The following is a 922746-nucleotide window of genomic DNA, read 5'->3' as shown; positions in this document are numbered from 1 at the left end:
GTGATCAGTTACGCGTTCAACCTCAACCTCAGCGCCTGGGTCGGTGGCATCGCCATGCGTTATCGGCTGTATTCGCGGCTGGGGGTCAGCACCGGGAACATCGCCAAGATTCTCGGCCTGAGCCTGGCCACCAACTGGTTCGGCTACATGACCCTGGCCGGCGTGGTGTTCAGCAGCGGCCTGGTGACCATGCCGCCGGGCTGGAAACTCAGCAGCGATGCGCTGCAAGGCGTCGGCGCGTTGTTGTTGCTGGTGAGTGCCGGTTACCTGGTGGCCTGCCGGTTTTCCAAGCGCCGGGCGTGGACCGTTCGCGGCATGGAAATCAACCTGCCATCGCTGCGCATGGCGGTGCTGCAACTGGCGTTGGGCGCGCTGAACTGGTCGTTGATGGCGGCGGTGATCTTCACGTTGCTGCCCAGCAAACTGGATTATCCGGTGGTGCTCGGGGTGTTGCTGATCAGCAGCATTGCCGGGGTCATCACCCACATTCCGGCCGGGCTTGGGGTGCTGGAGGCGGTGTTCGTTGCGCTGCTGCAACATGAAGTGTCGCGGGGCAGCCTGTTGGCGGGGCTGATCGCTTACCGGGCGATCTACTTCATCCTGCCGTTGCTGATTACCGTGGTGATGTACCTGGTGATCGAGGCGAAGGCCAAGGCGTTGCGGGTCAAGCCTGGGCTCAAGTGATGGGTTGCCTGGCCTGGCCCTATCGCGAGCAAGCTCGCTCCCACAGGGATGACTGGGACATAAGTTCGGGTTCACACAGATCCATTGTGGGAGCGAGCCTGCTCGCGATGAGGCCCGCCTGAACATCACGTATCTACCGCTCCTGGATAATGCTCAACCGCTCTCCCACCACCATTTCCGTGATCCAGTCCACCAGGATCGAGGTGTAGGCCTGCTGTGACACGGGGTCGCTCAAGGCATGGTCGGCGCCGTCGATGATCCGGTGGGTCAACGAGTGGGTCTGCTGACACGCCGCCCGGTAGCTCATGATGGTGGCATGGGGCACGTAGGCATCGGTCTCGGACTCCACCAGCAACACATCGCCGGTGAACTGCGAACACGCATGCAAGGCGCGATTGGTTCCGGCATGCACCAGCGTGCTGCGGTAATCCAGCAGGTCGGTCTTGTCCAGGTCGCGCTTGGGCGTGTGCCATTGCTCGTCGCGGTACAGCGCCGGCACCCGCAGGGCCAGCCAGCGTACCGGACGCAACGAAGTCAGGATCGAAGCCAGGTAGCCGCCATAACTGGTGCCCACCACGGCAATCGCCGAGGTATCCAAGGCCGGGTGCGCGAGCAGTCGGTCGTATGCCGCCAACAGATCGCGCAGGTTGTCCTCTCGGGTGACCCGTGCCAAGGGGATCCCCGCCCCGCCGGTGTGCCCACGCAAGTCGAAGGTCAGGCACACGCAACCCAGGCCGGCAATGCCTTTGGCCCGTTCCAGGTCCCGCTCCTGGCTACCGCCCCAGCCGTGCACGAACAATACGCCGGGGACCTTCGACTTGGGACTCAGGAATGTCCCGTTCATGCGTTCATCGTCAATCTCGATCTGAATGGTTTCACTTCTAGCCGTCATAGGATTGAACCGTTACGTATTTGAGAAGGAAGTCGCCGTTGTGCGCCGCGCCGCGATAGACCTCCCTCGCGCCGGGCGGCAGCGGTTGCTCGGTGTAGGTCTCCACCGAGGACACCCGCACCGCGCTGGTTTGCGGCGCTTCGACGAACACCTGCAACGCCGCCAGTTCGGCGCTGCTGGCGCCGCCCATGCGCCATGACTGTTCCAGTACACCGCCACGCGGCTGGCCGGCGGCATCCAGGCCCTGGGCAATGTCGTAATTGCGCCGCGACGCAAAAAAGCTCGGGTAGGCCTGGTTGGCGGCGTCATCGAACACTTGCGCCAGCCGCACCGCTTCGCGCACATCGTCGGGCAGTTCGAGCCTGAGCAACTCGATGTAGCCGCCCTGCACCACCAGCAGGTCCGATCCGCCGTACACCTCGACCCCTTCGCTGTCGTGGGTCAGGTGTTGCACGCCGCAATAACTCAGGACCTTGCCGTTGATGAAGCTCTGGCCGACGCTCTGGGTCTTGACCTCGTTGAGATGCTGCTCCAGCACCACCCCATCGCGAAACAGCGCCTGGGCGTCAGGCTCGGCGACAATTTCATCGAACTGCGCCAGGCTCTTGATCAGCCGTTGCCCACGTCCGGCACAGGCATGGATCGGCTTGAGGCGAATCGGTCCGATGTACAGCAAGTGCTCGGCGGCGGGTCGCGCATCCTTGAGCGAAAAGACCGTCACGCCATCGAGCACCGCGCCTCGCGTGAGCTTGGCAAACAGCAGCGACCAGCCTTTGGGCGCCACGGCGTCCTTATTCAACAGACCATGGGTAATCGCCTTGGTGCAGATAAAATCATGCTCGACATACCCGCCCCACACATCCTCCGGCCCCTTGACCCCCAGGCGCATCAAGGTTTCGGTGCCGATCAGGGTTTGCGTGGGCAACAGATAGAGATCATGACCGGCCTGAGAGTCATGACTGTCGCCGTACTCCCATCCCAGGATCTGTGCCAGCCACTGGGCCAGTGCGCGATTGGTCTCGACTTCATGACGCGGCGCTTGTGGATTGACCGAATAGGCCACTACCCGCTTGTTGCGATTGACTGGTGTCATGCGTTGCCCTTTTTCCTGCGCTCAATGGCGTTAGATAAGGGAAGGTGCAGAGATCAGGCCAACGGTGGCATCGGCCATGACGGTCAGCCAAGCGGGCGTATTGGGCGCAGTTGATAGCACCGGGCCTGTTTCATTCTGCACGACCCATGGCAGGCATCCCGCAAATTGCACGATGGCCAGCAGCAGACGCAACCCCCTGTGGCGAGGGGATTTATGTGGGAGCAAGGCTTGCCCGCGAACAGGCGCCTCGATTTCTGAAAGACCGCAGCGCCTGCATCGCGGGCAAGCCTTGCTCCCACATAGCGGGGCGGTGCGACGTTTCGATAAATCCCCTCGCCACAAGGGTCAGCGTCAGCCCTTGGGAGTACTCGGTGGATTTACCCCAAACCGCGCCCGGTAATCACTCGGCGCCAACCCGGTTATTTTCTTGAACGTCGCGCGAAAGGCGCTCGGGTCCTGGTAACCGACGGTCCAGGCAATGTGGTCGATGGTGCCATTGGTGAACTCCAGCATCTCCCGGGCCTTGCCGACGCGCAGGTGCTGACAGTATTCAGTGGGTTTGAGCCCGGTGGCGGCGCGAAACCGGCGCAGGAAGGTGCGTTCTTCCAGCCCGGCGCGTTCGGCCATTGCACCGAGGGAAACCTCCACCGCGCCGCTGCTTTGCAACCAATGCTGGACCTTGAGAATCGCCGGGTCGCCGTGGCCGAGGATGGGCGCAAAATTACTGCCACACTGGCTCGCGCTGTCGCTGTGCTCAATCACCAGAAATTGCGCCGTGCGCGTGGCGATGCTGGGCCCGAGCAGGCGGTCCACCAGGCGTAGCCCCAGTTCCGACCAAGCCATCAGCCCGGCGGTGGTGATCAGGTCGCCGTCGTCGACGATGGGTTTGTCGGCGTTGAGCTTGATCTTCGGGTAACGCGCCGCAAAGGACTTGGCCGAAGTCCAGTGGGTGGTCGCGCTGCGCCCGTCGAGCAGGCCGCTTTCGGCCAGCAGGATCGAGCCCACGCAAACCCCGCCCAGCACCGTGCCGTCGGCATGCCGCGCCCGCAGCCAATCCATCAGAGCCTGAGAGACCAAGCCGTCACTGAAACCGGCAAGGGACGGTGGAATCAACAACGCCACCAGCTTGCCCACCGGGCCGGTTTCGCTGTCGAACACCCGCAGCGGAGCCCCGCCCTCCTCCGTCTGCCAGTGACTCACCCGCAGCTTTGGCAACTGCACGCTGGCATGCTCGGCCGCGATCCGCTGCGCCACGGCGAACAGATCGGTCAAGCCATGCACCGCCGCCAGTTGCGCACCGGGATAGATGAGCACCCCGAGCTCGGCGACTGCCCTTTGCTGCGTCATTGTCAGTTTTCCCCCGCTTATTGTCGTTGCGGCCAATCCTCGAAGCGGCGGCAAAAGCTAATACTGGCTTCACACCCAATCTGATCGAGGAAGCCCTCATGTCCAAACAAGCGCTCATCGTAGTCGATATCCAGAACGACTACTTCCCCCAGGGCAAATGGCCGTTGGTCGGCGCCCAAGCCGCCGCCGATAACGCCGCACGCTTGATCGAAGCCTTTCGCCAGGCCGGCGACAGCGTGGTGCATATCCGCCACGAATTCACTTCCGACGACGCGCCCTTCTTCACCCCAGGCTCCGAAGGCGCCCAGTTGCACCCCAAGGTGCTCAACCGCGCCGATGAACCGGTGGTGCTCAAGCACTTCGTCAATTCGTTTCGCGAAACCGAACTGCAAGCCATCCTCGACCAGCACGGCATCGAACAACTGGTGGTGGTCGGCAGCATGAGCCACATGTGCGTCGACGGGGTGGTGCGGGCGGCGGCGGACCTGGGCTACGGCGTCACGGTGATCCATGATGCCTGCGCGACCCTCGACCTGGAATTCAACGGCGTCGTCGTGCCGGCTGCCCAGGTGCATGCCGCGTTCATGGCGGCACTGGGGTTTGCCTATGCGAGTGTGGTGAGTACCGAGCAATTCCTGGCGGCCAATCGCTAAATACACGGCGCATCTAAAAAAACGCAAAAAAAACCGCGCTTCGTCGGCGAAGTGCGGTTTTGCCTCAAGCATCAACGGTGTGTCTGGAGCGATCACACATCCAGCACTTGCAGCAACCTCGGCATCGTCGCCACGAATCCCATCTGCTGCGCTTCGCGCGCCATCCCTTTCAACTTCTCGCCGCTGGCTTGATCGGCGCTGCGCAGCCACTGCCCGGCCACGTCGATCAACCGCACATGATGGGTGATCCAGGCGCATGACGCTGACTCGGGCAATGCCGCCATCTGTTGCCCATGCCAGATCGCCTGTTCGGTATTGCCCGCCAACAGGCAGGTTTCAGCGGCGGCCACGCGAAAGCGCAAAGCGTTGTGGGCCAGGCAGGCCAGGGTGAGCTGGGCTTCGCCCTTCGCCAAGGCCTGCTGGCTGAGCGGCCCATCGTCGCTGATCATCGCCAGGCTGCCGTAGACCCACGGCCCGATGTAGCGCTGCAGCTCGAAGCGCTCCACCAGGCTCGCCGCCTCCATGATCAAGGTCTGCGCCAGCCCGCGCTCGCCCTGGCGCAACGCCACCCGCGCCAACCCTTCCAGCAGGATCGCTTCGAAACGGCTGGCGCCGAGGTTGCGCGCCAGCGCCAGGGCGCAGGTCAGCTCTTGCTCCGCCAAGGCATCCTGGCCGCCCGCCACCAGCACCCAGGCCGCCGTGAGCCGCGAGAAAACCTGTGCCCGATGATTGCCCAGCCGAGTGCTGCATTCGATGGCCTCCATGGCGTCACGCAAGGCCTGCTCCCACTGGCCCAGGTACAGCTGCGCCGATCCACGGGCGCTGCGATTGCCCGCCTCCACGTGCGCCAACCCATTGCGTTCGCACAGGCGTACGCATTGATCAAACACCTCGTAGGCGGTCTGCATGCGCCCTTGTGCGTAATAGGAGTCACCAATGCCACTCAAGGCCTTGGCCTCGGTCTCCAGATCCCGGCCGATGCGCGCACAGGACAAGGCCTCTTCATGGAGCCTGCGACACTCGGCGTAATCGCCCCGTGGAAAATAGATATTCCCGTGCAAGTGATTCAACCGGGCCAGCGCCGTATGCGCCTGCATGGCCCGGGCGATGGGCTGCATGTCCTTGATCAGGCGCTCCTCCTCGTCCAGGCAGTCGAGGGTATTGAGGACCGCTGCCAGCCCCAGCGCAGCCTCGATCTGATCCTGTGGCTGCTCGGCCAAGGCCAAGGCCCGCTGGAAATGCGCCCGAGCCTCCACGGTCTGGCCCAGGCCCGAGCACGCCTGGCCGCACAGCAACGCGAAGGAAAAATCGCCCTGCGTACGCTCGGCAAACGCCGCGCACTGCCGCGCCAGCGCAAGGACACTGTCGTACTGGCAGGCCAGGCGTTTTTCGCCCATGGCTACCAACAACGCGTCGAACGCCGCCGGATCGTTGGCCCGCAGTAAATGCTGGGCATGGAGCACCCGGTCGCGCTCGCGGTAGAGGCTCGCCACTTCACCGTGCAACTGCTCGCGAAGCAACGTGGGCATCGCGTCGTAGAGGCAGTGCATGACCAGGTCGTGGACAAACAGATAGCTGCCTGGCTCGACTTCCCGCAGCAGCCCCTGGCGCATGTCCGCCGTCGGCAGATAACCGGGCTGTCCTAGCGCTTGGCGCCACAGCGTCAGCTCGAAACGATTACCCAGCACCGCGGCGTAATGCAGGGCGCGACGTTGCTCGGGAGCCAGCTTGTCGAAGCGGGTCTGGACCAGATGCCGCAGACTGTCGGGGAAAATACCTTGCTGGCTCGACAGCAGTTGCGTCAGGTACAGCGGATTGCCCTGGGCGCGGGCAACACATTCAGCCCGGTAGCGCGGATCGACATCGATGAATTGCTCCGCCAGGACCGAGGCCTCCCGCGCCCGGATCGGCGCGATATCGAGCAGACTCATGGGGCTGGAGGAATACGAACGGATTTCGCCGCCCAGCGGGTCATCTTCGGGACGGGACGTCAGCAGCCAGACAACCGGCGCTTCGTCAGTGGCATCGAGCAGCTTGCCCAGCAGCGCAAACAGCGTGGTGTCGCCCCAGTGCAGGTCTTCGAAGCAGATCACCAAGGGCTGTTGCACCGCAACGCGCAGCAACACGTCGAGCAAAGCCTGGAACAGCCCCTGGGTACGGGCCTGGTTGCTCATCGCGCCATACAGGATGGGCGGCTCGGCAGACGACACGCCCGTCAGCACTTGCAGGAACATGCGATGTTCGGCGGCCACTTTCAGGCGGGACAAGGCCGCGTCCAACAGCGACGCGCTGATGGACGGCGCCCCACCGAGGTTGAGCAGGCTGGCCACCAATTGCCCCAGGGGCCACAGACTGTTGTCCATGCCGAAATCCAGCACATCGCCGCGATGGCAGGCAAAGCCACGCTGCCGAGCCATTTCGAGAAACTCGCTGACCAACCGGGTCTTGCCAATGCCCGCCATGCCGCGCACATACACGACGTGCCCATCCTGGCATTCCTGGGTAGCCTCGATCACTGCCTTGAACTGCAGCAGCTCGATGGCTCGCCCCACCAACGGACGCGGCGCGTTTTCGTCGAGGCTGCGCGGGCGCAGGCATTTGCGATAGGCCTGAAACTCATCGTCGGAGGCGGAAAACTCAAACCGGGCAGCGAGTTGTTCCAGCAGATTCTGCGCAACATACACCGGCGCATTCCCATGACGATCCAGCAACGGCTTTTGCGCGAACAAAGCAGGCTCAACATGGGGGGCTGTCGCTTCGGCACTCAGGCGCACAAGCCGTAGCACCAAGGCATGCCCTGGCGTGACGAATTGCTCGCGGCTCAGCGCCAACGCGCAGAGCAGGCCCCGTTCGCTATCGCTGCGATACGCCTGCGGAGAGCCGAATTGGGCGATCACCACATCCTGCGTCATCCCCAGTGGCACGCCACCGAACTGACGCACCAGGCGCTCGACTTCATCCATGAACGTCGCCGCTGGCACCCCATCGATCCGAAAGGACAGTTCAATTACGTAGCGAATGACGCTGTCATCGACCTGTTTCTGCGCCTGTTGCGCAAAGGCCATCTGGTGCAGTTCGGTCATCGTCTGTTGGATGTGCACCAAAGCCGCCGAGGCGGGATCGCCCAGCAGCGCACTCACATCGACCCCGAAGGCCGTCGCCAGGTGCCGAGCGGTGCGATAAAGCACCGGCTTGCCGGTTTCGGCGCGCTTGATGGAGGCGATCGAGACGCACAAATGCCGGTTCAGGCAGGCCTCGGCCAGGGTTTCCTGACTCAGGCCATGCTGTTTGCGCAGTCCTTTCAACGACACCGCGTCCAACAGCACACGACCGTCGGATATCGAGGCATCACGCTTGGGCAGGGCAGCAAAGGTATTGTGTCGGGAGTCCATGTCGATAACCCTTCTACCCTGGGACAACGGCAGCCGATCGAGTGTACTCCAGCGCCTCTCTGCAGGTTAATGAAAAGATGGCATTTGGCCTGATACCAAACTGATACCGGACTGACACTGCTCTGGACTGTCCGGTTATCACGGCCCTCCCGATACTCACTCCCATCAATTGGCACCCAGTTGATACAACCTGAGCGATGGGAGAAAGGCGATGAACGATGGACTGAAGGGCACCACTGGCGAAGACTTGCGCGATATCGGCGGTTCGCAACTGCTGGGGCGTGGACTGAACCGGCTCGATTGGGCCGGCGATAGCAAGGAGTGTCAGAAGGTCGGCGATACCGAGTCGGGCAAACGTGCCGTGCCGTACCGGAAAACAGCCTACAACGTAGGGAAAAACGTCACCATGTCCACCGTCGTGGCCACCGAGAATTTCTCAACCGAGACGTTTTCCTCCCGCGACGAGTTCGAAAAACATACCCAGACGAGTGTCGAAGCCTCCGGTAAATACGGCGCCTTTTCCGCCGGTTTCAAAGTCACCTTCGGCAGTGACATCAAGACGCTCGAAGAGCGCGAAGCCGCGCTCTACAGTCACACCGTGCGGTTATGGAAACTGACCTTCGAAGTCAATCCGGCCAATGCGACTGAAGCGTTCAAGAAGCGTGTCGATGACCTGCCCAAGGCGTTCGATCCGGGCAATCCGACGGCGTTTTTCAACTTCCTCGTCGATTTTGGCGCCGATATCGTCAGCGAAGTGACCGTCGGCGGCTCGCTGAACTATGCGATGACCGCACTCAAGAGTTTCCTCAGCCAGACCAATACCCTCGATGCGATGGTCAAGGCCGAATACGGCGCCTTTGTCAGCGGTAGCGCGACCACCTCGATCTCGGAAACGGTCAAGAAAAACATCGCCCACCGCAACGCCAACCTGACCACCCAGGGCGGTACGCACGCCATCGCGTTCAACGCAGTGGACCCCAGCAACTGCAACGCGGAGTTCGGCAAATGGCGTGAATCGCTGCCGGACGACCCTACGGTCGTGGAGTTGAAAATCTCGCCGGTCTATCGTTTCGTCAAGGAAGGCGAGACCCGTACGGCACTGGAGCAGGCCTACCAGTGGTACACCAGCTACAAAGCGGAAATCGAAGCCAATTGGCAGGAGTCGGTGGTGGTCCTCGGTCGCTCCGGGCGGCAAACCACGCCCAAGGCCGCGGCAACCGGCCCGGCCTTGCGAATGGTGTTCGTCGACAACAAAAGCAAGGAAACCAGCGAGAGCTTCCACTACCCACCCGCCGCGAATGCATCGACCACGGAATTTGAACAGTTCTGGGATGGACTGGCCCTGCTGCTGAGACAAAAAAGCGGGCAGAAACTGCTGATGGCCACTGAACGCTGGCCGCGCGACTCACGCTACTACCCGGGGTACGCGATGCGCGAGGCCCTGCTGGCCAACGGCGCCAGCGAAGTGTCGCTCGCACGCTGGGAGACGCTGACCAAGCACATGCAACCCAACCCGTTGTCCGGCCTGACCTATGTGCTGGCGGGGAATGACTTCGAGGTGCCCGGTGTCGATGGACTCATTGCCGGTTTCGGCCAGGCAGGCAAAGACCTCAACCCAACGGTGAAGATCAAGGCTCGGCTTTCCCACGACTCGTTCGGCAAGGTCAAGCTGGTCAAGACGGCAAGTACCGAGCAGGACCCTCGCACCGCGCTGTACATCGTGCGCAACAATACTGGGGACAAACCGGCGCTGGCAGTGGATCCGCAAAACCGGACCCGTATCGCCATGCAGACGCCGGACAGGTGCAACCCAGGGCAATTCTGGTACATGCCCGAGCTGGAAAAACCCTACCCGGAAATCAACCACCCGGTACTGCTGATCAACTACGAGACGGGAACCTGCCTGCAGGGCATGCATGACCAGGGCGACTGCCGGCTCAAGCCCATCGAACCGGGCCGCCAACAGGACGACGTCATTTGGGACCGGCGCGGCGATGAGGTGTTTCACCTGTTGATGGTCTACTACTGGATGGACGCCTTGTGCCTGACCCAGGTTGAAAAGCGCGCCGCAGTCCGGGCTTGGCGCCAACCTCACGGCATGGATTGGTTGCGCGAGCAGCATCGTCCATATAGTTGATAGCCGATAGTTACCCCCCCTGTAGGAGCGAGCTTGCTCGCGATGGCGGCGGCACATCCAACATTGGTGCAAGCTGACCCACCGCTATCGCGAGCAAGCCCGCTCCCACAGGTTTCATGACTTGATTGACTGCCATTCCCTCTAGCCCTCTTGCGTGCGTGGTCCCCATACGATGCAAGTCTTCAACAGTGTTCCCTTTATCGGCGACGGCGCGGAAACAGCGCTCGATCCCCGCCGGTTTCCCTATCTGTTCAACGACCATGGGTTGGCGCAGCCGAGTGTCCAGGTGCGCGGCAACCTGATCCAGCTCAGCCCCGAGAATCCATCCCTGTCCGTGGGCACTCGCTACTCCGGCATCAGTTGGAGGGATCGTGAGGTTCCAACGAACACCGGCTCCTACTGGATCAAGACGTTCGACTTCCACGCCAGCGAAGTGCACTACGCCCCCATCTGGGCAACCAGGGAAACGGCGCAAGCCTTCGGCATGACCCTGCTCGGCAACGGCGAATGCCTGCGTTTCGAGTACGACCAACTGATCCTGGGCCAATACACCTACGGCAAATGGGCCGGCCACCAATCGCCCTACCTGGGCCCGGCGCGCCAGCGCGAGCTGCTGACCTACAACCCGACCGACCTCGAATACCACAACTTCCCCCACGCGTTCTTTTCCCGCTACGGACGCTTGCCGCTGGTGATCAGCGTCGCCCGCTGGCGTCCTGCGGCCAGGGAAATTTATCTGGCTGACCTGTGGCTGCGGCCCGGTGATGCACTGGTCCTGCCGCCCAAGCATTACCCCGACATAGCCCCCAGTGGCGCCCGCGGCATCGAAAACTGGCCGGCCGTCGTGGACATGCACGGCAACCGAAACTCGGCGCTGGCCTGCTGGTTCGGGGAAGGCGAGGACTGTTTGCTGACGGAGACGATCCTGGCCAATTCGACCTTGATGAACTCCCCCCAGGGCAAACCGCACTATCACGAAGAGAAGACGCCGACACGGCATGAGTTACCGGCAAATTACCGACCGTGAGGGTGATAGCACTACAGGTCAGACAGAAAAAACCTGGGTTGGCGGGGGCCAGGAAGAACCCAACCTCGGGCGGGCTGTTTTTACTAGGCGTACTTGGGCAATAACGATAAGAATGGCCGGGCATTTTTCCCAAGAGCCAGCCGTATGAAACGCAAACGCCCGCCGCGCCTGGTCGAATCCCCGTTCCCGACCGCTACATCAGCGCCACGGCACCCGCCCACGTGGGATTGCTCAAGCGACGTATCCAGGCCGGGATTCCTGGGCACCATGATTTACGCTGCGGGGATGTTACTGGCCCTGCCCGTCTACGGGCTGGCAGTGTTTACCATGATGCTGTTCAAGGTCGAAGGTCTGTCGTCCATTCACATGAGAATGATCGAAGATCCACTGATTCTAGCGCTCATGTTCATCAGCGCATTCGCGGCCGTCTGCGTGATCAACTGGCTCGCCTCCGGGCCCCAGGTGCTTGGCTTCTGCTTCGACGAACGCCAGCAACGCCTCACCTTCACCCAGCGCCGCCCTGCCCGGCAAACCACCGAAGAATGCGTGCCGTACAGCGATATCCATTCCATCAGGCCCTACATAACGACCGCTTCCGCCAACTTTTGTCACTTTGTGGTGTGCTTCGCCGGGGACAATGGCAAGCCGATCGAACTTCGGTTTTCGGATGTAACGGTGCGGGACATGGCGTTCCATGCCGAGTGGTTGAGGCAGTCGATTGGCGAGAGGATGCAGGAAGTATTGGATCTGGATTTGTGAGCATGACCGGGATTGCCCGGTGTCCTCAAGTCATGAACCTGGCCTGCGCCAATAAATAAAAAAGCCCCAAGGGCAGAGTGCGCTTGGGGCCTGTTTTCAAACTATTGGCGGAGTAGTCTCAACCAGTAATCAGAACGGAATATCGTCATCAAAGCTGTCGAAATCCGGAGCCGGTTGCGGCGCGGCCTGTTGTGGGGCCGGGCGTTCGCGTTGTGGCTGTGGCGCCGACTGCGGACGAGGCGCCTGCTGACGCGGGGCCGGAGCCGACTGCTGGTAGTTGTTGCCACCTTGTTGCTGGTCGCCTTGTGGACGGCCGCCCAGCAGTTGCATGGTGCCTTGCATGTCGACCACGATTTCAGTGGTGTAGCGCTTGATGCCGTCTTTTTCCCACTCGCGGGTCTGCAGCTTGCCTTCGATGTACACCTGCGAACCCTTGCGCAGGTATTCGCCGGCGATCTCAGCCACTTTGCCGAACATCGACACGCGGTGCCATTCGGTCTTCTCGACCTTCTGGCCGGTCTGCTTGTCGGTCCACTGTTCGCTGGTCGCCAGACTCAGGTTGGTCACGGCGTTGCCGTTCGGCAGGTAGCGAACTTCGGGATCCTGGCCGCAAGTACCGACCAATATGACTTTGTTAACCCCACGGGCCATAACGTTCTCCTAGGCTTCGCACGTGGTCGGGGCCGGGTTGTTCACCAGGCGCTCGAGCGTCGCGCGATCCAATAATTCGGTGTCGAGTTTGATATACACGGCCGCCTCGTCGGCGACCACCACTGCATCGGTTACTCCAACGACGGCCTTCAGACGCTCGGTCAGGCCAGCCTCACGAATCGCCTCGGGCGATAAGGGCAAGCGCAGGCTCGTCACATAGGGAGGTTCGCGCATGGTAACAGCAAAGGCGAACCAAAGTGCAGCCAGCGCGGCACAACCCAGGAACACAACCGACAAACCGCCATGCTGGAACAGCCAGCCGCCGAGGATCCCGCCCAACGCCGAACCCAGGAACTGACTGGTGGAATAGACCCCCATCGCCGTGCCCTTGCCGCCCGCCGGTGAAACCTTGCTGATCAACGACGGCAGCGATGCTTCCAGCAGATTGAACGCGGTAAAGAACACCACCGTGCCGATCACCAGCGCCCGCAAGCTATCGCCGAACTGCCAGAAGAATAGCTCAGTGAGCATCAACGTCATGACGGCGCCGAGCAAAACTCGTTTCATTTTGCGTCGCTTCTCGCCATAGATGATGAACGGAATCATGGCGAAGAACGAAATCAGCAGCGCCGTCAGGTAGACCCACCAGTGCTGCTCCTTGGGCAGGCCGGCCTTCTGGACCAGGGCCAGCGGCAGGGCCACGAAGCTGGACATCAGCATGGCGTGGAGCACGAAAATGCCCAGGTCCAGGCGCAACAGGTCCGGGTGCTTGAGCGTCGGGATCAATGCCTGGCGCGCCACCCCGGACTCCCGGTGCTGCAACGGCCCGGTGGCGTGCGGCACCATGAACGCCACGATCAGGATGCCCACCAGCGCCATGGCGCCGGTCGCCAGGAACAGGCCCGACAAGCCAAAGGCACGGGTCAGCAAGGGGCCTACCACCATGGCCACGGCGAACGACAGACCAATGGTCATGCCGATCATGGCCATGGCCTTGGTCCGATGTTGTTCGCGGGTCAAGTCTGACAGCAGCGCCATGACAGCCGCGGAAATAGCCCCGGCGCCCTGTAGGATGCGTCCGGCGATCACGCCCCAGATCGAGTCGGCATTGGCCGCCAGCACACTGCCAAGGGCGAAGACGATCAGCCCCAGGTAGATGACCGGACGCCGGCCGATGCGGTCGGAAATGACCCCGAACGGGATCTGGAAGATCGCCTGGGTCAGGCCATAAGCGCCAATCGCCAACCCGATGAGGGCCGGGGTCGCGCCAGCCAGGTCCATGCCATAGGTCGCCAGCACCGGCAACACCATGAACATGCCCAGCATACGGAAGGCGAACACCAGGGCCAGACCGCTTGCTGCGCGTGTCTCGCCACTACTCATGCGTTCGCTGTGGGGATCTTGCATGGAAAAACCTCATGTGAACCGGCGGCGATTCTACCAGTCCCATCGATTGAGAGGGTATATGGCGACTGTTTGCCGCGCAGTCTTCATGTATGGCTGCAATCGCACCTTCGATAGTGTGCATCCATCCAGTATTTGCCCGTATACTCCTACGTTTTCGACGCCCGCCGAGCGAGGCCACTTTGGACAAGATCCTGATTCGTGGGGCCCGTACCCACAACCTGAAGAACATCGACCTGACCCTGCCACGGGACAAGCTGATCGTCATCACCGGCCTGTCCGGATCCGGCAAATCATCCCTGGCCTTCGACACGTTGTACGCTGAAGGCCAGCGACGCTATGTCGAATCGCTGTCGGCCTACGCCCGGCAGTTCCTGTCGATGATGGAAAAACCCGACGTCGACACCATCGAAGGCCTGTCGCCGGCCATTTCCATCGAACAGAAGTCGACCTCCCATAACCCCCGGTCGACGGTCGGCACCATCACCGAGATCTACGACTACCTGCGTTTGCTGTATGCGCGGGTCGGCATTCCCCGCTGCCCCGATCACGATATTCCCCTGGAAGCCCAGACCGTCAGCCAGATGGTCGACCTGGTGCTGGCCCAGCCGGAAGGCAGCAAGCTGATGCTGCTGGCGCCAGTGATTCGCGAGCGCAAGGGCGAACACCTGATGGTTTTCGAAGAACTGCGCGCCCAGGGCTTCGTGCGGGCCCGGGTCAACGGCAAACTGTGCGAACTGGACGAATTGCCGAAGCTGGATAAGCAGAAGAAGCATTCGATCGATGTAGTGGTCGACCGCTTCAAGGTCCGGGCCGACCTGCAACAGCGGCTGGCCGAGTCCTTCGAGACGGCGCTGAAACTGGCCGACGGCATCGCCCTGGTCGCGCCGATGGACGACGAGCCTGGCGAGGAAATCATTTTCTCCGCGCGCTTCGCCTGCCCGATCTGCGGCCACGCCATCAGCGAGCTGGAACCCAAGCTGTTCTCCTTCAACAACCCGGCTGGCGCCTGCCCGACCTGCGACGGCCTGGGGGTCAAGCAGTTCTTCGACACCAAGCGGCTGGTCAATGGCGAGCTGACCCTGGCCGAAGGCGCGATTCGCGGCTGGGACAGGCGCAACGTCTATTACTTCCAGATGCTCGGTTCGCTGGCAGCTCATTACAAGTTCAGCCTGGACATGCCGTTCAACGAGTTGCCCGCTGACCAGCAGAAATTCATCCTGCAGGGCAGCGGCTCGCAGAATGTCGACTTCAAATACCTCAACGACCGCGGCGATATCGTCAAGCGCTCACACCCGTTCGAGGGCATCGTGCCGAACCTGGAGCGACGCTACCGCGAGACCGAATCGGCCAGCGTGCGCGAAGAACTGGCCAAGTTCCTCAGCACCCAGCCCTGCCCGGATTGCCGTGGCACCCGTCTACGTCGCGAAGCGCGGCATGTATGGGTCGGCGAGAAAACGCTGCCGGCGGTGACCAACCTGCCGATTGGCGACGCCACCGATTATTTCGGCGGTTTGAAGCTCACCGGCCGTCGGGGCGAAATCGCTGACAAGATCCTCAAGGAAATCCGCGAGCGCCTGCAGTTCCTGGTGAACGTCGGCCTGGATTACCTGACCCTCGATCGCAGCGCCGACACCCTGTCCGGCGGCGAAGCCCAGCGTATCCGCCTCGCCAGCCAGATCGGCGCCGGCCTGGTGGGGGTGATGTACATCCTCGACGAGCCATCCATCGGCCTGCACCAACGGGATAACGACCGGTTGCTCGGGACCCTGAAGCACCTGCGGGACATCGGCAACACGGTGATCGTGGTCGAGCACGACGAGGACGCCATCCGCCTGGCCGACTACGTGGTCGACATCGGCCCGGGCGCGGGCGTGCATGGCGGGCATATCGTCGCCCAGGGCACCGCTGCCGAAGTCATGGCGCACCCTGACTCGTTGACGGGCAAATACCTGTCGGGTCGGGTCAAGATCAAGGTCCCGGCCAAACGTACGCCGCGCAACAAGAAGTTGTCGCTGACCCTCAAGGGTGCTCGCGGCAACAATTTGCGCAACGTCGACCTGGAAATCCCGATCGGCCTGCTGACCTGCGTTACCGGCGTGTCCGGCTCCGGCAAGTCGACGCTGATCAACAACACCCTGTTCCCCCTCAGCGCCACGGCCCTGAACGGCGCCACCACCCTGGAAGCGGCCGCCCACGACAGCATCAAGGGCCTGGAGCGCTTGGACAAGGTGGTCGACATCGACCAGAGCCCGATTGGCCGCACCCCGCGTTCGAACCCGGCGACCTATACCGGGCTGTTCACACCGATCCGCGAACTGTTCGCCGGCGTGCCGGAGTCCCGTTCGCGTGGCTACGGCCCAGGGCGTTTCTCGTTCAACGTCAAGGGCGGGCGCTGCGAAGCCTGCCAGGGCGATGGCCTGATCAAGGTGGAAATGCACTTCCTGCCAGACATCTACGTGCCGTGCGATGTGTGCAAGAGCAAGCGCTACAATCGCGAGACCCTGGAGATCAAATACAAGGGCAAGAACATCCACGAAACCCTAGAGATGACCATCGAGGAGGCCCGGGTGTTCTTCGACGCGGTGCCGGCCCTGGCGCGCAAGCTCCAGACGCTGATGGATGTCGGCCTGTCGTATATCAAGCTGGGGCAGTCGGCAACCACGCTGTCCGGCGGTGAAGCCCAGCGGGTCAAGTTGTCCCGCGAGCTGTCCAAGCGCGACACCGGCAAGACCCTGTATATCCTCGACGAGCCGACCACAGGCCTGCACTTCGCCGATATCCAGCAATTGCTCGACGTGCTGCACCGCCTTCGTGACCACGGCAACACCGTGGTGGTGATCGAACACAACCTGGACGTGATCAAGACCGCTGACTGGCTGGTGGACCTGGGGCCGGAAGGCGGCTCCAAGGGTGGCCAGATCATCGCCGTAGGGACGCCGGAACAAGTGGCCGAGATGAAGCAGTCCTACACCGGCTACTACCTCAAGCCGCTGCTGGAACGTGATCGGGACTGATTTCACCCGAGCACGAAAAAGCCCCTGTCATCTCACCGATGACAGGGGCTTGATCGTTCCCACGCTCTGCGTGGGAATGCAGCTTGGGACGCTCTGCGTTCCCTTTCCCAGCAATCAGAACTGCGATTGCAGGTAGTTTTCCAACCCGATCAGCTTGATCAGACCCAACTGCTTCTCCAGCCAGTAGGTGTGGTCTTCTTCGGTGTCGGCGAGCTGGATCCGCAGGATCTCGCGGGTCACGTAGTCGTTGTGCTGTTCGCAGAGCTCGATGCCTTTGCACAGCGCAGCGCGGACTTTGTATTCCAGGCGCAGGTCGGCGGCGAGCATATCGGGCACCGTGGTACCGACGTCGAGGTCATCGGCGCGCATGCGTGGCGTGCCTTCGAGCATCAGGATCCGACGCATCAGCGCATCGGCGTGCTGGGTCTCTTCTTCCATCTCGTGGTTGATACGCTCGTAGAGCTCGGTAAAACCCCAATCCTCGTACATCCGCGAATGGATGAAATATTGATCACGGGCTGCCAGTTCGCCTGTCAGCAACGTGTTGAGGTAATCGATTACGTCTGGGTGACCTTGCATCGCCCTACATCTCCACAAGCTTTTAAAGGCTGTAGTTTGAACCAAGCTGACCGCAAGGTCACTGGCTCAACGCAACAAAAGCGAAGAAAATCCGAGAAAACCAGGTTAAATAACGCAAAAACCGCCCTAATGAGGGCGGTTCTGCTTCTCGTTTAGACTTAGTTAAGCGCTACACCCAAGGCTTTTGCGATGCCCTCTCCATAGGCAACATCGGCCTTGAAGAAATGCTGCAACTGACGGTCAACCACATCTGCCGACACGCCTCCCATTGCGCCGGCGATGTTGCTGATCAACAGCGCCTTCTGCTCGTCGCTCATCAAGCGGAACAGCGCTCCGGCATGGCTGTAGTAGTCGGTGTCTTCGCGATGGTCGTAACGGTCCGCCGCGCCACTGAGGGCCAGTGCTGGTTCTGCGTAACGCGGTGCCTGCTTCGGTGCCTCCACGTAGCTGTTAGGCTCGTAGTTTGGTGCCGCCCCGCCATTGCTGCCAAACGCCATGGCGCCGTCGCGCTGGTAGGTATTGACCGGACTGCGCGGCGCATTCACCGGCAATTGCTGGTGATTGGTGCCCACACGGTAGCGGTGCGCATCCGCGTAGGCGAATACACGTCCCTGCAGCATGCGGTCCGGCGAGAGGCCAACCCCTGGCACCATGTTGCTAGGGCCAAATGCCGCTTGCTCGACTTCGGCAAAGTAATTCAGCGGGTTACGGTTGAGCTCGAGCACACCGACTTCGATCAGCGGAAACTCTTTCTGCGACCAGGTCTTGGTGACGTCAAACGGATTCTCGTAATGGGCTGCGGCCTGGGCTTCGGTCATGACCTGGATGCAAACGCTCCATTTCGGGAAGTCACCGCGCTCGATGGCACCGAACAAGTCACGCTGGGCGTAATCCGGGTCGGTACCCGCCAGGCGTGCTGCCTCTGCCGGCGCCAGGTTCTTGATCCCTTGCTGGGTCTTGTAGTGCCACTTCACCCAGTGGCGCTCACCCTGCGCGTTGATCAGGCTGTAGGTGTGACTGCCGAAGCCGTGCATGTGACGGTAGCCATCCGGAATACCGCGATCGGAGAACAGAATGGTGACCTGGTGCAACGCCTCAGGCGAATGCGACCAGAAATCCCACATCGCCTGGGCGCTTTTCAGGTTGCTTTGCGGCAGACGTTTCTGGGTGTGGATGAAGTCTGGAAACTTCAACGGATCACGAATGAAGAATACCGGCGTGTTGTTGCCAACGATGTCCCAGTTGCCTTCCTCGGTGTAGAACTTCAGGGCGAAGCCGCGCGGGTCGCGTTCAGTATCGGCCGAACCACGTTCACCACCCACGGTAGAGAACCGCAGGAAGGTTGGCGTCTGCTTGCCGATCGACTCGAACAACTTGGCGCTGGTGTACTGAGTGATGTCCTGGGTGACGGTGAATGTACCGTAGGCGCCCGAGCCTTTGGCATGCACGCGACGTTCAGGGATGTTTTCGCGGTTGAAGTGAGCAAGCTTCTCGATCAAGTGAAAGTCGTCGAGCAGCAGCGGGCCGCGCGGGCCGGCGGAACGAGAGTTCTGGTTATCGGCGACAGGAGCGCCGCTGGCGGTCGTAAGCGTTTTGATCTGGCTCATGCTCAATCTTCCTAGGTCGGTCTTCGAACTGCCGGCTAATCGGCTGGAAAGGAGTATTGATCATATTAATGACAGTATCCAAATTCATTAAATCATGGACATCGATAGTCATTATCTAACGCTGAATACTTGCCAATAGCCAAGCCAGTCGAAACGGCTTGCCTGCTTTCCTTCAGGCAACAAAAAACCGGGCACAAGGCCCGGTTTTTTGTATGTTGCCGACTTACTCAGCGGATACAGCTTCACCGCTGGTAGCACGATCAACCAACTCGACGTACGCCATAGGCGCGTTGTCGCCAGCGCGGAAACCGCACTTGAGGATGCGCAGGTAGCCACCCTCACGGGTAGCGTAACGCTTGCCCAGGTCGTTGAAGAGCTTACCAACGATAGCTTTCGAACGAGTACGGTCGAAAGCCAGACGGCGGTTAGCCAGGCTATCTGTCTTGGCCAGAGTGATCAGCGGCTCAGCAACGCGACGCAGTTCTTTGGCTTTCGGCAGTGTAGTTTTGATCAGCTCGTGCTCGAACAGCGACACCGCCATGTTTTGGAACATGGCCTTGCGGTGCGAGCTGGTGCGGCTCAGGTGACGACCACTTTTACGATGACGCATGGTTCATTCCTTACCAAACACAACGTTCGGTGATTACGACGATCAGGCAGTCGCCTTGTCGTCCTTCTTAAGACTTGCAGGCGGCCAGTTGTCGAGGCGCATGCCGAGGGACAGACCGCGGGAGGCCAGAACGTCCTTGATTTCAGTCAAGGATTTCTTGCCAAGGTTCGGAGTCTTCAACAGCTCTACTTCGGTACGCTGAATCAGGTCGCCGATGTAGTAGATGTTTTCCGCCTTAAGGCAGTTAGCCGAACGTACAGTCAGTTCCAGATCGTCAACCGGGCGAAGCAGGATCGGATCGATCTCGTCTTCCTGCTCGACAACCACTGGCTCACTGTCACCTTTGAGGTCGACGAACGCAGCCAACTGCTGTTGCAGGATGGTTGCAGCACGGCGGATAGCCTCTTCAGGATCCAGGGTACCGTTGGTTTCCAGATCAATAACCAGCTTGTCCAGGTTGGTACGCTGTTCGACACGGGCGTTTTCCACCACGTATGCGATACGGCGAACTGGGCTGAACGAAGAGTCAAGCTGCAAGCGACCGATGCTGCGGCTTTCGTCTTCATCGCTCTGACGCGAGTCTGCCGGTTCATAACCACGACCACGAGCTACGGTGAGCTTCATGTTCAGGGCGCCGTTAGACGCCAGGTTAGCGATTACGTGATCGGGGTTAACGATCTCGACATCATGATCCAGCTGAATATCGGCAGCGGTAACCACCCCCGAACCCTTCTTCGACAAGGTCAGCGTAACTTCGTCACGACCGTGCAGCTTGATAGCCAGACCTTTAAGGTTCAACAGGATTTCAATTACGTCTTCCTGTACACCTTCGATGGCGCTGTACTCGTGGAGCACACCGTCAATCTCGGCCTCGACTACTGCACAGCCGGGCATTGAGGACAACAGGATGCGGCGCAGCGCGTTGCCCAGGGTGTGGCCGAAACCACGCTCGAGAGGCTCGAGTGTGATCTTGGCGCGGGTTGGACTGACAACCTGCACATCAATATGGCGGGGTGTCAGGAACTCATTTACCGAAATCTGCATGGATGCACCTATTTTCTAGCCCTTACTTGGAGTAGAGCTCGACAATCAGGCTTTCGTTGATGTCGGCGGACAGATCACTGCGAGCAGGAACGTTCTTGAAAACGCCCGACTTCTTCTCAGTGTCTACTTCTACCCATTCTACGCGGCCACGTTGGGCACACAGATCGAGAGCTTGGACAATGCGAAGTTGGTTCTTTGCTTTCTCGCGAACAGCAACCACGTCACCAGCACGAACCTGGTAGGACGGAACGTTTACGGTCTGACCGTTAACGCTGATCGACTTGTGCGATACCAGCTGACGAGATTCGGCACGAGTAGAACCGAAACCCATACGGTATACAACGTTGTCCAGGCGGCATTCGAGCAGTTGCAACAGGTTTTCGCCGGTTGCGCCTTTCTTGCCAGCAGCTTCTTTGTAGTAGCCGCTGAATTGACGCTCGAGAACGCCGTAGATACGACGGACCTTCTGCTTTTCACGCAGTTGGGTGCCGTAGTCGGACTGGCGACCGCGGCGTTGGCCGTGGATACCAGGTGCTGCTTCAATGTTGCACTTCGATTCGATCGCGCGCACGCCGCTCTTCAGAAAAAGATCGGTGCCTTCGCGACGAGCGAGTTTGCATTTTGGACCAATGTAACGAGCCATTCTTTACAATCTCCTGGATTACACGCGGCGCTTCTTCGGCGGACGGCACCCGTTGTGCGGGATTGGCGTCACGTCGGTGATGCTGGCGATCTTGTAGCCACAGCCGTTCAAAGCGCGGACTGCGGATTCACGACCTGGACCTGGACCCTTGACGTTGACGTCGAGGTTTTTCAGGCCGTATTCCAGCGCAGCTTGACCAGCACGCTCAGCAGCTACTTGAGCAGCGAACGGGGTGGACTTGCGGGAACCGCGGAAACCCGAACCACCGGAGGTAGCCCAGGAAAGAGCGTTACCTTGACGGTCGGTAATGGTCACGATGGTGTTGTTAAAAGAAGCATGGATGTGGGCGATGCCATCAACCACTGTCTTTTTAACTTTTTTACGAGGACGAGCAGCAGGTTTTGCCATGATTAAATTCCTGTCGATTCGCTGGGGCGATTACTTGCGGATCGGCTTACGCGGACCTTTACGGGTACGCGCGTTGGTCTTGGTACGCTGACCGCGTACTGGCAGACCACGACGATGACGCAGACCGCGATAGCAACCGAGGTCCATCAAGCGCTTGATTTTCATGTTGATTTCGCGACGCAGGTCACCTTCAGTGGTGAACTTCGCCACTTCGCCACGCAGCTGTTCAATCTGCTCGTCGCTCAGATCTTTGATCTTTGCCGCTGGGTTGACCCCAGTCACTGCACAAATTTTCTGTGCAGTAGTGCGACCAACACCATAGATGTAGGTCAGCGAGATAACAGTATGCTTGTTATCTGGAATGTTGACGCCTGCAATACGGGCCATTCAGTGGGACTCCAATTGACAGCTACCTACGCCCCGGAAGCCAAGAAATAGGGCGCGAGATAATATCGCTGTAATAACAAATAATCAACCCGGCAGCGCACTAGCTGCCGGGCTTAAAGCACAATCACACTCAGCCTTGGCGCTGTTTGTGACGCGGTTCCGCGCTGCAAATTACCCGAACAACACCTTCGCGGCGAATAATCTTGCAGTTACGGCACAGCTTTTTCACCGATGCACGAACTTTCATCACCAACTCCTCGAACCTTATGGACGCTACTCAGCGCAACATGCCGCTGCCGTAGCCCTTCAGGTTGGCTTTCTTCATCAGGGATTCGTACTGGTGCGAAACGAGGTGCGATTGTACTTGGGACATGAAGTCCATCACAACCACGACCACGATCAGCAACGAGGTCCCGCCAAGGTAGAACGGTACGTTTGCCGCAACCACCAGGAACTGGGGCAACAGACAGACGGCCGTCATGTAAAGAGCACCGAACATGGTCAAGCGAGTCAGAACGCCATCAATGTAGCGCGCAGACTGCTCACCTGGACGGATGCCCGGAATAAAGGCACCGGACTTCTTCAGGTTTTCCGCTACGTCTTTCGGATTGAACATCAACGCCGTATAGAAGAAGCAGAAGAAAATAATCCCTGCACTAAACAGCAGAATATTCAACGGCTGACCAGGAGCGATCGACTGCGAGATGTCCTGCAACCAGCCCATACCTTCAGACTGGCCGAACCAGGCACCCAACGAAGCCGGGAACAGCAGGATGCTGCTCGCGAAAATAGCCGGAATTACGCCGGCCATGTTCACCTTCAACGGCAAGTGGCTAGTCTGCGCAGCAAATACCTTGCGGCCCTGCTGACGCTTGGCGTAGTGAACAGCAATACGACGCTGGCCACGCTCAATGAACACCACGAAACCGATAATCGCTACTGCCAGCAGACCGATGGCAACCAGGGCGAAAATGTTGATATCACCCTGACGCGCAGACTCGAAAGACTGCCCGATCGCTCTCGGAAGACCGGCGACGATACCTGCGAAGATCAACATCGAGATACCGTTGCCAACACCACGCTCAGTAATCTGCTCACCCAGCCACATCATGAACATCGCGCCCGCCACAAAAGTGGTTACCGCAACGAAATGAAAGCTGAAGTCAGCAGTGAACGAAACGCCCTGCCCCGCCAAGCCGATGGACATGCCAATGGCTTGAACGAGAGCGAGGACGACAGTGCCGTAGCGGGTGTACTGGCTGATCTTGCGACGGCCAGCTTCACCTTCCTTCTTCAACTGCTCCAGCTGCGGGCTGACGGCGCTCATCAATTGCATGATGATCGATGCCGAAATGTACGGCATGATCCCCAGTGCAAAGATGCTCATCCGCTCCAGCGCGCCGCCGGAAAACATGTTGAACAAGCTAAGAATGGTCCCCTCATTCTGTCGAAACAGGTCCGCGAGTCGGTCCGGGTTGATACCTGGAACCGGGATGTGTGCGCCTATTCGGTAGACGATAATCGCCAGGAACAGAAAACGCAGACGAGCCCAGAGTTCAGACATACCGCCTTTGCCGAGCGCAGAGAGAGCACCTTGCTTAGCCATTTATTCCTCGAACTTGCCGCCAGCTGCTTCGATAGCCGCACGCGCACCTTTGGTGGCGCCGATTCCCTTTCCGATGGTGACAGCACGAGCAACTTCGCCCGACAGCATGATTTTCACACGCTGAACGTTCTGGTTGATCACGTTGGCATCCTTCAGGGACTGCACGGTGACGATGTCGCCGTCCACTTTGGCCAGCTCGGACAGACGCACTTCTGCGCGGTCCATGGCTTTCAGGGAAACGAAACCGAACTTCGGCAGGCGACGATGCAGCGGCTGTTGACCGCCTTCAAAGCCTGGAGCAATGGTGCCACCGGAGCGGGAGGTCTGACCTTTGTGGCCACGGCCACCGGTCTTGCCCAAACCACTACCGATACCACGGCCCGGACGATGCTTTTCGCGACGGGAACCCGGCGCTGGACTCAGATCATTGAGTTTCATCGATTAACCCTCGACACGCAGCATGTAGTAAGCCTTGTTGATCATCCCGCGATTCTCGGGAGTATCCAGGACTTCTACAGTGTGACCGATGCGACGCAGACCCAGACCCTTAACGCACAGTTTGTGGTTAGGGATGCGGCCGGTCATGCTTTTGATCAGCGTAACTTTTACGGTAGCCATGATCAGAAGATCTCCTTGACGCTTTTGCCACGCTTGGCGGCAATGGATTCAGGAGACTGCATTGCTTTCAAACCCTTGAAAGTGGCGTGAACCACGTTTACCGGGTTAGTCGAGCCGTAGCACTTGGCCAGAACGTTCTGAACGCCAGCAACTTCGAGGACAGCACGCATAGCGCCGCCAGCGATGATACCGGTACCTTCAGAAGCAGGCTGCATGTACACCTTCGAAGCGCCATGGGCGGACTTCATTGCGTACTGCAGAGTGGTGCCGTTCAGATCAACCTGGATCATGTTGCGGCGAGCAGCTTCCATTGCCTTCTGGATCGCAGCAGGCACTTCACGCGACTTGCCACGGCCGAAGCCAACACGGCCTTTACCATCACCCACTACGGTCAACGCAGTGAAAGTGAAGATACGGCCGCCTTTAACGGTTTTGGCTACGCGGTTAACTTGAACCAGCTTCTCGATGTAGCCTTCGTCGCGCTTTTGGTCGTTATTTGACATAACTTAGAACTCCAGCCCAGCTTCACGAGCAGCATCAGCCAGCGCCTTGACGCGACCGTGGTACTTGAAGCCAGAGCGGTCGAAAGCCACCTGCGAGACGCCAGCGGCTTTAGCACGCGTAGCGACCAGCTGGCCAACCTTAGTGGCCGCGTCGATGTTGCCAGTGGCACCATCACGCAGTTCTTTATCCAAAGTCGAGGCACTTGCCAGGACTTTGTTGCCGTCGGCCGAAATGACCTGGGCGTAGATGTGCTGCGACGAGCGGAACACGCAGAGACGCACGACTTCGAGTTCGTGCATTTTCAGGCGTGCTTTGCGAGCGCGACGCAGTCGAGTAACTTTTTTGTCGGTCATTTGCTATGCCCTACTTCTTCTTGGCTTCTTTACGACGGACGACTTCGTCCGCGTAGCGCACACCTTTGCCTTTGTACGGCTCTGGTGGACGGAAGTCGCGGATCTCGGCGGCCACTTGACCTACCAGCTGCTTGTCGATGCCCTTGATCAGGATATCGGTCTGGCTAGGAGTCTCAGCGGTGATGCCTTCCGGCAGTTCATAATCCACTGGGTGCGAGAAGCCAAGAGCCAGGTTCAGCACTGTGCCTTTTGCTTGCGCTTTGTAACCAACACCGACCAGCTGGAGCTTGCGCTCGAAGCCTTGGCTTACGCCTTGGACCATGTTGTTTACCAACGCACGAGTGGTACCAGCCATTGCGCGAGTCTGTTGATCGCCATTGCGAGCAGCGAAACGCAGCTCACCAGCTTCTTCAACGATCTCAACGGACGAATGGATGTTCAGTTGCAGAGTGCCCTTGGCACCCTTCACCGAAAGCTGTTGGCCTGCGAATTTGACTTCGACACCGGCTGGCAGCTTAACGGGGTTCTTAGCGACGCGTGACATGCTTATCCCCCCTTAGAACACAGTGCAAAGAACTTCGCCGCCGACACCGGCAGCGCGCGCAGCACGATCCGTCATCACACCCTTGTTGGTGGAGACGATAGACACACCGAGACCGCCACGAACTTTTGGCAGATCATCGACGGACTTGTACTGACGCAGGCCTGGACGGCTAACGCGCTTCACTTCCTCGATGACCGGACGGCCTTCGAAGTACTTCAGCTCGATGGACAGCAGTGGCTTGATTTCGCTGCTGATCTGATAACCCGCAATGTAACCTTCGTCCTTCAGGACTTTGGCAACAGCTACCTTCAAAGTAGAAGATGGCATGCTTACGACGGACTTTTCAGCCATCTGGGCATTACGGATACGAGTTAGCATGTCCGCTAACGGGTCCTGCATACTCATGGGCTAGACGCTCCTAATACACAAAAAATTAGCCTTTCGGCTAGTACGTGTCGCCGAGCGCATCCGTGCAATAAAAACACGGGCTCAGGCGAGCCGGGTATTCTAGACACACCCCACAAATGAATCAAGCCCCAATAGGGGCTTGATTCATGTTCAAGGTCACCGACGGTCAGGATCTTGCGATCCCGAACGCCGCGACTTTGACAGTGCTTACCAGCTGGCTTTAACCAGACCTGGAACGTCACCACGCATTGCAGCTTGACGCAGCATGTTACGGCCAAGGCCGAACTTGCGGTACACGCCGTGCGGACGACCAGTCAGGCGGCAGCGGTTACGCATGCGCGAGGCGCTTGCGTCACGTGGCTGCTTCTGCAGGGCTACGGTAGCTTCCCAACGCGCTTCTGGACTTGCGTTCAGATCAACGATGATAGCTTTCAGCGCTGCACGCTTGGTGGCGTACTTGGCAACGGTGAGCTGACGCTTCAGCTCACGGTTTTTCATGCTCTTCTTGGCCATTTTCCTACTCCAATCAGTTGCGGAACGGGAATTTGAAAGCGCGCAGCAGTGCGCGACCTTCGTCATCCGTCCGAGCAGTGGTGGTCAGGGTAATGTCCAGACCGCGGAGAGCGTCGATCTTGTCGTAATCGATTTCCGGGAAAATGATCTGCTCTTTAACGCCCATGCTGTAGTTGCCACGACCATCGAAGGACTTGGCATTCAGGCCGCGGAAGTCGCGAACCCGAGGCAGGGAGATCGACAGCAGACGATCCAGGAACTCGTACATACGCTCACGGCGCAGGGTCACCTTGACGCCGATCGGCCAACCTTCACGGACTTTAAAGCCAGCGATGGATTTCCGAGCGTAAGTCACAACGACTTTCTGACCGGTGATCTTTTCCAGGTCGGCAACAGCGTGCTCGATGACTTTTTTGTCGCCGATCGCTTCGCCCAGACCCATGTTCAGGGTGATTTTGGTAACGCGCGGAACTTCCATCACGTTCGAAAGCTTAAGTTCTTCCTTAAGTTTCGGTGCGATTTCCTTCCGGTAAATCTCTTTTAGTCGTGCCATGGTCTTCTACCTAGCAGTGTTCAAGCATCAACCGCTTTTTGGGTCGACTTGAAGACACGAATTTTCTTACCGTCTTCTACTTTGAAACCAACGCGGTCAGCCTTGTTGGTTTCGCCGTTGAAGATGGCGACGTTGGAAGCGTGCAGTGGCGCTTCTTTCTCGACGATACCGCCCTGTACGCCCGACATCGGGTTAGGCTTGGTATGACGCTTGACCAGGTTCAGACCACCAACAACCAGACGGTTGTCAGCAAGAACCTTCAGCACCTTACCGCGCTTACCTTTGTCTTTGCCGGCGATCACGATGATCTCGTCGTCACGACGAATCTTTTGCATGTCGGATCTCCTTACAGCACTTCTGGGGCGAGCGAGACGATCTTCATGAACTTCTCAGTACGAAGTTCACGGGTCACTGGCCCAAAGATACGGGTGCCGATCGGCTCTTGCTTGTTGTTCAACAGAACAGCAGCGTTGCCATCAAAGCGGATGATGGAGCCGTCAGCACGACGAACGCCATGGCGAGTGCGGACTACGACAGCAGTCATCACTTGGCCTTTTTTCACCTTACCGCGAGGAATTGCTTCCTTGACGGTAACTTTGATGATGTCACCGATACCAGCGTAACGACGATGGGAGCCACCCAGCACCTTGATGCACATAACACGGCGAGCGCCGCTGTTATCGGCCACATCGAGCATGGATTGAGTCTGAATCATATAATTTCTCCGACCCCTAGCCCTTAGACTTCCACAGCGCGTTCGAGAACATCAACCAGCGCCCAAGACTTGGTCTTGGCCATCGGACGAGTTTCACGAATAGTGACTTTGTCGCCGATGTGGCACTGATTGGTTTCGTCGTGCGCGTGCAGCTTAGTCGAACGCTTAACGTATTTACCGTAGATCGGGTGCTTAACGCGACGCTCGATCAAAACGGTGATGGTTTTGTCCATCTTGTCGCTGACAACACGGCCAGTCAGCGTACGGACAGTTTTTTCGGCTTCAGCCATGATTACTTACCTGCCTGCTGGTTGAGCACAGTTTTCACGCGAGCGATGTCACGCTTAACTTGCGAGAGCAGATGAGACTGCCCCAACTGGCCAGTTGCTTTCTGCATACGCAGATTGAACTGGTCGCGCAGCAGGCCGAGCAGTTGCTCGTTCAGCTGCTGTGCTGATTTTTCACGAAGTTCATTCGCTTTCATCACATCACCGTCCGTTTAACAAAGGAGGTGGCGAGCGGCAGCTTTGCAGCAGCCAGGGCGAAAGCCTCACGCGCCAGCTCTTCAGAAACACCCTCGATTTCATACAGGACTTTGCCTGGCTGAATCTGGGCAACCCAGTACTCCACGTTACCCTTACCTTTACCCATCCGAACTTCGAGTGGCTTCTTGGTGACAGGTTTGTCCGGGAATACACGGATCCAGATCTTGCCGCCACGTTTTACGTGACGGGTCAGAGCACGACGCGCTGACTCGATCTGACGAGCGGTGAGACGACCACGAGCAACAGACTTCAGCGCGAACTCGCCGAAGCTGACTTTGCTACCGCGCAATGCCAGGCCACGGTTGTGACCGGTCATCTGCTTGCGGAACTTCGTACGCTTTGGTTGCAACATTTGGCGTACCCCTTACTTAGCAGCTTTTTTACGAGGCGCTGGTGCTTGTGGCTTCAGTTCTTCTTGGCGACCACCAATTACTTCGCCTTTGAAGATCCAAACCTTTACACCGATCACACCGTAGGTGGTGTGAGCTTCGTAGTTGGCATAGTCGATGTCGGCACGCAGGGTGTGCAGTGGCACACGACCTTCGCGATACCATTCAGTACGTGCGATTTCAGCACCGCCGAGACGACCGCTCACTTGGATTTTGATGCCTTTGGCACCAATGCGCATTGCGTTCTGTACAGCGCGCTTCATAGCGCGACGGAACATTACGCGACGCTCCAGCTGCTGAGCTACGCTCTGCGCAACCAGCATACCGTCGAGCTCCGGCTTGCGGATCTCTTCGATATTGATGTGCACAGGCACACCCATTTGCTTGGTCAGGTCCTGACGCAGTTTCTCAACATCTTCACCTTTCTTCCCGATAACGATACCTGGACGAGCGGTGTGGATGGTGATACGTGCAGTCTGCGCCGGACGATGGATATCGATACGGCTTACGGACGCGCTTTTTAGTTTGTCTTGGAGATACTCACGCACCTTCAGATCAGCGAACAAGTAGTCCGCATAAGTCCGACCGTCTGCGTACCAGACGGAGGTGTGCTCCTTGACGATTCCCAGGCGAATGCCAATGGGATGTACTTTCTGACCCATCTCTTCGACTCCGTTACTTGTCAGCAACCTTGACAGTGATATGGCAAGACCGCTTGACGATGCGATCAGCACGGCCTTTGGCACGTGGCATGATGCGCTTCAGCGAACGCCCTTCGTTGACGAAAACGGTGCTGACCTTCAGGTCATCAACGTCTGCGCCTTCGTTATGCTCGGCGTTGGCTACGGCCGACTCCAGCACTTTCTTCATGATCTCGGCGGCTTTCTTACTGCTGAAAGCCAACAGGTTGAGCGCTTCGCCCACCTTCTTCCCGCGGATCTGGTCGGCGACCAAGCGGGCTTTCTGGGCGGAGATTCGAGCGCCCGACAACTTAGCGGCTACTTCCATTTCCTTACCCCTTAACGCTTGGCTTTCTTGTCAGCCACGTGCCCACGGTATGTGCGGGTACCGGCGAACTCGCCCAGTTTGTGGCCGACCATGTCTTCGTTCACGAGAACTGGGACGTGTTGGCGACCGTTGTGTACTGCGATGGTCAAACCGACCATTTGTGGCAGGATCATCGAACGACGCGACCAGGTCTTAACTGGTTTGCGATCGTTCTTTTCCGCCGCCACTTCGATCTTCTTCAGTAGGTGAAGATCAATAAAAGGACCTTTTTTCAGAGAACGTGGCACTGTCGTATCCCTCTATTTACTTGCGACGACGGACGATCATTTTGTCGGTACGCTTATTACCACGAGTCTTCGCGCCCTTAGTCGGGAAGCCCCATGGCGATACCGGATGACGACCACCAGAGGTACGACCTTCACCACCACCATGTGGGTGGTCAACCGGGTTCATGGCAACACCACGAACGGTTGGGCGAACGCCACGCCAGCGCTTGGCACCAGCTTTACCCAACGAACGCAGGCTGTGCTCGGAGTTCGAGACTTCGCCCAGGGTCGCACGGCATTCAGCCAGTACTTTACGCATCTCACCAGAACGCAGACGCAGGGTCACGTAGACACCTTCACGAGCGATCAGCTGAGCCGAAGCACCAGCGGAACGAGCGATCTGTGCGCCTTTACCTGGCTTCAATTCGATGCCGTGTACGGTGCTACCAACTGGAATGTTACGCAGTTGCAGAGCGTTGCCCGGCTTGATCGGTGCCAGGGCACCTGCGATCAGCTGGTCGCCAGCACTCACGCCTTTAGGGGCGATGATGTAGCGACGCTCGCCATCTGCGTACAGCAGCAGAGCGATGTGAGCAGTACGGTTTGGATCGTATTCGATACGCTCGACGGTGGCAGCGATGCCATCCTTGTCGTTGCGACGGAAGTCGACCAGACGATAATGCTGCTTATGACCACCACCGATGTGACGAGTGGTAATACGGCCATTGTTGTTACGACCACCAGACTTCGATTTTTTCTCGAGCAGCGGTGCGTGAGGAGCGCCTTTATGCAGCTCCTGGTTGACCACCTTGACCACAAAACGGCGGCCAGGGGAAGTCGGTTTGCATTTAACGATTGCCATGATGCACCCCTTCCTTACTCAGCACTGCTGCTGAAATCGAGATCTTGGCCTGGCTGAAGGGAGATAACTGCCTTCTTCCAGTCATTACGCTTGCCCAGACCGCGAGCAGTGCGCTTGCTTTTACCCAGAACGTTCAGGGTAGTCACGCGCTCTACTTTCACGCTGAACAGGCTTTCGACGGCCTTCTTGATTTCCAGCTTGGTTGCGTCGGTAGCAACCTTGAAAACGAACTGGCCTTTCTTGTCTGCCAGAACCGTAGCCTTCTCGGAAACGTGCGGGCCAAGCAGAACTTTAAATACGCGTTCCTGGTTCATCCCAGCAGCTCCTCGAATTTCTTCACGGCCGACACGGTGATCAACACCTTGTCGTATGCGATCAGACTGACCGGATCGGAACCTTGCACGTCACGAACGTCGACGTGTGGCAGGTTGCGAGCAGCCAGGTACAGGTTCTGATCAACAGCGTCAGACACGATCAGGACGTCAGTCAGGCCCATGCCGTTCAGCTTGTTCAGCAGATCTTTGGTTTTCGGTGCTTCAACAGCGAAGTCCTGAACCACGACCAGACGATCAGTACGCACCAGCTCAGCAAGGATGGAACGCATTGCTGCGCGATACATCTTCTTGTTCAGCTTCTGGGAGTGATCCTGAGGACGAGCTGCGAAAGTGGTACCGCCGCCACGCCAGATTGGGCTACGGATAGTACCGGCACGAGCACGGCCAGTACCTTTCTGACGCCATGGGCGCTTGCCGCCACCGGAAACGTCGGAACGGGTCTTTTGCTGCTTGCTACCTTGACGGCCGCCGGCCATGTAGGCCACGACTGCTTGGTGAACCAGCGTCTCGTTGAATTCGCCGCCAAATGTCAGTTCGGAAACTTCGATCGCTTGAGCGTCATTTACATTTAATTGCATGTCAGCTTCCCCTTAACCGCGAGCCTTGGCTGCTGGACGTACAACCAAGTTGCCGCCAGTAGCGCCAGGAACAGCGCCCTTGACCAACAACAGATTGCGTTCAGCGTCCACGCGCACTACTTCGAGGGACTGCACGGTCACGCGCTCAGCGCCCATATGACCGGACATTTTTTTGCCCTTGAATACACGACCAGGAGTCTGGCACTGGCCGATAGAGCCTGGAACGCGGTGGGATACGGAGTTACCGTGGGTGTTATCTTGCCCGCGGAAGTTCCAACGCTTGATCGTACCCTGGAAGCCTTTACCCTTGGACTGACCGGTTACATCAACCAGTTGGCCAGCGGCGAAGATTTCAGCGTTGATCAGATCGCCGGCCTGGTACTCGCCTTCTTCAAGGCGGAATTCCATTACGGTACGACCAGCGGCAACGTTCGCCTTGGCGAAGTGGCCAGCCTGAGCTGCTGTTACACGCGAAGCGCGACGCTCGCCGACAGTGACTTGCACTGCACGATAGCCATCGGTCTCTTCAGTTTTGAACTGGGTGACGCGATTCGGCTCGATCTCAATGACCGTGACCGGAATGGAGACACCTTCTTCGGTGAAAATACGGGTCATACCGCATTTACGACCGACTACACCAATAGTCATGTTGTAAACCTCATGAGTGTACGGGGCTTTCACCCGCTATGGCCGCCCATTTCAGAGCGTTACACGACTAAGACCGAGTCTTAGCCGAGGCTGATCTGCACTTCCACACCGGCCGCAAGATCAAGCTTCATAAGTGCATCAACGGTTTTATCCGTTGGCTGGACGATGTCCAGAACGCGCTTATGAGTACGGATCTCGTACTGGTCACGCGCGTCTTTGTTGACGTGCGGGGAGACCAGAACGGTGAACCGCTCTTTACGGGTAGGCAGTGGAATTGGACCACGCACTTGAGCACCAGTACGTTTCGCGGTTTCCACGATTTCCTGGGTGGATTGGTCGATCAGGCGATGGTCAAAAGCCTTCAACCTGATACGGATTTGCTGATTTTGCATTGGATTTCAGACTCCGGCTGCTATTCCCACCGGGCGCAATACGCCCGTTAAAAGGAGGCGCAATTCTATAGACGCCCCTGATAGGTGTCAACCCAATAAAAAAGCCCCCGCTGGGCGGGGGCTTTTTCAACTCATCAAAGCTTACTCAAGAAAGAGCTTACTCGATGATTTTGGCTACGACGCCAGCGCCGACGGTACGACCGCCTTCACGGATAGCGAAACGCAGACCGTCTTCCATTGCGATGGTCTTGATCAGGGTGACAACCATTTTGATGTTGTCGCCTGGCATTACCATTTCAACGCCTTCTGGCAGCTCGCAGTTACCAGTCACGTCAGTTGTACGGAAGTAGAACTGTGGACGGTAGCCTTTGAAGAACGGAGTGTGACGACCGCCTTCTTCTTTGCTCAGAACATACACTTCAGCTTCGAACTTGGTGTGCGGCTTGACCGAACCCGGCTTAACCAGAACCTGGCCACGCTCAACGTCGTCACGCTTGGTACCACGCAGCAGAACGCCGCAGTTCTCGCCAGCACGACCTTCGTCGAGCAGTTTACGGAACATTTCAACACCGGTGCAGGTGGTGACGGTGGTGTCACGCAGACCTACGATTTCCAGTGGATCCTGAACCTTGACGATACCGCGCTCGATACGACCGGTCACAACAGTACCGCGACCCGAGATCGAGAACACGTCTTCGATTGGCATCAGGAACGGCTTGTCGATAACACGAACTGGCTCTGGGATGTAGCTGTCCAGAGTTTCTACCAGACGCTTGACAGCGGTGGTACCCATTTCGTTGTCGTCCTGGCCGTTCAGAGCCATCAGAGCCGAACCGATGATGATTGGAGTGTCATCACCTGGGAAGTCGTAAGTGCTCAGCAGATCGCGCACTTCCATCTCAACCAGTTCCAGCAGCTCAGCGTCGTCAACCATGTCAGCCTTGTTCAGGAAGACAACGATGTACGGAACGCCTACCTGACGGGACAGCAGGATGTGCTCACGGGTTTGTGGCATCGGACCATCAGCGGCCGAGCAAACCAGGATCGCGCCGTCCATCTGGGCAGCACCAGTGATCATGTTCTTCACGTAGTCAGCGTGACCTGGGCAGTCAACGTGAGCGTAGTGACGAATCGAAGAGTTGTACTCAACGTGCGCGGTGTTGATGGTGATACCACGAGCCTTTTCTTCCGGAGCGCTGTCGATTTTGTCGAAAGCAACAACGGCCGAACCGAAAACTTCGGAGCAGACGCGAGTCAGAGCCGCAGTCAGAGTGGTTTTACCGTGGTCAACGTGACCAATGGTGCCAACGTTGACGTGCGGTAGGGAACGATCAAATTTTTCTTTAGCCACGACAATTAACTCCTTGCCTAAAGGGCTGAATCAGCCTTGCTTTTTGGTAACAGTCTCGACGATATGCGACGGAGCTGTATTGTATTTTTTGAATTCCATAGAGTAGCTTGCGCGACCCTGAGACATGGAACGAACGTCGGTTGCATAACCGAACATTTCACCCAACGGAACCTCGGCACGAATGACCTTGCCGGAAACCGTATCTTCCATACCCAGAATCATGCCACGACGACGGTTAAGGTCGCCCATGACATCACCCATGTAGTCTTCAGGCGTAACGACTTCTACCGCCATGATCGGCTCGAGCAACTCACCACCGCCCTTCTGGGCCAGTTGCTTGGTTGCCATGGAAGCAGCCACCTTGAACGCCATCTCGTTGGAGTCGACGTCGTGGTAAGAACCATCAAACACAGTTGCCTTCAGGCCGATCAGCGGATAGCCGGCAACAACGCCGTTCTTCATCTGCTCTTCGATACCCTTCTGGATCGCCGGGATGTATTCCTTAGGAACCACACCACCTACGACTTCGTTCACGAATTGCAGACCTTCCTGACCTTCGTCAGCCGGTGCAAAACGGATCCAGCAGTGACCGAACTGACCACGACCGCCGGACTGGCGAACGAACTTGCCTTCGATTTCACAGTTCTTCGTGATGCGCTCACGATAGGAAACCTGAGGCTTACCGATGTTGGCTTCGACGTTGAACTCACGGCGCATCCGGTCAACCAGGATGTCCAGGTGCAGCTCGCCCATGCCGGAGATGATCGTCTGACCAGTCTCTTCATCAGTCTTGACGCGGAAAGACGGGTCTTCCTGAGCAAGCTTGCCCAGAGCGATACCCATTTTTTCCTGGTCATCCTTGGTCTTAGGCTCAACGGCAACCGAAATAACCGGCTCCGGGAAGTCCATGCGAACCAGGATGATTGGCTTGTCGCCATTGCACAAGGTTTCACCCGTGGTGACGTCCTTCATGCCGATCAAGGCCGCGATGTCGCCAGCGCGCACTTCCTTGATCTCTTCGCGGGCGTTAGCATGCATTTGCACCATACGACCTACGCGCTCTTTCTTGCCTTTTACAGAGTTGATCACGCCGTCGCCGGAGTTCAACACGCCCGAGTAAACACGGACAAAGGTCAAGGTACCCACGAATGGGTCGGTAGCGATCTTGAACGCCAGAGCCGAGAACGGCTCGCTGTCGTCGGCATGACGCTCCAGCTCGATAGTCTCGTCATCCGGGTCAGTACCCTTGATGGCAGGAATGTCGGTTGGCGCAGGCAGGAAGTCGATAACGGCGTCGAGAACCAGGGGAACGCCCTTGTTCTTGAAGGAAGAACCGCAAACAGCCAGGACGATTTCACCAGCGATAGTACGCTGGCGCAGAGCGGCCTTGATTTCCTCGTTGGTGAGCTCTTCGCCCTCGAGGTACTTGTTCATCAGTTCTTCGTTGGCTTCGGCCGCAGCCTCAACCATGTTGCCACGCCACTTCTCGGCTTCTTCCAGCAATTCAGCAGGAATGTCCTTGCGAACAGGAACCATGCCTTTGTCAGCATCGTTCCAGTAGACAGCTTGCATGTTGATCAGATCGATCTGACCCTGGAAGTTGTCTTCGGAACCGATAGCCAGCTGAATAGGCACCGGAGTGTGGCCCAGACGCTGCTTGATCTGACCGATCACGCGCAGGAAGTTGGCACCAGCACGGTCCATCTTGTTCACATAAACAAGACGTGGAACGCCGTATTTGTTGGCTTGACGCCATACGGTTTCCGACTGAGGCTCAACGCCCGAGGTGCCGCAGAATACAACCACAGCGCCGTCGAGTACGCGCAGGGAACGCTCTACTTCAATGGTGAAGTCAACGTGGCCCGGGGTATCGATGACGTTGAAGCGGTGCTCGTCCTTGTACTGCTTCTCGGAACCCTTCCAGAAAGCGGTAATGGCAGCAGAAGTAATGGTAATACCACGCTCCTGCTCCTGCACCATCCAGTCGGTGGTCGCGGCGCCATCATGCACCTCGCCCATCTTGTGGCTTTTGCCGGTGTAAAAAAGGACGCGCTCGGTGGTGGTGGTTTTACCAGCATCCACGTGAGCGACGATACCGATGTTACGGTAGCGGTTAATCGGTGTAGTACGAGCCATAAAGCCCTCGCAAATTGAGTGACGCTAAAATTAGAAGCGGTAGTGCGAGAAAGCCTTGTTGGCTTCAGCCATACGGTGCACGTCTTCACGCTTCTTAACTGCAGCACCTTTACCTTCAGCAGCGTCCAACAGTTCGCCAGCCAAACGCAGGGCCATGGACTTCTCGCCGCGCTTGCGGGCGAAGTCTACCAACCAGCGCATTGCCAGGGCGTTACGACGGGACGGACGAACTTCGACCGGAACCTGGTAAGTAGCACCGCCTACACGGCGCGACTTCACTTCGACCAGCGGAGCGATGGCGTCGAGAGCTTTCTCGAAGATTTCCAGGGGATCGCTGTTCTTGCGTTCCTTAACTTTGTCCAGTGCGCCATAAACGATACGCTCGGCAACGGCTTTCTTGCCGCTTTCCATTACGTGGTTCATGAACTTGGCGAGAATCTGGCTTCCGTATTTCGGATCGTCCAGAATCTCACGCTTGGCTGCTACGCGACGTCTTGGCATTGATAAGCCCTCAAACGGTCTTCAGGTTAGCCCGGGACAGCGGATGCGTGCCCGACCTTACTCTTATCGACTCAATAAAATTAAAAACTGCAAAACGGCCGATTATTTCGGACGCTTGGTACCGTACTTCGAACGACCTTGGTTACGACCTTTAACGCCGGAAGTATCCAAAGAGCCGCGAACGGTGTGGTAACGAACACCTGGCAAGTCTTTTACACGACCGCCGCGGATCAGTACCACGCTGTGTTCTTGCAGGTTGTGGCCTTCACCGCCGATGTACGAGGAAACCTCGAAACCGTTGGTCAGACGCACACGGCATACTTTACGCAGTGCCGAGTTAGGTTTTTTCGGCGTGGTGGTATACACACGGGTGCATACGCCACGACGTTGCGGGCAGTTCTGCAGCGCAGGCACGTCGGATTTCTCGACGATACGCTTACGCGGCTGACGTACCAGCTGGTTGATAGTTGCCATCTACTAGCTCCACTGTTGTCTTGCGACGCTATTGTCTTACAAGAAAAGCAAAATGGCAGGAACGAATTCCCGCCAAATTTAGGGGATCAAGAGTCTAAAGAGGATCTTGTCCCCAGTCAAGGCAAGGCCCCGACCTCCCCGCCCGCCGGATCTCGACAATTTGTCTCGATCCGCCGAACGGGGTGACCAGGGCCAGGCACTCAATTACCGCAGAACTCAGTTACCACTCGAGTTCAGTGCTTCGGTCAGTGCAGCTTCCACTTCACTGGCGCTTACGCGCAACGGCTTGTCAGCATCACGGCGACGCTTGCGTTCGCTGTGATAGGCCAAACCGGTACCGGCCGGGATCAGACGACCCACGACCACGTTTTCTTTCAGGCCGCGCAGGTAATCGCGCTTGCCGGTTACCGCCGCTTCGGTCAGCACACGGGTGGTTTCCTGGAAGGAAGCCGCCGAGATGAACGATTCGGTGGACAACGACGCCTTGGTGATACCCAGCAGCACGCGAGTGAACTTGGAGACAAACTTGTCTTCGGTCGCCAGGCGCTCGTTTTCCACCAGTACGTGAGTCAGTTCCATCTGGTCGCCCTTGATGAAACTCGAGTCGCCGGATTCAGCGATCTCGACCTTACGCAGCATCTGACGCAGGATGGTCTCGATGTGCTTGTCGTTGATCTTCACGCCTTGCAGACGGTAAACGTCCTGGATCTCGTTCACGATGTACTTGGCCAGCGCACTCACACCCAGCAGACGCAGGATGTCGTGTGGATCGCTCGGACCGTCCGAGATAACTTCGCCGCGGTTTACCTGTTCGCCTTCGAAAACGTTCAGGTGACGCCACTTCGGAATCAGCTCTTCGTACGGATCGCTACCGTCGTTCGGTGTAATGACCAGGCGACGCTTGCCCTTGGTCTCTTTACCGAATGCGATGGTGCCGCTGACTTCAGCCAGAATCGAAGCTTCTTTCGGACGACGGGCTTCGAACAAGTCGGCAACACGCGGCAGACCACCGGTGATGTCGCGAGTTTTCGAAGTTTCCTGCGGGATACGAGCGATAACATCACCGATCGCGATCCGCGCACCGTCCGCAACACCGACCAGGGCGTTGGCTGGCAGGAAGTACTGAGCGATTACGTCAGTGCCTGGCAGCAACAGATCCTTGCCATTGTCGTCGACCATCTTCACAGCAGGACGGATGTCCTTGCCGGCAGCTGGACGATCTTTCGCATCGAGTACTTCAATGTTGGTCATACCGGTCAATTCGTCGGTCTGACGCTTGATCGTGATGCCTTCTTCCATGCCCACGTAGGTCACGGTACCTTTCATTTCGGTAACGATCGGGTGAGTGTGCGGGTCCCACTTGGCCACGATGGCGCCAGCGTCGACCTTGTCACCTTCCTTGACCGAAATCACAGCACCGTACGGCAGCTTGTAGCGCTCGCGCTCGCGACCGAAGTCGTCAGCGATGGCCAGCTCACCGGAACGCGATACAGCCACCAGGTGACCATCCACTCGCTCAACGTGCTTCAGGTTGTGCAGACGGACGGTACCGCCATTCTTCACCTGAACGCTGTCGGCCGCGGAGGTCCGGCTTGCCGCACCACCGATGTGGAACGTACGCATCGTCAGCTGGGTACCCGGCTCACCGATGGACTGGGCAGCGATAACGCCGACCGCTTCACCGATGTTCACCTGGTGACCACGTGCCAGGTCGCGACCGTAGCACTTGGCGCAGATGCCGTAGCGAGTTTCGCAACTGATCGGCGAACGTACGATCACTTCGTCGATGCTGTTGAGCTCGATGAACTCGACCCACTTCTCGTCAACCAGGGTGCCCGCAGGAACGATCACGTCCTCGGTACCTGGCTTGAATACGTCACGGGCGATGACACGACCCAATACGCGTTCACCCAACGGCTCTACAACGTCACCGCCTTCAATGTGCGGAGTCATTACCAGGCCGTGTTCGGTGCCGCAATCGATCTCGGTCACGACCAGATCCTGGGCAACGTCTACCAGACGACGCGTCAGGTAACCGGAGTTCGCCGTTTTCAACGCGGTATCCGCAAGACCCTTACGAGCACCGTGAGTGGAGATGAAGTACTGGAGTACGCTCAGGCCTTCACGGAAGTTCGCGGTAATCGGGGTCTCGATGATGGAGCCGTCCGGCTTGGCCATCAGGCCACGCATACCGGCGAGCTGACGGATCTGCGCAGCAGAACCCCGTGCGCCCGAGTCGGCCATCATGTACATCGAGTTGAAGGATTCCTGGTCGACTTCGTTGCCATGACGGTCGATGACTTTCTCTTTCGAGAGGTTGGCCATCATCGCCTTGGAGACTTCGTCGTTCGCCTTGGACCAGAGGTCGATCACCTTGTTGTACTTCTCGCCCTGGGTTACCAGGCCGGAGGCGTACTGACTTTCGATCTCTTTCACTTCTTCGGTAGCAGCACCGATGATGCGGGCTTTTTCATCCGGGATAACGAAGTCGTTAACACCGATGGAAACGCCGGAAATGGTCGAATAGGCAAAACCGGTGTACATCAACTGGTCAGCGAAGATCACGGTCTCTTTCAGACCAACCACGCGGTAGCACTGGTTGATCAGCTTGGAGATCGCCTTCTTCTTCATCGGCTGGTTGACGACGTCGTAAGACAGACCAGGTGGAACAACCTGGAACAACAACGCACGGCCGACAGTGGTGTCGACGATTCGAGTGTTCTTGACGCTGCCACCGTCACGATCGTTCACGGTTTCATTGATCCGCACCTTGACCTTGGCGTGCAGTGCGGCTTCGCCGGCACGGAACACACGGTCAACTTCCTGCAGATCCGCGAACACACGACCTTCGCCCTTGGCGTTGATCGCTTCACGCGTCATGTAGTACAGACCCAATACAACGTCCTGCGACGGAACGATGATTGGCTCACCGTTGGCTGGCGACAGGATGTTGTTGGTCGACATCATCAACGCACGCGCTTCCAACTGGGCTTCCAGTGTCAGCGGTACGTGCACTGCCATCTGGTCGCCGTCGAAGTCGGCGTTGTACGCAGCACAGACCAGCGGGTGCAGCTGGATAGCCTTACCTTCGATCAGTACCGGTTCAAACGCCTGGATGCCCAGACGGTGAAGGGTCGGCGCACGGTTGAGGAGAACCGGGTGTTCGCGAATCACTTCAGCGAGAACGTCCCAGACCTCTGGCAGCTCGCGCTCGACCATTTTCTTGGCCGCTTTGATGGTGGTCGCAAGACCACGCATTTCCAGCTTGCCAAAAATGAACGGCTTGAACAGCTCCAGGGCCATTTTCTTTGGCAGACCGCACTGGTGCAGACGCAGGGTCGGGCCTACGGTAATTACCGAACGACCGGAGTAGTCAACACGCTTACCGAGCAAGTTCTGACGGAAACGACCCTGCTTACCCTTGATCATGTCAGCCAGGGATTTCAGAGGACGCTTGTTGGAACCGGTGATAGCGCGGCCACGACGACCGTTGTCGAGCAGTGCGTCGACCGCTTCCTGCAACATACGCTTCTCGTTGCGCACGATGATGTCCGGAGCGGACAGATCGAGCAGACGCTTCAAGCGGTTGTTACGGTTGATCACTCGACGATACAGATCGTTGAGATCGGAAGTCGCGAAACGACCGCCATCGAGCGGAACCAGTGGACGCAGGTCTGGCGGCAGAACCGGCAGAACGGTCAGCACCATCCACTCTGGCAGGTTGCCGGAACCCTGGAAGGCTTCCATCAACTTCAGACGCTTGGACAGCTTCTTGATCTTGGTTTCGGAGTTGGTTTGCGGAATCTCTTCGCGCAGACGGCCAATCTCGTGTTCCAGGTCGATAGCGTGCAGCAGCTCGCGGACAGCTTCGGCACCCATGCGGGCATCGAAATCGTCGCCGAACTCTTCCAGCGCTTCGAAGTACTGCTCGTCGTTGAGCAGTTGACCCTTTTCAAGGGTGGTCATGCCTGGATCGATAACGACGTAGCTCTCGAAGTAGAGAACGCGTTCGATATCACGCAGGGTCATGTCCATCAGCAGGCCGATACGGGACGGCAGCGACTTCAGGAACCAGATGTGGGCAACTGGCGAGGCCAGTTCGATGTGCGCCATGCGCTCACGACGAACTTTTGCCAGCGCGACTTCAACGCCGCACTTCTCGCAGATCACACCACGGTGCTTCAAGCGCTTGTACTTACCGCACAGGCACTCGTAATCCTTGACCGGGCCAAAGATCTTGGCGCAGAACAGGCCGTCACGCTCAGGTTTGAACGTACGGTAGTTGATGGTTTCCGGCTTTTTAACTTCACCGAACGACCACGAACGGATCATCTCAGGCGATGCCAATCCAATACGGATGGCGTCGAACTCTTCGACTTGACCCTGGTTTTTCAGCAAATTCAGTAGGTCTTTCAAGGCCTTTCCTCCTGGCGGAGCAGAGAGCGGGCAAAACAGCCCCGCTCTCGATTCGCGTCACGTGTTATTCGGTTTCCAGATCGATATCGATGCCGAGGGAACGAATTTCCTTGATCAACACGTTGAAAGACTCGGGCATGCCCGGCTCCATACGGTGATCGCCGTCCACGATGTTTTTGTACATCTTGGTCCGGCCGTTCACATCGTCCGACTTCACTGTGAGCATTTCTTGCAGAGTGTATGCAGCACCGTACGCTTCCAGTGCCCAGACCTCCATCTCCCCGAAACGCTGACCACCGAACTGCGCCTTACCACCCAGCGGCTGCTGGGTAACCAGGCTGTAAGAACCGGTAGAACGAGCGTGCATCTTGTCGTCTACCAAGTGGTTCAGCTTCAGCATGTACATGTAGCCAACGGTAACCGGGCGCTCGAACTTGTTGCCGGTACGGCCGTCGAACAGCTGCATCTGGCCGCTTTCTGGCAGATCTGCCAGTTTCAGCATGGCCTTGATTTCGCTTTCCTTGGCACCGTCGAACACCGGAGTAGCCATTGGAACGCCGCCGCGCAGGTTCTTCGCCAGATCCAGGATTTCCTGATCGGAGAAGGTGTCCAGCTCTTCGTTGCGACCGCCGATCTCGTTGTAGATCTCGTGCAGGAACTTACGCAGGTCAGCGACCTTGCGCTGCTCTTCGATCATACGGTTGATCTTCTCGCCCAAGCCCTTGGCCGCGAGGCCCAGGTGGGTTTCAAGGATCTGACCGACGTTCATACGCGAAGGTACGCCCAACGGGTTGAGGACCACATCGACCGGGGTGCCATTGGCATCGTGCGGCATGTCTTCAACCGGCATGATCACGGAGACCACACCTTTGTTACCGTGACGACCGGCCATCTTGTCGCCCGGTTGGATGCGACGACGGATTGCCAGGTAAACCTTGACGATTTTCAGCACGCCTGGAGCCAGGTCATCGCCCTGCTGCAGTTTGCGCTTCTTGTCTTCGAACTTGTCGTCCAGCAGACGGCGGCGATCAACGATATAGGCCTGGGCCTTCTCGAGCTGCTCGTTCAGAGCATCTTCAGCCATGCGCAGTTTGAACCACTGGCCATGCTCAAGACCGTCGAGAACTTCGTCGGTGATTTCCTGACCTTTCTTCAGGCCGGCGCCGCCTTCGGCTTTGTGGCCGACCAGAGCGGAGCGCAGACGCTCGAAAGTTGCGCCTTCGACGATACGGAACTCTTCGTTCAGGTCCTTGCGGATCTCGTCGAGTTGAGTCTTCTCGATCGACAGTGCACGAGCATCACGCTCAACGCCGTCGCGAGTGAAGACTTGTACGTCGATGACGGTACCCTTGGTGCCGGTAGGCACGCGCAGGGAGGTGTCTTTAACGTCGCTGGCTTTTTCACCGAAGATGGCACGCAGCAGTTTTTCTTCCGGAGTCAGCTGGGTCTCGCCTTTCGGAGTGACCTTGCCCACCAGGATGTCGCCTGCGCCTACTTCAGCACCTACGTAAACGATACCGGCTTCGTCCAGCTTGTTCAGTGCAGCTTCACCCACGTTCGGGATGTCCGCAGTGATTTCCTCTGGGCCAAGCTTGGTGTCACGGGCCACACAGGTCAGTTCCTGGATGTGGATCGTGGTGAAGCGGTCTTCCTGAACCACACGCTCGGACAGGCAGATGGAGTCTTCGAAGTTGAAGCCGTTCCATGCCATGAACGCGATGCGCATGTTCTGACCCAACGCCAGTTCACCCATATCGGTGGACGGACCGTCGGCCATGATGTCGCTGCGCTGAACCCGATCACCCTTGCTCACCAGCGGACGCTGGTTGATGCAGGTGTTCTGGTTGGAGCGGGTGTATTTGGTCAGGTTGTAGATGTCGACACCGGCTTCGCCAGTTTCAACTTCGTCATCGGCAACACGAACCACGATACGGCTGGCATCGACGGAGTCGATCACGCCACCACGACGAGCCACGACGCAAACGCCGGAGTCACGGGCAACGTTGCGCTCCATGCCGGTACCTACCAGCGGCTTGTCGGCACGCAGGGTGGGTACAGCTTGGCGCTGCATGTTCGAACCCATCAACGCACGGTTGGCGTCGTCGTGCTCGAGGAACGGGATCAGCGACGCTGCAACCGAAACTACCTGCTTCGGCGATACGTCCATCAAGGTGACGTCTTCCGGCGCCTTGACGGTGAACTCGTTCAAGTGACGAACAGCTACCAGCTCGTCGACCAGGACCTTCTTGTCGTTCATCGTGGCCGAAGCCTGGGCGATCACATGATCAGCTTCTTCGATGGCGGACAGGAACACGATCTCGTCGGTGACCAGGGCGTCTTTCACCACACGGTACGGGCTCTCGAGGAAGCCGTACTGGTTGGTGCGCGCATAGGCAGCCAGGGAGTTGATCAGACCGATGTTCGGACCTTCCGGCGTTTCGATCGGGCATACACGACCGTAGTGAGTCGGGTGTACGTCACGAACTTCGAAGCCCGCACGCTCACGGGTCAGACCGCCCGGGCCGAGTGCGGAGACACGACGCTTGTGGGTGATCTCGGACAGCGGGTTGTTCTGGTCCATGAACTGGGACAGCTGGCTCGAACCGAAGAACTCCTTCACCGCCGCAGCCACAGGCTTGGCGTTGATCAGGTCTTGCGGCATCAGGCCTTCGCTTTCAGCCATCGACAGACGTTCCTTGACCGCACGCTCTACGCGCACCAGGCCAACACGGAACTGGTTCTCGGCCATTTCGCCTACACAGCGAACACGACGGTTACCCAGGTGGTCGATGTCATCGACGATGCCCTTGCCGTTACGGATGTCGACCAAGGTCTTGAGGACGGCAACGATATCGTCCTTGTTCAATACACCCGAACCTTCGATTTCGGTACGACCGATACGACGGTTGAACTTCATCCGGCCGACCGCAGACAGGTCATAGCGCTCAGGGCTGAAGAACAGGTTGTTGAACAGCGTTTCGGCGGCATCCTTGGTTGGCGGCTCGCCAGGACGCATCATGCGATAGATCTCGACCAGGGCTTCCAGTTGGTTGCCGGTGGAGTCGATCTTCAGCGTGTCGGAGATGAACGGACCGCAGTCGATGTCGTTGGTGTACAGCGTCTCGATGCGAACGACCTGGGCCTTGGCGATTTTTGCCAGGATCTCGGTGTTCAGCTCGGTGTTGCACTCTGCCAGGATTTCGCCGGTGGCCGGATGCACGATGACCTTGGCCGTGGTGCGACCCAGGACGTAGTCCAGAGGCACCTGCAGCTCTTTGATCCCGGCTTTTTCCAGCTGGTTGATGTGGCGAGCGGTGATACGGCGACCCTGCTCGACAATAACCTTGCCTTTGTCATCCTGGATATCGAGGACAGCGATTTCACCGCGCAGGCGCTGAGGCACCAGTTCCAGGCTGAGGTTTTCACCCTGCACATGGAAAACGTTGGTGGTGTAGAACGCGTCCAGCACTTCTTCGGTGGTATAGCCGAGCGCGCGCAGCAGTACCGATGCAGGCAGCTTGCGACGACGGTCGATACGCACGAATACGCAGTCTTTCGGGTCGAACTCGAAGTCCAACCACGAACCGCGGTAAGGAATGATGCGCGCGGAGTAAAGCAGTTTGCCGGAGCTGTGCGTCTTGCCACGGTCGTGGTCGAAGAACACGCCCGGAGAACGGTGCAGCTGGGAAACGATTACACGCTCGGTACCGTTGATTACGAAGGTACCGTTCTCAGTCATCAGGGGGATTTCACCCATGTAGACTTCTTGCTCTTTGATGTCCTTGATCGCTTTGTTCGACGATTCTTTGTCGAAAATGATCAGGCGCACTTTTACCCGCAAAGGTACGGCGTAAGTAACACCGCGCAATACGCATTCTTTGACATCAAATGCCGGTTCGCCCAGGCGATAACCGACGTACTCCAGCGCAGCATTGCCGGAGTAGCTGATGATCGGGAAAACGGATTTGAAGGCCGCATGCAGGCCCACGTCGCGGAACTGATCTTTAGTCGCTCCCGCTTGCAAGAATTCACGATACGAATCCAGCTGGATGGCCAGGAGGTACGGCACATCCATGACGTCCGGCAACTTGCTAAAGTCCTTGCGGATACGTTTTTTCTCAGTATATGAGTAAGCCATCAGCGTTCCCCAGCTTGGTCACCTGCTTGTTTGGCCCCTCCCGACGGGAGCAGCCAGAAAATCGTGCAAACCCCATGGTTTGCGCCACCACATCGGGTGGTTACAGCTCGTGATCAGCACCGACCCAGTCGGCTGCCAATAACGGAAAAAGGCCGGTGGCAAGAGCCACCAGCCATCAGCCTGTCGCTTAACGCTTGGGCTGGAGACGCAAAGTCGATGCTTACTTCAGCTCGACTTTAGCGCCTGCTTCTTCCAGAACTGCTTTGGCTTTGTCAGCTGCGTCTTTGGCAACAGCTTCCAGAACCATGGCAGGAGCGCCGTCAACTACAGCCTTGGCTTCTTTCAGGCCCAGACCGGTCAGTTCACGTACCGCCTTGATCACGTTAACTTTCTTCTCGCCAGCTTCGGTCAGCATGACGTTGAATTCGGTTTGCTCTTCAGCAACGGCAGCAGCAACAGCTGGACCAGCGGAAGCAGCAGCAGCGGTAACACCGAATTTTTCTTCGAAAGCTTTGATCAGCTCAACAACTTCCATTACGGACATGTTGCCAACGGCTTCGAGGATATCGTTTTGAGAGATAGACATGACTCTAAATTCCTGGATTGGGGGACGGCCTACGCGACCATCGAAATAAACAAAAAACGCGAAAAGGAGTGTCGAGCCTTAGGCTGCGGCAGCTTCTTTCTGGTCGCGCAGTGCCGCCAGAGTACGAGCCAATTTGCTGGTTGCGCCTTGAATCACGCTCATCAGCTGGGAAATTGCTTCGTCACGGGTCGGCAGAGTTGCCAGTACGTCGATCTGGTTAGCTGCGAGGAACTTGCCCTCGAACGCAGCTGCCTTAATCTCGAACTTGTCCTGACCTTTGGCGAATTCCTTGAACAAACGGGCAGCAGCGCCAGGATGTTGGGTGGAGAACGCGATCAAGGTCGGGCCGGTGAACACGTCGTTGAGGACACTGTATTCAGTGTCAGCAACAGCGCGCTTGAGCAGAGTGTTACGTACAACACGTACGTAAACGCCAGCTTCACGAGCCTCTTTACGGAGTCCGGTCATAGCGCCTACTGTTACGCCACGGGCATCAGCCACGACAGCGGACAGAGCAGCTTTGGCAGCCTCGTTGACTTCAGCGACGATGGCCTTCTTGTCTTCGAGTTTAATTGCCACGGGTTTAACTCCTGCTTGTTACCGTTTCATCCGGTCGAAACCGAATGTCGTTTTGGTGTCTGATTCGGTAAGGAACCGGGAGCACCATCTGCGTAGGCTTGTGGTTTAAGACTTGCGTCGCCTACGGTCTTGGACAGCCCCCGCCAGGCAGGGACCCCAATTTTTCGATTGGCGCAATTACTTGCGCCAACCTGAGTCTTACGCGTCGAGCGAGCTCTGATCGATGACCAGACCTGGGCCCATAGTGGTGCTCAGGGTAACGCGCTTGACGTAGATACCTTTCGAAGAAGCTGGCTTGATACGCTTCAGATCAGCGATCAGGGCTTCAACGTTTTCCTTCAGCTTGACGGCGTCGAAGCCGATCTTGCCAACGGAAGTATGGATGATGCCGTTTTTGTCGGTGCGATAACGAACCTGACCAGCCTTGGCGTTTTTAACCGCGGTGGCTACGTCTGGCGTTACGGTGCCGACTTTAGGGTTAGGCATCAGACCACGTGGACCGAGGATCTGACCCAACTGACCTACAACGCGCATGGCATCCGGGGATGCGATCACTACGTCATAGTTCAGGTCGCCGCCCTTCATTTCAGCAGCCAGATCGTCCATGCCTACGCGATCAGCACCAGCAGCCAGAGCAGCTTCTGCTGCTGGGCCCTGGGTGAAGACAGCTACACGAACGGTCTTGCCAGTGCCGTGTGGCAGCACGGTAGCGCTACGAACGACCTGGTCGGATTTACGTGGGTCAACGCCCAGGTTTACAGCAACGTCGAACGACTCGCTGAACTTGACAGTCGACAGCTCAGCCAGCAGAGCGGCGGCATCTACAAAGTTGTAGGCCTTGCCTGCTTCGATTTTGCCGGCGATAGCCTTTTGACGCTTGGTCAGCTTAGCCATTACACACCCTCCACGTTAAGGCCCATGCTACGAGCAGAACCGGCGATAGTACGCACGGCTGCATCCATATCAGCTGCAGTCAGATCCGCGTTTTTGGTTTTCGCGATTTCTTCCAGCTGAGCACGGGTAACGGTGCCAACCTTAACGGTGTTTGGACGAGCGGAACCGCTGGTCAAACCTGCAGCCTTCTTCAGCAGAACCGAAGCTGGGGTGCTTTTTGTTTCGAAAGTGAAGCTACGGTCGCTGTAGACAGTGATGATCACTGGAGTCGGCAGACCTGGCTCAAGACCCTGAGTACGGGCGTTGAAAGCCTTGCAGAATTCCATGATGTTCACGCCGTGCTGACCCAGGGCAGGACCAACAGGTGGGCTTGGGTTAGCCTGAGCGGCCTTCACTTGCAGCTTGATGTAAGCGGTAATTTTCTTGGCCATGAGGCACTCCAATTACGGGTTCGAACGCCTCGAAAGGCTCCCCGGTTACTTGCGCGTTTATCCCAGTGACGACAAAACCCCACAGCCTTGGGCTGCGGGGTTGGGATGCCTGCTCAATCAGACCTTTTCGACCTGACTGAACTCTAGCTCTACCGGAGTAGAGCGACCGAAAATGAGCACTGCGACTTGGATCCGGCTCTTTTCGTAGTTAACTTCTTCAACCGTGCCGTTAAAATCAGCGAATGGACCGTCAGTGACGCGTACAACCTCACCTGGTTCAAACAGTGTCTTCGGCTTCGGCTTGTCGCTACCATCAGCGACGCGACGCAGAATCGCTTCTGCCTCTTTATCTGTGATCGGCGCAGGCTTGTCGGCGGTACCGCCAATGAAGCCCATCACCCGAGGGGTATCCTTGACCAAGTGCCAAGTCCCTTCGTTCATGTCCATCTGTACCAGCACGTAGCCCGGAAAGAACTTACGTTCACTTTTGCGCTTCTGGCCATTACGCATCTCAACCACTTCTTCAGTGGGGACCAGAATCTCGCCAAAGCCATCTTCCATGCCAGCCAGCTTTACGCGCTCTACCAGCGAGCGCATAACATGCTTCTCGTAACCCGAGTAAGCATGCACAACGTACCAACGCTTAGCCACGGGACACCCTTAGCCAACAATCAAGGAAACAAGCCAGCCGAGCAGGGAATCGAGCCCCCACAACAGCAACGCCATTACCAGAACAACAGCCACAACAATCAACGTGGTCTGCGTGGTTTCTTGGCGAGTCGGCCATACGACTTTACGAATCTCGGTGCGAGCTTCCTTAGCGAGTACAAAGAAAGACTTGCCCTTGGCTGTCTGCAGGCCTACAAAGGCAGCAACAGCAGCAATGGCAAGCAATGCAAGTACGCGGTACAGGATCGGCGAAGCAGAATAATACTGATTGCCAACAACGCCAATAACCACCAAAGCGACTACCACTAGCCACTTGAGCAGATCGAAGCGAGAGCCTTGAGCTTCAGCTTTAGGAGTCATCTATGAAGATCCTGTGAAAAGAAAGCCAGACACACTGAGTGAATCTGGCAGGTCAGGAGGGAATCGAACCCCCAACCTACGGTTTTGGAGACCGTCGCTCTGCCAATTGAGCTACTGACCTAAAACAAAATCAGGCCGACCATTATGCCGGCCCGAAAAAGACATTACAACTGTTTACTCGATGACTTTAGCTACGACGCCAGCGCCGACGGTACGACCGCCTTCACGGATAGCGAAACGCAGACCGTCTTCCATCGCGATGGTCTTGATCAAGGTAACAGTCATCTGAATGTTGTCACCTGGCATTACCATTTCAACGCCTTCTGGCAGCTCGCAGTTACCAGTCACGTCAGTTGTACGGAAGTAGAACTGTGGACGGTAGCCCTTGAAGAACGGAGTATGACGGCCGCCCTCTTCCTTGCTCAGAACGTAAACTTCTGCGGTGAACTTGGTGTGCGGCTTGACGGTACCTGGCTTGACCAGAACCTGGCCACGCTCAACATCGTCACGCTTGGTGCCGCGCAGCAGCACGCCGCAGTTCTCACCAGCACGACCTTCGTCGAGCAGCTTGCGGAACATTTCAACGCCGGTGCAGGTAGTTTTCTGAGTATCGCGCAGACCGACAATCTCAACTTCTTCCTGGATACGGACGATGCCACGCTCAACACGACCAGTCACAACAGTACCGCGACCGGAGATCGAGAACACGTCTTCGATCGGCATCAGGAACGGCTTATCGATAGCACGCTCTGGCTCTGGGATGTAGCTATCCAGAGTTTCCACCAGCTTCTTGACAGCAGTGGTGCCCATTTCGTTGTCGTCTTGGCCGTTCAGAGCCATCAGAGCCGAACCGATGATGATTGGAGTATCATCACCTGGGAAATCGTAAGTGCTCAGCAGATCGCGCACTTCCATCTCAACCAGTTCCAGCAGCTCAGCGTCGTCAACCATGTCAGCCTTGTTCAGGAAGACAACGATGTACGGAACGCCTACCTGACGGGACAGCAGGATGTGCTCACGGGTTTGCGGCATCGGACCATCAGCGGCCGAGCAAACCAGGATCGCGCCGTCCATCTGAGCAGCACCAGTGATCATGTTTTTTACGTAGTCGGCGTGACCTGGGCAGTCAACGTGTGCGTAGTGACGCACGGCCGAATCGTACTCAACGTGAGCGGTGTTGATGGTGATACCGCGAGCTTTCTCTTCCGGGGCGCTGTCGATCTTGTCGAAGTCAACCTTGGCCGAACCGAAAACTTCGGAGCAGACACGGGTCAGAGCAGCGGTCAGCGTGGTTTTACCGTGGTCAACGTGACCAATGGTACCAACGTTGACGTGCGGCTTATTACGTTCGAACTTTTCCTTAGCCATCGAAATCACCCCTAGGAGAAGAATTTAGCGAGTCACACAAGCCATTAAAACAAAGGCAGATATTTTCATATCTGCCTTGTTATATGGAGCTCTTGAGCGGATTTGAACCGCTGACCTCACCCTTACCAAGGGTGTGCTCTACCAACTGAGCTACAAGAGCGAAACACTTTGCACAACCTGCAAACTTGGAGCGGGTAGCGGGAATCGAACCCGCATCATCAGCTTGGAAGGCTGAGGTTCTACCACTAAACTATACCCGCGGAGCTTGCAGCTCACGCTAAAAATGGTGGAGGGGGAAGGATTCGAACCTTCGAAGTCGTAGACGTCAGATTTACAGTCTGATCCCTTTGGCCGCTCGGGAACCCCTCCTAAGCGAGCCGGCATTCTATATCATGCCAGCCTTCTGTCAAGCATTTTCTCATTAAAAACCTGAGGTTAGCTGCGTTGACGTCGCTTCGTATCGCTAACCTTTAAAGGTCTTCGCTGCGAAGCGGGCGCCATTCTATGCAAACTACCCAGCGGGTGCAACCCCTTCGCATGGCATTATTTTATGTTTTAACTCATTGAATTCTTTAGAAAGGTTTTGAAGCAACGTTTCATTCACCTTTCCCGCGCTTTCCTGGGAAACCTGAACCCAGAATCCCCCACCCTCAGGGAGATTTGGCGAGTTCGGCGCAGCAGAACGACCTACAACGCCCGAGGCAGCCAATCGCTGCTCCAGCTGCCTGGCCAGCTCCGGACGAACAAAACCACCCAAGTAAACACAGGTCTTTGGCGCTTCACCGGGTTTACCCAGGTCGCGCCTGATAAGTGCATCCGCCGTTTCGCTCAACAGGTGAATATCCTGCTGCGAACCGCGGTACAAACTGAGCGGAGTCACATCCTTGGCGCGAAGTGGGGCCTCCTGCTGATGCCAGATGTAGTAGAAGACATTCAAAACCAGCAACAACAGAAACAACCACCGCATAGAAACCTCAAGACAAAGGACAGGCCATCGCCAAACCGACAAATACCAGGTCGGGCACCACCCTGGCATCAGGAACAACCCCGGAAACCAGATTGGCGTCCCCACCCGTGAGAAACACCACGAAATCCTTTCCCCAATATTGCTGCGCCAATTCAAGCTGAGTCAGGACAAACCCTCTGAGCATCAGCATGCAACCGCGCTCGACCGCTTCGACAGTTGTCCGACCTGGAGCGAGACTCTCATGGGCTCGCTCAGCCGCCATATCGTCATATCGAATTCTTCGCGTGTGAGTACGCAATTGGTTACGCATCAAAGGCATGCCCGGACAAATGAATCCGCCGAGATGCTCACCGTCCGCCGCCACAAAATCAGCCGTAATGGCAGTACCAAAATCAAGGACCAGGCACGCGCCTGAAGCAAGATGGAACCCACCAAGCAGGGCCAGCCATCGATCAAGCCCCAACCGCTCGTAATCCTGATAGCCGTTTTTCACCCCCGCCATTTCTCGGGCAGGCATAGCACGGGTCACCGACACCCCATACGCATCAACCAGAGAGGCGACCAATGAATCTGTCTCCTCCGGAGTCCTCACACTAACAAGACGACATTTCTTGAGTTGGAACTTCTCGGCATTACTGAGGCTCACCAGCAAATCGCTGTCAGAGCTGACCACACCGCCGTCAACCGTCGTCACCCCGTCGGCACGAAGAACACGCCATTTGATAAAGCTATTGCCGCAGTCAAGCTCAAGAATCATCACGCAACCTCAGGCTGAGCTCACCACCGCTAAAGTTTTTTTCCACACCCTCTACCTTCAAACGCAGCGCACCCTGGTGATCAATGCCCAGCACAATACCGTCAATTTTATTAACACCAGCAATCAGGGAGACAGCCCTGCCCTGCCAAAGATGGTGTTGCTCCCACTCCGACTGTATTGCGGCAAACCCCGATGCACGATGAAGCTCCAGATAGTGCTGAAGCTTCGCCCCCAATCGTGCCACCAGCTCATTTCGATCAAAATTCCTTCCTGCCTCAAGGCACATGGATGTCCATTGCTGGTCGACCTCATCAGTCGATTGCATATTCACATTAATCCCCACGCCCAGGACAACATGGCAAACGTCCGCAGGATCTCCCACCAACTCAAGCAAAATGCCGGCGATCTTTTTCTCTCCCACCAAGACATCATTAGGCCATTTCAGACCCGCCTCGGCGATCCCCATATCACGCAGGGCATGCATGACAGCAAGCCCGACGACCAGGCTCAGCCCTTCGATCTGTCGCATGCCGCCGTCAATGCGTAGCACCAGGCTGTGGTAGAGATTTTCGGCAAACGGACTGACCCACTTACGGCCACGACGACCACGACCAGCGACCTGTCGCTCGGCCAAAACCATGAATGGCGCCGCCACCCCACGCTCGATCAAACGCAGCGCCTCGGCGTTGGTGGAGTCAATAGTGTCAAAGATATGGACAGGCCACTCATGAAGGCCTTTTGCGCAAATCTCTGCCGCATCCAAAAGCACCAGAGGTTTAGCCAACTGATACCCCCTACCTCGAACCTTATGAACAGACAGCCCTATTTCTGCTTCCAAGTGCTGTAATTGCTTCCATACAGCACTACGACTGATACCCAGCGCAGCACCCAGCGCCTGCCCTGAATGAAAGCGACCATCCTTCAGAAGTTTTAGCAACGTGAGCATGCGGACTGCGCCCTGATAATGAGGCCCGCATGATAGCCATGCGCAAGACAGTTGCATAGAAACACAAAATGACTTTCCCGCGGGCAAAACAAAACCCCTACCTGCGTCAGCAGATAGGGGTTTCGGAATTTAATCTTGACGATGACCTACTCTCACATGGGGAAACCCCACACTACCATCGGCGATGCATCGTTTCACTGCTGAGTTCGGGATGGGATCAGGTGGTTCCAATGCTCTATGGTCGTCAAGAAATTCGGGTACTGAGTCGCGGCCAGTTGGCCTCGCTTCAGCAAATTGGGTATGTGATAGCTTCGGTGTTTTGTGAGATTCGAACTTTCGGTTCGTTTCGTCTTCACACACCGCAATCTGGTCTCGTTCGCTTTTCAGCTCGGAGGATACAAATTGCTTGGGTGTTATATGGTCAAGCCTCACGGGCAATTAGTACAGGTTAGCTCAACGCCTCACAGCGCTTACACACCCTGCCTATCAACGTCGTAGTCTTCGACGGCCCTTCAGGGGACTCAAGGTCCCAGTGAGATCTCATCTTGAGGCAAGTTTCCCGCTTAGATGCTTTCAGCGGTTATCTTTCCCGAACATAGCTACCCGGCAATGCCACTGGCGTGACAACCGGAACACCAGAGGTTCGTCCACTCCGGTCCTCTCGTACTAGGAGCAGCCCCTCTCAAATCTCAAACGTCCACGGCAGATAGGGACCGAACTGTCTCACGACGTTCTAAACCCAGCTCGCGTACCACTTTAAATGGCGAACAGCCATACCCTTGGGACCGGCTTCAGCCCCAGGATGTGATGAGCCGACATCGAGGTGCCAAACACCGCCGTCGATATGAACTCTTGGGCGGTATCAGCCTGTTATCCCCGGAGTACCTTTTATCCGTTGAGCGATGGCCCTTCCATACAGAACCACCGGATCACTAAGACCTACTTTCGTACCTGCTCGACGTGTCTGTCTCGCAGTCAAGCGCGCTTTTGCCTTTATACTCTACGACCGATTTCCGACCGGTCTGAGCGCACCTTCGTACTCCTCCGTTACTCTTTAGGAGGAGACCGCCCCAGTCAAACTACCCACCATACACTGTCCTCGATCCGGATAACGGACCTGAGTTAGAACCTCAAAGTTGCCAGGGTGGTATTTCAAGGATGGCTCCACGCGAACTGGCGTCCACGCTTCAAAGCCTCCCACCTATCCTACACAAGCAAATTCAAAGTCCAGTGCAAAGCTATAGTAAAGGTTCACGGGGTCTTTCCGTCTAGCCGCGGATACACTGCATCTTCACAGCGATTTCAATTTCACTGAGTCTCGGGTGGAGACAGCGCCGCCATCGTTACGCCATTCGTGCAGGTCGGAACTTACCCGACAAGGAATTTCGCTACCTTAGGACCGTTATAGTTACGGCCGCCGTTTACCGGGGCTTCGATCAAGAGCTTCGCGTTAGCTAACCCCATCAATTAACCTTCCGGCACCGGGCAGGCGTCACACCCTATACGTCCACTTTCGTGTTTGCAGAGTGCTGTGTTTTTAATAAACAGTCGCAGCGGCCTGGTATCTTCGACCGGCGTGGGCTTACGCAGCAAGTGCTTCACCCTCACCGGCGCACCTTCTCCCGAAGTTACGGTGCCATTTTGCCTAGTTCCTTCACCCGAGTTCTCTCAAGCGCCTTGGTATTCTCTACCCAACCACCTGTGTCGGTTTGGGGTACGGTTCCTGGTTACCTGAAGCTTAGAAGCTTTTCTTGGAAGCATGGCATCAACCACTTCGTCACCCAAAGGGTAACTCGTCATCAGCTCTCGGCCTTAGAATCCCGGATTTACCTAAGATTCCAGCCTACCACCTTAAACTTGGACAACCAACGCCAAGCTGGCCTAGCCTTCTCCGTCCCTCCATCGCAATAACCAGAAGTACAGGAATATTAACCTGTTTTCCATCGACTACGCTTTTCAGCCTCGCCTTAGGGACCGACTAACCCTGCGTCGATTAACGTTGCGCAGGAAACCTTGGTCTTTCGGCGTGGGTGTTTTTCACACCCATTGTCGTTACTCATGTCAGCATTCGCACTTCTGATACCTCCAGCAAGCTTCTCAACTCACCTTCACAGGCTTACAGAACGCTCCTCTACCGCATCACTTACGTGATACCCGTAGCTTCGGTGTATGGTTTGAGCCCCGTTACATCTTCCGCGCAGGCCGACTCGACTAGTGAGCTATTACGCTTTCTTTAAAGGGTGGCTGCTTCTAAGCCAACCTCCTAGCTGTCTAAGCCTTCCCACATCGTTTCCCACTTAACCATAACTTTGGGACCTTAGCTGACGGTCTGGGTTGTTTCCCTTTTCACGACGGACGTTAGCACCCGCCGTGTGTCTCCCATGCTCGGCACTTGTAGGTATTCGGAGTTTGCATCGGTTTGGTAAGTCGGGATGACCCCCTAGCCGAAACAGTGCTCTACCCCCTACAGTGATACATGAGGCGCTACCTAAATAGCTTTCGAGGAGAACCAGCTATCTCCGAGCTTGATTAGCCTTTCACTCCGATCCACAGGTCATCCGCTAACTTTTCAACGGTAGTCGGTTCGGTCCTCCAGTTAGTGTTACCCAACCTTCAACCTGCCCATGGATAGATCGCCCGGTTTCGGGTCTATTCCCAGCGACTAGACGCCCTATTAAGACTCGCTTTCGCTACGCCTCCCCTATTCGGTTAAGCTCGCCACTGAAAATAAGTCGCTGACCCATTATACAAAAGGTACGCAGTCACCCAACAAAGTGGGCTCCCACTGCTTGTACGCATACGGTTTCAGGATCTATTTCACTCCCCTCTCCGGGGTTCTTTTCGCCTTTCCCTCACGGTACTAGTTCACTATCGGTCAGTCAGTAGTATTTAGCCTTGGAGGATGGTCCCCCCATATTCAGACAAAGTTTCTCGTGCTCCGTCCTACTCGATTTCACTTCTAAGATCCTTTCGCGTACAGGGCTATCACCCACTATGGCCGCACTTTCCAGAGCGTTCCGCTAAAATCAAAGAAGCTTAAGGGCTAGTCCCCGTTCGCTCGCCACTACTAAGGGAATCTCGGTTGATTTCTTTTCCTCAGGGTACTTAGATGTTTCAGTTCCCCTGGTTCGCCTCTTGCACCTATGTATTCAGTACAAGATAACCATCTTATGATGGCTGGGTTCCCCCATTCAGACATCTCCGGATCAAAGTCTGTTTGCCGACTCCCCGAAGCTTTTCGCAGGCTACCACGTCTTTCATCGCCTCTGACTGCCAAGGCATCCACCGTATGCGCTTCTTCACTTGACCATATAACCCCAAGCAATCTGGTTATACTGTGAAGACGACATTCGCCGAAAATTCGATCTGGCTCTAAGAGCCACTCACAAATTTTACCTTAGCCTGATCCGTTACCAGTGAAAGTAACGTTCAGTCTATCTTTCTATCACATACCCAAATTTTTAAAGAACGATCTAATCAAAAGACTAGAAATCAACATTCACCATCACTTTGATGGAATGCTCATTTCTAAGCTTTCAGAAGCAGTTTATGGTGGAGCCAAGCGGGATCGAACCGCTGACCTCCTGCGTGCAAGGCAGGCGCTCTCCCAGCTGAGCTATGGCCCCATTACAAAATTGGTGGGTCTGGGCAGATTCGAACTGCCGACCTCACCCTTATCAGGGGTGCGCTCTAACCAACTGAGCTACAGACCCAATTTCGAGCTTGTAACTGTTAGCTATGAGCTATCAGCTTGGAGCTTAAAGCTGCTTCTATCGTCTTCTTCAATGAATCAAGCAATTCGTGTGGGAGCTCATGAAGCAGCTGCGGTCGTCGATTAAGGAGGTGATCCAGCCGCAGGTTCCCCTACGGCTACCTTGTTACGACTTCACCCCAGTCATGAATCACACCGTGGTAACCGTCCTCCCGAAGGTTAGACTAGCTACTTCTGGTGCAACCCACTCCCATGGTGTGACGGGCGGTGTGTACAAGGCCCGGGAACGTATTCACCGCGACATTCTGATTCGCGATTACTAGCGATTCCGACTTCACGCAGTCGAGTTGCAGACTGCGATCCGGACTACGATCGGTTTTGTGGGATTAGCTCCACCTCGCGGCTTGGCAACCCTCTGTACCGACCATTGTAGCACGTGTGTAGCCCAGGCCGTAAGGGCCATGATGACTTGACGTCATCCCCACCTTCCTCCGGTTTGTCACCGGCAGTCTCCTTAGAGTGCCCACCATTACGTGCTGGTAACTAAGGACAAGGGTTGCGCTCGTTACGGGACTTAACCCAACATCTCACGACACGAGCTGACGACAGCCATGCAGCACCTGTCTCAATGTTCCCGAAGGCACCAATCCATCTCTGGAAAGTTCATTGGATGTCAAGGCCTGGTAAGGTTCTTCGCGTTGCTTCGAATTAAACCACATGCTCCACCGCTTGTGCGGGCCCCCGTCAATTCATTTGAGTTTTAACCTTGCGGCCGTACTCCCCAGGCGGTCAACTTAATGCGTTAGCTGCGCCACTAAGAGCTCAAGGCTCCCAACGGCTAGTTGACATCGTTTACGGCGTGGACTACCAGGGTATCTAATCCTGTTTGCTCCCCACGCTTTCGCACCTCAGTGTCAGTATCAGTCCAGGTGGTCGCCTTCGCCACTGGTGTTCCTTCCTATATCTACGCATTTCACCGCTACACAGGAAATTCCACCACCCTCTACCATACTCTAGCTCGACAGTTTTGAATGCAGTTCCCAGGTTGAGCCCGGGGATTTCACATCCAACTTAACGAACCACCTACGCGCGCTTTACGCCCAGTAATTCCGATTAACGCTTGCACCCTCTGTATTACCGCGGCTGCTGGCACAGAGTTAGCCGGTGCTTATTCTGTCGGTAACGTCAAAACACTAACGTATTAGGTTAATGCCCTTCCTCCCAACTTAAAGTGCTTTACAATCCGAAGACCTTCTTCACACACGCGGCATGGCTGGATCAGGCTTTCGCCCATTGTCCAATATTCCCCACTGCTGCCTCCCGTAGGAGTCTGGACCGTGTCTCAGTTCCAGTGTGACTGATCATCCTCTCAGACCAGTTACGGATCGTCGCCTTGGTGAGCCATTACCCCACCAACTAGCTAATCCGACCTAGGCTCATCTGATAGCGCAAGGCCCGAAGGTCCCCTGCTTTCTCCCGTAGGACGTATGCGGTATTAGCGTCCGTTTCCGAGCGTTATCCCCCACTACCAGGCAGATTCCTAGGCATTACTCACCCGTCCGCCGCTCTCAAGAGGTGCAAGCACCTCTCTACCGCTCGACTTGCATGTGTTAGGCCTGCCGCCAGCGTTCAATCTGAGCCATGATCAAACTCTTCAGTTCAAACATCTTTGGGTTTTGAGAAAACCCTAAACTTGGCTCAGCAATCGTTGGTTACATCTTTGATTTCTCGCGGAGTAACTTGTGATGCTGATAATCTGTTGACTAGCAGTCTGACTCCACAAGCACCCACACGAATTGCTTGATTCAGTTGTTAAAGAGCGGTTGGCTGAGTCTTTCGTCTCAACCGAGGCGCGCATTCTACAGCGCCCCGTGTATCTGTCAAGCGGTTATTTTCAGAAGTTTTCAAAGTTTCCTTTGCAACTTCAACCACTTGCGCTTCCGATCTCTCGTTAGCGGGAGGCGAATTCTACAGCGTTACTCGCTGCTGTCAACACCTCTTTTTCACCGCTTTCGACCGAGAAGATCGAACCGCTGATAGAGCCAAACAACACCGCTCTACCTGCTCCTTCCGTGCTTCGATGAACTGAAGCCCAACACCTTCGAAACTTACTTAACTCATTGAATATCAAGGAGTTTTCCGTTTCGACTGCGCCGGAAGTGGGGCGAATTATAGACTTCCAGAATCTGCCGTCAACACCTATTTTCAGCTTTATTCGGATTTCAGCGTAATACGCGCGAAAGCCTTCTTGCCGGCCTGGCATACATGAGTAGAGCCCAGCTCATATATATAGGTGCGATCCACAACCTCACCATCGATACGCACACCACCCGAACCCAGGAGGTCTCGCGCCACCGCAGCATTCTTGACCAGGCCTGCTTTATTAAGGACTGCCGCAATCGGCATATCCTCGGCAGCAGTCAGCTCGATCTCCGGCAGATCGTCCGGCAGTTCGCCATCCTTCATACGATTGCCTGCCGCACGATGAGCACTGGCCGCAGCCTCCTCACCATGGAAACGAGCAACAATTTCTTCGGCCAGCTTGATCTTGATGTCGCGCGGATTGGCCCCTGCCTCGACATCGGCACGGAACGCATTGATTTCATCCATGGACCGGAAGCTCAACAGCTCGAAGTAGCGCCACATCAGCACATCAGGAATGGAGACCAGCTTGCTGTACATGACGCCTGGCGCTTCCTGGATACCAACGTAGTTGCCCAGCGATTTGGACATCTTCTTCACGCCATCCAGACCTTCGAGCAATGGCATGGTCAGAATGCACTGCGCCTCCTGGCCATAACCACGCTGCAACTCACGCCCCATCAACAGGTTGAACTTCTGGTCAGTACCGCCGAGTTCAACGTCCGCGCGCAACGCGACCGAGTCATAGCCCTGTACAAGCGGGTAGAGGAACTCATGAATGGCAATTGGCTGATTGGACTTATAGCGCTTGTCGAAATCATCGCGCTCGAGCATACGAGCCACGGTGTATTGAGACGTCAGGCGAATGAAATCCGCCGGCCCCATCTGGTCCATCCAAGTGGAGTTGAAAGCCACTTCGGTCTTGGCCGGATCAAGAATCTTGAAAACCTGAGTCTTGTAGGTCTCGGCGTTATCGAGAACCTGCTCACGAGTCAGCGGTGGGCGCGTAGCACTCTTGCCGCTTGGATCACCAATCATCCCGGTGAAGTCACCTATAAGGAAGATGACCTGGTGCCCCAGATCCTGGAACTGGCGCAGCTTATTAATAAGCACGGTATGACCCAGGTGCAGATCGGGCGCCGTCGGATCGAAACCAGCCTTGATACGCAGCGGTTGCCCGCGCTTGAGCTTTTCGATCAGCTCGGACTCGACCAACAGTTCTTCCGCACCACGTTTGATCAGCGCTAGCTGCTCTTCGACCGACTTCATAACAGACCCGTAAGGCTCAGATTTAAAGGGCCCCAACCATACAAGATCGCGCACCAAATACAAGGTTTGCCCGGCGCACGGACACCAATCCACAGAACAGAGCGTCCGCGGGCTTGCTTCGCAGGGGTTTTGGTTATATTTTATACAGTTATTTCATCTTCATCATGTCATTCATCTTTTCCAATTCATCTTTTCAAAAGTCAAAATTACCTATGACCACAGAACCGTCTAAAGCGCCACCGCTTTACCCAAAGACCCACCTGCTTGCCGCAAGTGGCATCGCAGCCCTCCTTAGCCTGGCGCTCCTGGTGTTTCCCTCCAGCGATGTTGAAGCCAAAAAGACGACTCTGAGTCTTGAACTGGAAAGTCCTGCTGAACAACTGACACAAGAACAAGACGCCGCCGAAGCCGTTCAAGCCACAAACGAACCGGCCGCCTCTCCTTTTGCGCAGATTGAAAACAGCCCGCAAGACACCACAGAGACCGCAGCTCAGGCAGAAGCGCCTGTTGCAGAAGAAAAGAAAGGACCAGACCATCGCGAAGTGATTGTGGCCAAGGGCGACACACTTTCCACTCTCTTCGAAAAGGTTGGCCTGCCCTCGACTTCGGTCCATGAAATCCTGGCCAGCGACAAGCAAGCCAAGCAGTTCACTCAACTGCAGCGCGGCCAGAAACTCGAATTCGAACTCAATCCAGACGGACAGCTGACCAACCTGCACACCAAGCTGAGCGACCTGGAAAGCATCACCCTGACCAAAAACGACAAGGGTTATGTATTTAACCGCGTCACCGCCAAGCCTACCGTTCGCTCGGCTTACGTTCATGGCGTCATCAACAGCTCATTGTCCCAGTCGGCTGCTCGTGCCGGCCTTTCCCATAGCCTGACCATGGACATGGCCAGTGTATTTGGCTACGACATCGACTTCGCTCAGGACATTCGCCAGGGCGACGAATTCGACATCATCTATGAGCAGAAAGTGGTCAATGGTAAGAGCGTCGGCAACGGTCCGATTCTTTCCGCGCGCTTCACCAACCGCGGCAAGACGTACACCGCAGTGCGCTACACCAACAAGCAAGGCAACAGCAGCTACTACACCGCCGATGGCAACAGCATGCGCAAGGCCTTCATCCGTACACCGGTTGATTTCGCCCGTATCAGCTCGAAGTTCTCCGCCGGTCGCAAGCATCCAATCCTGAACAAGATCCGCGCCCATAAAGGTGTCGACTACGCCGCCCCCCGTGGTACGCCAATCAAGGCCGCCGGCGACGGCAAGGTATTGCTGGCCGGACGTCGTGGCGGTTATGGCAACACCGTGATCATCCAGCACGGCAATACCTATCGCACGCTGTACGGCCACATGCAGGGCTTCGCCAAAGGCGTGAAGACGGGTGGTACCGTCAAGCAAGGCCAGGTTATTGGATACATCGGCACTACCGGCCTGTCCACTGGCCCGCACTTGCATTATGAATTCCAGGTCAATGGCGTCCACGTCGACCCGCTAGGCCAGAAACTGCCGATGGCCGATCCGATCGCCAAGGCCGAGCGCGCGCGCTTCCTGGCTCAAAGCCAACCCTTGATGGCTCGCATGGATCAAGAGAAAGCCACCATGCTGGCCTCGAGCAAGCGCTAAGCATGGCGCTCTATATCGGTGTGATGTCCGGGACCAGCCTGGATGGCTTGGATATCGCACTGATCGAACTGACCCCGGCGATCAAACTGATCGCCACGCACTACATTCCTATGCCCGCCGCCCTGCGCACCGAATTGCTCGGATTGTGCAGCAGTGGGCCCGATGAGATCGCCCGCTCCGCCATTGCCCAGCAAAGCTGGGTGAAGCTGGCTGCACAGGGTATCCATACCCTGCTCAACGAACAGAAACTCAAGCCTGAAGACATCACGGCGGTCGGCAGCCACGGCCAGACCATCCGCCATGAACCAGCCCGCGGGTTTACCGTACAGATTGGCAACCCGGCCTTGTTGAGCGAGTTGACCGGTATCGCCGTCGTCAGCGATTTCCGCAGCCGCGACGTCGCCGCCGGTGGACAAGGTGCCCCGCTGGTTCCGGCGTTTCACGAAGCATTGTTCGAAGAGCGAGTCGGCAATCGTGCCGTGCTGAATGTCGGCGGTTTCAGCAATCTCAGCCTGATAGAGCCCGCAAAACCAGTAGCCGGTTTCGACTGTGGCCCGGGCAACGTATTGCTCGATGCCTGGATACACCAACAACGAGGCGACCATTTCGATCGCGACGGTCAATGGGCTGCCAGCGGGAAAGTCGAACCTGTCTTGCTCAAGGCACTGCTCAGCGATCCCTTCTTTGTCACCAAGGGTCCAAAAAGTACCGGGCGCGAAGTATTCAACCTGCCTTGGCTGACACAGCATTTGTCGCAGTTGCCAGCCTTCGCCTCGGAAGACGTGCAGGCAACGTTGCTCGAACTGACAGCCCTGACCATCGTCGAATCCCTCCAACATGCCCAGTCCAATACTCAAGAGTTGCTGGTCTGTGGCGGCGGCGCGCACAACCAGGCGCTCATGCAGCGCCTGGCTGACTTGCTGCCGAATGCCAAAGTCAGCAGTACGGCGGTGTACGGCGTAGACCCGGATTGGGTTGAAGCCATGGCTTTCGCCTGGCTTGCCCATTGTTGTCTTGAAGGTATTCCAGGCAACCGCCCAAGTGTCACCGGCGCACGCGGGCTGCGCATACTCGGCGCCATCTACCCGGCCTGAATCCAATAATTACGGACAAAAAAAGCCGCAGGGCCCTAAGGCACTGCGGCTTTTTTATTGAAGCACTCAGATCGAGAACGAAGAACCGCACCCACAGGTCGTGGTCGCGTTTGGGTTCTTGATCACGAACCGCGAGCCTTCCAGGCCTTCCTGGTAATCCACCTCGGCACCTGCCAGGTACTGGAAGCTCATCGGATCGACCACCAGGCTGACCCCTTCGCGCTCGACGATGGTGTCATCGTCAGCCACTTCTTCATCAAAAGTGAAACCGTACTGGAAACCGGAACAACCGCCGCCCGTTACAAACACGCGCAGCTTCAAACGATCATTGCCCTCTTCATCGACCAGGCTCTTCACCTTGTGCGCGGCACCGTGGGTGAATTGCAAAGCCGTGGGGGTGAAGGTTTCGACGCTCATGCTGAATATCTCCCGGCGCTTACGCCGCCATAATGCGTGATGGCGGGCATTATCCGCTTCTCCTAGAAAATCGGTCAACTATTTAGAAGAGCAGCGGCGACTACAAGCCTCAAGCTTGTAGCTGCCAACTTGAAACGAGTGACTGCCGTTACGGTAACATCCCTGCATGGGACAGCCCCAGGCGCTCATCCAGCCCGAACAGGATGTTCAGGTTCTGCACTGCCTGGCCGGACGCGCCCTTGACCAGGTTATCGATGACCGACAACACCACCACCAGATCACCGTCCTGTGGACGATGCACGGCGATCCGGCAAACGTTCGCACCGCGCACGCTGCGGGTTTCCGGATGGCTGCCGGCCGGCATTACGTCGACGAACGGTTCGTTGGCGTAGCGCTTTTCAAACAACGCCTGCAGGTCCACCGAACGATCGACGACGGTTGCATACAGAGTGGAGTGGATGCCACGAATCATCGGCGTCAGGTGCGGCACGAAGGTCAGGCCGACCTCCTTGCCCGCGGCCCGGCGCAATCCCTGGCGAATTTCCGGCAGATGACGATGCCCCTTGACCGCGTACGCCTTCATGCTTTCCGACGTCTCGGAGTAAAGCGAACCGACACTGGCGCCACGCCCGGCACCACTGACACCGGACTTGCAGTCGGCAATCAGACGCGAAGCGTCGGCAAGACCGGCCTCGAGCAGCGGCAGGAACCCCAGCTGAGTTGCCGTCGGATAGCAACCCGGTACCGCGATCAGTCGCGCCTGCTTGATTTTCTCGCGATTGACTTCCGGCAAGCCGTAGACCGCCTCGTCGAGCAGATCCGGCGCGCCGTGGGGCTGACCGTACCACTTGGCCCATTCATCGGCGTCCTGCAGACGGAAGTCCGCCGACAGGTCGATGACCTTGGTCCCGGCGGCCAGCAGTTCACCCGCCAGGGCGTGGGCAACACCGTGGGGCGTGGCGAAGAACACCACATCGCAGGCGCCGAGGGTCTTGATGTCCGGAACGCTGAACGCCAGGCCGTCGTAATGGCCGCGCAGGTTCGGGTACATGTCGGCGACGGCCAGGCCGGCCTCGGATCGGGAAGTGATGACCACCACCTCAGCTTGCGGATGCTGTGCCAATAGACGCAGCAGTTCGACACCGGTGTACCCCGTGCCGCCGACGATACCGACCTTGACCATAAACCTGCCCTCAACGAACCCACTGGAAAGCCGTCGATGATAGGGGCCGCAGGGCCCGGCGACAACCGCCAAGGTGACGTGCGGACGCTCTAACCTCTACTATCGGGCTACCGTGAATCCTGGGAATAACTAAAAATGCTCTATCTGTGGCTCAAAGCACTTCACATCGTCAGCATGGTCTGCTGGTTCGCCGGCCTGTTCTACCTGCCTCGCCTGTTTGTCTATCACGCCCAAAGCGAGGACAGCGTCAGCAAAGAACGTTTCAGCGTCATGGAGCGCAAGTTGTACCGCGGCATCATGGGCCCGGCGATGATTGCCACCCTGGTGTTCGGCATCTGGCTGCTCAGCCTCAACGCCGGCGCCTATTTCACTCAAGGTGGCTGGATGCACGCCAAGCTGACCCTGGTCGTGCTGCTGATCGGCTACCACCATATGTGCGGCGCCCAAGTGAAGCGCTTCGCCCGTGGCGAAAACACCCGCAGCCATGTCTTTTATCGCTGGTTCAATGAAGTGCCGGTTCTGATATTGCTGGCTATCGTAATTCTGGTCGTCGTCCGACCGTTCTAATTTCCAATGCAGCATCCATTATCCGGGGTACTTGCGATGTCGTTGCCCGCTCTGCTTGAACAACGCTTGCGCCTGCCCGTCGTGGCAGCGCCAATGTTCCTGATTTCCAGTCCGCAACTGGTGCTGGCCTGCTGCCGCAACGGCATCGTTGGCAGTTTTCCGGCGTTGAACCAGCGCGAGAGCAGTGGCTTCAAGGCCTGGCTCGAGGAAATCGAAGCAGGCCTGGCGACCCTGGAGAATCCGGCACCCTACGCTGTGAACCTGATCGTCCATCACAGCAACCCGCGGCTTCAGGCCGACTTGGCCATCTGCATCGAACACAAGGTGCCGATCGTCATCACCAGCCTGGGCGCGGTGAAGGAGTTGGTGGATGCCGTCCATGCTTATGGCGGACTGGTGTTCCATGACGTGACGACCCGGCGTCATGCCGAGAAAGCCGCCGAAGCCGGTGTCGATGGCTTGATCGCCGTTGCCGCCGGAGCAGGCGGGCACGCCGGAACGTGGAGCCCGTTTTCACTAGTCGCCGAGATCCGGCAGTTTTTCGACAAAACCGTGCTGCTTGCAGGATGCCTGAACCACGGTCATCAGATTCTGGCCGCACAATTGCTCGGCGCCGATCTGGCCTACTTCGGTACGCGCTTTATCGCTACGAGCGAAAGCCACGCCCCTGACGCTTATAAAGAGATGTTGCTCACATCCAGAGCCGCAGACATCGTGCATACTCCCGCTGTATCCGGAGTGCCGGCCAGCTTCATGCGTCAGAGCCTGGAGAATGCCGGTTTCGATCTGACCGCCCTGCAGAACAAGGGCGAGGTGGATTTTGGCTCGAAACTCAAACCGCTGAACGATGAAGCCAAGGCCTGGAAAACCGTATGGTCCGCTGGCCAGGGCGTGGGTGAAATCGATGATTTGCCCAGCGTCGATCAGTTGGTGGCACGCCTGGATGAAGAATACCGTCAGGCACATGCCCGGGCGGCGCAGCTTGGCGGGCAATGGCCCCGTTGAAGCGACCCTAAAAAAACAGTTACTTAACTTTCAGAGACAAGGATGCCGGGCATGAGCGAAACCCGTTTCAACATCGTATTCGACGGAGGCCTGATGCCGGGCGTCGATACCACCACCGCCAAACTCAACCTCGCCGAACTGTTCAAAAGCGACATCAGCGCCATTGAACGACTGTTCACCGGTCGCAAGGTTGCCCTTAAGAGCAACCTGTCCCAGAGCGAAGCCCAGCAGTACCTGGAAGCGCTCAACAAGAGCGGCATCGACGCCCGGATCGAAGCAGAACCCGCCGCCCTCCAACTGAGCCTTGGCGAAGTACAGGAGTCGCCGCAACAGCCGGGTGGACGCCATCCAGAGCCGATCGTCGACCCCGTCTCGCCGTACGCGCCTCCCCGCGCCGAAGTGGGTGAAGCGCTCGCCGAGTACAGCACGCTAAAACCCTTCAGCTTCGACGGACGTATCGGGCGTTTGCGCTACCTGGCCTGGACCATGGTGTTGACCCTGGCCATGCTGCCCTTGGTCGGCCTGGGCTTCTGGTTGGCCACGGCCTGGCTGCTGGCTTCCGACTCGATAGCTGCGCTGGTCGTCGGCGGCCTGCTCGGCGCAGCCGTTGTACTTGCCTTTGCCTTCGTGAGCATCCAGTTCAACGTCCAGCGCCTGCATGACCTCGGCTGGTCGGGGTGGTTGTGGCTGGTCAACCTCGTTCCATTCGTGGGCAGCATTTTCCCGTTCATCCTGATCATCGCCCCAGGCAATACCGGTGCAAACCAGTATGGTCCGCCGCCACCGCGCAATACCACCGCGGTCAAATTGCTGGCGTCGCTTTGGCTTGTGATGATCGTCCTGATTTTCCTGGCTACCTTTGCCGGCATCTTCGGAGCCCTCCAAGAGGACTACGACAGCAGCAGCCTGAGCAGCTATGAAAGCAGCGAGTCCAGCAACGAAACCACCGAAGAACCAGCTGTCGAGGCAGCCGAGCCCGCCTCGCCTTCTGTAGACTATGAAGAAGAAGAGGAACAATAAGCGCGCTTCATGCCGGTGACAGCCCAGTCAACTGGCGGCGGGCTGTTGCGATGGAGAACTGCATGACCCGTTACGCACTGATCACTGGCGCTTCCAGCGGCATTGGCCTGGCCATGGCCGAAGCGCTGGCCCGGCGCGGCCGCAACCTGATACTGGTGGCTCGACAGCGTGATCGGCTGGAAAGTATTGCAATCGAACTGACTCAGCGGTTTGGCGTAGAGGTGTTGTTCCGGGCCTGCGACCTGGGAGAACCGCTGAGGCTTTCAGGCTTTCTCCTGGAACTGGAGGAAGGTGAGCGGCAGATCGACCTGTTGGTCAATTGCGCAGGCATCGGCACCAGCGGGCCGTTCCTGGGCCAGGACTGGATGACCGAGCAGGACCTGATCGAAGTCAACATCCTCGCCCTGACACGGCTTTGTCATGCCATCGGCAACAGCATGGCACTGCTTGGCGGCGGCCAGATCCTCAACGTCGCCTCGATTGCCGCGTTCCAGCCCGGCCCCTGGATGAGTACCTATTACGCCAGCAAGGCCTATGTGCTGCACTTCTCCGAAGCCCTGCGGGTTGAGCTGAAGAAATGCGCGATCAAGGTCTCGGTGCTTTGCCCTGGCCCAACCCGGACCGGCTTCTTTTCCAGAGCGCAGATGGACGAACAGAAGCTCATCGACAGCAAGTTGCTGATGAGCCCGGAAGAGGTGGCCCTGTACGCCGTGCGCGCGCTGGACCGCAACCGCGCCATCATCATTCCCGGACGCCGCAACCGCTGGCTGGCCGCGCTGCCGCGACTGGGGTCGCGATGGCTGGTCCGAACCATCGCCGGCATGATCAACAAGGCCTATTGCCCGCGCTGATCCCTTCAAGTTGAACAACCAGGCACCTCAACCGGAGCCTTCAAGACACCCGACCTCGACGAACCCAACGGAGAAAACAGCTGTGGATACTCTGTTCACCAAGATCATCAACCGGGAAATCCCGGCGAAGATCATTTACGAGGATGACCAGGTATTGGCCTTCCACGACATCGCCCCACAGGCGCCTGTACATTTTTTGGTCATACCGAAAAAACCGATCCGCACCCTCAATGACCTGGCCGAAGAAGACAAAGGCCTGGCTGGACACATTTTGTTCACTGCTCAGCGCCTGGCGCTTGAATTGGGCTGTGAAGAAGGTTTTCGCGTGGTGATGAATTGCAATGAACTGGGTGGGCAAACGGTCTATCACATTCATATGCATGTGCTGGGGCAGCGCCAGATGAACTGGCCGCCGGGCTGATACCCCTGACCCAACGCAAATCTTCGGCGGTCGATTGGGTTAAACTGGCCGCTGTGATTTTTCCCGGAGGTAAGCATGACTACCCAACGTCACTACTCGCCGATTGACCGTCTGTTGCTGCAAGCTGATACCGCGATGCGCACGCTGCTGCCCTTCAGTGGCCAGCCGTACCGCCCATCACCGGCTATCGTGCAACCAGACGCGCAACTGAGTGACGAGCAAACCCGCCACGTCGCCGGACTGATGCGTATCAACCACACCGGCGAAGTCTGTGCCCAGGCGCTGTATCAGGGCCAGGCGCTGACAGCGAAGCTACCGCAAGTGCGTGAAGCAATGGAGCATGCCGCCGAGGAAGAAATCGACCATCTGGTCTGGTGTGAACAACGGATTCGCCAGCTGGGCAGCCATACCAGCGTCCTGAACCCGCTGTTCTATGGGATGTCATTCGGAATAGGCGCCGTTGCCGGGCTGATCAGCGACAAAGTCAGCCTCGGTTTCGTTGCGGCGACCGAACATCAAGTGTGCAAGCATTTGAATGAACATCTCGACCAGCTGCCAGCCGAAGATGAAAAATCCCGGGCAATCCTTGAGCAGATGCGCGTGGATGAGGAACACCATGCCGAGAGTGCCCTTGAGGCCGGTGGCTTCCGTTTTCCGGCCCCGGTCAAGTTCGGCATGAGCCTGCTGGCCAAGGTCATGACCAAGAGCACTTATCGGATTTGACGGCAATTGGGGACTTACTAGCTCATTCCCACGGAAATTAAAAAGGCGACTCCCCCAAGGGAAGTCGCCTTTTTTCTGTCCGAAAACTTCAATACGGCCAGCCAGCTATCGACTCAACCCAACTCGATGATTTCATAATCGTGGGTGATTTCGACCCCGGCGGCGCCAAGCATGATCGAAGCCGAGCAGTATTTCTCGGCGGACAGCTCAATGGCGCGCTTGACCTGAGCTTCCTTCAGGGCTCGCCCCTTCACCACGAAGTGCATGTGGATCTTGGTAAACACTTTGGGATCTTCAGTGGCGCGTTCTGCCTCCAGGAAAGCTTCGCAGCTTTCGACGGCCTGGCGGGACTTTTTAAGAATGCTGACCACGTCAAAGTTGCTGCAACCGCCCACGCCCAGCAGGAGCATTTCCATCGGCCGAACACCGAGGTTCCGCCCACCGGCCTCTGGCGGGCCGTCCATGACGACCACATGACCACTGCCTGACTCACCGAGGAACATGGCTTCGCCAGCCCATTGGATGCGTGCCTTCATCGCCAAGACTCCACTGTTAAAAAAGGGTCGCCAGCTTAGCACAGCGCTCCGGCATGACTGCTCTGCGTCTTAGGAGACCTGACCTGCCAGCATGTAGGTAAATTCTCAAATCAATTGAGGACGCCTCTGTTAAGCTGGCCATACGCCAACTCGCTGGCGCATGGCCAGCTTTTAGCGATAGCCATTCGCGTCTATAAAAAAATCAAACCATCACACTGCGCAGTCTTTCGGGATACAACCATGGTTGCCATTACTCCCACGTTCAAGATCAAGAATCTCGACAAACTCTTGATGCATTGCCAGCGCCGCCGCTATCCAGCCAAACACAACATCATTTGTGCGGGAGATCGTTCCGAGACGCTGTTTTTCATCATCAAGGGCTCGGTCACTATCCTGATAGAGGATGACGACGGCCGGGAAATGATCATCGCCTACCTCAATTCCGGAGATTTTTTTGGTGAGCTGGGGTTGTTCGAGCAGGCGGGCAAGGAGCAGGAGCGCAGTGCCTGGGTACGGACCAAGATTGAATGTGAAGTTGCGGAAATCAGCTACGCCAAATTCCGAGAACTGTCCTTGCAAGACCCGGACATTCTTTACGTCCTGAGCGGACAAATCGCACAACGCCTGCGCAATACCACCCGCAAGGTCGGCGATCTCGCATTTTTCGACGTCACCGGACGTGTCGCACGTTGCCTGCTGGAACTGTGCAAGCAGCCCGATGCCATGACCCACCCGGACGGCATGCAGATCAAGGTGACCCGCCAAGAGATTGGGCGGATTGTCGGTTGTTCGCGTGAAATGGTCGGTCGCGTTCTCAAGGATCTGGAAGAGCGCAACCTGGTCAACGTCAAAGGCAAGACCATGGTGGTGTTCGGAACGCGTTAAGGGCCCAGCAGATTGGTCAGCAGCTTCCGGTACAAAACGTCGAGCCGCTCCAGCGCGTGAGGCGCCGGGAATTTTTCATGCAGGGCAATATGGCTCTCGGCCCGCACTCGCTGCTCCAGGCCACAGGCCTCATTGAAGCGATTGACTGCCGCGACCATGGACTCGCGCTCGTTCTCCAGCAAAAGCGCGCCATGAACCAGCCCCACCGGACGTTGACCACCCTTGCTCTGGCGCCAGCGCTGAGCGGTGCCCACCATTTTCCGGCCGTCGAGATTGACGTTGAAGCGCCCGTCACAAAAAGCCCCTTCCACCTCTCCCAGCGAAGCCACCCCGCCCAACTCGTCCAACAGCTGACAAATGGGATCGCACAACCGGCGATACCCGGTTTCGATACGTCCGTGGTCACCTTCGCTGCGTGGTGGTGCGTAGACCAGGGCGATATTGACGGTAGCGGCCGACTGCGGCACCGGTTCGCCACCCGTTTCACGCAACAAGACAGGCCAGCCATGAGCAGCCGATACTTCACAGGCGTGTTCAAACCCCTGCAGGCGACTCAAGCGACGCGGCATCACCAGCGCACGATCGTTGGGCTGCCAGAACAGCAGGCCGAACTCGGCGTCGCCCGCGCAGATGCTGGCCAACAGATCCTGTTCGGCTTGCAGGCCAGCTTCGACGGTGAGGGAAATCACAGGCGACATGGATCAGTCCAGCGTCGAGCCGCTCACCGGCAGGCCTCGTTCAGGAAAGAACAGTCGCTGCAATTCCGTACCCGGGTTCTCGGCGCGCATGAACGCTTCGCCCACCAGGAATGAGTACACATCGCTGACTTCCATCAGCTCGACATCGGCCCGGTTGAGGATGCCGCTTTCGGTGATGACCAGGCGATCGCGCGGAATGCGCGGCAACAGGTCCAGGGTGGTTTCCAGGCTCACTTCGAAAGTGTGCAGGTTGCGATTGTTCACGCCGACCAGTTTGGTATCGAGGGTTTTCAGGGCTCGCTCCAACTCGTCACCGTCGTGGACTTCCACCAGGACATCCAGCCCGACGCTTTTGGCAACGGCCGCCAGTTCGGCCATTTTCACGTCGTCCAAGGCGGAAACGATCAACAGTACGCAGTCGGCGCCCAGCGCACGCGCTTCGATGATCTGGTACGGGTCGATCATGAAATCCTTGCGGATCACCGGCAACTTGCATGCCGCCCGCGCCTGCTTCAGGTAGTCGTCGGCCCCTTGAAAAAAGTCGACGTCGGTCAGCACCGAGAGGCAGGTCGCACCACCCTTCTCGTAGCTTCGCGCGATCTCGGCCGGGACGAAGTGCTCACGAATCACGCCCTTGCTGGGGGACGCCTTCTTTATTTCGGCAATCACCGCCGGCTGTTTTTTCTTGGCCTGATCGATCAGAGCCTGGGCAAAGCCGCGCGGCGCATCCGCTGAACGCGCCAGGTTTTCCAGCTCGGCCAGACTGACCCGAGCGCTGCGCTCAGCCACTTCCTGGGCCTTGCGAGCCAGAATTTTTTCCAGAACCGTTGGCACGCTCATCCTTCGTTCTCCACTTTGAATACGGCGGTAAATGCACCCAACTCTTCGAGCTTTTCCCTGGCCAGGCCAGTGTGCAGCGCATCATGGGCCAGTTCCACGCCTTGCTTTAGGCTGCTGGCGTGGTCGGCGGCGTACAACGCGGCACCGGCATTGAGCACGATCATCTCAGCAGCTTTCTGGCCATTCTCGGTCTTGCGACGCCCCAGGGCATCACGAATCAGCTCCAGCGATTGGGCCGGGCTGTCGACTGCCAGCCCGTGCAGGCTCTGGCTTTTCATGCCGAGGTCTTCAGGTTCGACCCAATACTCGCTGATCTGATCATTTTTTAGTTCGGCCACGAATGTAGGCGCCGCCAGGCTGAACTCATCCAGCCCATCCTTCGAATGGACCACCAGTACGTGCTTGCTGCCCAGGCGTTGCAAGACTTCAGCCAATGGCCGGCACAACGCCTGGCTGAACACACCGACTACCTGATGCTTCACGCCGGCCGGATTCGTAAGCGGGCCGAGCATGTTGAACAGCGTACGCAGCCCCAGCTCGCGGCGCGGCGCGGCAGCGTGTTTCATGGCGCTATGGTGGGTCTGGGCAAACATGAAACCGATGCCGACGTTATCGATGCAGCGTGCCACCTGGATCGGCGTCAGGTTCAGGTAAATGCCGGCCGCCTCCAGCAGATCGGCACTGCCGCTCTTGCCGGAAACTGCCCGATTGCCGTGTTTGGCAACGGTGCAACCGGCCGCCGCGACGACAAACGACGAGGCCGTGGAAACGTTAAAGATATTGGCGCCGTCACCGCCGGTACCGACCACATCCACCACACCGTCCAGCGTCTTGAGTTCGACCTTGTCCGCCAGCTCACGCATCGCCGAAACCGCACCCACGATTTCATCGATGCTCTCACTCTTCATGCGCATGGCCATCATGAACGCGCCGATCTGCGCATCCGAGCATTGGCCGGTCATGATTTCGCGCATCACGTCGCGCATCTCGTCGGTGCTCAGGTCGAGATGGCCGACGATACGGCTCAGGGCTGTCTTGATATCCATGAAAAGTCCTTAGCGCGTGCCGCCGGTTTGTTTGAGAAAGTTGGCGAACAGTTCGTGGCCCTGTTCGGTGAGAATAGACTCGGGATGAAATTGCACACCCTCGATATTCAGCGTCTTGTGGCGCAGCCCCATGATTTCATCGACCGAGCCATCCTCAAGCTGGGTCCAGGCCGTCAACTCCAGGCAGTCGGGCAGAGTTTCGCGCTTGACCACCAGGGAATGGTAGCGGGTTACGGTGAGCGGATGATTCAGCCCCTCGAACACGCCCTTGTCCTCGTGGAATACCGGGCTAGTCTTACCGTGCATGACCTGTCGGGCGCGCACCACGTCACCGCCGAACGCTTGGCCAATCGACTGATGCCCCAGGCAGACACCGAGGATCGGCAGCTTGCCGGCGAAATATTTGATGGCTTCGATGGAGATGCCTGCTTCGGTCGGCGTGCAAGGGCCGGGCGAAACCACGATGCGCTCAGGCTTGAGGGCTTCGATTTCGGCGATGGTCAATTCGTCGTTGCGCACGACCTTGACTTCGGAGCCCAGCTCGCCGAGGTACTGCACAACGTTGTAGGTAAAAGAGTCGTAGTTATCGATCATCAGCAACATGGCGTAAGCAACCTATTGAATTCACTGACTTTAAATACAGCCTTCAGAGAGTGACCCGCACGCTGCTGCGCTTGGCGAGGCAAGTGATGCCCCTGCGAAGCGGCTCTACAAGCGGGTAAAGAAGGCAAATCGGTACAGGTCCGGCAAGGCCGGCGGAGAATGTTCAGGCGCGCCAACGCCAGCGGGCGTGAGCCTTGATCATTTGATCCAGAAGTTTGCTGACAATCGACACAGGGAAAGTCTCGTTCATACGTCCCGGCACAGTAGCTTAGCTGGGCGGAGCACGCAATATGACCGATCCCGAAGGGCTTTGAAACAATCGCGACGTTCCGGATAGATGGCAAAACGCCGGAAGTTTTTGGTACTGTCGTTTCGTTTTCTAACAACAATAAGATAAAAACGGACTTTCCCATGACAAAGAAGACGTTGTTCGTACCGATTGCTGGTTGCCTGCTTGCGCTCGCCTGCGCCCAAGCGAACGCCGGCCCCAACCCTTATTCCAAGTTCATCGTGTTCGGTGACAGCCTCAACGACGCTGGCCAGTTCGCCGACCCGAATGGTCCGCCCGGCTCGACCGAGCGCTATACCAACCGAACCGGTCCGATCTACACCGACGGCAGCGGCGAAGCCTACTCCGCCAACTCAACCCAACTGCTCGGTGGGCGCCTGGGTTATTCCGCTGACGAGACCGCCGCTTCCACTTCGGCGGTCCGCGCCAGCGAGGGGCTGGCAGACGGCAACAACTGGGCGGTGGGCGGTTATCGTACCGACCAGATCCTCGAATCGATTACCGGCGTGTCCGACACCGGCGAGCGCAGCCGTCCCGGCTATCTGCAGTCCAATGGCCTGCGCGCCGATCCAAATGCGCTGTATTACCTTTCCGGTGGTGGTAACGACTTCCTACAAGGTCGGGTGCTGACCCCCGAGCAAGCGAACGCCGCCGCAGACCGCCTGGCCGACAGCGTCCAGATGCTGCAAACGGCCGGTGCCCGCTATGTGATGGTCTGGTTGTTGCCCGACCTGGGCCTGACCCCGGCCCTCAACGGCGGTCCTTTGCAAGACGCCTTTTCGCAACTGGGCAACCAGTTCAACCAACAGCTGATCACTCGACTGCAAGGCATCGACGCTGAAATCATTCCATTGAACATTCCGCTTTTGCTGAAGGAAAGCTTCGCCGACCCGGCAAGATTCGGCCTCGCCACCGGGGAGAACCTCACCGCGACCTGCTTCAGCGGCAACGGCTGCACGGAAAACGCCACCTACGGCATCAACAGCGCCACGCCTGATCCCACCAAGCTGATCTACAACGACGCGGTCCATCCGACCGAAACCGGACAAAAACTGATCGCCGACTACGCCTATTCCCTGCTCGCGGCACCATGGGAGCTGACGTTGCTACCGGAAATGGCCCACTCGACCCTACGCGCCCACCAGGACGAGTTGCGCAGCCAGTGGCAATCGGACTGGGAGAACTGGCAGGCCGTCGGCCAATGGCGAGCCATCGTCGCAGGCGGCGGCCAGCATCTGGACCTGGACAGCCAGGACAGCGGCGCCAGCGCCGACGGCAGCGGCTACAGCCTGAACATTGGCGGCAGCTATCGCCTCAACGACGCGTGGCGCGTGGGTGTCGCCGCCGGTTTCTACCGCCAGGACATGGAAGCAGGCCATAACGATTCGGACTACAAGCTCAACAGCTACCTGGCGACCGCTTTCGCCCAGTTCCAGCAAAATCGCTGGTGGGCCGATGCGGCACTGACCGGCGGCAAGCTCGACTACGACAACCTGGAGCGCAAGTTCGACCTGGGCGTCAACGAAGCGCAGGAGAAAGGCAGCACGGACGGTCATCTATGGGCATTCAGCACGCGGGTGGGCTACGACATCGCCCAGCCGGGCAGCGAGTGGCACCTCTCGCCGTTTATCAGCGCTGACTATGCGAAGGTGGAAGTCGATGGTTATTCGGAAAAGAGCAGCCGTTCCACAGCACTGACCTTCGATGACCAGACCCGTGATTCGAAACGCCTGGGCATTGGCTTGCAAGGCAAATACAACATCACCCGCCAGACCCAGGTGTTTGGCGAATATGCCCACGAACGCGAGTACGAAGACGACACGCAAAAGGTCAACATCGCCCTCAACAGCCTGCCGGCCAACGACTTCACACTGGAAGGCTACACGCCACAGAGCCACCTCAATCGCCTGAGCCTTGGGGTCAGCCACAAGTTGACCAACGACTTGGCGCTACGGGGTGGTTATACACTGCGCAAGGATGATGACATGACCCAGCAAGGGGTAAGCCTGGGCGTTAGCCTGGATTTCTGATCGAGAAAAAACTGTGGGAGCGAGCTTGCTCGCGATTACGGACTGTCAGTCAACCTATTGGTTGAATATGACGGCCTCATCGCGAGCAAGCTCGCTCCCACCCTGATCGAGTTACTTCAGTTGCTGGAGGTCTGCTCGGCCAGCGCCACCGCGCGGAACATGGCCCGGCGCTTGTTCAGGGTCTCTTCCCATTCCAGTGCCGGCACCGAGTCGGCGACGATACCGCCGCCGGCCTGCACGTGCAGTTCACCGTTCTTGATGACGGCGGTGCGAATGGCAATGGCGGTGTCCATGTTGCCGTTCCAGGCGAAGTAACCCACGGCCCCGCCGTACACGCCCCGCTTGACCGGCTCCAGTTCGTCGATGATTTCCATCGCGCGGATTTTCGGCGCGCCAGACAAGGTGCCCGCCGGCAGGATCGCCCGCAAGGCGTCCATCGCCGTCAGCCCGGCCTTCAATTGGCCGGTGACGTTGGAGACGATGTGCATCACGTTGGAATAGCGCTCGATGACCATCTTCTCGGTGAGCTTCACCGAGCCGATCTCCGAGACCCGCCCAGTGTCGTTGCGCCCCAGGTCAATCAGCATCAGGTGCTCGGCGATTTCCTTGTCGTCCGACAGCAGGTCCTCTTCCAAGGCCCGGTCAGCTTCTTCCGTGGCGCCACGGGGGCGAGTGCCGGCGATCGGCCGCACGGTGATCAGGTTGTCTTCGACCCGCACCAGCACTTCCGGCGAGCTGCCCACGACATGGAAGTCGCCGAAGTTGAAGAAGTACATGTACGGCGTCGGGTTGAAACAGCGCAGCGCCCGATAGAGATCGATGGGCGCTGCCTTGAAGTCGATGGACATCCGTTGCGACGGAACGACTTGCATGCAGTCACCGGCGAGGATGTATTCCTTGATGGTATCGACGGCCCTTTCGTAATCGTCCTGGGTAAAACTGGAGCGGAATACCGGGTCGGCCGCCGACTGCTTGCTGAAGTCCAGGCCGGGACGCGGAGCGATCGGCTGACGTAACTTTTCCAGCAATGCTTGCAGGCTTTGTTGACCTTGCTCGTAGGCATCTTCCTGGGATGGATCGGCCAGGACGATGGCGTGCATCTTGCCGGCGAGGTTGTCAAAGACAACGACCGCGTCGGACACCATCAGCAAAATATCCGGCACACCCAGCGGATCAGGGTTCGGGCAGGTGCCCAGGCGTTTTTCCACGTAGCGCACGCAGTCGTAGCCGAAATAACCCACCAGGCCACCGTTGAAGCGCGGCAGGCCAGGAATGGTCGGCACGTTATAGCGGGCCTTGAAGGTTTCGACGAACGCCAGCGGGTCTTCGACTTCGAGGCTTTCGATTTCGACACCGTCATGGGTCACGCTGATGCGATGGTCATGGACCCGCAGCACCGTGCGGCACGGCAGGCCGATGATGGAATAACGGCCCCATTTCTCGCCCCCCTGCACCGATTCGAGCAAGTAGGAGTTGGGCTGGTCGGCCAACTTGAGGTAGATCGACAGCGGCGTGTCGAAGTCAGCCAGGGTTTCACAGGCAAGGGGGATGCGGTTGTAGCCGGCAGCGGCTAGACGCAGGAATTCTTCGCGGATCATGGGGTGCCTCGTGGCAAGAGGAGCTGACAGTCAGGTATGCAAACGCGCCGGATAACCGGCCAGGATCACGTCAGGTGCGCCAACGCCAGCGGGCCAGGGCCTTCATGACTTTCATCCAGAGTTTGCGAGTGACCACCACGATGGCGTTTCCAGAAGAGGATTGAACAGCGTCGGGCAACGTTATCTCAGCGGCCGGGTCCAGGCAACCGGGAATTAACAGGCGCAAATCGTCGATCACCAGCGTCGGAAACTCTTCGGCGATTGGCCGGCCGTGGTTGTAGCCGTAACTCAGCGCCACGCATTTGACCCCTGCCGCTTTCGCCGCCAGCACATCGCTGCGCGAGTCGCCGACGAACAGGGATTGGGAGGCCGGGATGTTAGCCATTTTCATCACGAAAAACAGCGCGGCCGGGTCAGGCTTTTTCTGCGGCAAGGTATCGCCACCGATGATCCAGCGGAAATAGCGACCGATCTTCATCTGGTCCAGCAACGGCGCAACGAAGCGCTCCGGCTTGTTGGTAATCAGCGCCATTTCCACGCCCTGCTTCTGCAGCCACTTGAGGGTGGAGCGCACGCCGGGGTAGACCACCGTCAGTTGGTGATTGTCTTCGTAGGCTTCATTGAACAACTCCAGCGCCCGCTCGACCTCGGCATCATCGACACCTCGGGCATCGATGTCATTGGCCAGGGCCCGGCGCACCAGCATCGGCGCGCCATTGCCGACCCAGTGGCGTACCGAATCGAGGCCGGCGGGCGGGCGTCCAAGCTTGAGCAGCATCGTGTCCACCGCCGCCGCGAGGTCCGGGACCGAATCGACCAATGTGCCATCGAGGTCGAACATCACCAGACGCGGCAAGCTGCCGGGGAACAGCTGCTCGAAGCCGCTCATGGGCGCGCCAGGGCCAGTTCGGCGCGCATTTGTGCAATCACCTCTTCGTAGTTCGGTGCATTGAAGATCGCCGAACCCGCGACGAACGTGTCGGCGCCGGCGGCGGCGATTTCACGAATATTCTTCACGTTCACGCCACCGTCGATTTCCAGGCGGATATCACGGCCCGAGGCATCGATCAACGCACGGGCTTCGCGCAGCTTGTCGAGCGTACCCGGGATGAACTTCTGCCCACCGAAGCCAGGGTTGACGCTCATCAACAGGATCATGTCGACCTTGTCCATCACGTACTTGAGCACGTCCAGCGGCGTGGCCGGGTTGAACACCAGGCCGGCCTTGCAACCGCCTTCGCGGATCAACTGCAGGGAGCGGTCGATGTGCTGCGTGGCTTCAGGGTGGAAAGTGATGTAGGTAGCACCGGCTTCGATGAAGTCACCGACAATACGGTCCACCGGGCTGACCATCAGGTGCGCGTCGATCGGCGCGGTGATGCCGTACTTGCGCAGCGCCGCGCAGACCATCGGGCCGATGGTCAGGTTGGGCACGTAGTGGTTGTCCATGACATCGAAGTGCACGATGTCGGCGCCGGCGGCCAGAACGTTGTCCACTTCTTCGCCCAGGCGGGCGAAGTCGGCGGAGAGAATCGACGGAGCAATAGCGAAGGGCTGCATGACGCACCTGTTTTGAGCGAAATCACGATGGCGCGCATTGTATACCTCAAGATTTGGCGCGCCCACCGTGGCAATCGATCAATACGCCGCGCGGTAGATCTTCTCGATATCGGCGGCGCTCAGTTTGCGCGGATTATTGCGCATCAGCCGTTCTATTCCCGCCGCTTCCACCGCCATGGATGGAATCACCTCCTCGGTCACGCCCAGGCTGCTGAGGCCGTTGGGTATTTCCACGGCGGCGCACAACGCAACCATGGCCTCCACGGCTTCGTCGGCCGCTTCAAGATCACTCAGGTGCGCGGTCTTGAGGCCCATGGCTTCGGCGATGTCACGCATGCGCTCGACACAGGCCATCTTGTTCCAGGCCATGACGTACGGCAGCAACAAAGCGTTGGCGACGCCATGGGACACGTGAAAGCGCCCGCCCAACGGATAGGCCAGCGCATGCACCGCCCCGACCCCGGCATTGCCGAACGCCATGCCGGCCATCAGGCTGGCCGTGGCCATGTCTTCGCGGGCTTGCAGGTGAGCCGGGTTGGCATAGGCCTTGGGCAGCGCGCGGGTGATCAGCTTGATTGCGCCGATGGCCAGGGCATCGGTGATTGGCGAAGCATTGAGCGACAGGTAGGCCTCGATGGCGTGTACCAGCGCATCAACGCCACTGGCAGCCGTGACGCTGCGCGGGCATGTGAGGGTCATCTGCGGACTGACCAACGCCACGTCCGGCAACAGATAATCGCTGACGATGCCTTTTTTCAGCTGCGCAGCCTTGTCGGAGAGGATCGCCACGTTGGTGACTTCCGAACCGGTACCGGCCGTAGTGGGGATGGCAATCATGGGCGGGCCTTTGCGCGGCACCTGATCGACACCGAACATATCCTGCAGCTCGCCGTGGTAACCGGCATAGACCCCCACGCACTTGGCGATGTCGATGGCACTGCCACCCCCGAGACCGATCAGGCCGTCATGACCACCGTCGCGATAGGCTTGCATGCAGTCTTCGACAATGGCGATTTCCGGGTCCGGCATGACCCGGTCGAAAATCTCGTAGTCCCGTCCGCCCAGATGTTGCAGGGCCAGTTCCACGGTGCCGGATTTAACCAACGCCGCATCGGTCACGATCAGCGGGTTGTCGACGTCCAGGCGCGTCAACTCCGCGGCCAGTTGCTCGATGGCAGCGGCACCGGTGATCAGTTTATGGGCGATCTTGAATGAGGAAAGACTCATGTGCGCGGCCTCTTATTCGAGTATGGGCTGGCACAAGGATAGCTCGGTATTGAGGGTTGTCTGCCATTCAGCGTATGAATGCGATAAGGAACCTGTGGATGAGGCCCCTGTGGGAGCGAGCTTGCTCGCGATAGCGGATCAACATTCAACTTCTGTTTTGAATGTATCACCGCTATCGCGAGCAAGCTCGCTCCCACACTGTTTTTGCTTGGGCGTCAGGCTTGGGTAGTACGCAGCTTCTCGCTACGCCCACGCAACCACTCCAGGGTCAGCAACAGGATCACCGAGAAGGCAATCAGCAGCGTTGCCGCAGCGGCGATGGTAGGGCTGAGGTTTTCGCGGATGCCGCTGAACATCTGCCGTGGCAGGGTTGCCTGCTCGGGGCCGGCCAGGAACAGGGTCACCACTACTTCATCGAACGACGTCGCGAAGGCGAACAGTGCGCCGGAGATCACGCCCGGGGCGATCAACGGCAGGGTCACCCGACGAAACGCCGTCAGTGGCGAAGCCCCAAGGCTGGCGGCGGCCCGAACCAGGTTGTGGTTGAACCCCTGCAGGGTCGCCGACACCGTGATGATCACGAACGGTACACCCAGCACGGCGTGGACCACGATCAGCGAGAAGAAGCTGTTGCCCAGCCCCAGCGGTGCGAAAAACAGGTAACTGGCTACGCCAATGATCACCACCGGCACCACCATTGGCGAAATCACCAGGGCCATCACCAACGCCTTGCCTGGGAAGTCACCACGGGTCAGGCCGATGGCCGCGAGCGTGCCGAAGACCATCGCCAGCAACGTCGCCGCCGGGGCCACGATGATGCTGTTTTTCAGCGCCCGCATCCATTCGGCCGAGGCGAAGAAATCGTGGTACCACTGCAGCGAAAAGCCCTGCAGCGGGTACACCAGGAAACTGCCGGAGTTGAACGACAGTGGAATGATCACCAGCACCGGCAGGATCAGGAACAACAGAATCAGCCCGCAGAGTGTGCGCAAGCAGTAGAACCACACCCGCTCGACGGGGGACATGTAAGGACTCACCATTTTCGATCTCCCCTTAGCTCAGGCGCAGGCGGCTGGCGCCCACCAGCCAGCTGTAAATCAGATAAAGCACGATGGTCGCCAGCAACAGCAGCCCGCCGAGCGCCGTGGCCATGCCCCAGTTGATGCTGGTGTTGGTGTAGAACGCGACGAAGTAGCTGACCATCTGATCGTTCGGGCTGCCCAGCAGCGCCGGCGTGATGTAGTAGCCGATGGCAAGGATGAACACCAACAGGCAACCGGCACCGACCCCGGCATAGGTCTGCGGGAAGTACACCCGCCAGAAACTGGCGAACGGGTGGCAGCCCAGGGAAATCGCCGCACGCATATAGGTTGGCGAGATGCCCTTCATCACGCTGTAGATCGGCAGGATCATGAACGGCAGCAGGATGTGGACCATGGAGATGTACACACCGGTGCGGTTGAACACCAGTTCCAGGGGCTTATCGATGACGCCCATGGCCATCAGCGCACTGTTGATCAGGCCACCGGACTGCAGCAACACGATCCATGCGGCGACACGTACCAGGATCGAGGTCCAGAACGGCAGCAGCACCAGGATCATCAGCAGGTTGCTCTGGCGCGAAGGCAGGTTCGCCAGCAGGTAGGCCAACGGATAGGCCAGCACCAGGCAGATAGCGGTGATCACCAGGCCCATCCAGAAGGTCCGGGTAAAGATGTCGAGGTAGATCGCCTGGTCCGGGGTGGCCGTGGCCAGTTCGCCGAGGTCATCGATGCGGTGATCGACGGCCGCCAGCAGGTAATACGGGGTGACGTTGCTGGTGTTGCGGCGGATCACCTGCCAGTACGCCGGGTCGCCCCAACGCTCATCGAGGTTTTCCAAGGCTTCTTTATAGGAAGCCGGCTCGGTGGCAAACGGCAACGCCCGAGCAGTCTTGGTCAGCAGGCTGCGATAGCCGGCCAATTCCATGTTCAGGCGCTTGGACAAGTCGCCCAGGGTCTGATTCTTGCGGGCTTCGGCCAGGTCTTCACTGGCAGCCTTGTACACCGGCTCGCCCGGCAAACCACGTCCGTCCCAGGCAGCGACGGCGGTGACCGTACGCGGCATGGCGCCCACCACTTCCGGGTTGCTGACGCTTTTGAACAGCAGCGCCACGATCGGCACCAGGAACACCAGCAACAGAAACAGCACCAGCGGCGCAATCAAGGCCTGGGCCTTCCAGCGGTTGATCCGCTCGGCGTGCTTGAGCCGTTGCTTGAGGGTGGGGCTGGTGCCCGCGTTCAGTGGAACGGCGATGGCCATGGCGAACTCCGCAAATCTTTTTGATCGTTACAGGGGCGGCGGGCCGCCTCTGTTCTTTTGAAACACCCGGGTCGATGGAAGAACCTGTGGGAGCGAGCTTGCTCGCGATGGCTGCGGCACATTCAAGTATTGATGTGCCTGACAGACCGCTATCGCGAGCAAGCTCGCTCCCACATGGATCTCATCCGGTTTCAGACCGTCGGGTTACTTCGCAGCCCAGGAGTTGAAGCGCTGCTCCAGTTGCTCACCGTTGTCAGCCCAGAAGCTGACGTCGATCTGCACCTGGTTGGCGATGTTTTCCGGGGTGGTTGGCATGTCTTTCAGGACATCCTTGGCCAGCAACGGTACAGCCTGGGTATTGGCCGGACCGTAGGCGATGTTTTCCGAGTAGGTCTTCTGCTGCTGCGGCGCCACCGAGAAGGCGATGAATTTCTTCGCCGCTTCGGCGCGGGTCTTGTCCAGGCCGCGTGGGATGGCCCAAGCGTCGAAGTCATAGATGCCGCCGTTCCACACCACTTTCAGGTTGCTTTCTTTCTGTACCGCGGCGATCCGGCCGTTGTAGGCCGAGCTCATGACCACGTCACCGGAAGCCAGGTACTGCGGTGGCTGGGCGCCAGCTTCCCACCACTGGATGTTCGGCTTGAGCTCATCGAGCTTCTTGAACGCACGGTCCTGGCCGTCTTTGCCAGCCAGCACTTTGTAGACGTCTTTCGGCGCTACGCCATCGGCCATCAGGGCGAATTCCAGGGTGTACTTGGCGCCTTTGCGCAGGCCGCGCTTGCCTGGGAATTGCTTGGTGTCCCAGAAGTCAGCCCAACTGGTCGGCGCGGTCTTGAGTTTGTCGGCGTTGTAGGCCAGCACGGTCGACCACACGAAGAAGCCCACGCCGCAAGGCTGGATAGCACCCTTGACGTAGTCTTCGGCCTTGCCGAACAGGGCCGGATCGAGTTGTTCGAACATGTCTTCGTCACAACCACGGGACAATTCCGGGGACTCGACTTCTACCAAATCCCAGGAAACGCTCTTGGTATCGACCATGGCCTTGACCTTGGCCATTTCACCGTTGTACTCGCCAGCCACGATCTTGCCATTGCCGGCCGCTTCCCACGGTGCGTAGAAGGCTTTGACCTGAGCCGCCTTGTTCGCCCCGCCGAAAGACACCACGGTCAGGTCCGGGCCCGCCGCCATCGCGCTTGCCGCACCCATCATGCCCAGTGTCAGGGCTGTGAACTTCAGGGATCTCAACATTTATTGTTCTCTCCACGTGCAGGGTTGGTGTTGGTACAGCAGGGGGCGATCAATTCGCCTCTAGAAGGGGATCGAGCGCACGCACATGCTCGACTTGCCAGCCAAGCGGAACCACGTCCCCGACGGCGAGCCCGGGATCGAGCTCGGCAATCGGTTGTTTCACAAAGAAGTCGTTCTTGCCGCAGACTTCCAGGCGAACCCGGACGTGGTCGCCCAGATAGATGAATTCCGCCACCCTCCCTGAGAAGCGGTTGACACATTGTTCGCTTGCGCCGTTGAGGCTCACCCGTTCCGGGCGGATCGACAGAGTCACCGGCTCGCCTGGCTTGCCGACATTCACCGCCAGTGCCTCGACCTTCTCACCACGCCCCAGCTCCACCAGGCAGCGCTCGCCGGTTTGGCTGTGCAGGCGGCCGTTAAGGCGGTTGTTCTCACCGATGAAGTTGGCGACAAAGGTGTTTTTCGGCTCTTCATAAAGGGTGCGCGGCGGGGCGATCTGCTGGATCTCGCCCTGGTGGAACACCGCCACACGGTCGGACATGGTCAGGGCTTCGCCCTGGTCGTGGGTCACATAGACCACGGTCACGCCCAGGCGCTGGTGCAGGTGTTTGATTTCCATCTGCATGTGCTCGCGCAATTGCTTGTCCAGCGCACCCAGGGGTTCGTCCATCAGCACCAGCTGCGGCTCGAATACCAGCGCCCGGGCCAGGGCCACCCGTTGTTGCTGGCCGCCGGACAATTGCGCCGGGTAGCGTTGGGCGAAGCTGTCCAGCTGGACCATGCTCAAGACGCGCTTGACCCGATCACTCACGTCGCTCTTGTTCAGGCCCCGCACCGTCAGCGGGAACGCCAGGTTCTCGGCGACGGTCATGTGAGGAAACAAGGCGTAGTTCTGGAACACCATGCCGATGTCGCGCTTGTGCGGTGGCACATTGTTGATCGAGCGCCCGGCCAGCAGGATCTCGCCGGCGGTTGGGGTTTCAAACCCGGCCAGCATCATCAGGCTGGTGGTCTTGCCGGAGCCGGAAGGCCCGAGCAGGGTCAGGAATTCGCCTTTGCGAATATCCAGGTTGAGGTCTTTGACGATCAGGTTCTCGCCGTCGTAGCTCTTTTGCACACCACGAAAGCTGACCAGCACATCACTGGCCCCCGCGCTTGAATCGACCTGGCTCATACCCGCACCTTTTGTATTGATGACTGCTTGTGAGTCAAGCCTAGTGGAGCCTGGGGCCCGCGCAAATCGGGACGCAGGAGAGAATCACCTCAGCGGGATGGAAGAGTCGGGGTAGGGATTGCCCTACAGGGATGGCGGGATTGGATAAGGACGGTGGGCAGTTGGCAGCGGCACGCCGCAAGTAGGGGCAAAAGCGCTATTGGGGCGTGTCGCAAATGGATATGCCGACAAATTTCCCCTGTGGGAGCAAGCTCGCTCCCACAGGGGGAAATTGCGAGTCTTAGAGCAGCTTGTGCTCCATCGCATATTTCACCAGCTCTGCCAATGAGGTGATGTTGAGCTTCTGCATCAGCCGTGCCTTGTGGGTGCTGATGGTCTTGCTGCTCAGGGCCAGTTGCTGGGCTATGTCGTTGACGTTGGCGCCCTGGGCCAGGCGTTCGAAGACTGAGAATTCACGCTCGGACAGCAGCGAGTGCAGCGGTCGCGTGTCGGTCAGGCCGACCTCAAAGACCATGCGGTCGGCCAGGTCCGGGTCGATATAGCGTCCGCCGGCCGCGACCTTGCGAATCGCCATGAGCAGCAGGGCCGGGTCGCTGTCCTTGGTCGCGTAGCCGGCGGCGCCGACCTTCAGGGCGCGGGCGGCCATTTGCGCTTCGTCATGCATCGACAGCACCAGGATGGCCGGCGGATTGTTCAGCGCCCGGATCCGTGGGATCGCCTCCAGGCCGTTGACGCCTGGCATGGAAATGTCCAGCAGCACCACTTCGCAGGGCACGTGGCGCAAGGTCTCGAGCAACTGTTCGCCATTGCTCGCCTCCCCCACCACCACCAGATCCTTGGCCAGGCCGATCAACTGCTTGATGCCTTCACGGACGATGGTGTGGTCTTCGGCTACCAGTACACGGATCACGTTGTTCTCCAGATTCAGGATCTCATCGCGAGCAAGCTCGCTCCCGCAGGGTGTATGTGTACATATCAATCAATGTGGGAGCGAGCTTGCTCGCGATTGGGCCCACCCAGGCAACCCACCCATCAGGCCCCATGCAACGGCACCCGCACCGACAGGGTCGTCCCCTCCCCCGGCTCACTCTCCAGGGACAATTGCCCGCCCATGATCAACACCCGTTCACGCATGCCGACCAGGCCAAAGGAGGTTGGCCGACCCGTATCGGCAATAAATCCTACACCGTCGTCGCTGACGGTCAGGCACAATTCGTCGCCCTCCTGAACCAGCGTCAGCTCTACAGTATGCGCTTGGGCATGGCGCATCACGTTGGTCAGCGCTTCCTGGAGAATCCGGAACAGGCCAATGGCCTTGGCGTCACTCAGGGCCGGCAGATTGTCCGGCACCTGCACCAGGCATGGAATCTGCGTTCGCGCCTCGAAACGCCGAGCCTGCCATTCGATGGCCGAGGCAATGCCAGCATCCAGAATCGGCGGGCGCAACGCCGTCGCCACGTCCCGCACCAGTTGGAACAACTGGGCAATCAGGCGCTTCATGCTGTTAAGTCGCTCATGCAGGCCTGGGTCGAGTTGTGCGTAGGCCAATTCACACATGGATGTTTCTAGCTTCAACACCGTCAACATTTGGCCCAGCTCGTCGTGGACTTCCCGGGCAATACGCGCCTTTTCCTCTTCCCGCACGCTTTCCAAGTGCGCCGACAATTCGCGCAACTGTTCCCGGGAGCTGGCCAGCTCCAGCTCGATGCGCTTGCTTTCAGTGATGTCCCAGACAATTCCGTCCCAGACATAAGCGCCATCTTCGAGACGGCGGGTGATCGCCTTGATCTCGGCCCAGCGCTCCTGGCCTTCGCGGGTCAGGATGCGGCCCTGCCATGACCAGTCACTGTCGGTGTCCAGCGCCTGGTCCTGAGTGCGGTGGTAATCGGCCTTGTCCTGCGGGTGCACCAGGCTGCGCAGCCCGGTATCGCTGCGGGCCAGGGTTGCAGGGGAATAACCCACCAGGCTTTCGCTGCCTTCGCTTATGTAGGCAAAGTCGATCTGGCCGGTCACCGGCGCCCGCTCCAGGCGAAAGACCAGGCCCGGCACGTTGGCGGCGATGCCTTGCAAGCGCGCTTCACTTTCGCGTAACGCCGCCAGGGCACGTCGGCGCTCGGTCACATCGTTGAGGTAGACCACCAGGTATTCGGCGTCGCGAAAACGCAGGAAGCTCAGGGAAACGTCAGCCGGCAAGATGCTGCCATCGGCTCGCACGCATTCGGTTTCGAAACTCTGCGGCCCCTCTTCACTGGCCCGGGCGCGCTTCCACAGATTCAGCCAGCGATCCATGTGCAAGCCCGGCTCGAAGTCGATCAAAGGGCGGTCGATGATGGCGCCCGAGGCGTAGCCAAGCATGGTTTCAGCCGCTCGGTTGGCATAACGCACGTGGCTGTCCCAATTGACCCAGAGGATGCCGACCGTACTTTGATCGATGGAAAACTGCGTCAGGCGCAAGGCTTCCTCGCTGGCAGTACGCTGGGCGATGTCCTCCCTCGCGGCACGCAAACGGCGCTCCAGTGCGCGTTGCTGGCGGCGCTGCCAGAAGACGATGGCGACGCTGCTGAGCAGCAGGGCCAGAATCAATAGGGTCAAGTTCTGCCAGAAGCCCGGGGTCTCGGTCAGGCGTGGATATTTTGGCTTGAGCCAACGGCTGTGCAGTTGCTCCAGCTCCTTGGCCGGGATCGCCTGCAATCCGCTGTCGATGATCTCGGCCAGTTCCGGCCAGTCCCGGCGCGTGGCAACCCGCAGCAACTGCGGCAGGCCGATGTCGCCCACCACCGCCAGCTCGGCGAATTCGGGCTCGACCATCAGCCGCCCGAGCTGTGCCTCGTCGACCACCGCGTATCGAGCCTGCTGGGTCAGCAATAATTGCAGGGCCTCGCGCTCCATCGGTACACCTTGCAGATTCAGCGCCGGGTAGTTGCTGCGCAGGTAATCGGCCGTCGCGCTGGGCATGCGCACCGCGACCCGGGCCTGGGTGTCGATTTTTTCCAACTCCACCCCTTCGGCGCCCTTCTGCGCGCCGACGATCAATTGCGGCACGCGCATGTAGGGGTCGGAAAACTGCCAGAGCTTGAGTCCGCCCGGGGATTGGGTCAGGCCCGGAGCAACGTCCACCTCGCCGGCACGCACCGCTGCTTCCAGTTGTGCCAGGTCCTGGAAGTTGCGCCAGGTGAGTTCGACGTTCAACGCCTTGCCCAACCATTGCATCAACTCGACGTTAGTGCCAGACAAACGCTGCAGGCGCCGGTCGTATTGGGCATAGGGCGCCTGCAATACCAGGCCGACCCGCCATTGCGGATGTTGCACCAACCACTGGCGCTGCCCTGCATTCAATTGCACCCCGTGCGCCGACGGCGCGGGCGCGGCCCACGCCATCAAGGGAAGCCATAAACAGCCGATAACCCACAGGCAGCAAAAACGCATCATCGAAGTCTCATGCACTGACAAATACTGACCAACCCATTAGGCTGCCGGAAATACTTCTGGTCATGGAATATCCGATGCCCTCTGTTTATCGCCTGGCGTTGCCAGCATTGTGCCTGTCGCTGATCCTGCCAAGTGCATTTTCTGTACAGGCCAGCGAAACGGCGCCCGCCGCGCAGCAACCTGCCGAGGAAAAACCCGTCGAGCGCCAACCCTTGCTCGAACGTAGCCTGGAAGAAGCGACCGCACTTGAGCGAAAAGTCCCGGCCCAGGAACAACAACAGTTACAGACCGGCAGCGATGCCTTCCTGGCACTGTGGAAACCGGCCAATACCAGCGACCCCAGGGGCGCAGTCATCATAATCCCCGGTGCTGGCGAAACAGCTGACTGGCCTCAAGCTATCGGCCCGTTACGTAAAAAATTGCCCGATGTTGAGTGGAGCAGCCTGAGTATCACCCTGCCGGACTTGCAAAGCGACGTCATTGCACCACGCGTGGTGGAAGCACCGCCCGAGACCAAGCCGGCCGATACCGCTGCCGCAGCACCGGACGCCACCACGGCGGCGCCGATCGAACAGGTCGCAGGCGGCGAAGCCGATGCGGCAGATCCTGTCGTCGCCCAAACCGATGAAGAACATGCCAAGGCCGACGCCGAGCGCATCTTCGCCCGTATCGATGCAGCACTGGCCTACGCCGAACAGCAAAGCGCACGCCGCATCGTGCTGCTGGGCCATGGCACTGGCGCCTATTGGGCGGCGCGTTACTTGAGTGAAAAGCAGCCCTCGCAGGTCGAACGCTTCGTGATGGTGGCCGCCCAGACCCCGACCACCGCCAAGCCGGCCCTGGCCGAATTGACCTCGACCTTGAAACTGGCGACCGCCGACATTTTCTACATGGACAAGCCGCTGGATCGCAACGCGGCGCTGGAGCGCTTGCAGGCGAGCAAACGCTTGAAGGGCTCGACCTTCAGCCAGGTGTCCCTCAAGGCCCTGCCGAACCCGGCGGCGGAGCAGGAGCAGCTGTTTCGTCGGGTTCGGGGTTGGTTGAATCCGCAGAAAGCGGGGGAGTAAGGCTGACTCATACCCAAGTGAAGCACTGTTGTGGCTAGGGATTTATCCCCCCGCCACAATTGCTCCCCGTGTGGCTAGCGAAAATCCCGTCGTTCCCGAATCAGTCGATAGGCGTTATGCAGTTCCCGGGTTTTGTCGGTGGCTTCACGCACCTGCAAGGGCGTTGCCCCGCTGCCGGCAATCTTGTCCGGATGATGACGACTGAGCAGGCGTCGGTAAGCGCGCTTGATCTGTGACGGTTCGCTGGTGGCCGAAACCCCCAGCAAGCGCAAGGCTTCCTGATAGGTCACCCCGCTGTTGGGCCGCGACAGTTTCTGCGGCTCGTAATCAGCCGCCAGCGCCTGAACCTGTTGCGGCGTCCAGCCCAACCAGCGCCCCCACTGGGCCACCAGTTCTCGCTCGCTGACTCCGGCACGGCCATCGGCCCAGACCATCCGCCAACACGCGCGCAATACCCCTTCAGCCGCATGCGGCTGGACAGCCAGGCGGCGCATGTAACCGCGCAAACGATCATTCCCGGATTTACCCCGGTTGAATGCTGCGATCGCCCGGCGTTGCGCCGACTCGCTCAAGTCCAGTGCACGCATTTCCTGGCGAGCCTGCTGGATGTGGCCATCGACCACGCGGCCATCGCTTTTCGCCAGCCGCCCCAGCAATACAAACAACAACTCATCGTTGCGCAACGCCGGGCGTCCACCCAGGCGCTCACGTACCTGCGCCCAGCCCTGCAGATTCAGGCGTCGATCCAGCGCCTGTCCCAACAATGCCCCAAGCATGGCCCCCGGAATGCTGGCTATGGCAAAGCCCGCCCCGGCTCCAATCAGAGTCCCTGGCCACCACATATCAACCGCTCGCTTCTATCAAGGTTTCGACCTGCGCCAAACGTTCATGGGTGCCGACATCGACCCAATGCCCTTTGAGGTGCTCGCCACTGACGCGCCCCTCGGCCATGGCCGCGCGCAACAGCGGTGCGAGCTTGAACGCACCGTCCGAGCAACCGTCGAACAACCGCGGGTGCAGGACGGCGATGCCGCTATAGGTCAGGTTGTCGGCAGGCGCTTGCCTATCGTGAACCTTTCCGTCGACCAGGACGAAATCGCCGTCCGGGTGATGCTCGGGATTATCGGCGAGCACCAGGTGCGCCAACCCTTCGAGCGGCCGGCGCAAAGCGCTGAAGTCGTAGTCGGTCCAGACATCGCCGTTCACCACCACAAACGCTTCGTCGCCCAGCAGCGGCAAGGCCCGGAAGATTCCACCGCCGGTTTCCAGCGGCTCGCCCTCAGGGGAAAACCGAATACTCACGCCAAACCGTGAACCATCCCCCAGGTGATCTTCGATCTGCTGACCGAGCCAGGCGTGATTGATCACGATCTCGGTGAACCCGGCCCTGGCCAGCGCCCGCAGGTGGTATTCGATCAAGGGAACACCACCGACGCGAATCAACGGCTTTGGCGTGGTAAGGGTCAAGGGCCGCATGCGCTCGCCCTTGCCCGCCGCCAGAATCATCGCCTTCATGCCGTTGCTCCGGCCGATTGCCGCAGGCTGCCCAGCAGTTCATCGAGCGGTGCCAGTTCCGGACGACGGGCAATGACCGCTTCTATATAAGCAAAGAAGCGCGGCACATCACCGAGGTAGCGTGGCTTGCCATCACGATGACAAATGCGCGCGAATATCCCGATGACCTTGAGATGGCGCTGCACGCCCATCAAGTCGCTGGCCCGCAGGAAGTCCTCGAAGTCCGGCTGGACGGGAATGCCGAGGGCGCCGGCCTGCTGCCAGTAACTCTCCAGCCAGCCGCGCACACGTGCCTCGGGCCAACTGAGGAAGGCGTCCTTGAACAGGCAGGTCACGTCGTAGGTGACGGGGCCATAGACCGCATCCTGAAAATCCAGCACGCCGGGGTTCGGCACGCTGAGCATCAGGTTGCGCGGCATGTAGTCGCGGTGCACCAGCACTTTGGGCTGGGCCAGGGCGCTGTCGATCAGCAGCTCGCTGGCCTGCTGCCAGAGTTGCTGCTGAGCCGAATCCAATTCGATACCCAGCTCGCGCTTGACGTACCACTCGGGGAACAATTCCAGCTCCCGACGCAGCAACGCGACATCGTAGCTCGGCAACGGCGCAACCATCGGCAATTGCTGGAAAGCCAGCAAGGCTTGCAGGGCATCGCGGAACAAATCGTCGGCATTTTCGCCGTTGATCACGTCCAGATAGGTCTGGTTGCCCAAGTCATTGAGCAAAAGAAAGCCGCGTTCGAGGTCTTCGGCATAAATTTTTGGCACGTTAATGCCGGATTTCGCCAGCAGAAAAGCAATATCCACGAAGGGTTTGCAGTTTTCCTGGGGCGGTGGCGCATCCATTACGATCAAACTGCGACCCTCGCCTTCCCAGCGGAAATAACGCCGGAAACTCGCGTCGCTGCTGGCGGCGGTCAACGTGGCCGGGGGTACGGCGCCCCAGTCCTGTTGAGTGAAAAGGATCGGCAGTTGTTCATCGAGCCAAACTTTCAGGTGTTGCAAGCGTACATCTTGGTCGGGCATTGCAAGGGTCTCCGACGGCGCTAGCCGTCAAGCGGGTCATGCTTTATTATCCAGCATCTTTTTCAGACCATCGAGAGGCGTGCGGCCCACACCGCGGGCAGATGGCACGCAGGAAGCCCGGACTAATAAGATGGCATTGAAATCCCCCGCGTTTCGTAAAAAATTTCCGTTGCTGGTTACCGGCAGTCTGCTGGCCCTGCAACCCCTGGCCTCTTCATTCGTCGTCGCGGCGCAGCAGTATGACTGCTCCGTCTCCGCTTCGGGTGCCTGGGACTGTGCGCCCAAGACACCGGCCGCCGCGTTGCCGCCGCGTCCCGTGCATGACGGCAGTGCGGTTTCCGACAGTGGCGCGGCTCCGGCCGACAGCAGCTCGGGCGAGGAAGCCGGCGAAAAGCCGATGCTCGTTACCGAAGCCAAGGGCCGTGGCCTGAAGTCGCGCAGTGCAGACTACAGTCACCTGGATTGGGTTCCACGAGAGAACCTCACCCCTGCGCAATTGGCTGAAACCGGGCCTTACTGCTCGGGTGCCTATATCGAGCCGACCCGTCCTGGCATGAACGACAAGACGGCCAAGAGCGACGCCCCCACCTTCCTCGGCGCCAAGGCTTCACGCTATCAGCAGGAAGAACAGGTGGCGACCCTGGCCGGTGACGTGGTCATGCGCCAGGGCAGCATGCAGGTCGAGGCCGACGAGGCCAGCCTGTACCAGGCCGAAAATCGTGGCGAGCTGAGCGGCAACGTGCGGGTTCGCGACAACGGAGCACTGATCGTCGGCGACCACGCCGATGTACAGCTGGACACCGGCGAAGCCAAGGTCGACAACGCCGAATACGTGATGCACAAGTCGCGCATCCGCGGTAACGCGCTGTACGCCAAGCGCGCCGAGAACGCGATCATCCGTCTCAAGGACGGTACGTACACCACGTGCGAACCGAACAGCAACGCCTGGACGCTCAAGGGCAACAACATCACCCTGAACCCGGCCACCGGCTTCGGTACCGCGACCAACGTGACGCTGCGGGTCAAGGACATTCCAGTCCTGTACACGCCTTATATTTATTTCCCGATCGACGACCGTCGCCAGTCCGGCTTCCTGCCGCCGACCATCGGCAGCGGCAGCGACACCGGTTTCCTGCTGGTCACCCCGTACTACTTCAACCTGGCGCCAAACTACGATGCCACGTTGTACCCGCGCTACATGAGCAAGCGTGGCATGCTGATGGAAGGCGAGTTCCGCTACCTGACCAAGTCCAGCGAAGGTCAGTTCGGCGCGGCGTACCTCAACGACGAAGAAGACGAACGCGCCAAGCAGTCCGATTACAGCAAGACCCGCTACATGTACAACTGGCAGCACAAAGGCGGTCTCGACTCGCGCGTGCTGACGGAAGTCGACTACACCAAGATCAGCGATCCTTACTACTTCCAGGATTTGCAGACCGACCAGATCGGTGTCGAATCCAGGGATTATGTGAACCAGCAAGGGGCCATCAGCTATCGGGGGGACAACTACGTTGCCCGCTTGAATGCCCAGGCTTACCAGATGGCGACGATTTCCAAGATCACGCCCTATGATCGTTTGCCGCAGATCACTTTCAACGGTGCGTTGCCACAGCATCCATATGGCCTGGATTTCGCTTACCAAACAGAACTGGTCCGATTTGATCGCAACTTGAGAAATGGCCTGTACAGCAACGACGAAGGCGTTACATCGCCGTGGCTGGACAACAACATCCGCGGCCTTGCGCGAGCGAACGGCAACCGCCTGAATTTGGCTCCGGTCATGAGCTTGCCGATGGAGGCGAGCTACGGCTACATCAAGCCATCCTTGAAATACCAGTACACCCAATATGACCTGGATCTGGATGGCAGAGGCAAATCGCAAATTGCGGCACAGAGCGCCGAGGCCGATCGCCTGCAGGGCACTTATAGCAGCAACCAGAGTCGCGGCATTCCGATCGCCAGCATCGACAGCGGCTTGTATTTTGATCGGAATACCCAATGGTTCGGCACCAACTATCGCCAGACCCTGGAACCACGCCTGTTCTACCTCTACGTACCGGAAAAAGATCAGAGCGATATCCCGGTTTTCGATACCAGCGAATCGACCTTCAGCTACTCCTCGCTGTTTCGGGACAACCGCTTTACCGGCTCTGACCGCGTCGGCGACGAGAACAAGCTGTCCCTGGGCGTAACCAGCCGCTGGATCGAAGAAAACGGTTTCGAGCGCCAGCGCATCAGCGTCGGCCAGGCCCTGTACTTCAAGGATCGCGAAGTCCAGCTGCCAAGCATCGACTTCAAGACACGTGAAGACGCCAAGTCGAACGTTTCCCCGTACGCACTGGAATACGAGTACCGCTGGAACCGCGATTGGCGCACCACCGCCAACTACAACTGGGATCCGGATACCCATAGCCCCCGTTCGGGCAGCGCGATGTTTCACTACCAGCCCGAAGACAACCCGAACAAGGTCATCAACGCTGGCTATCGCTATCGCAACGACCTGGTCCGCTACGATGAAACCACTGGCCAATGGCAAGTGGGCGGTGGCGACTACGGCACGCCAGGCACACCTGGCTACGTGAAGGATTACTACAAGATCAAGCAGCACGACTTCTCGGTCATCTGGCCGATCGTGCCGCAGTGGAACGTAATCAGCCGCTGGCAGTATGACTACAACCGCAACCGCACCCTGGAAGCCTTCGGTGGTTTCGAATATGACAACTGCTGCTGGAAACTGCGCCTGATCAACCGTTACTGGGTCGACTATGAAGAGTTCAGTCAGGCCGCCCCGGAAAACGAAAAAGGCGACCACGGCGTCTTCCTCCAAATTGTTCTGAAGGGACTCGGCGGCCTCACCGGCGCCAAGGTAGAGAGCTTCCTCGACAAAGGCATCCAAGGTTATCGTGAACGTGAAGACCAAGCTTTCTGATTGTCTGCGCCCGCTGATGCTGGGCGCGCTGTTCCTGGGTACCGCGGCCAACGCCGCGGTACAGTCCATCGATAAAGTGGTGGCCATCGTCGACAACGACGTGGTCATGCAGAGCCAGTTGGACCAGCGCGTCCATGAAGTGCAGCAAACCATCGCCAAGCGCGGCGGTGGCCAGCCGCCACCAGGCGTACTGGACCAGCAAGTGCTCGAACGCCTGATCGTCGAAAACCTGCAGTTGCAGATCGGCGAACGTTCCGGCATTCGCATCACCGATGAAGAACTGAACCAGGCCGTCGGCACCATTGCCCAGCGCAATAACATGAGTATCGACCAATTCCGCGCCGCCCTGGCCCGCGACGGCCTCTCCTACGAGGACGCCCGCGATCAGATCCGCCGTGAAATGGTCATCAGCCGTGTGCGCCAGCGCCGTGTGGCCGAACGCATCCAGGTGTCGGAACAGGAAGTGAAGAACTTCCTCGCCTCGGACCTGGGCAAGATGCAGCTTTCCGAAGAACTGCACCTGGCGAACATCCTGATTCCGACCCCGGAAAGCGCCAACTCCGAAGCGATCCAGAGCGCTTATCGCCAGGCGATGGATGTCTACCAGCAGCTCAAGCAAGGCGCTGATTTCGGTCAGATGGCCATTGCCAAGTCGGGCAGCGACAACGCCCTGGAAGGCGGTGACATGGGCTGGCGCAAGCCCGCTCAACTGCCGCCTCCGTTCGACCGCGAACTGAGCGCCATGGCCGTGGGCGATATCACCCAGCCAGCTCGTACGCCAGGCGGCTTCATCATCCTGAAAGTGCTGGAGAAGCGCGGTGGTGGAACCCAGGTCCGTGACGAAGTGCATGTTCGCCACATCCTGATCAAGCCAAGCGAGATTCGCAGCGAAGCCGAGACCAAGCGCCTGGCGGAGAAACTCTACGACCGCATCGAAGCGGGCGAAGACTTCGCTGAACTGGCGAAGAGCTTCTCGGAAGACCCGGGCTCGGCTCTCAACGGTGGCGACCTGAACTGGGTTGACCCGAATGCACTGGTTCCCGAGTTCCGCCAGGTCATGGCCGACACGCCGCAAGGCCAACTGTCCAAACCGTTCAAGAGCCCTTATGGCTGGCACGTGCTGGAAGTCCTTGGCCGTCGCGCCACTGACAGCACCACCCAGGCTCGCGAACAGCAAGCAATGACTGTCTTGCGCAACCGCAAATACGACGAAGAGCTGCAAACCTGGCTGCGTCAGATTCGCGACGAAGCCTACGTTGAAATCAAACTTCCTGGTGCAGACCAGGCAGCGCAGTGAAACCCAAGCGTTTCGCGCTGACCCCCGGCGAACCAGCCGGCATCGGTCCCGACCTGTGCCTGCTGCTCGCCTCGCAAGCCCAGCCACATCCCCTGATTGCCATCACCAGTCGCGACCTGCTCCTTGAGCGGGCCGCGCAACTGGGGCTGGTCGTCAACCTGTTGCCCGTGACACCGCAGGCCTGGCCGGACGTCCCGGCGCCCGCCAACAGCCTGTATGTCTGGGATACGCCCCTGGGCGCTCCGGTCGTCACCGGGCAGTTGGACAAGGCCAACGCCGCGTTCGTCCTCGAGACCCTGACCCGCGCCGGCCAAGGCTGCCTGGACGGGGCGTTCGCCGGTATGATCACCGCCCCCGTGCACAAAGGCGTGATCAACGAATCCGGGATTGCCTTTTCCGGGCACACCGAATTCCTGGCTGAACTGACCCACACCGCGCAAGTGGTGATGATGCTCGCCACCCGCGGCTTGCGAGTGGCCCTGGTGACCACTCACCTGCCCTTGCGGGACATCGCCGACGCTATCACCGCGCAACGCCTGGAGCGGGTCACGCGCATCCTGCACGCCGACCTGCAGGAAAAATTCGGCATCGCCCAGCCACGCATCCTCGTCTGTGGGCTCAATCCCCATGCCGGTGAAGGCGGACACCTGGGCCGTGAAGAAATCGACATCATCGAACCCACCTTGGAGCGCTTGCGCAGCGAGGGCATGGACCTGCGTGGCCCGTTGCCTGCCGACACTCTGTTTACCCCAAAATATCTGGAGCACTGCGACGCGGTGCTGGCGATGTACCACGACCAAGGCCTGCCCGTACTGAAGTACAAAGGCTTTGGCGCGGCGGTCAACGTGACATTGGGCCTGCCGATCATCCGCACCTCCGTGGACCATGGCACCGCCCTGGACCTGGCCGGCAGCGGCAAGATCGATACCGGCAGCCTGCAAGTCGCGCTGGAAACCGCCTACCAGATGGCCGAGACCCATTTATGACCGAGCAATACCAACACCGCGCGCGCAAGCGTTTCGGCCAGAACTTCCTGCATGACGCCGGCGTGATCGATCGCATCCTGCGCTCGATCCGGGCCAAGCCCGACGACCGCCTGCTGGAAATCGGCCCGGGACAGGGCGCCCTGACCGAGGGTCTGCTCGATAGCGGCGCGCAACTCGATGTGGTGGAACTGGACAAGGACCTGGTCCCGATCCTCAACCAGCAGTTCGCCGGCAGGAGCAATTTCAGCCTGCACCAGGGCGACGCGCTGAAGTTCGACTTCAATAGCCTGAACGCCGCACCGAACAGCCTGCGGGTGGTGGGAAACCTGCCGTACAACATCTCCACGCCGCTGATCTTCCACCTGTTGAGCAACGCCGGCCTGATCCGCGACATGCACTTCATGCTGCAAAAAGAAGTGGTCGAGCGCCTCGCCGCCGGCCCTGGCGGTGGTGACTGGGGTCGCCTGTCGATCATGGTCCAGTACCATTGCCGGGTCGAACACCTGTTCAACGTAGGCCCGGGTGCATTCAACCCTCCGCCGAAAGTCGACTCGGCCATTGTCCGCCTGGTGCCCCACGCCGTCCTGCCGCACCCGGCCAAGGATCATCGCCTGCTGGAGCGGGTGGTGCGCGAAGCGTTCAACCAGCGCCGCAAAACCTTGCGCAACACCTTGAAACTGCTGCTCAGCAGCGCCGAAATCGAAGCCGCTGGCGTCGATGGCAGCCTGCGCCCCGAGCAGTTGGACCTGGCAGCGTTCGTGCGCCTGGCCGACAAACTCAGTGAACAAGCCGCCCCGCAAGTCGACGCCAACTGAACCGGTGACGATCGCTATCGGGCAGTACGCCAGTCTGGTCTACTACCCGATACTTGGCCTAGACTGAACTCTTGAGTCGCGCCCGCGTCCCGCTTCGCTTTTAAGGCCTTTTTGCATGTCCGATCCTCGTTACCAGGTCGACGTCAGCGTCACCACCCGTTTTCTGGCAGAACAGTCGCAACCCGAGCATGACCGCTTCGCCTTCGCCTACAGCATTACCGTGCGCAACAACGGCTCCTTGCCGGCCAGGCTGCTGTCACGGCATTGGATCATCACCGACGGCGATGGCCATGTCGAAGAAGTGCGTGGCGAAGGTGTGGTCGGCCAGCAGCCGTTGATCGACGCTGGCAAAAGCCACAGCTACAGCAGCGGCACGGTGATGACGACCAAGGTCGGCACCATGCAGGGCACCTACCAGATGCTGGCCGAGGACGGCAAACGCTTCGACGCCGTCATCAAACCCTTCCGTCTGGCCGTGCCCGGAGCCCTGCACTGATGGCCACGTATGCGGTCGGCGACCTGCAAGGCTGCCTCGATCCGCTCAAGTGCCTGCTGGAGCGCGTTGCTTTCGATCCTCAAAAAGACACGCTGTGGCTGGTGGGCGACCTGGTCAACCGTGGCCCGCAGTCCCTCGAGACGTTGCGCTTTCTCTACAGTATTCGTCAGTCGCTGGTGTGCGTGCTCGGCAACCACGACCTGCATCTGCTGGCTGCCTGGCAGAACATCGAGCGCCTGAAAAAGTCCGACACCTTGAGCGAAATTCTCGACGCCCCCGATTGCGTTGAACTGCTGGAGTGGTTGCGCCAGCAGAAGCTCATGCACTACGACGAGGCGCGCAACCTCGCACTGGTTCATGCCGGCATTCCGCCCCAGTGGTCCCTGCGCAAGGCGCTCAAGTGTGCTGGCGAAGTCGAACAGGCATTGCGCGACGACAATCTGTTCGCCCCCTACCTGGATGGCATGTACGGCAACGAGCCGGTCAAGTGGGACAACGACCTCACTGGCAGCGCTCGTCTGCGCGTCATCACCAATTATTTCACGCGCATGCGCTTCTGCACCCGCGACGGCAAGCTCGATCTCAAGGGCAAGGAAGGCATCGAGACGGCGCCGCCCGGCTATGCCCCCTGGTTCAAGCACAGTGAGCGCAAGACCCGTAACCTGAAGATTATTTTCGGACACTGGGCGGCACTGGGCGGCCAATCCGACGAGCCCGGCGTCTTCGCCCTCGATACCGGTTGCGTGTGGGGCAGCGCCATGACCCTGATGAACGTCGACACTGGCGAGCAACTGCATTGCGATTGCGATGAACAGGGCCACGCCAAAACCCATCACCCGACCACTGCACCATTGCCGGCCGGCACTGCCGTTTGACCGGCGTTGCGCTTCAGCTACAGGAGCCCCTCATGAGCGAATTCAAACGCATCCCCCCGGAACAGGCCCAGGCCCTGCGCGAGCAAGGCGCGGTCGTCGTCGACGTCCGCGACCCAGCCACTTTTGCGGCTTCGCATATCAGTGGCTCCCGGCATCTGGATAACCATTCCATCGCCGACTTCATCCGTGCCGCCGACCTCGATGCACCTACGGTCGTGGTCTGCTATCACGGCAACTCCAGCCAGAGCGCAGCCGCCTATCTGGTCAGCCAGGGCTTCAGCGACGTCTACAGCCTGGACGGCGGTTTCGAGTTGTGGCGTGCGACTTATCCTTCAGAAACAGCGCAAGACAATCACGAATAATTTTTTATGCCGTCCAAGCCCGCGTGAACCGTGGGCTTGAGCGATGGCAGACGAACGGTCTGCCATAACTAATTACGTATTCCACCTTTACCTCCGCGATTCCGAACTATCCTTAGCCTCAGGCCATCCAAAACAGGGGAGAGCCGGTACACCGGCGCGCGGGTCATCGGGAGTCAGCTTTCAAGAACCTGTATTCTTGAAAGCATTCTGGGGGGTAAAACGGCAACTGGGTTCCCAGCGGCTGTCCAGCATCGACTGATTGATCCGACACCGGCTCCACGTATCGAGCGAGGTGACGTCATGAGCATTTTTAGCCACTTCCAGCAACGTTTCGAGTCCACGCGGCAGGAGGAATACTCGCTGCAGGAATACCTCGAACTCTGCAAGCAGGACCGCAGTGCCTATGCATCGGCTGCGGAGCGTCTGTTGCTGGCAATCGGAGAACCGGAGCTGCTGGATACCTCGACCAATTCGAGGCTCTCGCGAATCTTTTCCAACAAGGTGATTCGCCGCTATCCGGCCTTTGCGGACTTCCACGGGATGGAAGAATGCATCGAACAAATCGTGTCCTATTTCCGCCATGCCGCCCAAGGCCTGGAAGAGAAGAAACAAATCCTTTATCTGCTCGGCCCCGTGGGTGGTGGTAAATCGTCCCTGGCCGAGAAGCTCAAGCAACTGATCGAAAAAGTGCCCTTCTACGCCATCAAGGGCTCGCCGGTGTTCGAATCGCCTCTGGGTCTGTTCAACGCCACTGAAGATGGCGCGATCCTCGAGGAAGACTTCGGCATTCCACGCCGCTATCTCAATACCATCATGTCGCCATGGGCAACCAAGCGCCTGGCCGAGTTCGGCGGTGACATCAGCCAGTTCAAGGTGGTCAAGCTCTACCCATCGATCCTCAACCAGATCGCGGTGGCCAAGACCGAACCGGGTGACGAAAACAACCAGGATATTTCCGCCCTGGTGGGCAAGGTCGATATCCGCAAACTGGAAGAATTCCCACAGAACGACGCCGACGCCTACAGCTATTCGGGCGCGCTGTGCCGGGCCAACCAGGGCCTGATGGAATTCGTCGAAATGTTCAAGGCGCCCATCAAGGTGCTGCACCCACTGCTGACCGCCACCCAGGAAGGCAACTACAACAGCACCGAGGGCCTGGGGGCCATTCCGTTCACCGGCATCCTGCTGGCCCACTCCAACGAATCGGAATGGCATACCTTCCGCAACAACAAGAACAACGAGGCCTTCATCGACCGGATCTACATCGTCAAGGTGCCGTACTGCCTGCGAGTGAGCGACGAGGTGAAGATCTACGACAAGCTGCTGTTCAACAGCTCGCTGTCCAAGGCTCATTGCGCACCCGACACCCTGAAGATGCTTGCCCAGTTCACGGTGCTGTCGCGCCTCAAGGAACCGGAAAACTCCAACATCTATTCGAAGATGCGCGTGTACGACGGTGAAAACCTCAAGGACACCGATCCGAAGGCCAAGTCGATCCAGGAATACCGCGACAACGCGGGGGTCGATGAAGGGATGAACGGACTGTCCACACGTTTCGCGTTCAAGATCCTGTCCAAGGTCTTCAACTTCGACCCTCACGAGATCGCAGCCAACCCGGTTCACCTGCTGTATGTGCTGGAACAGCAGATCGAGCAAGAGCAATTCCAGGCCGAAACCCGCGAGCGTTACCTGCGTTTCCTCAAGGAATACCTGGCCCCACGCTACATCGAGTTCATTGGCAAGGAAATCCAGACGGCGTATCTGGAGTCCTACAGCGAGTACGGCCAGAACATCTTCGACCGCTACGTGCTGTACGCAGACTTCTGGATCCAGGACCAGGAATACCGCGACCCGGAAACCGGCGAAATACTCAATCGCGTGGCCCTCAACGAGGAACTGGAAAAAATCGAGAAACCGGCGGGCATCAGCAATCCGAAGGACTTCCGCAACGAGATCGTCAACTTCGTACTGCGCGCCCGGGCCAACAACAACGGCAAGAACCCAACCTGGCTCAGCTATGAAAAGCTGCGGGTGGTCATCGAGAAGAAAATGTTCTCCAACACCGAAGACCTGCTGCCAGTCATCAGCTTCAACGCCAAGGCCAGCAAGGAGGACCAGCAAAAACACAACGATTTCGTCACACGCATGGTCGAACGTGGCTACACCGACAAACAGGTACGACTGCTCTCCGAGTGGTATCTGCGGGTCCGGAAATCGCAGTAAGCAGCGGCAAGCTTCTAGCTACAGCCTGTAAGGGAACGGCGTTGAGCCCATGGCTCGACGCCACGCCCCTTGCAGCTTGAGGCTTACGACTTGAAGCTCCCCCGGAGGGGCCTATGAGCTATGTGATCGACCGACGCCTTAATGGCAAGAACAAGAGCACGGTGAACCGTCAGCGGTTTCTGCGGCGTTACCGTGACCACATCAAGAAGGCCGTCGAAGAGGCGGTCAGCCGGCGTTCCATTACCGACATGGAACACGGCGAACAGATCAGCATCCCCGGTCGCGACATCGACGAGCCGGTGCTTCACCATGGTCGCGGTGGCAAACAGACCGTCGTGCACCCCGGCAACAAGGAATTCACCAGCGGCGAGCATATCCCCCGTCCCCAGGGCGGAGGCGGCGGCAAGGGGCCCGGCAAGGCCGGCAACTCCGGCGAAGGCATGGATGAGTTCGTGTTCCAGATCACCCAGGAGGAATTCCTGGAGTTCATGTTCGAGGACCTGGAACTGCCGAACCTGGTCAAGCGCAACCTGACCGGCACCGACACTTTCAAGACCGTGCGTGCCGGGATCAGCAATGAAGGCAATCCGTCGCGCATCAACATTATCCGCACCCTTCGCTCAGCCCACGCCCGGCGCATCGCACTGTCGGGCAGCAGCCGGGCCAAACTGCGCGAGGCCAAGGAAGAACTGGCCCGCCTGAAACGCGAAGAACCCGATAATTTTGGCGACATTCAGGACCTTGAAGCGGAAATCGAGAAACTCAGCGCCCGCATCCATCGCGTACCGTTCCTCGACACGTTCGACCTCAAGTACAACCTGCTGGTAAAACAACCAAACCCCAGCTCCAAGGCGGTGATGTTCTGCCTGATGGACGTCTCCGGTTCCATGACCCAAGCCACCAAGGACATCGCCAAGCGTTTCTTTATCCTGTTGTACCTGTTCCTGAAACGGAACTACGACAAGATCGATGTAGTGTTCATCCGCCATCACACCAGTGCCCGGGAAGTGGACGAAGAGGAATTTTTCTATTCCAGGGAAACCGGCGGCACCATCGTTTCCAGCGCCCTGAAGCTGATGCAGGAGATCATGGCCGAGCGCTACCCCGCCAACGAATGGAACATCTATGCAGCCCAGGCGTCGGACGGTGACAACTGGAACGACGATTCACCAATCTGCCGCGACATCCTGATCAACCAGATCATGCCGTTCGTCCAGTACTACACCTACGTGGAAATTACTCCACGCGAACATCAGGCCTTGTGGTACGAATACGAACGGATTGCCGAAGCTTTTTCCGACACATTTGCCCAACAGCAATTGGTCTCGGCCGGGGATATATACCCGGTCTTCCGTGAACTCTTCCAGCGCAGGTTAGTGACATGACCGCCAAAAAAGAGCAGAAGCGCCAGCCCATTTCCACCGGCTCCGAATGGACATTCGAGCTGATCAAGGCCTACGACCGCGAAATCAGCCGTATCGCGGACCGTTATGCCCTCGACACCTACCCGAACCAGATCGAGGTGATCACCGCCGAGCAGATGATGGACGCCTATGCGTCGGTCGGCATGCCGCTGGGCTATCACCACTGGTCCTACGGCAAGCACTTCCTCAGTACCGAGAAATCCTACAGCCGGGGCCAGATGGGGCTGGCCTATGAGATCGTCATCAACTCCGATCCGTGCATCGCCTACCTGATGGAAGAAAACACCATCTGCATGCAGGCCCTGGTGGTGGCGCATGCCTGCTATGGGCACAACAGCTTCTTCAAGGGCAACTACCTGTTCCGCACCTGGACCGATGCCAGCTCGATCATCGATTACCTGGTGTTCGCCAAGCAGTACATCATGCAATGCGAGGAACGCCATGGTATCGACGCGGTGGAGGACCTGCTGGACTCCTGCCACGCCCTGATGAACTACGGCGTGGACCGCTACAAGCGGCCATATCCGATTTCCGCCGAAGAAGAACGCCGGCGCCAGAAGGATCGCGAAGAGCACCTGCAAAAACAGATCAACGATCTGTGGCGCACCATTCCCAAAGGTGCAGACAAGTACAACGAAAAAGACAATGCCCGATTCCCTGCCGAACCCCAGGAGAACATTCTCTATTTCATTGAAAAACATGCGCCGCTGCTTGAGCCGTGGCAGCGGGAAATCGTGCGCATCGTGCGCAAGATCGCCCAGTACTTCTATCCACAGCGCCAAACCCAGGTCATGAACGAGGGCTGGGCCACGTTCTGGCACTACACGCTGATGAACGACCTGTACGACGAGGGACTGGTCACCGACGGCTTCATGATCGAGTTCCTGACTTCCCACACCAGCGTGGTGTTCCAGCCCGGCTTCGACAGCCCGTACTACAGCGGTATCAATCCTTACGCACTGGGCTTCGCCATGTACCGCGACATTCGGCGCATGTGCGAAAACCCCACCGAGGAAGATCGTCGCTGGTTCCCGGACATCGCTGGCTCGGACTGGTTGTCCACCATTAAATTCGCCATGAGCAGCTTCAAGGACGAAAGCTTCATCCTGCAGTACCTCTCGCCCAAGGTGATTCGCGACCTGAAACTGTTCAGCATCCTCGATGACGATCAGAAAGATGACCTGCTGGTACCTGCCATTCACGATGAGGGCGGCTACCGCATCATTCGCGAAACCCTGGCGGCGCAGTACAACCTGGGCAATCGCGAGCCCAATGTGCAGATCTACAGCATTGACCGCCGCGGAGATCGCTCGCTGACCCTGCGGCACCAGGCGCACAACCGCAAACCGCTGGGCGACTCCACCGACGAAGTGCTCAAGCATCTGCATCGCCTCTGGGGTTTCGACATCCACTTGGAAACCCTGCAAGGCGACCAAGTGATGAAAACCCATCACGTGCCACCCAGAGGCGAACAAGCTGAAGGAGACTACGGTCGCCTGGATCTGGCCGTCATTCATCTTTGATCCCGTTTTCGCCTCCGGACGTCCGACGCAAAGGTTATCCTGTCGGACCAACGGAGGTTTTTTATGCAGATCTATAAAGTCGGCGGCGCCGTTCGCGACCGCCTGCTGGGCATTCCCGTCACCGACATCGATCGGGTCGTGGTGGGTGCCACCGCCGAGGAAATGCTCGCCAGGGGGTTTCGCCCAGTGGGGGCCGATTTTCCGGTATTCCTCGACCCGAAGAGCGGCGAGGAGTACGCCCTCGCCCGCACCGAACGCAAGAGCGGCCGAGGTTATGGCGGCTTCGTGTTCCATGCCAGCCCTGAAGTGACCCTGGAGGAGGACCTGGTTCGCCGGGACCTGACGATCAACGCCATGGCCGAAGATGACCACGGCAACCTGACCGATCCGTACCATGGTCAACGCGATCTGGAAGCCCGCGTGCTACGCCACGTTTCCCCCGCTTTCGCCGAAGATCCCCTTCGAGTCCTGCGGGTTGCCCGCTTCGCCGCGCGTTATGCTCCGCTGGGTTTCAAGGTGGCGGACGAAACCCTTGAACTGATGCGCCAACTCAGCGATTCCGGCGAACTGGAAGCACTGACGGCCGAGCGCAGCTGGAAAGAAATTTCCCGCGCCCTCATGGAAAAACAGCCACAGGTATTTATCCAGGTCTTGCGCGACTGCACGGCCCTCAAGGTCCTGATGCCAGAGGTCGATGCGCTGTTTGGCGTGCCCCAGCCTGAAGCCCATCACCCGGAAATCGACACCGGCGTCCATACCCTGAGCGTGCTGGAACAAGCCGCCCTGCACCAACAACCGCTGACGGTCCGCTGGGCCTGCCTGCTGCATGACCTGGGCAAAGGCCTGACACCCCGACACGAATGGCCACGACACATCGCCCATGAGCACACGGGGCTGAAGCTGATCAAAGCGGTCAACAAACGCTTCAAGGCTCCCCGCGACTGTCAGGAATTGGCGTTACTGGTTGGCCAATACCACACCCATGGTCATCGCGCGCTGGAGCTCAAGGCGTCAACTTTGCTTGAGCTGCTGCAGAGTTTCGATGTGTACCGTCGACCTCAGCGCTTCGAGGAGTTCATCGCAGCCTGCGAGATGGATGCACGGGGGCGCAAAGGGCTTGAAGACAGAAGTTATCCACAGGCTGATTATTTGCGGGGCGCAGCGGCAGCAGCCCGCGCGGTGGCGGTGCAGCCTTTGCTGGAGAAGGGCTTCAAGGGACCGGAGCTGGGTGAGGCGATCAAGCGCGAGCGCCTCAAGGCGTTGAAAGGCTACAAGGAAGCGGCGAGCTGACGGGCGTTCGTGTCAGTTTGCATTTTGGCTGGATGTTCCGCCGTCATCGCGAGCAAGCTCGCTCCCACAGGGATCTCGGTATACCTGTGTGGGAGCAAGCTTGCTCGCGATAGCGGCAGGCGCCTCAGCGCAGATTCGATGGCGTAAGCTGCTGGCCTCGCCATTCGAAAGCCACTGGCGCCAGCACTTGGTCGATCTGCGATTCCTCCCACAAAGTAGCGAAGCTTTTGCCCACGCCTGGGTGAATCCGATCCGGCGCGATCAACGACAAAGGCCATAGGACGAAGGCGTTCTTGAGGATTTCCGCGCGCGGCAGGATCAGCCCATCGAAGTTGCCGACCTGTTCGCCATACAACAACACGTCGATATCCAGCGGCAGCCCCTTGCGGTCCGGCGCATAGCGACCGTTGTCCGCCTCGATGAACTTGAGACGACGATCCAGCTCCATCAGGGGCAGATCCGTGAAGGCCGAGACGACGAAATTGAAGAATGGCCCGCTCTTGATACCCACCGGCTGGCTCTCGAACACGGCCGAACAGCGGATGTCCACCAGGAAACCGGCCAAGGCTTCAAGACCGGCGCACAGATGGGTTTGGCGCTCGATATTGCTGCCGAGCCCGAGAAAAACCTGAGTCAGCGACATCCGCGCTCGATCTCCACACCAACGCCGCTGGCCGCTGGTACGGCGCCAGGCTTGGTTAATTTCAGACGCAGCCAGGTGATCTTGAACTCGTCCATGAGCTCCTGGGCCAATCGCTCGGCAAAGGTCTCGACCAATTGGAACTGCGCCTGTTCGGCAAATGCCTGGATGCGCGACGATACGCTGGCGTAGTCGAGCGCCAGGGTCAGGTCGTCACCCGCAGCGGCCGGGCGGTTGTCCCAGGCGAAGCTCAGGTCAAGCCGCAGGCACTGTCGAATGCCTCGCTCCCAGTCGTAGGCCCCGATTACCGTGTCGACTTCCAGGCCCTCGATAAACACTCTGTCCAAGCACTCTTCTCCGCAGCACGACAAGGGCGCAATGCGCCGTTAGAATCAGGGCGTCCTCGCCCGGAATAGTTAGCATGTTTTGGTTACTGGCGATTCTCGCCTACCTGCTCGGCTCGCTGTCCTTCGCCATTTTGCTCAGCCGCCTGACCGGTCGCCCGGATCCGCGAATGAGTGGCTCAGGCAATGCCGGCGCCACCAACATGCTGCGCCTGGCCGGACGCAAACTCGCCATCCTGACCCTGCTGGGCGACCTCTGCAAAGGCCTTGTCCCGGTATTGATCGCCAGCCTCGCAGGGCTCTCGTTGCAGCAACAGGCCTGGATCGGCGTCTGCGCCGTCATCGGCCATCTATTCCCGCTGTACTTTCGCTTTCGTGGCGGCAAGGGTGTCGCCACCGCCGCCGGCATGCTGCTGGGCCTGTACCCGCCCGCCGCCCTGCTGGCTGTCTGTGCCTGGCTGCTGACGTTCTACCTGACCCGCACCAGCTCCCTGGCCGCGCTGATCGCCACACCGCTGACCCTGCCGTTGCTGGCCTGGCAGGAACCGGCGGCCTTGCTGCCAATGACCGCACTGGTAGCGCTGATCGTCTGGCGTCACCGGGGCAATCTACGCGACCTGTTCGCCGGGCGCGAACGGCATTTTTAAATGATGTTTCACAGCGGCGCCAACTGCTCCATCGGCCAGCGCGCCTGTACGCTGATCGCCAGGCTTTCGTGCTGGCCGGCCTGCAAGCGCTGACAACCGGCAAAGGCAATCATCGCGCCGTTATCTGTACAGAACTCCGGCCGGGCGTAGTAAACGTCGCCCTTCATGTCGCCGAGCATTTTCTCCAGCGATGTCCGCAAGGCCTTGTTCGCGCTCACGCCGCCTGCGATCACCAGGCGCTTGAGCCCGGCCTGCTTGAGGGCACGCTTGCACTTGATGGTCAAAGTCTCCACCACGGCCTGCTGGAACGCCAGTGAGATGTCGCAACGGGCTTGCTCACTGTCGTCCCCGACGCTGACGCACTGCTGCCAGGTGTTCAGGGCAAAGGTCTTCAACCCGCTGAAACTGAAATCGAGGCCGGGACGGTCGCACATTGGCCGCGGGAACACGAAGCGCCCATCGACCCCTTGCGTCGCAAGCCGAGAGATTTCCGGCCCACCGGGATAATTGAGGCCCATCATTTTTGCAGTTTTGTCGAACGCTTCGCCGGCAGCATCATCGAGCGTCTCGCCGAGCAACTCGTATTGGCCGATGCCATCGACCCGAATGAGCTGCGTATGGCCGCCCGATACCAACAAAGCGACGAACGGAAATTGCGGCGGTTGCGACTCCAGCATCGGCGCCAGCAGGTGGCCTTCCATGTGATGCACGCCCAGGGCCGGAATCCCCCAGGCAAAGGCCAGCGCCTGGGCACAGGAGGCGCCCACCAGCAACGCGCCCACCAGGCCCGGGCCGGCGGTGTAGGCGATGCCGTCGATCTCGGTCGGCACGCAGCCGGCTTCGGCCAGGACCTGGCGGATCAAGGGCAGCATGCGCTTGACGTGATCGCGGGAGGCAAGCTCGGGCACCACCCCGCCATAGGCGCGGTGCAGGTCGATCTGGCTGAACAGCGCATCGGCCAGCAGGCCGCGTTCACTGTCGTAAAGTGCGACACCAGTTTCGTCGCAGGAGGTTTCTAATCCCAGTACTAGCATGGGTTTGCGCCTTGTAGAGGCTGAATTCGAAGGCGCGCATAATAGTCGCCGCGTTGTGCCCCGACCAGCGGTTTTCGATCAGAGGCTTTGCATTCCGAGCGTTGAGGGGTTAACATCCGCAACCCTTAAAAACCGACGTCTTCAAGTGCTCTTTTGCCGCGAGGATGTTGACCCCGGTAATGAATGAAGGTAGCTCTGGATGCCAGCCGTCAAAGTAAAAGAGAACGAACCCTTCGACGTAGCTCTGCGTCGTTTCAAGCGCTCCTGCGAAAAAGCCGGTGTTCTGGCTGAAGTTCGTAGCCGCGAATTCTACGAGAAGCCGACTTCTGAGCGTAAGCGCAAGGCAGCAGCCGCTGTTAAGCGTCACGCCAAGAAAGTTCAGCGCGAGCAGCGCCGCGCCGTACGTCTGTACTAATACACAGACGTCCGTAGCAAGCTTCTGCCAAGCCCGGCCTTCAAGCCGGGCTTATGGCATTTGCGGAATAACGCTTGATGCTTCACTGTCAAAGCCGCAGACGCGACCAAGACAACCTGCTTCACCGCGTCAGACCTGGCTCTTTTGCCAGCGGTGCACGTCTTTCCTGACGAGCCTTCCAAGGCTACCGACGAGCACACCCTGATTCCTCTAACGACGATCAGCCCAAGGCACCTGCCTGCGTGTCCGCTTCATGAGCTATCCGAGGCCTGAACGGCCGTTACCGGATTCAGCGCAACACATTCAAACAGTCGAATACTGATAGTTATTAACGTCAGTGGATTATCGGCAGATACACTTCCCGACAGCGATGATGCAGACGACCCGGTCGAGCCACCGATTTAGCGTGCCTCAAACCCAGACCCGGTTACGCCTGCCGATTTCGGGTCCATATTTCGCGCAGTGATGATGAGAACGCCATGGCCGGGCTGATTCCCCAGAGCTTTATTGACGACCTCCTGAACCGCACCGACATCGTCGACGTGGTCAGCTCTCGCCTGCAAATGAAGAAAGCGGGCAAGAACTACACAGCTTGCTGCCCGTTCCATAAAGAAAAAACGCCTTCTTTCAGCGTCAGCCCCGACAAGCAGTTCTACTATTGCTTCGGCTGCGGCGCTGGCGGCAATGCCCTCGGTTTCATCATGGACCACGACAACCTGGACTTCCCCCAGGCCGTCGAAGAACTGGCCAAAGCCGCCGGCATGGAAATACCCCGCGAGGAAAGCGGTCGACAGCACAAGCCACGTCAACCGACCGATTCTCCGCTTTACCCCCTATTGACGGCGGCGGCGGATTTTTATCGCCAGGCCCTCAAAAGCCATCCGGCACGCAAGGCTGCGGTGGATTATCTCAAGGGCCGCGGCCTGACCGGCGAAATCGCCCGGGACTTCGGCCTCGGCTTCGCCCCGCCCGGCTGGGACAACCTGTACAAGCACCTAAGCAGCGATACGCTGCAACAGCGCGCCATGATCGACGCCGGCCTGCTGATTGAAAATGCCGAAACCGGCAAGCGCTACGACCGCTTCCGCGACAGGGTCATGTTTCCGATCCGCGACACACGCGGGCGGATCATCGCCTTTGGTGGCCGGGTGCTGGGGGACGACAAGCCGAAATACCTGAACTCCCCGGAAACCCCGGTGTTCCATAAGGGCCAGGAACTCTATGGCCTGTACGAAGCACGCAAGAACAACCGCAATCTTGATGAAATCATTGTCGTCGAAGGCTACATGGACGTTATTGCCCTGGCCCAGCAAGGCCTGCGCAACGCCGTGGCGACCCTGGGCACGGCCACCAGCGAAGAGCACATGAAGCGCCTGTTTCGCGTGGTGCCCAACGTGCTGTTCTGCTTCGACGGCGACCAGGCCGGCCGTAACGCCGCCTGGCGCGCACTGGAGACCACCTTGCCGTGCCTGCAGGACGGACGCCGGGCACGCTTCCTGTTCCTGCCCGAGGGCGAGGACCCGGACACCCTGGTGCGCTCCGAAGGTACCGACGCGTTCCGTGCGCGGATCAACCAGCACGCACAACCGTTGGCCGACTATTTTTTCCAGCAATTGACCGAAGAAGCCGATCCACGCTCCCTCGAAGGCAAGGCCCACATGGCCACCCTCGCGGCACCGCTGATCGACAAGGTGCCCGGTGCCAACCTGCGCACACTCATGCGCCAGCGCCTGACCGAGATCACCGGCCTGAACAGCGAAGCGGTCAATCAATTGGTGCACAGCGCCCCCCAGGAGGCGCCACCGGCTTATGACCCGGGCGTCGATTACGACGCGATGCCGGATTTCGCCGACTATCATCAACCCCAACAGGATTACGCCCCCCAGCAGGAATGGACACCGAAAAAACCCGGCAGTGGCGGCAAGAAATGGGACAAGAAACCCTGGGACAAGAACGGCAAGCGCGGCGATCGCGACCAGCCACGTGCCCCGCGCGTGCCGGCCGCCGTCGAACCACCAACACTGGCCGCCTTGCGCACCTTGCTGCATCACCCGCAACTGGCAGAAAAAGTAGAGGACGCCGGGCACTTCGCCGCCGAGGACCACAGCAATACGCAATTGCTGGTTGCACTCCTTGAAGCCGTGCAGAAGAACCCCAAGCTAAACTCTTTCCAATTGATTGCACGGTGGCACGGCACCGAGCAGGGGCGTCTGTTGAAGGCCCTGGCCGAGAAGGAATGGCTGATTGAAGGAGACAACCTTGAACAACAGTTTTTCGACACCATTACTAGCTTATCCGCCCGCCAACGCGAGCGAAACCTGGAACAACTTCTGCGAAAAGCTCGTCAGAGCGAGTTGACCAGCGAAGAGAAAAACCAATTGCGCGACTTACTCAGCCGCAATGTTTGCGCATCAAACCCGACCTCAACTGGCGCGTGAGGTCACAGCTCAGGTATAATCCTCGGCTTGTTTTTTGCCCGCCAAGACCTTCAGTGGATAGGGTGTTATGTCCGGAAAAGCGCAACAGCAGTCTCGTATCAAAGAGTTGATCCTATTGGGTCGTGAGCAGGGCTACCTGACTTACGCGGAGGTCAACGACCACCTGCCGGAGGATATTTCAGATCCGGAACAGGTGGAAGACATCATCCGCATGATCAACGACATGGGGATCAACGTATTCGAGGTTGCTCCAGATAAGGATGCCCTTATGCTGGCCGACGCCGATACCGACGAGGCGGCCGCTGAAGAAGCGGCCGCAGCGTTGGCAGCGGTCGAGACCGACATTGGTCGCACCACCGACCCCGTGCGCATGTACATGCGTGAAATGGGTACGGTAGAGCTCCTCACGCGTGAAGGCGAAATCGAAATCGCCAAGCGTATTGAAGAAGGCATCCGTGAAGTGATGGGCGCAATCGCGCACTTCCCTGGCACGGTTGACCATATTCTCTCCGAGTACACCCGCGTCACCACCGAAGGTGGCCGCCTGTCCGACGTCTTGAGCGGCTATATCGATCCGGACGACGGCATTGCGCCGCCTGCCGCCGAAGTGCCGCCACCGATCGACGCGAAAGCCGTCAAGGCCGACGACGACACCGATGACGACGAGGCCGAAGCGAGCGACGACGAGGAAGAAGCCGAAAGCGGTCCGGATCCGGTCATCGCAGCACAGCGTTTCGGCGCTGTGGCCGACCAGATGGAAATCACCCGCAAGGCGCTGAAAAAGCACGGCCGCAACAACAAGCAGGCGATTGCCGAGCTGTTGGCACTGGCCGAGCTGTTCATGCCGATCAAGCTGGTACCGAAGCAATTCGAAGGCCTGGTCGAGCGTGTTCGCAGTGCCCTGGATCGCTTGCGCCAGCAAGAGCGCGCGATCATGCAGCTTTGCGTGCGTGACGCCCGCATGCCGCGTGCCGATTTCCTGCGCCAGTTCCCTGGCAACGAAGTCGACGAAAGCTGGACCGATGCACTGGCCAAGGGCAAGAGCAAATACGCCGAAGCCATTGCCCGCCTGCAACCGGACATCGTTCGTTGCCAGCAGAAGCTCAGTGCGCTGGAGGCCGAGACTGGCCTGAGCATCGCCGAGATCAAGGACATCAACCGTCGCATGTCGATCGGCGAGGCCAAGGCCCGTCGCGCGAAAAAAGAGATGGTCGAAGCGAACTTGCGTCTGGTGATCTCCATCGCCAAGAAGTACACCAACCGCGGCCTGCAATTCCTCGACCTGATCCAGGAAGGCAACATTGGCCTGATGAAGGCGGTGGACAAGTTCGAATACCGTCGCGGCTACAAGTTCTCGACCTATGCCACCTGGTGGATCCGTCAGGCGATCACTCGCTCGATCGCCGACCAGGCCCGCACCATCCGCATCCCGGTGCACATGATCGAGACGATCAACAAGCTCAACCGTATTTCCCGGCAGATGCTGCAGGAAATGGGTCGCGAACCGACGCCGGAAGAGCTGGGCGAACGCATGGAAATGCCTGAGGACAAGATTCGCAAGGTATTGAAGATCGCTAAAGAGCCGATCTCCATGGAAACCCCGATCGGTGATGACGAAGACTCCCATCTGGGTGACTTCATCGAAGACTCCACCATGCAGTCTCCGATCGATGTTGCCACTGTCGAGAGTCTCAAGGAAGCGACTCGCGAAGTACTCTCCGGCCTCACTGCCCGTGAAGCCAAGGTACTGCGCATGCGCTTCGGCATCGACATGAATACCGACCACACCCTTGAGGAAGTCGGTAAGCAGTTCGATGTAACCCGTGAGCGGATTCGTCAGATCGAAGCCAAGGCGTTGCGCAAACTGCGCCACCCGACGCGAAGCGAGCATCTGCGCTCCTTCCTCGACGAGTGACCTTCAAAACCCCCGGCCCTGCCGGGGGTTTTGTTATGCACAGATAAAATCCCCTTCGTTACGCTCCTCAGCACCCTGTTGCCCGTCTACACTCGAATCATCCTCCCCAAGCCATGTCGAGACAGTGATGCCCAGACTGACGGCCGCGCTTTTGCTGTCATTGATGACCTGGACCGCAACAGCTGGCGCGTTGACGCTCACCGACGAGGAGCTCCGCTGGCTCAAGGACCACCCAGACCTGCGCCTGGGTGTCGATGCCTCATGGCCGCCGTTTGAGTTTCGTGACGACCAGGGCCGCTATCAGGGCCTGGCTGCCGACTACGTCGAGATCATTCGTGAACGGCTGGCCATCAAGCTCACCCCCATCGAGCCAGCCAGCTGGACCGCCGTGCTGGAGCAGGTCGTACAGGGAAAGATAGACCTTTTGCCGGGCATCATGTCTACGCCGGAACGCCAGAATTACCTGGCGTTTACCCGGCCTTACCTGGATTTCCCCATTGTCATCCTGGCCCATCGCGGTGGCGCCCAGCCGCACAACCTCAAGGAGCTGTACGGGCTGAAAATCGCCGTGGTGGAGAACTATGCCCCCCATGAATTGCTGCGCAACCACCATCCCGACCTGAACCTCGTGGCGCTGCCCAACGTCAGTTCAGCCCTGCAAGCCCTGGCAACCGACGAGGTGGACGCGGTAGTGGGAGATCTGGCCTCCAGTGTCTGGAGCCTGCGTCAACTCAAGCTCGAAGGCCTTTATGTCAGCGGGGAAACACCGTATCGCTATCAGTTGGCAATGGCCGTCCCTCGAGACAACAAGATATTGGTGGGCATCCTGGACAAGGTCATGGCGGACATGAGCCCGGCCGAAGTTGCCGAGATCCAGCAGAAATGGGTTGGCAATGTACATGACTACCGCCAGCTCTGGTCAGACTTGCTGCTTTACGGCCTGCCTGCGTTGCTGCTCCTGGTCGGCATACTGGCGGTGGTGATTCGCATCAACCGCCGACTGAGCTCGGAAATCGCCCGGCGGGTCGAGCTGGAACAAGAACTGCGCAGCAGCGAATACCATTACCGTGGGCTGGTAGAGAGCTTGTCAGCCATCGCCTGGGAGGCAAGGGTCAGCGACTTCACTTACAGCTACGTGTCGCCCCACGCCGAAGACTTGCTGGGCTATCCCCTTTCCCATTGGCTGATACCGGGCTTCTGGCGCAACATCATTCATCCCGCCGACCTTATCCGTGCCCAGACCTACTGCGATCATGAAGTGCTGGCGGGTCGCGACCACTGCATCGATTATCGCGTGATCACCGCCGACGGCCGCTGCCTGTGGGTGCGCGATATTGTCAGCCTGATCGAACACGGGCACGAACCGGTTATGCGTGGGCTGATGATCGACATCAGCGAAGCCAAGCGCACCGAGGAAGCACTGCGCCTTTCGGAGCAGAAATTTGCCTCGGTGTTCCGCCAGTGCCCGGACATCCTGGTGATTGCACGGCTGTTGGACGGTTGTCTGCTGGAGGTCAACAAGGCCTTCGAAGAACAGGTCGGCCTGAGTGCCGCCGAGGTGGTGGGACGCAACGCAACCGAACTGAATATCTGGGGCATCCAAGGCGTGGGGCCGGCCCTGTTGCAGCGCTTGCAGGCCGGCAGCATTCGCAACCTGGAAATGCCCTTTCGCCGTAGCAACGGCCAGGTGTTCACCGGACTGATCTCTGCCGAGCCCTTCGATCTCGACACGACGCCAGCCCTGGTCGTGGTGGTGCGGGACATCAGCCAGCTCAAGGAAACCCAGCAGCAATTGCAGACATCCGAAGAGAAGTTTGCCAAGGCGTTCCACGCCTCGCCCGATGGCCTGTTGTTGTCCCGGCAAAGCGACGGCCTGCTGATCGAAGTCAACGAAGGCTTCAGCCGCATTACCGGTTTCAACAGTGCCCTGTCGGTGGACCGCTCTACCCTGGACCTGGGCATCTGGGTCAACCTCAACGAGCGAAAGCAGATGCTGGACCTGCTGAAGCGGGACGGCTTCGTCAGGGACTTCAGTTGCCATATCCGTCGCAACGACGGGCAGATCCGGCTCTGCGAAGTCTCCAGTCGCCCGCTACCCATCGGCAACGAAGACTGCATGCTGACCATCGCCCGGGACATCACCGAACGCCATCTCATGCAGGAGAAACTGCAACAGGCCGCCACCGTATTCGAAAGCACGGCCGAAGGCGTGCTGATCACCGATACGCAACAGCACATCAGCGCGGTGAACCGAGCCTTCACCGAAATCACCGGCTACAGCGAAACCGAAGCCTTGGGCCATACACCTCGGTTGTTGGCTTCCGGCCTGCACGACAGCGCGTTTTACGCCGCGATGTGGCACCAGTTGACGGCCGAAGGGCACTGGCAAGGAGAGATCTCCAACCGGCGCAAGAACGGCGAGCTGTACCCCAGTTGGCTGACCATCAGCGCGGTGCGCAATCGGGACCGACAGATCACCCATTTCGTCGCGGTCTTCGCCGATATCTCCAGCCTCAAACACGCCCAGGCCCGGCTCGACTACCAGGCCCACCACGACCCGCTGACGGGCCTGCCAAATCGCACGCTGTTCGAAAGCCGCTTGCTGGCGGCTCTCAATGGCCAGCAGGAAAACGGTGGCCAGGGCGCCGTGCTGTTCCTGGACCTGGACCGCTTCAAGCACATCAATGACAGTCTCGGGCACCCAGTCGGCGACCTGTTGCTCAAGGGCATTGCCGTACGCTTGCGCGAGCAGTTGCGCGACATCGACACCGTGGCGCGCCTGGGCGGCGACGAGTTCATTATCCTGCTGCCGGGCCTGCAACAGCCCAGCGACGCCGAGCACATCGCCCAAAAACTGTTGAACTGCTTTGGCGCGCCGTTCCAGGCCGGCGAGCACGAGTTCTTCATCAGTGCCAGCATCGGCACCAGTCTCTACCCGCAGGACGGCTGTGACGTCGCCACGCTGGTGAAGAATGCCGACGCGGCGATGTACCGCTCCAAGGCCAAGGGACGCAACCGGGTGGAAAGCTACACCCGTGACCTCACCGCCCAGGCCAGCGAGCGAGTGGCCTTGGAGCATGAACTACGGCGGGCGATCGAACGCAACGAGTTGTCATTGTCCTTCCAACCCAAAATCAGCCTCATCGACAACCAACTGGTGGGTGCCGAAGCATTGATCCGCTGGACGCACCCCACGTTCGGCGACGTGCCGCCGGAACACTTCATCCCTCTGGCGGAAGAAAACGGCATGATCCTGCAAATCGGCGACTGGGTGCTGGAGCGCGCCTGCCGGCAGTTGTGCGAATGGAATGACGCCTACGACAGCCTCGGCCCCCTTTCGGTCAATCTGGCCGGGGCCCAACTGCGCCAACCCAATCTACTGGGGCGCATCGAACAACTGCTGCGCGAGAACCAGCTCGAACCCGGCTTATTGCAACTGGAAATTACCGAAAACTTCATCATGAGCCAGGCCGAAGAGGCCCTGACGGTGCTGCACCAACTGAAAAAACTCGGCGTGCAATTGGCCATCGACGACTTCGGCACGGGCTATTCCTCTCTGAGTTACCTCAAGCGCCTGCCACTGGACATCCTCAAGATCGACCAATCCTTCGTCCGCGGCCTGCCCGACGACCCCCACGACGCGGCCATCGTGCGGGCAATCATCGCCCTGGGCCGCAGCATGCAATTCACCGTCATCGCCGAGGGCGTCGAAACCCTGGCCCAGCAGCAATTCCTGACCGAAGAAGGTTGCGAACAGATCCAGGGCTACATCGTCAGCCTGCCTCTGTGCGCCGATGAGTTTGCCGCAACGTTTCTTCGCATGACCGTTTCGGATTTTTCGGATAGCACAGCCGAGAAACCGTCGTTATAATCCGCGGCCTACTGAGGGCCTATAGCTCAGTTGGTTAGAGCAGAGGACTCATAATCCTTTGGTCCACGGTTCGAGTCCGTGTGGGCCCACCAATTCGAAAGCCGCGCATTGCGCGGCTTTGTCGTTTTTGAGACTGTGGACTTTGCGCACCAGGCGAAGGTTTTCATAAACGGCTCTGCAAACAGGTAGTCCCCGACGAGCCTCCCACTGTCGCCTTCAGGCGTTGCAACCCGCAGCACAAACACTGCGCATCCCAAGTCCCTTGAAGGCAGCGACCCGATTGAACATCGACACACGCATCAAATTCCGTCATCTGGTGTGTTTTCTCGAAGTGGCGCGCCAGGGAAGCCTGGCCCGTGCGGCAGACAAACTGGCAATCAGCCAACCGGCACTTTCCAAGACATTGAAGGAGTTGGAAACGTTGCTGGCCGCCGTGCTGTTCGAACGAAGCAAGAAGGGGGCGACGCTGACGGAAGCCGGCGCAGCTTTTCTGCGATATGCGGGGCCGAGCGTGCAAGCGCTGCGCGAGGGGGTCAACAGCCTGCGCGCTGGTGTCCACGAGCCCGTTGCCATCAGCGTTGGCGTGCTGTCCACGGTTGAAAGCCTGTTGGTCCCTGAGGTTGTCTGTCGACTGCATGCTCGACATCCGGCCCTGGTTATCAGCGTGGTGACCGGCCCCAGTGCGCATTTGCTATCGCAACTGCGCGTCGGTGAACTGGACCTGGTGGTTGGCAGAATGACCGATAGCCCATTGATTCATGGGCTGGCGTTCGAACACCTCTACAGCGAGTCCATGACCCTGGTGGTGTGTAACAACCATCCTGTGCTCGCGAATCCACAGGGGCACAGGAATCTCGAAGACTATCCCTGGGTGCTTCCATTGGCGGGGACGACCATCCGTAAATTCGCCGACGCCCTGTTTGTTCAGCACGGCATTACCCCATCACGCCAACGCCTTGAAACCCTATCGGTCGCGTTGAGTCGACGCTACGTACAATGCAGCCAGGCCATCTGGGTTGCGCCTTTCGACGCGGTCCGGCAGGACTTGAAACAAGGCGCTTTGGTGGAGCTGGAATTAGGGGCACGGGAACCAGGCGGTTCCGTGGGGCTGTGCACCAATCCCGCGTTGCCGGTGACACCCCAGGCACAGTGGTGCATGGAGGTTCTTCGCGAAGTCGGGCAGGAATACCTCGAAGGAAAATATCCATAACCATTTGGATATGGATCAAGTCGGTTTTTTCAATTTTTGGTTGGGCCGCGCAAGAGGAAACTGGGCTACCAGTCGCTGCCAACGCAGCGCTTGCCTTTGCCAAACCATAACAATAGGAAAAATCGACATGTCTGATGCGCATGACAGCCGCTTCGTCATTCGTGACCGTAATTGGCACCCCAAAGCCCTGACACCTGACTACAAGACTTCGATCCTGCGATCACCGCGCCAGGCCCTGGTGAGTATTCCCCAGTCGCTGTCGGAAACCAGCGGGCCGGATTTTTCCCATCTGAAAATGGGCCAGCACGATAACGATCTGCTGCTCAATTTCAATCACGGCGGCTTGCCCATCGGCGAACGCATCATCGTCGCGGGCCGGGTCTGTGACCAATTCGGCAAACCGGTTCCCCATACCTTGGTGGAAATGTGGCAAGCCAATGCGGGTGGGCGTTACCGGCATAAGAAAGACAGTTATCTGGCGCCGCTTGATCCCAATTTCGGTGGGGTCGGCCGCGCGCTGACTGACCGTGACGGCAACTACAGTTTCCGCACGGTCAAACCGGGTCCCTACCCATGGCGCAACGGCCCCAATGACTGGCGGCCGGCACACATCCATGTCTCCATCAGTGGTCCGTCCATTTCCACGCGCTTGATAACTCAACTGTATTTCGAAGGCGATCCGCTCATTCCCATGTGTCCGATCGTCAAGACGATCGCGAATCAGGAGGCGGTGCAGAGCTTGATCGCCAAGCTTGATATGAGCATGGCCAATCCTATGGATTGCCTGGCTTACCGCTTTGATATTGTTCTGCGCGGACAGCGCAAGACACACTTCGAAAACCGCTGAGGAGGCATGCGCATGTCCATTCAACTTCTACCTGAAACCCCTTCGCAAACTGCCGGCCCTTATGTGCATATCGGCTTGGCGCTGGAGGCGGCTGGTAATCCGCCGCGAGAACAGGAAATCTGGAATGAAATGGCCAAGCCTGGCGCGCCAGGTGAGCACATCGTACTGATGGGCCACGTTCATGACGGCAACGGCCATTTGATTCGTGACGCGTTTCTGGAGTTCTGGCAGGCGAATCCGCAAGGCGTCTACGACAGCGCATACGATCTGGAAAAGCCCTTCAACTGTTTTGGCCGTACTGCCACCGCCGAAGACGGAACGTGGATCATCAAGACCGTAAAACCCGGCACAGTGAAGAACGCCGCAGGTTTTCCCATGGCCCCGCATATCAACGTTTCCCTGTTTGCTCGCGGGATCAACATTCACTTGCAGACCCGCCTGTATTTCGACGATGAATCCGAGGCGAACGCCGTGGACCCCATCCTGGGTCTGATCGAGCAGTCGCCGCGTCGCGAATCCCTGATTGCCAAGCGCTCCACGCTGGATGGCAAGTTGGTTTACCGGTTCGACATTCATGTGCAGGGTGAATCAGAAACGGTGTTCTTCGATTTTTAATCGCCACTCGTACAGTGCCGAGGCGTGAGCACTCGAGTTGTCTAGATGCCGCCCGCCCCTAAAACCAGACCCATCAAGGTCTGGTTTTTTGTCGAATTCAGCTTTGAAGACTGACGTTTTTTTGATCGCCATAGCAACTCTGGCAACCAACCGCTCCCCGCCCTTGCCCCTGTACTCACCTGTAGTAATACTCTGTGAGGTTCACCCTCCCCACGCCTAAGCCCTTGCAGCTTCCTCACTGAGACGCCCATCATCGCCAGCCCCAGCCTCTCTCGACTGTTTCTTGAACTGTTCTGGCAACTCGGCATCCTGCTGGCGCCAGCCTTTTTCGTCACCTTGCTGCCGCCCCCATTGGCTTTGCTGGCGGTGGTATGCCTCGGGCTGCTGATGGGGCTTGCCGCCCGCCTGAGCTTTTTGGCGATGGGCCGAGGCATCGCCCGGCTGACGGTCGGCGCTGTGTTTGGCCTGGGTTTCAGCCTGGGCCGGGCGTTGCCTGAGTGGTGGGGCATCTTGGTAGCGATCGTCGGCATCATGGTCGGGCTCGCCTGCGTCAGCAGCTGGGAGAGGCGCCTTGGGTTGACACCCATTTCCAGCAAAGGGCCGAGTGCCTGGGGCGGAAACGAACCGCTGCTGACCCCTGAAGGCGAGCCGATCCGAGCGTTCAACCACGGCGAAATCGCCATGGGCGGCCCGACTTATTGCGACTATCTGTTCCCCGACGGCGTGCTCCTGCAAGGCCTGGGCTCTTCGGCCGTATTCTCCTGCGACGGGCGCTATTTCGCGGCACCGGTACCGTCCCGGCAGGCATGGGGATTGGTGGTGCTCGACCGTCAGCAACGCCAGTTGTACCGCTGCGCCGACAGCGAACTCTGGGAGTTGGACGCTTTTGACCTCGACCTGTTAAGCGGACGCCATAGCCCACTGGTGGATAACAGCGTTCGCGAAACCCGGCTCGATGAGCTGTTGCAAACGGCCAGCGTCACCCCCCTGGTGCCTGTCGGCGATCTGTGGCTGGAGTCCGATTGTCACCCTGAGCAAACCTTCGAACGACGCTCCGTTGATGGCCGGCAATGCCTACAGGGCAATATTTTTTTGCCCTCGACCTTTCGTGACCTGGCCCAGCCACTGGATCCCCTGCTTTCGCCACGCTATACCGTCAGCGTCAACGGACAAACCTCCAACCTGCTGATGGCGGCAGACGCACCGTTGGTGTGGAGCACCGATCAACGCGCCCTGGTGTGCCTGGCCCAGGCGCGTAATCCTCAAGCAGATGGCGACCAGTATTGGTTGTGGCAGCTCGACAAAGGCTGGCGCGCCTTGCCGTTGCCGTGGGTGAAAAGTGCGACTGAACCGTCCTTCTACTGGCATGAGTTGCTGAGCCTCGACGCGCACCATGTGCATATCGGCGCGTACCTCGACTATCCGCGACCGGGTTCCGGCCGGTATGGCTACCGTCTGGACAGCATTCATAGCGACACCGAAACCCAGGCCGGTCACGACGCCCAGGGTCGGGTAAACGTCGCTGAATTCACACTGACCCGCACGGCCATTGTGATGCCGTTGGACAGCCGAGGCCTGCGCGGTGACTCGTACATCGAGACGCAACCGATGCTGGGTGGCGCATGCGCTCAGCTCATCTGGCTTTGCGACAATCGCGAGGGGCTTGGCGGTTATCGCAGCCAGATTGGTGATTGGCACTTGCCAGGCAGTTGGCTGCTGGATCATCGCATCTCTGACTGCGGGCGTTACCTGGCACTGCTGCCCTTTGCAGACTCAACGACAGTGGCCACCCATGCGGTCATTGCAGATGTGAGGGATCGACGCCTGCTGGAAGGGCCCGCCATGTGGGTGGAACGAATACTCGATTTTCGTGACGGTCGGTTGAGTCTGGCAGTGGTGGCCGGTCGTCTTGATCACGACCTGGACAGCAGCGCGCTGCAACGCTTCAACATCCCTGCGCCGCCGATCGGCAGCGACCCTTCGTTCTTTCATCCCAACGAGCAATCCCGGCTGTTCTACAACACTGTGGACCTGCAGGTGACCGACTCACAACTGCACCGCGTTGCTCCCTGGCGCCTGGTGGATTGTCCACAAGTGGCCAACGCCGACGGTGACTTCATCCAGCCCGCCCCCGACCATCAGGACGCCGCCTGGCTGTTCGGCAGCGAAACGGAATATGCCGACAGTTGGGTGCGTGCGCAGACGCCCCGGCTCGGAGGCCATTTGCTGACAGCCTCAGGCTGCGCGTTGGTCGACCTGGCACCGTCGATGATCTGGTCGACGGATAGCCGTTACCTGGCCCTGACCTGTATGGCAACCGATGTGACAGAACAGTGTGGAAGTTATCGAGGCTGGCAATTACTGCTCCTGGATGTCCAGGAACACACGTTGCGGGTGCATCCGCAGTGGCTGGGCAACCGGCCGCTGTTTGAAAGCTTCGACGCCGAGCAGCTGCATGTACGGTGTTTCGAGCGCGATTGGGAAGCGCAAGACGATGACGACCCAGGCTCAGTGCAGTCGTTCTTACTGCATCTCTTGTTGCAGTTGCCCACCGCACAGCTGGTTTGCCAGGACGGTTTCTGGTTCAGGACTTCACAGGTACACCTGGCCTCCGCCTGGCGCGCACTGGCTTTGCCTGCCATTGGCTATTTCGCACGTGAGAGCCTGTAACATGCTCGCCATCGAATGCCTGCGCCGGAGCCCACTTTGACTGACACCCGCCCTCCCGTCCTCGACGAAATCGACCGGCAGCTGATCGCGGCGCTGCAAATCAACGCCCGGGAAAGCGTCGCCATGCTCGCCCGGCAACTGGGTATCGCCCGCACGACCGTGACCTCGCGGCTGGCACGCCTGGAAAAGACCAAGGTGATTACCGGGTATGGCGTGCGCCTGGGGCAACGAGTGATTGACGGCGGCTTGCAGGCTTACGTCGGCATCAAGGTCCAGCCGCGTTCCGGCAAGGACGTGTTGCGGCGCTTGAGCGCCATGGCCCAGGTACAGCAGCTGTGCGCGGTCAGCGGTGAGTTCGACTATGTCGCCTGGTTGCGCACGGACTCGCCGGAACAGCTGGACCAGTTGCTGGACCAGATCGGCAGCGTGGAAGGCGTGGAGAAGACCACCACCTCGATCATCCTCAGCAGCAAGATCGATCGAGGCCAGCCAGTCTAAGCCCTGCGTCACTTAACCTGTGGGACCGGTTTCGTCATTATGATTTACGAATAGGTCAAAATGACTGACTCATGCTCAAAACGACGACATATTGTGTCTTATTAACGTGTTCCACCCTCCCTAGAATGGCTGGCATCTTTCCTATACTCAGACGCGAACACCGCGTCGAGTCGCCCATCAAGGTCAGCCATGAACAAGAACAATCGCCACCCAGCAGACGGTAAGAAGCCCATCACCATTTTCGGGCCGGACTTTCCTTTCGCCTTTGACGACTGGATCGAGCATCCGGCTGGCCTGGGCAGCATTCCCGCCCACAACCACGGTACCGAAGTGGCGATCGTCGGGGCCGGGATCGCCGGTCTGGTGGCGGCGTACGAGCTGATGAAGCTGGGTCTCAAGCCCGTGGTCTACGAGGCGTCGAAGATGGGTGGGCGCCTGCGCTCACAAGCATTCAATGGCGCCGAGGGGGTGATCGCCGAGCTGGGCGGCATGCGTTTTCCGGTGTCCTCCACCGCGTTCTACCATTACGTCGACAAGCTGGGTCTGGAGACCAAACCGTTCCCCAACCCGCTGACCCCGGCGTCCGGCAGCACTGTCATCGACCTGGAAGGCCAGACCTACTACGCGCAGAAACTGGCGGACCTTCCCGCACTGTTCCAGGAAGTTGCCGACGCCTGGGCCGATGCGCTGGAGGATGGCTCGCGCTTCGGCGACATCCAGCAGGCGATCCGCGACCGCGACGTGCCACGCCTCAAGGAGCTGTGGAACACCTTGGTGCCACTGTGGGACGACCGCACCTTCTACGACTTCGTCGCCACCTCCAAGGCCTTTGCCAAGCTCTCTTTCCAGCACCGCGAAGTGTTCGGCCAGGTCGGTTTCGGCACCGGCGGCTGGGATTCGGACTTCCCCAATTCGATGCTGGAAATCTTCCGTGTCGTGATGACCAACTGCGACGACCACCAGCATTTGGTGGTCGGCGGCGTCGAGCAGGTGCCCCACGGCATCTGGAACCACGTGCCGGAACGCTGCGTGCACTGGCCGCAAGGGACCAGCCTGAATTCGTTGCACCTGGGCGCCCCACGCAGCGGCGTGAAGCGCATCGCCCGTGCGGCTGATGGCCGATTCAGCGTGACCGACGTCTGGGACAACACCCGCGAGTACGCCGCGGTGCTGGTCACCTGCCAGAGCTGGCTGCTGACCACCCAGATCGAATGTGAAGAAGCGCTGTTCTCGCAAAAAATGTGGATGGCCCTGGACCGCACCCGCTACATGCAATCGTCGAAGACCTTCGTGATGGTCGACCGGCCATTCTGGAAGGACAAGGACCCGGAGACCGGCCGCGACCTGATGAGCATGACCCTGACCGACCGTCTTACCCGTGGCACCTATCTGTTCGACAACGGGGACGACAAGCCAGGGGTGATTTGCCTCTCGTATTCCTGGATGAGCGACGCGCTGAAAATGCTGCCGCACCCGGTGGAAAAACGCGTGAAGCTGGCCCTCGATGCCCTGAAGAAAATCTATCCCAAGGTGGACATCGCCGCCCGGATCATCGGCGATCCGATCACCGTGTCCTGGGAAGCCGACCCGCATTTCCTCGGCGCATTCAAGGGCGCCCTGCCCGGCCACTATCGTTACAACCAGCGCATGTATGCGCATTTCATGCAGGACGACATGCCGGCCGAACAACGCGGGATCTTTATCGCTGGTGATGACGTCTCATGGACACCGGCCTGGGTCGAAGGCGCGGTACAGACCTCACTCAATGCCGTGTGGGGGATCATGAAACACTTCGGCGGTGAAACTCACGCCGAGAACCCGGGTCCAGGTGATGTGTTCCACGAGATCGGTCCGATCGCCCTGCCCGAATAAAAGGAGTTTTCGATGCGTGTAGCCCTCTACCAATGCCCACCGCTGCCACTGGATCCGGCCGGCAACCTGCAACGCCTGCACCAGGTGGCGCTGGAAGCCAGGGGCGCCGATGTGCTGGTGCTGCCGGAGATGTTCATGACCGGCTACAACATCGGCGTCGACGCGGTGAATGTATTGGCCGAGGTCTACAACGGCGAATGGGCGCAACAGATCGCCCGCATTGCCAAGGCCGCCGGCCTGGCGATTGTCTACGGCTACCCTGAACGCGGCGAAGACGGGCAGATCTACAACGCCGTGCAGCTGATCGACGCCCAGGGCGAGCGCCTGGCCAACTACCGCAAGAGCCACCTGTTCGGTGACCTCGATCACGCCATGTTCAGCGCCGGCGACGCCGCATTGCCCATCGTGGAGCTCAACGGCTGGAAGCTCGGCCTCCTGATCTGCTACGACCTGGAATTTCCGGAAAATGCCCGCCGCTTGGCCCTGGCCGGTACCGAGCTGATCCTGGTGCCGACCGCCAACATGCAACCCTACGAGTTCATCGCCGACGTCACCGTGCGAGCCCGGGCCATCGAGAACCAGTGTTTCGTGGCGTACGCCAACTACTGCGGCCACGAAGGTGAATTGCAGTACTGCGGCCAAAGCAGTATCGCCGCACCGAATGGCAGCCGCCCGGCCCTTGCGGGGCTGGATGAGGCCTTGATCGTCGGAGAACTGGATAGACAACTGATGGAAGACTCCCGCGCGGCCTACAACTACCTGCACGATCGCCGCCCAGAGCTTTACGACGATCTGCACAAACACTGATTGAGGATTGAGAACGCGGCCTAATCCGCTAGCATGAGCGCATCTTTGTTCTGGAAGCGCTCATGCCGGCCCCCGACTCCCTCCGCCCCCACACTGAAACCCTGGCCAACGGCTTGCAGGTGACATTGCGTCACGTCCCAGGCCTCAAGCGCAGCGCTGCAGTACTGCGAGTCGCGGCTGGCAGCCATGACGCGCCCCTGGCCTGGCCGGGATTGGCGCACTTGCTCGAACATCTGTTCTTTCTCGGCACCGAGCGTTTTCCCGCTGGGGAGAACCTGATGGCCTACGTGCAGCGGCACGGCGGCCAGGTCAACGCGCGTACCAGCGAACGCACCACGGATTTTTTCTTCGAATTGCCACCCGCAACCTTCGCCGACGGACTGGAACGACTGGGGGACATGCTCGCTCACCCACGCCTGGATGAGGCCGATCAGTTGCGCGAACGGGAAGTGCTGCACGCCGAGTTCATCGCCTGGTCCCAGGATGCTGCAGCCCAGCGACAGCTTGCCTTGCATGACGGCCTGTCGGCGCCCCATCCGCTGCGGGGTTTTCACGCCGGCAATCGCGATAGCCTGGCGGTGACGCGAGCCGAATTCCAAAGCGCATTGCACGACTTCTATCGCCGCTTTTACCAGAGCGGCCAGATGATCCTGAGCCTGGCCGGCCCGCAAAGCATCGACGCCTTGAAAACGCTGGCTGATCAGTTCGACAACCACATACCTGCCGGCGAAGCGCTTGCCAGGCCGGCACCGCCAAAACTGATGGCATCGTCCCAGACGAGTTATCAACAGGCCCGCGAGGGTTGCCTTGATCTGCTGTTCGCCTTCGAAGACTTGCCTGCCGCCTCGCCTCAAGCCCTGGATTTTCTGTGTACGTGGCTGAACTCCAGCAAACCGGGCGGCTTGCTCGCCACGTTGCGTCAGCGCGGCCTGGCTGACAGCCTCAAGGCCACCGCGCTGTATGAGTTTGCCGGGCAGGCGCTGCTGCACATCGGATTCAAGCACGCCAACGCCCAGACAGCGGCGCAGATCCAGCCGTTGCTGCACGACTGGCTGGGGTTCTTTGCCGCCCAGGACGACTGGGCGCCGTTGCGCCAGGAGTTCACCGCACTGTTGCTGCGCCGGAAGGAGACAGGATCGGCCTTGCAGTTGGCCCGCTGGGATTGTGAAGGACGTGACAGGCCGCTGTTGGCAAACGATCTCCTGAGGCTCAGGGAAATCCTCACGCAACTGCACCCTGCCGATAACGTAGCGGGGCAATGGCAACTGCCCGCGCCCAATCCGTTCCTGCAAACATCAAGCGAAGCGCCCCGCGCCGGGCTGATACGCGGCCAGACCAGCGCCCATCGCGGCTTGCGAACCTTCGCCCAGGATCGCTCCCGGGGTCGCCGGGAACGCTCGCCCATGCAGTTCAGCCAGGCGCTGCCAGACAACGGTCGTGAAGGCGCGGTGTACCTGCGTTGGCAACTGACAACCCAGGCACCGCTCGACTTTCAATCCAGGCTCGACCGACACCTGCAGGATGTGCGAGAGGATGCTCGCCAGGCCGGCGTGGACGTCAGCTTCGAGCCCTCCGGTCATCAATGGCTACTGAAACTGGTTGGCTTACAGGCGCCGATACCGTTGGTGCTCGAACACGTTCTGACGAAGCTTGCGCAACCGCTGCCAATGGCCCTGGCCAGCCACGAAACCCCGCCGATGCCGATTCGGCATCTGTTGAAGGAGCTGCCAGATCACTGCCGTCACAACCGGCAAGCCTCGGCGTTACCAGTGCCCGACAGCGACCAAAGTGTGTGGATCACGGCACGATGGGACGGGTTGTCCATCGGCCTGTCGGCGGCCACCCAAGGGACGTTGGGCCCAGCGTTGGCCCGGGTGCCGGGCACCGCCAGCGATGAAGCCGACCTGGCGCCGGCGCCTCGCGGGCAACGCCTCTGGCATGAGCTCCAGACTCACGGCGAAGAACCTGCCGTGCTGTTGTTTTGCCCGACAGCCACCCCGACGCTGGCCGACGAAGCCACCTGGCGGCTGCTAGCACAGCTGTGTCAGACGCCGTTCTACCAGCGCCTGCGCGTGGAGTTGCAGTTGGGTTATGCGGTGTTCAGTGGGTTGAAGCAGATCGACGGGCAAACCGGGGTGTTGTTCGGCGTCCAATCACCCAGCCTGTCTGCGACGCAACTGAGCGTCCACATCGAACAGTTCCTGCTCGGGTTACCAGCATTGCTCCAGCAGCTCGATGATGTCTCCCTGACCGGCCAGCAGCAGGCGCTTGCCGCCCAACTCCAGAGCACCGCCCTGCCCTGCGCCCAGGCCGCCGAACTGCTCTGGCAGGGCAAGCTGGCCGGCCGCCCGTCGGATTATCTTGAGCAACTGTCCGCTGCCATCGTGTGCCTGGATCGCACCCAGCTACAAATGGCCGCCCAACGCCTGATCGAGGCTGAAGGGGGATGGTATTGCCTGAGCAACGGAGCCTGCCCGGGAGAGCGCTGGCAAGCGGCGCAATGATCATTGCAGGGGCCGTAATGAGCTTTCTTCGAGAATCGCGGCGAACGAAGATGTCAGATTTAGTAACATAGGCGCCTAAGCATCTGAACATCTCCGAACGGAGGTGGACTATATGTATAGGTCTCAACCGTTCTATCTAACGAAAGCATCCCAACCAAAGGAGTATTCCCATGTCTTGGTCCAAACCCGCATATATCGACCTGCGTATCGGTTTCGAAGTCACCATGTACTTCGCCAGCCGTTGAATGCTGCAGGCGGTTAAGCACGCAGCACTACGCCTCGGCCAGCCGAGGCGTTTTTATTTCGGTTTGCAGATGGAGCAGCCATGTTCGTCCAGATTCTAGGTTCTGCCGCCGGTGGCGGTTTCCCCCAGTGGAACTGCAACTGCGCCAATTGCGCAGGTTTTCGCGACGGCAGCCTGCGGGCCCAGGCACGCACCCAATCGTCCATCGCCCTGTCCGATGACGGTGTGAACTGGGTGCTGTGCAACGCCTCCCCGGACATTCGCGCCCAGCTCCAGGCGTTCGCCCCGATGCAACCGGGCCGGGCCCTGCGCGACACGGGCATTGGCGCGATCATCCTGATGGACAGCCAGATCGACCACACCACCGGCCTGCTCAGCCTGCGTGAAGGTTGCCCACATCAAGTCTGGTGCACCGACATGGTCCATGAAGACCTGAGCACGGGCTTTCCGCTGTTCAACATGCTGACCCACTGGAACGGCGGGTTGAGCTGGAATCGCATCGAACTCGACCAGAGCTTCACCATCGCCGCCTGCCCGAACCTGCGCTTCACCCCGCTGCCCCTGCGCAGCGCCGCACCGCCCTATTCACCGCATCGCTTCGACCCGCATCCGGGCGACAACATTGGGTTGATCGTCGAAGACCTGCGCACAGGTGGCAAGCTGTTCTATGCCCCGGGCCTGGGCAAGGTCGACGAGTCGTTGTTGGAGATCATGGCCGGCAGCGATTGCCTGCTGGTGGACGGTACGATGTGGGACGACGATGAAATGCAGCGCCGTGGCGTCGGCACCCGCACTGGCAGGGAAATGGGCCACCTGGCCCAGAATGGCCCCGGCGGTATGCTGGAAGTACTGGAACAAGTACCTGGGCCGCGCAAGGTCCTTATCCATATCAACAACACCAACCCGATCCTGGACGAAGACTCGCCCGAGCGGGCTGAACTTGTACGTCGAAAGATTGAAGTGTCTTACGACGGAATGAGTATTGAGTTGTAAGAAGGGCGGAACGATTGTGGGAGCGAGCTTGCTCCGGGCGGCGATCCGACGATGGGGCCAGCCCTGACGCCACAGAACCCACGGGCATTTCCCGGAGAACCAAAATGACTGACATCCCCCTGTCCCCCGCCGAGTTCGAAGCAGCCCTGCGTGCCAAGGGCGCGTATTACCACATCCATCACCCGTATCACGTGGCGATGTATGAAGGCCGCGCGACTCGCGAGCAGATCCAGGGCTGGGTCGCGAACCGTTTTTACTACCAGGTGAATATCCCGCTCAAGGATGCCGCGATCCTGGCCAACTGCCCGGACCGGGAAATCCGCCGCGAGTGGATCCAGCGCCTGCTCGACCACGACGGCGCTCCCGGCGAAGACGGCGGCATCGAAGCCTGGTTGCGGCTGGGCCAGGCGGTGGGCCTGGACCCCGATCAACTGCGCTCCCAGGAGCTGGTGCTGCCCGGGGTGCGTTTTGCGGTGGATGCCTACGTCAACTTCGCCCGCCGGGCCTGCTGGCAAGAAGCCGCCAGCAGCTCGTTGACCGAACTGTTCGCCCCGCAGATCCACCAGTCGCGCCTGGACAGTTGGCCCCAGCATTACCCATGGATAGACCCGACCGGCTATGAATACTTCCGCACCCGCCTGGGCCAGGCCCGGCGTGATGTGGAACATGGCCTGGCGATCACCTTGCAGCACTACACCACTCGCGCAGGTCAGGAGCGCATGTTGGAGATTCTCCAGTTCAAACTGGACATCCTCTGGAGCATGCTCGACGCCATGAGCATGGCCTACGAATTGAACCGCCCGCCCTACCACAGCGTTACCGGGCAACGGGTGTGGCACAAAGGGATCACCTTATGAGTTTCGATCGCAGCAAAACCCCGCGCTGGCGCCCCGGCTATCGCTTCCAGTACGAACCGGCCCAGAAAGGCCACGTGCTGCTCTATCCTGAAGGCATGATCAAGCTGAACGACAGCGCTTCGCTGATCGGTGGCCTGATCGACGGTGAACGGGATGTCGCGGCCATCATCGGCGCGTTGGCGAAGCAGTTTCCCGACGTGCCGGAACTCGGTGACGACATCGAGCAATTCATGGAGGTCGCCCTTGCACAGCATTGGATCGAACTTGCCTGACACCACCGGTCTGCCGCCCAAGCCTGAAGTCGGCCTGCCGCTGTGGTTGCTGGCGGAGCTGACCTATCGCTGCCCACTGCAATGCCCCTATTGCTCCAACCCGCTGGACTTCGCCGAGCAAGGCCAGGAGCTGAGCACCGAGCAGTGGTTCAAGGTCTTTCGCGAAGCCCGCGAGATGGGCGCCGCGCAGCTGGGTTTTTCCGGCGGCGAGCCGTTGGTGCGCCAAGACCTGGCCGAGTTGATCGGCGAGGCACGCCGGCTGGGTTTCTATACCAACCTGATCACCTCCGGCATCGGCTTGACCGAGCAGAAAATCAGCGACTTCAAGAAGGCCGGCCTGGACCATATCCAGATCAGTTTCCAAGCCAGCGACGAGCAGGTGAACAACCTCCTGGCAGGCTCGAAGAAAGCCTTCGCGCAAAAACTGGAAATGGCCCGGGCGGTAAAGGCCCACGGTTATCCGATGGTGCTGAACTTCGTGACCCATCGGCACAACATCGACAAGATCGATCGCATCATCGAGCTGTGCATCGCCCTGGAAGCCGACTTCGTCGAGCTCGCCACATGCCAGTTCTACGGCTGGGCGCAGCTCAACCGCGTTGGCCTGCTGCCCACCCGGGAACAACTGGTACGCGCCGAGCGTGTCACCAACGAATACCGCGCCAAGCTGGAAGCGCAAGGCAACCCGTGCAAGCTGATCTTCGTCACGCCGGACTACTACGAAGAACGCCCCAAGGGCTGCATGAATGGCTGGGGCAGCATTTTCCTCACCGTCACGCCGGACGGCACGGCATTGCCCTGTCACGGTGCCCGCCAGCTGCCGGTGCAATTTCCCAACGTGCGCGACCACAGCATGCAGCACATCTGGTACGACTCGTTCGGCTTCAACCGCTTCCGCGGTTATGACTGGATGCGCGAACCGTGCCGCTCCTGCGATGAAAAAGAAAAGGACTTCGGCGGCTGCCGCTGCCAGGCGTTCATGCTCACAGGCGACGCCAGCAACGCCGACCCGGTGTGCAGCAAGTCCGAACATCACGGTGTGATTCTCAAGGCGCGGGAAGACGCCGAGCACGCTACGCAAACCATTGAACAATTGGCCTTTCGCAATGAACGAAACTCGCGCCTCATCGCCAAAGGCTGAGCCTTTCAGCGCCGCCCAGGCCGTCGCCGCCGGCACCGACTTCGCCGAACTGCAGCTCGGGCCGTTGGGCCTGTTCTGGAATGAATACCGCCCCGCAGACGGCGCCTGCCGGATCTGGCATTGGCAAGACGCCATGCCCCGCTGCCTGACACCGGACGGGTTCAGCGCGCGCAGCCGGGTCTATGAATACGGCGGTGGATCATTCTGCCTGAGCCACGACGGTGTGCTGTTCGTCAATGAGGCCGACCAGCAGCTGTACCACCAATCCCTGAACGACGAACACCCCGTGGCGCTGACCTCGGGTGACTGCCGTTATGGAGATCTAGGCTTCGCCGACGGCCAGGTATTGGTGGTGGAAGAACAGGCCAACCAGCATCGGCTGGTGTCGATCGGCTTGGCGGATCATCAGCGGCATCTGCTGGCCGAAGGTGCAGATTTCTATGCTTCGCCGACCCTGAGCCCGGACGGTCAACGGCTCGCTTGGATCGAGTGGAGCCGTCCGCATCAACCCTGGACCGCAACGCGCTTGATGCTGGCTGAGCGCAACGCTACGGGGTGGGGTGCGCCGCGCTGTGTCGCGGGCAACGGTGAAGAGGAGTCCATCCAGCAACCACGCTTCGATGCGGCCAGTCGTCTTTATTGCCTGACTGATCGCGGCGGTTATTGGCAGCCTTGGGGGGAATCGGCCCCGGGCCTGGAACCGCTGCCTGCCGCCCAAGCCGATCACGCCCCAGCGCCGTGGCAACTGGCTGGCTGCACCTGGCTGCCGCTGGGCGAACACACGTACCTGGCCAGTTGGACCGAAGCAGGTTTCGGGCGCCTGGGTCTATGCCACGGTGACGATGTCGATGAAGACTTCACCGGCCCCTACACCCGCTTTCGCAGCCTGGCGCTGGATGAACGGTTCATCTACGCCGTTGCAGCCTCGCCGACCCGGCCATCGGCGGTCATTGCCATTGAGCGGCATAGCCACGAAGTGGCCGTGCTGGCCGGCGGCGTCACGCCCTTGCCTATCGAGCAGATCAGCCGTCCTCGAACCCTGCGCTATCCATCCGCGTCAGGCGAGGCCCACGGGTTCTTCTACCCGGCCATGAACGCACCCGCAAAGCCACCATTGGTGGTGTTCATTCACGGCGGCCCCACCTCGGCCTGTTATCCCCTGTTCGACCCGCGTATCCAGTATTGGACCCAGCGTGGCTTTGCCGTCGCCGATCTCAACTACCGCGGCAGCAGCGGCTATGGCCGGGCCTATCGGCAGGCGTTGCATTTGAATTGGGGCGTGGTGGATGTCGAGGACGCCTGCGCGGTGGTCGCGTATCTGGACGAACAAGGCCTGGTCGATGGCCGACGTGCGTTCATTCGAGGCGGCAGTGCCGGTGGCTACACGACGCTCTGCGCCCTGGCATTCCATGATGTATTCCGCGCCGGCGCCAGCCTCTATGGCGTGAGCGATCCTGTCGCCCTGGCCCGTGCTACGCACAAGTTCGAAGGTGATTACCTGGACTGGCTGATTGGCGATCCGCAACAAGACGTCGAGCGTTACCGCGCCCGTACCCCGCTGCTGCACGCCGGGAACATTCGCGTGCCGGTGATCTTTTTCCAGGGTGAACTGGACGCCGTGGTCGTGCCGCAGCAAACCCGCGACATGGTCAACGCCTTACAGGCCAACGGCGTGGCGGTCGAGGCGCACTACTATCCCGATGAACGCCACGGTTTTCGCAAGGCCGCGAACCAGGCCCATGCGCTGGAGCATGAGTGGTTGTTCTATCGCAAGGTGATGGATAGCGACCTGTAGGACGCAAAAAACTGTGGGAGCGAGCTTGCTCTCGATAGCGGTGTGTCAGTCGATGAAAATGTTGACTGGGCCATGGCTATCGCTAGCAAGCTCGCTCCCACAGGAGTTCCTAACCGATGAATTCAGCGCTTGGCGATGATGTACACCGCATGCACGATGCCAGGGATATAACCCAACAACGTCAGCAGGATATTCAGCCAGAAAGCCCCGCCGAAGCCGACCTGCAGGAACACCCCCAGTGGCGGCAGCAGGATGGCGATAATGATGCGAATGAAATCCATGGATGACTCCCTGATCGACGATGGCCAAATTGCCATATAGCTCATTGACCTCAGGCCGCTCGCCAGGGTTCAGTGAAACGCAACCAGAAGCAGCCCCGATGGTGGGGCCTGCCAGGAACAAAAAACGCAGGCAAAAGAAAACCCCGCCGAAGCGGGGCTTTGCAGACTGTTTCCCTGACATCCATTTCACTCTGCCGTCCTGGCAGAATCCTACGTGTCCATGTTGTTACTTTGCGCGTCCTGCGCTACATCCATGGAAGCTAGATTATCCCTGGATCCAATCCGCCGATAGAGGGAAAACGCCAGCACGATGTGTAAGATAATGCTTACACATCGTCATGATTTCAGAACTGGCCGGCTTCCAGCAGGAACAGCGACTCGCTGCCCGCCTTGACCGAAGCGCTCAAGGAATGAATACGCGGCAGCAGGCGGGCGAAATAGAACCGCGCCGTACCCAGTTTGCTCGCGTAGAAATCATCCTGGCTTTCTTTGCCCAAGGCCGCCCTGGCCATCAGAGCCCACATGTACGCATACGCGGTGTAGCCAAACGCCTGGAGGTACTCCACCGACGCCGCGCCGATTTCGTTCGGGTTGCTTTTCGCCCGGTCCAACAGCCAGTCGGTCAACTCGTCCAGCGTGTCGACAGCGCTGTTCAACGGCTTGATGAACTCCGCCAGATCGCTGTTCGCGGTGGCAGTGAAGTGACGGATTTCATCGGCAAACAACTTGTAGAACGCACCGCCGCTGCCGACGATCTTGCGCCCCACCAAGTCCAGCGCCTGGATACCGTTGGTACCTTCGTAGATCTGGGTGATACGCACATCGCGCACCAGTTGCTCCTGGCCCCATTCACGAATGTACCCGTGGCCGCCGAACACCTGTTGACCATGGACTGTGGTTTCCAGGCCCAGGTCGGTCAGGAAGGCCTTCGCCACCGGTGTCAGCAACGCCACCAGGTCTTCGGCGCGCTTGCGCGTGACTGGGTCTTCGCTGAACTTGGCGGTGTCCAATTGCATCGCCACGTAGGTGGAAAATGCCCGGCCACCCTCGTTCGAGGCCTTCATGGTCAGCAGCATCCGGCGCACGTCGGGGTGGACGATGATCGGGTCAGCGACCTTGTCCTTGTTCTGCGCACCGGTTGGCGAACGGCTTTGCAGCCGGTCACGGGCATATTCGATGGCATTCTGGTAGGAACGCTCACCGGAGGCCAGGCCTTGGATACCGACGCCCAGACGTTCGTAGTTCATCATGGTGAACATGGCCGCCAGGCCCTTGTTCGGCTCGCCTACCAGATAACCTACGGCTTCGTCGAAGTTCATCACGCAGGTGGCGGATGCCTGGATGCCCATCTTGTGTTCGATAGAGCCGCAGTTGGCCGCGTTGCGCGCGCCCAGGCTGCCGTCGGCATTGACCATGAACTTGGGCACCAGGAACAACGAGATGCCCTTGGGGCCTGCCGGCGCGTCCGGCAGTTTCGCCAGCACCAGGTGAATGATGTTCTCGGTGAGATCGTGTTCACCGCCAGTGATGAAAATTTTCGTACCGCTGACCTTATAGGAACCGTCGGCCTGGGGTTCGGCCTTGGTGCGGATGATCCCCAGGTCCGTACCGGCATGAGGCTCGGTCAGGCACATGGAACCGGCCCAGACGCCGGCGTACATGTTCGGCAGGTACGCCGCTTTCAGTTCTTCGCTGGCATGGGCATTGATCGACAGGCAGGCGCCAGCGGTCAGCATCGGGTACAAGCCGAAGGACAAGCTGGCGGAGTTGACCATTTCCTCGACCTGGGCCGAAACGGCCTTGGGCATGCCCATGCCGCCGTACACCGGGTCACCGCCGACACCGACCCAACCGCCTTCAGCGTAAGTCTTGTAGGCCTGTGGGAAACCTGCCGGCGTGGTGACGGCGCCGGCGGCCCAGTGGCAACCTTCTTCGTCAGCGGCGCGGCTGAGGGGCGCGATGCTTTTGCTAGTGACTTTGCCGGCTTCTTCAAGGATCGCTTCGACCGTTTCGGCATCCACGGTGTCGGCCAGCGCCGGCAATTGGGCCCAGAGTTTCGCGACCTCGAACACTTCATTGAGGACGAAGCGCATATCGCGCAGGGGCGCTTTGTAGTCAGCCATGGCAAACCTCGCAGGATCTAAACAGTTGGTTCGTAAAAGACGGTTTTCGCAATGACCTGAGTGTACCTCAACAACTTTTGCGACACATAGGGTCAACCCATGACCGTTTTGTTATTTTTAGTCACCAGAAAAGATCGCAGGCTTCGCCAGCTCCTACAGGGAATACGCATTTCCATGTAGGAGCTGGCGAAGCCTGCGATCTGTTGGCATTTCCTCTAAATCAAAGCGCAAACAACTCCGCCGGCAGCTTCATCAGGCAATCACTCCCGGCCTCGACGGCAGCCCGATGGGCGGTCGTGCGCGGCAGCAGGCGCTTGAAGTAAAACTCACACGTCGCCAATTTACCCCGGCAGAAATCCCCATCACCCTGGCCGCTGTCGACTTGCGCCTGGGCAACCAAGGCCATCCGCAACCACAGGTAGGCCAGGATGATGTAGCCGCTGTACATCAGGTAATCCACGGAGGCGGCCCCCACTTCATCGGGATTCTTCATGGCAGCCATGCCGACCCGGGTGGTCAGTTCGCCCCATTGCTGGTTGAGCCCATTGAGTTGCTCGACGTAATCCTTGAGCTGCGGATGCCCGGCATTCGCGGCGCAGAATTTATGGACGATCCGGGTAAAACCACGCAATAGCTTGCCCTGACTGCCCAGAACCTTGCGCCCCAGCAGATCCAGGGCTTGGATGCCATTGGTGCCCTCGTAGATCGGCGCAATGCGGCAATCTCGCACCAACTGCTCCATGCCCCACTCACGAATGAAGCCGTGACCGCCAAACACTTGCATGCCGTGGTTGGTCACCTCCAGCCCGGTGTCGGTCATGAAGGCCTTGCAGATCGGGGTGAGGAACGCCAGCAGGTCCTCGGCCTCCTGGCGGGCGGTTTCGTCCGCACTCAGGTGCGCGGTATCGAGCAATTGCGCGGTGAAATACGTCAGCGCCCGGTTGCCTTCGTTGAAGGCTTTCATGGTCAGTAACATCCTGCGCACATCGGGATGGACGATGATCGGGTCGGCGACCTTTTCCGGCGCCTTGGGGCCGGTCAGCGAGCGCATCTGCAAACGGTCGTTGGCGTACTTGATGGCGCCCTGGAAGCTCGCCTCGCCCAGGCACAGGCCCTGCATGCCGGTGCCGAGACGGGCGTGGTTCATCATGGTGAACATGCAATTGAGGCCCTTGTTCGGCTCGCCGATCAGGACCCCCTTGGCCCCATCGAAGTTCAGCACGCAAGTGGCCGAGGCCTTGATACCCATCTTGTGCTCGATCGAGCCACAGGACACGCCATTGCGCGGCCCTGCCTCACCCGTGGCGTCGGGCAGGAACTTGGGCACGATAAACAGCGAGATGCCCTTGGTCCCGGCGGGAGCGTCCGGCAACTTGGCCAGCACCAGGTGGATGATGTTATCGCTCATATCGTGTTCGCCGGCGGAAATGAAAATCTTGCTGCCGGAGATCGCATAGCTGCCGTCGGCCTGGGGCACGGCGCGGGTCTTGATGATGCCCAGGTCGGTGCCGCAGTGGGCTTCGGTCAGGCACATGGTACCGGTCCACTGGCCGGCGGTGAGTTTGCTCAGGTAGGTCTGTTTCTGTTCCGACGTGCCGTGGGCATGGATCGCCGACATGGCGCCGTGAGTCAGGCCTGGGTACATTCCCCAGGAGGTGTTGCTGGAGCCGATCATCTCGCTGATGACCAGGCCCAGGGAGCTGGGCAAGCCCTGGCCACCATACGCCGGGTCCGCCGCCAGCCCATGCCAGCCGCCCTCCACGTACTGTGCGAAAGCCTGCTTGAAGCCTGTCGGCGTGGTGACTACGCCGTTGTCGAAATGGCAACCCTCTTCGTCACCGGAGCGATTGAGCGGCGCCAGAACGTTCTCGCAGAACCTGGCGCCTTCCTCGAGGATCGCGCTGACCATGTCCGGGCTGGCATCGCTGGCGCCCAGCTCGGCATAGCGACCATGGAAATCGAAGACGTGATCGATCAGAAAGCGCATGTCGCGCAGGGGGGCTTTGTACTCGGGCATGGTGGTTTTCTCCGGTAGCAGATCGTTGCAACCTACTGCCGGCCACCGAGGCCCACAATCACAGTCCAGACGCTGAATGCGCCGTCATCACTCAACCCGCGGCAGTCTCCATGCGCACCGCACCGCGGCGGTTCTGCCCGAAGGCAATCACACAGTTACGCCCCGCGCCCTTGGCGTTATAGAGCGCCTGGTCGGCGGACTTGAGCACTTCTTCAGGCGTGCGCTGCTCAAGGCGTTCCGCGACGCCGATGCTGACCGTCACCGAGACGCTGGACGCACCGGCGCCAGAACGGCGCTGACGGCCTTGTTGATCGTCCTGGGGGCGACTGTCGGGGTTGCGCAGCTGGATGGCGTACGTCTCGATGGACTGGCGGATGACCTCCAGATGGGGCATGCACTCGTCGATGGTCTTGCCGGCGAACACCAGGGCAAACTCCTCACCGCCGTAGCGATACGCCCTACCGCCACCGCCGATCTTCGACAATTTGCTGGCCACCAGGCGCAGCACCTGATCGCCCACGTCGTGGCCGTGAGTGTCGTTGAATTTCTTGAAATGGTCCACATCGCTCATCGCCAGCACATAGTTGCGCCCCAGGCGCTGCATGCGTTCGTTCAGTGCGCGACGGCCCGGCAGGCCCGTGAGTTCGTCACGGAAGGCCATTTGATAGGCCTCATGGGCGACCGCCGCGGCGATCATCAACATCACCTGGCTGCACATGATGTTCAGGGTGAACGGCAGGATGAAGGTTTTCGGCAACATCCAGAACAACCCCAGCACCCCCACCAATTGCGCAGCATGCAGTGGCCGGGGGTTACGCCAGTATTGCCAGGCCAGCAGCAGGAACGCGGCGGCGAACATCGGGTAAGACAATTGGATCAAGCTCATCCAGGCGCCGTGCAAGGCCGGCCAGCGGATCTCCGAGAGCCACAACAGCAAGGCCTGGGGGAAACTCTGCTCCAGGGCCAGCGCCACGCTGCCAAAGACCAGCAACACCGCGAACCGGGCCACCATGTCCTGGAACAAGTGGGTACGCTCCTGCCACGCGGCGAACAGCCCGAACAACAGCGGCAGCAACAGGCAAACGAGATGGAACACCACCGCCGCGTCTTCACGCACCTTGCCGTTATCGCGGTAGAAGTCAGTCTGGGTGTCCAAGAGGAAGTAGGCGATGTACACCGTGACCATCAGAAACAGCTCACGTTGACGTCGGTAGACCGCGCAATACGCCCCGCCCAACAATAACACCAGGGTCGGGAGAACGTTGAACAGCGAGGTGAAGAAAACATTGAGATCCTTGACGTAGGCAGCCGCAAGCCCCGCCAGCAACAGCAGCAATGACGGTAGGAAATGGCTCAAACGTACAGCGGAAGAACGCGGCAAGGGTAAAGCTCCAACCCGGCTGATCAAAGATGGCATTGTGCCTGCAACTGGAGCAGTAAGGCACGCGAGATGTGACAGATGTCACACTGCCATCGCTGTAACGGCAGAGGGGGCGGTTTTCTTAGGGTCGAGTTGGATGAATATTGTTTCAGAATCACAATTGATCCCTGTGTGAGCGAGCTTGCTCGCGATAGCGGTGTGTCAGCCATGACGGTGCGGACTGAACAAACGCCATCGCGAGCAAGCTCGCTCCCACAAGGGCCTGCGGTGGATACAGATTTGCGGCGGACATGAAAAAGCCGCTGCTCCCGAAGGAGCAGCGGCTTTTGGAAGAACCGCGTGAGGCTTAGTAGCCCAGCGCGAAGTCCTCTTCCTTCATGTCCATCAGGTTGTTGGCGCCCGACAGCATGGTTGCCACGTGGGTACGAGTACGCGGCAGGATGCGCTGGAAGTAGAAGCGCGCGGTCTGCAGCTTGGCGGTGTAGAAAGCTTCTTCAGTGGTGCCGGCTGCGAGTTTTTCCGCCGCCAGGCGCGCCATGTCGGCCCAGAAATAGGCCAGGCAGGCATAACCGGAGTACATCAGGTAGTCCACCGACGCCGCACCGACTTCTTCGCGATCCTTCATCGCCGCCATACCGACCTTCATGGTCAGCTCGCCCCATTCCTTGTTCAGCGCAGCCAGGGGTTCTACGAACTCCTTGACCGCTTCATTGCCTTCGTTGCCCTGGCAGAACTTGTGGACAATCTTGGTGAAGCCCTTGAGTGCCTCGCCCTGGGTCATCAGCACTTTACGGCCCAGCAGGTCGAGGGCCTGGATGCCGGTGGTGCCTTCGTACAGCATCGAGATACGGCTGTCGCGAACGTTCTGCTCCATGCCCCACTCGGCGATGAAGCCGTGGCCGCCATAGATCTGCACGCCGTGGTTGGCCGATTCGAAGCCAACTTCGGTCATGAACGCCTTGGCGATCGGCGTCATGAACGCCAGCAGTGCATCGGCCTTTTTCTTCTCTTCTTCATCCACGCCGTACTTGACGATGTCGACCTGCTTGGCGGTGAAGTAGACCATTGCCCGGTTACCTTCGGCGAAGGCCTTCATGGTCAGCAGCATGCGGCGCACGTCAGGGTGGACGATGATCGGGTCAGCGGCCTTGTCTGGCGCTTTCGGGCCAGTCAGGGAACGCATTTGCAAGCGATCGCGGGCATATTTCAGGCCGCCCTGGAAGCCGATCTCGGCGTGGGCCAGGCCTTGCAGCGCGGTGCCCAGGCGTGCGGTGTTCATGAAGGTGAACATGCAGTTCAGGCCTTTGTTCGCCGGGCCGATCAGGTAACCGGTGGCCGCGTCGAAGTTCATCACGCAGGTGGCGTTGCCGTGGATGCCCATCTTGTGTTCCAGGGAACCGCAGCTCACCGCGTTACGCTGGCCGATGGAGCCGTCGGCGTTAGGCAGGAACTTGGGAACGATGAACAGCGAAATGCCCTTGGTGCCAGCCGGTGCGTCCGGCAGGCGCGCCAGCACGATGTGGACGATGTTATCGGCCATGTCGTGTTCACCGGCCGAAATGAAGATCTTCGTACCGGAAACCTTGTAGGAACCGTCGGCCTGAGGCTCGGCCTTGGTGCGCAGCATGCCCAGGTCCGTGCCGCAGTGCGGTTCGGTCAGGCACATGGTGCCGGTCCATTCGCCGGAAACCAGCTTGGTCAGGTAAGCCTCTTGCTGTTCGGGCGTACCGTGCTCGGAAATCGTGTTCATCGCGCCATGGGACAGGCCCGGGTACATGCCCCACGACCAGTTGGCTTCACCGACCATCTCGCTGACCGCCAGGCCCAGGGATTCCGGCAGGCCTTGACCACCGTGCTCAACGTCGTGGGCCAGGCTTGGCCAGCCGCCTTCGACGAATTGCTTGTAGGCTTCCTTGAAACCAGTCGGGGTCTTCACGCCGGACTCGCTCCAGGTGCAGCCTTCGATGTCGCCCACGCGGTTCAGCGGAGCCAGCACCTGCTCACAAAACTTGGCGCCTTCTTCGAGAATGGCGTCAACCATGTCCGGAGTTGCGTCCTGGCAAGCCGGAAGGCTCTGATAATGCGCTTCGTAACCGAGCAGTTCGTCACGAACGAAGCGAATATCACGCAAGGGGGCCTTGTAGTCAGGCATAGCGATAAACCTCTGCTGATGTAACCGGGAATGAACGACCGCGTGGATTTGTTGTAGCGGTCAAACAGTTGTTTGAAACATACGTTTACGCCCAAATCTTGTCAAGCGCCGATCTTTTGCCGTTCGTCATCAGCCTGAGAAAAATCTCGGACACGGAAAATCCATCGCGCTGAAGAATCCGCGATGCGCATAGGAAAAGATTAGTTGAGCAATAAGACGTTAGAGACAAGAACGCCGCGAATAATCGCGGCGTTTTCGTAAATCTTGAAGAGAAGGATCAGGCAAAGGTATCGATCAACGTACCGAGCATTTCGTCGGATGCCTTGGCCACGTTCACGCCCAGTTGCACCTGGAACTTTCCTTGGGACATTTCGACCATGTTAGTGGCCTGATCCGACTGTTGGCTGCGATCCACCGAACGCAGGCGATCAACTTGGACGTCGGATGACTGGCTGGTGACCGAACGCTCGATCGTGGTGTTGGCAATCTGGCCGGCCGCCTGATCGACACGGTTCTGCCCTGTCTGAATCGTGCTCAGACCGGCATAGAACGCGGTACTTCCTGAGATTTCCATGGCAGAGCTCGTCTTCTTGAAGGGTCGACAATGGTCATTGAAACAGAACCCCAAGGAAAAGACCCGACAAAAACACTAATGGCACAGTGCCTTGTCATAGTGAAAACCTTCCCTTGGATGATTAATCCAGCAGATCCAGGTGCAGATGCGCCGCCACGATATCGGCAGTGATGCCTTTGACCCTCGGTACTCGCCCCAGGCACGGCGCCGGGAGGCGTTCGGCCAGGGTGGCGAGATTTTCTTCCAGGCGCGAGGTCTTGGGATCGATGATATTCGCCACCCAACCGGCCAGTTGCAGGCCGTCCCGGGCGATGGCCTCGGCGGTCAGCAACGCATGGCTGATGCACCCCAGGCGCACGCCCACCACCAGGATCACCGGCAGGCCCAGAGCCATTGCCAGGTCCGAAAGATTATCCTGATCGGCCAACGGCACACGCCAGCCGCCCGCGCCCTCTATCAAGGTGAAATCGGCCTCCAGGGCCAGCACCTCACGCATCGGCCCCAGCAAGGATTGCACCGTCAGCGCCACGCCGGCTTCCCGGGCGGCCAGGTGCGGCGCGATGGCCGGCTCGAATGCCAGCGGATTGACCTGGGCATACTCAAGCGGCACCGAACACTCGGCCAGCAGCGCCAGGGCATCGGCATTGCGCAGGCCCTTGGGCGTCACGTCGCAGCCAGAGGCCACGGGCTTGCCGGCGGCGGTGCTCATGCCAGCCTGTCGCGCAGCATGCAACAGGCCTGCCGCGACGGTGGTCTTGCCTACATCGGTGTCAGTGCCGGTAATGAAATAAGCCTGGCTCATAGCGGTTTCTCCAAAACGGCGTAGACCACCTGGTAAGTCGCCGGCAGTCCCTGCGCCTGACGAAACTGCTCATAGGCTTCAACCAGCGCCAGGATCCGCGCCCTGCCGGTCAAGCCGCCGGGGCGACCGGGGTTCAGATTGTGGGCGCCCAAGGCTTTCAATTCGTGAGTCAGGCTGCGCACGTCAGGGTAATGCAACACATGGGGACGGTTTTCAACACTGACGACATTCAGCCCGCTGGCCGTGCAGAGGTGTTGATACGTCTCGAACCCACGGAAACGGTTGACGTGCACCAAGCCATCCACCTGACGCCAACTGTCGCGCAATTCGTACAAAGTGCCCACACAGAGACTCGTGAAGGCAAACACTCCACCCGGTTTCAACACACGATGGGCCTCGCTCAGCACCGCGGCAAAATCCGCACACCATTGCACCGCCAGGCTGGAGAACACCAAGTCGCAGCTCGCCGCTTGCAAAGGCAACCGCTCAGCGTCGCCAGCGACAAAATGCGCAGCGCCACCTTGGGGACGAGCATGGTTGAGCATGCCTTCGGCGATGTCCAACGCCAGGCCGGTCGCCTCGCCGAAGCGCGCGCCCAGGGCCCGGGTGAAATAACCGGTGCCGCAACCCAGGTCCAGCCAACGTTGCGGGATAAACGAAGACGGCAAGTGCCCGAGCAACTGTTGGCCGACGTCGCGCTGCAGTTCGGCCACGCTGTCATAGCTGGTTGCCGCCCGGGAAAACGAAGCCGCCACCTGGCGCTTGTCGGGCAAGGCACCGGGCAATTTGGGAAGAGACAAATCAGTCATCGCCGGACTCATGCAAAAAAGCCTGGATCGCCCCCGCGACGCCGTGTGGGTCCTCCAGAAGGAATCCGTGGCCGGCCTGTTCGATCAGGCCGATTTCAACATCCGGCAGCAAGACCAGCAACTCAGTCGCAGCTTCGGCCGGCACCAGGGCATCGAGCCCGGCGAACAGATGCAATTGCGGGCCACGAAAGCTCTGCAATGCGGCGCGAGTGTCCAGTTGCGCCAACAGTTCGAGCCCGGCCATCAACACTTCGGGCGAAGTGCTTGGCGCCCCGGCCAATAACAACCGCGACAACCCGCGTGGATCGCTGCAGCCCTGGGCGCACAGCAAACTGAAGCGCTTGAGGGTCTGGCGTGGATCGGCCGCACAGCCGGCGAGAAAACCATCGAAGGTTTCGCCGTCCATCGCGCTCGGCCATTGCTCATGGGCGACAAAGGACGGATTGCTCGCCAGGGTCAGCAGGCCGCAGCAGCGCTCACCCCGACGCGCCGCCAGCGCCGAGGCCAGCATACCACCCAGGGACCAGCCGCCCAGCCAGGCGTCCTGAGGTACGGTGGCGTCCAATTCTTCGAGCCATTCATTGGGATCATTCGACGCCAATGCCGGCAACGGCTCGATTTCCACCCGCAGATGTTCGTCGAGTCCTTGCAACGCCGCCGCCAGCGGCTCCAGCGGTGAAACGCCCAAGCCCCAGCCGGGCAGCAATATCAGTCGATCACGCATGGCTTGGCTCCGGTCCCAACAGGGCAAAACACTCGGCCAGTGCATTCAACAATAGCTGCACCTGGGCCTCGCTGTGGGCGGCGGTCAGGGTCACGCGCAAACGGGCGCTGCCAGCCGGTACAGTGGGCGGGCGGATCGCCGTGACCATCAGCCCGCGCTCACGCAGCATCTGCGACAAGCGCATGGCCCGTCCCGCATCGCCAATCAGGATCGGCTGGATCGGCGTGAAACTGTCCATCAATTGCAGGCCGATCTGCTCGGCGCCCTGGCGGAACTGACGAATCAGCACCTGCAAGTGCTCGCGCCGCCAATGCTCGCTGCGCAGCAGCTCAAGGCTCTTGAGCGTGGCGCAGGCCAGGGCCGGCGGTTGGCTGGTGGTGTAGATGTAGGGGCGAGCGAACTGGATCAGGCTTTCGATCAGTTCTTCACTGCCGGCGACAAAAGCCCCGGCGGTGCCAAAGGCCTTGCCCAGGGTGCCCACCAGCACCGGCACGTCATCCTGGCTCAAGCCAAAATGCTCGACGATCCCGCCGCCATGGGCCCCCAGTGGACCGAAGCCGTGGGCATCGTCGACCATCAGCCAGGCGCCCTTGGCCTTGGCTTCACGAGCCAGGGCCGGCAGGTCGGCAATGTCGCCGTCCATGCTGAACACGCCGTCGGTGACCACCAGGGTATTGCCGGTGGCTTTCTCCAGACGGCTGGCCAGGCTTTGGGCATCGTTGTGCAGGTACCGGTTGAAACGCGCACCGGACAACAGCCCGGCGTCGAGCAGCGAAGCATGATTGAGGCGGTCTTCCAGCACCGTGTCGCCCTGCCCCACCAGCGCGGTGACCGCGCCGAGGTTGGCCATGTAGCCGGTGGTGAACAGCAACGCCCGCGGGCGGCCGGTCAGGTCGGCCAAGGCTTCTTCCAGGGCGTGATGCGGACTGCTGTGGCCGATCACCAAATGAGAGGCGCCACCACCGACACCCCAACGGAGCGCCCCGGCGCGCCAGGCTTCGATCACTTGCGGGTGATTGGCCAGGCCCAGGTAATCGTTGTTGCAGAACGCCAGCAACGGCTGGCCGTCCACCACCACTTCCGGGCCCTGCGGGCTTTCGAGCAGCGGGCGCTGGCGATAGAGGTTGTCGGCACGACGGGCAGCCAGGCGTGCGGCGAGATCGAAGGGCATGCAGGCCTCAACTGTTTAAAGACTGGCCAAAGCCCCTTGTGGGAGCGAGCTTGCTCGCGATGAGGCCATTACATTCAACATTTCTGTCGGCTGTTATACCGTCATCGCGAGCAAGCTCGCTCCCACAGGGTCTTGCATTCCAATCCGGGAATCGGTGAGTGGTCAAACAGCGGCGTTGTAGAACTGCTCGCTGCTCTTCTGCTCCACCAGCGCCTGTTCAATCGCCGCCTGGTGCACTTCGTCGGCATGTTCTTCGCGGGCTTCGGGCTGGATGCCCAGGCGTGAGAACAACTGCATGTCCTTGTCGGCTTGCGGGTTGGCGGTGGTCAACAGCTTGTCGCCGTAGAAAATCGAGTTGGCACCGGCCAGGAACGCCAGGGACTGCATCTGCTCGTTCATCGCTTCACGGCCGGCGGACAGGCGCACATGGGACTGGGGCATCATGATCCGCGCCACGGCGAGCATGCGGATGAAATCGAACGGATCGACGTCCTCGGCATTCTCCAGCGGCGTGCCGGCAACTTTGACCAACATGTTGATCGGCACCGATTCCGGGTGCTCCGGCAGGTTCGCCAGTTGGATCAGCAGATTGGCGCGGTCGTCCAGGGATTCGCCCATGCCGAGGATGCCGCCGGAGCAGATCTTCATCCCTGAATCACGCACATAGGCCAGGGTTTGCAGGCGCTCGCTGTAGGTGCGGGTGGTGATGATGCTGCCGTAGAACTCCGGCGAGGTATCGAGGTTGTGGTTGTAGTAGTCCAGGCCGGCCTGGGCCAGCGCTTCGGTCTGTTCCTGGTCGAGGCGACCCAGGGTCATGCAGGTTTCCAGGCCCATGGCCTTCACGCCTTTGACCATTTCCAGCACATACGGCATGTCCTTGGCCGACGGATGCTTCCAGGCCGCGCCCATGCAGAAACGGGTCGAACCGATGGCCTTGGCCCGTGCAGCCTCTTCGAGGACCTTCTGCACTTCGAGCAATTTCTCTTTATCCAGACCGGTGTTGTAGTGACCGGACTGCGGACAATATTTGCAATCTTCCGGGCACGCGCCGGTCTTGATCGACAGCAGAGTGGAAACCTGGACGCGGTTGGCGTCGAAGTGCGCGCGGTGCACGGTCTGCGCCTGGAACAGCAGGTCATTGAATGGCTGGACGAAGAGTGCTTTGACTTCGGCCAAAGACCAGTCATGACGCAGGTTGGCAGTGGTGCTGGCGCTCATGGGCATTTCCTTGATTATGCTTGGCTGGCGCCTGGGGCATGGAATACCCACAGGCGCGACACGGATGTTCGGCATATTTAAGGAAGAGTCATGCGCTGTCAACCACGATACAAAGGACCGGTTTACATCTGGTTAAAAAACAAACAATCCTGCCTACTGTGCGGCGAAAGCACCGATACGCCGCAACCTATCTGCACGCCCTGTGAAAGCGAGTTGCCCTGGCTCGGCGATCAATGCAGCGTCTGCGCCTTGCCGCTGCCCATGGCTGGACTGCGTTGCGGACAATGCGCCTCGCAACCGCCGGCCTTCGAACGGGTCCTGGCGCCCTGGGCCTACGACTTCCCGGTGGACAGCCTGATCACCCGTTTCAAGCACCAGGCGAAATGGCCCCTGGGCCGGCTGATGGGCGAATTGTTGGCGCAGTCGCTGCAACACCATTTCGACGAAGGGCTGGAGCGGCCCGACGCACTGGTACCGGTGCCACTGGCGACCCGCCGTTTGCGCCAGCGCGGTTTCAACCAGGCAGTGCTGCTGGCCCGCTGGCTCAGTGGGCCATTGGCGATCCCTTGTGAAGAACACCTGCTGCGACGCACCCAGGACACCCCCGCCCAACAAGCACTCGATGCCAGGGCCCGGCGGCGAAACCTGCGTCAGGCCTTTGCCCTGGCGCCGCAGGCTGCGTTGCTCAACCGTCACCTGGCGTTGGTCGACGACGTGCTCACCACGGGCGCCACCGCCCAGGCATTGGCCGCCCTGCTGCTCGATGCCGGCGCTGCGCGGGTCGATGTGTATTGCCTGGCGCGCACCCCGAAACCCGATGACTCGGCTTGACGCGCCGCGTCCAAGGCGCCAACGTCCGTCCATTAGCCATTGCCCGCAGTTTTCCGTCATGTCATTGCCCACGCTTCTGACCCAGCACATCGTTCGGCGCCCACAACGCATTGCGCTGCTGCAACACATCGCCGAACAAGGCTCGATTACCCGCGCCGCCAAGAGCGCGGGCCTGAGCTACAAGGCGGCGTGGGATGCCATCGATGAGCTGAACAACCTGGCGGACCAACCGTTGGTGGAGCGCAGTGTTGGCGGCAAGGGCGGTGGCGGTGCCAAGTTGTCGGAGGAAGGCCAACGCGTGCTGCGCCTGTATCAGCGCCTGCAAGCGTTGCAGACGCAACTGCTGGAAGCGAGCGAGGATGCCGGCGACCTGGGCCTGCTCAGTCGCCTGATGTTGCGCACCAGCGCCCGTAATCAACTGCATGGCAAGGTCCTGGGCATCGAGGCCCAGGGCCACAACGACCGGGTACGCCTGGAGCTGGCCCGGGGCCTGCTCATCGAAGCCCAGATCACCCACGACAGCACGCTGCGCCTGGAGCTGGATGTCGGCACCGACGTGGTGGCGCTGATCAAGGCTGGCTGGCTGCAATTGCACCCTGTCGAGCAAGCGGAAAAACCGGGGATCAATACGCTGCGCGGCATGATCGAACAGGTCGACGCCGCCGAAGACGGCCCCAGCGAAGTGCGTATCGGCCTGCCCAATGGCCAGACGCTGTGCGCCCTGGCCGACCCGCTTGAGCTACAAAAGCAGCATCTGGAAGGCGGCTCACCGGTGCAAGTGACGTTTTCAGCGACAAATGTGCTGCTCGGCACACCGTTGTAGCGCGCTGCAACAATAGTTTCATCGGCCCGCTTTAAGGTGACTGCCAAAACCAGCAGGGAGCCTGAGATGAGCCTATTAGAAGAAAACCAATCCACCGACCTGGAAAAGATCGTCGGCCTGAGCCGGCGCAGCTTCATCAGCGCCGGCGCCCTGTGCGGCGCGGCGATGTTCCTGGGCGGCAACCTGCTGAGCCGCAGCGTCCTGGCCGCCGCCGTGAGCGAAGGCAACAGCCGGCTGCTGGGCTTCAACAGCATCGCCGCCGCCACGGCCGACACCATCACGTTGCCGCCAGGCTACAAATCCTCGGTGCTGATCAGTTGGGGCCAGCCGCTGCAGAAAAATGCACCGGCCTTCGACCCCAGTGGCAATGGCACCGCCCGCGCACAGGAAGTGCAGTTCGGCGACAACAACGACGGCATGAGCCTGTTCCCGTTCCCCGGCGACAATAACCGGGCGCTGATGGCGATCAACAACGAATACACCAACTACCGCTACCTCTTCCCCCACGGTGGCCAGCCGCAGTCGGCCGAAGACGTGCGCAAGGCCCAGGCCAGCGAAGGGGTGTCGGTGATCGAGGTCCAGCGTCGTCGCGGCCAGTGGCAGTTCGTCCAGGAATCGCGCTACAACCGCAGGATCCACGGCAACACGCCGATCCGCCTGCGCGGCCCGGCCGCCGGCCACGACCTGCTGAAAACCAGTGCCGACAAGAGCGGCAAGAAAGTCCTGGGGACTTTCCAGAACTGCGCCAACGGCATGACGCCATGGGGCACTTACCTGACCTGCGAAGAAAACTTCACCGACTGCTTCGGCAGCAGCAAGTCCGACTTGCAGTTCGATGAAGCGCAAAAACGCTATGGCGCCACCGTCACCAGCCGCGAGATCAACTGGCATCTGTACGATCCGCGCTTCGACCTGGCGAAGAACCCCAACGAACTCAATCGCCACGGCTGGGTAGTGGAAATCGACCCGTTCGATCCGCAATCTACACCAGTGAAACGCACCGCCCTGGGCCGCTTCAAACACGAAAACGCCGCCCTGGCGCAGACCAATGACGGTCGCGCCGTGGTGTACATGGGCGATGATGAGCGCGGTGAGTTCATCTACAAGTTCGTCAGCCGCGAGCGCATCAATCCGCGCAATGCCCAGGCCAACCGCAACCTGCTGGACCATGGCACCTTGTACGTGGCGCGCTTCGATGCCGGTGACGGCAACCCGGACCACCCCAAAGGCAAGGGCCAGTGGATCGAGTTGACCCACGGCAAGAACGGCCTCGACGCCAGCAGCGGCTTCGCCGACCAGGCCGAAGTGCTGATCCATGCACGCCTGGCCGCCAGTGCCGTGGGCGCCACCCGCATGGACCGCCCGGAGTGGATCGTGGTCAGCCCGAAAGACGGTCAGGTCTATTGCACCCTGACCAACAACTCCAAGCGTGGCGAAGACGGCCAACCGGTAGACGGGCCAAACCCTCGGGCCAAGAACGTCTACGGGCAGATCCTGCGCTGGCGCACTGACCGCGACGACCACGCGTCCAAGACTTTCGACTGGGACCTGTTCGTGGTAGCCGGCAACCCGACGGTACACGCCGGCACGCCGAAAGCCGGATCGTCCAACATCAACCCGCAGAACATGTTCAACAGCCCCGATGGCCTGGGCTTCGACAAGGCCGGCCGGTTGTGGATCCTCACCGACGGCGACTCCAGTAACGCCGGGGACTTCGCCGGCATGGGCAACAACCAGATGCTCTGCGCCGACCCCAACAGTGGCGAAATCCGCCGCTTCATGGTCGGGCCGGTGGGCTGCGAAGTGACCGGGATCAGTTTCGCGCCGGACCAGAAGGCCTTGTTCGTCGGGATCCAGCATCCTGGGGAAAACGGCGGTTCGACCTTCCCTGAACACTTGCCCAACGGCAAGCCGCGGTCTTCGGTGATGGTGATTACCCGTGAGGATGGCGGGGTCATCGGCGCCTGACACTGATCGTTCCCACGCTTTGCGTGGGAATGCAGCCAGGGACGCTCCGCGTCCCCAAAGCGTAACGCGGAGCGTCACATGAGGCGTTCCCACGCTGAGCGTGGGAACGATCACCGACAGCCACCACCTATCTGCCTCTGTCTGCGCTACCATGCTGGGCCGGACGCGGCAGCCCTGCCGCTGCGCAGGAGTCAGCATGTCCCATCCGTTTGAAACCCTCACGCCCGACCTGGTACTCGATGCCGTTGAAAGCATCGGCTTTCTCAGCGACGCCCGCGTGTTGGCCCTCAACAGTTATGAGAACCGCGTCTACCAGGTCGGCATCGAAGATGCCGAGCCGCTGATCGCCAAGTTCTATCGCCCTCAGCGCTGGACCAACGAAGCGATCCTGGAAGAGCACAGCTTTACCTTCGAGCTGGCCGAATACGAAGTACCCGTGGTCGCGCCGCTGATCCACAACGGCACCAGCCTGCACGAACACGCCGGGTTTCGTTTCACCCTGTTTCCCCGTCGCGGCGGCCGTGCACCGGAGCCGGGCAACCTCGATCAGCTCTATCGCCTGGGACAATTGCTCGGGCGCCTGCACGCGGTCGGGGCGACCCGTCCGTTCGAACATCGTGAAGCCCTGGGCGTGAAGAACTTCGGCCACGATTCGCTGGCCACCGTGCTGGCAAGCGGCTTCGTCCCGCGTAGCTTGCTGCCGGCCTACGAGTCGGTCGCCCGGGACCTGCTCAAGCGCGTCGAAGAGGTCTACGCCGCCACGCCCCACCAGAACATCCGCATGCACGGCGATTGCCATCCGGGCAACATGATGTGCCGTGACGAGGTGTTCCACATCGTTGACCTGGACGACTGTCGCATGGGCCCGGCGGTGCAGGACTTGTGGATGATGCTCGCCGGCGATCGCCAGGAATGCCTGGGGCAATTGTCGGAATTGATGGACGGCTACCGTGAGTTCCACGACTTCGACCCGCGGGAATTGGCGCTGATCGAGCCACTGCGGGCGCTGCGCCTGATGCACTACAGCGCCTGGCTGGCGCGACGCTGGGACGACCCGGCGTTCCCGCGCAGCTTCCCGTGGTTCGGCAGCGAACGTTATTGGGGCGACCAGGTGTTGGCGTTGCGCGAGCAACTGGCGGCGCTCAATGAAGAGCCGTTGAAACTATTCTGACCCTACTGCTGGTCCCCCCGTGGGAACGAGCTTGCTCGCGATGGCGATCGAACATTCGACACCTTTGTCGACTGACACACCGCTATCGCGAGCAAGCCCGCTCCCACAGGGGATCTGCGGTGATTGTGCACAATACTCACAGCGCAACCAGACAAATCTCCTTACAATCACTCCTTTGTTAGCTGCCTAAGCAAGGATTCTGCATGCAAGCCGCCAACCCGCGTCGCGGGTACATCCTGGGCCTGAGTGCCTACATCATCTGGGGTCTGTTCCCGATCTATTTCAAAGCCATCGCCAGCGTGCCGTCGGTGGAGATCATCATCCACCGGGTACTGTGGTCGGCCCTGTTCGGCGCTGTGTTGCTGATGGTCTGGAAACACCCGGGCTGGTGGCGCGAACTACGGGACAACCCACAGCGCCTGGCGATCCTCGCCCTGAGTGGGACACTGATCGCAGCCAACTGGCTGACCTACGTCTGGGCAGTGAACAACGAGCGTATGCTCGAAGCCAGCCTGGGTTACTACATCAACCCGCTGGTGAACGTATTGCTGGGCATGTTGCTGCTGGGCGAGCGCCTGCGCCGCATGCAATGGCTGGCGGTGGGGTTGGCGGCGGTCGGCGTGGCGCAGCAGGTCTGGCAAGTGGGCAGCCTGCCGTGGGTGTCGCTGGTGCTGGCGCTGACCTTCGGTTTCTATGGGTTGATCCGCAAGCAGGCGCCGGTCAAGGCATTGCCGGGGCTGGTGGTGGAAACCTGGATGCTGGTGCCGATCGCCATCGCCTGGTTGCTGTTCAATCCCACGGCCACCAGCGCCCAGGCCGCTTTCTGGACCACCTCCGAAGCCTGGTGGCTGGTGGCGGCCGGCCCCGTGACGCTGGTGCCGTTGGTGTGTTTCAACGCCGCAACACGGCATTTGCCCTACACCACCATCGGTTTTCTCCAGTACATCGCGCCGACGCTGGTGCTGCTGCTCGCCGTCACGCTGTTCGGTGAGCACCTGTCGTCCAGCACACTGGTAGCATTCCTGTTTATCTGGGCCGGGCTGGCGGTGTACAGCGTCGATGCCGTGATCAGCATGCGCCGACGCAGCTGATCAAAAAACACACAAACCTCTACAGGCCACGTCTGGCGTGGCCTGCGCTTATCCTTCCCAAGGTTATCCACAGCGTGATCCCCGCCCTTTGTGCACAAGCCCTTGAAAAGTGATGATTTTTTGACCATTCCCCGCTGAGCCCCGGTGGGTCTGGGCTGGAGCCGGGTCTCTACAGGTTATCCACAGGCAGGCGCAGTTTTTCCTTGGATAACCTTCGTCACGCTTCGTCGCTGAGCTTGAGCTCCACCATCAACTCATCGGCCAGCGTCTCCAGGCGCTCCTGCAACGTATCCAGCGACAGGGTCAAGGGCACCCCCAGGATCGCTTCGGCGTGGAACAGCAGCTCGCTGCTCATCGGTGCCGGCCGAACGTAGGTCACCAGACGCTCGACATTGACGCCCTGCTCGCTCAACAGCCGGGTGATGTCCCGCACGATGCCGGGACGATCGTTGCCCACCAGCTCCATGGTGATGGGTTTCCAGGTGCAGGACTCCTCAAGGGCGCTTTCAGCGATCAACACGCGGATGTCGTGAGTCGATAGCCCCTGCAAGGCTTCGATCAGTTCTTCATGGGCCTCGGCGGGGGCGCCGATTCGCAGGATCCCGGCAAACTGCCCGGCCAGGCGCGACATGCGGCTTTCCAGCCAGTTACCGCCGTGTTCGGCGATGCAATCGGCAATGCGCTCGACCTGCCCGGGCTTGTCCGGGGCGAAAACAGTGATGACGAGGTGGTCCATGGCGCAGTCCTCTTGTTGTGGAAGGGACAGTATAGGCAGGTGATCGCAAGCAGACCGCGGGCCTCGGGATTTATACCTCCCACAGAATGAGATCAGAAACATCGTGTACAAACATCAAGATTTATCTGGAACAATCCATCTGTTTTTTGAGAACATCCCGTGCCTCGTCGTGACTGTACTGCTTTAGTCGGTCGCGGAACGACGCAATTAGTCTAATTTTCACAACCGCAATTGATCATGTAGTATTCCGCAGCGAGCACTACATAACGTTGTACCGATGTCTGCTTAAGGCGCAGTCGCATCCCTGAAAAGCCCCGTCAGCAAGGCTTACCACCCAGCCGCCAGCGATGGCATGTACTGGTTCCGGGGTTTGTGCTTTAAATGTCCCGAGGCTTCATTGTCAAAATCGAAGAGCTGAAAAGCGAAATAGCTGAGCAGAGTGAGGCAAGCAATGACTGAACACGTTCAAGTCGGTGGCCTGCAGGTCGCCAAAGTCCTGTTCGACTTCGTGAATAACGAAGCCATTCCCGGAACCGGCCTCACCGCCGACGCGTTCTGGGCCGGTGCCGACAAGGTCATCCACGACCTGGCCCCGAAGAACAAAGCCCTACTCGCCAAACGCGATGATTTCCAGGCGCGGATCGATGCCTGGCACCAGGCCCGTGCCGGCCAGGCCCACGACGCCGTGGCTTACAAAGCCTTCCTGCAAGACATTGGATACCTGCTGCCAGAAGCGGCGGATTTCCAGGCTACGACCCAAAACGTCGATGACGAAATCGCCCGCATGGCCGGCCCGCAGCTGGTGGTGCCGGTGATGAACGCCCGCTTCGCCCTCAACGCATCAAACGCCCGCTGGGGTTCGCTGTATGACGCGCTGTACGGCACCGACGCCATCAGCGAAGCCGATGGCGCGGAAAAAGGCAAAGGCTACAACAAGGTCCGCGGCGACAAGGTCATCGCCTTCGCCCGTGCCTTCCTCGACGAAGCCGCGCCCCTGGCGGCCGGCTCCCATGTCGATTCCACCGCTTACAAAATCGTCGACGGCAAACTGGTGGTCACCCTCAAGGGCGGCAGCAACAGCGGCCTGCGTGACGATGCCCAGTTGATCGGCTTCCAGGGTGATGCCTCGGCACCGACCACCGTGCTGTTGAAACACAACGGCCTGCACTTCGAAATCCAGATCGATGCCAGCACCCCGGTCGGACAGACTGACGCCGCTGGCGTTAAAGACATCCTGATGGAAGCCGCGCTGACCACCATCATGGACTGCGAAGACTCGGTCGCCGCCGTCGATGCCGATGACAAAGTGGTGATCTACCGCAACTGGCTCGGCCTGATGAAAGGCGACCTGGCTGAAGAAGTCGCCAAAGGTGGCCAGACGTTCACCCGCACCATGAACCCCGACCGTGTCTACACCGCCGTCGACGGTTCGAGCGTGACCCTGCACGGCCGCTCGCTGTTGTTCGTGCGTAACGTCGGCCACCTGATGACCATCGATGCGATCCTGGACAAGCATGGCAACGAAGTGCCGGAAGGCATTCTCGACGGCCTGATCACCAGCCTGGCAGCGATCCACAGCCTCAACGGCAACACCAGCCGTCGCAACAGCCGCACCGGCTCGGTGTACATCGTCAAGCCGAAGATGCACGGCCCGGAAGAAGCCGCGTTCACCAACGAGCTGTTCGGTCGCGTCGAGGACGTGCTGAACCTGCCGCGCAACACCCTCAAGGTCGGGATCATGGACGAGGAGCGCCGTACCACGGTCAACCTCAAGGCCTGCATCAAGGCCGCCAGCGAGCGCGTGGTGTTCATCAACACCGGCTTCCTCGACCGTACGGGCGATGAAATCCACACCTCCATGGAAGCCGGCCCGATGGTGCGCAAGGCCGACATGAAAGCCGAGAAGTGGATCGGCGCCTATGAAAACTGGAACGTCGACATCGGCTTGAGCACTGGCCTGCAAGGTCGCGCACAAATCGGCAAGGGCATGTGGGCGATGCCGGACCTGATGGCGGCGATGCTCGAACAGAAAATCGCCCATCCAATGGCCGGCGCCAACACCGCCTGGGTTCCCTCGCCGACCGCCGCTGCCCTGCACGCGCTGCATTACCACAAGGTCGACGTGTTCGCCCGCCAGGCCGAACTGGCCAAGCGCACGCGTGCATCGGTGGACGACATCCTGACCATCCCGCTGGCCGTCAATCCGAACTGGACACCGGAGCAGATCAAGAACGAACTGGACAACAATGCCCAGGGCATCCTTGGCTACGTGGTGCGCTGGATCGACCAGGGCGTGGGTTGTTCCAAGGTGCCGGACATCAACGACATCGGCCTGATGGAAGACCGTGCGACGCTGCGTATCTCCAGCCAGCACATCGCCAACTGGCTGCGCCACGGCATCGTCACCCAAGACCAGGTGATGGAAAGCCTCAAGCGCATGGCGCCGGTGGTCGACCGCCAGAACGCCAGCGACCCGCTGTACCGTCCGCTGGCACCAGACTTCGACCGCAACATCGCCTTCCAGGCGGCGGTCGAGCTGGTGATCGAAGGCACGAAGCAGCCCAACGGCTACACCGAGCCGGTGCTACACCGTCGTCGTCGCGAGTTCAAGGCAGCCAATGGGTTGTGATTGAGCGGTAGACGCTGTCTAGTCCTGAAATAGGTTTACACCTGTTTCAGTCTCAAAACGCCCGATGCACCGCATCGGGCGTTTTGTATTTCAGGGACAGATGAGGTCGCTTACGGTTATAGGTTTCTATCGATTCCTCAACCATGCGCTTGGCTTGGGCAAGGTCTTTGGGACGGTGTAAAAGAAATTCTGTTTTCAGAATCCCATTCACTCGTTCCGCTAGAGCATTTTGGTAGCAGTCGTAGCCATCAGTCATCGAACACCTGACGCCATGTTTGGCGTGCAGCTTTTGGTAGAGATCAGAGCAGTATTGCGAGCCCCGATCTGAGTGATGTACCAACGGTTGATTGGTTCTTCGGTGGCGAAGAGCTTTCGTCATCGCCCGGATGACTGACTCGGTATGCAGGCTTTCATGCACGTGATGGCCGACTATTTTGCGCGAGAACGCATCAGTGACCAGACTTACGTAAGCGACGCTTTGCTCGGTCGGTAAGTAGGTTATATCCGCCACCCAGACCTGTTCCGGGCCGGTCGCAGTGACCTGGTCAGGGCCGGGCTTGAGCCGATTCGGATGTCGACGGAAGCGATGATGGCTGTCGGTCGTCTTGTGATAAGCGCGTTTGCGTGGGACCAGTTGTCGATGATCCCGCAAAATATCGAACAACCGATCTCGGCCTACCGTTTGCGTCAGTTCAGGTTCGGATTGCATAAGGCCATGCAGCTTGCGGGTGCCCAACCGGGGCATTTCAAGGCGTGTCTCCAGCACAAACCCCAGCACCTTTTGCGCGTGGCTGGCTTGCGCGTCGTAAGCTCGATTGCGCTTGTAATACGCCTGCCGTGAGATGCCCAGAAACTGGCAAGCCCTGGTGACACTCAGGCCTTCGATTTGCCCTTGGGTGAGGACTTGCCGGATCGCTTTTTTACGACAGAAACACCGTAATCGTTCTTTAGTACGTCAACGACAGCTTCAAAAAATTGGGCTTTCTGGTTGGCAAGGGCCAGCTTTTCCTCCAGCTCCTTGATTCGCTGCTCTGGTGTCAGCGGCAAATTTGGCTCGGCCATCGGTCGGTTCCTCTGGGCACGAATGGAGGCGCCTTGGCTCCAGTCCTGCCGTCCATGCTTGCGTAACCACACCAACACAGTCGACCGGCCCTGGATCCCATAACGCCGTTGAGCCTCTTTATAACTCAGTTCGCCCTTTTCAACCTGATCGACGACCGCCAATTTAAAGCTCAGCGTGTAATCACGCTGACTGCGCTTTTTTCCTGAATCCATTGGTTCCTCCTGAGGATAGGTCAGAAGGTGTAAACCTTATTCAGGACGAGACACGCGGCACAAAAAAGCCCTGATCGAAAGATCAGGGCTTTTTCATTGCAAAATCACCAGGCCCTGGCTGATGCTTGAGTCATTGCGGCAAGGGGATTTATCTGTGGGAGCAAGGCTTGCCCGCGATGAAGACAGCGCGGTCCTTAGTGAACCGAGGCGCCTGCATCGCGGGCAAGCCTTGCTCCCACAGACGATTTTAAAGATCCATCCCCAACTCATGCTTGACCAACCCCAGCAGCTTGTCGGTATCAATCGGCTTGAGCAGAAAGTCCACCACGCTCAGGTGCATGGCTTCGATGGCGTCTTTCACGTCGGCATCGCCCGACACGATGATGATCGGCAGCGCCGCCCGCGGCGACTCGCGCACCAGGCGAATCAGTTCCAGGCCATCGACATTGCCCATCCGCAGGTCGGTAATCAACAGGCCGATCGATGGCTTGGTTTCCAGCATCTTGAGTGCCGTTTCACCACTGGCGGCGGTCATGCAGTGAATCCCGTCCAACGCCAGGATCTCCGACAGCAGCTCACGAGCGTCCTTGTCGTCATCGACGATCAAGACGCGCTGCGGCGGCAGGTCAGGTTCCAGCATGACGGCACTCAGCGCCTCGCGCTCGGCGTCACTCAAAATATCGTGGTCGGACATGGTGCTCTCTACGTTCTTTAAATCGATCCCCTGGCACAGTGGTCAGACATCGTTCTGCGGCGCTTCAATGTGCACTTCGTCGGATTTTTTTCCAAGAACATTTAATGAAGATTTTTCTGACGCTTGGCGTAGGATTTTTCCGTAAGCCTAGCCCTAGGCTGCGACCTAGACTTACGTCCAATGGGCACCCCGCGCTGAGGGGCCGACCATGGGAGAACAGATCGACCACAACAATTCAAAAAAGACTGCGTAATGGTTATGAAAAAAGCGGACGCCTTCACCCAGGCAGGGAAAACCGCGGTGTTGCAAAACATCCAGGGGACACTGCAGTTTCTCCAGCGTTTCCCACCGTTCAACCAGATGGAAAACGCCCACCTGGCCTATCTGGTGGAGCAATGCCTGCTGCGTTTTTATGCGCCGGGCGAAACCATCATCAAACCAGCCGACGGCCCGGTGGAGCACTTCTACATCGTCAAGCAAGGCCGGGTGGTGGGTGAACGTCCGCATACGGCCAAGGGTGGCACCGAGACCACCTTCGAAATAACCACCGGCGAATGTTTCCCCCTCGCCGCGCTGCTGGGCGAACGGGCCACGCGCACCGAGCACCGGGCCGGCGAAGACACGTTCTGCCTGCAGTTGAACAAACTGGCCTTCATCAAGCTCTTCGCCCTGTCCGGCCCGTTTCGCGACTTCGCCCTGCGTGGGGTCAGCAGCCTGCTCGACCAGGTCAACCAACAGGTCCAGCAAAAGTCCGCACAAACCCTGGGCACCCAGTACTCCCTCAACACGCGGCTGGGCGAATTGGCGATGCGCCATCCGGTCAGTTGCAGCCCGGACACGCCGCTGCGCGAAGCCGTGAAGCTGATGCACGACCAGCAGGTCGGCAGCATCGTGGTGGTGAACGAACAGAAAGCCCCGGTGGGGATTTTCACCTTGCGCGACCTGCGGCAGGTGGTGGCCGATGGGTCCGGGGATTTTTCCCAGGCCATCGTAGGACACATGACTCAGGCACCGTTTTTCCTCTCGCCGGACCACAGCGCCTTCGACGCCGCCATCGCCATGACCGAACGGCACATCGCCCACGTCTGCCTGGTCAAGGACCAACGCCTGTGTGGCGTGGTGTCGGAGCGCGATCTGTTTTCCTTGCAGCGCGTCGACCTGGTGCACCTGGCCCGGACCATCCGCAACGCGCCCAGGGTGGAAAACCTCGTGGCCCTGCGCGGCGAAATCGGCCAACTGGTGGAGCGCATGCTGGCCCACGGCGCGTCGTCAACCCAGATCACCCACATCATCACCCTGCTCAACGACCACACCGTGTGCCGGGTCATCGAGCTGACCCTGATCGACAAGGGTGACCCAGGCGTGCCGTTCAGTTGGCTGTGCTTCGGCAGTGAAGGCCGGCGCGAACAAACCCTGCACACAGACCAGGACAACGGCATTTTGTTCGAGGCCCGGGACGCCGCCCATGCCGCGCAGATCCGCGGTCTGCTGCTGCCCATCGCCCAGCAGATCAACCAGAGCCTGGCCTTGTGCGGCTTCACCTTGTGCAAGGGCAACATCATGGCCGGCAACCCCGAGCTGTGCCTGTCCCGTGCTGAGTGGGCCCGGCGCTTTTCGGCATTCATTCGCGAAGCAACCCCGGAAAACCTGCTGGGCTCGAGCATCTATTTCGACCTGCGGGTGGTCTGGGGCGATGAGCAAGGCTGCGAGCAACTGCGCCGGCAGATCCTCGATCAAGTGGCCGATAACCGTTTGTTCCAGCGCATGATGGCCGAAAACGCTCTGCGCCACCGCCCGCCCGTGGGCCGCTTCAGGGATTTCGTACTGAGTCGCAAGAACGGCGAAAAAGCCACCCTCGACCTGAAAGTGCAAGGCCTGACGCCCTTCGTCGACGGCGCCCGTCTGCTGGCGCTGGCCAATGGCATCGAAGCCAACAATACCCTGGAGCGCTTGCGGCAATTGGTCGACAAGCAAGTGATCGAACCGCTCGATGGCGCAGCCTACGAAGAGGCCTATCACTTCATCCAGCAGACCCGCATGCAGCAACATCAATTGCAAACCCGCGAGAACCTGCCCTATTCCAACCGCGTCGACCCCGACAGCCTCAACCATCTGGACCGACGCATCCTGCGCGAATCCCTGCGCCAGGCCCAACGCCTGCAAAGCAGCCTGAGCTTGAGGTATCAGTTGTGAGCATTTTTTCCTGGTTGCGCCCAGCCCAGCCAATGTTGTCCGAAGAAATGCAAAGGCGCCTGGAATGCCTGCCGACGGCTTCAGCCTTGAGTGAATGCGACCTGCGGGAACAACGCTGGGTCGTGCTGGACCTGGAAACCACCGGGTTGAACCTGAACAAGGACCAGGTGCTGTCCATCGGCGCGGTGGTCATCGAAGACGGCGCCATCGACTTCAGCCAGCAGTTCGAACGCACCCTGCAATGCGATAAGCAGAAACTCGGGCCGAGTGTGCTGATCCATGGCCTGGCGCCCAGCGCCATTGCCGCCGGCAGCGACCCGGCCGAAGCGCTGCTGGCGTTCATGGAGTTCGTTGGCGACAGTCCGCTGCTGGCCTTTCATGCGCCGTTCGATTCCCACATGCTCGGGCGCGCCTTGAAAGACTACCTGGGCTATCGCCTGCAGCATTCGTTCCTCGACGTGGCGGATCTGGCACCGATGCTTTGCCCCCAAGCCAACCTGCGCAAGTCAGGCCTGGATGAGTGGATCGACTGGTTCAAGCTGCAAGTCTTCGACCGCCACAACGCCAGTGCCGACGCCCTGGCCACGGCGGAACTGGCGCTGATCCTGTTCAGCCGCGCCCGCCAGCAACAGATCCTGAGCCCGCTTGACCTGCAACAACGCCTGAGCCACTGGAAACGACGGCAGCAGGCGCCTTCGCTCTAAACCCTCTGCTCCGAGGGTGGTTCACCTGTGGGAGCAAGGCTTGCCCGCGAGGGCATCGCCTGGGATTGACAGGCTGACCGAGTCGCCTGCATCGCGGGCAAGCCTTGCTCCCACAGATTCATTCAGACCCACAGATCGAGTCCCGATCAGCGCCAATTGCTTTCCCGCCTCCGCCTCTGCCACAATCGCGAACAATTCTCGTTACTTAAAACGTCGGTGATGTTCCGTGTCGTCAGTCCCCAGTCCTCATAGTGATTTGGTTGGTGCGTTGTACCGCGACCATCGCGCTTGGCTATTGGCCTGGCTGCGACGCAACGTGGCGTGTTCGCAACGGGCCGAAGACCTGAGCCAGGACACTTTTGTGCGCTTGCTGGGTCGCGAGGAACTGAAGGCGCCCCGCGAGCCCCGGGCGTTTCTGGTAGCCATCGCCAAGGGCCTGTTGTTCGACTATTTCCGTCGAGCGGCATTGGAGCAGGCCTACCTCACCGAACTGATGCTGATCCCCGAGGCCGAACAGCCCTCGGTGGAAGAACAGCAAATCATCCTCGAAGACCTCAAGGCCATCGACCGCCTACTTGGCAAACTGTCGAGCAAGGCCCGCGCAGCCTTCCTCTATAACCGCCTCGACGGCCTCGGCCACGCCGAAATCGCCGAGCGCCTGGGGGTTTCGGTGCCGCGCGTACGGCAGTACCTGGCCCAAGGCATCCGACAGTGCTACATCGCACTCTATGGTGAGCCGACATGAGCCAGGCCCATGCCAAACCGGTCTCGGCCAACGTGCTGGATGCCGCCATTGCCTGGCAGTTGTCCCTGGACTCGAGCAGCGCACAGCAGCGTGAAGCCTTCGCCCAATGGCATGCCGCCGACGAAGAACACGCCCGGGCCTGGCGACAGCTGGGCATGCTTGACCAGCGCTTCAGTGTGGCCACCGGACCGGCGCGCGCCGCGTTGCTGCAATCGCGGGTGAGCATTCGCCGACGGATACGCAAGGTTGGCAGCGGCCTGGCCAGCGTTATCGCGGTCATCGGCCTGGCGTTGTTTGCCGGCGATCGTTACCTGCCGCTGGATTACTGGCTGGCCGATCAGCGCACCGCGACAGGCGAACAGCGCACTCTGCGCCTGGCCGATGGCACGCTGATCAACCTCAACACCCACAGTGCCCTGGACGTGCGTTTCGATGACAAGCAGCGCCGCATCGTCCTGCAGGAAGGCGAGATCCTGGTGGAAACCGGCCACGACGACCCGCGGCCGTTCATCGTCGAAACCCGCGAAGGCTGCCTGCGCGCCTTGGGCACACGGTTCCTGGTCAAGCGTGAAGACGAAGGTACGCGCCTGAGCGTGTTGAAATCCGCTGTGGCCGCGTATCCGCAGGCCACGGACAAGGAACAGATCCTGCGCGAAGGCCAACAAGTGCTGATGCGCCGCGACGGCCTTGGGCCGACCCTTGCCTTGAACCCCGGCGCCGATGCCTGGACCCGCGGCATGCTGGTGGTGGACAACGCGCGCCTAGAAGATCTGGTCCACGAACTGGGGCGTTACCGGCATGGCTACTTGGGTGTCGCGCCACAAGTGGCGGACCTGCGCATCACCGGCAGCTTCCCGCTGCACGACACCGACCTGGCCTTGACCGCCCTGCTGCCGACCTTGCCGGTGCAGGTCGAGCATCACACGCGGTGGTGGGTGGTGGTGGGGCCGAGGGCTGAAGCCAAGCCCTGAAGGACTTTGTGTCAGTGATGGCCTCATCGCGAGCAAGCTCGCCCCCACATTGATCGGGTTGCCCACGAGTCATCCTGTGGGAGCGAGCCAGCTCGCGATGAGGCCATTCGCCCCACCACAAAGCCACCACCAGCAAAGCGAATCTAAATTATTTTCATCCAACCCTATCACTTTTCAATTTTCATCCGGCACCCAGGCAATTGAGAAATATTTCCATTCAGGAGCCGCCGTATGTCCCGCCCGCTAGACACCCTGTTGCGCCCCAGCCTGTTGGCCATCGCCATTGCCTTCGCCACTCCCTTCGCCAGCGGCCCGCTATTGGCTGCCGAACAGACCTCGAGCGTGCGCACCTACAACCTGCCCGCCGCGCCACTGGCCAGCACCTTGAACCAGATCGCCGGCCAGGCCGGTCTCGCCCTGAGCCTGAATCCGTCCCTGGCCTCGGGCAAGACCTCGGCCCCGGTCCAGGGCCAGTTCGATGCCACGGGCGCATTGCGCGAAGCCTTGCGCGGTACCGGCCTGCAACTGGAACAAAGCAGCGCCGGCACCTACAGCCTGATGGCTGTGCCTGAAGGCGTCATGGCCTTGCCGGAAACCAGTGTGATCGGGGCCGGCCTCAGTGAAACCGCGTGGGGCCCGACCGAGGGCTACGTCGCCACCCGCACCGCCGCCGGGACCAAGACCGATACGCCGATTGTCGAACTGCCGCGTTCAGTCTCCGTGGTCACGCGCCAACAGATGGAAGACCGTTCGGTCCTCAACCTCAATGACGCCCTGCGCTACACCGCCGGTGTGCAGAGCAGCGGCTACGGCTCGGACTCGCGCAACGACTGGCTGTTGGTCCGCGGTTTCATACCGACCCAGTTCCTCGATGGCCTGCCGCTGCCCAAGGGCAACTACATCACGCCGAAAATCGAGCCCTGGAATCTGGAGCGCATTGCCGTGCTGCGTGGCCCGGCCTCTTCGGTCTACGGCCAGACACCCCCTGGCGGCATGCTGGACATGGTCAGCCGTCGTCCACAAGCCGAAAGCAGCAATGAAGTCGAGCTGCAGGCCGGCAGCTACGAACACAAGCAGATCAACTTCGACAGCACCGGCAAGGTCGATGACGAAGGCCAGTTCCTCTATCGAGTCAGCGGTACCGTGCGCGACAGCAACTCCCAGGTCGATCACATCCCGGACAAGCGCTACAACCTCGCGCCGAGCCTGACCTGGAACATCAACGACGACACCCGCCTGACCTTCCTGTCCCAATACACCCGCGACGACACCGGCATCACCGGGCAATTCTTGCCACTGCAAGGCACCAAGCTCTCTTCGCCAGCGGGCAAGATTTCCCACCACAAGAACCTCGGCGACCCGGACTGGGAATTCTACGACCGTACCTACTACGCCCTCGGTTATGCCTTTGAACATCGCCTGAACGACACCTGGCAGTTCCGCCAGAACCTGCGCTACACCAAGAGCGACCTGGAGACCCAAGGCATTTCCGCTGGCGGGCAATTCTGGCCGGCGGGGCCTGAGGAAGCAGTGAGCGCCGATGGCACCGTCAAACGCAGTGCCAGTGTCGTCGACGAAGACATCAGCCAATTCGCCGTGGACAACAACTTCCAGGCCGACTTCCAGACCGGCGCCCTCAGCCACACCCTGCTGCTGGGCCTGGACCACCAGCGCTCCAACAGCAATTCGCGCTGGTTGTGGGGCTCGACCGGCGTGCCAACCAGCAACATCAACAACCCGATCTACGGACAGGATTTCTCCAATGTCCAGTACTTCACCATGTACGACTACAACCAGAAAACCAACCAGACCGGCCTATACGTCCAGGACCAGATCGCCCTGGACAACTGGCGCCTGACCCTCGGTGGTCGTGAGGACTGGATTCACACCGGTACCGAATTCCACAACCAGAACAACGTCACCAACACCCAGCGCGACAAGAAATTCAGCGGCAACGCGGCGTTGAGCTATGTCTTCGATAACGGTGTGACGCCCTACATTTCCTTCGCCCAGTCGTTCCAGGCAGCGGCAGGTTCAACCGTCAACAGCACCGAAGCGTTCAAACCCACCGAAGGCGAACAATACGAAGCGGGTATCAAGTACCAGCCACCCGGCACCAAGACCCTGCTGACCGCTGCGGTGTTCGACCTGACCCAGAAAAACAACTCCGTCACCGAAAACAACGTCACCCGCCAGGTGGGCGAAGTCCAGGTGCGTGGCCTGGAACTGGAAGCCTCGGGCGACGTGACCGACAACCTGAAACTGATCGGTTCCTACACCTACAACGACAGTGAAATCACCAAGGGCACGGCGGCGGAAAAAGGTAAGCGCATGGCCCAGGTGCCGCGCAACCAGGCCACCGCCTGGGCGGACTACACCTGGCATAACGGCCCGCTGGATGGCTTCGGCGTCGGCGCCGGTGTGCGTTATGTCGGCGACACCTACGGCAACACCACCAACACCGACTGGGGACATGTCGGGTCCTACACCGTGTACGACGCCTCGGCCCATTACGACCTGGGCCGTCTGAACAAGACCCTCAAGGGGGTCACGGTGGCGGTGGACGCAAAGAACCTCTTCAACAAGGACTACCTGTCCACCTGCGACGGCTTCTACTGCTACTACGGCGACCAGCGCAACGTCGTCGCCAGCGTGAATTACAAATGGTAAACGGTTAGCATTTGCATACCCACTTTAGCGGGCACTATGTGGGAGCAAGGCTTGCCCGCGATGGAGGCGACTCGGTTTCGGAAGGACCGTATCGCCTGTTTCGCGGGCAAGCCTTGCTCCCACAGATATCCCTCGCCACAAGGTGCCCTTTTACATCCGGATCGCTCATGAAAAGCAAAACCATCCGCCGCTGGTCCTTCGTCCACACCTGGACCAGCCTGATCTGCACGGTGTTCCTGCTGATGCTGGCGATCACCGGGCTGCCGTTGATCTTCCACCATGAAATCGAACACCTGCTGGGTGACGCTCCGCAACTTCGGGAAATGCCGGCCGACACACCGCCGCTGGACCTGCAACAACTGGTGGAAAAAGCCAAGGCCCATCGCCCAGGTGAAGTGGTCCAGTATTTTGGCTGGGACGATGACGACCCCAACGGCGTCATCACCATCATGGCACCGACACCGGGCACCGAACCCAACTCGTCCCACACCTTCATGCTCGACGGGCGTACCGGCGAGGCCCTGGAAATGCCCTCGGCCAATGGCGGCTTCATGATGGTCATGCTGCGCCTGCACGTGGACCTGTTCGCCGGGCTGCCGGGCAAGTTGCTGCTGGCGTTCATGGGCCTGCTGTTCGTGATCGCCATCGTCTCCGGGGTGGTCCTGTACCTGCCGTTCATGCGCCGCTTGAAGTTCGCCACGGTGCGTCAGGACAAGTCCACGCGCCTGCGCTGGCTCGACCTGCACAACCTGATCGGCGTGGTCACACTGGTCTGGGCGCTGACCGTGGGCGTCACCGGCGTGATCGCCGCATGCGCCGACCTGATCATCGCCGCGTGGCGCAACGACAGCCTCAGCGCCATGGTCGAACCCTACCGCAACGCCCCACCACTGACCCAACTGGCACCGGCCACCCGACTGCTGGACATCGCCAAGGACGTCGCGCCGGGCATGGAGCCGAGTTTCATTGCCTTCCCCGGCACGCTGTTCTCCAGCGAGCACCACTACAGCGTCTTCATGAAGGGCGACACCCACCTGACCTCGCACCTGCTCACGCCCGTGCTGATCGATGCCACCACTTTGGACGTCACCGCCGTCGCCGAACGGCCGTGGTACATGGACGTCATGAGCCTGTCCCTGCCGCTGCACTTCGGTGACTACGGTGGCCGGCCGATGCAGATCTTCTGGGCGACCCTCGATGTACTGACCATCATCGTCCTCGGCAGCGGCGTTTACCTGTGGCTGGTGCGGCGTAAAACGGCCAAGCGGGCAACCGTCGGCACGGAGGTCGCCTCGTGAGGCCTCGGCAGTCGAGTTTCTGGAAAGTGTTTGGTATTCCCCTGATGATCGGTGCGCTCAGCGCGGCGGGGTTGTTCAGCGCATTGCTGGGTGACGGCCTGTGGGACGCCGTCAGTTGGCTGGGGTTGGGCATACCCTCCGTGTTGGCGGTGTGGGGATTGGTCCCACGCCGCTGAGTCATCCGGGCGCTCACTCGCCAGAGTGAGCACCCTCTCTCCTCCTCATACGACAACCGCAGTACGCCAGGTTGTTTCAAACCGCACAGTCTTTGACATATTTATTGACAAATTAATTCTTGACCATCTATAAGTGCGCCTGTTGTACGACAACCTACAACACAACATGCGACGCCAAATCCAAAAATAATTGATGGTGAAGTAATGAAAATCAAAGGCATCCGCTGGTGGATGGTTGGCCTGGTCACGGCCGGCCTGATGGTCAACTACCTGGCTCGCAATACCCTCTCGGTGGCCGCTCCCACCCTGATGAGCGAAATGAACATCTCCACCGAGCAGTATTCCCACATCGTCGTGGCCTGGCAGATCTGCTACGCGTTGATGCAACCGGTGGCCGGCTACATCATCGACGCCATCGGCACCAAGATGGGTTTCGCCATTTTCGCGTTCGCCTGGTCCATCGCCTGTGCCGCAGCGGCCATGGCATCGGGCTGGCAGGGCCTGGCGTTTTTCCGGGGTTTGCTGGGCCTGACCGAAGCCGCCGGGCTGCCGGCTGCGGTAAAGACCTCTACCGAATGGTTCCCGGCCAAGGAACGCTCGGTGGCCATCGGCTGGTTCAACATCGGTTCCTCAATCGGCGCCGTGCTGGCTCCGCCGCTCGTGGTCTGGGCGATCCTGAACAGTGGCTGGGAGCTGGCGTTCCTGATCGTTGGCGGTCTGGGCGTGGCCTGGACGTTCCTCTGGATGATCTTTTACAAACATCCGCGCGACCAGAAGCTCCTGGGCGACACCGAGCGTGATTACATCCTCAGCGGCCAGGAAGCTCACTTCCAAGACCCTACACCGAAGAAAGGCAGCTGGAAACGCATCATCGCCAGCCGCAACTTCTACGCCATCGCCAGTGCCCGGATCCTCTCCGAGCCGGCCTGGCAAACGTTCAACGCCTGGATCCCGCTGTACCTGATGACCGAGCGGCACATGAACATCAAGGAGATCGCAATGTTCGCCTGGCTGCCGTTCCTGGCCGCCGACCTGGGTTGCGTGCTGGGCGGTTACCTGAGCCCGTTCTTCCATAAATACTGCAAGGTGTCGCTGTTTACTTCGCGCAAAATGGTCCTGCTGTTCGGTGCGTCCTGCATGATCGGCCCAGCCTGCATCGGCCTGGTCGCCAGTCCTTACACCGCCATCGCCCTGCTGTGCGTCGGCGGCTTTGCCCACCAGACCCTGTCCGGCGCGCTGTACGCCATCACGTCCGATTCGTTCGGCAAGAATGAAGTCGCCACCGCCACCGGCATGGGCGGGATGTTCGGTTACCTGGGCGCCGCCGCCTTCACGCTGCTGTTCGGCGTCATGGTGACCAAGATCGGCTACAGCCCACTGTTCGTGCTGCTGGCAATCTTCGATGTCATCGCCGCATTCATCGTCTGGACTGTCGCCCGGGAACTCAAGCACCAACCGGCAACGCCGTCGTCCGAGCCGCAAGCACTGCAACCGGCCGTCTGAGGCACCTTGCGGCCGGGTCCCTTCGGCTCGGTCGCACGAACGCGCTATGCTGCGCAGCAAGCCCCACTGATCGAGACGTTGCCATGTCCACCCCCAGCATGACGCTGTTCCACAATCCCGCTTCGCCCTTCGTTCGCAAGGTCCTGGTGCTGCTGCACGAAACCGGCCAGCAGGACCGCGTGGCGTTGCAGCTCAGCCAGCTCTCGCCGGTCAAGCCGGACCGGGCGCTGATCGATGACAACCCGTTGAGCAAGATCCCGGCCCTGCGCCTGGCCAACGGAACGGTGATCCACGACAGCCGCGTCATCCTCGATTACCTCGATCACCAGCACGTCGGCAACCCGCTGATCCCCCGGGACGGCGCGGCCCGCTGGCGGCGCCTGACCCTGGCCTCCCTGGCCGATGGGATCATGGATGCGGCGGTGATGATTCGCTACGAAACCGCGCTACGCCCTGTGGAAAAACACTGGGACGAATGGCTCGATGCGCAACGGGACAAGATTCGCCGGGCCCTGGGCATGCTCGAAGCCGAAGCGATTGCCGAACTGGCCTGCCACTTCGACGTGGCCTCCATCAGCGTGGCCTGCGCCTTGGGCTACCTGGACCTGCGCCATCCCGATCTGGAATGGCGCAAGGCCAATCCGCAACTGGCGGCGTGGTTTGCCGAGGTCAGTCTGCGGCCTTCGATGATTGAGACGGTGCCCAGGGTTTAGCTTTGCGTTGGCTGTGCCGGCCTCATCGCGGGCAAGCCTTGCTCCCACATAGACCTCGCTCAACCTGTGGGAGCAAGGCTTGCCCGCGATGGCAGCGCACCGGATCCAAAGGAAACAACCCAGCAATCTGCATCACCAGCACCTCCCGCACCTGCTGGTCCTCACGCAACCCCAGCGACCGGCTCATTTCACCTCTCCCAAATCGAAGTTCATCGCCGCCGCCGGCTTCGCCCCGACCCCGTACCAGTCCAGCTTGCGGGTCAGCACCATGAACACGCCCAGCAGGCCGAACAGCAACAGCGAGCCCATCAACAACGCGTAGTCCTCGGCGCTCAACAGGCCGTAGAGCAAACCGTACAAGCCCGCCAGCCCTGCCGAGAATCCCAGGCCGTGGCTCACGCTGCGCAGCACATGGCAGACATAGAACCCGATCAGCAATACACAGGCGCTGGCCGACACCAGGTACGCCAGGGTGAAGCCGATGTGCTCCGACAGCGACAACAGCAGCAGGTAAAAGAATGCCAGCGCCACGCCCACCAAGGCGTATTGGACCGGGTGCACCGCCAGGCTCTTGAGTACCTCGAAGAGGAAGAAGCCGGCGAAGGTCAGGGCGACAAACAGCAGCGCATATTTGATCGCCCGGTCGCTCTTGAGGTACTGGTCCACCGGGTCGATGAAGCTCACCCCGAAGGCCCGACTGCGGAACGCTTCACAACTATCGCTCGGTTCGCAGGCTTGCAGGGTTTCCAGAAGGTTGGTGGAGAAAAACGACGTCTGCCAGTCGGCACTGAAACCCTGCTCATTGATCTCACGATTGGTGGGCAGGTAGTTGCCGATGAAGCTCGGATGCGGCCAGTCGGCCGACAGGTGCACCTTGGTGGATTTACCCACTGGCAGAATCTGGAACTCGCCAGTGCCTTGCAGACGCAGGTCAAAACCGAAGGTCAGCTCAGGGCCGCCCTGGGCGGTGATCATCGGCAGCGGCACATGCACACCCTGCCCCAGCCAGCCGAGTCGCGAGCCGGGCAGGAAGTCGACGGTCTGTTGGTTCAGCGTCAAGGTCAGCGCATTCTCGATGCCGCGAATATCGCTGATGCCGACACTCATGTACGGCTCGTCGAAGCGGTAATCGGCGAAATCCTTGGCGGCTACACCGTAGCGCTCAGGCACCTTGAAGCGACCATCGATCCGGTTATCGGCATGGAACAAGCGCGCTTCGTAGATGCCCCGGGCCCGGGTTTCGGTGCGGACCTGGCCGTCGAGCTCAAACTGCTCCGGTAGAAAATACAACTCGCCCGCTCGCTCGACGGTTTCCAGGAAACGCACGCCGGTCTTCTCGTTGGTATTCCAGACCTTCACGCTCTTGCGAAACGGCACCACGATCATCGGCCCGATCAATTGCTGGCTGTAGCTGGAGCTGCGGGCGATGTCCTGCAGCACACCGTCACGCAGTTCCTGGCGCTCATCGATGAGCCCGTTGATCATCAACAACGGGATCATCAACAAGAGAATCAATAGGGCGATCATGCCCAGTTTTATGGCGAGACTGCGGTTCATGTGGGGCTCTCCCTGTTCGAATGAGGGAGAGTCTGGGATGGCTGTGTGTTGGGCTTATGGAGCGATTGTGGAGATTGTGTGGAGACTGCCATAGTCGTGTCGAGCACGAACGTCGGCGTCCGCCATGTCCACGGTCTGGAAAGCCTCGCGCAGAGAGTCCTCCATCATCTGCCAGGCCTCCTCGGCCGATTCGTCCGGCCCCAGGTGGGTGAACATATGGTCGCAGCCTTCAAACATTCGCTGGCGCACCGGCACGCCGGCCTGGCGCAACTTCTCGGCGTAGGCCTCGCCTTCGGCACGCAGGATATCGTATTGCGCCGTGATCACCGTGGCAGCCGGCATCCCCGCCAGCGCCTCGACCGGCGCCAACAGGGGTGAGGCCAACGGATCGCGAGCTTGTGCCGGATCGCTCAGGTAGCAGCTGTTGAAGAAGCGCATCAGACCGGCATTGAGCAGCGGCCGGGCACTGGTGGACGTCTTCAAGGCAGGGTCCTGGTGCAGATCCAACGCCGCATAGTCGATCAACTGATGCACCACCTTCAACGCTTGATGCCCTCGCGCCAGCCCCGCCACGGCGGCGGCCAGATTGCCGCCGGCGCTATGGCCGCCAACTGCGAAACGCTGAGGATCGATGCCCAGCGTTTCGGCTTCGCTGGCCAGCCATTCGAGCACCGCGAAGCACTGCCGCGGGCCTGCGGGGAAGGCGTGCTCTGGCGCCAGCACATAGTCCAGATTGACCACCAGGCAGTTCAGGTTATGGGCCAGTCGACGGCAATAGCTGTCGTCGTGTTCGGGCGTCCCGGCGACAAAGCCACCGCCATGGAAATTCAGGTACACCGGCAGCTTCGCCGAGGACTGCGAATGGGGCCAGTAAAACAGCGCCCGCGCAGGCCCCCAAGGGGTCGGGATGGTTTGCTCGACAACTGTGCGCAGCGCAAACAACGCTGCGTCGTAGGTAAACTTCGCCTTCATTCTCTTGGCGAAGGCGCGCAACAACTTGGCCTGCAGTTTTTGCCAGAGGCTCACCATGCTCATGCTCCCGGTTGTGTATCCACGAATAGGACCAGCCGACCGAAAGTCATCTCGCCGTAAGGCATGGCTTGCTGACAGGTTTATTGAATCGTTCGCCGGTGCTGAGAGGAAATTAAACCTAAAAAATGATTATGTAAATTAATCAATAACAAGATTAATCAAATTCCCTCACGGCAACCTCAGCACCACCTCAACCCCACCCTCGACATTGCCGATACTGAATTGTCCCCCATGCAACTGCACCACTTCCTCCACGAAGTTGAGCCCCAGGCCGGTGCTCTTGCGGCCGCTGTCTGGACGCGGCAGGGAGTAGAAGCGCTCGCTCAGGCGTGGCAGCGCGTAGTCGGGAATCGGCGCGGCCTGGTTGAACAGGCGGATCTCGACGCGATCCCCGCTGCGCTCGGCACTGATACGTAGCCGGCCGTTGACGGGGGTGAAGTCCAGGGCGTTTTCCAGCAGATTGCCCAAGGCCTGGCGCAACAGGAACGGCTCACCGGTCAGCGTCAGGTCGGCAGCGATGTGCTGTTCAACTGTCAACAGGCGACTTTCAATCCAGCCGCCACGCGCTTCCAGCAGCTCGTCCATCAACGTCGCCAGCGGCACCGCGACTTCTTCTTCCAACCCCTGGCGCTGCTCGATCTGGGCCAGGTTGAGCAACCGTTCGATCAACTGCTGCATGCGCACACTTTCGTTGTCGATGTTATTGACGAAGCGCTGGTGCTGGGCGGTGGGCATGTCGCTTTGCAGCAGTTCGGCGGCACCGCGAATCGCCGCCAGCGGGCTCTTGAGTTCGTGGGTCAGCGTATGCACGTAACGCTCGACGTAAGCCTTGCCTTCCAGTTGCGTGCGCATGTGTTCCACAGCGCCCGCCAGTTGCTCGAACTCGCCACCGCGATAATGCGGTACCTCCACCCGCCGCCCCTGGCTGACCGCCTGGGCATAGGCCGTCAAACGTCGCAGTGCCGCGCTGAGCCACCAGGACAGCAAGCCGCCCAGCAACAGGCCCAGGGCCACCAACCCGGCGCCATAGGCCAGCAGTCGCCGCTCGGTGCGATCGACATAAGGCTGCAATGAACTGTTGGGCTTGGCGACGGTGACGACCCCGATGATGCGGCCGTTGTCGCGGATCGGCGCGCCGACGTGCATCACCGAAGACGTCGGGTCATCCGGAACGCTGCGGCTCGAGCGAGCGCCGTAGTGGCCGCGCAGGGTCAGGTAGACATCGTTCCAGCGCGAATAATCCTGGCCCACCGCCACGCCACTGGAGTCGAGCACCACGATGCCCTTGGCATCGGTGACATAGATGCGATGGCTGACCTGGTTTTTCGGCAAGCCCCAGATCGTCGCCGCCGGCTGGCGCTCGCCGTAGGCCTTGAGCAACTGCGGCCAGCGATTCTGGTTGAGGGTGCCGGCCTTGAAATCGTCCCGCAGGATCTCGGCCATCAGGTTGGCCGTGTCCACCAGGGTTTCTTCGGTGGACTGGCGCACGCCGGGACGGATTTCCTCCATGACCGTGTTGAGCACGAAATAACCGGTCAAGGCGATAAACAGCACATACACCAGGAAAATCCGGATCCCCAGCGACATCAGCTGTGCCCCGGACTGTAGCTGTAGCCCAGGCCCCGATGCGTCTGGATCGGCTCGGCCTCGGCCCGGACCAGGCGCAGCTTGGCGCGCACGCTCTTGATGTGGCTGTCGATGCTGCGCTCGTAGCCGGCATCGCTGGCCACGCCCAGGGCATCGAGCAATTGTTCGCGGCTGAAAACCCGCTCAGGTTGCTCCAGCAGACAATTGAGCAGGCGGAACTCGTGACGGGTGAGATTCAGCGGTTTGCCGCGATAGTTGATCTGCACACGGTCGGCATCGACCTGAAACAGCGCCGTGCTCGACTCCGCCGCCGGACGCGGCGCCACGCGCTTGAGGATCGCCCGGACCCTGGCCGCCACCTCGCGGGGGCTGAAGGGTTTGACCACGTAATCGTCGGCACCGATCTCCAGGCCCACCACCCGGTCGATCTCGCCATCCCGGGCTGTAAGAAAGATGACCGGAACGTCGCTGAAACGTCTGAGATTTTTACAAGTCTCGAATCCGCTGATATCCGGCAGCCCCACATCGAGAATGATCAGGTCCGCCGGAGCGCTTTTCTGGTGCTCAAGGGCCGCGGCACCAAGGCTCAGCCACGTGGTGTCGAACCCCTCCCCTTGCAGGGCAAACACCAGCGTATCGGCGATGGCGGCTTCGTCTTCGACAATCAGGATATGAGGCATGGCTTGCGAGCCCGGCAGTAAAGTTGCCGGAACGGTGCCGCAAGCCTTGGGGTACGTCAATCAGGGAAATCAGCAGTCAGGCTTATCCGCCGTAAACCGCCGCGCCGGGTTCACCGCCGCCCCGAACTCACGCAACGCCTTGGCGCCAATCAGCAACGGGTAATTGAAACTGCTGCGGTCCGTCAGGTTGACCTCGACCGTGCGCTTGACGTTACCCAGGCACAACTCCAGATCGACCACCGGGCGCTTGGTGGGCGCGATCTTTTCATCGTCTTCTTCATCTTCCTCGGAACGGGTCTTGATCTTGCTGATGCGCGCGATCTTGTGCTCGTAGACCTTGTTGCTCGCACCCTTGGTCGCCAGGCGGAACCGCACCCAGTCATCGCCGTCGCGGGTGAAGGTCTCGATGTCCTTGGCCGACAGCGAGGCGGTCAGGGCGCCGGTGTCCATCTTGGCCTTGAGCACTTCGCCGCCAATTTCCGGCAGCGCGATGTATTCGTAGCGCCCGTACAGGGTTGGCTCGGCGGCCAGCACTGGAAGGGCCACCAGGGAAAGCAGGGCGAGAAAGGACTTCATGCAATAAGGCTTCCTGTGTGGGTGGTTTTTTTAGACCGTGACCGACGGATTCGTTCGGTTGGTCATGCACCTGTGGCCCAGCCTACCCCGGCCAAGGTGAAACTTTCGTCCACACCGATTTGGCCTGCCGCCCGAAGCTTGCTTATCATGGCCCGCCCACCTGTTTGCAAGAGTCATCTATGCGCCGCCTGCTCACCGGCTGTTTCGTCACGCTGCTGTTATTGCTCAACACCCTGGTGCTGTTCGGGCCGTTGATGGTGTTCGCCGTGCTCAAACTGGTCCTGCCCGGGCGCTTTCGCGACTATGCCTCGTGGTCGGTGATGTGGATCGCCGAGACCTGGGCCGAGATCGACAAGCTGATCTTCGCCCTGTGCATCCCCACCCGCTGGGACATCCGCGGCGGCGCGGACCTGCGAGGCGATACGTCTTACCTGGTGATCAGCAATCACCAATCCTGGGTAGACATCCCCGCCCTCGTCCAGACCCTCAACCGGCGTACGCCGTTCTTCAAGTTCTTCCTCAAGAAAGAGCTGATCTGGGTGCCGTTCCTGGGATTGGCCTGGTGGGCGCTGGACTACCCCTTCATGAAGCGCTACACCAAGGCTTTCCTGGCAAAGAACCCGGAACTGGCCGGCAAGGACCTGGAAATCACCAGGGCCGCCTGCGAACTGTTCAAGCGCCAGCCGGTCACCGTGGTCAACTACCTCGAAGGCACCCGCTTCACCGCCGCCAAAAGCCAACAACAGCAATCGCCTTTCACCCACCTGCTCAAGCCCAAGGCCGGGGGCGTGGCGTTCGTGCTGGCAGCCATGGGTGAGCAACTGGACGCGGTGCTGGACGTGACCGTGGTCTATCCGCAAGAGCGCATTCCCGGGTTCTGGGACTTGATCAGCGGCGCGGTGCCCAGGGTCATCATCGACATCCAGACCCGCGAACTGGACCCGACGCTATGGCAAGGCGACTACGAAAACGACCCGGTGTTTCGCCAGCACGTGCAGGACTGGGTCAACCAGCTATGGACTGAAAAGGACCGGCGCATCGCGGCCCTGCGCAGCGAGGGAAGTACTGCCTGACCGTTCTGACAGGCAACGCCGCGGATGAATACCTTAAAGCGGGAGGTCTGCTTTTTTGGACCTGCCCTCTTTTAATTCCAAATCGACATAAAAAACTGTCAACCCTGACAGTAGCCCTGGCCAGGCACAGCCGCAAACATGTCGCCGACACAGAATATGGAGGCAGGCCAATGGGAATCTTCATGACAGGCGGCTCTGGAATACTCTTGCTGATAATCGGTCATGTCCACGCCGAAGAAGTCACTCACCCGAGTGCGGCACCCAGCCATGGAAATAATGAAACGGTAGAGATTCAGGATGATCGCGAATGGCAGCAACCGCGCCTCATACAGGCCGCCAACCCAGCGGTGGAGCAATTCAACGAGGCCGAGTTCGCGATCCATGAATCCGACGAAGAGGAACAAGCATTAAGCAGGGTGACCCTCACCTGCAATGTGGGTGGCATCCATCTCACGCTGCATTACCTTCAGGCCCAAGCGCCAACACCCGACTGCTTCAGCTTGAGCTTTTAAGGGCTTCGTGGCGGATTTTCGATGTCGCCACCTTTATCTATCAGACACCTGCACCCGCTCCCCAAATACCACCCAGGTTCTGCAGCAGCGAACCGGCAACACCCTGTTGGCCGAGATACTGCAGAATGATCGGAGCAAACTGGCCGATCATGCCGCTGTCCATGCCCAGCGCACTGAAGGCATTGTTCAGGTCGCCGGTGTCCTTGACGTTACCCAGCAGGCCATCGAGCAAGGCATTTTTGTCCGACCCGCCGCCGAGCAAACCGCCCAGGCCATTGAGCCCACCGATGGCGCTGTTCCCAGCAATCTGATCCAGGCCCGGCACACTGTTGCTCAACTCGGAAAACTGCGGCTCGCTGAGTCGGTTCTTCGCCAGCCCCAGCATCGCACCGGCACCGCCGACGGCCTGTTCCGGCGTGATCTTGAGTTCCGATCCCAGGGTATTGAGCAGCCCGGCGGCTTTCGGCGCGGCGGCCACGACGCCCTCCCCCTGCTCGCCTTGGTTGCCCTGCATCGCCGACACCACATTGGCTGCGTCACTGAGGCTGAACTGCGCGAAGGCCGGGCTGGCAACCAGCGCCAACAGGCAAGACAGAGCAAAACCGCGTGAGACCTTCATCAGGAACTTCCTCTCGACCATTAAAAAGCCGCCCATCAGGGCGGCGTAAAACATGTTTTGGACCGGCGCGGTCGGAGATTGTTCCTATACCTATTGCATTAATGGCCGATAGCTATTACAGAGAAGTCTTACAAGGCCGTCAGAAGCGACTGATTTTGAAGAAGATCCCGTTTTTATATAGCTAAAAGTTACCAAATATTCGCATACAGTTCTAAATTGACATAAATAACTGCCAACATTGACAGTAGCCCGCCCGACCAAAGCCGTGAATCGTTGAACTGAGCCCTGGAGCCCGGCACATGAAAAAAATACTGGCAGGAGGCGCGGTGTTGCTTTGGCTGATCATCGGCCACGCCCATGCCGGTGAAATAACCTGCCCTGCCGTCACTGACATCCGTAGAAACATTGAAACGGTGGAAGATGTTTTCTTCGTCGATATACAGGACGGCCACGAATGGGAGAGCGAAAGCCTGGTGGACGTGGTCGACCCGGCATCGTTGCAATTCAAAGGCGCCAAGTACGTTATCCATGAAGCCGACGAGGACACACAGGCAGCCACAAGGGCGACCATCACGTGCCGGTACGGGGACATGAATCTGAATCTGGAGTATCAGCAGATCCTGGAACCGGCCTTTTCAGGATGGGTGAATAATCGCTGCGAAAGCCCGGATACCAGAATGTGCAGGCTAATGGACGGTGACTACTTCAACCTGATTTATTGATCGCGAATGGCAACCGCGTCACTGTTCCTGCACAGCGGCTCATTGCGCCCTGCCATCACCTGCACCGTTACCGTACAGTGCGACCTCCTCCAGCAGAGCTTGCCTATGAACGTAAAAATCGGCGGCGCGACCCTCGCCGTCATCCTGACGGGCATGCTCATTGCACTCGGCGTCACCGAGTGCCAGCGTGGCCCATTGAATCCGGAACTGGCCGACGGCACCAGCGAAGAACAAAAGACCTGGCTGACCATCGAGCACCGTATCAAGCGCTCCGACCCGACTCTCACCGATGTGACCCGCGACCAGCAAACGCTGACCGTGCTTTACCGTCCAGGTGCTTGCGCGGATGACTGCGAGCCCTGGGTCCCGCACATGCTGCGCGTTGTCGGCCATGGCCTGGCAGCGCTCAATGGCTCACCAGGGGGCAAGCAATACACGCAAGTGACGGTCAAGGCGCGACTGCTTGCCGACGATGACGTGGAACTGGTCTACGACATGCGGGGGTTCGACGCCATCAAGACCCAACAAGGCGGCTATGAAACCTTTGCCGGCATGCCTCGCAGCCTGAGTTTCAGCGCCGACGTCCTGGCCCAGGCGCAAGCCTATTGCCAAGGCCCTAGCGCCAAAGGTTTTTACCCTGAATTCTGCGAACGGGTCGGGACCGCATCTGCCCTGTAGGAGCTGGCGAAGCCTGCGATCTCTTGATCTTTCGCTTGAGACTCAAGTGTCTGGGAAAAGATCGCAACCTCGTTTCACTCGACAGCTCCTACGGACGATTCCGTTGCGCGGTGGCTGCGATGTGCTGGACGTGATCGGTCGACGGTACAGGCACAAGCCGGGCATGACCGCTGCGGCAGTCATCCAACTATCAACGCACAATCCGTTATTTCTTCTCGGTATTGCCTACTGTCAACTCTGACAGTAGGCAACTGTGGGTGCCGACTCTAAGCTCCAGCCGAGACAGCGAAAAACAAGGCTCTGGGCAAACCACAGTCCCTGTGCCTTTCTTCATTCGGGCAAGCAGGACAATAAAAAATGAACGACCGAATCAAAGGAACCGTTAAATGGTTTAACGATGCAAAGGGCTATGGCTTCATTACCTGCGGCAAAGGAGGCGAGGAATTGTTCGTTCATTATTCGGCAATAGCTGGCGAAGGTTATAAAACGTTGAAACAGCGGCAGACCGTTTCGTTTGAAGTCGAAAAGGGAGGCAAAGGCATGCAGGCCGCGAAAGTGACGCCGGAATAACGATCGGTCAGGGCTATCACTATCAGTGCCAGGATGAGGTTTTCAAACCAATAAAAAAGGGCGACATCACTGTCGCCCTTTTTTCCGTCTTGCCCTTTACCGCTTACGCCGCACTGAACAACTTGTGCGGGTCAATCACAAACTTCTTCGGCACGCCCGCATCGAACTCGCCGTAGCCTTTCGGCGCGTCGTCCAGGCTGATGACCTGCACGCCGACGATTTCAGCAATGTTGATACGGTCCCACATGATCGCCTGCATCAGTTGGCGGTTGTACTTCATCACCGGGGTCTGGCCGGTGTGGAAGCTGTGGGATTTAGCCCAGCCCAAGCCGAAGCGAATGCTCAGGCTGCCCATTTTCGCCGCCGCATCGACAGCGCCCGGGTCTTCGGTGACGTAGAGGCCAGGGATGCCGATCTTGCCGGCTACACGGACCACGCCCATCAGCGAGTTGAGTACGGTGGCCGGGGCTTCGTGCTTGACGCCGTCATGGCCATGGCCGCGGGCTTCAAAGCCTACCGCATCGACGGCGCAATCGACTTCAGGCTCGCCCAGCAACGCGGCGATCTGTTCGTGCAACGGGGTGTCCTGGGACAGGTCGGCGATTTCGAAACCCTGGGCCTTGGCGTGCGCCAGGCGGACCGGGTTGACGTCGCCAATGATCACCACTGCTGCCCCCAGCAGGCGAGCGGAAGCAGCGGCCGCCAGGCCAACCGGGCCAGCACCGGCGATGTAGACGGTGCTGCCAGGGCCAACGCCGGCGGTGACAGCGCCGTGGTAGCCGGTCGGCAGGATGTCGGACAGGCAGGTCAGGTCGCGGATTTTCTCCATGGCCTTGTCGCGGTCCGGCAGTTTCAGCAGGTTGAAGTCGGCGTACGGCACCAGCACGTATTCGGCCTGGCCGCCGGTCCAGTCGCCCATGTCCACGTAACCATAGGCACCGCCGGCACGGGCCGGGTTGACGGTCAGGCAGACGCCAGTGTGTTGCTCTTTGCAGGAACGGCAGCGCCCGCAAGCCACGTTGAACGGCACCGACACCAGATCACCGATTTTCAGGTTCTCGACGTCGCTGCCCTTTTCGATCACTTCACCGGTGATTTCGTGACCCAGGACCAGACCGGTCTGGGCAGTGGTACGGCCGCGCACCATGTGCTGGTCGGAGCCGCAGATGTTGGTGGAGACCACGCGCAGGATGACACCGTGCTCAATCTTCCTGCCGCGCGGGTCCTGCATTTTTGGATAGTCGATTTTCTGTACTTCGACCTTGCCGTTGCCGAGATACACGACACCACGATTACCAGACATGCTTTCACCTCGCTGTTGTTTTTGTGGAACTGCGTTGCCCAGGCAGGCAGCGCGTTGATTGCTCGGGTTAGTGCTTGTGTCTTTGTTTCTTTGTTGTCTGTAAGGGCCTCATCGCGAGCAAGCTCGCTCCCACAGTTGATCGCGTACTCCCTGTGGGAGCGAGCTTGCTCGCGATGTCGGTCTAAAGAACGACAGTGCGATTGGCGTTCAAGAACACCCTTCGTTCGATGTGATACCCCACGGCCCGGGCCAGGGTGAGCCCTTCGATGTCCCGGCCCTTGGCGATCAGGTCTTCGGGATAGTGGCTGTGGTCCACCACTTCCACGCCCTGGGCGATGATCGGACCTTCATCCAGGTCGTTGTTGATGTAGTGCGCCGTGGCGCCCACCAGCTTCACGCCTTTGTTGTAGGCCTGGTGATACGGCTTGGCGCCCTTGAAACCCGGCAGCAGCGAGTGGTGGATGTTGATCGCCTTGCCGTCGAGCTTGCGACACAGCTCCGGCGACAGCACTTGCATGTAGCGCGCAAGGATTACCAGCTCGGCGCCGGTGTCTTCGATCACCTGCCACACCTGCCGCTCCTGGGAAGGCTTGTCGTTCGGGTCCAGGGGGAAATGGTAGTAGGGAATCTGGTGCCAGTCGGCCAGCGGCTTGAGGTCGGGGTGGTTGGACACCACGGCCACCACGTCCATGGACAACTGGCCGATGCGCTGGCGGTAGAGCAAGTCGTTGAGGCAGTGATCGGCCTTGGAGACCATGATCACCACTTTGGGCCGGTAGTTGGGCGGCGTCAGTTCGAAAACCATGCCGAAGGCTTCGGCACGCTCGGCCAGGCCGGAACGGAAATTCTGTTCGTCAAAACCTTCCGGTTGGCGAAACTCCACGCGAATGAAGAAGCGTCCCGAGAGCCGGTCGTCGAAGGAGTGGTGCTCGGTGACGTAGCAGCCCTGCTCGAACAGAAAGCGGGTCACCGCGTCCACCGTGCCGAGCACGCTGGGGCAGTCGGCAGTCAAGATCCATGTGTCTGGGGCGCGGCTCATTGCGGTGACTCCTGTTTGTTATGGATAACCCCCCGCCGGACACAGAACCTGTGGCGGAGGATTTATCTGTGGGAGCAAAGCTTGCTCGCGATAAAAACAACGCGGTCTATCTGGAACTCAAGCGCCCGCATCGCGAGCAAGCTTTGCTCCCACAGTTTTGCTTCCACAAGGACTGCAGTGTTTCAGCCCTGCACGCTCAAGCCATACTCAGCCGCGGCATCCTGCAACCACAGCCACCAGTAATCCGAGAAGCTGCGGCGGATCACCAGTTCCCAGGTGTCTTCGCCCGTGTGGCGGATCACCAGTTGCGACTTGGCGAACACCGTGCCCACGGCCTTGCCCACCGGGAAGTTGCTTGGGTGAACGTCATAGCTGGTGGACTTCATCAGCACGTCGCGCACGTTCGGGCCGGACAGTTCGAGGATCTGCTGGCCGCCGCTGACGTTGACGATCTGGATGTGCAGCTCGCCCAGGGCTTCGCGCAGTTTCTGCTCGGCGGTGAACTCTTCGCCAGTGGGCACCACCAACAGCCATTCATCCGGGCCAAGCCATTGCAGGCTGGTTTCACCCTTGACGATGACGGTCAGCGCACCTGGCAATTCCAGGCCCAGGGCCTTGTGCACACCGGCGGCGAACGCCGGGTCGTGACCGTCGCCACGAAGGGTCAGGTGGCCCAGGAGTTTTTTCTCGCGCACGGTCACACCGGCGTTCTTGCGGCCCTTGCCCACCAGGCTGGCGAGGTCGGCATGGTGCAGCGACGACTCGGCCTTGGCCCCGGTGGTTGGGCGTTGTTGGTACACGTTGACTGCGGTCATGTGGAGCACCTGTCTGAATGCTTGCTCGACCTGCCGGTGCTTGACGCTGTGGGAGCAAGGCTTGCCCGCGATGAACGATAACTCGGTCTGATGGCTACCGTGTCGCCTGCATCGCGAGCAAGCTTTGCTCCCACACGCCCCTCACCACAGGGCTCAAGTGTTAAATGTTCTGCCGATCCCCCTTCGGATCGAAGAACACCGAAGAAACGATCTCTGCCTCGATCACGCTGCCGTCGGCCAATGGCGCGAACACCCGCTCGCCCATCCGCTTGAGGCCGCCCCTGACCACACCCATGGCAAATGAATAACCCAGGGAGTTGTGGGCATAGCTGGAGGTCACGTGGCCAACCATGGTCATCGGAATCGCCTGCTTGGTGTTGAACACCAGTTGTGCGCCTTCCGGCAGCCAGACATTCGGGTCGATCGGCTTGAGACCCACCAGTTGCTTGCGGTCTTCACGCACGCAATCTTCGCGATTCATGCCGCGCCAGCCGATCCACGAGAACGGCTTGGTCCGCCCTACACACCAGCCCATGTTCAGGTCGTCCGGGGTCATCGAGCTGTCAGTGTCCTGACCGACGATGATGAAGCCCTTCTCGGCCCGCAATACGTGCATGGTCTCGGTGCCATACGGGGTCAGGTTGTACTTCTTGCCGGCCTCGACGATCTGCTCGAGCACGCCCATGGCGTAGTCGGCCTGCACGTTGATTTCGTACGACAGCTCACCGGTAAACGAGATCCGGAACACCCGCGCCGGCACGCCGCCCACCAGGCCTTCCTTCCAGGTCATGAACGGGAAAGCGTCCTTGTCCAGGTCGATGTCGGTGACGTCGCTCAGCAGCTTGCGGCTGTTGGGGCCCGACAGGGTCATGGTCGCCCAGTGGTCGGTGACCGAGGTGAAGTACACCTTCAGGTCCGGCCATTCGGTCTGGTGATAGATCTCCAGCCATTGCAGCACGCGCGCCGCGCCACCCGTGGTGGTGGTCATCAGGAAGTGGTTGTCCGCCAGACAGGCTGTCACGCCGTCGTCGAAGACCATGCCGTCTTCCTTGCACATCAGACCGTAGCGGGCCTTGCCCACGTCGAGCTTGGTCCAGGCGTTGGTGTAGACGCGGTTGAGGAACTCGCGGGCGTCCGGGCCCTGGATGTCGATCTTGCCCAGGGTGGAGGCATCCAGCAGGCCAACGCTGTCGCGCACGGCCTTGCATTCGCGCTTGACCGCGGCATGCAGATCTTCACCGTTCTTCGGGAAGTACCAAGGGCGCTTCCACTGGCCGACGTCTTCGAACTCGGCGCCGTTTTTCACATGCCAGGCATGCAGCGCAGTGAAGCGCACCGGCTCGAAGATGTGCCCACAGTGCCGACCAGCCACCGCGCCGAAGGTTACCGGCGTGTAGTTCGGACGGAACATGGTGGTGCCCATCTGCGGGATGCTCACGTTCAGCGAGCGGGCCGCGATGGCCAGGCCGTTGACGTTGCCCAGCTTGCCCTGGTCGGTACCGAAGCCCAGTGCGGTGTAGCGCTTGACGTGCTCCACCGACTCGAAGCCTTCGCGGGTGGCGAGCTCGATGGCGGCGGCGGTGACGTCGTTCTGCAGGTCGACGAATTGCTTCGGCGCCCGTGCAGTGGATTTTTCGTGGGGCACCTGGAACAGCGCCAGGGTTGGCTCTTCGTGACGACTCAGGGCTTTGGGCAACACGCCCTCCACTGCCTTGAAGCCGGCTTCGTTGGCCGCGCGCACGCCGCCCTCGAAGCCATCGGCCAAGCTATCGCCAAGGCTGTAGACACCGTTCACACCACCGACGCACACGCGCTTTTGCGGTGCTTCGCCCGGTACGAAACCGAGGATATCTTCACGCCAGATCGGCTTGCCACCCAGGTGCGAAGCCAGGTGAACCACCGGGCTGTAGCCGCCGGAACTGGCCACCAGGTCACAGTCCAGCCATTCGCCGGGGCTGGTGACTTTGTGGGCACGGACGTCGATCGCGGCAACACGTGCCCCGGTGACGCGCTTGCTGCCGCGGGCCTCGATCACGGCGCTGCCGGTGAGGATGCGAATGCCCTTGGCGCGGGCTTCTTCCACCAGCGCACCACGCGGGTTGCTGCGCGCATCGGCAACGGCCACCACTTGCAGGCCGGCGTCGAACCAGTCCAGGGCCACGCGATAGGCATGGTCGTTGTTGGTGCTCAGCACCAGTTTCTTGCCCGGTGCCACGCCGTAGCGACGCACGTAGGTGGACACCGCACCGGCCAGCATGTTGCCCGGCACGTCGTTGTTGCCGTAGACCAGCGGACGCTCGCAGGCGCCGGTCGCCAGGACCACGCGCTTGGCGCGGACGCGGTTGATGCGCTGGCGGACCTGGCCGATGGGCGCTCGATCACCGAGGTGGTCGGTAAGGCGCTCATGGATGGTCAAGAAGTTATGGTCGTGGTAACCGTTCACCGTGGCGCGAGGCAGCAACACCACTTCTGGCATCGAGCGCAGTTCAGCCACCGCCGCAGCGACCCATTCGATCGCAGGCTTGCCGTCCAGGCTCTCGCGGGAGTCGAGCAGGCTGCCGCCGAACTCTTCCTGCTCATCGGCCAGGATGACGCGCGCACCGCTGCGGGCCGCGGCCAGTGCGGCGGCCAGGCCGGCAGGGCCAGCGCCGACGATCAGCACGTCGCAGTGGCGGTTCATGTAGTCGTAGGTGTCCGGATCGTTCTCGGTCGGCGAGCGACCCAGGCCGGCAGCCTTGCGGATGTACTTCTCGTAGGTCATCCAGAACGATTGCGGGTACATGAAGGTTTTGTAGTAGAAGCCCGGCGGCATCAGTTTGCCGCCGACCTTGCCGAGAATGCCCATCATGTCGTTGTTCACGTTCGGCCAGCCGTTGGTGCTGGTGGCGACCAGACCCTGGTACAGCGCCTGTTGCGTGGCGCGCACGTTAGGGATTTGTGTGGCTTCGGTGGCACCGATCTGCAGCACGGCGTTCGGCTCTTCGGCACCGGCGGCGAAGATGCCGCGAGGACGCGAATACTTGAAGCTGCGGCCAATGATGTCGACACCGTTGGCCAGCAGCGCAGCGGCCAGGGAATCGCCCTCGAAGCCTTTGTAGGTCTGGCCGTTGAAGGTGAAGCTCAGCGCTTTGTTGCGGTCGATCCGTCCACCGTTGGACAGGCGATTGATCTGGCTCATACCTTCTCTCCCAGAGCCTGTGCGGCCGCTTTCGGACTGTCAGCCTTGTCGGTGAATTGCGGCTTTTGGCCGATCTTGTAGGTTTCGAGAATCTCGTAGGTCACGGTGTCGCGGGTCACGTTGAAGTACTGGCGGCAACCGGCGACGTGATCCCACAGCTCATGGTGCAACCCGCGCGGGTTGTCACGGAAGAACATGTAGTCGCCCCACTGTTCGTCGGTGCAGGCGTTCGGATCCAGTGGACGCGGGATATGCGCCTGGCCGGATGCATGGAATTCCTCTTCGGAGCGCAGTTCGCCGCAGTGAGGACAGAAGATGTGCAACATAGGGATTTCTCCTGTTAGTGGGCGACGGCAGCAGCGCCGTGTTCGTCGATCAGTGCGCCGTTGTGGAAACGGTCGATGGAAAACGGCGCGGCCAGCGGATGCATTTCACCCTTGGCCAGGCTTGCAGCGAAGACGTTGCCCGAGCCCGGTGTTGCCTTGAAGCCGCCGGTGCCCCAACCGCAGTTGAAGAACATGTTCGGCACCGGGGTCTTGGAGATGATCGGGCAGGCGTCAGGCGTGGTGTCGACGATGCCGCCCCACTGACGGTTCATGCGCACCCGCGAGAGCACCGGGAACATTTCGACGATGGCCTGGATGGTGTGTTCGATCACCGGGTACGAACCACGCTGGCCGTAGCCGTTGTAGCCGTCGATACCGGCGCCGATCACCAGGTCGCCCTTGTCGGACTGGCTGATGTAGCCGTGCACGGCGTTGGACATGATCACGCTGTCGATAATCGGCTTGATCGGCTCCGACACCAGCGCTTGCAGCGGGTGGGATTCGATCGGCAGGCGGAAGCCCGCGAGCTTGGCCATGTGTCCGGAGTTACCAGCGGTCACCACGCCGACACGCTTGGCGCCGATGAAGCCCTTGTTGGTTTCCACGCCGATGCACACGCCGTTTTCCTTACGGAAACCGATCACTTCGGTCTGCTGGATCAGGTCCACGCCCAACGCGTCCGCCGCCCGGGCAAAGCCCCAGGCCACGGCATCGTGACGGGCCACGCCGCCGCGACGCTGGACGGTGGCGCCCATCACCGGGTAACGGGTGTTCTTCGAGCAATCCAGGTATGGGATCTCGTCGGCCACTTGCTTGGCGTTGAGCAGCTCGCCGTCCACGCCGTTGAGGCGGTTGGCGCTGACGCGACGCTCGGAATCACGGATGTCCTGCAGGGTGTGGCACAGGTTGTAGACGCCACGCTGGGAGAACATCACGTTGTAGTTCAGGTCCTGGGACAGGCCTTCCCAGAGTTTCATCGCGTGTTCGTACAGGTGGGCCGATTCGTCCCACAGATAGTTGGAGCGCACGATGGTGGTGTTGCGCGCGGTGTTACCGCCGCCCAACCAGCCCTTCTCGACCACGGCCACGTTGGTGATGCCGTGTTCCTTGGCCAAGTAGTAGGCGGTCGCCAGGCCATGCCCGCCACCGCCGACGATGACCACGTCATAGACCTTTTTCGGGGTCGGCGTGCGCCACATCCGCTGCCAGTTTTCGTGATGGCTGAGAGAGTGTTTGAAGAGGCCGAAGCCCGAATAGCGTTGCATAGTCATTACTCCAAAACCGACTCAGCGATAAACCGGGAAGTCCGCGCACAGGGCCGCCACTTGCTGCGCGACATTGGCCTCGACATCGGCATCGCCGAGGTTGTCGAGAATGTCGCAGATCCAGCCGGCCAGCGTGACGCACTGGGTCACCTTGAAGCCACGCGTGGTCACCGCCGGGGTGCCAATGCGCAGGCCCGAGGTCACGAACGGTGATTGCGGGTCGTTCGGCACGGCGTTCTTGTTGACGGTGATGTGGGCACGGCCCAGGGCAGCATCGGCGTCCTTGCCGGTCAGGCCCTGACGGATCAGGCTGACCAGGAACAGGTGGTTATCGGTACCACCGGACACTACATCGTAGCCGCGCTTGATGAACACGCCAGCCATGGCCTGGGCGTTATCGATCACTTGCTGCTGGTAAGCCTTGAAGCCAGGCTCCGCCGCTTCCTTGAAGCACACCGCCTTGCCGGCGATCACGTGCATCAGCGGGCCACCCTGGGCGCCGGGGAATACCGCGGCGTTGAGCTTCTTCTCGATCTCTTCGTTGGCCTTGGCCAGGATCAGGCCGCCACGTGGACCGCGCAGGGTCTTGTGGGTGGTGGTGGTGACCACGTCGGCGTAAGGCAGTGGATTAGGGTACAGACCGGCGGCGACCAGACCGGCAACGTGGGCCATGTCGACGAACAACAGGGCACCGACCTTGTCGGCGATCTGGCGGAAACGTGGGAAATCCAGGGTCTTGGAGTAAGCGGAGAAACCGGCAACGATCATCTTCGGCTTGTGCTCGACCGCCAGGCGCTCGACTTCGTCGTAGTCGATCAGGCCGGTGGTGGTGTCGATGCCGTATTGCACCGCGTTATAGAGCTTGCCCGAGGACGACACCTTGGCACCGTGGGTCAGGTGACCGCCGTGGGCCAGGCTCATGCCCAGGATGGTGTCGCCAGCCTGCAGCAGGGCCAGGTATACGGCGCTGTTGGCCGAAGAGCCGGAGTGCGGCTGGACGTTGGCGTAATCGGCACCGAACAGTTGCTTGGCGCGCTCGATGGCCAGGGCTTCGACTTTGTCGACGTGCTCGCAGCCACCGTAGTAGCGCTTGCCCGGATAGCCTTCGGCGTACTTGTTGGTCAGGCCGCTGCCCTGGGCCTCCATCACGCGCTTGCTGGTGTAGTTTTCTGACGCGATCAGTTCGATGTGATCTTCCTGGCGTTGCTCTTCGGCGTTCATCGCCGCCAGCAGTGCATCATCGTAGCCTTGGATTTGGTCTTGCTTGCTGAACATCGCGTCTCTCCCAGCGGCGGCGGTGCGCCTTTCGTCTCGGTGAGGCACGGACCGTTCGGTCGTGCCCTTTGGATGCGATGGTATGGCTGGCGCAGGCATGTCAAATGCCTATGGACGCCACGCAAAGGTGCGTTTACGACATGGGATCAAAGAGTCGGAGAGCAAGGCCTGCGCGATAGCACTGTGGGAGCAAAGCTTGCTCGCGATCCAGGCGCCTCGGTCCATGGGAGCGCGCGGCGCTTTCATCGCGGGCAAGCCTTGCTCCCACTGGCTTTGCTCCCGCGCCTTAGTTCCCAAGATGCTGCTCCCATAGGGTTACTCGACGATATGGCGAACCGCGAGCAGTAACAGGAAATGCGCGGGATAAAGGCCATACGCCCAGCGCCGCATCGCCGGTGGATGAAAACGACCAGCCTGTCGCAAAAGCATCAGCCCAAGCCATGGCGCGATCAGGCAAGCCACCAGCCCCCACAACGCCACCCCATCCCCCAGCCATGCCGCGCCATACAACACCCGCCATTGATTGGCCGCCACGCAGACCAACCCCGGCAACAAGGCGAAATACCAGGGCCGGCGAAACACCAGCAGCATCGCCAGCGGCAGCAACACACCGAAGAACCCGAACATCAGTTGCGATGAAAACAGTGCCGCCAACAACAACGCCACCGCGGCCAGGCCGCGCGCCTCCAGCGTCGGCACCCGCCAACTGCGCGCCACCAGCAAGCCCAGGACCAGGGTTGGCATCACATTCAGGGTGACGGGATCAGGGATGAACAAGCGGTAGGGGATTTCGCTGACGGCACTGAATAACAACAGCCAGCCCAGGTAACGCCATGAGGCGGTACTGGTGTCGTTGCGCGCCAGGTTCGCCGCCATCGCCAGGCAGAACCACGGAAATGCCAACCGGCCCGGCACATAGAGCCAATCGACGGAGAAACCGACATATCGCAGATGATCGAGCACCATCGCCAACAGAGCCAGCCACTTGAGCAGGTCCAGCGCTCCGTCGCGCCGGCTCATGTATAAAGCCGCGCGACGAGATTGATACTTTCCGACAGAAACATCCGGTGTGTTCCCCCGCTAATCTTGGGTAAAGTGCGCACCAACATAGATCACGGCGTTGCGCACTCAAGCGCACCGAACCATGATCGACACGGCGCTGTGGACCCAAACACGCCGCACCATGGAACGCCCCACCCGGGCATTCCGCCAGGGATCTCTTTATCCAGGACTCTCTATTCAAGGAGCAAGGCCATGACCGACAAGAGTCAACAGTTTGCCAGCGACAACTATTCCGGCATTTGCCCCGAAGCCTGGGCGGCCATGGAAGAAGCCAACCAGGGTCACCAACGCGCCTACGGCGACGACGAGTGGACCCACCGCGCGGCGGACGATTTCCGGGCCTTGTTCGAAACCGACTGCGAAGTGTTCTTCGCGTTCAACGGCACGGCGGCCAACTCCTTGGCGTTGTCCTCACTGTGCCAGAGTTACCACAGCGTGATCTGCTCGGAAACCGCCCACGTCGAAACCGACGAATGCGGCGCGCCGGAGTTCTTCTCCAACGGCTCCAAGCTGCTGGTGGCGCGCACCGAAAACGGCAAGCTGACCCCCGAGTCGATCCGTGAGATCGCCCTCAAGCGCCAGGACATCCACTACCCCAAGCCCCGGGTCGTGACCCTGACCCAGGCCACGGAAGTCGGCAGTGTCTACACCCCGGAAGAAATCCGCGCCATCAGCGTCACCTGCAAGGAACTGGGGCTGAACCTGCACATGGACGGCGCGCGTTTTTCCAACGCCTGCGCCTTCCTCGGCTGCTCCCCGGCCGACCTGACCTGGAAGGCCGGCGTGGACGTGCTGTGCTTCGGCGGCACGAAAAACGGCATGGCGGTAGGTGAGGCGATCCTGTTCTTCAACCATGACCTGGCCGAAGACTTCGACTATCGCTGCAAACAGGCCGGGCAACTGGCCTCGAAGATGCGCTTCCTCTCCGCGCCCTGGGTCGGCCTGCTGCAAAACCAGGCCTGGCTCAAGCACGCCCGCCACGCCAACCACTGCGCCCAATTGCTGGCAGAGCTGGTCAGCGACATTCCCGGCGTGGAACTGATGTTCCCGGTTCAGGCCAACGGCGTGTTCCTGCAACTCTCGGAACCGGCCATCGCCGCGCTGACCGCCAAGGGCTGGCGTTTCTACACGTTCATTGGCAAAGGCGGCGCACGCTTCATGTGCTCGTGGGATACCGAAGAAGCACGGGTGCGGGAATTGGCGGCGGATATTCGGGAAGTGATGGCAGGCTAGGAAAGCCGCCCCGGCCTGTCATGCCCGCCGTGGTGAAAGAGGCTTACTGTGGGAGCAAAGCTTGCTCGCGATGCAGACGGCTCGGCCCATGGGAGACCGCGTCGCTTTCATCGCGGGCAAGCCTTGCTCCCACAGGGCTTTGCTCCCACAGCAAGCTTTGCTCCCACAGACCTTAATCCCACAGGAGGTGCTCACCGCTACTTGGATGGGCAGATCAGAACTCGATCCGCACATCCCCCTTCGGCACGCTGCAGCACGACAGGATGTAGCCCTCGGCCTCGTCGTCCTCGGTGATCCCGCCGTTGTGGTCCATTTCCACTTCCCCGCCCAGTTTCAGCACCTTGCAGGTGCCGCAGATGCCCATGCCGCAGGCCTTGGGGATCATCATGCCGAGCTTGGCGGCGGCGGCGTGTACGGTTTCTCCCGGTCCCACGCGGATGCTCTTGCCCGAGGAGGTGAACTCCACCAGGTGCAAGTCCGCCGCGTCGACTTCAGGGGCGTCGGCAGCCTGTTCGGCCTGCTCCACTGCGTCGGCGCGGGCTTCCGGTGGCGTGGCGCCGAAGGATTCCTCGTGATAACGCTTCATGTCGTAGCCGGCCGCTTCCAGCAGGCGCTTGACTGCGGTCATGTACGGGGTCGGGCCACAACAGAACACCTCGCGATCGAGGAAGTCGGGCACCATCAATTCCAGCATCTTGTGGTTCAGATAACCGCGATAGCCGGCCCAGGGCTCGCCCAGGCCATGTTTTTCGCAGATCAGGTGCAAGCTGAAGTTGTCGATCCGCGACGCCATGTGTTCCAGCTCGCGGTGGTAGATGATGTCCTTGGGCGAGCGGGCACTGTGGATAAAGGTCATGTCGACATTGGCGTTGGTGTCGTAGAACCAGCGCGCCATGGACATGCATGGCGTGATCCCCACGCCACCGCTCAGGTACAGGACTTTCGGGCTCGGGAAATCGATGGCGTTGAACAACCCCACCGGCCCGTGCACCGCCAGCTCCTGGCCTTCATGCAGAGTGTCGTGCAACCAGTTGGAAACCTTGCCCCCCGGTACGCGCTTGATGGTCACCGAGAAACTGTAGGGCACCGACGGCGAGCTGGAGATGGTGTAGGAGCGCATGACCGGCTGGCCTTCGATTTCCAGCTCCAGGGTGACGAATTGCCCAGGCTTGAAAAAGAACAGGATCGGCTGGTCAGCCATGAAGCAGAAGGTGCGCACATCCCAGGTTTCCTGGATGACTTTGACGCAACGTACGATATGTCGGCCATTGGCCCAGGTCTGGGTCGTGACCGGGTTCAGGAAGTTATTGGACATGCTGATCTCCACGGCCGACTGTCGGCCTTCATGATGGCGATTGTGCGCAGGCGCCTGGGTGACCATTTACCTATCTGCGACATTCACATACTTATCGCGACCAGCCCCCAACTACCGGGGCTTGCGCGTCGGGAACAGATTGGGCCATGTCGCCCATGGATAAGGTTCGGCCCCTGCGCGGCCCCACACTCGCCCCAACAGATAAACAAAGTTTTCTGCCTTGCGTAGCACAACCGATTAGTCATTTTTCGCCGGCCACATAGAGGGCCATGAGGATAAAACGATGGACGTCACCACTACCCTTAGCCTGGGCGATCCGCTGGAACCCGCACGCAAGGCCACCGCGCAAATGCTGCAAGAGCGTGAGCGCACCTTTTCGCTGCCGCAGCCGTTCTACTCCGATGAGCGCCTGTTTGATATCGATATGCAGGAAATCTTCCAGAAAGAATGGTTGATCGCCGGCATGACCTGCGAAATCCCGGCCAAGGGCAACTACCTGACCCTGCAAGTCGGCAAGAACCCGATCATCGTGATTCGTGGTGCCGAGGGCGTGGTGCATGCGTTCCATAACGTCTGCCGCCACCGCGGTTCGCGGCTGTGCACCAGCGACAAGGGCAAGGTCGCCAAACTGGTCTGCCACTACCACCAGTGGACCTACGAGCTGGACGGACGCCTGCTGTTCGCTGGCACCGAGATGGGCGCCGACTTCGACATGAAGCAGTACGGCCTCAAGCCTGTGAACGTGAAGACCGCTGGTGGCTACATCTTCATCAGCCTGGCCGAGAACCCGCCGGCCATCGATGACTTCCTGTCGACGCTGAACCATTACATGGAACCGTACGACATGGAGAACACCAAGGTGGCGGTGCAAACCACCTTGATGGAAAAAGCCAACTGGAAACTGGTGCTGGAAAACAACCGTGAGTGCTACCACTGCGGCGGCGCGCACCCGGAACTGCTCAAGACCCTGCTGGAATGGGACGACGTCACCGACCCACGCGCCGACCAGGCGTTCAAGGACCACGTGGCCGCCTCCGCCGCCGCCTGGGACGCCGAGAAGATCCCTTACGCCCACGCCAGTTTCGGCCTGCGCAACCGCATCGTGCGCATGCCGCTGCTCAAGGGCACCGTGTCGATGACCATGGACGGCAAGCAAGGCTGCGCCAAGCTGATGGGCCGCATCAAGAACCCGGACCTGGGCTCGATGCGCATCCTGCACTTGCCGCACTCGTGGAACCACTGCATGGGCGACCACATCATCGTGTTCACCGTGTGGCCGATCAGCGCCCAGGAAACCATGGTCACCACCAAGTGGCTGGTGCACAAGGACGCGGTCGAAGGCGTGGACTACGACGTCGCGCGCATGCGCCAGGTCTGGGACGCCACCAACGACCAGGACCGTCGCCTGGCAGAAGAAAACCAGCGCGGCATCAACTCCACCGCCTACCAGCCAGGCCCGTACTCCAAGACCTATGAGTTCGGCGTGGTGAACTTCGTCGACTGGTACAGCGAGCGCATGCTCAACAACCTGGGGGCCGAACCGGCGCCGTACCTCAAGGGCGTTCCGGTCCAGGGCTAAAATCCAAAGCTTCGGTTGATGATCGTCCCCACGCTCTGCGTGGGGATGCAGCCCGGGACGCTCTGCGTCCCAAAAGCGAACGCGGAGCGTCCGTAGAGGCATTCCCACGCAGAGCGTGGGAACGATCTTCAGTGGGAAGACCACCGCACACTGCCATCCTCCCCATAAAACGTCTCGACAATCTCCTCCCCCTTCAGCCGCACCTTCACATACCCGTTCAACACCCGCTGCGGATACGCCTCGTCTCCCGCCAGCTGCGTTTCCGACCACAGCACCCGGGCATGCCCATTCAACTCGCTGGTAGTACCGTAGGGAATCGCTCCGTGCCCGGCGCAGCGCGCATGCAGCCCGCCTTGCGGCGCGTAGCAGATACCGTTGTGCAGATGCCCCCAATACCAATAATCCGGCTCGCGCCCCAAGGCATCGCACACCGGTTGGTAAAGCGCCGTCTTGTTGTGCCCGGAAATATCAAAACCCTGGTGATGACTGAGCACCATGAGTTTCTTGCGCTTGGGCAGGGTCTTCATCCACTCGATCTGCTGGGTGTTGAGGGTGCCGTCCATGTACAGGTTCATGGCGTCCGAGGCGTAAGCACTGTCGAGGCCGACCACCAGCCAGTCGTCGTTATACAAGGCAAAGTAACTGGTGCCTTGCTGCACAGGGAAACGCTTGGACAGTTCCTTGAAATAGCCGTGGGCACCGCTGTACATCTCATGGTTGGAATTGAGAGTAAACGCGCCATGCTTGCCCTGGGGCCAGCCGACCATGTCGACGTCTTCCTGGGAATGGGTGCCGGCGTAATACACGTCGCCCAGATGGATGGTGAAATCGGCCAGGGCCAGTTGCATCTGGTTGGCCACCGCCACCGCCGGGGCATGACTGTCGAACGGCCCGGTGCCCCAGTCGCCAGCGATGGCCAGCACCACGTCGCTGTCCATTTTCACCAGCGCCGGGTTGGTGGCGAACGGCGCGTGGTGGCGCAGGTTCTCGATCCACTTGAGCAGCGCCTCGCTCCACAACAGGTCCAGCAGCTCCCATTTGCGGCAGCCGAGCAAGGTGCCGTCCTTGAGTACCCGGGTCGGCAACTCGTCCTCGCTTTGCGGCAGGGGCGTGGCGTTGCCGATCTTGAGGATCGACAAGCCGTGGGACAACTCCCACGGCACGGCCGGTTCGTCGTCCGGCAGGTCGCCATGCTCGATGACATGCTGGGCCTGGTCGTGGCCTCGCTGCAGCAGCTTGACGATGGCCTGGAACTCCTCGGGCTCCAGGTCGTTGACGAGTTTTTTCCAGGACATTTCCAACCGCGTGACCAACCCGTGCAGGCGGACCTTGACCTTGTCGAACTCATGTTCCCAATGGTGCAGTAATGACATGTGAACGCTCCTTCGCAATGCCCTGGGCTACAGGGTCTTCATGAATTCGATCAGGGCCCGTTTGTCGACGTCCGACAGCTGCGTGCCATACAGGTGGCCGCCGTTGTGGTTGCCTTCCAGACGGGTGTCGTATTTGAAATCCGCCGACGCCTTCATCTGCGCGCCACTGGTGATGAAGCCGACTTTCTGCGGGTCGTAGATGTCGGAGCCGGTGTAGAACACCTGCGGACGCTGCTCCGGCGCTTGCAGCAAATCCCACAGGGTCGGCACCGAACCGTTGTGCAGGTACGGCGCGCGCAGCCAGATGCCGTCGGTGGGCGTGTTGCTGTAGCTCTGGGTCTTGCGGTAGGCGTTGAAGTCGAATGGCGGTTTCTTGAAGCCGTGGAACGCCGTCACCAGGCCGGTGGTGAAGGAATTCAGGCGATGGGGATCGGTGCCCAACTGGTCGATGTTGGTGGTGACCTGGCCGGTGTCGCTGCGGCCAAAATCGTGGCAGCCGGCGCAGTTTTTCTCCCAGATCGGTTTGCCCTGGGCGACTTTCGCCTGGTCCAGGGCGAACGGCCAGGCCGGTGCCTTGTGGCCCAACAGCCAGTTGGTCACGCGATTGAAACTCGGCGGCAACACCGATTGCGGCGTCGCCCCCACGGCCATCGCCGCTGCGTAGTTGCGTTCGTGGATCTTGTTGTTATTGCCATCCCAATGCAGGTACATGGACTCGCGCGGTTTCTGGTTCCAGACCTGCGGCAGATCCACGGTGCCGATGGTGGAGTCATCCGGGAAGCCGAACACCACCATTTTGGTCGGATTGAAGGTGTCGGTCCGCCCTGGCCCCTGGGCCGGACGCAGCTTCTGCCAGGCGTAGGCCTGCTTCTGCTTGAGCAGCGCACTCTTGGCCATCGGGATGATCAGGTAACGGTTGTACAGCTTCTCGAAAAAACCCAGTTGGAACTTGCTGTTGATCGCCGCCATGACAGCATCCGGGGTGAATTTCGGGTCGCTGGCGCAATCGTAGGCAAACCACTGGAAGGCTTGCAGTTGCAGGGTATTGGCCGGTGCGGTGGCGACCGGAACCGCTACGTCACTGGCGTTGGCCCGGTAGGAACCGGTGTGGCACAGGGCGCAGTTCGGTTCCACCGTGGGGTAGCCGAGCTGCCGCTTGGCCATGCCAATGGGCAGATCGTTGCCGTTTTCGTAGAGAAAACCGAACACCTCGTAGCCGCCCGGCTTGGGCAGTTTTTCCGGGCACATCTGTGGCAGCACGGCGAACAGGTAGTACGGAATCCGCGCCTCGATGCCGAGGCCAATGGCGGCGTATTTGTAATGGTCTTCATCGGAGGCGAAGTCCGGTTGCGGCACTTCCCGGATCATCTGGTACCAGGTCTGGTAGCCGATGAAGCCCAGCACCAGCAGCACCACCAGCGTGCCGACCTTGAAAGCGTGGCTCTGCCAGCGCAGCGCCCAGCCGGCACGCCATTCCCGCCAGCCGGCGCAGAGCAAGGCCAGCGGGCGATTGGCCGCTGGGCAGCCGAGGTACAGCAGCACGCCCAGGATCAGGAACATGCTCAGGTCGCCCATCAACATCGGCACGAACACCTGGCCCTGGTTGTTGGTGTTGATCAGGTAGATCCAGAACACCACAGCCACCAGCCGCGACAGCACGCACAACCACGAATGCACGACGAAACGCGGCGCGTTGAACCCCGAGGGCATGTAGAACAGGCTGATCCCCACCAGCAACATGCCGGCGTTTTCCAGCCAGGGATCGGATAACACGGGCGGCAGGCCGAGCATGGACGTCAGCAACGCCGGCGCAAACAGCGCCGGAATCGCGAAGAACATGTTCATGACGATCCCGACCCAGATGATGCGTTGGAACCAGCGGATGTAAGTGTTCATGGCATCCTTTTCCTTATTCCTGACTCACGAGATGCGGCGCTCTGGTGATCGCCATCGCGAGCAAGCTCGCTCCCACACTGGATCAGCGGTACATAGCCCCCTTGTGGGAGCGAGCTTGCTCGCGATGCAGTCGACTCGGTCTTGAGTCAACCGAGCGCCGTCTTCTCCAGGTGCTCGAGGATGATCGGATACACATCCACCACCGCATCCTTGCCGAACATGCAGTCGATGTGGCCGTAACCCGGTATCTCGTGACGGCTGAACAACTGCGGGCCGTGCATCTCGCACAGTCGCTCGTAAGTCTTGAGGGTGCTTTGCGGCAAGTAGCACTGGTTGTCGGCACCGCTGATGAAGCAGATCGGCAATTTCAACCGATCGAAATGCGGCATGTAGACGTCGTTGCCCTTGAAGTCCACCAGGTGCCCCTTGCGCACGATCAGCGCCAAGTGCTCGAAGGTCTGGATGTTCGACTCGCCGAACAATTCATGCAGGTTGTCGTGCAGGGTTTCGTTGAGGGTGTCGTGGCGGTACAGCGAGGCATACATGAACGTGATGCGATGGCAGACCGGGTTGGTGCAGTAGCCCTGGGCCTCGATCCGGGCATAGCCGTTGAGGGCCTTGTCGTAGAGTTTGTTGAACCAGCTTTCCTTGGTGTCGGCGTAGGCCGTGAGGGACTTGATGCCGATGGCATCGAGCATCCCCGGCAAATGCAAACCGGCCTTCAGCCCAGTAGCAGTGGCGACCACCGTGTCGGCGGCGATCTGTGAGCAGACCACCGAACGCACGCCCTGCAAACCCGCCAGCATCGACATGAAGAACGTCGTCGCACCGTAGCAATGCACTACGCACTGCACGTCACTGGCCAGGGTCGCCTGCTGGATCTGCTCGATGGCGGCCTTGAAATCGTACTGGGCCACCTGGTCGCCGTTCCATTCATTTTTGCTGGCCGGCAGCAGGATGCTCACCCGCAAATCCAACAGCCAGACGTCGTATTCGTGCTTGCAGAGGTATTCCAGCAAGTTGGTGTGGATGGTGTCGGTGGAGAAAATATTAGAGCCCACGCCCAGGCCATGGACCAACATCACCGGACCTTTGGTGCCGGCCTGGTAACGGGTCAGGCGCAGCTCGACGTTGTCTTCGGTCTGGAAGAAATGCACCACCGGTGGCGGCGCATCCAACGGCCGTTTCAACCGGGGCGGCGCGTCCGGGTTGAAGTAGACGTCGCCGGCGAAGACACCGCCATAGCTCTCCCACAAGATGCCGGCAAAGAACTTGCCGAACCGCGCCAGCGCCTCCACGCGTTCACGTTCATTGCGGGCATTGAGCACTTTCATGGTGGTCATTTGCTTGGCGAAGTCGGCCGGCAGAATGTGCATCACCCCCGAACCGATCACCGCGCCGGTCTTGTCCGGCCCACGATAGAGGGTGACGTACAAGGTACTGGTGTCGTGCCAGATGTTCAGCACACCGTTATCCTCGGGCACCGTCTTGAAGGCGCTGAAGTAATAGTCGCTGCCGTCTTCGGCGGTTAGCTTCATGTCGTAGTTCATGTGCCGCACGCCAACCTGTTCCTGGTACTGCTCGAACAGGTTGAATACCCCATTGCTGGCGACCAGCGGCTGCGACGAGAGCGACGGTGCGTCGAGGGTGCCCACCAGGGTCGCGGCGTGTTCCGGTTCCTTGATCATCCGGTTGAGGTCGGCGGCGGTGATGGTCAGCGTGAATTCGATGGGCGAGTTGTCGGTCTTGCCGCGCTTGGCCGCCGCTTCGTACAGGCTGAGATCGGTGCCCTGGGGCTGAGTGAAGGCGGTGGAAAAATAGCCCTTCATGGTTTCGGTGAACTGCACGCCAAGTGTCGGCGCCGCCACCGCTTTACGCGGGGCCGAAGGCAGCGTGTAGTCGATGATCCAACCCCGATCAGCCGCCAGCAGGCCCACGTTGCGCTCGCTCACCGCCGAGATGGTCAGCAGCGGGTTGACCGCCAACGACGTCGGGATCACCGAACCGTCGGTCACGTACAGGCCCGGGTAGACATCGGTGCCACTGGCGCCACTAAACACCTGGCCCTTGTGGTTGACCACGCCTTGAGTCGCATCCTCGCCCATCACGCAACCGCCCAGGGGATGGACCGAGACGATGCTGTGCTTGAGCAGCTTGGTCCAGATCGGGTTCTCGACCCAGATCCCACCCAGGGCCTTGGTGCTCTGGTGCAGCCGCTCGTTGCCAAGGGTGACGTTTTCCTGTTCGCCGACGCCGGGCCAGTCGATGCGCAACTGGTCCTTGTTGTCGAGCAGCATGCGGCCCTTGCCGTTGTCATGGCTCATGATCAGATAGGTCTGCATGTTATGCAGCGCGCCGTAGTAGGGGCCGCGCAAAAAGCTCTCGGCTTCGCGCCCCTTGTACTTGAGGCTGGCGCCGAAGCCGGTGTCGGTGGGCACGCCGATCATTTCGGCAAACGCCGCCATGCTCGGCACCATGGCCCGGCCGAGGGCGCCGGGAATAGAACCTTCCTCGATGACCATGCGGCTGCGCCAGTCACCCTCGGTGCGCATGTCGATGACCGAGGTGATGCATGGCCCCACCGGTTCCAGTTCCTTGGCCGAATGGGCACCGAAGCCGATGCCATTGATGACCTGGTCGCAGTTGTGGCCGAAGCCGAGGATGTCGCCGTTGCCGCTCATGTTCTCGCCCAATTGGCTGGACATCGACAGGCCCTTGTCCCGCGAGCGCAACATGATTTCGGTGGAGCCCAGGGTGCCGGCAGACACCACCACGATGTCGGCGCGCACGAACAGGGTCGGCGCCGAGAACATCTCGCGACCGCTGTCCAGGTATTGGAAGTGCACGATCCAACCATCGCCGTCGCGCTCCAGGTGCCGCACCTCGGCCTGGCAGAAAATCTCCGCGCCGTGGTTCCAGGCATCCGGCAGGTAGTTCATCAGCGTGGTGTTCTTGGCCTTGTTGTTACAGCCCGAAACGCAATCGCCACAACCATTGCACGGCAGCTGTTCGACACCGACGTGGTTGAGGTTGTTGGGCAGCTTGTCGAAAGTCACGTTGATCGGCGGCTTGTAGAAATGCGCGCCTTGCTTGAGGTAATCGGCCGATTTTTTGTGCGCGTCAAGCTTGGGCAGGTTCGGCTCCGAGGCCGGATACGAATTGGGCTTGAGCATCTCCCGGGCCCGGGCGTAGCCGTCCTTGAGCAGCGTGTCCTGGTGCTCACGGACCGCCTGGGGCCAGCGCGGGTCCTCGAACACGCCAGGCTCCGGCTCCAGCGAAACGTTGGCATTGATCAGCGACGTGCCGCCCAGGCCACAACCGACCACCACGTTCTGCTGGGCGTTGACATGCAGGTCGAACAGCCCGGTGCGCGAACCGATGTGGCCATCCGGGTCATGGACTTGCAGTTCCTCGGTGGCCGCGAGCAGGGTATTGGGGTATTCGCCGGGCTGGATTTCCCGGCCACGCTCCAGCAGGCACACCTTGCGCCCGGCCCGGGACAGGCGTGAGGCAGCAATGCCGCCCCCGTAGCCGGAACCGATGACGATCACGTCGTAGTGCTCCTGGATATCACTGATGGGGGTCGAGATCCGTGTCATGTTCAAGTCCTCTCAGGCAGAAGGGGCAACTCTGCGGTTGCCTGCAAATCGACAGGCGCACGAACGCCTGGCCACCGTCCCTTGCAGGGTCCGGCGACAGTCAGCGGTGCTACAGGGGAAAAACCCGGGCGCTATAGACGCGCACGCTGATTGACGGCGCGGCGATGAATGCGTTTGTGCAACGAGGTGGGAGGTGTCGGGACGCAGGTCACCGATGATTGCGGGTGTGAGCGGGGGTCCTTGCTATCCATCATGTGTTCTCCCTGAACCTGATGTGGATAAAGTGGCGATGTCCTTGTGCGATGGAGTGAAGACAGCCCACAGACCCTCGTCAAGGGTGTGACTTAGAACTGTATGAAATTTGATCTATCGCGATTTGCGCTATGCCCGCCGTGGCTTGCAGCATTTGGCGAACAAGTTATCCACATGACCACCCACAGCAAATGGGGACAAGTGTGCGTATGTCCGGCATTTTTCCACCGGCAAAGTGAATAAAAACCGTGACTTATGAACAATGACGGTTTTACCGGCCTATCGGTTGTTTTTTGATCAAAGAGCTGCAAGCCATGCCTGGCAAGGCGTGTGGCGGTAAGTGAACACCTTATCCACAGAAGCGCCAACAGCGTTTGGGGGTAATTCTGACGATTCTGTGGAAAACCCTTCGGACGACTTGTAAATCGAGGTTTTCCGGAGGTTTTCCTGATAAAAATGGCTGATTGATCATTTTGTGATCAACTTAATGAAGACCCCGGTTCGTATGGCTTGCAGCGTAGAGCGAACATCTTATCCACAGAAGCGCCAACAGAGATTGGGGGCAAGTTTCGGCTGGAGCGAATAACTACTCACAGGCAAAAGCCAATAAAAACCGTGGGTTAGGCTGACTATTTTTTGAGCGCAGGCCTGGAGGGCCTGTTTTGCATAGGGTGCAGCGAGGGGCGAACAGGTTATCCACAGAAGCGCGCACAGGGATTGTGGGTAACCCACCATGCCTATTTTTTGTGGGAGCTAGCCCTGTGGGAGCAAAGCTTGCTCGCGATGAAAACGCCTTGATCTCTTAAGTGCCGAGGCGCCTGGATCGCGAGCAAGCTTTGCTCCCACAAGGGGTCAGGGGGTACTTGAGGTCAGCGAACCACCCCTTCCTCCACCAACAGCTTGAGAATCGCCTCCGCCCCCGCCTCCGCGCTCACGCCCTTGAGCACTTGCCCGCCTCCGCCGCTGGCCTTGGCCGTGGCGGCTTTCATGCGGTCGGCGCCGCTCTTGGCCTTGATCACTTTCAAGCGTTTGGGGCGTGGCTTGGCCGGTTGCAGGGTTGCCACCGCCAGCAAGGTGTCGTCGATTACCTCGACTTCCTCGCCATGCAACGCCCCGCGCCGGGCCGGGCCGTAGGCGCTTTGCCGAGGTTTTGGCGCAGCGTTATCCACAGTGGCCAGGAACGGCAGGCGCACTTTGAGACGGCGTCGTTGGCCTCGAGGCAAGGCTTGCAGTACCAGGGCCACGCCGCCGTCGATGGACTCGACCTGGGCCAGCCCCACCACCAACGGCCAACCAAGATTCTCGGCCAGCAGGAACGGCAACATGCCCGAACCTTCACCGGTTTCGGCCTGGCTGCCGGTGAGCACCACTTGGGCTCCAGCGTCACGCAGGTAATCGGTCAGGGCCGGCAGAGCGTCCGCGCCGACAGGGTTTTCCAGCACGTGCAATTCATCCAGGCCCATGCCCAGGTAGGCGCGCAGGGCCGGTTCGGCCACATCGCCGGCGTGCAGCACTTGCAGGTCGCTGCCGGCCAGTTGCAGGCCCAGCTCCACGGCCCGGGCGTCCTGTTCGGCGCGCCGGGGTCGCCCGGAAGTGGGGTGGGCGCCGATGGACACGAGGCTGATCACTTGGGTACTCATCAACTTATCCTTCTTAAGCCGCATCGCGCTTGGCTTCGTTGCGGTAAGCCTCTACCGCCGCGATCAAGGCCTGGAGAATCGCCGCGCTGTCACCGATCACCGACAGGTCCGCCCGTTTGATCATGTCGCAACCCGGATCGAGGTTGATTGCCACCACCTTGTCGCAGGCGCCAATGCCCTGCAGGTGCTGGATCGCCCCGGAAATCCCCACGGCCACGTAGACCCGCGCCGTAACCCAGGTGCCGGACGCACCGACCTGGCGATCGCGAGCCATAAAGCCGTCGTCCACCGCCACCCGCGAAGCGCCTTCAGTGGCGCCCAGGGCCGCAGCGGTCTGGTGGAACAGCGCCCAGTCCTTGACCCCATTGCCGCCGGAGAAAATGAATTCGGCTTCGGCCATCGGGATCGCACCCGGGTCCACCGCCACCGCGCCGAGGTCTTCGATACGCGACAAGCTGCGAACCACGCTTGTGGATAACTCCACCGGTAAGGCTTCGTGGCGGGTTTCGCTGACCGGTTCGGCGCATTCGGCCGCCGCCAGGATCAAGCGCGCCAATGGTCGGGCCAGGTCTTGCAAGCCGGCACCGGCGCGGCCGATGCACTCTTCACCCTTGACCTGCCAGACCCGCGTGGCCGGGCGTTCGCCCAGGGTCGCAGCCAAACGCCGGCCCAGTTCGCCGCCACCAGTACGGCTGTCAGGCAATAGCCAATGGTGCGGGCTGAATTGGTTATCCACAGCCCGCAGGCCTTGCACCCGTTGTTCCGGTGCATAACCGCTGAATTCTTCGCCATCGAGCACCAGCAAGCGGTCGACACCGGCCGTGGCGAAGGCGTTTTCCTTGTGTTCGCCGAAGACCACCGCCAGCACCGCGCCTTCGCTGCCGGCAAGCTGATGGGCCAGGCCCAGCAGATCGCGGTCGTGGCTGCTCAAGCGGCCACCGACCATGTCCGGCACCACACTGATGTAGAACGCAGGTTGCGGCACCTGATGCAGCGGCAGTTGCACTTCAGCGGCGGCGGTACGCTTGGTCGCGCCACCCTGCTGGGCGCCGCTGCGGTCGATGCGCTTGATGCCATTGGGGCCGATGAAACCGACGCCATGGACATTCTTGCGGATGATGCCGTTGGGCCCCATCCAGCTGTGCTGCACCGGTTGCATGGCCGCGTGCAGCGGGTGCAGGCGGTTGCGGGCGATCCACTCGGCGCGGGGGTCGCGGCGGATGATGTCACTCATTAATGCACCTCCGCGGGTTCACGTTTGGCCGGGGTTACCGGTTTGCTCGGGGCCGCGTCTTCCAGCAGCGCGTCGGCCACCAGTTCGGCGATGTCCTTGATCATTGGCCGCGGTTCGACCACGCCTTCCAGCATCGCGGTGCACTGTGGACAACCCACGGCCACCAGTTCGGCGCCGGTTTCGCGGATGTCGTCCATGCGCATGTCAGGGATCCGCTGCTTGCCCGGAATGTCGGTGATCGGCGCACCGCCGCCACCGCCGCAGCAACGCGAACGGAAACCGGAACGTTGCATCTCCTTGACCTCGATACCCAGCGCACGCAACACCTGGCGCGGCGCCTCGTATTCGCCGTTGTAGCGGCCCAGGTAGCACGGGTCGTGATAGGTCACGCTGTCGCCCTTGTGCTGGCCGAGGTTGAGGGCACCGGCATCGATGATTTCCGCCATGTAGGTGCTGTGGTGCTGCACCAGGTAGTTGCCATCGAAGGCGCCGTATTCGTTTTTCAGCACGTGGAAACTGTGGGGGTCGCAGGTGACGATGCGGTTGAAGCTGTATTTGGCCAGGGTCTGGATATTGCGCTTGGCCAACAGCTGGAACGTCGCCTCATCACCCAGGCGCCGGGCCACGTCGCCGCTGTCGCGCTCTTCGAGGCCGAGCACGGCGAAGTCGATTTTCGCCGCCTTGAGCACTTTGACGAAGGCGCGCAAGGTGCGCTGGTTGCGCATGTCGAAAGCACCGTCGCCGACCCAGAACAGCACGTCGGTGGATTTCTTCTCGCTGAGCAGATTGAGGTTCAAGTCCGCCGCCCAGTTCATCCGCCCGCCCGGGGCGAAGCCGCCAGGGTTGTCGGTGGCGATGAGGTTTTCCAGCACCTCGGCGCCCTTGTTCGGCGTCGCGCCTTTTTCCAGGGTCAGGTGGCGGCGCATGTCGACGATGGCGTCGACGTGCTCGATCATCATCGGGCATTCCTCGACGCACGCCCGGCAGGTGGTGCAGGACCACAGGGTCTCGGCGTCCACCAGGCCGTTGACGATCGGCTGATGTGGGTTGCCGCTGTGCTCGCCCACCGGTTTACCTGGATAGGGGCTGCCGGCGAATTTCGCATCGGTGCCGCCGGCCAGGCCGACGACCATGTCCTGGATGAGCTTTTTCGGGTTCAGCGGCTGGCCGGCAGCGAACGCCGGGCAGGCAGCTTCACACTTGCCGCACTGCACGCAGGCATCGAAGCCCAGCAGTTGGTTCCAGGTGAAATCCTTGGGTTTCTCAACGCCCAGCGGTGCGCTAGGGTCGTTCAAGTCCAACGGCTTCAGACCGGTGGAACGACCGCCACCAAAGCGCTCGGCTCGGCGGTGCCAGGCCAGGTGCAAGGCACCGGCGAAGGCATGTTTCATTGGCCCGCCCCAGGTCATGCCGAAGAACAATTCCGACACGCCCCACAGCACGCCGACACCCAGGACCGCCGCCACCAGCCAACCGCCGAAGTTTTCCGGGAGGATGCCCGCCACCGGCAGGGTCACCAGGAAGAACGACGCCGAGAAGGCCAGCAGGCTTTTCGGCAGGCGCATCCAGGGGCCCTTGGACAAACGGGCCGGCGGATTGCGCCGACGCAGGTAGACGAAGATCGCACCGACGAACATCACGGCCGACATCAACAGCAACGCATAGCCGAGGAAGCGATTATGCAGGCCAAAACCGTGGACCAGGATCGCCAGCACCACCGACGCCACCGCACCACCAGCCGTGGCCACGTGGGTATTGGCAATGTATTTGTCCCGCGCCACCACATGGTGCAAATCCACCATATAGCGCTTGGGCATGGCGAAGAGACCACCGATCAGGTCGACCTTGGCCGGTCGTCCACGGCGCCACATGTTCACCCGCCGCAAGGCGCCAAGGACCGCGAGGCCCAGGGCAGCAAACAGCAGGATGGGAAGAAGGGTGTTCAACATGGTGAAGCTCCCAAAGACCTCAGGTCTTGCAGGCACAGAAACCTGGATGTCTTGCTCGATCCCTGTGGGAGCGAGCTTGCCCGCGAAGACGGACTCAGATCCAACATAAATGTCGACTGATCCACCGCTATCGCGAGCAAGCTCGCTCCCACAGGGTTATCCACAAGCCGTTAGAAATCCTTGCACAACCGCAGGGCGTCGTAGATGGCCGCGTGGGTATTACGCTGGGCCACGCAGTCGCCGATGCGGAACAGCAGGTAGCCTTCGCCACTCTGCTCCAGGCACGGCTGGGGCTTGATCGCGAACAGGGCTTCAACGTCGATCTGGCCCTTGTTGCGCGAACCTTCCTTGAGCGCGTAGTAGATTTCCTCGTCCGGCCGCACGCCGTTTTCCACCACCACCTGGTCCACCACGCGCTCTTCCTTGGCACCGGTGTATTCGTTCTCCAGCACCGCCACCAGCTTGTCGCCTTCGCGGTAGACCTTCTCCAGCATCATGTCCCCGGTCATGATCACTTCCTTGGGGTACATGCTGCGGTAGTAGGTGGGGAACGACGTCCCGCCAATCGCCACGCCCGGCTTGATGTCGTCGGTGACGATCTCGACCTGGCTGCCCTTGTCGGCGAGGAAGTCGGCCACCGACATGCCGGTGAACTCGCAAATGGTGTCGTAGACCAGTACGTTCTTGCCCGGTGCAACCTTGCCGTCGAGCACGTCCCAGCTGCTGACCACCAGCCCTTCGGCGGCGCCCCAGTGCTCGTTCTGCTCCAGGTACGGATGCCCGCCGACGGCCAGCACCACCACGTCCGGACGCAAGTCCATGATGGTTGCCGCATCAGCCGCCACGCCCAGACGCAGGTCGACTTTCAACCGCGCCAGCTCCAGTTGGAACCAGCGGGTAATACCGGCGATCTGGTCCCGTTGCGGGGCTTTCGAGGCGGTGGTGATCTGCCCGCCGATGAATTCTTTTTTCTCGAACAGGGTCACGTCGTGCCCACGTTCGGCGGCCACACGCGCCGCTTCCATCCCAGCCGGGCCGGCACCCACGACGACCACCTTGCGTTTCGGCCCGGTGGACTTCTCGATGATGTGCGGCACTCCCATGTATTCACGGGACGTCGCGGCGTTCTGGATGCACAGCACGTCCAGGCCCTGGTACTGGCGGTCGATGCAGTAGTTGGCGCCGACGCACTGCTTGATCTGGTCGATCTGGCCCATCTTGATCTTGGCGATCAGGTGCGGGTCGGCGATGTGGGCGCGGGTCATGCCGACCATGTCGACGTAACCGCCCTCCAGGATCCGCGTGGCCTGGTTCGGGTCCTTGATGTTCTGCGCGTGCAAAACCGGAACCTTGACCACTTCCTTGATACCGGCGGCCAGGTGCAGGAACGGCTCCGGTGGATAACTCATATTCGGGATGACGTTAGCCAGGGTGTTGTGAGTGTCGCAACCCGAGCCCACCACGCCGATGAAATCCAGCATGCCGGTGTCATCGTAATACTTGGCGATCTGCTTCATGTCCTCGTGGGACAAGCCGTCCGGGTGGAACTCGTCGCCGCACAGGCGCATGCCCACGCAGAAGTCGTCACCGACCTCGGCGCGCACGGCTTTCAACACTTCCAGGCCGAACTTCATGCGGCCTTCGAAGGTGCCGCCCCATTCGTCGGTACGCTTGTTGACCCGCGGGCTCCAGAACTGGTCGATCATGTGCTGGTGTACGGCGGACAGCTCGACGCCGTCCAGGCCACCGGCCTTGGCGCGCCGTGCGGCCTGGGCGTAGTTGCCGATCACCCGCCAGATCTCTTCCGGCTCGATGGTCTTGCAGGTGGCGCGGTGCACCGGCTCACGCACACCGGACGGCGACATCAGGGTCGGCCAGTTGAAACCGTCCCAACGCGAGCGACGGCCCATGTGGGTAATCTGGATCATGATCTTGGCGCCATGCTTGTGCATGGCGTCGGCCAGGTTCTGGAAGTGCGGAATGATGCGGTCGGTGGACAGGTTCACCGAACTCCACCATTCCTGCGGGCTGTCGATGGCGACCACGGACGAGCCACCGCAGATCGCCAGGCCGATGCCGCCCTTGGCCTTCTCTTCGTAATACTTCACGTACCGGTCGGTGGTCATGCCGCCGTCGGTGGCGTAGACCTCGGCGTGCGCGGTGCTGAGCACGCGGTTGCGGATGGTCAGCTTGCCGATCTGGATCGGCTGGAACATTGCTTCAAAAGCCATGGTGCGATCCTCGACTTACAACGGCTTGACGATGAACAGGCCGTCGTCGTGGCCTTCTTCGGAACCGCCGTAGACCTGCTCGGCCACGGTGCGGATCTTGCTGCCGCGAGCGGCGAGGATCTGGTCCATGGCACCGGCGAACCAGCCAGTGAACATGTAGTCGACCTTGCGCCCGACCTTGCCGTACACATAGACGAATGCCGAGTGTTCGAGCTTGACGCTGGCGGTGCCTTTGTCCAGGTCGATGTCCTGGATCTTGAACAGGCCCCAGCCACGCTGCGACAGGCGCTTCATGTAGTGCTCGAACACCGCGACGCCTTCCAGGCCATGGCATTCGGCTTCTTTTTCACACCAGTGCCAGGCGGATTTGTAGCCGGCCTTGTAGAGAATCTCGGCGTAGGCGTCGGCGCCCAATACTTCTTCGATGCCCATGTGGTTGTTGACGAAAAAGTGCCGTGGCACGTACAGCATCGGCAGGGCGTCGGAGGTCCAGACACCGGTTTCGCTGTCGACTTCGATAGGCAGTTGCGGGGCGATCTTGGCCATGAAAACTTGACTCCGGAAATTCGTGGTATTGCCTGCGGCGCAGAGGGCCGCAGGTAGAGGATTGGCGGTACGGCGGCGTTTTATTCGCCCCAGACGTCTTTCAAGACGCTGACCCAGTTTTCGCCCATGATCTTGCGCACTACCCGCTCAGGATGGCCGCGCTTGAGCAGCGTCTCGGTGAGGTTCGGGAACTCGCCCACGGTGCGGATGCCCAGAGGGTTGATGATCTTGCCGAAGCTGGTCAGACGACGGGCGTAGCCCTTGTCGTGGGTCAGCATTTCGAAGAAGTCCTGGCCGTGGCCCTGGGTGAAATCGGTGCCGATGCCGATGGCGTCTTCACCAACGATGTTCATGGTGTATTCGATAGCTTCGGCGTAGTCGTCGATGGTCGAATCGATGCCCTTGGCCAGGAACGGCGCGAACATGGTCACGCCGACGAAACCGCCGTGATCGGCAATGAACTTCAGCTCTTCATCGGACTTGTTGCGCGGGTGTTCTTTCAGGCCGGACGGCAGGCAGTGGGAGTAGCACACTGGCTTCTTCGATTCGAGGATGACCTCTTCGGAGGTCTTGGAACCGACGTGGGACAGGTCGCACATGATGCCGACCCGGTTCATCTCGGCGACGATTTCGCGACCGAAGCCCGACAGGCCGCCGTCGCGTTCATAGCAACCGGTGCCGACCAGGTTCTGGGTGTTGTAGCACATCTGCACCACACCCACGCCCAGTTGCTTGAAGATCTCGACGTAGCCGAGTTGGTCTTCGAAGGCATGGGCGTTCTGGAAACCGAAGATGATGCCGGTCTTGCCCTGTTCCTTGGCGCGACGGATGTCGGCGGTGGTTTTCACCGGGATCACCAGGTCGCTGTTCTCGCGGATCAGTTTCTGGCTCGCGGCGATGTTGTTGATGGTGGCCTGGAAACCTTCCCACACCGACACGGTGCAGTTGGCTGCGGTCAGGCCGCCCTTGCGCATGTCTTCGAACAGGTCGCGGTTCCACTTGGCAATGATCAGCCCGTCGATAACGATGCTGTCGGCGTGCAATTCGGCTGGGCTCATCAGGCAGTCCCCTTTTGTCAGCGATTCATGCGCCGAATCGTGTGCCGGCGCTTTGGGGCCAGCATATGCCTGAGGGCCGTGGCGACCCGGTGCAAAAACGACAGGGGAATTGCCGAAAGCGTCAATCCACGACAATGGACTACAACAGGCCCACCCTACCCGTCTGTTCTTTAGCCGACGCTTGCGCCAGAATCCGCCGCATCACTGGTTTTCACTGGACTCGAGCGGCAACGCGATGAAATCACTCTTCCTGGCTTTGGCACTGATCAGCACCGTCGCACATGCGACCGAAGACACCGAACCCAACCCCTGCGACGAAGTTGAAAACGACGTCCAGACCCTGGCCTGCTCGGTCTACGGCAAAACCGCCGCCGAACAATTGCTGGGCGAAAACCTGCAAAGCCTCTTTGAGCGCCTGCAAACCCGCTACGCCAGCGACAAGGCCCAGCTCAACGACATCACCACCAAGGTCAAGACCGCCCAGCAACTGTGGCAAAAACAGCGCGACGCCGACTGCGCCATCGCCGCCTTCCCGGCCAAACCCGGCAGCGAAGCCTACAAAATCGCCGAAAACGACTGCATGGCCCAGGTGAGCGATGATCGGTCGGAGTTTTTGGAGTCGATTGGGCAAGACTGAGGGCAATATTCAGACACCTTTCATGCGTTGGCCCTGGAGGGGATATAAGTCAGGATTCGCAAAACTTATAAAAGACTTATATCCTTTCATGAACACCATCCACTGGACCAGAAAAGCCGTTAAGCAGCTTCTGAAATTGCATTCTGCCCATCAGGCCCAGGTTCGGGACGCCGTTACGGCGCTCGCCCAGATGCCCGACGCGGCGAACGTCAAAGCGCTTGTCGGCCATGACTACGCCTATCGCCTTCGGGTAGGCCGCTATCGAGTCATGTTCGATTGGGACGGGGCGATCAAGATCGTCAGCATTCAAGAGGTCAGGAAACGCGATGAACGTACCTACTGATATTCAGATCATCAATGACGCAGACGGGCATCCGGCATTTGTGGTCATTCCATATGCCCAATACGTCGCGCAGAAACTGGAACCCGATCTGATTCCCCATGAAGTCGTCAGCCGCATCGTCGATGGCGCCACGCCCATTCGTGCCTGGCGCGAACACCTGAACCTGACTCAAGATGAAGTCGCCAGGCGCCTGGGTATTTCTCAACCGGCGTTTGCCCAGCAAGAGTCGGTCGCCAAGCCTCGCCGAGCCACCCGCAAAAAAATTGCTGCGGCCTTTGGTATCCATGCTGACCAGTTGGAGCTGTAAGCTGCACGCCACCCTCCAGCAAAAGGATTCACATGAAAACGTGCGGCATCGAAATCAAAGGCAGCGAAGCGATCATCGCCGTTGCCTCGCTGGATCAACAGGCGTTGAGCCACGTCCCGCTGAACACCAAGAAAATCGCCCTGGACGACGATGACGAAGCCGCCAACGTCAAGGCGTTTGCTGCTCAGGTCCGAGCGTTCGTGACGGATAACGGTATCGAACGCATCGCCATCAAAAAGCGCAGCAAGAAAGGCGAGTTCGCCGGTGGGCCGACGACGTTCAAGATCGAAGGGGTCTTCCAGTTGCTGGACGGTTGCGAGGTGACGCTGCTGTCGCCGCAGACCATCAATGCACAAAGCAAGAAACATGACTTCGCCCTGCCGGCGACGCTGAACAAGTATCAGCATGAGGCGTACAAGGCGGCGTGTTCGGCGCTGATGAAGAAATAGACCTTTTCCAGCCGAACACCGTACCTATAGTCATGGAATTTTTTGTGGGAGCAAGGCTTGCCCGCGATGGAGGCGATGCGGTCCTTCAGAAACCGAGTCGACTGTTTCGCGAGCAAGCTTTGCTCCCACAAAACCCCCTCTCCACACAGGTCACTATGCTCGACCGCCAATCGGGTCAGGACCGATTCTGTTGCTTGCGATACCCCTTCAACCAATCGGCAAACGCCTTGTCCTCCAGCGCATAACCACCCCGGTTGGACTTCCACACCAATTCCTTTTCACGCAGCGCATCAATACAGGATTGGATGGTCTGGGTACCGGGCACGACTTCGCTTCCCATGGTCCTCAGCGCCTTGCCCACCGCCTCCAGCGTTGAATCGGTGAAGGGCGCGAAGGGTTCGTTGTTCTGCGAGCGCTCGGCCATGACCTGCAGCACCGCGCGTTGTGGCACCGTCAGGGCGTTCCAGGCGCTCTCGAACTCGGTCCAGACGCCGGCGCGCAGCATTTCGGCGCTGCTGCGCAGCAATTCACCCAACTGGCTCGCCTCACCCAGCTCCAGGGCAATTTCGCCGATGACGCTGCGCAACATCTCGGGACGGCGCCCAACCAACTCAAAAGCCTGGTCGAGGTCATCGGCGTTGAACTGGTTGGTTTGAGCCAGGTGTGCGTTCAAATGGGCGGTGTAGGCCTGGGTGAAAGCTTTGCCCAACAACGGAAACGGCGTGATGCTGGACCCGTAGAACGGTTGGTTGCGGCTCAATACCAAGTGGGCGAGCTTGTCGCGATTGGAGCCGGTGAACACCAGCCGCAGGCCGCTGGCATCCCCCTCACGTCCCTGGTTGAGCTGGTCACGGGCAGCCTTGAGGCCGAACATCGCGTTGACCCCGGCCTCGGTGGTCAATGCATGCTGGGCTTCGTCGATCACCAGCACCACGGTTTTACCCGCGGCACGGTGCAACAGTTCCAGCGCCTGGGTCAGCGTCGCCCCTTCGGGCAGTTGCGGCTGGCTGAAATCCCAGGACAACGTGCGCAAGAAGCTGAGTTTGTCGATACCCATGGATTTGGCGAGCTTGCGGATGCCCTTTTCATAAGGCACCAGTGCGCCGGCGATGGCCGAGGCGATCAGGTCGGCAGGGTCCTTCTCCTTGTTTGCCCAAAGGTCGACGTAGACCGTAAGCCAACCTCGCGTCTCGCATTCGGGAATCAAGTCTTCGCGCAGGAACGTACTTTTTCCGGTACGCCTTGGCGCGGCCAGGAACAGGCCTGAGGTGTAATCCTGGATCCCGGCGCCGGCCAGCCCATCGACAATATTGCGGGCCAGATCGGGGCGCCTGAAGACAAAACCGGGATGCTTGGACATGGTTTTATACTCAATTATGGCGACAGGTATAATTTATAGTCGCGAGTATAATTGAGTATAAAAGCCTGTCAAACCAGTTCCCGCCCATCCCCCTGCCGTCGTCGATCCTCCCGCGGGCAGCGCTCGAACCGTGCCCGATAGCTGCGGGTGAAGTACGACGGTGACTCAAAGCCGCAGGCGATGCTCACTTCCAACACACTCATGTCGGTCTGGCGCAGCAGTTGCCGGGCCTTCTCCAGGCGCAGGCGCAGGTAGAAGTTGCTCGGGGTGTCGTTCAGGTGCAGGCGGAACAGGCGTTCGAGCTGGCGACGGGTGACGTTGATCGATTCGGCCAGCGCCAAGGTGCTCAGGGGCGGTTCGCTGTGGGTTTCCATCTCGCCTATGACGTGCACCAGCTTCTTGTTGCGAATGCCATAGCGGTTGGCGATTTCCATGCGCTGGTGGTCTTTGCGCGGGCGGATGCGGCCGAGCACGAACTGCTCGCTGACCTGGATCGCCAATTCCGAACCGTGGGCCTGGCCGATCAGGTCCAGCATCAGGTCGATGGAAGCAGTGCCGCCCGCGCAAGTGATGCGGCGACGGTCGATTTCGAACAGTTCCTGGGTCACGCTGAGTTGTGGATAGGACTCCTTGAACGCCTCGATCGCTTCCCAATGCAAGGTCACGCGGTGCCCTTCCAACAGCCCCGCCTCGGCCAGCACCACACTGCCGGTGTCGATGCCGCCCAAGGTCACGCCTTCGTTGTCCAGCCGATGCAGCCAGCGCTCCAGCGCCGGGGTGGCGAATTTCAGCGGCTCGAACCCGGCCACCACCCAGAGGGTCGCGCCTTTCTTCAAGGACTCCAGTGCGGCATCGGCGTTGACCGACATGCCATTGCTCGCCAGCACCGGCCCGCCATCGACACTCAGCACATGCCAGCGGTATAGCTCGCCACGAAACCGATTGGCGACCCGCAAAGGCTCGATGGCCGAAATGAAACCGATGGCCGAAAAACCCGGCAGCAACAAAAAGTAGAAATCCTGGGACATGGAGCGCACTCGGTTGGCGGGTAGCGTGCGGACCTTGATACGCCAGTTGCAACGGCCGTTCAAGAGTCGCTGCAGTGCAAGAGCACGTCGCCGCTGTGCGTTTTGCCAGGCGCCGGGCTGCGTAACTTGGCATCACCGGTGCGCAGATGCCGGAACCCATAACAATAAGCTGCCGAGGAACCCGACATGAAACGACTGATCAGCTCCTGTGTACTTGCACTTTGCGGTACCACTTTGCTCAATGGCGCCGCCATGGCTGCCGAGCCCGCCGCGTGCCAGAACGTGCGCCTGGGCGTGGTCAACTGGACCGACGTCATCGCCACCAGCGCCCTGACCCAAGTGATGCTCGACGGCCTCGGCTACAAGACCAAGCAAACCAGCGCCTCCCAGCAAATCATCTTCGCCGGCATCCGCGACCAGCGCCTGGACCTGTTCCTGGGCTACTGGAACCCGTTGATGACCCAGACCATCACCCCGTTCGTCGAGGCCAAGCAGGTCAAGGTGCTGGAGCAGCCAAGCCTCAAGGACGCCCGCGCGACCCTGGCCGTGCCAACCTACCTGGCCGACAAGGGCCTGAAAACCTTCGCCGACATCGCCAAATTCGAAAAAGAGTTGGGCGGCAAGATCTACGGCATCGAGCCCGGCTCCGGCGCCAATACCCAGATCAAGGCAATGATCGCCAAGAACCAGTTCGGCCTGGGTAAGTTCCAGCTGGTGGAGTCCAGCGAAGCCGGCATGCTCGCCGCCGTGGACCGCGCCGTGCGCCGCAAGGAAGCCGTGGTGTTCTTCGGCTGGGCACCGCACCCGATGAACGTCAACGTGCAAATGACCTACCTCACCGGCAGCGACGACGCCCTCGGTCCGAACGAAGGCATGGCCACCGTGTGGACCGTCACCGCGCCGGACTACGCCCAACAATGCCCGAACGTCGGTCGCTTGCTGAGCAACCTGACGTTCAGCGCCGAAGATGAGAGCCGGATGATGCAGCCGTTGCTCGATCACAAGGACCCGCTCGAATCGGCCCGGCAATGGCTCAAGGATCATCCGCAAGACAAGCAGCGTTGGCTCGAAGGCGTCACCACCTTCGACGGCAAGCCCGCCGCCGACAACCTGAAACTGACCAGTAACTGAGCAACCGCTATCCATCTGCGCAGCACCAAAGGGCTGTGCAGTGACTCACCACGCCTGAAGGAATCCGCACCATGAACCACGACGTCATCATCACCTGCGCACTCACCGGTGCTGGCGACACGACCGCCAAGAGCCCTCACGTACCGGTCACCCCGAAACAGATCGCCGCCGCTGCCGTCGAGGCGGCGAAGGCCGGGGCCACGGTGGTCCATTGCCACGTCCGCGATCCGCAGACCGGCAAGTTCAGCCGCGACGTGGCGCTGTACCGCGAGGTGATGGAGCGCATCCGTGAAGCGGACGTGGACATCATCGTCAACCTCACCGCCGGCATGGGCGGCGACCTGGAGATCGGTGCGGGCGAACGGCCGATGGAGTTCGGTCCCAACACCGACCTGGTCGGTCCGCTGACCCGCCTGGCCCACGTCGAAGAGCTGTTGCCGGAAATCTGCACGCTGGATTGCGGCACCCTGAACTTCGGCGACGGCGACACCATTTACGTCTCCACCCCGGCGCAACTGCGGGCCGGCGCCAAGCGCATCACTGAGCTGGGGGTCAAGGCCGAGCTGGAGATCTTCGACACCGGTCATCTGTGGTTCGCCAAGCAACTGATCAAGGAAGGCCTGCTGGAAAACCCGCTGTTCCAACTCTGCCTGGGCATCCCGTGGGGCGCACCGGCCGACACCACCACCATGAAAGCCATGGTCGACAACCTGCCGGCGGACGCGGTGTGGGCCGGCTTCGGCATCGGCCGCATGCAAATGCCGATGGCCGCCCAGGCGGTGCTGTTGGGCGGCAACGTGCGGGTTGGGCTGGAAGACAACCTCTGGCTGGACAAAGGCGTACTCGCTACCAACGGCCAACTGGTGGAGCGCGCTGGCGAGATCCTCAGCCGCCTCGGCGCCCGCGTGCTGACCCCGGCTGAAGGTCGCAAGAAAATGGGGCTGACCCAGCGCGGCTGAGCCGACACCAACTTCCCCTATTGGGGGCACAACCTGGGGGAGCAAGGCTTGCCCGCGATAACGGTATGTCAGTCGACATCCCCGTTGAACCTACTGCCGCCATCGCGGGCAAGCCCTGCTCCCACAGGAGATCACCGAACTATTTTTCAGGAAATCACCATGAGCTTTATCACCGACATCAAGACCTTCGCCGCCCTGGGCAGCGGTGTGATCGGCAGCGGCTGGGTCAGCCGGGCCCTGGCCCATGGCCTGGACGTTGTCGCCTGGGATCCGGCACCAGGTGCCGAAGCGGCGTTGCGCAAGCGCGTCGCCAACGCCTGGGGCGCCCTGGAAAAACAAGGCCTGGCACCCGGCGCTTCGCAAGATCGGCTGCGCTTTGTCGCAACCATCGAAGAATGCGTGCGCGACGCCGACTTCATTCAGGAAAGCGCCCCCGAGCGCCTGGAGTTGAAACTCGAATTGCACGGCCAGATCAGTGCCGCCGCCAAGCCGAACGCGTTGATCGGTTCCAGTACCTCGGGGCTGCTGCCGAGCGAATTCTACGAAGGCGCCACCCATCCGGAGCGCTGCGTGGTCGGGCACCCGTTCAACCCGGTCTACCTGTTGCCGCTGGTGGAAGTGGTCGGCGGCAAAAACACCGCGCCCGAAGCCGTGCAGGCGGCGATGCAGGTATACGAATCCCTCGGCATGCGGCCACTGCATGTGCGCAAGGAAGTGCCCGGTTTCATTGCCGACCGCCTGCTCGAAGCGCTGTGGCGCGAAGCCCTGCACCTGGTCAACGACGGGGTAGCGACCACCGGAGAAATCGACGATGCGATCCGTTTCGGTGCCGGCTTGCGCTGGTCGTTCATGGGCACGTTCCTGACCTACACCCTGGCCGGCGGCGATGCCGGCATGCGGCACTTCATGGCCCAGTTCGGCCCGGCGCTGCAACTGCCGTGGACTTACCTGCCAGCGCCTGAGTTGACCGAGAAGCTGATCGACGACGTGGTGGACGGTACGAGCGCGCAATTGGGCAGCCACAGCATCTCGGCCCTGGAGCGCTATCGTGATGATTGCCTGCTGGCGGTGCTGGAGGCGGTGAAGACCACCAAAGAAAAGCATGGGATGACCTTCAGCGAATAACCGGCTGCAGGTCCGGCCCCATCGCGAGCAAGCTCGCTCCCACATTGGCTCTGTGCCGTTCACAAAACCTGTGGGAGCGAGCTTGCTCGCGATAGCGCCGGCTCAATCACCACAACCATCGGAACCCACCCCATGCCCACCCTCACCACCTACCAAACCCGCATCCTCCCCGAATGGGTCGATTACAACGGCCACCTGCGCGATGCCTTCTACCTGCTGATCTTCAGCTACGCCACCGACGCGCTGATGGACCGGCTCGGCCTGGACAGCCAGAACCGCGAAGCCAGCGGCCACTCGTTGTTCACCCTCGAACTGCACCTGAACTACCTGCACGAAGTGAAGCTCGACGCTCATGTCGAGGTGCATACGCACATCATCGGCCACGACGCCAAACGCCTGCACCTCTACCACAGCCTGCATCTGGTCGGCGGTGATAAAGAGCTGGCCGGCAATGAACAGATGCTGCTGCACGTCGACCTGGCCGGCCCGCGCTCGGCGCCTTTCACCGAACAGGCCCTGGGCCGGCTCAGCGCCCTGCTCGACGAACAATCCGACCTGCCGCCGCCGCTGTACATCGGCCGGATCATCGCCCTGCCTCTCCCCCGATAGGCCGCGAACAGGAGATCGCCATGAACACCGCCGCCGCCTTTGCCGACTTCCGCCGTTACCCCCTGATCTCCCCATTGACCGCCGCCACACCGTTGACCGACCGGGTGCAAGTGACGTGGGCCGATGGCCGGGCCAGCCCCTTTCATCACCAGTGGCTGCGGGACAACTGCCCTTGCCCTCAATGCGTCTACAGCGTCACCCGCGAGCAGGTGCTGGAAATCGTCGACGTCCCTGAAGACATCACCCCCCGCGCAACCTACCTCGATGACGAAGGCTGCCTGTGCGTGGACTGGCAGGACGGCCACCAGAGCCGTTTCGATCCGGGCTGGTTGCGCGCCCACGCCTACGATGATCAGTCCCGAGCCGAGCGCCTGGCGAACAAGCCCCGACGCCAACTGTGGCGGCACGACCTGCAATTGCCAGTGTTCGACTACCCGGCGCTGATGGACGACACCGATGCGTTGTTGCAATGGTTGCTGGCGGTGCGCGACATCGGCCTGACCCAGGTGCGCGGCGTACCCACCGAACCCGGCTCGCTGAAACGGATTGCCCAGCGCATTTCCTTTATTCGCGAGAGCAACTTCGGTGTGCTGTTCAATGTGCAGTCCAAGGCCGATGCCGACAGCAACGCCTACACCGCTTTCAACCTGCCGCTGCACAGTGATTTGCCGACCCGGGAATTGCAGCCGGGGCTGCAATTCCTGCATTGCCTGGTGAATGACGCCGACGGCGGCGAGAGCATTTTTGTCGACGGGTTTTCCATTGCTGAAGCGCTGCGCCAGGAAGACCCCGAGGCCTTCGACGCGCTGTGCCGGATCCCGGTGGAGTTTCGCAACAAGGACCGTCGCAGCGACTACCGCTGCCTGGCGCCCATCATCGCCCTGGACGCCCTCGGCCAGGTTTCGGAAATCCGCATGGCGAACTTCCTGCGTGGGCCGTTCGACACCACGGTCGAGCAGATGCCCAAGCTTTACCGCGCCTACCGCCGCCTCATTGCCCTGACCCGCGAGCCACAATTTCGCCTGATACAGCGTCTCGAGCCCGGCCAGCTCTGGTGCTTCGACAACCGCCGCACGCTCCACGCCCGCAATGCCTTCGACCCGGCTTCCGGGGCCCGGCATTTCCAGGGGTGCTATGTGGATCGGGATGAGTTGTTGTCGCGGATTCTGGTGTTGCAGCGCTAGACCGCGTCATCGTTCATCGCGAGCAAGCTCGCTCCCACAGGGGTTCTGCGTCGTTCACAAAATCTAATGTGAGCGAGCTTGCTCGCGATGACAATCCACCAGACACCCAAGCTTTCCCTGATTCACAGGCAAAAAAATCCCCGATCAAGCCGTGACAGGATCGGGGCAGGTTGCGTTACTGGAGGAGCTGTCGCGCGAGGGTGACCAAACCATCGTGATTCAGCTTGAGGTCAGTGTGCCCAGTCCAGCCCCGTGCAAGTTAGCCGAAAACGACGCCTCCATAGTCATTCATGACATTGCGACCATTTGCCCTTGCCGCCGCTTCGGGTCGCTACCAGAATCGAGACACGACCCCAATCCCTGAACAAGGAAAAGCGTCATGATGTACGCCGATTTGATCGACCAGGAAGACCTGCTGGGCCATCTCAAGGCCCTGGGCCTGCAAATACCCAGTGGCTCCACCGCCGAGCAGGCATGCGAGTGCGCCGTGCGGGGGCTGGACACTGTCCGTGCCAATGAATTGCGGCGGATGGTCAAGGAGATGTACACCAGCAGCGCCACTATCCTGCCGGCGGTGCGCCAGGCGATCGATAAGCAGCTGTTGCCGGCTCTGACGGACTACCAGCAAAACCATAGCGCCTGACAAAACCTGTGGATTTTGTTGACCGGGTACATATCCATTGCTGCGGTAACGGCCACTTAGGGTTCCGCCCTGACGGCGGGTCACTTTCGAAAAGCCGGAATGCCGGCCCAGGCGAAAGTAACCAAAGCGCTTATGCCCCACCACTCGGTGCCTCGCCTAGGCTCGGCATGCCCGAACGCAGGCATTGCTCCGTGGGCCGCCGCAAGGCGGCCTAGTAGCCGACCTGGCTCTCCCCGTCGTACACCCATCAGATCTGTGGGAGCAAAGCTTGCTCGCGAGACGGCCTTACAGCCGGCCTGGCTCCCCGGTCGTACACCCATCAGATCTGTGGGAGCAAAGCTTGCTCGCGAGACGGCCTTACAGCCGGCCTATCTCTCCAGCCATACCCCCCAGCTTGCTCGCGATAAAGGCGCTGCGGTCTTAGAGCCTCACGCTGGCAAACGTCGATTCATTACGCGCCTGGCTCAGCGCCGACAGCGGGCCGGACAATGGCGACAGTACCAGCGCCTGCGGCAGCGGCATCATCGCCACCTGTTGCGTGGTGTTGGAACCGACACGCTCGTCCCGTGGCGGAATGCCGAAGTATTCGCGGTAGCACTTGGAGAAGTGCGGAGTGGAGACGAAGCCGCACACCGAGGCCACTTCGATGATCGACATCGGCGTCTGCTTGAGCAGTTGCCGTGCACGGATCAGCCGCAGCTTGAGGTAATAGCGCGATGGCGAGCAGTGCAGGTATTTCTGGAATAACCGCTCCAGCTGACGCCGGGACACGGCGACGTACACCGCCAGCTCGTCCAGGTCGATCGGCTCTTCGAGGTTGGCCTCCATCAGCGCGACGATTTCCTGCAACTTCGGCTGGTTGGTGCCGAGCATGTGCTTGAGCGGCACACGCTGGTGATCCTGTTCGTTGCGGATACGCTCGTAGACAAACATTTCCGAGATCGCTGCCGACAGTTCACGACCGTGATCGCGGCTGATCAGGTGCAGCATCATGTCCAGCGGCGCGGTGCCACCGGAGCTGGTGAAGCGGTTGCGATCAAGGGTGAACAAACGGGTGCTCATCGACACCCGTGGGAAAGCTTCCTGCATTGCCGCCAGGCATTCCCAGTGCACGCTGCAATCGAAGCCGTCCAGCAGGCCGGCGCAGGCCAGGGCCCAACTGCCGGTACAAACCGCGCCGAGGCGACGGGATTGGCGGGCCTGGCCCTGCAGCCACGACACGTGTTCACGGGTCACGGTGCGCTGGATGCCGATGCCGCCACAGACGATGACAGTATCCAGGGCTGGCGCCTTGTGCATCGAGGCGTCGGGGGTGATCTGCAAGCCGTCGCTGGCCCAGACCTGGCCGCCATCGACCGTAAGGGTGGTCCAGCGATACAGCTCGCGACCGGACAGTTGGTTGGCCATGCGTAGCGGTTCTACCGCGGACGCCAGGGAAATCAGCGTGAAATTGTCCAGCAGCAAAAAGCCGATGGATTGAGGCGCACGGTTCTGGGGTTGGGCCCCGGAGTTGGACGTCGTCATCGCGGTATCTCCTCACACAAAGCGGGTGATGGCCTCAGGCGGAGGCTCTTTTTATTGGTTATTGCCCTCGTTCTCACAAAGGAGCTGGGCTTTACAGCAATAGAGCAATTGCCATGCCTAAAATTGAATACGCGTTCAATAAATCCTGAAAACGACATCACGACCTGTCTATATAAGGCGTACATCGAGTACGGGTTATGAGCGCCATCAATGGCGGCAGGCACCTGCCACAGCGGACCGTGAGCAGTTCGGTAGCACTTGTGGGTACTGGGCTGCGCCGCTTGCGCAACGAGTATCACCACAGGTGCGGATGACGGACGGTCGAGCGCGATTCAGTGGCTGGCTCGACAACAGGGGGCTTGTCTGTTTGCGACGCGCTAAAAGGTGGCGCGTTTGCAGATTGGTGTTCATTTTGTGAGCGGTTTTCGCTCTTGTGGATAAAGGGAATCATCTGTGGGAGCAAAGCTTGCTCGCGATGGCGGTATGCCAGTCGACATCCATGTTGAATCTACTGCCGCCATCGCGGGCAAGCCTTGCTCCCACAGAGAATCCCCTTGCTACAGAGGATGCGAGAACGCGATTCAGCACTCCACCGCACTGACCGCCAAACCACCGCGCGAGGTCTCTTTGTATTTGTCATGCATGTCGGCACCGGTATCACGCATGGTGCGGATCACCCGGTCCAGGGAGATGAAATGCTGGCCATCCCCGCGCAGGGCCATTTGGGCGGCGTTGATGGCCTTGACCGCGGCGATCGCATTGCGCTCGATGCACGGCACCTGCACCAGGCCGCCCACTGGGTCGCACGTCAGGCCGAGGTTGTGTTCCAGGCCGATTTCCGCCGCGTTGCACAGTTGCTCCGGCGTGGCCCCGAGAATTTCCGCCAGGCCCGCCGCCGCCATGGCGCAGGCCGATCCCACTTCGCCCTGGCAACCGACTTCGGCGCCAGAAATCGATGCGTTCTTCTTGCACAGGATCCCGACCGCCGCCGCACCGAGGAAATAATCCACGACGTTGGCGTCGGTGACCGCTTCGCTGAACTTCATGAAGTAATGCAGCACCGCCGGAATGATCCCCGCCGCGCCATTGGTCGGCGCCGTGACCATGCGCCCACCGGCGGCGTTCTCTTCGTTGACCGCCAAGGCGAACAGGTTGACCCACTCCATGGCGCTGAGGGTCGAGCCGATGACATTGGGTTTGTTCAGCTCTTGCAGGCTGCGATGCAACTTGGCCGCCCGTCGACGAACATTCAAACCGCCCGGCAGGATGCCTTCATGCTTGAGACCCTGCTCGACGCAATCCTGCATGGCCCGCCAGAGCTTCATCAGGCCGCTACGGATCTCGTCTTCCGAACGCCAGACCTTTTCGTTGGCCATCATCAAGTCGGCCACCCGCAGGTTGTGGCTGCGGCACAACTGGAGCAACTCTTCGGCGCTGGAAAAATCGTAAGGCAGTTCGGTGCGATCCAGGTCCACTACACCGCTGGCGGCCTGGGCCTGATCAACGACAAAACCACCGCCGACCGAGTAATAGGTGTCACGGTGCAGCTCGCCGTTGGCGGCCTCGGCCACCAGCGTCATGGCGTTGGGATGGAATGGCAGGTTTTCGTCGATCAGGCGCATGTCCCGGGACCAGATGAACGGCACCGACAGGCGACCGTCCAGCAGCAGGGTCTGGGTGTCGCGCAGTCGCTCGATGCGCACACCAATCTGCGACGGATCGATCGCGTCCGGCCACTCGCCCATCAAGCCCATGATCACCGCGTTATCGCTGCCATGGCCGATGCCTGTGGCTGAAAGCGAACCGTAGAGCTGAACTTCCACCCGCGCTACTTGTTCCAAAAGTCCTCGCTCACGCAAACCTTGCACGAACAAGGCGGCGGCCCGCATCGGGCCCACGGTGTGTGAGCTGGACGGGCCGATACCGATTTTGAACAGGTCGAACACGCTGATTGCCATTGCCGAAAACCTCCAGAACAGGCACATCCGGGCGCAGGAGCGTCCGGTGACGGAGCTGCTACGCTCAACGCCGGGATGGCCGCATCATCCGGTTTTTGCCTTGGGGTCCGACGTCTGACACCGACGCAATCATGCCCAGCAACGCCGCCCCGTCCTGGCCCCGGTTTTGCGCCGTTTTTCTGCGTATCAGGGCCCCGCCAGGGGCGGAAAAAATCTGTAAACGACGTCACCGACACTGGATGCGACCCTCCCTGTACTGGATACGACCCACCCTGTAGGCGTCAGATTTGCACTGGTACATGATCGGTTACGGCTCGTTTGCAAGGCCGCGTGTCAGAGAGTGCCCACGCGCCACCAACCGCAACATCCAATAAGCGCGGTTGTCCTGACCGGACACCGCCGATAAAACACCAGGAGTCCACCCATGAAAGGTTCCACATCGTTGTTGTTGGCCGCCATGCTGAGTCTTCCGATGCTGGCCAACGCTGCTGAACCCCAACAGTGCAGCACCGTCAACTTCTCCGACGTCGGCTGGACCGACATCACCGTGACCACCGCCACCACCAGCGTGGTGCTCGACGCCCTCGGCTACAAGACCAAGACCACCATGATTTCCGTGCCGGTGACCTATAAGTCCCTGGCCGACGGCAAGAACATGGACGTGTTCCTCGGCAACTGGATGCCGACCATGGAAAACGACATCAAGGCCTACCGCGAAGCCGGCACCGTGGAAACCGTGCGCACCAACCTCAAGGGCGCCAAGTACACCCTCGCCGTGCCTCAGGCTTTGTATGACAAAGGCCTGCACGACTTCGCCGACATCCCCAAATTCAAGAAAGAGCTGGACGGCAAGATCTACGGGATCGAACCCGGCAACGACGGCAACCGCCTGATCCAGAGCATGATCGAAAAGAACGCCTTCGGCCTGAAGGACGCGGGCTTCAAAGTCGTCGAGTCGAGTGAAGCCGGCATGCTTTCGCAGGTCGACCGCGCCGCCAAGCGTGGCACCGACGTGGTGTTCCTCGGCTGGGCGCCACACCCGATGAACACCCGCTTCAAGATCCAGTACCTGACCGGCGGCGACGACTTCTTCGGCCCCGACTTCGGTGCCGCAACCGTGGCGACCAACACCCGCAAGGGCTACAGCCAGGAATGCAGCAACGTTGGCCAGCTGTTGAAAAACCTGGAGTTCACCGTCGACATGGAAAGCACGCTGATGGGCAACGTGCTCGACGACAAGATGAAGCCGGAGGCTGCCGCCAAGGCCTGGCTGAAGAAAAACCCACAGGTACTCGATACCTGGTTGGCTGGCGTGACCACCATTGACGGTAAACCTGGCCTGGACGCCGTGAAAGCCAAGCTTGCGCAGTAACTGCTTATGTTATGCCGGGCGGGTTCGCTCGCCCGGGCTGTTTATTCCCTTGCATGCGGACGTTCACTACCATGCTCATTGATCAGAAAATACCCTTAGGCCAGTACATTGCCGGCTTCGTCGAATGGTTGACGCAACACGGCGCCAGCACCTTCGACGCAATCGCACTGTTCCTGGAAACGATGATTCACGGCGTGACGTTTGCGCTGACCTGGTTCAATCCCCTGGCCCTGATCGGCCTCATTGCGCTATTGGCGCACTTCATCCAGCGCAAATGGGGCCTGACCGTATTCGTCATCGCGTCCTTCCTGCTGATCCTCAACCTGGGTTACTGGCAAGAGACCATGGAAACCCTCGCCCAGGTGCTGTTCGCGACCCTGGTTTGCGTACTGATCGGCGTGCCGCTGGGCATTGTTGCCGCGCACAAGCCGATGTTCTACACCCTGATGCGTCCGGTGCTCGATCTGATGCAGACCGTACCGACCTTCGTTTACCTCATTCCTACCCTGACCCTCTTCGGGCTGGGTGTGGTCCCAGGCCTGATCTCCACGGTGGTGTTCGCGATTGCCGCGCCTATCCGCCTGACCTACCTGGGCATCCGCGACGTACCGGACGAACTGATGGACGCCGGCAAGGCCTTCGGCTGCTCCCGACGCCAGCTCCTGTCGCGCATTGAACTGCCCCATGCGATGCCAAGCATCGCGGCCGGTATCACCCAGTGCATCATGCTGTCGTTGTCGATGGTGGTGATCGCCGCACTGGTGGGCGCCGATGGCCTGGGCAAACCCGTGGTCAACGCACTGAACACCGCCGATATCGCCCTGGGCTTCGAAGCCGGCCTGGCGATCGTGCTGCTGGCGATCATGCTCGACCGAATCTGCAAACAACCCGACGCCAAAGTAGGGGGTGACGCATGAGCATAATCCGTTTTGAAGACGTTGACGTGATCTTCTCCAGGGATCCACGCGAAGCCCTCAAGCTGCTCGACCAGGGCATGACCCGCAACGAAATCCTGAAGAAAACCGGGCAAATCGTCGGCGTGGAAAAAGCCAGCCTGGACATCGAGAAAGGCGAAATCTGTGTCTTGATGGGCCTGTCCGGCTCCGGCAAATCCAGCCTGCTGCGCTGCATCAACGGCTTGAACACCGTCAGCCGCGGCAAGCTGTTCGTCGAACACGAAGGCCGGCAGATCGACATCGCCTCCTGCACCCCCGCTGAACTGAAGATGATGCGCACCAAGCGCATCGCCATGGTGTTCCAGAAGTTCGCCCTGATGCCTTGGCTGACGGTGCGCGAGAACATCAGCTTCGGTCTGGAAATGCAGGGCCGTCCTGAGAAAGAACGCCGCAAGCTGGTGGATGAGAAGCTCGAGCTGGTGGGCCTGACCCAATGGCGCAACAAGAAGCCCGACGAATTGTCCGGCGGCATGCAGCAACGGGTCGGCCTGGCCCGCGCCCTGGCGATGGACGCCGACATCCTGCTGATGGACGAACCCTTCTCGGCCCTCGACCCGCTGATCCGCCAGGGTCTGCAGGACGAACTGCTGGAGCTGCAACGCAAGCTGAGCAAGACCATCGTATTCGTCAGCCACGACCTCGACGAAGCCCTGAAGCTGGGCAGCCGTATCGCGATCATGAAAGACGGCCGGATCATCCAGTACAGCAAGCCGGAAGAAATCGTGCTGAACCCGGCGGACGACTACGTGCGCACTTTCGTCGCCCACACCAACCCGCTCAACGTCCTGTGCGGTCGCAGCCTGATGCGCACCCTGGACAACTGCAAGCGCATCAACGGTTCGGTGTGCCTGGACCCGGGCGGCGACTCCTGGCTCGACCTCGCCGAAGGCAACACCATCAAGGGCGCCCGGCAGAACGGCGCGGCACTGGACCTGCAAAACTGGGTACCGGGCCAAGCCGTCGAAGAGCTGGGTCGGCGTCCGACCCTGGTGGACTCCAACATCGGCATGCGCGACGCGTTGCAGATTCGCTACCAGACCGGCAACAAACTGGTGCTCCACGATAACCAGCAAGTCGTCGGGATCCTGGGCGACAGCGAGCTGTACCACGCGCTGCTGGGCAAGAACCTGGGCTGAGCCAACGCCAGCAAAAACGCCGCGAGATGAACGCGGCGTTTTTGTTTGGGTGGTTCTGAACTGCTGACTAGCTTGACCTGGAATGCAAATCTCCTCGCCACAACAGCATTCCAGCGATCAAGCGCATTTGGCCTACATGCCAACCGACGAGTGTTATAAAGACATCCCCAAAAGTCCTCGCCCCGGCAAATAGCGACGACTTGTCATAGAACTTATTTTTTGTTGATTGAACGTTCAATCAAAACAAAATAGACTGGCTTTCGTTCCGGCAGACGACATTCGTGCGCCGGATGGCCTAAGGAGATGTGCTAGATGCCCAAGGTCGGTATGCAACCCATCCGCCGCCAACAACTGATCGAAGCCACGTTGCAAGCGGTCGATCAAGTCGGCATGGGGGACGCCAGCATTGCGCTGATCGCCCGTTTGGCCGGTGTCTCCAACGGCATCATCAGTCACTACTTTCAGGACAAGAATGGCCTGATCGCGGCCACGGCCCAGTACCTGATGACTGTCCTGAGCGAGAACGTCACCGCACGCCGCCAGGCGCTGGAGGACACAAGCCCCCGGGCTCACCTCAAGGTGATCATCGAAGGCAACTTCGACGCCAGCCAGGTCAATGGTCCGGCAATGAAAACCTGGCTGGCCTTCTGGGCCACCAGCATGCACCACCCGTCTTTGCACAGGTTGCAGCGGATCAACGATCACCGTCTGTATTCCAACCTGTGTAGCCAGTTCCGCCGCGTGTTGCCCGTCGATCAGGCGCGCAGCGCAGCAAGGGGCCTGGCCGCGCTGATTGACGGTTTGTGGCTGCGCGGAGCGCTGTCGGGAGACGCGTTCGATACCGCCCAGGCGCACCAGATCGCTTACGAATACATGGATTTCCAACTGGCCAAAGCAGGGGCACCAGAGCACACAGAACCGCTCGACTCCTGAACCGCCGCCGAACCGCGTAGTCAGCTATAAACGACACGCCCGGTGGTCAGCCAACCACTTATGCACTTGCGAGGACTTTATGGCCCGTTTCGAACTGCAAAAACTCTACATCGATGGCGCGTACAGCGATGCCAGCGGCGACGCCACTTTCGAAGCCATCAACCCTGCCAACGGTGAAGTCCTTGCCCAAGTGCAGCGTGCGACGTTCGAGGACGTCGAGCGCGCCGTGGTCAGCGCCGAAAAGGGCCAGAAAGTCTGGGCCGCCATGACCGCCATGCAGCGTTCGCGCATCCTGCGTCGCGCCGTCGACATCCTGCGCGAGCGCAACGATGAGTTGGCCGCCCTGGAAACCCTGGACACCGGCAAGGCCTACTCCGAAACCCGCTACGTCGACATCGTCACTGGCGCCGACGTGCTGGAATACTACGCCGGCCTGGTGCCTGCCATCGAAGGCGAGCAGGTTCCGCTGCGCACCACTTCATTCGTCTATACCCGTCGCGAGCCCCTGGGCGTAGTGGCCGGTATCGGCGCGTGGAACTACCCGATCCAGATCGCCCTGTGGAAATCCGCCCCGGCCCTGGCAGCCGGTAACGCGATGATCTTCAAACCGAGCGAAGTCACCTCGCTGACCACCCTGAAACTGGCCGAGATCTACACCGAAGCCGGCGTTCCAGCGGGTGTGTTCAACGTCCTGACCGGCAGCGGCCGTGAAGTCGGCACCTGGCTGACCGAGCACCCGCGCATCGAAAAAATCTCCTTCACCGGCGGCACCGACACCGGCAAGAAAGTCATGGCCAGCGCCTCGAGCTCTTCGCTCAAGGACGTGACCATGGAACTGGGCGGCAAGTCGCCGCTGATCATCTTCGACGACGCCGACCTGGATCGCGCCGCCGACACCGCGATGATGGCCAACTTCTACAGCTCCGGTCAGGTCTGCACCAACGGCACCCGCGTGTTCGTGCCGAGCCACCTCAAGGCCGCCTTCGAAGCCAAGATCGCCGAGCGCGTGGCACGCATCCGCATCGGTAATCCTGAGGACGAAAATACCAACTTCGGCCCACTGGTGAGCTTCGCCCACATGGAAAGCGTGCTGGGCTACATCGAGAAAGGCAAAGCCGAAGGCGCTCGCCTGCTGTGCGGCGGCAGTCGCCTGACCGACGGCGAATTGGCCAAGGGCGCGTTCGTCGCCCCGACCGTGTTCACCGATTGCACCGACGAGATGACCATTGTGCGTGAAGAAATCTTCGGCCCGGTGATGAGCATCCTCACCTATGACACCGAAGAAGAAGTGATCCGCCGCGCCAACGACACCGACTTCGGCCTGGCCGCTGGCGTCGTCACTCGCGACCTGAACCGCGCCCACCGTGTGATCCACCAGCTCGAAGCCGGTATCTGCTGGATCAACGCCTGGGGTGAGTCGGCGGCTGAAATGCCGGTCGGTGGCTACAAGCAATCGGGCGTGGGCCGGGAGAACGGCATCAGCTCGCTGAACAACTTCACACGCATCAAATCGGTACAGGTCGAGTTGGGCGATTACACGTCGGTGTTCTGATCTGGCATTGCTTCGCCGGCCAGGCCGCCATCGCGAGCAAGCTCGCTCCCACATTGGGATGAAATCTCCTGTGGGAGCGAGCTTGCTCGCGATCGAGTGCAAAGCACTCGCCAACCCTGAACCCAATTCCAGAAGAGGGTGCATTTCATGTCCCAAACATTCGATTACATCATCATCGGTGCCGGTTCGGCCGGTAACACCCTGGCTACCCGCCTGACCGAAGACGAAGGCGTCACCGTCCTGCTGCTCGAAGCCGGCGGTCCGGACTATCGCTTGGACTTCCGCACGCAAATGCCCGCCGCCCTGGCGTTCCCGCTGCAAGGCCGGCGCTACAACTGGGCCTACGAGACCGACCCGGAGCCACACATGGATGGCCGCCGCATGGAATGCGGTCGCGGCAAGGGCCTGGGCGGTTCTTCGCTGATCAACGGCATGTGCTACATCCGCGGCAACGCCCTGGACTATGACAACTGGGCCAAGCTGCCGGGCCTGGAAGACTGGACCTACCTCGATTGCCTGCCGTATTTCCGTAAAGCCGAAACCCGCGACATCGGCCCGAACGACTACCACGGAGGCGACGGCCCGGTCAGCGTGACCACGCCCAAGGCCGGCAACAACCCGCTGTTCCACGCCATGGTCGAAGCCGGCGTACAGGCCGGTTACCCGCGTACCGAAGACCTCAATGGCTACCAGCAGGAAGGTTTCGGCCCGATGGACCGTACCGTCACGCCCAATGGCCGCCGGGCCAGTACCGCACGCGGTTACCTGGACATCGCCAAGAAGCGCTCGACCCTGACCATCGTCACTCACGCCCTGACCGACAAGATCATCTTCGAAGGCAAACGCGCGGTCGGCGTGCGTTACCTGGTGGGCGCCGCCGAAGAGCGCGTCGAAGCCCGGGCGCGCAAGGAAGTGCTGCTGTGCTCCGGCGCCATCGCCTCGCCGCAGATCCTCCAGCGTTCCGGTGTCGGCCCAGCCAAGCTGCTGGAAAGCCTCGACATCCCGGTGGTTCACGATCTGCCAGGCGTCGGTGAAAACCTGCAGGACCACTTGGAGCTGTACCTGCAATACGCCTGCACCCAACCGGTTTCCCTGTATCCGTCGCTGCTCTGGTACAACCAGCCGGCCATCGGTGCCGAGTGGCTGTTCAACGGCACCGGGATTGGCGCCAGCAACCAGTTCGAAGCCGGTGGTTTCATCCGCACCCGTCCAGAATTCGATTGGCCGAACATCCAGTACCACTTCCTGCCAGTGGCGATTAACTACAACGGCAGCAACGGGGTGAAGGAACACGGTTTCCAGGCGCACATGGGCTCCATGCGCTCGCCAAGCCGCGGCCGGATCCAGGCCAAGTCCAAGGACCCACGCCAGCACCCGAGCATCCTGTTCAACTACATGGCGACCGAGCAGGACTGGCAGGAATTTCGCGATGGCATCCGCCTGACCCGCGAGATCATGCAGCAGCCGGCGCTCGATCCGTTCCGTGGCCGCGAGATCAGCCCGGGCATCGAGGTGCAGACGGACGAGCAGTTGGACCAGTTCATTCGCGAGCATGCCGAAACCGCGTTCCACCCGTCCTGCTCGTGCAAGATGGGCACCGACGACATGGCGGTGGTGGACGGCGAAGGCCGCGTGCATGGCATGCAAGGGTTGCGCGTGGTGGATGCCTCGATCATGCCGATCATCACCACCGGCAACCTGAACGCGCCGACGATCATGATCGCCGAGAAAATCGCCGACAAGATCCGCGGCCGCAAGCCTCTGCCACGCAGCACCGCACCGTACTTCGTGGCCGGCGATGCGCCGGTGCGTGGCAGGCCAATGCGTGAAGTGGGGCCTACCGCCCAGTAAGGCGCTGCACCGCAATCGCGAGCAGGCTCGTTCCCACAGGGGATTGGTGGTGAACACAGATTTTGTGACCACCCAAGATCCACTGTGGGAGCGAGCCTGCTCGCGATTGCGTCCACCCTGACACCCCAAATGCCTATCTGCCTTGATCCCTCCCCCGCCCAGGCCTAATCTAGAGCCGCCGCGTCAACGCGCCGCACCTCGCTGCACCGCCACTCCAGACAAGGAGGTTCCATGTTCGACTTCCACCCCCAGCTCAAGCAGCGTTTTGCTGCCTTGCGCACGGGCGCTGAATTCTTTTCCCTGCGTTACGTGCGCGAGTCCGGCCAGCACCTGTCGGTGCGCAAGAATGTCGCCGAACCGCCCAGCCTGGGCCGTGATGAAGGGGCGATGCTCACCGTGCGGGTCAACGGGGTCGAGGCGTATGCCGCTACCAACGACCTGTCCCAGGCCGGCCTGCAAGCGGCACTGGAATGCGCCGAGAAACATGCTCGCGGGCTCAAGCCCCATGCCCTGCTGGACCTGCGTGAGCAAGCGGTGTCCAGCGACCGCGCCGATTACTTCTCGCCGAATTTCGACCAGGCCTTCCCGCCACTGAGCGATTGTTACCAATTGCTCGGCGACGAGTCAGCCGCAGTGCCTCAGGACGAGCGCCTGGTGAACTGGCAAGCCAGCATCGGCCTGACTCAGGTCGAGCAGATCTACCTCAACAGTGCCGGCGCTGAACTGCGCCAGGCCCAACGCTTCATCTACCCGGCCCTGGAAGTCACCGCCTTCGACGGCAACGACAGCCAGACCCGCACCCTGGGCCGGGAAAACTTCGGCCAGCAAGGCGGCTTCGATGTGATCAGCCGCAGCGGCCTGATCGGCGCCGGGCTGAAAATCGCCGACCAGGCCCTGCAATTGCTGCTGGCACCGAACACCCCGCAAGGCCCCCGCGACCTGCTGCTGATGCCCGACCAGATGATGTTGCAGATCCACGAATCCATCGGTCACCCGCTGGAACTGGACCGCATCCTCGGGGACGAACGCAATTACGCCGGCACCAGCTTCGTCAAGGCCAGCGATTTCGGCCACCTGCAATACGGCTCCAGCCTGTTGAACGTGACCTTCGACCCGAACATTCCCGAGGAGCTGGCGAGCTACAGCCATGACGATGACGGCAGCGCCGCCAGCAAGCAGTTCCTGATTCGTGAAGGCCTGTTGCTGCGTCCACTGGGCGGCGCGCTGTCACAGTTCCGGGCTGGCCTGGACGGTGTCGCCAACAGCCGGGCCTGCGGCTGGAATCGTCCGCCCATCGACCGCATGGCGAACCTGAACATCGAACCCGGCGACCAGACGCTGGAACAACTGATCCAGGGCACCGAGCGCGGCGTGCTGATGCGCACCAACCGCTCCTGGTCCATCGACGACGCCCGCAACAAATTCCAGTTCGGCTGCGAGTGGGGCCAGTTGATCGAGAACGGCGAGCTCAAGGGCGTGGTGAAGAACCCCAATTACCGCGGCATTTCCGCACAATTCTGGAAGAGCCTGCGCGCCGTGGGCGATGCCAGTACCTCCCGGGTCCTGGGCACGCCGAACTGTGGCAAGGGCGAACCGAACCAGGTCATCCGTGTCGGCCATGCGTCGCCGGCCTGTGTGTTCAGCAACGTTGATGTGTTTGGAGGGGATGCCTGATATGAGCACCGTCAATAATCAGGCCGAGGCATTCAAGGTATTGGTCGACTGGCTGCGCGATGCCCTGCATGAGCAGGAACAGTTCACCTTGGGTTACGCCGCCGAGTCCTCGGCCTTCGTGCGTTTCAACCACGCCAAGGTGCGTCAGGCCGGGCAGGTGCAGCAGGCCAATGTCAGTTTCAAATTGATCGACGACGGGCGTCACGCCGACTTGCAGATCACCTTGTCCGGCGACACCGAGACCGATCTGCAACGCCTGTCCGATGGCCTGCAACAACTGCGCGAAACCTTGCCGCTGCTGCCCCGCGATCCATACCTGTTGCTCAACCACAACCACTGGCAGAGCCATAACGTGCAGGACCATCCGCTGCCGGACACCGAGCAGGTCGTGGCGCAAATCACCCGCGCCGCCGAAGGCCTGGACCTGGTGGGGTTCTATGCAGCCGGGCCCATCAGCCGCGGTTTCGCCAGTTCGTCGGGAGCGTTCGGCTGGCATCAGGCCAACAGCTTCAACTTCGATTTCAGCCTGTTCCATGAAAACGGCCAGGCGGTAAAAGGCAGCTATGCCGGGCATGCGTGGAGCAGCGAAGGGTTTGCCCGGCGCTTCGAGCAGGCCCGCGAGCAGCTGGCATTTCTCGGCCTGCCGCTGCGCACGTTGCCGCCCGGCGAATACCGCGCCTACCTGGCACCGGCCGCCCTGGAAGAGATCATGGGCATGCTCAGTTGGGGCGGGTTCTCGGCCCGGGCGATTGCCAGCAAGCAGAGCCCGTTACAGAAGTTCTACGCCAACGAAGCAAGCTTGAGCCCCAACGTGTGGCTGAGCGAGCAGGTCAGCGGTTCCTTGAGCCCGGCGTTTTCCGACGAAGGTTATCCCCGCGATGACCTGGGGCTGATCGCCAAGGGCACGGCCAATGCGCAGTTGGTCAACTCCCGCAGCGCCGCCGAATACGGCCTCACCGCCAACGGCGCCAGCAGCTACGAATACCCCACGGCGCTGGACATGCAGGGCGGGCAACTGGAGCACAAATACATCCTCGAACAACTTGGCACCGGGCTATACATCAGCAACCTCTGGTACCTGAACTACTCGGACCAACCGGCCGCCCGCCTGACCGGCATGACCCGCTTCGCCACGTTCTGGGTCGAGAACGGCCAGATCGTAGCGCCGGTCAGTACCATGCGCTTCGACGACAGCGTCTACAGCCTGCTCGGCTCGCAACTCGAAGGCTTGACCCGAGAGCGGGAACTGCTGCTCTCGGCCAGCACCTACAGCCAGCGGGCCACGGCCTCGATGTTGCTGCCGGGGGCGCTGGTCAAGCGGTTGACCTTGACGCTGTAAAAAAGCATCGCAGGCAAGCCTTGCTCCCACAGGATGTACGCCGTACATGTGGGAGCAAGGCTTGCCCGCGATGAAGCCAACAGACACCCGAACACAAACAAGAGGTCCCATGCCCAACCGTGCACCGCTCGACGCCGTCACCGCCCGCTGGCTTCCGTGGGTGGTGGCGATTGCCTTCTTCATGCAGTCCCTGGACGGGACCATCCTCAACACGGCCCTGCCCGCCATGGCCGGTGATCTGGCGGAAAACCCGCTGCGCATGCAGGGCGTGATCATTGCCTACATGCTCACCGTGGCGTTGCTGATCCCGGCCTCGGGCTGGATCGCCGACCGCTTCGGCACCAAGAAGATTTTCTTCGGGGCAATCCTGCTGTTCAGCTTCGGCTCGTTGCTGTGCGCCTTGTCCAGTTCGTTGAGCATGCTGATCGGCGCCCGGGTCATCCAGGGCCTCGGTGGAGCGCTGATGCTGCCGGTGGGCAGGCTGGTGGTGCTGCGGGCGTATCCGCGCTCGGAACTGGTGCGGATCATGGGCTTCATCACCATCCCAGGCCTGCTCGGCCCACTGATCGGGCCGACCATGGGCGGCTGGATGGTCGAGTACCTGACCTGGCACTGGATCTTCATCATCAACCTGCCGGTGGGCGTGCTCGGCTGTTATGCCGTGTGGAAGTTCATCCCCGACCTGCGGGGCAGCGAGCGCACGCGGTTCGATGGGTTGGGGTTCCTGCTGTTCGGCGCGGCGATGGTGCTGATCACCATCGCCATGGAAGGTCTGGGTGAACTGCACCTGCCGCACCTGCGCGTGATGTTGCTGCTGTTCGGCGGCATGGCCTGCCTGGCGGCCTATTGGCTGCGGGCCGGGCACGTCGAGAACGCGCTGTTCCCGCCGTCACTGTTCAAGACCCGGACCTTCGCCGTGGGCATTCTTGGCAACCTGTTCGCGCGCCTGGGCAGCGGTGCGCTGCCATTCCTGGTGCCGTTGCTGCTGCAAGTCGCCCTGGGCTATTCACCGTCCCAGGCCGGGATGAGCATGCTGCCCCTGGCGGCGGCGGCCATGGTCGCCAAGTCCGTGGCCCGGCCGCTGATCGAACGCCTGGGCTATCGCATCGTCCTGACCGGCAACACCCTGGCCCTGGGCCTGATGCTGGCGAGCATGGGCCTGGTCAGTGAACAGACGCCGTACTGGCTGCTGCTGGCGCAACTGGCGGTGCTGGGGGCGATCAACTCGCTGCAATTCACCGCGATGAACACCGTGACCCTGATCGACCTGGACGACGCCAGCGCCAGCAGCGGCAACAGCCTGCTGTCGGTGGTGGCGCAACTGTCCCTGAGCCTCGGCGTGGCCTGCGCCGGCGCCCTGCTCGGCGGCTTTACCGCCCAGGTGGGTAACGATGGGGTGGAGACCGTACTGGGGGCGTTCCAACTGACGTTCGTCACGGTGGGGATCATGGCGATGCTGGCGGCGACGATTTTTTCCCAGTTGTCACGCGAAGACGGGCGACGGGTGAAACGCCCGGATGAGCATATCGAACACTAAGTCGCTTCGTGGCTTGGAGATTTTGTGGGAGCAAGGCTTGCCCGCGATACAGGCGACTCGGTTTTCCTGGGGGAAATGCGTCGCCTGCATCGCGAGCAAGCTTTGCTCCCACAGTTTCACAGTTTCACCGTTTCACCGTTTCACAGTTCCACAGTTCCACAGTTCCAGAGCTCCCACAGTTTCTGGAATTGCCAGCCCCCCAGGGCAGGCCCTGCCCTCACAGCTCGTCCAGAACTTTCGAAGAAAGTGGCACGAGGCTGCTACACTGCGCGACATTTTGTTTTGCAGGCCAGTCCCGTGACCACCATTGCCACCGCTTTTAATACTTTGCCGCTGTCCGCCGCCATGCTGGCTAACCTCGAATCACTCGGTTATGCCCAGATGACGCCGATCCAGGCGCAAAGCTTGCCGGTGATCCTCAAGGGCATGGACCTGATCGCCCAGGCCAAGACCGGCAGTGGCAAGACCGCCGCCTTTGGCATCGGCCTGCTGAACCCGATCAACCCGCGTTTCTTCGGCTGCCAGGCCCTGGTGATGTGCCCGACCCGCGAGCTGGCCGACCAGGTCGCCAAGGAAATCCGTCGCCTGGCCCGCGCCGAAGACAACATCAAGGTCCTGACCCTGTGCGGCGGTGTGTCCTTCGGCCCGCAGATTGCCTCCCTGGAACACGGCGCCCACATCATCGTCGGCACGCCAGGACGCATCCAGCAGCACCTGCGCAAGGGTTCGCTGGTCCTGGACGGCCTCAACACGCTGATCCTCGACGAAGCCGACCGCATGCTCGACATGGGTTTCTACGACGCCATCGAAGACATCATCCAGCAGACCCCGGAACGCCGCCAGACGCTGCTGTTCTCCGCCACCTACCCGGTGGGCATCAAGCAACTGTCGTCCAAGTTCATGCGTAACCCGCAGCAAGTGAAGGCCGAGGCGTTCCACTCCGACGCGCAGATCGAGCAGCGCTTCTACGAGATCTCTCCCGAGGAACGCATGGACGCAGTGGTCAAGGTCCTGGCGCATTTCCGCCCGGCCTCTTGCGTGGCGTTCTGCTTCACCAAGCAGCAGGTCCAGGAAACCGTCGACCACCTGACGTCCAAGGGCATCTCGGCCGTCGGCCTGCACGGTGACCTGGAACAGCGCGACCGCGACCAGGTGCTGGCGATGTTCGCCAACCGCAGCACCTCGGTGCTGGTGGCCACCGACGTGGCGGCCCGCGGCCTGGACATCGATGCCCTGGACATGGTGATCAACGTCGAACTGGCCCGGGACTCGGAAATCCACATCCACCGCGTCGGCCGCACTGGCCGCGCCGGGGAGAAAGGCATCGCCATCAGCCTGGTGGCGCCATCCGAAGCCCACCGCGCCCAGGCCATCGAGCAACTGCAGAAGTCGCCGCTGAGCTGGGACCAACTGGACAACCTCAAGTCTCAAGGTGGTGGCCCGCTGTTGCCGGCCATGAGCACCCTGTGCATCGGTGCCGGGCGCAAGGACAAAGTCCGCCCCGGCGACATCCTCGGCGCCCTGACTGGCGAGGCCGGCATCCCCGGCACCCAGGTCGGCAAAATCGCGATCTTCGATTTCCAGGCCTACGTGGCAGTGGAACGCGGCATCGCCAAACAGGCCCTGCAACGCCTGAACGATGGCAAGATCAAGGGCCGCTCGTTGCGGGTGCGGATCCTGTAACCGATCGCCTGAAGAACAGAGATCAAACTGTGGGAGCGAGCTGTGTGGGAGCAAGGCTTGCCCGCGATGAAAACGCCGCGGCCTCTTGAGGACCGCAGCGCCTGGATCGCGAGCAAGCTTTGCTCCCACAAAGCTCGCTCCCACATTCAGTTATGTGGGAAAGCTGAGAGGACACCGTTTTGCGCTCTACCGAAGTCGTGATCATTGGCGCTGGCGCCGCGGGGTTGATGTGCGCGCTGACCGCGGCCGCGCGCGGACGGCAGGTGATGTTGCTGGACCACGCCAACAAGGCCGGCAAGAAAATCCTCATGTCGGGCGGTGGGCGCTGCAATTTCACCAACATGTACACCGAGCCAGGCAATTTCCTCTCGCAGAACCCGCACTTCTGCAAGTCGGCCCTGGCCCGCTACACCCAGTGGGATTTCATTGCCCTGGTGGCCAAGCACGGCGTGCCCTATCACGAGAAAAAGCTCGGCCAGTTGTTCTGCGATAACAAGTCCAGCGACATCCTCGGCCTGCTGTTGGATGAGTGCGACCAGGCCGGCGTCAGCCTGCACCTGGATACCTCGATCACGCAGATCGAAAGAACCGACAGCGGCTACCTGCTGCAAACCACCCTCGGCGCCCTCGCCTGCCAGTCCCTGGTGATCGCCACGGGCGGGCTGTCGATCCCGACCCTGGGGGCGACCGGTTTCGGCTATCAGGTGGCAAAACAGTTTGGCCATGAACTGCTGCCAACCCGCGCCGGCCTGGTGCCGTTCACCATCACCGATCAGCTCAAGACCCTCTGCACCGAACTCTCGGGCACGTCGGTGGATTGCCTGGTGAGCTGCAACGACCAGAGCTTTCGCGAGAACATCCTGTTCACCCACCGCGGCCTGAGCGGTCCGGCGATCCTGCAGATTTCCTCGTTCTGGGAATCGGGGGACACGGTGCAGATCAACCTGTTGCCCGACCACGACGTGCCGCAATGGCTGCAACAGCAGCAGGCCGAACGCCCCAACAGCGAACTCAAGACGTTGCTGGGCGAGTTGTTCACCAGGAAAATGGCCAACCTGTTGGCGGACACCTGGTTCGTGTCCAAACCCATGAAGCAATACACCCATGCGGAGCTGGCAGACATCGCCGAAAAACTGGCGAGCTGGAACGTCGTCCCCGCCGGCACCGAAGGCTACCGCACCGCTGAAGTCACCCTGGGCGGCGTCGACACTCGGGAAGTCTCGTCCAAGACCATGGAATCGCTGAAAAGCCCCGGGCTGTATTTCATCGGCGAAGTGCTGGACGTCACCGGGCACCTGGGCGGGTTCAACTTCCAGTGGGCGTGGGCGTCGGGGTATGCGGCGGCGCAATACGTCTGACCCGACACGACTCGAATGCGGGCAATAACCCTGTGGGAGCGAGCAAGCTCGCTCCCACAGGGGTTCGGGGTATACCCCGGAACACTTTTTGCTGTCAGATGTGATCGCCGCCATTGCGTCGGCGTCATTACTGCCTCAATTTAGCGTCATTGCCCGTCAGGCCCGTGCACTTCATGTCAGCGAATTCGTTTAGCCAGTCTTTGCGTCGCCTTTGGGCGTTGGATAAGTTCAGTTATAGCGTGCGGGTCTTCATCGCCCTGACCGGCAGCATGGGGCTGTGCTGGTACCTGGACGAAATGGTGCTGCTGATTCCCTTGTTCCTGGGCATCATCGCCAGCGCCCTGGCCGAGACGGACGACAGTTGGCAGGGCCGCCTCAACGCGCTGGCCGTGACCCTGGTGTGCTTCACCGTCGCGGCGTTGTCGGTGGAGTTGCTGTTCCCCTACCCCATCCTGTTCATCATCGCCCTGGCACTGGCGGCCTTTGGCCTGACCATGCTTGGCGCCCTGGGTGAGCGCTATGGCGCCATCGCCTCGGGCACGCTGATTCTTTCGGTCTACACCATGATCGGCGTGGACCAGCGCGGCGGCGCAGTCAACGATTTCTGGCATGAACCCCTGCTGCTGGTCGCCGGTGCCGCGTGGTACGGCTTGCTGTCGGTGTTGTGGCAGGCGTTGTTTTCCAACCAACCGGTGCAACAAAGCCTGGCGCGGCTGTTTCGCGAACTGGGGCGCTACCTGAAACTCAAATCGTCGCTCCTGGAGCCGATCCGCCAACTGGACGTCGAAGCCCGCCGCCTGGAACTGGCCCAGCAAAACGGCCGGGTGGTCGCTGCGCTCAACAGTGCCAAGGAAATCATCCTGCACCGCGTGGGCAATGGCCGCCCCGGCTCGAAAGTCAGCCGGTACCTGAAACTGTACTTCCTGGCCCAGGACATCCACGAACGCGCCAGCTCTTCTCACTATCCCTACAATGCCCTGGCCGAGGCCTTCTTCCACAGCGACGTGCTGTTCCGCTGCCAGCGCCTGCTGCGTCAACAAGGCAAGGCCTGCCAGGCACTGGCCGAGTCGATCCAACTGCGCCAGCCGTTCGTCTACGACGCCACCTTTGCCGAGGCCCTCAACGACCTGCACGCGTCCCTGGAACACCTGCGTATCCAGAGCAACCCGGCCTGGCGCGGTCTGCTGCGTTCGTTGCGGGCACTGTCGGTGAACCTTGCCACCATGGACCGCCTGCTCAGCGATGCCAGCAACCCCGACGCCCTGGCCGACGCCACCGACAGCAGCCTGCTCGACCGCTCGCCGCGCAACCTCAAGGATGTCTGGCTGCGCTTGCGCACGCAGCTGACGCCCACTTCGTTGCTGTTCCGGCATGCCCTGCGCTTGCCCCTGGCACTGAGCGTGGGCTACGCCATGGTGCATCTGATCCACCCGTCCCAGGGTTATTGGATCATCCTCACCACGCTGTTCGTCTGCCAACCCAACTACGGCGCCACCCGGCGCAAGCTCGGCCAGCGGATCATCGGCACCGCCATCGGCCTGACAGTGGCCTGGGCGCTGTTCGATCTGTTTCCCAACCCGCTGGTGCAATCGAGCTTCGCCATTGCCGCCGGGGTGGTGTTCTTTACCAACCGCACGACCCGCTACACCCTGGCGACGGCGGCGATCACCATCATGGTGCTGTTCTGCTTCAACCAGGTGGGCGACGGCTACGGGCTGCTGTTGCCGCGGCTGTTCGATACCTTGCTCGGCAGCCTGATTGCCGGGCTTGCGGTCTTCCTGTTCCTGCCCGACTGGCAGGGCCGACGGCTGAACAAGGTGCTGGCCAACACGCTGACCTGCAACAGCATCTACCTGCGGCAGATCATGCAGCAGTACGCCGCCGGCAAAAGCGACGACCTGGCCTATCGCCTGGCCCGACGCAACGCCCACAACGCCGATGCCGCGTTGTCCACCACGCTGGCCAACATGCTGATGGAGCCGGGGCATTTCCGTAAGGAAGCCGATGTTGGGTTCCGCTTCCTGGTGTTGTCCCACACCCTGCTCAGCTACCTGTCGGGCCTGGGCGCCCACCGGGGCACCGAACTGCCGGCGCAGGTACGCGAGCAACTGATCGATGGCGCGGGGGTGAAGCTGGCGACGAGCATCGACGAAATCGCCCAGGGCCTGGCGAGTAAAACGCCGATTGTGGTCCAAAGCGACGAGGAGGAGGCCCTGGCCAATGAGCTTGAGCAGATGCCCGATGAGATCGACGAAGGCCAGCGGTTGGTGCAGACACAGTTGGGGTTGATCTGCCGTCAGCTCGGTCCGTTGCGAACCTTGGCGGCGCATTTGGTCAAGGACACCAGCGAGGCTTGAGGGCTGTGGTGTTTACACTGTCGCCATCGCGAGCAAGCTCGCGATGAGGCCAGCCCGGGCACCCTACATCCCGTGAGCTTTCAATAACCGCGCGTAACTCCCATCCGCCTTCATCGCCGCGATCTCCCGGTCAAACCCCGCCACGATCTGCTCATGCTCCGGGTTCTTCAAGCTGACCAGGATGTGCAGGCTGTTTTCACTCAATGCCTTGGGCAAAAATTCCACGGCGTTACGCACCTTGGCGGATTCGCGGGCCAGGTAATAGCGGGCGACGTACTCGTCTTCCAGGGTCAACTTCACGCGATCGGCAGCCAGCATGCGCACCGCCATCGCGAAGTTATGCACCGGGACTTTTTGCATTTGCGGGTCTTCGTCGAAGTCCTTGGAATAGGCGTAGCCGCGAACCACGGCGATGGGATAGGCACGCAGCTGTTGCAGGCTGTCAAACTGGATCGCTTCGTCCTTGCGCTTGATGAAGCGCACACGGTTGAGCAGATACTCGGCCGAGAACTGGCCGATGTGAGTGCGCTCCTCGCTGTACCAGGCGTTGACCAGCACGTCATAGCGGCCCTCGCCGATGCCCAGCATCGCCCGGGCCCAGGGCACCTGTTCGAAGTCCGAGGCATAGCCGGCCCGTGCCAGGGCCGTGCTGACGATATCGGTCGCCAGGCCACCATTGATCAACGTGGAGTCGGTAAAGGGTGGCCAGCCATCGGCGACCAGACGCAGCTTTTGCGCGCAGGCCTCATAGCTCAGTAACAACAACCCGATCAATGCAAGAGCTCGATGCAATCGCGGCATACCAAACGTCCTTGACGGGTTCAAAGCCCGGTTTGTTTTTAGCCGAAACTCAACAGGCATCCTCAGACACCCGGTCCTAACATTAGCTCATTGGAACCGCTGCGCAGCGCTGTCACGAAGATTACACAAAGACGACAACGCCGCGACAGAGGAATGATGGCATTTTGGTATTTATCACAGATTTTCCGGTCGACCGAGAAAGAGACTTCCGGGCCAAGCACGCTTAATATCGGCATCAGGTTCTTCAGGAAATTCAAAAAAATGGATATCGAGTGGGTCTGTAAACATCACAGTGACCTGAGCAAGGAACAGCTGTATGCCATCCTCAAATTGCGTGCCGAAGTGTTCGTTGTCGAGCAGAACTGCGCCTACCCGGATGTTGACGGCCTGGACCTTGAAGGCGACACGTGCCATTTGATGGCCTGGCAGGACAACCACCTGGTGGCCTACCTGCGCCTGCTCGACCCGCACTCGCAAAACAGTGACGTGGTGATCGGGCGCGTGATCATCGCGCCGCAAGCGCGCGGCCAGGGGCTGGGCCACACGTTGATGGAACAGGCGCTCAAGCAGGCCGAGAAATATTGGCCCGGTACGTCTATCTCATTGTCGGCCCAGGCGCATTTGCAGGGGTATTACGGGCGGTACGGGTTTGAAGTGGTGGGTGTGGAGTATATGGAGGATGGGATTCCGCACATCGGCATGCATCGGCCCTGAGGGCGCCATCGCGAGCTTGCTCGCGACAGCGTCAGCCCAGGCAAAGCCAATATTCAGGGATACTCAAGCACCGCCTTGATCCGCGGCAAATTCCCCTCGATCCACCCCCGATCGATCGCCCCCCAATCGCGAATCCGATACCGCCCGGCATGGTTGCGAGCGCCGTCCTCTTGCTCGAACTCACAAACGATATCCAGGTCAGGCAGCGCGGCGATGGTGTCCTGGGCAGTGCGCCGTGGCATGCCGGTGGCCTCGGTGAGGGCCGGGACGTTGCTGGCGACACCGCTGTCGATCAGGTAAGCCACGTACAAGCGACGGTAGAAGCTGGTCTTGGTCTTGCTGACATCCATTCGGTCATTCCTTGTGGGGTTGCAGGTCCCGCCAGGTCAGGTACACCCGCAGGTCGAATTCCAACTGGTGATACCCCGGCAGCATGTGCTCGCAGAGTTGGTAGAACGCCTTGTTGTGGTCCGACTCCTTGAAGTGCGCCAACTCGTGCACCACGATCATCTTCAGGAACTCGGGCGCCGCGTCCTTGAACAACGCAGCGATGCGGATTTCCTTCTTGGCCTTGAGCTTGCCGCCCTGCACCCGCGACACCGCGGTATGCAGGCCGAGGGCGCGGTGGGTCAGGTCCAGGCGACTGTCGAACAGCACCTTGTCGATGGCTGGCGCGTTACGCAAGTACTGCTGCTTGAGGTCCAGCGCATAACCGTACAGGGCCTTGTCGCTCTGGATCGGATGTCGGCCCGGATAGCGCTGTTGCAGGTAATCGCCCAGTCGGTCCTGGGCGATCAATTGCTGCACTTGGGCTTGCAGGGCGGCGGGGTAGGCCTGGAGGTATTTGAGCGCGGTCATCAAGGGGCAACACAGTCACAAGAGGCCGCCAGTGTAGCGAATTCAAGCCTGCACCGCGCTCCAGTCGAACGGCGTGGCGAAGGCATCGGTGTCTTCGGCCATCAAGGGCCGCGCCACGAGGAACCCCTGCACGTACTCACAGCCATGGGCCTGCAGCCACTCATATTGCTCGCGGGTTTCCACCCCTTCGGCGATCACCCGCAAGCCCAATTGTCCACACAGGTCGATCACCGAGGCGGCCAACGCGGCATCCCGGGGCGATCCCGGTACGCGGGCGATCAAGTGCCGGTCGAGCTTGAGGGTATCGAGCTCAAGGTCACGCAGATGCGTCAGCGAACAGGGCCCCGAACCAAAGTCATCCAATGCAACCCGCACTCCGAGGTGACGCAGCAGTCGCAGTTGCTTGTGGGTTTCATCGGGATTGCGCATCAGCGCATCCTCGGTCACCTCCACCTCCAGTTGCCGGGGCTTCAAGGCATGGCGTTCCAAGACCTGGCGCAACTCGGTCACCAGGTTGGGCATGCCGAACTGGGTGCTACTCAGGCTCACCCCCAACACCAGGTCGTCAGCGAACAAGCGTTCCCAGACTTTGCGCTGGGCGGCGCTGCGATGATAAATCCAGCTGCCCAGCCGACTGATCAACCGCGCCTCTTCCAGCAAGGGCAGGAACAGGCCCGGCGGAACATCACCGACGCTGGGGTGCTGCCAGCGCAACAGCGCCTCGAACCCGCGGATCCGCCCATCGATGATGCTTACCTGCGGCTGGTAGACCATATTGAAATCGCGGTTCTCGATGGCCGAGCGCACGCTCTCTTCCAGCATCAGCCGTGAACGGGCTCGACCGTTCATTTCATGATCGTAAAAACGGTATTGCTGGCGGCCGGCACGCTTGGCTTCGTACATGGCGATGTCGGACGCCCGCAGCAACCCATCGAGATTGGCGCCGCAATCCGGGTACGTCGCGATGCCGATGCTGGCCCCCAGTGCGACATCCATGCCTTCGATCTGCTGGCAGATTGCGACTCGCTCGATGAGTTTCTCGGCGATCTTGGCCGCTTGCTCGGGGAACTCCAGGTCCAGCAGCGCGGTGAACTCGTCCCCGCCCAGCCGCGCCAGGATATCGAACGGACGCAGGCACGCCTTCAACTGTTCCGACACCCAGCGCAATACCCGGTCCCCGGCATCGTGCCCCAGCGAGTCATTGACCCGCTTGAAGCCATCGAGGTCCAGGTACAGCAACACCCAGTTGCTTTCCAGGCGCTCGCTGCGCATCAACAGGTTTTCGGCGGTCTGGTAGAACCCCCGGCGGTTGAGCAAACCGGTCAGCGGGTCCGTGACAGCCTGGTATTCGAGTTGCTGATGCAAGTGGCGAACCACGGACATGTCCTGGAGTGTCACCACCATCGCCTTCTGCTCCGACGGCAACGGCGCACAGGACAAGGCCACCGACACCTGCTGGCCGGGCGCCGTGCGCAGGACCGCGTCATGCAATCGCCAGGTTTCACCCCGACGATAGGCGTTGTGGATATCGGAATCGAGCCACTCGGGGATATGCGGTTTCTGCAGGAAATCCAGGAACGGCATGCCCTGCAATTGCTCGGCGGTGGCATTGAGCAAGCGGCAGGTAGAGGGGTTGGCGAAGCGGATACAGCCATTCTCGTCCACCACCAGGATGCCTTCGGCGGCGTTGTCCAGCACCGAGGCATTGAAGGCCCTGGCCGCTTCGAGATCCTGGCTCAGGCGCTGCAAGGCCCGGCGATTGCGCTGGTGCTCGAGCAGCGCCTGGACCTTGGGCTTGAGGATTTGCGGATCGAAGGGTTTGAACAGGTAATCCACGGCGCCACTGGCGTAGCCCTTGATGACCGCGTCCTGGGATTGCTCGTTGGCCGTCAGGAAAATGATCGGCGTGAGCCGCGTGCGCTGGCTACCGCGCATCAGGCGCGCCACTTCGAAACCGTCCATGTCCGGCATCTGCACATCCAGCAGAACCAGGTCGATGTCGTGTTCAAGCAGCAGGTTAAGCGCCTCGACCCCCGAGGACGCGGTCATGACTTGCCAATCCTGACGCTGCAACAAGGCTCGCATGCTGAGCAGGTTTTCAGGGTAATCATCAACAATCAAAAGGACAGAGCTGTCTTCGCCGAGCGGTGGTTGCGCGCATTCCATGCTGCTTCTCTTATCGGGCGCCACGTCCGTTTTTACGTAGCAAAGCGGACAAATACTGTCCCCTCACTCTAGACCGGGATTGTGAAAAGCAGTAGGTGTCAACGCGCCATCATCCAGGCAAAGCCCGAAATAGCCGACTAACGGTCACCCTCCTCGGGCACAAAAGCTGCACAGACAACTTCGACGGACAATTGACGTCAGCCATCCGCCGAAGGGTTGCCAGCCAGTTTCTTCCGTCGCTCACCCGTACGCCCCGAAAAGACCGGCCTAGAGCCTTGCTTTGTGGTGTGCAGCTTTTTCATCGAGTGACATAGGATCCCCGCCATGATCGATCTCTCAACCTGGAACCTGAGCATCCCCGAAGGCAGCCCTCCGGCCACCATCGAAACCTCTCAACTCGTGCAAGGGTTCCAGGACCAGTATTTCCACTCCGATTCCGGCACGGTTTTTTTCTGGGCACCGGTGACCGGCGCCACGACCACTAATGCTATTTATCCGCGCAGTGAACTTCGTGAAACCTATAGCAACGGCACCTTGCGCAATTGGCTGTACCCAGCGGCGGACAACAAGCTGGCTGCCACCCTGGCCGTCAGCCAGGTGCCCAGCACCGGCAAGGTCGTGATTGGTCAGATCCATGCCAAGGACAGCACCAGCCCCATGGTGAAGCTGGAATACCAATATAAAACCTACAGCTCCACCGGCAACATTGTCGCCAAGGTACGCATGCGCCCGGACGATGAAACAGGCCAGGTCATCACCATCGCCACGGGCATCAAACTGAATCAATCCTTCTCTTACCTGATCCATCTCAGCCCCGCAGGCGTCCTGACCATCAATGGCGCGGGTTACCAGTGGAGCTCCCCCATCAGCTCCACTTGGAGCGACAAGCCGCTGTACTTCAAGGCGGGCGTGTACGTGCAGGACAACACCGGTTATCCCACCGAAGGCGGAACCGTGACGTTCAGCCTGCTGGATATCGATCACATCTAGGCGCTTTGCGTGACGCCAGGGCAGCAACGGAATGCTGCCCGCCCAACGCGACACTATCGATGCGCCATAGTTCAGATCTAGCTCAAAACTGCCGACTAACGGTCACCCATCCAGGCATAGATGCTGCAATTGACATATTCGACGGACAATTGACGTCAAACATCCGCCGGATGGTTACTCAAAAAGACCCCTTCCTGCGTGATCAACACATTCCAAATGCTCGGAGTAGAGCCTCCCGCTTTGGTACTCAGCACTTTTACGCCCGTTACGCAGGATCCGACCATGATCGATCTCAACACTTGGAACTTGAGCATTCCCGAAGGCAGCCCCGCCACCACCATCGAAACGCCTCGGCTGGCCCAAGGGTTCAAGGATGAATATTTCCACTCCGACACCGGCACGCTGTTCTTCTGGGCGCCGGTGACCGGCACCAAGACCGCAAACGCGATCTACCCACGCAGCGAACTGCGCGAAACCTACAGCGACGGCACCCTGCGCAACTGGTTGTACCCGGCGGCGGACAACACCCTGCGTGCCGCCGTCAGCGTCAACCAGGTGCCCAGCTCCGGCAAGATCGTGATCGGTCAGATCCACACCAAAGACAGCACCAGCCCCATGGTGAAACTGGAGTACCAGTACAAAACCTACAGCTCCACCGGCAACATCGTCGCCAAGGTGCGCATCCGCCCCGACGACGAAACCGGTCAAGTCATCACCATCGCCACCGGCGTTAAGCTCAACCAGAGCTTTACCTACATGATCCACCTCAGCCCGAAGGGCGCACTGGGCATCAGTGCGGCAGGCTACAACTGGAGAACCACTGTCGACCCTACCTGGAAGGTCAAACCGCTGTATTTCAAAGCGGGCGTCTACGTTCAGGACAACACCGGCTACACCACCGAAGGCGGCAAAGTGACGTTCAGCCTGCTGGAAATCAAACACGCCACCCTTTGAGCGCTCCCCCGCCCGCATTAGCAGCATGGAACGCTGCTATCGACCCACCTTCGAAGCACCCATTCAGGGTGTTTTTTTGTCCGCGCGTGGCGAAAGAGTCAAATAGCCATCGCACAAGGTTCCGAAAAAAATCGGAATAGTCGACCAACGGTCGTTTGTCTCGGGCACAAAAGCGACAAACGCAACTCTGACGGACTGTTGACGCCAACCCTCCGCCAGACGAACGTGCCAAACATTCGCCTGCACCCCCTTCTGGCCTCAGCAAAAGCGCGTCTTAGAGCCTCCGGCTGTGGCGTAAATCATTTCTTCTTCTCAGAAAGGATCCGAACATGGTCGATCTTGCAACCTGGAACCTGAGCATCCCCGAAGGCAGTCCGCCGAAAACCATCGAAACCCCTCGGCTGGTGGATGGGTTCCAGGACAAATATTTCAACTCCGAAGGCAGCACGGTGTATTTCTGGTCACCGGTGACCGGCACCAAGACTGAAAACGCGATCTACCCGCGCAGCGAATTGCGTGAGACCTACAAAGACGGCACCTTGCGCAACTGGCTGTACCCCGATGCCGACAACCAATTGCGTGCAAAGCTGGTCGTCAGCCAGGTACCCAGTAGCGGCAAGATCGTGATCGGTCAGATTCATGCCAAGGACAGCAGCAAACCCTTGGTGAAGTTGGAATACCAATACAAGGATGCCACCAGCACCGGGGACATCGTCGCCAAGGTGCGCATGCGTCCCGATGACGACGAAGGCCGGGTCATCACCGTCGCCTCCGGCGTGAAACTCAATCAGTCCTTCAGTTACCGGATCCACCTTGATCGTACCGGCGACCTGGGCATTACTGCGGCGGGTCGCAGTTGGTACACCACCATCAGCTCCACCTGGCGGGTCAAGCCGTTGTACTTCAAGGCTGGGGTGTACGTGCAGGACAACACTGGCTACACCAGTGAAGGCGGGAAAGTGACGTTCAGCGTGCTGGATATCGATCACAACACCTGAAATTTCACTTCCGATAATCTCGTAGGAAACCCCCTCTTGTGGCGAGGGGGATTTATCCCCGTTGGGCGTGAAGCAGCCCCCTCTTTCCGTCAGTCCCACCGCATGTGCCGACTTTACGGCGGCTACGCCCCCGAGCGGGAGCAAGCTCCCTCGCCACAGGGGGTTGTGGGCGTCCTACAGGTCGATTTTGGCTTCGAAAATCTCCTCTATAGTTCGGCTTGTCTGCTGGCTTTGGTCAGTGGGCAAGGGTTTCGCAGCCCGACAGAGAACAATGACTTTGCACCGCAAAATGAAAACTCAGGCAAAATTGCCGACATTCATTTTATGGCGGTTGCGCGTGGGAGGCCTTTGGGTCTGCCGGGTTTGGTCATTCTCGGTCTGCGAACCCGCGCGTAGCTGCCACCCACTTTGTTTCGCAGCAAAAAAGGTGGCAATTCTTTTTCTATAGGGAATTTCATCTATGACCACGCATCAATCGATTAACCGCTTCACGCCCTTGACCCCGATCGCCACCACACAACCTGTGCTGTTCATTGACAAGACTGCCCCGCTAACAGAGCTTCACGCCTGCGCCAGCGAACGCCTGCATGCGACCCTCGATTACCTGACGCTCATGGCCTGCGCCACCCTGCGCGATTCGGCCGCCAGCGACTTCAATACCCTCACCAATGTTGCTCGGATCCTGGTTCAGGATGTCACCGACGTGTTCGGCGTCATTGAACAGCGTGGGCTCGAAGACCAATAAAGCCCTCCCGGCGGGAGATGATCCCCTGTGGGAGCGAGCTTGCTCGCGATAGCGCTGGGTCAGTGATAGGGATGTTGGCTGACACAGCGCTATCAGGATCTGTGTGTATATCCGTTTTCTTTGCAACGGCCGCTTATGGTTTCGCCCTTACGGCGAGTCACTTTCGAAAAGCCCGGAAGCCGGCCCAGTCGAAAGTAACCAAAGCGCTTCTGCCCCACCACTTGGTGCCTCGCCCAGGCTCGTCATGCCTGAACGAAGGCATTGCTCCGTGGGCCCGCCGCGAAGGGCCATCCATGGCCCAGAGTGTGTAAAAACCCCGAAGCCAACCCTTGCTATGATTCCCCAGGACTTCATCGCAAGGGCTGCCCATGAAACGCTTCATCCAAGGTGAACACCGAGATCAAACTACCTTGCTCCCCGAGAGCTTGGACGACTACGTCAGCGACACCAATCCGGTGCGCGTTGTCGATGTCTTCGTGGATGAGCTCGACCTGATCAGCTTGGGTTTTGACAGCGCTGTCCCCGCTAAAACGGGCCGACCGGCTTACCACCCTGCAGTCATGCTGAAGATCTACATCTACGGCTATCTCAACCGTATCCAGTCAAGCCGGCGCCTTGAGCGCGAGGCGCAGCGCAACGTCGAGCTGATGTGGCTGACCGGTCGCCTGATGCCGGATTTCAAGACCATCGCCAATTTCCGCAAAGACAACGGAAAGGCCATTCGAGGAGTCTGTCGGCAGTTCGTCGTGTTGTGTCAACAATTGGGGCTGTTCTCGGAGCATTTCGTTGCCATCGATGGCAGTAAATTCAAGGCGGTGAACCACCGCGACCGCAATTTCACCAGCGCCAAGCTGAAGCGCCGGATGGAAGAGATCGAATCAAGCATTGCCCGTTATCTGAAGGCGCTGGATGAGGCTGATCGGGAAGAGCCCAAGTCTTCAGGGCCCAAAGGCGGCCTGGAAGAGAAAATCGCCAAATTGAAGGAGCAGATGAAGGCGCTTCAGGCGATTGAAATACAGCTTGAAGCATCGCCGGACAAACAGATCTCGCTAACCGACCCGGACGCGCGCTCGATGATGATGACGAGCGGTCATGGCATCGTGGGCTACAACGTGCAGACAGCAGTCGATACCAAACACCATTTGATCGTTGCGCACGAGGTGACCAATGTCGGTCACGACCGTGATCAGCTTAGCTCGATGGCCCAGCAGGCCCGTGAGGCGATGCAAATCGAATCGTTGTCGGTGGTGGCGGACCGAGGGTATTACAAAAGCGTAGAAATCCTGGCCTGTCACGAGGCAGGGATCACAGCTTATGTGCCGAAAACGCTGAGCTCGCGGGCCAAATTTGATGGCCGTTTCGGCAATGACGAGTTTGTTTACGACGCAGACAAAGATGTCTACGTCTGCCCCGCTAAACAAGTGCTGATCTGGCGCAACTCTTACGTCGACAAGGGCAAGAAGCTGGACGTTTACTGGCACTCCAACTGCCGAGCCTGTTCGATAAAGGCGCAATGCACACCGGCCAGAGAGCGAAAAATTCGGCGCTGGGAACATGAGGCGTTACTGGAGGAAATGCAGGCCCGGCTGAACAATGAGCCGCAGATGATGAACATCCGCAAGCGAACGGTCGAGCACCCCTTCGGGACGCTGAAGCAATGGATGGGAGCGACGCATTTTCTGACACGGCGGCTGGCTGGGGTCAGCACTGAAATGAGCTTGAATGTGCTCGCTTACAATTGGAAAAGAGTGATGAAAATCCTTGGTGCGCAGGGTCTGATGAAGGCGCTGGCGGCCTGAAAGCCTGCCGTTTTGCCCCGTTAATCAAGCTATGAAGCCTTGCTAGCGTTCGTAGGGGCCGCTTGGAGCTACAGGAACCCTTCAGGTTTTAATCAGTTGGCCAACACCTGTCGGCACTACGTGCCGACGATGTTTTTATCGGTTTTTACACACTCTGGGCCCAGCGCGGCTAACCCGGCATCCATGCCGGGTTGCCCACTCCACAATGCCTGCGTTCGGCCAGCGTGGTTAACGGGGCGCCGAGTTCAAGATCCTTTCCGAGGCGGCCTAGTAGCCGACCTGGCTCTCCCAGTCGTACACCCATCAGATCTGTTTGAGCAGGACCTGTGGGAGCAAAGCTTGCTCGCGAGGCGGCCTGACAGCCGACCTGGTTCTCCCGGTCGTACATCCATCAGATCTGTTTGAGCAGGACCTGTGGGAGCAAAGCTTGCTCGCGATAGCGATCGATCAGCTTGCATCAGCGCTGGATGTGCCATCGTCTTCGCGAGCAAGCTTTGCTCCCACAGATCTGACAGGTGTACAACCGCAAGAGCCAGGTCGGCTGTCAGGCCGCCTCGCGATGGACGTTGATCTCAGGCGCCCCGTCAACCATGTGTCCGGTCCGTACAGCGCTCTTCCAAAAGTGAACCACTGTAAGGGCGGAACCATAAGCCGCCGTCACCCAAAAAACGGATATACACCCAAATCCCAAACATAAAAAAACCCGCATCACTGCGGGTTTTCTCACAACGCTAAAGCCTCAGTTGACCTTGGCGTTCAACTCACCTTTCAGATATCGCTGATACATAGCCTCCAGAGAGATCGGCTTGATCTTGGAAGCATTACCCGCAGTACCAAACGCCTCATAACGCGCAATACACACATCACGCATCGCAGTCACGGTCGCACCGAAGAACTTACGCGGATCAAACTCGCTCGGATTGGTCGCCATCAAACGACGCATCGCACCAGTAGAAGCCAGGCGCAGATCGGTATCGATGTTGACCTTGCGCACGCCGTACTTGATACCTTCGACGATTTCTTCAACCGGCACGCCGTAGGTCTCTTTGATGTCGCCACCGTACTGGTTGATGATCGCCAGCCACTCTTGTGGAACCGAGGAAGAACCGTGCATCACCAAGTGGGTGTTGGGGATGCGCTTGTGGATTTCCTTGATGCGGTCGATCGCCAGCACGTCGCCGGTTGGCGGCTTGGTGAACTTGTAGGCGCCGTGGCTGGTGCCGATGGCGATGGCCAGGGCGTCGACCTGGGTCTTCTTGACGAAGTCCGCGGCTTCTTCCGGATCGGTCAGCATCTGGCTGTGGTCCAGCACGCCTTCGGCGCCGATACCGTCTTCTTCACCAGCCATGCCGGTTTCCAACGAACCCAGGCAACCCAGTTCGCCTTCCACCGACACGCCGCAGGCGTGGGCCATGGCGACGGTCTGTTGGGTGACGCGTACGTTGTATTCGTAGTCGGTCGGGGTCTTGCCGTCTTCGCCGAGGGAACCGTCCATCATCACCGAGCTGAAACCCAGCTGGATGGAGCGCTGGCAGACGTCCGGGCTGGTGCCGTGGTCCTGGTGCATGCACACCGGGATGTGCGGGAACTCTTCGATCGCAGCCAGGATCAGGTGACGCAGGAACGGCGCGCCGGCGTATTTGCGGGCACCGGCCGAAGCCTGGACGATCACCGGAGAGTCAGTCTTGTCAGCGGCTTCCATGATGGCGCGCATCTGCTCAAGGTTGTTGACGTTAAAGGCTGGAACGCCGTAGCCGAACTCGGCTGCGTGGTCCAGCATCTGACGCATGCTGATAAGTGCCATTGTGTCTCTCTCCCGGTCGAGGGTCGTTAATCGTGCCAGCCTGCCGGAGCGGCGGCGGCTATTCAAGTCATTGCGGATCGGGGGTCGGCCCGAGCTGCGTGTTCGGTATCGCTAAACCCAGATACTGACGCAATCCCTGTGGGAGCGAGCTTGCTCGCGATGAGGGCGGCACATGCAACATCACTGTCGCCTGATACACCGCTATCGCGAGCAAGCTCGCTCCCACATTGGTTCTGTTCCAGCCTCTGGATCCGTGTGGATCAATCTTGTCACTCGGCCTTGCAGCCACGCCCAATCAAATCATTGGTGGCGACCCAATACACCAGGCCTTCCTCACCCTTGACGTGAAACGCCAGCATGTCATCGCTGTACAGTGAACCTTCAGCACCCGGCTCAAGCTTGAGGCGATAAACCTTATCGGCGCCGCCCAGGCGAACATCGACTTCCTTGTGGGCGGTGTCGGTGTAGCGCCAGAGCACTTTGGCCTCGCTGTCACAGGTCCAGGTCGTCCAACCTTCAACAGGTTCGGACGTGTGCAAAAAGTCCAACTGCGCACAACCGCCCAGCAATGCCAACGCCACGACGGCGATCAAGCCTTTCATCCGTGTTCCTCGACTGACGGCACACGCCGCCAGCCATGAGTTAAGAGTCAGACCCGTCAAGGACAACCATGTTCCTTGGTCGGGGTTTGCGTCTCGTATTTGTCCAGGCCGTCCGGTCCGGAACGCTTGTTCAGCACCGGGTTGGTCTCGGCCTGCCAGTCGGCCTGATAACAGCCGTCTTCAGGCGCCGACGTGCCGGGTTGCGGGGCCGGAGCCTGCGGGCCGCTTGAGCAGGCCACCAGCATCGTCGCCGCCAACAGCAACGGGATCGTCTTGACCATCAGAACACTCCTTTGCCTGGTCAATGCAGCTTCAGGCCTTGGCCCGGCTTTCCAGGACTTCCACGGCAGGCAACACCTTGCCTTCGACGAACTCGAGGAATGCGCCGCCACCGGTAGAAATGTAGGATATCTGCTCGGCCACGCCATATTTGTCGATCGCGGCCAGGGTGTCGCCACCACCGGCGATGGAGAACGCAGCGCTGTCGGCGATGGCCTGGGCCAGCACCTTGGTGCCGTTGCCGAACTGGTCGAACTCGAACACGCCGACCGGGCCATTCCACAGTATGGTCTTGGAAGATTTCAGCAGTTCGGCGAAGTTGGCTGCGGTTTGCGGGCCGATGTCGAGGATCATGTCGTCCTCGGCTACGTCATCGATCAGCTTGACGGTGGCGGTGGCGCTTTCAGCGAATTCCTTGGCCACGACCACGTCCACCGGCAACGGTACGCTGACCTTGGCGGCGATTTCCCGGGCGGTGTCCAGCAGATCCGGTTCGTACAGGGATTTGCCGACCGGGTGACCCGCAGCGGCGAGGAACGTGTTGGCGATGCCGCCACCGACGATCAACTGGTTGCAGACCTGGCTCAGACTGTTGAGCACGTCCAGCTTGGTAGAGACCTTGGAGCCGGCGACGATGGCAGCCATCGGCTGGGCCGGGGAGCCCAGGGCCTTGCCCAGTGCGTCCAGCTCGGCAGCCAGCAACGGGCCTGCGGCAGCGACTTTGGCGAACTTCGCCACGCCATGGGTCGAACCCTCGGCGCGGTGGGCGGTGCCGAAAGCGTCCATCACGAACACGTCGCACAGGGCGGCGTATTGCTGGGCCAGTTCGTCAGCGTTCTTTTTCTCGCCCTTGTTGAAGCGCACGTTTTCGAACAGCACGACATCGCCGGCCTTCACGTCCACGCCGCCCAGGTAGTCAGCGACCAATGGCACTTCGCGGCCCAGGGCACGGCTCAGGTAATCGGCCACAGGCTTGAGGCTGTTTTCCGCCGAGAACTCGCCTTCGGTCGGACGGCCCAGGTGGGAGCAGACCATCACGGCCGCACCTTTTTCCAGGGCCAGCTTGATGGTCGGCAGCGAAGCCAGGATACGCGCGTCGCTGGTGACAACACCGTCCTTGACGGGGACGTTGAGGTCTTCGCGGATCAGTACGCGCTTACCTTGCAGATCGAGGTCGGACATCTTCAACACGGTCATGGGTCGCAATTCCTGGGTAACTGTTTAGAGAGCAGGTTTTTTAGAAGCGGTTTGCAGGTAATGCTCGGCAACGTCCAGCATTCGGTTGGCAAACCCCCATTCGTTGTCGAACCAGGCCAGGATGTTCACAAGCCGCGGCCCGGAAACACGGGTCTGGCTGGCATCGACGATGGCCGAATGCGGGTCATGGTTAAAATCACAACTGGCATGAGGCAACTCGGTGTAGGCCAGAAGGCCTTTGAGCGGACCGCTGGTGGCGGCTTCGCGCAGGATCCGGTTGACCTCGGTGGCGTCGGTATCGCTCACGGTCTGCATCGTAATGTCGAGGCAGGACACGTTGACCGTCGGCACCCGCACGGCTTTGGCCTGAATTCGCCCCGCAAGTTCCGGCAACAGCCGTTCGATGCCGCGCGCCAGACCAGTGGACACCGGAATCACCGATTGGAACGCCGAACGGGTGCGGCGCAAGTCCTCATGATGGTAGGCGTCGATCACCGGCTGGTCGTTCATCGCCGAGTGAATGGTGGTGATCGACACATATTCCAGGCCAATGGCTTGGTCCAGCAGGCGCAACAGCGGCACGCCGCAGTTGGTGGTGCAGGACGCGTTGGACACCAGCAGCTCTTCGCCGGTCAGGCAATCCTGGTTCACGCCATAGACGATAGTGGCGTCCACGTCCACTTCACTGGCCATTGGCTGGGAGAACAGCACCCGTGGCGCGCCGGCAGCGAGAAAACGCTGGCCGTCTTCGCGGGTGTGGTAGGCGCCGGAGCATTCGAGCACCAGATCGACGTCCAGGGACGCCCAGTCGATGCCTTCGGGGGTGGCACTGCGCAGGACCTTCACGCAGTCGCCATTGATATGCAGACAATCGCCCTCGACCCGCACTTCGCCGGGGAACCGGCCGTGGGTGGAGTCAAAGCGTGTCAGGTATTCGATGCTGGCCATGTCGGCCAGATCATTGATCGCCACAATTTCGAAACCAGCCTTGGCCCCTCGCTCGAACAACGCACGCAAGACGCAACGACCTATCCGGCCGTAGCCGTTGAGTGCAACTTTGTAGGGACGCGGTTGGGGCATGGGGGGTTCTCTGACCAGAGTGAATCCATGAAGTACAGCGCTGAATGTTCCGCAGTCATCGCGGGCAAGCCTTGCTCCCACAGACTGGCACTTTCCCAGTGGGGGTATGCACATCCTGTGGGAGCAAGGCTTGCCCGCGATAGCGTCAGAACAGGCAATACATGCCTGGACTTAGTCTTCCAGCAGCTCTTCAGCCTGACCCAGGATGTTTTCCAGGGTGAAGCCGAATTCCTCGAACAGCGCCGGCGCAGGTGCCGATTCGCCGTAGGTGGTCATGCCGATCACGCGGCCTTCCAGGCCCACATACTTGTACCAGTAATCAGCGTGAGCAGCCTCGATGGCGATCCGCGCACTGACCTGCAGCGGCAACACCGCTTGCTTATAGCCAGCATCCTGGGCGTCGAACACGCTGGTGCAAGGCATGGACACTACGCGTACGTTGCGGCCCTGCTCGGTCAGCTTGTCGTAGGCCTGGACGGCCAGGCCGACTTCGGAACCGGTGGCGATCAGGATCAGTTCAGGCTCGCCGATGCAGTCCTTGAGCACGTAGCCGCCGCGAGTGATGTCACCGATCTGGTCGGCATCGCGGTTCTGGTGCTGCAGGTTCTGGCGGGAGAAGATCAGCGCCGACGGGCCGTCGTTACGCTCGATGGCGTACTTCCACGCCACTGCCGATTCCACGGCATCGCATGGGCGCCAGGTGTCCAGGTTCGGCGTGCAACGCAGGCTCGCCAGTTGCTCGATCGGCTGGTGAGTCGGGCCGTCTTCGCCCAGGCCGATGGAGTCGTGGGTGAACACATACAGGATGCGTTTTTTCATCAGCGCCGACATGCGCACGGCATTGCGGGCGTATTCCATGAACATCAGGAAGGTCGCGCCGTAAGGCACCAGGCCGCCGTGCAGCGCCACGCCGTTCATGATCGCGCTCATGCCGAACTCGCGAACGCCGTAGTACATGTAGTTGCCGCTGGCATCTTCAGCGCTGACGCCTTTGCAGCCTTTCCACAGGGTCAGGTTGGAACCGGCCAGGTCGGCCGAACCGCCCAGCAGCTCCGGCAGCAATGGGCCGAAGGCGTTCAGGGTGTTCTGGCTGGCCTTGCGGCTGGCGATGGTTTCGCCCTTGGCGGCGACTTCAGCGATGTACGCCGAGGCTTTTTCGGCGAAGTCGGCCGGCAGCTCGCCGCTGAGGCGACGCACCAGCTCGTTTGCCAGTTCAGGGAATTCGGCGGAATACGCGGCGAAACGCTGGTCCCATTCGGCTTCGAGCGCGCGGCCTTTTTCCTTGGCATCCCACTCGGCATAAATGTCGGCCGGGATTTCGAACGGGCCATGGTTCCACTTCAACGCGGCGCGGGTCAGGGCGATTTCCTCGGCACCCAGCGGCGCGCCGTGGCAGTCTTCCTTGCCTTGCTTGTTCGGCGAGCCAAAACCGATGGTGGTCTTGCAGCAGATCAGGGTCGGCTGGGCGCTTTTGCGGGCGGTCTCGATGGCGGTCTTGATCTCTTCCGGATCGTGGCCGTCGACATTGCGGATCACCAGCCAGTTGTAGGCTTCGAAGCGCTTGGGGGTGTCGTCGGTGAACCAGCCTTCGACTTCGCCATCGATGGAGATGCCGTTGTCGTCATAGAAAGCGATCAGCTTGTCCAGGCCCAGGGTGCCGGCCAGGGAGGCGACTTCATGGGAAATGCCTTCCATCATGCAGCCATCACCCAGGAATACGTAGGTGTGGTGGTCGACGACGTTATGACCTGGGCGGTTGAATTGCGCTGCCAGGACTTTTTCCGCCAGGGCAAAACCCACGGCGTTGGCCAGGCCTTGGCCCAATGGACCGGTGGTGGTTTCCACGCCTGGGGTGTAGCCGTATTCCGGGTGGCCCGGGGTGCGGCTGTGCAGTTGGCGGAAGTTTTTCAGGTCATCGATCGACAGGTCGTAGCCGGTCAGGTGCAGCAGCGAGTAGATCAACATCGAGCCGTGACCGTTGGACAGTACGAAACGGTCACGGTCGGCGAAAGCGGGGTTGCTCGGGCTGTGCTTGAGGTAGTCGCGCCAAAGCACCTCGGCGATATCCGCCATACCCATGGGGGCACCGGGATGGCCGCTGTTGGCTTTCTGCACGGCATCCATGCTGAGGGCACGAATGGCATTGGCACGCTCACGACGGCTGGGCATCGCTGTTCTCCTGCGGGTATTGAATCGAGAATGAATAAAAATGGAACTGAAAAAAGGCGAGCATTTTCCCTCACCCACCCACCCCGGGGCAATGACAGATAGTCATCCTTGGGCGTTTTTCCGGTGGATAAAGTCGCATTCGCCAGGTGAAACCTTTCCGCTGATGGCTTGTAGAGTCAAGCACAGGTTGGGAAGTGCCATTTATCCAGCAATATCAAAACTTTTTGATATTGAACTTGCGATGATCGAAACCCCTCACTAGACTGCCGCACTATGAACTTACCTGCGCCTTCCATTCGCCATGACGACTGCGATGAGCTGGCGGCCCTTTGCAAGGCCGGCGGCGATCCGTTGCGGCTCAATGTATTGCGCGCCCTGGCCAACGACTCGTTCGGCGTGCTGGAGCTGGCGCAGATCTTCGGCATCGGCCAGTCCGGCATGAGCCACCACCTCAAGGTCCTGGCCCAGGCTGACCTGGTGGCGACCCGCCGCGAAGGCAACGCCATTTTCTATCGCCGCGCCCTGCCCCACACCGACCTGTTGGGCGGCAAGCTGCACACGGCGCTGCTGGACGAAGTGGACGCGCTGAACCTTCCGACGGACGTACAGGCTCGCATCGCCCAGGTACACGGGCAACGGGCCGCCGCCAGCCAGGATTTTTTCGCACGGGTCGCCGAGAAATTTCGCGCCCAGCAAGACCTGATCGCCGGGCTGCCGCAATACCGCGAAAGCGTCGTGGCGCTGCTCGACAAACTAAGCTTCGAAGCCACGGCCACGGCGATTGAAGTCGGCCCCGGTGATGGTGCTTTCCTGCCGGAGCTGGCGCGGCGTTTCAGCCAGGTGACGGCGCTGGACAACAGCCCGGCCATGCTCGAACTGGCGCGCCAGGTGTGTGAACGCGAGGCCCTGGCTAACGTCAGCCTGCAACTGGCCGATGCTCTGGATGGCATGAGCCTGCAGGCCGACTGCGTTGTCTTGAACATGGTGCTGCATCATTTCGCCGCGCCGGCCGATGCACTCAGACACATGGCCGGCATGCTGCAACCGGGCGGCAGCCTGCTGGTGACGGAGTTATGCAGCCACAACCAGAGCTGGGCCAGGGAGGCCTGCGGCGATCTCTGGCTCGGATTTGAACAGGACGACCTGGCCCGCTGGGCCACCGCTGCGGGTCTCGTGCCCGGGGAAAGCCTCTATGTAGGCTTACGTAATGGTTTCCAGATCCAGGTTCGCCACTTTCAGCGGCCGACTGGCGACACTCACCAACGGTAACTTGTAGGAAAACATCGAGATGAGCGAATACTCCCTTTTCACCTCCGAGTCCGTGTCTGAAGGGCATCCGGACAAAATCGCCGACCAGATTTCTGATGCGGTGCTGGACGCCATCATTGCTGAAGACAAGTTCGCCCGCGTGGCGTGCGAGACTCTGGTGAAAACGGGCGTGGCGATCATCGCCGGCGAAGTCACCACGTCGGCCTGGGTCGACCTGGAGCAGATCGTCCGCGACGTGATCCTGGGCATTGGCTACAACAGCTCCGACGTCGGCTTCGACGGCGCGACCTGTGGCGTGATGAACATCATTGGCAAGCAGTCCCCCGACATCAACCAAGGCGTTGATCGGGCCAAGCCTGAAGACCAGGGTGCCGGCGACCAGGGCCTGATGTTCGGCTACGCCAGCAACGAGACCGACGTGCTGATGCCGGCCCCGATCACCTTCTCGCACCAGTTGGTTCAACGCCAGGCCGAGGCCCGTAAATCCGGACTGCTGCCTTGGCTGCGCCCGGACGCCAAGTCCCAGGTGACCTGCCGTTACGAAGGCGGCAAGGTGGTGGGTATCGATGCCGTTGTCCTGTCGACCCAGCACAACCCAGAAGTGTCCTACAAAGACCTGCGCGAAGGCGTGATGGAACTGATCGTCAAGCACGTGCTGCCTGCCGAGCTGCTGTCCAAGGACACCCAGTTTCACATCAACCCGACTGGCCAATTCATCATCGGCGGCCCGGTGGGCGACTGCGGCCTGACCGGTCGCAAGATCATCGTCGACAGCTACGGCGGCATGGCTCGTCACGGCGGCGGCGCGTTCTCCGGCAAGGACCCATCGAAGGTTGACCGTTCGGCGGCCTACGCCGGCCGTTATGTCGCCAAGAACATCGTCGCCGCCGGCCTGGCCGAGCGCTGCGAGATCCAGGTTTCCTACGCCATTGGCGTGGCCCAGCCTACGTCGATCTCGCTGAATACCTTCGGCACCGGCAAGATCGGCGATGACAAGATCATCAACCTGGTCCGTGAAGTGTTCGACCTGCGTCCGTACGCCATCACTACCATGCTCGACCTGCTGCACCCGATGTACCAGGACACTGCAGCCTATGGCCACTTCGGTCGTACGCCGCAGACCAAGACCGTGGGTGACGATACCTTCACCACGTTCACCTGGGAAAAAACCGACCGCGCCGACTCCCTGCGCGCCGCTGCCGGCCTGTAATACCCGCGTGTAAAGAAAAGCCCCTGGCGACCGGGTCGCCAGGGGCTTTTTCATGCCAGGCTCTTGAGGCGAGAGAATTTATCTGTGGGAGCAAGGCTTGCCCGCGATGAGGACAACGCGGTCCCTGCGGTAACGAGGTGCCTGTATCGCGGGCAAGCCTTGCTCCCACAAAATCCCCTCGTCATGGCGCTCAAGTCCGCCGCGCCACCAGCAAAAACGAAGCCGCACTGGCCAGCAGTCCCGCACACATTCGATTGAACAGGCGCTTGCCACTAGGCCGGGCGAACAGCCGTCGCGCGTAAATGCCCATGTAGCAATACAGGCCGATGGCGATGCACTCCAGTGCCAGGAACAAACCTCCCAGCACGGCAAATTGTTGGGTGACGGTGCCTGTACGGTCGACAAATTGCGGCAGGAACGCGGTAAACAACAGGATCGCCTTCGGATTGCCGATCGCCACCAGGAACTCCTGGCGCGCCAGGCCAGCCCGGCTCATCGACGCGACCGCGGCTTCACTGCCGGCCTCAGGCTGGGCCCGCCACAATTGCACGGCCAAATAGAACAGGTAAGCGGCACCGACGAGCTTGATCCCCAGGAACAGCAACTCCGAGGTGTGCAGTACGGCGGTAAGCCCCACCGCTGCCAGGGCGATCATGATCGCAAACGCCAGCAATCGACCAATGCCGCCACTGCACGCCCGGACGAAGCCATAACGCGAGGCGTTACTGATGGACAGCAGGTTGTTCGGCCCCGGCGCCATGTTCAGCGCAAAGCAGGCCGGGATGAAAACAGCGAGCGTCGACAGTTCCATCGGGAGCATTCCAGGCAGCGGTGAATCGAAAGCCCATTCTGCGCCGGCCGTTGATGAGGGCAAGACACAGTTGCACGGCTAAATCGCCTCGCACTGTACCGCCGCGATTTTGCCACCAGGCCCCGCAAAATCCGGTAACGCTCCGGGCCTCGCAACTTCCGGGACGGTGGCTAGCCTTCAGTACTCAACCAAGCAAGGATGCTTCGATGCCACCGTTTTTGTATGCACTCGCCTGTCTTGTCTTCATTGCCATTCCTGCGCTCGCCGCGCCCTGTCCCGACTGGCCCACTGAACGCGCCCGGGCCGAGATCGCCGCGCTGCAACAGCAAATCGACACCTGGGACGACGGCTATCACCGCCTCGGTCAATCGCCGGTGGCCGACGAACTGTATGACCAGTCCCGCGCACAGTTGGGCCAATGGCGCCGCTGCTTCAACCTCGCGGCACCCGACGATCCGCTGCGCTCAACGGGCGGAAAGGTTCCGCACCCCGTGGTCCATACCGGCCTGGAAAAGCTGAAGGACGCCGACGCCGTGGGGGCCTGGCTGCGCGGTCGGGAGGACGTCTGGGCCCAGCCGAAAGTCGACGGTGTGGCGGTAACCCTGGTCTATCGCAAGGGTCGCCTGCATCAGGCAATCAGCCGTGGCGATGGCGTCCAAGGACATGACTGGACCACGAATGCGCGCAAGATCGGCGCCATCCCCCAGCGACTGCACCAGTCCGTAGACCTGGTCGTCCAGGGCGAGTTGTACTGGCGCCTGGAGGCCCATGTCCAAGCCAGCAGCGGCAGCGTGAACGCCCGCGGGACCATGGCAGGCTTGATGGCACGCAGCAATTTGACGGTACACGATGGGGTGTATATCGACCTGTTTGTCTGGGACTGGCCGGAAGGGCCGGACACCCTGCCCGAGCGAATGGCCGCGCTGAACGCCTTGGGCTTCGCTGACACCCTCGACTACAACCAACCTGTGCGGACATTGGCCGATGCCGAGCAGTGGCGCGATCACTGGTACCGCACGCCGCTGCCATTCGCCAGCGACGGAATCGTCCTGCACCAGAGCCGCCGCCCACCCGCCGACCGCTGGCAGGCCAGGGCGCCGTTCTGGAGCGTGGCCTGGAAATACCCGTATGCCCAGGCGCTGGCCGAAGTGCGCAAGGTGCACTTCAAGGTCGGTCGCACCGGACGCATCACCCCCGTACTGGAGCTTGAACGCATCCGACTCGACGACCGGTGGATTCGCCGGGTAAGTGTCAGTTCCCTCAAGCGTTGGGAAGAGATGGACATTCGCCCCGGCGACCGTGTCGCTATCAGCCTGGCCGGGCTGACCATCCCACGGCTCGACAGCGTCGTGCTGCGCAGCGTCGAGCGGCAGAACCTCAACGTCCCTGCGGAAACCGATCATCACTTCTTGAGTTGCTGGCAACCGACACCCGGCTGTGAAAGCCAGTTCCTCGCGCGACTGGGCTGGCTCAGCGGCAAACAAGGGCTTGCCCTGCCCCACGTCGGCCCCGGCACCTGGGAAAAGCTGCTGGCCGCCGGACGACTCGACGGATTGCTGGATTGGATGACCCTCGATGCCGCCGAGCTTGCTAACATTGCCGGCTTCGGCGAACACAGCAGCACCCGCCTGCTCGCCAGCCTGCACAGCGCCCGACAACGCCCGTTCGAGCAATGGCTCAAGGCCCTGGGCCTGCCGCCCGCTGGTGAGGCCCGGCTGGAGGGGCCGTGGCAGGCGCTGGCCGAGCGCAGCACCGAACAATGGCAAGCCGAGGCCGGCATCGGACCGGGACGCGCCGCGCAACTGAGCGCATTTTTTCGCGACCCGCAGGTGCTGGCCTTGAGTGACGTATTACGCACTGCCGGGGTCGACGGTTTTTAATCCGGGCCCTGTGCGGTTGAACCCAAGGGGCAAGCATGCGTTCCAACAGCGCATCTGTACCGACCGCTCGCGATTTTTTACGGAGTTGCTATGAATTTCCTGTCCCCCGTTGCCCTGCTGGTCTTATGCAGTGCCATGGCCGCCCCCTTGATGGCGGACGAGCAAGCCCCGGAGCTCACCGGTTGCGCGGCCAAGCGCCAGGGCATCATCAACCAGATCGAACTGGCCAAGTCCCGTGGCAACCAGGACCAGCAGGCAGGCCTGGAAACCGCGTTGGACGAAGTCACCAGCCATTGCACCGATGCGTCCTTGCGCAAGGAGCGTGAAAACAAGGTGCTCGATGCCAAGCACGAGGTCAGCCGGCGTCAGGCCGACCTGGAAAAGGCCATGAAAAAAGGCGACGCCGAGCGGATCAACAAACGCAAGGACAAGCTGGCAACCTCCCGCAAGGAACTGCAGGAAGCGGTGGACGAGCTGGACAAGTGAACATTGAAAAGATCGCAGGCTCCTGCAGGATGAATGCGATCCCCTGTAGGAGCCTGCGATCTTTCAAGATATGTCAATGATCCCGAAACTCCTTATGACAGGCACTGCACGCATCCTCGACCTTTTGCACCGCCGGCCCCAAGTAACTGGCCTTGTAGGGTTGGACGTTGCTGGCGGTCACCAACTCACCGGTGGCGGCTTCAAGGTTGCGGGCCATTTCCTGGAAACGCGCCTGCTTTTGCCAGACCTCATCCCGGGCGCTGGTGTGGTCTTGCTCGCGCACTTGCGGGAAGTGCTTCCACGGCTCATGGGAGAGTTGATCCAGTTGCGCCGCGCCTTCGGCAAATCGTGGGCCATCGAACGGGACTCGTCCACGCAACATGCCGCCCAACTCTTCGTTGGTCTTGAGCATCTGCTTGAAGATCGCCTTGCGCTGGCCAAGGGGAGAATTGGGATCGACGCCGCCACAGGCGGATAACATCAGGCAGGCCAGTACGGCCATGGAAAATCGTTTTACAAACATCTTGGCCTCGGGGCAGGAAACGGCAGTTAGTATCCTCGGGTCATCGGTAAAGACCAATGGCCCTATCAACAATACGGGTTGTTCGAGCGCCTGACAGCGTTCGAATGACTGCAAAGGAAATCTTCATGAACAGCCGCATCAAGACCTGGCACAAAGGCCTGGCATTGACCCTACCGCTGATCGCACTGTTGGCCGGTTGTAATCGCGGCGAAAAGGTCGAAGAACCTCAGACCCACGCCCTCGCCACCTATGTCAGCGCACCGTGGGAGGCGTTGCCGTCGGTGTCCGATGCAGACCTGCTGGCCGGTTTCGGCTCCTGGCGCAGTGCCTGCACCCGACTCAAGGCCGATGCGACCTGGGGCCCGACCTGCGCGGCAGCGGCCAATGTGCCGCAAACCCCACAGGATGTACGCAATTTCCTGAAACAGAACCTGGACGTCTATGGCCTGCGCTCGGGAGACAACAGCCCCAACGGCCTGATTACCGGCTACTACGAGCCGGTCTACCCCGGCAGCCTCACCCAGACCGCTACGGCGAATATCCCGGTCTACGGTGTGCCAGAGGACATGATCATTGTGTCGCTGGACAGCATTTACCCTGAACTCAAGGGCAAACGCCTGCGTGGCCGCCTCGAAGGCCGCGTGCTCAAGCCATACGACGACGCGGCCACCATCGAAACCAACGGAGTAAAGGCGCCGGTCATCGCCTGGCTGACCGACCCCATGAACCTGCAATTCCTGCAAATCCAGGGTTCGGGACGCATTCGACTCGCCGATGGCCGCCAACTGCGCATCGGTTATGCCGACCAGAACGGCCATCCTTACCGCCCCATCGGGCGCTGGCTGGTTGAACAGGGCGAGCTGAAGAAAGAAGACGTGACCATGGGCGCCATCAGTGCCTGGGCCAAGGCCAACCCGAACCGTATTCCCGAATTGCTGGGCAGCAACCCCAGCTACGTGTTCTTCAACCGTAACCCCGACAGCAACGAAGGCCCGCGAGGCTCGCTGAATGTACCGCTGACAGCCGGCTACAGTGTGGCGGTGGACCGCAAGGTGATTCCGCTGGGCAGCCTGCTGTGGCTATCCACCACGCGCCCCGACGGCAGCACCTTGAACCGGCCCGTCGCCGCCCAGGACACTGGCGGTGCAATTGCCGGCGAAGTGCGGGCGGACCTGTTCTGGGGCACGGGCGAGGCGGCCGGACAACTGGCCGGGGACATGAAGCAACAGGGCCAGATCTGGATGCTCTGGCCCAAGGGCATGGCGTTGCCGCAAGTGCCGCAGGTGGCGAATGCGGTGACCGCCAATCCCTAGGGCCCCGATCGCGAGCAAGCTCGCTCCCACATTGGATCGGTTGTGTACACAAAATATGTATTCACCGAGATCAACTGTCGGAGCGAGCTTGCTCGCGAAGAGGCCAGCCAAAACGCCAAAAATCCGAAATCAGGCTCAGACCGAAACGAAGAAGAAACTCAAGACCAACCCCACCCCCACGAACCACATCAGCGAACGTAGAATCGCCCAGTCAGCCAGATAGCAAATGATGTAGAGCAGGCGACTGGTGATGAACAGCACTGCCAGCACATTGATGGTCACCAGCTCGGCATTGCCGGCCAGGTGCGCGACAATCACGGCGGCGGCAAAAAAAGGGCTGATTTCAAAGCTGTTCAGTTGCGCGGCGTATGCCCGCCGAGGCGCACCTTCGAGTGAGTCCAGAAAGTCCCGAGGGTCGTGGTTATCTGCCAGCCTGTATCGTCCACCGATCTTGGCAATGGCGACACACAGGTAAGGCAGGAGAAAGGCAATCAAAATACACCACAGGGCAACCGTCATTGACGCAGTTCCTTCTTTGAGTTTTATAGAATATCGCAAGTCCAGCGCCGGTCAGGACTTCATCACCAGCATGCCAACCAACACCAGCCCGCAGGCTAAGAGCCGCGGCAAGCCGAAAGGTTCTTTCAAGTAACGCATGCCGAACAGCACCACCAGGATCACGCTGATCTCCCGCAGCGCCGCCGCTTCGGCGATCGAGCCCAGTTGCATGGCCCACAGCACCAGAGCGTAGCTGAACAATACGCAGAATCCGACTGCCAACCCCAACCGCCACTGCTCACGCCAGAACCGCATGAAGGCCGGCCGCTTGCTCACCAGCGCCAGCAACGGGAACGGCCAGGCACTGAACAGCGTGACCCAGACCAGGTAATCCAGCGGATGGGACCAGCGCCGCAAAGCGTGACCGTCGATAAAGGTGTAGCAACCGATGCACAGGCCGATCAGCGCCACCACCGGCAGCATCGACCAGGGCAGCCGCTCGCCACCACCGCCCTGCCACAACAGGCAAAGCATGCCGAACGGGATCAGCAAAATGCCGATAACCTGCTGGGTCGCCAGGGTTTCACCAGCGAACATAAATGTCAGGGCCAGCACCACCAGCGGCGACAGGCCGCGCATCAGCGGATAGACCAGCCCCAGGTCACCGACCCGATAAGCCTGGATCAGCAAATAGCGGTAGAGCAGCTCGAACGCCGCCGACGCCAGGATCCACGGCCAGATCTCCAACGGCGGCAAGGCCACGAAACCCAGTGCCAACGCGACGAACAGCAAGGCGACGCTGTCCATGCACGCCACCACCAGCAAACGCTCGCCACTGAACTTGATCAGCGTATTCCACGCCGCATGCAACAGCGCCGCGACCAACACCAAGGCCGTTGCAAGCACGGCACGCTCCTTGTCTTGTCCCCCGCCCGTAGGAGCTGCCGAAGGCAGCGATCTTTTGATCTTTCACTTCAGACTCAATTGTCAGTGGAAAGATCGCAGCCTCGTTGCACTCGACAGCTCCTACGATCATCGGGCTCATGAATTGATTCGCTATCGTTTATACTGCAAGCCGACCACGCCGCACTCAGTTGCGCATACACCTATTCCAATAATCTCGCTGTTGCCCCGCTCATTCGAATGGGGGCGCCGGCATGCGTATGCCTGATCAGAGCGTCAAGACTACAGACAGAGACCTTGCGCATGCCACTCGCCTTGCTTGCTTTGGCCGTCGCCGCTTTCGGCATCGGCACGACTGAATTCGTCATCATGGGCCTGTTGCCCGATGTCGCCCGGGACTTGGCCGTGAGCATTCCCCAGGCCGGGCTACTGATTACGGGCTACGCCCTGGGCGTGGTGTTCGGCGCGCCGATCCTGGCGATTGGCACCGCCAACATGCCACGCAAGGCCACGCTGCTGGGCATGACCCTGATGTTCATCCTCGGCAACGTGCTCTGCGCCCTGGCGCCGAACTACGCCACGCTGATGGCCGCCCGGGTCATTACTGCGCTGTGCCACGGAGCGTTCTTTGGCATCGGTTCGGTAGTGGCGGCCGGGCTGGTGGCGCCGAACAAACGGGCCCAGGCGATTGCCATGATGTTCACCGGCCTGACCCTGGCTAACGTGCTGGGCGTGCCGTTGGGCACGGCTTTGGGGCAATACGCCGGTTGGCGTTCGACGTTCTGGGCGGTATCGGTGATCGGCGTGATCGCCGCCATCGCCCAATGGGTCTGGCTGCCCAGGGAAATCCCCATGGACAAAGCCAACCTGGCCAGCGAGTTCAAGGTGCTGGGCAAGGTCAACGTGTTGCTCGCCCTGGGCATGAGCGTGCTGGCCTCCACCAGTTTGTTCAGCGTGTTCACCTACATCGCGCCGATCCTGCAGGACATCACCGGTGTCAGCCCACACGGCATCACCATCATGTTGCTGTTGTTCGGTGTCGGCCTGACAGCGGGTAGCTTCCTCGGCGGGCGTCTAGCGGACCGGCGCCTGCTGCCTTCACTGGTGGCCATGGCCCTGGCCGTGGTGCTGGTGTTGGCCGCGTTCAGCCAGACCAGCCAATCGGTGATTCCGGCGGCGATCACCCTGGTGCTGTGGGGGATCTTCGCCTTCGCCCTGTGCCCGATCCTGCAACTGCTGATCATCGACCAGGCCTTTGAGGCGCCGAACCTCGGCTCGACCCTGAACCAGAGTGCCTTCAACCTCGGCAACGCGGCGGGAGCATGGATTGGTGGGTTGGTCGTCGCCAGTGGTGCCGACCTGGCGGACTTGCCGTGGACCGGGGCCCTGATGGGCGGGCTAACCGTACTGGCCGCGCTATATTTTATTTATCGCCAGCGTCATCTCGGCGCTGCGGCAGGCCTTGCCGACTGAGGGGCGTATTGGTCTCGCTGCGCACCTGTGCGTGGCTGATCAGCGCAAAGATGAAACTGCCGCCGATGATATTCCCCGCCAACGTCGGCCCGGCAAACACCATCCAGAAATCCGCCCATGACAACTGGCCGGCGAACACCAGGTACGACACTTCGGCCGAGCCGACGACGATGTGAGTGAAATCCCCGAGCGCCATGAGGTAGGTGATCAGGATGATGATCCACATCTTGGCGCTTTCCATGGACGGGATCATCCAGACCATGGTGGCGATCATCCAGCCGGAGATGATGCCCTTGGCGAACATCTGGCCAGTGTCGTTCTCCATGACCTTGCGCCCGATCTCCAGGAAAGCCTGGTCGGTGCGCTGATCGAAGATCGGCAAGTGCAGCATCACATACGCCACCAGCAAGGTGCCGCACAGGTTGCCCACCAGCACCACGCCCCAGAGCCGCAACAGCCGGCCGAAGTTGCCCAGCGTGGGTTTGCTCATGATCGGCAGCACGGCGGTCAGGGTATTTTCGGTGAACAGTTGCTGGCGGGCCAGGATCACCGCGAGAAAGCCGGCGCAGTAACCGAAACTGGCGATCACCTTGAAGCCTTCGTGGTCCGGCAGCCGGGAGTTGAGCAATCCCATTGCCATCAGCGACAGGCCCATGGTCAACCCCGCCGCCAGGGCCGACCACCAGAGCGCGGCGATACTGCGCTCCAGCTCCTGGTTGCCCTGGGTGCGGATGATTTCGTGCAGCACCGCAGCCCGCGGCGGCTGGTTGCGGTCGACTTCATGCTGCTCCTGAGCCGAAAGGTCAGGGGTCTTGCCTTCTTCATGGGTGTCCATACAGCTCCTGAACCGGTGGCGTGATGTACCTACGACACGTGGCGATCAGCGCTGTTCAGTTACCTCAGCCTGAAACCGCTATCGCGAGCAAGCTCGCTCCCACAGGGAGACGGCGGTGAGCACAAATCCCGTGAACACACCGAAATCAATGTGGGAGCGAGCTTGCTCGCGATAGCAGCGCCGTCGATTTCACTCGACGACAGCATCCTTGAACTGATCCTTGACGTACTTGATCTCGGTCCGCCCGTGAGGCGCGGGCAGGCCGTCTTCGCCGAGATTGACGAAGACCATCTTCTCCACGGTCAGGATGCTCTTGCGGGTGATTTTGTTGCGCACCTCGCAGGTCAGGGTGATGGAAGTACGGCCAAACTCGGCGGCGGTGATGCCCAGCTCGATGATGTCGCCCTGGCGCGAAGCGCTGACGAAATTGATTTCCGAGATGTACTTGGTGACCACGCGCTGGTTACCGAGCTGGACGATGGCGTAGATCGCCGCCTCCTCGTCGATCCAGCGCAACAGGCTGCCGCCGAACAGCGTTCCGTTGGGGTTGAGGTCTTCGGGCTTGACCCATTTGCGGGTGTGGAAATTCATGATCACTCCTGAGTGTCTGGCCGTTGGATTGCTGCATCATGGCAGACCGCACGGTCAGGCTCTACGTCGCGGGCCCTATGACAGTCATCGGCATTTTTGATTTGCCGACAGAAACCCTTTTGGAAGATCCGATTAGCCCGTTATAATCGCCACCGCTTTACCTCGGTCCACCCTTTGGACCGTTCCCGCCACCTGTCCGAGGGGCGCTGCAGCAGGCTCGACCTGTCAGGCTCGGATGGGGCGTTGTTTGTACGGGGGCTCCCCGCACGGACACTAAACGCACAACGGCGCCCATTCGCATACATTACGAATGGAGGCTCTTCATGAGCGCTGTTATCACGCCTGCCGATTTTACCGACTACAAAGTCGCCGACATGTCCCTGGCTGCCTGGGGCCGTCGCGAAATCATCATCGCCGAATCCGAAATGCCAGCCCTGATGGGCCTGCGCCGCAAGTACTCTGGCGAACAGCCATTGAAGGGCGCGAAGATCCTCGGCTGCATCCACATGACCATCCAGACCGCCGTGCTGATCGAAACCCTGGTTGCCCTGGGTGCCGAAGTGCGCTGGTCGTCCTGCAACATCTTCTCGACCCAGGACCAGGCCGCTGCCGCCATCGCCGCCGCCGGTATCCCGGTATTCGCCTGGAAAGGCGAGACCGAGCAAGAGTACGAGTGGTGCCTGGAGCAGACCATCCTCAAGGATGGCCAGCCGTGGGACACCAACATGATCCTCGACGACGGCGGCGACCTGACCGAACTGCTGCACAAGAAGTACGCAGCCGTGCTGGAAAACGTCCACGGCGTGACCGAAGAAACCACCACTGGCGTGCACCGCCTGCTGGACATGCTGGCCAAGGGCGAACTGAAGATCCCGGCCATCAACGTCAACGACTCGGTAACCAAGAGCAAGAACGACAACAAGTACGGCTGCCGTCACAGCCTCAACGACGCCATCAAGCGCGGCACCGACCACCTGTTGTCGGGCAAGCAGGCGCTGGTGATCGGCTACGGTGACGTGGGCAAGGGTTCGGCCCAGTCCCTGCGTCAGGAAGGCATGATCGTCAAGGTGTCCGAAGTCGATCCGATCTGCGCCATGCAGGCCTGCATGGACGGTTTCGAGCTGGTTTCGCCGTTCATCGACGGGATCAACGACGGCACCGAAGCCAGCGTCGACAAGGCCCTGCTGGGCAAGATCGATCTGATCGTGACCACCACCGGCAACGTCAACGTCTGCGATGCCAACATGCTCAAGGCCCTGAAGAAGCGCGCCGTGGTCTGCAACATCGGTCACTTCGACAATGAAATCGACACCGCTTTCATGCGCAAGAACTGGGCATGGGAAGAAGTGAAGCCGCAGGTCCACAAGGTGCACCGCACTGGCACCGGCAGCTTCGACCCACAGAACGACGACTACCTGATCCTGCTGGCTGAAGGCCGCCTGGTTAACCTGGGCAACGCCACCGGCCACCCAAGCCGCATCATGGACGGCTCGTTCGCCAACCAGGTCCTGGCCCAGATCTTCCTGTTCGGCCAGAAATACGCCGACCTGTCGCCGGCCCAGAAAGCCGAGCGCCTGACCGTGGAAGTACTGCCCAAGAAACTCGACGAAGAAGTGGCCCTGGAAATGGTCCGCGGTTTCGGCGGCGTGGTCACCAAACTGACCAAGCAACAGGCTGACTACATCGGCGTCACCGTCGAAGGCCCGTTCAAGCCGCACGCTTACCGCTACTAATAGGCGCCCTTCCCTTTGGGGGCAGGCCTGTGGGAGCAAAGCTTGCTCGCGATGCAGACACCTCGATCCAGCTATCGGACCGAGGCGATGCCAATCGCGAGCAGGCTCGCTCCCACATAAACCCGCTCCCACAAGGGATGTGCGAGCCTCTCCGGCTTACGAGCTTCCAAGGATATGACCATGTCCCAAGACCGTCGCTACAGCTTCGAGTTCTTCCCGACGAAGACCGATGCTGGGCATGAAAAACTGATCGCCACTGCCCGTCAGCTGGCCAGCTACAACCCCGACTTCTTCTCCTGCACCTATGGCGCCGGCGGTTCGACCCGTGACCGCACCATGAACACCGTGTTGCAGCTCGAAAGCGAAGTCAAAGTCCCAGCCGCCCCTCACCTGTCTTGCGTGGGTGACAGCAAGGACGACCTGCGCAGCCTGCTGACCCAGTACAAGGCCGCTGGCATCAAGCGCATCGTTGCCCTGCGCGGCGACCTGCCGTCAGGCATGGGCATGGCCAGCGGCGAGCTGCGCCATGCCAACGAACTGGTGAGCTTCATTCGTGAAGAAACCGGCGATCACTTCCACATCGAAGTGGCTGCGTATCCGGAAATGCACCCCCAGGCGCGCAATTTCGAAGACGATCTGCGCAACTTCGTGCGCAAGGCCAATGCTGGCGCCAACAGCGCGATCACCCAGTACTTCTTCAACGCCGACAGTTACTTCTACTTCGTCGAACGCATACGCAAGTTGGGCGTCGACATTCCTGTGGTGCCGGGAATCATGCCGATCACCAACTACAGCAAGCTGGCGCGCTTCTCCGACGCGTGCGGTGCAGAAATTCCACGCTGGATCCGCAAGCAGCTGGAAGCCTACGGCGACGACGCCTCCAGCATCCAAAGCTTTGGCGAGGAAGTCATCACGCAAATGTGTGAGCGTTTGCTGCAAGGCGGTGCACCGGGGCTGCATTTCTATACCCTTAACCAGGCCGAACCCAGCCTCGCGGTATGGAACAACCTCAAGCTGCCACGCTGAATGATGCATGTGGTGGCACAAAAAAAGGCCTTGGCAAACACCAAGGCCTTTTTCATTCAGTGATCGCAACGGCCCGCCCCCTGCAATGCGCCGCATCGGTGAGCGCGCCGAGCCATCCATGAACACTGGAGGCGGGCCACCAGGGCGCAGGCCAGAGCGCTCTAGCTATTTGATGAGCTCTCGTCGTAACCTCAGGCCATGCCCGTCATTGTCCAGCTGCTGACCACCCTTCTTCTCTTGTGCCTGAGCATGACTGCCCGGGCCGAGAAGTTGCGCATTGTCACCGAACCCTGGGCGCCGTATGTCTACGAAGAGAACGGCAAGATGCTGGGCCTGGACTACGAAACCACGGCCATCGTGTTCAAGCGCCTGGGTATCGACGTGGAATGGCAGTTCCTGCCGTGGAAGCGCTGCCTGGTGATGCTGGAGCAGGGGTTGGCGGACGGTGCGCTGGACATTTTCCACAGCGATGAGCGCGATGCCATGCTGCTTTACCCCAGCGAACCGCTGTCGGACGTGGAGTTTGTGATGTTCTACGCCAATGCCCGGCCCCATCCGTTTCGCACGCTCGATGACCTGGGCGGCCTGACCATCGGCACCTCACCCGGTTATCTCTACAGCCAGGCCTTCAGTGAGTCGACCCTGTTCACCCGGGAAACAGCGCCGACCCACGAAGCCAATTTCGGAAAGCTGCAGCTGGGACGCATCGACCTGCTCATCACCGACCGCAGGGTGGGCCGACATGTGCTCGAACAAATGCAGTTGGGCGACCAGATCACCGAAAACCCGATGGTCGTGAGCCGTCAAAGCCAATACCTGGCGGTGCGGCGCAACGCCGGGATGGATTTGCTGGTGCAACGCTTCAGTGCCGAACTCAAGCGTTTCAAGCGCGAACCCGCCTATGCCGAACTGAGCGCCCGCTACGGCGCCGGCCCAGTGGCCGAGGTCATCTCGCCCGGGCCGGGTCAACGTTGAAATAAACCGTTGAGCAGCAGGAAAGCGGCGCACGGCGTTTGCTCTGTTATACTCCGGCCTTCCCGCCAGGCTCACGCCCGGACGCCCGGCCTTGCAAAAGGCATCCCGACACCGCTACAGCGCCGCCTACGGCCCGCGCGAGCCTTGTCCGGAGCCGCCTTCTTGGCCCGGCAGGACCGGACGGGATGACGTCTTCTTGTTGAACGTCATTCGCGCCAGGCAAGACTATCCCATTGGGCCAGGCCCTCACTAAAACAGGATTACTCATGTCCTTTGCTTCCCTCGGTCTCTCCGAGGCTTTAGTCGGCGCCATCGAAGCCGCCGGCTATACCCAGCCTACCCCGGTGCAACAGCGGGCCATTCCCGCCGTGTTGCAAGGTCGCGACCTGATGGTCGCGGCGCAGACAGGTACTGGTAAAACCGGCGGTTTCGCCCTTCCGATCCTGGAGCGGTTGTTCCCCAACGGTCACCCAGACAAATCCCAGCGTCATGGCCCGCGCCAACCGCGCGTACTGGTCCTGACCCCAACCCGCGAACTGGCAGCCCAGGTACACGAGAGCTTCAAGGTCTACGCTCGCGACCTGAAGTTCGTCAGCGCCTGCATTTTTGGCGGTGTCGGTATGAACCCCCAGGTCCAGGCCATGTCCCGTGGCGTCGATGTACTGGTTGCCTGCCCCGGTCGCCTGCTGGACCTGGCCGGCCAGGGCAGCGTCGATTTGTCCCACGTGGAAATCCTCGTGCTGGACGAAGCCGACCGCATGCTCGACATGGGCTTTGTCCATGACGTGAAGAAAGTCCTCGCTCGCCTGCCCGCCAAGCGTCAGAACCTGCTGTTTTCGGCGACGTTCTCCAAGGACATCACCGACCTGGCTGGCAAGCTGCTGCACAACCCGGAGCGCATCGAAGTCACGCCGCCGAACACCACGGTCGAGCGCATCGAGCAACGGGTTTTCCGCCTGCCGGCCAGCCACAAGCGTGCCCTGCTGGCGCACCTGATTACCGCCGGTGCCTGGGAACAGGTCCTGGTGTTCACCCGCACCAAGCACGGCGCCAACCGCCTGGCCGAGTACCTGGACAAGCACGGCCTGCCGGCTGTGGCAATCCACGGTAACAAGAGCCAGAACGCCCGCACCAAGGCCCTCGCCGACTTCAAGGCCGGCGAAGTGCGCATCCTGGTGGCCACCGACATCGCGGCCCGTGGCCTGGACATCGACCAGTTGCCTCACGTGGTCAACTTCGAGCTACCAAACGTCGATGAAGACTACGTGCACCGTATCGGCCGTACCGGCCGGGCCGGTCGTTCGGGCGAAGCGATCTCGTTGGTCGCACCGGACGAAGAAAAGCTGCTCAAAAGCATCGAGCGCATGACCAAGCAGAAAATTGCCGACGGCGACCTGATGGGCTTCGATGCCAGCACCATCGAGGCCGAGAAGCCTGAAGTGCGCGAACGTCCGGACGTGCGCAATCCGCGCAATGCCCGTGGCCCACGCGGCGACGGTCCGAATGGCGGCGGTGGTGGCGGTGGCCGCAAGGACAAAGGCAAGGACAAGGGCAAGGAAAAACCGGCCAGCAATAGCAATGGCCGTGGCGAACGCCCAGCCCGCGAGCAGAAGCCTCGCGAAGGCACGCCAGCTCGTGAACAGCAGCGTCCAGCCCCACGCGCCGCAGCCGATCGTGCCCCGGACGAGTTCCTGGACGACGATATCGATAACTTCGGTAACCGCGTCGACTACGTGCCACAGCAGAAACCGGCCCAGGGCCGTGGTCGCCGCCCGGGTGCCCCGGCACAGGGTGCAGCTGCAGGCGCGCCGCGCAGCGGCCAGCCACAAGGTCGCCAGAATGGGCCGCGCAACAGCAACGGCTCGTCCACCGGTACGCCACCGGCCAAGCGCAGCGGCCCACGCAACGGTGCCCCGCGTGACGGTCAGGCCCGTCGCGACGACACCCGCCCGCGCCGTCCGGCCCGTGACGACCAGCCTCGCCAGGAACCCGCCGTGCAGAACCCGCGCAGCAACCAGCCGAAGATCGTGCACAAGGAATCGAAAGCCGATCGCTTCCCGACGCCTGAACAGCTGGATCAACTGCCAAGCCGCCCACGGGGCGAAAAACCGGCATTGCTGACACGCAATCGCTGAGTTTTTCCAAGCCTTGAAAAATGCCCCAGGTCTCGCGACCTGGGGCATTTTTTTGGCCCAACACAATTCCAAATGTGGGAGCGAGCTTGCTCGCGATAGCGGTATGTCAGTCAACATCAAGTCGACCGGTAAGACGCCATCGCGAGCAAGCTCGCTCCCACAGGGTTCTCCGTGTTGCCCGAATCCGGGTAATAAAAAACGCCCCTGATCGCAAGACCAGAGGCGTTTTTTGTCAGGCGCGAAGGTTACTTCGCTTTGACACCTTCAAACGAGATGTACAGCTCAACGGCGTCGGATTGTGGCCCCAGGTCCATCATCTTGCCGAAGTCGGAACGCTTGATGCTGGTGGTGCCCTCGAAGCCAGCACGGTAGCCGCCCCATGGATCCTTGCCTTCGCCCAGGAACGTGGCCTTGACCACGATTGGCTTGGTCACGCCGTGCAGCGTCAGGTCACCCGTCACGTCTGCAGTGTCTTTGCCATCAGCGTTCTTGCCGGTGGACTTGACGCTGGTGGACACGAACTTGGCATCGGCAAACTTGCCTACGTCCAGGAAGTCCTTGCTGGCGATGTGCTTGTCGCGCTCGGCGTGGTTGGTGAACACGCTGGCGGTACGTACGTTGAACTCGATCTTGCTGGCCTCAGGCTTGGCGGCGTCAAAGCTGAACTTGCCGTCGATGTCCTTGAAGGTACCGGTAATGTAGCTATAGCCCAGGTGGCTGATCTTGAAGTCGACGAAGGCGTGCTGGCCTTCCTTGTCAACTACGTAGTCAGCAGCCATGGCCTGGCCGGCCGACAGCAGGGCAGAACCGATTGCCAGGGCGGCGAGCGTCTTTTTCAACATGCTTTCTATTCCTTTGGAGTCGAGGTTGAACATCAGGCTTGGCGCCCCAGCATTCGCTTGAGGGTCGCGTCACGGTCGATAAAGTGGTGTTTCAATGCTGCCAACGCATGAAGGCCGGAGAAAATTACCAACGCCCACGCCAGGTAGAGGTGAATCTGGCCAGCGACGTCTGCCTGATCGGGCAGTCCGGACACCAGCGCGGGTACTTCAAACAAACCAAACACCGGGATCCCGACACCGTCTGCGGTGGAAATCAGGTAACCGGCAATCATCACGGCGAACAACCCGAGATACAGTGCGCTATGACCGAGCTTGGCACCGGCGCGGGTCAGGCGGCCATAGGTCGGCAGGGTCGGTGGCGGCGGGCTGACAACGCGCCAGATCACCCGCAGCAACATGACCGCCAGCAGCATCAGGCCAATGCTCTTGTGCAGGTCCGGTGCGTCTTTGCGCCAGGTGCTGTAGTAATCCAGGCCAACCATCCACAGGCCCAGGGCGAACAACCCGTACACCACCAGCGCAACGCCCCAGTGCACAGCGATACTGACCCAGCCATAGCGAGAAGAAGAGTTGCGTAGCTGCATTGCTCATTTCCTGTAAAAACTGCGATCAAGACTAGCGAGTTATCTATCGATTTAAAGCGGAAAATTTCGCTTTGAAATATCGAGAAATACGATCATCAGTCTGGAAGGGGTGGGTTAAGGAAAGATTAAAACCGATACAAGGCGTTATATCAGGAAGGGCCTCATCGCGAGCAAGCGCGCTCCCACACTGGCCGAGCGCAATCCCTGCGGGAGCGAGCTTGCTCGCGATAGCGGTTCTACAGGCAAAAAAAAGCGCGGCTGACACGCCGCGCTTTTTTCTATCACCAAGCCTTACTGAGCCTTGGTCTCAGTCGCCGCCGGTGTTGTCGCTGCCGGCTTGGCCGCCGGTTTCTTCGCCGGAGTGGCTTTCTTCACTGGCGCTTTTTTAGCCGGAGCCTTGGCGGCTGGTTTTTTCGCCGCTGGTTTGGCCGCTGCTTTCTTGGCTGGCTCAACCTTCGCCGGGGCTGGTGCAGGTGGTTCCACCGGTGCCGGCGCAGGAGCGGGTGCAGGCACTGGAGCAGGCGCTACCGGTTCCGGTGCCTTGACCGGCTCTGGCTTCTTGTCATCATCCGAGCCACCAAACAGGTTGGTGAAGAAGTTGCCCTTCTTCGCCGCTACCGCACCCGCCGCTGCTGCCGTTGCAACTGGTGCGACCTTGGCCGGCTCGAACGACTTGCCCGCCGCCAGGTCTTCAACCTGGCTGGCGGCCCGTTGACCGCTGCGCAGCGCGCCTTCAAGGGTGCCGGGATACAGGGTGTCGGTGTGTTCACCGGCAAAGGCTACGCGCTGCAATGGCTTTTCCCACAGGCGCCAGTACTTGCTGATCTGGCCCGGGCCAAAGGCCAGGTACGCACCGCCCATGGACGGGTCGGTGCTGTAGCGGCGGATTTCGTAGCCGGTGAACGCGCCACGGGCCTGTGGATAAAACGCGTGCAGACGGATCAGCACCTGATCGACCATCTGCTTGTCGCCGAAGGCCTGCATCACCCGGGCGTTGTCGCCGGACAGGTTGATGACTACGTTGGCACCGCCCTTCAAGGCCGGTTCGATCCACATCATGCCCAGGCCGGCATTGCTGTAGATCTCACCCGACATGCGCGCCTTGCTGTCCCAGACCGGGGTCTTGAACTTGAGCATGATCTGGTCGCGCCAGCCGTAGTTGGTGCCCTTGATCGCGCCTTGGTGCTGGGCGTCCAGGGCCGGGGTCAACTGGATCTTGTTCAGCGCCCGCAGCGGCACCGCCAGCACCACGTAGTCAGCCTGATAGCCAACGGCGCCAACCTTGACAGTCACCCCGTCCTTGTCCTGGGAGATGGCCGACACGGGCGAATTGGTCTTGATGGTTTTCAGTTGCTTGACGAACGCCTGGGCCAGGACCGGGCTACCGCCGAGCAGGCGCGAGGCCCGCAGGTCGCGGTCGGACACGCCGCGATAGACGCGATTCTGCTGGGCGAAATACAGCAGCGACAGACGCGAAGGTTCGTCATAACGGGTGCGAATCTCCTGGTTCACCAACTGCCGCGCCGTGGCCGGCAGTTGCAGACGGTCGAGCCAGTTGGACACAGTGATCTGGTCCAGCGCGTGCAGTGTGCTGGTCGCCGCCGGGTTCTGCGGGTCTTCGATGGAGCGCGCCAGGTCGTCCAGGGTGGTTTCGTAGCGCTTGAGGGCTTCGGCGGTGGCCGGCTGTTTGGTCGCCAGGTCCGCGGCGGTGAAGTAAGTGCCGTCGATCAGATAGCTGGGGGTACGCACGAACTCCGGCGCCGGCGTGGTGCTCAGCTTGAAGGTGGAGACGTACTTGTTCAGCACCGGCTGGGTCTTCTCGTTGCCGATCCACTCGCTGGTGGCCATGCCCGAACGACCGCCCAGGTCCGGCTTGGCTTCCAGCAACGTCACGAGCCAGCCTTTGTTCTGCAACTCATAGGCCGCCGTGAGCCCCGCCAGGCCGCCGCCGATGACGATGGCCGTCGGTTGTTTGTCCTTGGCCAGCGCCGAAACGCTGAACAGCCCTATCATCACCAGCGCACAGGCGCGCAGCCAACCAGCAGACATTCAACGAACTCCGGATTAAAACGTAGGAAATTTCAGTTTTCGAGCCAGGCGGCTCTCGGTTTTTCGAGCCAGTCGGCTCAGGGAACGGCGAAGAATACGTCAGCCATCAAAACGCCGCCAGCGACGTCTATCGCCTCGTTCAAAGTAGTGGGAATGACACAATGGGTTGTCCGCGGGGCCGCCATTGCATAGGCTTGCGCGATTGTTTTGCCCGCGCCCGCCGCGAGCCGCCTCGAGGAGACTGTAAATGGGCCTGAATAACCAGTGGATGCAACGCGACCTCGCGGTGCTATGGCATCCCTGCACCCAGATGAAAGACCACGAACAGCTGCCGCTGATCCCCATCAAGCGCGGTGAAGGCGTGTGGCTGGAAGATTTCGAAGGCAAGCGCTATCTCGATGCCGTCAGCTCCTGGTGGGTCAACGTGTTCGGCCACGCCAACCCGCGCATCAACCAGCGCATCAAGGACCAGGTCGATCAGTTGGAGCATGTGATTCTCGCCGGCTTCAGTCACCAGCCGGTGATCGAGCTGTCCGAGCGCCTGGTGAAGATGACGCCCGAAGGCCTGACCCGGTGCTTCTACGCCGATAACGGCTCGTCCTGCATCGAAGTGGCGATGAAGATGAGCTTCCATTACTGGATCAATCGCGGCCGGCCGGACAAGAAGCGCTTCGTCACCCTGAGCAACAGTTACCACGGCGAAACCATCGCGGCGATGTCGGTGGGCGATGTGCCGTTGTTCACTGAAACCTACAAGGCCTTGTTGCTGGACACGATCAAGGTGCCGAGCCCCGACTGCTACCACCGCCCCGAAGGCATGGGCTGGGAAGAACATTCACGCAACATGTTCGCAGCCATGGAACAGACCCTGGCCGAGCACCACGACACGGTGGCGGCAGTGATCGTCGAACCGCTGATCCAGGGCGCCGGCGGCATGCGCATGTACCATCCGGTGTACCTGAAGTTGTTGCGCGAGGCCTGCGACCGCTATGGCGTGCACCTGATCCACGACGAAATCGCCGTCGGCTTTGGCCGTACCGGGACGATGTTCGCCTGTGAGCAGGCCGGCATCACGCCGGATTTCCTCTGCCTGTCCAAGGCCCTGACCGGCGGTTACCTGCCGCTGGCCGCGTGCATGACCACCGACGAGGTCTACAGCGCGTTCTACGACGACTACCCGACCCTGCGCGCCTTCCTGCATTCCCACAGCTACACCGGCAACCCACTGGCCTGCGCGGCGGCCCTGGCGACGCTGGACATCTTCGAAGAAGACAACGTCATCGAAAACAACAAGGCCCTGGCCCAACGCATGGCGAGCGCCACCGCGCACCTGGCCGACCACCCGAACGTCGCCGAAGTGCGCCAGACCGGCATGGTGCTGGCGATCGAGATGGTCAAGGACAAAGCCAGCAAAACCGCTTATCCGTGGCAGGAACGGCGCGGCCTGAGTGTGTTCCAGCATGCCTTGGAGCGTGGTGCCTTGCTGCGGCCGCTGGGCAGCGTGGTGTATTTCCTGCCGCCGTACGTCATCACCCCGGAGCAGATCGACTTCCTGGCCGAAGTGGCCAGCGAAGGCATCGACATCGCCACCCGGGACAAGGTCAGCGTGGCGGTGCCGAAGGACTTCCACCCGGGTTATCGCGACCCGGGCTGAGCCCTGAACTTCTCGTTCCCACGCTCTGCGTGGGAATGCATCCCGTGACGCTCCGCGTCACATCCACAGCGGACGCAGAGCGTCCATGGCGGCATTCCCACGCAGAGCGTGGGAACGATCGAGAGAACAAAACATGAGACTGTCCCGCTTCTTCATCGACGCGCCCCTGAGCCTCGGCGACCACGAACTGCCTGAAGCCCAGGCCCACTACATCGGCCGTGTGCTGCGCATGGCCGAGGGCGATGCGGTGCAGGTGTTCGATGGCTCGGGCCAGGAGTTTCGCGGCACCCTGGCCGAGGTCGGCAAGAAACGCGTGCGGGTGCAATTGGACGAGCAGTTCGCCGGACAACCTGAATCACCACTGCGCATTCACCTCGGCCAAGGCCTGTCCCGAGGCGAGCGCATGGATTGGGCGATCCAGAAAGCCACGGAGCTGGGGGTCAGTGAGATCACGCCGATTTTCAGCGAGCGCTGCGAAGTGCGCCTCAAGGACGAGCGCGCCGACAAGCGCCTGCTGCACTGGCGCCAGGTGGCAATCAGCGCCTGCGAGCAATGCGGGCGCTCGAGCGTGCCGGTCATCCACCCGCCCCTGCTGCTGGCTGACTGGCTGAAACAGACCGAGGCCGAGCTGAGGCTGGTGCTGCATCCGGTGGCCGAGCCGCTGGTCAGCCATGACAAACCGTCGACATTGGCGTTCCTGATTGGTCCTGAAGGCGGTTTGTCGGACGCCGAAGTCGAACAGGCCAAGACCGCCGGCTACCACGCCGCCCGCCTCGGCCCTCGCGTGCTGCGCACTGAAACCGCGCCAGTAGTGGCGCTGGCGGTGGCGCAGCAGTTGTGGGGGGATTTCTAGAGTCGAATATAGAACCCATGTGGGAACGAGCTTGCTCGCGATAGCAGTGGGTCATTCAACATCGATGCTGACTGATCCGGCGCTATCGCGAGCACGCTCGCTCCCACAGGCCTACTGCACCGGCTCGCTGGTCGGCTTGGCAATGATCGCCTTCAACTCGCTGGTCATCGGGAATTCCAGGTTCAGGCCCTTGGGTGGAATCGGTTTCTGGAACCAACGGTCGTAAATGTCGTTGATCTCCCCCGACTTGTACAAATCAGCCAGGGTCGCATTGACCAGCGCCAGGAATTGCGGGTCGTCCTTGCGCACCATGCAGCTATAGATTTCCCGTGATTGCTCTTGCCCCACCACCACCCATTTGTGCGGGTCGCGGGCCTTGGCCCGTTCACCGTATAGCAACGCATCGTCCATGTAGAATGCCGCCGCCCGGCCTGTCTCGAGCATCTGGAAGGATTCGCCGTGGTCCTTGGCGCTGATGATGAACATCTCGGCGTTGTTGTCCTGGTTGTAGCTTTTCAGGAAGCGTTCGTTGGTGGTGCCGGCGGTGGTGACCACGTTCTTGCCGCGCAGGTCGGCGAAGCTGTGGATGCCACTGTCCTTGGCCGTCAGCAACTGGCCCTTCACATAGATGAAACCGTAGGAAAACGCCACTTGCTTCTGCCGCTCGGCCGTCACCCCGGTAGAGCCGCACTCCAGGTCCACGGTGCCGTTCTGCACCAGTGGAATGCGGGTCTGGGACGTGACCAGATTGTACTTCACGTCCAGTTGCGGCAACGCCAGCTGGGTCTTGATCCGCTCGACAATCTTGCCCGCCAGTTCCACCGAGTAACCCATCGGCTGGCCGCTGCTGTCACCGACGTAGGAAAACGGTACCGAAGCGTCGCGATAGCCCAGGGTAATGCTGCGGGTGCTGGCGATCTTGCCCAGTGTGCCGGCTGGGGGTGCTTCATTGGCATGGGCCTGGACGCTTAACAACAGGCTCAGGGTGCAGCCGATCAACGTGATTTTTTGCATTGTTATTCTCCGTTGGGTGGGTCAGGCGGCGCGGGGCGTCAGGCCCTGCAAGTCGATGGAAGGCGTGTGCTGGCCGATCAGCTCGCTGAGCAAGCGAGCGCTGCCACACGCCAGGGTAAAGCCCAAGGCCCCATGGCCGAGGTTGAGCCACAGGTTACGGTAGCCGGTGGCGCCGATCAGCGGCACGCCGCTGGGGGTCGCCGGGCGCATGCCGGCCCATTCGACGGCGCGCGAGTAATCCCCACCTTGGGGGAAGGTTTCCAGGGCCTGGCGCTTGATCAGGGCCAGGCGCTTGGGGTCCGGCGTCGGGTCGAAACCGACGATGTCCACCATCGCCGCAACGCGCAGCTGTTCGCCGATGCGCGCGTAGACGACCTTGCGGTCATAGTCGGTGATGCTCAACTGCGGTGCCCGATGCTGTGGGCCAATGGGCACGGTCAAGCTGTAGCCCTTGAGCGGATACAGCGGCATCCGCACCCCGGGCAATGCAAGCGCCGCGCTGCGATGGCCGGCGGCAATCACCAGTTGCTCCACCGGCAGCCGCTGACCGCCCAGCACAATGGCCTGCACCGCACCGTCGACGTGTTCGATGCCGCTGACCGGGTGCCCCAACAGGAACTCGCAGCGCCCCGAAGCTCGCAAACGTGCCGCCAATTGCTGGCAGAAGGCATGGCAATCGGCGACCTCCTCAGCCGGCGTGTAGACCCCGCCCACGTACGGCACGCCGGCCAGGGCCGGTTCCAGGTTCGCGCACTCGATGGGGCCAAGCACCTGCTGGTGGGCACTGTCCAGCAACCCCTGCCGCGCACGCTGGAAATGCCTCGCGTCGCGAAACGTCACTAGCTTGCCGTTGCGCCGCCAGTTGAAACCGTCGAGGCGGTCTTGCTCGCGCCAGTCCTGCAAAGTCGCCTGGCTCAACAGCGCCAGGCGCAACAGGTGGGCGCCGTTACGCCGGTTGACCGAGGTCCGGCAGGCGCCGATGAACGCGGCCATCCAGCGCCACTGCGCCGGGTCCAGGCGCGGTCGCAATTTGAGCGGCGAATCACCGCGCAGCATCCATCCCAGCGCCTGCCAGGGCACCCCGGCGTCCGCCAGCGGGGTGACGTAGCGATAGGACAACTGGCCACCGTTGGCGAAACTGGTCTCGCTGCCCAAGGTCTCCCGGGCCTCCACCAGCGTCACGTCGACGCCGTCGCGCACCAGCGCATAAGCCGTCGCCAGCCCGACCACGCCACCACCGATGATGCAAACCCGCTGTGCCATGTCCATCTCACATCCGTTTTCAGTGGCTTGAGGTTAGGGCCAGGTGACAGGCCTCGAACAATGAATAAAGATGGACTCCCTATAAACAAAGGTTATGGGCTCGCCATGCGTCTTCGCCATATCGAGATATTCCAGGCCATCCGCCAGGCCGGCTCCATCAGCGGTGCGGCCCAACTGCTGCATGTTTCGCAACCGGCGGTGACCAAAGTGTTGCAGCATGCCGAGCAGCAATTGGGGTTTGCGTTGTTTCTGCGGGTGCGTGGCAAGTTGCAGGCCACGCCTGAGGCGCTGGAGCTTGAGCGCGAAGTCGATAAGGTCAGCGAGAGCCTGCAAGGTGTCCGGCGCCTTGCCCAGAGCCTGCGGCGCGAGCCGGGCCACAGCCTGCGGATCGGCGCGACACCGGCCCTGGCCCTGTCGCTGCTGCCTGCGGCGGTTCATCAATGGACACAGCGTTATCCGGACATCGCCTGCGAGTTGTCCAGCGCCCACAGCCGCGAACTGGTGCAGAACCTGCTGATGCGCGAAATCGACGTCGCCCTGACCCTGCAACCGCCCGATCATCCGGGACTCAAGGCCCAGGCCCTGGCCAGCGGTGTGCTGGTGGCCCTGGCGCCGAGCGGGCATTGGACCGACGCACAGGTGGGCCGGCCGATGCCCTTGCAGGCACTGGCCGGTGCACCGTTGATCGGCCTGTCCAGCGCCGACCCGCTGTCGGCCAGGCTGGACGGCTATCTCAAGGCCGTGGAACCGCCGCCGCGTATCAGCATCGCCGTACAGACGTATTCATTGGCCCGGGCCATGGTCGAGTCCGGTGCCGGGCTGGCGGTGATCGACCCGTTCACGGCCCTCGGTGCCTCGAACACCCGCACGGCCATCCGGCCGTTGTCGCCACCGCTGCCCATTTCCCTGTATGCCGTGACCCGGGCCAACGAGGCGCCGGTGCACACCCTCGGCGCGTTGCTGGACATTTTCGCCAGCCAGGCCCAGGCGCAACTGGATCGCCTGTTCGCGGTGGCGGAACGTCGTTAGAGCACGTAGAGCAGGATCGCCACGAAGTGCAGCAAGCTGCCGGCGATCACAAACAGGTGCCAGATCCCGTGGGCGTGGCGCAGCCGGTGGTCGAGGGCGAAAAATATGATGCCCACGGTGTACAACACGCCGCCCGAGGCCAGCCAGGCAAATCCGGTGCTGCCCAGGGCCGCCAGCAGCGGCTTGACCGCCACCAGCACGATCCAGCCCATCACGGCGTAGATGACGATCGACAGGATCCGCGCTTCGGAACGCGGCTTGATCTCCTGCAGGATCCCGATCAGCGCCAGCCCCCAGACGATCCCGAACAAGGTCCAGCCCCACGGCCCGCGCAGGGTCACCAGGCAAAACGGCGTATAGCTGCCGGCGATCAGCAGGTAGATCGAAAAGTGATCGACCTTCTGCATGATGGCTTTTTTGCGACCGCGCACGCTGTGGTAAACCGTCGAAGCGCTGTACAGCACCAGCAGGGTGAACCCGTAGATCGCCACGCTGACGATCTTCCACGGATCGCCCGCCATCCCGGCAATCACCAGCAACCACACCGCCCCGATAAAAGCCGCCACCGCCCCGACCAAGTGCGTCCAGGCGTTGAGTCGTTCCCCGTGATACATCCAGTCCCACCTCACATTCCAGAACAGACGCCAAGGCTCAGGCCTGGCGCGTCAAAGTGCAATGCTTTGCTTGCTGTGGAAGCAAGGCTAATGATCGTTCCCACGCTCCGCGTGGGGAATGCAGCCGGGGACGCTCCGCGTCCCGAAGCGGACGCAGAGCGTCCCTTGAGGCATTTCCACGCAGAGCGTGGGAACGATCTACATCCCAAGACCGATTGGGGCACAATCGGGCAATACGAATAAGAGTCCGCCCCATGCTGATCGACGAAGAATTGACCCTGAAGAAACTCGAGGTGTTCCTGGCCTTCATGCGCACCGGCAACCTGGCGCGGGCGGCGGCCGAGTTGCAGACCAGCAACGTCAGTGTGCACCGGGCCATTCACTCGCTGGAGAGCGCCCTGCGTTGCCCGTTGTTCAAGCACGAAGGCCGCAACCTCACGCCGCTGGAAAGCGCTTATGTGCTGGAAGAACGGGCGCAGAAGCTGATCCAGGACGTGGTCGAAAGCGTGCGCCTGACCCGCGAAGCCGCCGGCTTCTCCGCCGAACGCTTCAAGCTCGGCTCGCTGTATTCGTTGACGGTCAAGACCGTGCCGCAACTGATCATGGGCCTGAAGATCCGTCGCAGCGAGCTCAATATCGACCTGATCCTGGGTTCTAACATCGACCTGCTGTACAAGCTCAAGAACATGGAGGTGGACGCGATCCTGATCTCCCTGGACGACAGCGTGAACGACCCCGACTGCGAGCATATCGAGCTGTTTTGCGACGACATCTTCCTCGCCACACCGGCCGACTCACCCTTTGCCCAACGCACTGAAGTCGATCTGGCCGAGGTGCGCGACGAGACGTTCATCACCCTGACCCAGGGTTTTGCCACGCACCAGGACGGTATCCGGGTGTTCAAGCAGGCGGGGTTCGAACCGAAGGTGGCGATGCAGGTCAACGACATCTTCACCCTGCTGAGCATGGTCAGCTCCGGGGTGGGCTATGCGTTGTTGCCGGGGCGAATTGCGGCGGTGTATGAAAACCGGGTGAAATTGATCCCGTTGCAGGAAAGGTATCGGCTACAACAGCGCATTGGCGTGGTGTTCCTGAAAGCCAAGGAGCGTGATCCGAATTTGCTGGCGCTGTTGGCCGAGTGTCGGATGTATGCCAATCGCCAGGTTTGACACCGTGTTGCCTTCATCGCGAGCAGGCTCGCTCCCACATTGGATCGGTGTTCACAAATCCCCTGTGGGAGCGAGCCTGCTCGCGATGAGGACAGCCCGTTCAGCGCAAATTCAAAGCCCTACCCCATCAACCCCCGCATGATCAGAAACAACAACGAAGGCCCCAACAAGCACCCAAGCGCCGTATAGAACGCCGCCGTCAGGCAGCCATACGGCACCAGCTTCGGATCGGTGGCCGCCAGCCCGCCGGCCACGCCGCTAGAGGTGCCCATCAAGCCACCGAAAATCACCGCACTGCGTGGATTATTCAGGCCAATCATCGGTGCCACGAACGGCGTCGCCACCATCACCAGGATCGCCTTGATCAACCCGGCGGCAATGGACAGCGCCATCACTTCGGAACTGGCACCAATCGCCGCCCCGGTCACCGGCCCGACGATGTAGGTCACCGCCCCGGCGCCAATGGTGGTCAGGCTCACCGCATCGGTGTAACCGAAAGCCATCGCGACCCCGACGCCAGCAATGAACGACGTACCGACTCCGACAAACAGCGCCAGCACCCCAACGAAACCGGCGCGCTTGAGTTCTTCGATACTCACGCCGAACGCCGTGGCGACGATGGCAAAGTCCCGCAGCATCGCGCCGCCGAGCAAACCAATCCCGGACAGCAGCGGAATGTCCACCACGCCCTTCTGCCCGCCGGTCATTGCCCCGCCAATGTAGGAAAGCACCAGCCCCAGGAGAATGGCGATGGCCGAACCATGCAGGCGACCTTTGGTGAACGTGTTGCTGATCCAGTAGGACACCCACATGGTGATGCCGACAATGGCGAAACCGCTGATCAGGCCGTAGCCGGTGATCACTTTCATCATGGATTCGTACATGGCAATCACCCGACCGTCTTAACGGAAACGTCGGCCTGAGGCCCTTTGTTGCCAATGCGCACCAGCACCGGCACCAACGCAAAGGCAATCACCACCGCCAGGGTTCCGGCCAGGATCGCCATCGGCCCGCCCTTGAGCGCGCCGTAGACGTTTTGCTGCGCCGCCATCGCGACCACAATGGGGATGTAGACCGCGCTCCAGAATTCCACGCCGGCCTCGGATTTGCCCTTGAACAGGCCGCGCTTGCTCAGGTAGCTGCCCAGGCCGATCAACAACAGCATCGCAATGCCGACGCCGCCGACGTTGGCCGGCACGCCGATCAATTTGCCCAGCAGCTCACCGATAAAAATACCCGCCAGGGTACAAAAGGCCAAAAATGCCACACCGTAGATAATCATTGTTGTAGTCCTCAAAGTGCATCGTCGAAGTTGTTGTTTTTGTGCTTCGCCAGCTTGAGTCGGTGGTTTAGGGTTGGCGGTTTCCCTCCTCACGCAACAGCGCCTGCAAGGTGTCGAGCCGGGCGCCGTCGAAAGCCATGACAGTGCCCTGCTCGAACACCCGGCGCGCCAGGGCGGTCAGCACCGCACCGGGCGGCAGTTCGATCTGTAGCCGCACACCGCGTTCGTAAGCGCTTTGCACGGTACCGCGCCAATCCACCACGCGGCACATGTTGAGCGCCAGGTCGTCGCGCAAGGCCTCGGTGTTGATCACCGGTCGCGCGCGGCTACCGCTGAGATAACCCAAGGCTGGTGCTTTCAACGGTACGTCGGCAAATGCCTGGGCCAATGCCCGGGCCGGTGCTTCCAGCAACGGGCAATGGGACGGCACGCTCACCGCCAGCCGACAGGCCTTCCCGGCACCCAGGCTTCGCGCCTGCCTGGCAACGTTGTTCATGGCCTCGTCACTGCCGGCGATGACCACCTGATTATCCGCGTTGATGTTGGCCAGGTAGACCGGGGTGCGGTCGCTGTGCACCTGCGCCAGCAACGCTTCCACTGCCGCGAGGTCCAGGCCGATGATCGCGGTCATGCCATAGCCTTGCGGATACGCCCGCTGCATCAATTCGCCCCGCAGGCTGACCAGTCGCAACGCATCCTCGAACCCCAGCGCCCCGGCCACCACCGCCGCCGGATAAGCGCCGATGGACAGTCCCGCCACGTAGTCCGGCGCAGGCGCCTGTTCCAGCAATCGCCGCGACGCTGCCACGCCGGCAATCAACAGGCACAGTTGCACGGCGCGGGTCGATTGCAGCGCCTCGGCACTGTCCAACTGCAAGACGTCCTCACCAAGCACGTCACCCGCCTCGTCGAGGACTTGCGGCGCCAGGCCGTGGAGCATGCCCACGCGCTGCGCACCCTGGCCGGGAAAGACGAAGAGGCTGCTCACGCGACTTGCTCCAATGAAGGCTGCCAAGGATCGTTCACCAGCCGTGCCTGCACATCATCCTTGAGCAGGACACGCCGCGACGAACCCGCCCACTCGCGCAAGGCGACGGCACCGCAGGGCGTTTGCAATTGCATATCCACGGCGCAAACCGAGGCATCCAGTTGCGCCAGCAATTCCCTGGCGTGGAGACGATCGAGAAAATGCGGCACCCGCAGAATCAGATCCAGGTCGCTGCGTTCATGCAACGCCTCGATACTCGTGGCGAGCTCGAACCCGGCGCTGCCACTCACCCCCCAGGCCCAGCCACTGGCATCGAGCTGCGGACGCAGGCGGGACAGCGCTTGCAGGGCTGGCAAGTCGCGAGTCGACGCAACGTGACAAAGGTCTTCCGGCCTGACGCGACGGGAAATCGCAGCAATCGCCATCGACGTTGCATAACGCTGCTCGCGCGAACGCCCGCGCACGCCGACCGCGATTTGACCCGGAGCCGTCAGCGAGCGCCGGACCACCACCGGTTGACCGGCGGCAATCGATTCGAGCACCCATGCCGGCGCACCCGCAGGCACCTGTTCCGGGGTCATCCCCCAGAGCAGGTCATGGGCCAGATATGTATTCACCACTGTGCTCTCAGCAACTGGCGTACGGTGCTGGAAGCCGCGCGATGGGTCGCACCGAGGCGACTGCTCAAGTCGCGAGGCGCAGCGGCCACATCGTTGATCGCCTGTTGCAGGCAATCCGTCACCCGGGCCAGATCAGCCGCCGTCGGTTGCTCGATCTGCTCCGCCGACAAGGTTTCCCACAGCAGACCCAGGCTGGCAAAACTGTCGATGTCATAGGCCATCGGTGGCACGCTGGCGGCCAAGGCCTCAAGCTCTTCGACACTGCGCAGGGTGACTCGCGCCGCCGAGGCCTTGCCCATGGCGTGGACCATCACCCCCGGGTCGCGCAGCGCAATCAGGCGGTTGGCCTGGTAGCCGTGGGCCAGGAACGCCCCGGACATGGCCTTGCCCACCAGCAAACCGATCACCGGATGCCCGGCCAGTCGCGCACGGGCATAGCTGTCCGCCGCACCGGCCAAGGCCTGATGAATGCCCAGGGCTTCTTCACGCCGCCCATAGGCCTGGCTCGGTACATCGACAACGGCGATCAGCGGACGCTTGTTGACTGCATCGCGGTCGGCGTCGATGGCGTCATCCACCGCTTTAGCCAAACCCCAGCCCTCCAGCAAACCGACTTCGCCATTGCGAGCACGGGGAAAACGACTGTCGGGATCAGCCACCACCGCCAGCAGGCGCACGGTTTGCTCGCCCAGCCTGACGTCAGCGACTTTCAACGAAGCCGGCAGGCCTTCCAGCGGTTTGGCGTCGCCAGCCAAGGCCTCGAACCAGCGCAAGCCTCTCAATGAATAGGCACTCATGGGCGTTCTCCCTGATACAACTGGCGAACCGTGGCCGGTTCGATTTGCACTTCAGTGTCCAAGCGGGCCAGGCGTTGCAGGAACAGCTCGGCCTGGCCGCTGCGGTGTTGCGCGGGAACGCCCAGGTGCAGCAACTGGCCGACCTGTTGACGGATCTGCGCCACATCATCGGCGACGTAACGATCCACCAACCCACTGGCGAACCGTTGCTCGCCGCCGGTCAGGCTCCAGATGAACGGCCGGTCGCGGGAGTCGTATTCGTCGATCCCGGCCTCCTGTTCGATCACTTGTGGGCCGTTCAGGCCCAGCCGCGCTTCCTGGGTCACCAGCAGATAACTGCACAGCCCGGCGGCGATGGACATGCCACCAAAACAGCCGACGCTGCCGGCCACCACGCCGACCACCGGTTGGTATTGGCGCAGGTCGACAATCGCCGAATGAATCTCGGCGATCGCCGCCAACCCGAGATTGGCCTCCTGCAAACGCACGCCGCCGGTTTCCAGCAGCAATACGGCACGGGTCGGGATGCCCTTGCGGTTGTCCTCCGCGGCCAATTCCAGCGCACCGGCAATCTTCGCCCCGCCGACTTCGCCGAGGCTGCCGCCCTGGAACGCGCCTTCGATGGCGGCGATCACCACGGGCAGGCCATCGAGCGTACCCTTGGCGATCATCACGCCGTCATCGCTTTGCGGCACCACGCCCTGGCGCAACAGCCATGGCGACATGATCCGCTGGAACGGGTCGAGCAATTCGCGAAAAGTGCCGTCATCGAGCAAGGCCTTGGCCCGTTGCCGGGCACCGAGTTCGACGAAGCTGTGCTTGTTGAGCAACGCTGCACTGTCAGTCATGGCCGATCTCCTCGAAACCTTGCTCCAGGCGCAAACGCACCACGCCGGGGGTGGCGCCGAAATCGTGGATGTCGATAGACAAGGCCGGCGGTGTCTGGCCGTCGAACATGCGGGCGAACAGGTGCTGCCAGCGTTGTTCACTGCCGTTGACCGAGGTCTGCACCTGGATGGTCAGCTTGCCTGCCAGGCCGGGTTCGATCAGCACTTCCAGGTCGCCCGAGCCGACGCAGCCCACCAGCGCCCGCCCCCGTGGCGGCTGCCCGGCAGGGAATTCAAAGGATAAGGTTTCCATCAGCACACTCCTGGGAAGAGGCCATCGCCGCGCTCGATACGATCGAGGAACAGGCAGGCGGCGAGCAGGTCGGCAGCGCCGCCGGGCGAGGCGTTCAAGGCAATCAGTTGTTGGTCCAGCGCGTGCAATTGGCGACGACCGCCCAGGCTCGCACTGCCACCGGCATCGAGCACCGCCTTGGCGCCCTGTTGCATGGCCTGCAAACCCGGCTCGCCGGCGCGATAAAGCACGCAGGTATCGGCCAGGGTGGTCATGATCGCCAGCAAGGCATCGAGCCGGGCGTTCTGCTCTCCCGCGCCCGCCGCGCGACTGCGCTTGAGTTGCGGCAGGCCCAGGCCAGTCACCGCCGGGAACGCCAGTTGCGCTTCTTCCCGGGCACCGCGTACGCCGTAGCGTTGGGCTACCTGGGCGCCGTGGCTCAAGGGTTGGGGCGCATAGCGGTCGTTGAGCAAGGCCAGGCGGGCAGCGCGTAGAGCGACGGCGCTGGCAGCACTGGATTCAGGTTCCAGCGCCGTTGCAGCGACCAACAGGCCCAAGGCCCAGATCGCACCCCGGTGTGTGTTGACGCCGCCAGTGGTAGCGAGCATCGAGGCTTCCCCCTCACGGCCGATGCGCCCGAGGGCTTCGCGTAGCGGCAAGCCGATCTCGCCACAGTCGAGGGCGGCTTCGGCCATTTCCCTGAACGCCGGCCACAGCGACAGTGCCGAGGCGTGCATCAGGCCCAGGTGCAGGTCGGTGTGGGCGCCATTGCCACGACGATCCACCAAGGCCGGTTTAGGCGAGAGGTCGGCTTCGTCGATCAGCGCGTCCACCGCCATATCCGCCAGGTGCTCGGTCAAGGACAGTTTTTTCGGTTGCAGGTTGAAGGCGTGCATTTACCAGCTCCTGAACTTGGCGGGCGGGTTGTAGAGGCCACCGGACCACTCCACCAGGTCGGCCACGCTCTTGGCCGCGAGCAACTCGCGGGTGGCGTCGGTGCGGCGAATACCGAGGTCTTCGGGCAAGGCGATCAGCCCTTCGCGGCGCATGCGCGCGGTGTCTTTCGGGTCATGGCGCAGGCCAATGGCAGTAACGCCGGCCACCGCAGCAATCATTGCCTGGCGCTCTTCCAGGGAGCGGGCCTTGTACAGGTAGGCGATGCCCTCTTCGGTGAGCAAATGGGTGACGTCGTCGCCGTAGATCATGATCGGCGCCAGGGGCATGCCGGCTTTCTTCGCCACGTCCACCGCGTCGAGGGTTTCGACGAAGGTCGGTTTACCGCCCTCCTGGAACGTCTCGACCATCTGCACCACCAGCTTCTTGCCGCGCTCGAGCAACGGCGCCTCGCCATCGCCGTGGCGCATATCGAGCCAGGCTGGCGTGCCGTGACGACGACCGCGCGGGTCATGGCCCATGTTCGGCGCACCGCCAAAGCCGGCCAAGCGGCCACGGGTCACGGTGGAGGAATGGCCGTCGCCGTCCACTTGCAGGGTGGCGCCGATGAACAGGTCCACCGCGTATTGCCCAGCCAGTTGGCAGACCATGCGGTTGGAGCGCAGCGAGCCGTCGTGGCCGGTGAAGAACACGTCCGGCCGGGCGGCAATATAGTTCTCCATGCCCAGCTCGGTGCCAAAGCAATGCACGCTTTCGACCCAGCCGCTTTCGATGGCCGGGATCAGGGTCGGGTGCGGATTAAGCGTCCAGTTGCGGCAGATCTTGCCCTTCAGGCCAAGGGATTCGCCGTAGGTCGGCAGGATCAATTCAATCGCGGCGGTGTTGAAACCGATGCCGTGATTGAGGGACTGGACGTTGTGTTTTTCGTAGATCCCGCGGATCGCCATCATCGCCATCAGCACATGCACAGGCTTGATATGGCGCGGGTCGCGGGTGAACAGCGGCTCGATGTAGAACGGCTTGTCGGCCACCACCACGAAATCGACCCAGGACGCCGGGATGTCGACTCGCGGCAGGTCGCTGACGTCATCCACCAACTGGTTGACCTGAACAATGACGATACCGTCGCTGAAGGCCGCCGGCTCGATCAGCGCCGGTGTGTCTTCGGTGCTGGGGCCGGTGTAGATATTGCCAGCGCGGTCGGCCATGAAACCGGCCGAGAGCACCACGTTGGGAATCAGGTCCACCACCAGCCGGGCATAGAGTTCGATGTAGGTATGGATCGCGCCGATTTCCAGCAGGCCATCTTCGAGCAACTGGCTGATGCGCAGGCTCTGGGTGCCAGCAAAGGAAAAATCGAGCTTACGGGCAATGCCGCGCTCGAACAGATCCAGGTGTTCGGACCGCCCGACGCTGGGCATGATCATGTGTAAATCGTGCAGCTTCGAAGGGTCGACTTTCGCCAGGGAGCGGGAAAGGAAGTCCGCCTGCTTCTGGTTATTGCCCTCCAGCACCACACGGTCGCCGGGCAGAATCAACGCCTCCAGCGCCGCGACGATCTTGTCGGTGGGCAGCACCACACCGTCGGCAAGCCCCTTCACCAGCCCGAGACGCCGCTGCTTTTCGCTGCGCCGCCGCGTCCAGCGCGAGTCGGGGGATATTGTTGTTGTCATGACCACTCCACGGGTTCGCTGTCGTGGGGCTCACCTTAGAAGTGTTGTGGCGCGGGCATCAATCAAGCTCGACGGCGGATCGTTACGGTTGGAGTAATGGTTGCCGGATTGGTACGAACCTTTGTGGTAGCGAGCAAGCCCGCACACAATTGGATTGGGGTACACCTGCAATCGCAGGTCGGCTGTCAGGCCGCCTCGCGAGCAAGCTTTGCTCCCACAGGTCCTGCTCACACAAATCTGGTTGGGGTACACCCGCAAGAGCCAGGCCGGCTGTCAGGCCGCCTCGCGATGGACGTTGATCTCGGCGCCCCGTTAACCACGCTGGCCGAACGCAGGCATTGTGGAGTGGGCCCACGGAGCAATGCCTTCGTTCGGGCATGCCGAGCCTAGGCGAGGCACCGAGTGGTGGGGCAAAGCCTTTTTGGTTACTTTTTTGGCGCCTGAAAAAAGTGACCCGCCGTAAGGGCGGAACCCTAAGCAGCCGTTACCGCAGCAATGGATATGTACCCGATCAACAAAATTTTGGCCAGCTGTCAGGCCGCCATCGCGAGCAAGCTCGCTCCCACATTGGGAATTCGTATGCCTCAGGGTTTGTGGGGCTGAATCAGGCCCGCAGCCATCACCAACTCCTCCAGTGCCAACAAATCCGGCACTTTCGCCACGTGTTCCCCAACTTGCACCGCCGCCTGTTCCAACCCGCACAGCGGCACGTCGACGTAGCTCAACTGGCTGTCGAGCTTGTAGGAGCGTGGGATGCCTTGCACCAGCAGCGCTATGAAACGCAGCTCCGGCCGTCCGCCGAGGGCGTTGAGCACGACGATGCGCACTCGCTCGCCAATCACGGTCTTCTGGCCGCAGGCCGACTCGAAGCTCAGCAACGGGATTTGCCGTTCACGCCAGCTCACCCAGCCCAGGAACCACGGCGGGGTGTCCATATCGAATACGCTGCTCTGGTAGTCGATCAGTTCGGCCACGGCCACGTTGGGCAACACCAGGTGCCGGTCAGCCAATGGCAACAACAGGCCGGTGAGTGGGCTGGTGCGCGAGTGAAGATGCAGGTCATGCATGTGTTTTGCTCCAGTACGCGATGCTGTCGAGCAGCACCGATTCCTGGTACGGCTTGCCCAGGTAGTCGTTGACGCCGATGGCCATGGCGCGGTCGCGGTGTTTCTGGCCGGTGCGGGAGGTGATCATGATGATCGGCAAATGCGCCAGGCGCGGGTCGTTGCGCACTTGCGTGGCCACTTCGAAGCCGTCCATGCGCGGCATCTCGATGTCCAGCAGCATCAGGTCCGGGGCATGCTCGGCCAGCAGCGCCATGGCATCCACGCCATCCTTGGCGGTCAGGACGTGCATGCCGTGGCGTTCCAGCAGGCGACTGGTGACCTTGCGCACGGTCACCGAGTCGTCCACCACCAGCACCAGCAGCGGCCGTTGCGATTCGCCCTCGCCTTCTACCGGCACTTGGCGGCGCGGGACCTGGTGGGGCAAGGCGCGGATCGGCGCGAGCAGGTCGAGAATCAACACCACCCGGCCGTCCCCCAGGATCGTCGCCCCGGACAGGCCCTGTACCGCCGAGAACTGCGGGCCGAGGCTCTTGACCACGATCTCCCGGGTCCCGGCGGTAGCGTCCACCTGCACGGCGACGTGCCGCTCGTTGCACTGCACCAGCAGCACCGGCAAGGGCTGGCTCTGGCCCAGCAGTTTCGGCCGGGCGCCGGTTTTCAATAGCTCTCCGAGGTAGCACAACTCGTAACGCTGCCCGGCATAGGTGTAGGTCGGCGGGTCGAGCTGGTAATAGCCGTCCAGTTCGGCGGGCAACACCCGGACAATGCTCTCGATGGTGTTCAGCGGGATCGCGTATTGGTCTTCGTGACAGTGCACCATCAACGCCCGGTTCACCGCCACGGTAAACGGCAGGCGAATGCGGAAATTCACGCCCTGCCCCGGCGTGGAATCGATGACCATGCTGCCGCCCAGTTGCCGAACCTCTTCGTGGACCACGTCCATGCCGACGCCGCGCCCGGATATCTGGGTGATTTTCTCGGCCGTGGAAAACCCTGGTTGCAAGATGAACTGCAGCACGTCGCGCTCGCTGATGTCGCTGTCCGGCGCCAGCAAGCCACGTTTGATCGCCTTGTTCCGCACAGCCTCCAGCGGCACCCCGGCACCGTCGTCGCGGATGTCGAAAATGATGTCGCCGCCTTCCCGGGACAGATCGAGGCTGATACGTCCTCGGGCCGGCTTGCCGGCGGCGATGCGCACGTCAGCCGGCTCCAGGCCGTGGTCGACGGCGTTGCGCAGCATATGTTCAAGAGGTGCAGCCATGCGCTCCAGCACGTTACGGTCCATCTCGCCGTCGGCGTTGCCGACCAGGAATTCCACGTCCTTGCCCAGCTCCTGCGCCACTTGCCGGACGATGCGCTTGAGCCGTGGCAGCATGCGCTCGAACGGCACCATGCGCGTACGCATCAGGCCTTCCTGGAGCTCGGTGTTGATACGCCCCTGCTGTTGCAGCAGGACCTCGGCATCGTGATTGCTGCGGTCGAGGGTTTCCTTGAGCTCAAGCAAGTCCGAGGCGGACTCGAACAGTGCCCGGGACAACTGCTGCAACTGGGAGTGGCGGTCCATCTCCAGCGGGTCGAACTCTTCATAGCCCAGGCGCTCGGCCTCCACCTGTTGCCGGCTGAGAATCCGCCCCTGGGTTTCGGTATCCAGGCGCCGCAACTGATCGCGCATGCGCTCGATGGTGGTTTCCATTTCGCCCAGGGCCACGCGCCCGTCGTTGACCTGCTGTTCGATACGCCCACGGAAGATCGACGTTTCGCCCGCCAGGTTCACCAGGTCGTCGAGCAGTTCGGCGGATACCTTGACCATGTCCGCACCGTCGCCCGCTGCGCTGGGGTCCGGTCTTGCAGGCGCCGCAGGCGGGCTGACGATGGGAGTGGGCACCGGTTCCGGCGCCGAGACAGCCTGCGGTGCAGCATTCTCCTGGGGATGATTCACCGCCTGGATCTGCGCGATCAGTCGGTCCGCCAACGGGCACGGGTGGCCGGCGCGTACTGCATCGAGCATCTGCGCCAATCGGTCATGACTGCTTTGCAACAAAGTGAACAGCGCCGGGGTCGGCTGAAGCAGGCCTGCCGACAGGCCTTCGTAGAGATTTTCCAACTCGTGGGCCAGGTCGCCGATGGGTCCGATTTCCACCATGCGCGCACCGCCCTTGAGGGTGTGCAAATCCCGCAGCAAGGTTTCCACGGCCTGGCGATTCGACGGTTCTTCCTGCCAGCGCAGCAGCGCCGCGCCCGAGCTGTCGAGGATGTCGAAGCCTTCTTCAAGGAAGATTTCCAGCAACTCGGGATCATGGCCGGCGCCGTCGGCCTGGGCCGCTGCGCTCGTCTCGATGGCGTTCGGCTTGTCCTGGCGGAACCGTCGAATGGCGTCGATCAGCGCAACGGGATCGCCCAACGGCTGGCCCTGTTGCAACTGCCCGAGCAACAGGTCGAGGCGTTCGTGGCTGCTGGCAAGCAGTTGCGCCAGTTCCTCGCTGTAGCTGTAGCGGCGGTCCACCAGCCCTTCGTAAAGGTTTTCCAACTCCTGGGCCAGGTCGCTCACCGGCCGGATGTCGGCCATTCGCGCACCGCCCTTGAGGGTGTGCAAGTCACGTTGCAGCGAGGACAGCGGTGCGCCGTTATCCGGATCGGCCAACCAGCGTTGCAAGGCCTGGGCGGCGCTTTCGAGGATGTCTTGGGCTTCTTCGAGGAAAATCGCCGCGAGGTCATCTTCCATCGAGGTATCGACGGGCGCGTCACGCTCCATTTCCGCCGTCGCGTGGCCCAGTTCGCGGATGCTCAGGGTGCGGCTGCCGTCGCTGCGGATCAGGCCGGTGGCCGATGGATCAAGGCTCTCCTGAAGCAAGCGACGCAGGGCCTGTACCCGCTCGGGCTGCGGATGCACATGCTGCCCGGCCGCCAGCTCATCGAGCATATCGATCAGCGCTTCATGGGCGCGCTGGGCTTCCTGGAAAAATTCATCGCTGACCGCCAGGCTGCTTTCCTCTACCGCACCGTAGAGGTCGAGCAAGGCTTCGCAGAGTTCGTCCACCGGGTGCAAGTCGGCCAGGTGCGCGCCTTCGCCGAGGGTGGTCAGCTCATCGAGCAGCGCACTCAGTTCCTGGCCTTCGCCGGGGTGCTGCTGCCAGCGCTGCAAGAGGCTTTCGGCGTCCAGCAGGATGTCCATGCCCTGGGCTAGGAAGTTGTTGATCAGTTGTGGGTCGCGCTTGGTCCGCAGCGCTTTGTCCGGCGCGCTGTTGGCGGCGTGCAGACGCTCGGCCAGCAGGGCCTGGGCGCGCTGGATCAGATCCTCGGCGCCAGGGATCGCTGCCAGCGGCTCGCTGTGCAACTGGCGCAGGCCCCGGCGCAGCAGCCCTTCGGCTTCCAGCAGCAATTCGACCTCATCCAGATCGAGGGCAATCAGATGCGCCCGGTATTCCCGGGCCAGCTCATCCATCGCCCCGGCCAGCTCGGCGATCGGCAGCACGCCGGCCATCGACGCGCTGCCCTTGAGCGTATGCAAGGCCCGCTGCAACTCATCACTGGCCTGCAGGGGCAGGTGGTCGGCCGACTGATCGAGAAAGCGATTGAGGCTGGCGAGGTGGCCCTGGGCTTCGCTGTCGAAGATCTTCAACAGCAGCGGATCGAGGGCGGCCACGTCCTGCTCGTCTTCATCCTTCTCATCGCCGCCCTTGGCCAGGACATGCGCGCGGGCGGCCAAGCGGTCGACGTCGTCGCGCTGGCGCTGGTGATTGGCGGCGAATTCGGCCACCAGGGCCGGCAACAACTGCACCGTGTCTTCAATCAACTGGCGGACCGAGGCCTGCGGCTCGACGCTGCGCTCCAGGACCCGGTTGAGCAGGTTTTCCACGGCCCAGGCCAGTTCACCCAGCACCAGCGCCCGGACCATCCGGCCACTGCCCTTGAGGGTGTGGAAGGCCCGGCGCAGTTCGCTCAGGGCGCCGTGGTCGTCGGGATGCGCACTCCAGCGCGGCAGGTATTCACGCAGGACGTCCAGCACCTCGCCGGTTTCCTCGAGGAAGACCTCGCGCAACTCATCGTCCACCGGACTTTCATCCAACGGTGGCGGCAACAGGCTGCCCGGGGTGCTCTTGGCTGGCGGATTGACCGCCGAGATCGGGCTGGCCAGCACCTCGGCCAAGGATTGCACCGTCTGCGGGTCGTCCCATTCCTGCAAGTCCTGCATGACCTGGGCTTCGTTGGGGCTCAATACATCGTCGAGCACCGGCACTCGCGCTTCGTCAGGAAAATAACCGAGCGCAGCCAAGCTCCGCTCGACCCCGTCGAGCAACGGCTCGCCGGGGGTTTCCGGGTCCTCGCTCAAGCGCTCCAGGTAGTATTCGAGACCGGTGATCACGTCAGCCAGGTGGTCGAGTTCTTCCCAGCCCGGCTGGGCCTGATCCAGCAGCAGATGCTCGCGGATGAAACCGTTGCAAGCCTCCACCAGGCTGGCGGCACGACTCAGGGGAATCATCGCCAGCGCGCCACGCACCTGGGTCAGCAACGCCGGCAAGGGCTGCAGTTGCTCGCGGTTCCAGTCCGCGTCGATGTAGTCGACGATCATGTCCTTGGCCTGTTGCAGGCAGGTGTGGGCTTCCTTGATGACGATCTGGTGGATCTGGGTCAGGTCGGTGGTGGGCAGGTGGGTGTCTTCGCGGCTCTCGGGCTCGACGGTGCCGACCATGCCGGCCAGCGTCGCCTCGACGTAGAGCAAGGCCCCGGCGACGTCCATGAGGGTCGCGTCATCCGGCTTGCGCTGGCCCTGGGCGAGGCTCAGGACCACGGCCAGTTGATCGATGATGACCTTGCGTGGCTGGCCAAAACCGAGCACCGCCAGGGTGTCGGCGATCTGCCGCAGCGGCGCCAACAGGCTGTCCAGCTCCGAGGCGTGCTGGCGATCGCTGCGCACGAACAGGTCCAGGCGCTCCTTGACCCGCACCAGTTCCTCGCACAGCGCGGCAAGCACCGAGCGCATGGCATCGCGGTCGGGCCCGGCCAGGCGCGCGCGTTCTTCGTCGACCATGGCGCTGTCGGGCAGCGCGTCGTCCAGTGAGTAGCGTTCTTTCATGATCTGCATCTGCCCGCTGGGATGTTCGGCCTTGGCAATATAGAACAACAAACTCTTGAGCAGGTGGGGCGGTGCCGGCTGATTGATGCCTGGCATGCCTTGGTCCAGCAGGCGCTTGAGTTCCTTGTCGGCTTCCTTGAACAGGCTGCGCAGCGCCGGGCTGTTGGCGATACGTCCGTCACGCATGCCTTCGACCAGCGCCGAGGCCACCTGCCATAACGCATTGAGCGGCGCCCCAGTACACAAGGTTTCCAGGCGATGGAAGACCTTGGCCAGGTAACCGAGGTGGGTTGCGTCGTCCTGTTCGCGCAGCAGGCCCACCAGGGCCATTTGCAGGGTCTGGCGCAATTTGCGCAAGGTGTTTGGCAGGTCAGCGGGTTCGAGGCGCTGCAAGGCCTCGTCGCTGAGCGGCGCAATATCGGGCAACTCGGGGCTGAACAGACTGGTTTCCGACAACAGGCTCTCGCCCCGGGCACTGCGCAGGTCGTTGATCAAGGGCAGCACCACCAGCGGCAGATCGCGACGGGCACCTTGTACGCGGTCCAGGTAGATCGGCAACTGCCCCAGGGCCTGGCTCAACAGGCTGATGGCTTCGTCGCGATGGGTGACGCGGTTGTCCTGCAGGGCGGCGCACAGTTGCTCCATCTCCTCGGCCAGCAGCGCCGCACCGTAGAATTCGACCATCTGCAGGCCGCCGTGGACCTGGTGAATGCAGGCCAGGCATTGCCCGAGGGCGTCCGACGCCTGCGGATCGTCCACCAGGCGGTTGAGGGCCAGATGAGCCTGCTTCAGCGTTTCGGCAATCTCGCCCTTGACCCATTCCAGGGCCACATAGTCGTGCCGATCACCCATAACCACTCCAATCAGGAGAACACAACGCGCCCGCGGGGAAGGGATTTACCTGTGGGAGCAAAGCTTGCTCGCGATGCAAACACCTCGGTTCCCGAAGAACCGCGTTATCTTCATCGCGGGCAAGCCTTGCTCCCACAGAAACCTCCTCGCCACAAAAAGCCTTTTCCAACGGATGGATCCGGTTGGTCACCCCTTTTCCTCATCGCCAGCCGCTGCCGCCGGCAACGTGAACCCCGACACCGAACGACGCAGCTGGCTGGCCATTTTCGCCAGGTTGCCAATGCTCTCGGCAGTGGCGGTGGAACCGGATGAAGTCTGCGAAGTGATCTGCTGGATCACGTTCATGGTCAAGGAAATCTGCCCCGCCGAGGTGGTCTGTTGCTGCGCCGCATTGGAAATGCTCTGGATCAGCGCCGCCAGGGTCTTGGACACGCCTTCGATTTCTTCCAGGGCAACGCCGGCGTCCTGGGCCAGTCGCGCACCGCGCACCACTTCGGTGGTGGTCTGCTCCATGGAAATCACCGCCTCGTTGGTATCGGCCTGGATCGCCCGCACCAGGGTCTCGATTTGCCGGGTCGCCGCCGAAGAGCGCTCGGCCAGGCGCTGTACTTCATCGGCCACCACCGCGAACCCGCGCCCGGCATCGCCGGCCATGGACGCCTGGATGGCGGCGTTGAGGGCCAGGATGTTGGTCTGGTCGGCGATGTCGTCGATCAGGCTGACAATGTCGCCGATTTCCTGGGATGACTCACCCAGGCGCTTGATGCGCTTGGCGGTGTCCTGGATCTGCTCGCGAATGTTGTCCATGCCATGAATGGTGTTGTGCACCACCTCGTTGCCCTTGTTGGCAATCTCCACCGACCGCTCGGCCACCGCCGACGACTCGGCGGCATTGGCCGATACCTGGTCGATGGACTGGGCCATTTCATTAATTGAAGTCGAAGCTTCGGAAATTTGCTGGGCCTGGTGCTCGGAGGCCTGGGCCAGGTGCATCGCCGTGGCCTGGGTTTCCTGCACCGCAGCGGCGACCTGGCCGGCGGTGAGGTTGATGGTCGCCACCAGGTCGCGCAGTTGGTCCACCGAGTAATTGATGGAGTCGGCGATGGTGCCGGTGAAGTCCTCGGTGACCGAAGCAGTGACGGTCAGGTCGCCATCGGCCAGGTCTTCGATTTCATCCAGCAACCGCATGATCGCGTTCTGGTTGCGCTCGTTCTTTTGTGCGGTTTCGTGCAACTGGCGGTTGGTTTCGCGGACCATCACCAGGCCAATCAGGATGATCGACATCAGCGCCAGCAAACCCAGCACATAGCCGCCGATGGTATTGACGGAACGCCCGCCGGCGAGGTTTTCGAAGGCCGTGGCCAGGTGCGAAGCCTCGTCGAGCAGGGTCTGCGACAGGTTGAAGATGTTGCCGGCCGATTCGCGGACCTTGAACAGCTCCGGGGAGGTCTCGAGGATTTCGTCCACCGAACCGGAGACGAACTCGAAGAGCTCGCTGATTTCGCTCAGGCGTGCCCGGGCATCGCGGTCCTGGACCTGGGATATCTTCAGGGCCGGGTCACCTTGCAACATGCCATTGAGCACCTGGCCAAAACGCGCGGCGTCGCGACCGAAGGTGTCGGCGGCCTGGCTGGCGTTTTCGTCCCCCGCCAGCACGGTATTCACCGCGCCGAGGATCCGCTCGGCCAGCAGCGACTGGCGCTGGGCCATGGCCACCTGGGCGGCCGGCGCGCCGCGTTGCAGCAGGATCTCGACGACTTTTTCGTACTCGACCTGCAACTGCGGCACGGTTTCGGCCAGGGTCGCCGCCACCTGGTGCAGCGACAGCACGGTCTGTTCGCTGGAGAGGATGGCATCGGTGTTCTTTAGCAGGCGCTCCCAATCCAGCTGCACGGCGCGCATCTGCGGACGCAGGGTGGCCGGCGCAGGGGGCAGGCCGGTGACCGGGTCGCCCTGTTTCAGGGAGCCCCAGCGCTGGGCGAAGTCATTGCGCGCATCGCTCAGCAGCTTGAACGCCGCGGGCTTGCCGGCGGCGGCCTCGGTGGCGTTCTTGGCGATGCGCTGGGACAGCACCCGCAGCTCGCCGGCATGGCCGATGTACTGTTTGTCATAGGTGGATTGGGTGTTGAGGTAAGCGAAGTTGGCGAACAGCAGCATGATGAAGACGATCAGCGCGACGAACAGCACGATGATCTGCGAACGACTGCGCGACGCTTCCAGTGGCTTGCCTGTTTTTGCTTTGATCATCGGTTCTCGCCTGTACTGCCCAATCCAACTTACAGCTATTGACTGTAAGCAAGCCTTTGTCGTGCAGCCTGCTCAACCAGTGCGGCTCTGTGGGAGCAAGGCTTGCCCGCGATGAGAACGACACAGTTTTCTCGCCAACCGAGGCACCGCCATCGCGAGCAAGCTGTGCTCCCACCGGCTCGCTCCCAGAGGGGGCCTGCGCTGCATCTCGTTAAATCGCCACATCCATGAACCCCGGCGACCGCGCCAGGGCAAACGGGCTGAACACTTGCCACTCGCGCTCACCGCCAAACCGGCCCTTGACGAAGGCCGCTTCCGGGCCGTCGAGGTCGTCCACCAGCGTCGGTTCCAGGCTGTCCTGGGCAAAATGCTGCAGCCCAAGGACCTCGTCCACCAACAACCCGGCGAACACCTCGTCGTGATCCACCACCAACACGCGCCGCTGCTTGCGCACGGTCGACAGCTCGTGGCCAAAGAACCCGCACAAGTCCATCAACGGCAACAAACGCCCGCGCAGGTTAGCCACTCCACGCACCCACGGCTTGACCCCGGGCAAATGCGTGTAACGTGGTTCGTGCAGCACTTCGCTGACTTCACCCATCGGCGCTACGTACCAGTGCTCGCCCAAGCGAAAGCCAATGCCGCTCCAACCGGCGCGATGGGTCGGCTGGGAGGGCAGGTCCGCCCCCAGCAACCGGCAACGCCGGTCGATCTGCAGCAGCAGTTCGAATGCGGTCAGGGATTGGCTCATGGCCGCACCGTCAGCCCGCCAGCACTTTGTTCAGGGTCGCGATCAGGGTTTCTTCGTCCACCGGTTTGGTCAGGTAGTCCTTCGCCCCTTGGCGCGTACCCCAGACCTTGTCGGTGTCCTGGTCCTTGGTGGTGATGATGATCACGGGGATGTGGCCGGTGTCCGGGTCCTTGGTCAGCTGGCGCGTTGCCTGGAAACCGTTGAGGCCGGGCATGACGATGTCCATCAGCACCGCATCGGGTTTTTCCTGGCGGGCCAGGGCCACACCATCGGCGCCATTCTCGGCTTTCAGGACCTGATGGCCGTGCTTTTCCAGCATGCCGGTCAATTTATACATTTCAGTCGGCGAATCATCGACGATCAGAACTCGTGCCATGGTGTTCCCCATTTTCTTGTTGACCCCAGGCCCGTTGGCCAAGTGTCATTAATGTGCCTGGTGCGGCTGGACAGCGGCAAAGCCCGGAACATGGGCCTGTATCGCGCCCAGCAGTTCTTCCTTGCTGAACGGCTTGGTCAAAAACTGATCGGAACCGACGATGCGTCCCTTGGCCTTGTCGAACAACCCGTCGCGAGACGACAGCATGATCACCGGCGTGGCCTTGAACGCGCTGTTGTTCTTGATCAGGGCACAGGTCTGGTAGCCATCAAGGCGCGGCATCATGATGTCGACAAAAATGATGCCCGGATGATGGTCGGCGATCTTGGCCAGGGCATCGAAGCCATCGACGGCCGTGATCACCTCGCAGCCCACGTTGCGCAGCAGGGTTTCGGCGGTGCGGCGGATGGTCTTCGAGTCGTCGATGACCATGACCTTCAAGGCGCTGGGTTGCTGCTGCGTGAGATGCTCTGCCATTGCCACTGCGAACCGGTTTTTAACGCGTAAGTGTGATCGACAGCGCAAACCCTTGATGTTCAAGGCCCGCACGTCACATGGCAGCCTTTTTAGCACAGTCTCCATCGCCGATCTATCGGCCGCTCGGCGCGGTGGTTTTTCCTTGACCGCCAATCTTCCGGACGCCACTCTGACGCCACTTTTTCACGCCAATATGTGCCCATCACATTTCGAGGAACCAAGCCATGAGCGTACGCGTCGGCATTGTCATGGACCCTATCGCCAGCATTTCCTATAAAAAGGATAGCTCGCTGGCCATGCTGCTGGCCGCTCAGAAGCGCGGCTGGGAGCTGTTCTACATGGAACAGCGCGACCTCTACCAGGCCGAAGGCCAGGCTCGGGCGCGAATGAAACCGTTGAAAGTCTTCGCCAACCCCGAGAAGTGGTTTGAGCTGGGCACCGAGAGCGACGCGCTGCTGAGCGACCTGGACGTGATCCTGATGCGCAAGGATCCGCCGTTCGACATGGAGTTCGTGTACTCCACCTACCTGCTGGAACAGGCTGAAAACGCCGGCGTGCTGGTGGTCAACAAGCCCCAGAGCCTGCGCGACTGCAACGAAAAGCTGTTCGCCACGCTGTTCCCGCAATGCACGCCGCCGACCATCGTCAGCCGTCGCCCGGACGTGTTGCGCGAATTTGCCGACCATCACGGCGACGTGATCCTCAAGCCTCTGGACGGCATGGGCGGCTCCTCGATCTTCCGGCACACCGCTGGCCACCCGAACCTCTCGGTGATCCTGGAAACCCTGACCTTGCACGGCAAGCAGCAGATCATGATCCAGGGTTACCTGCCGGCCATCGTCGATGGCGACAAGCGCATCCTGATGATCGACGGCGAACCGGTGGACTATTGCCTGGCCCGCATTCCGGCAGCCGGCGAAACCCGCGGCAACCTGGCGGCTGGCGGGCGTGGCGAGGCGCGTCCGTTGACCGACAAGGATCGCTGGATCGCCGCCCAGGTCGGCCCGACCCTGCGCGAAAAAGGCCTGCTGTTCGTGGGCCTGGACGTAATCGGCGAGCACCTGACGGAGATCAACGTCACCAGCCCGACCTGCATCCGCGAAATCGACAATGCCTTTGGCACCGACATCGGTGGCATGCTGATGGATGCCATCGATCAGAAGCTCAAGGCTCGTTGATCCAGATCTGCTGAAGGAAACCCACATTGCGTTATCATGCCCGGCCTGAAAAAAACGCGATGTTGGTTTCCTTGTCATGACACTCCCGTCCGATCTGCCCCAAGAGCTCGCCCATCGTAGCGTGCGCCCGGCTGATCGCCTCGGTTTTACCCTGTTCCTGGCGGCGTTGATCCACCTGGCCCTGCTGCTGGGCGTCGGTTTTGCCACGGTCGAGCCCAAGCAGATCAGCCAGACCCTGGAAATCACCCTGGCCACCTTCAAGAGCGAGACCAAGCCCAAGAAGGCCGACTTCCTCGCCCAGGAAAACCAGCAAGGCAGCGGCACCCTGGAAAAAAAGGCGATCCCCAAGACCACCGAGATCGCGCCGTTCCAGGACAATACGGTGCAGAAAGTCACCCCGCCGCCAGCGGCCAAGCCCGAAGTGCAGGAGACGGCGCCCAAGGCAGCCGTGACCACCGTGGCGCCGAAGCCGAAAAAGGCCCCGGTCAAGGAAGAGGTCAAGCCTGATCCCAAACCCAAGGCCCCCGAACCCACCTTCGACAGCTCACAGTTGTCCAGCGACATCGCCAGCCTGGAAGCCGAACTGGCCCAGGAGCAACAGCTCTACGCCAAGCGCCCGCGCATCCACCGCCTGAGCGCCGCCTCGACCATGCGCGACAAGGGCGCCTGGTACAAGGACGAGTGGCGCAAGAAGGTCGAGCGCATCGGCAACCTCAACTACCCCGACGAAGCCCGGCGCAAACAGATCTACGGCAACCTGCGGCTAATGGTCTCGATCAACCGTGACGGCTCGCTGTATGAAGTGCTGGTGCTCGAGTCTTCCGGCCAGCCGCTGCTGGACCAGGCGGCCCAACGGATCGTACGCCTGGCCGCACCGTTCGCGCCGTTTACCGGGGACTTGTCGGACATCGACCGGCTGGAAATCATCCGCACCTGGAAGTTCGCCCGCGGCGACAAGCTCTCCAGTAACTGAACCGCCGCCGAGCCCTGCAGGCTCACCCCAGATCGAATGTGGGAGCGAGCTGTCTGGGAGCAAGGCTTGCCCGCGATGAAAACGCCGCAGTCTCTTGAGGACCGCAGCGCCTGGATCGCGAGCAAGCTTTGCTCCCACACAGCTCGCTCCCACAGGGGATTGGTGACAGTCTCAGGCATTTCCCGGCTTGTCAGTTCGCCCCCGCCCCGCCACACTAGCGCCTATGAAAAACGTCAGCCCCACCTACCTCAAGCATCACTTCCTGATTGCCATGCCGCACATGGCCGATCCGAATTTTGCCCACACCTTGACCTACATCGTCGAGCACACGGCCAATGGGGCCATGGGGCTGGTAATCAATCGCCCGCAGGAATTGAACCTGGCGGACATCCTGGAGCAGTTGCGCCCCGAAGTGGAACCGCCACTCTTGTGCCAGCATGTGCCGATTTTCATCGGCGGCCCGGTGCAGACCGACCGCGGTTTCGTGCTCCATCCGTCGGGCCCCAAATACCAGGCCACCGTAGATCTGGACGGGGTGTCGCTGTCCACCTCCCAGGACGTGCTGTTCGCCATCGCCGACGGCGTCGGCCCTGAGAAAAGCCTGATCGCCCTCGGCTATGCCGGTTGGGAACCCGGGCAACTGGAAGCCGAACTGGCCGACAACGCCTGGCTGACCTGCCCGTTCGACGCCGACATCCTGTTCAACACCAGCAGCGAATTGCGCCTGGAAGCGGCGGCCAGCCGGTTGGGGGTCAACCTCAGCCTGCTCACCAGCCAGGCAGGACACGCCTGATGGCCCTGCGCTTGCTGCTGGGCTTCGATTACGGCACCAAACAGATCGGCGTAGCGGTCGGCCAGGTCATTACCGGCCAAGCCCGCGAGTTGTGCACCTTGAAGGCGCAGAATGGCGTTCCGGACTGGAACCAGGTCGAAGCGCTGATCAAGGAGTGGAAACCCGATGCCGTGGTGGTCGGCCTGCCGCTGAACATGGACGGCACGCCCAGTGACATGTGCCTGCGCGCCGAGAAATTCGCCCGCCGGCTCAATGGCCGCTACAACCTGCCCTTCTATACCCATGACGAGCGCCTGACCACCTTCGAGGCCAAGGGCGAGCGCCTGGTGCGCGGCGGGCAGAAAGGCAGTTACCGCGACAACCCGGTGGACGCCATCGCCGCCGCCCTGCTGCTGCAAGGTTGGCTCGACGCCAACGCCGCCCTGTTCGAAACCTGATTTTTTGAAAGCGCCGCCAAGGCGCTTTCTCTTAGCGATAGACCGCGCCATTCACCACCGGCCCGGGAACCTGAAGGAGCCAGCATGAGCCTGCCCAATCCTGCCGAACTGATCAGCCAGATGGCGATTCGTCTCAAGGCACACCTGGAACACCGCGGCATCAGCGACCCGCGCTACATCGGTATTCGCACCGGTGGCGTCTGGGTCGCCCAGGCCTTGCTCGAAGCACTGGGCAGCCAATCGCCGTTGGGCACCCTGGACGTGTCCTTCTACCGCGACGATTTCAGCCAGAACGGCCTGCACCCACAAGTGCGCCCCTCAGCCCTGCCGTTCGAGATCGAAGGCCAGCACCTGGTGCTGATCGACGACGTGCTGATGAGCGGCCGGACCATCCGCGCCGCCATGAACGAACTGTTCGACTACGGCCGCCCGGCCAGCGTGACACTGGTGTGCCTGCTGGACCTGGACGCCGCCGAGCTGCCGATCCGGCCGAACGTGGTCGGTGCGACGCTGACGCTGGCCGCCCACGAGCGGGTCAAGCTCTCCGGCCCGTCGCCGCTGCAACTCGAACTGCAAGACCTTGCCCTTTAACTGCCCTTGTAAGAGTCCATCGCGATGACGCCTCTCGAAACCAAGCGCCCGCTGCAGCTCAACGATCAGGGCCAGCTGCGGCACTTCCTGTCCCTCGACGGCCTGCGCCGCGAGCTGCTGACGGAAATCCTCGACACTGCCGACTCGTTTCTCGAAGTCGGTGCCCGGGCGGTGAAGAAAGTTCCGTTGCTGCGCGGCAAGACCGTGTGCAACGTGTTCTTCGAAAACTCCACCCGCACCCGCACCACCTTCGAACTGGCGGCCCAACGGCTGTCGGCGGACGTGATCACCCTCAACGTGTCCACGTCCTCGGCGAGCAAGGGTGAAACCCTGCTCGACACCCTGCGCAACCTCGAAGCCATGGCCGCCGACATGTTCGTCGTGCGCCACGGCGACTCCGGCGCGGCGCACTTCATTGCCGAACACGTCTGCCCGCAAGTGGCGATCATCAACGGCGGCGACGGCCGTCACGCCCACCCGACCCAGGGCATGCTGGACATGCTGACCATCCGTCGGCACAAGGGCAGCTTCGAAAACCTGTCGGTGGCCATCGTCGGCGACATCCTGCACTCGCGGGTGGCCCGCTCGAACATGCTGGCCCTCAAGACCCTCGGCTGCCCGGACATCCGCGTGATCGCGCCGAAAACCCTGCTGCCCATCGGCGTCGAGCAATACGGCGTGAAGGTCTACACCGACATGACCGAAGGCCTCAAGGATGTGGACGTGGTGATCATGCTGCGCCTGCAACGCGAGCGCATGACCGGCGGCCTGCTGCCCAGCGAAGGCGAGTTCTACCGCCTGTTCGGCCTGACCACCGCACGCCTGGCCGGGGCCAAGCCGGACGCTATCGTCATGCACCCGGGGCCGATCAACCGCGGCGTGGAGATCGAGTCGGCGGTGGCCGACGGGCCGCACTCGGTGATTCTCAACCAGGTGACTTACGGCATCGCCATCCGCATGGCCGTGCTGTCCATGGCCATGAGCGGGCAAACGGCCCAGCGCCAATTCGACCAGGAGAACGCCCAGTGAAGCTCAGCATTCTCGGCGCACGCGTGATCGATCCAGCCAGTGGCCTGGATCAAGTGACTGATATCCATATCGATGCCTGCAAGATCGTCGCCCTTGGCGCGGCGCCGGCCGGTTTCGTCGCGGTCGAGACCCTCGACGCCCAAGGCCTGGTGGCCGCTCCCGGCCTGGTGGACCTGAACGTCGCCCTGCGCGAACCGGGCTACAGCCGCAAAGGCAGTATCGTCAGCGAAACCCGGGCCGCCGCTGCCGGTGGCGTGACCAGCCTGTGCTGCCCGCCGCAGACCAAACCGGTGCTGGACACCTCGGCCGTGGCCGAACTGATCCTCGACCGTGCCCGCGAGGCCGGCAACACCAAGGTCTTCCCGATTGGCGCACTGAGCAAGGGCCTGGACGGCGAGCAACTGGCCGAACTCATCGCCCTGCGTGACGCCGGTTGCGTGGCGTTCGGCAACGGCCTGAACAGTTTCCGCAACACCCGTACCCTGTGCCGCGCCCTGGAATACGCGGCGACCTTCGGGCTGACGGTGATCTTCAACTCCCAGGACCACGACCTGGCCGAAGGTGGCCTGGCCCACGAAGGCCCGACCGCCAGTTTCCTCGGCCTGCCGGGCATCCCGGAAACCGCCGAGACCGTGGCCCTGGCCCGGGACCTGCTGTTGGTCGAGCAAAGCGGCGTACGCGCCCACTTCAGCCAGTTGACCAGTGCTCGCGGTGCGGCACTGATCGCCCAGGCCCAGGCCCGCGGCCTGCCGGTGACCGCCGATGTGGCGCTGTACCAGTTGATCCTGACCGACGAAGCGCTGATCGATTTCAACAGCGTCTACCACGTCCAGCCGCCACTGCGCACCCGCGCCGACCGCGATGGCCTGCGTGAGGCGGTGAAGTCCGGGGTGATTTCGGCCATCTCCAGCCATCACCAACCCCATGAACGCGATGCCAAGCTGGCACCGTTCGGCGCCACCGAGCCGGGCATCAGCAGCGTCGAACTGCTGCTGCCGCTGGCCTTGACGCTGGTGGAAGACGGTCTGCTGGACCTGCCGACCCTGCTGGCGCGCCTGAGCGCCGGCCCGGCCCAGGCGCTGCAACTGCCGGCGGGGAAACTCGCGGTTGGCGCCGCGGCGGACCTGGTGCTGTTCGACCCCACCGCCTCCACCGTGGCCGGTGAAGCCTGGCGTTCCAAGGGTGACAACTGCCCGTTCCTCGGCCATAGCCTGCCGGGGGTGGTGCGTTACACCCTGATGGATGGGCGGATCACCCACCAGGCCTGAAAAACTGCGTCGCTCTCATCGCGAGCAAGCTCGCTCCCACAGGGATCTTTGGTGAACACATGCCCCGTGAACACCTCGATCCAGTGTGGGAGCGAGCTTGCTCGCGATGCAGGCGACCCGGTCTTACTGAAAAGCCCCACGCTTCTGCGCATTACGAATCGACACCTGATCATTCAGCGTCCAGAAGTCATACAGAACCCCCAGGAAAAACACCCCGCCGGTCAGCAGGTAGAGAATCCCGCTGAGCCATTTGCCCTGGTACATGCGGTGTACGCCCAGCACCCCGAGAAACGTCAACAGAATCCACGCCACGCTGTATTCGATAGGCCCCGGGGTGAAACGCAGGTCCGCTTCGCGATCCATGGCCGGAATCAGGAACAAGTCGATCAGCCAGCCAATGCCCAGCAGGCCGAAGGTGAAGAACCAGATCGTGCCCGTGACCGGCTTGCCGTAATAGAAACGATGGGCACCGGTGAAACCGAAAATCCACAGCAGATACCCAATGACCTTGCTGTGAGTATCGCGGATTGCATCCTGCTGATAGCTGTTCATGAATGGCCTCTTTTGCCTCGATAGATAAATTTTTTCGGAGTTTTTGTGACTTTTTCGTGTCCAGCCGACAAGCGGTCCTCGGCGACTCGAGCCGGCGAAAGCCCCGTGGTATAGGGGTTCTGTCAGACAATCAGGTCAATTTGTCGCATTTTGCTGGGTTTTGCGCTGCGTTTCGAATCGACAAACGGCCTCGGAAACGCAAAAAAAGCTGTTATAAAGTTGCGCGCCAACCTTTAAGAGCCTTGCCTAATGCGTCCATTTTTCAAGACATGGCTAACCATTTGCCTATTATTGCCACTGGCCGCCCACGCCACCAATCGTGAGCAACGTCTTCCCAACGTCAACGGCTATACCCCGAAATCCCATGTTTCTGCTTCCTTGAGCAAGAACAAGCCAGGCGCCCAGCGCGTGAGCACAGCCAACAGCAAGCTGGTCCCGCCGATGGCGACCAAAGCGAGCAGCAATGTGTTGAGCCGCGCCGTGAATGTACTCGGCACACCTTATCGTTGGGGCGGCAGTAGCCCAAGTAAAGGTTTCGATTGCAGCGGACTGGTGAAATACGCCTTCAACGACGCTACCTTCGACCTTCCGCGCACCTCCAACGCCATGGCCGCCGGTCATGGCGAGAAAGTCGATCGCAAGGACCTCAAGCCCGGCGACCTGATCTTCTTCAAGCTCAAGAGCCGCCGGGTCAACCACGTGGCCATCTACCTGGGCAACGACCGCTTCATCCACGCCCCGCGCCGTGGCAAGTCGGTGAGCATCGACACCTTGAACAAGCCGTACTGGGACACTCACTACGTGGTGGCCAAGCGCGTGCTGCCGAAAGAGCCGGGTGCGATGCGCGTGGTTCAGCGCTGATTCCGGCACTTTTGCTGTAGCTGATGACCTCATCGCGAGCAAGCTCGCTCCCACACTGGATTTCCATTCGCTGAAAGTCCTGTGGGAGCGAGCTTGCTCGCGATGAGGCCTGCAAAAGCACCACCCCTCTAGAAGTTATCCGGCGTACGCGCCCGCTCCCGCGCATGTTCGCGGCTGATCAGCCCCTTGTTCACCAAGTCCTTCAGGCACATGTCCAGCGTCTGCATCCCCAGCGAACCGCCGGTCTGGATGGCCGAGTACATCTGCGCCACCTTGTCTTCGCGGATCAGGTTCCGGATGGCCGAGGTACCCAGCATGATTTCATGCGCCGCGATCCGGCCGCCGCCGATTTTCTTGACCAGCGTCTGGGAAATCACCGCCTGCAACGATTCCGACAACATCGAGCGAACCATGGACTTCTCGTCACCAGGGAACACGTCCACCACCCGGTCGATGGTCTTGGCCGCCGACGTGGTGTGCAGGGTGCCGAACACCAGGTGCCCGGTTTCCGCGGCGGTCAGCGCCAGGCGAATGGTTTCAAGGTCGCGCATCTCCCCCACCAGGATCACGTCCGGGTCCTCCCGCAGGGCCGAACGCAGGGCCGTGGAGAAACCCTGGGTGTCGCGGTGCACCTCACGCTGGTTGATCAGGCATTTGCGCGGTTCGTGAACGAATTCGATAGGGTCTTCGATGGTGAGGATGTGATGGTGCTTGTGGCTGTTCAAGTAATCGATCATGGCCGCCAGGGTGGTGGATTTGCCTGACCCGGTCGGCCCGGTCACCAACACCAGCCCACGAGGCGCCTCGGTCACTTTGCGAAACACCTCGCCCATCCCCAGGTCTTCCATGGTCAGGACTTTCGACGGAATGGTCCGAAACACCGCCCCCGCACCGCGATTCTGGTTGAAAGCGTTGACCCGGAACCGCGCGACGCCCGGTACCTCGAAAGAAAAGTCAGTCTCCAGAAACTTTTCGTAATCTACTCGCTGCCGGTCGTTCATGATGTCGTAGATCAGTTCATGAACCTGCTTGTGGTCCAGTGCCGGCAGGTTGATGCGCCTGACATCGCCATCGACGCGGATCATCGGTGGCAGCCCGGCGGACAGGTGCAGGTCCGACGCGCCCTGCTTGGCGCTGAACGCCAGTAACTCAGTGATATCCATAGCGCTCCTCAATTCCAGTAGAATGCCGCGAACCTCACCGCTGGCGCTTCTTTATGTCCACGATAGCAGACAACATCGCTCAGGTTAGTTCGCGCATCCGCGCTGCGGAGCAGGCCGCCCAGCGTGCCGAACACAGTGTCAAACTGCTGGCCGTGAGCAAGACCAAACCCGTCCAGGCCCTGCGCGAAGCCTATGCTGCCGGCCTGCGGGACTTCGGCGAGAACTACCTGCAAGAAGCCTTGGGCAAACAGCTCGAACTGACCGACCTGCCCTTGATCTGGCACTTCATCGGCCCCATTCAATCGAACAAGACGCGCGCTATCGCCGAACATTTCGACTGGGTGCATTCCGTGGATCGCTTGAAAATTGCACAGCGCCTGTCCGAGCAGCGCCCGGCCGACTTGCCACCGCTGAATATCTGCATTCAGGTCAACGTCAGCGGTGAAGCCAGCAAATCCGGCTGCACCCCGGCGGACCTACCCGCCCTGGCCAACGCCATCAGCGCCCTGCCCCGCCTGAAACTGCGCGGGTTGATGGCGATTCCCGAACCCACCGAAGACCGCGCCGCCCAGGACGCCGCCTTCGCCGCCGTTGAACGCCTGCAAGCCAGCCTGGCGCTACCGCTGGACACCCTTTCCATGGGCATGAGCCACGACCTTGAGTCGGCCATTGCCCAGGGCGCCACCTGGGTGCGCATCGGTACTGCCCTGTTTGGTGCCCGCGACTACGGTCAATCCTGAAACATGGCCGACTCATCTCTTTATAAGGACCTGTCATGAGCAACACGCGTATTGCCTTCATCGGCGCCGGCAACATGGCCGCCAGCCTGATCGGCGGCCTGCGGGCCAAGGGCCTGGACGCTTCCCTGATCCGCGCCAGCGATCCGGGCGAAGAGACCCGCACCCGGGTGAGCGCCGAACACGGTATCGAAACCTTCGCCGACAACGCCCAGGCCATCGACGGCGCGGACGTCATCGTGCTGGCGGTCAAGCCGCAGGCGATGAAAACCGTCTGCGCGGCCCTGCGCCCAAGTCTCAAGCCTCATCAACTGGTGGTGTCGATTGCCGCCGGCATCACGTGCGCCAGCATGAACAACTGGCTCGGCGAGCAGCCGATCGTACGCTGCATGCCCAACACCCCGGCACTGCTGCGCCAGGGCGTCAGCGGCCTGTTCGCCACTTCCCAAGTGTCCGCTGCACAACGCCAGCAGGCCGAAGAACTGCTGTCGGCTGTCGGCCTGGCACTGTGGCTGGACACCGAACAGCAACTGGACGCCGTCACCGCCGTCTCCGGCTCGGGCCCGGCGTACTTCTTCCTGCTGATCGAAGCCATGACCGCCGCCGGCGAGAAACTCGGCCTGCCCCGGGAAACCGCCGCCAGGCTGACCTTGCAGACCGCCCTCGGTGCCGCGCACATGGCGGTGTCCAGCGACGTCGATGCCGCCGAGCTGCGCCGCCGCGTGACCTCGCCGGCCGGCACCACCGAAGCGGCCATCAAATCGTTCCAGGCCGGGGGCTTCGAAGCCCTGGTGGAAAAAGCACTCGGCGCCGCCGCGCACCGCTCGGCCGAAATGGCCGAACAACTGGGCCAATAAGGAGCCATTCATGATTGGATTGAACACTGCAGCGGTCTACGTGCTGCAAACCCTCGGCAGCCTGTACCTGCTGATCGTGCTGCTGCGCTTCGTGCTGCAACTGGTGCGCGCCAACTTCTACAACCCGCTGTGCCAGTTCATCGTCAAGGCCACCCAGCCACTGCTCAAGCCGCTGCGTCGGATCATCCCGAGCCTGTTCGGCCTGGACATGTCGTCGCTGGTCCTGGCGATCCTCGTGCAACTGGCGCTGATGGCCCTGACCCTGCTGCTGACCTACGGCACCACCGGCAACCCGCTGCAACTGCTGATCTGGTCGATCATTGGCGTGACCGCGCTGTTCCTGAAGATTTTCTTCTTCGCCCTGATCATCAGCGTGATCCTGTCGTGGGTCGCGCCGGGCAGCCATAACCCGGGCGCCGAACTGGTGAACCAGATCTGCGAGCCGGCCCTGGCGCCGTTCCGCCGCATCCTGCCGAACCTCGGTGGCCTGGATATCTCGCCGATCCTGGCGTTCATGGTGCTCAAGCTGATCGACATGCTGGTGATCAACAACCTGGCGGCGATAACCATGATGCCGGAAATCCTGCGCCTGCTGATCTGACCCACGTGAGCTACTTTCGCTGGGATGGCGACGACCTGATCCTGGAGTGTCACCTGCAACCGGCAGCCCGCAGCGATGATTTCGCCGGGCTGCACGGTGACCGCCTGAAGATCCGCCTCACCGCCCCGCCGGTCGAAGGCAAGGCCAATGCGTACCTGATGGCGTTCCTGGCCAAGGCGTTTGGCGTGTCCAAGAGCCAGGTCAGCCTGGTCAGTGGCGAATTGAACCGGCAGAAACGGGTGCGCATCCATTCACCGAAGAAACTGCCGGAGTTGCCGGGCCTCGTCCGGCCCACCTGATCCGGCTTGGATCGGGGGCATAGTTAACCCTGTGGCGAGGGAGCCTGCTTCCGCTGGGTGGCACCTGTAGGAGCTGCCGGAGGCTGCGATCTTTTGTTTTGATCTTTCGCTTTGGCCCCACGGTACACAGGGGAAAGATCGCAGCCTCGTTGCACTCGACAGCTCCTACAGGGCCGCTTCGCGCCCCAGCGGGAGCAAGCTCCCTCGCCACAAAAACAACGGCGGACAATCAGCCGCACCTTTGCTTGCCGCCTGCCACAGCGGTCTTTAGACTTACGCCTCATTTCAACGCGAGCAGGGTCGATGCCAGCTGCCTTTCCCCCCGATTCCGTTGGTCTGGTGACGCCGCAAATGGCGCATTTCAGCGAGCCCCTGGCCCTGGCCTGCGGCCGTTCGTTGCCAGCCTATGACCTGATCTACGAAACCTACGGCACCCTCAATGCCACGGCGAGCAATGCCGTGCTGATTTGCCATGCCTTGTCGGGGCACCACCACGCCGCCGGCTACCACAGCATCGACGACCGCAAGCCCGGTTGGTGGGACAGCTGCATCGGCCCGGGCAAGCCCATCGATACCAGCAAGTTCTTCGTGGTCAGCCTGAACAACCTGGGCGGCTGCAACGGTTCCACCGGCCCCAGCAGCCTCAACCCGGACACCGGCAAACCTTTCGGCGCCGATTTTCCGGTGCTGACCGTGGAAGACTGGGTCCACAGCCAGGCGCGCCTGGCCGACCGCCTCGGGATCGGCCAGTGGGCAGCCGTGATCGGTGGCAGCCTGGGAGGCATGCAGGCCCTGCAATGGACCATCACTTACCCGGACCGCGTGCGCCACTGCCTGGCAATCGCCTCGGCGCCCAAGCTGTCGGCACAGAACATCGCCTTCAACGAAGTGGCGCGCCAGGCGATCCTCACCGACCCGGAGTTCCATGGCGGCTCGTTCCAGGAACACGGCGTGATCCCCAAGCGCGGGCTGATGCTGGCGCGGATGGTCGGGCACATCACCTACCTGTCCGACGACTCCATGGGCGAGAAATTCGGCCGTGGCCTCAAGAGCGAAAAGCTCAACTACGACTTCCACAGCGTCGAGTTCCAGGTCGAAAGCTACCTGCGTTACCAGGGTGAAGAGTTCTCCGGGCGCTTTGACGCCAACACGTACCTGCTGATGACCAAGGCACTGGACTACTTCGATCCGGCGGCGAACTTCGACGATAACCTGGCGAAAACCTTCGCCAACGCCACCGCCAAGTTCTGCGTGATGTCGTTCACCACCGACTGGCGCTTCTCCCCGGCGCGCTCGCGGGAGCTGGTGGACGCGCTGATGGCCGCGCGCAAGGACGTCTGCTACCTGGAAATCGACGCGCCCCAGGGTCACGACGCCTTTTTGATCCCGATCCCGCGCTACCTGCAGGCGTTCGGCAACTACATGAACCGTATAACGCTGTGAGGACGCCATGAGAGCCGATCTGGAAATCATCCAGGAATGGATCCCCGCCGGCAGCCGCGTGCTCGACCTGGGCTGCGGCAACGGCGAACTGCTGACCTGGCTGCGGGACAACAAGCAAGTCAGCGGCTACGGCCTGGAAAACGACCCGGACAACATTGCCGAATGCGTCGCCAAGGGCATCAACGTCATCGAGCAGGACCTGGACAAGGGCCTGGGCAACTTTGCCAGCAACAGCTTCGACATCGTGGTCATGACCCAGGCGCTGCAAGCAGTGCACTACCCGGACAAGATCCTCGACGAAATGCTGCGGGTTGGACGCCAGTGCATCATCACCTTCCCCAACTTCGGCCACTGGCGTTGCCGCTGGTACCTGGCGAGCAAGGGCCGCATGCCGGTTTCGGAGTTCCTGCCCTACACCTGGTACAACACGCCGAACATCCATTTCTGCACCTTCGAGGATTTCGAGGCGCTGTGCCGCGAGCGTGAAGCCAAGGTCATCGATCGCCTGGCCGTGGACCAACAGCACCGCCACGGGTGGGCCAGCAAGCTATGGCCTAATCTGTTAGGTGAGATAGGCATCTATCGGGTCAGCAGCCCAGGCCTTACCGATTATCAGGTCGCGGTGTAAGCCCCCGGCCTTACCAGGAGCACGACATGAACCGTCTAGCGTTGTTTCTCATCACCGCTTGCCTGAGCGTTAGCGCCATGGCCGCCGACGTTATCAAGGGCGAGCGCAAGGAAGTGTTCGGTGATATCACCGTGCACTACAACACCTTCAACTCCACCTTCCTGACACCGGACATCGCCAAGGCCGCCGAGCTGATTCGCAGCAAGCAACAAGGCGTGATCAACATCTCGGTGCTCAAGGATGGCAAGCCCTTGATGGCCCAGGTCAGCGGCACGGTGAAAGACCTCACCAGCCAGAGCGTCCCGCTGCAATTCAAGCAGGTGACCGAGCCAGGCGCGATCTACTACATCGCCCAGTATCCGGTGGATCAACAGGAAGTCCGGACCTTCGAAATCAAGGTGCAAACCGGCGACAAGATCAACACCATCAACTTCAACCAGGAACTGTTCCCGGGCCAATGATCAACTTCACCCAACTCGTACTGGCCAGCCACAACGCCGGCAAACTCAAGGAACTGCAAGCCATGCTCGGCGGGTCGGTGCAGTTGCGCTCGATTGGCGAGTTCAGCCAGGTGGAACCGGAAGAGACCGGCCTGTCGTTCGTCGAGAACGCCATCCTCAAGGCCCGCAATGCCGCACGCATCTCGGGCCTGCCAGCGCTGGCCGACGATTCCGGGCTGGCCGTGGACTTCCTGGGCGGCGCGCCAGGCATTTACTCGGCCCGCTACGCCGACGGCAAAGGTGACGCGGCGAACAACGCCAAGCTGCTCGACGCCCTCAAGGACGTGCCCGAAGCCGAGCGCGGCGCTCAGTTCGTGTGTGTGCTGGCCCTGGTCCGCCATGCCGATGACCCATTGCCGATCCTCTGCGAAGGCCTGTGGCACGGGCGCATTCTCACCGAAGCCAGCGGCGAGCACGGTTTTGGCTATGACCCGTTGTTCTGGGTGCCGGAGCGCAATTGCTCCAGCGCCGAGCTGGGGCCGGTGGAAAAGAATCAACTGAGCCACCGCGCCCGCGCCATGGCCCTGCTGCGTCAACGCCTGGGCCTGCAATGATCGACGACACTCCCGCACCGCTGATCCATGGCGGTGTACAAACACCTCGGGCGCCACTGCCAGTGCTGCCGCCCCTGGCGTTGTACGTCCACATCCCGTGGTGCGTGCGCAAATGCCCGTATTGCGACTTCAACTCCCACACCGCCAGCCCGCAGTTGCCGGAAGAGGAATATGTCGACGCCTTGCTGGCCGACCTCGACCAGGATTTGCACGCGGTTCATGGTCGCCCGTTGAGCTCGATCTTTTTCGGCGGCGGCACCCCGAGCCTGTTCAGCGCCCAAGCCTTGGGGCGATTGCTCAAGGGTGTGGAAGCGCGGATACCGTTCGCCCAGGACATTGAAATCACCCTGGAAGCCAACCCCGGCACCTTCGAGCAGGAAAAATTCGTCGCTTACCGGGCCTTGGGCATCAATCGCCTGTCCATCGGTATCCAGAGTTTCCAGCAGGCCAAGCTCGAGGCCCTGGGCCGGATCCACAACGGCGACGAGGCGGTGCGCGCCGCCGGCATGGCTCGCCAGGCCGGTTTCGACAATTTCAACCTGGACCTGATGCATGGGCTGCCCGACCAGTCCCTGGAAGACGCCTTGAGCGACCTGCGCCAGGCCATCGCCTTGAAGCCGACGCATTTGTCCTGGTACCAGCTGACGCTGGAGCCGAACACGGTGTTCTGGAACCAGCCGCCGACATTGCCCGAAGACGACACGCTGTGGGACATTCAGGAAGCCGGGCAAGCCTTGCTGGCCGAACACGGCTACGCCCAATACGAAGTCTCGGCCTACGCCCAACCCGGCCGGGCGGCGCGGCATAACCTCAACTACTGGAGCTTCGGCGACTTCATCGGCATTGGTGCCGGCGCCCACGGCAAGCTCAGCCATCCGGACGGGCGCATCGTGCGCACCTGGAAGACCCGCCTGCCCAAAGACTACCTCAACCCGGCCAAGAGCTTCCAGGCCGGCGAGAAAACCCTGGCCAACGAAGAGCTGCCGTTCGAGTTCCTGATGAACGCCCTGCGCCTGACCGCGGGCGTGGAAGCGCGGCTGTACCCGGAGCGCACCGGGCTGCCCCTGCAAAGCCTGGCCGAAGGCCGGCGCGAGGCCGAACAAAGCGGGTTGTTGCAGGTCGAACCGACACGTCTGGCGGCCACCGAGCGCGGACAGCTGTTTCTCAACGACTTGCTGCAGACATTTCTGAGCTGATCAAAACAAGGAAATCGAATGGATCTGGTACTCGACCTGTTGGCCACCGTGTCCCGCTGGAGCCGCAGCAACCTGTCGGAAATCTCCCTGGCATTGGTAGGCTGCCTGTTGGTGCTGTTTGGTGCCGACATCAAGGGCTGGGTCGAACAACGCCTGGGCAGCATCGCTGGCGCCTTGCGCGTCCCGCTGATCGCCCTGCTGTGCATGATCGGCAGCGGCGCGGCACTGATCTACGCCACGCCGTGGGTCGTTCGGGGCTTGAGCCAGTTCAACAACTACAGCCTGGCGCCGGTGTTGTTGGTGATACTGGTGTTGATAGGCGTAGTCGCGGATCGGCGCTGAGCCGAAACACACCGCCAAACACATGTGGGAGCAAAGCTTTGTGGGAGCAAGGCTTGCCCACGATAGCAGCGCCTCGGTACCCACTTGAAACCCGAATTGCCTGCATCGCGAGCAAGCTTTGCTCCCACAAAGCCTTGCTCCCACAGAAGCTCAGTCCCACATTGAGCATCGCGTGATGTTTAAGCCAACTTCTCGAACTTCAAATCCCAAACCCCGTGCCCAAGGCGTTCGCCTCGGCGCTCGAACTTGGTGATCGGCCGTTCAGCCGGGCGTGGCACGCACTTGCCGTCTTCGGCCAGGTTGCGATAGCCCGGGGCGACGTTCATCACTTCCAGCATGTATTCGGCGTAGGGTTCCCAGTCGGTAGCCATGTGCAACACACCGCCGACCTTCAACTTGCTGCGCACCAGTTCAGCGAACGACGCCTGGACGATACGGCGCTTGTGGTGGCGGCTTTTGTGCCAAGGGTCCGGGAAGAACAGCATCAGCCGGTCGAGGCTGTTATCGGCCACGCAGCGACTGAGCACTTCGATGGCGTCGCAATCGTAGACCCGCAGGTTGGTCAGCCCTTGGGTCAGCACGCCATTGAGCAGTGCACCGACGCCCGGACGATGGACTTCCACCCCGATGAAATCCTGCTCCGGCGAGGCGGCGGCCATTTCCAGCAACGAATGGCCCATGCCGAAGCCGATTTCCAGCGAGCGCGGGGCCGAGCGGCCGAAGACCTGGTCAAAATCCACCGGTGCATCGGCCAGCGGCAGGACAAACAGCGGCGCGCCCTGCTCCAGGCCGCGCTGCTGGCCTTCAGTCATGCGCCCGGCGCGCATCACGAAACTCTTGATGCGGCGGTGCTGGCGCTCTTCGCCTTCTTCCGGCAGGACCGGCGTGTCGTTCGATTCAGTCATCAATGGCTCTTACTTGATCAGACCATCCAGCGGCGAGGAGGCGCTGGCGTAAAGTTTTTTCGGCATGCGGCCAGCCAGGTACGCCAGGCGACCGGCGACGATGGCGTGCTTCATGGCTTCGGCCATGAGGATCGGCTGCTGGGCGTGGGCGATGGCCGAGTTCATCAGCACCGCTTCGCAACCCAGTTCCATGGCGATGGTGGCGTCGGAAGCGGTACCGACACCGGCATCCACCAACACCGGGATCTTGGCTTCTTCCAGGATGATCTGCAGGTTGTACGGGTTGCAGATCCCCAGGCCTGTGCCGATCAGGCCGGCCAGCGGCATGACCGCGATGCAGCCGATTTCCGCCAATTGACGGGCGATGATCGGGTCATCGCTGGTGTAGACCATCACGTCGAAGCCTTCCTTGACCAGGGTTTCAGCGGCCTTGAGGGTTTCGATCACGTTGGGGAACAGGGTTTTCTGGTCCGCCAGCACTTCCAGCTTCACCAGGTTGTGGCCGTCGAGCAGCTCACGGGCCAGGCGGCAGGTGCGCACGGCCTCGATAGCGTCGAAGCAACCGGCGGTGTTCGGCAGGATGGTGTAGCGGTCCGGCGGCAGGATATCCAGCAGGTTCGGTTCGCCCGGGTTCTGGCCGATGTTGGTCCGGCGCACGGCGACGGTCACGATTTCGGCGCCCGAGGCCTCGATGGCCAGGCGGGTTTCTTCCATGTCGCGATATTTGCCGGTGCCTACCAGCAAACGCGACTGGTAGGTACGACCGGCCAGGACGAAGGGCTTGTCGCTACGAACGATGCTCATGGGAAATCCTCTGTTGGGGTGAGGTTCTTGCGAAATGCTGCGAAACCGAGGCGACTAGCCGCCGCCAATGGCATGGACCACTTCGACGCTGTCGCCATCGTTCAACGTGGTTTCGGCGTGCTGGCTGCGCGGGACGATATCCAGATTGAGTTCCACCGCGACGCGGCGTCCGGTGAGTTCCAGACGGGTCAGCAGGGCCGCGACGGTTTCACCGTCGGGCAGATCAAGGGGTTCGCCGTTCAACTGAATGCGCATGCCGGATGCCGCCATCATTTTTAGGGGCTGGCATTCTAGCCCGATCAGTCTGGGCGACCCAAGCCATTCGTCATGAAATGGACCGCCCGGTCAGCCCAGCCGCCAGGCGGCAAGCCCCAGGCACACCCAGCCGATCAGGAACGCCACACCGCCCAACGGCGTGATGATGCCCAGTTTGCTGATGCCCGTGAGGGTCAGCAGGTACAGGCTGCCGGAGAACAACAGGATGCCGACCACAAATGAAACCCCGGCCCAGGTGACGATGCGGCCGGGAATGTGTGTGGCCAGCAGCGCAACGCCCAGCAACGCCAGGGTGTGCACCAGTTGGTAGGTGACGCCGGTGTGGAAAATCGCCAGGTATTCGGCGCTCAGGCGGCTTTTCAGGGCATGGGCGGCAAATGCCCCCAGCGCCACGCCTGTGAAGCCGAAAAAAGCGGCCAGCATCAGAAAGCTACGCAGCATGAGAACTCCAGTCAAACTCGATGGACAGGGTCTGTATAATGGCCCGCTCGACGGGTTCGGCCAAGCCATCTCTATGCTGCGTTTATTATTTCGACGATTCCTTAAAGCCCTGCTCTGGTTCGCCGTTGGCAGCGTTGTGCTCGTGCTGTTGTTTCGGGTGGTACCGCCGCCGTTCACGGCGCTGATGATCGAGCGCAAGGTTGAATCCTGGTTCGGCGGCGACCCCATCGACCTGCAACGCACCTGGCAGCCTTGGGACCAGATCTCCGATAGCCTGAAAGTGGCGGTGATTGCTGGCGAAGACCAGAAATTCCCCGAGCACTGGGGCTTCGACATCGGCGCGATCCAGGCCGCGTTCGCCCACAATGGGCGTGGCGGTTCAATTCGCGGCGCCAGTACCCTCAGCCAGCAAGTGTCCAAGAACCTGTTCCTGTGGTCGGGCCGCAGCTGGCTGCGCAAGGGGCTGGAGGCCTGGTTCACCGCACTGATCGAAGTGTTCTGGCCCAAGCAGCGGATCCTTGAGGTGTACCTCAACAGTGTCGAGTGGGATGACGGCGTGTTCGGGGCCGAAGCCGCAGCACGACATCATTTTCGCGTAGGCGCCGACGCCTTGTCCCGGCAACAGGCCAGCCTGCTGGCGGCGGTCTTGCCTAACCCGCGCAAATGGAGCGCCGGCCGACCGAGCCCCTATGTGCTGCGGCGGGCTGGCTGGATTCGTCAGCAGATGAGCCAGTTGGGGGGCGACAGTTATTTGCTGGAACTCAACAATTCGCGGCGAGCGCCTTGGGCCCAGTAGCTGCAACACTGAAGCCCCACCTGTGGGAGCGAGCTTGCTCGCGATAGCGGCGGGTCAGCCACATTGAAGTTGACTGATCTACCGCTATCGCGAGCAAGCTCGCTCCCACAGGGGATTGCAGCGCACAAACAAAAACGCCCCGATCATCACTGATCGGGGCGTTTTTTATGGCCGCTATCGCAGTCAGGCGGCGATCGACACCTTGAGCTTGTTCATCGCGCTCTTCTCAAGCTGACGAATCCGCTCGGCCGACACGTTGTACTTCTGCGCCAGGTCGTGCAGCGTGGCTTTTTCCTCAGCCAGCCAGCGCTGGTAGAGGATGTCGCGGCTGCGCTCGTCCAGCACTTCCAGGGCTTCGTGCAGGTTGGTGTTGGAGTTGTCACTCCAGTCGGCGTCTTCCAGTTGACGCGCCGGGTCGTACCGGTGGTCTTCCAGGTAGTTGGCCGGCGATTGGAAAGCGCTGTCGTCGTCCGCTTCGGCGGCCGGGTCGAAGGCCATGTCATGGCCGGTCAGGCGACTTTCCATCTCGCGCACTTCCCGAGGCTCTACGCCCAGGCTTTCGGCGACACGGTGGACTTCTTCGTTGTTCAGCCAGGCCAGGCGCTTCTTCTGGCTGCGCAGGTTGAAGAACAGCTTGCGCTGGGCCTTGGTGGTCGCGACTTTCACGATGCGCCAGTTGCGCAGGATGAACTCGTGGATTTCCGCCTTGATCCAGTGCACCGCAAACGACACCAGGCGCACACCCATTTCCGGGTTGAAACGCTTGACCGCCTTCATCAGGCCGACGTTGCCTTCCTGGATCAGGTCGGCCTGGGCCAGCCCGTAGCCGGAATAGCTGCGGGCGATATGTACGACAAAACGCAGGTGGGCGAGCACCATCTGCCGAGCCGCCTCAAGATCCTGCTCATAATAGAGACTCTCGGCCAGTTCACGCTCCTGCTCGGGGGTCAGCAATGGAATGCTGTTGACCGTGTGCACATAGGCCTCCAGGTTCGCACCCGGGACCAGAGCATAAGCAGGTTGCAAAGAAGTGGTCATACGAAAAAACCTCCGACTCACATAACTCGTGCAGTTCAGCACTGCGAAAATTGACCGGGAACCCTAGGACAAGTTCCCACAAAAACTGAAAGGTCAATACACGCAAAAAAACACTTATTTTGGCGCAAGCTCACGCAAGTGGCGTGCGACCGCAATCCATGCACCGATATAACCCAACAGCACCGCGCCAAGCAAGAGCGACAGACCGTCGGCGACTGGCACGCCGGCCAGCGAGAAATCACTGCCGTACAAACCGGCCAACCCTGTTACCGCATCGTTCAGCCAGTCCAGGCCGAACGCCAATACACCCCAGGACAGAATCCCGGCACCGAAGCCATACAGCGCGCCCATATAAAGGAAGGGCCTGCGTACATAACTGTCCGTACCGCCGACGAGTTTAATCACTTCTATCTCGGTGCGGCGGTTTTCAATATGAAGACGAATGGTATTGCCTATCACCAAAAGTAATGCAGAAACCAGCAGCACCGTCAGACCGAAGACAAACCGGTCGCCGAGCTTGAGGATCGCCGCAAGACGCTCGACCCAGACTAGATCAAGTTGCGCCTGTTGTACCTTCGGCAACTCGGAAAGTCTTTGTCTTAATGCTTCAAGGGTCGGTTTGTCGACCTCATTCGGCGTCACCAGCACCACGCCCGGCAGCGGGTTCTCCGGCAGTTCCTTGAGGGCTTCGCCCAGGCCGGACTGCTGCTGGAATTCTTCAAGCGCCTGCTCGCGCCCGATGTATTCGGCATCGGCCACGCCCGGCATGGCCTTGATCTGCTCGCGCAACGCCTGGCCTTCGCCGGGGCTCGCGTCCATCTGCAGGTACAGGGAAATCTGCGCCGCGCGCTGCCAGGAGCCGCCCAGGCGCTCCACATTGCTTAGCAATAATGACAGGCCCATGGGCAGGCTCAGGGCAACCGCCATCACCATGCAGGTAAAGAAGCTGCCGATGGGTTGCTTGCCCAGGCGCCGCAGGCTGTCCAGCAGGCTGGCGCGATGGCTTTCGATCCAGGCGCGCAGCAGCGTGGAAAAGTCCGGGCCGTCATCATCGTCGCGTTTTTTCTTTTGCGGCTGCGGATCGGAGGCCTTCGGGGCCACGCGTTCGGCCACTTTCGGGCTGCGAGTAGCACTCATACACCCGCCTCCCCGTCACCAATCAGGCGTCCGCGCTGCAATGTGAGCATGCGGTGACGCATACGTGCGATCAATGCCAGGTCGTGACTGGCAATCAGCACACTGGTGCCCAGGCGGTTGATGTCTTCGAATACGCCCATGATCTCCGCAGCCAGGCGCGGGTCGAGGTTACCGGTAGGTTCGTCCGCCAGCAGCAAGGCCGGGCGATGGACGATGGCGCGGGCGATGCCGACGCGCTGCTGTTGACCGGTGGACAGGTCGCCCGGGTACAGGTCGGTCTTGTCCGACAGGGCCACGCGCTCCAGGGCCGAGTCCACGCGCTTGATGATCTCGGCCTTGGACAACCCGAGGATCTGCAACGGCAACGCCACGTTGTTGAACACCGTGCGATCGAACAGCAATTGGTGATTCTGGAACACCACGCCGATCTGCCGTCGCAGGTAGGGAATCTGGGCATTGCTGATGGTGCTCAGGTCCTGGCCGGCCAGCAGCAGTTTGCCGGTGGAGGGCCGCTCCATCGCCAGCAGCAGGCGCAGCAAGGTACTTTTACCGGCGCCGGAATGGCCGGTGACAAACAGAAACTCGCCCCGACGGACCCGAAAGCTCAGCTCATGCAAGCCGACGTGACCGTTCGGATAGCGTTTACCGACCTGCTCGAAACGAATCATGAATGCTCCCGTTCGGCAAACAGTGCCTGGACAAAGGGCTCGGCTTCAAAGGTGCGCAAGTCGTCGATGCCTTCACCCACACCGATATAGCGAATGGGCAGACCGAACTGCTTGGCCAGGGCGAAAATCACCCCGCCCTTGGCGGTGCCGTCGAGCTTGGTCAAGGCCAGCCCGGTCAGTTCGACGGTCTGGTTGAATTGCTTGGCCTGGTTGATGGCGTTCTGGCCGGTACCTGCGTCCAGCACCAGCAGCACTTCGTGGGGTGCGTCGGCGTCGAGCTTGCCGATCACCCGGCGCACCTTCTTCAACTCTTCCATCAGGTTGTCTTTGGTGTGCAGGCGACCGGCCGTGTCGGCGATCAACACATCGATGCCACGGGCCTTGGCGGCCTGCACGGCGTCGAAGATCACCGAAGCGGAGTCGGCGCCGGTGTGCTGGGCAATCACCGGGATCTTGTTGCGCTCGCCCCACACTTGCAGCTGTTCGACCGCAGCCGCGCGGAAGGTGTCGCCCGCCGCCAGCATGACTTTCTTGCCTTCGAGCTGCAGCTTCTTGGCCAGCTTGCCGATGGTGGTGGTCTTGCCAGCACCGTTGACGCCGACGACCAGGATCACGAACGGCTTGTTCTGCGAGGCGATCACCAGCGGCTTTTCAACCGGCTTGAGCAGACTGGTCAGCTCGCCTTGCAGGGATTTGTACAGCGCATCGGCGTCGGTCAGCTGCTTGCGCGCGACCTTCTGGGTCAGGCTCTGGATGATCACCGAGGTGGCCTCGACACCGACGTCGGCGGTCAGCAGGCGAGTCTCGATATCTTCCAGCAATTCGTCGTCGATGACTTTCTTGCCCAGGAACAGGCTGGCCATGCCTTCGCCGATGCTGGCGCTGGTCTTGGCCAGGCCCTGCTTGAGGCGGGCGAAGAAGCCGACCTTGTTTTCCTCGGCGTTACGGACGGGCTCGACGGGGGCGATGGTTTCCAACAGGGCAGGTGCTGGCTCGGGCGCGGCTTGCGCAACCACGGGTGCAACGACGGCGACCGGCGGCTCAATGACAGCGTCGACGACTGGCGCCTCGACAACCTGCGTCGGCGCTGGAATCGGCGGGGTGATATGGGGCGTCGTTTCCTCGACCAGCGCGACCGGCTCTTCCGCCACCGGCAAGGTCAACCAGGGGGTTTGCTCGACGGGCGGGGTCAGCGGTTGCTCGGCCACCGGCTCAGCAACGGTCTCAGGCTCGACCGGTTGCAGCACCGGCTCGGCAATCGGCAGGACGATGGGCGCGGTTTCTTCGACCACTGCCTCGGCGGCGGGCTCAGGCAGCGGTTGTGGCTGTTCGACGACGGTTTCCTGCGGCTTCTTGCGCAGCCATCCGAACAGGCCTTTTTTCTCGCCAGCCGCAGCTGGGGTCTTCTTGTCGTCGTTGGAACCAAACATGGAGGACGGCTATCTCACGGTAGCGAAGCGCCACAAGGGCGCCTCGGTGATAAATATTCAATGCTGAACAGACTGCGTTTCATCCAGCTTGTTCACGCGCAACATTTTGTCGAGACGTCCCAAGGACACCCCAAAGTCGATTTTTTCGAAGGACTGGTACGGCATCATCGGCGAAAACGCTGGGATCAACGGGCAAACCCGACATTTCTCCGGGGAACCCAGACAACCCCGGGCCGATAAAAGGCCCGATAGGCGTGGCCGCCAGTAAAACGGACCGTTATCCTAGCACCCTCTCGCCCGCCGACGCTAAGACCTAGCGGGCAACCCAACAGGTTTAAACACGAATGAATGCTCTTGCCCGCCGCGCCGCAGGCCTGCTGCTCAGCACAGTTTGTCTGCCCTTTTCAGCCTTGGCTGCCGACCCACAACCCACCCACGAATTTACCCTCGACAACGGCCTGAAGGTCGTCGTGCGCGAAGACCATCGTGCGCCGGTGGTGGTCTCCCAGGTCTGGTACAAGGTTGGCTCCAGCTACGAAACGCCAGGCCAGACCGGTTTGTCCCACGCCCTTGAGCACATGATGTTCAAGGGCAGTGAAAAAGTCGGCCCCGGCGAAGCGTCGCTGATCCTGCGCGACCTCGGTGCCGAAGAGAACGCCTTCACCAGCGATGACTTCACCGCCTATTACCAGGTATTGGCCCGCGATCGCCTGGGCGTGGCTTTCGAACTGGAAGCCGACCGCATGGCCAGCCTGCGCCTGCCGCCGGAGGAGTTCAGCCGCGAGATCGAGGTGATCAAGGAAGAACGCCGCATGCGCACCGACGACAAGCCCATGTCCAAGGCCTATGAGCGCTTCAAGGCCATGGCTTACCCGGCCAGCGGCTACCACACGCCGACCATCGGCTGGATGGCCGACCTGGACCGGATGACCGTCGAGGAGCTGCGTCACTGGTACGAGTCCTGGTACACCCCGAACAACGCGACCCTGGTGGTGGTCGGCGACGTGACGCCGGACGAGGTCAAGTCCCTGGCCCAGCGATATTTCGGCCCGATTGCACGGCGCGCGGTGCCGGTCGCGAAAATCCCCCTGGAGCTCGGCGAACCCGGCGAGCGCCAGATCACCTTGCATGTGCAAACCCAACTGCCCAGCGTGATGCTGGCCTTCAATGTGCCCAGCATCGCCACCGCGACGGACAAGGGTTCAGTCAACGCGCTGCGGCTGATCTCGGCCCTGTTGGACGGTGGCTACAGCGGGCGGATCCCGACGCAGCTGGAGCGCGGCGAAGAGCTGGTGTCTGGTGGTTCGTCGAGCTACGACGCCTACACCCGTGGCGACACGCTGTTCACGTTGTCGGCGACGCCCAACACCCAGAAAAACAAAACCATCGCCCAAGCCGAAGCCGGCCTGTGGCGCTTGCTTGAACAGTTGAAAACCACCGCGCCGACTGCCGAAGAGCTGGAACGCGTGCGCGCCCAGGTCATCGCCGGCCTGGTCTATGAACGCGACTCGATCACCAGCCAGGCCACCGCCATCGGCCAGCTGGAGACCGTCGGTTTGTCCTGGAAGCTGATGGACACCGAACTCGCTGAACTGCAAAGCGTGACCCCGCAAGATATCCAGAAGGCAGCCCAACTGTATTTCACCCGCTCGCGCCTGAGCGTTGCGCATGTCCTGCCCGAGGAGAAAGCTCATGAGTGAGCGCAAATCACGGCGCCCGGTATTGATCGGCCTGGCGCTCATCGCCCTGGCCGGCTCCCTGGCGTTCTATCTGTCGCCGACCACCGACGTCACCGCCAGCCAGGCATTGGATAACGCCAAGTCCGGCAACAAGCTGCAATCATTGGCGGAACTGGACGGTAAAGCCCCCAGCCACCGCCAGCTCGACGTGCAAACCTGGAAAACCGCCGACGGCGCCAAGGTGCTGTTCGTCGAAGCCCGCGAATTGCCAATGTTCGACCTGCGCCTGACCTTCGCCGCCGGCAGCAGCCAGGACGGCGACGCTCCCGGCCTCGCACTGCTGACCAACGCCATGCTCAACGAGGGCGTGGCCGGCAAGGACGTCAGCGCCATTGCCCAAGGCTTCGAAAGCCTCGGTGCCGATTTCGGTAACGGCGCCTACCGGGACATGGCCGTGGCGTCCCTGCGCAGCCTCAGCGCAGCCGACAAGCGTGAGCCGGCATTGAAGCTGTTCGCCGAGGTCGTCGGCAAACCGACCTTCCCTGCCGACTCCTTCGCCCGCATCAAGAACCAGATGCTCGCCGGTTTCGAATACCAGAAACAGAACCCAGGCAAACTGGCCGGACTGGAACTGATGAAGCGCTTGTACGGCGATCATCCTTATGCCCACTCCAGCGACGGCACCGCCGACAGCATTCCGCCAATCACCCTGGCCCAGGCCCGGGCGTTCCACGCCAAGGCCTATGCCGCCGGCAACGCAGTGATCGCGCTGGTGGGGGATTTGTCCCGCGCCGAAGCCGAAGCGGTTGCCAACCAGGTGTCCGCCGCGCTGCCCAAAGGCCCGGCGCTGGCGAAAACCCCGCCACCGGTAGAACCCAAGGCGAGCATTGGCCACATCGAATTCCCGTCCAAGCAGACCAACCTGATGCTCGCGCAACTGGGCATCGACCGCGACGATCCGGACTATGCCGCCGTGTCCCTGGGCAACCAGATCCTCGGCGGTGGCGGCTTCGGTACTCGGCTGATGACCGAGGTTCGGGAAAAGCGCGGCCTGACCTACGGCGTGTACTCTGGTTTCACGGCGATGCAAGCCCGCGGCCCGTTCATGATCAATCTGCAAACCCGTGCGGAAATGAGCGAAGGCACCTTGAAACTGGTGCAGGACGTGTTCGCCGACTACCTCAAGAATGGTCCCACCCAGAAAGAACTCGATGATGCCAAGCGTGAGTTGGCCGGCAGTTTCCCGCTGTCCACCGCCAGCAATGCCGACATCGTCGGCCAGCTCGGCGCCATGGGTTTCTATGACTTGCCGCTGAGCTACCTGGAGGACTTCATGCGTCAGTCCCAGGAACTGACCGTCGAGCAGGTCAAGGCCGCACTGAACAAGCACCTGAGCACCGACAAAATGGTCATCGTCACCGCCGGCCCGAGCGTGCCGCAAAAACCGCTGCCGCCCCCCACTGACAAACCTGCCGAGCAGCCGCTCGGGGTTCCGGAGCACTAATGGCCCGCCCATCGAATTCCAGCAAGAAACCCGTGCACAACGGTGTGAACCAGTTGCGCATCATCGGAGGCGAATGGCGTAGCCGGCGCTTGAGCTTCCCTGACGCCCCGGGCCTGCGCCCCACTCCCGACCGCGTGCGCGAAACCCTGTTCAACTGGCTCGCACCCTACGTAGCGGGTGCCCGGGTGCTCGACCCGTTCGCCGGCAGCGGCGCGCTGTTTCTCGAGGCCCTGTCCCGTGGCGCCGCCATGGGCCAGGCGCTGGACGCCAGCAACCTGGCGGTCTCCAGCCTGAAAGAACACTTGGGCACCCTGCGCTGCACCGTCGGCCAGGTGCAGACCGCCGACGCACTGCGCTACCTGGACAGCCAACCGGCGACACCTTTCGACCTGGTGTTCCTCGACCCACCTTTCAACCAGAACCTGTTGCCGACGGTCTGCGCCTTGCTCGAGGAACGTCAGTGGTTGTCCGAGGATGCCTGGGTCTACACTGAAAGCGAAACCGCCCCGTCCACCCTGGGCTTGCCGGGCAATTGGCGCTTGCATCGCGAGCAGAAATCCGGACGGGTGTATTACGCGTTGTGGCAGCGTTTGGCAAAGGACATTGACTGAACGGCTGACCAGTGCATCGAGAATAATAATGATGTCCGCCGCATCTGAGCGTTTCGTCCCTGCCCCGGGCCTTGGCAACCCGCACTTGCAAACCCTGTGGGGCCCGTTATGGCGCCAGACCACCCACATCGAGCGCCAACGCGAGCGCTTGTGGCTGGAGGACGGTGATTTCCTCGACCTTGACTGGCACGGCCCCCACAGCGCCGAGGCACCACTGGTGCTGGTGCTGCACGGGCTGACCGGTTCTTCCAACTCGCCTTACGTGGCCGGGCTGCAGCAAGCGCTCGGTCGCCAGGGCTGGGCCAGTGCGGCCTTGAACTGGCGTGGCTGCTCGGGTGAGCCGAACCTTCTGCCCCGCAGCTACCACTCGGGCGTCAGCGAAGACCTGGCCGCCGCCATCGCTCACTTGCGCGCCCGCCGGCCCTTGGCGCCGCTGTTTGCGGTGGGTTATTCACTGGGCGGCAATGTGCTGCTCAAGCACTTGGGGGAAACCGGCCGCGACAGCCAGTTGCAAGGGGCGGTGGCGGTCTCGGTGCCGTTTCGCCTCGACCAGTGTGCCGATCGCATCGGCCAGGGATTCTCCAGGTTCTACCAGGCGCATTTCATGCGCCAGCTCGTGGCCTATGTGCGCAACAAGCAACGCCAGTTCCAGCACGACGGACGCCACGAAGGCCTGGCGACCCTGGCGGCGCTTGGCCCGTTGGAAAACATGCGCACCTTCTGGGACTTTGACGGCCGGGTGACCGCGCCGCTGCACGGGTTCTCCGATGCAGCGGATTACTACCGCCGTGCCTCCAGCCGTTATTTCATGGCCGGTATCAGCACGCCGACCCTGGTTATCCAGGCCGCCGACGATCCTTTTGTGTTTCCTCACAGCCTGCCAGAGCCGGGCGAATTATCCGCCTCGACCCGGATTGAACTGCACGCCCAGGGCGGGCATGTGGGGTTTGTCGACGGAACCCTGCGGCGCCCGGGGTACTACCTGGAGCGGCGGATTCCCGATTGGCTGGCCAACCTGGCGCACGACTGAGCGTGATGGTTCATGACCAATACACATCCCCTGTGGGAGCGAGCTTGCTCGCGATAGCGGTGGGTCAGCAACATTGAAGTTGACTGTCACACCGTCTTCGCGAGCAAGCCCGCTCCCACATTGGTTCCGGGTGTTTGTTATTCGCCCTTCGCCACGCCCCGCTGGGGGTCATTGATCCACTCACTCCACGAGCCAGCATACAGCCGCCCCAACGGGTAGCCTGCCAGGCACAAGGCAAACAGGTTATGACACGCCGTCACGCCGGAGCCGCAATAGGCCACCAGGTCAGTGGGCGAGCGCTCGCCCAGTTTTTCGGCGAAGCGCTGCTTGAGCTGATCGGCCGGCAAGAAGCGGCCATCGGCGCCCAGGTTGTCGGTGAACGCCGCGCACTGGGCGCCCGGGATATGCCCGGCTATCGGGTCGATGGGCTCGACTTCACCTTTGAAACGCGGCAACGCCCGGGCATCCAGCAGGGTCATGTCCGCTTGGCCAAGGCGTTGGTGCAGCGCTTGGGCGCTGAGCACCAAGCTCGCATCCGGTGCCCCGCTGAAGGTCCCGCGACTGTTCTGCGGCGGATCCAGGCTCAAAGGCAAGCCAGCGGCGTGCCAGGCCTTGAGCCCGCCGTCGAGGATGTACACGCCATCGCGCTTGCCCAGCCAGGCCAGCAACCACCAGGCCCGCGCGGCATAGGCGCCGGGGCCGTCGTCGTACAGCACGACATCGCTATCGTTATCGATCCCCCAGGCCTTGAGGCGCTCGATCAATGCCCCCGACTCCGGCAGCGGATGACGTCCGGTCACACCTTTGGTCACCGGCCCGCTCAGGTCGCGCTCAAGGTCCGCGAACGCTGCACCGGCGATGTGGCCCTCGGCATAACTGCGCTGACCGTAATCGGGGTCTTCCAGGGCAAAACGGCAATCGAGGATGACCAGCCCAGGCTGTGATCGCCGCTGTTCGAGGGCTTGAGGGCTGATGAGTCGCGCAATGGGCATGATGAGCTCCTGTGGCTAAGTCGGGGATCGGTCCTACTGCCCTTCCTCCAGGGTCTGGGCCAGGGGGACGTAATACTCTTTGAACAGTGCATCCACTTCTTCACGGGCCTGATCGGTCACGAAACCGGCCTCCAACACCAGCACCTGATACACGCCACGCTTGATGGCCTGCTCGCTCAGGTGGCTGAAGTTTTCCCGCGTGGTGCACAGGAACCGCACCCAGGACGTGAGGATGATCCAGGCATTGAGGGTCAGGGACTCGATCTGCACCCGGTCCATCTTCAGGATGCCGGCGGCAACGAAGCCTTCATAAATAGCGGTGCCGTGGATCAGGCTGCGCTGGGAAAACCGTCGATAGCGCGCCGCAAGGTCCGGATCGCTGTCGAGCAGATGTTCCAGGTCCCGGTGCAGGAAACGGTAGCGCCACATGGCTGCCAGCAGCTCCTGCAAATAGAAGCGCTTGTCCTCCACCGTGGCCGCACGGCCCTGGGGCGGGCGCAAGAAGCTGTCCACCAGGTTCTCGTATTCACTGAACAACACGGCGATGATCGCCTGCTTGTTGGGGAAGTGGTAATAGAGGTTGCCTGGGGACATGTCCATGTGGGCGGCAATGTGGTTGGTGCTGACGCTGCGCTCGCCTTGCTGGTTGAACAGCTCGAGGCTGTTTTGCACGATGCGCTCGCTGGTTTTCATTCGTGGGGCCATGGTTTGGGCTTTAATTCGACGAAGGCATTGATCGGCATCTTACGACCTATCGGTCACAGGAAAAACCCATCGCCGTTACGGATGCCATTGACTTTCTAGAGTATAAGCTCTAGAAAACATCCACTCTAATAATATCCGGTGCCCGACGATGCCTGCCGACGTTGCCTACCTGCACGAGTCTCAACAACAACTGGACGAGCTGCGGTCGCTCTTCGATGCCCAGCGCCAGGCCTACGCCGCCCATCCAATGCCCCCGGCCGAACAGCGCCGACAATGGCTCAAGGCACTGCGCGAGGTATTGAGCAACGAACGACAAGCCTTGATCGACGCCATCAGCCAGGATTTCAGCCACCGCAGCGCCGACGAAACACTGCTGGCCGAGTTGATGCCGAGCCTGCACGGGATCCATTACGCCAGCCGACATCTCCAGGGTTGGATGAAACCCTCCCGGCGCAAGGTGGGCATGGCCTTCCAGCCGGCATCGGCCAAAGTGGTGTACCAGCCGCTGGGCGTGGTCGGGGTCATCGTTCCGTGGAACTACCCGCTGTTCCTGGCCATCGGGCCGCTGACGGGAGCGCTGGCGGCGGGCAACCGGGTGATGCTCAAGCTCAGCGAATCGACACCGGCGACCGGCTTGCTGCTCAAGCAACTGCTGGCCCGGGTCTTTCCCCAGGACCTGGTCTGCGTGGTGCTTGGCGAGGCTGAGGTCGGCATGGCGTTTTCCAAGCTGCCCTTCGATCACCTGCTGTTCACCGGCGCCACCAGCATCGGCAAGCATGTCATGCGCGCCGCTGCCGAAAACCTGACCCCGGTCACCCTCGAGCTGGGTGGAAAGTCGCCGGCCATCGTGTCGACCGATGTGCCGCTCAAGGACGCCGCCGAACGCATCGCTTTCGGCAAGACCCTGAATGCCGGGCAAACCTGTGTCGCCCCGGACTACGTGCTGGTGCCACAGAATCGCGTCGGCGAGTTCGTTGAGGCGTATCGCGAGGCGGTTCGCGGGTTTTATCCGACCCTGGCGAACAACCCGGACTACACCGCAATCATCAACGAACGACAGCTGGCGCGACTCAACGGCTACATCAGCGACGCCACCAGCAAGGGCGCGCTGCTGATCGAACTGTTCGACCAGGGCCAGGACCGCCGCATGGCCCACAGCCTGCTGCTCAACGTCAGCGATGAAATGACCGTCATGCAGGACGAGATCTTCGGCCCGTTGCTGCCCATCGTGCCCTACGAGCATCTGGACCAGGCGTTTGCCTACATCAATCAGCGACCCCGCCCGCTGGCGCTCTACTACTTCGGCTACAACAAGGCCGAACAGAATCGCGTGCTCCACGAAACCCATTCCGGAGGCGTCTGCTTGAACGACACGCTGCTGCATGTCGCCCAGGACGACTTGCCGTTTGGCGGCATCGGTCCCTCGGGAATGGGGCATTACCACGGGCATGAGGGCTTCCTGACCTTCAGCAAGGCCAAGGGCGTGCTGACCAAACAGCGATTCAACGCCGCGAAGCTGATTTATCCGCCCTACGGCAAGCCTTTGCAGAAACTGATCCAGAAACTGTTTGTCCGCTGACGCGTCTCTTCCCGGGTAATCAAAATAATGAACCCAAGCCTCACCGATACACCCGCGCTGTCACGGCGCGGCCTGCTGAAGTTCAGCCTCGGCGCCAGCGCCTTCCTGACCACCGTCGGTGTGGGCGCCAGCCTGAGCGGTTGCTCGCCAAGCCAACCGGCCAATGGCCTGGCGGCCCTGCGCGACAGCGACCTGCCATTTTTACGCAGCGTCATCCCCGTGATGCTGGATGGCGCAGTGGCCGTCGGACAGATTACTGCCGCCACTGACGCGACCCTGCGAAGCCTGGACAGCAGCCTGGCCCACCTGTCCCCCGCCATGCTCAAGCTCACGCGCCAGCTGTTCGACGTGCTCACGCTGGGCATTACCCGCGGGCCGCTGACCGGTGTCTGGGGCTCGTGGGAAAACGCCAGCGCCGATGACATCCGCCAGTTCCTTGCGCGGTGGGAAAACAGCTCGCTGGACCTGCTGCGACAGGGCCATAGCTCATTGCTGCAACTGGTGATGATGGCCTGGTACACCCAATCCGAAGCCTGGGCGCATTGCGGGTATCCAGGACCGCCCAAGATTTGAACGCCAGTGAGATCCTGTGGGAGCGAGCTTGCTCGCGATTGCGGAGTGTCAGTCAATACAGTTGCTGATGATCCGATGCCATCGCGAGCAAGCTCGCTCCCACAGGGGTACCGCAAACTCATAACAATAAGAGAGCCCTGAACATGCCCGTACCCGATCCCTTCCGCGAAGGCCTGGCCCGTGGCTGGACCACCTACAACGGCGCGCAGCTGACCCAGGACCTGACCCTGGAAGCGGACGTGGCCATCGTCGGCAGCGGTGCTGGCGGCGGCACCACTGCAGAAATTCTCAGCGCCGCAGGCTACCGCGTGTTGCTGATCGAGGAAGGTCCGCTCAAGACCAGTCATGACTTCACGCTGCTCGAAGACCAGGCCTACAGCAGCCTGTATCAGGAAGGCCTCGGGCGCATGAGCAAGGACGGCGCCATCACCATTCTCCAGGGCCGGGCCGTCGGTGGCACGACGCTGATCAATTGGACCTCCAGCTTCCGCACGCCCGACCAGACCCTCGACCACTGGGCCGCCGAGCACAACGTAAAAGGCCACGGCCGCGCTGAAATGCTGCCCTGGTTTGCGCAGATGGAAAAACGCCTGGGCGTGGCGCCGTGGCTGATTCCGCCCAATGCCAACAACGACGTGATCCGCAAAGGTTGTGAACAATTGGGCTACGCCTGGCACGTCATCCCGCGCAACGTACGCGGCTGCTGGAACCTGGGCTATTGCGGCATGGGCTGCCCGACCAACGCCAAGCAGTCGATGCTGGTCACCACCATCCCGGCCACCCTGGACAAGGGCGGCGCGCTGCTTTACCTGGCGCGGGCCGAGCGTCTGACAATCCAAAACGATGCCGTCATAGGCCTCGAGTGCCAAGCCATGGACGAACGTTGCGTGGCACCGACCGGCCAGCGCATAACCGTCAAGGCGCGGCATTACGTGCTGGCGGGCGGCGGCATCAATACACCCGCGTTGCTGCTGCGCTCCGATGCGCCAGACCCGCACGAACGCGTGGGCAAGCGCACCTTCCTGCACTTGGTGAACATGTCCGCCGGGCAATTCGACGAGGTCATCAACCCGTTCTACGGCGCGCCGCAATCGATTTATTCGGATCATTTCCAATGGCAGGACGGCACCACCGGCAAAATGTCCTACAAGCTTGAAGTCCCGCCCTTGCACCCGGCCCTGGCCACCACGCTATTGGGCGGGTTCGGCCCCGAGAATGCCTTGCACATGTCCCGGCTGCCCCATACCCACGCCATGCTGGCGCTGTTGCGCGACGGTTTTCATCCGGACAGCCCCGGCGGCAGCGTCCAATTGCGCAACGACGGCACGCCCGTGCTCGATTATCCCGTTACGCCGTATGCCTGGGATGGCTTGCGCCGGGCCTTCCACAGCATGGCCGAGATCCAGTTTGCCGGCGGCGCCAAGGCGGTCATGCCTTTGCACAACGATGCCCGCTACGTAAAGACCCTGGCCGAAGCCCGCACACTGATCGACGGACTCGACCTGGCCTTGTACCGCACACGCCTGGGCAGCGCCCACGTGATGGGCGGTTGCGCCATGGGTGAAGATCCGAAAACCGCCGTCACCGACAGCCTTGGCCGCCATCACCAACTGGGCAATCTGTCGATCCATGACGGCTCGCTGTTCCCCACCAGTATCGGCGCCAACCCGCAATTATCGGTGTACGGGCTGACCGCGCAATTGGCGACGGCCCTGGCCGAACGCCTGAAAAATCCATGAATATCCGGATTATTCGCACCGTCTATAGTGCTTTCTTACGCAACAGCCGACTTGGCCGACCGAGAAGGCTGCGATACCATCCGACTCCCCAACGGACTCCCGCCAGGACGACGCGATGAACCGAGTGTTGTACCCAGGTACCTTCGACCCTATTACCAAGGGCCATGGCGATCTGGTCGAACGCGCCGCGCGCCTGTTCGACCATGTGATCATTGCCGTCGCCGCCAGCCCGAAGAAAAACCCGCTGTTCCCGCTGGAGCAACGTGTGGAACTGGCCCGCGAGGTCACCAAGCACCTGCCCAACGTGGAAGTGGTCGGCTTCTCGACGCTTTTGGCGCACTTTGCCAAGGAAAAGAACGCCAATGTGTTCCTGCGCGGCCTGCGTGCGGTCTCGGACTTCGAGTACGAGTTCCAACTGGCCAACATGAACCGCCAACTGGCACCGGACGTCGAGAGCCTGTTCCTGACGCCGTCGGAGCGCTATTCCTTCATTTCCTCGACCCTGGTCCGGGAAATCGCGGCGTTGGGCGGAGATATCACCAAGTTCGTCCACCCGGCCGTGGCCGATGCGCTGACCCTGCGCTTCAAGAAATAACCCGCGGGCTGCGACCCGCTTCGCAGCCCGGCACAGCGCAGTCCATCGCGCCCGCGTGCACTGCGCTCGCCAATGCGGCACAATTGCGCCCATACGTTTTTCATATGCCCGGGCCCAACGCCCCGGCAGGAGCCTGCATGTCCCTGATCATCACCGACGACTGCATCAATTGCGACGTCTGCGAACCTGAATGCCCGAACGAGGCCATTTCCCAAGGCGAAGAGATCTACGTCATCGACCCGAACTTGTGCACCCAGTGCGTCGGCCATTACGACGAACCCCAGTGCCAGCAGGTCTGCCCGGTGGATTGCATCCCTCTGGACGAGGCTCATCCGGAAACTGAAGAACAGTTGATGGCGAAGTATCGCAAGATTACTGGCAAGGCTTGAGCCAGGTAGTTCTTTAGCGTCTGTACCGGCCTTATCGCGAGCAGGCTCGCTCCCACAAGGGATTTGCTTAGGACACAGACCATGTGAACTCAGTAGATCCCTGTGGGGGCGAGCCTGCTCGCGATAGGGCCAGCAGCTACACCATAAATGCACATACCTGACGACTACTCCTGCCGCTCAAACCCCTCTCCAATACACCCCAGGCACCGCACAAACGTGGCCTTCGCCGGGTCCACCACCAGCGCCTTGCCCGCATCGCCGACCCCGCCGCCCAGCGCGGTAAAGGGCAACGACACCACGAATGCTCCGGCGCCAATCACTGTGGCGGCCAGCAGCAACGGACGGGCGATCAGCAGGTCGCCGATCATGGCGAAGGCCGGCGGGTTCTGGATGGTGTAGCGCGGGTCGCCGCTGCCGTCGCTTGCCAAGGCAGGCAAACCGACACTCAGCAGCAGCGCGAGAACAACAGGTCGAAACAGCTTCATCGGGCGATCCTTCGGCTAAATCAGTACGAAAGTGGCCTGTGTGGCTAGTTCTGTTAGTCAACTTCGGCGCCAGAAGTCCATATCCTGCGTTGCTGTTCCTCGCCATAGCGGGCTATGACTCGTCACAGCGCCTTGGCTATGGACTTCTGGCATCCGAATTTGAGCTAACGAACTAGCCACACAGGCCACTTGACTATAGACCGTAGGACAAATCAGCTCTGACAGCGTGGACACCAGACGCTCGCACGCTGGCCCAGGCGGATTTCCCGCAGCCCCGTGCCACAGACTTTGCACAGCTCCCCGCCCCGTCCGTAGACGAACAGTTCCTGCTGGAAATAGCCAGGTTGGCCGTCCCCGCCGATAAAGTCCCGCAGCGTGGTGCCACCGCGCTCGATGGCATGGGCGAGGATGCGCTTGATCTCGATCGCCAGCTTCAGGTAACGCGCCCGGGAAATGCCTCCGGCGGCCCGGCGTGGGTCGATCCCGGCGGCGAACAGGGCCTCGGTCGCGTAGATATTGCCCACCCCCACCACCACCGCGTTGTCCATGATGAACGGCTTGACCGCCATGGAACGCCCTCGCGAAAGCTGGAACAACCGTTCGCCATCGAACAGGTCGGTCAACGGCTCGGGACCCAGGCGAATCAACAGCTCGTGATTGAACGGGTCAAGGCTCCAGAGCATCGCGCCAAAACGCCGAGGGTCGGTGTAGCGCAAGGCCAGGCCGGACTCCAGCTCGATGTCCACGTGCTCGTGCTTGGCGGCCGGCATGCCGACCTCCACCAAGCGCAGATTGCCGGACATGCCCAGGTGGCTGATCAACGTGCCGACCTCGGCATTGATCAACAGGTACTTGGCCCGCCGCTCCACCTGCACGATGCGCTGGCCCGAAAGCCGCACGTCGAGATCTTCCGGGATCGGCCAGCGCAGGCGGCGGTCGCGGACCACCACGCGGCTGACCCGCTGGCCTTCAAGATGGGGCGCGATTCCGCGACGGGTGGTTTCGACTTCCGGCAGTTCTGGCATGAGGTTCTCGAGTCAGGCGAAGCCCCGCACTCAACGAGTGGCGAGGTCGCGAATTTCCTGTTTCTGGGTCTGGAAGTCGTATTCCGACAACCCGATGTAATCGAGCACAAGGCTCCCGACACTATCCCACTCGTGATCTTCGGCCTGATTGCCGAGCACCCGGTGGGACGCACAGATGTTCTCGGACATCTTCAGGATCGCCAGCAGGTTCTTCAACTGGCTGTTGTTGCGTGAAGACTCGTCGCTGAAGATCGCCAGGGCATTGTGGTGGTTGGCGATGGCCTGGCTGACGTGATCCGGCAGGCGCCAGGATTTGGAGGTGTAGTAACCGACCACGGCATGGTTGGTGTTGAACTCACGATTCTCGGTGTCCACCACCCGGCACTCGGCGCTGGCATTGGCGTAGGCCTCTTCCAGCACGCCCATGTAGTTGGGGAACTGCTTGAGCATCAACGGCACGCCGCAATCGTGGAACAGCCCCAGCGCATAGGCTTCGTCACCGTTCTCCAGGCCGACGCGCTTGGCCAGGGTCAGGCAAGTCATCGCCACATCCTGGGCGGTATCCCAGAAGCGGTTCAGGGTAACGATGGCGTCGTCGTGCAGTTCGCCCTTGATCGACTGCGCATTGATCAGGTTGATGATCGAACGGCTGCCCAACAGGTTCACCGCGCGCTGGATCGAGGTGATCTTGTTGCGCAGGCCGTAGTACGGCGAGTTGACGATCTTGAGCAAGGCCCCGGAAAGGCCCGGGTCGTGGGAAATCAGCTTGGCGATGGTCTCCAGGTCCGGGTCGGGCATGTACTGTTCCATCTGCAGATCCACCATGATCTGCGGTTGGGGCGGCACGCTGATGCCTTGCAAGGACTGTTGGATCTGTTCGGCGGAAAGTTCTTTGGACATGAGTACACACTCCGGTGTCAGGCGGGGATTCTAACCCTTAAAGATGGATCCGATACACCGCCGGGTAGATCGGCGGAACTTTCCTTCAGGCATCGGCTTCGGACTTTACAGGGCCGACAGCCAAGCCTGCATTAAGGCTTGAGTCGGCAACCCCGCCACTCAGCTTGAGGAGATTTTTCATGCCTGGCTCCCTGAACAACAAACGTGTCGCCATCCTCGTGACCGACGGTTTTGAACAGGCCGAACTGACCGGCCCCCAACAGGCGCTGGAACAGGCCGGCGTCAAGGTTGACATCGTTTCGGCCCGCGAAGGCCAGGTCAAAGGTTGGAACCATGACCAGCCAGCCGACGACTTCCGGATCGACCTGACCTTCAAGGCCGCCAATGTCGAACAGTACGACGCCGTGGTGCTGCCCGGTGGCGTGCAGAACTCCGACACCATCCGTATCGACGTCGATGCCCAGAAACTGGTCAAGGGCTTCGAGGCGGCGGGCAAGCCCATCGCGGTGATTTGCCATGGCGGCTGGCTGCTGGTGTCGAGCGGGTTGGTCAAGGGCAAGACCATGACCAGCTACAAGACCCTCAAGGATGACCTGGTCAACGCCGGCGCGAACTGGGTCGATAAGGAAGTGGTCAAGGACGGCACGTTGATCAGCAGCCGTCAGCCCGATGACATTCCGGCGTTCAACCGCGAGCTGATCAGCGCGTTGTCCGCCTGAAGCCTGCCCGATACCGTGGTGAGGGAGCACGCTCCCCCACCACATGTCCACCACAAGCCCCGCCAAGGTTGCAACACGGTATACTCCCGCTCTTTTTTCCGGAGCGACGTCATGTCCCTGCCTAGCCTGCGCCTCAAAGCCAACGCCGACCGTCGCCTGCGCGCCGGCCACTTGTGGGTCTACAGTAACGAAATCGATGTAGCCGCCACCCCGCTGCACGGCTTCAAGGCCGGCGACCAGGCCATCCTCGAAGCCGCCGGCGGCAAGCCGCTGGGCATCGTTGCGATGAGCCCCAACAACCTGATCTGCGCCCGGCTGCTGTCCCGTGACGTGAAGCTGCCGCTGGACAAGTCCCTGCTGGTGCATCGCCTCAACGTGGCGTTGTCCCTGCGCGAGCGACTGTTCGACAAACCGTTCTATCGCCTGGTCTACGGTGATTCCGACCTGTTGCCAGGCCTGGTGGTCGACCGTTTCGGCGACATCCTGGTGGTGCAGATCGCCTCTGCCACCATGGAAGCCCACAAGGACGACGTGATCGCCGCCCTGACCCAGGTGCTCAAGCCCAGCGGCATCCTGTTCAAGAACGACTCCGCGGCCCGTGACGCCGAAGGCCTGACCCGCTACGTCGAGACCGTGTTCGGCCTGGTGCCGGAATGGGTCGCCCTGGAAGAGAACGGTGTGAAGTTCGAAGCGCCGGTCATGGAAGGCCAGAAAACCGGCTGGTTCTACGACCACCGCATGAACCGCGCACGCCTGGCCCCGTACGCCAAGGGCAAGCGTGTACTGGACCTGTTCAGCTACATCGGCGGCTGGGGTGTGCAAGCCGCAGCGTTCGGCGCCAGCGAAGTGTTCTGCGTCGATGCCTCGGCCTTTGCCCTCGACGGTGTCGAGCGCAACGCGGCGTTGAACGGCTTCGCCGAGAAGCTGACCTGCATCGAAGGCGACGTGTTCGAAGCCCTGAAAGAGCTCAAGGCCAGCGAAGAACGTTTCGACGTGATCGTGGCCGACCCACCCGCTTTCATCAAGCGCAAGAAAGACCTGAAAAACGGTGAAGGCGCCTATCGCCGCCTCAACGAACAAGCCATGCGCCTGCTCAGCAAGGACGGCATCCTGGTCAGCGCGTCGTGCTCGATGCACCTGCCCGAAGACGACCTGCAAAACATCCTGCTGACCAGCGCCCGCCACCTGGACCGCAACATTCAACTGCTCGAACGCGGCGGCCAGGGGCCAGACCATCCGGTACACCCGGCCATTGCCGAAACCCGCTACATCAAGAGCATCACCTGCCGGTTGTTACCCAACAGCTGAGGCCGGGCGGGGCCAGGGCCGTAGCGCTGTGCCCCGCAGACTCCAATTGCATCCTGATCGCAGCCTTGGCTGCGATTTTTTTGCGCGTTTGAATAAGTCTGTAGGAGCTTCCCCACGCAATTACCAGAGCCTTCCTACTCAATCTCCCCCGCGTCTGGCCGGCATGACGCATTAGGATTGAAAGCGACCCTCAGGTACGTCTTGGAACTGTTCGATGACTGATCCGCAAAGCCACCTGGCCGCCCGCAAACCTGCCACCGTCGGCCTATTGCTGACCCTGACATTGCTCGGCGTCTTTCTTTATTGTCGGCGGGCTAACCAGTGCCGTGATCAGCCTCACCCCGCTGGACTTACAGCTGGCCCTGGCCCTCTGCCTGATCCTGCTCAGCCTGCTGGGGCTGGCACTCAATGCCCTGGTCCGGCAGCGCGATAGGGGGCTGTTAGCCGGCTGAACCCTGCCAGTCGTCATCCCGCACACGACATTGGCGCCCGATCAGCGCTTTGCGTCATTTCATCCTGGCGCCAGCGGTGTAGAATCGCGTCATTCATCGCCATTCATCCCCGGCGGGTTTATGAGCTCATGCTGAGGCGCGCAGCGATCCTGCAAAGTCATCAGCCACTTCCGGACACACGGCCAAACCCGGGTGTTCCAGACGTCGACAGAAGCTCACTTCCCCATTGATACCTGATAAGTACCTGATTAGCCGCCCGGAGTGCTCCATGCCTGATTACCGCTCGAAAACATCCACCCATGGCCGCAACATGGCCGGCGCTCGTGCCTTGTGGCGCGCCACGGGGATGAAGGATGACGACTTCAAGAAGCCGATCATCGCCATTGCCAACTCCTTCACCCAGTTCGTACCGGGTCACGTCCACCTCAAGGACCTCGGCCAGCTGGTTGCCCGGGAAATCGAGCGCGCCGGCGGCGTTGCCAAGGAATTCAACACCATCGCCGTGGACGACGGCATCGCCATGGGTCACGACGGCATGCTCTATTCGCTGCCGAGCCGCGAGATCATCGCCGACTCCGTCGAATACATGGTCAACGCCCACTGCGCCGACGCCATCGTGTGCATTTCCAACTGCGACAAGATCACCCCGGGCATGCTCATGGCCGCCCTGCGCCTGAACATCCCGGTGATCTTCGTCTCCGGCGGCCCGATGGAAGCCGGCAAGACCAAGCTCGCCAGCCACGGCCTCGACCTGGTCGACGCCATGGTCATCGCCGCCGACTCCAGCGCCTCTGACGAGAAGGTTGCCGAGTACGAGCGTAGCGCCTGCCCGACCTGCGGTTCGTGCTCCGGCATGTTCACCGCCAACTCGATGAACTGCCTGACCGAAGCACTAGGCCTGGCCCTGCCGGGCAACGGTTCGACCCTCGCCACCCACAGCGACCGCGAACAGCTGTTCCTGCAGGCCGGCCGGACCATCGTTGAGCTGTGCAAGCGCTACTACTTTGATAACGACGAGTCGGTGTTGCCGCGTAACATCGCCAACTTCAAGGCGTTCGAAAACGCCATGACCCTGGACATCGCCATGGGCGGTTCCACCAACACCATCCTGCACTTGCTGGCCGCTGCCCAGGAAGCCGAGATCGATTTCGACCTGCGCGACATCGACCGCCTGTCCCGTCACGTGCCGCAACTGTGCAAGGTCGCGCCGAACATCCAGAAGTACCATATGGAAGACGTGCACCGTGCCGGCGGGATCTTCAGCATCCTCGGCTCCCTGGCCCGTGGCGGCCTGTTGCACACCGACCTGCCGACCGTGCACAGCAAGACCATGGCCGAAGGCATCGCCAAGTGGGACATCACCCAGACCACCGACGAGGCCGTGCATCACTTCTTCAAGGCCGGCCCGGCGGGCATTCCGACGCAAACCGCGTTCAGCCAGTCGACCCGTTGGGAAACCCTGGACGACGACCGTGAAAACGGCTGCATCCGCAGCGTCGAACACGCGTATTCCAAGGAAGGTGGCCTGGCCGTGCTGTACGGCAACATCGCCCTGGATGGCTGCGTGGTGAAAACCGCCGGCGTCGACGAGTCGATCCATGTGTTCGAAGGCAACGCGAAGATTTTCGAAAGCCAGGACAGCGCCGTGCGCGGCATCCTCGCTGACGAAGTGAAGGCCGGCGACATCGTGATCATTCGCTACGAAGGCCCGAAAGGCGGCCCGGGCATGCAGGAAATGCTCTACCCAACCTCCTACCTGAAGTCCAAGGGCCTGGGCAAAGCCTGCGCCTTGCTGACCGATGGCCGGTTCTCCGGCGGCACCTCGGGCCTGTCCATCGGCCACGCTTCTCCGGAGGCAGCCGCTGGCGGCGCCATCGGTCTGGTGCGGGACGGTGACAAGGTCCTGATCGACATTCCGAACCGCTCGATCAACCTGTTGATCAGCGACGAAGAACTGGCCGGGCGCCGCGTCGAACAGGACAACAAGGGCTGGAAACCGGTGGAAGTGCGTCCACGCAAAGTCACCACGGCCCTCAAGGCCTACGCCCTGCTCGCCACCAGCGCCGACAAGGGCGCGGTGCGTAACAAGGCAATGCTCGACGGCTTGTAAGCGTCTACAGCGACAATAAAAATGCCCCGCCAAGTGCGGGGCATTTTTATTACGGGAAACACAGAACACCAACCACCACATGTGGGAGCGAGCTTGCTCGCGATGGCGGCGTATCAATCAACAGTGAGGTTGAATGTGACGCCCTCATCGCGAGTTCAAGCTCGCTCCCACAGGGGGGTGTGGGTCTTACTGGATGTCTTCGGGCTTGACGATCACCCAGTTCTTGTCCGCGGTCACCGGCAGTCCTTCCTTGGCCTGGGCGGCAGCGTGCTTGGCCATCATGCCGTTAATCTGGGTCATGTATTTGTCCTTGCGGTTGACCCACAGGTGGATACCGCCCTTGGCTACGTCCACATCGTGGAACAGCATGTAACCATCGCTGCTGGGTGTGTCGCCGCCCACCAGTACCGGTTTTTTCCATTCGTCGATGTACGTCAGGATCGCTGCGTGCTTGCCGGCCATCCAGGTCGCCGGGGTCCACAGGTAAGGCGTGTACTCCAGATCGAGGTTGGCCTTCTCGTCATATTTGCCGGCAGTGATCTGCTTGCGCGCGGTGGTCAGCTCGCCGGTCTTGCGGTCCTTGAGCAGGGTGGTCACGCCGATCACGTTCTGCGGCTTGAGGTTGTAGCCGTACTTCGGATCGGAGGCGACCATGCGCACCAGTTCTTCGGAAGCGGCGGTCATGACATAGACCTCGATGCCGTTTTCCATCAGCTTGTTGTACAGCTCGGCCTGGCCGGTAAAGACTTTCGGCGGGTTGACGTTGTACTGGACCACCTTGTCGCCGTCGTAATACGTGGTCGGCACTGGCTTGCCGGACGCCATCAACTCGTCGACATAGCCCTTGAGCTCCTTGAGGGTAAAGCCGGAAAACACCTGGGCCACCCATGGGTAGCAGACCATGTCATCGACTTCGCACAGGCGGTAGTAGTAGCTGAACAGGCTTTCCTTGTGGTCGGCGGTGTCCTTGAACGGCATCAGCTTCAAGGACGGGTCCAGGGTTTCCCGGGTGATGAGGCCCTTGTTTTCCATGAACGGCAGCAACGACTCCTCAAGGTCGTAGCGGTAACTGGTGTTGTCCATGTCGAACACCGCGTAGTTACCCTTGTTGGCGTTGGCCGCGATCATCGTCTCCAGGGCCTTGGCTTGTTCCGCCGGCCAGTGTTTGAGATCGGTGGCGAGTGCCTGGCCGGCGAGACCAAGGCTCAAGGCGACAGCGAGAAAACGAGGTGCGAGTTTCATCGGCATTTCTCCCGGGTTCAAAAGAACTCGACGCTAACAAATGCTTGTGACAGTCCTCGCCTACCCGCGACCGCTTGCGTCTTGATTGCGCCAGCGACATATCCGTAAACGTCGCTGCCTTATTCCATAAACGACAATCTACATGCGTTTTTAGTATTAATTCATTAGTTATCAGGCTGTTAGGCTTCCCGGCTCACAGTCGCGGCTTCGGGCGACTGGCACGTCTTATCGGAGTCTCTTTTGATGAATCTGCCTTTGATCCTCAATCTTCTGGTGTTCCTCGCCTTGCTGTTCGGCCTGGCACAAACCCGTCACCGCACCTGGAGCCTGGCGAAAAAAGTGCTGCTGGCACTGGTGCTGGGCGTGGTGTTCGGTCTCGCTCTGCACACGATTTATGGCGCCGGCAACCCGGTGCTCAAGGCCTCGATCGGTTGGTTCGACCTGGTGGGCAACGGCTACGTGCAGTTGCTGCAAATGATCGTGATCCCGCTGGTCTTTGCCTCGATCCTCAGCGCCGTGGCCCGCCTGCATAACGCCTCGTCCCTGGGCAAGATCAGCTTCCTGACCATCGGCACGCTGCTGTTCACCACCGCCATCGCCGCGCTGATCGGCATTGGCCTGACCAACCTGTTCGGCCTCACCGCCGAAGGCCTGGTGGCCGGCACCCAGGAACTGGCGCGCCTGCAAGTGATCCAGAGCGACTACGCCGGCAAGGTCGCCGACCTGAACATCCCGCAATTACTGCTTTCATTCATCCCACAGAACCCCTTTGCCGACCTGGCACGGGCCAAGCCGACCTCGATCATCAGCGTGGTGATCTTCGCCGCGTTCCTCGGGGTCGCGGCGTTGCAGTTGCTCAAGGACGACGTGGAGAAAGGCCAGAAAGTGATCAACGCCATCGACACCCTGCAAAGCTGGGTGACGCGCCTGGTGCGCCTGGTGATGAAGCTGACGCCGTACGGTGTGCTGGCGCTGATGACCAAGGTGGTGGCCGGTTCCAACCTGCAGGACATCATCAAGCTCGGCAGTTTTGTCGTGGTGTCGTACCTGGGGCTGGGCCTGATGTTCGTGGTCCATGGCCTGCTGGTGTCCGCTGCCGGGATCAACCCGTTGCGCTTTTTCCGCAAGATCTGGCCGGTGCTGACCTTCGCCTTCACCAGCCGCTCCAGCGCGGCCACCATCCCGTTGAGCATCGAAGCCCAGACCAGCCGCCTCGGCATTCCACGGGCGATTGCCAGCTTCAGCGCCTCGTTCGGCGCCACCATCGGCCAGAACGGTTGTGCCGGCCTTTATCCGGCCATGCTGGCGGTGATGGTCGCGCCGACTGTGGGCATCAACCCGTTGGATCCGGTGTGGATCGCGACGCTGGTGGCGATCGTGACGTTGAGTTCGGCCGGGGTGGCCGGGGTCGGTGGCGGCGCGACATTCGCCGCGCTGATCGTGCTGCCGGCCATGGGCTTGCCGGTCTCGCTGGTCGCCTTGCTGATTTCCGTCGAACCGCTGATCGACATGGGCCGTACGGCGTTGAACGTCAGCGGCTCGATCACCGCCGGGGCGATTACCAGCCAGGTGATGCAGCAGACTGACAAGGCGTTGCTCGATGCCGAGGAGCATGGGGAGTTGGTGCACGCTTGATTGCCCTGATACCTGTGGGAGCAAGGCTTGCCCGCGATGAAAGCGACGCGGTATTCCATGGATCGAGGCCCCCGGATCGCGGGCAAGCCTTGCTCCCACAGGCATTGCTCACACAGGGCTTACAGCTTCTCCCACACCTCAAAGCTATAGGCCGGTTTGTCCCCTTCGGCCGGATTCGGCTGGTTCGAAACCAGCGTCCACTGGCTCGCATCAAATGCCGGAAACCACGCATCCCCTTCCGGGCTCAGCGCCACGCGGGTCAGGTACAGTCGATCCGCCTGTTCCAGGGCCTGGGCGTACAGTTGGGCACCGCCGATCAACATCAACTCGTCGACGCCCTGCTCCAGTGCCCACGCCTCGGCCCGCGCCACCGCAGCTTCCAGGGTGGAGAACACTTGCGCGCCCTCCAACACCAGGCCCGACTGGCGGCTGACCACGATGTTCAGGCGTCCCGGCAGCGGTCGACCGAGGGAATCCCAGGTCTTGCGCCCCATGATGATCGGCTTGCCCAGAGTGGTGGCCTTGAAGTATTTGAAATCCCCCGGCAGGTGCCAGGGCATGCTGTTGTCGATGCCGATCACACGGTTTTCACCGAGGGCTGCGATCAGGCTTAAAGGGAGAGTTTTGTTCATGGCCGCGAGGATACCAGAGGCTCGGCGTACCCCGACAGGCATCACAGCGGTTATGCTCAACCCTCATTCGAGCAACGGAAGCACTCGTGACAGTACTGCAAAACCTCTGGTTGACCGAGACGATACGCCTGCGTGAAGAACACGCCGGCCCGCTCGAGGACCAGGAAGCCAATCGCCTGGCCCGTGCAGCCGGCGGCGACTTAGCCACTCGCATCCGCCACCGTGCCCGCTGGCTGGCCGAGCGCGATGGCCTCACCGAGGCCCTGCGCCATTGGCTGCAAGGGGCGCGCCTGGCGCTGATCGCATTGGCGCTGCTCGCCGTCATCAGCGGCGCCGGCCTGGGCTTTGCCGCACTTGGCAACGGGCAGGCAGCGGTCAATGTGTTCTGGGCCTTGGGCAGTCTGCTGGGGCTGAACCTGATCCTGCTCATCGGCTGGGCCCTGGGCCTGATATTCGCTGGCGAGCAAGGTGCCACGCTGGCACGCCTGTGGTTGTGGCTCAGCGAAAAACTCGCCCGCGACGCCAAGGCCGCCCAACTGGCGCCGGCCCTGCTGCTGTTGCTGCAACGGCACAAACTCAATCGCTGGGCCCTCGGCGTGCTGGTCAATGGCCTGTGGCTGCTGGCGATGCTCAGCGCGCTGGTCATCGTCCTGCTGCTGATGGCGACCCGGCGCTATGGCTTCGTCTGGGAAACCACCATCCTCGGCGGCGAGACCTTCGTCGCCATGACCCAGGCCCTCGGCGCGCTGCCCGCCCTGCTGGGCTTCAGCGTGCCGACGGTGGAAATGATCCGCGCCAGTGGCGATGCCGCCCTGAACATCGAGAGCGCGCGCCAGGCCTGGGCTGGCTGGCTGGTCGGTGTGCTGCTGGTCTATGGCCTGTTGCCGCGCCTGGGCCTGGCACTGCTGTGCCTGTGGCGCTGGCGTCGCGGCCGCGCCACCCTGCGCCTGGACCTGAACCTGCCGGGCTACGCCCAATTGCGTGAACGGCTGATGCCCAGCAGCGAGCGACTGGGCGTCAACGACACCGCCCCCGCGCAACTGCATCCCATCGAAAATGCTGTCAGTGCAATAAATAGCGACGGCGCACTGCTGGTGGCAATCGAGTTGGACGACCGGCCCTGGCCGCCCAAGCTGCCCGAAACCGTGAAAAGCGCCGGCATTCTCGACAGCCGCGAGTCGCGCCACAAACTCCTCGAACAGCTGTCGCGCTTTCCGCCGGCACGCCTGGCTATTGCCTGCGACCCACGCCGTTCGCCGGACCGCGGCAGCCTGGCGCTGATCGCCGAGCTGGCCCGCAGCGCCAGCGCCACCCGCGTCTGGCTGTTGCAGGCGCCGCCCGGCGAAGCGCTGGACGCCGAGCGCCTGGGCGACTGGCACACCGCACTGCAACAGTTGCAGTTGCCCTTCGCCGACTGCATGCCCTTGAACTGGCTGGAGACCGGCCATGACTGAGCCCATGAAGCCGCTGAAGCTGGCCGTGGTCGGCCACACCAATGTCGGCAAGACCTCGCTGCTGCGTACCTTGACCCGCGACGTCGGCTTCGGCGAAGTGTCCCATCGCCCGAGCACCACCCGGCATGTCGAAGGTGCGCGCCTGTCGGTGGACGGCGAAGCGCTGCTGGAGCTGTACGACACGCCGGGCCTGGAGGACGCCATCGCCCTGCTCGATTACCTCGAGCGCCTTGAGCGACCTGGCGAACGCCTCGACGGTCCGGCGCGCCTGGCCCGCTTCCTCGAGGGCAGCGAGGCGCGGCAACGCTTCGAACAGGAAGCCAAAGTGCTGCGGCAACTGCTCGCCAGCGACGCCGGGCTTTATGTGATCGACGCCCGGGAGCCGGTGCTGGCCAAGTACCGCGATGAATTGGAAGTCCTTGCCAGTTGTGGCAAGCCGCTGCTGCCGGTGTTGAATTTCGTCAGCAGCGCCCACCATCGCGAGCTCGACTGGCGCGAAGCCCTGGCACGACTGGGGCTGCACGCCCTGGTACGTTTTGACAGCGTCGCCCCGCCCGAGGACGGCGAGCGACGTCTGTATGAGAGCCTCGCGCTGTTGCTGGAAAGCGCCCGTGGGCAACTGGAACGCCTGGTCGCCGATCAACAGGCCCAACGCCTGGCCCGCCAGCAGAGCGCGGCGCGCTTGATCGCCGAACTGCTGATCGACTGCGCCGCCTGCCGACGCAGCGTCGCCAGCGACGCCGAACTGGAACGCGAGGCCATCAGTGAACTGCGCAACGCGGTGCGTCAGCGCGAGCAGCGCTGCGTCGAGGCTCTGCTCAAGCTTTACGCTTTTCGTCCCCAGGACGCCGCCGCCAGCGATCTGCCGCTGCTCGACGGGCGCTGGGGCGATGACCTGTTCAACCCCGAGACCCTCAAGCAACTGGGCGTACGCGTCGGTGGCGGGATCGCGGCGGGCGCAGCGGCCGGGGCCGGCGTCGATTTGCTGGTGGGCGGCCTGACCCTTGGCGCCGCTGCCCTGGCCGGGGCCATTGTCGGCGGCACCCTGCAAACGGCCCGCAGCTATGGCAACCGGCTGATGGGCAAGCTCAAGGGGCAACGGGAATTGACGGTGGACGACAGCGTGCTGCGCCTGTTGGCCCTGCGCCAACGCCAACTGCTGCAAGCCCTCAACCAGCGCGGCCATGCGGCAATGGACAGCATCCGCATCGCCACGCCCCAGGACAAGACCTGGCGCGAGGGCAAGCTACCCGAAACCTTGAACAAGGCGCGGGCGCATCCGCAATGGTCATCCCTGAATACTCAACCGCGATTGAGCCAGGCAGAGCGCCAGGAGCTGATTGAGCAGTTGGCTGAGCAGCTATAACCCAGTAGCAAGCGATTTTGTGGGAGCAAGGCTTGCCCGCGATGAAATCGATGCGGTCTTTCAGAGACCGAGGCGCCTGTATCGCGGGCAAGCCTTGCTCCCACAGAGAGTTCCTTGCCGCTGAGAACTGCGCGGCTCAAGGTTACTCGTTGTTCAGGGCCTTGAGGGCCGCCGCCGCTTCAGGCAACTCCAGCTCACTGAACACCTTCACGCCATGCCGCTTGAGCAACGCCGCCGTCACGCCTTCGCCGCTGACTTTCACACCGCTGAACGTTCCGTCATAGGTCAACAGGTTGCCGCACGACGGGCTGTTGGCCTTGAGCACGGCGATGCGGATGCCGTGTTCACGCACCCGTTCCAGCGCTTGATACGCGCCCGACAGGAACTGCGCACTCACATTCTCGCCGTCGGTAGTAATCACCGCCGCCTGACCGTCGAGCACTTGCCCGCCCTGCCCGCCAGGAATCTCCGCCGCCGCCCGAGGCGTAGGCAAGCCGCCGGCGACTTCCGGGCACAGCGGTACGATCCGGCCTTCGTCGAGCCATTGCTGAAGTTGATCGAACGGCCCGCTGGCGCCGCCGTCGTAGCGCACGCGATGCCCGAGCAGGCAGCGACTGACCAGGATCTTTTCCATCTCAGAACAACTCGTTGCCGCGACGGCGGAACCAACCGGTCAAGGACAGGCGATCGCGCGTGGCCGGCAGTACTTCATGGGGAATGTCCCCCGACAGGAACACCACCAGGCAACCGCCAATGGGCACCACGTCCTGTTCGAGGCTTTCGTCCAGGTACATGCGCAACTGGCCGCCGTGTTCCGGCAACCATTCGTCATTGAGGTAGAGCACCGCCGACACCATGCGCCGGTCGTCATCGCGGAAGCGGTCGACGTGCCTGAGGTAGAACGCGCCGGGTGGATAGAGGGCAAAGTGACTTTCGAAGTCTTCCAGGCCCAGGAACAACCCGCGATTCATCGCCTCGCGCAGGCTGTCCATCAGCGCCAGGTAATGGTCGCAGGCTTGCGCCTGGCCGGGTTCGATCCACTGGATGTGATCACCCCGGATCCCTTCGCGGATCTCCGAGAACGGCCCGCGCCCGACCGCTGCCGGGGCCAGTTCGCCCTCGGCGGCCCGCTGGCGGCATTCGGCCGCCAGGGCGCGGGTCAGCGCATCCGGCAGGAAGAGGTTCTGCTGCGACCAGCCGTGCTCGGCCAGATCGTCGACGATACGTAACAGCAGCGGGTGATCAGAAGGTATTTGCATGGCGCGCATAGTATGCCTGTGCCTGCAAAACCGACAGCGCCACGCAGCGGGTTCGCTGCGTCAAATAGCATCGCAGTACGAACTTGATACGAATTCTCGACAAGACCCCACACCCCACGGAGAATAGTCGGCTGCTGACAGGAGTCCCTATGCGCCGTTTGCTTTTCTCACTGTTGATGTTCTGCGTTTTGCCCGCCTGGGCAGACAGCTACGACCAGTTGTACAAGGTCGCCGGCTGGCCGGAACAGCGGGCGCATTTCAATGACGCCTTGAGCGCCGCCCAGCAGCGCTATCAGAGCAGCCTGCCGCCGGCGGTGTTCCAGGCCCTGGTGAACAACAGCAATCAACGTTTCGCCTCCCAGGCCATGGACCAGCGGGCCGAGGCGCAGATGCGCAAGAATCTGCGTGACCCCAGCCCGGCCCTGAGCTTTTTCCAATCACCCCTGGGTCGCAAGGTCGTGGCGGCCGAGTTGCTGGCGACCCGGCGTGATCAATTGGCGAAAAACGCCAAGGGCCTGCCGAAGATGCCAGCCAGCGACAACCGCCTGTTGATCATCGGCCACCTGGCCCAGGCCCTGCCCGCCCGCGAGGCCGGCGCCGAAGTCAGCCTGGCGATCGCCGGCGTGGCGGCCGACAGCCTGAGTTCGATGATCCCGGGACTCTTGGGCGGCGGCCAGGCCCAGGGCATGCTCAACGGCCAGCGCCAGCGGTTAATGGAACAGATCGGCGCGGACCTGAACAACACGCTGCTGTACGTCTACCGTGACCTGACGGATACCGAGCTGGAAGAGTTCGCCACCTTCGCCGAATCGACCGAGGGCCAGGCTTATTATCAGGCGGCTTTGGCGGCGATTCGGGCGGGGTTGGCGGTGGGGCAGAATCTCGGGCAGTAGTTCAGCGCCGCCATCGCGAGCAAGCTCGCTCCCACATTGGATCTAGCAGCTCAATACCCTGTGGGAGCGAGCTTGCTCGCGATAGCAATAACCCAGTCACCGCCGAATCCGGCTCATCCGCTTCGTCAGAAAACCAAACATCTCCTGCCGCAACGCCAGCGCCTCATTCGCCAAATGATGGCGTCCCTCGGGCAACATCAACACCTGCGGCCGATCGAACTTGCTGCGCAGCACTTGCAGGTTGTGCGCCCAATCCACCGTCATGTCCGCCTGGCCCTGCACGATCAATGGTTGGCGCGAGCTGCTCGGGGCGGCTTCGATACGCTTGATCCATTGCCCCAATGCACCCACCCAGGCGGTGGGCAGGCGCAGTGGTTGCAGCGGGTCGGCTTGCAGGAACGGCAGGAAGTCCGGGTCGGTGGAGTTCTCGCTGAAGCGTCGGGCAATCCCCTTCACGAAGGGCTTGAGCAGGTAATAACTCAGGCGCGACCATCCCCAGGCCCGCGGCCGCACCAGGGGCGACAGCAGGATGACCTGGCCCTGCGCCGGGCTCTGCGCACCCTGGTTGAGCACGTGATCGACGACGATGGCCCCGCCGGTGCTTTGCCCGCACAGATGCCAGGGTTGCGGCAGGTCCAGCGTCCGGGCCTCGGCCAACAGGCCCTGCAACGCGGCCTGGTATTCGGCAAAATCCCCGATGCTGGCGCGCTCGCCACTGGATAGCCCGTGGCCCGGCAGGTCGCAGGCGATCACCGCGAACTTCTGCTCCAGGGCCCACTCGATCAAATGGCGATACAGCCCCATGTGATCGTAGTAACCGTGGAACACAAACAAGGTCGCCACGGCCTTTTCCGGCCACCAGACCTGGCTGACCAGCTCATACCCACCCGCCTCGAAACGCCCCAATCCCTTGCGCACGCTGCGCTGGGGAAAGTCCAGGCCATAGAACCGCTGGTAGGCCTGGGCTTGCTCGGACAGGGCTTGCCACTGGGCCAGCGGTTGCAGGCTGGCACGCAGGAGATCGGGGTCGAAAGTGGCAGGCATCAAGATTTCCAGGCATAGGCGCATCGCGCGAAACAGACTTTGTAAGCCTGCGATATTCATCTGTCGCGGCAGGCATGGCAAGCTACGCGGCTTCAGAGGATCGACTCCATGCGCCCGTCCCACCGCACGACCTTGCTCGCCAGCCTGCTCGCCCTCGGATGCGCCGTCGTATTGTGGATGGCCTACGACTGGTTCCAGGGCCGTTTCCTGCGGGCTTTCAGCCAACACACCGCGGTGTTTTCCGGCGACCCGCTGCGCCTGCCTGCCGATCTGGCCGGTCCCGGTGCGATACGTCTGGTACATTTCTGGGACCCGGCGTGCCCGTGCAACGTCGGCAACCAGCAACACCTTTCCGAGCTGGTCGATAAATATGTACCGCAAGGCGTCGAGTTTTATGCGGTACAAAAAGCCGGCAGCCAAGGTCAGTTGCCAGCCACATTGAGCCACTTCAAAACCCTCCCGACGCTCCCCGGTTCAAGCCAGATTCCTGCAAGCCCGGCCGTAGCGATCTGGGATCGCAGCGGCAAACTGGCGTACTTCGGCCCCTACAGCGAAGGCCTGACCTGCAACTCGAGCAACAGCTTCATCGAGCCGATTCTCGAGGCGTTGAGTGTCGGCCGGGAAGTTAGTGCGACTCACACGTTGGCGGTCGGCTGTTATTGCCCATGGTCGGTTTCGAACTGACGAATTAACTACAACACGTATTGTCAGCCGCCTCTAGGCTGACGCCACTAAGTTATGCCTAGTGTTTGCTTTTAGAGCTCTTGCTCAAAGTAAGGGTCTGGGCTGAACCGTTTGTCGGATCCAATTTTTCCAAACGGCGCCATTACCGATCCTTTTCGGCCTGTGCCCCATGCCAGACGGGTTGTGCAGGGCAATTGAGCTCCGTTGACCGTTTAGCTGAATCGATTAACAGCGGCCGTGCCAGCATGAACTTTTTTTTAATCTCTTCTCTAAACCTCGTGACCAGCAAAATGTTCATTACCAGTGCAGTCGCGCGGCGGCGCTAACTAGAGGAAGTTTCACACGCCTTTTCATCGTTCAACTTGTCGACCCTCCTAACCAAACAAGAAATGGAATCGTCAGTGATGCAAAAGCTGCTATGCGCTGCACTTTCCAATCCCTATAAAGAAGATGCCCTCAACCTTGAGGCGTTCGTCCAAAGCGTCGCTCCGCTCATGATCGACGTGTTGCTGCGCGGCGAGACGGGTACCGGTAAAGACACGCTGGCAGAAAAGATCCATCGCATGTCCGGCTGCTCCGGCAAGTTCGTTGCCATCAACTGCGCCGCCATTCCCGAAACCCTCGCCGAGAGCCAGCTTTTCGGGGCCAACACCGGCGCGTTTACCGGGGCCAACCAAAATCGCGCGGGGTTCGTCGAAGCCGCGCATAACGGCACGCTGTACCTGGACGAAATCGACAGCATGCCGTTGGGCCTGCAAGCCAAGCTGCTGCGAGTCCTGGAATCCAGGACGGTCCAGCGCCTGGGCTCGACCCAGAGCATCCCGGTGAACATGCGAGTGATCGCCTCCGCCCAGTGCCCGCTGGGAGAAATGGTCGAACGTGGTGAGTTTCGCAGGGACCTTTATTTTCGCCTGAACATCATCAGCCTCAAGCTGCCTCCACTGCGCAGCCGCAAGGAGCGCATCGTGCCGCTGTTCCAGTCGCTGGTGCGCCGGGAGGCCCAGGCACTTGACCGGCCCTACGTCGCACCGTCGCCAGCGCTGTTGCGCCAACTGCTCGGCTACGCCTGGCCTGGCAACATCCGCGAGCTGCAATCCGCCGCCAAACGATACGTGCTCGGCTTGCCGGCACTGCCCCGCGCCGAGCAACTGGAACACAACAGCTCGACGCTCAAGTTGAAAGAGCACCTGCAGCAGTTCGAAAAAATCCTCATCGAGGACTGCATGCGCCGCCACCATCATTGCATCGACAAGGTCATCGCCGAACTGGGTATCGCCCGGCGCACGCTGTATTACCGGATGAAGTGCCTGCAAATATCGACGAGTTGAGTGGGATCGGTGGAACCGTTTACACAACGGTCGCCACTTAACCATCGAGACGTTCACGATCGTCTTGCCATTCCACAACCCGGAGATACGACTATGAGTTTTGGTGGAGCTTCTCTCGCCGCTTCCACGGCTGCCATGCAGCAGATGGACGCGACCTCGGCTGCGATGACAACCATGAAATCCCAATTCGACCAGAAAAAACTGGTCGCCGACACCATGAACGCAATCGCGGCAGGGTCGATGGACACCGCAACCAAAGCCATCACCGCCATGGGGGAGGCCTCGAAAAACATACGATTCTGACCCTCTCGCTTCAGCCCCGCTCCGGCGGGGTAACTTCAAGCGCGATGCGAGGAGGCCCCTATGCACATCGACTTGCCAGACAGCCTTCGTGCCCAGAGAGACCTGCCCCATGACGAGTCCACGCGGCGCCCCGCCCCTACCCCGCCGGGCCTGGCGAACGTGGTCGCCGAGCATCTGGCACTGCACGGGACCGGCGACCGATTGAGGGAGTCGCTCGTCCAGTGGGGCGCCGAACACGGTTCGACGGGCGGACAGTCGCGGTTCGGCTGGCCCAGCCCCCAGGACAGATTGGCCGCAGAGACCGACGACCCTTTGCGACTGGTCCTGGAAGACATCCTGGAGGAGATCAACGGTGGCACCGGTTCCAATCTCGACGTCGACATCGATGATGCCTATTCCAATGAAGACCTGTTCAACGATCTGGCGCAGATGTTCGCCCATCGCCGGCAGCCCATCGGTGACAACGATGTCGACAGCCAAAGTGATTTCGGCAATGCCAACAACCCCTTCTGTGGCGCGCTGTTCGGCGCCTGGGAGATGGAGGGTGATCACGCCACGCGGCGCAGTCGTCATGACGCGAGCCTGTCGCTGCTGCTCAAGATCATCGCGGTCCTGGGCCGCAGGAAACTGCTGACGCTGCTGGACATCGAGGAAGGTGACGGCCAGGCGCGGTATGAACCAGACGACCAGGACCTGTTGTTCGAGATCGCCGCGTTCATGGACCAGCACCCGGCGCGCTATCCCCCACCGGCGACCCCCGACGCAGAACGCTGGACATGGACCGAACGCATTGCCCGCGGCACAGCGCTGGATGCTCGCGAAACCCGGTTGTTCCAGCTTGCCCTGGAAGAGCTGGACTTCGCCCTTGCCCGCCTGGCCGGCCAGCAGCCCCCGCTGCGCCAGCGTACCCGGCGCAACCGGGAGGAAATCGAGTTTCACCTGAGCGTCACCGGTAGCGCTCGCAACGTCTTGAGGCTGATGTGCGCCTGAAGGCACCCGCCCTTTGAAACTGACACTTTGAAGCAAGCCTTTGAAACAGGAGAAACGCCATGGACGTACAAGCCATCGACCCCAGCAACCTCGCCTCCACCGCTGCCAAAACCAGCGCCAAGCCACACGCGAGCGCCGAGACCAGCGATGTCAGTTGGTTCAACGCGCAAATGCGCGACAAAGCCCCCGCCCCGGACAGTGAAAACAATGTCGCCGCAAGAATCATCGATTCGTTGTCGAGCCGCTCCGGCGAATTGCAGCGACTAGATGATCGCGCCAACCGGGACATGCTCAAGGCCATCCGCACCGCCGACCCGAAAGACATGCTGCAGTCGAACCGCTCGTTGTCATCCTTCCACCTGGAAAGCCTGATGACCGCGAAAATCGTCAGCAAGGGCTCCCAGGCAATCGAGAAGCTCACCAATCTTCAGTAAAGGGAAAGCCGGTCATGTCCATGCGCGCATTCTCAACACTGTTGCTGTGTCTGCTGCTCACCGGTTGCGATGAACGGACGGCGCTGCACAGCCATCTTTCCGAGCAGGATGCCAACGAAGTGATCGCCGAATTGGCGAACAAGAACGTGGAAGCGAGCAAGCAGGTCGATAAAGACGGGCTGACCGTACTGGTCGAGCCTGCCGACATGAACAGCGCCGTCCAGGTACTCGAGGCCGCCGGCCTGCCGCGTCGCTCACGCTCCAGCCTGGGGGAGATCTTCCGCAAGGAAGGGGTCATTTCCACGCCGATGGAAGAACGTGCCCGCTACATCTATGCGCTGTCCCAGGAGCTCGAATCGACGCTTTCACAAATAGACGGCGTGGTGCTCGCCCGGGTCCATGTGGTCCTGCCGGAACGGGTGGCCCCGGGTGAGCCGGTCCAACCCGCATCGGCCTCGGTGTTTATCAAGCACACCAATGCCCTGGACCCCGACAGCATTACCCCGCGCGTGCGCAACCTGGTCGCCAGCGGGATCCCCGGCATGGCCGATGCTACCCAGAACCCGACCAAATTATCGGTGGTCTTCGTTCCCGCCGCACCGTATCAGGAGCGGCGCAAGATGGCGTATTTCGGCCCGTTCCTCATGCAGGCCGACGACATCGGCTATTGGCGGGCGGTGACCGTGACGGCAAGCATCACCTTGCTTGCCATCCTGATGGGCGTCTTGTATGGCCTCTACCGGCTATGGCGCCAAGGCGTGTTAGTGCTGCCACGACTTCTCGATCGCAAGTTCAGCAAACCAGCCAGGACGCCCGCCGCCCCCCAAAGCAGCGCGACACCTGGGCTGTTCGCCGTGAAAAACCCGGGGACCAAACCCGACAGTAACGGGACCGCCGCATGACGGCGGAAATTGCATGGGTTCGCTGGTGGAGCCTCGCGTGGCGCGAAGCAGACCGGGGCTGGTATTCGCCGGCGCTTGGCCTGCTGACCGCGCCACAGATCGACGTCCTCGCCCGAGGGCAACATGCCGCGCTTGCCCACAGCTTCGGTATGACGCCATGCACGCCACCACCACCCAGCCCGGCGCTGCAATCGCTGTTCTGCGGCACGCCCCGGACCTTGGCCCTTGCCTGCGAATTGGTGGCGAACACTTGCGCACCGTTAACGGCAACACAGGCACTTTCGGCGCAGGACCGGGCCTGGTGCGAGCGCACCGCCAGAGCCCTGCGCCCGGGGCACTGGCTCGAACAAGACCAGGATCCACTCGCCCTGCTGCGCGCATGGCTGGACGAACGGGCCTGGGAACGCGCGCGCCTGGCGTTCCCACGCGACAGAATCATCGCCATCGAATCGGCGCCAGCCCCTCAACCGCCAGCCGCCAAGCTGAACACGCTTTGGCAGTCCGCCTGCTGGAAAGCAGAGCAAAGCCTGGCACCCTCGGCCCCTATCCAAACGGAGAGACACGATGCTCGCTCGGCGTTCGCTTGAACTGCGCCCCGATGGCCAGGGCCTGTCGCAGCCCTACATCGCGCGCGAAACCCTGGTTGATTGTGCCCGCGCACAGGTCGTCCTCGAACAGGCCCAGGCGCAGGCGGGGCAATTGCTTGAACGCGCCAACGCAGAGGCGGACGCGACCGTGCTCGAGGCTCAAGCGCAATTCTGGGAAAAGGCCGAAACCTTGCTCGCCGCATGGGACACCCAGCGTCAAGCCATGTGGGAGCGGATCGAGAGCAGTGCTGCACATTTGGTCAACGAGGCCCTGGGGACGCTGTTGAACGAGGTCCCGCAGCAGGCACGCATCGATGCGCTCGTCCGCCAACTGGCGTCGCGTCAGGACGACCCGATCAGCGCCACCCTTCGCTGTCATCCTGAAGACCTGGCAAGCCTGACCCGGAGCCTGGGCACCGACAGCCGACGCCCCTGGACGCCAGTGGCCGATGCCGACATGGAACGACATCAACTGAAGCTGGAAACACCAGGCGGTACATACCAGCTCGACTGGCCCACCGCCGTCGAGGCCCTGCGCCTGCCCGAACCACAAAACATCACCGCAAGCTGACCCTCCGCCATCGCGAGCAAGCTCGCTCCCACAGGGGATTTGGGGTGACTGCGATGCCTGTGAACACCCCGGAAAAAACTGTGGGAGCGAGCTTGCTCGCTCCCACAAATGGATCGAAGTACGACCGGGAGAACCAGGTCGGCTGTCAGGCCGCCTCGCGAGCAAGCTTTACTCCCACAAATCTGATGGGTGTACGACCGGGAGAGCCAGGTCGGCTACTAGGCCGCCTCGCGGCGGACGTTGATCTCGGCGCCCCGTTAACCACGATGGCCGAACGAAGGCATTGCTCCGTGGGCCCGCCGCGAAGGGCCATTCATGGCCCAGCGCGGCTACCTCGGCATCCATGCCGAGGTTCCCACTACGCAATGCCTGCGTTCGGGCATGCCGAGCCTAGGCGAGGCACCGAGTGGTGGGGCAAAGCCTTTTTGATGGTTACTTTTTTGGCGTCTGAAAAAAGTGACCCGCCGTAAGGGCGGAACCCTAAGCAGCCGTTACCGCAGCAACGGATATGTACCCGGTCAAAGAAATCCTGTCCGGATACTAAGGCCACCATCACCCCGTCAGTTTTTTTCCTCATCCGCGCGGAACCGCCAACGGCATACCCACCACTCACACCGTGAACATGCCCAGCCCAGAGGAACCGCCCATGTCTTCCGCCGATGCCGTCCAGCGCCGCCTCGACACCTACTTCCAACGCGCGACCGACAACGTCAACAACGCTGCGATGAACGCAGCAGAAAGTCAGTCACTCGACGACATGCACTCATTCGTGACCAGCATGAACGGCATGTCCGTCGCGGTGAACGCAGCCACTCAACAGACCACGGCCCATCACAACCTCGCCAAGGCGATCATCGATGCAATGCCATGAGCTGCGCACACAGCTCACCCGCTGGAGCGCCAGCGTCGATGGCCCGGAGCACTTCACCGTTGTCATCGACGATGGCGACGCAACGTTCAGCAAGCTCGAAGAGGGCCTGCTGGTATCGGTCGAGCTGAGCGTCCCGGCGACACGCGAGGTGGCTCTGGAAGACCTGCTTCGGCTGGCGCACCCAAGCCTCTCGCGATTTCCCGGCGCGCTGGCCCGTTCGCCACAAGACGGCCGGTTGTGGCTACTGGCGCAACTGCCGCCGGACAGGCACATCGACGACTTGATCGAGGTGCTCGAAGCACTGCTCAACCAGCGTGACACCTGGCAATCGATTCTCAATAAAGACCAACGAGCCGTTGCCGCGCCAGTGGCGCGACGCCTCTCGCACTCTCACTTGCTCGGAACAGGAATCCGTCATGCCTAACAGGTGGCTTGCACCGTACCGCTTGATGACCGCAGGCAAAGTACACCTTCGCCAGTTGATCGCACACCGCTGGACGGGACCTTCGCTGATCGCGCTGGCGCTGACCGGTGCACTGGGTGCTAGCCTGCCGGCACAGGCGGCAGTCCCGACCGACTGGAAGAACACGCCTTACGCCTATGACGCCCAAAGCACGCCGCTGGCCAAGGTACTCGGCGACTTCGCCAATACCTTCGCGGTGCAGTTGGTGATCGATGGCACCGTGAAAGGCACCGTCGACGGCCGGATGCGCGCCGAAAGTCCCCAGGCGTTCCTCGACAGGCTCGGCCTGGAAAATCGCTTCCAGTGGTTCATGTACGGCAACACCTTGTACGTCAGCCCCTTGCAGAACCAAGACTCCACGCGCCTGGAAGTATCCGCCGATGCCGTCCCGGACATGAAGCAGGCCTTGACCGACATCGGCCTGCTGGATCCGCGTTTCGGCTGGGGTGAATTGCCCGACGAAGGCGTGGTCCTGGTCTCCGGCCCGGAGCGCTACGTGCGCCTGGTGGCGCAGTTTGCCGAAGTGCGCAAGACACCCGAAGAGAAGCAGGAAGTGATCAGTTTCCCGCTGCGCTATGCCACCGCCGCCGACCGCAACGTCAAGTACCGCGGCGAAACGCTGGTCATTCCCGGGGTCGCCAGCATCCTGAAAGGTTTGCTGGAAAGTCGCAGCGCCGTGTCGGGGGGCATGCAGACGGCCTCTCCACAGGCGTCGTTCCAGAACATGCAGAACCAGCAGTCCATGACCATGGGCAATATCGAACAGTTGGCAATGAACGGCATGGGTCGTCCGAACACCAGCCGCGTACCATCCGGCGCGAACAGCGGTGCAGGCGGCCGGGGCAAGATCCGCGTCGAAGCCGACGTGCGCAACAACGCGGTGCTCATCTACGACGCCCCCAAGCGACGGGAAATCTACACGCCGCTGATTCGCGATGTGGACGTGCCGCGCAAGCTGGTGGAAATCGACGCGATCATCCTCGACATCGACCGCACCCAACTGGCCGAGCTGGCCTCGAACTGGAACGTCGAGAGCGGCGACCTGATCGGCGGCGCCTCGATGATTCGACCTGGCGCCAGCTCGACGGTGTTCATTCAGGACTACGGCGATTTTTCCGCGCAACTGCGGGCCCTGGAGGGCCGTGGCCTGGCCTCGGTGGTGGCGAACCCGTCGGTACTGACCCTGGAGAACCAGCCGGCGGTCATCGACTTCAGCCGGACCGAGTACATCTCGGCCATCGGCGAGCGTGTAGCCACTGTCGAACCCATCACGGCAGGCACCAGCTTGCAGGTCGTGCCCCATGCCATCGAGACCGGGGGCCGCAACCAGATCCAGATGTCCCTGGAAATCGAGGACGGCCGTATCGAACCCTCGGAGGTCGGCCAGCAGACGCCCAGCGTGCGCCGGGGCGTAGTCAGCACTCAGGCTGTCATGGGGGAAAGCCGGTCATTGGTGGTAGGCGGTTTTCATACCGAAGAGACCGGCGACAACCTCGAACGGGTGCCATGGCTGGGTCGCATCCCGCTGATCGGGCCGCTGCTGTTTTCCTCGACCACCCGCGAAACCAGTCGCCGCGAGCGGGTGTTCATCCTGACGCCGCGCCTGATCGGTGACCAGGTCGACCCGGCCCGCTACATCTCCGCCCTTGACCGCGAACAGGTCGACAGCGCCATGGCCCGCCTGGAAGAGCGTCGCAACGGCACCCGCCCCGTCGGTCGTATCGAGGTCAGCGACGTGCTCGCCCAACTCGCCGACGGCAACATTCCGGCCACGTTCAAGCAAGCCCCATCGATTCCCTATTCGCCCGACACATTGTGCGCGTTGCAACCCGGGCTATCGCTGGACGCCGCCCGGGCCCAATGGTTCGCCGGCCCCGATTACGGCATCGCCGTGGGCGTGATACGCAACGACGATCAGCGGCGCTTGCGTTTCGACGAGGCAAGCTGCGGCAGTCGCTGGACCCTGGCCACCTCCGCCTGGCCGAAGGTGTGGCTTGAGCCCGGCGAGGAAACGGAAGTGTTCGTGGTCATGAAACAACCCACGCGCACGCCAGGCGGCGAGCGCCCTTCTCTTCTGCAAACCAGCGCGAGGACCCTGCCATGAGTCGCACGCCACTGCTGCTCGTTTTATTGCTGAGCCTGCCGGTGTTCGCCGGCTGCGCGAACCGCTCGGGTTGCCAGGGCGATGCCTGCAGCCGCGCCGAACCGGACAACGGTCGGCTGGTGATCTGGTGGTCACCCGGTATGCGCGGCGGCCTTGGCTCCCCCGAACACCCACTGGACCATTCGGTCGTCCCATTGGAGAACTGAAACGCTATGTCTTTTTCGGTACACAGCGTAAGCACTCGCCAGGCCTTCCAGAAGAACATCATCGCCGGCATCGCAACGTATTGGGAAATAGCCCCAGGCATTGAGTTCTGTCTGCGACGCGAGCCCCACAGCGTGGGGCTCGCCTTACAAATACAAAGCCAGGCGCTGCGTGCAAACCAGATCCAGCATGCCCTCGAACGGCGTTTCGCCCACCCGACCGACTACGCGCAGTTGTTCGTATTTCTTGATCCGCAGCGAGCACTCGTGGTCTGGCAGGCGCTGCCGGACTCGTCGATATCCATTGAACTGCTCGATGAAATCCAGTCCCGGCAATTGTCGCTGCTGGGCCTGGAAGACCTCGACGACTACTCAGCCACGTATTGAGGGAAACACAGTGATTCATACAGGCTTTATTCAGGGAGGTTTCCCATGACCGTCGCACCGCTTGCCCAGCGCTTGATCTCGGCCCTCGCGGAACATTTGCATGCGGACTTGCAGTTGGAAGGTGGCGTGTGCGCGCTGTATGACGCGAGCAACCGCGAAGCCGTGGTCATCGAGCTGCCCGGTCACGGCGATGTCGCCATCCTCCATAGCTCGATCGATGTACCTGCCCACGCGCCCGGTTTGCACAAGCGCTTGCTGGAACTCAACTTTCGCTTGGATCTGCTCGGCGGCAGTTGGCTGGCCCTGGATGACAAGAGCAGCGTTCGCTTGTGTGCCCATTGCCCACTGGCGATGCTCGATGAGGTGCAGTTCTGCCATTGGGTCGTGGGCTTCATCGCCCAGGTCGGCGACGTTCGGGCGCGCTTGGCGGTGCCTGCAACGCCGGGCGGTCCGCGTCCGGCGTCGCTCAACATGAGCCGCACCCGATTGGGATAGGCACCCGTGGCCTGGAATTACTACCGCGGGACTCTGTAGGAGCTGGCGAAGCCTGCGATCTTTTGATCTTTCGCTTGAGATTCAAGTGTCTTTGAAAAGATCGCAGCCTCGTTGCACTCGACAGCTCCTACACAGGGTTATGCAGGCTCATCGCTTTATCGAAGCTTCATCGCCTCGCCACCCTCCTGCATGACTTTCCTTGCGCTGTCCATGAAGCCCTTGGTGACCTCCGTCACCGTATCGCTCATCAGCTTGGCCATGTCGGCGGAGCTTTTAACGAGCAACATGGCGCTCTGGCGTTCCTCCATGCCCATTTGCAGCTGGAACTGCTTTTCCATCAACTGCTTCTGACGGGTTTCCATCTCGCTCATGAAAGAGTCCGGTGTGCGGCTGGGCGTTTGCGCGTCATCCAGCGGTTGCGTGTCATTCGGTGCCGCCGTGTGGTTGGTGTCTCGCGTTCGGGTGCGGCCGCGCTGATGCACCGCCGGTGGTGTCGAGGAAGAACGTCCCCGATCATGCAGGCTCTGGGTGCCTTCGCGCTGCTGCGCCTCACGGGGTCGTTGGCTCAGCGAGGGTGAGCGCGATGGCGATAAGCTGTCGGTGCCCCGCAGGGCACCTGTGCCCCCTAAGGGGCTCGTCAGGGGTCTGGGTTCGGGCATGGGAATCCTCCACGAGTCGATGTCTGTGTGGTGGGCACTGTCGGCAGGCCGGTATCCTCCGGACGAGCCTGGCTCATTCCCTGAGTGGCAAGCGCGTGCGCATCGGTTCCATCGACCTCAACGCTGGTTCAACTCCGGAATCTCGATGACCTCGCCCTTGGCCTCGTCATCCAGTTCGCGCAACACCCGATAAATGTGGGCAACCGCCTGGAGCGTTTCCCGAGGGATATAGGCGCCGACGTCTTCACGGTAGATCGTGCGCGCCAGCCAGATGCACTGGATAACCGGAACCCGCGCCACCTTGGCCCGCTCGATCAGCGCCCGGGCCTCGGCATCGACACCTTTGACGATCAACTGCGGCAGCGGCGTTTCCTCGGGGCGATACAACAGCGCGACGGCAAAGTGGGTGGGGTTGACCACCAGCATGTCGGCGTCTTCCACCGGTTTGGTCTCTTTGTTGACGGGCTGGTCGACCAATTGCCGGGCCAGGCTGCGGCGATGCATTTTTACGTGGGGGTCGCCTTCCATTTCCTTGAACTCCTTGCGCACCTCTTCCTCGCTCATGCGCAGGCGCTTGGCGAAGAAATATTTCTGCAGGCCGAAGTCGAGAAGCGCCAGCACCAGCAACACGCCCAGGCAGATGTGCATGATGTGCCAAAACAGGCTGGCCAGCCCGCGCCAATAGCTGTTCAGGTCGCCGTTGACCAGATTGATCAACGACCCGAGTGCAGGCAGGGTCACCAGATAAATCACGGTGCCGATAAACACGGCCTTGACCAGCCCCATGAACAGGTTGATCAGCGCCTGGCCGGAGAACATCTGCTTGGCCTGGTTCATCGGGTTCAAGCGGTTCGGGTCGGGCTGAAGGGCCTCGGGGGCAAACAGGAAACCGAACTGTATCCAACCGGCCACCAGGCGCGTGACGATCGCCAACCCCACGGTCATCAAGGTGAAATTGAGCAACACGCCACCGGCATGAGCCAAGGTCTCCTCGAAGGCACGCACGAAATCGACATCCAGCCGATGCAGCGGGAATGTCACCATGTCTCCCAAGGCCTGCATGCTGTCGTCGGCCTGGGTCAACGCCACTTCGGTGATCGCCGCAAGCACCAGCAGGCTGCTCAAGTCCTGGCTTTGGCCGACCTGGCCCTTGTTGCGCGCGTCGCGAATCTTCTTCGGCGTCGCCCGCTTGGTCTTTTCTCCACTGTCTTCGCTCATGCCCGAAGCCCTCCTTCAGGGTGACGGCAACAACAGGTGCAGCAGATGCCGGATTTCGCCATAGCGACCAAGACGGCCCGTCATCGCATCCCACAGCGTGGGCAGGTAGAACAGCAGGAAGCCCAGGCCGATCAGGCTCTTGGCCGGCATGGCGAGGACGAACACCTGCAATTGCGGGCTATACAGGCTGAGCAACGCCAGGCTGAACTCCACCAGCAACAGCAAGCCGATAAAGGGCGCCGCATAGAGCATCATGTGCATGAACATTTCGCCGAGCAGCCCGAGAAACACGCCGAAGCCGTCCGCGCCAGGCAATGGAAACCAAACGGTTGGCGACCACACCAGGTAGCTGTCCCAGATCACCTGGGTCAAAGTGCCAATGCCCAGGGTGGTGACCAGCAGCAAAATCGTCATCTCCTTGAACAGCAGGCCCAGGGGCGTGGTGTCGCTGCCGAGCGCCGGGTTCAACTGGCCACCAATGAGCGCACCGCGCTGGTTGTCCAGCAAGGCACCCACCGACTCGTACAACCAGAACGGCATCGCCAGCAGCACCCCGAGCAAGAAGCCCAGCACCAGCTCCTTGAACATCAACCCGGCCAGCGACAGCCAATTGACCTGGGCGTCGATCAGCGCCTGGCGAATACCCGGTGCCGGCAACATGCCCAGGGCAAACACAACGGCATGGCGCGGCAAGCCTCGCAGGTGCTGGAAGCAAAATACCGGGACCAGGTATGCGACCGGGTAAATGCGCGCCATGCCAAGCGCGATCGACAGCAGCAAGTCGAAATACGGGCCGAAAGCCTGGGCCGTCATCAGGTGTTGGCCATCATTTCGAATGCCCGGCGCAGCAGTCCCAGCAACTCCACGCCGATCCAGCGCCCCGTGACCAGCAAGGTCAACCCGACCGCCACCAGCTTGATGCCGAAGGGCAAGGTCTGGTCCTGGATCTGCATCAAGGCCTGCACCAGGGAGGTCAGCACACCGACAATCACCGCCACGATCAAGGGCGGCGCGGAGAGCAGGACCACCAGCAACATGCCTTCCTTAAACAACGTCAGCGCGTCCATCGCACATCCTCAAAGATAGGAATAGAAGAGGCTGTCGAGCAATTGCGTCCAGCCCTGCACGAGGACAAAAATCAGCAGCTTGAGCGGCAACGAAATGGTCATGGGCGCGACCATCTGCATGCCGAGCGCCAGCAGCAGGTTGGACACGATCAGGTCGATGACAATGAACGGGATATAGATCAGGAATCCCATCTGGAAACCGGCCTCGAGCTCCGACAACATGAAGGCCGGGATGAGCAGCATCAGGTCATCGCGGCTGGCCTGCTCGGCGCGTTCCTTGGGCCACATCCGCTGGGTGTTCTCCAGCAAGTGGGCGAGGATGTCCGGGTTGGTATTGCGCGACATGAAGGCCTGCAACGGTTTTATCGCGTTCAAGGCAGAGCCTTGCAACGCCTCGGTATTGCTGAAATCCAACGGCCGTTCTTTCAGCTGTTCGGCGATGTTGTGGCCCACCGGCGCCATGATGAACAGCGTCGCGGCCAGGGCAATGGCATACAAGGCCATATTGGGTGGCACCTGCTGCACGCCGATGGCGTTACGGGTGATGGTCAACACAATGGCTATCTTGAGAAAGGCGCTGCAGATGATCAGCAGCAAGGGGACCAGCGAAATCCCACCAATGAACAGCGCCAACAGAAAGGGGTCGACCCCCTGGAAGCTCATCCAGCCACATCCACGTGAGCGATTTGCAGGCCCAACCGGCCATCGACCTCGACCAGCTCACCATGGGCCAGGGCACGTTCGCCATAGAACAGCGCCGCTGTCCCCGGTGCCACGCCTTGCACTTGCAGCACCGCGCCGGGCGCCAGATTGCGCAGCTCGCCCAAGGTCAGCTGCAAATGACCGCAGCGTATCGTCAGCGCCAGCGGCAGGTCGTCGAAGCGCTCGGGGACTTCGGCCGCGACCGGCTCCGTCATCGGCGCTTCCTCGGTGTCAGCGGCGGCATAGGCCGACTCCGGGTGCTCGACCGCCTCAGCGGCTTGGGCGTCAGGTTCGTAGCCGGTGCTATCGTCCCAGTCCGGCGTCAGGATGTCGGTGTCGGCGGTGGTGCTCATAACGGTCTCCTCCAGAGCGAGCAAGGTCAGGCGCAACGGCGCGGCACGGCTGTGAACCCGCACCTGCAAACAATGCCGGCCCAGGCGAATCAGCCCTTGGCCGGATGAATCGAACAGAGCGCTTTGCGGCACCAACACATCACCGGGGCGCAACGTCGCCAACTGCCCGGCGGCCAGCGCCAGGTGTCCCAGTTCCAACGGAACATGCAGCACGAAGCCCGCGATCCCTGGCGCTGCCGGCCGCTGCCAAGGCGTAGCGCGAAGCAGCCCCAGCAGGGTCGCACCGGTCATTTCCAGATGGCTCGTGACGCGGGCCGCGCCCACCCTCACGTCGAGCCGGCAGGCAATGCCCTGCACCGCGGGCCCGGCCGCTGGTTTGATAAAACCGAATGCCTGGCGCAGGGGCTCGCCCAGGGTTTGCTGGAACAGCGACCAGAACCACGCGTCATCCGGTCCGGGTTCGGCAGGCAGGACCACCGGGCATTCACCGAACAGACTGAGCACCGCGCCGGGCTCGTCCAGGGTAAAGACACCATGGGCACACGCCAGCACACACGGCGTCCCCCCAGCGGTGCCACCCGGGGTCAGTTCCAGCAGGCCCGCCTCGCCCGCCACCTCGAAGGGCAACCGGACGCCAATTCCCAATAGTCGCCGGGCGGTGGCGTCCTCGCTGCCTACAGTCGGCAGCGCCAATGCATGGACTGTCATGTCGCGCTAACCTCTTCTTCCCGCGCCACACGCACGCTCACCGGCTGGCCCAGGCTTTGGGTCAGTGCCTCTTCGAGGCGCCCGGATCGACTCGACAGCCGCGCCTGTACGTCGGCACTTTCGCTGCTCAGGCCGATGTCCCACCCGCACGCCTCGCCTAGCCGCCGGGCGGATACCTTGATGCGGCCCAGGTTGGGAAGATGCAGCAACAGGTCCAATTGCTGGTCGAGCGTGGCACGCAAGCGTGGCGTGAGCTGGTCGACAAACGCCTCCTCTTCACCGCCCGGAAGATTCACCAGGCCCGACAGCGAACCGGTGCCGGCGCTGTCATCCTGCGTGCCGCCCCGTGGCGCATCGACCCATTGGCGGAACCAGTAGCCGTCACTGCTTCCTGCCGTCATGTCGGGGTCACGCCCGGTGGCAGGGGCGGACTCGCGTGCCGCCGGACGGCTTGCCCGGCTCACCTGGGCAGGCGGTTGCTCATACGCCCGCGGCGGATGCCGGACGGGGGTCGCCGAGGGATTGCCGTGCGGTGTCGGCGCACCGCGCACGCTGCGTTCATTCATCGCTGGGGGTCTCCACCAGGCACTCCATCATTGCGCTGAGCTTTTCCAGATCTCGCCGGCGCCCTTGTAGCTGCTGCTGGGCAGCGGCCGTGTGCTGTACCTGTTGCGCCTGCTCATCGTCCAGTGCCTGCACTGCCCGCGCTTGCTCGGCCAGCTCGCCGATCAAACGACGTTCCTGGGTACTCCAGGCATTCAGTTCGCACACGCTCAACGCCCGGCCACGGTGCTCGCCGTACAACGCCTCGCGCTGCACCACCTGCTGCTCACGAGTCGCCTGCATCTGCGCGCGCGCGGCGGCAACCGCGGCTTCGCGCTCACGCAAAAGCTCACGCTGCTGGCGCCACGCCCGCTCGGCTTGCGCTTCACGGTGGCGGCGTATCGGCGCCAGGGCGTCCAGATCAGCCCGGGACATAAGCGGTCAACTGCTGCAGGTGGGCGAGCGTGGACGCAAACGGCTCCGGCTCACGCAGGTCCTGGCGCAGAAAGGCGTCCAGGGCCCCTCGCGACTCCACCGCCAGGTCGGTCAAGGGGTCGGCGCCGGCCTGGTATTCGCCCAGGCGCAACATCAATTCGATTTGCTCATAGGCCGACAGCAATCGACGCAGATTGATGCCCGCCCGCAGGTGCTCCGCCTCGGCCACGTTGGCCAGGGTTCGCGACAGGCTGGCCAGCACATCGATTGCCGGGTAGTGGCCGCGTTCCGCGAGCTTGCGTGACAGCACGATGTGACCGTCGAGCAGCGAACGCACTTCATCCGCCACGGGATCGTTCATGGAGTCCTGCTCGATGAGCACCGTATAAAAAGCGGTGATAGCGCCCTCGTTGGTCAGGCCGGCCCGCTCGACCAGACGCGGCAGCAAGCCGTAGACCGACGGCGGCAAGCCACCGCGCCCCAACGGCTCGCCAGCGGCCAGGCCGATCTCACGCTGGGCCCGGGCGAAGCGGGTCAGCGAATCGATGAGCAGCAGCACGCGTTGGCCCCGGGCCCGGAAACCCTCGGCCAATGCCGTGGCGGTGAATGCCGCGCGGGCGCGTTCCATGCTGGAGCGGTCAGAGGTGGCGCACACCAGCACCGCGCGGGCCCGCAGTTCATCATCCAGCTCATGATCGAGAAATTCGCGCAGTTCGCGCCCACGCTCGCCGATCAGGCCGAACACGATGACATCGCAGTCAACGTTCCGGGCAATCTCCGCCAACAGCGTGGTCTTGCCACAACCGGCGCCGGCGAACAGCCCCACACGCTGGCCTTCACCGAGCGTCAGCGGGCCGTCGATGGCCCGTACGCCGGTCATCAAGGGCCGTTGGATACGCGGTCGTGCGGTGGGTGCAGGCGCCTCGCCAATCACTTCCGAGGCATGCAGTACATGCGGACCGGCGAACGCCCCCGTCCCGCCGTCCAACAGGGGCCGGCCGAAGCCATCCAGCACCTGACCCAGCAGCTCCGGTCCCACGCACACCCGATGCGGCATGCCCAGCGGCTCCACCGCCGCACCGACCCGGATCCCCTCCAGGCCGCCCAGGGCGCTGAGCAGGGCATCGTGCTGGTCGAAGCCGACAATCTCGGCGAGCAGCGGCTCGCGTGTGTCGCGCTCGACCCGGCAGAGGTCGCCGATCTGCGCCCCCGGCAGTCGGCACTGCAGCAAGATGCCGCTGACCCGCTGCACCCGCCCGCGCACCATGACCGGCGCGAAGCGACGCAAGTGCGCCAATTGCCCGGCCTCCCAGGCCTCCAGTCGCGCGATGGCCGCCTGCGTCATCACCAAGTGACCTCGTAGCGTTGGTCGCCCTCGAAGGTGACTTTGCCGCTGTCGATGGCAGTCAAGCGCAGGCCATCGATCTGGTCACCCAGGAACAACCGACGTCCATCGGCCGTGACCACATGACCATGCTTGCCGCCCACGATCTGGGCGATCTGAAACGGCAGCTTCGTCAGCCGTTCCTTGACGTTGGCCGTGATCCCGACCGGCGTTTCGTAGCGGTCGTGGAAGCGCTCGATCAGCCGTTCGACCATCGCCAGGCGTTGACGCGGCAACTCGCCCACCAGGACCAGCCGGTCGCCCTGGCTCTCGACCCGCACACCGGCGCCCAAATCACGTTCCTGGAGCATGCGATCAAGCTCCAGGCGGACCGCCTCGACATTGTCCAAGGCCACCTTACTCTGCTTGAGCTGCTGGGCCGGGCTGCGCGCCACGGTTTGCGCCGGCTGGCTGGTAAAGGCCAAGGCGCTGGAGGCAACGGTGATCACCGCTGCGGCAATGGCCAGGCGCTTGGGCCACGACGGCCGTGTCGCGGGCTTCAGGGTTTCCCGTTCCGCCGCCAAGTGCGCGGCGTCATCCAGCGCCGCCTCTTCGGGCCAAGGCTGATCGGCCGGGGCCAGGCACAGCCAGACGCCTGCCACGGCAAATGGGGCATTGCTCTGCAAGGGCTCGGCCGCAGCCCAGGGCTGGCCTTGTCCATCGCAAACCGTGCCCTCCAGCAGTTCCAGCAGCCACTGGCCCTGCACCTGCCGCAGGCCCACGTGACGCCCACAGATGCCCGGATCGTAAAGCGCCAGGTCGGCATCCTCGGCCGCCCCGACCACCCATTGCTCGCCAACCAGCGGCAACGCCGCACCTCGGTGCAGACCACTCAAGACTCGCAGTTCGAACATGGTCAATTCCTCAAGGGGCGACAGATGCTCGCCCACGGTCCGGTTATACGACGGGGCACCGGCGGCCCCCGTCCTCTGTCACAGCCAGGCCATCGAACGCACCTGGATTTGCATCGTTACGTGGGGACACCGCTGCTGGCGTGCCAAGACAAGCCCCTCACGCGGCATCCTCCATCCGTAGTTTTTCCTGCTCGAGGTCAAAGCGCCCCAGCACGGTGACCTGGGCGTTGCTGTGCAGCTCGCTGAAGGCGAGTACAGGCACGTGATTGAACTCGTCGCGCAACAGATCGCGCAGCGGCGCCCGCAAGTCTTGCGCCACCAACAGCACGGCCACGCGCTTGGCGCGCAACGGGAAACCTTCGCGCAACTGCATCACCAGGGCGCGGGTATGCAGGCTTTCCAGGGCAAAGAAGGTTTCCGTCTGGGTCTGGCGCAACGCGTCGCGCAGCAGGCCTTCGGTTTCCGGCGTCAACAACCACACGTGCAGGCCGTTTTCGTCGCGGTACTGGTGATAGATCTGCGACTTCAGGGCGATGCGCGCGTAGTCGGTCAGCGCACCGACGTCACGCTCATGCTGCCCATGCTCGATCAACGACTCGGCGATCAGGCGCACTGCACGCAGCGGGACGCCTTCGCCGGCCAGGCGCTGGAGCACGGCGGCAAACCGCGCCAGTGGCATGGTCCGCTGCAGCTCCTGCACCAGCTCTGGCTGACCTGCTTCGAGCCAACTGAGAATCGACTTGCTTTCCTGAAGCCCCAAGAATTGCGGGCCCGTGGCGAACATGGCGCGGCTCATCCGCTCCACCAGCAACTCGGCAGCCGGCACCGCCTCCACGCGTTCGTCCGCCAGCAGCGGATCGTCAGGCGTCAGCCATAGCCACTGCTGCTCGTCACGCACCTCGTTGCCGACCAGCCCGTCGCGCGGTTCGAACGGCAGCGGCCCGCGCGCCACGGCAATACGCTCACCGAAGGTTGCCCGCAACATCGGCACCTCATGCACACAGAAGCGGAACTCGTCGTCTTCCAGCAGCACGCTGTATTCGATCTCAAAGGGCGGCAAGGTCAGGCCAAAGCCGGCCACCAGCGCGTTACGCTTCTTGCGGATCGCCTGGATGACTTCCTCGGCGGCCGCATTGCCTTCCATGGCTTTGGAAAACTGTAAAAGAAAGGCGCGGGTCGGGTCGAAGCTGCGCAGGTCTTCAGCACCATTGTGTGCGGGAGCCACGACCTCCGCTGGTTGTTTGCCCTGGCGTACCTGCCGTGCGCGCGAGTACAGCTGAACGATGCCGGCGGTGCCGGTGATCAAGGCGATGACGATGAACACCAGCGTGGGCATGCCGGGCAAGGCCGCAAAACCGAGCATCCCCACCGAAGCGATCACCCAGGCCTTGGGTTCGGCGGTCAATTGCTGGGCGATTTCCTTGCCGACGCTGCTACCCGCTGGCTGCCCTTCCGGCGACACCCGGGTGATGATCATGCCCGCAGTAAGGGAAATCAGCAGTGCCGGAATCTGCGCGATCAGACCGTCACCGATGGTCAACACGGCATACAAGTGCATCGATTCGGACGCGCCCATGTCGTGCTGCATCATGCCGACCGTAAAGCCGCCGATGAGGTTGATCACCACGATCACCAAGCCTGCGATGGCGTCGCCCTTGACGAATTTCATCGCCCCGTCCATCGCACCGAACAGCTGGCTTTCCTTGTTCAGCTCCTCGCGGCGCCGCCGAGCTTCAGTAACATCGATCAGGTTGGCGCGCAGGTCGCTGTCGATGGACATCTGCTTGCCCGGCAGCGCATCCAGCGTGAATCGCGCCGCCACTTCGGCGACCCGCTCCGAGCCTTTGGTGATCACCAGGAAGTTGACCACCGTTAGAATGAGGAAGATGACCAACCCGACCGCCAGGTTGCCTCCCACCACAAAATTGCCGAACGCCTGGACGATATGACCGGCGTCGCCCTGGAGCAGGATCAATCGGGTGGTCGCCACCGACAATGCCAACCGGAACAGCGTGGTCAGCAGCAGCACCGCGGGAAACGAGGAAAATGCCAACGGCCGCGGCAGGTACAGCGAGATCACGATCAGCAGGCAGGAGATACAGATGTTGATCGCGATCAGCGCATCGACCACCGGGGTCGGCAAGGGCAGGATCAGCATGAACACGATGCCGAGCACCACGAACGCCCCGACCACCTCGATGCGCCGCACCGCTTCGTTGGCGACTTTGTTCAACAGGGCGATCATGAGCGCGCTCCAATCACCGGGGCAGCGGTCTGGCATCGGGGCTCGCCACGGGAGCGCTCATCGAGCAGCACCAGCAGGTTCTTCAGCGCTGTCTGTCGGCTTTTGCTATCGCGCCAGAGTGGCAGCGGCAAACGCTTGAGCAAGGGGTACAGGCCGTTCAGGGAGACCAGTTGGTCCCGCTCCTCTTCTCCACCCAATTCACGCCCGATACGCCGTACTTCCGCCGCCGACAGGCCACTGCTGACAAACCCCAGCATGCGCTGGAGCAACAGCACGGCCGTGAGCTGGCTGGCCGGGCAACTGTAGGCCAGTTGCTCGAGCAAACGGCGGCAGCTGTGCAGGACACTGCCCAGTTGCGTCGAGGCGGCCAGGCCGATCAACAGCGTGCGCAACAAGGCGGTAGGACGCGATGGTGTGTGCGCAGCGATGTCGTCAGCCAGCGCCCGGCGCATCATGTCCAGCCCCGGCACGAACGCCGCCTCGCCGAACAGGCCAAGCAACGCCTGCATCATGGTGGGCAACGACTGCTTGAGCACCACGGTGTCGTAATAGAGTCGCCGTACCGCCTGGCGCAGTTCAGGATCGCCCCCCGCAGCGCGCAAGGCCTCGGCGATGTTCATGCCCGCCTGGATCTGCGCGCCATAACGCTCGCGCAACAGCTGCAGGTAGTCGCGAGCACGCTTGGCCTCGACGAGACGACCTTGCACTTCGGCCTCGCGCAACGCTTGCTGCAGGATCAGGTCGGTACGGGCCGGGTCACCACCGGTGGACTGCACCACCTCTTCAAGCACTGGCTCGCCACGCAGCAACAAACCAGCCTGGGCGGCCATTGCCCCCAGGCTCTGCTTGCCTGGGTGGCCAAGTTGGTCGTACCACTCCTCCAATTGCTCACGCGTCTCGACCCGCGTCTGACCCACTTCGCTACGAGCATTGCGGATGCGCCGCTGGCTCAGCGCCTTGGTATTGCGCTCCACGTGATGGCTGAAGGTCATGCCGACCTCCTCCATCGAATTGGACTGCACGGCCTGGAACGACTCGACAGGCGTGCCTATGCCCACGACGGCCGAAACGGCCTGGGCAAGGTTGGCGGCAATATGCGCATTTGTCGGGGCTTCTACTTTCATGATGGCCGTGAGCGTGGTTTCGGACGCTCAGTGGGTGGCGGCGATTCAGCATTCAGTTCCATCACGGTGATGACCTTTTCTGGCCGATTCCAGTGGGTTGGCCACAGGCCTCTTCCCGAGCGTTTGCTCGGTGCAATTTCATGCAGTGGGACTTGGGACGCCTGTGCATGACCTTGCACAAATAGAGCAAAAGCACTAGATAAATATGCTTGTTTATCAATTGGATAACTCGTTAAACGGGCTTGGCACAGGTCCTGCTGATGGGAGGAACGTCGACATGTGGATCGACGCTATGGAACCTACCCAGAGGGATTTATTGATGAACAGCCTGAATCTCATGGCCCCACCGCAAACCTCCCCGGCACCCACCGGTGCGCCAGGCATCTGCTTCGGCGAGGAACGCAAGCTGCGTCTGTTTGTGCAAAAACGTGTACTCAATCAAGACGACGCCGATGACATCATCCAGCTCACGTACCTGGAAGCCTGGCGCAACCAGCAGAAGTTCAGAGGGCTGGCAAAGCAGGACACCTGGTTGTGCGGCATCGCCCTCAACCTGATCCGCAACCATTTCCGCCGCTTCTACGCGCAGCCGCCGCTGACTACTTTCGACGAAAGCGAGTTCCACGAGTCCAGTGACGACATTGACCTGAGTGAACTGTGCGACAACCGTCGGCTGTTGGACCGTACGCTGTTAGCCATGGACGCGCTGTCCAAGGACATGCGCGATACCCTGTGGACCGCCGTCGATACCGAGAGCAGCTACCGCGATGCCGCCGAACGTCTGGGCGTCCCCATTGGCACCGTACGCTCAAGGTTGTTTCGTGCGCGTGAACAACTCAAACGAAGCGTCTATGGAGAAGCCCGGCCATGACCAATAATCGCTTGAACAGCCGGCCCGACCTGCCACGTGGCGTGCGCCGCTACACCCCCGACGACTTGCCGGTGATGACAGATATCTTCAACGAAAGCGCTCTGGGAGGTACCAGCTCCCCCGTGCTCAGAGCGTTTTCCCTGAAGGAAATGACGTTTTTCGTCGACTGCTTCGTCAAAGAGGGTGATCCGATCTACGTGCTCGAACGCGCTGGCGAAGTCGTTGCCTGGTTGATCGTCAACCGCTTCTGTTGGGGCGCCCAGGCCTGCCGATTGACCGGTGAAGTGTCGATCTACGTACGCGGCGACCACATTGGCAGCGGCGTCGGCATCCGCCTTGGCCAAGCTGCGGTGGTGTTGGCCAGGCAGTATGGTTTCGAGACGCTGGTGGCCTGGATCATCGAGCACAATGAGGCCAGCAAACGCGGCGTACAAGGGCTTGGCGCGACCCAATGGGGACGCTTTCCAGGGATTGCCAGGTTCGCTGATAACCGTGCGGACGTCGTGCTCTATGGACTGCACCTGACGCCAGGCGACACGGCATCCACCACCCTTTCAGCGCCAGCGCAAAACGAGGAGACCAGCCTGGTGTAAATCCACGGCTCGTCCGGCTGGACAGTCGGGCGAGCCGCCTCTTTTTTCGGCATGGGCCTGCGCTCATTCGAGCCGATGCCATTTTTTGCACAGCCCTCACAGCCCCTGCTGTTCAATCGATAAACCCGTGGCGAGGGAGCTTGCTCCCGCCGGGCTGCGCAGCAGCCCCTTTTTCATGAACACCTCAGCCCACCGACCAACACACCGGCAACGCCTCCGGCCCCCTGAAGTTGGGCACATAGCGCCAGCGTACGGCGCCGGGATCGACCGCCAATTGCAGCCCAGGGCAGCACCGAAGAAGTGTGTTCAATGCAATTTCCAATTCCTGCCGGGCCAACGAGGCGCCCAGGCAATAGTGCGTGCCTTTACCGAACGACATGTGCGGGCAGGCCGGGCGAGTGATGTCGAGCGTGTCAGGATTTGCACACAGCGCTTCGTCACGATTGGCCGAACCCACCACCGCAATCAGCAGTTGCCCGCGCAGCAAACGCTGTCCCGCCAGTTCGGTGTCCCGGGTAACGAAGCGGACCATGGCCCGCTCCACCGAGGAGTCATAGCGCAGAAACTCCTCGACCGCGCCAGGCATCAACGCCGGCTCGTCACGCAATCGCGCCAGCGCCTTCGGATGCTGCACGAGCATGTGCACCGCATTGGCGATCATCGATGCCGACGTTTCGTGCCCGGCGATGATCAGCAGCGCGATCATGCTGCACAGCTCACTTTGGCTGAGCATGCTGCCCTCTTCCTCGACCTGCGCCAGCGCCGAAACCAGGTCATCGCCCGGCTGTGCTCGACGCCGGTCGATCAGCGCGAGCATGTAGCCCGCGAATTCGTTGTAGCAACGCTGCAACTCGCTCAGGTCGTGCCCCACCTGCTGGACGATCATGTGGGACCAACGGCGGAAATCGTCACGATCTTGTGCGGGGACGCCGAGCAGCTCAGCGATGACGGTGATCGATAAGGGGAATGCATATTGGCCCACCACGTCCATTTGCCCGCTCGACCGCACGGGCTCCAGCAAGGTCTCGGCGATCTGTTCGATACGCGGCCGCAGGGCGTTCACCGCCTTCAAGGTGAACGCCTTGTTGACCAGGCGACGCAAGCGGCGATGACTGTCGCCATCGCGGTTGAGCATGTGGTCGTTAAGAAATGCGATGGATTGCTCACCGCCGAGCATCGCAGCGAACTGCGCATCGATCCGCGACGGGTCACGGGCGAAGCGCTCGTTGTCCAGCAGCACCTCCTCGACTTCCCGAGCGCCGGTGACGTACCACATCGGTAGCTGCCCTTCGGCCTGGCTGAAGAACACCGGGGACGCTTGGCGCAGCGCCGCATAATGCCGGTAAGCCTCGCCGCGAAACGCGTCGCTATTCAAATCAAGGGTACGTTCGTAAGCCATGAACACTCTCCAGGGGCATCAATCATTGCTCCTGAGTGGCAGGGCTCGCCAAAAAAGATCCCTGTGGAAGCGAGCTTGCTCGCGATGGCGGTGTATCAGTCACTTCAATGTTGGCTGACGCACCGCTATCGCGAGCAAGCTCGCTCCCACATGGGGTCTACCTGTCGGTGAACCGTTTGCACGGCCACGGTCACTCAAAGGAAACACCAACCCGTATGTGGAGCTGACATGACGCGTGCACTTGCTATCCATGGCCAATGCGACACCCGTTTCGAACCGGTCGAAGCGGCGTTTATCCAGCTGATGCAAAGCCCCTTCGAACGCGGCGCCGCCCTTTGCATCCAGATTGACGGCGAAATCGTTATCGACCTGTGGGCCGGCATTGCCGGGCCGGAGCCGGACAGCCATTGGCAGCGCGACACGCTGCTCAATCTGTTTTCCTGCACCAAGCCCTTCACGGCGGTGGCGATCATGCAACTGGTCGGCGAAGGACGCCTGGACCTGGACACGCCGGTCTGCCAGTACTGGCCCGAATTCGCCAACGCCGGCAAAGCATCCATCACTGTGCGCCAGGTGCTTTGCCACCGCGCCGGGCTGCCGGCGCTGCGCACGCCCCTGGCACCGGAAACCCTCTACGACTGGCACACCATGACCGACCTGATCGCCGAGGAAACTCCCTGGGCCGCAGCCGGAGAACAGCAAACCTATTCACCCTTGCTGTTCGGCTGGATCCTCGGTGAACTGCTTCGCCGGGTGGATGGCCTGACGCCGGCGCAAAGCATTCACCAGCGAGTGGCGGTGCCGCTCGGGCTGGACTTCCACCTCGGCCTGGACGACGCGACCATCGCACGCTGCGCCTACATGGCACGGACCAAAGACGAGATCGACGACGAAGCGTTTGGCCGGGTGCTGACGGACGTGCTCAACGAGCCGACCGCCATGAGCACACTGGCCTTCGCCAACCCACCCATGGTGCTGGGGCGCAGTAACGAGGCGGGCTGGAAACGCATGACCCAACCGGCGGCCAACGGGCACGGCAATGCTCGCAGCCTGGCGGCGTTCTACACCGGCCTGCTCGATGGGCAACTGCTGGAGTCACCGCTGCTCAACGAAATGTTGCGCGAGCACAGCGCCGAATACGACCCGACCATCCAGACCCGAACGCGTTTCGGTCTGGGCATCATGCTCAACCAGCCGGACGTGGCGAACGGCAGTTATGGCATGGGCAACGAGGCGTTCGGCCACATGGGCGCCGGTGGCACCATCGGGTTTGCCGACCCTGAACGCGGCGTGGCATTCGGCTTCGCCTGCAACACCATTGGCTCCTACGTCTTGATGGACCCACGCGCACGCGGCCTGGCCAATGTCGCGATGGGCTGCCTGTAGGCCCTGGATGATCAGCTCAATGCTATTCATTTAAGCGAAAGATCAGGTTGTGGGGAGTTGTGGAAGATCGTTCCTCACGCTCCGCGTGGGAATGCCGCCAGGGACGCCCCGCGTTCCGCTTCTGGAAGCAATCGACTTACACCCCTGGCGGCACTACCACCTCCGCCACTTGCGGCTCGGCCGTATCGGTATCGGGTGAGGCAACCACTTGTTCTTCGCTACCGGCCACGCGGGGCAGCGCGGCCTTGGCGATCATGTCCGGCTGGGCCAGCAACCTGTGCGACGCATCCAGGGGCATCAGCAAGCGTCCCCTGGCCCGGCCACGCACGGCAGGGTTGAGCATGCGCAACTCTCGCTCATGAACACCGGACAACTGTGCCAGGTGCGCCAGGTCCACGGGCTGCGCCAAGGCGACCATCTGGAAATACGGCTGGTCGGCGATGGGCGCCAGGCTCACGCCATAGTCGGCGGGCGTATTCACCAACTGCGACAGCGCCAGCAGCCGCGGCACATAGTTCTGGGTCTCGCCGGGCAACGACAGGTTCCAATAGTTGGTCGCCAGGCCGCGGGCGCGATTGCGCGTGATCGCGTCGCGTACGCGCCCCTCCCCGGCGTTGTAGGCGGCCAGCGCCAGCAGCCAGTCGCCGTCGAAGTAATCGTGCAGGTAGGACAAATAATCCAGGGCGGCCCGCGTCGATGACGGAATGTCCCGGCGCTCGTCATAGTCCCCCCGCTGCTGCAATTGATAACGGCGCCCCGTGGCGGGAATGAATTGCCAGAGGCCCAGGGCCTGGGCAGGCGATTGGGCGTTCGGATTGAACCCGCTCTCGATGGCTGGCAACAGCGCCAGTTCCAGCGGCATGTTGCGCTTGTTCAGTTCACCCACGATGAAGTGCAAGTAACGGCTGCCGGCGCGCCCGGTCTGGGTGAGAAAAGCCGGGCGATCCATCAGCCAGCGGCGCTGCTCATCGATGCGCGCCACACCCTGGGTCTTGGCCTGCAAGGAAAAACCCTGGCGCATGCGCGTCCACAGGCTGCCGCCACCGTTTTGCGGGGATGACTCGCTGATCTGGATGATCGTGTCCGTAGGCGCCGGTTCAAGCCAGCGCAGTTGCGAGCGGTAAGGCTCGTTGGCGAACGGATCGCCGATGGTCAACTGCGGTTCGAGGTGCTGGCAGCCATACAGCAAGGTCCCCATGGCCAGCATGGACAACCCTTTAGGGACGAATCGAAGGGCCGGCAAAGGTGCAAGTGATCGGGACATGGGCGGTCAACCTTGAATGAGGTGGCGCCATTGGGTGGCAGATCACCGGACAGCGGTTCCACGCCGATCACCTCGATCATCGCCATCGGACGGCAGCGGCGTGCAGTTGGAACCGAAATGCCGCAGGTGTCACTCACCATGGGCAGCAGGCGCTCGTCGGCGCCTGGATGACAATGCGAGGTCACTCATGGCGTCACCCACCTATTGCAAGCTGATCGATCAGCTCTGCGAACTCACAATGATTCCTACCCCGTCAGCGTTCTACGAGCAGGCGAACCTGTCGGTCAAGGATGTGGACTTTTCCCTGAAGCACACCCCTGGCGTGGGTGAGGGAGACGTCTTTATCTACTGCAGCTTCGGGCCATTGCCGGTGGCGAATCGGGAAGCGGTCCTGCAACGGCTGCTGGAAACCAACCTGTACCTGCTGAGCGGCGCGTTCTGCCCTTCCCTGTCCTACAACCGCGACAGCGAACAGGTGATCCTGATCGGCCACGTCCCCCTGGAAACCCTCACGGCCGAGCGCCTGCTCGGGCTGATGGGCGGTGCCGCCGACATGGCGCTGATTTGGCGCGATGGCTACTTCTTCGACGGCGCCAACCCAAACGACACCGCCAAGACCGCCCAGCACAAACCCACCCCCCGTAGCACCGGGCTCAACAGCGCCCTGTCAATCTAGGAGAGCACGACATGCCAGATTTATCAGTAGGACGAAGCACCAGCTCGGCGGCGTTGCACCAGCAGGACGATCGGATCACGCCGGTGGGAACCAGCCTCTCGGGGCAGGTTCGGCCCTCCACGAATCCCCTGGTGCCTTATCACTTCGAAGGACAGGCGTCCGACAAGACCCAGCAAACACTCAGGACCAGGCAGCAGCGCCTGACAGGACTGGTCAACAGCCTCGGCAAGAAAAACCCTGAGAGCGACCCCATCGGCTATGCACGTGAGCATATGAGCCTGGAGGGCAAAGTATTGGGCTACGCGCCAGGCACAAGTTATCAAGATGTACAGAAGCATCTCGCCGAACTCGGCGGCACGCCGCACCCGATGCTGTCGGGCCACGAAGAAACCGAAGCATTCGTCAAGGACTTCAACGAGTACCTGGGCAAGAACGAGGATGACAGGAAAGAGGACGGCGGTTTCAAAGCCGTCTGGGACAAACACTGCGAGCGCATGGGTAATACCCTTGGTGCCTATCATTCGTTGTGCCAGGAAGTCATCGATAAAACCCCGGAAGGGAACGATCGCCAACTGCTGCAAAATAGCCATGAAGCCTTCCGCGGTTATGCCAAAGGTGTCATGCAAGCCATGACGCAAGACATGCCCACGCGCTTGAACACCTTCATGGAAAGCCGAATCGAGCACGCGCAAAGTGCAGCGACCAACGAGAGCCTTTCCCAACCCGAACGAGACCAGGCGAAAGATCAACTGGGCCAGTTGCGCGAAGTCCAGGGGGAGCTTGGCGAGTTGCTCAAGACCGATGACGACAAGCCGAACACGCCAAGCGAACTGGCAACGGCGACGAAGAAAAACGAGGTGCTGGATACCGCGCTGAAGAACGTCGCACGCCAGGACTATGTCGCCGACCTCAAGACCAAGAGCGGCTTTGTAACCGGCCTGGCGGTGTTCGCCGGGGCTGGGATCCCGCAGGGCGTGGCGTCTGCGGGCCACTTTGGCGCAATCACTGCGTCGATTGATGAAAAAATGGCGGACGCCTCCTACGGCAAGCATGTCGCGGCGACCTCGACTGTCCTTGGCGCCGCTCACAAGGTGATCAGCGACGGCATCCGCCCATTCGTCCAGGTCGTCGTCGACAAGACCATCGGCGCCGGCCTGGAAAAAGTCGATCCGATGTCGGTCTATCCCAAGGCCTTGCAAGTCGTCACGCAGGACGGACGTCGGGTCGAGAACGCTGGACGCGATGCCCTCAACCTCACACAGGAGCAAAAGCGCAACGACTTCAAGCTCAAACAGAACGCGAACAACTTTGGCACCATGAGTGGTGACTTCACCGGCTACCTCGCCTTCGGTGCCGCCCATGCTGTGCGCGATACCATTGATCAATTCACTTCGGTAAACGCCGGCGGCATCGTCGCCCGCACGACGGCCTCCGCAGTGGGCGGCACCTTCATGGCGGGCGGCCAGGCAGTGGCGAAATATGCGCAAACCCACGGTGACGAGGAGATTCCCACCTACCGGGTGACAAAGGAAAACCGCAACTGGAGCGAACTGTTACCCAAGGCGTTTTCCGAAGCGACAGGAAAGCTCAACCCGATCAGCATGACCAACGTCAGCGACTACGCCAACCGGATCGTTGGCGTAGGTGAAGGTGTCGCCATGCGTACAGCCGTGGGGGACGCAGCCGCGGTGGGTGAAAACCCGGAAGTGCGGGAAAAAATGGAGCAAATTGTCACAACCTTCTTCTCCTCCGGCCTGACGCTGCTTCCGTTCTTTGCCAACAGTGTGGCGGCACCGCTCGAAAACAAGGCGCTGAGCGGCAAAGACGACCTGACCAAACGAGCAAACGTACCGCTGCAGAACGTGACAAGTCCAAACCGAGACGGCCTGCCCCACACCCAGCCGGAAGGCTGGCGGCGCGACCTCGAAAATACCTACCACGTGACCCGCGGCCTTACCCAGGTCGTTCCGCAAACCGCTATCGCGGGGCTTAACCTGGGTACCGAATGGGCCCAGAGCCTGGCACCGAGGCCCAAAAAAGCCTCTGGCGATGACATTCAACTGGCAGAGCGAGGCGAAGCGCGGCCCCAGGGCGGACCGTCCAACGAACCAGCACCCACCACCCGGCCAAGCTGATGAAACCGCCGGGCCATCGTTCGATGGCTTGACGATCACCGGTTGAAACGCCCTCCTACGCCGGTCGCAGGAACCTCCTGTGGCCGGCCCTCGCGACACACGCCGACTCATATCCCTTTGCGCTTCGACGACGGCCGACGTGATTGCCGTGCCGATCGACGATAGCCTTCCGATTCAAGGCGCCGGCCTCCAAAGCCCAGCCACTGCCCGAGATCGTCCACCGCCTATACTCCCGCCCGCGAAGCGACTTGGAGAAAATCCCTCCGACGGACGATGCACCGGGAAGCAGCCATATGCTAAACAGGGAATCAACAGCGGGACCATGGAGCCGCTGTCACCAGAATAAGGAATCACCATGAAACGCACCCTCATCGCCTTCCTGTCATTGATCGTCACCGCGATCATCGTCGCGGGCGGCTACCTCTACAGCAAGCAGCCCACCCGCCAGGGCACGGTGCAGCTGCAAGGACTGCATGGCTCGGTGACGGTGCGCTACGACGAACGCGGTGTGCCGCATATCCGTGCCGAGAACGAAACCGACCTGTACCGCGCCCTCGGTTATGTCCATGCCCAGGATCGGCTATTCCAGATGGAGATCATGCGCCGCCTCGCCCGTGGTGAGCTGGCCGAGGTGCTGGGGCCGAAACTGCTCGACACCGACAAGCTGATGCGCAGCCTGCGCATCCGCGAGCGTGCCGCGGCCTATGTGACCGAGCAGGACCCACAATCCCCGGCCTGGATCGCCATGCAAGCCTACCTGGACGGCATCAACGCCTATCAGGACAGCCACACCCGGCCCGTGGAATTCGATGTGCTAGGCATTCCCAAGCGCCCCTTCACCGCCGAAGACACCGTGAGCATTACCGGCTACATGGCCTACAGCTTCGCCGCGGCCTTTCGCACCGAACCCCTGCTGACCTACGTGCGCGATGTGCTGGGTGCCAACTACCTGAACATTTTCGACCTCGACTGGCAGCCTCAGGGCGTGCTGGCCGAAGGTCGCAATGGCGGCCTGCCGCTGGCGGCCGCCGACTGGAAAGACCTCAATGCCCTGGCCCGCCTGAGCGAGCAGGCCCTGGCTGATAACGGCCTGCCGCAGTTCGAGGGCAGCAATGCCTGGGCGGTTTCCGGCAGCCGCACCCACAGCGGCAAGCCGTTGCTGGCGGGTGACCCGCACATCCGTTTTTCCACACCTTCGGTGTGGTACGAGGCGCACTTGTCGGCCCCGGGGTTCGAACTCTACGGGCAGTACCAGGCGCTGCTGCCCTTCGCGACGCTGGGCATGAACCGCGATTTTGGCTGGAGCATCACCATGTTCCAGAACGACGACCTGGACCTGATCGCCGAGAAGGTCAACCCGGACAATCCCGAACAGGTCTGGTATCGCGACAAATGGGTGGACATGACCCGCAGCGAACAGCAGATCGCGGTCAAGGGCCAGGCGCCAGTGACGCTGGTGCTGCGCCAGTCGCCCCACGGTCCGATCGTCAACGACGCCCTCGGTGCGAATGCCGGCAAGACCCCGGTCGCCATGTGGTGGGGATTCCTGGAAAGCCGCAACCCGATCCTCGAGGCTTTTTACCAGCTCAACCGCGCCGACACCCTCGCCAAGGCCCGTGGCGCTTCGGCCAAGATCCACGCACCGGGGCTGAACGTGGTGTGGGCCAACGCCAAGGGGGACATCGGCTGGTGGGCCGCCGCGCAATTACCCAAGCGGCCGGCCGGCGTGAAGCCCGGCTTTATTCTCGATGGCAGCAGCCCGGAGGCGGAAAAGGAAGGCTTCTATCCGTTCACCAGCAACCCGCAGGAAGAGAACCCGGCGCGGGGCTACATCGTCTCGGCCAATTTCCAGCCGGTGCCGGCCAGCGGCATCGAGATCCCGGGTTACTACAACCTCGCCGACCGCGGCCAGCAACTCAACCACCAACTCAGCGACAAGCAGGCGAAGTGGGACATCGAAACCACCCAGAAACTGCAACTGGGCACCACCACCGCCTACGGCCCTCGCCTGCTCGCGCCTTTGCTGCCGGTGCTGCGTGAAGTGGTCAGCGACCCACAGGAACAAAAATGGGTGGAACAACTGGCTCAATGGCCGGGCGATTACCCCCTGGACTCCACCAGTGCCACGCTGTTCAACCAGTTCCTGTTCAATCTGGCCGACGCGGCCCTGCACGATGAACTGGGCGATGGCCTCTTCGAAACCGCGCTGTCGACCCGGGTGATCGACGCAGCCCTTCCACGCCTGGCGGCTTCAAAGGATTCACCGTGGTGGGATGACCGCACAACCCTTGGCACGGAGACCCGTGCCGATACCGTGAAAAAGGCCTGGGACAAGAGCCTGGCGCACCTGAAGGTCACCTTCGGCGACGATGCCACGCAATGGCAATGGGGCAAGGCCCACACCCTGACCCACGGCCACCCGCTGGGCCTGCAAAAGCCGCTGGACCGGATCTTCAACGTCGGCCCGTTCGCCGCACCGGGTACCCACGAGGTGCCCAACAACCTCTCCGCCAAAATCGGTCCGGCGCCCTGGCCGGTGACCTACGGGCCTTCGACGCGGCGCATCATCGACTTCGCCGACCCGACCCACAGCGTCACCATCAACCCCGTCGGCCAGAGCGGCGTGCCGTTCGACAAGCATTACGAGGACCAGGCCGAGGCGTACATAGAAGGGCTGTATCACCAGGCGCACCTGGCCGAGGAAGAAGTGACGGCCAATACCCATGGCACCTTGAAACTGTTGCCGGCACGGGCGCCCTGAAGCGGGCGCGCAAGTCTTTTTCATCGCCACCCGGGCTTGATCGTCATTGATGGTCAAGACTACAAGGGCGCAATCCCGCCTTTCCCACTAGGAGTCAACGCTATGTTCAATAACTGGTCCGAGCTGCTGCCTACCATCAAGAGCGCCTTTGGCGCCCTGGGCAAAAGCAATCCGAAGATGGTCAAGGCCTACATGGTCCTGGACGAAGCCGCGGCTGAAAACGACGTGCTCGACGCCAAGACCCGTGAGCTGATCTCCATCGCCGTCGCCATCACCACGCGCTGTGACGGTTGCATCGGCGTACACACCGACGCCGCCATCAAGGCCGGCGCCACCCGCGAAGAAATCGCCGCCACCCTCGCCACCGCGGTGTCCCTGAACGCGGGCGCGGCCTACATCTACTCCCTGCGCGCGCTGGAGGCCCATGACGCGTTGAAGAAGTGAAGGGCCAATACCTGCCCGCCGCTATCGCGAGCGAGCTCGCTCCCACATTGGATCTGCGTTTGGCCGCGGATTTATAGGCAACCCAAAAACCTGTGGGAGCCGAGCTTGCTCGCGATGGCGGCCTGACATTCAACCTCTTCATCGACTGCCACACCGCTTTCGCGAGCAAGCCCGCTCCCACATTGGATCTGCGTTTGGCCGCGGATTTATAGGCAACCCAAAAACCCTGTGGGAGCCAAGCTTGCTCGCGATGGCGGCCTGACATTCAACACTTTCATTGACTGCCACACCGCTTTCGCGAGCAAGCTCGCTCCCACATTGGATCTGCGTTTGGCCGCGGATTTATAGGCAACCCAAAAACCTGTGGGAGCCGAGCCTGCTCGCGATGGCGGCCTGACATTCAACACTTTCATTGACTGCCACACCGCTTTCGCGAGCAAGCCCGCTCCCACAGGTTTAGACCGGTGCGGTCTCTGCCCTGCGTACTTCCGGTTGTTTCCAGGAGTCGGCGGCGCTTTCTTCGATCGCTTGCTGGATCGCCCGCTTACGGCTTTCTTCGGCGCGGCGGCTGAAGTACCAGACCAGGAAAGTCACCAGCGACACCGCCAGCAGGATCAGGCTCGCCACGGCGTTGATTTCCGGTTTTACCCCCAGGCGCACCGCCGAGAACACTTCCATCGGCAAGGTCGTCGAGCCAGGGCCGGAGACGAAGCTCGCCAGTACCAGGTCATCCAGGGACAGCGCGAACGACATCATTCCCCCCGCCGCCAGTGACGGTGCGATCATCGGGATGGTGATCAAAAAGAACACCTTCCAAGGCCGCGCACCGAGGTCCATCGCCGCTTCTTCGATGGACAGGTCCAGCTCACGCAAGCGCGCCGAGACCACCACCGCCACATAGGCCGCGCAGAACGTGGTGTGGGCGATCCAGATCGTGACGATGCCACGCTCCTGAGGCCAGCCAATCATCTGGGCCATGGCCACGAACAGCAGCAACAGCGACAGACCAGTGATGACTTCCGGCATCACCAACGGCGCGGTGACCAGGCCGCCGAACAGCGTGCGGCCCTTGAAGTGGGTGATGCGAGTCAGCACGAAAGCCGCCAGCGTACCCAGGGCCACCGCGGCAATCGCCGTGTAGCAGGCGATTTCCAGCGAGCGCAACACCGAACCCATCAGCTGGCTGTTGTCCAGCAGGCCGACGTACCACTTGATCGACCAACCGCCCCACACCGTCACCAGCTTCGAGGCGTTGAACGAGTAGATCACCAGAATCAGCATCGGTGCGTAGATGAACAGCAAACCCAGCACCAGCATCAGGCTTGAAAAACTGAAGCGCTTCATTCCTTGCCCTCCATTTCTTTGGCCTGACTGCGGTTGAACAGGATGATGGGCACGATCAGGATCGCCAGCATCACCACCGCCAGGGCGGATGCCACCGGCCAGTCACGGTTGTTGAAGAATTCCTGCCACAGCACTTTGCCGATCATCAGGGTTTCGGGGCCGCCCAGCAGTTCCGGGATCACGAACTCACCCACCACGGGGATGAACACCAGCATGCAACCGGCGACGATGCCGTTCTTGGACAGCGGCACGGTGATTTTCCAGAAGCTGTTGAAGGTGCTCGAACCCAGGTCCGACGCGGCTTCCAACAGGCTGGGGTCATGCTTCACCAGGTTGGCGTACAACGGCAGGATCATGAACGGCAGATAGGAGTAGACGACCCCGATATAGACCGCCAGGTTGGTGTTGAGGATTTGCAGCGGTTCGCTGATCCAACCCATGCTCAGCAAAAAACCGTTGAGCAAACCGTTGTTGCTGAGGATGCCCATCCACGCGTAGACGCGGATCAGGATCGCGGTCCAGGTCGGCATCATGATCAGCAGCACCAGCACTGTCTGCATCTCTTTGCGGGCATTGGCGATGCCATAGGCCATCGGATAACCGATCAGCAGGCACAAGACGGTGCTGATCAGCGCCATCTTCAGCGAGCCAAGGTAGGCGGCAATGTACAGCTCGTCCTCGCTCAGCATCGCGTAGTTGGCGAGGTTGAGCAGCACCTGCAGCTTCTGGTCGACGTAGCTGTAGATCTCGGTGTACGGCGGGATGGCCACGTCGGCTTCGGCGAAGCTGATCTTCAGGACAATGAAGAACGGCAACATGAAGAACAGGAACAGCCAGATGAAGGGCACCCCGATGACCAGTTGGCGGCCACCGGGCGTTATTCGATCGAGTCGGCGTTTGAGTTTGCGCAGGTTCATGAGCGAAGCACCACGCCGCTGTCGTCTTCCCACCAGACGAATACCTGGTCGCCCCAAGTCGGACGCTGGCCGCGGCGTTCGGCGTTGGCGACGAAGGACTGCACCAGCTTGCCGCTCGGCAACTCGACGTAGAACACCGAGTGGCCACCCAGGTACGCGATGTCATGGACCTTGCCGCTGGACCAGTTGTTCTCGCAGGTCGGTTGTTCGGCGGTGACCAGCAGTTTTTCCGGGCGGATGGCGTAGGTCACCGACTTGTCCTGCACCGAGGTGCTGATGCCGTGGCCCACGTAGATGTTGCGGTCCAGGTCCTTGCAGGTCAGCACCGCGTGGCCTTCGGCGTCGTCCACCACTTCAGTCTCGAAGATGTTGACGTTGCCGATGAACTCGCAGACCAGCCGGCTGGTCGGGGTTTCGTAGATGTCGATCGGGCTGCCGATCTGGGCGATCCAGCCCAGGTGCATGATCGCGATGCGCTCGGCCATGGTCATGGCCTCTTCCTGATCGTGGGTCACCATGACGCAAGTCACGCCAACCCGCTCGATGATCTCCACCAGCTCAAGTTGCATTTGCGAGCGCAGCTTCTTGTCCAGGGCCCCCATCGGCTCGTCGAGCAACAACAGCTTCGGCCGCTTGGCCAGGGAACGGGCCAGGGCCACGCGCTGGCGCTGGCCGCCGGAGAGCTGGTGTGGCTTGCGCTTGGCGTACTGGCTCATCTGCACCAGCTTGAGCATTTCAGCCACGCGGGCATCGACCTCGGCTTTCGGGATCTTGTCCTGCTGCAAGCCGAAGGCGATGTTCTGCGCCACGGTCATGTGGGGGAACAAGGCGTAGGACTGGAACATCATGTTGATCGGCCGCTCGTAGGGCGGCATGTCGGTGATGTCCACACCGTCGAGGTAAATCCGCCCTTCGGTGGGCCGCTCGAAACCGGCCAGCATGCGCAGCAAGGTGGATTTGCCCGATCCCGAACCGCCGAGCAAGGCGAAGATCTCGCCTTTCTTGATTTCCAGGGACACATCGTCCACGGCAATCGTCTCGTCGAACTTCTTCGTGACCCGGTCGATTTTGACCAACACCTGCTTGGGTGTCTGGTCGCCCTCGAGGGCTTTCTTATAGGCGCCGGAGGCAACTGCCATTTACGAAACTCCCACAGAATTTGCAGTTCGCCCCACGCGGACGAACCTAAGAGTGTTGACGTTATTTACCCGACTTGACCTTGGTCCAGCTGCGGGTCATGAGTCGTTGGATCTTGGGCGGCAACTCGGAGTTGACGTAGAGCTTGTCGACGACCGCTTGCGGTGGGTACACCGCTTCATCGGTGCGCACTTTCTGGTCCATCAGTTCGCCAGCCTTCGGGTTCGGGTTGGCATAACCGACAACATCGCTGACCTGGGCGATGACCTCAGGCTTGAGCACATAGTTGATGAAGGCATGCGCTTGTTTGACGTTGGTGGCGTCACGCGGGATCGCCAGCATGTCGAACCAGAGATTGCCGCCTTCCTTGGGGATCACATAGGCGATTTCGACGCCCTTGCCGGCTTCACTCGCACGGGCGCGGGCCTGGAAGATGTCGCCGGAGAAACCGGCGGCCACGCAGATCTCGCCGTTGGCCAGATCGGAGATGTACTTGGAGGAGTTGAAGTAAGTCACGTAAGGCCGGATCTTGAGGAGCTGGGCTTCGGCCTTCTTGTAGTCTTCAGGGTCTTCGCTGTTGGGGTTCAGGCCCAGGTAATTGAGCATCGCCGGGATCATCTCGTCGCCCGAGTCGAGGAACGAAACACCGCAGCTGGACAGCTTCTTGATGTTTTCCGGCTCGAACAGCATGGCCCACGAATCGATCTTCTCGACGCCCAAGACTGCCTTGATCTTCTCGACGTTGTAGCCGATGCCGTTGGTGCCCCACAGGTAAGGCACGGCGTACTGGTTGCCTGGGTCGTTCTTTTCCAGGCGCTTGAGCAGCGCGGGGTCGAGGTTGGCGTAGTTGGGCAACTGCGCCTTGTCGAGCTTCTGGAACGCCCCGGCCTTGATCTGCTTGCCCAGGAAGTGGTTGGACGGCACCACCACGTCGTAACCGGTACGCCCGGCCAGCAACTTGCCTTCCAGGGTTTCGTTGGAATCGAACACGTCATACACCGGCTTGATGCCAGTGGCTTTTTCGAAATCCGCCAGGGTGGTCTCGCCGATATAGTCCGACCAATTATAAATATGCACGGTGGAGGCAGCCTGGACGCTGACGGCGAGCGTCAGACCGGCGCCGACCAGCAAGGCGTTACGTAACAAAGAAAAGACTGGCACGTGGAGGTCCTCTTAAATAGTTGGGCCCAAGTTGCCCCCGTTACTTGGCCAAGAGAGGCCCTGCAACAAAACCGGCGCGCAACTTACCCTCGATAAACCGATCCAGCAAAACTTTTAGTTATTTAATTGCTCCTGTTGCCGCCGCCGCGATGGCAGCGACAACAGGAAGATGCTTCAGGCCGGCTTATTTACCGGATTTGATCTTGGTCCAGCTGCGGGTCATGATCCGCTGGGTCGCGGCGGGCAGGTCGGCAATCGCGTAAAGCTTGGCTTGCACGTCTGCCGGCGGGTAGATGCCCGGGTCGCTGGTGATTTCCTTGTTGACCAGCGGCGTGGAGGCCGCGTTGCCGTTCGGGAAGCTCACGGTGTCGGTGATTTCAGCCATGATTTCCGGCTTCTGCAGGAAGGTCATGAACTTGTAGGCACCCTCGACGTTCTCGGCATCCTTGGGGATGGCGACCATATCGAAGAAGCTGCCAGCACCTTCCTTCGGAATGTTGTAGCTGACTTTAACCTTGCCGCCGGCTTCGGCAGCACGGGATTTGGCCTGGTAGATGTCGCCCGAGTAGCCGACCGCTACGCAGATGTTGCCGTTGGCCAGGTCGGAGATGTACTTGGAGGAGTGGAAGTAGCCGATCGAAGGACGGATCTTGAGGAACAGCGCCTCGGCTTCAGCCAGTTGTTTCTTGTCCTGGCTGTCGGTCGGGTAGCCCAGGTAGTGCAGCGCCACCGGGATCATCTCGGTCGGCGAATCGAGAAAGCTGATGCCGCAGGATTTCAGCTTGGCCGCGTTTTCCGGCTTGAACAGCAGGTCCCACGAGTTGGTCGGCGCGTCGGCACCCAGGGCCGCCTTGACCTTCTCGGCGTTGAAACCAATGCCGATCGAACCCCACATGTACGGGAAGGCGTGCTCGTTACCCGGGTCGCTCACCGAAACGGCCTTGAGTAGGTCGGTGTTCAGGTTTTTCCAGTTGGGCAACTTGGACTTGTCGAGTTTCTGGTAGACCCCGGCCTTGATCTGCTTGGCCAGGAAGTTGTTCGACGGCACCACGATGTCATAACCGGACTTGCCGGCCAGCAACTTGGCTTCCAGGGTTTCGTTGCTGTCGAACACGTCGTAGACGACTTTGATTCCCGACTCTTTCTCGAACTTGGCGACGGTATCCGGCGCAATGTAGTCGGACCAGTTATAGACGTGCAGCACTTTGTCGTCCGCCTGAACAGCGCCCGCCATCACGCCCATCAGGGACATGGCGAGGAGGGTCTTGCCAGCTATCTTCATACCTAATGCCTTCATGAAAAAATGCTCCAGTTATTCTTCTTAGCCACAGTTCAGTAGCCGGCTCGCGGGCAACTTGAACAGCCGGTAGTCTGGCAAGTTACAGGCCAGGCTTTCAACACAAGCCCAGCCTTTTATTCTCGCTGGGCGAGGCCCTTGCAGGCACCTCGCTCAGAGCCTAGCACTTAGCCTTGCAACGCACTGAGCGTCAGGTCCAGGCACTGCCGCGCCTTGGTCACCAATTCATCGATCTCGGCCTTGCTGATCACCAGCGGCGGCGCAATGATCATGGTGTCGCCCACCGCGCGCATGATCAGCCCGTTATCGAAGCAGAACTGCCGGCAGATCATGCCCACGCCCTTGCCTTCGTAGCGCTTGCGCGTGGCCTTGTCCTGAACCAGCTCGATCGCCCCCAGCAAACCGACACCGCGCACTTCACCCACCAGCGGATGATCGTTCAGTTCCCGCAAACGCTTCTGCAAATAGGGTGCCGTTTCAGCATGGACGCGCTCGATGATCTTTTCGTCGCGCAGGATGCGGATGTTTTCCAGGGCCACTGCCGCGGCCACCGGGTGACCGGAATAGGTAAACCCGTGGTTGAAGTCGCCGCCTTCATTGAGCACCGCGACCACGTCGTCACGCACGATCAGCCCGCCCATGGGGATGTAGCCGGAGGTCAGGCCCTTGGCGATGGTCATCATGTGCGGTTTCAACCCGTAATAGTCGGTACCGAACCACTCACCGGTACGACCGAAGCCACAGATCACTTCGTCGGCCACGAACAGGATGTCGTACTTGGCGAGGATTTCCTTCATGCGCGGCCAGTAGCTGTCCGGCGGCACGATCACGCCGCCAGCGCCCTGGATCGGCTCGGCGATGAAGGCACCGACGTTGTCCACGCCGAGCTCCAGGATCTTTTCTTCCAACTGGTTGGCCGCCCACACGCCGAACTCTTCGGGGCTCATGTCGCCGCCTTCGCCGAACCAGTAAGGTTGGGCGATGTGGACAATGCCCGGGATCGGCAGGTCGCCCTGCTCGTGCATATAGGTCATGCCGCCCAGGCTCGCGCCGGCCACGGTCGAACCGTGATAACCGTTCTTGCGGCTGATGATGACTTTCTTGTTCGGCTGGCCCTTGATCGCCCAATAGTGGCGGACCATCCGCAGCATGGTGTCGTTGCCCTCGGAGCCGGAACCGGTGAAGAACACGTGGTTCATGCCTTCAGGGGCGATGTCGGCGATGGCTTTGGACAATTCCAGCACCGGCGGGTGGGCGGTCTGGAAGAACAGGTTGTAGTACGGCAGCTCGCGCATCTGTTGGCTGGCGGCATCGGCCAGTTCCTCGCGGCCATAACCGACGGCCACACACCAGAGGCCGGCCATGCCGTCGAGGATCTTGTTGCCTTCACTGTCCCAGAGGTAGACACCCTTGGCGTGGGTGATGATGCGCGGGCCTTTCTCTTTGAGCTGCTTGAAGTCACTGAACGGCGCCAGGTGGTGATCGTTGCTCAGGGCCTGCCATTCACGGGTTTGCGGGTTGTTGCGGGTCATGCCAATTCTCCTTTTATCGGTGAGGGCGAAGCTGCCTGAAGCAGCCTCGCCCGGCGCTTCAGACGGCGAAGAGCAGGAATTCCCGCTCCCACGAACTGATGACGCGCTTGAAGTTTTCATGCTCGGCCCGCTTGACCGCGACGTAGCCTGTGATGAATTTCTTGCCCAGGTATTTCTCGATGGTGGTGCTGTTTTCCATGCGTTCCAGGGCGTCTTCGATGGTCAGCGGCAAACGCAGGTTGCGGCGTTCGTAGCCTCGGCCCACCACCGGCGCGCTCGGGTTGATGCCTTCGACCATGCCGATGAAGCCACACAGCAGGCTGGCGGCAATCGCCAGGTACGGGTTGGCGTCGGCGCCCGGCAAGCGGTTTTCCACCCGCCGGTTCTGCGGCCCGGCATCCGGCACACGCAGGCCCACGGTGCGGTTCTCTTCGCCCCACTCCACGTTCACCGGCGCCGACGTGTCCGGCAGGAAGCGGCGGAACGAGTTGACGTTGGGGGCGAACAGCGGCAACAGCTCGGGGATGAATTTCTGCAGGCCACCGATGTGGTGCAGGAACAGATCGCTCATGGTCCCGTCTTCATTGGAGAAGACGTTCTTGCCGGTTTCCTTGTCGATGATGCTCTGGTGCAGGTGCATCGCACTGCCCGGCTCGCCGGTCATGGGCTTGGCCATGAAGGTGGCAGCCACGTCGTGCTTGAGTGCCGCTTCGCGCATGGTGCGCTTGAACACCAGGATCTGGTCGGCCAGGGACAGGGCATCGCCATGACGGAAATTGATTTCCATCTGCGCCGTGCCGTCCTCGTGGATCAGGGTATCGAGGTCCAGTTCCTGCAGTTCGCACCAGTCGTAGACGTCTTCGAACAGCGGGTCGAATTCGTTGGCCGCTTCGATCGAGAATGACTGGCGGCCGGTTTCCGGGCGCCCGGAGCGGCCAATGGGCGGTTGCAGCGGAAAGTCCGGGTCGTCGCTGCGCTTGGTCAGGTAGAACTCCATTTCCGGCGCGACGATCGGCTGCCAACCCTTGTCGGCGTAGAGCTTGAGTACTTTCTTGAGCACGTTGCGCGGCGACAGCTCGATGGGGTTGCCCTGCTTGTCGTAGGCGTCGTGGATGACCTGGGCAGTGGGCTCGATGGCCCAGGGCACAAGGAAGACTGCGTTCTCGTCCGGGCGACAGATCATGTCGATGTCGGCGGGGTCGAGCAGTTCGTAATAGATGTCGTCTTCGACATAGTCGCCCGTAACGGTCTGGAGCAGAACGCTCTCGGGCAGGCGCATGCCTTTCTCGGCAATGAACTTGTTGGTCGGCGAGATCTTGCCCCGGGTGATACCGGTGAGGTCGCCAATCATGCATTCGACTTCTGTGATCTTGTGGTCTTTCAACCAATCGGTGAGCTGGTCGAGGTTGTTACTCATAAATGCCTCTAGGCGTGAGTTTCCTGACTGCTATTAGTCGTCAGGCGTTGTTTGACGCATCGGCGTCGCGTTGTGTTGCCCTTGCTCGGCAGGCATCGCCAAATGCCTGGAAAATCGCAAGGTAGTGCGGGTTAGAGCTTACCTCCCATTCGGGGTGCCATTGCACACCTAAAGCAAAAGCCTTGCCTTCTGGCACTGAAATAGCCTCGATCAGCCCATCGGGGGCCACCGCTTCGGCCCGCAACCCAGGTGCCAGGCGCTCGATGCCTTGGCTGTGGATCGAATTGACCTCTATCAGCTGGGGCAGCCCCAGGCCTGCCAATACGCCGCCAGACTGGATATGCACGGCGTGGGCAGGGCCGTATTGAACATCCACCGCTTGAGTATCGTCTTCACGATGATCGATGAACGTTCCGACTTCATGAACTTTCTGATGCAGGCTGCCGCCAAAGGCTACGTTCATCTCCTGGAAACCTCGGCAAATGCCCAGCACCGGGATGCCCGCCTCGACAGCGGCGCGGATCAGCGGCAAGGTGGTGGCGTCCCGTGCAGGATCATGAGCAGTGCCTGGCGCACTGGGCGGGCCCTGGTAATGAAAAGGTTCTACATTGGAAGGAGAGCCGGTAAAGAGAATGCCGTCCAGAGCGTCCAGAATATCGGACGGTGGGAGCAGATCCGCCAGGGACGGGAGCAGCACGGGCAGGCCCTTGGCGGCTGTCGCGACAGCCCGGGAATATTTATCGCCACTGATGTGATAAGCATGCAGACCAATCTGCCTGGAGCAGGTGGTGACGCCGATTAACGGCAGGCGAGACATGAAGCACCCCGGTATTATTGCTGTTATGGGTTTGAATCGAGCTTAGCCTTGTTCATTTTTTTACACAACACCCCCGTAAAAAATACAACACGGCCCGCTCAAGCCCGCGGGCGCCAAGACCCTTAAAGGGAAAAAAACGCCCTAAATTGCCTCAAAAAAGCCCTGAAGGTGCTTTTTTAGGGCAAAAAAGGCCCTGCTTGACTTCGGCATGCCGTTCGGGTTGACTGGCTTTCGAAGAGATCAATGATTGATATTTTTAACAACAAAGGTGTTGCATCATGTCGGTACCCCCGCGTGCCGTTCAGCTTAACGAAGCGAACGCGTTCCTTAAGGAACATCCTGAGGTTCTGTACGTTGACCTTCTGATTGCGGATATGAATGGTGTGGTGCGCGGCAAGCGCATAGAACGCACCAGCCTCCACAAGGTTTACGAGAAAGGCATCAACCTGCCGGCCTCTTTATTTGCCCTGGATATCAATGGCTCTACGGTGGAAAGCACCGGCCTGGGTCTGGACATCGGCGATGCCGACCGGATCTGCTATCCAATCCCTGACACCCTGTGCAACGAGCCTTGGCAGAAGCGCCCCACTGCGCAACTGTTGATGACCATGCACGAACTCGAAGGCGAGCCTTTCTTCGCCGACCCGCGTGAAGTCCTGCGCCAAGTCGTGACCAAGTTCGATGAACTGGGCCTGACCATCTGCGCCGCATTCGAGCTGGAGTTCTACCTGATCGACCAGGAGAACGTGAATGGACGCCCACAACCGCCCCGCTCGCCGATCTCCGGCAAACGCCCGCACTCGACCCAGGTCTACCTGATCGATGACCTCGACGAATACGTCGATTGCCTCCAGGACATTCTGGAAGGGGCCAAGGAGCAAGGCATTCCCGCCGACGCCATCGTCAAGGAAAGTGCCCCGGCGCAGTTCGAAGTGAACCTGCACCACGTGGCCGACCCGATCAAGGCCTGCGACTATGCGGTCCTGCTCAAGCGTCTGATCAAGAACATCGCCTACGACCATGAAATGGACACCACCTTCATGGCCAAGCCTTATCCGGGCCAGGCGGGTAATGGTCTGCACGTCCACATCTCGATTCTTGATAAAGATGGCAAGAATATTTTTGCCAGCGAGGATCCCGAGCAGAACGCCGCACTGCGTCACGCGATCGGCGGTGTGCTCGAGACCCTGCCCGCGCAGATGGCTTTCCTCTGCCCGAACGTCAACTCCTACCGTCGTTTCGGCGCACAGTTCTACGTGCCGAACTCGCCGACCTGGGGCCTGGACAACCGCACCGTGGCCTTGCGCGTCCCTACCGGTTCGGCCGATGCCGTGCGCCTGGAACACCGCGTCGCCGGCGCCGATGCCAACCCCTATCTGCTGATGGCCGCCGTGCTGGCGGGCGTACACCATGGCCTGACCAACAAGATCGAGCCCGGTGCGCCGGTGGAAGGCAACAGCTACGAGCAGAACGAGCAAAGCCTGCCGAACAACTTGCGCGATGCCCTGCGCGAGCTGGACGACAGCGAAGTCATGGCCAAGTACATCGACCCGAAATACATCGATATCTTCGTAGCCTGCAAGGAGAGCGAGCTGGAGGAGTTCGAACACTCCATCTCCGACCTCGAGTACAACTGGTACCTGCATACCGTGTAAGCGGGTTGCAGTAAAAAAATAACGCCGCGGCCCTTAAAGGGGTGCGGCGTTTTTTATGGATGCTGGTTGGATGGCCGCCTTCGGCGGATCGCGAGCAAGCTCAGCTCCCACATTGGATCTGTGGTAACCACCTGAGCCAGGTTCATCACAGTTCCTATGGGAGTTTTGGTGAATCACCTGAGCCAGGTTCATCACAGTTCCTATGGGAGTTTTGGTGAATCACCTGAGCCAGGTTCATCACAGTTCCTGTGGGAGTTTTGGTGAACCACCTGAGCCAGGTTCATCACAGTTCCTGTGAGAGTTTTGGTGAACCACCTGAGCCAGGTTCACCACAGTTCCTGTGGGAGTTTTGGTGAACCACCTGAGCCAGATTTATCACAGTTCCCTGTGGGAGCAAGGCTTGCCCGCGATGACGACCTGGCAGACAACACAGGACCCGACTCGTACAATGCCCGGCAGCCCCGCAGGAGACGTCCATGACGCGCATCGCCACCCCCCGCAAACCCCGCGCACGCAGTCAGGCCCGGATCGACACCATTCTTGATGCCGCCCGTACGCTGCTTGCCGCCGAAGGCGTGGCCAGCCTGTCGATCTACAGCGTCGCCGAACGTGCCGGGATCCCACCTTCTTCCGTGTACCACTTCTTCGCCAGTGTCCCGGCCCTGCTCGAAGCCCTGACCGCCGACGTCCACGCCGCCTTTCGCGCCTGCCTGCAAGCACCGATCGATCATGCGGCGCTGAACCACTGGCACGACCTGTCACGGCTGGTGGAGCAGCGCATGCTCACCATCTATAGCCAGGACGCCGCCTCCCGCCAACTGATCCTGGCCCAGCACGGCCTGACCGAAGTCACCCAGGCCGACCGCCAGCACGACCTCGAGCTGGGCGACCTGATGCATAAGGTGTTCAACCACCATTTCGAACTGCCGACCTTGCCCAGCGACGTCGACGTGTTCGCCCTGGCCATGGAACTGGGCGACCGCGTCTACGCCCGCTCGGTACAACAACACGGCCAGATCACCCCGCGCATGGCCGAGGAAGGCATGCGGGTGTTCGATGCGTACCTGGGGCTGTATCTGCCACCGTATCTGCCCAAGCGCTCCGCTTGATCGTTCCCACGCCTAGTGTTGATCGTTCCCACGCTCTGCGTGGGCATGCAGCCAGGGACGCTCCGCGTCCCCAAGAGCCGAACGCGGTGCGTCCGTAGAGGCATTCCCACGCAGAGCGTGGGAACGATAAGCCCCGAAGGGCTCACGCCGTCCGGGGCTGTGGGTCAAGCATCGCTCACAACTTGGCGATAGACACCTCGGTGGATTTGACGAAGGCGATCACTTCGCTGCCGATCGCCAGTTCCAGCTCCTTGACCGAGCGGGTGGTGATGACCGAAGTGACGATGCCCGACGCGGTCTGCACGTCGATTTCCGACAACACGTCGCCTTCGACGATTTCCTTGATGGTGCCTTTGAACTGGTTGCGTACGTTGATGGCTTTGATAGTCATGGTGTCGATTCCTGTCTGGATGAGGTTATTGCGCCCAACGCAATTGCGTGGGCAAGGGTGAAACGGGTTCCGGTTCCGGCGGTTGGCCGGGCAAGGACAGCACACGGTTGAGGACTTCGGTTTCCAGGCTCGCCAGGCGATGAGAGCCGCGAACCCGTGGGCGTGGCAGGTCGATGGGCAGGTCGAGACCGATCTGGCCGTCCTCGATCAGGATCACCCGATCGGCAATCGCTACCGCCTCGCTGACGTCGTGGGTCACCAGCAACACCGTGAAGCCGTGCTGCTGCCAGAGGTTTTCGATCAGTTGCTGCATCTCGATGCGGGTCAGTGCGTCCAGCGCCCCCAAGGGTTCGTCGAGCAGCAGCAGGCGTGGCTGATGAATCAGCGCGCGGGCCAGGGCCACTCGTTGTTTCTGCCCGCCGGACAGCGCCGCCGGCCACTCATGGGCACGGTCGGCCAAGCCGACGGCTTCCAGTGCCTGCAACGCCTGCGGGCGCCAGTTGCCCTTTAGTCCAAGGCCGACGTTGTCGATGACTTTTTTCCAGGGCAGCAAACGCGCTTCCTGAAACATCAAACGCGTGTCCTGTTGCGCAGCACTCAGCGGCGCCGAGCCCGCCAACAGTTGACCATCGGTAGGCTGATCGAGACCGGCCAGCAACCGCAGCAAGGTACTTTTGCCACAGCCACTGCGACCGACCACGGCTACGAACTGCCCGGCCGGGATATGCAGGTCGATGTCGCGCAACACCTGGCGCGTGCCGAAGGTTTTTTGCAGCTTGCGCACTGCCAGCGGGATGCCACGCAGCAGGCGCGGAGGTTGTTGGGCGGTCATGCGGCACCTCCCTTGTTCACTTGGTAGGCCGGGTGCCAGCGCAGCCAGACCCGCTCAAGCCCACGGGCGGCAAGGTCGGCCAATTTGCCCAGCACGGCGTACAGGAGAATCGCCAGCACCACCACATCGGTCTGCAGGAACTCCCGGGCATTCATTGCCAGATAACCGATGCCGGCGCTGGCCGAGATGGTTTCCGCCACGATCAGCGTCAGCCACATGAACCCCAGGGCAAAGCGCACGCCCACCAGGATCGAAGGCAAGGCGCCCGGCAGGATCACCTGGCGAAACAGGCGCAAGCCAGACAAACCGTAGCTGCGGGACATTTCCACCAGCGCCGGGTCGACGTTGCGAATGCCGTGGTAGGTGTTGAGGTAGATCGGGAACAACGTGCCCAGCGCCACCAGGAAAATCTTCGCCGACTCATCGATGCCAAACCACAGGATCACCAACGGAATCAGCGCCAGGTGCGGGATGTTCCGGAGCATTTGCACGGAACTGTCCAACAGGCGTTCGCCCCATTTCGACAAGCCGGTGATGAAGCCCAGGGCCAGGCCGATGCCACCGCCGATCAGAAAACCCACCGCTGCGCGCCAACCGCTGATCGCCAGGTGCGTCCAGATCTCGCCGCTGCGCACCAGATTGACCCCGGCCTCGATCACGGCCACGGGTGCCGGCAGGATCCGCGTGGATAACCAACCGGCCGATACCGACAGTTGCCATACCGCCAGCAACAGCAGCGGCACCGCCCAGGGCGCGAGGGTATGGATGATTTTCTTCATGGCCGCCTCAGCTCTGGGACGCGGCTTTGGGAAGAATATCGTTGGCGACCATTTCACCGAACGGGCTCACATAGCCCTGGCTCTTGGGCAACTCCGGGCGCTCCACGTCCAGGTGGGGGAACAGCAGTTCCGCCACGCGGTAGGACTCTTCCAGGTGTGGATAACCGGAGAAGATAAAGGTGTCGATGCCAAGATCGGCGTATTCCTTGACCCGCGCCGCCACGGTCGGGCCATCGCCCACCAGCGCCGTACCGGCACCGCCACGAACCAGGCCGACGCCGGCCCAGAGGTTGGGGCTGACTTCCAGCTTGTCGCGACGGCCACCGTGCAGGGCGGCCATGCGTTGCTGACCCACCGAGTCAAAGCGCGCCAGGGACGCCTGGGCACGGGCAATGGTGTCGTCGTCCAGGTGGGAAATCAGCCGGTCGGCCGCTTGCCAGGCTTCGGCGTTGGTTTCCCGCACGATCACATGCAGGCGGATGCCGAAACGTACCGTGCGCCCCAATTTCGCAGCCTTGGCCCGTACTTGTTCGATCTTTTCCGCCACGGCTGCGGGCGGCTCGCCCCAGGTCAGCACCATTTCCACCTGCTCGGCTGCCAAGTCCTGGGCGGCTTCCGACGAGCCACCGAAATACAGCGGCGGACGCGGTTGCTGGATCGGTGGATAGAGCAGCTTGGCGCCCTTCACACTGATGTGCTCACCATCGTAATCCACGGTTTCGCCTTCCAGCACCCGGCGCCAGATGCGGGTGAATTCCACCGACGCCTGGTAGCGTTGCTCGTGGTCGAGGAACAGGCCATCGCCGGCCAACTCATCCGGGTCGCCACCGGTCACCAGGTTGAACAACGCACGTCCGCCGGACAACCGGTCGAGGGTCGCAGCCTGGCGCGCCGCCACCGTCGGAGAAATGATCCCGGGGCGCAGGGCAACGAGGAATTTCAGGCGCTGGGTCACCGGAATCAACGAAGCGGCCACCAGCCAGGAGTCTTCGCAGGAACGCCCGGTGGGGATAAGCACACCGCCGAAACCCAGTCGATCCGCCGCCTGGGCGACTTGTTGCAGGTAACCGTGATCGACGGCGCGGGCGCCTTCGGCAGTGCCAAGGTAATGGCCGTCGCCGTGGGTAGGCAGGAACCAGAAAATATTGAGGCTCATGGAGTGGTCTCCTAAGGGATCGAATTACTGCGCGTTCGCAACGGCCGCCGGCGGCGTCCAGATCACGTCCTTGATGCTCAAGGGTTTGGGAATCAATTTGAGCTGATAGAAGCTGTCGGCGATTTTCTGCTGCGCCGCCACCACCTCCGGCGTGAGGAACAACGCCCCGTAGCCTTGGCGCTTCACCGCCGTCAGGGTGATGTCCGCCGGTAGGCCAAGCAGCGGCGAGACTTGCTTGGTCACGTCGTCAGGATTGGCCTTGGACCACTCCCCCACTGCGCGCACTTCTTCCACCAGCGTCGCGATGACCTGGGGATTTTTTTGCGCATAGGGTTTGGTGGCGAGGTAGAACTGGTGGTTGTCGACGATGCCTTTGCCGTCACGCAGGGTGCGCGCCTGCAACTGCTGTTCGGCGGCAGCCTGGTACGGATCCCAGATCACCCAGGCGTCGACGCTGCCCCGCTCGAACGCGGCGCGGGCGTCGGCCGGAGGCAGGAAAACGGTCTGGATATCGGAATACTTCAGGCCAGCATCCTCCAGCGCCCGTACCAACAGGTAGTGGACATTGGAGCCTTTGTTCAGCACGACTTTCTTGCCCTTGAGGTCTTGCACCGACTGGATCGCCGAGCCTTTGGGCACCAGGATCGCCTCGCTGGTGGGCGCCGGCGGTTCGTAGGCGACATAAAGCAGGTCGGCGCCTGCAGCCTGGGCAAACACCGGTGGGGTTTCACCGGTCACGCCAAAGTCGATGGAGCCGACGTTCAAGCCTTCAAGCAGCTGCGGGCCGCCGGGGAACTCGGTCCATTGCACGTCCACGCCTTGGGCCGCGAGGCGTTTTTCCAATGTTCCCTTGGCCTTGAGCAGCACCAGGGTGCCGTATTTCTGATAACCGATCCGCAAGGTCTCGGCTTGAGCTTGAGTAATGACGCCGAGGGACACAGCCGCAGCAAACAGAGCGACCAGCCCGCGACGCAAAATGACAGTGCGCATGGCGCCTCTCCTTTTTGCTGTGGGGTTTTGGCTGCACCTGCTGGGCCGTTGGCGGCTGAGTAAGGTGAGTTGAATCAGGGTGTTCGGGGGTCAAATGCTCCAGCGAGCACTCAACAAACGTTCGTTCAATACACTGGGGTCCAGCGGCCTGGGCCGACGGGCCATGGCGCTGAGAAACTGTTCCAGCGCCTCGTCCAGACGCTGCTGCAGAGCCGGTGCCAATTGCGCCTGGGCGTTGCCTTCGCCATAAGCGATCTGGCTGTCTTCGGCAAAGATCCCGTGGAGCATTTCCTGGGCCTTGAGCGCCGACAACACTGGCTTGAGGGCGTAATCCACCGCCAGCATGTGGGCGATGCTGCCGCCGGTTGCCATCGGCAACACCACTTTATGAGCCAGGGCGCGTTCAGGCAGCAGGTCCAGCACGGTCTTCAGCGCACCGGAAAAAGACGCCTTGTACACCGGCGTGGCAATCAACAGGCCGTCGGCATTTTCGATCTGCTGGAGCAGGTCGATCACCTTCGGGCTGTCGAAACGGGCATGGAGCAGATCTTCGGCCGGAAAATCGCGCACCTGATAGCTCACCACTTCCACACCTTGCTGCTGCAACCAGCGTTGCGACCGCTCCAGCAGCACCCCGGAGCGGGAGCGTTGGCTGGGACTGCCACCGAGTGAGACGACCAACATGCCTGCTATTCCTTAACTGTCACGTGCGATTCGCGGTGGGCGATCTCGCTGTATGGGTCAAACCATAACAGGGGATCAATATATCTTTAAATCATATTTATTCATTTGGTTATGCAGTTTAGAGATATGAAGTTCACTCTCTTTAAGCAATAAAAAAAGGCCGTCGAAACGGCCAAAACCCTTGGTGCACAGAAATCCCCTGTGGGAGCGAGCTTGCTCGCGATAGCGGTGTATCAGTCGACATCGACGTTGGCAGATCCGACGCCATCGCGAGCAAGCTCGCTCCCACAGGTTCAGGTCGGGTGTGCGTCAGCGGTTGGGCTGCGGGGTCAGGCGCAGGTAAGGTTTCACAGCGCGATAGCCCTTGGGAAAACGCTGCTTGAGTTCCTCTTCATCCTTGAGCGACGGCACGATCACCACTTCATCACCGTCCTGCCAGTTGGCCGGGGTGGCGACTTTGTAGTTGTCGGTCAATTGGAGGGAGTCGATCACCCGCAGGATCTCATTGAAATTGCGCCCGGTGCTGGCTGGGTAGGTGATGGTCAGGCGGATCTTCTTGTTCGGGTCGATCACGAACAAGGAGCGTACAGTCAAAGTGTCGCTGGCGTTGGGATGGATCAGGTCGTACAGATCCGACACCTTACGATCGGCATCAGCCAGGATCGGAAAATTGACCACGGCGTTCTGGGTCTCGTTGATGTCCTCGATCCACTTGTGGTGCGAGTCCACCGGGTCGACCGAGAGGGCAATGGCCTTGACGCCGCGCTTTGCGAACTCGTCCTTGAGCTTGGCGGTCAGGCCCAACTCGGTGGTGCACACCGGGGTGAAGTCTGCCGGGTGGGAAAACAGCACGCCCCAGCTGTCGCCGAGCCATTCGTGGAAGCGAATCTTGCCGGCGCTGGAATCCTGTTCGAAGTCGGGGGCGATGTCGCCGAGTCTGAGGCTCATGGTGCGGCTCCTGGATGAGGTTGTTGTGAGCCCAACTTTGCACCGGTTTCGTTTGCTTTAAAAAGAATAAATATCCATTTATCTAGATCGATAGTGAATATAAAAAACTGTTCACTGGCGCGATTCCGCATACCGGCACAAGATCGCCAGCGAGGTTCGAGAAGGCCTCGAGTTGCTGAAAAGAGGAGAAGTTTCGAGGAGGGCTACAGGGGTGGGCCTGACTCGAAAACGCAAAAGCCCCACCCGGCGTGTAGCCGGGTGGGGCTTTTTTTGCTTTGTGTTCACATTACGGAATTATTGACGCGATTTCAGGACGAGCGGCTACGATAGGCAACATGAACACTCAAGCCTTGTTGACTCATCTGCAAAACCAACTCTCTGGTCTGCTGGCGGTTTACCTGTTTGGTAGCCATGCACAGGGAACCGCCGGGCCTGGCAGTGATGTCGATATAGCTGTGCTCTGGACCGGTCAGGTCGACCCCGTGTTGTTATGGCAGCTTTCCGGGGACTTGGCGGATATAGCCGGATGCCCAGTGGATCTGCTTGATTTACGTGCGGCAACGACGGTGATGCAGTATCAGATCCTGACCCGTGGTCGGAGGCTCTGGGCTAGAGACGTACAGGCGGGGTTGTTCGAATGTTTTATCCTCAGCGAAAAAACCGCTCTCGACGAAGCTCGGGCAGGCCTGTTCAAGGACATTCACGAAAAAGGCATCGTGTACGGTCGATGATGTACTGATTCAATAAAGCGGCGTGTATTGAGCGTTGCATCCCCCGGATACGGGAGGAATACAAGACGGATCCCACTACCTGACCCAAAACGCAAAAGCCCCGCCCGGCGTGCTGCCGGGCGGGGCTTTTTTTACTTCGCTACGTCTTACATGAAGTTGTAAGTGTAGTTGAAGATCAGGCGGGTCTGATCCTGGCTGGCGATACCAGTGCCGCTGCCACGGTAGGTACCGTGACGCAGGGTGGTGCCGAAGCCCTTCAGAGGACCTTGCTGGACAACGTAGTCCAGGCGCATGTCACGTTCCCACTCGGACGAGTCGCTGCCGCCGGTAGCCGACTTGATGTCGTCACCGTGCAGGTAGGCAACCGCAGCCTTCAGGCCTGGAGCACCCAAGGCCGTGAAATCATAGGAGTATTGGCCGAAGGTGGTGTTTTCACCGGCACGGACAAACGGGTTGATCATGCTGTCGGTGAACAGGTAGAAGCTCGAGCCACCCGCGCCTTCGTTACGACCGGCGTCATTGAGCAGGCTGCCCTGGTTAAGGTAGACAAAGCCGCCATCATCACCGACTTGCTGGTGACCCAACAGGAATGCGCTGCCGCCCAAGGTGTAAGTGAACATGGCGCTCCAGGTCTTGTTGTCGACCTCGCCCGCGTTCTTGGCATAGCCACCGTTGTTGTTGAAGCGATAGCCCGCATCACCGTTGCGGCCATCCGAACTGCTGTCGAAGTAACGCAGGTCTGTCTTGAACGACTGGCCTTCGCTGATCGGGAAAACGTGTACTGCGCCCAGGAAGTGCTGCTTGTAGTAATCCTGCAGGTTGGCGTAGTAGTACTGCAGCGTCAGGTCCTTAGTGACCTTCCAGTCGGCGCCGCCGTAACGGAACTGGTTGCTGTCTTCAGTACCGCCGTTTACCGACATGCCAGTGCTGTTGGTGCCGGCACGACCCACAACGTGTTCCAGCTGACCGGCGTTGAACGTCACATTGTCGATTTCCTTGGAGGTGATGGTGCCACCTTCAAAGGTTTGCGGCAGCAGACGACCGTCGCTGGCGACCAGGATCGGCAGGTTAGGCGCCAGGGCGCCACCCAGGTGGGCCTCGGTCTTGGAGAACAGCGCCTTGACGTTACCAGACAGACGGCTCCAATCGTGTACGGCGGAGCCATCGGTATCGCTTGGAACGAAGGAGTTGTTATCCGGGTGATGGCCTCTGCCGCCATCGAGGTGGATACCGACCAGTGCCTGGGCATCGATACCGAAACCAACGACGCCTTGAGTGAAGCCGGACTTGTAGTCGAACTTCAGGCCAGTGGCCGTCTCACGCTGGTCATTGCCGCCTTCGCGGTTATCGTTATCAAAGTACAGCGTACGAGAACTTACAGACGCCTTGCTGTCCTCGATAAAACCAGCGGCGCCTGCCTGCTGCGCCAGAACCCCAACAGCCACGGCCAGGGCCAAGGTGGACTTGTTCATGCTTCGCTCCTCTCGTTTTCTAATTCTTGTGTGTCTTTGGTTCCGGATCGAACGCCCGGATCCCGCGGATGCGCGATTAGCGCCAGACCGTGACTGACAAGTCAATCGTAACCATTTATGACTACGACTATGGTCTAACCCCTCTACACCGGACCGCAGGATAATGGATTCTTTATAATTCCAAAAAGAATTGTTTCAACAGTTTTCAGCTCGTTTCGACATATGAGTGCCATCACAGCACCATCAGGCCGTGACATGACTTATCGGCGACGCAGGAAATTACTGAACGATGATTCGTCGGGGATTTACGAGGCCCGCGAATTCTTGGTGACGAGCTGTGTTTGCGCGCCTCCTGCGCCTTCGATTCCTGTTCACGACCGCTCGCGCATGCCGCGATCTTGACGCGTTCCAGACTAGCTGCTCATTGTCTGAAATCAAGAAGATCGCGGCAGAGCAAGTTTTCCGACGGCGGCCTACAAGGATTTTTCGAAGATTTTCGAATTGCGCTGGTAGTTGTAGAGCGAAGCCCGCGCCGCCGGCAGGCGCTCGACACTGCTGGGTTCAAAGCCACGTTCACGGAACCAGTGGGCAGTCCGGGTCGTCAGCACGAACAGCGTCTTGAGCCCCTGGGCGCGGGCCCGGGTTTCGATCCGCTCCAGCAGTTCATCGCCACGGCCACCGTGGCGGTATTCCGGGTTCACGGCCAGGCAGGCCAGCTCCCCGGCGTCCGAATCGGCGATCTGGTACAACGCCGCGCAGGCGATGATCATGCCTTCGCGCTCGACCACGCTGAACTGCTCGATCTCGCGCTCCAGCACTTCGCGGGAGCGACGCACCAGGATCCCCTGCTCTTCCAGCGGGCTGATCAGGTCCAGCAGGCCGCCAACATCCTCAATGGCCGCTTCGCGTACCACCTCGAATTGCTCCTGGGCCACCAACGTACCGCTGCCATCGCGGGTGAACAGTTCGGTCAGCAGCGCACCGTTCTCGGCATAGCTGACGATATGGCTGCGCGCCACCCCGCCACGACAGGCCTGGGCCGCCGCGTCCAGCAGTTCGGCCTGATAGTCGCTGCCCAGGCGTTGCATATGGCCCGGAACCTGTTGCGGGCGCAATTCGCGAACCAGCCGCCCGTCCTCACCGATAAGCCCCTGCTCGGCACCGAACAGCAGCAGCTTGTCGGCCGCCAGGTCGATGGCTGCCCGGGTGGCAACGTCTTCGCAGGCGAGGTTGAAGATCTCGCCGGTGGGCGAATAACCCAACGGCGACAGCAGCACGATGGAGCGTTCGTCCAGCAGGCGATTGATACCCTTGCGATCGACCCGGCGCACTTCACCGGTGTGGTGATAATCCACGCCCTCGAGCACACCGATGGGACGCGCGGTGACCAGGTTGCCGCTGGCGACCCGCAGCCGCGAGCCCTGCATGGGCGAGGACGCCATGTCCATGGACAGGCGGGCCTCGATGGCGATGCGCAACTGGCCGACCGCATCGATCACACACTCCAGGGTCGCGGCATCGGTGATGCGCATGCCGTGGTGGTAATGGGGAGTGAGGCCCCGTGCAGCGAGGCGGGTCTCGATCTGCGGACGCGAACCATGGACCAGCACCAGGCGCACGCCGAGGCTGTGCAACAGCACCAGATCGTGGACGATGTTGCCGAAATTAGGGTGTTCCACCCCGTCGCCGGGCAGCATGACGATGAAGGTGCAATCGCGGTGGGCGTTGATGTAGGGCGAAGCGTGACGAAGCCAATTGACGTACTCGGGCATGAACCTGGACCTGTAATAAATAACAGCCAAAAAAAGACGAAACAGAACGCACAACGGGCTGGTGGTTATCGTCGGAACAGGCTTGGCGACACGCGCGCTCTCCTCATGTGATGAATACGGCCCCGCAAGGGGGCAATTTAACCGACCGTGGCCGGTGTCAGGCAGTAATGACCAATCAATTGTTGCAACAGCTGTACGGTAGGTTGCAAACGTGACATTTCAAGGTACTCGCCCGGCTGGTGAGCGCAGGCGATATCGCCAGGGCCGAGCACCAGGGTTTCACAGCCAAGGCGCTGAAGATAAGGCGCTTCGGTGCCAAACGCCACTGCTTCGGCACGATGGCCGGTGAGTCGCTCGGCCACCCGTACCAGCTCGCAGTCTTCGGCCTGCTCGAAGGGTGGCACTTCGGGGAACAGCGGTGCGTAGTCGATCTTGACTTTATGGCGTTCGGCGATAGGGTTCAGCTTCTGTTGGATCGCCGCCCGCAGCACTTGCGGGTCCATGCCCGGCAAGGGGCGCAGGTCGAATTCCATGGAGCATTGGCCACAGATGCGGTTGGGATTGTCGCCGCCATGGATGCAGCCGAAGTTCAGGGTCGGTTGTGGAACGGTGAACTGCGGGTTACGGAACTCACGTTGCCATTGCAGGCGCAGCCCGCGCAATTCGCCCATGGCATCGTGCATGGCTTCCAGCGCGCTGTGGCCCAGGCTCGGATCGGAGGAATGGCCGCTGCGCCCGAGAATGTCGATGCGCTCCATCATCACGCCCTTGTGCAGGCGAATCGGCCGCAGGCCGGTCGGCTCACCGATCACCGCCGCACGCCCCAATGGTCGCCCGGCATCGGCCAGGGCCCGGGCGCCGGCCATGGAGCTTTCCTCGTCGCAGGTCGCGAGGATCAGCAGCGGTTGCTTGAACGGTTGGTCCAGCAGCGGCTTGACCGCTTCAATGACCAGGGCGAAAAAGCCCTTCATGTCACAGCTGCCCAGGCCCACCCAGCGGCCATCGACCTCGGTGAGCTTCAGCGGATCGGTCTGCCACAACGCGCCGTCGAACGGCACCGTGTCGCTGTGACCAGCCAGCACCAGGCCGCCGGGGCCGCTGCCAAAACTGGCCAGCAGGTTGAATTTGCCAGGGCTGACCTGCTGGATATCACAGCAGAACCCCAGCTCAGTGAGCCAGCCTGCCAGCAGCTCGATCACGGCACTGTTGGACTGGTCCAGCCCAGGCTGGGTACAACTGACCGAAGGTGCGGCGATCAGGGCAGCGAATTGATCTTTCATGGACGGCAAAGGCATCGCTGACTCCGGGCTTACAGATTGACGTTCATCATAGAACCATCTGGACCCAGGAATAAACCTAGGGCGAGTGAGTCCTGTACACTGCACGGCCTTGGCAGCCACACCTTCCCCGGCTGCAAACCCGATCCCTGGATTTTCCGGCCATGCAGAAAGAAACCGAAATCAAACTCCGCGTCAGCCGCGAGACCCTGGCAGCCTTGCGCGAGCATCCGCTGCTGAAAAAACGCAACAAGAGTGGCTGGGAACGCCACGAACTGATGAACCAGTATTTCGACACGCCGGAGCGTGACCTGGCCCAGGCCAAGGTCGCCCTGCGCCTGCGTCGCGACGGCGAAGAGGTGATCCAGACCCTCAAGACCCGCGGCCAGAGCGTCGCCGGCCTGTCCGAGCGCAACGAGTACGATTGGCACCTGCCCAAGGCCAAGCTCGACCTGAAGAAGCTCGACGGCGAATGCTGGCCCGAGGCCTTGGCCGAACTGGACAAGAAAACCCTCAAGGCCATCTTCACCACCGATTTCGTTCGCGAACGCGCTGAAATCGCCTGGGGCCGTGGCAAAAGCAAGGTGGTCATCGAAGCCGCCCTGGACCTGGGCCATGTGGTAGTCGGCAAGCAGAAGGAAGAAATCTGCGAACTGGAGCTGGAACTGCGCGAAGGCGAACCCACCGCCCTGCTGGAACTGGCCGCCGAGCTGGCCGCGACCCTGCCCCTGATGCCTTGCGACATCAGCAAGGCCGAGCGTGGCTATCGCCTGTATGACGCAGGCAGCTACGCCCTGAGCCTGCCGGCCCCGCAACTGACCGCCGAAACGCCGCTGGATGACGCCTTCGCCGCGCTGAGCTGGCATCTGCTCGGCAGCAGCCAACGCCTGGCCGAGCAATACCGTTTCAACGGCCACTGGCGCTTGCTGCAGGACTGGGTGGAAAACCTCGCCGAACTGCGCGCCCTGCTCAGCAGCCTCGGCCAGGCCGCGCCGCGCCAATCGACCCACGACTTGCGCCTGGCCCTGGACGCGTTGCTGGAAGACTGGCGCCCACTGGTCCAGGCCGGCCTGGATGACGAAGACGTGCGCAAGGCGGCACCGGAACAGTTCCTTGAAGAGCTGCAAGACCCGCGCTGGGGCCTGTTTTCCCTCAACACTTCCCGCTGGCTGCTGGCGCGCAGCTGGGCCGCCGAGCGCAACACCCGTGGCAATCGCCAGGGCGCGGCGCAACTGGGCAGCTGGCTGCCGCGCCTGCTGGGCGAAGAATCCTCGTCCCTGCAATTGCAACGCTATCAGCAACAGCCGGAAGACCTGGCCGAGCAACTGCCGCGCATCGAACGCATCCAGGCCTGGCTGCACCACGCCCGCCATGTACTGGAGATCCCGGAAATGGATCGCCTCTATGGTGAACTGAACAAACTGGTGCAACTGGCCAACCAACCGATCACTGATGAAACGCTGGATGCGCGCAAGCAGCAGGCGATTGCGGTTTACCAGAATCGGGCCTGGAAGACTTTACTGCGTCTGTGATGCCGCCATCGCGAGCAAGCTCGCTCCCACAGAGGTTCAGTGTTGTACACACATGTTGTGGCCACTGAAGATCAACTGTGTGCGAGCTCGCTCGCGATGAGGCCAGCAAAAACACCGCAGAAACAAGCTCAACGCACCACAGGCAAACTCGTCGTCGACTTGATCTCCGACAGCGCCACGATCGAGTTCACTTCCTGGATCCCCGGCACCATCGACAGCTTTTCGAAAAAGAATCGCTCATACGCCTCGATATCGGCGGTGACGATGCGCAGCAGAAAATCCACCGACCCCATCAGCACGTAACACTCCAGCACTTCGGGGAAGCCGCGGATCGCCTCGGTGAATTCGGTGAAGTTCGAACGACCGTGGGCGTTGAGTTTGATTTCGGCGAAGATCTGCGTGTTAAGGCCGATTTTCTTGCGATCCAGCAGAGTTACCTGGCCGCGAATGATGCCCTCCTCCTTCATCCGCTGGATCCGCCGCCAGCACGGCGATTGAGACAAGCCGACCTGTTCGGCGATCTGCGCACTGGACAGCGAGGCATCCTCCTGCAGCAGCGCCAGTATCCTGCGGTCGTAGCTATCCAGTTCACTGTGCATGATCAAACCCGAAATGATTGATTTATAGAATCAAGCGATTCAAAACATCGCCATAATCACTCATCTTAGATAAGAAATACCCCAGCTCGCATGTAAATATTTCTCCCGCCACCAAGGAGACCGAACATGCCCCCACTCGAAGCCGTTGCCATAGCCCCGCCCCGCGCCGACGTCTGGCACGCCGCCAATACCCATTGCCGGGTGCAGTACCAGATAGTGGCCGAAGCCGAGCCGGACTTGCTGTGTCGGGCGTTGAACCTGTTTGCCTTGCAGGGCCTGACGCCGCAGCAGGTTCATGTCGAGCGCCTTGGCGATGTGCTGGCGCTGGACATCGTCATGGATGGGCTGAGCTTGCACCGTGCCCAGGTCATCGCTGAAAAATTACGTAACCTGATCAGCGTCTGTTCGGTGGACCTGCAAGACGCTGATATTGCGCACGTTGGGCCGGCCCAAGCCGTCTGTTGAACGCCCATGGGCAAGAACTGGTAACGCATTGGTCGGGTAGTGGCCCAACGGTCTACGGGGTCGGGACTATTCTTTTGCAGACCGAGCGAGGACGCCGAAGCGTCTGTATCGCGGCTTTGCTGCAATTGTCCAATAGGAACCCGCATGTCCACCAAACACGCCACTCAGGACCGCTGGCTGGACCTCAACGATCTGCTGCGCCAACTGGTCACCCAGGGCCTCATCAGCCAGGATTCAGCCGAAACCGCGCTGAACGCCCGCCGACGCCACAGCGCCAATAGCCAGTTGCATCCGCTGGAGTTCATCGCCAACCAGCATCTGGACGACCTCAGCCGGCCCGGCAAGCGCCTGGACCTGGAGAACCTGACCCTGTGGCTGTCCCAGCAGGCCGACCAGCCCTACATGCGCATCGACCCGTTGAAAATCAACGTCGCGGCCGTGACGCCCTTGATGTCCTATGCCTTTGCCCAGCGCCACAAGATCCTTGCGGTGGCGGTCGATCGTGACGCCGTCACCGTCGCCAGCGCACAGCCCTACGTCAACAGCTGGGAAGCCGACCTGACCCACGTGCTCAAGCTGCCGATCAAGCGGGTGATCGCCAACCCGGTGGACATCCAGCGCTTGAGCGTGGAGTTCTATCGCCTGGCCAAATCGGTCAGCGGCGCCACCGCGGTCGATCAGCAGCCGAGCAACCTGAGCAATTTCGAACAGTTGCTCAACCTGGGGGCCAGCGACCAGGAGCCGGACGCCAACGACGCCCACATCGTCAACATTGTCGACTGGCTGTTCCAGTACGCCTTCCAGCAGCGCGCCAGTGATATCCACATCGAACCGCGCCGCGAGCAGGGCACCGTGCGGTTTCGCATCGACGGGGTGCTGCACACCGTTTATCAGTTCCCGCCGCAGGTCACGATGGCAATCGTCAGCCGTCTCAAGAGCCTGGGGCGGATGAACGTCGCGGAAAAACGCAAACCCCAGGACGGCCGGGTCAAGACCAAGACCCCGGACGGTGGCGAAGTGGAGTTGCGCCTGTCGACCTTGCCCACCGCGTTCGGCGAAAAAATGGTCATGCGGATCTTCGACCCGGAAGTGTTGCTCAAGGACTTCGACCAACTCGGCTTCTCCGCCGACGACCTGCGTCGCTGGCAGGACATGACCCGCCAGCCCAACGGCATCATCCTGGTGACCGGGCCCACCGGTTCCGGCAAGACCACCACCCTCTACACCACCCTCAAGAAACTGGCGACGCCGGAAGTGAACCTCTGCACCATCGAGGACCCGATTGAAATGGTCGAGGCCTCCTTCAACCAGATGCAGGTCCAGCACAACATCGACCTGTCCTTCGCCGCCGGGGTGCGGGCGCTGATGCGACAAGACCCGGACATCATCATGATCGGTGAGATCCGCGACCTGGAGACTGCCGAGATGGCGATCCAGGCGGCGCTCACCGGGCACCTTGTGCTGTCGACGCTGCACACCAACGACGCGCCGAGCGCCATCAGTCGCCTGCTGGAGCTGGGTGTGCCCCATTACCTGATCAAGGCCACCGTGCTCGGGGTCATGGCCCAGCGGCTGGTGCGCACGCTGTGCCCTCAATGCAAGGCCCCCCTGACCCTGGATGAAGACGACTGGCAAACCCTGACGCGGCCCTGGCAGGCGCCGCTGCCGAGCAATGCCCAACAGGCCGTCGGTTGCCTGGAGTGCCGCGACACCGGTTACCGCGGCCGCGCCGGCGTCTACGAAATCATGCAACTGACCGACAGCGTCAAAGCCTTGATCCACCCCGACACCGACCTGCTGGCGGTACGCCGCCAGGCATTCAAGGAAGGCATGCGCAGCCTGCGACTGTCGGGGGCGCAAAAGGTGGCGGCGGGCTTGACCACGGTCGAGGAAGTGCTGCGGGTGACGCCGCAGAGCGAGCAGAAGTAGTTGTGGCGGCACCTGTGGCGAGAGGTTCTGGGAGCAAGGCTTGCCCGCGATGAAAATGACGCGGTCTCCCGGGGAAGCAAGGCGCCTGCATCGCGAGCAAGCTTTGCTCCCACATAGCGAAGATACTGGCCGCGTGCCCTACACTCAGGGCTCGCAGGTCCATCTCAATTCGCACAGGGAACCGTCATGCAGATCGGTAGTGTACTTTTACTTTTCATCGGCCTCGTGGTCGCCATCCTGTTCATGGGGTTCAAGGTCGTGCCCCAAGGCTACCAATGGACCGTCGAGCGGTTCGGCCGCTACACCAACACGCTCAAGCCCGGCCTGAATATCATCATCCCGGTGATGGATCGCATCGGGCGCAAGATCAATGTCATGGAAAGCGTACTGGACATCCCGCCCCAGGAAGTCATTACCGCCGACAACGCCACGGTGCAGATCGACGCCGTGTGCTTCTTCCAGGTGGTCAACACCGCCCAGGCTGCCTACGAGGTCAACAACCTCGAGCACGCCATTCGCAACCTGCTGCAAACCAATATCCGTACCGTGCTGGGGTCCATGGAGCTGGACGCGATGCTGAGCCAGCGCGACGGTATCAACGAAAAACTGCTGCGCACCGTCGATGAAGCCACAGCGCCGTGGGGCATCAAGATCACCCGGATCGAGATCAAGGACATCAGCCCGCCGGCCGACCTGATGGCCGCCATGTCGGGGCAGATGAAAGCCGAACGCATCAAGCGTGCCCAGATCCTCGAAGCCGAGGGCCTGCGAGCGTCGGCGATTCTCACCGCCGAAGGCAAGAAGCAGGCGCAAATCCTCGAGGCCGAGGGCAGCCGCCAGGCCGCGTTCCTAGAGTCCGAGGCCCGCGAGCGCCAGGCACAAGCCGAAGCGCTGGCCACCCAGGTGGTGTCCCAGGCGATTGCCGACGGTAACGTCCAGGCGGTGAACTACTTCGTCGCGCAGAAATACATCGATGCGCTGGGAAAACTGGCTTCGGCCAACAACAGCAAGGTAATCCTGATGCCACTGGAAGCCAGCCAGGTCATCGGTGCGGTCGGCGGCATTGGCGAGATCGTCAAGGCCACCTTCGACAGCAAGAAAGCCTGAGGCGCGCGTATGTGGATGTTCCTGCAACACATGTCGTACTGGGACTGGCTGGCGCTGGGCGTCATCCTGCTGATCCTCGAAGTGTTCGGCGCCGGCGGCTACTTGCTGTGGATCGGCATGGCCGCCGCGGCAGTCGGCGTGCTCACGTTCATCCTGCCGCAGATGCCGTGGGAGCTGCAGTTCCTGTTGTTCGGCCTGTTCGCCATCGCGACGGCACTGTACTGGTGGCGACGCCAGCGCAGCGCGGTGCGCCAAAGCGATCAACCGCACCTGAACCTGCGCGGGCAAGAGCTGATCGGCAAGGTCTTCCAGGTTCATGAAGCGATTGTCGATGGCCGCGGCAAGATCAAGGTGGCTGACAGCGTCTGGCTGGCCAAGGGACCCGAATCGTCCGTGGGCACGCGGGTCAGGGTGGTGGCGCAGGAAGGCGCGGTGCTGCAGGTGGAGCGGGCTGACTGAGAGGTCATGGAACTGAATAGAGGCGCAGGTAATCCAACGTCATAGTTAACCCAGTGGAGTCACCTATCATGCGTCTCAAACTTGCTGTCGCTACCCTAGCCTTGCTGTCTCTTCCTGTTGGCTCGGCAATGGCCGACACGTTTTGGCGTAACGTCATCTCATCCGGTGCGACCACCGGTTCCACCTACCTGACCTTCAAGGATCACAAGCTGATCGTCGCCGCCCAGGACGACGCCGGCAGCTTCGTCGCCAGTGATGGCGGTATTCGGGGCCCTTACCTGGAAGCGGCGATGCAGAAAGTGCGCGCCGACAACCCAGGCCTGCAAGCCACCGACATGGAACTGGCCAACGCTATCCTGGCGAAAAACGCCGTCGCCCAGGACTGATTCCCGGCCAATACAAAATGCCGCTCGATCGAGCGGCATTTTTTTGCCCGGTGAACACCCCAAGGCTGTCCCAACCCTTGTGGGAGCGAGCTTGCTCGCTCCCACAAGTGCAGTCGTCCTTATTCGCCGATAGCGGACTTGTAGCCTGCCGCATCAAGCAACTTGCCCACCTCGGCCTTGTCGCTTGGCTTGAGCTTGAAGATCCAGGCGCCATACGGATCGGAGTTCAGCAGCTCCGGCGAACCGCTCAGCTCTTCATTGACCGCGATCACTTCACCTGCAATCGGGGAATAGATATCGGAAGCCGCTTTGACCGACTCGACCACACCGGCCTGGTCACCTGCGCCAAAGACCTTACCGACTTCAGTCAGCTCGACAAATACCACATCGCCCAAGGCTTCCTGCGCATGATCACTGATGCCCACGGTGACGGTACCGTCAGCTTCCAGGCGTGCCCACTCATGGCTTTCGGCAAAACGCAGTTCGGCAGGGATATCACTCATATTCTGTGTCCTCAAGAGAAGTGTCAGCGGCCAGCGGCCCGCCGCAAAAGGTTAGATCAGGGTTTTGCCATGGCGGACGAAGGTCGGTTTGACCACCCGTACCGGATACCACTTGCCGCGAATTTCTACCTCGGCACGGTCGGCGGTAGCCATCGGAACACGTGCCAGGGCAATCGACTTGCTAAGCGTAGGAGAAAAACTACCACTGGTGATCTCCCCTTCGCCAACATTGGCGATGCGGACCACCTGATGGGCGCGCAAGACACCCCGCTCTTCCAGCACCAGCCCGACCAATTTGTGCTGCACACCGCTGGCAAGCTCGGCTTGCAGCGCACTGCGCCCGATGAACTGACGGCTCGCCGGTTCCCAGGCGATGCTCCAGGCCATGTTCGAGGCCAGGGGCGAAACGTCCTGGTTGATGTCCTGGCCGTAGAGGTTCATGCCGGCCTCCAGGCGCAAGGTATCGCGGGCGCCGAGGCCAATGGGCGAAATACCGGCCCCTACCAGGTCGTTGAAGAAACTCGGGGCTTCCTGGGCGGGCAGGACGATTTCTAGGCCATCTTCGCCGGTGTAGCCGGTCCGGGCGATGAACCATTCGCCGTCGGCGCGACCTTCGAAAGGCTTGAGTTGCTGGATGATCTGCCCACGCGGTTGCGTCACCAGTTCGGCAATCTTCTGCCGGGCCTGGGGGCCCTGGATCGCCAGCATCGCCAGTTCGGGGCGCTCATGCAACTGCACGTCGTAGCCACCGAGCTGTGCCTGCATCCAGGCCAGATCCTGATCGCGGGTCGAGGCGTTGAAGACCAACCGATAACCGTCCTCGACACGATAGATGATCATGTCGTCGACGATGCCGCCGCGCTCGTTGAGCATCGCGCTGTACAAGGCACTGCCTGTGTCCTGCAAACGATCGACGTCATTGGCCAGCAAACGCTGCAACCAAACCTTGGCCTGGGGGCCGGCGACATCGATCACGGTCATGTGGGATACATCGAACACTCCGCAGTCGCGACGCACCTGATGGTGTTCTTCGACTTGCGAGCCGTAGTGCAAAGGCATATCCCAACCGCCAAAATCGACCATCTTCGCGCCAAGGGCGAGATGAAGGTCATACAGAGGCGTACGCTGTCCCATGGGTTTCTCCTTCCGGGCTTGGCGAAGGTGCGGACGGGCACTGCATAACGCGAACGTCTGAAAAAAGGAGTTTTCTGACGTTCTCAGTTGCCCGGTCCGACAGACGGACCGCACCGAATGCCGCGCATTGTAGCCGCATGAGGTGGGACTGACACCTAGCTGTTTTGATGGGCCGAACGTCGTATCAATCCGATGACTGGCAACAACCCCACCAGTACCAACGTCAGCGCCGGCAGCGCGGCCCGGGCCCACTCCCCTTCGCTGGTCATCTCGAAGATCCGCACCGCCAGCGTATCCCAGCCGAACGGGCGCATCAGCAGGGTCGCGGGCATTTCCTTGAGCACGTCGACGAACACCAGCAACGCCGCGCTCAAGGTGCCGGGCAACAGCAACGGCAGATACACTTTGAAAAACAGTCGTGGCCCACTGACCCCTAGGCTGCGTGCAGCCTCGGGCAAGGACGGACGAATTCGCGCCAGGCTGCTCTCCAACGGACCGTAGGCCACGGCCAGGAAGCGCACCAGATATGCCAGCAACAGCGCCGACAGGCTACCCAGCAACAACGGCTTGCCTGCCCCACCGAGCCAGCTCGACAGCGGGATGACCAGCTCACGGTCCAGGTAGCTGAATGCAAGCATGATCGATACCGCGAGCACCGAACCGGGCAAGGCATAGCCCAGGTTCGCCAGGCCGATGCCGGCACGAATCGGACGGGTTGGCGCCAGCCGTCGGGCGAACGCCAGCAGCAAGGCCACGCAAACGGTGATCAGCGCGGCCAGGCCGCCCAGGTAGAGGGTGTGGACGATCAGCCCGGCATAACGTTCGTCCAGGTCGAAACGACCGCGTTGCCAGAACCACACCACCAACTGCAGCACCGGAATGACAAAGGCACAGGCGAACACCAGGAAACACCAACAGCTGGCTGCCACGGCCTTGAGACCGCGCAACGTATACAAAGCCTTGGCTCGGGGACGCTCGTTGCTGGCTCGGTGGGCACCGCGGGCCCGGCGTTCGCCGTAGAGCACCAGCATCACCGCCAGTAACAGCAGGCTGGCCAGTTGGGCTGCGCTGGAGAGACTGAAGAAGCCGTACCAGGTCTTGTAGATCGCGGTGGTAAAGGTGTCGAAGTTGAACACCGATACCGCGCCGAAATCCGCCAGTGTCTCCATCAGCGCCAACGCCACGCCCGCACCGATGGCCGGCCGGGCCATCGGCAGCGCCACGCGCCAGAACGCCTGCCACGGCGACTGCCCGAGCACCCGTGCGGCTTCCATCAAGCCCTTGCCCTGGGCCAGGAATGCACTGCGCGCCAGCAGATAGACGTAAGGGTAAAAGACCAGCACCAGCACCAGGATCACCCCACCGGTGGAACGGACCCGGGGCAGGCGCAGGCCGCTGCCGAACCATTCACGCATGAGTGTCTGCACGGGGCCTGCAAAGTCCAGCAGGCCAACGAAGACAAACGCCAACACGTAGGCCGGAATCGCAAACGGCAGCATCAACGCCCAGTCGAGCCAGCGTCGCCCGGGGAATTCACACAGGCTGGTGAGCCAGGCGAGACTGACACCCAGCAACGTCACCCCGACACCCACGCCAAGGATCAACGTGAGGGTGTTGCCCAGCAAGCGCGGCATTTGCGTGTCCCACAAGTGGGACCAGATCTGTTGGTCGATGCTCTGCCAGGACAGCAGCAAGACGCTCAAGGGCAACAGGACCAGCGCGGCAATGGCAAAGACCAGGGGGTACCAACGGCGTTGGGCGGGGTGGGCCAAGGGGTGCTCTCGTTTAAATGATGATGCCCGCGCATTCGCGCGGGCACCTATCTTACAACCGCCACAGGGAGCCGTGCCTGAGTTGGATTAATTCCAGCCAGCGCGATCCATCATGCGTATGGCTTCGGCCTGGCGTCTACCCGCGACTTCCACCGGCAGGGTATCGGCCTTGAACTTGCCCCAGGCCGCCACTTCCTTGGACGGCTCGACTTTCGGGTTGGCCGGGAATTCCTGGTTCACGTCGGCGAAGATGCTTTGCGCTTCTGGCGTGGTCATCCACTCCACCAGCTTCTTCGCAGCGTCCGGATGCGGTGCATGCTTGGTCAAGCCAATCCCCGAGAGGTTGATGTGCACGCCACGGTCGGCCTGGTTCGGCCAGAACAGCTTCACCTTCAGGTCCGGCTTCTGCTGGTGCAGGCGGCCATAGTAGTAGGTATTGACGATGCCGACGTCGCACTGCCCGGCGTTGATCGCCTCAAGCAGCGCGGTGTCATCGGAGAAGACGTCGGTGGACAGGTTCCGGACCCAACCCTTGAGGATCTCCTCGGTTTTTTCCGCACCGTGGGTTTCGATCAGGGTGGCGGTCAGCGACTGGTTATAGACCTTCTTCGACGTGCGCAGGCACAGGCGGCCCTCCCACTCGTCACCCGCCAAGGCCTCGTAGGTGCTCAGCTCACTGGGTTTGACCCGATCAGTGGAGTAGACGATGGTCCGCGCCCGCAGGCTCAAGCCGGTCCAGGCGTGGGAAGAGGCGCGGTATTGAGACGGGATGTTGGCGTCGATCACCGGCGAGGTGAACGGTTGGAGGATGCCCATCTGCTCGGCCTGCCAGAGGTTGCCGGCGTCGACGGTGAGCAGCAGGTCGGCGGTGGCGTTCTCACCCTCGGCCTTGATCCGCTGCATCAGCGGCGCTTCCTTGTCGGTGATGAACTTCACCGACACGCCGGTCTTCCTGGTGTAGGCATCGAAGACCGGTTTGATCAGTTCGTCGATGCGCGAAGAGTAGACCACCACCTCATCGGCGGCCTGGGCGGCAGTGGTGCCGATCAGGGTCAAGGCGAGGGCGGACAGCAGGCGCTTGGGTGCCGACATGGTAGCGGTCTCTGGATTGTGAACGAAGCGCAAATGATAAGGACTCACATTTGGCATCTCAATCGAACAATGGCTGGACACATTTCCAAATGTTGCAACTTTGAGATGCGCAGTGTTTTTGCGTCCGCCATCGCGGGCAAGCCTTGCTCCCACAAAAGCTCGTCCCACATTGCACACCTGTGGGAGCAAGAGCTTGTGTGGGAGCAAGGCTTGCCCGCGATGAGGCCATAAGCCCCAACCCACCTCTCAGGCCTTGGCCAGATCCGGCAAATCCCCAATCAACCCCAGCGCCTCGCGCACAAACAACGCCTTGGCCTCGGGCATGCGGTCCACCAGCTTCAACCCGGTATTACGCAACCAGCGCACCGGCAATGGATCGGCCTGGAACAAGCGCTCGAAACCTTCCATCGCCGCCATCAACGCCAGGTTATGGGGCATGCGTCGCCGCTCGTAGCGGCTCAGCACCTTCACGTCCGCCAGTCGTTCGCCACGCCCGGCCGCCTGCAACAGCACTTCGGCCAGCACGGCGGCGTCGAGGAAGCCCAGGTTCACGCCCTGCCCGGCCAACGGATGAATGGTATGGGCCGCGTCGCCGATCAATGCCAGCCCTTCGGCCACATAGCGCTTGGCATGTCGTTGGCGCAGCGGCACGCACAGGCGTGGGTCGGCACTCAGTACCGTGCCGAGCTGGCCTTCAAAGGCCCGTTCCAGTTCGCTGCAGAATTGAGTTTCATCGAGCGCCATCAAGCGCTGCGCTTCACCGGGGGTGGTGGACCAGACGATCGAGCACCAGTCGTGCCGGCCGTCACGCTCAAGTGGCAGGAACGCCAGCGGACCGTTGTCGGTGAAACGCTGCCAGGCCGTCATTCGATGCGACCGGGCGCTGCGCACGCTGGTGACGATGGCGTGGTGCAGGTAATCCCATTCCCGCGTGGCAACGCCGGTCAGGCGACGCACGGCGGAATTCGCGCCGTCAGCCGCGATGACCAGGGGCGCGCGCAACGTGCGGCCATCGGCCAGGGTCAGCAGCCAGTCATCACCGGAACGACGCATCTGTTCCAGCCGGGCATTGGCCAGCAGGCCCAGGTCGCAGTCATGCAGTCGATCCAGCAAGGCGTCCTGCACAACGCGGTTTTCAACGATGTGCCCAAGCGCCTCGGCGTGCAGGCTGGCGGCCGAGAAATGGATCTGCCCGGTGCCGCTGCCGTCCCAGACGTGCATGTCGGTATAGGGGCTGGCGCGCCGGGCGGTGATGCCGTCCCAGACACCCAGGCGCTCGAGGATCCGCTGGCTGGCCGTCGACAAGGCACTGACCCGGGGTTCGAACGCGGCCTGGGGGTCGAAGGGTTTGACACTCATCGGGCTGCCGTCGAGCAGCAGCACTTGCAGGCCACTGCCCTGCAACGCCAGCGCCAGGGCGCTGCCGACCATACCGGCGCCGACAATCAGCAGATCTGCACGCAATTCCATGCTCTAAGCCTGTTTTGCTGGCGACATCGGTCGCCCATGAAAAGAAATGACAGCCCCGGCCTCAAGCATCGGGACGCGTCCCCAGCCCCATGGCCTGACGGGCGAACCAGCGCTTGGCCGGCGGCAGCAAGTCGAGGCCCAACAGGCCGAGGTTACGGCCCAGGGACACCAATGGCAGGTTGCTGGCGAACAGGCGCGTGACCTGGTCGGAGAAGCCCACGGTCAGGACCTGATCCATTCGCTGGCGCTCGCGATAGGCTTGCAACACGGCAAAATCCCCAGGCTCGCTTTCGCTGTCGAGCAGGGCATCGGCCAGGGCCTGGGCGTCGCGCAGGGACAGATTGAACCCCTGCCCGGCAATCGGGTGCAGGCTGTGGGCGGCGTTGCCCAGGATCGCCAGGTGCGGACGGACCTGTTCTTCGGCCTCCACCAGCGCCAGCGGGTACAGATGTCGTACGCCCACCTGTTTCAGGGTGCCCAGGCGATAGCCGAACACGCCCTGCAATTCACTTAGAAAACTGCGCTCGTCGAGGGCCGCCAGCCGTTGTGCGTCCATGCCCTGACGGGTCCAGACCAGCGCGCAACGATTCTCCGGCAGTGGCAACAAGGCCATCGGGCCGTCATCGGTGAAACGTTCGAAGGCCATGCCGTTGTGGGCTTCGCTGGGGGTGATGTTGGCGATCAAGGCGCTCTGGTCGTAGGGTCGACTGCGCACGCCGATACCCAACTGCTCGCGCAGGCTGGAGCGGCCGCCATCAGCCAGTACGGCAAGGTCGCATTCCAGGGTGGTTTCGTCGTCCAGGGTCAAGCGATAACCGCCGACCAGCGGCTCCATGCGGGTGACCTGCGCCGGGCAGCGCCAACTCACCACCTCCGGGTCCAGGCCTTGCCACAGGCACTGGCCGAGCCAGGCGTTTTCCACCACGTAGCCCAGCGCCGGCACGCCCTCTTCCATGGCCGACAACCGCGCCGTGGAAAACCGCCCGCGGTCGGACACATGGATCTGTTTGATCGGTTCGGCGCGGCGGGAAATCTCCTGCCAGACACCCAGGCGTTGATAAATCTGCCGGGCACCGTAGGACAATGCCGAGGACCGGGCGTCGTAGCTTGGCTGCCAGGCATCGCCGGGGGCAAAGGGCTCGATCAGCATGATCTTCCAGCCCCGGGCCTTGGCACCGGCCTGCAGGGCCAGCGCCAGGCTCGCGCCGACCAGGCCGCCGCCGACGATCGCCAGATTGACCCGGCTCATGCCACTTGCGTCCGGGCAGCGGCCATCAGGGCCTCGATGTCGGCGACCGTCTTCGGTACGCCGTGGCTCAGGATTTCACAACCGGTTTTGGTCACTACCACGTCATCCTCGATGCGCACGCCAATGCCGCGCCATTTTTTCGCTACGCTGCGGTTGTTCGGGCCGATGTAGATGCCCGGCTCCACCGTCAGCGTCATGCCGACCTCAAGTACCCGCCACTCGCCGCCGACCCGATATTCGCCCACGTCATGCACGTCCATGCCCAGCCAGTGGCCAGCGCGGTGCATGTAGAACGCCCGGTAGGCCTCGCTGGCGATCAACGCGTCCACCTCACCCTCCAGCAGGCCAAGGCGCACCAATCCTTCGGTAATCACCCGCACCGTCGCTTCGTGAGCCTGGTTCCAGTGTTTGTCCGGCGCAATCTGGGCGAACGCGGCTTCCTGGGCAGCCAGCACCACTTCGTAGATCGCCTTCTGCTCGGGTGAGAACTTGCCACTGACCGGCCAGGTACGGGTGATATCGCTGGCATAGCAGTCGATTTCACAGCCTGCGTCGATCAGTACCAGGTCGCCGTCCTTGAGCAGCGCGTCATTCTGCTGGTAGTGCAGGATGCAGCTATTGCGCCCCGCCGCGACGATCGAACCATAGGCAGGCATCTTCGCCCCGCCCTTGCGGAACTCATAGTCCAGCTCGGCTTCCAGGCTGAACTCATGCAGCCCCGGACGCGCCGCCTGCATCGCCCGAATGTGCGCCTGGGCGGAAATCCGCGCCGCTTCGCGCATCACTTTCACTTCTGCAGCCGATTTATACAGGCGCATGTCATGCAGCAGATGATCCAGGGCAACGAATTCGTTCGGCGGCTGGGCGCCGAGGTGGGCCTTGGAGCGAATCACGTTGATCCACTCCATCAGGTGCCGGTCGAATTCCGGGTTGCTGCCCATGGCCGAATACACCCGGTCGCGGCCTTCGATCAGGCCCGGCAGGATGTCGTCGATGTCGGTGATGGGAAACGCGTCGTCGGCGGCGTAGTCACGGATCGCCCCTTCCTGGCCGGCGCGCAGGCCATCCCACAACTCACGTTCGGCGTTGCGTTCGCGGCAAAAGAGGATGTATTCGCCATGGGCGCGGCCCGGCATCAGCACCAGTACCGCCTGCGGCTCGGGAAAGCCGCTGAGGTACTGGAAGTCGCTGTCCTGGCGATAGACGTGCTCGACGTCGCGGTTGCGGATCGCAACGGCGGCGGCGGGCAGGATTGCGATGCTGTTGGGTTCCATCTGCGCCATCAGGGCCTTGCGGCGACGGCTGTATTCCGATTTCGGGATATGAATCATGGGCAGACGGTGTTCCCTCTAAAAATTAATGCAAGGACGGCTTGGGGGCCGCTGCATCGGTTTTCTTGGTCTCGGTGAACAGCAGCAATGGCGCGACCCGCAGGTACTCCATCACTTCCATGTAGTCGCTTTCGCCGTCATCGGACTCTTCCAGGGCATCCTGGACCTGGGAGATCGCGGCCAAGTCCTGCAACACTTCCTTGGCCTCTTCGCTCAAGGCGTATTCGCGACGGGTCAGGCCGAAGCCGGCGAGGAAGCCCTGGCACCATTGGCCCAGCGCAGCGGCGCGGTCGGCCAAGGGGGCGTCGTCAGTGGGCAGCAGCAGGACGACGGTCATGTCGTCGCTGGTCAGCTCGCCCTTGACCATTTCCTGCAGGCCGATGAGCGCGTTGCGGACGTTGTCCGCCGGCTCGCCTTCCAGCAGTTCGGCGGCGTCGGCCAACCAGCCGTCGGCATCGAAGCCGGCACCGGCGCAGCTGCGACCGAGCAGCAGGCCATGCAGTTCGGCAGGCGAGACAGGATGACCGCTGGTGCTCAGCAGGGTGGCGAATGCTTGATACGGGGAATTCTGAATGGGCATGGGCAGCTAGGCGCCAGACGGCGCTATGTCTAGAATGGAGGCCTTGTATCCTACATCGACAGACTCGCCAAGACTATCAGAGGCTGTGCGACCCATACCCTCCATCAGACACAATCTTCAGTGGACACAATGGAAGACACCGACCTGCAAGCGCTGATGGCCAGACTCGAACTGCTAATTGACCGGGTCGAGCAACTTAAGAGCCAAAACGGACTCCTATTAGCTCAGGAAAAAACCTGGCGCGAGGAACGCGCGCACCTCATTGAAAAAAACGAAATCGCCCGGCGTAAGGTCGAATCGATGATTTCGCGCCTCAAGGCCCTGGAGCAAGACTCATGAGTTCAAGCAATAGCGTTACCGTGCAGATCCTCGACAAAGAATATTCGATCATCTGCCCCCAGGAAGAGCGTAGCAACCTGGTGAGCGCCGCCCGTTACCTGGATGGCAAGATGCGCGAGATCCGCAGCAGCGGCAAAGTCATCGGTGCCGACCGCATCGCCGTGATGGCCGCCTTGAACATCACCCACGACCTGCTGCATCGCCAGGATACACCGGACCTGCAGGTCAGCGGCTCGACCCGTGAACAGGTGCGCGACCTGCTCGATCGGGTGGATCTGGTGCTCGCCACCGATCCAGACGTCAGCAAGGGCTGATTCGCGAGGCTGCCTGGGGTATACTCGCATCACTCCCTGGGGTGCTTGCCAGTTGGTGATGTCCCTGAGCCGATACGCACAACCACGGGGGTTGCACGTTGGGGCCGGTGTGCATGTCCGCTTGACGGAAAGCCTTAACGCCCCCTGCAACTTCCACCTTGAACTTTCGGGTTCAAGGGCTAAGCCGACAGCGGTTCATCCGGGGAGCCTGACTCCAGACAATGCCAGTCCATGCGGACTGGCATTGTCGTTTCTGGCGCCGGCATTTCTGGGCAGCCTGTTTTGCGGTTACGCTGTGACATCGCCACTGCGTGAAGCACTGATATGACCGAACCTGCGCTGCTGCCCCGCCCGCAACTTCGACGCCTGCTGCGCCAGGCCCGTCGCGCCCTGACGCCCGCCCAGCAACGGCAAGCCGCCCGCGGGCTGTACAAGCAACTGGCCCAGCATCCGCTGTTTCGCCGTGCGCGGCACATCGCCCTGTACCTGCCCAACGACGGCGAGATCGATCCGCGCCTGCTGCTGCGCGCAGCCCAACGCCGGGGCAAGGCTACTTACCTGCCGGTGCTCAGCCCGTGGCCGCAGACCAAGATGGTGTTCCAGCGCATCCACCCCGGCGAAAAAATGCAGCCCAACCGGTTTCGTATTCCTGAACCGCGCAAGAACCTCGCCCGGCAACGCAAGGTCTGGACGCTGGACCTGGTGCTGTTGCCACTGGTGGGGTTTGACGATGCGGGAGGTCGATTGGGCATGGGCGGCGGCTTTTATGACCGCAGCCTGGCGTATCTGGCGCGACGCAAGCAGTGGCGCAAGCCGACGCTATTGGGGCTGGCCCATGAATGCCAGAAAGTCGAACGATTGGCGCAGGCAAGCTGGGACGTGCCGCTGCAGGGAACGGTCAGCGACAGGCAATGGTATATCGCGGGGTAGACGCCGCGGTCATCAGCGGCGCCAGGAAAGCGGGTTCAGCGTTTGAACGATGACGCGGGTTGGGTGATTTCCACCGGCGCGTCGGTCTTGTTGGCCCACAGGCTTTGAGCGTAACCCGTGGTCACGACACCTAGACCGAACAGAATGACCAAGATCCACAACAAATCCGGTTTGCGTTTCATCGATTGCCCCCCTCAAGGCATATCACACACGATGACAGCAGCGGTTTTCTTATTGGCCGTGCAGCAGCGTCAAGCTTGGAAGGCCGGCATTTTGCGGCAACCGGCCCCGACACGCAAACTCTGGCGTCAACCGACTGTCGGTTTGTCATAAAATCGCTGAACTATTTTTTTCAACACCGCCAAGGAGTAGCAATCATGGCCTATTGGCTGATGAAGTCCGAGCCCGACGAATTATCCATCCAAGGCTTGGAAAAGCTCGGCCAGGCACGCTGGGACGGGGTTCGCAACTACCAGGCGCGTAATTTCCTGCGGACCATGGCGGTGGGCGACGCGTTCTTTTTCTACCACTCCAGTTGCCCCGAGCCAGGCATTGCCGGGATCGGCCGGATCGTCCGCGCGGCCTACCCCGATCCGACAGCGCTGGAACCCGATAGCCATTACTTCGACCCCAAGGCCGGCCCGGACAAAAACCCCTGGACCGCGATCGACGTAGCCCACGTCGAAACGTTTCCCCACGTGCTGAAGCTCGACTACCTCAAGCAACAGACCGCGCTGGCTGAAATGCCACTGGTGCAGAAAGGCTCGCGACTGTCGGTGATGCCTGTCACGGCCGAACAGTGGGCAGCAGTGATTGCCCTGCGCTGATCGCCGATGAGTTGATGGATATCAAGCTGGATCGGTCATTGATCCCGCAGACTTCGATGCTATAGCCGCAGGATGCCGGACATGTCGACGAACCATCGTACCTCGCGTTTTTTTGCCTTTGCCTTGATGACCGTGTTGCTGGCCGCCGGCGGTTTCGGCTACTGGAAGTCACGCCACGATCGCCTGCCGGAAGGCTTGAGCATGGGCAACGGCCGCCTGGAGGCCACCGAGGTCCAGATCGCCAGCAAGACGCCCGGACGCCTGGCCGAAGTTCATGTCGACGAAGGCGACAACGTCATCAAGGGCCAAGTGCTGGCGCGCATGGACACCCGCACCCTGGAGGCCCAGCGCAATCAGGCCGAGGCCGAAGTCGTGCGTGCCCGACAGAACCTTGCCGCCACCGAAGCCAACGTACAGTTGCGCCAGAGCGAACAATTGCTCGCTCACCAGGAACTCAAGCGGACCCAGGAACTGTTCAAGCGCGGTTACGCCAGCGGCCAGGTCATCGACCAGCAACAAGCCCGCGTCGACACCGCCAACGCTGCGGTCAACGCCGCTCGGGCCCAGGTATCGGCGGCGAATGCGGCCATCGGCGCGACCCTGGCCCAAGTGGCGCAGCTCACCAGTGAAATAGATGACAGTACGTTGCGGGCGCCACTCGACGGCGTGATCCAGTTGCGCCTGGCCGAGCCGGGTGAAGTGCTGGGCGCCGGCGGCCGGGTGTTGCTGATGATCGATCCGAATGACCAATACATGAACCTCTACCTGCCGGCCTCGGTGGCCGGAAAACTGGCAGTGGGCAATGAAGCGCGCCTGCTGCTCGACGCCCTGCCCGAGCGACCGCTGCCGGCCAAGGTCAGCTTCGTCGCGGCCAAATCCCAGTTCACCCCGAAAGAAGTCGAGACCCGTGATGAACGCCAGAAACTGGTGTTCCGCGTCAAAGTACGCCTGACCCAACCCGGCGAAGTGCCCCAGGCCAAACCCGGCATGCCCGGTGCCGGCTATGTACGCACCGCCCCCATCGACTGGCCGGCCAACCTGCAATGAGCACCGCCCTCGACGAGGCATTGCACGCCTCGGGCATCGAGCATCGCTACGGCCAGCAGGTGGCGTTGAGCGATATCGCCTTCAGCCTGCCCGTCGGCACTCGCTGCGGCCTGATCGGCCCGGACGGCGCCGGCAAGTCGAGCCTGCTGGGGCTGATTGCCGGAGTGAAGAAACTCCAGCACGGCCAACTGGACGTGCTCGGCGCCTCGATCGACGACCGACGCCATCGCAACACCCTCTACCGACGCATTGCCTTCATGCCCCAAGGGCTTGGGGGCAACCTTTACCCGGACCTGTCGATACGCGAGAACATTCGCTTCTTCGGCACGCTGTTCGGGTTATCGCGGGCAGACTGCGAACAACGCATGGGCACTTTGCTGCTGGCCACCGATCTGCAGCGTTTTGCCGATCGTCCGGCGGGCAAGCTGTCCGGCGGCATGAAGCAGAAGCTCGGCCTGTGTTGCGCGCTGATCCATGAACCGGACCTGCTGATTCTCGACGAACCCACCACCGGCGTGGACCCGCTGTCCCGGCGGCGCTTCTGGGAACTGATAGAAGACGTGCGCCGACAACGCCCGCAACTGACCCTGCTGGTCGCCACCGCGTACATGGAAGAGGCCGAACAATTCGAGCATTGCCTGATGCTCGACAACGGTCGCTTGATCGCCAAGGGCCTGAGTGCGGAGCTGGCCAAGGTCACCCCGGACGGCAAGCTCGATTCGGCCTTCACCCATTTTCAGGGCGACAGCGGCCGCGATGCCGAGCCGCTGGTGATCCCCCCCAGGAGCGCCAACACCACCGACATTGCCATCGAAGCCCACGACCTCACTTTGCGCTTCGGTGATTTCACCGCCGTCGACAACGTCAGCTTCGCGATTGGTCGCGGCGAGATCTTTGGGTTCCTGGGTTCCAACGGTTGCGGCAAGACCACCACCATGAAGGTGCTGACCGGGCTGATCCCTGCCAGCGAAGGCAGTGCCCGGCTGCTGGGCAACCCGGTCAACGCCAAGGACCTCGCCACCCGCAAGCGGGTGGGTTTCATGTCCCAGAGTTTTTCGCTGTACGGCGAACTGAGCGTGCGCCAAAACCTGGAGCTGCACGCCAAGCTCTTCGACCTGCCCACGACGGACAGTCGCCAGCGCATCGACGAACTGATCCAGCGCTTCAATCTCCAGGCGCTGGCGGACCAGCCTTCCGGCTCGCTGCCACTGGGCCTGCGCCAACGTTTGTCCCTGGCGGTGGCAGTGTTGCATCGCCCGGAAGTGCTGATCCTCGATGAGCCGACCTCGGGTGTCGATCCGGCTGCGCGGGATGATTTCTGGCGACTGTTGATCGAGTTGTCTCGCGAACAGGGCGTGACAATTTTCCTTTCCACCCATTTCATGAACGAGGCCCAGCGCTGCGATCGCATTTCGCTGATGCACGCCGGCAAGGTCCTGGCTTGTGACACGCCGGCGGCCTTGCAGGCGCAGTTCAACGGCCAGACGCTGGAAGCCGCGTTCGTCACCTGCCTGGAGAAAGCCCAGGGCGAGACGCAACAAGACGCCGCTCCCGTGACCCTCGACAGTGCCGACGCCCCCCGGGACCGGCGCGGCCTGAGCCTCGGTCGCCTGTGGGCCGTTGCCAGCCGGGAGGGCAAGGAGCTGCTGCGCGACAAGGTGCGGATGGCATTCGCCTTGCTGGGCGCCTTGTTCATGATGGTGGTCTTCGGCTTCGGTATTTCCCTCGATGTGGAGAAACTGGCCTTCGCCGTGTATGACCAGGATCAGAGCCCGCAAAGCCGTGCCTATCTGGAAGCGTTCCGCAGCTCGCGCTACTTCGAGGAGCAGCCGATCATCCGCGACGCGAAGGAGCTGCATCGACGTTTGCAGCGCTCGGAGATCAAGCTGGCCCTGGAAATCCCCCCTGGGTTTGGACGTGACCTTTACGCTGGCCGCCAGCCGACAGTGGGCGCCTGGCTGGACGGCGGCATACCGTTTCGAGCCGAGACCAGTCGCAACTACGTCCAGGCCGTGCACCAGGCCAACCTTGAGCAACTGGCCGAACTCAGCAGCCGCGCACCGAACCGGCAACCCGGCGCGACGCTGGAGACGCGCTTTCGCTACAACCAGGACGTGGTCAGCGTCAACGCCATCGGCCCTGGGGTCATGGCGCTGATCCTGGCGTTCATTCCGGCCATGTTGACGGCGCTGGGCATCGTGCGGGAGAAGGAGCTGGGTTCGATCACCAATTTCTACGCCACGCCGCTGACGCGCCTGGAGTTCCTGCTGGGCAAACAAGTGCCCTACCTGGCGGTCAGCCTGATCAACCTGGCCCTGCTGACAGCGATGAACCGCTGGCTGTTCGGTGTGCCGTTCAAGGGCAGCGGCCTGACGCTGGCGGTGGGCGGCCTCCTCTATGTACTGGCGACCACCAGCATGGGGCTGCTGATCTCGGCGTTCACCCGCACCCAGATCGCGGCGATCCTCGGCACCATGATCATCACCAGCCTGCCGACCATCCAGTTCTCGGGGCTGATCGTGCCGCGTTCGTCCCTGGACGGCGCGGCCTCGGTGATGGGCCAGTTGTTTCCCGCCGGTTATTTCCTCGATATCGCCGTCGGCACCTTCACCAAGGCCCTGGATCTGCGCCAGCTATGGCCGCAATGCCTGGCGCTGGGCGGGTTTTTCCTGGGTTTCACCGGGCTCAGCCTGATCATGCTGAAAAAGCAGGAGGCCTGATGCACACGCTTTCACATATCTGGCGTCTGGGGCTCAAGGAACTGACCAGCCTGCGGTACGACTCCGTTCTGCTGCTGTTTTTGGGCTACGCCTTCACGGTGGCGATCTACATGCCGGCCGCCGGTTCGGTAATCGGCGTCCACAACGCCAGTGTCGCAATAGTGGACGAAGACCAGAGCCATCTCTCGCGCCAATTGGCCCAGGTCCTGCAACCGCCGGAGTTCCAGAACCCGGTGGCCCTGCCCTATGCCGAACTGGACAAAGTCATGGACAGTGGCCGCTACACCTTTGTCATTAATGTGCCCGCCAACTTCCAGGCCGACCTGCTCGCAGGACGCGAACCGACGCTGCAACTCAACGTCGACGCCACGGCCATGAGCCAGGCGTTCATGGGCGCCGGCTATATAGGACGGATTTTCCAACAGGAACTGACGACCTACGCCGGCCAGGCACAAACGAGCGAAGCAACACCCGTGAGGCTGACCACGCGTTCGCTGTTCAATACCAACCTGGAAGGTGGCTGGTTCCTGGCAGTGATCCAGATCGTCAACAACATCACGATCCTGGCCATCATCCTGACGGGGACCGCGCTGCTGCGCGAGCGCGAGCACGGTACCCTCGACCACTTGCTGGTGCTGCCGCTGACGGCATTGGAAATCATGCTGGCGAAAATCTGGAGCAACCTGCTGGTAGTGGTGCTGTGCACCTGGGCGTCGCTGGAAATCATCGTCAAGTTTGCCCTGGGCGTACCTCTCGCCGGCTCCATGGTGCTCTTCCTGCTGGTGACCGCACTCTACCTATTCGCCAGCACCTCACTGGGCATCTTCCTCGCCACCCTCGCTCGTTCGACGCCGCAGTTCGGTTTGCTGGCGATCCCGGTCATCATCCCGATGCTGCTGTTGTCGGGCGGCAGCACACCGCTGGACAGCATGCCGCAATGGTTGCAATGGGTGATGCAAGGCTCGCCCTCGACGCATTTCGTCAGCCTCAGCGCGGCGATCCTGTTCCGTGATGCCGGCCCTGGCGTGATCTGGCCGGACCTGCTGGCGCTGGCGGCCATCGGGCTTTTGTTCTTTGCAATCGCCCTGGCCCGGTTTCGGAAAAGCCTGGCGTCTTGACGAAAAAAAGCAGCCTTGGGCAGCGCCAGGAGATCCGGGCACTGCCAAAGGCTGCGATCGAGCCGGTTTACTGAATGATCAGGTTGTTGAACAACAGGTCATCGACCATCGGCTTGCCGGTTTCGTCGTTCATCACCTGCTGGGTCTGCTTCAACGCTTCCTGGCGCAGCTTTTCCTTGGCTTCCAGGTTATTCATGGCCTCGGTGGTCTGCTGGGCGAACAGCGCCACCAACTGGTTGCGAATCAACGGCTCATTGGCCTTGACCGCCGCCGCAGCAGCATCTCCCGTCACACGCAGGGCCACATCGGCCTTGTAGACCCTCAGCTTCGCCGAACCGTCGAGCCCATAGTTGCCAACAAAGGGTGGGCTGAGGGTGATGTAGCTGACCTTCGGCGCCTCACCTTCCTTCGCTTCCTTGCCCTCTTCGGCCATCGCTGCCACAGGCAGCGACAGGGCCAGCATCAACATGATCCACGCTTTCACAATTGATTCCTCATCCGGTTTGCGGCCCAGCATACCGCCCCGCCGTTCAAGCACAAGCTTATAGCCGGCTATCAGGGCAGGGCATGCTCGTTGACCCGTTGTCTCTCACACCTACACTTATCGGCCATCACTCCCAAAGGAATAGCCCTGATGAAAGCCGTGCTGTGCAAAGAATTCGGCCCCGCCGATTCGCTGGTGCTGGAAGACGTCGCCAGCCCCGTCGCCAAGAAGAACGAAGTGCTGCTGGAGGTGCATGCCGCCGGGGTGAACTTCCCTGACACGCTGATCATCGAGGGCAAATACCAATTCAAGCCACCCTTCCCGTTTTCCCCAGGTGGCGAAGCCGCCGGCGTGGTCAGCGAAGTGGGAGAGAAAGTCAGCCACTTGAAGGTTGGCGACCGGGTGATGGCGCTGACCGGCTGGGGCAGCTTTGCCGAACAGGTGGCGGTACCTGGCTACAACGTGTTGCCGATTCCTGCGTCCATGGATTTCAACACCGCCGCCGCCTTCAGCATGACGTACGGCACCTCGATGCACGCCCTCAAGCAACGGGCCAACCTGCAACCCGGCGAAACCCTGCTGGTGCTCGGCGCATCCGGTGGTGTCGGCCTGGCGGCGGTGGAGATCGGCAAAGCCATGGGCGCCCGGGTGATCGCTGCCGCCAGCAGCGCAGAGAAACTCGCCGTGGCGAAGGCTGCTGGCGCCGACGAATTGATCAACTACAACGAAACCAGCCTGAAGGATGAAATCAAGCGTCTCACCGACGGCCAGGGTGCCGATGTGATCTACGATCCGGTGGGTGGCGACCTGTTCGACCAGGCCATCCGCGCCATCGCCTGGAACGGCCGGTTGCTGGTGGTCGGCTTCGCCAGCGGACGCATCCCCGAACTGCCGGTGAACCTGGCCCTGCTCAAGGGCGCCGCCGTGGTGGGTGTGTTCTGGGGCTCCTTCGCCCAGCGCCAGCCTCAGGACAACGCCGCCAACTTCCAGCAATTGTTCGGCTGGTTTGCCGAGGGCAAGCTCAAGCCGCTGGTGTCGCAGGTGTACCCGCTGAGCAATGCGGCACAAGCCATCAATGATCTTGGCCAACGCAAGGCGGTCGGAAAAGTGGTGATTCAGGTTCGCTGATTGCTTACCTGAATTGTTTTATACCGGGCCGTAACCCTACGACCCGGTTTCGCCATTCCCACACCGTCCTTCAGTTATACCTGAGCGACATGTTCATAAAAGAACACAACATCTCCAACATTCCTGCTTTTTTGTTGATGCGAACCGATGCTATTTTCGGTAACGAAACTGTAACATTCGCATCCGCAGTCAAAACAAGAAATTTGGAGCTCTTGAATGTTTGCTTTCTTTCGCCCTGCCGCACATCAGGCTCCATTGCCTGAAGAAAAAATAGACAGCACCTATCGACGCCTTCGCTGGCAGATTTTCGCCGGGATTTTCATTGGGTATGCGGGTTACTACCTGCTACGCAAGAACTTCACCCTGGCATTTCCGGATCTGATCGCCCAAGGCTATACAAAAGGCCAACTGGGGGTGGCGATGTCGGCGATCGCGATCGCCTACGGCCTTTCCAAGTTTTTGATGGGCATCGTGTCCGACCGCTCCAACCCTCGTTACTTCCTGCCCTTTGGCCTGATCGTGTCCGCCGGCGTCATGTTCGTTTTCGGTTTCGCACCGTGGGCAACCTCCAGCGTGACCATGATGTTCATCCTGTTGTTCATCAACGGTTGGGCCCAAGGCATGGGTTGGCCACCTAGCGGGCGCACCATGGTCCACTGGTGGTCGCAGAAAGAACGCGGCGGTGTGGTTTCGGTATGGAACACCGCCCACAACGTCGGCGGCGGCCTGATCGGTCCACTGGCGATACTTGGCATGGGCTGGTTCAACGACTGGCACAGCAAGTTCTACGTACCGGCAGCGGTGGCGCTGCTGGTCGCTGTATTTGCCTTCATTGTCATGCGCGACACGCCGCAATCGACGGGCTTGCCACCCATCGAGAAGTACAAGAACGATTACCCGGAAGGCTACGATGCCAGCCACGAAGAAGAATTCAGCGCCAAGGACATCTTCGTCAAATACGTGCTGCGCAACAAAATGCTCTGGTTCATCGCGCTGGCCAACGTCTTCGTCTACTTGTTGCGCTACGGCATCCTGGATTGGGCGCCGACCTACCTTAAAGAGGTCAAGCACTTCAACTTCGACAAGACGTCCTGGGCTTACTTCCTGTACGAGTGGGCCGGCATTCCCGGCACGCTGCTGTGCGGGTGGATGTCGGACAAGATCTTCCGGGGCAACCGTGGCCTGACGGGCATGGTGTTCATGGCATTGGTGACCGTTGCGACGATCGTTTACTGGCTGAATCCGCCGGGCAACCCGATGGTCGACATGATCTCGCTGTTCGCGATCGGCTTTCTGATCTACGGTCCGGTCATGCTGGTAGGCCTGCAGGCGCTGGAGCTGGTGCCCAAGAAAGCGGCGGGCACGGCTGCCGGCTTTACCGGTCTGTTTGGTTATCTCGGTGGTTCGGTCGCGGCCAGTGCCATGATGGGCTACACGGTGGACTATTTCGGCTGGGATGGCGGTTTCATCCTACTGGTTGTCGCCTGCCTGCTGGCGATGGCCTTCCTCGCGCCAACCCTGTGGCACAAGCAGATCGCCAGTCAGAGCCGCGAAGCGGTCGCCTGATCCAGCGCTGATTTGCAGCGCTTGAGCCGCGCCTCCAGATTCCGGTCTGGCATGGCGTGGCTGCGCAGGGCGTGGATGGTCTGCTCGACATAATCGCGAGTGGTGCCGTAACGCCCACAGGCGCTTTCAAATACCTGGCTCAGCACATGGTCCGGCAGGTTGCCGGCATAGCTGGGCAGGTGTCGCTCCAGCACGAACCCCAAGGCTTGCACCCGGCTGCCATCCTCGAGACGGCAACTGAGCCAGTGCGGGCGATAGGACGGGACCGGCATCTCGCGTTGCCACAAGGCAAACAGCGAGTCCTCGAGATTCTCCTCCGGCAATCGGTAGGCGAAACCGCTGCACGAGCCGCCGCGATCCAGCCCGAACACCAGCCCCGGCAACTCCGGTGTACCGCGATGCTCGTGGGACCACAGGTACAAACCGCGATGATAACCATGGACCCGGCCGCGCATCCGCTCCACCGCCGTGCATTCGGGCCGCCAGATCAATGAACCGTATGCGAACAGCCAGACCGGACCGCCCTGGTGGAGGCTCATGGTCAATTGCATCGAGGCGAGCAGTTGCTCACGGGTCAATTGCGGCCCCAGCTCGAGTCGTGGCGGGTACAAGGCACAGCTAATGGCGGATTCGATAGCGGTCATGGCCGGTAGCGTTTGGCTCCTCGCGGGTCAAAGAGTTCGGTCGCGCGCCGTCATGATGCTGGCGCACATAGAGATCAAGGCAAGTTGGATGCCACTCCTGCCTACGATGTTGGCATATACCTTAACGACATCTAGTGCGCACGCTAAATATCGAATAGATATATCGTCAGGCCTATAACCCTGTGGGATCAAGGCTTGCCCGCGATGAGAGCGATGCGGTCTTTCAGAGACCAAGTTGCCTGTTTCGCGGGCAAGCCTTGCTCCCACAAAGCGGAAATTCCCTCGCCACAAAAGCAGACCTCAGGCAAATTTCAAGAGTGGCTCAAGCCCGCGGCGCATACGCAAACACGTCGGCGCGCATTTGATGGGCGTCCATGCCGGCTTCCACCAGCGCATCGAGCGTGGCGTAGATCATGGCCGGCGAGCCGCTGGCGTAGACGTGCACGCCGGAAAGATCGCTGATGTCCTCGCACACGGCTTCGTGGAGCATCCCGCAGCGCCCTTCCCAGCCGCACAAGTCGCTGACGACTTTATGCAGGAACAGGTTCGGCAGTTTTTTCCATTCGTCCCAATGCTCGATTTCATAGAAATCTTCCGGCCGCCGCACACCCCAATACAGGTGCACCGGGTGCTTGAAACCCGCTGCCCGGCAATGCTCGATCAGGCTGTGCATCTGCGCCATGCCGGTTCCGGCGGCGATCAACACCAACGGTCCGTCCGGCAGTTCGGACAAATGCGTGTCGCCAAAAGGCATCTCGATACGCACGCTGGGGTTGCGTCGCAGTTGCTCCAGCAGGGCTTGTGCACTGCTTTCGCGCACCAATACGTGTAATTGCAGCTCGCGCCCCGAATGTGGTGCCGAGGCCAGGGAGAAGGCCGATTTTTCGCCGTTTTCCCGTTCGATCATCAGGTACTGCCCGGCGTGATAGCGCGGCGGCTTGCCGGCCGGCGCACGCAGGTGCACGCGCCAGACATCGCCCCCCACGTCGGCGCACTCGACCACCTGGCACGCCAGGTTGCGTACCGGTAGCTCACCCGGCGACAGCACGCCATCCCACAACACCACGCAGTCCTCCAGCGGCTCGGCGATGCACGTGAAGATCTCACCATGATCGCGCACCTCGCCCGCCTGCTCCACGCGGCCTTCCACCAACAACGCGCCACAGACATGGCAGTTGCCGTTACGGCAGCTTTGCGGGCATTCATAGCCCAGGCGCCGCGCGCCATCGAGAATCCGCTCGGCGGGCCGGATCTCCAGCACCGCCCCGGAAGGCTGCAAGGTTACACGCATCAATCTATTCCTAACTGATTCCAGATGGCATCGATCCGTTGGGTAACGGCCTCATCCTTGACGATAACCCGGCCCCACTCACGGGTGGTTTCACCGGGCCATTTATGCGTAGCATCGAGCCCCATCTTCGACCCCAGGCCGGACACCGGCGAGGCGAAGTCGAGGTAGTCGATCGGCGTATTCTCGATCATCACCGTGTCGCGCTTGGGGTCCATGCGCGTGGTGATGGCCCAGATCACGTCGTTCCAGTCCCGTGCGTTGATATCGTCGTCGGTGACGATAACGAACTTGGTGTACATGAACTGTCGCAAAAACGACCAGACACCGAGCATCACCCGCTTGGCATGCCCCGGATACGACTTCTTCATGGTCACCACGGCCATGCGATACGAACAGCCTTCCGGCGGCAAATAGAAATCGGTGATTTCCGGAAACTGCTTCTGCAGGATCGGCACGAACACTTCGTTCAACGCCACCCCCAGAATAGCCGGCTCATCGGGCGGACGACCGGTGTAGGTGCTGTGGTAAATCGGCTTGATCCGATGGGTGATGCGCTCGACGGTGAACACCGGGAAGCTGTCAACTTCGTTGTAGTAACCGGTGTGGTCGCCGTACGGACCTTCATCAGCCATTTCACCAGGATGGATCACCCCTTCGAGGATGATCTCGGCGGTGGCCGGCACTTGCAGGTCGTTGCCGCGGCATTTCACCAGCTCGGTGCGGTTGCCTCGCAACAGGCCGGCGAACGCATATTCGGAGAGGCTGTCGGGCACCGGCGTGACGGCGCCGAGGATAGTCGCCGGGTCCGCGCCCAGGGCCACCGACACCGGGAATGGCTGGCCGGGGTGTTTTTCACACCACTCACGGTAGTCCAGCGCACCGCCCCGATGGCTCAGCCAGCGCATGATGACCTTGTTGCGGCCAATCACCTGCTGACGATAGATGCCCAGGTTCTGGCGATCCTTGTTCGGGCCTTTGGTAACGGTCAGGCCCCAGGTGATCAGCGGCCCCACGTCGCCCGGCCAGCAGGTCTGCACCGGGAGCATGGCCAGGTCGACATCGTCGCCCTCGATCACCACTTCCTGGCAAACCGCGTCCTTGACGACTTTCGGCGCCATGGAAATGATCTTGCGGAAAATCGGCAGTTTGGACCAAGCGTCCTTCAGGCCTTTGGGCGGCTCGGGCTCCTTGAGGAACGCCAGTAGCTTGCCGATTTCGCGCAGTTCGCTGACGGCTTCGGCGCCCATGCCCATGGCCACGCGCTCCGGCGTGCCGAACAGGTTGCCCAAGACCGGAATGTCGTAGCCCGTCGGGTTTTCGAACAACAGCGCCGGGCCTTTGGCCCGAAGCGTGCGGTCGCAGACTTCCGTCATCTCCAGCACTGGAGAGATCGGAACCTGGATGCGTTTCAACTCGCCGCGCTGCTCAAGCTGCTGCACGAAATCCCGAAGATCCTTGAATTTCATTGAGATGCCACCCCGAAAATAGGCGTACATCCTACCTGCTCTAACGTCCAAACAGCAGCCCGAGCATGCATGGCCGCGATCAATTGTCAGTCGTACCCAGCAGCATTGGGGTAAACAATGGACTCAGCCGGGCGCTGCCAAGGTCAGACAGATGATCCTCGTCCCTGTACTGAGAATAGCCGTTGACCTCTATGCTGCAGATTTGACCCGAACACATCAGCGGGGTCGGGTCGATGACATGCACACCCGGATCGGCAGCGCTCATCGAATCGAACAAGGCACTTAGAAACCCCTGGCGTGCCAAGTGTTCCTGGAGTGGACGCCCCAACCCCTCGGCTGAACGCCCGACACGGGCCAGGCTGGTCAATCGACTGATAGCCCCCTTGCGCTGCAACGGGACTTCCTTGAACAACCACACTTGCACGCCCGCCTCCCTCAACATTGCCACCCGTGCCTTGAGCGCCGTAGCCATACGCGCCTCGGCCTCGACCCTGTTGTCACGAGGGTTGAGCAACACCTTCTTGTCGCCATCCTCGCGACCGTAGACGTAAAGACTCCAATTGGAAGCCAGCACCACATCCTTGATCTGCAGGCGGCGAACCTGCTCCATGGTGTTTTCGTTAAAATCCCTGCAACGCTGACGCAGATCGTCGCTCAGGATCGGCGGGCAGGCGCTCATGCTGTAGAGCCATACCGGGCGCCCCTCACGTGTGGCGTTATCTTCAATCGCCGGCAATAACGCCGCGGCATGGCTGTCACCCCAGAACAGTTGAGTCGCCGGGGTTTCTTTGTTCCCGCCAATCAGGCACGCCTTGTCCAGACTCTTGTCCGAGGTCACCAGCATGCATTCCATCTGCCCGGCCTTCCAATCCAGCGCCTGCGCATACTCCAGCGCCTTGCCGGTAAGGCGTTGTGGAAAGCCATCCGCCGAACGCACCACCGAGCCTGTCACCGCCAGGGCAACCATCGCCAGCAAGCCTCCTACCAACACAGGTTTGCGTCCGGGCAGCAAGCGTTTCTCACGAAACGGAAGTTCGACGAAGCGCCAGCTCAGCCAGGCAAGACTCAACGCCAGCAGCATCCAGCCCAGCGCCTCCAGATGCTCGATACCGTCGATGGAAACAGCATTGGCATAGACATAGACCGGCCAATGCCACAGGTAAAGGGAATAGGAAATCAAACCAATCCAGACGAGCACCCTGGCACCGAGCAGTTGAGCGACCCAGGTCGAACCCTGCGCCCCGGACCAGATCAGCGCGGTGGCGCCGAGAACAGGCAGTAGAGCGGCCCAACCCGGGAACGTCGTGGTCCTGTCAAAGGTGAAAACAGCCAGCAGCACCGCCGCCAACCCGGCCACACCCGCCAACTGATAGAGCCACGGCCTCACAGCGTGTCTGGAGGTGGGCAATACCGCGAGCATCGCACCGCACAACAGCTCCCAGGCACGTGTCGGCAACGAGAAAAAAGTGACGTCAGGCTTGCGGTCGATGTAAGCGATGTTCAGCCCGAAGGAAATCAGCAAGACGGTAAACAGCATCCAGCGCCAATGACGGACTTGACGCATCAACACCACCATCAGCAACGGAAAGAAAATGTAGTACTGCTCCTCGACAGCCAATGACCAGGTATGAAGCAGTGGCTTCAGGTCAGATGCCGGCTCGAAGTAGCCGTCTTCACGCATGAACAAGATGTTTGAAATGAACAGCGACTGATAACGAACCGTCCGGCCAAGTTCCGAAAAGTCCTTTGCCGTCAGCAGCGCCCAGCCCAATGCCAAGGTTACCAACAGCACCAGGCTCAAAGCCGGAAGGATACGTCGCGCACGTCGGGCCCAGAAATCGACGAAGCTGAAACGCTGCGCACTGATTTCACGGAACAGGATGCTGGTTATCAGGAACCCGGAAATGACAAAGAAGATATCGACGCCGACAAAGCCGCCGCTGAACGTGCTGAAGCCGAAATGAAACAACACCACCGGGATAACAGCCAAGGCCCTCAAGCCGTCGATATCACGGCGATTGCCAAACGTGTGCATAACGCTCCTTGCCTTGAAATATACAATGCCAACAGCAAGGACACTGCCGGCCTTTAAAAGTGTCGATTTTGATACAAACTTCAGCAAAAAAAAGAGCGCCCCTATTCAGGGCGCTCTTTTTTTGAAGCGTTGCTTCGTGTTACTTGCGTTTCATCGACAGGAAGAACTCGTCGTTGGTCTTGGTCGTCTTCAGCTTGTCGACCAGGAACTCGATGGCGGCGACTTCATCCATCGGATGCAGCAGCTTGCGCAGGATCCACATGCGCTGCAACTCGTCGTCGGCGGTCAGCAACTCTTCGCGGCGTGTGCCGGAACGGTTGATGTTGATGGCCGGGAATACACGCTTCTCGGCAATACGGCGATCCAGAGGCAGCTCCATGTTGCCGGTGCCCTTGAATTCCTCGTAGATCACTTCGTCCATCTTCGAACCGGTTTCAACCAGCGCGGTGGCGATGATGGTCAGCGAACCGCCTTCCTCGATGTTCCGCGCGGCGCCGAAGAAACGCTTCGGTTTTTCCAGCGCGTGGGCATCGACACCACCGGTCAGCACCTTGCCGGAGCTCGGGATCACGGTGTTGTAGGCACGGGCCAGACGGGTGATGGAGTCCAGCAGGATCACCACGTCCTTCTTGTGCTCGACCAGGCGCTTGGCCTTCTCGATCACCATTTCGGCAACCTGCACGTGGCGGGTCGGCGGCTCGTCGAACGTCGAGGCGACCACTTCGCCGCGCACGGTGCGCTGCATCTCGGTCACTTCTTCCGGACGTTCGTCGATCAGCAGCACGATCAGGTGAACTTCAGGGTTGTTACGGGCGATGTTGGCCGCGATGTTCTGCAGCATGATCGTCTTGCCCGCTTTCGGCGGCGCCACGATCAGGCCACGCTGACCTTTGCCGATGGGTGCGCACAGGTCGATGACACGACCGGTGAGGTCTTCGGTGGAACCGTTGCCGGCTTCCATCTTCATGCGCACGGTCGGAAACAGCGGGGTCAGGTTCTCGAAGAGAATCTTGTTTTTCGCGTTTTCCGGACGGTCGAAGTTGATCGTGTCGACCTTGAGCAGGGCGAAGTAACGCTCGCCTTCCTTCGGAGGGCGGATCTTGCCAACGATGGTGTCACCGGTGCGCAAGTTGAAGCGACGGATCTGGCTCGGCGAGACGTAGATATCGTCTGGGCCGGCGAGATAGGAAGCGTCTGCGGAGCGAAGGAAGCCGAAGCCGTCCTGGAGAATCTCCAGCACGCCATCACCGGAGATTTCCTCGCCGCTTTTCGCGTGCTTCTTGAGCAGGGAGAAAATCACGTCCTGCTTGCGCGAACGGGCCATATTTTCTATGCCCATCTGTTCGGCCAATTCGAGCAGTTCGGTAATCGGCTTTTGCTTGAGTTCAGTCAGATTCATATAGGAATGACGTAATCATTTATGGAGGGGGGAAATTAAGCTTTTGGCTTAATGAGGCCGCGCCGCGGAGAAGGCGACAGGATCGCGTACTTATTCGAAAGGAGAGCGTCGGCGACGGCTTGCAGGGGGCAATGGAGAAACCAGTGCGGGGCCGAATGTACCACCTGGGTTTGCAAGCGTCTAGCCCCGAATAACGAAAAAGCCCCGCGATTTGCGGGGCTTTTCCAGTGGCATTCGGCGCTTAGATGTTGGCGTCGAGGAAAGCAGCCAGTTGCGACTTCGACAGCGCACCCACTTTGGTGGCTTCGACGTTGCCGTTCTTGAACAGCATCAGGGTCGGGATACCACGTACGCCGTGCTTGGCCGGAGTCTCCTGGTTTTCGTCGATGTTCAGCTTGGCAACGGTCAGCTTGCCTTTGTAGGTCTCGGCAATCTCGTCCAGGACCGGGGCAATCATTTTGCAGGGACCGCACCACTCAGCCCAATAGTCGACCAGTACCGCGCCTTCGGCCTTGAGTACGTCAGCCTCGAAGCTAGCGTCGCTAACGTGTTTGATCAGATCGCTGCTCATGGAAATCTCCGGGGTTGTCAGCAAAAAAACGTGGCCCATCATAGCGGCCCTTCCCGGGTTCAGGAAGCCGCAGTTGATTGAGTCTCGCTATGGCGGTCGATGGCTTTGGGTATGGCCGAGGTCACGAAGCCGCGGGGGCGACGAAGGAAATCCCGGTACGCAGTGCAGCGTTACGTACATGTTCCTGCATGGCTTTTTGCGCAGCGCCTGAAGCCCGACGAGCCAGGGCGCGAAGGATCTTGCGATGCTCCTGCCAGGTTTCCATCGCCCGCTCCGCCCTGATGAACGGTAGTTTCTGGCTTTCCAGGAAGATGTCGGCGCTGGCAGTAAGGATGCTCAGCATCGCCTGATTGCCGCTGGCCAACAGGATTCGCCGATGAAATTCGAAATCCAGCCGCGCGGCGGCATCGAAATCGCCGATCTTCAGTTCACGGCGCATGGCTTCGACATTGTCTTGCAGCGTGTCCAGCTCATCGGCGCTGAGGGTCACCGCCGCCAACCCCGCCGCGAAACCCTCCAGGGCGTAGCGCAACTGGAAGATATCCACTGGCGAGGCCTGGGCCGCGAACGGCCAGCCCGGCGCCGATTCGCTGCGCGGGGCCTCTACCGGGGCCTGCACGAAAACCCCCTTGCCCGGCTGCACGCTGATCATGCCCAGGGCACTGAGGGATGACAGCGCTTCGCGCAGCGACGCCCGACTCACCCCCAATTGCAGCGCCAGGTCCCGTTGCGACGGCAACGCATCGCCCGGGCCGAAGCCTTCATCGACAATCAGTTTGCGGATGGCTTGCAGGGCCACTTCAGGAACGGCGCGAGCGATGGAATTCATGATTTTTAAGACGAACCGGGCCAGTGAGCGGCTAGTTGTAAAGCTATTCGCCGCGCCCGGCAAGTCGTGCCCCAGCAGGGTTCGGCGACAAATACCGACGCCCGATAACGGTGCGAAAAATGCCACGACTGTTCAGACCAGTAAGACCGCTCCCCACCAGCAAAACCGTGGCTTGGCCTGCTGAAAAGTCGCCTTGGCATGGCCTGTGCTCTGTCCGAACGCAGAAATCACATCACCGATTGCGGAGATTCGCCATGATTCAGCGTTGCAGCGCCCTGCTCACAGCCCTGTTTGCCAGCCTGATGCTCTGTCAGCTACCCGCCCACGCCGATGGCCTGGAAGACGTGGTCAAGCGTGGCACCCTCAAGGTTGCCGTGCCCCAGGACTTCCCTCCATTCGGTTCGGTAGGCCCGGACATGAAACCCCGCGGCCTGGACATCGACACTGCAAAACTGCTGGCCGACCAGCTCAAGGTCAAGCTTGAACTGACGCCGGTCAACAGCACCAACCGCATCCCCTTCCTGACCACCGGCAAGGTCGACCTGGTGATTTCCAGCCTGGGCAAGAACCCGGAGCGGGAAAAGGTCATCGACTTCTCCAGTGCCTACGCGCCGTTCTACCTGGCCGTGTTCGGTCCGCCTGACGCCGCCATCAACAACCTGGACGACCTCAAGGGCAAGACCATCAGCGTCACCCGTGGCGCCATCGAAGACATCGAGCTGACCAAGGTCGCCCCCGAAGGCACCACCATCAAGCGCTTCGAAGACAACAACTCGACCATCGCCGCCTACCTGGCCGGTCAAGTGGACCTGATCGCCAGCGGCAACGTGGTGATGGTCGCCATCAGCGAACGCAACCCCAAGCGTGTTCCAGCGCTGAAGGTAAAACTCAAGGACTCGCCGGTGTACGTAGGCGTGAACAAGAACGAGCCGGCGCTGTTGGAGAAGGTCAACCAGATCCTCGCCACCGCCAAGACCGATGGCAGCCTGGAGAAAAACTCCCAGACCTGGCTCAAGCAGCCGCTGCCGGCCGATCTCTGATCGTCGCTTGAGAGGCTGAGCATGGCTTATCAGTTCGATTTTCTGCCGGTGGTGCAAAACACCGAGCTGCTGTTGCGCGGCGCGCTGTTCACCCTGGAACTGACGGCCATCGGTACGTTGCTCGGGGTCAGCCTGGGCATCGTCGGGGCCGTGGTGCGGGCGTGGAACATTCGTCCGTTCGCGGCGATCTTCGGCGTGTACGTGGAGTTGATCCGCAACACACCGTTCCTGGTGCAGCTGTTTTTCATCTTCTTCGGCTTGCCGTCCCTGGGCCTGCAGATTTCCGAATGGCAGGCGGCGGTATTGGCGATGGTGATCAACCTCGGCGCCTACTCCACCGAGATCATCCGCGCCGGCATCCAGGCGATCCCGCGGGGGCAACTGGAAGCCGCCGCGGCCCTGGCGATGAGCCGTTTCGAGGCCTTCCGCCATGTGGTGCTGCTGCCGGCACTGGGCAAGGTCTGGCCGGCGTTGAGCAGCCAGATCATCATCGTGATGCTCGGCTCGGCGGTCTGCTCGCAGATCGCCACCGAAGAGTTGAGCTTTGCCGCCAACTTCATCCAGTCGCGCAACTTCCGCGCCTTCGAAACCTATGCGCTGACCACGCTCATCTACTTGTGCATGGCGCTGTTGATCCGCCAGTTCCTGAACTGGGTGGGTCGCCGCTGCCTGTACAAGAGCAGCAACGGGAGCGGCCGATGAGCGATTTCACTTTCTGGGACGTGGTGCGCAACCTGCTCACCGGCCTGCAATGGACCCTGGCGCTGTCGCTGGTGGCGTTTATCGGTGGCGGCGTGATCGGCTTGCTGATCATGGTGTTGCGCATCTCCAAGAGCGCCCTGCCCCGCAACATCGCCCGTACCTACATTGAGCTGTTCCAAGGCACACCGCTGTTGATGCAGCTGTTCCTGGTGTTCTTCGGCGTGGCCCTGGCCGGGGTGGAGATTTCCCCCTGGATGGCGGCGGCGATTGCCTTGACGCTGTTTACCAGCGCCTACCTGGCGGAGATCTGGCGCGGTTGTGTCGACTCGATTTCCCACGGCCAGTGGGAAGCCTCGGCGAGCCTGGCCCTCAACCCGCTGGAGCAGTTGCGCTACGTGATCCTGCCCCAGGCCCTGCGCATCGCCGTGGCGCCGACCGTGGGCTTTTCGGTGCAAGTGGTCAAGGGCACGGCCGTGACCTCGATCATTGGCTTTACCGAACTGACCAAGACCGGCGGCATGCTCGCCAACGCCACGTTCGAGCCGTTCATGGTCTATGGCCTGGTCGCCCTCGGTTATTTCCTGCTCTGCTACCCCTTGTCCCTCAGTGCGCGCTACCTGGAAAGGAGACTGCATGCCTCTGCTTAGAATTACCGCCCTGCATAAATACTACGGCGATCATCACGTGCTCAAAGGCATCGACCTGAGTGTCGAGGAAGGCCAGGTGGTGGCGATCATCGGCCGCAGCGGCTCGGGCAAATCCACCTTGCTGCGCACCCTCAATGGATTGGAATCGATCAACGACGGCGTGATCGAAGTCGACGGCGAATACCTCGATGCGGCCCGCGCCGACCTGCGCAGCCTGCGGCAGAAAGTCGGAATGGTGTTCCAGCAGTTCAACCTGTTCCCGCACCTGACGGTGGGCGAGAACGTCATGCTCGCGCCGCAAGTTGTGCAAAAAGTGCCCAAGGCCAAGGCGGCCGTGCTGGCGCGGCAGATGCTGGAACGGGTCGGGCTTGGCGAGAAATTCGATGCCTTCCCGGACCGCTTGTCTGGTGGCCAGCAACAACGGGTCGCGATTGCCCGGGCGCTGGCGATGTCGCCGAAGGTGCTGCTGTGCGACGAAATCACCTCGGCCCTGGACCCGGAGCTGGTCAATGAAGTGCTCAGCGTGGTGCGCCAATTGGCCAAGGAAGGCATGACGCTGATCATGGTCACCCATGAAATGCGTTTTGCCCGGGAAGTCGGCGACAAGCTGGTATTCATGCACCAGGGCAAGGTGCATGAGGTGGGCGATCCCAAGGTGCTGTTCGCCAATCCGCAGACGGCGGAGCTGGCGAATTTTATCGGGATGGTCGAGCCGGCAGCCTGAGAATCTGCGTTACCGGCTCTGGCCTCATCGCGAGCAAGCTCGCTCCCACAGGATTATCGGTTGCCTGCGATTGTGCACACGACGCAGAACCCATGTGGGAGCGAGCTTGCTCGCGATTGACCGCAAAGCGGTCGCCTTTGCGTTGGCGTAAGCGGTCGATCGTGGCAGGATGGCGAGGTTATCGACCGAGACTTTTTGACCATGCCGCCATCCCAAGCCAAGAATCTGTCCCTGATCGCTGCCATAGACCTGGGCTCCAACAGCTTCCACATGGTCGTCGCCAAGGCCCAGAACGGGGAAATCCGCATTCTTGAGCGGCTCGGCGAGAAGGTCCAACTGGCCGCCGGTATCGACGAAGAGCGCAAGCTGAGCGAAGAATCCATCCAGCGCGGGCTCGATTGCCTCAAGCGGTTTGCCCAACTGATCAACGGCATGCCCCTGGGCGCGGTGCGGATCGTGGGCACCAACGCCCTGCGCGAGGCGCGCAACCGTGGCGAGTTCATCCGCCGCGCCGAAGAAATCCTCGGGCATCCGGTAGAAGTCATTTCCGGCCGTGAAGAAGCCCGCCTGATCTATCTGGGCGTCTCCCACACATTGGCCGACACCCCGGGCAAGCGCCTGGTGGCGGACATCGGTGGCGGCAGTACCGAATTCATCATCGGCCAGCGCTTCGAACCGCTGCTGCGCGAAAGCCTGCAGATGGGCTGCGTCAGCTACACCCAGCGCTATTTCCGCGACGGCAAGATCACCCCGGCCCGCTACGCCCAGGCCTACACGGCGGCGCGCCTGGAAATCATGAGCATCGAACACGCCCTGCACCGCCTGACCTGGGACGAAGCCATCGGCTCCTCAGGGACCATTCGGGCCATAGGCCTGGCTCTCAAGGCCGGCGGTCACGGCACTGGCGAGGTCAACGCCGAGGGCCTGGCCTGGCTCAAGCGCAGGGTGTTCAAGCTCGGCGAAGCGGACAAGATCGATTTCGAAGGCATCAAGCCTGATCGCCGGGCGATTTTCCCCGCGGGCCTGGCCATCCTCGAGGCGATTTTCGACGCCCTCGAACTGCAACGCATGGACCACTGTGAAGGCGCCCTGCGCGAAGGCGTGCTGTATGACCTGCTGGGGCGTCATCATCACGAAGACGTGCGCGAGCGCACCCTGGGCTCGCTCATGGAGCGTTATCACGTCGACCTGGAACAGGCCGTACGGGTCGAACGCAAGGCGCTGCACGCCTTCGACCAGGTGGCCGACGATTGGGACTTGAACGACGGGGTCTGGCGCGAGTTGCTGGGCTGGGCCGCCAAGGTCCATGAAGTAGGCCTGGACATCGCCCACTATCACTACCACAAGCATGGCGCCTACCTGATCGAGCATTCGGACCTGGCGGGGTTTTCCCGGGAAGACCAGCAAATGCTCGCGCTGTTGGTGCGCGGCCATCGGCGCAACATTCCCAAGGATAAATTTGCCGAGTTCGGCGATGACGGCATCAAGCTGATTCGCCTGTGCGTGCTGCTGCGCTTTGCGATCCTGTTCCATCACATCCGTGGCACCCAGGAAATGCCCCAGGTGGTCCTGCACGCCAATGGCGATCAGTTGGATGTGCTGTTCCCCGAAAATTGGCTGGAAGAGAACCAACTGACCCAGGCCGACTTCGCCCAGGAAGCGGAATGGCTGACCCGGGTCGGGATTGTGCTGAACATTCACTGATTATCGACTGCAACGCAGATCTCTTGTGGCGAGGGGATTTATCCCCGCTGGGCTGCGTAGCAGCCCTAAAACCTGCCTACCCGTTGGGGCCGCTTCGCGGCCCAACGGGGATAAATCCCCTCGCCACAAAAGCTAAGCCTGCCCCCAACCTTCGAGCGTTTAACGAACCGCCAACACCGGGCTGCTCAAGCGCTCGAGCAAGGTCGCCTGGGCGCTGCGCGGGTTCTGGTTGCCGGTCGGCGTGTTGCGGATGTAACGGCCATCCGACTGCAAGCTCCAGCTGTGGGTGTTGTCGGTAAGGTAGCTTTCCAGCTCTTTCTTGACCCGCAGGATCAGCTTCTTGCCTTCCACCGGGAAGCAGGTCTCGACCCGCTTGTCGAGGTTGCGCTCCATCCAGTCGGCGCTGGACAGGAACATCTGCTCCTCTCCGCCGTTGAGGAAGTAGAACACCCGCGTATGTTCCAGGAAGCGCCCGATGATCGAGCGTACGTGGATGTTGTGGGACACCCCCGGAATGCCCGGTCGCAGGCAGCACATGCCACGCACCACCAGGTCGATGCGCACGCCCGACTGGCTGGCCTTGTACAACGCACGAATGATCTTCGGGTCGGTCAGCGAGTTGAACTTGGCAATGATGTGGGCCGGCTTGCCGTCCAGGGCGAACTGCGTCTCCCGGGCGATCATGTCGAGCATGCCCTTTTTCAGGGTGAACGGCGCATGCAGCAGTTTCTTCATGCGCAGGGTCTTGCCCATGCCGATCAACTGGCTGAACAGCTTGCCGACGTCTTCGCACAAGGCATCGTCAGAGGTCAGCAGGCTGTAGTCGGTGTACAGGCGGGCGTTGGCAGCGTGGTAGTTGCCGGTGCCCAAGTGGGCGTAACGCACGATCTCACCGGCTTCACGGCGCAGGATGAGCATCATCTTGGCGTGGGTCTTGAAGCCGACCACGCCGTAGATCACCACCGCACCGGCCGCTTGCAGGCGGCTGGCCAGTTGCAGGTTGGATTCCTCGTCGAAGCGCGCACGCAATTCGATCACTGCCGTGACTTCCTTGCCGTTACGCGCCGCATCCACCAGGGCATCGACGATTTCCGAGTTGGCGCCGCTGCGGTACAGGGTCTGGCGCACCGCCAGGACGTGGGGGTCCTTGGCGGCCTGGCGCAGCAGGTCGACCACCGGCGTGAACGACTCGAACGGGTGCAGCAGCAGGATGTCCTGCTTGCTGACCACGCTGAAAATGTTCTCGCTGTTCTGCAGCAGTTTCGGGATCTGCGGCGTGAACGGCAGGTATTGCAGTTCCGGATGGCTGTCCAGGCCGGTGATGCTGAACAGTCGAGTCAGGTTGACCGGGCCGTTGACCTGATACAGCTCGGTCTCATGCAGGTTGAACTGCTTGAGCAGATAGTCGGACAGGTGTTTCGGACAGGTGTCGGCCACCTCCAGGCGCACCGCATCGCCGTAGCGACGGGAGAACAGCTCGCCGCGCAGGGCGCGGGCCAGGTCTTCGACGTCCTCGGTGTCCACCGACAGGTCGGCGTTACGCGTCAGGCGGAACTGGTAGCAACCCTTCACCTTCATGCCCTGGAACAGGTCATCGGCGTGAGCGTGGATCATCGACGACAGGAACACATAATTGTCGCCAGGGCCGCCAACGTCTTCCGGCACGCGGATGATACGCGGCAGCAGGCGTGGCGCCGGAATGATCGCCAGGCCGGAATCGCGACCGAAGGCGTCGATGCCTTCCAGTTCGACGATGAAGTTCAGGCTCTTGTTGACCAGCAGCGGGAACGGGTGCGTCGGATCGAGGCCGATCGGGGTGATGATCGGCGCGATCTCGTCGCGGAAATAGCGGCGCACCCAAGTCTTGAGCTTGGTGGTCCAGTAGCGGCGACGGATGAAGCGCACCTGGTGCTTTTCCAACTCCGGCAACAGGATGTCGTTGAGGATCGCGTATTGCCGGTCAACGTGGCCGTGGACCAGCTCGCTGATGCGCGCCAGGGCCTGGTGCGGTTGCAGGCCGTCGGCACCGGCCTGTTCACGGGCGAAGGTGATCTGCTTCTTCAGCCCGGCGACGCGGATCTCGAAAAACTCATCCAGGTTGCTGGAAAAGATCAGCAGGAACTTTAACCGCTCCAGCAGCGGGTAGGACTCGTCCAGCGCCTGCTCCAGCACGCGGATGTTGAACTGCAGTTGCGACAGCTCCCGATGGATGTACAGGCTGCTGTCATCCAGGTTGGGAATCACAATCGCCGGGGCCGGCGCGGGCTCGACGACCGCCGGGGCAGCAGGCTCCAGCGTCGGCGGTGTCTCGGCAATCTGCTCGACCACGGGCTGAGCATCTTTTACGGCAACTTCGGAGAGTCCTTCGGTATTCATCGCAAGTTCCTGGGAGGCTATTTCTGCTCTCGTAACAATTGGGCGGCGCGCACAGCAAAGTAAGTCAGGATGCCATCAGCACCTGCGCGCTTGAAAGCGGTCAAGGACTCCAGGATCACCCCTTCGCCCAACCAGCCGTTCTGGATCGCGGCCATGTGCATCGCGTACTCGCCGCTGACCTGATAAACAAAGGTCGGCACTTTGAATTCGTCTTTGACCCGGCAAAGAATGTCGAGGTAGGGCATGCCAGGCTTGACCATGACCATGTCTGCCCCTTCTGACAAGTCAGCCGCCACTTCGTGCAAGGCTTCCTGACTGTTGGCCGGGTCCATCTGATAAGAGGCCTTGTTGGCCTTGCCCAGGTTCAGGGCCGAGCCGACCGCATCGCGGAACGGGCCGTAATAGGCGCTGGCGTACTTGGCCGAGTAGGCCATGATCCGCACGTTGACGTGACCGGCCACCTCGAGGGCTTCGCGGATCGCCTGGATGCGCCCGTCCATCATGTCCGACGGCGCCACCACCTGGGCACCGGCCTCGGCGTGGGACAGGGCCTGCCTGACCAGTGCATCGACGGTAATGTCGTTCTGCACGTAGCCTTCTTCATCGAGGATACCGTCCTGCCCGTGGGTGGTGAACGGGTCCAGCGCCACGTCGGTGATCACCCCCAGCTCCGGGAAGCGCGCGCGCAGGGCACGGGTCGCGCGTTGGGCGATGCCTTGCGGGTTCCAGGCTTCAGCGGCGTCCAGGGACTTGAGGGTCGGCGGCGTGACCGGGAACAGCGCCAGCGCCGGAATGCCCAGCTCGACCCAGTGGGCGGCTTCTTCGAGCAGCAGGTCGATGGTCAGGCGTTCCACCCCGGGCATCGACGCCACCGCTTCGCGACGGTTCTCACCGTCCAGCACGAATACCGGCAGGATCAGGTCATTGGTGGTCAGCACGTTTTCACGCACCAGCCGACGAGAGAACTCATCACGACGGTTGCGACGCAGGCGGGTAGCAGGGAACAGACGATTGGCGGGGGTAAAGCTCACGGCAGACTCCTGAGCCCGTGCTGACGGGCGAGCGTGACAGTTATAAGCGCCCATTATGACGAAGACATTACAGTTGTGTGCACCTGCGTCCTGTCGTCGCAGTTATTGTCATTGTAGGAATTGTTCACGTCGAGACACATTTCGATACTTTCCTGAATGTGTCTGAAGGGTTAGGCTGCGCGTTCATTTCGCCAGCACCCAGACAATGCTCCAACAATTTCTGCATGACTTCGGCTACTTGGCCTTGTTTATCGGCACGTTCTTCGAAGGCGAAACTATCCTCGTGCTCGCAGGTTTCCTGGCGTTCCGTGGCTACATGGACATCAATCTGGTGGTCGTCGTGGCGTTCTGCGGCAGCTACGCGGGCGATCAGCTGTGGTATTTCCTGGGACGCAAGCACGGGCGCAAGCTCCTGGCGCGCAAGCCGCGCTGGCAGTTGATGGGGGATCGGGCGCTGGAGCACATTCGCCGGCATCCGGACATCTGGGTCCTGAGCTTCCGCTTCGTCTATGGCCTGCGCACGGTGATGCCAGTGGCGATCGGCCTGTCAGGCTATCCGCCGGGTCGTTACCTGTTGCTCAACGGCATCGGTGCGGCGATCTGGGCCACGGCGCTGGCCGCAGCCGCGTACCACTTTGGCGCGGTGCTCGAAGGCATGCTGGGCAGCATCAAGAAGTATGAGTTGTGGGTCCTCGGCGCATTGCTGGTGCTGGGCCTGGTCTTGTGGCTGCGCCGACGCATCAAGAATGCGCGCCTGGCCAGGAAAGTCCTCGAAGCCGAGCGCCTGGAGCAAGCCAGGTCCGGCGAGCCTACGACGCCAACCGAGTAAACCGGGTGCGGCAGCAATACAGCCCGATACCGCTGAGCAGGCTGTAGCTGAGCAGCCCGGCCCAGGCCCCATGGCTCATCACAGCGCTGGTCGGCCACAACCCGGCCAAGGGCGCCAGCCACACCAGCGGCAGGTTCGAGGCCAGCCGCAACAGCTCCAGCCGCAACGTCCACGGGCGATTCTCCAGGGCCACGCCCAACACGAACAGACCGAACGCCACCGCGCCCCAACCCAGCACCAGGGCGGCGACCGGCAGGCTGGCTTCAAGGTTCATCAGATAACTGCCCAAGGCAATGTAGGCGCAGAACTGCAGCCCCACGTACCACTGCTGACGTGCATCCAGCGGCACCTCGAATTTGCGGAACTGGCTCAAGTCCGGCTTATTCAGCGGGTACTTGGCCGAGACGTCCGCCGGTCGCCAACCGGTGGGCATGAACCAGATCCGCAGCTTGTCCCACCAACGCTCCGCCCGCCGCGCATCGGCCCATAGCTGCGCATAGAACTGCAGGTTGGCCCACAACGGATTCCAGCTCGCCAGCGGCGTGGTCACGCCGAAAATCACCGGTTCGTTAGCGTCTTCTTCCTGAAAGGTGCCAAACAGACGATCCCAAATAATGAACACCCCGCCGTAGTTGCGATCCATGTAGAGAGGGTTCTGTGCATGGTGGGCACGATGATTGGACGGCGTGACGAAGCACCACTCCAGCCAGCCGAGCTTGGGAATGTGCTGGGTGTGGACCCAGAACTGGTACAGCAGATTCAACGCCGCGACGCTGACGAAGACCGCCAGCGGCACGCCCAATACGGCGAGCGGGAGGTAGAAGATCCAGCTCAGCAGGAACCCGGTGCTGGTCTGGCGCAACGCCGTGGAAAGGTTGTAGTCCTCACTCTGGTGGTGCACCGAATGGGCAGCCCAGAGGACGTTGCGTTCATGGCCCATGCGGTGCAGCCAGTAATAACAGAAGTCGTAGAGCACAAAGGCAAACACCCAGCTCCAGGCCCGATCGGCCGGCAGCTCGATGACAGCCAGGTGTTTCAATGCAAAGGCGTAGGTCACCAGCCCCACGCCTTTGGTCAACAGGCCAGTTGTGGTCGACAGCACGCCGGTGCTCAAGCTGTTGATCGCGTCTGCCACACGATAGTGGCTCACACCCCGCCAGCGATCAGCCAGCAACTCGACGGCGATCAGCACGAAGAAGAACGGCACGGCATACAGGATGAAGTTCATGACGCAACCCGGGCATGCAAGGCAGGGAGATAGTCGGCAGATTAGGTGTAGCTGCCCGATCCCCCTATGGCAACGAGTGACAAATTAGTAGACATTTAACGCCATGAATCTGGAGAAAAGCCCATGAGCAAAAAAATTGCAGTGATCCTTTCCGGCTGTGGCGTGTATGACGGCGCCGAGATCCACGAAAGCGTGATCACCTTGCTGCGCCTCGATCAGCGTGGGGCTCACGTCCAGTGCTTCGCCCCCAACATTGCCCAGTTGCATGTGATCAATCACCTGACCGGCGAGGAAATGCCCGAGAGCCGCAATGTGTTGGTGGAATCGGCACGGATCGCCCGAGGCAACGTGAAGGACTTGCGTGAAGCCAGGGCCGAGGACTTCGACGCCCTGATCGTACCCGGCGGTTTTGGCTCGGCGAAAAACCTCTCCAACTTTGCCGTCGAAGGCGCTGGCTGCACGGTCCAACCAGAAGTCCTGGCGCTGACCGAGGCCTTTGCCGAGGCCGGCAAACCGGTCGGGCTGATCTGCATCTCACCGGCCCTGGCGGCGAAAATCTATGGCCCGGGTGTGGTCTGCACCGTCGGCAACGACGTCGACACTGCCGCCGCCGTGACCAAAATGGGGGCTACTCACGAAGAGTGCGCCGTCACCGATATCGTTGAAGACCGCGCGCGCAAACTGGTCAGCACCCCGGCCTACATGCTGGCGCAGAACATCAGCGAAGCGGCTTCTGGCATCAACAAGCTGGTGGACCGGGTGTTGGAACTGACGCACGAGAACGACGCCTGACCCCACCACCACTACCCCTGTGGGAGCGAGCTTGCTCGCGATAGCGTCGGCTCAGCTACATTTGCATTGGCTGATACACCGCATCGCGAGCAAGCTCGCTCCCACAGGGGGTCGGGCAAGGCTTAAGCGATTCGGGTCAGGCGCGTCAGGATCCGATCCAGCGCATTGGCAAACCCCTGCTTGTCCCGCTCGCCATACGCCGCCGGGCCGCCGCCCATGTGGCCCTGTTCGCGCAAATCGGTGAACAGGTTGCGCACCGCCAGCCGATCGCCCATGTTCTGGGCATCGAACTCTTTGCCTCGTGGGTCCAGGGCGGCGACGCCCTTCTTCACCAACCGGTCGGCCAAGGGCACATCGCTGCAGATCACCAGCTCACCCGGCTCGGCGTGCTCCACCAGGTAATCGTCCGCCGCATCAGGGCCACTGGGCACCACGATCAGCTTCACACAAGCCAGGGCTGGCTTGATCTGCGGCTGACCAGCCACCAGCACCACCTGGAACCGGCGCTTCAAGGCGAACTTGACCACCAGGTCTTTCGCGGCCTTGGGACAGGCATCGGCGTCGATCCATACGCGCATTGAATGGTTTCCTCTAAATTAAAATGCATCGCGGGCAAGCCTTGCTCCCACAAGCGAGTGCCGACTGTGGGAGCAAGGCTTGCCCGCGATTATGAGCGCAGCGAATGGTTTTCAGGAAACCTGGAGCCGACGCTTCTCCACCACCCAACTGCGCCCATACAGCACCACGATCGCCAGGATCGCCACCACTTGAGCGGCCAGCGAATAGGCGTCGGCATGAATGCCCAGCCAGTCGAAGTCGAAGAACGCCACCGGATGGGTGCCGAAGATCCCGGCTTCCTGCAACGCCTTCACGCCGTGACCGGCGAATACCACCGACAGCGCGCACAGCAACGCGGCATTGATACTGAAGAACAGCGCCAGCGGCAGTTTCGCCGAGCCGCGCAGGATCACCCAGGCCAGCCCCACCAACAACACCAGCGCCGTCGCGCCACCGGCCAGCACCGCGTTGTGCCCGGCAGGGCCCGCTTGCAGCCACAGGGTTTCGTAGAACAGGATCACTTCGAACAGTTCGCGGTAGACCGAGAAGAACGCCAGGATCGCAAAACCAAAACGCCCACCGCCGCCCACCAGGCTGCTCTTGATGTAGTCCTGCCAGGCCGCTGCGTGGCGACGGTCGTGCATCCACACACCCAGCCACAGCACCATCACACTGGCGAACAACGCCGTCGCGCCTTCAAGCAGCTCACGCTGGGCACCGCTGACGTCGATCACATACGCCGCCAGCCCCCAGGTCGCCAGGCCGGCCAACAGCGCCAGGCCCCAACCGGCGTTGACGCTGCGCACGGCCGACTGCTGGCCGGTGTTGCGCAGGAACGCCAGGATCGCCGCCAGCACCAGGATCGCTTCCAGCCCTTCGCGCAGCAGAATCAGCAACCCGGAGATGTAGCTCAACGACCAGCTCAAGCCATCGCCGCCCAGCAAGCCGGCTGACTCCTTCAACTTGGCCTTGGCCGCGTCCAGGCGCTGTACCGCCTGCTCGATTGGCAAACCGTCCTGCAAAGACTGACGGTAGGCCATCAGGGACTTTTCGGTGTCCTTGCGCACATTGGCGTCGACGTTATCCAGCGAGCTTTCCACCAGCTCGAAACCTTCCAGGTAAGCGGCTACCGACAAATCGTAGGCCTGGTCGTGGTCACCGGCACGGTACGCCGCGATGCTTTTATCCAGGGTGGCCGCCGTGTAGTCGAGCAACTGCGCCGGGCCACGTTGCACCTGCGGCGGCTGGGCGCGCTGGGCACGGAACGTCGCCGCCGCTGCCGGGCCTTGCGCGGCGAGGACTTCGGCCGGGGTCTGGCGCGCCAGGTCAGCGAGGTTGAAGACCTGTTCACCTTTGGCAGCGGCCGGGTCGGCGCTGAAGCTGGCGATGTAGGTCGCCAGGTCCCAGCGCTGACGATCGTCGAGCTGATCGGCGAAGGCCGGCATGTCGGTGCCTTCGATACCCATGCCGACGGTGTTGTAGATCGCATAGAGACTCAGGCGATCCAGGCGCTGGGCGTCCCGCATGTTGGCGGGCGGCGGTTCCATGCCGACACCGGCAGGACCGTCGCCGGCACCGTTGGCCCCATGGCACACCGAGCAATTCTGGGCATACAGCGGCGCGCCGCGGGAGGGATCGGGGGTAATCACCGGCGCCTGGCTGACTTCATATGCCACCGCCAGCTTGGCCCCTAGTTGCCGCGCCAGGCGCGCGACGTCGCCGCCGTCCTGGCGCTGGGTGATCGCGCTGCGCAAGGTGTCGATACCCTGGGTCAGTTCAGCCTTTTCCGGTTTGGCCGGCAGCCCGGCGATCAACCCTGCCAGCACCTGGGTGAATTCCAGCTGCTCGCGGTATTCCCCGTCCTCGATGACTTTGCCTGCCTCGACCGTCGCCGGGTAGTCCGCACCGATGTAATCCAGCAAATGCAGCGCCTGGGGGGCGCCCTCGACGGTGTCGGCCAGCAGCGAGGTGCTGCACAGCGCAAGCAATGGCAGTACAAGCCAGGCCAGGAAACGGAACGGCGCAGTCATGAATGACTCTCGATTGGTAATAAGAAGTAACACATTGTTCACTTCCAATGACTTTGGCTCAAGAGCCGATGTGCTTTGACGGCACATTTTCATCGGATTCCTGCTTTGGAGGTGATGTCACAAAAACAGCATTTCGAGATTGAAAAGCCATTACATAGCCAAGCGCCATGTTTATAATCGCGCCGCCTTCTTATTGTTCGATGGCATAAAAGCTCCTCTTCTTATGAGGAACCGACAGCGTCCCGACGTTTGTCCGTGGGATCGCTCCAGCCCGACCCGCAAACCCCGGCTGTTACTCAGGGAAGAAATGTTCATGGCATCCCGTGCCGTTTTTTCGGTCGCCCTCGGTGCGATCACCTTGTTGTCCGGCTGTTCAGCCTTTCGCAACTACGACAGCGAATTGGCCCAGACCAACCAGCAGTTGGCTTCCGGCAACGTCGACGGCGCATTGACGCTGCTGGAAAAGAACAACACCAGCCAGGACAAGGACCTGCTGTATTACTTCGAAAAAGGCGAGTTGCTGCGCGCCAAGGGCGACCTGTCTGGCAGCCAGACGGCCTGGACCAGCGCCGATCAACAGGTTGGCCAATGGGAGGACGCGGTCAAACTCGACACGGCCAAGTACCTGGCCCAGTTCGGCAGCTTCCTGGTCAACGATAAAGTGCGCCGCTACGAAGGCTACGATTACGAAAAGGTCATGCTGACCACGCAGATGGCGCTGAACCTGCTGGCCGTGAATGACTTCGACGGGGCGCGGACCCAGATCAAGAAGACCCACGAACGCGAAGCGGTGATCGCCGACCTGCGGGACAAGGAATACCTCAAGCGCGAGGAAGACGCCGAGAAACAAGGCGTCAAGACCGAATACAAGGACCTCAAGGGTTACCCGGTGGCCAGCCTCGACGCCCCGGAAGTGGTCAGCCTGAAAAACAGTTACCAGAGCGCGTTCAGCCATTACCTGGCCGGCTTCGTCTATGAAGCCCTGGGTGAAAAGGACCTGGCCGCACCGGGTTACCGCAAGGCCGCCGAACTGCGCCCCAACACGCCGCTGCTGGAGCAGGCCCTGCTCAACCTCGACAAGCCTGCCACCAAGAACGATGACAGCGACATCCTGATCGTGGTGCAGAGTGGCCTGGCACCGTCCCGGGACTCGATCCGCATTCCCCTGCCCTTGCCGATCAGCGGCAACGTGGTCATCACGCCGTTGTCGTTCCCGCTGATCAAGCCTGATACCTCCACGGCCACCTTCAGCCAGATCGGTGTCGACGGTCGTCAGTTGGACCTGACCCAGCTCAACAGCACCACCGCCATGTCCCGCCGCGCCCTGCGCGACGACATGCCGGGCATCATCCTGCGCACCACCGTGCGCGCCGTCACCCGTGGCGTGGCGCAAAAGCAGATCAACGACACCAATCCCTTGGCCGGCCTGGCCGTCGGCCTCACCTCGGCCGTACTCGAAGGTGCCGATACCCGAACCTGGCGCACCCTGCCCGACTACACCCAGGTGGTGCGCCTGCGCCTGAAGAAAGGCGAGCACCAGGTCACCTTGCCAAGCTCGGTGGGCGGCTCGGTGGTCAAGGTCACCGTCGACCAGCGCTATCAGGTCATCAGCCTGCGGGCGGTGGGTAACCAGGTGTTCGCCGGTGGCCTGGCTGCCCAAGTGATGCCAAGCGCCAACCCGACCGCCCTTGCCCTCAAGCAACCTTAAGAACGGAGTCTTGTTCACATGCGTTTAAAACTGATCGCCGTCGGTGCCCTGGCCTTGCTGGCCGGGTGCGCCACCCCACCTCCACCGGAGCCGGGCAGCGCCGCCAGCAAGATCGTGGCGATGGGCAAGACCAAAAACATCGTGGTCGGCGCCATGCGCGTGGCCCGGGAAAACGGCTACATGACCGTCAACGTGCAGCTGAGCAACACCAGCTACAACAACAAGACGATGTATTACCGCTTTGCCTGGCTGGGGCCGGAAGGCTTTCCGATCGCCGAGGAAGAAACCTGGAAAAGCCTGACGCTGTACGGTGAACAGACCAGTTTCCTGCCGGCCATCGCACCGACACCCAAGGCGGTGGATTTCCGCTTGGAAATCAATACCCCTTGAGCCTGAGCCATAGGAGCTGATGTAGGCACTGTGTAGGAGCTGACGAGTGCAACGAGGTTGCGATCTTTCCCCAGACACTTGAGTTGCAAGCGAAAGATCAAAAGATCGCAGCCTTCGGCAGCTCCTACAGTGCGCAGCCAGCGGGGATAAATCCCCTCGCAACAAAACCTTTTATACAGTTATTGAGAGCACCCACATGTTCGTACGCATCTCCTCCCTCGCCCTCGCCGCCTTGCTGGTCAGCGGCTGTGCCAACAACTCGCCGGTCCTGGGCAACAAGAACATCAGCTACGGCGACACCAAGGCCGTGGAAACCGTGACCAACGAGTTCGGTTCCACCGACCTGCAAATGATCGCCGAGTCCATGACCCGCTCCCTGGCCCAGTCCGGCATCCTGCAGGGTCGCCCGGTTGTCCAGGTCTATGACGTGAAGAACAAGACCAGCGAATACATCGACACCCGTGAAATCACCACCAGCATCAAGACCCAGCTGATGAAGACCGGGGCTGCCCGTTTTGCCAGCGACAACACCGCCATGGACAGCCAGGTCGACCAGCTCAAGCTGCAGAACCAGAGCGGCCTGTACAAGAAAAGCACCGTGGCAAAGACCGGCAACATGATCGCTGCCAAGTACCGTCTCGAAGGCTCCATCAGCTCGATCGTCAAGCGCAGCAGCGACTACAAGGACGTCTTCTACAAATTCAGCCTGCAATTGATCGACGTCGAAAGCGGTCTGGCCGAGTGGATGGACGAAAAAGAAATCCGCAAGACCACGGAGCGTTAAGCCATGCGCACATGGATAGGCATCATGGCCCTGGCCTGCGCATTTGGCGCGCAGGCGGCCCCGAAAGTCGCAGTGACCGACCTTGCGTACCAGGAACGGGTGGAGGAATACATCCACACCGTTTCAGCGCAGAGCAACTTCCAGGCGAACCCTTACAGCGCCAGTGCTTCCTCAAGCTACGACGAGATGGAAGCCACCAGCAGCTACATCGAGCAGGGCGAACTGCGCAAGTTCACCGGCGACATCAAGGGCGAGATCCTGCGCAGCGGGATGTTCCAGCTGACCCAGGGCACGCCCCACACCGCGGCGTCCACGGGTGACGTCTATGACGTGATCAAACGCATCAAGGCCGGGAACTTCAAGGGCGCCGACTACGTGCTGTTCGGCACGGTGTCGGACATCGACTTCACCCGCGACATCAACGAGCTGGCCAATACCGACAGCTACTCGGCGGTGCTGGCGCTGACCCTGGTGGCAGACTTCAGCCTGATCAACACCAAGACCTACGAAATCACCTCGGCCTTTACGGCCATGGGCGAAGGCCAGGACACCAAGCTGTTGAACCACCGGGACGTGCACATCAGCCTCAACCGCCCGCGGGTGGTGCGCGATGTGTCCAAGGCCCTGGGGGAAGACGTGGCGCGGCAACTGAGCGAACAGCTCGGCGGCCCGAGCTACCAACAACCCAGCGAGCCGGTGCAGCGCAACAACCTGCCACGGGATACGGCGCCGGTGATTTTGCGCTGAATCACTGAGCGAATGCTCTGTGGCGCAGAGGTCTTGTGGGAGCAAGGCTATGTGGGAGCAAGGCTTGCTCCCACAAAGTAACCTCGCCACGGGTTTTGTTTTACGCCGCAGCCTTGCGAATCGTCGCCAGCAAACCCGCCGCGCCAATGAACATACCCGCGAAGGCACGGTTCATTCGCCGTTGCTGTTTCGGGGTGCGCAACAACCGCAGGACTTTGGACGCCAGCCCGGTGTACCCGGCCATGACGATGAGATCGACCACGACCATCGTTACACCCAGGATCAGGTATTGCTGGATCAACGGGGCATGGGGATTGATGAACTGCGGCAACACCGCCAGCATGAACACCAGCGCCTTGGGGTTGCTGATGTTGACCAGGAAGCCGCGAAAAACCAGCGCCAAGGGCTTGCCGATGGGCCGCGGGCCCGTATCGTCGGTCATTTCACCGGGAATGGCTCGCCACTGTTTGACCCCCAGGTAGACCAGGTAGGCCACGCCGAACCATTTGATTGCATAGAACGCAGTGGCCGACGCAGTGAGGATCGCGCCAACACCGGCGGCGACGATCACGATTTGCAACGCCAGGCCCAATTGCAGGCCCAAGGCGTTCCAGTAACCGCGCCAGAAGCCGTAGCGCAAGCCACTGGACATCGATGCAATGGCACCGGCACCAGGGGAAAGACTGATCACCCAACATGCGGCAAAAAACGCCAGCCATGTTTCCAGCAACATTGCACACCTCAGCTCGGATTCATCGAAACGACTAAGCTAATGCGCCGCCAGGCCGTTGACCACCGTTTTTTGCGCAAGCACTTAAGCCGGCTTGAACACCGTGGCAAGGGAGCTTGCCCCCGCTGGGCTGCGCAGCAGTCCCTTACTCGACGAAACCACCCACCGGAAACGCCTCGCTGCCGCGCCAGCGCCGCACCGAACGCTGGAAGAACAGGCTGTTGGGTACTTGCACCATGGCGCTGCCGGTGCCGAGTTCCTCGGGCTCGATCAGTGTGGTGTACAGCAGATTGATCGCCACCACGCGTCCCTTGATGCCGGGCTTGTCGGTGGTGTCCACCAACTCGACCACATCGCCCAGGCGAAACGGTCCGACGGTGTAGATCAAAACGGCGCAGAACAGGTTCGACAGCACGCTCCAGATGGCAAAGAACGCCACCGCTGCCACCGCGACGAAGCCCGACAATGCGGTCCATAGCACCGTGGCCGAGACGCCCAAGCGCTCGAGCACCACCAGCACCGCAGTGCCCATGATCAGCCAGCGCAGCACACCCCGCAGGATAATGACCAGTTGGGGTGGGAACGGGTAACGCTCACCCAGGCCGGTAAGGGCCCGCGCCACGACACGCTGCGCGACATAACCGGCCAGCAGGATCAGCAGGATTTGCACACCCAGCCAGATCGGCTCGATCCACATGACGGGTACAGGCAACGCCAACGCTTCCATCAGGACAACGCCTCCAGCTCCGCTTGCAGGTTTTCCAGCAGTTCCAGCGCTTGCATCCACGCCTCCTCGAGCTCCGCTTCCCGAACCTTCAGCTTGGCCTGCTCGGCCAGCAAGTCGCGCAACTCATCTTTGCGCGCCGCCTCGTAGAGACCACTGTCGCCAAGGCTGGTTTCGATCTTCTGCAGTTTTTCATGCAGCTTGCCCAGCTCGGCTTCGAGCTTGTCGGCCTCACGCTTGTGCGGCGCCAGTTGCTGGCGCAATGCGGCGGCGGCCTGCCGTTGGGCTTTCTTGTCGGTCTTGTCCGGGTTGACCGGCGTGCTGCTGACCGGCGCGTTGCGCTGACGGTATTCCACCAGCCAACGGGCGTAGTCTTCCAGGTCGCCGTCGAATTCCTCGACCTTGCCATCGGCCACCAGGAAGAAGTTATCCGTGGTGCTCTTGAGCAAATGCCGATCGTGGGACACCACCAGCACCGCGCCACTGAATTCCTGCAAGGCCATGGTCAAAGCCAGGCGCATCTCCAGGTCCAGGTGGTTGGTCGGTTCGTCGAGCAGCAACAGGTTTGGCCGGCCCCAAGCGATCAACGCCAGCGCCAGGCGCGCCTTTTCGCCACCGGAGAAATTCAGCACCGGCTCGTCGATGCGCGCCCCGCGGAAATCGAAACCGCCGAGGAAATCCCGCAGAACCTGCTCGCGCTCGGTCGGCGCCAGGCGTTGCAGGTGCAACAGCGGGCTGGCCTTGGAATCCAGGGAATCGAGCTGATGCTGGGCGAAGTAGCCGACCACCGTGTTCTCGCCCCGGGTGAGACGCCCGGCCAGTGGCTCGAGTTCACCGGAAAGGTTCTTGATCAGGGTCGACTTACCGGCACCGTTGGGGCCCAGCAGACCGATCCGCGCACCCGGGGTCAGTTGCAGCTTGACCTTCTCCAGCACGGTCTTGTCGCCGTAGCCCAGGCGCGCGTCGGACAGGTCGATCAACGGGCTGGAAATCTTGGTCGATTCGCGGAAGACAAAATCGAACGGCGAATCGACGTGGGCCGCCGACAACTCTTCCATCCGCTCCAGCGCCTTGATCCGGCTCTGGGCCTGGCGCGCCTTGGTGGCCTGGGCCTTGAAGCGGGCGATGTAGCTTTCCATGTGCGCACGTTGCGCCTGTTGCTTCTCGTAGGCCTGCTGTTGCTGGGCCAGGCGTTCGGCACGCGCGCGCTCGAAGGCGCTGTAGCCGCCGCGGTACAAGGTGAGCTTGCGCTGATCGACATGGGCCACGTGATCCACCACCGCGTCGAGGAAATCACGGTCGTGGGAAATCAGCAGCAGCGTGCCCGGGTAACTCTTGAGCCAGTCTTCGAGCCAGATGATAGCGTCGAGGTCCAAGTGGTTGGTCGGCTCATCGAGCAACAGCAGATCCGAAGGACACATCAAGGCCTGGGCCAAGTTCAGGCGCATCCGCCAGCCACCGGAGAAGTCCCCGACCTGGCGATCCATCTGCTCATTGGTAAAGCCCAGGCCGGCGAGCAATTTGCGCGCACGGGCATCGGCGGTGTAGCCGTCGGCACTGTCGAGTTCCGCGTGCAGGCGGGCCTGTGCGGCACCGTCGTGGGCCGCTTCGGCCGCAGCCAGGTCACGTTGCACCTGGCGCAGGCGCAGGTCGCCATCGAGCACGTAGTCCACCGCCAGGCGCTCGAGGGTGTCGACCTCCTGGCGCATGTGGGCGATGCGCCAATCGGACGGCAACAGGCAATCACCCGAGTCCGGGTGTAGCTCGCCTCGCAGCAAGGCGAACAGGCTCGATTTGCCGGCGCCGTTGGCACCGATGAGGCCGGCTTTGTGGCCGGCGTGCAGGGTCAGCTCGGCGTCTTCTAGCAGACGTTGCGGGCCACGCTGTAAAGTCAGGTTCTGAAGTCGGATCATAATGGCGGCGGAGTCTACCAGCTTCGCTCGCAACTGGCGCGAGTAGCACGATGTCCCCAGACCTGTGGAGCTTTTCCCTCGACCTCTATGCCAAGCCTGGCGTAGAGCCCGCCTGCCTGGCGTCGCAAGACGCGGGCGCCAACGTCTGCCTGCTGCTTTGTGGCCTGTGGCTGGCGCAGCGCGGCGTGGCCTGCAATGAACACAGGCTGCAGCAGCTTCGACTATTGGCCGAGCCGTGGGATGCCGAGGTGGTGCGGCCACTGCGTACGCTTCGCAGCCAATGGAAAACCAGTGCCCTCCAGGACACGGCACTCAATGACCTGCGCGAGCAAGTCAAACAACTGGAGTTGGCAGCCGAACGGCAATTGCTGGAACGATTGGAAGCACTGGCCAAGGATTGGCCTGGGATACAACAGAACGATTCAGCGCAATGGCTGCAAGGGCTGGCGGCGAATGCCGGGCCAGCGAGCCGCGACGCGCTGCATCAGCTGCGCGTCGCGGTGTCCGGCACTTAGGAAGCGCTGGTTGGGGTGCTGCTGGTGCTCGGCGCAACGGCGGCGGATGGGCTGGTCGCCGCAGCCGGAGTGCTGGCGGTTGGAGCCGGTGCCGCGGTCGGAGCCGGAGCCGCTGGCTTGGCAGCTGGCGCAGTCGCAGGTTTCGCAGCGACTGGCTTTTTCACGGCCGGTTTCGCTGCGGGCTTGGCGGCTGGTTTGGCGGCAGCTGGCTTCGCGGCGGCTGGTTTGGCAGCCGTTGGCTTCGCAGCAGCAGGCTTGGCCGCAGCCGGTTTGGCGGCGGGTTTAGCGGCGGGTTTAGCCGCTACTTTGGCGGGTGCTTTGGCAGCGACTGGCTTGGCAGCCGTTTTCGCAGCAGGCTTGGCCGCAGCCGTTTTCGCAGCAGGCTTGGCCGCAGCCGTTTTGGTTGCTGCTGGTTTGGCAGCCGGCTTGGCGGCAGCAGGTTTTGCAGTGGCTTTTACCGCCGCTTTGGCAGCAGGTTTAGCGGCAGCGGTTTTCGTCGCGGCAGGTTTGGCTGCAACTTTTGCCACAGGTTTGGCGGCTGGTTTAGCAGCAGCTTTTACAGCAGGCTTGGCGGCAGCAGGTTTAGCGGCCGCCGTTTTTGCGGCAGGCTTGGCCGCAGCTTTGACGACTGGTTTTTTTGCCGCAGGTTTTGCAGCGCTGGCAGCGACCGGCTTGGCAGCAGGCTTGCTGGCAGCTTTGGCCGGTGCTTTGGCCGCAGGCTTGGCAGCGACTTTGGCCGGAGCTTTTGCCGCGACGGGTTTAGCCGCCGGCTTCTTGGCCGATACAGCGACAGGCTTGGCAGCACGAAGCGTCAGCGCCTTGCCTGCGGCCTCCTGCACGCGACCGACACCCTGGGCCAGTTTCAGGCTTTCCTGGGCATCACGCTTGAGTTGCAGAATGTAGGTGCGGGTCTCGGACTGACGATCCTTCAAGGCATCGAGCAGGTCTTCGAGTTCTTTCACGACATCTTTGGCCTTGGCTTGTGCCTTGGCCTTGCCAGCGGTGGCTGCGTCTTGCAATTTGGTGCGCGACTTGTGCAGTTTTTCCTGCGCTTTGCCGCGTTGTTTTTCAAGTTTGGCGAGCAGTTTTTCAGCATCAGCCAGGGCTTGGGAGCAGGCATTTTCCAGATGTTCGAGCAGGCTGCCCGAGAGTTGTTGGAGCAAGTGCAACGGAGTGTTTACAGGCTTCTTGGTGGCCGACATGGTTTACCTCCTGACTGACGTGAGTGCGGCTCATACTAGACCTCTGCTTCAACCGCCGCTAGGGCATGTTGACAGTACACAAGACGTTGCGTTGCAAGAGACGAAAAATCTTCTGCGCCAGTGCCTTGGCAATCCACCTCTATAGATATCGGCACTGGCATAATTCCTCGATTCGAGGCCGGAGAGCACACATGTCGCGTCACCTGTTTTTATTCCTGTGCATGGCTTGCTCCACGGTCCAGGCCGTTGAAAAAACCAACGCAAACGATGCCCACGATTTGGCTTACAGCCTGGGCGCAAGCCTTGGCGAACGCCTGCGTCAGGACGTGCCGGACCTGCAGATCAAAGCCTTGGTCGAAGGCTTGCAACAGGCCTACCTGGGCAAGCCGCTGGCCCTCAAGGATGAACGCATCGAACAGATCCTCGCCGAGCACCAGGCACAACTGAATTCGCAATCGACGACGCCGCAGATCGAAGCCGCGTTGAAAACGGAGCAGAAATTTCTCAACGAAGAAAAGAACCGTCCCGGCGTCCAGCAACTCGCAGACGGCATCCTGCTGACCGAGATCAAGCCAGGCCACGGCGCGAAAGCCGGCCCTCACGGCAAAGTCCAGGTGCTGTATACCGGTCGATTGCCGGACGGCACCGTATTCGATTCCAACCACCAGGCACAGTGGTTCAACCTCGACAGCGTGATTGACGGTTGGCGCAGTGCATTGCCGCAAATGCCGGTAGGCGCAAAATGGCGGCTGGTGATTCCGTCGACCCTGGCCTATGGCGCCGATGGGGCGGGAGATGTGATCCCGCCGTACACGCCACTGGTGTTTGAAATCGAATTGCTGGGCGCGACGACCTGACGCGGGCCCAATAAAAAACGGTGCGCAATGCGCACCGTTTTATCAAGACCGCGAAACCCTCAGGCCTGGACCGCAGCTTCTTCCTTGTGAGCGTTGTGCAGCACTTCGATCAGGCAGTCTTCCAGTTCGAAACGTTCATGCAGCAAGCCGCCCAGCTCCTTGAATTTTTCCGCTACGCACTTGCCTTCATCGCAGAGGTCGTTGAACGCCAGCAGCTTTTCGGTGATGACATCGATGCGCGGGTAGATCTGCTCGGCCAGTTCCAGGCCGCGCTTGTCGTTGAAGGCCTTGGCCTCGCCCGTCAGTTGTTCGTAGATCTCGAAATGACCGGCAGACACATAGTCGACCAGCACACCGCAGAATTCCTGCAAGGGTTTGCGGCTTTCGCTCAGCGCTTCAGGCTTATCGCCGAGGGCATCGTAGGCCCGAACCAGTTCGTGACGCTCCTGCAACCAACGATCGATCAGCAGATGCACCCCACCCCAGCGTTCCTGAGCATTCTGACAACTTTCGAGCATGGTGATTTCTTCCCTTGTGAGTCATGCCACTCGCAGCCTGTGCACGCCTGATGATCAGGGACAAGCCAGACACAACATGATCGAGCGGCACAATTCCAATAACACGTGCGGGCCAGATTATGCCCGCACGACAATGGCTTCAAGGTACGCAGGAGATAAAGTTCATACAAGTGTTTAATCCACGGCCCTGAGCATCTGCGACGTATCGCCGCTGAGCGGTCGTACCAGAGCACTCCAGGCAAGGCGCAGCAGTAGATAGGCCATCGCGCTGGACACCGCGAGAAAAAACAACAGGCTCCATTCGGGGATACTCAGGTCGAACAGCGTCCAGGTGATGTTCGCGCAATCGACCGCGCCGTCGAGGACGCGATGCAACGCGCACCACCACGAATCCATCAGCTTGGGCTGGGCAATACAATCAGGAAACGGCTCGAACGAATGGCTTTGCATCAAGACCTGACGCCATGCCAGGGTCATTCCCCCCGTCGCAAAAACCAACCCTGCCGCGCCATAGAAGAGACTGCCTCTTTGGCCTGGACCGTGTACGCATGCCACAAGGCTGTTCACCAGGAGCAGCATCAGGCACAACCGCTGCAAGACACACAGGCTGCAAGGCGTCAGGCCGACCGAATATTCCAGATAAGTGGCGATGCCCAAAGCCAGGGCTGCGGCGATGGAAGCCATGAAAAACAAGAAGCGTGAGCTGGCCAAAGACATGGCGGTTCCGTAACAGAAGAGACAAGCAGTTACGGTAGAGGAAAGCCCTCGGGCCTTTCAAGGCAGGCCCGCGCAGACACTTCACCAGGGATGTAGGGAATTCCCGACAGGCCAAAGAGGATTCAGCGCGATGGACTGTAGGACTTTACTGATGGCATGACCAAAGCCCCAAAAACAAACGGGTATCACCAGTGGGAGCAAGGCTTGCCCGCGATGAAGACGACGCGGTCCTTCAGAAACCGAGGCGCCTGTTTCGCGAGCAGGCTTTGCTCCCACCCGTACAGGCGCGCCACAATGACTCATCTCAAGTGGACAACACCTGGGCCGGAACCGGCAACGGCGCGGCCAGCAGGCGCTCGTCCAGCAGCCCCAACCCCTCCTGAAACAACTGGTTGCTGCGCTCGGCATCCCCCAGTTGCGCCAGCAATCGCGCCAGTTCAGCACAGGCTTCGGGATTGCGTTGGACGCGCAGGCTGCTTTCCAGATAGTCCCGCGCCTTGCCCCACAAACTGCTCTGCAGGCATAGGCGCCCCAAGGTCAGCAACAGGCTTGGATCGGCCGGATGATCCTTGAGCCAGCCTTCGGCCGTTTGCAACTGGCGGACCGGATCATTGCCCCGGACCAACCCATACAAGCGCGCCAGATGGCTGTCATAGTGACGCTTGAGCGCACTTCGCAGTACTTCTTCGGCCTCGACCTGGGCCCCCAACTGGCGCAACTGCTCGGCATAGGCCAGCACCAGCGCCGACTCCTGGCGCTGCGCGGAGGTCAGTTGTTGCCAGGCGCGATTGAGCGACTGCAAACCGACGCTGCCATCCTCCTCACGGTGGGCTGCCAGGGTGAGATTTTCGCCCCAGGCACGACGCTCCAGTTCCGCCAGTTCAGCCGGTGGCAGGACCTTGTCCTTGCGCAGCTCCGGCAACAGTCGGATCAATGCCGACCAGTCGCCGCGCTGCTGATGCAGTCGTTGCAGTTGGCGCAGGACCTGGACGTTATGGGGATGACGCTCATGCATGGCCTGCAGCGTGGTCAATGCGCCGTCCGTGTCGCCTCGGTCCGTCTGCAGTTGTGCGTGCGTCAGGGCAATGGCCAACTCCGCCTGGGGCTGACGCTCCAGGGCGCGTTCGAGCAAACTGTCGCTCTGTTCGTAGAGACCTTGTTCGTTGGCCGCACGGGCGGCACCGAGGTAATACAGCAGCGGCTGGCGCTCGGCTTCGGCGGCACGATGCAGGTGTCTTTGGGCACTGGCCCAGCGACCTTCGGCCAGGTCCAACTGGCCGTGCTCGATCGCCACTTGCACCCGCCGGCTGCGGTTGCGCCGCGACCACGGGTTGACCACACCACTCGACGTAGTCACCAGCCCAATCAGCGCCCTCAGGCCTCGCCATAGCAGCCAGAGCACCGCCACCAGCGCCAGGGTGACCCACAGGCCGGCTTCATAACGGAAGTTCTTGTACGCCACCAGCACGTAACCCGAATGCTCGGCAATCGCCACGCCCAGCAAGGCAGCAGCAGCGATGACCACGAACAGAATCACGTAGAGACGCTTCATGGCGTGGCCTCCTGCGCGCCAGGCGCGGGCAGCGGCTTGACCGATTCCTGGGCATTGAGGTTGCGGCGCTCAAGGTAAGCCTGGACGCTGCTCAGCGTACCCGTCAGGTCCGGGGTGACCACCGTCACCGGCTGCTTGGACAGCTCGACCACGCGCTCGAGCATGATCTTGCTTTGCGGGTTGTCCTGGTTGAAGTTGTTCTTCAACACGTCCCGAGCCTCGGTCAGCGCCTGGGTGTAGACCGGCGCCTGACCATTGAGGGCGGCCCATTGCGCCTGCTCCAGCGCCAGGCTCAAGGCCAGGCGCACTTGCACCAGGCTTTGCCCGGCCAGCAGCGGACGGACATTCTCATCGGCGTTGAAGTCGATACGGATATAGCGCGAGATCTGGTCCCACCACTGCGCCCAACGACTTGCGCCATCGCCGTCGGCGGTCAGGCCCAGCAGGGATTCACCGCGGTCCTTGTACTCGGGCGCCAGCTCGGTCAGCTCCAGGACCTGATCACGCAAGGCGCCCAGTTGCAGGAACAGCCCGGTGCGATCCGGTTGCTCGGTGCTGCGCAACGCGGCGAGGGTCTTGGCCAGTTGCTCGCGGGCGGCGAACGAACCGGGGTCGTTCTGCTCGCGCAGGATTTCGTCAGCCCCCTGGACCAGCGCCTGGGCACTGTTGATGTCTTGCAGGGCGGAAAGACGCAGGCTAGCCAGGCGCAACAAGTGCTCGGCCTCCGCCAGACGCCAATCCTTGCGGCTGGCACCGAGCACGGTTTCCAGGCGCTGGTTCAGGTGCTGCTGATCACTTTGCAACTGAGCCACCAGGCGCCGCCGATCCTCCAGCTCTTCGGCCGGGGGCAATTGCGCCAGGCGTTCGCTCAGGCGTTGCTCGTTAAGCTTGAGGCTCTGGGCCTGGTCATTCAGTGCCTGGACCTGGGCGGACTGCTGCTGGTTATTGGTTTGCAGGTGACGCACCTGCCACACGCCCCAACCGCCCACGGCCACGCCGGCGGCGCCGAGCAGCAATGCAACAATGGCCAACCCGTTGCCGCGACGCGGCGCCATCGGGGGCGGAGTTTCAACCGGCGCATCGATCGCTGGCTGGTCTAGATCTTCTTTTGGCAAGGCTGTTTCGCTCACGTATCCATCCTTTGCATTAGAAAACGGCACGGAGTGTTCCCGTAACGCCGCCAGCAAAGCCGCGGCATTGGCGCCACGACAATCCACAACTGTTCGGGCCCCGGCGGCACGCGCCATCTCGGCAACCCTTGGGCTTGGAACAAACAACGGTAACCGCGCCAGGGCCGGCCACGCATCGCCGGCCAGCCGCTGCAGATGCTCGAAGCCCTGCCCACTGCTGACCACCAGTGCGTTCAAGCGTTCCGCTTCGACTTTCGCCAGCAACGCCCCTTCGCCGTAATCGGGCAAGTGGCGGCGGTACAATTCCAGATAATCGACACTAGCACCTTGCTCGCGCAAACGCTCTGCCAGCAAGCCACGCCCGCCCTCGCCCCGCACGATCAACACCTTGGGGTCGGGCCGCGCAACAGCCTGGCGCAAGACCAAGTGTTCCAGCAAGGCTTCGCTGTCATCGCCGTTATCGGGATAAAACACCGTGAGGCCGGCATCGACGAGAATCTGTCCGGTGGCCGCACCCACGCTGAACCATGGTTGGTCTGGAGGCTGGGGCCAGTATTGGTGCAGCAGCTCGACGCACAGGCGTGCGGCCGGTTTGCTGACGACGATCACGGCAGAGTATTGGTCCAGCGCCTGGAATATCGCCCGCCCGGCATCGGACAGCGGGACCGGCTCGATATCCAGCAAGGGCAGGCTGCTGCTGTAGACCCCCGCTTCGGCCAGGACAGCCGCCAGCGCCGACGACTCGTCCGTCGGCCGGGTGAGCAGCAGCCGCCAACCCGTCACGTGTGGCCGGCCTCGCCGTAGACCGCCTTGAGAATGTCGGCGGCGCCCTGGCTCAGCAGGTCTTCGGCCACCCGCACGCCCAACGCCTCGGCATCGTGGCGCGGCGCCCGGGCTTCGGCGCTGAGCAGCCGGCCACCGTTGGGATCCCCCACCAGCCCGCGCAACCAGACCTGTTCGCCTTCCAGCACGGCGTAACAGGCGATCGGCACTTGGCAACCGCCATTGAGGTGTTTGTTGAGAGCGCGTTCGGCGAATACCCGCGTGGCGGTGTCTTCATGGTGCAGCGGCGCCAGCAAGGCGTGGATGTCGCTGTCGGCGCTGCGACACTCGATGCCCACCGCCCCTTGCCCACCGGCCGGCAGGCTGTCGTCGACGCTGATGGCCGAGGTGATGCGATCTTCAAAGCCCAGGCGGATCAGGCCGGCGGCGGCGAGGATGATCGCGTCGTACTCACCGGCATCGAGCTTGGCCAGGCGCGTATTGACGTTACCGCGCAGGAAACGGATTTGCAGGTCCGGACGGCGAGTCAGCAACTGTGCCTGGCGACGCAGGCTGGAAGTGCCGACCACGCTCCCGGCAGGCAGAGCTTCAAGACTGGAGAACGTGTTGGAGACGAACGCGTCGCGTGGGTCTTCCCGCTCGCAGATGCAAAACAGGCCCAGGCCTTCGGGGAAGTCCATGGGCACGTCTTTCATCGAATGCACGGCGATGTCGGCTTCGTTGTCCAGCAACGCGGTTTCCAGTTCCTTGACGAACAGGCCCTTGCCGCCGATCTTCGACAGCGGCGAATCCAGCAGCTTGTCACCGCGACTGACCATGGGCACCAGGGTCACGATCAGGCCGGGATGGGCCGCTTCCAGGCGGGCTTTGACGTATTCGGCCTGCCAGAGGGCCAAGGCACTTTTACGGGTGGCGATGCGGATCTCGCGAGGGGACATGGATCAATCCGTACTTAAAAGATACGGCAGATAATAACAGCTCAGCCAAAACCGCTTTGATTTGAATCACGACCCCAAGGCCTCCCTGGCCGCCAAATCCTCGAAATGAAACGCATGGAACGCCCTGGACCGCTGCATTAAAGCTGCTGCATCATTTTGCGCACGCCGGCCACGTGCCGTCGGCTGACAATCAGCGCATCGCCATTGAGGCCCTTGAGGAACAGTTGGAAATGCCCAAGGGGGGTGCGTTGCAAACGCTCGATCCGCTCGCGGGCCACGAGGGCGTTGCGGTGGATGCGTACGAAACGTTCGCCGAACTCGTCTTCGAGGGCCTTGAGTGGCTCATCCAACAACACCTCGCCACTCTCATGACGCAAGGTCACGTATTTGTGGTCGGCGATGAAATAGACCACCTGGTTCAATGGGATCAGCTCGATGCCTTTGCGGGTGCGCGCACTGATATGGCTGCGCGGGCCGCTACCGCTTTCGGCGGCCGGACGGGTCAGCGCCGCCAGTTGCACGCGGTTGGGTCGCTCGGCCTTGCGCAAGGCTTCAAGCAACGCCTCGGCCGCCACCGGCTTGACCAGGTAGCCCACGGCACCGGCCTGCAACACCTCGGGTGGGAAATCGTCCCGGGTGGTACAGAACACCACCGCAGGCGGCGACTCTCGTTCGCACAACTTCGCCGCAACCTGCAGACCGTCCAGGCCAGGCATGCGAATGTCGAGCAGCACGATATCCGGCTTGTGGCTGTCAATAAGGGCCAATGCCTCTTCGCCATTGGTGGCGCTCGGCTCCAGGACACTGTAACCCTCGAGCTCGCCAACCATTCGGCTCAGGCGCTCGCGGGCCAGTGGTTCGTCATCAACGATCAGGACATTCATATTGCGCTGGATTCCTGCGTGAGTCTCGCACAAGGATAGCGTAGACAGGGGAAGTGACATCCGTCACGGCGATCCACGCTAAGACTCGTTCGAGGGCCAAAAAGTGCCGCGCGGCGGTTGCCTATCTTTACCAGCGCTTGCCGACCGATGCCCGAGGCCCGTTGTCGCACGGCGTCGCCGTAGGGATTGTTAACTGTCGATCTGACCAATATGAGCACCCCCTTCTTATCTATATCCGCTGCGCCATGGGTAAAAAAAGCAAAAGTCCTACAGTCCACTGTAGACGGTTGCCGCGACGATATTGCTCAATCGAAAAATATCGTTGCGGGAAAACCCGGTTGGATCCCAGGCTTGCATCGAAAAAACCTGCCGACCAGTGCCAGCGCCAGTCCCGGCAACCCTGCTATCATCCGCCGCAGCCTTTAACCGCTACTTTTTCCACAGCCGATCACGAGCGAATTCATGAGCACTGACAAGACCAATCAGTCCTGGGGCGGCCGCTTCAGTGAACCCGTCGACGCCTTCGTCGCCCGCTTCACCGCCTCCGTCAACTTTGACCAGCGCCTGTATCGCCACGACATCATGGGCTCGATCGCCCACGCCACCATGCTGGCCAAGGTCGGCGTGCTGACCGATGCCGAGCGCGACAGCATCATCGACGGCCTGAAGACCATCCAGGCTGAAATCGAGGCCGGCCAGTTCGACTGGCGCGTCGACCTTGAAGACGTGCACATGAACATCGAAGCGCGCCTGACCGACCGCATCGGCGTGACCGGCAAGAAACTGCATACCGGCCGCAGCCGCAACGACCAGGTCGCCACCGACATCCGCCTGTGGTTGCGCGATGAGATCGACCTGATCCTGGCCGAAATCACTCGCCTGCAAAAAGGCCTGCTGGAGCAAGCCGAGCGCGAAGCCGAGAGCATCATGCCGGGCTTCACGCACCTGCAAACCGCCCAACCTGTAACGTTTGGGCATCACATGCTGGCCTGGTTCGAAATGCTCAGCCGCGACTACGAGCGCCTGGTGGACTGCCGCAAGCGCACCAACCGCATGCCCCTGGGCAGCGCCGCGCTGGCCGGCACCACGTACCCGATCGACCGTGAATACACTGCGCAGTTGCTGGGCTTCGACGCCGTGGGTGGCAACTCGCTGGATAACGTCTCAGACCGCGATTTCGCCATCGAATTCTGCGCCGCCGCAAGCATCGCGATGATGCACCTGTCGCGCTTCTCCGAAGAGCTGGTGCTGTGGACCAGTGCGCAATTCCAGTTCATTGACCTGCCGGACCGCTTCTGCACCGGCAGCTCGATCATGCCGCAAAAGAAAAACCCAGACGTGCCGGAACTGGTGCGGGGCAAGAGTGGCCGGGTGTTCGGCGCATTGATGGGCCTGCTGACCCTGATGAAAGGCCAGCCGCTGGCCTACAACAAGGACAACCAGGAAGACAAGGAACCGCTGTTCGACGCCGCCGACACCTTGCGCGACTCGCTGCGGGCCTTCGCCGACATGATCCCGGCCATCAAGCCCAAGCATGCAGTGATGCGCGAAGCGGCCCTGCGCGGCTTTTCCACCGCCACGGACCTGGCCGATTATCTGGTGCGCCGTGGCCTGCCGTTCCGCGACTGCCATGAGATCGTCGGCCATGCCGTGAAGTACGGCGTGGACAGTGGCAAGGATCTGGCGGAAATGAGCCTGGACGAACTGCGCCGGTTCAGCGACCAGATCGAACAGGACGTGTTTGCCGTGCTGACCCTCGAAGGCTCGGTCAATGCCCGCGACCACATCGGCGGCACCGCGCCGGCGCAGGTCAAGGCAGCCGTGGTGCGCGGCCAGGCGTTGCTCGCCAGCCGCTAAAAGCATCGCGAGCAAGCTCGCTCCCACAGTGGCTCTTCAATGAACACATATTTTGTGAACATGTAGAGACTCATTGTGGGAGCGAGCCTGCTCGCGGTGACTCACTTCAAAACACCACGAAACTCACTTCTTGGCGGCAATCATCGCCAAAAACGCCGGCATCGCCGCCTCTCTATCCGCCGCAATCCGCTGCACATGCGGATTTTGCTCCAAGCGCTCCATCAGCGCCTTGGCCGCCGGCATGTCTGCCAGCAGGTCGATATCGAACAACTTCCTGCCCACTTGGCAGGCCGGCGAGACACTGTAGAAAAAATACAGATCGGCAATGGTCAGACTATCGCCCGCCACGTAGGGTGCGAATTTGCCGTGCCGACCGAGCGAGGCGAACCCCTGCCGCAATTCGTCTTTGCTCTTTTCCTTGATGACATCGGGCACCGTCATGCCGAAAAATGCCTCGGCAAAGCAAGCCCGCGCCGGCAGCTCGATGTACAACTCGATCTCCCTGCACAAGGCCAATACCTGGGCCCGCTCGAACGGGTCACTGGGCAGCAGGGCCTTGCCTGGTTGGGTTTGTTCGATGTACTCAAGGATCACGCTGGTTTCGTTGATAAACCCCTGCTCGGTTTTCAACACCGGTACCTTCCCGCGCGGGCTGATGGCCCACGCTTCGGGGGTCTGGTTGGGGTAGAACGGCACTTCTTCGAAGGGCAGACCCTTCTCCAACAGCGCCAGTTTGACCATGTTGTAATAGTTACTGACAGAGAAACCATAAAGCTCGAGCATTACAAAGCCTCCAGGCCGTGCGGGGTTGGCAGCCTTGGGTTATAGACCGCCGGGGCATTTCTTGCCAGGCGCATCACACCGCTGAATGCAGGTAAACTGGCGACCTTTCTCCCAGGAGCCAGCCATGAGCGAGCCAACCGACATCGACAACGACGAAGAAGAATTCGTCGAGAGCACACTGATCCAGGCCATCGAAAACCAGATCGAAAGTGACAATCCGCCTGCGGCCAAGGCCACTTTCAACAAGTTGACCCTGGTCGGTTATGAGCGCGAAGAAATCCTCAACCTGATGGCCCACGTGCTGGCGGTGGAGATCGATGCGATCCTGGAAGAAGATCGCCCGTTCGATACCCAGTGGTACGAAGCCGCATTGCGCGCCTTGCCTGAGTTGCCGCCGGAAAAGAACTGAACGGCGCTTGTGGCGAGGGAGCAATCCCCTCGCCACAAAAAAATGCTTTAAACAAAAAAAGCATGACACTGAGACTGGACAGCTCGGCCGAGTGCGCTCACCTTAGTGACGCTGTCGACCAAATTCCTAGAAAGTCTGGAGTCCTTATGTCGCTTACCCCTGAGCTGGTTGCCGAACTGGAAATCCTTGCACTCTTCAACCTGGACAGTTCCCAGGAAGGCCTGAAAATTCATCAGACCGCTGCCCCTAAAGCGATTGCCGCTGCCCAACGCCTGTTCGAAAAAGAACTGATCACCCAGCCCGACGGTGGTTACCTGACAAGCCTGGGCCGAGATGCCGCCCAAAACGTACAAACCGTCCTGACGATACTCAGCGTGCAAGAAGCCGCCTGATCCCCCCTGCCGCCCACGGAAATCTCCTTTACGGGATTTCCGCAGGCGCACGGGTGCCCTGCGAAAAAAACTGGCACCCGAATTCTGCTTTCAGCTTAAGAATTCCCAAGATCGGGCGCTAACCTGCCATCACCCCCACGTTCGACGCCGCGAGCCGGTTTGAGCTGACATGACCCGCAATCACGAAATACGCCCCGATCTGGACGAGGGAATCGACCGCAAGGTCTTGAGCCAGTTGCGCGCACGTTTTCTCAAGCTCAACTCCGTGCGGATGGAACGCGCCCTCGAAGGCCTGTCGCCGCGCCAGCAAGGCGTGCTGACGTTGCTGCCGCTGTTCTTCCACGTCAACCATCCGCTGCTGCCCGGCTACGTTTCCGGCAGCACGCCTGCCGGGCTGTCGAACTACGAGCCTGACGCCAATATCCTTGCCGAAGCCCAGCGGCTGACCCGGTCGTTTTCCTACAAGCCCCGGCACGGCAGCAACCCGCCACGACCGATCCTTGGTCTGTTCCTGATGGGCAGCCTCGGCACCCTGGCCCAGGCCGACCAGAGCGACATGGACGTTTGGGTGTGCCACGGGCCGGACCTGAGCGACGACGAACTGGCCGAGCTGCGCAAGAAATGCCAGTTGCTGGAGATCTGGGCCGCGACCCAGGGCGCCGAAGCCCACTTTTTCCTGATCGACCCGGCGCGTTTCGTACGGGGTGACCGTGACAACCAGCTCAGCTCCGACGATTGCGGCACGACCCAGCATTACCTGCTGCTGGACGAGTTCTACCGCACCGCGATCTGGCTGGCCGGGCGCACGCCGATCTGGTGGCTGGTGCCGGTCTATGAAGAAGAGAACTATGAACAGTACACCCATACACTGATGTCCAAGCGTTTCATCCGCGCCGACGAAACCCTGGACCTGGGGCACCTGGCCTACATTCCGCCGGGCGAATTCGTCGGGGCCGGGCTCTGGCAGTTGTTCAAAGGTATCGAGTCGCCCTACAAGTCCGTACTCAAGCTGCTGCTGACCGAGGTCTATGCCAGCGAACACCCGAATGTTCGCTGCCTGAGCCTGCGCTTCAAACAGGCCGTGTTTGCCAATCGCCTGGACCTCGAAGAGCTGGACCCGTACATGCTGGTCTACCGCCGTATCGAGGAATACCTCAATGCCCGCGGCGAATCCGAACGCCTGGAGTTGATCCGCCGCGCGCTGTACTTGAAGGTCAATCGCAAACTCACCGGCCAGGTACGCAGCAGCGGCTGGCAACGGGTACTGCTCGAACGACTGGCCCGGGAATGGGGCTGGGACCAGCGTCAACTGGCGCTGCTGGACAGCCGCAGCCAATGGAAAGTCCGCCAGGTCAGCCACGAGCGACGGGCCCTGGTCAACGAACTCACCCACAGCTACCGCTTCCTGACCCAGTTCGCCCGCACCGAGAAAACCGTCAGCCTGATCAACAAACGCGATCTCAACGTGCTTGGCCGGCGGCTGTACGCAGCCTTCGAACGCAAGGCCGACAAGGTCGAGTTCATCAACCCCGGCATTGCGCCGGACCTGGCCGAAGACACCCTGACGCTGGTCCAGTCACCCAACAAGAAAGAACCGGGGCAGAACCAGTGGGCGCTTTACAACGGCAGCCTCAACGCCCTGGAGTGGGAGAACTTCGCGCCGATCAAGCGCTGCCGCGAGCTGCTGGAACTGCTGACCTGGTGCCATCGCAACGGCGTGATCGACAGCAGCACGCGCCTGGCGCTGCACCCAGGCGACAGCGACCTGAGCGAGTTCGAACTGTTCAACCTGCTGGGCAGCCTGCAACAGTCCATCGCCCTGCCCCTGACCACGGTGGATGAAGCACAGTTGCTGCGCGCCAGCGTGCCCAGCGAAGTGCTGATCCTGGTGAACGTCGGCGTCGACCCGCTCAAGCACCACCGCGACCTGAATATCCTGATGACCACCGAGCGCACCGACTCGCTGAGCTATGCAGGGGTCCGGGAAAACCTGGTGCTGACCCTCGACCAGGTCACGCTCAACAGTTGGAATGAGGTGCTGGTCAACCGTTTTGACGGCGAACACGCCCTGCTCGACTGCCTGCGCGATTACCTCAACGACCTGCCCGTCACCCAGCACCAGCCACGCTTGCAGGTGCGCTGTTTCTGCCACAACCGCGCCCAATTCATTGCGCGGCGCGTCGAAGAAGTCATCGACACGGCGCAGACCCTGCTGCTGAGCAGGCTCAATCACCGCTATCTGCTTCAGGTCCAGCAGCACTATCACGTACTGGAACTGGTGCCCGGCCAGGTCAACCACGTGGCGCTGGGCAGCCTGTCGGCGCTGATGGATTACCTGGGCGAGGAACTGACGGCATACAGCCCCTTGCACCTGGACCCGATGGCCCTGGAGGACCACGACCTGGCGCTGATCCTGCCCATGGGCCAGCCCGAGTGCATCCAGGTGTTCTACCGCGTCGACGAAGACGAGGCCGATCTGTACGTGCTCGACGAGTTCAACGCACTGTGGCAACAACACGTGCCTTATCACGACGAACAAAGCCTGCTGGTGCCGCTGCAACGCTTTTTGCAATCGGTGCTGTACCGTCGCGACGCCCTGCTGCCGCTGGATGCCGCCCAGCCGCTGACCCTGGAAACCCTGTACTACCAGCTATTGCCCTCAGGCAGCGGCCGGGCGCGACGGATCGAAGCGCGGCAAGCCCCGCAGATGCTGGTCAACAAGCCGTTCTATGATGTGCAGGCGATCATCGGCAAAGCGGCGCACGGGCAGGTGCATGTCACCCTGTACTGCGATCAGCAGGAGTTTTCCGAACTGGAGCATGGCGACCAACTGTTCCGCGTGGTCGCCAGGGAGATCGTCGAACAGCGCCGCGAAGCCCAGCGCTATCGCTGCTACATCACCGACCTGGACCTCTCGGGCCTGGTGGGCGACGGCGCCTGTTCAAGCAATTTGTACCTGCGCTACAAGGCCGATCTGGAACGCGCCCTGAACGAGGCACTGAACCAGGTCTGAGACGGGTTCAGAACGCGCAGTCGCCGCCATTGACCGGCTGCGACTCGACCTCCAGCAGCGTCAGCTTCAGCGTCTTGCCGCCCGGGGCCGGCCAGTCGATGTGCTGGCCGACCTTCAGGCCCAGCAACGCACTGCCCACTGGCGCCAGGATCGAGATCCGGCCTTCGTCGGCATTTGCGTCCTGTGGATAAACCAGCGTCAGGTGATAGTCCTTGCCGCTGCTTTCTTCGCGACAGTGCACGCGCGAGTTCATGGTCACGACATCGGAGGGCACTTCTTCGTGGCCCACCACGTTCTCGGCGCGATCCAGTTCGGTTTGCAGCGCAATCACGCCCGGCAGCGTTTCATCAAGGCTGTCGATCAGGCGTTCCAGACGCTGTACGTCCAGACGGGTAAGGGTGATGGAAGGTGTGGTCATGATCCTGGCAGACTCCTTTCTTCTGCACAAAAAAAGCAAAACCCCGCCACAAAAAGGCGGGGTTTTCACGGACCTCGATGGATTGAGGCGTAACCGGACACTACCACAGCTCAATAAATAAACAACCCGGGCCAAATCTACCCACTGTCATGGGGAGCAGAATTACTGTGGCGGGGGGATTGTGGGAGCAAGGCTTGCCCGCGATGAATACAGCGAGGTCTCTCTGGAACCGAGGCGCTTGTATCGCGAGCAAGCTTTACTCCCACAGGGTTGCTAGGCAAGCCTTGCTCCCACGCAGCGGGCGATCACACCAGAGATTTGCGTTTAGCCGCCTCGGCACAGATGACCCGCCGGCGCTCGTCGTCGGCCGAGCGCCATTCGCGGATATCTTCCACGTGGCGCAAACATCCGAGGCAGACCTTCTGTTCATCCAGCTTGCACACGCCGGTACACGGCGACGGCACGGCCGGGCTGACGTTGCTGTAGAGCGGCTTGGATGGCCGTTGCGGGGCGGTCTGGCTCACGCCGTCACAGGCCTTCGAAATCGAGTTCCACGCCCGCCTGCTGCTTGACGATGCGCTCGAGCATTTCGCCCAGTTGCTCTTCGCTCTTGTCGCACATCCAGCGTTCGCTTTCTTCGTCGTAGTCGAAGTGAAAGCCACCGGAGACCGCCGCCAGCCACAATTGCCGCAACGGCTCCTGGCGACTGAAAATCAGCTGGCTGCCGTTCTCGAACTTGACGGTGAGCACACCGGCAGAGACTTCCAGGTCAATGTCCAGGCCACTGTCATCGAACACATCCTCCAGCGTTTGCTGGGTCGCATCGACCAGATCGTGGAAACGGGCTTCAGTCAAACTCATTGCGGCAACCTCGAAAATGTCTGCTCATGCTCAAGCGCCGCAAGATACGGACGCTTCCCGGCGATTGCAAAGGATATACCCACTGACGACCACCAGCGCCGCCGGACGGGCGCCCCGTTGCATAGGCAAGCTGACGGGTGGCCGGTATACTCCGGCGCAATTAAAGCATTTTCAAGGATTTCGCCATGAAGCGCCTGATCTCTTCCCTTGCTGCGCTCGTCGCGGTTGCCTGCCTCGTGACAGCCTGTGGTCAAAAAGGTCCGCTGTACCTGCCTGATGACAGCAAGTCCCCTGAAGAACAGGCCAAGTCGTCGCAAGCCAAATCCCACTCGCACGACACCCACACCACCACTTACTAAGGGAACGCCATGGACGCTTTTAACTACCGTGGCGGGGAGCTGTTCGCGGAAGGGGTTGCCCTGTCCGCGATCGCCGAACGTTTCGGCACGCCGACCTATGTCTATTCCCGCGCCCACATCGAAGCCCAGTACCGGACGTTCGCCGATGCCCTCGAGGGCATGCCGCATCTGGTGTGTTTCGCTGTAAAAGCCAACTCCAACCTGGGTGTGCTCAATGTCCTGGCGCGTCTGGGCGCCGGTTTCGACATCGTCTCCGGTGGCGAGCTCGAACGTGTGCTGGCCGCTGGTGGCAGCGCCGACAAGATCGTGTTCTCCGGCGTCGGCAAGACCCGTGAAGACATGCGCCGTGCCCTGGAAGTTGGCGTGCACTGCTTCAACATCGAATCCACCGACGAGCTGGAGCGCCTGCAAATCGTCGCCGCCGAGCTGGGTGTCCGCGCGCCGATCTCCCTGCGCGTGAACCCGGATGTCGACGCTGGCACCCACCCGTACATTTCCACCGGTCTCAAGGAAAACAAGTTCGGCATCGCCATTGCCGACGCCGAAGACGTGTACGTTCGCGCCGCCCAGCTGCCGAACCTGGAAGTATTGGGTGTCGATTGCCACATCGGCTCGCAACTGACCACCCTGGAACCCTTCATCGATGCCCTCGACCGCCTGCTGGCGCTGGTCGATCGCCTCGGCGACTGTGGCATCTACCTGCGCCACATCGACCTCGGTGGCGGTGTCGGCGTGCGCTATCGCGATGAAGAGCCGCCACTGGTGGCCGACTACATCAAGGCCGTGCGTGAGCGCCTCGACGGGCGTGACCTGGCGCTGATGTTCGAACCGGGCCGCTACATCGTCGCCAACGCCGGCGTGCTGCTGACCCAGGTCGAGTACCTCAAGCACACCGAGCACAAGGATTTCGCCATCGTCGATGCGGCCATGAACGACCTGATCCGCCCGGCGCTGTACCAGGCCTGGATGGACGTCACCGCCGTGCGCCCTCGCGATACCGCTGCGCGCAGCTACGACATCGTCGGGCCGATCTGCGAAACCGGTGATTTCCTGGCCAAGGGTCGGGAGCTGGCGCTGGAAGAAGGTGATCTGCTGGCCGTGCATTCGGCCGGTGCCTACGGGTTTGTCATGAGTTCCAACTACAACACCCGCGGCCGCTGCGCCGAGGTGCTGGTGGACGGTGATCAGGCATTCGAAGTGCGTCGCCGCGAGACGGTAGCCGAGTTGTTTGCCGGCGAAAGCCTGCTGCCGGAGTAAGACCATGCTGCTGCGTTTTACCAAGATGCACGGCCTGGGCAATGACTTCATGGTCCTCGACCTGGTCAGCCAGCACGCGCACATCCTGCCCAAGCACGCCAAGCAATGGGGAGACCGGCACACCGGTATCGGTTTCGACCAGTTGCTGATCGTCGAGGCACCCAATAACCCGGACGTGGATTTCCGTTATCGGATCTTCAACGCCGACGGTTCGGAAGTGGAGCAATGCGGCAATGGCGCGCGCTGCTTCGCCCGCTTCGTGCTGGACAAGCGCCTGACCGCCAAGCGGCAGATCCGCGTCGAGACCAAGAGCGGCATCATCGAACTGGATGTGCGCAGCGACGGCCAGATCGGCGTCAACATGGGCGCTCCGCGCCTGGTACCGGCGGACATCCCCTTCCAGGCACCAGCCCAGGCCTTGAGCTATCAGGTGGACGTCGATGGCGCCACGGTGGAACTGGCAGCGGTTTCCATGGGCAACCCCCACGCCGTGCTGCGCGTGGCCGATATCAACAGTGCCCCGGTGCATGAGCTGGGGCCGAAAATCGAGCATCATCCGCGCTTCCCCGCGCGAGTGAACGTCGGTTTCCTGCAAGTCATCGACCGCCACCGCGCACAATTGCGCGTCTGGGAACGCGGTGCCGGGGAAACCCAGGCCTGCGGTACCGGCGCCTGTGCGGCCGCAGTCGCTGCGATCAGCCAGGGGTGGATGGATTCGCCGTTGTTGATCGACCTGCCCGGCGGGCGTCTGTCCATCGAATGGGCAGGCCCTGGCCAACCGGTGATGATGACCGGCCCGGCAGTGCGCGTATACGAAGGACAAGTTCGTCTTTGAGTGAGCCAAACCCATGACCGACCAGCCACAGGTTCCAGCCCCACAGCCCGACGAATCCCCCAGCCTGCCAGAAACCGCAGCCGTGGCGGCTTACCTGGAAGCTCATCCGGACTTCTTCGTCGAGCATGAAGAACTGCTTGCGACGATGCGCATCCCCCACCGGCGCGGCGATACCGTGTCGCTGGTGGAACACCAGATGAAAATCCTGCGCGAGCGCAACATCGAAATGCGCCATCGTCTTTCGCACCTGATGGACGTGGCCCGGGACAACGACCGACTGTTCGACAAGACCCGTCGGCTGATCCTGGCCCTGATGGACGCCAGCACCCTCGAAGACCTGGTCATGAGCGTCGAAGACAGCCTGCGCCAGGATTTCCAGGTGCCCTTTGTCAGCCTGATCCTGTTCGGCGACAACGCCATGCCGGTGGGCCGCTGGGTGACCCACGCCGAAGCGCAGACGGCCATCGGCGGCCTGCTCACGGAAGACAAAAGCGTCAGCGGCAGCCTGCGCGAGCATGAGCTGGACTTCCTGTTCGGCGAAGAACAGCGCAAGCAGATCGGCTCCACCGCCGTCGTTGCCATCGCCCATCAGGGCGTGCACGGCGTGCTGGCCATCGCCAGCCGCGATCCGCAGCACTACAAAAGCTCGGTGGGCACGCTGTTCTTGAGCTACATCGCCGAAGTCACCGGCCGGGTGCTGCCACGGGTTGCCGGCTCGCTGCGCTCGGTACGCTGATAATGGAACGACAGCTGGACGCCTACTGCGAACATCTGCGCAGTGAGCGCCAGGTGTCGCCCCACACGCTGTCGGCCTATCGCCGCGACCTGGAAAAAGTGCTGGGCTGGTGCCAGAAGCAGAACATCGGCAGCTGGGCGGCCCTGGACATCCAGCGCTTGCGCAGCCTGATCGCCCGCCTGCATCAACAAGGGCAATCCTCCCGCAGCCTGGCGCGCCTGTTGTCCGCAGTACGCGGCCTGTATCACTACCTCAACCGCGAAGGATTGTGCGATCACGACCCGGCCACCGGCCTGGCACCGCCCAAGGGCGAGCGCCGACTGCCAAAGACCCTCGACACCGACCGCGCCCTGCAACTGCTCGAAGGCGCCGTCGAGGATGACTTCCTGGCCCGGCGTGACCAGGCGATTCTCGAGCTGTTCTATTCTTCCGGCCTGCGGCTCTCCGAGCTGACGGGGCTTAACCTGGATCAACTGGACCTGGCCGATGGCATGGTCCAGGTGCTCGGCAAGGGCAGCAAGACTCGCCTGCTGCCCGTCGGCCGCAAGGCCCGTGAAGCCCTGGAGCAATGGCTGCCGCTGCGGGCGCTGACCAACCCCGCCGACGACGCGGTCTTCGTCAGCCAACAGGGGCGGCGCCTCGGCCCGCGGGCGATTCAGTTGCGGGTCAAGGCTGCCGGCGAACGGGAGCTGGGACAGAACCTGCACCCGCACATGCTCCGACACTCCTTCGCCAGCCATCTGCTGGAGTCCTCCCAGGACCTGCGCGCCGTTCAAGAGCTGCTGGGGCACTCGGACATCAAGACCACCCAGATCTACACCCACCTGGATTTCCAGCACCTGGCGACGGTCTATGACAGTGCCCATCCCAGGGCCAAACGCATCAAGGGCGACGAATCATGACCATCGAACTGATCACTTTCGACCTGGACGACACCCTGTGGGACACCGCCCCGGTGATCGCCAGCGCCGAAGCCATACTCCGCCAATGGCTGACCGATAACGCGCCGAACCTGGGCGGCGTGCCGGTGGAGCATCTTTTTTCGATTCGCGAGCAAGTATTGCGCGAAGAACCCGGCCTGAAGCATCGCATCAGTGCACTGCGCCGACGCGTGTTGTTCCGTGCCTTGCAGGAAGCCGGCTACGACCAGTGGCAAGCTTCGGAGCTGGCGGACCAGGCCTTCGAGACGTTCCTGCACGCCCGTCATCAACTGGAGGTTTTCCCCGAGGTGCAACCCACCCTGGAGATCCTGGCCAATCACTTCGCCCTCGGTGTGGTCACCAATGGCAACGCCGATGTGCGGCGCCTGGGGCTGGCGGACTATTTCAAGTTCGCCTTGTGCGCCGAAGACATCGGCATCGCCAAGCCTGACGCCCGACTGTTCCACGAAGCCCTGCAACGCGGCGGCGCCACGGCGCAAACCGCCGTGCACATTGGCGATCACCCGGGCGACGACATCGCCGGCGCCCAACAGGCCGGCCTGCGCGCTGTATGGTTCAACCCGACAGGCAAGCCCTGGAATGCCGACCATGCGCCGGACGCGGAGATCCGCAGCCTGACCGAACTGCCGGGGTTATTGGCAGGTTGGCATAGCCAACGCTGAACCCCGCCCTGTAGCCACTACAGCCCTCTGTGGGAGCGAGCTTGCTCGCGATGACGGCGGCATATCCAACATCAATGCCAACAGACCCACCGCTTTCGCGAGCAAGCCCGCTCCCACAGGGACTGCGCCTGGCCTGGGAATGGAATCGCACCCATGAAAAAGCCCGCAGCGACGGCGGGCTTTTTCAGCAAGCAATGAAGCCGATACTCAGATAGGGCGGCTGCCGTACTTGTTGTCAGGCTTCTTGGGCGGATCAGCGACCACGTTGGCCTCCACTTCCTGCACCTTACCGCCCCTGGCCAGGAATTCCTCCATGGCCTTGGCGAGCGCATCACGCTCCTTGTTCTTGGCCTCTACGCTCGGCAACTCGTCGACCGAAACGGCCGCCTTCGCCTTGCCTTTGGCGGTAGGAACCGGAACATCGGCCCCATCGTCGTCGGCAACGTCTTCCGCCGCCGCTTCAAGGCCTTCTTCGGTCTCGTCTTCGTCGCCTACTTCGAGGTCGTCGTTTTCCAGATCATCGTCGCTCATGTTCTACCTCATGACTTGCGAAAAGCAGATTAGTTATAGCCCAGCTTCGCCATCTGTTCGAAGGCTGCCAGAAAAAATTCAACATCCGCCGGCAATCAGCGGTTACGCCCCATCACCGTACAAGGTGGCGAGGACTTTACGAGCACCGCCGTGATCACGGTGCTCGCCCAGATAAACACCTTGCCAGGTACCCAATGCCAGCCGTCCCGCCGTGACCGGCAGGCTGATCTGGCAGCCGAGCACACTGGCCTTGAAGTGCGCCGGGAGGTCGTCCAGGCCTTCGTCGTTGTGCTCATAGTCGGCGGTTCCTTGTGGGATCAACCGATTGAAAAATCGTTCGAAGTCTCGACGTACCGCCGGATCGGCGTTCTCGTTGATGGTCAACGAGGCCGAGGTATGCTGCAGCCACAGATGCAACAGACCGACACGACACGCCTGGAGTTCAGGCAGGCCGGCAAGCAACTCGTCCGTCACCAGATGAAAGCCCCGGGGCCTTGCCCGCAGGGTTATCAGCGTCTGTTGCCACATACAGATCTCCGCACGTTCGGCGCGCATTCTAGCGCGCTCTGGGAAAAAACAAAGGGCCTAATATTCTTGCTTCGGTGTAAGCCTTTGGCGGTATAAAAACCTGTGTCGCATCCACAACAAAAGGCGTCGGAAAAACCGCTGCACCTTGTGAGCAATGACAAATTCCAGACAAAAAAATGCCCGGCGAACCGGGCATTTTTTTATTGCGTGCGCTTACAGGTTGTAGCCACGCTCGTTGTGCTGGGCCAGGTCCAGGCCCACGGCTTCTTCTTCCTCGGTGACACGCAGACCCATGACGGCGTCCAGGACCTTGAGGATGATGAAGGTGACGATCGCGGTGTAGACCACCGTGAAACCCACGCCCTTGAATTGAATCCACACTTGCGCACCGATATCGGTCACGGTGCCGAAGCCACCCAGGGCCGGTGCTGCAAACACACCGGTCAGGATCGCGCCGAGGATACCGCCGATGCCGTGTACGCCGAAGGCGTCCAGGGAGTCGTCGTAGCCGAGCTTGCGCTTGAGGGTAGTGGCGCAGAAGAAGCACACCACGCCTGCTGCCAGGCCGATGACCAGAGCGCCCATCGGGCCCACGGTGCCGGCAGCCGGGGTGATAGCAACCAGGCCCGCCACCACGCCCGAGGCGATGCCCAGTGCGCTTGGCTTGCCGTGGGTGATCCACTCGGCAAACATCCAGCCCAGCGCCGCCGCAGCGGTCGCGATCTGGGTTACCAGCATCGCCATGCCGGCGGTGCCGTTGGCCGCGACAGCGGAACCGGCGTTGAAGCCAAACCAGCCGACCCACAGCATGGCCGCGCCCATCAGGGTGTAACCCAGGTTATGCGGCGCCATTGGCGTGGTCGGGAAGCCTTTGCGCTTGCCCAATACCAGGCACGCCACCAGGCCTGCGATACCGGCGTTGATGTGCACCACGGTGCCGCCAGCGAAGTCCAGCACGCCCCAGTCCCACAGCAGGCCGCCGTTACCGGACCAGACCATGTGGGCAATCGGTGCATACACCAGGGTGAACCACACGCCCATGAAGACCAGCATGGCGGAGAACTTCATCCGCTCGGCAAATGCGCCGACGATCAGGGCCGGGGTGATGATGGCGAAGGTCATCTGGAAGGTGATGAACACTGCTTCAGGGAACAGCGCCGCCGGGCCGGTCAGGCTGGCTGGCGTGACGCCTGCCAGAAACGCTTTGCCGAAACCGCCGATGAAGGAATTGAAGTTGACGACGCCCTGCTCCATGCCGGTGGTGTCGAACGCAATGCTGTAGCCATAGATGACCCACAGGATGCTGATCAGACCGGTAATGGCAAAGCACTGCATCATCACGGAAAGAAGGTTTTTCGACCGAACCATGCCGCCGTAGAACAGCGCCAGGCCAGGGATGGTCATGAACAGTACAAGAATCGTGGCCGTGAGCATCCAGGCGGTATCGCCGGAGTTCAGGACTGGGGCTGCCGCTTCTTCTGCCATGGCCAGGCCAGGCATTGCGAAGGACAACAGGGCTCCTAGCCCTGCGAATTTACGCAGAGTCATATTGTTTTCTCCTGGGGCGTTGGGTTTGGCGGCTTAGATGGCGTCGGTATCGGTTTCGCCGGTACGGATGCGGATAGCCTGTTCCAGATTGACCACAAAGATCTTCCCGTCACCGATCTTGCCGGTGTTGGCGGCCTTGGTGATTGCCTCGATCACCCGATCAAGATCCTTGTCGTCAATGGCGACATCGATCTTCACCTTGGGCAGGAAATCGACCACGTACTCCGCGCCGCGATACAGCTCGGTGTGACCTTTCTGCCGACCGAAGCCTTTGACCTCAGTAACGGTAATGCCCTGCACGCCGATCTCGGACAACGACTCGCGCACGTCGTCCAACTTGAACGGCTTGATGATGGCAGTGACTAGCTTCATGAAACTTTCTCCCGAATTGGTGGACTTGCCCCAGGAAAACAAACCCGACTCAAGTCTAAGCGCAGTGCCTGGCTTTGTAACGCGTCGTCGGCCCAAGTTGCCCGACAGGTGCCAGTTAACCGATCCTGACGAAACTCCCCGTTCCGCCTGCTGCACTGCATTCGTCACAGCGACTGCATCAGTGCATGGGTCATCAGCCTCTAAGCAGAAACCTTGCCATCTGCACCAAACCCTCTGATTTCAGTCTCTTGGCCACCTGCTCGACGTGCGTTGCGCCAAGAACCGCAGCGATACGCACAACAACAGTGCAGCCACGCCCGGGCCTATGCGCGAAAAGCGTGCATCCCTGGCTTGCGAATTGACTATAGACACTGCGTGATACACTGCCCGCCATTGTTTTCAGGACACCTGCCATGCTTGCGCCCAAAGACCTCCTCGACGCCCTGAGCGGCCACGCCTCCCGCATCTTGAGTGGCGACACGCCGCTGCCCAAAAGCGAAATCGAAAGCCAGTTCAAGGCCCTGCTGCAAAGCGGCTTCAGCAAACTGGACCTGGTAAGCCGGGAAGAATTCGACAGCCAGATGGTTGTGCTGGCCCGGACCCGGGCGCGGCTCGAAAGCCTGGAGGCCAAGGTTGCCGAGCTTGAGGCAAAGATGAGTCCACCTATCGAATAACGAGTGTCCCCGTAGAACTGCCGAGAGCAGCGATATTTTAAGTTGCTGCAGCCGTTTTGGGGTCTGGCGCTGGTGACCACCTTACTTGACGAACACATCAGCCGCGGCATGCTCGGGATGGCTGTGACGATGATTGTTTACGTGGCCGGGGCGAAATAATTCTGCAGGTAACCACTGGTACGGCGCTTCGAGTTGGCTCAGTTGAAAACCGGAAACGCGCCACTCCTTGGGTCCACTCCAATCTGGTGCCGCTGCTCCCATTCCTTCCCCTTGTACCCAGTGATCAGGAAAACCTTGATGCCGGCGTAGTTGTGCCCGTAGTAACTCATGACGCATTGACGCACCATTGCAAAGCCGTCAGCCCTGTCGCGATGTACCGGCATGGTCACCATGTGAATTTCGGTGGGAATGGTATGAAAACTCTCGAGTAGCGTATCAACATCTTTCCTGACAAGCGGGCTGGGTGGGATGTGCGCCAGTCCTGCTTTTCCTGGCGACCATACAGAAAGCATCGTGCACCAGGAGGCCGAGTCCGACCATAGAACGTCGTTTTGCTCAACGCGCGAATACCCCGTATCGACGTACGTGTAGTGCAGATTGCGAATGGCGGGGACGCTGCTTTTCCAATAATTTCCGTCCAGCGCCCCGGGAGGCTCCAGCGGCCTATTGCTCCGCTCGCCATCGGGTATCAATCGGCTAATCGACCGTTCAGGCAAATCGCGTCTGACGCAGTTTGTCCATCCGCTTGTATCAGCAGTTGTCAAGGTTATTTCCGGCATGCGCCTCTCCTATTTCAGGGAGCAGAGAAATTTCGTCTGAGTTATTTTTAGCAGACAACTTCCTTACTCGCCTGGGGTTGGGGAGGCGCTTTGCACGCTGGGTAGGATTGGCGGAGGGCCCTATCGGTCTAACTATCTCGAAAAGGTCAACAAGTGGAGGTAGTCGCGATGTTAACTTCATAAATTGTGGCGCTGGTATTGATCTGCGACCTGTGCTCATCGGAGTTTCTCGACGACATCAAGCTTCTCCGCCTCGCTGATCGGACCTCGCTCTAGAGTCTGGTCGGTGTAAAACGAATGAATTGGACTTTCGTGAGAAAGACTTCATGCCGACTGCTCAACCACTCGGTCCGGAGTCGACGCCAGCGGCAGCACCAGAATAAACAGCGCGCCCCTGCCCGGCCCGGCGCTCTGCACGGTCAGATCGCCGCCCATCTCGTGCGCAGCCAGAATGCAGCTGTGCAGGCCAAAACCGTGGCCGTCGACACGCGTGGTGAAACCGTGCTCGAACACCCGCGCAAGATTGTCCTGCGATATCCCCTCGCCATTGTCCTCGACCTCAACTCGCACGCGCCCCTCGTCAACGACCTTCAGGCGCAGGATGATCTGCGGCGGCCGGTTCGCCCCGGCATCCAGCGCCTGCTTCGCGTTGTTGATCAGATTGACCAGGATCTGCAGCACTCGATGCTTGTCCAGGGGCATTTGCGGAACATCGCTGAACTCCTTGATCAGCGTGATGTGGTGGCGGGCCAGGGACACATCGCAAATGCGCACGACATCCTCGACCAGTTCTCGCAGCGAACCCGGCTCCAGCACGCTGGCGTTGCCGGCGTAGGATTGCTGGGTGGCGACGATTTCCTTGATGTGGTCGATTCTGCGGGTCAACTGCGCCAACTCGGCGATCATGCCCTGCTGCTCGACGGCCAGCGCGTCGGCCAGCTTGTCGAGATAGTCCGGTAGCGCCCGACCTTTCGGGTCGCTGCTGATGAAGTCACCGAGGTCATCGGGATGCTCCTTCATCAACTGGGCTACCTTGGCCACCCCTGGCCCCTTGGAGGTGTGCACCTTCTCGTACAGGACCTGGGCTGACACATTGACACTATTGAGCACATTGCCCACGTTGTGCAGCACATTGGTGGCGATCTCTGCCATGCCGGCGCGGCGCGCGGTGGTGACCAGTTCAGCCTGGGCCTCGCGTAACTCGTCGTTGACCTTGGCCAATTGCTGCGGGCTGGGGATCTTCAGGGCCGCCGGCACCAGCCGGACCAACAGGATGGCGGTAATCACCGAGGCAATCGCGGTGATCACCTTGACCAGCGCTGTCAGCCAGTAATAAGGCTGCCAGATGGTCAGGATCTCCATCACATGGCTGGTCCCGCAAGCCAGGATAAACACGCCAAAGGCCGCGAGCATCCAGTCAAACGGCACGTCCTTGCGCTTGTGGATAAAGTACAGGAGCGTGAAAGGGATGGTGACGTAGGACAGGGCGATCAAGCCATCGGCGATCACATTGGTCCACAGCAGATCCGGACGCCACATGTAGCAATGCCCGTGGGGCATGAAGCGCTTGTCGGTTAACAGAGCCAGCAGATCGTTCATGGCTACTTCCTCGCTGTGCCGTTGATACCGCCAAGTGCCGACTGGGCAAATCGCAGTCTAGCAGAGGGCCCTTTCCGGGCATTTTGCGTGGCCAGGTGAGGCGGTGATATCCGCTACCGCATCACGCCTGGCGCCCCTCGGCTGTCACTTGCCCTCGAAACATCCTGCCAAATTTTCTCCCTTCAATTTCCCCGCCCAAGTTCATCCCCACGACTAATCTTCCAGAGCCGCAGGACGCGGCGCCCTATTCACTCAAGGAACGATTCATGTCGCTTGCCATCGTCCACAGTCGCGCCCAAGTAGGGGTCGAGGCTCCTGCCGTTACCGTTGAAGTCCACCTGGCCAATGGCTTGCCGTCGCTGACGATGGTTGGCCTGCCGGAGGCGGCGGTGAAGGAAAGCAAGGATCGGGTGCGCAGCGCGATCATCAATTCGGGGCTGAATTTCCCGGCACGGCGCATCACCCTGAACCTGGCGCCGGCGGACCTGCCAAAGGACGGCGGGCGCTTCGACCTGGCCATCGCCTTGGGGATCCTGTCGGCCAGCGTGCAGGTGCCAACCCTGACGCTGGATGACGTGGAATGCCTGGGTGAACTGGCATTGTCCGGCGCGGTACGACCGGTGCGCGGGGTATTGCCCGCAGCGCTGGCGGCGCGCAAGGCCGGGCGCATCCTGGTGGTACCGCGGGCCAATGCCGAGGAGGCCTGCCTGGCCTCGGGGTTGAAGGTGATCGCCGTGGACCATCTGCTCGAAGCGGTGGCGCACTTCAATGGGCACACACCGGTCGAGCCTTTCGTTTCCAATGGGCTGCTTTCGGCCAGCAAGCCCTACCCCGACTTGAACGAAGTACAAGGCCAGGCCGGGGCCAAGCGGGCCTTGCTGATTGCCGCCGCGGGGGCTCATAACCTGTTGTTCAGCGGGCCACCGGGCACCGGCAAGACGCTGTTGGCGAGCCGCCTGCCGGGGCTGTTGCCACCGCTGGCCGAGAGTGAGGCGCTGGAGGTCGCGGCCATCCAGTCGGTGGCCAGTTGCGTGCCGTTGAGCCATTGGCCGCAGCGTCCATTTCGACAGCCGCACCATTCGGCTTCCGGGCCCGCGCTAGTGGGTGGCGGGTCAAAACCGCAACCGGGGGAGATCACCCTCGCCCACCATGGCGTGCTGTTTCTGGATGAACTGCCGGAATTCGACCGCAGGGTGCTGGAGGTCCTGAGAGAGCCGTTGGAATCTGGGCACATCGTGGTTTCTCGCGCCCGTGACCGAGTACGCTTCCCGGCGCGCTTCCAGTTGGTGGCGGCGATGAACCCCTGCCCCTGTGGATATCTTGGCGAACCCAGCGGCCGCTGCTGCTGTACACCGGACATGGTGCAGCGCTACCGCAACAAACTCTCCGGCCCGCTGCTGGACCGCATCGACCTGCACCTGACCGTCGCCCGGGAAGCAACGGCGTTGAACCCCAGGAGCGAATCCGGAGACGATACCGCCACGGTCGCCGAGCAGGTGGCCGAGGCCCGGGAGCGTCAGCATAGACGCCAGGGCTGCGCCAACGCCTTCCTCGATTTGCCGGGGTTGCGTCAGCATTGCAAGTTATCCACAACCGATGAAACCTGGCTGGAAACCGCCTGCGAAAGGCTGACCCTGTCGTTGCGCGCCGCCCACCGCTTGCTCAAGGTCGCCCGGACGCTGGCAGACCTGGAGCAAGCGGCGTGTATCCGCCGCGAACATCTGGCCGAAGCACTGCAGTATCGGCCGACTAGCTCCTGAACCGCCTTATGGTTTGCTCAGGTCCACCAACGGCGTTTCCCGCACCTCGGTTTTCTGACCGTTCTGGATGGTATCGATGCGCTTGAGGGCCTTATCCACAGCGCCCTTGTCCGCCAACAGGCTGTAGTGGATCTGGAACTGCTTGTGTTCTTTCGGTGCGATGGTGGGGACCAGACCCAAGGGGCGCTGATACCGACGGTTATAGGAAAAACTGGTGCCTGGCTCCAGACCGGTCACGTAGCCCTGGCCTTGGGTGTCGGTGTTTTTCCACAGGGAGAACACCGGAAGCGTGCTGGTGTTGAAGCCCACTGACACACCGAGGCTACCGGCCTTGTTGTGCAGCACGGTGAGTGTGTCGCCCTTGGCGTCGGCGTATGGCACGACGTTGTAGACGGTTTCGTCGTAATCCTTGGTGGGACCCCGGTAGGTTTGCCAATCGGACAAATCGCCCTTGGCCTTGTCGTTGAACGGCGAGACCTGCTTGACCGGTGCCACGAAACGGGCGCCCTGCTCCAGGAACGGCGTGCTGAAGTTGCTGTGGTAGAGCGCCTGGTACTCCTTCGGATAGTCACCGTTGTTGGTCAGCGTGTCGCTGAGCGCGAACGTCACGCTGCCGGGCTCGGTGACCAGTTCGGTCTGCACCGAGAAGTCGACCTTCTTGAACGCCTGCTCCTTCAACTCGCCGCGCAGGGTGATGGCGTAAGGCGGTTTTTCATCAATGTGCAACGTGACTTTGTTGGCTGGAATGTTGGCGGCGCGGCCATGCAGGGTCAGCAGCTCACCGTTGTCCATGCCGGGATGGCCGACCCACTCGTAGCCGCAACGGGTGACCAGCTCGTTGAAACCTTCGAGCCAGCCCAGCCCGCCTCGGCCGTTGAGTTCGATGAACGCCGGATTGACCACCTCCTTGACGGGCGAATCCCAACCCATGCGCACATTCCCGACCGAAGCCTGCAGCACGTTCATGCCACGGGTCGGTACGACTGACAGCTTCAAGGTGCCATTGTCGATGTCGACGATGCTGACGCCTTCCTGGCGGCCGCCGTGCAGGGTGCGCATCGTCACGGAAAAGGGTTTGCCGGTCTTCACGCCGAGTTGCTGGCTGGTGATTTGCCAGGGTTGAGCGGCTTTATCCGTATCCAGCAGGACGTAGTCCCAAGCCATCGCATGGGAGGCAGCGCCCAAGGCGCCAAGGGTGATGAGGAGTTTGAGCGGAGTCATGGTCACGACCTTTTATTGGAGTTGTGCGGTTTTTATAGACTTGAAGAAACGTTTCAGCAAGCTTAAAAACAGCAATATTCCTAAAAAAGAAACGACACCAGGGTGATAGCTTTTGTGGGAGCGAGCTTGCTCGCGATAGCGGTGGGTCAGATTGAGATGATGTTGGCCGGGAAGCCGTCATCGCGAGCAAGCTCGCTCCCACAGGGGTGTGGGTGAACTTGCTCGTGACGGGACGCCTCAGCGGAACCGATCAACCTCTTGGCGCAGGTCCTGGGCCAGCTTTTCCAGTTCCTTGGCGGTGAGTGCCAGGTTCGAGACCACTTGGCGCTGTTCGCTGTTGGCCATGGCGATGCTTTGCAGGTTGCTGCTGAGCAGGGTCGCGGTGCTGCTTTGTTCCTGGGTGGCGGTGGTGATCGCCGCAAATTGCTGACCGGCCGAGCGGCTTTGCTCGTCGATGCGGGCCAGGGCCGTGGCCACGTTGGCGTTGCGCGACAGGCCTTCCTGCATCAACAGGTTGCCCTGCTCCATCGTGCTGATGGCATTGCCGGTTTCCTGCTGGATGCTGTTGATCATGCTGGAAATTTCGTCAGTGGCCTGGCGGGTGCGAGAAGCCAGGCTGCGGACTTCATCGGCCACCACGGCGAAACCACGGCCCTGCTCGCCTGCGCGGGCAGCTTCGATGGCGGCGTTCAAGGCCAGCAGGTTGGTCTGCTCGGCGATCGAGGTGATCACACCCACGATGCCGCCGATTTCCTGGGAACGCTGGCCCAAGGTATTGATGACCGTGGCCGTGCTGTTCAGCGCACCGGCAATTTGTTCCAGGGATGACGATGCTTCGTCCATCGAGGTCCGGCCAATGCGGGTTTGCTGGGCGTTTTCCTGGGCCAGGCGCTCGGTGTTGCCCATGTTGTCGGCAATGTTCAACGAGGTTGCGCTGAACTCTTCCACTGCGCCGGCCATACTGGTGATTTCGCCGGATTGCTGTTCCATGCCTTCATACGCCCCGCTGGACAACCCGGACAGCGCCTGGGCACGGCTGTTGACCTCCTGGGAGGCCTTGCGGATGTGCTCGACCATGGTCGACAAGGCTTGGCTCATCTGGTTGAAGGCACGGGCCAACTGACCGATCTCATCATGGCTGGACACGTTCAGGCGCACGCTCAGGTCACCGGCGCCCAAGGCTTCGGCCTGGCGTACCAGATCGCCGAGCGGTGCGAGTTTGCTGCGCAGCAACCACATCGCCGAGCCGACCGCCAACAACATCGCCAGCAGGCTGCCAATGGCCAGTTGCGTACCGACGCTCCAGGTCACGGCGCGAATCTCGGTTTTGGGCATGCTCGCCACCACCGCCCACGGCCCACCTTCGAACGGTACGGCAACGCTGTAGAAGTCTTCGGCGGTATCGGTCCAGAACGCGCCCTTGCCCGGTTTCTTGACCAGGCCAACGATGGTCGTGCTCGCCTGGTCCAGCGCCTGGACGCCAGCCGGTGGCACCAGCCACTTGTTTTGTTCGTCCAACAGCGCCAGGGAACCGGTCTGGCCGATGCGGAAGCGTTTGAGGTTCTCGAACTGCGCGTTCTGCGCATCGGTGTAGTCGAAGCCTACGTACAGCACGGCAATGATCTTGCCGCCGCTGTCGCGTACAGGCGTGTACTGCGACATGTAGTAACGTCCGAACAGCAAGGCTCGACCAATGTAACTCTGCCCGCTGACCACCGGACCATAGGCAGGGCCGGCGCGGTCGAGCACGGTACCAATGGCCCGCGTACCGTCCTGCTTGGTCAATGACGTGCTGACGCGGATGAAGTCGTCGCCACTGCGCACGAAAACCGTGGCAACCCCGGCGGTCATCGTTTTGAAGTCATCCACTTCCTTGAAGTTGTTGTTCAACACTTCGCTGCCCAGGCTCAAGCCTGGGGTTTGTACGCCCGCCACCGTCACTGGCTGGTCCGGATGCACGCTCAGGCCCGCGCTGAAGCGTTTTTCGAACAGACCGGCCAACCGCTGGGTGCTCTCGCGCAGGGTGCTGTGAAAGGTATTGAGCTGATCGGCCATCAGGCGCGCTTCGCTGGCCAGGTGTTCTTCACGGGTGGCGAGGTTGGCAGCATCCAGCGAACGCAGGGCAAAGACGGTACTGCCGGAGATCACGACCGCCAATATCACAGCGAGGGCAAGGCCTAGCTGTGAGGCGATCCGGGCACGGGGTTGAGACATGACGGCTCCTGGCCGAGAGACCGGATCATCCTGATCACGCTCGCACGCTCGGCATTCTATTCGGGTGAGGTGTAAGTTGACCTTTCTGAACGAAGGTTCCATCCTCACAAATTCGGCGGCAAAGCCAAATACTTGAGCGGTTCGCAAGGATTAATGCCAAGTGGCTAGCACACCAACTGCAACGTTTCAGCCCAAACGCTGCACGTCGGGTAATTGCATGGCCTTCACCTCACCCTGGAGAAAGTCGCTAAGCCGGCGCAAACGTTCACCTCCCGGTCGGGTTTTCGGCCAGACCAGATAATAGTGTTCACCGCTGGCGACAGCCGTCGGCCATGGCAGGCTCAGGCGTCCCTGGGCGACATCCTCGGCCACCATCAACAGATCACCCATGGAGACCCCATAGCCACGTGCGGCCGCGATCATGCCCAGCTCCAGGGTATCGAACACCTGCCCCCCCTTGAGCGAGACCTTGTCGGACAGGCCCATGCGTTGCAGCCAATTGCGCCAGTCCCGGCGATCGGGCGTGGGGTGCAGCAGTTCAGCGCTGGCCAACCGCGCCACATCCCAGGGCTGGTCGTTCAACAGGTTCGGCGCGCCCACCGGGATCAATTCCTCGGGAAACAGCAAACTGGCTTCCCAATCCGCCGGAAAATGCCCGTTGCCCAGCAATACGGCGCAATCGAAGGGCTCGACGTTGAAGTCCACTGAATCGATGTCCATCCAGGCACTGGTCAGTTGTACCTCGTTGCCAGGCTGCAAGTGCCGGAAGCGACTCAAGCGCGCCAACAACCAGCGCATGGTCAGCGTGGAAGGCGCCTTCATGCGCAGGATGCCATCCTCGCCATGCAAAGTGTGACAGGCCCGCTCCAGCGCCATGAAGCCCTCACGTACGCCCGGCAACAGCAACCGCGCCGCCTCGGTCAATTGCAGGTTGCGGCCGCTGCGCAGGAACAGCCGACAGGCAAAGTGATCTTCCAGCGTGCGAATGTGCCGGCTGACGGCGCTCTGGGTGATCGACAGCTCTTCAGCGGCGCGGGTGAACGAGCTGTAGCGCGCCGCGGCTTCGAATGCCCGCAGCGCATAAAGAGGAGGAAGACGACGAGACATCGCAAAAGCTCCATGGCGTTGTTTGCAAACCCTACCAGAAACGCCTCCAGCATGAGTTTTAATCATGCCAGCGATCTTTTTTATCCCTTTGTGCAATCCGCCGAGAGCGCCGAGAATCGTTGCTTTACTGCCTTGTTTGAACATGGAGCGTGATGATCATGCAGCATCCAGTGCGTACCGAACTCTGGGCCATCCTGCGGCTGGCGGGGCCGTTGATTGCCTCGCAGTTGGCGCACATGCTGATGGTGCTCACCGACACCGTGATGATGGCGCGCCTGAGCCCCGAAGCCCTGGCCGGCGGCGGGCTCGGGGCGGCCACCTATTCGTTCGTGTCGATCTTCTGCATTGGCGTGATCGCCGCGGTGGGCACCCTGGTCGCGATCCGCCAGGGCGCAGGCGATGTCGAAGGCGCCACCCGGCTGACTCAGGCCGGGTTATGGCTGGCCTGGCTGATGGCGCTTATGGCCGGGTTACTGTTGTGGAACCTCAAGCCAGTGCTGCTGATGTTCGGCCAGACCGAAACCAACGTGCTGTCCGCCGGACAGTTCCTGCTGGCGCTGCCGTTCGCCCTGCCTGGCTACTTGAGCTTCATGGCCCTGCGCGGCTTCACCAGCGCCATCGGCCGGGCCACACCGGTCATGGTGATCAGCCTTGGCGGCACCGTGGCCAACTTCCTGCTCAACTACGCGCTCATCACCGGTATGTTCGGCCTGCCGAAACTCGGCTTGATGGGGATCGGCCTGGTCACGGCCATCGTCGCCAACTGCATGGCCCTGGCGCTGGCCTGGCATATCCATCGACACCCGGCCTACCGTGCCTACCCATTGCTCGATGGCCTGTCGCGGCCCAATCGCCAATACCTCAAGGAACTGTGGCGCCTGGGCCTGCCGATTGGAGGCACCTACGCGGTGGAGGTCGGGCTGTTTGCGTTCGCCGCGCTGTGCATGGGCACCATGGGCAGCACGCCGTTGGCAGCCCACCAGATCGCGCTGCAAATCGTCTCGGTGGCGTTCATGGTGCCGGCCGGGATGTCCTACGCCATCACCATGCGCATCGGCCAGCACTACGGTGCCGGGCAACTGCTGATGGCACGCCTGGCCGGTCGGGTCGGGATTGGCTTTGGCGCGGCTGCCATGCTGGCGTTCGCCATGGTGTTCTGGCTGCTGCCCCATCAATTGATCGGCTTGTTCCTGGACCACGACGACCCGGCGTTCCGCGAGGTGATCAACCTGGCGGTGAGCCTGCTGGCCGTGGCGGCGTGGTTCGAGCTGTTCGATGGCACACAAACCATCGCCATGGGCTGCATTCGCGGGCTCAAGGACGCCAAGACCACCTTCCTGGTGGGCCTGGGTTGCTATTGGCTGATCGGCGCGCCGGCGGCGTGGTGGATGGCGTTTCACCTGAACTGGGGGCCGACTGGCGTCTGGTGGGGCCTGGCCCTGGGGCTGGCCTGCGCGGCCGTGAGCCTGACTGCGGCGTTTGAATGGAAGATGAAGCGGATGATTCGCAGTGAGCCCGGGCGGCGGCGTTTCGAGGCCATCCAGGCCGATTGAGATGTATCCCCCTGTGGGAGCGAGCTTGCTCGCGATAGCGGTGTGTCCGTCAAAATAAATGGGACAGACCGATCGCCATCGCGAGCAAGCTCGCTCCCACAGGATTTTGTGTCAGCTGATTTCCAGCATCGATTGCTGATCACCTTCGAAGGTCAAGTACTCAACCAACTCCGGCAACGGCAACGGCTTGCTGATCAGGAAACCCTGCACCTGATCGCAACCGAAGCCGCGTAGCAGGTCCAGTTGCTCCTGGGTTTCCACACCTTCGGCCACCACTTCCAGGTTGAGGTTGTGCGCCAGGTTGATCATCGCGTGCACCAGTTTGCGGTTCTCTTCGCGCTGCTCCATGCCACCGACGAAGCTCTTGTCGATCTTGAGCAAGGCGATCGGCAGGCTGTTGAGGTGCACGAACGAGGAGAAGCCGGTGCCGAAGTCGTCCAGGGAGAAGCGCACTCCCAGGCGGCCCAGGGCATCCATGGTCTGCTTGACCAGCTCGCTGCGGCGCATGACGGCAGTTTCGGTGAGTTCGAACTCCAGCCATTGCGCCTCGACACCCCGCTCGGCAATCAGCCGACTCAAGGTCGGCAGCAACTGGCTGTCCTGGAACTGTCGGAACGACAGGTTGACCGCCATGTGCAACGGCGCCAGCCCCCGCTCGCGCAGGGCCTGCATGTCCCGCAGCGCCCGGGAAATCACCCAATAGCCCAGCGGCACGATCAGGCCGCTCTGTTCGGCCAGCGGCACGAACTCACTCGGTGGCAGCAAGCCACGTTCGCCGTGACGCCAGCGTACCAGCGCTTCGAGGCCGACAATGTGGCCGCCATCGAGGTTCAGCCGTGGCTGGTAATGCAGTTCCAGCTCGTCACGGCGCAGTGCCCGGCGCAGTTCGCTTTCCAGGTCGGCGAGGCTGCGGGCATTGCGATTGATGCGCTCGTTGAAGATATGAAAGGTGCAGCCCTGGGTGCTCTTGGCCTGCTGCATGGCGATGTGGGCGTGCCACATCAGCGGATCGGCACCGGCCTGGGCGCGAGCGTGGGCAACACCCAGGCTGCAGCCGATCAGCAGGCTTTCACCATCCACCCAATAGGGTTCGGCCAAGGCTTCGGTAATACGCTCGGCCATCCACTCGGCCCGCTGTGGTGCGCGGCGGGTGTCGATCAGCAGGGCGAATTCATCACTGCCCAACCGCGCCAATTGATCGCCGGCCTCGAGCGAGCCCTTGAGCCGCGACACCACTTGCAGGATCAAGCGGTCACCGGCCTGGTGGCCGAGGGCGTCGTTGGCGTGACGAAAGTTGTCCAGGTCCAGGTGACCGAGCGCCAGGCCACGGCCGTCGTTTTCCGCTAGGCGCGCCGCCAGCAGCGTCTGGAAACCCTGGCGATTGGCGATGCCCGTCAATGGGTCCTGTTCGGCGAGGCGCTGCAAGGTGTTTTCCAGCACGCCGCGTTCGCGCACATGGCGCAGGCAACGACGCAGGGTCGCGCTGTCGAGGACATCGCGCACCAACCAGTCGCTGACACCGTCGGGGGCAACCGCCGGCTCGTGCTCAAGCAACAGGATCGTCGGCAGGCTGCAACGGCCCGGCGCCGGCTGCAATGCCGCAACGGTCAGCAACACCGCGTTGCGATTATCTTCGAACAGGCTGCTGACTGACTCCCAGTTCGGGGCGCTGATCAACACGACCGAGGGCCCCAAGGGCGCCAGGCACTCGCGCAATATTGCTGACCACGCAGGCTCTTGGGCCAATAACAGCAAACGCAAGGGTTCGACAGGCGTTGACAAGCTGACTCCCTAGACTCTGCAAGGTGGTAGGCGCCGGGCATTATGACGCGCCGATGGGCAATGACCAATGCCAATGGTTCTCAAACACGCGGTTTTGGTGGTTTTTTTCCCCTCAAATCCTGCGCTGGACGCAATTGGCCCCACATCCTGCGTGAAAGTAGCAGAAGCGGCAAATGACAATGCGCTGTGCGTCACAAGTCGGACAGAGCAGCACAATTCTCTGAGCCTGTTAAAATGCCGGCCCATTTCGCAAACGACTCCCTGACTCTGTCATGTCCCGACTCAATCCCCGGCAGCAAGAAGCCGTGAACTATGTCGGCGGCCCTCTTTTGGTGCTCGCCGGTGCAGGCTCCGGCAAGACCAGCGTAATCACCCGAAAGATCGCGCACCTGATCCAGAATTGTGGCATCCGCGCCCAGTACATCGTCGCCATGACCTTCACCAACAAAGCCGCCCGGGAAATGAAGGAACGGGTCGGCGGCCTGCTGCGCGCTGGCGAAGGCCGCGGCCTGACGGTCTGCACCTTCCACAACCTGGGCCTGAACATCATCCGCAAGGAACACGCGCGGCTGGGCTATAAACCGGGCTTCTCGATTTTTGACGAGACCGACGTCAAGGCCCTGATGACCGACATCATGCAGAAGGAATACTCGGGCGACGACGGCGTGGATGAGATCAAGAACATGATCGGCGCCTGGAAAAACGACCTGATCCTGCCGCCCGAGGCTCTGGAAAACGCCCGCAACCCCAAGGAACAGACCGCCGCCATCGTCTACACCCACTACCAGCGCACGCTCAAGGCGTTCAACGCGGTGGACTTCGACGACCTGATCCTGTTGCCGGTCAAACTGTTCCAGGACCACGCCGACATTCTCGAAAAATGGCAGAACAAGGTCCGCTACCTGCTCGTGGACGAATACCAGGACACCAACGCCAGCCAGTACTTGCTGGTGAAGCTGCTGATCGGTACGCGCAACCAGTTCACCGTGGTAGGCGACGACGATCAGTCGATCTATGCCTGGCGCGGCGCGCGACCGGAAAACCTGATGTTGCTCAAGGAAGACTACCCATCGCTCAAAGTGGTGATGCTGGAGCAGAACTACCGCTCCACCAGCCGCATCCTGCGCTGTGCCAACGTGCTGATTTCCAACAACCCCCACGAGTTCGAGAAACAACTGTGGAGCGAGATGGGCCACGGCGACGAGATCCGCGTGATCCGTTGCCGCAACGAAGACGCCGAAGCCGAACGCGTCGCCATGGAAATCCTCAGCCTGCACCTGCGCACCGACCGGCCATACAGTGATTTTGCGATCCTGTACCGCGGCAACTACCAGGCCAAGCTGATCGAGCTGAAACTGCAGCATCACCAGATCCCTTATCGCCTGTCGGGGGGCAACAGCTTTTTCGGACGCCAGGAAGTGAAGGACCTGATGGCCTACTTCCGCCTGATCGTGAACCCGGACGACGACAACGCCTTTCTGCGGGTGATCAACGTGCCGCGCCGGGAAATCGGTTCGACCACCCTGGAAAAACTCGGCAACTACGCCACCGAACGCAAGATCTCGATGTACGCCGCCACCGACGAAATCGGCCTGGGCGAACATCTGGACAGCCGCTTCACCGACCGCCTGGCGCGCTTCAAGCGTTTCATGGACAAGGTTCGCGAACAGTGCGCCGGGGACGATCCGATTTCGGCGCTGCGCAGCATGGTGATGGACATCGACTACGAGAACTGGCTGCGCACCAACAGCTCCAGCGACAAGGCTGCCGACTACCGCATGAGCAACGTCTGGTTCCTGATCGAGGCGTTGAAGAACACTCTGGAAAAAGACGAAGACGGCGACATGACGGTCGAGGACGCCATCGGCAAACTCGTGCTGCGCGACATGCTCGAGCGCCAGCAGGAAGAGGAAGACGGTGCCGAAGGTGTGCAGATGATGACGCTGCACGCCTCCAAGGGCCTGGAATTCCCCTACGTATTCATCATGGGCATGGAAGAAGAAATCCTGCCGCACCGCTCCAGCATCGAGGCCGACACCATCGAGGAAGAACGGCGCCTGGCCTATGTCGGGATTACCCGGGCCCGCCAGACGCTGGCCTTCACCTTCGCCGCCAAGCGCAAGCAATACGGCGAAGTGATCGACTGTGCCCCCAGCCGCTTTCTCGATGAACTGCCGCCGGATGACTTGGCCTGGGAAGGCAACGACGACACGCCGACGGAAGTCAAAGTCGTTCGCGGCAACAGTGCCCTGGCCGATATACGCGCGATGTTGAAGCGTTAGAATCGACTACTTTTTTTCACCAGGTTGTTTACCCAATCCAGACGCTGAAGGCGTCACCAGAGGAGGCTTCATGGAAGCCCTGCACCAGAAAATTCGCGAGCAAGGTATCGTGCTTTCCGATCAGGTCCTGAAAGTCGACGCGTTCCTGAACCATCAGATCGACCCGCAGTTGATGAAGCTGATCGGCGATGAATTTGCCGCGCTGTTCAAGGACTCGGGCATCACCAAGATCGTTACCATCGAAGCCTCAGGGATTGCCCCGGCAATCATGACCGGGCTGAACCTGGGCGTACCGGTGATCTTCGCCCGCAAGCAACAGTCCCTGACCCTGACGGAAAACCTGCTGTCGGCCACCGTGTATTCGTTTACCAAGAAAACCGAAAGCACCGTCGCCATCAGCCCGCGTCACCTGACCAGCAGCGACCGAGTGCTGATCATCGATGACTTCCTGGCCAACGGCAAAGCCTCCCAGGCGCTGATCTCTATCATCAAGCAGGCCGGCGCCACCGTCGCCGGGCTGGGGATCGTGATCGAGAAGTCATTCCAGGGCGGTCGTGCGGAACTGGATGCCCAAGGCTATCGGGTTGAATCCCTGGCGCGGGTGAAGTCGTTGGCCGGTGGGGTCGTGACCTTTATCGACTGACCCTGTGCCTCCTGTGGGAGCGAGCTTGCTCGCGATAGCGGTCTGTCAGACACATTTTGTGTACCAGATACACCGCTATCGCGAGCAAGCTCGCTCCCACAGGGGTTTCAGGTGGGTCGCCAAGGCGCAGTCGCCTTGAGCCCCGCCAGCAACAACCGTTGAAACAACTCATCCTTCAGCCCTTCAGGGCTGGCCAGCTGCATCCGCTCCAGATGCCCGGCAAACTCCCATGGCTCCGGCGCATCGAGCGCGGCCTTGCCCAATTCCAGGATCTCGGTGAGTTTGAACTTGCTCTTGAGCCAGTTCAGCGCCCGCAACAGGTCCCGCTCGACCTCATCGAAATCACACCCCAGGGGGTATTCGGGAAACAGGTTCGGATGGCGTGCCTGGATCGCCTGCAAGCGTTCCGATGTGTTGTCGGCGAAGCGCGGATCGAGGCGGAAATCCTTCGGCAATTTGCCGGCGGTTTGCGCCTGCTCAATCAACCCGGGCTGGAAGCGTGAATCGCTGATGTTCAGCAACGCCTCGATCACCGCGGCGTCGGTCTTGCCTCGCAGGTCGGCAATGCCGTACTCGGTCACCACGATGTCGCGCAAGTGCCGGGGAATCGTGCAATGGCCGTACTCCCAGACGATATTCGAGCTGATCTCGCCCCCGGCCTCACGCCAACTGCGCAGCAGCAGGATCGAACGCCCGCCCTCCAGCGCATGGCCCTGGGCAACGAAGTTGTACTGCCCGCCCACGCCGCTGAGCACCCGCCCGTCTTCCAGTTGATCGGCCACCCCGGCCCCCATCAGGGTCATGGTGAAGACCGTGTTGATGAAGCGGGCGTCGAGGCGCTGCAGGCGCTTGAGCTGTTCCTGGCCGTACAGCTCGTTGATGTAACTGATGCGCGTCATGTTGAATTCGAGAAGGCGGCTTTGCGGCAACTCGCGCAGGCGCTCATAAAAACTGCGCGGCCCGAGGAAGAATCCGCCGTGTATGCAGATGCCGTCGGGTTGCGCCGCCTCGTCGAGGGTGCCGGCGTTGGCCCGCTCCTGGGTCGGAACGTCGGGGTAGACCTTGCGCCGGATGATTCCGGCCTCGGCCAGCACCAGCAAACCGTTGACGAACATCTCACTGCAACCGTACAGCCCTTTGGCAAACGGCTCGAGCCCACCTTCACGCTCGATCAGTTGCGCCCACTGGCTAAGGTTCAGGTCCGTCAGCAACGCCTGGTAACCGGCGTTATCGGCCTGGCGTGCGAGCAGCGCCGCCGTCAGCGCATCGCCCATGGCGCCGATGCCGATCTGCAGCGTCCCGCCGTCGCGCACCAGGGTACTGGCGTGCAGGCCGATCAGATGATCCTGGAAGCCCACCGGCATGTTCGGCGTGGAAAACAACGTGTGGCTGTCCTTCTCGTCGATCAACAGGTCGAAAGCGTCGATGCCGACTTCCGCGTCGCCGGGCATGTAGGGCAAATCGTTGTGCACCTGGCCGACCAGGAGGATGGTCTCCCCGGCCGCCCGCCGCTTGGCGATCATCGGCAGCAGGTCGAGGGTGATGTCCGGGTTGCAGCTCAGGCTCAGGCGATCCGGATGCTCAGGATCGCTCGCCACCAGTTGCGCCACCAGGTTCAAGCCGGCGGCGTTGATGTCCCGGGCGGCATGGCTGTAGTTGCTGCTGACATAGTTCTGCTGGGCCGAGGCACTGTGCAACAGGCTGCCGGGCTGCATGAAGAACTGCTCGACCCGAATGTTGGGCGGCAGGCTGTCCTGATGCAGGTCGGCCAGGTAATCCAGTTCGGGATAGTCGCCGAAGACCCGTTCGACAAAGGGCTCGAGGAAGCGCTTCTGCAGACCATCGCCCAGTTTAGGTCGGCCCAGGCTCAAGGCCGTGTAGATGGTCAACTGTCGCTCGGGCAGTTGTGCAATGCGCCGGTACAGCGCGTTGGCGAACAGGTTGGGTTTGCCCAGCCCCAGGGGCATGCCAAGGTGAATATGCGCGGGCAGGCGCTCGAGCACGTCATCCACCGCCTGTTCGATTGAACACAACTGCACCATCGGACCCTCCTGGACATTCCATGAATGTGGGTTGGACCGAGCTTGCCGCGTCTTGGTTGCGATGAACAGCCCTGGAAAAACCCCAGGCACAAAAAAGCCGCTCGTAAGCGGCTTTTTTGCGCAAGATATCGGCGTATTACAGGCCGGACATCTCTTTGATGGCGCCCTTGAGGTCGTCATCCGAGCAATCGGCGCAAGTACCTTTAGGCGGCATGGAATTGATGCCGGTAATAGCCTTGGCCAGGATGCCGTCGAGGCCGCCCTGGTGATCGGCGCGCTCTTTCCAAGCCGCCTTGTCACCGATTTTCGGCGCACCCAGCAGGCCTGTACCGTGGCAAGCGTTGCAATGCTTTGCAATCACGTCAGCCGGCTTCTTGGCACCACCCGCGCCGCCAGCGGCAGTGGCAACCTCCATACCTTTGCATTCTTTCCCCTGGACGCAGACCTGGCCAACGGGTTCGAGGCGCTTGGCGATTTCGTCGGTGGTCGCCGCTTGGGCACTGACTGCCCATAGGGCCAATACGGTTGCTGGTGCAGCCAGCATTTTCATAATTAGGTTCACGCGTACACCCTCAATGGTGGCTAGTCACGCCTGCGGCCACGGTTTGCAGGCGGGCGCAAGTATAGCGGTAAGCCCGTCACACTGAAACAACCCCAAAGTCGCAAGGGTCTTGTTTGCAGTGACGACTCGTTCCCTGGGCGCCTTTGCCGTGCGGGGCCGGCGCCGCTTTTTCTAGAAATTGGCCGGTGTGGCTGCGCTGATCAGTCGCGCCGGCACGTCGAACGGATTACGGAAACGGTGGGGCTTGGTGCTTTCGAAATAGTAGCTGTCGCCGGCTTCGAGCACGAAGGTTTCGACACCGACCACCAGTTCCAGCCGCCCTTCCACCAGGATCCCGGTTTCCTCGCCCTCATGGGTGAGCATCTCTTCACCGGTGTCGGCGCCAGGCGGATAGATTTCGTTGAGGAAGGCAATCGCCCGGCTCGGGTGTGCCCTGCCCACCAGCTTCATGGTCACGGCGCCGTCGGAGATGTCGATCAGTTCGTTGGCTTTATAGACGATCTGAGTCGGTTTCTCCTGAAGGATTTCTTCGGAGAAAAACTCGACCATGGACATGGGAATCCCGCCAAGGACCTTACGCAGCGAGCTGATCGAGGGGCTGACGCTGTTCTTCTCGATCATCGAAATAGTGCTGTTGGTGACACCCGCGCGCTTGGCGAGCTCACGCTGGGAAAGGCCTTTGAGTTTACGAATGGATTGCAGTCGTTCACCGACGTCCAATGCTGGAGCCTCCAGGGAATCAGGTTGTGAGGAAAGTGAGCGTTATCATGGCGACAGCGTTCAGTATTTACAACACTTTGACCCGAATCCTGTTCGGTGAAGCGACTTTCGGTAGCTGACGCCGCGCGTCAATGCCCGGAATAGAGCCGTGGCACCCGCCGCAGGTTGCAGAAAATCTGATAAGGGATCGTGTCGGCGGCCTTGGCAACGTCGCTGGCAAGGATGTTCTTGCCCCACAACTCCACGGTCGAGCCGAGCCCGGCCTGGGGGACATTGGTCAAGTCGACACACAGCATGTCCATCGACACCCGTCCGACCAGTTGGCTGCGCTGCCCATCCACCAGCACCGGTGTACCGGTGGGCGCCTGGCGTGGGTAGCCGTCGGCATACCCCATGGCGACCACGCCGACCCGGGTCGGTTGCGTGGTCACAAAACGGGCACCGTAGCCCACCGGTTCGCCAGCGGGTAATTCACGCACGCAGATGATCTTCGACTCCAGGGTCATCACCGGTTGCAGGCGCGAGGCGACGGCGTTGGGCTCATCAAAGGGCGTGGCCCCGTAGAGCATGATGCCCGGGCGCACCCAGTCGCTGGGTATCTGCGGCCAACCCAGCACGGCCGGTGAGTTGCGCAGGCTGATCTGCGCCACCAGGCCCTGGCGGGCCTTGTCGAATATCGCCAGTTGCTCAGTGCTGCTGGGATCGTGCAGTTCATCGGCACGGGCGAAGTGGCTCATCAAGACAATCTTCGCCACCTTGCCGCTGGCGAGCAGGCGACGGTAGGCCGCCTGGTAATCCGCCGGATGCAGGCCGACCCGGTGCATACCGGAATCGAGCTTGAGCCAGACCGTGATCGGCTGGCTCAATGCGGCTTTTTCAATCGCTTCGAGCTGCCACAACGAATGCACCACGCACCAGAAATCGTGCTCGACGATCAACGGCAACTCACTGGCCTCGAAAAAACCCTCCAGCAGCAGGATCGGCCCTCGGATCCCACCAGCCCGCAGTTCCAGAGCTTCTTCGATGCAGGCCACGGCGAACCCGTCCGCCGTGTCCTGCAGCGCCTCGGCGCAACGCACCGCGCCGTGCCCGTAGGCATCGGCCTTGATCACCGCAAGGGCCTTGGCCCCCGTGATTTCGCGGGCCAATTGGTAGTTGTGACGCAGGGCTTGGAGATCGATCAGGGCACGGGCAGGACGCATGGCGGCAGGCTTCTAGGCGGTCATGAATAAAAAACCGGTGCTGGCTGACAGCATGAACCACCAACAGCACCGGGAGAGGGATCGTTTGGGCCGGTATTTAAGGCAACGCGGCCACGACGGACAGCTCCACCAGGATCTCCGGTTCGCACAGCTTGGCTTCCACCGTGGCACGGGCCGGGGCGACACCCTTGGGCAACCATTTGTCCCAGACGGCGTTCATGCCTTCGAAGTGGGCCTCGATGTCCTTCAAGTAGATCGTCACCGATAACAAACGATTCTTGTCGGTTCCGGCCAGGTCCAGCAAGCGCTCGATATTGGCCAGGCTTTCGCGGGTCTGCTGTTCAATACCGGCGTTCATGTCGTCGCCGACCTGTCCGGCCAGGTAAACGGTGCCGTTGTGCACGACAACCTGGCTCATGCGGTCATTGGTGAGCTGGCGCTGGATTGACATGTTTTGCAGACTCCTGGTGTTTGCTGCCATAACGGGAAATATCGAGGCCTTCGGCGCTGATCTGCGGCTTTTTCTTCGCCATCAGGTCGGCCAACAGGCGACCGGAACCGCAGGCCATGGTCCATCCGAGGGTGCCATGGCCGGTGTTCAGGAACAGATTCTTGAAGGGCGTGGCCCCCACGATTGGTGTGCCATCCGGGGTAGTCGGGCGCAAGCCGGTCCAGAAACTGGCCTGGGCCAGGTCGCCGCCCTGAGGATAAAGGTCGTTGACGATCATCTCCAGGGTTTCGCGCCGGCGTGGGTTGAGGGACAGGTCAAAACCGGCGATTTCCGCCATGCCGCCCACGCGAATGCGGTTGTCGAACCGGGTGATCGCGACCTTGTAGGTTTCGTCGAGAATGGTCGAAGTCGGCGCCATCGCCGGATTGGTGATCGGCACGGTCAGGGAGTAGCCCTTGAGCGGATACACCGGAGCACGGATCCCGAGAGGCTTGAGCAGTTGCGGTGAATAGCTGCCCAGGGCGAGGACGTAGCGGTCGGCGGTTTCCAGCTTGCCGTCGATCCAGACACCGTTGATGCGATCACCGGCGAAGTCCAGGCGCTGGATATCCTGGCCGAAGCGGAATTGCACACCGAGCTTCTCGGCCATTTCCGCCAGGCGCGTGGTAAACATCTGGCAGTCGCCGGTCTGGTCGTTCGGTAGGCGCAAGGCGCCGGCCAGAATATCGGTGACATTCGCCAGGGCCGGTTCAACCCGGGCAATGCCCGCGCGGTCGAGTACTTCGAACGGCACACCCGACTCTTTCAGCACGGCGATGTCTTTTGCCGCGCCATCGAGCTGGGCCTGGGTGCGGAACAGCTGGGTGGTCCCCAGGCTACGGCCCTCGTAGGCAATGCCGGTTTCGGCGCGCAGCTCGTCGAGGCAGTCACGGCTGTACTCGGACAGGCGCACCATGCGTTCCTTGTTGATGGCATAGCGGCTGGCGGTGCAGTTGCGCAGCATCTGTGCCATCCACAGGTATTGGTCAATATCGGCAGTGGCCTTGATCGCCAGCGGCGCGTGGCGCTGCAGCAGCCACTTGATGGCCTTGAGCGGTACGCCCGGCGCGGCCCACGGCGAGGCATAACCCGGCGACACCTGGCCGGCGTTGGCGAAACTGGTTTCCATGGCAGGCGCCGGCTGACGGTCGACCACCACCACTTCAAACCCGGCACGGGCCAGATAATAAGCACTGACGGTGCCGATGACGCCGCTACCCAAGACCAGAACGCGCATGTTGATGCCCTCATCGCGGATAACCGCTGACGTTTGTTGTACATAGCTTTGATGGTCGCAGTGTAAAAAAGATTAGCCAGTGCTTTTCACTATATAAACGCCTATATTTGGCGAGAATTCTCGGCAAAAACCCTTTTCACGGAGGCGCATCACCTGTGCGTACCAACACCCAGACTAAACGTGAGCTGGACAAGATCGACCGCAATATCCTGCGCATTCTCCAGGCGGACGGGCGCATCTCCTTCACTGAGCTGGGGGAAAAGGTCGGCCTCTCCACCACGCCCTGCACCGAGCGGGTACGGCGCCTGGAGCGCGAGGGCATCATCATGGGCTACAACGCCCGGCTCAATCCGCAGCACTTGAAGGGTAGCCTGCTGGTGTTTGTCGAGATCAGCCTCGACTACAAGTCCGGCGACACGTTCGAAGAGTTCCGACGCGCCGTGCTGAAACTGCCTCACGTGCTGGAATGTCACCTGGTGTCAGGGGACTTCGACTATCTGGTGAAAGCACGGATTTCCGAGATGGCTTCGTACCGCAAGCTGCTGGGGGACATCCTGCTCAAGCTGCCCCATGTGCGCGAATCCAAGAGCTACATCGTGATGGAAGAGGTGAAGGAGAGCTTGAACCTGCCGATTCCGGATTGATGACGGTTTCCAAGGCAAGGGTCGTCTGGACGGCCGCTTTCGCGAGCAGGCTCGCGAAAGCTGCGACTCGGTATTTCAGACCGCTAGACCAACACCTGACGAGTGCTGGCCATGTATTCATGAATCTGCTTCTCGACCCGCGGATGGATCAATTCCACCGGCCGCCGTCCATTGGGACACGGCAGGGTCGCCGTGGTGCCGAACAGCCGGCAGATCAGCGGGCGCTCGTCGTAGACGGTGCAACCGTTGGGCCCCAGGTGCACGCAGTCGAGCGCTTCCATGGCCGCGTCCTGTTCGGCCCGGGTCTTGCGGGGCAAACGGGCCATTTCCTCCGGCGAGGTGGTTACCGGACCACAGCAGTCATGGCAGCCCGGTACGCACTCGAACGAGGGAATCTGCTGGCGTAGCGTGCGGATTTTTTGACTGTTGCAGCTCATTGAGGCGATTACCGAGGGAGATGGTCCAGGATTCTGCCTTAAAAGCCGCGCACCAGACAGCGCCAGCCGACCGGTGTTGCCCAGTAAGGAATCGCCAGCTTATGCTCCGTAAAATTTCTCAAACACAAAAATCAGGATTACGCACATGAACGCCCGTGTTCAGCAACCTGTCCCGAGCCACGCGCACGCCGCCTCTTATTACGCCGCCAGCAGCCTGCCGCAACCGGACCATCCGCTGCTGCAGGGTGAATTGCGGGCGGATGTCTGCGTGGTCGGCGGCGGGTTCTCCGGGTTGAACACGGCGATCGAACTGGCCGAGCGCGGCATGAGCGTGGTGCTGCTGGAAGCGCACCGGATCGGCTGGGGCGCCAGCGGGCGCAACGGCGGCCAATTGATTCGTGGCGTCGGCCATGGCCTCGATCAGTTTGCGCCGATCATCGGCGCCGAGGGCGTGCGCCAGATGAAGCTCATGGGCCTTGAGGCCGTGGAGATCGTCCGACAGCGCGTCGAGCGTTTCCAGATCCCGTGCGACCTCACCTGGGGCTATTGCGACCTCGCCAACAAGCCCAGCGACCTGGAAGGCTTCGCCGAAGACGCCGAAGAACTGCGCAGCCTGGGTTATCGCCATCCGACCCGACTGCTGCAAGCCAACGAAATGCACAGCGTCGTGGGTTCGGATCGCTACGTCGGTGGGTTGATCGACATGGGCTCGGGGCATCTGCATCCGCTGAATCTGGCCCTGGGCGAAGCCGCCGCCGCGCAACAGCTGGGGGTCAGGCAGTTCGAGCAATCAGCGGTCACACGTATCGACTACGGCCCTGAAGTGAAGGTGCACACCCAACAGGGCTCGGTCCGCGCCAAGACGCTGGTGCTGGGCTGCAACGCTTACCTCAATGGACTCAATCCGCAACTGGGCGGCAAAGTGCTGCCCGCCGGCAGCTACATCATCGCCACCGAACCCTTGAGCCAGGCCCAGGCGCAGGCGTTGTTGCCACAGAACATGGCGGTCTGCGATCAACGTGTGGCGCTGGATTACTACCGGCTTTCGGCGGATCGACGCTTGCTGTTTGGCGGGGCCTGTCACTATTCCGGCCGCGACCCACAGGACATCGGCGCCTACATGCGCCCAAAGATGCTCAAGGTCTTCCCGCAACTGGCAGATGTGAAAATCGATTATCAATGGGGCGGGATGATTGGCATCGGCGCCAACCGTTTACCGCAGATCGGCCGGCTCAAGGATCAGCCTAATGTGTATTACGCCCAGGCCTATTCCGGCCATGGGGTGAATGCCACGCACCTGGCTGGCAAATTGTTGGCCGAAGCCATCAGCGGGCAGCACAGCAGCGGCTTCGATCTGTTCGCCCAGGTCCCGCACATGACCTTCCCTGGCGGCAAGCACCTGCGCTCGCCGCTGTTGGCGCTGGGGATGTTGTGGCATCGGTTGAAAGAGTTGGTTTAAAAGAATTCACCACGACTGACAACGCTATCGCGGGCAAGCCTTGCTCCCACAGGCCATTTCAATCTGTGGGAGCAAGGCTTGCCCGCGATAGCCGTCTCAGGGCCGGCACCACTTCAAAGCCGCCAGAACGGCCTGAGCCCCTCCTCCAACGCCTGCGCCCGAGTCAGCCCGATATCACGCAACTGTTCGGGTGTAAGTTCCAACAAGGCTTGGCGTGTATGCAGACGATGCCAGAACAGGGCCCAACGGCTCAGGCCGGACGGGGGATTGCGCAACATCGCACTACGCAGCCCCTTCTCCTGCCCTGCCGCCAGTTCCTGACTGTGTAACGTCAGCCGCACATCGCTCAAGCCGTTCATTTTGATCGCTCCTGTTTACTTGGGTAGCCAGAGGTTTCATGATGCGCGGACGGTCAAAAGCAATACAGATTCAACTCATTTTTTTTATAAGCATACAGATTCGGTATTTCCAGCACTGAATTGTCATTTTCCACCCCAACTGTATCGGTTGCAGTGATCCATCTCATCGGGAGCGCACCATGACCCTCTACGTGAACCTCGCCGAATTGCTCGGTACCCGCATCGAACAGGGCTTCTACCGCCCCGGCGACCGGCTGCCATCAGTGCGGGCATTGAGCACGGAACATGGTGTCAGCTTGAGTACGGTGCAGCAGGCCTATCGCGTGCTGGAGGACAGTGGGCTGGCGATGCCGAGACCCAAGTCCGGCTATTTCGTACCCGTGGGCCGCGAACTGCCGGACCTGCCGGTGGTAGGCCGTCCGGCTCAGCGCCCAGTGGATATTTCCCAGTGGGACCAGGTGCTGGAGCTGATCCGCGCCGTACCGCGCCCGGACGTGGTGCAACTGGGACGCGGCATGCCGGATATCAATTCGCCGACCATGAAACCGCTGCTGCGCAGCCTGGCGCAGATCAGCCGCCGACAAGACATGCCCGGCCTGTATTACGACAACATCTACGGCAACCTCGCGCTACGTGAGCAGATCGCCCGGCTGTCGCTGGACTCCGGCTGCCAGCTGGGGCCCAACGATTTTATCGTCACCACTGGCTGCCATGAGGCCCTGTCGGTCAGCATCCGCGCCACCTGCGAACAAGGCGATATCGTCGCGGTGGACTCACCCAGTTTTCACGGGGCCATGCAAACCCTCAAGGGCCTGGGCATGAAGGCTTTGGAAATCCCCACCGACCCGCTCACCGGCATCAGCCTGGATGCCCTGGAACTGGCGCTGGAGCAATGGCCGATCAAAGCCATACAGTTGACCCCCAGCTGCAATAACCCGCTGGGCTACATCATGCCCGACGCCAATAAACGCGCGCTGCTGACCCTGGCACAGCGCTTCGACGTGGCGATCATCGAAGATGATGTGTATGGCGAGTTGGCCTACACCTACCCTCGCCCGCGCACCATCAAGTCCTTCGATGAAGACGGCCGCGTCCTGCTCTGCAGTTCTTTTTCCAAGACCCTGGCGCCAGGGCTGCGTATTGGCTGGGTCGCGCCAGGCCGGTATCTGGAGCGGGCGCTGCACATGAAATACATCAGCACCGGCTCCACCGCGCCACAACCGCAGATCGCCATTGCCGAATTTCTCAAGGGTGGGCATTTCGAACCCCATTTGCGCCGGATGCGTACGCAATACCAGCGCAATCGCGACGTGATGATCGATTGGGTCAGCCGCTATTTTCCATCGGGCACCCGGGCCAGTCGCCCGCGGGGCAGCTTCATGTTATGGGTCGAATTGCCCGACGGTTTCGACACGCTGAAGCTCAATCGGGTCCTGCTCGACCAAGGCGTGCAGGTCGCTGTCGGCAGCATTTTTTCGGCATCGGGCAAGTACCGCAACTGCCTGCGGATGAACTACGCTGCCAAGCCAACGGCCCAGATCGAAGAAGCCGTGCGCAAGGTCGGAACCGCCGCTAGCGCGCTGTTGAACGAAACCCAGCGCGACGTCGTCTGAACTTTACCCAGGGAAGCAGCACTCAACAGCCGATCAACGTGAACAAGCGGAACGATCCTACGTGAGATCCAGACCGATCCTGCCTGCGCTGCTGTTAGTCGTCTCACTGCTGAGCGGCTGCGCCAGTCTTGATGTCACCCGCGAGCCCTCCCAGGCCTTACCAGCCGCCGAATCTTCGTTCGGCCGCTCGGTCCAGGCCCAGGCTGCCGCCCATGAAGGGCGCTCGGGCTTTCGGCTACTGTCGGACAGCACCGACGCGTTCATCGCCCGGGCCGAGTTGATTCGCCACGCCCAAGGCAGCCTGGATTTGCAGTACTACATCGTCCATGACGGCATCAGCACGCGGATGCTCGTGGATGAATTGCTCAAGGCCGCCGACCGGGGCGTGCGCGTACGGATCCTGCTGGACGACACCACCAGCGATGGCCAGGATCAGATCATCGCGACCCTCGCCGCTCATCCGCAGATCCAGATCCGCCTGTTCAACCCGCTGCACCTGGGACGCGCCACCGGCGTGACCCGCAGCCTTGGGCGCCTGCTCAACCTGTCGCAGCAACACCGCCGGATGCACAACAAACTGTGGCTGGCGGACAACAGCATGGCCATCGTCGGCGGTCGCAACCTGGGCGATGAGTATTTCGACGCCGAACCCAACCTGAACTTCACCGACATCGACCTGCTCAGTGTCGGGCCAGTGGCCGAACAATTGGGGCACAGCTTCGACCAGTACTGGAACAGCGCCCTGAGCAAACCCATCGAACAGTTCCTGTCCCATCGCCCCACGCCCAAGGACCTGGCCAACAGCCGCCTGCGCCTGCAAGAATCCATGGAGCAGACCCAAAAGGAAAATCACGCGCTCTACCAGCAATTGACCGCCTACAAGACCCAACCGCGCCTGGACACCTGGCGCGACCAGTTGATCTGGGCCTGGAACAAGGCGCTGTGGGACGCGCCCAGCAAGGTGCTGGCCAAGGACGAGCCGGATCCGCAGCTATTGCTGACCACGCAATTGGCGCCGGAACTGACCGGAGTCAGCAAAGAACTGATCATGATTTCCGCCTACTTCGTCCCCGGTCAGCCAGGTTTGGTCTATCTGACCAGTCGCGCCGATGCCGGCGTGTCGGTGAGCCTGCTGACCAACTCCCTGGAAGCCACCGACGTGCCCGCCGTGCACGGCGGCTATGCGCCGTACCGCAAAGCCCTGCTGCAACATGGTGTACGCCTGTTCGAGCTTCGCCGACAACCGGGCGACAAAGGCAGCAGCCCTCACCTGTTCTACAGCAAGTCCTACGGCCAATCGGACTCCAGCCTGCACAGCAAAGCGATCATCTTCGACCAGCAGAAATCGTTCATCGGCTCGTTCAATTTCGACCCGCGTTCGGTGCTGTGGAACACTGAAGTCGGCGTGCTGGTGGACAGCCCTGAACTCGCCGGCCAAGTGCGCGACCTGGCCTTGCAGGGCATGGCGCCGGCCCTGAGTTATCAGGCCAGGCTGGAGGATGGAAGGCTTGTATGGACCACCGAAGACAACGGCCAGACGCACGACCTGGACCGCGAACCGGGCAGCTGGTGGCGCCGGTTCAATGCCTGGTTCAGCACGACGGTCGGGTTGGAGCGGATGCTGTAGGTCTGCACAAACCTCTGTGGCGAGGGGTTTTCAAGCGGTTTGGGTGGTCCCGAATGCCCCTTGGCGCAACAACAGGATCACCAGGCCAAACGCCCCTGCCGCCATGAACAAAGGCAGCGCATGCCCGCTGATCCACTGGCTGCCCGCTCCTGCCGCCAGTGGGCCGATCAGGCAACCAAGGCCCCACAGTTGCGCGACGTGGGCGTTGGCCCGCACCAGCGCATCGTCGCGGTAACGCTCGCCGATCAGGATCAGCGACAACGTGAACAAACCGCCAGCACTGGCGCCGAACAGCACCCACAGCGGCCAGATCAACAAAGTATCGATCAAAAGTGGAACCGCCAGGCTCGACAACGTCAGCACCACCGCACAGCCCGTCAACAGCGCCCGGCGAGACACGCGATCGGCCAGCGCGCCGATGGGCAACTGCAACAGGGCATCACCGACCACCACGGTGCTGACCATCGCCAGCGCTATGTCGGCGGTGAAGCCCTGGCGCAGGCAATACACCGGCAGCAACGTGAGGATCATGGCCTCGAACGCGGCGAACAACGAGACCGCCCAGGCAATCGCCGGCAAGCCTCGGCAAAACGTCCACAAGTCGCCAAACGTCACGCTGCCAGCCTCGCTGCTCGGTGCACCGCTACGGCCCAGCAACAGCAAGGGTGCGCTCAGCAGCAAACCGACACCCACCCAGAACCCATAGTCATGATCGGTCCCCAGCGCACCCAGCAGCAGCGGGCCGGACAACTGGCTCAGGGCGTAGCTGCTGCCGTACAGCGCCACCAGTCGCCCACGCCATTTCTCAATGACCAGTTGATTGATCCAGCTTTCACCGAGAATGAACACCAGGGTCAGGACCACGCCAATCACCAGGCGCAGCAGCAACCAGACCGGATAGCTGGGCAACAGCGCCAGCAACCCGATGGAGACCGCGCCGCCCCACAGGCACAGGCGCATCAACGCCGCCGTGCCAAACCGCGCCGCCAGCCGGCTGGACATCTTGGCCCCGAGCAGCACCCCCACGGCCGGCATGGCGGCCATCACACCAATGGCGAACGAGCCATAGCCCCAGCCCTCCAGGCGCAGCGACACCAGCGGCATGCTCACGCCCAAGGCCAGGCCGACACTCAGGACAGACGCCAACACGGCGAAATAGGTCGCCCAACGCATTTCCACGCTCCTGTGGAGGGTTATCAATCTCAACCATCCCCCAAAACACTGTGGGAGCGAGCTTGCTCGCGATGACGGCGCAACATTCAACAAAGTCGTCGACTGTCATACCGCTATCGCGAGCAAGCTCGCTCCCACAGGGGGGATCAGCGCTGCATGAGACCCCGGACAGGATCCGGGGCCCCCATTGTCAGAGCTTGATCCAGGTCGACTTCAGCTCGGTGTATTTGTCGAACGCATGCAGCGACTTGTCGCGACCGTTGCCCGATTGCTTGAAACCACCGAACGGCGCGGTCATGTCGCCGCCGTCGTACTGGTTGACCCATACGCTGCCGGCACGCAGGGCCTTGGCGGTCAGGTGGGCCTTGGAGATGTCCTTGGTCCATACCGCCGCGGCCAGGCCGTACGGCGTGTCGTTGGCGATCTCGATGGCCTGCTCGGCGGTGTCGAAAGCAATCACCGACAACACCGGGCCGAAAATCTCCTCCTGGGCGATTTTCATCGCGTTGCTCACGCCATCGAAAATCGTCGGCTCGACGTACGTACCGCCCGTTTCCTCAAGGATGCGCTTGCCGCCAGCCACCAGTTTGGCGCCGTCGCTGTGCCCGGCCTCGATGTAGGACAGCACGGTGTTCATCTGCTGGGTATCGACCAGGGCGCCCACATTGGTGGCCGGGTCCAGCGGGTTACCTGGCTTCCAGCCCTTGAGGGCTTCGATCACCAGTGGCAGGAACGTGTCCTTGATGGAACGCTCCACCAACAGCCGCGAGCCGGCGGTGCAGACTTCGCCCTGATTGAAGGCGATGGCGCTGGCGGCGGATTCGGCGGCGGCTTGCAGGTCCGGGGCATCGGCGAACACGATGTTCGGGCTCTTGCCGCCGGCTTCCAGCCAGATACGCTTCATGTTGGATTCGCCGGAGTAGATCATCAGTTGCTTGGCGATCTTGGTAGAGCCGGTGAATACCAGCGTATCGACGTCCATATGCAGGGCCAGGGCCTTGCCGACGGTATGGCCATAGCCTGGCAGCACGTTCAGCACGCCTTTCGGAATACCGGCCTCGATCGCCAATGCGGCGATGCGGATGGCGGTCAACGGGGATTTTTCCGACGGTTTGAGCACCACCGAGTTACCGGTGGACAGCGCTGGACCGAGTTTCCAGCAGGCCATCATCAACGGGAAGTTCCAGGGCACGATAGCGCCCACGACACCCACCGGCTCACGGGTTACCAGGCCCAACTGGTCGTGCGGCGTGGCCGCCACTTCGTCGTAGAGCTTGTCGATGGCTTCGCCGCTCCAGCTCAAGGCTTGGGCCGCGCCGGGAACGTCGATGTTCAGGGAGTCACTGATCGGCTTGCCCATGTCCAGGGTTTCGAGCAGCGCCAGTTCTTCGGCATGCTGCTTGAGCAGGCCGGCAAAACGAATCATGGTGGTTTTGCGCTTGCTGGGTGCCAGGCGCGACCAGACGCCGGAATTGAACGTGGCACGGGCGTTTTCGACCGCACGCTGGGCGTCGGCAACGTCACAGCTGGCGATCTTGCCCAGCAGGCGGCCATCGACCGGGCTGAGGCAATCGAAGGTTTCGCCGGACACCGCATCGGTGTACTCGCCGTTGATGAAGGCGCGGCCTTCGATCTTCAGGTCGCGGGCGCGTTGTTCCCAGTCGGCACGAGTCAGGGTGGTCATGCGTGTGTCCTCCTCTTATTGAGTACGAACGCCGCGCGGTGCGCAGCGCTCAAAAGAATTCTGCCCAACCAGCCTGGTTTCGGCGCCGTTTTCGGCATAGGGCACCCGCCACCCTAAACCAGCGGCTGGTCATGTTTCAATATATTTGACACAACGCTGGCAAACGACCTTGCGATGTTCGTTTTAATAAACATAGACTCGAGGCCTTCCAAGCGATCACTGGGGATCACCCGCATGAGCATTCAGGACATCGTTGATTTCAGCCAGGCCAATACCACCGCCGAACGTTATCGCCCGGACCCGGCCAAGGTGTTCAAGGGCGATCCCGAGCAAACCGTGTTCAACCACTACAGCAGCCCCTGCAGGCAAATGAACGCGGGCGTATGGGAAGGCGCCGTCGGCCAGTGGACGGTCAATTACACCGAGCATGAGTATTGCGAGATCGTCCAGGGCGTTTCCGTGCTTCGGGACGACGATGGCAATGCCAAGACCCTGCGGGCCGGTGACCGTTTCGTGATTCCAGCGGGGTTCAAGGGTACTTGGGAAGTGTTGGAGCCGTGCCGCAAGATTTATGTGGTGTTCGAACAGAAGGCTTGAGGATTTGTGAGGCCTGGCCCGGCCTCACGGGCAACAAAAAAGGCCCGTATCTCGCGATACGGGCCTTTTTCGTAAGAAGGAAAAAATCAATTACTTGATTTTGCCTTCCTTGTAGATCACGTGCTTGCGAACAACCGGATCATATTTCTTGATCTCGATTTTGTCCGGGGTAGTACGCTTGTTCTTGTCGGTAGTGTAGAAGTGACCAGTACCGGCGCTCGAGATCAAACGAATCAATTCACGCATGATTAGCTCCCTTAAACCTTGCCATCGCGACGAAGTTCGGCCAGCACGACACTGATGCCACGCTTGTCGATGATACGCATGCCCTTGGCAGATACGCGCAGACGCACAAAACGTTTCTCTTCTTCAACCCAGAAGCGGTGATGCTGCAGGTTCGGCAGGAAACGACGACGGGTTTTGTTGTTTGCGTGGGAAATGTTATTCCCAGTCACCGGACCCTTACCGGTAACTTGACAGACTCTCGACATGCCTCAGCCCTCTAAAACCACATGCCCAACCCGGCATGGGTTGGCCGCTTAATCTCTCAGTCATTTGGCGCCAGGCGCCGCGTTTCTTTAAGGGTCTTACCGGCTACACCTACAGTGAAGGAACCGGGCCCCTAGAAAAGAGCGCTGCTTTATACCAGAAAGACCACAGCGCAACAACAGCCGATGTGATTTGTCTTCATGGCGAATCATCGACCAACCGCCCCGGGCGGCGGGGGCAGAGGCTGGCAAAGCACCTTACCGCTCGTCGCTGCATGCAGGTTTTTTTCACCGGCGGCGTTTTTTAGTCCATCAACGCGCCGGCGCAGAGTGCCGGAAAATGCAAAAAGGGGATAGTCATTTAGCGGCGAGCCCACTAGGGTAGGCCTTTTCCAGACTGCACTCGCAGATGGGCCTTCGACTTGCACAGGAAACCGACCATGCGCCTCGCTGCCCTACCATTGTTGCTCGCCCCTCTGCTGATCACCCCGCAGGCCTTGGCCGCCGCCCTGAGCGTCTGTACCGAAGCCAGCCCGGAAGGGTTCGATGTCGTCCAGTACAACTCCCTGACGACCACCAACGCCTCCGCCGACGTGCTGATGAACCGCCTGGTGGACTTCGACACCGCCAGCGGCAAAGTGGTCCCGAGCCTGGCCGAGCGCTGGGAAGTCTCCACCGATGGCCTGGCCTATGTGTTCAAGCTGCGGCCACAGGTCAAGTTCCACCACACCGACTACTTCACGCCGCGCCGTGACCTGACCGCCGAGGACGTGAAGTTCAGCTTCGAGCGCATGCTCGACCCGGCGAATCCCTGGCACAAGGTGGCGCAAAGCGGCTTCCCCCACGCCCAGTCCATGCAACTGCCAGCGCTGATCAAGAAAGTCGACGCACTGGACCCGCTGACCGTGCGCTTCACCCTCGATCACGCCGACTCGACCTTCCTGGCGACGTTGAGCATGGGTTTTGCCTCCATTTATTCGGCCGAATACGCCGATCAGTTGATGAAGGCCGGTACACCGGAAAAACTCAACAGCCTGCCGGTCGGCACCGGCCCGTTCATTTTCAGCCGGTTCCAGAAGGACGCCTCGATTCGCTACAAGGCCAACGATGCCTATTTCGGCGGTAAACCCCAAGTGGACCCGCTGGTCTTCGCCATCACGCCGGATGCCAATGTGCGCCTGCAGAAATTACGCCGCAACGAATGCCAGATCGCCCTGTCGCCCAAGCCGCTGGACGTACAAGCCGCCAAGCAAGAACCTACGCTGAAGGTCGAGCAGACCGACGCTTTCATGACCGCGTTCGTGGCAATCAACAGCCAGCATCCACCGCTGGACAAGCCTGAGGTGCGCCAAGCCATCAACCTGGCCTTCGACAAGGCCAGCTACCTGAAGACCGTCTTCGAAGGCACCGCCGAAGCCGCCAATGGCCCCTACCCGCCCAACACCTGGAGCTACGCCAAAAACCTGCCCGGCTACGCCCATGACCTGGCCAAAGCCCGCGACCTGATGGCCAAGGCCGGATTGAAGGAAGGCTTCCAGACCACTATCTGGACCCGCCCTTCCGGCAGCTTGCTGAACCCCAATCCCAGCGCTGGCGCACAACTGCTGCAGTCCGACCTGGCGCAGATTGGCATCCAGGCCGAGATCCGGGTGATCGAATGGGGCGAACTGATCCGTCGCGCCAAGGCCGGCGAACATGATTTGCTGTTCATGGGTTGGGCCGGCGACAACGGCGACCCGGACAACTTCCTCACGCCACAGTTTTCCTGTGCGGCGGTCAAGTCCGGCACCAACTTCGCCCGCTACTGCAATCCCGACCTGGACAAACTTATCAGCGCCGGCAAGACCACCGGCGAACAGGGCGTGCGGGCCAAGCTCTACGAACAGGCCCAGGCCCAGATCCAGCAACAGGCCCTGTGGCTGCCCCTGGCGCACCCAACCGCGTTCGCCCTGACCCGCAAGGATGTGCAGGGTTATGCGGTGAGCCCGTTTGGGCGCCAGGATTACTCCAAGGTCAACATCAAATAACCCCAGCCCCACAGCCCCCTTCTGTGGGGGCCTGTGGGAGCAAAGGGATTTTTCAAGCCTGATCGGGCCTACATCCACCCACGCTCCGCCATCGACAACGGCTCCCCATCGCCAACGATGAAATGGTCGAGCACCCGCACATCGATCAGCTCCAGCGCCTCCTGAAGCCGCTCAGTGAGCACCCGGTCGGCCTGGCTGGGCTCGGTGTTGCCGGAGGGGTGGTTGTGGCACAGGATCAACGCGGCGGCGTTGTGGGCCAGGGCGCGCTTGACGACCTGCCGGGGATGGACACTGGCGCTGTCGATAGAGCCGCGAAACAGCGCCTCGAAGGTCAGCACCTGGTGCTTGGAATTGAGAAACAGGCAACCGAACACCTCGTGGGGTTCGTGACGCAGCATCGATTTCAGGTACTCACGCACCGCGAACGGGCTTTCCAGCGACGTTTTTTCCCGTGCCTGTTCAGCCAAATGCCGACGGCTCATTTCCTGAGCCGCTTGCAGCTGGGCAAACTTCGCCGGCCCGAGCCCCATATGATTACTGAATGTGATCTGATCGGCTTCAAGCAGCGCGCGCAGGCTGCCAAATTGAATCAATAGTTGTCGCGCCAGATCCACCGCGCTTTTGCCCGACACGCCGGTGCGTAAAAAAATCGCCAGCAGCTCGGCGTCCGACAGACTCCCCGCCCCTAGCGCCAATAACCGCTCCCGTGGCCGCTCGGCCGCGGGCCAATCGCGAATACTCATGGCATCTCCCTGATTGTGGGCGCCGCTGTTCCGTAGCGGTCGCTGTGATATCGTAGCCCATCTTTTTTGCAGGCGATTTGCACCCTGGCAGCTGCTGCCAAGGGGTTCGCCTTGCACTGACCACTGAAATCGAAAGGCAGGCCTATGCAGCGGCTGTATCGGAAACGCATCGTTCTGGGCGTCGGCGGCGGCATTGCCGCCTACAAGAGCGCCGAGCTGGTTCGCAGGCTTATCGACCAGGGCGCGGAAGTACGGGTCGTCATGACCCGCGGTGGCAGCGAGTTCATTACCCCGCTGACCATGCAGGCCCTGTCCGGGCACCCGGTCCACCTGGATTTGCTCGACCCGGCGGCCGAAGCCGCCATGGGTCATATCGAACTGGCCAAGTGGGCCGACCTGGTACTGATCGCCCCGGCCACGGCCGACCTCATCGCCCGTTTGGCCCAAGGCATCGCCGACGACCTGCTGACCACCCTGGTGCTCGCCACCGACGCGGTGGTCGCCGTGGCGCCGGCCATGAACCAGGCCATGTGGCGCGACCCAGCCACCCAGGCCAACCTGCAGTTGCTCGAAAGCCGCGCCCTGAAAGTCTTCGGCCCGGCCTCCGGGAGCCAGGCCTGCGGCGATGTCGGCATGGGCCGCATGCTCGAAGCAACCGACCTGGCCCAGTGCGCCGCCGACTGCTTCCAGCGCCAGGCCCTGACCGGCAAGCACGTGCTGATCACCGCCGGACCGACCCAGGAAAACATCGACCCGGTGCGCTACATCACCAACCACAGCTCCGGGAAAATGGGCTTCGCCCTGGCCGAAGCCGCCGTGGAAGCCGGTGCCCGGGTGACGCTGATCACCGGTCCCGTGCACCTGCCGACGCCGGACCGGGTCACGCGAATCGATGTGGTCAGCGCCCGGGACATGCTCGCGGCCTGTGAAGCAGCTATCCCCTGCGACCTGTTCATCGCCTCGGCGGCGGTGGCGGACTACCGCCCCGAAGTCGTTGCCCCGCAAAAATTGAAGAAAGACCCTACAAGCGGCGACGGCTTGCTACTGCAAATGGTGCGCAACCCGGACATCCTGGCCAGTATCGCCACCCGCCCCGACCGCCCGTTCAGTGTCGGCTTTGCCGCCGAGACCGAACACCTGCTCGATTACGCCGCACGCAAGCTCAAGGACAAGAACCTCGACTTGATCGTCGCCAACGACGTGGCCAACCCGAGCATCGGCTTCAACAGCGAAGAAAACGCCTGCAGCGTGATCGACCGCCAGTTGCACGCCACACTTTTCGCCCAGACCAGCAAGAGCAAGATTGCCCGCCAGCTGATCACTTTTATCGCCGAACGTCTGAACCAGGTTTAATGTCATGCACGCCCTACAAGCCAAGATCCTCGACCCACGCATCGGCAACGAATTCCCGCTGCCGCAATACGCCACACCAGGCTCCGCCGGCCTCGACCTGCGGGCGATGCTCAAGCAGGACACGATCCTGGAGCCGGGCCAGACCCTGCTGATTCCTACCGGCCTGTCGGTGTACATCGGCGATCCGGGCCTGGCCGCGCTGATCCTGCCGCGCTCGGGCTTGGGCCATAAGCACGGCATCGTGCTGGGCAACCTGGTGGGCCTGATCGACTCCGATTACCAGGGCGAACTGATGGTGTCATGCTGGAACCGCGGCCAAACGGCCTTCAACATTGCCGTGGGCGAACGCATCGCGCAGTTGGTGCTGGTGCCGGTGGTCCAGGCCCACTTCGAACTGGTCGAAGAATTCGACGAAAGCCAACGCGGCGCGGGTGGTTTCGGGCATTCCGGCAGCCATTGACCGGTGGTTACAGGCCGGGCGTCCTGCCCGGCCCGTTTGTGAAGCTTGTGTTTCAGGACAAAAAATGCGCAATGGCTTTCTGCTAGGTTTCCCACCCGGAATCAATGTATTAGGCGAGCGAGGCCGGGGTAACGCTGTCTCATGGCACTTTCCCACCACGAACTCTCTGTCAAAAACGCCGTCATACCCTTCAGCTTGAGCCTGCCGATGCTAACCGTCGGCCTGTCCAGTCACTTTCCTGATAGAGCGCCCCGCCCATGAACACCCCAGCCGCATTCGCCCCGATCTTCCCTGACAGCATCTTCCGCGCCTACGACATCCGTGGCGTGGTACCGGAAACCCTTACCGCCGAAACCGCCTACTGGATCGGCCGCGCTATCGGCTCCCAGAGCCTGGCCCAGGGCGAACCGAACGTGTGCGTCGGCCGTGATGGCCGCTTGTCGGGCCCCGAGCTGGTCGAACAACTGATCAAAGGCGTTGCCGACAGTGGCTGCCAAGTCAGCGACGTGGGCCTGGTGCCGACCCCGGCGCTGTACTACGCCGCCAACGTGTTGGCCGGCAAGTCCGGGGTGATGCTCACCGGCAGCCACAACCCATCGAACTACAACGGCTTCAAGATCGTCATCGCTGGCGACACCCTCGCCAACGAGCAGATCCAGGCCCTGCACACCCGCCTCAAGACCAATGACCTGAGCAGCGGCCAGGGCAGCGTGACCAAAGTCGATATCCTTGCGCGCTACAACGACGAAATCGTCAAGGACGTGAAACTCGCCCGTCGCCTGAAAGTGGTGGTCGATTGCGGCAACGGCGCGGCTGGCGTGATCGCCCCGCAACTGATCGAAGCCCTGAACTGCGAAGTCATCCCGCTGTTCTGCGACGTGGACGGCAACTTCCCTAACCACCACCCGGATCCGGGCAAGCTGGAAAACCTCGAGGACCTGATCGCCAAGGTCAAGGAAACCAACGCCGACCTGGGCCTGGCCTTCGACGGCGACGGCGACCGCGTGGGCGTGGTGACCAATACCGGCAGCGTGGTGTTCCCGGACCGCCTGCTGATGCTGTTTGCCAAGGACGTAGTGGCGCGCAACCCCGACGCCGAGATCATTTTCGACGTCAAATGCACCCGTCGCCTGGTGCCGCTGATCAAGGAATATGGCGGTCGCCCACTGATGTGGAAAACCGGTCACTCGTTGATCAAGAAAAAAATGAAACAGAGCGGCGCCCTGCTGGCCGGCGAAATGAGCGGCCACATCTTCTTCAAGGAACGCTGGTTCGGTTTTGACGACGGCATCTACAGCGCCGCGCGCCTGCTGGAAATCCTCAGCAAAGAGAAATCCACCGCCGAAGAGCTGTTCGCAACCTTCCCGAACGATATTTCTACGCCAGAAATCAATATCCATGTGACCGAAGAGAGCAAATTCAGCATCATTGATGCACTGCACGACGCTCAATGGGGCGAAGGCGCCGAACTGACCACCATCGATGGTGTGCGGGTCGACTATCCCCACGGCTGGGGCCTGGTTCGCGCATCCAACACCACACCGGTGCTGGTACTGCGTTTCGAGGCCGACAACGAGGCCGAACTGCAGCGCATCAAGGATGTGTTCCACACCCAACTCAAACGTGTTGCACCTGATCTCCAACTACCGTTTTGATTTTTTGAAGCACTACCGGAGCCCTGAATGACCCTCGAACGCGAAGCCGCCGCCAACACCGCCAAGGTCCTGTCCGAAGCGTTGCCTTATATCCGACGCTACGTCGGCAAGACCCTGGTGATCAAATACGGCGGCAACGCGATGGAAAGCGAGGAGCTCAAGACCGGCTTCGCCCGCGACATCGTGCTGATGAAGGCCGTGGGCATCAACCCGGTGGTCGTACACGGTGGTGGCCCGCAGATCGGTGACTTGCTCAAGCGCCTGTCGATCGAAAGCCACTTCATCGATGGCATGCGCGTGACCGACGCGCAGACCATGGATGTGGTGGAAATGGTCCTGGGCGGCCAGGTCAACAAGGACATCGTCAACCTGATCAACCGTCATGGCGGTAGCGCCATCGGCCTGACAGGCAAGGACGCCGAGCTGATCCGGGCGAAGAAACTCACCGTCACCCGCCAGACACCGGAGATGACCCAGCCGGAAATCATCGACATCGGTCATGTGGGCGAAGTGGTCGGTATCAACACCGACCTGCTGAACCTGCTGGTCAAGGGCGACTTCATCCCGGTGATCGCGCCCATCGGCGTGGGCGCCAACGGCGAGTCGTACAACATCAACGCCGACCTGGTGGCGGGCAAGGTTGCAGAGGCACTGAAAGCTGAAAAGCTGATGCTGCTGACCAACATCGCCGGCCTGATGGACAAGTCGGGCAAGGTCCTGACCGGACTGTCGACCCAACAGGTCGATGACCTGATCGCCGATGGCACCATCTACGGCGGCATGCTGCCGAAGATCCGTTGCGCACTGGAAGCGGTACAAGGCGGCGTCGGCAGCTCGTTGATCATCGACGGCCGGGTACCAAATGCGATCCTGCTGGAGATCTTCACCGACACCGGCGTAGGTACGTTGATCAGCAATCGCAAGCGTCCTTAAGCGATACCGGTAAAAAAAGACCCCGCTCAACCTGGTTGAGCGGGGTTTTTTTACCCACCGATTCCCTGTGGGAGCGAGCCTGCTCGCGATAGCGGTGGATCAGCCAACATGAATGTTGAATGGAAAATGGCTATCGCGAGCAGGCTCGCTCCCACAAGGGAATGTGCAAATCTTTAAACGCCGAACTGCGCCCGATAAGCCTCAACCGCCGGCAAATGCTGCTTGAGCTGCGGATCGTCGGCCAAAAACTCCAGCACCTGGTTCAGCGACACAATGCTGATCACCGGAATGCCAAAGTCGCGCTCCACTTCCTGGATCGCCGACAGCTCACCGTTGCCGCGCTCCTGACGGTTCAGGGCAATCAGCACGCCAGCGGCCTTGGCGCCTTCCTGGGAACCGATGATCTGCATCACTTCACGAATGGCAGTGCCGGCAGTGATGACGTCGTCGATGATCAACACGTCGCCGGTCAGCGGTGCACCCACCAGGCTGCCGCCTTCGCCGTGGGCCTTGGCTTCCTTGCGGTTGAAGCACCAAGGCAAGTCGCGCCCGTGGTGTTCGGCCAGGGCGACGGCAGTGGTGGCGGCCAGCGGGATGCCTTTGTAGGCCGGGCCGAACAGCACATCGAACGGGATACCGCTCTCGACGATGGCTGCCGCATAGAAACGACCCAGTTGCGCCAGGGCGGAACCGGTGTTGAACAGGCCGGCATTGAAGAAGTACGGGCTGGTGCGCCCGGACTTGAGGGTGAACTCACCGAAGCGCAAAACGCCGCGATCGATGGCAAAGCGAATGAAATCGCGCTGATACGCCTGCATGAAAAAAAGCCTCAAATACCGCGGATTTAGCTAAATAGGTACACGGCGTGTATCATACACGCACGTGATTTTTGGGGCCATTTATGCGGATCATCAGTGTGAACGTCAATGGTATTCAGGCTGCAGTCGAGCGTGGTTTGCTCAGTTGGCTGCAAGCACAGAATGCCGACGTCATCTGCCTGCAGGACACCCGCGCCTCCGCCTTTGAACTGGACGATGCAGCCTTCCAACTGGATGGTTACTTCCTTTATGCCTGCGATGCCGAAGTCCCCGCCCAGGGTGGCGTGGCTTTGTACTCGCGGCTGCAGCCGAAGGCTGTCATCAACGGTCTCGGTTTCGAGACGGCGGACCGCTACGGGCGCTACCTGCAAGCTGATTTCGACAAGGTCAGCATCGCGACCTTACTGCTCCCTTCGGGGCAGAACGGCGATGAAGATTTGAATCAGAAATTCAAGTTGATGGACGACTTCGCCCGTTATCTGGATAAACAGCGGCGCAAACGTCGCGAGTACATCTATTGTGGCTCGCTGTACGTGGCGCAACAGAAGCTGGATATCAAGAACTGGCGCGACAGCCAACAATCTCCTGGCTTCCTGGCGCCGGAACGGGCCTGGATGGACGAGATCATTGGCAACATGGGTTATGTCGACGCCCTGCGTGAAGTCAGCCGTGAAGGCGACCAGTACAGCTGGTGGCCGGACAACGAACAGGCCGAGATGCTCAACCTTGGCTGGCGCTTCGACTACCAGCTGCTGACGCCTGGGCTGCGCCGCTTCGTACGCAGCGCCCGCCTGCCGCGCCAGCCACGGTTCTCGCAGCATGCGCCGCTGATCGTGGATTACGACTGGACGCTGACTATCTAAGTGTCGTTTCGCAGCCACAAAAAAACCGACAGCCGTGTCGGTTTTTTTGTGGACAACCATTTCCACTGTGGGAGTGAGCCTGCTCGCGATGGCGCAGTTACATTCAACATTGATGTTGACTGACACACAGCTATCGCGAGCAGGCTCGCTCCCACAGGGGGTTACTCATCGATCGTTATTTGACCAGGCGCCAAGTAAACGGATACCGATACGGCTGCCCTTCATTGGCCTTCACGCCACCAATGATGGTCAACACCAACGCACCAATGGCCACCAGGCCGAAGAGGAAGAAGCCGATCACCACGACCATCAGCAGCAAGCTGATCGCCGAGGCAATCGCCACGGTGATCTGGAAGTTCAGCGCTTCCTTGCCCTGGGCATCGATGAACGGGTCGGACTCACGCTTGAGCTGCCAGAGCACCAGCGGCCCGATCAGCGTGCCGAACGGAATCCAGATCCCCAACAAGGCGGACAGGTGACAAAACATTGCCCATTGACGCGCCTCTTTGCTCGGCTGGGGCAGCAGGATTTGCTCATCACTCATGACGCTCTCCTTGTCTTGAAGCGGGAATCGATCAGTCAGCCAAGGCGGCCTTTTGCAGTTCGAAGATTTCGTTCATGCCTTTCTTCGCCAACTCCAGCATAGCGTTCAATTCTTCCGGCTGGAACGGCGCGCCCTCGGCAGTGCCCTGGACTTCGATGAAACCGCCAGCACTGGTCATGACCACGTTCAGGTCAGTCTCGGCGGCGGAGTCTTCCAGGTAATCCAGGTCCAGTACCGGCTCGCCCTGGTACATGCCCACGGACACAGCAGCGATCATTTGCTTGAGCGGGTCGCCACCCTTGAGGCCACCGCGCTTCTTGATCACTTTCAAGGCATCGACCAGGGCGACCATGGCCCCAGTGATGGAGGCTGTACGCGTGCCGCCGTCGGCCTGGATCACGTCGCAATCGACATACAGTGTCACGTCGCCCAACTTGGACATGTCCAGAGCAGCACGCAGCGAACGGCCGATCAAGCGTTGGATTTCCAGGGTACGGCCGCCCTGCTTGCCACGGCTGGCCTCGCGCTGGTTCCGCTCACCGGTGGCGCGCGGCAGCATGCCGTATTCGGCCGTCAACCAACCCTGGCCCTGACCCTTGAGGAACCGTGGCACGCCGTTTTCGACACTGACGGTGCAGATGACCTTGGTATCACCGAATTCGACCAGTACAGATCCCTCGGCGTGTTTGGTGTAGTTGCGGGTAATGCGGATCGAGCGAAGCTGATCGGCAGCGCGACCACTTGGACGTTTCATAGGGAATACCTGTACGGAGGACGGAAAACTGCCGAGCATTATAGAGCCGTGAATCGTCATAGGGCAGTTAAACGTCGCGCGGCTCTAAAAAGCCGGCGCGAGCGAAGCCGCGCAGAGGTCCGCCCGACGGGCTGCCACGCTTTGTCGCAAGCGCGGTTGGGGCATACGCCTCACTGCGCTACAATCCTGCGCCTTTGCTGCCCTTGGGCTTTTAATTTACAGACTCCAGGCCCACGACCACCGTCGTGCCGGCCTGCATTGCGAGGAACCTCCATGGTGCACAGCATGACCGCCTTCGCCCGCGTCGAAAAAGCCGGGGCCCAAGGCACGCTGAGCTGGGAACTGCGCTCGGTCAACAGCCGCTACCTGGAGCCGCACCTGCGCCTGCCCGAGTCTTTCCGCGACCTGGAAGGGGGTGTACGCGAGGCACTGCGCCAGGGCCTGTCCCGGGGCAAGCTGGAATGCACCCTGCGCTTCACTGAAGAAAGCACTGGCAAAGCCTTGCAAGTGGACCGCGAGCGCGCCGCGCAACTGGTCGCCGCCGCCGAAACCGTCGCCAGCCTGATCAAGAACCCTGCTGCCCTGAATCCACTGGAAGTCCTGGCTTGGCCCGGCGTGCTGGTGGGCGATGCGAGCGACCCACAGGCGCTGAACGCCGAGGCGATGGCACTGTTCAATGAAGGCCTCAAGGAACTCAAGGCCGGCCGCGAGCGCGAAGGCGCGGAGCTGGCCCGGCTGATCAACGAGCGCCTGACCTCCATTGAAGAAGACGTCAGCACCCTGCGCGAACTGGTCCCGCAGATGCTCGCCACCCAGCGCCAGAAAGTCCTCGACCGTTTCACCGACATGAAGGCCGAGCTGGACCCGCAACGCCTGGAACAGGAAATGGTCATGCTCGCGCAAAAGAGCGACGTGGCCGAAGAACTGGATCGCCTGAGCACCCACATCATCGAAGTTCGCCGGGTGCTCAAGTCCGGCGGTGCGGCCGGTCGCCGCCTCGACTTCCTGATGCAGGAGCTCAACCGCGAAGCCAATACACTGGGCTCCAAAGCCTTCGACCCGCGCAGCACCCAGGCGGCGGTCAACCTCAAGGTGTTGATCGAACAAATGCGCGAACAAGTGCAGAACATTGAGTAAGGCTAACGACATGACCCACAGCACCGGCACCCTCTACATCATTTCCGCGCCCTCGGGCGCCGGCAAGACCAGCCTGGTCAAGGCACTGATCGACGCCGAACCGCAGATCCGCGTCTCGGTCTCGCACACCACCCGCGCCATGCGCCCGGGCGAAGTGAATGGTGTGAACTATCACTTCGTCGACCGCGAAGAGTTCGTGAAGATGGCCGAGCACGGCGACTTCCTGGAGCGCGCCGAAGTTTTCGGCAACCTTTATGGCACTTCGCAAAGCTACTTGCAGCAGACCCTGGACGAAGGTCACGACCTGATCCTGGAAATCGACTGGCAAGGCGCCGAGCAGGTGCGCAAGCTGATGCCCCAGGCCCGGTCGATCTTCATCCTGCCGCCAAGCCAGCAAGCCTTGCGCCAGCGCCTGACCAACCGTGGCCAGGACAGCGACGACATCATCGAGGGCCGGATGCGCGAAGCGGTCAGCGAGATGAGTCACTACGTCGACTATGATTATCTGATCATCAACGACGATTTCGCCCACGCGCTGGACGACCTGAAGGCGATTTTCCGCGCCAGCCAGCTGCAGCAGAAACGCCAACAGCAACGTTTCGGCAAATTATTAGCCGAATTGTTGGGCTGAACAGCCCTTCCCAAAACCGCTGCGACGGCTTTACATTGGTAGTCGCAGCGCGCCGAGGGGTTTGGTTAAAAAATCAGCGCTTCCCTAAACGCTGGTGTTTTTTTAAACTGTCGAGTCCGCTCGCCCAACCGGGCAGCGCGCATATTGCATTCGCTCCGAGGAATACCATGGCCCGCGTAACCGTTGAAGACTGCCTAGAACACGTGGAAAACCGCTTTGAGCTGGTCATGCTCTCTACCAAGCGTGCCCGTCAACTGGCCACCGGTGGCAAAGAGCCGTTGGTCCAGTGGGAAAACGACAAGCCTACCGTAGTAGCGCTGCGTGAAATCGCCGAAGGCCTGATGAGCTACGAGTTCATCGCCAACGCTGAAATCGTCGAAGACGAACCGCTGTTCGCAGCGTTCGAGGACGAGTCCAACGAGGCGGTCTAAGCCTATGCCTGGTCGACGTAGCACGGCGCGGGGTCACAGCAAACGGCAGGAGTCATCATCATGCCGAGCATAGACGCCCTCGCCGATCGCTTATCGGCCTACCTCGGCACGGACCAGGTCAATCTGGTCCGCCGAGCCTATTTCTACGCCGAACAAGCCCACGACGGCCAGCGCCGCCGCAGCGGCGAGGCGTACGTCACGCATCCTCTTGCGGTGGCGAATATTCTTGCCGACATGCACATGGACCATCAGAGCCTGATGGCGGCGATGCTGCATGACGTGATCGAAGACACCGGCATTGCCAAGGAAGCGCTGCAGGCGCAGTTCGGCGAAACCGTGGCCGAACTGGTCGACGGGGTCAGCAAGCTGACCCAGATGAACTTCGAGACCAAGGCCGAGGCCCAGGCCGAAAACTTCCAGAAAATGGCCATGGCCATGGCCCGCGACATTCGCGTGATCCTGGTCAAGCTCGCCGACCGCCTGCACAACATGCGCACCCTGGAAGTGCTGTCCGGCGAAAAACGCCGGCGCATCGCCAAGGAAACCCTGGAAATCTACGCCCCCATCGCCAATCGCCTGGGCATGCACGCGATCCGCATCGAGTTCGAAGACCTCGGCTTCAAGGCCATGCACCCGATGCGTTCGGCGCGGATCAACCAGGCCGTCAAGCGCGCCCGGGGCAACCGCAAGGAAATCGTCAACAAGATCGAAGAGTCGCTGAGCCACTGCCTGGCCATCGACGGCATCGAAGGCGAAGTCAGCGGGCGGCAGAAACACCTCTACGGCATCTACAAGAAAATGCGCGGCAAGCGTCGGGCCTTCAACGAGATCATGGACGTCTACGCGTTCCGGATCATCGTCGACAAGGTCGATACCTGCTACCGCGTGCTGGGTGCTGTACATAATTTGTACAAACCGTTGCCGGGGCGCTTCAAGGATTACATCGCGATCCCCAAGGCCAACGGCTATCAGTCGCTGCACACCACGCTGTTCGGCATGCACGGCGTACCCATCGAAATCCAGATCCGCACCCGCGAAATGGAAGAAATGGCCAACAACGGCATCGCCGCCCATTGGCTGTACAAATCCAGCGGTGACGAACAACCCAAGAGCACTCACGCCCGCGCCCGGCAATGGGTCAAGGGTGTGCTGGAAATGCAGCAGCGCGCCGGCAACTCCCTGGAATTCATCGAGAGCGTGAAGATCGACCTGTTCCCGGACGAGGTCTACGTTTTCACGCCCAAGGGCCGGATCATGGAGCTGCCCAAAGGCTCCACGGCCGTGGACTTTGCCTATGCGGTGCACACCGACGTCGGCAACAGTTGCATCGCGTGCCGGATCAACCGCCGCCTGGCGCCGTTGTCCGAACCGCTGCAAAGCGGTTCCACGGTGGAAATCGTCAGCGCCCCCGGCGCACGACCCAACCCGGCGTGGCTCAATTTCGTGGTCACCGGCAAGGCCCGCACCCATATCCGTCACGCCCTCAAACTGCAACGTCGCTCCGAATCCATCAGCCTCGGCGAACGCCTGCTGAACAAGGTGCTGAACGGTTTCGACAGCTCGCTCGACAAGATCCCGGTCGAGCGCGTGCAACTGATGCTCCACGAATACCGTCTCGAATTGATCGAAGACCTGCTCGAAGACATCGGCCTGGGCAATCGCATGGCCTACGTCGTTGCCCGTCGCCTGCTCGGCGAAGGCGAACAGTTGCCAAGCCCCGAAGGCCCGCTGGCGATTCGCGGCACCGAGGGCCTGGTGCTCAGTTATGCCAAGTGTTGTACGCCGATTCCGGGCGACCCGATTGTCGGCCACTTGTCCGCCGGCAAAGGGATGGTCGTGCACCTGGACAACTGCCGCAACATCAGCGAAATCCGTCATAACCCGGAAAAATGCATCCAGCTCTCCTGGGCCAAGGATGTCACCGGCGAATTCAACGTCGAGCTGCGGGTCGAGCTGGAACACCAGCGCGGCCTGATCGCCCTGCTGGCCAGCAGCGTCAATGCCGCCGACGGCAATATCGAAAAAATCAGCATGGACGAACGCGATGGCCGCATCAGCGTCGTTCAATTGGTGGTCAGCGTGCACGACCGTGTGCACCTGGCCCGCGTGATCAAGAAACTGCGCGCCCTGACCGGCGTTATCCGCATCACCCGGATGCGCGCGTAGCCCATTCGTTATCAGGAGTCATTCATGACCAAGACCGTTATCACCAGCGACAAGGCCCCCGCCGCCATCGGTACTTATTCCCAGGCGATCAAGGCCGGCAACACCGTGTACATGTCGGGCCAGATTCCACTGGACCCGAAAACCATGGAACTGGTGGAAGGCTTCGAAGCCCAGACCGTGCAGGTGTTCGAAAACCTCAAGGCCGTGGCCGAGGCCGCCGGTGGTTCGTTCAAGGACATCGTCAAGCTGAACATCTTCCTCACCGACCTGAGCCATTTCGCCAAGGTCAACGAGGTGATGGGCAAGTACTTCGACCAGCCTTACCCTGCCCGCGCCGCCATCGGCGTGGCCGCCCTGCCCAAGGGCGCTCAGGTTGAGATGGATGCCATCCTGGTCATCGAGTAAATAAGGCCGGCGCAGCCTCCCCCGCTGCGCCGTTTTCGTCTTGAAAGGATTCCACCATGCGCAAAGCGCTTGCTCTCTCGCTGGCAGCCCTGCTTCTGGGCGGCTGCGCCAGCGACCCTGCCGACCGTGACATCAGCGGCACCTGGATCAACCAGGCAGCCATCGACGCTGCCGCCAAGGGCGGCCCGCTTCGCGAAGCGCTGCAGGGCTATGGCCCGAACCTGGAATGGGACGTCAACACCCGGGCCGGTCAGGCGCGCTACACCAACGGTTTTGAAAACGTCGAAGGCAAATTGCTGGGCGAAGAAGACGGCGCCTGGAAAGTCGATTTCTACGGCAGCTCCGCCAGCGAACTCAAGCGCGATGGCGACCAGTTGAGCCAGGCCGCCACCGAGAACGAACCGCAGCAGGTGTTCGATCGCGCACAAATCCAGGTACCGGAAGGCGCGCCCATCGGTGCCAGTTTCGAGCGTGCGCTGTATGCCGCCTACCTGGGCGGCACCTGGAACATCGCCAGCGGCCCCGGCCAGGGCGCCACCGTGCAGTTCCAGCCCGACGGCCAGGTCAGCGGCCTGCCGGGTGCCGATCGCTACGCCTTGTGCCTGGCCGGCGATTGCGCCTCCATGAGCGGTGGCAACGACAACATCTGGCTGCAACAGAACGGCCAGGGCAACACCTGGATCTTTGCCCGCGACGGCAAGAAGCTGGAGATCTTCCAGACCGTCAACGCCGCGCTGGCCGATGAAATGCCTTCGTTCACGCCGGGCACCCGGCGATGGTTGCTGGAAAAGCAGTAAAGGATAGGGCGCTTTGAAATAACTATACGAGCGCCCTCTCCCGGCAAAGGTTCACGCGCGAGACGGGACAGGCTTTTTTCTACCCAGGCGGATCAGCTCATTGGAGAAACACAGCCCAAGGATGATCAGTAGTGCGCCCGGGTACAGGCTTTCGCGCGGCACTTCATTGAGCACAACAAATGCCAGCAGTGCGGCGAACAGCGGCTCGGTCAGCTCCAAGGCTTGCACCTGGGATGGCTTGAGGTACTCGATTGCCTTGGTGGTGCAAAAAAAACCGAGGATGGTCGGCAGCGCGGCCAGCGCCAGCAGTGCGGCAATCGCCCAGGGCGACAGCTCACCGATCACGAAGCCGTCGGCAGAAGCCGGCATCAGCAAGTACAGGCTGCCGAAGAACAGCAACTGACGAGTGAAGTGCAGCCCACCGGACACGCCCATCCGTTTCATGGCCACCGAAAACGCCCCATAGCCGCAGCCCGCCATGGACGCGAGTGCAACGCCTTGGAGCGTGAAGCCTTGCTGTAGATCGGCGCCAAAGATCACCGCGATTCCGGCGATCGCCAAGGCGGCACCCACAGTGGCGTTCGCGGTGATCGCATCCTTGAGGATGATGCGTCCGAGCACAATCGAGGAAATGGAAGCACTGGCCATCAGCATCACCACCACACCCGCCGCAGCGTAATGCCGATAGGCAGCCGTTTCGAAGTGGAACAGCACAAAGATACCGAGAAACGCGCAGATCGCCGCCTGGGTCCATTTGGCCGTCGTCGCCGGACGCTTGATAAACAGCAGCAAGGCCGAGAGCAGCAGACAACCCAGGACAGTCTTTATGACGGCGACACTGCTGGCGGTGAAACCATTGCTCATGAGCACTTTGCTGAGCACGCCTATCGTGGCGTTAAGTGCGGCGGCGGAGAGTGCAAAGATAACGCCTTTGCTGAAACTGGCTTGCATTGATGACGGTCCTTGTCGCTGTTAGGTCATTCGACGGGATGTTGGCCCACATCGACGACGCAAAAGATGACTGAAACGGTTGCGGGTGGCCTGCAGATAACTCTTGGCTTCGGCAAGCAACGGATAATGCTCGGCGAGCTCGATGAACCAAGTCAAGACCTGGAAGGTAAGAACCCAAGGACTAGCCCTTGGCGCCGAACGACATCATCGAGCACACGCCGAGCGGACCCGTGTCAGCAGCGCCCTTCCAGAATCGCCGCATACCCCTCGCGAAAACTCGGATAACGCGGCGCCCAGCCCAAGGCCTTCGCCCGGGCATTGCTGCAGCGCTTGCTGCCGGCGCGACGCACACTGGCGTCTTCGGACCACTGGGTGACGCCCATGTATTCACGCAACCAGCCCACCACCTCGGCCAGCGGCGCAGGGGCGTCGTCGACGCCGATGTAGCAATCGTCCAGCACCTGGCCCTGGCGATCAGCCTCCAGCAGGAACGCCAGCAAGCCGGCGGCATCGTCGGCGTGGATGCGATTGGCGTAGAGCGGTGGGTCGATCACGACGCGATAGCCTTGGCGCACCTGACTCAACAACCATTCCCGCCCCGGCCCATAGATGCCGGTCAGGCGCACGCGGCTGGCCGGGATGCCACTGTCCAAGGCCACTTGCTCGGCTTCGAGCATCAGCCGACCGGAATACCCGCCGGCCACGGTTGGCGACGTTTCATCCACCCATTCGCCCTGCTGTTGCCCATAAACGCCGCTGCTGGACACAAACAGCAGACGCTTGGGCCGCTGCCCATGCTGCTTCAACCAGCTCAACACATTCTGCAACCCTTCGACATAAGCCGTGCGATAACCCGCTTCGTCATGGTCGGTGGCCGCGGCGCTGTACACCAGGTAATCCAGTGACCCGGTGGGCCAGTCGGCGGGGCATTGCTCGCTGAACAAATCCCCCGCCACCCCGATGACGCCCGCTGGCAGCTTCGAAACCGTGCGCCGCAGGCCATGGACTTGCCAATGCTCGGCCACTAACTGGCTGGCCAGGCGGCCGCCGATATCACCGCAGCCGGCGATCAAAACAGAAGGCGCGGACATCAAGAACTCCTCTGGCAAAGCCGCAGACTAGCCTTCGCAGGGGACGAGCGGCTAGCCATGCGACAAAAAAAGTAACTGTATTACTTTTGTTAACAAGAATTAATTGCAATAATGCCCACCACTTTTGTTCTCGGCCCACGAGGCCTGGAAGAACATCAACCTTCTTTTTCCTCTCAGGTCCGGCCAGCATGAAACGCTCTCTATCCCCCGCTTCGCCAACCAATCGACCTCGTGCCTGGAGCACGGTAGCCGCCCTGCTGTTCAGCCTGCTGCTGGCACCGGCCGCCGCATTCGCCGATGCACAGACGCCCGCCACGACCCCGGCCACCGTACCAGCTGCTGCCCAGGCACCGGCCGACCCGGCCGCTCCCGTTGCCACGCCTGTCGCCACCGACCCGGCCCAAGCCGTCGAAGCCGACGCACCTCAAATGCTCGAAGCCGACAACTCCCTGGGCATGGCCCACGACCTGTCGCCATGGGGCATGTACAAGAACGCCGACATCATCGTGAAAATCGTGATGATCGGCCTGGCCATCGCCTCGATCATCACCTGGACCATCTGGATTGCCAAAGGCTTCGAGCTGCTGGGTGCCAAGCGTCGCTTGCGCGGTGAAATCGCCGCCCTGAAAAAAGCCACCACCCTCAAGGAAGCCAGCGCCACCGCCGCGAAGGCAGGCACTCTTGCCAACCTGCTGGTGCATGACGCACTCGAAGAGATGCGCCTGTCGGCCAACAGCCGCGAGAAAGAAGGCATCAAGGAACGCGTGAGCTTCCGTCTCGAGCGCCTGGTCGCCGCCTGTGGTCGCAACATGAGCAGCGGCACCGGCGTGCTCGCCACCATCGGCTCTACCGCGCCGTTCGTCGGCCTGTTCGGCACAGTGTGGGGCATCATGAACAGCTTCATCGGCATCGCCAAGACCCAGACCACCAACCTCGCCGTCGTCGCACCCGGCATCGCCGAAGCCTTGCTGGCAACGGCCTTGGGCCTGGTCGCGGCAATCCCGGCCGTGGTGATCTACAACGTCTTCGCCCGTTCCATTGCCGGCTACAAGGCCCAGGTCTCCGACGCTTCGGCCGAAGTCCTGCTGCTGGTCAGCCGCGACCTCGACCACCTGCCGCCCGAGCGTGGCTCGCAACCGCACATGGTGAAAGTGGGGTAATCGGCCATGGGCCTGCATTTGAAAGAAGGCGCAGACGACGATCTGGCCGAGAACCACGAAATCAACGTCACGCCGTTCATCGACGTGATGCTGGTGCTGTTGATCATCTTCATGGTGGCCGCCCCGCTCGCCACCGTGGACATCAAGGTTGACCTGCCGGCGTCGACGGCCAAGCCCTCGCCACGGCCGGAGAAACCGGTGTTCCTCAGCGTCAAGGCCGACCAGCGCCTGTTCCTGGGTGAAGACGAGGTCAAGGCCGAAACCCTCGGCGCGACCCTCGACGCCAAGACCCAGGGCAAGAAAGACACGACGATCTTCTTCCAGGCCGACAAAGGCGTGGACTACGGCGACCTGATGAGCGTGATGGACGCACTGCGAGGCGCCGGCTACCTGAAGGTCGGTCTGGTCGGACTCGAGACGGCGCCCAAGAAATGATCACGACGCGCCAAAAGCTGACGCGTTACAGCGGTAGCCTGGCAGTGGTGCTGGGCGTGCATGCGCTCGCCATCGCCCTGGCGCTGAACTGGACATCACGCGCGCCCATCGAATTGCCTCCCCAGGCAATGATGGTCGAGCTGGCGCCGGTACCCGCCCCACCGCCACCGGCACCGCCCAAAGTCGTCACACCGCCGCAACCTCCCGAGCCGGTCGAAGAACTGCCGCTGCCCAAGCTTGCCGAAGCGCCGAAGCCGGAGATTTCCGTGCCCAAGCCGGTCAAGCCCAAGCCAAAGCCGCAACCGCCCAAGCCCAAACCGGTGGAGAAAAAGCCCGAGCCGCCGAAGGAACAGCCGTCGGAGCAGAAGCCCAGCGACACCCCGCCAACCCAGTCAGTCGCCGAGAAGTCCGCGCAACCGGCGCCTGGCCCGTCGCCTGCGCAATCGGCGGCCAAGGCCAACTGGCAGGGCACGCTACTGGCCCACCTGGGCAAGTACAAGAAGTACCCGCCCAGGGCCCAGCAGATGAACAAGGAAGGCACCAACCGCCTGCGTTTCGTGGTGGATGCCGAAGGCAACGTGTTGTCATTCGAACTGGTGGGCAGCTCCGGCACGGACTTGCTGGACAAGGCCACCCTGGAAATGATCCGCCGCGCCCAACCGCTGCCCAAGCCGCCGGCCGAGCTGCTGACCAACGGCACCATCGAACTGACGGCACCGTTTGTGTACTCCATCGACAAGCGCCGGCGCTGACCTCAATTACCAGCCCCTGCAACAGGGGCTTGCTGTTCCTGGTAAGCGGTTTGGAGTGCAGGGCATTGGGAGCAAAGCCATCTGTGGAGCCAGGGCATCTGTGGGAGCAAAGCTTGCTCGCGATACAGGCACCTCGGTTCCAGCGAACACCGCGTTAACTTCATCGCGGGCAGGCCTTGCTCCCACAGACAATTCCACATTCTTGAATAAATCCCTGGCCACACAGACATTGGACAGTGTCACACCGCACCCCCAGTCTGATAACGTGCGTCTATCGATTGCAGCCGGTATGCTTGGCTCGCAACTTCACGGACGCTCGCCATGACCCTCACAGAATTACGCTACATCGTGACCCTCGCCCAAGAGCAGCATTTCGGCCATGCGGCCGAGCGTTGCCACGTCAGCCAGCCGACGCTCTCGGTGGGCGTGAAAAAGCTTGAAGACGAACTCGGTGTGCTGATTTTCGAGCGCAGCAAAAGCGCCGTGCGCCTGACTCCCGTAGGCGAAGGCATCGTGGCCCAGGCGCAAAAGGTCCTGGAGCAGGCCCAGGGCATTCGCGAACTGGCCCAGGCCGGCAAGAACCAGCTGACCGCCCCGCTGAAAGTCGGCGCGATCTACACCGTTGGCCCGTACCTGTTCCCGCACCTGATTCCGCAACTGCACCGGGTCGCCCCGCAGATGCCGCTGTACATCGAAGAAAACTTCACCCATGTGCTGCGCGACAAGCTGCGCAACGGCGAGCTGGACGCGATCATCATCGCCCTGCCGTTCAACGAAGCCGACGTCCTGACCCTGCCGCTCTACGACGAACCGTTCTACGTCCTGATGCCGGCCCAGCACCCCTGGACCCAGAAAAAAACCATCGACGCCGCCCTGCTCAACGACAAGAGCCTGCTGTTGCTTGGCGAAGGCCACTGCTTCCGCGACCAGGTGCTCGAAGCCTGCCCGACCCTGACCAAGGGCAGCGAAGGCGCCAAGCACACCACTGTGGAGTCCAGCTCCCTGGAAACCATCCGCCACATGGTCGCCTCAGGCCTGGGCATTTCGATCCTGCCGCTGTCGGCGGTGGACAGCCATCATTACGCCCCCGGCGTGATCGAAGTCCGCCCACTGACGCCGCCCGTGCCGTTCCGCACCGTTGCCATCGCCTGGCGCGCCAGTTTCCCGCGGCCCAAGGCCATCGAGATCCTCGCCGACTCGATCCGTCTGTGCTCCGTGGCCAAGCCGCCCGCTGGCAAGTAAGCCACGGCCATGACTGAGCTGTCGAAAGTGCCGGTCACGACACTCAAGGGTGTCGGTGAAGCCATGGCCGAGAAACTGGCCAAGGTCGGCCTGGAAAACCTCCAGGACGTGCTGTTCCACCTGCCGCTGCGTTACCAGGACCGCACCCGCGTGGTGCCCATCGGCCATTTGCGCCCGGGGCAGGATGCGGTGATCGAAGGCACCGTCAGCGGCGCCGACGTGGTCATGGGCCGTCGGCGCAGCCTGGTGGTGCGCTTGCAGGACGGCACCGGCGGGCTCAGCCTGCGCTTCTACCATTTCAGCAATGCACAAAAGGAAGGCCTCAAGCGCGGCACCCGCGTGCGCTGCTACGGCGAGGCGCGACCCGGGGCTTCGGGGTTGGAGATCTATCATCCGGAATACCGCGCCATCACCGGCGACGAACCGCCGCCCGTGGATGAAACCCTGACCCCGGTCTATCCGCTCACCGAAGGCCTGACCCAACAACGCTTGCGCCAGCTCTGCCAGCAAACCCTGACCCTGCTCGGCCCCAGCAGCCTGCCCGACTGGCTGCCCACGGAACTGGCCCGGGATTACCACCTGGCGCCCCTGGCCGATGCGATCCGCTACCTGCACCATCCGCCCGCCGATGCCGACGTCGACGAACTCGCCCTCGGCCATCACTGGGCCCAGCACCGCCTGGCGTTCGAAGAACTGCTGACTCATCAACTGTCCCAGCAACGCCTGCGCGAAAGCCTGCGTTCCCTGCGCGCCCCGGCCATGCCCAAGGCCAGGGATCTGCCGGCCCGCTACCTGGCCAACCTCGGTTTCACCCCCACGGGCGCCCAGCAACGGGTCGGCAACGAAATCGCCTACGACCTGAGCCAGCCCGAGCCGATGCTGCGGCTGATCCAGGGCGATGTCGGCGCTGGCAAGACCGTGGTCGCAGCCCTGGCAGCGCTGCAGGCCTTGGAGGCCGGTTATCAGGTGGCGCTGATGGCGCCCACCGAGATCCTGGCCGAACAACATTTCATCACCTTCCAGCGCTGGCTCGAACCGTTGGGCATCGAAGTCGCCTGGCTGGCCGGCAAGCTCAAGGGCAAGAACCGCACAACCGCCCTGGCACAGATCGCCGAAGGCGCGCCGATGGTGGTCGGCACCCATGCGCTGTTCCAGGACGAAGTGCAGTTCAAGAACCTGGCCCTGGTGATCATCGACGAACAGCACCGCTTCGGCGTGCAACAGCGCCTGGCCCTGCGGCAGAAAGGCGTGGGCGGACGGATGTGCCCTCATCAACTGATCATGACCGCGACGCCGATCCCGCGGACCCTGGCGATGAGCGCCTACGCCGACCTCGACACCTCGATCCTCGACGAACTGCCCCCTGGCCGTACGCCGGTCAATACCGTGCTGGTCACCGACACCCGACGGGTGGAAGTGATCGAGCGCGTGCGCAGCGCCTGCGCCGAAGGGCGGCAGGCTTATTGGGTGTGCACCTTGATCGAGGAGTCGGAAGAATTGACCTGCCAGGCGGCCGAAACCACCTATGAAGACCTCACTGCCGCACTCGGCGAGTTGAAGGTCGGGCTGATCCACGGCCGCATGAAACCCGCCGAAAAAGCCGCCGTCATGGCTGAGTTCAAGGCCGGCGCCCTGCAGCTATTGGTCGCGACCACGGTGATCGAGGTGGGCGTCGACGTGCCCAATGCCAGCCTGATGATCATCGAAAACCCCGAACGGCTGGGCCTGGCGCAGCTGCACCAACTGCGCGGCCGCGTCGGCCGGGGCAGTGCCGCCAGCCATTGCGTCCTGCTGTACCACCCGCCGCTGTCGCAGATCGGGCGCCAGCGTCTGGGGATCATGCGCGAAACCAACGACGGTTTCGTCATCGCCGAAAAAGACCTCGAATTGCGCGGCCCCGGTGAAATGCTCGGCACGCGCCAGACCGGTCTGCTTCAATTCAAGGTGGCCGACCTGATGCGCGACGCCGACCTGCTTCCCGCCGTACGCGATGCCGCCCAGGCGCTGCTGGAACGCTGGCCCGACCACGTCAGCCCGCTACTGGATCGCTGGCTGCGTCACGGGCAGCAATACGGCCAAGTGTGAGCACGCGCTCAGTTTTCCGGACGCGCGTACCGGACAAGCTGGTTATACTGACCAACTTGTAGGAAAACGGATACAGACCATGACAGAAGCTGCCCTCGTCCCCGAATCCCCGCACGCTCCGTCTGTTATTCGGCTGTTGCTCGAGAAATTGGGCATCGGCTTTGACGAAGTGCTCGAACGCCCCGGCCTGAACCCAGCCCGCAAAGTGCAGGCGGTGTTGCTGCACGATGCCGTTGGCGCGCTCATGGTGCTGTTTCCGCAAAGCCAGCTGCTGGACCTCAACCGCCTGGCCGAACTCACTGGTCGCAAACTCACGGCAGTGCCGACCGAACGTCTGGAGCGCATGCTCGGCAAGCACAGCTTGAGCCTGCTGCCCGGCCTGCCGGCGCTCACCAGCTCGCCCTGCCTGTACGAAGAAAGCCTGCTGCGCGAACCGAAGTTGCTGATCAACTCCGGTGAGCCGGGGCTGTTGCTGGAAGTCACCAGCGAAGCGTTCAAGACCATGCTCACCAAGGCCAGCGCCGCGACGTTCGGCGAAGCCGTGAGCAACATCACCCCCAACCTCGACCGCCCGCACGACGACCGCGCGGAAATCACCCAGGCTGTGCAGGCGTTCACCGCCCGGCGTATCCAGCAACGGCTGGAAGAAACCATCGAGATCCCGCCGTTGGCCGAGACCGCGCAGAAAATCATCAAGCTGCGGGTCGACCCGGACGCGACCATCGATGACATCACCGGCGTGGTGGAAACCGACCCGGCCCTGGCCGCGCAAGTGGTGAGCTGGGCGGCATCGCCCTACTACGCATCACCCGGCAAGATTCGTTCGGTGGAAGATGCCATCGTCCGGGTACTGGGCTTCGACCTGGTGATCAACCTGGCGCTGGGCCTGGCCTTGGGCAAGACCCTGAGCCTGCCCAAGGACCACCCGCAACACACCACGCCGTACTGGCACCAGTCGATCTACACCGCCGCCGTCATCGAAGGCCTGACCCGCGCCATGCCGCGTGCCCAGCGTCCCGAAGGTGGCCTGACATACCTGTCCGGCCTGCTGCACAACTTCGGTTATCTGCTGCTGGCCCACGTATTCCCGCCGCACTTCTCGTTGATCTGCCGGCACCTGGAGGTCAACCCGCACCTGTGCCACAGCTACGTGGAACAGCACCTGCTGGGCATCAGTCGCGAGCAGATCGGCGCCTGGTTGATGCGCTACTGGGACATGCCCGACGAACTGGCCACCGCCCTGCGCTTCCAGCACGACCCGCACTACGACGGCGAATACGCCGCCTACCCGAACCTGGTATGCCTGGCCGTACGCCTGCTGCGCTCGCGAGGGATCGGCTCCGGCCCGGACGAGGAAATTCCCGATGCATTGCTCGAGCGCGTAGGCCTGTCTCGGGACAAGGTCAACGACGTAGTCAGCAAAGTGCTCGAGGCGGAAGTGCTGCTGCGCGAACTGGCCTCGCAGTTCAGCCACGGCTGAATAGGCTCGCCCGGTCATTTGATCTTTCCCACGCTCTGCGTGGGAATGCATCCGTGACGCTCTGCGTCACATCTCAGAAGCGGAACGCGGAGCGTCCCTGGCGACATTCCCACGCAGGAGCGTGGGAACGATCAAACATGGTCCGCTCGATTTAAGTCTTCTTAGACTTCTTCGGCTTCAGGTATTTGGTCAGCCCCTGGAACCAGATCACCAGCGCCGGGTTGCCCTTGATCTGGATCGACTTGTCCTGAATCCCCGTCATGAACGCCAGTTGCTTGTTCTTGGCCTGCATCGTGGCGAAGCCGTAGGCGGCGTCCTTGAAGGCGATGGCGAACGCAGGCTCCGGGTAAGTGCCGGACTGGCTGGTGATGCGCTGGTTTTTCACCGTGAAATGCCGGGCGACCTTGCCGTCCAGGGTTTGCAGCTGAAACACCAATTCCTTGTCGCCCAACTGCTGCTGGAACGCCGGATTGGTCCGACTGGCCTTGCCCATCAACAACCCCAGCATCCACAGCAGAAAACGAAATTTCATGGGCACAGCCTCGTGATGAAAGATGAATGGCTGGCAGTTTAGCGATTCTTCGGCGTAACGCCATCATCGGATCGCTTTGGCGGAAGATAAGCTGGTTTTCGCGAAAGATGACTGCCAAGTCACGAAACCAAAAATCAAAAGATCGCAGCCTTCGGCAGCTCCTACATCGATTTCCGTAGGAGCTGCCGAAGGCTGCGATCTTTTGATCTTTTTGCCCTCCTGTTCCTCGGACATTTCCTTCAAAACGCCGGGCTGTTCATGAACTAGGCAGCGCTTACGAGCGCCGCTAACCTCTGTTCGTCATCGCAAAAAACGGTGACACGGACGTGCAAGTCCGGTACATATCGGCGCGCAACTGCTACACCAAACGGCTCATGCCCGTATTGGTGTGTTTATGGCGGCTGCGCGCGGGAGACTCTCGAGGTCTGCCGGGGTCCGATATGCCCGGTCTTGCACACCCGCGCGTAGCTGCCACCTCTTTCGGTGCAACGAAAGGTGGCAGCCTTCATTCAATTACATATCGGGTAATGCATTTATGTTCAAGGTCACTCCAAATCCGCCGCAAAGCGGCCACAAATCCCGCGTCCAAGCGCAGGAAGAAAAAAAGCTAGATGACGCCGCCACCCGCGCCCTCGACTACTACCTCAACCCCAAGCCCGACTCACCGCCCGAACCCGACAAAAACCAACTCTTCATTGTGTCCCCCCACATCGACACCGAAACCCTGCTGGCCAACGCCTCCGAAGACCTGCTCTCCATCAGCACCATCGCCGCCGACCTGGCTGACGACGTGGATGACTCACGCCGCTGCGTGGCCCTGGCGATCAGCCGCATGGCCGATGGGGTTCAGCTATTGGTTGAGCGGGCGTTGGATCATCTGGAAACCAAGGAGATGGCGACGCCTGGGGCCAAGGGGTAGCGTTCGTATTGATGCAGACTGGGCCGACGCCATCGCGAGCAAGCTCGCTCCCACAGGGGGGAGTTGGGTTGTCGCGGATACCACAGTCAACTCAAAACAACTGTGGGAGCGAGCTTGCTCGCGATAGCGGAGTGTCAGACAACATTGATACCGACTGAGCTGACGCCTTCGCGAGCAAGCTCGCTCCCACAGTTGGATCGGGGGTATGGCCGGAGAGCCAGGTCGGCTATAAGGCCGCCTCGCGAGCAAGCTTTGCTCCCACAGATCCTGCTGGAACAGATCTGACGGGTGTACGACCGGGAGAGCCAGGTCGGCTGTTAGGCCGCCTCGCGGTGGACGTTGATCTCGGCGCCCCGTTAACCACGATGGCCGAACGCAGGCATTGCGCAGTGGGCATCCCGGCATGGATGCCGGGATAGCCGCGCTGGGCCCAGAGTGTGTAAAAACCGATAAAAACATCGTCGGCACGTAGTGCCGACAGGTGTTGGCCAACTGATTAAAACCTGAAGGGTTCCTGTAGCTCCAAGCGGCCCCTACGAACGCTAGCAAGGCTTCATAGCTTGATTAACGGGGCAAAACGGCAGGCTTTCAGGCCGCCAGCGCCTTCATCAGACCCTGCGCACCAAGGATTTTCATCACTCTTTTCCAATTGTAAGCGAGCACATTCAAGCTCATTTCAGTGCTGACCCCAGCCAGCCGCCGTGTCAGAAAATGCGTCGCTCCCATCCATTGCTTCAGCGTCCCGAAGGGGTGCTCGACCGTTCGCTTGCGGATGTTCATCATCTGCGGCTCATTGTTCAGCCGGGCCTGCATTTCCTCCAGTAACGCCTCATGTTCCCAGCGCCGAATTTTTCGCTCTCTGGCCGGTGTGCATTGCGCCTTTATCGAACAGGCTCGGCAGTTGGAGTGCCAGTAAACGTCCAGCTTCTTGCCCTTGTCGACGTAAGAGTTGCGCCAGATCAGCACTTGTTTAGCGGGGCAGACGTAGACATCTTTGTCTGCGTCGTAAACAAACTCGTCATTGCCGAAACGGCCATCAAATTTGGCCCGCGAGCTCAGCGTTTTCGGCACATAAGCTGTGATCCCTGCCTCGTGACAGGCCAGGATTTCTACGCTTTTGTAATACCCTCGGTCCGCCACCACCGACAACGATTCGATTTGCATCGCCTCACGGGCCTGCTGGGCCATCGAGCTAAGCTGATCACGGTCGTGACCGACATTGGTCACCTCGTGCGCAACGATCAAATGGTGTTTGGTATCGACTGCTGTCTGCACGTTGTAGCCCACGATGCCATGACCGCTCGTCATCATCATCGAGCGCGCGTCCGGGTCGGTTAGCGAGATCTGTTTGTCCGGCGATGCTTCAAGCTGTATTTCAATCGCCTGAAGCGCCTTCATCTGCTCCTTCAATTTGGCGATTTTCTCTTCCAGGCCGCCTTTGGGCCCTGAAGACTTGGGCTCTTCCCGATCAGCCTCATCCAGCGCCTTCAGATAACGGGCAATGCTTGATTCGATCTCTTCCATCCGGCGCTTCAGCTTGGCGCTGGTGAAATTGCGGTCGCGGTGGTTCACCGCCTTGAATTTACTGCCATCGATGGCAACGAAATGCTCCGAGAACAGCCCCAATTGTTGACACAACACGACGAACTGCCGACAGACTCCTCGAATGGCCTTTCCGTTGTCTTTGCGGAAATTGGCGATGGTCTTGAAATCCGGCATCAGGCGACCGGTCAGCCACATCAGCTCGACGTTGCGCTGCGCCTCGCGCTCAAGGCGCCGGCTTGACTGGATACGGTTGAGATAGCCGTAGATGTAGATCTTCAGCATGACTGCAGGGTGGTAAGCCGGTCGGCCCGTTTTAGCGGGGACAGCGCTGTCAAAACCCAAGCTGATCAGGTCGAGCTCATCCACGAAGACATCGACAACGCGCACCGGATTGGTGTCGCTGACGTAGTCGTCCAAGCTCTCGGGGAGCAAGGTAGTTTGATCTCGGTGTTCACCTTGGATGAAGCGTTTCATGGGCAGCCCTTGCGATGAAGTCCTGGGGAATCATAGCAAGGGTTGGCTTCGGGGTTTTTACACACTCTGGGCCATGGATGGCCCTTCGCGGCGGGCCCACGGAGCAATACCTTCGTTCAGGCATGCCGAGCCTAAGCGAGGCACCAAGTGGTGGGGCATAAAGCGCTTTGGTTACTTTCGACTGGGCCGGCTTCCGGGCTTTTCGAAAGTGACCCGCCGTAAGGGCGGAACCCTAAGCCGCCGTTACCGCAACAACGGATATGCCCCCAAAAACAACAGTGGGAGCGAGCTTGCTCGCGATGGCGGCGGGTCAGTCGACATTAATGCCAACTGAACCGACGCCATCGCGAGCAAGCTCGCTCCCACAGGTTTTAGCTGCTGATCAGCGAGCAGCCGCCATCACTCAATCAAACATTCGGGCAAGGAACCGGTGCCCAGTCGCCCAGGTCCGGGTTTTTGCACATGCTGTTGACCTGAGTGGTACCGGCGCTAGCGACCTGCTTGCTTTCATCCTGCTTGGCCTTGGCGGTCTGCAGGGTTTTCTCGGTGGTCACCGCTTCTTTCGGCACGACTGGCAGTTCTTTCTTCTTCGCCGGCGTCACTTTCTTCTTGGTCTTGGTGCTGGTCTGCGCCACGACCGGCGTGGTATCGGCGGTAGCCACGGTCACCACGTCAGTACGCTGCACACCCACTTGCTGCAGGTCTTTCTCGTAAGCCTGGGTGTAGTTGTTCAGATCTTCGGAAGCCTTGCCGTTGACCGCGACAATCAGGTCGTTCGACTCTTTCAGGCCGGCGACGATTTCTGCCAGGCGCTTGCGGCCTTCAGTGTCGTTGACGGTCTTGGCCTTGCGGTCGGCAACCAGTTTGCTGAACGCGTTCTGGTAGCACTGCTGCGAAGTCTTGGCGTAGGCGGTGCTGCGGTCGATGTCGGAGACGCTTTTGTTGACGTCGGCGGCGTAGGACGCGATGCGCTGGTTGTCATCGGCGATCTGCTTCTGGCGCTCGGTGTAGTAACCAGCTGCACCACCGGCCAGGGCGCCGCCCGCGGCACCGATGGCGGCGTTGCGGCCACGGTCTTCCTTATCCGCGGTCAGGGCACCCAGCAGTGCACCACCAACCGCGCCGACGGCAGCGCCGGTGACCACGGACTTGGTCATGTTGCCTTCGGTGGAGCGCAAGTGCTGCACCGGCTCGTAGCAGTTCGGGTAGTACTCGACCTTGGTGCTCGAGGCGACTTTGGAAGTCGGCGACGTGGCGCAGCCGGTCAGTACAGTGCTGAAGCCGACAGCGACCATCAGCAAGTGACGCTTGGAAACCGAAGCAAATGGTTTACGGGAGAAAAGCATAGTTGTGTTCTCGTTTAAGTGTTGACCAGCTCAGCGCGGCGCTATCGCCGCCTGAGTCCCTTCCAAGCTCGCTGACAACGAACACTCAAGACCGCTGAGCGTTCGATGCGAGCAATTCCTTCAATATCGCCGCCGGGTCGGCTCGTTTTTGCTGACGATAATCCCCGACATGACGAACGAATAACGTTGCACGCGCCACCAGGCTCTTGCCCAGTACCGGTTTGCGCTCCAATTCTTCCTTGATGCGCTGAAACTGCGCCTGGATCACGGCATCGGTGTAACGCGTGCCGGTGGCCAGGTTGTCGATATAAATCGCCACCGCGCCATCCAGCGCGCTGCGGCCGTTGTCGATGGCCGTGGCGAACAGCGTGGCGCTGGCCTCGTCCTTGGCATCCAGGGCGGCTTGCCGGCTGTTCTGCAGATTGGTCAGGCGAATGTTGTAGTTGTTGACGGTCTCGGCCACCAAGGCCGACGACTGAATCAGGTTGCCCGCCGCTTCCTCGCGCTGCTGGGCGATGAGCGAGACGTTGCGCTTGAGCTCTTCGTTGACCAGCCCCAATTCGGCTTGCAGACGCGGGTCGACGCTGGCGGCGATGATGCTGTCCAGGCGCTTGGTCGGATCGTCGGCATCGTCGATGGCATCAGTCAGCGACGCCAGCCGCCCTTCTTTCTGCCATTGGGCAAACAATTCCTTGTAGCGCGAACGCGGCGCCGACAACGCACCGACGGCCACGCGAAAACCGGTGGTTTCGTTGCTTTGCTCGGTGCCGTCGGCGGCGAACAACGGGTATTCGCGGCGCATGCCGGTGAACAGCGTGCCCTCGCCTTCCAGGTAGTTGCCGCCCTTGACCACGAAGCCGCCATAGGCGCCCTGACGGCGACCGGCGTGCACCAACTGGAAGGATTCCTGGACCATCTCGGCGGCGTTGCCGACCACGTCGAACAGGCCAATCGGGTTCGGCAGTTTGGTGCCGATGGGCATCAGCCGCGCCGCCTGGCCGGTACCACCAGCGACCTGGTTGAACACCGCCCAATCGGCCAACGGCCCGTCGCTTTCACTGCCTTCCAGGCGCCTTGGGAACAGGCGCCCTTCCAGGTCCTGACGGCTCACGGCTTGCCCACCACGAGCGGCGAATTCCCACTCGACTTCCGTCGGCAAGCGCACAAAACCCAGCCCGCCGTCTTCGGCGGAAGTACCGCGACCGCTCACCGGCAGAAGATCCTTGTGGTATTTCATCAGCCAGGCGCTGTACACCGCCGAGAAGCGCTCAGCCTCGAACTTCGACAGTTTCACCTTGGGCAAACGCCCGGCCACGCCTTGGGGCAAATCGGCTTGCAAGGTTTCGCAGGCCGGCGCCGCTTCGCCGCTGGCCAGTGACTGCGCCTGGGCCATGACCTGGGCGTATTGCCGGGCCGTGACCTCATACTTGCCGATGAAGTACAGCATCGGTTTGAGCGGCGTCTTGGCGTCGGTCTTGGGCATCAACGGCGTGATGGTCTTGTTCCAGTCCTTGGGCAGGTCCTTGAGTGTGAACTGACCGTTGATGAAGTCGCGCCGGTAGCCGGAAATGAACGACTGCTGATAGCCCGCCTCGTCTTCGCTGAACGGGTAACCGAGGCTGATCTCGCGGTCGTCCAGGGTGCCCTGGGCGAGGATGTAGACGTAGCGAAACACCATCTGGCCTTCGCACGGCAGCGGCAGGCTGACGTCGTCGGGCAACGGCTTGGGGTTGTCCAGCTTGTCCGTGCCTTCATCTGCCCAGACCAAACCGGCGAGGCTCAGCGCCACGGCGGCGCCCAATAACTTATACATCGCGAATTCCTTCACACGCCTGGATGCGCGCCACCCGCCAGCCACCACAAGCCGCCGCGACGGCACTGACGCCGAGCACGGCCACCAGGGCCAAGGTGTAGTGACGCACCAACAGATGACTGGCGTATTCACCGGGCATCTGCGCAAATAAATAATTCAGGCCCGACTGCGCGAGGCCATACAGGCCGGCACTCAACAGGGCCGCAAAGGTGGCGCTGTAGAGCGCCTGCAACACCACGAACAGCAACAGCGCCGCGGTGGAAACCCCCAGCAGGCGCAACACCGACAGCTCCCGGCGCTTACGCTCGACCGCCGCCAGGGCACCGGCAAAGATCGCCGCGAACGCGCCGGCCAAGGCCAACCCGGCGATGATCCAGAACACGATCGACAGATTGCGGCTCAGCGATTGCACTTGTGCGATGGTCTGGGCCTGGGTCGATACCAACAGGTTTTGCCCGGCGAAATACTGCCGCAGCGGCTCGACATCGCCGAGGCTGCGGGCATACAAACGAAACGCCGGGTAGACCCGTTGCCCGGCTACGCCCGCGACATCCCCCGGCCAGCCGAACGCGGGCACGGCACGGCCGTCACGGTAATCCTCCGCCGCCTCCAGCAACGCCAGCGGCGCAAACAAGCCGTCGCGGGCGAAGGCTTCCAATGGCAGCACGTGCAGCACCTGCACGCGGGTGCGCTGCGCCTCGCTGCGACCGGCCACCTGCCGGCCGAAACTGGCCTGCAACCAATCGCCGGCCTTGGCGCCGAGCTTTTCAGCGGCGGTCTGGCTGAGCACCACTTGATCCAGGCCTTGCGGCACCGGCAAATGATCGAACAAGGGATCGCTGGCCGCGGTGGGAATCATCTCGACCGTGACGACCGACGCATCGCCGCTCAAATCCGCCGTAGCGGCGATCTGCCGGGTGCGCGGCAAAGCAAAGGCCACGTCGCTGCGCTGGCTTAATTGTTCGACGAACTCGGCACTGAAGCGACCGCCGCCCAAGGGGATGATTTCCCGGGTGGCCGGGTCGTTCTGCAAGCGTTCGGTGAGGCTGCTGACCAAGCCGAACTTCAGGCCGAACAGCACCAGCAACGGCGCCACCACGGCCACCAAAGCCAACACCGAGCAGGCCGATAGCCAGGCATCGTTGCGGTAATCCTGCCAGGCCAGGGAAGCCACCAGCGCGCCGCGCATCAGCAAGCCTCCCCGAGGGTGGCGGTGACACCGCCGTCGACATCGCGACGGCAACTGATGCGCCGCACCTGCAAACCGCTGGCGCGGGCCAGCGCTTCATCGTGGGTCGCGACCACACAGCAGACGCCGTGCTCGCGCGCCTGGGCCACCAGCAACTGCATGACGCGCTCGGCGTTCAGCGGGTCGAGGGCGGCGGTCGGTTCATCGGCCAGCAGCAGGCGCGGCCCATGGGCCAACGCCCGGGCACAGCTGACCCGCTGACGTTGGCCGACGGACAAATCCGCCGGTTTCTTGTCCAGTTGATCGGCAATGTCCAACTGCCCAGCCAGGCGCGTCACGCTTGCGTCATCCTTCAAGCCCAGCAATTTTCGCGACAACGCGATGTTGCCGCGCACATCCAGGAAGCCCAACAGGCCGCCGGTTTGCAGAACATAACCCAGGTAACGACTGCGCAGCTCAGCCAAGGTGCCCTGTTGCGACGCACGCCACAATTTGGCGATGTCCAGCGGCTTGTCGGCCGGCGTGAAGTCGAACTGGCCGGCCTGATCCGGCGCCAACACCAGCGCCAGCAAGTCCAGCAACGTGCTCTTGCCGCAGCCGCTGGGGCCGACCACCGCCAGTTGTTCACCGCCGCGCAAATGCAGCCGTGGAATCACCAGGCTGTAGCGCTGGCTGCCGGCGCCCCGGCTTTTATGCACTGCGTTCAGGGTCAGCATCACGGCAGCGTCGACAATGGAACGCGGTACAAGGCGTCACCCGGCTCGGCATCGCCGAAGCGCACCCAGTTGGCGAGGTCGTTGTGGAAGGTTTCGTAGAGGCGGATTTTCGAATCCAGCTCGTCGATGAAATCTTCCTGCTCGGCCACGCTCAAGGACAGCCACAGATCCTGGGTCATGTTCAGCGACTTGCTGCGGTACGGCAGCCCTTCGAGGTACTCGCCGAGAATCCCGCCGTCGGCCAGGTTGCCGCCCTTGCGCAGGGCCGACGGGTCGCGGCTCATGTAGGCACTGGCGCTGGCGATTTCCTGGAAGAAATCCTTGGGCGAACTCTGGGTCTTGCGGGCCGCGTCGACGATCAGCTTCAGCGACTGCTGCAGGTCGTTGAGTTGCAGCTTGGTCAGCATCACGCAGACCTGGAACGCCGGCAGTGCCGGGTTGGTCAGGTCGCGGTCGGCGGTCCAGGCGCTGACCAGTTGCGGCGCCTGGCTGGCGGATTTACGCCCCAAAAAGTCCATGTGCATCGCGTAGCCGACCGCGGCCGACTTGTCGGCCAGGCTCGGCGCGGCACTCAACAGCGGCACGCTTTGCGCCTTGTTGCTGCGCACCTGATGCACCAGGTCGGCAAACACCGAACCGATCTCGTCGACGCGCTCGCCGAACTTGCGCACGTCGGCGCCCGGCACCGGAATGTACAGGTCACCGATCTGCGGGTTGGCGTCGGCGGTCAGGGTGCGGTACTGGCTCTGGGCGCCGGCATGGGTTTTCTTGCCGGCGTCGCTGAGCAGGTGCAAGGCGTAGATCTTGATCTGCTTGCCCAGTGCGGCCTGGCGCACTTCGGCCTCGTTCATTTGCGTGGCGGCAAATGGATCGTTCTTGCGCAGGGCCCCGGCGTCGGTGACCAACAGGATCAAACGCCCGCCGTAACCGGACCAGTCCATGCCTTCGACGGCTTCCATGACCCCGGCAAACGCATCTTCGTTGAACGAATGGCTCGACACCGTCGATGCCTTGACCTGACGCGCCAGCTCCATGAAGCGTTGCGGGTCGCGCCCCTGCTCCAGGGTGATCAAGGTCTTGGCGACGTATTCCAGGCCTGGAGTCTTCTTGATGCTGCTGCGGAAACCCACCATGCCGAAGCTGACACTATCCAACTCGCCGCGCTCGGCGATGCGGGTTTGCAGTTCGTGGACCACGTCGCGCACCTGGTCGATGTAGGGCTGCATCGACACGGTGGTGTCCACCACAAGCACCACGGCGGTACGGAACGCGTCGGCATTGGCGGTGGTGATCGGCGTGTTGCTCGACGCCTTCGGGGTATTGCCAGGATCGATCGACGCGACATTCAGCAACTGCACCGGCTGACCGTTTTCATCGAGGCTCTCGCGGGAATCGAAGATCGGCAACAGATAGAACTGGCTCTGCGGCACGGCGCTGGCGGCCGGCTCCAGGGCCAGCACTTGCTGGTCGTCCTGCGGGCTCTGCTGGGCCTTGAGCAACACGTTCTTGGCGGCCGATGGGTTAGCCAAGAGCTTTTCCACGTCGCCAGGCTGACGCAGGAACATCACCGGCGCACGGCCGGAACGCTCGGTGAACTTGAGCACCAGGCTCTGCTTCCAGTCGCTGACCTGGGCGGCGGGCAACCAGCCGTCGCTGCGCCCGTCAGTGGCGGCGCCGACCCGCACCCACGAACCGCCGTCGACGTCCTTGCGCTGATACACGTACAGCACGGAAAACGCCGGCAGCGCCTTGCCCGGTGCGGCGCCCGGCGCATCGGCGAGCTTCGCCCCCGGTTTGCTGAGCACGCGCTGGAACAGGGTTTTCTTGCCGGCCATCAACAGCGGACGCTGGCCACCATCGGCCTCGGTCGCCACGGGTGGCTGAGCCGGAGGGGCAACGGGTGGTTTGACCGCTGGCACTTCAGGGGTCTTCGGCGGCTTCACTTCCGGTGGCTTGACCGAGGTGGTCGTGGCCACTGGCGTCTTCACGTCTTTGCCGTCATCACCGGACAACCACCAATAACCCGCGCCACCCAACGCCAGCGCCACGGCGACCGCAACGGCAGCCAGGGCGAACACCGGCCCCTTGCGTTGCTCCGACACCGAGGATTGAACCGGCGGTTTTATCGGCGGCGCAACGGGCTTGGGCTGCGATTGTGGCGGCGGTGGTGAATAAGCCGGGCCGCTGGGAATGTCGATGGACATGGGCGTCAAACCCGCCAGGTCATCCACCGGTTTCGGCGTCTCCGGCAGTTGCAACGACAACGGTCGGATCAGCGTCGCTTCCGCCGACTCGTCTGGCAGGTTATCCAACGCCCGCAGCAACGCCGCCGCATCCGGGAAACGCTCCGCCGGATCCTTCGCCAGCAGCTTGCGCAACACGTCCTGGTAACGGCCATGGTGCACCGGCAGTTCCGGCAACGGTTCGGTCAGGTGTGCCAGGGCCGTGGACAGTGCGTCGTTGCCGGTATACGGCAGTTTGCCAACAAGGATTTCGTAGAGCACCACGCCCAGGGCATACAGGTCGGCGCGGCCGTCGATGTCTTGGCCACGGGCCTGTTCCGGGCTCATGTAGCTGGGCGTGCCGACGGCAAAGCCGGCCTGGGTGAACTGGGTGCGGTCGTCCAGGGACTTGGCGATGCCGAAGTCCGAGAGCACCGCCGTGCCATCGGCGCGGAACAGGATGTTGGCCGGCTTGACGTCACGGTGGACCAGGCCCAGCCTGTGGGCATAACCCAGGGCCGAGGCGATCTGGCGGATGTAGGTCAGGCCCTGCTCCGGCGTCAGGCCCGCGGCGATGCGTTCCTTGAGCGTGCCGTTGGGCAGGTACTCCATCGCCATGTAATACAGCTCACCGACGTTGCCGATGTCATGGATGGTGACGGTGTGCGGGTGCGACAGGCGCGCCAGCGTCTTGCCTTCGCGCAAAAAACGCTCGCAGAAGGTCGGGTCGGCCGCCAGTGCGGCGGCCATGACTTTCAACGCCACCTTGCGTTCCAGCGAACGCTGGGTCGCCAGGTACACGCTGGCCATCGCGCCTTCGCCGATCGGCCCTTCGATGTCGTAACCGGGGATGACAATGTTCAAGGTCAAGCTCATGACGGCACCTTCACAACCACCACGGTGATGTTGTCCGGCGCGCCGCGCATCAGGCCCAGGGACACCAGGCTGCTGGCGATTTCGCCGGGCTCGTCGTGGCTCAATACCTCGCGGATTTCATCGTCCTCGACGGTCTTGGTCAGCCCGTCGCTGCACAACAGGTAACTGTCGCCGGGCACCAGCAGCAGCTCGGTCAGCGCCAGGTTCAGTTGCGCCTCGACGCCAATCGCCCGGGTGACAATGTTGGCCCGTGGATGCACCCGCGCCTCGGCTTCGCTGAGCAGGCCGCTGTCCTGCAGATCCTGGACGTAGCTATGGTCGCGGGAGATGCCTTCGAGCACGCCGTCGCGCAGGCGATACAAACGGCTGTCACCGGCCCACAGGCACATGCCGCGCAGGTCACGGGCGGCCAACACCACCACAGTGCTGCCCATCATCGTCACGCCACGGTTGGCGGTTTCTTCACGCACGGCGGCGTTGACCCGCAACAGGTCGCTTTGCAGCGCCGCGACGTATTCGTCCAGCGAACGACCCACGGCAATGCCGCGCAGGCTGTCGACGATCAGGCTGCTGACGTAGTCGCCCGCCGCGTGCCCGCCCATGCCGTCGGCCACGACCCAGAGGCCGTTTTCCGGCAGGTCCAGGCAGGCGTCTTCGTTGACCTGGCGGACCATCCCGACATGGCTCTTGCTTGCAGACTTGATTGCTTTTCCGGCACTTGGACGCATCTACACAACACCTTCTTGGCCGAGCAAAAATTGCGCAAAATCAGCCGCCGCCGGCAGTCCCTGGCAGCGCATCAACCCCGGGGCAATGCGCTCCGATCCCTGGCCCCACCACAGGCTCGCGCCTTCGCAGGCTGCCTCGGCGAGGGCGCTCATGCGCCGTTGCGGGTCAGTGGCATCGAAGCGATGCAGGCTGGCAAAGCGGCTGCTCGGCGTGCGCGGCAGGTACATCGGGCTGCCCAGGGTCTCCAGCTGTTCGTTGAACGCCTCGAAACTGGCCTCGACACTCAACGTGCTCAGCAACAGGTTCTCGACCCGCTCAAACCACTCGTCCGCACCGCCCACCACCGACGCCGGGTCCGCGTCGGGCTCCAGCAGCATCGCGACAGTCAGCGGGAAATAACGGCCGACCCGGTCAATGCTCGGCATCACCACGCCGACCGCGGCGTCCGGGCCACACACACCCGGTGCGACCATGAAGCGCCACAGCGGGCTGACCAGATAGGCGTCCAGCCAGCGCTCGCCGAGGCTGGTCTGGCTGGCGAGCAAACCCGCCGCCAACCACGAATCCCACGGGCCGATAAAACTCTGAGGCAAGCCACGGCTGACGAAATCGCCGCGGCTGGCCAACTTTCCATAGAAGCCCGGTGTACTCATAGCCGCTCCGGCAGGCTGAAGCCGCTGAGCACCCGGCTCTTGAATGGGTTGAAGGCGCTGTTGGCCCGCAGCTCATAAGAGGCGCTGGCACCATCGACCCGCAGCCGCAGGTTGAAGCGATCCGGCGAGTTGCCGGCGGTCAGATCCGATTGTTCCAGCAGCCGGAACCAGGCCCACGGCCCATCCAGGGTGATGCCGGAGCGACCGCTGGACGACGGCGGCATGATCGAGATCCGCACCACGCCGATGCTGCCCGGGTTCGGCCACTGCATGGCGGTCGGCCGGCTTGGGCCGTGGTCGTAGCTCAGTTGCTGGCCGTCGAGGTCGAGCAGGAACTGGGTGATGGTCGAGTCCATCGCCACCGGCTTGAGTTCGAAACGCACCATCGGCTGCGTGCCACCGGAACGGAAGAACGCATCGCGGATGGTCGCCGCGCGCTGGAAGGTCTGCAGCACGCCAGGGGCGATGCCGAGCTTCTGCGCCGCGCCCGGCTGCCAGCGCCAGGTCGGGGTCGAGGTGTCGACGTAGGGTTGCAGGTACTTGCGGAAGTAGTTGTCCATCACCCCGCCGACGCCGAAGAACTGGCCGAAGTCATCCAGGGTCGCGTCCCGCGCACTGCCTGGCGACATCGGATAGCGCCCGGCCAGGGACTGGCGATAGATGTTCACCACTTCGCTGGTCCAAGCGGCGTTCAGTTGGTTGCGCACCCCGCCCATCATGCTGTTGGTGGTGGAGTTGACCACCGACTTGACCAGGCCCTGCACCAGCGGCGGCTGGCGTTCGGCATTAAGGCTGACGCGTGTAGCGGCGGCCGTGGCCTGGTTCTTGGCTTCGCCGAGCAAGGCGTCGCCGCTGGCACCGACCATGGCGCTGACCTGCACGTACAAAGCGTTCATGTCGGCCAGCAAACCGTCGATGGCCGCCGGCTCGCCTTCGCTTTTGCTGACGATGCTGTTGAGCTCGGCGAAGTGCGCGGTGATCGGATCATCGCTTTGCGCCGGTGCGTTTTGCGTCGCCTGCTCCTGGCCGAGCAAGCTGCCCAGGCGTTCCTTGAGCTTGTCCACACCGCCTTCTACCGGCGCACCTTGGGCAGCCAGCAGGCGTTCATCCTGTTGCAGGTCGGTTTCCTTCGCCACCGCCACCAGCAGTTTTTTCAACGGTGAGGTCGGGCCGGAAATCACCCGCAGCACATCGGCGGCCTGGGCCACGCTGGTGATCGGCACAAAGTCGATGTCGGCCAGCAAGGCGTCCCATTGGCGCAGGTAGTCCTGGAAGTACAGGCGACGCACATCGGCAGCCAGGCTGGCGACGTTCTGCTGATCGGCCTCTTCGTGGCCAAGCACCCATTGCTCTTCGGCCAGGGTGCCGGTCTGGCTCAGGCTGGTGAGCAAGAAGCCCTGGCGGTAACCCTTGACGGTGAAGAACCCGCTCAGCGGCTCGCCCAATGGCTTGCCGCTCTTGCGGCTGAACACCAGCGCCGCGTCACGCCCGGCGGCTTCGTTGATACGGAAGTCCGGGATGCCTTCGGGCAGCTTCTGGCGCTTGATCCGGTCATAGACCCGCTGGGCCACCGGCAATTGCTGCAACTGGCGGCGCAGGTCTTCGACCAGGCGAGGATCGAGGCGCGCGAGGGGCGGACGCCGCTCGAACAGCGCCTGCAAATGCGCGGTCAGGGCCTGGCGCTGCTCGGCCGGCAAATCCCGCGGCAGGCTGCGGTCCCAATCCAGGGCGATCCAGGCCTTGATGAAGTCGGCATCGTAATGCTCGGTGTCGGCGAGCATCAGGTAGGCCTTCAAGCCTTCGTAGAGGAAATCCGAATTGCCGCCGCTGTGCAGCTGCTCTTCGATCCGCGTCAGCAGACGTGGCGCGAACACCGCGATCAGCAGCTTGCGGTAGACGCTGCCGGACTCGGCTTCGAGCATGTCGCCCTGGTACAAGCCCAGGCCTTCGGCCCAGCTCGGTGCGTCGTCAGCCAGGTGTTTCACGGCGTTGAGCAACGGCAACACGGCGAGGACGTCGCGTTGCGCCGGGCTGAGGTTCTGCACGGTTTGCCCCAACGGCGCGACCTTCTGGTCGACCTGGGCAATGTAGGCCTGGTTGGCGCGATAGCTGACCCACCACAACGTGCTGACCACCAACACCAGCACCACGGTGGAGGCCAATACGCCGCGGGCGATCCACTTGCGCCGCCGCTCGACTTTCGGATCGACGCCCACCAGCCCGCGCTCGGCGAAGGCCACGGCGGTGAAGAGTTTTTCGATGAAATAACTGCGCCCGGTGCCGGTCTGGCGCGCCAGGTGCTGACGATCCAGGTTCATGCTCTGGGCCATGGAGCCGATCAGGCGGTCGATCGGGCTGCCTTCCTGGGTGCCACTGGTGAAATACACGCCACGCAGCAACACGCGCTCTTCGAAGGCGTTGGGTTTGAACACGCCTTCGAGGAAGCTTTGCAGGCAATCTTTCAAGGCGCCGAACTGCTGCGGGAAACCGTAGATCAGATCGCGCCGCGCCGGGTCGCGCTCTTGTTGCAGGCGTTCCACCAAGCGGTCGTTGAGCCGCTGCTCAAGGCCGGTGAATTCGCTTTGCAGGTGCGCCAGCGGGCTATCGCTGCTCTTGCCATCGTCCAGGGCGAAGGTCATGCCCCAGACCTGGGCGCGCTCTTCCTTGCTCAGGGTATCGAAATACTCCATGAACCCCGGCACGAGGTCGAGCTTGGTCAGCATCAGGTAGATCGGGAAGCGCACACCCAGTTGGGTGTACAGCTCCTGGATCCGCAGCCGGATTGCGGCGGCATGGGCGGCGCGCTCGGCGTCGCTGCCCAGCAGCAGGTCGGACAGGCTGATGGCGATGAACGCGCCATCAATCGGGCGCCGGGCCCGTTGTTTTTTCAACAGACCCAGGAAGCCCAGCCAGGCGGCCTTGTCGATGCTCGCGTCGCTGTCCTGGGTGGTGTAGCGGCCGGCGGTGTCGAGCAGGACCGCCTGGTCGGTGAACCACCAATCGCAATTGCGCGTGCCGCCGACACCGCGTACCGCGCCGGCGCCCAGTTGCGCGGCCAGTGGGAAATGCAGCCCGGAGTTGACCAGCGCGGTGGTCTTGCCCGAACCCGGCGGGCCGATGATCACGTACCACGGCAGCTCGTAGAGGTTGCGGCGCTCGTCACCGCCCAGCTTGGCTTTCTTGAGCAGGGCCAAGGCTTCGTCCATGCGCTGGCGCAGGGTTTCGAGCTCTTCGGCGGTGGCGATGCTGGTCGGGTCCGGTGGGGTTTGCGCGGCCAGGCTGCGCATCACTTCGGCGGCCTGACGGCGCGCCTGGATGATGCGCAGCACCCGGTAGGCGATCCATACCGCGAACACCAGGATGATCAAGGCCCAGCGGCGGCCTTCGGGCACCAGCCAATCGAGCAGCGGGCCAACGAACCAGATGATCAGGCTCAGGGCGATCAGCCCCAGCAATGGGATGACCCAGCGGGTCATAAAACTGAAAAACGCCTTCACTCGACCCCCTCCGCCAATACTGTGATTTCAACCCGACGGTTGCGCGCACGCCCCTCTGTGGTGGCGTTGGATGCCAACGGCTCGGTGTCGCTGCGGCCTTCGGCGCTGAAGCGCTCGGGCTGGCCAGTCTTGGCCGAGAGAATTTGCAGCACCGATTGCGCCCGCGCTTCGGACAACGCCCAGTTGGACGGGAACCGGAGGGTGGCGATCGGCCGATTGTCGCTGTGCCCGGTGACCAGGACCTGGCCCTTGACCTTGCGCACCGCATCGGCGATGCGCAGCATCAGCGGCTGGAAATCGTCCTTGATGCTGGCGCTGCCCGAGGCGAACAGCTCATCGCCGCGGATGGTCACCACCGAGCGGTCGACGGCGTCTTCCACGGCAATGCGGTTGGCGCGGATTTCATCGGCGAGGAAGCCGGCCAGGCGTGGGCGCTCGATCACCTTCGGTTGCACCACAGGGCGGTCGATGGTCTGCACCGGGATTTCACCGAGGAAATGAATGTTCTTGAACACCGGCTCGGCATCGGAGGCCAGCTTCATGCGCAGGCCGAACAGCAGCGCCAGCAACAGCGCCGCACCGATGGCCACGGCGATCCATGGCGGCATGAATTGCGCCAGTCGATCACGGGCCACAGTGACACCGCGCCAGTGCGGCGACAGCTCGCGCTCGTAGTCGCCACGGGCGCTGCGGATGACGGCGGCGGTGCGCTCACGCAACGCTTCCAGTTGGCTGCGACCGTCGTTCATCACCCGATAGCGCCCTTCGAAACCCAGGCACATGCACAGATACAAAAGCTCCAGCAGATACAGGCGCTCGCGCGGACTTTGCAGGCAATGCTCCAGCAACTGGAACACCTTCTCGCCGCCCCAGGCTTCGTTGTGCACGGTGATCAACAGGCTCTGCTTGCCCCAATCGCTGGTGCCGCCCCACGGCGTGCTCAACACCGCTTCGTCCAGCGCGGTACACAAGGCGTAGCGGGCCAGCAACACATCGTTGCGTACCACACCGGCGGCCTCGGCACGCTCTTCGAACTGGCGCAGGTAGGCCAGCAGTTGTGCGCGCAGACTGGCCGGCGCCGGGTGGGCAATGGTGTTGCGCAGGCGCGTCAGCAGCGCCAGCAGCGGGCCGGCGGCGCTTTCCAGCGGGTTGAGCCCCTCGGCCTTGCCGGTCAGCACCGGCGCGGCCGGCATCGACAGCGGTGCAGGCGCAGGCGTCGGCTGTGGCCGGCCAGCGTCCGGGCGGAAGGGATCTCCACCACGGCCACCGGGCGTCGGCATGAACTGGGTACGATCGTCGTTACTCATCGCGGTTTATCCTCGGATCGCCCAGAAGGCCAGGTTCAGCCCTGGGAACTGGCCGGCGATGTGGAACGCAAAGCCGCCGGAGTTGCTCAGTTGCTGCCAGTGATCGCTGCCCCGGTCGAGCTCGTAGTAAGTGGAGCCGGCGTGGTACGGCAACTGCCGTGGCGCCACCGGCAACGGCAGCAGGCCGATGCCCGGCAGTTGCAGGTTGACCAGGTCGCGGATGTGCTCCACCGAACCGACCTTGCTCTGCTGGCCGAAGCGGCCACGCAGGGTCTCGGCCGGCACGTCGGCGCGCACCACCAGGATGAAACTGGCACTGTCGAGCAGGGTCTTGTCGGCCAGCATCGCCACGTGGATGCCGTAGGCTTTCTCGACAATCGGAATTGGCGTCGCCTTGCTGTCGATCAGCATCGACAGGGCTTCGCGCAGGGCCTGCATCACGGGCGCGTAGCTGAGCGCCAGGTCATCGTGCTGGTAAGGCGGGTATTGCTGCGGTCGGCGCCCGGACGCGGTGAACGTGGAGAACTCCCCGGCCAGGCTCACCAGCTCGCTGTAGAAACGCTCGGGATGCAGCGGGCTCAACTGGCTCAGGTGCTGGATCAGCGGCTGGGCGCGGTTGACCAGTTGCAACAGCATGAAATCGGCAATTTCCGAGGCGCCACCGGCGCCGGACGCCACTACCCGCCCGGCCAGGGCTTCGCCGCGTTGATGCAGCAGGCCCAGCAGTTCGCTGCGAAACGCCGCCAGTGGCTTGGAGGCGATCACATCCAACAGCGGCGGGATGTAGGCGTCGTCGAGTACCAATGCACGGTCGGCGCGCTTTTCCTTGATGCGAACCACGCCGATGGCGGCGTAGTCGCCGATGCCATCCTGTTCGGTCAACAGCCGCAGCGCCCGTGAGCCGAGGGCCACCGGTGCGCGGTTTTCGAACGGTGCGTTGTCGTCACGCACTTCGCACACCTGGCTCACATAACGCGCAGCGCCGAGGTCTTCGCCTTCGTCCACGGTGTCCCGGGCGCCGGCGCGCTTGAGCGGCAAGGCCAGGTACACCAGGCCATCGCGCAGGTTGTCGTCGACGTTCAGCGGGGTTGGTGCCAGGTCATCCTGGGGAATGTTGAAGGGCGTACCGTCCGGCAACAGGCCGCGCGCCGAGATGATCGCCAGCTTGCCCTGGGCCAGCAGGCCCTGGTCGATCAGCAATTCGGAAAAACCCCAGGCGCCGGCCGACAACGGGCGGCTGCGTGCGTCGATGAGGTTTTCCAGGTAACGGTCATGCTGTTGGAAGTGCTGCGTTCCAATGAACATGCCTTCCGACCAGACCACGCGATTGTTCCAGGACATGGGGGCTCCGATTGCTTATTGGGCAGGGCTGGATGGGGGGACGACGACGGCGCTGCGCACGGCGCGCACATCGAGGCTGATCTGGTATTCGGTGTATTCGCGCGCCGGGACGTTCATCACCGTGCGCCACAGCGACTGGTCCAGCTCGCGATAGCCCACCAGTATTCCGATATGCCGCGTGGCCGGGTCGAGGTCGCGTTGCAGGCTCAGTTGCTGGCCGGGCTGGATCAGCACCTCGTCCTGGTCGATCAGGTCGGCGCCCAGCGTTGCCTGGGCCCGTTCGGCGAGGGCGAAATAATCGGCACGGCCGAAGGTCGCGGCATTTTTCAGTTCGAAAATGCGCACCCGGACCGGGGCCGGCTGGCCGGTGGCGCCGGGGTTGAGGCCGGCAATGGCGTGAAAGTGCAGCTCGATGGCGGCGGTGTCGGCCTCAGCTTCTTCGGGCTGGGGGTTGGCCGCATCCTTGGCGCACGCCGTCAGCAGAAGCACGGTGGCGACTGCGAGTAAAAACCTGGGAATCATCCTGCGTCCTCAATGACGTTTGAGCTATCCGTTGTGTGCCGATCAATCTTGTTATGGGACGACGCCGCTTAGCGGCGTCGCTGTCGCGTACTGTGTTCTTCGTAGGCGCGGCTGAACTCGCGACCGAACAGGTCCTGGAAATCCTCCTGGGCTTCCCGGGAAATGTTGCTGTAGAGCTCGGTAAACTGCTGCCAGTACTGGGCCTGTCGCGAGCCGCTGAAAATACCCGAGAGCCCACCGGGCTTGGCCATGCGCTCTTCCAGTTGCGCCGGCTCGAAACGCCCCAGCAAATGCTTGATGGCCGCTTCCACGCCGGCCATCACCGCCAGTTGGTGGGCCCGCAAGTCATCGAAACTGTCACGCACCGCCGCGTCCGGGGCCATGAACGCCTGGTTGCCGTGGCGCAACAGCAACAGCAAGGCTTCATCCACATTGGGGGCGAATTTCAGCGGGTTGTTTTCCACCGGCTGGATCATCGTCTGCTGGATGCGGAACTCACCCTTGAGGCTGCTGCGGGCGCGCAAGACATCGATCAGGCCTTCGACCATCAACCGGTAACTGCGCCCGATGCTTTCCATCTGTGCTTCGGCGTTGGCCTTGTCCAGGCGCAACTGATCGAGCCCGGCACCGCGCAGGAAGGCTTGCAGCAAATCGGGTTGGTTGGCCTCGATCGGGGTAACTGGAGCGACCGGAGCAACTGGAGCGACCGAAGCAACTGGAGCAACTGGAGCAACTGGAGCAACTGGAGGTGCGACCGGGGGCTCGACGCGGGTGACCGACGCTTCGGGCACGGGTGCCGGCGGCGGTGCGCTGATTTCAGCAAAAATGTCGACGAGCGGGGCCTGCGGGACAGGCGACGCGACCGGCTCAACCACAGGTGGTAGCGGCACCGGCTGCGGGGCCACGGGCTGCGGGGATACCGCCACCGGAACCGGCTTATCGCTGAAGGGATCCCAGTCATCCGGAATCACCGAGGCAGACGGCGGTATCACCGGCTCCACCACGGGCGGTGGGCTCGGCCGGGGAATTGGCGTCGGCGGGCGGAAGTTGTGCTGCTCGGCCGGCACATGGTCAGGCTGGGTGGCCGGCGGGACACTGGCTGGGGTCAAGAAATCGAACAGGTCCGGCAGGGTATCCATGGCCGACCCGCCCTGGAAATGCGCAGGCGGAGCCGCTTGGATCGGCGATGGCGTATGAAGCGGCGACGGCGTATGCACCGCTGCGCCCTGGCGCCCCATCAAGGCCTCGAAACTGCTGGGCGATTCGGCAAACGGGTTGCTGTCGGTGACCGGCAGGCTGAAATCGACGCGCGCCTGGATCTCATAATCACCGATGCGGATCACTTCGCCGTCTTGCAGGGGTTCGCTGTTGCCCTTGCGCAGGCGAACACCGGCCTTGACCAATTCCACACCATTAGTACTGTTATCAGTTAAATAATAACGCCCGTCTTTGTATTGGATAACGCAATGTTTGCCGGAAACCAGGCGCTCAGGGTCCGGCAATACCCAGTCATTATCGGAATTACGGCCAATTGCCATCACCCCCTGATCCATGGACTTTTCAGAACACTGGCCTGGGGTGATCTTGTGATAACTAGTGATAGTCAAACACAGCGGCATCTTGCCTCCTTGCTGAATACTTCGCGCGCGGGCGGGAGTGAGGGTTCAGGCCCTGACTACCCGCCGGCAACCTTTGCCAACAGCCGTGAAACGGCTTTTTGCCAGCATGATTGCTGATCATAACCGGCTTGCGTGACAAAAACCCCACGTCAGTTGCCGCTTCGACCGATGGGTCGGGCAGGCTGTTAAGCCCATCACAACTGTTACAGAGGGGATACATTGGTGAAATAGCTTACCTTGACAAGCGATAAGTACTACACCAAAAATGCACAACTTCTTGAATATACATGATGGCACTTTAAGATCAGTGCAAGTCTAAAGGGCCATTACCGTCAAGGAACATGTGAGTTTCATCCGAAACTTGCGTGTGAACTGCCCGACTTTCTTCAGCGGGTGATAGGGAGATCGATCCAAGTGGATGTGCCTTTGTTGCTCGCCGCCGTTTCCGCGACTTCGCCGTGTGGTGAAGATTTGGAATATGACGCGGATTTCTTGCGCCTGGAACGCGACTCCCGGGGCCAGCCCGAACGCAGCATGGGCGATTCGATCCTGCCTGCCGAACCTCCTGAGTGGCGCAGCATCCAGCAGCAGAGCCTGGACTTGCTGCAACGCAGCAAAGACCTGCGCATCACCCATTTCCTGTTGCAAAGCTCCCTGGCCCTCGAAGGCCTGCCGGGCATGGCCCGTGTGCTGACGCTGATCAGCGAACTGCTCAAGCAGTACTGGGCCGAGTTGCATCCGCGCCTGGACGCCGAGGACGACAACGACCCCACCGTGCGCATCAATGCCCTCGCCGGCCTGACGTCCGACATCACCATTCGCTTGCTGCGCGAGAGCATCCTGGCCCGCTCGCGGACCTTCGGTGCCGTCAGCCTGCGCGCCGCCGCCAACGCCAGCGGCCTGCAAAGTTTCCCGGATGAAAACCTCGGCGCCGAACAGCTCGCCGGGGCCCTGCTCGACAGCGACCCCGAGCAGTTGGAAATCACCCGTGCCGCCCTGCTGGAAGCCCGCAGCGCCGCCGAAGCCATCGAGCAGCAAGTCAGCGACCAGGTCGGTTCCGCCCAAGGCGTGGACCTTGGCCCGCTGAAGCAACCGCTGAAGATGGCCCTGCAGATTCTCGGCCAGTTCGCCCCGCAGAGCGGCGACAGCGCCCTGTCCGATCCCGTCAGCGACGACAGCGCCGCGCCAACGGAATATGCCAGCGCGCCAAGCACGCCGCGCAACACCAGCACGAGCACCGTCAGCGGCGAAATCAACAACCGCGACGACGTGCTGCGCAGCCTGGACCGGATTCTCGCTTACTACACCCGTCATGAGCCCTCCAGCCCGCTGCCGGTGCTGTTGAACCGGGCCAAGAATCTGGTGCACGCCGACTTCGCGGCCATTGTGCGCAACCTGATTCCCGACGGCATGAGTCAATTTGAAAACCTGCGCGGCCCAGACAGCGAATAAAAAGCGAACGGATCACGCAGTCACGTCACCGGTACCCCCGATGACGCCAACACCGTCGCTCAAGCGACCAGGAGCAGCAACGTGGCGAAGCAAAGTTCTCAGAAATTCATCGCGCGCAACCGCGCGCCTCGAGTGCAGATCGAGTACGACGTCGAGCTCTACGGCGCCGAGAAGAAGGTCCAGTTGCCCTTCGTCATGGGCGTGATGGCCGACCTCGCCGGCAAGCCCGCCGAGCCTCTGGCAGCGGTGGCTGATCGCAAGTTCCTCGAGATCGACGTCGATAACTTCGACTCGCGCCTCAAGGCCATGCAGCCGCGCGTGGCGTTCCATGTGCCTAACGAACTGACCGGCGAAGGCAACCTGAGCCTGGACCTGACGTTCGAAAGCATGGACGACTTCAGCCCGGCGGCCGTGGCCCGCAAGGTCGACTCGCTGAACAAGCTGCTCGAAGCGCGCACCCAGTTGGCCAACCTGCTGACCTACATGGACGGCAAGACCGGCGCCGAAGAAATCATCATGAAGGCGATCAAGGACCCAGCGCTGTTGCAGGCCCTGGCGAGCGCGCCGAAGCCAGCACAGGACCAATGATCATGACTGACAATACAGCTCGCGAAGGCGTGCAAAACCTGGGCGCAACCGAAGAAACCAGCGAGTTCGCGTCCCTGCTGCTGCAAGAATTCAAACCCAAGACCGAGCGCGCCCGCGAAGCCGTCGAAACGGCCGTACGCACCCTGGCCGAACAGGCCCTGGCGCAGACCGACCTGGTGTCCAACGACGCCATCAAGTCGATCGAATCGATCATCGCCGCCATCGACGCCAAGCTCACCGCCCAGGTCAACCAGGTCATCCACCACCCCGACTTCCAGCAACTGGAAAGCGCCTGGCGTGGCCTGCACTACCTGGTCAACAACACCGAGTCCGATGAGCAGCTCAAGATCCGCGTGCTCAACATCTCCAAGACCGACCTGCACAAGACCCTGAAGAAATTCAAGGGCACCGCGTGGGACCAGAGCCCGATCTTCAAGAAGATGTACGAAGAAGAATACGGCCAGTTCGGCGGCGAGCCTTACGGCTGCCTGGTAGGCGACTACTACTTCGACCAGTCGCCACCGGATGTCGAGCTGCTGGGCGAACTGTCGAAAGTCTGCGCGGCCATGCACTCCCCGTTCATCGCTGCGGCATCGCCGACCGTGATGGGCATGGGCTCGTGGCAGGAACTGTCGAACCCGCGCGACCTGACCAAGATCTTCACCACCCCGGAATACGCCGGCTGGCGCTCGCTGCGTGAATCGGAAGACTCGCGCTACATCGGCCTGACCATGCCACGCTTCCTGGCGCGCCTGCCGTACGGCGCCAAGACCGACCCGGTGGAAGCCTTCGCCTTCGAAGAAAACACCGACGGTGCCGACAGCTCCAAGTACACCTGGGCCAACGCCGCCTACGCGATGGCGGTGAACATCAACCGTTCGTTCAAACACTTCGGCTGGTGCTCGCGCATCCGTGGCGTGGAGTCCGGCGGTGAAGTGGAAAACCTGCCAGCCCACACCTTCCCGACCGACGACGGTGGCGTGGACATGAAGTGCCCAACCGAAATCGCCATCTCGGACCGCCGTGAAGCGGAGCTGGCGAAGAACGGTTTCATGCCGCTGCTGCACAAGAAAAACACCGACTTCGCCGCGTTCATCGGCGCCCAGTCGCTGCAGAAACCGGCCGAATACGACGACCCGGACGCCACCGCCAACGCCAACCTGGCCGCGCGCCTGCCGTACCTGTTCGCCACTTGCCGTTTCGCCCATTACCTCAAGTGCATCGTGCGCGACAAGATCGGTTCCTTCAAAGAGAAGGACGAGATGCAGCGCTGGTTGCAGGACTGGATCCTCAACTACGTCGACGGTGACCCGGCGCACTCCACCGAGACCACCAAGGCCCAGCACCCGCTGGCTGCAGCCGAAGTGATCGTCGAAGAAGTCGAAGGCAACCCGGGGTACTACAACTCCAAGTTCTACCTGCGCCCGCACTACCAGCTCGAAGGGCTGACCGTGTCGTTGCGCCTGGTATCGAAACTGCCTTCGGCCAAGGGCGCATAAAGATTTACTGAACGGTGCAAGGCCAATGTGGGAGCGAGCTTGCTCGCGATGGCGGTGGATCAGTTGTCATGCGTATGTCTGACACTGCGCTATCGCGAGCAAGCTCGCTCCCACAGGCGATCTTCAGTGGCTTGGAGATCATCGGAACCGTTCGGCACGTGTAATTTCGCAAGGTCAGCGTCAACCAAACAATGTGGTAGAGACCACACAGGGAGAAAACATGGCTGTTGATATTTTCATCAAGATTGGCGACATCAAGGGCGAGTCCATGGACAAGGCCCACAAGGACGAGATCGATGTCCTGAACTGGAGCTGGGGCATGTCCCAGTCCGGCAACATGCACGTGGGCAGCGGCGGTGGTGCGGGCAAGGTCAACGTCCAGGACCTGTCCCTGACCAAGTACGTCGACAAGGCGTCGCCGAACCTGATGATGCACTGCGCCAGCGGCAAGCACATCGACAAGGTCAAGCTGACCGTGCGCAAGGCCGGCGGTGAAAGCCAGGTCGAGTACATGATCATCAACCTGGAAGAAGTGCTGGTCACTTCCCTGAGCACCGGCGGCTCGGGCGGCGATGATCGCCTGACTGAAAACGTCACCCTGAACTTCGCCAAGGTGCTGGTGGACTACCAGCCACAGAAAGCCGACGGCACCAAGGAAGGCGGTCCGGTCAAGTTCGGCTGGAACATCCGTCAGAACGTCAAGGTGTAATCGAACACGCCCCCGGTGCCACGCGCCGGGGGTGTTTGGTGCTTGCTCGAATCCAATTCTTTCCCACGTGGTATCTGAGTCATGGCCAAGCCTTCGTTTATCAATTTGTGGAAAGCCTATTCCGATTTGCTGGTGACCTATCCCGACGCGAAACCTTGCGACGGTCCTTGGGCAAACCAATGCGCGATTCGCATGAGCATCACGCTCAACACCGAGCTGACCGTCAAAGTCAACAAGTCCACCTATACCGAACCCAAGTGCGTCCATGGGCATGCACGAGGGGCCGAGTCATTGGCAAATTGGCTGTGGAAACATCATCTGGGTCGCCCGTTGATCCTCGGCGGAACTGCCGCGGACCGACGCAAGCTGCAAGACAAGACTGGCCTGATTTTCTTCAAGGATTGTTTCCAGCAAGTGGGAGAGGCCTCGGAAGGTCGCACCGGCGATCATATCGACCTCTGGAACCGTGGCCTAACCCTCGGGTATGACGATCCGGCCTATCGATCCCGAGCGATCTGGTTCTGGGAGCTCGTATGATCAAGACTCACTGCGCGATATGGGTGGTCTGCCTGTTGACCAGCCTGACCGCCTGTGCGCAACAGCAATCCCCGTCGACAACGGCCTCCGTAGCGGTGGAGCAGGTCGTCTCGATGGGCGGACAAACTTTGAGGCTGGAAAACGACCAGGCGCGCTGCGCGCTGCGCAAGCCCGACCAGACCCTGATGCCACTCGACTTGGCTTGGCCCTGCCAGTTCACGGTCGATCGACAGGGCAAACCTCACGTCGAGACCTTCGGTAAGGTGCCCATTGTCATCGTTGTCCATGTATCTGCTGGCCCCCATAACAATCAGGAATGTCGCTCCGAATACCGCGCCGTGCGCCAGATCAATGGGCAGCTCGAGCCCTCGGTTATCGCGCGCAACGCCAGTTGCATGCGCGGCACAGGTGACCAGAAGAATTACACGGGCCTTTTCACTTGGTAACCGAAATCGCCACCCGCGATCGCCTTCAACCGTCCCTGCTGGACCGGTTGACCGACGACGATCCGACCAACCCGAAGGAAAGCGCCGACAAGCGCGTGCTCTCCCTGACCCAATTAAAAGCCTCGGTGCTGCGTGACCTGGCGTGGCTGCTCAACACCACCTCATTGCTCAGCGCCGATGCCACGTTGCATACCCCGGCGGGCACGTCGGTGGTGAATTTCGGGCTGCCGGCACTGGCCGGCAACAGCGCGTCGAACGTCGATGTCTCGGCCCTGGAAACCTTGATCCACCAGGCCATTGCCACCTTCGAACCGCGAATCCTGCGCCACACCCTGCGAGTGCGCGCCCGAGCGACGGCCGAGATGAACCACAATGCGTTGAGTTTCGAGATCGAAGGCGATCTCTGGGCGCAGCCGGTGCCGCTGCGCCTGATGCTGCAAACCGACCTGGACCTGGAAACCGGCCATGTGCGCGTGGTCAACGCCGACCAGCGGAGACGCTCATGAATCCACGCCTGCTGGAACTGTACAACCAGGAACTGCACCACGTGCGCGAAAGCGCGGCGGAGTTCGCCAAGGAATACCCGAAGATCGCCAGTCGGCTGACGTTGTCCGGCATGGACTGCGCCGACCCGTATGTCGAGCGCCTGCTGGAAGGCTTCGCCTACCTGACGGCACGGGTGCAGCTCAAGCTCGACGCCGAGTACCCGACCTTCACCCACAACCTGCTGGAAATCGCCTACCCGCATTACCTGGCGCCGACGCCGTCGATGACGGTGGTGCAATTGCAGGCCGACCCGGACGAAGGCTCGCTGAGCAGTGGTTTCCCGCTGCCGCGCGATACGGTCCTGCGTGCCGCCCTGGGGCGTGAAACCCAGACCTGCTGCGAGTACCGCACCGCCCACGCGGTGACGTTGTGGCCGTTGCAGGTCAGCCAGGCCGAGTACTTCGGCAACCCGTCCGCCGTGCTCGGGCGCCTGGCCGCCAGCGAACCGAAAGCCAAGGCCGGCCTGCGCCTGACCCTGCGCACCGGCGCCGAACTGCCGTTCAACAGCCTGGCCCTGGACAACCTGCCGCTGTACTTGAGCGGTGCCGACGAACAGCCCTTCCGCCTCTACGAACAACTGCTGGGCAATGCCTGCGCGGTGTTCGCCCGCAAGCCCGGCGGCGACTGGGTGGAGCGGCTGCCGCAGGATGCGTTGCGCTCGCGCGGCTTCGACGATGCCGACGCCGCGCTGCCGGTGGTGCCGCGGGCCTTCCAGGGCTATCGCCTGTTGCAGGAATATTTCGCCCTGCCCCACCGTTTCCTGTTCGTCGACTTCACCCAGCTGAGCCGCGCGGTCAAGCGTTGCGACGGCCAGGAGCTGGAGCTGATCGTGCTGTTCGACCGTCACGATCCGAGCCTGGAAGGCAGCGTCGGCGCTTCGCAGTTCCTGCCGTTCTGCACCCCGGCCATCAACCTGTTTCCCAAGCGCCTGGACCGCATTCACTTGTCGGATCGGGTCAACGAACACCACGTGATCGCCGACCGTACCCGGCCGATGGATTTCGAAGTGCATTCGCTGAACGGCCTCACCGGCCACGGCACCGGGCCGGAGCAACCGTTCCTGCCGTTCTACGCCGTACGCGATCCGTCCCGTTATGGCCGCGACCAGGCCTATTACACCGTGCGGCGCGAACCGCGCGTGCTGTCCAGCGACCAGCGACGCAACGGCCCGCGCTCGACCTACATCGGCAGCGAGACCTTCGTCAGCCTGGTGGACAGCCAGCAAGCGCCCTATCGCCACGACCTGCGCCAACTGGGCGTGACCGCACTGTGCACCAACCGCGACCTGCCGCTGTTCATGAGCGTGGGCAACGGCAAGACCGACTTCACCCTCGCCGACAGTGCGCCGGTTGGCGCCGTGCGCTGCGTGGCCGGACCCAGTCGCCCACGGGCCAGCCATGCCCACGACGCCAAGGCCTGGCGGCTGATCAGCCAGTTGTCGCTGAACTACTTGTCGTTGAGCGAACAAGGCCAAGGCGCAGCCGCCCTGCGTGAACTGCTGCGCCTGTACGGCGACAGCAACGACGCGGCGCTGCAGTTGCAGATCGAAGGCCTGCGCGAAGTCAGCAGCAAAGCCTGCACCCGGCGCTTGCCGATGCCTGGCCCGATCGTGTTTGGTCGCGGCCTGGAGATCACCCTGGAATTCGATGAAAACGCGTTTCGCGGCACCGGGGTGTTCCTGCTCGGCGCGGTGTTCGAGCGCTTCCTGGCACGCTACGTGTCGATCAACAGTTTTACCGAGACGGTGATCCGTACCACCGAACGCGGCGAGATCATGCGATGGAAAGCCAAGCCCGGACGTCGTCCGACCCTGTGAGTACCCTGGAAGCGATGCACCAGGAACCCTGGGAATACGATTTCTTCCAGGCGTTGCGGCGCATCGAGTGCGAATCCCCCGAGCTGCCGCGCCTGGGCCATTCCCTGCGCCTGGCCGACGACCCGCTGCGCCTCGGGCAACGGGCCGAATGCACCTTCGCCCCGGCCACCCTTGCCTCGGTGCAACCGGGCAGCGACGGTGCGCCGGCACGCCTGGAGCAATTTTTCTTCGGCCTCGGCGGACCCAACGGCCCGATGCCGCTGCACATCACCGAATACGTGCGCGAACGCCAGCGCAACAACGCCGACAGCACCAGCAAGCGCTTCCTCGATGTGTTTCACCATCGCCTGCTCAGCCTGTTTTATCGGGCCTGGGCCGAAGCGCGGCCGACGGTCAGCCACGATCGCCCGGACGATGACTATTGGTCGGCGCGCCTGGCGGCACTGAGCGGTCGGGGCATGCCCAGCCTGCTCAACCAGGGGTTGATTCCCGACACGGCGAAGCTGCACTACAGCGGCCACCTGGCAGCGCAAACCCGCTACCCGGACGGTTTGAAGGCAATCCTCGGCGAGTACTTCGGCCTTCCGGTGGAGATCGAAGAATACGTCGGCCAATGGCTGGAACTGCCCGAACGCAGCCGCGTCGGGGTCAGCGCTCATCAATTGGGCGTGGACTTCTGCCTGGGCCGCTTCGTGTGGGATCGCCAGCACAAATTCCGCATTCGCCTGGGGCCACTCAAGCTCGTTGACTACATGGGCATGCTGCCTGGCAGCCAACCGTTCAACGAGCTGGTGGCCTGGGTCGCCGAATACCTGGGCCATGAACTGGACTGGGACCTGAACCTGGTCCTGGAACAGCCCGAAGTCCCGGCATTGCAACTCAATGGGCGTTTCCGCCTGGGTTTCAATACCTGGCTGGGCCGCCCCGAAACAGATGCCAACGATTTAATACTGGCCCGGCATTACGCCGAACAGGCCAACACCTCACAGACCTCAAGGAGCCATGAGCATGGGTGAAATCAGTCGCGCCGCGTTGTTCGGCAAACTCAACAGCGTGGCCTACAAAGCCATCGAAGCCGCCACCGTGTTCTGCAAGTTGCGCGGTAACCCTTATGTGGAACTGGCCCACTGGTTTCACCAGTTGCTGCAACTGCAGGACTCGGACCTGCACCGCATCATCCGCCAGTTCAACATCGAACCGGCGCGCCTGGCCCGTGACCTGACCGAAGCCCTGGATCGCCTGCCACGGGGTTCGACGTCCATCACCGACCTGTCGTCCCACGTCGAAGAAGCCGTGGAACGCGGCTGGGTCTACGGCAGCCTGATGTTCGGCGAAAGCCAGGTTCGCACCGGTTACCTGGTGCTGGGCATTCTCAAGACCCCGAGCCTGCGCCACGCACTGCTGGGCTTGTCGTCGGAGTTCGACAAGGTCAAGGTCGAAGCCCTGAGCGAACGGTTTGACGAATACGTCGGCGACTCGCCGGAAAACGCCCTGACCGCCAGCGACGGCTTCAATGCCGGCGCGGTGCCGGGCGAAGCCAGCGGCGCCATGGCCCCTAGCGCCATGGGCAAGCAGGAAGCCCTCAAGCGCTTTACCGTCGACCTCACCGAGCAGGCCCGCAGCGGCAAGCTCGACCCGATCGTCGGCCGTGACGAAGAGATCCGCCAACTGGTGGACATCCTCATGCGCCGCCGGCAGAACAACCCGATCCTTACCGGTGAAGCCGGCGTGGGCAAGACCGCCGTGGTCGAAGGCTTCGCCCTGCGCATCGTCGCCGGCGACGTGCCGCCGGCCCTCAAGGACGTGGAACTGCGCAGCCTCGACGTGGGCCTGTTGCAGGCCGGCGCCAGCATGAAAGGCGAGTTCGAACAGCGCCTGCGCCAGGTCATCGAAGACGTCCAGGCCTCGCCCAAGCCGATCATCCTGTTCATCGACGAAGCCCACACCCTGGTCGGTGCCGGTGGCGCCGCCGGCACGGGCGACGCGGCCAACCTGCTCAAGCCGGCGTTGGCCCGTGGCACCTTGCGCACCGTGGCCGCCACGACCTGGGCCGAGTACAAGAAGCACATCGAAAAAGACCCGGCCCTGACCCGCCGTTTCCAAGTGGTGCAAGTGGCCGAGCCGTCGGAAGACAAGGCCCTGCTGATGATGCGCGGCGTGGCCTCGACCATGGAAAAACACCACCAGGTGCAGATCCTCGACGAAGCCCTGGAAGCTTCGGTCAAGCTGTCCCACCGCTACATTCCCGCGCGCCAGTTGCCGGACAAATCCGTGAGCCTGCTGGACACCGCCTGCGCCCGCGTCGCCATCAGCCTGCACGCCGTACCGGCCGAAGTGGACGACAGCCGTCGGCGCATCGAAGCGCTGGAAACCGAGTTGCAAATCATCGCCCGTGAACACGCGATTGGCGTGGTCATCGGCAACCGCCAGACCCAGAGCGAAACCCTGCTGAGCGCCGAGCGCGAACGCCTGGCCGAGCTGGAAGGCCGCTGGGCCGAAGAGAAAACCCTGGTGGACGAACTGCTCGCCACCCGCGCCACCTTGCGCGAACGCGTTGGCGTGGTGGACAGCGAAGACAACAGCGAAGCTTCTGACAACGAAAGCCACCAACTGCGCGAGAAGCTGGTGGACCTGCAACAGCGCCTGACCGCCCTGCAAGGCGAAACCCCGCTGATCCTGCCGACCGTGGATTACCAGGCCGTGGCCTCGGTGGTCGCCGACTGGACCGGTATCCCGGTGGGCCGCATGGCCCGCAACGAACTGGAAACCGTGCTCAACCTCGACCAGCACCTGAAGAAACGCATCATCGGCCAGGACCATGCCTTGCAGATGATTGCCAAGCGCATCCAGACCTCCCGCGCCGGCCTCGACAACCCGAGCAAGCCGATTGGTGTGTTCATGCTCGCCGGCACCTCCGGCGTGGGCAAGACCGAAACCGCCCTGGCCCTGGCCGAAGCCATGTACGGCGGCGAGCAGAACGTCATCACTATCAACATGAGCGAGTTCCAGGAAGCCCACACCGTATCGACCCTCAAGGGTGCGCCACCGGGCTACATCGGCTATGGCGAAGGCGGCGTGCTGACCGAAGCCGTGCGGCGCAAACCGTACAGCGTGGTGTTGCTGGACGAGGTCGAGAAGGCCCACCCGGACGTGCATGAGATCTTCTTCCAGGTGTTCGACAAAGGCGTGATGGAGGACGGTGAAGGCCGGGTGATCGACTTCAAGAACACCTTGATCCTGCTGACCACCAACGCCGGCACCGAGTTGATTGCCCAGGTCTGCAAAGACCCGCAGAACGTGCCCGAGCCGGAAGAAATCGCCAAGGCCCTGCGCCAACCGCTGCTGGAGATTTTCCCGCCAGCCTTGCTGGGCCGCCTGGTGACGATCCCGTACTACCCGCTCAGCGACGAGATGCTCAAGGCCATCACCCGCCTGCAACTCAACCGCATCAAGAAGCGCGTGGAAAGCACCCACAAAGTCGCCTTCGACTACGACGACGCGGTGATCGACCTGATCGTCTCGCGTTGCACCGAAACCGAAAGCGGCGGGCGCATGATCGACACCATCCTGACCAACAGCCTGCTGCCGGACATGAGCCGCGAGTTCCTGACCCGCATGCTCGAAGGCAAGGCTTTGGCCGGGGTGCGGATCAGCGCCGTGGACAATGAATTGCAGTACGATTTCAGCGACGCGGCCTGACCCGAAGGAGCACCGCATAACCCTGTGGGAGCGAGCTTGCTCGCGAATGCAATCTGTCAGTGCCATTGATGTTGCCTGACACACCGCCTTCGCGAGCAAGCTCGCTCCCACAGTTGTTCCGGTGTCGTCAGGCAATCAGCGGCGCAGCCATTACAACGATGAGATGACCGATGTTATTCAACCAAGCCTCACGCCTGGCCAAGATCACCAGCCCCCTGGGACCTGAGGTACTGCTGCTCAAGGACATGGGCGGCGGCGAAGAACTGGGGCGGCTGTTCAACTATGAGTTGCAGCTGCACTCGCTGGATAACGCCATCGACCTCAATCAGGTGCTCGGCAAGCCCATGTGCGTGAGCCTGCAACTCGATGGCGGTGGCGAGCGTTATTTCCATGGCATCGTGGCCCGTTTCAGCCAGAACGTCGACCAGGGCCAGTTCGCCAGTTACCAGGCCACCCTGCGCCCGTGGTTTTGGCTGCTGACCCGTACCTCCGATTGCCGGATTTTCCAGAACCTCACCATCCCGCAGATCATCAAGCAGGTGTTCCGCGACTTGGGCTTTTCCGATTTCGAAGACGCCCTGAGCCGGCCTTATCGCGAGTGGGAATACTGCGTGCAGTATCGCGAGACCAGTTTCGACTTCGTCAGCCGCTTGATGGAGCAGGAAGGGATCTACTACTTCTTCCGCCATGAGCAAGGTCGACATGTGCTGGTGCTGGCCGACGCTTATGGAGCCCACACCACGGCGCCCGGCTACGGCTCGGTGCCCTACTACCCCAAGAACGAGCAGCAGCGCGAGCGTGACCACATACACGACTGGCACCTGGCCCAGGAAGTCCAGCCCGGCTCGCTGGAGCTCAACGACTACGACTTCCAACGCCCCAGCGCACGCATCGACGTACGCTCGGCCATGCCCCGCCCACACACTGCCGGCGACTATCCCCTGTACGACTACCCTGGCACCTACGTGCAGAGCCAGGACGGCGAACACTACGCCCGCACCCGCATCGAAGCCTTGCAGACCCAGCACGAACAGGTCGAACTGGCCGGCAACGCCCGCGGCTTGGGTTCGGGGCACCTGTTCAGCCTCACCGGCTTCAGCCGCCAGGACCAGAACCGCGAATACCTGATCGTCGGCGCCCGCTACTACCTCTCCCAGGAAAGCGGCGAAACCGGCGGCGGCGCGCCGACAGCACAGTTCGAAAGCAGCCTGACCTGCATCGACGCCCAGCAAAGCTATCGGCCGCTGCCCATCACCCATCGCCCTATCGTCAAGGGCCCGCAGACTGCCTTAGTGGTGGGTCCCAAGGGCGAGGAAATCTGGACCGATCAGTTCGGCCGAGTGAAGGTGCACTTCTATTGGGATCGGCACGACCAGTCCAACGAAAACAGCTCGTGCTGGATTCGCGTGTCGCAGGCATGGGCCGGGAAAAACTGGGGCTCGATGCAGATCCCGCGCATTGGCCAGGAAGTGATCGTCAGTTTCCTCGAAGGCGACCCGGATCGGCCGATCATCACCGGTCGCGTCTACAATGCCGAACAGACCGTGCCCTATGACTTGCCCGCCAATGCCACCCAGAGCGGGATGAAAAGCCGTTCGAGCAAGGGCGGCACGCCGGCGAATTTCAACGAAATCCGCATGGAAGACAAGAAAGGCGCCGAGCAACTGTACATCCACGCCGAGCGTAACCAGGACATCGTGGTCGAGGTGGATGAAAGCCACTCGGTGGGCCACGACCGCAACAAGAGCATCGGCCACAACGAGACGGTGACCATCGGCAACAACCGCCTGCGCATCGTCAAGCAGGAGGACATCCTCTCCGTCGGCCAGCGCAAGACCGACAGCATCAGCCAGAGCTACGTGATTGAAGTGGGCGAAAACCTGCGCCTGGTGTGCGGCGAAAGCATCCTGGAGCTCAACGCCAGCGGCCAGATCAACCTGACCGGCGTACAGATCAGCTTCTACGCCAGCGGCGATGCCGAGTTCAACACCGGCGGCGTGCTGCACCTGAACAACGGCGGCGGCCCCGGAGCAACGCCGGACGGCCAGGGCGTCAAGGGCAGCATCGATGCCAACATCCAAGCCGCGTTCCCTGCACCCAAGGGCTAACCTCGAGATTTTTGCGCCATGACTTACCGCCTCAATGAATTCCAGTTCCAGCTGCCGCCCAGCGAATTGCTGGACGCGACAATCAACATCCTCAAGTTCCCCGAGCTGGGCACGTCCTTGATCGTCAGCCGCAGTTTGCTGACCGAGGGCGAGACCCTGCAAAGCAACCTCGACGACCAGCTCAAGCGCCTGGAAAAACAGGTCCAGGACCTGCGCTGCCAACCGGGCGCCACCGTGCGCGTGGGCGCCAACCAGGAAGTCGAAGCCATCGAATTGCGCAGCCAGTTCAACAAGGGCAATGAAAAGGTCTTCCAGTTCCAGTTGGCCCTGGTACTGCCCGGCACCCGCAAAATGCTTGCCCTGAGCTACGTGAAAGCCGAGAAACTGGGCGATGCCGAAGCGGCACATTGGGCAACGATCAAGGGTTCGCTGCTGTTCGACGTTCTGGCTTGATGAGCACCTTGCATGTCTGACGCACTCTGGGCCGCTCGGCTAGGCGACGCGCTGAACCACACCTCGATGATGGCCGATATCCTCGGCGGCGTCCTGGAAGTAGCCGCGAACATTGCGATCACCGCGGTAGCGACGGCTGCCGTGGTAGCGGCCACGGGCATTACCGTTGCCACTGGCGGCTTGGGTTGCTTCCTACTCGGCGCGGTGGTGGGCGCCGTGGTCGGCCTCGCCATGAGCAAGACCGGGGCCGACAAGGGGCTAAGCGACATATGCGAGGGCATCGGCAACGCCCTCTTCCCGCCCACGGTGCAGGCCAACATCCTCACCGGCTCCACCGACACCTTGACCAACAACATCCCTGCCGCCCGCGCCGCCGGAGCGATCGAGTCCCATGTCGCGCCGGCCGGCACCGAACTTGAAGCACCCGAAGCCGAACCCAGCTACCTGGACATGGCCGAGAATTTCTTCTCACAGATGTGGCGTCCCACCGTCGCCGTGCCCGCGCCCGGTGCCGTGCCCAAGCCGCTGGACATGATCATCTGCATGAAACACCCGCCGATGCCGCCGCAATTCCTGGCCGAAGGCTCGGACAAAGTCACCATCAACGGTCAGCCCGCGGTGCGCAGCGGCGACCGCAGCACCTGCGATGCGACCGTGGTGTCGGCCGGACTGATTTCCCCTGACGTGACCATTGGCGGCGGTTCGGTGGTGGTGCGCGAGATCCGCAGCGGCAAGACCCCGGGCGTCGGGCTGGCGGTCACGGCGCTGCTGATGCTAAAGGGCGGCAAGGGTAAATTCCTCAGTAACCTGCCGTGCATGTTGGTCGGCGGTGCGGCGTCGATGGCGGTCAGTAGCGCGATGGGTGCCGCGGCCAACGCCGCGATGGGCTCCTCGAACCCCGTGCACGCCGCCACCGGGGCGAAAGTGTTGGGCGATGTCGAGGAGATGGACTTCGTCCTGCCCGGCATCTTGCCGATCGACTGGCAACGCTTCTACAACAGCCGCGACGAACGCCGCGACGGGTTGTTCGGTGCCGGTTGGAGCGTGCCCTATGAGGTGCGCGTCGAAATCCTGCCCCATCCAGACGGCGGCGAAACCCTGGTTTATAGCGACGAACAGGGCCGACGCATCGACATGGGTTCCATCCCGTTGGGCGGCGCCGTGTTCAGTGCCGGTGAAGGCCTCAGCGTGCGACGGCATGCCAACGGCGAGCTGCTGATAGAGAGCGCGGACGGACTGTACCGCTTGTTCGAACCCACGCCAGCCAATGCAGCGCTGCTACGCCTGAACCAACTGGGTGACCGCAACGACAACCGTATCTACCTGGACTACGACGACAACGGACGCCTGGCGCAACTGCGTGACACCTTCGACCTGACCCGCATCGCACTGGCGTATGACGAGCGCTGGCCACAACGAGTCAGCCGGATCGACCGCCTCTATGCCGATCAACGCCGGGAAGTGCTGATGCACTATGGCTACGACGGCCAGGGCGATCTGGCGCAGGTCCGTCAGTCCAACGACCAGGTAAAACGTCGCTACGCCTACGACGCCGGGCGGCGAATGGTGGAACACCAACTGCCTACCGGGCTTCGCTGTTTCTATGAATGGGCGTTGGTTGAAAACCTGGAATGGCGCGTGGTTCGCCACTGGACCGACGCGGGCGACGCCTACACCTTCGATTACGACCTGGCCGCCGGGACCACGCGCATCACCGACGGCTTGCAGCGCATCAGCACCCGTCGCTGGGATACCCGCTATCAGATCACCGAAACCACCGACCCGTTGGATCGCACCTGGACCTTCCAGTGGAACGACGAAAGCCAGTTGCTGGGGGCGACCGATCCCAACGGCGGACAACATCAGTTCAGCTATGACGAAGCCGGGAACCTCTGCGAAACCCGCGACCCGCTGGGGCGCAGCGAGTCAACCCTATGGCTCGAACACTGGGCCCTGCCCCTGGCTGAAACCGATGCCGCGGGAAATACCTGGCAGTACCGCTATGACGCGCGGGGCAACCGCATTCGCGAAACCGACCCGCTGGGCCACGTCACCCGCTATCGCCACGACGCCCACGGCCAAGTGGTGGAGGTCATCGACGCCACCGGCAAAAGCAAGACCATGCGCTGGACGGCCCTTGGGCAACTGAGCGAACACACCGATTGTTCCGGTTACACCACACGGTTGAGCTATTGCGAGCGCGGGCTGTTGCTCAGCAGCACCGACGCACTGGGAGAGCGGACGCTTTTCAGCTACGACGACCAGGGTCGGCTGCTGAGCAAGCAACTGCCGGACGGGCGCACCGAGCACTATCAGCGTGACGCTAGCGGACAGTTGATCGGCTATAGCGACCCGGCTGGACACACGACAAATTTCCAACACACCCTAAGCGGTCAACTGCGGGTGCGCACCGACGCCCATGGCCGCCGGGTTGAGCTGAGCTACGACAACTACGGGCGCCTGCTGGCCCTGACCAATGAAAACGGTGAGCGCTACCGGTTTGCCTGGGACGCCGCCGACCGCTTGACCGCCCAACACAGCCTGGACGGCAGCCTCAAGCGCTACGCCTACGACCCGCTGGACAACGTCACCCGCGTGGAAGCGCTCGCGGTGCCCGGCAGCACCGACCTGGACCTCTCGCCCCAAGCCCCCATCATTCATGAGCTGGAGCGCGATGCGATGGGGCGACTGGTGGCGAAAGTCACCGCAGACGGGCGCACCGAGTACCGCTATGACGCGCTCGACCAGGTCAACGCGATCACCTTCACCAGCCAGACCGGTGAAGTACAAAGCCTGGGCTTGCGTTACGACGCCCTGGGGCAATTGATTACCGAGCAAGGCTGGGCGGGGAACCTCGAACATCGCTATGACGAACTGGGCAACCTGACCCAGACGCTGCTTCCCGACGGTCGTTGGCTGAACCGCCTGCACTACGGCAGCGGTAACCTGCACCAGATCAACCTCGACGGCCAGGTCATCAGCGATTTCGAACGCGACCGCCTGCACCGCGAAGTGCTGCGCACCCAGGGGCGCCAGAGCACCCGCAGCGAATACGACCGCAGTGGCCGCCTGCGGGCCCGTCAGCGGCGGCAACAGGGTCAGTCCACGCTGCTGCCGCCCGTGGCGCAATCACTGTTTGGTTATGACGCCAGCGATCAGCGAGTGGAGCGCTTCGACAGCCAGCCCGAAGCGTCCCATCGCCAATTGCTGCACTATGACGCCACCGGCCGCATTCTCGCCAGCCAGGACAACCTTCAAGGCCAGCGTGAAAGCTTCGCCTATGACCCGGCCGCCAACCTGCTGGACGGTCTGGGCACAGGCCAGGTCGCGCATAACCGCTTGTTGACCTACCAGGACAAGCGCTACCGCTATGACGGTTTCGGTCGCATGGTGGAAAAACGCAGCGCCCGCCGTGGCGTCCAGCGTTTTCGCTACGATGCTGAACAACGCCTGGTGGAAGTGCGCAACGATAACGGCTCGGTCGTAAAAATGACCTATGACCCGTTGGGTCGACGCATCGAAAAAGCCGAGTACGACCGCCACGCCACGCTGCTCAACCGCACCCGTTTCACCTGGGATGCGCTGCAACTTTTGCAGGAACACCGCGACAGCCAGACCAGCCTCTACATCTACGCCGACGACAGCCACGAACCCCTGGCGAGGGTCGACGGCCTGGGCGAGCAACAGAAGGTCCGTTATTACCACAACGACCTCAACGGCCTGCCCGAACAGCTCTCGGAAGCCGACGGCCACACACTCTGGCGAGCCCGTTACCAAGTGTGGGGCAACACCGCCGAAGAGCTGCGCGAACCGTATTACATCGAAGAGCAGAACCTGCGCTTCCAGGGCCAATACCTGGACCGCGAAACCGGGCTGCACTACAACACCCTGCGTTTCTACGACCCGGACATCGGCCGCTTCACCACACCGGACCCGATCGGCTTAGCCGGTGGGCTGAACCTCTACCAGTACGCGCCGAACCCGGTGAGTTGGATCGACCCCTTCGGGCTGATGAAATGCTCGACGCCGCCCAAGGGTCGCAAGGTCAACCGAACGGTGTATCGCTTTGAAGAGCCGGGGCGGATCAGCACGACTTGGACCGCGCACAAGTGGAACGTCGCCTCCAGGCACCGTTACACCGCCCCCGGCCTGGGCGGTGTCTATGGCGCCAACTCACGCAAGACAGCCATGGGCGAAGTCAATCACTGGGGCGTGGACCTGTCCACACGGGTACTGGTCAGCAAGAAAGTGCAGCTCAACAACGTCCTGGACCTGACCCGGGCCGATGTGCGCAAACAATTGGGGGTCTCCCTCAAGAGCATTACCGGCGACAAGTACACCCAGACCCATCAAATCGGCGCCTGGGCCAAGGCTAATGGTTATGATGGGATCCTGGCGCCGTCGGCGCGAAACCCGACCGGCAGCAACTTGATTTCCTTTGCAGGTTTTTAAAATGGGACTGGAAGACGAATACGTCGGCGATGCCGATTGGCAGCATTTCGTGCGGTTGTACGAAGAGGACTACCTCGACGACAACGCACGCGCGCTGGCCAAGGCCATGGATGACAACCTCGACATGGCCGTCGTGCTCTACGGAAAAAGAGGGCTCAAGGAAGGGTTCTGGTGGCTGGAACAGACCGTGCCCGCCCTGGGCAACAAACGCCCGGCCGATTGCCTCAAGACCCCGAAACTGATCAAGCGCCTGAGAATGGCCCTGATGAGCATGCCGTAACCCACAAGGACACAGATGCAATGGAAGGCATCAAATTGCTTGAACCCACATTCCCCAGCCCCCCTACCCGCCTGAGCAACGTGCATGTCTGACGCGCTCTGGGCCGCCCGCCTGGGCGACGCACTCAACCACACCTCAATGATGGCCGACATCCTTGGCGGCGTATTGGAGGTGGCGGCCAACATCGCGATCACCGCCCTGGCGACCGCCGCCGTGGTCGCGGCCACGGGCATCACCGTGGTTACCGGCGGCCTGGGTTGCTTCGTCCTGGGCCTGGTGGTGGGCACCATCGTCGGCCTGGCCATGAGCAAGACCGGGGCCGACAAAGGCCTGAGCAATTTATGCGAGGGCATCGGCAACGCGCTCTTTCCGCCCACGGTGCAGGCCAACATCCTCACCGGCTCCAAGGACACCTTCACCAACAACATCCCCTCGGCCCGCGCCGCCGGCGCTGTTGTTTCCCATGTCGCACCGGCCGGCACCGAACTGGAAATGCCCGAGCCGGAAGAAGAACCCAGTTACCTGGACATGGCCGGGAATTTCTTCTCGCAGATGTGGCGCCCCACTGTCGCCTCGCCCGCCCCCGGTACGGAGACCCGGCCGGAAGACCTGGTGATCTGCACCAAGCACCCACCCATGCCACCGCAGTTCATGGCCGAAGGTTCGGACAAGGTCACCATCAACGGCCAGCCCGCCGTGCGCAGCGGCGACCGCAGCACCTGCGATGCGACCGTGGTGTCGGCCGGGCTGATTTCCCCTGACGTGACCATTGGCGGCGGTTCGGTGGTGGTGCGCGAGATCCGCAGCGGCAAGACCCCGGGCGTAGGCCTGGCGGTCACCGCGCTGCTGATGCTCAAGGGCGGCAAGGGCAAATTTTTCAGCAAACTGCCGTGCATGCTGGTGGGCGGCGCGGTGTCCATGGCCGTCAGCAGCGCGGCGAACGCGGCCGCCAACGCCGCCCTGGGTTCGTCGAACCCGGTGCATGCCGCTACCGGGGCCAAGGTGCTAGGCGGTGACGAGGACCTGGATTTCGTCTTGCCCGGCATCCTGCCGATTGACTGGCAACGCGTGTACAACAGCCGCGACGAACGCCAAGACAGCCTGTTCGGCGCCGGCTGGAGCGTCGCCTACGAAGTCCAGGTAGAAATCCTGCCCCACCCCGAGGGCGGCGAAACCCTGGTCTACACCGACGAACAAGGCCGGCCCATCGACATGGGTTCCATCCCGTTGGGCGGCGCGGTGTTCAGCGCCGGCGAAGGCCTGGCCGTGCGCCGCCATGTGAACGGGCAATTGCTGATCGAAAGCGACGACGGCCTGTACCGTTTGTTCGAACCTTCGCCAGCCAACCCTTCGCACCTGCGCCTGAGCCAATTGGGCGACCGCAACGACAACCGCATCCACCTCGACTACGACGACGCCGGACGCCTGGTGCGACTGCGCGACACCTTCGACCTGGTGCAAGTCGAGCTGATCCGCGAAGGCGAACGCGTCACCCACATCGAACGCCTCTACCCCGACCAATCGCGGGAAGTGCTGGTCAGCTACGCCTACGACGCGGCCAACACCCTCGCCGAAGTGCGCGACGCCACCGGCCAGGTGCAACGGCGCTTCAGCTACGACGCCGGGCAGCGGATGGTCGAGCACCAGTTGCCCAGCGGCCTGCACTGCTTCTACGAATGGGCCCTGATCGACGACCAGGAATGGCGCGTGGTCCGGCACTGGACCGACGAAGGCGACGCCTACCAGTTCGACTATGACCTCAAGGCGGGCATCACCCGCATCAGCGACAGCCTGCAACGCGTCAGCACCCGGCACTGGAACAGCCAGCACCAGATCACCCAGTTCACTGACAACCTCGGCCAGACCTGGCTGTTCGAATGGAACGATGAGCGCCAGTTGCTCAGCGCTACCGATCCACAGGGCGGCCAGTACCAATTCAGCTACGACGACGCCGGCAACCTGCTAAGCGAAACCGACCCGTTGGGCCGCAGCGAATCCACCCTCTGGCTCGAACACTGGGCCCTGCCGCTGGTGGACACCGACGCCGCCGGCCACAGCTGGAAATACCGCTACGATCAACGCGGCAACTGCACGGAGGAAACCGACCCACTGGGCCACATCACCCGCTACCGCTACGACACCCACGGCCAGGTCGTGGAGATCATCGACGCCACCGGCAAAAGCAAAAAGCTGCGCTGGAACCCGTTCGGCCAATTGGTGGAGCACGTCGATTGCTCGGGTTACCCGACGCGCTTCAGCTACGACGCGCGCGGTTACCTGCAAATCATCACCGACGCCCTCGGCGAGCGCACCCAATTCCGCTACGACGCCCAGGGGCGTCTGCTCAGCAGCCAATTGCCGGACGGCCGCACCGAACACTACCAGCGCGACACCGCCGGCCAACTCACCGGCTACACCGACCCGGCCGGGCATACCACGCTCTACCAACACAACCGCCGCGGCCAGGTCCGCCAACGCACAGACGCCCAAGGCCGGCAGGTGCAGTTCGCCTACGACAGCTTCGGCCGGCTGCAAGCGCTGACCAACGAGAATGGCGAGAGCTACCGGTTTGCCTGGGATATCGGGGATCGGTTGATCGAGCAGCAGGACCTGGACGGCAGCGCCAAGCGCTACGACTACGACCGCCTCGACAACGTCGCGGCAGTGACGGCGATGCCCGCGCCCTACGGCACCGGCCTGGCGCTCGTTCCCGAAGCCCCACCGCCCCCCACCGTCCATCGCCTGGAACGCGACGCCGTGGGCCGGCTGATCGCCAAAGTCACCGACGATGGCCGTACCGAATACAGCTACGACCCGCTGGACCAACTCACCGCCGTCACCTTCACCGACCTGCAAGGCAACGCCCAGACCCTGAGCTTCGCCTACGATGCCCTCGGCCAGTTACTCGCCGAAAACAGCGCCGCCGGAAGCCTGCAACACCACTACGACGAACTCGGCAACCTGATCCAGACCCAACTGCCCGATGGCCGCTGGGTCAACCGCCTGTACTACGGCAGCGGCCACCTGCACCAGATCAACCTCGACGGCCAGGTCATCAGCGACTTCGAACGCGACCGCCTGCACCGCGAAGTGCTGCGCACCCAAGGGCAGATCAACACCCGCAGCGAATACGACCGCAGCGGCCGCCTGCGCGCACGGCAACGCCGTCACAGCAGCCAACCCTCGCTGCTGCCAGCGGCGGTGCAAAAACACTTCGAGTACGACCCCGCCGACAACCTCATCGGCAAACTCGACCAGCAACCCGCCGCGCAACAGCGCCAGCTCCTGCACTACGACGCCACCGGCCGCATCGTCGCCAGCCAGGACAGCCTGCACGGCCAGCGCGAAACCTTCACCTACGACGCCGCCGCCAACCTGCTGGACGGCCCGGCCCCCGGCGCCGGATTGGTGGTGCACAACAAGCTGCTGACCTACCAGGACAAACGCTACCGCTACGACGCCTTCGGCCGGATGATCGAAAAGCGCAGCGCCAAACGCGGCGTGCAGCACTTTGCCTATGACGCTGAAAGCCGCTTGATCGAGGTGCGCAACGGCGACGGCAGCGTGGTCAAAATGGCCTACGACCCGCTGGGCCGGCGCATCGAAAAAACCGAACACGACAGCAATGGTTACCCGCTGGGCGAAACTCGCTTCACCTGGGATGGCCTGCGCTTGTTGCAGGAACACCGCCACCAGCAAACCAGCCTGTACCTCTACGAAGACGACGGCTACGAACCCCTGGCCCGCGTCGACGGCAGCGGCCCGCTGCAAAAGATCCGCTACTACCACAACGACCTCAACGGCCTGCCGGAACAACTCACCGAAGCCGACGGACACAATGTGTGGCAGGCCACGTATCGGGTCTGGGGCAATACGCTGGAGGAAGTGCGCGAGCCGTATTACATCGAAGAGCAGAATTTGCGGTTCCAGGGGCAGTACCTGGATCGGGAAACCGGGCTGCATTTCAATACGTTCAGGTTTTATGATCCGGATGTGGGGCGGTTTACTACGCCGGATCCGATTGGGTTGGCGGGGGGCATTAATTTCTACGCTTATGCGCCGAATCCTGCAGGGTATGCCGACCCACTGGGACTGAGCTGTACCTCGGCCAAAGGATTTGCCAGAAAAAATACGATAACCCAACGATGGACTGGAAAACTAACAGGGAAAAAACCTGCTGACGTCGACGGCTACCTGACATCGCGAGGATGGACCAAAACCTATCCACAAGCCGGCAGACCGGATGCGATTCAGCACGTCCAGTATGTGCGCAGTACAAAATCCGGAGCCACCTACAAGCTTGACTACCATCCAGGCGGCAGCCCTACCCAGCCCAACATCCATGGAAATGATTATTGGAAGGTCTATAAAGTCAATAAAGCCGGCGAAGATGTTGTATTCGGCAGGATTGGACATGGTGACTTTAAAAACTATGACCTTATAAAAGACTCCCCAGTTTACGTAAACGGTACGTTAATGAACGGTGGAATTTAAATGATTGATTTTGCAGCCGACATAAAATCCAAGCATTCAATTGCGAATATTTTATTGCAAGACAATATCTCGACCTATATGAATGAACTCTATGAAAACCATAAAGTCGAGATAAAAAACTACACATTACCTGACGGCGAGACAAGAACAGCGTACATAATCGATAGTACGCTCACCCTCTCGACCCTACCTGACGGAACAATTTTCTCAATAGGTTGTAACCCGCGCTACAAAGGGCTTTACCAAAATACGCTTTCCACAGGAATGCCTTTTGACCAGATAAAAAAACTAACCGAACGCCAACGCATATTTAATGGCGTCATAATCCTCAACGAGGATTTCGGCCTCTGCTATATCTTGCCAACACCTTATGACGAGATAGCTGACAGCATCGAAAACATACCGCCGACGCTAACGCTGGATGAAATTTACATATCCGACTTTTCTTCCTGGCGTCATAAACCGCAATAACATAAACCATCAAATTATCCGTCTGAATTCCAGCTAGAAAGAGGCAGAGCGGAACGCTGGCTGAGCACAAGATTTGAGGCGAAACGCAGATCCCGTGGCGAGGGAGCTTGCTCCCGCTGGGTGGCGAAGCCGCCTCAAAAGGAACGTCATATTGAAGATTTAGTGGAAAGTCAGATCACTTCAATGCAGAACAAAAGGAGCATCCAAATGCGGCTGACCCTCAAAGAATCCGAACGCGCCCTCTCTATGCAAGAACTGAATGAGTTCCAGGAAAAATTCAATGTGGAATTACCGACAGCCTTTAAGCAATTTTATCTAAAGCACAACGGCGGCGATTTGTCTGAGAGTAGTAGCGAGAATGATTTCTTGCTGGGTGGGTTCACTCCGATCAAATACGGACAAGCCCCTATCGAAACGGTCTATCGCGACTTGACGGACGACGTTCCGTTGCTAAAACAAATGATCCCCTTTGCGTACGATCACGGTGGCAATTCCTTCCTCTTATCCGTTAAGGAAGCTGACTTCGGGAATATTTACCTGTACTTGATGGATGAAGAGGATCTGGCGTTCGTATGCGAATCATTTGAGGAGTTCCTTGCTGAACTCACAGGCCAATAGAGCCGGTGGCGTCATCGCTGGACAGGCTTACCATGCTGCCTGGAAATAACCTACCCACGAGCCTGTGAAGCGATTGCCTCACGAGGCTCGCTCAGGTCTACGTATGAGTATTGGATTTCAAGAGGACGTTACGAATCCAGAGTCATCAAAAAAGAGCCGGCCGGCCCAGTTGCTCGTTGGAAAGTCGAGATTTTGAGCGAAGAAACGCGAATCGACGCAGGCGGGAACCAGACCCAGCGAGGCATTCAAGACCATGATCTTAAAAGAAATCTACCTATACCCCGACCTGGGCGAATTCAGCGACGAAATTATTCATCCGTTTCGCGACCAAAGCCGATCGATCTGCAACTTTCTTGAGCGCCACCTGAGTGCAGAAAAATTCGAAACGCCGAACTTCAAGAAAATCTGCTTTGTCGGCACCCGCCAAGCCGTCAATGAGCCCTATGTAAACTCCAGCGGCGCGCTCATCGTCAATGTCGGTCTGGACACCGAACTGTATAAAAAATGCACATCGGTCAACGAGCTCAATGAGTTCTTTATACAACTGTTGCTGGAAGGCTTGGAAAAATGCCGCCCACACATGGCCTTGCCCCTTGATCTGCTGAAAAACGCAATGGATGAGTTCCGCCGCAACCACTATAAAAACGAGTGGACCTTCAAGCAGAAAAAAATAAAAGGGTCGGACTATGTCTGCGCCCTGGAGTGCCAGTTAACCATCGACTGCTTCCTCATGAACCTTAAGGTCTTGAGGAAAGACACACCGGTACTCGACAAAGAAATTCTGCGAACCGCGCCCGACGAAATAGCGTTCGGTCCGTACCTCAAAGACCTCAAGGAAGAAGGCGGCAGGATAAAAGTCATCGACAAGTCGGGCGTGGCCTTCTACACCACCACGGTTTCTAGCCTGGACAAGCTTTGACAGCTATCCAAGGAGCGACGTGCCGTTGGCCGACGAGCGCAGGTTAAGCGCAAATACCGTGGCGAGGGAGCTTGCTCCCGCTGGGCGGCGAAGCCGCCCCAAAACGGCCGGCGCATTCCTACAGAAAAACCGTTGCGCCACCGAGCGAGAGCACGCCTTCTCGCCCCGAATCCTGGGCATTACGAAGGCTTGTTTATTCTCCCTCCGCAACGCGTCCACCAAGCTACGCATCCTTGCGCCATTGCCTACAACTACGCCAGAATCCGCCAGCTTGTGCGCCTTGCCGACGGGCTCTATCGTTTCCCTGCCACTGCCCATCAGTGGTCGGGCTTGGCGGCCCGGTACACGAAAGGCGCAACAGCCCCTCAATAGGATTGCGATGCCTCTGGCATTGGCATTCCTATGTTATGGCGGGTTGCGCAAGGATCCCTTCGGGGATGCCGGGTTCCTTTCGTTCCGGTCCGCCAACCTTGTGTAATCCGTCACCCTATCTGCTTGGCGGCAGACGGTGATGGTTCCTCTTACGAAAGGAGCTGCACCATGTTCAAAATTACACCGAATCCCCCCGAAGCAGATCGCACCTCTGCGCCCACTCAATCCAAAACGAAGAAACAAGACGAAGCAGAAAAGCGCGCCTTGGATTACTACCTGCTACCGAAACCGGAAAAGTCCGAAGATGCATCCAAACCGGACCAGCTCTTCACCGTGGCAAAAAACGCCGACAACGAATGCCTGCTCACCAACCTCAGCGAAAACCTGGCATCCGCCGACGCGATGATCAGCAACCTGGCCTTCGACCTCGAAGGCCCCCGCCGCCACATCGCCCTCGGCATCCAGCAATTGATCGAACTGAGTTCAATGCTGGCCAGCCGTGTGCTCGATAACGTCGACCCACGATAGCCGCCACACCACCAACCCGTGGCGAGGGAGCTTGCTCCTGCTGGGTGGCGAAGCCGCCCCAAAACAGGCCGGCGCATTTCTCCGGAAAAACCGCATCAGCCGGTTTACGACGGCTGCGCCGCCGAGCGGGAGCAAGCTCCCTCGCCACGAACAGCAGTCGTAGCGATCAAAATAGGGACTAGGTTATGGCTCGTTTCACCATTCAAGAATGTCACCACCAAGACGACACACCGCTCAAGGCGTCACGCAATCGAGCTGCACTAATACGCCGCTGCCCCGGATCAAACGCCAGCGCCATCCGTAGCACCGCCCAGCAACGCCTGGGCAGGTTGCACGGTGCCTTGAGCGGGCGCTCCAACCGGGCATCGCGGGCCTGGGTGGAAGGTAACCGTCGGAACGGGTGTTGGCCGCTCGCCAGTTCATACAGCACGCAAGCCACAGCGTAGACATCAGCACCCGCTGAAAGGGGCTCACCTTCAAGCAGTTCAGGCGCCGCGTAACCAGGGGTCCAGGCGTTAAGGCGTTCACGGTTCAGGTTTGGCAGATGCTGCGAAGGCCCTTCTTCGGCCAGGCCCAAACCGAAATCGAACAGACGCAGGCCTTCTTCGCTCAACATGATGTTGCTTGGCTTCACGTCACCATGCAGTACGCCACGGCCGTGGGCGTACGCCAGGGCATCGAGCAGCGGCACGGCGATAGCCTTGAGTTCGGACCAAGGCAACCCGTGGGGCCGTTCGCAAAGCAGTTTGTCCATGGTCAGGCCACGCATCAGCTCCATGGTGATGAAGGCCCGTCGTTGGGCTGTGTCCACTTCGAAGGTGTAGGGGCGCAAAATATTCGGGTGGTGCAATCGCCGCGTCAGGGCGAACTCGCTGTAGAGCAGCGCACTCGCATCGGGTGACACGTCGAATGCCTCGCTGAGCATTTTCAAGGCAAGGTACGGATCGGGATCAGCGAATTGTTCGTGCAACAAATCCCGCGCGCGGTACACAACACCCATGCCGCCCGCCCCAAGCAAGCGTTCAAGGCGATAGCGTCCTGCGAGGATGTCCGGTGTTTCGCTGACGCAATGCTGACTGGATGTCACAGTAGACACCGCGTTGGCGAAGGAGGAATACGTGGGGTGGCTACCCTCTTCATTCACGGGCAGACCACCACGGCCGTCAGGTTATCCCGCGCCGGGCCACGCAGAACGTCGTCGAAAAGATGCTCCAACACCACGCGTGGCGAAGCCAGGTCCAAGGCACTGCCAAGGGCTTGCGCGCCAAGGCCTTGGTACAGGCCGTCACTGCACAGCAAGAACGTATCGCCCGGGTGAACATCCAGCTCCAACACCTCCAGCGTCAACTCTGGGGCGGCACCGACCGCGCGGGTCAGTGCCTTGGCCGCAGGATGGGCACAGGCCTCATCGCGACTGATGTGTTGTGTGTCGATCAGTTGCTGTTGCAGTGAATGGTCCTTGGTCAGTTGGTACAGTCGTCGACCGCGCCACAGATAACAACGGCTGTCGCCCGCCCAGATGCAGACCCCGCGGTTTCCTTCCAATAACAGCGCCACCACAGTGCTGCCGATAATGCCGGGATGATCTTCGGTGACGGTAAGTTCCTGGCTCAGTCGTCGGTTGGTCCAGCGCAGGCATTGGCGCACCGCTTTCGAACGTTCAGCCAAGTCCCGGTACAGCGGCAGCTCCGTCAGGTTGGCAACGATCAGCTGGCTGGCAATGTCACCCCCCGAGTGGCCACCCATGCCGTCGGCCACTGCCCACATCCCCTGTTGCGGGCAATCGAGAAAAGCATCCTCATTACGTGGCCGGGTCTTGCCAGGGTCCGTGCGCGCGGCGCTGTACCAGGGACCAGCCTCCATCAAAGCTGCACCGGCAGGCGAAAGGTGCGCAGCACACTCATATCGAAAGGGTTCGGCGTACGTTGGCTCGTCAACAGATAGTTGGCGCGCAGGCCACCCAGGTCCGCCTTCAATACGCGGACATCGCGCCCGGTCAGGTATTCGCTCTGCATCAGGTCGAACAACCGAAACAGCGACCACGGCCCGGTATTTTTCTCGATGCCCACGCCTCGTCCAACCATCTTGTCCAGCACCAGAAAGGTTCGACCATTCTGTGCGTCGCTTGGCCAGGTAAAAGCCACCGGCAGGATCGGACCGTGGCGGTATTCAAGCATCTGGTCACCGAAACGGAATTCAGCACGGCTTACCGCCGGGTCCAGGGTGTACGGTTCAAGCTTGAACTGTACTTGCGGCTCGGTCGGGTTTTCGGCGAAAAAGCTCCGGCGGATGGTGTGCGCGGTTGCCATTTGATCGAGATAGACCCGGGACATTGGCAAGCTCTGACCGTCGATGCTGCGCAGACGGTAGTGTCCCGCCGAGCCGCTGACGAAGGGCTGCATGTAATTTTCGAAGAATCGATCGACGATGCCCTGGTCCTTGAAGAACTCCCGGAAGTCATTGAGCGCGACGTCGCTGGCACTGTGAGCACTGAACGGGTAACGCTTGTTGATCGCCTTGCCGTAAAAGCTGTACAGCTCGCCCTGATAACGCTGGTTCAGGTAACGATAAGCATCATTGAGCACCAAGCGCCAGCTGTCCTCGGCCATCACGTTGAACCACGCACTGACCGGCTGCGGCAAGCGGGCAGACGCACCACGCAGGTGACTCAATGCATCGCGCTGGCCGCCCATGCGGTGCCTGGCCAGCTCGAACGCCGCTTGTTCCGGGGCACTGGCGCGAGCCAGGTTCGCCAGTTGCAATTGCACCTCATCAATGGCCCGCAAGGCCTGGACCAGATCAGCCGTCGGACCATTGTCCGGGTCCAGCAGGCGATGCAGCGGCTCGAAACGCCGTCGCAAGGATTTTTGCGCAGTGTCCGGCAGATTTTCGGCCAAGGACACAGAGGCTTTCCCAGCCACGGCAGCGAGTTTTGTAACGGCATGTCCACCGTTCCCTGCCGCTTGCGTCAGATCGTCGATTTGCTCGGCAACAGCCTGGATTCGAGTGTGTTCGCGCACTTGCACCAGCATCCGCAGAATCGGCGAGTGAGCCGAGGTCAGCCCCGCGAGTTGCTCGGCGCCCTCACCTGGATTACTGATGGTTTGCAGGGCGACCTGGCCAACCGCTTCGCTCCAGTGGTCGGCATAATCACGAAAATACAGCTGTTCGAGTTCGACCATCAGGCGACGCATGTCCATGCCGCTGAGGCCCTCGCCTTCACCCAGGACCCAGTTGTCCCGCAGCAACTCGGCGACCAATGCCGCACCCTGGATCGAAAAGTAGCGTTCGTAACCCTGGCGGGTATAGAAACCGGGAATCACACGGTCGGTGCCGACCAACAACGCACCTTGCGAGCCCAGGTGTTGGCTGAGTCGGTATTGCGGCAGATGGCTGGCCTGTTCATGCAGCATTCTGTACACGACGGCTGCCAGGGACTCACGGCGCAAGGCTTTCCGGGCCTGGGCCACCAGCGGTTCGTTGAGCGCATGGATAAAGGACAGCTCCAACAGGCGCTCGAGGTGGGCATTCAGGCCCTCCTGTAGCGCCGTGTTGCCAGGGTGACGAAGCGACCCATCGTTGGCCAGCCAATCCTTGAGCCAGGCAACATCGCGGCGCTCTTGCAGGCCCAGCATCAAGTAGGCGCGCAGGCTGTTGAGCAGTTGCTCACGGTCATTCCAGTTGTTGCGGACATGCGCTTCCAGCCTCTGCGCAACCTTCGGCAACAGTCGCGCCTGTAATTCACGCTCGTAGGCGTCGGTCACCGCAGGGTTGCTCGCCTCGCCCTGGTACAGGCCGACGCGTCCATGCAAAGGCACCGCCCTGTAGGGTGGGAAAACCCGGGTTGCCTCGAAACGGATATCCAGTGATTCGAGCATCGCGGTCCAGTCATCAGCATTCGCCAGGACTGATTGCTGCTGGTCCCAGCGTTGTGCCAGCGTACGCAAGCTGTCCAGTCGCTCGTGGTTGGCCGAAAAACCGTGCGCCCACAACAGCCCACACAGGCCAATGACCGTCAGCGCTCCGAAATACAAAGCTCGCTGCCCCCAATGGAGACGACGGCGCTCGCGCTGAACGAGGTCAGTCAGATCGGCTTCCGGAAAAATCACCCGGCTGATCAAGTGATGGATGAACCGCGAGCGCCCGCTGGGCGTGGTATTGGTTCGGCCCGGCGGCGATGCGCTAGTTAGATAGAAACCACGCAACGTACCGACGCTGCCGGTAAACGCCTGCTCGACCAGCAGACACAGGCCGGCACCGAGTTGTCCAAGTTGGTAAGGGAAATCAAGCATGCCGCTACGGCGCAGCGGGTCGCGCTCCTGATGCATGCGCATGATCACCTGGCTGTTGAGGCGATGCAGCAGCGCCTCGAACTCGGCACGTAACACGGCCACATCACTGCCACGCTGGTCCCGACTGAAACTTGCACCCAATACCTGGTCGTTTTCTTCGCGAGTCAACGAATCAAAGAACTCGTTGAAACCTGGCACGCCGTCCGCTTTGCTCAGGACCAGATAAACCGGGGCATCAACGTGCAGTCGCTGTTGCAGTTCCTGCAGGCGGCCACGAATCTGGCGGGCCAGCGTAGTCACTTCGTCCTCGCTGCCCAGCAACAGGACCTCGGTCGGTACCGTCACCAGTACACCGCTCAACGGACGACCGCGGCGACGCTTGCGCAGCAGTTCAAGCAATACGGCCCAGGCGCTGCTGTCGACATCACTGTCCGTTTGGGTCAGGTAGCGCCCGGCAGTGTCGACCAGCACGGCGTGCTCGGCAAAATACCAATCGCAATAACGGGTACCCGACGTGTCGCCGATTGGCTTGCGCTCAAGCTTGTCGAGAGGGAACTCCAGGCCCGAGCAGTCCAGCAGACGGGTCTTGCCGCTGGCAGGCGGGCCGATCAGCAGATACCACGGCAGATCGTTGCGCCAGCGTTCGCTGCGGCCGGGATAAAGGCTCGAGGACCTTAGCGTGGATAATGCCTGCTTGAAGCGCGAGCGCACTTCGCGCCGCTCATCATCAATCCTGGCTTGATGCAGGGCCCGAGCCTGCTCGGGGGCGTTTTGCTGGGGATTCGCGCTTGAACCACCGCGCCCATTGACGAAAACCATGGCCAGGCCCCAGCCCAGCAGAAGCACGCTGACGGTCAGCAACCGCGCCGTCGGGCTTGCCCAGAACTTGTAGTCATTAACGGCCAGGAGTGGCCCGACGAACCACACCAGCAACGCGATACAAAGCACCGCCAGCAGCGTCCAAATCCACGTCTGGCGCACCCAGGCACCGGCTTTCCTGAAAAGCAATTTCATGACACGTCCCTGTTTACGGCAGCGGCTGAGCGGCGACCGGCTCTGACAGTTGATAAGGTTGCAGTACGCTTCGGCGTTGCTCGTCCAATACCCAGGCGAAACTCGAGTACATCACCCCCAGGCAGACCAGCGTAAAAACCGCCACCGTCCAGGCCGGGACAATGCGCACCGGGCTGCGTCGCGCGCCATCGAAGCCTTCCCAGCGAGGCGACAGTTCACGAGGGATGTCACCGCGTGTCTGACTGATCAGCCGATACAGGGCATCGCGCAGACTTTCGAGCTCGAGCATCCCACGGGTCTGGACCCGATACTTGCCCTCGAAGCCCAGGGACAGGCAGAGATACAACAACTCAAGCATCGACAGGTGTTTGATGGGGTTTTTCGACAAGCGCTCAAGCAATTGAAAGACCTTCTCGCCACCGAAGGTTTCGTTGTGAAAAGTGCTGAGCAGGCTTATCTGTGACCAACCACCTCCATGGCCCCACGGTGTAGTGACGATCGCCTCGTCGATCGCTGAGCAGAGCACGTAACGCGCCGCGATCAACTGACTGTTTTCAACACCGTCCTGCAAGGCACAGGCTTCGAACTGCTCCAGGCCTCGCTTCAGTTCCCCTTTAAGGGCTTGCAGGTCCTCGCGTTCGCGGCCGTGCTTGAGTTGCACCATCTGCGACAACAATCCGGACGCCGCCGCGACCAGCGGATTAAGGCTGACATTGAGGGCCTGGGACCGCGGTAGGTGCGCGGCGTAGATCATTCGCTCTTGCAACTGTTCGAAACGTGGCGGCGCAACAGCGTCGGTCAAGGGGCCAGAAGCAGGACGTTGTCCATGGTGGTCGAGCAGGACGGTTGTTTCGTCCTGGGGATTTTCCTTATCCATTTCGTTCAATTCCTGATGGCCCAAAAATTCAGTTCAAGCTCCGCGAAATCACCGCACACATGGAACGCGAAGCCTGCCGAGCGCTTCAGTTGCGCCAGGTCTTCGGAGCTGGGTTCCAGGATGAAATAAGTTTTGTTGGCATGGAATGCGATCTGCCGCGGAGCCACGGGCAGAGGCCTGATCTTGATACCGGGCAGATGCAGGTTGACCAACTGGCGGATGCGCTCCACCGAGCCAACCTTGAGGTTCGACGGCAGTCGATGGCGCAACTCTTCGCTGTCACAGTTGGCGCTAGCCGCCAGTACGAATGAAGCCGTATCCAGCAGGGTGAGGTCCTGCATCGGCGAGACGGTGATTCCATATTGGCGCGGCTGCAATTGCAGCTCGATAGCGTGCTGCTCGAGCACCATCGACAGCACCTGGCGGATCGCTTGCATCAGGCGTCGAAAACATGCGCCCTGGTCGCTGTGCTGGTAGCGGTTGGTGAGTGGCGGGCGCTTGCTGTCACTGGAGAACGTCGCCAGTTCACCCAACAGGGCCAGTAGCATTCGGTAGAGCGTTTCGGGATGTACTTGCTCCAGGTCCAGGTAATGACGCAGCAACAGTTCGCTACGGTTGATCAGTTGCAGCATCATGAAATCGCCCACTTGCGCACCACCTGCCTTGCCATTGAAACGGATCCGCTCGGCAAGGCTGTCACCTCGATGAGCAAGCATGCCGATGATCTCCTTGAGACACGACAGCAAATAATGGGATGAACGAGCCTGGATAAAGGTTGGCACAAAGTCCGGGGCGAGTCTGATCACCCCATCAGCGGTGGTATCGAGCACCTCACAAAGCTTGAGCTTCACAAACGCATGGTCGCTCTGTTGCTCGCCCAACAGCAGGCGCAGGTTCGGCCGCCCACAACTGATCTGGCTCCCGCCGGAATCGCCGGCGTTGGAGTCGCTCACCTGCGCGTCGTAGATGGTGTAGCGCGCCAGCACGTCAGATTGCTCCTGACGACGGGACTCGATGTGATTGCCGGTCACCAACGGCAACGCGAGGTAGATCGGTGTATTGCTGGTATTGGACGGTACTTCCAGGGCCAATGGCTCGGTGTTGCCACCGAGCTCGAACAGACTGCCGTCCGGCAGGACCCCGCTGGCCTGGCTGACCACCAGTTGGCCCATGTTGAGAAATTGCAGATCGATTTCCAGCGCCAGGAATCCCCAGGCGTAACTGGCCAGCAACCGGGTACGAACCTTCAACTGGTGATCGAAATAACGATCGTTGTGTTGCAGATGTTGTGGACGCAACAACATGCCTTCTTGCCAGATGACTTTATCGTGATTCATCGGTCATCTACCTTGGCCTGTCTTTCAAGCGTGTTGGCGATCCCATCCTGGTCGAGGATCAGGTTCGCTTCGGTCAACTGCGTCGCAGCCACTGGCAGTGTGTAGCGCCAGCGGGCGTGTGGCAGGTCTCGGTACGCCGCGAGTATCCCGACGTAACGGCCATTCCCAGTGATACCGAGCCTGAGCTCGACGGTTTCACCTGGACGCAATTCCAGCTCTTCGCTGGAAATCAGATCGGGGGCCAGTGTTTCCCTCGCGCGCTCATAGAGGCTGAAGAAGTCCGAGTTTTCAAAGGCTACCGGATGCCTGAGTTCGAACAACCGCACCACCACTGGCGATGGCCGCCCATTGAGGTCGGGGTTGAGCTGATCACTGGCCGTCAGGGTGAGGGTGAGCTTGGTCATCGTCGAGAAGGGCGACAACGTGGTGCAACCGCCCAACAGCAGGGTCATGGCCAGCGCCGCCAAAGTCTTGAATACGTGCATCGTGCAGTGCGACATGGACGTCATCCGTGGTGATCGATTTGCAGGCTGGCAATCAGACAAACCTGTTCTTCATAGGTCTGGGTCAGGCGCGGTTCGCCTTTCAACTCCGAGCGGGTGCGCAAGCTCTGCTGCAAACCATGGATGCTTTGCTTGAGCAGCAGCGCTGCATTGATCGCCAGGGTTTCGAGGGCCTCGCTATCCAGGCTTTCGAGATCCATGCCCAGGGCAATAGCGAAGCGCTCCAAAAAATTTTCGCGCGGGTGATCCATAGCGTTGGCGGGCGGGATGGGCGCAGGCCTTGGTTCAACGAGCTCTTCGACCAACTCCGGCACCAGCAGGCTTTCCATGTCGATACGCGCATAATCTGGGCGCCCAAGGGTGTCTGGTGGTACGGCAGTGGGATTTATCAGCTCATCGATGTCCAGCAAGACCCGCTCCTGTTGGTCCAGTGCTTTCAGCGGGTCGAGTTCCAGAAAGGCATCGTCCGGAATGAGACTGTCGACCGACGTTGAGCGACCGGCTTCGGCAACGCTGTTCGACGGCCCGATGACCAGCCGCGCCAGGACCTCGAATTCGCCCATGATGTAGGCGTCTCCGTCCTGTATCCGTACCGGCTCGCCCTTGCGTAGGCGTGCGCCGCTTTCGCGGTGGGTCGTACCGTTGCAACTGGTATCGGTCAGGAAAAACGAACCCTCACGGAAGCTGACATGCGCGTGACACTTGGACAGCAGGCGGTCGCGGTCGGGAATCATCCAGTGGCAACCCTCACCCCGACCAATCACTCCGCCAGCCGGCCCGAAGGTCTTGTGACACAGTCGTACAGGGACGAACTGGTTGGCGTTCAGCATTTCGAAAACAAGATCCATCTATTAAAGGTTCCTTGGGTCACTTACCGCGACTGACCGCTTGTGGATCACCCAGAGGGCGATAATCACTGTCGTTGAATTTGTAGTTGCCACTACAACCGCCGAGGACAAATGACACGAGAAGCGTCAGCAGGACGGCTCGCCAGGAAAAAACAGGCATCGAAATTTCTCCAGAAATGAAAAGGCCGGGCTGGAATGGCTACGAACAGGCAAGGATCAATCATTGAAATCACTACGCTGAACGTTCAGGCGCGTAAGGCGATAGACCAGCGTGCGTAGCGGCAAGCCAAGTTCACGGGCGGTACGCGCCTTGTTGCCCGAACTCTCGCGCAGCCCATCGATCAGCAGGCCACGTTCGATCTGCTCCATCCGTTCACGCAGGCTCACGCGGCCCCGTTCGGCTGGGGTCTGGATGTGTAGCGCAAAATGCTCGACAAGCAGTTCGCCGCCCTCGCACAAGAGCACGGCCCTTTCTACGATGCTCTTGAGTTCACGGACGTTTCCCGGGAAGTCATAGGCGGCCAGGTGATCGAGCGCTGCGTCTGACCAGCGCACCGGATCACGCTGCAGGAGTGTGCAAGCCTTGTCGGCAAAATGCCGCGCCAACTCAATGATGTCGCCGTCGCGCTGGCGCAACGCCGGTAGCGGAATTGGAAACTGCGCAAGGCGGTAATACAGGTCTTCGCGGAACTTGCCCTCCTCCATCAGTTGCTTCAGGTCGCGGTGGGTGGCGGCAATGATGCGCACGTCGACATGGTGAGTGACGTTGGACCCCAACGGCCGGATTTCGCCTTCTTGCAACACTCGCAACAACTTGGCCTGCAGGGATAACGGCATATCGCCGATTTCATCGAGCAACAGCGTGCCGCCGTTGGCCGCGTCGAACAGCCCGGCCCGGTCCCGGTCGGCACCGGTGAACGCCCCCTTGCGATAGCCGAAAAGCTCACTCTCCAGCAAGTTCTCGGGAACCGCTGCACAGTTCTGCACGATAAACGCCTTGGATCGGCGCGGGCCGTAATCATGGAGGACCCGGGCCACCACCTCCTTGCCGGTACCGGTCTCACCCCGCAGCAGGACGGTATAGGGGCAGTGCAGTACTTTACTGAGCAATGAGCAGGTCTTGCGCATGGCCATGCTCTTGCCAATCAGGCCGTAACTGACGGCGCTCGGCAGGCTTGTGGTATCAGGCTCTGACTCATCAACAGGACCGCGCAGGCGCTGTAACAGGTGCATCTGGCCAAGCGCGAAGGTCCCAAGATGTCCCAGGGACTCAGCGATCCCATGCAGGTCGAGGTGCTGATTGCTGGCGCATAGCAACAAGCCTCCGCTCTCATCCTGGGGATCGCCCAGGGGAACGCAAAGCAGCGACTGCCAGGGTGTGGCCCGCGGCGGCAGGAAACCGGTTTCGTGCACGCTGTCGCTTAACGCGTCGAGGCACACCACACGGTTCTGGCACAGGGAAAACTGCAACAATTGCTCAGCGTGGTAGTCGGAGGGCAGGCTTTGCGGGTCACGAAATTGCAACCGGCCTTCCAGGCACTCGGTGTTCATTTCCAGGCGGGTGCGAGTGGCATCGAGCAGGTACAACTGCACCAGTTCACAGCCACTGAGCCGCGCTACGCCCAGGATGAACGTCCCCACCAGCTCAGCGCCGTCCGCCAAGCGCGAAAGGTCGGAAAACTGCGCCAGAAGTGCTTCGGCATAGTCCAATGGTTGCGAGAGTTTCTTGAACATAGCGCCCACCTCAGGAGAACTCACACGCGAGTCTGGCGTCGCCGTTGAGCACGGCGTGTACATGCCGTAGCTGTTCGCCACCGGCCATGGCGACGAGCAACCGGTTGGCAACCAGCGGCATCAGGTGCAGGTCAAGCAGTTGGTCAATCAGTCGTGCGCCACGATCATTACGACTGCAACGCTCGACCAGGTGGTTCACAAGGTGCCCGCAATAACTGAAGCTCAATTGACGACGGTGCAGCCGCTCGCCCAGGCGGTCGAGTTTGACTTCCACCAGTTCACGTAACACCGGCCCGTTGACCGGGTAGTACGGCACCACGCACATACGCGCCAACAGCGCGGGTTTGAAATGTTGACTGAGTATTGGGCGAATGGACTCTTCAAGGCATTCGGCACTTGGTTTTGTGCCGTTTTCGCACAACTCGTTGATGCGTTCGCTGCCCAGGTTCGACGTCATCAGGATCAGCGTGTTGCGAAAATCAATTTCCCGCCCTTCTCCGTCGTTGGCCAAGCCCTTGTCGAAGATCTGGTAGAACAGATTCAACACATCCGGGTCGGCTTTTTCGACCTCATCGAGCAGTAGCACTGAATAGGGCTTTTGCCGCACGGCTTCGGTGAGCATGCCGCCTTCGCCAAACCCGACGTAGCCCGGCGGCGCGCCGATCAGCCGGGAAACCGTATGTTTTTCTTGGAATTCGGCCATGTTGAGCGTGGTGATAAAACGATCACCGCCATAGAGCAGGTCGGCCAGGGCATGCGCTGTCTCGGTCTTGCCGACGCCACTGGGCCCTACCAACAGAAACACGCCCACCGGAGCGTCGGGTTTGTTCAGGCCTGCGGCGGCGGCACGCATCGCACGATCAAGCGCCTGCACAGCCGACTCCTGACCACGAATACGAGCACGCAGGTCCGTCGCGAAACTGGCGACTTTCAAATTGTGCTCTCGCGCCAGTTGTGTCAGCGGCACACCGGTCCAGGCACTGATGACTTCGGCTACCAGTCGCGGGCAAACTTCGAAGCTGACCAGGCGCTCCTGGACTTGCGCAGCCACCAACGTGCCGTGTGTTTCATGCAACGCCGCTTCCAGTGTTTCGACACTGAGGGGGTGATCCACCGAGGCTTCCCGTGCCTTGGCCAATTGCTGGCGAAGCGACAACAGGCGTTCCGCAAGAATGCGTTGCTCGGTCCATTGGATTTCCAGCGTTCGGCACTCGTCTTCGATGGCCTCCAGGCGCACTTCCAGCGCTTCCAGCGCCTGAAGATCAATCGATAAGCCGGCCTGTGCATCACGACGCAGTGCTTGGCGCTGGCGCTCGCCTTCGGCCAACTCGCCGCGCAATCGCTCCAGGCTTTGCGGCGCAGCGGCCAGGCTGATGCGCACACGGGCGCAGGCAGTGTCCAGCACATCCACAGCCTTGTCTGGCAACTGACGACCAGCCAGGTAGCGAGCCGACAATTGCGCCGCCGCGACCACCGCATCATCACGCAGGTAAATGCCGTGGCTATTCTCGTAGACCCGAGCCAGTCCACGCAGGATGGTCACTGCCTCACTGACGGTCGGCTCGTGCAATTGCACCGGTTGGAAACGACGGGCCAGGGCCGGGTCTTTTTCAAAATATTTTTTGTACTCGGTCCAGGTGGTGGCCGCGATAGTACGCAGCTCACCCCGGGCCAAGGCCGGCTTGAGCAGGTTGGCCGCATCAGCGCTCCCGGCGTTGCCACCCGCGCCAATCAGGGTGTGAGCCTCATCGATGAACAGGATGATGGATTTTGGCGAAGTCTTGACCTCGTCGATCACCCCTTTGAGACGACGTTCGAATTCACCTTTTATGCTGGCGCCGGCCTGCAGGAGCCCCATATCCAGCGAAAGCAGCTCGACGCCTTCGAGCACGGAAGGTACTTCTCCGGCGGCGATGCGCAACGCCAGCCCCTCGACGATGGCGGTCTTGCCCACACCTGCTTCACCGACCACGATTGGATTGTTTTTGCGGCGACGAACAAGAATATCGATCATCTGCCTGATTTCACCGTCGCGACAAAGCACCGGATCGAGTTGACCCTCACGAGCCTGCCGGGTCAGGTCATGGGTAAAGCGCGCCAGTAGGGAATCGCCCGGCTTGGCGGAGTGATCGGCGACCGATTGAGTCTGTTGCGCCAAGGCGAAATCTTTCAACCGATCGACATTCAGTCGGGTGAGCAGCGCCTGGTAAGCACTCCCTGCATAGCGAAGCGGGTTGTGCAGCAACGCCAGGATCAACGCGGCTTGTCCGACCTGGCTGCAGCCCAGCTCGAGATTGGCCACCAGCAGTGCATCCTGCAACCATTGCACCAGCTCTGGGGCGAATACCGGATTGCGCGAAGCGCTGTGTCCCATCCGTGGTTGCAGCGCAGCGCTCAGTTCACCTGCGCTGACCTGGGCATCTTGCAAGGCTCGCGCGAGCAACCCCTGCGGACGTTCCAGCAAGCCCAGCATCAAGTCTTCCACCAGGACTTTGTCTGCGCCACGGGCGACGCATTGCTCGGCCGAGCGCTCCAGATCGCTTCTGGTTTCGGCGTCCAACGCCTGGATCAGTTGCTGAAGGTCTACGTTGATCATGTCATTCATTCCTAATGAATTTTGCTGCTGAGGGTCACCACGCCATCGGCGCGCTCGTGTCCCAACCAACTGGTCCATCCCAGGCGGCAGATGTTCTGTTCTCCGATGCACAGCTCACGAATGTCCTGCCGGCGCAGGACCAGGCGAATGTCATATTCGAGGGGATCACGCAGGGTGAAACGCACCAGCGAGCACAACGGCTGGTAACCGACGCCGATGGGCAGAAATTCGTGAAAACGCTGCCAGTCCAGTTCGCTGATATGGATCCGGAACTTGCCACTGCGGTCGCGCACCTGTTCACCCAGCACCAGGTCCTGGCTCAGCAGGCTATTGGCGCTCCCCAGGCGATTGCGTTGTTCGCCAAGGATGTCCACACGCCGCTCGATGCACTGCTCAAGATTCAGTTCGGCGTGCTTGAAGTAATAACGCAGCACGGCCTCGATCAGAGCTGCCGAATGAGCACGAAGACTCAGCAAGCCTAGATACGGCAGCAGACGCTTCCAGTTCAGTTGACTGGCCTTGCGAATGTCTTCGCCGCCCAGGCCGATCAGCGCAAACAACTGCTCGGAAAACGGGTCCCTGGCACCGCTCTGAAAACTTGCGCAGTAACGATACTTGCGCCAGATCGGCAGCATCAGTCGTTGAAGACGGTGGTGGAAGACGTCGAGGAAATCGCGCGTCGGATTGCCCTCCTCCTCCCCCAGGGCCTGCTCACCATAGAACGCCGGTAGCGGCGACCCTGCCCCTACCAGGCTGATCAGGTTCATGCCCAGGCGCGCTCGCACCTGGCCGTTTTCTTCGAAAAACTCCACACGATCGATGTCGCTGGCGGGGAACCCCAGGCTTGGGTTGGCCTGGAACTCCAGCCGGTCATACAGCGCCTCATCATCCAGGTCTGGGTGAGACTCGCGCAGCCGATCAACGACCAACAACACGGCCTGAAATAGCGAGTACTCGCGTATTCCTCGCGTCAGCCCGCTTATAGAAGCGGCTGCTGGCCCATGCGGGGTGTCCATTGATAGACCTCTCCTTGTGTGCTGTTCACCCGCAGTTCGTGGTACGAATTGAGGCTGGCATAAAGCGCGAAGAATTCGTTGAGCACCGAAGCGAAGACGAACAGGTCGCCCTCGCCGATGTAACCCTGGGGGTCGACGGTCAGTTCGGTGCGCAAGCCACGAACCGGCAAGCCTCGATGCAGGCGATCGACATGCTGGTGCCTGATCGACTTGAGCCCGTCCAGCAAACGCTTGCTGACCTTCTCTGTCTGCTCGTCGTGGTAGCGCGGAAAATCATAGGTTTCGAGAATCACCTTGAGCGCATTGACGTCCGCCAGCGACAGGTAGTTGAGTGACATGTTGCTGATCAGCTTCCAGAGGAAATCGCGATTGAGCGGGGGAGCGAAGCTCGAGGTGACCGGCCCGATATTGCGGAAACTCAGCGACTCGGGGCTTTTTTCGCCGGGCTGGTCGATGTCACCCGGCTTGAGCTGGCGCGGCAGGTTCTGGTTGGTGCACATCAACTCGATCGACAGGGTTTCATGAGGGTGATTGTGCCGGGCACCGAAGCCCAAGCAGGTGTCCAGGCCACCGTGCAGCAATGAAGGGCGCTGACGAACGCTGTAGTAGGGTCGGCTGTGGGGCACATCGAAGCTTGAATCGTGCTCAAAGGATTCGAACGGCACATAGGCCTGATAACCCAGGCCGCCGGGGTTCCAGCCAGTGACGCTTTCGACCGAGAACACACCGCAGTGCTCCTGGTCATAATCGGCGGGCAGCAACAGGTATTCATCCTGTTTGCTGTCCAGGCGGATTGGCTGGGCGTCATGCTTGAACAGATTGACGATCGGCGTGCAGTGAAGCTTTATGTTGTCCAGTGTCGGGCGCATCCGCTGGATACCGCTTTTGCCAATATCGAAGCGCAGTTCCAGGCCCCGCATCTGTTCGACGCTGCTGCGCGGAGCAGCGTTGATCACGTCCAGGCCATTGACGTCGACGAACAGGAACTTGTCCTGGAAGGCGAAGTATTCCTGCAGGTAGCGATAGCCGCGAAAGGTATTCAGTGGATACGGGATCAGCGCTTCCTCTTCGGCAAACCCTACCGGCTGGACACGATCGGCTGGGACCCTGAACATCATAGGGCTGCCATCTGCCGCCCGCAGGGCCTCGCCGGAACCGTCCAGCGGGATCAGCTCGATACCTTCAAGATTGCGCAACAGGCTGAGATAGAGCATCTGGCTGATGTAACGCTCGCCGGTCAAGTGCAGACGCAATTGGCTCAGTTGCAGTTCGCCCAAATGACCGTCGCAACACATCCCCAGGCGCAAGCTCAACAGCGACCCATCCCCTTTCACTGAATAACTCAGCCTGGTCAGATCAAGCGCCAGCACCTCGGTGGGGTAACATGTCAGGAAACGGCAACGCACCTGCTGCACAGGCTTGCTTTCGACCGGCGTATCACGTTCCACCCGCAGTGCGGGGCCGGACCGCTGCAGTGGATCGAACTGCAAGATGCTGAAGGCCGGCAACGGCCGCATGTAGTTCGGCCACAACAGCTGCATCAGCGAATGGCTCAGCTCCGGCAATTGGTCATCGAGCTTCTGGCGCAGCCGCCCGGTCAGGAATGCAAACCCCTCCAGCAACCGCTCCACATCCGGATCCCGTCCGGCCTGTCCCAGAAAGGGGGCCAACGCCGGGTTACGCTCGGAGAAACGTCGACCCAACTGGCGGAGCGCCGTCAGTTCGCTCTGGTAGTAATGATTGAACGACATGTATGGCTATCCTTGTCTGACCTTGACCTGACCGCTGCCGTCCAGGCACGCGGAAAAACTGACCTGTCGCCTGACTCCCTCCACATCCAGCAAAGCGTCGATGCTGAAGGACAGGCGAAGCGGATCGGCATGGCTTGGTATTGAAACGACACAGACATTCCTGAGGCGTGGCTCGTAGGCCTTGATAAACGCCTCGATCGCCTTGCGGGCCTGGCTCCCTGCGTCGTGCAGGCTCAAGCGCATGTCATTGAGATCCGGTAGCCCATAATCGGATAGCGTCTGCACGCTACCTGCCCGGGTGCTGAGCATCTTGGCCAGATGCGCAGCCACCGATGTCACGACACACACCTCACGGCTCAAACCCGCACGCTTTTCTGAATCACCGGCCAAGCGCTCGAAAAGGCTGCCATACATCATGAGCGCGCTTACGCCTTGTCCAGCTTGCCAACCAACGACAGCGTGAAATCGGCCCCCATGTACTTGAAGTGAGGCCGTACGTTCAGGCCTACGCGATACCAACCTGGCTCACCTTCAACGTCGCTGACAATGATCTTCGCTGCGCGCAGCGGACGGCGGCCACGAACTTCGGCGCTAGGATTCTCCTGGTCGGCCACGTATTGGCGAATCCAGTTGTTGAGTTCACGCTCCAGATCCGTGCGCTCCTTCCATGACCCCAATTGCTCGCGCTGCAGAACCTTCAAGTAGTGAGCTAGTCGATTGACGATCATCATGTAGGGCAACTGAGTGCCAAGCTTGTAGTTCAGCTCGGCATGCTTGTCCTCGGCGCCGTTACCAAAGAATTTCGGCTTCTGCACGGAACTGGCGGAGAAGAACGCGGCGTTGTCACTGCCTTTGCGCATGGTCAGGGAGATGAAGCCTTCCTCGGCCAATTCGTATTCGCGCCGGTCGGACACCAGCACTTCGGTCGGAATCTTGGTTTCGATCTCACCCATGCTTTCGAAGTGGTGCAACGGCAGGTCTTCAACCGCGCCGCCGCTTTGAGGACCAACGATATTCGGGCACCAGCGGAATTTGGCAAAGCTGTCGGTCAGCCGTGTACCGAATGCGTATGCCGTATTGCCCCACAGGTAGTGCTCGTGGCTGTTGGCAACGGTTTCCTTGTAGACGAATGATTTGACCGGGTTCTCTTGCGGATCATAAGGGTTGCGCAACAAGAAACGCGGTACGGTCAGACCAAAATAGCGAGCATCTTCCGATTGACGGAAACTCTGCCACTTGGCGAATTGCGGACCTTCGAAGTGGTCCTTCAGGTCCTTGAGGTCTGGCAGGCCAGTAAAGCTTTCCAGACCAAAGAATTTCGGACCGGCCGCGGCGATGAACGGCGCATGGGACATGCAGGCGACACTGGACACGTACTGCATCAACTTCACGTCCGGCGAGCTTGGCGACATGAAGTAGTTCGCGATGACCGCACCCACCGGCTGCCCACCGAACTGACCGTATTCAGCGGTGTAGATATGCTTGTACAGGCCTGACTGCATGACTTCTGGTGAATCCTCGAAGTCGTCCAGCAAATCGTCCTTGGAGACGTTGAGCATTTCTATCTTGATGTTTTCGCGGAAGTTGGTGCGGTCCACCAGCAACTGCAAACCGCGCCATGCCGATTCCAAGGCCTGGAATTGTGGGTGGTGAAGGATTTCGTCCACCTGGCGACCGAGCTTGGCGTCGATCTCGGCGATCATGCGATCGACCATGGCCTTCTTGACCGGCTCGCCGCTGTTTTGCGGCTTGAGCAACTCTTCGATGAACGCAGACACGCCTCGCCTGGCAATGTCGTAGGCGTCATCGTCCGGGGTCAGGCGAGTCTGGGCGATGATGCTCTCAAGAATGCTGTAATCAGCGTTGTCCTGGCTTTGCTGCTGTACGGCATGGGTACTCATGTTTCGGCTTCCTTGGCTGAAAGAATCAAGCGTTCTTCGCTGTGGTGTTCAGACCCAGCTCATCCAGTACGCGGCGGCGGGAATCGTCATTGCCGAGTACGCCTTCGATGGCCTTGCGGAACGCTGGCGCGTTACCCAACGGCCCTTTGAGCGCCACCAGGGCGTCGCGCAGCTCCATCAGTTTGCTGAGCTCCGGCACTTGCTCGACCAGGCTCGCCGGGTTGAAATCCTTCATCGAGTTCACACGCAGCTGTACAGCCAACTCTTCAGTTTCGCTTTCTTCCTGGAGACGGTTTGGTACGCTCAATGTCAGGTTCAGCTCTTGCTTGGCCAACACCTCGTCGAAGGTCATCTTGTCGATGCCAATCGGCTTGCGATCCTCGATCTTGCGTTCATCCCCGCGGTGGGTGTAATCACCGATCGCCAATAGTTTCAACGGCAGCTCAATTTCTTCCTGGGCACCGCCGGTGGCAGGTTTGAAGGTGACGTTGATGCGTTCCTTAGGGGCGATCGAGCCTTCTTTGGCCATGACTTTCTCCTTACAATTTTGGACCCGGAGGCCTATTCAATGACCCGTTCCAGGTCGAGGTGACACAACCTGCGATAGGTCTCTTCCTTGCACTCGCGTATGACGTGGTTCTGAGGCAATAACTCGCAGCAGCTATGCAGCAAATGCAGTACCTGTAGCTCCAGGGTGGGCTCCCAGGTATTCAGGCCGGCGTGTTGCAGTGTCTGGTCGAGGACCTCCAGCTGGACTTTGGCGAGTTCGTATTTCCTCGCCGAGAAGCACAAGCGAGCCATCGCGAACCGCCAGAGGAAACACTCGCGTGCCCCAAGAGCGTTTTGCATGCCTTGCCTGAGTAACTGGACGGCGGGTTTGAGGCCATCCCTGGACAGGATCGACTGGGCCTCTTCCAGCGTCAGTTCCCAAGGCGCATCGTTGTGATTGATATCGATTTCGGGAGCGGCGCCGGGGTTTTGCAGGTGAGGCATGACCTGGGACGCGATCCACGCCCGCGTGGCGGGATCGGCGAACGGCGAACCGTCATGCCAACGCAATTCGATAACGCCCGGCAGGCGCTGGATGAATAGCGCGAAATGGACCTCCACTTCACCCATGGCCAACTCGGCGTTCAACCCTTGCAGGCACTCCCAGGCAAGCCGCTGGCCATCGAGCCAGAACGGAGCCTTCGCCAGGCTGGCCTCGATCTCCACCAGTAGGTTCGCGTAATCGCCTTGGTGGAGACTGTCCTGATAAGCCTTGAGTTTGTCCGCCGGCACCCCACGCAACTGGGTGATCTGCTCGGCGTTGCGCTCGGGCATGGTGTCAATGGTCAGCCAGGTCAAAGTACGGTTCAGGCGCAGGGCCCGAACGTCGGTTGCTTTTTGTTTGAGCCACCAGATGCATAACGGCCCTGCGCTTTCCTGCTGGGCGCGCAGGGCCTTATGGGCTTCTTTTTCGTTTTCGATCGGAGCGTCGGGCGTGAGCAGTTGGGTAGCAACTTGCTTCACCTGAGCCACTACCGTCTCAATGGCACCCGCCTGCGGCAGGTTGTCTGTGGCACGCTGGATCATCGTGTTGAGGCGCCGACACAACGGGAGCAGCAAAGGCGCGTCATCACCCAAGTGGGCGGTGCAAGCGGTATCGAGTCCTTCAAGTTGCTCTGTCAGATGGCGGAAAAGCGGTACCTGCTCCTTGATCGCAACGTCATCGCCCAACGCCTGTTCCAGGCGAGGCAGCAACCAACTGATGGCGGCGGCACGGGTTCGATTTTTGGCCGGATGAATGTCAGGCCAATGGTCTTTACACAAGTGGTGCAAAAGGCAGAGACCTGCCAGCAACCCGTGGAAAGACTCACGCTGATACAGCGCCCAAACCAGCCAGGCCGCCACCCGCAAGTCCTTCGACTGGGTACGCAACAGCGCTTCACTTCCTTCACGGATCTTCAGCCAGTCTACCTGGCCGCTTTCGTGCATCGACTGGGCTTTGCCCAGCTCGCCTTCCAACGTCTCGTATTCATTCGAAAAACGCACGTCTGCACCCGCAAAACCCTCTTTGGAGATGGGCGTTTTGGCGAGAGCCAGATAATGGGCGGACAGTTTTCCGGAATACGACATTCACGACCCTGCTAAGAAAATTCAGTTTGTGACATGGGCAGTTTTGGCGGCATGGTTATTCAAGGTAAATATTCGGCTTTGCTTGTAGGAAGTTTCACCAAATACAATTCGGCACACTCCAGAACTCAGACCATCCCCAACCAGTGGAACGCAGCGAAGAATGCCAAAATTTTAATAATAAAAAAGTAGGACCTTTCCTTTTTTCAAAAAATTTACCCCTTCCGAAACTCCCAATGCAGATTCCTTCCTGTCAAGGTCGGACCACGATCGAGCCAACTAAAAATCACTTCAAATCATTTCATTCTCAGTTCCTACTTGCTGCAAAGAGAACTCTTACATCCTTTTCTTTTTTTACGGGTCTCTGCGCGCGCGCCCCCTCAAGACTGCTTCAATGTGATCAGGAGTCAGCGCCAACGCCCAAGGAGCCGCGAATGTTCCACACCCCTGATTTGCGCAACTTTCATCTCATAATTCCTGACATCGAACATGACCTCCAAGTGATGGCCTTCGAGGGCTGCGAAGCCATCAGCATGCCTTATTCGTTCGATATCGAGCTCGTCAGCGAACAAAGCGATATGGATTTGGAATACTTGTTAAACCAGCAGGCATTTCTTGCATTCAACAAACAGGGAAGCGGTGTTCACGGGCTGATTTATCGTGTTGTACAAGGCGACACTGGCAAACGCTTGACGCATTACAAGATAAGACTGGTTCCACGATTGGCTTACTTGGAACACCGCACCAACCAGCGCATTTTTCAACACGTCAGCGTCCCACAGATCATTACATCGGTCCTCAAGGAGCAAGGTATTCTCACTGACGCCCATTGCTTCCAGTTGAGTGCAAGTTATTCGCCTCGTGACTACTGCGTGCAGTATCGCGAATCCGACTTGCACTTCATCGAGCGCCTGTGTCACGAAGAAGGCCTGCATTATCACTTCCAGCACAGTGAGTCGGGCCATCACCTGGTATTTGGTGATGACCAGAGCGTATTTCCCCGGCTTGAGCACCGCACTGCTTATAAACACGGCAGCGGCATGGTTGACGACGAGCCGGTTATCCATCGATTTGGCCTGCGACTGGAGACCCGGACCAGCCGCGTCACACGCCGTGATTACGATTTCAAGAAGTCGACATTCCTACTGGAGAGCAGCTGTCAGCCCGGCGTCGAAAAGATCCAACCAGACTTGGAGGCCTATGATTATCCAGGCGACTTTACCCAGGAAAAACGCGGCAGGTTATTGAGCCGGCGAGCCCTGGAACGTCATCGTGTCGACTACCGCCAGGCCGAAGGAAAGAGTGATCAGCCGGCACTGACGACGGGACACTTCCTGGCATTGAGTGGGCACCCTCGCCAGGAATGGAATGATCTATGGCTCCTGACCGAAGTGCATCACGAAGGCAAACAGCCGCAGGTGCTGGAGGAAATCACTCCCAGCGACACTGGCAGGGCTGAAGACCACTTCAATCAGGGCTATCGCAATCACTTCGTTGCCACGCCTTGGGATGCGATCTTTCGTTCGCAACGGGTTTACCAAAAGCCACGTGTATGGGGCAGCCAGACGGCAATCGTCACGGGGCCCAAGGGTGAAGAGATCCACTGCGACCCGTATGGCCGGGTCAAGGTCAGGTTTTTCTGGGATCGGGCGGGGCACCTCGACGACGGCAGCAGCTGTTGGTTGCGAGTCGCCTCCAATTGGGCGGGCAACAGCTACGGGAGCGTCACGATCCCGCGGGTGGGCATGGAGGTGTTGGTGACCTTCATGGAAGGCGATCCCGACAAGCCCCTGATCAGCGGATGCCTGACCAACAGCGCCAACGCTCGGCCCTACCCGCTGCCCGCGCACAAGACCCGCACCGTGTTTCGTTCTTGCAGCTCGCCGGGCAACAACGGCTTCAACGAGCTGCACCTGGAAGACCGCGCCGGTCAGGAGCTGATCTATCTGCGGGCCCAGCGTGACATGGAACAGAAGATCGAAAACGACAGCCGACTGGAGATTGGCAACGAGCGGCGGGAGACCATCAGGGGCAACAGCATCACCGTCCTGCACGCCGAGGAACATCGGACCACCGCCGCCGACCGTACCGTCCAGGTCGAAGGTGATGACTACCTGCGCGTCGCCAACCGCCACACCCGTGTCGATCAGACACTGGCCGTCGAGGCCGGGCAGCAAATACAGATCAAGGCTGGCGCTCATGTGGTCCTTGAAGCAGGTGCATCTCTCAGTTTGAAAGCCGGGGGCCAGCACATCCTGATCAACCACAGCGGTATCTACAGCAGCAGTGAAATCCAGCTCGGCGGCGCCCCCATGGCCAGCGCTACCGCCTCATCATTCACGCCTGGCTTGACGGATCCCTTGGCGGCTCCAGCCCCCGTGCTCGCCCCCACTCAACGCGCGCTGATAACGGCCAGCAAAGCAGCGGGATTGGACTTTTGTCCGATCTGCGAGGCCTGCCGCGAGGGTCTCTGCCCAATGGAAGTCGCCGCCGCATGACTCGCTCACTCCCCCATCAATGGTTGATCGAACAGCAACGCCTCGGCCACACCCTGTGTGTCGTCCTGGACTCAGAACATGAGCACCACACGCGCCAGGCATTGCTCAAGAACAGTCGTCCCGACCAATACCTGAGCGTGTACGGCCAAACGCTGGTTGCTGACCTCGCTGACGTGGGGCCCTTTGTCTTCAGCTTCGATCGGCCCGGCGACGAACACATCAATGAATTGCTTAACCGGCCGGACAGCCACTGGGGATGGCTTGCCAGCCTTCCCAAAGGGGGCCTGCCAACGCTGGTGGAGCACTGGCGTGAACGACTGATCATCGGAGAACACCCCCATCAGGCGCTGTACCGCTTCCATGACAACCGTGTCCTGGCCCGGGCGCTCAAGCACCTGCCCGTTGAAGCCTATCCGGCCTATCTCGGGCCAGCGATCAGTGCCTGCTATTGGCAGGGCACTTGTTGGGCAAGCACCTATAACCCGGCCCCTGGGACATACCCAGTATCCGACTCGCCTCTTTGGCTGCAGGTGCCCGTTACCCCGCAGCAAGCGATGCAGACTCGGCTCCTCAATGCCCGCCGCTTCCTGTTGGCCGAGCATGTCCAGGCCTTCGCCGCACTGGCCGAGCAACAGGACCCGGAGGCGTGGTTGCGTGCCACGCTTGATCAGGCCGAGATATGGCACTGGCAGGCGCCTGAGCAGGTGGAGTTTTTACTGACCCAGCACCTGCAAGCACCCGCCCAGGCGCTGGCGCCGTACTGGCAAGTACGTTCAGCTGAAAGCCCCGACGAGCATTTTGAACGGGTGCGCCTGATGGCAGCGTTCTGGCAGGGAGATGCGCCGCCATGAAACAGGCTTTGCGCATTGCAAGTTTGAGCGGCCTGGCGATAACGGCAGGTTGTGCCAACACACAGCCGAACACGTTTACTTTTACGGCAGATTTGCCGCCTGACTTTGCCTACCAAGCGGCGGTGTACTACGTACCCGCCCCAGGCGAAACCTGCACCGTCGAGACCCGGTATAACAAAGCGCCGGTGTTCAATAGGGAGTGGCGTAAGGCATACAACCCCCATTCCGAAATCGTTATTCGCCGAACCCGTATGGGTTGCCCATTGGTGATCAGCCGCATTGAGCTCGAAATCAATTCCGCCTATGGCAAGGACTGGAGCGATATCAGTCAAGATTCAGCCAACGTAGTGATTCGCGATGAGCTGGAAGCTCAATACAAAGGCACGTTCAGCGAAGCGGGTGAAAGTACCTTCTACGGCCAATGCCAATGGTTATTCCGTACTTCAGGCAAGCCTCGCATTCTCAGAAAAATCCTCGACTGCAAAAAAACCAACCCACAGGGCGAGCTTGGACGTGGACGTCCTTTCTCGGCGTACACCCTCGATCAGCTACCGGGTAAGACCGTGAGGATGAAGATCAAGTTGGCGAACGAAGAAAGACCCGCCATTGGAGACACTTGGGTGAAAGTACCTAACGGTTGGAAACGCTGTATGGGGGAAAACTTTGAAGATCAAGATGCGTATTGCTTCGGTAACTACAAGGACTTCAGCGGTTTCCAGATGCCGGACGGACAGAAATGCACCATTTACCCCGGCTGTACGGAATAAGGCCCTATCCCGTGACGACGCCCTACTCAAAAATACATGCTCTATTGCGTAACGCAGGCTTGGGTTGCTCCATCGCGTTAATCGTTGGTTGCGCCAACAAACAAGCGAACACTTTTGTCTTTACCGCTGATTTGCCGCCTGACTTTGCCTACCAGGCCGTTGCGGTGTACGTGCCCGCCAAAGGGCAGACCTGCACCGTACCGGGCGGCAGAAATACAGAGGTCGGGTACAACCTGGAATGGCGCAAAAGTTACCAGCCGATCTCAGAAATAGACCTGTACAGAACCGTCAGCGGCTGCCCGTTGGTGATCTATCGCATCAAGCTGGAAATCAACTCGGCGTATGGAAACGACTGGGGAGATATAAGCGGTGAGTCCGCGGTCGTTGCCATACGCGATGAGTTGGAGCCGCGGTACAAGGGCGCTTTCAATGAATTGGATGAAAGTGTCTTTTATGGTCAGTGCCAGTGGTTGTTCCGTACGGCTGGGTCCAAACGACGCATCGTAAAAATCCTCGACTGCAAAAAAACCAACCCACAGGGCGAGCTTGGGCGTGGGCGTCCTTTCTCGGCGTACACCCTGGATCAGCTGCCGGGTCAGACCGTAAGGATGAAGATCAAGTTGGCGGACGAGGAAAGACCCGCCATTGGAGACACTTGGGTGAAGGTGACTAACGGTTGGAAGCGCTGCATGGGCAAACACTTTGAGGACCCATACGCATTTTGTTATGGCAATTATCAGGACTTCAGCGGTTTTCAAATGCCGGACGGACAGAAATGCACTATTTACCCCGGTTGTACGGAATAAGGAGATCCGCGTATGACGTCATTGCAAAAAGAATTGGAGTCACGGCTGAGCCATCGCAATCTGACCTGCCCTGTGGGGGGAAAGTGGACCAGTTTTCAGCTCGTCGATGAGTTTGGCTCTGGTGAGCCTTATGCAGGGCTGGCTTATGTCGCTACCGATTCAGAAAGACAAAAATACCCTGGCAACCTGGATGTCATGGGTGTTGGCAAGGTTACCAATCACCATGCGGGACCGATTGCCCTGCTTTTTGCTCAGAAGTATCAGGGGTTTGAAGATATCTACTCATTTCTACAAACAAGACCCCACTACCCACTCCAAATCACCGAACTACAAGTCCGCGCCGAGCAAACCCGCTACCTAAACACAAACGCCACACGCACCCGGGACAATCCCGCACAAGCCTGCGCAGACGATTTCTTCCAAGTGGAAGTACGGCACCTGGTCAAGCACGTCGCGCATTTGCCGCCCGAGGTGTACCGCCATTACCCGCTCCCGGCTGGGCCGGCACGGTTGATGGGCGAACATGGCAAACTCGGTGTTGCCCTGATGCCGCAAAAACACACGGTGCTGGAAGTTCGCCCGTTACGCGCCTTGCGACCCATGCTGTCCACCGCCCCCGAATTCTGTGCGCTCAACTTGTATCAATTGGCGCTCATGTCGACCTTGACCTATTGCCCCTTCGGCCAGACACCTGACAAGGCCCCAATAAAAACGCCGCTGAACTTCTCCGAGCAACCAAGCGTGGGCAACTGGTTCGCGGATGCATTGGCCAAGTTCGAAGAGCTCGGGGAGTTCTATCCGGAACAACCAAAACCCTACTACCCGCTGTATGAAGACGTGCCCTACTCCAAACGCCTGGAGATCGTGCCGTTTGACCCCTTTCTTTACACCGTCAATGATCCGGAATTGGGTGAAGATCAGGAACACCCCGCCAAAGTCCATTTCCTCGATGACAGCAAAACCGGGGCGCAAGCCACGGATACCCAGGCCTACATCACCCACAATGACGAGCTGGTCCTGATCGCAGTACGTGGCACCCAGCAAACCGCCGACTTCCTGCGCGACGCCGATGCGCTTCAGGTGCCGTTTGAAGAAGGTGTCGGCCGGGTGCATCGAGGGTTCTATGGCGCCGCAAAAAAAACCGCGGCCTTCGTGACGAGTTATCTGGACAGGTTTCATGCGGGGCAAAAATTGCTGATTTGCGGTCACAGCCTGGGAGGAGCCGTGGCATTGTTGCTCTCGGAGATACTGCGGCGCAGAGCGGGCTTCGACTACACCATCCAACTCTACACCTACGGCGCACCCCGCGCCGCCGATGCCACTTTCACAAAAAACGCCGAAGCCCTGGTGCACTACCGAATGGTCAACCACAACGACCCGATACCCAGCGTGCCCGGCAGTTGGATGAATACCAAGAGCGGTGTTTATGGCACAGGGTTGGCCCTTACGTTCGCCAACGTACCGGTCGGCCTTTCCGTGTTCGTGGCGGGCATCACTAACTTGACGGGCGAGCCCTACGAACACCACGGCATCTTGCGGCACTTCCTGCCGGTGGAGTTCGATCGCAAGGAGCGCTCGTCGATCCTGTGGATGCCCCATTGCGACACCATCACTCAACACGCCGCCTGCGAGGTGGCTCTCGAGCATAGATATGGCCTGCCGGACCGCCCGGCCTTACTGGCTCAACTCATCCAGACCGGTGATCACTTCATGGTCCCCAGCTACATTCCCGCTTGCTGGGCGACTTTGCGGCGCTGGCAGGAAGCGCAGATCGACGGAAGCACGCTGGCGACAAAACGCGAATATGAGTGGATCGATCATGCTCTGACGCGGATTACCCAACAGTTGCGCGATGAAGAACGCTACCTGGCGGGACGGGGCGCGCCCAATGGGCGTAGCGAAAGCTCCATCAACATTGCGCTCATCCGTGAGGTCGACAAGATGCACAACACACGTGCGCGCCTGGCCACGCTGCGCACCGCGTCGGTCAGTGAAAAAGACGTTTACGGAAGCTTGGCGGAACAACCCGAGCAACTGGCACACAACCTGGCCCGTTGGCAGGCACACCCGGAGAACAGGGTGGCTGAGCAACTGGCGATGGCGCCGGCCATGGATGACGATAGTGAGTTGATCCGTGGTGCTCATGGGTATGCCATTGGTAAGCCCTACACGCTGGATCTTGATTCCATCATCTGATCGACGCGCCATTCTCCACGCCTTCAGGTCAGGTATGTAACGTGCTGCCGCCATCGCGAGCAGGCTCGCTCCCACAGGGGATTGGCGGTGTGCGCTCATTCTGTGTTCACCTCGGGATGGTCAACGACGCTCAACCTGTGGCGAGGGAGCTTGCTCCCGCTGGGCTGCGCCGCAGCCCCAAAAATGCCGGCGCATTCCTACAGAAAAACCGTTGCGCCACCGAGCGAGAGCACGCCTTCTCGTCCCGAATCCTGGGCACTACGGAGCCTTGTTTATTCTCCCTCCGCCACGCTTCCGCCAGGCTACGAATCCTTGCGCCATTGCCTACAACTACGCCAGAATCCGCCCGCTTGTGCGCCTTGCTCATGGGTTTTATCGTTTCCCTGCCACTGCCCATCAGTGGTCGGGTTTAGTAGCCCGGTAATGACAACGGTGCATGAGTCTCATCAGTCAGGCATAGCCTGCACTTGATGGCGGCTGTGCGCATGGCGCCTTCGGGCGCGCCGGGTTTCCGTTGTCCTTTACCGGTCTACTAACTTGCGCACAGCTGCCACCCCTTCGTTTAGTAGCGAGATGGTCGCGGCCTACTAACAAAGGACGTAAGAATGTTCAAGATAACTCCGAACCCTCCAGAAACTGACTCAACGTCTACCCATTCCGGTCGTAAAAACAAAAAGCACGACGAAACCACCAAACGCGTCTTGGATCACTACCTGCTACCCAAACCGGAAAAGTCCGAAGATGCATACAAACCGGACCAGCTCTTCACCGTGGCAAAAAACGCCGACACCGAATGCCTGCTCGCCAACCTCAGCGAAAACCTAGCATCCGCCGACGCGATGATCAGCAATCTGGCCTTCGACCTGGAAGGCCCTCGCCGCCACATCGCCCTCGGCATCCAGCAACTGATCGAACTGAGTTCAATGCTGGCGAACCGAGTGCTGGATAACGTCGATCCACGCTAACCGCTACACCACCCAGCTGTGGCGAGGGAGCAAGCTCCCTCGCCACAGACCGCGTACACGTGTGCTGCCGCCTTGGCGAGCAGGCGCGTGAGCACGTCCTTCAAGTAAGCATACGGATCATGACTATTCAGCCGTGCAGACTGGATCAAACTCATGATCGCCGCCGCTCGTTTGCCGCTGCGTAGCGACCCTGTGAAGAGCCAGTTCTTGCGACCCAACGCCAGGGTCGGATCTGGTTCTCGCACCAATTATTGTCAATGGGTAGCGCTGTGCTGTCGACTTGGGGACATCAGACACTTGAGCGGATGCTAAAAGCCCTGTACTTGCTGTCTCAGGGTGTGCCTCTTCGAGGGCGGCTGTCGCGAGCCGAACCGCCGAGGCGTCTCGGCCCTTCGGGCATTCATCCTTCACACCTACGGGCTTCGGCCTGCGCGCACCGCTTGCGAGGGAACGCACCACTCCTCGTTAATCTGTAACCTGCGGGCAAGGGTTAAAAACCTCTGTTACGTCGAGTGTTGTATGCCACGGGATGGCAGTGCCTGACACCATTCCGCCTACGGTTTGCTGTCGACCCGACTTGCGCACATATCCGCCATCCGTTCCAGTGAAGACGTGCTGCCCTGGCTTCGTCAGATAATCAAAGAAACTGACTTTCACAGGCACATTCATTTGTCCACCTGGCGTAATGACGGCGAGCATGATCGCTCGGTCGTTGGTGAATACAACGAACGGTTCGACTCCAGTGCGACCACCAACTGTCTTCACGCACTGCACTTGTTCTGGGAGGATGCGTGCGGTTTCAGTGTAGGTGTGGTTGTTGTAGAGGCTGAGGATCAGGCCTTTGCTGGTCAACACTCCCAGGCCTTGAGTGGCTCTGCAGCTGCCTTCGCTTCCATATGGGAACAAGCACCAGTTCGTTTCCGACACGGCTTGAATATCCGATGGTGCAATTTTCAGATCGCGCTGGATTTGGGCTTTTGATTCCGGCGTGTCGTAAGGGATCATCACGCATCCCCCGACTGTCACTGCTGCGATGAGGCCTATGGCCGCAGCAACGTTTTGGATTGATGATTTGAAGGTGTTCATTGTTCGCTCTCCTTGCTGTATTGCCACCACTGGAAGGCTGTGGTGATTTTGGTAGCGAACCTTACGGCATGGGCAGCAAGCAGTCATCCTCGTGCTGATAGCTGGATCGGTAGATGACTTGACTGGACGCTTGCCTTGGGCCGTTAGCAGCCATTTACCAACAGCTGCTTTCGACCCAAAGCTGACGGTGGCGACAGGCAGAGATCGGCCAAAAGCAGCTCCTCAATTCAGGGGCGTTTTCGTCCGAAAAAACACCATTCGGAAATGTCTGAAAGAGGACGCGCAGGCACCTACCTCAAGGACGATGCAGCCCTGTCGCATCCCGCCAGTACAAGGTTTGTTCGAACTGAAAGCTAATAAGAAAGAAAGCCGAACACGACTGAGATATGGACTGAGCGATTTTATCCAGATCTTCCATAGCCGACTCCCCCTCTGGTTCGGGCCCTTTAATTCTGATGGTGCAACGCACAGCGACAGGGAAGTCGATACCCATTGTATTCTCAGCATAAATCGTAGCGTCATCGAGTACGTCATTGGTACTCAATTTAAGTCCCGAGGTAAATTCAGCGTATAGCCCATTTCCTGCGACCTCTATTTCCCAAGCACCGGCATTCGCAACTGCCTTGCTCAGCGTCGAAATTGTGAGCGTACTATCAGCTTCCAAGCACAGATCAAGACTCATGAATCCTCCCTTTTCCTTGGCTGCACACTTGCACCAAAATTTTTGAGTGCAATCTTCGCGACAGTGTATTTGGCTAGGGGTTTGAATGTCTGCTTTTGGCCGTTAGCGGTCAGATTGTTTGCCCAACCGGATGACTTCCTCTGGTCGACACCATCACCCAACACGCCGCCTGCGAGGTGGCCCTTGAGCATAAATATGGCCTGCCGGACCGCCCTGCCTTACTAGCCCAACTCATTCAGACCGGTGATCACTTCATGGTCCCCAGCTACATTCCCGCTTGCTGGGCGACCTTGCGTCGCTGGCAGGAAGCGCAAATCGACGGAAGCCCGCTGGCGACAAAACGCGAATATGAGTGGATCGATCATGCACTGACGCGGATTACTCAACAGTTGCGCGCTGAAGAACGCTACCTGGCGGGACGGGGCGCGCCCAATGGGCGTAGTGAGAGCTCCATCAACATCGCGCTCATCCGTGAGGTCGACAAGATGCACAACACCCGCGCTCGCCTGGCCACGCTGCGCACCGTGTCGGTGAGCGAAAAAGACGTCTATGGGAGCTTGGCGGAACAACCCGAGCAACTGGCACACAACCTGGCCCGCTGGCAGGCACACCCGGAGAACAGGGTGGCTGAGCAACTGGCGATGGCGCCGGCCATGGATGACGATAGTGAGTTGATCCGTGGTGCTCATGGGTATGCCATTGGTAAACCCTACACGCTGGATCTTGATTCCATCATCTGATCGGCAGTTGCTCCGCCGAGCGCGAGCAAGCTTCCTTGTCATGGACTGCGTACGCCTTCAGGCCGGGGATGTACGTGCTGCCGCCTTCGCGAGCAAGCTCGCTCCCACAGAGGTTGGCGGTGGGTGTCCATTCTGTGCTCTCCTCGGGATGGTTAGCGATTGGTCTTTTGCGCTGGGTGGCTTCGTACAGACCTGCGTGCCTGGGGATAGGGCATGTCCCAAACGCGTGAGATTCGCCAGCGCACAAAAAGAACCATATAAAATAATCTGAACCACTGTTGACGATTTGGTTTCTTTAGGCAAGCATGGTTTCGCCTCCTCGACTTCCGAGGAGCGTTACCGGAGTCATTCCCATGACTGATGCTGAAAAGGCCGAAACGGTCTCCTACACGCTGCGCAATTTGAGCAGCAGCTTGGACAAGACCATCGCCGCCGTCGCCAATACGCTTGGCAAATCGAAAAACACCTTGATCCTGGAGACCTTGGAGCGGGAGTTTTACAACTACATCTCCACCTATGCCCGGTCGAATTTGCTGGTTTCGGCGATGGATGCCGAGCTGGCAAAAAAATTCGGAATCGAGATTCTTTCGGAGTGGTATGAAAGCGAGCACACCATCCAGTACGACCGCTACCTCAGCACCAAACTGAAGCTGGATAGCATCGATAAAGTGGATGCCGTATTTAAAGGGAACCTCCCATTGCTTGAACTGCGCGCCCAGCAGCTTGTAAATAAGGGTTACATGCGACTGCCACGGGGCATCTCCTTGACGTTTGCCCTGTTCATTGAGATCGCCAAGCAAAAGGACGAGGCTCTGATTCACGAGATTCGCAAAGGGCTGTTCGGAATCTCCAAGGACTTCTACGAGTCCTTGAACGAAATTCGTGCAGCCCTCTCGCTTCCTGCTATCAAGCCTGAATAGCCAGTGCCGGGACTACACCTAGGGACAGGATAAGTATTTGGTTTCAAGAAGATATTTATCCTCCACTTCATTCACCCTGCTGATTTCGTTCACCTAATGGATGAACAAGGAAATATGACGCATGCTACTCAATCACCTTAGTGAAATTACTGACAGCCAACACTACCTTGTAAAAACAAGCATTCATTACGACGAATACCTGCACTCGCTAAATAAAATCCTTAACGCTCTTCAGGCTAAAATAGGCGAGAAAAAAACCAACCGCCTCATCCGAGAAAAGTTGCAAGTTCGCGCAGGAGTATTTAACGAGAGTCAATATATACAGGCTGCTTGCGAGCTAACAGCCATGAGTGAGTTTATCGATTATCCAGATACGGCATTCGTCTACGAAGATAAAGTCACGCCGCCTAAAGACGTTGATTTCAGTGTAACTGTCAAAGGGAAAAAATATAATCTCGAAGTAAAATGCGCCTCTTACAAAGACGAAATACGCCCCGCTGACGAAGTGACTCTTACCTTTTCAAACAGAATGCCCGACAGCGCAATCCGCGAGCAGGCGCTTAGAGAAACGCGTGAGCGCTTGATGCCGCAGGGCATTACTGTTAAAGAAGGAAAAAATCTAGATAACGTGATGAAGGATTTTCTTGAGTCCACCCAAGAAAAAGTCAAACATCGCAGAACCGAAGACACCAATATATTAATTGTCTGCTGTCACGGCGAAATTGACATGCAACTGTGGCGAGGATACCTATTTGGGGAAGGTGGATTTTTTACTGAAGACAGTCCAATCGGACATGAACGGTTCGATCAAGTAGATTTCGTCCTGCTCACCAACATTTACAACAGACATTTCCAGTACTTCAATGATCCGAGGGTATCAAATCATTGGAGTCTCTCTGCTTCATTCAACCTACTGTACCCAAACAGATACTCAAAAAAAAGCATGTCCACAACGCCTGAAGGCGGGAAAAGAATTTTAGCTGAGTTAAATACAGTATTCCCCAACCACAACATAAAATTTGAAGACTACTTAAAAAACAAAAAAGATGTTCCTTCCGGAGAAAAAGAAGCGATGAAGAACATCCTCGGCGTTGCTTGGTACGCCGACAAATTCAAGACCCACAGTGTTTTTTATTTTCGACAGAGCTGAATCACGTGGCCTTACTGACCAAGATATTATCATTAACAAGCAAAACCACTTGAGCACCTATAAATGGCCACTGTCCCTGACGTTTTCATCATTGAAACACTCGCCCCTGACGATGAAGGCAACGGTCGCTTCGAAGGCAGCGTTATTTCTTCAGTCTTGAGGCTACACGAAAAAAAACCAATATACCGCTATGTCAGGACACGAGATCAGTTCGTCGAAACCGTTACAGAGTTCGGGAAGTCGGGATATCGGTACCTGCACATCTCAGCTCACGGAAACAAACATGGATTATTTACTACCAATCAGGATGAGATAAGTTATACAGATCTCGCAAAGATCCTCGCACCGCACCTGAAGAAACGTCGCCTATTTTTATCTGCTTGTTCCATGGTCCATGAAAAATTTTTATCCGCACTTTTCTCTACTACAAAGTGCATCTCAATTGTGGGCCCTCGCAAGACAATATATTTTTCGGACGCTGCAGTAACTTGGCCCGCAATTTACCATCTCATGTTTTCTGAAAATACTGAACGCATGACACGAGCGCACCTTAAAGAACAGCTAGCCCACGTCTGCGCTCTTTTTAAAATAGACCTGGCCTATTACTCCAAATCAAAAAATAAAAAACGCGGCTATACCCATAATCTCTTGCCTGACTAGCACCACCCTTCTGCCCAACCCCGCGCACACCCGCGCCAACAAGGGGCGATTTACGGTCAAACTTATTGGCCATTTCGATCCCCTTTTGGCCTCTCCTGCCGTTCTCCAAAACCCCTCACACCGCAAGACTGTGTTCCAACCGATCAGCCTTGCGGAGAACAAAAAATGCTGACGATCTATTCGGACGATCACCACCTGCACCACGGGCGCTGCGAGTTGATGGACGGGCAGTTGATGCCCTGCTTCGAGATGCCGTCCCGGGCCGATCATGTGTTGGAGCGGGTCAAGGCGCGGGCGCTGGGGCCGGTGGAGGCGCCGCAGGATTTTGGCCTGGGGCCGATCCAGCGTATCCACAGCGCGGCGTACCTGGAGTTTTTCAAAGGCGCCTGGGACCGCTGGGCCAAGTACAACCGCGACGGCGATTTGCTGCCCTTCACTTGGCCGGCGCGGACCTTTCGCACGGTCATCCCCACCAGCCTGCACGGCCAGTTGGGTTATTACAGTTTCGACGCCGGCGCGCCGATTACCGCCGGCACTTGGCAGGCGGCCTACAGCGCCGCGCAAGTGACCCTCACCGCCCAGGCGGACATCCAGCGTGGCGCGCGCAGTGCCTTTGCCTTGTGCCGCCCACCGGGGCACCACGCCGCTGGCGATTTGATGGGCGGTTATTGCTACCTCAACAACGCTGCCATCGCCGCCCAGGCCTTTCTCGACCAGGGTCATAAGAAGGTCGCGATCCTGGATGTGGATTACCACCACGGCAACGGCACCCAATCGATTTTCTACGAGCGCAGCGACGTGTTGTTCGCGTCGATCCACGGCCATCCGGAGGCGGAGTTTCCGTTCTTCCTGGGTTATGCCGACGAGCGTGGCGAGGGCGCCGGTGAGGGCTTCAACTTCAACTACCCTTTGCCGGCCGGCTCAGGCTGGGACACCTGGAGCGCGGCGCTGGAGCAGGCCTGCGGGCAGATTCGGGGTTACGACGCCGATGTCATCGTCGTGTCCCTGGGCGTGGACACTTTCAAGGACGACCCCATCTCGCAATTCAAGCTCGACAGCCCGGATTACCTGGCGATGGGCAAGCGCATCGCGGCGCTCGGCAAGCCAACGCTGTTCGTGATGGAAGGCGGCTACGCGGTGGCAGAAATCGGCATCAATGCCGTGAACGTTCTTGAAGGTTTCCAAAGCGCCCCATGAGGAATAACAGCATGAACAGACTCAAGCGTTTAATGGCTCCAGCCGTGTGCGCCGCGCTGCTTTGCGGCGCGGTACAGGCCGAGGAGCGCACCTTGCGCGTCTACAACTGGTTCGACTACATCACGCCCAAGGCCCTGGAGGACTTCAAGGCGCAGAACAGCCAGGTCAAGCTGGTCTACGACATCTTCGACACCAACGAGGCCCTGGAGGCCAAGCTGCTGACGGGCAACTCCGGCTATGACGTGGTGGTGCCGTCCAACGTGTTCCTGGCCAAGCAGATCGAAGCCGGGGTGTTCCAGCCGCTGGACCGCAGCAAGCTGCCGAACTGGAACCACCTCGATCCCAAGCTGATGAAGCTGATCGAAGCCAACGATCCGGGCAACAAGTTCGCCGTGCCCTACATGTACGGCACCATCCTGATCGGTTTCAACCCGGACAAGATCAAGGCCGCCCTCGGCGACAACGCACCAGTGGACAGCTGGGACCTGATCTTCAAGGAAGAGAACATCAGCAAGCTCAAGCAGTGCGGCGTGGCGCTGCTCGATTCGCCGTCGGAGATCCTGCCCCTGGCCTTGCAGCACCTGGGCCTGGACCCCAACAGCAAGAAGCCGGCGGACTATGCCAAGGCCGAAGCGCTGATGATGAAGATCCGCCCGTACATCACCTATTTCCACTCGTCCAAGTACATGGCCGACATCGCCAACGGTGAGATCTGCGTGGCGGTGGGCTACTCCGGCAGCTTTTCCCAGGCGGCCAACCGGGCCAAGGAAGCCAAGAACGGCGTGACGGTGGACATGCGCCTGCCCAAGGAAGGCGCGCCGATCTGGTTCGACATGCTCGCCATCCCCAAAGGCGCGAAAAACCCGGACGACGCCTACACCTTCATCAACTACTTGCTGCAACCGCAGGTGATTGCACCGGTCAGCGATTTTGTCGGCTACCCGAACCCGAACAAGGACGCCACCGAGATGGTCGACCCGGCGATCCGCGGCAACCCCAACCTGTACCCGACCGCCGCGGCCATGACCACGCTCTACACCCTGCAACCCTTGCCCCGGGACGCCGAGCGCGCGCGCACGCGGGCCTGGACCCGGATCAAATCCGGCCAATAAAGGCCGTTGGGGGATAAAGGCCATGGTGGGAGCAAGACCATTGTGGGAGCAAGGCTTGCCCGCGATGAAGGCCCTGCTATCTGCCAAGGACCGAGGCGCTTGTTTCGCGAGCAAGCTTTGCTCCCACCCGGTGTTGGCTGCGTATACATAGTTACCACCTGCCCCGTCCCTTGCCTCTCTAGCATGGAAACCCCGAAGCGTTCGGCTTCGGGGTTTTCATCCATCTCGAGACAGGGACAACTCAGATGACATCAGACCCTACCGGCACCGCCCCGGCGTTCAACGCGAGTATCAGGAGCACGCTGGTCAACCAACTGCTCGCAGGCCCCACCTACCCGGAAGTGGCGGCCATGCTGCTGCGCAACGCACTCAAGAAGCTGTACCCGTCACTGGATCTAGACCCGCATACCACCGTCATCGGCGAACCGGCCTGGGACATTGTTGGTGGCGAGATCGTGGCGCGCCCCACCCGCTATGAATCGCTCAGCGATTTGCTGGCCTCGCGGGTGGACCAGAGCAAACCCACGTTGTTGATCGAAGGGCTGCACTTCCTGACCCAACTGCCGATCACCGCGCCCGAGGTGCATTTGCCGGTGCGCATCGACCAGATCGGCCGTTTGATCAACGAGCTGGTGCCGGCCATGGTGCCGGCCAGCCAGGAGCAGCAACTGGCGTACTGGAACATGCCGTTCGGCAATTACGGCCCACGCTGGCATGAGCTCTCCCACACGCTGCGCAAGCTCTGGGATGTCAAGCAGATCGAAGGCTGGACGGCGACTGAATGCGACATGGCCCGGCAACTGTTCCTGTACCCCGACCCGCAAGACCGTAACGACAGCTACGACAGCCACGCGTATCTGGTCGACATCGAGGAGGTCGACGGCGACGAGATCAACCGCGTGAATGAAAACTCGCTGGTGGTGCTGATCGGCCTGATCGACAACAAGGAGGTCATCCTTGTGCACTCGTTGCTCAACGGTTATGAGAAGTTCGCTTCACGGCACGCGTTGGGACAAGCCCTTCCAGAACACCTGGGCACCTTGGTCCACCCGACGAAAATTCGCTGGCGGCTCTATGAACCCAGCGGCAATATTTTCGACAGCAAGGCCTGCGGGATCATCGCCGTGCAGGTCAAGATCCTTGGCATCCCCAGCATCAGTCTGAATCCGGGCTATGCAGAAGACGAACCACCGGCCCCCAGCGGAGTGGACGTAGGGCCTGGCGAAAGCTGGTTCCAAAAACAGTTACCCGAATGGCTGCAGGCCGCGTCGATTTCCGACCAGATCCTGTTCGCCCAATACATGAAGAATCTTTCGGCGATGAGCAGCTCCCACGCCGGCAAAACCTACCTGGACGACATTCCCCCCCTCAAAACGTATGCGGCGCAGGCGCTGAAAACGCAGATGCAATCCGACCACGACGACGCTTCGACGCTGGACCCGGAAAAAATCGAGATCGAGATAAAAAGCCCGGTTGTCTGGGGCACCTTCGTTGTGCCCTTCAAATTTGATACCACGCGGTTCAACCTCGTCGACCTGGCCTTGCAAAACCTGATTGCCCTGCCCCCGGGCAACAAGACGGTGAGGTCTCTCGACACGACCGTGTCGCCCGCGTGGTTGACGGTGGACTACGTCGAGAAGCTCATCACCCAAGTCGATATCGGTCGCGTTTATCCCGACCTGATCAAGCGCAAACTGCTGAATGACCCGGCGGAGTCGTTCCGCCGCGAAAACCTGTACACCTCACAGTTGCGCATACAGCTGCCCATGCTTGCGCTGGAGGGCAAACTGCGTGGACAGGGCAATATCGATGAGCGCGGTTGTCGTTATGTCGCGGCGCTGATGGAGCCCCAGGAAGACGACCGCAAGGTAGACGGGCAAACCATCGTCCTGCGCAAACTGGCTTTCGTGCCCGAGCTGCAGTTGGGGCTTTCGGAGGACATAGTCGCCAACATGTTCGTGATCGGCCCGCAGACGCCAAGTGCCGGCCCCTGCCTGCTTTATCGACCGTTGCTTGAACCGCAGCTGTGGCAGTTCCCGTCGTTCAGCAACTTGCTGTACACCATCAGGCAAAACGCTCCCTTGCGCCAATCGGTACTGGCGTGGCTGCCCGATGGGGTACGCGAAACCTATGGCCGCGATGTCTTTCCAGGCGCCCTGCCCTCGCCCTGGACCATCGTGGAGTTCGTGGCAGCCCCGCTGGAGACCTTGTCCAATAATGGTCCTGTCAGCCTTGGCGACGAGACCCTGGGCGACGACTTCCTGCCACTGTTGTTCCGGGCCAACGCCAATGCCTTGGTCACGCTCGCCGATCATCAGTCGGTCTCCAATCGCGAAAGCCGTTGGGAGTCTTTCAAGCAGGCCGGTTGGCTGATTTTCAATTTGGCGCTGCCCTACCTCGGCACCACGGTGGCCACCACGACCTGGCTCTGGCAGATCCTGAACGACCTTGAACAGCTGACGCAGAGTGACGAAGAAACCAGTAGCCAGGCCAAGTGGGCGCTCTTTGTCGATGTGTTGTTGAACGTCTCCTTGGGGATCATCCATTACGTGATTGACCGCACCAGGGCGAGCAAAGGTAGTCGTCCGACAGAGGCCCCGGAGATTGCCCCACCACAAATCCCGCCAGTGCTCAAACCCAAGCTCATTATCGAAACGCTCGCGCCGCTCACCAAGACAGAGCTGCCGCAAGAGCACTACGAGGTCGTTCATACCAGCGGTGCGTTGATGGGCAGGTCGAGCAAGCGCGCCAATCTGCTCGATAGCTTCAGCATCGCGGCTCCCGATTCCCCTGGACAACCCAGGACCGAAGGCGCGCTCAGGGGCCTCTATGCGAAGGGTGGGAAGTGGTACGCAAAGATGTCGGGAAAATGGTTCGAGGTCACCGTAGAGGGCGACCAGATCTGCATCATCGACGGAGCCCGTTCCGGCCCTCCGGTGATCCATGATGCGCGCGGCCAGTGGCAGATCGATACCCGCTTGCGCTTACGCGGCGGCGGCTCAAAAGGTGCCCGGCAGAGGGTCGTCGCCGAGGCACGACGCCGCAGCGTGGAGCTGCTGGCCGAACTCAACCAGTTTGAAGAACAGAAACCGGCGAACCAGAAGTTGCTGACCATGGACGCGCAGGAAATGAACCAGGCATCCGGCGCAGCGCGGGAAACCAAGCGTGTGGCGTATCTGACGACCCTGGAAGCCCAGCGGGAGAACTATGAAAAAGCGCTGAAGACCCTGATTGAATGGCCGGTCTTCCAGTCACGCCCCGATTACCCTCGCGTCAGCCTTGGTTACCTGAATGCACAAGTGAATTTCACCTTCGCGGAAATGGATGTATTGCGAGAGCGCTTTACGCCTGCCCTGACCGATGCCATGGGCATGATCACGTCCGAGGTCAAGGTGCTGGAGCAACAACACATCGATGCTGCCAACACCATGATCAACGCCGGTCACGACATGATCGAGCGCCTGGACTACATGGAGACACGTTTTTCCAGGCTCAAGGAGATGGGGCGCGAAGGCTTTGAGTTTGTCCGTCAGTACCGCGCAAAGATGCCGGTCTACAAAAGTGACGATCTGCGACTTATCCAGGTGGATATGTACCGCCACCTCTGCCTGTCTCTTGAAAGCGTCGAGACGATGCCTGAAGGCTGGGTGGAAATTAACCGTATTGTCGACAACGCCACGGTGGCCTTCCAAAGCCTGCGCGACGCCATGGATGAGCGAAGCATGATCCGGCTGGATGAACAAATCGATGCGCTCGGCAGCCTGACGGAACAGTTCGCCGCCATCGAAGAACATCTCGAGTACATGGGCAGCGAATACCGAGGCAGCACCAACCCTGTACAACTCACTCGGCTGGTCAAACAGATGGGCGAATGTAAAAGACGAGCGTTGGAGCAGTTGGCGCAAGCCCTTGATGAGCGAAGCAACCGGCGCAGGTCAGGCAGCCCTCATGAGCCACGTCCGCGGGCCAGGAAAAAATTCATCAGGGCACGCTTCTGGGGCGTCATCAGTGGCGAGCCTCGCTTATCGCAGCTGCACGAGGAAACGGATTGGGTCGATGTGAAGAATCCGTTCTCGGAGGAAATCATCGTCTCGTTCCACCGCAAGGAAACCGGCGAATGGGCGCCCCACGTGATGTCCGACCCGCCTCCCCTGGCAGTCCCTTCACTGGACACGAGCGTTCGCAAAGGCCAAACCCTGATCGACGGACTGACCGCGTTCAAGGCGCAAATCGAACAAGACTTGAAAAAGCCAGGCCGGACACCGGCCGGTGTGGCAATGATCCTCAATGCCCACGCCAGCAGGATGGAGAAGGTCGGCATCGCGATCAGGAAGGCACTCGACCAGGCACAAGGCGTTGCCACCAACGAAACGATTGAAATATCAGAGGCGCAGCAGCGCTCGGCCGAATCCTTGCGATTGCGCCTCAAAAGAGAATCGAAGTCGCTCTATGAACAGGAATTCGAAACCGTATTGAACATCATCAAGCAGAGCCCTCCGACCATGAGCGGCGTGATCTGGCTGAAAGACCGAAACCGTATTTCCATCACCAAACGGATAAACCGCCAACGCATCAAGGGCCGCACACATGGTTACCTCGACAGGTATGAAATCAAGGACAGGAAGACCAACAAGACGCTCTGGTTCGCCGACTTTCACTACTCCACGAACTGGGTGCCTGCCCGTACGTTCCTTTCGGCACGCCTGAAAACAGTGGAGCAGGTGGTTCTGGGGATAGCTGATGTCTCTACAAAAGGCTTTAGCCAGCGTCAGTTGATCAATCATTACCGTAGCGAAATTGCCATGGACCACGCCCAGCAGGTGTTTTTTCCAAAGGAACGGCCATAAAACCAGGGCCGCTGCCGATGCCCCGACGGCGCGCCCTCAGGGTTTCCAGGCCTTCGACAGGTTCGCCAGCGCGGTGCCAATCGCCGCTGGCGGGACCGCCGCAAACCCGAGCACCAGCCCGGCGCGCACTTGCGACGGGGTGGTGGGCAACCAATAACTGCTCAGGCCATTGATTTCCACACCCACATTCGTCGCTTGGGCGATCAGTTCGCGCTCGCGCTCGATGCTCTCCACCGGGACCGTGAGATGCAGCCCGGCCACGACAGTGGGCAGGGCTCCGACACCCGCAACCGCCGTGGGCCAGCCCGCCAGCAACGCATCACGCCGAACCAGGGCGGCCCTGCGCATACGCCGGATATGCCGCTGGAAATGCCCGGCGGCCATGAACTCGGCCATCACCGCCTGGGTGCTGACTTCGGAGTGGCGCACGTCCACGGCGCGCCGTCGGGCGAAGGCGTTGACCAAGCCCGGCGGCAGCACCAGGTAGCCCAGGCGCAGGGCCGGGAACGCCACTTTGCCGAACGTGCCGACGTAAAGCACCCGCCCCTGGCGATCCAGTGCCGCCAAGGGCGCCAGTGGCGCGCCGCTGTAGCGGTACTCGCCATCGTAGTCATCCTCGACGATCCAGCCGTCGTTGCGTTCGGCCCAGGCCAGCAGTTCCAACCGCCGCGGCAGGCTCATGACCACCCCGGTCGGGTATTGATGGGACGGTGTGACATAGGTCAGCCGACAGTGGCTCAACGCGCCCAGCGCGGCGCAATCCAAGCCATCGCCATCCACTGGCACGCCCCTGACGTCGGCACCGGCAACGGCGAACGCGTGCCCGGCCGCGCGATAGCCGGGATTTTCCACCGCCACGACGTCGCCCGGGTCGACCAACAGCTGTGCACAAAGGCTGATGCCCTGCTGTGCGCCACTGGTGATCACAATTTGTTCAGCCGTGCAGTGCAGCCCCCGGGAGCTGCGCAAGTACGCGGCGATCAGCCCGCGCAAGCGCGCATCGCCCTGGGAATCGCCATAACACAGCTGCTGCAGATCCGGCTTGCGCCAGAAAGCCGCATTCAGCTTGGCCCAGACGTCGAAAGGGAACAGATCGAAAGCCGGTACACCGACCCGAAACGCTCGCGGCGGGCCGCTGGGCGGTTGGGCCAAATGATGTTTTTCGACGCGGTTCAGCGCGTCGCTGTGGATAACTTTACTGGATGGACCCACAGGCAAATCGAGCCAATCTGTGGATAAGGCTGTGGGTAAGCCTGTTGAAAACCCTGTGGATACTTTTGTGGATATGTTTTTCAGCGGCAACGTCGTCGAGGACAGTTTCGCCACATATGTACCGTCACCGACCCGCCCTTCGATGAAACCCTCGGCGTAGAGCTGGTCATAGGCCCGCACCACGCTGTTACGCGAAATCGACAAGGCCGCCGCCAGGTCACGGCTGGCCGGCAGGCGCGTGCCGCTGGCCAGGCGCCCATCGAGCACCCGGGTACGCAATGCCTGGTAAAGCTGGCGGCTGAGCCCCTGGCGGCGGTCCAGCTCAATGCCTGCGGGGTTGAATGACAATGGCGGCGCGGCGTTGTGCATGACAGCCCTCACGAATGGACCTATCGAATTGGCCAGAAGTGGCTCTTACAACAGACCAATAGCCTGCCTAGGATGCTCGCATTCGCCAAGGAAAATCATCATGTACAACCCCAAAGCCTTTGCCGTCGAAGACCTGCCCGAACTGCACCAGATGATCGGCGATTGCCGCCTGGCCGTATTGGTCACCCAGGGTGAACACGGTTTGCAGGCCAGTCATTTGCCGCTGTTGCTGGACACGCAACAAGGGCCGAACGGAAGCCTCTACGGCCACATGGCCCGGGCCAATCCACAATGGCGCGACCTGGAAGCCGGCGCCGAAGCCCTGGTGATATTCGCCGGGGCCGATGCCTACGTCAGCCCAGGGTTGTACGCCAGCAAGGCCGAACACGGCAAGGTCGTGCCGACCTGGAACTACGTGGCCGTACACGCCTACGGCAGCGCCGAGGTGTTCAGCGACGCTCATCGCCTGCGCAACCTGGTGGGCGCCCTCACCGACCGCCACGAAACCGGTCGCGAGCAGTCGTGGAAGATCGATGATGCGCCGCCCGAGTACATCGACAGCATGCTCAAGGCCATCGTCGGCTTCGCCCTGCCCATCCAGCGCCTGGAAGGCAAGCGCAAGCTCAGCCAGAACCGTAGCCCCGCGGATGTCGCCGGCGTACGCAACGGCCTCGCCGCCAGCCCCGACCCGCAGGACCGGGCGCTCGCCCACCTGATGCCTGAACAATCGTCCAAGGAGTGAACATGAGCCAACCTGAAGTCCGCCTCGTCAGCGCCGACGATCACGCCGCCTGGCTGCCGCTGTGGCAGGCCTACCTGCGGTTCTATAAAACCGAATTGCCGGACGCCGTGAGCCAAAGCACCTGGCAGCGCTTGCTCGATGAGCGTGAACCGACCCATGCTGCCCTCGCTTGGAATGGCGACACGGCGGTAGGCCTGGTGCACTTCATCTATCACCGTTCGAACTGGAGCATCGAGAATTCCTGCTACCTGCAAGACCTGCTGGTAACGGAACAGAGCCGTGGCACCGGGGTGGGTCGCCAGCTCATCGAATTCGTCTATGCCACCGCCAAGGCCGATGGTTGCTGCAAGGTGCACTGGTTGACCCACGAAACCAACGCCACGGCGATCCAACTGTACGAGCGCATCGCCGAGCGCCCAGGCTTCATTCAATTTCGCAAAGCCCTTTAAGGAGCGCAGCATGTCGACTTCACTCGCCGATTGGAAAGGTGTCCCGGCGCCCTCTGCACAGGTGCTCGAAGGGCGTTTCATCCGCCTGGAAAAACTCGATCCGGCGCGGCATGCCGATGGCCTCTGGCAAGCCCTCGAAGGCCCCGGCGCCGACCCGAAACTCTGGGATTACTTGCCCTATGGCCCGTTCACGGATCGCGTCGCGTTCGATGCCTGGTTGAACAACCATGCGGCCAATACCGACCCGTATTTCTTCAGCGTGATCGACCGCGCCAGTGGCGAGGTGCAGGGCATTCTCAGCCTGATGTCCATCGTCCCGGCCCAGGGCCGCATCGAGATCGGCCACGTGACCTTCGGCGCGCCGATGCAGCGTTCGCCGAAAAGCACTGAGGCGGTCTATCTGCTGGCCAAGGAGTCTTTCGCCCTGGGTTATCGCCGGCTGGAGTGGAAATGCAACAACGGCAATGCCCGCTCCAAATATGCGGCCGAACGGCTGGGGTTCACGTTTGAAGGAGTGTTTCGCCAGCACATGGTGGTCAAGGGCCAGAACCGCGACACCGCGTGGTACTCGATACTGGACTCGGAATGGCCGGCGATAGCTGCGGGCTTCGAGCGCTGGTTGAGTGAGGACAATCAGCGCGAGGGTGGGCAGGTGCGCGGGTTGGTGGAGTGTCGGGCATAGCTATCGGTGCCTGACGCTCCGCCATCGCGAGCAAGCTCGCTCCCACAGTGGATCTGTTGTGGACCTGGATTAAGTGATCATCACAGATTGACTGTGGGAGCGAGCTTGCTCGCGATGGCGATTAATAGGCAATGAACTCATTGGCTGCCAACCGCCCGATCACTCCGGTTTCGGTTTCATCTCTCCAAAAGTCTTGAGCGATTCGGGTGTCACCCCTCTCTTCAGGTACTGCCAGGCCCAGTCCGGTACGGCCATGTGGCTTTCCAGATACGTCACGAAGTCCAAAAGGCTGTGCCCCAAGCGATTGACCGGGAAATCAAAATTGTACAGATACTGTTGGGCGCGGTTTTGGTCAACGCTGAACAGCTCCCTGACAATCCGGTTCGCACGAAGATTGCCTCTTAATGCGAGCACAAAATCCAGCGCGGAACGAAGCACGCCGGGGCGCTCGAGCGTGAATTGAATCACGGAGTCGCTAAATTGAGATCCAGTCAGATCGTCCCAGATCTGCACGGCGTGATGCCTGGGGAGACGCTGCAGCGAGCTCCATAGATTTGGGGTATTGAACAAAATGTTCACTCGGGTATTGGAGGGCAATTGCCCCGGTGCGCTGAATAACCGGATGACAGGCGCCTGGTCGACCTCGCCAGCCTTCACCGGCGGCCTTTCCAGGTAATCCCAAAACGCCGTCAGTACCCGTTGATGGGTGACGATATTCTGCAGATTGCTGTCATCGAACAATCGCATCCAGTGGATAACGATATCGCCGTGCCTCACCACTTCTTTGTAACGCGTATCGGCATATTCAGAGATGACTCGCAGTCGCCGCTCGGAGAGCGCCGGATTACGCAGCCATCTTGCAACTACGTTCACAGGCAACATGCCGTCCAGGTTGGATGAAATAACCGCAGACCTCAGGAGGAGATTCGCCCGCCTCAACAAATCGGGGAAACGTTCGAGGGACGCGATGAGCAGATCACGGGTGCTTTCAGCCCGATCGTAATAAATGTACTGCTCCATCAGTTCTGAGTCGTCATCGATTACCCGGCCCGTTTCACGCTCGAATCTCAATTTCACCTGAGCCAGGTCGTCGCGGTCCACCAGGTAGGCACCGTCGAGCAATTGTTCAAGCTGGTTATCATCAAGATGACCATGCCTGGCCTGGTCGAACTTGACGTAGGCCAATTGATTCCTGGGGTGATGGTCGGTCAGTTGCCGGGCCCTGACTCCGTATTCCAGCATGATATGGATCACGCCTTGGGACAGCCGGAGGAATTCATTATTGAGCAGTTCGGTGAGGTGCAAATCCTCGACAGGACCCAGCAGGGTATCTTGGAAAAACTGCCGCAGGGTCTGGTTCTCCCGGGTGTAATACGGTGCGCTGCTGGGCATCAGTTGCTCTGGGGAACGGGGCGATAAGTAACGCCCGATTTCCTGCAGCACCTCCGGTGGCAGGTCGGCCTCTCGCGCCGCAAACAGCGTCCGGCGACCTACGCTGTTTGCGTATAGCCGCAGGTAATCCTGAGTCGGTTGAAACAAGCGATACGGGTTGGGGGCCCCGTAGATGATCCGGCTGAGATCGGACAATGCCTCCTCGTCCAGCAGGTTTTCCAGCCAGGGGGCATTTTCAAAGAGCGCTTGTCGGACCCCGGAGGCTCGCGACACCATGTACTGATTCAATTCCGGATGTTGATCGACATAGTCGGCCGCTGCATTACGCAGCCCCTGCATCGAGAAAGTCTCCTGCGCTTGCCCTTCATTCAGCCCACGGGCAACGGCATCGAAAAAACAATCACCGTCGCCAGGGATCTCCTCGACACGGTCTCCCAGCACCAGGCTGTAATGGTTCTGGGCCGTTCGTCTCAAGACAATATCGGTGCTCGACTGTCCTGGGTGGTTGCTCATCGGATAGACACTTTCCACCTCGCCCGGGGTAAAGCGCACAGACCAACTACGCTCTGCCGTGATCTCATCGATGATCAGCAAGCTGCGGTTTTGCGGCCAGCTCGCAAGGCGCGTGATGATGGCCGGGACCAGCTCCATGACTTGAGTATTCCAGACGCCTGGTGTGCGGATCAAACCGGAAACTGACGCCGGCGACGGAGCAGGCACCTTGGGTTTCGAGGGACCCGGTTCAGCCGGTGCCGGACGCTTCCCACCACCCCGACCAAACCCTATAGCGCGCCACTCGCCATTGGGCATCCGCGCCACGGTACTTCTCATCACGCCACTGGAACGGATACTCAACCCGGTAGCAGGGTCGACAAGGGTGGCCTCGGTCGCCGTCAACTTCGTATGGTCGTGCACCCGGAACACCGTCCCATCGGGTTGTCGCACGTACACGGGACGCGTGACGCTGTTATTGAGCGCGGGGCGATAAAAGCCCTGGGCATCGGCGACCAGCCCTTGTAGCAACGAGGTATCCGCCACGGCATAACGGCGGTAAAGCGCGTCTTCCAAAGGCAGGCCTGCCAATGTTTCGCCCCGGCTCTGGCGCGCCGTCACGGCCAGGAAAGAGGACTGTCCCCGTACTGGAACACTCACGCCACCCGCCAACCCTCGTCCGCCATAATTGGCCACTCTGTGGACAAAGACCAAGGTGGTCAGGTTCGCTGGAACAGCGCCGGTCCTGACCATCAACCAGCCGGTCTTGATGGCGCTCTTGAGCAGTTGCAAACCAGGAACCAGGAGGATACCGGCCAGGTCCATGAACGTTTCCATCGACATCATCACCAGCCTGGCAGCCGTCTGGCGATGAACATCCCGGTTGCTGTTGGAGCGGTGATCGCCATAAGCGCTATGGAAATTGACGTGCGCGCGGTGGAGGGTCTCGAGAAGATTGCCAGGGATCAACGCACCGCGGATCAACGGTCGGCCACGTTGTTGCCCCAACGTGCGCTTTATCTCTTCGGGATCAAGGGTGCAAATGCGTGAGCGGAAATATCCCTGCCATTGCTCTTGCTGCAACAGCCCCGCCACCCCCTCGCCCAGACTGGAAAACTCATGGAAGTCATCACCCTCGGGGCTGTCCGGAAAATAGACCCCCACGGTTCCCTTGATGTCCGGCCCGTCCTGATCGGAAAAAACCAGCACGCCATCAATGCTGCTCGCATTGCCCATCGTCCCATGCTGCCCACCAGCCCCGACACTTCCACCCAGCACAAGCCCATAGACCTGCACCCTTCGTCCCTGGACCAGCGCACGTGTCTCGGCAACGGACGATTGCAGAACAGCCTGCAGCCAGAGAGCAATCAACTTCTTGGGCTTCGGTGGATGGAAGGCCCTATCGAGCACGGTGGTCTTGAAGACTTCATCGCCCCTGAGCCCGGCCTCATGGCCTTTGAATTTCATATTGGCCAGGTAGGCCGCCTGCCAGACTGCTTTGTAGTCAGGTTTATTCATTTCCTTCCGGAGCAGGGTTTCATAACGGCCGCCGGCATCAATGTGCGTCGCCATCCTGGCAAGCTCACCGCCCGTCAACGTGATCAGGAAGCCGTTGGCCGGATGCCGGATACGCTGGCCATCTTGATCGGCAAGGTAGACGGCCAGCACTTCTCTCATCGCGTTCGGGTATTGAGTCGGGCGCAGGTTATCGAGCATCAACTCGGTCAGGCTGGCGATACGTGACTGCCTTGGGTTGGCGCCTTTGCCATAGGAGAGCGTGACCAGGGTCTTGTCCGGGTCGGGATCGACGCCGGGATGCACCGTGTGTTGCAGGTACTGCTTGATCTTCTGGCGGGTGAACTGCAACAACGTCGGGATATCGCTACCCGCCAGTGTGTAGGCGGCTTCCAATACCTGCGTCTCCAGGCTGCGGTAGTTCGATTTTTCCGCACGTGTTGCGGTTGTATAAAAATCGGCGCGGTTGTTTTCAACCAGGGTTTCCCGGCGCACCGCCAGCGGCCCGGCCAGCGACAACATGGGCAACCCCAGTGCATCTTCAGCCTTCAGCGCATAAGCCGCCAAAGTAAGTGTCTCGTTGCCCGAGGCATTCAGGACCGCCTCCAGCGCGGCGCCTTGGTGCCGCAGCAGGTCGTCCGCCGCCACGGCAAAAACAGACTCGGACAGTTCAGAAGCAATATCCCGGATCCCACGCTTCTGTCCCGCGTAGGTCGGGCTGACGTGATTGACCAGGTCCTGGAAAGAGCGAAAGCGCTGTATTCCCCCTTCCAGGGAGTACAGGAACAGCGAAGACTGATCCGTGCGCTTGATCACCATCGCAGCGGGCCATTTCTGTGGCTTCGCGGCGCCCATGTCGAGCATGACGGCATAGACATGGGGAATGGGCGCACGCAGCAAACGGCTTCTGTCCGCCATCGAAGGGTGAGTGGTGATGAGGTCCAGCAGGCGATCTTCTTCATCCTGCAGGGTTCGCGCACTTTGGGTTAACGGGGTGGCCGGATCCCGGTCGACTTTGTACAAGTCGAAAAGATGCAGGAATCGTCGGCACAGCAGATGAGCAAGTGCCGCTTCAGTGGTCGACGTATCGAACGCATCTGCACCGTTTCTGTCGTGGCGAAAGGCGCTGAGATCGTCACGGAACTGCTGCTTCAAGCTGTCATTGGTTACGGGGTCGGCGATATAGAACACGGACTCCATGATCGCTGGAATTTTCGCGCCCAGCGGGCTGACGAATACGCTGTCGACCTCTTCCACCGAATCCGGACGGGTGTAGAAGCCCACACCACCGCGCGAGTAAGTGGGCGGTGTATCCGTCGCTAAACAGCCCAACATCACGTCGGTAAAGCACTGTGAGGCGGTCAATGAACGACCACCGAGCGAGTCCACATCAAAGTGGTTCACATACCAGTGATCCGGGTCGATGCCCTGGAGCAGTGAGGCGCGGAATTTCCGCTCAGGGATCTTTGCCTTGATGCGGCTGACCAGCAGACGCTTGAGCACGGTGTCGAACGTTGGCAAAGCGGCGAACAGACGCGCCAGTTTCACCTGATTGGCATCCAGGTGCCCCAGTTGCCTGATCTGTTCTTTTTCACGGGGGCTGAGCAGATTGCCTTGGGCGTCCACCTCAGTAATGACGGGCTGCCCAATGCCCTGGTAGCCGGGCGCAATGCCGGCGTGCAATTGCTGCAAAACGTCTGCTGAAAGGCCTTTACCGTTGACCCGCAGTGAGGGGAAGCCCAGGGACATATGACTTCGGTGGGGATAAACCCAACCCTCGCGCGCAGAAGGCTCAGCGGTCGCCCTGCTTTGATGGGCAATCAAAAAACCTCGTGTCACAGCGTCACGCAGAGGCACCCATGAGGTTTTTCTTTGAGCGGCCGAATCGACTGTCTCGACCTCTTGATAAGTGGCCTGTACCCGCGTATCGCCAATAAGGCCCCATTGATTTAGCCATTGATCGGCGAATTCATGGGGTTGAAATCGAATACCGTGGGGTAACAGGCTGATGGGTCTGAGCAGTACGCCGGCAGCATGCGGCGTCACGCCAGGTGCATTTTCAGGGAAGACAGTCATTCAGGTGTCCCGGTGATGAGTAGGGCTGGGACCCTATCGCGCCGTTTCAGCGGGAATGACGTACATATGTATAGGTGTGGGGACGGGCTGTGGAGAAAAGCGTAAGCCGATGTTTGCGGCGGCGGGATTGCACGCTTGAAAGGATGCGGCGGCTGAGCGTTAGCCATCGCGAGCAAGCTCGCTCCCACAGGTTCTGCATTATTGTGGGAGCGAGCTTGCTCGCGATGGCGGTCGAACAGCCAATGTATTTATTACCCTCCGACCGCCAACCCCTTAGACCAGCTTTTGCGCCAACACCGCAATATGCTCCGGCCCGATCCCGCAGCAGCCGCCCAGGTGGCTGGCCCCGCGTTTTTGCCAGTCCGCCGCCCACTGGAGATAGCCTGGCGGATCAAGGTCTTCGCGCAGCGGATCGAGCCCATCGTTGGCCGTCGCTTCCTTCGGTTGCGGCGGGAAGGCGTTGGCGTAGGCACCGATGTGGATCTTCACACCCAGGCGCGCGAAGGTGTCCCGCGCGGCATCGATGGCCGCGCCGATCACTTCTGGCTGGCTGCAGTTGAACAACAGCACCTCGACGCCCAGCTCAGCCGCCACCGCAGCGGCGTCCGCCACCGGTTCGCCGGAACGCAGGCGTGGCACTTCATCAGTGTCTTCGTCTTTGAGGGTGAACGACAGCCAGAACGGCTTGCCGTCCTTCGGCAACCCGGCGTGAATCGCCCGCGCTTCGACCGTGGAGCTTTGGGTCTCGGCCAGCCACAAGTCGACATGGGGCGCCAGGCCGTTCACCAGGGGCGCGAGCAATTCACTGGCGCGGGAAGCGTCGAACAGATCCGGCCGATAGGAGCCGAACAAGGGCGGCAGCGACCCGGCCACTTGCACCGCTTTACCCGAAGCGCGCACTGCCCGCTGCGCCAACTCGCCCGCGAGCGCGGCCAGGGCCTGGCCTTCTTCGGCGAAACGCGCCTCGCCAATATGAAACGGCACCACCGCATAGCTGTTGCTGGTGATCACGTTGGCGCCGCTGGCAATGTAGGCCGCGTGCACGGCTTCTACCGCCTGGGGCGCTTCGCTCAAGGCCAGCGCCGACCACTCGGGCTGTCGGAACGGCGCGCCCCGGCGTTGCAGTTCGCGGCCCATGCCGCCATCGAGAATGACTGTCGTTGCTGAGCCCATATGCGATTCACTCATAAGCTTATGAAAAATACTCACTACCGGAGTTGTTCTTATAACTATTTAATACGCACCATTCGGTGAACTACAACTTATTTTTCTATCAGGGCCCTCACATGAAATTACAACCACTGCTGGCCCTGGGCCTGACTCTGCTGGCTGCCTCTTCGCAAGCGTTCGCCGGCGCCACGCTGGATCGCGTCGAACAGAAAAAAGAACTGGTCGGCGTGCTGATGGAAAGCTATCCGCCCTTCTCGTTCCTTAACGATCAGAACCAGCTCGACGGTTTTGACGTGGACGTCGCCAAGGCGGTGGCGCAGAAACTGGGCGTGAAGCTGCGCCTGGAAACCCCTTCCTGGGACGTGATCGCGGCCGGTCACTGGAGCGGGCGCTATGACATCTGCATCTGCTCCATGACGCCGAGCAAGGCACGCGCCGAAGTGTTCGATTTCCCGGTGCAGTACTACGCTTCGCCAGCGGTGATCGTGGTCAACGCCAAGGACGACCGTATCCACGGCGCCAAAGACCTGAGCGGCAAGAAGGTCGGCCTGACCAGCGCTTCCAGCTACGAGAGCTACCTGAACAAGAACCTGGTGATCGAAGGCGCCGAGGATACTCAACTGAGCTATCCGTTCGAGGACGTGCAGATTGCCCCGTACGACACCGACAACGTGGCTTTCCAGGATCTGGGCCTGGGCGCCGGGGTGCGACTGGACGCGGTGCTGACCAACCTGGTGACCGCACAGCCGCGCCTGACCGAAGACAAGCGCTTCAAGCTGGCCGGCGAGGTGCTCTACTCCGAGCCGAACTCGGTGGCCATCGAAAAGGGCGACGCCCAGTGGGACAACAAGGTGCGTGAAGTCTTTGCCCAGTTGAAACAGGACGGCACCTTGAGCAAACTCTCGCAAAAATGGATCGGCGCCGACATTACCCAATGACTTCTTTTCCACCCCCTCAGCCACCGCCACCGGTGGCTGAGTCACGCTTGCAGAAAATCTTCGGTTTTCGCACCCGGCTGTACCTGACCTGGGCGGCCATGCTGGTGCTGTTCGCGAGTTTCTTCCTGAGCTTCGACCTGAAGTTCTCCATCATCCTCGACAAACTGCCGAACCTGCTGGGCATGCATCTGGCGCCCAATGGCTTTTTGCAAGGCGCGGTGCTGACGTTGTTCCTGTGCCTGTGCTCGATCGTCGCTTCGTCATTGCTGGGCTTCATCACCGCCCTGGCGCGGCTGTCCAGCAGTGCGGTGGCGTTCGGTATCGCCAGTTTCTATGCGTCGTTCTTTCGCGGCACGCCGCTGCTGATCCAAATCCTGCTGATCTACCTGGGCCTGCCCCAGCTGGGCGTAGTCCCGGGCGCCATCGCCGCCGGGATCATCGCCCTGTCGCTGAACTACGGCGCCTACCTGAGCGAAATCTTCCGCGCCGGTATCCTCGGCGTCCCCAATGGCCAACGTGAAGCTTCCCTCGCCCTGGGCCTGAGCGAAACCGTGATCTTCTGGCGCGTCACCCTGCCCCAGGCGATGCGCACCATCATCCCGCCGACCACCAACCAATTCATCTCCATGCTCAAGGATTCTTCGCTGATCTCGGTGATGGGGGTTTGGGAGGTGATGTTTTTGGCGCAGTCTTATGGTCGTTCCAGTTATCGCTATATCGAGATGCTGACTACGGCGGCGATTATTTACTGGTTGATGTCCATTGCGTTGGAGCTGATTCAGGCGCGGATGGAGCGGCATTATGGGAAGGCTTATCTGAATAATCGCTGAGCTGTTCCGAGGTGCCTTTGAGGACAGTGCGTATATCCATTGCTGCGGTAACGGATATACACACCAGCCAATCCGCCTCCCACAAACGGCGCTTACCATTTCTGAAAGGGTTGTAGGGCAAAGCTTCGAACCATGAGTGCCAACGAGACAACACACTGATCGCAGCACGAGCAGCCTACAAATTTCATCCGCCGAATCTTTCCAATGGCGAGGAGATAGCTGGCATCGCCGCCCAGGGTGAAATTTTTAAAGTTCGACCTCCTTCATGAGAGGCCGCACTCAATGCCGACCCAACACTTATACCTGCCCCAACATCTTGCTCTGGCAATCGCCTTGGCCCTTGGCTGCGTGGATGTTTCGATGGCTCAACAACCTGCCGATATCCCCACGACTGCCGAGCTGCAGGAGCGTCTCAAGGCGCTCGCAGAAGCTCCAGATACCAAACATCACAATGTCGACAAACCTCGAAAAACCGGCATGAAACTGACCAAGGCCAACGACTTGGTCAACATCAGCGCAAATGGTGCGTTCGGCGGAATGGTTGATGGCGGTGGCGGAGCCAACGTGTTGCGATTGGACGACGCCGCGCACTCTAAATTGGCTAAAACCCGTAATTTCCTGGCCTTGCACGTCACGAAAGGCGAATGGGAGCACACCGGGAGCTTCACTGGCTGGGGAGTGATCGAGCCAGAAACCAAATTGATCAACACCGGCCTTATCGACGGACAGATCGGAGTTCTCGGTGAGTTTGACAACAAGGGAGATGTTGCAAATAACGCGATTGTCGAGCCAGGTGCTCGCATGACGAACGCTGGAACAGTGACCGGTCGTGTGGATGTGCGAGAAGGCGCAACATTCAGCGGTACCGGGACAGTGGGCTTCCTGAACGTCGAGGGGCAATTGGAGGTAGGTCCTGAAATAGGTGCACCCTTTGCCAACGACTTATCGTTTTCCCCAACCGCCGTAGTGACCTACGGCGTCGATGCTGATGGCCATAGCTCAACGATCAACGTTGAAAATACCGCAACCTTGAACAACGCAACGCTAAGGATCGTCGGTGTATCCGGCGAGTACATTGAGGCAAAAGAGCATACCGTCATCAAAGCAGGGCAGATCGTCGGGGAGTTCGGGTCGGTAGTCAGCGAGCTGGAATTCATGACGGCGACATTGCACCCCACCGAGACGCAGGTCAGCCTAACCTACGCGCGCAACGATGTTCCGCTCAAGACGGCAGCAACTTCTGATCCTGCTCGCGCAGTTGCAGACAGCATTGAAAAACCGCAACCGGCCAAACCTACTCCCAAACCCAACGCCGCCATCAACGCCCTACTCGGCAGCAACCTGATCACCGCCGCCAACGCCCTCGACCAATTGAGCGGCTACAACACCGCCGACCTGGGCAACGCCACCCTAAGCAGCGTCGCGCCGATCAGCACTGGAATACTCTCGGCCATGGACTCGACAAAGCCCGGGGGCGCACGGGGCGACGGCCAAGTCTGGGTCCAGGCCATCGGTAACAGCGGCAGCATCGGTAGGCAATTGGGAAGTTATTCCCTGAAACATTCAACCAAGGGTTTGTTGCTAGGCACCGACTGGGCTGTCAGCCCTGCTTGGCGCTTGGGAATACTCGGCAGCAAAACGCAAACCCGGTTGGACAGCCGTCAATTCGACGGCCAGCTCGACAGCTGGCTGGTAGGTGCCTATGCCTTGCGCCAGGACGGGCCGCTGGCGCTGCGCCTGGGCGCCGTTTATGGCCGTCATGACGGCAGCACCAAGCGCCACGTGGCGTACAACGGTTTCAGCGATCGCCTCAAGGGTCGTTACGATGCCAACACGCAACAGGTCTTTGGGCAAATCGGCTACAACCTGGACGCCGGTCATTTCGCTATCGAGCCCTATGTCCAACTGGGCTATCAACGCTATCAGCGTGATCGGTACACCGAGAAAGGAGGAGATGCCGCGTTGCAGTTCGATGCTCGCACTCAGGATCATTACCACAGTGACCTGGGCCTGCGCCTCGCCCGCCCCTTCCCGCTTGACCAAGGCATGCGCCTGACACCCCGCTTGAATCTGGGCTGGAAACACCTCTACGGCGAGGTCAGGGGCCGCGCCCATCAACGCCTGGTCAGCGCCGGCACGACCTATACCGTCGAAGGTATCGAGTTGGACCGTGACAGCCTGCTCCTGGAAGCCGGGCTGGACCTGGCCGTTTCACCACGGCACACGCTAGGGCTGAACTATCGCGGTGAAACGGGGCAGGACAACCGCAACGGTGCACTGATGGGCCAGTGGCGAATGATGTTCTGACGGGCAAAAAAAGGGGAGCACATGCCCCCCCGAGGTTAAAACGTTGTATCGAGGCTGTTTATTCAGCCTTCGATCTCGATCAGGATCTCGCCCGGGTTGACCCGGTCGCCCTTGGCTACATGAATCGCGGTGACCTTGCCGGCGATGGCCGCCTGCACTTCGGTTTCCATTTTCATGGCTTCGGTAATCAGCACTGCTTGACCGGCCTTCACTACGTCGCCTTCCTTGACCAGCACATCAACGATGTTGCCCGGCATGGTGGTGCTGACATGGCCTGGTGCAGTGGCTTGCTTGCGCTTGCTGCTGCCACCGCCGACAAATTCATTGAGCGGTTCGAACACGACCTCTTCCGGCATGCCATCGATGGACAGGTAGAAGTGACGCTTGCCTTCGGCCTTGACGCCCACACCGGTGATATCGACGCGATAGGTTTCGCCGTGGACGTCGATGACGAACTCGGTCGGCACGCCTTCGCCGCCCGCCGAGCTCACGCTGCCCGCCTCAGGGATTGGCAGCAGCACTTCCGGGGTCAGGGTGCCGGCTTCGCGTTCTTCGAGGAATTTGCGACCGATGTCCGGGAACATGGCGTAGGTCAGTACGTCCTCTTCGGACTTGGCCAGCGCACCGATTTCACCGCGCAGCTTGGTCATTTCCGGCTTGAGCAAATCGGCCGGACGCACGTCGATCACCTCTTCGCTGCCGATGGCCTGGCGACGCAGCTTCTCGTTCACCGAACCTGGCGCCTTGCCGTAACCGCCCTGCAGATAGAGCTTCACTTCGTTGGTGATGGTCTTGTAGCGCTCACCGGCCAACACGTTGAAGAACGCCTGGGTACCGACGATCTGCGAAGTCGGGGTCACCAGCGGCGGGAAGCCGAGGTCTTCGCGCACGCGCGGGATCTCCGCCAACACTTCGTTCATGCGGTTCAGTGCGCCCTGCTCTTTCAACTGGTTGGCGAGGTTGGAGATCATCCCGCCCGGCACCTGGTTGACCTGGACGCGGGTGTCCACGGCGGTGAACTCGCTTTCGAACTGGTGGTATTTCTTGCGCACGGCGTAGAAGTACAGGCCGATTTCCTGGAGCAGTTCCAGGCTCAGGCCGGTGTCGAACTCACTGCCCTTGAGGGCCGCGACCATCGACTCGGTGCCCGGATGGCTGGTGCCCCAGGCGAAGCTGGAGATCGCGGTGTCGATGTGATCGGCACCGTTTTCGATGGCCTTGAGTTGGCACATCGCAGCCAGGCCGGCGGTGTCGTGGGAGTGGATGAACACCGGCAACGATTGCTCGGCTTTCAGCGCTTTCACCAGCTCGCCAGTGGCGTATGGGGTCAGCAGGCCGGCCATGTCCTTGATCGCCACAGAGTCGCAACCCATGGCTTCCATTTGCTTGGCCTGGGCCACGAACGCGTCGATGGTGTGCACCGGGCTGGTGGTGTAGGCGATGGTGCCCTGGGCGTGCTTGCCGGCGGCCTTCACCGCTTCGATGGCGACTTTCAGGTTACGCACGTCGTTCATTGCATCGAAAATACGGAACACGTCGATGCCGTTGACCGCAGCCTTGGCCACGAACGCCTTGACCACATCATCGCTGTAATGGCGGTAGCCCAGCAGGTTCTGGCCGCGCAGGAGCATTTGCAGACGGGTGTTGGGCAGCGCAGCGCGCAGTTGGCGCAGGCGTTCCCACGGGTCTTCTTTCAGGAAGCGCACGCAGGCGTCGAATGTCGCGCCGCCCCACACTTCCAGCGACCAATAGCCGACTTTGTCGAGCTTGTCGCAGATCGGCAGCATGTCTTCGGTGCGCATGCGGGTGGCGAGCAGCGATTGGTGGGCGTCGCGCAGGATTGTGTCGGTAACAAAGATCTTCTTGGACATGGTCATACTTCCTTACAGGCCTGCGTGGGCGGCAATGGCGGCGGCGATGGCCAGGGCCAGCTCTTCGGGTTTGCGCTTGATCGAGTAGTTGGTCAGTTCAGGGTGGCTTTCAACGAAGCTGGTATTGAACTGGCCGCTGCGGAATTCCGGATTGCGCAGAATCTCCTGGTAATACGCGGCGGTGGTCTTGACCCCCTGCAGGCGCATGTCATCCAGGGCCCGCAGGCCACGGTCCATTGCTTCTTCCCAGGTCAACGCCCAGACCACCAGTTTCAGGCACATCGAATCGTAGAACGGCGGAATGGTGTAGCCGGTGTAGATCGCCGTGTCGGTGCGCACACCCGGGCCGCCAGGGGCGTAATAGCGGGTGATCTTGCCGAAGCTGGGCAGGAAGTTGTTTTTCGGGTCCTCGGCGTTGATGCGGAACTGCAACGCAAAACCACGGTGCTGGATGTCTTCCTGCTTGACCGACAGCGGCAGCCCGGAGGCGATGCGGATCTGTTCGCGAACGATGTCGATACCGGTGATTTCTTCGGTGATGGTGTGTTCCACCTGCACCCGGGTGTTCATCTCCATGAAGTACACCTCGCCTTCGGCGAGCAGGAACTCCACGGTGCCGGCATTTTCGTAGCCCACGGCCTTGGCGGCACGCACCGACAGATCACCGATGTAGGCACGCTGCTCGGGGGTCAGCTGCGGGCTCGGGGCAATTTCGATCAACTTCTGGTTGCGGCGCTGGATCGAGCAGTCACGTTCGAACAGGTGCACCACGTTGCCGAAACTGTCGCCCAGGATCTGCGCTTCGATGTGCTTGGGATTGACGATGCATTTTTCCAGGAACACTTCCGCCGAACCGAATGCCTTGGTGGCTTCGGAAATGACCCGCGGGAAGGCCTGTTCGAGTTCTTCGCGGCTGTTGCAGCGACGGATACCACGACCGCCGCCACCGGACGTGGCCTTGAGCATCACCGGGTAACCGATCCGATCACCTTCGGTCAGCGCTTCTTCAATGCCCGATACGTTGCCTTCGGTACCCGGCGTGACCGGCACACCGGCCTTGATCATGCTGCGGCGCGCTTCGGTCTTGTCGCCCATGCGGCGAATGACTTCTGCCGAAGGGCCAATGAATTTGATTCCGCGTTCAGCGCAGATGTCTGCCAGTTCGGCGTTTTCCGAGAGAAAACCGTAGCCGGGGTGCAAGGCATCACAGCCGGTTTCCACCGCCAGGTTCACCAGTTTGCGCGGGTTCAGATAGCCGGCCAGCGGATCGGCGCCAATGCTGTGGGCCTCGTCCGCACGTTTGACATGCAACGCATGGCGATCCGCGTCGGAGTAGACCGCGACCGAGCGAATGCCCATTTCGGCGCAAGCGCGCACGATGCGGACGGCAATCTCACCACGGTTGGCGATCAGGATCTTTGTTATCAATTGGAGGTTCCCTTGAGCCGGTGATACCACGGCCTGGGATCCAGGCCGACGCGTGACCAGATGTAACAATTGGTCGCAGCCCCACACTAGTCCTGGCTGTTGATTAACAAAAATGAATATTTATTGGGTCGTGCATAAGCAAAGACTTATAGTTGAGCTATTCGTCTCGGCCCAGGGTGCTTAGAAAATGCGTAAGTCATTGATGCGTATGACATTGCGTCAATTGCAGATTTTCAACGAGGTGTGCGACCTGAGGTCCTACAGCCGTGCAGCTGATGAAATGTCTCTCACACAACCGGCCGTTAGCCTACAGATTCGTTCCCTGGAAGAGCTGATTGGCCAACCGTTATTTGAGTATGTCGGCAAAAAACTCTACATGACCGAAGCCGCCGAAGCCCTGCAACGTGCCAGCCGGGACATCTTCGGACGCCTGGAAAACCTCGATATGCAGCTCTCGGACATGCAGGGTTCGCTGCAAGGCCAATTGAAGCTGGCGGTGGAGTCCAGCGCCAAGTACTTCGTCCCGCACCTGTTCGCCGCGTTCAAGCGCCAGCATCCGGAGGTCAACCTGAACCTCACGGTGGTCAATCGCGGCCAGGTCATCCGCCGGCTCTCGGACAACCGTGACGACTTGGTGATCATGTCCATGGTTCCCCAGGACATGGGCCTGGAATTCCTGCCATTTCTCAACAATCCAATCGTCGCCGTGGCGCCGCCCGATCATCCGTTGTGCCACATGGGCCCGCTGCGCTTGCAGGACCTGGAGCCCTATACGCTACTGTTGCGCGAACCGGGGTCCGGCACGCGACTGGCCTGCGAGGAGTACTTCAAGGAGAAACGGGTGCATTTCACCCAGACACTGGAGGTGGCGTCGGCGGAGGCCCAGCGCGAGTGCGTGGTGGCCGGGCTGGGCGTGGCACTGTTGACGCGCCACGCCGTGAGCCGGGAATTGTCGTCCGGCGCACTCATCGAGCTGCCGGTGGAGGAGTTACCGCTGTACCGCAGCTGGTGCCTGGTTCAGGCCCGGGCCAAACGCCTGTCACCGGTGGCTCATGCCTTCCTGGCATTCGTTCGCGGTGAGCGCGCTCAGATCATTGGCCTGGTTGAGCGTTTCGACGGGAAGCCGCCGGCGCTGCCTGCCAGTAACTGAACTCTGCCGCGTCAGGAAATTCGCTGATTTCGGCCAGGAGCTGGCGCTGTTCATAGCGGTCTTCGATGGCACGACGAAACGCCATGCGGCGCTGGTCTTCCTGCTGACGACGGGTTTTGACGGCGCTGCGTTCTTCGTAGGACTGGGTCATGTCGAGACTCCCAAGACGTATACGGGAGCTTTACGATGACGGAGCGGGATGACGGTTTGGCGGCGCGAAGATTACAAGACGATGAATTTGGGCAGACGCCACCTGTGGTGAGGGAGCAAGCTCCCTTGCACAAAAGCCCCCCTCGACCTCTGGGATTGGGACTCAGTCGTCCAGCGCCTTCACCGACTTGGGCGACAGCCGCAAGCTGCGAAGGCTGCGCTTCACGCTCTTGAGGTGGTTGACCAGGCTTGGACCACGGGCCATGGCGACCCCCATTGCCAGCACGTCGATCACCACCAGGTGGGCGATGCGCGAGGTCAGCGGCGTGTAGATCTCGGTGTCTTCATGCACGTCGATGGCCAGGTTCACCGTGGACAGTTCCGCCAATGGCGTCTGGCTCGGGCACAAGGTAATCAGCGAGGCACCGCTTTCGCGCACCAGGTTCGCGGTGATCAGCAAGTCCTTGGAACGCCCCGACTGGGAAATGCAGATCGCCACATCGGTAGGTTTCAAGGTCACCGCTGACATGGCCTGCATGTGCGGGTCGGAATAGGCCGCTGCCGTCAGCAGCAACCGGAAGAACTTGTGCTGGGCATCGGCTGCCACCGCGCCCGAGGCGCCGAAGCCATAAAACTCGACACGCTGGGCCTGGGACATGGCCGTGACGGCTTTTTGCAACGCCACCGGGTCGAGCTTCTCGCGAACCTCCATCAGCGTATGCAGGGTCGTGTCGAAGATTTTCAGGCTGTAGTCAGCAACGGAATCGTCTTCATGGATCGCAAACTGACCGAAGCTCGCGCCGGCGGCCAGGCTTTGCGCCAGTTTGAGTTTCAGGTCCTGGAAACCCGAGCAACCGATGGCCCGGCAGAAACGCACGATGGTCGGTTCGCTGATGCCGACGCTGTGGGCAAGATCGGCCATGGAGCTATGCATCACGGCCGCAGGATCAAGCAGTACGTGATCGGCGACTTTCAGCTCCGACTTGCGTAGCAAGTGGCGTGACTGGGCGATGTGTTGCAACAGGTTCAAGGGGCTGGACTCTTGTTATGGGCAGATGCCGGGATGTAGCAAGCTTGTAGTTATACTACAAGAATTGGCTTTTTGCCCGTCCAAAACGTAACTGGATTGCCTCGCTGCCCCTTTGTTTTGGCCGAGGATCCGCCGATGTAGCAGCTTGTGCCGTAGCGCAAACCTTCAACGCTGCCGATCCGCTGATATCCAGGCCAGTCCTGAGCTTCCAACCCGGGGGAAATCGTCTATTGGTCATTAGCCAATCACCCAATAACTTGCTCCCATGACTTCCCGTGAGACGAATTCGTTGCCTGAGGGGAAGTTATCGTCGTGGCCCAGGCTCATTCAACCAGGTGTTGCGCCCGCAACAACCCCGCCAGCCCCTCAGCCTCCACCGGCCGGCTGATCAGATACCCTTGAACCTCATCGCAACGTTCATTCCTGAGGAATTCGAGCTGCTCCTGCCGCTCAACGCCTTCGGCCACGACCTTGAGCGACAACCCATGGGCCATTGCAATGATTGCCCGGGTAATTGCCGCATCCACGCTGCCCTCACCCAACCCGCGAATGAACGCCTGGTCGATCTTCACGTAATCCACCGGGATGCGTTTGAGGTAACTCAGGGATGAGTAGCCGGTGCCGAAATCGTCGATCGCCAGCTTGACTCCAAGGTCACGCAATTGCTGGAACGTGGCGATGATGTGTTCGACGCTGTCGAGCAACTGGCTCTCGGTCAACTCCAGCTCCAGATACTGGGGCGCCAGGCCGGTTTCCTCCAACACCTGCCGCACCAGGCTGACCAGCTTGCCCTGGCGCAATTGATGCACCGACAGATTGACGGACACCCTGATCGGCGCGAGCCCCTGGCGCTGCCATTCGCATGCCTGCCAACAAGCCTGGCGCAATACGAATTCACCAATCGGCCCAATCAACCCGGTCTCTTCGGCCAGGCCAATGAAATCCCCAGGTGGAACACGACCCATGGCCGGATGATCCCAACGCACCAACGCCTCGGCAGCGTTCAGGCGACCGGTCGCCAGGCACAGTTTTGGCTGATAAAAAACCTTCAGTTGTTGCTCTTCCAAGGCCTTGCGCAACTGATTCTCCAGTTGCAGGCGCTCCAGCGTGCTGGCCTGGAGGCTGTCGGTGTAGAACTGGAAATTGTTGCCCCCCAAATGCTTGGCATGTTGCATAGCCATGTTCGCCTGGCTGACCAGCATGGCAACTTCCCGCGTGTTGTCGGGCAACAGGCTGATGCCGATCGAGGCACTGAGCACCAGTTCATGGCCTTCTATGGTCAGTGGCACACGCAGCTTGGCGGCCAGCCGAGTCGCCACCCGCGCCAGGCTCGAAAGGTTGCCATAGGCATCGAACAACACCGCAAACTCATCGCCCGATAGCCGGGCGATGGTATCCGCCTCGGGCAGCGCATTGATCAGGCGTCGTGCCATTTTCTGCAACAACTGGTCGGCGATGTCATGGCCGAGGCTGTCGTTGAGCAACTTGAAACGGTCCAGGTTGATATGCAGCAACGCCAGGCTGCGCCGTCCGCCTTGGCGCACACGCTGATGAGCTTCGTGCAGGCGCTCGCGAAACAGCGAGCGATTGGCCAGCCCGGTCAATTCGTCGTAATGGGTCAGGTAGCGCATCCGCTCTTCGGATTCGCGTCGCGCCGAAAGATCGGCGAAGAAGCCCACGATATGGCTGACATTTCCCCGAGCATTGCGCACGACGTTCAGTTGCAGCCATTGCGGATACAACTCGCCGTTGGCCCGCGCCTCCACCAACTCACCCTGCCAGGTGCCGTGTTGCTTGAGCGCTTGGCGAATGATGGGGTAATGCCGGCGCGCATCGCGACTGCACGGTAGGTCCACCACATTGCGCCCGAGCATCTCATCGATATTGAAACCGGTGACCCGCGTGAACGCCTGATTGGCAGCGAGTAGCACGTAGTGGGGGTCGAAAATCACGATACCTTCGCTGGCGGCTTCGAACACCGTGGCCGCCAGTTGCCGTTGCTGCTCGAGTTCCTTGCTGGCGCTGATGTCTCGCCGGGTGCCGACCATACGCAGCACCCGTCCGCTCATGCTGCGCTCCACGGCCCGGCCGCGGTCTTCGATCCAGACCCAGTGGCCATCGCCGTGGCGCACACGGTATTCGATCTGGTAATCCTCGCTGCGGCCCTTGAGGTGTTCGACCAAGGCCCGCTTGAGCGCCGGCAGGTCCTGCGGATGCAGACGCGGGGTGAGATGAGTGAGCATCGCCGTGATGTATTCGGGTTCCAGGCCGAAGAGTTCCTTGAGCTGAGTGTGATGGACTTCGTCAGTCTGTAGATTCCAGTCCCACAACCCCAGCTCACTGGCTTTGAGCGCCAGGGCCAGACGCGCCTCACTCTTGCTCAACGCCTGGCTGGCGACCTCCAGTTCAAGACTGCGCTGCGCTACCCGCGCTTCCAGGCCAACCTGGGCCGCCCGCAGTTTTTCCTCCGCAGAACGGCGTTGTTCGACCTCCCGGGCCAGCGCGTCGTTGAGCTGGGCGCCGCGGGTTTGAGCTTGCTGCAGATGCTCGATCAGCGCCTGGTTCTGGAAGCGTCGCAACAGGCCGCTTTGGATCAAGCGGTTGACTTGCCAGGCGACCACGCTCAGCGAGACCAGCACGATCAGCCCAAGCCAGCCCCACCCGCGTTGCTGCTCGTCGCCGCCCCAGAAGAGGTAGCCGATGGCCGGTAACAGGCACGGCAAGGTAAAGGACAGGAATGCGGGAAGGCTCACCGCGTAGGCCACGCTGGCCGACAGGGCCGCCGCGCCAATCAGGCCGAATACCCAGGCCTGTTGCTGGAAACTGTCAGCCGGGACCAGCGCGATACCGGCCCCAGCCAGCGTCAGGCCGGTCATCGCCGAGCCGAGCAAAAACATACGCAACCAGATCGGGTGTGCCTGGCGGCTCGGCATCGCCGAATCGAAGGCCGCCACCTGGATCACCCGCAAGGCCACCAGCGACAACAACCAGACGAGCCAGACGCTGACCAGGAAATAGCGCCGCGGCTCCCATAACAGGGCGGCGCAGACCAGACCATTGAGCAACATGAACAACGTAGGCAGCAGCGAGCCTTGATACAGCAGACGTGTGCGCTCGACCGCCATCTCCATGGCGTACTGCTTGCAGATGACCCGCGGCTCCACACAGGGGCCCGCCGGATCGGAATTGAGGGTCATTGGCACTGTTTTTGTTCTTATTCAGTGGAGCGTGGAGAACCCGAAACAAACACCGAGCATACACAAGCCACGGGGCATCCCACACTGCCCCAGCTCATAAAAACACGGAAAAAAGTCGCTGTTTCATTGGGTGGCGACCCTTTCGAGCGAGTCCCGCCAACGCCTGTAGCCTGTGACCCGCCGGTCATCATCAAGCGGTCTTTTATCGGCTGATGCAAAGCTCGGTTTGCCCGGGGTGACGCCGCACCCTAGAATGCCCCGATGCGCGATGATCTCTCCCTTCTGCTGAACTCCCTCAACGATGCCCAACGTCAGGCCGTAGCAGCCTCCGTGGGTCGTCAGTTGGTCCTGGCCGGTGCCGGCTCCGGTAAAACCCGAGTGCTGGTGCACCGTATCGCCTGGTTGATCCAGGTCGAGAACGCCTCGCCCCATTCGATCCTGTCGGTGACGTTCACCAACAAGGCCGCGGCCGAGATGCGCCATCGCATCGAACAACTGATGGGCATCAACCCTGCCGGCATGTGGGTCGGCACCTTCCACGGCCTGGCGCACCGCTTGTTGCGGGCGCATTGGCAGGAGGCCGGGCTGAGCCAGACCTTCCAGATCCTGGACAGCGACGACCAGCAACGCCTGGTCAAGCGGGTGATCCGCGAGCTGGGCCTGGACGAGCAGCGCTGGCCGGCCCGCCAGGCCCAATGGTTCATCAACGGCCAGAAAGACGAAGGCCTGCGCCCGCAGCACATCCAGGCCAGCGGCGACCTGTTCCTGGCGACCATGCGCAGCATCTACGAAGCCTACGAGGCGGCGTGCCAGCGCGCCGGGGTCATCGACTTCTCCGAGCTGCTGCTGCGGGCGCTGGACCTGTGGCGCGACCACCCAGGCCTGCTGGCCCATTACCAGAAGCGCTTCCGGCATGTACTGGTGGACGAATTCCAGGACACCAACGCCGTGCAATACGCCTGGTTGCGCCTGCTCGCCAAGGGCGGTGACAGCCTGATGGTGGTGGGTGACGATGACCAGTCAATCTACGGCTGGCGCGGCGCCAAGATCGAGAACATTCACCAGTATTCGGCGGATTTTCCCGACGCCGAAGTCATCCGCCTGGAACAGAACTACCGCTCCACCGCCGGCATCCTCAAGGCGGCCAACGCCCTGATCGCCAACAATACCGGACGCCTGGGCAAGGAATTGTGGACCGACGGCGGCGAAGGCGAAGCGATCAATCTCTACGCCGCCTTCAACGAACACGATGAAGCCCGCTACGTGGTGGAAACCATCGAAAGCGCGCTGAAAACCGGCCTGGCCCGCAGCGATATCGCCATCCTGTACCGTTCCAACGCCCAGTCGCGGGTGCTGGAAGAGGCCTTGCTGCGCGAGCGAATCCCCTACCGCATCTACGGCGGCCAGCGCTTCTTCGAGCGTGCTGAAATCAAGAATGCCATGGCCTACCTGCGCCTGATCGAAGGACGCGGCAACGACGCCGCCCTGGAACGGGTGATCAACGTGCCAACGCGGGGCATCGGTGAGAAAACCGTCGAAGCGATTCGCGATCACGCGCGCCACTGCCATGTGTCCATGTGGGAAGCCATGCACCAACTGGTCGCCAACAAAGGCATGACCGGTCGCGCCGCTGGCGCCCTGAAGGCCTTCATGGACCTGATCGAAGACCTGGCCGCCAAGTGCGGGGAAATGCCTCTGCACTTGATGACCCAGACCGTCATCGAGCAGTCCGGCCTGATCGCCTACCACGAAGCGGAAAAAGGCGAGAAAGGCCAGGCTCGGGTGGAAAACCTTGAGGAACTGGTCAGCGCTGCGCGCAACTTCGAAAGTACCGAAGAAGACGAAGACCTGACGCCGCTGTCGGCCTTCCTCGGTCACGCCTCCCTGGAGGCCGGTGACACCCAGGCCGACGAACACGAAGACAGCATCCAGCTGATGACCCTGCACAGCGCCAAGGGCCTGGAATTCCCCTACGTGTTCCTCGTGGGCATGGAAGAAGGCCTGTTCCCCCACAAGATGAGCCTGGAAGAACCGGGACGCCTGGAAGAGGAACGGCGCCTGGCCTACGTTGGTATCACCCGTGCCATGCAGAATCTGGTGCTGACCTACGCCGAAACCCGACGTTTGTATGGCAGCGAGACCTACAACAAGGTGTCGCGCTTCGTACGCGAAGTACCGAAAGGCCTGATCCAGGAAGTGCGGCTGTCCAACAGTGTCAGCCGTCCGTTCGGTGGCGGCCAGCAGCAAAGCACCAGCAGCCTGTTCGGCGGCAGCGACATCCCGGAAACCGGCTTCAGCCTCGGCCAGACCGTACGGCATTCGGTATTCGGCGACGGCGTGATCCTCAACTTCGAGGGCGCTGGCGCCCAGGCGCGGGTGCAGGTGAACTTCAGCGAAGGCAGCAAGTGGCTGATGCTGGGGTATGCCAAGCTGGAAGCGATCTAAAAATTTCGTAAGAAGCACCTTGCTGTGGGAGCAAGGCTTGCCCGCGAGGCGGTGGCACATTTGACACAGGTGCGTCAGACAGATCGCTATCGCGGGCAAGCCTTGCTCCCACAGGTATCTCTCCCTATCCCACATTAGTTTCCGACCGAACTTATTTACTTTTCCTACAGCCCAAAGCGAACAAGCCTTCTTGCACAGCCCAAGCTGAACCTAAGCTGTCACGCAAAAGCCCGAAACACTCTGTCGCTAGCCAGCAACAGTTCAGCTGTGCAACATGGCGCGCGTGCTATCCACAAATGGGAATGCCTTTATATGAAACGTTTTCTTAGCATCGCCATGGCGCTGTGCATTGGCCTGACGATGGCCATCGACGCCAATGCCGCCAAGCGCTTTGGCGGTGGTAAAAGCTCGGGCGCTGCCCCGACTCACCAAACCAGCCAGATGGCACCGTCCTCTGCCGCCGGTTCTACCGCTGCCACCGCAGGCGCTGCCGGTGCCGCGGGCGCTGCCACCAAGGCCAGCGGTGCTTCGCGCTGGCTCGGCCCCCTGGCCGGCATCGCCGCCGGTGGCCTGCTCGCCTCCATGTTCATGGGCGACGGCTTCCAGGGCATGCAGATCTTCGACATCCTGATCATGGCGGTCATCGCCTTCCTGGTCTTCCGCTTCATTGCCGCCCGTCGTCGCAAGCAGCAGGAGCAATTCGCTCCAGCCGGCCACGCGCCGATGCAGCGTGAAGTGTTCAACCAGCAGCCTGCCAGCGGTTCGATCTTCGGTGGTTCGGCAGCGCCTGTGGCCGCCCGTCCGGTCATCAATGCGCCGGCCTGGTTCAACGAACAACGCTTCATCGAAGCCGCGCGCAGCCACTTCATGTCCCTGCAGCAGCATTGGGACGCGAACGAAATGGACAAGATCGCCGAATTCGTGACCCCGCAACTGCTGGAGTTCCTCAAGCGCGAGCGGGCCGAACTGGGTGATGGCTTCCAGTCCACCTACATCGATAACCTGCACGTGCAGCTGGACGGCGTCGACGATCGCGCCGACAAGACCATCGCCACCCTGACCTTCAGCGGTGTGTCGAAGGATTCTCGCTTCGACAAGGGCGAAGCGTTCAGCGAAAGCTGGAACATGGAACGTGCCCAGGGCGATGACCAGCCTTGGCTGGTGGCCGGTATTCGCCAGAACGGTTGAACCTTTGCCCGTTTTGCATGTTGAAATAAAAGAACCCCGGCTCAGGCCGGGGTTTTCTATTTCGCGGTTGCATCTATAGCGAGCTACTGTATAAACCGCTCCATATAAAACCGCGCCATCGAGAAAGAGGATCCCCGGACGTGGAAGAAATCATCGAACAATTGCGTGAAGCCAACGAGCCCGTACCGGTCCCGCTGGAGTTGCCCGACGAAGACTTGCTGGTAGAGATCGAAGAGCAGCTGTTCATCGATATCCCATTCGTCTTCAGGGAGTTTTTGCTGACCGTCAGCGATGTCGTCTATGGCAGCCTGGAACCGGTGACCGTCACCGATCCACAATCCCACACCTACCTGCCGGATGTGGCCGCCAATGCCTGGGATGCCGGTGTCGACCGCAGCCTGATCCCGATCTGCCAGGACGGCGACGATTATTATTGCGTCGAAGAAGACGGCACTGTGGTGCTGTGGCAGGCCGAAGAAGAACTGATCGCCGAAGAAACCTGGGAATCAGTCTGGCACTGGGCGCGGGACGTCTGGCTGGAAAGCTGAGCCCCACGGCCGGTCAATGCCCGGACGACTCCTTGTGATTGTCCAGGGTTTCAAGCAAGGCCACCTGCATGCGCGTATGCAGGCGGATGAACCAGCGCCAGAGCAATGCCGCCACGGCAGTCGCCACCACGGCGATCAGTACGAGCAACTTGTTGGTCGGCAGAATGCTGGCCGACAAGGCTGCCAATAGCAGGAAAATCACCAGCAACGAGAGAATCGGGATCACTTCGGCGATCACCCGACGCACGCGCTGGGTGTGGCGGCCAGCCATCTCCGGCTTCACGCCCATCTCCGCCAGCAGCATCGACAGCGCCTTGAGCTTGCGATAGGCGGCGATCAGGAACGGTAGCGACAGCAGCAACGCCCCGCCCCAGATCAATGCCTTCTGCCAGCTCGGGTCGCTGATCCACGCTTGCAGGTACGCCGACATCCGCTCGGCGAAAAAACCACCCGAAACAAAAATCGCGATGACCAGCGCCAGGTTGACCCCGACCTGCAGCAAAATCCGCCTGATCATCGAGGCCACCACCGCCCCCTCTCCGTGGGGCTGGATGCTGCGCAGCCATTCGCCATACATCCCCAGCACCCGCGTCAACCGTTGCGGCATGACCGTCGCCAACTTGACGGACAGCGGGTCGGCGGCCCGGATCAGGTACGGCGTCAGCAGAGTAGTCAACACCGAGACGGCGACCGCAACCGGATAGAGGAAATCGCTGGTGACCTGCAGGGTCATCCCCAACGACGCGATGATGAAAGAGAATTCGCCGATCTGCGAAAGGCCCATCCCAACGCGCAGCGAGGTGCGTCCGTCGTTGCCGGCGATAAAGGCACCGAGGCCGCAGGACAACATCTTGCCGAGCACCACTGCGCCCGTGATCACCGCAATCGGCCAGGCGTATTGCAGCAAGATCGCCGGGTCGAGCATCAGCCCGATGGCGACAAAGAAGATCGCGCTGAACAGATCGCGCACCGGCTCCACCAGCCGCTCGATTTTCAGCAGTTGCCGGGACTCAGCCATGATCGCACCGATCAGAAACGCCCCGAGCACCATGCTGTATTCCAGCTTCACCACCAGCAGGCAGAAGCCGAAACACAAGCCCAACACGGTAATCAGCAGCATTTCGTTGCTGTCGAACTTCGCGACGTAGGCCAGTACCCTCGGCACCAACAGAATGCCGACGACCAACGCGACGATCATGAACAACGACAACTTGCCCACCGTGGAAAATACCTCGCCGGAGCTCACGGTGCCGCTGACAGCAATGCTCGACAGCAAGGCGATGATGCCAATGCCCAGAATGTCCTCGACGATCAACACCCCGAAAATCAGCTGCGCGAAGCGCTCGTTCTTCATCTTCAGGTCGTTGAGGGCCTTGACGATGATGGTGGTGGAGGAAATGGCCAGGATCGCGCCGAGGAACAGCGAGTCCATGGTGCTCCACTCGAACCAGCGGCCGATTTCATAGCCGATCCAGATCATCAGCACGATTTCGAGGAACGCCGCGATGAAGGCCGTGGCCCCAACCTTGAACAGTTTGCGCAGGCTGAACTCCAGGCCCAGGCAAAACATCAGGAAGATCACCCCAAGCTCGGCCAGGGTCTTGATCGTGTCTTCGTCATGGATAAAACCGAACGGTGGCGTATGCGGGCCAATGATGAAGCCCGCCACGATGTAGCCCAATACCACCGGTTGCTTGAAACGATGAAAGAGCACGGTCACCAGCCCCGCTGCCATCATGATGATTGCCAAGTCTTGAATGAAACTGATGGCATGCATGTCGGAGCTCCCTGTTCAAAAGACTCATCGCAGAGCTGGAGAAATCCATTTCCCTCTGTAGGAATTGCCCTCACAACGGGCTTTTGAAGGGTAACACCGCGACTTCCGACAAAAAGACGGTGCAATATATGGAAACAGATCCATCGGCGCGTGACGGCAACCACAGGCGCAGCGTCCCGATATCGGTGGTTTTTAAAACCTGGTGACCTGTTTGCAGGCCACCCACCAGCACCCGCAGAGGTGCACTCCCGAATTGCTGCCTTGAACCGTGAGTACGTTATGGAACCCGGAAACGCCCAGCTGTCGATGACGGTGTTGATGACCCCCGATATGGCCAACTTCTCTGGCAATGTCCATGGCGGCACCTTGCTCAAATACCTCGACGAAGTCGCCTACGCCTGCGCCAGCCGCTACGCCGGGCGCTACGTGGTGACCCTGTCGGTTGACCAGGTCATCTTTCGCGAGCCGATTCATGTCGGCGAACTGGTGACCTTCCTGGCATCGGTGAACTACACCGGCAACACGTCGATGGAAGTGGGCATCAAAGTCGTGACTGAAAATATTCGCGAACGCTCGGTGCGCCACACCAACAGTTGCTTCTTCACCATGGTTGCGGTGGATGACCTGCGTAAACCCGCAGCCGTGCCGCCCTTGCAGCCGCAAAACAGCGAAGAAAAACGCCGCTACGAACAAGCCCAGCAACGTCGGCAGATTCGCCAGGAGCTGGAAAAGCGTTATCAGGACATCAAGGCAGACGGGCCTTGACCGACCGCCGAAGATTCAACTGTGGGAGCGAGCTTGCTCGCGATGGCGATCGATCAGCCAATATTGATGCTGACTGACACACCGCTATCGCGAGCAAGCTCGCTCCCACAGGGATTTTGCAGCATTTCCACGGTGCGATCAGAGGCTGATCGGCACAGCCTCGAACCGCACCCGTGGATGGGCGATCCGGTCTTGGGCGCGGACCAGTTCCAGTTCATAGCTGGTGCAAACCTGGGTTTCCAGTAGTACTTCATGCACCGCCGCGGCGGTGAATTCGAGCGCCGCCACCAGGCTGTCCCCCAACAGTATCCGTGCCAGGAACAACCCCGAGGTCAGGTCACCCACGCCCACCGGTTGGCGCGGGAAAGCCAGCAGTGGACGGCGCAGGTGCCAACTGCCATCGGCGGTCACCAACAGCATTTCGAAGCTGTCATCCGGCTTGCCAGGGTAGGCCAGGTGCTTGACCAGCACCGCCTTCGGTCCACGAGCCAGCAACGCCCGGGCCATGGCCAGGCAGTCGAGCAAAGACTGCGCCTTGCGTCCCGAAAAACTGTCCAGTTCCAGTTGGTTCGGGCACATGAGGTCCGCCACGGCGGCTGCTTCTTCCAGGAGAAACTCACTCACCTCGGGCGCCACGATGCAGCCTTTCTCTGGATGTCCCATGACCGGATCACACAGGTACAGCGCCTTCGGATTGGCGGCCTTGATCCGCGCCACGCCCGTCAGAATCGCCCGCCCCTGGGCCGCGCTACCCAGGTAACCGGACAGCACCGCATCGCAGTTACCCAGCTCACCGATGGCCGCAATGCCTTCTACCAATATCGGTATCTGCTCTGGGGCCAGCACTTCACCGGCCCATTGGCCGTACTGGGTGTGATTGGAAAACTGCACGGTGTTGAGCGGCCAAACGTTCACGCCAATCCGCTGCATCGGAAACACTGCGGCGCTATTGCCGGCGTGTCCGAATACCACGTGGGACTGAATGGCAAGCAGATGAGGCGTACGTTTCATGCGGGAAGTTTCCGTAAAACGATTGAAATTCAAGCCGCGCAGTATGCGACTAAACGCAGCCTATACGACAGACCGGCGAGACAGTTAAGCTGGCAGCAACTTGTTGGAGCACTTCGTTCATGCTGACCCTTGGAAACATTTTCGTGCTGATGCTGCTGGCTACCGGCGGCGCCTGGCTGTGGCACAACCATGGCTTGCGCGAACGGGCGTTGGCGAGGGTCATGCAGCACTGCGCCAACCTCAAGATCGAGCTGCTGGACGGCAACGTGGCGCTGAAAAAAATCGGTTTCGTGAAGGACGCCAGCGGACGACGACGCCTGGCACGCGTCTACACCTTCGAATTCACCGTCACCGGTGAAAGCCGCCACTCAGGCACCATCACCCAGTTTGGCGCCCACAGCGCACACATCGAACTGGCGCCCTACCCGATGCCCTTCGAAGAAACACCGCCACCCCCCATTGAACCGATCCACACCAGGCCCAGGGCTGAAGTCATCGAGTTGAGCCAGTGGCGCCAGGAACACAACAAGTGGAAGCCTTGAAACAGGGCTGACTCAGCGACACCGACAATTCGCCAGCCCGGCTTGCAGACCATCAACGTCTTGCGCCTGATCGAAAATCAGCTCGATCCGAGAATCCTGGCGCCACTCACTGGCTTGCCAGCCCAGCGCCGCCCCCTCCAGCGCATTGGCTGAAACCCAGCCGTCGACGCTGTGGATAACCATCTTCGCCCGTCTCCAGTCTTGGCCTTGTAGCCATCGCTCCAGTGCCGCTGCGTCGAATTGCTGGCTGGGGTGCCAGCGCCAACCAATACTCCAGCCACCTTCCTGCTGCTGATGCAGGCAGATCGGCAGCGTCGGGTCGGACCAGATGGCCGGTATCTGGCCCAAGCTCCTCGGTAGATTCAAGTTATCCACAACCCCACTGCCCCGAGCCGCAAGGCCTGGTAATCGATCGATCGGCAGCGCAGCCTGCTGCGTCCAGTACAACGCACGCCCTGAGAGTTGCGCCTCCAGCCGTTGGCGATCGGCTTGTGTGAGGGTCTCGGACTTGTTCAGCACCAGCAGTCCGGCATCCGCCAGGGTTTGTTGCTGCGCGTCGGGCAAAGGCTTGCCGTCCACCATCGCCCGGGCATCCAACACCAGCACACAGGGTTGCACCGCCAGCACGCCGAGCCATGGCGCTTCGCTCAGCTGGCGCATCAACTGCGCCGGATGCCCCAGGCCCGAGGGCTCGATGAATAGCCGATCCGGCCTGGCCTTGCGCAGCAAACGCCCAAGACCGATCTGAAACGGCGCGCCGTTGACGCAGCACAAGCAGCCACCGGCCACTTCGCCCAGTGCGATACCATCGCCAGCCTGGGTCAGCAACGCGGCATCCAGGCCGATCTGACCGAACTCATTGATCAGCACCGCCCAGCGTTCATTGGCCGGTCGCTGCGCCAGCAGATGCCTGATCAGGCTGGTCTTGCCGGCGCCCAAGGGACCGGCGATGACATGGGTGGGAATGTGCTGCAACATAATCGACGGCTTTCGATGGAGGTGAATATGCGAATGATCGGTTGGTTGTTACTGGCACTGACTTCGAACCAGGCATTGGCCCAGGCTTGTGTGGTCCACAGCCAGGCGGAACGGCTGGATGTGAAAGTCTGCCAGCAGAACCGCAACATCCCGCAGAAGCTGTTTGCCGACGGTTTCTGCCAGCCAAACCTTGCCGGTCAGAAAGTCGAGGTCCAATACGTCGATCAATGCCCTGGCGGCGCGTTCGGCATCTGCAGCAACGCCCAAGTCGCCAATATGCCTTACCGCCAGGATATTCACTATTACGGCGTGGCGACCGATACCGCTTATCTGCAGCCATTTTGCGAAGGAAAAAGCCAGGGTACCTGGCTTAAGCCTTAAGCCAGCCAATCCAGCGTGAGAATCAGTCGACGCTCTCCCGGCGCGGGTTCCGGCGAGCGATGGATCAGGCCAAGGCCTTCGTTACCGTGCCATTTTTCGCCTTTAAGCAAACCCACATCACCGCAACGAAACTGCTGGATCACGCACGGATCACTGGGCTCAGCCTCAGGCTCGGCAAGTCGTCGACGGTCCATGACACCTTCCTCGAGCCACTGGCTGCCGACGCCTGCATAGGTGGTCAGCAACCGCACCGGCACGTGGTCGACGTGAAAGCGCGGGCACATCGCCTTGTCCAGCGTGCGCAGGCGCAGACCGACACGTTGGGCACCCAATAGGCAGGCAAATGCACTGACGAGCCAGGAGACATCGGCGATAAAGCCTTCATAGCCTTGCAGGTCGCTGAAACCTGCAGCCAGGCCTTGCAACGCCGGCTGCGTGTCATCCTCCGGCAACTCAAGCACACGTGATTCGACCAGCGACTGGTCCATCGCCAGCACCATGGTCGCAAAATCGCTGATGTGTGCAGGAAGCCGGCGCTGCCAGACCGCCAGGTTAGTGCCGTCGTCCAGGATCTGCATGAATACTCCTGGCGTATCACCTTTGACCTGTCGTGCCTGCGCTGCCCTTTTCAGATTGGGCGCCAGCATCACGCCGCGACCTCTTCATGCCATGGACCGAACGGATCCGGCAACAGGCGCCAACTTTCAACACCGAGGGCCATTTCCGCGTCGGTGAGCAAGCAAGCGTCCAGTTCGGCGGTGAGCTGGCTGAAGTCGATGTCTTGACCAATGAAGACCAGCTCCTGGCGGCAATCGCCTGTGGCAGCAAGCCAGTTCTTCATGATCGCCGCTGTACTTTCCTCATCTTGCGGCCATTGGTTTTTCGGCACGAACCGCCACCAGCGCCCGGCGAAGCCATGCCGCATCAAGCCTCCGGCCTGGGACCAACTGCCCGCTTCCTCAGGTTTGCTGGCCAGCCAGAAGAAACCCTTGGAGCGCAGGAGTTTGCCATTAGGCCAGGGACGGTCGATGAAATTGAAGAAGCGCTCGGGATGAAACGGCCGGCGTGCTCGGTAGGCGGTCGAGGCGATGCCATATTCCTCGGTTTCTGGCACGTGCTCGCCACGCAGTTCCTGTAGCCAGCCAGGGGCCTGGGCGGCGCGTTCGAAGTCGAAAAGGCCCGTGTCGAGGATTCTGCCCAGCGGCACCTGCCCCATGACCATGGGGAGGATCTGCGCCTGGGCGTTGAGACGTTGCACAATTGCGATCAATTCTTCCCGATCATGCTGGCTGATCAGGTCAATTTTGCTGATCAGAATCACGTCGGCAAACTCGATCTGTTCGATCAGCAGGTCAGTGATCGAGCGTTCATCGTCCTCACCCAGGGTTTCACCCCGTGACGCAAGACTTTCAGCGGCCTGGTAATCCAGCAGGAAATTCACCCCATCGACCACCGTCACCATGGTGTCGAGCCGCGCAACATCGGCAAGGCTTCGACCTTCTTCGTCACGAAAAGTGAACGTTTCTGCCACTGGCAACGGTTCGGAGATGCCTGTGGATTCGATCAACAGATAATCGAAACGCCCTTCCCTGGCGAGTTGCCCGACTTCTTCGAGCAAGTCCTCGCGCAACGTGCAGCAGATGCAGCCGTTGCTCATTTCCACTAGCTTTTCTTCGGAACGACTCAGGGTGACATCTCGCTGGACTTCGCTGCCATCAATGTTGATCTCGCTCATATCGTTGACGATCACCGCAACCCGCAGATTGTCGCGATTACGCAAAACGTGGTTGAGCAGCGTACTTTTACCGGCACCGAGGAATCCGGAAAGCACGGTTACGGGAAGACGATTGGGCATCAGGTATATCCTCATCGGGCGGCCGCTTCGACTACGGCTCGTTTCCAGGTTTGTCTGGGGTCAGGGTCACGGTGTTTTATGTTATAGTATAACAACACAATTCAACCAGCCCCCGCCATCCCTCATTGGCCTGAGATCACTCCATGCGCAACCATCTGAAATTCGTATTGGCGAGCCTGTTGTTGCTGTGGGGGTTAAGCGCTTCGGCCCAAACCCCTCTCTTGGCGAACTGCACCCGTAGTGCAAATCTGCTGGCGTGCGTGGACATTCAGGGCAATGCCTACAGCGTCGCAACGGCGGGAAACACCATTTATTTACGAGGTTTTGAAGCGGCCAGTCGTCGTTATTGGGCGCAAACCAATAGCCGTTACGGTCAGCTCACCTTCTTTACTGGTTTGGCATCGGATGGAGAAAGTTGGGTCGGATACAGCCGGCGTGTGGGCTGGACGACCCTCAATCGTTTCTCGAGTTCTGGTGGTAGTGCGGGTGTATTTGTATGCGGACGCATGAACGGTTGCCAGGATTCATCGCGCTGATGTTTCACGTGGAACGTAAACGTTTAGGGAGATGAAACTCCTTTCATGGAAAAGGTTTCTCTAAATTAGATGTTATACTATAACATCTAATTTTGAACCTTCGATGGACCTTGACCATGAACGCGTTAACCCTGCCCGACATCGCAGCGCAGGCTTCACGTCAAACCCTGCCCCTTGATTGGGTGGGTATGTGCGGCATCGCAACACCGGTGTTGATTGACGGCCAACGTCTCAGTGCAATGGCCGACGCAGGTGTCAGCCTTGATGACGGTGAGGCGCGCGGCATTCACATGTCACGCTTATACCTGGCGCTAGAGCTGCTCGAAGAGACGACGCTTTCGCCGGCGTTATTGCGTCGAATCCTTCAGCAATTTCTCGATAGCCATGAAGGTTTGTCCCACGCGGCATCGCTCAGTGTGTATACCGATCTGCTGCTCAAGCGTCCGGCACTCATCAGCCCGCTTGAGGGTTGGAAACGCTACCCGGTGAGCATCGAAGCCCACTTGAAAAACGCAGTGTTCCACGTGGAACTGAAAATCCAGATTCCCTATTCCTCCACCTGCCCTTGTTCGGCCGCACTTGCCCGGCAATTGATCCAACAGCAATTCGTCGATGACTTCGCTAACAAGAAACTTGAGCACGCCGAGATCCTGGCCTGGCTAGGTTCATCGAATGGCATTGTCGCCACCCCTCATAGCCAACGCAGTACGGCGAGCCTGACCCTACACCTGAATGCCGATGCCGACGATTTACCGCTGCAGTCTTTCATCAACGAAGCCGAAGCAGCCCTCGGCACCGCTGTGCAAACCGCCGTCAAGCGCGCCGATGAACAGGCCTTCGCCCTGGCCAACGGCCAAAACCTGATGTTCTGCGAAGACGCTGCGCGGCGATTAAGCACGGTCCTGAGGCGGTCACCCGACATCGTTGCGTTGAATGTGCGCGTCGTTCACGCCGAAAGCCTGCACGCCCATGACGCCGTGGCGCAAAGCAGCTGGACGCGGGAGGCATCATGATCAACTGCCAAGCACTGCGCTGGGGCGCACCCGGACAACCCCTCACACCGCCGCTCGCGATGCAGCGATCGGCCGGCAGTCTTACCGCCATCATCGGTGCCAACGGCTCGGGCAAAAGTAGCCTATTGAAAGTGCTCGCGGGGCTGCAAAAACCGCTCTCCGGCAAAGTCACCTTGGATGTTCCACGCCGTGGTGGGGTTTCGTTCATGCCGCAGCAGCAACATCTGGATCGGCAATTTCCCATCAGTTTGCAAGAGTTGGTGGCCGCCGGTTCCTGGGGTAATCGACATACGCCAGCCATGCGAAGGCAGTTGCTCCAGACCGTACTGGCCGACTGGGCGCTGACCGGCCTCGAACATCGTCCGCTAATGGCGCTGTCTGGGGGCGAGCTGCAACGCGCCCTGCTCGCTCGCCTGAGCCTGGCCGAAGCGCCACTGCTGTTGCTCGACGAACCCCACGCCGCCCTCGACGAACAGGGCCAGGCGCTGCTGTGGAAACACCTCCATCACTGGCACGCCCAGGGCCGAACCGTCGTGGTGGTATGCCATGATCTGGCAGCGGTCCGCCAACATATCCCCCATACGCTGCTGATCAGCAACACCGGCTGCGTGCTGGGCCGCAGCGTCGACTTGATCGCTCAACAACCCCACACGTGGGTGGCCTGATGCTTGCGGCCACTCATCTCTGGCAACCGTTTCAAGAGTTTGTCTTCATGCGCAGGGCCTTGCTCGGCGGCCTGGTGCTGGCGTGCAGTACGGCACCGTTGGGCGTGTTCCTGATTCTTCGGCGCATGAGCTTGATTGGTGACGCCGTAGCGCACGGCATTCTGCCTGGCGCCGCCCTGGGTTTCTGGTTCGCCGGGCTGAGCCTGCCAGCCCTGACCATTGGCGGCCTGGGCGCGGGCCTGAGCATGGCCGGACTCGCCGCCTGGATTACCCGGCGCACCGGCCTACGGGAAGACGCCAGCCTCGCGGCGATTTATCCCATTTCCCTGGCGGCCGGCGTGTTGATCCTCGGCATGGCCGGTAAACGCCTGGACTTGCTTCACTTGCTGTTCGGCTCGGCGCTGGCGGTAGACGGCCCGACACTTACCGGCATGCTCTGGGTATCCGGTGCCAGCCTGTTGGCGATGGCGTTGATTTACCGACCGTTGCTGCTCGATACGCTGGACCCACTGTTCCTGCAAACCGTCAGTCGTCTCGGCCCGTTGGCCCATGGTGTGTTCCTGACCCTGGTGGTGTTGAACCTGGTGATTGGCTTCCAGGCCATCGGTGCGCTGATGGTGGTCGGCCTGATGATGTTGCCTGCCGCCGCATCGCGATTCTGGAGCCGTCGCCTGCCACTGCTGATGCTGATCGCGGCGCTGCTTGGTTGCCTCTCGGTGTGGCTTGGCCTGTTGCTGTCTTTCTATTACTCACTGCCCAGCGGGCCGTCCATCGTACTGGTGGCGGGCGCGTTGTATCTGTTGTCGGTGGTATTCGGTCCGGTGCACGGTTTGCTGCGCCGCCCGCCTTTGCTCACATCCCAATGAGGTGTTTCCGATGCGCGTTCTGCTCGTGCTATTCAGTCTGATGCTGTCCATGTCCCTGTCCGCCGCCGAAAAGCTCCAGGTGGTGACGAGCTTCAGCATCCTCGCCGACATGACCCGACAGGTCGGCGGTGAGCATATCCACATCACCAACATGGTCGGCCCGGACGCCGATGCACACACCTACGAACCCACGCCAGACGACGCCAAGGCACTGCTCAAGGCAAAACTGATCATCAAGAATGGACTGGGCTTCGAGCCATGGTTGGATCGCCTGGTGACCAGCACTGAAACCACTGCTCCGGTGATCAGCGCCAGCCGCGGCGTCATCCCCCGCTCACTGGATGAGGATGGCGAGACCATCCCCGACCCGCACGCATGGCACAACCTGGCGAATGCCGAGCTGTATGTCAGCAACATCACCAAGGCATTGGAAGCTGCCGACCCGGCCAACAAGGCCGATTACGAACGCAACAGCCAGGCGTACCTGAAGAAAATCTACGCCCTGCTCGCCGTAGCCAAGGCCAAGCTCGGTGCATTGCCACCAGGCAATCGCAAGATCGTGACCTCCCACGATGCATTCGGTTACCTGGGCCAAGCCTATGGCATCGAGTTCATGGCGCCCCAGGGTTTATCCACAGAGCGTGAACCGTCGGCAGCAGAAGTCGCGGCACTGATTACCCAGATCCGTCAGGCGAAGGTCAAAGCGGTGTTCATGGAAAACATCAAGGACGCACGCCTGCTCAAGCAGATCGCCGACGAGAGCGGCGCGCACATCGGCGGCACGCTGTATTCCGATGCACTCGCGGCCAGCGGACCGGCCAGCACCTTTACTGGTCTGTTCGAATACAACCTCAATACGTTGTATGAGGCGCTGAGTCGGCCTTGAGAGCATTTGTCGGAGCAAGGCTTGCCTGCGATGAACGGTGACGCCCCTGGCGATGTACCGAGTTGTTTGCGTCGCGAGCAAGCTTTGCTCCCACAGATTCTCCAAACGATTACTTCATACCCGCTTCAAGCCCTCGGCTTGACCGTCCCGCAATCCTGCCCCAGCCACACCGCGCGAGTGTCGAGACTGCCGTTCTGCTGGATGCCGGTGGCATTGAACGTGCCGTTGACCTTGGTGGTGAATTCACGATCGCTCTGGAACGTCGCAACGCCATTACCCTGGGCTTTCGGGCAACTGAAGCGAAACTTCCACTGATTGCCGGTGCGCTCGGTGATCTGCTGCTTGCAACCCGATTGCGGGTCTTGCAGCGGAATGTCATTGGTTTGCACCTGCGCCGGGGTCAGGCAGACACGGATGCCTTTACCGCCCATGGTGATGCCCTGCTTTTCCAGCATCGCCCGTTGTTCCGGAGTCATCTGGTTCTGCACCTGGCCCAGGATCAGTTGCAGGTCTGGCAGGTTCTGGTTATCGACCTTCATGTTGCTGGTGGTCAGCTCCCACAAACCCGGCTGGAGCATCTGCGCCTGAGCCGCCATCGGAACCGACAACCCCATTGCCAAGGCCACACCCAGCAGACGAACATTCATTGCATAAACTCCAGAGGACAAGTGGCCGTTAGACGCCGCCCACAGGCTTCGGTTCAAGCCCGGGACAAGTGAATTAAATAGCGACATTCGCCATGGAACATGGTCTGTTAAGCATTGAAACTTCCGGAGCAAGAATGCCCCCATGGATTATTTCGGCCCGCATGTTTTCGGTTACCTGATCGCGCTGCTCCACACCCTGGGTTCCATTGCCGCCGTCCACGCCGTATTGACGGTGCGCACGGCCCAAGGCTCGATTGCCTGGGCCCTGTCGCTGCTGTTTATTCCCTACCTGACATTGATCCCTTACCTGGTTTTCGGGCGCAGCACTTTTGATGGCTACATCAAGGCGCGCCGACAAGCCAACGAAGAGATGCGCAAGGCGATCTCCGAGTTGAACTGGCGGCCGTGGGTCGAAGAGGCTTTGACCGCTCGCGCGTCCCAGGCCTACGACTCGTTGCGGGCCATGCCCAAGCTGGGGCGCACACCTTGCCTGGCGAACAATCAGGTGCGCTTGCTCGTCAATGGGCAGGCCACGTTCGAGGCAATCTTCCAGGCCATCGATAACGCGCGGCAGGCCGTGCTGATTCAATTTTTCATCATCCACGATGACCGCCTCGGCCTACGCCTGCAGACACTGCTCCTGAAAAAAGCCGCCGAAGGCGTGGCGGTGTATCTGCTTTATGACCGCATTGGTAGCCACTCCCTGCCCCACCGCTACGTCCAGGCGCTGCGCGACGGTGGTGTCCACGTGAAAGCCTTCGCCACCCGCAGCGGCTGGCTCAATCGGTTCCAGGTCAACTTTCGCAACCACCGCAAGATCGTGGCGGTGGATGGCGTTCTAGGCTTCGTTGGCGGACACAACGTGGGCGATGAGTACATGGGCGAAAAGCCGCCCCTGGCGCCGTGGCGCGACACTCATGTCGAAGTCTGCGGCCCGGTGGTGGGGAGTATGCAAGAGTCGTTTGCCGAGGACTGGTTCTGGGCGGCCCGTTCGCTGCCACCGCTGATCCTGCCAGACACCTACCCGGACGACGGTGTGCTCTGCCAATTGCTGACCAGCGGCCCGGCCGATGCCTACGAAACCTGTTCGCTGTTTTTCGTCGAGGCTATCCATGCGGCCAGCGAGCGAGTCTGGATCACAACGCCTTACTTCATCCCTGACGAAGCGGTGTTCGCCGCCTTGCGCCTGGCGGTGCTGCGCGGGGTGGATGTGCGCATCCTGCTGCCCTCGCGGCCGGACCACAAGATTGTCTATGCCGCGTCCAGCCTTTATGCGTTTGAAGCGGTGCGGGCCGGTGTGCGGATGTTCCGCTATACGCCGGGTTTCCTGCATCAGAAAGTGGTGCTGATCGACCGGGAAATCAGCGCAATCGGCAGTGCGAACCTGGACAACCGTTCGTTCCGCCTGAATTTCGAAGTCATGCTGCTCACGGTGGATATCCCTTTCGCCACCGAGGTCGAGCAGATGCTTGAGCAGGACTTCGCCCAAGCCGTGGAAATCGACAAACAGGAAAGCCGGGAGACCCACCGCCTGCAGAAGATCGGCATGCGGGTCGCCCGGCTTATTTCCCCGATTCTCTAAGGGGTGTAGATGTCGTCGCGGGTCCAGGGCAACTCATGGCTACCGTCGGCGTGGGCCTTCACCGCCAGGATCTGGTGCAGATTGATCCAGCCCTTGGCGAACGCGTAGGCACAGCCGGCCAGGTACAGACGCCAGATCCGCAACGCCTGTTCCGGCACTTCCTTCGCGGCGGCCTCGAGATTGTCCTCCAGGCGTTCACTCCAGTGATCGAGCGTGCGAGCGTAATGCAGGCGCAGGCTTTCCACGTCGACGATTTCCAGCCCCGCTTCGCTGATCTCGGCAGAGATCATCGACAGGTGCGGCAGCTCGCCGTTGGGGAATACATACTTCTCGATGAATTCACCGGCGCCGCGACCGACTGGACGACCGTCGGTGTGCTTGGCGGTGATGCCATGGTTCATCACCAACCCGCCCTCACGCACCGCGCCGAACAGCGTCTTGCAGTACTGCTCGAGGTTGGCGTGGCCAACATGCTCGAACATGCCAACGCTGACCACTTTGTCGAAACGACCGTCCTGGGGCAGGTCGCGGTAGTCCAGCAATTGCAACTCGACCAGATCCTCCAGGCCCTCTGCCTTGACCCGTTCCCTAGCCAGTGTCAGCTGCGCCTTGCTCAGGGTAATCCCGAAGACTTTGGCACCGAACTCGCGCGCAGCGTAACGGGCCAGGCCGCCCCACCCACATCCGACATCCAGCAGGTAGTCACCCGGCTGTAATCGCAGCTTGCGGCACAAGTGGCGGAATTTGGCTTGCTGGGCCTGTTCGAGGGTTTCACTGCCCGTCTCGAAATAGGCACAGGAATAGGCCATGTCACTGTCGAGCCACAGCTGATAGAACGCGTTGGAAAGATCGTAGTGATAGGAGATCGCCTTGGCGTCGGTTTCCTTGTCGTGGAGTGATCTAACCGGCGGGTTGTCGGCGTCATCCTCGACCAAGGCCTGGCTCCATTCATCGCAGACACGAATGACTTCGTGAATCGAACCTTCGAGTTCCAGTTTGCCTTCGACGAATGCCGCTCCTAGCGCATCCAGGCTGGGATGGGTGAATTGCGCGACCATTTGTGGGTCCTTGACCACGATCGTGACACTGGGGTCGTCACCCAGTGAAAACTCATGGCCATCCCAGAGCCGCAACCGAAGCGGTAGGTGAAGATTCTGTAAGGCCGGTGGAAGTTGCGCGAGCATGAAAAATCCCCCCTTGTTTCAGACGTCTGAAAATGAGGGTAGACCATCATAGAAAAATAGCAGGCTATCGAATTTATAGCCTTTTTCTATCACCGTCCCAAATTCACTCCTTGTGCCGGGTACTGCCAGTATGGGTGCGCCCTCTCCAACAGAGACTGCAAGGGTGACGCACAGTTCGCCAAGGGTTATCCAACGGCTCCCTTCGCTTGAATTTTCAGGAGTGGCTCCTGGAACCGCAGCAATCGCCCCGCATTACCTAACACTAGCAGGGTACTGAGATTATGCAGCAGCGCAGCGATCATCGCCCCTGCCGCGCCGAGCCAACCGAAGGCGGCAAAGGCGACGATTGCCAGCGTCCAGCCCAGGCCAATGATCACGTTGACCTGCAACGTGCGCCTGCATTGGCGGCTCAATCGCACGCAAGTGCCCAGGCGACGCAGATCGCTGCCGATCAGCACGATGTCTGCCGACGCCAGGGCGATATCTGCGCCGCCGGCGCCCATTGCAACGCCGACCACCCCGGCCTTGAGCGCCAGGGAATCGTTGATGCCATCGCCCACCACCATGGGGCGGAATCCATGGTCGATTTCGGCCATGACTCGCTTGAGTTTGTCTTCCGGTAGGGCCTGGGCTTGCAAGTCGCCGATGCCGACATCCCGGGCCAGGGTCGTGGCCACGCTCTGGCGGTCGCCGGTCAACAGCAACTGCCGCCCCAGGCCCAGCTCGCGCAGCTCGGCCATGGCCATCCGTGCCTCCGGCTTGACGCTGTCGGCCAACAACAGCCAGGCGAGGAACTGCCCGTCCAGGGCCAGGCCGGCAATCGGGCCGTCGTGCTCCGGGACCGCAGACGTTTGAATGCCCAGCTGTGCAAACAACTCCGGCCGGCCGAGCGCCGCTTCGCCCTGGGCGGTCATCGCGACCACCCCCAGGCCCTGGCGCTCATGGATGTCCGTCAGCGCCAGGCAGTCTTCCTGCTCCACCAACCCCGCCAACGCACGACTGACCGGATGGCTGCTGGCCGAACCGAGGCTGGCAGCCAAAGGTAGCAGCAACGATGAGGGAGCATCCTGGGCATATTCGATGGATTGCAGGCGCAGGACGCCGTAGGTCAGGGTGCCGGTCTTGTCGACAACCAACGACGTCAGGTCCGCCAGTTCTTCCAGGAAGGCCGAGCTGCGGATCAGGATCCCATGGCGCGCCGCCACCGCGATCCCGGCAATGGCGGTGGCCGGCGCCGACAGCACCAACGCACAAGGGCAAGCGGCGACCAATACTGCCAGCATCGCCTGGGCATCGTTGGTCACGAACCAGGTCACCGTCGCCAGCAACAACACCAGTACCAGGTAACTGCCGGCGTAGCGTTCCAGCAAGCGAGTGATGGGCGGCTTGGAGCGTTCGGCGTTTTGCATCAGGGCAATGACCTTGCCCAAGGTGGATTCTTCGCCGGTCCGGGTCACTTCCAGGCGCAGCAGACCATCCAGGTTGATCGCGCCACCAAAGACCTCAGTGCCGACCACAGCCTCCAACGGCACCGACTCACCCGTGATGGGCGCGGTGTCGAGGCTGGCTTGGCCGGACAACACACGACCATCGGCCGGCACCCGATCGCCCGCGCGCACCTCCACGACATCGCCAGGCTGGAGCGTCGCGTTGTCGACATCGATGATCGATCCGTCGGCCTGCACCTTGCGACCTTGGCTGCGGGTCAGTTGGCCAAGGGCATGGATCGCCTCCTGGGAGCCAATGACGCTGCGCTCTTCCAGCACATGCCCGAAGATCATGATGATCGGCAACAACGCCGCCGTCAGCAGATCGCCGGTGGCCCAGGCACCGAGCATCGCCAGGGCGATAAGTTGGTCGGTAATCCCGTGCAGGCTTGGGTAACGCAAGCTGTACCAGGCCGAACGCATCACCGGCACTGCCACCAACAGCGAGGCGAACCCCAACAGCAGTTGGCTGACACCGCTCTGCTCTGGCGACCAACCGCGCCATGCCAGGCCCAATGCGAGCAAGCCGAGGGCGAGCATCGCCAAGGTCAGTTGTCGGGCGGCGATGCGTTGTTCCGTCGAGGACAACATCGGTGCAGCGCTGGTTTGGGCGGTCATTGTCCGGCTCCCTGGATGATCAGGCGGGAATCGTCTTTCGGATCGACCGTGGTCACTGAACCGGCCTGGCGAAGGATGGTAGGCATGCGTTCGCGATACAGGCGCAGCAGCATTTGCGGATCGCTAACTTGGGTCTTCGCCAGGCCCAGGACCGTCGCCGTGTCGGCCGAAGCCTTGGCGAGCCGTTCGCTGGCCTGGGCATGGGCGACCTCCACGGCACGGTCGGCGTCTTGGCGGGCGGCCTGGGTGAGCTTTTCGGCTTCGGTACGCGCGTTGGCCACGGCTTTATCGGCCTGCTGACTGGCCGTCAGCACCGCGTTGAAGGCACTCACCGCCGGCCCCGGCAGACTCGATTGCACATCGACCCGCACCACTTCGATACCCAACCCCTCCCCTGTCGCCGCCAGGTCAGCCAGGCGTCGGTTAAGCCCCTGCACCAGATCGCCACGCAAGCGTTCGCGGCGCTCGGCCGCCTGGTTGTCGCTACCCATCAGTTCGGGGCGAGCCACCAGAATGGTGTCCAGATCCCGGGCTGCAGTCAGGGCCACGGCACTGCGGGTCGCCAACCGGTCCAGTGCCGGCAGGACATGTTCACCTTGCAAGACGAAGGAATAAGGGTCGGTGACTTTGTAGAACACCCGCACATCCAGTTGCACCACGCCAGCATCACCGGTCAATAAATAACCAGAACTGGCCAGCGCGTCGCTGACTGGCGTGGCGAAACTGGCGACACGATCGGCTTGCAGGGCCTCATCCGAACGCAGCAGATTTTCCACCCGCCGCTCAAGCACCCGATCCGCAGCGGGCAGCAAGACCACTTGTTCCACAGGACGAGGCCACGCCAACAAGAGGCCGGCATTCTGGATGCGATCCAAGGCACCAAAGTGCAGCACCACCGCACGATTCTGCGGATCGATCTGCCGCACGTTGGAAAAGACCCAGGCCAACGCCGCCAGCACCGTGACGGCGTAAAGCGCAAGAAATGCCAGGCGTCCGGCCTGGATCCACGGGCTGGATAACTCGTTTGTTCCACGTGGAACCAAACTCATGGTTGTGTTCCACCTTTGCCTTCCACGGAAACAGGACCGTCCACCAGAACACGAAATGGCGCCGCATCGGTGCGCAAAATCAGCTTCGCGCCTGGGCTGACAATGGTGCCCAAGGTGTCCAACGAACGGAGCAGGTTGTAGAGCTGCGGGGAGCCGGCGTATGCCCGACCATAGATCTCAGCCGCTTCTACCCGCGACTGCGCTTCGATATCTGCGGCCTTCACTGTGGCATCGGCTTGCATGACTCGTGCATCACGTTCCGCGGCGGAGCGAATCTGCGCCGCTTCGCGCTTGCCGACGGCGGTGCGTTCGGTGGCGATGGTTTCACGCTCGGCGCGCATGCGATCCACCGTCGCCGTCAGTGTCACCGAGGGCAAGGTCAGGCGTTCGACACCGACTTGCAACACGCGCACGCCGTAAGTGGTGAGCAACTGTTGATCGATCTGCTGACGCAGCTGAGCTTCGAAATCGGCGATGCGCACCTGGCTGGCATCGGTATTGACCAGATTCGCCAGGTCAAAACTGGCGGCGGTGGTTTCCAGCGCCGAGCCGACGAAGGTGCGGATCTGCCGTGCGGCTTCGTCCGGTTGGTTCTGCACCGCGCGCATGAAACGCTGCACGTTTTCCGGATCACCTTGCACCTGCCACGCCACGTAGGCCTGGACGATGATCCGCAGCCCATCACGGGTGCCGACATCCTGCAAACCGCTGGAGGTGGTGCGTAACCGCAGGTCCACCGGAATCGCCGCCTCGAACGGCGCCGGCCAGCGCCAACTCAAGCCAGGTTGCAGCAGTACCCGCGCCGGATTACCGAAACGAGTGATGACCGTGGCCTCCCCCGAGCGCACTTGCACCAGGCTTGCGGCCGCAACGGCAAACGCCACCAGCAACGCCGCCCAACCCATCCGCCGCCACGGGAACGGACCGGCCTGTTGCGGATCGCCATGATGGTGGTGATGATGGCCATGGTGATGACCGGCATGGCCGTGATCGTGACCAGCGTGGTCGTGGTGATCGTGTGAAGAGGACTGGCTCAATGGGCAGCTCCTGGCGGGACAGGGTTACGCGGCGACGCGGGGTCTGCCGGCAGCGTGAAGGTACGCAAGTCGATGGTCGGCGCGTTGCCGCTGCCGCCCAGGCGATGGTCGAGAATCAGCAACCGGGCATTGGCCAGGCCCTGGCTGAGTTGGCTCAGGTAATGCTCCAGCACAAAAGCGTGCCCCGCCGTGGCGTAGGCTTTGCGGTCGGCATTGAAGCGCAGGTCGGCGGCCTGGGCAGTCGCGTTGATTTCCCGGGCGGTGGCCGTGGCTTGGTCATGGGCGACGCTGGCTTGCAATTGTGCCTGGTTGGTCTGTTCCGCCGCCGCGCCGCGCTCTCGGGCGATCAATGCCTGCGCGCCGATCTGCGCCGCCTGTACGCCGTGGTAGGCATTGGCCGCACCGGCCGGCGGATGAATCGCCTCCACCACCGTCGCCAGGATTTCCACACCGCTATCGAGCGATTGCAAATCAGCCTGGACGGCGCGACCGATTTCGTCGGCGAGGCTGATACGGTCCGCACCCAGCAAACCGTCCAGCGTGCGCGATGCAAATTCATGCACCAGGATGCGGCTGGCGGTGCTGCGGATCAGCGTCGGCACATCGGCGCTGTTGTAGGTCGCCGCCAATGCCGCGGCGTCCGTCAGGCCGATGCGATAGACAAAGCGCACGTCCATGTTGACGATCTGGAAGCTCTGCTGGTCGGCACGACGACTGGCAATGACCTGGGACTTGTCGTTCACATGGCTGGCGTCCCACAACCGATTGGCGATTGCCGGCGCCGGTCCCTCCGCCGGTTCAGCCTCGACCACTGCCCGACTCTCCGCGACGCTGGTCGCCAATTCATGCACAACGCCATTCTCGACGTTGAGCACCCTGCCCCACGGCCAAGGCAACGCGACATGCAAGCCAGGGCCGAACACCTCCACCGGTTTGCCAAAACGCTCATAGATGCCACGTCCCTGCAGCGGCACTTCGTGCACGCCCGTCAACAACCAGCCCACCAGCGACACCAGCGCCAACACCGGTAAAAAAGCCCGGCGCATGTAGCTGAAGGCCCAGATCTGCCGCAAGTCGATGCCAAAACGGTTGTGCAGTTCGTGCTGCAAGGCCAGCAACGGTTGCGGCGGCCAGCGCAGCAGATCGGCGATGACACTCCGGCCCAGCAGCGGCGGTTCCAGAGCGTTCCGGCGCGGGATGAACAACGACAACACGGCGCGCAGCAAAAACTCCGCCGCCACCACGCCCGGCAACAGCCCCATCAGCACCGCCAGGCGCAACGGCCAGATGGACGTTTCTGCGGCGAACAACAAGCACAAAGCGCCAAGCACCAGCACGATGATCGCCACCCGCGTCAGCTGCGCCAGCGTCGGCGCTTCCGGCCATTCCACGGGAGATTGCTGGGCCAACTGCCGCTCGAACACCAATAGCCCGAACGCCAACAACAACGACAACACCGCCCCCACACTGGCCGAGACACCGAGGGCGGCAGCCGGCAGTTGCAAGTTCCAGGCTTGCTCCAGGCCCAGCAATACCAGCACGGACCAACCGGCCAGCCACAACGCAGGCGCACCGATCTGTTTCAGCAGGCCGATCCCGCGAGCGCCAATTCGCTCCAGCAGCCGCTCATACCAACCCAGGTTATCAACAGGCTCGTTTTCCGCCGGCAGGTTATCCACAGATGGCAGCAGCGCCTTGCTACGCCATTGCGTGACCCACCAGGCCGATTGCAAACCTGCCACCAGCACCAGCAGTCCCGCACCTTGGCTGACCAGCAGCGCCGGCCAAAGCGATTGCGGCGAAAATACCCCGATAAAAAACGCCAGTACCAGGCCCACGCCCGCCACGCTTCCCAGGGCGAAAGCAATCTGCTTCAAACGGCGCCCTTGAAACGACGCGCGCTGAAAACGTGGCCATTCGGCCACCTGTGCCCCCTCGACATCAAGATCGACTTGCATACCACCCCAGCACTCGTGGCGATCAAAATCCGGGCCCGTGGACAAACGCCACCGACGCTCCGTTATATGCCGTTACCTTATAACGATTCCTGTGAAATTTCCGTTTTGAATTCTTCATGACAAGGCCTGCGCCGACCTCTTGACTTAAGCCTTGACCGAAATCTCTGGAAACGCTCATATTACGACCATAATTTTTCATCAGGCCAAGCGGGAGAACAACGATGAGCAACTACGACGTGATCATTCTGGGCGGCGGACCCGGCGGGTATAACGCGGCGATTCGGGCCGGGCAATTGGGCTTGAAAGCCGCCTGTGTCGAAGGCCGAGCCACCCTGGGCGGCACCTGCCTGAACGTCGGCTGCATGCCCTCCAAGGCCTTGCTGCATGCCTCTGAACTGTACGAAGCCGCCACGGGAACGGAATTCGCCAACCTGGGCATTGAAGTCAGCCCCACCCTCAACCTTGCGCAGATGATGAAGCAGAAGGACGAAAGCGTGGCCGGCCTGACCAAGGGCATCGAGTTTCTGTTTCGCAAGAACAAGGTCGACTGGATCAAAGGCTGGGGCCACATCGACGGGCCGGGCAAGGTGACCGTTACAGGCGACGATGGCACCAAGACCGAACTCAGCGCCAAGGACATCGTCATCGCCACCGGCTCGGAACCCACGCCCCTGCCAGGCGTGACCATCGATAACCAGCGTATCCTCGACTCCACCGGCGCCTTGTCCCTGAGTGAGGTGCCCCGACATCTGGTGGTGATCGGCGCCGGCGTCATCGGCCTCGAACTGGGTTCGGTCTGGCGACGCCTGGGTGCCCAGGTGACCGTGGTCGAATACCTCGATCGCATCTGCCCGGGGGTAGATGGCGAGGCCGGCAAGACCCTGCAACGAGCCTTGGGCAAACAGGGCATCCAGTTCAAGTTGAGTTCGAAGGTCACCGGAGCCATTCCCTCGGCCAGCGGCGTGCAACTGCAGATCGAACCGGCGGCGGGCGGCGAAGCACAGACCCTGGACGCCGATTACGTGCTGGTCGCCATCGGTCGTCGGCCTTACACGCAAGGACTGGGGCTGGAGAACGTCGGACTGAGCCCTGATAAGCGCGGCATGCTCGCCAACCAGCATCACCGGACCGAAGCGCCCGGCGTCTGGGTCGTCGGTGATGTGACGTCCGGACCGATGCTGGCCCACAAGGCCGAGGACGAAGCCATGGTCTGCATCGAACAGATCGCCGGCAAGGCCGCCGAGGTCAACTATGCGCTGATTCCCAGCGTCATCTACACCCGTCCGGAACTGGCCAGCGTCGGCAAGACCGAGGAACAGCTCAAGGCCGAAGGCCGTGCCTACAAGGTCGGCAAGTTCCCCTTCACCGCCAACAGCCGGGCCAAGATCAACCATGAGACCGAAGGGTTCGCCAAGGTCCTGGCCGATGAACGCACCGATGAGATCCTTGGCGTGCACCTGGTCGGCCCGAGCGTCAGTGAGATGATCAGTGAATACTGCGTGGCCATGGAGTTCAGCGCCTCAGCCGAGGACATCGCCCTGACCTGCCACCCACACCCTACCCGCTCGGAGGCGTTGCGCCAGGCGGCCATGAATGTGGAGGGGATGGCGACGCAGATGTAGGGGCACGCCCCATTGGCGATACCCCCCTGTGGGAGCGAGCTTGCTCGCGATGGGGCAATCACATACGCCTTTGTAGCGTCTGTTATGCCGTCATCGCGAGCAAGCTCGCTCCCACAATGGGTTATTCAGCTTAGGAGGCCGACATCCGCGCCTTGCGCCGGCGGCGGCTGATCAGCCCCAACGCCACCGCCACTACCAGCACCACACCGCCCATTTGCAGCCACCCCTTGTAAGGTCGCAACATCGAACGAATCGGGTCCAGGGCCTGGGTGACGTAGCGTTTATCGGCCTTGTTGAACTCTGGATAAGGGCACTGGTAACCAAAGTTCCATGCCCAATCCACATACGGGCCTTCCTTCACGTACCGTTGATACAACGCGCTCTGCTCTTCAAGGCTGGAGTTGTACCCCACCGCGTTACACAACACCGCCGCAAACGCCTGGCTGGTATGCGGCAAATGATCCGCCGCCTGACTCGCCAACGCCGTGGCAACAAACCGATAGTGATAACGCATGTCCGGCTGCGCCGCGCTGGCCTGCTGGCGTTGCACTTCGCCTTCGGCCACCAGCGGCCCAACCTTCAGTTCAACCGGTTCCAGGCTGTAGTTGCCTCCCAGGCTGGCGTAATCCGGCGCCATCTCATAGCCGAGCAACTCCATGCCCCATTTGCGCGCCATCCAGGACGCATTGAAATACGCCTCGGCCCGTCGGGTTGGCCACCATTTGGACTCCGCGTCCTGGCGCAATTGCCCATAGGCGCGGGCCTTGTTCTGCAAGTCTGCGTTATCGAAATAAGCCGGTGCCTCATCAAAGCGCCCTTCCCTCAGCAAGCGACGACCCAGCAGATTGCGCAGGCTCGCAGCCACGGGCAGCGGCACATAGTTGTCCCGATCCTCCTGGCTCAACGCCGGTGGCGCCGGGACTTGGGCGTCAACGTACTGCTTGAGCTCATCCACCGTCAGCACACGCTCGGCGACTGCGGCAGCGTCGTACCAATAGTTGCTCTGGCCGCGATAGAGCTGATCGAAGGCTTGCAGGTAATCGCCGCGCTGCAAGGCCAGGATCGCGCTTTCACCTTCGACCCGGCACTTGGGCTGCACCGACTCGAAGTTCCAATCCGGTGTCCGCCGGCCGCCCCATGACTCATCGTTCGGGAAAGCCTGGGCGGCCTTGGCATAAGCCGCCGCTGCGGCCACTTTGTCGCCGTCGCGCAAGGCCAGCTTGGCACGCACCCACCAGGCCAGGCCGGTGTCGGAAGCCTTCTGCACAAAAGCCTGGGCGCTGGCGTAATCGCCGTGCTGGTAACTCACCGCCGCCAAACGATCGGCATCGTCCAGGTTGTCCCGGGCGTTGGCTCGCAACAGTTCGAACAGCCTTTTATCGCCAGAGGGTTCTTCACCGTCCCACCAGCCGACGCGGCTGAGCAGGTAGGCAGTGACCAATCGCTGCACCGCCTTGGACTTGAGCAATTCGCTCAAGCGCTCATCCGGTTGGGCGCTCAAATCACCGGCCAATTGCAGCAACGAGCTGTAGCCCACCGGGGAGCCTTGCAGGTTCTGGATCGCATACAGGCCGATGGCACTGTCCCAATCGTCAGCGGTGTAGGCCACCCGGGCTTCTTCGCCAAGGCTGGCGATGCCCAGTTCCAGCGGATCGCTGAAGCCGGAAATGCTCAACTCGCGGGCCTGGCGAAACGCCGCTCGCGCCTGGTCCTGCAAAACCACAGGGTCGCCGCTGCCGGCCTCGGTGCTCACGGCGAACAAGGCCCGTCCGAGGGAGTACGCGGCCCAGGTGCTGCGCAACCGACGTTGGTCGGCCGGTAACGCCAGCAACTGCTGGAACGCTTCCACGGCGCGCTGATGCTCACCGACGTTGAAAGCCGCCGCACCAATCGCATACAGGCGCAGTTCATCAGGCAGGTTGGCCGCTTCGGCTGCCACCTGGTCGACATCGGTCAGGGCTCGCAGGCGCTCCACCACCGCTTGCTGCGGTGGGGTCAGGCCGATCTGCTCGGCCTGGTTGCGTTGCTCAACGTAGGAAGACGGGGCGTCATAGCTGTAGTCCGGGTTGCGCGTCGCCTCGGTGGCCGGCTTGAGCCCGGCAATCGGCTGGCCGAGGCGGCTGACCTCGAAGCGAAAGCTGCCTTCGGGCAATTCGGCCAGCGACTGGGCGCGGTTATCCAGCAGGCGCATCGGGAAATCCGGCCCGCAGGCCAGCGCCGGGCCCAGCGGCAGACAAAGGCTCAGACACAGTAGGTGACGAGGCCACTTACGGGTAAACATTGAAACCTCCTTGGTCAATTTTCGTACAGCGCGCCCAGCCGATTGCCCGTTGGCTGCCAGCAGCCAAGCGGCCTTCCTGAATGCGGGTGAAGGTAAGCAGTCCGGGGGTTTGTTGCAACGTATAACCGGCCAAGGCATCGACGCCGTCACACGCGCCAACAGCCAGCGTCAGGCGCTGGGGCCAGGGGCTGTCGAGATTGCCCTGGTTAACCAGGCGGATATCGTACAAACCACCCTGCTCCTCCCACTGCAACGCCAGCCGACTGTCCAGGTTGTCCCCCCGGGCGACGGCACCGAGCGTGGTCAGGCTCCACGCCCGTCGGTCGCCGGCCAGCGGCAGGCGAAACCAGATCAGCCCAGCGAGATGTTTCGGCGGATCGGCACGCAAATCTACCGCAAGCCCGGCCACTTGTTGCGGATCGGCCAGCAATTCCCGCCGCTCGCCAGCGCGATCGATCGGCACTTCGCTTTCCACCACAGGAGCGCCACTTTCCTGGGTCAGCAGCGCGACACCGTAGGCCGGCAAGGCCAGATAAAACGGCTTCTTGGTGACCCCGTTCCAGCGTTGTGCCCAGCGCCGGGCCTGTTTCGGATCGAACAATCCCTGCCGTGGATCGCTCACCGCGTGGACCTGCAGCACGCTGCTGTCCGCCGTTTCCAACAAACCCGGCAAGGCAGGGCTGTCGAGCCAGGCCGGTAGCGCGGTAATACTCAGCCGCACGTTGGCCGGCAGGACTTGCCGCAGTTGGCCGAGGAATTTTCCATAGGCCGGCAACCGTGCGTTGCCGGCATCGTGGTCGATTTCTACCCCCACAGGGGTCAGACCTTGGGCTTGCCAATCGCCCAGCACCTGCTGGATCTGGGCGATCACCTCATCCTGGTCCAGGGCCTTGAGCTGGCCGTCCAGGCGAATCACGGCGATCAGCGGGCGGCCGTCAGCCTTGAGCAAGGCCGGATCGATCCGCGCACGGCTCCAGCCCGCCCCGGGAAAAGCCTGCAACGCCAGCACCCGCAGGCTGGAGAAATCGCCACGGCTCTGGCGCAGCGCCGGCTCGTGGGCCTTGGTCCATTGGCGCTGCCAGACATACAGCTGTTGATCGAGAGCCGGAGCCGGGGGTTGTTCGCAGCCCCCCAAAAGCAACACGGCGAGGGCCAAAGAGAGCCGGAAAAAAACAGTCATGAAGCCTTAACCACCCATCAAAGGCCAGCAGATTACCGCCACTCGGGTCGAAGCGAAAATGGTGCAGAGGAGATTTGATCCTGCTGTGGGAGCAAAGCTTGCTCGCGAAGCAGGCACCTCGATTCCCGGAGGACCGCGTCGCATTTATCGCGGGCAAGCCTTGCTCCCACAGAGGGCATCACTCAGGCTTGCGCGCAATAATCACCTGACTCTTGGCCACCACCGCATCCAGCGCCTGCTTGATCTGCGCGCCGCGCGGCGAATTCAGCACGGCTTGCCAGGTGTCGGCCCAATGATTGAGCAACGGGTGGTCGGCGTTGCTGAAATCGACCTTGGCCTCCCAGAACAACAGCATCCACATCGACCAGTAGAAACCGTATTGGCTGTGGCTCAACACCGTAAGCCCAGCCTCGCTGACCATCGCCTTGAACTGCTCTTCGCTGATGATGCGAATGTGGTTGGGCTTGCGGAAGTACTCCGGCGCGGCGATGTCCTTTTGCAGGTCTTCGGAGCTGGGATGCGGCACGCTCAACAGGTACAGCGCACCGGGCTGGCCGACCCGTACCAGTTCGGCAAGGAACTGCGCCGGGTCGTCGACATGTTCGATGACTTCCGTGGACACCACTCGCGTGGCCGTGGCGTCGGCAATGGGCAGCGGGTTGCAGTCGGTCACGTGGCACTCGACGCCGCGCGCGGGGGTGTCGCTCAAGCGCTGGCGAGTAGCCTCGACCTTGGCCGCGTCGATGTCGGCGATGATGATCTTCGCCCCGCGCATCGCACAAAAATGCACGTTGCCGCCATCGCCGCACCCCACGTCCAGCAGCGTGTCCTCAGGGGTCACCGGGAAACCGGTGAACAGTTCGCCGGTTTGCTGGTTGAACCAGCCGCTGAGCATCGCATCGTGCAGCCCGAGCATATACGGGTCGACCTTGTCGGCGACCGGCTCAGCGGGCGCGGGCGTGCCCGTGGTGAGTTTCTTCAAAAGGCTCAGCATGACGGGGCTCCAGAGACAGGAAGGACGGTTCGGGCGGCGGCCAGGCGCTCAACCAGTTGAGCGCCACGATTGCGCATGGGCATTTCGACCCAGCGGTAGTTGAGTTCGCTCAACAGTCCGATCAGCGACAAGGCACAGGCCAGGGCCAGCCAGGGATGGCTTGCCGGATCCGGCGAGCCCAAGGGTGCGAAACGAAACCACAACTCGCGCAACAGGAAAAACACCGGGATGTGGATCAGGTAGATCCCATAGGAACGACTGCCCACCCAGGTCAGCGCCGTTTTAAAACGGCTGCGGGGCAACAGGTAATCCCGATCATAGGAGGCCACCCAGACCAGCACGGCACTGAGCACTGCAATGACCCCGAGGCGGTAGAACGACAAATTGAAGTGCTCGGTCGCGATCCAGGCCATCACGCTGCCCAGGCCCAGCACCAACAGCATCCCCAAGGGCGGGTGGCGCAACCACGTGGGCTCAAAGCGCCAGTAGCTGGGCCGCAGGCTCCAGATCGACAGCAACACACCCAGCGCCAGGGCATCGGTACGGATCACCGACAGCCACAGCGCCCGCCAGGTGAAAAACTGCACCAGCACCACCGCCAACAGCACCCACACCAGATAGCGGCGCGAGACAAACACCAGCAACGGCAGGATCAAATAGAACTGCTCCTCCAGGGAAAGCGTCCAGTACACGAAACTTGCGCCGTATTCATAGTGCATGAACGCATCGGCAAAACGCAGGTTGGCGAACTGCAGGAAACCGGCCAGGGTCGCCTGCAGGTTGGCCTGCACGCTGCCGAACGCGCCGGAACGGTTCAGGAAGAACACCGCGAACAGCACCAGCAGCAGCCAGAGCCAGGCCGACGGCAACAGGCGAAACGCCCGGCGAATCCAGAAATCCCGGGTGACGATCCAGAATTGCCGAGGGCTGTCGCAGCGACGCAATTGCGGGATCAGGCTGCGTCCGATGACGAACCCGGATATCGCGAAGAACAGATCCACGCCCCACCACAGTTGGAAGCTGTCGGCCAAGGCGGCCAGGCCCGGCCATCCGCCAGGAAACGGCATGCCTTGCAGGTGATGGAACAACACGCCCATCACCGCAACGGCGCGCAGCAACTCGATGTCCATGATCCGCTTGCTGCTCATGAAGTGCTCCCGGAGAAAGGATCGGGTTTACGCGCGATGATGACCTGGCTCTTGGGCATGAACCGGTCGAGCACCTGCTTGATCGCCAAACCGTCAGGTTGCATCAGCAAGTCCTGCCAGAGGCTCGCCCAGCGCTCCATCAACGCTGGATACGGCGCCTGGATACGGTCACGCACCGCACCTTCGAGGTCCCGGCCAGCCGCCTGTTCGCTGGCCCAGAAGAAAATCATGCCCATGACCCAGAAAAATCCGCTGGCCTGGCGATGCTCGATTACCAGCCCGGCCTCCTCCACCAGCGCGGCAAATCGTTCGGCACTGAAAATCTGCACATGGTTGGGCGCTTGAAAGTAGCCCGGCGGCGCGATGCCTTGTTGCAAATGCTCGCCCACCGATGCCGGTACGCTGAGCAAGTACTGCGCCCCTGGCCGGCCCATGCGCACCAGTTCAGCCATGAACGGCTCCGGCTCATGGATATGCTCGAGCACCTCCATGCAGACGATCTTGTTCGCACAGCCATCGGCCAGGGGCAGCGGCAGGCTGTTGCTGACCAGGCCCAGGAAAGGCGCACCGGCCTGGGCCTCGACCTGGCGGGCCAGGTCGCGCACCTTGTCTTGTTCGCTGTCGGTAAAGATCACGGAGGCACCCTGGCGCATTGCAAACAGGGTCGCCACGCCTTCGCCGCAGCCGACATCCAGCAAGGTGTCGTCGGCAGTGATGGCAAAGCCTTTGAGCAATTCGCCGGTTTCACTGCGAAACCAGCCGTCGAGCATCGCGTCGTAGAGGCCGGCATTCCGGGGCGAAACGGCGGTCGCCGGCGGTGGCGAAGGTTCCACCGCAGGCCTGAGCCCGGCCAGCCATCGGCGGATCACGACTCCTGCGCGTTCCGGCGCCGCTCAGGTATGGCTTCGAAGAAAACCCGCAAACGCTGCTCGGCGTTGGCCTGGCTGCAGAACTTCTCCAGGCTGCGCACGGCGTGGGCCGACATGCGGCGGTAACGCTCAGGGTCGTTTTTGGCCACGTCATAACTGGCGCGGTAGGCCGAACACAGCGAGTCCCAATCAGTGACATAACGCAGGGTCCGGTACGCGGCCCGGGGGTCGTGGGGCCAGGCGGTCAACTCCTCGGTCGACTCCACCACAAACGCATTGTCGTGGTCGATGTAGTCGGCCATCGCCGTGTTCAGCGGCGCAATCGCCGGGCGGCCGCAGGACATGAACTCCATCAACGGCAGGCACTGCCCTTCGCCATAGGAACTGTTGACCACATATCGGGTGGCTTCCACCAGCCGCTCGTAATCCGCGTCCGCCAGGTAGCCATGTATCAGCACGATGCGGCAGCGGTACGCCTGGTTCTTGTAGACGTGATGGAGCATGTCGGTGAGCGCGGCAGTGACGTCGTGATGCGTCAGCTTGAGCACTAGAGTCGCATCGGAAACGTCGCGGAACGTCGCGCAAAATGCGCTGATCATGTCCTTCCAGTTCTTGCGGCCGTCATAAGGATTGAACACGGAGGTATAGATCACACCGTCCAGGAGCAACTCGCAATCCTGCGCCGGGCCGTCCAGCACCAGCGGCGTACCAGCCTGATGCGCCGGCGGACCATAAGGCCGCAGGTCGGTGGTGCGGCTGTCGATCAACAGGCCACGCAATTGCAGGCGCATGTGATCCACTGTCGGCCGCTGGGCCAGCACCGCGCCGCGCGCCGCAAAGCGGTCCCACACCGGCGCCGCGATGGCAGTGATGGGGAAGTCCTCTCCCATCACTTCACGAACGGTTTTAACGGTGAAGCTGGAGTGGGTAATCGCCATGCCGGTTGCGCCCAGGACCACTCGCCAGTCGTGCCGGGGTTCGCCCTGCCAGCTTTCGGTAGGAATGGTGCTGAACTCCCAGGCGAACACCGCAATTGTCGGGCAAGCGTAGTGGGCAGCGGTACGATGAGGGGGGGAGAACGACAGGAATACGCAATCCTCGCCACGTGCCAGGCAATCGGCGTAAAACTGATCGACCTCATCATCAGGCCGAGTCACTTCGACGACCCGTCCCAACCGCTCCAACACCGGGCGAAACTCCTTGAGCACGAAGTAATAGCTGTACTCGGGCTTGCCGAGGTTTTCCAGAATGTTGCTCTGGTTGGTTTCCGAATAAATGATGATCAACATGAGGCGGTACCTGCCTGGAGCACCAACGGCAGCCCTTCGTCACAACCGGGCACAGCCAGGAAATCCACCAGGCGCTGCTGCACCGGGGTGAACGCGCAATAGCGGCGCATCCGCTCGTTCGCGGCAACGGCCATGGCCTGGTAGGCCTGCGGCTGGTGCTTCGCCATGGCGTAGCTCTGCTGGTAGGCGAGTTTCAATGAGCCCCAGTCGGGCCGATGGCGCAGGGTGCGGTACAAGATGCGCGAGTCTTCCGGCCAGATGGTCGGTTCGCGGCTGGACTTGACGATGAAGGCCACCTCGTCGTCGATGTAGTCGCGCATCGCCGTGTGGTCCGGTGCGATGACCGGGCGGGCGCAGGACATGAACTCCATCAATGGCAGGCACAGGCCTTCGCAGCGGGACGCATTGACGTAGAAACTCGCCGCGCCATACAGCCGGGCGAATTGTTCGTCCTCCAGGTAACCGTGCATCACCACCACCCGGCAACTGAACGGCGACAGCTGGGACAGCAGCGTCAACAGCTCGACGTAGTAGGTCGACAGGTCGTTCTGAGTCATTTTCAGTACCAGCGTGGCGTCCTCGACGTCGCGCAGGGCCCAACAGAATGCGGTGATCAAATGATGCCAGTTCTTGCGACCGTCATCGGGGTTGAACACGCTGACGTACACCACCCCGCTGACGTCGGTCTCCACCACCTGGCTGGTGTCCGGCAGGACGGCTTGGGGATGTTCCGATGAGGCGGGCTCTGGAATGGGTTCTGGAATGGGTTCTGGAACAGGCTCTGGAGCGGTCTCGACGATCACCGGCGGCGGTGCCGGCCCCCTCAGGATCCTGCTGACCGCAACGCGTATCGGCACCGGTATCAAGTCGCGGACCGCTTCTCGATACCAGCACAACAGGCTGTGCTTGAACAGCCACACAGGGCCCTGCTCGGTCTTGCCGGTAAAGGCACGAATCATTTCACGCAGGTAATGGCGGGAAATGAATGCCCGCCGCCGCCAAGTCAGGGGTGGTGGCTCGATGACTGGCTCGATGATCGGCTCTGGTTCCGGTTCTGGCTCCGGCGCCTCTTCGAAGATCGGCGCGATCAAGCCGTCCGCCGAAAGCCCGAGGGGCCGGCTGTCGATGATGCAGCCCTTGATCTGCAAGGTCGTACCCGGGTTCACCGGCAAGCTTGGGTGTTGCTCACGAACCGCCGCGAAACGCTCCCACAGCGGCGTGGGCAATACCAACACCGGGAAGTCCTCGCCCAAAGTTCGACGGATCGCCTCGGCCGTGTGGCTGGACAGCGTAATCACCCGACCATGACGGGCCAGCGTGCGGCTCCAGTCATGGCGCAGGTCGTCGTCCCAGTGCTCGGCCGGGATCGAATCGAACTCCCAGGCCACCACGCAGACCATCGGACAAAGCAGGTCGAGCGGCGTCTTGTGCGGAGGTGAGAACGAAAGGAACAAGCAGTCCTGCCCGGCCGCCTGCAACGTTTGGTAAAGCGGATCGACCTCGGCGACCGACGACACCACATGCACCGGCCCCAGGCTTTCCAGTACGGGACGATAGGCCTTGAGCACGAAGTAATAGCTGTACTCAGGGCGGCCGAGGCTCTGGCTGATGGAGTGATCGTTTACGTCCGAGTAAAGAATGAAATTCATGGGATCCCATCATGGCGCCGCCATCCCGGCAGCCCCACTTCATGACGGTCGAGTCACGCATCGAGCCGGCCCGGGGCCGCCACGTGTCGTTCGTCTTGCTACCCGTCTCGTTCTTGTTTTTTTGTGGTCCGGCCCCAGCGATCCGACTTGAAGATCAGCACCAGGAGCAACGTGACGAGGGGCATTCTAAACACATCCACCAAGGGTTCGTGAACCGCTCGGCGAGAATAAACCCGCTATAAATATGAGAACTGACCGGTCACGGTTTGCGCTGTTGAAATTGCGTCGAAATTGGCACAGATTGGCAACCAAACAACTACAACAAACGCTTCTCCAGGCTGATCGTTGAGTGATTTTTCCCCGATCTTACGGAAATTTCCCACTCGGTTCGCACTAGACGAAGCAACCGTCGAAGGAGGCTGGTGCTTGAAAAAACGTCTGTTCGTTACGGGCCTCAGCGGTTTCGTTGGACGTCACCTCAAATCTCGACTGAACGGTCATGATTTGGCGTGGCAGGTGATGCCTGTCGCTGCCCGCTACGACCTGATGGATGCCAAGACCCTGGAAGGCCTCTGGCCCGAGATTCCCGACGCCGTGATCCACCTGGCGGGCCAGACGTTTGTTCCTGAAGCCTTCCGCGATCCGGCGCGCACCCTGCACATCAACCTGCTGGGCACCTTGAACCTGCTCCAGGCCCTCAAGACCCGGGGTTTCACCGGGACGTTCCTGTACGTCAGCTCCGGTGATGTCTATGGTCAAGTCAGCGAAGACCACCTGCCGATTACCGAACTGCAACTGCCCTCCCCGCGCAACCCGTATGCCGTGAGCAAGCTGTCGGCCGAACTGCTGAGCCTGCAATGGGGCATGAGCGAAGGTTGGCCGGTGCTGGTGGCCCGCCCGTTCAATCACATCGGTCCCGGGCAGAAGGACAGCTTCGTCATTGCCAGCGCCGCCCGGCAAATCAGCCGGATCAAGCTGGGCCTGCAACCGGCTCGGCTGCAAGTGGGCGATATCGACGTAACCCGCGACTTCCTTGATGTCGGCGATGTGATTTCGGCCTACGTGGCCCTGCTGGACAAAGGCGCCCCGGGGCAGGTCTACAACATCTGCTCGGGCCGCGAGCAGAGCATTCGCAGCCTGATCGAACAACTGGGCGATATCGCCCAGATCGACGTGCAACTGATCCAGGACCCTGCGCGTCTTCGCCGCGCAGAACAGCGTCGCGTCTGTGGTAGCCCAGCCAAGCTACGACAGGCCACCGGATGGACGCCTGAAACAACAACACAACAATCCTTGCGGGCGATCCTGTCCGACTGGGAGATACGGGTACAACAAGAATGAAAAGTGCATTGATCACAGGGATCACCGGTCAAGACGGCGCGTATCTGGCCAAGTTGCTGCTCGACAAGGGTTACAAGGTCCACGGCCTGGTGGCACGACGAAGCAGCGACTCGCGCTGGCGGCTGCGAGAGATGGGCATCGAACAGGACATCGTTTACCTGGACGGTGACATGGCCGATGCCTGCTCGGTGCAACGGGCCGTGATCAAGTCGGCACCGGACGAGGTGTACAACCTGGCCGCGCAAAGTTTCGTCGCGGCCTCCTGGGACCAACCCGTGACCACCGGCATTGTCGATGGACTGGGGGTCACCCACCTGCTCGAAGCCATTCGCCAGTTCAGCGTGCATACGCGCTTCTACCAGGCGTCCACCAGCGAAATGTTCGGCCTGATCCAGGCCGAACAGCAGGACGAGCACACCCCGTTTTACCCACGCAGCCCCTATGGCGTGGCGAAACTGTACGGTCACTGGATCACCGTCAACTACCGGGAAAGCTTCGGCCTGCATGCCAGCAGCGGCATCCTGTTCAACCACGAGTCACCGCTGCGTGGCATCGAGTTCGTCACCCGCAAGGTCACCGACGCTGCAGCACGCATCAAGCAGGGCAAGCAGCAGGAGTTGCGCCTGGGCAATATCGACGCCAAGCGCGACTGGGGCTTTGCCGGCGATTACGTCGAGGCCATGTGGCTGATGTTGCAACAGGACACTCCCGACGATTACGTAGTGGCCACGGGCGTCACCACCACTGTGCGCGAGATGTGCAGGATTGCCTTCGAACACGTGGGCCTGGACTACCGTGACTTCGTCAAGATCGACCCGGCGTTTTTCCGCCCGGCCGAAGTCGAAGTGCTACTCGGCAACCCGGCCAAGGCACAACGCGTCCTGGGCTGGAAGCCCAGGACCGACCTCGACACCCTGATCCGCATGATGATGGATGCGGACATGAAACGCGTCGCCAAGGAGTAGGCCATGCTCATTCCCGTGATTCTTTCCGGAGGGGCCGGGACGAGGTTGTGGCCGGTGTCCCGCGAGGGCCATCCCAAGCCCTTCATGCTCTTGCCCGACGGCCAGTCGCTGCTGGGCAAGACCTATCGACGTGCCGCGGGATTGTTCGACGGCCGGGGCGACATCGTCACCGTCACCAATCGCGAGTACTACTTCCAGAGCCGCGACCACTATCAAAGCGCCCACCTGGAGCGTCATCGCGGTCACTTCGTGCTCGAACCAACGGGCCGCAACACCGCGCCGGCCATTGCTACGGCCGCCCTTGCGGTGCAGGCCCTGCACGGTGACGATGCGATCCTGGTGGTCATGCCTGCCGATCACCTGATCCAGGATGAGGCAGCCTTCCAGACCTCCGTGGCGCACGCCGTGGAACTGGCCAAAAACGGCCACCTGGTGACCTTCGGTGTACTGCCCTCGGCGCCGGAAACCGGCTTCGGCTATATCGAACGGGGCAAGCCCCTGGATACCAAGGGCGCGGCCAAGGTCGTGCGCTTCGTCGAAAAACCCGACCTGCAGACCGCCACGCAATATCTGGAAAGCGGCCGTTTCCTGTGGAACTCGGGGATGTTCTGCTTCTCGGTCAAGACCCTGCTGACGGAGCTGCAAGCCCATGCCCCCGAGCTGTTGGAACAGGCGCGAACCTGTGTCACGGCCAGCACGGCGGTGGAAACCTCAGGGTGTGTGCAGCAGGAATTGTCCGCAGCGCATTTCGCCGAAATGCCGGACATCTCCATCGACTACGCCTTGATGGAACGCTCCGCCAACGTCGTGGTGATCCCGGCCGCCTTCGATTGGAGCGATATCGGCTCCTGGAGCGCCGTCGCCAGCCTGGTGCCCGCCGACGGGCAAAACAACCGCACCACTGGCGACGCCCTGTTTATCGACAGCCAGAACAACTTCGTCCAGAGCGACGGCCGCCTGGTGGCCGCCCTGGGCGTGGAAAACCTGATCATCATCGATACCGCCGACGCCGTGCTGGTGGCCCATGCCGACCGTGCCCAGGATGTGCGCCGCGTTGCCCGGCAACTCAAGGACAAGGACCACGAAGCCTATCGCCTGCACCGCACGGTCAGCCGTCCATGGGGCAGTTATACCGTGCTCGAAGAGGGCCCACGCTTCAAGATCAAGCGCATCGTGGTCAAGCCTGGCGCGTCGCTGTCGCTGCAAATGCACCACCATCGCAACGAACACTGGGTGGTGGTCGAAGGCATGGCCAAGGTCACCAACAACGGCTCGGGTTCGCACCTGGTCGCCAAGAACGAATCGACTTTCATCCCCGCCGGCCACAAGCATCGCCTGGAGAATCCCGGCGTGATCGACCTGGTCATCATCGAGGTCCAGAGCGGCGAATACCTGGGGGAAGACGACATCGTCCGCTTCGAAGATCACTATGGCAGGGCCGTCTGATGCTGCTGGCCTTGCAACGCACATTGTGGAGCTATCGCGGCTTCGTCCTTGGCAGCGTCAAGCGCGAGTTCCAGGCGCGGTATCGCAACTCGTTGTTCGGCGCGTTGTGGACGGTGCTCAACCCGTTGTCGATGATCCTCGTCTACACAGTAATTTTTTCCCACATCATGCGTGCCCGCCTGCCCGGGGTGGAAGACGGCATGGCCTACAGTGTCTACCTCTGCGCCGGGCTGCTGACCTGGGGGTTGTTCGCGGAAATCACCACCCGCAGCCAGGGCATGTTTCTGGAAAACGCCAACCTGCTGAAGAAGATCAGCTTCCCCCGGATCTGCCTGCCGGTGATCGTGCTGTTCAACGCCGGAATCAACTTCGCAATCATCCTCGGGCTGTTTCTCGGTTTCCTGTTGATCACCGGGCGCTGGCCGGGCATTACCTTGCTGGCCTTGGTACCGCTGCTGGCCCTGCAAGTGATGTTCGCCGCGGGGTTGGGCATGCTGCTGGGGATCCTCAACGTGTTTTTCCGTGATGTCGGGCAGTTGTTCGGCATTTGCCTGCAATTCTGGTTCTGGCTCACGCCGATCGTTTACCCGATGACGATCCTGCCGCCGCCGATCCAGCAATTGCTCGCTTTCAATCCCATGACCGCCCTGATGCAGAGCTACCAGAACCTGTTTCTCTACAACCAATGGCCGGTCTGGAGCTCGCTGGTGCCGTTGCTGGTGGTCGGCCTGCTGTTATGCGCCTTGGGCTTGCGCATGTTTCGTCGACGCGGCGGTGAAATGGTGGACGAACTCTGATGGGACATTTGCGCGTCAGTGGCCTGGGCAAGGCCTACAAGCAGTATCCGAACCGCTGGAGCCGGCTGTTCGAATGGTTGATCCCCTTTTCCCGCCAGCGTCATCAGTTGCACTGGATCCTGCAAGGCGTGGATTTCGAGATCCAGCCCGGGGAAGCCGTCGGCATCGTCGGGGTCAACGGTGCCGGCAAAAGCACGTTGCTCAAGATGATCACCGGTACCACCCAACCCACCTGCGGCCACATCCAGTTGCAAGGTCGTGTCGCCGCACTGCTGGAACTGGGCATGGGCTTTCATCCAGACTTCACCGGCCGCCAGAACGCGTTCATGGCCGGACAGCTGCTAGGCATGCAGGTGGAAGAAATCGAAGCCTTGATGCCCGAGATCGAAGGGTTTGCTGAAATCGGCGAGGCCATTGACCAACCGGTACGCACCTATTCCAGCGGCATGCAGATGCGCCTGGCTTTCAGCGTCGCCACCGCCCGGCGTCCGGACATCCTGATCGTCGACGAGGCGCTGTCAGTGGGCGACGCCTACTTCCAGCACAAGAGCTTCGAGCGCATCCGCAGCTTCCGCAAGGCCGGAACCACGCTGCTGATCGTGTCCCACGATCGCTCGGCGATCCAGTCAATCTGCGACACCGCCATCCTGCTGGAGCACGGGCGCATGGCGATGCGCGGCAAGCCCGAAGAAGTGATGGATTATTACAACGCGATGCTGGCCCAGCGCGAAGGCCAGGTGGTCCGCCAGGAAATGCTCGCCAACGGCCAGGTGCGCACGATTTCCGGCACCGGCGAAGCCGGCATCATCGATGTACAACTGCTCAACAGTCAGGGGCAGCCGGTGGAAGTGGCCGAGATCGGCCAGCCGATGGTGTTGCAAGTGCGGGTTGAAATCCGCCAGGACATCGAGCGGCTGGTGCTGGGCTTTTTGATCAAGGACCGTCTTGGCCAGCCCATGTACGGCATCAATACCCATCGCCAGGACAAAGCTGTGACCGACCTCAAGGCCGGCGAACAGATCACCTTCCGCTTCAGCTTCGATATGCGCCTGGGCAAGGGCAATTACTCCGTCGCGCTCAGCCTGTCGCGGCTGGATTCGCACCTGGACCGTAATTTCGAATGGCGCGACTACGGGTTGGTGTTTCACGTCATCAATAATCGCCAGGAGGATTTCGTCGGCTGTTCCTGGCTCCAGGCCGAGACCTGCATCCGGCGTTCGAGCCAGCCTGTCGTCGAAGCGGTGCCGCAAAAGGAGTTGCCATGAGCCGTCTGTTGGTGGAATGCACCTATGTGTTCGAACACCCGGAAGTCAATTCCGGCATTCAGCGCGTCGTGCGCAATGTGATTCGCGAACTGCCGGCCAAGGATGGCGAACGTGAATGCATCCCAGTGGTCATGCTGCAGGGCAAGTTGTACGAGGCCAAGAGCCTGGCACCGCTGTCGACCAATAAACTGGATCTGGTCAGCCTACGGATCCGCTGGGAACAGATGGCCAACCTGTTCTGGTTCTGGCACAGGACGCTCGCACGGCAGTGGCCCTTCAGCCGATCATTGTGGGCCCGTCGCCTCCTGTACGTTGGCTGCCGACTGTTCGCCTTCGGCTTCTTGAGCATACCGATACGTTTGTTCGACCGTGCCCTCAAAGGCCAAGAGCTGCCGAAGCGTTGCGTACCGCTGGAGCATCGGGCCGGCGATCAACTGGTCTTGCTCGATTCATCCTGGCACTCGGATATCTTCCCCCTGGCCGAACAGCTCAAGCGCGATGGCGTCGGGATCATCTCGGTGGTCTACGACCTGATTCCCCTGTCTCATCCACAATTCTGCGACGCCGGGCTGGTCAAGGTGTTCAATCATTGGTTCGACTGGATTGCCCGCACCGCCGACGGCTACATCGCCATCTCCGCCACCATCCGTGACCAGCTGCGCCAGGAAATGGTCCGGCGCATTGGCGAGCAGCAGGTACAAGAACGCTGGTTCGACTATTTCCACCTGGGCAGCGAACTGGACCAGATAAACGCCGCCCACGCCGTCGATACGAAGTTGCTGCGGCTGTTCAAGCGCCCCGAGCCGGTGTTCCTGATGGTCAGCACCATCGAGCCGCGCAAAAACCACGCTTATCTGCTCGATGCATTCGATCGGGCCTGGGCTGCCGGCTCCCAGGCGCGGCTGTGCGTCGTCGGGAAGATCGGCTGGAAATGCGAGGCGTTGATCGAACGTATCGAGCGTCATCCACAACTCAACAGCCGCCTGTTCATGTTCAACAATCTCTCGGACCAAAGCCTGGAACACGCCTATCGCCACGCCACTGCGTTGGTGTTCCCGTCCTATGTGGAAGGCTTCGGCCTGCCCCTTGTGGAAGCCATGCAGCGCGGCTTGCCGGCGATGGGCAGCGACATTGAAGTGTTTCGGGAAATCGGCGGTGAGTTCATGGCCTACTTCGATCTCGACGATCCTCAAAGCCTGGCAAACCTGGTCATCGACATGGAGCATACCGGGGTATTCCCGGCCAAGCGCAACCTGGAACAATGGCAATGGCTGAGTTGGCACCAGGCCAGTGCGCAATTGGTGGAGCGGATCGAGGGCCACGTTAACGAAGTCATCGTCGACCGGGAAACAGCATGCGGATAGCCCTCAACGCACGCATCCTCCAGGCGCCACGTACCGGCATCGGCCAATACGTGTCGGAACTGGCCACTGCCCTGGTCCGGGAGCCTGATGTGCAGTTGTCGCTGTTCCACGGCTGGGGCTGGAACTCGCAGCTGCCACAAGCGCCCACGCCTGGCTATTCGAGATTCAGTCCCTTGTTGCGGCGGGTTCCGGGTGCCTATCAGGCGCGACGCTGGCTGGAACAGAAACGCTTTGACCAAGGCCGTCCCGAGGCCATCGACCTGTACCACGATCCCAGCCTGTGGCCGCTGGCCTTTGACGGCCCGACGGTGATGACCCTGCATGACCTGACACATGTGCGTTATCCCGAGACGCAACCGCCGGCACGCCTGAAAGAGATCGAGCGGCGGCTGGCCCGGGCGGTGGAGCAGGCGCAACTGATCATGACCGTTTCGCAGTTCATCGCCGACGAGGTGCAACAGCATTTCGGCCTCCCCACCGAGCGCCTGCGGGTCGCTCCGCTGGGCGTGGCGGCGCGTTTCCATCCGCGCGAACCCGCAGCCATTGACGCCGTACTCAAGGCCCACGGCCTGGAGCACGGTCGTTACTTTCTATGTGTCGGCACCCTGGAGCCGCGCAAGAACCTGTCACTGGCCCTGCGTGCCCACGCCGGGCTTCCTGAATCCGTACGTCAGACCTTTCCTTTGTTCATCGTAGGAATGAGCGGATGGCAACAGGCGCAGCTCAATGATGAGTTGAAAGGCGCCCTGGCTGGCGGTCATGTTTGTCTGGCGGGTTACCTGCCTGACGAACAGGTCGCCCAACTGTTGGCGGGGGCACGGGCACTGATTTTCCCGTCCTACTACGAAGGCTTTGGCCTGCCGGTGCTTGAAGCCATGGCCAGTGGTACACCGGTGATTACCACCCGCTGCTCGGCGATGCCCGAGGTGGCGGGACCAGCCGGAAATTATTGCGAGCCGGACGATCCGCAAGGCATGCGAGAAGCCATGGGCCGGTTGATGGAAGATCCCCAGCACTGGCAAGCGTGTCGCGAAGCGGGGTTGCAACAAGCGGCGCTTTTTTCCTGGGAACGCTGTGCGAAGGTCACCGCCCAAGCGTATCGCCAGGTCTTGGGAGGTTGAATGCGAGTCCTGCACTTTTACAAAACCTATTTGCCAGACTCCATGGGCGGCATCGAACAGGTCATCTTCCAGCTGTGCGACAGCACTGACCGATTGGGTATCGATAACACCGTGTTGGCCCTGAGCAGGCAGCCGGCGCCCGAGCCGATCAAGATCCGACAGCATGTCGTTCATCAGGCGCGAATGGACTTCCAACTGGCGTCCACCGGCTTCTCCTACAGCGTGTTCAGGAAATTCCGTGAGCTGGCCGCCGAAGCGGACGTGATCAACTACCACTTCCCCTGGCCGTTCATGGACCTGGTGCATTTTTTCACCTGCGTGAAAAAACCCTACATCGTGACCTACCATTCGGACATCGTTCGCCAGCGGCACCTGCTCAAGCTCTATCGCCCCTTGATGCGGCGCTTTCTGGACGGCGCCGAGCGCATCGTCGCGGCGTCGCCGAACTATGTTCATACCAGCGATGTGCTCAAGCAATACCCCACCAAGACCCGGATCATCACCTACGGCCTGAACAAGACCAGTTATCCACAGCCTGACGCCGAGCGCATGGCGGGGTGGAAGGCAAAACTGGGCGAGCGTTTCTTTTTGTTCGTGGGGGTGATGCGGTACTACAAAGGCCTGCACATTCTGCTCGACGCCCTCAAAGGCGTGGATTACCCCGTGGTCATCGTGGGTGCCGGCCCGCTGGAAAAACAACTGCATGCCCAGGCGGCGGCATTGGGCCTGCGCAACCTGCATTTCCTCGGACGCCTGGGGGACGAAGACAAGGTCGCGCTGCTGGAACTGAGTTATGCCATCGTGTTCCCTTCGCACTTGCGCTCCGAAGCCTTCGGCATCTCGCTGCTCGAAGGCGCGATGTTCGGCAAACCGATGATCTCCAGCGAAATCGGCACCGGCACCAGCTACATCAATGTCCACGAAGAAACCGGCCTGGTGGTGCCACCGAGCAATCCCGAAGCTTTTCGCGAGGCGATGCGCACCCTGTGGGAAAACCCGGCACAAGCCCAGGCAATGGGCGCCAGAGCCGAAGCCCGTTACCGACAGTTGTTCACGTCTGAAGAGATGGGCCGCAAGTGGGTGCGGCTATACGAGGAACTGCTGGAGGAAAAGGCGCTTTCCTACGCATAGGTCTACTGGAACGATGCAATTGCTGTGGTGAGGGACCTGTCTCTGTCATGTGGGAGCAAAGCTTGCTCGCGAAACAGGCGCCTCGATCTCTGAAAGACCGCAGTGCCTTCATCGCGGGCAAGCCTTGCTCCCACCGTGAAGATAAATTTCCTCGCCACCGAGTTCCGTTTCAGGCGTGCTTTTGCAACCCGACAACCGTACGCGGCATGCCCACGAACCCGGGCAAGGCTTCGATCCGCGCCAGCCAGGCCCGCACATTGGCATAGTCCTCCAGCGATACATTGCCTTCCGGTGCGTGGGCGATGTAGCTGTAGCCGGCGATGTCCGCGACAGTCGCAGCGTCACCCGCCAGATAAGCACGGTTGCTCAATTCTTGATCAATGACTTTCAGCACGTTGTGGGAACGGGCAATCACGTCCTCAGCGTTGTAGGCCGCGCCAAACACCGTGATCAGTCGCGCCGTGGCCGGGCCCGCATGGATCGGCCCAGCCGCCACCGACAACCAGCGCTGCACCCGGGCGGCGCCAACAGGATCGGTCGGCAGCCAGCGGCCCTTGCCATATTTGTGCGCCAGGTACACCAGAATCGCGTTGGAGTCCGCCAGCACCACACCATCGTCGTCAATGACCGGTACCTGGCCAAACGCATTGAGCGCCAGGAAGTCCGCCTGTTTGTGCGCGCCCTTGGCCAAGTCGACGAAGACCTCTTCGACAGGCAGCCCGAGCAACGAAAGCATCAGTTGAACGCGATGGGAATGGCCGGAAAGCGGGAAGTGATAGTGCTTGATAGGGTTCATGGTCGACTCCGCTGCAAGTGACGCCATCAGCACAACGGCGTCGATGGGGTCATCTTCCGCTCCAGGCAAAACCAAGAGAATCACCCAGAAATGCAATCCATTGTTTCAGCCAGCGAAACAATGCTTCAACCGCTCAAGGCCGGATGTTCGCGCAGTGCACCGACGACGAAATCGACAAAACTGCGGACCCGCGTCGGCGCATTGCGCCCGCCCTGGTACACCACATGGATCGGCAGAGGCGGCAACTCAAAATCGGCCAGGACGATTTCCAGTTCCCCGGCCGCCACGTTGCCTGCCACTTGGTAAGACAGGACCCGCGTCATCCCCAACCCCTGGCAGGCCGCCGTGATCGCCGCCTGGTTGGCCGTCACCACCAGCCGAGGCACGGGCCGGACGGCCAACGGTTGGCCTGAATCGATGAAGGTCCAGCTTTTGACCTGGCCAATGGCCGATGACGCCACCACGGGCATTCGCTCCAAGTCCTCCGGATGCCGGGGCCGCCCGTGGCGCGCGAAGAAATCCGGGGCACCGCACACCACCCGCCGCACTTCACCGACACGCACGGCGTGCAAGTTGCTGTCCGGCAGCTCGCCAATGCGCAGGGCAACGTCGATGCCCTCCTCCACCAGGCTGACCGTGCGATCCAACAACAAGGCGTTGATGCTGACCTCGGGGAACCGGTGCAAGTAATCCACCAGCAGCGGCGTGACGAACAACTGACCGAACAACACCGGTGCGGTAATGGTCAACTGCCCACGGGGCTGGACGTGGCTGCCGGCCGCCGAATCCTCGGCTTCCTGCAAATCGCTCAGGATCCGGCGACAGTCCTCGAGAAAGCGCTGGCCGGCTTCGCTCAAGTACACGTTGCGGGTGGTGCGCACCAGCAATGGCGTGCCGATGCGTTGCTCCAACGCCGCCACCGCCCGCGTGACGCTGGCCGCCGACAACCCCAGGCGCCGCGCTGCCGCCGAAAACCCCGACGCCTGGGCCACGGCGAGGAAAACCTGCATTTCCTGGAACCTGTCCATCCATCCCCCGATGAGAAATCCTGATACAAGTTTTCTGCGCGTCTCAAAGCAGCGCTACGCGGCCATTGTAGAGGCCTGGGCCAGTGAACCACAGCGTAGCGCAGCCAGACACCGGGACATTGCCTCGGCCAGGGGCGATTGCCCTTGGTACCATCCCTCCTCATGACAATTTCATGACCGAAGGAACAACCCTCCGTGGGAGCAAGCTCGCTCCCACAGGGGTCGTGTCCGTTCAGTAGATTGGTTTCAACCGAAAGGCCTGCTTTTGTGAACGTTCTTTATCGCGCTTCAACCCATCCGCGCGCCGCCCTCATCGCCCTGATTGGCTGCGCACTACTCGTCCCCATGGGCCTGCGTCTCGCCCTGGGCTGGTCCGACCCGCTGGGTTATCTCTCGGACCTGGGTATCGGCGGGTTGCTGATCGTGCTGCTCCATCGCCGTCCCGGGTGGCTGGCGTTCCCGGTATTGCTGGCCTGGAGCGCGTTGATGCTGGCCAGCATCGAGCTGGTCAGCGCGGTCGGGCGGATGCCCAATCCTTCGGACATTCTTTATCTGACCGACCCACAGTTCGTTGAAAATTCCACCAGCGGCGGCTTCGCCCATCCCTGGCTGGCCGCGATCCAGTTGTCCGCGCTGGCGTTCTGGCTGATGACTCAATGGACCAGCCGCCCACGCCAGGCGCCACGTTTGCCTCGCCACGCCTGGGCCGTGCCCGTGTTGCTTCTGTTGGGCCACGGCGCGTTGCAAGCCTGGCGCCCCAGCGAGGCGGACCAATGGAGCGTGTTCAACCTGCCTCACCAACTCGTCACCGCAGGTATCGCCGCCGGGCAGGACCAGGCCCGACAATGGCTCGACGGCGATGCGGTGGACCCGGCCCCGCCGATGGAGGGGCTGACCCGCCTGGACCTCGATGGCAACAGATTGCTGGCCGAACCGGGGCGTGCGCGCAACGTCCTGGTAATCGCCCTGGAGGGCATTCCCGGGGCCTACGTGGGCGCCAACCGTCAGGCCTTGAAAAGCAGCTATCAGGAGAACCTGATGCCGCACCTCAGTGCCTGGGCCGAGCGCGGCATGAACACACCCGATTACGTCCTGCACAGCCACCAGACCATTCGCGGCCTCTACGCGATGCTGTGTGGCGACTACGACAAGCTCGACAACGGCACGCCCAAAGGCGTCGAAATGCTCAACCAGACCCAGCGCAACCAGGCCTGCCTGCCGGCCCAGTTGCGCCAGAACGGCTTTTCCACGCATTTCCTGCAGGGCGCGGGCCTGCGGTTCATGGCCAAGGACCGGATCATGCCGCACATCGGCTTCGACACAACCTTGGGCATGGAGTGGTTCACCCAACCGGCCTATCTGCAATTCCCTTGGGGCATGGACGACAAGACCTTCTTCGAGGGCGCGCTGGACTACGTCGGGCAACTGCAACAAGCGGACAAACCCTGGATGCTGACCCTGCTGACCGTGGGCACGCACCAACCCTACTCGGCACCGGATGACTACCTGCAACGCTACGACACCGCCAAGCAGGCAGCAGTAGGTTACCTGGACGACGCCCTGGAAAACTTCCTGGCGGGCCTGGAACGCCAGGGCATCCTGGACAACACCCTGGTGGTCATCACCTCGGACGAATCCCATGGCATCGACGACGTTCGGCTGGCCTCGTCCTGGGGGTTCAACCTGACGCTGGCGCCGGAGCCGTTGCCCAGGATCAAGTCCGGCACCTACGGCCACGTCGACCTGACCGCCTCGATCCTCGACTACTTCGGCTTTGCGGTGCCCACGTCGTTGTCCGGCCGCTCGATGTTCCGGGACTACCCGACGGGCCGGGAAATCATGTCGTTCACCAACGGTAAGCTGCGCTATCACAACGGCAAGGGCACCTTTACCGAGTGCGACTTCCTCCAGCATTGCCGTGACTACGCCAGCGACGGCTTCATCGCCGACCGCGCTACCTACGGCGGGCAATACAGCGGCCAGCGCGCCAGGCTGATCGGCGTCCGGGCCACGGCCCTGGACCAGACCCTGTTGCGCACGCCCTTGAACCAGCATTATCAATTCGGCAGTGCGGATAAGATCCCGCTGCCGGCCCAGGTCACCAACGACTGGACCGACAACCTGATCGGTGCCCAATACCTGGAAATGCCCAAGGGTTCACAGACCCGCGTCAGCCTGACCATCCGCGCCGTGGAGGCAGACCATGCCGCCTACATTTCCCTCAAGGCCAAGGAGTTCGAGCAGGATGTGTCGATGGACCTGCCGACAGACGTGGCGGTGACACCTGACCAGCCGCTGGTGATGAACCTCCGTTTCGACAATCCGCAGCAGCGCAAGGCGTTTTCCTTCCATCTGCTCGGTCATGGCGTCGGCGCCATCGAGATCAGCGACTTCAGCGTCGTGACCGAACTGCCGGACCAGACCGACCAGCCGCAATACCTGGACGATATGCAGGAAGACAGCGAGGCCCAATCCAGCTGAACGAAAAACGCGCACCCCTTGAACACGGCGGCGCGTTTCTATTGTTCGGGGCCGGACTTGATCAATGCTTGATCAATTGCATGATTTCGAACGCGTTCAATGCCGCCCCCCGCAGTAACTGGTCACCGCTGATGAACAGGTCCAGCCCATGCTCGCCATAGATCAGGTTGTAGCGAATCCGCCCGACTTCCACCGCATGCTTGTAGGTGGAAGTCATGGGCATCGGATAGGCGCCATACTCCGGCTCATCCACCACTTCAACCCCCGGCGCCGCGCGCAACAACTCATGCACCTGCGCCAATGACTGGACAGGCTCTTTGAACCGTAGGCTCAGGCTCTCGGCATGGGAGCGCAGGGTCGGCACCCGCACCGCCGTGGTGCTGATAGCCAACGCCGGCTCATCCAGGACCTTGCGCAGCTCCCAGACCACTTTCATTTCTTCACGGGTGTAACCATTGGCTTCGAACGAATCGACCTGGGGAATCACGTTGAAGGCCAGGTTATGGGCGAAGTGCTCGCTGTCATCGCGGTCGCCATAATCGCTGAAGGACTTGGCCTTCTCCCGCAGCTCCAGCATCGCTGGCTGCCCTGCACCACTGGCGGCCTGGTAAGTGGAAATGATCGCGCTCTCCAACCCGAAGGCCTGATGCAGCGGCCCCAGCACCATCAGCGCAATAGCCGAGGAACAATTGGGGTTGGCGATCAGTTTTTCGCCCTTGTAGCGCTGACCGTTGATGGGCGGCACCAGGAGCGGAATCGCCGGGTCGTAACGGAAGGCCGAGGAGTTATCAATGACGTAGGCGTTCTCAGCCAGACGCTCGCCATACTCCAAGGCGAAAGCCCCAGACACACACAGGAAGACGATATCGCACTCGGCACAACCCTCGACCGAAAAGGCTTCGACCAGGTGCTCGCCCTTCCCCACCTTCAAGCGCTTGCCCGCCGAACGGCCAGAGGCCATGCACACCACTTCATAATCGGTATTTTCAAGCAATTGCAGCATGGTCATGCCCACTGCACCGGTGCAGCCCACCACGGCGACTTTCTTCATTTCGCGTCCCTTATCCACCTTTGCAAAGGCTCAACCGTCTTGGTTTTCCCGATTACCTGCGATCGATTGTAGGGACACGGGCACGTCCGCTACAGTGCAGCGCAAGACAATAAACGGTGGATTTACGCCAAATGCATGCGCATCCCGGAACCGTGGCAATCCTCGTTTATGAAGGCCTTTGCGTGTTCGAGTTTGGTATCGCCCTGGAGATCTTCGGCCTGCCTCGCCCTGAGCTGGATGTACCGTGGTATGGCCATCAAATCGTCGCCGTCGACGCTGGACCGATGCATGCGCTGGGAGGCCTTCGGATAGCCGTCGACGCGGGCCTCGAAGCACTGGTTACCGCGCGAACCATCATCATCCCCGGCTGGCGCAGTCACCACGAACCGCCTCCTGAAGCGTTATTACAAGCACTGCGCCGCGCCCATGCCCGCGGTGCACGCCTGCTGTCGATCTGCTCGGGGGTGTTTGCCCTGGCTGCCACCGGGCTGCTCGACGGCAAGACCGCGACCACCCATTGGCAATTCTGCGCAGAACTGGCTGAGCGCTTCCCGCTGATCACGGTTGACCCGAATGTGCTGTATGTCGATTCCGGGCAATTGATCACCTCCGCCGGCAGCGCCGCCGGCATCGACGCCTGCCTGCACCTGATTGCCCGGGACTTCGGCACGCACATCGCCAACTCGGTGGCCCGTCGCCTGGTCATGGCGCCGCAACGGACCGGTGGCCAGGCCCAGTTCATCATCGCCCCCGTGAGCAAGTCACCACGCAACGAACTGACCCGCGTCCTGCAGTGGATGCGTGAAAACCTCGACCAGCCCCTAAGCGTCGGCGACATGGCCGCCCGCGTCGCCATGAGCGAGCGCACCTTCCTGCGCCGCTTCGTCGAAACCACCGGCCTGCCGCCCAAGACCTGGCTGCAACAGGAACGCTTGAACCGGGCACGGGCGCTGCTGGAAAGCACCGACCAGAGCACGGCCGGCATCGCCCAGGCCTGCGGCTATCGGTCGGTGGAGAGTTTCCGGGCCGCGTTCAGGAACGCTATCGGTTTGCCGCCCTCCGCCTATCGCGAAAGATTCGGCAGCGGTGAGGGTCGCCCAGAGGAGGCCTGGGGCTAATCCAGCAGCCGATGCAGCTTGGCGTACTGCAACAGCATGATGGTCTTGCCGTCGCAAATCTCCCCGGTCTCGATCATGCCCAAGGCCTGGTCGAGGGGCAGCTCCAGCACTTCGATCTCTTCGCCCTCGGCTTCCAGGCCGCCGCCTGCGTGCTGCTTGTCTTCATCGAAATACTCGCCGACGAAAAAATGCACCCGTTCAGTCACCGAACCCGGGCTCATGAAGGCGTCGAACACCTTGCGCACGTCCTGGATGATATAGCCGGTTTCTTCCTGGGTTTCCTTGCGGATGCAGGTGTGCGGGTCGTCGTTATCCAACAGGCCAGCGCAGGTTTCTATCAACAGGTCGTCGTGCCCGTTGACGAAGGCCGGGAAGCGGAATTGCCGGGTCAACACCACGGTCTGCTTGGCCTTGCTGTACAGCAGGATGGTGGCGCCGTTGCCCCGGTCGTAGGTCTCGCGCGTCAGCTCGCGCCATTGGCCGTTGCGGCCGAGGTAGTCGTAGGTGGTCTTGCGCAGCACGTACCAATTATCCGAGAGGACTTCGACGTGCTTGATTCGTACGCGATCCTTGATGCCGATTGCCTGTGTCATTTGCCCACTCCGTTCGGGACCCGAGGTCCCCTTTGAAAACTCCATTCGCACCTCTTTCATGCCCACAAGAAAACTCACGATGGCCCATCGTTTTTTCTAGTTCGACAAAATCCGCCCGCTCATTAAATCTTCGACCAGCCCTGAGCCTGCGGGGATTCGATCAATAAAAAAGAAACCAGACGAGAATTCCTCATGGGCATCAATCTGAAATTCGGCCACAAGATTCTTCTGGGGGCCTGCGTCATCGTGATGGCGGTATTCCTGTCTTTCTCGTTGTTCAACGACCATCGCCAGCAAGCCAGCACCCGCGAAGCACTGCACCGCAACCTACAGGCCACCGGCCAGTTGCTGGGCGCGAACCTCGACAGTTGGCTGGCAGGCCGGATCCTGTTGATCGAAGGTGCCGCCGAAACCATCGCCGCCAATCCCACCCCGCAGAACATCGGCGCAATTCTCTCCCAGGACATCATTGCAAAGACCTTCATCGCCAGCTACGTCGGCCTTGAAGACAGTCGTTTCTTTATCCATCCCGAACGGGTAATGCCCGACGGGTATGATGTTCGCCAGCGCGCCTGGTACAAAGACGCGGCTCGCAGCCTTGAACCGGTGCTGACCGAACCCTACATCGGTGCCGGTATTGATTATCTGATCATGACCCAAGCAGCGCCGATCAAGGTCAATGGCAAGGCCGTGGGTGTGCTGGGTGCGAGCCTGAGCCTGGAGCAACTCGCGAAAATCATCAATGCCGTGGACCTCAACGGCATAGGCTATGCCTTCCTGGTCAGCGACGACGGCAAGATCCTGGTGCACCCGGACAACACACGAGTGACCAAGACACTCGCCCAAGCGTTCCCCGAAGGCCCGCCGAGCATCAACAGCGCCCTGAATGAAGTGCAGGAAAATGGCCGAACGCGGATCGTCACTTTTACCCCGATCAACGGCCTGCCCTCGCTGCACTGGTCCATCGGACTTTCAGTGGATAAAGACAAGGCCTACGCCGCACTCCACGAGTTTCGCACTTCGGCGCTGGTCGCCACATTGATCGCCATGCTGGTCACGGTCGGTTTGCTCGGTCTGTTGATCAATGCCCTGATGCGACCATTACGCCGCATGGGCTCGGCCATGCAATCCATAGCCGATGGCGAAGGCGACCTGACCCAGCGCCTGCACAGCCTGTCCCGGGACGAGTTCGGCATGATGGCCGGGGGCTTCAACCGCTTCGTCGAACGTATCCAGCAGTCGATCCGAGAAGTCCTGGCGTCCAGTGTCCAGCTCACCCAATTGGCGGCACAGGTCAGCCAGGCGTCAAACGCGTCACTGGAAAGCTCTGACACTCAAGCGGCGCTGACCCATAACGTCGCCGCGGCTATCAACGAGCTTGGGGCCGCAGCGCAGGAAATCGCCCGCAGCGCCGCTCATGCCTCAAGCCGCGCCTCTGATACCAGGGATCAGACCCAGGAAGGTCAGTCGGTGGTGCAGCGCAGTATCAGCGCCATGTCGCAACTCTCGTCGCAGGTGGTCAATACCCGCCAGGACATCGAAAGCCTGAATGAGAAAACGCTGAAGATCGGACGTATTCTCGACGTCATCAAAGGCATCTCCGACCAGACCAACTTGCTGGCCCTTAACGCTGCCATCGAGGCCGCCCGTGCCGGAGATGCCGGGCGCGGTTTTGCAGTGGTCTCGGACGAAGTGCGTACGCTCGCCCATCGCACCCAGCAGTCCGCCCAGGAAATCCACAGCATGATCGAGGAACTGCAAGCAGGTGCCGGTAGCGCCGTGAGCGCCATGCTCGAAAGCCAGCGTCACAGCGACGACAACGTCACTACCGCCAGGCTTGCGGGCGAGCGACTCAATCGCGTGCTGCTGGGCATCGGCGAGATCGATGAGATCAACCTGTCGGTAGCCACCGCCACCGAAGAACAAACCTCAGTGGTGGACAATCTGGATCGCGACATCAGCCACATCAATGACCTGAACCAGCAAATGGTCGGCAATTTGCAATCCACCTTGCAGGCCTGCACAGAACTGGAAAACCAGTCACGCCGCCTGCAACAAATGGTCAACACCTTCAAGATCTGAGGGTCATTCAGACCGGGTAGGCGGGACGCGGGGCAATGCTCGTTTGTGGGCCGTCTTGAGGTAGGCGCGTTCAATGATCTGTCGCGCCTGCGGCGACACCTCTTCGCCCATCAGATACCCATCGATTTCCTCGTAGCTGCAGCCATACGCCACCTCATCCAGCTTACCGGGTGCCAGGTCTTCCAAATCAGCGGTCGGCGCCTTGCGCACCAGGTATGCGGGGGCGCCCATCGCATCGGCCAACAATCTCACCTGAGTCTTCGTCAACCCGGACAGCGGTGCCAGGTCGCACGCGCCGTCGCCAAACTTGGTGAAAAAACCCATCACCGCCTCCGCCCCATGATCGGTGCCCACCACCAACCCATTGCTCAGATTGGCAATGGCGTATTGCGCCAGCATCCGGGCCCGGGCCTTGGCGTTGCCTTTGGCAAAGTCGATGAGCTCGGCGCCAGGCTGCAAGCCATCGATGGCGATACTGCCCATCAGCCCGTCAACACCAGCGGCGATGTTGCTGGTGGTGATCAAGTCCGGCCGGATGAAGTCCAGGGACGCCTGGGCGTCTTGCTCATCGGCCTGAGCCTTGTAGGGCAACCGGACGGCGATAAAGCGCGCCTCGTAGTCTTCACCCCGCAGTTGCTCCACGGCCAACTGACACAGGCGGCCGGCGGTGAGAGAGTCGACACCGCCACTGATCCCCAGGACCAGGGACTTGCAGCCCGACTCGCGCAAGATCTGCTTGATGAATTCGATGCGGCGGGCAACCTCGGTTGCTTCGCCACCCCGTGTGAGTTGACGGTCGATGCCCAGTTCCCGGGCAATGCGTTCTTGCACAAGCGTAGTCATATCAGGCTCCCAACTGTGGATTGATCAGGGCAACGTTGAACACTTGGGCGGCGTACCGCAGAAACGAGGCATCCTCGCAGACGTTCTTGATCGGGTCGTCGGAGAACTTCACGACCGGCTCGCCGTGGACCCGCACCAGCTTCATGACGATGCTCAGCGGTTCAACCCCGTCGACATCGCAGGCCAGGCTGGTGCCCATGCCAAAACCGAATTTGGCCTTGCCGCGAATATGACGCAGGATCGGCAGGCACTTTTCGAAATTGAGGCCATCGGAGAACATCAGGTCCTTGGTGCGCGGGTCGATGCCCAGTTCCTGGTAACGCCCCAGCACCTTGTCAGCCCAGACGATAGGGTCACCGGAATCCTGGCGCAGGCCGTCATAGAGCTTGGCAAAGTACAGGTCGAAATCCTTGAGGAAGAAGTCGGTGCTGATGCAGTCCGTCAGGGCGATACCGAGGCGGCCACGATACTCGCGCACCCAGTTTTCCAACGCCGCGTTCTGGCTCTCGCGCAAGCGCCCGAGTTGTTGATGCACCATCAGCCATTGGTGAGCCATGGTGCCTATCAGGGGCAGATCGAACTCGTAAGCCAAGTGAGCGTTACTGGTGCCGACAAAGACCCCAGGAAAATCGCTGCGCATGATATTCACCACTTCACGCTGGGCCCTGAACGACAGCCGCCGCCGGGTGGAGAAGTCTGAAACGCGAAACTCGGCGAGTTCTTCACGGCTGGCGTTTTTCTCCAGCCATTCGAACTTCTGGTACAGCTTGCGGGTGACGTCGGCCAACTCGACCTCGGGGTATTTCTCGCGGTTGCGCAGTTCGCTGACCATCGCCAATACCGGCTGCTCGAACATGATGCAGTGCAACATCGGCCCACGGACGCGGATGTGCAGTTGGCCGTCGACTTCCGAAACGTGTATGTAGCGCAAATTGAAGCGAAACAGGCCGAGGAACTGCTCGAAGTCCGGTGTCAGGTACTCACGGAAACGCTTGTTGAACAGAAACCGCTGCTCCCCCTCGCGCAGCTGCAGCCCGGCGAGCCTCTCAAGCTCGACACGAATATCCGGGATCAGGTGACCGAGGCGCTCCTTGGAACGCACGATGAACTGGTATTCCACCTCGACATTCGGGTGCTGGTGCAAGACCGCCTGCATCATGGTGAAGGTGTAGTAATCGGTATCCAGAAGACTCTGGATGGTGCCGCTGCTTGAATCGAATGCACTGTCCATGGCTCTTCCTTATGCGTTTGCCAGGCGGATGGTTTCTTCGCGCGTCGCGGCAACCGAGACGCCCGCTTGCCGCATGTCTTGAATGGCTTGAATAGCCCCCTCTTCACTGATGGCCCGACAGGCCGGGAGGTGAATGATCACCTTGAAGCCGGCGGCGGCCAGTTGCAAAACGGTGGTCTTGACGCAGAAATCCAGCGCCAGCCCGCCAACTATCACCTGCTCCACACCCAGGCCGTTCAGGTACTCGATCACCCCGGTGGACAGCTTGCCGTGCAGGTCGTGATAGCAGGCGCCGTAGGGGTGCAAATCCGGCTCGACGCCCTTCCAGACGAAATAGTCGTAGTCGTAGGGAGTCGGCAGTTGATCCAGCAAAGCGAAACCTTCGGTGCCGGGAACGCAGTGGCTGACCCAGGTGATATCGGCATGCTCGAGCCCGGTCGGCACGAACATCTGTGCGTGATCGGCGACCACCCACGGCGCCAGGGGCGAATGGGCGTCCTTGCTGCCGACGCGGAGGCTGGCCAGGGACGCGATGAAATTCAGCTCACCGGCAATCTGGTCGCCGCCCGGCACTGGAAGCTCATCGGGGCATAGCGGCGTGAAGCTCTTTTGCGCATCGACATCGAAGGAAGCTGTTTTCCGGGTCAGGCTGTTCATGCTGGGTTTCTCCTCTTCATGGCCGTGAGAGTACATAAGGTGTACTTTCATAACAAGCCACTCGCAGAAAATATTTTTGATGAGTCTTCTTTAATTAATGGCTATGGTTCAGCACAAAGCAGGTTTTCACTAAAAAGATTTTGCTGATAGAGTACATGTCATGTACCAAAAGAGGATGTGCCATGTTCGAGATTGCCCTTTATGGCGGCGCCTTCAATCCCCCGCACGCCGGTCACGCCCAGGTGATGATCGAGGCCTCACGCCAGGCCAGACGCGTGCTGGTGGTCCCCAGCTTGCGGCATCCCTACGGCAAGCAAATGGTCGACTATGAGGTTCGCCTGAACTGGCTGGAATCGATCGTCGAGAACGTTCAGCCACTGTGCTGCGCCGAAGTGCGTGCAAGCCGGGTGGAACAGGTCGTGGCCCGTGGCGTTGAAGGCGCAATCTACAGCTACACCCTGCTCGCCCACCTCGCCGACAGCCTGGCCCTGGACGGCAAGCGGATTGCGTTGGTGGTGGGTCAGGATGTTGCGGATCGGCTGCCGACCTTCTACCGCGGCCAGGAATTGCTGGAGCGTTTTTCCATTCTTTGCGTGGAGGAAAGGATCCACGTGCGCAGCACGGTGGTTCGCGACCGACTGGCTTTGGGCAAACCGCTTCCCAGCGACTGGATGGCACCGGGCATGAACCCGTTAAACTATGGTCTTTACGCTCCCCACGGAAATCGACATGCCCACTAGCACAGCCCCCGCGCGCGGTTATCTGCACACCATCGACCTCGGTGTGCTGCGCTTCTGCCGGGAAACCCACGCACTGGAAATCCTCCTGAACCGACGGGAAGCCGAGCCGTTTGCCGGCCATTGGGCGCTGCCCGGGATCGTGGTCAATGGTGACGTCGAAGATCTCACGCTGAACGACGCCGTGGAGCGCCTGCGCAATTCAAACAAGGTCGGCATGCCGCTGGCCTGGATCGAACAGGTCGGCACCGTCGGCGACGCGTTCCGCGATCCGCGCTGCTGGTCGTCCTCGACGTTCTACCTGGCGATTGTCAGCGAAGCGGTCCAGCTCGCCGAACACCAGGGATTTTTCCCCCTCAAGGACGTCGCTGACGCCTCGATCAAACTTCCTTTCGACCACAACAGCCTGGTGGCTGCAGTCCAGGAGCGGTTGTTGTCCAAAGCCCTCTATAGCAGCCTGCCGCTGATGTTCCTGGGCCCGGAATTCAGCGCGCCGGAAGCGGTGGGCATTTTCTCCGTGGTGCTCGATCGCCCGGTACTCAAGACCAGCATGCGCCAGCGTTTGCTGAAGATGACCGAGGCGGGTTATTTGCAGGAAACCGGTCGCAAAAAAAGCGGCGACGGCGGCCGCCCGCAACGCACGGTGGAAAATCTCAAGCCGACCAGCGTTTATCTTTTTGATCGTTGTTTTCTGGAGTAGCGGTCAGCGGGCAAGCGCGAATGCTGGCGCTATGCGCTCCTGCTCATTGCTTGAGATTCCCAGATAGCGCGCGACTCTGGGCCATTTCCTGACGACGCCCTGAAACCTCTCGATGGTTTGCCTGGCATCGTCAGCAGACACTCGGAAGTAGCCTGCCACGCTCATTGCCAAATCAAGGTCCATGGCGTTATCTGCCTCTGAAACGTTGAGCCTCAAGCCAGTATCACCAGGGACAGGGTTCATGTCATACGCAGGTGAAAGACGCCAACCGCGTCCTGGCTCCAATAGGAAGCCATGGTTTCGTAGATGATCGTCAGTATTCGAAACCAGCATATTGAAGACAATTCTTCGCCAAAGCTCGGGAATATCTACGTCGGGAGCGGCACCCTCCCTCACCAATACCTCTGCAATCTCCAGATAACTCGCCCCCGTCTCATGCCCATCACCATCTTGATGGTCCGTCAGGGTCATCGCTGAAGCAAAATGAAATCGTCCACCCGTTGCTGTTCTGTCAAAGCGCTTAACCATGAAACAGTGGTAATCACTCGCGTATCGTTGCGCTCTCCCTTCGGCAACATTTAGTCCACAGCCTTGGGCCAATGTGTTGACGACCATCTCCCAGCCGCCCACGTCGTGGGTGTCTCTATTACTGGGGAATTTTCCTATCCAGAGAGCGTGATCGTCATCGACTACGCTTGCCTTGGGCCTCGCTCCGCCCAGAGAGCCACCTGGAGCAATGAGCATTCGAATCCAGTCCTGCCCCTGAGCCCCCCGATCCTCTCCGGCTTCAAATCGACGCGAAGCCTCTTCAAGCTCCCGCATGCGAGCCATAGGTGGGGCGGCCTGTTCCACATGGTCGTCAAGGAACGCTCCCTCTTCCTCCACTTTGAAACGCAACCCCCCTACCCGGTAAGCGTCGTGAACACCGATGAGGTAGTCCGAGTCAAATAGCCGTGCGTCCTGCGGTACGACTCCTGCTCTTTTATCCCGCTCCAGGCGACGATCCATCAGCAGTCGCCCCCATCGATCAGGTGAGGAGTCCGATACGCACCCAAAGCAATTTCTCGCTGGATATTGCCGTCCTTCGTAAGGCTGAATCCGAGGGTCGATCGCAATCTGAGTGTGAATGGTTTGAAGAACGGCCCGCGCGTATTCAAACTCCATACGCTCTGATCCTGCCAATCTGCGGGAATGAAGGGTCCCAAGCAGTACCGGTGCTGTTTCATTCCAGTCTGCGTAGACGAAAATCCTTTCAGGCATCGTCGTCCCCTAGAAGCTTCTTAGCCAGTTCAGAGCTTGTCTGGCTCCGACTGTCAGCGGCTGGTGATGTAGAACTATTTTCTTTTGCTGAGACGCTGACCAAGTTGTCCCAATGAAATTGAGGCAGCCGTACTTTTGGCTTGATGTGCTCGACTGCAGACCGCCCTTTCAGCTCAGCATCTTGCAGATCACGGCCTAGCTCATCCGTGCGTGCAAGCAATTCGAGATCCTTCTCCAACCCCAAGGCTACTAACACTGAAACGTAGGCTCCGATGGTCACAGCGGGGCTGCCACTTTCCAGCGCCCTCAACGTGGGGGCGCTCATGCCTGCCCGCGCCGCCATTTGCGCCGCAGTTATCTTACGGCGCTTACGAGCCAGCTCGATCCGTTCGCCAAACTGGCGCAGGAGCCGCTCGGCTGACGGCATGAGGGGTGCGGTTTTTTTAGGCATGGCCGTATTTTTTCAATTTCTGCAGGAATTTGAAAAAATACTAGCACATAGATTCCAGGCACTCGCTTCTAAGCGAGAAAAATATGAAAGTATTTTTTCATATTTCAGATAAAAATCGAAAAATACCTTCCAGTTCCACCTCTGGCTGCTCAATTAGCGCAGATGCTAAGTCTGGTTCGTATTCTGCTGTGGTAAAGGGGGATATACGATCAAGGTCTAGCCATGCGTCAGGGAAGAATGACCGGGTTTAGCAGCGCTAAACCCGAACAGACTTATGACTTAGGATCACCAAGGAGAGCCAGGCTTCTGGTGGGCGACTCACTCCACCGTCACAGATTTCGCCAGGTTACGCGGCTGGTCCACATCAGTCCCCTTGAGCACCGCGACGTAGTACGACAGCAGTTGCAGCGGGATGGTGTAGAGAATCGGCGACAGGATGTCGTGGATGTGTGGCATGTGCACCACGTGGGTGCCTTCGCCATTGGTCATGCCAGCCTTTTCGTCGGCAAAGACAATCAACTGGCCGCCACGGGCGCGCACTTCCTGCAGGTTGGACTTGAGCTTTTCCAGCAGCTCGTTGTTCGGCGCGACGGTGACCACCGGCATGTCGTTATCCACAAGCGCCAGCGGGCCGTGCTTGAGCTCGCCGGCCGGGTAGGCCTCGGCGTGGATGTAGGAGATTTCCTTGAGCTTCAAGGCCCCTTCCATCGCCACCGGGAATTGCGCGCCACGGCCCAGGAACAGGGTGTGGTTCTTCTCGGCGAACAGCTCGGCGATTTTTTCCACAGTACCGTCCATGGCCAGGGCTTCGCCCAGGCGAGCCGGCAGGCGACGCAGTTCTTCCACCAGTTCGGCCTCGACGCCCTTGCCCAGCGTACCGCGCACTTGGCCCAAGGCCAGCGTCAGCAACAGCAACCCCACCAGTTGCGTAGTGAACGCCTTGGTCGACGCCACGCCGATCTCACGACCGGCCTGGGTCAGCAGGGTCAGGTCGGATTCGCGCACCAGCGAGCTGATGCCCACGTTGCAGATCGCCAGGCTGGCGAGGAAACCCAGTTCCTTGGCGTTGCGCAAGGCGGCCAGGGTGTCGGCGGTTTCGCCGGACTGGGAGATGGTGACGAACAGCGAATCGGGTTGCACCACCACTTTGCGATAGCGGAACTCGCTGGCGACTTCGACCTGGCACGGAATACCAGCCAGTTCTTCCAACCAGTAACGGGCGACCATGCCGGCGTGATAACTGGTGCCGCAGGCCACGATCTGCACGTTGCGGACCTTGGCGAACAACTCGGCCGCCTGTGGACCGAACGCCTGGACCAGCACCTGGTTCTGGCTCATGCGGCCTTCCAGGGTGCGTTGCACCACGGCCGGTTGTTCGTGGATTTCCTTGAGCATGAAGTGGCGGAACTCGCCCTTGTCAGCGGCTTCGGCACCGTCGCGGTACTGGACGGTCTCACGCTCTACACTTTTGCCATCGAGGTCCCAGATCTGCACGCTGTCGCGGCGGATTTCGGCGATATCGCCTTCTTCCAGGTACATGAAGCGGTCGGTGACCTGGCGCAGCGCCAACTGGTCGGAAGCCAGGAAGTTTTCCCCCAGGCCGAGGCCGATGACCAATGGGCTGCCGCTGCGGGCTGCCACCAGGCGATCAGGTTGTTTCGTGCTGATGACCGCCAGGCCATAGGCACCGTGCAGTTCCTTGACGGTGGCCTTGAGGGCGACGGTCAGGTCCAACAGGTCCTTGAGCTTGTGATTGAGCAGATGGGCAATGACTTCAGTGTCGGTGTCCGAGGTGAACACATAGCCAAGCGCCTTGAGCTGTTCACGCAGGGCTTCGTGGTTTTCGATGATGCCGTTGTGCACCACCGCCAGGTCGCCGGAAAAATGCGGGTGAGCGTTACGCTCGCACGGCGCGCCATGGGTGGCCCAGCGGGTGTGGGCGATGCCCAGGCGACCGAGCAGCGGTTCGGCTTCCAGCGCCTGCTCCAGCTCGCTGACCTTGCCCGGACGACGCATGCGTTCGAGCTTCTCGTCGTTGGTAAACACCGCCACACCGGCGCTGTCATAACCGCGGTACTCCAGGCGCTTGAGGCCTTCGAGCAAGATTGCTGTGATGTTGCGTTCAGCAACGGCGCCGACAATTCCACACATGCTATTTCTCCTGGCTGACAGGCGCGCAGATCACGGTGATGCCGCGGGCCTGAATCTGATCGCGGGCCTCTACGGGCAGGCGATCATCGGTAATGAGGGTATGGACGCTGCTCCACGGCAGCTCCAGGTTGGGGATCTTGCGGCCGATCTTGTCGGCCTCCACCATCACGATCACTTCGCGGGTAACCTCAGCCATCACACGGCTCAAGCCCAGCAGTTCGTTGAAGGTGGTGGTACCTCGAACCAGATCGATGCCGTCGGCGCCGATGAACAACTGGTCGAAGTCGTAGGAACGCAGGACCTGCTCGGCCACCTGGCCCTGGAACGACTCGGAATGAGGGTCCCAGGTGCCGCCGGTCATCAACAGCACCGGCTCGTGCTCCAGTTCGCTCAAGGCATTGGCGACGTGCAGGGAATTGGTCATCACCACCAGGCCCGGCTGTTGGCCGAGTTGCGGAATCATGGCCGCCGTGGTGCTGCCGCTGTCGATGATGATGCGCGCATGTTCGCGGATCCGCTTCACCGCGGCCCGGGCAATGGCCAGTTTGTACTTGGAGACGGTTTGCCCGTTATCGGCCACCAACTCCTGCGGCATCGGGACCGCGCCACCGTAGCGACGCAGCAGAAGGCCGTTGGTTTCCAGGGCGGCGAGATCCTTGCGAATCGTAACTTCCGAGGTTTCGAAGCGCTTGGCCAACTCATCCACACTGACCTCACCCTGCTCCTGGAGCAAGGCAAGGATGTTGTGACGGCGTTGTGGTGTGTTGCGTTTCGACATGGCGGTATAAGTTTCGATTCGAAAGATAACGTAAGCAATCAAAACCTATTGAAGGGAAATCGTCAAGACGGGAGAAGAAAAATTCAGAAATCCCCTAAATCAATGTGGGAGCGAGCTTGCTCGCGAAGGGGCCAGGTCAGGCAATGCCGCTTTACCTGATACACCGCTATCGCGAGCAAGCTCGCTCCCACAGGGGGTTGTGGATAACTTTAGGGCTTCTTGATTTTCTCCGGTCGCTTCCAGCCATCAATATTGCGCTGACGGGCACGAGCCACAGCCAGTTGGGACTTATCCACATCCTGATTGATAGTTGAACCTGCGGCCGTGTTTGAACCATCACCGATAGTCACGGGAGCCACCAGCGAGTTGTTGGAGCCGATGAACACGTCTTCTCCAATGGTCGTCCGGTACTTGTTGGCGCCATCGTAGTTGCAGGTGATGGTCCCGGCGCCAATGTTGGTGCGGGCGCCGACTTCAGTGTCACCGAGGTAGGTCAGGTGCCCGGCCTTGGCGCCTTCGCCCAGATGAGCATTCTTCAGTTCAACGAAGTTACCCACATGGGCACGGGCTTCCAGCACCGAGCCTGGACGCAGGCGGGCAAACGGGCCGGCGTCGCTGCCCTCTCCCATGACCGCACCGTCGAGATGGCTGTTGGCTTTGATCACCACGCCTTTGCGCAGGGTGCTGTCCTTGATCACGCAGTTCGGGCCGATGACCACGTCGTCTTCGATGACAACCTTGCCTTCGAGGATGACGTTGATGTCGATGACCACGTCGCGACCCACGCTGACTTCACCACGCACGTCGAAACGGGCCGGATCGCGCAGGGTCACACCTTGGGCCATCAGGCGGCGGGCGGCGCGCAATTGATAGTGGCGCTCCAGTTCGGCCAGTTGCCGACGATCATTGGCACCTTGCACTTCCATGGCGTCCAGCGGCTGCTCGGTGGCGACCACCAGCCCGTCGCTGACCGCCATGGCGATCACATCGGTCAGGTAGTACTCGCCCTGGGCATTGTTGTTCGACAAGCGGCTCATCCAGTCACCCAGGCGCTCGGCCGGTACGGCCAGAATCCCGGTGTTGCCTTCAGTGATCGCGCGCTGTGCTTCGTTGGCGTCCTTCTGCTCGACGATGGCGGTCACCTGGCCGTCGACGTTACGTACGATGCGGCCATAACCGGTGGGGTCGTCGAGCTCGACGGTCAACAGGCCCAACTGTTGTGGCGCGACATGCTTGAGCAGGCGTTGCAAGGTGTCGACTTCGATCAGCGGCACATCGCCGTAGAGAATCAGCACCGTATCGGCCGTGATGAACGGCACGGCCTGGGCCACTGCATGGCCGGTGCCCAGTTGTTTGTCCTGCAGAACGAAATTCAGGTCATCGGCGGCCAGGCGTTCGCGCACCGCATCGGCACCGTGGCCGATCACCACGTGAATGCGCTGTGGATCAAGTTGCCGGGCGCTGTGGATAACATGGCCGAGCATGGAGTTGCCGGCTACCGGGTGCAAGACCTTGGGCAGCGCCGAACGCATGCGAGTGCCTTGACCGGCCGCGAGGATAACGATTTCAAGAGACATGACTGGCTACCAATCCTGGGTGGTCAGCGGCTGCGACCAGATGATGAGTGTCGGGAAAAGAAAAAAGGGTAGCCGAGGCTACCCTTTTTAATCAATCGCACAGAAAGCAGACGGCTTAGCCGCCGAACTTCTTGCGGATCTGCTGGACGGTACGCAGCTGGGCTGCGGCCTCGGCCAGACGTGCAGCAGCAGAACCGTAATCGAACTCCGCGCCTCGCTCGTGCAGGGCCTTCTCGGCAGCCTTGACGGCTTCCTGAGCGGAGGCTTCGTCCAGGTCGGCAGCACGTTGCACAGTGTCGGCAAGGACCTTGACCATGTTCGGCTGAACCTCGAGGAAACCACCGGAGATGTAATACACCTCGGCTTCCCCGCCCTGCTTGATCAAGCGGATCGGACCCGGTTTCAGATTAGTGATCAGCGGTGCGTGACCCAGAGCGATACCAAGATCACCCAGCTCACCATGCGCAATCACCATCTCGACCAGACCGGAGAAGATTTCCCCTTCCGCACTGACGATATCGCAATGGACTGTCATAGCCATCTGATTGCCTCAACCTAAATTAGCGCCCGTTGCCGGGCGCCGGGATTACAGTTTCTTGGCTTTCTCGATCGCTTCTTCGATGCCGCCGACCATGTAGAACGCTTGTTCTGGCAGGTGGTCGTAGTCACCGTTGAGGATGCCTTTGAAGCCAGCAATGGTGTCTTTCAGGGAAACGTATTTACCCGAGGCACCGGTGAAGACTTCAGCCACGAAGAACGGCTGCGACAAGAAGCGCTGGATCTTACGAGCGCGGGATACCAACTGCTTGTCGGCTTCCGACAGCTCGTCCATACCCAGGATCGCAATGATGTCCTTCAGCTCTTTGTAGCGCTGCAGCACGTACTGGACGCCGCGAGCGGTGTCGTAGTGCTCCTGGCCGATCACGTTCGGGTCCAGCTGGCGCGAAGTCGAGTCCAGTGGATCAACCGCTGGGTAGATACCCAGGGAAGCGATGTCACGGGACAGAACGACGGTGGCGTCCAAGTGGGCGAAGGTGGTCGCTGGCGACGGGTCGGTCAAGTCATCCGCAGGTACGTATACCGCTTGGATCGAAGTGATCGAACCTTCCTTGGTCGAAGTGATACGTTCTTGCAGAACGCCCATCTCTTCAGCCAGGGTCGGCTGGTAACCTACTGCCGAAGGCATACGGCCCAGCAGTGCGGATACTTCGGTACCGGCCAGGGTGTAACGGTAGATGTTGTCGACGAACAGCAGAACGTCGTTACCTTCGTCACGGAACTTCTCGGCCATGGTCAGGCCGGTCAGGGCTACGCGCAGACGGTTTCCCGGCGGCTCGTTCATCTGGCCGTAGACCAGTGCCACTTTGTCCAGAACGTTGGAATCCTTCATCTCGTGGTAGAAGTCGTTACCCTCACGAGTACGCTCACCCACACCGGCGAACACGGAATAACCGCTGTGCTCGATGGCGATGTTACGGATCAGTTCCATCATGTTTACGGTCTTGCCCACACCGGCACCACCGAACAGACCGACTTTACCGCCCTTGGCGAACGGGCAAACCAGGTCGATAACCTTGATGCCGGTTTCCAGCAGGTCGTTGCCGCCCGCCTGTTCAGCGAAGGATGGCGCAGGACGGTGAATGCCCCAGCGCTCTTCGGTGTCGATCGGACCCGCTTCGTCGATCGGGTTACCCAGTACGTCCATGATCCGGCCCAGGGTCGCTTTACCGACCGGTACGGAGATGGCAGCGCCAGAGTCGATAACGTCCAGACCGCGCTTCAAGCCTTCGGTAGAACCCATCGCAATGGTACGAACGATGCCGTCGCCCAGCTGCTGCTGAACTTCCAGGGTAGTTTCCGCGCCTTGTACTTTCAGCGCGTTGTAGATGCTCGGTACGCTGTCGCGTGGAAATTCCACGTCGATAACGGCGCCGATGATTTGAACGATACGTCCGCTACTCATAGCTGGATCCTCTGAATATTTGAACCGTTAAACCGCGGCAGCGCCGCCGACGATTTCCGAGATCTCTTGGGTGATCGCAGCCTGACGCGCCTTGTTGTAGATCAGCTGCAAATCGCTGATCAAATCACCGGCGTTGTCGGTAGCGTTCTTCATCGCGATCATCCGCGCTGCTTGTTCAGCTGCGTTGTTCTCGACCACCGCCTGGTAGACCTGCGACTCCACGTAGCGGACCATCAAGCCGTCAAGCAGCTCCTTGGCATCCGGTTCGTAGAGATAGTCCCAGTGGTGCTTGAGTTCCTGTTCCGGGGTCGCCACCAGTGGAATCAACTGCTCCACGGTTGGCTGTTGCGTCATGGTGTTGATGAACTTGTTGGATACCACGGACAGGCGGTCAATCCGGCCTTCCAGGTAAGCATCCAGCATCACCTTGACGCTGCCGATCAGATCATTGATCGACGGCTCTTCACCCAAGTGGCTGATAGCAGCGACGACGTTGCCGCCGAAGTTGCGGAAGAAAGCCGCACCCTTGCTACCAATCACGCACAGATCGATCTCGACGCCTTGTTCGCGGTTTACAGCCATGTCCTTGACCAGGGCCTTGAACAGGTTGGTGTTCAAGCCACCACACAGACCACGGTCACTGCTCACCACGACGTAACCGACGCGCTTGATAGCACGGTCGATCATGAACGGGTGGCGATATTCCGGGTTGGCGTTGGCCAGATGACCAATAACCTGGCGGATGCGCTCCGCATAAGGGCGGCTAGCAGCCATGCGCATTTGTGCCTTGCGCATTTTGCTGACCGCCACTTTTTCCATGGCGCTGGTAATTTTTTGCGTGCTTTTGATGCTCGCAATCTTACTGCGAATCTCTTTTGCGCCTGCCATGTAACACCTATCAGGTTAGCAAGCGGGAGCCTTGCGACTCCCGCTGCGGCTTACCAGGTTTGGGTGGCCTTGAACTTCTCGATACCGGCTTTCATGCCAGCGTCGATTTCGTCATTGAAGTCACCCTTCACGTTGATCTTGGCCAACAAGTCGGCGTGATCGCGGTTGAAGTAAGCAATCAGCGCTTGTTCAAAGCTGCCGACCTTGGCGATTTCAACGTCAGTCAGGAACCCACGCTCAGCGGCATACAGCGACAGCGCCATGTCAGCGATCGACATTGGTGCGTATTGCTTCTGCTTCATCAGCTCGGTAACGCGCTGACCATGCTCAAGTTGCTTACGGGTCGCTTCGTCCAGGTCAGAAGCGAACTGGGCGAATGCCGCCAGTTCACGGTACTGGGCCAGGGCGGTACGGATACCACCGGACAGCTTCTTGATGATCTTGGTCTGAGCGGCACCACCCACACGGGATACCGAAACACCGGCGTTCACAGCAGGACGGATCCCGGAGTTGAACATGGCCGATTCCAGGAAGATCTGACCGTCGGTGATGGAAATCACGTTGGTCGGAACGAACGCGGAAACGTCGCCAGCCTGGGTTTCGATGATCGGCAGAGCGGTCAGGGAGCCGGTCTTGCCGGTCACTGCGCCGTTGGTGAACTTCTCTACGTACTCTTCCGAAACGCGGGATGCGCGCTCCAGCAGACGGGAGTGGAGATAGAACACGTCGCCTGGGTAGGCTTCACGGCCTGGTGGACGGCGCAGCAGCAGGGAGATCTGGCGGTAAGCCACTGCCTGCTTGGACAGATCGTCATAAACGATCAGCGCGTCTTCACCGCGGTCGCGGAAGTATTCGCCCATGGTGCAACCGGAGTACGGTGCCAGGAACTGCAGCGCAGGAGATTCCGATGCGCTGGCTGCCACGATGATCGTGTTGGCCAGGGCGCCGTTTTCTTCCAGCTTGCGAACCACGTTGGCGATGGTCGATTGCTTCTGACCGATGGCTACGTAGACGCAGAAAATGCCGCTGTTCTTCTGGTTGATGATCGCGTCGATCGCCAGAGCGGTCTTACCGATCTGACGGTCACCGATGATCAGCTCACGCTGGCCACGGCCGACAGGGATCATGGCATCGACAGCCTTGTAGCCAGTCTGTACAGGCTGGTCTACCGACTTACGCCAGATCACGCCAGGAGCAACTTTCTCGACCGCGTCGGTCTCGGTGTTGTTCAGCGGACCTTTGCCGTCAACAGGGTTACCCAGCGCATCGACAACGCGACCCAGCAGTTCCTTACCAACCGGAACTTCGAGGATGCGGCCGGTGCACTTGGCGCTCATGCCTTCGGCCAGCGACTGGTAGGAACCCAGTACAACGGCACCTACGGAGTCTTGCTCCAGGTTGAGGGCCATACCGTAGACGCCGCCCGGAAACTCGATCATCTCGCCGTACATGACGTCGGCCAGACCGTGAATCCGCACGATACCGTCAGATACGCTGACGACAGTGCCTTCGTTACGGGCTTGGGAGGTCACATCGAGCTTGTCGATGCGGCCCTTGATAATTTCACTTATTTCGGAAGGATTGAGTTGCTGCATTGCTCTGCTGCCCCTTCAAACTCAAGATTTCAATGCTTCGGCAAGTTTCGCGATTTTGCCGCGAATCGAGCCATCGATAACCAGGTCGCCGGCGCGGATTACAACGCCCCCTATCAGGGACTTGTCTTCCTCGACTTGCAGGCGCACTTCCCGGTTGAGTCGTGCACTGAGAACCTTGGCGAGTTTGTCTTGCTGTTCTTGGTTCAATGCGAAAGCACTGGTCACTTCCACGTCTACCGACTTCTCTTGCTCGGCCTTGTACAGGTCAAAAAGAGTGGCGATCTCCGGCAGAAGCAGGAGACGGTCGTTTTCGGCAACGACGTGAATGAAATTCTGTGCCTTGGCATCGAACTTGTCGCCGCACACGTCAATGAACGTGGCGGCCTTTTCTGCGCTCGTCAGTCGCGGGGCCTTGAGCACGCGCTGCATGGTGTCGTCTTGCGACACCGCTGCAGCCAGGCCGAGCATGGCTGACCAATTGGCCAGTTGCTGGTGGGCCTGAGCGTGCTCGAAGGCCGCCTTAGCGTAAGGTCGGGCCAACGTGGTCAGTTCTGCCATGATCGCCCTCGCTTAGATTTCAGCAGCCAGTTGGTTAACCAGCTCTGCGTGCGCGTTTTGATCGATTGTGGCACCCAGGATCTTCGAAGCACCGCCAACGGCCAGGGCACCCACTTGGGCACGCAGCGCGTCTTTGACACTGTTGAGTTCCTGTTCGATCTCGGCTTGAGCCTGAGCCTTCACACGGTCAGCTTCGACGCGAGCCTGTTCACGGGCTTCGTCGACAATCTGGGTACCGCGTTTCTTGGCTTGCTCGATGATTTCAGCTGCCTGAGCTTTCGCTTCGCGCAGTTGCTGACCCACTTTCTCATGGGCCAACTCCAGGTCGCGAGCTGCACGGCTGGCAGCGTCCAGACCATCAGCGATCTTCTTTTGACGTTCGTGCAATGCCGCAATGACCGGAGGCCATACGAACTTCATGCAGAACAGTACAAAAATCAGGAACGCAACGGACTGGCCAATCAGGGTCGCATTAATGTTCACGCCAACACCTCGCAGTTACGTTGTCCATCACACCAATCTACTCGAGACATCCGAGTAATTAGCCAGCGATTTGACCAACGAACGGGTTCGCAAAGGTGAAGAACAGAGCGATACCAACACCGATCATGGTCACGGCGTCGAGCAGACCGGCCACGATGAACATTTTGACTTGCAGCATTGGAACCATTTCTGGCTGACGCGCTGCGCCTTCCAGGAACTTGCCGCCCAACAGGCCGAAACCAATTGCGGTACCCAGTGCGCCCAGGCCGATCAACAGTGCAACAGCGATAGCGGTTAGACCAACTACAGTTTCCATCTTTCCTCCCGACTTTTACGTCGTATGGTTTAGGTTTTTTAGATTAAAGCGGTAAAACAAATCGTTTCTCAGCCCGGTTCGGGCTCCTTCCCGTTTGACCGGGAAGGACATCAGACTAGTCGAGACTGGCCTTAATGGTTTTCTTCGTGCGCCATCGACAGGTAGACGATGGTCAGCATCATGAAGATGAACGCCTGCAGGGTGATGATCAGGATGTGGAACACAGCCCACGCCCATTGCAGGACTACACCCAGGCCGCTGAGCCACAGCAGGCCGCTGCCGAACATCACAGCGATCAGGATGAACACCAGTTCGCCGGCATACATGTTGCCGAACAGACGCAGTGCCAGAGAAATCGGTTTGGCGATCAGGGTCACGAACTCCAGCAGGAAGTTCACCGGGATCAGCAGGGCTTGAACCAGGATGTTCTTGCTGCCGAACGGGTGCAGGGTCAGTTCGCCGATGAAGCCGCCGATGCCCTTGACCTTGATGCTATAGAAAATGATCAGTGCGAAGACCGAGAAGGCCATGCCCAAGGTCGCGTTCGGGTCGGTGGTCGACACGGCGCGGAATGGGATGTGGTGGTCGCCGGAGATCAGGATGGCCAGCTGAGGAATCCAGTCGACCGGTACCAGGTCGACGGCGTTCATCAGGAACACCCAGACGAAGATGGTCAGTGCCAGCGGTGCGATCACCGGGCTACGGCCATGGAAGCTGTCTTTCACGCTGCCATCGACGAATTCGACCAGTACTTCAACGAAGTTCTGCAGTGCACCAGGCTGACCGGAAGTCGCCTTCTTTGCCGCCATGCGGAAAAGAAGAACGAAGATCAGACCCAATGCGACCGACCAGCCGAGGGTATCGACGTGGAAAGCCCAGAAACCCATTTCCTTGGCTTCTGCTGCGGTGTGGGCAAAGCCCCAGCCGCCGTTGGGTAGCTGACCGAAGGTCAGGTTCTGCAAGTGGTGCTGGATATAGCCCGAAGCGGTTGTCTCTGCCATGGTTGCCTCAAACGCCCTAAGGTCTCGAAAGTCTTGTTCTCATTAGCAGGGGAGCGAACCAGCTAACCAGTTGGGTCAGCACGAAGACGCTGAATACAGCCAGCGGCGCCAGTGGCTTCACACCTGCGAACGTCAATGCAAACAGCACTGCCGTCAAAATCAGTTTCCCCGCCTCGCCGGCATAAAAAGACCGGACGATAGCCTGGGCTGCTCGGGCGCCGGAAAACCGAAAGGCCCTGTGAGCAAAGTAAATATTGGGAAGCAAGGCTATCAGGCCTCCGCAAAGCCCTGAGTATCCGGCGACGACTCCTTTCCATTGCCAGAGCGCCAATGCGGCGATCAGTACAACGGTGAACTGGGCCATCAAAACCGGGAAAACTGCCAGACGATGGAACGGCAAGCGGTTTGGCGTGCGGGTTTCCATCGCTTTTGCTCTCCAATAGTCGGCCGCCATAATTCAATAACTTGGCATAATTTGTGCCGACAAAATGCGCGCAGAGTATAGGGGCGGTTCTGCCCCTATTCAACTGTCAGGTAGTGATTTCCGACTGCGCGCTACAAGAGCAATTGTTTCAGCGAATGTGTGCAAGGACACCTTGCAGCTCATCGAGGGAGTTGTAACCAATCACCAATTGTCCCTTGCCCTTCTTTCCGTGGCGGATCTGCACCGCAGAGCCCAGGCGCTCGGCCAGGCGTTGTTCCAGGCGAGCGATATCAGGATCGGTTTTGGGTGCCTCGACAGGGGCCGGTTTGCCGCTCAGCCACTGGCGAACCAGTGCCTCGGTTTGGCGCACAGTCAGACCGCGTGCGACAACATGTCGCGCCCCTTCAACCTGTTGATTTTCCGGCAAACCGAGCAATGCCCGGGCATGACCCATTTCCAGGTCGCCATGGGACAGCATGGTCTTGATGACTTCCGGCAACGCAATCAGGCGCAGCAGGTTGGCCACGGTCACGCGGGACTTGCCCACCGCCTCGGCAACTTGTTGCTGGGTCAGCTGGAATTCCTGCTGCAAGCGCTGCAGGGCCACGGCTTCCTCGATCGGGTTGAGGTCTTCACGCTGGATGTTCTCGATCAGCGCCATGGCGATGGCCGTTTCATCCGGCACATCGCGGACCATCGCCGGGATGGTTTCCTGGCCGGCCTGCTGGCTGGCGCGCCAGCGACGTTCGCCGGCAATGATCTCGAAGCGCCCATTGGCGATCGGCCGGACCACGATCGGCTGCATCACGCCCTGGCTCTTGATCGACTGGGCCAATTCTTCCAGCGCCTGCGGATCCATGTCCCGGCGCGGCTGATATTTGCCGCGCTGGATCAGGTCCAGCGGCAAATGCTGCAACTCACGCTGATCGACCTGGACGGCCTGCTCTTCCAGCGAGCTGACAGTGGGACCGCTGAGCAGTGCATCCAGTCCACGTCCGAGACCTCGTTTCTTGACGGCCATGGGGTTTCCTTAAGTTGGCTGGGCTGCAGCGGTGCGTGGATTGCGGCGCTGACGGCGAACCATCTCGCCCGCCAGGGCCAGGTAAGCCAGCGCGCCACGGGATTGTTTGTCGTAGGCCAGGGCCGGCATGCCGTAGCTCGGCGCTTCGGCCAGACGGATGTTACGCGGGATGACCGTGTCGTAGAGCTGCTCGCCGAAGTGTTCCTTGAGCTGGGCCGAAACATCGTTCATCAGGCTCAGGCGCGGGTCGTACATGGTCCGCAGCAGGCCTTCGACCTTCAGGTCCGGGTTCAGCAGTTCGGCGATGCGCTTGATGTTATCCACAAGGTCGCTCAACCCTTCCAATGCGAAGTACTCACACTGCATGGGGATAATTACCCCATCGGCCGCCACCAGGGCGTTGAGGGTCAGCATCGACAGCGACGGCGGGCAGTCGATCAGGATGTAATCGTAGTTTTCCCGGATCGGTGCCAAGGCGCTGCGCAGACGGCTTTCCTTCATCTGCATTTCCAGCAGCACCACTTCGGCCGCCGTCAGGTCACGGTTGGCCGGCAGCAGTTGATAACCGCCGTGTTCGGAGAAGTGCATGGCCTGGCCCAGATCGCATTCGCCGATCAGGACGTCGTAGATGGAGTTTTCCAGGCCATGCTTATCCACACCGCTACCCATGGTGGCGTTGCCCTGTGGATCGAGATCGATCAACAGCACCCGGCGCTTGGTCGCGACCAGGGATGCTGCGAGGTTGATACAGGTGGTGGTCTTGCCCACACCACCCTTCTGGTTCGCTATCGCGAATACCTTAGCCATTCTTGCTTGTGTTCCCAATCATGCCGTGCGGCGCAGTATCAGCAGATGGCGTTGGCCTTGGCAACCGGGTACGGCCAAGGCGTGTTCGCTATCGAGGTGGAAGTCTGCCGGCAATGCTACCAGCTCATCGGCCGGATGAACGCCCTTCATTGCCAGCCAGCGCGTATCGGCGTCGCCCAGGTGGCGAGTCCAGTTGCTGAAGTTCTCCATGCTGCTGAACGCCCGGGAGATGATCCCGTTGAACGGCTCGGCAGGTTGGAACGCTTCGACGCGGCTGTGGATAACTTGCAGGTTATCCAGTTTGAGTTCGAGTTTGACCTGGGTCAGGAAGCGGGTTTTCTTGCCGTTGCTGTCCAGGCAGGTCACTTGCGAGTCGGGAAACAGTATCGCCAGCGGGATTCCTGGCATGCCACCGCCACTGCCGACATCCAGCCAGCGACCGTTTTCGACGAAGGACATGACACTGAGGCTGTCGAGCAAATGGCGCGAGACCATTTCGTCCGGATCGCGCACGGCGGTCAGGTTGTAGGCCTTGTTCCATTTGATCAACAACGCCAGATAACCCAGCAATTGCGCGTGCTGGGCTTCGGTCAGGCTGACGCCGAGCTGACGGGCACCTGTGGATAACTCTTCAGCGTGTTGCGAGGTGACCATCGAACTCAAGCGCTTTGCTCCAACTGGCGGCCGGCGCCGCGTTTTTTCAAATGAATCATCAACAGGGAAATCGCCGCCGGCGTGACGCCGGGAATGCGCGAGGCCTGGCCCAGGGTCTCTGGACGGGTCGCACCGAGCTTGCTCTGGATTTCCTTCGACAACCCGGAAATGCCGGTGTAATCGATATCCACAGGCAGCTTGGTGTCTTCACTGGCGCGCAGACGGGCGATTTCGTCCTGCTGGCGGTCGATGTAACCGGCGTATTTGGTCTTGATCTCGACCTGTTCGGCCACCTGTGGATCTTCCGCGCCCTGGCCGGTCACTTCCACCAGCCCGGCATAGTCGATTTCCGGGCGGCTCAAGAGGTTGAGCAGGTTGTATTCGTGGGTCAGCGGCGTGCCGAATTTCGCTGCAATGGCATCGCCCTGCTCGGTACCGGGACGGACCCAGGTGCTTTTCAGCCGCTGCTCTTCCAGCTCGATACTCTCGCGTTTCTTGCAGAACGCGGCCCAACGCGCGTCGTCCACCAACCCCAGTTCGCGACCTTTCTCGGTCAAGCGCAGGTCGGCGTTGTCTTCACGCAGGATCAGGCGATATTCGGCCCGGGAGGTGAACATCCGATACGGTTCCTGGGTTCCCAGGGTAATCAGGTCATCCACCAGCACACCGATGTACGCCTCATCGCGACGCGGGCACCAGGCGTCTTTGCCCTTGGCGAGCAGTGCGGCGTTGGCTCCGGCGAGCAAACCCTGGGCACCAGCTTCTTCATAGCCGGTGGTGCCGTTGATCTGCCCGGCGAAGAACAGACCGCCGATCGCTTTGGTTTCCAGGCTGTACTTCAGGTCGCGCGGATCGAAGTAGTCGTACTCGATCGCATAACCCGGACGCACGATATGCGCGTTTTCCATGCCGCGAATCGATTGCACGATCTGCAATTGCACGTCGAAGGGCAGACTTGTGGATATCCCGTTCGGATACAACTCATGGGTGGTCAAACCTTCCGGTTCGATGAACACCTGATGGCTTTCCTTGTCGGCAAAGCGATGGATCTTGTCTTCAATCGACGGGCAATAGCGCGGGCCGACACCTTCGATTTCACCGGCAGCGGAATACATCGGCGAACGATCGAGGTTCGCCGCGATGATTTCGTGGGTGCGGGCGTTGGTGTGGGTGATCCAGCAACTGACTTGCCGTGGATGCTGTTCCTTGTTGCCCATGAACGACATCACCGGGATCGGCGTATCGCCAGGCTGCTCGGTCATCACCGAGAAATCCACGGACTTGCCGTCGATGCGAGGTGGCGTACCGGTTTTCAGGCGCCCGACACGCAATGGCAACTCACGCAGACGGTGAGCCAGAGCAATCGACGGCGGATCACCGGCGCGACCGCCGGAAAAATTCTGCAAACCGATGTGGATAAGTCCGCCGAGGAAGGTCCCGGTGGTCAACACCACGGAATCGGCGAAGAACCGCAGGCCCATTTGCGTGACGACACCACGTACCTGGTCCTGCTCGACGATCAGGTCATCGGCCGCTTGTTGAAATATCCACAGGTTCGGCTGGTTTTCCAGGATTTCACGGACAGCGGCCTTGTACAGGACTCGGTCGGCCTGGGCGCGTGTAGCGCGCACGGCTGGGCCTTTGCGGCTGTTCAATACGCGAAACTGGATACCACCCTTATCGGTGGCCATGGCCATCGCGCCGCCTAGGGCATCGATTTCCTTGACCAGGTGACTTTTGCCGATCCCACCAATGGCAGGGTTGCAACTCATGGCACCGAGGGTTTCCACGTTATGCGTCAGCAACAGGGTTTTTGCCCCCATGCGTGCTGATGCAAGTGCTGCCTCGGTACCGGCATGACCGCCGCCGATGACGATCACTTCAAAACGGGAAGGGAAATCCACCACGCACCTCGTGCCTGCTTAATTCAGGTAATTCGGAAATAGGTCTTGAGCCTGGCCAGAGCGTTTTTCGAGCCAGGTCGGCAAGTATAGGGACTTCCCCTTTCCTAAAGAACCCTTTGCACAAAATTTAACCAGCTGTGGAAAACTCGCGGTTAAAGAAATTAAAAAGAAAGAAATTTATAAAATCTTTGTTTTTATGTTTATTCTTACTGAGCCACCTATCTGTGGATAACGTTGCACAGGCCTTTATTTTCAATATGTACAGAGATTCAAAACCCTGTGGTCAGGTGGCAATGAGGGGCTTGGATAACCGGTGTAAGCCTGTGGATGAATGGGCCTGTTATCCACAGAGGCGGTTATCTTCAGTTTTGAAGGGGGTTTATCAACCGACCTCAATGGCAGTTATTCACAGGGCTTAATCCACAGAAAACCGCAGCGATGGACCGCCGCAGCGTCCACAGGCAAGCCGCCATCAAGGGCAATCGTGTCAAAAACAGAGGAGAGGAACCGGGTTTGCGTTGGACTCGAGAGGCTTCGAGGGCAAACCCGGTTTGAAAGGCGGGGTTATTTACCGATGCAGAAGCTGGAAAAGATCCGCCCCAGCAAGTCATCGGAGCTGAAGGCCCCGGTAATTTCCCCAAGGGAATGTTGGGCCTGGCGAAGGTCTTCGGCCAACAATTCACCCGCCCCCGCCAAGGTCAGCTGCGCGCGACCGTGTTCCAGGGCGGCACTGGCATGGCGCAAGGCTTCAAGATGCCGCCTGCGGGCGCTGAAGCTGCTTTCCGAGGTCTGCTCGTAACCCATGCAGGCCTTGAGGTGTTCACGCAGCAATTCCAGGCCTTCGCCAGCCGCCTTCGCGCTCAGGCTGATGGTCACATGGCCGTCGTTGCTGACCTCAAGGACAATCGCTTCCCCGGTCAGGTCGGCCTTGTTGCGGATCAAGGTGACTTTTGCCGGATCCGGGCGGACTTCGAGGAATTCAGGCCACAGGGCAAATGGATCGTCCGCTTCCGGTGCGGTGGCATCCACCACCAGCAGGACCCGATCGGCTTCACCGATGGCCTTGAGCGCCCGTTCAACGCCGATCTTTTCCACCTGGTCCTCGGTGTCGCGCAAACCTGCGGTATCCACTACGTGCAGCGGCATGCCGTCGATGTGGATATGTTCACGCAGGATGTCCCGGGTGGTGCCGGCGATCTCGGTGACAATCGCCGCTTCACGACCGGCCAGGGCATTCAACAGGCTGGACTTGCCGGCATTCGGCCGCCCAGCGATCACCACGGTCATCCCATCGCGCAACAAGGCACCCTGCCCGGCTTCGCGCAGTACTGTGGATAACTCATCGCGCACTTTATCCAGCATGCTCAGCACGTGGCCATCGGCTAGGAAGTCGATTTCTTCTTCCGGGAAATCAATCGCGGCCTCGACGTAGATCCGCAGGCCGATCAACTGTTCGGTGAGGTTATGCACACGCAGGGAAAACGCGCCCTGCAAGGAACGCAATGCGTTGCGTGCCGCCTGCGCAGAACTGGCTTCGATCAAATCGGCGATCGCCTCGGCCTGGGCCAGGTCGAGCTTGTCGTTGAGGAATGCCCGTTCACTGAATTCACCCGGCCGCGCCAGGCGACAGCCCAGTTCCAGGCAACGCTTGAGCAGCATGTCCAGCACGACGGGGCCGCCATGCCCTTGCAGTTCCAGTACGTCTTCGCCGGTGAACGAATTCGGCCCAGGGAAATACAAGGCCAGCCCCTCGTCGAGGACCTGCTGGTCATCACTGAAAAACGGACCGTAATGAGCAAACCGCGGCTTGAGTTCACGACCGCTGATTGCCTTGGCCGCAACACTGGCCAAGGGCCCCGAAATACGGACGATGCCGACACCGCCGCGACCTTGGGCAGTGGCAACGGCGGCGATGGTTTCACGCGGTGCGCTCATAAAGCGATATCCAGACAAAAGTGGCAGATAGCAAAACGCCCCACTAGGGGGCGTTTTGTGTGGTTATCCACAGAGCAAGTTACGCCTCGGCTTTTTTCGTAGCCGCTTCGATCTTACGCGTGATGTACCACTGCTGAGTGATGGACAACACGTTGTTCACAACCCAGTACAGCACAAGACCAGCCGGGAACCACAGGAAGAAGAAGGTGAAGATGATTGGCATCATTTTCATGACCTTCGCCTGCATCGGATCCGGAGGCGTTGGGTTCAGCTGCTGCTGGATGAACATGGTCGCACCCATGATGATCGGCAGGATGAAGAACGGATCCTTGATCGACAGGTCGGTAATCCACAGCATGAACGGTGCCTGACGCATCTCCACGCTTTCCAGCAACACCCAGTACAGCGACAGGAACACGGGCATCTGTACAAGAATCGGCAAGCATCCACCCAGCGGGTTGATCTTCTCTTTCTTGTACAACTCCATCATGGACTGGGACATTTTCTGCCGGTCATCGCCATGTTGCTCTTTCAGCGCGGCCAGTTTCGGGGCCACAGCGCGCATGCGAGCCATGGATTTGTAGCTGGCGGCCGACAATGGGAAGAACAGACCCTTGATCAGCATGGTCAGGAAAATGATCGACCAGCCCCAGTTACCGACGATGCTGTGGATATGTTGCAGCAGCCAGAAGATCGGCTGGGCAATGAACCACAGGAAACCGTAGTCCACAGTCAGTTCCAGACCTGGGGACAACTCTTTCAGCACGGCCTGGCTTTTAGGACCGGCATACAGAATGGCGCTGGTTTCGGCTTTCGCACCTGGCGCGGCAGTCAATGTCGGGCCGGTGTAACCGATGATGAAGTTGCCTTTGCTGTCTTTCCGCGTCTGGACGACGTTGCTGTCGCCTTTCTGCGGGATCCAGGCTGTTACAAAGTAGTGCTGCAGCCAGGCAACCCAGCCACCTTGGACGGTTTCCTTGAGCGGGCCCTTGTCCATGTCCTTCATCGACACTTTCTTGTACGGCTCCGAACTTGTCCACAGGGCGGCGCCCAGGTAAGTCGCGGTGCCGGTGGCAGTGCTCGAAGAAGGATCGGAGCTGGCGTCACGCTTCAATTGCGCGAACATCGCACCAGACCAGGGCTGTGCGCTCTGGTTGTCGATCAGGTAAGAGACGGTTACGTCATACAGGCCACGTTTCAAGGTGAAACGCTTGATGTAATTGACGCCATCCTTGCTGAACTTCAGGTCCACGACCAATTGGTCCTGACCGTCAGCCAGTTGATAAGTCTTCTTCTCGGCGGAGTAGATCGGGCGACCGGCCGGGTTCGAATCCGGGCCGTTGGTACCGATCAGGCCACTTTGGGCCAGATAGGTACGCTCGTTACCGTTGTCGAACAACTGGAACGGGATTTCCGGATGATCCTGGCGACGCGGGTACAGCGGCAGCTTCAGCTGGGCGACGTCACCACCTTGTGGATCGATTGCCAGCTCGAGCACGTCCGTCTTGATCTGGATGAGATCTTTGCTTACGGCCACGGGGGCTTCGGCGGGAGCGCTGGTATCGCTTGCCGCGCGCGGGATGTCGTCATTGCTGGCAGCGTTGTTGCCAACTGGGGCATCCGGCAGGCTCGGTGCGGTATTGCTGGCTGCAACATTCTGAGTCGGCAGGGCAGCCTGGCCATAGTCCTGGTTCCATTTAAGGACCATGACGTAGGACACGATTGCCAGGGCGACGATCAGGATCGTGCGTTTGATATCCATGATTACTCGGCCATCGAAGAAGAACGGGAGGTAGGGATAGGCGGAACCGGGTCATAACCGCCGGGATTCCACGGATGACAGCGACCTAAACGACGAAAGGTCAGCCAGCCACCGCGCAGTAGGCCATGATTTTCTATGGCTTCGTACGCGTAGCAGGAACAACTGGGGTAGAAACGACAGTGACTGGCCATCAAAGGACTAATGGCATAGCGGTAAAACTGGATCGGAACGAGTGCCAGTTTACGCATCAGGACTGTCTACCCCTACAGTTTCGGTGTTGACTGCTGGTACTGGCTTGTTGCGGGCCAGACGCTTCCAGAGCTTGCCGAAATGCTGAATCAATTCGGGGTTTTCTACGTCACCCAAACCTTTGCGCGCGACGATAACAATGTCCCATCCAACCAGTGAATCCTGGTTAAGGCGAAACGATTCGCGCATCAGACGTTTGAGGCGATTGCGCTGAACAGAGAGCTTGACGCTCTTTTTCCCGATAACCAGCCCTAGTCGGGGGTGATCGAGATCGTTACTGCGCGCAAGGAGCAGGAGATTTTTCCCCGGAACCTTGCCGGTAGGGGAGTCAAAGACTGCCTTGAAATGCCGGGGTGTAAGCAGACGCTTTTCCCGACTGAAGTCCTGACTCACCTCCAGTGCCGGATTATCAAACTGCCAGACGCGCACGACCTTTGGCGCGACGACGCGACAGGACGGCACGACCGTTCTTGGTAGCCATGCGAGCACGGAAACCGTGGGTACGAGCGCGTTTGATAGTGCTTGGTTGGAAAGTACGTTTCATGTCGTGTTACCTGGTTCGTCCACAACGGGCCGGAATGGCCCCCGTTTTAAGAGACCGGGGATTCTAGAGAAAGCAAGCCTCTAGGTCAATTTCCAACCAGCGTTTCCTTTAAATAGATATCCAGGCGCTTGGGCGGATTCATCACACGACGCTAGATATAGAAATAAAGAAGGGAATTATTTAAAGCTTTTCTGTAAAGCTTATAAAAGCAAGGCAGCCACCTGTCTGTGGATAACCATGCTAAGGCCTTGTAATCCGCCATGTACAGAGAATGACAACTACAGGGGAAAGCAGTGGCCAGCCTGTGCTGCGCTGTCGGATAAGCTGTGTGTGGAATGGGTGGTTATCCACAGGCCGGTTATCCACCGACTTTCGCCCCCACTTGTGCAACGACCTCAGACCCGGTTATCCACAGAGCTTATCCACCGACCGCCCGTCGTCTTTCTTGCAGTTAACGCATTGATAAATCATGGGCGATCAGCAAGCTGCATGTGGATAAGTGGGCGTCTGATCGCTACAATGGCCGCTTGTTTTTGCCTCACCGGCTTTCAACTTAGGGGATATCCGTGTCAGTGGAACTTTGGCAGCAGTGCGTGGAGCTTTTGCGCGATGAGCTGCCTGCCCAACAATTCAACACTTGGATCCGTCCACTACAGGTCGAAGCCGAAGGCGACGAGTTGCGTGTCTATGCACCGAACCGTTTCGTTCTCGACTGGGTCAACGAAAAGTACCTGGGCCGGGTCATGGAACTGCTCGACGAGCATGGCAATGGCATGGCGCCTGCGTTGTCCTTATTAATAGGCAGCAAGCGCAGCTCGGCACCGCGTGCCGCACCCAACGCGCCGCTGGCCGCCGCAGCGTCACAGGCCCAGCAGGCTGCAACGGCACCGGTTAACAACCATGCTGCCCCGGCACCCGCGCCCGCCCCGAGCAAACGCAACGCACAAAAGGTCGCCGAGGTCAGTGAAGAACCCTCCCGGGACAGCTTCGACCCGATGGCCGGTGCCAGCTCCCAGCAGGCGCCAGTGCGGGCCGAACAGCGCACCGTCCAGGTCGAAGGTGCGCTCAAGCACACCAGCTACCTGAACCGGACCTTTACCTTCGAGAATTTCGTCGAAGGTAAATCCAACCAACTGGCCCGCGCGGCAGCCTGGCAGGTCGCGGATAATCCCAAGCACGGCTACAACCCGCTGTTCCTTTATGGTGGCGTAGGCTTGGGTAAGACCCACTTGATGCACGCGGTGGGCAACCATCTATTAAAGAAGAACCCGAATGCCAAGGTCGTGTACCTTCATTCCGAGCGTTTCGTGGCCGACATGGTCAAGGCGCTGCAGCTGAACGCGATCAACGAGTTCAAGCGTTTCTACCGTTCGGTGGACGCCTTGCTGATCGACGATATTCAGTTCTTCGCCCGCAAGGAGCGTTCCCAGGAAGAGTTTTTCCACACCTTCAACGCGTTGCTTGAAGGCGGGCAGCAGGTCATTCTCACCAGTGACCGCTACCCGAAAGAAATCGAAGGCCTTGAAGAACGCCTCAAGTCGCGTTTCGGCTGGGGCTTGACGGTGGCCGTCGAGCCGCCCGAGCTGGAAACCCGGGTCGCGATCCTGATGAAGAAAGCCGACCAGGCCAAGGTCGAGCTGCCTCACGACGCCGCGTTCTTCATCGCTCAGCGTATTCGCTCCAACGTGCGTGAGCTCGAAGGTGCCCTCAAGCGGGTGATCGCTCACTCGCACTTCATGGGTCGCGACATTACCATCGAGTTGATTCGCGAATCCTTGAAGGATCTGTTGGCACTTCAGGACAAATTGGTTTCTGTGGATAACATTCAGCGAACCGTTGCGGAATACTACAAAATCAAGATTTCCGACCTGCTGTCCAAACGCCGTTCGCGTTCGGTAGCACGTCCGCGTCAGGTGGCGATGGCCCTGTCCAAGGAACTGACCAACCACAGCCTGCCGGAAATCGGCGATGTGTTTGGCGGACGCGACCACACCACCGTGCTGCACGCCTGCCGCAAGATCAACGAACTTAAGGAATCCGACGCGGACATCCGCGAGGACTACAAGAACCTGCTGCGTACACTGACCACTTGATGACCACCAGCGCAGCTTATTAAGGCAAGGGACTAGACCATGCATTTCACCATTCAACGCGAAGCCCTGTTGAAACCCCTGCAACTGGTCGCAGGCGTCGTCGAACGCCGCCAGACCTTGCCGGTACTTTCCAACGTGCTGCTGGTTGTCGAAGGCCAGCAACTGTCGCTGACCGGTACCGACCTGGAAGTCGAGCTGGTCGGTCGTGTGCAACTTGAAGAACCGGCCGATCCGGGTTCCATCACCGTGCCGGCGCGCAAGCTGATGGACATCTGCAAGAGCCTGCCCAACGACGCGCTGATCGACATCAAGGTCGATGAGCAGAAGCTCGTGGTCAAGGCCGGTCGCAGCCGTTTCACCTTGTCCACGCTGCCAGCCAACGATTTCCCGACTGTGGAAGAAGGCCCGGGTTCGCTGACCTGCAGCCTGGACCAGAGCAAATTGCGTCGCCTGATCGAACGCACCAGTTTCGCCATGGCCCAGCAGGACGTGCGTTATTACCTCAACGGCATGCTCCTGGAAGTGTCGGCTGGCGTCATCCGCGCCGTCGCCACCGACGGCCACCGCCTGGCCATGTGCTCGATGCAGGCCGATATTGGTCAGCCGGATCGCCACCAGGTGATCGTGCCGCGCAAAGGTATCCTAGAGTTGGCCCGCCTGCTGACCGAGCCGGACGGCAACGTCAGCATCGTGCTGGGCCAGCACCACATCCGCGCCACCACCGGCGAGTTCACCTTCACGTCGAAGCTGGTAGACGGCAAATTCCCTGACTACGAGCGCGTGCTGCCAAAAGGTGGCGACAAGCTGGTCCTGGGCGATCGCCAGGCGCTGCGCGAAGCTTTCAGCCGTACCGCGATTCTCTCCAACGAGAAGTACCGTGGCATCCGCCTGCAACTGGCCAATGGTCAGCTGAAGATCCAGGCGAACAACCCGGAGCAGGAAGAAGCGGAAGAAGAAGTAGGCGTTGAGTACAACGGCGGCTCCCTGGAAATCGGCTTCAACGTCAGCTACCTGCTCGACGTGCTTGGCGTGATGACCACCGAGCAAGTGCGTCTGATCCTGTCCGACTCCAACAGCAGTGCGCTGGTGCAAGAGTCCGATAACGACGATTCGGCTTACGTTGTCATGCCGATGCGTCTGTAATCATGCCCAGCAGAAGCTAGATGTCCTTAAGTCGCGTCTCGGTCACCGCGGTGCGCAATCTGCACCCGGTGACCTTCTCCCCCTCCCCCCGCATCAATATCCTTTACGGCGCCAACGGCAGCGGCAAAACCAGCGTCCTGGAAGCCGTGCACCTGCTCGGGCTTGCCCGTTCGTTTCGCAGCACCCGCCTATTACCAGTCATCCAGTACGATCAACTGGCATGCACCGTGTTCGGGCAGGTGGAACTGGCAGAAGGCGGCCATAGTGCCCTGGGGATATCGCGGGACCGGCAAGGCGAGTTCCAGATCCGCATCGATGGGCAGAACGCCCGTAGCGCGGCACAGCTGGCCGAGATCCTGCCATTGCAGTTGATCAACCCGGACAGCTTCCGTCTGTTGGAGGGGGCACCGAAGATTCGTCGGCAATTTCTCGATTGGGGCGTGTTCCACGTGGAACCGCGTTTCATGACGACTTGGCAACGCCTGCAGAAGGCGCTGCGCCAGCGAAACTCTTGGCTGCGACATGGTACACTTGACGCCGTTTCGCAAGCGGTTTGGGACAGGGAACTGTGCCAGGCCAGCGCTGAAATCGATGAATACCGCCGCGCTTACATCAAAGCCTTGAAACCGGTCTTCGAGCAGACCTTGAGCGAGCTGGTTGAGCTTGAGGGCCTGACGCTCAGCTATTACCGAGGCTGGGACAAGGACCGGGAACTGAGCACCGTGTTGGCTGGCTCGCTGCAGCGGGACCAGCAGATGGGCCATACCCAGGCCGGACCACAACGTGCTGACTTGCGTCTCAGATTGGGCGCACATAACGCCGCGGACATCTTGTCCCGGGGGCAGCAGAAGTTGGTGGTGTGTGCCTTGCGCATAGCCCAGGGGCATCTGGTCAGCCAGGCCCGCCGTGGTCAGTGTATTTATCTGGTGGATGACTTGCCGTCCGAGCTGGACGAAGCCCACCGCCGCGCGCTATGCCGCTTGCTGGAAGACTTACGCTGCCAGGTGTTCATCACCTGTGTAGACCACGAATTATTGAGGGAAGGCTGGCAGACGGAAACGCCAGTCGCTCTGTTCCACGTGGAACAGGGCCGTATCACCCAGACCCACGACCATCGGGAGTGAAGGCATTGAGCGAAGAAAATACGTACGACTCAACGAGCATTAAAGTGCTGAAAGGCCTGGATGCCGTACGCAAACGTCCCGGTATGTACATTGGTGACACCGACGATGGTAGCGGCCTGCACCACATGGTGTTCGAGGTGGTCGACAACTCCATCGACGAAGCCCTCGCCGGCCATTGCGACGACATCAGCATCATCATCCACCCGGATGAGTCCATCACCGTTCGCGACAACGGCCGTGGCATCCCGGTAGACGTGCATAAAGAGGAAGGCGTTTCCGCCGCCGAGGTCATCATGACCGTCCTCCACGCAGGCGGTAAGTTCGACGACAACTCCTACAAGGTATCCGGCGGTCTGCACGGCGTAGGTGTATCGGTAGTGAACGCGCTGTCCGAACAACTGGTCCTGACCGTTCGCCGCAGCGGCAAGATCTGGGAGCAGACCTACATCCACGGCGTGCCCCAGGCACCGATGGCGATCGTTGGCGACAGCGAAAGCACAGGCACCCAGATCCACTTCAAGGCTTCGAGCGAAACCTTCAAGAACATCCACTTCAGCTGGGACATCCTGGCCAAGCGGATTCGTGAACTGTCCTTCCTCAACTCCGGTGTCGGCATCGTCCTCAAGGACGAGCGCAGCGGCAAGGAAGAGCTGTTCAAGTACGAAGGCGGCCTGCGTGCGTTCGTTGAGTACCTGAACACCAACAAGACCCCGGTCAACCAGGTGTTCCATTTCAACGTCCAGCGTGAAGACGGCATCGGCGTGGAAATCGCCCTGCAGTGGAACGACAGCTTCAACGAGAACCTGTTGTGCTTCACCAACAACATCCCGCAGCGCGACGGCGGCACCCACCTGGTGGGCTTCCGTTCGGCGCTGACCCGCAACTTGAACAACTACATCGAACAGGAAGGCCTGGCGAAGAAGCATAAAGTCGCCACCACCGGTGACGATGCCCGTGAAGGCCTGACCGCGATTATCTCGGTGAAGGTGCCGGATCCGAAGTTCAGCTCCCAGACCAAGGACAAGCTGGTGTCTTCCGAAGTGAAGACCGCAGTTGAACAGGAGATGGGCAAGTACTTCTCCGACTTCCTGCTGGAAAACCCGAACGAAGCCAAGCTGGTGGTCGGCAAGATGATCGACGCCGCCCGTGCCCGTGAAGCGGCGCGCAAGGCCCGTGAGATGACCCGCCGCAAAGGCGCGCTGGACATCGCCGGCTTGCCGGGCAAACTGGCCGACTGCCAGGAAAAGGACCCTGCCCTGTCCGAGCTGTATCTGGTGGAAGGTGACTCTGCTGGCGGTTCCGCCAAGCAGGGTCGCAACCGCCGCACCCAGGCCATCCTGCCGCTCAAGGGCAAGATCCTGAACGTCGAGAAGGCGCGCTTCGACAAGATGATTTCCTCCCAGGAAGTCGGCACCTTGATCACGGCGTTGGGCTGCGGTATTGGCCGCGAAGAGTACAACATCGACAAGCTGCGCTATCACAACATCATCATCATGACCGATGCTGACGTCGACGGTTCGCACATCCGTACGCTGCTGCTGACATTCTTCTTCCGTCAGTTGCCGGAGTTGATCGAGCGCGGCTACATCTACATCGCCCAGCCGCCGCTGTACAAGGTCAAGAAAGGCAAGCAAGAGCAATACATCAAAGACGACGACGCCATGGAAGAGTACATGACGCAGTCGGCCCTGGAAGACGCGAGCCTGCACCTGAACGAAGATGCCCCAGGCATTTCCGGTGAAGCCCTTGAGCGCCTGGTGAATGACTTCCGCCTGGTGATGAAGACCCTCAAGCGTCTGTCGCGCCTGTACCCACAGGAACTGACCGAGCACTTCATCTACCTGCCAGCCGTGAGCCTGGAGCAACTGTCCGATCACGCAGCGATGCAGGATTGGCTGGCCCAGTACGAAGTGCGCTTGCGCACTGTCGAGAAATCCGGCCTGGTCTACAAAGCCAGCCTGCGTGAAGACCGTGAACGTAACGTCTGGCTGCCGGAGGTCGAACTGATCTCCCACGGCCTGTCGAACTACGTCACCTTCAACCGCGACTTCTTCGGCAGCAACGACTACAAGACCGTCGTATCCCTCGGCGCGCAACTGAGCACGCTGCTGGACGAAGGTGCGTACATCCAACGTGGTGAACGCAAGAAGGCCGTGACCGAGTTCAAGGAAGCCCTTGAATGGCTGATGGCCGAAAGCACCAAGCGCCACACCATCCAGCGATACAAAGGTCTTGGCGAGATGAACCCGGATCAGCTGTGGGAAACCACCATGGATCCAGGCTCGCGCCGGATGCTGAAAGTCACCATCGAAGACGCCATTGGCGCGGACCAGATCTTCAACACCCTGATGGGTGATGCGGTCGAGCCTCGTCGTGACTTCATCGAGAGCAATGCGTTGGCGGTATCCAACCTGGATTTCTGATCCCTTCAGCAGCACCACTCCAAAAAAGCCAACGCTTATGCGTTGGCTTTTTTTTACGTTTGAAAAACGTGCACCGTTTTCAGGCCTGTGGGTAATAAGTGGTGTAACTCGGTAACACCTTGGCACAAAGCCTTCACGCTCAATAGGTTAGGAATTGATTGAGAGCCCCGGATAACGGGCCCTCAGATTTTCTGGCGTAGAACTTGCGTGTTAAATAAATTACACATCGTTTCTTTAAATTGACAGGGGAGCGGTGGGTACGAGGTGACACGAATAAATCCAATTCCAAGGGTAGTCTCAATGAGCGGTACGCAAACTTCCAATCATCTGGAGCAAGGGCTCAAACCCCGGCATGTGACGATGCTATCCATCGCTGGCGTCATCGGCGCTGGCCTTTTCGTTGGCTCCGGCCACGCTATCGCAGCGGCAGGTCCAGCCGTGCTGCTGGCTTACGCTGCCGCGGGTGCCCTGGTGGTACTGGTGATGCGGATGCTGGGTGAAATGGCGGTGGCATCGCCGGACACCGGTTCCTTCTCGACCTATGCTGACCGTGCGATTGGTCATTGGGCCGGTTTCACCATCGGCTGGCTCTACTGGTGGTTCTGGGTCCTGGTGATTCCGCTGGAGGCCAACGCCGCCGCGACGATCCTGCATGCCTGGTTTCCGAACGTGGCAATCTGGGCCTTCACCTTGGTCATCACCCTGCTGCTGACGGTCACCAACCTGTTCAGCGTGAAGAATTACGGGGAATTCGAATTCTGGTTCGCCCTGGTCAAGGTGGTGGCGATCATCGGCTTCATTGGCCTGGGTGTGATGGCGATCTTCGGCTTGCTGCCCACCAGCCAGGTCAGCGGTGTTTCGCACCTGTTCGACACCCAGGGCTTCCTGCCCAACGGTATGGGCGCGGTGTTGGGGGCAATCCTGACCACCATGTTTTCGTTCATGGGCACCGAGATCGTGACCATTGCGGCGGCCGAATCGAAGAACCCGGGCCAGCAGATTTCCAAGGCGACCAACTCGGTCATCTGGCGGATTGGCTTGTTCTATCTCGTCTCCATCTTCATCGTCGTCGCCCTGGTGCCGTGGAACGATCCGATCCTGGCCAGCGTCGGTTCCTACCAGACGGTGCTGGAGCGCATGGGCATCCCCAATGCCAAACTGATCGTCGATATCGTCGTCCTGGTGGCGGTCACGAGCTGCCTGAACTCGGCGCTGTATACGGCTTCGCGGATGATGTTCTCGTTGGGCAAGCGTGGTGATGCGCCGGCCGTTTCCCAGCGCACCAACAAGAGCGGTACGCCTTACTGGGCGGTGATGCTGTCGACCGGGGCGGCCTTCCTCGCCGTGTTCGCCAACTATGTGGCTCCGGCCGCCGTGTTCGAATTCCTGCTGGCCAGCTCCGGCGCCATTGCGTTGCTGGTGTACCTGGTCATCGCGATTTCGCAACTGCGCATGCGCAAACAGCGCATGGCGCGTGGTGAAAAAGTCGCCTTCAGCATGTGGCTGTTCCCCGGCCTGACCTACGCGGTGATCGTCTTCATCGTGGGAGCCTTGACCATCATGCTGTTCCAGGAAGCCCACCGCGTGGAAATCCTCGCGACCGGTCTGCTCAGCGTACTGGTCGTCGCGTCCGGGTTGCTGGTGCAGCGCCGTCGGATCGCCAAGGCAGGAAAAGGGCTACAGATGGCCAGGTGAGCTGATCACCCTGGGTTCATCCGCTCCAACGAAAAAGGCCAACGTTCATGCGTTGGCCTTTTTTGCTAACTCGCGACAGACGCTTCGCTTCCCGCAGCCACACTCTCCAACCGATACCCATACCCATAAATAGTCAGCAATTGCCAACCCCGATCTGCCGTCAGGCCGAGCTTGTTGCGCAGGCGATAGATATGGGTGTCGAGCGGGCGGGACGAGGTCATTTCCTCGTGGGTCCAGAAGCGTTCGTAGAAATACTCCCGAGACAGCGGCCGGCCCAGGTTGGCGAACAGGCACCGGGCCAGGCGGTATTCCCGCTCGGTCAGGCTGATGGGAATGCCGGCGCGGGTGATGGTCAGCTCGGCGTCGTCGAACGCCAGGTCGTTGAACACCAGCACGTCGCTGGCGGGCGCGCGCTGCAGGTTGTGACGGCGCAGCACAGCGGTGACCCGGGCCTTGAGCTCGTTGGGCCGGAAGGGTTTGCTCACATAGTCGTCGGCGCCGGCGTTGAGGGCCTGGACGATGTCGTGCTCGCCGTCGCGGCTGGTCAGCATGATGGCGGCCGGTGGCGAATCCATGTGCTCGCGGGTCCAGCGCAGCAATGAAAGCCCGCTGATGTCGGGCAATTGCCAGTCGAGGATCAACAGGTCGAAGGTTTCCCGGCGCAGTTGCCGCAACAAGTCCTCGCCTCGCTCAAAGCTGTGCAGGGTCCAGCCTTGCTCGCCCCTGCCGGGGATTTGTTGCAGGGTCTGTTCTACCCGGCGCAGCTCGGCCGGTTCATCGTCCAGTATGGCGACACGCATGGAATGCGATTCCTTGATCTCGAGAGTAACGGACATCTTCAGGTGGCAATGAAACGCAGCCGAGGCTGATTTGTTGTCATTGACCTGTCGCTGGCTGCGACAATACCGGCTCGCGGCACAGAGGGAAAGGCAGCAGCGCGCCACCCATCGAGTCCCGTTATAGTCGTGGGCTTTGCAGGCCTGTGAAAAAATCCCCAGTTCTTGAGTTTGGCCAGGAGGCCTATGAGTAACCAACGTCGGCGTGAAAGTCGTGAGCCAACCCAGGTCCAGCGGTTGTTTCGTCAGTTGGTGCGGGAGTGGCTGTGGATAAGTCTGTTGCTGTTGCCGCTGACGGCCTTGCTGTCACTGAGCAGCCAATCGACGGGTAACCATCCAGGCGCTGTGTTGTTGTCGGTGTGTTTGGTGGCCTGTGTATTGGGCTTGTTGCTGTTGCGCCCGCGCCTGGCCCTGTGGACAACAGTGGGAGGCATGAGCCTGGCCCTGTTGATCAGTGCCATGTTGGGCGCGCGAGGCTGGTGGTGGTCGCCCATGGCAAGTGTGCTGGGCATCATGTTCGGCTACCTGATCTGGAACTGGCGGCGCCTGAGCGTGGTGTTGGCCTATTTCGGCTGGGAGCTGGCACGCCTGGACGCGGAGCCCAAGGTTTTCCCGGAACGTCGCCGCGCCTCCTACACCGGCAGCGACCGCTTGCAGGGTCAGATCATGGCCCTGGAACAAGCCATGAGTCGAACCCGCGACACCCGGCGTTTCATTGCCGATGGCCTGGAATACCTGCCGGTGGCGACCATGATCAGTGATCCTCAAGGCAAGCTGTTGCTTGGCAATCGCAAGGCGCGCGAGCTGTTCGGTCATGGCCTGGCGGGCGGCGACGTGCTGGAGCATCTCGGGCAATTGGGTTATCCAGGGTTGGAGCATGGGGCCCATCACCGGTTATCCACATTGCCCTTGGTGGAGTTTCGCGACATTCGCGAGCGCAGCTTGCGCCTGGAACGGGCGGCGTTGTTGCCGGTTGATGGCGACGCGCCGATTGGCTGGTTGTTGAGCCTCACGGACCTGAGCGCCGAACGTGAGGCTGAAGAACAGCGCAGCGTCATGCTGCGTTTTCTCTCCCACGACTTGCGCGCCCCGCACTCGGCGATCCTTGCATTGCTCGATGTGCAACGGCATCAGGTCGGTGGGGACAATCCGCTGTTCGACCAGATCGAGCGCCAGGTACGTCGCGCCCTGGACCTGACCGAGGGCTTCGTGCAATTGGCCAAGGCCGAATCCGAGGCGTATCAATTCCAGCCGACGCTGTTCGCCATGCTGGTGCTGGATGTACTCGACCAGGTGCTGCCCATCGCCCAGGCAAAACGCATCCAGTTGATTCATGAAATAGCGGATGAAGAGGCGATGGTGAGGGCGGATCAACCGTTGCTGACCCGTGCCCTGTTCAATCTGCTGGAAAATGCCATCAAGTACAGCGCGCCCGACGCCTGCATTTCGCTGCAGGTTCATTGCACCCCGGGCTGGTTGATCTGCGATGTCGCCGACCAGGGCAAAGGCATCAGCGCCGAAGAACTACCCGACCTGTTCAGTCAGTACCGACGGTTTTCCTCGGCTCACGGGGTCGATGGAATTGGCTTGGGGCTGTCGATGGTCAAGGCCGTGGTTGACCATCACGAGGGGAAAATCGAGTGCCGTAGCGTGGTGGGTAAAGGCACGACGTTTAGCCTGCGCTTTCCGTTATTGGCAGATTGAAAAGATCGCGGCCTTCGGCTGTAGGAGCTGCCGAAGGCCGCGATCTTTTGGTGCTATAAAAAACTTATGCACCTAACCGCGGGTTTTATGTGTTTAGGAAATATGTATTAAAAACATAGACCTACAGCATAAAAGCAACGGATTTCGAAGAAACGGTACACAGGTTATCCACAGATCTCAAACAGCGAGCTGGTCGGAGGTGGCCGGTGTTGTCGGGGTCGGAGGCAGCGAGCCCATTTCCCGTTGTGTCTGTTCATTCCAGGCTTGTACGCGGTCATTGAGCTCGGCGATGGCACGGGGCCCAGTGCCTTCGGCATACATCGGCGCGCCGATCACCACGGTGATGACGCCCGGTTTCCTGATCCAGCCAGCCTTGGGCCAGAATTTGCCGGCATTGTGTGCAATCGGCAGCACGGGAAGATCGGCGTTCACGGCCAATGCCGAACCGCTGCGGGAGAATTTGCCGACAGTTCCATAAGGAACACGGGTGCCCTCGGGGAAGATCAGCACCCAAACGTTATCCTTGAGCAGTTCGTCGCCCTTCTTCGCGACCTGCTTGAGGGCCGCCTTGGGGTTGTCGCGATCGATGGCGATCGGGCGCAGCATCGCCATGGCCCAGCCGAAGAACGGCACGAACAACAGTTCACGCTTGAGCACTTGGCTCAACGGTTCGAAATAGGCCGAGAGAAAGAACGTCTCCCAGGTGCTCTGGTGGTTGGATTGGATCACGCAGGGCCGGTCAGGCACGTTCTCGGCACCTTTGACTTCATAGCTGATGCCCAGGAACACCTTGCTCAACCACAGCGCGCAGCGGCACCAGTACACATTGATGAAACGGTAGCGCGCCTTGAACGGCAAGAAAGGCGCGATGAAAAAACTCAGGGAGCACCACAGCAAGGAACTGGTGCCCAACAGCAGGTAAAAGAGAAAGGCTCTGATGGCCTGCAATATCGACATAGCGGCATTTACCGTTGCGGGCAATGCCCGCCTGTTCAAGCGCTTCCCGAACAATCCTTGATCAGGTTGTCTTGGGAGCTCTAATTGTGGATAAGTTCAGCGGCAATCGCCGCCAAGTCGTCAAAAATCAAGGTGCCTACCGGTAGGGTCTTGCCCAGAGTCTTTTCGCCTTTCCCGGTCTTTACCAAAACTGGCTGACAATCGACGGCCTTGGCCGCCTCCAGGTCACCGAGGCTGTCGCCGACGAACCACACACCCGCCAGCGCCACGCCATAATGCGCGGCAATGGTTTTCAACATGCCCGGCTTGGGCTTGCGGCAATCGCAACCTTCGTCCGGCCCGTGGGGGCAATAGACGATCAGCCCGACTTCCCCGCCCTGCTCCGCCACCAATGCACGCAGGTGCTCGTGCATGGCTTCGAGCACGGCGAGGTCATAATAACCGCGGGCAATGCCCGACTGGTTGGTGGCAACCGCCACCGTCCAGCCGGCCTTGCTCAACTGCGCGATGGCTTCGATCGAACCGGGTAGCGGCAACCACTCCTCCACCGATTTGATGTAAGCGTCGGAGTCGTGATTGATCACCCCGTCCCGATCGAGAATCAGCAGTTTCAACAGCAGCTCCTCAACCCAGCACGGAAATATCGGCAATATTGAGGAACAGGCTGCGCAGGCGTGCCAGCAATGCATAACGATTCTTGCGAACGTCTTCGTTGTCCGCATTCACCATTACGGCTTCAAAGAACGCATCGACCGGCTCGCGCAGTGCCGCCAGGCGCGCCAGTGCCTCGGCATAATCGCGTTTTTCCATGAGCGGTTGCACCGACGCATACGCCTGTTGAATCGCCGAGTTGAGCGAAAACTCGGCGGCATTATCAAAGTAGCGTGCTTCAACGGCTTTGACGGAAGGCTCGGCCTTGCTCAGCAGGTTCGACACACGCTTGTTCACCGACGCCAGCGCTGCCGCTTCCGGTAATTTGCGGAACGCCTGCACCGCTTGTACGCGCTGGTCGAAGTCCAGGGCCGAACCTGGTTTCAGGGCTCGCACCGACAGGTAGGTCGCGACTTCGACACCTTCGTCTTCATAACGCGCACGCAGGCGGTCGAAGATAAATTCCAGCACCGCATCGGCCAGGCCGGCAGACTTGACCTTGCTGCCGAACGCGTTGACGGCGAACGCCACGGCGTCGTTCAGGTCCAGGTCCAACTGCTTGTCGATCAGGATCCGCAACACGCCCAGCGCCGCACGACGCAAGGCATAAGGGTCTTTGCTGCCGGTGGGCAGCATGCCGATACCGAAGATGCCGACCAGAGTGTCGAGCTTGTCGGCGATCGCCACGGCCGCACCGGTCAGGGTGGTCGGCAGCTCTGCGCCAGCACCGCGCGGCATGTACTGCTCGTTCAGTGCCAGGGCCACGTCTTGCGGCTCGCCATCGTTGAGGGCGTAGTAGTAACCGGCGACGCCTTGCATCTCCGGGAACTCACCGACCATCTCGGTGGACAGGTCGCACTTGGACAGGATGCCGGCACGGGCCGCGCGCTGGGCGTCACCGCCGATGCGTGGAGCGATGAACGCCGCCAGTTTCGACACGCGCTCGGCCTTGTCGTAGACGCTGCCGAGTTTTTCCTGGAACACCACGTTGCGCAGGCGCTCGTTGAAGCTTTCCAGGGGCTGCTTCTTGTCTTGCTTGAAGAAGAACTCGGCATCGGTCAGGCGCGGGCGAACGACTTTTTCGTTACCGGCGATGATCTGCTGCGGGTCCTTGCTTTCGATGTTGGCGACCGTGATGAAGCGCGGCAGCAACTTGCCTTCGGCGTCCAGCAGGCAGAAGTACTTCTGGTTGTCCTGCATGGTGGTGATCAAGGCTTCCTGCGGCACTTCAAGGAAACGTTCCTCGAACGAGCACACCAGCGGCACCGGCCATTCCACCAGCGCGGTCACTTCGTCCAGCAGGTTGGCCGGCACGATGGCGGTGCCTTCCTGCAGGGTGGCCAGCTCTTCGGTGCGCTTGCTGATCAACTCGCGGCGCTCGTTGGCGTCGGCCAGCACGTAGGCGGCACGCAGGTCGGCCAGGTAGTTGGCCGGCGAGGTGATGCGCACGCTCTGTGGATGATGGAAGCGGTGACCGCGGGAATCGCGACCGGCCTTCTGGGCCAGGATCGTGCAGTCGATGACCTGGTCACCGAGCAACATCACCAGCCATTGGGTCGGGCGCACGAACTCTTCCTTGCGCGCGGCCCAGCGCATGCGCTTGGGGATCGGCAAGTCATTGAGGGAATCTTCGACGATGGTCGGCAACAGGCTGGCGGTCGGCTTGCCCTTGATGCTCTGGCTGTAGCGCAGCTTCGGGCCGCTCTGGTCGATTTCGCTCAGGTCCACGCCGCACTTCTTGGCGAAGCCCAGGGCAGCTTGGGTCGGGTTGCCGTCGGCATCGAACGCGGCCTGGCGTGGCGGGCCGTCGAGGTTGATGCTGCGGTCTGGCTGCTGGGTCGCCAGTGCGGTGATCAGCACGGCCAGGCGGCGCGGCGCGGCGTACACCTGTTTGGCTTCGTAGCCCAGGCCGGCGGCTTGCAGGCCTTTGTCGATACCGGCCAGGAACGCATCGGCCAGGGTGTTCAGGGCTTTGGGTGGCAGTTCTTCGGTGCCCAGTTCAACCAGAAAATCTTGAGCACTCATTGTGCAGCCTCCAGCTTAGCCAACACTTCATCACGCAGGTCCGGGGTCGCCATCGGGAAGCCCAGCTTGGCACGGGCCAGCAGGTAGGCTTGCGCAACGGAACGCGCCAGGGTGCGCACACGCAGGATGTATTGCTGGCGCGCGGTCACGGAAATCGCCCGGCGTGCATCCAGCAGGTTGAAGGTATGGGACGCCTTCAACACCATTTCATAGCTCGGCAACGGCAGCGGCTGGTCCAGCTCGATCAGGCGCTTGGCTTCGCTTTCATAGAAATCGAACAGTTCGAACAGCTTCTCGACGTTGGCGTGTTCGAAGTTGTAGGTCGACTGTTCCACTTCGTTCTGGTGGAACACGTCGCCGTAGGTCACTTTGCCGAACGGGCCGTCGGCCCACACCAGGTCGTAGACCGAATCCACGCCCTGCAGGTACATGGCCAAGCGTTCCAGACCGTAGGTGATTTCGCCGGTGACCGGGTAGCACTCGATGCCACCCGCCTGCTGGAAGTAGGTGAACTGGGTCACTTCCATGCCGTTGAGCCAGACTTCCCAGCCCAGGCCCCAGGCGCCCAGGGTTGGCGATTCCCAGTTGTCTTCGACGAAACGAATGTCATGCACCAGCGGGTCGAGGCCCACGTGCTTGAGCGAGCCCAGATACAGTTCCTGGAAGTTTTCCGGGTTCGGCTTCAGCACGACCTGGAACTGATAGTAGTGCTGCAGACGGTTCGGGTTTTCGCCGTAGCGGCCGTCAGTCGGGCGGCGGCTGGGCTGCACATAAGCGGCGTTCCAGGTTTCCGGGCCGATGGCACGCAGAAACGTGGCAGTGTGGAAAGTGCCGGCGCCTACTTCCATATCGTAGGGCTGAAGTACCACGCAACCTTGCTCGGCCCAGTATTGCTGGAGGGCGAGGATCAAGTCTTGGAAGGTACGCACGGCTGGCGTAGGCTGGCTCACGAAATTCACCTGTTTCTTGGGCTGCGATTTAAAGAGCGGGAGTATACCCGATTCGTTCGTGCGCACGCCCCCTGGAGCCTTATGCCACGCTGCTTTTGGTGTTCTGACGATCCGTTGTACATGGCTTATCACGATCAGGAGTGGGGCACGCCGCTGCGCGATGCGCAGGGTTTGTTCGAGTTGCTTTTGCTCGAAGGGTTCCAGGCCGGGTTGTCCTGGATCACCGTTTTGCGCAAACGCGAGCGTTACCGGGAGGTGCTGTACGGCTTCGATGTACAGCGGGTAGCGCAGATGAGCGATGCCGAAATCGATGAACTGATGCTCGACCCCGGCATCATCCGCAACCGCCTCAAGCTCAAGGCCGCCCGCCGCAACGCCCAGGCCTGGCTGGCGTTGGAAGACCCGGTGACGTTCCTCTGGTCGTTCGTGGGCGACAAACCCATCATCAACCATTTCAAGGACCGCACCGAAGTGCCGGCCATCACGCCCGAGGCGCTGGCGATGAGCAAAGGCCTGAAGAAAGCTGGATTTACTTTCGTCGGACCGACCATTTGTTATGCGCTGATGCAGGCCTCGGGCATGGTCATGGACCACACCCAGGATTGCGACCGCTACGCCGAGTTGGTAAACGGCGGTTAGAATAGCCGGCTCGCAACACGGCCCATACATTCAGGAGTGACCTGTGGATAAGTTGAAAGGCGCCTTGCTGGTCGGCGCTCTGCGGTTGTTTGCGCTGCTGCCCTGGCGGGCGGTGCAAGCGGTGGGCTCGGCCATTGGCTGGTTCATGTGGAAGCTGCCCAACCGCTCCCGCGACGTGGTGCGGATCAACCTCGCCAAGTGTTTTCCCGAGATGGACCCGGCCGAGCGCGAACGCCTCGTTGGCCAGAGCCTCAAGGACATCGGCAAATCCCTGACCGAAAGCGCCTGCGCCTGGATCTGGCCGGCCCAACGCTCCATCGACCTGGTGCGTGAAGTCGAAGGCCTGGAGGTGCTGAAAGAAGCGCTGGCCTCCGGCAAGGGCGTGGTCGGCATCACCAGCCATTTGGGCAACTGGGAAGTGCTCAACCACTTCTATTGCAGCCAGTGCAAACCGATCATTTTCTACCGTCCGCCCAAGCTCAAGGCGGTGGATGAATTGCTGCGCAAACAGCGCGTGCAACTGGGCAACAAAGTCGCAGCATCCACCAAGGAAGGCATCCTCAGCGTCATCAAGGAAGTGCGCAAGGGCGGCCAGGTGGGCATCCCTGCCGACCCGGAACCGGCCGAATCCGCCGGTATCTTCGTGCCCTTCTTCGCCACCCAGGCCCTGACCAGCAAGTTCGTACCGAACATGCTCGCCGGCGGCAAAGCGGTCGGCGTCTTCCTCCACGCCCTGCGCCTGCCGGACGGCTCCGGCTACAAAGTCATCCTCGAAGCCGCGCCGGAGGCCATGTACAGCACCGACACCGAAACGGCCTGCGCCGCCATGAGCCAAGTGGTGGAGCGCTACGTACGGGCCTACCCGAGCCAGTACATGTGGAGCATGAAACGCTTCAAGAAACGCCCGCCGGGCGAGGCGCGGTGGTACTGAAGGCCTGTTGCTTGGGTGTGGTGAATGCTTGATCGTAAACACCCAAGAACCCCTGTGGGAGCAGAGCTTGCTCGCGATGACGGTGGCACATTCAACATCGATGCAAGCAGACCCAACCGGGCTAACGTATTCCCCCAGGCAAACCCGACGGAGACCGAATGGATAACGCTCCCGGCAAACGCGTCATCGTCATCGGTGCGGGCATCGTAGGCGCATCCCTGGCCTACCATCTGGCGACCAAAGGCGCGAAAGTCACGGTGGTCGAGGCCGAAGGCATCGCGTCAGGCGTGACCGGCAGCTCATTCGCCTGGATCAACACCTCCCATGGCGAACCCGACCCCATTGCGCCATTGCGCGGTGCTGCCATCCAGGAATACCGCCGACTCGAAACGCAACTGCCCGGCCTGAAGATCCGCTGGACTGGCGCCCTATCTTACGGCCCGAGTTCAACAGCGTCGGCAAGCCGGATATCCCAATCACAGATCCGTGAACTTGAGCCAAACCTCAAGAATCCTCCTCAACAAGCTTCGTATGCGGCGGAAGAAGGAGCGCTGGACGCCGTAGCAGCAACCCATGCGCTGATCGCCGGCGCCCAGGCCAACGGCGCGAAAGTGCTCACTCAAACGCCGGTTCTCGGCTTTAAAACCCAGGGTTCCAGCGTGTGGGGCGTTGAAACCACCACGGGCGTCATTGAAGCCGATATCGTCGTATTGGCAGCCGGCACAGGCATCACGAAGCTGGCCGACCTGCTTGAAGTCTGCCTGCCCATCGACGCCTCCCCGGCAATTTTCATCCGCTACACCTCGCCACCCAACCTGGTACGCAGCCTCATCTCCAGCCCTGAAATGGAAGTGAGGCAAACCCCAGAGGGTGCGTTGCTGGCGGCCGAAGACTACCTGGACGACGCCTTGGAAAACCAACCGTCGGAGATCGCGCTGCGCACCGCCAACGCCATAAAAAGCGAGCTTCACGGCGTTGTCTCCCTGGATCTGCAATCGGCTCGTGTCGGATACAGACCAATGCCTGCCGATGACATCCCCATCATTGGTTATCTTCCGCAGGTTGGCGGTGTATACGTGTGCGTCATGCACCCCGGCGTAACCCTGGCCGCGATCGTGGGTCGTCTTGCCAGTGAAGAGATCGTCGGCGACAAGGCTTGCTCGGCCCTCAACCCCTGTCGTCCGGATCGATTTTTCCAAGCTTGGTGAGGGTTGAATGGCCTAAGTTCGCTTACTCCCAAATCAGCCAAGGAAGCGTCAAATTCCTGAAAGCGTTGACCAAAACCTTTCGTTCATTAGACTGGGCATCGTTGATGTACTTTAATTCGCGTTCAATTTGACTAACGTAAGTTCGGGGTATTCCCGCTATAGCTGCTAGCTCTTCTTGTGAAAGATTAATAGGTTTTGTTGACGACCCGACCTTGAATACAGGCCCGTCATACCCACCCCTCACCATAAAGCAGTCAGTAATTAAAGCGTCATAAACCCAATGAATAACTACTGCCAAGAGCAGTCTATTTCTGCGCTGTCTTGCTAGCCATAAGTCGAATACAGCCTTCATGAACTGAGCCTTATAGTGCGCGACGCAAAAACAATCTCGACCTTGAATTGATCCTGGATAGTTTAGATGTCGCTAAAAAGAGTTAAGGCTAAAGCGCTTCCAATCACTGAGGAGTTGTTGCAACTACTACGGGCCACGCAACACGCTCAGACCGTATGGAGCGTCACCGTCAATGATATTGACGCGTCATGTGATGAGGTATGGCTTGCTCGGATGTGGGAGGTCGAGGGCCTCGAAGCCCGATACAGAGCCTGCCAAGACCGGCTGTTTCTTTATCTAAAGCAAGTCATCCAGATCTGAATCTTCCGTTACACACTGTACGGTTTCCAGTGCTCGCAACATAGGTGCGGGTCCACCAGAATTGAACGATCGTGAACATTCGACTAAAGAACTAGACAGTTTTTTGGTGTTTGAAAACTACCCCTTAGTTTCGAAATAGACCACTCTTGAAACGCCGACAGGCTGGGCGCTGTATCCTTTCAGCCATGCTTTAGCCCAATAGCCCTGGATATCACTATATTTTCTACATTTGAGGACGAGTTGTGCTCCAGAGCACTTCGGTTGCCACTCTAAAAACTAAAGCATTCAGGTACATGGTCGACACTCAGGACGCCATTTCCAATCCATCTGAGTTACAAATGGAGTCTTTATGTTTGACTGGATCAGCAACATCCGTGTCAGCGCGAAATTAAGCTTGGGCTTCGGCCTGGTACTAGGGCTTGCGTTGTTACTCGCTTCCACGGGTTGGTACGCCATTGCGACGTTGACCGACCGCGGCGTTAAAATCGAAAAAATTGCTCAAATCAGCGATTACACCAAAGACCTGCGAATCAGTCGTTTACGTCTAGGTGCAAACCCTCAACCAGATGCCTATCAACCGCTGCAGAAAATTCTGGACAATCTGGCAGCCCATCTGCAAAGCATCAGGGACCAGTTCACTTCCCCGATTGACCAAGAGCTGATTCAACAACAGAACACATCCGTCAGAGAATACGGACAACTGCTGCTTGATCTGGCCAAACCCAATGCCGACCAAGTGTCCATCTATAAACGTATGGGGCAACTGGGTGATCTGTTGCTTGATACGACGCAAAAGCTCATTGACTCGCAAAATACCAAGCGCGATGCCGACGCCGCGTCTGCCAAGGTTCTGCTGAGTCTTGTCGCTGCCTTGACGTTGCTACTGGGTGCACTCGCAGCGTGGATCATTACCCAACAAATCGTTAACCCACTGCAGTACACGCTACAGGCCGTGAATCGTATTGCCAGGGGGGATTTGAGTGAGCCCGTGCAGGTCAATCGGCGTGATGAGTTGGGTCAGCTGCAATCAGGTCTTCAGCAGATGATGCTCAACCTTCATGAGCTGATCGAGGGCATTCGATCCGGCGTCATTCAGGTTGCCAGTGCCGCCGAACAGCTGTCGGCGGTCACCGAGCAAACCAATGCGGGCGTCAATAATCAAAAAAACGAAACGGATCATGTCGCCACCGCGATGAGCGAAATGACCGCAACGGTGCAAAACGTCGCTCGCAATGCTGAAGAGGCCTCAACTGCCGCGTCCGCCGCGGATCAGCAAGCCTATGAGGGAGAGCGAATCGTGAGCGAGGCCATTGCGCAGATCAAGCGCTTGGCCGAAGAGCTCAATCAGTCGGCTGATGCTGTACGCCATCTCCAGGAACAAAGCGAAAAAATCGGCGGGGTGCTCGATGTGATAAAGGCGGTGGCCCAGCAAACCAATCTGCTGGCGCTGAACGCGGCCATTGAAGCCGCACGCGCCGGCGAGGCTGGCCGTGGCTTTGCGGTGGTAGCAGACGAGGTGCGCAGTCTTGCCTTACGCACCCAGCGTTCCACTGAAGAAATTGAAAGTCTGGTGGCCGGTGTACAGAGTGGTACTCATGCCGTTGCCTCAGGCATGGAAAGCAGCCAGCTGTTGAGCGAAAGCAGCGTGGAATTTACCCATCGTGCGGTAAGCGCCTTGGAAAACATCACGAGTAAAGTATCGATCATTCAAGCCATGAATCAGCAAATCGCCACTGCAGCGGAGCAGCAAAGCGCAGTCGCCGAGGAAATCAACCGCAGTGTCATCAACGTTCGCGACATCTCTGAGCAGACGGCAAGCACTTGCGAGGAAACTGCTTCTTCAAGTACCGAACTCGCACGGCTGGGTCATGAACTGGAAAGGCTGGTAGGACGCTTTAAAGTGTAGACGTGGCAGAGATGGCGCCGTTTTGCACCCGCAATACCTCAGGTATCACGGGTACCGGCGCCAGCTGTGTTCCTTCTCTGCCCTCAACCCCTGCCGTCCGGATCGATTTTTCCAAGCTCGGTGAGAGAGAAATGGCCTAAGCTCGCTTACTCCCAAATCAGCCAAGGAAGCGACAATGGGCATTCAAGGTAAAGACCGTCAGATCGATAACATCGAGTTCAATGTCAGCGACATCGCCCGCAGCAAAGCCTTCTATGCAAGCGTGTTCGGCTGGAGTTTCGTCGACTACGGCCCGACCTATACCGAATTCAGCGACGGTCGCCTGACCGGTGGCTTCACGACTGGCGAACCTGTGCGCCCGGGCGGCCCGTTGATCATCTTGTATGCGGATGACCTTGAGGCTACCCAACTCAGGCTCAAGGCCACAGGAGCGACCATCAGCCGTGAAGTGTTCGCGTTCCCGGGGGGCCGACGTTTCCACTTTATCGATCCGGATGGCTATGAACTGGCCGTGTGGTCGGCTTCCTGATGGTTGATTGATCACGAGGAGGCGCAAAGCCTCAATCGTGTCCATGATTAAGGGCCTGCGATATCGGCGACGTTGGGATGCACAGCCATCTCTAAATCCGTCGGACTACCGTCCAGTCAGAAATATCGCACTTCCTCTGGTTCATTAATCAAGGAGTCCCCCTCATGAACATCGACTTCACCGGCCGTCACGTGTTGGTCACTGGGTCCACCAGCGGTATTGGGTTTGCGACAGCCAAAGGCTTCCTGGAAGCCGGCGCCCAAGTGGTTATCAACGGTCGCAGCGCAAGCAGCGTGGAGGATGCGTTGCAGCGCTTGGGCGCCCTCGCTTCAAGGGCCGATGGCTTTGTTGGCGATCTGAGCAACGCGCCGGGCTGCCAGGCACTGATCGCCAAATACCCACGCTTCGATATCGTCATCAACAACCTGGGCATTTTCAAACTGGAAGACTTTTTCGAGACGCCGGACAGCGAATGGCTGCGCTTCTTTGAAACCAACGTGATGTCCGGCGTGCGTGTTTCCAGGGCCTACGCACCGGGCATGGTCGAGCGCGGTTGGGGGCGGATTGTGTTTGTCTCGTCGGAGTCCGGCGTGAACATTCCCGCTGACATGATCCATTACGGCTTCACCAAAACCGCCCAACTCTCAATCGCTCGCGGCCTGGCCAAGCGCCTCGCCGGCACGGGCGTGACGGTGAACTCGGTGCTGCCGGGGCCGACGCTTTCCGAAGGCGTTGCCCAGATGCTCCAGGCAGACGTCGAGCGCACCGGGGACAGCCTGGAAAAGGTCGCGGCAGATTTCGTCAACCAGCACCGCAGCACCTCGATCATCCAGCGCGCGGCGCGCGTCGAGGAAGTCGCCAACATGATCATCTACGCCAGCTCGGAACAGGCCTCGGCCACCACCGGAGCGGCGCTTCGTGTTGATGGTGGGGTGGTGGATAGTATCGTTTAGGATCCTGGGACACGTTGCAAAAAAACGCCGCTTCCTCATGAGAGATAAGCGGCGTTTTTTCTTTTGGAAGCAACATGGGGTGATTCGACCGGTTTTCGGAGCGGTGAAGGGATTGTTCAGCCCACTCTGTTTTCCATCAGGCGATCGGAGCCGCCTTCAGCCACGCGGTTTTCGATGAGTCGATCCGAGCCGCCTTCGGCTACGCGGTTTTCGATGAGTCGATCGGAGCCGCCTTCAGCTACGCGGTTTTCGATGAGTCGATCGGAGCCGCCTTCAGCTACGCGGTTTTCGATGAGTCGATCGGAGCCGCCTTCAGCCACACGGCTTTCGATCAGGCGATCCGAACCTCCCTCGGCGAACGTAGGTTGAACAGAAGAAGTCGCGAACGCATTGCCGAGCGACAGTGCCAGAAGCGAGCCAACAAGAGTTTTGCCGAGAGTGTTCATGTCCTGATCCTTTTTATTCGTAGATGAAGTGAGTTAGACGGTGACGTGCAAACGGACATCGACGTTGCCGCGTGTCGCGTTGGAGTACGGGCAAACCTGGTGAGCCGCATCGACCAGCGCTTGAGCATCGGCTTGATCCAGACCTGGCAAGTTGATGTGCAGGTCGATGTCCAGGCCGAAACCGCCAGGGATCTGGCCGATACCGACATGTGCCGTGATTGAAGCGTCAGCAGGAATGCTGCGTTTGCTTTGGCTGGCGACAAACTTCAATGCGCCAATGAAGCAGGCGGAGTAACCGGCAGCGAACAACTGCTCAGGGTTGGTGGCTTCACCACCGGCGCCGCCCAAGGCTTTTGGAGTAGCCAGTTTCACGTCGAGAATCTTGTCGCTGGAAACAGCACGGCCATCACGGCCACCGGTGGAGGTTGCGACTGCGGTGTAGAGAACGTTCATCGTGTTTCCTCTTTTGCTGATTGGTCTGATCAATGTTTTTTGGTTTGCGCTAAATGTTTGCGCGCTAACCAGTTGCGATAAAGTTAACGGATGAATAATTAGCGCGCAAGATAAATTTTGAGAAAATTGCTAATCCAGAATTAACTAATTGATCTAAAAAGAAATTTATTTTTAGGCCCTGCAATATCGCCAGCCCGCGTGAGCCGCGAGGTGAGCCAAGGGGAAGGAGGTGCTAGGGGGGATCAGCAGGACCAGCGCAATTGCAGGCCTTCAAAGAGAGGGAAATTCATAAGCAGAATGTTGGGTTTCGATCGTCCCAACGCTCTGCGTGGGAACGCCGCCAGGGACGCTCCGCGTTCCGCTTTTGGAAAGTGACGCAGAGCGTCACGGGATGCATACCCACGCAGAGCGAGGGCACGATCAAACGCGGGATCAGGGAAAAGTAAAAAAAACCGCCGAATTGGCGGTTTTTTTGGTTTCGCGCAGGGCAAAGCCAACCCGACTAAGCAACCGCCACTCGATTACGCCCCAACGCCTTCGCTCGATACAGGGCTTTATCCGCATCGTTCATCAAGCTGTGAAGATCCTTATTACAAGCCTCCGTCGATGCGACGCCAAGGCTGGCTGAGATATGGTGAACAGGCTCGATCGTCAAACCTGCAATCGTATCGATGAGCCGTTCTGCAATCTGGGTAGCAACCTCAATGGAAGTGTCCGGGAGCAGAATGGCGAACTCTTCGCCCCCGAGCCGACCGTGGATATCGGTTGCCCGAAACGACGAACTGATGACCGTCCCCATCTGGCGCAAAACCTGATCGCCGACCTGATGGCCGTAGGTGTCGTTGATGTGCTTGAAGTGATCCATGTCCAACATGACCGCGCACAACCCTTGCCGCTTGGCCTTGCACTCGTTGTAAAGCTGCTGGGCATGCTCGAAAAATGCCCGTCGACTCTTCAGGCCGGTCAGTTCATCGGTTTGTGCGGCGCGGGTTGAAATGCTGTTCGCCTGTTCCATTTCACGGGTGAGTCGAAAGGCGATTTCCAGTGCCTGAGACATTTTGTGCGTGGCGCGGGCCGCAAATGCCGTGAATACCAAAATCGAAAGGGCCATGCCGACTTGGATCGGGGACGGTTGAAACAGCAGCCAGATCGTGCACGGCAACAACACCACGCCGATGGAAACCAGTGTCATATCGCGATAGGCCGAGTAGCAGGACACCGCACTGACGGACATCCCGACCGTAAAAAGCATGACCAACGCCTGCGACAACAAATCGTCCGCCGGCATGAGCACAAACGCCCCACCGCCCCAGATGCTGGCTGACAGCACCAGCGTGACCCAGTATTTGCGTTCCCAATGTTGAGGCGTGCGCTGACTTTCGTCGCTGCGGAAATAGGCAACGAACATCGCGATACGCACCAGCGTCGATGCGGTCAGGATGGCCAGCCACCAAAAAATAGCGCTGTGCTCAAAACGATCCCAACACAGCCAGCTCAGCATGATGGCAGCCAGGTAACTACCCAAAACCGCAGAAACGGATTGGCGAAACAGTTGCTGCAATCGGTCAGTTCGAACCTGCTCGGCTATTACAAAATCCTGGCCATTGCGCAATCTTGGGCCATACATTTGAACCACCTGGTTATGACGCAACAAAAAAACGATTGTGGCACCCTGCCACCAATGCAAACAACTGAATTACTGTGAAGATGAGATTTAGCGAAACATCTCGCTGTCCCGCCCGCTGGGATCTTCGCCTCGCTGGCGTAACTCCCCGAGCCTGAAGAGTGTGTGGCCTGCACCAGGCATGAAAAAAGGGGCAAGGGCGAGTTGAGTCGTTGTTGGCGAATCGGGTGTTGAATAGCGTTGAGCCGCGATAGCGGGTGAACCCGCCAAAGAAAAACCCGACGTTTTACGTCGGGTTTTTCAGCGAGGGCAAGTTGTTTACGGCTTACTCGACTTGCGACAGCTTGGCGTCGTCGCAACCGGCAGCACGGCACTCGCGCTCGACCGCCTTGAGAATGACGATACGCGCCTCGGTCTTCTCGTTGGCACAGTCCAGATAGAGCAGGCCATCGTTGGAACAGGCGCTGTCACGATTTTTGATCCACTGGATTTGAGCGGCTTTCACTTTTTTCTTTTGATCCGGGTTCAGCGCACTCATCGTCTTCTTGTATTGATCATTGATGTCCTGATCCGACTGAACCATTTTCAGCGACGCGCAATAGGTTCTGTCATAGGCGTTTCTAGGGTTATCGCAACTCATCGCAGATGCCGATGCTGATGCCATTGCCAGCAATGTCCCAACCAACAAAGACTTGATCACTTACTTCTCTCCCTGAATGCCCTCTATTGATTAGAGGTCGCGGCGGGGAATTTATCATGCGGGTTGTAGAACAATGAAGCAGATCCTAGGGTTCGTTCGGCCCGAACAGGGGGCAAATGCCGATAGGGGTTCGGGAGCAAGTGATCGCTGAAAGAGACTTCGTCGTTCCCACCGCTCTCGGGCCCCAATTTACGGGCCAAAACCAAGCCCCGTTTATTCCGCTGGTGTGATCCTTTCCATCAAGGTATCGCAGCCTGGTGAACACGTATCGCAAGCTGCTCCAAATCGCTGAGATCGGTTGAAGGTCTCCCGGCGACCTTGGCCGCCTCGTCCCAGCGGCGCAAACGCAGGCTGTCGGCAAACAGCGGGTCGGCCTCGAAAGCTTCGGCCTCAGGGGGCGTCATCGGTCCGCCCTGCCAGTGCAGCGTTTGCCGGCTGGCCTCACTCAACCCTGCCAGATAAGCCGGTTCGCGCCAGCTCAGGTAACGCTTGGCGTCAACATGCCGCGCCACCAGCCCCGCCAGGCGCTGGGAGAAGCCCAACCCCAACAGCCAGTTTGCGCCCACCCGCTCGTGGCCTCGACGGCCCAGGCCGGCCATTGAGTTTTCCGTCGTCAGCGGCGCACAGAAGTGCCCGACGTCGTGGCAGAAAGCGGCCAGCACCAACTCCTCGTCTGCCCCTTCGTCACGTGCCAGCTCGGCGGCCTGGACCATGTGTTCGAGCTGGCTGACCGCCTCGCCGATGTAGTCCGCCTGCGCCTGCTGGCGGCACAGGGCAAACAGTTCGGCCACCGCCTGCTCCGCGCTCATGCGACGCACGCCTGCGGCCATTCTTCTTCGCCGAGCAGCGCCGCCAGGCTGCGCTCGCCGAGGCCTAGGCCGACGCTCATGCCCAGGCCGGTGTGCATCAGTACGGCGCTGACACCTGCTCCGGCTTGCACCACGCTGAACGGGCCGGGCCCGCGCGAGCCGTATACGCCCTGCCAGCGTTCCAGCACCTGCAGCTTGCCGCCCAGGGTGTGCTCGGCCAGCGCCAGCATGAGGTCGTCCACGGCCTCGGCATTGAACGGCGAGGCGTCGCTGCCGTAGTCGTGGGAGTCGCCGATGATCAACTCGCCATGGGGCGTCGGGCTGACCAGCAGGTGGATGCCGTGGGTTTCCAGTTCCGGCTGCTCGCGGCGGATCTGCGCGCGAATGGCCTCGGCTTCCGGCAGATCGGCGAAAGCGCCGTAATGCACGCAGCTGAGTCCGGTGAGCACCGCGTGCTGCAGGTCCAGCGGCTGTTGCAGGCGGGCGCGCAGCATCTGCAAGCGACACACCGAAGGCTGGAGTGCGGCCAGCGGCTCGGCCAGCAAGGTCTGATAATCGTGTCCGGAGCAGACCACGATGTGCCTGGCGCTGAAACTTCCGGCGCTGGTCAGGGCGCTACCTGGTTTGACGTCACGCACCAGGGTGGAGAAGTGGAACTGCACGCCCAACCCGCGCAGGTAATCGACGATCTGCGGCAGCGCCTCACGGGAATACAGCTGCTGGTCGTCGAGGCCATGCAGGGCGGCACGATGGTGGGCGAAACGTCCGCCGTACAGCCCATTCAGGGCGGCGCCGCGCAGTAGCTCGACGCGGTAGCCCTGCTCACGAGCGCGGCCCGCGCAGAAGGCTTCGAGCAAGGCTTCTTCGGCTTCGCTGCGTGCAAACAGCAGTGAGCCCTGTTGCTTGAGCTGCAGGCCGGCGGCCTGGCCCAGTTCGGCCCACAGGCCGCGGGACTGGCGGGCCAGGTCGAGCATCACGCCGGGTGCCTGGCCAGTGACCAGGGCCTGGCCGAAGTTGCGGATGGAGGCGCCGAGCGGCGTGTGGCTGCGCTCGAACACACGTACCTTGAGGCCGCGCTTGGCGCCGGCCCAGGCATGGGCGAGGCCGAGCATGCCGGCACCGACGATCAACAGATCGCAGTCGTGCTGACTCATGGGGAAACTCCTGGAACGAAAAAGGCGGCCGCCAACGCAGCCGGATGAATCAACGTGCAGCACCGATTGGCAGAACCCCTCTGGCAAGGCTGGCGGGCGAGCCGTACAGCAGACCCGCGTCACACCGCCAACAGGATTCTGCCGGCCACGTCACTGGGCGACAGGTTCGGACTTGCCGTCGTAGCGCTTGCGCCATTCGGCGAGGATCTTGTCGCGGTTTTCCGAGGCCCAGGCGAAGTCGTTCTTGATCAGGCGCTGCTCGTAGTCGGCGGGCAGTTCCTGGAAGCGCTCGGCGATGCCCGGCTGGGCCAGCACGGCGAAATTCGCCTTGTACAGGTCCATGGCCTCGCGGCTGGCGGAGAAGTCGGCGAGCTTCTTCGCCGCTTCCAGCTGCTCGGTGCCCTTGATGATGCCGGTGGCCTCGATCTCCCAACCCAGGCCTTCCTTCGGCAGGACGATGTCCAGCGGCGCACCCTTGCGCTTGAGTTGCACAGCCGGGTACTCGAAGGAGATGCCGATGGGGAACTCGCCGGCGGCGGCCAGCTTGCACGGCTTGGAGCCGGAGTGGGTGTACTGGCCGATGTTCTGGTGCAGCTTGTCCATGTAGGCCCAGCCCTGGGGCTCGCCGAAGGTCTGCAACCAGGCGCTGACGTCGAGGTAGCCGGTGCCGGACGAAGCCGGGTTCGGCATGACGATCTTGCCCTTGTACACCGGGTTGGTCAGGTCTTCCCATTTGGTCGGCTTGGGCAGGCCCTGCTTCTCGGCCTCGATGGTGTTGAAGCAGATGGTCGCAGCCCACACGTCCATGCCGACCCAGGCCGGTGGGTTGGCGGTGTCGCGGTAGTTGGCGCCGATCTTGTCCAGGTTGGCCGGGGCGTAGGCTTCGAGCATGCCTTGTTGCTTGAGCACAGCCAGGCTCGAGCCAGCCAGGCCCCAGACAACGTCTGCCTGCGGACGATCCTTCTCGGCCAGCAGCTTGGCGGTGACAATACCGGTGGAGTCGCGTACCCACTTGATCTCGATATCCGGGTGCAGCTTTTCGAAGGCGCTCTTGTAGGCGGCCAGCTGTTCCACTTCGAGGGCGGTGTACACGGTCAGCTCGGTGTTGGCCTGGGCCTGCATGGCGCAAGCGGCGAGCAGGCCGGCGGCCAGAGCGGTGCGTTTGAACATGAAGAGCTCCTTGGTTGGCATTGCGTGGCGTTGGTTATTCGAATTCAGCTGGCTTGCGGACTCTCGCCCCGGGCCAGGCGAGCGTTGATCGCGTCGATCACCGGCGGCAGTTCGGCGAGGGTGTCGATCAGGTAATGCGGCCGGCTCGGCGCGAACAGCGCGTCGATGCGCGTGCGCTCGGCTTCGCGCTGCGCGGGCGTCAGGGCCTGGTACTGCGCCCAGTCAAGGCCCAGAAAGTTGCCGGAGAAGCGCAGCGCCACGGTCCACATGCCGGCGCTGCGGCCTTCGAGGATGCCCGGCTCGGTGTCGTCGACCTTGACGCAGGCAGCCACGTCGTCGAGGCCGAGGGCGATGACGTTGGCCAGCGCCTGGGCCGGGCTCGGCCGACCCTTGGGCACCTCGTCGGTGGCGACCACATGGTCCGGGCTATAGCCATTGGCGGCGGCCAGCTCGACCACCTTGTCCATCACCTGTTTGGGATAGCCGGAGCAGCTGCCGAGCTTGAGGCCGCGCTCGCGCAGCGCGGCGATACACGCCAGCGCGCCGGGGATCAGCGCCGAGTGCTCGCGGACCTTGGCGATCTGCAAGGGCATGAAGCGCTCATAAATTGCCGTCACATCTTCATCGCTCGGCAGACGGCCGAAGCGACGCTGGTAGCGCTCGGCAATCGCCGGCAGGTTGCACAGGGCGCGGATATGGTCCCATTTGCCCATGCCCATCGGCCCGCGCGCCTCCTCCAGGCTGATCTCGACGTCGAAACTGGCGAAGGCCTCGACGAAGATGCGGGTTGGCGCGAAGGAGCCGAAATCGACCACGGTGCCGGCCCAGTCGAGAATGGCGGCGTGCAGGCGGTCGGGGTGTTGGTAGTGCATGGCAGTCTCCAGGGTAATCAATGGCCGGCGGTCGTGCGCCAGGCTTGGGCCCGACGCAGCACACCGCGTGAGGCCCCCGCCAGCAGCAGCGAAACCGCGGCCGAGGTGAGCAGAATCAGGGTGGACATGGCGGCGGCGCCGCCGACGTTGCCGGCGTCGTCCATGTTCAGCACGGCGATGGCGGCGAGCAGGCTGTCCGGGCTGTAGAGGAAGATCACCGCCGACACCGTGGTCATCGCCGAGACGAACAGGTAGCGCAGGATGTCGAGCAACGCCGGCAGGCAAATTGGCAGGGTGACGCGCAAAAAGTGGCGCAGCAGCGGCACCTTCAGCGACAGCGCCGCGGCCTCGAACTCGCCATCGAGCTGGCGCAGCGCGGCGCTGGCAGTCAACTGCGCAGTGGTCAGGAAGTGCGCGATGGTACACGCCACCAGCAGGGTCAGGCTGCCGTACAGACCGTGCAGCGGATTGCCCGGCAAGTTGAAGAAAAACACGTAGCCCAGGCCCAGCACCAACCCCGGCACCGCCATCGGCACGAAGCTGAGCAGACGCAGGGCCTGGGTCAGCGGGCTCTGCCGGGTCTTCTCCAGCAGGTAGGCGCCGGTGAAGGTCAGCAGGCTGCCGAACACGGCCGTGCAGCCGGCCAGCAGCAGGCTGTTGCGGTACACCTGCCAGCCGCCGGGGAGTTCGGAAAAGGTGTAGTGGTGCAGCGACAGCGACAGGTCGTAGGGCCAGAACTTGACCAGCGACGAGTACATCGCCATGCCGAACACACCGAGCAGCGCCGCGCAGATCAGCAGCACCACGGCAAGGAAGGCCAGGTCGCGGCGGCGCGACGGTTGCGGCTGGTAAACCTGGGCGCGACCGCTCATTGCCTCGCGCTGACGCCGGCGTAGCCACAGGTCGACGGCGAAGCTCAACAGCGCCGGCAGCAGCAGGACCATGCCGATCAGCGCGCCGCGGCCGAACTGCTGTTGCCCAACCACTGCTTTGTAGGCCTCCAGCGCCAGCACCTGATAATCGCCGCCGACCACCACCGGCACGCCGAAATCGGTGATGCACAGGGTGAACACCAGGCAGAAGGCGGCGAATACGCCCTGTCGGCTGCCCGGCCAGGTGATGCTGCGAAATGCCCGCCACGGTGACGCGCCCATGCTCGAGGCGGCGTCGAACAGGCGCGCATCGGCCAGGGCCAGGGCTGAAAGCAGCACCATCAGCGCATGCGGGAAGGTGTAGATGACTTCGCCGATAACGATGCCCCAGAAGCCATAGATATTGTCCGTGAGCAGGTGCCGGAGCGCGCCCTGGTTGCCGAACAGGTAGATCAGCGCGATGCCCGGCAATATCGACGGCGCCAGCAGCGGCAGCAGGGAAATGCCGCGCCACAGGCCCTTGGCCGGCACGCAGGTACGCTGCAGCGCATAGGCGAAGGTGTAGGCCAGCGGCACGACGATGGCGGCCACGGTCAGCGAGACCGCCAGACTGTTGCCTAGCAGCCAGCGGAAGTTGGCACTGGTGAACAGTTCGGCCGCCGCCGTCAGCCCACCGCCCTGCCCGGGCTCGCTGGCAAAGCCGCGCCAAAGCATGGCCAGTAGCGGCAGCAGCACGGCGAGAACCAGCAGCACCAGCAGCAACCACTGGCCACCGTGGACGAATATCCGGTCGGCCAGGTCGGCAGGCAGGCGCCGCGCGCCGGCTTGGGGCTTGCTCAGCAATACCTGTTCCATCAGACGAACACTTGCAGGCTGCGCGGCGGCAGGGCCACCCAGATATGCGGGGCGCCCAGGCGCGGCATGGCGTCCGGCGCCAGCTCGGCAAGCAGGGCATGACCCGGCAGGGCGTCCAGCTCGAAACTCAGGCGGCAGCGATTGCCGAGGAAGGTGATCTCGCGCATCTGTGCGCTGAACAGGTTGTCTTCGTGCACCGGCGGGTTGACCACCACCGCCTCGGGCCGGCAGAACAGGCGACCGCGTTCGGCCGGCCGGACGCCGTGCAGACGCAGGCTAAGCTCGCCAACCCGGGCGTGCTCGCCGTCGCGCTCGTAGGGCAGCCAGTTGCCCTGGCCGACGAACTCGGCGACGAAGGGCGTGGCGGGCGCGCGATAGATCTCCTGGGGCGTGGCGTATTGCTCGACCCGACCGTGGTTGATCACCGCGATACGGTCGGCCATGAGCATGGCCTCGTCCTGATTGTGGGTGACCATCACGGTGGTGATGCCCAGGCTCTTCTGCAACTGGCGCAGCTCACCACACAGGTGTTCGCGCACGCGAGCGTCGAGGGCCGACATCGGTTCGTCCAGCAGCAGCAGCTTGGGTGCCGGCGCGAGGGCGCGGGCCAGGGCCACGCGCTGTTGCTGGCCGCCGGAGAGTTGGCCGGGATATTTCTGCTCGCTGCCCTTGAGGCCGACCAGCTCAAGCATCTCGGCGACCCGTGCACGGAGGCTCTCGCGGCTATTGCCGGCCAGGCCGTAACCGATATTTTGCGCCACCGTGAGATTGGGAAACAGCGCATAGGATTGGAACAGGATGCCGTAGTCGCGCGCCTGCGGTGGCAGCGTGGAGACATCACGATTGCCGAAGAAAATATTGCCGCCGTCCTGGCGCTCCAGCCCGGCGATGCAGCGCAGCAGGGTGGTCTTGCCGCAGCCCGAGGGGCCGAGCAGGCACACCAGCTCGCCGGCAGAGACGTCCAGCGACACCCCGTCCAGCGCCTGAAAGGCGCCGAAGGCCTTGTGGATATCGCGCAGTTGCAAGCTGACCGTAGCCATGGCGGAACCTCGTCGGTGGAATACGAGGTCCATCCTGGACACAGGGTGCTAAGGCTTTATGGCAGTTGGGCAAAAACTGCCGATAGTGGCATCGGTGGATTTGTGTAGGGATGTGTTTGCGCCCCGGCGGGAGGGCAGCGAGGCGCCTTACGAGGTGCTCACGGCTTCCCGCGCCAGCGCAAGAAAGGCCGCCGGCAGGCGCGCACTGCGGCGCTCCTTGAGACAGTAGAGGTACTCGGCAATCAGCGGCGCGCCTTCCAGTTCGATCACCCGCAACTCGGTACTGGTCGGCACTTCGTGGCGGGCGATGATGCTGATACCGATATTGCGCAGCACCGCTTCGCGGATCGATTCGCGGCTGCCGATCTCCAGTAACGAGCCGAGCGCCACGCCAGCGTCGCGCAGCAACTGCTCGGTAAGCACGCGAGTGGTCGAACCTTTCTCGCGCATCAGCAGGCAGTGCCCGGCCAGCGCCGCGAGCGGCACGCGCTCCCGCGCGGCCAGCGGGTGACTACGGTGTACGGCCAACACCAGTGGATCGTGGCCCAACAGCAGGCGAGTCAGTCGCGGGTCCTCGACCAACAGCGAGGAAGCGGCAAGGTCGACGCGGTAGTCTTCCAGCGCTTCGATCACCTGCTGCGAGTTGCCGATCTCCAGGGTCACCTCGCATTGCGGCAGTTGCTCGCGAAAGCGCCGCACCAGGTCGAGCATGTAGTAGGGCGCAGTGGCGCCGATGCGCAGGGCACCTTGTACCTGGCCGCAGTTGCGCAAGAAGAACTCAATGTCGGCCTCCTGTTGCAGCAACTGCTGCACCATGGGCAGCAGGCGTACGCCTTCATCGCTCAGGGTCAGACGCCGACCACCCCGGTAGAACAGCTCGACGCCGTACTGCCCTTCGAGGCTGCGGATCTGCGTGGTGACCGTGGGCTGGCTGAGGCCGAGTTTCTTCGCCGCCTGGGTGATGCTGCCCAGGCGGGCGACCATGTGGAAGGATTTCAGCTCGGCGAAGGACATTATGTATACGGCTCTCGGTACGGATCACCCTTGAAGGCGCGTGAGCATACGTTACAGCTTGGAAGTGACAGAACGTCAGTAAAGCATGACGGGCAGATCGACTTGCAGCGTTTTGTGATGCGTTACGACAACGTCAGGTTCCATAGCTAAAACCTGCCCTCTGGCTCCGAATTTCAAGGCAAAACGAAGCTTTGTTTATTCCGCAACAGCCACCCTTCCATCAAGCTACGAATCCTTGCGCCATTGCCTACAACTACGCCAGAATCCGCCCGCTTGTGCGCCTTGTCCCTGGGTTCTATCGTTTCCCTGCCACTGCCCATCAGTGGTCGGGTTTAGTAGCCCGAGGTATTTAGTAAGGTGCAAAGCTCTATCAGTCAGGTATTTCCATGCCTGTATTTGATGGCGGCTGTGCGCAGGGCGCCCTCGGGCGCGCCGGCTTGCTAAGTCCCCGGTCTACTAACCTGCGTACAGCTGCCACCCCTTGTTTAGTAGCTAGAGGGTTGCGGCGTCACCTATAGGACTTAGTACATGTTCAAACCTACACCGAATCCGCCAGAGGCGGACCAAGCTTCCCCGCGAACCAAATCCAAAGCCAAGAAACACGACGAAGCCACCAATCGTGCCTTGGATTACTACCTGCTACCAAAACCGGAAAAGTCCGAAGATACGTCCCAACCGGGTCAGCTCTTCACCGTCGCCAAAAACGCCGACAACGAATCCCTCCTCGCCAACCTCAGCGAAACCCTGGCGGCAGCCGACGCGATGGTCAGCAACCTGGCCTTCGACCTGGAAGGCCCGCGTCGTCACATCCTTCTCGGCATCCAACAATTGATCGAATTGAGTTCATTGCTGGCGAATCGGGTGTTGAATAACGTTGATCCGCGATAGCCCGTGATCTTGCGGGTCTTTCCGTGACGCCACACATTTCCGAGCATAAAAAAAACGGGCCTGCATTCCCACGCAGCCCCGTTTTTTCACCACCTGATCAGATCAGAACGCCGGCAAAACCGCACCTTTGTACTTCTCAAGAATGAAAGCCTTCACTTCCGGCGTATGCAGCGCCGCCACCAGCTTCTTCATCGCCTCGCTGTCCTTATCATCCTCGCGAGCCACCAGGATGTTCACATAAGGCGAGTCGTTACCTTCGATAACCAGCGCATCCTTGGAAGGATCAAGCTTGGCTTCCAACGCGTAGTTGGTATTGATCAACGCCAGATCCACCTGGGTCAGCACCCGCGGAATGGTCGCCGCTTCCAGCTCGCGGAATTTCAGATCCTTCGGATTCTCGGTGATGTCCTTGGTCGTCGACAGGATGTTGTTCGAATCCTTCAGCTTGATCACCCCAGCCTTCGCCAGCAGCAACAGCGCACGGCCGCCGTTGGTGGCGTCGTTCGGGATCACCACGTTGCCACCACCTGGCAATTCGGCGAGTGTCTTGTACTTACTGGAATACGCGCCCAGTGGTTCCAGGTGCACACCGGCCACGCTCACCAGGTGCGTGCCCTTGGCCTTATTGAACTCATCCAGGTACGGCTGGTGTTGGAAGAAGTTGGCGTCCAGGCGTTTTTCGGCGACTTGTACGTTCGGCTGGATGTAGTCGGTGAAGACTTTGACCTTGAGGTCCACGCCTTCTTTGGCCAGGGCCGGTTTGACGAATTCGAGGATTTCCGCGTGGGGAACCGGGGTGGCCGCGACGGTCAGGGTGTCGGCGGCGTGGGCGGAAAACGCTGCGGCGGCAGCGAAGGCAACCAGTAGTTTTTTCATTCAGCTAACTCCTTTTGAGGCGCCTGCTCTCGGCGCCTGCCAGCGAATGGCCGGCTCATGGTTTATTGGCCGCGAGGCCTTATTTTCTAGAGAAATGCACAACCAGTTTGTCGCCCACGGTCTGCAGGACCTGCACCAGCACCAGCAGCAATACCACCGTGACTACCATCACATCGGTCTGGAAACGCTGGTAACCGAACCGGATTGCCAGGTCGCCCAAACCACCGGCGCCGACCACACCGGCCATGGCCGTGTAGGACACCAGCGTAATCGCTGTCACCGTAATCGCTGCAAAAATGCCTGGGCGGGCCTCCGGCAGCAAGGCGTTGACGATGATTTGTCGCGTCGTTGCGCCCATGGCCTGGGTCGCTTCGATGATGCCGCGGTCGACTTCGCGCAGGGCGGTTTCCACCAGGCGGGCGAAGAACGGTGTGGCGCCGACTACCAGTGGTGGGATCGCGCCGGCCACGCCCAGGGAGGTGCCGGTGATCAATACCGTGAACGGGATCATCACGATCAACAGGATGATGAACGGCAGCGAACGCAGAATGTTGACGATCAGCGACAGCAGCGCATACACGCCACGGGCTTCGAGCAACTGGCGCGGGCTGCACAGGAACAACAGCACCCCCAGCGGCAGGCCGAGCAGTACGGTGAACAGCAGCGAACCGAACAGCATCAGGAAGGTGTCGCCCGTCGCCAGCCAGATTTCCAGCCAGTCGATGTTGGAGAAGAACGAACTCAACAGTTCCATTAGCGCAGCACCTCCATGTGGACATCGGCCGCGGTGAAGCGGGCAAACGCCGCCTCCATGTCACCGCCGGTGATGGCGAGGGTCAGTTGCCCGTAGGGGGTGTCTTTGATGCGGTCGATACGACCGGCCAGGATGCTGTAGTCCACGCCGGTTTCCCGGGCAATGGTGCCGAGCAATGGCGCGTAGGTCGCTTCGCCCTGGAACGTCAGACGCACGATGCGCCCTGGGACGTGAGCGAAATCGTCGCGCTGTTCGCTTTCGTCGATCTGCTCGTCTTCCTGGACGAAACGCTTGGTTGTCGGGTGCTTGGGGTGCAGGAACACCTGGGCCACCGGGCCTTGCTCGACGATCACGCCGGCGTCCATCACGGCCACTTGATCGCAAACGCGGCGGATCACGTCCATTTCATGGGTGATCAGCACGATGGTCAGCTTCAGCTCGCGGTTGATTTCCGCCAGCAGTTGCAGCACCGAGGCAGTGGTCTGTGGGTCGAGGGCGCTGGTGGCCTCGTCGCACAGCAAAATCTTGGGTTTGGTCGCCAGGGCGCGGGCGATGCCAACGCGCTGCTTCTGGCCGCCGGACAGTTGCGCCGGGTATTTGCGAGCGTGGTCGGACAGGCCCACCCGCGCCAGCAACTCGGCAACGCGCTGGTCGATTGCGCTGCGGGACAATTCGCCCGCCAGCGTCAGTGGCAGCGCCACGTTGTCGGCCACGGTCTTGGACGCCAGCAGGTTGAAGTGCTGGAAGATCATCCCGACTTGCTGGCGGAAGCGGCGCAGGCCGCTGGCGTCCAGGGCGGTGACTTCTTCGCCGTCGACGATGATCTTGCCGCCCGTGGAATCTTCCAGGCGATTGATCAGGCGCAGCAAGGTGCTTTTTCCCGCACCGGAATGGCCAATCAGGCCGAAGACCTGACCGTTCTCAATCGTCAGACTGGTCGGATGCAGGGCGGGGATATCCCTACCGGCGACTCGGTAGGTTTTATGGACGTCTTGAAACTCGATCACGTAGCGAACCTTGTGGGGCGCGTTGGAAAAGGGTCAGCGGTTAGCCGGGCGCGCATTTTAGCCTGTCCGTATAGAGGTTCTTAGCATTTATTTGCGATCAGACCTGTCATTTGGCAATAACGCGATCAAAGGCCATAAAAAAGGAACACGGCCAAACGGCGTCGGTCACTCATTAAGCCACTCGAAATGCCGGGGTCATGCACCTGCGGTATCGAACTCAGATTCCTGGCCACGGCGAGGAACGCAAAGAGGAGTCATGCCTGATGAGTACCAAGAAGCCCACGGTCAACAAGAGCCAACTGGCCGGGACCGACACGCTGGATCGCGGTAACACCAACGCCAAGCTCGAGAGCCTGGAACAGTTTCGCTCCGACGCCACCGAACAGGCGTTGCGCACCAACCAGGGCGTGAAGATCGCCGATAACCAGAACACCCTGCGCGCCGGCCCCCGCGGCCCTTCGTTGCTGGAAGACTTCATCATGCGTGAAAAAATCACGCACTTTGACCATGAGCGTATCCCGGAGCGCATCGTCCACGCCCGTGGGACCGGCGCCCATGGTTATTTTCAGAGCTACGATGCGCATTCGGCATTGACCAAGGCCGGTTTCCTACAAGATCCGAGCAAGAAAACCCCGGTGTTCGTGCGTTTTTCCACTGTGCAAGGCCCACGCGGCTCCGGCGACACCGTGCGGGACGTGCGTGGTTTTGCGGTGAAGTTCTTCACCGACGAAGGCAACTTCGATCTGGTGGGCAACAACATGCCGGTGTTTTTCATTCAGGACGCGGTGAAATTTCCGGACTTTGTCCACGCGGTAAAACCCGAGCCCCATAACGAAATTCCTACAGGTGGCTCGGCCCACGACACGTTCTGGGATTTTGTCTCGCTGGTGCCGGAATCGGCTCACATGGTGATCTGGGCGATGTCTGACCGGGCCATTCCAAAAAGCCTACGTGCAATGCAGGGTTTTGGTGTGCACACCTTCCGCATGATCAACGCTGAAGGCAAAAGCAGCTTCGTCAAATTCCACTGGCGCCCTACCGTCGGCACCTGCTCGTTGGTATGGGACGAAGCCCAGAAGCTGGCGGGTAAAGATACGGACTACCACCGTCGCGATCTCTGGGAGTCGATCGAGATGGGCGACTACCCGGAATGGGAGTTCGGCGTGCAGATTGTCGCCGAGGAAGACGAGCACAAGTTTGACTTCGACCTGCTCGACCCGACCAAGATCATCCCTGAAGAACTCGTGCCCATCACCCCCCTGGGCAAGATGGTGCTGAACCGCAACCCGGACAATTTCTTCGCCGAAGTCGAGCAAGTTGCGTTCTGCCCAGGGCACATCGTGCCGGGCATCGACTTTTCCAATGACCCGTTGCTGCAAGGGCGGCTGTTTTCCTACACCGATACGCAGATCAGCCGACTCGGTGGGCCGAATTTTCATGAGCTGCCGATCAACCGGGCGATCACCCCGGTACACAACGGTCAGCGTGATGCGATGCACCGCACCACCATCGACAAGGGCCGTGCGTCCTACGAGCCGAACTCCATCGACGGCGGCTGGCCGAAGGAAACCCCGCCTGGACCGGAAGACGGCGGCTTCGAAAGTTATCCAGAGCGCATCGACGCCTACAAGATCCGCCAACGCAGCGATTCGTTCGGTGATCATTTCTCCCAGGCTCGGTTGTTCTACAAGAGCATGAGCCCTCATGAGCAGGAGCACATCATCGCTGCCTACAGCTTCGAGCTGGGCAAGGTGGAGCGTGAGTTCATCCGGGCGCGGCAGGTCAATGAGATCCTCGCCAATATCGACCTGGAACTGGCCGGGCGAGTGGCGAAAAACCTCGGGTTGCCGGCGCCCACCGCTGGCACCGTCGATGTACCAACGCCATCGCTGGAGCAGTCTCCGGCCTTGAGCCAGGCGAACCTGCTGTCCGGCGACATCAAAACGCGAAAAGTGGCGGTGTTGGTGGCTAACGGTGTCGACGGGGCGATCATCGATGCGCTCAAGAAGGCCCTGAAGGCCGAGGGCGCCCACGCCAAAGTGTTGGGGCCGACCTCCGCGCCGGTAACCACGGCCGATGGGAAAACGCTGGCGGTGGATGCGTCCATGGAAGGCTTGCCGTCGATTGCCTTTGACGCGGTGTTCGTGCCCGGTGGCGCGGAGTCGATCAAGGCCTTGAGTCGCGACGGCGTGGCTTTGCATTACGTGCTGGAGGCCTACAAGCATCTGAAGGCCATTGGGCTTCATAGTGAGGCCCGGCAGTTGTTGGTGGAGTTGAAGCTGGAGGTGGATGCGGGGTTGATCGAAGATGCGGATGCGAGCGGTTTTTCGCGGTTTTTCGCGGCGATTGCTCAGCATCGGGTTTGGGCGCGGGAGCCGAAGGCCAAGGCGGTTCCAGCCTAAAGAGATTTGTTGTCTGGTAGGGCGCTATCGCGAGCAAGCTCGCTCCCACATGGGGTGTTGTAATCGACACAAAACCCCTGTGGGAGCGAGCTTGCTCGCGATGCTTTTAGGGCTTACGCGGTGTCAGCACCATCTGCGCCGGCACACTGCGCAAAATCTGCTTCTGCAGCTTCAAATCAAACCCCGGGTCCAGTTTCTTGACCCGTTTGGTCAGCAACGTCGCCAGCCACGGATAATCATTGGTGCGCGGCGCCTGGATGCTGACGTCACACTGATAATTCACCACGTCGGCGGCGATGGCGTCCAGTTGTCGACGCATTTGCTGGATATCGGCGAGGTTGAGCGCAACCGTGGTGCTGGGTGCGCTCGGGTCGATCACTTTGGCGACCGGTTTGGCTTCGGCGGCCTTGAGGTCGGCCTCGGCTTTATCCAGGTCGGCCTTGCGGGCTTCGGCAATGGCGCTGTTGACCTCGCCGGTGAGCGCCGGGGCCTTGGGCATCAAGGCTCGGGCACGGCTCAGGGCGGTGGCAGCGGCGTTGACGTCGCCTTTTTGCAGATCGATCTGGCTGCGGCGCAAATACGCCTCGGCCAGTTGCCGCTGGTAGGGTTCCAGCGAGCGGTCTTCGGGCGATTGGGCTTGCAAGGCGGCCAACTGGTCTTCGGCGGTGGCCAGCTCATTGCTGGCAAGGCTTTGCTCGAGCTGCGCGATGGCCGGGCCCCGCGTATCGGGGGCCTGGGTGACCGGCGGTGTACTCTGGCAGGCGCCCAGCAGCAGGGAAAATGCGACAAGGAGCAGATAACGGGAGGCGAACGGCTTCATTCCTGCGACTCTCTATTTGCGCAAAAAGCGAGCAAGTCTACACCCCTCGACGAGGCAGGACAAAACTCAGCAGAAACAGCGCGGCGGCGCTGACCACGATCGATGGGCCGGCCGGGGTGTCCTTGAACCAGGAAAGTGCCAGGCCGCCACACACCGCGAGCATGCCCAGCAGGCTCGCGCCCAGGGCCATCTGCTCGGGTGAGCGAGCGTGACGCTGTGCCGCAGCCGCCGGAATGATCAGCAATGAAGTGATCAGCAACACCCCGACGATTTTCATCGCCACCGCGATGACCACTGCAATCAGCAGCATCAGCGCCAGGCGCAAGCCCAGCACGGGCAGGCCTTCGACCCGGGCCAGTTCCTCGTGCACGGTGACGGCCAGCAAGGGCCGCCAGAGCGCCACCAGCAACAGCAGCACCGCCGCGCTACCGCCGAGGATCCACGACAGGTCCGTCGGACTGATCGCCAACAGGTCGCCGAACAGATAGGCCATCAGGTCAATCCGCACGTCATGCATGAAGCTTAGTACCACCAGCCCGAGGGATAGGGTGCTCGGCGCCAAAATACCCAGCAGTGTGTCGGACGCCAGCGGCTGGCGGTGTTGCAAGGTCACCAGCACCACTGCCAGCAACAGGCAGCCAACGGTCACCGCCACCGCCGGGCTGACGTCCAGCAGAAATCCCAAGGCCACGCCGAGCAACGCTGCGTGGGACAAGGTGTCGCCGAAATAGGCCATGCGCCGCCAGACCACGAACGAACCCAGGGGGCCGGCTACCAGGGCGAGTGCCAAGCCTGCGAGCAGGGCGTACAACAGAAAATCAGCCATGCTTGCAGCCATCTCCATGAACATGATTGGAAGCAGAAGGGGCGCTGACCACCGAACCATGCAGGTCATGGGCGTGGTCATGGTGATGGTGATAAATCGCCAGGCTTTGTGCGTTTTTTCCGAACAATTCGACGAAGGCCGGATCGCCACTGACCTGCTCGGGATGCCCGGAACAGCAGACATGGCGATTGAGGCAGACCACCTGGTCGGTGGTGCTCATCACCAGGTGCAAATCGTGGGAGACCATCAGCACGCCGCAACCGTGGCGGTCGCGCAGGCGCGTGATCAGGCTGTACAGCTCGGCCTGCCCTGCCACATCGACCCCTTGCACCGGCTCGTCGAGCACCAGCAGCTCAGGCTCACGCAGCAGGGCGCGAGCCAGCAATACGCGCTGCATCTCGCCACCGGAGACACTTTGCACCGGGCTGTCGATCACCTGTTCGGCGCCGACTTCTTTGAGCGCGGCCAAGGCGCGGGTGCGGTCCACGCCAGGCACCAGGCGCAGGAAGCGCAGCACCGACAGTGGCAGCGTCGGGTCTACGTGGAGTTTTTGCGGCATGTAGCCGACCCGCAGCTTCGGCTTGCGCCAGACGCTGCCGCTGTCGGGCTTGAGCAAACCCAGCACGGCGCGCACCAGGGTGGTCTTGCCGGCGCCGTTGGGTCCGATCAAGGTCACGATCTGCCCCGGCTCGACGCTCAGCTGGATGTTGTCCAGCACGCTCTGCCCGGCGAACGTCACGGCCACCTGTTCGAGGCGGATCAACGCATTGCTCATCAGGCCCCCTGGCAGCCGGAGCAGAGACCGACCACTTCGACGGTCTGGGTGTCGACCACGAAACCGACCTCTTTGGCGCTGGCGATGATGGCATCGCTGATGGACTTCTGTTCCAGCTCGATGGCGGCGTGGCATTCGCGGCAGATCAGGAACTGGCCTTGGTGGGCGTGCTCCGGATGGTTGCAACCGACGAAGGCGTTCAGTGACGAAATGCGATGCACCAGGCCGTTTTCCAAGAGGAAATCCAGTGCCCGGTAGACCGTTGGCGGCGCGGCGCGGCGGCCGTCCTGCTCGCTGAGCACCGCGAGGATGTCGTAGGCACCCAGTGGTTTGTGGCTTTGCCAGACCAATTCCAGCACACGCCGACGCAGGGCGGTCAGGCGCACCCCTTGGCGCGCGCAGATGGCGTCGGCCTCGGACAGCGCGCTGTGCACGCAGTGGGAGTGATCGTGAGGGCGACTGGCAAGGGGTGTAATAGGCATGGGCAGCGACGAGTTTAGTGAGAGACGTTATTATGTTACCCGTTCTCGCCTCTACGAGTGGTCATCGTGTCCCGATTTTTTTCGCTCTTTGTCGTTTTTGTCGCAAGTTTTCTACTGATTGGCCCGGCCCAGGCCGACGTCAAGGTGCTCACCAGCGTCAAGCCGCTGCAACTGATTGCCGCCGCCGTGCAGGACGGCGTGGCCGTTCCAGAGGTGTTGCTGCCGCCAGGGGCTTCGCCGCATCACTATGCGTTGCGGCCATCGGATGTTCGCAAGGTGCAGTCGGTGGACCTGCTGTATTGGATCGGCCCCGATATGGAGGGCTTTCTGCCGCGCGTGTTGAACGGTCGCACGCAGCCCTCCGTCGCCATCCAGGATTTGCCGGGGCTCAAGTTGCGTCATTTCGCCCAGGACAGCGCGTCCCACGAAGATGATGACCATGACGCCGATGAACACGATCACGACCATCGCCCCGGCACGGTGGATGCCCACCTGTGGCTCTCGCCGTTCAATGCGCGGGTGATTGCTGCCAAGATGGCGGCTGACCTGAGCGCGGCGGATCCGGCCAACGCGGCCCGCTATCAGAGCAACCTCAAGGGCTTCAACCAGCGCCTCGATGCCTTGGACACACGCCTCAAGGCGCGTCTGGCCGGGGTCGCGGGCAAGCCGTATTTCGTCTTCCACGAGGCGTTCGACTATTTCGAAGACAACTACGGCCTCAAGCACGCCGGGGTGTTCGCCGTGGCCGCCGAAGTCCAGCCCGGTGCCCAGCATGTGGCGGCAATGCGCACGCGCTTGCAGGCCGTGGGCAAGACCTGCGTCTTCAGCGAACCGCCCCTGCGCCCGCGCCTGGCCGAAACCCTGGTGGCCGGGTTGCCGGTGAAGCTGGAGGAGCTCGATGCACTGGGCGGCTATACCCCGGCGACGGCGCAGGGGTATGAGCAGTTGTTGGAGAAATTGGGGAATGATCTGGCGGGGTGTCTGGAGTCGTTGTAACCCTGTGGGAGCAAAGCTTGCTCGCGACATAGGCGACTCGATTTCTGAAAGATTTCATCGCCTTCATCGCGGGCAAGCCTTGCTCCCACAGGAACAGTCGCTTACTGCTGTGGGAGCAAGACTTGTTCGCGATGCTGTTTAAAGGGCGAAAGGCAACACCGTGTGAACCGTCTGCCGCTGCGCCAAGCGCTGCTGGAACTCCATCGGATCGTGAATCAACACATCCTGCCCGGCAAAGGATTCAGCGGCGATCAACCGCGACAGCCAGAACCGCACGCACGCCACGCGCAGCATGGTCGGCCACAGTTGCGCCTCAGCGGCGGTAAACGGTCGCAGCGCCGCATAGGCGCCCAGCAGCGCTCGCGCCCTGGGGCCATCGAGCATGCCGTCGTCGTCCGAGCACCAGTCATTCAAGGCAATGGCCACGTCATACAGCATCGGCCCGGAGCAGGCGTTGTAGAAGTCGATCAGCCCGGTCAGGTGCGTGCCTTCGAACATCGCATTGTCGCGGAACAGATCGGCATGGATGTTGGCGCGCGGCAGCGCCAGGATGCCGACCTTCTGCAGGGCGATTTCATCCAGCGCCGCCTCGAGCAGCCGACGCGGCTCGGCGTCGAGGTGCGAGAGCAGCTTGGCGCCCTCCTCCTGCATCCAGTCCAGGCCGCGATCGGTCTTGCGCTTGATCATGTTGTCGCGAGTCGCCAGGTGCAGATGCGCCAGCAACTCGCCGACCTGGGCGCAGTGCTGGGCGTTGGCCTGCTTGATGTGCTTGCCGGCCAGGCGCGGTTGCAGCAGTGCCGGCTTGCCCGCCAGTTCTCGCAGCGCGACGCCGTCGGTGGTGCGCAAGGCGTAGGGCACCGGCAGGTCGGCGTCATGCAACACGTCCAGCAGTTCGATGAAGAACGGCATTTCCTGCACCGGACCGCGCTCGACCAGGGTCAGGACGAATTCGCCCTGCTCCAGGCTGATAAAGAAATTGGTGTTTTCGCTGCCGGCGGCGATCCCCTGGAAATCAAGCAGGCGGCCAAGCCCATAAGGGGCGAGAAAGGTTTCCAGCTCGGGCCGAGCCAGGGGCGTGAACACAGACATGGTTAAAACTGCCAGTACGGGCGCCCTTCAGCGGGCGCCGGTTGAAGTGCAGAGCGGTACTACCACTCAAAGATTTTCCACGAAGGGATCAGCATATCCGGCTGGTCCGAGCGGATGAAGTTTGCATCAGTGCCATCGGCGCGTACCAGGAAATAAGGCTTGCCGTGCTTGGGCGTGACCTTGATCGCGTACAAAAATCCGTTTTGCCGATACTCCTGAATGGTTTTATCTCCTTCGGTCCGGATGGTGACGTCCGGGTCCGCCGAGGGGGCGTCATCCGCCGCCATGACGGCCAACGGGGTGATTGCAAACAAGCCAGCCAGTAACAGGCGATTTAGTGTACGCATGATAACCTTGTCCCTTTGTCGTCAACGGTCCCGCTATTCTAGCCCCGGACCCGCCGAAAAGGTTGATCCTGCTCATGAGCCAAGCCCCCCTCGTCCTGGTGGACGGTTCTTCTTATCTGTACCGCGCCTTTCACGCGCTGCCACCGCTGACCACGTCCAAAGGCCTGCCGACCGGTGCGGTCAAGGGCGTACTGAACATGCTCAAGAGCCTGCGCAAGCAGTATCCAGACAGTCCGTTCGCCGTGGTCTTCGACGCCAAGGGTGGGACTTTTCGCGATGCGCTGTACGCCGAATACAAGGCCAACCGCCCGAGCATGCCCGACGACATGCGCGTGCAGATCGAGCCGTTGCATGCCAGCGTCAAGGCCCTGGGCTTCCCGCTGCTATGCGTGGACAACGTCGAAGCCGATGACGTGATCGGCACCCTGGCCCGCAGCAGCGCGGCGGCCGACCGTCCGGTGGTGATCTCCACTGGCGACAAGGACATGGCGCAGTTGGTCGACGGGCACATTACCTTGGTCAATACCATGACCGGTAGCGCCCTGGACGTGGCTGGCGTGAAGGAGAAGTTTGGCGTCGCTCCCGAGCAGATCATCGATTACCTGGCGTTGATGGGCGATTCTTCCGACAACATCCCGGGCGTTCCGGGTATCGGACCGAAGACCGCTTCCGGCCTGCTGGTGGGCGTCAATGGCGGCCTGACCGAGCTGTATGCGCAACTGGACATCGTCGCCACCTTGCCGATCCGTGGCGCCAAGACCCTGGCCGCCAAGCTCGAAGAGCACAAGGAAATGGCGTTGCTTTCCTACGAGCTGGCGACCATCAAGACCGACGTACCGCTGGATGTCGGCCTCGACGACCTGCAAATGGGCACGCCCGATCACGAGAAACTCGCCGAGCTGTACACGCTGCTGGAATTCAAGAGCTGGTTCGAAGAGAACCAGCGGGACGCCAAGCGTGCCGGCCAGGAGATCGTCGAAGTTGCCGAAGAACAGCCCGGCGCTGCCGAGGCCAAGTACGAGGTCATCCTCGATCAGGCGCGCTTCGACGCGTGGCTGGCCAAACTGGACAAAGCGCCGCTGTTTGCCTTCGTCACCGAAACCAACGGCGGCGATGCCCAGCATTCGCAACTCGTCGGTTTGTCGTTCGCCGTGGCCCCTTTCGAGGCGGCTTACATCCCGCTGACCCACTCCTACATGGGCGTGCCGGAGCAACTGGACCGCGACACGGTGCTCAAGGCGCTCAAGCCGCTGCTGGAAAACCCGAACAAGCTCAAGGTCGGCCAGCACGCCAAGTTCGAAACCAACATCCTGGCCAACTGCGCCATCGGTGGCGACCAGAACAACGGCATCCTGGTCCAGGGCATCGCCTTCGACACCATGCTTGAATCCTACGTGCTGGACTCCACCGCGACCCGCCACGACATGGACAGCCTGGCGCTCAAGTACCTGGGCCAAAGCAAGACCGATTTCCAGGACATTGCGGGCAAAGGGGTCAAGCAACTGACTTTTGACCAGATCTCCCTGGAACTGGCCGGCCCTTACGCCGCCGAAGACGCCGACGTGACCTTCCGCCTGCATCAGGCTTTGCAGGAAAAGCTGGCCGCCACGCCAAGCCTGGGCACGGTGCTCAACGACATCGAAATGCCGCTGATGCCGGTCCTGGCGCGCATCGAGCGCCAGGGTGCGCTGGTCGATGCCAACCTGCTGGGTGTGCAGAGTGTCGAGCTGGGCGAGAAACTGGTGGCACTGGAGCGTGAGGCGTTCGCCATCGCCGGCGAGGAATTCAACCTGGGCTCGCCGAAGCAATTGGGTGTGATCCTGTATGAAAAGCTCGGCTTGCCGGTGCTCAGCAAAACCGCCAAGGGCCAGGCGTCCACCGCCGAAGCGGTGCTCGCCGAGCTGGCAGAGCAGGATTACCCGCTGCCCAAGGTGCTGATGCAGTACCGCTCGCTGAGCAAGCTCAAGAGCACCTACACCGATCGCCTGCCGGAGCAGATCAACAGCCGCACGGGCCGCGTCCATACCAATTATCAACAGGCCGTCGCCGCGACCGGGCGCCTGTCGTCCATCGACCCGAACCTGCAGAACATTCCGATCCGCACGGCCGAAGGCCGACGCATCCGCCAGGCGTTCGTTGCGCCGAAAGGCTACAAGCTGCTGGCGGCGGACTACTCGCAGATCGAACTGCGGATCATGGCGCACCTGGCCAAGGACGAAGGCCTGCTTTATGCGTTTCGCCATAACCTGGATGTGCACCGGGCCACCGCTGCCGAGGTGTTCGGCGTTGAGCTGGAAGCCGTCACCCTGGACCAGCGCCGCAGCGCCAAGGCGATCAACTTCGGCTTGATCTACGGCATGAGCGCGTTTGGCCTGGCCAAGCAGATCGGCGTCGATCGCAAGCAGTCCCAGGCTTACATCGACCGCTACTTCGCCCGCTACCCGGGTGTGCTGGCGTACATGGAACGCACCCGCGCCCAGGCGGCCGAGCAAGGTTTTGTCGAAACCATTTTCGGTCGCCGGTTGTACCTGCCGGACATCAACGCGAAAAATCCGGCCCTGCGCAAAGGCGCCGAGCGCACGGCCATCAATGCGCCGATGCAGGGCACGGCGGCTGACATCATCAAGAAAGCCATGGTGGCTGTGGACCGCTGGCTGACAACGTCCGGGCTGGATGCGAAGGTCATCCTGCAGGTACACGACGAACTGGTGCTGGAAGTGCGTGAAGACCTGGTCGACCAGGTACGCGACGAAATCCGCCAGCACATGAGCGCCGCCGCCACGCTGGACGTGCCGCTGCTGGTGGAAGTGGGCGTGGGCAATAACTGGGACGAGGCGCACTGATTCCCTAGCACAGGGAATTGGTGTCGGCTGATAGGGCTGCGGGGAATGGACGATTGTCATCGCGAGCGAGCTCGCTCCCACGCGGGTTTTGTGTCGAGCCGGATATCGAGCTCAACACCCTGTGGGAGCGAGCTTGCTCGCGATGGCGTCAGCCCAGCCAACCCATGCCACACCGAGTCACCGAAAATCCAGGCACGGCGTCATTAGCTCTGAAGATTCCTACAGTTATTTCCAAAAATAATCTGAACTAAACCCGTGAATTGCCACTCAGAGATTTTGAAAGGCTGGTGAAGCCCTTCAATGCTCCTATGTTGTGTTAAGTGTTGGCAGATATCTGGACCCCGCCCTAGCGGTCCGGAACTTGGACCCCGAACTTCCCCCTCCCCATAAGAAGTCCGGGGTTTTTTTTGCCTGCGATTTGGCTTATTCGGCCTCTTCGCTGCCCTTGTCCGCCAATTCCATCCAGTCGGCCAGCACCGTGTAGGCTTCTTCCAGGCCCATGCGCTTGGGCGCCGAGAACAGCTGGATGGTGATCGCGTCGCCCCAGCCCTTGCGAATTTCCGACTGCACCTTGAGCAAGGTATTTTTGGCCGCGCCGTAGGTGAGCTTGTCGGCCTTGGTCAACAGGATGTGCATCGGCATGCCGCTGGCGACCGCCCAATCGAGCATCAACAGGTCGAAGTCGGTCATCGGATGGCGAATGTCCATCATCAGGATCAGGCCTTTCAAACTTTCGCGGCTGCCCAGGTAGGCTTCCAGGTGACGCTGCCAGTGTTGCTTGAGCGGGATCGGTACCTTGGCGTAGCCGTAGCCGGGCAGGTCGACCAAACGCCGTTCATCGTCTAGCTTGAAGAAGTTCAAGAGCTGCGTGCGACCGGGGGTTTTCGAGGTGCGTGCCAGGCTTGCGTGGGTCAAGGTGTTCAGCGCGCTGGATTTGCCGGCATTGGAACGCCCGGCAAAAGCCACTTCGAAGCCTTCGTCGTCTGGGCATTGATCGACTTTGGCGGCGCTGAGCATGAAGGTGGACTGTTGGCACAGGCCGAGGATGGGGTTCTTCAGTTGCATGGGATTTCCGATGTGGGCGGCGTCGGGAATGGACGCGGCAAGCTGTGTCGTTTCCGTTTCAGTGACGCCAGTATATAATGCCGCAGATTTTGTGTGCGCTTTGTCCCAGCGTAGGATGAAGTTCACGGGAGCGACCGACCGAAATTGCGCGTTAGAACGCAGCTCGTTCCCAACCCTGAAAAGGTCGTTTTATGACGAAATGGCTGCTAGCTGCCGGTGTCTTGATGCCGCTTTACAGCGCTCAGGCTACACAGGATCCGGAAGCTGTGTACAACCGTGTTTGTGGTGCCTGTCATTCCGGCCAACTCCCCATGGCGCCCCGCAAGGGCGATCAGGAAGCTTGGACGCCGAGGTTGGCGAAAGGTATGGAGACGCTGGTGCAACACGTGACCCAGGGTTTCAAGGCGATGCCGCCGCGTGGTTTGTGCATGGACTGCAGTGCCGAGGATTACCGAGCCATCATCCAGTGGATGAGCGAGTGAACCCGGTCCATAACTCTTTAACCCTTAGCCGTAGTTGGATTAGCTGATGAACAAACTGATCGTGAGTCTGCTGTTGACCTTGGGGATATCCGGCGTAGCCCACGCCGCTGGCGATGCCGCTGCCGGTCAGGCGAAGGCGGCCGTATGCGGAGCCTGCCACGGCCCGGATGGCAATAGCATGGCGCCCAACTTTCCGAAACTGGCGGGCCAGGGCGAACGTTACCTGAACAAGCAACTGCACGACATCAAGTCCGGCAAGCGCACGGTGCTGGAAATGACCGGCCTGCTGACCAACCTGAGCGATGAGGACCTGGCTGATATCTCCGCCTACTTCGCCAGCCAGAAAGGCAGCGTTGGCGCCGCCGATCCCAAGCTCGTGGCCCGTGGTGAAGCGCTCTTTCGCGGTGGCAACCTGGACAAAGGGCTTCCAGCCTGCACCGGCTGCCACTCGCCTGACGGCAAAGGCAACGCTGCAGCCGGCTTCCCGCACTTGGGCGGCCAGCATGCCCAGTACGTAGGCAAGCAGCTGACCGACTTCCGCAAAGAAGACGGTGGCCGGACCAACGACGGCGATACCAAGCCGATGCAGAGCATTGCGAAAAAGCTGAGCGACGAAGATATCGCCGCGGTATCCAGCTACATCCAGGGCCTGCACTGAGGCCTTTGGCTGGCGTTGCGAGGGGCGTACATCCCTTGCAACGTTAACGCTCGATTAATCTGTCGATGCGAGCATCAAAAGGGTGGCTTTGGCCGCCCTTTTTTGTGGCCGCTGCCGTTACACTAGAGAACTTGAACCCGCCACGGTCTGTCTTAGAAACAGGTCCTGCGAGGCCCCCTCATTGTCCAGGAGTAAAGCATGCGTAATCTGATCATCAGCGCCGCGCTCGTCGCCGCCAGCCTGTTCGGCGTAACTGCCCAAGCCGCTGAAAAGCCCGCCGCACCCTATGTCGAATTGACCAACCCCGTTCCGGTGGCGGCACCTGGCAAGATCGAAGTCGTGGAGCTGTTCTGGTACGGCTGCCCGCATTGCTACGCTTTCGAGCCGGTCATCAACCCATGGGTCGAGAAGCTGCCGTCAGACGTTAACTTCGTACGCATTCCTGCCATGTTCGGCGGCCCATGGGACGCCCACGGCCAGATGTTCCTGACCCTCGAATCCATGGGCGTCGAGCACAAGGTTCACGCGGCGGTATTCAACGCGATCCAGAAAGAAGGCAAGAAGCTGGTCAAGAAAGAAGAGATGGCGGATTTCCTCGCCACCCAGGGTGTCGACAAGGACAAGTTCCTGGCGACCTTCGACTCCTTCGCCATCAAGGGCCAGATCAACAAGGCCAAGGAACTGGCGAAGAAATACGAAATCACTGGCGTACCGACCATGATCGTCAACGGCAAGTACCGCTTTGACATCGGCTCCGCCGGTGGCGCAAATGAAGCGCTGCAGCTGGCCGACCAGCTGATCGCCAAAGAGCGAGCGGCCACCAAGGCTGCTGCCAACTAAGCGCGGCCCACGCCCATGGCCCGCTGGAGCACCGAACGCATCGTTGGCCTGCATGAGCCGCGGGTCAACGAGCATCATGTCATGTCCACGGGCTTGCCTGGCGACAGCCGCTTGCGGCTGCTCAGTTTCAATATCCAGGTGGGTATCAGCACCGAGCGCTACCGGCATTACCTGACTCGCGGCTGGCAACATTTGCTGCCGCACACCGGGCGTGCCGGTAACCTGCAGAAAATCGGCGACCTGCTCAAGGACTTCGACCTGGTGGCCCTGCAAGAGGCCGACGGCGGAAGCTTGCGCTCAGGCTACGTCAACCAGGTGGAACACCTGGCCCAATTGGGCGCCTTTCCCTACTGGTACCAGCAACTCAATCGCAACCTCGGACGTCTCGGCCAACACAGCAATGGTGTGTTGAGCCGCTTGCGCCCGTGGGCGATCGAAGACCATCCGCTGCCGGGCCCCAAGGGCCGCGGGGCGATCCTCGCGCGTTTCGGCGAAGGTCCCGAGGCGCTGGTCGTGGTCATGATGCACCTGGCGCTCGGAGCGCGTACCCGGACGATGCAACTGGCGTACATTCGCGAGCTGATCGGCGGCTACAAGCACCAGGTGCTGATGGGCGACATGAACACCCATGCCACCGATTTGCTGCAGACTTCGCCCCTGCGCGATCTCGGCCTGCTCGCCCCACAACTGGAAGCGACATTCCCCAGCTGGCGCCCCCAGCGCTGCCTGGACCATATCCTGTTGAGCCCGACCCTGACCCTCGAACGCGTCGAGGTGCTGGCCCAACCCATTTCCGATCACCTGCCGGTCGCGGTAGAAATTCGTTTGCCAGGTTCGCTCACGGCCGATGCATTCCCCGCGCTGAGTCCTGCCCCTCGCGGATCCGATGAATGAGCGACGATGCTGAACGCTGGAGAGAGAAGTACCTCAAGAGTATCGAACAGCAGGAAAAGCTTGAGCGCCGTTGGGAGGCTCGGCTCGACTTGCTGCGTCGTGGCCTGGTGCGCAGCACCCTGGCCGCCGAGGGCACTGACCGGGCTGTCGATCAATGCATGAAAGAGATGCGCGAGGTGGTGCGCACCAATGACATGGATGCCGGCCTCGCTGCCCTGCTGCCGCGCCTGGAGAAAGCCGTACTCGATTCCGAACAGCGCCGCGAAACCCGGGTCGAACAGACGAGCACCGCGTTGATCGCCCTGGTTGCCCAGTTGCAGAGCCTGCCGCTGCCCAAAGAAGTCAGCCGGTCGCTGAAGAAGTTTGCCAAGCAACTGGAGGATCGGGCCGGCCAGGCCCGGGAGATTCCGCTGTTGCTCAGCGAATTGAGCGGTTTGCAAGGCAAGGCACTCAGTGCCCTGGATGCCCCTGTCGAACCGAGTCGCCCCGGCCTGCTGCAACGGCTGTTTGGTGGCCAAGGCCATGAGGACGCGGCGCCACGGCCCCACGAGCCTGCCCAGGCCAGCGTGGCACCTGCGTCGGAAACTGCCCTGCCCGTAGCCGTGGCGCCGGCCATGGCCGCAGAATCCGTCGCACCAGCACCAGCACCAGCACCAGCACCAGCACCAGCACCAGCACCAGCACCAGCACCAGCACCAGCACCGCAGCCATCGGTGGCGGAGCAAGCGCCAGCGTTGGAGACGACGCCCGAACCGGTTGCCCTGACTGCGCCGCAGCTCGAGATCGCTCCAGCACCCGCTCCAACACCTGCAGCCGAAGTGGTTCAGCCCGCCATTGAACCGGACGACCAGGCGACCGAGCCCGCGCCGCCGCCGACGCCGGTCGCCGAAGAACGCCCGGTTGTGGCACCCGCACTCGAGAATCCCGACGAGCTGATGCCCGAGGAGCCTACCCAGGCCCTGCCCGCCCCCTCGTTGCCGCCTGCGGAGCTCGACGAGCCCCTGGAAGGCGTCGATGTGGCTGACGCCCAATACGCCCTGCCCGACTCGCCGGAGCCGTCCTACAGCTCGGTCGCCAAGCATATCGAAGACACGCTGTTGGGCCTCTTGGGCGACCTGACCTTGCCCGAGCGTCATCGACCACAAGCCGAAGCCATGTGTGAGCGTCTGCGCAATGGCTTGAACTGGTACGAATTGCTGCCGATCCTCGATGATCTGGCCGTGCTGATGCTGGCCATCACGGACACCGGCCAGCATGAATTCGAAGCGTACCTGCAGCGCCTCAACGATCGGCTCGAGTCATTCCAGAGCAGCCTGCAGGCCGCCAGTGAAGACCACGCCGAAAACCTGTCGGCCTCCAGGGAAATGGACACCCAGATTCGTGAACAGGTGGACGGCCTGCAAAGCAGCGTGAAGGAAGCCGATGACCTGGAAAGCCTCAAGCAGGTGCTCGAGAATCACCTCGAAGGCTTGCTCGGTACGATGGACCACCACCGCCAGCAACGTGATCAACGCGAGCAGGAGGTTTCGACCCGCCTGAAAAGCCTGGCCGATCGCGTTGCGCTGATGGAGCAGGATGCCCAGGTCGTGCGGGAGAATCTCGAGGAGCAGCGGCAAAAAGCCCTGATCGACCCGCTCACCGGGCTGCCCAACCGCGCCGCCTGGTCCGAGCGCCTGGAGCATGAAGTCGCCCAGTGGCAGCAACACGGCAACAGCTTGCTGCTGGCCATGCTCGATCTCGATCATTTCAAGCGCATCAATGACAACTATGGCCATCTGGCCGGTGACCGGGTGTTGAAACTCATCGCCTCGGTCCTGCGTAAACGCCTGCGTGGCGGCGATTTCATTGCGCGTTTTGGTGGCGAGGAGTTTGTTCTGCTGGTGCCCAACACTCCCCTGGTGGCCGGCGCCAAGCTGGCCGAGGCGCTGCGCCTGGCCATCGAAGCCTGTCCGTTTCATTTCAAGGGCGAGCCGGTGACGGTGACGGTATCCATTGGCCTGACCGCCTTCAAACCTGGCGAACATAGCGATTTGGTGCTTAAAAGAGCCGATCAGGCGCTTTATCGGGCAAAAAATTCCGGGCGCAACCATGTGGAATTGGGCTAAGGGCTAATTGTTCCAATTTGTTTAATATCGCCGCGCGCACCGGATCATCGCGAGGCAATACGTTACACTGTTGCATTACTCCCAGTGCGTATTGCCTTCCGCCATGAAATTTTTCTCGCTCATTGTGTCTTTATTTATCCTGGCCGGCTGCACCAGCGGCCCGCGGCTCGACACCAGTCACCCCTCCGTCAACCATGACAACCGCATCCAATTCGTGGTGGTGCATTACACCTCGGCTTCCCTGGAGCGCTCACTGGCCCTGCTGACCCATGGCGAAGTCAGTGCCCATTACCTGATCGGCGACGATAAAGGCGCGACCATCTACAAACTGGTGGATGAAGGCAGACGCGCCTGGCACGCCGGGGAAAGTGAGTGGGAAGGCCGGACCTGGCTCAATTCCAGCTCCATCGGCATCGAAATCGTCAATCCGGGTTTTGTCGACACACCCACCGGGCGCCTCTGGTATCCCTACAGCGAAGCCCAGGTCCAGGCCTTGATCGTATTGCTCAAGGACATCATCCAGCGCAACGGCATCAACCCGCGCAGCATCATCGGCCACAGCGACATCGCGCCTCTACGCAAGCTCGATCCGGGCCCGCTGTTCCCTTGGAAGCGCCTGGCGCAAGCTGGTTTAGGAGTCTGGCCAGACGAACAGGCCGTCGCCCGCCAGCAGGCCGTCTTCGCGCCACAGCTGCCGCCTGCCAGTTGGTTCCAGGCCGAGCTGGCCCGCCTGGGTTACCCAACGCCCCAGACCGGCGAGTGGGACGTGGCCACCCACCATGTGCTGGCCGCCTTCCAGATGCACTACCGACCGACCCGCTTCGATGGCATGCCGGATGCGCAAAGCGCGGCGATCCTGCAGGTGCTCAACCAGACAAAATAATGACGCCCGTCTGACGAATCGGGCCAAATCCAAATCAGAAGCTATAACTCATTGGTAACTTTCGGATTACCCATGATGACGGCTGCCCGCGAAACCCTCCACAGCTGGCTCCATCGCCCCGTTTTCCTGGCGATGGTGGCTACTGCCCTAAGTACCGTCCTGCTGCTGGCGGGGAGTCTGCTCGTGGTCGTGCAGCAGATCCAGCAGCGCGAAAGCGACCAGATGAATGCCCAGGGCGAGCGCTTTCTGCAGCGCCTGGAACAGCTTTTCGGGCAACTGCGTGAAAGCCTCGACGACCTGCAAAACCAGCCGTTGCGCGGATGCAACGACGACATGATCGCTACATTGCAACAGGTCAGCTTCAACTACCGTTTTGTCTACGAGGCGGTGTATATCGATGGCAGCGGCGTCTGCTCCAATCGTCCACGCCAGAGCGGCTTGTCAGTGACCCGCCCGCCCGACATCCGCGGGCCGACCTACAATTACTGGCTCAACACCACCACAGAGCCCGACGAAGACCGCGCCGCCTTGATGCTGGGCCGCGGCAACTTTCGGGTGGCCACGTCCCGCGGGCATTTGACCGATGTGGTCGATTTACCACCGGGCAGCAGCCTGCTGGTGGTCCTGGATAACGGTAAACGGGCCATTCCCGTGCTCGGGACGGACCAACACTGGCCGCCGGTCGAGCCTTGGCCACCGAAAAGCCACAATGCCTTGCAAGTGACGCAGAACCGGCTGATCTATCGGATGCCGACCGACAGCCCGGTCTATCAACTGGTGCTGATCGCCCCGCGCAAGGGTTTTCAGGTTCCGGCCAATGCCTGGTGGATGCTGCCCATCAGCCTGATGCTGGGCTTGGGGATTGGTTTCCAGGTGTTTCTGCTGGCGCGCCAGCGCCAGTCCATGGACGCTGAACTGCACGGGGCCATCCGGCGTGGTGAATTGCAGGTGCTTTACCAGCCGATTTTCGACCTGAGCAGCCGCAACTGTGTCGGGGCGGAGGCCTTGCTGCGCTGGCGACGACCGGACGGCACCCTGACCAGCCCGGACTTGTTTATCCCGATGGCCGAGAACACCGGGCAGATTCGCCAGATCACCGATTTCGTGCTGCAGCGGCTGTTCGATCAATTGGGCCAGGTGTTGCGGGCCAATCCGCAGCTGTATATCTCGGTGAATCTGGCGGCCTGCGATGTGATGGTGCCGCGTATTGGCGAAGTGATCGCCCGCCTGCTGGCGCTGCATCGCGTGTCGGCGCACCAGATTGCCTTCGAAGTGACCGAGCGTGGGCTGGTCGATGTGTTGGTCGCCCGGGATAACCTGCAATCGCTGCGCGACGTCGGGCACCAAGTGTTGATCGACGATTTCGGCACCGGTTATTGCAGCCTGGCCTACCTGCAAACCCTGCCGGTGGACTGCCTGAAAATCGACAAGGCCTTCATCGATGCCTTGGGCCACGATGCCGCCAGCAGCGGTGTGGCCCCGCACATCATTCGCATGGCCCATGCGCTGCAACTCAAGGTGATAGCCGAAGGCATCGAGCATGAAGCCCAGGCTTCCTATTTGAGCAGCGAAGGGGTGAGGTTCGGCCAGGGCTGGCTGTTCGCCCATGCCCTCAGCGCGGTTCAGCTCATTGAACTGATTACCCGTGGCCGGCGCCTGCGTGGCCGCCGTCTTGATGATGAAGCCTGAGTCTGCTCAGGCCATGAGCTCAGACTGCCAGCGCCATGTAGAACTGTGTGCCCTGCCCCGGCCTTGAATAAACGCCCATGCGCCCGCCGTGGAGCTGGACGATCTCCTTGCACAGCGCCAGGCCGAGGCCAGCACCACCCTTCTTGCGTCCGACCTGGACGAAAGGCTCGAAGATCCGTCCCTGCTGGCCGTAGGCAATGCCTTCACCGTTGTCTTCGACGCTGATGATCACCCGCTCGCCATGGCGCCGGGCCTGCAAGCGGATCTGGCCGTTTTCGGCGGTGTGGCGCATGGCGTTATCGATCAGGTTATCGAGCACGCGATCCAGTTGCGCTGCGTCGGCATGCAGGCGCGGGAGCGGGCCCTGGATCGCCACGAGCAGCTCGATACCCTTGGTTTGGGCCTGCTCGGCAAACCGCAGCCGGGCCGCTTCCAGTAGCTCGTCGATGGAACAAGGCGCCAGGGTCAGCTTCTGCAGGCCGTTCTGGTAGCGAGAGAAGTTCAGCAGGTCATTGATGAGCTGCATCAGCCGCTGCATTTCTTCGGTGACGGTGTTGAGCAGGTCGGCCTCGCGCGACTCCTCTGAAAAATGCAGGCGCTCCTGTAACAGGCCGAAGGCCATGTGCATGCCCGTCACGGGCGTGCGCAGCTCATGGGAAGCACGCAAGACGAACTCGCTGCGCACCCGTTCGAAGGCGCGTTGTTCGGTGACGTCATGCAGCACCATGACCGCGCCGAGAATGTGGCCCTGGGTATGGCTGACCGGGGTGAGGCTGTAGGTGAGCACCCGCGACTCGCCATCCACTTCGATGCTCAGATCTTCCGGCGCGCGCTCCAGGCTTCCACCGCGCAGGACCAGGTGCAATTCTTCATCCAGTTCAAGGCGTCCCAGCGCCTCGCCCAGCCCTTGGCCCAGGCGTTCCTCATCCCAGCCCAATTGACGCTGGGCTACCGGGTTGAGGTGCTCCAGCTGGCCTTGGCGGTCGATCATCAGCAAGCCGTCGTCGATGCTGTCGAGCACCGCTTGCAAACGTTGCTGGCCGGCGAGCAGCTCATCGACGTTGGTGGCCTGATGCTCACGCAAGGCCTCGGCCATGACCCCGAAGCGACGGGTCAGGAGATTCAACTCAGCGGCCGAGGAAACGGGTAGCGTGACCTCGAAATTACCTTGGCCGATGTCGTCCGCCGCTGCGGCCAGTGCCTCGATCGGCGCGCCGAAACGCCGGGCAATGCCATGGGCCGTGATAAACCCGATGATCAGCACCGCAAACCCCACCAACCCCAGCAGTCCGGAAATCCACATCGCGCGTTCACGGGCGCGATTCTGGGTTTCACTGATGTTGGTCAGGGCCTGGCGATAGCCCTCGATCAGTCCATTACGCAGCACGTTGAATTTTTCGGTGAGCTCCTTGATGTTCGTGAGCTGGTTCGCCTGCTGGCGAGACGCGGTGAAGGCGTCAAAAAAATCAATGTAGTCGGCCTTGGCCTTGCTGAAGCTGACTGCCGCATCGTCCAGCCCCTGTTCGTGGGCGATGCCCTCGTCGATCAGCGCCAGGTATTGCTGCTTGGAGGCCTCCAGCGCCGCCAGGTCGGGCTTGTCGTCGAGCATGATCATCAACTGATCGCCGAGGGTCTGGCGCAGCTTGAGGCCCAGGTCCAGCAGGATGAAGTTGTCGCGTACCGATTGTTCCTGGGTGTTGGCCATCTGCATCACGCTGACCAGGCCAAGCACCAATCCCAGCAAGGCCACGGTGATCAGGGCCGAGATGCTGAGAAACAGTCGTGTGCGCAGCTTCATCGCCAGTTTCATAAAGTCTCGCTCACAGGTTGTACTGCTTGCGTTTGCGGTACAGCGTGGAGGCATCGATACCCAGGGTCTTGGCCGCCTGGTCGAGGGTGTCGGCCGTGGCCAGCACCGCGCCGATGTGGGCTTTTTCCAATTCGTCGAGGCTCAGTGCGGCGCCGATGCGCGGCGCATTGTTGACCGGTTGCTCGGCCATGCCCAAATGACTGATTTCGACTTTTTCCTGCGGGCAGATGATGCTGGCGCGCTCGACCACGTTGCGCAGTTCCCGGATGTTGCCCGGCCAGCGATAGCCTAGCAGCGCTTCGCGCGCTTCGTCGCTGAAGCCCCGGGCCGGGCGCGCGTATTCCTTGACGAAGCGGGCCAGGAAGCGGTCGGCCAGGGTCAGGATGTCTTCGGCGCGCTCTCGCAATGGCGGCAGGTGCAGGGTGATGACGTTCAGGCGATATAGCAGGTCTTCGCGAAAACGTCCGTCGCGCACCATGTCTTCGAGGTTGAGGTTGGTCGCTGCGAGAATCCGCACGTCGGCACGACGGGTGACTGGGTCCCCTACCCGCTCATATTCCTTGTCCTGGATAAAACGCAATAACTTGGGTTGTAACGTCAGGGGAAAATCGCCGATCTCGTCGAGAAACAGCGTACCGCCGTCGGCCTGGTTGACCCGACCCAACGTACTCTCGCTGGCGCCTGTGAAAGCCCCACGGCTATGGCCGAACAATTCGCTTTCCATCAGTTCAGCGGTCAGTGACGGGCAATTGATGGTGACGCAGGACTTTTTCGCCCGCTTGCTCCAGCCATGGATCGCCCGGGCCAGCTCGCCTTTACCGGTGCCGGACTCGCCGAGGATCAGGATGTTGGCGTCGGTACTGGCGACCTGACGCGCGGTTTCCAGGACGACTTTCATCGCCGGGCTGTGAGAGTCGAGGCCGTCCTTGGGTTTGCGCACTTCCCCTTCAAGGGCTTCGAGCCTTGCCGACAGCTGGCGTACTTCCAATTGCTTGGCGGTCGCCAGGCGCAATTGATCGGGGCTGCAAGGCTTGACCAGATAGTCGGCCGCCCCGGCCTGGATCGCATCGACCGCGGTATCGACTGCCGAGTGGGCGGTGACGATGACCACGCGCATCCAGGGTGCCTGGATACGCATTTGTGCCAGGACATCCAGGCCGTTGTCCTCCCCCAGGCGCAGATCGAGGAAACACAGATCGAACACCTGGCGTTGCAGCAGTGCATCGGCCTGGGCGGCGCTGTTGGCGGTGGCGACGCTATAGCCTTCGTCTTCCAGGCAGTATCGGAACGTACGCAGGATGGCGGACTCGTCGTCTACCAGCAGAATGCGGCCTTGGTGCTCAGTGGCGGATTCCATTTTTCCTACGCTCCTTTAATGAATGATGTTGGTTAGTGTCAGAAAAATCGGGCAAGTTGCATGGTCGATTCTGAGGGGATATTACTCACCGAGAATGGCCCTGTGGACGTCTGACTCCTAAAAGACTGATTTGAGTTCCTTTTTTTATGATTCGTCCGGTTCGGACGGTTCGCATCGCTGATTCCGACGGCTGTGTCTGACAGGAAATTCCAAAACCACCTTACGCCTTTTCTCCGGTATTCGTGCAATACGCACGACTGCCGCTTGCGTCATCGTGCAGGATGCGCTCCCGGTACGTTGCATGCATTAATTAACTTATTGATTTTAAAGGTGTTTATCTAATAAAAAATCCTGGCACGGCGACTGCAATGCTCTGGTCAACGTGGCGTTAGTGCGCCTCAACCAGATCACCGCACTCGGGTGGGGAGGAATTCCAGGATGAATCGTCAAAGTGTCGCTCAATTTGGCCCCGCCCACTTTAAAAGTGCCGTCCAATTGCGCCTCTCTTCCCTGCATTTCCAGCAGGGCGTATGGGCTGCCCTGGCGCTGCTGGTTACCCTCGTAACGGGCCAGCAATGGTTGCTCTGGCATGAAAGCCAACAGCCCGAAGCACCACAGGTGTCGATTCACCGTGCCCCTCAAACCCATTTCAGCGCCGTCAGCAGCCTTGAAGAAGCGTCCGCTTCAATGCGCATGATGGATGTCGACCAGGCTCAGCCATTGAACGCCATGCCGCGTGAAGAGCGCTGGGTGTTTTAACCCCGATGAACCGGTCGTCCATTGCGCCGGAACCATCACCGCAAGACCTTCACTAAATAGAAAAGCGTAAGGAGAATCACCATGTTGAGCTGGGCAATTACCTTCCTGATCATTGCCATCATCGCCGCCGTACTGGGCTTCGGTGGTATCGCAGGCACCGCCACGGGCATCGCCAAGATTCTCTTTGTTGTGTTCCTGGTGATGTTCATCGCTTCCTTCTTCTTTGGCCGTCGTGGCCGAGGCTGACCATGAGCGTTTCATTCAAAGGACTGGCCGCCGCCCTGTTGCTGGGCGGCAGTGCCATGGCAATGGCTGCCAATGACGGGCAGATGCGCGTCAACCAGTTGCTGGAGGCCGACCCGCAATACCGCGAGACCTGGCAGCACGTCGTGAAAAAAGAAGAACGCCTGCCCGAATGGGTGATGAACCTGTCGGGCGATTCGGACCAGATGAATGCTGTCGAGGAAGATGGCGACAAGTATTTGGTGGGACCGCTGTGTGAAACCCAGGCAACGTGTCGCAGCAAGCGCCTGATCGTTGCCTTCAGTTTCGACAAGGACGAGGCCTATGCCATGTTGGTGGAAGTCCCAGCCGGGCTGCCAGCCGACAAGTCTCCGACGCGGCATGCCGACTACCGTTTCCTCGGCAAGCCCGATGAAGGTATGCAGAAACTGTTAATGGAACAACTCAAGAAAGATCCGAACTGGTACTGATTCTGAAAATGGGAAAAGCAGCCCTGCTTTTCTCTGCTGCACAGCCCGAGGAGGGCCAGTGCATGACCAGGGGGCTGGGACGTTCTGACTGATGAAAGTCGGAGTGACCTACGGGCACAAGGGGTGCCTGCGAAAGGGCCGGGTCAGGTAAAAGCTGCGACGCAAGTTCGCAAAGTCATCACGGCTTGGCGAACTTGCGTAGAGCTTCGTGACGCAAAGACGCGGGTCAGAGCGGTTGGTCGATTGGCCGCTGCAATGCGCTCCGCGATGCGGCATTTTGTCTCCTCCCGCCGATTTATCCCCCATTTGTTGACCGTATATCGGAGAATGCCGAGGCAATTTCTCCCATGGGCCGCGTCTCGATTCGCTGCCGTTTCATCGGTTCCCCACACTTGCGAGAGAAAGCCCAGCTACGCTGAAATGGCCGGTTCACGGCACTTATGCCTGCATAAATGTCGTATTCGAACCGCGTGAAAGGCGGGTTTCGTTTGAAAAATCTCATGCCGATTCGGCATAGGGTAGGCGTTTACGGCATTAGACGAGCCCCCCTTGCATCGCAATAGTTGCGCCTTTTTTCGCCTGCCAGTAAGCCGCTAACGCGCTCGGGGTGACCTTATACGGGGGCAGGGGCATGAATGTTTTTCGTCATCGACGATCCGTTCGCGCCACTGTCCGAGTCCAACTGAAGTAAGGGTAACAATATGAAGAAGGCACGACTAAGCCTCGCCTGGCAGATCCTCATCGGTCTGGTGCTCGGGATTGCATTGGGCGCGCTGCTCAACCATTTCAGTGCCGAGAAGGCCTGGTGGATCAGCAATGTGCTGCAACCGGCGGGCGATATCTTTATCCGTCTGATCAAGATGATCGTGATCCCGATCGTGATTTCCTCGCTGATCGTCGGCATTGCCGGGGTCGGTGATGCCAAGAAGCTCGGGCGCATCGGTCTCAAGACCATCCTTTACTTCGAAGTCGTCACCACCATCGCCATCGTCGTCGGCCTGCTGCTGGCCAACTTCTTCCAGCCGGGCAGCGGTATCGACATGAGCACCCTGGGCACTGTGGATATTTCCAAGTACCAGGCCACGGCCGCGGAAGTCCAGCATGAGCATGCGTTCATCCAGACCATCCTCAACCTGATCCCGTCGAACATCTTCGCCGCCGTTGCGCGTGGCGAGATGCTGCCGATCATTTTCTTCTCCGTATTGTTCGGCCTGGGCCTGTCCAGCCTGCAATCGGACCTGCGCGATCCGCTGGTGAAAATGTTCCAGGGCGTGTCGGAAAGCATGTTCAAGGTCACCCACATGATCATGCAATACGCCCCGATCGGCGTGTTCGCCCTGATCGCGGTGACAGTCGCCAACTTCGGCTTCGCGTCGCTGCTGCCGCTGGCGAAACTGGTGATCCTGGTTTACGTCGCCATCGCCTTCTTCGCCTTCGTGGTGCTGGGCCTGATCGCCCGCCTGTTCGGCTTCTCGGTGCTCAAGCTGATGCGCATCTTCAAGGATGAGCTGGTGCTGGCTTATTCCACCGCCAGTTCCGAAACCGTGCTGCCGCGCGTGATCGAGAAGATGGAAGCCTACGGCGCGCCGAAAGCCATCTGCAGCTTCGTGGTGCCCACCGGTTATTCGTTCAACCTTGACGGTTCGACCCTGTACCAGAGCATCGCGGCGATTTTCATCGCCCAGTTGTACGGCATCGATCTGTCCATCAGCCAGCAATTGCTGTTGGTGTTGACCTTGATGGTCACCTCCAAAGGCATCGCCGGCGTGCCGGGCGTGTCGTTCGTGGTGCTGCTGGCGACCTTGGGCAGCGTGGGCATTCCGCTGGAAGGGCTGGCCTTCATCGCCGGTGTCGACCGCATCATGGACATGGCCCGTACCGCCCTGAACGTCATCGGCAACGCCCTGGCCGTGCTGGTCATCTCCCGCTGGGAAGGCATGTACGACGATGCCAAGGGCCAGCGCTACTGGAACTCCCTGCCGCACTGGCGCAGCAAAGAGCCGCTGCCGGCGGGGGAAACTTCCAGCCGTTGAGATCCATTGTGGGAGTTCGGGCCAGCAGCAAAGAGCCTGAACAACCCCGGCCATTGTGGGAGCCGAGCTTGCTCGCGATTGCGGTGTGTCTGCCAACATCAATGCTGACTGATCCGACGTCATCGCGAGCAAGCTCGGCTCCCACAGGAATTTTTGTCAGGCGCAAAGATTCTGAACAACCCCGGCTCCCACAGGGTCTTCCACAGGGTGTTCGTTGATCATCTGCGCAGTGCCAAGCAAACCCCGGAGAAATCCGGGGTTTGTCGTTTCTGCCAGCCCCGCTATCATTCGCGGCATCTTCCGGGGGATTTGACCGATGCTCAATGGCCTGTGGCTTGGCTTCTTTATCGTGGCTGCCGTGTCGGCGCTGGCGCAGTGGTTGATCGGCGGCAATGCCGGGATCTTCGCGGCCATGGTGGAAAGCATTTTCGCCATGGCCAAGCTGTCGGTGGAGGTGATGGTCCTGCTGTTCGGCACCCTGACCCTGTGGCTGGGCTTCCTGCGCATCGCTGAAAAAGCCGGCATCGTCGACTGGCTGGCCAAGGCCCTAGGGCCGCTGTTCCTGCGCTTGATGCCGGAAGTGCCTGCCGGCCACCCGGCGATCGGCCTGATCACCCTCAACTTCGCCGCCAACGGCCTGGGACTGGACAACGCGGCCACCCCCATCGGCCTCAAGGCCATGCGCGCCCTGCAAGACCTCAACCCCAGCCCGACCATCGCCAGCAATGCGCAGATTCTGTTCCTGGTGCTCAACGCCTCGTCGCTGACGCTGCTGCCGGTGACCATCTTCATGTACCGCGCGCAGCAAGGCGCGCCCGACCCGACCCTGGTGTTCCTGCCGATCCTGCTCGCCACCAGCGCCTCGACCCTGATGGGGCTGCTGTCGGTGGCGTTCATGCAGCGCCTGCGGTTGTGGGATCCGGTGGTGCTGGCTTATCTGATCCCGGGCGCGCTGGCGCTGGGCGGTTTCATGGCGCTGCTGGCGACGCTCTCGGCCACGGCGCTGGCGGGGTTGTCATCGATCTTGGGCAACCTGACGTTGTTCGGCTTGATCATTGTGTTCCTGGTGGTGGGTGCCCTGCGCAAGGTCAAGGTGTATGAAGCCTTCATCGAGGGCGCCAAGGAGGGCTTCGACGTCGCCAAGACGTTGCTGCCATACCTGGTAGCCATGCTTTGCGCCGTGGGCGTGCTGCGGGCTTCGGGAGCGCTTGATTTCGGCCTGGACGGCATCCGGCACCTGGTGCAGTGGGCCGGCTGGGACACGCGCTTCGTCGATGCCTTGCCGACCGCCATGGTCAAGCCGTTCTCCGGCAGCGCCGCCCGGGCGATGCTGATCGAGACCATGAAGACCTCTGGCGTGGACAGCTTCCCGGCCCTGGTGGCGGCGACCATCCAGGGCAGCACCGAGACCACGTTCTACGTGCTGGCGGTGTATTTCGGCGCCGTCGGCATCCAGCGGGCGCGCCATGCCGTGGGGTGCGCGCTGCTGGCGGAGTTGGCCGGGGTCGTGGCGGCGATTGGCGTTTGCTACTGGTTCTTCGGTTGACCTGAGTCGCCCGGCGGCCCCTAGGGTTGGGTCGGCGTTGCGAAACGCTGGCCTTGCTCCACTGTCCAGGCCACCACTTCGGCTGTCAGCCGGTCGCCGGCCCGACCAAAGCCGTCCACCACCGCTGGCACTTTCACATCGCTCAATGGCTGGCGCACTTCAAAACGGCGACTGGCCAGGATGCGCTGGTCGAAGCCGCGCACCAGCAGCGCGTCCAGGCGAATCACCACGCTGGCCGCAGTGCCCTGGTATTCGGTCTGGAACGCCTGCAATTGCCCGCCCAGCTCCAGGTCCGCTTGCAGGTTGCTGTCGGCGACGCTCAACAGCCTGACGCGTCCATCCTGGGCGAAGCCATCGAGCAGGCGGTTGCGCAACAACACCGGGGCCGGGTCGCTCCAACGCGAGGCGGCGTAACTGCTGAACAGATTGCCCTGGGGGATCACCGCGATTTTCGGGCTGTTGAGCACCTCGCTGGCCTGGGGGTTGGCCAGGCGCAGCGACCAGCTCACCGCCGCGCCCGCAGATGCCGGGGCCTGGGTGACGGGCAAGCGATACACATCCGAAGGTTCGGCCTTGGGCAAAATCGAACAACCGCCCACCAGGACGAATCCTGCCAGCAAGAGAAGAGGGCGGATAAACCGGTTGGACGGCTTCATGGCGTGAACTCCTTGTCCTTGTCATTGCCCAGCAAATAGCCGCTGGGGTTGGCATCCAGGCGCCGGGAGATCCCCCGCAGGGCGCTCAGGGTTTCGCGCAGTTCACGCACGGCTGGCGCCAGGGCATTGAGGCCCTGCATGCCGTTATTCAACGAGTCGCGGTTGTCGTTCAGCAGTTTGTCGAGGGTCGCGGTGCTGCGCGCCAGGGACTGCATGGCCTGGCCGGCGTTGCCGAACGCCTGTTTGCCCTGGTCGTTGAGCAAACCATTGGCGTTGCGCATCAACGCCGTGGTCTGTTCCAGCGTGGCGCTGGCCTGTTTGCCGATGGACGCCAGTTGCTGCATGGCCTGGCGAATATCGCCGCGCTGCTCGGCAATGACCCCCGTGGTTTGTTCCAAGTGTTCCAGCGTCTTGCCCAGGCTTTGGACGTTGTCCGAGGAAAACACCTCATTGGCGTTGTGCAGCAGCAGGTTGATGCTGGTCATCAAGTCATCGCTGTTGTTGAGCAGGCGGGCGATAGGCGAGGGCGCGGCGATGATCACCGGCGGTTCCCCATCGTGCCCCGTCAGCACCGGGCTCTGGGGCGTGCCGCCGCTGAGCTGGATAATCGAGGTGCCGGTGATGCCGGTCAGTGCCAGCTTGGCCTGGGTGTCTTGCTTGACCGGTGTTTCCCCACTCAAGCGCACCCGCGCCAACACTCGACGCGGGTCGTTCGGGTCCAGGCGCAGGTTGACGACGTCGCCGACCTTGATCCCGCTGTACTCCACCGAGCTGCCCCGGGACAACCCGCTGACCGCCTCGTTGAACACCACTTCGTAATACTTGAATTCGCTGTCCACGTTGGACTTGGCCAGCCACAGACCAAACAACAGGGCGCCAGCCACCACAATGACGGTGAACAGGCCGATCAGCACATGATGGGCTCGGGTTTCCATGTCAAACCTCGTTGGATTGTGTAGCGGCCGATAACGCCGCGCGGCCGCGAGGGCCATGGAAGTATTCGTGAATCCAGGCGTCGTCGGTTTCCGACACCTTGTCGATGACATCGGCCACCAGTACTTTTTTCTGCGCCAGCACCGCCACCCGGTCGGTGATGGTGTAGAGGGTGTCCAGGTCGTGAGTGACCAGGAACACGCTCAGGCCCAGGGCATCGCGCAGTGTCAGGATCAACTGGTCGAACGCCGCCGCACCGATGGGATCGAGGCCGGCGGTGGGTTCGTCGAGAAACAGGATGTCCGGGTCCAGGGCCAGCGCACGGGCCAGGGCGGCGCGCTTGATCATGCCGCCGGACAGCGAGGCGGGGTATTTGTCGGCGGCCGTTAACGGCAGGCCGGCCAAGGCCAGCTTCACCGCCGCCAAGTGCTCGGCGTCGGCCCGGCTGAGCCCGGCGTGTTCGATCAGCGGCAGGGCGACGTTTTCTGTCACGGTCAATGACGAGAACAGCGCGCCTTTCTGGAACAACACGCCAAAGCGCCGTTCCACCCGCGAACGTTGTTCCGGGGGCAGGCTCGGCAAGTCTTCGCCGAACACCCGCACAGAACCCTCGCTGGGCCGGTTCAGGCCGATGATGCTGCGCAGCAGCACCGATTTGCCGCTGCCGGAGCCGCCGACCACGGCAAGGATCTCGCCCTTGTACACGTCCAGGTCGAGGTTTTCATGCACGCTCTGGCGGCCAAAGCGATTGCACAGGCCGCGCACTTGAATCACTGCCTCGGAGGGCGGTCGCAAGGGTTGGCTCACCAGTTCATCTCCATGAAAAACAGCGCGGCCACGGCATCGAGAACAATCACTACGAAAATCGACTGCACCACGCTGGACGTGGTGTGAGCCCCGACCGATTCGGCACTGCCACTGACCTTGAAACCTTCCAGGCAGCCCACGGCAGCGATCAGGAAGGCAAAGATCGGCGCCTTGACCATCCCCACCAGGAAATGCTGCACGCCAATGTCCGACTGCAACAGCGTCAGGAACATGGCCGGGGAAATGCCCAGCGACAAAGCGCAGACCACGCCGCCCCCGATAATGCCCGAGAGCATGGCCAGGAAGGTCAGCATCGGCAGCGCCACCAACAGCGCCAGCACCCGTGGAATCACCAGCAACTCGACCGGATCGAGGCCCAGGGTGCGGATCGCGTCGATTTCTTCGTTGGCCTTCATCGAGCCGATCTGCGCGGTGAACGCGCTGGCGGTGCGGCCCGCCATGAGAATCGCCGTCAGCAATACGCCGAATTCGCGCAGGAACGAGAACGCCACCAGGTCCACGGTAAAGATGCTGGCGCCGAAATCGGCCAATACCGTCGCGCCGAGAAACGCCACCACTGCGCCCACCAAAAACGTCAGCAGGGCGACGATGGGGGCGGCGTCCAGGCCGGTCTGTTCGATGTGAACGACCATCGGTGTCATGCGCCAGCGCCTGGGGCGAAGCAGGTTGCGGGCCAGGGTTTCCAGGATCAGGCCGACAAAACCCAGCAGTTGCAGAGTGTCTTGCCAGACTTTTTCCACCGCGCGACCGATACGCGTCAGCAGCTGTGTCAGCACGCCGACCTGCGGCTCCTTCACCGGCACACAGAAGTCCGTCAGCGAGCAATAGACCGTCTGCAACAGCGCCCGCTCGGCGGCCGGCAAGCTGCAATCGGGGTGCTCGGTGGTCTTGCCCAGCCGTTCGGAGCCCAGCAGCTCCACCAGCAACGAAGCCCCGGCGGTGTCGAGGGCGCCGAGGCCGTTGAGGTCGATCAGGGTGTTCTCGTCGTATTGGCCGCGCAAGGATTCGCTCAAGCGCTTGAGCTGTGCGTAATGGGCCAGCGTCCAGTCGCCGCCGACCCAGAGCTGCGCCGGAGAGCGAGACGTGTCCAGCCGGGCAGTGCCAGTGTGGGATCCGGGGGTCATAAGCTCCATGCTCGTTCGACTTGAACAGCGCTACCTAATAGCACGACCGCCGTTATTTTGCTTCGGGTGCGTCAGCGCTCACGTTGAAACGCAGCACGCCGATCATCTGGCCATTTTCCGTCAGCACCCGCACTTGCCATTTACCCGTCGGGTCTTGCGGGAAGTTCTGCTTGTGGGTCCAGGCGCGATAGCCTTCCTTGCGCCCGCCGTGGATGTCCAGGGCGATGCGATCGACTTCTTTACCGTTGAACTGCCAGACGTGATAAATCCGCTCATCAAGCCCTCGCGGCGCGTTGATGGCCGTGTAGGCGTACAGGCCGTTGCCACGGATCTGGGCCGCACTGACTTCCTTGAGGCTGGCGCCCGGCGTGCGGTCTTCCAGTTGGGTGCTGATCGCCACTTCGGTCATCCACAGCGTGGCCGGTGGCACCCAGGAGCGCAGCACCCAGCCGGCGGCACCAATCCCCAGGGTGATGCACAGGATCGCCAGGGCGTTGCGCACGGTGCGGATCGGGAAGATCGAGGCCAGGCTGGGAAACGACAGCAGCATGGCAATGCCCAGCGCCAGCTTGAAGCTCTGGTCGGTGGTCAGGTGCAGGATCACCGGCAGCGCGGTGAGCAGGGCGGCGAACAGCGTCAGCGTGTGCAACGCCAGGAACGCCCAGCGCCGGGGCGCCAGCCATTTGTAGTACAGCGGGTCGGTGATCGAAATCAGCGCCGCGATCGTCAGCAGGCCGGTGAAAATCAGCTGGCTGCTGTTCCAGGTGGTGGTGATGAAGAAAAACGGCAGGACGAAAAACAGGCTTTCCTGGTGAATCATCTGCGTGGCGTAGCGCAACAGCGGCTGGGGGATTTCCCGTTTGAAAATCCGCGCGAACAGCCGGGTCATGCTGTTCTCGACCATCAGCCAGAGCCAGCTCACCAGCATCATGATGGCGATCCAGGTCGCCAGGCCCTGCTGGCGGTCGACCAGCATGAAACTGCCGACCCCGGAGATGAAACCACCGAGCGCGATGACCCCTGGATAGCGCTTCATCAGTTCAAGGATGCGCTGGATGTAGAGAGTCAGGTTTTGCATTCGGTGGTTTCACAGTAAGTCGTAGGAAATATCCCTGACAGAGTATCGTCAGGACATCGATGTGACGAGTGCTCTTGTGGCAAGTGGGATTTGCTGTGGGAGCAAAGCTTGCTCGCGAAACAGGCGCCTCGGTTTCTGAAAGACCGCGTCGCGTCCATCGCGGGCAAGCCTTGCTCCCACACAGCAGACAGATGCCTTCGCCACAAATGTGTGCCGCCACGAAATCACTCTTCGTTCGGCCGGGCCCGCCGGCGCACCTGCCACACCACCAACCCAAGCAACAGCAACCCCAGCAGACCGCCCAGCCCCCAGACGAGCTCATCGTCACTGAGCAACGGCTTCTCGATGCGCAGGTAACCCGGGTCCTTGAGCAGTTCGCGCAGGGCCACGTTGGCCTGTTCCAGGCTCACTTCCTGCAGGCGCAGGGCCGGGTTGGCGAAGCGGCCGTCTTCATAATCGCCCAGGGCACCCCAGTAGTAATCGGCCAGTGCGCTGTTGCCTTGAACCGCCCAGGACTGATGGGCAATGGCCGCGCGCTTGATGCGCACGAAATCGGCGGGGTCCAGGCCATCCTTGAGCAATCTCTTGCGCAGTTCTTCCAGCGCCTGTTCGGCTTCGGGCAAGTCTTCGCGGGACAGGTCTGCGTTCAGGCTGAAGAAGCCAACGCCGCCGAACACCTCGCGCTCGGTCCACGGTCCGTAGGACAAGCCACTGGCCAGGCGCAATTGGCGATAGAGCGCCCAGTCCAGGTAATCCTTGAGCAGGTCGAAGGTTTCGTCATGCTGCTCATCCAGCACCGGCTCCGGGAACAGCCAATGAAGCTTGGCGCTGTTGCCGACCAGGCCATGGATCAGGTTGCGCTTGGTGACTGCCTTGTAGCGGATCTGTGGCAGCGCCTCGTGTGGGCTGGGCTCCACCGGCTCGAGTTCGCCAAAGGCGCGTTCCAGGTAGGCCGGCAACAGTCGGTCGAGGTCGCCAACCACGATCAGGGTCATGTTGTTCGGTGCATACCAGTCCTTGCGCACTTGTTCGAGGCGGGCGAGGGTATGGCGTTCTACCTCGGCCCGTTCCGCGCAGCGCAGGCCCAACTCAACCGCCAGCTGGTTGCTGGCCTTGTGGCCCAGGTCCTGATGATCGAGCCAGCGTTGCAGGTGGGTGTAGTGGCCACCGTCCTCGCGTTCCACCACCCGCTTGGCCGCCTCGAGGGCTTTTTCATCGATACGGGTGCGGGTCAACAGCGCCAGCAACAGGTCCAGGACCTTGCGTTGATTGCGCGCCGGCGCCTCGATGACGAACGTGGTGTCGGCGTTGCTCGTGAAGGCATTCCACTCGCCACCCAAGGCCTGCATGCGCTCTTCCAGGCCACCTTCACCGCCCTCATCGACGCCACTGAACAGCAGGTGTTCGAGCAGATGCGGCAGTTCCTTGTCGGCGCAACTGAAGTCGTCCAGGCCCACGCCGACCACCAAGCGGATCGCCACATGCCCGCGCTCGCTGCCCGGCTTGAGTATCAACTGCATGCCGTTGGGCAACATGTAGCCTTCGACCTGGAACCGGTCCAGGGCGACCACGGGCAGTGAGCCGAGCAAAAGAAAGGCGAACAACAGACAACGCATAAGGGCTTCCTGGCGGCTGAGTGGAGGTCCATGGTGCCGGGCAGGCCGTCATCGGCGGATCGTCGCCCGGAGTCGGCTCGCTCCCCCTATCGAATCTATGCGGTGTTCATGACAACGGGAGCAGGCGGGCCAGCGAACGGTTTCAGGCCCGAGCCTTTGTACTGACAGACATTGTTACTGACTGACCAACGCGCCAGTCGTTCACGGCGAATGGGTAATGTCGGAAATTTCATCTGCCGCCAACGCACCGATCTCGGCGGTCTCCAGGACCACATAGGCACTGCCGCAAAACAGCGAATTGAGGCGCCTCATGTCGGCGATCAGCTCCAGGTGCAGGGAACTGGTCTCCAGGCTTTGCACGACCTTGCGCTGCAGGCGGCTGACATGGGCATGGGCCATGCGCCGTTCCTGCGCCCGAAAGCGACGTTTCTCACGCAGCAACTGCCGGGCGCTTTCCCGGTCGGCACTGAGGAATACCGACAGCCCCAGTCGCAGGTTGGCGATCAAGTGGCTGTGCAGGCCCGCCAACTCCTCCAGGCCTACCTCGGAAAACGACCGACGTTGCGAGGTCTTCTGCTGCTGGACCTTGCGCAACATGCGCTCGATCAGGTCGCTGGCCAGCTTGAGGTTGATCGCCAGCTCGATGATTTCCGCCCAGCGGCGGCTGTCCTGCTCACTGAGGTCCTCGCGGGGCATTTGTGCCATGTACAACTTGATTGCGCTGCACAACGCTTCGACGTCGTCATTCATGCGACGCACTTCCTGGGTCACCGCCGTCTGCGTACCCCGCAGCACGTCCAGCATGGCTTCGAGCATGCTTTCGATCAGATCGCCGATGCGCAAGGTTTCCCGGGCCGCGTTCGCCAGCGCCAGGCTCGGGGTGACGAGGGCGGTAGGGTCCAGATGTCGCGGCTTGGCCGTGCCGTTGGTGTCCGGACGTTCCGGTAGCAACCAGGCACAGAGCCGCGCCATGGGGCCGACGCTGGGCAGCAGCACCAGGCAACGCACGGTGTTGTAGAGCAGATGGAAACCAATCACCGTTTCCTGCGGGCTGAAATCCAGGCTGTCCAGCCAGCCCACCAGCGGGTCGAGCACTGGAATGATCAACAACAGCCCGATCAGCTTGTACAGCAGGCTGCCCAGCGCCACCTGGCGTCCGGCGGTGTTCTGCATGCTGGTGCTGAGGAACGCCAGTACGCCGCTGCCAATGTTGGCGCCGATCACCAGGCCGATGGCCACCGGCAGGCTGATCACCGCCGCGCCGGCCAGTGTTGCGGTCAACAGCACGGCGGCCAGGCTGGAATAGGAGATCATCGCGAACAGCGCGCCGACCAAGGCATCGAGCAGGATGTCGCCGGTCAGCGAGGCGAAGATCACTTTCACGCCCTGGGCATGGGTGATGGGCGCCGCGGCTTCGACGATCAATTGCAGGGCCAGGATGATCAGCCCCAGGCCGATGCCGACCCGACCCATTTGCCCGGCGCGGGTCTGTTTGCGCGACAGGAAAAAAATCACCCCGAGGAAAATCAGCAGCGGCGACAGCCACGACAGATCGAGGGTCAGCACCCGTGCCATCAGCGCGGTGCCGACATCGGCGCCGAGCATGGTCGCCAGGGCCGGGGTCAGCGCCATCAGGCCCTGGCCGACGAACGAGGTGACGAGCATGGCCGTGGCGTTGCTGCTCTGGACCATGGCCGTGACCATGATGCCGGCGACAAACGCCAGCCAGCGCCGGGACATGTTCTGGCCGATGACATGGCGCAGGTTCGAGCCATAGACCCGCAAGATGCCGGTACGCACGATGTGCGTGCCCCAGATCAGCAGGGCGACGGCGGAGAGCAAATTCAGCAGGGTCAGCATGAGGAGCCCCCTGTTAGCGTCCCAAAAGGACAAATTGGCGATGCCACATTCTTCTTTCTTGTACTTAAGCTGTAGTTGGCGAACGGTTCGGGCGCCAGCATTGCACAGCTAAAGAATCGTTTGAAACAAATCCGTCATAAAAATACATCCCTCGAAAACCACCAAACCCCCTGTGGGAGCGAGCTTGCTCGCGATAGCGGCCTGACAGTCAAAGATAATGTTGGATGTCATGGCCCCATCGCGAGCAAGCTCGCTCCCACAGGTTTTGCATCCGGCCACTTTTTCGCGGGCATGAAAAAGGGGCTCCAAGAGCCCCTTCATTCATTGCCCTGTACCGTTACTGACCCGGCATATCCTTGCGCAGTTTCACCGGGTCCTGCTGCTTGCGCTTGCGTGCAATCGCAGTGCGCATCTTGATGTTGATGGCTTCCACCGCCAGGGAGAACGCCATGGCGAAGTAGACGTAGCCTTTTGGCACGTGCACGTCGAACGACTCGGCGATCAGCACGGTACCGACCACCAGCAGGAACGACAGCGCCAGCATCTTCAGCGACGGGTGCTTGTCGATGAACTCGCTGATGGTGGCCGAAGCCAGCATCATCACCAGCACGGCGACGATGATTGCCGCGACCATGACCGGTACATGGGAGACCATGCCGACGGCGGTAATGACCGAGTCCAGGGAGAACACGATGTCGATGATCGCGATCTGGATGATGGTGTAGATGAAGTTGCCGCCCTTGCCCGAAGGTTCGTCGCTGCTTTCATCTTCGCCTTCCAGTGCGTGGTACATCTCCTGGGAGCTTTTCCACAGCAGGAACAGGCCACCGAAGAACAGGATCAGGTCACGACCGGAGATGCCCTGGCCGAACACTTCGAACAAATCGGCGGTCAGGCGCATCACCCAGGTGATGGACAGCAGCAACAGGATCCGCGTGACCATGGCCAGCGCCAGGCCGAAGATCCGGGTGCGCGCCTGCATGTGCTTGGGCATGCGGCTGACCAGGATCGAAATCATGATGATGTTATCGATGCCCAGGACAATTTCCAGGGCGGTCAGGGTAAAGAAGGCAACCCAGATTTCCGGGTTGGTCAGCCATTCCATGTGAGTTCCTTTGAGCGAGTGTTAGGCCGCGCCGCTGATGGCGGCGCAGCGGGCATTGCTTTTATAGAGTGCTGAACAGCGGAAAAATCCCCATCAGCAAGGCGGCGAACATTATGCACAGGCAAACCAGTACTGCCCACTTCAGGGTGAAGCGCTGGTGGTCGCCGAACTCGATTCCGGCCAAGGCTACCAGCAGGTAGGTCGACGGAACCAGCGGGCTTAACAGGTGGACGGGCTGGCCGACGATGGAGGCACGGGCCATTTCAACGGCGGTGATGCCGTAATGGCTGGCTGCCTCGGCGAGAACCGGTAACACCCCGTAATAAAATGCATCGTTCGACATGAAGAACGTGAACGGCATGCTCACCAGCGCGGTAATCACTGCCAGGTACGGGCCGAGGAAGTCCGGGATCACTGCCAGCAAGCTCTTGGACATGGCGTCGACCATGCCGGTGCCGGACAGGATACCGGTAAAGATACCGGCCGCGAAAATCAGCCCGACCACCGCCAACACGCTGCCAGCGTGGGCCGCAACGCGGTCTTTTTGCTGTTGCAGGCAAGGGTAGTTGACGATCATCGCGATACTGAAGGCCACCATGAACAGCACCGGCAGTGGCAACAGGCCGGCGATCAGGGTGCCCATCAGGCCCAGGGTCAACGCGCCGTTGAACCAGATCAGCTTCGGACGACGGGCGTCCGGGAACTGGGAAACGCTGATTTCGCTGTGGTCGATTTCATCGCCGACCAGATGCAATTCACCCAGGCGTGCGCGCTCACGCTTGCCGTACATGTAGGCAATCAGCAGGATCGCCACCACACCGGCGGCCATTGCCGGAATCATCGGCACGAAGATGTCGGACGGGTCCACGTGCAGGGCACTGGCGGCACGGGCCGTCGGGCCGCCCCACGGGGTCATGTTCATCACGCCGCCAGCGAGGATGATCAGGCCAGCCATGATGCGTGGGCTCATGCCGATGCGGCTGTAGAGCGGCAGCATCGCGGCCACGCAGATCATGTAAGTGGTCGCGCCGTCACCATCAAGGGAAACGACGAGCGCCAGAACGGCGGTACCGACCGAAACTTTCAACGGGTCGCCCTTGACCAGCTTGAGGATCTTGCGCACGGCCGGGTCGAACAGGCCGGAGTCGATCATCAGGGCAAAATACAGAATCGCGAACATCAGCATCACCCCGGTCGGGGCGAGCTTGGTGATGCCTTCGAGCATCATCGGGCCGATTTTCGGCGCAAAGCCACCGAACAGGGCGAACAGGATCGGGATGATGATCAAGGCGATCAGCGCGGACAGGCGCTTGGTCATGATCAGGAACATGAACGTGATGACCATGGCAAAGCCAAGGAAAGTCAGCATAGGAAATACTCCAGGCGTGGCGCGGCGGGCAAAGGCGAACCGGACAGGTCAGCGCAGGATGCAAGGCTCGGGACGGACGGATGGAGTGGGTGCAGCGGGACGGGTAGCAGCGGACATCAGAATCACCATTGTTGTTGTTAAAAGGGCCGAACGAGTCATGAAAACTCGCTTTGGCCGACCGGTCTTTTGCCGGTAGTGGGGGTGATCCTAATCGCGCTAGCTTTCAGCAAGCTTTCGTTGCAGACAATGGAGTTTTTTCTGTGGGGCAAAGCTTATCTGTGGGAGCAAAATTTATCTGTGGGGCAAAGCTCACCTGTGGGAGCAAAGCTTGCTCGCGATAAAGGCGCCGCGGCTCTCAAGTGGGAGTGTGTCAACTTCATCGCGAGCAAGCTTTGCTCCCACAGAAAATCGGTGCGCCACCGGTCAATCAAAACGCCGAAAGATCCAACGGCCGCACCGCCCCCATCCAGATCGCATGCTCGGTATGGTCGATCAGGTCATCGCCGGTCTCCGGGTGCAGGAAAATCACCAGGCCTTTGCGATTGAGCGCCAGCCATGGCAAGACCACGCCGATGTACTGCGGGTCGAACGCCAGCTGACAGCTCCAGTCCGGATGCGGGCCGACCGGGCGTTGATGGACGCGGCCCATTTTCAGTGGAAACAATTGCGCCGCTTCCTCGCACAGGGCCCGCGCCTGGTCGAGGGTGTGGGCGTCGAAATACACGTGGGCGTGGTAGCCCTTGATCCGCTGCATCTGTCACTCCTTGAAAAGAGGCCGAACCCTCGCCGTTTGCCGCGGGTCAGAGCCTTTACACGCGGGATAAAGAGGAACGCAGCCATGAAAAACGCCGAAACCCCGGTCATCAAAGTGGTGCTCTATGGTGCCATGAGCAGCCTCGGCAGTGCGTTGATGGCTGAAATGCTGCGGCGCCAGCACGAAGTCATCGCCATTCTCGACGATCTTACTGCCCTGGCTCCCCGCCCGGGCCTGCGGACCAAGACCGGTGATCTGTTCGATCCCGAGCGGGTCAAGCAAAGTGTTGCCGGTGCCAGCGCCGTGGTGTGTCTGCTGAACGCGCCGGGGCTGCCGATGAACAGCGAACAAGTGGAGCGCACATTGATTCCCGGCCCGGTGGAGCAAGTATTGGCCGTGGATGCACTGATCGCCGGCATGCAGGCGGTGAATATTCCCCGGCTGTTCCTGGTGGGCGACTTTGCGATGCTCGACGAGGAGCCGACGGACGACGATTTGCAGCGCCATGCCGCCGAAGAAGTGCTCGATGCCCTGAAGAACAGCACCTTGCAGTGGACCTTGATCAACGCACCCTATGCCGCACCTGGCCTGGGCATCGAACATTTCAGCCAGGTCAGCACCAGCCTCGAACCCGGCATGGCCGAATCCCTGGAGCGACTCAACCGGGTCGCGGTCGGCATCGCCGATGAGCTGCGCCTGAACCTGCACGTGGGCGAGCACGTCAGTTTTGTCACCGCCATGTAGGAGCTGCCGAAGGCTCGGGCCGCGTTCGGACGATCTTTTCAAACAGCAATGGAAGGCAACGGTAGCCCCGTGAGCGATTCGGCACTGTTGACCTGTTCTTCCATCAGCCAATCGACGAATTGCCTGATCAACACACCGCGGCGTTTACGCTGGGGCAAGACCACGTAATACCCCAGCCGCGAGAGCACAGTTTCAGCGATCGGACGACACAGCAGCCCCTGAGCCAATAAGTTATCCACAAGGTGCCGCCAGCCGATGGCGACGCCCTGGCCGCCAATTGCGGCCTGGATGAGTAGCGTGTAGTTGTCGAAGCGCAACTGCCCTGGGGCCGGTGGTGACGTGATGCCCAGCTCGCGGAATACGCCGCTCCATTCGAACCAGCTGTTGCTGTTGCCCGCACGCAGGTGCAGCAAGGGAAACTCTGCCAAGGCCTGGGCGGACAAGGGCAGGGGACGATCCTTGAGCAGCAGCGGGCTGCACACCGGAAAAACTTCTTCGCTGAACAGCCAGCGACTTTCGCCTTGTTTGAAGCGACCGTCGCCGAACAATACGGCAACGTCGATATCGGTGCGCAGCATGTTGTGGTTGCGTTCGCTGGTCACCAGGCTGACGTCCACCTGCGGGTTGGCGGCGTGAAAGCGATGCAGGCGCGGCATCAGCCAGTAGGCGGCAAAGGCGAAGTCCGTGGCCACCTGCAACACCTCGTGCTGGTGTTGGGCGGTGATCGCGCTCAGCCCTGCATCGATGCTTTGCAAGCCGGCCTGTACTTGTTCGAACAGGATCGTCCCGGCCTCGGTCAGTTCGATGCCGCGGTAGATGCGGTCGAACAACCGCGTACCCAGTTGCTCTTCCAGGCGCTTGATCTGCTGGCTGATGGCCGGTTGCGTGGTGCCCAGCTCAATCGCCGCCGCGGTAAAGCTTTGTTGGCGCGCCGCGGCTTCAAAGGCGCGGAACAGTTCCAGGGACAGGTTACCCAGGGCATCATACATAAGCTGTGCTTATCCTAGTCATTATCCTGCATGGGCTTTACCCCAAAACCCGGGGGCTACATGCTCAATCGCAGCAATGTCGCATAACTGCCTACTATGGAATGCCGCGAATACATGAAGCGCAAGAACATTCTTTTCATCATGGCCGATCAAATGGCCGCGCCAATGTTGCCGATCTACGGTCCTTCGCCGATCAAGTTGCCGAACCTGTCGCGCCTGGCCGCCGAGGGCGTGGTGTTCGATGCCGCCTATTGCAACAGCCCGCTGTGCGCACCGTCGCGTTTTACCCTGGTGAGCGGCCAGTTGCCGAGCAAGATCGGCGCCTACGACAACGCGGCGGATTTCCCTGCGGACGTGCCGACTTACGCCCACTACTTGCGCCGCCTCGGCTACCGCACGGCGCTGTCCGGCAAGATGCATTTTTGTGGGCCGGACCAACTGCACGGCTACGAAGAACGCCTGACCAGCGACATTTACCCGGCCGACTACGGCTGGTCGGTGAACTGGGACGAGCCGGACGTGCGGCCGAGCTGGTACCACAACATGTCGTCGGTGTTGCAGGCCGGGCCGTGCGTGCGCACCAACCAGCTGGATTTCGATGAAGAAGTGGTGTTCAAGGCACAGCAGTACCTGTTCGACCATATCCGCGAGGACGGCGACCAGCCGTTTTGCCTCACCGTATCGATGACGCACCCACACGATCCGTACACGATTCCCAAGGCGTTCTGGGATTTGTATGACGACAACGACATTCCTTTGCCGCAGACCCCGGCGCAAAAGGCGCTCGACCCACATTCCCAGCGGCTGCTGAAGGTCTATGACCTGTGGGACAAGCCACTGCCTGTGGATAAGATTCGGGATGCCCGCCGCGCCTATTTCGGCGCGTGCAGCTACATTGACAGCAATGTCGGCAAGCTGCTGCAGACCCTGGAAGACACTGGTCTACTGGACGACACGATCATCGTGTTCTCCGGCGATCACGGGGACATGCTCGGCGAAAAGGGCCTCTGGTACAAAATGCACTGGTTCGAAATGGCTGCCCGCGTACCGTTGCTGATCAGTGCGCCGGGGCAGTTCGCCAGCGGCCGGGTGAGCGCGGCCGTGTCCACCGCCGATTTGCTGCCAACCCTGGTGGAGCTGGCCGGCGGCACGCTGGAACCGGGCTTGCCGCTGGATGGCCGTTCGCTGGTGCCGCATCTGCAAGGGCAGGGCGGGCATGACGAAGTCTTCGGTGAATACATGGCCGAAGGCACCATCAGCCCGTTGATGATGATCCGTCGTGGCCCGTGGAAATTCATCTACAGCGAAGATGACCCGTGCCTGCTGTTCGACCTACGCAACGATCCCAAGGAACTGGAAAATCTCAGCCAATCCCCTGAGCATCAAGCCCTGTTCGCCGATTTTCTCGCCGAGACGCGTGTCAAGTGGGACATCCCGGCTATTCATCAACAGGTGCTCGCCAGCCAGCGTCGCCGCCGTTTCGTCGCCCAGGCGCTGACCCTGGGCAAACTCAAGAGCTGGGATCACCAGCCGCTGGTGGACGCCAGCCAGCAGTACATGCGTAACCACATCGACCTCGACGATCTGGAGCGCAAGGCCCGTTATCCACAACCCTGCCAAAACCAATAACGTAAGGGGCAAGCCATGCAAAAGTTATCCACAGTACTGACCGCTGGGCTGTTGGCGTTGAGCAGTGTTTCGGCCTGGGCCGAGCAAAGCTGCGAAACGGTGAAGATGGCCGACCCGGGCTGGAGCGATATTGCCGCCACCAATGCCATCACCGGCTTCCTGCTGGACGGGATGGGCTACAAGGCCAAGGTCGATACCCTCGCGGTGCCGATTACCTTCGGTGGCCTCAAGGATGGCCAGGTGGATGTGTTTTTGGGTAACTGGATGCCGGCACAGCAGGGCTTTTATGACAAGTTCGTGGCCAATGGCGACGTCACGCAACTGGCCAAGAACCTGGACGGCACCGAATTCACCCTGGCGGTCCCGGACTACGTCTGGGATGCCGGTGTGCATAACTTTGCCGACCTGAACAAATTCGCCGACAAGTTCGACAAGAAGATCTACGGCATCGGCTCCGGCGCCCCGGCCAACCTCTCCCTGAAAGAAATCATCAAGACCAATGACTTCGGCATGGGCGAGTGGAAACTGGTGGAGTCCAGCGAGCAGGCGATGCTGGCGGAAGTCTCCCGGGCGGTGAAGAAACAGAAATTCGTGACCTTCCTCGGCTGGACCCCGCACCCGATGAACGTGCAACTGAAAATGCACTACCTCAAGGGCGGCGAGAAATACTTCGGCGACACGGGCAGTGTCTACACCCTGACCCGCAAAGGTTATGCACAGGCCTGCCCGAACGTGGGCAAGCTGCTGACCAACCTGAGCTTCACCCAGGACATGGAAAACAGCATCATGGCCGAGGTGGTGAACAACAAGGTCAGCAACGCCGATGCGGCCAAGGCCTGGATCAAGGCCAACCCGGCGGTCCTGGATAAATGGCTGGACGGTGTGAAGACGATGGATGGCAAGGATGCACTGGCGGCGGTGAAGGCCAAGCTCTGACGGCGGAGCACTGTCGCAAGGGGACTATTGTGGGAGCAAGGCTTGCCCGCGATGAAGACAACTCGGTCTTTCAGAGACCGAGGTGCCTGTTTCGCGAGCAAGCTTTGCTCCCACATAAATTCCCTCGCCACAGGGAGAACAGTGCCTTGTCCTGATACCCTTGCTTGCAAACCCCATCCTTGAGGCCCCATGGCAATCCCCACGCGCCGTTCACTCTTTCCTTTCCTGAGCTGGCTGCCCCGGCAGACCCGCGCCAGTGTCGGCCGTGACCTGATCGTCGGCCTGAGCGGCGCGATTCTCGCGTTGCCGCAGTCCATTGCCTACGCCCTGATTGCCGGTTTGCCACCGGAGTACGGCTTGTATGCGGCGATCGTGCCGGTGCTCATCGCCTGCCTGTGGGGTTCGTCGTGGCACCTGATCTGCGGCCCCACGGCGGCGATTTCCATCGTCTTGTACGCCACCGTCAGTCCGCTGGCCGTCCCCGCCAGCCAGGACTACATCACCTTGATCCTGCTACTGACGGTGTTGGCGGGCATTTTTCAATGGTTGCTGGGACTGCTGCGTTTCGGTGCGCTGGTGAATTTCGTCTCGCATTCGGTGGTGCTGGGTTTCACCCTGGGCGCGGCGGTGGTGATTGCCCTGGGGCAGTTGCCGAACCTGCTGGGCCTCGACCTGCCGAACGAAGCCACGGCGTTGAGGGGGCTGCTGATGCTGGTCGACCACATCGGGGCTGTGGATAAGCCATCGCTGCTGCTGGGCTTGGGGACCCTGGTCCTGGGCGTGGTGCTCAAGCGCCTGCTGCCGCGTTGGCCGAGCCTGTTGATAACTTTAGTCATCAGCAGCCTGGTGGTCTGGTTGTGGCCGGCGATGTTCGCGCATGTGGCGCTGGTCAGTGCCTTTGCCGGGCGCCTGCCGCCGCTCACGCTGTTGCCGTTGGACCTGGAGCTGATCCTGCGCCTGCTGCCCGGGGCGGTTGCGGTGGGCATGCTCGGGCTGGTCACCAGCCTGTCCATCGCCCGCTCGCTGGCGGTACGTTCCGGGCAATTGCTCGATGCGAACCAGGAGGTGAGGGCGCAGGGGCTTTCCAACATCGTTGGCGGATTTTTCTCCGGATCATTGTCGGCCGGTTCCTTTACCCGTTCCGGCCTCAGCTATGACGCCGGGGCCTGCTCGCCCCTGGCCGGGGTGTTCTCGGCCTTGTGGGTGGCGTTGTTTGCGGTCGCCGGGGCGAACCTGATTGCGCACATTCCGATTCCGGCCATGGCCGGCAGCATTTTGTTGATCGCCTGGGGACTGGTGGACCACCGCGGTATCCGGGCGTTGTACCGCGTGAGCCGCGCCGAATTTGTGGTGATGAGCCTGACCTGCCTGGCCACGTTGCTGCTGGAGCTGCAAACCGCCATCTACGCCGGCGTACTGGCCTCGCTGTTCTTTTACCTCAAGCGCACTTCACAGCCGCGGGTGCAGCATTTTCGCGAAGGGGAGGCGGAGATCCTGCGGGTCGGCGGCTCGATCTTTTTCGGCGCCAGCCATTACCTGCAAGCGCGCCTGCAACGGTTGCAGGCGCAGCGGGTGGTAATCGATGCCCAGCAGATCAACTTCATCGATTATTCCGGGGTGGAAATGCTCCACCAGGAAGCCCGGCGCCTGCGCAGCCAGGGCCGTAGCCTGACCTTGCGCATGGCCCGGCCCCAGGTGGTGGAGGAGTTGTTGAAGCTGGAGGGGGCGCAGAAGTGCCCGATTCATTTCGAAGACTGAAAAGGTTCAGGCACACAAAATTTGGTGCAAGAGGACTTGTGGGAGCAAAGCTTGCTCGCGATGAATGCGACGCGGTCTTTTGGAAACCGAGGCGCCTGCTTCGCGAGCAAGCTTTGCTCCCACAGGAGCTTAAAGCGCCAGTTGGCGGCGCAGCTCGGCAAGTACTGGCGCGGTGTCCGGGCGTACCCCGCGCCACAGGTAGAACGCTTCACCTGCCTGTTCGGCGAGCATGCCCAGGCCATCCATCGCCACCGCCGCACCGTGTTCCTTGGCCCAACGGCAGAACGAGGTCGGTTCCTTGCCATACATCATGTCGTAGCAAACCGTCTTGCCGGGCTCGATCAAGCTGGCGGCAATCGGCGGTACATCCCCCGACAGGCTCGCGGAGGTGGCGTTGATGACCAGGTCCACCGGTTCTTGCAGCCAGTCGAACCCGCTGGCGGAAACCGGGCCCAGGTCGGCGAACAACTCGGCCAGCAATTCGGCCTTTTCCACCGTGCGATTGGCGATGATCACCGAGGCCGGCGCTTCGGCCAGCAACGGTTCCAGGGCACCGCGCACCGCGCCGCCGGCCCCGAGCAACAGGATGCGCTTGCCCTTGAGGCTGAAGCCGGCGTTGACGGTCAGGTCCCTGACCAGCCCGGCGCCGTCGGTGTTGTCACCCAGCAGGCGACCGTCGGCCAGTTTGCTCAACGTATTGACCGCCCCGGCCCGCTGGGCCCGCTCGGTCAGGCTGTCGGCCAGGCGGAAGGCGTCTTCCTTGAACGGCACCGTGACGTTTGCCCCACGCCCCTCGCGGAAAAATTCTCGGGCGCAACCGGCGAAATCCTCCAAGGGCGCCAGCAACGTGCTGTAGTCCAGGGTTTGCCCGGTCTGCTCGGCAAACAGGCGATGGATCAACGGCGACTTGCTGTGGCCGATCGGGTTACCCATTACAACGTAGCGGTCCATGGATAATCCTCGTTCAGGCCGTCGCCAGCCAATCGCGATCCTGCAGGAAGTACTCGGTCAGCCGCGCTTCTTCGCTGCCCGGTTCGGCTTTCCAGTCGTAGCCCCAGCGCACTTGCGGTGGCAGGGACATCAGGATCGATTCGGTACGTCCACCCGATTGCAGCCCGAACAGGGTGCCGCGGTCGTAGACCAGGTTGAATTCCACGTAGCGCCCACGACGGTATTCCTGGAATTCCCGCTGTTTGGCGGTGAACGCGTCGTGCTTGCGGCGGCGCACGATCGGCAGGTAGGCATCGATGTAGGCGTCGCCGATGGCGCGGATGAAGGCGAAGCAGGTGTCGAAATCCCACGCGTTCAGGTCGTCGAAAAACAGGCCGCCGATGCCTCGGGGCTCGTTGCGATGCTTGAGGTGGAAATAGCTGTCGCACCAGGCTTTGTAGCGCGGGTACACCTCGGGGCCGAATGGCGCGCAGGCCTGCTCGGCGACACGGTGCCAATGGACGCAGTCTTCCTCGACGCCGTAGTAAGGCGTCAGGTCGAAGCCGCCACCAAACCACCAGACGGGTTCTTCGCCTTCCTTTTCGGCGATGAAGAAGCGCACGTTGGCGTGGGAGGTTGGCACGTGCGGGTTGTGCGGGTGGATCACCAGCGACACACCCAAGGCTTCGAAGCCGCGCCCGGCCAGTTCTGGCCGATGGGCGCTGGCTGAGGGTGGCAGGCCGCTGCCGAAGACGTGGGAAAAGTTGACGCCGCCCTTTTCGATCACCGTGCCGTTCTCGATCACCCGCGTGCGACCGCCACCACCGGCCGGCCGGGTCCAGGCATCTTCGACGAAGCGAGTGCCGCCGTCTTCGGTTTCCAGGGCGGTGCAGATACGGTCTTGCAGGTCGAGCAGGTAGGCTTTCACGGCCTCGGTGCGAGTGGACATGACATCACCTTGATCAGGGCTACGCTACGCGGCGTATGGCGGGCCGGTGGCAAATGGGCGCACAGGATACCACCGCACTTGCCCACACCACAGTTGACGACGGTCAAGCTTAGGAGTCCGATAGCAGGCTTGGTAAAAGTCCTGCGACAAGGAGAAAGTGAAGATGGCCAAACGTATCCAGTTCAGTTCCCACGGCGGTCCCGAAGTGCTCGAGTACGTCGATTACTCGCCTGCCGAGCCCGGCCCGCAGCAGGTGCGCGTCAGCAATAAGGCGATCGGCCTGAATTTCATCGACACCTACTACCGCAGCGGTCTTTATCCGCCACCGGCATTGCCATCGGGCCTGGGTGCCGAGGGCGCGGGCGTGGTCGAGGCGATCGGCTCGGACGTCAAGCGGTTCAAGGTCGGCGACCGAGTGGCGTACGGCAGCGGTCCGCTGGGGGCCTACAGCGATGTGCATGTGTTGCCCGAGGCCAACCTGGTTCATCTGCCCGAATCCATCAGTTTCGAACAGGCGGCCGGTGTGATGCTCAAGGGCCTGACCGTGCAATATCTGCTGCGCCAGACCTATGAACTCAAGGGCGGCGAGACCATCCTGTTCCACGCCGCTGCTGGTGGTGTGGGCTCCCTGGCCTGCCAGTGGGCCAAGGCCTTGGGCGTGAAGCTGATCGGCACCGTCAGCTCGCCGGAAAAGGCCGCCATCGCCAAAGCCCACGGCGCGTGGGCAACCATCGACTACAGCAAGGAAAACGTCGCACAGCGGGTGCTGGAATTGACTGACGGCAAGAAGGTGCCCGTGGTGTACGACGGAGTTGGCAAGGACACTTGGTTGACCTCCCTGGACAGCGTCGCCCCCCGTGGCCTGGTGGTGAGCTTCGGCAATGCTTCAGGTGCGGTGGACGGTGTGAACCTGGGGATCCTCGCGGCCAAGGGCTCGCTCTACGTCACCCGCCCGACCCTGGCGACTTACGCCAACAACGCCGAAAACCTGCAGCGCATGGCCGACGAGCTGTTCGGGATGATCAGCAGCGGCAAGATCAAAGTGGATATCAACCAGCGTTATCCACTGGCGGAAGCGGCCAAGGCTCATACCGAGTTATCGGCGCGGCGCACGACGGGGTCGACCGTTCTCCTGCCTTGAATTACAGGGTGTTTGTGATGGCCTCATCGCGGGCAAGCCATGCTCCCACAGGGTATGTTCTGTGGAAGTAGGCCATGTTCCCACAGGCCATGCTCTGTGGAGGTAGATCTCCCACAGGCTATGTTCTGTGAAAGTAGGCCTCACTCCCACAGGTTTTACTCTGTGGGAGCAAGGCTTGCCCGCGATGAACGATGACGCGGTATCAGTCCGGGCGCACGACCTTGCCAGTAGCCAGGTCGCGAATCACGCTGGGGTTCTTGCGCCCGCCCAGGTTGCCGCCCAGCACCAGGTCGATCTGCCCGCGGAAATACTGCTCGACGCGAATCCGCGTGCGCGCCGCCGGGCGTCCTTGGGGGTTGGCCGAGGTGGACACCAGCGGCCCGACCAGCGAGCACAAGTCGCGCACGGTGGGATGATCGCTGACCCGCAGGGCGACGGTGTCGTGCACCCCGGTGATCCATTCCGGCAGCAGGTTCTGGTGCGGCACCAGCCAGGTATTGGGCCCCGGCCAGGTGCTGGCCATGCGGTCCATCCAGGTATCGGGGAAGTCTTCGAACAGGAAGTCGAACTGGTGGATGTTGTCAGCCACCAGGATCAGGCCTTTGTCGGGCAGCCGCGACTTGATCGCCAGCAGGCGTTCCACCGCCTCCTCGTTCCATGGGTCACAACCCAGGCCCCAGACCGCTTCGGTTGGATAGGCAATCACCGCCCCGGCACGAATTTCTCGCGCGGCTTGTTGCACACGCCAACTGTTGACCATGAAAGATTCTCCCGCAACGCAAATAAGGCTGTGGGCAGTTTACCGATCTTCCCCATAAAACCTAGCGTGCAAACCAGCGTCCGTTGTCGCAGGTGGCGCGTCCTTCCATCTCCAGTTCGGTCAACGCCGCCAGCACTTTGGGCAAGCCCCAGCCACTGGCGTCGGCCAGCGCCTCACTGCTCAGCGGCGCGGCATGCAGCAGGCGCAGCAGCGGATGGGTCACGGGCACGGGCTCCGAGGCCGGCGGCAACCGCTGCCAACCGCGCAGCGCTTCGAGGATATGCTCGACGGTTTCCACCAGCGCCGCACCGTCGCGGATCAGTTGATGGCAGCCTCGGGCCCCGGGGTGATGGATCGATCCAGGAATGGCGTACACCTCGCGACCCTGTTCCGCCGCCAGTCGCGCGGTGATCAGTGAGCCGCTGGCGACACTGGCCTCTACCACCAGCACGCCCAGGGACAAGCCGCTGATGATCCGGTTGCGCCGCGGAAAGTTGCTGGCGTGGGGCGGTGCGTCCAACGGGAACTCCGACAACACCGCGCTGCCCTGGGCAATCATCGCGTCCGCCAGCCGACGATTGCGCTGTGGATAAAAATTTTCCAGACCGGTGCCCAACACGCCGACGGTGCGCCCGCCAACATCCAGCGCCGCCTGATGGGCCGCCGCATCGATGCCCAGGGCCAGGCCGCTGGTGATGACAAAACCGGCCCCGGCCAGGCTTCGGGAAAACGCCGCCGCAGTGTCCATGCCGGGGCGTGATGCCCGCCGACTGCCGACCATCGCCAGCTGGGGTTTTTCCAGGATCGAGGTGTCGCCAGCGACGAACAGCAGCGGCGGCGCATCGCTGATCTGCGCCAGCAGCGCCGGGTAGTCGGGTTGGTCCCACATCAGTAAATGCTGGCCCGCACGCTCCAGCCAGGCCAATGCATGGGCGGCGCCGTCACGCACATCCGGGTTGCGCCGCGCCTCGGCACAGGCCAGCGGCAAGCCCAGCGCGCGCCAGGCGCTGGCCGGTGCACTGATGGCCTTGGAGGCCGAGCCGAAGGCCTCCATCAGCGTCATGAAACGTTTGGGTCCCAGCTCCGGCAAGCGGTGAAGGCGTAGCCGGGCCTCCAGTTCCGCAGGGGAAACCGGCGTAGATTCAGGTAATGACATGCGATCATCCTTGACCGTTATAAGCCCCGTACAAACGGGAACAAGCTGTGGATAACTCTGTTGGTAACTTGTGAGACCCGTTACGGATTACGGACCTTGTCGAGCACCGCCAACGAGCGCGATGCGTACAGCACCAGGCCATAGCTGAGCTTGTCGTAGGTGCGGAAAACCATCAGCAGGCCGGCGCGCTCATCGGGGATCTTCACCCGCTCGCCCGTAATGCGGTCGCGTACGGTTTCACCGGTCTTCATCACCGCCAGCACATTGCCTTCGGCCAGCCCGTCGCGCCGGCCCTTGTTCAGGGTGACCACGTCCAGCGCGCCGATCTGGGTCACGCCTCGCGGCACGTCCAGGATCAACCCGTGGATGTCCGATTTCGGCGCGCTGGGCATGAACGTCGAGTTGATCGAGCGCTCTTCGCCGCTGAACAAACGATCACCCAGGCGCACTTCCTGGGTGGTGCGTTGCAGGGCCAGGGTAGTGACATCGCCCTCGGTGGCGACCACCTCGCCGCCGCCGATGTCGTCGGCGTTGATGCCCAGGAATTCCTTGGTCTCGGGGTCGGTGTAGACCTTGCCCTGGCGAAAGATGCCGTACGCCGTCTGGTTCGCATCGAACGAGCCACGGGCAAAGACTCGATCCCCCATGCCACTGAGCACCCGTTCGGCATTGCCGGCGACGACGTAGGGGGCCTTGTTGAAATCCTCAGGCGTGTCGACGATGCGGTTGCTCAGCAGGAAGCTGTTGATGGCTTGCAGTGGAATGCTCGGGATGGCGTCGGCCACTGGCGAGCTGCGAATGCGCGGCGACAGCTTGATGGTGCCGCGCGAGGCGCCGCGATTGAGGGTCAGGCGCGGCTGGCCGTTGACGTAGACCAGCGACAGGGTGTCGCCCGGATAAATCAGGTTGGGGTTTTCGATCTGCGGGTTGGCCTGCCACAGCTCGGGCCATTTCCACGGCTCGCGCAGGTACTTGCCGGAAATGTCCCACAGCGTGTCCCCCGTCACCACCGTGTATTGCTGGGGAAAACCTTCCCGAAGTTGCACTTGCCCGTGCGCGATCCCGGCCGAGGCCAGGAGCAGCAGGGCGAGTAGTGATTTCCTCATGCGGTGAATCCCTTTATTATGTGCGTTCGCGTAAAACGCCAGAGCCCCCGTGGCTCGCTGCTTAAGGAGCTATTCTCCACAAGAGCAACGTTTTACAACGGTAGCCTGCATCCCAAGACACGCCAGGCCAGCCACCCGACTTTACCTCACACGTGCATTTATCAAGCTTATGGCCATTTTGAACATTCTCGAATTTCCGGACCCGCGCCTGCGCACTATCGCCAAACCAGTGGCCGTAGTGGACGACGAAGTGCGTCAGTTGGTCGATGACATGTTTGAAACAATGTATGAAGCGCCAGGCATCGGCCTCGCCGCGACCCAGGTCAACGTGCACAAGCGTATCGTCGTCATGGACCTCTCCGAAGACCGCAGCGAGCCGCGGGTGTTCATCAACCCCGAGTTCGAAACCCTGACCGACGAGATGGACCAGTACCAGGAAGGCTGCCTCTCGGTGCCGGGCTTCTACGAAAACGTCGACCGCCCACAGAAGGTCAAGATCAAGGCCCTGGACCGTGACGGCCAGCCATATGAACTGATCGCCGAAGGCTTGCTGGCCGTGTGCATCCAGCACGAGTGTGACCACCTCAACGGCAAGTTGTTCGTGGATTACCTGTCTACCCTCAAGCGTGACCGCATCAAGAAAAAACTGGAAAAACTTCATCGCCAGAATGCTTGATGCCCCCCTTCAAAGGCTTGCCGCGGCAAGCCTTTTTCTTTTTGCGACTGCTTTGTAATTGAGAGCTACCCATGACTGAGCCAATGCGCATCGTCTTTGCCGGCACTCCCGAATTTGCCGCCGAACACCTCAAGGCCCTGCTGGCCAGCCCCCACGAAATCGTCGCGGTCTACACCCAACCGGACCGGCCGGCCGGTCGCGGGCAAAAACTGATGCCCAGCCCGGTCAAGCAACTGGCCCTGGAGCACGGTATCGAGGTGTTGCAGCCGCCGACCCTGCGCGATGCACAGGCCCAGGCCGAACTGGCGGCGCTCAAGCCAGACTTGATGGTGGTGGTCGCCTACGGCCTGATCCTGCCCCAAGTGGTGCTGGATATCCCGCGCCTGGGTTGCATCAACAGCCACGCCTCGCTGCTGCCGCGCTGGCGCGGTGCCGCGCCGATCCAGCGCGCCGTGGAAGCGGGCGATGCCGAGAGCGGCGTGACCGTGATGCGCATGGAAGCCGGCCTGGACACCGGGCCAATGCTGCTCAAGGTCAGCACCCCCATCAGCGCCGAAGACACCGGTGGCAGCCTGCACGACCGTCTCGCGCTCATTGGCCCGCCGGCCGTGGTCGAGGCGATTGCCGGCCTGGCCGCTGGCACCTTGGAAGGCGAAGTGCAGGATGACAGCCTCGCCACCTACGCGCACAAACTGAACAAGGACGAAGCCCGCATCGACTGGAGCTGCCCAGCCGTTGAGCTGGAGCGCCTGGTGCGGGCCTTCAATCCTTGGCCGATCTGCCACAGCACCTTGAACGGCGAAGCCCTGAAAGTGCTGGCGGCCAGTTACGCCGAAGGGAAGGGCGCACCGGGTGAAATCCTCAGCGCCAGCAAGGATGGCCTGGTCGTGGCCTGCGGCGAGCAGGCGTTGTGCCTGACGCGCTTGCAACTGCCCGGTGGCAAGGCACTGAATTTCAGCGACCTGTTCAACAGCCGCCGTGAGAAATTTGCCGTCGGCACTGTGCTCGGCCAAGCGACGGACGCCTCATGAACCCGCGTCTGGCCGCCGCCAAGGCACTTGCCGCCGTACTCAGTGGCAAAGCCTCCCTCAACAGTTCCCTGCCGACCCAACTGGACAAGGTCGAAGACCGTGATCGCGGTTTCACCCAGGACCTGGCGTTCGGCACCGCCCGTTGGCAGCCGCGGCTGTCGGCCCTCGCGGCGAAGCTGTTGCAGAAGCCGTTCAAGGCCGCCGATGCCGACGTCGAGGCGCTGCTGCTGGTGGGGCTCTATCAACTGCTCTACACCCGCGTCCCGGCCCACGCCGCCATCGGCGAAACCGTGGGCTGCGCCGACAAGCTGAAAAAGCCCTGGGCCAAGGCCCTGATCAATGCCGTGTTGCGCCGCGCCCAGCGGGAAAGCGAAACCCTGTTGGCCGAGCTGGAGCACGACCCGGTGGTCCGCACCGCTCACCCGCGCTGGCTGCAAAAATCCCTGAAGGCGTTCTGGCCCGAGCAATGGGAAGCCATCTGTGCGGCCAACAATGCCCATCCACCGATGATCCTGCGGGTCAACCGTCGCCACCATACCCGCGACGCCTACCTGGCGTTGCTGGGTGAGGCGGGCATCCCGGCCATCCCGTGCCAGTACAGCCGCGACGGCATCGTCCTGGAAACCCCGGGCGATGTGCGCGCACTGCCGGGCTTTGCCGAGGGCTGGATCAGCGTCCAGGACGAAGCCGCGCAACTGGCCGCTGACCTGCTGGAGCTGGCGCCCGGCCAAAGGGTGCTGGACGCTTGCTGCGCGCCGGGTGGCAAGACCTGTCACATCCTCGAGGCCGAGCCGAAGCTGGCCGGCGTGGTGGCGGTGGATCTGGAAGCCAAGCGCCTGGTGCGCGTGAAGGAAAACCTCGAACGCCTCGGCCTGGAGGCCGAGCTGATCGCCGCCGATGGCCGCGACACCGCGACCTGGTGGGACGGCAAGCCGTTCCAGCGCATCCTCCTCGACGCGCCATGCTCGGCCACCGGCGTGATCCGCCGCCATCCGGACATCAAGCTTACCCGCCAGCCGGACGACATTGCGGCGCTGGCCGTGTTGCAGGGCGAACTGCTCGATGCCCTGTGGCCGACCCTGGAAGTGGGTGGCATGCTGCTCTACGCCACCTGCTCGACCTTGCCGACCGAGAACACCGAAGTGATCGAAGCCTTCCTCGCCCGCACCCCAGGCGCCCGGGAGCTGGACATTGCCAGCCAGGCCGGCCTGAAGCAGCCTCACGGCCGGCAGTTGCTGGCCCAGGAAGGCGGTCACGACGGGTTCTACTACGCCAAGCTGATCAAGATCGCCGCCGCACGCGGTTAAGACCGATTCGATAGGAGTGACTGGATGAAAATCATCATCCTCGGCGCAGGACAAGTCGGCGGTTCGCTGGCGGAACATCTGGCCAGCGAGGCCAACGACATCACCGTGGTCGACACCGACGGCGAACGCCTGCGCAACCTCGGCGACCGTCTCGACATCCGCACCGTGCAAGGTCGCGGGTCGTTGCCGACGGTGCTGCGCCAAGCCGGCGCCGACGATGCCGACATGCTCGTGGCCGTGACCAACAGCGATGAAACCAACATGGTCGCCTGCCAGGTCGCCCACACGTTGTTCCACACCCCGACCAAGATCGCCCGGGTGCGCGAAGCGTCCTACCTGACCCGCGCGGACCTGTTCGACAACGAAGCGATCCCGGTGGATGTGCTGATCAGCCCCGAGCAGGTGGTGACCAACTACATCAAGCGCCTGATCGAGCACCCCGGCGCCTTGCAGGTGATCGACTTTGCCGAAGGCAAGGCGCAACTGGTGGCGGTCAAGGCCTACTACGGCGGGCCGCTGGTGGGCCAGCAACTGCGCCAGCTGCGCGAGCACATGCCGAATGTGGAAACCCGCGTTGCCGCGATTTTCCGCCGTGACCGGCCGATCCTGCCCCAGGGCGACACGGTGATCGAAGCCGACGACGAGGTGTTTTTCATCGCCGCCAAGGCGAACATTCGCGCGGTCATGAGCGAAATGCGCCGCCTGGACGAGAACTACAAGCGCATCGTCATCGCTGGCGGCGGGCAGATCGGCGAGCGCCTGGCCGAAGCCATCGAAAGCCGCTACCAGGTCAAGATCATCGAGATGAACCCGGCGCGCTGCCGCTACCTCTCCGACACCCTCGACAGCACCGTGGTATTGCAGGGCAGTGCTTCGGACCGCGACCTGCTGCTGGAAGAAAACATCGCCGACGCCGACATCTTCCTGGCCCTGACCAACGACGACGAAGCCAACATCATGTCGTCGCTATTGGCCAAGCGCCTGGGGGCGAAGAAGGTCATGACCATCATCAACAACCCGGCCTACGTCGACCTGATCCAGGGCGGCGACATCGACATCGCCATCAGCCCGCAACTGGCAACCATCGGCACCTTGCTGGCCCACGTGCGCCGCGGTGACATCGTCAGCGTCCACTCCCTGCGCCGCGGCGCGGCCGAAGCCATCGAAGCCATTGCCCACGGCGACGCCAAATCCAGCAAAGTGATCGGCAAAGCCATCCGCGACATCGGCCTGCCTCCAGGCACCACCATCGGCGCGATCATCCGCGACGAAGAAGTGCTGATCGCCCACGACGACACCGTTATCCAGACCGGCGACCATGTGATCCTGTTCCTGGTGGACAAAAAGCACATTCGCGATGTCGAGAAGCTGTTCCATGTGGGGTTGAGTTTCTTCTGACCACCACGGATCATTCCCACGCTCTGCGTGGGAATGCCTCTACGGACGCTCTGCGTTCGGCTCTTGAGGGGACGCAGAGCGTCCCGGGCTGCATTCCCACGCAGAGCGTGGGAACGATCTTAGTCATGAGGAGTTTTTAAAATGCTCGACTCCCTGGAAAAAATGCTCGCCAAGGGGGTGGACAACGCCCTGCTGCGCTTCGGCCTGGGCAAGGGCTACCTCGACCTAGGCGAATTCCCCCGAGCAGCCGAACACCTCCAACGCTGCGTCGAATTCGACCCCAAATACTCAGCCGCCTGGAAACTCCTAGGCAAGGCCCACCAAGGCCAAGGCGACGCCGCCGCAGCCCGCCAAGCCTGGGAACAAGGCCTTGAAGCCGCCCGAGCCCACGGCGACAAACAAGCCGAAAAAGAAATGACCGTGTTCCTCAAAAAACTGGATCGCCACCCCTGACTTCACACAAAACTGCTTTTGTGGCGAGGGAGCTTGCTCCCGCTTGAGTGCGCAGCACTCACAAAAAAGCCCACCCCGTTCTCAATACCAGCCCGCCAAGCAGCCAACACACAAAACCCCTGTGGCGAGGGGATTTATCCCCGCTGGGCTGCGCAGCAGCCCCAAACTGCCAATGCGGTTTGTCTGATAGACAGGAAACTAACAGAGATTTTCTTCTTAATAGAGGCCACCGATTTTTACCAAATCTATGGAGTGGATAATGACGAGCGAAAATAGAGAATTGAGTCCGGATCTTCACTCGCAAATTAAGAAATTCAGTAGTGACGGAGATCTGCTGGCTGAGTCAGGCCGCTTTGAGGAAGCAGTAGCCCAATATAACAAGGCGTGGGCATTAATCCCTTCCCCAAAAAATGATTGGGAGGCTGCAACCTGGATCCTGGCGGCTATCGCTGACGCTTGCTTCCTATCCGGATTTACGACCTCCGCTCGCGAAGCTTTGCAGTACGCAATGACTTGCCCTGGCGGGATTGGAAATCCTTTTTTGCACCTGCGTCTTGGACAGGTTTTGCTCGATGATGGTCAAGATGACCGTGCAGCAGATGAGCTGATGCGCGCATACATGGGAGCTGGCCCACAGATTTTCGCCGCGGAAGACGCCCGCTACTTGGCTTTTCTCAGGACACGTGCTGATCTTGACGCAGGGTGAAAAAGCGATGAAGCGGCTTCTCCGGTTGTTAGCCGTATTATGGGTACTATTCACGCCTCACATCTTTGCCAGTGACGCTGAAGGTGTACGCCTGTCAGACGAAGCTACAGACATCAATCACACCTTACGCAACGATGCAGTCATGAGTCGCTACGAAGGCAAACCATTTCTAAAACTATTGGATTTCTACGTTTTAAAATCCATCGGCAGGATTGAGCCAGAGCAATTGAACGCCTTGGCTCAACTGGAGCCCAAGCTACGCGAGACCTATGCCTCCCAAGGAACGTGGTTTGAAATAGTGGCTGAACAGATGGACCTTCCAGATGAGCTTCCCAGCCAAATCGACGCCGCGTGGGATTCCTATTCCAAACACATGCAGCAGAAGGGATTGGCTGCCGACCCAATAGAGTTCACTTACCGATTTGTAGATGCCAACCTGATCGCTAATTGAGATGTCCGCTTTTGCGGCTGGCCTTGATCATCCCACCAGCCGCCTCGGGTCGATTGCAGCCCTTCGTGATATGTAGCAATCGGACTGAAAAGGGGAGAGGGCTGTAAGCGTCCGGCGAAGTCATCTACCCGATCCCAGCTATAGCACGATGATGGACATCTGCTCACAATTGGCGTGCACCAGCGCTATCATAGGTGCATTGAAGCCCTCGGACGCTCAGGACAGATGCTTTATTTATATGTAGATGGCAGCGACAACGATGCAATCGAGGCAGAGCTTGTGGCTGCGTTCGATGGTCTCGTTTGCGAATGGTCTGAGCTGGGTGCGTTCCTCGTGAACCAGAAACACGAACGCGATGAGAGCCTATCTGAGAATGACTTACCCGATTGGTTTATTGGGTTGAACCTTCCCATTGAGAACTATGGTATCGAGCAGGTCAACCGCTTGATTCCTTTTGCGCAGAGGCTCGCTGTATCTACGGGACGGGAGTTCGTCCTAGGTGTTTCTAGCGCTCAGGGTATTAGTGAGGATATGGTTTTTCTTGATGCGCATTCTGGGGAGCAAGAACACTCCATCCTTGTAAGCCTACTGAGTGCAAGCGTCCGGTGAGGGCAGTGTTCAAAAATGATGCTGCGTAAAGGACTGAAAATAAATTCGTCTCCTCATTCAGTCCTATTGGTTGGGCCATAGTTATCTTTCGAAAACTCCTCACAAACGTTGCCAAGTTCGTCTGCGCTTAAGGAATTTGCCTTCGATTCTATCTTGGCGAACACGCGAGCGTAGGCTTCCGAAGCCCGTAACTTTTTGAGGAAATCTGCATCTGCATCCTGTAGGAAGTGGGCGGCCACCGCAGAGTATCGCTCCCGCATACCAGGATTCACCGAAGAGCACTTGGCCTCGAAAAAATCATAGGGTGCAATAAAGGAAGCCGATGCTTCGTCAATGCACCCATCACCGGTACATGCTGAAGTAGCACCGGCTAATGTGGCCCAAAGCATCGGTAAGCAAGCCAAAGTTTTCAAAGTGTTTTGCATAGGTCGATCTTTATTAGGGTTGAAGAAATGCAATTTCGTACCCGCCACTTTCCGCGGAGAAACCGGGGGACAGACCACGATTTGGGCTCACCTGTAATCGGACTGTTTCATAGTCGTGGTCTGTTCCCGTTTCCCCAAGATAACACCTCAACCCTTAGGTTGAATAGAACGTAAGCACGCTCTCATATATTGCTGTGTCTTGAGTTATCAGTAAGAGGCGACAGGCGCCAAGCAGAGCATGCACGGGTTGTAAATCTTCAATTTGTGCCCAGAACTTGTCGACCTTATGGCTCTCTCCGAACGGTTGAAATGCGATAGCGCTGCTGAATTTGGAGAGCCTCGCCCGATCAGGCAAGCGCTCAAAAACATACCACTCATCAAAGCCCGGCGTGGGCAACTGATCGATATCCATAATGATAGGACTGATCGCCAAGTCACCTACACGTTGCCACCCGCTAGCGATCTCAACGGCGCTAAGGCTATAGGGTCCGCTATCCGACGCAGCAATCGCAACATAACGCCCACGTACGAGCTGAGGAAGCTGGTGTATGAGGTCACCCAGGTTAACGTCGTATCCATCGTGCCAGTCGAGAGTGCGGTAGCCCGCGTGCGCCCCGGTATGCAGTTCGGTTGTCATATATTTCCTTTCAGGATCAGCGATGACAAAAAAGGGATTTATCTCCTGAAAATAAATCTGTCCCCCGACTGCTAGTAAAAATCGTAATAAAGCGCCCACTCCCCAGTTTCATTGTGCTTCCAGAACATCAGGCTCCCACTGTCGACCACGTTCAGATTGATCTTCGAGTCCGATGAGATCTGGAACACAAACTCGAAGCCTTCACCCGGATCAACACCCGACTGGCAGAACGAGGGGTAACCGCCGATCTTGTGTTCGTAGGTATGGGTGACCAAGTCGTAATAGCTCTGGATCTTGCCCGCGCGTTCCAGCGTGAGGATTGCTTGCTCAAGGTCTTCCGGGACACCACCGCCATCCCACAGTGGAAAGTCCTCCGGCACCGCTTGCGCCGTCAGTGGGAAGGGTTTGAGGAATGTGCCTGCCACCGACAGAGACTTGCGCACCAACACATCATCCGGCCCGTACTCGCGGATAACCCAATTATCCCCCATCGGCTCAAAGTGCTCGGGGAACGGGTTTGAAATGAACACCGTCAGCACACGAACCCCTGCTAGCAGAGGGCTATTGATGGGCAGGGCGGGCAGGTAAAACTGCGCATAGGGGAGCAACTGTTGCCCCGCCTGATTAGTGGGCACCTCTTCATCCGGTCGGAACAGGAAGACATTGCCCAGCCAGCTTTCTTCATCGGTGCCGACAGGACGAAAGCCGCCGGCAATGAGCTTCACGGCGGGGCGGGCCAGGCGTTGCTTGATTTCCTGGATTTCCATGGCGATGTAAACCTCCTTTTTACTACAGGTATTAAGGCCGCAGATTGGCAGTGTACGAGAGTGGATAGCAGCGCTTCTCTGCCCGAGCTAGGCCACATTAGCGTCACGGATAATAGGGTAGGCATCCTCCCACTCCACGAGCCAATGACTTTCCCGATGGCTCCTAGCGTACCTGAGCGTCATCGATACCGGCTCGGCCAGTGATAAGGAAACGATAGAGCCCGAGGGCAAGGCTGCAAAGCCGGCGGATTCTGGTGCAGTTGTAGGCAAAGGCGCGAGGATACGTAGCTTGGAGGTGCGGTGGTTAGGTCCTGGCTTGGCCCTCAGCAGGTGGAGAAGCAGGAGCAAGCATCCATTGCGAGCGCTATTGAAGGGGCAAATCTAAGGAAAATAAATCTGTCCCCTTATTCCTACTTATTCCTCTTATTCCCCTTATTCCAAAACGTACCGAGCAACATCGACTGAAAAGGGGACTCACTCCGCCCCCGCTAGCCGGGCTGATTACCTATGCAATCAGGTAGGTCGGTGCCTATTGTGATCATTTCGACGGAAACGGTGGGGTGGCTGCCGAAGCCCCAAGAAACAGGTCCCCCATAATTCACCAGATCGTAGATCGCGCTTTCGCCAATAAGCTGGCCGTTGCGATTATCGTACAAGCGAAAAAAGGCCGGAATCTCCCAGCGAACAAACCACTGCTGCTGCTCTGGTTCATCCGGGGGCGACTGGGGGTGAAAGAGGCCGGGCAGTACCCAAAAAGGTTTGAACTCCTGAACTCGGTAGCAGCCGTTGGGGCTGATCCTGGCGGCGCCAACGGGCTTCGCCAGAGCCTTTTCCCACCACTGTGAAACGGCCCACAGCCCCGCGCAGAACACGAGTGCAATGAGGGCTAACGTTGGGAGCCGGGTTAGTTTTTTCATGTTCGCAGACCTATCGGTAACTCGCATATGAAGTTGTTCTTCCCACTCTTGAGCCCCTGGCACTGGGCTAACACTCAATGCGCGGTTTGACTGCCGGGATGGCAGTCACCTTACTCAAGGCAGATTTGAGACGTCGCGGGCAAGCTATTGAGGGACAGAAAAGGGAACGGGTTGCATCGATAGCAGAGCAGAAGGTCGTCCAAGCACCTCCCTTCGTCTCGTAAATGGCAACCTGACTGAGCCGTGTCTATAGTTTTTGGCGCCAAATCTATCGGAGGCTTGGACATGAGCCAGAGCATTTCGCCCGCCGCTTCAACCGCGCAAAAAACAGGTATGGCCGCCACGACCTTATGGGGCTCGGACAAAATCGCAGGTATCGCGGTCGATCCGGACGGTGCTATCTGGCTTGGCGCTTATAGTCGCCTGGGGCTGGGAGGCGAAGAGGATTCAGGCTTCACCGGCAGCCTGGTCCGGTTCAATGCCAACGGTAGCCTGGACCGCACCTTCAGTGGCGACGGTAGATCCCTGCTCCCTGTGTCGCTCGATATCGAGGACGGCGGCAATGCCGCCGTGCAGCCGGAAGGGGGCTATCTGGTGGCGCGCTACGTGAACGTAGACAACGTCTGGGTGTCGGGCATCAGTCGTAACTTGGCCGACGGCAGCCTCGATACGAGTTTCGGGAACGGCGGCACCGTGACAGTGCCTTTCTATTGGAATGAAGATCTAGGCCAGCAAGCGTCGTTCTCCGTGCAACGCGACGGCAGCTTCTTCGCAAGCGCTGGGTATCCGTCCGGGGAGATCTATATCGCCCGCTTCGACGCAACGGGGACCTTGGTCTCGTCTTTTGGAGAGGCTGGGGTCCTGCACCTACCAGCGACCGTCGGCATTCACCCCAGTAGCACGTTCGACGTTTCGCTGCAGGGAGACGGGAAGGTATTGGTCACGGGGCAAGATACCCTGACCCGCCTCAACCCGGACGGTACGCTGGATAGCAGCTTTGCGAACGGCGGCAGCCTGGCCCTGGATGTTCACGCAGACGCCCTCGTCATCCAGGATGACGGCAAAATCCTGCTGGCAGGCGCCTCGGGCGGCGTGACGAGCGTCATCCGACTCAATGCTGACGGCTCACTCGACACCGCTTTCGGCGATCAGGGTCGGGTCAGTTGGGGCTCGGAAAGCGCGCCTTTCGCAGTCGCCGACATGATCGTGCGGGCCGACGGCAAGCTATTGATTGGTGGAAGCCAAGGCACGAGCGCGGACGGCTATCTGGCCGCCTTGGTCCAGTTGAACCCCGACGGTCGCCTGGACCACAGCTTTGGCAATCCCGACGACGGCTATTACCACCTGGACGGTGGCCGCGATGCTGACTTCTTGCTCGGTACCGCCTCGTTCGACGATGCGATCCTTGGCGGGGCCGGTGACGATCTGCTCGATGGCCAGCAAGGTCGTGACCTACTGACGGGCGACGCCGGGGCCGATACGTTCCGTTACCAGTCAGTCACAGACAGCTACCGAACCGCCACCGCTGCCCATAGCGACCGCATCACCGACTTCGATCCCAGCACCGATACGCTCGACCTCGCCTCCCTGGGCTTCCTCGGGCTGGGCAATGGACATGACGGAACGCTGGCGATACGCGTCAATGAAAGCGGGACGCGGACCTACCTCAAAAGTTTCGAGGCCAACGCGGATGGGGAACGCTTCGAAGTGGTCTTCGACGGTAACTTGGGCCAAACGCTGAATGAAACCAACCTCGTGTTTCAGCAGGCCAGGTTGATGGGTACCGAAGGAGCCGATCGTTTACAAGGCAACGCTCGCGGCGAAATCATCGAAGGGGGCGCGGGCGATGATCGCCTTTATGGAGCGCTAGGGGATGATGTATTGGTTGGCGCAGAGGGCCGGGACCAATTGGTGGGGGGCGGTAACAACGATGTGTTCCGCTTCGACGGACTGAGCGACAGCTACCGCACCGCCACCGAAAATCACACTGATCGCCTGATTGACTATACCGTGGGTGAAGACACGATCGATTTGTCCGCCTTGGGCTTTACCCGACTGGGAAATGGTTACAACGGCACGTTGGACGTGATTTTCAATGAAGCCAAGGACCTGACTTACTTGAAGAGCTACGAAACCGACGCATCCGGGGCTCGATTCGAGTTGAGCTTGGTGGGGGACCATTCCGGTTACGGTAATTTGAACATCACCTTCGCCGAGCCTGCGGAAGAGGAGGCTATTCAATTGATTGGAGTGGTTAACGACGTCTGGGTGTAAAACGCAGACCTGGTGATTCCTTGCTCTTAGCCATTTGATCGTTCCCACGCTCCGCGTGGGAATGCAGCTAGGGACGCTCTGCGTCCCCCAAAGAGCCGAACGCAGAGCGTCCGTGGAGGCATTCCCACGCAGAGCGTGGGAACGATCTCAATCGGCAGCTCCTGCGTTAAAATCCCCAGCAATCATACGCGCGATGACAATTATGAAAGCTCCGAGAATGACTAAGACACACGGCTCTCTCCGGGCTCAAAAGCTCGTGGAACTGGGCTGGACTGTTAAACATGAATTCAAGGCTGACAACGAAACATACGAGTGGTATCTGGAATGGGAGCACGTTGAAGAGCCTCCATTGCTTTCCCCACAAGATGATTGGGGTAACTCAGAAACTCATGGCCCCCGTGACTGATTCAAAATGGCAGATTTAACGTTGCAGATATAAGCGCGATGGATGCGTTTTTACACAGTTCTTGGGGGGAGCTGAGGGGGAACTGGGGACAGATCACGATTTGGGTTCACCTGTATCGGCCCGTCTCATAATCGTGGTCTGTCCCCGTTTCCGCCAGTTCATTGGCGCAGTATGAAATAGAGAGAGCGAATCTCTTTCAAAAAACAAATGGCACGGCCCAGCGTAGGATGTTGGGGGTAAGGCTGCTTGCAGCGGTCCACTCGGAGCGTAGAGAAACGGAGTGACCGCTTTTGGCCGTTTGCAGCCCATCGCTAGGAAGGACCGTGGTGGGATATGCGGGAAAAGAAATTTGAGAATATTTACATCTCATCCGTTCGCTATCCACGGATAGAAGAACCAAAACCCGACGCAAAACGTCGGGTTTTTTCATTGGAGAAAAAATACTACTGCCGCGGCTCCACGTTATCCAACACCCGATTAGCCAGCAACGAACTCAGCTCAATCAGCTGCTGGATACCCTGCGCCACATGACGCCTCGATCCCTCCAGATCAAACGCCAAATCACTCACCATCGCATCAGCCGAAGCTAACGTCTCAGTGAGGTTGGCGAGCAGGCATTCGTTATCGAGGCCTTTCACGACGGCGTATAGCTGCCCCGGTTTGGGGTCGTCTTGGGATTTATCCGGTTTTGGTAGCAAGTAGTGATCGAGCACCCGTTTGGTGGTTTCGTCTTGCTGCTTGGCTTTGGATTTTGCGGATGTAGAGGTGGAATCTGCTTCTGGCGGATTCGGGGTAGTTTTGAACATAAGCTTCGGTTCCAAATGTGATGCCGACACCCCGAAGCTACTAAACAATGGGGTGGTAGCTGTACGCAGGTTAGTAGACCGGGGAACCGAAGAAGCCGGCGCGCCTGAGCGCCCTGCGTACAGCCACCATCAAGAACAGGGTCGGGCCCTGTTTGAGAAGCGCTTGTACAACTTCGATTACCTCGGGCTACTAAACCCGACCACTGATGGGCAGTGGCAGGAAAGACAATAGAACCCGGGGACAAGGCGCACAAGCGGGCGGATTCTGGCGTAGTTGTAGGCAAAGGCGCAAGGATGCGTAGCTTGATGAAGGTGTGTAGGCAGGTTCTGTAGGAGTGGGGTTTGCCGGCGATTTGGGTGACTTGTTTTGGTCTGGAACCGTGTCGATTTCATCGCGAGCAAGCTTTGCTCCCACAGGGGATCGGGGCTGTTGCAGAGACTGTGTTCGGCCACCACCCGGTGTGGGAGCGGGCTTGCTTGCGAAGAGGGTGGCATGTTCAACATTGATGCAAGCTGACCCGCCGCTTTCGCGAGCAAGCTTTGCTCCCACAGGGGATCGGGCTGTTGCAGAGGCTGTGTTCGGCCACCACCCGGTGTGGGAGCGGGCTTGCTCGCGAAGAGGGTGGCACATTCAATATTGATGCGAGCTGACCCGCCGCTTTCGCGAGTTCAAGCCTGCTCCCACAGTGGGTGGCGTTGTGCTGGATATTCGGCTCGACACTAACCCCTGTGGCGAGGGAGCTTGCTCCCGCTGGTCTGAGTAGCAGGCCCCTGCATGTTTCCAGGCAAGCTGCATTGTCCGGTTTTGCGGCTGCTGCGCAGCCGAGCGGGAGCAAGCTCCCTCGCCACGGGGTTGTCTGGGCGGGTGTCATCGCGAGCAGGCTCGCTCCCACAGGGGATTGGGGGGGTTGTAGATATTGTGTTCACCACCGTCCGGGGTGGGAGGGGGCTTGCTCGCGATAGCTATCTAGAGCGGAAATGACGGTGTTCCTGAAAAAACTGGATTGGTAGGAGTTGGTAGGGGCTGGTAGGAGCTGTCGAGTGAAACGAGGCTGCGATCTTGCCCCAGACAATTGAGTCATGAGTGAAAGATCAAAATCAAAAGATCGCAGCCTCGTTTCACTCGACAGCTCCTACACAGCTCCTACAGGTGGGGCGAGTCCCCGCGCTATAAAGGTTGCGCCGTTATTTACGCTTGAGCATCTCCGGCAGCTGCGCCACCAGCTTTTGATTATTCAACGGCGCACGAATAAACCCACGCTGGGTACCGTCCGGGCCAATCACGGCGAGGTTGCCGCTGTGATCGACCGTGTAGTTGGGCTTGCTAGTGTCCGCCGGGATGAACGGAATGCTCACCGCATTGGCGAGTTTCTGCAGGTCTTCCACTGAGGCGGCGGTCAGCCCTATGAACTGCGGATCGAAGTAGCCCAGGTACTGCTTGAGTTGCTTGGGCGTGTCGCGGTTCGGGTCGACGCTGACCAGCACGATTTGCAACTTGGCCACAGCCTCGGGCGGCAGTTCGCTTTTGATCTGGCGCAGCTGGGCGAGGGTGGTCGGGCAGATGTCCGGGCAGAAGGTGTAGCCGAAGAACAGCAGGCTCCATTTGTCTTTCAACCCGTCCATCGCCACGGGCTGGCCGTCCTGGTCGGTCATTTTCACGTCCGGCAGGTTGCGGCTCTGGGGCAGCAGGATGATGCCGGCATCGATCAGCGCCGTCGGGTCGCCCTGGCCTTTGCCGGACAGCACCTTGTTGATGGTCAGGCCGAGGATCAGCGCGATCACGGCCACGAGAATGAAGACGGTTTTCTGGGTTCGAGTCATAGGCTCAACAGTAAGTAATGATCTACAAGCAGCGCGATAAACAGCAGGAACAAGTACCAGATAGAGTACTTGAAGGTGTTGATCGCCGCGTGCGGCCGACTGCCACGGTACAACACCACGGCCCATTGCAGAAACCTGGCACCCAGCACCAGCGCACAAACCAGATAGAGCATCCCGCTCATGTGGATCACGAACGGCATCAGGCTCACCGCCAGCAGCACCAGGGTGTACAGCAGGATATGGATCTTGGTGTAGTGCTCGCCGTGGGTCACCGGCAGCATCGGGATGTCAGCCTTGGCGTATTCCTCCTTGCGGTGAATCGCCAGGGCCCAGAAATGCGGCGGGGTCCAGGCGAAGATGATCAGCACCAGCAGCAGCGGTTCGGCGCTGACATGACCGGTGGCCGCGACCCAGCCCAGCAGCGGTGGTGCCGCGCCAGCCAGGCCGCCGATGACGATGTTCTGCGGCGTCGCCCGTTTCAGGAAACCGGTATAGACCACCGCATAACCGAGCAACGAGGCCAGAGTCAGCCAGGCTGTCAGCGGGTTGGTGAAGGCCAGCAGCAAGGCCTGGCCGATCACGGCCAGTGCCAGGGCAAAGGTCAGGGCGGCGGCCGGTGAGACCCGGCCTTCGGCCAATGGCCGTTTGTGGGTGCGGGCCATCACCGCGTCGATGCGCCGGTCCACCACATGGTTGACCGCCGCCGCGCCGCCGGCACACAGGGCGATGCCCAGGTTGCCGAACACCAGGACTGTCCACGGTACGCCGGCGCGGGTGGCGAGGAACATGCCGACCAGCGAGGTTATCAGCATCAGCACCACCACTTTGGGCTTGGTCAGCTCCAGGTAATCGCGCCAGATCGCTTGGCTGTGGCGTTCACCGGTCAAGGTTGCCATGGCATCTCTCCTTTTATTGTTATGGGGCTGGCGCCGTGTTTAGGCGGGTTGAACCGCCAGCGCAGCGGGACTTGATGCTTGACCCGGACCAGGCTGGTACGGGCGTGATAGTTGACCAGCACCAGGGTCAGCAGCAGTGCGGCGCCCCCGGCGTTGTGGGCGACGGCCACCGGCAACGGCAGATGGAACAGCACGTTGCTGATGCCCAGGGTGATCTGCGCCGCCAGTGCGGCCAGCACCAGCCCGGCCAGCCGGGTCATGCCGACAGTCTTCAATTGCCAGGCCAGGCCCAGTAACACCACCGTCACCAGCAGCGCACCAATGCGGTGGGTCAGGTGGATGGCCGTGCGGGCGTCGCTGTCCAGTTGCCCGCCCAGGTAGTTCGGGCCGATGTGCTGGGTCAGGTGAAAGCCGTTGGCAAAATCGGCCGGTGGCAGCCATTGGCCGTGGCAGGTGGGGAAATCGATGCAGGCCACGGCGGCGTAATTGGAGCTGACCCAACCGCCGAGGGCGATCTGGCCGATCACCAGCAGCAGCCCGGCCGTGGCCCAATGTTGCAGGCGCTTGGGCACAGTCAGCGCCGGCAATACGCCGGACAAGCGCAAGGTGAGCAGGAACAGCAGGCTCAACGTCGCGAAGCCGCCGAGCAAATGCCCGGTCACCACCTGCGGCCACAGCTTCAGGGTCACGGTCCACATGCCGAACGCCGCCTGGGCGAACACCACGGCCAGCAGGAACAGCGGCAGTTTCAACGGCAGGCCCGGGTGACGACGGTTCATCCAGGCCCGGGCGGCCAGCACGGTAATCAACAGCCCCAGGGTCCCGGCAAAGTAGCGATGGACCATCTCGTTCCAGCCTTTATGGGCCTCCACCGGGGTGTCGGGGAAATGCAGCTCGGCATGGGCCAGTTGGGCTTCGCTCTTGGGCACGCTGATGAAACCGTAGCAACCGGGCCAGTCCGGGCAGCCGAGACCGGCGTGGGTGAGCCGGGTGTAGGCGCCCAGCAGGACGACGATCAGTGCCAGCAGCGTGGCAAACAGCGCGAGGCGAAATCCAGGTTTGGCCATGTCGATGCCCTCATCCGATGTTCGACAGTTTCAGCAGGTGGCGCAGGTCGTTGAGCAGGTCCTTGCCCTTGACCCGGGCGTCGTAGCGCAGCACCAGGTTGCTGTGGGGATCGATGATCCACAGTTGCGCGCCGCCGGAGCCCTGGGCGCCTTTCTGATAGGCCGGCAGGTCCAGTGGATAGCGTTGCAATTGCGGGTATTCACGCTGCAATTGCCCGTCATATTCAGCGTCCAGCGGTTGCGCGATGGCCAAGGCGTGGCTGGCGCGGGACGCGTCGCGGCCAAGGCCGATCTGCACCTGGCGGGCGAGGTACACCAGTTGCCGGCAATCCACCGAGCATTCCTGCGGTGCCGTAACCAGGATCTGCCAGCGCTGTTCATCGGCTTGTACGCCAATCTCGGCGCGGGTCTGGCCGTTGCCGATCAGTTCGCCGTGGTAGCTGCGGCTGTCGGGCACCCAGAACTGGAACTTGTACATGCCGGTGGCCAGGATCATCGGGCCGACCACCCCGAGCACGATCAGCAGCAGTTGCAGGCGTCCCTTGCGACGGTTGGGCGCTACGGGCGCCTCAGACGTGTTGGTTGGATTCATGGTGTTTCCCATGGTGTCTCCCTGCGTTGTGCCATCCGAGATAAAGGAACAGGCCGAACAGTGCCGTCGCCATGGCGAACCACTGCACGGCATAGCCGAGGTGTTTTTCCGGGCCCATGGCGACCACCGGCCAATCGGTCCGGTAGGCGCCGGGGCCGCTTTGTTGGCGTAATTCATAGGTGAAGCCGCTGCGACCCAGTTCGGCCCAGAGCTTGTCCGGTTCGATGGTGGTGACCAGTCGCGGCCACGGGGCGCCCGCTGGGTCGGCGTGAAGCTGGAAGGTCGCGCCCGGTGCCACGTAGACCCAGGCCTGGAGGCTCACCGGTTGTTCCGGCGTGTTGAAGACCGGCGGGGTGCGTCGGTCGGGCCAGGGCAACCAGCCGCGATTGACCAGCAGCCACAGCCCGGTGCGGTGGTCGAGGAACGGTTGCAGCAACTCGATGCCGACCTTGCCGTCGTGCTGGCGGTTATCCAGCAGGATGCTGTGCTCGGTGTCGAACTGGCCCTGCAGAGTTACGAGTCGAAAGGCCGGATCGCTGGTGTGCGCAAGCTCGGTGCTGTCCATCGGCGGCGCCACGCGGCGCTCGGCGTAATTTTCCATGAGCACACGCTTCTGTTCGCCGCGGCTCAATTGCCAGAACCCCAGGCACACCATCACCGGCACCAGCACGGCCACCACCAGCGACGGCACGATACCCGGCCGGAAGTGTTTCATGGCGCCGTCCGAAAGCCGTCGAACGAGATAGCTATACTCACGTGCATCGCGTCCCCCCGGAGTGTCCCTAATGCTAAAAGCAGCCATCGTCCTGATGCTGATTGCCACGGTTGTCAGCCTGTTCAGCGGCCTGTTTTTTCTGGTCAAGGACGACAGCAACTCCAATCGCCTGGTCATCGCCCTGGCGATTCGGGTCAGTCTGGCCGCCGTCACCGTCGGCTTGATCGCCTGGGGTTTTTTCAGCGGCCAGTTGGTATCCCACGCGCCCTGGTAGTCGTGCCTCAGAGCACGTAGACGAAGACGAACAAACCGATCCACACCACATCGACGAAGTGCCAGTACCAGCTCGCCGCCTCGAAGCCGAACTGGTGCTCGTTATCGAAGTGCCCGCGCATGATGCGCATCAGCATGACGAACAGGATGATCGTGCCGATGGTGACGTGGGCGCCGTGGAAACCGGTGAGCATGAAGAACGTCGCACCGTAGACGCCGGAGCCCAGGGTCAGGCCCAGTTCCTTGTAGGCGTGCATGTATTCTTCGGCCTGGAAGCCCAGGAAGGCGCAACCCAGCAGCACGGTGATCGCCAGCCAGATTTTCAGCGCACCGCGATGGCCTTTTTTCAAGGCGTGGTGGGCAATGGTGACGGTGACGCTGGAGCTGACCAGCAGGACGGTATTGAGCAGCGGCAAGCCCCAGGGGCTGATGACTTCCTTGGGCGCCGGAAAGAGTTTCGGGTCGGGGTTGTTCAGCAACGGCCAGGCGAACTCGAAGCTCGGCCAGAGCATGTGTGACAGCCCCTTGGTGCCCTCACCCGCCAGGCCTGGCGCCGAGATGTTGCGCACATAGAACAGCGCACCGAAGAACGCGATGAAGAACATCACTTCGGAAAAGATGAACCAGCTCATGCCCCAGCGGAACGAGCGATCGAGTTGTGCGCTGTACAGCCCGGCGCGGCTTTCCTTGACCACCGCGCCGAACCAGCCGAACAGCATGTAGGCCACCAGCAGGCCGCCAATGAAAAAGATCAGCGGGCCATGGGATTCCGGCCGCGCCGCCTTCAGGTCGTTGAACCAGGTCGCCAGGCCATACACCGTGACGAACATCCCGACCGTGGCGATGATCGGCCATTTGCTCTGGGCCGGAACGTAATAGTGTTCGTGAGTTGCCATTTATTGTTCTCCTTATCGGGCACGCTATCGGTCAGTGTTTAGAGCCACCGGTGGATGACGAGCGGTGATATCGAACAGCGTGTAGGACAGCGTCAGGTGCTTCACTTCCTTGGGCATGTCCCGGTCGACGATGAAGCGCATGGGCATTTCGATGCGTTCGCCGGGTTGCAGCACTTGCTGGGTAAAACAAAAACATTCGGTCTTGTGGAAATACGCCGCCGCAGTGCTGGGCGAGATACTCGGAACCGCCTGGGCGCTCATCGGCCGGTTGGTGGGGTTGTGGGCGACGAACACCATCTCGTTCACCGCCCCCGGCTTGACCACCAGTTGGTCGCCCTTGGGGTAGAAATCCCAGACCATGTCCACCGCGTTGGTCGACAGGAACTGCACCCGCACCTGCCGCGATTCATCGACGGTCTGCTCGCCTTCGTACTGCCCGCCGGTCTTGCCGTTGATGCCGAACGCCTTGCACATCACGTCGTAGATCGGCACCAGGGCAAACCCGAAGATGAACATGGCCACCACCACCAGCAGCAGGCGGGTGACCAGTTTCTTCATCGAAATCGAATCAGCCATGGTTTCCAGTCCTCACCGGGAACCCTGTGGGAGCGAGCTTGCTCGCGATAGCGACGACTCGGTGTGTCAGATACACCGCTATCGCGAGCAAGCTCGCTCCCACACAGGTCCCATGTGTCATCTATTTCACTTCCGGCGGCGTAGTGAAGGTGTGATACGGCGCCGGCGACGGCACGCTCCACTCCAACCCTTCGGCACCATCCCAAGGCTTGGCCGGTGCGGGCGGGCCGCCTCGGATGGTCTTGATCACGATGAACAGGAAGAAGATCTGCGTGGTGCCGAACATGAACGCGCCGATGGACGAGACCATGTTGAAGTCGGCGAACTGCAGGTTGTAGTCGGGAATCCGCCGGGGCATGCCCGCCAGGCCGACGAAGTGCATCGGGAAGAACGCCATGTTCATCCCGACGAACGACAGCCAGAAGTGCAGCTTGCCGAGGGTTTCGTCGTACATGTGGCCGGTCCATTTCGGCAGCCAGTAGTAGGCCGAGGCGAAGATCCCGAAGATCGCGCCGGGCACCAGCACATAGTGGAAGTGCGCGACCACGAAGTAGGTGTCCTGGTACTGGAAGTCCGCCGGGGCGATGGCCAGCATCAGCCCGGAGAAACCACCGATGGAAAACAGGATCACGAACGCCACGGCAAACAGCATCGGCGTTTCGAAGGTCAGCGAGCCTTGCCACATGGTGCTGGCCCAGTTGAACACCTTCACCCCGGTGGGCACGGCGATCAGCAGGGTGGCGTACATGAAGAACAGCTCGCCCACCAGCGGAATGCCGACCACGAACATGTGGTGCGCCCAGACGATGAACGACAGGAACGCAATGGCGGCCGTGGCATAGACCATCGAGGTGTAGCCGAACAACGGCTTGCGCGAGAAGGCCGGGATGATCGAGCTGACGGCACCGAAGGCCGGCAGGATCATGATGTACACCTCGGGGTGGCCGAAGAACCAGAACACGTGCTGGAACAGCACCGGGTCACCGCCACCGGCGGCACTGAAGAAGCTGGTGCCGAAGTGGATGTCCATCAGCATCATCGTCACGCAGCCGGCCAGCACTGGCATCACTGCGATCAGCAGGAACGCGGTGATCAGCCAGGTCCAGACGAACAGCGGCATCTTCATCAGGGTCATGCCAGGGGCGCGCAGGTTGAGGATGGTGGCGATCACGTTGATCGCACCCATGATCGAGCTGATGCCCATCAGGTGGATGGCGAAGATGAAGAACGTCACGCTTTCCGGCGCATAAGTGGTGGACAGCGGCGCGTAGAAGGTCCAACCGAAGTTAGGCCCGCCACCGGCTGTGAACAACGTCGACACCAGCAGCAGGAACGCGGCCGGCAACAGCCAGAAGCTGAAGTTGTTCATGCGCGGCAGGGCCATGTCCGGCGCGCCGATCATCAGCGGGATCATCCAGTTGGCCAGGCCGACGAAGGCCGGCATCACCGCGCCGAAGACCATCACCAGGCCATGCATGGTGGTCATCTGGTTGAAGAACGCCGGCTCCACGATCTGCAGGCCGGGCTGGAACAGCTCGGCGCGGATCACCATGGCGAACGAGCCGCCCAACAGGAACATGGAGAACGCGAACCACAGGTACAGCGTGCCGATATCCTTGTGGTTGGTGGTCAGTACCCAGCGCATCAGGCCCTTGGCGGGGCCATGGGCGTGGTCGGCGCCGGCATGACCGTGGTCATCGATCACAGCACTCATGTCCTGTCTCCTTCGAACGAGTGGGCTGGGCGGCCCGGGGCGGTGAGCCCCGACCGGTTGCGGGAACGAACGTCAGGCCGGCTCATTTGCTTTCCGCCTGTTTGAGTTCCAGCACTTCTTTAGGCGTAACCATGTCGCCCTTGTTGTTGCCCCAGGCGTTGCGTTCATAGGTCACGACTGCTGCGATATCGACTTCCGACAACTGTTTGCCGAACGCGGCCATGGCTGTGCCGGGCTTGCCGTGGTAGACAATGCTCAGGTGATCAGCCTTGGGTCCGGTGGCGATTTTCGAGCCCTTGAGGGCCGGGAACATCGGCGGCAAGCCCTGGCCTTCGGCCTGGTGACAGGCCACGCAGGTGGTGTGGTAGATCTTGTCGCCACGTTCCTTGAGCTCGTCCAGGGTCCATTCCTTGCTGGTCAGCTCTTTAAGCTGCGCGGCTTCGGCCTTGCGTTCGCCCAGCCATTTCTCATAGTCGGGCTTGCTCTTGACCTCCACCACGATCGGCATGAAACCGTGGTCCTTGCCGCACAGCTCGGCGCACTGGCCACGGTACAGGCCGGGCTTGTCGACACGGGTCCACGCTTCGTTGACGAACCCTGGGATCGCATCGCGCTTGACCGCGAAGGCCGGCACCCACCAGGAGTGGATCACGTCGGCGGAGGTCACCAGAAAGCGCACCTTGGCATCGACCGGCAGCACCAGCGGCTTGTCGACCTCCAGCAGGTAGTGCTCGCCCTTGGCGCTCTGGTTATGGATCTGTTCGGCGGGGGTCGCCAGGTTGCTGAAGAACTCGACGTCCTGGCCCAGGTACTTGTAGTGCCACTTCCATTGATAGCCAGTGACCTGGATATCAATGTCCGACTCGCTGGAGTCGTACATCTTGATCAGGGTGGCGGTGGCGGGAATCGCCATCAGCACCAGGATCACGAAGGGCACGATGGTCCAGAGGATTTCGACGCGGGTGTTTTCGTGGAAATGCGCGGCATTCTGGCCGGTTGAACGGCGGTGCATGATCATCGACCAGAACATGGCGCCGAAGACGATGATGCCGATGACCACACAGATCCAGAAAATGGTCATGTGCAGGTCGAACACTGCGTTGCTGATCTGTGTCGCTCCAGGCGCCATATTCACAGTCCAGGCCGCTTGTGCCTGGCTGAAAATCGACCACAACAGGAGGCCCATCCATACGTGTGGATGTCGCGTCATTGCGGGTTCCCCTTATCGTTCTTGTTATCCCGTAGGCGTAAAGCCTGCGGCAAGGGATCGGCTATTCAGACTGCTTAATTGACTCGCCGCGCCTTGCTGCACATGCAATCGGGTGTCATCAGCTAACTCCATTCCAACCCGAGTATAGACAGCACCTGCAACCTCGCAACGCGATGGCGTAAATCGTTTGAAACAGACAGGGCTTGCGCTAGAGCCCGCGAATGGAGAAGGATGCGAACCTGAGTGATGGCAAATCGATATAACTGCGACGTAGCAAGGAAGAGACGGTTATGAAAAATAGGTCTTAGGAGTGTTTTTGCGCCAGCTAAGTTATGTCTTCCCTATTTCATTGCCTTTGTTTCCTGGAGTTGTCATGAACACCGCCGCATTGCGCGAGCAGATCCAAAAAGCCCAACAACACGAGGCCGAGACCGGCCAGTTGACCCGTCAGCTGGAGGCTCAGCTACCGCACCTGCACGCCGCCATTCAACTGCCGGACATCGACGCGAAGGGCGTGATGACCCGTTTTGTCAGCGCTTATATCGAGCAAGTGCCGGACCTGCTGGACGCCGCCAACGAGGTGGCTCGCGAAGCCGGTATCGAATCGCAGATAAAGCCGGTGCTGACTATCGCCGAACAGTTTTTCCTCCAGCCACCGAAGGTGATGGAAGGCCACGTTGGCCTGGACAGTTTGCTGGACGAGGCCTATCTGGCCCACCGGCTGGTGGAGGAGGTCAACGACCTGTACATCAAGCATTTCAGCCAACCGCTGATCCCGCTGGACATGACGGTCGCCAACCTGATCGCTCACCATTTGATCGGCGAACCGTTCGCCAACCAGCTGGACGAAGCCGTGCATCACGCCGTTGACGAAATGCTCGACGAAGACAGCTTTGCGCTGGAGTCGGTGGAGTCTTACCGGGAGAAACTCGGCAGCCCGGACACGGGCGCTGCCTGGAAGCGCTGGCCGTGCCTGTCGCGCCAGCTGGGTGTTGGGCTGGAGCTGGATCAGCCGGCGGCTTGATCCAGCAGCAAAACATGAACCCCTTGTGGGAGCGGGCTTGCTCGCGAAGGCGCAGTGTCAGGCAGCATTTAGCTAACTGATCCACCGCTTTCGCGAGCAAGCCCGCTCCCACATTGGATCTGTGCCGCTCATGAATCGTGTGTCCTACACCCAACCCCCAACCCCTGTGGGAGCGAGCTTGCTCGCGATGACATTACATCAGCCACATCACAGTTGACTGATACTCCGCTATCGCGAGCAAGCTCGCTCCCACATTGGGTCTGTGGTGTTCATGAATCCTGTGCCTTACACCCAGCCCCTTTGGGAGCGAGGTGTCAGGCGGAGGCTGCGCCAACCCCTACGGTGGTACGCAACCGCCCTTCCAACCGGCGCTTGAGCCCGCGGGATTCGATCAGCAGCTTCGAACCCTTGCTGGCATTCGCCCGGCCCCATTCTTCCAGTAGCTCCAGGCACGAGTGATCGATGTAGCTCAGGTTATTGAGCGGCACATGCACGGTCGCGCCTGTCGGTATGCTACCCAGCACCTGGGTCAGCGCCGGGACCTTGAGGAAGGTGGCCGCCCCGACCAGTCGCAGTTCCATCTCGCCTTCCTGGGGCAGGTCGATCAGGCTGATTTTCAGTCGCGAGGCTTTCCAGGCCAGTTTCGCCAGGGTCAGGCCGAAGCCGATCAGTACACCGGTCAGCAGGTCGGTGAAGATGATCGCCAGCGCCGTTGCGGCGTAGGTGAACATCGGCATCCGGCCATAGCGGCCCAGGCTGCGAAACGCCTTGAGGTCCACCAGTTTGAAACCGGTGTACACCAACACCCCCGCCAGGCTCGCCACCGGAATGCTTTGCAGCACGCTGGACAGCAACAGCACGAAGAGCAACAACCACAGGCCGTGGAAAATCGTCGACATCCGCGTGGTGGCCCCGGCCTGGACGTTGGCCGAGCTGCGCACGATCACCCCAGTCATCGGCAGGGCGCCGAGCAGGCCGCAGAGCATGTTGCCGATACCTTGCGCCGACAGTTCGCGGTCGAAGTCCGCACGATCACCGCTGTGCATGCGGTCCACGGCGGCCGCCGACAGCAGGGTTTCGGCGCTGGCGATGAAGGCCACGGCGAAGGCGGCGATCAGCAGCGTCGGGTCGGCCAGGTTCAGCAGGTCCGCCGGGCGCAGCCAATCAATGGCTTCGGCGAGGTTCTCCGGGACTTCCACGCGTTTGACCTGCAAGGCCAGCATCAGGCTGGCGATGGTCGCCAGGCCGACACCGAGCAAGGCGCCGGGAATGAAGCGCAGGCTGTGGGGACGAAACTTCTCCCACAGCCACATCACCGCAATCGTCGACAAACCAAGCAGGCCGGCCTGCCAGCCGAAGGACGGCAAGGCCTGGGCCACCGCCGCCGGGAACGCCGCCAGGTTATCCAGCCCTGACGGCTTGGGCGCCGCGTCGAGCATCACATGGACCTGGGACAACACGATCAGCACGCCGATACCCGCGAGCATCCCGTACACCACCGCAGGTGCGGTGACCCGGAACCAGCAGCCGAGACGAAAGCGCCCGGCCAACAATTGCAGCAGACCGGCCAGCAGCAGGATCGGCCCGAGCATGGCGACGCCATGCTGGCGCACCAATTCGAAGACCAACACCGCCAACCCGGCGGCCGGGCCACTGACTTGCAGCTTGGAACCTGCCAGGAAACCCACTACCAGGCCACCGATGATGCCGGTGATCAGGCCTTTGGCCGGTGGCAGGCCGGAGGCGATGGCAATGCCCATGCACAAGGGCAGCGCCACCAGGAACACCACCACCGAAGCCAATAGCTCCCGTGGCAGAACAGCTTTTAATTGAGCACGCATGGCGACTCTCCCGAAGTTTTCTTCAGGCATGGCGAGGCCCTACCGCGCAAATAGCGGTAAGGCTGAACCACACAAGGATGTTTAGGAGTGGTTAGAAGCGCGCTTTGGGCGTCGCCACCGGTATCGGATGGCTGCCATCGAGCGGCAGGAAACGTCCCTGGTCCGCGTCATAGGCTTTGATCTCGCTGGTCTCGATGTTGTACACCCAGCCATGGATGAACAACTGACCATTGGCCATGCGCGATGCGACCGAGGGGTGCGTTCGCAAATGCTGCAGCTGCGCGATCACGTTCTCTTCGGTGAGGATCGACATGGTCTGTTTTTCGTCGCCGCACGGACAGTTGTCGTGGACCATGGTCTTGGCCACTTCGGCGTGGCGCAGCCAGGCCTTGACCGTGGGCATTTTTTCCAGGGTATCGGGGTTGAGCACCGCGCGCATGGCGCCACAATCGGAATGGCCGCAAACGATGATGTGCTGCACGCCGAGGGCCAGCACGGCGTATTCGATGGCGGTGGAGACGCCGCCGTTCATTTGCCCATAAGGTGGAACGACGTTGCCGACGTTACGGGTCACGAACAGGTCGCCGGGGGAGCTATGGGTGATCAACTCGGGCACGATGCGCGAATCGGCGCAGGTGATGAACATCGCCCGGGGTTTCTGGGCGGTGGCGAGTTTCTTGAAGAGCTCTTCCTGTTGCGGAAAGATCTCGTGATGGAAATGCAAAAAGCCGTCAACAATATGCTGCAGCGCTGCATCGGCGGTTTCCGCCTCGGGTTGGGCTGAAGCCGACGCAGCCAACGGCTGTTTATCCTTGTCACTCATGATTCATCCTCTTTGACGTTGACGCCAGTGGCTGGTTAAAAAACATCCAGGTCGAGGTGTTCGACCCGTCAGTCACTCGCTGAACAAGGTAGCGGCCGAAACTTAACTCAAACTGAAATCGAAGGCTCTAGGACAACGATTCCAGGGGTGGCAAAACACTGGCGCAGCTCATGTCCAGTAGCCGTTCCAAGGTCAACTTTAATCAAATCAAAGACATCTGTCGGCCCGGCGGACAGAAGGCATCGCAATCAAGATTGTATCCGTCGCGGCGCTCAAGCCCCAAGCGCTTGAGGGCCTTGGCGAAACGTTGGGCCAGCAGGTCGGCGAACGGGCCTTCTCCGCGCATCCGCGCACCGAAGCGGCTGTCATACAGTTCGCCGCCACGGCTCTGGCGGACCAGGCTCAGCACATGGGCGGCGCGTTGCGGGTAGTGCGCTTGCAACCACTCCTCGAACAGCGGCGCGACTTCCAGCGGCAGGCGCAGCATGACGTAGGCGGCATTCTGCGCGCCGGCGGCGTGGGCTTCGGTCAGCAGGCTCTCGATCTCGCTGTCGTTGATCATCGGGATCATCGGTGCACACAGCACTCCCACGGCAATGCCCGCCTCGCGCATGACCTTGATCGCCCGCAACCGCGCCTTGGGCGCCGCCGCGCGGGGTTCGAGAATACGCTTGAGCTCATCGTCCAGGGTGGTGAGGCTGATCATCACATGCACCAGGCGTTGTTGCGCCAGCTCGGTCAGCAGGTCCAGGTCGCGCAGGATCAGCGAACCCTTGGTGACGATGGTCACCGGATGCCGATAGCGCAGCAGCACCTCGAGAATCCGGCGGGTGATCCGTTGTTCACGCTCGATAGGCTGATAGGGATCGGTGTTGGACCCCAGCGCGATTGGCGCACATTGGTAGCCGCGCCGGGACAATTGCTCTTCCAGCACATCGGCGGCATTGGTCTTGGCGATCAGCTTCGTTTCGAAATCCAGCCCCGGCGACATGTCCCAATAGGCATGGCTGGGCCGCGCATAGCAGTAGATGCAGCCGTGTTCGCAGCCTCGGTACGGGTTGATCGAGCGGTCGAAGGGAATATCGGACGAGGTGTTGCGGGTAATGATGGTCTTGGCCATTTCGATGCGCACTTCAGTGCCCTGGGTCGGCGGGACTTCCTGATACCAGCCGTCATCTTCGGCCACCGAGCGACTCGGGGCGAAGCGGTTGTGCGGGTTGGTCGCGGTGCCGCGGCCGCGAGGCGGAAGTGAAGCTGACATGGGAGCACTCCGAAAGGCTGTATGTGCATACAGTATTCGTTGCATTCGATTAAGACCAGTGCCATTCAGCAGCCCGAATACCCGATCATCGTTCACAACGCTTTGACGTTCTCCTCACAGGCTTTTAACCGCAGCGAGCCGAAACTGTCGATCTCGCATTCCTTCGTTTTCGGTCGTCCGTGCATGCTCAAGCTCTGTTCCCGTTCACTGCTCTGCCTGGCCTTGCTCATCGGGCTGGCCGAGATCCCCGCCCAAGCGGCCGATTCCCCTGATGCGAGGCCCGCTGAATGGGCGCAGCCGGTGGAAAAGGACTACAACCTCTACCAGATGTCACCGACGCTCTACCGCAGCTCCCTGCCGGATGGCGCAGCGCTGCCCTTGCTGACCAAACTCAGGATTGGCACGGTCATCACCTTCCTGCCGGAGTCGGACAAGCGTTGGCTGTCCACCCCCGGCATCGAGCAAGTGCAGTTGCCCTATCGCACCAATCATGTCGATGACAGCGACATCCTCAGGGCTTTGCGCGCCGTCCAGGCGGCCGAAGCCAAGGGGCCGGTGCTGATGCACTGCAAGCACGGCTCGGACCGCACCGGGCTGGTCGCCGCCATGTACCGGGTGGTGGTGCAGGGTTGGAGCAAAGAGGACGCCTTGAACGAAATGACCGAAGGGGGCTTCGGTGACAGTCATCACTTCAAGGACGGGGTGCGCTACATGATGCAGGCCGATGTCGACAAACTCCGTGTGGCGCTGGCGAATGGCGATTGCAGCACCAGCGTCTTTGCCCTTTGCTCCCTGGAAAGCTGGGTCAACTCAACCACGACGACGCGTCACCTCGACCCTCAGGTTGTGCTTCCCGAGCGATGATCGCTACGTGCCCAGAAACGCCGTGATCGACTCAGACAGCGGTCGCGAATCGCCCGGCCCGAAAATCGTCTCGCGCAACGCCTGCCCGGTTTCCCGGTTGAACAGCCCGTCGCGCTTGAATCTCTGGAACACGGTTTTCGCCAATTCCCTCGACCAGGCATAGGCATAGAGCCCGGCACCATAGCCGGTCACCATGTAGTCCAGGCCATTGGGCCAGCGTTCGGTTGCAGACACCGGCAAATGCCCGACCTGCGCGCTGACTTGGTCGAATACGTGTTGGGCGGTGCGTCCATCACCGTGGCTGCGGTGCAATTCCATGTCGAACAGCGCATCGCGCAAGAACGAGGCGCTGTCCCAACTGGTCTGGGTATGGAGGTAGACCAGCAATTGATCGGCGAGGGTGTCCGGCAAGGGCGCCCCGGTTTGGTGATGTTTCGAGATACGCATCAGGCAGGGTTTGGCGAAGCACCATTGCTCGAACAACACCCCGGCGAATTCGGCCGTGTCCCGGGACAGTTCCGAGATGCCCGAAATTTCGCGGTATTCAGCCCGGGTCAAGACGTGATGCAAGCAATGGCCGAACTCATGAAAGAGGATGCGCAGCTGCCGATGATCCAGCAACACCGGGTTTGCGCCTGAGCCACGCGGCAACCAGCCATGCAAGACCGCGATGGGGAGCCGAGGCCGGCCTTCGGCGGTGATGCGGCGATTGCGCAGGGTGGTGGTATTGGGAAAACCGTCCTGGTTCGCCTCTGCAAACGGGTCGAAATAGAGGTAGCCCACGGTCTCGTCCCCCTCGCGGACTTCAAAAAGACGCACGTCCGGATGCCAGGTTGCGACGTCCTGGCGTTCAACGATGTTCACGCCGAACAGGTCCCTGGCGATCAGCAACAGCTGTGCAAAAGTCGACTCCAGTTCAAACCAGGCACTGGTGGCCTGCCCCGAAACCCCTGTCGTTTGCCGCCGAAGCTTTTCGGCCAGGTATTGATGATCCCAAGGCTGGAGACCGCTGAAGCCTTGCGTTGCGGCAAATTTTTCCAGTTGCTCGGTGTCCCGGGCAAATACGCTGCGCTGCTGGGCGAGTCGTTCCTGCAAGAACGACAGGACCTGTTCCGGCGACTCGGCCTGCTCCGGTTCGAGCGCCATTTGAGCGTAATTCGAATAGCCCAGTAACGTGGCGTGTTCATGGCGATCCCTGAGTAACTGCGCGAGGACTTCGCCGTTGTCGAACACGCCGGCATGGGGCCCCTGATCCGATGCGCGCGTGCTGAAGGCGACGTAGATTTGCTTGCGCAAAGCGTGATCGTCAGCGTAACGGGTGACCAGACGAAACGACTCCTCGTCGAGCATCAGCAACCAGCCCTTGCGTCCAGCCATACGCGCCTGGTCAGCCATGCGTTGTTTGAAGGACGATGGCAGGCCGCTCAACCGGGCCTCGTCGTCAAACGTTTGGCTCCAGGCTTTATTGGCCTCGTGCAAGTGTTCCAGGAACAAGTCACGGGCGCCTTGGATACGCAGTTGCAGGTCTTTCAAGTCGGCCTGTGCGGTGTGCGCCAAGCCGTTCTGGCGAAACTGCCGGAGGACCTTTGCCAGGGTTCTTTTTCTCGCTGGCGTGAAATGTCGGGCTATCGGGCTGTTTGCCAAGCGTTGATAAAGCTGGAACAGGTCGGGATGGTGTTTGAGTGACCGCTGGAAATCCTGTAGCCGTTCGCTGCAGTCCGACCAAGCCTGGATCCAGGCGTCACCTAACCTGTTCCAGCTCAGTCGCTCCAGCACATAGCCGAAGCTCTTCAAACGGGCGTGGATCTCGTCCATCGCCAGCACGAGGTCGTCCCAGGTGGGGAAGGGTGTCTGGGTCTTGATGATTTCGGCGACTTGAGCGCGGCTCTCGGCAAGAATCCGGTCAAGGGCCGGTGAAAAATGTTCGGCTTGGATCAGCGAAAAAGGGGGCAGGTCATGGGCCTGCAACAGCGGATTGGCATCGTCGGGCATGGCAGCCTTCCTCTCAGTCTGGACGTGATGAACAGTCTGCAAAGGAAGGTGTGGGTGCGGGCGGTATATATGTATCGCTTCCGGGCCGTGGGGCCCGGAAGGTGATATCGGATCATTCCGTCGGTTTTTTCTTCAACTTGGGGTTGGGGAAAAACTGCACCGCCTGAACCTTGGCGTCCGGCGCCTTGAGCGCCGAGGTATTGACCCGGGTGCCCAATTCCTTGGGCACCGACAGGCCTTGCTCGTTGAGTGTGTCGCAATAACCGCAGGCCACACATTCACGGTGCGGTACGCCGTCTTCGTTCCACATCATCAATTTGTCCGGCTCGCTGCAGGCCGGGCAGACCGCCCCGGCGATAAAGCGTCGCTTGGTAATCACAGGTCCCTCGCTCATGCTGCCGCGTCCTCGGTCAGGCCGCTGTGGCGCAAGAGTGCGTCAATCGACGGCTCACGGCCACGGAAGTCGACGAACAGCACCATCGGCTCCTGCGAGCCGCCACGGGCCAGGATCGCCTCACGGAAAGCACGCCCGGTGTCGGCGTTGAGCACGCCGTCCTCTTCGAACTTGGAGAACGCGTCGGCCGACAACACTTCCGCCCATTTGTAGCTGTAGTAGCCCGCCGCATACCCGCCGGCGAAGATGTGGGCGAAGCTGTTGGGGAAGCGGTTGTAGGCTGGGGGACGCATGACCGACACTTCGTCGCGCACGCCTTCGAGCACTTGCAGCACGCTGCGGCCATCGCAGTGGGTGGCGTGCAGCTCGAAGTCGAACAGCGAGAACTCCAACTGGCGGACCATCATCAGGCCGGACTGGAAGTTTTTCGCCGCGAGCATTTTCTCCAGCAGGTCCTGGGGCAGTGGCTCGCCGGTTTCGTAGTGGCCGGAAATCAGCGCCAGGCCTTCAGGCTCCCAGCACCAGTTTTCCATGAACTGGCTCGGCAGCTCCACGGCATCCCAGGCCACGCCGTTGATGCCGGACACGCCGGCATGTTCGACGCGGGTCAGCAGGTGGTGCAGGCCATGGCCGAATTCGTGGAACAGGGTGGTGACTTCATCGTGGGTCAGCAGCGCCGGCTTGCCGCTGTCGGCCGGGGTGAAGTTGCACACCAGGTTGGCGACCGGGCTTTGCAGGACGCCTTCGAAGGTGCGACGACGGTCGCGGGCGCCATCCATCCAGGCCCCGCCACGCTTGTTGGCGCGGGCGTAGAGGTCGAAGAAGAAGCGGCCGACGTGCTGGCCGTTTTCCTTGATTTCGAACAGGCGCACGTCCGGGTGCCAGGTGTCGAAGCCTTTCAGTTCGGCGATCTCGATGCCGTAGAGGCGTTGCACGATGGCGAACAGGCCGCCCAGTACCTTGTCGATCGGGAAGTACGCACGCAGGGCTTCCTGGGCCACGCTGTAACGCTGCTGGCGCAGTTTTTCACCGTAGAAACCGCTGTCCCAGCTTTGCAGGTCGGGGCAGCCCTGTTCGGCGGCGAAGGCTTTGAGCTGTTCCAGGTCCAGGGCAGCGAACGGTTTGCTGCGCTTGGCCAGGTCCCGCAGGAAACTGAGCACCTGATCGCTGGATTCGGCCATCTTGGTCGCCAGGCTCAACTCGGCGAAGTTGGCGAAACCGAGCAATTGGGCCAGTTCCTGACGCAGGTCGAGGATCTGTTCCATCACCGGGCCGTTGTCGTTCTGGCCGGCATTCGGGCCCTGGTCGGAGGCGCGGGTGCAGTAGGCGGCGTAGACTTCTTCACGCAGGGCGCGGTCTTCGGCGTAGGTCATCACCGCGTAATAGCTGGGGAATTCCAGGTTGATCAGCCAGCCGTCCAGCTCCTTGGCCTGGGCGGCCGCGGCCATTTGCGCCTTGGCCGAGTCGGTCAGGCCGGCGAGGGCGGCCTCGTCGGTGACGTGCTTGGTCCAGGCCTGGGTCGCGTCCAGCAGTTGATTGGAGAAGCGGCTGCCCAGTTCGGACAGTTTGCTCTGCACTTCGGCGTAACGCTTCTGCTGCTCCGGTGGCAGGTCGATACCCGACAGGCGGAAGTCACGCAGGGAGTGTTCCAGGATGGTTTTCTGCGCCACGTCGAAACCGGCGGCTTCAGGGCTGCTCGCCAGGGCTTCGAAGGCCTGGAACAACTCGCGGTTCTGGCCCAGCTCGGTGGAGTAGGCACTCAGTGCCGGCAGGCAGGCCTCGTAGGCTTCGCGCAGTTCAGGGCTGTTGCGCACGGCGTTCAAATGACTGACCGGGCTCCAGGCGGCGCCCAGGCGATCATTGAGCTCGTCCATCGCCAATACCAGGCCGGCCCAGGTAGGCTGCTGGACTTGGGTCTTGAGGAGCTCGGCGATGGCGGCACGGTTGTCAGCCAGGATCTGCTCGATGGCCGGTTGCACGTGCTCGGCACGGATCGCCGAGAATGGCGGCAGGTCATAGGGCTGCAAAAGAGGGTTGTTCACGCTCACGGTCGACACCTTGGCTGGAAGAAACATGGGCCCATCTTAATTACAATCGACGTTCACCGCAGCTAGCAGCGCCTATCACCGGATAAGAGAGAGCCTATCGTGACCCTTCGCACGTACCAGAACCACAGCCCGCGGCTAGCCCGTGGCGCTTTTGTCGACAGCACCGCGGTGGTGATCGGCGACGTCGAAATCGGCGAAGACAGCTCCGTCTGGCCGCTGACGGTCATACGCGGCGACATGCACCGCATCCGTATCGGTGCGCGTACCAGCGTCCAGGATGGTTGCGTGCTGCACATCACCCACGCCGGTCCGTTCAATCCCGAGGGCTTCCCGTTGCTGATCGGCGACGACGTGACCATCGCCCACAAGGTCATGCTCCATGGCTGCTCCGTGGGCAGCCGGGTCCTGATCGGCATGGGCAGCATCGTCATGGACGGCGCGGTGGTCGAAGATGATGTGATCATCGGTGCCGGCAGCCTGGTACCGCCGGGCAAACGCCTGGAAAGCGGCTTTTTATATGTGGGCAGCCCGGTGAAACAGGCCCGGCCGTTGACGGACAAGGAGCGCGCCTTCTTCACCTACAGCGCGGCGAACTACGTGAAGCTCAAGGACCTGCACCTGGCCGAAGGCTACGACCAGCCCTGACGGGTTCGCCTGCCACCTCTATTCATCGTGGCGAGGGAGCTTGCTCCCGCTGGGCTGCGCAGCAGCCCCATGACTTCCAGGAACTGCAATGCATTACCAGACTGTACTCTTCGACCTCGACGGCACCCTCACCGACCCCCGCGAGGGCATCACCCGTTCGATCCAGTTCGCCTTGAGCAAGCTGGGCATCGACGAACCCGACCTGACCCGCCTCGAGCATTTCATCGGCCCGCCGCTGCTACAGGCGTTCATGCAGTTTTACGACTTCGATGAAGCGAAGGCCTGGGAGGCGGTGAATTTCTATCGCGAACGCTTCAAGGTCACCGGCCTATACGAAAATCGCGTCTTCGACGGCGTGATGCCACTGCTGGAAACCTTGGGCGGCCAAGGGCGCCAGTTGTACATCGCCACGTCCAAACCCTGGGTCTTCGCCCGGGAAATCGCCCGCCACTTCGACTTCGCCCGGCACTTCAAGGTGATCTACGGCAGCGAACTGGACGGCACCCGCACCAACAAGGTCGAGTTGATTGCCCACCTGCTAGCCGAAGAAGGCCTCGACCCGACCAGCACCCTGATGATCGGCGATCGCAAGCACGACCTGATCGGCGCCCGCAGCAACGGCCTGGATGCAGCGGCGGTGGGGTATGGATTCGGCAGCCATGAAGAACTCAGCGCCGAGGGCCCGGCGTATCACTTCGAGACGGTGGATGCGTTGCATCAGGCGTTTTTGCGGGGTTAGTCATATTGCCATCGCGGGCAAGCCTTGCTCCCACAGGGCAGCGCCTTGAATGCTATGGGGGCAAGGCTTGCCCCGCCAAAAAGCAGCATCTGAAGTACCTGCGGGAGCAGGCCCCCCAAAAAGGCAGCATTTGGAATACCTGTGGAAGCAGGTTTTCTCCCCCAAAAGGCAGCATTTGGAATGCCTGTGGGAGCAGGTTTGCTCCCCCAAAAAGGCAGCATCTGGAATGCCTGTGGAAGCAGGTTTTCTCCCCCAAAAGGCAGCATTTGGAATGCCTGTGGAAGCAGGTTTGCTCCCCCCAAAAGCAGCATTTGGAATGCCTGTGGAAGCAGGTTTGCTCCCCCCAAAGGCAGCATTTGGAATGCTGCCTGTGGAAGCAGGTTTGCTCCCCCCAAAGGCAGCATTTGGAATGCTGCCTGTGGAAGCAGGTTTGCTCCCCCAAAGGCAGCATTTGGAATGCCTGTGGGAGCAGGTTTTCTCCCCCCAAAAGCAGCATTTGGAATGCCTGTGGGAGCAGGTTTTCTCCCCCAAAAGCAGCATTTGGAATACCTGTGGAAGCAGGTTTGCTCCCCCAAAAAGCAGCATTTGGAATACCTGTGGGAGCAAGGCTTGCCCGCGATGAGGCCATCATGGACGCAGCTTAAATCGAATCAGACCCATATCGCGTCCCACAATGGGTAGTCCCCAATTTTCTTAACTAAACCGGCTCGCAGCGGGTTTGCCACGACATATCGAGCGACTGTTTGCAGATCTTCCTCCTTGCGAATGGCTCGGTCATGAAATCCCTCCTGCCAAAGCGATCCTTCCCGCTGCGTCAATCGATTGAAGACAACCGTGGTCCGAGACTTTGTTCGCGCAATCAGCTTGGAGAGTTCTATACCCTGCAATTCGATCAGCCAGTGAAAATGGTCTGGCATCACCACCCAGGCCAACGAATGGGCAAATTGTTCTTCCTGAGCCTTTCGGAAGGCGTCAACCACCAAGCGTCCTGTCTCGAAGCGGCCAAAAAACGGCTCGCGGCCGCGCGTATTCACGGTCAGTAAATAGACTTGTCCAGACTGCGAATAACGTCCGAAACGCAACTGTTGGGAATGAGGCAGTGTTGTCACAAGTGATCCTCCTTGATCTGTCCTTTATTTCAAGGCTAGGACAGCAGAAGCGGATCCGACTTGGAATGTTGGAGCAGGATGTGTCTGGGCTGACGCCATCGCGGGCAAGCCTTGCTCCCACAGGGAATCAGGCCCTGAACTGGCTTGGCGCCACGCCGCTCCAGCGCACGAAGGCGTGGCGGAAGCTGGCGGTTTCGCTGAAGCCCAGTCGTTCGGCGATTCGATAGATCGGCAATTGGTCCTCGCAGAGCATCTGCTTGGCCCGTTCGAAGCGCAGTTCGTCCAGCAGTTCCTGGTAGCTGCAGCCCAGGTCCTTGAGGTGGCGGCGCAGGGTGCGCGCCGAGCAGTTCATCTGTTCGGCCAGGCCTTCCAGCCCGGGGGCGGCGTTCAGTTGGGCGTCGAGCAACTGGCGGATCCGCCCCAGCCAGGCCTGGCGTCCGGTGAACTCGGTATTCTGCCGGCGGCAACGTTCGGCCATGGCGTGATGGGTGATGGGGTCGGCCAGGGGCAAGGGTTGGTCGAGCCAGTGGCGCTCGAAGGCGAACGCGTTATCGACGCTGTCGAAGCGCACCGGGCAATCGAAGAGCGCGGCGTAGCGCGCCTGGTAATCGGGCGCCGGATGTTCGAAGCGTGCCGCACGCAAGGGTAGTGCATGACCAAGGAGGTCGTTACAGATGACCTTCAGCGAAACCATGCAGAACTCGGCATTGAACACCGCCAGGGCCGGGTTCTCCCGATAATCGCTGGCGCTGAACCAGATGTGCTGGCCGTCATCGTCCAGGTTCAGTTCGAAGAGTGTTCCCAATAGCGCCGGATAGCGCAGCGCCAGGCGCAAGGCGTCACCTAAGGTGGCACTGGTGAGCAGCGCATAGCCGAGCATGCCGTAGGACGAAACGTGCATGCGCAGGCCCAGCTCCAGGCCGATGTCGCGCTTGAGGGCCACGGCGTTGGCGCAGACCTGCATCTCCTGGTTGGTGGTGATGCGCGTATCGGCCCGGCTCAGGTCCGCCGCGCTGATGCCGCTGCCGGCCAGCAATGCCTCACTGGACAGCCCTTGGTTCTTGAAGGCGCTCAGTACCAGGGAGACGGCGTTGAGGGTGGTGAGGTGGGAATGAAGCATGTCCGTTTCCAGCCTGGGGAAGGCTGGAAACGGAGCAAGTTATATGCCGGATGAAAATCGAAGGTTCAACACAACCTCTAATGTGGGAGTAGACCTGTGGGAGCAAAGCTTGCTCGCGAAGAACGATGACGCGACCTTACAGTTGATCTGTGTCGCCTGCATCGCGAGCAAGCTTTGCTCCCACAAGTGTCCCCTCCCACAGGTTTTGCAGCGTCTAAGCTCAGCTCAGCTCGCCACACAGGTCCAGCTCTACCAGCCGCCGAACCTCTTCCACTGGCAGCCCGGCGCCAATCAAGGCCTGCAACTTGCCGAACGCGGCTTCGCGGGTCATGCCGCCGCCGGACAGCACGCCAACGCCACGCAAGCGGCTGCCAGCTTCATACACGTCCAGCTCGACGCCACCTTCATGGCATTGGGTCACCGCCACGACGACCACGCCGCTGTCCCGCGCCCGCTCCAGGCTGGCGAGGAAGGCCGGGTTGTCGCTCGGCCCGGTGCCGCTGCCGTAGCATTCCAGCACCAGGCCCTGGACTCCGCTGCCCAGCAGGCCATCGAGGACCCGCGCGCTGATGCCGGGAAACAGCGGCAACACTGCGATGTTTACCAGTTGCTTGGGCTGGTTGTAATTCAACTGCGCCGGCAGCGAGGAGGCTTTGACGCCGCCGCCCTGGCGTTCCAGGCGCTTGAACGGGTGACGACCAAAGCTGCGCACTTTCGCGCAACGGGTTGGCGCCAGCAGCTCACCGTGGAAGTACAGGTGCACGCCCGGCGCCAGGCCCTGGCCAAGAGCGACCAGCGCGCCGCTGAGGTTTTCCCAGGCGTCGCTGTCGGTCACGCCGGCGGGCAGCATCGAGCCGGTGAAGCAGACCCGCGCATGCAGGCCCAGCAGCTGGAAGCTCATCGCTGCAGCGCTGTAGGCCAGGGTGTCGGTGCCGTGCAGGATCAGTACGCTGTCGCAGCCCTGCACATCCACGGCATCGACCACCGCTTCGCGCAGTTGCTGCCAGTAGGCTGGGGTCATGTTGGCGCTGTCGATCAGCGGCGACATTTCCCGGAAGCGCCATTGCGGGACGACGAGTTCGGGTTGGCTGTGCAGGTAATCACGCATACGCGCTTCGAAACCGGATGCCGGAGCCAGGCCGTGGGCGCTGGCCTGCATGCCGATGGTGCCGCCGGTGTAGAGCACCATGACGTGCTGGGCGGCAGGGTAGGTCGAGCCATTCATGGGGTTGTTCTCCGAGGACGAAAACGGCAGCTTGGGTTAGCTGCCACAACATAAGGCCGAGCATGACGCCGACCTTAGGCTGTGTCACGCCGGGCGCAGGGGATGCGCCCGGTTTTTTCCAAACAGCTTGTACCGATCAGCGTTGCGCTGCGGTCGCGCCAGCAACAGCGGTGTCAGGATTGGCAACCGACGCCGATGGGTTGGCAGGCCAAGCCTTGCGGTCCAGATCCAGGTCCGGGAACTTGCTGGAATCGAAGACAGGGGTCCTGATGCCGGCCGAACGTTGGTCATCGTAGTCACGCAGGATGCGCATGCCGACCTTGAACAGCAGGAACAGCGCGATCAGGTTCACGAACGCCAGCAGGGTCATGGTGATGTCGGCGAAGGCGAACACGGTGCTGAGGTTTTCGATGGCGCCCCAGAAAATCAGGACCAGGACCAGTGCACGGTAGGCGATCAGGGCCTTGCGGTTCTCACCCAGCATGAAGCGCAGGTTGTTCTCGCCCAGGTAGTAGTTGTAGAGGATCGAGGTGAACACAAACAAGGACAAGGCCACGGAGATGAATACCCGGCCCCAGTCACCCACGACGGCCGCCAGGGAGTTCTGGGTCAGGGCAATGCCGTCGCCTTCGAAGCCCGGGGTGTAGAAGCCCGACAGCAGGATCAGCAGCGCGGTGCAGGTGCAGATCACGAACGTGTCCAGGAACACGCTGAATGCCTGTACCACGCCTTGGGCTACCGGGTGCTCGACCGACGCGACAGCAGCGACGTTAGGCGCACTGCCCAGGCCGGCTTCGTTGGCGAACACGCCACGCTTGACGCCCATGACGATGGCGCTGCCGATCAGGCCGCCGAAGGCCTGGTCCAGACCAAAGGCGCTCTTGACGATGGTCGCCAGCATGCCCGGTACATGTTCGAACTGCAGCACGATCACGTAGATGGTCACGGCGATGTACGCCAGGGTCTTGACCGGTACCAGCAGGTCAGCCACCTTGGCGATGCGCTTGATCCCGCCGATGAACACCAGGCCCAGCAGCACCGCCAGGCCCAGGCCGGTGTAGGTGGTGTCGAAGCCGAAGGCGTTGTTCAGGGAGTGGGTGACGGCGTGGGCTTGCAGGCCGTTGAAGGCGAAGCCGAAGGTGACCAGCAACAGGACCGCCATGATCATGCCCAACCAGCGCTTCTGCAGGCCGTGCTGGATGTAGTAGGACGGGCCGCCACGGAACTGGCCTTCGGAGTCGCAGCGCTTGTAGAGCTGGCCGAGGGAGCACTCGAAGAAGCTGCTGGACATGCCGACCAACGCGGTCACCCACATCCAGAACACCGCACCAGGACCACCGAGGGTCACGGCGATGCCGACACCGGCGATGTTGCCCGCGCCGACACGACCGGCCAGGCTGAGCATCAAGGCCTGGAACGAGCTGAGCTGGCCAGCACTGCTCTTCAGGCTGTCACGGAACACCGCGAACATATGAAAGAAATGACGGAACTGGACGAAACGCGAGCGGATCGTGAAATAGCTCCCGAGCCCGACAATGAGCACGATCAGCACTTTCCCTGAGAGGAAGTCGTTGATGACTTCAAGCATGAGTATTCCTCGCTGTTTTTTGTTTAAGCAAATGCTGGCCATTTGGAAATATCGCGTTACATCGGTTGGTGCGCGGCCCAACAGGTGAGGCGATGTTTCGTCCCGGTCCATTTTCGCGGGTTGTTATTAGTTCGGTTTTCGCATGTTTAAGGATCTCGCTGCAGACGACCACTCATGCGAAGAGGGGCGGCACTATACCTATCAGTGCGGTGCCCGTCTGCACAGTTGTGGTGCGTCCGACGAAACGAAACCTTTGAAACACCTGGCCTTTCGGTCAGGTTATTGTGGGGGCGAGCCTGCTCGCGTTGGCTGGCGACGCGGTTTACAACGGGCAGCGCGTCGTCGTTTATCGCGAGCAGGTTCCTTCCCACAGGTTCAGTCATCCTTTGCTGCTATCAATTAAAAAAAGGGCTTGGGGAAGATCCCCAAGCCCTCAAAAGGTGAGAGGTGTCTAGTCCCTCGACCTGGTGAGCGGTGTTCGTGTCGATCACGCTTTGAGCGGGACCAGACGCGGAGCAATCATGTTTTCCGGGCGCAGGATGTCGTCGAGCATGGCGTCGTCGAGCAAGCCTTCTTCGCGCACCAGTTCCAGCACGCCGCGGCCACTTTCCAGGGCAACACGGGCGATGCGGGTGGCGTTTTCATAGCCGATGTACGGGTTCAGGGCGGTGACCAGGCCGATCGAGTGCTCGACCAGTTCACGGCAGCGCGCTTCGTTGGCGGTGATGCCGACGATGCAGTGCTCGCGCAGCATGTCCATGGCCCGTTGCAGCAGGCGGATCGAGTCGAAGATCTTGAAGGCGATCAGCGGTTCCATCACGTTCAGTTGCAGTTGGCCGCCTTCGGCCGCGATGGTCAGGGCCAGGTCGTTGCCGATGATCTGGAATGCCACCTGGTTGACCGCCTCCGGGATCACCGGGTTGACCTTGCCGGGCATGATCGAGCTGCCTGGCTGGCGGGCTGGCAGATTGATTTCGTTGATGCCGGTGCGTGGGCCGCTGGACAGCAGGCGCAGGTCGTTGCAGATCTTCGACAGCTTGACCGCGGTGCGCTTGAGCATGCCGGAGAACAGCACAAAGGCGCCCATGTCGGAGGTGGCTTCGATCAGGTCGGCGGCCGGAACCAGCGGCTGGCCGCTGATGGTCGCCAGGCGCTGTACGGCCAAGGCCTGGTAGCGCGGGTCGGCGTTGATGCCGGTGCCGATGGCTGTGCCGCCCAGGTTCACTTCAGTGAGCAGTTCAGGCGCCAGGGTTTTCAGGCGCGCCAGGTCTTCGCTCAGGGTGGTGGCGAAGGCGCGGAATTCCTGGCCGAGGGTCATCGGCACGGCGTCTTGCAGCTGGGTGCGGCCCATTTTCAGGACGTGGCTGAATTCTTCACCTTTGGCCGCGAACGCCTGGATCAGGCTGTCGAGGCTGGCCAGCAACGCGTCGTGGCCCAGCAGCAGACCCAGGCGGATCGCGGTCGGGTAGGCGTCGTTGGTGGACTGCGCCATGTTCACGTCGTTGTTGGGGTGCAGGTACTGGTACTCGCCTTTCTGGTGGCCCATGGCCTCCAGCGCGATGTTGGCGATGACTTCGTTGGCATTCATGTTGGTCGACGTGCCAGCGCCGCCCTGGATCATGTCCACCACGAATTCTTCGTGGAAATCGCCGCGGATCAATCGTGCACAGGCTTCACTGATGGCTGCGTGCTTGGCTTCGCTGAGCTGGCCCAGTTCGCGGTTGGCGTCAGCGGCGGCCTGTTTGACCATTGCCAGACCGACCACCAGCTTAGGGTAATGCGAGATCGGGACGCCGGAGAGACGGAAGTTGTTTACCGCTCGTAGGGTCTGGATGCCGTAATACGCTTGCGCTGGTACTTCGAGTACGCCAAGCAGGTCTTTTTCTGTGCGGAATGATGCAGCGGAGGACATGATAGAAATCATCTCGATAAGGACCCGGTCTGAGCCGGAACGCTGCGAATCCTAGGCTCTCAAAAAAAATAGGGCCAATGCTGTTAAGCACTGGCCTATGCATATTCGGCATAATGTCGGTGTGACGTCGGCGGTGCGACGAACGTGTGACCTGTTTTGGTGCGTGTAAGGGAGGACGTGATGAATCTTGAAAGCAAATGGCTTGAGGACTTCAGTGCCCTGGCCGCGACCCGCAGTTTCTCCCAGGCGGCCGAGCGGCGCTTCGTGACGCAACCGGCCTTCAGCCGGCGAATCCGCAGCCTCGAGGCGGCGCTGGGGCTGACCCTGGTCAACCGTTCGCGTACGCCCGTCGAGCTGACGGCCGCGGGGCAGTTGTTCCTGGTGACGGCGCGCACGGTTGTCGAGCAACTGGGTGAAGTGTTGCGCCATTTGCATCACCTGGAGGGCGGGCAGGGCGAAGTCATACAAGTGGCCGCTGCCCACTCCCTGGCGCTGGGCTTCTTTCCGCGCTGGATCGCCCAGCTGCGCAACGACGGGATGAACATCGCCACGCGGCTGGTGGCGACCAACGTCGGCGATGCCGTCCACGCCTTGCGTGAAGGGGGCTGCGACCTGATGCTGGCCTTCTACGATCCGGACTCGGCCATGCAGATGGACCCGGAGATCTTCCCGTCGCTGCACTTGGGCCAGACCGAAATGCTGCCGGTGTGCGCGGCCGATGCCGATGGCAAGCCGCTGTTCGACCTTGAGGGCGAGGCCAGCGTGCCGCTGCTGGCCTACAGCGCCGGGGCGTTCCTCGGGCGTTCGGTCAACCAGTTGTTGCGCCAGCGGGCGCTGCGGTTCACCACGATCTACGAGACGGCCATGGCCGACAGCCTCAAGAGCATGGCCCTGGAAGGCCTGGGCATCGCCTGGGTGCCGCACCTGAGCGTACGCGCCGAACTGGCCCGGGGCGAACTGGTGATCTGCGGCGGCCCGCAATGGCACGTGCCGTTGGAGATCCGCCTGTACCGCTGCGCCCTGGTGCGCAAGGCCAATGTGCGGTTGTTGTGGCGCAAGCTTGAAGGTGGCGTGGCGCAGGGTGCCGCGGGATCTTGATAGCACTGCAAACCCTGTGGGAGCGTTGCCTCAAGACTGACTTTGAGGTCAATAAAACCGCCACTTCACCGCAAATGACAGATGGTCGGCGAAAGTGCGTTTAACGCACCATTTTCGGTATACTGCCCGGCCTTCGGTCGGCTTGCCCGGCCATAATTCGTACAACAAGCCACGCCGGTTTCCTGCGTGGCTTGTTGTTTTTTGACGCGCCTGCGGGCGCCCAGAGAGAAGAGGCACGACGATGAGTGCACTGGTTGGCGTGATCATGGGCTCCAAGTCCGATTGGTCCACCCTTAGCCACACCGCCGATATGCTGGAAAAGCTCGGCATCCCTTACGAGGTGAAAGTGGTCTCCGCCCACCGTACCCCGGACCTGCTGTTCCAGTACGCCGAAGAGGCCGAGGCGCGTGGCATCGAGGTGATCATCGCCGGTGCCGGTGGCGCCGCCCATTTGCCAGGCATGTGTGCGGCCAAGACCCACCTGCCGGTGCTGGGCGTGCCGGTCCAGTCTTCGATGCTCTCGGGCGTCGATTCGTTGCTGTCGATCGTGCAGATGCCAGCCGGCATCCCGGTCGCGACCCTGGCCATCGGGAAGGCCGGCGCGATCAACGCGGCCCTGCTGTCGGCGAGCATCCTGGGCGCCAAGCACCCACAATTTCATACCGTGCTGAAAAAATTCCGCGCTGAGCAGACAGACAGCGTCCTGGACAATCCAGACCCACGCATTGCCTGAGGTTGTTGACGAATGAAGATCGGTGTAATCGGTGGCGGCCAGTTGGGTCGCATGTTGGCCCTGGCAGGTACACCGCTGGGGATGAACTTCGCTTTCCTGGACCCTGCGCCGGACGCTTGTGCCGCGGCGTTGGGTGAACACCTGCGGGCCGACTACGGCGACCAGGATCACCTGCGCCAATTGGCCGATGAAGTCGACCTGGTGACCTTCGAATTCGAAAGCGTCCCGGCCGAAACCGTGGCCTTCCTGTCCCAGTTCGTTCCGGTCTACCCGAGCGCCGAAGCCTTGCGGATCGCCCGTGACCGCTGGTTCGAAAAGAACATGTTCAAGGACCTGGGCATCCCCACGCCGGCTTTTGCCGACATCCAGTCCCAGGCCGACCTCGACGCCGCCGTCGCTGCCATCGGCCTGCCCGCCGTGCTCAAGACCCGTACCCTGGGTTACGACGGCAAGGGCCAGAAAGTCCTGCGCAAACCTGAAGACGTGGTCGGTACGTTCGCCGAACTCGGCAGCGTGGCCTGCCTGCTGGAAGGCTTCGTGCCGTTCACCGGCGAAGTCTCGCTGATCGCCGTGCGTGCCCGTGACGGTGAAATCCGTTTCTACCCGCTGGTGCACAACACTCACAAGGACGGCATCCTCAAGCTGTCCGTCGCCAGCACCGACCATCCGTTGCAGGCCCTGGCCGAGGACTATTCCAGCCGGGTACTCAAGCAGCTCGATTATGTCGGCGTGATGGCGTTCGAGTTCTTTGAAGTGGACGGCGGCCTCAAGGCCAACGAAATCGCCCCTCGGGTACACAACTCCGGGCACTGGACCACCGAAGGCGCCGAGTGCAGCCAGTTCGAAAACCACCTGCGGGCGGTCGCTGGGTTGCCGCTGGGGTCGACCGCCAAGGTCGGTGAGAGCGCGATGCTCAACTTCATCGGCAAGGTGCCGGACAGCGAGAAAGTCCTGTCGATCGCTGACTGCCATTTGCATCACTATGGCAAGGCGTTCAAGGCCGGGCGCAAGGTCGGTCACGCCAACCTGCGCTGCGCGGACCGGGCGACTTTGGCGCAGCAGATCATCAAGGTCGAGACGCTGATCGCCGAGCAATAATCCGCAACATCGGTGGAACCATTCGTCGGCTAACCTCTCTCATGGCTAAGTGCCAAAGCCTGATCGGGCTTTGGCATCGCTATCCAATCAGAGGGCAATGCCATGGGAATCATCGGAACCATTTTTATCGGCTTGATCGTTGGCCTGCTGGCACGCTTCCTGAAACCGGGCGATGACAGCATGGGTTGGATCATGACCATCCTGCTCGGTATCGGCGGTTCGTTGGCAGCCACTTACGGCGGCCAGGCCCTGGGCATCTACCAGGCCGGCCAAGGTGCTGGTTTCATCGGGGCCCTGGTGGGCGCGGTGGTATTGCTGGTGATCTACGGCCTGATCAAAAGAAACTGATCCAAATGCGACAAAGCCCTCTCTGCCTGGCGCGCAGAGGGGGCTAGAATGCCCGGCGTTGCACTTCCTACCCATTGCCGAGCCCATTCATGCGCCGTCTAGTGTTGACCCTTCTTTTGCTGGGCAGTGGCCTGGCCCATGCTGCCGAGCTGCCGGAAACCGACTGGCTCGAACTGATGCCCAAGTCGGACCAGAAAGCCCTCGAGGCCATGCCCGAAATTGACCACAACTCCCCCGAAGCCAACGGCACCTTCACCGAAAAAGGTGGCCTGAAGCAAAGCAAAGGCTTGCCGGCGGTGATGTATTCGACCAAGACCGTGGCGGCGATGAACGACAAGCACATTCGCATCGGCGGTTACCCGGTGCCGCTGGAAACCGACGCCAAGGGCCGCAGTACGCTGTTTTTCCTGGTGCCATACCCCGGCGCCTGCATCCACGTCCCGCCACCGCCGCCTAATCAGTTGGTGCTGGTGCGTTATCCCAAGGGCCTGAAGCTGGACGACATCTATACACCGCTGTGGGTGACCGGCACGCTGAAGATCGAAAAGGTCGACAACGACCTGGCGAGTGCGGCGTATGCGCTGGAGGCGGAGAAGGTGCGGGTGGTGCAGGAGGCGGATTTGTAGGTCTGGTACGAGTCCACTGTGGGAGCGAGCCTGCTCGCGATAGCGGACTGACCGTCAATATTTGCATCGACTGATACACCGCTATCGCGAGCAGGCTCGCTCCCACATTGGGGTTTGTGGTGTGGCTTAGAGCGGCTTGCTGCCGATGCTCACACCCAGGGTATGGCTGGCCTGCGGCAACAGCGTCACCACATCGTCCATCACGTTCGCCGTCTCGATGCACAGCATGCGCTGCCAGCCGTCGTCGGCCATGTCGCTGAAGGCCTTGGCGCGTTCGGTCCAGGGGTTCCAGATCACCGCCGAGCGCGAGCCGCTGCTGGTCAGCTCGATCCGGCGTTCCCACTGCGGGTCAATGATGCTCAGCTTTGGCGGGGTGTCGAGGTAGATGCGGTCGGTCTCGCCAGCAAAGTGCAGATCGCCGGCCTGGGTGACGGTTTTCCAGTCGTCCAGGGTCTCGATGTAGCTCAAGCCATCGACCCCTTCGACCTGCACGTTGCGCACGTCGCTCACGGCAAAGTAGCTGTGCAGCGCCTGGCTGAGGCTGACGGTTTCGCGGCCACGGTTATGACTGGTGAGGCGGATATGCAGTTGCTCGTCCATCACGATGGCCAGCGTCAGGTCGACCTGGTGAGGCCAGCCTGAAAGGCCGTTCTCGGGGTAGGGCAGCACGAACTCCACCTTGAGGCTTTCGCCTTCGGCTTCGATGCCTTTCAACTCCCAATCCATCGTCCGCACCAGGCCGTGGGCGGTGGCTGGGTCGTTGCTCACGCGCATGGCCTGGACGCTGTCGGGATTGAGCGTCAGGTTGCCGAACCACGGCCAGCACACCGGCACGCCTGCGCGGATGCTCTTGCCGGCCTTGAACGTGGCCTGGTCGTTGAGCCAGATCAGCGGCGGCTGGCCGTCCACTTGATAACTGAGGATATGCGCGCCTTGTTGGGCCACCAGCAACTCGGCCTGACCGTGGCGGATGCGCCAGGCGTTCAGTTCATCCAGTTTGACGGCTTCGACGTTGGGCGTAGGCATGTTGCAAATCTCGCTCGGGAACAGGGACTGCAATGGACCGCAAAACGGCCGCCGTGTTTAACGGGCGCGCGGCGGAACCGAGCGGGTGCGACCGCTGCCGTCGATGGCGACGAAGACAAACACCGCCTCGGTCACCTTGCGCCATTCACTGGATAGCGGGTCGTCGCTCCAGACTTCGACCATCATCTGGATCGAACTGCGGCCGATTTCCAGCGCCTGGGTGTAAAAGGAAAGCTGCGCCCCCACTGCCACCGGCACGAGGAACGCCATGCGATCGATCGCCACGGTGGCCACGCGCCCGCCCGCCACTTTGCTGGCCATGGCGGTGCCGGCCAGGTCCATCTGGGACACCAGCCAGCCGCCGAAAATATCGCCGAAGCCGTTGGTCTCGCGAGGGAGCGCGGTGATTTGCAGGGCCAGGTCGCCTTGCGGGATTGGATCTTCTTGTTCGAGCTCTATCATGCCGGGGGTGCCTCTGACCCGTAACGCTGTCTTGTACTTCAGGTGAATAGCCGTCTTTGTAAAAAACGATTCAGCCCGAACATACTGCGTTCGTCACGTTTTTCGTAAAGGCGTGCCAAAGGGAAACTCTGCGAAACCGGCTGGTTCTGGTACTACACCACCAACGACGTTTTCGCACAGCAACCCCTTACAGAGTACTGCAAGGTTGCGAGTATATCGGGCGATAGACGTCGAGACGACCACTCGGTTCTGATTTTGACTATCAAATACGCACCTCTATGTGCTTTTTCGAACAATTTGCTATCGTGCCGGACCTGCCCAGGCCCCCAACCCGTGTTACCAGGGTTGCAGAACCGACTATAAGAGAAGCCCTTGCCATGACCACTGCGCCTTCGAGCACGGCGACGCCCGCACAACCCGCACGTCCATTGACCCGCAACGATTACAAGACCCTGTCGCTTTCTGCCTTGGGCGGTGCGCTGGAGTTCTACGATTTCATCATTTTCGTGTTCTTTGCCACCGTGGTCGGCAAATTGTTCTTCCCTGCCGAAATGCCCGAGTGGCTGCGCTTGATGCAGACGTTCGGCATTTTTGCCGCCGGTTACCTGGCCCGGCCGCTGGGCGGGATCGTCATGGCCCACTTCGGCGACCTGCTGGGGCGCAAGAAGATGTTCACCCTGAGCATTTTCATGATGGCCGTGCCGACCTTGATCATGGGCCTGCTGCCCACTTATGCACAGATCGGCATGTGGGCGCCGATCCTGCTGTTGCTGATGCGCGTGATTCAGGGCGCGGCCATCGGCGGGGAAGTGCCGGGTGCCTGGGTATTCGTTTCCGAACACGTTCCGGCGCGCCACATCGGCTATGCCTGCGGCACGCTGACTTGCGGCCTGACGGCGGGGATTTTGTTGGGTTCGCTGGTCGCTACGGCGATCAACAGCATCTATACACCGGTGGAGGTGGCCGATTACGCCTGGCGGATCCCGTTCCTGCTGGGTGGCGTGTTCGGGCTGTTTTCGGTGTATCTGCGCCGCTGGTTGCACGAAACTCCGGTGTTCGCCGAGCTGCAACTGCGCAAGGCCCTGGCCGAGGAAGTGCCGCTGCGGGCCGTGTTGCGTGATCATCGCGGCGCCATCGCCATTTCCATGCTGTTGACCTGGCTGCTGTCGGCCGGCGTCATTGTGGTCATCCTGATGACACCGACCGTGCTGCAGACGGTGTACCACTTCAGTCCGACCACCGCGTTGCAGGCCAACAGCCTGGCGATCGTGTTCCTGAGTCTAGGTTGCATCGGTGCGGGTGTGCTGGCCGACCGTTTTGGTGCTGGCCGGGTATTTGTCTTCGGTAGCGGTTTGCTGCTGATCACGTTCTGGACCTTCTACCACTGCCTGTTCGACCACCCCGAGTGGCTGTTTCCGCTGTATGCCTTGAGTGGCTTGCTGGTAGGTACCATCGGCGCGGTGCCTTATGTCATGGTCAATGCCTTCCCGGCCGTGGTGCGTTTCAGCGGCTTGTCGTTCTCCTACAACCTGGCCTACGCAATCTTCGGCGGGTTGACGCCGATGATCGTGACCCTGCTGTTGAAAGAGAGCTCGATGGGGCCGGCGTATTACGTGGCGGCGATCTGTGGGATCGGGATTGTGGTGGGCGGTTATCTCTGGAAGAAGGGGCGCTAGCCCGAATCTTTCACTGACTGTACTGGCCTCATCGCGAGCAAGCTCGCTCCCACAAGGGTTCTGCGTTCACCGCAAATCCCCTGTGGGAGCGAGCTTGCTCGCGATTGGGGCCGCATGAATCATCTTGTAAAACTCGATACTGGCCTTTCATCCAATTGTCATATTTCAGCCATAGAGTGTTCACACGGCTTACCGATACTTGGCCGACTTAACACACCCTATCTGCTAGGAGTAAGGCATGAAACTGAAGCGTTTGATGGCGGCAATGACGTTTGTCGCTGCTGGCGTTGCGACCGCCAGCGCGGTTGCCGCTGGTGTTGACCCGGCAATTCCGTCTTACACCAAGACCACTGGTGTATCGGGCAACCTGTCCAGCGTCGGCTCCGATACCCTGGCTAACCTGATGACCTTGTGGGCCGAGAACTACAAGAAAGAATACCCGAACGTAAACATCCAGATTCAGGCCGCCGGTTCCTCCACCGCGCCACCTGCGCTCACCGAAGGCACCTCCAACCTGGGCCCGATGAGCCGCAAGATGAAGGACAACGAGCTGCAGGCTTTCGAAACCAAATACGGTTACAAGCCTACCGCCATCCCGGTTGCCGTGGACGCCCTGGCGGTATTCGTGCACAAGGACAACCCGATCCAGCACCTGACCATGGAACAGGTCGATGCGATCTTCTCGTCGACTCGCCTGTGCGGCGCTAAAGCCGACGTGAAAACCTGGGGCGACCTGGGTGTGACCGGCGACCTGGCCAACAAGCCAGTGCAACTGTTCGGTCGTAACTCGGTATCCGGCACCTACGGCTACTTCAAGGAAGAAGCCCTGTGCAAAGGTGACTACAAGCCAAACGTCAACGAACAACCAGGCTCGGCTTCGGTCGTGCAGTCGATCAGCTCTTCGCTGAACGGCGTTGGTTACTCGGGCATCGGCTACAAGACCGCCAGCGTGAAGACCGTGGCCCTGGCCAAGAAAGGCAGCACTGAGTTCATCGAAGACAGCGAAGAAAACGCCCTGAACGGCAAGTACCCGCTGTCGCGCTTCCTCTACGTTTACGTCAACAAGGCACCGAACAAGCCTCTGGCCCCGCTGGAAGCCGAGTTCGTGAAGCTGGTCCTGTCCAAGCAAGGCCAGGAAGTTGTAGTCAAGGACGGTTACATCCCGCTGCCAGCCAAAGTCGCCGCCAAGGCACTGGCTGACCTGGGTCTGTCGGAAGGCGGCAGCGTCGCCAAGAAGTAATACCTGAGCCCGGGCCGAAGTCCGGACTCCTGTGGGAGCGGGCTTGCTCGCGAAGAGGTCAGTGCATTCAACAGGGATGTTGACTGACTTTGCGAGCAAGCTGTCCCACAACCCCAAATTCCTGTCCGCTGCCGGTTTCCTCGGCGGCGGATTTGTTGCGTCACTGCATTGTCATCTTTCTGTCATACAGGATCGCTAGGGTGTGCGCATGAATGATCTGGCCAATTCCACAATGACTACGACTTCCCCTCCCAAGCGCATTGACTTCAATACGCCTGAGCTGCAACGCAAGCGCCGCATTCGCGCGCTCAAGGATCGCCTGACCCGCTGGTACGTGCTGGTCGGCGGCCTCGCCGTCCTGGCCGCCATTACGTTGATCTTCTTCTTCCTGGCCTATGTGGTGCTGCCCCTGTTCCAGGGCGCGGACCTGACCGCCAAGGACTCGATCACCCCGGCCTGGATGCAAGATGCCGGCAAACCCCTGATGATCTCCATCGAAGAGCAGAACCAAGTCGCCATGCGGGTTTCCGACAAGGGCCAGGCGCTGTTTTTCGATATCACCAGTGGTGCCGAACTGCGCCGTATCGACCTGCCGATTCCGGCCGGTGCCAGCGTGACCGCCATTGGCGAAGACCAGCCTGGCAGCCCATTGGTGGTGATCGGTCTGTCCAACGGCCAGGCCCTGGTATTCCGTCACACCTATAAGGTCAGCTACCCGGACGGCAAGAAAACCATCTCGCCTGCCGTCGAATACCCTTATGGCGAGACGCCGATCGTGTTGAACGAGCAGGGCGCGGCCCTGGAGCATGTCAGCCTCAACGCCACCGATTCGACCCTGCTGCTGGCCGGTTCCAGCGGTGCCCAACTGCAAGTGCTGTCGATCACCAGCGAAGAAAACATGATGACCGGCGAGGTCACCAGCGAGCAGACCCGCATCGATCTGCCACAGATGACCGAGCCGGTGAAGAACATCTTCGTCGACCCGCGCCAGCAATGGCTGTATGTGGTCAACGGGCGCGCCCAGGCCGATGTGTTCAGCCTGCGGGACAAGAGCCTCAACGGTCGCTACAAACTGCTCGAGAACGCCGACGCCCAAGTCACCGCCGCCACCCAGCTGGTGGGCGGAATCTCGCTGATCATCGGCGACTCCAAGGGCGGCCTGGCGCAGTGGTTCATGGCCCGCGATCCGGACGGCGAGCTGCGCTTCAAACAGATTCGTACGTTCCAGATGGGCACCACGCCGATTGTTGAAATCACCGCCGAAGAGCGTCGCAAAGGCTTCGTAGCGCTGGACGCGGCCGGCAAGCTCGGCGTATTCCACAGCACCGCCCACCGCACCTTGTTGGTGGACCAGGTGGTCGACGGCCAAGGCCTGTTCGGCATGTCGCCACGGGCCAACCGCCTGATCGTGGAGCAGGGCGGCAAGCTGCAACCGCTGACGCTGGACAACCCGCACCCGGAAGTCTCGTGGAGCGCGTTGTGGAGCAAGGTCTGGTACGAAAACTACGACGAACCCAAGTACGTCTGGCAATCGACCGCCGCCAACACCGACTTCGAACCCAAGCTGAGCCTTTCGCCGCTGACCTTCGGCACCCTGAAAGCCGCGTTCTACGCGATGCTGCTGGCGGCGCCACTGGCGGTTGCCGCGGCGATCTATACCGCCTACTTCATGGCCCCGGGCATGCGCCGCAAGGTCAAGCCGGTGATCGAACTGATGGAAGCCATGCCGACGGTGATCCTCGGGTTCTTCGCCGGCCTGTTCCTGGCGCCGTACGTCGAAGGGCACCTGCCAGGTATTTTCAGCCTGCTGATGTTGGTGCCAATCGGCATCCTGGTCGCCGGTTTCGTCTTCAGCCGCCTGCCGGAATCCATTCGCCTGAGAGTGCCGGACGGCTGGGAAAGCGCCCTGCTGATCCCGGTGATCCTGTTCGTGGGCTGGCTCTCGCTGTACATGAGCCCGTACATGGAAGCCTGGTTCTTCGGCGGTGACATGCGCATGTGGATCTCCCATGACCTGGGCATCACCTACGACCAGCGCAACGCCCTGGTGGTCGGCCTGGCAATGGGCTTCGCGGTCATCCCGAACATCTACTCCATCGCCGAAGACGCCGTGTTCAGCGTGCCGCGCGGCCTGACCCTGGGCTCCCTGGCCCTTGGTGCGACGCCGTGGCAGACCATGACCCGCGTGGTCATCCTCACCGCCAGCCCCGGTATCTTCTCGGCGCTGATGATCGGCATGGGCCGTGCGGTGGGCGAGACCATGATCGTGCTGATGGCCACGGGTAACACGCCGGTCATGGAAATGAACCTGTTCGAAGGCCTGCGCACCCTGGCGGCCAACGTGGCGGTGGAGATGCCCGAGTCGGAAGTCGGCGGTAGCCATTACCGCGTGCTGTTCCTGTCGGCACTGGTGCTGCTGTTGTTCACCTTTGTCATGAACACCCTCGCCGAGCTGATCCGTCAGCGTCTGCGCAAGAAATATTCGTCGCTTTAAGAAAGGTAGAAGTCTGTGAAACAGAACTCCCTGAAAGGATGGTTCAAGAGCGGCGCCCCCGGCGTCTGGATCAGCGGTGGCGCGGTATCCATCGCGGTCATCATGACCATTGGCCTGCTGGCGGTGATCACTGTACGCGGCCTGGGTCACTTCTGGCCGGCGGACCTGGTCCACGCCAACTACAACGTGCCGGGCATGCCTGAGCACCTGGTGGTCGGCGAAGTCGTGCAGAAAGAAGAAGTGCCGCGCGAGCGCCTGAAAAGCGCCGGCCTGCCGGTGCCGGACGAAGGCCCCGAGTTCATGACCCGCGAACTGATCAAGGTGGGTAACCGGGACCTGAACGGCACTGACTTCACCTGGATCGTCGGCGAGTGGCTGACCAACCAGACCACGCCGCCGGAACTGATGGCGATCGAGCGCCGTGAGTGGGGCAACTTCTACGGCTACCTGGTCAACGTCAAGGAAGACGGCAAGGTCATCGCCGAAGGCGAGGCCGCCTGGCCGCAACTGCAGGCTCGCGTACAGCGGGTCAACCAGTTGGCCGCCGAGCTCAAGACCTTGGAAAAAGTCGACATCGGTGCAATCAACGCTGGCCTGGAGCGCATCCGCCTGCACGGTCGCAAGCTGGAGCTGGACGGCAAGCTCGATGCCGCCGCCCAAGCCGACCTGGAAAGCGAGCGCGCCGAACTCAATGCCCGTTACAAGGACATCGAAGCGCGCCTGTCCGACCTGCATGCACAATTCAACCGCGACAGCCTGACTGCCCGCGATGCCAACGGCAAGGAAGTGGAGATCGGCATCGGCAAGGTGGTACATGCCTATCAACCGAACGGCATGGGCACGTTTACCAAGCTCGGTTTCTATTTCAGCAAGGTCTGGGAATTCCTCAGCGACGACCCTCGTGAGGCCAACACCGAAGGCGGCATCTTCCCGGCGATTTTCGGCACCGTGATGATGACCCTGATCATGGCGATGATCGTGACGCCGTTCGGCGTACTGGCGGCGGTTTATTTGCGTGAATACGCCCGCCAGGGCCCGATGACCCGCCTGATCCGCATCGCGGTGAACAACCTGGCCGGCGTTCCAGCCATCGTCTACGGTGTGTTTGGCTTGGGCTTCTTCGTCTACGTGCTGGGTGGTTCGGTCGACCGGCTGTTCTTCCCCGAGGCCTTGCCGGCGCCGACCTTCGGCACCCCAGGCCTGCTCTGGGCATCCCTGACCCTGGCGCTGCTGGCGGTGCCGGTGGTGATCGTGGCCACCGAGGAAGGCCTGGCGCGGATCCCGCGTACCGTGCGCGAAGGCTCCCTGGCCCTCGGTGCGACCAAGGCCGAGACCCTGTGGAAAATCGTCCTGCCCATGGCGAGCCCGGCGATGATGACCGGGATGATTCTCGCCGTGGCCCGTGCCGCCGGTGAAGTGGCGCCGTTGATGCTGGTGGGCGTGGTGAAACTGGCGCCGTCGCTGCCGTTGGACGGCAACTACCCGTACCTGCACCTGGACCAGAAGATCATGCACCTGGGCTTCCATATCTATGACGTGGGCTTCCAGAGCCCGAACGTCGAAGCGGCACGACCGCTGGTGTACGCCACGGCGCTGTTGCTGGTGCTGGTGATCGCCACGCTCAACCTGTCGGCGGTGTGGATCCGTAACCACCTGCGCGAGAAGTACAAAGCACTGGATAGCTGATTACACATTGATTTTCTGTGGGAGCGAGCCTGCTCGCGATGGCGTCACCTCGGTTCAAAGCCAGACCGAGTCGCCTGAATCGCGAGCAGGCTCGCTCCCACACAGACACATACACAGATTGGCATGGCCGCTCAGTGGCCAACCGAACCGAATTTGTTAGCACAGGGAGCCTCCCATGCAACACGAAGCACATACACACGGCATCAACATGTCGGCCCTGGGCCGCGACAAGCAGAGCCTGGACCTGGCCCAGGAAACCGTCGCCATCGAAGTGCCCGGCCTGAGTCTGTTCTACGGCGACAAGCAGGCGCTGTATGACGTCAGCCTGAACATCCCGAAACAGCGCGTCACCGCGTTCATCGGCCCGTCGGGCTGCGGCAAGTCAACCTTGCTGCGTACCTTCAACCGCATGAACGACCTGGTGGACGGCTGCCGTGTCGAAGGGGAAATCAACCTCTACGGCAACAACATCTACCGCAAGGGCGAAGACGTGGCCGAGCTGCGTCGTCGTGTGGGCATGGTGTTCCAGAAGCCCAACCCGTTCCCGAAAACCATCTACGAGAACGTGGTCTACGGCTTGCGCATCCAGGGCATCAACAAGAAGCGCATCCTCGACGAAGCCGTGGAATGGGCGCTCAAGGGCGCGGCGTTGTGGGATGAGGTCAAGGACCGCCTGCATGATTCGGCCCTGGGCCTGTCTGGCGGTCAACAGCAACGCCTGGTGATCGCGCGCACCATCGCCGTGGAACCGGAAGTGCTGCTGCTCGACGAGCCTTGCTCGGCCCTGGATCCGATCTCGACGTTGAAAGTCGAAGAACTGATCTACGAGCTCAAGTCCAAGTTCACCATTGTCATCGTGACCCACAACATGCAACAGGCGGCGCGGGTTTCCGACTACACGGCGTTCATGTACATGGGCAAACTGGTGGAGTTCGGCGACACCGACACCCTGTTCACCAATCCGGCCAAGAAACAGACCGAAGACTACATCACCGGTCGTTACGGCTAGTCGAGGCTGCCGCATAGGCGCACTGCGCTATCAGGATCAACATTTAACTGCTTGAAGCTTGCAGCTTGAAGCTTGCAACTTTCGCGGAGCGAACAAGATGATTTCGAAGGAAGGCCTTACTCACCACATTTCCGCACAGTTCAACGCTGAGCTTGAGGAAGTGCGCAGTCACTTGCTGGCCATGGGCGGGCTGGTGGAAAAGCAGGTCAACGATGCGGTGACCGCGCTGATCGAGGCCGACTCCGGCCTGGCCCAGCAGGTACGCGAAATCGATGACCAGATCAACCAGATGGAGCGCAACATCGACGAGGAGTGCCTGCGTATCCTGGCCCGTCGTCAGCCGGCGGCTTCGGACCTGCGCCTGATCATCAGCATCTCCAAGTCGGTGATCGACCTTGAGCGGATCGGCGACGAAGCCACCAAGATCGCTCGTCGTGCCATTCAGTTGTGCGAAGAAGGCGAAGCGCCGCGCGGTTATGTCGAGGTTCGCCACATTGGCGACCAGGTGCGCAACATGGTTCGCGATGCCCTGGACGCCTTTGCCCGCTTCGACGCCGACCTGGCGTTGTCGGTGGCCCAGTACGACAAGATCATCGACCGCGAATACAAGACCGCCCTGCGCGAGCTGGCGACTTACATGATGGAAGACCCACGCTCCATCTCCCGAGTGTTGAGCATCATCTGGGTGCTGCGTTCTCTGGAGCGTATCGGCGATCATGCACGCAACATCTCGGAACTTGTCATCTACCTGGTGCGCGGCACCGATGTGCGGCATTTGGGGCTCAAGCGGATGAAGCAAGAAGTTGAGGGCACCCCGTCCGAAACCGCTAATGTTCCGGGCGAAACGGACGATAAGTAAGATTGCCAAGAAAAGCGCCCGGCCTTCTGGTCGGGCTTTTTTTTGAGTTTTTTTTAATCGAAAGCAGCACCCCGCGAACGAAAAGTCCCGGCGTGACTGAAGGTTTTTGGCAATGTGCCATCAGTAAAAGCGGTATGCTTGCCGGGATTTTTTAGAGGTGTATCTGGATGAGTAAGGTCAGTGTGTTGGTCGTGGACGATGCTTCGTTCATTCGTGACCTGGTGAAGAAGTGCCTGCGCAACTACTTCCCGGGCGTGCGCATCGAAGACGCGGTGAATGGCAAGAAAGCCCAAGCCCTGCTGGCTCGCGAAGCGTTCGACCTGGTGTTGTGCGATTGGGAAATGCCGGAAATGTCCGGCCTGGAGTTGCTGACCTGGTGCCGCCAGCAGGACAACCTCAAGGGCATGCCGTTCGTGATGGTCACCAGCCGCGGCGACAAGGAAAACGTGGTCCAGGCGATCCAGGCCGGCGTTTCCGGCTACGTCAGCAAGCCGTTCACCAACGAGCAGCTACTGACCAAGGTCAAGCAGGCCCTGCACAAGGTCGGCAAGCTCGACACGCTGATGAACAGCGCCCCGACCAAGATGAACTCGGCGTTCGGCAATGATTCGCTCAGCGCCCTGACGGGCGGCAAGGCTCCGGTTGCTGCTGTTGCTTCGGCCCCTGCCGCGAATCCTTTTGCCAAGCCGGTCGCTGCTCCCGCCGCGGCTGTGGCTCCGGCCCGTGGCTTGCTCAACAGCCCTCCCGTCAAGGCACCGGTAGCCGCTGCTTCGGGGACCAACCGTGGCCAGGGCCAGTTGCGCCTGTCCAGCGGCACCCAGCAATGCGTGATCAAGGCTCTGAGCCTCAAGGAAGCATTGCTGGTGGTCAAGCGCACCGACACCCTGCCACAAGTGCTCGAAAGCGCCGTGCTGGACATGGAGCAGGGCGACAACGCTGAAACCGCTCGCCTCAACGGCTACCTGCACGCCATCGTCGCCCACGAGCAGACACCCGACAGCGAATGGTTGCAACTGACGTTCCGCTTCGTCGACAAAGACCCGCAGAAACTCGACTATATCTCCCGCCTGATCGCCCGCGGCACCGCCCAGAAGCACTTCGTACCAGGCGCCTGATTCGGCGGCGCCCTGAGTCCGCTATCGCGAGCAAGCTCGCTCCCACAGTGATTTGTGTAGGCCACAGTTTTGTGCCTAGGCAAATCTCCCTGTGGGAGCGAGCTTGCTCGCGATGGCGTCATCCCTCTCGGTAAAGCTCCTTAACATCCGCTTGCGGCCCATCCGCCGGTCTGAACTGTTATTTCCTACAGGTCAATTTTCCGGAAGGGACTTCTAGATTGTCATGGGCGCTCACTTTTCGTGAGTACATGACAAACAGGAGCTGACGATGAACACGTTCATCACCCTGAAGCAAAGAAACCGGATTGCCGACGCATTGCGCCGGGACCAGGCGCCTCTGCTTCCGGCTTCGATCGATGAAGCCGTGGATGGGAAGATTTCATATGCCAACTTGGAGAAAGGGTTGACCATTCGTTTTCCCTTTGTCGAGGGAATGCGAGTAGGAGGCACATATCTCGTCGTGATCGAAGAATCACTGGAAGGGGATGCCCTATTCGGCAGCTCTGGAGCAGTCCGGGAGGAGAACCGGGACATCGTCGTGCCGGTGCCGGCTGACCGGGCGCTGGACTTAAAAGGGCAGGAAGTGCTCCTGTACTATTTTTATCTGGAATTCGAACCGTCGGATTCACCGCGCACACCGTTGTCGATCGAGGGGCAGATCTACAAGCCGATCGTGGATGAAGCCGTGGATGGCGTTATCCCCCAGTCAGTGCTGTCGCAAGGCGTAAACCTCAGAATCAGAGCGGCGTCGTCGCTCACGCCGGGCGCGCTCGTTTCTGTCTATTGGTGGGGGTCTAGCGCGGCTGCCTGTTTTGTCAAACACCTGACCATCGGCCCGGACCCGGTTGAAGATCTGGTCGTGCCGGTCGAGTCGACTTATCTGATGCCGATCAAATACGGCGACGTTAAGGTTATCTATACGGTGCAATCGACGACGGGTACCCGAACATCGCCTCTTCTTGAGCTTGGTGTCGCGGGTGATCTGGTTGTGCCTGAGGCGGTCTATCAAGTGGGAGGCGAGCAATGTTTCGGGGCCGAACTCCTGCCAATCGACGAAGGTGGCGGCATTCCAATGTTGCTCAAGACTCAAGGGATGGTCGCGGGGGATGTGGCGATACTGATTTTCGTCGGTGATCGACAGGACTCCGAGTTCGTGTTGCGGCATCTGGTGAAGACGTCCGACATCGAGGCGGGTCAAATAAGGTATGGAGTACCGGCTCCGTTACTATCATTAGGGGGCGGTGCCAGAGCTTGGAGTCTGCTCGATCGTCTGGCTGGCGGAGCGGTGGGCTCTCCAGACTTGCGCCTGCGTCTGCGCATTGACGCTTGATCTTCCGACGGCCTGTGCAGGAGTTTGCTCTCGTTGGGGCCATAAGATCCAACACCGATCGCTGATCCAATTTTGAAACATCCGTCGACTACGCTGGTCCATCCCAGCTGCTAGGCTGCTGTGCAGGCCTTCATTTTTCGACAGAACCCTTACCCATGCTCGCTCCCCTGCTGTTTGCCTGTGGTCTTGTCCTGGCCTCCACCTCGGCCGTGGCCATGACGATCTACAAATCCACCGATGCCAATGGCGTGGTGTCCTATAGCGACCGCCCCAGCAAGGGCGCGCAGGTGTTCGTGTTCCGCGACCGCATGGTCGAGCGCCTGGAGCGACAGGTATTCCTCGATATCAAGAAACAGAACGGCGCGGATGCGGTGTTCGTGCGCAACGACCTGTATGCGCCGGTGGAGATCGAGTTGAGTTTCGCCGGACTGCGTAATGTGAGCGGGGCACCGAGCCGGCCGATTCGGCGGGTGCTGCCGGCGCGCAGCAACCTGCGCCTGGCGCTGCTCACGGCCACGCAGCCGGGCAGGCCGTTGGTGTATACCCCAAGGTTCGAATACTCCCTGGGCGACCCCGCAGGCGCGGCACAGGCCTATCAGTACCCGTTGCCGTGGCGTGGCGGGCCGTTCCGGCTGAGTCAGGGTGCCAACGGCCAGTACAGTCATTACGGCCCGAAGAACCGTTACGCCATGGACATTGCCATGCCCGTCGGCACGCCGATCATCGCGGCGCGGGGCGGCGTGGTCATCAAGACCGAAAACGAGCAGACCGGCCGTGGGGACGACCCTTCGGGCAACTTCGTGCGGGTGCTGCACGATGATGGGACCATGGGCGTCTACCTGCACTTGCAGAAAGGTTCGGTGAGCGTACGGGAAGGGCAGAGGGTCGGTGTGGGCACGCCGTTGGCGTTGTCGGGCAATACCGGCAACAGCTCCGGCCCGCACCTGCATTTCGTGGTGCAGCGCAATACCGGACTGGGGCTGGTGTCGATTCCCTACCAGTTCAATCAACCGGTGGGTGACTTGCCCAACTTTGCGTTGGGCAAGCAATAGCGCCGAGGCGTGACGCAGGTGCTTTTGTGGTGGAGGGATTTATCTGTGGGAGCAAGGCTTGCCCGCGACGAAGGCGATGCGGTTTTTCAGCGATCGAGTCGCCTGTATCGCGAGCAAGCTTTGCTCCCACGGCTTTGCCACAGGCTCGCCGGAAAGCGGGCTGACACTCAATCGAGCATCAACACCTTCGCCAGAATGATCTTCGGCCCTTTCATCTTCTTGATGATGATCCGCAGGCCTTCGACTTCCAGCACTTCTTCCTCTTCCGGTACGCGCTTGAGGGTTTCATAGACCAACCCGGCCAGGGTTTCGGCTTCGATGTGGTCCAGGTCGATCCCCAGCAGGCGCTCGACCTTGAACAGCGGCGTGTCGCCGCGTACCAGCAGCTTGCCCGGCTGGTAGGCCAGGATGCCGCGTTCGGCCTTGCGATGTTCGTCCTGGATGTCACCCACCAGCACTTCCAGCACGTCTTCCATGGTCAGGTAGCCGATGATATTGCCGTCGGCTTCCTCGACCAGGGCGAAGTGCGAGCCGCCCTTGCGGAACTGCTCCAGCAATTGCGACAGCGGCATGTGCCGCGACACGCGCTCCAGCGGCCGGGTCAGTTCGGCCAGGTTGAACGACTCGGGGATGTGATCCAGGGCCGCCAGTTCCAGCAGCAGGTCCTTGATGTGCAGCAGGCCGACGAACTCCTGGCGCTCGCTGTCATACACCGGATAGCGGCTGAACTTGTGGCGACGGAACATCGCCAGGATTTCCTTGAGCGGCGCATTGAACTCCAGCGTCACCAGGTCTTCCCGGGAGTTGGCCCAGTCCACCACTTCCAGCTCGCCCATTTCCACGGCCGATGCCAGCACGCGCATGCCTTGGTCGCTCGGGTCCTGGCCACGGCTGGAGTGCAGGATCAGCTTCAGTTCTTCGCGGCTGTAATGGTGTTCGTGATGCGGGCCGGGTTCGCCTTGGCCGGCGATGCGAAGAATGGCGTTGGCGCTGGCGTTGAGCAGGTAGATCGCCGGGTACATGGCCCAGTAGAACAGGTACAGCGGCACGGCGGTCCACAGCGACAGCAGCTCGGGTTTGCGAATGGCCCAGGATTTGGGCGCCAGTTCACCGACCACGATGTGCAGGTACGAAATGATGAAGAACGCGGTGAAGAACGATACGCCCTTGATCACTTCCGGCGCCTGCACGCCGACCGCGCCCAGCAACGGCTCGAGGATGTGGGCGAACGCCGGCTCGCCGACCCAGCCCAGGCCCAGGGAGGCCAGGGTGATACCCAACTGGCACGCCGACAGGTAAGCGTCGAGCTGGCTATGGACGGTGCGCAGGATGTGCCCGCGCCAGCCGTTCTGCTCGGCAATGGCCTCGACCCGGGTCGAGCGCAGCTTGACCATGGCGAATTCGGCCGCAACGAAAAAACCGTTGAGCAAAACCAGGATCAGAGCAAAAAGAATCATGCCGAATTCGGCGAAGAGTGTGACGAGGGACAAGCCAGGGGAAGGGTCCATGATGGAGTTTTGCGGGTTCCGTATAGTCGTAGGAATTGAAAATGAGCGCCTGAAAAGGCAGGCGCAAGTCAGTCAATGTAGCGGCTGACTCGGCGATTGCCTAGGGGGCGTGCTCAATCAGCGGGGCGGGCGAGGCGTGCGCGAACCACCTGGGCCGGGGCGAAATGGCAGGTAAAGGTGCTGCCATGGCCGGGTACGCTGCTGATTTCCATGCGGGCGCGATGGCGCAGCAGGACGTGTTTGACGATGGCCAGGCCCAGCCCGGTGCCGCCGGTATTGGAGTTGCGGCTGGAGTCGACACGGTAGAAACGTTCGGTCAGGCGCGGCAGGTGTTTGCTGTCGATGCCAATGCCCGAATCGCGCACGCTCAGGTGCGCACCTTGCTCATCGCCCCACCAGCGCACATGGATCCGGCCTTGCTCCGGCGTGTATTTGACCGCGTTGAACACCAGGTTGGAAAACGCACTGCGCAGTTCCGCCTCGCTGCCTTTGAGCTGCACGGCCGCGTCGGCTTCCAGGGTGATGGTCTGCTGCTTGGCACCGGACAGTTCCTGCGCATCTTCGACAATGGTTTGCAGCAGGTCGTCGATGGGCACTGGCTGGTTGTCCGACGGGTAATCGGTGGCTTCCAGCTTCGCCAGCAGCAACAAGTCGTTGAGCAGGGTCTGCATGCGCCCGCTTTGCTGGTGCATCTGCTGCAAGGCCCGGCTCCAGCGCGGGTTCACCTCTTCGACGTTGTCGAGCAGGGTTTCCAGGTAGCCGCAGATCACCGTCAACGGCGTGCGCAGTTCATGGGAGACGTTGGCGATGAAGTCCTTGCGCATCTGTTCCAGCTGATGAATACGCGTGACGTCGCGCACCAGCATCAAGTGCTCATTGTTGCCATAGCGGGTGATGTACAGCTGGATGCGTAGCCGATCATTGGTGGGCGAAGGAATCTCCAGCGGCTCGGCGTAATTGGCCTGCTCGAAATATTCCTTGAAGCGCGGATGACGTACCAGGTTGGTCACCGGCTGGCCGCTGTCCTGTGGCGTCTTGAGGCCCAGCAGGGTCTCGGCGGCGCGGTTCCACCACTCCAGGTTGCCGTCGCTGTCGAGCATGATCACCGCGTCTTTCAGCGCGGCGGTGGACTCCTGGACCCGGTCGATCACCGCCTGCAGGCGCCCGCGAACGCGCTGGTCGCGCCGTTGCAGGTGGTAGATGCTGTCGAACACCTCACCCCACAGGCCATAGCCGTCGGGCGGTGCTTCGTCGGGTTGGTGCAGGCGCAGCCATTCATGCAGGCGCAGCAATTGCTTGAGTGTCCAGGCCAGGTAAAGCCCCAGGCCCGCGGCCAGGCTCCAACCGTAATAACCACTGATCAGGCCGATCAGCAAACAGCCGGTCACCAGCAACAACATGTGGCGAATCAGGGTGCCATGCCAGTTTTGGTTCACGTGACGCGCGTCCTTGTCAGCTTTGTCGGGCGGTAAGGGCTCGGATCAGGCCTTGGTCGAAAAACGATATCCGGTGCCGCGCACGGTTTGTACCAGATTTTCATAGGCATCGCCGAGGGCCTTGCGCAGGCGTCGGATGTGCACGTCAACGGTGCGCTCCTCGACATAGACGTTGCCGCCCCAGACCTGGTCCAGCAGTTGGCCGCGGGTGTAGGCGCGTTCCTGGTGAGTCATGAAGAATTGCAGCAGGCGGTATTCGGTCGGGCCCATTTCGGCGGGTTTGCCGTCGATGGTCACGCGGTGGCTGATCGGGTCGAGCAGCAAGCCACCGACTTCGATGGGGGCTTCGCCATCGGTCGGCCCGGCGCGTCGCAGCACGGCCTTGAGGCGCGCCACCAACTCCCGTGGGGAAAACGGCTTGGTGATGTAGTCGTCGGCGCCGACTTCCAGGCCCTGGATCTTGTTGTCCTCTTCGCCCTTGGCGGTGAGCATGATGATTGGAATATCACCGGTCAGCTCGTCGCGCTTGAGACGCCGTGCCAGTTCGATGCCAGACGTGCCGGGCAGCATCCAGTCCAGCAGGATCAGGTCGGGCTTGCGGTCGACGATGATGGCGTGGGCCTGTTGGGAGTTTTCTGCTTCCATGCAGTCATAGCCGGCCATCTCCAACGCAACGGCGATCATCTCGCGGATGGGCGCTTCGTCGTCGACGATCAGAATGCTCCTGCCAACCATGGGGTAATCCTCTTGTCATTTAACTGTCTTGCGCCGCATTAGATAACGGAATTATTGCAGTCGTGTGACAGTTATTTCGTCGTGCGGCGGTGAAAGGGATCCTGGACTAAGCTTTTCAGTCCGAATCCTGACAACTACAAAGGAAGGTTTCCATGAAACAAATGACTGTTTCTTTCAAAGCCCTGCTGATGGCTGCTGCCCTGACGTTGCCTGGATTGGCGATGGCAGCCGATCCTGCTATGGAGAAGGACGGCATGTTCACCGACCATAAGGGCATGACGCTTTACACCTTCGCCAAGGACTCGGCCGGCAAGTCGGCGTGCAATGACAAGTGTGCCGCCAATTGGCCACCGCTGATGGCTGAGGCGGGTGATAAATCCATGGGTGACTGGACCGTGATCAAGCGTGAAGATGGCTCAATGCAGTGGGCCTATCAGGGCATGCCGCTGTACACCTTCGTGATGGACAAGAAGGCTGGAGACATGACCGGCGACGGTAAAATGGATGGCGCCTGGAAAGTTGCCAAGGCCAAGTAATCGCTAAACCCGTGTGGGAGCGAGCCTGCTCGCGAAGGCGTCTGTCAGCCGACATCATCCTTGAATGACTTACCGCTTTCGCGAGCAGGCTCGCTCTCACAGGTTTGAGAATCACCTCAGAGCGTAATCCAGCACGATCCCCACAAAAATCGCCAACCCGGCCCAGTGGTTGTGCAGGAACGCCTTGAAGCAGCGCATCCGGTCCCGGTCACGGGTGTACCAGAACTCCCAGGCGAAGCACGCGGCAGCGGCCACCAGCCCCAGGTGGAACCAGCCGCCCAGTTGGAATTTCGCTCCGGCCAACAGCAGGCAGCCCAGGGCCAGGCCTTGCAACGACAGGATGATCACCCGGTCGGCATCGCCAAACAGGATCGCGGTGGACTTCACGCCGATGCGCAGGTCGTCGTCCCGGTCGGTCATCGCGTAATAGGTGTCGTAGCCCACCGTCCACAGCAGGTTGGCGATGTACAGCAACCAGGCGGCGGCCGGCAGATGACCGGTTTCGGCGGTGAACGCCATCGGCATGCCCCAGGAGAACGCCGCACCGAGCACCACTTGCGGGTAGTAGGTATAGCGCTTCATGAACGGGTAACTGAACGCCAGCGCCAGGCCCCCTAGGGAGAGCAGGATGGTCGGGGTGTTGGTGCAAAGCACCAGCAGGAAACTCACGCTCATCAGCACGGCGAAGAACACCAGTGCCTCTTTTGAACTGATCTTGCCGCTCACCAGTGGGCGCTGCTCGGTGCGCTTGACGTGACCGTCCACCTTGCGGTCGGCCCAGTCATTGATCACACAGCCGCCGGCGCGGGTCAGCACCACGCCGAGGACGAAAATCACCACGTTGGCGATGGACGGTGAGCCTTCACCGGCAATCCACAGCGCCCACAACGTCGGCCACAGCAGCAGGTAGATGCCGATGGGCTTGTCCATCCGGGTCAGTTGCACGAAGTCCCAGGCCCGCGGGTTCAGGCGGTTCAACGATTTGAGCAGTTGCACGTACATCAGCAATTCTCCGAATAGGCACGGGCGACGGTCCACAGGCGCGGCAGGAAAATTTCCGCCACCAGCACGCTCAACGCACCGCGATCGAAACGTGAGCGGCGACCCCACAGCCCGCTGGCGCGCACTTCTTCCGGCAACCCGGCGTCGGGGTAATGGCAAACTTCGATGGCTCGGCGCTGGAACGCCTGGTCGCAAAACAGTAACTCCCCCAGGGAACGGCTGCCCAGTTCGTCCATCTGCAAGCCGTCACCCTGCAAGGCGCTGCGCGCCGCCACGCTGCGGGCGAACACCCAAGGCTGGTCGTGGCCGCGCAGATACACCTCGCGAACCCAGCCCTCGCTGCCCTCGGCCAGGTCCAGGGCGGCGCATTCGTCGGCGCGCAATGGCTGCCAGCCTTCGAACAGCGGCGTCACGCTGAAATGGCCGTCCGACAGGCGCGTGAGGCGCCGGGTCAGGGAGCCTTCGTCGAACAGCCAGTCGAGGACACCCACATCGGGGCGGGGCGACAGCAGGGGCTGGGGCAGCCATTGGAGTGTTGGAAATATCGAATTTGTATGCGGCACAGAGGTCTTGAATGGCAGCAAATGAGGGCGCGAGCTTACCATGTCGGTCGGTGATTTTGACTGGCCCGGCCGGCTGCCCTGCTGATCGTGCTTGCATCTGTCGCAACCGATCAGTACAAAACGCCCTGAGCCGGAAAATACCGGCCAAGGCCTGACATCTTGAGGAAGTACTGGAATGAAGAAGTGGCAATGTATCGTCTGCGGCCTGATCTACAACGAAGCTGACGGCTGGCCTGACGATGGCATCGCGCCCGGCACTCGCTGGGAGGACGTACCGGCAGACTGGCTGTGCCCGGACTGCGGCGTCGGCAAAATGGATTTCGAAATGATCGAAATCAACTGATCGTTTCATCAAATGGAGAGCAACATGAGTGCACCTGTCGTTATCGTCGGTACTGGGCTGGCCGGTTACAACCTGGCCCGGGAGTTTCGCAAGCTCGATAGCGAAACCCCGCTGCTGCTGATCACCGCGGATGACGGTCGCTCGTACTCCAAACCTATGCTCTCCACAGGCTTTGGTAAAAACAAGGATGCCGACGGCCTGAGCATGGCCGAACCGGGGGCCATGGCCGAGCAACTCAAGGCCGAAGTTCGCACCCACACCCGTATCAGCGGCATCGATCCGGGCCACAAGCGGCTGTGGATCGGCGAAGAGGCGGTGAGCTACCGTGACCTGATCCTGGCCTGGGGCGCCGAAACCGTGCGCGTGCCGGTGCAGGGCGATGCGGCGGAGCTGATTTTTCCGATCAACGACCTGGAAGACTACGCACGCTTCAGGGCCGCGGCCGCTGGCAAGCGTCGGGTGTTGTTGCTTGGCGCCGGCCTGATTGGTTGCGAGTTTGCCAATGACTTGAGCCTGGGCGGCTACGAAGTGCAACTGGTGGCGCCGTGCGAGCAAGTGATGCCGACGCTGTTGCACCCGGCCGCTGCCGCAGCGGTCCAGGCCGGGTTGGAAAGCCTTGGCGCGCGTTTCCACCTGGGCCCGGTGCTCAACCGCTTGCAGAAGGTCGCCGACGGGCTGGAGGCGCACCTGTCCGACGGCCAGGTGATTGCCTGTGACCTGGTGGTCTCGGCCATCGGCCTGCGCCCACGCATCGATCTGGCAGCCGCGGCGGGCCTGGTGATCAACCGCGGCATCGTGGTCGACCGTCACCTGAAAACCTCACACGCCAACATCTACGCCCTGGGCGACTGCGCCGAGGTCGATGGCTTGAATCTGCTGTATGTCATGCCGCTGATGAGCTGCGCCCGGGCCCTGGCGCAGACCCTGGCCGGCAACCCGACGGCCGTCAGCTACGGCGCCATGCCGATTACGGTAAAAACCCCGGTGTGCCCACTGGTGGTATCGCCACCACCGCGAGGCAGCGAGGGCGTGTGGAGCGTCGAAGGGCAGGGCGCGGATATCAAGGCGCTGTGCCGCGACGCGCAAGGCAACCTGCTGGGCTACGCCCTGACAGGCACGGCGGTGATGGAGAAACTGGCTCTGAACAAGGAACTTCCACCCCTGCTGGCGTAAATACTGGTCGTTCTGTCGCAAAAACCCTACTTTTGGTCCCACAAAGGTCGCCCGGCCACTGGCGCCGTTTTCGGCAGCGTGCCATCCTCACTCCCGTCTGCCGCAGAGTAGAGCCTGCGGCGCCTTAGGGGCCGTTCCAAAGAGAACGGCACGGACATAACAACAAAAAAACCGTCAAAGGGGCTTCATTCATGCGTAAACCAGAACTCGCCGCCGCCATCGCGGAAAAAGCAGACCTCACCAAAGAACAAGCCAACCGCGTCCTCAACGCCGTCCTCGAAGAAATCACCGGCGCCCTGCACCGCAAGGACAGCGTCACCCTGGTGGGCTTCGGCACTTTCCTGCAACGCCACCGCGGCGCCCGCACTGGCAAGAACCCACAGACCGGTGAGCCGGTGAAGATCAAGGCCAGCAACACCGTTGCCTTCAAACCAGGCAAGTTCCTGAAAGACAGCGTCAACCCGTAATTGCTGCAAGTACCTCAGCCAGGGGGAAGAAAGCGGCAATCAAAAGGGCATACCGATGAATCGGTATGCCCTTTTTTGTATTGCCTTGTGTAGGAGCTGCCGAAGGCTGCGATCTTTTGATCTTTCGCTTAAGGCTCAAGCGTCAGGGAAAAGATCGCAGCCTCGCTTCGCTCGGCAGCTCCTACACGCGGTAACGTCCGTCTAATCCGCAGAAGTCTTCGGCGCTGCCAACGCTTTCAAGGCCGCCTTGCGCTCATTGATCGGCAATTTGCCGAGCTTTTCCACCGCCGCATAAAACCCGACCCAGTCCCCGCCCTCCCGTCTGAACAGCGCCGCAAACGCCGGCACCCACTGGTCATACAGCCCGAACGGCAGCAACCGCGCATTGTTCAGTGGGGCATAGACCCAGGCATCGTAGCGTTTGTCGCCGCTCCATTGAGTGTCGCGCAACTGCTCATAGTCGGTGCGCAGGCGTTCGAATGCCTGTGCCTTGCGTTGGCGCATCTGTTCGGTTGGCAGGGGTTGGGTGTAGAGCTTTTCCAGGCGCTGGCGGGTGTCGAGGATCAATTGGATGAATTGGTCGCGCTGGCGCACCTGTTTGCCGTTATCCGGCGCCAGCCCTCGACTGGCTCGCCATTGCCGGCTGCCTTCCTGCTCGACGAAGGTGGCGAAGGACTCATTGAATTCGGTGTCGTCCTTTACATAAAAGCGCTGGTGCGCCAGTTCATGGAAGATCAGCGTCGCCAGGCGTTCGTCGCCCCAATGCATCATCGAACTCAGGATCGGATCGTTGAACCAGCCCAGCGTCGAGTAGGCCTCTACACCACCGATCGACACGTCCATGCCCTGCAAGCGCTGCAATGCGGCCTCGCCACGGGCGGCTCCCTGGCTGTAGTAACCGCGATAAGCCACGCAACCGGCAATGGGGAAACAATGATTTTGCGGCGCCAGGGAAAACTCTGGCGTGGTGAAGACATTCCAGACTACGAACGGTCGGCCAATGTCTGCATACAGGCGATAGCTTTTATTGTTCGGCAAATGCAGATGATCACTGGCGAACGTCCGTGCCTCACGCGCCTGGGCCAGGTGCGCCTTCAGTTGGGCATCGCGAGCAGGGTCGGCAATGACCTGGTCGATAGGCTCCCGGGCCTGCAACAACCGCAGTTGCCCACCGACGAGCTGGCTGTAATAACCGGCGCTTGTGCAACCGTTCAGTAACAAAAGCAGGAGGCCTGGAAACAAAATCCGGAAAACACGGTCGAGTAACCGATGGCTTGAATGCGGCCTGATCAATTGGAATCACCCTGGGAAGTCTGCCCACAAGACTATCTCGCTTGCCTGGAGCTTCGCTATGCGCGTGTTGATGCTGACGAGCGGCCTGTTGCTGCTGACCGGTTGTGCCGGTTTGCCTGATCCTGATCCATCCCAAGCGTGGATCGACCTGGGAAACCAGCAGGACACCGCGCTGCAAGCGCTAAAGGTCGATGACAAGACGTCCATTGACCGGCGCTATTTCGAAGTGCAACCCGGCAGCCATGAACTGACGGTGCGTTATCAATTTGCCGTCGAGCCCGGCAACATCGGCCCGGATGCCGAGCCGCTGTGGCGTGATTGCCGGTTGAACGTGAAATTCAAGGACTTCAACGCGGGCCAACGTTACCAGTTGCAAGCCGGCAGCATCGGTTTCCGGCCATGGGCCAAGCTTTACGATCGGCAACGCAAGGTGGTGGGGCAAGGTACACCGGCGGGCTGCCAACAAACTTGATTGGCGCTATGCTCAATGCCTGATTGTCAGGAAACTCACCATGCGCTTACGTCTGCTGTTACTGGCCCTGGTCTCCATGAGCGGTTGTGCAACGAGCCCGCTGCCCCAGGTCGATTCGAACATGGCGTGGATCGATTTCGCTACCCCCATGCCGGGCGGCAAAATGCTGATGGCTGAGGGCCTGGATGGCCAGCGACTGCGAGACGGACGGTTCTTTCAGGTTTCGCCGGGCAGCCACGAACTGAAAGTGCGCTTCGACTTCGAGGTGTTTAGCGGCGGTGGGCTGGGTATGCAAGCCGAACCGCAGGAGCGGCTGTGCTACATGCTCGTGCGTTATGACCATTTCGAGGCCGGCCAGCGCTATCGATTGGAAGCTCGCAACCTGGCGTTCACGCCCAGCGCTCGGCTCTATGATGCCAAGCGTCAAATCGTGGCCGAAGAGCGACAAGTCAATTGCGTTCCGTAGGGCGTCCTAGCGGTCGTTCTTCTGGTAGATGATTTTCTTCGTGCCGTTTTCGCAAGTGCCCACCACCATGTTCTGGTCGTGGACTTCGTCGTTGGTGACGATTTCCAACGTGTAGGACGACACGTTATTGGCCTGGATCTTCGCTTCGATTTCCGCTTTCAGCTCTTCGCAGGATTTGGGGGCTGCAAGGGCTGAGGCAGCGAATGCGCAACCGATGACCACCAGGGCTGATCGTTTCATGTTCGAATTCCTCATGGCAGCGCGCACTGCCTGTGCGCTGAAACTGCAGGCTTCATTCGATCATAATTGCGCCAGGGTAAACAGCTCGACCGTATTCAAGAAATCGCAGCCTTCGGCAGCGCCTGCGAAGGCTGCGACCCTTTCATGCGTCAGTTCACCAGCGTCGCATCCAGGGTGATCTGGGCGTTCAGTACCTTGGAAACCGGGCACCCTTCCTTGGCCTTCTTGCTCAGTTCGTCGAATTGCGCCTGGCTGGCACCGGGGATTTTCGCCTTGAGTACCAGCTTGACTGCCGTGATCGCGAAACCGCCATCGACCTGGTCCAGGGTCACTTCAGCGTTGGTGTCGATGCTGTCGGCCTTGAGCCCGGCATCGCCGAGGATCATCGAAAAGGCCATGGAAAAGCAGCCGGCATGGGCTGCGCCGATCAATTCCTCTGGGTTGGTGCCCTTGCCGCCTTCAAAGCGCGCCTTGAAGCCATAGGGCGCTTCGCGCAGCACACCGGTTTCCGTGGAAATGGAGCCGATACCGGTTTTCAGGTCACCTTCCCAATGAGCCGATGCTTTCTTGATGATAGCCATGTCTGCCTCCTGAAGATCCGGCGCGAGAGACGCGCCTGGGTATTTTTTTAACTGTCTGGGTTGTGAGGATAGACCGCCCGGAAAAGTTCACCTTGTCGATTAGCCGACGAATTTAGTAGGAAAATTCTTCGCAGGGATTGAAACTCGGGTATATGCCCACATTGCATGGAACACACCTTTAGAAACGGCAGGCTTTTGCCCTCGGGAAAAGCCCGGAACGCCGTTGGAGATCCCGGCCCATGAAACAGCTGTCCGAAGTGAAATTCTCAACCCTCGATCTGGTGCCTGTCCGCGCCGATGGCAATGCCGCCCAGTCCTTGCGCAACTCGCTGGACCTGGCACAGCACGTGGAAAAATACGGTTATACCCGCTTCTGGGTAGCCGAACACCACAACATGGATGGTATCGCCAGCTCCGCGACTGCGGTGCTGCTGGGGTATCTGGCGGGGGGACTTCGACCATTCGTGTCGGCTCCGGCGGCGTCATGTTGCCCAATCACGCGCCGTTGATCATCGCCGAACAGTTCGGCACGCTGGAAAGCCTCTACCCGGGTCGAATCGACCTGGGGTTGGGGCGTGCGCCCGGTTCCGACCAGATGACTGCCCGGGCGCTGCGTCGCGAGCGCTCCGGCAGCGCGGACGATTTCCCTGAAGACGTGGCCGAGCTGATGCGCTACCTCGGCCCGCGCACCCCGGACCAACGCATCATCGCCATGCCCGGCACCGGGACCAATGTGCCGGTATGGTTGCTGGGGTCGAGCCTGTTCAGTGCGCAATTGGCCGGTGAACGCGGTTTGCCCTACGCATTCGCCTCCCATTTCGCACCGCGTTACATGCACGAGGCAATTCGCATCTACCGCAACCACTTCAAGCCGTCGGCGGTGCTCGACAAGCCTTATGTGATGCTCGGCGTGCCGCTGGTAGCGGCGGACACGGATGAACGGGCCGATTACCTGGCGACGTCGGTATACCAGCGGATCCTGGCGCTGATGCGCGGCCAGAGCCTGGTGCAGCGTCCGCCGGTCGAAACCATGAACGGCCTCTGGTTGCCCCATGAGAAAGAAGCGGTTGGCGATTTCTTGGGGCTGGCCATGGTCGGCGGTCCGCAGAAGATTCGCGCCAAGCTCGAGGTGCTGATTGAGCAAACCCAGGCCGATGAGCTGATTTTCACCAGTGACCTGTATGAGCATGCCGATCGTTTGCACTCATACGAGTTGCTGGCGCAGGTCATGAAAGGCTGAATGACGCGCATAAAAAAGCCGACGCACTGCGTCGGCTTTGACGTTCGAAAAGAATCATTTTTTATAGACGATTTCTTTCGTGCCGCCCTCACAGGTACCGACGACTTTTTGTCCGTCAGCCGCTGCGCCCTTATCGACGATTTCCAGCGAATAACCTGACACGCCCTTGCCATCCAGCTTCGCTGCGATTTCGCTTTTCAGCTCTTCGCAGGGCTTGCCGGCCGCAAACGCGCCACCGGCAAGGCTCAGCAAACCCAGGGCTACCATCAACTTTTTCATCGCTCGCACTCCATGGTCGGATCAAATAGGGCAGGTATTGGCAAAACAGAATGCGCATACCATAGCGCATCGCCATTCCCTATGGCACTCCGCCAGCGTGCAAGTTCATCGCTCCTCAGCTATTCACAATCCGGAACCCGACTTTGAGGGTGACCTGAAAGTGCGCGGCCCGGCCGTTTTCAATGTGTCCGCGGGTTTCCGTGACTTCGAACCACTCCAAGTGCTTGAGGCTTTTGCTGGCCTCGGCCAGGGCATTATTGATGGCGTCTTCAATGCTGGTGGGAGACGAACCGACCAGCTCGACTTTTTTGTAAGTGTGATGATCACTCATGAGGTTCTCCTTGGTTGTTTTTAACAGCCTAGCAGCGATTTTTCGTCATACGTGTGTCGCCGTTTACGCGCTGAAGTTCAGATTTACTGCACTTTCAGAAACGGCCGCAGTCCCAATTCACACACGCCACTCAACCACTGCAGGAGAGAGCCACCATGGCCAGCAATTCGTTACGCAAAGCCTCGTTGCAAAGCATGGAAGCGGAGATCGAGAGTCTGCTCAAGTCGTTGGAAAGCCTGAAGGACGACGCTTCGGACGAGTCGCGTAAGACCCTCAAGTCGCTCAAGGCCAATGCTGAGAACGCCCTGAAACATTCTCGCCATCTGCTCAGCGACGCGTATGAAGAGGTCAAGGTGAAAACCCGTGAAACCGGGATCGCCACACGCGACTACGCGCAGGAACATCCATGGACCACGGCCGGCGTCGCGGTCGGTGCGCTTGGTTTGCTGGCTGCTTACTTGCTGTGCAAACGCGGAGACTGAGTCGGTTGGCTCAGCTCATGCCTGAGCCACTGGGCCAATTGCCGAGCGCGTCCATCTGCGGCTCGCTTGGGTAGCCACAACGCCAGTCGCGCCGCCGTTTCATCGAAACCCCACGGCGCGACCAGGCGACCGGCACGCACGTCCTCGGCCACCAGCGGCTCGGGCGCGATCGCCACGCCAAGCCCCGCTACGGCGGCCTCCAGCAAATAATACAGATGCTCGAATCCTTGCCCGAATTTCAATGCCCGGGGATCAAGGTCGTTTTGCTGTGCCCAGGTCGGCCAGGCCTGTGGGCGGGAGGTGGTGTGCAGCAACGATTCGTCCAGCAATGCGCTGGTCGATGCGGCCTGCAAGCGGGCGAATCCGACGTAGTGCGGGCTCATCACGGGGCCGATCCGCTCGCTCACCAGTTCATACACCTGCATGTCGGCCGGCCAGGGTGGTTCGGCGAATACCAGCAAGGCGTCCAGTCCCGGTCGCCGGGGGTCCAGGTCGCCCTCGCCGGCGGACAGGTGCAGGCGCAAGTCAGGCAGGTCGGCATTGAGCCTGCCCAGGCGGGGAATAAACCAGCGTGCCAGCAAGCTTCCCGAGCAGCCCAGGACAAACGGGGCATCGGCCGTGCTTTGCGTCAGTTCCGCGCACACGCTGCGTAACCGCTCGAACGCGTCAGTGCTGGCATCGCGCAGACGCATGCCGGCATCTGTGAGTTTCAAGCCGCGTCCATCCTTGATGAACAGGCTGACACCTAAATGCTCTTCCAGCACCTTCAGCTGTCGACTTACAGCGCCATGGGTGACGTGCAGTTGTTCGGCCGCCTGGCTTACGCTGTTCAGACGGGCGGTGGCCTCGAAGGCGCGCAAGGCGTTGAGGGGGGGAAGGTCGTGGCTCATGTTATCTGTGAGTTTTTCTGACAGGTTGTGGCGATCTTATCGGTTTTCAGTGGCGGATGTCAGGGGTAGAGTGAGCCTCATTGTCTTTCAACGCATTTGCTTGGAGCGCCCGATGACCCAGCCTACGACCCCTTTCAACCTGCGCAGCGGTCCCGATGCCAACGGCCTGTTCGGTGCGTTCGGTGGCCGCTATGTGGCCGAAACCCTGATGCCGCTGATCCTTGATCTGGCCCGCGAATACGAAGTGGCGAAGGAAGATCCGGCGTTCCTCGAAGAATTGGCCTACTTCCAGCGCGACTACGTCGGACGTCCGAGCCCGCTCTACTTCGCCGAGCGCCTGACCGAATACTGCGGCGGTGCCAAGATCTATCTCAAGCGTGAGGAGCTGAACCACACCGGCGCGCACAAGATCAACAACTGCATCGGCCAGATCCTGCTGGCGCGGCGCATGGGCAAGAAACGCATCATCGCCGAGACCGGCGCCGGCATGCACGGTGTGGCCACCGCCACGGTGGCCGCGCGTTTTGGCCTCGATTGTGTGATCTACATGGGCACCACCGACATCGAGCGCCAGCAGGCCAACGTGTTTCGCATGAAGCTGCTGGGCGCTGAAGTGATCCCGGTGGTCGCTGGCACCGGTACCCTGAAAGATGCAATGAACGAGGCCCTGCGCGACTGGGTCACCAACGTCGACAGCACGTTCTACCTGATCGGTACCGTGGCTGGCCCGCATCCGTATCCGGCGATGGTGCGTGACTTCCAGGCTGTGATCGGCAAGGAAACCCGCGAGCAGTTGCAAGCCCAGGAAGGTCGCCTGCCGGACAGCCTGGTGGCGTGCATCGGCGGTGGCTCCAACGCCATGGGCCTGTTCCACCCGTTCCTGGACGACAAGAGCGTCGAGATCATCGGCGTCGAAGCCGCCGGTTATGGCATCGAGACCGGTAAGCATGCGGCGAGCCTGAACGGCGGCGTCCCCGGTGTACTGCACGGCAACCGCACCTTCCTGTTGCAGGACGACGATGGTCAGATCATCGACGCCCATTCGATTTCCGCCGGTCTCGACTACCCCGGCATCGGTCCGGAACACGCCTGGTTGCACGACATTGGTCGCGTCCAGTACACCTCGGTGACCGACGCCGAAGCTCTGGAAGCCTTTCACAAATGCTGCCGACTGGAAGGGATCATTCCTGCATTGGAAAGCGCCCATGCCCTGGCGGAAGTGTTCAAACGCGCACCGAACCTGCCGAAGGATCACCTGATGGTGGTCAACCTGTCCGGCCGTGGCGACAAAGACATGCAAACCGTGATGCACCACATGGAACAGTCCCAGCAGGAGAAACACTGATGAGCCGCCTGCAAACCCGTTTTGCCGAACTCAAGGAACAGAACCGCGCCGCCCTGGTGACTTTCGTCACGGCTGGCGACCCGGACTACGACACCTCGCTGGCAATCCTCAAGGGCCTGCCAGCGGCCGGTGCCGATGTCATCGAGCTGGGCATGCCGTTCACCGACCCGATGGCCGACGGTCCGGCGATCCAGTTGGCGAACATTCGTGCCTTGGGCGCCCAGCAGAACCTGGCGAAAACCCTGCAGATGGTTCGTGAGTTCCGCAAAGACAACAGCGAGACGCCGTTGGTGCTGATGGGCTACTTCAACCCGATCCACCGTTATGGCGTGCAGCGTTTCATTGGCGAGGCGCTGGAATCTGGTGTGGATGGCCTGATCGTTGTGGACATGCCGCCCGAGCACAACAGCGAACTGTGCGAACCGGCCCAGGCAGCAGGCCTGGACTTCATCCGCCTGACCACGCCAACCACCGACGACGTGCGTTTGCCAACGGTGCTCAATGGTAGTTCCGGCTTTGTATATTACGTATCGGTGGCGGGTGTGACCGGTGCCGGTGCCGCGACGCTGGAGCATGTGGAAGAAGCCGTGGCGCGCTTGCGTCGCCACACCGATTTGCCGATCAGCATTGGTTTCGGTATCCGTACGCCGGAGCAGGCTGCGGCCATCGCACGATTGGCTGATGGTGTGGTGGTTGGCTCGGCGCTGATCGACCATATCGCCAATGCCGATACGTCGGAACAGGCAATCGATGGCGTGTTGAGCTTGTGTGCCGCCCTGGCCGATGGTGTGCGCAAGGCGCGTGTCAGCTGATTGTTGATCGTCCTGCAGCATGAAAAAAGGGGTTCAGAACTTGGTTCTGAACCCCTTTTTGTTATCGCTTCAAGCAGTGCACGTCAGGGCAATTCCAACCCGCCCCCGGCCTTGTGCAGTCTGCGCAAATGCTCGCCGATCGCTTTCACATTGGCCTCGCTGGCAGCAATTTCAGCGGCGCGACTCGGCTCAAGCAATGCCCGGACTTCCTTGTCCAGGTCACCTGTCAGCGTTTGAAGCTGTTTCTGGCGCAAGCTGCTTTCCGACTCCAAGCGTTGCCACTCGCTGGGTTGCGGCAAGCCATAGCCGCTGCTGCCCAGCAGTTCGGCCGGACGGCTCAGGAAGCCGCTGTTGGCGAGGATCTGCTGCAGCGTTGCATTAGCCCTTTCCATGCCGCCATTCTGCAATTCACGGGCTCCGAGATAACGCTGTTTGACTTCATCCTGGGCCAACAACAGTTGCCGACGATAACTGGCCTGTTCCAACAGCAACAGCGCCGCGCTGGTGCGCAGGTCGGCCTGTTCGAACCAGACGCGGCGTTCGGCGGCGTCCAGGGCCAGCCAGTCCTCCACCGTTTGTTGCTTGATCGGCAGATACTTCTTCAGCACATCGAACATCGCCTGGTATCGCTCGCGGAATGAGTCGAAGCGGTAGCCCAGGCGCAGGGCTTCCTTGGGATCATCCAGCACGCTGGTATCCGCCAGGCCCCGGCCCTTGAGGACTTCCAGCAAGCCGTTGGGCATGATGCTGTCCAGGCCCTTGAGCTGCTCGTTATTGCTGCCGCTGCGCAACAGCTTCAAGCTTTCCACGGCGCAGTTGTTGGACAGGAAGTAATAGTTGCCGTCGTAGCTCCAATGCATTTCGGCGGCGTGCTCGACCGTCTCCTCGATCTCGGTGCGCGACAGGTTCAGCGGCACCGACGCCAGGCTGCGCAGTTCGGTCTTGGTGTATTCATCGATCACCTGGGCCAACGGCAATACGAACAGGCGCGACGGGTATTTGCCGACCAGCCCGTCCCAACTCGATAGCTGCACATCGCCGACGAAGGCGCGGTACGACAGCACCAGGTGTTGGTCCAGATCCAGTCGGCAGTCCGGGCCACGTGGGCGACCTGGTGCGCAGATCACCAGCCGGAGCATGCTGTGGCCCCAGCGGCTCACCCAGTTCTGGTTGGCTTCGGCCAGCAGGTAATCAATGGCATAGACCCGCTCTGGATCGACCTTGCCCAGTGGTGTCTTGGCGAAGTCGTTGCCAGCATTGAGGAACGCGAACGATTTGGCGCAGGTGTCCTTGGCGGCGGGTGCCCAGCCGAAGTGTTCCTGGTAATAGCGATACAGGGCGGGACGTCGGCAGGCGTAGCTCGGGTCGAGGAGAAAGTACTCCATATTGACCGCGACGAACTCCTTGGGGCTGCTCGTTTCATAGAGGTCCGGGCTGCGGGCGACCTGGCGGTTGTGCTGTTCCCGCTCTCCGCGACGGCCGACGTATTGCGGCCAGCCGGCGAGGTCCAGCAAGCGCGGATCATCGCTGAGGGTGAAGCGGCGGTCGTTCTGGCCCCGGCATTCATCGGGAAGACCGATCAACCCGGCGCTGCTGTTGCGTCGAGTGCAACGCTGGATCAGCGCCCGCTCGGGATCTGGCCAGAGACGCGAGCGGTCATAAATGTGGGTCAGTTCGTGCAAAACGGTGGCGAGCATTTCCCGTCGTACGGTGCCATGGGGGCGACGGGTCTTTTGCGTCGCGGCGCTGCCGTCGACAAGGCTGTCGAGCAGGTTGCTATTGAGGTCCAGTTGCGACACCAGCGAGGCCTGGCCGTAGGCGTTGGCCGGCATCTGGTCGGTCCAGCCGACATCGATGCGTCGGTCCAGCCGCTCGATGAAGCGCGGCGGCAGCGCCTGCATGGCTTCATCGAGCAGCGCCTGGCTGGCCTGCTGTTGCGCCGGGCTCAGTCCTTCGACGTTGAGGTGCAGTCGCAGGCCGGCCTGGGCCATGCTGCCCGTGAGCAGCAAGACCCCGGCCGCCAGCCAGGCGGCGAACCGCCTCACAATGCGAGGATGGCTTCGGCGAGAACCTGGTCACTGGCGTCGCGGGCTTCCGGCACGCGGGTGCGCAAGGTGTCGAAGGCGGCCTCGAGATGAGCGCCACGAATTTCACCATTGCTGGCGACAAAACTGGCTGCATCGTCGTGGGCTTCGCGGACGATTTTCGAATCACGGATGGAGGTGGTGGTGTCGGAAGTGAAATCAATCGTGCGCTGGGAAGCGCGAACGATGATGTTACTGGTGGCTACCAGGGTATGTGCCTGGGCCACATCGGCCAACACCAGCAGGCCTAGGGCGGCAGCAATCAGCGGGCTACGCATGGAACGACTCCGGAGAAATAAGGATAACTATTGGACGAGAATTGCCTGTGCCAGTTCAAGGTCGCTGACGTGAAGTTTTGGCTGGGTCCGGCGCAGGTAATCCAAGGCCGATTCCAGCTGTGCACCTCGCAACTGCCCGTCGCTGGCAATGAAGGCCGCGGCGTCATCGTGAGCGGCGACGATCAGTTTATGGTCGAAGGGCGCGGAGGTCACCATGCTCGTGGCATAGACGCTGACCACCACTTGCTGGGTGGACACATCGAAGGCATGGGCCGGAACAGACCAGCAAAAAACTACGAAGAAAGACGCGATGAACAGATCTGAGTAAAAGCGCATGGGACTCGACGGTTGATGGCGAGCCTGAAGGCTAGCGCAAACCTGCGGGCCAGAGCCAGCGCTGAAACATCGGAACACCATTGGGTGCCCGATGTTTCATGTTGCATCAGATTACCAGGATGGCCTGGGCCAGCTGCGCATCGGTGGCGTTGAGCTGCGGTGCCTGCTGGCGGATGTAATCCAGGGCACTTTCCAGTTTCACACCACGGATGGCGCCTTCGCTGGCCACGAAGCTGGCGGCATCATCACGGGCGGCCTGAACGATCTTGTTGTCCCGCAGTGATGAGGTTGCATCGGAGGTCACGTCGGACGTGGCCTTGAGTGCGCCGACAATGGAGTCAGTGGTGACGATAAAGCTGCTGGCGTTGGAGTGGGCGGCTACGGCCAGCAGGGCAACTGCGCTGAGCAGGCGGAGACGGATCATGAGAAAACTCCTTGAAGGATGAGGATACCGGTGCGTGTAGCTGGAAGAGGAGACGCATGCTCGACTCGCTTCGCCACGTTCGCATCGATATTAGGACAGAACGCGTTGGGTGACAGCCTTTGCGACGGTCATCGGCAGCATGATGCCCGCATTGGGTGCTACGGCTCAAGATGAACTGTACTGGTATGTTGTTAAGATCTTGGAAACTGTTATATCTCTCCGGTCTTCCAAAAAACAGGGCCGGAAACGACAAGACCCGTCGCAGTTTCCCGCGACGGGTCTTGTTTGTTCAATTCGGTGCTGGCGGTGGACCCGGTGGGTCAGGGCCAGCGACGCTGAGTTAGCGCCAGAACGGCTTGCTCAGCTCTTCGTAACGTTGTGCTTCGCTGATACCGGCGTCAGCCAGCAGGCGCGAATCCAGACGAGCCAGTTGGTGGCGGCTGGCGATGCGGCGCTGCCACAACATCAGGTTAGCGATAACGCGAAGAGGCAGGGAAGCCTGGTTTTTTTCAGCTTTGTCTTCGAAAAACAGCTCGGAACTGAGTGTACGTTCCATGGTTGACATCCTTCCGCTTGTGGCGGGATTAGGTAGTGGTTTAACTGGTGCCCATGATCCTCTCGTTTGGCCAGTCTCTCTAGATACAGTTCACCTGTATTGTGAGAGACCAGTTAACTGTTAAAGAGCGGTGTACTGGTCAATATTGAGGCAACTGTACCTATCTGCACAGTAATGGTGCAATTTAGGTGGTTGACAGAAGTTTTGTGGGAAAAGACTGTAAGAAAACACCGGTACAGCAGTACAGTTTTTGTCGAGTCAGGCTCGGGTGACGGCCTTTAATCAAAACTGTATTTGCGATAGCGGTGATCCAGCTGTATCAGACGGCCAACATGCGCCCGGTCTCTTCGAGGTTGACGTGCCAACTCAGTGCATCGCGCAGGATGTGCGGGGTATGTCCACCCAGGGCGCAGGCTGCTTCGAAATAATCATTCAGAGCTTGGCGGTAGGACGGGTGCACGCAGTTGTCGATGACCACTCGTGCCCGCTCCCTTGGCGCCAGGCCGCGCAGGTCGGCCAGGCCGATCTCGGTCACCAGGATGTCGACATCGTGCTCGGTATGGTCCACATGGCTGACCATCGGCACGACACTGGAAATGGCACCGCCCTTGGCAATCGACTTGGTAACGAAAATCGCCAAGTGGGCGTTGCGGGCGAAATCCCCCGAACCGCCAATGCCATTCATCATCCGAGTGCCGCAGATATGGGTGGAGTTGACGTTGCCGTACAGGTCGAACTCCAGCGCGGTATTGATACCGATGATGCCCAGGCGGCGGACGACCTCGGGATGATTGGAGATCTCCTGTGGGCGCAGGACCAGTTTGTCCTTATACCTTTCCAGATTTCCGAATACATCGGCGTTGCGTCGGCTCGACAGGGTGATAGAGCTGCCGGAGGCGAAGCTCAGCTTGCCAGCGTCGATCAAGTCAAATGTCGAGTCCTGCAGGACCTCGGAATACATGGTCAGGTCTTCGAAGGGGGAATCGATCAGCCCGCACATCACGGCGTTGGCGATGTTGCCAATCCCGGCCTGCAACGGCCCGAGCTTGTTGGTCATGCGCCCAGCCGCAACTTCCTGCTTGAAGAAGTCGATCAGATGATCGGCGATGGCCTGGGTGTCGCTGTCCGGTGACGCGACGGTCGAAGGCGAGTCCCCTTGGTTGGTGATGACAATGGCGGCAATTTTTTCCGGCGGGATCGGGATAGCGGGGCTGCCAATACGGTCGTCGACTTTCACCAGGGGGATTGGGGTGCGGGTCGGGCGATAAGTCGGGATATAGATGTCGTGCAGCCCTTCCAGGTTCGGGTTGTGGGCCATGTTGATCTCGATGATCACTTGCCGGGCGAAGATGGCGAAACTGGCCGAGTTACCTACCGATGTGGTCGGTACGATATGCCCTTGCTCGGTGATGGCCACCGCTTCGATCACGGCAATGTCGGGCAGCTTGAGCTGGCCGTTGCGCAGTTGTTCAACGGTTTCCGAGAGATGCTGGTCGATGAACATCACCTCGCCTGCGTTGATCGCCTTGCGCAACGTGCTGTCGACCTGGAATGGCATACGCCGCGCCAGCACGCCGGCCTCGGTGAGTTCCTTGTCGAGATCGTTACCCAGGCTCGCACCCGTCATCAGGCTGATTTTCAGCGGAGTGACCTTGGCGCGCTCAGCCAGGGCGTGGGGCACTGCTTTCGCTTCTCCGGCGCGGGTAAAGCCGCTCATGCCGACGGTCATGCCGTCCTGAATCAACAAGGCTGCTTCGGCAGCGCTCATCACTTTATTCAATAACGAAGGCAAGCGGATGCGATCACGGTACATAGGTTGTTATCTCGGGCTGGAAAGCAAGATGCGCAGTCTAGTGAATTCGCGCGGTGCCCGACCCGCTACAAAGGTCGCATTTAAGGCCTCTATTACGGGTGTTTCAGGCAAAACATTATTACCGGATCGGTAACGTTCGGCCTTGATACAAATCAAAACGCCCCGACGAGTCGGGGCGTTGATGGCGAAGCCGTGAGTGTTATTCCACTGCTTTGACCATGTCTTCAATGACCTTCTTGGCGTCACCGAACACCATCATGGTCTTGTCGAGATAGAATAGCTCGTTGTCCAGGCCGGCATAGCCGCTGGCCATCGAGCGCTTGTTGACGATGATGGTCTTGGCCTTGAAGGCCTCGAGGATCGGCATGCCGGCAATCGGCGACTTCGGATCGTTCTTCGCCGCCGGGTTGACCACGTCGTTGGCGCCCAGTACCAGCACCACGTCGGCCTGGCCGAACTCGGAGTTGATGTCTTCCATCTCGAACACCTGGTCGTAAGGCACTTCGGCCTCGGCCAGCAGGACGTTCATGTGCCCGGGCATGCGACCGGCCACCGGGTGGATCGCGTATTTGACGGTCACGCCGTGGTGGGTCAGCTTCTCGGTCAGCTCTTTCAGCGCGTGCTGCGCTCGTGCCACCGCCAAGCCATAGCCCGGCACGATGATCACCGTGTCGGCGTTGGTCAGCAGGAAGGTCGCGTCGTCAGCCGAACCGGATTTCACCGGGCGGGCTTCTTTCGAACCGGCCGGGCCAGCAGCATCTGCTGTGTTGCCGAAACCGCCGAGCAACACGTTGAAGAACGAACGGTTCATCGCCTTGCACATGATGTACGAGAGGATCGCACCGCTCGAACCCACCAACGAACCGGCAATGATCAGCATCGAGTTGTTCAGCGAGAAACCGATACCTGCTGCGGCCCAACCGGAATAACTGTTGAGCATCGAGACCACCACCGGCATGTCCGCGCCGCCGATCGGGATGATGATCAGCACGCCCAGGACAAACGCCAGGGCCAGCATCAAGGCGAACGCGCCGAGGTTACCGGTGAACATAAAGGTCAGGCCCAGGCCCAGCGTTGCCAGGCCCAGGATCAGGTTGAGCTTGTGCTGACCACCAAACTGTACCGGTGCGCCCTGGAACAGACGGAACTTGTACTTGCCCGAGAGCTTGCCGAACGCGATCACCGAACCGGAGAAGGTAATTGCACCAATGGCTGCGCCGAGGAACAGCTCCAGGCGGTTACCCGCCGGAATCGAATCACCCAGTTGCTTGACGATGCCCAGGGATTGCGGCTCGACGACCGCTGCGACAGCAATGAACACCGCCGCCAGGCCGATCATGCTGTGCATGAACGCCACCAGCTCCGGCATCTTGGTCATCTCGACGCGCTTGGCCATGATCGAGCCAGCGGTGCCGCCGATCAGCAGGCCGACGATGACGTAGCCGATGCCGGCTGTCGCTAGCTCAGCGCCCAGCTTATAGATGAGGCCCACAGTGGTAAGCACCGCCAGCGCCATGCCGAGCATGCCGAACAGGTTGCCTCGGCGTGACGTGGTGGGGTGCGACAGGCCTTTGAGGGCCTGGATGAAGCAGATCGACGCGATCAGGTAGAGCGTCGTTACCAGGTTCATGCTCATTACTTGGGCGCCTCTTCTTTTGCGGCTTTCGGGGCTTTTTTCTTGAACATCTCAAGCATGCGGCGCGTCACCAGGAAGCCACCGAATACGTTGACCGCGGCCAGGGCCACGGCGAGGGTGCCCATGGTCTTGCCCAGAGGCGTTACGGTCAGCGCGGCAGCGAGCATGGCGCCGACGATCACGATCGCCGAAATGGCGTTGGTTACCGCCATCAACGGCGTGTGCAGCGCGGGTGTTACGTTCCAGACCACGTGATAACCGACATAAATCGCCAGCACGAAGATGATCAGGTTGTAGATACCGGGGGAGATAAGCTCTTCCATTGTCTGAATCCCTGCTTAGGCGTTTTTGCGGATGACTTGGCCGTCGCGGCACATCAGGCACGCGGCAACGATGTCGTCTTCCAGGTTCACGTCGAACTGACCTTCCTTGGTGAAGACCAGCTTCAGGAAGTCCAGCAGGTTGCGGGCGTACAGCGCCGAAGCGTCAGCCGCGACTTCACCGGCCAGGTTGGTCGGACCGCAAATGGTCACGCCATTCTCGACAACCACCTGATCGGCCACGGTCAGCGGGCAGTTACCGCCCTGGGCTGCCGCGAGATCGATGACCACCGAGCCGGGTTTCATCTGCGCGACGGTTTCGGCGCTCAGCAGCGTCGGTGCCTTGCGGCCCGGAATCAATGCGGTGGTGATGACGATGTCCGCCTGCTTGGCGCGCTCGTGCACCGCTTGGGCCTGGCGCTGCATCCAGCTGGCCGGCATCGGCCGGGCGTAACCACCGACGCCGACGGCGCATTCACGTTCTTCGTCGGTTTCGTAAGGCACGTCGACGAACTTGGCGCCGAGGGATTCGATTTGTTCCTTGACCGCCGGACGCACATCCGAGGCTTCGATCACCGCGCCCAGGCGCTTGGCCGTGGCAATCGCCTGCAACCCGGCCACGCCCGCGCCGAGAATCAGCACGCGCGCCGCTTTCACGGTGCCTGCGGCGGTCATCAGCATCGGCATGAAGCGCGGGTAGTGGTGGGCGGCCAACAGTACGGCTTTATAGCCGGCAATGTTCGCTTGAGACGACAGCACATCCAGGCTTTGGGCGCGGGAGGTACGTGGCGCGGCCTCAAGGGCGAAAGCGGTGATGCCGCATTCGGCCAGCTTGGCGATGGTTTCGTTGTTGAACGGATTGAGCATGCCCACCAGAACGGTGCCGCTCTTGATCAGCGTCAGTTCGCTGTCGCTGGGGGCAACCACCTTGAGAATCAGCTCGGCCCCGAATGCATCACTGGCACTGCCAATGGTTGCGCCCGCCGCCTCATAGGCACTGTCGATAACGCTGGCCTTGATGCCGGCGCCGCTTTGAACAGTGACTTTATGGCCTTGGCCAATCAGCTTCTTGATGGTTTCCGGGGTAGCAGCAACCCGTGTTTCACCCGTTTGGGTTTCGAGGGGAACACCAATGTGCACGTCAAATCTCCTGCGTGATCTTATTGAGTAAACCCAGGCACTTCGGATGGTGCGGCTGGGGCGGCCGATCAGCACGATCCCGCCAAACCAGGCGGGGCGCGGCATTTTGCAGGCGAAAATTCAGCCCTTCAAGGGATTATGACGGGTGACGGAAAATTAACTACAAGTCACCCTGTGACCGAATGTCGCAATTATCGATCGGCATCCCTTGTAGGCCGTGCTTTCCAAGGATTCAGGTTCAAATTGACAACTTTTCCCATCGGCCAGGTGAATAGGCCCTGATGCGCTGCACAATATGGCTCAAAGCCATGTATTTAAACGCTTTGGAGACTACTGCACGGGCTTCATAACAGATTGACTGAATGCGACATAAACTTATATCTGTAGCGACCTTTGTTAGTTGACTACCTAAGTAAGCCTTAGGTTTTTCCTTTTTAATCAAGGAGATAGCTAGTGGCCTGCTTCACTAGCCAATCGCGAAAAGCTCGAAGAGAGGCGGATTCGACCTTTCGCTCTGGAATCATCAGGTAGTAGGCCTTGATGCTCGATAGCGCGCTACGGTTGGCCACGACCAGTCGTTTCTCTGCCAGCTCGCGCTGGATCAAGAAGGGTGGAATCAGCGCAATGCCCATGTCGTGCATGGCCGCTTGGGCAAGCATGGAGAATAGTTCATAACGCGGGCCTGTCAGGTCTCGTGCAATGTTCAGGTTCTGGGCATTGAACCACTGGCGCCATGCATACGGGCGAGTGGTCTGTTGGAGCAAGGGCAATTCGGCGATGGCCTCTGGTGTCAGGCTCGTCCGATCTCCCAGTAAGGTAGGGCTGCATACCGGCATCGGATTTTCGCCCATCAGTTTGTGGGATTCGGTACCGGACCAGTCCGCATCACCAAAATAGATGGCGGCGTCAAACTCTGTGTCCGCAAAGAGAAAGGGCCTTGTGCGGTTGGTCAGGTTGACGGTGACTTCCGGATGCTGCTGCTGGAAATCCTTGAGGCGTGGTAGCAGCCATTGAGTACCGAAGGTTGGAACCACGGCCAGTTCGATCACGTTCGCACCGGTGTGTCCCATCACTGAAAGAGCGTCGCGCTCGACGGCGTCCAGTTGGGTGGCGACTCGACGGCTGTAGGAAAGGCCGGCTTCGGTCAGTTTGACGCCTCGACGCGAGCGTCGGAAAAGCTCCACGCTGAGGAAGTCTTCCAGGCTGGCGATTTGTCGGCAGATCGCGCCCTGCGTAAGAGAAAGCTCGTGCGCAGCCTTGGTGAAGCTCTCATGACGTGCGGCAGCCTCGAAACTGATCAGGGCGGTGGTGCTGGGGATTTTACGGCGCATGTACGCAAGCCTCACTCAATATCGACATAAACGGGGTTTATGGCGTTTACGGAGTGAGAAATTAGCACAAGATAGTGCGCAATCCTCGTTTGCCCTTGTAGGAAAGCGCGCCTAGGATCAATCCACGATTTTCATTTAATTGGCGAGGACTCTTTCATGGCCGGTAAAGCGAGCTTCAACTGGATCGATCCATTGTTGCTGGATCAGCAGCTCACCGAAGAAGAACGCATGATCCGCGACACTGCTGAGCAGTTCGCCCAGCAGAAGCTCGCGCCGCGGGTGCTGGAAGCGTTTCGTCATGAGAAGACCGACCCGGCGATTTTCCGCGAGATGGGTGAGATCGGCCTGCTGGGGGCAACCATTCCTGAGCAGTACGGTGGCAGTGGGCTGAACTACGTCAGCTATGGCCTGATCGCTCGTGAAGTCGAGCGCGTCGATTCCGGTTATCGCTCGATGATGAGCGTGCAGTCCTCGCTGGTCATGGTGCCGATCAATGAATTCGGTACCGAGGCGCAAAAACAGAAGTATCTGCCGAAGCTGGCGTCTGGTGAATGGATCGGTTGCTTTGGGCTGACCGAGCCGAACCATGGTTCCGACCCGGGCGCGATGATTACCCGGGCGCGCAAAGTGGAGGGCGGCTACAGCCTGACGGGTAGCAAAATGTGGATCACCAACAGTCCGATCGCCGACGTCTTTGTCGTCTGGGGTAAGGACGACGCCGGCGATATCCGCGGCTTCGTGCTCGAGAAGGGCTGGAAGGGCCTGAGTGCGCCGGCCATTCACGGCAAGGTCGGGTTGCGCGCCTCGATCACTGGCGAAATCGTGATGGACAACGTATTCGTTCCAGAAGAGAACATCTTCCCGGATGTCCGTGGCCTGAAGGGCCCTTTTACTTGCCTGAACTCGGCGCGCTACGGCATCTCCTGGGGCGCCTTGGGGGCCGCTGAGTTCTGCTGGCATACCGCTCGCCAGTACACGCTGGACCGCCAACAGTTTGGGCGTCCGCTGGCTGCCAATCAGTTGATTCAGAAGAAGCTGGCCGACATGCAGACCGAAATCACGCTGGCCCTGCAGGGATGCCTACGTCTTGGACGTATGAAAGATGAGGGCACGGCGGCGGTCGAGATCACCTCGATCATGAAGCGCAACTCCTGCGGCAAATCCCTGGATATCGCTCGCATGGCGAGGGACATGCTGGGTGGCAACGGTATTTCCGATGAGTTTGGCGTCGCTCGTCATCTCGTGAACCTGGAAGTCGTAAACACCTACGAAGGCACCCACGATGTTCATGCGCTGATCCTGGGGCGTGCGCAAACCGGTATCCAGGCGTTCTATTAATAGGGGAACGTCCATGGGCGCGCTTTCGCATCTGCGGGTATTGGATTTATCGAGGGTCCTGGCCGGGCCGTGGGCCGGACAGATCCTGGCGGACCTGGGGGCTGATGTCATCAAGGTCGAGCGTCCCGGCAATGGTGACGACACCCGCGCCTGGGGGCCGCCTTTCCTGAAGGATGCCCGAGGCGAGAACACGACCGAGGCTGCTTATTATCTGTCGGCCAATCGCAACAAGCAGTCGGTGACCATCGATTTCACGCGTCCGGAGGGGCAGCGGCTGGTGCGAGAGCTGGCGGCCAAGTCCGACATCCTGATCGAAAACTTCAAGGTTGGCGGGCTGGCGGCTTATGGTCTGGACTATGAGTCGCTAAAGGCGATCAATCCGCAATTGATCTACTGCTCAATCACTGGGTTTGGCCAGACCGGCCCTTATGCCAAGCGTGCCGGGTATGACTTCATGATTCAGGGGCTGGGGGGCTTGATGAGCCTGACCGGTCGCCCTGAGGGCGATGAGGGTGCGGGGCCGGTGAAGGTGGGGGTCGCGCTGACGGATATCCTCACGGGGCTGTATTCGACTGCTGCTATTTTGGCGGCGCTGGCGCATCGTGATCATGCCGGCGGCGGGCAGCACATCGATATGGCCTTGCTGGATGTTCAAGTGGCTTGCCTGGCCAATCAGGCGATGAACTACCTGACCACGGGCAACGCGCCGAAACGGCTGGGCAATGCACATCCGAACATCGTGCCTTATCAGGATTTTCCTACGGCCGATGGCGATTTCATCCTTACGGTGGGTAACGACGGCCAGTTCCGAAAATTCGCTGAGGTTGCCGGTCAACCGCAGTGGGCTGATGACCCGCGTTTTGCCACAAACAAGCTGCGGGTGGCGAATCGGGCGGTGTTGATTCCGTTGATTCGCCAGGCGACGGTGTTCAAGACCACCGCCGAGTGGGTGACTCAATTGGAGCAGGCGGGTGTGCCGTGTGGGCCAATCAACGATCTTGCCCAGGTGTTTGCCGATCCTCAGGTGCAGGCACGTGGATTGGCGATGGAATTGCCTCACGTACTGGCTGGTAGCGTGCCTCAGGTGGCGAGTCCGATTCGACTCTCCGAGACGCCGGTGGAATATCGCAATGCGCCCCCTTTATTAGGGGAGCATACGCTGGAGGTCCTGCAGCGAGTGTTGGGGCTGGACCAAGCAACGGTGACGGCGTTCAGAGAGGCGGGGGTTCTTTGAGTCTTCTCTTCTATATAGAGGGAGGTTCTTAAGGACAAAAGCAGCGGGTTTGCCCGTGTTGCGCAACTTATTGATAGAAAAGCGAAATTAAGGGTTGACGGCAGATTCTGGAAGTCTATAATTCGCCCCACTTCCGGCGCAGTCGAAACGGAAAACTCCTTGAGATTCAATGAGTTAAGTAAGTTTCGAAGGTGTTGGGCTTCAGTTCATCGAAGCCCGGAAGGAGCAGGTAGAGCGGTGTTGTTTGGCTCTATCAGCGGTTCGATCTTCTCGGTCGAAAGCGGTGAAAAAGAGGTGTTGACAGCAGCGAGTAACGCTGTAGAATTCGCCTCCCGCTAACGAGAGATCGGAAGCGCAAGTGGTTGAAGTTGCAAAGGAAACTTTGAAAACTTCTGAAAATAACCGCTTGACAGATACACGGGGCGCTGTAGAATGCGCGCCTCGGTTGAGACGAAAGACTCAGCCAACCGCTCTTTAACAACTGAATCAAGCAATTCGTGTGGGTGCTTGTGGGGTCAGACTGCTAGTCAACAGATTATCAGCATCACAAGTTACTCCGCGAGAAATCAAAGATGTAACCAACGATTGCTGAGCCAAGTTTAGGGTTTTCTCAAAACCCAAAGATGTTTGAACTGAAGAGTTTGATCATGGCTCAGATTGAACGCTGGCGGCAGGCCTAACACATGCAAGTCGAGCGGTAGAGAGGTGCTTGCACCTCTTGAGAGCGGCGGACGGGTGAGTAATGCCTAGGAATCTGCCTGGTAGTGGGGGATAACGCTCGGAAACGGACGCTAATACCGCATACGTCCTACGGGAGAAAGCAGGGGACCTTCGGGCCTTGCGCTATCAGATGAGCCTAGGTCGGATTAGCTAGTTGGTGGGGTAATGGCTCACCAAGGCGACGATCCGTAACTGGTCTGAGAGGATGATCAGTCACACTGGAACTGAGACACGGTCCAGACTCCTACGGGAGGCAGCAGTGGGGAATATTGGACAATGGGCGAAAGCCTGATCCAGCCATGCCGCGTGTGTGAAGAAGGTCTTCGGATTGTAAAGCACTTTAAGTTGGGAGGAAGGGCATTAACCTAATACGTTAGTGTTTTGACGTTACCGACAGAATAAGCACCGGCTAACTCTGTGCCAGCAGCCGCGGTAATACAGAGGGTGCAAGCGTTAATCGGAATTACTGGGCGTAAAGCGCGCGTAGGTGGTTCGTTAAGTTGGATGTGAAATCCCCGGGCTCAACCTGGGAACTGCATTCAAAACTGTCGAGCTAGAGTATGGTAGAGGGTGGTGGAATTTCCTGTGTAGCGGTGAAATGCGTAGATATAGGAAGGAACACCAGTGGCGAAGGCGACCACCTGGACTGATACTGACACTGAGGTGCGAAAGCGTGGGGAGCAAACAGGATTAGATACCCTGGTAGTCCACGCCGTAAACGATGTCAACTAGCCGTTGGGAGCCTTGAGCTCTTAGTGGCGCAGCTAACGCATTAAGTTGACCGCCTGGGGAGTACGGCCGCAAGGTTAAAACTCAAATGAATTGACGGGGGCCCGCACAAGCGGTGGAGCATGTGGTTTAATTCGAAGCAACGCGAAGAACCTTACCAGGCCTTGACATCCAATGAACTTTCCAGAGATGGATTGGTGCCTTCGGGAACATTGAGACAGGTGCTGCATGGCTGTCGTCAGCTCGTGTCGTGAGATGTTGGGTTAAGTCCCGTAACGAGCGCAACCCTTGTCCTTAGTTACCAGCACGTAATGGTGGGCACTCTAAGGAGACTGCCGGTGACAAACCGGAGGAAGGTGGGGATGACGTCAAGTCATCATGGCCCTTACGGCCTGGGCTACACACGTGCTACAATGGTCGGTACAGAGGGTTGCCAAGCCGCGAGGTGGAGCTAATCCCACAAAACCGATCGTAGTCCGGATCGCAGTCTGCAACTCGACTGCGTGAAGTCGGAATCGCTAGTAATCGCGAATCAGAATGTCGCGGTGAATACGTTCCCGGGCCTTGTACACACCGCCCGTCACACCATGGGAGTGGGTTGCACCAGAAGTAGCTAGTCTAACCTTCGGGAGGACGGTTACCACGGTGTGATTCATGACTGGGGTGAAGTCGTAACAAGGTAGCCGTAGGGGAACCTGCGGCTGGATCACCTCCTTAATCGACGACCGCAGCTGCTTCATGAGCTCCCACACGAATTGCTTGATTCATTGAAGAAGACGATAGAAGCAGCTTTAAGCTCCAAGCTGATAGCTCATAGCTAACAGTTACAAGCTCGAAATTGGGTCTGTAGCTCAGTTGGTTAGAGCGCACCCCTGATAAGGGTGAGGTCGGCAGTTCGAATCTGCCCAGACCCACCAATTTTGTAATGGGGCCATAGCTCAGCTGGGAGAGCGCCTGCCTTGCACGCAGGAGGTCAGCGGTTCGATCCCGCTTGGCTCCACCATAAACTGCTTCTGAAAGCTTAGAAATGAGCATTCCATCAAAGTGATGGTGAATGTTGATTTCTAGTCTTTTGATTAGATCGTTCTTTAAAAATTTGGGTATGTGATAGAAAGATAGACTGAACGTTACTTTCACTGGTAACGGATCAGGCTAAGGTAAAATTTGTGAGTGGCTCTTAGAGCCAGATCGAATTTTCGGCGAATGTCGTCTTCACAGTATAACCAGATTGCTTGGGGTTATATGGTCAAGTGAAGAAGCGCATACGGTGGATGCCTTGGCAGTCAGAGGCGATGAAAGACGTGGTAGCCTGCGAAAAGCTTCGGGGAGTCGGCAAACAGACTTTGATCCGGAGATGTCTGAATGGGGGAACCCAGCCATCATAAGATGGTTATCTTGTACTGAATACATAGGTGCAAGAGGCGAACCAGGGGAACTGAAACATCTAAGTACCCTGAGGAAAAGAAATCAACCGAGATTCCCTTAGTAGTGGCGAGCGAACGGGGACTAGCCCTTAAGCTTCTTTGATTTTAGCGGAACGCTCTGGAAAGTGCGGCCATAGTGGGTGATAGCCCTGTACGCGAAAGGATCTTAGAAGTGAAATCGAGTAGGACGGAGCACGAGAAACTTTGTCTGAATATGGGGGGACCATCCTCCAAGGCTAAATACTACTGACTGACCGATAGTGAACTAGTACCGTGAGGGAAAGGCGAAAAGAACCCCGGAGAGGGGAGTGAAATAGATCCTGAAACCGTATGCGTACAAGCAGTGGGAGCCCACTTTGTTGGGTGACTGCGTACCTTTTGTATAATGGGTCAGCGACTTATTTTCAGTGGCGAGCTTAACCGAATAGGGGAGGCGTAGCGAAAGCGAGTCTTAATAGGGCGTCTAGTCGCTGGGAATAGACCCGAAACCGGGCGATCTATCCATGGGCAGGTTGAAGGTTGGGTAACACTAACTGGAGGACCGAACCGACTACCGTTGAAAAGTTAGCGGATGACCTGTGGATCGGAGTGAAAGGCTAATCAAGCTCGGAGATAGCTGGTTCTCCTCGAAAGCTATTTAGGTAGCGCCTCATGTATCACTGTAGGGGGTAGAGCACTGTTTCGGCTAGGGGGTCATCCCGACTTACCAAACCGATGCAAACTCCGAATACCTACAAGTGCCGAGCATGGGAGACACACGGCGGGTGCTAACGTCCGTCGTGAAAAGGGAAACAACCCAGACCGTCAGCTAAGGTCCCAAAGTTATGGTTAAGTGGGAAACGATGTGGGAAGGCTTAGACAGCTAGGAGGTTGGCTTAGAAGCAGCCACCCTTTAAAGAAAGCGTAATAGCTCACTAGTCGAGTCGGCCTGCGCGGAAGATGTAACGGGGCTCAAACCATACACCGAAGCTACGGGTATCACGTAAGTGATGCGGTAGAGGAGCGTTCTGTAAGCCTGTGAAGGTGAGTTGAGAAGCTTGCTGGAGGTATCAGAAGTGCGAATGCTGACATGAGTAACGACAATGGGTGTGAAAAACACCCACGCCGAAAGACCAAGGTTTCCTGCGCAACGTTAATCGACGCAGGGTTAGTCGGTCCCTAAGGCGAGGCTGAAAAGCGTAGTCGATGGAAAACAGGTTAATATTCCTGTACTTCTGGTTATTGCGATGGAGGGACGGAGAAGGCTAGGCCAGCTTGGCGTTGGTTGTCCAAGTTTAAGGTGGTAGGCTGGAATCTTAGGTAAATCCGGGATTCCAAGGCCGAGAGCTGATGACGAGTTACCCTTTGGGTGACGAAGTGGTTGATGCCATGCTTCCAAGAAAAGCTTCTAAGCTTCAGGTAACCAGGAACCGTACCCCAAACCGACACAGGTGGTTGGGTAGAGAATACCAAGGCGCTTGAGAGAACTCGGGTGAAGGAACTAGGCAAAATGGCACCGTAACTTCGGGAGAAGGTGCGCCGGTGAGGGTGAAGCACTTGCTGCGTAAGCCCACGCCGGTCGAAGATACCAGGCCGCTGCGACTGTTTATTAAAAACACAGCACTCTGCAAACACGAAAGTGGACGTATAGGGTGTGACGCCTGCCCGGTGCCGGAAGGTTAATTGATGGGGTTAGCTAACGCGAAGCTCTTGATCGAAGCCCCGGTAAACGGCGGCCGTAACTATAACGGTCCTAAGGTAGCGAAATTCCTTGTCGGGTAAGTTCCGACCTGCACGAATGGCGTAACGATGGCGGCGCTGTCTCCACCCGAGACTCAGTGAAATTGAAATCGCTGTGAAGATGCAGTGTATCCGCGGCTAGACGGAAAGACCCCGTGAACCTTTACTATAGCTTTGCACTGGACTTTGAATTTGCTTGTGTAGGATAGGTGGGAGGCTTTGAAGCGTGGACGCCAGTTCGCGTGGAGCCATCCTTGAAATACCACCCTGGCAACTTTGAGGTTCTAACTCAGGTCCGTTATCCGGATCGAGGACAGTGTATGGTGGGTAGTTTGACTGGGGCGGTCTCCTCCTAAAGAGTAACGGAGGAGTACGAAGGTGCGCTCAGACCGGTCGGAAATCGGTCGTAGAGTATAAAGGCAAAAGCGCGCTTGACTGCGAGACAGACACGTCGAGCAGGTACGAAAGTAGGTCTTAGTGATCCGGTGGTTCTGTATGGAAGGGCCATCGCTCAACGGATAAAAGGTACTCCGGGGATAACAGGCTGATACCGCCCAAGAGTTCATATCGACGGCGGTGTTTGGCACCTCGATGTCGGCTCATCACATCCTGGGGCTGAAGCCGGTCCCAAGGGTATGGCTGTTCGCCATTTAAAGTGGTACGCGAGCTGGGTTTAGAACGTCGTGAGACAGTTCGGTCCCTATCTGCCGTGGACGTTTGAGATTTGAGAGGGGCTGCTCCTAGTACGAGAGGACCGGAGTGGACGAACCTCTGGTGTTCCGGTTGTCACGCCAGTGGCATTGCCGGGTAGCTATGTTCGGGAAAGATAACCGCTGAAAGCATCTAAGCGGGAAACTTGCCTCAAGATGAGATCTCACTGGGACCTTGAGTCCCCTGAAGGGCCGTCGAAGACTACGACGTTGATAGGCAGGGTGTGTAAGCGCTGTGAGGCGTTGAGCTAACCTGTACTAATTGCCCGTGAGGCTTGACCATATAACACCCAAGCAATTTGTATCCTCCGAGCTGAAAAGCAAACGAGACCAGATTGCGGTGTGTGAAGACGAAACGAACCGAAAGTTCGAATCTCACAAAACACCGAAGCTATCACATACCCAATTTGCTGAAGCGAGGCCGACTGGCCACGACTCAGTACCCGAATTTCTTGACGACCATAGAGCATTGGAACCACCTGATCCCATCCCGAACTCAGCAGTGAAACGATGCATCGCCGATGGTAGTGTGGGGTTTCCCCATGTGAGAGTAGGTCATCGTCAAGATTAAATTCCGAAGCCCCTATCTGCTGATGCAGGTAGGGGTTTTGTT

General features: G+C 60.9%; 828 protein-coding genes, 9 tRNA genes, 6 rRNA genes, 1 other RNA gene, 7 pseudogenes and 1 riboswitch (1 of these 852 only partly in view). Of the genes and pseudogenes, 383 read left to right on the top strand and 468 right to left on the bottom strand.

Annotation, left to right across the window (positions count from 1 at the left end):
* Positions 1–684: the 3' portion of a lysylphosphatidylglycerol synthase domain-containing protein gene (locus AB4O09_RS04255; RefSeq protein WP_028237105.1), read on the top strand. 318 nt of this gene lie to the left of the window's left edge; 684 of the gene's 1002 nt are visible here — the last part of the coding sequence; its start codon lies beyond the left edge, outside the window; the stop codon is at positions 682–684.
* Between the two features lie 133 nt (positions 685–817).
* On the opposite strand, the gene AB4O09_RS04250 is transcribed toward AB4O09_RS04255, so the two are convergent.
* The 3 genes from AB4O09_RS04250 to AB4O09_RS04240 form a co-directional block, all read right to left on the bottom strand.
* On the bottom strand, positions 818–1576 hold the full coding sequence (locus tag AB4O09_RS04250; RefSeq protein ID WP_003206064.1) for an alpha/beta hydrolase family protein: 759 nt from the start codon (positions 1574–1576) through the stop codon (positions 818–820).
* Entirely contained in the window at positions 1566–2669 is a 1104-nt protein-coding gene (locus AB4O09_RS04245) for a DUF3182 family protein (protein WP_028237104.1), read from the bottom strand. The genes AB4O09_RS04250 and AB4O09_RS04245 overlap by 11 nt, the downstream gene beginning before the upstream one ends.
* Positions 2670–3020: 351 nt before the next feature.
* Positions 3021–4016 carry a GlxA family transcriptional regulator gene (locus tag AB4O09_RS04240; RefSeq protein WP_431092955.1) on the bottom strand — a complete coding sequence of 332 codons (996 nt, stop codon included), beginning with the start codon at positions 4014–4016 and terminating at the stop codon, positions 3021–3023.
* A 98-nt stretch (positions 4017–4114) separates the two neighbouring features.
* Here AB4O09_RS04240 and AB4O09_RS04235 point away from each other — a divergent pair, with 98 nt between their 5' ends.
* Positions 4115–4669 carry a cysteine hydrolase family protein gene (locus AB4O09_RS04235; RefSeq protein WP_003206069.1) on the top strand — a complete coding sequence of 185 codons (555 nt, stop codon included), beginning with the start codon at positions 4115–4117 and terminating at the stop codon, positions 4667–4669.
* Positions 4670–4761: 92 nt separating this feature from the next.
* Here AB4O09_RS04235 and AB4O09_RS04230 read toward each other — a convergent pair whose 3' ends face one another.
* Complete coding sequence (locus AB4O09_RS04230) at positions 4762–8061, bottom strand: tetratricopeptide repeat protein (protein ID WP_460107943.1); 3300 nt, start codon at positions 8059–8061, stop codon at positions 4762–4764.
* Between the two features lie 211 nt (positions 8062–8272).
* Here AB4O09_RS04230 and AB4O09_RS04225 point away from each other — a divergent pair, with 211 nt between their 5' ends.
* The 3 genes from AB4O09_RS04225 to AB4O09_RS04215 all read left to right on the top strand — a co-directional run bounded on the left by AB4O09_RS04225 (position 8273) and on the right by AB4O09_RS04215 (position 11984).
* Positions 8273–10198 (top strand): MAC/perforin domain-containing protein, encoded by a 1926-nt coding sequence (locus AB4O09_RS04225; protein ID WP_123351435.1) that lies wholly within the window; start codon positions 8273–8275, stop codon positions 10196–10198.
* A 172-nt stretch (positions 10199–10370) separates the two neighbouring features.
* Entirely contained in the window at positions 10371–11225 is an 855-nt protein-coding gene (locus tag AB4O09_RS04220; RefSeq protein ID WP_013694332.1) for a hypothetical protein, read from the top strand.
* Between the two features lie 144 nt (positions 11226–11369).
* Positions 11370–11984, top strand: coding sequence for a hypothetical protein (locus tag AB4O09_RS04215; RefSeq protein WP_172681421.1), 615 nt, complete (start codon positions 11370–11372; stop codon positions 11982–11984).
* A 129-nt stretch (positions 11985–12113) separates the two neighbouring features.
* Here the strand turns inward: AB4O09_RS04215 and AB4O09_RS04210 are convergent, their stop codons facing one another.
* Together AB4O09_RS04210 and AB4O09_RS04205 are read right to left on the bottom strand one after the other, a co-directional pair.
* Complete coding sequence (locus AB4O09_RS04210; RefSeq protein WP_003206078.1) at positions 12114–12635, bottom strand: single-stranded DNA-binding protein; 522 nt, start codon at positions 12633–12635, stop codon at positions 12114–12116.
* Positions 12636–12644: 9 nt separating this feature from the next.
* Entirely contained in the window at positions 12645–14042 is a 1398-nt protein-coding gene (locus AB4O09_RS04205) for an MFS transporter (RefSeq protein ID WP_003206080.1), read from the bottom strand.
* Positions 14043–14221: 179 nt separating this feature from the next.
* Between AB4O09_RS04205 and uvrA the strand changes: the two genes are divergently transcribed.
* A complete protein-coding gene (gene uvrA, locus AB4O09_RS04200) occupies positions 14222–17056 on the top strand; it encodes an excinuclease ABC subunit UvrA (RefSeq protein WP_460107940.1) in 2835 nt (944 codons plus the stop codon).
* Positions 17057–17170: 114 nt separating this feature from the next.
* Here uvrA and bfr read toward each other — a convergent pair whose 3' ends face one another.
* The 56 genes from bfr to tyrS all read right to left on the bottom strand — a co-directional run bounded on the left by bfr (position 17171) and on the right by tyrS (position 60867).
* Complete coding sequence (bfr, locus tag AB4O09_RS04195; protein WP_003206084.1) at positions 17171–17635, bottom strand: bacterioferritin; 465 nt, start codon at positions 17633–17635, stop codon at positions 17171–17173.
* A 158-nt stretch (positions 17636–17793) separates the two neighbouring features.
* Entirely contained in the window at positions 17794–19242 is a 1449-nt protein-coding gene (locus AB4O09_RS04190; RefSeq protein ID WP_013694334.1) for a catalase, read from the bottom strand.
* 223 nt (positions 19243–19465) lie between these two features.
* Positions 19466–19852, bottom strand: a complete 387-nt coding sequence (gene rplQ / locus AB4O09_RS04185) for a 50S ribosomal protein L17 (RefSeq protein WP_003186009.1) — start codon at positions 19850–19852, stop codon at positions 19466–19468.
* Between the two features lie 42 nt (positions 19853–19894).
* On the bottom strand, positions 19895–20896 hold the full coding sequence (locus AB4O09_RS04180) for a DNA-directed RNA polymerase subunit alpha (protein ID WP_003186012.1): 1002 nt from the start codon (positions 20894–20896) through the stop codon (positions 19895–19897).
* Positions 20897–20918: 22 nt separating this feature from the next.
* On the bottom strand, positions 20919–21539 hold the full coding sequence (rpsD, locus tag AB4O09_RS04175; RefSeq protein ID WP_003176404.1) for a 30S ribosomal protein S4: 621 nt from the start codon (positions 21537–21539) through the stop codon (positions 20919–20921).
* A gap of 18 nt (positions 21540–21557) precedes the next feature.
* Positions 21558–21947, bottom strand: a complete 390-nt coding sequence (gene rpsK, locus AB4O09_RS04170; protein WP_002555466.1) for a 30S ribosomal protein S11 — start codon at positions 21945–21947, stop codon at positions 21558–21560.
* 30 nt (positions 21948–21977) lie between these two features.
* On the bottom strand, positions 21978–22334 hold the full coding sequence (gene rpsM, locus AB4O09_RS04165; RefSeq protein ID WP_003186020.1) for a 30S ribosomal protein S13: 357 nt from the start codon (positions 22332–22334) through the stop codon (positions 21978–21980).
* Positions 22335–22464: 130 nt separating this feature from the next.
* Positions 22465–22581, bottom strand: a complete 117-nt coding sequence (gene rpmJ / locus AB4O09_RS04160) for a 50S ribosomal protein L36 (RefSeq protein WP_002555468.1) — start codon at positions 22579–22581, stop codon at positions 22465–22467.
* 30 nt (positions 22582–22611) lie between these two features.
* Entirely contained in the window at positions 22612–23940 is a 1329-nt protein-coding gene (gene secY / locus AB4O09_RS04155; RefSeq protein WP_003186029.1) for a preprotein translocase subunit SecY, read from the bottom strand.
* Entirely contained in the window at positions 23941–24378 is a 438-nt protein-coding gene (gene rplO / locus AB4O09_RS04150) for a 50S ribosomal protein L15 (protein WP_003186032.1), read from the bottom strand.
* Positions 24379–24381: 3 nt separating this feature from the next.
* Complete coding sequence (rpmD, locus tag AB4O09_RS04145) at positions 24382–24558, bottom strand: 50S ribosomal protein L30 (protein WP_003186033.1); 177 nt, start codon at positions 24556–24558, stop codon at positions 24382–24384.
* A 2-nt stretch (positions 24559–24560) separates the two neighbouring features.
* Entirely contained in the window at positions 24561–25061 is a 501-nt protein-coding gene (gene rpsE / locus AB4O09_RS04140; protein ID WP_003186035.1) for a 30S ribosomal protein S5, read from the bottom strand.
* A 3-nt stretch (positions 25062–25064) separates the two neighbouring features.
* Positions 25065–25415 carry a 50S ribosomal protein L18 gene (gene rplR, locus AB4O09_RS04135; RefSeq protein ID WP_003186037.1) on the bottom strand — a complete coding sequence of 117 codons (351 nt, stop codon included), beginning with the start codon at positions 25413–25415 and terminating at the stop codon, positions 25065–25067.
* 10 nt (positions 25416–25425) lie between these two features.
* The gene (rplF, locus tag AB4O09_RS04130; protein WP_003186039.1) at positions 25426–25959 is read right to left on the bottom strand and encodes a 50S ribosomal protein L6; all 534 of its coding nucleotides are present in this window, start codon (positions 25957–25959) and stop codon (positions 25426–25428) included.
* 12 nt (positions 25960–25971) lie between these two features.
* Positions 25972–26364 (bottom strand): 30S ribosomal protein S8, encoded by a 393-nt coding sequence (rpsH, locus tag AB4O09_RS04125; protein WP_003186040.1) that lies wholly within the window; start codon positions 26362–26364, stop codon positions 25972–25974.
* 210 nt (positions 26365–26574) lie between these two features.
* The gene (gene rpsN / locus AB4O09_RS04120; protein WP_003186042.1) at positions 26575–26880 is read right to left on the bottom strand and encodes a 30S ribosomal protein S14; all 306 of its coding nucleotides are present in this window, start codon (positions 26878–26880) and stop codon (positions 26575–26577) included.
* A gap of 13 nt (positions 26881–26893) precedes the next feature.
* Positions 26894–27433, bottom strand: coding sequence for a 50S ribosomal protein L5 (gene rplE / locus AB4O09_RS04115; protein WP_003186044.1), 540 nt, complete (start codon positions 27431–27433; stop codon positions 26894–26896).
* A 20-nt stretch (positions 27434–27453) separates the two neighbouring features.
* Positions 27454–27768, bottom strand: coding sequence for a 50S ribosomal protein L24 (gene rplX / locus AB4O09_RS04110; protein ID WP_003186046.1), 315 nt, complete (start codon positions 27766–27768; stop codon positions 27454–27456).
* Between the two features lie 11 nt (positions 27769–27779).
* Complete coding sequence (gene rplN, locus AB4O09_RS04105; RefSeq protein ID WP_002555479.1) at positions 27780–28148, bottom strand: 50S ribosomal protein L14; 369 nt, start codon at positions 28146–28148, stop codon at positions 27780–27782.
* A 23-nt stretch (positions 28149–28171) separates the two neighbouring features.
* Complete coding sequence (rpsQ, locus tag AB4O09_RS04100; RefSeq protein WP_003194644.1) at positions 28172–28438, bottom strand: 30S ribosomal protein S17; 267 nt, start codon at positions 28436–28438, stop codon at positions 28172–28174.
* Positions 28439–28440: 2 nt separating this feature from the next.
* Positions 28441–28632, bottom strand: coding sequence for a 50S ribosomal protein L29 (gene rpmC / locus AB4O09_RS04095; RefSeq protein ID WP_002555481.1), 192 nt, complete (start codon positions 28630–28632; stop codon positions 28441–28443).
* Positions 28632–29045 carry a 50S ribosomal protein L16 gene (gene rplP / locus AB4O09_RS04090; protein WP_003186052.1) on the bottom strand — a complete coding sequence of 138 codons (414 nt, stop codon included), beginning with the start codon at positions 29043–29045 and terminating at the stop codon, positions 28632–28634. Before rplP ends, rpmC begins: the two co-directional genes overlap by 1 nt.
* A 12-nt stretch (positions 29046–29057) precedes the next feature.
* Positions 29058–29744 (bottom strand): 30S ribosomal protein S3, encoded by a 687-nt coding sequence (rpsC, locus tag AB4O09_RS04085; protein ID WP_003176422.1) that lies wholly within the window; start codon positions 29742–29744, stop codon positions 29058–29060.
* Between the two features lie 13 nt (positions 29745–29757).
* Positions 29758–30090, bottom strand: coding sequence for a 50S ribosomal protein L22 (gene rplV / locus AB4O09_RS04080; protein ID WP_003103908.1), 333 nt, complete (start codon positions 30088–30090; stop codon positions 29758–29760).
* A gap of 11 nt (positions 30091–30101) precedes the next feature.
* Complete coding sequence (rpsS, locus tag AB4O09_RS04075) at positions 30102–30377, bottom strand: 30S ribosomal protein S19 (RefSeq protein ID WP_002555486.1); 276 nt, start codon at positions 30375–30377, stop codon at positions 30102–30104.
* A gap of 16 nt (positions 30378–30393) precedes the next feature.
* Positions 30394–31218 carry a 50S ribosomal protein L2 gene (gene rplB / locus AB4O09_RS04070; RefSeq protein ID WP_003186055.1) on the bottom strand — a complete coding sequence of 275 codons (825 nt, stop codon included), beginning with the start codon at positions 31216–31218 and terminating at the stop codon, positions 30394–30396.
* A gap of 14 nt (positions 31219–31232) precedes the next feature.
* Positions 31233–31532 (bottom strand): 50S ribosomal protein L23, encoded by a 300-nt coding sequence (gene rplW / locus AB4O09_RS04065; protein ID WP_002555488.1) that lies wholly within the window; start codon positions 31530–31532, stop codon positions 31233–31235.
* On the bottom strand, positions 31529–32131 hold the full coding sequence (rplD, locus tag AB4O09_RS04060) for a 50S ribosomal protein L4 (RefSeq protein ID WP_003186057.1): 603 nt from the start codon (positions 32129–32131) through the stop codon (positions 31529–31531). Before rplD ends, rplW begins: the two co-directional genes overlap by 4 nt.
* 12 nt (positions 32132–32143) lie before the next feature.
* A complete protein-coding gene (rplC, locus tag AB4O09_RS04055; protein WP_003186059.1) occupies positions 32144–32779 on the bottom strand; it encodes a 50S ribosomal protein L3 in 636 nt (211 codons plus the stop codon).
* An 80-nt stretch (positions 32780–32859) separates the two neighbouring features.
* Positions 32860–33171, bottom strand: a complete 312-nt coding sequence (gene rpsJ / locus AB4O09_RS04050) for a 30S ribosomal protein S10 (RefSeq protein WP_003186070.1) — start codon at positions 33169–33171, stop codon at positions 32860–32862.
* 157 nt (positions 33172–33328) lie between these two features.
* A complete protein-coding gene (gene tuf, locus AB4O09_RS04045) occupies positions 33329–34522 on the bottom strand; it encodes an elongation factor Tu (protein WP_003186071.1) in 1194 nt (397 codons plus the stop codon).
* A 30-nt stretch (positions 34523–34552) separates the two neighbouring features.
* The gene (gene fusA, locus AB4O09_RS04040; protein WP_003206094.1) at positions 34553–36658 is read right to left on the bottom strand and encodes an elongation factor G; all 2106 of its coding nucleotides are present in this window, start codon (positions 36656–36658) and stop codon (positions 34553–34555) included.
* A 30-nt stretch (positions 36659–36688) separates the two neighbouring features.
* On the bottom strand, positions 36689–37159 hold the full coding sequence (gene rpsG / locus AB4O09_RS04035; RefSeq protein ID WP_003186074.1) for a 30S ribosomal protein S7: 471 nt from the start codon (positions 37157–37159) through the stop codon (positions 36689–36691).
* Positions 37160–37261: 102 nt separating this feature from the next.
* Positions 37262–37633 (bottom strand): 30S ribosomal protein S12, encoded by a 372-nt coding sequence (gene rpsL / locus AB4O09_RS04030; protein WP_003186084.1) that lies wholly within the window; start codon positions 37631–37633, stop codon positions 37262–37264.
* Positions 37634–37849: 216 nt separating this feature from the next.
* A complete protein-coding gene (gene rpoC / locus AB4O09_RS04025) occupies positions 37850–42049 on the bottom strand; it encodes a DNA-directed RNA polymerase subunit beta' (protein ID WP_003206095.1) in 4200 nt (1399 codons plus the stop codon).
* Between the two features lie 64 nt (positions 42050–42113).
* On the bottom strand, positions 42114–46187 hold the full coding sequence (gene rpoB / locus AB4O09_RS04020) for a DNA-directed RNA polymerase subunit beta (RefSeq protein WP_013694338.1): 4074 nt from the start codon (positions 46185–46187) through the stop codon (positions 42114–42116).
* A 220-nt stretch (positions 46188–46407) separates the two neighbouring features.
* Positions 46408–46773 carry a 50S ribosomal protein L7/L12 gene (gene rplL, locus AB4O09_RS04015; RefSeq protein ID WP_003206098.1) on the bottom strand — a complete coding sequence of 122 codons (366 nt, stop codon included), beginning with the start codon at positions 46771–46773 and terminating at the stop codon, positions 46408–46410.
* Positions 46774–46851: 78 nt separating this feature from the next.
* A complete protein-coding gene (gene rplJ / locus AB4O09_RS04010; RefSeq protein WP_003206099.1) occupies positions 46852–47352 on the bottom strand; it encodes a 50S ribosomal protein L10 in 501 nt (166 codons plus the stop codon).
* A 198-nt stretch (positions 47353–47550) separates the two neighbouring features.
* The gene (gene rplA, locus AB4O09_RS04005) at positions 47551–48246 is read right to left on the bottom strand and encodes a 50S ribosomal protein L1 (protein WP_003186095.1); all 696 of its coding nucleotides are present in this window, start codon (positions 48244–48246) and stop codon (positions 47551–47553) included.
* Positions 48246–48677: a 50S ribosomal protein L11 gene (gene rplK / locus AB4O09_RS04000; RefSeq protein ID WP_003176435.1), complete on the bottom strand. Its 432-nt coding sequence runs from the start codon at positions 48675–48677 to the stop codon at positions 48246–48248. The genes rplA and rplK overlap by 1 nt, the downstream gene beginning before the upstream one ends.
* A gap of 117 nt (positions 48678–48794) precedes the next feature.
* Complete coding sequence (gene nusG, locus AB4O09_RS03995; RefSeq protein ID WP_003186097.1) at positions 48795–49328, bottom strand: transcription termination/antitermination protein NusG; 534 nt, start codon at positions 49326–49328, stop codon at positions 48795–48797.
* A 9-nt stretch (positions 49329–49337) separates the two neighbouring features.
* A complete protein-coding gene (gene secE / locus AB4O09_RS03990) occupies positions 49338–49706 on the bottom strand; it encodes a preprotein translocase subunit SecE (RefSeq protein WP_003206102.1) in 369 nt (122 codons plus the stop codon).
* Positions 49707–49751: 45 nt separating this feature from the next.
* A tRNA-Trp gene (locus AB4O09_RS03985) sits at positions 49752–49827 on the bottom strand.
* Positions 49828–49880: 53 nt separating this feature from the next.
* Positions 49881–51074: an elongation factor Tu gene (gene tuf / locus AB4O09_RS03980; protein ID WP_003186103.1), complete on the bottom strand. Its 1194-nt coding sequence runs from the start codon at positions 51072–51074 to the stop codon at positions 49881–49883.
* Between the two features lie 84 nt (positions 51075–51158).
* Positions 51159–51234 (bottom strand) — tRNA-Thr (locus AB4O09_RS03975).
* Between the two features lie 26 nt (positions 51235–51260).
* Positions 51261–51334 (bottom strand) — tRNA-Gly (locus AB4O09_RS03970).
* A gap of 24 nt (positions 51335–51358) precedes the next feature.
* Positions 51359–51443 (bottom strand) — tRNA-Tyr (locus tag AB4O09_RS03965).
* A gap of 142 nt (positions 51444–51585) precedes the next feature.
* Positions 51586–52041, bottom strand: coding sequence for a hypothetical protein (locus AB4O09_RS03960; RefSeq protein WP_003206104.1), 456 nt, complete (start codon positions 52039–52041; stop codon positions 51586–51588).
* A 7-nt stretch (positions 52042–52048) separates the two neighbouring features.
* Positions 52049–52798, bottom strand: a complete 750-nt coding sequence (locus AB4O09_RS03955; RefSeq protein ID WP_003206105.1) for a pantothenate kinase — start codon at positions 52796–52798, stop codon at positions 52049–52051.
* The gene (birA, locus tag AB4O09_RS03950) at positions 52788–53744 is read right to left on the bottom strand and encodes a bifunctional biotin--[acetyl-CoA-carboxylase] ligase/biotin operon repressor BirA (protein ID WP_003206107.1); all 957 of its coding nucleotides are present in this window, start codon (positions 53742–53744) and stop codon (positions 52788–52790) included. Before birA ends, AB4O09_RS03955 begins: the two co-directional genes overlap by 11 nt.
* Positions 53745–53877: 133 nt before the next feature.
* Positions 53878–53993: ribosomal RNA gene (gene rrf, locus AB4O09_RS03945) — 5S ribosomal RNA — on the bottom strand.
* Between the two features lie 168 nt (positions 53994–54161).
* Positions 54162–57053, bottom strand: a 23S ribosomal RNA gene (locus AB4O09_RS03940).
* A gap of 241 nt (positions 57054–57294) precedes the next feature.
* Positions 57295–57370: transfer RNA gene (locus tag AB4O09_RS03935), tRNA-Ala, on the bottom strand.
* 10 nt (positions 57371–57380) lie between these two features.
* A tRNA-Ile gene (locus AB4O09_RS03930) sits at positions 57381–57457 on the bottom strand.
* Between the two features lie 123 nt (positions 57458–57580).
* Positions 57581–59117: ribosomal RNA gene (locus tag AB4O09_RS03925) — 16S ribosomal RNA — on the bottom strand.
* Between the two features lie 550 nt (positions 59118–59667).
* The gene (tyrS, locus tag AB4O09_RS03920; RefSeq protein WP_003206110.1) at positions 59668–60867 is read right to left on the bottom strand and encodes a tyrosine--tRNA ligase; all 1200 of its coding nucleotides are present in this window, start codon (positions 60865–60867) and stop codon (positions 59668–59670) included.
* 212 nt (positions 60868–61079) lie between these two features.
* Between tyrS and AB4O09_RS03915 the strand changes: the two genes are divergently transcribed.
* Together AB4O09_RS03915 and AB4O09_RS03910 are read left to right on the top strand one after the other, a co-directional pair.
* Positions 61080–62498, top strand: coding sequence for a peptidoglycan DD-metalloendopeptidase family protein (locus AB4O09_RS03915; RefSeq protein WP_003206111.1), 1419 nt, complete (start codon positions 61080–61082; stop codon positions 62496–62498).
* Positions 62499–62500: 2 nt separating this feature from the next.
* Positions 62501–63592: an anhydro-N-acetylmuramic acid kinase gene (locus AB4O09_RS03910; protein WP_013694343.1), complete on the top strand. Its 1092-nt coding sequence runs from the start codon at positions 62501–62503 to the stop codon at positions 63590–63592.
* Between the two features lie 66 nt (positions 63593–63658).
* Here the strand turns inward: AB4O09_RS03910 and erpA are convergent, their stop codons facing one another.
* Positions 63659–64009 carry an iron-sulfur cluster insertion protein ErpA gene (gene erpA, locus AB4O09_RS03905; protein WP_003206114.1) on the bottom strand — a complete coding sequence of 117 codons (351 nt, stop codon included), beginning with the start codon at positions 64007–64009 and terminating at the stop codon, positions 63659–63661.
* A 148-nt stretch (positions 64010–64157) separates the two neighbouring features.
* On the bottom strand, positions 64158–65192 hold the full coding sequence (argC, locus tag AB4O09_RS03900; protein ID WP_003206116.1) for an N-acetyl-gamma-glutamyl-phosphate reductase: 1035 nt from the start codon (positions 65190–65192) through the stop codon (positions 64158–64160).
* A 135-nt stretch (positions 65193–65327) separates the two neighbouring features.
* Between argC and hemJ the strand changes: the two genes are divergently transcribed.
* The 6 genes from hemJ (at position 65328) to coq7 (ending at position 69779) form a co-directional block, all read left to right on the top strand.
* A complete protein-coding gene (gene hemJ / locus AB4O09_RS03895) occupies positions 65328–65759 on the top strand; it encodes a protoporphyrinogen oxidase HemJ (protein WP_003206117.1) in 432 nt (143 codons plus the stop codon).
* 36 nt (positions 65760–65795) lie between these two features.
* Positions 65796–66764, top strand: a complete 969-nt coding sequence (locus AB4O09_RS03890) for an NAD(P)H-dependent flavin oxidoreductase (RefSeq protein ID WP_003206119.1) — start codon at positions 65796–65798, stop codon at positions 66762–66764.
* Positions 66765–66815: 51 nt separating this feature from the next.
* Positions 66816–67784 carry a DUF805 domain-containing protein gene (locus AB4O09_RS03885; RefSeq protein ID WP_003206121.1) on the top strand — a complete coding sequence of 323 codons (969 nt, stop codon included), beginning with the start codon at positions 66816–66818 and terminating at the stop codon, positions 67782–67784.
* Positions 67785–67846: 62 nt separating this feature from the next.
* Positions 67847–68635, top strand: coding sequence for an SDR family NAD(P)-dependent oxidoreductase (locus AB4O09_RS03880; protein WP_003206122.1), 789 nt, complete (start codon positions 67847–67849; stop codon positions 68633–68635).
* A gap of 82 nt (positions 68636–68717) precedes the next feature.
* Positions 68718–69056, top strand: a complete 339-nt coding sequence (locus tag AB4O09_RS03875; protein ID WP_003206124.1) for a histidine triad nucleotide-binding protein — start codon at positions 68718–68720, stop codon at positions 69054–69056.
* Between the two features lie 75 nt (positions 69057–69131).
* Positions 69132–69779, top strand: coding sequence for a 2-polyprenyl-3-methyl-6-methoxy-1,4-benzoquinone monooxygenase (coq7, locus tag AB4O09_RS03870; protein ID WP_003206125.1), 648 nt, complete (start codon positions 69132–69134; stop codon positions 69777–69779).
* A gap of 113 nt (positions 69780–69892) precedes the next feature.
* On the opposite strand, the gene AB4O09_RS03865 is transcribed toward coq7, so the two are convergent.
* Complete coding sequence (locus AB4O09_RS03865; protein WP_003206127.1) at positions 69893–70315, bottom strand: OsmC family protein; 423 nt, start codon at positions 70313–70315, stop codon at positions 69893–69895.
* 240 nt (positions 70316–70555) lie between these two features.
* Between AB4O09_RS03865 and crp the strand changes: the two genes are divergently transcribed.
* Positions 70556–71200: a cAMP-activated global transcriptional regulator CRP gene (gene crp / locus AB4O09_RS03860; protein ID WP_003206128.1), complete on the top strand. Its 645-nt coding sequence runs from the start codon at positions 70556–70558 to the stop codon at positions 71198–71200.
* On the opposite strand, the gene AB4O09_RS03855 is transcribed toward crp, so the two are convergent.
* Genes AB4O09_RS03855 through AB4O09_RS03840 form a run of 4 tightly spaced genes read right to left on the bottom strand, consistent with a single transcriptional unit; the run spans position 71197 to position 74387 of the window.
* Positions 71197–71898, bottom strand: a complete 702-nt coding sequence (locus tag AB4O09_RS03855; RefSeq protein WP_027912193.1) for a lipoate--protein ligase family protein — start codon at positions 71896–71898, stop codon at positions 71197–71199. The two genes, crp and AB4O09_RS03855, sit on opposite strands and share 4 nt — an antisense overlap.
* Positions 71899–71901: 3 nt before the next feature.
* Complete coding sequence (gene trpC, locus AB4O09_RS03850) at positions 71902–72738, bottom strand: indole-3-glycerol phosphate synthase TrpC (protein WP_003206132.1); 837 nt, start codon at positions 72736–72738, stop codon at positions 71902–71904.
* Positions 72735–73784 (bottom strand): anthranilate phosphoribosyltransferase, encoded by a 1050-nt coding sequence (gene trpD / locus AB4O09_RS03845; protein WP_003206134.1) that lies wholly within the window; start codon positions 73782–73784, stop codon positions 72735–72737. Before trpD ends, trpC begins: the two co-directional genes overlap by 4 nt.
* Positions 73785–73793: 9 nt before the next feature.
* Entirely contained in the window at positions 73794–74387 is a 594-nt protein-coding gene (locus AB4O09_RS03840; protein WP_003206137.1) for an aminodeoxychorismate/anthranilate synthase component II, read from the bottom strand.
* Positions 74388–74798: 411 nt separating this feature from the next.
* On the opposite strand from AB4O09_RS03840, the gene estP reads away from it, so the two are divergent.
* On the top strand, positions 74799–76706 hold the full coding sequence (gene estP, locus AB4O09_RS03835) for an esterase EstP (RefSeq protein WP_038856610.1): 1908 nt from the start codon (positions 74799–74801) through the stop codon (positions 76704–76706).
* 116 nt (positions 76707–76822) lie between these two features.
* Here the strand turns inward: estP and trpE are convergent, their stop codons facing one another.
* From trpE to AB4O09_RS03785, 10 genes are all read right to left on the bottom strand, one after another.
* Positions 76823–78304 carry an anthranilate synthase component I gene (gene trpE / locus AB4O09_RS03830; RefSeq protein ID WP_013694348.1) on the bottom strand — a complete coding sequence of 494 codons (1482 nt, stop codon included), beginning with the start codon at positions 78302–78304 and terminating at the stop codon, positions 76823–76825.
* Positions 78305–78374: 70 nt separating this feature from the next.
* Positions 78375–79193, bottom strand: a complete 819-nt coding sequence (locus AB4O09_RS03825) for a phosphoglycolate phosphatase (protein WP_003206141.1) — start codon at positions 79191–79193, stop codon at positions 78375–78377.
* Positions 79190–79864, bottom strand: coding sequence for a ribulose-phosphate 3-epimerase (gene rpe / locus AB4O09_RS03820; RefSeq protein ID WP_003206143.1), 675 nt, complete (start codon positions 79862–79864; stop codon positions 79190–79192). Before rpe ends, AB4O09_RS03825 begins: the two co-directional genes overlap by 4 nt.
* Before the next feature lie 78 nt (positions 79865–79942).
* The gene (locus AB4O09_RS03815; protein WP_003206146.1) at positions 79943–81091 is read right to left on the bottom strand and encodes an iron-containing alcohol dehydrogenase; all 1149 of its coding nucleotides are present in this window, start codon (positions 81089–81091) and stop codon (positions 79943–79945) included.
* Between the two features lie 215 nt (positions 81092–81306).
* Positions 81307–82131 carry an ABC transporter permease gene (locus AB4O09_RS03810; RefSeq protein ID WP_003206148.1) on the bottom strand — a complete coding sequence of 275 codons (825 nt, stop codon included), beginning with the start codon at positions 82129–82131 and terminating at the stop codon, positions 81307–81309.
* Between the two features lie 13 nt (positions 82132–82144).
* Positions 82145–83392: an ABC transporter permease gene (locus AB4O09_RS03805; protein ID WP_003206151.1), complete on the bottom strand. Its 1248-nt coding sequence runs from the start codon at positions 83390–83392 to the stop codon at positions 82145–82147.
* A gap of 204 nt (positions 83393–83596) precedes the next feature.
* Complete coding sequence (locus tag AB4O09_RS03800; protein ID WP_003206153.1) at positions 83597–84640, bottom strand: ABC transporter substrate-binding protein; 1044 nt, start codon at positions 84638–84640, stop codon at positions 83597–83599.
* 49 nt (positions 84641–84689) lie between these two features.
* Positions 84690–85814, bottom strand: a complete 1125-nt coding sequence (locus tag AB4O09_RS03795; RefSeq protein WP_003206154.1) for an ABC transporter ATP-binding protein — start codon at positions 85812–85814, stop codon at positions 84690–84692.
* 280 nt (positions 85815–86094) lie between these two features.
* Positions 86095–86724, bottom strand: a complete 630-nt coding sequence (locus AB4O09_RS03790; protein WP_003206156.1) for a response regulator — start codon at positions 86722–86724, stop codon at positions 86095–86097.
* Between the two features lie 122 nt (positions 86725–86846).
* The gene (locus AB4O09_RS03785; protein ID WP_033028154.1) at positions 86847–89243 is read right to left on the bottom strand and encodes a PAS domain-containing sensor histidine kinase; all 2397 of its coding nucleotides are present in this window, start codon (positions 89241–89243) and stop codon (positions 86847–86849) included.
* Between the two features lie 74 nt (positions 89244–89317).
* Here AB4O09_RS03785 and AB4O09_RS03780 point away from each other — a divergent pair, with 74 nt between their 5' ends.
* The gene (locus AB4O09_RS03780; RefSeq protein WP_027912955.1) at positions 89318–90310 is read left to right on the top strand and encodes an alpha/beta hydrolase family protein; all 993 of its coding nucleotides are present in this window, start codon (positions 89318–89320) and stop codon (positions 90308–90310) included.
* Between the two features lie 74 nt (positions 90311–90384).
* On the opposite strand, the gene AB4O09_RS03775 is transcribed toward AB4O09_RS03780, so the two are convergent.
* The 3 genes from AB4O09_RS03775 to AB4O09_RS03765 are packed head-to-tail and all read right to left on the bottom strand — an operon-like array spanning position 90385 to position 92847.
* Entirely contained in the window at positions 90385–91152 is a 768-nt protein-coding gene (locus AB4O09_RS03775; protein WP_003206161.1) for a TerB family tellurite resistance protein, read from the bottom strand.
* Position 91153: 1 nt separating this feature from the next.
* Positions 91154–91825, bottom strand: a complete 672-nt coding sequence (gene murU / locus AB4O09_RS03770) for an N-acetylmuramate alpha-1-phosphate uridylyltransferase MurU (protein ID WP_027912954.1) — start codon at positions 91823–91825, stop codon at positions 91154–91156.
* Positions 91822–92847, bottom strand: a complete 1026-nt coding sequence (locus AB4O09_RS03765) for an aminoglycoside phosphotransferase family protein (RefSeq protein ID WP_003206163.1) — start codon at positions 92845–92847, stop codon at positions 91822–91824. The genes murU and AB4O09_RS03765 overlap by 4 nt, the downstream gene beginning before the upstream one ends.
* A 130-nt stretch (positions 92848–92977) precedes the next feature.
* Between AB4O09_RS03765 and AB4O09_RS03760 the strand changes: the two genes are divergently transcribed.
* From AB4O09_RS03760 to AB4O09_RS03710, 11 genes are all read left to right on the top strand, one after another.
* Positions 92978–95776 (top strand): LPS-assembly protein LptD, encoded by a 2799-nt coding sequence (locus tag AB4O09_RS03760; protein ID WP_003206165.1) that lies wholly within the window; start codon positions 92978–92980, stop codon positions 95774–95776.
* On the top strand, positions 95757–97073 hold the full coding sequence (surA, locus tag AB4O09_RS03755; RefSeq protein WP_013694355.1) for a peptidylprolyl isomerase SurA: 1317 nt from the start codon (positions 95757–95759) through the stop codon (positions 97071–97073). Before AB4O09_RS03760 ends, surA begins: the two co-directional genes overlap by 20 nt.
* Positions 97070–98059: a 4-hydroxythreonine-4-phosphate dehydrogenase PdxA gene (gene pdxA, locus AB4O09_RS03750; protein ID WP_003206168.1), complete on the top strand. Its 990-nt coding sequence runs from the start codon at positions 97070–97072 to the stop codon at positions 98057–98059. The genes surA and pdxA overlap by 4 nt, the downstream gene beginning before the upstream one ends.
* The gene (rsmA, locus tag AB4O09_RS03745) at positions 98056–98874 is read left to right on the top strand and encodes a 16S rRNA (adenine(1518)-N(6)/adenine(1519)-N(6))-dimethyltransferase RsmA (protein ID WP_003206170.1); all 819 of its coding nucleotides are present in this window, start codon (positions 98056–98058) and stop codon (positions 98872–98874) included. The genes pdxA and rsmA overlap by 4 nt, the downstream gene beginning before the upstream one ends.
* A gap of 115 nt (positions 98875–98989) precedes the next feature.
* Positions 98990–99370, top strand: coding sequence for a Co2+/Mg2+ efflux protein ApaG (gene apaG / locus AB4O09_RS03740; protein ID WP_003206172.1), 381 nt, complete (start codon positions 98990–98992; stop codon positions 99368–99370).
* A complete protein-coding gene (locus AB4O09_RS03735; protein WP_003206174.1) occupies positions 99370–100245 on the top strand; it encodes a symmetrical bis(5'-nucleosyl)-tetraphosphatase in 876 nt (291 codons plus the stop codon). Before apaG ends, AB4O09_RS03735 begins: the two co-directional genes overlap by 1 nt.
* 32 nt (positions 100246–100277) lie before the next feature.
* Positions 100278–100607, top strand: a complete 330-nt coding sequence (glpE, locus tag AB4O09_RS03730; RefSeq protein WP_003206176.1) for a thiosulfate sulfurtransferase GlpE — start codon at positions 100278–100280, stop codon at positions 100605–100607.
* Positions 100608–100907: 300 nt separating this feature from the next.
* A complete protein-coding gene (locus tag AB4O09_RS03725) occupies positions 100908–102830 on the top strand; it encodes a PrkA family serine protein kinase (protein ID WP_003206178.1) in 1923 nt (640 codons plus the stop codon).
* Between the two features lie 113 nt (positions 102831–102943).
* Positions 102944–104215 carry a YeaH/YhbH family protein gene (locus AB4O09_RS03720; protein ID WP_003206179.1) on the top strand — a complete coding sequence of 424 codons (1272 nt, stop codon included), beginning with the start codon at positions 102944–102946 and terminating at the stop codon, positions 104213–104215.
* Positions 104212–105777, top strand: a complete 1566-nt coding sequence (locus AB4O09_RS03715) for a SpoVR family protein (protein WP_003206181.1) — start codon at positions 104212–104214, stop codon at positions 105775–105777. Before AB4O09_RS03720 ends, AB4O09_RS03715 begins: the two co-directional genes overlap by 4 nt.
* A 63-nt stretch (positions 105778–105840) precedes the next feature.
* Positions 105841–107067, top strand: a complete 1227-nt coding sequence (locus AB4O09_RS03710; RefSeq protein WP_053163508.1) for a multifunctional CCA addition/repair protein — start codon at positions 105841–105843, stop codon at positions 107065–107067.
* A gap of 124 nt (positions 107068–107191) precedes the next feature.
* Here AB4O09_RS03710 and folK read toward each other — a convergent pair whose 3' ends face one another.
* Positions 107192–107710, bottom strand: a complete 519-nt coding sequence (folK, locus tag AB4O09_RS03705) for a 2-amino-4-hydroxy-6-hydroxymethyldihydropteridine diphosphokinase (RefSeq protein ID WP_003206185.1) — start codon at positions 107708–107710, stop codon at positions 107192–107194.
* Complete coding sequence (folB, locus tag AB4O09_RS03700; RefSeq protein ID WP_003206187.1) at positions 107701–108054, bottom strand: dihydroneopterin aldolase; 354 nt, start codon at positions 108052–108054, stop codon at positions 107701–107703. The genes folK and folB overlap by 10 nt, the downstream gene beginning before the upstream one ends.
* A gap of 74 nt (positions 108055–108128) precedes the next feature.
* On the opposite strand from folB, the gene plsY reads away from it, so the two are divergent.
* On the top strand, positions 108129–108698 hold the full coding sequence (gene plsY / locus AB4O09_RS03695; protein ID WP_003206189.1) for a glycerol-3-phosphate 1-O-acyltransferase PlsY: 570 nt from the start codon (positions 108129–108131) through the stop codon (positions 108696–108698).
* Positions 108699–108706: 8 nt separating this feature from the next.
* Here the strand turns inward: plsY and tsaD are convergent, their stop codons facing one another.
* Positions 108707–109732, bottom strand: a complete 1026-nt coding sequence (tsaD, locus tag AB4O09_RS03690) for a tRNA (adenosine(37)-N6)-threonylcarbamoyltransferase complex transferase subunit TsaD (RefSeq protein ID WP_003206192.1) — start codon at positions 109730–109732, stop codon at positions 108707–108709.
* Between the two features lie 199 nt (positions 109733–109931).
* On the opposite strand from tsaD, the gene rpsU reads away from it, so the two are divergent.
* From rpsU to AB4O09_RS03595, 19 genes are all read left to right on the top strand, one after another.
* A complete protein-coding gene (gene rpsU / locus AB4O09_RS03685; protein WP_002551877.1) occupies positions 109932–110147 on the top strand; it encodes a 30S ribosomal protein S21 in 216 nt (71 codons plus the stop codon).
* A 479-nt stretch (positions 110148–110626) separates the two neighbouring features.
* Positions 110627–112585, top strand: a complete 1959-nt coding sequence (dnaG, locus tag AB4O09_RS03680) for a DNA primase (RefSeq protein WP_460107936.1) — start codon at positions 110627–110629, stop codon at positions 112583–112585.
* Between the two features lie 67 nt (positions 112586–112652).
* Positions 112653–114500, top strand: a complete 1848-nt coding sequence (rpoD, locus tag AB4O09_RS03675; RefSeq protein ID WP_003206198.1) for an RNA polymerase sigma factor RpoD — start codon at positions 112653–112655, stop codon at positions 114498–114500.
* A 127-nt stretch (positions 114501–114627) separates the two neighbouring features.
* Positions 114628–118371, top strand: a complete 3744-nt coding sequence (locus AB4O09_RS03670) for a bifunctional diguanylate cyclase/phosphodiesterase (protein WP_003206201.1) — start codon at positions 114628–114630, stop codon at positions 118369–118371.
* Between the two features lie 15 nt (positions 118372–118386).
* A tRNA-Ile gene (locus tag AB4O09_RS03665) sits at positions 118387–118463 on the top strand.
* A 188-nt stretch (positions 118464–118651) separates the two neighbouring features.
* A complete protein-coding gene (pcaQ, locus tag AB4O09_RS03660; RefSeq protein WP_027912951.1) occupies positions 118652–119581 on the top strand; it encodes a pca operon transcription factor PcaQ in 930 nt (309 codons plus the stop codon).
* Between the two features lie 127 nt (positions 119582–119708).
* A complete protein-coding gene (pcaH, locus tag AB4O09_RS03655) occupies positions 119709–120428 on the top strand; it encodes a protocatechuate 3,4-dioxygenase subunit beta (protein WP_003206205.1) in 720 nt (239 codons plus the stop codon).
* A gap of 12 nt (positions 120429–120440) precedes the next feature.
* The gene (gene pcaG, locus AB4O09_RS03650) at positions 120441–121043 is read left to right on the top strand and encodes a protocatechuate 3,4-dioxygenase subunit alpha (protein ID WP_003206206.1); all 603 of its coding nucleotides are present in this window, start codon (positions 120441–120443) and stop codon (positions 121041–121043) included.
* Positions 121044–121430: 387 nt separating this feature from the next.
* Positions 121431–123713, top strand: coding sequence for a hypothetical protein (locus AB4O09_RS03645; RefSeq protein WP_233839810.1), 2283 nt, complete (start codon positions 121431–121433; stop codon positions 123711–123713).
* Between the two features lie 36 nt (positions 123714–123749).
* Positions 123750–124211: an Lrp/AsnC family transcriptional regulator gene (locus AB4O09_RS03640; protein ID WP_003206209.1), complete on the top strand. Its 462-nt coding sequence runs from the start codon at positions 123750–123752 to the stop codon at positions 124209–124211.
* Positions 124212–124400: 189 nt separating this feature from the next.
* On the top strand, positions 124401–126083 hold the full coding sequence (locus AB4O09_RS03635; RefSeq protein WP_003206211.1) for a flavin monoamine oxidase family protein: 1683 nt from the start codon (positions 124401–124403) through the stop codon (positions 126081–126083).
* 12 nt (positions 126084–126095) lie between these two features.
* The gene (locus AB4O09_RS03630) at positions 126096–126890 is read left to right on the top strand and encodes a carbon-nitrogen hydrolase family protein (protein WP_003206212.1); all 795 of its coding nucleotides are present in this window, start codon (positions 126096–126098) and stop codon (positions 126888–126890) included.
* 62 nt (positions 126891–126952) lie between these two features.
* On the top strand, positions 126953–129394 hold the full coding sequence (gene pqqF / locus AB4O09_RS03625) for a pyrroloquinoline quinone biosynthesis protein PqqF (protein WP_039013083.1): 2442 nt from the start codon (positions 126953–126955) through the stop codon (positions 129392–129394).
* Between the two features lie 170 nt (positions 129395–129564).
* Positions 129565–129639 (top strand): pyrroloquinoline quinone precursor peptide PqqA, encoded by a 75-nt coding sequence (gene pqqA / locus AB4O09_RS03620; protein ID WP_003177660.1) that lies wholly within the window; start codon positions 129565–129567, stop codon positions 129637–129639.
* Between the two features lie 80 nt (positions 129640–129719).
* Positions 129720–130631: a pyrroloquinoline quinone biosynthesis protein PqqB gene (pqqB, locus tag AB4O09_RS03615; RefSeq protein WP_003206215.1), complete on the top strand. Its 912-nt coding sequence runs from the start codon at positions 129720–129722 to the stop codon at positions 130629–130631.
* Between the two features lie 104 nt (positions 130632–130735).
* Positions 130736–131488: a pyrroloquinoline-quinone synthase PqqC gene (gene pqqC / locus AB4O09_RS03610; protein ID WP_003206216.1), complete on the top strand. Its 753-nt coding sequence runs from the start codon at positions 130736–130738 to the stop codon at positions 131486–131488.
* The gene (gene pqqD / locus AB4O09_RS03605; protein ID WP_003206218.1) at positions 131485–131760 is read left to right on the top strand and encodes a pyrroloquinoline quinone biosynthesis peptide chaperone PqqD; all 276 of its coding nucleotides are present in this window, start codon (positions 131485–131487) and stop codon (positions 131758–131760) included. The genes pqqC and pqqD overlap by 4 nt, the downstream gene beginning before the upstream one ends.
* Complete coding sequence (gene pqqE, locus AB4O09_RS03600; protein ID WP_003206220.1) at positions 131732–132901, top strand: pyrroloquinoline quinone biosynthesis protein PqqE; 1170 nt, start codon at positions 131732–131734, stop codon at positions 132899–132901. Before pqqD ends, pqqE begins: the two co-directional genes overlap by 29 nt.
* Complete coding sequence (locus AB4O09_RS03595) at positions 132867–134696, top strand: alpha/beta hydrolase family protein (RefSeq protein WP_460107933.1); 1830 nt, start codon at positions 132867–132869, stop codon at positions 134694–134696. Before pqqE ends, AB4O09_RS03595 begins: the two co-directional genes overlap by 35 nt.
* A 122-nt stretch (positions 134697–134818) precedes the next feature.
* Here the strand turns inward: AB4O09_RS03595 and AB4O09_RS03590 are convergent, their stop codons facing one another.
* From AB4O09_RS03590 to bioB, 11 genes are all read right to left on the bottom strand, one after another.
* The gene (locus AB4O09_RS03590; protein ID WP_003177654.1) at positions 134819–134977 is read right to left on the bottom strand and encodes a YqaE/Pmp3 family membrane protein; all 159 of its coding nucleotides are present in this window, start codon (positions 134975–134977) and stop codon (positions 134819–134821) included.
* Between the two features lie 344 nt (positions 134978–135321).
* Complete coding sequence (locus AB4O09_RS03585; protein ID WP_003206225.1) at positions 135322–137100, bottom strand: acyl-CoA dehydrogenase C-terminal domain-containing protein; 1779 nt, start codon at positions 137098–137100, stop codon at positions 135322–135324.
* Positions 137101–137320: 220 nt separating this feature from the next.
* Complete coding sequence (locus AB4O09_RS03580; RefSeq protein WP_003206226.1) at positions 137321–139117, bottom strand: acyl-CoA dehydrogenase C-terminal domain-containing protein; 1797 nt, start codon at positions 139115–139117, stop codon at positions 137321–137323.
* 91 nt (positions 139118–139208) lie between these two features.
* Positions 139209–140498, bottom strand: a complete 1290-nt coding sequence (locus tag AB4O09_RS03575) for a GGDEF domain-containing protein (protein ID WP_003206228.1) — start codon at positions 140496–140498, stop codon at positions 139209–139211.
* Positions 140499–140844: 346 nt separating this feature from the next.
* A complete protein-coding gene (locus AB4O09_RS03570) occupies positions 140845–142650 on the bottom strand; it encodes a phenylacyl-CoA dehydrogenase (protein ID WP_003206230.1) in 1806 nt (601 codons plus the stop codon).
* A 277-nt stretch (positions 142651–142927) separates the two neighbouring features.
* Positions 142928–143224, bottom strand: coding sequence for a hypothetical protein (locus AB4O09_RS03565; RefSeq protein WP_003206231.1), 297 nt, complete (start codon positions 143222–143224; stop codon positions 142928–142930).
* A gap of 121 nt (positions 143225–143345) precedes the next feature.
* Positions 143346–144026, bottom strand: coding sequence for a dethiobiotin synthase (gene bioD, locus AB4O09_RS03560; RefSeq protein WP_003206233.1), 681 nt, complete (start codon positions 144024–144026; stop codon positions 143346–143348).
* Entirely contained in the window at positions 144023–144835 is an 813-nt protein-coding gene (gene bioC, locus AB4O09_RS03555) for a malonyl-ACP O-methyltransferase BioC (protein WP_003206235.1), read from the bottom strand. Before bioC ends, bioD begins: the two co-directional genes overlap by 4 nt.
* Complete coding sequence (locus AB4O09_RS03550) at positions 144828–145559, bottom strand: alpha/beta fold hydrolase (RefSeq protein WP_003206236.1); 732 nt, start codon at positions 145557–145559, stop codon at positions 144828–144830. Before AB4O09_RS03550 ends, bioC begins: the two co-directional genes overlap by 8 nt.
* Complete coding sequence (gene bioF, locus AB4O09_RS03545; protein WP_003206238.1) at positions 145552–146730, bottom strand: 8-amino-7-oxononanoate synthase; 1179 nt, start codon at positions 146728–146730, stop codon at positions 145552–145554. Before bioF ends, AB4O09_RS03550 begins: the two co-directional genes overlap by 8 nt.
* 162 nt (positions 146731–146892) lie before the next feature.
* Positions 146893–147948, bottom strand: a complete 1056-nt coding sequence (gene bioB / locus AB4O09_RS03540; protein WP_003206240.1) for a biotin synthase BioB — start codon at positions 147946–147948, stop codon at positions 146893–146895.
* Between the two features lie 90 nt (positions 147949–148038).
* On the opposite strand from bioB, the gene AB4O09_RS03535 reads away from it, so the two are divergent.
* From AB4O09_RS03535 to rarD, 5 genes are all read left to right on the top strand, one after another.
* Positions 148039–148779: a ComF family protein gene (locus tag AB4O09_RS03535; RefSeq protein WP_003206243.1), complete on the top strand. Its 741-nt coding sequence runs from the start codon at positions 148039–148041 to the stop codon at positions 148777–148779.
* Between the two features lie 58 nt (positions 148780–148837).
* Positions 148838–149602 carry a TOBE domain-containing protein gene (locus AB4O09_RS03530; protein WP_003206245.1) on the top strand — a complete coding sequence of 255 codons (765 nt, stop codon included), beginning with the start codon at positions 148838–148840 and terminating at the stop codon, positions 149600–149602.
* Positions 149603–149668: 66 nt separating this feature from the next.
* Complete coding sequence (locus AB4O09_RS03525; protein WP_003206246.1) at positions 149669–151570, top strand: PhoX family protein; 1902 nt, start codon at positions 149669–149671, stop codon at positions 151568–151570.
* Positions 151571–151766: 196 nt separating this feature from the next.
* Complete coding sequence (locus AB4O09_RS03520; protein ID WP_013694391.1) at positions 151767–152741, top strand: serine/threonine protein kinase; 975 nt, start codon at positions 151767–151769, stop codon at positions 152739–152741.
* Positions 152742–152944: 203 nt separating this feature from the next.
* On the top strand, positions 152945–153832 hold the full coding sequence (gene rarD, locus AB4O09_RS03515) for an EamA family transporter RarD (RefSeq protein ID WP_003206249.1): 888 nt from the start codon (positions 152945–152947) through the stop codon (positions 153830–153832).
* A 217-nt stretch (positions 153833–154049) separates the two neighbouring features.
* Here rarD and AB4O09_RS03510 read toward each other — a convergent pair whose 3' ends face one another.
* The gene (locus AB4O09_RS03510; protein WP_003206251.1) at positions 154050–154568 is read right to left on the bottom strand and encodes a glycine cleavage system transcriptional repressor; all 519 of its coding nucleotides are present in this window, start codon (positions 154566–154568) and stop codon (positions 154050–154052) included.
* Positions 154569–155019: 451 nt separating this feature from the next.
* Between AB4O09_RS03510 and AB4O09_RS03505 the strand changes: the two genes are divergently transcribed.
* Positions 155020–157197, top strand: coding sequence for a malate synthase G (locus AB4O09_RS03505; protein ID WP_003206253.1), 2178 nt, complete (start codon positions 155020–155022; stop codon positions 157195–157197).
* A 52-nt stretch (positions 157198–157249) separates the two neighbouring features.
* On the opposite strand, the gene AB4O09_RS03500 is transcribed toward AB4O09_RS03505, so the two are convergent.
* Both AB4O09_RS03500 and AB4O09_RS03495 read right to left on the bottom strand, forming a co-directional pair.
* Positions 157250–158472, bottom strand: a protein-coding gene (locus tag AB4O09_RS03500) for an IS3 family transposase (RefSeq protein ID WP_085983254.1) whose coding sequence is annotated in 2 segments (ribosomal slippage) — positions 157250–158121 and positions 158121–158472 — 1224 coding nt in all. Because the reading frame shifts where the segments join, the coding sequence is not laid out codon by codon here.
* A gap of 247 nt (positions 158473–158719) precedes the next feature.
* Complete coding sequence (locus tag AB4O09_RS03495; protein WP_003206256.1) at positions 158720–159166, bottom strand: response regulator; 447 nt, start codon at positions 159164–159166, stop codon at positions 158720–158722.
* Between the two features lie 258 nt (positions 159167–159424).
* Here AB4O09_RS03495 and AB4O09_RS03490 point away from each other — a divergent pair, with 258 nt between their 5' ends.
* From AB4O09_RS03490 to AB4O09_RS03450, 9 genes are all read left to right on the top strand, one after another.
* Complete coding sequence (locus AB4O09_RS03490; RefSeq protein WP_003206258.1) at positions 159425–161359, top strand: putative nucleotidyltransferase substrate binding domain-containing protein; 1935 nt, start codon at positions 159425–159427, stop codon at positions 161357–161359.
* The gene (locus AB4O09_RS03485) at positions 161356–162063 is read left to right on the top strand and encodes a 3'-5' exonuclease (protein ID WP_003206260.1); all 708 of its coding nucleotides are present in this window, start codon (positions 161356–161358) and stop codon (positions 162061–162063) included. Before AB4O09_RS03490 ends, AB4O09_RS03485 begins: the two co-directional genes overlap by 4 nt.
* A 226-nt stretch (positions 162064–162289) precedes the next feature.
* On the top strand, positions 162290–162808 hold the full coding sequence (locus AB4O09_RS03480; protein WP_003206261.1) for an RNA polymerase sigma factor: 519 nt from the start codon (positions 162290–162292) through the stop codon (positions 162806–162808).
* The gene (locus AB4O09_RS03475) at positions 162805–163779 is read left to right on the top strand and encodes a FecR domain-containing protein (RefSeq protein WP_460107931.1); all 975 of its coding nucleotides are present in this window, start codon (positions 162805–162807) and stop codon (positions 163777–163779) included. The genes AB4O09_RS03480 and AB4O09_RS03475 overlap by 4 nt, the downstream gene beginning before the upstream one ends.
* A 231-nt stretch (positions 163780–164010) precedes the next feature.
* Positions 164011–166449 carry a TonB-dependent siderophore receptor gene (locus tag AB4O09_RS03470; RefSeq protein WP_003206267.1) on the top strand — a complete coding sequence of 813 codons (2439 nt, stop codon included), beginning with the start codon at positions 164011–164013 and terminating at the stop codon, positions 166447–166449.
* Between the two features lie 167 nt (positions 166450–166616).
* Positions 166617–167747 (top strand): PepSY-associated TM helix domain-containing protein, encoded by a 1131-nt coding sequence (locus AB4O09_RS03465; protein WP_003206268.1) that lies wholly within the window; start codon positions 166617–166619, stop codon positions 167745–167747.
* Positions 167744–167923 (top strand): hypothetical protein, encoded by a 180-nt coding sequence (locus tag AB4O09_RS03460; protein ID WP_003206269.1) that lies wholly within the window; start codon positions 167744–167746, stop codon positions 167921–167923. Before AB4O09_RS03465 ends, AB4O09_RS03460 begins: the two co-directional genes overlap by 4 nt.
* Before the next feature lie 204 nt (positions 167924–168127).
* Positions 168128–169426 carry an MFS transporter gene (locus tag AB4O09_RS03455; protein ID WP_013694401.1) on the top strand — a complete coding sequence of 433 codons (1299 nt, stop codon included), beginning with the start codon at positions 168128–168130 and terminating at the stop codon, positions 169424–169426.
* 83 nt (positions 169427–169509) lie between these two features.
* Positions 169510–170139 carry a glutathione S-transferase gene (locus AB4O09_RS03450; RefSeq protein ID WP_003206272.1) on the top strand — a complete coding sequence of 210 codons (630 nt, stop codon included), beginning with the start codon at positions 169510–169512 and terminating at the stop codon, positions 170137–170139.
* A 183-nt stretch (positions 170140–170322) separates the two neighbouring features.
* Here AB4O09_RS03450 and creD read toward each other — a convergent pair whose 3' ends face one another.
* The 5 genes from creD to rloA2 form a co-directional block, all read right to left on the bottom strand.
* On the bottom strand, positions 170323–171696 hold the full coding sequence (creD, locus tag AB4O09_RS03445; protein ID WP_003206274.1) for a cell envelope integrity protein CreD: 1374 nt from the start codon (positions 171694–171696) through the stop codon (positions 170323–170325).
* Between the two features lie 54 nt (positions 171697–171750).
* Positions 171751–172725, bottom strand: coding sequence for an alpha/beta hydrolase (locus tag AB4O09_RS03440; RefSeq protein WP_170291499.1), 975 nt, complete (start codon positions 172723–172725; stop codon positions 171751–171753).
* A gap of 171 nt (positions 172726–172896) precedes the next feature.
* Positions 172897–174315: a two-component system sensor histidine kinase CreC gene (creC, locus tag AB4O09_RS03435; protein WP_460094840.1), complete on the bottom strand. Its 1419-nt coding sequence runs from the start codon at positions 174313–174315 to the stop codon at positions 172897–172899.
* The gene (creB, locus tag AB4O09_RS03430) at positions 174315–174995 is read right to left on the bottom strand and encodes a two-component system response regulator CreB (RefSeq protein WP_003206280.1); all 681 of its coding nucleotides are present in this window, start codon (positions 174993–174995) and stop codon (positions 174315–174317) included. Before creB ends, creC begins: the two co-directional genes overlap by 1 nt.
* A 69-nt stretch (positions 174996–175064) precedes the next feature.
* On the bottom strand, positions 175065–175571 hold the full coding sequence (rloA2, locus tag AB4O09_RS03425; protein WP_003206282.1) for a retropepsin-like aspartic peptidase RloA2: 507 nt from the start codon (positions 175569–175571) through the stop codon (positions 175065–175067).
* Positions 175572–175750: 179 nt separating this feature from the next.
* Between rloA2 and AB4O09_RS03420 the strand changes: the two genes are divergently transcribed.
* The gene (locus tag AB4O09_RS03420) at positions 175751–176644 is read left to right on the top strand and encodes an acyltransferase (protein ID WP_003206284.1); all 894 of its coding nucleotides are present in this window, start codon (positions 175751–175753) and stop codon (positions 176642–176644) included.
* A 170-nt stretch (positions 176645–176814) separates the two neighbouring features.
* A complete protein-coding gene (locus tag AB4O09_RS03415; protein WP_003206286.1) occupies positions 176815–177156 on the top strand; it encodes a hypothetical protein in 342 nt (113 codons plus the stop codon).
* Between the two features lie 40 nt (positions 177157–177196).
* Here the strand turns inward: AB4O09_RS03415 and AB4O09_RS03410 are convergent, their stop codons facing one another.
* Entirely contained in the window at positions 177197–177775 is a 579-nt protein-coding gene (locus AB4O09_RS03410; RefSeq protein ID WP_460107927.1) for a DUF2780 domain-containing protein, read from the bottom strand.
* A 299-nt stretch (positions 177776–178074) separates the two neighbouring features.
* Here AB4O09_RS03410 and AB4O09_RS03405 point away from each other — a divergent pair, with 299 nt between their 5' ends.
* From AB4O09_RS03405 to AB4O09_RS03395, 3 genes are all read left to right on the top strand, one after another.
* Positions 178075–178497 (top strand): DUF3757 domain-containing protein, encoded by a 423-nt coding sequence (locus tag AB4O09_RS03405; protein ID WP_003206290.1) that lies wholly within the window; start codon positions 178075–178077, stop codon positions 178495–178497.
* Between the two features lie 105 nt (positions 178498–178602).
* Positions 178603–179175, top strand: a complete 573-nt coding sequence (locus AB4O09_RS03400) for a hypothetical protein (RefSeq protein WP_027912940.1) — start codon at positions 178603–178605, stop codon at positions 179173–179175.
* A 357-nt stretch (positions 179176–179532) separates the two neighbouring features.
* Entirely contained in the window at positions 179533–179745 is a 213-nt protein-coding gene (locus tag AB4O09_RS03395) for a cold-shock protein (RefSeq protein WP_003206294.1), read from the top strand.
* A gap of 103 nt (positions 179746–179848) precedes the next feature.
* Here the strand turns inward: AB4O09_RS03395 and fdhA are convergent, their stop codons facing one another.
* The 8 genes from fdhA to AB4O09_RS03355 form a co-directional block, all read right to left on the bottom strand.
* Positions 179849–181048, bottom strand: coding sequence for a formaldehyde dehydrogenase, glutathione-independent (gene fdhA, locus AB4O09_RS03390; RefSeq protein ID WP_003206297.1), 1200 nt, complete (start codon positions 181046–181048; stop codon positions 179849–179851).
* 181 nt (positions 181049–181229) lie between these two features.
* Positions 181230–182087, bottom strand: a complete 858-nt coding sequence (gene purU / locus AB4O09_RS03385) for a formyltetrahydrofolate deformylase (protein ID WP_003206299.1) — start codon at positions 182085–182087, stop codon at positions 181230–181232.
* A gap of 182 nt (positions 182088–182269) precedes the next feature.
* Entirely contained in the window at positions 182270–182902 is a 633-nt protein-coding gene (locus AB4O09_RS03380; protein ID WP_003206301.1) for a sarcosine oxidase subunit gamma, read from the bottom strand.
* A gap of 160 nt (positions 182903–183062) precedes the next feature.
* On the bottom strand, positions 183063–186080 hold the full coding sequence (locus AB4O09_RS03375; RefSeq protein WP_003206303.1) for a sarcosine oxidase subunit alpha: 3018 nt from the start codon (positions 186078–186080) through the stop codon (positions 183063–183065).
* The gene (locus AB4O09_RS03370) at positions 186077–186406 is read right to left on the bottom strand and encodes a sarcosine oxidase subunit delta (RefSeq protein WP_003206305.1); all 330 of its coding nucleotides are present in this window, start codon (positions 186404–186406) and stop codon (positions 186077–186079) included. Before AB4O09_RS03370 ends, AB4O09_RS03375 begins: the two co-directional genes overlap by 4 nt.
* A gap of 14 nt (positions 186407–186420) precedes the next feature.
* Positions 186421–187671, bottom strand: coding sequence for a sarcosine oxidase subunit beta (locus tag AB4O09_RS03365; protein ID WP_003206307.1), 1251 nt, complete (start codon positions 187669–187671; stop codon positions 186421–186423).
* Between the two features lie 21 nt (positions 187672–187692).
* Positions 187693–188946, bottom strand: a complete 1254-nt coding sequence (glyA, locus tag AB4O09_RS03360; protein ID WP_003206308.1) for a serine hydroxymethyltransferase — start codon at positions 188944–188946, stop codon at positions 187693–187695.
* 315 nt (positions 188947–189261) lie between these two features.
* The gene (locus AB4O09_RS03355; RefSeq protein WP_003206311.1) at positions 189262–189966 is read right to left on the bottom strand and encodes a TraX family protein; all 705 of its coding nucleotides are present in this window, start codon (positions 189964–189966) and stop codon (positions 189262–189264) included.
* 234 nt (positions 189967–190200) lie between these two features.
* Here AB4O09_RS03355 and AB4O09_RS03350 point away from each other — a divergent pair, with 234 nt between their 5' ends.
* The gene (locus AB4O09_RS03350) at positions 190201–191241 is read left to right on the top strand and encodes a threonine aldolase family protein (protein ID WP_003206313.1); all 1041 of its coding nucleotides are present in this window, start codon (positions 190201–190203) and stop codon (positions 191239–191241) included.
* A 214-nt stretch (positions 191242–191455) separates the two neighbouring features.
* On the opposite strand, the gene gbcB is transcribed toward AB4O09_RS03350, so the two are convergent.
* Positions 191456–192556, bottom strand: a complete 1101-nt coding sequence (gbcB, locus tag AB4O09_RS03345) for a glycine-betaine demethylase subunit GbcB (protein WP_003206314.1) — start codon at positions 192554–192556, stop codon at positions 191456–191458.
* A gap of 283 nt (positions 192557–192839) precedes the next feature.
* Here gbcB and gbcA point away from each other — a divergent pair, with 283 nt between their 5' ends.
* Positions 192840–194135: a glycine-betaine demethylase subunit GbcA gene (gbcA, locus tag AB4O09_RS03340; RefSeq protein WP_003206316.1), complete on the top strand. Its 1296-nt coding sequence runs from the start codon at positions 192840–192842 to the stop codon at positions 194133–194135.
* 128 nt (positions 194136–194263) lie between these two features.
* Here gbcA and AB4O09_RS03335 read toward each other — a convergent pair whose 3' ends face one another.
* The 9 genes from AB4O09_RS03335 to AB4O09_RS03295 all read right to left on the bottom strand — a co-directional run bounded on the left by AB4O09_RS03335 (position 194264) and on the right by AB4O09_RS03295 (position 209913).
* Positions 194264–195508: a metallophosphoesterase gene (locus AB4O09_RS03335; RefSeq protein WP_003206318.1), complete on the bottom strand. Its 1245-nt coding sequence runs from the start codon at positions 195506–195508 to the stop codon at positions 194264–194266.
* A 27-nt stretch (positions 195509–195535) separates the two neighbouring features.
* On the bottom strand, positions 195536–197404 hold the full coding sequence (locus tag AB4O09_RS03330; RefSeq protein ID WP_003206319.1) for a c-type cytochrome: 1869 nt from the start codon (positions 197402–197404) through the stop codon (positions 195536–195538).
* Positions 197405–197550: 146 nt separating this feature from the next.
* Entirely contained in the window at positions 197551–201003 is a 3453-nt protein-coding gene (locus tag AB4O09_RS03325) for a GMC oxidoreductase (RefSeq protein WP_013694406.1), read from the bottom strand.
* Positions 201004–202124: 1121 nt separating this feature from the next.
* Complete coding sequence (gene etfB, locus AB4O09_RS03320) at positions 202125–202895, bottom strand: electron transfer flavoprotein subunit beta (RefSeq protein ID WP_003206321.1); 771 nt, start codon at positions 202893–202895, stop codon at positions 202125–202127.
* A gap of 13 nt (positions 202896–202908) precedes the next feature.
* Positions 202909–204129: an electron transfer flavoprotein subunit alpha gene (etfA, locus tag AB4O09_RS03315; protein WP_028237468.1), complete on the bottom strand. Its 1221-nt coding sequence runs from the start codon at positions 204127–204129 to the stop codon at positions 202909–202911.
* The gene (dgcB, locus tag AB4O09_RS03310) at positions 204129–206078 is read right to left on the bottom strand and encodes a dimethylglycine demethylation protein DgcB (protein WP_003206324.1); all 1950 of its coding nucleotides are present in this window, start codon (positions 206076–206078) and stop codon (positions 204129–204131) included. The genes etfA and dgcB overlap by 1 nt, the downstream gene beginning before the upstream one ends.
* Before the next feature lie 170 nt (positions 206079–206248).
* A complete protein-coding gene (gene dgcA, locus AB4O09_RS03305; protein ID WP_003206325.1) occupies positions 206249–208309 on the bottom strand; it encodes a dimethylglycine demethylation protein DgcA in 2061 nt (686 codons plus the stop codon).
* A 15-nt stretch (positions 208310–208324) separates the two neighbouring features.
* Positions 208325–208855, bottom strand: coding sequence for a 4-vinyl reductase (locus AB4O09_RS03300; protein ID WP_003177589.1), 531 nt, complete (start codon positions 208853–208855; stop codon positions 208325–208327).
* Positions 208856–208935: 80 nt separating this feature from the next.
* A complete protein-coding gene (locus AB4O09_RS03295; protein ID WP_003206328.1) occupies positions 208936–209913 on the bottom strand; it encodes a dipeptidase in 978 nt (325 codons plus the stop codon).
* Positions 209914–210148: 235 nt separating this feature from the next.
* Between AB4O09_RS03295 and AB4O09_RS03290 the strand changes: the two genes are divergently transcribed.
* The 4 genes from AB4O09_RS03290 to AB4O09_RS03275 all read left to right on the top strand — a co-directional run bounded on the left by AB4O09_RS03290 (position 210149) and on the right by AB4O09_RS03275 (position 211649).
* On the top strand, positions 210149–210550 hold the full coding sequence (locus AB4O09_RS03290; protein WP_013694414.1) for a lysozyme inhibitor LprI family protein: 402 nt from the start codon (positions 210149–210151) through the stop codon (positions 210548–210550).
* Positions 210551–210638: 88 nt separating this feature from the next.
* Positions 210639–210893: a type II toxin-antitoxin system RelE family toxin gene (locus tag AB4O09_RS03285; protein ID WP_003206334.1), complete on the top strand. Its 255-nt coding sequence runs from the start codon at positions 210639–210641 to the stop codon at positions 210891–210893.
* On the top strand, positions 210877–211200 hold the full coding sequence (locus AB4O09_RS03280) for a helix-turn-helix domain-containing protein (protein WP_013694416.1): 324 nt from the start codon (positions 210877–210879) through the stop codon (positions 211198–211200). Before AB4O09_RS03285 ends, AB4O09_RS03280 begins: the two co-directional genes overlap by 17 nt.
* A 32-nt stretch (positions 211201–211232) precedes the next feature.
* Positions 211233–211649 (top strand): DUF3010 family protein, encoded by a 417-nt coding sequence (locus AB4O09_RS03275; RefSeq protein WP_003206337.1) that lies wholly within the window; start codon positions 211233–211235, stop codon positions 211647–211649.
* A 175-nt stretch (positions 211650–211824) separates the two neighbouring features.
* Here the strand turns inward: AB4O09_RS03275 and AB4O09_RS03270 are convergent, their stop codons facing one another.
* The gene (locus AB4O09_RS03270; RefSeq protein ID WP_100263603.1) at positions 211825–213009 is read right to left on the bottom strand and encodes an ATP-binding protein; all 1185 of its coding nucleotides are present in this window, start codon (positions 213007–213009) and stop codon (positions 211825–211827) included.
* A 68-nt stretch (positions 213010–213077) separates the two neighbouring features.
* Positions 213078–214037 carry a GlxA family transcriptional regulator gene (locus tag AB4O09_RS03265; RefSeq protein WP_223529043.1) on the bottom strand — a complete coding sequence of 320 codons (960 nt, stop codon included), beginning with the start codon at positions 214035–214037 and terminating at the stop codon, positions 213078–213080.
* Between the two features lie 186 nt (positions 214038–214223).
* Between AB4O09_RS03265 and AB4O09_RS03260 the strand changes: the two genes are divergently transcribed.
* From AB4O09_RS03260 to AB4O09_RS03235, 6 genes are all read left to right on the top strand, one after another.
* Complete coding sequence (locus AB4O09_RS03260) at positions 214224–215168, top strand: choline ABC transporter substrate-binding protein (protein WP_013694418.1); 945 nt, start codon at positions 214224–214226, stop codon at positions 215166–215168.
* A gap of 71 nt (positions 215169–215239) precedes the next feature.
* Entirely contained in the window at positions 215240–216127 is an 888-nt protein-coding gene (locus AB4O09_RS03255; RefSeq protein ID WP_003206342.1) for a beta-keto acid cleavage family enzyme, read from the top strand.
* Positions 216128–216286: 159 nt separating this feature from the next.
* Positions 216287–217252, top strand: a complete 966-nt coding sequence (locus tag AB4O09_RS03250) for an L-carnitine dehydrogenase (protein ID WP_027912934.1) — start codon at positions 216287–216289, stop codon at positions 217250–217252.
* Between the two features lie 132 nt (positions 217253–217384).
* Positions 217385–217861, top strand: a complete 477-nt coding sequence (locus AB4O09_RS03245) for a thioesterase family protein (RefSeq protein ID WP_027912933.1) — start codon at positions 217385–217387, stop codon at positions 217859–217861.
* A 20-nt stretch (positions 217862–217881) separates the two neighbouring features.
* A complete protein-coding gene (locus tag AB4O09_RS03240; protein WP_013694421.1) occupies positions 217882–219045 on the top strand; it encodes a gamma-butyrobetaine dioxygenase in 1164 nt (387 codons plus the stop codon).
* Between the two features lie 379 nt (positions 219046–219424).
* Positions 219425–219688: a hypothetical protein gene (locus AB4O09_RS03235; protein WP_003206350.1), complete on the top strand. Its 264-nt coding sequence runs from the start codon at positions 219425–219427 to the stop codon at positions 219686–219688.
* Between the two features lie 420 nt (positions 219689–220108).
* Here the strand turns inward: AB4O09_RS03235 and gbdR are convergent, their stop codons facing one another.
* Positions 220109–221212 carry a choline metabolism transcriptional regulator GbdR gene (gbdR, locus tag AB4O09_RS03230; RefSeq protein WP_013694424.1) on the bottom strand — a complete coding sequence of 368 codons (1104 nt, stop codon included), beginning with the start codon at positions 221210–221212 and terminating at the stop codon, positions 220109–220111.
* A gap of 581 nt (positions 221213–221793) precedes the next feature.
* Positions 221794–223170, bottom strand: a complete 1377-nt coding sequence (locus tag AB4O09_RS03225) for an L-serine ammonia-lyase (protein ID WP_028237464.1) — start codon at positions 223168–223170, stop codon at positions 221794–221796.
* A gap of 424 nt (positions 223171–223594) precedes the next feature.
* On the opposite strand from AB4O09_RS03225, the gene AB4O09_RS03220 reads away from it, so the two are divergent.
* The 12 genes from AB4O09_RS03220 to yccS all read left to right on the top strand — a co-directional run bounded on the left by AB4O09_RS03220 (position 223595) and on the right by yccS (position 240918).
* Complete coding sequence (locus AB4O09_RS03220) at positions 223595–224542, top strand: choline ABC transporter substrate-binding protein (RefSeq protein WP_003206353.1); 948 nt, start codon at positions 223595–223597, stop codon at positions 224540–224542.
* Positions 224543–224613: 71 nt separating this feature from the next.
* Positions 224614–225459, top strand: coding sequence for a choline ABC transporter permease subunit (gene choW, locus AB4O09_RS03215; RefSeq protein ID WP_003206355.1), 846 nt, complete (start codon positions 224614–224616; stop codon positions 225457–225459).
* Complete coding sequence (gene choV, locus AB4O09_RS03210) at positions 225456–226634, top strand: choline ABC transporter ATP-binding protein (RefSeq protein ID WP_003206357.1); 1179 nt, start codon at positions 225456–225458, stop codon at positions 226632–226634. The genes choW and choV overlap by 4 nt, the downstream gene beginning before the upstream one ends.
* 312 nt (positions 226635–226946) lie before the next feature.
* Positions 226947–227567: a transcriptional regulator BetI gene (gene betI / locus AB4O09_RS03205; RefSeq protein ID WP_003206359.1), complete on the top strand. Its 621-nt coding sequence runs from the start codon at positions 226947–226949 to the stop codon at positions 227565–227567.
* A gap of 79 nt (positions 227568–227646) precedes the next feature.
* Positions 227647–229119, top strand: coding sequence for a betaine-aldehyde dehydrogenase (gene betB / locus AB4O09_RS03200; protein ID WP_003206360.1), 1473 nt, complete (start codon positions 227647–227649; stop codon positions 229117–229119).
* 147 nt (positions 229120–229266) lie between these two features.
* The gene (gene betA, locus AB4O09_RS03195; protein ID WP_003206363.1) at positions 229267–230970 is read left to right on the top strand and encodes a choline dehydrogenase; all 1704 of its coding nucleotides are present in this window, start codon (positions 229267–229269) and stop codon (positions 230968–230970) included.
* A gap of 231 nt (positions 230971–231201) precedes the next feature.
* Positions 231202–232644, top strand: a complete 1443-nt coding sequence (locus AB4O09_RS03190) for a TldD/PmbA family protein (RefSeq protein ID WP_027912931.1) — start codon at positions 231202–231204, stop codon at positions 232642–232644.
* Position 232645: 1 nt separating this feature from the next.
* Complete coding sequence (locus AB4O09_RS03185; RefSeq protein ID WP_223527884.1) at positions 232646–233983, top strand: TldD/PmbA family protein; 1338 nt, start codon at positions 232646–232648, stop codon at positions 233981–233983.
* Positions 233984–234053: 70 nt separating this feature from the next.
* Complete coding sequence (gene mdtD / locus AB4O09_RS03180; RefSeq protein WP_114731509.1) at positions 234054–235520, top strand: multidrug transporter subunit MdtD; 1467 nt, start codon at positions 234054–234056, stop codon at positions 235518–235520.
* A 345-nt stretch (positions 235521–235865) separates the two neighbouring features.
* Positions 235866–237203: an ATP-dependent RNA helicase DbpA gene (gene dbpA, locus AB4O09_RS03175; RefSeq protein WP_230494465.1), complete on the top strand. Its 1338-nt coding sequence runs from the start codon at positions 235866–235868 to the stop codon at positions 237201–237203.
* A 179-nt stretch (positions 237204–237382) separates the two neighbouring features.
* Positions 237383–238561 carry a BaiN/RdsA family NAD(P)/FAD-dependent oxidoreductase gene (locus AB4O09_RS03170; protein WP_027912930.1) on the top strand — a complete coding sequence of 393 codons (1179 nt, stop codon included), beginning with the start codon at positions 237383–237385 and terminating at the stop codon, positions 238559–238561.
* A 173-nt stretch (positions 238562–238734) separates the two neighbouring features.
* On the top strand, positions 238735–240918 hold the full coding sequence (gene yccS, locus AB4O09_RS03165; RefSeq protein ID WP_003206370.1) for a YccS family putative transporter: 2184 nt from the start codon (positions 238735–238737) through the stop codon (positions 240916–240918).
* A 63-nt stretch (positions 240919–240981) separates the two neighbouring features.
* Here the strand turns inward: yccS and AB4O09_RS03160 are convergent, their stop codons facing one another.
* On the bottom strand, positions 240982–241719 hold the full coding sequence (locus AB4O09_RS03160) for a substrate-binding periplasmic protein (protein ID WP_003206372.1): 738 nt from the start codon (positions 241717–241719) through the stop codon (positions 240982–240984).
* Positions 241720–241980: 261 nt separating this feature from the next.
* Here AB4O09_RS03160 and AB4O09_RS03155 point away from each other — a divergent pair, with 261 nt between their 5' ends.
* The gene (locus tag AB4O09_RS03155) at positions 241981–242433 is read left to right on the top strand and encodes a GNAT family N-acetyltransferase (RefSeq protein ID WP_003206373.1); all 453 of its coding nucleotides are present in this window, start codon (positions 241981–241983) and stop codon (positions 242431–242433) included.
* 53 nt (positions 242434–242486) lie between these two features.
* On the opposite strand, the gene AB4O09_RS03150 is transcribed toward AB4O09_RS03155, so the two are convergent.
* From AB4O09_RS03150 to AB4O09_RS03140, 3 genes are read right to left on the bottom strand one after another with little or no spacing between them, the layout of a single operon-like run.
* On the bottom strand, positions 242487–242783 hold the full coding sequence (locus tag AB4O09_RS03150; RefSeq protein WP_069971327.1) for a winged helix-turn-helix domain-containing protein: 297 nt from the start codon (positions 242781–242783) through the stop codon (positions 242487–242489).
* 4 nt (positions 242784–242787) lie between these two features.
* Positions 242788–243291, bottom strand: a complete 504-nt coding sequence (locus AB4O09_RS03145; protein ID WP_003206376.1) for a M48 metallopeptidase family protein — start codon at positions 243289–243291, stop codon at positions 242788–242790.
* Positions 243292–243333: 42 nt separating this feature from the next.
* A complete protein-coding gene (locus AB4O09_RS03140; protein ID WP_003206379.1) occupies positions 243334–245457 on the bottom strand; it encodes a putative bifunctional diguanylate cyclase/phosphodiesterase in 2124 nt (707 codons plus the stop codon).
* 324 nt (positions 245458–245781) lie between these two features.
* Here AB4O09_RS03140 and AB4O09_RS03135 point away from each other — a divergent pair, with 324 nt between their 5' ends.
* The 5 genes from AB4O09_RS03135 (at position 245782) to AB4O09_RS03115 (ending at position 250943) form a co-directional block, all read left to right on the top strand.
* Positions 245782–246447 (top strand): polysaccharide lyase family 7 protein, encoded by a 666-nt coding sequence (locus tag AB4O09_RS03135; RefSeq protein ID WP_003206381.1) that lies wholly within the window; start codon positions 245782–245784, stop codon positions 246445–246447.
* A 282-nt stretch (positions 246448–246729) separates the two neighbouring features.
* Positions 246730–247401, top strand: a complete 672-nt coding sequence (locus AB4O09_RS03130; protein ID WP_013694433.1) for a polysaccharide lyase family 7 protein — start codon at positions 246730–246732, stop codon at positions 247399–247401.
* A 329-nt stretch (positions 247402–247730) separates the two neighbouring features.
* The gene (locus AB4O09_RS03125) at positions 247731–248399 is read left to right on the top strand and encodes a polysaccharide lyase family 7 protein (protein WP_003206385.1); all 669 of its coding nucleotides are present in this window, start codon (positions 247731–247733) and stop codon (positions 248397–248399) included.
* Between the two features lie 460 nt (positions 248400–248859).
* Complete coding sequence (locus AB4O09_RS03120; protein WP_013694435.1) at positions 248860–249144, top strand: hypothetical protein; 285 nt, start codon at positions 248860–248862, stop codon at positions 249142–249144.
* 368 nt (positions 249145–249512) lie between these two features.
* Positions 249513–250943 carry an IS1182 family transposase gene (locus AB4O09_RS03115; protein ID WP_123487477.1) on the top strand — a complete coding sequence of 477 codons (1431 nt, stop codon included), beginning with the start codon at positions 249513–249515 and terminating at the stop codon, positions 250941–250943.
* Positions 250944–251682: 739 nt separating this feature from the next.
* On the opposite strand, the gene fba is transcribed toward AB4O09_RS03115, so the two are convergent.
* From fba to tkt, 6 genes are all read right to left on the bottom strand, one after another.
* Entirely contained in the window at positions 251683–252747 is a 1065-nt protein-coding gene (fba, locus tag AB4O09_RS03110; protein ID WP_003177554.1) for a class II fructose-bisphosphate aldolase, read from the bottom strand.
* Between the two features lie 269 nt (positions 252748–253016).
* Positions 253017–253349: an MliC family protein gene (locus tag AB4O09_RS03105; protein WP_003206388.1), complete on the bottom strand. Its 333-nt coding sequence runs from the start codon at positions 253347–253349 to the stop codon at positions 253017–253019.
* Between the two features lie 56 nt (positions 253350–253405).
* Entirely contained in the window at positions 253406–253630 is a 225-nt protein-coding gene (locus AB4O09_RS03100) for a flagellar basal body L-ring protein FlgH (RefSeq protein ID WP_003206389.1), read from the bottom strand.
* 31 nt (positions 253631–253661) lie between these two features.
* Positions 253662–254825, bottom strand: coding sequence for a phosphoglycerate kinase (locus AB4O09_RS03095; protein WP_003206391.1), 1164 nt, complete (start codon positions 254823–254825; stop codon positions 253662–253664).
* Positions 254826–254849: 24 nt separating this feature from the next.
* The gene (epd, locus tag AB4O09_RS03090) at positions 254850–255905 is read right to left on the bottom strand and encodes an erythrose-4-phosphate dehydrogenase (RefSeq protein WP_013694439.1); all 1056 of its coding nucleotides are present in this window, start codon (positions 255903–255905) and stop codon (positions 254850–254852) included.
* A 171-nt stretch (positions 255906–256076) separates the two neighbouring features.
* On the bottom strand, positions 256077–258074 hold the full coding sequence (tkt, locus tag AB4O09_RS03085) for a transketolase (protein ID WP_013694441.1): 1998 nt from the start codon (positions 258072–258074) through the stop codon (positions 256077–256079).
* Between the two features lie 40 nt (positions 258075–258114).
* On the opposite strand from tkt, the gene AB4O09_RS03080 reads away from it, so the two are divergent.
* The 3 genes from AB4O09_RS03080 to metK are packed head-to-tail and all read left to right on the top strand — an operon-like array spanning position 258115 to position 260553.
* Positions 258115–258336 (top strand): hypothetical protein, encoded by a 222-nt coding sequence (locus tag AB4O09_RS03080; protein WP_013694442.1) that lies wholly within the window; start codon positions 258115–258117, stop codon positions 258334–258336.
* An 11-nt stretch (positions 258337–258347) separates the two neighbouring features.
* Positions 258348–259343, top strand: coding sequence for an ArsR/SmtB family transcription factor (locus AB4O09_RS03075; protein WP_003206398.1), 996 nt, complete (start codon positions 258348–258350; stop codon positions 259341–259343).
* A gap of 19 nt (positions 259344–259362) precedes the next feature.
* The gene (gene metK, locus AB4O09_RS03070; RefSeq protein WP_013694443.1) at positions 259363–260553 is read left to right on the top strand and encodes a methionine adenosyltransferase; all 1191 of its coding nucleotides are present in this window, start codon (positions 259363–259365) and stop codon (positions 260551–260553) included.
* A 190-nt stretch (positions 260554–260743) separates the two neighbouring features.
* Here metK and AB4O09_RS03065 read toward each other — a convergent pair whose 3' ends face one another.
* Positions 260744–261364, bottom strand: a complete 621-nt coding sequence (locus tag AB4O09_RS03065) for a LysE family translocator (protein ID WP_027912928.1) — start codon at positions 261362–261364, stop codon at positions 260744–260746.
* Between the two features lie 206 nt (positions 261365–261570).
* On the opposite strand from AB4O09_RS03065, the gene ligB reads away from it, so the two are divergent.
* Together ligB and AB4O09_RS03055 are read left to right on the top strand one after the other, a co-directional pair.
* The gene (gene ligB / locus AB4O09_RS03060) at positions 261571–263244 is read left to right on the top strand and encodes an NAD-dependent DNA ligase LigB (protein ID WP_027912927.1); all 1674 of its coding nucleotides are present in this window, start codon (positions 261571–261573) and stop codon (positions 263242–263244) included.
* 90 nt (positions 263245–263334) lie between these two features.
* The gene (locus tag AB4O09_RS03055; protein WP_003206407.1) at positions 263335–263730 is read left to right on the top strand and encodes a DUF1090 domain-containing protein; all 396 of its coding nucleotides are present in this window, start codon (positions 263335–263337) and stop codon (positions 263728–263730) included.
* A 73-nt stretch (positions 263731–263803) separates the two neighbouring features.
* On the opposite strand, the gene AB4O09_RS03050 is transcribed toward AB4O09_RS03055, so the two are convergent.
* Positions 263804–264253 carry a c-type cytochrome gene (locus tag AB4O09_RS03050; protein ID WP_003206409.1) on the bottom strand — a complete coding sequence of 150 codons (450 nt, stop codon included), beginning with the start codon at positions 264251–264253 and terminating at the stop codon, positions 263804–263806.
* 125 nt (positions 264254–264378) lie between these two features.
* On the opposite strand from AB4O09_RS03050, the gene mltA reads away from it, so the two are divergent.
* Positions 264379–265566 carry a murein transglycosylase A gene (mltA, locus tag AB4O09_RS03045; RefSeq protein WP_003206411.1) on the top strand — a complete coding sequence of 396 codons (1188 nt, stop codon included), beginning with the start codon at positions 264379–264381 and terminating at the stop codon, positions 265564–265566.
* Positions 265567–265701: 135 nt separating this feature from the next.
* Here the strand turns inward: mltA and AB4O09_RS03040 are convergent, their stop codons facing one another.
* Together AB4O09_RS03040 and AB4O09_RS03035 are read right to left on the bottom strand one after the other, a co-directional pair.
* A complete protein-coding gene (locus AB4O09_RS03040; protein ID WP_013694446.1) occupies positions 265702–266085 on the bottom strand; it encodes an MAPEG family protein in 384 nt (127 codons plus the stop codon).
* Positions 266086–266136: 51 nt separating this feature from the next.
* Complete coding sequence (locus AB4O09_RS03035; protein WP_013694447.1) at positions 266137–266970, bottom strand: EamA family transporter; 834 nt, start codon at positions 266968–266970, stop codon at positions 266137–266139.
* A gap of 300 nt (positions 266971–267270) precedes the next feature.
* Here AB4O09_RS03035 and AB4O09_RS03030 point away from each other — a divergent pair, with 300 nt between their 5' ends.
* Entirely contained in the window at positions 267271–268440 is a 1170-nt protein-coding gene (locus AB4O09_RS03030) for an MFS transporter (protein WP_003206416.1), read from the top strand.
* On the opposite strand, the gene AB4O09_RS03025 is transcribed toward AB4O09_RS03030, so the two are convergent.
* Entirely contained in the window at positions 268391–269275 is an 885-nt protein-coding gene (locus tag AB4O09_RS03025; RefSeq protein WP_013694448.1) for a formate/nitrite transporter family protein, read from the bottom strand. The genes AB4O09_RS03030 and AB4O09_RS03025 overlap by 50 nt on opposite strands.
* 189 nt (positions 269276–269464) lie before the next feature.
* On the bottom strand, positions 269465–269866 hold the full coding sequence (locus AB4O09_RS03020; protein WP_460107922.1) for an acyl-CoA thioesterase: 402 nt from the start codon (positions 269864–269866) through the stop codon (positions 269465–269467).
* A gap of 192 nt (positions 269867–270058) precedes the next feature.
* A riboswitch (S-adenosyl-L-homocysteine riboswitch) is annotated at positions 270059–270166 on the top strand.
* 23 nt (positions 270167–270189) lie between these two features.
* Between AB4O09_RS03020 and ahcY the strand changes: the two genes are divergently transcribed.
* The 4 genes from ahcY to AB4O09_RS03000 all read left to right on the top strand — a co-directional run bounded on the left by ahcY (position 270190) and on the right by AB4O09_RS03000 (position 275735).
* Positions 270190–271599 carry an adenosylhomocysteinase gene (gene ahcY, locus AB4O09_RS03015; protein ID WP_003206421.1) on the top strand — a complete coding sequence of 470 codons (1410 nt, stop codon included), beginning with the start codon at positions 270190–270192 and terminating at the stop codon, positions 271597–271599.
* A 180-nt stretch (positions 271600–271779) separates the two neighbouring features.
* Positions 271780–272625, top strand: a complete 846-nt coding sequence (metF, locus tag AB4O09_RS03010) for a methylenetetrahydrofolate reductase [NAD(P)H] (RefSeq protein ID WP_003206422.1) — start codon at positions 271780–271782, stop codon at positions 272623–272625.
* Between the two features lie 198 nt (positions 272626–272823).
* Positions 272824–273600, top strand: a complete 777-nt coding sequence (locus tag AB4O09_RS03005) for a substrate-binding periplasmic protein (RefSeq protein WP_003206424.1) — start codon at positions 272824–272826, stop codon at positions 273598–273600.
* A gap of 266 nt (positions 273601–273866) precedes the next feature.
* Positions 273867–275735, top strand: coding sequence for a DEAD/DEAH box helicase (locus tag AB4O09_RS03000; protein ID WP_003206426.1), 1869 nt, complete (start codon positions 273867–273869; stop codon positions 275733–275735).
* 245 nt (positions 275736–275980) lie between these two features.
* Here AB4O09_RS03000 and AB4O09_RS02995 read toward each other — a convergent pair whose 3' ends face one another.
* The 3 genes from AB4O09_RS02995 to AB4O09_RS02985 all read right to left on the bottom strand — a co-directional run bounded on the left by AB4O09_RS02995 (position 275981) and on the right by AB4O09_RS02985 (position 279210).
* A complete protein-coding gene (locus AB4O09_RS02995) occupies positions 275981–276577 on the bottom strand; it encodes a YceI family protein (protein WP_003206427.1) in 597 nt (198 codons plus the stop codon).
* Between the two features lie 32 nt (positions 276578–276609).
* Positions 276610–277161, bottom strand: a complete 552-nt coding sequence (locus tag AB4O09_RS02990) for a cytochrome b (protein WP_003206429.1) — start codon at positions 277159–277161, stop codon at positions 276610–276612.
* Positions 277162–277452: 291 nt separating this feature from the next.
* A complete protein-coding gene (locus AB4O09_RS02985; RefSeq protein WP_003206432.1) occupies positions 277453–279210 on the bottom strand; it encodes a flavin monoamine oxidase family protein in 1758 nt (585 codons plus the stop codon).
* 247 nt (positions 279211–279457) lie between these two features.
* On the opposite strand from AB4O09_RS02985, the gene AB4O09_RS02980 reads away from it, so the two are divergent.
* Together AB4O09_RS02980 and AB4O09_RS02975 are read left to right on the top strand one after the other, a co-directional pair.
* Entirely contained in the window at positions 279458–280864 is a 1407-nt protein-coding gene (locus AB4O09_RS02980) for an adenosylmethionine--8-amino-7-oxononanoate transaminase (protein WP_027912926.1), read from the top strand.
* A gap of 133 nt (positions 280865–280997) precedes the next feature.
* Positions 280998–281717: a 16S rRNA (uracil(1498)-N(3))-methyltransferase gene (locus AB4O09_RS02975; RefSeq protein ID WP_003206435.1), complete on the top strand. Its 720-nt coding sequence runs from the start codon at positions 280998–281000 to the stop codon at positions 281715–281717.
* Positions 281718–281828: 111 nt separating this feature from the next.
* On the opposite strand, the gene AB4O09_RS02970 is transcribed toward AB4O09_RS02975, so the two are convergent.
* Both AB4O09_RS02970 and AB4O09_RS02965 read right to left on the bottom strand, forming a co-directional pair.
* Entirely contained in the window at positions 281829–282731 is a 903-nt protein-coding gene (locus tag AB4O09_RS02970) for a transporter substrate-binding domain-containing protein (protein WP_003206437.1), read from the bottom strand.
* 21 nt (positions 282732–282752) lie between these two features.
* A complete protein-coding gene (locus tag AB4O09_RS02965; protein WP_028237458.1) occupies positions 282753–283994 on the bottom strand; it encodes a D-amino acid dehydrogenase in 1242 nt (413 codons plus the stop codon).
* A 105-nt stretch (positions 283995–284099) separates the two neighbouring features.
* Here AB4O09_RS02965 and AB4O09_RS02960 point away from each other — a divergent pair, with 105 nt between their 5' ends.
* The gene (locus AB4O09_RS02960; RefSeq protein WP_003206440.1) at positions 284100–285023 is read left to right on the top strand and encodes a LysR family transcriptional regulator; all 924 of its coding nucleotides are present in this window, start codon (positions 284100–284102) and stop codon (positions 285021–285023) included.
* Here AB4O09_RS02960 and trhA read toward each other — a convergent pair.
* A complete protein-coding gene (gene trhA / locus AB4O09_RS02955) occupies positions 285020–285637 on the bottom strand; it encodes a PAQR family membrane homeostasis protein TrhA (RefSeq protein ID WP_003206441.1) in 618 nt (205 codons plus the stop codon). The genes AB4O09_RS02960 and trhA overlap by 4 nt on opposite strands.
* Positions 285638–285891: 254 nt before the next feature.
* On the opposite strand from trhA, the gene AB4O09_RS02950 reads away from it, so the two are divergent.
* A complete protein-coding gene (locus AB4O09_RS02950) occupies positions 285892–286806 on the top strand; it encodes a LysR family transcriptional regulator (protein ID WP_003206443.1) in 915 nt (304 codons plus the stop codon).
* A 119-nt stretch (positions 286807–286925) separates the two neighbouring features.
* On the opposite strand, the gene madM is transcribed toward AB4O09_RS02950, so the two are convergent.
* The 15 genes from madM to AB4O09_RS02875 all read right to left on the bottom strand — a co-directional run bounded on the left by madM (position 286926) and on the right by AB4O09_RS02875 (position 305023).
* The gene (gene madM / locus AB4O09_RS02945; protein WP_003206444.1) at positions 286926–287690 is read right to left on the bottom strand and encodes a malonate transporter subunit MadM; all 765 of its coding nucleotides are present in this window, start codon (positions 287688–287690) and stop codon (positions 286926–286928) included.
* A gap of 5 nt (positions 287691–287695) precedes the next feature.
* A complete protein-coding gene (gene madL, locus AB4O09_RS02940; RefSeq protein ID WP_013694456.1) occupies positions 287696–288088 on the bottom strand; it encodes a malonate transporter subunit MadL in 393 nt (130 codons plus the stop codon).
* 67 nt (positions 288089–288155) lie between these two features.
* On the bottom strand, positions 288156–289076 hold the full coding sequence (gene mdcH / locus AB4O09_RS02935) for a malonate decarboxylase subunit epsilon (RefSeq protein WP_003206448.1): 921 nt from the start codon (positions 289074–289076) through the stop codon (positions 288156–288158).
* Entirely contained in the window at positions 289073–289696 is a 624-nt protein-coding gene (locus AB4O09_RS02930) for a malonate decarboxylase holo-ACP synthase (RefSeq protein ID WP_027912922.1), read from the bottom strand. Before AB4O09_RS02930 ends, mdcH begins: the two co-directional genes overlap by 4 nt.
* Positions 289690–290493 carry a biotin-independent malonate decarboxylase subunit gamma gene (gene mdcE / locus AB4O09_RS02925; protein WP_013694458.1) on the bottom strand — a complete coding sequence of 268 codons (804 nt, stop codon included), beginning with the start codon at positions 290491–290493 and terminating at the stop codon, positions 289690–289692. The genes AB4O09_RS02930 and mdcE overlap by 7 nt, the downstream gene beginning before the upstream one ends.
* On the bottom strand, positions 290490–291341 hold the full coding sequence (locus AB4O09_RS02920) for a biotin-independent malonate decarboxylase subunit beta (protein ID WP_003206452.1): 852 nt from the start codon (positions 291339–291341) through the stop codon (positions 290490–290492). The genes mdcE and AB4O09_RS02920 overlap by 4 nt, the downstream gene beginning before the upstream one ends.
* A complete protein-coding gene (locus AB4O09_RS02915; protein ID WP_003206454.1) occupies positions 291334–291633 on the bottom strand; it encodes a malonate decarboxylase subunit delta in 300 nt (99 codons plus the stop codon). The genes AB4O09_RS02920 and AB4O09_RS02915 overlap by 8 nt, the downstream gene beginning before the upstream one ends.
* Positions 291633–292508 carry a triphosphoribosyl-dephospho-CoA synthase gene (locus AB4O09_RS02910; protein ID WP_003206455.1) on the bottom strand — a complete coding sequence of 292 codons (876 nt, stop codon included), beginning with the start codon at positions 292506–292508 and terminating at the stop codon, positions 291633–291635. Before AB4O09_RS02910 ends, AB4O09_RS02915 begins: the two co-directional genes overlap by 1 nt.
* A complete protein-coding gene (gene mdcA / locus AB4O09_RS02905) occupies positions 292509–294179 on the bottom strand; it encodes a malonate decarboxylase subunit alpha (protein ID WP_003206457.1) in 1671 nt (556 codons plus the stop codon).
* A gap of 584 nt (positions 294180–294763) precedes the next feature.
* Positions 294764–295246: a chemotaxis protein CheW gene (locus AB4O09_RS02900; protein WP_003206459.1), complete on the bottom strand. Its 483-nt coding sequence runs from the start codon at positions 295244–295246 to the stop codon at positions 294764–294766.
* Positions 295239–301172: an Hpt domain-containing protein gene (locus AB4O09_RS02895; RefSeq protein WP_013694460.1), complete on the bottom strand. Its 5934-nt coding sequence runs from the start codon at positions 301170–301172 to the stop codon at positions 295239–295241. Before AB4O09_RS02895 ends, AB4O09_RS02900 begins: the two co-directional genes overlap by 8 nt.
* A gap of 186 nt (positions 301173–301358) precedes the next feature.
* Positions 301359–303419 carry a methyl-accepting chemotaxis protein gene (locus AB4O09_RS02890; RefSeq protein ID WP_003206462.1) on the bottom strand — a complete coding sequence of 687 codons (2061 nt, stop codon included), beginning with the start codon at positions 303417–303419 and terminating at the stop codon, positions 301359–301361.
* 211 nt (positions 303420–303630) lie between these two features.
* Positions 303631–304170 (bottom strand): chemotaxis protein CheW, encoded by a 540-nt coding sequence (locus tag AB4O09_RS02885; RefSeq protein ID WP_027912920.1) that lies wholly within the window; start codon positions 304168–304170, stop codon positions 303631–303633.
* 10 nt (positions 304171–304180) lie between these two features.
* Complete coding sequence (gene pilH / locus AB4O09_RS02880; RefSeq protein ID WP_003206465.1) at positions 304181–304546, bottom strand: twitching motility response regulator PilH; 366 nt, start codon at positions 304544–304546, stop codon at positions 304181–304183.
* A 48-nt stretch (positions 304547–304594) separates the two neighbouring features.
* Positions 304595–305023 (bottom strand): response regulator, encoded by a 429-nt coding sequence (locus AB4O09_RS02875; protein ID WP_003206467.1) that lies wholly within the window; start codon positions 305021–305023, stop codon positions 304595–304597.
* A gap of 224 nt (positions 305024–305247) precedes the next feature.
* On the opposite strand from AB4O09_RS02875, the gene gshB reads away from it, so the two are divergent.
* From gshB to AB4O09_RS02840, 7 genes are all read left to right on the top strand, one after another.
* Positions 305248–306201 carry a glutathione synthase gene (gshB, locus tag AB4O09_RS02870; RefSeq protein ID WP_003206468.1) on the top strand — a complete coding sequence of 318 codons (954 nt, stop codon included), beginning with the start codon at positions 305248–305250 and terminating at the stop codon, positions 306199–306201.
* A 76-nt stretch (positions 306202–306277) separates the two neighbouring features.
* Positions 306278–307174 (top strand): energy transducer TonB, encoded by an 897-nt coding sequence (locus AB4O09_RS02865; RefSeq protein WP_003206470.1) that lies wholly within the window; start codon positions 306278–306280, stop codon positions 307172–307174.
* Between the two features lie 223 nt (positions 307175–307397).
* On the top strand, positions 307398–307967 hold the full coding sequence (locus tag AB4O09_RS02860; RefSeq protein WP_003206472.1) for a YqgE/AlgH family protein: 570 nt from the start codon (positions 307398–307400) through the stop codon (positions 307965–307967).
* Entirely contained in the window at positions 307967–308404 is a 438-nt protein-coding gene (gene ruvX, locus AB4O09_RS02855; RefSeq protein WP_003177497.1) for a Holliday junction resolvase RuvX, read from the top strand. Before AB4O09_RS02860 ends, ruvX begins: the two co-directional genes overlap by 1 nt.
* Before the next feature lie 84 nt (positions 308405–308488).
* Positions 308489–308995, top strand: coding sequence for a bifunctional pyr operon transcriptional regulator/uracil phosphoribosyltransferase PyrR (gene pyrR / locus AB4O09_RS02850; RefSeq protein WP_003206474.1), 507 nt, complete (start codon positions 308489–308491; stop codon positions 308993–308995).
* Positions 308996–309019: 24 nt separating this feature from the next.
* Positions 309020–310024, top strand: coding sequence for an aspartate carbamoyltransferase catalytic subunit (locus tag AB4O09_RS02845; protein WP_003177495.1), 1005 nt, complete (start codon positions 309020–309022; stop codon positions 310022–310024).
* Entirely contained in the window at positions 310021–311292 is a 1272-nt protein-coding gene (locus AB4O09_RS02840; RefSeq protein WP_363807951.1) for a dihydroorotase, read from the top strand. Before AB4O09_RS02845 ends, AB4O09_RS02840 begins: the two co-directional genes overlap by 4 nt.
* A gap of 123 nt (positions 311293–311415) precedes the next feature.
* On the opposite strand, the gene AB4O09_RS02835 is transcribed toward AB4O09_RS02840, so the two are convergent.
* The gene (locus AB4O09_RS02835; protein WP_003206477.1) at positions 311416–311844 is read right to left on the bottom strand and encodes an NINE protein; all 429 of its coding nucleotides are present in this window, start codon (positions 311842–311844) and stop codon (positions 311416–311418) included.
* A gap of 249 nt (positions 311845–312093) precedes the next feature.
* Here AB4O09_RS02835 and AB4O09_RS02830 point away from each other — a divergent pair, with 249 nt between their 5' ends.
* A complete protein-coding gene (locus AB4O09_RS02830; protein WP_003206478.1) occupies positions 312094–312705 on the top strand; it encodes a C40 family peptidase in 612 nt (203 codons plus the stop codon).
* A 128-nt stretch (positions 312706–312833) separates the two neighbouring features.
* On the opposite strand, the gene AB4O09_RS02825 is transcribed toward AB4O09_RS02830, so the two are convergent.
* The gene (locus AB4O09_RS02825) at positions 312834–313868 is read right to left on the bottom strand and encodes a type IV pilus twitching motility protein PilT (RefSeq protein WP_003206482.1); all 1035 of its coding nucleotides are present in this window, start codon (positions 313866–313868) and stop codon (positions 312834–312836) included.
* A 53-nt stretch (positions 313869–313921) separates the two neighbouring features.
* Here AB4O09_RS02825 and AB4O09_RS02820 point away from each other — a divergent pair, with 53 nt between their 5' ends.
* The 10 genes from AB4O09_RS02820 (at position 313922) to AB4O09_RS02775 (ending at position 321025) form a co-directional block, all read left to right on the top strand.
* Positions 313922–314608: a YggS family pyridoxal phosphate-dependent enzyme gene (locus AB4O09_RS02820; RefSeq protein ID WP_003206483.1), complete on the top strand. Its 687-nt coding sequence runs from the start codon at positions 313922–313924 to the stop codon at positions 314606–314608.
* 35 nt (positions 314609–314643) lie between these two features.
* Positions 314644–315462, top strand: a complete 819-nt coding sequence (gene proC / locus AB4O09_RS02815) for a pyrroline-5-carboxylate reductase (protein ID WP_013694466.1) — start codon at positions 314644–314646, stop codon at positions 315460–315462.
* A gap of 10 nt (positions 315463–315472) precedes the next feature.
* A complete protein-coding gene (locus AB4O09_RS02810; protein ID WP_003206487.1) occupies positions 315473–316063 on the top strand; it encodes a YggT family protein in 591 nt (196 codons plus the stop codon).
* A gap of 5 nt (positions 316064–316068) precedes the next feature.
* Positions 316069–316362 (top strand): DUF167 domain-containing protein, encoded by a 294-nt coding sequence (locus AB4O09_RS02805; RefSeq protein ID WP_003206488.1) that lies wholly within the window; start codon positions 316069–316071, stop codon positions 316360–316362.
* 303 nt (positions 316363–316665) lie between these two features.
* Complete coding sequence (metX, locus tag AB4O09_RS02800; RefSeq protein ID WP_003206490.1) at positions 316666–317805, top strand: homoserine O-succinyltransferase MetX; 1140 nt, start codon at positions 316666–316668, stop codon at positions 317803–317805.
* A 7-nt stretch (positions 317806–317812) separates the two neighbouring features.
* A complete protein-coding gene (gene metW / locus AB4O09_RS02795) occupies positions 317813–318433 on the top strand; it encodes a methionine biosynthesis protein MetW (RefSeq protein ID WP_003206492.1) in 621 nt (206 codons plus the stop codon).
* A 26-nt stretch (positions 318434–318459) separates the two neighbouring features.
* A complete protein-coding gene (locus AB4O09_RS02790; RefSeq protein WP_027912918.1) occupies positions 318460–318894 on the top strand; it encodes a DUF4426 domain-containing protein in 435 nt (144 codons plus the stop codon).
* On the top strand, positions 318891–319487 hold the full coding sequence (rdgB, locus tag AB4O09_RS02785) for an RdgB/HAM1 family non-canonical purine NTP pyrophosphatase (protein ID WP_013694468.1): 597 nt from the start codon (positions 318891–318893) through the stop codon (positions 319485–319487). The genes AB4O09_RS02790 and rdgB overlap by 4 nt, the downstream gene beginning before the upstream one ends.
* The gene (gene hemW, locus AB4O09_RS02780; protein ID WP_003206497.1) at positions 319484–320683 is read left to right on the top strand and encodes a radical SAM family heme chaperone HemW; all 1200 of its coding nucleotides are present in this window, start codon (positions 319484–319486) and stop codon (positions 320681–320683) included. Before rdgB ends, hemW begins: the two co-directional genes overlap by 4 nt.
* 18 nt (positions 320684–320701) lie before the next feature.
* Positions 320702–321025, top strand: a complete 324-nt coding sequence (locus tag AB4O09_RS02775) for a DUF3392 domain-containing protein (protein WP_363807956.1) — start codon at positions 320702–320704, stop codon at positions 321023–321025.
* Between the two features lie 179 nt (positions 321026–321204).
* Here the strand turns inward: AB4O09_RS02775 and trmB are convergent, their stop codons facing one another.
* The 4 genes from trmB to AB4O09_RS02755 all read right to left on the bottom strand — a co-directional run bounded on the left by trmB (position 321205) and on the right by AB4O09_RS02755 (position 323451).
* Positions 321205–321930, bottom strand: coding sequence for a tRNA (guanosine(46)-N7)-methyltransferase TrmB (trmB, locus tag AB4O09_RS02770; RefSeq protein ID WP_003206499.1), 726 nt, complete (start codon positions 321928–321930; stop codon positions 321205–321207).
* A gap of 9 nt (positions 321931–321939) precedes the next feature.
* A complete protein-coding gene (locus AB4O09_RS02765; protein WP_003177480.1) occupies positions 321940–322734 on the bottom strand; it encodes a thiazole synthase in 795 nt (264 codons plus the stop codon).
* Between the two features lie 54 nt (positions 322735–322788).
* The gene (gene thiS / locus AB4O09_RS02760) at positions 322789–322989 is read right to left on the bottom strand and encodes a sulfur carrier protein ThiS (protein ID WP_018609493.1); all 201 of its coding nucleotides are present in this window, start codon (positions 322987–322989) and stop codon (positions 322789–322791) included.
* 90 nt (positions 322990–323079) lie between these two features.
* Positions 323080–323451: a DUF423 domain-containing protein gene (locus AB4O09_RS02755; RefSeq protein ID WP_003206503.1), complete on the bottom strand. Its 372-nt coding sequence runs from the start codon at positions 323449–323451 to the stop codon at positions 323080–323082.
* 73 nt (positions 323452–323524) lie between these two features.
* On the opposite strand from AB4O09_RS02755, the gene mtgA reads away from it, so the two are divergent.
* On the top strand, positions 323525–324247 hold the full coding sequence (gene mtgA, locus AB4O09_RS02750) for a monofunctional biosynthetic peptidoglycan transglycosylase (protein WP_003206505.1): 723 nt from the start codon (positions 323525–323527) through the stop codon (positions 324245–324247).
* A 183-nt stretch (positions 324248–324430) separates the two neighbouring features.
* On the opposite strand, the gene rpoH is transcribed toward mtgA, so the two are convergent.
* The 4 genes from rpoH to ftsY all read right to left on the bottom strand — a co-directional run bounded on the left by rpoH (position 324431) and on the right by ftsY (position 328520).
* Positions 324431–325285 (bottom strand): RNA polymerase sigma factor RpoH, encoded by an 855-nt coding sequence (rpoH, locus tag AB4O09_RS02745; RefSeq protein ID WP_003177476.1) that lies wholly within the window; start codon positions 325283–325285, stop codon positions 324431–324433.
* Positions 325286–325399: 114 nt separating this feature from the next.
* Complete coding sequence (gene ftsX, locus AB4O09_RS02740) at positions 325400–326422, bottom strand: permease-like cell division protein FtsX (protein ID WP_003206508.1); 1023 nt, start codon at positions 326420–326422, stop codon at positions 325400–325402.
* On the bottom strand, positions 326419–327090 hold the full coding sequence (gene ftsE, locus AB4O09_RS02735) for a cell division ATP-binding protein FtsE (protein WP_003177474.1): 672 nt from the start codon (positions 327088–327090) through the stop codon (positions 326419–326421). The genes ftsX and ftsE overlap by 4 nt, the downstream gene beginning before the upstream one ends.
* Entirely contained in the window at positions 327087–328520 is a 1434-nt protein-coding gene (ftsY, locus tag AB4O09_RS02730) for a signal recognition particle-docking protein FtsY (RefSeq protein ID WP_460107919.1), read from the bottom strand. The genes ftsE and ftsY overlap by 4 nt, the downstream gene beginning before the upstream one ends.
* A gap of 344 nt (positions 328521–328864) precedes the next feature.
* Here ftsY and AB4O09_RS02725 point away from each other — a divergent pair, with 344 nt between their 5' ends.
* Genes AB4O09_RS02725 through AB4O09_RS02710 form a run of 4 tightly spaced genes read left to right on the top strand, consistent with a single transcriptional unit; the run spans position 328865 to position 333344 of the window.
* Positions 328865–330220 carry a M16 family metallopeptidase gene (locus AB4O09_RS02725; RefSeq protein ID WP_003206513.1) on the top strand — a complete coding sequence of 452 codons (1356 nt, stop codon included), beginning with the start codon at positions 328865–328867 and terminating at the stop codon, positions 330218–330220.
* Positions 330213–331703 (top strand): M16 family metallopeptidase, encoded by a 1491-nt coding sequence (locus AB4O09_RS02720; protein ID WP_060614208.1) that lies wholly within the window; start codon positions 330213–330215, stop codon positions 331701–331703. Before AB4O09_RS02725 ends, AB4O09_RS02720 begins: the two co-directional genes overlap by 8 nt.
* Complete coding sequence (gene rsmD, locus AB4O09_RS02715; protein WP_003206517.1) at positions 331703–332314, top strand: 16S rRNA (guanine(966)-N(2))-methyltransferase RsmD; 612 nt, start codon at positions 331703–331705, stop codon at positions 332312–332314. The genes AB4O09_RS02720 and rsmD overlap by 1 nt, the downstream gene beginning before the upstream one ends.
* Before the next feature lie 31 nt (positions 332315–332345).
* Positions 332346–333344, top strand: coding sequence for a hydrolase (locus AB4O09_RS02710; RefSeq protein ID WP_003206520.1), 999 nt, complete (start codon positions 332346–332348; stop codon positions 333342–333344).
* Between the two features lie 137 nt (positions 333345–333481).
* Here AB4O09_RS02710 and AB4O09_RS02705 read toward each other — a convergent pair whose 3' ends face one another.
* Entirely contained in the window at positions 333482–334336 is an 855-nt protein-coding gene (locus AB4O09_RS02705) for a sulfurtransferase (protein ID WP_003206522.1), read from the bottom strand.
* Between the two features lie 33 nt (positions 334337–334369).
* Complete coding sequence (locus AB4O09_RS02700) at positions 334370–335041, bottom strand: TetR/AcrR family transcriptional regulator (RefSeq protein ID WP_003206524.1); 672 nt, start codon at positions 335039–335041, stop codon at positions 334370–334372.
* 148 nt (positions 335042–335189) lie between these two features.
* Between AB4O09_RS02700 and AB4O09_RS02695 the strand changes: the two genes are divergently transcribed.
* The 5 genes from AB4O09_RS02695 to AB4O09_RS02675 all read left to right on the top strand — a co-directional run bounded on the left by AB4O09_RS02695 (position 335190) and on the right by AB4O09_RS02675 (position 339916).
* The gene (locus AB4O09_RS02695; RefSeq protein ID WP_003206528.1) at positions 335190–336620 is read left to right on the top strand and encodes a coniferyl aldehyde dehydrogenase; all 1431 of its coding nucleotides are present in this window, start codon (positions 335190–335192) and stop codon (positions 336618–336620) included.
* A gap of 27 nt (positions 336621–336647) precedes the next feature.
* The gene (locus AB4O09_RS02690; protein ID WP_027912912.1) at positions 336648–337193 is read left to right on the top strand and encodes a hypothetical protein; all 546 of its coding nucleotides are present in this window, start codon (positions 336648–336650) and stop codon (positions 337191–337193) included.
* Positions 337194–337336: 143 nt separating this feature from the next.
* Positions 337337–338932, top strand: coding sequence for a GMC family oxidoreductase (locus AB4O09_RS02685; RefSeq protein WP_460107917.1), 1596 nt, complete (start codon positions 337337–337339; stop codon positions 338930–338932).
* Positions 338933–339047: 115 nt separating this feature from the next.
* Positions 339048–339527, top strand: a complete 480-nt coding sequence (gene coaD / locus AB4O09_RS02680) for a pantetheine-phosphate adenylyltransferase (RefSeq protein WP_003177462.1) — start codon at positions 339048–339050, stop codon at positions 339525–339527.
* Positions 339528–339664: 137 nt separating this feature from the next.
* Entirely contained in the window at positions 339665–339916 is a 252-nt protein-coding gene (locus AB4O09_RS02675) for a YfhL family 4Fe-4S dicluster ferredoxin (RefSeq protein WP_003206534.1), read from the top strand.
* 164 nt (positions 339917–340080) lie between these two features.
* On the opposite strand, the gene AB4O09_RS02670 is transcribed toward AB4O09_RS02675, so the two are convergent.
* From AB4O09_RS02670 to AB4O09_RS02660, 3 genes are all read right to left on the bottom strand, one after another.
* Entirely contained in the window at positions 340081–340401 is a 321-nt protein-coding gene (locus AB4O09_RS02670) for a hypothetical protein (RefSeq protein WP_027912910.1), read from the bottom strand.
* Positions 340402–340613: 212 nt separating this feature from the next.
* Entirely contained in the window at positions 340614–341426 is an 813-nt protein-coding gene (gene mutM, locus AB4O09_RS02665; RefSeq protein WP_003206537.1) for a bifunctional DNA-formamidopyrimidine glycosylase/DNA-(apurinic or apyrimidinic site) lyase, read from the bottom strand.
* A 30-nt stretch (positions 341427–341456) separates the two neighbouring features.
* Positions 341457–342272 (bottom strand): HDOD domain-containing protein, encoded by an 816-nt coding sequence (locus tag AB4O09_RS02660; RefSeq protein WP_172681424.1) that lies wholly within the window; start codon positions 342270–342272, stop codon positions 341457–341459.
* A 233-nt stretch (positions 342273–342505) separates the two neighbouring features.
* Between AB4O09_RS02660 and AB4O09_RS02655 the strand changes: the two genes are divergently transcribed.
* From AB4O09_RS02655 to ilvD, 3 genes are all read left to right on the top strand, one after another.
* Entirely contained in the window at positions 342506–343045 is a 540-nt protein-coding gene (locus tag AB4O09_RS02655) for a type 1 glutamine amidotransferase domain-containing protein (RefSeq protein ID WP_003206541.1), read from the top strand.
* Between the two features lie 111 nt (positions 343046–343156).
* On the top strand, positions 343157–344353 hold the full coding sequence (locus AB4O09_RS02650) for a class I SAM-dependent rRNA methyltransferase (protein ID WP_013694474.1): 1197 nt from the start codon (positions 343157–343159) through the stop codon (positions 344351–344353).
* 720 nt (positions 344354–345073) lie between these two features.
* On the top strand, positions 345074–346915 hold the full coding sequence (ilvD, locus tag AB4O09_RS02645) for a dihydroxy-acid dehydratase (RefSeq protein ID WP_003206549.1): 1842 nt from the start codon (positions 345074–345076) through the stop codon (positions 346913–346915).
* A gap of 186 nt (positions 346916–347101) precedes the next feature.
* Here ilvD and AB4O09_RS02640 read toward each other — a convergent pair whose 3' ends face one another.
* The gene (locus tag AB4O09_RS02640) at positions 347102–348157 is read right to left on the bottom strand and encodes an HAD family hydrolase (RefSeq protein WP_003206551.1); all 1056 of its coding nucleotides are present in this window, start codon (positions 348155–348157) and stop codon (positions 347102–347104) included.
* A 243-nt stretch (positions 348158–348400) separates the two neighbouring features.
* Here AB4O09_RS02640 and AB4O09_RS02635 point away from each other — a divergent pair, with 243 nt between their 5' ends.
* Positions 348401–349792 carry an L-cystine transporter gene (locus tag AB4O09_RS02635; protein ID WP_003206553.1) on the top strand — a complete coding sequence of 464 codons (1392 nt, stop codon included), beginning with the start codon at positions 348401–348403 and terminating at the stop codon, positions 349790–349792.
* 119 nt (positions 349793–349911) lie between these two features.
* On the opposite strand, the gene AB4O09_RS02630 is transcribed toward AB4O09_RS02635, so the two are convergent.
* Positions 349912–350424: a dihydrofolate reductase gene (locus AB4O09_RS02630; RefSeq protein WP_003206554.1), complete on the bottom strand. Its 513-nt coding sequence runs from the start codon at positions 350422–350424 to the stop codon at positions 349912–349914.
* Between the two features lie 86 nt (positions 350425–350510).
* Here AB4O09_RS02630 and AB4O09_RS02625 point away from each other — a divergent pair, with 86 nt between their 5' ends.
* Both AB4O09_RS02625 and AB4O09_RS02620 read left to right on the top strand, forming a co-directional pair.
* Positions 350511–351878: a DUF2868 domain-containing protein gene (locus tag AB4O09_RS02625; RefSeq protein ID WP_053163571.1), complete on the top strand. Its 1368-nt coding sequence runs from the start codon at positions 350511–350513 to the stop codon at positions 351876–351878.
* Positions 351871–353244, top strand: a complete 1374-nt coding sequence (locus AB4O09_RS02620; protein ID WP_003206558.1) for a GTPase/DUF3482 domain-containing protein — start codon at positions 351871–351873, stop codon at positions 353242–353244. The genes AB4O09_RS02625 and AB4O09_RS02620 overlap by 8 nt, the downstream gene beginning before the upstream one ends.
* Positions 353245–353386: 142 nt before the next feature.
* Here the strand turns inward: AB4O09_RS02620 and AB4O09_RS02615 are convergent, their stop codons facing one another.
* A complete protein-coding gene (locus AB4O09_RS02615) occupies positions 353387–353878 on the bottom strand; it encodes a 2-thiouracil desulfurase family protein (protein ID WP_003206561.1) in 492 nt (163 codons plus the stop codon).
* A 1-nt stretch (position 353879) separates the two neighbouring features.
* Complete coding sequence (locus tag AB4O09_RS02610; RefSeq protein WP_003206563.1) at positions 353880–354512, bottom strand: 2OG-Fe(II) oxygenase; 633 nt, start codon at positions 354510–354512, stop codon at positions 353880–353882.
* A gap of 140 nt (positions 354513–354652) precedes the next feature.
* Between AB4O09_RS02610 and AB4O09_RS02605 the strand changes: the two genes are divergently transcribed.
* A complete protein-coding gene (locus AB4O09_RS02605) occupies positions 354653–355396 on the top strand; it encodes a DUF2059 domain-containing protein (RefSeq protein ID WP_003206565.1) in 744 nt (247 codons plus the stop codon).
* A 96-nt stretch (positions 355397–355492) separates the two neighbouring features.
* Here the strand turns inward: AB4O09_RS02605 and bipL are convergent, their stop codons facing one another.
* A complete protein-coding gene (gene bipL, locus AB4O09_RS02600) occupies positions 355493–356440 on the bottom strand; it encodes a phospholipase BipL (protein WP_460107915.1) in 948 nt (315 codons plus the stop codon).
* Between the two features lie 108 nt (positions 356441–356548).
* Between bipL and AB4O09_RS02595 the strand changes: the two genes are divergently transcribed.
* The 14 genes from AB4O09_RS02595 (at position 356549) to AB4O09_RS02530 (ending at position 366762) form a co-directional block, all read left to right on the top strand.
* Positions 356549–357124, top strand: a complete 576-nt coding sequence (locus AB4O09_RS02595; protein WP_003206570.1) for a DUF6436 domain-containing protein — start codon at positions 356549–356551, stop codon at positions 357122–357124.
* Positions 357125–357528: 404 nt separating this feature from the next.
* Positions 357529–358452, top strand: a complete 924-nt coding sequence (locus AB4O09_RS02590) for a sigma 54-interacting transcriptional regulator (RefSeq protein WP_003206571.1) — start codon at positions 357529–357531, stop codon at positions 358450–358452.
* Positions 358453–358545: 93 nt separating this feature from the next.
* Positions 358546–358755 carry a type III secretion system major pilin HrpA gene (locus tag AB4O09_RS02585; RefSeq protein WP_003206573.1) on the top strand — a complete coding sequence of 70 codons (210 nt, stop codon included), beginning with the start codon at positions 358546–358548 and terminating at the stop codon, positions 358753–358755.
* A gap of 60 nt (positions 358756–358815) precedes the next feature.
* A complete protein-coding gene (locus AB4O09_RS02580; RefSeq protein ID WP_013694481.1) occupies positions 358816–359745 on the top strand; it encodes a type III secretion protein in 930 nt (309 codons plus the stop codon).
* Positions 359746–359804: 59 nt separating this feature from the next.
* Positions 359805–360179 carry a type III secretion system inner rod subunit SctI gene (gene sctI / locus AB4O09_RS02575; protein ID WP_003206577.1) on the top strand — a complete coding sequence of 125 codons (375 nt, stop codon included), beginning with the start codon at positions 359805–359807 and terminating at the stop codon, positions 360177–360179.
* 14 nt (positions 360180–360193) lie between these two features.
* Positions 360194–361081 carry a type III secretion system inner membrane ring lipoprotein SctJ gene (gene sctJ, locus AB4O09_RS02570; protein ID WP_013694482.1) on the top strand — a complete coding sequence of 296 codons (888 nt, stop codon included), beginning with the start codon at positions 360194–360196 and terminating at the stop codon, positions 361079–361081.
* Entirely contained in the window at positions 361078–361668 is a 591-nt protein-coding gene (locus AB4O09_RS02565; protein ID WP_003206581.1) for a hypothetical protein, read from the top strand. Before sctJ ends, AB4O09_RS02565 begins: the two co-directional genes overlap by 4 nt.
* Complete coding sequence (sctL, locus tag AB4O09_RS02560; protein ID WP_003206583.1) at positions 361646–362239, top strand: type III secretion system stator protein SctL; 594 nt, start codon at positions 361646–361648, stop codon at positions 362237–362239. Before AB4O09_RS02565 ends, sctL begins: the two co-directional genes overlap by 23 nt.
* 646 nt (positions 362240–362885) lie before the next feature.
* Entirely contained in the window at positions 362886–363110 is a 225-nt protein-coding gene (locus AB4O09_RS02555) for a type III secretion protein (RefSeq protein WP_003206585.1), read from the top strand.
* Positions 363097–363534: a type III secretion system chaperone gene (locus AB4O09_RS02550; protein WP_003206587.1), complete on the top strand. Its 438-nt coding sequence runs from the start codon at positions 363097–363099 to the stop codon at positions 363532–363534. The genes AB4O09_RS02555 and AB4O09_RS02550 overlap by 14 nt, the downstream gene beginning before the upstream one ends.
* Positions 363527–365677, top strand: coding sequence for a type III secretion system outer membrane ring subunit SctC (sctC, locus tag AB4O09_RS02545; protein WP_013694484.1), 2151 nt, complete (start codon positions 363527–363529; stop codon positions 365675–365677). The genes AB4O09_RS02550 and sctC overlap by 8 nt, the downstream gene beginning before the upstream one ends.
* Positions 365674–365883, top strand: a complete 210-nt coding sequence (gene hrpT / locus AB4O09_RS02540) for an HrpT family type III secretion system protein (protein WP_003206591.1) — start codon at positions 365674–365676, stop codon at positions 365881–365883. The genes sctC and hrpT overlap by 4 nt, the downstream gene beginning before the upstream one ends.
* A 6-nt stretch (positions 365884–365889) precedes the next feature.
* Positions 365890–366267: a hypothetical protein gene (locus tag AB4O09_RS02535; protein WP_003206593.1), complete on the top strand. Its 378-nt coding sequence runs from the start codon at positions 365890–365892 to the stop codon at positions 366265–366267.
* A gap of 45 nt (positions 366268–366312) precedes the next feature.
* A complete protein-coding gene (locus tag AB4O09_RS02530) occupies positions 366313–366762 on the top strand; it encodes a type III secretion system chaperone (RefSeq protein ID WP_003206595.1) in 450 nt (149 codons plus the stop codon).
* Between the two features lie 155 nt (positions 366763–366917).
* Here AB4O09_RS02530 and AB4O09_RS02525 read toward each other — a convergent pair whose 3' ends face one another.
* The 12 genes from AB4O09_RS02525 to AB4O09_RS02470 form a co-directional block, all read right to left on the bottom strand.
* Positions 366918–367421 (bottom strand): hypothetical protein, encoded by a 504-nt coding sequence (locus tag AB4O09_RS02525; RefSeq protein ID WP_003206597.1) that lies wholly within the window; start codon positions 367419–367421, stop codon positions 366918–366920.
* Between the two features lie 117 nt (positions 367422–367538).
* A complete protein-coding gene (sctU, locus tag AB4O09_RS02520) occupies positions 367539–368639 on the bottom strand; it encodes a type III secretion system export apparatus subunit SctU (RefSeq protein ID WP_460107913.1) in 1101 nt (366 codons plus the stop codon).
* 15 nt (positions 368640–368654) lie between these two features.
* Positions 368655–369452: a type III secretion system export apparatus subunit SctT gene (gene sctT / locus AB4O09_RS02515; protein WP_003206600.1), complete on the bottom strand. Its 798-nt coding sequence runs from the start codon at positions 369450–369452 to the stop codon at positions 368655–368657.
* Positions 369452–369706: a type III secretion system export apparatus subunit SctS gene (sctS, locus tag AB4O09_RS02510; protein WP_003206603.1), complete on the bottom strand. Its 255-nt coding sequence runs from the start codon at positions 369704–369706 to the stop codon at positions 369452–369454. The genes sctT and sctS overlap by 1 nt, the downstream gene beginning before the upstream one ends.
* 9 nt (positions 369707–369715) lie before the next feature.
* On the bottom strand, positions 369716–370369 hold the full coding sequence (sctR, locus tag AB4O09_RS02505) for a type III secretion system export apparatus subunit SctR (protein ID WP_014340722.1): 654 nt from the start codon (positions 370367–370369) through the stop codon (positions 369716–369718).
* Positions 370366–371469, bottom strand: coding sequence for a type III secretion system cytoplasmic ring protein SctQ (gene sctQ / locus AB4O09_RS02500; protein ID WP_043042054.1), 1104 nt, complete (start codon positions 371467–371469; stop codon positions 370366–370368). Before sctQ ends, sctR begins: the two co-directional genes overlap by 4 nt.
* Entirely contained in the window at positions 371466–372035 is a 570-nt protein-coding gene (locus AB4O09_RS02495; RefSeq protein WP_223472109.1) for a type III secretion protein, read from the bottom strand. The genes sctQ and AB4O09_RS02495 overlap by 4 nt, the downstream gene beginning before the upstream one ends.
* Complete coding sequence (locus AB4O09_RS02490) at positions 372028–372447, bottom strand: hypothetical protein (RefSeq protein ID WP_460107910.1); 420 nt, start codon at positions 372445–372447, stop codon at positions 372028–372030. Before AB4O09_RS02490 ends, AB4O09_RS02495 begins: the two co-directional genes overlap by 8 nt.
* The gene (locus tag AB4O09_RS02485; protein ID WP_013694489.1) at positions 372434–373792 is read right to left on the bottom strand and encodes a FliI/YscN family ATPase; all 1359 of its coding nucleotides are present in this window, start codon (positions 373790–373792) and stop codon (positions 372434–372436) included. Before AB4O09_RS02485 ends, AB4O09_RS02490 begins: the two co-directional genes overlap by 14 nt.
* Positions 373792–374685: an FHA domain-containing protein gene (locus AB4O09_RS02480; protein WP_460107909.1), complete on the bottom strand. Its 894-nt coding sequence runs from the start codon at positions 374683–374685 to the stop codon at positions 373792–373794. Before AB4O09_RS02480 ends, AB4O09_RS02485 begins: the two co-directional genes overlap by 1 nt.
* A gap of 157 nt (positions 374686–374842) precedes the next feature.
* Positions 374843–376930: a type III secretion system export apparatus subunit SctV gene (gene sctV / locus AB4O09_RS02475; RefSeq protein WP_003206615.1), complete on the bottom strand. Its 2088-nt coding sequence runs from the start codon at positions 376928–376930 to the stop codon at positions 374843–374845.
* Complete coding sequence (locus AB4O09_RS02470) at positions 376927–378054, bottom strand: TyeA family type III secretion system gatekeeper subunit (RefSeq protein ID WP_003206617.1); 1128 nt, start codon at positions 378052–378054, stop codon at positions 376927–376929. The genes sctV and AB4O09_RS02470 overlap by 4 nt, the downstream gene beginning before the upstream one ends.
* Positions 378055–378373: 319 nt before the next feature.
* Here AB4O09_RS02470 and AB4O09_RS02465 point away from each other — a divergent pair, with 319 nt between their 5' ends.
* Together AB4O09_RS02465 and AB4O09_RS02460 are read left to right on the top strand one after the other, a co-directional pair.
* Positions 378374–378925 carry an RNA polymerase sigma factor gene (locus tag AB4O09_RS02465; RefSeq protein WP_027912904.1) on the top strand — a complete coding sequence of 184 codons (552 nt, stop codon included), beginning with the start codon at positions 378374–378376 and terminating at the stop codon, positions 378923–378925.
* Complete coding sequence (locus AB4O09_RS02460) at positions 378922–379518, top strand: GNAT family N-acetyltransferase (RefSeq protein WP_013694492.1); 597 nt, start codon at positions 378922–378924, stop codon at positions 379516–379518. The genes AB4O09_RS02465 and AB4O09_RS02460 overlap by 4 nt, the downstream gene beginning before the upstream one ends.
* 184 nt (positions 379519–379702) lie before the next feature.
* Here AB4O09_RS02460 and AB4O09_RS02455 read toward each other — a convergent pair whose 3' ends face one another.
* Positions 379703–380917: a cytochrome P450 family protein gene (locus AB4O09_RS02455; protein ID WP_003206620.1), complete on the bottom strand. Its 1215-nt coding sequence runs from the start codon at positions 380915–380917 to the stop codon at positions 379703–379705.
* A gap of 228 nt (positions 380918–381145) precedes the next feature.
* On the opposite strand from AB4O09_RS02455, the gene AB4O09_RS02450 reads away from it, so the two are divergent.
* Positions 381146–382303, top strand: a complete 1158-nt coding sequence (locus AB4O09_RS02450; RefSeq protein ID WP_038858943.1) for an EstA family serine hydrolase — start codon at positions 381146–381148, stop codon at positions 382301–382303.
* Positions 382304–382439: 136 nt separating this feature from the next.
* On the opposite strand, the gene AB4O09_RS02445 is transcribed toward AB4O09_RS02450, so the two are convergent.
* Entirely contained in the window at positions 382440–383567 is a 1128-nt protein-coding gene (locus AB4O09_RS02445) for a transglycosylase SLT domain-containing protein (protein ID WP_028237449.1), read from the bottom strand.
* 187 nt (positions 383568–383754) lie between these two features.
* On the opposite strand from AB4O09_RS02445, the gene AB4O09_RS02440 reads away from it, so the two are divergent.
* The 4 genes from AB4O09_RS02440 (at position 383755) to AB4O09_RS02425 (ending at position 389583) form a co-directional block, all read left to right on the top strand.
* Positions 383755–384243, top strand: coding sequence for a CesT family type III secretion system chaperone (locus tag AB4O09_RS02440; protein ID WP_003206625.1), 489 nt, complete (start codon positions 383755–383757; stop codon positions 384241–384243).
* 11 nt (positions 384244–384254) lie between these two features.
* Entirely contained in the window at positions 384255–386378 is a 2124-nt protein-coding gene (locus tag AB4O09_RS02435) for a hypothetical protein (protein ID WP_027912902.1), read from the top strand.
* A gap of 355 nt (positions 386379–386733) precedes the next feature.
* A complete protein-coding gene (locus AB4O09_RS02430) occupies positions 386734–389139 on the top strand; it encodes a penicillin acylase family protein (RefSeq protein ID WP_460107907.1) in 2406 nt (801 codons plus the stop codon).
* Positions 389140–389241: 102 nt separating this feature from the next.
* Complete coding sequence (locus AB4O09_RS02425; protein WP_258636360.1) at positions 389242–389583, top strand: carboxymuconolactone decarboxylase family protein; 342 nt, start codon at positions 389242–389244, stop codon at positions 389581–389583.
* 456 nt (positions 389584–390039) lie between these two features.
* Here AB4O09_RS02425 and AB4O09_RS02420 read toward each other — a convergent pair whose 3' ends face one another.
* From AB4O09_RS02420 to AB4O09_RS02385, 8 genes are all read right to left on the bottom strand, one after another.
* A complete protein-coding gene (locus tag AB4O09_RS02420) occupies positions 390040–390927 on the bottom strand; it encodes an ABC transporter permease subunit (RefSeq protein ID WP_003206632.1) in 888 nt (295 codons plus the stop codon).
* Positions 390924–391844, bottom strand: coding sequence for an ABC transporter permease subunit (locus AB4O09_RS02415; RefSeq protein ID WP_003206634.1), 921 nt, complete (start codon positions 391842–391844; stop codon positions 390924–390926). Before AB4O09_RS02415 ends, AB4O09_RS02420 begins: the two co-directional genes overlap by 4 nt.
* The gene (locus tag AB4O09_RS02410; RefSeq protein WP_003206635.1) at positions 391841–392983 is read right to left on the bottom strand and encodes an ABC transporter ATP-binding protein; all 1143 of its coding nucleotides are present in this window, start codon (positions 392981–392983) and stop codon (positions 391841–391843) included. Before AB4O09_RS02410 ends, AB4O09_RS02415 begins: the two co-directional genes overlap by 4 nt.
* 61 nt (positions 392984–393044) lie before the next feature.
* Positions 393045–394142, bottom strand: a complete 1098-nt coding sequence (locus AB4O09_RS02405) for a polyamine ABC transporter substrate-binding protein (protein ID WP_003206636.1) — start codon at positions 394140–394142, stop codon at positions 393045–393047.
* Between the two features lie 184 nt (positions 394143–394326).
* Entirely contained in the window at positions 394327–395424 is a 1098-nt protein-coding gene (locus tag AB4O09_RS02400) for a polyamine ABC transporter substrate-binding protein (RefSeq protein ID WP_013694498.1), read from the bottom strand.
* A 182-nt stretch (positions 395425–395606) separates the two neighbouring features.
* Positions 395607–396971, bottom strand: coding sequence for an aspartate aminotransferase family protein (locus AB4O09_RS02395; protein ID WP_013694499.1), 1365 nt, complete (start codon positions 396969–396971; stop codon positions 395607–395609).
* Between the two features lie 58 nt (positions 396972–397029).
* The gene (locus tag AB4O09_RS02390) at positions 397030–398388 is read right to left on the bottom strand and encodes a glutamine synthetase family protein (RefSeq protein ID WP_003206640.1); all 1359 of its coding nucleotides are present in this window, start codon (positions 398386–398388) and stop codon (positions 397030–397032) included.
* A gap of 40 nt (positions 398389–398428) precedes the next feature.
* Positions 398429–399205, bottom strand: coding sequence for a gamma-glutamyl-gamma-aminobutyrate hydrolase family protein (locus tag AB4O09_RS02385; RefSeq protein ID WP_013694500.1), 777 nt, complete (start codon positions 399203–399205; stop codon positions 398429–398431).
* A 278-nt stretch (positions 399206–399483) separates the two neighbouring features.
* Between AB4O09_RS02385 and AB4O09_RS02380 the strand changes: the two genes are divergently transcribed.
* Both AB4O09_RS02380 and AB4O09_RS02375 read left to right on the top strand, forming a co-directional pair.
* Positions 399484–400860, top strand: a complete 1377-nt coding sequence (locus tag AB4O09_RS02380; protein WP_003177396.1) for a glutamine synthetase family protein — start codon at positions 399484–399486, stop codon at positions 400858–400860.
* 476 nt (positions 400861–401336) lie between these two features.
* Positions 401337–401969, top strand: a complete 633-nt coding sequence (locus AB4O09_RS02375; protein ID WP_460107905.1) for a TetR/AcrR family transcriptional regulator — start codon at positions 401337–401339, stop codon at positions 401967–401969.
* Positions 401970–402144: 175 nt separating this feature from the next.
* On the opposite strand, the gene AB4O09_RS02370 is transcribed toward AB4O09_RS02375, so the two are convergent.
* The 7 genes from AB4O09_RS02370 to AB4O09_RS02340 form a co-directional block, all read right to left on the bottom strand.
* Positions 402145–402360, bottom strand: coding sequence for a TOBE domain-containing protein (locus AB4O09_RS02370; protein WP_003177394.1), 216 nt, complete (start codon positions 402358–402360; stop codon positions 402145–402147).
* A 25-nt stretch (positions 402361–402385) separates the two neighbouring features.
* Entirely contained in the window at positions 402386–403192 is an 807-nt protein-coding gene (gene ssuB / locus AB4O09_RS02365) for an aliphatic sulfonates ABC transporter ATP-binding protein (protein ID WP_003206644.1), read from the bottom strand.
* On the bottom strand, positions 403189–403971 hold the full coding sequence (ssuC, locus tag AB4O09_RS02360) for an aliphatic sulfonate ABC transporter permease SsuC (RefSeq protein WP_003206646.1): 783 nt from the start codon (positions 403969–403971) through the stop codon (positions 403189–403191). Before ssuC ends, ssuB begins: the two co-directional genes overlap by 4 nt.
* A 7-nt stretch (positions 403972–403978) precedes the next feature.
* A complete protein-coding gene (ssuD, locus tag AB4O09_RS02355; RefSeq protein ID WP_003206647.1) occupies positions 403979–405127 on the bottom strand; it encodes an FMNH2-dependent alkanesulfonate monooxygenase in 1149 nt (382 codons plus the stop codon).
* 24 nt (positions 405128–405151) lie between these two features.
* On the bottom strand, positions 405152–406117 hold the full coding sequence (locus AB4O09_RS02350; protein ID WP_003206649.1) for a sulfonate ABC transporter substrate-binding protein: 966 nt from the start codon (positions 406115–406117) through the stop codon (positions 405152–405154).
* Between the two features lie 90 nt (positions 406118–406207).
* Positions 406208–406801 carry an NADPH-dependent FMN reductase gene (ssuE, locus tag AB4O09_RS02345; RefSeq protein WP_003206651.1) on the bottom strand — a complete coding sequence of 198 codons (594 nt, stop codon included), beginning with the start codon at positions 406799–406801 and terminating at the stop codon, positions 406208–406210.
* Between the two features lie 309 nt (positions 406802–407110).
* A complete protein-coding gene (locus AB4O09_RS02340; RefSeq protein WP_003206652.1) occupies positions 407111–407749 on the bottom strand; it encodes a peroxiredoxin in 639 nt (212 codons plus the stop codon).
* A 335-nt stretch (positions 407750–408084) separates the two neighbouring features.
* Here AB4O09_RS02340 and mntA point away from each other — a divergent pair, with 335 nt between their 5' ends.
* Positions 408085–408480, top strand: coding sequence for a type VII toxin-antitoxin system MntA family adenylyltransferase antitoxin (gene mntA, locus AB4O09_RS02335; RefSeq protein ID WP_028237446.1), 396 nt, complete (start codon positions 408085–408087; stop codon positions 408478–408480).
* Positions 408481–408626: 146 nt separating this feature from the next.
* Here the strand turns inward: mntA and AB4O09_RS02330 are convergent, their stop codons facing one another.
* The 3 genes from AB4O09_RS02330 to argE all read right to left on the bottom strand — a co-directional run bounded on the left by AB4O09_RS02330 (position 408627) and on the right by argE (position 413019).
* A complete protein-coding gene (locus AB4O09_RS02330; RefSeq protein ID WP_027912764.1) occupies positions 408627–409952 on the bottom strand; it encodes an OprD family porin in 1326 nt (441 codons plus the stop codon).
* Between the two features lie 473 nt (positions 409953–410425).
* Positions 410426–411724, bottom strand: a complete 1299-nt coding sequence (argA, locus tag AB4O09_RS02325) for an amino-acid N-acetyltransferase (RefSeq protein ID WP_028237445.1) — start codon at positions 411722–411724, stop codon at positions 410426–410428.
* Positions 411725–411861: 137 nt separating this feature from the next.
* Complete coding sequence (argE, locus tag AB4O09_RS02320; protein ID WP_003206658.1) at positions 411862–413019, bottom strand: acetylornithine deacetylase; 1158 nt, start codon at positions 413017–413019, stop codon at positions 411862–411864.
* Positions 413020–413165: 146 nt separating this feature from the next.
* On the opposite strand from argE, the gene AB4O09_RS02315 reads away from it, so the two are divergent.
* Positions 413166–414533, top strand: coding sequence for a CYTH domain-containing protein (locus AB4O09_RS02315; RefSeq protein WP_003206660.1), 1368 nt, complete (start codon positions 413166–413168; stop codon positions 414531–414533).
* Positions 414534–414661: 128 nt separating this feature from the next.
* Here the strand turns inward: AB4O09_RS02315 and AB4O09_RS02310 are convergent, their stop codons facing one another.
* Entirely contained in the window at positions 414662–415132 is a 471-nt protein-coding gene (locus tag AB4O09_RS02310; protein ID WP_003206662.1) for an Lrp/AsnC family transcriptional regulator, read from the bottom strand.
* 126 nt (positions 415133–415258) lie between these two features.
* On the opposite strand from AB4O09_RS02310, the gene AB4O09_RS02305 reads away from it, so the two are divergent.
* The 5 genes from AB4O09_RS02305 (at position 415259) to AB4O09_RS02285 (ending at position 419478) form a co-directional block, all read left to right on the top strand.
* The gene (locus tag AB4O09_RS02305) at positions 415259–415597 is read left to right on the top strand and encodes a hypothetical protein (protein WP_028237444.1); all 339 of its coding nucleotides are present in this window, start codon (positions 415259–415261) and stop codon (positions 415595–415597) included.
* Between the two features lie 144 nt (positions 415598–415741).
* Positions 415742–417526 (top strand): GspE/PulE family protein, encoded by a 1785-nt coding sequence (locus AB4O09_RS02300; protein ID WP_003206666.1) that lies wholly within the window; start codon positions 415742–415744, stop codon positions 417524–417526.
* A gap of 186 nt (positions 417527–417712) precedes the next feature.
* A complete protein-coding gene (locus tag AB4O09_RS02295; RefSeq protein WP_003206668.1) occupies positions 417713–418633 on the top strand; it encodes an SPFH domain-containing protein in 921 nt (306 codons plus the stop codon).
* 9 nt (positions 418634–418642) lie between these two features.
* Positions 418643–419092, top strand: coding sequence for an NfeD family protein (locus tag AB4O09_RS02290; protein WP_003206671.1), 450 nt, complete (start codon positions 418643–418645; stop codon positions 419090–419092).
* 65 nt (positions 419093–419157) lie between these two features.
* A complete protein-coding gene (locus tag AB4O09_RS02285; RefSeq protein ID WP_170846005.1) occupies positions 419158–419478 on the top strand; it encodes a DUF2388 domain-containing protein in 321 nt (106 codons plus the stop codon).
* Between the two features lie 119 nt (positions 419479–419597).
* Here AB4O09_RS02285 and gcvH read toward each other — a convergent pair whose 3' ends face one another.
* The 8 genes from gcvH to AB4O09_RS02245 form a co-directional block, all read right to left on the bottom strand.
* On the bottom strand, positions 419598–419981 hold the full coding sequence (gene gcvH, locus AB4O09_RS02280) for a glycine cleavage system protein GcvH (RefSeq protein ID WP_003206674.1): 384 nt from the start codon (positions 419979–419981) through the stop codon (positions 419598–419600).
* Between the two features lie 51 nt (positions 419982–420032).
* On the bottom strand, positions 420033–421115 hold the full coding sequence (gene gcvT, locus AB4O09_RS02275) for a glycine cleavage system aminomethyltransferase GcvT (RefSeq protein WP_003206676.1): 1083 nt from the start codon (positions 421113–421115) through the stop codon (positions 420033–420035).
* 155 nt (positions 421116–421270) lie between these two features.
* The gene (locus AB4O09_RS02270) at positions 421271–422887 is read right to left on the bottom strand and encodes an ABC transporter permease (RefSeq protein WP_013694511.1); all 1617 of its coding nucleotides are present in this window, start codon (positions 422885–422887) and stop codon (positions 421271–421273) included.
* Positions 422888–422974: 87 nt separating this feature from the next.
* Positions 422975–423979, bottom strand: coding sequence for an extracellular solute-binding protein (locus tag AB4O09_RS02265; protein WP_013694512.1), 1005 nt, complete (start codon positions 423977–423979; stop codon positions 422975–422977).
* Positions 423980–424225: 246 nt separating this feature from the next.
* Positions 424226–425443 carry a 2-octaprenyl-3-methyl-6-methoxy-1,4-benzoquinol hydroxylase gene (locus AB4O09_RS02260; protein WP_172831554.1) on the bottom strand — a complete coding sequence of 406 codons (1218 nt, stop codon included), beginning with the start codon at positions 425441–425443 and terminating at the stop codon, positions 424226–424228.
* A 67-nt stretch (positions 425444–425510) separates the two neighbouring features.
* Positions 425511–426698, bottom strand: coding sequence for a 2-octaprenyl-6-methoxyphenyl hydroxylase (gene ubiH, locus AB4O09_RS02255; RefSeq protein WP_003206682.1), 1188 nt, complete (start codon positions 426696–426698; stop codon positions 425511–425513).
* On the bottom strand, positions 426695–428029 hold the full coding sequence (gene pepP, locus AB4O09_RS02250) for a Xaa-Pro aminopeptidase (protein WP_013694516.1): 1335 nt from the start codon (positions 428027–428029) through the stop codon (positions 426695–426697). Before pepP ends, ubiH begins: the two co-directional genes overlap by 4 nt.
* 25 nt (positions 428030–428054) lie before the next feature.
* Positions 428055–428609 (bottom strand): YecA/YgfB family protein, encoded by a 555-nt coding sequence (locus AB4O09_RS02245; protein WP_003206685.1) that lies wholly within the window; start codon positions 428607–428609, stop codon positions 428055–428057.
* A gap of 129 nt (positions 428610–428738) precedes the next feature.
* Here AB4O09_RS02245 and AB4O09_RS02240 point away from each other — a divergent pair, with 129 nt between their 5' ends.
* From AB4O09_RS02240 to AB4O09_RS02225, 4 genes are all read left to right on the top strand, one after another.
* On the top strand, positions 428739–428948 hold the full coding sequence (locus AB4O09_RS02240; RefSeq protein ID WP_003177365.1) for a TIGR02449 family protein: 210 nt from the start codon (positions 428739–428741) through the stop codon (positions 428946–428948).
* Positions 428945–429262: a cell division protein ZapA gene (locus tag AB4O09_RS02235; protein WP_003177364.1), complete on the top strand. Its 318-nt coding sequence runs from the start codon at positions 428945–428947 to the stop codon at positions 429260–429262. Before AB4O09_RS02240 ends, AB4O09_RS02235 begins: the two co-directional genes overlap by 4 nt.
* Before the next feature lie 30 nt (positions 429263–429292).
* Positions 429293–429472: non-coding RNA, 6S RNA (gene ssrS / locus AB4O09_RS02230), on the top strand.
* A 114-nt stretch (positions 429473–429586) separates the two neighbouring features.
* Positions 429587–430192, top strand: coding sequence for a 5-formyltetrahydrofolate cyclo-ligase (locus AB4O09_RS02225; protein ID WP_013694517.1), 606 nt, complete (start codon positions 429587–429589; stop codon positions 430190–430192).
* Between the two features lie 35 nt (positions 430193–430227).
* On the opposite strand, the gene AB4O09_RS02220 is transcribed toward AB4O09_RS02225, so the two are convergent.
* Positions 430228–430374: a hypothetical protein gene (locus AB4O09_RS02220; RefSeq protein WP_003206689.1), complete on the bottom strand. Its 147-nt coding sequence runs from the start codon at positions 430372–430374 to the stop codon at positions 430228–430230.
* A gap of 195 nt (positions 430375–430569) precedes the next feature.
* On the opposite strand from AB4O09_RS02220, the gene AB4O09_RS02215 reads away from it, so the two are divergent.
* From AB4O09_RS02215 to AB4O09_RS02200, 4 genes are all read left to right on the top strand, one after another.
* Positions 430570–431019 (top strand): EVE domain-containing protein, encoded by a 450-nt coding sequence (locus AB4O09_RS02215; protein ID WP_003206690.1) that lies wholly within the window; start codon positions 430570–430572, stop codon positions 431017–431019.
* Positions 431020–431100: 81 nt separating this feature from the next.
* Positions 431101–432066, top strand: coding sequence for an HlyD family secretion protein (locus tag AB4O09_RS02210; protein ID WP_003206693.1), 966 nt, complete (start codon positions 431101–431103; stop codon positions 432064–432066).
* Positions 432063–434786, top strand: coding sequence for a ribosome-associated ATPase/putative transporter RbbA (rbbA, locus tag AB4O09_RS02205; RefSeq protein WP_003206695.1), 2724 nt, complete (start codon positions 432063–432065; stop codon positions 434784–434786). The genes AB4O09_RS02210 and rbbA overlap by 4 nt, the downstream gene beginning before the upstream one ends.
* Positions 434786–435904 carry an ABC transporter permease gene (locus AB4O09_RS02200; RefSeq protein ID WP_013694520.1) on the top strand — a complete coding sequence of 373 codons (1119 nt, stop codon included), beginning with the start codon at positions 434786–434788 and terminating at the stop codon, positions 435902–435904. Before rbbA ends, AB4O09_RS02200 begins: the two co-directional genes overlap by 1 nt.
* Before the next feature lie 67 nt (positions 435905–435971).
* Here AB4O09_RS02200 and AB4O09_RS02195 read toward each other — a convergent pair whose 3' ends face one another.
* On the bottom strand, positions 435972–436388 hold the full coding sequence (locus AB4O09_RS02195) for a flagellar basal body-associated protein FliL (protein ID WP_003206698.1): 417 nt from the start codon (positions 436386–436388) through the stop codon (positions 435972–435974).
* Positions 436389–436538: 150 nt separating this feature from the next.
* Here AB4O09_RS02195 and AB4O09_RS02190 point away from each other — a divergent pair, with 150 nt between their 5' ends.
* Both AB4O09_RS02190 and glpT read left to right on the top strand, forming a co-directional pair.
* Positions 436539–437516 carry an NADPH:quinone oxidoreductase family protein gene (locus AB4O09_RS02190; RefSeq protein WP_013694521.1) on the top strand — a complete coding sequence of 326 codons (978 nt, stop codon included), beginning with the start codon at positions 436539–436541 and terminating at the stop codon, positions 437514–437516.
* Positions 437517–437732: 216 nt separating this feature from the next.
* Positions 437733–439082 (top strand): glycerol-3-phosphate transporter, encoded by a 1350-nt coding sequence (gene glpT, locus AB4O09_RS02185; RefSeq protein WP_003206703.1) that lies wholly within the window; start codon positions 437733–437735, stop codon positions 439080–439082.
* Here the strand turns inward: glpT and AB4O09_RS02180 are convergent.
* The 7 genes from AB4O09_RS02180 to AB4O09_RS02150 form a co-directional block, all read right to left on the bottom strand.
* Positions 439058–439726 carry a gamma-glutamylcyclotransferase gene (locus AB4O09_RS02180; RefSeq protein WP_003206704.1) on the bottom strand — a complete coding sequence of 223 codons (669 nt, stop codon included), beginning with the start codon at positions 439724–439726 and terminating at the stop codon, positions 439058–439060. The genes glpT and AB4O09_RS02180 overlap by 25 nt on opposite strands.
* A 322-nt stretch (positions 439727–440048) precedes the next feature.
* Positions 440049–441017 carry a CDP-6-deoxy-delta-3,4-glucoseen reductase gene (locus AB4O09_RS02175; protein ID WP_003206708.1) on the bottom strand — a complete coding sequence of 323 codons (969 nt, stop codon included), beginning with the start codon at positions 441015–441017 and terminating at the stop codon, positions 440049–440051.
* On the bottom strand, positions 441017–442483 hold the full coding sequence (gene ubiD, locus AB4O09_RS02170) for a 4-hydroxy-3-polyprenylbenzoate decarboxylase (protein ID WP_028237440.1): 1467 nt from the start codon (positions 442481–442483) through the stop codon (positions 441017–441019). The genes AB4O09_RS02175 and ubiD overlap by 1 nt, the downstream gene beginning before the upstream one ends.
* A 79-nt stretch (positions 442484–442562) precedes the next feature.
* Complete coding sequence (locus AB4O09_RS02165; RefSeq protein ID WP_013694524.1) at positions 442563–444518, bottom strand: acyltransferase family protein; 1956 nt, start codon at positions 444516–444518, stop codon at positions 442563–442565.
* Positions 444519–444657: 139 nt separating this feature from the next.
* Complete coding sequence (rho, locus tag AB4O09_RS02160; RefSeq protein ID WP_003206716.1) at positions 444658–445917, bottom strand: transcription termination factor Rho; 1260 nt, start codon at positions 445915–445917, stop codon at positions 444658–444660.
* A 241-nt stretch (positions 445918–446158) separates the two neighbouring features.
* Complete coding sequence (gene trxA, locus AB4O09_RS02155; RefSeq protein ID WP_003206727.1) at positions 446159–446488, bottom strand: thioredoxin TrxA; 330 nt, start codon at positions 446486–446488, stop codon at positions 446159–446161.
* A 121-nt stretch (positions 446489–446609) separates the two neighbouring features.
* A complete protein-coding gene (locus AB4O09_RS02150; RefSeq protein ID WP_003206729.1) occupies positions 446610–447317 on the bottom strand; it encodes a FadR/GntR family transcriptional regulator in 708 nt (235 codons plus the stop codon).
* 254 nt (positions 447318–447571) lie between these two features.
* On the opposite strand from AB4O09_RS02150, the gene AB4O09_RS02145 reads away from it, so the two are divergent.
* The 5 genes from AB4O09_RS02145 (at position 447572) to ppx (ending at position 452134) form a co-directional block, all read left to right on the top strand.
* A complete protein-coding gene (locus AB4O09_RS02145) occupies positions 447572–448357 on the top strand; it encodes a transporter substrate-binding domain-containing protein (protein WP_013694526.1) in 786 nt (261 codons plus the stop codon).
* A gap of 21 nt (positions 448358–448378) precedes the next feature.
* A complete protein-coding gene (locus AB4O09_RS02140; RefSeq protein WP_003206733.1) occupies positions 448379–449059 on the top strand; it encodes an amino acid ABC transporter permease in 681 nt (226 codons plus the stop codon).
* Positions 449056–449706 (top strand): amino acid ABC transporter permease, encoded by a 651-nt coding sequence (locus tag AB4O09_RS02135; protein WP_003206735.1) that lies wholly within the window; start codon positions 449056–449058, stop codon positions 449704–449706. Before AB4O09_RS02140 ends, AB4O09_RS02135 begins: the two co-directional genes overlap by 4 nt.
* Positions 449693–450430, top strand: coding sequence for an amino acid ABC transporter ATP-binding protein (locus AB4O09_RS02130; RefSeq protein ID WP_003206736.1), 738 nt, complete (start codon positions 449693–449695; stop codon positions 450428–450430). The genes AB4O09_RS02135 and AB4O09_RS02130 overlap by 14 nt, the downstream gene beginning before the upstream one ends.
* 201 nt (positions 450431–450631) lie before the next feature.
* On the top strand, positions 450632–452134 hold the full coding sequence (gene ppx, locus AB4O09_RS02125) for an exopolyphosphatase (protein WP_003206738.1): 1503 nt from the start codon (positions 450632–450634) through the stop codon (positions 452132–452134).
* A gap of 159 nt (positions 452135–452293) precedes the next feature.
* Here ppx and ppk1 read toward each other — a convergent pair whose 3' ends face one another.
* Together ppk1 and hemB are read right to left on the bottom strand one after the other, a co-directional pair.
* Positions 452294–454510 carry a polyphosphate kinase 1 gene (gene ppk1 / locus AB4O09_RS02120; RefSeq protein WP_003206739.1) on the bottom strand — a complete coding sequence of 739 codons (2217 nt, stop codon included), beginning with the start codon at positions 454508–454510 and terminating at the stop codon, positions 452294–452296.
* Between the two features lie 17 nt (positions 454511–454527).
* Positions 454528–455541, bottom strand: coding sequence for a porphobilinogen synthase (gene hemB / locus AB4O09_RS02115; RefSeq protein WP_003206741.1), 1014 nt, complete (start codon positions 455539–455541; stop codon positions 454528–454530).
* Positions 455542–455746: 205 nt separating this feature from the next.
* Here hemB and AB4O09_RS02110 point away from each other — a divergent pair, with 205 nt between their 5' ends.
* Entirely contained in the window at positions 455747–456370 is a 624-nt protein-coding gene (locus tag AB4O09_RS02110) for a DedA family protein (protein ID WP_003206742.1), read from the top strand.
* Here the strand turns inward: AB4O09_RS02110 and AB4O09_RS02105 are convergent.
* Positions 456351–457598 carry a sterol desaturase family protein gene (locus AB4O09_RS02105; RefSeq protein ID WP_027912772.1) on the bottom strand — a complete coding sequence of 416 codons (1248 nt, stop codon included), beginning with the start codon at positions 457596–457598 and terminating at the stop codon, positions 456351–456353. The two genes, AB4O09_RS02110 and AB4O09_RS02105, sit on opposite strands and share 20 nt — an antisense overlap.
* 123 nt (positions 457599–457721) lie before the next feature.
* Here AB4O09_RS02105 and elbB point away from each other — a divergent pair, with 123 nt between their 5' ends.
* Positions 457722–458390: an isoprenoid biosynthesis glyoxalase ElbB gene (elbB, locus tag AB4O09_RS02100; RefSeq protein ID WP_460107901.1), complete on the top strand. Its 669-nt coding sequence runs from the start codon at positions 457722–457724 to the stop codon at positions 458388–458390.
* Positions 458391–458512: 122 nt separating this feature from the next.
* On the opposite strand, the gene AB4O09_RS02095 is transcribed toward elbB, so the two are convergent.
* Together AB4O09_RS02095 and AB4O09_RS02090 are read right to left on the bottom strand one after the other, a co-directional pair.
* Complete coding sequence (locus tag AB4O09_RS02095; protein WP_003206748.1) at positions 458513–458968, bottom strand: YaiI/YqxD family protein; 456 nt, start codon at positions 458966–458968, stop codon at positions 458513–458515.
* Positions 458969–459079: 111 nt separating this feature from the next.
* Entirely contained in the window at positions 459080–460978 is a 1899-nt protein-coding gene (locus AB4O09_RS02090) for an FTR1 family protein (RefSeq protein WP_003206750.1), read from the bottom strand.
* Positions 460979–461291: 313 nt separating this feature from the next.
* On the opposite strand from AB4O09_RS02090, the gene AB4O09_RS02085 reads away from it, so the two are divergent.
* The 4 genes from AB4O09_RS02085 (at position 461292) to AB4O09_RS02070 (ending at position 464607) form a co-directional block, all read left to right on the top strand.
* A complete protein-coding gene (locus AB4O09_RS02085; RefSeq protein WP_027912773.1) occupies positions 461292–462686 on the top strand; it encodes a COG3014 family protein in 1395 nt (464 codons plus the stop codon).
* A gap of 18 nt (positions 462687–462704) precedes the next feature.
* Positions 462705–463076, top strand: coding sequence for a YcfL family protein (locus AB4O09_RS02080; protein WP_460107898.1), 372 nt, complete (start codon positions 462705–462707; stop codon positions 463074–463076).
* Positions 463077–463272: 196 nt separating this feature from the next.
* On the top strand, positions 463273–463860 hold the full coding sequence (gene lpoB, locus AB4O09_RS02075) for a penicillin-binding protein activator LpoB (protein WP_003177333.1): 588 nt from the start codon (positions 463273–463275) through the stop codon (positions 463858–463860).
* Between the two features lie 3 nt (positions 463861–463863).
* Positions 463864–464607, top strand: a complete 744-nt coding sequence (locus tag AB4O09_RS02070; RefSeq protein ID WP_003206756.1) for a hypothetical protein — start codon at positions 463864–463866, stop codon at positions 464605–464607.
* Between the two features lie 100 nt (positions 464608–464707).
* Here AB4O09_RS02070 and rhtB read toward each other — a convergent pair whose 3' ends face one another.
* From rhtB to AB4O09_RS02055, 3 genes are all read right to left on the bottom strand, one after another.
* Positions 464708–465340, bottom strand: coding sequence for a homoserine/homoserine lactone efflux protein (gene rhtB / locus AB4O09_RS02065; RefSeq protein ID WP_003206758.1), 633 nt, complete (start codon positions 465338–465340; stop codon positions 464708–464710).
* 142 nt (positions 465341–465482) lie between these two features.
* Positions 465483–466064, bottom strand: a complete 582-nt coding sequence (locus AB4O09_RS02060; protein ID WP_003206760.1) for a mechanosensitive ion channel family protein — start codon at positions 466062–466064, stop codon at positions 465483–465485.
* Positions 466064–467974 (bottom strand): ATP-binding cassette domain-containing protein, encoded by a 1911-nt coding sequence (locus AB4O09_RS02055; RefSeq protein ID WP_003206762.1) that lies wholly within the window; start codon positions 467972–467974, stop codon positions 466064–466066. The genes AB4O09_RS02060 and AB4O09_RS02055 overlap by 1 nt, the downstream gene beginning before the upstream one ends.
* Positions 467975–468024: 50 nt before the next feature.
* On the opposite strand from AB4O09_RS02055, the gene AB4O09_RS02050 reads away from it, so the two are divergent.
* Entirely contained in the window at positions 468025–468489 is a 465-nt protein-coding gene (locus AB4O09_RS02050; RefSeq protein ID WP_003206764.1) for a TIGR02444 family protein, read from the top strand.
* On the opposite strand, the gene AB4O09_RS02045 is transcribed toward AB4O09_RS02050, so the two are convergent.
* Complete coding sequence (locus tag AB4O09_RS02045; RefSeq protein ID WP_460107896.1) at positions 468486–469691, bottom strand: AlgP family protein; 1206 nt, start codon at positions 469689–469691, stop codon at positions 468486–468488. The genes AB4O09_RS02050 and AB4O09_RS02045 overlap by 4 nt on opposite strands.
* Positions 469692–469882: 191 nt before the next feature.
* On the opposite strand from AB4O09_RS02045, the gene AB4O09_RS02040 reads away from it, so the two are divergent.
* Complete coding sequence (locus AB4O09_RS02040; RefSeq protein WP_013694534.1) at positions 469883–470548, top strand: FKBP-type peptidyl-prolyl cis-trans isomerase; 666 nt, start codon at positions 469883–469885, stop codon at positions 470546–470548.
* Between the two features lie 59 nt (positions 470549–470607).
* Here AB4O09_RS02040 and AB4O09_RS02035 read toward each other — a convergent pair whose 3' ends face one another.
* The 8 genes and pseudogenes from AB4O09_RS02035 to AB4O09_RS02000 all read right to left on the bottom strand — a co-directional run.
* Positions 470608–471066 (bottom strand): Rsd/AlgQ family anti-sigma factor, encoded by a 459-nt coding sequence (locus AB4O09_RS02035; RefSeq protein ID WP_003206770.1) that lies wholly within the window; start codon positions 471064–471066, stop codon positions 470608–470610.
* Positions 471067–471240: 174 nt separating this feature from the next.
* A complete protein-coding gene (locus AB4O09_RS02030) occupies positions 471241–471783 on the bottom strand; it encodes a disulfide bond formation protein B (protein WP_003206773.1) in 543 nt (180 codons plus the stop codon).
* A gap of 304 nt (positions 471784–472087) precedes the next feature.
* Complete coding sequence (locus AB4O09_RS02025; RefSeq protein WP_003206775.1) at positions 472088–473335, bottom strand: heme biosynthesis protein HemY; 1248 nt, start codon at positions 473333–473335, stop codon at positions 472088–472090.
* Positions 473332–474465 carry a uroporphyrinogen-III C-methyltransferase gene (locus AB4O09_RS02020; RefSeq protein WP_027912775.1) on the bottom strand — a complete coding sequence of 378 codons (1134 nt, stop codon included), beginning with the start codon at positions 474463–474465 and terminating at the stop codon, positions 473332–473334. Before AB4O09_RS02020 ends, AB4O09_RS02025 begins: the two co-directional genes overlap by 4 nt.
* 36 nt (positions 474466–474501) lie before the next feature.
* Positions 474502–475248 (bottom strand): annotated as a pseudogene (locus AB4O09_RS02015) (uroporphyrinogen-III synthase); the annotation flags it as partial.
* Entirely contained in the window at positions 475245–476186 is a 942-nt protein-coding gene (gene hemC / locus AB4O09_RS02010) for a hydroxymethylbilane synthase (RefSeq protein ID WP_003206778.1), read from the bottom strand. The gene hemC and the pseudogene AB4O09_RS02015, both read right to left, overlap by 4 nt.
* 137 nt (positions 476187–476323) lie before the next feature.
* Positions 476324–477070, bottom strand: coding sequence for a LytR/AlgR family response regulator transcription factor (locus tag AB4O09_RS02005; protein WP_003206780.1), 747 nt, complete (start codon positions 477068–477070; stop codon positions 476324–476326).
* Positions 477067–477216: pseudogene (locus AB4O09_RS02000) on the bottom strand (sensor histidine kinase); the annotation flags it as partial. The gene AB4O09_RS02005 and the pseudogene AB4O09_RS02000, both read right to left, overlap by 4 nt.
* Before the next feature lie 316 nt (positions 477217–477532).
* Here AB4O09_RS02000 and argH point away from each other — a divergent pair.
* Complete coding sequence (argH, locus tag AB4O09_RS01995) at positions 477533–478927, top strand: argininosuccinate lyase (RefSeq protein WP_003206783.1); 1395 nt, start codon at positions 477533–477535, stop codon at positions 478925–478927.
* 123 nt (positions 478928–479050) lie between these two features.
* Here argH and AB4O09_RS01990 read toward each other — a convergent pair whose 3' ends face one another.
* A complete protein-coding gene (locus tag AB4O09_RS01990) occupies positions 479051–479710 on the bottom strand; it encodes a glutathione S-transferase family protein (protein WP_003206785.1) in 660 nt (219 codons plus the stop codon).
* Between the two features lie 124 nt (positions 479711–479834).
* Between AB4O09_RS01990 and AB4O09_RS01985 the strand changes: the two genes are divergently transcribed.
* From AB4O09_RS01985 to AB4O09_RS01975, 3 genes are all read left to right on the top strand, one after another.
* Positions 479835–480119, top strand: coding sequence for a hypothetical protein (locus tag AB4O09_RS01985; protein ID WP_003206787.1), 285 nt, complete (start codon positions 479835–479837; stop codon positions 480117–480119).
* A gap of 146 nt (positions 480120–480265) precedes the next feature.
* On the top strand, positions 480266–480511 hold the full coding sequence (locus tag AB4O09_RS01980) for a TIGR02647 family protein (protein ID WP_003206789.1): 246 nt from the start codon (positions 480266–480268) through the stop codon (positions 480509–480511).
* A gap of 169 nt (positions 480512–480680) precedes the next feature.
* Positions 480681–483524 carry a class I adenylate cyclase gene (locus AB4O09_RS01975; RefSeq protein ID WP_003206791.1) on the top strand — a complete coding sequence of 948 codons (2844 nt, stop codon included), beginning with the start codon at positions 480681–480683 and terminating at the stop codon, positions 483522–483524.
* 7 nt (positions 483525–483531) lie between these two features.
* On the opposite strand, the gene rnk is transcribed toward AB4O09_RS01975, so the two are convergent.
* From rnk to cyaY, 3 genes are all read right to left on the bottom strand, one after another.
* On the bottom strand, positions 483532–483942 hold the full coding sequence (rnk, locus tag AB4O09_RS01970) for a nucleoside diphosphate kinase regulator (protein WP_027912777.1): 411 nt from the start codon (positions 483940–483942) through the stop codon (positions 483532–483534).
* A gap of 305 nt (positions 483943–484247) precedes the next feature.
* On the bottom strand, positions 484248–484466 hold the full coding sequence (locus tag AB4O09_RS01965) for a DUF1289 domain-containing protein (RefSeq protein ID WP_013694541.1): 219 nt from the start codon (positions 484464–484466) through the stop codon (positions 484248–484250).
* Between the two features lie 4 nt (positions 484467–484470).
* On the bottom strand, positions 484471–484803 hold the full coding sequence (cyaY, locus tag AB4O09_RS01960) for an iron donor protein CyaY (protein WP_003206795.1): 333 nt from the start codon (positions 484801–484803) through the stop codon (positions 484471–484473).
* A 185-nt stretch (positions 484804–484988) separates the two neighbouring features.
* On the opposite strand from cyaY, the gene lptM reads away from it, so the two are divergent.
* The 6 genes from lptM to AB4O09_RS01930 are packed head-to-tail and all read left to right on the top strand — an operon-like array spanning position 484989 to position 489593.
* Positions 484989–485162 carry an LPS translocon maturation chaperone LptM gene (lptM, locus tag AB4O09_RS01955; protein WP_013694543.1) on the top strand — a complete coding sequence of 58 codons (174 nt, stop codon included), beginning with the start codon at positions 484989–484991 and terminating at the stop codon, positions 485160–485162.
* A 9-nt stretch (positions 485163–485171) separates the two neighbouring features.
* The gene (gene lysA, locus AB4O09_RS01950; RefSeq protein ID WP_003206799.1) at positions 485172–486419 is read left to right on the top strand and encodes a diaminopimelate decarboxylase; all 1248 of its coding nucleotides are present in this window, start codon (positions 485172–485174) and stop codon (positions 486417–486419) included.
* A gap of 4 nt (positions 486420–486423) precedes the next feature.
* Positions 486424–487254, top strand: coding sequence for a diaminopimelate epimerase (dapF, locus tag AB4O09_RS01945; RefSeq protein ID WP_003206804.1), 831 nt, complete (start codon positions 486424–486426; stop codon positions 487252–487254).
* A 13-nt stretch (positions 487255–487267) separates the two neighbouring features.
* On the top strand, positions 487268–487990 hold the full coding sequence (locus AB4O09_RS01940; protein WP_003206807.1) for a DUF484 family protein: 723 nt from the start codon (positions 487268–487270) through the stop codon (positions 487988–487990).
* 2 nt (positions 487991–487992) lie between these two features.
* Complete coding sequence (gene xerC, locus AB4O09_RS01935) at positions 487993–488892, top strand: tyrosine recombinase XerC (RefSeq protein ID WP_003206809.1); 900 nt, start codon at positions 487993–487995, stop codon at positions 488890–488892.
* Complete coding sequence (locus AB4O09_RS01930) at positions 488889–489593, top strand: HAD family hydrolase (protein ID WP_003206811.1); 705 nt, start codon at positions 488889–488891, stop codon at positions 489591–489593. Before xerC ends, AB4O09_RS01930 begins: the two co-directional genes overlap by 4 nt.
* A gap of 207 nt (positions 489594–489800) precedes the next feature.
* Here the strand turns inward: AB4O09_RS01930 and sutA are convergent, their stop codons facing one another.
* From sutA to glnK, 4 genes are all read right to left on the bottom strand, one after another.
* The gene (sutA, locus tag AB4O09_RS01925; RefSeq protein WP_003206813.1) at positions 489801–490124 is read right to left on the bottom strand and encodes a transcriptional regulator SutA; all 324 of its coding nucleotides are present in this window, start codon (positions 490122–490124) and stop codon (positions 489801–489803) included.
* 102 nt (positions 490125–490226) lie between these two features.
* Positions 490227–490652 carry a secondary thiamine-phosphate synthase enzyme YjbQ gene (locus AB4O09_RS01920; RefSeq protein WP_003206814.1) on the bottom strand — a complete coding sequence of 142 codons (426 nt, stop codon included), beginning with the start codon at positions 490650–490652 and terminating at the stop codon, positions 490227–490229.
* Positions 490653–490865: 213 nt separating this feature from the next.
* Complete coding sequence (locus AB4O09_RS01915) at positions 490866–492200, bottom strand: ammonium transporter (RefSeq protein ID WP_003206817.1); 1335 nt, start codon at positions 492198–492200, stop codon at positions 490866–490868.
* Between the two features lie 33 nt (positions 492201–492233).
* Positions 492234–492572 (bottom strand): P-II family nitrogen regulator, encoded by a 339-nt coding sequence (glnK, locus tag AB4O09_RS01910; RefSeq protein ID WP_002555808.1) that lies wholly within the window; start codon positions 492570–492572, stop codon positions 492234–492236.
* 413 nt (positions 492573–492985) lie between these two features.
* Here glnK and AB4O09_RS01905 point away from each other — a divergent pair, with 413 nt between their 5' ends.
* Positions 492986–493246, top strand: a complete 261-nt coding sequence (locus AB4O09_RS01905; RefSeq protein WP_003206819.1) for an accessory factor UbiK family protein — start codon at positions 492986–492988, stop codon at positions 493244–493246.
* 197 nt (positions 493247–493443) lie between these two features.
* Here AB4O09_RS01905 and AB4O09_RS01900 read toward each other — a convergent pair whose 3' ends face one another.
* Positions 493444–494025 (bottom strand): hypothetical protein, encoded by a 582-nt coding sequence (locus tag AB4O09_RS01900; RefSeq protein WP_003206821.1) that lies wholly within the window; start codon positions 494023–494025, stop codon positions 493444–493446.
* Positions 494026–494349: 324 nt separating this feature from the next.
* Positions 494350–495624 (bottom strand): sensor histidine kinase, encoded by a 1275-nt coding sequence (locus AB4O09_RS01895; protein WP_003206822.1) that lies wholly within the window; start codon positions 495622–495624, stop codon positions 494350–494352.
* Between the two features lie 266 nt (positions 495625–495890).
* Here AB4O09_RS01895 and AB4O09_RS01890 point away from each other — a divergent pair, with 266 nt between their 5' ends.
* Entirely contained in the window at positions 495891–497384 is a 1494-nt protein-coding gene (locus AB4O09_RS01890; RefSeq protein WP_003206823.1) for a YifB family Mg chelatase-like AAA ATPase, read from the top strand.
* Positions 497385–497390: 6 nt separating this feature from the next.
* Here AB4O09_RS01890 and AB4O09_RS01885 read toward each other — a convergent pair whose 3' ends face one another.
* The 4 genes and pseudogenes from AB4O09_RS01885 to AB4O09_RS01870 form a co-directional block, all read right to left on the bottom strand.
* Positions 497391–498605 (bottom strand): aldose 1-epimerase family protein, encoded by a 1215-nt coding sequence (locus AB4O09_RS01885; RefSeq protein ID WP_003206824.1) that lies wholly within the window; start codon positions 498603–498605, stop codon positions 497391–497393.
* A gap of 237 nt (positions 498606–498842) precedes the next feature.
* Positions 498843–499565: a methyl-accepting chemotaxis protein gene (locus tag AB4O09_RS01880; RefSeq protein ID WP_375538591.1), complete on the bottom strand. Its 723-nt coding sequence runs from the start codon at positions 499563–499565 to the stop codon at positions 498843–498845.
* Between the two features lie 180 nt (positions 499566–499745).
* Positions 499746–500660: pseudogene (locus AB4O09_RS01875) on the bottom strand (Cache 3/Cache 2 fusion domain-containing protein); the annotation flags it as partial.
* Positions 500661–501005: 345 nt separating this feature from the next.
* Complete coding sequence (locus AB4O09_RS01870; protein ID WP_003206829.1) at positions 501006–501926, bottom strand: LysR substrate-binding domain-containing protein; 921 nt, start codon at positions 501924–501926, stop codon at positions 501006–501008.
* A gap of 158 nt (positions 501927–502084) precedes the next feature.
* Here AB4O09_RS01870 and AB4O09_RS01865 point away from each other — a divergent pair, with 158 nt between their 5' ends.
* On the top strand, positions 502085–503479 hold the full coding sequence (locus AB4O09_RS01865) for a NorM family multidrug efflux MATE transporter (protein WP_038858199.1): 1395 nt from the start codon (positions 502085–502087) through the stop codon (positions 503477–503479).
* A 111-nt stretch (positions 503480–503590) separates the two neighbouring features.
* On the opposite strand, the gene AB4O09_RS01860 is transcribed toward AB4O09_RS01865, so the two are convergent.
* Entirely contained in the window at positions 503591–505261 is a 1671-nt protein-coding gene (locus tag AB4O09_RS01860) for a putative bifunctional diguanylate cyclase/phosphodiesterase (protein WP_003206833.1), read from the bottom strand.
* Positions 505262–505533: 272 nt separating this feature from the next.
* On the opposite strand from AB4O09_RS01860, the gene rep reads away from it, so the two are divergent.
* Complete coding sequence (gene rep, locus AB4O09_RS01855; RefSeq protein ID WP_003206834.1) at positions 505534–507543, top strand: DNA helicase Rep; 2010 nt, start codon at positions 505534–505536, stop codon at positions 507541–507543.
* A gap of 70 nt (positions 507544–507613) precedes the next feature.
* On the top strand, positions 507614–508186 hold the full coding sequence (locus AB4O09_RS01850) for a xanthine phosphoribosyltransferase (protein WP_003206836.1): 573 nt from the start codon (positions 507614–507616) through the stop codon (positions 508184–508186).
* Positions 508187–508293: 107 nt separating this feature from the next.
* On the opposite strand, the gene AB4O09_RS01845 is transcribed toward AB4O09_RS01850, so the two are convergent.
* The 6 genes from AB4O09_RS01845 to dadA form a co-directional block, all read right to left on the bottom strand.
* Complete coding sequence (locus AB4O09_RS01845; protein WP_003206838.1) at positions 508294–510228, bottom strand: acetyl-CoA hydrolase/transferase C-terminal domain-containing protein; 1935 nt, start codon at positions 510226–510228, stop codon at positions 508294–508296.
* Between the two features lie 136 nt (positions 510229–510364).
* Entirely contained in the window at positions 510365–510778 is a 414-nt protein-coding gene (locus AB4O09_RS01840) for a c-type cytochrome (RefSeq protein ID WP_003206840.1), read from the bottom strand.
* A gap of 183 nt (positions 510779–510961) precedes the next feature.
* Positions 510962–511510 carry a cupin domain-containing protein gene (locus AB4O09_RS01835; RefSeq protein WP_003206841.1) on the bottom strand — a complete coding sequence of 183 codons (549 nt, stop codon included), beginning with the start codon at positions 511508–511510 and terminating at the stop codon, positions 510962–510964.
* Between the two features lie 128 nt (positions 511511–511638).
* Positions 511639–512712 carry an alanine racemase gene (alr, locus tag AB4O09_RS01830; protein WP_003206843.1) on the bottom strand — a complete coding sequence of 358 codons (1074 nt, stop codon included), beginning with the start codon at positions 512710–512712 and terminating at the stop codon, positions 511639–511641.
* Between the two features lie 97 nt (positions 512713–512809).
* Positions 512810–513163 carry a RidA family protein gene (locus tag AB4O09_RS01825; RefSeq protein ID WP_003206844.1) on the bottom strand — a complete coding sequence of 118 codons (354 nt, stop codon included), beginning with the start codon at positions 513161–513163 and terminating at the stop codon, positions 512810–512812.
* Entirely contained in the window at positions 513135–514439 is a 1305-nt protein-coding gene (gene dadA, locus AB4O09_RS01820; RefSeq protein WP_014340848.1) for a D-amino acid dehydrogenase, read from the bottom strand. Before dadA ends, AB4O09_RS01825 begins: the two co-directional genes overlap by 29 nt.
* A gap of 155 nt (positions 514440–514594) precedes the next feature.
* Between dadA and AB4O09_RS01815 the strand changes: the two genes are divergently transcribed.
* Positions 514595–515083, top strand: coding sequence for an Lrp/AsnC ligand binding domain-containing protein (locus AB4O09_RS01815; RefSeq protein ID WP_003206849.1), 489 nt, complete (start codon positions 514595–514597; stop codon positions 515081–515083).
* Positions 515084–515166: 83 nt separating this feature from the next.
* Here the strand turns inward: AB4O09_RS01815 and AB4O09_RS01810 are convergent, their stop codons facing one another.
* Positions 515167–515520 (bottom strand): YkgJ family cysteine cluster protein, encoded by a 354-nt coding sequence (locus AB4O09_RS01810; RefSeq protein ID WP_003206850.1) that lies wholly within the window; start codon positions 515518–515520, stop codon positions 515167–515169.
* A gap of 145 nt (positions 515521–515665) precedes the next feature.
* On the opposite strand from AB4O09_RS01810, the gene AB4O09_RS01805 reads away from it, so the two are divergent.
* Positions 515666–516979, top strand: a complete 1314-nt coding sequence (locus AB4O09_RS01805; RefSeq protein WP_003206851.1) for an NAD(P)/FAD-dependent oxidoreductase — start codon at positions 515666–515668, stop codon at positions 516977–516979.
* 113 nt (positions 516980–517092) lie between these two features.
* Here AB4O09_RS01805 and AB4O09_RS01800 read toward each other — a convergent pair whose 3' ends face one another.
* Positions 517093–517338 carry a DUF1127 domain-containing protein gene (locus AB4O09_RS01800; protein WP_003206853.1) on the bottom strand — a complete coding sequence of 82 codons (246 nt, stop codon included), beginning with the start codon at positions 517336–517338 and terminating at the stop codon, positions 517093–517095.
* Between the two features lie 179 nt (positions 517339–517517).
* Between AB4O09_RS01800 and AB4O09_RS01795 the strand changes: the two genes are divergently transcribed.
* Both AB4O09_RS01795 and AB4O09_RS01790 read left to right on the top strand, forming a co-directional pair.
* Positions 517518–518951, top strand: a complete 1434-nt coding sequence (locus AB4O09_RS01795; RefSeq protein WP_003206854.1) for an aminotransferase-like domain-containing protein — start codon at positions 517518–517520, stop codon at positions 518949–518951.
* A 61-nt stretch (positions 518952–519012) separates the two neighbouring features.
* Positions 519013–520578, top strand: coding sequence for a phospholipase D family protein (locus AB4O09_RS01790; RefSeq protein WP_003206855.1), 1566 nt, complete (start codon positions 519013–519015; stop codon positions 520576–520578).
* A 30-nt stretch (positions 520579–520608) separates the two neighbouring features.
* On the opposite strand, the gene AB4O09_RS01785 is transcribed toward AB4O09_RS01790, so the two are convergent.
* Together AB4O09_RS01785 and AB4O09_RS01780 are read right to left on the bottom strand one after the other, a co-directional pair.
* Positions 520609–521751 carry an MFS transporter gene (locus AB4O09_RS01785; protein WP_003206857.1) on the bottom strand — a complete coding sequence of 381 codons (1143 nt, stop codon included), beginning with the start codon at positions 521749–521751 and terminating at the stop codon, positions 520609–520611.
* Between the two features lie 190 nt (positions 521752–521941).
* Positions 521942–523435, bottom strand: a complete 1494-nt coding sequence (locus AB4O09_RS01780; RefSeq protein ID WP_003206859.1) for an aldehyde dehydrogenase — start codon at positions 523433–523435, stop codon at positions 521942–521944.
* Between the two features lie 234 nt (positions 523436–523669).
* Between AB4O09_RS01780 and AB4O09_RS01775 the strand changes: the two genes are divergently transcribed.
* A complete protein-coding gene (locus tag AB4O09_RS01775; RefSeq protein WP_028237431.1) occupies positions 523670–524032 on the top strand; it encodes a cupin domain-containing protein in 363 nt (120 codons plus the stop codon).
* 90 nt (positions 524033–524122) lie between these two features.
* Here AB4O09_RS01775 and rpmG read toward each other — a convergent pair whose 3' ends face one another.
* Together rpmG and rpmB are read right to left on the bottom strand one after the other, a co-directional pair.
* Complete coding sequence (rpmG, locus tag AB4O09_RS01770; protein ID WP_003177274.1) at positions 524123–524278, bottom strand: 50S ribosomal protein L33; 156 nt, start codon at positions 524276–524278, stop codon at positions 524123–524125.
* A gap of 11 nt (positions 524279–524289) precedes the next feature.
* Entirely contained in the window at positions 524290–524523 is a 234-nt protein-coding gene (rpmB, locus tag AB4O09_RS01765) for a 50S ribosomal protein L28 (RefSeq protein WP_003177273.1), read from the bottom strand.
* Between the two features lie 437 nt (positions 524524–524960).
* Between rpmB and AB4O09_RS01760 the strand changes: the two genes are divergently transcribed.
* A complete protein-coding gene (locus AB4O09_RS01760; RefSeq protein WP_003206863.1) occupies positions 524961–526547 on the top strand; it encodes an ABC transporter substrate-binding protein in 1587 nt (528 codons plus the stop codon).
* A 68-nt stretch (positions 526548–526615) separates the two neighbouring features.
* Here the strand turns inward: AB4O09_RS01760 and radC are convergent, their stop codons facing one another.
* Positions 526616–527290, bottom strand: a complete 675-nt coding sequence (gene radC, locus AB4O09_RS01755; protein ID WP_013694555.1) for a RadC family protein — start codon at positions 527288–527290, stop codon at positions 526616–526618.
* Between the two features lie 144 nt (positions 527291–527434).
* Between radC and coaBC the strand changes: the two genes are divergently transcribed.
* The 4 genes and pseudogenes from coaBC (at position 527435) to argB (ending at position 531691) form a co-directional block, all read left to right on the top strand.
* Positions 527435–528643, top strand: coding sequence for a bifunctional phosphopantothenoylcysteine decarboxylase/phosphopantothenate--cysteine ligase CoaBC (gene coaBC, locus AB4O09_RS01750; RefSeq protein WP_003206865.1), 1209 nt, complete (start codon positions 527435–527437; stop codon positions 528641–528643).
* A 4-nt stretch (positions 528644–528647) separates the two neighbouring features.
* Positions 528648–529103 carry a dUTP diphosphatase gene (gene dut, locus AB4O09_RS01745; RefSeq protein ID WP_003206867.1) on the top strand — a complete coding sequence of 152 codons (456 nt, stop codon included), beginning with the start codon at positions 528648–528650 and terminating at the stop codon, positions 529101–529103.
* Between the two features lie 251 nt (positions 529104–529354).
* Positions 529355–530758: pseudogene (locus AB4O09_RS01740) on the top strand (phosphomannomutase/phosphoglucomutase); the annotation flags it as partial.
* Positions 530759–530785: 27 nt separating this feature from the next.
* The gene (argB, locus tag AB4O09_RS01735) at positions 530786–531691 is read left to right on the top strand and encodes an acetylglutamate kinase (RefSeq protein WP_003206871.1); all 906 of its coding nucleotides are present in this window, start codon (positions 530786–530788) and stop codon (positions 531689–531691) included.
* A 173-nt stretch (positions 531692–531864) separates the two neighbouring features.
* On the opposite strand, the gene pyrE is transcribed toward argB, so the two are convergent.
* The gene (pyrE, locus tag AB4O09_RS01730) at positions 531865–532509 is read right to left on the bottom strand and encodes an orotate phosphoribosyltransferase (protein ID WP_003206873.1); all 645 of its coding nucleotides are present in this window, start codon (positions 532507–532509) and stop codon (positions 531865–531867) included.
* Positions 532510–532592: 83 nt separating this feature from the next.
* Between pyrE and AB4O09_RS01725 the strand changes: the two genes are divergently transcribed.
* The gene (locus tag AB4O09_RS01725; RefSeq protein WP_013694557.1) at positions 532593–533372 is read left to right on the top strand and encodes an exodeoxyribonuclease III; all 780 of its coding nucleotides are present in this window, start codon (positions 532593–532595) and stop codon (positions 533370–533372) included.
* A gap of 175 nt (positions 533373–533547) precedes the next feature.
* Here the strand turns inward: AB4O09_RS01725 and AB4O09_RS01720 are convergent, their stop codons facing one another.
* The gene (locus tag AB4O09_RS01720) at positions 533548–533916 is read right to left on the bottom strand and encodes a DUF4870 domain-containing protein (RefSeq protein WP_013694558.1); all 369 of its coding nucleotides are present in this window, start codon (positions 533914–533916) and stop codon (positions 533548–533550) included.
* A 31-nt stretch (positions 533917–533947) separates the two neighbouring features.
* Positions 533948–534670 (bottom strand): ribonuclease PH, encoded by a 723-nt coding sequence (gene rph, locus AB4O09_RS01715; protein ID WP_003177262.1) that lies wholly within the window; start codon positions 534668–534670, stop codon positions 533948–533950.
* Positions 534671–534943: 273 nt separating this feature from the next.
* On the opposite strand from rph, the gene AB4O09_RS01710 reads away from it, so the two are divergent.
* From AB4O09_RS01710 to AB4O09_RS01685, 6 genes are all read left to right on the top strand, one after another.
* Entirely contained in the window at positions 534944–535807 is an 864-nt protein-coding gene (locus AB4O09_RS01710) for a YicC/YloC family endoribonuclease (RefSeq protein ID WP_003206875.1), read from the top strand.
* 10 nt (positions 535808–535817) lie between these two features.
* Entirely contained in the window at positions 535818–536438 is a 621-nt protein-coding gene (gmk, locus tag AB4O09_RS01705; protein WP_003206877.1) for a guanylate kinase, read from the top strand.
* 167 nt (positions 536439–536605) lie between these two features.
* Positions 536606–536869 carry a DNA-directed RNA polymerase subunit omega gene (gene rpoZ / locus AB4O09_RS01700; protein WP_003177259.1) on the top strand — a complete coding sequence of 88 codons (264 nt, stop codon included), beginning with the start codon at positions 536606–536608 and terminating at the stop codon, positions 536867–536869.
* A 60-nt stretch (positions 536870–536929) separates the two neighbouring features.
* On the top strand, positions 536930–539035 hold the full coding sequence (spoT, locus tag AB4O09_RS01695; protein WP_003206879.1) for a bifunctional GTP diphosphokinase/guanosine-3',5'-bis pyrophosphate 3'-pyrophosphohydrolase: 2106 nt from the start codon (positions 536930–536932) through the stop codon (positions 539033–539035).
* 24 nt (positions 539036–539059) lie between these two features.
* Positions 539060–539440 (top strand): RidA family protein, encoded by a 381-nt coding sequence (locus tag AB4O09_RS01690; RefSeq protein WP_003206880.1) that lies wholly within the window; start codon positions 539060–539062, stop codon positions 539438–539440.
* A 56-nt stretch (positions 539441–539496) separates the two neighbouring features.
* Positions 539497–540237 carry a hypothetical protein gene (locus AB4O09_RS01685; protein WP_013694559.1) on the top strand — a complete coding sequence of 247 codons (741 nt, stop codon included), beginning with the start codon at positions 539497–539499 and terminating at the stop codon, positions 540235–540237.
* 51 nt (positions 540238–540288) lie between these two features.
* Here AB4O09_RS01685 and AB4O09_RS01680 read toward each other — a convergent pair whose 3' ends face one another.
* Together AB4O09_RS01680 and AB4O09_RS01675 are read right to left on the bottom strand one after the other, a co-directional pair.
* Entirely contained in the window at positions 540289–541188 is a 900-nt protein-coding gene (locus AB4O09_RS01680; protein ID WP_003206882.1) for a DMT family transporter, read from the bottom strand.
* 233 nt (positions 541189–541421) lie between these two features.
* Positions 541422–542279 carry an SDR family oxidoreductase gene (locus AB4O09_RS01675; RefSeq protein ID WP_460107893.1) on the bottom strand — a complete coding sequence of 286 codons (858 nt, stop codon included), beginning with the start codon at positions 542277–542279 and terminating at the stop codon, positions 541422–541424.
* 188 nt (positions 542280–542467) lie between these two features.
* Between AB4O09_RS01675 and exbB the strand changes: the two genes are divergently transcribed.
* The 6 genes from exbB to AB4O09_RS01645 all read left to right on the top strand — a co-directional run bounded on the left by exbB (position 542468) and on the right by AB4O09_RS01645 (position 549433).
* On the top strand, positions 542468–543439 hold the full coding sequence (gene exbB / locus AB4O09_RS01670) for a tonB-system energizer ExbB (RefSeq protein ID WP_013694561.1): 972 nt from the start codon (positions 542468–542470) through the stop codon (positions 543437–543439).
* Positions 543440–543445: 6 nt separating this feature from the next.
* Positions 543446–543874 (top strand): TonB system transport protein ExbD, encoded by a 429-nt coding sequence (gene exbD / locus AB4O09_RS01665; RefSeq protein WP_003206888.1) that lies wholly within the window; start codon positions 543446–543448, stop codon positions 543872–543874.
* Positions 543871–544626, top strand: a complete 756-nt coding sequence (locus AB4O09_RS01660; RefSeq protein ID WP_013694562.1) for an energy transducer TonB — start codon at positions 543871–543873, stop codon at positions 544624–544626. Before exbD ends, AB4O09_RS01660 begins: the two co-directional genes overlap by 4 nt.
* 321 nt (positions 544627–544947) lie before the next feature.
* Positions 544948–545868, top strand: a complete 921-nt coding sequence (locus tag AB4O09_RS01655; RefSeq protein WP_003206891.1) for a hydrogen peroxide-inducible genes activator — start codon at positions 544948–544950, stop codon at positions 545866–545868.
* Between the two features lie 9 nt (positions 545869–545877).
* Entirely contained in the window at positions 545878–547953 is a 2076-nt protein-coding gene (recG, locus tag AB4O09_RS01650; RefSeq protein ID WP_013694564.1) for an ATP-dependent DNA helicase RecG, read from the top strand.
* Between the two features lie 79 nt (positions 547954–548032).
* Positions 548033–549433, top strand: a complete 1401-nt coding sequence (locus AB4O09_RS01645) for an aminoacyl-tRNA deacylase and HDOD domain-containing protein (RefSeq protein WP_003206896.1) — start codon at positions 548033–548035, stop codon at positions 549431–549433.
* Between the two features lie 151 nt (positions 549434–549584).
* Here the strand turns inward: AB4O09_RS01645 and AB4O09_RS01640 are convergent, their stop codons facing one another.
* Complete coding sequence (locus AB4O09_RS01640) at positions 549585–549965, bottom strand: hypothetical protein (protein ID WP_003206897.1); 381 nt, start codon at positions 549963–549965, stop codon at positions 549585–549587.
* Positions 549966–550500: 535 nt separating this feature from the next.
* On the opposite strand from AB4O09_RS01640, the gene AB4O09_RS01635 reads away from it, so the two are divergent.
* On the top strand, positions 550501–550884 hold the full coding sequence (locus AB4O09_RS01635) for a DUF6124 family protein (protein WP_003206899.1): 384 nt from the start codon (positions 550501–550503) through the stop codon (positions 550882–550884).
* 588 nt (positions 550885–551472) lie between these two features.
* Here the strand turns inward: AB4O09_RS01635 and AB4O09_RS01630 are convergent.
* From AB4O09_RS01630 to tagH (AB4O09_RS01570), 13 genes are all read right to left on the bottom strand, one after another.
* Positions 551473–552903 carry an IS1182 family transposase gene (locus tag AB4O09_RS01630; RefSeq protein ID WP_123487477.1) on the bottom strand — a complete coding sequence of 477 codons (1431 nt, stop codon included), beginning with the start codon at positions 552901–552903 and terminating at the stop codon, positions 551473–551475.
* 407 nt (positions 552904–553310) lie between these two features.
* Positions 553311–554249: a type VI secretion system-associated lipoprotein TagQ gene (tagQ, locus tag AB4O09_RS01625; protein WP_003206902.1), complete on the bottom strand. Its 939-nt coding sequence runs from the start codon at positions 554247–554249 to the stop codon at positions 553311–553313.
* Between the two features lie 85 nt (positions 554250–554334).
* Complete coding sequence (locus AB4O09_RS01620) at positions 554335–556062, bottom strand: formylglycine-generating enzyme family protein (RefSeq protein WP_003206903.1); 1728 nt, start codon at positions 556060–556062, stop codon at positions 554335–554337.
* Complete coding sequence (locus AB4O09_RS01615; protein WP_003206905.1) at positions 556055–557251, bottom strand: ABC transporter permease; 1197 nt, start codon at positions 557249–557251, stop codon at positions 556055–556057. Before AB4O09_RS01615 ends, AB4O09_RS01620 begins: the two co-directional genes overlap by 8 nt.
* On the bottom strand, positions 557251–557967 hold the full coding sequence (locus AB4O09_RS01610; RefSeq protein ID WP_003206906.1) for an ABC transporter ATP-binding protein: 717 nt from the start codon (positions 557965–557967) through the stop codon (positions 557251–557253). The genes AB4O09_RS01615 and AB4O09_RS01610 overlap by 1 nt, the downstream gene beginning before the upstream one ends.
* Positions 557967–561065, bottom strand: coding sequence for a serine/threonine-protein kinase (locus AB4O09_RS01605; RefSeq protein WP_460052894.1), 3099 nt, complete (start codon positions 561063–561065; stop codon positions 557967–557969). The genes AB4O09_RS01610 and AB4O09_RS01605 overlap by 1 nt, the downstream gene beginning before the upstream one ends.
* Positions 561062–561793, bottom strand: coding sequence for a PP2C family protein-serine/threonine phosphatase (locus tag AB4O09_RS01600; RefSeq protein ID WP_003206909.1), 732 nt, complete (start codon positions 561791–561793; stop codon positions 561062–561064). The genes AB4O09_RS01605 and AB4O09_RS01600 overlap by 4 nt, the downstream gene beginning before the upstream one ends.
* Complete coding sequence (gene tagF / locus AB4O09_RS01595; protein WP_003206910.1) at positions 561794–562447, bottom strand: type VI secretion system-associated protein TagF; 654 nt, start codon at positions 562445–562447, stop codon at positions 561794–561796.
* The gene (tssM, locus tag AB4O09_RS01590) at positions 562444–565944 is read right to left on the bottom strand and encodes a type VI secretion system membrane subunit TssM (RefSeq protein ID WP_460107892.1); all 3501 of its coding nucleotides are present in this window, start codon (positions 565942–565944) and stop codon (positions 562444–562446) included. Before tssM (AB4O09_RS01590) ends, tagF begins: the two co-directional genes overlap by 4 nt.
* Complete coding sequence (locus tag AB4O09_RS01585) at positions 565941–567251, bottom strand: DotU family type VI secretion system protein (RefSeq protein ID WP_013694571.1); 1311 nt, start codon at positions 567249–567251, stop codon at positions 565941–565943. The genes tssM (AB4O09_RS01590) and AB4O09_RS01585 overlap by 4 nt, the downstream gene beginning before the upstream one ends.
* A gap of 6 nt (positions 567252–567257) precedes the next feature.
* The gene (gene tssK, locus AB4O09_RS01580; RefSeq protein ID WP_003206916.1) at positions 567258–568592 is read right to left on the bottom strand and encodes a type VI secretion system baseplate subunit TssK; all 1335 of its coding nucleotides are present in this window, start codon (positions 568590–568592) and stop codon (positions 567258–567260) included.
* A 15-nt stretch (positions 568593–568607) separates the two neighbouring features.
* Positions 568608–569114 (bottom strand): type VI secretion system lipoprotein TssJ, encoded by a 507-nt coding sequence (tssJ, locus tag AB4O09_RS01575; RefSeq protein WP_003206918.1) that lies wholly within the window; start codon positions 569112–569114, stop codon positions 568608–568610.
* A gap of 68 nt (positions 569115–569182) precedes the next feature.
* Positions 569183–570733 (bottom strand): type VI secretion system-associated FHA domain protein TagH, encoded by a 1551-nt coding sequence (gene tagH, locus AB4O09_RS01570; protein WP_053163632.1) that lies wholly within the window; start codon positions 570731–570733, stop codon positions 569183–569185.
* A 414-nt stretch (positions 570734–571147) separates the two neighbouring features.
* Between tagH (AB4O09_RS01570) and tssA (AB4O09_RS01565) the strand changes: the two genes are divergently transcribed.
* The 19 genes from tssA (AB4O09_RS01565) to AB4O09_RS01475 all read left to right on the top strand — a co-directional run bounded on the left by tssA (AB4O09_RS01565) (position 571148) and on the right by AB4O09_RS01475 (position 596720).
* Positions 571148–572185, top strand: a complete 1038-nt coding sequence (tssA, locus tag AB4O09_RS01565; RefSeq protein ID WP_003206922.1) for a type VI secretion system protein TssA — start codon at positions 571148–571150, stop codon at positions 572183–572185.
* 81 nt (positions 572186–572266) lie between these two features.
* The gene (tssB, locus tag AB4O09_RS01560) at positions 572267–572773 is read left to right on the top strand and encodes a type VI secretion system contractile sheath small subunit (protein WP_003206923.1); all 507 of its coding nucleotides are present in this window, start codon (positions 572267–572269) and stop codon (positions 572771–572773) included.
* A 2-nt stretch (positions 572774–572775) separates the two neighbouring features.
* Positions 572776–574272: a type VI secretion system contractile sheath large subunit gene (gene tssC, locus AB4O09_RS01555; protein WP_003206925.1), complete on the top strand. Its 1497-nt coding sequence runs from the start codon at positions 572776–572778 to the stop codon at positions 574270–574272.
* Between the two features lie 220 nt (positions 574273–574492).
* The gene (locus AB4O09_RS01550; RefSeq protein WP_003206927.1) at positions 574493–574981 is read left to right on the top strand and encodes an Hcp family type VI secretion system effector; all 489 of its coding nucleotides are present in this window, start codon (positions 574493–574495) and stop codon (positions 574979–574981) included.
* An 81-nt stretch (positions 574982–575062) separates the two neighbouring features.
* The gene (locus tag AB4O09_RS01545) at positions 575063–575518 is read left to right on the top strand and encodes a type VI secretion system amidase effector protein Tae4 (RefSeq protein ID WP_013694574.1); all 456 of its coding nucleotides are present in this window, start codon (positions 575063–575065) and stop codon (positions 575516–575518) included.
* On the top strand, positions 575515–575964 hold the full coding sequence (locus AB4O09_RS01540) for a hypothetical protein (RefSeq protein ID WP_003206930.1): 450 nt from the start codon (positions 575515–575517) through the stop codon (positions 575962–575964). Before AB4O09_RS01545 ends, AB4O09_RS01540 begins: the two co-directional genes overlap by 4 nt.
* Complete coding sequence (tssE, locus tag AB4O09_RS01535) at positions 575958–576470, top strand: type VI secretion system baseplate subunit TssE (RefSeq protein WP_003206934.1); 513 nt, start codon at positions 575958–575960, stop codon at positions 576468–576470. The genes AB4O09_RS01540 and tssE (AB4O09_RS01535) overlap by 7 nt, the downstream gene beginning before the upstream one ends.
* A complete protein-coding gene (tssF, locus tag AB4O09_RS01530) occupies positions 576467–578326 on the top strand; it encodes a type VI secretion system baseplate subunit TssF (RefSeq protein WP_003206936.1) in 1860 nt (619 codons plus the stop codon). Before tssE (AB4O09_RS01535) ends, tssF (AB4O09_RS01530) begins: the two co-directional genes overlap by 4 nt.
* Positions 578290–579342 (top strand): type VI secretion system baseplate subunit TssG, encoded by a 1053-nt coding sequence (gene tssG, locus AB4O09_RS01525; protein WP_003206938.1) that lies wholly within the window; start codon positions 578290–578292, stop codon positions 579340–579342. Before tssF (AB4O09_RS01530) ends, tssG (AB4O09_RS01525) begins: the two co-directional genes overlap by 37 nt.
* On the top strand, positions 579335–582025 hold the full coding sequence (gene tssH, locus AB4O09_RS01520; RefSeq protein ID WP_003206940.1) for a type VI secretion system ATPase TssH: 2691 nt from the start codon (positions 579335–579337) through the stop codon (positions 582023–582025). The genes tssG (AB4O09_RS01525) and tssH (AB4O09_RS01520) overlap by 8 nt, the downstream gene beginning before the upstream one ends.
* A gap of 170 nt (positions 582026–582195) precedes the next feature.
* Positions 582196–584133, top strand: a complete 1938-nt coding sequence (locus AB4O09_RS01515; protein ID WP_003206941.1) for a type VI secretion system Vgr family protein — start codon at positions 582196–582198, stop codon at positions 584131–584133.
* Positions 584134–584151: 18 nt separating this feature from the next.
* A complete protein-coding gene (locus tag AB4O09_RS01510; RefSeq protein WP_003206943.1) occupies positions 584152–584586 on the top strand; it encodes a DcrB-related protein in 435 nt (144 codons plus the stop codon).
* A gap of 12 nt (positions 584587–584598) precedes the next feature.
* The gene (locus AB4O09_RS01505) at positions 584599–589038 is read left to right on the top strand and encodes an RHS repeat-associated core domain-containing protein (RefSeq protein ID WP_460107890.1); all 4440 of its coding nucleotides are present in this window, start codon (positions 584599–584601) and stop codon (positions 589036–589038) included.
* A 1-nt stretch (position 589039) separates the two neighbouring features.
* Positions 589040–589318: a hypothetical protein gene (locus AB4O09_RS01500; RefSeq protein WP_003206947.1), complete on the top strand. Its 279-nt coding sequence runs from the start codon at positions 589040–589042 to the stop codon at positions 589316–589318.
* Between the two features lie 84 nt (positions 589319–589402).
* The gene (locus AB4O09_RS01495) at positions 589403–593812 is read left to right on the top strand and encodes an RHS repeat-associated core domain-containing protein (RefSeq protein ID WP_223471313.1); all 4410 of its coding nucleotides are present in this window, start codon (positions 589403–589405) and stop codon (positions 593810–593812) included.
* Positions 593813–594283 (top strand): hypothetical protein, encoded by a 471-nt coding sequence (locus AB4O09_RS01490; RefSeq protein WP_028237770.1) that lies wholly within the window; start codon positions 593813–593815, stop codon positions 594281–594283.
* A gap of 207 nt (positions 594284–594490) precedes the next feature.
* The gene (locus AB4O09_RS01485) at positions 594491–594901 is read left to right on the top strand and encodes an SMI1/KNR4 family protein (protein ID WP_123351271.1); all 411 of its coding nucleotides are present in this window, start codon (positions 594491–594493) and stop codon (positions 594899–594901) included.
* 253 nt (positions 594902–595154) lie between these two features.
* Positions 595155–595820, top strand: coding sequence for a hypothetical protein (locus AB4O09_RS01480; protein WP_027912819.1), 666 nt, complete (start codon positions 595155–595157; stop codon positions 595818–595820).
* 540 nt (positions 595821–596360) lie between these two features.
* Entirely contained in the window at positions 596361–596720 is a 360-nt protein-coding gene (locus AB4O09_RS01475; RefSeq protein ID WP_027912821.1) for a DUF6124 family protein, read from the top strand.
* Between the two features lie 211 nt (positions 596721–596931).
* Here AB4O09_RS01475 and AB4O09_RS01470 read toward each other — a convergent pair whose 3' ends face one another.
* The 16 genes and pseudogenes from AB4O09_RS01470 to tssA (AB4O09_RS01395) form a co-directional block, all read right to left on the bottom strand.
* A complete protein-coding gene (locus AB4O09_RS01470) occupies positions 596932–597816 on the bottom strand; it encodes a serine/threonine-protein kinase (RefSeq protein ID WP_235384573.1) in 885 nt (294 codons plus the stop codon).
* A gap of 44 nt (positions 597817–597860) precedes the next feature.
* Positions 597861–598586, bottom strand: a complete 726-nt coding sequence (locus tag AB4O09_RS01465; protein WP_027912823.1) for a PP2C family protein-serine/threonine phosphatase — start codon at positions 598584–598586, stop codon at positions 597861–597863.
* A complete protein-coding gene (tssM, locus tag AB4O09_RS01460; protein ID WP_431092917.1) occupies positions 598583–602026 on the bottom strand; it encodes a type VI secretion system membrane subunit TssM in 3444 nt (1147 codons plus the stop codon). Before tssM (AB4O09_RS01460) ends, AB4O09_RS01465 begins: the two co-directional genes overlap by 4 nt.
* A 13-nt stretch (positions 602027–602039) precedes the next feature.
* Positions 602040–602903 carry a type IVB secretion system protein IcmH/DotU gene (gene icmH / locus AB4O09_RS01455; protein WP_027912825.1) on the bottom strand — a complete coding sequence of 288 codons (864 nt, stop codon included), beginning with the start codon at positions 602901–602903 and terminating at the stop codon, positions 602040–602042.
* A gap of 5 nt (positions 602904–602908) precedes the next feature.
* Complete coding sequence (tssK, locus tag AB4O09_RS01450; protein WP_414880731.1) at positions 602909–604240, bottom strand: type VI secretion system baseplate subunit TssK; 1332 nt, start codon at positions 604238–604240, stop codon at positions 602909–602911.
* Positions 604237–604740 carry a type VI secretion system lipoprotein TssJ gene (gene tssJ, locus AB4O09_RS01445; protein WP_027912827.1) on the bottom strand — a complete coding sequence of 168 codons (504 nt, stop codon included), beginning with the start codon at positions 604738–604740 and terminating at the stop codon, positions 604237–604239. The genes tssK (AB4O09_RS01450) and tssJ (AB4O09_RS01445) overlap by 4 nt, the downstream gene beginning before the upstream one ends.
* 59 nt (positions 604741–604799) lie before the next feature.
* Positions 604800–605591, bottom strand: a pseudogene (gene tagH / locus AB4O09_RS01440) (type VI secretion system-associated FHA domain protein TagH); the annotation flags it as partial.
* A gap of 19 nt (positions 605592–605610) precedes the next feature.
* Complete coding sequence (locus AB4O09_RS01435; protein ID WP_080587873.1) at positions 605611–605751, bottom strand: type VI secretion protein; 141 nt, start codon at positions 605749–605751, stop codon at positions 605611–605613.
* Positions 605752–605807: 56 nt separating this feature from the next.
* The gene (locus AB4O09_RS01430; protein ID WP_027912828.1) at positions 605808–607325 is read right to left on the bottom strand and encodes a sigma-54 interaction domain-containing protein; all 1518 of its coding nucleotides are present in this window, start codon (positions 607323–607325) and stop codon (positions 605808–605810) included.
* A gap of 10 nt (positions 607326–607335) precedes the next feature.
* On the bottom strand, positions 607336–609921 hold the full coding sequence (gene tssH, locus AB4O09_RS01425; protein ID WP_038858865.1) for a type VI secretion system ATPase TssH: 2586 nt from the start codon (positions 609919–609921) through the stop codon (positions 607336–607338).
* Between the two features lie 11 nt (positions 609922–609932).
* Complete coding sequence (gene tssG / locus AB4O09_RS01420; protein WP_027912830.1) at positions 609933–610937, bottom strand: type VI secretion system baseplate subunit TssG; 1005 nt, start codon at positions 610935–610937, stop codon at positions 609933–609935.
* Positions 610901–612688: a type VI secretion system baseplate subunit TssF gene (gene tssF / locus AB4O09_RS01415; RefSeq protein WP_027912831.1), complete on the bottom strand. Its 1788-nt coding sequence runs from the start codon at positions 612686–612688 to the stop codon at positions 610901–610903. Before tssF (AB4O09_RS01415) ends, tssG (AB4O09_RS01420) begins: the two co-directional genes overlap by 37 nt.
* 6 nt (positions 612689–612694) lie before the next feature.
* Positions 612695–613105, bottom strand: a complete 411-nt coding sequence (tssE, locus tag AB4O09_RS01410) for a type VI secretion system baseplate subunit TssE (protein WP_027912832.1) — start codon at positions 613103–613105, stop codon at positions 612695–612697.
* 8 nt (positions 613106–613113) lie between these two features.
* A complete protein-coding gene (gene tssC, locus AB4O09_RS01405) occupies positions 613114–614589 on the bottom strand; it encodes a type VI secretion system contractile sheath large subunit (RefSeq protein ID WP_414880732.1) in 1476 nt (491 codons plus the stop codon).
* A 25-nt stretch (positions 614590–614614) separates the two neighbouring features.
* Positions 614615–615118, bottom strand: a complete 504-nt coding sequence (gene tssB, locus AB4O09_RS01400; RefSeq protein ID WP_053163654.1) for a type VI secretion system contractile sheath small subunit — start codon at positions 615116–615118, stop codon at positions 614615–614617.
* Between the two features lie 32 nt (positions 615119–615150).
* The gene (gene tssA, locus AB4O09_RS01395; protein ID WP_414880733.1) at positions 615151–616707 is read right to left on the bottom strand and encodes a type VI secretion system protein TssA; all 1557 of its coding nucleotides are present in this window, start codon (positions 616705–616707) and stop codon (positions 615151–615153) included.
* A 431-nt stretch (positions 616708–617138) separates the two neighbouring features.
* Between tssA (AB4O09_RS01395) and AB4O09_RS01390 the strand changes: the two genes are divergently transcribed.
* The 6 genes from AB4O09_RS01390 (at position 617139) to AB4O09_RS01365 (ending at position 624787) form a co-directional block, all read left to right on the top strand.
* A complete protein-coding gene (locus AB4O09_RS01390) occupies positions 617139–619202 on the top strand; it encodes a type VI secretion system Vgr family protein (RefSeq protein WP_460108403.1) in 2064 nt (687 codons plus the stop codon).
* Positions 619199–620053 carry a DUF4123 domain-containing protein gene (locus tag AB4O09_RS01385; protein ID WP_027912837.1) on the top strand — a complete coding sequence of 285 codons (855 nt, stop codon included), beginning with the start codon at positions 619199–619201 and terminating at the stop codon, positions 620051–620053. The genes AB4O09_RS01390 and AB4O09_RS01385 overlap by 4 nt, the downstream gene beginning before the upstream one ends.
* Positions 620050–620820 (top strand): hypothetical protein, encoded by a 771-nt coding sequence (locus AB4O09_RS01380; protein ID WP_027912838.1) that lies wholly within the window; start codon positions 620050–620052, stop codon positions 620818–620820. Before AB4O09_RS01385 ends, AB4O09_RS01380 begins: the two co-directional genes overlap by 4 nt.
* A gap of 32 nt (positions 620821–620852) precedes the next feature.
* Complete coding sequence (locus AB4O09_RS01375) at positions 620853–621626, top strand: hypothetical protein (RefSeq protein ID WP_460108401.1); 774 nt, start codon at positions 620853–620855, stop codon at positions 621624–621626.
* A gap of 12 nt (positions 621627–621638) precedes the next feature.
* A complete protein-coding gene (locus AB4O09_RS01370) occupies positions 621639–623822 on the top strand; it encodes a lipase family protein (protein ID WP_460107885.1) in 2184 nt (727 codons plus the stop codon).
* A gap of 605 nt (positions 623823–624427) precedes the next feature.
* On the top strand, positions 624428–624787 hold the full coding sequence (locus AB4O09_RS01365; RefSeq protein ID WP_043042233.1) for a DUF6124 family protein: 360 nt from the start codon (positions 624428–624430) through the stop codon (positions 624785–624787).
* On the opposite strand, the pseudogene AB4O09_RS01360 reads toward AB4O09_RS01365, so the two are convergent.
* The 3 genes and pseudogenes from AB4O09_RS01360 to AB4O09_RS01350 all read right to left on the bottom strand — a co-directional run.
* Positions 624784–625067: pseudogene (locus AB4O09_RS01360) on the bottom strand (transposase domain-containing protein); the annotation flags it as partial. The gene AB4O09_RS01365 and the pseudogene AB4O09_RS01360 overlap by 4 nt on opposite strands.
* A gap of 185 nt (positions 625068–625252) precedes the next feature.
* Positions 625253–625873 carry a hypothetical protein gene (locus AB4O09_RS01355; RefSeq protein ID WP_460107882.1) on the bottom strand — a complete coding sequence of 207 codons (621 nt, stop codon included), beginning with the start codon at positions 625871–625873 and terminating at the stop codon, positions 625253–625255.
* Between the two features lie 295 nt (positions 625874–626168).
* Entirely contained in the window at positions 626169–626555 is a 387-nt protein-coding gene (locus AB4O09_RS01350) for a hypothetical protein (protein ID WP_038858168.1), read from the bottom strand.
* A gap of 254 nt (positions 626556–626809) precedes the next feature.
* Here AB4O09_RS01350 and AB4O09_RS01345 point away from each other — a divergent pair, with 254 nt between their 5' ends.
* From AB4O09_RS01345 to AB4O09_RS01320, 6 genes are all read left to right on the top strand, one after another.
* Complete coding sequence (locus AB4O09_RS01345; protein ID WP_043042235.1) at positions 626810–627295, top strand: hypothetical protein; 486 nt, start codon at positions 626810–626812, stop codon at positions 627293–627295.
* A 353-nt stretch (positions 627296–627648) separates the two neighbouring features.
* Positions 627649–628215: a hypothetical protein gene (locus tag AB4O09_RS01340; protein WP_013694586.1), complete on the top strand. Its 567-nt coding sequence runs from the start codon at positions 627649–627651 to the stop codon at positions 628213–628215.
* A 121-nt stretch (positions 628216–628336) separates the two neighbouring features.
* Positions 628337–629365, top strand: a complete 1029-nt coding sequence (locus tag AB4O09_RS01335; RefSeq protein WP_053163662.1) for a hypothetical protein — start codon at positions 628337–628339, stop codon at positions 629363–629365.
* Between the two features lie 63 nt (positions 629366–629428).
* Positions 629429–630025, top strand: coding sequence for a hypothetical protein (locus tag AB4O09_RS01330; protein ID WP_080587866.1), 597 nt, complete (start codon positions 629429–629431; stop codon positions 630023–630025).
* Positions 630026–630190: 165 nt separating this feature from the next.
* On the top strand, positions 630191–631222 hold the full coding sequence (locus AB4O09_RS01325) for a histone deacetylase family protein (protein ID WP_053163669.1): 1032 nt from the start codon (positions 630191–630193) through the stop codon (positions 631220–631222).
* An 11-nt stretch (positions 631223–631233) separates the two neighbouring features.
* Positions 631234–632334: a polyamine ABC transporter substrate-binding protein gene (locus AB4O09_RS01320; RefSeq protein WP_003206959.1), complete on the top strand. Its 1101-nt coding sequence runs from the start codon at positions 631234–631236 to the stop codon at positions 632332–632334.
* A 472-nt stretch (positions 632335–632806) separates the two neighbouring features.
* Here AB4O09_RS01320 and AB4O09_RS01315 read toward each other — a convergent pair whose 3' ends face one another.
* Positions 632807–633019 (bottom strand): hypothetical protein, encoded by a 213-nt coding sequence (locus AB4O09_RS01315; protein ID WP_253279506.1) that lies wholly within the window; start codon positions 633017–633019, stop codon positions 632807–632809.
* Between AB4O09_RS01315 and AB4O09_RS01310 the strand changes: the two genes are divergently transcribed.
* Positions 633018–637181, top strand: coding sequence for a dermonecrotic toxin domain-containing protein (locus tag AB4O09_RS01310; protein ID WP_460107877.1), 4164 nt, complete (start codon positions 633018–633020; stop codon positions 637179–637181). The genes AB4O09_RS01315 and AB4O09_RS01310 overlap by 2 nt on opposite strands.
* A gap of 36 nt (positions 637182–637217) precedes the next feature.
* On the opposite strand, the gene pdxR is transcribed toward AB4O09_RS01310, so the two are convergent.
* A complete protein-coding gene (pdxR, locus tag AB4O09_RS01305; RefSeq protein ID WP_003206962.1) occupies positions 637218–638762 on the bottom strand; it encodes a MocR-like pyridoxine biosynthesis transcription factor PdxR in 1545 nt (514 codons plus the stop codon).
* 100 nt (positions 638763–638862) lie between these two features.
* Here pdxR and AB4O09_RS01300 point away from each other — a divergent pair, with 100 nt between their 5' ends.
* The 3 genes from AB4O09_RS01300 to AB4O09_RS01290 are packed head-to-tail and all read left to right on the top strand — an operon-like array spanning position 638863 to position 640635.
* Complete coding sequence (locus AB4O09_RS01300; protein ID WP_003206964.1) at positions 638863–639504, top strand: FMN-binding negative transcriptional regulator; 642 nt, start codon at positions 638863–638865, stop codon at positions 639502–639504.
* Positions 639505–639506: 2 nt separating this feature from the next.
* The gene (locus tag AB4O09_RS01295; protein WP_013694592.1) at positions 639507–639953 is read left to right on the top strand and encodes a GNAT family N-acetyltransferase; all 447 of its coding nucleotides are present in this window, start codon (positions 639507–639509) and stop codon (positions 639951–639953) included.
* A 10-nt stretch (positions 639954–639963) separates the two neighbouring features.
* Positions 639964–640635 (top strand): GNAT family N-acetyltransferase, encoded by a 672-nt coding sequence (locus AB4O09_RS01290; protein WP_003206968.1) that lies wholly within the window; start codon positions 639964–639966, stop codon positions 640633–640635.
* A 159-nt stretch (positions 640636–640794) separates the two neighbouring features.
* Here AB4O09_RS01290 and AB4O09_RS01285 read toward each other — a convergent pair whose 3' ends face one another.
* Complete coding sequence (locus AB4O09_RS01285) at positions 640795–646110, bottom strand: OTU domain-containing protein (protein WP_460107875.1); 5316 nt, start codon at positions 646108–646110, stop codon at positions 640795–640797.
* Positions 646111–646383: 273 nt separating this feature from the next.
* Positions 646384–647283, bottom strand: a complete 900-nt coding sequence (locus AB4O09_RS01280) for a homocysteine S-methyltransferase family protein (protein ID WP_003206973.1) — start codon at positions 647281–647283, stop codon at positions 646384–646386.
* A gap of 113 nt (positions 647284–647396) precedes the next feature.
* Here AB4O09_RS01280 and AB4O09_RS01275 point away from each other — a divergent pair, with 113 nt between their 5' ends.
* The 3 genes from AB4O09_RS01275 to AB4O09_RS01265 all read left to right on the top strand — a co-directional run bounded on the left by AB4O09_RS01275 (position 647397) and on the right by AB4O09_RS01265 (position 651355).
* Positions 647397–648218, top strand: a complete 822-nt coding sequence (locus AB4O09_RS01275) for an ABC transporter substrate-binding protein (protein ID WP_003206974.1) — start codon at positions 647397–647399, stop codon at positions 648216–648218.
* Positions 648215–649048 carry an amino acid ABC transporter permease gene (locus AB4O09_RS01270; protein ID WP_003206976.1) on the top strand — a complete coding sequence of 278 codons (834 nt, stop codon included), beginning with the start codon at positions 648215–648217 and terminating at the stop codon, positions 649046–649048. The genes AB4O09_RS01275 and AB4O09_RS01270 overlap by 4 nt, the downstream gene beginning before the upstream one ends.
* Before the next feature lie 282 nt (positions 649049–649330).
* Positions 649331–651355, top strand: a complete 2025-nt coding sequence (locus AB4O09_RS01265) for an autotransporter outer membrane beta-barrel domain-containing protein (RefSeq protein ID WP_460107873.1) — start codon at positions 649331–649333, stop codon at positions 651353–651355.
* Positions 651356–651417: 62 nt separating this feature from the next.
* Here the strand turns inward: AB4O09_RS01265 and oadA are convergent, their stop codons facing one another.
* Positions 651418–653226 (bottom strand): sodium-extruding oxaloacetate decarboxylase subunit alpha, encoded by a 1809-nt coding sequence (gene oadA / locus AB4O09_RS01260; RefSeq protein ID WP_003206980.1) that lies wholly within the window; start codon positions 653224–653226, stop codon positions 651418–651420.
* Between the two features lie 12 nt (positions 653227–653238).
* Positions 653239–654654, bottom strand: coding sequence for an acetyl-CoA carboxylase biotin carboxylase subunit (locus AB4O09_RS01255; RefSeq protein WP_003206982.1), 1416 nt, complete (start codon positions 654652–654654; stop codon positions 653239–653241).
* 187 nt (positions 654655–654841) lie between these two features.
* Between AB4O09_RS01255 and AB4O09_RS01250 the strand changes: the two genes are divergently transcribed.
* Positions 654842–655804 (top strand): LysR family transcriptional regulator, encoded by a 963-nt coding sequence (locus tag AB4O09_RS01250; protein ID WP_013694598.1) that lies wholly within the window; start codon positions 654842–654844, stop codon positions 655802–655804.
* On the opposite strand, the gene AB4O09_RS01245 is transcribed toward AB4O09_RS01250, so the two are convergent.
* From AB4O09_RS01245 to AB4O09_RS01235, 3 genes are all read right to left on the bottom strand, one after another.
* The gene (locus AB4O09_RS01245; RefSeq protein WP_013694599.1) at positions 655746–655955 is read right to left on the bottom strand and encodes a PA3496 family putative envelope integrity protein; all 210 of its coding nucleotides are present in this window, start codon (positions 655953–655955) and stop codon (positions 655746–655748) included. The genes AB4O09_RS01250 and AB4O09_RS01245 overlap by 59 nt on opposite strands.
* 162 nt (positions 655956–656117) lie before the next feature.
* On the bottom strand, positions 656118–656984 hold the full coding sequence (gene hexR / locus AB4O09_RS01240) for a transcriptional regulator HexR (RefSeq protein ID WP_003187110.1): 867 nt from the start codon (positions 656982–656984) through the stop codon (positions 656118–656120).
* A 323-nt stretch (positions 656985–657307) separates the two neighbouring features.
* Positions 657308–660181, bottom strand: coding sequence for a putative bifunctional diguanylate cyclase/phosphodiesterase (locus AB4O09_RS01235; protein WP_043042239.1), 2874 nt, complete (start codon positions 660179–660181; stop codon positions 657308–657310).
* A 261-nt stretch (positions 660182–660442) separates the two neighbouring features.
* Between AB4O09_RS01235 and uvrD the strand changes: the two genes are divergently transcribed.
* From uvrD to AB4O09_RS01220, 3 genes are all read left to right on the top strand, one after another.
* Positions 660443–662626, top strand: coding sequence for a DNA helicase II (uvrD, locus tag AB4O09_RS01230; protein ID WP_003206988.1), 2184 nt, complete (start codon positions 660443–660445; stop codon positions 662624–662626).
* 312 nt (positions 662627–662938) lie between these two features.
* Positions 662939–663814 carry a Tim44 domain-containing protein gene (locus AB4O09_RS01225; RefSeq protein WP_013694601.1) on the top strand — a complete coding sequence of 292 codons (876 nt, stop codon included), beginning with the start codon at positions 662939–662941 and terminating at the stop codon, positions 663812–663814.
* Between the two features lie 140 nt (positions 663815–663954).
* The gene (locus AB4O09_RS01220; RefSeq protein WP_003187120.1) at positions 663955–664362 is read left to right on the top strand and encodes an SMI1/KNR4 family protein; all 408 of its coding nucleotides are present in this window, start codon (positions 663955–663957) and stop codon (positions 664360–664362) included.
* Positions 664363–664375: 13 nt separating this feature from the next.
* Here the strand turns inward: AB4O09_RS01220 and AB4O09_RS01215 are convergent, their stop codons facing one another.
* Positions 664376–666139, bottom strand: a complete 1764-nt coding sequence (locus AB4O09_RS01215; protein ID WP_003206991.1) for a cation:proton antiporter — start codon at positions 666137–666139, stop codon at positions 664376–664378.
* Between the two features lie 279 nt (positions 666140–666418).
* On the opposite strand from AB4O09_RS01215, the gene AB4O09_RS01210 reads away from it, so the two are divergent.
* Entirely contained in the window at positions 666419–666904 is a 486-nt protein-coding gene (locus AB4O09_RS01210; RefSeq protein ID WP_003206993.1) for an acyl-CoA thioesterase, read from the top strand.
* A 138-nt stretch (positions 666905–667042) separates the two neighbouring features.
* On the opposite strand, the gene pdxY is transcribed toward AB4O09_RS01210, so the two are convergent.
* Positions 667043–667915, bottom strand: coding sequence for a pyridoxal kinase PdxY (gene pdxY, locus AB4O09_RS01205; protein ID WP_003206995.1), 873 nt, complete (start codon positions 667913–667915; stop codon positions 667043–667045).
* A 119-nt stretch (positions 667916–668034) separates the two neighbouring features.
* Here pdxY and AB4O09_RS01200 point away from each other — a divergent pair, with 119 nt between their 5' ends.
* Positions 668035–668457, top strand: a complete 423-nt coding sequence (locus AB4O09_RS01200) for a DUF3301 domain-containing protein (RefSeq protein WP_013694603.1) — start codon at positions 668035–668037, stop codon at positions 668455–668457.
* A 12-nt stretch (positions 668458–668469) separates the two neighbouring features.
* Here AB4O09_RS01200 and AB4O09_RS01195 read toward each other — a convergent pair whose 3' ends face one another.
* The gene (locus AB4O09_RS01195) at positions 668470–669435 is read right to left on the bottom strand and encodes a CobW family GTP-binding protein (protein WP_013694604.1); all 966 of its coding nucleotides are present in this window, start codon (positions 669433–669435) and stop codon (positions 668470–668472) included.
* Positions 669436–669462: 27 nt separating this feature from the next.
* Here AB4O09_RS01195 and AB4O09_RS01190 point away from each other — a divergent pair, with 27 nt between their 5' ends.
* A complete protein-coding gene (locus AB4O09_RS01190; protein ID WP_003207001.1) occupies positions 669463–669816 on the top strand; it encodes a hypothetical protein in 354 nt (117 codons plus the stop codon).
* Here AB4O09_RS01190 and AB4O09_RS01185 read toward each other — a convergent pair.
* Both AB4O09_RS01185 and zigA read right to left on the bottom strand, forming a co-directional pair.
* A complete protein-coding gene (locus AB4O09_RS01185) occupies positions 669813–670463 on the bottom strand; it encodes a DUF1826 domain-containing protein (protein WP_060613138.1) in 651 nt (216 codons plus the stop codon). The genes AB4O09_RS01190 and AB4O09_RS01185 overlap by 4 nt on opposite strands.
* On the bottom strand, positions 670463–671671 hold the full coding sequence (zigA, locus tag AB4O09_RS01180; protein ID WP_003207005.1) for a zinc metallochaperone GTPase ZigA: 1209 nt from the start codon (positions 671669–671671) through the stop codon (positions 670463–670465). The genes AB4O09_RS01185 and zigA overlap by 1 nt, the downstream gene beginning before the upstream one ends.
* A gap of 143 nt (positions 671672–671814) precedes the next feature.
* On the opposite strand from zigA, the gene AB4O09_RS01175 reads away from it, so the two are divergent.
* The 5 genes from AB4O09_RS01175 to AB4O09_RS01155 all read left to right on the top strand — a co-directional run bounded on the left by AB4O09_RS01175 (position 671815) and on the right by AB4O09_RS01155 (position 675637).
* Positions 671815–672207: a glutamine synthetase gene (locus AB4O09_RS01175; RefSeq protein WP_080587818.1), complete on the top strand. Its 393-nt coding sequence runs from the start codon at positions 671815–671817 to the stop codon at positions 672205–672207.
* Between the two features lie 116 nt (positions 672208–672323).
* Positions 672324–673220, top strand: a complete 897-nt coding sequence (gene folE2 / locus AB4O09_RS01170; RefSeq protein ID WP_003207007.1) for a GTP cyclohydrolase FolE2 — start codon at positions 672324–672326, stop codon at positions 673218–673220.
* Positions 673217–673885 carry a metal ABC transporter ATP-binding protein gene (locus tag AB4O09_RS01165; protein ID WP_003207009.1) on the top strand — a complete coding sequence of 223 codons (669 nt, stop codon included), beginning with the start codon at positions 673217–673219 and terminating at the stop codon, positions 673883–673885. The genes folE2 and AB4O09_RS01165 overlap by 4 nt, the downstream gene beginning before the upstream one ends.
* Positions 673885–674751: a metal ABC transporter permease gene (locus AB4O09_RS01160; protein WP_003207012.1), complete on the top strand. Its 867-nt coding sequence runs from the start codon at positions 673885–673887 to the stop codon at positions 674749–674751. The genes AB4O09_RS01165 and AB4O09_RS01160 overlap by 1 nt, the downstream gene beginning before the upstream one ends.
* A gap of 10 nt (positions 674752–674761) precedes the next feature.
* On the top strand, positions 674762–675637 hold the full coding sequence (locus AB4O09_RS01155) for a metal ABC transporter substrate-binding protein (RefSeq protein ID WP_003207014.1): 876 nt from the start codon (positions 674762–674764) through the stop codon (positions 675635–675637).
* 125 nt (positions 675638–675762) lie between these two features.
* On the opposite strand, the gene AB4O09_RS01150 is transcribed toward AB4O09_RS01155, so the two are convergent.
* Positions 675763–676284, bottom strand: a complete 522-nt coding sequence (locus AB4O09_RS01150; protein WP_003207015.1) for a DUF3617 domain-containing protein — start codon at positions 676282–676284, stop codon at positions 675763–675765.
* A gap of 142 nt (positions 676285–676426) precedes the next feature.
* Here AB4O09_RS01150 and cls point away from each other — a divergent pair, with 142 nt between their 5' ends.
* Positions 676427–677866: a cardiolipin synthase gene (gene cls, locus AB4O09_RS01145; RefSeq protein WP_003207017.1), complete on the top strand. Its 1440-nt coding sequence runs from the start codon at positions 676427–676429 to the stop codon at positions 677864–677866.
* On the opposite strand, the gene cfaB is transcribed toward cls, so the two are convergent.
* The 5 genes from cfaB to AB4O09_RS01120 all read right to left on the bottom strand — a co-directional run bounded on the left by cfaB (position 677863) and on the right by AB4O09_RS01120 (position 685199).
* On the bottom strand, positions 677863–679050 hold the full coding sequence (gene cfaB, locus AB4O09_RS01140) for a C17 cyclopropane fatty acid synthase CfaB (protein WP_003207018.1): 1188 nt from the start codon (positions 679048–679050) through the stop codon (positions 677863–677865). The genes cls and cfaB overlap by 4 nt on opposite strands.
* 185 nt (positions 679051–679235) lie before the next feature.
* A complete protein-coding gene (locus tag AB4O09_RS01135; RefSeq protein WP_363809336.1) occupies positions 679236–681155 on the bottom strand; it encodes a heavy metal translocating P-type ATPase in 1920 nt (639 codons plus the stop codon).
* On the bottom strand, positions 681152–682204 hold the full coding sequence (gene hflK, locus AB4O09_RS01130; RefSeq protein ID WP_460107869.1) for a protease modulator HflK: 1053 nt from the start codon (positions 682202–682204) through the stop codon (positions 681152–681154). The genes AB4O09_RS01135 and hflK overlap by 4 nt, the downstream gene beginning before the upstream one ends.
* Entirely contained in the window at positions 682201–683241 is a 1041-nt protein-coding gene (gene hflC / locus AB4O09_RS01125) for a protease modulator HflC (RefSeq protein WP_460107867.1), read from the bottom strand. Before hflC ends, hflK begins: the two co-directional genes overlap by 4 nt.
* Positions 683238–685199, bottom strand: a complete 1962-nt coding sequence (locus AB4O09_RS01120; RefSeq protein ID WP_223528154.1) for a protease modulator HflK — start codon at positions 685197–685199, stop codon at positions 683238–683240. Before AB4O09_RS01120 ends, hflC begins: the two co-directional genes overlap by 4 nt.
* Before the next feature lie 221 nt (positions 685200–685420).
* Here AB4O09_RS01120 and lpdA point away from each other — a divergent pair, with 221 nt between their 5' ends.
* Entirely contained in the window at positions 685421–686821 is a 1401-nt protein-coding gene (gene lpdA / locus AB4O09_RS01115; RefSeq protein WP_460107865.1) for a dihydrolipoyl dehydrogenase, read from the top strand.
* Positions 686822–686951: 130 nt separating this feature from the next.
* Here the strand turns inward: lpdA and AB4O09_RS01110 are convergent, their stop codons facing one another.
* The 7 genes from AB4O09_RS01110 to AB4O09_RS01080 form a co-directional block, all read right to left on the bottom strand.
* On the bottom strand, positions 686952–689102 hold the full coding sequence (locus tag AB4O09_RS01110) for a tetratricopeptide repeat protein (protein WP_028237755.1): 2151 nt from the start codon (positions 689100–689102) through the stop codon (positions 686952–686954).
* Positions 689089–690282 (bottom strand): DUF3142 domain-containing protein, encoded by a 1194-nt coding sequence (locus tag AB4O09_RS01105; RefSeq protein WP_013694618.1) that lies wholly within the window; start codon positions 690280–690282, stop codon positions 689089–689091. Before AB4O09_RS01105 ends, AB4O09_RS01110 begins: the two co-directional genes overlap by 14 nt.
* Positions 690283–690460: 178 nt before the next feature.
* Complete coding sequence (locus tag AB4O09_RS01100; protein ID WP_003207038.1) at positions 690461–691276, bottom strand: class I SAM-dependent methyltransferase; 816 nt, start codon at positions 691274–691276, stop codon at positions 690461–690463.
* A complete protein-coding gene (locus tag AB4O09_RS01095; RefSeq protein ID WP_003207041.1) occupies positions 691270–692424 on the bottom strand; it encodes an acyltransferase family protein in 1155 nt (384 codons plus the stop codon). Before AB4O09_RS01095 ends, AB4O09_RS01100 begins: the two co-directional genes overlap by 7 nt.
* On the bottom strand, positions 692421–693293 hold the full coding sequence (locus AB4O09_RS01090; RefSeq protein ID WP_003207043.1) for a class I SAM-dependent methyltransferase: 873 nt from the start codon (positions 693291–693293) through the stop codon (positions 692421–692423). Before AB4O09_RS01090 ends, AB4O09_RS01095 begins: the two co-directional genes overlap by 4 nt.
* On the bottom strand, positions 693290–694582 hold the full coding sequence (locus AB4O09_RS01085) for a glycosyltransferase (RefSeq protein WP_013694620.1): 1293 nt from the start codon (positions 694580–694582) through the stop codon (positions 693290–693292). Before AB4O09_RS01085 ends, AB4O09_RS01090 begins: the two co-directional genes overlap by 4 nt.
* Positions 694576–696231 (bottom strand): glycosyltransferase, encoded by a 1656-nt coding sequence (locus tag AB4O09_RS01080; protein ID WP_114731283.1) that lies wholly within the window; start codon positions 696229–696231, stop codon positions 694576–694578. The genes AB4O09_RS01085 and AB4O09_RS01080 overlap by 7 nt, the downstream gene beginning before the upstream one ends.
* 426 nt (positions 696232–696657) lie before the next feature.
* On the opposite strand from AB4O09_RS01080, the gene AB4O09_RS01075 reads away from it, so the two are divergent.
* The 8 genes from AB4O09_RS01075 to AB4O09_RS01040 are packed head-to-tail and all read left to right on the top strand — an operon-like array spanning position 696658 to position 705661.
* On the top strand, positions 696658–697572 hold the full coding sequence (locus AB4O09_RS01075) for a GDP-mannose 4,6-dehydratase (RefSeq protein ID WP_003207046.1): 915 nt from the start codon (positions 696658–696660) through the stop codon (positions 697570–697572).
* Entirely contained in the window at positions 697569–698537 is a 969-nt protein-coding gene (gmd, locus tag AB4O09_RS01070; protein WP_003207047.1) for a GDP-mannose 4,6-dehydratase, read from the top strand. The genes AB4O09_RS01075 and gmd overlap by 4 nt, the downstream gene beginning before the upstream one ends.
* A 3-nt stretch (positions 698538–698540) precedes the next feature.
* Entirely contained in the window at positions 698541–699983 is a 1443-nt protein-coding gene (locus AB4O09_RS01065) for a mannose-1-phosphate guanylyltransferase/mannose-6-phosphate isomerase (RefSeq protein WP_027912862.1), read from the top strand.
* Positions 699983–700780, top strand: coding sequence for an ABC transporter permease (locus AB4O09_RS01060; RefSeq protein WP_003207049.1), 798 nt, complete (start codon positions 699983–699985; stop codon positions 700778–700780). The genes AB4O09_RS01065 and AB4O09_RS01060 overlap by 1 nt, the downstream gene beginning before the upstream one ends.
* Positions 700780–702045 carry an ABC transporter ATP-binding protein gene (locus tag AB4O09_RS01055; protein ID WP_003207050.1) on the top strand — a complete coding sequence of 422 codons (1266 nt, stop codon included), beginning with the start codon at positions 700780–700782 and terminating at the stop codon, positions 702043–702045. Before AB4O09_RS01060 ends, AB4O09_RS01055 begins: the two co-directional genes overlap by 1 nt.
* Positions 702042–703409 carry a glycosyltransferase family 4 protein gene (locus AB4O09_RS01050; protein ID WP_003207051.1) on the top strand — a complete coding sequence of 456 codons (1368 nt, stop codon included), beginning with the start codon at positions 702042–702044 and terminating at the stop codon, positions 703407–703409. Before AB4O09_RS01055 ends, AB4O09_RS01050 begins: the two co-directional genes overlap by 4 nt.
* Positions 703400–704530, top strand: coding sequence for a glycosyltransferase family 4 protein (locus tag AB4O09_RS01045; RefSeq protein WP_027912865.1), 1131 nt, complete (start codon positions 703400–703402; stop codon positions 704528–704530). Before AB4O09_RS01050 ends, AB4O09_RS01045 begins: the two co-directional genes overlap by 10 nt.
* On the top strand, positions 704531–705661 hold the full coding sequence (locus AB4O09_RS01040; protein ID WP_003207053.1) for a glycosyltransferase family 4 protein: 1131 nt from the start codon (positions 704531–704533) through the stop codon (positions 705659–705661).
* A 169-nt stretch (positions 705662–705830) separates the two neighbouring features.
* Here the strand turns inward: AB4O09_RS01040 and AB4O09_RS01035 are convergent, their stop codons facing one another.
* Positions 705831–706457, bottom strand: a complete 627-nt coding sequence (locus tag AB4O09_RS01035; protein WP_027912866.1) for a glutathione S-transferase family protein — start codon at positions 706455–706457, stop codon at positions 705831–705833.
* A 125-nt stretch (positions 706458–706582) separates the two neighbouring features.
* Positions 706583–707485, bottom strand: a complete 903-nt coding sequence (locus tag AB4O09_RS01030; RefSeq protein ID WP_003207055.1) for a LysR family transcriptional regulator — start codon at positions 707483–707485, stop codon at positions 706583–706585.
* A gap of 267 nt (positions 707486–707752) precedes the next feature.
* On the opposite strand from AB4O09_RS01030, the gene AB4O09_RS01025 reads away from it, so the two are divergent.
* Positions 707753–709966, top strand: coding sequence for an LTA synthase family protein (locus tag AB4O09_RS01025; protein WP_003207056.1), 2214 nt, complete (start codon positions 707753–707755; stop codon positions 709964–709966).
* Between the two features lie 61 nt (positions 709967–710027).
* On the opposite strand, the gene AB4O09_RS01020 is transcribed toward AB4O09_RS01025, so the two are convergent.
* Positions 710028–711017, bottom strand: coding sequence for an aspartate-semialdehyde dehydrogenase (locus AB4O09_RS01020; protein WP_003207057.1), 990 nt, complete (start codon positions 711015–711017; stop codon positions 710028–710030).
* A gap of 131 nt (positions 711018–711148) precedes the next feature.
* On the opposite strand from AB4O09_RS01020, the gene ftrA reads away from it, so the two are divergent.
* Complete coding sequence (gene ftrA / locus AB4O09_RS01015) at positions 711149–712135, top strand: transcriptional regulator FtrA (RefSeq protein WP_003207058.1); 987 nt, start codon at positions 711149–711151, stop codon at positions 712133–712135.
* Here the strand turns inward: ftrA and nudK are convergent.
* Positions 712132–712728, bottom strand: a complete 597-nt coding sequence (nudK, locus tag AB4O09_RS01010; RefSeq protein ID WP_003207065.1) for a GDP-mannose pyrophosphatase NudK — start codon at positions 712726–712728, stop codon at positions 712132–712134. The two genes, ftrA and nudK, sit on opposite strands and share 4 nt — an antisense overlap.
* Positions 712729–712920: 192 nt before the next feature.
* Here nudK and AB4O09_RS01005 point away from each other — a divergent pair, with 192 nt between their 5' ends.
* Positions 712921–714810, top strand: a complete 1890-nt coding sequence (locus AB4O09_RS01005; RefSeq protein WP_003207067.1) for a methyl-accepting chemotaxis protein — start codon at positions 712921–712923, stop codon at positions 714808–714810.
* A gap of 3 nt (positions 714811–714813) precedes the next feature.
* On the opposite strand, the gene nadE is transcribed toward AB4O09_RS01005, so the two are convergent.
* Genes nadE through AB4O09_RS00990 form a run of 3 tightly spaced genes read right to left on the bottom strand, consistent with a single transcriptional unit; the run spans position 714814 to position 717541 of the window.
* Positions 714814–715653: an ammonia-dependent NAD(+) synthetase gene (gene nadE / locus AB4O09_RS01000; RefSeq protein WP_013694630.1), complete on the bottom strand. Its 840-nt coding sequence runs from the start codon at positions 715651–715653 to the stop codon at positions 714814–714816.
* Between the two features lies 1 nt (position 715654).
* Positions 715655–716884: a nicotinate phosphoribosyltransferase gene (gene pncB / locus AB4O09_RS00995; RefSeq protein WP_003207071.1), complete on the bottom strand. Its 1230-nt coding sequence runs from the start codon at positions 716882–716884 to the stop codon at positions 715655–715657.
* A 9-nt stretch (positions 716885–716893) separates the two neighbouring features.
* Positions 716894–717541 carry a nicotinamidase gene (locus AB4O09_RS00990; protein ID WP_003207073.1) on the bottom strand — a complete coding sequence of 216 codons (648 nt, stop codon included), beginning with the start codon at positions 717539–717541 and terminating at the stop codon, positions 716894–716896.
* Positions 717542–717723: 182 nt separating this feature from the next.
* Here AB4O09_RS00990 and AB4O09_RS00985 point away from each other — a divergent pair, with 182 nt between their 5' ends.
* Both AB4O09_RS00985 and AB4O09_RS00980 read left to right on the top strand, forming a co-directional pair.
* Complete coding sequence (locus AB4O09_RS00985; protein ID WP_003207075.1) at positions 717724–718281, top strand: adenylyltransferase/cytidyltransferase family protein; 558 nt, start codon at positions 717724–717726, stop codon at positions 718279–718281.
* Positions 718271–718978, top strand: coding sequence for an NUDIX hydrolase (locus AB4O09_RS00980; RefSeq protein ID WP_038855945.1), 708 nt, complete (start codon positions 718271–718273; stop codon positions 718976–718978). Before AB4O09_RS00985 ends, AB4O09_RS00980 begins: the two co-directional genes overlap by 11 nt.
* Before the next feature lie 3 nt (positions 718979–718981).
* On the opposite strand, the gene AB4O09_RS00975 is transcribed toward AB4O09_RS00980, so the two are convergent.
* From AB4O09_RS00975 to rpmH, 23 genes are all read right to left on the bottom strand, one after another.
* Positions 718982–720238 carry a type II toxin-antitoxin system HipA family toxin gene (locus AB4O09_RS00975; RefSeq protein WP_038855946.1) on the bottom strand — a complete coding sequence of 419 codons (1257 nt, stop codon included), beginning with the start codon at positions 720236–720238 and terminating at the stop codon, positions 718982–718984.
* Positions 720231–720689 carry a helix-turn-helix domain-containing protein gene (locus tag AB4O09_RS00970; protein WP_013694633.1) on the bottom strand — a complete coding sequence of 153 codons (459 nt, stop codon included), beginning with the start codon at positions 720687–720689 and terminating at the stop codon, positions 720231–720233. Before AB4O09_RS00970 ends, AB4O09_RS00975 begins: the two co-directional genes overlap by 8 nt.
* 318 nt (positions 720690–721007) lie before the next feature.
* The gene (gene glmS, locus AB4O09_RS00965; protein ID WP_003207080.1) at positions 721008–722840 is read right to left on the bottom strand and encodes a glutamine--fructose-6-phosphate transaminase (isomerizing); all 1833 of its coding nucleotides are present in this window, start codon (positions 722838–722840) and stop codon (positions 721008–721010) included.
* Position 722841: 1 nt separating this feature from the next.
* Positions 722842–723618, bottom strand: a complete 777-nt coding sequence (locus tag AB4O09_RS00960; protein WP_003207082.1) for a DeoR/GlpR family DNA-binding transcription regulator — start codon at positions 723616–723618, stop codon at positions 722842–722844.
* A gap of 209 nt (positions 723619–723827) precedes the next feature.
* Entirely contained in the window at positions 723828–725195 is a 1368-nt protein-coding gene (gene glmU / locus AB4O09_RS00955; protein WP_027912871.1) for a bifunctional UDP-N-acetylglucosamine diphosphorylase/glucosamine-1-phosphate N-acetyltransferase GlmU, read from the bottom strand.
* A 115-nt stretch (positions 725196–725310) separates the two neighbouring features.
* On the bottom strand, positions 725311–725736 hold the full coding sequence (locus tag AB4O09_RS00950) for a F0F1 ATP synthase subunit epsilon (RefSeq protein WP_003207087.1): 426 nt from the start codon (positions 725734–725736) through the stop codon (positions 725311–725313).
* Positions 725737–725781: 45 nt separating this feature from the next.
* Positions 725782–727158: a F0F1 ATP synthase subunit beta gene (gene atpD, locus AB4O09_RS00945; RefSeq protein WP_003207089.1), complete on the bottom strand. Its 1377-nt coding sequence runs from the start codon at positions 727156–727158 to the stop codon at positions 725782–725784.
* Between the two features lie 27 nt (positions 727159–727185).
* Complete coding sequence (gene atpG, locus AB4O09_RS00940) at positions 727186–728046, bottom strand: F0F1 ATP synthase subunit gamma (RefSeq protein ID WP_003207090.1); 861 nt, start codon at positions 728044–728046, stop codon at positions 727186–727188.
* A 50-nt stretch (positions 728047–728096) separates the two neighbouring features.
* Entirely contained in the window at positions 728097–729641 is a 1545-nt protein-coding gene (gene atpA / locus AB4O09_RS00935; protein WP_003207093.1) for a F0F1 ATP synthase subunit alpha, read from the bottom strand.
* Between the two features lie 21 nt (positions 729642–729662).
* Positions 729663–730199, bottom strand: coding sequence for a F0F1 ATP synthase subunit delta (locus AB4O09_RS00930; protein WP_003207094.1), 537 nt, complete (start codon positions 730197–730199; stop codon positions 729663–729665).
* Between the two features lie 12 nt (positions 730200–730211).
* Positions 730212–730682, bottom strand: a complete 471-nt coding sequence (locus AB4O09_RS00925; RefSeq protein WP_003187193.1) for a F0F1 ATP synthase subunit B — start codon at positions 730680–730682, stop codon at positions 730212–730214.
* A gap of 58 nt (positions 730683–730740) precedes the next feature.
* Complete coding sequence (gene atpE, locus AB4O09_RS00920; RefSeq protein WP_003097235.1) at positions 730741–730998, bottom strand: F0F1 ATP synthase subunit C; 258 nt, start codon at positions 730996–730998, stop codon at positions 730741–730743.
* Positions 730999–731129: 131 nt separating this feature from the next.
* On the bottom strand, positions 731130–731999 hold the full coding sequence (atpB, locus tag AB4O09_RS00915) for a F0F1 ATP synthase subunit A (protein WP_003207096.1): 870 nt from the start codon (positions 731997–731999) through the stop codon (positions 731130–731132).
* 16 nt (positions 732000–732015) lie between these two features.
* Positions 732016–732423, bottom strand: coding sequence for a F0F1 ATP synthase subunit I (locus tag AB4O09_RS00910; RefSeq protein ID WP_013694636.1), 408 nt, complete (start codon positions 732421–732423; stop codon positions 732016–732018).
* A 148-nt stretch (positions 732424–732571) separates the two neighbouring features.
* The gene (locus AB4O09_RS00905) at positions 732572–733444 is read right to left on the bottom strand and encodes a ParB/RepB/Spo0J family partition protein (protein WP_003207098.1); all 873 of its coding nucleotides are present in this window, start codon (positions 733442–733444) and stop codon (positions 732572–732574) included.
* 9 nt (positions 733445–733453) lie between these two features.
* Positions 733454–734251: a ParA family protein gene (locus tag AB4O09_RS00900; protein WP_003207100.1), complete on the bottom strand. Its 798-nt coding sequence runs from the start codon at positions 734249–734251 to the stop codon at positions 733454–733456.
* A gap of 18 nt (positions 734252–734269) precedes the next feature.
* Positions 734270–734905, bottom strand: a complete 636-nt coding sequence (gene rsmG / locus AB4O09_RS00895; RefSeq protein WP_013694637.1) for a 16S rRNA (guanine(527)-N(7))-methyltransferase RsmG — start codon at positions 734903–734905, stop codon at positions 734270–734272.
* Between the two features lie 5 nt (positions 734906–734910).
* Positions 734911–736809, bottom strand: coding sequence for a tRNA uridine-5-carboxymethylaminomethyl(34) synthesis enzyme MnmG (mnmG, locus tag AB4O09_RS00890; protein WP_038858557.1), 1899 nt, complete (start codon positions 736807–736809; stop codon positions 734911–734913).
* 564 nt (positions 736810–737373) lie between these two features.
* Positions 737374–738744, bottom strand: coding sequence for a tRNA uridine-5-carboxymethylaminomethyl(34) synthesis GTPase MnmE (gene mnmE, locus AB4O09_RS00885; protein ID WP_003207104.1), 1371 nt, complete (start codon positions 738742–738744; stop codon positions 737374–737376).
* A gap of 79 nt (positions 738745–738823) precedes the next feature.
* Entirely contained in the window at positions 738824–740506 is a 1683-nt protein-coding gene (gene yidC / locus AB4O09_RS00880; RefSeq protein WP_003207105.1) for a membrane protein insertase YidC, read from the bottom strand.
* A gap of 2 nt (positions 740507–740508) precedes the next feature.
* A complete protein-coding gene (gene yidD / locus AB4O09_RS00875; protein WP_010465488.1) occupies positions 740509–740754 on the bottom strand; it encodes a membrane protein insertion efficiency factor YidD in 246 nt (81 codons plus the stop codon).
* Entirely contained in the window at positions 740747–741148 is a 402-nt protein-coding gene (rnpA, locus tag AB4O09_RS00870; RefSeq protein ID WP_003207107.1) for a ribonuclease P protein component, read from the bottom strand. Before rnpA ends, yidD begins: the two co-directional genes overlap by 8 nt.
* A 16-nt stretch (positions 741149–741164) precedes the next feature.
* The gene (gene rpmH / locus AB4O09_RS00865; RefSeq protein WP_003213577.1) at positions 741165–741299 is read right to left on the bottom strand and encodes a 50S ribosomal protein L34; all 135 of its coding nucleotides are present in this window, start codon (positions 741297–741299) and stop codon (positions 741165–741167) included.
* Between the two features lie 566 nt (positions 741300–741865).
* Here rpmH and dnaA point away from each other — a divergent pair.
* The 5 genes from dnaA (at position 741866) to gabP (ending at position 749777) form a co-directional block, all read left to right on the top strand.
* Positions 741866–743392 (top strand): chromosomal replication initiator protein DnaA, encoded by a 1527-nt coding sequence (gene dnaA, locus AB4O09_RS00860; protein ID WP_003196144.1) that lies wholly within the window; start codon positions 741866–741868, stop codon positions 743390–743392.
* Between the two features lie 39 nt (positions 743393–743431).
* A complete protein-coding gene (gene dnaN / locus AB4O09_RS00855) occupies positions 743432–744535 on the top strand; it encodes a DNA polymerase III subunit beta (RefSeq protein ID WP_003196145.1) in 1104 nt (367 codons plus the stop codon).
* Between the two features lie 20 nt (positions 744536–744555).
* Complete coding sequence (recF, locus tag AB4O09_RS00850) at positions 744556–745659, top strand: DNA replication/repair protein RecF (RefSeq protein WP_003196148.1); 1104 nt, start codon at positions 744556–744558, stop codon at positions 745657–745659.
* A gap of 5 nt (positions 745660–745664) precedes the next feature.
* Positions 745665–748082, top strand: coding sequence for a DNA topoisomerase (ATP-hydrolyzing) subunit B (gene gyrB, locus AB4O09_RS00845; RefSeq protein ID WP_027912872.1), 2418 nt, complete (start codon positions 745665–745667; stop codon positions 748080–748082).
* Between the two features lie 300 nt (positions 748083–748382).
* The gene (gene gabP, locus AB4O09_RS00840) at positions 748383–749777 is read left to right on the top strand and encodes a GABA permease (protein WP_013691936.1); all 1395 of its coding nucleotides are present in this window, start codon (positions 748383–748385) and stop codon (positions 749775–749777) included.
* A 65-nt stretch (positions 749778–749842) separates the two neighbouring features.
* Here gabP and AB4O09_RS00835 read toward each other — a convergent pair whose 3' ends face one another.
* Positions 749843–750577, bottom strand: coding sequence for a response regulator transcription factor (locus AB4O09_RS00835; protein WP_003196155.1), 735 nt, complete (start codon positions 750575–750577; stop codon positions 749843–749845).
* Positions 750578–750799: 222 nt separating this feature from the next.
* Here AB4O09_RS00835 and AB4O09_RS00830 point away from each other — a divergent pair, with 222 nt between their 5' ends.
* A complete protein-coding gene (locus AB4O09_RS00830) occupies positions 750800–752317 on the top strand; it encodes a PAS domain-containing sensor histidine kinase (protein WP_038855868.1) in 1518 nt (505 codons plus the stop codon).
* 177 nt (positions 752318–752494) lie between these two features.
* Here AB4O09_RS00830 and AB4O09_RS00825 read toward each other — a convergent pair whose 3' ends face one another.
* From AB4O09_RS00825 to glyQ, 4 genes are all read right to left on the bottom strand, one after another.
* Positions 752495–753274, bottom strand: coding sequence for a lysophospholipid acyltransferase family protein (locus tag AB4O09_RS00825; RefSeq protein ID WP_038855869.1), 780 nt, complete (start codon positions 753272–753274; stop codon positions 752495–752497).
* An 80-nt stretch (positions 753275–753354) separates the two neighbouring features.
* Positions 753355–753894: a D-glycero-beta-D-manno-heptose 1,7-bisphosphate 7-phosphatase gene (gene gmhB, locus AB4O09_RS00820; RefSeq protein WP_161796653.1), complete on the bottom strand. Its 540-nt coding sequence runs from the start codon at positions 753892–753894 to the stop codon at positions 753355–753357.
* 4 nt (positions 753895–753898) lie between these two features.
* Positions 753899–755950 carry a glycine--tRNA ligase subunit beta gene (glyS, locus tag AB4O09_RS00815; RefSeq protein WP_003196162.1) on the bottom strand — a complete coding sequence of 684 codons (2052 nt, stop codon included), beginning with the start codon at positions 755948–755950 and terminating at the stop codon, positions 753899–753901.
* Positions 755947–756900, bottom strand: a complete 954-nt coding sequence (glyQ, locus tag AB4O09_RS00810; RefSeq protein WP_003177094.1) for a glycine--tRNA ligase subunit alpha — start codon at positions 756898–756900, stop codon at positions 755947–755949. The genes glyS and glyQ overlap by 4 nt, the downstream gene beginning before the upstream one ends.
* Positions 756901–756981: 81 nt before the next feature.
* Here glyQ and AB4O09_RS00805 point away from each other — a divergent pair, with 81 nt between their 5' ends.
* From AB4O09_RS00805 to AB4O09_RS00795, 3 genes are all read left to right on the top strand, one after another.
* Positions 756982–757539 carry a DNA-3-methyladenine glycosylase I gene (locus AB4O09_RS00805; RefSeq protein WP_003196165.1) on the top strand — a complete coding sequence of 186 codons (558 nt, stop codon included), beginning with the start codon at positions 756982–756984 and terminating at the stop codon, positions 757537–757539.
* Positions 757540–757582: 43 nt separating this feature from the next.
* Complete coding sequence (locus AB4O09_RS00800; protein WP_003196168.1) at positions 757583–758470, top strand: lysophospholipid acyltransferase; 888 nt, start codon at positions 757583–757585, stop codon at positions 758468–758470.
* A 158-nt stretch (positions 758471–758628) separates the two neighbouring features.
* Positions 758629–759678, top strand: coding sequence for an NAD(P)/FAD-dependent oxidoreductase (locus AB4O09_RS00795; RefSeq protein WP_003196171.1), 1050 nt, complete (start codon positions 758629–758631; stop codon positions 759676–759678).
* Positions 759679–759700: 22 nt separating this feature from the next.
* Here the strand turns inward: AB4O09_RS00795 and AB4O09_RS00790 are convergent, their stop codons facing one another.
* Positions 759701–759925 (bottom strand): helix-turn-helix domain-containing protein, encoded by a 225-nt coding sequence (locus tag AB4O09_RS00790; protein ID WP_100263666.1) that lies wholly within the window; start codon positions 759923–759925, stop codon positions 759701–759703.
* 754 nt (positions 759926–760679) lie between these two features.
* On the opposite strand from AB4O09_RS00790, the gene AB4O09_RS00785 reads away from it, so the two are divergent.
* The 3 genes from AB4O09_RS00785 (at position 760680) to AB4O09_RS00775 (ending at position 763718) form a co-directional block, all read left to right on the top strand.
* Entirely contained in the window at positions 760680–762236 is a 1557-nt protein-coding gene (locus AB4O09_RS00785; protein ID WP_028237747.1) for a methyl-accepting chemotaxis protein, read from the top strand.
* Positions 762237–762411: 175 nt separating this feature from the next.
* Positions 762412–762765: a VOC family protein gene (locus AB4O09_RS00780; protein WP_003196176.1), complete on the top strand. Its 354-nt coding sequence runs from the start codon at positions 762412–762414 to the stop codon at positions 762763–762765.
* Between the two features lie 164 nt (positions 762766–762929).
* Positions 762930–763718, top strand: a complete 789-nt coding sequence (locus AB4O09_RS00775; RefSeq protein WP_003196178.1) for an SDR family NAD(P)-dependent oxidoreductase — start codon at positions 762930–762932, stop codon at positions 763716–763718.
* 116 nt (positions 763719–763834) lie between these two features.
* Here the strand turns inward: AB4O09_RS00775 and AB4O09_RS00770 are convergent, their stop codons facing one another.
* The 11 genes from AB4O09_RS00770 to AB4O09_RS00720 all read right to left on the bottom strand — a co-directional run bounded on the left by AB4O09_RS00770 (position 763835) and on the right by AB4O09_RS00720 (position 774727).
* A complete protein-coding gene (locus AB4O09_RS00770; protein WP_060613147.1) occupies positions 763835–764164 on the bottom strand; it encodes a hypothetical protein in 330 nt (109 codons plus the stop codon).
* A gap of 33 nt (positions 764165–764197) precedes the next feature.
* On the bottom strand, positions 764198–764617 hold the full coding sequence (locus AB4O09_RS00765; RefSeq protein WP_003196182.1) for an organic hydroperoxide resistance protein: 420 nt from the start codon (positions 764615–764617) through the stop codon (positions 764198–764200).
* A 502-nt stretch (positions 764618–765119) separates the two neighbouring features.
* Positions 765120–766244, bottom strand: a complete 1125-nt coding sequence (locus tag AB4O09_RS00760) for a GGDEF domain-containing protein (protein WP_003196184.1) — start codon at positions 766242–766244, stop codon at positions 765120–765122.
* 322 nt (positions 766245–766566) lie between these two features.
* Positions 766567–766941, bottom strand: a complete 375-nt coding sequence (locus AB4O09_RS00755) for a lysozyme inhibitor LprI family protein (protein ID WP_003196186.1) — start codon at positions 766939–766941, stop codon at positions 766567–766569.
* 239 nt (positions 766942–767180) lie between these two features.
* Positions 767181–767750 carry an HD domain-containing protein gene (locus AB4O09_RS00750; protein WP_003196187.1) on the bottom strand — a complete coding sequence of 190 codons (570 nt, stop codon included), beginning with the start codon at positions 767748–767750 and terminating at the stop codon, positions 767181–767183.
* Positions 767747–768904: a TIGR03364 family FAD-dependent oxidoreductase gene (locus AB4O09_RS00745; RefSeq protein ID WP_460107860.1), complete on the bottom strand. Its 1158-nt coding sequence runs from the start codon at positions 768902–768904 to the stop codon at positions 767747–767749. Before AB4O09_RS00745 ends, AB4O09_RS00750 begins: the two co-directional genes overlap by 4 nt.
* A gap of 150 nt (positions 768905–769054) precedes the next feature.
* Entirely contained in the window at positions 769055–770074 is a 1020-nt protein-coding gene (locus AB4O09_RS00740) for a putative 2-aminoethylphosphonate ABC transporter substrate-binding protein (RefSeq protein WP_003196191.1), read from the bottom strand.
* 44 nt (positions 770075–770118) lie between these two features.
* Complete coding sequence (phnX, locus tag AB4O09_RS00735) at positions 770119–770946, bottom strand: phosphonoacetaldehyde hydrolase (RefSeq protein WP_013691943.1); 828 nt, start codon at positions 770944–770946, stop codon at positions 770119–770121.
* A 17-nt stretch (positions 770947–770963) separates the two neighbouring features.
* Positions 770964–772673 (bottom strand): putative 2-aminoethylphosphonate ABC transporter permease subunit, encoded by a 1710-nt coding sequence (locus AB4O09_RS00730; RefSeq protein WP_038856119.1) that lies wholly within the window; start codon positions 772671–772673, stop codon positions 770964–770966.
* Positions 772673–773713: a putative 2-aminoethylphosphonate ABC transporter ATP-binding protein gene (locus tag AB4O09_RS00725; RefSeq protein ID WP_039013339.1), complete on the bottom strand. Its 1041-nt coding sequence runs from the start codon at positions 773711–773713 to the stop codon at positions 772673–772675. The genes AB4O09_RS00730 and AB4O09_RS00725 overlap by 1 nt, the downstream gene beginning before the upstream one ends.
* Positions 773714–773860: 147 nt before the next feature.
* A complete protein-coding gene (locus AB4O09_RS00720; protein ID WP_460107858.1) occupies positions 773861–774727 on the bottom strand; it encodes a LysR family transcriptional regulator in 867 nt (288 codons plus the stop codon).
* Between the two features lie 528 nt (positions 774728–775255).
* Between AB4O09_RS00720 and AB4O09_RS00715 the strand changes: the two genes are divergently transcribed.
* Positions 775256–775615, top strand: a complete 360-nt coding sequence (locus AB4O09_RS00715) for a DUF6124 family protein (protein WP_003196201.1) — start codon at positions 775256–775258, stop codon at positions 775613–775615.
* A 102-nt stretch (positions 775616–775717) separates the two neighbouring features.
* Here AB4O09_RS00715 and AB4O09_RS00710 read toward each other — a convergent pair whose 3' ends face one another.
* From AB4O09_RS00710 to AB4O09_RS00700, 3 genes are all read right to left on the bottom strand, one after another.
* Positions 775718–776491, bottom strand: coding sequence for a MetQ/NlpA family ABC transporter substrate-binding protein (locus AB4O09_RS00710; protein WP_027912883.1), 774 nt, complete (start codon positions 776489–776491; stop codon positions 775718–775720).
* 79 nt (positions 776492–776570) lie between these two features.
* Positions 776571–777245, bottom strand: coding sequence for a methionine ABC transporter permease (locus AB4O09_RS00705; RefSeq protein WP_003196204.1), 675 nt, complete (start codon positions 777243–777245; stop codon positions 776571–776573).
* Positions 777245–778252 carry a methionine ABC transporter ATP-binding protein gene (locus tag AB4O09_RS00700; protein ID WP_003196206.1) on the bottom strand — a complete coding sequence of 336 codons (1008 nt, stop codon included), beginning with the start codon at positions 778250–778252 and terminating at the stop codon, positions 777245–777247. The genes AB4O09_RS00705 and AB4O09_RS00700 overlap by 1 nt, the downstream gene beginning before the upstream one ends.
* Positions 778253–778449: 197 nt before the next feature.
* Between AB4O09_RS00700 and katE the strand changes: the two genes are divergently transcribed.
* Positions 778450–780654 carry a catalase HPII gene (gene katE, locus AB4O09_RS00695; protein ID WP_223524051.1) on the top strand — a complete coding sequence of 735 codons (2205 nt, stop codon included), beginning with the start codon at positions 778450–778452 and terminating at the stop codon, positions 780652–780654.
* A gap of 106 nt (positions 780655–780760) precedes the next feature.
* On the opposite strand, the gene AB4O09_RS00690 is transcribed toward katE, so the two are convergent.
* The 4 genes from AB4O09_RS00690 to zur are packed head-to-tail and all read right to left on the bottom strand — an operon-like array spanning position 780761 to position 783557.
* Positions 780761–781474: a PA5502 family lipoprotein gene (locus tag AB4O09_RS00690; RefSeq protein ID WP_460107856.1), complete on the bottom strand. Its 714-nt coding sequence runs from the start codon at positions 781472–781474 to the stop codon at positions 780761–780763.
* Positions 781475–781511: 37 nt separating this feature from the next.
* On the bottom strand, positions 781512–782300 hold the full coding sequence (gene znuB / locus AB4O09_RS00685) for a zinc ABC transporter permease subunit ZnuB (RefSeq protein WP_003196213.1): 789 nt from the start codon (positions 782298–782300) through the stop codon (positions 781512–781514).
* Positions 782293–783075, bottom strand: coding sequence for a zinc ABC transporter ATP-binding protein ZnuC (gene znuC, locus AB4O09_RS00680; RefSeq protein WP_003196215.1), 783 nt, complete (start codon positions 783073–783075; stop codon positions 782293–782295). The genes znuB and znuC overlap by 8 nt, the downstream gene beginning before the upstream one ends.
* Entirely contained in the window at positions 783075–783557 is a 483-nt protein-coding gene (zur, locus tag AB4O09_RS00675; RefSeq protein ID WP_003196217.1) for a zinc uptake transcriptional repressor Zur, read from the bottom strand. The genes znuC and zur overlap by 1 nt, the downstream gene beginning before the upstream one ends.
* Positions 783558–783623: 66 nt before the next feature.
* Here zur and znuA point away from each other — a divergent pair, with 66 nt between their 5' ends.
* A complete protein-coding gene (gene znuA, locus AB4O09_RS00670; RefSeq protein WP_038858841.1) occupies positions 783624–784553 on the top strand; it encodes a zinc ABC transporter substrate-binding protein ZnuA in 930 nt (309 codons plus the stop codon).
* Positions 784554–784691: 138 nt separating this feature from the next.
* On the opposite strand, the gene AB4O09_RS00665 is transcribed toward znuA, so the two are convergent.
* Entirely contained in the window at positions 784692–785642 is a 951-nt protein-coding gene (locus AB4O09_RS00665; RefSeq protein ID WP_003196221.1) for a homoserine kinase, read from the bottom strand.
* A gap of 59 nt (positions 785643–785701) precedes the next feature.
* Entirely contained in the window at positions 785702–785989 is a 288-nt protein-coding gene (locus AB4O09_RS00660; RefSeq protein ID WP_013691951.1) for a DUF2782 domain-containing protein, read from the bottom strand.
* A gap of 74 nt (positions 785990–786063) precedes the next feature.
* On the opposite strand from AB4O09_RS00660, the gene polA reads away from it, so the two are divergent.
* The gene (gene polA / locus AB4O09_RS00655; protein WP_038857337.1) at positions 786064–788832 is read left to right on the top strand and encodes a DNA polymerase I; all 2769 of its coding nucleotides are present in this window, start codon (positions 786064–786066) and stop codon (positions 788830–788832) included.
* A gap of 423 nt (positions 788833–789255) precedes the next feature.
* On the opposite strand, the gene yihA is transcribed toward polA, so the two are convergent.
* Positions 789256–789897, bottom strand: coding sequence for a ribosome biogenesis GTP-binding protein YihA/YsxC (yihA, locus tag AB4O09_RS00650; protein WP_003196227.1), 642 nt, complete (start codon positions 789895–789897; stop codon positions 789256–789258).
* Positions 789898–790088: 191 nt separating this feature from the next.
* Here yihA and AB4O09_RS00645 point away from each other — a divergent pair, with 191 nt between their 5' ends.
* The 7 genes from AB4O09_RS00645 to AB4O09_RS00615 all read left to right on the top strand — a co-directional run bounded on the left by AB4O09_RS00645 (position 790089) and on the right by AB4O09_RS00615 (position 797448).
* A complete protein-coding gene (locus AB4O09_RS00645; protein WP_003196231.1) occupies positions 790089–790379 on the top strand; it encodes a c-type cytochrome in 291 nt (96 codons plus the stop codon).
* 46 nt (positions 790380–790425) lie between these two features.
* Positions 790426–791037 carry a c-type cytochrome gene (locus AB4O09_RS00640; protein ID WP_003196233.1) on the top strand — a complete coding sequence of 204 codons (612 nt, stop codon included), beginning with the start codon at positions 790426–790428 and terminating at the stop codon, positions 791035–791037.
* 198 nt (positions 791038–791235) lie between these two features.
* Positions 791236–791877 (top strand): thiol:disulfide interchange protein DsbA/DsbL, encoded by a 642-nt coding sequence (locus AB4O09_RS00635; RefSeq protein WP_003196235.1) that lies wholly within the window; start codon positions 791236–791238, stop codon positions 791875–791877.
* A gap of 15 nt (positions 791878–791892) precedes the next feature.
* Complete coding sequence (locus AB4O09_RS00630; protein ID WP_003196237.1) at positions 791893–792771, top strand: endonuclease/exonuclease/phosphatase family protein; 879 nt, start codon at positions 791893–791895, stop codon at positions 792769–792771.
* On the top strand, positions 792768–794876 hold the full coding sequence (locus AB4O09_RS00625) for a GGDEF domain-containing protein (protein ID WP_460107854.1): 2109 nt from the start codon (positions 792768–792770) through the stop codon (positions 794874–794876). The genes AB4O09_RS00630 and AB4O09_RS00625 overlap by 4 nt, the downstream gene beginning before the upstream one ends.
* A 103-nt stretch (positions 794877–794979) precedes the next feature.
* Positions 794980–795759: an N-acetylmuramoyl-L-alanine amidase gene (locus tag AB4O09_RS00620; protein ID WP_003196241.1), complete on the top strand. Its 780-nt coding sequence runs from the start codon at positions 794980–794982 to the stop codon at positions 795757–795759.
* Between the two features lie 75 nt (positions 795760–795834).
* A complete protein-coding gene (locus tag AB4O09_RS00615) occupies positions 795835–797448 on the top strand; it encodes an EAL domain-containing protein (protein ID WP_003196243.1) in 1614 nt (537 codons plus the stop codon).
* 19 nt (positions 797449–797467) lie between these two features.
* On the opposite strand, the gene AB4O09_RS00610 is transcribed toward AB4O09_RS00615, so the two are convergent.
* Together AB4O09_RS00610 and algB are read right to left on the bottom strand one after the other, a co-directional pair.
* Positions 797468–799258 (bottom strand): ATP-binding protein, encoded by a 1791-nt coding sequence (locus AB4O09_RS00610; protein WP_043042351.1) that lies wholly within the window; start codon positions 799256–799258, stop codon positions 797468–797470.
* A gap of 10 nt (positions 799259–799268) precedes the next feature.
* Positions 799269–800615, bottom strand: a complete 1347-nt coding sequence (algB, locus tag AB4O09_RS00605) for a sigma-54-dependent response regulator transcription factor AlgB (RefSeq protein WP_003196247.1) — start codon at positions 800613–800615, stop codon at positions 799269–799271.
* 438 nt (positions 800616–801053) lie between these two features.
* On the opposite strand from algB, the gene AB4O09_RS00600 reads away from it, so the two are divergent.
* The 5 genes from AB4O09_RS00600 to AB4O09_RS00580 all read left to right on the top strand — a co-directional run bounded on the left by AB4O09_RS00600 (position 801054) and on the right by AB4O09_RS00580 (position 805666).
* A complete protein-coding gene (locus tag AB4O09_RS00600; protein WP_003196249.1) occupies positions 801054–801374 on the top strand; it encodes a hypothetical protein in 321 nt (106 codons plus the stop codon).
* 81 nt (positions 801375–801455) lie between these two features.
* Entirely contained in the window at positions 801456–801620 is a 165-nt protein-coding gene (locus AB4O09_RS00595) for a DUF1328 domain-containing protein (protein ID WP_003177151.1), read from the top strand.
* A gap of 2 nt (positions 801621–801622) precedes the next feature.
* Positions 801623–802087, top strand: coding sequence for an inhibitor of vertebrate lysozyme family protein (locus tag AB4O09_RS00590; RefSeq protein WP_003196251.1), 465 nt, complete (start codon positions 801623–801625; stop codon positions 802085–802087).
* A 701-nt stretch (positions 802088–802788) separates the two neighbouring features.
* On the top strand, positions 802789–804120 hold the full coding sequence (gltP, locus tag AB4O09_RS00585; protein ID WP_003196253.1) for a glutamate/aspartate:proton symporter GltP: 1332 nt from the start codon (positions 802789–802791) through the stop codon (positions 804118–804120).
* 316 nt (positions 804121–804436) lie between these two features.
* On the top strand, positions 804437–805666 hold the full coding sequence (locus AB4O09_RS00580) for a nucleoside recognition domain-containing protein (RefSeq protein WP_003196256.1): 1230 nt from the start codon (positions 804437–804439) through the stop codon (positions 805664–805666).
* Positions 805667–805686: 20 nt separating this feature from the next.
* On the opposite strand, the gene AB4O09_RS00575 is transcribed toward AB4O09_RS00580, so the two are convergent.
* The 10 genes from AB4O09_RS00575 to AB4O09_RS00530 all read right to left on the bottom strand — a co-directional run bounded on the left by AB4O09_RS00575 (position 805687) and on the right by AB4O09_RS00530 (position 816989).
* Positions 805687–806322, bottom strand: coding sequence for an ABC-type transport auxiliary lipoprotein family protein (locus AB4O09_RS00575; RefSeq protein WP_460107851.1), 636 nt, complete (start codon positions 806320–806322; stop codon positions 805687–805689).
* Entirely contained in the window at positions 806319–807257 is a 939-nt protein-coding gene (locus AB4O09_RS00570; protein ID WP_003196260.1) for an MlaD family protein, read from the bottom strand. Before AB4O09_RS00570 ends, AB4O09_RS00575 begins: the two co-directional genes overlap by 4 nt.
* 1 nt (position 807258) lies before the next feature.
* On the bottom strand, positions 807259–808062 hold the full coding sequence (locus tag AB4O09_RS00565; RefSeq protein ID WP_003196263.1) for an ABC transporter ATP-binding protein: 804 nt from the start codon (positions 808060–808062) through the stop codon (positions 807259–807261).
* Entirely contained in the window at positions 808059–809207 is a 1149-nt protein-coding gene (locus AB4O09_RS00560; RefSeq protein ID WP_003196266.1) for an ABC transporter permease, read from the bottom strand. Before AB4O09_RS00560 ends, AB4O09_RS00565 begins: the two co-directional genes overlap by 4 nt.
* Before the next feature lie 52 nt (positions 809208–809259).
* Positions 809260–810285, bottom strand: a complete 1026-nt coding sequence (locus tag AB4O09_RS00555) for a DUF5924 family protein (protein WP_003196268.1) — start codon at positions 810283–810285, stop codon at positions 809260–809262.
* A gap of 224 nt (positions 810286–810509) precedes the next feature.
* A complete protein-coding gene (locus AB4O09_RS00550; protein WP_460107849.1) occupies positions 810510–811901 on the bottom strand; it encodes a M16 family metallopeptidase in 1392 nt (463 codons plus the stop codon).
* Between the two features lie 201 nt (positions 811902–812102).
* Positions 812103–813761: a Na/Pi cotransporter family protein gene (locus AB4O09_RS00545; protein WP_003196273.1), complete on the bottom strand. Its 1659-nt coding sequence runs from the start codon at positions 813759–813761 to the stop codon at positions 812103–812105.
* Between the two features lie 337 nt (positions 813762–814098).
* A complete protein-coding gene (locus AB4O09_RS00540; protein WP_003196274.1) occupies positions 814099–814866 on the bottom strand; it encodes a TerC family protein in 768 nt (255 codons plus the stop codon).
* Between the two features lie 61 nt (positions 814867–814927).
* On the bottom strand, positions 814928–816235 hold the full coding sequence (locus AB4O09_RS00535) for a CitMHS family transporter (protein WP_003196275.1): 1308 nt from the start codon (positions 816233–816235) through the stop codon (positions 814928–814930).
* Between the two features lie 427 nt (positions 816236–816662).
* Entirely contained in the window at positions 816663–816989 is a 327-nt protein-coding gene (locus tag AB4O09_RS00530) for a DOPA 4,5-dioxygenase family protein (RefSeq protein WP_013691959.1), read from the bottom strand.
* 84 nt (positions 816990–817073) lie between these two features.
* Between AB4O09_RS00530 and AB4O09_RS00525 the strand changes: the two genes are divergently transcribed.
* Positions 817074–817733, top strand: a complete 660-nt coding sequence (locus AB4O09_RS00525) for an NAD(P)-dependent oxidoreductase (RefSeq protein WP_460107846.1) — start codon at positions 817074–817076, stop codon at positions 817731–817733.
* 38 nt (positions 817734–817771) lie between these two features.
* On the opposite strand, the gene AB4O09_RS00520 is transcribed toward AB4O09_RS00525, so the two are convergent.
* The gene (locus AB4O09_RS00520; protein ID WP_003196280.1) at positions 817772–818722 is read right to left on the bottom strand and encodes a choline sulfate utilization transcriptional regulator; all 951 of its coding nucleotides are present in this window, start codon (positions 818720–818722) and stop codon (positions 817772–817774) included.
* 114 nt (positions 818723–818836) lie between these two features.
* Between AB4O09_RS00520 and betC the strand changes: the two genes are divergently transcribed.
* From betC to AB4O09_RS00505, 3 genes are all read left to right on the top strand, one after another.
* Complete coding sequence (gene betC / locus AB4O09_RS00515; RefSeq protein ID WP_460107843.1) at positions 818837–820351, top strand: choline-sulfatase; 1515 nt, start codon at positions 818837–818839, stop codon at positions 820349–820351.
* 15 nt (positions 820352–820366) lie between these two features.
* Positions 820367–821287, top strand: a complete 921-nt coding sequence (choX, locus tag AB4O09_RS00510; RefSeq protein WP_003196284.1) for a choline ABC transporter substrate-binding protein — start codon at positions 820367–820369, stop codon at positions 821285–821287.
* A gap of 189 nt (positions 821288–821476) precedes the next feature.
* Positions 821477–823045, top strand: coding sequence for a SulP family inorganic anion transporter (locus AB4O09_RS00505; RefSeq protein ID WP_003196286.1), 1569 nt, complete (start codon positions 821477–821479; stop codon positions 823043–823045).
* Between the two features lie 129 nt (positions 823046–823174).
* Here the strand turns inward: AB4O09_RS00505 and aroE are convergent, their stop codons facing one another.
* Both aroE and hemF read right to left on the bottom strand, forming a co-directional pair.
* Positions 823175–823996 (bottom strand): shikimate dehydrogenase, encoded by an 822-nt coding sequence (gene aroE, locus AB4O09_RS00500; protein WP_013691961.1) that lies wholly within the window; start codon positions 823994–823996, stop codon positions 823175–823177.
* 13 nt (positions 823997–824009) lie between these two features.
* Positions 824010–824924 (bottom strand): oxygen-dependent coproporphyrinogen oxidase, encoded by a 915-nt coding sequence (gene hemF, locus AB4O09_RS00495; protein WP_003196290.1) that lies wholly within the window; start codon positions 824922–824924, stop codon positions 824010–824012.
* A 163-nt stretch (positions 824925–825087) separates the two neighbouring features.
* Between hemF and AB4O09_RS00490 the strand changes: the two genes are divergently transcribed.
* Positions 825088–826065: an NADPH:quinone reductase gene (locus tag AB4O09_RS00490; RefSeq protein WP_013691962.1), complete on the top strand. Its 978-nt coding sequence runs from the start codon at positions 825088–825090 to the stop codon at positions 826063–826065.
* A 202-nt stretch (positions 826066–826267) separates the two neighbouring features.
* Here the strand turns inward: AB4O09_RS00490 and AB4O09_RS00485 are convergent, their stop codons facing one another.
* The 3 genes from AB4O09_RS00485 to AB4O09_RS00475 form a co-directional block, all read right to left on the bottom strand.
* On the bottom strand, positions 826268–826825 hold the full coding sequence (locus AB4O09_RS00485) for an L-threonylcarbamoyladenylate synthase type 1 TsaC (protein ID WP_003196294.1): 558 nt from the start codon (positions 826823–826825) through the stop codon (positions 826268–826270).
* 61 nt (positions 826826–826886) lie between these two features.
* Positions 826887–827981: a DNA-processing protein DprA gene (gene dprA / locus AB4O09_RS00480; protein ID WP_003196296.1), complete on the bottom strand. Its 1095-nt coding sequence runs from the start codon at positions 827979–827981 to the stop codon at positions 826887–826889.
* Positions 827982–828061: 80 nt separating this feature from the next.
* Complete coding sequence (locus tag AB4O09_RS00475; protein WP_003196298.1) at positions 828062–829087, bottom strand: LysM peptidoglycan-binding domain-containing protein; 1026 nt, start codon at positions 829085–829087, stop codon at positions 828062–828064.
* A 169-nt stretch (positions 829088–829256) separates the two neighbouring features.
* On the opposite strand from AB4O09_RS00475, the gene def reads away from it, so the two are divergent.
* The 8 genes from def to AB4O09_RS00435 all read left to right on the top strand — a co-directional run bounded on the left by def (position 829257) and on the right by AB4O09_RS00435 (position 835718).
* On the top strand, positions 829257–829763 hold the full coding sequence (def, locus tag AB4O09_RS00470; RefSeq protein WP_003196300.1) for a peptide deformylase: 507 nt from the start codon (positions 829257–829259) through the stop codon (positions 829761–829763).
* Positions 829764–829834: 71 nt separating this feature from the next.
* Positions 829835–830794: a methionyl-tRNA formyltransferase gene (gene fmt / locus AB4O09_RS00465; protein WP_003196302.1), complete on the top strand. Its 960-nt coding sequence runs from the start codon at positions 829835–829837 to the stop codon at positions 830792–830794.
* Complete coding sequence (gene rsmB, locus AB4O09_RS00460) at positions 830791–832101, top strand: 16S rRNA (cytosine(967)-C(5))-methyltransferase RsmB (protein WP_003196303.1); 1311 nt, start codon at positions 830791–830793, stop codon at positions 832099–832101. Before fmt ends, rsmB begins: the two co-directional genes overlap by 4 nt.
* 24 nt (positions 832102–832125) lie before the next feature.
* A complete protein-coding gene (gene trkA, locus AB4O09_RS00455) occupies positions 832126–833499 on the top strand; it encodes a Trk system potassium transporter TrkA (RefSeq protein WP_003196305.1) in 1374 nt (457 codons plus the stop codon).
* 141 nt (positions 833500–833640) lie between these two features.
* Complete coding sequence (locus AB4O09_RS00450) at positions 833641–833952, top strand: tetratricopeptide repeat protein (protein WP_013691965.1); 312 nt, start codon at positions 833641–833643, stop codon at positions 833950–833952.
* 259 nt (positions 833953–834211) lie between these two features.
* A complete protein-coding gene (locus AB4O09_RS00445; RefSeq protein WP_027912890.1) occupies positions 834212–834658 on the top strand; it encodes a hypothetical protein in 447 nt (148 codons plus the stop codon).
* Complete coding sequence (locus AB4O09_RS00440) at positions 834645–835109, top strand: hypothetical protein (RefSeq protein WP_233839812.1); 465 nt, start codon at positions 834645–834647, stop codon at positions 835107–835109. Before AB4O09_RS00445 ends, AB4O09_RS00440 begins: the two co-directional genes overlap by 14 nt.
* A gap of 225 nt (positions 835110–835334) precedes the next feature.
* Complete coding sequence (locus AB4O09_RS00435; RefSeq protein WP_100263654.1) at positions 835335–835718, top strand: hypothetical protein; 384 nt, start codon at positions 835335–835337, stop codon at positions 835716–835718.
* 53 nt (positions 835719–835771) lie between these two features.
* Here the strand turns inward: AB4O09_RS00435 and AB4O09_RS00430 are convergent, their stop codons facing one another.
* The 4 genes from AB4O09_RS00430 to AB4O09_RS00415 all read right to left on the bottom strand — a co-directional run bounded on the left by AB4O09_RS00430 (position 835772) and on the right by AB4O09_RS00415 (position 838464).
* Positions 835772–836143, bottom strand: coding sequence for a hypothetical protein (locus AB4O09_RS00430; protein WP_027912891.1), 372 nt, complete (start codon positions 836141–836143; stop codon positions 835772–835774).
* A gap of 154 nt (positions 836144–836297) precedes the next feature.
* Positions 836298–836879 carry a hypothetical protein gene (locus tag AB4O09_RS00425; protein ID WP_177327715.1) on the bottom strand — a complete coding sequence of 194 codons (582 nt, stop codon included), beginning with the start codon at positions 836877–836879 and terminating at the stop codon, positions 836298–836300.
* The gene (locus AB4O09_RS00420; RefSeq protein WP_028237732.1) at positions 836852–837547 is read right to left on the bottom strand and encodes a DUF1963 domain-containing protein; all 696 of its coding nucleotides are present in this window, start codon (positions 837545–837547) and stop codon (positions 836852–836854) included. Before AB4O09_RS00420 ends, AB4O09_RS00425 begins: the two co-directional genes overlap by 28 nt.
* Before the next feature lie 488 nt (positions 837548–838035).
* On the bottom strand, positions 838036–838464 hold the full coding sequence (locus AB4O09_RS00415) for a hypothetical protein (protein ID WP_027912892.1): 429 nt from the start codon (positions 838462–838464) through the stop codon (positions 838036–838038).
* A 285-nt stretch (positions 838465–838749) separates the two neighbouring features.
* Here AB4O09_RS00415 and AB4O09_RS00410 point away from each other — a divergent pair, with 285 nt between their 5' ends.
* Positions 838750–840738, top strand: coding sequence for a M10 family metallopeptidase C-terminal domain-containing protein (locus AB4O09_RS00410; RefSeq protein WP_460107840.1), 1989 nt, complete (start codon positions 838750–838752; stop codon positions 840736–840738).
* Between the two features lie 849 nt (positions 840739–841587).
* Here AB4O09_RS00410 and AB4O09_RS00405 read toward each other — a convergent pair.
* The 6 genes from AB4O09_RS00405 to AB4O09_RS00380 all read right to left on the bottom strand — a co-directional run bounded on the left by AB4O09_RS00405 (position 841588) and on the right by AB4O09_RS00380 (position 847041).
* The gene (locus AB4O09_RS00405) at positions 841588–841950 is read right to left on the bottom strand and encodes a DUF6124 family protein (protein ID WP_028237727.1); all 363 of its coding nucleotides are present in this window, start codon (positions 841948–841950) and stop codon (positions 841588–841590) included.
* 1185 nt (positions 841951–843135) lie between these two features.
* A complete protein-coding gene (locus AB4O09_RS00400) occupies positions 843136–843771 on the bottom strand; it encodes an SCO family protein (RefSeq protein ID WP_003196316.1) in 636 nt (211 codons plus the stop codon).
* The gene (gene cyoE, locus AB4O09_RS00395) at positions 843768–844667 is read right to left on the bottom strand and encodes a heme o synthase (RefSeq protein ID WP_027912895.1); all 900 of its coding nucleotides are present in this window, start codon (positions 844665–844667) and stop codon (positions 843768–843770) included. The genes AB4O09_RS00400 and cyoE overlap by 4 nt, the downstream gene beginning before the upstream one ends.
* On the bottom strand, positions 844655–845734 hold the full coding sequence (locus AB4O09_RS00390; protein WP_039013359.1) for a COX15/CtaA family protein: 1080 nt from the start codon (positions 845732–845734) through the stop codon (positions 844655–844657). The genes cyoE and AB4O09_RS00390 overlap by 13 nt, the downstream gene beginning before the upstream one ends.
* Positions 845735–845744: 10 nt before the next feature.
* Positions 845745–846338, bottom strand: a complete 594-nt coding sequence (locus tag AB4O09_RS00385) for a hypothetical protein (protein WP_028237726.1) — start codon at positions 846336–846338, stop codon at positions 845745–845747.
* Entirely contained in the window at positions 846304–847041 is a 738-nt protein-coding gene (locus tag AB4O09_RS00380) for an SURF1 family protein (RefSeq protein ID WP_043043017.1), read from the bottom strand. Before AB4O09_RS00380 ends, AB4O09_RS00385 begins: the two co-directional genes overlap by 35 nt.
* A gap of 70 nt (positions 847042–847111) precedes the next feature.
* On the opposite strand from AB4O09_RS00380, the gene AB4O09_RS00375 reads away from it, so the two are divergent.
* The gene (locus AB4O09_RS00375; RefSeq protein ID WP_003196325.1) at positions 847112–847315 is read left to right on the top strand and encodes a twin transmembrane helix small protein; all 204 of its coding nucleotides are present in this window, start codon (positions 847112–847114) and stop codon (positions 847313–847315) included.
* Positions 847316–847322: 7 nt separating this feature from the next.
* Here AB4O09_RS00375 and AB4O09_RS00370 read toward each other — a convergent pair whose 3' ends face one another.
* The 4 genes from AB4O09_RS00370 to coxB form a co-directional block, all read right to left on the bottom strand.
* On the bottom strand, positions 847323–848210 hold the full coding sequence (locus tag AB4O09_RS00370) for a cytochrome c oxidase subunit 3 (protein WP_039013363.1): 888 nt from the start codon (positions 848208–848210) through the stop codon (positions 847323–847325).
* 24 nt (positions 848211–848234) lie between these two features.
* Positions 848235–848786 (bottom strand): cytochrome c oxidase assembly protein, encoded by a 552-nt coding sequence (locus tag AB4O09_RS00365; protein WP_013691983.1) that lies wholly within the window; start codon positions 848784–848786, stop codon positions 848235–848237.
* Between the two features lie 121 nt (positions 848787–848907).
* Positions 848908–850500 carry a cytochrome c oxidase subunit I gene (gene ctaD / locus AB4O09_RS00360; protein ID WP_003196332.1) on the bottom strand — a complete coding sequence of 531 codons (1593 nt, stop codon included), beginning with the start codon at positions 850498–850500 and terminating at the stop codon, positions 848908–848910.
* An 82-nt stretch (positions 850501–850582) separates the two neighbouring features.
* The gene (gene coxB / locus AB4O09_RS00355; protein ID WP_003196334.1) at positions 850583–851710 is read right to left on the bottom strand and encodes a cytochrome c oxidase subunit II; all 1128 of its coding nucleotides are present in this window, start codon (positions 851708–851710) and stop codon (positions 850583–850585) included.
* A 373-nt stretch (positions 851711–852083) separates the two neighbouring features.
* Between coxB and AB4O09_RS00350 the strand changes: the two genes are divergently transcribed.
* Positions 852084–852734 (top strand): hypothetical protein, encoded by a 651-nt coding sequence (locus tag AB4O09_RS00350; protein WP_003196336.1) that lies wholly within the window; start codon positions 852084–852086, stop codon positions 852732–852734.
* A gap of 314 nt (positions 852735–853048) precedes the next feature.
* Here the strand turns inward: AB4O09_RS00350 and AB4O09_RS00345 are convergent, their stop codons facing one another.
* The 3 genes from AB4O09_RS00345 to AB4O09_RS00335 form a co-directional block, all read right to left on the bottom strand.
* Positions 853049–854575: a SulP family inorganic anion transporter gene (locus AB4O09_RS00345; RefSeq protein WP_003196339.1), complete on the bottom strand. Its 1527-nt coding sequence runs from the start codon at positions 854573–854575 to the stop codon at positions 853049–853051.
* Positions 854576–854666: 91 nt separating this feature from the next.
* Positions 854667–855398, bottom strand: coding sequence for a carbonic anhydrase (locus tag AB4O09_RS00340; RefSeq protein WP_003196341.1), 732 nt, complete (start codon positions 855396–855398; stop codon positions 854667–854669).
* A gap of 202 nt (positions 855399–855600) precedes the next feature.
* Entirely contained in the window at positions 855601–856659 is a 1059-nt protein-coding gene (locus tag AB4O09_RS00335; protein WP_003196342.1) for a PA0069 family radical SAM protein, read from the bottom strand.
* 183 nt (positions 856660–856842) lie between these two features.
* Here AB4O09_RS00335 and AB4O09_RS00330 point away from each other — a divergent pair, with 183 nt between their 5' ends.
* On the top strand, positions 856843–857523 hold the full coding sequence (locus tag AB4O09_RS00330; RefSeq protein WP_003196344.1) for a phosphatase domain-containing protein: 681 nt from the start codon (positions 856843–856845) through the stop codon (positions 857521–857523).
* A gap of 3 nt (positions 857524–857526) precedes the next feature.
* Here the strand turns inward: AB4O09_RS00330 and AB4O09_RS00325 are convergent, their stop codons facing one another.
* The 3 genes from AB4O09_RS00325 to prlC form a co-directional block, all read right to left on the bottom strand.
* The gene (locus tag AB4O09_RS00325) at positions 857527–859515 is read right to left on the bottom strand and encodes a M3 family metallopeptidase (RefSeq protein ID WP_069971267.1); all 1989 of its coding nucleotides are present in this window, start codon (positions 859513–859515) and stop codon (positions 857527–857529) included.
* Between the two features lie 112 nt (positions 859516–859627).
* The gene (locus tag AB4O09_RS00320; RefSeq protein WP_038856965.1) at positions 859628–859909 is read right to left on the bottom strand and encodes a YheV family putative zinc ribbon protein; all 282 of its coding nucleotides are present in this window, start codon (positions 859907–859909) and stop codon (positions 859628–859630) included.
* Complete coding sequence (gene prlC, locus AB4O09_RS00315) at positions 859906–861984, bottom strand: oligopeptidase A (protein WP_460107837.1); 2079 nt, start codon at positions 861982–861984, stop codon at positions 859906–859908. The genes AB4O09_RS00320 and prlC overlap by 4 nt, the downstream gene beginning before the upstream one ends.
* Positions 861985–862056: 72 nt before the next feature.
* Here prlC and AB4O09_RS00310 point away from each other — a divergent pair, with 72 nt between their 5' ends.
* Both AB4O09_RS00310 and AB4O09_RS00305 read left to right on the top strand, forming a co-directional pair.
* On the top strand, positions 862057–862602 hold the full coding sequence (locus AB4O09_RS00310) for a gamma carbonic anhydrase family protein (RefSeq protein ID WP_003196351.1): 546 nt from the start codon (positions 862057–862059) through the stop codon (positions 862600–862602).
* 88 nt (positions 862603–862690) lie between these two features.
* Entirely contained in the window at positions 862691–863341 is a 651-nt protein-coding gene (locus AB4O09_RS00305) for an HAD family hydrolase (protein ID WP_003196353.1), read from the top strand.
* On the opposite strand, the gene AB4O09_RS00300 is transcribed toward AB4O09_RS00305, so the two are convergent.
* The 6 genes from AB4O09_RS00300 to aspA form a co-directional block, all read right to left on the bottom strand.
* Positions 863338–863745 (bottom strand): hypothetical protein, encoded by a 408-nt coding sequence (locus AB4O09_RS00300; RefSeq protein WP_460107835.1) that lies wholly within the window; start codon positions 863743–863745, stop codon positions 863338–863340. The genes AB4O09_RS00305 and AB4O09_RS00300 overlap by 4 nt on opposite strands.
* A 246-nt stretch (positions 863746–863991) precedes the next feature.
* Complete coding sequence (locus AB4O09_RS00295; protein ID WP_013691988.1) at positions 863992–864450, bottom strand: REP-associated tyrosine transposase; 459 nt, start codon at positions 864448–864450, stop codon at positions 863992–863994.
* Positions 864451–864577: 127 nt separating this feature from the next.
* On the bottom strand, positions 864578–865570 hold the full coding sequence (locus AB4O09_RS00290) for an AraC family transcriptional regulator (protein ID WP_003196356.1): 993 nt from the start codon (positions 865568–865570) through the stop codon (positions 864578–864580).
* A gap of 220 nt (positions 865571–865790) precedes the next feature.
* Complete coding sequence (locus AB4O09_RS00285) at positions 865791–866795, bottom strand: asparaginase (protein WP_013691989.1); 1005 nt, start codon at positions 866793–866795, stop codon at positions 865791–865793.
* A gap of 136 nt (positions 866796–866931) precedes the next feature.
* Positions 866932–868383 (bottom strand): alanine/glycine:cation symporter family protein, encoded by a 1452-nt coding sequence (locus AB4O09_RS00280; protein WP_003196361.1) that lies wholly within the window; start codon positions 868381–868383, stop codon positions 866932–866934.
* Positions 868384–868870: 487 nt separating this feature from the next.
* A complete protein-coding gene (gene aspA / locus AB4O09_RS00275) occupies positions 868871–870295 on the bottom strand; it encodes an aspartate ammonia-lyase (protein ID WP_003196363.1) in 1425 nt (474 codons plus the stop codon).
* Positions 870296–870475: 180 nt separating this feature from the next.
* Between aspA and AB4O09_RS00270 the strand changes: the two genes are divergently transcribed.
* From AB4O09_RS00270 to AB4O09_RS00250, 5 genes are all read left to right on the top strand, one after another.
* Complete coding sequence (locus AB4O09_RS00270; protein WP_003196365.1) at positions 870476–871393, top strand: LysR substrate-binding domain-containing protein; 918 nt, start codon at positions 870476–870478, stop codon at positions 871391–871393.
* Positions 871394–871634: 241 nt separating this feature from the next.
* Positions 871635–872126 (top strand): 5-(carboxyamino)imidazole ribonucleotide mutase, encoded by a 492-nt coding sequence (purE, locus tag AB4O09_RS00265; protein ID WP_003196369.1) that lies wholly within the window; start codon positions 871635–871637, stop codon positions 872124–872126.
* A 12-nt stretch (positions 872127–872138) separates the two neighbouring features.
* Positions 872139–873224 carry a 5-(carboxyamino)imidazole ribonucleotide synthase gene (locus AB4O09_RS00260; protein WP_003196370.1) on the top strand — a complete coding sequence of 362 codons (1086 nt, stop codon included), beginning with the start codon at positions 872139–872141 and terminating at the stop codon, positions 873222–873224.
* A gap of 102 nt (positions 873225–873326) precedes the next feature.
* A complete protein-coding gene (locus AB4O09_RS00255; protein ID WP_003196372.1) occupies positions 873327–873572 on the top strand; it encodes a GlsB/YeaQ/YmgE family stress response membrane protein in 246 nt (81 codons plus the stop codon).
* Between the two features lie 89 nt (positions 873573–873661).
* Positions 873662–874198 carry a DUF3299 domain-containing protein gene (locus AB4O09_RS00250; RefSeq protein ID WP_013691991.1) on the top strand — a complete coding sequence of 179 codons (537 nt, stop codon included), beginning with the start codon at positions 873662–873664 and terminating at the stop codon, positions 874196–874198.
* Between the two features lie 126 nt (positions 874199–874324).
* Here AB4O09_RS00250 and AB4O09_RS00245 read toward each other — a convergent pair whose 3' ends face one another.
* Both AB4O09_RS00245 and AB4O09_RS00240 read right to left on the bottom strand, forming a co-directional pair.
* Positions 874325–875224 (bottom strand): D-hexose-6-phosphate mutarotase, encoded by a 900-nt coding sequence (locus AB4O09_RS00245; protein ID WP_003196376.1) that lies wholly within the window; start codon positions 875222–875224, stop codon positions 874325–874327.
* Positions 875225–875281: 57 nt separating this feature from the next.
* On the bottom strand, positions 875282–875686 hold the full coding sequence (locus AB4O09_RS00240) for an acyl-CoA thioesterase (protein WP_003177184.1): 405 nt from the start codon (positions 875684–875686) through the stop codon (positions 875282–875284).
* A gap of 377 nt (positions 875687–876063) precedes the next feature.
* On the opposite strand from AB4O09_RS00240, the gene AB4O09_RS00235 reads away from it, so the two are divergent.
* The 9 genes from AB4O09_RS00235 to AB4O09_RS00195 all read left to right on the top strand — a co-directional run bounded on the left by AB4O09_RS00235 (position 876064) and on the right by AB4O09_RS00195 (position 888147).
* The gene (locus tag AB4O09_RS00235) at positions 876064–877362 is read left to right on the top strand and encodes an MFS transporter (protein WP_003196378.1); all 1299 of its coding nucleotides are present in this window, start codon (positions 876064–876066) and stop codon (positions 877360–877362) included.
* A 238-nt stretch (positions 877363–877600) separates the two neighbouring features.
* Entirely contained in the window at positions 877601–878602 is a 1002-nt protein-coding gene (locus AB4O09_RS00230) for a phosphate ABC transporter substrate-binding protein PstS (protein WP_003196380.1), read from the top strand.
* Between the two features lie 208 nt (positions 878603–878810).
* Positions 878811–881096, top strand: a complete 2286-nt coding sequence (locus AB4O09_RS00225) for an ABC transporter permease subunit (protein WP_003196382.1) — start codon at positions 878811–878813, stop codon at positions 881094–881096.
* A 15-nt stretch (positions 881097–881111) separates the two neighbouring features.
* The gene (gene pstA / locus AB4O09_RS00220) at positions 881112–882782 is read left to right on the top strand and encodes a phosphate ABC transporter permease PstA (protein ID WP_003196384.1); all 1671 of its coding nucleotides are present in this window, start codon (positions 881112–881114) and stop codon (positions 882780–882782) included.
* A gap of 175 nt (positions 882783–882957) precedes the next feature.
* Positions 882958–883791: a phosphate ABC transporter ATP-binding protein PstB gene (gene pstB, locus AB4O09_RS00215; RefSeq protein ID WP_003196386.1), complete on the top strand. Its 834-nt coding sequence runs from the start codon at positions 882958–882960 to the stop codon at positions 883789–883791.
* A gap of 97 nt (positions 883792–883888) precedes the next feature.
* The gene (phoU, locus tag AB4O09_RS00210) at positions 883889–884650 is read left to right on the top strand and encodes a phosphate signaling complex protein PhoU (RefSeq protein ID WP_003196388.1); all 762 of its coding nucleotides are present in this window, start codon (positions 883889–883891) and stop codon (positions 884648–884650) included.
* Between the two features lie 167 nt (positions 884651–884817).
* Positions 884818–885765: a response regulator gene (locus AB4O09_RS00205; protein WP_003196390.1), complete on the top strand. Its 948-nt coding sequence runs from the start codon at positions 884818–884820 to the stop codon at positions 885763–885765.
* 268 nt (positions 885766–886033) lie between these two features.
* Positions 886034–887095 carry a hypothetical protein gene (locus AB4O09_RS00200; RefSeq protein ID WP_013691994.1) on the top strand — a complete coding sequence of 354 codons (1062 nt, stop codon included), beginning with the start codon at positions 886034–886036 and terminating at the stop codon, positions 887093–887095.
* 155 nt (positions 887096–887250) lie between these two features.
* Positions 887251–888147 (top strand): peptidoglycan DD-metalloendopeptidase family protein, encoded by an 897-nt coding sequence (locus tag AB4O09_RS00195; protein WP_003196393.1) that lies wholly within the window; start codon positions 887251–887253, stop codon positions 888145–888147.
* A gap of 167 nt (positions 888148–888314) precedes the next feature.
* On the opposite strand, the gene AB4O09_RS00190 is transcribed toward AB4O09_RS00195, so the two are convergent.
* The 3 genes from AB4O09_RS00190 to phoB form a co-directional block, all read right to left on the bottom strand.
* Positions 888315–889655: a hemolysin family protein gene (locus AB4O09_RS00190; protein ID WP_003196395.1), complete on the bottom strand. Its 1341-nt coding sequence runs from the start codon at positions 889653–889655 to the stop codon at positions 888315–888317.
* Between the two features lie 113 nt (positions 889656–889768).
* A complete protein-coding gene (phoR, locus tag AB4O09_RS00185) occupies positions 889769–891055 on the bottom strand; it encodes a phosphate regulon sensor histidine kinase PhoR (RefSeq protein ID WP_209311595.1) in 1287 nt (428 codons plus the stop codon).
* An 81-nt stretch (positions 891056–891136) separates the two neighbouring features.
* Positions 891137–891826: a phosphate regulon transcriptional regulator PhoB gene (gene phoB, locus AB4O09_RS00180; protein WP_003177195.1), complete on the bottom strand. Its 690-nt coding sequence runs from the start codon at positions 891824–891826 to the stop codon at positions 891137–891139.
* A 152-nt stretch (positions 891827–891978) separates the two neighbouring features.
* On the opposite strand from phoB, the gene AB4O09_RS00175 reads away from it, so the two are divergent.
* On the top strand, positions 891979–892362 hold the full coding sequence (locus tag AB4O09_RS00175) for a COG4315 family predicted lipoprotein (protein WP_003196399.1): 384 nt from the start codon (positions 891979–891981) through the stop codon (positions 892360–892362).
* A gap of 111 nt (positions 892363–892473) precedes the next feature.
* On the opposite strand, the gene ubiA is transcribed toward AB4O09_RS00175, so the two are convergent.
* Together ubiA and AB4O09_RS00165 are read right to left on the bottom strand one after the other, a co-directional pair.
* Entirely contained in the window at positions 892474–893364 is an 891-nt protein-coding gene (ubiA, locus tag AB4O09_RS00170) for a 4-hydroxybenzoate octaprenyltransferase (RefSeq protein WP_003196401.1), read from the bottom strand.
* Positions 893364–893927: a chorismate--pyruvate lyase family protein gene (locus AB4O09_RS00165; RefSeq protein WP_003196403.1), complete on the bottom strand. Its 564-nt coding sequence runs from the start codon at positions 893925–893927 to the stop codon at positions 893364–893366. The genes ubiA and AB4O09_RS00165 overlap by 1 nt, the downstream gene beginning before the upstream one ends.
* A 175-nt stretch (positions 893928–894102) precedes the next feature.
* On the opposite strand from AB4O09_RS00165, the gene AB4O09_RS00160 reads away from it, so the two are divergent.
* The 3 genes from AB4O09_RS00160 (at position 894103) to AB4O09_RS00150 (ending at position 895910) form a co-directional block, all read left to right on the top strand.
* Entirely contained in the window at positions 894103–894270 is a 168-nt protein-coding gene (locus AB4O09_RS00160) for a rubredoxin (RefSeq protein ID WP_003177199.1), read from the top strand.
* Positions 894271–894294: 24 nt separating this feature from the next.
* A complete protein-coding gene (locus tag AB4O09_RS00155) occupies positions 894295–895443 on the top strand; it encodes an NAD(P)/FAD-dependent oxidoreductase (RefSeq protein ID WP_003196408.1) in 1149 nt (382 codons plus the stop codon).
* A gap of 191 nt (positions 895444–895634) precedes the next feature.
* Positions 895635–895910, top strand: coding sequence for an HU family DNA-binding protein (locus AB4O09_RS00150; RefSeq protein ID WP_003177201.1), 276 nt, complete (start codon positions 895635–895637; stop codon positions 895908–895910).
* Positions 895911–896111: 201 nt separating this feature from the next.
* Here the strand turns inward: AB4O09_RS00150 and AB4O09_RS00145 are convergent, their stop codons facing one another.
* The gene (locus AB4O09_RS00145; RefSeq protein WP_003196410.1) at positions 896112–897203 is read right to left on the bottom strand and encodes an aminopeptidase; all 1092 of its coding nucleotides are present in this window, start codon (positions 897201–897203) and stop codon (positions 896112–896114) included.
* A gap of 58 nt (positions 897204–897261) precedes the next feature.
* On the opposite strand from AB4O09_RS00145, the gene AB4O09_RS00140 reads away from it, so the two are divergent.
* Both AB4O09_RS00140 and AB4O09_RS00135 read left to right on the top strand, forming a co-directional pair.
* On the top strand, positions 897262–897675 hold the full coding sequence (locus AB4O09_RS00140; RefSeq protein ID WP_003196412.1) for a PA0061/PA0062 family lipoprotein: 414 nt from the start codon (positions 897262–897264) through the stop codon (positions 897673–897675).
* 40 nt (positions 897676–897715) lie between these two features.
* Positions 897716–898141: a PA0061/PA0062 family lipoprotein gene (locus AB4O09_RS00135; protein WP_003196415.1), complete on the top strand. Its 426-nt coding sequence runs from the start codon at positions 897716–897718 to the stop codon at positions 898139–898141.
* A gap of 6 nt (positions 898142–898147) precedes the next feature.
* Here the strand turns inward: AB4O09_RS00135 and AB4O09_RS00130 are convergent, their stop codons facing one another.
* Both AB4O09_RS00130 and AB4O09_RS00125 read right to left on the bottom strand, forming a co-directional pair.
* A complete protein-coding gene (locus AB4O09_RS00130) occupies positions 898148–898381 on the bottom strand; it encodes a DUF1161 domain-containing protein (protein ID WP_003196417.1) in 234 nt (77 codons plus the stop codon).
* Positions 898382–898530: 149 nt separating this feature from the next.
* Positions 898531–898962 (bottom strand): OsmC family protein, encoded by a 432-nt coding sequence (locus AB4O09_RS00125; protein WP_003196419.1) that lies wholly within the window; start codon positions 898960–898962, stop codon positions 898531–898533.
* Positions 898963–899201: 239 nt separating this feature from the next.
* Between AB4O09_RS00125 and AB4O09_RS00120 the strand changes: the two are divergent.
* Positions 899202–900202, top strand: a pseudogene (locus AB4O09_RS00120) (LLM class flavin-dependent oxidoreductase).
* A gap of 54 nt (positions 900203–900256) precedes the next feature.
* Here the strand turns inward: AB4O09_RS00120 and AB4O09_RS00115 are convergent.
* A complete protein-coding gene (locus AB4O09_RS00115) occupies positions 900257–900481 on the bottom strand; it encodes a DUF1161 domain-containing protein (protein ID WP_003196422.1) in 225 nt (74 codons plus the stop codon).
* 115 nt (positions 900482–900596) lie between these two features.
* Positions 900597–900812 (bottom strand): dodecin, encoded by a 216-nt coding sequence (locus AB4O09_RS00110; protein WP_003196424.1) that lies wholly within the window; start codon positions 900810–900812, stop codon positions 900597–900599.
* A gap of 155 nt (positions 900813–900967) precedes the next feature.
* On the opposite strand from AB4O09_RS00110, the gene AB4O09_RS00105 reads away from it, so the two are divergent.
* Positions 900968–901294 (top strand): ElaB/YgaM/YqjD family protein, encoded by a 327-nt coding sequence (locus tag AB4O09_RS00105; protein ID WP_003196426.1) that lies wholly within the window; start codon positions 900968–900970, stop codon positions 901292–901294.
* Here AB4O09_RS00105 and AB4O09_RS00100 read toward each other — a convergent pair.
* Positions 901267–902184, bottom strand: coding sequence for a LysR family transcriptional regulator (locus AB4O09_RS00100; RefSeq protein WP_069971261.1), 918 nt, complete (start codon positions 902182–902184; stop codon positions 901267–901269). The two genes, AB4O09_RS00105 and AB4O09_RS00100, sit on opposite strands and share 28 nt — an antisense overlap.
* Before the next feature lie 112 nt (positions 902185–902296).
* Here AB4O09_RS00100 and trpB point away from each other — a divergent pair, with 112 nt between their 5' ends.
* Both trpB and trpA read left to right on the top strand, forming a co-directional pair.
* Positions 902297–903529 carry a tryptophan synthase subunit beta gene (trpB, locus tag AB4O09_RS00095; protein ID WP_003196431.1) on the top strand — a complete coding sequence of 411 codons (1233 nt, stop codon included), beginning with the start codon at positions 902297–902299 and terminating at the stop codon, positions 903527–903529.
* Positions 903529–904341, top strand: coding sequence for a tryptophan synthase subunit alpha (gene trpA / locus AB4O09_RS00090; RefSeq protein WP_003196433.1), 813 nt, complete (start codon positions 903529–903531; stop codon positions 904339–904341). The genes trpB and trpA overlap by 1 nt, the downstream gene beginning before the upstream one ends.
* Positions 904342–904424: 83 nt before the next feature.
* Here the strand turns inward: trpA and AB4O09_RS00085 are convergent, their stop codons facing one another.
* From AB4O09_RS00085 to AB4O09_RS00040, 10 genes are all read right to left on the bottom strand, one after another.
* Positions 904425–906386, bottom strand: a complete 1962-nt coding sequence (locus tag AB4O09_RS00085; RefSeq protein WP_013691997.1) for a DUF7844 domain-containing protein — start codon at positions 906384–906386, stop codon at positions 904425–904427.
* Complete coding sequence (locus tag AB4O09_RS00080) at positions 906383–906703, bottom strand: DUF2388 domain-containing protein (RefSeq protein ID WP_003187020.1); 321 nt, start codon at positions 906701–906703, stop codon at positions 906383–906385. Before AB4O09_RS00080 ends, AB4O09_RS00085 begins: the two co-directional genes overlap by 4 nt.
* A gap of 27 nt (positions 906704–906730) precedes the next feature.
* Positions 906731–907039, bottom strand: coding sequence for a DUF2388 domain-containing protein (locus tag AB4O09_RS00075; RefSeq protein WP_003196438.1), 309 nt, complete (start codon positions 907037–907039; stop codon positions 906731–906733).
* A 106-nt stretch (positions 907040–907145) separates the two neighbouring features.
* Positions 907146–907463 (bottom strand): DUF2388 domain-containing protein, encoded by a 318-nt coding sequence (locus tag AB4O09_RS00070; RefSeq protein ID WP_003196441.1) that lies wholly within the window; start codon positions 907461–907463, stop codon positions 907146–907148.
* A 340-nt stretch (positions 907464–907803) separates the two neighbouring features.
* Complete coding sequence (locus AB4O09_RS00065) at positions 907804–908019, bottom strand: DUF1127 domain-containing protein (protein ID WP_003187014.1); 216 nt, start codon at positions 908017–908019, stop codon at positions 907804–907806.
* A gap of 319 nt (positions 908020–908338) precedes the next feature.
* Positions 908339–909832, bottom strand: a complete 1494-nt coding sequence (locus tag AB4O09_RS00060) for an acetyl-CoA hydrolase/transferase family protein (RefSeq protein ID WP_003196443.1) — start codon at positions 909830–909832, stop codon at positions 908339–908341.
* Between the two features lie 199 nt (positions 909833–910031).
* The gene (locus AB4O09_RS00055; protein WP_003196445.1) at positions 910032–911468 is read right to left on the bottom strand and encodes an NAD(P)(+) transhydrogenase (Re/Si-specific) subunit beta; all 1437 of its coding nucleotides are present in this window, start codon (positions 911466–911468) and stop codon (positions 910032–910034) included.
* The gene (locus AB4O09_RS00050) at positions 911468–911791 is read right to left on the bottom strand and encodes an NAD(P) transhydrogenase subunit alpha part 2 (protein WP_003196446.1); all 324 of its coding nucleotides are present in this window, start codon (positions 911789–911791) and stop codon (positions 911468–911470) included. The genes AB4O09_RS00055 and AB4O09_RS00050 overlap by 1 nt, the downstream gene beginning before the upstream one ends.
* A gap of 15 nt (positions 911792–911806) precedes the next feature.
* Positions 911807–912928, bottom strand: a complete 1122-nt coding sequence (locus AB4O09_RS00045; RefSeq protein WP_003196448.1) for a Re/Si-specific NAD(P)(+) transhydrogenase subunit alpha — start codon at positions 912926–912928, stop codon at positions 911807–911809.
* A 434-nt stretch (positions 912929–913362) separates the two neighbouring features.
* Positions 913363–914259 (bottom strand): LysR family transcriptional regulator, encoded by an 897-nt coding sequence (locus AB4O09_RS00040; RefSeq protein WP_003196450.1) that lies wholly within the window; start codon positions 914257–914259, stop codon positions 913363–913365.
* 156 nt (positions 914260–914415) lie between these two features.
* Here AB4O09_RS00040 and AB4O09_RS00035 point away from each other — a divergent pair, with 156 nt between their 5' ends.
* From AB4O09_RS00035 to rrf (AB4O09_RS00005), 7 genes are all read left to right on the top strand, one after another.
* Positions 914416–915597 carry an acyl-CoA dehydrogenase gene (locus AB4O09_RS00035; RefSeq protein ID WP_003196452.1) on the top strand — a complete coding sequence of 394 codons (1182 nt, stop codon included), beginning with the start codon at positions 914416–914418 and terminating at the stop codon, positions 915595–915597.
* Between the two features lie 13 nt (positions 915598–915610).
* Positions 915611–916831, top strand: coding sequence for a CaiB/BaiF CoA transferase family protein (locus tag AB4O09_RS00030; RefSeq protein WP_028237718.1), 1221 nt, complete (start codon positions 915611–915613; stop codon positions 916829–916831).
* A gap of 629 nt (positions 916832–917460) precedes the next feature.
* Positions 917461–918997: ribosomal RNA gene (locus tag AB4O09_RS00025) — 16S ribosomal RNA — on the top strand.
* Between the two features lie 123 nt (positions 918998–919120).
* Positions 919121–919197 (top strand) — tRNA-Ile (locus AB4O09_RS00020).
* A 10-nt stretch (positions 919198–919207) separates the two neighbouring features.
* Positions 919208–919283, top strand: a tRNA-Ala gene (locus AB4O09_RS00015).
* 241 nt (positions 919284–919524) lie between these two features.
* Positions 919525–922416: ribosomal RNA gene (locus AB4O09_RS00010) — 23S ribosomal RNA — on the top strand.
* A gap of 168 nt (positions 922417–922584) precedes the next feature.
* Positions 922585–922700: ribosomal RNA gene (gene rrf / locus AB4O09_RS00005) — 5S ribosomal RNA — on the top strand.
* Positions 922701–922746: the final 46 nt, after the last annotated feature.

It is taken from the genome of Pseudomonas sp. H1_F01, assembly GCF_054681425.1.
Note: the sequence above shows the minus strand (reverse complement) of the source record. Positions and strands in the feature narration are given on the sequence as shown.

Excerpts from the sequence above, each read along its gene's own strand:
- AB4O09_RS04250 (WP_003206064.1), bottom strand. The coding sequence starts at position 1,576 with ATGACGGCTAGAAGTGAAACCATTCAGATCGAGATTGACGATGAACGC.
- AB4O09_RS04245 (WP_028237104.1), bottom strand. The coding sequence starts at position 2,669 with ATGACACCAGTCAATCGCAACAAGCGGGTAGTGGCCTATTCGGTCAAT.
- AB4O09_RS04240 (WP_431092955.1), bottom strand. The coding sequence starts at position 4,016 with ATGACGCAGCAAAGGGCAGTCGCCGAGCTCGGGGTGCTCATCTATCCC.
- AB4O09_RS04235 (WP_003206069.1), top strand. The coding sequence starts at position 4,115 with ATGTCCAAACAAGCGCTCATCGTAGTCGATATCCAGAACGACTACTTC.
- AB4O09_RS04230 (WP_460107943.1), bottom strand. The coding sequence starts at position 8,061 with ATGGACTCCCGACACAATACCTTTGCTGCCCTGCCCAAGCGTGATGCC.
- AB4O09_RS04225 (WP_123351435.1), top strand. The coding sequence starts at position 8,273 with ATGAACGATGGACTGAAGGGCACCACTGGCGAAGACTTGCGCGATATC.
- AB4O09_RS04220 (WP_013694332.1), top strand. The coding sequence starts at position 10,371 with ATGCAAGTCTTCAACAGTGTTCCCTTTATCGGCGACGGCGCGGAAACA.
- AB4O09_RS04215 (WP_172681421.1), top strand. The coding sequence starts at position 11,370 with ATGAAACGCAAACGCCCGCCGCGCCTGGTCGAATCCCCGTTCCCGACC.
- AB4O09_RS04210 (WP_003206078.1), bottom strand. The coding sequence starts at position 12,635 with ATGGCCCGTGGGGTTAACAAAGTCATATTGGTCGGTACTTGCGGCCAG.
- AB4O09_RS04205 (WP_003206080.1), bottom strand. The coding sequence starts at position 14,042 with ATGCAAGATCCCCACAGCGAACGCATGAGTAGTGGCGAGACACGCGCA.
- bfr (WP_003206084.1), bottom strand. The coding sequence starts at position 17,635 with ATGCAAGGTCACCCAGACGTAATCGATTACCTCAACACGTTGCTGACA.
- AB4O09_RS04190 (WP_013694334.1), bottom strand. The coding sequence starts at position 19,242 with ATGAGCCAGATCAAAACGCTTACGACCGCCAGCGGCGCTCCTGTCGCC.
- rplQ (WP_003186009.1), bottom strand. The coding sequence starts at position 19,852 with ATGCGTCATCGTAAAAGTGGTCGTCACCTGAGCCGCACCAGCTCGCAC.
- AB4O09_RS04180 (WP_003186012.1), bottom strand. The coding sequence starts at position 20,896 with ATGCAGATTTCGGTAAATGAGTTCCTGACACCCCGCCATATTGATGTG.
- rpsD (WP_003176404.1), bottom strand. The coding sequence starts at position 21,539 with ATGGCTCGTTACATTGGTCCAAAATGCAAACTCGCTCGTCGCGAAGGC.
- rpsK (WP_002555466.1), bottom strand. The coding sequence starts at position 21,947 with ATGGCAAAACCTGCTGCTCGTCCTCGTAAAAAAGTTAAAAAGACAGTG.
- rpsM (WP_003186020.1), bottom strand. The coding sequence starts at position 22,334 with ATGGCCCGTATTGCAGGCGTCAACATTCCAGATAACAAGCATACTGTT.
- rpmJ (WP_002555468.1), bottom strand. The coding sequence starts at position 22,581 with ATGAAAGTTCGTGCATCGGTGAAAAAGCTGTGCCGTAACTGCAAGATT.
- secY (WP_003186029.1), bottom strand. The coding sequence starts at position 23,940 with ATGGCTAAGCAAGGTGCTCTCTCTGCGCTCGGCAAAGGCGGTATGTCT.
- rplO (WP_003186032.1), bottom strand. The coding sequence starts at position 24,378 with ATGAAACTCAATGATCTGAGTCCAGCGCCGGGTTCCCGTCGCGAAAAG.
- rpmD (WP_003186033.1), bottom strand. The coding sequence starts at position 24,558 with ATGGCTACCGTAAAAGTTACGCTGATCAAAAGCATGACCGGCCGCATC.
- rpsE (WP_003186035.1), bottom strand. The coding sequence starts at position 25,061 with ATGTCAAATAACGACCAAAAGCGCGACGAAGGCTACATCGAGAAGCTG.
- rplR (WP_003186037.1), bottom strand. The coding sequence starts at position 25,415 with ATGACCGACAAAAAAGTTACTCGACTGCGTCGCGCTCGCAAAGCACGC.
- rplF (WP_003186039.1), bottom strand. The coding sequence starts at position 25,959 with ATGTCACGCGTCGCTAAGAACCCCGTTAAGCTGCCAGCCGGTGTCGAA.
- rpsH (WP_003186040.1), bottom strand. The coding sequence starts at position 26,364 with ATGAGTATGCAGGACCCGTTAGCGGACATGCTAACTCGTATCCGTAAT.
- rpsN (WP_003186042.1), bottom strand. The coding sequence starts at position 26,880 with ATGGCCAAGAAGAGCATGAAAAACCGTGAGCTGAAGCGTCAGCTCACC.
- rplE (WP_003186044.1), bottom strand. The coding sequence starts at position 27,433 with ATGGCACGACTAAAAGAGATTTACCGGAAGGAAATCGCACCGAAACTT.
- rplX (WP_003186046.1), bottom strand. The coding sequence starts at position 27,768 with ATGCAAAAGATTCGTCGTGACGACGAGATCATCGTGATCGCCGGCAAA.
- rplN (WP_002555479.1), bottom strand. The coding sequence starts at position 28,148 with ATGATTCAGACTCAATCCATGCTCGATGTGGCCGATAACAGCGGCGCT.
- rpsQ (WP_003194644.1), bottom strand. The coding sequence starts at position 28,438 with ATGGCTGAAGCCGAAAAAACTGTCCGTACGCTGACTGGCCGTGTTGTC.
- rpmC (WP_002555481.1), bottom strand. The coding sequence starts at position 28,632 with ATGAAAGCGAATGAACTTCGTGAAAAATCAGCACAGCAGCTGAACGAG.
- rplP (WP_003186052.1), bottom strand. The coding sequence starts at position 29,045 with ATGTTGCAACCAAAGCGTACGAAGTTCCGCAAGCAGATGACCGGTCAC.
- rpsC (WP_003176422.1), bottom strand. The coding sequence starts at position 29,744 with ATGGGTCAGAAAGTACATCCCATTGGCATTCGCCTGGGAATCGTCAAG.
- rplV (WP_003103908.1), bottom strand. The coding sequence starts at position 30,090 with ATGGAAGTAGCCGCTAAGTTGTCGGGCGCTCGAATCTCCGCCCAGAAA.
- rplB (WP_003186055.1), bottom strand. The coding sequence starts at position 31,218 with ATGGCAATCGTTAAATGCAAACCGACTTCCCCTGGCCGCCGTTTTGTG.
- rplW (WP_002555488.1), bottom strand. The coding sequence starts at position 31,532 with ATGAACCAGGAACGCGTATTTAAAGTTCTGCTTGGCCCGCACGTTTCC.
- rplD (WP_003186057.1), bottom strand. The coding sequence starts at position 32,131 with ATGCAATTAAATGTAAATGACGCTCAAGCGATCGAAGTTTCCGAACTG.
- rplC (WP_003186059.1), bottom strand. The coding sequence starts at position 32,779 with ATGACTATTGGTGTAGTCGGTCGTAAATGCGGTATGACCCGTATTTTC.
- rpsJ (WP_003186070.1), bottom strand. The coding sequence starts at position 33,171 with ATGCAAAATCAGCAAATCCGTATCAGGTTGAAGGCTTTTGACCATCGC.
- fusA (WP_003206094.1), bottom strand. The coding sequence starts at position 36,658 with ATGGCTCGTACTACACCGATTAACCGCTACCGTAACATCGGTATCGTC.
- rpsG (WP_003186074.1), bottom strand. The coding sequence starts at position 37,159 with ATGCCAAGACGTCGCGTAGCAGCCAAGCGTGAGATTCTGGACGATCCG.
- rpsL (WP_003186084.1), bottom strand. The coding sequence starts at position 37,633 with ATGGCAACTATCAACCAGCTGGTACGTCAGCCGCGTAAGCGTATCGTC.
- rpoB (WP_013694338.1), bottom strand. The coding sequence starts at position 46,187 with ATGGCTTACTCATATACTGAGAAAAAACGTATCCGCAAGGACTTTAGC.
- rplL (WP_003206098.1), bottom strand. The coding sequence starts at position 46,773 with ATGTCTATCTCTCAAAACGATATCCTCGAAGCCGTTGGCAACATGTCC.
- rplA (WP_003186095.1), bottom strand. The coding sequence starts at position 48,246 with ATGGCTAAGCTGACCAAGCGTCAAAAGGCTATCGCCGGCAAAATCGAA.
- rplK (WP_003176435.1), bottom strand. The coding sequence starts at position 48,677 with ATGGCCAAGAAAATTACCGCTTACATCAAGCTGCAAGTGAAGGCCGCT.
- secE (WP_003206102.1), bottom strand. The coding sequence starts at position 49,706 with ATGACTCCTAAAGCTGAAGCTCAAGGCTCTCGCTTCGATCTGCTCAAG.
- tuf (WP_003186103.1), bottom strand. The coding sequence starts at position 51,074 with ATGGCTAAGGAAAAGTTCGAACGTAATAAGCCGCACGTCAACGTTGGT.
- AB4O09_RS03960 (WP_003206104.1), bottom strand. The coding sequence starts at position 52,041 with ATGCGGTGGTTGTTTCTGTTGTTGCTGGTTTTGAATGTCTTCTACTAC.
- AB4O09_RS03955 (WP_003206105.1), bottom strand. The coding sequence starts at position 52,798 with ATGATTCTTGAGCTTGACTGCGGCAATAGCTTTATCAAATGGCGTGTT.
- birA (WP_003206107.1), bottom strand. The coding sequence starts at position 53,744 with ATGCTCACGTTGCTAAAACTTCTGAAGGATGGTCGCTTTCATTCAGGG.
- tyrS (WP_003206110.1), bottom strand. The coding sequence starts at position 60,867 with ATGAAGTCGGTCGAAGAGCAGCTAGCGCTGATCAAACGTGGTGCGGAA.
- AB4O09_RS03915 (WP_003206111.1), top strand. The coding sequence starts at position 61,080 with ATGACCACAGAACCGTCTAAAGCGCCACCGCTTTACCCAAAGACCCAC.
- AB4O09_RS03910 (WP_013694343.1), top strand. The coding sequence starts at position 62,501 with ATGGCGCTCTATATCGGTGTGATGTCCGGGACCAGCCTGGATGGCTTG.
- erpA (WP_003206114.1), bottom strand. The coding sequence starts at position 64,009 with ATGAGCGTCGAAACCTTCACCCCCACGGCTTTGCAATTCACCCACGGT.
- argC (WP_003206116.1), bottom strand. The coding sequence starts at position 65,192 with ATGGTCAAGGTCGGTATCGTCGGCGGCACGGGGTACACCGGTGTCGAA.
- hemJ (WP_003206117.1), top strand. The coding sequence starts at position 65,328 with ATGCTCTATCTGTGGCTCAAAGCACTTCACATCGTCAGCATGGTCTGC.
- AB4O09_RS03890 (WP_003206119.1), top strand. The coding sequence starts at position 65,796 with ATGTCGTTGCCCGCTCTGCTTGAACAACGCTTGCGCCTGCCCGTCGTG.
- AB4O09_RS03885 (WP_003206121.1), top strand. The coding sequence starts at position 66,816 with ATGAGCGAAACCCGTTTCAACATCGTATTCGACGGAGGCCTGATGCCG.
- AB4O09_RS03880 (WP_003206122.1), top strand. The coding sequence starts at position 67,847 with ATGACCCGTTACGCACTGATCACTGGCGCTTCCAGCGGCATTGGCCTG.
- coq7 (WP_003206125.1), top strand. The coding sequence starts at position 69,132 with ATGACTACCCAACGTCACTACTCGCCGATTGACCGTCTGTTGCTGCAA.
- AB4O09_RS03865 (WP_003206127.1), bottom strand. The coding sequence starts at position 70,315 with ATGAAGGCACGCATCCAATGGGCTGGCGAAGCCATGTTCCTCGGTGAG.
- crp (WP_003206128.1), top strand. The coding sequence starts at position 70,556 with ATGGTTGCCATTACTCCCACGTTCAAGATCAAGAATCTCGACAAACTC.
- AB4O09_RS03855 (WP_027912193.1), bottom strand. The coding sequence starts at position 71,898 with ATGTCGCCTGTGATTTCCCTCACCGTCGAAGCTGGCCTGCAAGCCGAA.
- trpC (WP_003206132.1), bottom strand. The coding sequence starts at position 72,738 with ATGAGCGTGCCAACGGTTCTGGAAAAAATTCTGGCTCGCAAGGCCCAG.
- trpD (WP_003206134.1), bottom strand. The coding sequence starts at position 73,784 with ATGGATATCAAGACAGCCCTGAGCCGTATCGTCGGCCATCTCGACCTG.
- AB4O09_RS03840 (WP_003206137.1), bottom strand. The coding sequence starts at position 74,387 with ATGTTGCTGATGATCGATAACTACGACTCTTTTACCTACAACGTTGTG.
- estP (WP_038856610.1), top strand. The coding sequence starts at position 74,799 with ATGACAAAGAAGACGTTGTTCGTACCGATTGCTGGTTGCCTGCTTGCG.
- trpE (WP_013694348.1), bottom strand. The coding sequence starts at position 78,304 with ATGATCCGCGAAGAATTCCTGCGTCTAGCCGCTGCCGGCTACAACCGC.
- AB4O09_RS03825 (WP_003206141.1), bottom strand. The coding sequence starts at position 79,193 with ATGAGCGGCTTCGAGCAGCTGTTCCCCGGCAGCTTGCCGCGTCTGGTG.
- rpe (WP_003206143.1), bottom strand. The coding sequence starts at position 79,864 with ATGCAGCCCTTCGCTATTGCTCCGTCGATTCTCTCCGCCGACTTCGCC.
- AB4O09_RS03815 (WP_003206146.1), bottom strand. The coding sequence starts at position 81,091 with ATGAGTCTTTCCTCATTCAAGATCGCCCATAAACTGATCACCGGTGCC.
- AB4O09_RS03810 (WP_003206148.1), bottom strand. The coding sequence starts at position 82,131 with ATGGTGAGTCCTTACATGTCCCCCGTCGAGCGGGTGTGGTTCTACTGC.
- AB4O09_RS03805 (WP_003206151.1), bottom strand. The coding sequence starts at position 83,392 with ATGGCCATCGCCGTTCCACTGAACGCGGGCACCAGCCCCACCCTCAAG.
- AB4O09_RS03800 (WP_003206153.1), bottom strand. The coding sequence starts at position 84,640 with ATGTTGAGATCCCTGAAGTTCACAGCCCTGACACTGGGCATGATGGGT.
- AB4O09_RS03795 (WP_003206154.1), bottom strand. The coding sequence starts at position 85,814 with ATGAGCCAGGTCGATTCAAGCGCGGGGGCCAGTGATGTGCTGGTCAGC.
- AB4O09_RS03785 (WP_033028154.1), bottom strand. The coding sequence starts at position 89,243 with ATGATGCGTTTTTGCTGCCTGTGGGTTATCGGCTGTTTATGGCTTCCC.
- AB4O09_RS03780 (WP_027912955.1), top strand. The coding sequence starts at position 89,318 with ATGCCCTCTGTTTATCGCCTGGCGTTGCCAGCATTGTGCCTGTCGCTG.
- AB4O09_RS03775 (WP_003206161.1), bottom strand. The coding sequence starts at position 91,152 with ATGTGGTGGCCAGGGACTCTGATTGGAGCCGGGGCGGGCTTTGCCATA.
- murU (WP_027912954.1), bottom strand. The coding sequence starts at position 91,825 with ATGAAGGCGATGATTCTGGCGGCGGGCAAGGGCGAGCGCATGCGGCCC.
- AB4O09_RS03765 (WP_003206163.1), bottom strand. The coding sequence starts at position 92,847 with ATGCCCGACCAAGATGTACGCTTGCAACACCTGAAAGTTTGGCTCGAT.
- AB4O09_RS03760 (WP_003206165.1), top strand. The coding sequence starts at position 92,978 with ATGGCATTGAAATCCCCCGCGTTTCGTAAAAAATTTCCGTTGCTGGTT.
- rsmA (WP_003206170.1), top strand. The coding sequence starts at position 98,056 with ATGACCGAGCAATACCAACACCGCGCGCGCAAGCGTTTCGGCCAGAAC.
- apaG (WP_003206172.1), top strand. The coding sequence starts at position 98,990 with ATGTCCGATCCTCGTTACCAGGTCGACGTCAGCGTCACCACCCGTTTT.
- AB4O09_RS03735 (WP_003206174.1), top strand. The coding sequence starts at position 99,370 with ATGGCCACGTATGCGGTCGGCGACCTGCAAGGCTGCCTCGATCCGCTC.
- glpE (WP_003206176.1), top strand. The coding sequence starts at position 100,278 with ATGAGCGAATTCAAACGCATCCCCCCGGAACAGGCCCAGGCCCTGCGC.
- AB4O09_RS03725 (WP_003206178.1), top strand. The coding sequence starts at position 100,908 with ATGAGCATTTTTAGCCACTTCCAGCAACGTTTCGAGTCCACGCGGCAG.
- AB4O09_RS03720 (WP_003206179.1), top strand. The coding sequence starts at position 102,944 with ATGAGCTATGTGATCGACCGACGCCTTAATGGCAAGAACAAGAGCACG.
- AB4O09_RS03715 (WP_003206181.1), top strand. The coding sequence starts at position 104,212 with ATGACCGCCAAAAAAGAGCAGAAGCGCCAGCCCATTTCCACCGGCTCC.
- AB4O09_RS03710 (WP_053163508.1), top strand. The coding sequence starts at position 105,841 with ATGCAGATCTATAAAGTCGGCGGCGCCGTTCGCGACCGCCTGCTGGGC.
- folK (WP_003206185.1), bottom strand. The coding sequence starts at position 107,710 with ATGTCGCTGACTCAGGTTTTTCTCGGGCTCGGCAGCAATATCGAGCGC.
- plsY (WP_003206189.1), top strand. The coding sequence starts at position 108,129 with ATGTTTTGGTTACTGGCGATTCTCGCCTACCTGCTCGGCTCGCTGTCC.
- tsaD (WP_003206192.1), bottom strand. The coding sequence starts at position 109,732 with ATGCTAGTACTGGGATTAGAAACCTCCTGCGACGAAACTGGTGTCGCA.
- rpsU (WP_002551877.1), top strand. The coding sequence starts at position 109,932 with ATGCCAGCCGTCAAAGTAAAAGAGAACGAACCCTTCGACGTAGCTCTG.
- dnaG (WP_460107936.1), top strand. The coding sequence starts at position 110,627 with ATGGCCGGGCTGATTCCCCAGAGCTTTATTGACGACCTCCTGAACCGC.
- rpoD (WP_003206198.1), top strand. The coding sequence starts at position 112,653 with ATGTCCGGAAAAGCGCAACAGCAGTCTCGTATCAAAGAGTTGATCCTA.
- AB4O09_RS03670 (WP_003206201.1), top strand. The coding sequence starts at position 114,628 with ATGCCCAGACTGACGGCCGCGCTTTTGCTGTCATTGATGACCTGGACC.
- pcaH (WP_003206205.1), top strand. The coding sequence starts at position 119,709 with ATGTCTGATGCGCATGACAGCCGCTTCGTCATTCGTGACCGTAATTGG.
- pcaG (WP_003206206.1), top strand. The coding sequence starts at position 120,441 with ATGTCCATTCAACTTCTACCTGAAACCCCTTCGCAAACTGCCGGCCCT.
- AB4O09_RS03645 (WP_233839810.1), top strand. The coding sequence starts at position 121,431 with ATGGGGCTTGCCGCCCGCCTGAGCTTTTTGGCGATGGGCCGAGGCATC.
- AB4O09_RS03635 (WP_003206211.1), top strand. The coding sequence starts at position 124,401 with ATGAACAAGAACAATCGCCACCCAGCAGACGGTAAGAAGCCCATCACC.
- AB4O09_RS03630 (WP_003206212.1), top strand. The coding sequence starts at position 126,096 with ATGCGTGTAGCCCTCTACCAATGCCCACCGCTGCCACTGGATCCGGCC.
- pqqF (WP_039013083.1), top strand. The coding sequence starts at position 126,953 with ATGCCGGCCCCCGACTCCCTCCGCCCCCACACTGAAACCCTGGCCAAC.
- pqqB (WP_003206215.1), top strand. The coding sequence starts at position 129,720 with ATGTTCGTCCAGATTCTAGGTTCTGCCGCCGGTGGCGGTTTCCCCCAG.
- pqqC (WP_003206216.1), top strand. The coding sequence starts at position 130,736 with ATGACTGACATCCCCCTGTCCCCCGCCGAGTTCGAAGCAGCCCTGCGT.
- pqqD (WP_003206218.1), top strand. The coding sequence starts at position 131,485 with ATGAGTTTCGATCGCAGCAAAACCCCGCGCTGGCGCCCCGGCTATCGC.
- AB4O09_RS03595 (WP_460107933.1), top strand. The coding sequence starts at position 132,867 with ATGAACGAAACTCGCGCCTCATCGCCAAAGGCTGAGCCTTTCAGCGCC.
- AB4O09_RS03590 (WP_003177654.1), bottom strand. The coding sequence starts at position 134,977 with ATGGATTTCATTCGCATCATTATCGCCATCCTGCTGCCGCCACTGGGG.
- AB4O09_RS03585 (WP_003206225.1), bottom strand. The coding sequence starts at position 137,100 with ATGGCTGACTACAAAGCGCCCCTGCGCGATATGCGCTTCGTCCTCAAT.
- AB4O09_RS03580 (WP_003206226.1), bottom strand. The coding sequence starts at position 139,117 with ATGCCCGAGTACAAAGCCCCCCTGCGCGACATGCGCTTTCTGATCGAT.
- AB4O09_RS03570 (WP_003206230.1), bottom strand. The coding sequence starts at position 142,650 with ATGCCTGACTACAAGGCCCCCTTGCGTGATATTCGCTTCGTTCGTGAC.
- AB4O09_RS03565 (WP_003206231.1), bottom strand. The coding sequence starts at position 143,224 with ATGGAAATCTCAGGAAGTACCGCGTTCTATGCCGGTCTGAGCACGATT.
- bioD (WP_003206233.1), bottom strand. The coding sequence starts at position 144,026 with ATGAGCCAGGCTTATTTCATTACCGGCACTGACACCGATGTAGGCAAG.
- bioC (WP_003206235.1), bottom strand. The coding sequence starts at position 144,835 with ATGACTGATTTGTCTCTTCCCAAATTGCCCGGTGCCTTGCCCGACAAG.
- AB4O09_RS03550 (WP_003206236.1), bottom strand. The coding sequence starts at position 145,559 with ATGCGTGATCGACTGATATTGCTGCCCGGCTGGGGCTTGGGCGTTTCA.
- bioF (WP_003206238.1), bottom strand. The coding sequence starts at position 146,730 with ATGCCCTTCGATCTCGCCGCACGCCTGGCTGCCCGTCGTGCCGACAAC.
- bioB (WP_003206240.1), bottom strand. The coding sequence starts at position 147,948 with ATGAGCGCCAGCACCACTGCCAACCTGCGTCATGACTGGTCTTTGGCC.
- AB4O09_RS03535 (WP_003206243.1), top strand. The coding sequence starts at position 148,039 with ATGCGCTGTCAACCACGATACAAAGGACCGGTTTACATCTGGTTAAAA.
- AB4O09_RS03530 (WP_003206245.1), top strand. The coding sequence starts at position 148,838 with ATGTCATTGCCCACGCTTCTGACCCAGCACATCGTTCGGCGCCCACAA.
- AB4O09_RS03525 (WP_003206246.1), top strand. The coding sequence starts at position 149,669 with ATGAGCCTATTAGAAGAAAACCAATCCACCGACCTGGAAAAGATCGTC.
- AB4O09_RS03520 (WP_013694391.1), top strand. The coding sequence starts at position 151,767 with ATGTCCCATCCGTTTGAAACCCTCACGCCCGACCTGGTACTCGATGCC.
- rarD (WP_003206249.1), top strand. The coding sequence starts at position 152,945 with ATGCAAGCCGCCAACCCGCGTCGCGGGTACATCCTGGGCCTGAGTGCC.
- AB4O09_RS03510 (WP_003206251.1), bottom strand. The coding sequence starts at position 154,568 with ATGGACCACCTCGTCATCACTGTTTTCGCCCCGGACAAGCCCGGGCAG.
- AB4O09_RS03505 (WP_003206253.1), top strand. The coding sequence starts at position 155,020 with ATGACTGAACACGTTCAAGTCGGTGGCCTGCAGGTCGCCAAAGTCCTG.
- AB4O09_RS03495 (WP_003206256.1), bottom strand. The coding sequence starts at position 159,166 with ATGTCCGACCACGATATTTTGAGTGACGCCGAGCGCGAGGCGCTGAGT.
- AB4O09_RS03490 (WP_003206258.1), top strand. The coding sequence starts at position 159,425 with ATGAAAAAAGCGGACGCCTTCACCCAGGCAGGGAAAACCGCGGTGTTG.
- AB4O09_RS03475 (WP_460107931.1), top strand. The coding sequence starts at position 162,805 with ATGAGCCAGGCCCATGCCAAACCGGTCTCGGCCAACGTGCTGGATGCC.
- AB4O09_RS03470 (WP_003206267.1), top strand. The coding sequence starts at position 164,011 with ATGTCCCGCCCGCTAGACACCCTGTTGCGCCCCAGCCTGTTGGCCATC.
- AB4O09_RS03465 (WP_003206268.1), top strand. The coding sequence starts at position 166,617 with ATGAAAAGCAAAACCATCCGCCGCTGGTCCTTCGTCCACACCTGGACC.
- AB4O09_RS03455 (WP_013694401.1), top strand. The coding sequence starts at position 168,128 with ATGAAAATCAAAGGCATCCGCTGGTGGATGGTTGGCCTGGTCACGGCC.
- AB4O09_RS03450 (WP_003206272.1), top strand. The coding sequence starts at position 169,510 with ATGTCCACCCCCAGCATGACGCTGTTCCACAATCCCGCTTCGCCCTTC.
- creD (WP_003206274.1), bottom strand. The coding sequence starts at position 171,696 with ATGAACCGCAGTCTCGCCATAAAACTGGGCATGATCGCCCTATTGATT.
- AB4O09_RS03440 (WP_170291499.1), bottom strand. The coding sequence starts at position 172,725 with ATGGTGAGCCTCTGGCAAAAACTGCAGGCCAAGTTGTTGCGCGCCTTC.
- creC (WP_460094840.1), bottom strand. The coding sequence starts at position 174,315 with ATGTCGCTGGGGATCCGGATTTTCCTGGTGTATGTGCTGTTTATCGCC.
- creB (WP_003206280.1), bottom strand. The coding sequence starts at position 174,995 with ATGCCTCATATCCTGATTGTCGAAGACGAAGCCGCCATCGCCGATACG.
- rloA2 (WP_003206282.1), bottom strand. The coding sequence starts at position 175,571 with ATGAAGTCCTTTCTCGCCCTGCTTTCCCTGGTGGCCCTTCCAGTGCTG.
- AB4O09_RS03420 (WP_003206284.1), top strand. The coding sequence starts at position 175,751 with ATGCGCCGCCTGCTCACCGGCTGTTTCGTCACGCTGCTGTTATTGCTC.
- AB4O09_RS03415 (WP_003206286.1), top strand. The coding sequence starts at position 176,815 with ATGGGAATCTTCATGACAGGCGGCTCTGGAATACTCTTGCTGATAATC.
- AB4O09_RS03410 (WP_460107927.1), bottom strand. The coding sequence starts at position 177,775 with ATGAAGGTCTCACGCGGTTTTGCTCTGTCTTGCCTGTTGGCGCTGGTT.
- AB4O09_RS03405 (WP_003206290.1), top strand. The coding sequence starts at position 178,075 with ATGAAAAAAATACTGGCAGGAGGCGCGGTGTTGCTTTGGCTGATCATC.
- AB4O09_RS03400 (WP_027912940.1), top strand. The coding sequence starts at position 178,603 with ATGAACGTAAAAATCGGCGGCGCGACCCTCGCCGTCATCCTGACGGGC.
- AB4O09_RS03395 (WP_003206294.1), top strand. The coding sequence starts at position 179,533 with ATGAACGACCGAATCAAAGGAACCGTTAAATGGTTTAACGATGCAAAG.
- fdhA (WP_003206297.1), bottom strand. The coding sequence starts at position 181,048 with ATGTCTGGTAATCGTGGTGTCGTGTATCTCGGCAACGGCAAGGTCGAA.
- purU (WP_003206299.1), bottom strand. The coding sequence starts at position 182,087 with ATGAGCCGCGCCCCAGACACATGGATCTTGACTGCCGACTGCCCCAGC.
- AB4O09_RS03380 (WP_003206301.1), bottom strand. The coding sequence starts at position 182,902 with ATGACCGCAGTCAACGTGTACCAACAACGCCCAACCACCGGGGCCAAG.
- AB4O09_RS03375 (WP_003206303.1), bottom strand. The coding sequence starts at position 186,080 with ATGAGCCAGATCAATCGCCTGTCCAACGGTGGACGGATCGACCGCAAC.
- AB4O09_RS03370 (WP_003206305.1), bottom strand. The coding sequence starts at position 186,406 with ATGTTGCACATCTTCTGTCCTCACTGCGGCGAACTGCGCTCCGAAGAG.
- AB4O09_RS03365 (WP_003206307.1), bottom strand. The coding sequence starts at position 187,671 with ATGCAACGCTATTCGGGCTTCGGCCTCTTCAAACACTCTCTCAGCCAT.
- glyA (WP_003206308.1), bottom strand. The coding sequence starts at position 188,946 with ATGTTCAGCAAGCAAGACCAAATCCAAGGCTACGATGATGCACTGCTG.
- AB4O09_RS03355 (WP_003206311.1), bottom strand. The coding sequence starts at position 189,966 with ATGAGCCGGCGCGACGGAGCGCTGGACCTGCTCAAGTGGCTGGCTCTG.
- AB4O09_RS03350 (WP_003206313.1), top strand. The coding sequence starts at position 190,201 with ATGACCGACAAGAGTCAACAGTTTGCCAGCGACAACTATTCCGGCATT.
- gbcB (WP_003206314.1), bottom strand. The coding sequence starts at position 192,556 with ATGTCCAATAACTTCCTGAACCCGGTCACGACCCAGACCTGGGCCAAT.
- gbcA (WP_003206316.1), top strand. The coding sequence starts at position 192,840 with ATGGACGTCACCACTACCCTTAGCCTGGGCGATCCGCTGGAACCCGCA.
- AB4O09_RS03335 (WP_003206318.1), bottom strand. The coding sequence starts at position 195,508 with ATGTCATTACTGCACCATTGGGAACATGAGTTCGACAAGGTCAAGGTC.
- AB4O09_RS03330 (WP_003206319.1), bottom strand. The coding sequence starts at position 197,404 with ATGAACACTTACATCCGCTGGTTCCAACGCATCATCTGGGTCGGGATC.
- AB4O09_RS03325 (WP_013694406.1), bottom strand. The coding sequence starts at position 201,003 with ATGACACGGATCTCGACCCCCATCAGTGATATCCAGGAGCACTACGAC.
- etfB (WP_003206321.1), bottom strand. The coding sequence starts at position 202,895 with ATGAGTACCCAAGTGATCAGCCTCGTGTCCATCGGCGCCCACCCCACT.
- etfA (WP_028237468.1), bottom strand. The coding sequence starts at position 204,129 with ATGAGTGACATCATCCGCCGCGACCCCCGCGCCGAGTGGATCGCCCGC.
- dgcB (WP_003206324.1), bottom strand. The coding sequence starts at position 206,078 with ATGTTGAACACCCTTCTTCCCATCCTGCTGTTTGCTGCCCTGGGCCTC.
- dgcA (WP_003206325.1), bottom strand. The coding sequence starts at position 208,309 with ATGGCTTTTGAAGCAATGTTCCAGCCGATCCAGATCGGCAAGCTGACC.
- AB4O09_RS03300 (WP_003177589.1), bottom strand. The coding sequence starts at position 208,855 with ATGGCCAAGATCGCCCCGCAACTGCCTATCGAAGTCGACAGCGAAACC.
- AB4O09_RS03295 (WP_003206328.1), bottom strand. The coding sequence starts at position 209,913 with ATGAGCCCAGCCGAATTGCACGCCGACAGCATCGTTATCGACGGGCTG.
- AB4O09_RS03290 (WP_013694414.1), top strand. The coding sequence starts at position 210,149 with ATGAAATCACTCTTCCTGGCTTTGGCACTGATCAGCACCGTCGCACAT.
- AB4O09_RS03285 (WP_003206334.1), top strand. The coding sequence starts at position 210,639 with ATGAACACCATCCACTGGACCAGAAAAGCCGTTAAGCAGCTTCTGAAA.
- AB4O09_RS03280 (WP_013694416.1), top strand. The coding sequence starts at position 210,877 with ATGAACGTACCTACTGATATTCAGATCATCAATGACGCAGACGGGCAT.
- AB4O09_RS03275 (WP_003206337.1), top strand. The coding sequence starts at position 211,233 with ATGAAAACGTGCGGCATCGAAATCAAAGGCAGCGAAGCGATCATCGCC.
- AB4O09_RS03270 (WP_100263603.1), bottom strand. The coding sequence starts at position 213,009 with ATGTCCAAGCATCCCGGTTTTGTCTTCAGGCGCCCCGATCTGGCCCGC.
- AB4O09_RS03265 (WP_223529043.1), bottom strand. The coding sequence starts at position 214,037 with ATGTCCCAGGATTTCTACTTTTTGTTGCTGCCGGGTTTTTCGGCCATC.
- AB4O09_RS03260 (WP_013694418.1), top strand. The coding sequence starts at position 214,224 with ATGAAACGACTGATCAGCTCCTGTGTACTTGCACTTTGCGGTACCACT.
- AB4O09_RS03255 (WP_003206342.1), top strand. The coding sequence starts at position 215,240 with ATGAACCACGACGTCATCATCACCTGCGCACTCACCGGTGCTGGCGAC.
- AB4O09_RS03250 (WP_027912934.1), top strand. The coding sequence starts at position 216,287 with ATGAGCTTTATCACCGACATCAAGACCTTCGCCGCCCTGGGCAGCGGT.
- AB4O09_RS03245 (WP_027912933.1), top strand. The coding sequence starts at position 217,385 with ATGCCCACCCTCACCACCTACCAAACCCGCATCCTCCCCGAATGGGTC.
- AB4O09_RS03240 (WP_013694421.1), top strand. The coding sequence starts at position 217,882 with ATGAACACCGCCGCCGCCTTTGCCGACTTCCGCCGTTACCCCCTGATC.
- AB4O09_RS03235 (WP_003206350.1), top strand. The coding sequence starts at position 219,425 with ATGATGTACGCCGATTTGATCGACCAGGAAGACCTGCTGGGCCATCTC.
- gbdR (WP_013694424.1), bottom strand. The coding sequence starts at position 221,212 with ATGACGACGTCCAACTCCGGGGCCCAACCCCAGAACCGTGCGCCTCAA.
- AB4O09_RS03225 (WP_028237464.1), bottom strand. The coding sequence starts at position 223,170 with ATGGCAATCAGCGTGTTCGACCTGTTCAAAATCGGTATCGGCCCGTCC.
- AB4O09_RS03220 (WP_003206353.1), top strand. The coding sequence starts at position 223,595 with ATGAAAGGTTCCACATCGTTGTTGTTGGCCGCCATGCTGAGTCTTCCG.
- choW (WP_003206355.1), top strand. The coding sequence starts at position 224,614 with ATGCTCATTGATCAGAAAATACCCTTAGGCCAGTACATTGCCGGCTTC.
- choV (WP_003206357.1), top strand. The coding sequence starts at position 225,456 with ATGAGCATAATCCGTTTTGAAGACGTTGACGTGATCTTCTCCAGGGAT.
- betI (WP_003206359.1), top strand. The coding sequence starts at position 226,947 with ATGCCCAAGGTCGGTATGCAACCCATCCGCCGCCAACAACTGATCGAA.
- betB (WP_003206360.1), top strand. The coding sequence starts at position 227,647 with ATGGCCCGTTTCGAACTGCAAAAACTCTACATCGATGGCGCGTACAGC.
- betA (WP_003206363.1), top strand. The coding sequence starts at position 229,267 with ATGTCCCAAACATTCGATTACATCATCATCGGTGCCGGTTCGGCCGGT.
- AB4O09_RS03190 (WP_027912931.1), top strand. The coding sequence starts at position 231,202 with ATGTTCGACTTCCACCCCCAGCTCAAGCAGCGTTTTGCTGCCTTGCGC.
- AB4O09_RS03185 (WP_223527884.1), top strand. The coding sequence starts at position 232,646 with ATGAGCACCGTCAATAATCAGGCCGAGGCATTCAAGGTATTGGTCGAC.
- mdtD (WP_114731509.1), top strand. The coding sequence starts at position 234,054 with ATGAAGCCAACAGACACCCGAACACAAACAAGAGGTCCCATGCCCAAC.
- dbpA (WP_230494465.1), top strand. The coding sequence starts at position 235,866 with ATGCTGGCTAACCTCGAATCACTCGGTTATGCCCAGATGACGCCGATC.
- yccS (WP_003206370.1), top strand. The coding sequence starts at position 238,735 with ATGTCAGCGAATTCGTTTAGCCAGTCTTTGCGTCGCCTTTGGGCGTTG.
- AB4O09_RS03160 (WP_003206372.1), bottom strand. The coding sequence starts at position 241,719 with ATGCCGCGATTGCATCGAGCTCTTGCATTGATCGGGTTGTTGTTACTG.
- AB4O09_RS03155 (WP_003206373.1), top strand. The coding sequence starts at position 241,981 with ATGGATATCGAGTGGGTCTGTAAACATCACAGTGACCTGAGCAAGGAA.
- AB4O09_RS03150 (WP_069971327.1), bottom strand. The coding sequence starts at position 242,783 with ATGGATGTCAGCAAGACCAAGACCAGCTTCTACCGTCGCTTGTACGTG.
- AB4O09_RS03145 (WP_003206376.1), bottom strand. The coding sequence starts at position 243,291 with ATGACCGCGCTCAAATACCTCCAGGCCTACCCCGCCGCCCTGCAAGCC.
- AB4O09_RS03140 (WP_003206379.1), bottom strand. The coding sequence starts at position 245,457 with ATGGAATGCGCGCAACCACCGCTCGGCGAAGACAGCTCTGTCCTTTTG.
- AB4O09_RS03135 (WP_003206381.1), top strand. The coding sequence starts at position 245,782 with ATGATCGATCTCTCAACCTGGAACCTGAGCATCCCCGAAGGCAGCCCT.
- AB4O09_RS03130 (WP_013694433.1), top strand. The coding sequence starts at position 246,730 with ATGATCGATCTCAACACTTGGAACTTGAGCATTCCCGAAGGCAGCCCC.
- AB4O09_RS03125 (WP_003206385.1), top strand. The coding sequence starts at position 247,731 with ATGGTCGATCTTGCAACCTGGAACCTGAGCATCCCCGAAGGCAGTCCG.
- AB4O09_RS03120 (WP_013694435.1), top strand. The coding sequence starts at position 248,860 with ATGACCACGCATCAATCGATTAACCGCTTCACGCCCTTGACCCCGATC.
- AB4O09_RS03115 (WP_123487477.1), top strand. The coding sequence starts at position 249,513 with ATGAAACGCTTCATCCAAGGTGAACACCGAGATCAAACTACCTTGCTC.
- fba (WP_003177554.1), bottom strand. The coding sequence starts at position 252,747 with ATGGCACTTATCAGCATGCGTCAGATGCTGGACCACGCAGCCGAGTTC.
- AB4O09_RS03105 (WP_003206388.1), bottom strand. The coding sequence starts at position 253,349 with ATGAAAGGCTTGATCGCCGTCGTGGCGTTGGCATTGCTGGGCGGTTGT.
- AB4O09_RS03100 (WP_003206389.1), bottom strand. The coding sequence starts at position 253,630 with ATGGTCAAGACGATCCCGTTGCTGTTGGCGGCGACGATGCTGGTGGCC.
- AB4O09_RS03095 (WP_003206391.1), bottom strand. The coding sequence starts at position 254,825 with ATGACCGTGTTGAAGATGTCCGACCTCGATCTGCAAGGTAAGCGCGTA.
- epd (WP_013694439.1), bottom strand. The coding sequence starts at position 255,905 with ATGCCCCAACCGCGTCCCTACAAAGTTGCACTCAACGGCTACGGCCGG.
- tkt (WP_013694441.1), bottom strand. The coding sequence starts at position 258,074 with ATGCCCAGCCGTCGTGAGCGTGCCAATGCCATTCGTGCCCTCAGCATG.
- AB4O09_RS03080 (WP_013694442.1), top strand. The coding sequence starts at position 258,115 with ATGGAACTGAAAAAAGGCGAGCATTTTCCCTCACCCACCCACCCCGGG.
- AB4O09_RS03075 (WP_003206398.1), top strand. The coding sequence starts at position 258,348 with ATGAACTTACCTGCGCCTTCCATTCGCCATGACGACTGCGATGAGCTG.
- metK (WP_013694443.1), top strand. The coding sequence starts at position 259,363 with ATGAGCGAATACTCCCTTTTCACCTCCGAGTCCGTGTCTGAAGGGCAT.
- AB4O09_RS03065 (WP_027912928.1), bottom strand. The coding sequence starts at position 261,364 with ATGGAACTGTCGACGCTCGCTGTTTTCATCCCGGCCTGCTTTGCGCTG.
- ligB (WP_027912927.1), top strand. The coding sequence starts at position 261,571 with ATGCCACCGTTTTTGTATGCACTCGCCTGTCTTGTCTTCATTGCCATT.
- AB4O09_RS03055 (WP_003206407.1), top strand. The coding sequence starts at position 263,335 with ATGAATTTCCTGTCCCCCGTTGCCCTGCTGGTCTTATGCAGTGCCATG.
- AB4O09_RS03050 (WP_003206409.1), bottom strand. The coding sequence starts at position 264,253 with ATGTTTGTAAAACGATTTTCCATGGCCGTACTGGCCTGCCTGATGTTA.
- mltA (WP_003206411.1), top strand. The coding sequence starts at position 264,379 with ATGAACAGCCGCATCAAGACCTGGCACAAAGGCCTGGCATTGACCCTA.
- AB4O09_RS03040 (WP_013694446.1), bottom strand. The coding sequence starts at position 266,085 with ATGACGGTTGCCCTGTGGTGTATTTTGATTGCCTTTCTCCTGCCTTAC.
- AB4O09_RS03030 (WP_003206416.1), top strand. The coding sequence starts at position 267,271 with ATGCCACTCGCCTTGCTTGCTTTGGCCGTCGCCGCTTTCGGCATCGGC.
- AB4O09_RS03025 (WP_013694448.1), bottom strand. The coding sequence starts at position 269,275 with ATGGACACCCATGAAGAAGGCAAGACCCCTGACCTTTCGGCTCAGGAG.
- AB4O09_RS03020 (WP_460107922.1), bottom strand. The coding sequence starts at position 269,866 with ATGAATTTCCACACCCGCAAATGGGTCAAGCCCGAAGACCTCAACCCC.
- ahcY (WP_003206421.1), top strand. The coding sequence starts at position 270,190 with ATGAGCGCTGTTATCACGCCTGCCGATTTTACCGACTACAAAGTCGCC.
- metF (WP_003206422.1), top strand. The coding sequence starts at position 271,780 with ATGTCCCAAGACCGTCGCTACAGCTTCGAGTTCTTCCCGACGAAGACC.
- AB4O09_RS03005 (WP_003206424.1), top strand. The coding sequence starts at position 272,824 with ATGCCCGTCATTGTCCAGCTGCTGACCACCCTTCTTCTCTTGTGCCTG.
- AB4O09_RS03000 (WP_003206426.1), top strand. The coding sequence starts at position 273,867 with ATGTCCTTTGCTTCCCTCGGTCTCTCCGAGGCTTTAGTCGGCGCCATC.
- AB4O09_RS02995 (WP_003206427.1), bottom strand. The coding sequence starts at position 276,577 with ATGTTGAAAAAGACGCTCGCCGCCCTGGCAATCGGTTCTGCCCTGCTG.
- AB4O09_RS02990 (WP_003206429.1), bottom strand. The coding sequence starts at position 277,161 with ATGCAGCTACGCAACTCTTCTTCTCGCTATGGCTGGGTCAGTATCGCT.
- AB4O09_RS02985 (WP_003206432.1), bottom strand. The coding sequence starts at position 279,210 with ATGTCTGCTGGTTGGCTGCGCGCCTGTGCGCTGGTGATGATAGGGCTG.
- AB4O09_RS02980 (WP_027912926.1), top strand. The coding sequence starts at position 279,458 with ATGGGCCTGAATAACCAGTGGATGCAACGCGACCTCGCGGTGCTATGG.
- AB4O09_RS02975 (WP_003206435.1), top strand. The coding sequence starts at position 280,998 with ATGAGACTGTCCCGCTTCTTCATCGACGCGCCCCTGAGCCTCGGCGAC.
- AB4O09_RS02970 (WP_003206437.1), bottom strand. The coding sequence starts at position 282,731 with ATGCAAAAAATCACGTTGATCGGCTGCACCCTGAGCCTGTTGTTAAGC.
- AB4O09_RS02965 (WP_028237458.1), bottom strand. The coding sequence starts at position 283,994 with ATGGCACAGCGGGTTTGCATCATCGGTGGTGGCGTGGTCGGGCTGGCG.
- AB4O09_RS02960 (WP_003206440.1), top strand. The coding sequence starts at position 284,100 with ATGCGTCTTCGCCATATCGAGATATTCCAGGCCATCCGCCAGGCCGGC.
- trhA (WP_003206441.1), bottom strand. The coding sequence starts at position 285,637 with ATGTATCACGGGGAACGACTCAACGCCTGGACGCACTTGGTCGGGGCG.
- AB4O09_RS02950 (WP_003206443.1), top strand. The coding sequence starts at position 285,892 with ATGCTGATCGACGAAGAATTGACCCTGAAGAAACTCGAGGTGTTCCTG.
- madM (WP_003206444.1), bottom strand. The coding sequence starts at position 287,690 with ATGTACGAATCCATGATGAAAGTGATCACCGGCTACGGCCTGATCAGC.
- madL (WP_013694456.1), bottom strand. The coding sequence starts at position 288,088 with ATGATTATCTACGGTGTGGCATTTTTGGCCTTTTGTACCCTGGCGGGT.
- mdcE (WP_013694458.1), bottom strand. The coding sequence starts at position 290,493 with ATGAGTGCCTATTCATTGAGAGGCTTGCGCTGGTTCGAGGCCTTGGCT.
- AB4O09_RS02920 (WP_003206452.1), bottom strand. The coding sequence starts at position 291,341 with ATGACTGACAGTGCAGCGTTGCTCAACAAGCACAGCTTCGTCGAACTC.
- AB4O09_RS02915 (WP_003206454.1), bottom strand. The coding sequence starts at position 291,633 with ATGGAAACCTTATCCTTTGAATTCCCTGCCGGGCAGCCGCCACGGGGG.
- AB4O09_RS02910 (WP_003206455.1), bottom strand. The coding sequence starts at position 292,508 with ATGCACGCCTTCAACCTGCAACCGAAAAAACTGTCCTTGACCGAGCAC.
- mdcA (WP_003206457.1), bottom strand. The coding sequence starts at position 294,179 with ATGACAACAACAATATCCCCCGACTCGCGCTGGACGCGGCGGCGCAGC.
- AB4O09_RS02900 (WP_003206459.1), bottom strand. The coding sequence starts at position 295,246 with ATGCATGACCTGCATCTTCACTCGCGCACCAGCCCACTCACCGGCCTG.
- AB4O09_RS02895 (WP_013694460.1), bottom strand. The coding sequence starts at position 301,172 with ATGGGTGATCGGCACGACTATGTGGCCCTGGAATGGGTCAAGGGCGAG.
- AB4O09_RS02890 (WP_003206462.1), bottom strand. The coding sequence starts at position 303,419 with ATGATCAAAGCAAAAACAGGCAAGCCACTGGAAGCGTCGCGCAGTCGT.
- AB4O09_RS02885 (WP_027912920.1), bottom strand. The coding sequence starts at position 304,170 with ATGAGCCAATCCCTGACCGCATTCGAACTGCTGCTGCAGATCGACCGG.
- pilH (WP_003206465.1), bottom strand. The coding sequence starts at position 304,546 with ATGGCACGAGTTCTGATCGTCGATGATTCGCCGACTGAAATGTATAAA.
- AB4O09_RS02875 (WP_003206467.1), bottom strand. The coding sequence starts at position 305,023 with ATGGCAGAGCATCTCACGCAGCAGCAACCCAGCGCCTTGAAGGTCATG.
- gshB (WP_003206468.1), top strand. The coding sequence starts at position 305,248 with ATGAGCGTACGCGTCGGCATTGTCATGGACCCTATCGCCAGCATTTCC.
- AB4O09_RS02865 (WP_003206470.1), top strand. The coding sequence starts at position 306,278 with ATGACACTCCCGTCCGATCTGCCCCAAGAGCTCGCCCATCGTAGCGTG.
- AB4O09_RS02860 (WP_003206472.1), top strand. The coding sequence starts at position 307,398 with ATGAAAAACGTCAGCCCCACCTACCTCAAGCATCACTTCCTGATTGCC.
- ruvX (WP_003177497.1), top strand. The coding sequence starts at position 307,967 with ATGGCCCTGCGCTTGCTGCTGGGCTTCGATTACGGCACCAAACAGATC.
- pyrR (WP_003206474.1), top strand. The coding sequence starts at position 308,489 with ATGAGCCTGCCCAATCCTGCCGAACTGATCAGCCAGATGGCGATTCGT.
- AB4O09_RS02845 (WP_003177495.1), top strand. The coding sequence starts at position 309,020 with ATGACGCCTCTCGAAACCAAGCGCCCGCTGCAGCTCAACGATCAGGGC.
- AB4O09_RS02835 (WP_003206477.1), bottom strand. The coding sequence starts at position 311,844 with ATGAACAGCTATCAGCAGGATGCAATCCGCGATACTCACAGCAAGGTC.
- AB4O09_RS02830 (WP_003206478.1), top strand. The coding sequence starts at position 312,094 with ATGCGTCCATTTTTCAAGACATGGCTAACCATTTGCCTATTATTGCCA.
- AB4O09_RS02825 (WP_003206482.1), bottom strand. The coding sequence starts at position 313,868 with ATGGATATCACTGAGTTACTGGCGTTCAGCGCCAAGCAGGGCGCGTCG.
- AB4O09_RS02820 (WP_003206483.1), top strand. The coding sequence starts at position 313,922 with ATGTCCACGATAGCAGACAACATCGCTCAGGTTAGTTCGCGCATCCGC.
- proC (WP_013694466.1), top strand. The coding sequence starts at position 314,644 with ATGAGCAACACGCGTATTGCCTTCATCGGCGCCGGCAACATGGCCGCC.
- AB4O09_RS02810 (WP_003206487.1), top strand. The coding sequence starts at position 315,473 with ATGATTGGATTGAACACTGCAGCGGTCTACGTGCTGCAAACCCTCGGC.
- metX (WP_003206490.1), top strand. The coding sequence starts at position 316,666 with ATGCCAGCTGCCTTTCCCCCCGATTCCGTTGGTCTGGTGACGCCGCAA.
- metW (WP_003206492.1), top strand. The coding sequence starts at position 317,813 with ATGAGAGCCGATCTGGAAATCATCCAGGAATGGATCCCCGCCGGCAGC.
- AB4O09_RS02790 (WP_027912918.1), top strand. The coding sequence starts at position 318,460 with ATGAACCGTCTAGCGTTGTTTCTCATCACCGCTTGCCTGAGCGTTAGC.
- rdgB (WP_013694468.1), top strand. The coding sequence starts at position 318,891 with ATGATCAACTTCACCCAACTCGTACTGGCCAGCCACAACGCCGGCAAA.
- hemW (WP_003206497.1), top strand. The coding sequence starts at position 319,484 with ATGATCGACGACACTCCCGCACCGCTGATCCATGGCGGTGTACAAACA.
- AB4O09_RS02775 (WP_363807956.1), top strand. The coding sequence starts at position 320,702 with ATGGATCTGGTACTCGACCTGTTGGCCACCGTGTCCCGCTGGAGCCGC.
- trmB (WP_003206499.1), bottom strand. The coding sequence starts at position 321,930 with ATGACTGAATCGAACGACACGCCGGTCCTGCCGGAAGAAGGCGAAGAG.
- AB4O09_RS02765 (WP_003177480.1), bottom strand. The coding sequence starts at position 322,734 with ATGAGCATCGTTCGTAGCGACAAGCCCTTCGTCCTGGCCGGTCGTACC.
- thiS (WP_018609493.1), bottom strand. The coding sequence starts at position 322,989 with ATGCGCATTCAGTTGAACGGCGAACCCCTTGATCTGCCCGACGGTGAA.
- AB4O09_RS02755 (WP_003206503.1), bottom strand. The coding sequence starts at position 323,451 with ATGCTGCGTAGCTTTCTGATGCTGGCCGCTTTTTTCGGCTTCACAGGC.
- mtgA (WP_003206505.1), top strand. The coding sequence starts at position 323,525 with ATGCTGCGTTTATTATTTCGACGATTCCTTAAAGCCCTGCTCTGGTTC.
- rpoH (WP_003177476.1), bottom strand. The coding sequence starts at position 325,285 with ATGACCACTTCTTTGCAACCTGCTTATGCTCTGGTCCCGGGTGCGAAC.
- ftsX (WP_003206508.1), bottom strand. The coding sequence starts at position 326,422 with ATGAGTGCTACTCGCAGCCCGAAAGTGGCCGAACGCGTGGCCCCGAAG.
- ftsE (WP_003177474.1), bottom strand. The coding sequence starts at position 327,090 with ATGATTCGTTTCGAGCAGGTCGGTAAACGCTATCCGAACGGTCACGTC.
- ftsY (WP_460107919.1), bottom strand. The coding sequence starts at position 328,520 with ATGTTTGGTTCCAACGACGACAAGAAGACCCCAGCTGCGGCTGGCGAG.
- AB4O09_RS02725 (WP_003206513.1), top strand. The coding sequence starts at position 328,865 with ATGAATGCTCTTGCCCGCCGCGCCGCAGGCCTGCTGCTCAGCACAGTT.
- AB4O09_RS02720 (WP_060614208.1), top strand. The coding sequence starts at position 330,213 with ATGAGTGAGCGCAAATCACGGCGCCCGGTATTGATCGGCCTGGCGCTC.
- rsmD (WP_003206517.1), top strand. The coding sequence starts at position 331,703 with ATGGCCCGCCCATCGAATTCCAGCAAGAAACCCGTGCACAACGGTGTG.
- AB4O09_RS02710 (WP_003206520.1), top strand. The coding sequence starts at position 332,346 with ATGTCCGCCGCATCTGAGCGTTTCGTCCCTGCCCCGGGCCTTGGCAAC.
- AB4O09_RS02705 (WP_003206522.1), bottom strand. The coding sequence starts at position 334,336 with ATGCCCATTGCGCGACTCATCAGCCCTCAAGCCCTCGAACAGCGGCGA.
- AB4O09_RS02700 (WP_003206524.1), bottom strand. The coding sequence starts at position 335,041 with ATGGCCCCACGAATGAAAACCAGCGAGCGCATCGTGCAAAACAGCCTC.
- AB4O09_RS02695 (WP_003206528.1), top strand. The coding sequence starts at position 335,190 with ATGCCTGCCGACGTTGCCTACCTGCACGAGTCTCAACAACAACTGGAC.
- AB4O09_RS02690 (WP_027912912.1), top strand. The coding sequence starts at position 336,648 with ATGAACCCAAGCCTCACCGATACACCCGCGCTGTCACGGCGCGGCCTG.
- AB4O09_RS02685 (WP_460107917.1), top strand. The coding sequence starts at position 337,337 with ATGCCCGTACCCGATCCCTTCCGCGAAGGCCTGGCCCGTGGCTGGACC.
- coaD (WP_003177462.1), top strand. The coding sequence starts at position 339,048 with ATGAACCGAGTGTTGTACCCAGGTACCTTCGACCCTATTACCAAGGGC.
- AB4O09_RS02675 (WP_003206534.1), top strand. The coding sequence starts at position 339,665 with ATGTCCCTGATCATCACCGACGACTGCATCAATTGCGACGTCTGCGAA.
- AB4O09_RS02670 (WP_027912910.1), bottom strand. The coding sequence starts at position 340,401 with ATGAAGCTGTTTCGACCTGTTGTTCTCGCGCTGCTGCTGAGTGTCGGT.
- mutM (WP_003206537.1), bottom strand. The coding sequence starts at position 341,426 with ATGCCAGAACTGCCGGAAGTCGAAACCACCCGTCGCGGAATCGCGCCC.
- AB4O09_RS02655 (WP_003206541.1), top strand. The coding sequence starts at position 342,506 with ATGCCTGGCTCCCTGAACAACAAACGTGTCGCCATCCTCGTGACCGAC.
- AB4O09_RS02650 (WP_013694474.1), top strand. The coding sequence starts at position 343,157 with ATGTCCCTGCCTAGCCTGCGCCTCAAAGCCAACGCCGACCGTCGCCTG.
- ilvD (WP_003206549.1), top strand. The coding sequence starts at position 345,074 with ATGCCTGATTACCGCTCGAAAACATCCACCCATGGCCGCAACATGGCC.
- AB4O09_RS02640 (WP_003206551.1), bottom strand. The coding sequence starts at position 348,157 with ATGAAACTCGCACCTCGTTTTCTCGCTGTCGCCTTGAGCCTTGGTCTC.
- AB4O09_RS02635 (WP_003206553.1), top strand. The coding sequence starts at position 348,401 with ATGAATCTGCCTTTGATCCTCAATCTTCTGGTGTTCCTCGCCTTGCTG.
- AB4O09_RS02630 (WP_003206554.1), bottom strand. The coding sequence starts at position 350,424 with ATGAACAAAACTCTCCCTTTAAGCCTGATCGCAGCCCTCGGTGAAAAC.
- AB4O09_RS02620 (WP_003206558.1), top strand. The coding sequence starts at position 351,871 with ATGACTGAGCCCATGAAGCCGCTGAAGCTGGCCGTGGTCGGCCACACC.
- AB4O09_RS02615 (WP_003206561.1), bottom strand. The coding sequence starts at position 353,878 with ATGGAAAAGATCCTGGTCAGTCGCTGCCTGCTCGGGCATCGCGTGCGC.
- AB4O09_RS02610 (WP_003206563.1), bottom strand. The coding sequence starts at position 354,512 with ATGCGCGCCATGCAAATACCTTCTGATCACCCGCTGCTGTTACGTATC.
- AB4O09_RS02605 (WP_003206565.1), top strand. The coding sequence starts at position 354,653 with ATGCGCCGTTTGCTTTTCTCACTGTTGATGTTCTGCGTTTTGCCCGCC.
- bipL (WP_460107915.1), bottom strand. The coding sequence starts at position 356,440 with ATGCCTGCCACTTTCGACCCCGATCTCCTGCGTGCCAGCCTGCAACCG.
- AB4O09_RS02595 (WP_003206570.1), top strand. The coding sequence starts at position 356,549 with ATGCGCCCGTCCCACCGCACGACCTTGCTCGCCAGCCTGCTCGCCCTC.
- AB4O09_RS02590 (WP_003206571.1), top strand. The coding sequence starts at position 357,529 with ATGCAAAAGCTGCTATGCGCTGCACTTTCCAATCCCTATAAAGAAGAT.
- AB4O09_RS02585 (WP_003206573.1), top strand. The coding sequence starts at position 358,546 with ATGAGTTTTGGTGGAGCTTCTCTCGCCGCTTCCACGGCTGCCATGCAG.
- AB4O09_RS02580 (WP_013694481.1), top strand. The coding sequence starts at position 358,816 with ATGCACATCGACTTGCCAGACAGCCTTCGTGCCCAGAGAGACCTGCCC.
- sctI (WP_003206577.1), top strand. The coding sequence starts at position 359,805 with ATGGACGTACAAGCCATCGACCCCAGCAACCTCGCCTCCACCGCTGCC.
- sctJ (WP_013694482.1), top strand. The coding sequence starts at position 360,194 with ATGTCCATGCGCGCATTCTCAACACTGTTGCTGTGTCTGCTGCTCACC.
- AB4O09_RS02565 (WP_003206581.1), top strand. The coding sequence starts at position 361,078 with ATGACGGCGGAAATTGCATGGGTTCGCTGGTGGAGCCTCGCGTGGCGC.
- sctL (WP_003206583.1), top strand. The coding sequence starts at position 361,646 with ATGCTCGCTCGGCGTTCGCTTGAACTGCGCCCCGATGGCCAGGGCCTG.
- AB4O09_RS02555 (WP_003206585.1), top strand. The coding sequence starts at position 362,886 with ATGTCTTCCGCCGATGCCGTCCAGCGCCGCCTCGACACCTACTTCCAA.
- AB4O09_RS02550 (WP_003206587.1), top strand. The coding sequence starts at position 363,097 with ATGCAATGCCATGAGCTGCGCACACAGCTCACCCGCTGGAGCGCCAGC.
- sctC (WP_013694484.1), top strand. The coding sequence starts at position 363,527 with ATGCCTAACAGGTGGCTTGCACCGTACCGCTTGATGACCGCAGGCAAA.
- hrpT (WP_003206591.1), top strand. The coding sequence starts at position 365,674 with ATGAGTCGCACGCCACTGCTGCTCGTTTTATTGCTGAGCCTGCCGGTG.
- AB4O09_RS02535 (WP_003206593.1), top strand. The coding sequence starts at position 365,890 with ATGTCTTTTTCGGTACACAGCGTAAGCACTCGCCAGGCCTTCCAGAAG.
- AB4O09_RS02530 (WP_003206595.1), top strand. The coding sequence starts at position 366,313 with ATGACCGTCGCACCGCTTGCCCAGCGCTTGATCTCGGCCCTCGCGGAA.
- AB4O09_RS02525 (WP_003206597.1), bottom strand. The coding sequence starts at position 367,421 with ATGCCCGAACCCAGACCCCTGACGAGCCCCTTAGGGGGCACAGGTGCC.
- sctU (WP_460107913.1), bottom strand. The coding sequence starts at position 368,639 with ATGAGCGAAGACAGTGGAGAAAAGACCAAGCGGGCGACGCCGAAGAAG.
- sctT (WP_003206600.1), bottom strand. The coding sequence starts at position 369,452 with ATGACGGCCCAGGCTTTCGGCCCGTATTTCGACTTGCTGCTGTCGATC.
- sctS (WP_003206603.1), bottom strand. The coding sequence starts at position 369,706 with ATGGACGCGCTGACGTTGTTTAAGGAAGGCATGTTGCTGGTGGTCCTG.
- sctR (WP_014340722.1), bottom strand. The coding sequence starts at position 370,369 with ATGAGCTTCCAGGGGGTCGACCCCTTTCTGTTGGCGCTGTTCATTGGT.
- sctQ (WP_043042054.1), bottom strand. The coding sequence starts at position 371,469 with ATGACAGTCCATGCATTGGCGCTGCCGACTGTAGGCAGCGAGGACGCC.
- AB4O09_RS02495 (WP_223472109.1), bottom strand. The coding sequence starts at position 372,035 with ATGAATGAACGCAGCGTGCGCGGTGCGCCGACACCGCACGGCAATCCC.
- AB4O09_RS02490 (WP_460107910.1), bottom strand. The coding sequence starts at position 372,447 with ATGTCCCGGGCTGATCTGGACGCCCTGGCGCCGATACGCCGCCACCGT.
- AB4O09_RS02485 (WP_013694489.1), bottom strand. The coding sequence starts at position 373,792 with ATGACGCAGGCGGCCATCGCGCGACTGGAGGCCTGGGAGGCCGGGCAA.
- AB4O09_RS02480 (WP_460107909.1), bottom strand. The coding sequence starts at position 374,685 with ATGTTCGAACTGCGAGTCTTGAGTGGTCTGCACCGAGGTGCGGCGTTG.
- sctV (WP_003206615.1), bottom strand. The coding sequence starts at position 376,930 with ATGATCGCCCTGTTGAACAAAGTCGCCAACGAAGCGGTGCGGCGCATC.
- AB4O09_RS02470 (WP_003206617.1), bottom strand. The coding sequence starts at position 378,054 with ATGAAAGTAGAAGCCCCGACAAATGCGCATATTGCCGCCAACCTTGCC.
- AB4O09_RS02465 (WP_027912904.1), top strand. The coding sequence starts at position 378,374 with ATGAACAGCCTGAATCTCATGGCCCCACCGCAAACCTCCCCGGCACCC.
- AB4O09_RS02460 (WP_013694492.1), top strand. The coding sequence starts at position 378,922 with ATGACCAATAATCGCTTGAACAGCCGGCCCGACCTGCCACGTGGCGTG.
- AB4O09_RS02455 (WP_003206620.1), bottom strand. The coding sequence starts at position 380,917 with ATGGCTTACGAACGTACCCTTGATTTGAATAGCGACGCGTTTCGCGGC.
- AB4O09_RS02450 (WP_038858943.1), top strand. The coding sequence starts at position 381,146 with ATGACGCGTGCACTTGCTATCCATGGCCAATGCGACACCCGTTTCGAA.
- AB4O09_RS02445 (WP_028237449.1), bottom strand. The coding sequence starts at position 383,567 with ATGTCCCGATCACTTGCACCTTTGCCGGCCCTTCGATTCGTCCCTAAA.
- AB4O09_RS02440 (WP_003206625.1), top strand. The coding sequence starts at position 383,755 with ATGGCGTCACCCACCTATTGCAAGCTGATCGATCAGCTCTGCGAACTC.
- AB4O09_RS02435 (WP_027912902.1), top strand. The coding sequence starts at position 384,255 with ATGCCAGATTTATCAGTAGGACGAAGCACCAGCTCGGCGGCGTTGCAC.
- AB4O09_RS02430 (WP_460107907.1), top strand. The coding sequence starts at position 386,734 with ATGAAACGCACCCTCATCGCCTTCCTGTCATTGATCGTCACCGCGATC.
- AB4O09_RS02425 (WP_258636360.1), top strand. The coding sequence starts at position 389,242 with ATGTTCAATAACTGGTCCGAGCTGCTGCCTACCATCAAGAGCGCCTTT.
- AB4O09_RS02420 (WP_003206632.1), bottom strand. The coding sequence starts at position 390,927 with ATGAAGCGCTTCAGTTTTTCAAGCCTGATGCTGGTGCTGGGTTTGCTG.
- AB4O09_RS02415 (WP_003206634.1), bottom strand. The coding sequence starts at position 391,844 with ATGAACCTGCGCAAACTCAAACGCCGACTCGATCGAATAACGCCCGGT.
- AB4O09_RS02410 (WP_003206635.1), bottom strand. The coding sequence starts at position 392,983 with ATGGCAGTTGCCTCCGGCGCCTATAAGAAAGCCCTCGAGGGCGACCAG.
- AB4O09_RS02400 (WP_013694498.1), bottom strand. The coding sequence starts at position 395,424 with ATGAAGATAGCTGGCAAGACCCTCCTCGCCATGTCCCTGATGGGCGTG.
- AB4O09_RS02395 (WP_013694499.1), bottom strand. The coding sequence starts at position 396,971 with ATGACCCGCAACAACCCGCAAACCCGTGAATGGCAGGCCCTGAGCAAC.
- AB4O09_RS02390 (WP_003206640.1), bottom strand. The coding sequence starts at position 398,388 with ATGAGTAACAACCTCGACCAGCTCACCGATTGGTTGAAAGACCACAAG.
- AB4O09_RS02385 (WP_013694500.1), bottom strand. The coding sequence starts at position 399,205 with ATGTCTCGCCTGCCGTTAATCGGCGTCACCACCTGCTCCAGGCAGATT.
- AB4O09_RS02380 (WP_003177396.1), top strand. The coding sequence starts at position 399,484 with ATGTCGGTACCCCCGCGTGCCGTTCAGCTTAACGAAGCGAACGCGTTC.
- AB4O09_RS02375 (WP_460107905.1), top strand. The coding sequence starts at position 401,337 with ATGACGCGCATCGCCACCCCCCGCAAACCCCGCGCACGCAGTCAGGCC.
- AB4O09_RS02370 (WP_003177394.1), bottom strand. The coding sequence starts at position 402,360 with ATGACTATCAAAGCCATCAACGTACGCAACCAGTTCAAAGGCACCATC.
- ssuB (WP_003206644.1), bottom strand. The coding sequence starts at position 403,192 with ATGACCGCCCAACAACCTCCGCGCCTGCTGCGTGGCATCCCGCTGGCA.
- ssuC (WP_003206646.1), bottom strand. The coding sequence starts at position 403,971 with ATGAAGAAAATCATCCATACCCTCGCGCCCTGGGCGGTGCCGCTGCTG.
- ssuD (WP_003206647.1), bottom strand. The coding sequence starts at position 405,127 with ATGAGCCTCAATATTTTCTGGTTCCTGCCTACCCACGGCGACGGCCAT.
- AB4O09_RS02350 (WP_003206649.1), bottom strand. The coding sequence starts at position 406,117 with ATGCGCACTGTCATTTTGCGTCGCGGGCTGGTCGCTCTGTTTGCTGCG.
- ssuE (WP_003206651.1), bottom strand. The coding sequence starts at position 406,801 with ATGTTGGTCGTCTCACTCGGTGGCAGTCCCAGCCAACGCTCCCGCTCC.
- AB4O09_RS02340 (WP_003206652.1), bottom strand. The coding sequence starts at position 407,749 with ATGAGCCTCAGACTCGGCGACATCGCCCCCGACTTCGAACAGGATTCC.
- mntA (WP_028237446.1), top strand. The coding sequence starts at position 408,085 with ATGAACACTCAAGCCTTGTTGACTCATCTGCAAAACCAACTCTCTGGT.
- AB4O09_RS02330 (WP_027912764.1), bottom strand. The coding sequence starts at position 409,952 with ATGAACAAGTCCACCTTGGCCCTGGCCGTGGCTGTTGGGGTTCTGGCG.
- argA (WP_028237445.1), bottom strand. The coding sequence starts at position 411,724 with ATGCCCGAGTACGTCAATTGGCTTCGTCACGCTTCGCCCTACATCAAC.
- argE (WP_003206658.1), bottom strand. The coding sequence starts at position 413,019 with ATGCCTTTGCCGTCCATGAAAGATCAATTCGCTGCCCTGATCGCCGCA.
- AB4O09_RS02315 (WP_003206660.1), top strand. The coding sequence starts at position 413,166 with ATGCAGAAAGAAACCGAAATCAAACTCCGCGTCAGCCGCGAGACCCTG.
- AB4O09_RS02310 (WP_003206662.1), bottom strand. The coding sequence starts at position 415,132 with ATGCACAGTGAACTGGATAGCTACGACCGCAGGATACTGGCGCTGCTG.
- AB4O09_RS02305 (WP_028237444.1), top strand. The coding sequence starts at position 415,259 with ATGCCCCCACTCGAAGCCGTTGCCATAGCCCCGCCCCGCGCCGACGTC.
- AB4O09_RS02300 (WP_003206666.1), top strand. The coding sequence starts at position 415,742 with ATGTCCACCAAACACGCCACTCAGGACCGCTGGCTGGACCTCAACGAT.
- AB4O09_RS02295 (WP_003206668.1), top strand. The coding sequence starts at position 417,713 with ATGCAGATCGGTAGTGTACTTTTACTTTTCATCGGCCTCGTGGTCGCC.
- AB4O09_RS02290 (WP_003206671.1), top strand. The coding sequence starts at position 418,643 with ATGTGGATGTTCCTGCAACACATGTCGTACTGGGACTGGCTGGCGCTG.
- gcvH (WP_003206674.1), bottom strand. The coding sequence starts at position 419,981 with ATGAGTGATATCCCTGCCGAACTGCGTTTTGCCGAAAGCCATGAGTGG.
- gcvT (WP_003206676.1), bottom strand. The coding sequence starts at position 421,115 with ATGGGACAGCGTACGCCTCTGTATGACCTTCATCTCGCCCTTGGCGCG.
- AB4O09_RS02265 (WP_013694512.1), bottom strand. The coding sequence starts at position 423,979 with ATGTCGGCACCCAAGCGCCTGCTGTCCGCCCTCGCCTTGACCCTGATC.
- ubiH (WP_003206682.1), bottom strand. The coding sequence starts at position 426,698 with ATGAGCCGGGTCAATCTGGCGATCGTCGGCGGCGGCCTGGTCGGCGCG.
- pepP (WP_013694516.1), bottom strand. The coding sequence starts at position 428,029 with ATGATTCATATCCCGAAATCGGAATACAGCCGTCGCCGCAAGGCCCTG.
- AB4O09_RS02245 (WP_003206685.1), bottom strand. The coding sequence starts at position 428,609 with ATGCCCATTCAGAATTCCCCGTATCAAGCATTCGCCACCCTGCTGAGC.
- AB4O09_RS02240 (WP_003177365.1), top strand. The coding sequence starts at position 428,739 with ATGGAAGACACCGACCTGCAAGCGCTGATGGCCAGACTCGAACTGCTA.
- AB4O09_RS02235 (WP_003177364.1), top strand. The coding sequence starts at position 428,945 with ATGAGTTCAAGCAATAGCGTTACCGTGCAGATCCTCGACAAAGAATAT.
- AB4O09_RS02225 (WP_013694517.1), top strand. The coding sequence starts at position 429,587 with ATGACCGAACCTGCGCTGCTGCCCCGCCCGCAACTTCGACGCCTGCTG.
- AB4O09_RS02220 (WP_003206689.1), bottom strand. The coding sequence starts at position 430,374 with ATGAAACGCAAACCGGATTTGTTGTGGATCTTGGTCATTCTGTTCGGT.
- AB4O09_RS02215 (WP_003206690.1), top strand. The coding sequence starts at position 430,570 with ATGGCCTATTGGCTGATGAAGTCCGAGCCCGACGAATTATCCATCCAA.
- AB4O09_RS02210 (WP_003206693.1), top strand. The coding sequence starts at position 431,101 with ATGTCGACGAACCATCGTACCTCGCGTTTTTTTGCCTTTGCCTTGATG.
- rbbA (WP_003206695.1), top strand. The coding sequence starts at position 432,063 with ATGAGCACCGCCCTCGACGAGGCATTGCACGCCTCGGGCATCGAGCAT.
- AB4O09_RS02200 (WP_013694520.1), top strand. The coding sequence starts at position 434,786 with ATGCACACGCTTTCACATATCTGGCGTCTGGGGCTCAAGGAACTGACC.
- AB4O09_RS02190 (WP_013694521.1), top strand. The coding sequence starts at position 436,539 with ATGAAAGCCGTGCTGTGCAAAGAATTCGGCCCCGCCGATTCGCTGGTG.
- glpT (WP_003206703.1), top strand. The coding sequence starts at position 437,733 with ATGTTTGCTTTCTTTCGCCCTGCCGCACATCAGGCTCCATTGCCTGAA.
- AB4O09_RS02180 (WP_003206704.1), bottom strand. The coding sequence starts at position 439,726 with ATGACCGCTATCGAATCCGCCATTAGCTGTGCCTTGTACCCGCCACGA.
- AB4O09_RS02175 (WP_003206708.1), bottom strand. The coding sequence starts at position 441,017 with ATGCGTGTAACCTTGCAGCCTTCCGGGGCGGTGCTGGAGATCCGGCCC.
- ubiD (WP_028237440.1), bottom strand. The coding sequence starts at position 442,483 with ATGAAATTCAAGGATCTTCGGGATTTCGTGCAGCAGCTTGAGCAGCGC.
- AB4O09_RS02165 (WP_013694524.1), bottom strand. The coding sequence starts at position 444,518 with ATGCACACGTTTGGCAATCGCCGTGATATCGACGGCTTGAGGGCCTTG.
- rho (WP_003206716.1), bottom strand. The coding sequence starts at position 445,917 with ATGAATCTGACTGAACTCAAGCAAAAGCCGATTACCGAACTGCTCGAA.
- trxA (WP_003206727.1), bottom strand. The coding sequence starts at position 446,488 with ATGAGCAGCGATCTGATCAAACACGTTAGCGACGCTAGCTTCGAGGCT.
- AB4O09_RS02150 (WP_003206729.1), bottom strand. The coding sequence starts at position 447,317 with ATGAATTCCATCGCTCGCGCCGTTCCTGAAGTGGCCCTGCAAGCCATC.
- AB4O09_RS02145 (WP_013694526.1), top strand. The coding sequence starts at position 447,572 with ATGATTCAGCGTTGCAGCGCCCTGCTCACAGCCCTGTTTGCCAGCCTG.
- AB4O09_RS02140 (WP_003206733.1), top strand. The coding sequence starts at position 448,379 with ATGGCTTATCAGTTCGATTTTCTGCCGGTGGTGCAAAACACCGAGCTG.
- AB4O09_RS02135 (WP_003206735.1), top strand. The coding sequence starts at position 449,056 with ATGAGCGATTTCACTTTCTGGGACGTGGTGCGCAACCTGCTCACCGGC.
- AB4O09_RS02130 (WP_003206736.1), top strand. The coding sequence starts at position 449,693 with ATGCCTCTGCTTAGAATTACCGCCCTGCATAAATACTACGGCGATCAT.
- ppx (WP_003206738.1), top strand. The coding sequence starts at position 450,632 with ATGCCGCCATCCCAAGCCAAGAATCTGTCCCTGATCGCTGCCATAGAC.
- ppk1 (WP_003206739.1), bottom strand. The coding sequence starts at position 454,510 with ATGAATACCGAAGGACTCTCCGAAGTTGCCGTAAAAGATGCTCAGCCC.
- AB4O09_RS02110 (WP_003206742.1), top strand. The coding sequence starts at position 455,747 with ATGCTCCAACAATTTCTGCATGACTTCGGCTACTTGGCCTTGTTTATC.
- AB4O09_RS02105 (WP_027912772.1), bottom strand. The coding sequence starts at position 457,598 with ATGAACTTCATCCTGTATGCCGTGCCGTTCTTCTTCGTGCTGATCGCC.
- elbB (WP_460107901.1), top strand. The coding sequence starts at position 457,722 with ATGAGCAAAAAAATTGCAGTGATCCTTTCCGGCTGTGGCGTGTATGAC.
- AB4O09_RS02095 (WP_003206748.1), bottom strand. The coding sequence starts at position 458,968 with ATGCGCGTATGGATCGACGCCGATGCCTGTCCCAAGGCCGCGAAAGAC.
- AB4O09_RS02090 (WP_003206750.1), bottom strand. The coding sequence starts at position 460,978 with ATGACTGCGCCGTTCCGTTTCCTGGCCTGGCTTGTACTGCCATTGCTT.
- AB4O09_RS02085 (WP_027912773.1), top strand. The coding sequence starts at position 461,292 with ATGGCATCCCGTGCCGTTTTTTCGGTCGCCCTCGGTGCGATCACCTTG.
- AB4O09_RS02080 (WP_460107898.1), top strand. The coding sequence starts at position 462,705 with ATGCGTTTAAAACTGATCGCCGTCGGTGCCCTGGCCTTGCTGGCCGGG.
- lpoB (WP_003177333.1), top strand. The coding sequence starts at position 463,273 with ATGTTCGTACGCATCTCCTCCCTCGCCCTCGCCGCCTTGCTGGTCAGC.
- AB4O09_RS02070 (WP_003206756.1), top strand. The coding sequence starts at position 463,864 with ATGCGCACATGGATAGGCATCATGGCCCTGGCCTGCGCATTTGGCGCG.
- rhtB (WP_003206758.1), bottom strand. The coding sequence starts at position 465,340 with ATGTTGCTGGAAACATGGCTGGCGTTTTTTGCCGCATGTTGGGTGATC.
- AB4O09_RS02060 (WP_003206760.1), bottom strand. The coding sequence starts at position 466,064 with ATGGAAGCGTTGGCGTTGCCTGTACCCGTCATGTGGATCGAGCCGATC.
- AB4O09_RS02055 (WP_003206762.1), bottom strand. The coding sequence starts at position 467,974 with ATGATCCGACTTCAGAACCTGACTTTACAGCGTGGCCCGCAACGTCTG.
- AB4O09_RS02050 (WP_003206764.1), top strand. The coding sequence starts at position 468,025 with ATGTCCCCAGACCTGTGGAGCTTTTCCCTCGACCTCTATGCCAAGCCT.
- AB4O09_RS02045 (WP_460107896.1), bottom strand. The coding sequence starts at position 469,691 with ATGTCGGCCACCAAGAAGCCTGTAAACACTCCGTTGCACTTGCTCCAA.
- AB4O09_RS02040 (WP_013694534.1), top strand. The coding sequence starts at position 469,883 with ATGTCGCGTCACCTGTTTTTATTCCTGTGCATGGCTTGCTCCACGGTC.
- AB4O09_RS02035 (WP_003206770.1), bottom strand. The coding sequence starts at position 471,066 with ATGCTCGAAAGTTGTCAGAATGCTCAGGAACGCTGGGGTGGGGTGCAT.
- AB4O09_RS02030 (WP_003206773.1), bottom strand. The coding sequence starts at position 471,783 with ATGTCTTTGGCCAGCTCACGCTTCTTGTTTTTCATGGCTTCCATCGCC.
- AB4O09_RS02025 (WP_003206775.1), bottom strand. The coding sequence starts at position 473,335 with ATGAAGCGTCTCTACGTGATTCTGTTCGTGGTCATCGCTGCTGCTGCC.
- hemC (WP_003206778.1), bottom strand. The coding sequence starts at position 476,186 with ATGTCCCCTCGCGAGATCCGCATCGCCACCCGTAAAAGTGCCTTGGCC.
- AB4O09_RS02005 (WP_003206780.1), bottom strand. The coding sequence starts at position 477,070 with ATGAATGTCCTGATCGTTGATGACGAACCACTGGCCCGCGAGCGCCTG.
- argH (WP_003206783.1), top strand. The coding sequence starts at position 477,533 with ATGAGCACTGACAAGACCAATCAGTCCTGGGGCGGCCGCTTCAGTGAA.
- AB4O09_RS01990 (WP_003206785.1), bottom strand. The coding sequence starts at position 479,710 with ATGCTCGAGCTTTATGGTTTCTCTGTCAGTAACTATTACAACATGGTC.
- AB4O09_RS01985 (WP_003206787.1), top strand. The coding sequence starts at position 479,835 with ATGAGCGAGCCAACCGACATCGACAACGACGAAGAAGAATTCGTCGAG.
- AB4O09_RS01980 (WP_003206789.1), top strand. The coding sequence starts at position 480,266 with ATGTCGCTTACCCCTGAGCTGGTTGCCGAACTGGAAATCCTTGCACTC.
- AB4O09_RS01975 (WP_003206791.1), top strand. The coding sequence starts at position 480,681 with ATGACCCGCAATCACGAAATACGCCCCGATCTGGACGAGGGAATCGAC.
- rnk (WP_027912777.1), bottom strand. The coding sequence starts at position 483,942 with ATGACCACACCTTCCATCACCCTTACCCGTCTGGACGTACAGCGTCTG.
- cyaY (WP_003206795.1), bottom strand. The coding sequence starts at position 484,803 with ATGAGTTTGACTGAAGCCCGTTTCCACGATCTGGTCGATGCGACCCAG.
- lptM (WP_013694543.1), top strand. The coding sequence starts at position 484,989 with ATGAAGCGCCTGATCTCTTCCCTTGCTGCGCTCGTCGCGGTTGCCTGC.
- lysA (WP_003206799.1), top strand. The coding sequence starts at position 485,172 with ATGGACGCTTTTAACTACCGTGGCGGGGAGCTGTTCGCGGAAGGGGTT.
- dapF (WP_003206804.1), top strand. The coding sequence starts at position 486,424 with ATGCTGCTGCGTTTTACCAAGATGCACGGCCTGGGCAATGACTTCATG.
- AB4O09_RS01940 (WP_003206807.1), top strand. The coding sequence starts at position 487,268 with ATGACCGACCAGCCACAGGTTCCAGCCCCACAGCCCGACGAATCCCCC.
- xerC (WP_003206809.1), top strand. The coding sequence starts at position 487,993 with ATGGAACGACAGCTGGACGCCTACTGCGAACATCTGCGCAGTGAGCGC.
- AB4O09_RS01930 (WP_003206811.1), top strand. The coding sequence starts at position 488,889 with ATGACCATCGAACTGATCACTTTCGACCTGGACGACACCCTGTGGGAC.
- sutA (WP_003206813.1), bottom strand. The coding sequence starts at position 490,124 with ATGAGCGACGATGATCTGGAAAACGACGACCTCGAAGTAGGCGACGAA.
- AB4O09_RS01920 (WP_003206814.1), bottom strand. The coding sequence starts at position 490,652 with ATGTGGCAACAGACGCTGATAACCCTGCGGGCAAGGCCCCGGGGCTTT.
- AB4O09_RS01915 (WP_003206817.1), bottom strand. The coding sequence starts at position 492,200 with ATGACTCTGCGTAAATTCGCAGGGCTAGGAGCCCTGTTGTCCTTCGCA.
- glnK (WP_002555808.1), bottom strand. The coding sequence starts at position 492,572 with ATGAAGCTAGTCACTGCCATCATCAAGCCGTTCAAGTTGGACGACGTG.
- AB4O09_RS01905 (WP_003206819.1), top strand. The coding sequence starts at position 492,986 with ATGCTTGCGCCCAAAGACCTCCTCGACGCCCTGAGCGGCCACGCCTCC.
- AB4O09_RS01900 (WP_003206821.1), bottom strand. The coding sequence starts at position 494,025 with ATGCCGGAAATAACCTTGACAACTGCTGATACAAGCGGATGGACAAAC.
- AB4O09_RS01895 (WP_003206822.1), bottom strand. The coding sequence starts at position 495,624 with ATGAACGATCTGCTGGCTCTGTTAACCGACAAGCGCTTCATGCCCCAC.
- AB4O09_RS01890 (WP_003206823.1), top strand. The coding sequence starts at position 495,891 with ATGTCGCTTGCCATCGTCCACAGTCGCGCCCAAGTAGGGGTCGAGGCT.
- AB4O09_RS01885 (WP_003206824.1), bottom strand. The coding sequence starts at position 498,605 with ATGACTCCGCTCAAACTCCTCATCACCCTTGGCGCCTTGGGCGCTGCC.
- AB4O09_RS01880 (WP_375538591.1), bottom strand. The coding sequence starts at position 499,565 with ATGGCCGGCGCAGTGGAAGAGTTCAGCGCAACCTCGTTGAACATTGCC.
- AB4O09_RS01870 (WP_003206829.1), bottom strand. The coding sequence starts at position 501,926 with ATGTCTCGTCGTCTTCCTCCTCTTTATGCGCTGCGGGCATTCGAAGCC.
- AB4O09_RS01865 (WP_038858199.1), top strand. The coding sequence starts at position 502,085 with ATGCAGCATCCAGTGCGTACCGAACTCTGGGCCATCCTGCGGCTGGCG.
- rep (WP_003206834.1), top strand. The coding sequence starts at position 505,534 with ATGTCCCGACTCAATCCCCGGCAGCAAGAAGCCGTGAACTATGTCGGC.
- AB4O09_RS01850 (WP_003206836.1), top strand. The coding sequence starts at position 507,614 with ATGGAAGCCCTGCACCAGAAAATTCGCGAGCAAGGTATCGTGCTTTCC.
- AB4O09_RS01845 (WP_003206838.1), bottom strand. The coding sequence starts at position 510,228 with ATGGTGCAGTTGTGTTCAATCGAACAGGCGGTGGATGACGTGCTCGAG.
- AB4O09_RS01840 (WP_003206840.1), bottom strand. The coding sequence starts at position 510,778 with ATGAAAATGCTGGCTGCACCAGCAACCGTATTGGCCCTATGGGCAGTC.
- alr (WP_003206843.1), bottom strand. The coding sequence starts at position 512,712 with ATGCGTCCTGCCCGTGCCCTGATCGATCTCCAAGCCCTGCGTCACAAC.
- AB4O09_RS01825 (WP_003206844.1), bottom strand. The coding sequence starts at position 513,163 with ATGTCAATCCAGCGCCAGCTCACCAATGACCGCATGAGCCAGGTTGTC.
- dadA (WP_014340848.1), bottom strand. The coding sequence starts at position 514,439 with ATGCGCGTTCTGGTCTTGGGTAGCGGCGTCATCGGCACCGTCAGTGCT.
- AB4O09_RS01810 (WP_003206850.1), bottom strand. The coding sequence starts at position 515,520 with ATGAGCTGCAACAGTCAAAAAATCCGCACGCTACGCCAGCAGATTCCC.
- AB4O09_RS01805 (WP_003206851.1), top strand. The coding sequence starts at position 515,666 with ATGAACGCCCGTGTTCAGCAACCTGTCCCGAGCCACGCGCACGCCGCC.
- AB4O09_RS01800 (WP_003206853.1), bottom strand. The coding sequence starts at position 517,338 with ATGAACGGCTTGAGCGATGTGCGGCTGACGTTACACAGTCAGGAACTG.
- AB4O09_RS01795 (WP_003206854.1), top strand. The coding sequence starts at position 517,518 with ATGACCCTCTACGTGAACCTCGCCGAATTGCTCGGTACCCGCATCGAA.
- AB4O09_RS01785 (WP_003206857.1), bottom strand. The coding sequence starts at position 521,751 with ATGCGTTGGGCGACCTATTTCGCCGTGTTGGCGTCTGTCCTGAGTGTC.
- AB4O09_RS01780 (WP_003206859.1), bottom strand. The coding sequence starts at position 523,435 with ATGACCACCCTGACTCGTGCCGACTGGGAACAACGCGCCCGCGACCTG.
- AB4O09_RS01775 (WP_028237431.1), top strand. The coding sequence starts at position 523,670 with ATGAGCATTCAGGACATCGTTGATTTCAGCCAGGCCAATACCACCGCC.
- rpmG (WP_003177274.1), bottom strand. The coding sequence starts at position 524,278 with ATGCGTGAATTGATTCGTTTGATCTCGAGCGCCGGTACTGGTCACTTC.
- rpmB (WP_003177273.1), bottom strand. The coding sequence starts at position 524,523 with ATGTCGAGAGTCTGTCAAGTTACCGGTAAGGGTCCGGTGACTGGGAAT.
- AB4O09_RS01760 (WP_003206863.1), top strand. The coding sequence starts at position 524,961 with ATGCGCCTCGCTGCCCTACCATTGTTGCTCGCCCCTCTGCTGATCACC.
- radC (WP_013694555.1), bottom strand. The coding sequence starts at position 527,290 with ATGAGTATTCGCGATTGGCCCGCGGCCGAGCGGCCACGGGAGCGGTTA.
- coaBC (WP_003206865.1), top strand. The coding sequence starts at position 527,435 with ATGCAGCGGCTGTATCGGAAACGCATCGTTCTGGGCGTCGGCGGCGGC.
- dut (WP_003206867.1), top strand. The coding sequence starts at position 528,648 with ATGCACGCCCTACAAGCCAAGATCCTCGACCCACGCATCGGCAACGAA.
- argB (WP_003206871.1), top strand. The coding sequence starts at position 530,786 with ATGACCCTCGAACGCGAAGCCGCCGCCAACACCGCCAAGGTCCTGTCC.
- pyrE (WP_003206873.1), bottom strand. The coding sequence starts at position 532,509 with ATGCAGGCGTATCAGCGCGATTTCATTCGCTTTGCCATCGATCGCGGC.
- AB4O09_RS01725 (WP_013694557.1), top strand. The coding sequence starts at position 532,593 with ATGCGGATCATCAGTGTGAACGTCAATGGTATTCAGGCTGCAGTCGAG.
- AB4O09_RS01720 (WP_013694558.1), bottom strand. The coding sequence starts at position 533,916 with ATGAGTGATGAGCAAATCCTGCTGCCCCAGCCGAGCAAAGAGGCGCGT.
- rph (WP_003177262.1), bottom strand. The coding sequence starts at position 534,670 with ATGAAACGTCCAAGTGGTCGCGCTGCCGATCAGCTTCGCTCGATCCGC.
- AB4O09_RS01710 (WP_003206875.1), top strand. The coding sequence starts at position 534,944 with ATGGTGCACAGCATGACCGCCTTCGCCCGCGTCGAAAAAGCCGGGGCC.
- gmk (WP_003206877.1), top strand. The coding sequence starts at position 535,818 with ATGACCCACAGCACCGGCACCCTCTACATCATTTCCGCGCCCTCGGGC.
- rpoZ (WP_003177259.1), top strand. The coding sequence starts at position 536,606 with ATGGCCCGCGTAACCGTTGAAGACTGCCTAGAACACGTGGAAAACCGC.
- spoT (WP_003206879.1), top strand. The coding sequence starts at position 536,930 with ATGCCGAGCATAGACGCCCTCGCCGATCGCTTATCGGCCTACCTCGGC.
- AB4O09_RS01690 (WP_003206880.1), top strand. The coding sequence starts at position 539,060 with ATGACCAAGACCGTTATCACCAGCGACAAGGCCCCCGCCGCCATCGGT.
- AB4O09_RS01685 (WP_013694559.1), top strand. The coding sequence starts at position 539,497 with ATGCGCAAAGCGCTTGCTCTCTCGCTGGCAGCCCTGCTTCTGGGCGGC.
- AB4O09_RS01680 (WP_003206882.1), bottom strand. The coding sequence starts at position 541,188 with ATGCAAGCCAGTTTCAGCAAAGGCGTTATCTTTGCACTCTCCGCCGCC.
- AB4O09_RS01675 (WP_460107893.1), bottom strand. The coding sequence starts at position 542,279 with ATGTCCGCGCCTTCTGTTTTGATCGCCGGCTGCGGTGATATCGGCGGC.
- exbB (WP_013694561.1), top strand. The coding sequence starts at position 542,468 with ATGAAACGCTCTCTATCCCCCGCTTCGCCAACCAATCGACCTCGTGCC.
- exbD (WP_003206888.1), top strand. The coding sequence starts at position 543,446 with ATGGGCCTGCATTTGAAAGAAGGCGCAGACGACGATCTGGCCGAGAAC.
- AB4O09_RS01660 (WP_013694562.1), top strand. The coding sequence starts at position 543,871 with ATGATCACGACGCGCCAAAAGCTGACGCGTTACAGCGGTAGCCTGGCA.
- AB4O09_RS01655 (WP_003206891.1), top strand. The coding sequence starts at position 544,948 with ATGACCCTCACAGAATTACGCTACATCGTGACCCTCGCCCAAGAGCAG.
- recG (WP_013694564.1), top strand. The coding sequence starts at position 545,878 with ATGACTGAGCTGTCGAAAGTGCCGGTCACGACACTCAAGGGTGTCGGT.
- AB4O09_RS01645 (WP_003206896.1), top strand. The coding sequence starts at position 548,033 with ATGACAGAAGCTGCCCTCGTCCCCGAATCCCCGCACGCTCCGTCTGTT.
- AB4O09_RS01640 (WP_003206897.1), bottom strand. The coding sequence starts at position 549,965 with ATGAAATTTCGTTTTCTGCTGTGGATGCTGGGGTTGTTGATGGGCAAG.
- AB4O09_RS01635 (WP_003206899.1), top strand. The coding sequence starts at position 550,501 with ATGTTCAAGGTCACTCCAAATCCGCCGCAAAGCGGCCACAAATCCCGC.
- AB4O09_RS01630 (WP_123487477.1), bottom strand. The coding sequence starts at position 552,903 with ATGAAACGCTTCATCCAAGGTGAACACCGAGATCAAACTACCTTGCTC.
- tagQ (WP_003206902.1), bottom strand. The coding sequence starts at position 554,249 with ATGCTTTTCTCCCGTAAACCATTTGCTTCGGTTTCCAAGCGTCACTTG.
- AB4O09_RS01620 (WP_003206903.1), bottom strand. The coding sequence starts at position 556,062 with ATGTATAAGTTATTGGGCGCCGCCGTGGCGCTGAGCCTCGCCGGTTTG.
- AB4O09_RS01615 (WP_003206905.1), bottom strand. The coding sequence starts at position 557,251 with ATGCGCGGCGCGCTGGTGGCTTCCCTGGCCTGGCAGGATTACCGCAAC.
- AB4O09_RS01610 (WP_003206906.1), bottom strand. The coding sequence starts at position 557,967 with ATGCTGACCCTGAACGCAGTGCATAAAAGCCGGGGCGCCGGCAGCCAG.
- AB4O09_RS01605 (WP_460052894.1), bottom strand. The coding sequence starts at position 561,065 with ATGAGCTTGACCTTGAACATTGTCATCCCCGGTTACGACATCGAAGGG.
- AB4O09_RS01600 (WP_003206909.1), bottom strand. The coding sequence starts at position 561,793 with ATGCGTCCAAGTGCCGGAAAAGCAATCAAGTCTGCAAGCAAGAGCCAT.
- tagF (WP_003206910.1), bottom strand. The coding sequence starts at position 562,447 with ATGAGTACACCGGGCTTCTATGGAAAGTTGGCCAGCCGCGGCGATTTC.
- AB4O09_RS01585 (WP_013694571.1), bottom strand. The coding sequence starts at position 567,251 with ATGAGTAACGACGATCGTACCCAGTTCATGCCGACGCCCGGTGGCCGT.
- tssK (WP_003206916.1), bottom strand. The coding sequence starts at position 568,592 with ATGTCCTGGAACAATCGCGTGGTCTGGTCGGAAGGCATGTTCATTGGA.
- tssJ (WP_003206918.1), bottom strand. The coding sequence starts at position 569,114 with ATGATTCCCAGGTTTTTACTCGCAGTCGCCACCGTGCTTCTGCTGACG.
- tagH (WP_053163632.1), bottom strand. The coding sequence starts at position 570,733 with ATGCCGCTGTGTTTGACTATCACTAGTTATCACAAGATCACCCCAGGC.
- tssC (WP_003206925.1), top strand. The coding sequence starts at position 572,776 with ATGACTGACAATACAGCTCGCGAAGGCGTGCAAAACCTGGGCGCAACC.
- AB4O09_RS01550 (WP_003206927.1), top strand. The coding sequence starts at position 574,493 with ATGGCTGTTGATATTTTCATCAAGATTGGCGACATCAAGGGCGAGTCC.
- AB4O09_RS01545 (WP_013694574.1), top strand. The coding sequence starts at position 575,063 with ATGGCCAAGCCTTCGTTTATCAATTTGTGGAAAGCCTATTCCGATTTG.
- AB4O09_RS01540 (WP_003206930.1), top strand. The coding sequence starts at position 575,515 with ATGATCAAGACTCACTGCGCGATATGGGTGGTCTGCCTGTTGACCAGC.
- tssF (WP_003206936.1), top strand. The coding sequence starts at position 576,467 with ATGAATCCACGCCTGCTGGAACTGTACAACCAGGAACTGCACCACGTG.
- tssG (WP_003206938.1), top strand. The coding sequence starts at position 578,290 with ATGGAAAGCCAAGCCCGGACGTCGTCCGACCCTGTGAGTACCCTGGAA.
- tssH (WP_003206940.1), top strand. The coding sequence starts at position 579,335 with ATGGGTGAAATCAGTCGCGCCGCGTTGTTCGGCAAACTCAACAGCGTG.
- AB4O09_RS01515 (WP_003206941.1), top strand. The coding sequence starts at position 582,196 with ATGTTATTCAACCAAGCCTCACGCCTGGCCAAGATCACCAGCCCCCTG.
- AB4O09_RS01510 (WP_003206943.1), top strand. The coding sequence starts at position 584,152 with ATGACTTACCGCCTCAATGAATTCCAGTTCCAGCTGCCGCCCAGCGAA.
- AB4O09_RS01505 (WP_460107890.1), top strand. The coding sequence starts at position 584,599 with ATGTCTGACGCACTCTGGGCCGCTCGGCTAGGCGACGCGCTGAACCAC.
- AB4O09_RS01500 (WP_003206947.1), top strand. The coding sequence starts at position 589,040 with ATGGGACTGGAAGACGAATACGTCGGCGATGCCGATTGGCAGCATTTC.
- AB4O09_RS01495 (WP_223471313.1), top strand. The coding sequence starts at position 589,403 with ATGTCTGACGCGCTCTGGGCCGCCCGCCTGGGCGACGCACTCAACCAC.
- AB4O09_RS01490 (WP_028237770.1), top strand. The coding sequence starts at position 593,813 with ATGATTGATTTTGCAGCCGACATAAAATCCAAGCATTCAATTGCGAAT.
- AB4O09_RS01485 (WP_123351271.1), top strand. The coding sequence starts at position 594,491 with ATGCGGCTGACCCTCAAAGAATCCGAACGCGCCCTCTCTATGCAAGAA.
- AB4O09_RS01480 (WP_027912819.1), top strand. The coding sequence starts at position 595,155 with ATGATCTTAAAAGAAATCTACCTATACCCCGACCTGGGCGAATTCAGC.
- AB4O09_RS01475 (WP_027912821.1), top strand. The coding sequence starts at position 596,361 with ATGTTCAAAATTACACCGAATCCCCCCGAAGCAGATCGCACCTCTGCG.
- tssM (WP_431092917.1), bottom strand. The coding sequence starts at position 602,026 with ATGAAATTGCTTTTCAGGAAAGCCGGTGCCTGGGTGCGCCAGACGTGG.
- icmH (WP_027912825.1), bottom strand. The coding sequence starts at position 602,903 with ATGGATAAGGAAAATCCCCAGGACGAAACAACCGTCCTGCTCGACCAC.
- tssK (WP_414880731.1), bottom strand. The coding sequence starts at position 604,240 with ATGAATCACGATAAAGTCATCTGGCAAGAAGGCATGTTGTTGCGTCCA.
- tssJ (WP_027912827.1), bottom strand. The coding sequence starts at position 604,740 with ATGTCGCACTGCACGATGCACGTATTCAAGACTTTGGCGGCGCTGGCC.
- AB4O09_RS01435 (WP_080587873.1), bottom strand. The coding sequence starts at position 605,751 with ATGCCTGTTTTTTCCTGGCGAGCCGTCCTGCTGACGCTTCTCGTGTCA.
- AB4O09_RS01430 (WP_027912828.1), bottom strand. The coding sequence starts at position 607,325 with ATGTTCAAGAAACTCTCGCAACCATTGGACTATGCCGAAGCACTTCTG.
- tssH (WP_038858865.1), bottom strand. The coding sequence starts at position 609,921 with ATGATCAACGTAGACCTTCAGCAACTGATCCAGGCGTTGGACGCCGAA.
- tssG (WP_027912830.1), bottom strand. The coding sequence starts at position 610,937 with ATGGACACCCCGCATGGGCCAGCAGCCGCTTCTATAAGCGGGCTGACG.
- tssF (WP_027912831.1), bottom strand. The coding sequence starts at position 612,688 with ATGTCGTTCAATCATTACTACCAGAGCGAACTGACGGCGCTCCGCCAG.
- tssE (WP_027912832.1), bottom strand. The coding sequence starts at position 613,105 with ATGATGTATGGCAGCCTTTTCGAGCGCTTGGCCGGTGATTCAGAAAAG.
- tssC (WP_414880732.1), bottom strand. The coding sequence starts at position 614,589 with ATGAGTACCCATGCCGTACAGCAGCAAAGCCAGGACAACGCTGATTAC.
- tssB (WP_053163654.1), bottom strand. The coding sequence starts at position 615,118 with ATGGCCAAAGAAGGCTCGATCGCCCCTAAGGAACGCATCAACGTCACC.
- tssA (WP_414880733.1), bottom strand. The coding sequence starts at position 616,707 with ATGTCGTATTCCGGAAAACTGTCCGCCCATTATCTGGCTCTCGCCAAA.
- AB4O09_RS01390 (WP_460108403.1), top strand. The coding sequence starts at position 617,139 with ATGTTCCACACCCCTGATTTGCGCAACTTTCATCTCATAATTCCTGAC.
- AB4O09_RS01385 (WP_027912837.1), top strand. The coding sequence starts at position 619,199 with ATGACTCGCTCACTCCCCCATCAATGGTTGATCGAACAGCAACGCCTC.
- AB4O09_RS01380 (WP_027912838.1), top strand. The coding sequence starts at position 620,050 with ATGAAACAGGCTTTGCGCATTGCAAGTTTGAGCGGCCTGGCGATAACG.
- AB4O09_RS01370 (WP_460107885.1), top strand. The coding sequence starts at position 621,639 with ATGACGTCATTGCAAAAAGAATTGGAGTCACGGCTGAGCCATCGCAAT.
- AB4O09_RS01365 (WP_043042233.1), top strand. The coding sequence starts at position 624,428 with ATGTTCAAGATAACTCCGAACCCTCCAGAAACTGACTCAACGTCTACC.
- AB4O09_RS01355 (WP_460107882.1), bottom strand. The coding sequence starts at position 625,873 with ATGAACACCTTCAAATCATCAATCCAAAACGTTGCTGCGGCCATAGGC.
- AB4O09_RS01350 (WP_038858168.1), bottom strand. The coding sequence starts at position 626,555 with ATGAGTCTTGATCTGTGCTTGGAAGCTGATAGTACGCTCACAATTTCG.
- AB4O09_RS01345 (WP_043042235.1), top strand. The coding sequence starts at position 626,810 with ATGGTCCCCAGCTACATTCCCGCTTGCTGGGCGACCTTGCGTCGCTGG.
- AB4O09_RS01340 (WP_013694586.1), top strand. The coding sequence starts at position 627,649 with ATGACTGATGCTGAAAAGGCCGAAACGGTCTCCTACACGCTGCGCAAT.
- AB4O09_RS01335 (WP_053163662.1), top strand. The coding sequence starts at position 628,337 with ATGCTACTCAATCACCTTAGTGAAATTACTGACAGCCAACACTACCTT.
- AB4O09_RS01330 (WP_080587866.1), top strand. The coding sequence starts at position 629,429 with ATGGCCACTGTCCCTGACGTTTTCATCATTGAAACACTCGCCCCTGAC.
- AB4O09_RS01325 (WP_053163669.1), top strand. The coding sequence starts at position 630,191 with ATGCTGACGATCTATTCGGACGATCACCACCTGCACCACGGGCGCTGC.
- AB4O09_RS01320 (WP_003206959.1), top strand. The coding sequence starts at position 631,234 with ATGAACAGACTCAAGCGTTTAATGGCTCCAGCCGTGTGCGCCGCGCTG.
- AB4O09_RS01310 (WP_460107877.1), top strand. The coding sequence starts at position 633,018 with ATGCCGTTCGGCAATTACGGCCCACGCTGGCATGAGCTCTCCCACACG.
- AB4O09_RS01315 (WP_253279506.1), bottom strand. The coding sequence starts at position 633,019 with ATGTTCCAGTACGCCAGTTGCTGCTCCTGGCTGGCCGGCACCATGGCC.
- pdxR (WP_003206962.1), bottom strand. The coding sequence starts at position 638,762 with ATGCACAACGCCGCGCCGCCATTGTCATTCAACCCCGCAGGCATTGAG.
- AB4O09_RS01300 (WP_003206964.1), top strand. The coding sequence starts at position 638,863 with ATGTACAACCCCAAAGCCTTTGCCGTCGAAGACCTGCCCGAACTGCAC.
- AB4O09_RS01295 (WP_013694592.1), top strand. The coding sequence starts at position 639,507 with ATGAGCCAACCTGAAGTCCGCCTCGTCAGCGCCGACGATCACGCCGCC.
- AB4O09_RS01290 (WP_003206968.1), top strand. The coding sequence starts at position 639,964 with ATGTCGACTTCACTCGCCGATTGGAAAGGTGTCCCGGCGCCCTCTGCA.
- AB4O09_RS01285 (WP_460107875.1), bottom strand. The coding sequence starts at position 646,110 with ATGACTGTCTTCCCTGAAAATGCACCTGGCGTGACGCCGCATGCTGCC.
- AB4O09_RS01280 (WP_003206973.1), bottom strand. The coding sequence starts at position 647,283 with ATGGGCTCAGCAACGACAGTCATTCTCGATGGCGGCATGGGCCGCGAA.
- AB4O09_RS01275 (WP_003206974.1), top strand. The coding sequence starts at position 647,397 with ATGAAATTACAACCACTGCTGGCCCTGGGCCTGACTCTGCTGGCTGCC.
- AB4O09_RS01270 (WP_003206976.1), top strand. The coding sequence starts at position 648,215 with ATGACTTCTTTTCCACCCCCTCAGCCACCGCCACCGGTGGCTGAGTCA.
- AB4O09_RS01265 (WP_460107873.1), top strand. The coding sequence starts at position 649,331 with ATGCCGACCCAACACTTATACCTGCCCCAACATCTTGCTCTGGCAATC.
- oadA (WP_003206980.1), bottom strand. The coding sequence starts at position 653,226 with ATGTCCAAGAAGATCTTTGTTACCGACACAATCCTGCGCGACGCCCAC.
- AB4O09_RS01250 (WP_013694598.1), top strand. The coding sequence starts at position 654,842 with ATGCGTAAGTCATTGATGCGTATGACATTGCGTCAATTGCAGATTTTC.
- AB4O09_RS01245 (WP_013694599.1), bottom strand. The coding sequence starts at position 655,955 with ATGACCCAGTCCTACGAAGAACGCAGCGCCGTCAAAACCCGTCGTCAG.
- AB4O09_RS01235 (WP_043042239.1), bottom strand. The coding sequence starts at position 660,181 with ATGACCCTCAATTCCGATCCGGCGGGCCCCTGTGTGGAGCCGCGGGTC.
- uvrD (WP_003206988.1), top strand. The coding sequence starts at position 660,443 with ATGCGCGATGATCTCTCCCTTCTGCTGAACTCCCTCAACGATGCCCAA.
- AB4O09_RS01225 (WP_013694601.1), top strand. The coding sequence starts at position 662,939 with ATGAAACGTTTTCTTAGCATCGCCATGGCGCTGTGCATTGGCCTGACG.
- AB4O09_RS01215 (WP_003206991.1), bottom strand. The coding sequence starts at position 666,139 with ATGCATGCCATCAGTTTCATTCAAGACTTGGCAATCATCATGATGGCA.
- AB4O09_RS01210 (WP_003206993.1), top strand. The coding sequence starts at position 666,419 with ATGGAACCCGGAAACGCCCAGCTGTCGATGACGGTGTTGATGACCCCC.
- pdxY (WP_003206995.1), bottom strand. The coding sequence starts at position 667,915 with ATGAAACGTACGCCTCATCTGCTTGCCATTCAGTCCCACGTGGTATTC.
- AB4O09_RS01200 (WP_013694603.1), top strand. The coding sequence starts at position 668,035 with ATGCTGACCCTTGGAAACATTTTCGTGCTGATGCTGCTGGCTACCGGC.
- AB4O09_RS01195 (WP_013694604.1), bottom strand. The coding sequence starts at position 669,435 with ATGTTGCAGCACATTCCCACCCATGTCATCGCCGGTCCCTTGGGCGCC.
- AB4O09_RS01190 (WP_003207001.1), top strand. The coding sequence starts at position 669,463 with ATGCGAATGATCGGTTGGTTGTTACTGGCACTGACTTCGAACCAGGCA.
- AB4O09_RS01185 (WP_060613138.1), bottom strand. The coding sequence starts at position 670,463 with ATGCTGGCGCCCAATCTGAAAAGGGCAGCGCAGGCACGACAGGTCAAA.
- zigA (WP_003207005.1), bottom strand. The coding sequence starts at position 671,671 with ATGCCCAATCGTCTTCCCGTAACCGTGCTTTCCGGATTCCTCGGTGCC.
- AB4O09_RS01175 (WP_080587818.1), top strand. The coding sequence starts at position 671,815 with ATGCGCAACCATCTGAAATTCGTATTGGCGAGCCTGTTGTTGCTGTGG.
- folE2 (WP_003207007.1), top strand. The coding sequence starts at position 672,324 with ATGAACGCGTTAACCCTGCCCGACATCGCAGCGCAGGCTTCACGTCAA.
- AB4O09_RS01165 (WP_003207009.1), top strand. The coding sequence starts at position 673,217 with ATGATCAACTGCCAAGCACTGCGCTGGGGCGCACCCGGACAACCCCTC.
- AB4O09_RS01160 (WP_003207012.1), top strand. The coding sequence starts at position 673,885 with ATGCTTGCGGCCACTCATCTCTGGCAACCGTTTCAAGAGTTTGTCTTC.
- AB4O09_RS01155 (WP_003207014.1), top strand. The coding sequence starts at position 674,762 with ATGCGCGTTCTGCTCGTGCTATTCAGTCTGATGCTGTCCATGTCCCTG.
- AB4O09_RS01150 (WP_003207015.1), bottom strand. The coding sequence starts at position 676,284 with ATGAATGTTCGTCTGCTGGGTGTGGCCTTGGCAATGGGGTTGTCGGTT.
- cls (WP_003207017.1), top strand. The coding sequence starts at position 676,427 with ATGGATTATTTCGGCCCGCATGTTTTCGGTTACCTGATCGCGCTGCTC.
- cfaB (WP_003207018.1), bottom strand. The coding sequence starts at position 679,050 with ATGCTCGCGCAACTTCCACCGGCCTTACAGAATCTTCACCTACCGCTT.
- AB4O09_RS01135 (WP_363809336.1), bottom strand. The coding sequence starts at position 681,155 with ATGACCGCCCAAACCAGCGCTGCACCGATGTTGTCCTCGACGGAACAA.
- hflK (WP_460107869.1), bottom strand. The coding sequence starts at position 682,204 with ATGAGTTTGGTTCCACGTGGAACAAACGAGTTATCCAGCCCGTGGATC.
- AB4O09_RS01120 (WP_223528154.1), bottom strand. The coding sequence starts at position 685,199 with ATGCAAGTCGATCTTGATGTCGAGGGGGCACAGGTGGCCGAATGGCCA.
- lpdA (WP_460107865.1), top strand. The coding sequence starts at position 685,421 with ATGAGCAACTACGACGTGATCATTCTGGGCGGCGGACCCGGCGGGTAT.
- AB4O09_RS01110 (WP_028237755.1), bottom strand. The coding sequence starts at position 689,102 with ATGTTTACCCGTAAGTGGCCTCGTCACCTACTGTGTCTGAGCCTTTGT.
- AB4O09_RS01105 (WP_013694618.1), bottom strand. The coding sequence starts at position 690,282 with ATGACTGTTTTTTTCCGGCTCTCTTTGGCCCTCGCCGTGTTGCTTTTG.
- AB4O09_RS01100 (WP_003207038.1), bottom strand. The coding sequence starts at position 691,276 with ATGCTGAGCCTTTTGAAGAAACTCACCACGGGCACGCCCGCGCCCGCT.
- AB4O09_RS01095 (WP_003207041.1), bottom strand. The coding sequence starts at position 692,424 with ATGAGCAGCAAGCGGATCATGGACATCGAGTTGCTGCGCGCCGTTGCG.
- AB4O09_RS01085 (WP_013694620.1), bottom strand. The coding sequence starts at position 694,582 with ATGTTGATCATCATTTATTCGGAAACCAACCAGAGCAACATTCTGGAA.
- AB4O09_RS01080 (WP_114731283.1), bottom strand. The coding sequence starts at position 696,231 with ATGAATTTCATTCTTTACTCGGACGTAAACGATCACTCCATCAGCCAG.
- gmd (WP_003207047.1), top strand. The coding sequence starts at position 697,569 with ATGAAAAGTGCATTGATCACAGGGATCACCGGTCAAGACGGCGCGTAT.
- AB4O09_RS01065 (WP_027912862.1), top strand. The coding sequence starts at position 698,541 with ATGCTCATTCCCGTGATTCTTTCCGGAGGGGCCGGGACGAGGTTGTGG.
- AB4O09_RS01060 (WP_003207049.1), top strand. The coding sequence starts at position 699,983 with ATGCTGCTGGCCTTGCAACGCACATTGTGGAGCTATCGCGGCTTCGTC.
- AB4O09_RS01055 (WP_003207050.1), top strand. The coding sequence starts at position 700,780 with ATGGGACATTTGCGCGTCAGTGGCCTGGGCAAGGCCTACAAGCAGTAT.
- AB4O09_RS01050 (WP_003207051.1), top strand. The coding sequence starts at position 702,042 with ATGAGCCGTCTGTTGGTGGAATGCACCTATGTGTTCGAACACCCGGAA.
- AB4O09_RS01045 (WP_027912865.1), top strand. The coding sequence starts at position 703,400 with ATGCGGATAGCCCTCAACGCACGCATCCTCCAGGCGCCACGTACCGGC.
- AB4O09_RS01040 (WP_003207053.1), top strand. The coding sequence starts at position 704,531 with ATGCGAGTCCTGCACTTTTACAAAACCTATTTGCCAGACTCCATGGGC.
- AB4O09_RS01035 (WP_027912866.1), bottom strand. The coding sequence starts at position 706,457 with ATGAACCCTATCAAGCACTATCACTTCCCGCTTTCCGGCCATTCCCAT.
- AB4O09_RS01030 (WP_003207055.1), bottom strand. The coding sequence starts at position 707,485 with ATGGACAGGTTCCAGGAAATGCAGGTTTTCCTCGCCGTGGCCCAGGCG.
- AB4O09_RS01020 (WP_003207057.1), bottom strand. The coding sequence starts at position 711,017 with ATGAAGAAAGTCGCCGTGGTGGGCTGCACCGGTGCAGTGGGCATGACC.
- ftrA (WP_003207058.1), top strand. The coding sequence starts at position 711,149 with ATGCATGCGCATCCCGGAACCGTGGCAATCCTCGTTTATGAAGGCCTT.
- nudK (WP_003207065.1), bottom strand. The coding sequence starts at position 712,728 with ATGACACAGGCAATCGGCATCAAGGATCGCGTACGAATCAAGCACGTC.
- AB4O09_RS01005 (WP_003207067.1), top strand. The coding sequence starts at position 712,921 with ATGGGCATCAATCTGAAATTCGGCCACAAGATTCTTCTGGGGGCCTGC.
- nadE (WP_013694630.1), bottom strand. The coding sequence starts at position 715,653 with ATGACTACGCTTGTGCAAGAACGCATTGCCCGGGAACTGGGCATCGAC.
- pncB (WP_003207071.1), bottom strand. The coding sequence starts at position 716,884 with ATGGACAGTGCATTCGATTCAAGCAGCGGCACCATCCAGAGTCTTCTG.
- AB4O09_RS00990 (WP_003207073.1), bottom strand. The coding sequence starts at position 717,541 with ATGAACAGCCTGACCCGGAAAACAGCTTCCTTCGATGTCGATGCGCAA.
- AB4O09_RS00985 (WP_003207075.1), top strand. The coding sequence starts at position 717,724 with ATGTTCGAGATTGCCCTTTATGGCGGCGCCTTCAATCCCCCGCACGCC.
- AB4O09_RS00980 (WP_038855945.1), top strand. The coding sequence starts at position 718,271 with ATGCCCACTAGCACAGCCCCCGCGCGCGGTTATCTGCACACCATCGAC.
- AB4O09_RS00975 (WP_038855946.1), bottom strand. The coding sequence starts at position 720,238 with ATGCCTGAAAGGATTTTCGTCTACGCAGACTGGAATGAAACAGCACCG.
- AB4O09_RS00970 (WP_013694633.1), bottom strand. The coding sequence starts at position 720,689 with ATGCCTAAAAAAACCGCACCCCTCATGCCGTCAGCCGAGCGGCTCCTG.
- glmS (WP_003207080.1), bottom strand. The coding sequence starts at position 722,840 with ATGTGTGGAATTGTCGGCGCCGTTGCTGAACGCAACATCACAGCAATC.
- AB4O09_RS00960 (WP_003207082.1), bottom strand. The coding sequence starts at position 723,618 with ATGTCGAAACGCAACACACCACAACGCCGTCACAACATCCTTGCCTTG.
- glmU (WP_027912871.1), bottom strand. The coding sequence starts at position 725,195 with ATGTCTCTTGAAATCGTTATCCTCGCGGCCGGTCAAGGCACTCGCATG.
- AB4O09_RS00950 (WP_003207087.1), bottom strand. The coding sequence starts at position 725,736 with ATGGCTATGACAGTCCATTGCGATATCGTCAGTGCGGAAGGGGAAATC.
- atpD (WP_003207089.1), bottom strand. The coding sequence starts at position 727,158 with ATGAGTAGCGGACGTATCGTTCAAATCATCGGCGCCGTTATCGACGTG.
- atpG (WP_003207090.1), bottom strand. The coding sequence starts at position 728,046 with ATGGCAGGCGCAAAAGAGATTCGCAGTAAGATTGCGAGCATCAAAAGC.
- atpA (WP_003207093.1), bottom strand. The coding sequence starts at position 729,641 with ATGCAGCAACTCAATCCTTCCGAAATAAGTGAAATTATCAAGGGCCGC.
- AB4O09_RS00930 (WP_003207094.1), bottom strand. The coding sequence starts at position 730,199 with ATGGCAGAACTGACCACGTTGGCCCGACCTTACGCTAAGGCGGCCTTC.
- atpE (WP_003097235.1), bottom strand. The coding sequence starts at position 730,998 with ATGGAAACTGTAGTTGGTCTAACCGCTATCGCTGTTGCACTGTTGATC.
- atpB (WP_003207096.1), bottom strand. The coding sequence starts at position 731,999 with ATGGCAGAGACAACCGCTTCGGGCTATATCCAGCACCACTTGCAGAAC.
- AB4O09_RS00910 (WP_013694636.1), bottom strand. The coding sequence starts at position 732,423 with ATGGAAACCCGCACGCCAAACCGCTTGCCGTTCCATCGTCTGGCAGTT.
- AB4O09_RS00905 (WP_003207098.1), bottom strand. The coding sequence starts at position 733,444 with ATGGCCGTCAAGAAACGAGGTCTCGGACGTGGACTGGATGCACTGCTC.
- AB4O09_RS00900 (WP_003207100.1), bottom strand. The coding sequence starts at position 734,251 with ATGGCTAAGGTATTCGCGATAGCGAACCAGAAGGGTGGTGTGGGCAAG.
- rsmG (WP_013694637.1), bottom strand. The coding sequence starts at position 734,905 with ATGGTCACCTCGCAACACGCTGAAGAGTTATCCACAGGTGCCCGTCAG.
- mnmE (WP_003207104.1), bottom strand. The coding sequence starts at position 738,744 with ATGAGCGCACCGCGTGAAACCATCGCCGCCGTTGCCACTGCCCAAGGT.
- yidC (WP_003207105.1), bottom strand. The coding sequence starts at position 740,506 with ATGGATATCAAACGCACGATCCTGATCGTCGCCCTGGCAATCGTGTCC.
- yidD (WP_010465488.1), bottom strand. The coding sequence starts at position 740,754 with ATGCGTAAACTGGCACTCGTTCCGATCCAGTTTTACCGCTATGCCATT.
- rpmH (WP_003213577.1), bottom strand. The coding sequence starts at position 741,299 with ATGAAACGTACTTTCCAACCAAGCACTATCAAACGCGCTCGTACCCAC.
- dnaN (WP_003196145.1), top strand. The coding sequence starts at position 743,432 with ATGCATTTCACCATTCAACGCGAAGCCCTGTTGAAACCCCTGCAACTG.
- recF (WP_003196148.1), top strand. The coding sequence starts at position 744,556 with ATGTCCTTAAGTCGCGTCTCGGTCACCGCGGTGCGCAATCTGCACCCG.
- gabP (WP_013691936.1), top strand. The coding sequence starts at position 748,383 with ATGAGCGGTACGCAAACTTCCAATCATCTGGAGCAAGGGCTCAAACCC.
- AB4O09_RS00835 (WP_003196155.1), bottom strand. The coding sequence starts at position 750,577 with ATGCGTGTCGCCATACTGGACGATGAACCGGCCGAGCTGCGCCGGGTA.
- AB4O09_RS00830 (WP_038855868.1), top strand. The coding sequence starts at position 750,800 with ATGAGTAACCAACGTCGGCGTGAAAGTCGTGAGCCAACCCAGGTCCAG.
- AB4O09_RS00825 (WP_038855869.1), bottom strand. The coding sequence starts at position 753,274 with ATGTCGATATTGCAGGCCATCAGAGCCTTTCTCTTTTACCTGCTGTTG.
- glyS (WP_003196162.1), bottom strand. The coding sequence starts at position 755,950 with ATGAGTGCTCAAGATTTTCTGGTTGAACTGGGCACCGAAGAACTGCCA.
- AB4O09_RS00805 (WP_003196165.1), top strand. The coding sequence starts at position 756,982 with ATGCCACGCTGCTTTTGGTGTTCTGACGATCCGTTGTACATGGCTTAT.
- AB4O09_RS00795 (WP_003196171.1), top strand. The coding sequence starts at position 758,629 with ATGGATAACGCTCCCGGCAAACGCGTCATCGTCATCGGTGCGGGCATC.
- AB4O09_RS00790 (WP_100263666.1), bottom strand. The coding sequence starts at position 759,925 with ATGGTGAGGGGTGGGTATGACGGGCCTGTATTCAAGGTCGGGTCGTCA.
- AB4O09_RS00785 (WP_028237747.1), top strand. The coding sequence starts at position 760,680 with ATGTTTGACTGGATCAGCAACATCCGTGTCAGCGCGAAATTAAGCTTG.
- AB4O09_RS00780 (WP_003196176.1), top strand. The coding sequence starts at position 762,412 with ATGGGCATTCAAGGTAAAGACCGTCAGATCGATAACATCGAGTTCAAT.
- AB4O09_RS00775 (WP_003196178.1), top strand. The coding sequence starts at position 762,930 with ATGAACATCGACTTCACCGGCCGTCACGTGTTGGTCACTGGGTCCACC.
- AB4O09_RS00770 (WP_060613147.1), bottom strand. The coding sequence starts at position 764,164 with ATGAACACTCTCGGCAAAACTCTTGTTGGCTCGCTTCTGGCACTGTCG.
- AB4O09_RS00765 (WP_003196182.1), bottom strand. The coding sequence starts at position 764,617 with ATGAACGTTCTCTACACCGCAGTCGCAACCTCCACCGGTGGCCGTGAT.
- AB4O09_RS00760 (WP_003196184.1), bottom strand. The coding sequence starts at position 766,244 with ATGTATGGCCCAAGATTGCGCAATGGCCAGGATTTTGTAATAGCCGAG.
- AB4O09_RS00750 (WP_003196187.1), bottom strand. The coding sequence starts at position 767,750 with ATGAGCGCGGAGCAGGCGGTGGCCGAACTGTTTGCCCTGTGCCGCCAG.
- AB4O09_RS00745 (WP_460107860.1), bottom strand. The coding sequence starts at position 768,904 with ATGAGTCAGCACGACTGCGATCTGTTGATCGTCGGTGCCGGCATGCTC.
- AB4O09_RS00740 (WP_003196191.1), bottom strand. The coding sequence starts at position 770,074 with ATGTTCAAACGCACCGCTCTGGCCGCCGGCCTGCTCGCCGCTTGCGCC.
- phnX (WP_013691943.1), bottom strand. The coding sequence starts at position 770,946 with ATGCACTACCAACACCCCGACCGCCTGCACGCCGCCATTCTCGACTGG.
- AB4O09_RS00730 (WP_038856119.1), bottom strand. The coding sequence starts at position 772,673 with ATGGAACAGGTATTGCTGAGCAAGCCCCAAGCCGGCGCGCGGCGCCTG.
- AB4O09_RS00725 (WP_039013339.1), bottom strand. The coding sequence starts at position 773,713 with ATGGCTACGGTCAGCTTGCAACTGCGCGATATCCACAAGGCCTTCGGC.
- AB4O09_RS00720 (WP_460107858.1), bottom strand. The coding sequence starts at position 774,727 with ATGTCCTTCGCCGAGCTGAAATCCTTCCACATGGTCGCCCGCCTGGGC.
- AB4O09_RS00715 (WP_003196201.1), top strand. The coding sequence starts at position 775,256 with ATGTTCAAACCTACACCGAATCCGCCAGAGGCGGACCAAGCTTCCCCG.
- AB4O09_RS00710 (WP_027912883.1), bottom strand. The coding sequence starts at position 776,491 with ATGAAAAAACTACTGGTTGCCTTCGCTGCCGCCGCAGCGTTTTCCGCC.
- AB4O09_RS00705 (WP_003196204.1), bottom strand. The coding sequence starts at position 777,245 with ATGGAACTGTTGAGTTCGTTCTTCTCCAACATCGACTGGCTGGAAATC.
- katE (WP_223524051.1), top strand. The coding sequence starts at position 778,450 with ATGCACCTGCGGTATCGAACTCAGATTCCTGGCCACGGCGAGGAACGC.
- AB4O09_RS00690 (WP_460107856.1), bottom strand. The coding sequence starts at position 781,474 with ATGAAGCCGTTCGCCTCCCGTTATCTGCTCCTTGTCGCATTTTCCCTG.
- znuB (WP_003196213.1), bottom strand. The coding sequence starts at position 782,300 with ATGGCTGATTTTCTGTTGTACGCCCTGCTCGCAGGCTTGGCACTCGCC.
- znuC (WP_003196215.1), bottom strand. The coding sequence starts at position 783,075 with ATGAGCAATGCGTTGATCCGCCTCGAACAGGTGGCCGTGACGTTCGCC.
- zur (WP_003196217.1), bottom strand. The coding sequence starts at position 783,557 with ATGCCTATTACACCCCTTGCCAGTCGCCCTCACGATCACTCCCACTGC.
- AB4O09_RS00665 (WP_003196221.1), bottom strand. The coding sequence starts at position 785,642 with ATGTCTGTGTTCACGCCCCTGGCTCGGCCCGAGCTGGAAACCTTTCTC.
- AB4O09_RS00660 (WP_013691951.1), bottom strand. The coding sequence starts at position 785,989 with ATGCGTACACTAAATCGCCTGTTACTGGCTGGCTTGTTTGCAATCACC.
- polA (WP_038857337.1), top strand. The coding sequence starts at position 786,064 with ATGAGCCAAGCCCCCCTCGTCCTGGTGGACGGTTCTTCTTATCTGTAC.
- yihA (WP_003196227.1), bottom strand. The coding sequence starts at position 789,897 with ATGCAACTGAAGAACCCCATCCTCGGCCTGTGCCAACAGTCCACCTTC.
- AB4O09_RS00645 (WP_003196231.1), top strand. The coding sequence starts at position 790,089 with ATGACGAAATGGCTGCTAGCTGCCGGTGTCTTGATGCCGCTTTACAGC.
- AB4O09_RS00640 (WP_003196233.1), top strand. The coding sequence starts at position 790,426 with ATGAACAAACTGATCGTGAGTCTGCTGTTGACCTTGGGGATATCCGGC.
- AB4O09_RS00635 (WP_003196235.1), top strand. The coding sequence starts at position 791,236 with ATGCGTAATCTGATCATCAGCGCCGCGCTCGTCGCCGCCAGCCTGTTC.
- AB4O09_RS00630 (WP_003196237.1), top strand. The coding sequence starts at position 791,893 with ATGGCCCGCTGGAGCACCGAACGCATCGTTGGCCTGCATGAGCCGCGG.
- AB4O09_RS00625 (WP_460107854.1), top strand. The coding sequence starts at position 792,768 with ATGAGCGACGATGCTGAACGCTGGAGAGAGAAGTACCTCAAGAGTATC.
- AB4O09_RS00620 (WP_003196241.1), top strand. The coding sequence starts at position 794,980 with ATGAAATTTTTCTCGCTCATTGTGTCTTTATTTATCCTGGCCGGCTGC.
- AB4O09_RS00615 (WP_003196243.1), top strand. The coding sequence starts at position 795,835 with ATGACGGCTGCCCGCGAAACCCTCCACAGCTGGCTCCATCGCCCCGTT.
- AB4O09_RS00610 (WP_043042351.1), bottom strand. The coding sequence starts at position 799,258 with ATGAAACTGGCGATGAAGCTGCGCACACGACTGTTTCTCAGCATCTCG.
- algB (WP_003196247.1), bottom strand. The coding sequence starts at position 800,615 with ATGGAATCCGCCACTGAGCACCAAGGCCGCATTCTGCTGGTAGACGAC.
- AB4O09_RS00600 (WP_003196249.1), top strand. The coding sequence starts at position 801,054 with ATGAATCGTCAAAGTGTCGCTCAATTTGGCCCCGCCCACTTTAAAAGT.
- AB4O09_RS00595 (WP_003177151.1), top strand. The coding sequence starts at position 801,456 with ATGTTGAGCTGGGCAATTACCTTCCTGATCATTGCCATCATCGCCGCC.
- AB4O09_RS00590 (WP_003196251.1), top strand. The coding sequence starts at position 801,623 with ATGAGCGTTTCATTCAAAGGACTGGCCGCCGCCCTGTTGCTGGGCGGC.
- gltP (WP_003196253.1), top strand. The coding sequence starts at position 802,789 with ATGAAGAAGGCACGACTAAGCCTCGCCTGGCAGATCCTCATCGGTCTG.
- AB4O09_RS00580 (WP_003196256.1), top strand. The coding sequence starts at position 804,437 with ATGCTCAATGGCCTGTGGCTTGGCTTCTTTATCGTGGCTGCCGTGTCG.
- AB4O09_RS00575 (WP_460107851.1), bottom strand. The coding sequence starts at position 806,322 with ATGAAGCCGTCCAACCGGTTTATCCGCCCTCTTCTCTTGCTGGCAGGA.
- AB4O09_RS00570 (WP_003196260.1), bottom strand. The coding sequence starts at position 807,257 with ATGGAAACCCGAGCCCATCATGTGCTGATCGGCCTGTTCACCGTCATT.
- AB4O09_RS00560 (WP_003196266.1), bottom strand. The coding sequence starts at position 809,207 with ATGACCCCCGGATCCCACACTGGCACTGCCCGGCTGGACACGTCTCGC.
- AB4O09_RS00555 (WP_003196268.1), bottom strand. The coding sequence starts at position 810,285 with ATGCAAAACCTGACTCTCTACATCCAGCGCATCCTTGAACTGATGAAG.
- AB4O09_RS00550 (WP_460107849.1), bottom strand. The coding sequence starts at position 811,901 with ATGCGTTGTCTGTTGTTCGCCTTTCTTTTGCTCGGCTCACTGCCCGTG.
- AB4O09_RS00545 (WP_003196273.1), bottom strand. The coding sequence starts at position 813,761 with ATGCTGACCCTGCTGAATTTGCTCTCCGCCGTCGCCCTGCTGATCTGG.
- AB4O09_RS00540 (WP_003196274.1), bottom strand. The coding sequence starts at position 814,866 with ATGGAATGGCTGACCAACCCGGAAATCTGGGTTGCCTTCTTTACCCTG.
- AB4O09_RS00535 (WP_003196275.1), bottom strand. The coding sequence starts at position 816,235 with ATGCTGACTTTCCTTGGCTTTGCCATGGTCATCACGTTCATGTTCCTG.
- AB4O09_RS00530 (WP_013691959.1), bottom strand. The coding sequence starts at position 816,989 with ATGCAGCGGATCAAGGGCTACCACGCCCACGTGTATTTCGACGCCCAC.
- AB4O09_RS00525 (WP_460107846.1), top strand. The coding sequence starts at position 817,074 with ATGAAAAACGCCGAAACCCCGGTCATCAAAGTGGTGCTCTATGGTGCC.
- AB4O09_RS00520 (WP_003196280.1), bottom strand. The coding sequence starts at position 818,722 with ATGTATGATGCCCTGGGTAACCTGTCCCTGGAACTGTTCCGCGCCTTT.
- betC (WP_460107843.1), top strand. The coding sequence starts at position 818,837 with ATGAAGCGCAAGAACATTCTTTTCATCATGGCCGATCAAATGGCCGCG.
- choX (WP_003196284.1), top strand. The coding sequence starts at position 820,367 with ATGCAAAAGTTATCCACAGTACTGACCGCTGGGCTGTTGGCGTTGAGC.
- AB4O09_RS00505 (WP_003196286.1), top strand. The coding sequence starts at position 821,477 with ATGGCAATCCCCACGCGCCGTTCACTCTTTCCTTTCCTGAGCTGGCTG.
- aroE (WP_013691961.1), bottom strand. The coding sequence starts at position 823,996 with ATGGACCGCTACGTTGTAATGGGTAACCCGATCGGCCACAGCAAGTCG.
- hemF (WP_003196290.1), bottom strand. The coding sequence starts at position 824,924 with ATGTCCACTCGCACCGAGGCCGTGAAAGCCTACCTGCTCGACCTGCAA.
- AB4O09_RS00490 (WP_013691962.1), top strand. The coding sequence starts at position 825,088 with ATGGCCAAACGTATCCAGTTCAGTTCCCACGGCGGTCCCGAAGTGCTC.
- AB4O09_RS00485 (WP_003196294.1), bottom strand. The coding sequence starts at position 826,825 with ATGGTCAACAGTTGGCGTGTGCAACAAGCCGCGCGAGAAATTCGTGCC.
- dprA (WP_003196296.1), bottom strand. The coding sequence starts at position 827,981 with ATGTCATTACCTGAATCTACGCCGGTTTCCCCTGCGGAACTGGAGGCC.
- AB4O09_RS00475 (WP_003196298.1), bottom strand. The coding sequence starts at position 829,087 with ATGAGGAAATCACTACTCGCCCTGCTGCTCCTGGCCTCGGCCGGGATC.
- def (WP_003196300.1), top strand. The coding sequence starts at position 829,257 with ATGGCCATTTTGAACATTCTCGAATTTCCGGACCCGCGCCTGCGCACT.
- fmt (WP_003196302.1), top strand. The coding sequence starts at position 829,835 with ATGACTGAGCCAATGCGCATCGTCTTTGCCGGCACTCCCGAATTTGCC.
- rsmB (WP_003196303.1), top strand. The coding sequence starts at position 830,791 with ATGAACCCGCGTCTGGCCGCCGCCAAGGCACTTGCCGCCGTACTCAGT.
- trkA (WP_003196305.1), top strand. The coding sequence starts at position 832,126 with ATGAAAATCATCATCCTCGGCGCAGGACAAGTCGGCGGTTCGCTGGCG.
- AB4O09_RS00450 (WP_013691965.1), top strand. The coding sequence starts at position 833,641 with ATGCTCGACTCCCTGGAAAAAATGCTCGCCAAGGGGGTGGACAACGCC.
- AB4O09_RS00445 (WP_027912890.1), top strand. The coding sequence starts at position 834,212 with ATGACGAGCGAAAATAGAGAATTGAGTCCGGATCTTCACTCGCAAATT.
- AB4O09_RS00435 (WP_100263654.1), top strand. The coding sequence starts at position 835,335 with ATGCTTTATTTATATGTAGATGGCAGCGACAACGATGCAATCGAGGCA.
- AB4O09_RS00430 (WP_027912891.1), bottom strand. The coding sequence starts at position 836,143 with ATGCAAAACACTTTGAAAACTTTGGCTTGCTTACCGATGCTTTGGGCC.
- AB4O09_RS00420 (WP_028237732.1), bottom strand. The coding sequence starts at position 837,547 with ATGGAAATCCAGGAAATCAAGCAACGCCTGGCCCGCCCCGCCGTGAAG.
- AB4O09_RS00415 (WP_027912892.1), bottom strand. The coding sequence starts at position 838,464 with ATGAAAAAACTAACCCGGCTCCCAACGTTAGCCCTCATTGCACTCGTG.
- AB4O09_RS00410 (WP_460107840.1), top strand. The coding sequence starts at position 838,750 with ATGAGCCAGAGCATTTCGCCCGCCGCTTCAACCGCGCAAAAAACAGGT.
- AB4O09_RS00405 (WP_028237727.1), bottom strand. The coding sequence starts at position 841,950 with ATGTTCAAAACTACCCCGAATCCGCCAGAAGCAGATTCCACCTCTACA.
- AB4O09_RS00400 (WP_003196316.1), bottom strand. The coding sequence starts at position 843,771 with ATGACTCGAACCCAGAAAACCGTCTTCATTCTCGTGGCCGTGATCGCG.
- cyoE (WP_027912895.1), bottom strand. The coding sequence starts at position 844,667 with ATGGCAACCTTGACCGGTGAACGCCACAGCCAAGCGATCTGGCGCGAT.
- AB4O09_RS00390 (WP_039013359.1), bottom strand. The coding sequence starts at position 845,734 with ATGGCCAAACCTGGATTTCGCCTCGCGCTGTTTGCCACGCTGCTGGCA.
- AB4O09_RS00385 (WP_028237726.1), bottom strand. The coding sequence starts at position 846,338 with ATGGGAAACACCATGAATCCAACCAACACGTCTGAGGCGCCCGTAGCG.
- AB4O09_RS00380 (WP_043043017.1), bottom strand. The coding sequence starts at position 847,041 with ATGAAACACTTCCGGCCGGGTATCGTGCCGTCGCTGGTGGTGGCCGTG.
- AB4O09_RS00375 (WP_003196325.1), top strand. The coding sequence starts at position 847,112 with ATGCTAAAAGCAGCCATCGTCCTGATGCTGATTGCCACGGTTGTCAGC.
- AB4O09_RS00370 (WP_039013363.1), bottom strand. The coding sequence starts at position 848,210 with ATGGCAACTCACGAACACTATTACGTTCCGGCCCAGAGCAAATGGCCG.
- AB4O09_RS00365 (WP_013691983.1), bottom strand. The coding sequence starts at position 848,786 with ATGGCTGATTCGATTTCGATGAAGAAACTGGTCACCCGCCTGCTGCTG.
- ctaD (WP_003196332.1), bottom strand. The coding sequence starts at position 850,500 with ATGAGTGCTGTGATCGATGACCACGGTCATGCCGGCGCCGACCACGCC.
- coxB (WP_003196334.1), bottom strand. The coding sequence starts at position 851,710 with ATGACGCGACATCCACACGTATGGATGGGCCTCCTGTTGTGGTCGATT.
- AB4O09_RS00350 (WP_003196336.1), top strand. The coding sequence starts at position 852,084 with ATGAACACCGCCGCATTGCGCGAGCAGATCCAAAAAGCCCAACAACAC.
- AB4O09_RS00345 (WP_003196339.1), bottom strand. The coding sequence starts at position 854,575 with ATGCGTGCTCAATTAAAAGCTGTTCTGCCACGGGAGCTATTGGCTTCG.
- AB4O09_RS00340 (WP_003196341.1), bottom strand. The coding sequence starts at position 855,398 with ATGAGTGACAAGGATAAACAGCCGTTGGCTGCGTCGGCTTCAGCCCAA.
- AB4O09_RS00335 (WP_003196342.1), bottom strand. The coding sequence starts at position 856,659 with ATGTCAGCTTCACTTCCGCCTCGCGGCCGCGGCACCGCGACCAACCCG.
- AB4O09_RS00330 (WP_003196344.1), top strand. The coding sequence starts at position 856,843 with ATGCTCAAGCTCTGTTCCCGTTCACTGCTCTGCCTGGCCTTGCTCATC.
- AB4O09_RS00325 (WP_069971267.1), bottom strand. The coding sequence starts at position 859,515 with ATGCCCGACGATGCCAATCCGCTGTTGCAGGCCCATGACCTGCCCCCT.
- AB4O09_RS00320 (WP_038856965.1), bottom strand. The coding sequence starts at position 859,909 with ATGAGCGAGGGACCTGTGATTACCAAGCGACGCTTTATCGCCGGGGCG.
- prlC (WP_460107837.1), bottom strand. The coding sequence starts at position 861,984 with ATGTTTCTTCCAGCCAAGGTGTCGACCGTGAGCGTGAACAACCCTCTT.
- AB4O09_RS00305 (WP_003196353.1), top strand. The coding sequence starts at position 862,691 with ATGCATTACCAGACTGTACTCTTCGACCTCGACGGCACCCTCACCGAC.
- AB4O09_RS00300 (WP_460107835.1), bottom strand. The coding sequence starts at position 863,745 with ATGCTGCCTTTGGGGGGAGCAAACCTGCTTCCACAGGCAGCATTCCAA.
- AB4O09_RS00290 (WP_003196356.1), bottom strand. The coding sequence starts at position 865,570 with ATGCTTCATTCCCACCTCACCACCCTCAACGCCGTCTCCCTGGTACTG.
- AB4O09_RS00285 (WP_013691989.1), bottom strand. The coding sequence starts at position 866,795 with ATGAATGGCTCGACCTACCCTGCCGCCCAGCACGTCATGGTGCTCTAC.
- AB4O09_RS00280 (WP_003196361.1), bottom strand. The coding sequence starts at position 868,383 with ATGCTTGAAGTCATCAACGACTTCCTCTCAGGGAAAGTGCTGATCGTG.
- aspA (WP_003196363.1), bottom strand. The coding sequence starts at position 870,295 with ATGTCCTCCGCTGCATCATTCCGCACAGAAAAAGACCTGCTTGGCGTA.
- AB4O09_RS00270 (WP_003196365.1), top strand. The coding sequence starts at position 870,476 with ATGAATCTTGAAAGCAAATGGCTTGAGGACTTCAGTGCCCTGGCCGCG.
- purE (WP_003196369.1), top strand. The coding sequence starts at position 871,635 with ATGAGTGCACTGGTTGGCGTGATCATGGGCTCCAAGTCCGATTGGTCC.
- AB4O09_RS00260 (WP_003196370.1), top strand. The coding sequence starts at position 872,139 with ATGAAGATCGGTGTAATCGGTGGCGGCCAGTTGGGTCGCATGTTGGCC.
- AB4O09_RS00255 (WP_003196372.1), top strand. The coding sequence starts at position 873,327 with ATGGGAATCATCGGAACCATTTTTATCGGCTTGATCGTTGGCCTGCTG.
- AB4O09_RS00250 (WP_013691991.1), top strand. The coding sequence starts at position 873,662 with ATGCGCCGTCTAGTGTTGACCCTTCTTTTGCTGGGCAGTGGCCTGGCC.
- AB4O09_RS00245 (WP_003196376.1), bottom strand. The coding sequence starts at position 875,224 with ATGCCTACGCCCAACGTCGAAGCCGTCAAACTGGATGAACTGAACGCC.
- AB4O09_RS00240 (WP_003177184.1), bottom strand. The coding sequence starts at position 875,686 with ATGATAGAGCTCGAACAAGAAGATCCAATCCCGCAAGGCGACCTGGCC.
- AB4O09_RS00235 (WP_003196378.1), top strand. The coding sequence starts at position 876,064 with ATGACCACTGCGCCTTCGAGCACGGCGACGCCCGCACAACCCGCACGT.
- AB4O09_RS00230 (WP_003196380.1), top strand. The coding sequence starts at position 877,601 with ATGAAACTGAAGCGTTTGATGGCGGCAATGACGTTTGTCGCTGCTGGC.
- AB4O09_RS00225 (WP_003196382.1), top strand. The coding sequence starts at position 878,811 with ATGAATGATCTGGCCAATTCCACAATGACTACGACTTCCCCTCCCAAG.
- pstB (WP_003196386.1), top strand. The coding sequence starts at position 882,958 with ATGCAACACGAAGCACATACACACGGCATCAACATGTCGGCCCTGGGC.
- phoU (WP_003196388.1), top strand. The coding sequence starts at position 883,889 with ATGATTTCGAAGGAAGGCCTTACTCACCACATTTCCGCACAGTTCAAC.
- AB4O09_RS00205 (WP_003196390.1), top strand. The coding sequence starts at position 884,818 with ATGAGTAAGGTCAGTGTGTTGGTCGTGGACGATGCTTCGTTCATTCGT.
- AB4O09_RS00200 (WP_013691994.1), top strand. The coding sequence starts at position 886,034 with ATGAACACGTTCATCACCCTGAAGCAAAGAAACCGGATTGCCGACGCA.
- AB4O09_RS00195 (WP_003196393.1), top strand. The coding sequence starts at position 887,251 with ATGCTCGCTCCCCTGCTGTTTGCCTGTGGTCTTGTCCTGGCCTCCACC.
- AB4O09_RS00190 (WP_003196395.1), bottom strand. The coding sequence starts at position 889,655 with ATGGACCCTTCCCCTGGCTTGTCCCTCGTCACACTCTTCGCCGAATTC.
- phoR (WP_209311595.1), bottom strand. The coding sequence starts at position 891,055 with ATGTTGTTGCTGGTGACCGGCTGTTTGCTGATCGGCCTGATCAGTGGT.
- phoB (WP_003177195.1), bottom strand. The coding sequence starts at position 891,826 with ATGGTTGGCAGGAGCATTCTGATCGTCGACGACGAAGCGCCCATCCGC.
- AB4O09_RS00175 (WP_003196399.1), top strand. The coding sequence starts at position 891,979 with ATGAAACAAATGACTGTTTCTTTCAAAGCCCTGCTGATGGCTGCTGCC.
- ubiA (WP_003196401.1), bottom strand. The coding sequence starts at position 893,364 with ATGTACGTGCAACTGCTCAAATCGTTGAACCGCCTGAACCCGCGGGCC.
- AB4O09_RS00160 (WP_003177199.1), top strand. The coding sequence starts at position 894,103 with ATGAAGAAGTGGCAATGTATCGTCTGCGGCCTGATCTACAACGAAGCT.
- AB4O09_RS00155 (WP_003196408.1), top strand. The coding sequence starts at position 894,295 with ATGAGTGCACCTGTCGTTATCGTCGGTACTGGGCTGGCCGGTTACAAC.
- AB4O09_RS00150 (WP_003177201.1), top strand. The coding sequence starts at position 895,635 with ATGCGTAAACCAGAACTCGCCGCCGCCATCGCGGAAAAAGCAGACCTC.
- AB4O09_RS00140 (WP_003196412.1), top strand. The coding sequence starts at position 897,262 with ATGCGCGTGTTGATGCTGACGAGCGGCCTGTTGCTGCTGACCGGTTGT.
- AB4O09_RS00135 (WP_003196415.1), top strand. The coding sequence starts at position 897,716 with ATGCGCTTACGTCTGCTGTTACTGGCCCTGGTCTCCATGAGCGGTTGT.
- AB4O09_RS00130 (WP_003196417.1), bottom strand. The coding sequence starts at position 898,381 with ATGAAACGATCAGCCCTGGTGGTCATCGGTTGCGCATTCGCTGCCTCA.
- AB4O09_RS00125 (WP_003196419.1), bottom strand. The coding sequence starts at position 898,962 with ATGGCTATCATCAAGAAAGCATCGGCTCATTGGGAAGGTGACCTGAAA.
- AB4O09_RS00115 (WP_003196422.1), bottom strand. The coding sequence starts at position 900,481 with ATGAAAAAGTTGATGGTAGCCCTGGGTTTGCTGAGCCTTGCCGGTGGC.
- AB4O09_RS00110 (WP_003196424.1), bottom strand. The coding sequence starts at position 900,812 with ATGAGTGATCATCACACTTACAAAAAAGTCGAGCTGGTCGGTTCGTCT.
- AB4O09_RS00105 (WP_003196426.1), top strand. The coding sequence starts at position 900,968 with ATGGCCAGCAATTCGTTACGCAAAGCCTCGTTGCAAAGCATGGAAGCG.
- AB4O09_RS00100 (WP_069971261.1), bottom strand. The coding sequence starts at position 902,184 with ATGAGCCACGACCTTCCCCCCCTCAACGCCTTGCGCGCCTTCGAGGCC.
- trpB (WP_003196431.1), top strand. The coding sequence starts at position 902,297 with ATGACCCAGCCTACGACCCCTTTCAACCTGCGCAGCGGTCCCGATGCC.
- trpA (WP_003196433.1), top strand. The coding sequence starts at position 903,529 with ATGAGCCGCCTGCAAACCCGTTTTGCCGAACTCAAGGAACAGAACCGC.
- AB4O09_RS00080 (WP_003187020.1), bottom strand. The coding sequence starts at position 906,703 with ATGCGTAGCCCGCTGATTGCTGCCGCCCTAGGCCTGCTGGTGTTGGCC.
- AB4O09_RS00075 (WP_003196438.1), bottom strand. The coding sequence starts at position 907,039 with ATGCGCTTTTACTCAGATCTGTTCATCGCGTCTTTCTTCGTAGTTTTT.
- AB4O09_RS00070 (WP_003196441.1), bottom strand. The coding sequence starts at position 907,463 with ATGATCCGTCTCCGCCTGCTCAGCGCAGTTGCCCTGCTGGCCGTAGCC.
- AB4O09_RS00065 (WP_003187014.1), bottom strand. The coding sequence starts at position 908,019 with ATGGAACGTACACTCAGTTCCGAGCTGTTTTTCGAAGACAAAGCTGAA.
- AB4O09_RS00060 (WP_003196443.1), bottom strand. The coding sequence starts at position 909,832 with ATGTACCGTGATCGCATCCGCTTGCCTTCGTTATTGAATAAAGTGATG.
- AB4O09_RS00055 (WP_003196445.1), bottom strand. The coding sequence starts at position 911,468 with ATGAGCATGAACCTGGTAACGACGCTCTACCTGATCGCGTCGATCTGC.
- AB4O09_RS00050 (WP_003196446.1), bottom strand. The coding sequence starts at position 911,791 with ATGGAAGAGCTTATCTCCCCCGGTATCTACAACCTGATCATCTTCGTG.
- AB4O09_RS00040 (WP_003196450.1), bottom strand. The coding sequence starts at position 914,259 with ATGCGCCGTAAAATCCCCAGCACCACCGCCCTGATCAGTTTCGAGGCT.
- AB4O09_RS00035 (WP_003196452.1), top strand. The coding sequence starts at position 914,416 with ATGGCCGGTAAAGCGAGCTTCAACTGGATCGATCCATTGTTGCTGGAT.
- AB4O09_RS00030 (WP_028237718.1), top strand. The coding sequence starts at position 915,611 with ATGGGCGCGCTTTCGCATCTGCGGGTATTGGATTTATCGAGGGTCCTG.